At 59.4% G+C, this 900,207-nt stretch carries 890 protein-coding genes, 5 tRNA genes, 3 other RNA genes, 8 pseudogenes and 3 riboswitches (1 of these 909 only partly in view); of the genes and pseudogenes, 392 read left to right on the forward strand and 514 right to left on the reverse strand.

The window, feature by feature from the left end; translation table 11 throughout:
• On the forward strand, window positions 1-115 hold the 3' end of the coding sequence (gene moaA / locus RTCIAT899_RS10130) for a GTP 3',8-cyclase MoaA (RefSeq protein ID WP_015340131.1). 935 nt of this gene lie to the left of the window's left edge; 115 of the gene's 1,050 nt are visible here — the last part of the coding sequence; its start codon lies beyond the left edge, outside the window; it ends in the stop codon at window positions 113-115.
• Window positions 116-136: 21 nt separating this feature from the next.
• Entirely contained in the window at window positions 137-889 is a 753-nt protein-coding gene (locus RTCIAT899_RS10135) for an MBL fold metallo-hydrolase (protein ID WP_015340132.1), read from the forward strand.
• A 104-nt stretch (window positions 890-993) separates the two neighbouring features.
• Here RTCIAT899_RS10135 and RTCIAT899_RS10140 read toward each other — a convergent pair whose 3' ends face one another.
• Complete coding sequence (locus RTCIAT899_RS10140) at window positions 994-3,543, reverse strand: methyl-accepting chemotaxis protein (protein WP_015340133.1); 2,550 nt, start codon at window positions 3,541-3,543, stop codon at window positions 994-996.
• A gap of 355 nt (window positions 3,544-3,898) precedes the next feature.
• On the opposite strand from RTCIAT899_RS10140, the gene RTCIAT899_RS10145 reads away from it, so the two are divergent.
• The 3 genes from RTCIAT899_RS10145 to mobB are packed head-to-tail and all read left to right on the forward strand — an operon-like array spanning window position 3,899 to window position 6,040.
• On the forward strand, window positions 3,899-4,810 hold the full coding sequence (locus RTCIAT899_RS10145; RefSeq protein ID WP_015340134.1) for a DMT family transporter: 912 nt from the start codon (window positions 3,899-3,901) through the stop codon (window positions 4,808-4,810).
• Between the two features lie 10 nt (window positions 4,811-4,820).
• Complete coding sequence (gene mobA, locus RTCIAT899_RS10150; protein ID WP_015340135.1) at window positions 4,821-5,471, forward strand: molybdenum cofactor guanylyltransferase MobA; 651 nt, start codon at window positions 4,821-4,823, stop codon at window positions 5,469-5,471.
• On the forward strand, window positions 5,468-6,040 hold the full coding sequence (mobB, locus tag RTCIAT899_RS10155; protein ID WP_015340136.1) for a molybdopterin-guanine dinucleotide biosynthesis protein B: 573 nt from the start codon (window positions 5,468-5,470) through the stop codon (window positions 6,038-6,040). Before mobA ends, mobB begins: the two co-directional genes overlap by 4 nt.
• An 8-nt stretch (window positions 6,041-6,048) precedes the next feature.
• Here mobB and RTCIAT899_RS10160 read toward each other — a convergent pair whose 3' ends face one another.
• On the reverse strand, window positions 6,049-8,577 hold the full coding sequence (locus tag RTCIAT899_RS10160) for an OmpA family protein (RefSeq protein ID WP_015340137.1): 2,529 nt from the start codon (window positions 8,575-8,577) through the stop codon (window positions 6,049-6,051).
• 368 nt (window positions 8,578-8,945) lie between these two features.
• On the opposite strand from RTCIAT899_RS10160, the gene RTCIAT899_RS10165 reads away from it, so the two are divergent.
• From RTCIAT899_RS10165 to RTCIAT899_RS10200, 8 genes are all read left to right on the forward strand, one after another.
• Window positions 8,946-9,728: a lysine/arginine/ornithine ABC transporter substrate-binding protein gene (locus RTCIAT899_RS10165; RefSeq protein WP_015340138.1), complete on the forward strand. Its 783-nt coding sequence runs from the start codon at window positions 8,946-8,948 to the stop codon at window positions 9,726-9,728.
• Between the two features lie 118 nt (window positions 9,729-9,846).
• Window positions 9,847-10,650 (forward strand): ABC transporter permease, encoded by an 804-nt coding sequence (locus RTCIAT899_RS10170; protein ID WP_015340139.1) that lies wholly within the window; start codon window positions 9,847-9,849, stop codon window positions 10,648-10,650.
• Window positions 10,647-11,477 carry an ABC transporter permease gene (locus tag RTCIAT899_RS10175; protein ID WP_015340140.1) on the forward strand — a complete coding sequence of 277 codons (831 nt, stop codon included), beginning with the start codon at window positions 10,647-10,649 and terminating at the stop codon, window positions 11,475-11,477. The genes RTCIAT899_RS10170 and RTCIAT899_RS10175 overlap by 4 nt, the downstream gene beginning before the upstream one ends.
• 186 nt (window positions 11,478-11,663) lie before the next feature.
• Window positions 11,664-11,930 (forward strand): usg protein, encoded by a 267-nt coding sequence (locus tag RTCIAT899_RS10180; RefSeq protein ID WP_015340141.1) that lies wholly within the window; start codon window positions 11,664-11,666, stop codon window positions 11,928-11,930.
• Between the two features lie 111 nt (window positions 11,931-12,041).
• Entirely contained in the window at window positions 12,042-12,866 is an 825-nt protein-coding gene (locus RTCIAT899_RS10185; protein WP_015340142.1) for a methyltransferase domain-containing protein, read from the forward strand.
• Window positions 12,867-12,995: 129 nt separating this feature from the next.
• On the forward strand, window positions 12,996-13,688 hold the full coding sequence (locus RTCIAT899_RS10190) for a glutathione S-transferase family protein (RefSeq protein WP_015340143.1): 693 nt from the start codon (window positions 12,996-12,998) through the stop codon (window positions 13,686-13,688).
• Complete coding sequence (locus tag RTCIAT899_RS10195; RefSeq protein WP_015340144.1) at window positions 13,681-14,025, forward strand: ArsR/SmtB family transcription factor; 345 nt, start codon at window positions 13,681-13,683, stop codon at window positions 14,023-14,025. The genes RTCIAT899_RS10190 and RTCIAT899_RS10195 overlap by 8 nt, the downstream gene beginning before the upstream one ends.
• Window positions 14,022-14,498, forward strand: coding sequence for an SRPBCC family protein (locus tag RTCIAT899_RS10200; protein WP_015340145.1), 477 nt, complete (start codon window positions 14,022-14,024; stop codon window positions 14,496-14,498). Before RTCIAT899_RS10195 ends, RTCIAT899_RS10200 begins: the two co-directional genes overlap by 4 nt.
• A gap of 96 nt (window positions 14,499-14,594) precedes the next feature.
• Here the strand turns inward: RTCIAT899_RS10200 and RTCIAT899_RS10205 are convergent, their stop codons facing one another.
• The 4 genes from RTCIAT899_RS10205 to RTCIAT899_RS10220 form a co-directional block, all read right to left on the reverse strand.
• Complete coding sequence (locus RTCIAT899_RS10205; protein WP_015340146.1) at window positions 14,595-15,395, reverse strand: ABC transporter ATP-binding protein; 801 nt, start codon at window positions 15,393-15,395, stop codon at window positions 14,595-14,597.
• A 10-nt stretch (window positions 15,396-15,405) separates the two neighbouring features.
• Complete coding sequence (gene ssuC, locus RTCIAT899_RS10210; RefSeq protein WP_015340147.1) at window positions 15,406-16,242, reverse strand: aliphatic sulfonate ABC transporter permease SsuC; 837 nt, start codon at window positions 16,240-16,242, stop codon at window positions 15,406-15,408.
• Window positions 16,243-16,265: 23 nt separating this feature from the next.
• On the reverse strand, window positions 16,266-17,441 hold the full coding sequence (gene ssuD / locus RTCIAT899_RS10215) for an FMNH2-dependent alkanesulfonate monooxygenase (protein ID WP_015340148.1): 1,176 nt from the start codon (window positions 17,439-17,441) through the stop codon (window positions 16,266-16,268).
• Window positions 17,442-17,634: 193 nt separating this feature from the next.
• Complete coding sequence (locus RTCIAT899_RS10220) at window positions 17,635-18,603, reverse strand: aliphatic sulfonate ABC transporter substrate-binding protein (RefSeq protein WP_015340149.1); 969 nt, start codon at window positions 18,601-18,603, stop codon at window positions 17,635-17,637.
• A 267-nt stretch (window positions 18,604-18,870) separates the two neighbouring features.
• Between RTCIAT899_RS10220 and RTCIAT899_RS10225 the strand changes: the two genes are divergently transcribed.
• Window positions 18,871-19,743, forward strand: a complete 873-nt coding sequence (locus RTCIAT899_RS10225) for an NAD(P)-dependent oxidoreductase (RefSeq protein WP_015340150.1) — start codon at window positions 18,871-18,873, stop codon at window positions 19,741-19,743.
• 62 nt (window positions 19,744-19,805) lie between these two features.
• Here the strand turns inward: RTCIAT899_RS10225 and RTCIAT899_RS10230 are convergent, their stop codons facing one another.
• The 3 genes from RTCIAT899_RS10230 to RTCIAT899_RS10240 all read right to left on the reverse strand — a co-directional run bounded on the left by RTCIAT899_RS10230 (window position 19,806) and on the right by RTCIAT899_RS10240 (window position 21,560).
• Window positions 19,806-20,294: an Lrp/AsnC family transcriptional regulator gene (locus tag RTCIAT899_RS10230; protein WP_015340151.1), complete on the reverse strand. Its 489-nt coding sequence runs from the start codon at window positions 20,292-20,294 to the stop codon at window positions 19,806-19,808.
• A gap of 67 nt (window positions 20,295-20,361) precedes the next feature.
• Window positions 20,362-20,994: a uracil-DNA glycosylase family protein gene (locus RTCIAT899_RS10235; protein WP_015340152.1), complete on the reverse strand. Its 633-nt coding sequence runs from the start codon at window positions 20,992-20,994 to the stop codon at window positions 20,362-20,364.
• On the reverse strand, window positions 20,991-21,560 hold the full coding sequence (locus tag RTCIAT899_RS10240) for a thermonuclease family protein (protein ID WP_041677479.1): 570 nt from the start codon (window positions 21,558-21,560) through the stop codon (window positions 20,991-20,993). Before RTCIAT899_RS10240 ends, RTCIAT899_RS10235 begins: the two co-directional genes overlap by 4 nt.
• 123 nt (window positions 21,561-21,683) lie before the next feature.
• Here RTCIAT899_RS10240 and RTCIAT899_RS10245 point away from each other — a divergent pair, with 123 nt between their 5' ends.
• A complete protein-coding gene (locus RTCIAT899_RS10245) occupies window positions 21,684-23,213 on the forward strand; it encodes a sensor histidine kinase (RefSeq protein ID WP_015340154.1) in 1,530 nt (509 codons plus the stop codon).
• Between the two features lie 21 nt (window positions 23,214-23,234).
• On the opposite strand, the gene RTCIAT899_RS10250 is transcribed toward RTCIAT899_RS10245, so the two are convergent.
• Both RTCIAT899_RS10250 and cobT read right to left on the reverse strand, forming a co-directional pair.
• A complete protein-coding gene (locus RTCIAT899_RS10250; protein WP_015340155.1) occupies window positions 23,235-23,627 on the reverse strand; it encodes a diacylglycerol kinase in 393 nt (130 codons plus the stop codon).
• Between the two features lie 184 nt (window positions 23,628-23,811).
• Window positions 23,812-24,828, reverse strand: a complete 1,017-nt coding sequence (gene cobT, locus RTCIAT899_RS10255) for a nicotinate-nucleotide--dimethylbenzimidazole phosphoribosyltransferase (RefSeq protein ID WP_015340156.1) — start codon at window positions 24,826-24,828, stop codon at window positions 23,812-23,814.
• A 127-nt stretch (window positions 24,829-24,955) separates the two neighbouring features.
• Here cobT and RTCIAT899_RS10260 point away from each other — a divergent pair, with 127 nt between their 5' ends.
• From RTCIAT899_RS10260 to RTCIAT899_RS10275, 4 genes are all read left to right on the forward strand, one after another.
• A complete protein-coding gene (locus RTCIAT899_RS10260; RefSeq protein WP_015340157.1) occupies window positions 24,956-25,732 on the forward strand; it encodes an adenosylcobinamide-GDP ribazoletransferase in 777 nt (258 codons plus the stop codon).
• A gap of 19 nt (window positions 25,733-25,751) precedes the next feature.
• Window positions 25,752-25,973: a DUF1289 domain-containing protein gene (locus RTCIAT899_RS10265; RefSeq protein WP_015340158.1), complete on the forward strand. Its 222-nt coding sequence runs from the start codon at window positions 25,752-25,754 to the stop codon at window positions 25,971-25,973.
• Window positions 25,970-26,671 (forward strand): retropepsin-like aspartic protease family protein, encoded by a 702-nt coding sequence (locus tag RTCIAT899_RS10270; RefSeq protein WP_015340159.1) that lies wholly within the window; start codon window positions 25,970-25,972, stop codon window positions 26,669-26,671. Before RTCIAT899_RS10265 ends, RTCIAT899_RS10270 begins: the two co-directional genes overlap by 4 nt.
• Before the next feature lie 98 nt (window positions 26,672-26,769).
• Window positions 26,770-27,672: a DMT family transporter gene (locus RTCIAT899_RS10275; protein ID WP_015340160.1), complete on the forward strand. Its 903-nt coding sequence runs from the start codon at window positions 26,770-26,772 to the stop codon at window positions 27,670-27,672.
• A 34-nt stretch (window positions 27,673-27,706) separates the two neighbouring features.
• Here RTCIAT899_RS10275 and RTCIAT899_RS10280 read toward each other — a convergent pair whose 3' ends face one another.
• The 6 genes from RTCIAT899_RS10280 to RTCIAT899_RS10305 all read right to left on the reverse strand — a co-directional run bounded on the left by RTCIAT899_RS10280 (window position 27,707) and on the right by RTCIAT899_RS10305 (window position 33,263).
• On the reverse strand, window positions 27,707-28,237 hold the full coding sequence (locus RTCIAT899_RS10280) for a GNAT family N-acetyltransferase (RefSeq protein WP_015340161.1): 531 nt from the start codon (window positions 28,235-28,237) through the stop codon (window positions 27,707-27,709).
• Complete coding sequence (locus tag RTCIAT899_RS10285; protein WP_041677482.1) at window positions 28,234-29,565, reverse strand: bifunctional folylpolyglutamate synthase/dihydrofolate synthase; 1,332 nt, start codon at window positions 29,563-29,565, stop codon at window positions 28,234-28,236. The genes RTCIAT899_RS10280 and RTCIAT899_RS10285 overlap by 4 nt, the downstream gene beginning before the upstream one ends.
• A 77-nt stretch (window positions 29,566-29,642) precedes the next feature.
• Window positions 29,643-30,404 (reverse strand): ABC transporter permease, encoded by a 762-nt coding sequence (locus tag RTCIAT899_RS10290; protein ID WP_015340163.1) that lies wholly within the window; start codon window positions 30,402-30,404, stop codon window positions 29,643-29,645.
• Window positions 30,401-31,327 carry an ABC transporter ATP-binding protein gene (locus RTCIAT899_RS10295; RefSeq protein WP_015340164.1) on the reverse strand — a complete coding sequence of 309 codons (927 nt, stop codon included), beginning with the start codon at window positions 31,325-31,327 and terminating at the stop codon, window positions 30,401-30,403. The genes RTCIAT899_RS10290 and RTCIAT899_RS10295 overlap by 4 nt, the downstream gene beginning before the upstream one ends.
• A gap of 381 nt (window positions 31,328-31,708) precedes the next feature.
• Complete coding sequence (locus tag RTCIAT899_RS10300; protein ID WP_015340165.1) at window positions 31,709-31,963, reverse strand: hypothetical protein; 255 nt, start codon at window positions 31,961-31,963, stop codon at window positions 31,709-31,711.
• 106 nt (window positions 31,964-32,069) lie between these two features.
• Window positions 32,070-33,263, reverse strand: coding sequence for an extensin-like domain-containing protein (locus RTCIAT899_RS10305; RefSeq protein ID WP_041677485.1), 1,194 nt, complete (start codon window positions 33,261-33,263; stop codon window positions 32,070-32,072).
• A gap of 238 nt (window positions 33,264-33,501) precedes the next feature.
• On the opposite strand from RTCIAT899_RS10305, the gene RTCIAT899_RS10310 reads away from it, so the two are divergent.
• The 5 genes from RTCIAT899_RS10310 to RTCIAT899_RS10330 all read left to right on the forward strand — a co-directional run bounded on the left by RTCIAT899_RS10310 (window position 33,502) and on the right by RTCIAT899_RS10330 (window position 38,015).
• Window positions 33,502-33,891 (forward strand): acyl-CoA thioesterase, encoded by a 390-nt coding sequence (locus tag RTCIAT899_RS10310; RefSeq protein ID WP_015340168.1) that lies wholly within the window; start codon window positions 33,502-33,504, stop codon window positions 33,889-33,891.
• Window positions 33,892-33,895: 4 nt separating this feature from the next.
• Window positions 33,896-34,486, forward strand: coding sequence for a hypothetical protein (locus RTCIAT899_RS10315; protein ID WP_015340169.1), 591 nt, complete (start codon window positions 33,896-33,898; stop codon window positions 34,484-34,486).
• 122 nt (window positions 34,487-34,608) lie between these two features.
• Window positions 34,609-36,189: an SEL1-like repeat protein gene (locus RTCIAT899_RS10320; protein ID WP_015340170.1), complete on the forward strand. Its 1,581-nt coding sequence runs from the start codon at window positions 34,609-34,611 to the stop codon at window positions 36,187-36,189.
• 54 nt (window positions 36,190-36,243) lie between these two features.
• Window positions 36,244-37,314, forward strand: a complete 1,071-nt coding sequence (locus RTCIAT899_RS10325) for an SEL1-like repeat protein (protein ID WP_015340171.1) — start codon at window positions 36,244-36,246, stop codon at window positions 37,312-37,314.
• Between the two features lie 185 nt (window positions 37,315-37,499).
• Entirely contained in the window at window positions 37,500-38,015 is a 516-nt protein-coding gene (locus RTCIAT899_RS10330) for a hypothetical protein (RefSeq protein WP_015340172.1), read from the forward strand.
• A 52-nt stretch (window positions 38,016-38,067) separates the two neighbouring features.
• On the opposite strand, the gene RTCIAT899_RS10335 is transcribed toward RTCIAT899_RS10330, so the two are convergent.
• Window positions 38,068-39,318, reverse strand: a complete 1,251-nt coding sequence (locus RTCIAT899_RS10335; RefSeq protein ID WP_041677488.1) for an MFS transporter — start codon at window positions 39,316-39,318, stop codon at window positions 38,068-38,070.
• Window positions 39,319-39,601: 283 nt separating this feature from the next.
• On the opposite strand from RTCIAT899_RS10335, the gene uvrB reads away from it, so the two are divergent.
• From uvrB to RTCIAT899_RS10355, 4 genes are all read left to right on the forward strand, one after another.
• Window positions 39,602-42,388 carry an excinuclease ABC subunit UvrB gene (gene uvrB / locus RTCIAT899_RS10340; RefSeq protein ID WP_015340174.1) on the forward strand — a complete coding sequence of 929 codons (2,787 nt, stop codon included), beginning with the start codon at window positions 39,602-39,604 and terminating at the stop codon, window positions 42,386-42,388.
• Between the two features lie 199 nt (window positions 42,389-42,587).
• Entirely contained in the window at window positions 42,588-43,043 is a 456-nt protein-coding gene (locus RTCIAT899_RS10345) for an SRPBCC family protein (RefSeq protein ID WP_015340175.1), read from the forward strand.
• Window positions 43,044-43,196: 153 nt separating this feature from the next.
• On the forward strand, window positions 43,197-44,249 hold the full coding sequence (locus RTCIAT899_RS10350; RefSeq protein WP_041677905.1) for an adenylate/guanylate cyclase domain-containing protein: 1,053 nt from the start codon (window positions 43,197-43,199) through the stop codon (window positions 44,247-44,249).
• Between the two features lie 457 nt (window positions 44,250-44,706).
• The gene (locus RTCIAT899_RS10355) at window positions 44,707-44,919 is read left to right on the forward strand and encodes a cold-shock protein (protein WP_004109325.1); all 213 of its coding nucleotides are present in this window, start codon (window positions 44,707-44,709) and stop codon (window positions 44,917-44,919) included.
• Between the two features lie 427 nt (window positions 44,920-45,346).
• Here RTCIAT899_RS10355 and dusA read toward each other — a convergent pair whose 3' ends face one another.
• Window positions 45,347-46,345, reverse strand: a complete 999-nt coding sequence (gene dusA / locus RTCIAT899_RS10360) for a tRNA dihydrouridine(20/20a) synthase DusA (RefSeq protein WP_376766855.1) — start codon at window positions 46,343-46,345, stop codon at window positions 45,347-45,349.
• A 154-nt stretch (window positions 46,346-46,499) separates the two neighbouring features.
• Here dusA and RTCIAT899_RS10365 point away from each other — a divergent pair, with 154 nt between their 5' ends.
• Both RTCIAT899_RS10365 and RTCIAT899_RS10370 read left to right on the forward strand, forming a co-directional pair.
• Window positions 46,500-47,195 carry a fumarylacetoacetate hydrolase family protein gene (locus tag RTCIAT899_RS10365; RefSeq protein WP_041677906.1) on the forward strand — a complete coding sequence of 232 codons (696 nt, stop codon included), beginning with the start codon at window positions 46,500-46,502 and terminating at the stop codon, window positions 47,193-47,195.
• A gap of 16 nt (window positions 47,196-47,211) precedes the next feature.
• On the forward strand, window positions 47,212-47,742 hold the full coding sequence (locus RTCIAT899_RS10370) for a gamma carbonic anhydrase family protein (RefSeq protein WP_015340179.1): 531 nt from the start codon (window positions 47,212-47,214) through the stop codon (window positions 47,740-47,742).
• 50 nt (window positions 47,743-47,792) lie between these two features.
• Here RTCIAT899_RS10370 and RTCIAT899_RS10375 read toward each other — a convergent pair whose 3' ends face one another.
• Genes RTCIAT899_RS10375 through RTCIAT899_RS10385 form a run of 3 tightly spaced genes read right to left on the reverse strand, consistent with a single transcriptional unit; the run spans window position 47,793 to window position 49,880 of the window.
• Window positions 47,793-48,191 carry a Fur family transcriptional regulator gene (locus tag RTCIAT899_RS10375; RefSeq protein WP_041677490.1) on the reverse strand — a complete coding sequence of 133 codons (399 nt, stop codon included), beginning with the start codon at window positions 48,189-48,191 and terminating at the stop codon, window positions 47,793-47,795.
• Window positions 48,188-49,015: a zinc ABC transporter permease subunit ZnuB gene (gene znuB / locus RTCIAT899_RS10380; protein ID WP_015340181.1), complete on the reverse strand. Its 828-nt coding sequence runs from the start codon at window positions 49,013-49,015 to the stop codon at window positions 48,188-48,190. Before znuB ends, RTCIAT899_RS10375 begins: the two co-directional genes overlap by 4 nt.
• Window positions 49,008-49,880: an ATP-binding cassette domain-containing protein gene (locus tag RTCIAT899_RS10385; protein WP_015340182.1), complete on the reverse strand. Its 873-nt coding sequence runs from the start codon at window positions 49,878-49,880 to the stop codon at window positions 49,008-49,010. Before RTCIAT899_RS10385 ends, znuB begins: the two co-directional genes overlap by 8 nt.
• Window positions 49,881-49,980: 100 nt before the next feature.
• Between RTCIAT899_RS10385 and znuA the strand changes: the two genes are divergently transcribed.
• Both znuA and zigA read left to right on the forward strand, forming a co-directional pair.
• A complete protein-coding gene (znuA, locus tag RTCIAT899_RS10390) occupies window positions 49,981-50,955 on the forward strand; it encodes a zinc ABC transporter substrate-binding protein ZnuA (protein WP_015340183.1) in 975 nt (324 codons plus the stop codon).
• An 82-nt stretch (window positions 50,956-51,037) separates the two neighbouring features.
• The gene (zigA, locus tag RTCIAT899_RS10395; protein WP_015340184.1) at window positions 51,038-52,243 is read left to right on the forward strand and encodes a zinc metallochaperone GTPase ZigA; all 1,206 of its coding nucleotides are present in this window, start codon (window positions 51,038-51,040) and stop codon (window positions 52,241-52,243) included.
• A gap of 188 nt (window positions 52,244-52,431) precedes the next feature.
• Here the strand turns inward: zigA and RTCIAT899_RS10405 are convergent, their stop codons facing one another.
• The 14 genes from RTCIAT899_RS10405 to RTCIAT899_RS10470 all read right to left on the reverse strand — a co-directional run bounded on the left by RTCIAT899_RS10405 (window position 52,432) and on the right by RTCIAT899_RS10470 (window position 65,567).
• Window positions 52,432-53,154 (reverse strand): PAS domain-containing protein, encoded by a 723-nt coding sequence (locus RTCIAT899_RS10405; protein ID WP_015340185.1) that lies wholly within the window; start codon window positions 53,152-53,154, stop codon window positions 52,432-52,434.
• A gap of 271 nt (window positions 53,155-53,425) precedes the next feature.
• A complete protein-coding gene (locus tag RTCIAT899_RS10410; RefSeq protein ID WP_015340186.1) occupies window positions 53,426-54,358 on the reverse strand; it encodes a lipid A biosynthesis lauroyl acyltransferase in 933 nt (310 codons plus the stop codon).
• Between the two features lie 5 nt (window positions 54,359-54,363).
• Window positions 54,364-55,392, reverse strand: a complete 1,029-nt coding sequence (locus tag RTCIAT899_RS10415; protein WP_015340187.1) for a zinc-binding dehydrogenase — start codon at window positions 55,390-55,392, stop codon at window positions 54,364-54,366.
• A gap of 53 nt (window positions 55,393-55,445) precedes the next feature.
• The gene (locus tag RTCIAT899_RS10420) at window positions 55,446-56,726 is read right to left on the reverse strand and encodes a beta-ketoacyl-ACP synthase (protein WP_015340188.1); all 1,281 of its coding nucleotides are present in this window, start codon (window positions 56,724-56,726) and stop codon (window positions 55,446-55,448) included.
• Window positions 56,727-56,736: 10 nt separating this feature from the next.
• The gene (locus RTCIAT899_RS10425; protein WP_015340189.1) at window positions 56,737-57,942 is read right to left on the reverse strand and encodes a beta-ketoacyl-ACP synthase; all 1,206 of its coding nucleotides are present in this window, start codon (window positions 57,940-57,942) and stop codon (window positions 56,737-56,739) included.
• A gap of 43 nt (window positions 57,943-57,985) precedes the next feature.
• Window positions 57,986-58,459 (reverse strand): 3-hydroxyacyl-ACP dehydratase FabZ family protein, encoded by a 474-nt coding sequence (locus RTCIAT899_RS10430; protein WP_015340190.1) that lies wholly within the window; start codon window positions 58,457-58,459, stop codon window positions 57,986-57,988.
• 123 nt (window positions 58,460-58,582) lie between these two features.
• Window positions 58,583-58,861, reverse strand: a complete 279-nt coding sequence (locus RTCIAT899_RS10435) for an acyl carrier protein (protein ID WP_041677496.1) — start codon at window positions 58,859-58,861, stop codon at window positions 58,583-58,585.
• Between the two features lie 222 nt (window positions 58,862-59,083).
• Window positions 59,084-59,512: a L,D-transpeptidase gene (locus RTCIAT899_RS10440; protein WP_041677498.1), complete on the reverse strand. Its 429-nt coding sequence runs from the start codon at window positions 59,510-59,512 to the stop codon at window positions 59,084-59,086.
• A gap of 118 nt (window positions 59,513-59,630) precedes the next feature.
• Window positions 59,631-60,611 carry an adenosylcobinamide-phosphate synthase CbiB gene (gene cbiB, locus RTCIAT899_RS10445; RefSeq protein WP_015340193.1) on the reverse strand — a complete coding sequence of 327 codons (981 nt, stop codon included), beginning with the start codon at window positions 60,609-60,611 and terminating at the stop codon, window positions 59,631-59,633.
• Complete coding sequence (gene cobD / locus RTCIAT899_RS10450) at window positions 60,608-61,606, reverse strand: threonine-phosphate decarboxylase CobD (protein ID WP_015340194.1); 999 nt, start codon at window positions 61,604-61,606, stop codon at window positions 60,608-60,610. Before cobD ends, cbiB begins: the two co-directional genes overlap by 4 nt.
• The gene (locus RTCIAT899_RS10455) at window positions 61,603-62,910 is read right to left on the reverse strand and encodes a cobyrinic acid a,c-diamide synthase CobB (protein ID WP_015340195.1); all 1,308 of its coding nucleotides are present in this window, start codon (window positions 62,908-62,910) and stop codon (window positions 61,603-61,605) included. Before RTCIAT899_RS10455 ends, cobD begins: the two co-directional genes overlap by 4 nt.
• Window positions 62,907-63,755, reverse strand: coding sequence for a uroporphyrinogen-III C-methyltransferase (gene cobA, locus RTCIAT899_RS10460; protein WP_015340196.1), 849 nt, complete (start codon window positions 63,753-63,755; stop codon window positions 62,907-62,909). Before cobA ends, RTCIAT899_RS10455 begins: the two co-directional genes overlap by 4 nt.
• A 285-nt stretch (window positions 63,756-64,040) precedes the next feature.
• Window positions 64,041-65,000, reverse strand: a complete 960-nt coding sequence (locus RTCIAT899_RS10465) for a nucleoside hydrolase (RefSeq protein ID WP_015340197.1) — start codon at window positions 64,998-65,000, stop codon at window positions 64,041-64,043.
• 162 nt (window positions 65,001-65,162) lie between these two features.
• Window positions 65,163-65,567, reverse strand: a complete 405-nt coding sequence (locus RTCIAT899_RS10470; protein WP_015340198.1) for a cobalamin biosynthesis protein — start codon at window positions 65,565-65,567, stop codon at window positions 65,163-65,165.
• 147 nt (window positions 65,568-65,714) lie between these two features.
• Here RTCIAT899_RS10470 and RTCIAT899_RS10475 point away from each other — a divergent pair, with 147 nt between their 5' ends.
• The 3 genes from RTCIAT899_RS10475 (at window position 65,715) to RTCIAT899_RS10485 (ending at window position 67,765) form a co-directional block, all read left to right on the forward strand.
• Window positions 65,715-66,500, forward strand: coding sequence for a TSUP family transporter (locus RTCIAT899_RS10475; RefSeq protein ID WP_041677500.1), 786 nt, complete (start codon window positions 65,715-65,717; stop codon window positions 66,498-66,500).
• Window positions 66,501-66,599: 99 nt separating this feature from the next.
• On the forward strand, window positions 66,600-66,965 hold the full coding sequence (locus RTCIAT899_RS10480; RefSeq protein ID WP_015340200.1) for a nuclear transport factor 2 family protein: 366 nt from the start codon (window positions 66,600-66,602) through the stop codon (window positions 66,963-66,965).
• On the forward strand, window positions 66,962-67,765 hold the full coding sequence (locus RTCIAT899_RS10485) for a helix-turn-helix domain-containing protein (protein WP_015340201.1): 804 nt from the start codon (window positions 66,962-66,964) through the stop codon (window positions 67,763-67,765). The genes RTCIAT899_RS10480 and RTCIAT899_RS10485 overlap by 4 nt, the downstream gene beginning before the upstream one ends.
• A gap of 14 nt (window positions 67,766-67,779) precedes the next feature.
• On the opposite strand, the gene cobO is transcribed toward RTCIAT899_RS10485, so the two are convergent.
• The 5 genes from cobO to cobU form a co-directional block, all read right to left on the reverse strand.
• A complete protein-coding gene (gene cobO, locus RTCIAT899_RS10490) occupies window positions 67,780-68,424 on the reverse strand; it encodes a cob(I)yrinic acid a,c-diamide adenosyltransferase (protein ID WP_015340202.1) in 645 nt (214 codons plus the stop codon).
• On the reverse strand, window positions 68,421-69,020 hold the full coding sequence (locus RTCIAT899_RS10495; protein ID WP_015340203.1) for a dimethylsulfonioproprionate lyase family protein: 600 nt from the start codon (window positions 69,018-69,020) through the stop codon (window positions 68,421-68,423). The genes cobO and RTCIAT899_RS10495 overlap by 4 nt, the downstream gene beginning before the upstream one ends.
• Window positions 69,017-73,165, reverse strand: coding sequence for a cobaltochelatase subunit CobN (gene cobN / locus RTCIAT899_RS10500; protein ID WP_015340204.1), 4,149 nt, complete (start codon window positions 73,163-73,165; stop codon window positions 69,017-69,019). The genes RTCIAT899_RS10495 and cobN overlap by 4 nt, the downstream gene beginning before the upstream one ends.
• A 236-nt stretch (window positions 73,166-73,401) precedes the next feature.
• Complete coding sequence (gene cobW / locus RTCIAT899_RS10505) at window positions 73,402-74,451, reverse strand: cobalamin biosynthesis protein CobW (protein ID WP_041677907.1); 1,050 nt, start codon at window positions 74,449-74,451, stop codon at window positions 73,402-73,404.
• Window positions 74,452-74,456: 5 nt separating this feature from the next.
• Window positions 74,457-74,981, reverse strand: coding sequence for a bifunctional adenosylcobinamide kinase/adenosylcobinamide-phosphate guanylyltransferase (gene cobU / locus RTCIAT899_RS10510; RefSeq protein WP_015340206.1), 525 nt, complete (start codon window positions 74,979-74,981; stop codon window positions 74,457-74,459).
• Between the two features lie 141 nt (window positions 74,982-75,122).
• Window positions 75,123-75,521: riboswitch (cobalamin riboswitch) on the reverse strand.
• 181 nt (window positions 75,522-75,702) lie between these two features.
• Between cobU and RTCIAT899_RS10520 the strand changes: the two genes are divergently transcribed.
• Window positions 75,703-77,499: a chloride channel protein gene (locus RTCIAT899_RS10520; RefSeq protein WP_015340207.1), complete on the forward strand. Its 1,797-nt coding sequence runs from the start codon at window positions 75,703-75,705 to the stop codon at window positions 77,497-77,499.
• Here the strand turns inward: RTCIAT899_RS10520 and RTCIAT899_RS10525 are convergent.
• Window positions 77,496-78,950: a cobyric acid synthase gene (locus RTCIAT899_RS10525; RefSeq protein WP_015340208.1), complete on the reverse strand. Its 1,455-nt coding sequence runs from the start codon at window positions 78,948-78,950 to the stop codon at window positions 77,496-77,498. The two genes, RTCIAT899_RS10520 and RTCIAT899_RS10525, sit on opposite strands and share 4 nt — an antisense overlap.
• 235 nt (window positions 78,951-79,185) lie before the next feature.
• Between RTCIAT899_RS10525 and RTCIAT899_RS33775 the strand changes: the two genes are divergently transcribed.
• The 5 genes from RTCIAT899_RS33775 to bmt all read left to right on the forward strand — a co-directional run bounded on the left by RTCIAT899_RS33775 (window position 79,186) and on the right by bmt (window position 84,532).
• The gene (locus RTCIAT899_RS33775; protein ID WP_015340209.1) at window positions 79,186-79,329 is read left to right on the forward strand and encodes a hypothetical protein; all 144 of its coding nucleotides are present in this window, start codon (window positions 79,186-79,188) and stop codon (window positions 79,327-79,329) included.
• An 811-nt stretch (window positions 79,330-80,140) separates the two neighbouring features.
• A complete protein-coding gene (locus RTCIAT899_RS10530; RefSeq protein WP_015340210.1) occupies window positions 80,141-81,139 on the forward strand; it encodes an ABC transporter substrate-binding protein in 999 nt (332 codons plus the stop codon).
• 247 nt (window positions 81,140-81,386) lie between these two features.
• Window positions 81,387-82,298, forward strand: a complete 912-nt coding sequence (locus RTCIAT899_RS10535; protein ID WP_015340211.1) for an ABC transporter permease — start codon at window positions 81,387-81,389, stop codon at window positions 82,296-82,298.
• The gene (locus RTCIAT899_RS10540) at window positions 82,291-83,343 is read left to right on the forward strand and encodes a quaternary amine ABC transporter ATP-binding protein (RefSeq protein WP_015340212.1); all 1,053 of its coding nucleotides are present in this window, start codon (window positions 82,291-82,293) and stop codon (window positions 83,341-83,343) included. The genes RTCIAT899_RS10535 and RTCIAT899_RS10540 overlap by 8 nt, the downstream gene beginning before the upstream one ends.
• Window positions 83,344-83,509: 166 nt before the next feature.
• The gene (bmt, locus tag RTCIAT899_RS10545) at window positions 83,510-84,532 is read left to right on the forward strand and encodes a betaine--homocysteine S-methyltransferase (protein ID WP_015340213.1); all 1,023 of its coding nucleotides are present in this window, start codon (window positions 83,510-83,512) and stop codon (window positions 84,530-84,532) included.
• Window positions 84,533-84,643: 111 nt separating this feature from the next.
• On the opposite strand, the gene glf is transcribed toward bmt, so the two are convergent.
• The 6 genes from glf to RTCIAT899_RS10575 all read right to left on the reverse strand — a co-directional run bounded on the left by glf (window position 84,644) and on the right by RTCIAT899_RS10575 (window position 91,166).
• Window positions 84,644-85,819: a UDP-galactopyranose mutase gene (glf, locus tag RTCIAT899_RS10550; RefSeq protein ID WP_015340214.1), complete on the reverse strand. Its 1,176-nt coding sequence runs from the start codon at window positions 85,817-85,819 to the stop codon at window positions 84,644-84,646.
• A 36-nt stretch (window positions 85,820-85,855) separates the two neighbouring features.
• Window positions 85,856-86,830, reverse strand: a complete 975-nt coding sequence (locus tag RTCIAT899_RS10555; RefSeq protein WP_135488152.1) for a hypothetical protein — start codon at window positions 86,828-86,830, stop codon at window positions 85,856-85,858.
• A gap of 81 nt (window positions 86,831-86,911) precedes the next feature.
• On the reverse strand, window positions 86,912-87,844 hold the full coding sequence (locus RTCIAT899_RS10560; RefSeq protein ID WP_015340216.1) for a CgeB family protein: 933 nt from the start codon (window positions 87,842-87,844) through the stop codon (window positions 86,912-86,914).
• A gap of 133 nt (window positions 87,845-87,977) precedes the next feature.
• Window positions 87,978-88,724, reverse strand: coding sequence for a phosphodiester glycosidase family protein (locus RTCIAT899_RS10565; RefSeq protein WP_184461895.1), 747 nt, complete (start codon window positions 88,722-88,724; stop codon window positions 87,978-87,980).
• Window positions 88,725-88,791: 67 nt separating this feature from the next.
• Complete coding sequence (locus tag RTCIAT899_RS10570) at window positions 88,792-89,484, reverse strand: 4Fe-4S dicluster domain-containing protein (protein ID WP_015340218.1); 693 nt, start codon at window positions 89,482-89,484, stop codon at window positions 88,792-88,794.
• 101 nt (window positions 89,485-89,585) lie between these two features.
• Complete coding sequence (locus RTCIAT899_RS10575; protein WP_015340219.1) at window positions 89,586-91,166, reverse strand: trimethylamine methyltransferase family protein; 1,581 nt, start codon at window positions 91,164-91,166, stop codon at window positions 89,586-89,588.
• A 259-nt stretch (window positions 91,167-91,425) separates the two neighbouring features.
• Between RTCIAT899_RS10575 and RTCIAT899_RS10580 the strand changes: the two genes are divergently transcribed.
• A complete protein-coding gene (locus RTCIAT899_RS10580) occupies window positions 91,426-92,127 on the forward strand; it encodes a corrinoid protein (RefSeq protein ID WP_041677910.1) in 702 nt (233 codons plus the stop codon).
• 63 nt (window positions 92,128-92,190) lie between these two features.
• Here the strand turns inward: RTCIAT899_RS10580 and RTCIAT899_RS10585 are convergent, their stop codons facing one another.
• Window positions 92,191-92,352, reverse strand: coding sequence for an entericidin domain-containing protein (locus RTCIAT899_RS10585; protein ID WP_015340221.1), 162 nt, complete (start codon window positions 92,350-92,352; stop codon window positions 92,191-92,193).
• A 15-nt stretch (window positions 92,353-92,367) separates the two neighbouring features.
• Between RTCIAT899_RS10585 and RTCIAT899_RS10590 the strand changes: the two genes are divergently transcribed.
• From RTCIAT899_RS10590 to RTCIAT899_RS10620, 7 genes are all read left to right on the forward strand, one after another.
• The gene (locus RTCIAT899_RS10590; RefSeq protein WP_015340222.1) at window positions 92,368-93,006 is read left to right on the forward strand and encodes a DUF1638 domain-containing protein; all 639 of its coding nucleotides are present in this window, start codon (window positions 92,368-92,370) and stop codon (window positions 93,004-93,006) included.
• 235 nt (window positions 93,007-93,241) lie between these two features.
• Window positions 93,242-93,544: a virulence factor gene (locus RTCIAT899_RS10595; RefSeq protein ID WP_015340223.1), complete on the forward strand. Its 303-nt coding sequence runs from the start codon at window positions 93,242-93,244 to the stop codon at window positions 93,542-93,544.
• Window positions 93,537-94,115 (forward strand): methylenetetrahydrofolate reductase C-terminal domain-containing protein, encoded by a 579-nt coding sequence (locus tag RTCIAT899_RS10600; RefSeq protein ID WP_015340224.1) that lies wholly within the window; start codon window positions 93,537-93,539, stop codon window positions 94,113-94,115. The genes RTCIAT899_RS10595 and RTCIAT899_RS10600 overlap by 8 nt, the downstream gene beginning before the upstream one ends.
• Before the next feature lie 3 nt (window positions 94,116-94,118).
• Window positions 94,119-95,225, forward strand: coding sequence for a methylenetetrahydrofolate reductase (locus RTCIAT899_RS10605; RefSeq protein ID WP_015340225.1), 1,107 nt, complete (start codon window positions 94,119-94,121; stop codon window positions 95,223-95,225).
• Between the two features lie 102 nt (window positions 95,226-95,327).
• Window positions 95,328-96,296: a methyltetrahydrofolate cobalamin methyltransferase gene (locus tag RTCIAT899_RS10610; protein ID WP_015340226.1), complete on the forward strand. Its 969-nt coding sequence runs from the start codon at window positions 95,328-95,330 to the stop codon at window positions 96,294-96,296.
• 1 nt (window position 96,297) lies between these two features.
• Window positions 96,298-96,627, forward strand: a complete 330-nt coding sequence (locus tag RTCIAT899_RS10615; protein WP_015340227.1) for a hypothetical protein — start codon at window positions 96,298-96,300, stop codon at window positions 96,625-96,627.
• 54 nt (window positions 96,628-96,681) lie between these two features.
• A complete protein-coding gene (locus tag RTCIAT899_RS10620; protein WP_051043267.1) occupies window positions 96,682-98,682 on the forward strand; it encodes an ASKHA domain-containing protein in 2,001 nt (666 codons plus the stop codon).
• Between the two features lie 17 nt (window positions 98,683-98,699).
• Here RTCIAT899_RS10620 and RTCIAT899_RS10625 read toward each other — a convergent pair whose 3' ends face one another.
• Complete coding sequence (locus tag RTCIAT899_RS10625) at window positions 98,700-99,599, reverse strand: LysR family transcriptional regulator (RefSeq protein WP_015340229.1); 900 nt, start codon at window positions 99,597-99,599, stop codon at window positions 98,700-98,702.
• 118 nt (window positions 99,600-99,717) lie between these two features.
• On the opposite strand from RTCIAT899_RS10625, the gene RTCIAT899_RS10630 reads away from it, so the two are divergent.
• The 3 genes from RTCIAT899_RS10630 to RTCIAT899_RS10645 all read left to right on the forward strand — a co-directional run bounded on the left by RTCIAT899_RS10630 (window position 99,718) and on the right by RTCIAT899_RS10645 (window position 101,556).
• On the forward strand, window positions 99,718-99,963 hold the full coding sequence (locus RTCIAT899_RS10630) for a hypothetical protein (RefSeq protein WP_015340230.1): 246 nt from the start codon (window positions 99,718-99,720) through the stop codon (window positions 99,961-99,963).
• A gap of 129 nt (window positions 99,964-100,092) precedes the next feature.
• Window positions 100,093-100,233 carry a YjiS-like domain-containing protein gene (locus RTCIAT899_RS34025; protein WP_244441474.1) on the forward strand — a complete coding sequence of 47 codons (141 nt, stop codon included), beginning with the start codon at window positions 100,093-100,095 and terminating at the stop codon, window positions 100,231-100,233.
• 303 nt (window positions 100,234-100,536) lie between these two features.
• A complete protein-coding gene (locus RTCIAT899_RS10645) occupies window positions 100,537-101,556 on the forward strand; it encodes a GlxA family transcriptional regulator (protein ID WP_348627044.1) in 1,020 nt (339 codons plus the stop codon).
• A 40-nt stretch (window positions 101,557-101,596) separates the two neighbouring features.
• On the opposite strand, the gene RTCIAT899_RS10650 is transcribed toward RTCIAT899_RS10645, so the two are convergent.
• From RTCIAT899_RS10650 to RTCIAT899_RS10665, 4 genes are all read right to left on the reverse strand, one after another.
• Window positions 101,597-102,928, reverse strand: coding sequence for a diguanylate cyclase (locus RTCIAT899_RS10650; protein WP_015340233.1), 1,332 nt, complete (start codon window positions 102,926-102,928; stop codon window positions 101,597-101,599).
• A 176-nt stretch (window positions 102,929-103,104) separates the two neighbouring features.
• Complete coding sequence (locus RTCIAT899_RS10655; RefSeq protein ID WP_015340234.1) at window positions 103,105-103,944, reverse strand: response regulator; 840 nt, start codon at window positions 103,942-103,944, stop codon at window positions 103,105-103,107.
• A 223-nt stretch (window positions 103,945-104,167) separates the two neighbouring features.
• Window positions 104,168-106,783: a mechanosensitive ion channel family protein gene (locus RTCIAT899_RS10660; protein WP_425281484.1), complete on the reverse strand. Its 2,616-nt coding sequence runs from the start codon at window positions 106,781-106,783 to the stop codon at window positions 104,168-104,170.
• A gap of 394 nt (window positions 106,784-107,177) precedes the next feature.
• Window positions 107,178-108,593 carry an FAD/NAD(P)-binding protein gene (locus tag RTCIAT899_RS10665; RefSeq protein WP_015340236.1) on the reverse strand — a complete coding sequence of 472 codons (1,416 nt, stop codon included), beginning with the start codon at window positions 108,591-108,593 and terminating at the stop codon, window positions 107,178-107,180.
• Window positions 108,594-109,237: 644 nt separating this feature from the next.
• Between RTCIAT899_RS10665 and RTCIAT899_RS10670 the strand changes: the two genes are divergently transcribed.
• Complete coding sequence (locus tag RTCIAT899_RS10670; protein ID WP_015340238.1) at window positions 109,238-110,455, forward strand: SfnB family sulfur acquisition oxidoreductase; 1,218 nt, start codon at window positions 109,238-109,240, stop codon at window positions 110,453-110,455.
• Between the two features lie 20 nt (window positions 110,456-110,475).
• Here RTCIAT899_RS10670 and RTCIAT899_RS10675 read toward each other — a convergent pair whose 3' ends face one another.
• Both RTCIAT899_RS10675 and RTCIAT899_RS10680 read right to left on the reverse strand, forming a co-directional pair.
• A complete protein-coding gene (locus tag RTCIAT899_RS10675) occupies window positions 110,476-110,943 on the reverse strand; it encodes an RrF2 family transcriptional regulator (RefSeq protein WP_015340239.1) in 468 nt (155 codons plus the stop codon).
• Window positions 110,944-111,151: 208 nt separating this feature from the next.
• On the reverse strand, window positions 111,152-112,612 hold the full coding sequence (locus RTCIAT899_RS10680; protein WP_015340240.1) for an FAD/NAD(P)-binding protein: 1,461 nt from the start codon (window positions 112,610-112,612) through the stop codon (window positions 111,152-111,154).
• Window positions 112,613-113,712: 1,100 nt separating this feature from the next.
• On the opposite strand from RTCIAT899_RS10680, the gene RTCIAT899_RS10685 reads away from it, so the two are divergent.
• Window positions 113,713-114,009 (forward strand): hypothetical protein, encoded by a 297-nt coding sequence (locus tag RTCIAT899_RS10685; RefSeq protein WP_015340243.1) that lies wholly within the window; start codon window positions 113,713-113,715, stop codon window positions 114,007-114,009.
• A 206-nt stretch (window positions 114,010-114,215) separates the two neighbouring features.
• Here RTCIAT899_RS10685 and RTCIAT899_RS10690 read toward each other — a convergent pair.
• The 8 genes from RTCIAT899_RS10690 to RTCIAT899_RS10725 all read right to left on the reverse strand — a co-directional run bounded on the left by RTCIAT899_RS10690 (window position 114,216) and on the right by RTCIAT899_RS10725 (window position 122,089).
• A tRNA-Lys gene (locus RTCIAT899_RS10690) sits at window positions 114,216-114,291 on the reverse strand.
• Between the two features lie 124 nt (window positions 114,292-114,415).
• On the reverse strand, window positions 114,416-115,333 hold the full coding sequence (locus tag RTCIAT899_RS10695) for a PhzF family phenazine biosynthesis protein (protein ID WP_041677912.1): 918 nt from the start codon (window positions 115,331-115,333) through the stop codon (window positions 114,416-114,418).
• A 68-nt stretch (window positions 115,334-115,401) separates the two neighbouring features.
• Entirely contained in the window at window positions 115,402-116,145 is a 744-nt protein-coding gene (locus RTCIAT899_RS10700; protein ID WP_041677512.1) for a hypothetical protein, read from the reverse strand.
• On the reverse strand, window positions 116,142-117,257 hold the full coding sequence (locus RTCIAT899_RS10705; RefSeq protein WP_015340247.1) for an endonuclease/exonuclease/phosphatase family protein: 1,116 nt from the start codon (window positions 117,255-117,257) through the stop codon (window positions 116,142-116,144). The genes RTCIAT899_RS10700 and RTCIAT899_RS10705 overlap by 4 nt, the downstream gene beginning before the upstream one ends.
• A 48-nt stretch (window positions 117,258-117,305) precedes the next feature.
• The gene (locus tag RTCIAT899_RS10710) at window positions 117,306-118,301 is read right to left on the reverse strand and encodes an isopenicillin N synthase family dioxygenase (protein WP_015340248.1); all 996 of its coding nucleotides are present in this window, start codon (window positions 118,299-118,301) and stop codon (window positions 117,306-117,308) included.
• 76 nt (window positions 118,302-118,377) lie between these two features.
• Window positions 118,378-119,409 carry an ABC transporter ATP-binding protein gene (locus RTCIAT899_RS10715; RefSeq protein ID WP_015340249.1) on the reverse strand — a complete coding sequence of 344 codons (1,032 nt, stop codon included), beginning with the start codon at window positions 119,407-119,409 and terminating at the stop codon, window positions 118,378-118,380.
• On the reverse strand, window positions 119,397-121,091 hold the full coding sequence (locus RTCIAT899_RS10720) for an ABC transporter permease (protein WP_015340250.1): 1,695 nt from the start codon (window positions 121,089-121,091) through the stop codon (window positions 119,397-119,399). The genes RTCIAT899_RS10715 and RTCIAT899_RS10720 overlap by 13 nt, the downstream gene beginning before the upstream one ends.
• Window positions 121,092-121,108: 17 nt before the next feature.
• Complete coding sequence (locus tag RTCIAT899_RS10725; RefSeq protein ID WP_015340251.1) at window positions 121,109-122,089, reverse strand: ABC transporter substrate-binding protein; 981 nt, start codon at window positions 122,087-122,089, stop codon at window positions 121,109-121,111.
• Between the two features lie 171 nt (window positions 122,090-122,260).
• Here RTCIAT899_RS10725 and RTCIAT899_RS10730 point away from each other — a divergent pair, with 171 nt between their 5' ends.
• On the forward strand, window positions 122,261-123,319 hold the full coding sequence (locus RTCIAT899_RS10730; protein ID WP_015340252.1) for an aldo/keto reductase: 1,059 nt from the start codon (window positions 122,261-122,263) through the stop codon (window positions 123,317-123,319).
• Window positions 123,320-123,337: 18 nt separating this feature from the next.
• Here RTCIAT899_RS10730 and RTCIAT899_RS10735 read toward each other — a convergent pair whose 3' ends face one another.
• Window positions 123,338-124,567, reverse strand: coding sequence for an aminotransferase-like domain-containing protein (locus RTCIAT899_RS10735; RefSeq protein WP_015340253.1), 1,230 nt, complete (start codon window positions 124,565-124,567; stop codon window positions 123,338-123,340).
• A gap of 221 nt (window positions 124,568-124,788) precedes the next feature.
• Here RTCIAT899_RS10735 and RTCIAT899_RS10740 point away from each other — a divergent pair, with 221 nt between their 5' ends.
• From RTCIAT899_RS10740 to RTCIAT899_RS10750, 3 genes are read left to right on the forward strand one after another with little or no spacing between them, the layout of a single operon-like run.
• Window positions 124,789-124,998 carry an AbrB/MazE/SpoVT family DNA-binding domain-containing protein gene (locus tag RTCIAT899_RS10740; protein ID WP_015340254.1) on the forward strand — a complete coding sequence of 70 codons (210 nt, stop codon included), beginning with the start codon at window positions 124,789-124,791 and terminating at the stop codon, window positions 124,996-124,998.
• Window positions 124,998-125,375 (forward strand): type II toxin-antitoxin system VapC family toxin, encoded by a 378-nt coding sequence (locus RTCIAT899_RS10745; protein ID WP_015340255.1) that lies wholly within the window; start codon window positions 124,998-125,000, stop codon window positions 125,373-125,375. Before RTCIAT899_RS10740 ends, RTCIAT899_RS10745 begins: the two co-directional genes overlap by 1 nt.
• A gap of 51 nt (window positions 125,376-125,426) precedes the next feature.
• Window positions 125,427-126,014 carry a class I SAM-dependent methyltransferase gene (locus RTCIAT899_RS10750; protein WP_015340256.1) on the forward strand — a complete coding sequence of 196 codons (588 nt, stop codon included), beginning with the start codon at window positions 125,427-125,429 and terminating at the stop codon, window positions 126,012-126,014.
• Window positions 126,015-126,064: 50 nt separating this feature from the next.
• Here the strand turns inward: RTCIAT899_RS10750 and ilvC are convergent, their stop codons facing one another.
• Both ilvC and RTCIAT899_RS10760 read right to left on the reverse strand, forming a co-directional pair.
• Window positions 126,065-127,084 carry a ketol-acid reductoisomerase gene (gene ilvC / locus RTCIAT899_RS10755; RefSeq protein WP_015340257.1) on the reverse strand — a complete coding sequence of 340 codons (1,020 nt, stop codon included), beginning with the start codon at window positions 127,082-127,084 and terminating at the stop codon, window positions 126,065-126,067.
• A 44-nt stretch (window positions 127,085-127,128) separates the two neighbouring features.
• Window positions 127,129-127,779 (reverse strand): TetR/AcrR family transcriptional regulator, encoded by a 651-nt coding sequence (locus tag RTCIAT899_RS10760; protein WP_041677515.1) that lies wholly within the window; start codon window positions 127,777-127,779, stop codon window positions 127,129-127,131.
• A 186-nt stretch (window positions 127,780-127,965) separates the two neighbouring features.
• On the opposite strand from RTCIAT899_RS10760, the gene RTCIAT899_RS10765 reads away from it, so the two are divergent.
• Window positions 127,966-128,448 (forward strand): hypothetical protein, encoded by a 483-nt coding sequence (locus RTCIAT899_RS10765; protein ID WP_244441409.1) that lies wholly within the window; start codon window positions 127,966-127,968, stop codon window positions 128,446-128,448.
• An 18-nt stretch (window positions 128,449-128,466) separates the two neighbouring features.
• Here RTCIAT899_RS10765 and RTCIAT899_RS10770 read toward each other — a convergent pair whose 3' ends face one another.
• The gene (locus tag RTCIAT899_RS10770; RefSeq protein ID WP_041677519.1) at window positions 128,467-129,375 is read right to left on the reverse strand and encodes an AraC family transcriptional regulator; all 909 of its coding nucleotides are present in this window, start codon (window positions 129,373-129,375) and stop codon (window positions 128,467-128,469) included.
• A 201-nt stretch (window positions 129,376-129,576) separates the two neighbouring features.
• Here RTCIAT899_RS10770 and RTCIAT899_RS10775 point away from each other — a divergent pair, with 201 nt between their 5' ends.
• Window positions 129,577-130,620 (forward strand): NAD(P)-dependent alcohol dehydrogenase, encoded by a 1,044-nt coding sequence (locus tag RTCIAT899_RS10775; RefSeq protein ID WP_015340261.1) that lies wholly within the window; start codon window positions 129,577-129,579, stop codon window positions 130,618-130,620.
• Between the two features lie 54 nt (window positions 130,621-130,674).
• Here RTCIAT899_RS10775 and RTCIAT899_RS10780 read toward each other — a convergent pair whose 3' ends face one another.
• Complete coding sequence (locus RTCIAT899_RS10780; protein ID WP_015340262.1) at window positions 130,675-131,937, reverse strand: NAD(P)/FAD-dependent oxidoreductase; 1,263 nt, start codon at window positions 131,935-131,937, stop codon at window positions 130,675-130,677.
• A gap of 109 nt (window positions 131,938-132,046) precedes the next feature.
• The gene (locus tag RTCIAT899_RS10785; RefSeq protein WP_015340263.1) at window positions 132,047-132,511 is read right to left on the reverse strand and encodes an Lrp/AsnC family transcriptional regulator; all 465 of its coding nucleotides are present in this window, start codon (window positions 132,509-132,511) and stop codon (window positions 132,047-132,049) included.
• 162 nt (window positions 132,512-132,673) lie between these two features.
• On the opposite strand from RTCIAT899_RS10785, the gene RTCIAT899_RS10790 reads away from it, so the two are divergent.
• The 5 genes from RTCIAT899_RS10790 (at window position 132,674) to RTCIAT899_RS10810 (ending at window position 136,959) form a co-directional block, all read left to right on the forward strand.
• Window positions 132,674-133,393 (forward strand): aspartate/glutamate racemase family protein, encoded by a 720-nt coding sequence (locus tag RTCIAT899_RS10790; RefSeq protein WP_015340264.1) that lies wholly within the window; start codon window positions 132,674-132,676, stop codon window positions 133,391-133,393.
• A 70-nt stretch (window positions 133,394-133,463) separates the two neighbouring features.
• Window positions 133,464-134,393: a bifunctional helix-turn-helix transcriptional regulator/GNAT family N-acetyltransferase gene (locus RTCIAT899_RS10795; protein ID WP_015340265.1), complete on the forward strand. Its 930-nt coding sequence runs from the start codon at window positions 133,464-133,466 to the stop codon at window positions 134,391-134,393.
• Window positions 134,394-134,477: 84 nt separating this feature from the next.
• Window positions 134,478-134,984 carry a GNAT family N-acetyltransferase gene (locus RTCIAT899_RS10800; RefSeq protein WP_015340266.1) on the forward strand — a complete coding sequence of 169 codons (507 nt, stop codon included), beginning with the start codon at window positions 134,478-134,480 and terminating at the stop codon, window positions 134,982-134,984.
• Between the two features lie 90 nt (window positions 134,985-135,074).
• Window positions 135,075-135,692, forward strand: coding sequence for a TetR/AcrR family transcriptional regulator (locus RTCIAT899_RS10805; RefSeq protein WP_015340267.1), 618 nt, complete (start codon window positions 135,075-135,077; stop codon window positions 135,690-135,692).
• A gap of 52 nt (window positions 135,693-135,744) precedes the next feature.
• Window positions 135,745-136,959 carry an MFS transporter gene (locus RTCIAT899_RS10810; protein WP_015340268.1) on the forward strand — a complete coding sequence of 405 codons (1,215 nt, stop codon included), beginning with the start codon at window positions 135,745-135,747 and terminating at the stop codon, window positions 136,957-136,959.
• On the opposite strand, the gene RTCIAT899_RS10815 is transcribed toward RTCIAT899_RS10810, so the two are convergent.
• Both RTCIAT899_RS10815 and RTCIAT899_RS10820 read right to left on the reverse strand, forming a co-directional pair.
• Entirely contained in the window at window positions 136,960-138,207 is a 1,248-nt protein-coding gene (locus RTCIAT899_RS10815; RefSeq protein ID WP_015340269.1) for an FAD-dependent oxidoreductase, read from the reverse strand.
• A 9-nt stretch (window positions 138,208-138,216) separates the two neighbouring features.
• A complete protein-coding gene (locus RTCIAT899_RS10820) occupies window positions 138,217-138,633 on the reverse strand; it encodes a winged helix-turn-helix transcriptional regulator (protein ID WP_015340270.1) in 417 nt (138 codons plus the stop codon).
• 137 nt (window positions 138,634-138,770) lie between these two features.
• Between RTCIAT899_RS10820 and RTCIAT899_RS10825 the strand changes: the two genes are divergently transcribed.
• The gene (locus RTCIAT899_RS10825) at window positions 138,771-139,658 is read left to right on the forward strand and encodes an SDR family oxidoreductase (protein ID WP_015340271.1); all 888 of its coding nucleotides are present in this window, start codon (window positions 138,771-138,773) and stop codon (window positions 139,656-139,658) included.
• Window positions 139,659-139,903: 245 nt separating this feature from the next.
• Here the strand turns inward: RTCIAT899_RS10825 and RTCIAT899_RS10830 are convergent, their stop codons facing one another.
• Together RTCIAT899_RS10830 and RTCIAT899_RS10835 are read right to left on the reverse strand one after the other, a co-directional pair.
• Entirely contained in the window at window positions 139,904-140,656 is a 753-nt protein-coding gene (locus tag RTCIAT899_RS10830; protein WP_015340272.1) for a pyridoxine 5'-phosphate synthase, read from the reverse strand.
• A 187-nt stretch (window positions 140,657-140,843) separates the two neighbouring features.
• Complete coding sequence (locus tag RTCIAT899_RS10835; protein WP_041677913.1) at window positions 140,844-141,971, reverse strand: ATP-dependent DNA helicase; 1,128 nt, start codon at window positions 141,969-141,971, stop codon at window positions 140,844-140,846.
• Window positions 141,972-142,123: 152 nt separating this feature from the next.
• On the opposite strand from RTCIAT899_RS10835, the gene RTCIAT899_RS10840 reads away from it, so the two are divergent.
• Genes RTCIAT899_RS10840 through RTCIAT899_RS10850 form a run of 3 tightly spaced genes read left to right on the forward strand, consistent with a single transcriptional unit; the run spans window position 142,124 to window position 143,842 of the window.
• Entirely contained in the window at window positions 142,124-142,504 is a 381-nt protein-coding gene (locus tag RTCIAT899_RS10840) for a COG4315 family predicted lipoprotein (protein WP_015340274.1), read from the forward strand.
• On the forward strand, window positions 142,488-143,042 hold the full coding sequence (locus RTCIAT899_RS10845; RefSeq protein ID WP_041677521.1) for an RNA polymerase sigma factor: 555 nt from the start codon (window positions 142,488-142,490) through the stop codon (window positions 143,040-143,042). The genes RTCIAT899_RS10840 and RTCIAT899_RS10845 overlap by 17 nt, the downstream gene beginning before the upstream one ends.
• On the forward strand, window positions 143,039-143,842 hold the full coding sequence (locus RTCIAT899_RS10850; RefSeq protein WP_015340276.1) for an anti-sigma factor family protein: 804 nt from the start codon (window positions 143,039-143,041) through the stop codon (window positions 143,840-143,842). Before RTCIAT899_RS10845 ends, RTCIAT899_RS10850 begins: the two co-directional genes overlap by 4 nt.
• 224 nt (window positions 143,843-144,066) lie before the next feature.
• Here RTCIAT899_RS10850 and RTCIAT899_RS10855 read toward each other — a convergent pair whose 3' ends face one another.
• From RTCIAT899_RS10855 to RTCIAT899_RS10870, 4 genes are read right to left on the reverse strand one after another with little or no spacing between them, the layout of a single operon-like run.
• On the reverse strand, window positions 144,067-144,438 hold the full coding sequence (locus RTCIAT899_RS10855) for a nitrile hydratase accessory protein (RefSeq protein ID WP_041677523.1): 372 nt from the start codon (window positions 144,436-144,438) through the stop codon (window positions 144,067-144,069).
• Window positions 144,425-145,084 carry a nitrile hydratase subunit beta gene (gene nthB / locus RTCIAT899_RS10860; protein WP_015340278.1) on the reverse strand — a complete coding sequence of 220 codons (660 nt, stop codon included), beginning with the start codon at window positions 145,082-145,084 and terminating at the stop codon, window positions 144,425-144,427. Before nthB ends, RTCIAT899_RS10855 begins: the two co-directional genes overlap by 14 nt.
• Complete coding sequence (nthA, locus tag RTCIAT899_RS10865) at window positions 145,081-145,725, reverse strand: nitrile hydratase subunit alpha (protein WP_015340279.1); 645 nt, start codon at window positions 145,723-145,725, stop codon at window positions 145,081-145,083. The genes nthB and nthA overlap by 4 nt, the downstream gene beginning before the upstream one ends.
• A gap of 23 nt (window positions 145,726-145,748) precedes the next feature.
• Window positions 145,749-146,342 (reverse strand): LysE family translocator, encoded by a 594-nt coding sequence (locus RTCIAT899_RS10870; RefSeq protein ID WP_015340280.1) that lies wholly within the window; start codon window positions 146,340-146,342, stop codon window positions 145,749-145,751.
• Window positions 146,343-146,547: 205 nt separating this feature from the next.
• Here RTCIAT899_RS10870 and RTCIAT899_RS10875 point away from each other — a divergent pair, with 205 nt between their 5' ends.
• Entirely contained in the window at window positions 146,548-147,393 is an 846-nt protein-coding gene (locus RTCIAT899_RS10875) for an aldo/keto reductase (RefSeq protein ID WP_015340281.1), read from the forward strand.
• Window positions 147,394-147,395: 2 nt separating this feature from the next.
• On the opposite strand, the gene RTCIAT899_RS10880 is transcribed toward RTCIAT899_RS10875, so the two are convergent.
• The 3 genes from RTCIAT899_RS10880 to RTCIAT899_RS10890 form a co-directional block, all read right to left on the reverse strand.
• Window positions 147,396-148,427, reverse strand: coding sequence for a capsular polysaccharide export protein, LipB/KpsS family (locus RTCIAT899_RS10880; protein ID WP_015340282.1), 1,032 nt, complete (start codon window positions 148,425-148,427; stop codon window positions 147,396-147,398).
• A 92-nt stretch (window positions 148,428-148,519) separates the two neighbouring features.
• The gene (gene ilvN / locus RTCIAT899_RS10885; RefSeq protein ID WP_015340283.1) at window positions 148,520-149,092 is read right to left on the reverse strand and encodes an acetolactate synthase small subunit; all 573 of its coding nucleotides are present in this window, start codon (window positions 149,090-149,092) and stop codon (window positions 148,520-148,522) included.
• An 83-nt stretch (window positions 149,093-149,175) separates the two neighbouring features.
• Complete coding sequence (locus RTCIAT899_RS10890; protein WP_015340284.1) at window positions 149,176-150,969, reverse strand: acetolactate synthase 3 large subunit; 1,794 nt, start codon at window positions 150,967-150,969, stop codon at window positions 149,176-149,178.
• 327 nt (window positions 150,970-151,296) lie between these two features.
• Here RTCIAT899_RS10890 and RTCIAT899_RS10895 point away from each other — a divergent pair, with 327 nt between their 5' ends.
• The gene (locus RTCIAT899_RS10895) at window positions 151,297-153,321 is read left to right on the forward strand and encodes an ATP-binding protein (protein ID WP_015340285.1); all 2,025 of its coding nucleotides are present in this window, start codon (window positions 151,297-151,299) and stop codon (window positions 153,319-153,321) included.
• Window positions 153,322-153,328: 7 nt separating this feature from the next.
• Here the strand turns inward: RTCIAT899_RS10895 and miaA are convergent, their stop codons facing one another.
• Window positions 153,329-154,210 (reverse strand): tRNA (adenosine(37)-N6)-dimethylallyltransferase MiaA, encoded by an 882-nt coding sequence (gene miaA, locus RTCIAT899_RS10900; protein ID WP_015340286.1) that lies wholly within the window; start codon window positions 154,208-154,210, stop codon window positions 153,329-153,331.
• Window positions 154,211-154,223: 13 nt separating this feature from the next.
• Here miaA and serB point away from each other — a divergent pair, with 13 nt between their 5' ends.
• Window positions 154,224-155,114 (forward strand): phosphoserine phosphatase SerB, encoded by an 891-nt coding sequence (gene serB / locus RTCIAT899_RS10905; protein ID WP_015340287.1) that lies wholly within the window; start codon window positions 154,224-154,226, stop codon window positions 155,112-155,114.
• Between the two features lie 33 nt (window positions 155,115-155,147).
• On the forward strand, window positions 155,148-155,729 hold the full coding sequence (locus RTCIAT899_RS10910; RefSeq protein ID WP_015340288.1) for a GNAT family N-acetyltransferase: 582 nt from the start codon (window positions 155,148-155,150) through the stop codon (window positions 155,727-155,729).
• A gap of 3 nt (window positions 155,730-155,732) precedes the next feature.
• Here RTCIAT899_RS10910 and RTCIAT899_RS10915 read toward each other — a convergent pair whose 3' ends face one another.
• From RTCIAT899_RS10915 to RTCIAT899_RS10940, 6 genes are all read right to left on the reverse strand, one after another.
• On the reverse strand, window positions 155,733-157,445 hold the full coding sequence (locus tag RTCIAT899_RS10915) for a Do family serine endopeptidase (protein ID WP_015340289.1): 1,713 nt from the start codon (window positions 157,443-157,445) through the stop codon (window positions 155,733-155,735).
• Between the two features lie 193 nt (window positions 157,446-157,638).
• Entirely contained in the window at window positions 157,639-158,577 is a 939-nt protein-coding gene (hflC, locus tag RTCIAT899_RS10920) for a protease modulator HflC (RefSeq protein WP_015340290.1), read from the reverse strand.
• Window positions 158,577-159,701, reverse strand: a complete 1,125-nt coding sequence (gene hflK, locus RTCIAT899_RS10925) for an FtsH protease activity modulator HflK (protein WP_015340291.1) — start codon at window positions 159,699-159,701, stop codon at window positions 158,577-158,579. Before hflK ends, hflC begins: the two co-directional genes overlap by 1 nt.
• 163 nt (window positions 159,702-159,864) lie before the next feature.
• Entirely contained in the window at window positions 159,865-160,383 is a 519-nt protein-coding gene (locus tag RTCIAT899_RS10930) for a dihydrofolate reductase (protein WP_015340292.1), read from the reverse strand.
• Between the two features lie 105 nt (window positions 160,384-160,488).
• Window positions 160,489-161,325: an NAD(P)-dependent oxidoreductase gene (locus tag RTCIAT899_RS10935; protein WP_015340293.1), complete on the reverse strand. Its 837-nt coding sequence runs from the start codon at window positions 161,323-161,325 to the stop codon at window positions 160,489-160,491.
• 102 nt (window positions 161,326-161,427) lie between these two features.
• Entirely contained in the window at window positions 161,428-161,994 is a 567-nt protein-coding gene (locus RTCIAT899_RS10940) for a helix-turn-helix domain-containing protein (RefSeq protein WP_015340294.1), read from the reverse strand.
• A 200-nt stretch (window positions 161,995-162,194) separates the two neighbouring features.
• Here RTCIAT899_RS10940 and RTCIAT899_RS10945 point away from each other — a divergent pair, with 200 nt between their 5' ends.
• Complete coding sequence (locus RTCIAT899_RS10945) at window positions 162,195-162,722, forward strand: GNAT family N-acetyltransferase (protein ID WP_015340295.1); 528 nt, start codon at window positions 162,195-162,197, stop codon at window positions 162,720-162,722.
• On the opposite strand, the gene RTCIAT899_RS10950 is transcribed toward RTCIAT899_RS10945, so the two are convergent.
• On the reverse strand, window positions 162,719-163,639 hold the full coding sequence (locus RTCIAT899_RS10950) for a thymidylate synthase (protein ID WP_015340296.1): 921 nt from the start codon (window positions 163,637-163,639) through the stop codon (window positions 162,719-162,721). The two genes, RTCIAT899_RS10945 and RTCIAT899_RS10950, sit on opposite strands and share 4 nt — an antisense overlap.
• Window positions 163,640-163,822: 183 nt before the next feature.
• Here RTCIAT899_RS10950 and ssrA point away from each other — a divergent pair.
• The 4 genes from ssrA to RTCIAT899_RS10965 all read left to right on the forward strand — a co-directional run bounded on the left by ssrA (window position 163,823) and on the right by RTCIAT899_RS10965 (window position 165,392).
• Window positions 163,823-164,193, forward strand: a transfer-messenger RNA (tmRNA) gene (gene ssrA, locus RTCIAT899_RS31915).
• Window positions 164,194-164,311: 118 nt separating this feature from the next.
• A complete protein-coding gene (locus RTCIAT899_RS10955) occupies window positions 164,312-164,824 on the forward strand; it encodes an SspB family protein (RefSeq protein ID WP_041677914.1) in 513 nt (170 codons plus the stop codon).
• 56 nt (window positions 164,825-164,880) lie between these two features.
• Entirely contained in the window at window positions 164,881-165,075 is a 195-nt protein-coding gene (locus RTCIAT899_RS10960; protein WP_015340298.1) for a DUF4169 family protein, read from the forward strand.
• 104 nt (window positions 165,076-165,179) lie between these two features.
• The gene (locus RTCIAT899_RS10965) at window positions 165,180-165,392 is read left to right on the forward strand and encodes a ribbon-helix-helix domain-containing protein (RefSeq protein ID WP_041677915.1); all 213 of its coding nucleotides are present in this window, start codon (window positions 165,180-165,182) and stop codon (window positions 165,390-165,392) included.
• Window positions 165,393-165,469: 77 nt separating this feature from the next.
• Here the strand turns inward: RTCIAT899_RS10965 and RTCIAT899_RS10970 are convergent, their stop codons facing one another.
• Window positions 165,470-169,177, reverse strand: a complete 3,708-nt coding sequence (locus tag RTCIAT899_RS10970) for an AsmA family protein (RefSeq protein ID WP_015340300.1) — start codon at window positions 169,175-169,177, stop codon at window positions 165,470-165,472.
• A gap of 244 nt (window positions 169,178-169,421) precedes the next feature.
• On the reverse strand, window positions 169,422-170,834 hold the full coding sequence (locus RTCIAT899_RS10975; protein ID WP_015340301.1) for an FAD-binding oxidoreductase: 1,413 nt from the start codon (window positions 170,832-170,834) through the stop codon (window positions 169,422-169,424).
• A 345-nt stretch (window positions 170,835-171,179) separates the two neighbouring features.
• Between RTCIAT899_RS10975 and RTCIAT899_RS10980 the strand changes: the two genes are divergently transcribed.
• The 4 genes from RTCIAT899_RS10980 to RTCIAT899_RS10995 all read left to right on the forward strand — a co-directional run bounded on the left by RTCIAT899_RS10980 (window position 171,180) and on the right by RTCIAT899_RS10995 (window position 174,053).
• A complete protein-coding gene (locus tag RTCIAT899_RS10980; RefSeq protein ID WP_184461912.1) occupies window positions 171,180-171,959 on the forward strand; it encodes a transporter substrate-binding domain-containing protein in 780 nt (259 codons plus the stop codon).
• Window positions 171,960-172,022: 63 nt separating this feature from the next.
• Window positions 172,023-172,694, forward strand: coding sequence for an amino acid ABC transporter permease (locus RTCIAT899_RS10985; protein WP_015340303.1), 672 nt, complete (start codon window positions 172,023-172,025; stop codon window positions 172,692-172,694).
• Complete coding sequence (locus RTCIAT899_RS10990; RefSeq protein ID WP_015340304.1) at window positions 172,691-173,350, forward strand: amino acid ABC transporter permease; 660 nt, start codon at window positions 172,691-172,693, stop codon at window positions 173,348-173,350. Before RTCIAT899_RS10985 ends, RTCIAT899_RS10990 begins: the two co-directional genes overlap by 4 nt.
• A complete protein-coding gene (locus tag RTCIAT899_RS10995) occupies window positions 173,328-174,053 on the forward strand; it encodes an amino acid ABC transporter ATP-binding protein (RefSeq protein ID WP_015340305.1) in 726 nt (241 codons plus the stop codon). The genes RTCIAT899_RS10990 and RTCIAT899_RS10995 overlap by 23 nt, the downstream gene beginning before the upstream one ends.
• A 16-nt stretch (window positions 174,054-174,069) precedes the next feature.
• On the opposite strand, the gene RTCIAT899_RS11000 is transcribed toward RTCIAT899_RS10995, so the two are convergent.
• Window positions 174,070-174,957 carry an AraC family transcriptional regulator gene (locus RTCIAT899_RS11000; RefSeq protein WP_376766854.1) on the reverse strand — a complete coding sequence of 296 codons (888 nt, stop codon included), beginning with the start codon at window positions 174,955-174,957 and terminating at the stop codon, window positions 174,070-174,072.
• Window positions 174,958-174,971: 14 nt separating this feature from the next.
• On the opposite strand from RTCIAT899_RS11000, the gene RTCIAT899_RS11005 reads away from it, so the two are divergent.
• Window positions 174,972-175,379: a DUF2000 family protein gene (locus RTCIAT899_RS11005; RefSeq protein WP_015340307.1), complete on the forward strand. Its 408-nt coding sequence runs from the start codon at window positions 174,972-174,974 to the stop codon at window positions 175,377-175,379.
• A 58-nt stretch (window positions 175,380-175,437) separates the two neighbouring features.
• On the opposite strand, the gene RTCIAT899_RS11010 is transcribed toward RTCIAT899_RS11005, so the two are convergent.
• The 3 genes from RTCIAT899_RS11010 to RTCIAT899_RS11015 form a co-directional block, all read right to left on the reverse strand.
• Window positions 175,438-176,106 (reverse strand): YiaD family glycine zipper/OmpA-like lipoprotein, encoded by a 669-nt coding sequence (locus RTCIAT899_RS11010; RefSeq protein WP_015340308.1) that lies wholly within the window; start codon window positions 176,104-176,106, stop codon window positions 175,438-175,440.
• 120 nt (window positions 176,107-176,226) lie between these two features.
• Complete coding sequence (locus RTCIAT899_RS33495) at window positions 176,227-176,391, reverse strand: hypothetical protein (RefSeq protein ID WP_154660795.1); 165 nt, start codon at window positions 176,389-176,391, stop codon at window positions 176,227-176,229.
• A 30-nt stretch (window positions 176,392-176,421) separates the two neighbouring features.
• Entirely contained in the window at window positions 176,422-177,396 is a 975-nt protein-coding gene (locus tag RTCIAT899_RS11015; RefSeq protein WP_041677535.1) for a flagellin N-terminal helical domain-containing protein, read from the reverse strand.
• Window positions 177,397-177,960: 564 nt separating this feature from the next.
• On the opposite strand from RTCIAT899_RS11015, the gene RTCIAT899_RS11020 reads away from it, so the two are divergent.
• Window positions 177,961-180,426 carry an ATP-dependent helicase gene (locus RTCIAT899_RS11020; RefSeq protein ID WP_041677916.1) on the forward strand — a complete coding sequence of 822 codons (2,466 nt, stop codon included), beginning with the start codon at window positions 177,961-177,963 and terminating at the stop codon, window positions 180,424-180,426.
• A 372-nt stretch (window positions 180,427-180,798) separates the two neighbouring features.
• Window positions 180,799-181,081: pseudogene (locus tag RTCIAT899_RS11025) on the forward strand (GIY-YIG nuclease family protein).
• Here RTCIAT899_RS11025 and RTCIAT899_RS11030 read toward each other — a convergent pair.
• Window positions 181,061-181,423, reverse strand: a complete 363-nt coding sequence (locus tag RTCIAT899_RS11030; RefSeq protein WP_015340312.1) for a winged helix-turn-helix transcriptional regulator — start codon at window positions 181,421-181,423, stop codon at window positions 181,061-181,063. The pseudogene RTCIAT899_RS11025 and the gene RTCIAT899_RS11030 sit on opposite strands and share 21 nt — an antisense overlap.
• 148 nt (window positions 181,424-181,571) lie before the next feature.
• Here RTCIAT899_RS11030 and gstA point away from each other — a divergent pair, with 148 nt between their 5' ends.
• Entirely contained in the window at window positions 181,572-182,207 is a 636-nt protein-coding gene (gene gstA, locus RTCIAT899_RS11035; protein ID WP_041677917.1) for a glutathione transferase GstA, read from the forward strand.
• Window positions 182,208-182,337: 130 nt separating this feature from the next.
• On the opposite strand, the gene RTCIAT899_RS11040 is transcribed toward gstA, so the two are convergent.
• Entirely contained in the window at window positions 182,338-183,075 is a 738-nt protein-coding gene (locus RTCIAT899_RS11040; protein WP_015340314.1) for an SDR family oxidoreductase, read from the reverse strand.
• Between the two features lie 147 nt (window positions 183,076-183,222).
• Here RTCIAT899_RS11040 and RTCIAT899_RS11045 point away from each other — a divergent pair, with 147 nt between their 5' ends.
• The 4 genes from RTCIAT899_RS11045 to RTCIAT899_RS11060 all read left to right on the forward strand — a co-directional run bounded on the left by RTCIAT899_RS11045 (window position 183,223) and on the right by RTCIAT899_RS11060 (window position 187,303).
• A complete protein-coding gene (locus tag RTCIAT899_RS11045) occupies window positions 183,223-183,837 on the forward strand; it encodes a TetR/AcrR family transcriptional regulator (protein WP_015340315.1) in 615 nt (204 codons plus the stop codon).
• 281 nt (window positions 183,838-184,118) lie between these two features.
• The gene (locus RTCIAT899_RS11050) at window positions 184,119-185,402 is read left to right on the forward strand and encodes a sugar MFS transporter (protein WP_041677536.1); all 1,284 of its coding nucleotides are present in this window, start codon (window positions 184,119-184,121) and stop codon (window positions 185,400-185,402) included.
• Between the two features lie 111 nt (window positions 185,403-185,513).
• A complete protein-coding gene (gene pncA / locus RTCIAT899_RS11055; RefSeq protein ID WP_015340317.1) occupies window positions 185,514-186,137 on the forward strand; it encodes a bifunctional nicotinamidase/pyrazinamidase in 624 nt (207 codons plus the stop codon).
• Between the two features lie 80 nt (window positions 186,138-186,217).
• A complete protein-coding gene (locus RTCIAT899_RS11060; RefSeq protein WP_041677918.1) occupies window positions 186,218-187,303 on the forward strand; it encodes a glycosyltransferase family 4 protein in 1,086 nt (361 codons plus the stop codon).
• 6 nt (window positions 187,304-187,309) lie between these two features.
• Here RTCIAT899_RS11060 and RTCIAT899_RS11065 read toward each other — a convergent pair whose 3' ends face one another.
• Entirely contained in the window at window positions 187,310-188,695 is a 1,386-nt protein-coding gene (locus tag RTCIAT899_RS11065; RefSeq protein ID WP_244441410.1) for a hypothetical protein, read from the reverse strand.
• Between the two features lie 168 nt (window positions 188,696-188,863).
• The gene (gcvA, locus tag RTCIAT899_RS11070; RefSeq protein ID WP_015340320.1) at window positions 188,864-189,754 is read right to left on the reverse strand and encodes a transcriptional regulator GcvA; all 891 of its coding nucleotides are present in this window, start codon (window positions 189,752-189,754) and stop codon (window positions 188,864-188,866) included.
• A 124-nt stretch (window positions 189,755-189,878) separates the two neighbouring features.
• On the opposite strand from gcvA, the gene RTCIAT899_RS11075 reads away from it, so the two are divergent.
• The 3 genes from RTCIAT899_RS11075 to panB all read left to right on the forward strand — a co-directional run bounded on the left by RTCIAT899_RS11075 (window position 189,879) and on the right by panB (window position 192,540).
• Window positions 189,879-190,583, forward strand: a complete 705-nt coding sequence (locus RTCIAT899_RS11075; RefSeq protein WP_015340321.1) for an SDR family oxidoreductase — start codon at window positions 189,879-189,881, stop codon at window positions 190,581-190,583.
• A gap of 261 nt (window positions 190,584-190,844) precedes the next feature.
• Window positions 190,845-191,717: a pantoate--beta-alanine ligase gene (panC, locus tag RTCIAT899_RS11080; RefSeq protein WP_015340322.1), complete on the forward strand. Its 873-nt coding sequence runs from the start codon at window positions 190,845-190,847 to the stop codon at window positions 191,715-191,717.
• Between the two features lies 1 nt (window position 191,718).
• Complete coding sequence (gene panB, locus RTCIAT899_RS11085; protein ID WP_015340323.1) at window positions 191,719-192,540, forward strand: 3-methyl-2-oxobutanoate hydroxymethyltransferase; 822 nt, start codon at window positions 191,719-191,721, stop codon at window positions 192,538-192,540.
• A gap of 7 nt (window positions 192,541-192,547) precedes the next feature.
• Here the strand turns inward: panB and RTCIAT899_RS11090 are convergent, their stop codons facing one another.
• Entirely contained in the window at window positions 192,548-192,799 is a 252-nt protein-coding gene (locus RTCIAT899_RS11090) for a DUF2164 domain-containing protein (RefSeq protein WP_015340324.1), read from the reverse strand.
• A 233-nt stretch (window positions 192,800-193,032) separates the two neighbouring features.
• On the opposite strand from RTCIAT899_RS11090, the gene RTCIAT899_RS11095 reads away from it, so the two are divergent.
• Window positions 193,033-193,755: an AzlC family ABC transporter permease gene (locus RTCIAT899_RS11095; protein WP_041677919.1), complete on the forward strand. Its 723-nt coding sequence runs from the start codon at window positions 193,033-193,035 to the stop codon at window positions 193,753-193,755.
• Between the two features lie 2 nt (window positions 193,756-193,757).
• Entirely contained in the window at window positions 193,758-194,069 is a 312-nt protein-coding gene (locus RTCIAT899_RS11100) for an AzlD family protein (protein ID WP_015340326.1), read from the forward strand.
• Window positions 194,070-194,114: 45 nt separating this feature from the next.
• On the opposite strand, the gene RTCIAT899_RS11105 is transcribed toward RTCIAT899_RS11100, so the two are convergent.
• Window positions 194,115-195,950, reverse strand: a complete 1,836-nt coding sequence (locus RTCIAT899_RS11105; protein ID WP_015340327.1) for an aminopeptidase P family protein — start codon at window positions 195,948-195,950, stop codon at window positions 194,115-194,117.
• Between the two features lie 343 nt (window positions 195,951-196,293).
• On the opposite strand from RTCIAT899_RS11105, the gene RTCIAT899_RS33785 reads away from it, so the two are divergent.
• Window positions 196,294-196,434 carry a hypothetical protein gene (locus RTCIAT899_RS33785; protein WP_015340328.1) on the forward strand — a complete coding sequence of 47 codons (141 nt, stop codon included), beginning with the start codon at window positions 196,294-196,296 and terminating at the stop codon, window positions 196,432-196,434.
• A 199-nt stretch (window positions 196,435-196,633) separates the two neighbouring features.
• Here the strand turns inward: RTCIAT899_RS33785 and RTCIAT899_RS11110 are convergent, their stop codons facing one another.
• Genes RTCIAT899_RS11110 through RTCIAT899_RS11120 form a run of 3 tightly spaced genes read right to left on the reverse strand, consistent with a single transcriptional unit; the run spans window position 196,634 to window position 199,291 of the window.
• Window positions 196,634-197,512: a 50S ribosomal protein L11 methyltransferase gene (locus RTCIAT899_RS11110; protein WP_015340329.1), complete on the reverse strand. Its 879-nt coding sequence runs from the start codon at window positions 197,510-197,512 to the stop codon at window positions 196,634-196,636.
• Window positions 197,513-197,532: 20 nt separating this feature from the next.
• Entirely contained in the window at window positions 197,533-198,681 is a 1,149-nt protein-coding gene (locus tag RTCIAT899_RS11115; RefSeq protein ID WP_015340330.1) for an FAD-dependent oxidoreductase, read from the reverse strand.
• A gap of 7 nt (window positions 198,682-198,688) precedes the next feature.
• On the reverse strand, window positions 198,689-199,291 hold the full coding sequence (locus tag RTCIAT899_RS11120) for an SCO family protein (protein WP_015340331.1): 603 nt from the start codon (window positions 199,289-199,291) through the stop codon (window positions 198,689-198,691).
• Window positions 199,292-199,741: 450 nt separating this feature from the next.
• Between RTCIAT899_RS11120 and RTCIAT899_RS11125 the strand changes: the two genes are divergently transcribed.
• Window positions 199,742-200,206, forward strand: coding sequence for a chemotaxis protein CheW (locus RTCIAT899_RS11125; RefSeq protein WP_015340333.1), 465 nt, complete (start codon window positions 199,742-199,744; stop codon window positions 200,204-200,206).
• Window positions 200,207-200,471: 265 nt separating this feature from the next.
• Here the strand turns inward: RTCIAT899_RS11125 and RTCIAT899_RS11130 are convergent, their stop codons facing one another.
• From RTCIAT899_RS11130 to RTCIAT899_RS11140, 3 genes are all read right to left on the reverse strand, one after another.
• Complete coding sequence (locus tag RTCIAT899_RS11130; protein ID WP_015340334.1) at window positions 200,472-200,966, reverse strand: CreA family protein; 495 nt, start codon at window positions 200,964-200,966, stop codon at window positions 200,472-200,474.
• Window positions 200,967-201,151: 185 nt separating this feature from the next.
• Window positions 201,152-201,595, reverse strand: coding sequence for an SRPBCC family protein (locus RTCIAT899_RS11135; protein ID WP_015340335.1), 444 nt, complete (start codon window positions 201,593-201,595; stop codon window positions 201,152-201,154).
• A gap of 38 nt (window positions 201,596-201,633) precedes the next feature.
• Window positions 201,634-201,957, reverse strand: a complete 324-nt coding sequence (locus tag RTCIAT899_RS11140) for an ArsR/SmtB family transcription factor (protein ID WP_015340336.1) — start codon at window positions 201,955-201,957, stop codon at window positions 201,634-201,636.
• Window positions 201,958-202,288: 331 nt separating this feature from the next.
• On the opposite strand from RTCIAT899_RS11140, the gene RTCIAT899_RS11145 reads away from it, so the two are divergent.
• Complete coding sequence (locus tag RTCIAT899_RS11145) at window positions 202,289-202,825, forward strand: GNAT family N-acetyltransferase (RefSeq protein ID WP_015340337.1); 537 nt, start codon at window positions 202,289-202,291, stop codon at window positions 202,823-202,825.
• Between the two features lie 42 nt (window positions 202,826-202,867).
• On the opposite strand, the gene ligA is transcribed toward RTCIAT899_RS11145, so the two are convergent.
• Window positions 202,868-205,018 (reverse strand): NAD-dependent DNA ligase LigA, encoded by a 2,151-nt coding sequence (gene ligA, locus RTCIAT899_RS11150; RefSeq protein WP_015340338.1) that lies wholly within the window; start codon window positions 205,016-205,018, stop codon window positions 202,868-202,870.
• Between the two features lie 343 nt (window positions 205,019-205,361).
• Between ligA and RTCIAT899_RS11155 the strand changes: the two genes are divergently transcribed.
• Entirely contained in the window at window positions 205,362-206,102 is a 741-nt protein-coding gene (locus tag RTCIAT899_RS11155; RefSeq protein WP_015340339.1) for a CDP-diacylglycerol diphosphatase, read from the forward strand.
• A 21-nt stretch (window positions 206,103-206,123) separates the two neighbouring features.
• Here RTCIAT899_RS11155 and RTCIAT899_RS11160 read toward each other — a convergent pair whose 3' ends face one another.
• From RTCIAT899_RS11160 to aqpZ, 9 genes are all read right to left on the reverse strand, one after another.
• Window positions 206,124-206,756 carry a DapH/DapD/GlmU-related protein gene (locus RTCIAT899_RS11160; protein WP_015340340.1) on the reverse strand — a complete coding sequence of 211 codons (633 nt, stop codon included), beginning with the start codon at window positions 206,754-206,756 and terminating at the stop codon, window positions 206,124-206,126.
• Window positions 206,757-206,886: 130 nt separating this feature from the next.
• Window positions 206,887-208,560 carry a DNA repair protein RecN gene (gene recN, locus RTCIAT899_RS11165; protein WP_015340341.1) on the reverse strand — a complete coding sequence of 558 codons (1,674 nt, stop codon included), beginning with the start codon at window positions 208,558-208,560 and terminating at the stop codon, window positions 206,887-206,889.
• Window positions 208,561-208,572: 12 nt separating this feature from the next.
• Complete coding sequence (locus tag RTCIAT899_RS11170) at window positions 208,573-209,442, reverse strand: outer membrane protein assembly factor BamD (protein WP_183709668.1); 870 nt, start codon at window positions 209,440-209,442, stop codon at window positions 208,573-208,575.
• 287 nt (window positions 209,443-209,729) lie between these two features.
• Window positions 209,730-210,686 (reverse strand): UDP-3-O-acyl-N-acetylglucosamine deacetylase, encoded by a 957-nt coding sequence (gene lpxC, locus RTCIAT899_RS11175; protein WP_015340343.1) that lies wholly within the window; start codon window positions 210,684-210,686, stop codon window positions 209,730-209,732.
• Between the two features lie 330 nt (window positions 210,687-211,016).
• The gene (gene ftsZ, locus RTCIAT899_RS11180) at window positions 211,017-212,753 is read right to left on the reverse strand and encodes a cell division protein FtsZ (RefSeq protein ID WP_015340344.1); all 1,737 of its coding nucleotides are present in this window, start codon (window positions 212,751-212,753) and stop codon (window positions 211,017-211,019) included.
• Window positions 212,754-212,855: 102 nt separating this feature from the next.
• A complete protein-coding gene (gene ftsA / locus RTCIAT899_RS11185) occupies window positions 212,856-214,187 on the reverse strand; it encodes a cell division protein FtsA (protein ID WP_015340345.1) in 1,332 nt (443 codons plus the stop codon).
• A complete protein-coding gene (locus RTCIAT899_RS11190; protein ID WP_015340346.1) occupies window positions 214,184-215,116 on the reverse strand; it encodes a cell division protein FtsQ/DivIB in 933 nt (310 codons plus the stop codon). Before RTCIAT899_RS11190 ends, ftsA begins: the two co-directional genes overlap by 4 nt.
• Complete coding sequence (locus RTCIAT899_RS11195) at window positions 215,104-216,030, reverse strand: D-alanine--D-alanine ligase (protein WP_015340347.1); 927 nt, start codon at window positions 216,028-216,030, stop codon at window positions 215,104-215,106. The genes RTCIAT899_RS11190 and RTCIAT899_RS11195 overlap by 13 nt, the downstream gene beginning before the upstream one ends.
• A 299-nt stretch (window positions 216,031-216,329) precedes the next feature.
• Window positions 216,330-217,016 carry an aquaporin Z gene (aqpZ, locus tag RTCIAT899_RS11200; RefSeq protein WP_015340348.1) on the reverse strand — a complete coding sequence of 229 codons (687 nt, stop codon included), beginning with the start codon at window positions 217,014-217,016 and terminating at the stop codon, window positions 216,330-216,332.
• Between the two features lie 256 nt (window positions 217,017-217,272).
• Here aqpZ and RTCIAT899_RS11205 point away from each other — a divergent pair, with 256 nt between their 5' ends.
• On the forward strand, window positions 217,273-218,604 hold the full coding sequence (locus tag RTCIAT899_RS11205; RefSeq protein ID WP_015340349.1) for an MFS transporter: 1,332 nt from the start codon (window positions 217,273-217,275) through the stop codon (window positions 218,602-218,604).
• A 91-nt stretch (window positions 218,605-218,695) separates the two neighbouring features.
• Here the strand turns inward: RTCIAT899_RS11205 and murB are convergent, their stop codons facing one another.
• From murB to RTCIAT899_RS11285, 17 genes are all read right to left on the reverse strand, one after another.
• The gene (gene murB, locus RTCIAT899_RS11210) at window positions 218,696-219,670 is read right to left on the reverse strand and encodes a UDP-N-acetylmuramate dehydrogenase (RefSeq protein WP_015340350.1); all 975 of its coding nucleotides are present in this window, start codon (window positions 219,668-219,670) and stop codon (window positions 218,696-218,698) included.
• Window positions 219,667-221,082 (reverse strand): UDP-N-acetylmuramate--L-alanine ligase, encoded by a 1,416-nt coding sequence (murC, locus tag RTCIAT899_RS11215; RefSeq protein ID WP_015340351.1) that lies wholly within the window; start codon window positions 221,080-221,082, stop codon window positions 219,667-219,669. The genes murB and murC overlap by 4 nt, the downstream gene beginning before the upstream one ends.
• Entirely contained in the window at window positions 221,079-222,200 is a 1,122-nt protein-coding gene (gene murG, locus RTCIAT899_RS11220; protein WP_015340352.1) for an undecaprenyldiphospho-muramoylpentapeptide beta-N-acetylglucosaminyltransferase, read from the reverse strand. The genes murC and murG overlap by 4 nt, the downstream gene beginning before the upstream one ends.
• 180 nt (window positions 222,201-222,380) lie before the next feature.
• Window positions 222,381-223,535, reverse strand: a complete 1,155-nt coding sequence (gene ftsW, locus RTCIAT899_RS11225) for a putative lipid II flippase FtsW (protein WP_015340353.1) — start codon at window positions 223,533-223,535, stop codon at window positions 222,381-222,383.
• A 1-nt stretch (window position 223,536) separates the two neighbouring features.
• Window positions 223,537-224,949: a UDP-N-acetylmuramoyl-L-alanine--D-glutamate ligase gene (gene murD, locus RTCIAT899_RS11230; RefSeq protein WP_015340354.1), complete on the reverse strand. Its 1,413-nt coding sequence runs from the start codon at window positions 224,947-224,949 to the stop codon at window positions 223,537-223,539.
• 7 nt (window positions 224,950-224,956) lie between these two features.
• Window positions 224,957-226,078: a phospho-N-acetylmuramoyl-pentapeptide-transferase gene (mraY, locus tag RTCIAT899_RS11235; protein ID WP_015340355.1), complete on the reverse strand. Its 1,122-nt coding sequence runs from the start codon at window positions 226,076-226,078 to the stop codon at window positions 224,957-224,959.
• 11 nt (window positions 226,079-226,089) lie between these two features.
• The gene (locus RTCIAT899_RS11240; protein WP_015340356.1) at window positions 226,090-227,550 is read right to left on the reverse strand and encodes a UDP-N-acetylmuramoylalanyl-D-glutamyl-2,6-diaminopimelate--D-alanyl-D-alanine ligase; all 1,461 of its coding nucleotides are present in this window, start codon (window positions 227,548-227,550) and stop codon (window positions 226,090-226,092) included.
• On the reverse strand, window positions 227,547-229,010 hold the full coding sequence (locus RTCIAT899_RS11245) for a UDP-N-acetylmuramoyl-L-alanyl-D-glutamate--2,6-diaminopimelate ligase (RefSeq protein ID WP_015340357.1): 1,464 nt from the start codon (window positions 229,008-229,010) through the stop codon (window positions 227,547-227,549). Before RTCIAT899_RS11245 ends, RTCIAT899_RS11240 begins: the two co-directional genes overlap by 4 nt.
• A gap of 66 nt (window positions 229,011-229,076) precedes the next feature.
• On the reverse strand, window positions 229,077-230,831 hold the full coding sequence (locus RTCIAT899_RS11250; protein WP_015340358.1) for a peptidoglycan D,D-transpeptidase FtsI family protein: 1,755 nt from the start codon (window positions 230,829-230,831) through the stop codon (window positions 229,077-229,079).
• Entirely contained in the window at window positions 230,831-231,352 is a 522-nt protein-coding gene (ftsL, locus tag RTCIAT899_RS11255; protein ID WP_015340359.1) for a cell division protein FtsL, read from the reverse strand. Before ftsL ends, RTCIAT899_RS11250 begins: the two co-directional genes overlap by 1 nt.
• A gap of 1 nt (window position 231,353) precedes the next feature.
• Window positions 231,354-232,379: a 16S rRNA (cytosine(1402)-N(4))-methyltransferase RsmH gene (rsmH, locus tag RTCIAT899_RS11260; RefSeq protein ID WP_015340360.1), complete on the reverse strand. Its 1,026-nt coding sequence runs from the start codon at window positions 232,377-232,379 to the stop codon at window positions 231,354-231,356.
• A gap of 14 nt (window positions 232,380-232,393) precedes the next feature.
• On the reverse strand, window positions 232,394-232,834 hold the full coding sequence (gene mraZ / locus RTCIAT899_RS11265; protein ID WP_041677920.1) for a division/cell wall cluster transcriptional repressor MraZ: 441 nt from the start codon (window positions 232,832-232,834) through the stop codon (window positions 232,394-232,396).
• A gap of 430 nt (window positions 232,835-233,264) precedes the next feature.
• Window positions 233,265-233,664, reverse strand: an RNA gene (gene rnpB / locus RTCIAT899_RS31685) — RNase P RNA component class A.
• 67 nt (window positions 233,665-233,731) lie between these two features.
• Window positions 233,732-234,925, reverse strand: coding sequence for an NAD(P)/FAD-dependent oxidoreductase (locus RTCIAT899_RS11270; RefSeq protein WP_015340363.1), 1,194 nt, complete (start codon window positions 234,923-234,925; stop codon window positions 233,732-233,734).
• Window positions 234,926-235,008: 83 nt separating this feature from the next.
• Window positions 235,009-235,566, reverse strand: coding sequence for a lytic transglycosylase domain-containing protein (locus tag RTCIAT899_RS11275; RefSeq protein WP_015340364.1), 558 nt, complete (start codon window positions 235,564-235,566; stop codon window positions 235,009-235,011).
• Between the two features lie 267 nt (window positions 235,567-235,833).
• Window positions 235,834-236,595, reverse strand: coding sequence for an N-acetylmuramoyl-L-alanine amidase (locus RTCIAT899_RS11280; protein ID WP_015340365.1), 762 nt, complete (start codon window positions 236,593-236,595; stop codon window positions 235,834-235,836).
• On the reverse strand, window positions 236,592-237,302 hold the full coding sequence (locus RTCIAT899_RS11285; RefSeq protein ID WP_041677538.1) for a J domain-containing protein: 711 nt from the start codon (window positions 237,300-237,302) through the stop codon (window positions 236,592-236,594). The genes RTCIAT899_RS11280 and RTCIAT899_RS11285 overlap by 4 nt, the downstream gene beginning before the upstream one ends.
• A gap of 274 nt (window positions 237,303-237,576) precedes the next feature.
• Here RTCIAT899_RS11285 and RTCIAT899_RS11290 point away from each other — a divergent pair, with 274 nt between their 5' ends.
• From RTCIAT899_RS11290 to RTCIAT899_RS11300, 3 genes are all read left to right on the forward strand, one after another.
• The gene (locus RTCIAT899_RS11290) at window positions 237,577-238,788 is read left to right on the forward strand and encodes a pyrophosphate--fructose-6-phosphate 1-phosphotransferase (RefSeq protein ID WP_015340367.1); all 1,212 of its coding nucleotides are present in this window, start codon (window positions 237,577-237,579) and stop codon (window positions 238,786-238,788) included.
• 119 nt (window positions 238,789-238,907) lie between these two features.
• Complete coding sequence (locus RTCIAT899_RS11295; protein WP_015340368.1) at window positions 238,908-239,543, forward strand: LysE family translocator; 636 nt, start codon at window positions 238,908-238,910, stop codon at window positions 239,541-239,543.
• Between the two features lie 134 nt (window positions 239,544-239,677).
• A complete protein-coding gene (locus RTCIAT899_RS11300) occupies window positions 239,678-240,832 on the forward strand; it encodes a lytic transglycosylase domain-containing protein (RefSeq protein ID WP_015340369.1) in 1,155 nt (384 codons plus the stop codon).
• Window positions 240,833-240,861: 29 nt separating this feature from the next.
• Here RTCIAT899_RS11300 and RTCIAT899_RS11305 read toward each other — a convergent pair whose 3' ends face one another.
• Window positions 240,862-242,250, reverse strand: coding sequence for a serine hydrolase domain-containing protein (locus RTCIAT899_RS11305; protein WP_015340370.1), 1,389 nt, complete (start codon window positions 242,248-242,250; stop codon window positions 240,862-240,864).
• 192 nt (window positions 242,251-242,442) lie between these two features.
• On the opposite strand from RTCIAT899_RS11305, the gene RTCIAT899_RS11310 reads away from it, so the two are divergent.
• The 5 genes from RTCIAT899_RS11310 (at window position 242,443) to RTCIAT899_RS11330 (ending at window position 247,760) form a co-directional block, all read left to right on the forward strand.
• Window positions 242,443-243,690, forward strand: a complete 1,248-nt coding sequence (locus RTCIAT899_RS11310; protein ID WP_015340371.1) for a BtaA family protein — start codon at window positions 242,443-242,445, stop codon at window positions 243,688-243,690.
• A 50-nt stretch (window positions 243,691-243,740) separates the two neighbouring features.
• Window positions 243,741-244,361 carry a class I SAM-dependent methyltransferase gene (locus tag RTCIAT899_RS11315; RefSeq protein ID WP_051043271.1) on the forward strand — a complete coding sequence of 207 codons (621 nt, stop codon included), beginning with the start codon at window positions 243,741-243,743 and terminating at the stop codon, window positions 244,359-244,361.
• Window positions 244,362-244,575: 214 nt separating this feature from the next.
• Entirely contained in the window at window positions 244,576-245,367 is a 792-nt protein-coding gene (locus RTCIAT899_RS11320) for a glycoside hydrolase family 25 protein (protein WP_015340373.1), read from the forward strand.
• A gap of 79 nt (window positions 245,368-245,446) precedes the next feature.
• Window positions 245,447-246,691: a lytic murein transglycosylase gene (locus tag RTCIAT899_RS11325; RefSeq protein ID WP_015340374.1), complete on the forward strand. Its 1,245-nt coding sequence runs from the start codon at window positions 245,447-245,449 to the stop codon at window positions 246,689-246,691.
• Between the two features lie 142 nt (window positions 246,692-246,833).
• Window positions 246,834-247,760 (forward strand): DMT family transporter, encoded by a 927-nt coding sequence (locus tag RTCIAT899_RS11330; RefSeq protein ID WP_015340375.1) that lies wholly within the window; start codon window positions 246,834-246,836, stop codon window positions 247,758-247,760.
• A gap of 415 nt (window positions 247,761-248,175) precedes the next feature.
• Here RTCIAT899_RS11330 and metF read toward each other — a convergent pair whose 3' ends face one another.
• From metF to RTCIAT899_RS11350, 4 genes are all read right to left on the reverse strand, one after another.
• Complete coding sequence (gene metF, locus RTCIAT899_RS11335) at window positions 248,176-249,078, reverse strand: methylenetetrahydrofolate reductase [NAD(P)H] (RefSeq protein ID WP_015340377.1); 903 nt, start codon at window positions 249,076-249,078, stop codon at window positions 248,176-248,178.
• A gap of 1 nt (window position 249,079) precedes the next feature.
• A complete protein-coding gene (locus RTCIAT899_RS11340; RefSeq protein ID WP_041677541.1) occupies window positions 249,080-250,105 on the reverse strand; it encodes an ArsR/SmtB family transcription factor in 1,026 nt (341 codons plus the stop codon).
• Window positions 250,106-250,296: 191 nt separating this feature from the next.
• Window positions 250,297-251,946, reverse strand: coding sequence for an energy-dependent translational throttle protein EttA (gene ettA / locus RTCIAT899_RS11345; protein ID WP_015340379.1), 1,650 nt, complete (start codon window positions 251,944-251,946; stop codon window positions 250,297-250,299).
• Between the two features lie 125 nt (window positions 251,947-252,071).
• Window positions 252,072-252,818 carry a ribonuclease T2 family protein gene (locus tag RTCIAT899_RS11350; protein WP_015340380.1) on the reverse strand — a complete coding sequence of 249 codons (747 nt, stop codon included), beginning with the start codon at window positions 252,816-252,818 and terminating at the stop codon, window positions 252,072-252,074.
• Window positions 252,819-252,982: 164 nt separating this feature from the next.
• Here RTCIAT899_RS11350 and RTCIAT899_RS11355 point away from each other — a divergent pair, with 164 nt between their 5' ends.
• The 4 genes from RTCIAT899_RS11355 to RTCIAT899_RS11370 are packed head-to-tail and all read left to right on the forward strand — an operon-like array spanning window position 252,983 to window position 257,766.
• Window positions 252,983-253,915: an alpha/beta hydrolase gene (locus RTCIAT899_RS11355; RefSeq protein WP_015340381.1), complete on the forward strand. Its 933-nt coding sequence runs from the start codon at window positions 252,983-252,985 to the stop codon at window positions 253,913-253,915.
• A 19-nt stretch (window positions 253,916-253,934) separates the two neighbouring features.
• Window positions 253,935-254,894 (forward strand): DMT family transporter, encoded by a 960-nt coding sequence (locus tag RTCIAT899_RS11360; RefSeq protein ID WP_015340382.1) that lies wholly within the window; start codon window positions 253,935-253,937, stop codon window positions 254,892-254,894.
• A 14-nt stretch (window positions 254,895-254,908) separates the two neighbouring features.
• A complete protein-coding gene (caiB, locus tag RTCIAT899_RS11365) occupies window positions 254,909-256,111 on the forward strand; it encodes a succinate--glutarate CoA-transferase (protein WP_015340383.1) in 1,203 nt (400 codons plus the stop codon).
• On the forward strand, window positions 256,108-257,766 hold the full coding sequence (locus RTCIAT899_RS11370) for a thiamine pyrophosphate-binding protein (RefSeq protein WP_015340384.1): 1,659 nt from the start codon (window positions 256,108-256,110) through the stop codon (window positions 257,764-257,766). The genes caiB and RTCIAT899_RS11370 overlap by 4 nt, the downstream gene beginning before the upstream one ends.
• A gap of 42 nt (window positions 257,767-257,808) precedes the next feature.
• On the opposite strand, the gene RTCIAT899_RS11375 is transcribed toward RTCIAT899_RS11370, so the two are convergent.
• From RTCIAT899_RS11375 to RTCIAT899_RS11385, 3 genes are all read right to left on the reverse strand, one after another.
• On the reverse strand, window positions 257,809-258,150 hold the full coding sequence (locus RTCIAT899_RS11375) for a RidA family protein (RefSeq protein WP_015340385.1): 342 nt from the start codon (window positions 258,148-258,150) through the stop codon (window positions 257,809-257,811).
• Window positions 258,151-258,239: 89 nt separating this feature from the next.
• Window positions 258,240-258,578 (reverse strand): protein tyrosine phosphatase family protein, encoded by a 339-nt coding sequence (locus RTCIAT899_RS11380; RefSeq protein ID WP_015340386.1) that lies wholly within the window; start codon window positions 258,576-258,578, stop codon window positions 258,240-258,242.
• Window positions 258,579-258,650: 72 nt separating this feature from the next.
• Window positions 258,651-259,490 carry a DUF4432 family protein gene (locus RTCIAT899_RS11385; RefSeq protein WP_015340387.1) on the reverse strand — a complete coding sequence of 280 codons (840 nt, stop codon included), beginning with the start codon at window positions 259,488-259,490 and terminating at the stop codon, window positions 258,651-258,653.
• Between the two features lie 254 nt (window positions 259,491-259,744).
• Between RTCIAT899_RS11385 and RTCIAT899_RS11390 the strand changes: the two genes are divergently transcribed.
• Window positions 259,745-261,169, forward strand: a complete 1,425-nt coding sequence (locus tag RTCIAT899_RS11390; protein WP_210304984.1) for a L,D-transpeptidase — start codon at window positions 259,745-259,747, stop codon at window positions 261,167-261,169.
• A gap of 113 nt (window positions 261,170-261,282) precedes the next feature.
• On the opposite strand, the gene RTCIAT899_RS11395 is transcribed toward RTCIAT899_RS11390, so the two are convergent.
• The 5 genes from RTCIAT899_RS11395 to RTCIAT899_RS11415 all read right to left on the reverse strand — a co-directional run bounded on the left by RTCIAT899_RS11395 (window position 261,283) and on the right by RTCIAT899_RS11415 (window position 267,951).
• Entirely contained in the window at window positions 261,283-262,431 is a 1,149-nt protein-coding gene (locus RTCIAT899_RS11395) for an iron-containing alcohol dehydrogenase (protein ID WP_015340389.1), read from the reverse strand.
• On the reverse strand, window positions 262,428-263,813 hold the full coding sequence (locus RTCIAT899_RS11400) for an aldehyde dehydrogenase family protein (RefSeq protein WP_015340390.1): 1,386 nt from the start codon (window positions 263,811-263,813) through the stop codon (window positions 262,428-262,430). The genes RTCIAT899_RS11395 and RTCIAT899_RS11400 overlap by 4 nt, the downstream gene beginning before the upstream one ends.
• A 154-nt stretch (window positions 263,814-263,967) precedes the next feature.
• Window positions 263,968-265,338: a glutamine synthetase family protein gene (locus RTCIAT899_RS11405; protein WP_015340391.1), complete on the reverse strand. Its 1,371-nt coding sequence runs from the start codon at window positions 265,336-265,338 to the stop codon at window positions 263,968-263,970.
• A 147-nt stretch (window positions 265,339-265,485) separates the two neighbouring features.
• On the reverse strand, window positions 265,486-267,057 hold the full coding sequence (locus RTCIAT899_RS11410) for an amino acid permease (RefSeq protein ID WP_015340392.1): 1,572 nt from the start codon (window positions 267,055-267,057) through the stop codon (window positions 265,486-265,488).
• Window positions 267,058-267,183: 126 nt separating this feature from the next.
• A complete protein-coding gene (locus tag RTCIAT899_RS11415) occupies window positions 267,184-267,951 on the reverse strand; it encodes an N-formylglutamate amidohydrolase (protein ID WP_015340393.1) in 768 nt (255 codons plus the stop codon).
• Between the two features lie 179 nt (window positions 267,952-268,130).
• Here RTCIAT899_RS11415 and RTCIAT899_RS11420 point away from each other — a divergent pair, with 179 nt between their 5' ends.
• The 7 genes from RTCIAT899_RS11420 (at window position 268,131) to RTCIAT899_RS11450 (ending at window position 274,340) form a co-directional block, all read left to right on the forward strand.
• Window positions 268,131-269,003, forward strand: a complete 873-nt coding sequence (locus RTCIAT899_RS11420; RefSeq protein WP_015340394.1) for a MurR/RpiR family transcriptional regulator — start codon at window positions 268,131-268,133, stop codon at window positions 269,001-269,003.
• 188 nt (window positions 269,004-269,191) lie between these two features.
• Window positions 269,192-270,295 (forward strand): ABC transporter substrate-binding protein, encoded by a 1,104-nt coding sequence (locus tag RTCIAT899_RS11425; protein WP_015340395.1) that lies wholly within the window; start codon window positions 269,192-269,194, stop codon window positions 270,293-270,295.
• A gap of 72 nt (window positions 270,296-270,367) precedes the next feature.
• Window positions 270,368-271,258 carry an ABC transporter permease gene (locus RTCIAT899_RS11430; RefSeq protein ID WP_015340396.1) on the forward strand — a complete coding sequence of 297 codons (891 nt, stop codon included), beginning with the start codon at window positions 270,368-270,370 and terminating at the stop codon, window positions 271,256-271,258.
• A complete protein-coding gene (locus tag RTCIAT899_RS11435) occupies window positions 271,255-272,043 on the forward strand; it encodes an ABC transporter permease (protein WP_015340397.1) in 789 nt (262 codons plus the stop codon). Before RTCIAT899_RS11430 ends, RTCIAT899_RS11435 begins: the two co-directional genes overlap by 4 nt.
• Window positions 272,044-272,054: 11 nt before the next feature.
• Window positions 272,055-273,116 (forward strand): ABC transporter ATP-binding protein, encoded by a 1,062-nt coding sequence (locus RTCIAT899_RS11440; RefSeq protein ID WP_015340398.1) that lies wholly within the window; start codon window positions 272,055-272,057, stop codon window positions 273,114-273,116.
• Between the two features lie 104 nt (window positions 273,117-273,220).
• A riboswitch (FMN riboswitch) is annotated at window positions 273,221-273,366 on the forward strand.
• Between the two features lie 87 nt (window positions 273,367-273,453).
• On the forward strand, window positions 273,454-273,930 hold the full coding sequence (locus RTCIAT899_RS11445; RefSeq protein WP_015340399.1) for a 6,7-dimethyl-8-ribityllumazine synthase: 477 nt from the start codon (window positions 273,454-273,456) through the stop codon (window positions 273,928-273,930).
• Window positions 273,931-273,989: 59 nt separating this feature from the next.
• Window positions 273,990-274,340, forward strand: coding sequence for a VOC family protein (locus RTCIAT899_RS11450; RefSeq protein WP_015340400.1), 351 nt, complete (start codon window positions 273,990-273,992; stop codon window positions 274,338-274,340).
• Between the two features lie 40 nt (window positions 274,341-274,380).
• On the opposite strand, the gene phnF is transcribed toward RTCIAT899_RS11450, so the two are convergent.
• From phnF to RTCIAT899_RS11470, 4 genes are all read right to left on the reverse strand, one after another.
• Window positions 274,381-275,109, reverse strand: a complete 729-nt coding sequence (gene phnF, locus RTCIAT899_RS11455; protein WP_015340401.1) for a phosphonate metabolism transcriptional regulator PhnF — start codon at window positions 275,107-275,109, stop codon at window positions 274,381-274,383.
• Window position 275,110: 1 nt separating this feature from the next.
• Window positions 275,111-275,797 carry a class I SAM-dependent methyltransferase gene (locus RTCIAT899_RS11460; protein ID WP_015340402.1) on the reverse strand — a complete coding sequence of 229 codons (687 nt, stop codon included), beginning with the start codon at window positions 275,795-275,797 and terminating at the stop codon, window positions 275,111-275,113.
• Between the two features lie 117 nt (window positions 275,798-275,914).
• Window positions 275,915-276,310: a VOC family protein gene (locus tag RTCIAT899_RS11465; RefSeq protein ID WP_041677544.1), complete on the reverse strand. Its 396-nt coding sequence runs from the start codon at window positions 276,308-276,310 to the stop codon at window positions 275,915-275,917.
• A 68-nt stretch (window positions 276,311-276,378) separates the two neighbouring features.
• A complete protein-coding gene (locus tag RTCIAT899_RS11470; protein ID WP_015340404.1) occupies window positions 276,379-276,825 on the reverse strand; it encodes a tautomerase family protein in 447 nt (148 codons plus the stop codon).
• Window positions 276,826-276,946: 121 nt separating this feature from the next.
• Here RTCIAT899_RS11470 and RTCIAT899_RS11475 point away from each other — a divergent pair, with 121 nt between their 5' ends.
• Window positions 276,947-277,552 (forward strand): TetR/AcrR family transcriptional regulator, encoded by a 606-nt coding sequence (locus tag RTCIAT899_RS11475; RefSeq protein WP_041677546.1) that lies wholly within the window; start codon window positions 276,947-276,949, stop codon window positions 277,550-277,552.
• Between the two features lie 67 nt (window positions 277,553-277,619).
• Here the strand turns inward: RTCIAT899_RS11475 and RTCIAT899_RS11480 are convergent, their stop codons facing one another.
• The 5 genes from RTCIAT899_RS11480 to RTCIAT899_RS11500 form a co-directional block, all read right to left on the reverse strand.
• Window positions 277,620-278,624 carry an ABC transporter ATP-binding protein gene (locus RTCIAT899_RS11480; protein WP_015340406.1) on the reverse strand — a complete coding sequence of 335 codons (1,005 nt, stop codon included), beginning with the start codon at window positions 278,622-278,624 and terminating at the stop codon, window positions 277,620-277,622.
• 12 nt (window positions 278,625-278,636) lie between these two features.
• Window positions 278,637-279,650 carry a Gfo/Idh/MocA family protein gene (locus tag RTCIAT899_RS11485; RefSeq protein WP_210304976.1) on the reverse strand — a complete coding sequence of 338 codons (1,014 nt, stop codon included), beginning with the start codon at window positions 279,648-279,650 and terminating at the stop codon, window positions 278,637-278,639.
• Window positions 279,651-279,697: 47 nt separating this feature from the next.
• The gene (locus RTCIAT899_RS11490; protein WP_015340408.1) at window positions 279,698-280,537 is read right to left on the reverse strand and encodes a carbohydrate ABC transporter permease; all 840 of its coding nucleotides are present in this window, start codon (window positions 280,535-280,537) and stop codon (window positions 279,698-279,700) included.
• 12 nt (window positions 280,538-280,549) lie between these two features.
• Window positions 280,550-281,503, reverse strand: a complete 954-nt coding sequence (locus RTCIAT899_RS11495) for a carbohydrate ABC transporter permease (RefSeq protein ID WP_015340409.1) — start codon at window positions 281,501-281,503, stop codon at window positions 280,550-280,552.
• A 199-nt stretch (window positions 281,504-281,702) separates the two neighbouring features.
• Window positions 281,703-282,962 carry an ABC transporter substrate-binding protein gene (locus RTCIAT899_RS11500; RefSeq protein WP_015340410.1) on the reverse strand — a complete coding sequence of 420 codons (1,260 nt, stop codon included), beginning with the start codon at window positions 282,960-282,962 and terminating at the stop codon, window positions 281,703-281,705.
• Window positions 282,963-283,505: 543 nt separating this feature from the next.
• Between RTCIAT899_RS11500 and RTCIAT899_RS11505 the strand changes: the two genes are divergently transcribed.
• Together RTCIAT899_RS11505 and RTCIAT899_RS11510 are read left to right on the forward strand one after the other, a co-directional pair.
• Window positions 283,506-284,390: a glucosamine kinase nucleotide-binding domain-containing protein gene (locus RTCIAT899_RS11505; RefSeq protein WP_015340411.1), complete on the forward strand. Its 885-nt coding sequence runs from the start codon at window positions 283,506-283,508 to the stop codon at window positions 284,388-284,390.
• Window positions 284,387-285,151: a GntR family transcriptional regulator gene (locus RTCIAT899_RS11510; protein WP_015340412.1), complete on the forward strand. Its 765-nt coding sequence runs from the start codon at window positions 284,387-284,389 to the stop codon at window positions 285,149-285,151. Before RTCIAT899_RS11505 ends, RTCIAT899_RS11510 begins: the two co-directional genes overlap by 4 nt.
• Before the next feature lie 130 nt (window positions 285,152-285,281).
• Here RTCIAT899_RS11510 and metH read toward each other — a convergent pair whose 3' ends face one another.
• On the reverse strand, window positions 285,282-289,058 hold the full coding sequence (gene metH, locus RTCIAT899_RS11515; RefSeq protein WP_015340413.1) for a methionine synthase: 3,777 nt from the start codon (window positions 289,056-289,058) through the stop codon (window positions 285,282-285,284).
• A 262-nt stretch (window positions 289,059-289,320) separates the two neighbouring features.
• Here metH and RTCIAT899_RS11520 point away from each other — a divergent pair, with 262 nt between their 5' ends.
• On the forward strand, window positions 289,321-290,577 hold the full coding sequence (locus RTCIAT899_RS11520) for an AGE family epimerase/isomerase (protein WP_015340414.1): 1,257 nt from the start codon (window positions 289,321-289,323) through the stop codon (window positions 290,575-290,577).
• A gap of 45 nt (window positions 290,578-290,622) precedes the next feature.
• Here the strand turns inward: RTCIAT899_RS11520 and RTCIAT899_RS11525 are convergent, their stop codons facing one another.
• Entirely contained in the window at window positions 290,623-291,111 is a 489-nt protein-coding gene (locus tag RTCIAT899_RS11525; RefSeq protein WP_015340415.1) for a heme-degrading domain-containing protein, read from the reverse strand.
• Window positions 291,112-291,301: 190 nt separating this feature from the next.
• Here RTCIAT899_RS11525 and RTCIAT899_RS11530 point away from each other — a divergent pair, with 190 nt between their 5' ends.
• The 3 genes from RTCIAT899_RS11530 (at window position 291,302) to RTCIAT899_RS11540 (ending at window position 293,210) form a co-directional block, all read left to right on the forward strand.
• Window positions 291,302-292,270, forward strand: a complete 969-nt coding sequence (locus tag RTCIAT899_RS11530) for a polysaccharide lyase family 20 protein (RefSeq protein ID WP_015340416.1) — start codon at window positions 291,302-291,304, stop codon at window positions 292,268-292,270.
• Between the two features lie 131 nt (window positions 292,271-292,401).
• A complete protein-coding gene (locus RTCIAT899_RS11535) occupies window positions 292,402-292,698 on the forward strand; it encodes a hypothetical protein (RefSeq protein WP_015340417.1) in 297 nt (98 codons plus the stop codon).
• Between the two features lie 305 nt (window positions 292,699-293,003).
• Window positions 293,004-293,210, forward strand: coding sequence for a hypothetical protein (locus tag RTCIAT899_RS11540; protein ID WP_015340418.1), 207 nt, complete (start codon window positions 293,004-293,006; stop codon window positions 293,208-293,210).
• On the opposite strand, the gene RTCIAT899_RS11545 is transcribed toward RTCIAT899_RS11540, so the two are convergent.
• From RTCIAT899_RS11545 to RTCIAT899_RS31920, 12 genes are all read right to left on the reverse strand, one after another.
• Window positions 293,195-294,145 carry a sugar phosphate isomerase/epimerase family protein gene (locus RTCIAT899_RS11545; RefSeq protein ID WP_015340419.1) on the reverse strand — a complete coding sequence of 317 codons (951 nt, stop codon included), beginning with the start codon at window positions 294,143-294,145 and terminating at the stop codon, window positions 293,195-293,197. The two genes, RTCIAT899_RS11540 and RTCIAT899_RS11545, sit on opposite strands and share 16 nt — an antisense overlap.
• Before the next feature lie 123 nt (window positions 294,146-294,268).
• Entirely contained in the window at window positions 294,269-294,598 is a 330-nt protein-coding gene (locus RTCIAT899_RS11550) for a hypothetical protein (protein WP_015340420.1), read from the reverse strand.
• A 74-nt stretch (window positions 294,599-294,672) separates the two neighbouring features.
• A complete protein-coding gene (locus tag RTCIAT899_RS11555) occupies window positions 294,673-294,924 on the reverse strand; it encodes a hypothetical protein (RefSeq protein ID WP_015340421.1) in 252 nt (83 codons plus the stop codon).
• A gap of 146 nt (window positions 294,925-295,070) precedes the next feature.
• Window positions 295,071-295,703 (reverse strand): hypothetical protein, encoded by a 633-nt coding sequence (locus RTCIAT899_RS11560; protein ID WP_041677548.1) that lies wholly within the window; start codon window positions 295,701-295,703, stop codon window positions 295,071-295,073.
• Window positions 295,704-296,072: 369 nt separating this feature from the next.
• The gene (locus tag RTCIAT899_RS11570) at window positions 296,073-296,741 is read right to left on the reverse strand and encodes a DUF4376 domain-containing protein (RefSeq protein ID WP_015340423.1); all 669 of its coding nucleotides are present in this window, start codon (window positions 296,739-296,741) and stop codon (window positions 296,073-296,075) included.
• A gap of 18 nt (window positions 296,742-296,759) precedes the next feature.
• On the reverse strand, window positions 296,760-297,179 hold the full coding sequence (locus RTCIAT899_RS11575) for a hypothetical protein (RefSeq protein ID WP_041677550.1): 420 nt from the start codon (window positions 297,177-297,179) through the stop codon (window positions 296,760-296,762).
• Window positions 297,169-297,591 (reverse strand): hypothetical protein, encoded by a 423-nt coding sequence (locus RTCIAT899_RS11580; RefSeq protein ID WP_015340425.1) that lies wholly within the window; start codon window positions 297,589-297,591, stop codon window positions 297,169-297,171. Before RTCIAT899_RS11580 ends, RTCIAT899_RS11575 begins: the two co-directional genes overlap by 11 nt.
• A gap of 4 nt (window positions 297,592-297,595) precedes the next feature.
• Entirely contained in the window at window positions 297,596-303,565 is a 5,970-nt protein-coding gene (locus RTCIAT899_RS34030; RefSeq protein WP_015340426.1) for a carbohydrate binding domain-containing protein, read from the reverse strand.
• A gap of 98 nt (window positions 303,566-303,663) precedes the next feature.
• Window positions 303,664-304,092, reverse strand: a complete 429-nt coding sequence (locus RTCIAT899_RS11590; RefSeq protein ID WP_015340427.1) for a DUF6950 family protein — start codon at window positions 304,090-304,092, stop codon at window positions 303,664-303,666.
• Window positions 304,089-304,709, reverse strand: coding sequence for a hypothetical protein (locus tag RTCIAT899_RS11595; RefSeq protein ID WP_015340428.1), 621 nt, complete (start codon window positions 304,707-304,709; stop codon window positions 304,089-304,091). The genes RTCIAT899_RS11590 and RTCIAT899_RS11595 overlap by 4 nt, the downstream gene beginning before the upstream one ends.
• A gap of 3 nt (window positions 304,710-304,712) precedes the next feature.
• Window positions 304,713-305,357 carry a hypothetical protein gene (locus RTCIAT899_RS11600; RefSeq protein WP_015340429.1) on the reverse strand — a complete coding sequence of 215 codons (645 nt, stop codon included), beginning with the start codon at window positions 305,355-305,357 and terminating at the stop codon, window positions 304,713-304,715.
• On the reverse strand, window positions 305,357-307,531 hold the full coding sequence (locus tag RTCIAT899_RS31920) for a phage tail length tape measure family protein (RefSeq protein ID WP_015340430.1): 2,175 nt from the start codon (window positions 307,529-307,531) through the stop codon (window positions 305,357-305,359). The genes RTCIAT899_RS11600 and RTCIAT899_RS31920 overlap by 1 nt, the downstream gene beginning before the upstream one ends.
• A gap of 59 nt (window positions 307,532-307,590) precedes the next feature.
• Between RTCIAT899_RS31920 and RTCIAT899_RS11610 the strand changes: the two genes are divergently transcribed.
• From RTCIAT899_RS11610 to RTCIAT899_RS11630, 6 genes are all read left to right on the forward strand, one after another.
• Entirely contained in the window at window positions 307,591-307,965 is a 375-nt protein-coding gene (locus RTCIAT899_RS11610) for a hypothetical protein (RefSeq protein ID WP_135488151.1), read from the forward strand.
• A 386-nt stretch (window positions 307,966-308,351) separates the two neighbouring features.
• A complete protein-coding gene (locus RTCIAT899_RS33500) occupies window positions 308,352-308,579 on the forward strand; it encodes a hypothetical protein (RefSeq protein WP_154660796.1) in 228 nt (75 codons plus the stop codon).
• A gap of 71 nt (window positions 308,580-308,650) precedes the next feature.
• Window positions 308,651-309,847: an IS256 family transposase gene (locus RTCIAT899_RS11615; RefSeq protein ID WP_004110519.1), complete on the forward strand. Its 1,197-nt coding sequence runs from the start codon at window positions 308,651-308,653 to the stop codon at window positions 309,845-309,847.
• Between the two features lie 59 nt (window positions 309,848-309,906).
• A complete protein-coding gene (locus tag RTCIAT899_RS11620; RefSeq protein WP_148289258.1) occupies window positions 309,907-310,266 on the forward strand; it encodes a hypothetical protein in 360 nt (119 codons plus the stop codon).
• Between the two features lie 9 nt (window positions 310,267-310,275).
• Window positions 310,276-310,773, forward strand: a complete 498-nt coding sequence (locus RTCIAT899_RS11625) for a hypothetical protein (RefSeq protein WP_135488149.1) — start codon at window positions 310,276-310,278, stop codon at window positions 310,771-310,773.
• Window positions 310,774-310,928: 155 nt separating this feature from the next.
• A complete protein-coding gene (locus tag RTCIAT899_RS11630; RefSeq protein ID WP_135488148.1) occupies window positions 310,929-311,348 on the forward strand; it encodes a hypothetical protein in 420 nt (139 codons plus the stop codon).
• On the opposite strand, the gene RTCIAT899_RS11635 is transcribed toward RTCIAT899_RS11630, so the two are convergent.
• Window positions 311,340-312,487 (reverse strand): IS3 family transposase gene (locus tag RTCIAT899_RS11635; protein ID WP_085999177.1). Its coding sequence is split into 2 segments (ribosomal slippage): window positions 311,340-312,241 and window positions 312,241-312,487, totalling 1,149 coding nucleotides; the frame shifts between segments, so codons are not numbered across the junction. The two genes, RTCIAT899_RS11630 and RTCIAT899_RS11635, sit on opposite strands and share 9 nt — an antisense overlap.
• A 154-nt stretch (window positions 312,488-312,641) precedes the next feature.
• Between RTCIAT899_RS11635 and RTCIAT899_RS11645 the strand changes: the two genes are divergently transcribed.
• The 3 genes from RTCIAT899_RS11645 to RTCIAT899_RS11655 all read left to right on the forward strand — a co-directional run bounded on the left by RTCIAT899_RS11645 (window position 312,642) and on the right by RTCIAT899_RS11655 (window position 315,038).
• Window positions 312,642-313,838, forward strand: a complete 1,197-nt coding sequence (locus tag RTCIAT899_RS11645) for an IS256 family transposase (protein ID WP_004110519.1) — start codon at window positions 312,642-312,644, stop codon at window positions 313,836-313,838.
• Between the two features lie 20 nt (window positions 313,839-313,858).
• Window positions 313,859-314,368 carry a hypothetical protein gene (locus tag RTCIAT899_RS11650; RefSeq protein WP_041677561.1) on the forward strand — a complete coding sequence of 170 codons (510 nt, stop codon included), beginning with the start codon at window positions 313,859-313,861 and terminating at the stop codon, window positions 314,366-314,368.
• A gap of 127 nt (window positions 314,369-314,495) precedes the next feature.
• On the forward strand, window positions 314,496-315,038 hold the full coding sequence (locus RTCIAT899_RS11655; RefSeq protein ID WP_015340439.1) for a hypothetical protein: 543 nt from the start codon (window positions 314,496-314,498) through the stop codon (window positions 315,036-315,038).
• A gap of 25 nt (window positions 315,039-315,063) precedes the next feature.
• On the opposite strand, the gene RTCIAT899_RS11660 is transcribed toward RTCIAT899_RS11655, so the two are convergent.
• The 14 genes from RTCIAT899_RS11660 to RTCIAT899_RS11725 form a co-directional block, all read right to left on the reverse strand.
• Window positions 315,064-315,369: a phage tail assembly chaperone gene (locus tag RTCIAT899_RS11660; protein WP_015340440.1), complete on the reverse strand. Its 306-nt coding sequence runs from the start codon at window positions 315,367-315,369 to the stop codon at window positions 315,064-315,066.
• 23 nt (window positions 315,370-315,392) lie between these two features.
• Complete coding sequence (locus RTCIAT899_RS11665) at window positions 315,393-315,794, reverse strand: hypothetical protein (protein WP_015340441.1); 402 nt, start codon at window positions 315,792-315,794, stop codon at window positions 315,393-315,395.
• A gap of 83 nt (window positions 315,795-315,877) precedes the next feature.
• Complete coding sequence (locus RTCIAT899_RS11670; protein WP_015340442.1) at window positions 315,878-316,363, reverse strand: hypothetical protein; 486 nt, start codon at window positions 316,361-316,363, stop codon at window positions 315,878-315,880.
• 3 nt (window positions 316,364-316,366) lie between these two features.
• A complete protein-coding gene (locus tag RTCIAT899_RS11675) occupies window positions 316,367-316,798 on the reverse strand; it encodes a phage tail terminator-like protein (protein WP_015340443.1) in 432 nt (143 codons plus the stop codon).
• Window positions 316,799-316,835: 37 nt separating this feature from the next.
• Window positions 316,836-317,228, reverse strand: a complete 393-nt coding sequence (locus tag RTCIAT899_RS11680; RefSeq protein ID WP_135488283.1) for an HK97 gp10 family phage protein — start codon at window positions 317,226-317,228, stop codon at window positions 316,836-316,838.
• 19 nt (window positions 317,229-317,247) lie between these two features.
• Window positions 317,248-317,475, reverse strand: coding sequence for a hypothetical protein (locus RTCIAT899_RS11685; RefSeq protein WP_015340445.1), 228 nt, complete (start codon window positions 317,473-317,475; stop codon window positions 317,248-317,250).
• Complete coding sequence (locus RTCIAT899_RS11690; RefSeq protein WP_015340446.1) at window positions 317,472-317,828, reverse strand: hypothetical protein; 357 nt, start codon at window positions 317,826-317,828, stop codon at window positions 317,472-317,474. Before RTCIAT899_RS11690 ends, RTCIAT899_RS11685 begins: the two co-directional genes overlap by 4 nt.
• On the reverse strand, window positions 317,828-318,325 hold the full coding sequence (locus RTCIAT899_RS11695) for a DnaT-like ssDNA-binding protein (RefSeq protein WP_015340447.1): 498 nt from the start codon (window positions 318,323-318,325) through the stop codon (window positions 317,828-317,830). The genes RTCIAT899_RS11690 and RTCIAT899_RS11695 overlap by 1 nt, the downstream gene beginning before the upstream one ends.
• Before the next feature lie 70 nt (window positions 318,326-318,395).
• Window positions 318,396-319,367, reverse strand: coding sequence for a DUF2184 domain-containing protein (locus RTCIAT899_RS11700; protein WP_015340448.1), 972 nt, complete (start codon window positions 319,365-319,367; stop codon window positions 318,396-318,398).
• Window positions 319,368-319,370: 3 nt separating this feature from the next.
• Window positions 319,371-319,841 (reverse strand): structural cement protein Gp24, encoded by a 471-nt coding sequence (locus RTCIAT899_RS11705; protein ID WP_015340449.1) that lies wholly within the window; start codon window positions 319,839-319,841, stop codon window positions 319,371-319,373.
• 26 nt (window positions 319,842-319,867) lie between these two features.
• The gene (locus RTCIAT899_RS11710; RefSeq protein WP_015340450.1) at window positions 319,868-320,983 is read right to left on the reverse strand and encodes a DUF2213 domain-containing protein; all 1,116 of its coding nucleotides are present in this window, start codon (window positions 320,981-320,983) and stop codon (window positions 319,868-319,870) included.
• 100 nt (window positions 320,984-321,083) lie between these two features.
• A complete protein-coding gene (locus RTCIAT899_RS11715; RefSeq protein ID WP_015340451.1) occupies window positions 321,084-322,424 on the reverse strand; it encodes a DUF1073 domain-containing protein in 1,341 nt (446 codons plus the stop codon).
• Between the two features lie 47 nt (window positions 322,425-322,471).
• Entirely contained in the window at window positions 322,472-323,956 is a 1,485-nt protein-coding gene (terL, locus tag RTCIAT899_RS11720; protein WP_015340452.1) for a phage terminase large subunit, read from the reverse strand.
• Window positions 323,913-324,260 (reverse strand): hypothetical protein, encoded by a 348-nt coding sequence (locus tag RTCIAT899_RS11725; RefSeq protein ID WP_015340453.1) that lies wholly within the window; start codon window positions 324,258-324,260, stop codon window positions 323,913-323,915. Before RTCIAT899_RS11725 ends, terL begins: the two co-directional genes overlap by 44 nt.
• A 271-nt stretch (window positions 324,261-324,531) precedes the next feature.
• Here RTCIAT899_RS11725 and RTCIAT899_RS11730 point away from each other — a divergent pair, with 271 nt between their 5' ends.
• Window positions 324,532-325,230, forward strand: coding sequence for a class I SAM-dependent methyltransferase (locus tag RTCIAT899_RS11730; protein ID WP_015340454.1), 699 nt, complete (start codon window positions 324,532-324,534; stop codon window positions 325,228-325,230).
• Window positions 325,231-325,300: 70 nt separating this feature from the next.
• Here the strand turns inward: RTCIAT899_RS11730 and RTCIAT899_RS11735 are convergent, their stop codons facing one another.
• From RTCIAT899_RS11735 to RTCIAT899_RS11750, 4 genes are all read right to left on the reverse strand, one after another.
• Complete coding sequence (locus RTCIAT899_RS11735) at window positions 325,301-325,966, reverse strand: DUF6362 family protein (RefSeq protein WP_015340455.1); 666 nt, start codon at window positions 325,964-325,966, stop codon at window positions 325,301-325,303.
• Window positions 325,941-326,357, reverse strand: coding sequence for a hypothetical protein (locus tag RTCIAT899_RS11740; protein ID WP_015340456.1), 417 nt, complete (start codon window positions 326,355-326,357; stop codon window positions 325,941-325,943). Before RTCIAT899_RS11740 ends, RTCIAT899_RS11735 begins: the two co-directional genes overlap by 26 nt.
• Window positions 326,358-326,400: 43 nt before the next feature.
• Window positions 326,401-326,685 (reverse strand): hypothetical protein, encoded by a 285-nt coding sequence (locus RTCIAT899_RS11745; RefSeq protein ID WP_015340457.1) that lies wholly within the window; start codon window positions 326,683-326,685, stop codon window positions 326,401-326,403.
• 75 nt (window positions 326,686-326,760) lie between these two features.
• Window positions 326,761-326,976, reverse strand: coding sequence for a hypothetical protein (locus tag RTCIAT899_RS11750; protein ID WP_210305356.1), 216 nt, complete (start codon window positions 326,974-326,976; stop codon window positions 326,761-326,763).
• Window positions 326,977-327,346: 370 nt separating this feature from the next.
• Between RTCIAT899_RS11750 and RTCIAT899_RS11760 the strand changes: the two genes are divergently transcribed.
• The 3 genes from RTCIAT899_RS11760 to RTCIAT899_RS11770 all read left to right on the forward strand — a co-directional run bounded on the left by RTCIAT899_RS11760 (window position 327,347) and on the right by RTCIAT899_RS11770 (window position 329,271).
• Window positions 327,347-328,135: an XRE family transcriptional regulator gene (locus tag RTCIAT899_RS11760; RefSeq protein WP_015340459.1), complete on the forward strand. Its 789-nt coding sequence runs from the start codon at window positions 327,347-327,349 to the stop codon at window positions 328,133-328,135.
• 300 nt (window positions 328,136-328,435) lie between these two features.
• Window positions 328,436-328,828 (forward strand): hypothetical protein, encoded by a 393-nt coding sequence (locus RTCIAT899_RS11765; protein WP_015340460.1) that lies wholly within the window; start codon window positions 328,436-328,438, stop codon window positions 328,826-328,828.
• 47 nt (window positions 328,829-328,875) lie between these two features.
• The gene (locus RTCIAT899_RS11770; RefSeq protein WP_015340461.1) at window positions 328,876-329,271 is read left to right on the forward strand and encodes a nuclear transport factor 2 family protein; all 396 of its coding nucleotides are present in this window, start codon (window positions 328,876-328,878) and stop codon (window positions 329,269-329,271) included.
• Between the two features lie 70 nt (window positions 329,272-329,341).
• Here the strand turns inward: RTCIAT899_RS11770 and RTCIAT899_RS11775 are convergent, their stop codons facing one another.
• From RTCIAT899_RS11775 to RTCIAT899_RS33045, 6 genes are all read right to left on the reverse strand, one after another.
• Window positions 329,342-329,992, reverse strand: a complete 651-nt coding sequence (locus tag RTCIAT899_RS11775) for a response regulator transcription factor (protein ID WP_015340462.1) — start codon at window positions 329,990-329,992, stop codon at window positions 329,342-329,344.
• Window positions 329,993-329,995: 3 nt separating this feature from the next.
• On the reverse strand, window positions 329,996-331,060 hold the full coding sequence (locus RTCIAT899_RS11780; protein ID WP_015340463.1) for a sensor histidine kinase: 1,065 nt from the start codon (window positions 331,058-331,060) through the stop codon (window positions 329,996-329,998).
• Window positions 331,061-331,288: 228 nt separating this feature from the next.
• Window positions 331,289-332,620, reverse strand: a complete 1,332-nt coding sequence (locus tag RTCIAT899_RS11785) for an ABC transporter ATP-binding protein (RefSeq protein ID WP_015340464.1) — start codon at window positions 332,618-332,620, stop codon at window positions 331,289-331,291.
• 21 nt (window positions 332,621-332,641) lie between these two features.
• A complete protein-coding gene (locus tag RTCIAT899_RS11790) occupies window positions 332,642-334,402 on the reverse strand; it encodes an ABC transporter permease (RefSeq protein ID WP_015340465.1) in 1,761 nt (586 codons plus the stop codon).
• Between the two features lie 91 nt (window positions 334,403-334,493).
• Entirely contained in the window at window positions 334,494-334,724 is a 231-nt protein-coding gene (locus RTCIAT899_RS11795) for a hypothetical protein (RefSeq protein ID WP_041677566.1), read from the reverse strand.
• Window positions 334,725-335,438: 714 nt separating this feature from the next.
• A complete protein-coding gene (locus RTCIAT899_RS33045) occupies window positions 335,439-335,744 on the reverse strand; it encodes a hypothetical protein (protein ID WP_135488281.1) in 306 nt (101 codons plus the stop codon).
• Window positions 335,745-336,176: 432 nt separating this feature from the next.
• On the opposite strand from RTCIAT899_RS33045, the gene RTCIAT899_RS33050 reads away from it, so the two are divergent.
• Both RTCIAT899_RS33050 and RTCIAT899_RS11805 read left to right on the forward strand, forming a co-directional pair.
• Window positions 336,177-337,349 carry a hypothetical protein gene (locus RTCIAT899_RS33050; RefSeq protein ID WP_135488280.1) on the forward strand — a complete coding sequence of 391 codons (1,173 nt, stop codon included), beginning with the start codon at window positions 336,177-336,179 and terminating at the stop codon, window positions 337,347-337,349.
• Window positions 337,350-337,503: 154 nt separating this feature from the next.
• On the forward strand, window positions 337,504-337,998 hold the full coding sequence (locus RTCIAT899_RS11805; protein WP_015340467.1) for an RNA polymerase sigma factor: 495 nt from the start codon (window positions 337,504-337,506) through the stop codon (window positions 337,996-337,998).
• Window positions 337,999-338,008: 10 nt separating this feature from the next.
• Here the strand turns inward: RTCIAT899_RS11805 and RTCIAT899_RS11810 are convergent, their stop codons facing one another.
• The 9 genes from RTCIAT899_RS11810 to RTCIAT899_RS11845 form a co-directional block, all read right to left on the reverse strand.
• Complete coding sequence (locus RTCIAT899_RS11810; RefSeq protein ID WP_015340468.1) at window positions 338,009-338,401, reverse strand: response regulator; 393 nt, start codon at window positions 338,399-338,401, stop codon at window positions 338,009-338,011.
• A gap of 276 nt (window positions 338,402-338,677) precedes the next feature.
• Window positions 338,678-339,394, reverse strand: coding sequence for a Crp/Fnr family transcriptional regulator (locus RTCIAT899_RS11815; protein ID WP_015340469.1), 717 nt, complete (start codon window positions 339,392-339,394; stop codon window positions 338,678-338,680).
• A 28-nt stretch (window positions 339,395-339,422) separates the two neighbouring features.
• Window positions 339,423-339,824, reverse strand: coding sequence for an HD domain-containing protein (locus RTCIAT899_RS11820; RefSeq protein ID WP_210305355.1), 402 nt, complete (start codon window positions 339,822-339,824; stop codon window positions 339,423-339,425).
• A gap of 102 nt (window positions 339,825-339,926) precedes the next feature.
• Complete coding sequence (locus tag RTCIAT899_RS11825) at window positions 339,927-340,124, reverse strand: hypothetical protein (RefSeq protein WP_015340471.1); 198 nt, start codon at window positions 340,122-340,124, stop codon at window positions 339,927-339,929.
• Window positions 340,125-340,134: 10 nt separating this feature from the next.
• Entirely contained in the window at window positions 340,135-340,317 is a 183-nt protein-coding gene (locus RTCIAT899_RS31925; protein ID WP_015340472.1) for a hypothetical protein, read from the reverse strand.
• 12 nt (window positions 340,318-340,329) lie between these two features.
• Window positions 340,330-340,572, reverse strand: a complete 243-nt coding sequence (locus RTCIAT899_RS11830) for a hypothetical protein (RefSeq protein ID WP_015340473.1) — start codon at window positions 340,570-340,572, stop codon at window positions 340,330-340,332.
• A gap of 49 nt (window positions 340,573-340,621) precedes the next feature.
• Window positions 340,622-341,479 (reverse strand): SDR family oxidoreductase, encoded by an 858-nt coding sequence (locus tag RTCIAT899_RS11835; RefSeq protein ID WP_041677568.1) that lies wholly within the window; start codon window positions 341,477-341,479, stop codon window positions 340,622-340,624.
• Between the two features lie 65 nt (window positions 341,480-341,544).
• The gene (locus tag RTCIAT899_RS11840) at window positions 341,545-342,630 is read right to left on the reverse strand and encodes a DNA topoisomerase IB (RefSeq protein ID WP_015340475.1); all 1,086 of its coding nucleotides are present in this window, start codon (window positions 342,628-342,630) and stop codon (window positions 341,545-341,547) included.
• 195 nt (window positions 342,631-342,825) lie between these two features.
• Window positions 342,826-344,610 carry a thiamine pyrophosphate-requiring protein gene (locus RTCIAT899_RS11845; RefSeq protein WP_015340476.1) on the reverse strand — a complete coding sequence of 595 codons (1,785 nt, stop codon included), beginning with the start codon at window positions 344,608-344,610 and terminating at the stop codon, window positions 342,826-342,828.
• Between the two features lie 254 nt (window positions 344,611-344,864).
• On the opposite strand from RTCIAT899_RS11845, the gene RTCIAT899_RS34035 reads away from it, so the two are divergent.
• The gene (locus tag RTCIAT899_RS34035) at window positions 344,865-345,068 is read left to right on the forward strand and encodes a hypothetical protein (RefSeq protein WP_015340477.1); all 204 of its coding nucleotides are present in this window, start codon (window positions 344,865-344,867) and stop codon (window positions 345,066-345,068) included.
• A gap of 24 nt (window positions 345,069-345,092) precedes the next feature.
• Here RTCIAT899_RS34035 and RTCIAT899_RS11855 read toward each other — a convergent pair whose 3' ends face one another.
• From RTCIAT899_RS11855 to RTCIAT899_RS33625, 5 genes and pseudogenes are all read right to left on the reverse strand, one after another.
• Window positions 345,093-345,314, reverse strand: a complete 222-nt coding sequence (locus tag RTCIAT899_RS11855; protein WP_015340478.1) for a hypothetical protein — start codon at window positions 345,312-345,314, stop codon at window positions 345,093-345,095.
• 149 nt (window positions 345,315-345,463) lie between these two features.
• Window positions 345,464-345,787 (reverse strand): DUF2934 domain-containing protein, encoded by a 324-nt coding sequence (locus RTCIAT899_RS31930; protein WP_015340479.1) that lies wholly within the window; start codon window positions 345,785-345,787, stop codon window positions 345,464-345,466.
• A gap of 160 nt (window positions 345,788-345,947) precedes the next feature.
• Window positions 345,948-347,606 (reverse strand): annotated as a pseudogene (gene treS / locus RTCIAT899_RS11860) (maltose alpha-D-glucosyltransferase); the annotation flags it as partial.
• A complete protein-coding gene (locus RTCIAT899_RS34550; RefSeq protein WP_154660797.1) occupies window positions 347,593-348,021 on the reverse strand; it encodes a hypothetical protein in 429 nt (142 codons plus the stop codon). The gene RTCIAT899_RS34550 and the pseudogene treS, both read right to left, overlap by 14 nt.
• 119 nt (window positions 348,022-348,140) lie before the next feature.
• Window positions 348,141-348,395 carry a DUF982 domain-containing protein gene (locus RTCIAT899_RS33625; protein WP_015340482.1) on the reverse strand — a complete coding sequence of 85 codons (255 nt, stop codon included), beginning with the start codon at window positions 348,393-348,395 and terminating at the stop codon, window positions 348,141-348,143.
• A gap of 210 nt (window positions 348,396-348,605) precedes the next feature.
• Here RTCIAT899_RS33625 and RTCIAT899_RS11880 point away from each other — a divergent pair, with 210 nt between their 5' ends.
• Entirely contained in the window at window positions 348,606-348,839 is a 234-nt protein-coding gene (locus RTCIAT899_RS11880) for a DUF6894 family protein (RefSeq protein ID WP_015340483.1), read from the forward strand.
• A 129-nt stretch (window positions 348,840-348,968) separates the two neighbouring features.
• On the opposite strand, the gene RTCIAT899_RS11885 is transcribed toward RTCIAT899_RS11880, so the two are convergent.
• Window positions 348,969-349,469 (reverse strand): YciE/YciF ferroxidase family protein, encoded by a 501-nt coding sequence (locus tag RTCIAT899_RS11885; RefSeq protein ID WP_015340484.1) that lies wholly within the window; start codon window positions 349,467-349,469, stop codon window positions 348,969-348,971.
• A 143-nt stretch (window positions 349,470-349,612) separates the two neighbouring features.
• Complete coding sequence (locus RTCIAT899_RS33790) at window positions 349,613-349,786, reverse strand: hypothetical protein (protein ID WP_085999178.1); 174 nt, start codon at window positions 349,784-349,786, stop codon at window positions 349,613-349,615.
• Between the two features lie 636 nt (window positions 349,787-350,422).
• Between RTCIAT899_RS33790 and RTCIAT899_RS11890 the strand changes: the two genes are divergently transcribed.
• Window positions 350,423-350,839 (forward strand): hypothetical protein, encoded by a 417-nt coding sequence (locus RTCIAT899_RS11890; protein WP_015340487.1) that lies wholly within the window; start codon window positions 350,423-350,425, stop codon window positions 350,837-350,839.
• A 271-nt stretch (window positions 350,840-351,110) separates the two neighbouring features.
• Here RTCIAT899_RS11890 and RTCIAT899_RS11895 read toward each other — a convergent pair whose 3' ends face one another.
• Together RTCIAT899_RS11895 and RTCIAT899_RS31645 are read right to left on the reverse strand one after the other, a co-directional pair.
• The gene (locus tag RTCIAT899_RS11895) at window positions 351,111-351,908 is read right to left on the reverse strand and encodes a DUF4365 domain-containing protein (RefSeq protein WP_015340488.1); all 798 of its coding nucleotides are present in this window, start codon (window positions 351,906-351,908) and stop codon (window positions 351,111-351,113) included.
• A gap of 103 nt (window positions 351,909-352,011) precedes the next feature.
• Window positions 352,012-353,013: a hypothetical protein gene (locus RTCIAT899_RS31645; protein WP_015340489.1), complete on the reverse strand. Its 1,002-nt coding sequence runs from the start codon at window positions 353,011-353,013 to the stop codon at window positions 352,012-352,014.
• Between the two features lie 197 nt (window positions 353,014-353,210).
• Between RTCIAT899_RS31645 and RTCIAT899_RS11905 the strand changes: the two genes are divergently transcribed.
• The 5 genes from RTCIAT899_RS11905 to RTCIAT899_RS11930 all read left to right on the forward strand — a co-directional run bounded on the left by RTCIAT899_RS11905 (window position 353,211) and on the right by RTCIAT899_RS11930 (window position 356,459).
• Window positions 353,211-353,939: a hypothetical protein gene (locus RTCIAT899_RS11905; RefSeq protein WP_015340490.1), complete on the forward strand. Its 729-nt coding sequence runs from the start codon at window positions 353,211-353,213 to the stop codon at window positions 353,937-353,939.
• 11 nt (window positions 353,940-353,950) lie between these two features.
• Complete coding sequence (locus RTCIAT899_RS11910) at window positions 353,951-354,679, forward strand: SOS response-associated peptidase (RefSeq protein WP_015340491.1); 729 nt, start codon at window positions 353,951-353,953, stop codon at window positions 354,677-354,679.
• Window positions 354,676-354,882 carry a hypothetical protein gene (locus RTCIAT899_RS11915; protein WP_015340492.1) on the forward strand — a complete coding sequence of 69 codons (207 nt, stop codon included), beginning with the start codon at window positions 354,676-354,678 and terminating at the stop codon, window positions 354,880-354,882. The genes RTCIAT899_RS11910 and RTCIAT899_RS11915 overlap by 4 nt, the downstream gene beginning before the upstream one ends.
• Entirely contained in the window at window positions 354,872-355,147 is a 276-nt protein-coding gene (locus RTCIAT899_RS11920; protein ID WP_015340493.1) for a hypothetical protein, read from the forward strand. Before RTCIAT899_RS11915 ends, RTCIAT899_RS11920 begins: the two co-directional genes overlap by 11 nt.
• Window positions 355,148-355,311: 164 nt before the next feature.
• A protein-coding gene (locus RTCIAT899_RS11930; RefSeq protein WP_085999177.1) for an IS3 family transposase occupies window positions 355,312-356,459 on the forward strand; the annotation gives its coding sequence in 2 pieces (ribosomal slippage) (window positions 355,312-355,558 and window positions 355,558-356,459; 1,149 coding nt in all).
• Between the two features lie 220 nt (window positions 356,460-356,679).
• On the opposite strand, the gene RTCIAT899_RS11935 is transcribed toward RTCIAT899_RS11930, so the two are convergent.
• The 3 genes from RTCIAT899_RS11935 to RTCIAT899_RS11945 all read right to left on the reverse strand — a co-directional run bounded on the left by RTCIAT899_RS11935 (window position 356,680) and on the right by RTCIAT899_RS11945 (window position 357,961).
• Complete coding sequence (locus RTCIAT899_RS11935; RefSeq protein WP_015340494.1) at window positions 356,680-357,003, reverse strand: phage holin family protein; 324 nt, start codon at window positions 357,001-357,003, stop codon at window positions 356,680-356,682.
• Between the two features lie 12 nt (window positions 357,004-357,015).
• Window positions 357,016-357,267, reverse strand: coding sequence for a hypothetical protein (locus RTCIAT899_RS11940; protein ID WP_015340495.1), 252 nt, complete (start codon window positions 357,265-357,267; stop codon window positions 357,016-357,018).
• Window positions 357,268-357,328: 61 nt separating this feature from the next.
• A complete protein-coding gene (locus RTCIAT899_RS11945) occupies window positions 357,329-357,961 on the reverse strand; it encodes a hypothetical protein (RefSeq protein WP_015340496.1) in 633 nt (210 codons plus the stop codon).
• A 95-nt stretch (window positions 357,962-358,056) separates the two neighbouring features.
• On the opposite strand from RTCIAT899_RS11945, the gene RTCIAT899_RS11950 reads away from it, so the two are divergent.
• From RTCIAT899_RS11950 to RTCIAT899_RS11965, 3 genes are all read left to right on the forward strand, one after another.
• On the forward strand, window positions 358,057-358,299 hold the full coding sequence (locus RTCIAT899_RS11950) for a DUF4160 domain-containing protein (protein WP_015340497.1): 243 nt from the start codon (window positions 358,057-358,059) through the stop codon (window positions 358,297-358,299).
• A 15-nt stretch (window positions 358,300-358,314) separates the two neighbouring features.
• Window positions 358,315-358,794: a helix-turn-helix domain-containing protein gene (locus RTCIAT899_RS11955; protein WP_015340498.1), complete on the forward strand. Its 480-nt coding sequence runs from the start codon at window positions 358,315-358,317 to the stop codon at window positions 358,792-358,794.
• A gap of 519 nt (window positions 358,795-359,313) precedes the next feature.
• Window positions 359,314-359,763: a hypothetical protein gene (locus RTCIAT899_RS11965; RefSeq protein ID WP_015340499.1), complete on the forward strand. Its 450-nt coding sequence runs from the start codon at window positions 359,314-359,316 to the stop codon at window positions 359,761-359,763.
• A gap of 186 nt (window positions 359,764-359,949) precedes the next feature.
• On the opposite strand, the gene RTCIAT899_RS11970 is transcribed toward RTCIAT899_RS11965, so the two are convergent.
• The 15 genes from RTCIAT899_RS11970 to RTCIAT899_RS12040 form a co-directional block, all read right to left on the reverse strand.
• Complete coding sequence (locus RTCIAT899_RS11970) at window positions 359,950-361,104, reverse strand: phage late control D family protein (protein WP_041677577.1); 1,155 nt, start codon at window positions 361,102-361,104, stop codon at window positions 359,950-359,952.
• 2 nt (window positions 361,105-361,106) lie between these two features.
• Complete coding sequence (locus RTCIAT899_RS11975) at window positions 361,107-361,427, reverse strand: tail protein X (RefSeq protein WP_343228553.1); 321 nt, start codon at window positions 361,425-361,427, stop codon at window positions 361,107-361,109.
• Window positions 361,324-361,788 carry a phage tail protein gene (locus RTCIAT899_RS11980; protein ID WP_015340501.1) on the reverse strand — a complete coding sequence of 155 codons (465 nt, stop codon included), beginning with the start codon at window positions 361,786-361,788 and terminating at the stop codon, window positions 361,324-361,326. Before RTCIAT899_RS11980 ends, RTCIAT899_RS11975 begins: the two co-directional genes overlap by 104 nt.
• 319 nt (window positions 361,789-362,107) lie before the next feature.
• Window positions 362,108-362,863, reverse strand: coding sequence for a hypothetical protein (locus tag RTCIAT899_RS11985; RefSeq protein ID WP_148289259.1), 756 nt, complete (start codon window positions 362,861-362,863; stop codon window positions 362,108-362,110).
• A 2-nt stretch (window positions 362,864-362,865) separates the two neighbouring features.
• On the reverse strand, window positions 362,866-365,034 hold the full coding sequence (locus RTCIAT899_RS11990; protein WP_015340503.1) for a phage tail tape measure protein: 2,169 nt from the start codon (window positions 365,032-365,034) through the stop codon (window positions 362,866-362,868).
• A 124-nt stretch (window positions 365,035-365,158) separates the two neighbouring features.
• The gene (locus RTCIAT899_RS11995; RefSeq protein ID WP_015340504.1) at window positions 365,159-365,431 is read right to left on the reverse strand and encodes a phage tail assembly protein; all 273 of its coding nucleotides are present in this window, start codon (window positions 365,429-365,431) and stop codon (window positions 365,159-365,161) included.
• Between the two features lie 79 nt (window positions 365,432-365,510).
• Window positions 365,511-366,023 carry a phage major tail tube protein gene (locus RTCIAT899_RS12000; RefSeq protein WP_015340505.1) on the reverse strand — a complete coding sequence of 171 codons (513 nt, stop codon included), beginning with the start codon at window positions 366,021-366,023 and terminating at the stop codon, window positions 365,511-365,513.
• Window positions 366,024-366,038: 15 nt separating this feature from the next.
• The gene (locus tag RTCIAT899_RS12005) at window positions 366,039-367,505 is read right to left on the reverse strand and encodes a phage tail sheath subtilisin-like domain-containing protein (protein WP_015340506.1); all 1,467 of its coding nucleotides are present in this window, start codon (window positions 367,503-367,505) and stop codon (window positions 366,039-366,041) included.
• Window positions 367,506-367,654: 149 nt separating this feature from the next.
• Window positions 367,655-368,284, reverse strand: a complete 630-nt coding sequence (locus RTCIAT899_RS31650) for a hypothetical protein (RefSeq protein WP_135488201.1) — start codon at window positions 368,282-368,284, stop codon at window positions 367,655-367,657.
• Entirely contained in the window at window positions 368,260-371,037 is a 2,778-nt protein-coding gene (locus RTCIAT899_RS33925; protein WP_015340508.1) for a phage tail fiber repeat family protein, read from the reverse strand. The genes RTCIAT899_RS31650 and RTCIAT899_RS33925 overlap by 25 nt, the downstream gene beginning before the upstream one ends.
• A 6-nt stretch (window positions 371,038-371,043) precedes the next feature.
• Window positions 371,044-371,229 carry a hypothetical protein gene (locus tag RTCIAT899_RS12020; protein ID WP_015340509.1) on the reverse strand — a complete coding sequence of 62 codons (186 nt, stop codon included), beginning with the start codon at window positions 371,227-371,229 and terminating at the stop codon, window positions 371,044-371,046.
• A 17-nt stretch (window positions 371,230-371,246) separates the two neighbouring features.
• Entirely contained in the window at window positions 371,247-373,538 is a 2,292-nt protein-coding gene (locus tag RTCIAT899_RS12025; RefSeq protein ID WP_015340510.1) for a hypothetical protein, read from the reverse strand.
• A gap of 2 nt (window positions 373,539-373,540) precedes the next feature.
• Window positions 373,541-374,755 (reverse strand): phage tail protein I, encoded by a 1,215-nt coding sequence (locus RTCIAT899_RS31655; RefSeq protein WP_015340511.1) that lies wholly within the window; start codon window positions 374,753-374,755, stop codon window positions 373,541-373,543.
• On the reverse strand, window positions 374,752-375,642 hold the full coding sequence (locus tag RTCIAT899_RS12035; protein ID WP_015340512.1) for a baseplate assembly protein: 891 nt from the start codon (window positions 375,640-375,642) through the stop codon (window positions 374,752-374,754). The genes RTCIAT899_RS31655 and RTCIAT899_RS12035 overlap by 4 nt, the downstream gene beginning before the upstream one ends.
• A 2-nt stretch (window positions 375,643-375,644) precedes the next feature.
• The gene (locus RTCIAT899_RS12040) at window positions 375,645-376,022 is read right to left on the reverse strand and encodes a GPW/gp25 family protein (RefSeq protein ID WP_015340513.1); all 378 of its coding nucleotides are present in this window, start codon (window positions 376,020-376,022) and stop codon (window positions 375,645-375,647) included.
• A gap of 164 nt (window positions 376,023-376,186) precedes the next feature.
• Here RTCIAT899_RS12040 and RTCIAT899_RS33060 point away from each other — a divergent pair.
• Window positions 376,187-376,271: transfer RNA gene (locus RTCIAT899_RS33060), tRNA-OTHER, on the forward strand.
• A 197-nt stretch (window positions 376,272-376,468) separates the two neighbouring features.
• Here RTCIAT899_RS33060 and RTCIAT899_RS12045 read toward each other — a convergent pair.
• The 19 genes from RTCIAT899_RS12045 to RTCIAT899_RS12135 all read right to left on the reverse strand — a co-directional run bounded on the left by RTCIAT899_RS12045 (window position 376,469) and on the right by RTCIAT899_RS12135 (window position 391,939).
• Window positions 376,469-376,927 (reverse strand): hypothetical protein, encoded by a 459-nt coding sequence (locus tag RTCIAT899_RS12045; protein ID WP_041677582.1) that lies wholly within the window; start codon window positions 376,925-376,927, stop codon window positions 376,469-376,471.
• Window positions 376,928-377,027: 100 nt separating this feature from the next.
• The gene (locus tag RTCIAT899_RS12050) at window positions 377,028-377,579 is read right to left on the reverse strand and encodes a phage baseplate assembly protein V (protein WP_015340514.1); all 552 of its coding nucleotides are present in this window, start codon (window positions 377,577-377,579) and stop codon (window positions 377,028-377,030) included.
• Window positions 377,576-378,328 (reverse strand): hypothetical protein, encoded by a 753-nt coding sequence (locus tag RTCIAT899_RS12055; RefSeq protein WP_015340515.1) that lies wholly within the window; start codon window positions 378,326-378,328, stop codon window positions 377,576-377,578. The genes RTCIAT899_RS12050 and RTCIAT899_RS12055 overlap by 4 nt, the downstream gene beginning before the upstream one ends.
• Window positions 378,329-378,346: 18 nt before the next feature.
• Window positions 378,347-378,736 carry a hypothetical protein gene (locus RTCIAT899_RS12060; protein WP_135488202.1) on the reverse strand — a complete coding sequence of 130 codons (390 nt, stop codon included), beginning with the start codon at window positions 378,734-378,736 and terminating at the stop codon, window positions 378,347-378,349.
• 52 nt (window positions 378,737-378,788) lie between these two features.
• Window positions 378,789-379,844, reverse strand: coding sequence for a major capsid protein (locus RTCIAT899_RS12065; RefSeq protein ID WP_015340518.1), 1,056 nt, complete (start codon window positions 379,842-379,844; stop codon window positions 378,789-378,791).
• An 86-nt stretch (window positions 379,845-379,930) separates the two neighbouring features.
• Entirely contained in the window at window positions 379,931-380,365 is a 435-nt protein-coding gene (locus RTCIAT899_RS12070; protein WP_015340519.1) for a head decoration protein, read from the reverse strand.
• A 56-nt stretch (window positions 380,366-380,421) separates the two neighbouring features.
• The gene (locus tag RTCIAT899_RS12075) at window positions 380,422-381,465 is read right to left on the reverse strand and encodes a head maturation protease, ClpP-related (protein ID WP_015340520.1); all 1,044 of its coding nucleotides are present in this window, start codon (window positions 381,463-381,465) and stop codon (window positions 380,422-380,424) included.
• Window positions 381,466-381,475: 10 nt separating this feature from the next.
• On the reverse strand, window positions 381,476-381,733 hold the full coding sequence (locus RTCIAT899_RS12080) for a hypothetical protein (RefSeq protein ID WP_015340521.1): 258 nt from the start codon (window positions 381,731-381,733) through the stop codon (window positions 381,476-381,478).
• A complete protein-coding gene (locus RTCIAT899_RS12085) occupies window positions 381,733-383,388 on the reverse strand; it encodes a phage portal protein (RefSeq protein ID WP_244441411.1) in 1,656 nt (551 codons plus the stop codon). Before RTCIAT899_RS12085 ends, RTCIAT899_RS12080 begins: the two co-directional genes overlap by 1 nt.
• Entirely contained in the window at window positions 383,385-385,496 is a 2,112-nt protein-coding gene (locus RTCIAT899_RS12090; protein WP_015340523.1) for a terminase gpA endonuclease subunit, read from the reverse strand. Before RTCIAT899_RS12090 ends, RTCIAT899_RS12085 begins: the two co-directional genes overlap by 4 nt.
• Window positions 385,493-386,119: a hypothetical protein gene (locus RTCIAT899_RS12095; RefSeq protein ID WP_015340524.1), complete on the reverse strand. Its 627-nt coding sequence runs from the start codon at window positions 386,117-386,119 to the stop codon at window positions 385,493-385,495. The genes RTCIAT899_RS12090 and RTCIAT899_RS12095 overlap by 4 nt, the downstream gene beginning before the upstream one ends.
• Before the next feature lie 170 nt (window positions 386,120-386,289).
• The gene (locus RTCIAT899_RS12100; RefSeq protein ID WP_041677586.1) at window positions 386,290-386,859 is read right to left on the reverse strand and encodes a hypothetical protein; all 570 of its coding nucleotides are present in this window, start codon (window positions 386,857-386,859) and stop codon (window positions 386,290-386,292) included.
• Between the two features lie 227 nt (window positions 386,860-387,086).
• Entirely contained in the window at window positions 387,087-387,764 is a 678-nt protein-coding gene (gene nusG / locus RTCIAT899_RS12105; protein WP_135488204.1) for a transcription termination/antitermination protein NusG, read from the reverse strand.
• Window positions 387,754-388,878: a helix-turn-helix domain-containing protein gene (locus tag RTCIAT899_RS12110; RefSeq protein WP_244441412.1), complete on the reverse strand. Its 1,125-nt coding sequence runs from the start codon at window positions 388,876-388,878 to the stop codon at window positions 387,754-387,756. The genes nusG and RTCIAT899_RS12110 overlap by 11 nt, the downstream gene beginning before the upstream one ends.
• Window positions 388,879-388,964: 86 nt before the next feature.
• Entirely contained in the window at window positions 388,965-389,258 is a 294-nt protein-coding gene (locus RTCIAT899_RS12115) for a hypothetical protein (protein ID WP_015340528.1), read from the reverse strand.
• On the reverse strand, window positions 389,255-389,803 hold the full coding sequence (locus RTCIAT899_RS12120) for a hypothetical protein (protein WP_015340529.1): 549 nt from the start codon (window positions 389,801-389,803) through the stop codon (window positions 389,255-389,257). The genes RTCIAT899_RS12115 and RTCIAT899_RS12120 overlap by 4 nt, the downstream gene beginning before the upstream one ends.
• Window positions 389,800-391,197 carry an SAM-dependent methyltransferase gene (locus RTCIAT899_RS12125; protein WP_015340530.1) on the reverse strand — a complete coding sequence of 466 codons (1,398 nt, stop codon included), beginning with the start codon at window positions 391,195-391,197 and terminating at the stop codon, window positions 389,800-389,802. The genes RTCIAT899_RS12120 and RTCIAT899_RS12125 overlap by 4 nt, the downstream gene beginning before the upstream one ends.
• Complete coding sequence (locus RTCIAT899_RS12130; protein ID WP_015340531.1) at window positions 391,197-391,445, reverse strand: hypothetical protein; 249 nt, start codon at window positions 391,443-391,445, stop codon at window positions 391,197-391,199. The genes RTCIAT899_RS12125 and RTCIAT899_RS12130 overlap by 1 nt, the downstream gene beginning before the upstream one ends.
• Complete coding sequence (locus RTCIAT899_RS12135; protein WP_015340532.1) at window positions 391,442-391,939, reverse strand: hypothetical protein; 498 nt, start codon at window positions 391,937-391,939, stop codon at window positions 391,442-391,444. The genes RTCIAT899_RS12130 and RTCIAT899_RS12135 overlap by 4 nt, the downstream gene beginning before the upstream one ends.
• A gap of 561 nt (window positions 391,940-392,500) precedes the next feature.
• Between RTCIAT899_RS12135 and RTCIAT899_RS12145 the strand changes: the two genes are divergently transcribed.
• The 5 genes from RTCIAT899_RS12145 to RTCIAT899_RS12160 all read left to right on the forward strand — a co-directional run bounded on the left by RTCIAT899_RS12145 (window position 392,501) and on the right by RTCIAT899_RS12160 (window position 395,082).
• A complete protein-coding gene (locus tag RTCIAT899_RS12145; protein ID WP_015340534.1) occupies window positions 392,501-392,803 on the forward strand; it encodes a hypothetical protein in 303 nt (100 codons plus the stop codon).
• A gap of 511 nt (window positions 392,804-393,314) precedes the next feature.
• Window positions 393,315-393,509 carry a hypothetical protein gene (locus RTCIAT899_RS12150; protein WP_015340535.1) on the forward strand — a complete coding sequence of 65 codons (195 nt, stop codon included), beginning with the start codon at window positions 393,315-393,317 and terminating at the stop codon, window positions 393,507-393,509.
• Between the two features lie 67 nt (window positions 393,510-393,576).
• Window positions 393,577-393,714 carry a hypothetical protein gene (locus RTCIAT899_RS33510; protein WP_154660798.1) on the forward strand — a complete coding sequence of 46 codons (138 nt, stop codon included), beginning with the start codon at window positions 393,577-393,579 and terminating at the stop codon, window positions 393,712-393,714.
• Window positions 393,715-393,730: 16 nt separating this feature from the next.
• On the forward strand, window positions 393,731-393,985 hold the full coding sequence (locus RTCIAT899_RS12155; protein WP_015340536.1) for a hypothetical protein: 255 nt from the start codon (window positions 393,731-393,733) through the stop codon (window positions 393,983-393,985).
• Window positions 393,986-393,993: 8 nt separating this feature from the next.
• Window positions 393,994-395,082 (forward strand): tyrosine-type recombinase/integrase, encoded by a 1,089-nt coding sequence (locus RTCIAT899_RS12160; RefSeq protein ID WP_015340537.1) that lies wholly within the window; start codon window positions 393,994-393,996, stop codon window positions 395,080-395,082.
• Between the two features lie 20 nt (window positions 395,083-395,102).
• On the opposite strand, the gene RTCIAT899_RS12165 is transcribed toward RTCIAT899_RS12160, so the two are convergent.
• The 3 genes from RTCIAT899_RS12165 to RTCIAT899_RS12175 form a co-directional block, all read right to left on the reverse strand.
• Window positions 395,103-396,320: a hypothetical protein gene (locus RTCIAT899_RS12165; RefSeq protein WP_015340538.1), complete on the reverse strand. Its 1,218-nt coding sequence runs from the start codon at window positions 396,318-396,320 to the stop codon at window positions 395,103-395,105.
• A gap of 13 nt (window positions 396,321-396,333) precedes the next feature.
• On the reverse strand, window positions 396,334-396,891 hold the full coding sequence (locus tag RTCIAT899_RS12170) for a hypothetical protein (protein ID WP_135488205.1): 558 nt from the start codon (window positions 396,889-396,891) through the stop codon (window positions 396,334-396,336).
• Between the two features lie 179 nt (window positions 396,892-397,070).
• Window positions 397,071-397,146 (reverse strand) — tRNA-Ile (locus RTCIAT899_RS12175).
• A gap of 163 nt (window positions 397,147-397,309) precedes the next feature.
• Here RTCIAT899_RS12175 and RTCIAT899_RS12180 point away from each other — a divergent pair.
• Window positions 397,310-398,053, forward strand: a complete 744-nt coding sequence (locus RTCIAT899_RS12180) for an SIMPL domain-containing protein (RefSeq protein WP_015340540.1) — start codon at window positions 397,310-397,312, stop codon at window positions 398,051-398,053.
• Between the two features lie 125 nt (window positions 398,054-398,178).
• Here RTCIAT899_RS12180 and RTCIAT899_RS12185 read toward each other — a convergent pair whose 3' ends face one another.
• The 4 genes from RTCIAT899_RS12185 to RTCIAT899_RS12200 form a co-directional block, all read right to left on the reverse strand.
• Complete coding sequence (locus RTCIAT899_RS12185) at window positions 398,179-398,517, reverse strand: hypothetical protein (protein ID WP_015340541.1); 339 nt, start codon at window positions 398,515-398,517, stop codon at window positions 398,179-398,181.
• Between the two features lie 244 nt (window positions 398,518-398,761).
• A complete protein-coding gene (locus RTCIAT899_RS12190; RefSeq protein ID WP_015340542.1) occupies window positions 398,762-399,067 on the reverse strand; it encodes a hypothetical protein in 306 nt (101 codons plus the stop codon).
• A 179-nt stretch (window positions 399,068-399,246) separates the two neighbouring features.
• On the reverse strand, window positions 399,247-399,672 hold the full coding sequence (locus tag RTCIAT899_RS12195; protein WP_041677931.1) for a secondary thiamine-phosphate synthase enzyme YjbQ: 426 nt from the start codon (window positions 399,670-399,672) through the stop codon (window positions 399,247-399,249).
• Window positions 399,673-399,751: 79 nt separating this feature from the next.
• On the reverse strand, window positions 399,752-400,105 hold the full coding sequence (locus RTCIAT899_RS12200; RefSeq protein ID WP_015340544.1) for a DUF1428 domain-containing protein: 354 nt from the start codon (window positions 400,103-400,105) through the stop codon (window positions 399,752-399,754).
• A gap of 137 nt (window positions 400,106-400,242) precedes the next feature.
• On the opposite strand from RTCIAT899_RS12200, the gene RTCIAT899_RS12205 reads away from it, so the two are divergent.
• On the forward strand, window positions 400,243-400,635 hold the full coding sequence (locus RTCIAT899_RS12205) for a GNAT family N-acetyltransferase (protein WP_015340545.1): 393 nt from the start codon (window positions 400,243-400,245) through the stop codon (window positions 400,633-400,635).
• Window positions 400,636-400,649: 14 nt separating this feature from the next.
• On the opposite strand, the gene RTCIAT899_RS12210 is transcribed toward RTCIAT899_RS12205, so the two are convergent.
• The 10 genes and pseudogenes from RTCIAT899_RS12210 to RTCIAT899_RS12260 all read right to left on the reverse strand — a co-directional run bounded on the left by RTCIAT899_RS12210 (window position 400,650) and on the right by RTCIAT899_RS12260 (window position 413,293).
• Window positions 400,650-401,576 (reverse strand): LysR substrate-binding domain-containing protein, encoded by a 927-nt coding sequence (locus RTCIAT899_RS12210; RefSeq protein ID WP_015340546.1) that lies wholly within the window; start codon window positions 401,574-401,576, stop codon window positions 400,650-400,652.
• A 288-nt stretch (window positions 401,577-401,864) separates the two neighbouring features.
• Window positions 401,865-403,094, reverse strand: coding sequence for an MFS transporter (locus RTCIAT899_RS12220; RefSeq protein WP_015340547.1), 1,230 nt, complete (start codon window positions 403,092-403,094; stop codon window positions 401,865-401,867).
• 94 nt (window positions 403,095-403,188) lie between these two features.
• Window positions 403,189-403,920, reverse strand: coding sequence for a B3/B4 domain-containing protein (locus RTCIAT899_RS12225; protein ID WP_015340548.1), 732 nt, complete (start codon window positions 403,918-403,920; stop codon window positions 403,189-403,191).
• 81 nt (window positions 403,921-404,001) lie between these two features.
• Window positions 404,002-404,808: an AraC family transcriptional regulator gene (locus RTCIAT899_RS12230; protein ID WP_015340549.1), complete on the reverse strand. Its 807-nt coding sequence runs from the start codon at window positions 404,806-404,808 to the stop codon at window positions 404,002-404,004.
• A gap of 91 nt (window positions 404,809-404,899) precedes the next feature.
• On the reverse strand, window positions 404,900-405,877 hold the full coding sequence (locus tag RTCIAT899_RS12235; RefSeq protein WP_015340550.1) for a DMT family transporter: 978 nt from the start codon (window positions 405,875-405,877) through the stop codon (window positions 404,900-404,902).
• A 135-nt stretch (window positions 405,878-406,012) separates the two neighbouring features.
• Window positions 406,013-407,410, reverse strand: a complete 1,398-nt coding sequence (locus RTCIAT899_RS12240; protein ID WP_015340551.1) for a DUF930 domain-containing protein — start codon at window positions 407,408-407,410, stop codon at window positions 406,013-406,015.
• A 236-nt stretch (window positions 407,411-407,646) separates the two neighbouring features.
• Window positions 407,647-408,449: pseudogene (locus RTCIAT899_RS12245) on the reverse strand (APH(3')-II family aminoglycoside O-phosphotransferase).
• 87 nt (window positions 408,450-408,536) lie between these two features.
• Complete coding sequence (rpoD, locus tag RTCIAT899_RS12250; protein WP_015340553.1) at window positions 408,537-410,597, reverse strand: RNA polymerase sigma factor RpoD; 2,061 nt, start codon at window positions 410,595-410,597, stop codon at window positions 408,537-408,539.
• Between the two features lie 449 nt (window positions 410,598-411,046).
• Window positions 411,047-412,084, reverse strand: a complete 1,038-nt coding sequence (gene tdh / locus RTCIAT899_RS12255) for an L-threonine 3-dehydrogenase (RefSeq protein ID WP_015340554.1) — start codon at window positions 412,082-412,084, stop codon at window positions 411,047-411,049.
• A 21-nt stretch (window positions 412,085-412,105) separates the two neighbouring features.
• Window positions 412,106-413,293: a glycine C-acetyltransferase gene (locus RTCIAT899_RS12260; RefSeq protein WP_015340555.1), complete on the reverse strand. Its 1,188-nt coding sequence runs from the start codon at window positions 413,291-413,293 to the stop codon at window positions 412,106-412,108.
• A 262-nt stretch (window positions 413,294-413,555) separates the two neighbouring features.
• Between RTCIAT899_RS12260 and RTCIAT899_RS12265 the strand changes: the two genes are divergently transcribed.
• Complete coding sequence (locus RTCIAT899_RS12265) at window positions 413,556-414,326, forward strand: SDR family oxidoreductase (protein WP_015340556.1); 771 nt, start codon at window positions 413,556-413,558, stop codon at window positions 414,324-414,326.
• A gap of 38 nt (window positions 414,327-414,364) precedes the next feature.
• Here the strand turns inward: RTCIAT899_RS12265 and recQ are convergent, their stop codons facing one another.
• Together recQ and dnaG are read right to left on the reverse strand one after the other, a co-directional pair.
• A complete protein-coding gene (gene recQ / locus RTCIAT899_RS12270; RefSeq protein ID WP_015340557.1) occupies window positions 414,365-416,245 on the reverse strand; it encodes a DNA helicase RecQ in 1,881 nt (626 codons plus the stop codon).
• A 7-nt stretch (window positions 416,246-416,252) separates the two neighbouring features.
• Window positions 416,253-418,238 carry a DNA primase gene (gene dnaG / locus RTCIAT899_RS12275; RefSeq protein WP_015340558.1) on the reverse strand — a complete coding sequence of 662 codons (1,986 nt, stop codon included), beginning with the start codon at window positions 418,236-418,238 and terminating at the stop codon, window positions 416,253-416,255.
• A gap of 327 nt (window positions 418,239-418,565) precedes the next feature.
• Here dnaG and RTCIAT899_RS33065 point away from each other — a divergent pair, with 327 nt between their 5' ends.
• The 3 genes from RTCIAT899_RS33065 to RTCIAT899_RS12285 all read left to right on the forward strand — a co-directional run bounded on the left by RTCIAT899_RS33065 (window position 418,566) and on the right by RTCIAT899_RS12285 (window position 420,298).
• Window positions 418,566-418,760 carry a hypothetical protein gene (locus RTCIAT899_RS33065; protein WP_148289260.1) on the forward strand — a complete coding sequence of 65 codons (195 nt, stop codon included), beginning with the start codon at window positions 418,566-418,568 and terminating at the stop codon, window positions 418,758-418,760.
• Window positions 418,761-418,806: 46 nt separating this feature from the next.
• Complete coding sequence (locus RTCIAT899_RS12280) at window positions 418,807-419,040, forward strand: hypothetical protein (RefSeq protein WP_015340561.1); 234 nt, start codon at window positions 418,807-418,809, stop codon at window positions 419,038-419,040.
• Window positions 419,041-419,389: 349 nt separating this feature from the next.
• Window positions 419,390-420,298, forward strand: coding sequence for a hypothetical protein (locus tag RTCIAT899_RS12285; protein ID WP_015340562.1), 909 nt, complete (start codon window positions 419,390-419,392; stop codon window positions 420,296-420,298).
• Here the strand turns inward: RTCIAT899_RS12285 and RTCIAT899_RS12290 are convergent.
• Window positions 420,273-420,725, reverse strand: coding sequence for a GatB/YqeY domain-containing protein (locus tag RTCIAT899_RS12290; RefSeq protein WP_015340563.1), 453 nt, complete (start codon window positions 420,723-420,725; stop codon window positions 420,273-420,275). The two genes, RTCIAT899_RS12285 and RTCIAT899_RS12290, sit on opposite strands and share 26 nt — an antisense overlap.
• Before the next feature lie 301 nt (window positions 420,726-421,026).
• Here RTCIAT899_RS12290 and carA point away from each other — a divergent pair, with 301 nt between their 5' ends.
• Window positions 421,027-422,235, forward strand: coding sequence for a glutamine-hydrolyzing carbamoyl-phosphate synthase small subunit (gene carA / locus RTCIAT899_RS12295; protein WP_041677932.1), 1,209 nt, complete (start codon window positions 421,027-421,029; stop codon window positions 422,233-422,235).
• Window positions 422,236-422,348: 113 nt separating this feature from the next.
• On the opposite strand, the gene RTCIAT899_RS12300 is transcribed toward carA, so the two are convergent.
• The 4 genes from RTCIAT899_RS12300 to RTCIAT899_RS12315 form a co-directional block, all read right to left on the reverse strand.
• Window positions 422,349-422,921, reverse strand: coding sequence for an EVE domain-containing protein (locus tag RTCIAT899_RS12300; RefSeq protein WP_015340565.1), 573 nt, complete (start codon window positions 422,919-422,921; stop codon window positions 422,349-422,351).
• A gap of 92 nt (window positions 422,922-423,013) precedes the next feature.
• Window positions 423,014-424,414 (reverse strand): MATE family efflux transporter, encoded by a 1,401-nt coding sequence (locus RTCIAT899_RS12305; protein ID WP_015340566.1) that lies wholly within the window; start codon window positions 424,412-424,414, stop codon window positions 423,014-423,016.
• A gap of 148 nt (window positions 424,415-424,562) precedes the next feature.
• On the reverse strand, window positions 424,563-425,819 hold the full coding sequence (locus RTCIAT899_RS12310; protein ID WP_015340567.1) for a TCR/Tet family MFS transporter: 1,257 nt from the start codon (window positions 425,817-425,819) through the stop codon (window positions 424,563-424,565).
• 160 nt (window positions 425,820-425,979) lie between these two features.
• The gene (locus tag RTCIAT899_RS12315) at window positions 425,980-426,891 is read right to left on the reverse strand and encodes a LysR family transcriptional regulator (RefSeq protein WP_015340568.1); all 912 of its coding nucleotides are present in this window, start codon (window positions 426,889-426,891) and stop codon (window positions 425,980-425,982) included.
• Window positions 426,892-427,014: 123 nt separating this feature from the next.
• Here RTCIAT899_RS12315 and RTCIAT899_RS12320 point away from each other — a divergent pair, with 123 nt between their 5' ends.
• Window positions 427,015-428,007, forward strand: coding sequence for an aldo/keto reductase (locus RTCIAT899_RS12320; RefSeq protein WP_015340569.1), 993 nt, complete (start codon window positions 427,015-427,017; stop codon window positions 428,005-428,007).
• 49 nt (window positions 428,008-428,056) lie between these two features.
• Here RTCIAT899_RS12320 and ypfJ read toward each other — a convergent pair whose 3' ends face one another.
• Window positions 428,057-428,977 carry a KPN_02809 family neutral zinc metallopeptidase gene (gene ypfJ / locus RTCIAT899_RS12325; protein WP_015340570.1) on the reverse strand — a complete coding sequence of 307 codons (921 nt, stop codon included), beginning with the start codon at window positions 428,975-428,977 and terminating at the stop codon, window positions 428,057-428,059.
• A gap of 93 nt (window positions 428,978-429,070) precedes the next feature.
• Entirely contained in the window at window positions 429,071-429,562 is a 492-nt protein-coding gene (locus RTCIAT899_RS12330) for a DUF2306 domain-containing protein (protein WP_015340571.1), read from the reverse strand.
• A gap of 86 nt (window positions 429,563-429,648) precedes the next feature.
• Here RTCIAT899_RS12330 and RTCIAT899_RS12335 point away from each other — a divergent pair, with 86 nt between their 5' ends.
• From RTCIAT899_RS12335 to RTCIAT899_RS12350, 4 genes are all read left to right on the forward strand, one after another.
• Window positions 429,649-430,473 carry a LytTR family DNA-binding domain-containing protein gene (locus tag RTCIAT899_RS12335; protein ID WP_015340572.1) on the forward strand — a complete coding sequence of 275 codons (825 nt, stop codon included), beginning with the start codon at window positions 429,649-429,651 and terminating at the stop codon, window positions 430,471-430,473.
• Window positions 430,474-430,645: 172 nt separating this feature from the next.
• Window positions 430,646-434,131, forward strand: a complete 3,486-nt coding sequence (gene carB / locus RTCIAT899_RS12340) for a carbamoyl-phosphate synthase large subunit (RefSeq protein WP_015340573.1) — start codon at window positions 430,646-430,648, stop codon at window positions 434,129-434,131.
• 253 nt (window positions 434,132-434,384) lie between these two features.
• Window positions 434,385-434,861: a transcription elongation factor GreA gene (gene greA, locus RTCIAT899_RS12345; RefSeq protein WP_015340574.1), complete on the forward strand. Its 477-nt coding sequence runs from the start codon at window positions 434,385-434,387 to the stop codon at window positions 434,859-434,861.
• Window positions 434,862-434,867: 6 nt separating this feature from the next.
• Window positions 434,868-435,947 (forward strand): glycosyltransferase family 4 protein, encoded by a 1,080-nt coding sequence (locus tag RTCIAT899_RS12350; RefSeq protein ID WP_015340575.1) that lies wholly within the window; start codon window positions 434,868-434,870, stop codon window positions 435,945-435,947.
• Window positions 435,948-435,956: 9 nt separating this feature from the next.
• Here RTCIAT899_RS12350 and RTCIAT899_RS12355 read toward each other — a convergent pair whose 3' ends face one another.
• From RTCIAT899_RS12355 to RTCIAT899_RS12365, 3 genes are read right to left on the reverse strand one after another with little or no spacing between them, the layout of a single operon-like run.
• On the reverse strand, window positions 435,957-436,871 hold the full coding sequence (locus tag RTCIAT899_RS12355) for a glycosyltransferase family 92 protein (protein ID WP_015340576.1): 915 nt from the start codon (window positions 436,869-436,871) through the stop codon (window positions 435,957-435,959).
• Between the two features lie 55 nt (window positions 436,872-436,926).
• The gene (locus tag RTCIAT899_RS12360) at window positions 436,927-437,835 is read right to left on the reverse strand and encodes a glycosyl transferase (protein ID WP_015340577.1); all 909 of its coding nucleotides are present in this window, start codon (window positions 437,833-437,835) and stop codon (window positions 436,927-436,929) included.
• A gap of 4 nt (window positions 437,836-437,839) precedes the next feature.
• Window positions 437,840-438,307 (reverse strand): Lrp/AsnC family transcriptional regulator, encoded by a 468-nt coding sequence (locus RTCIAT899_RS12365; RefSeq protein ID WP_015340578.1) that lies wholly within the window; start codon window positions 438,305-438,307, stop codon window positions 437,840-437,842.
• A gap of 237 nt (window positions 438,308-438,544) precedes the next feature.
• On the opposite strand from RTCIAT899_RS12365, the gene trxB reads away from it, so the two are divergent.
• The 4 genes from trxB (at window position 438,545) to RTCIAT899_RS12385 (ending at window position 442,561) form a co-directional block, all read left to right on the forward strand.
• A complete protein-coding gene (trxB, locus tag RTCIAT899_RS12370; protein ID WP_015340579.1) occupies window positions 438,545-439,519 on the forward strand; it encodes a thioredoxin-disulfide reductase in 975 nt (324 codons plus the stop codon).
• 23 nt (window positions 439,520-439,542) lie between these two features.
• Window positions 439,543-440,439: a LysR family transcriptional regulator VtlR gene (locus tag RTCIAT899_RS12375; protein ID WP_015340580.1), complete on the forward strand. Its 897-nt coding sequence runs from the start codon at window positions 439,543-439,545 to the stop codon at window positions 440,437-440,439.
• 564 nt (window positions 440,440-441,003) lie between these two features.
• A complete protein-coding gene (locus tag RTCIAT899_RS12380; protein ID WP_041677594.1) occupies window positions 441,004-441,297 on the forward strand; it encodes an ArsR/SmtB family transcription factor in 294 nt (97 codons plus the stop codon).
• Between the two features lie 151 nt (window positions 441,298-441,448).
• Window positions 441,449-442,561 (forward strand): alkene reductase, encoded by a 1,113-nt coding sequence (locus tag RTCIAT899_RS12385; protein WP_015340582.1) that lies wholly within the window; start codon window positions 441,449-441,451, stop codon window positions 442,559-442,561.
• A 132-nt stretch (window positions 442,562-442,693) separates the two neighbouring features.
• On the opposite strand, the gene RTCIAT899_RS12390 is transcribed toward RTCIAT899_RS12385, so the two are convergent.
• Window positions 442,694-443,683, reverse strand: a complete 990-nt coding sequence (locus RTCIAT899_RS12390) for an NAD-dependent epimerase/dehydratase family protein (protein WP_015340583.1) — start codon at window positions 443,681-443,683, stop codon at window positions 442,694-442,696.
• An 80-nt stretch (window positions 443,684-443,763) separates the two neighbouring features.
• On the opposite strand from RTCIAT899_RS12390, the gene RTCIAT899_RS12395 reads away from it, so the two are divergent.
• A complete protein-coding gene (locus RTCIAT899_RS12395) occupies window positions 443,764-444,678 on the forward strand; it encodes a LysR family transcriptional regulator (RefSeq protein ID WP_015340584.1) in 915 nt (304 codons plus the stop codon).
• 2 nt (window positions 444,679-444,680) lie between these two features.
• Complete coding sequence (locus tag RTCIAT899_RS12400; RefSeq protein ID WP_041677598.1) at window positions 444,681-445,196, forward strand: GrpB family protein; 516 nt, start codon at window positions 444,681-444,683, stop codon at window positions 445,194-445,196.
• Here RTCIAT899_RS12400 and RTCIAT899_RS12405 read toward each other — a convergent pair.
• Entirely contained in the window at window positions 445,193-445,474 is a 282-nt protein-coding gene (locus RTCIAT899_RS12405; RefSeq protein ID WP_015340586.1) for a DUF2188 domain-containing protein, read from the reverse strand. The genes RTCIAT899_RS12400 and RTCIAT899_RS12405 overlap by 4 nt on opposite strands.
• 323 nt (window positions 445,475-445,797) lie before the next feature.
• Between RTCIAT899_RS12405 and RTCIAT899_RS12410 the strand changes: the two genes are divergently transcribed.
• Entirely contained in the window at window positions 445,798-446,805 is a 1,008-nt protein-coding gene (locus tag RTCIAT899_RS12410) for a calcium:cation antiporter (protein ID WP_376773925.1), read from the forward strand.
• 142 nt (window positions 446,806-446,947) lie between these two features.
• Here the strand turns inward: RTCIAT899_RS12410 and RTCIAT899_RS12415 are convergent, their stop codons facing one another.
• Window positions 446,948-448,150, reverse strand: a complete 1,203-nt coding sequence (locus tag RTCIAT899_RS12415) for a pyridoxal phosphate-dependent aminotransferase (RefSeq protein ID WP_015340588.1) — start codon at window positions 448,148-448,150, stop codon at window positions 446,948-446,950.
• 516 nt (window positions 448,151-448,666) lie between these two features.
• On the opposite strand from RTCIAT899_RS12415, the gene RTCIAT899_RS12420 reads away from it, so the two are divergent.
• From RTCIAT899_RS12420 to RTCIAT899_RS12440, 5 genes are all read left to right on the forward strand, one after another.
• Complete coding sequence (locus RTCIAT899_RS12420) at window positions 448,667-449,827, forward strand: PQQ-dependent sugar dehydrogenase (RefSeq protein ID WP_015340589.1); 1,161 nt, start codon at window positions 448,667-448,669, stop codon at window positions 449,825-449,827.
• Between the two features lie 100 nt (window positions 449,828-449,927).
• Window positions 449,928-450,818: a DMT family transporter gene (locus RTCIAT899_RS12425; RefSeq protein ID WP_015340590.1), complete on the forward strand. Its 891-nt coding sequence runs from the start codon at window positions 449,928-449,930 to the stop codon at window positions 450,816-450,818.
• Window positions 450,819-451,316: 498 nt separating this feature from the next.
• Window positions 451,317-451,532, forward strand: a complete 216-nt coding sequence (locus RTCIAT899_RS12430) for a cold-shock protein (RefSeq protein ID WP_004116423.1) — start codon at window positions 451,317-451,319, stop codon at window positions 451,530-451,532.
• A 146-nt stretch (window positions 451,533-451,678) separates the two neighbouring features.
• Window positions 451,679-452,116, forward strand: coding sequence for a BA14K family protein (locus RTCIAT899_RS12435; RefSeq protein ID WP_015340591.1), 438 nt, complete (start codon window positions 451,679-451,681; stop codon window positions 452,114-452,116).
• Between the two features lie 51 nt (window positions 452,117-452,167).
• Window positions 452,168-452,686 carry an AAA family ATPase gene (locus RTCIAT899_RS12440; RefSeq protein WP_015340592.1) on the forward strand — a complete coding sequence of 173 codons (519 nt, stop codon included), beginning with the start codon at window positions 452,168-452,170 and terminating at the stop codon, window positions 452,684-452,686.
• A 42-nt stretch (window positions 452,687-452,728) separates the two neighbouring features.
• On the opposite strand, the gene RTCIAT899_RS12445 is transcribed toward RTCIAT899_RS12440, so the two are convergent.
• Entirely contained in the window at window positions 452,729-453,373 is a 645-nt protein-coding gene (locus RTCIAT899_RS12445) for an MBL fold metallo-hydrolase (protein ID WP_015340593.1), read from the reverse strand.
• A gap of 248 nt (window positions 453,374-453,621) precedes the next feature.
• Between RTCIAT899_RS12445 and RTCIAT899_RS12450 the strand changes: the two genes are divergently transcribed.
• The 6 genes from RTCIAT899_RS12450 to RTCIAT899_RS12475 all read left to right on the forward strand — a co-directional run bounded on the left by RTCIAT899_RS12450 (window position 453,622) and on the right by RTCIAT899_RS12475 (window position 458,478).
• Window positions 453,622-454,260, forward strand: a complete 639-nt coding sequence (locus tag RTCIAT899_RS12450; protein ID WP_015340594.1) for a DUF1236 domain-containing protein — start codon at window positions 453,622-453,624, stop codon at window positions 454,258-454,260.
• Between the two features lie 246 nt (window positions 454,261-454,506).
• Window positions 454,507-454,770, forward strand: a complete 264-nt coding sequence (locus tag RTCIAT899_RS12455; protein ID WP_015340595.1) for a hypothetical protein — start codon at window positions 454,507-454,509, stop codon at window positions 454,768-454,770.
• Window positions 454,771-455,231: 461 nt separating this feature from the next.
• Window positions 455,232-455,702: a MarR family winged helix-turn-helix transcriptional regulator gene (locus RTCIAT899_RS12460; protein WP_181476084.1), complete on the forward strand. Its 471-nt coding sequence runs from the start codon at window positions 455,232-455,234 to the stop codon at window positions 455,700-455,702.
• A gap of 75 nt (window positions 455,703-455,777) precedes the next feature.
• On the forward strand, window positions 455,778-456,479 hold the full coding sequence (locus RTCIAT899_RS12465) for a response regulator (RefSeq protein ID WP_015340597.1): 702 nt from the start codon (window positions 455,778-455,780) through the stop codon (window positions 456,477-456,479).
• A 22-nt stretch (window positions 456,480-456,501) separates the two neighbouring features.
• Window positions 456,502-457,884 (forward strand): ATP-binding protein, encoded by a 1,383-nt coding sequence (locus tag RTCIAT899_RS12470; protein ID WP_041677602.1) that lies wholly within the window; start codon window positions 456,502-456,504, stop codon window positions 457,882-457,884.
• 12 nt (window positions 457,885-457,896) lie between these two features.
• Window positions 457,897-458,478, forward strand: a complete 582-nt coding sequence (locus RTCIAT899_RS12475; protein ID WP_015340599.1) for a DUF1349 domain-containing protein — start codon at window positions 457,897-457,899, stop codon at window positions 458,476-458,478.
• A 32-nt stretch (window positions 458,479-458,510) separates the two neighbouring features.
• On the opposite strand, the gene RTCIAT899_RS12480 is transcribed toward RTCIAT899_RS12475, so the two are convergent.
• The 4 genes from RTCIAT899_RS12480 to RTCIAT899_RS12495 form a co-directional block, all read right to left on the reverse strand.
• Window positions 458,511-458,852, reverse strand: a complete 342-nt coding sequence (locus tag RTCIAT899_RS12480; RefSeq protein WP_015340600.1) for a tRNA-binding protein — start codon at window positions 458,850-458,852, stop codon at window positions 458,511-458,513.
• A gap of 20 nt (window positions 458,853-458,872) precedes the next feature.
• Window positions 458,873-459,712 carry a pyrroline-5-carboxylate reductase gene (gene proC, locus RTCIAT899_RS12485; RefSeq protein WP_015340601.1) on the reverse strand — a complete coding sequence of 280 codons (840 nt, stop codon included), beginning with the start codon at window positions 459,710-459,712 and terminating at the stop codon, window positions 458,873-458,875.
• Window position 459,713: 1 nt separating this feature from the next.
• Window positions 459,714-460,214: a type III secretion system chaperone family protein gene (locus RTCIAT899_RS12490; RefSeq protein ID WP_041677603.1), complete on the reverse strand. Its 501-nt coding sequence runs from the start codon at window positions 460,212-460,214 to the stop codon at window positions 459,714-459,716.
• 390 nt (window positions 460,215-460,604) lie between these two features.
• Window positions 460,605-460,865 carry an accessory factor UbiK family protein gene (locus RTCIAT899_RS12495; protein ID WP_015340603.1) on the reverse strand — a complete coding sequence of 87 codons (261 nt, stop codon included), beginning with the start codon at window positions 460,863-460,865 and terminating at the stop codon, window positions 460,605-460,607.
• Window positions 460,866-461,128: 263 nt separating this feature from the next.
• Between RTCIAT899_RS12495 and lgt the strand changes: the two genes are divergently transcribed.
• The 6 genes from lgt to RTCIAT899_RS12525 all read left to right on the forward strand — a co-directional run bounded on the left by lgt (window position 461,129) and on the right by RTCIAT899_RS12525 (window position 467,231).
• Window positions 461,129-462,016: a prolipoprotein diacylglyceryl transferase gene (gene lgt, locus RTCIAT899_RS12500; protein ID WP_041677933.1), complete on the forward strand. Its 888-nt coding sequence runs from the start codon at window positions 461,129-461,131 to the stop codon at window positions 462,014-462,016.
• A gap of 76 nt (window positions 462,017-462,092) precedes the next feature.
• On the forward strand, window positions 462,093-463,190 hold the full coding sequence (locus RTCIAT899_RS12505; RefSeq protein ID WP_015340605.1) for a class I SAM-dependent methyltransferase: 1,098 nt from the start codon (window positions 462,093-462,095) through the stop codon (window positions 463,188-463,190).
• A gap of 134 nt (window positions 463,191-463,324) precedes the next feature.
• Window positions 463,325-464,107 carry a peptidoglycan editing factor PgeF gene (gene pgeF / locus RTCIAT899_RS12510; RefSeq protein ID WP_041677934.1) on the forward strand — a complete coding sequence of 261 codons (783 nt, stop codon included), beginning with the start codon at window positions 463,325-463,327 and terminating at the stop codon, window positions 464,105-464,107.
• Window position 464,108: 1 nt separating this feature from the next.
• Window positions 464,109-465,260, forward strand: a complete 1,152-nt coding sequence (locus RTCIAT899_RS12515; protein ID WP_015340607.1) for a M24 family metallopeptidase — start codon at window positions 464,109-464,111, stop codon at window positions 465,258-465,260.
• A 55-nt stretch (window positions 465,261-465,315) separates the two neighbouring features.
• Window positions 465,316-466,194, forward strand: a complete 879-nt coding sequence (locus tag RTCIAT899_RS12520) for a hypothetical protein (protein WP_041677604.1) — start codon at window positions 465,316-465,318, stop codon at window positions 466,192-466,194.
• A 104-nt stretch (window positions 466,195-466,298) separates the two neighbouring features.
• Window positions 466,299-467,231, forward strand: a complete 933-nt coding sequence (locus RTCIAT899_RS12525; protein ID WP_015340609.1) for a ribose-phosphate pyrophosphokinase — start codon at window positions 466,299-466,301, stop codon at window positions 467,229-467,231.
• Between the two features lie 127 nt (window positions 467,232-467,358).
• Here RTCIAT899_RS12525 and RTCIAT899_RS12530 read toward each other — a convergent pair whose 3' ends face one another.
• The 3 genes from RTCIAT899_RS12530 to RTCIAT899_RS12540 all read right to left on the reverse strand — a co-directional run bounded on the left by RTCIAT899_RS12530 (window position 467,359) and on the right by RTCIAT899_RS12540 (window position 471,633).
• Window positions 467,359-468,594, reverse strand: coding sequence for an MFS transporter (locus tag RTCIAT899_RS12530; RefSeq protein WP_015340610.1), 1,236 nt, complete (start codon window positions 468,592-468,594; stop codon window positions 467,359-467,361).
• Between the two features lie 25 nt (window positions 468,595-468,619).
• Window positions 468,620-470,080, reverse strand: coding sequence for a hypothetical protein (locus RTCIAT899_RS12535; protein ID WP_015340611.1), 1,461 nt, complete (start codon window positions 470,078-470,080; stop codon window positions 468,620-468,622).
• 110 nt (window positions 470,081-470,190) lie between these two features.
• The gene (locus RTCIAT899_RS12540) at window positions 470,191-471,633 is read right to left on the reverse strand and encodes a hypothetical protein (protein ID WP_015340612.1); all 1,443 of its coding nucleotides are present in this window, start codon (window positions 471,631-471,633) and stop codon (window positions 470,191-470,193) included.
• Between the two features lie 299 nt (window positions 471,634-471,932).
• On the opposite strand from RTCIAT899_RS12540, the gene RTCIAT899_RS12545 reads away from it, so the two are divergent.
• From RTCIAT899_RS12545 to RTCIAT899_RS12565, 5 genes are all read left to right on the forward strand, one after another.
• Window positions 471,933-472,550: a 50S ribosomal protein L25/general stress protein Ctc gene (locus tag RTCIAT899_RS12545; RefSeq protein WP_015340613.1), complete on the forward strand. Its 618-nt coding sequence runs from the start codon at window positions 471,933-471,935 to the stop codon at window positions 472,548-472,550.
• A 241-nt stretch (window positions 472,551-472,791) separates the two neighbouring features.
• Window positions 472,792-475,158: an EAL domain-containing protein gene (locus RTCIAT899_RS12550; RefSeq protein ID WP_015340614.1), complete on the forward strand. Its 2,367-nt coding sequence runs from the start codon at window positions 472,792-472,794 to the stop codon at window positions 475,156-475,158.
• Window positions 475,159-475,172: 14 nt separating this feature from the next.
• Window positions 475,173-475,904: a substrate-binding periplasmic protein gene (locus tag RTCIAT899_RS12555; protein WP_015340615.1), complete on the forward strand. Its 732-nt coding sequence runs from the start codon at window positions 475,173-475,175 to the stop codon at window positions 475,902-475,904.
• A 73-nt stretch (window positions 475,905-475,977) separates the two neighbouring features.
• Window positions 475,978-476,694: an aminoacyl-tRNA hydrolase gene (gene pth / locus RTCIAT899_RS12560; RefSeq protein ID WP_041677935.1), complete on the forward strand. Its 717-nt coding sequence runs from the start codon at window positions 475,978-475,980 to the stop codon at window positions 476,692-476,694.
• A 55-nt stretch (window positions 476,695-476,749) separates the two neighbouring features.
• The gene (locus RTCIAT899_RS12565; protein ID WP_051043225.1) at window positions 476,750-477,169 is read left to right on the forward strand and encodes a GNAT family N-acetyltransferase; all 420 of its coding nucleotides are present in this window, start codon (window positions 476,750-476,752) and stop codon (window positions 477,167-477,169) included.
• A gap of 15 nt (window positions 477,170-477,184) precedes the next feature.
• Here the strand turns inward: RTCIAT899_RS12565 and clpS are convergent, their stop codons facing one another.
• On the reverse strand, window positions 477,185-477,496 hold the full coding sequence (gene clpS, locus RTCIAT899_RS12570; RefSeq protein WP_041677937.1) for an ATP-dependent Clp protease adapter ClpS: 312 nt from the start codon (window positions 477,494-477,496) through the stop codon (window positions 477,185-477,187).
• Window positions 477,497-477,731: 235 nt separating this feature from the next.
• Here clpS and ychF point away from each other — a divergent pair, with 235 nt between their 5' ends.
• Window positions 477,732-478,835 (forward strand): redox-regulated ATPase YchF, encoded by a 1,104-nt coding sequence (gene ychF / locus RTCIAT899_RS12575; RefSeq protein WP_015340619.1) that lies wholly within the window; start codon window positions 477,732-477,734, stop codon window positions 478,833-478,835.
• Between the two features lie 123 nt (window positions 478,836-478,958).
• Here the strand turns inward: ychF and RTCIAT899_RS12580 are convergent, their stop codons facing one another.
• A complete protein-coding gene (locus tag RTCIAT899_RS12580) occupies window positions 478,959-480,083 on the reverse strand; it encodes a hypothetical protein (protein WP_015340620.1) in 1,125 nt (374 codons plus the stop codon).
• A gap of 179 nt (window positions 480,084-480,262) precedes the next feature.
• Here RTCIAT899_RS12580 and RTCIAT899_RS12585 point away from each other — a divergent pair, with 179 nt between their 5' ends.
• On the forward strand, window positions 480,263-480,727 hold the full coding sequence (locus RTCIAT899_RS12585; RefSeq protein ID WP_015340621.1) for a MaoC family dehydratase: 465 nt from the start codon (window positions 480,263-480,265) through the stop codon (window positions 480,725-480,727).
• On the forward strand, window positions 480,724-481,191 hold the full coding sequence (locus RTCIAT899_RS12590) for a MaoC family dehydratase (RefSeq protein WP_015340622.1): 468 nt from the start codon (window positions 480,724-480,726) through the stop codon (window positions 481,189-481,191). The genes RTCIAT899_RS12585 and RTCIAT899_RS12590 overlap by 4 nt, the downstream gene beginning before the upstream one ends.
• A gap of 47 nt (window positions 481,192-481,238) precedes the next feature.
• On the opposite strand, the gene RTCIAT899_RS12595 is transcribed toward RTCIAT899_RS12590, so the two are convergent.
• From RTCIAT899_RS12595 to petA, 4 genes are all read right to left on the reverse strand, one after another.
• Entirely contained in the window at window positions 481,239-481,781 is a 543-nt protein-coding gene (locus tag RTCIAT899_RS12595) for an adenine phosphoribosyltransferase (RefSeq protein WP_015340623.1), read from the reverse strand.
• Between the two features lie 116 nt (window positions 481,782-481,897).
• Window positions 481,898-482,764: a cytochrome c1 gene (locus tag RTCIAT899_RS12600; protein WP_015340624.1), complete on the reverse strand. Its 867-nt coding sequence runs from the start codon at window positions 482,762-482,764 to the stop codon at window positions 481,898-481,900.
• Between the two features lie 21 nt (window positions 482,765-482,785).
• Window positions 482,786-484,066 carry a cytochrome b gene (locus tag RTCIAT899_RS12605; protein WP_015340625.1) on the reverse strand — a complete coding sequence of 427 codons (1,281 nt, stop codon included), beginning with the start codon at window positions 484,064-484,066 and terminating at the stop codon, window positions 482,786-482,788.
• Between the two features lie 14 nt (window positions 484,067-484,080).
• Window positions 484,081-484,659 carry a ubiquinol-cytochrome c reductase iron-sulfur subunit gene (petA, locus tag RTCIAT899_RS12610; RefSeq protein ID WP_015340626.1) on the reverse strand — a complete coding sequence of 193 codons (579 nt, stop codon included), beginning with the start codon at window positions 484,657-484,659 and terminating at the stop codon, window positions 484,081-484,083.
• Between the two features lie 835 nt (window positions 484,660-485,494).
• Here petA and RTCIAT899_RS12615 point away from each other — a divergent pair.
• The gene (locus tag RTCIAT899_RS12615; protein ID WP_015340627.1) at window positions 485,495-486,106 is read left to right on the forward strand and encodes a LysE family translocator; all 612 of its coding nucleotides are present in this window, start codon (window positions 485,495-485,497) and stop codon (window positions 486,104-486,106) included.
• Between the two features lie 104 nt (window positions 486,107-486,210).
• Here RTCIAT899_RS12615 and RTCIAT899_RS12620 read toward each other — a convergent pair whose 3' ends face one another.
• Window positions 486,211-488,064, reverse strand: a complete 1,854-nt coding sequence (locus RTCIAT899_RS12620) for an ABC transporter ATP-binding protein (protein WP_015340628.1) — start codon at window positions 488,062-488,064, stop codon at window positions 486,211-486,213.
• Between the two features lie 393 nt (window positions 488,065-488,457).
• Between RTCIAT899_RS12620 and RTCIAT899_RS12625 the strand changes: the two genes are divergently transcribed.
• Window positions 488,458-488,952 carry a tRNA (cytidine(34)-2'-O)-methyltransferase gene (locus RTCIAT899_RS12625; protein ID WP_015340629.1) on the forward strand — a complete coding sequence of 165 codons (495 nt, stop codon included), beginning with the start codon at window positions 488,458-488,460 and terminating at the stop codon, window positions 488,950-488,952.
• A gap of 77 nt (window positions 488,953-489,029) precedes the next feature.
• Window positions 489,030-490,184, forward strand: a complete 1,155-nt coding sequence (locus RTCIAT899_RS12630; RefSeq protein WP_015340630.1) for a hypothetical protein — start codon at window positions 489,030-489,032, stop codon at window positions 490,182-490,184.
• Window positions 490,185-490,273: 89 nt separating this feature from the next.
• Here the strand turns inward: RTCIAT899_RS12630 and RTCIAT899_RS12635 are convergent, their stop codons facing one another.
• Window positions 490,274-490,534, reverse strand: a complete 261-nt coding sequence (locus RTCIAT899_RS12635; RefSeq protein ID WP_041677939.1) for a hypothetical protein — start codon at window positions 490,532-490,534, stop codon at window positions 490,274-490,276.
• 171 nt (window positions 490,535-490,705) lie between these two features.
• Between RTCIAT899_RS12635 and hemF the strand changes: the two genes are divergently transcribed.
• From hemF to RTCIAT899_RS12650, 3 genes are all read left to right on the forward strand, one after another.
• Window positions 490,706-491,617 carry an oxygen-dependent coproporphyrinogen oxidase gene (hemF, locus tag RTCIAT899_RS12640; protein WP_015340632.1) on the forward strand — a complete coding sequence of 304 codons (912 nt, stop codon included), beginning with the start codon at window positions 490,706-490,708 and terminating at the stop codon, window positions 491,615-491,617.
• A gap of 184 nt (window positions 491,618-491,801) precedes the next feature.
• Window positions 491,802-492,080, forward strand: coding sequence for a hypothetical protein (locus RTCIAT899_RS12645; protein WP_015340633.1), 279 nt, complete (start codon window positions 491,802-491,804; stop codon window positions 492,078-492,080).
• 126 nt (window positions 492,081-492,206) lie between these two features.
• Window positions 492,207-492,392, forward strand: a complete 186-nt coding sequence (locus tag RTCIAT899_RS12650) for a DUF1059 domain-containing protein (protein WP_015340634.1) — start codon at window positions 492,207-492,209, stop codon at window positions 492,390-492,392.
• Between the two features lie 43 nt (window positions 492,393-492,435).
• On the opposite strand, the gene RTCIAT899_RS12655 is transcribed toward RTCIAT899_RS12650, so the two are convergent.
• The 3 genes from RTCIAT899_RS12655 to RTCIAT899_RS12665 are packed head-to-tail and all read right to left on the reverse strand — an operon-like array spanning window position 492,436 to window position 494,944.
• Window positions 492,436-493,692: a CCA tRNA nucleotidyltransferase gene (locus RTCIAT899_RS12655; RefSeq protein WP_015340635.1), complete on the reverse strand. Its 1,257-nt coding sequence runs from the start codon at window positions 493,690-493,692 to the stop codon at window positions 492,436-492,438.
• On the reverse strand, window positions 493,689-494,324 hold the full coding sequence (locus RTCIAT899_RS12660) for a CoA pyrophosphatase (protein ID WP_015340636.1): 636 nt from the start codon (window positions 494,322-494,324) through the stop codon (window positions 493,689-493,691). The genes RTCIAT899_RS12655 and RTCIAT899_RS12660 overlap by 4 nt, the downstream gene beginning before the upstream one ends.
• Complete coding sequence (locus RTCIAT899_RS12665) at window positions 494,321-494,944, reverse strand: DUF1285 domain-containing protein (RefSeq protein ID WP_015340637.1); 624 nt, start codon at window positions 494,942-494,944, stop codon at window positions 494,321-494,323. Before RTCIAT899_RS12665 ends, RTCIAT899_RS12660 begins: the two co-directional genes overlap by 4 nt.
• A gap of 167 nt (window positions 494,945-495,111) precedes the next feature.
• Between RTCIAT899_RS12665 and RTCIAT899_RS12670 the strand changes: the two genes are divergently transcribed.
• The 5 genes from RTCIAT899_RS12670 to RTCIAT899_RS12690 are packed head-to-tail and all read left to right on the forward strand — an operon-like array spanning window position 495,112 to window position 502,390.
• Window positions 495,112-496,125 carry an AAA family ATPase gene (locus RTCIAT899_RS12670; RefSeq protein ID WP_015340638.1) on the forward strand — a complete coding sequence of 338 codons (1,014 nt, stop codon included), beginning with the start codon at window positions 495,112-495,114 and terminating at the stop codon, window positions 496,123-496,125.
• Window positions 496,126-496,151: 26 nt separating this feature from the next.
• Complete coding sequence (locus tag RTCIAT899_RS12675; RefSeq protein ID WP_015340639.1) at window positions 496,152-497,072, forward strand: DUF58 domain-containing protein; 921 nt, start codon at window positions 496,152-496,154, stop codon at window positions 497,070-497,072.
• Window positions 497,069-499,891, forward strand: a complete 2,823-nt coding sequence (locus tag RTCIAT899_RS12680; RefSeq protein WP_015340640.1) for a DUF4159 domain-containing protein — start codon at window positions 497,069-497,071, stop codon at window positions 499,889-499,891. Before RTCIAT899_RS12675 ends, RTCIAT899_RS12680 begins: the two co-directional genes overlap by 4 nt.
• A 1-nt stretch (window position 499,892) precedes the next feature.
• Complete coding sequence (locus tag RTCIAT899_RS12685) at window positions 499,893-501,965, forward strand: hypothetical protein (RefSeq protein ID WP_015340641.1); 2,073 nt, start codon at window positions 499,893-499,895, stop codon at window positions 501,963-501,965.
• Window positions 501,966-501,967: 2 nt separating this feature from the next.
• Window positions 501,968-502,390 (forward strand): GNAT family N-acetyltransferase, encoded by a 423-nt coding sequence (locus RTCIAT899_RS12690; RefSeq protein WP_015340642.1) that lies wholly within the window; start codon window positions 501,968-501,970, stop codon window positions 502,388-502,390.
• Between the two features lie 136 nt (window positions 502,391-502,526).
• Here the strand turns inward: RTCIAT899_RS12690 and RTCIAT899_RS12695 are convergent, their stop codons facing one another.
• A complete protein-coding gene (locus tag RTCIAT899_RS12695; RefSeq protein ID WP_015340643.1) occupies window positions 502,527-503,099 on the reverse strand; it encodes a GNAT family N-acetyltransferase in 573 nt (190 codons plus the stop codon).
• 352 nt (window positions 503,100-503,451) lie between these two features.
• Between RTCIAT899_RS12695 and RTCIAT899_RS12700 the strand changes: the two genes are divergently transcribed.
• Window positions 503,452-504,441 (forward strand): glutathione S-transferase family protein, encoded by a 990-nt coding sequence (locus RTCIAT899_RS12700; protein ID WP_015340644.1) that lies wholly within the window; start codon window positions 503,452-503,454, stop codon window positions 504,439-504,441.
• A gap of 15 nt (window positions 504,442-504,456) precedes the next feature.
• On the opposite strand, the gene RTCIAT899_RS12705 is transcribed toward RTCIAT899_RS12700, so the two are convergent.
• The gene (locus RTCIAT899_RS12705; RefSeq protein WP_041677605.1) at window positions 504,457-504,948 is read right to left on the reverse strand and encodes an NUDIX domain-containing protein; all 492 of its coding nucleotides are present in this window, start codon (window positions 504,946-504,948) and stop codon (window positions 504,457-504,459) included.
• Window positions 504,949-504,998: 50 nt separating this feature from the next.
• Between RTCIAT899_RS12705 and RTCIAT899_RS12710 the strand changes: the two genes are divergently transcribed.
• From RTCIAT899_RS12710 to RTCIAT899_RS12730, 5 genes are all read left to right on the forward strand, one after another.
• Entirely contained in the window at window positions 504,999-505,937 is a 939-nt protein-coding gene (locus tag RTCIAT899_RS12710) for a metallophosphoesterase family protein (RefSeq protein WP_041677606.1), read from the forward strand.
• Between the two features lie 387 nt (window positions 505,938-506,324).
• Entirely contained in the window at window positions 506,325-506,837 is a 513-nt protein-coding gene (locus tag RTCIAT899_RS12715) for an RNA polymerase sigma factor (RefSeq protein WP_015340647.1), read from the forward strand.
• Between the two features lie 3 nt (window positions 506,838-506,840).
• The gene (locus RTCIAT899_RS12720) at window positions 506,841-507,680 is read left to right on the forward strand and encodes an anti-sigma factor (RefSeq protein ID WP_041677607.1); all 840 of its coding nucleotides are present in this window, start codon (window positions 506,841-506,843) and stop codon (window positions 507,678-507,680) included.
• Between the two features lie 101 nt (window positions 507,681-507,781).
• Window positions 507,782-507,985 (forward strand): hypothetical protein, encoded by a 204-nt coding sequence (locus RTCIAT899_RS12725; protein ID WP_015340649.1) that lies wholly within the window; start codon window positions 507,782-507,784, stop codon window positions 507,983-507,985.
• 271 nt (window positions 507,986-508,256) lie between these two features.
• Entirely contained in the window at window positions 508,257-510,101 is a 1,845-nt protein-coding gene (locus tag RTCIAT899_RS12730) for an ABC transporter ATP-binding protein (protein WP_015340650.1), read from the forward strand.
• A gap of 70 nt (window positions 510,102-510,171) precedes the next feature.
• Here the strand turns inward: RTCIAT899_RS12730 and leuA are convergent, their stop codons facing one another.
• Window positions 510,172-511,878: a 2-isopropylmalate synthase gene (gene leuA / locus RTCIAT899_RS12735; RefSeq protein WP_015340651.1), complete on the reverse strand. Its 1,707-nt coding sequence runs from the start codon at window positions 511,876-511,878 to the stop codon at window positions 510,172-510,174.
• A gap of 329 nt (window positions 511,879-512,207) precedes the next feature.
• Window positions 512,208-513,392: a benzoate/H(+) symporter BenE family transporter gene (locus tag RTCIAT899_RS12740; protein ID WP_015340652.1), complete on the reverse strand. Its 1,185-nt coding sequence runs from the start codon at window positions 513,390-513,392 to the stop codon at window positions 512,208-512,210.
• A 198-nt stretch (window positions 513,393-513,590) separates the two neighbouring features.
• On the opposite strand from RTCIAT899_RS12740, the gene RTCIAT899_RS12750 reads away from it, so the two are divergent.
• From RTCIAT899_RS12750 to RTCIAT899_RS12760, 3 genes are read left to right on the forward strand one after another with little or no spacing between them, the layout of a single operon-like run.
• Window positions 513,591-514,376: a DeoR/GlpR family DNA-binding transcription regulator gene (locus tag RTCIAT899_RS12750; RefSeq protein WP_041677609.1), complete on the forward strand. Its 786-nt coding sequence runs from the start codon at window positions 513,591-513,593 to the stop codon at window positions 514,374-514,376.
• Window positions 514,377-514,398: 22 nt separating this feature from the next.
• Window positions 514,399-515,589, forward strand: a complete 1,191-nt coding sequence (locus tag RTCIAT899_RS12755; protein WP_041677940.1) for an MFS transporter — start codon at window positions 514,399-514,401, stop codon at window positions 515,587-515,589.
• On the forward strand, window positions 515,555-515,938 hold the full coding sequence (locus tag RTCIAT899_RS12760; RefSeq protein WP_015340655.1) for a VOC family protein: 384 nt from the start codon (window positions 515,555-515,557) through the stop codon (window positions 515,936-515,938). The genes RTCIAT899_RS12755 and RTCIAT899_RS12760 overlap by 35 nt, the downstream gene beginning before the upstream one ends.
• Window positions 515,939-516,137: 199 nt before the next feature.
• On the opposite strand, the gene RTCIAT899_RS12765 is transcribed toward RTCIAT899_RS12760, so the two are convergent.
• Window positions 516,138-516,725: an ATP-dependent Clp protease proteolytic subunit gene (locus RTCIAT899_RS12765; RefSeq protein ID WP_015340656.1), complete on the reverse strand. Its 588-nt coding sequence runs from the start codon at window positions 516,723-516,725 to the stop codon at window positions 516,138-516,140.
• A 231-nt stretch (window positions 516,726-516,956) separates the two neighbouring features.
• On the opposite strand from RTCIAT899_RS12765, the gene RTCIAT899_RS12770 reads away from it, so the two are divergent.
• Complete coding sequence (locus RTCIAT899_RS12770; RefSeq protein WP_015340657.1) at window positions 516,957-517,769, forward strand: DUF2076 domain-containing protein; 813 nt, start codon at window positions 516,957-516,959, stop codon at window positions 517,767-517,769.
• 59 nt (window positions 517,770-517,828) lie between these two features.
• On the opposite strand, the gene queF is transcribed toward RTCIAT899_RS12770, so the two are convergent.
• From queF to RTCIAT899_RS33075, 3 genes are all read right to left on the reverse strand, one after another.
• Window positions 517,829-518,293, reverse strand: coding sequence for a preQ(1) synthase (gene queF / locus RTCIAT899_RS12775; protein ID WP_015340658.1), 465 nt, complete (start codon window positions 518,291-518,293; stop codon window positions 517,829-517,831).
• A gap of 1 nt (window position 518,294) precedes the next feature.
• On the reverse strand, window positions 518,295-519,209 hold the full coding sequence (locus tag RTCIAT899_RS12780; protein ID WP_015340659.1) for a cation diffusion facilitator family transporter: 915 nt from the start codon (window positions 519,207-519,209) through the stop codon (window positions 518,295-518,297).
• A gap of 145 nt (window positions 519,210-519,354) precedes the next feature.
• On the reverse strand, window positions 519,355-519,612 hold the full coding sequence (locus tag RTCIAT899_RS33075; RefSeq protein WP_135488207.1) for a hypothetical protein: 258 nt from the start codon (window positions 519,610-519,612) through the stop codon (window positions 519,355-519,357).
• Between RTCIAT899_RS33075 and bluB the strand changes: the two genes are divergently transcribed.
• Window positions 519,611-520,351 carry a 5,6-dimethylbenzimidazole synthase gene (gene bluB / locus RTCIAT899_RS12785; protein WP_244441413.1) on the forward strand — a complete coding sequence of 247 codons (741 nt, stop codon included), beginning with the start codon at window positions 519,611-519,613 and terminating at the stop codon, window positions 520,349-520,351. The genes RTCIAT899_RS33075 and bluB overlap by 2 nt on opposite strands.
• 39 nt (window positions 520,352-520,390) lie before the next feature.
• Here the strand turns inward: bluB and RTCIAT899_RS12790 are convergent, their stop codons facing one another.
• The 6 genes from RTCIAT899_RS12790 to RTCIAT899_RS12820 all read right to left on the reverse strand — a co-directional run bounded on the left by RTCIAT899_RS12790 (window position 520,391) and on the right by RTCIAT899_RS12820 (window position 529,602).
• Window positions 520,391-521,026 (reverse strand): glyoxalase superfamily protein, encoded by a 636-nt coding sequence (locus RTCIAT899_RS12790; RefSeq protein WP_015340661.1) that lies wholly within the window; start codon window positions 521,024-521,026, stop codon window positions 520,391-520,393.
• Window positions 521,027-521,144: 118 nt separating this feature from the next.
• The gene (locus RTCIAT899_RS12795; RefSeq protein WP_015340662.1) at window positions 521,145-521,948 is read right to left on the reverse strand and encodes a TIGR02117 family protein; all 804 of its coding nucleotides are present in this window, start codon (window positions 521,946-521,948) and stop codon (window positions 521,145-521,147) included.
• A gap of 34 nt (window positions 521,949-521,982) precedes the next feature.
• Complete coding sequence (locus RTCIAT899_RS12800; RefSeq protein ID WP_015340663.1) at window positions 521,983-524,172, reverse strand: anthranilate synthase; 2,190 nt, start codon at window positions 524,170-524,172, stop codon at window positions 521,983-521,985.
• Window positions 524,173-524,390: 218 nt separating this feature from the next.
• Window positions 524,391-525,284, reverse strand: a complete 894-nt coding sequence (locus RTCIAT899_RS12805; RefSeq protein ID WP_161624404.1) for a DUF805 domain-containing protein — start codon at window positions 525,282-525,284, stop codon at window positions 524,391-524,393.
• A 120-nt stretch (window positions 525,285-525,404) separates the two neighbouring features.
• A complete protein-coding gene (locus RTCIAT899_RS12815) occupies window positions 525,405-526,928 on the reverse strand; it encodes an ABC-F family ATP-binding cassette domain-containing protein (RefSeq protein ID WP_015340664.1) in 1,524 nt (507 codons plus the stop codon).
• A 418-nt stretch (window positions 526,929-527,346) separates the two neighbouring features.
• Complete coding sequence (locus tag RTCIAT899_RS12820; protein WP_015340665.1) at window positions 527,347-529,602, reverse strand: TonB-dependent hemoglobin/transferrin/lactoferrin family receptor; 2,256 nt, start codon at window positions 529,600-529,602, stop codon at window positions 527,347-527,349.
• 274 nt (window positions 529,603-529,876) lie between these two features.
• Here RTCIAT899_RS12820 and RTCIAT899_RS12825 point away from each other — a divergent pair, with 274 nt between their 5' ends.
• Window positions 529,877-530,698 carry an extensin-like domain-containing protein gene (locus RTCIAT899_RS12825; RefSeq protein WP_041677612.1) on the forward strand — a complete coding sequence of 274 codons (822 nt, stop codon included), beginning with the start codon at window positions 529,877-529,879 and terminating at the stop codon, window positions 530,696-530,698.
• 49 nt (window positions 530,699-530,747) lie between these two features.
• Here the strand turns inward: RTCIAT899_RS12825 and RTCIAT899_RS12830 are convergent, their stop codons facing one another.
• Both RTCIAT899_RS12830 and RTCIAT899_RS12835 read right to left on the reverse strand, forming a co-directional pair.
• On the reverse strand, window positions 530,748-531,587 hold the full coding sequence (locus RTCIAT899_RS12830; RefSeq protein ID WP_015340667.1) for a protein-L-isoaspartate O-methyltransferase family protein: 840 nt from the start codon (window positions 531,585-531,587) through the stop codon (window positions 530,748-530,750).
• A gap of 160 nt (window positions 531,588-531,747) precedes the next feature.
• Window positions 531,748-533,430, reverse strand: a complete 1,683-nt coding sequence (locus RTCIAT899_RS12835) for a formate--tetrahydrofolate ligase (RefSeq protein WP_015340668.1) — start codon at window positions 533,428-533,430, stop codon at window positions 531,748-531,750.
• Between the two features lie 168 nt (window positions 533,431-533,598).
• On the opposite strand from RTCIAT899_RS12835, the gene RTCIAT899_RS12840 reads away from it, so the two are divergent.
• Window positions 533,599-534,114, forward strand: a complete 516-nt coding sequence (locus RTCIAT899_RS12840; RefSeq protein ID WP_015340669.1) for a TIGR00645 family protein — start codon at window positions 533,599-533,601, stop codon at window positions 534,112-534,114.
• Window positions 534,115-534,128: 14 nt separating this feature from the next.
• Here RTCIAT899_RS12840 and RTCIAT899_RS12845 read toward each other — a convergent pair whose 3' ends face one another.
• Window positions 534,129-535,094, reverse strand: coding sequence for a COG3904 family protein (locus RTCIAT899_RS12845; RefSeq protein WP_015340670.1), 966 nt, complete (start codon window positions 535,092-535,094; stop codon window positions 534,129-534,131).
• A 565-nt stretch (window positions 535,095-535,659) separates the two neighbouring features.
• Here RTCIAT899_RS12845 and RTCIAT899_RS12850 point away from each other — a divergent pair.
• Window positions 535,660-536,391 carry a helix-turn-helix transcriptional regulator gene (locus RTCIAT899_RS12850; RefSeq protein WP_015340671.1) on the forward strand — a complete coding sequence of 244 codons (732 nt, stop codon included), beginning with the start codon at window positions 535,660-535,662 and terminating at the stop codon, window positions 536,389-536,391.
• Window positions 536,392-536,585: 194 nt separating this feature from the next.
• Here RTCIAT899_RS12850 and RTCIAT899_RS12855 read toward each other — a convergent pair whose 3' ends face one another.
• From RTCIAT899_RS12855 to RTCIAT899_RS12870, 4 genes are all read right to left on the reverse strand, one after another.
• Entirely contained in the window at window positions 536,586-537,725 is a 1,140-nt protein-coding gene (locus RTCIAT899_RS12855) for a DUF2333 family protein (RefSeq protein ID WP_015340672.1), read from the reverse strand.
• A gap of 197 nt (window positions 537,726-537,922) precedes the next feature.
• Entirely contained in the window at window positions 537,923-538,945 is a 1,023-nt protein-coding gene (locus tag RTCIAT899_RS12860) for a hypothetical protein (protein WP_015340673.1), read from the reverse strand.
• Between the two features lie 69 nt (window positions 538,946-539,014).
• Window positions 539,015-539,401, reverse strand: a complete 387-nt coding sequence (locus tag RTCIAT899_RS12865) for a c-type cytochrome (protein WP_015340674.1) — start codon at window positions 539,399-539,401, stop codon at window positions 539,015-539,017.
• A gap of 89 nt (window positions 539,402-539,490) precedes the next feature.
• Window positions 539,491-540,072 carry a thymidine kinase gene (locus RTCIAT899_RS12870; RefSeq protein ID WP_015340675.1) on the reverse strand — a complete coding sequence of 194 codons (582 nt, stop codon included), beginning with the start codon at window positions 540,070-540,072 and terminating at the stop codon, window positions 539,491-539,493.
• A 243-nt stretch (window positions 540,073-540,315) separates the two neighbouring features.
• Here RTCIAT899_RS12870 and RTCIAT899_RS12875 point away from each other — a divergent pair, with 243 nt between their 5' ends.
• From RTCIAT899_RS12875 to RTCIAT899_RS34555, 10 genes and pseudogenes are all read left to right on the forward strand, one after another.
• Window positions 540,316-541,263, forward strand: coding sequence for a choline ABC transporter substrate-binding protein (locus tag RTCIAT899_RS12875; RefSeq protein WP_376766887.1), 948 nt, complete (start codon window positions 540,316-540,318; stop codon window positions 541,261-541,263).
• Window positions 541,264-541,446: 183 nt separating this feature from the next.
• Window positions 541,447-542,292 (forward strand): choline ABC transporter permease subunit, encoded by an 846-nt coding sequence (gene choW / locus RTCIAT899_RS12880; RefSeq protein ID WP_041677945.1) that lies wholly within the window; start codon window positions 541,447-541,449, stop codon window positions 542,290-542,292.
• Window positions 542,289-543,338: a choline ABC transporter ATP-binding protein gene (gene choV / locus RTCIAT899_RS12885; protein ID WP_015340678.1), complete on the forward strand. Its 1,050-nt coding sequence runs from the start codon at window positions 542,289-542,291 to the stop codon at window positions 543,336-543,338. The genes choW and choV overlap by 4 nt, the downstream gene beginning before the upstream one ends.
• 36 nt (window positions 543,339-543,374) lie before the next feature.
• Window positions 543,375-543,860, forward strand: a pseudogene (locus tag RTCIAT899_RS12890) (HugZ family pyridoxamine 5'-phosphate oxidase); the annotation flags it as partial.
• Window positions 543,861-544,232: 372 nt separating this feature from the next.
• A complete protein-coding gene (locus tag RTCIAT899_RS12895; RefSeq protein WP_015340680.1) occupies window positions 544,233-544,550 on the forward strand; it encodes an ArsR/SmtB family transcription factor in 318 nt (105 codons plus the stop codon).
• 339 nt (window positions 544,551-544,889) lie between these two features.
• Entirely contained in the window at window positions 544,890-546,218 is a 1,329-nt protein-coding gene (gene aptA / locus RTCIAT899_RS12900) for an omega-aminotransferase AptA (RefSeq protein ID WP_015340681.1), read from the forward strand.
• A 103-nt stretch (window positions 546,219-546,321) separates the two neighbouring features.
• Window positions 546,322-546,726, forward strand: a complete 405-nt coding sequence (locus tag RTCIAT899_RS12905) for an endonuclease domain-containing protein (protein WP_015340682.1) — start codon at window positions 546,322-546,324, stop codon at window positions 546,724-546,726.
• A gap of 174 nt (window positions 546,727-546,900) precedes the next feature.
• Window positions 546,901-548,598: an adenine deaminase gene (ade, locus tag RTCIAT899_RS12910; protein WP_015340683.1), complete on the forward strand. Its 1,698-nt coding sequence runs from the start codon at window positions 546,901-546,903 to the stop codon at window positions 548,596-548,598.
• Window positions 548,599-548,743: 145 nt separating this feature from the next.
• On the forward strand, window positions 548,744-548,944 hold the full coding sequence (locus RTCIAT899_RS12915) for a hypothetical protein (protein WP_015340684.1): 201 nt from the start codon (window positions 548,744-548,746) through the stop codon (window positions 548,942-548,944).
• Window positions 548,945-548,997: 53 nt separating this feature from the next.
• A complete protein-coding gene (locus tag RTCIAT899_RS34555; protein ID WP_446692443.1) occupies window positions 548,998-549,195 on the forward strand; it encodes a ParE family toxin-like protein in 198 nt (65 codons plus the stop codon).
• Window position 549,196: 1 nt separating this feature from the next.
• Here the strand turns inward: RTCIAT899_RS34555 and bglA are convergent, their stop codons facing one another.
• The gene (bglA, locus tag RTCIAT899_RS12925) at window positions 549,197-550,843 is read right to left on the reverse strand and encodes a beta-galactosidase BglA (RefSeq protein WP_041677946.1); all 1,647 of its coding nucleotides are present in this window, start codon (window positions 550,841-550,843) and stop codon (window positions 549,197-549,199) included.
• A 291-nt stretch (window positions 550,844-551,134) separates the two neighbouring features.
• Between bglA and RTCIAT899_RS12930 the strand changes: the two genes are divergently transcribed.
• From RTCIAT899_RS12930 to RTCIAT899_RS12960, 7 genes are all read left to right on the forward strand, one after another.
• A complete protein-coding gene (locus RTCIAT899_RS12930) occupies window positions 551,135-552,715 on the forward strand; it encodes a peptide ABC transporter substrate-binding protein (RefSeq protein WP_015340687.1) in 1,581 nt (526 codons plus the stop codon).
• Window positions 552,716-552,766: 51 nt separating this feature from the next.
• The gene (locus RTCIAT899_RS12935) at window positions 552,767-553,690 is read left to right on the forward strand and encodes an ABC transporter permease subunit (RefSeq protein ID WP_015340688.1); all 924 of its coding nucleotides are present in this window, start codon (window positions 552,767-552,769) and stop codon (window positions 553,688-553,690) included.
• On the forward strand, window positions 553,687-554,604 hold the full coding sequence (locus tag RTCIAT899_RS12940) for an ABC transporter permease (protein ID WP_015340689.1): 918 nt from the start codon (window positions 553,687-553,689) through the stop codon (window positions 554,602-554,604). Before RTCIAT899_RS12935 ends, RTCIAT899_RS12940 begins: the two co-directional genes overlap by 4 nt.
• A 1-nt stretch (window position 554,605) precedes the next feature.
• Window positions 554,606-555,601, forward strand: coding sequence for an ABC transporter ATP-binding protein (locus tag RTCIAT899_RS12945; RefSeq protein WP_015340690.1), 996 nt, complete (start codon window positions 554,606-554,608; stop codon window positions 555,599-555,601).
• A complete protein-coding gene (locus RTCIAT899_RS12950; protein ID WP_015340691.1) occupies window positions 555,594-556,580 on the forward strand; it encodes an ABC transporter ATP-binding protein in 987 nt (328 codons plus the stop codon). Before RTCIAT899_RS12945 ends, RTCIAT899_RS12950 begins: the two co-directional genes overlap by 8 nt.
• A gap of 99 nt (window positions 556,581-556,679) precedes the next feature.
• Window positions 556,680-557,597, forward strand: coding sequence for a sugar kinase (locus tag RTCIAT899_RS12955; RefSeq protein WP_015340692.1), 918 nt, complete (start codon window positions 556,680-556,682; stop codon window positions 557,595-557,597).
• Between the two features lie 121 nt (window positions 557,598-557,718).
• On the forward strand, window positions 557,719-558,825 hold the full coding sequence (locus RTCIAT899_RS12960) for a glycosyltransferase family 4 protein (protein WP_041677614.1): 1,107 nt from the start codon (window positions 557,719-557,721) through the stop codon (window positions 558,823-558,825).
• Window positions 558,826-558,888: 63 nt separating this feature from the next.
• On the opposite strand, the gene RTCIAT899_RS12965 is transcribed toward RTCIAT899_RS12960, so the two are convergent.
• Window positions 558,889-560,034, reverse strand: coding sequence for an FkbM family methyltransferase (locus RTCIAT899_RS12965; RefSeq protein WP_244441415.1), 1,146 nt, complete (start codon window positions 560,032-560,034; stop codon window positions 558,889-558,891).
• A gap of 524 nt (window positions 560,035-560,558) precedes the next feature.
• Between RTCIAT899_RS12965 and RTCIAT899_RS12970 the strand changes: the two genes are divergently transcribed.
• Window positions 560,559-560,999: a MarR family winged helix-turn-helix transcriptional regulator gene (locus tag RTCIAT899_RS12970; protein WP_015340695.1), complete on the forward strand. Its 441-nt coding sequence runs from the start codon at window positions 560,559-560,561 to the stop codon at window positions 560,997-560,999.
• Window positions 561,000-561,040: 41 nt separating this feature from the next.
• On the opposite strand, the gene der is transcribed toward RTCIAT899_RS12970, so the two are convergent.
• The 3 genes from der to RTCIAT899_RS12985 all read right to left on the reverse strand — a co-directional run bounded on the left by der (window position 561,041) and on the right by RTCIAT899_RS12985 (window position 563,849).
• Window positions 561,041-562,471 (reverse strand): ribosome biogenesis GTPase Der, encoded by a 1,431-nt coding sequence (der, locus tag RTCIAT899_RS12975; protein WP_015340696.1) that lies wholly within the window; start codon window positions 562,469-562,471, stop codon window positions 561,041-561,043.
• Between the two features lie 11 nt (window positions 562,472-562,482).
• A complete protein-coding gene (locus tag RTCIAT899_RS12980; RefSeq protein WP_015340697.1) occupies window positions 562,483-563,166 on the reverse strand; it encodes a tetratricopeptide repeat protein in 684 nt (227 codons plus the stop codon).
• Between the two features lie 101 nt (window positions 563,167-563,267).
• Entirely contained in the window at window positions 563,268-563,849 is a 582-nt protein-coding gene (locus RTCIAT899_RS12985; RefSeq protein ID WP_015340698.1) for an NnrU family protein, read from the reverse strand.
• A gap of 179 nt (window positions 563,850-564,028) precedes the next feature.
• Here RTCIAT899_RS12985 and RTCIAT899_RS12990 point away from each other — a divergent pair, with 179 nt between their 5' ends.
• Window positions 564,029-565,009 (forward strand): polysaccharide deacetylase family protein, encoded by a 981-nt coding sequence (locus tag RTCIAT899_RS12990; protein WP_041677948.1) that lies wholly within the window; start codon window positions 564,029-564,031, stop codon window positions 565,007-565,009.
• A gap of 174 nt (window positions 565,010-565,183) precedes the next feature.
• Here RTCIAT899_RS12990 and sbmA read toward each other — a convergent pair whose 3' ends face one another.
• Complete coding sequence (gene sbmA / locus RTCIAT899_RS12995) at window positions 565,184-566,449, reverse strand: peptide antibiotic transporter SbmA (RefSeq protein ID WP_015340700.1); 1,266 nt, start codon at window positions 566,447-566,449, stop codon at window positions 565,184-565,186.
• 425 nt (window positions 566,450-566,874) lie between these two features.
• Here sbmA and RTCIAT899_RS13000 point away from each other — a divergent pair, with 425 nt between their 5' ends.
• Window positions 566,875-567,459 carry a PadR family transcriptional regulator gene (locus RTCIAT899_RS13000; protein WP_015340701.1) on the forward strand — a complete coding sequence of 195 codons (585 nt, stop codon included), beginning with the start codon at window positions 566,875-566,877 and terminating at the stop codon, window positions 567,457-567,459.
• A 114-nt stretch (window positions 567,460-567,573) separates the two neighbouring features.
• Here RTCIAT899_RS13000 and map read toward each other — a convergent pair whose 3' ends face one another.
• From map to glpK, 9 genes are all read right to left on the reverse strand, one after another.
• Entirely contained in the window at window positions 567,574-568,326 is a 753-nt protein-coding gene (map, locus tag RTCIAT899_RS13005; protein ID WP_015340702.1) for a type I methionyl aminopeptidase, read from the reverse strand.
• Window positions 568,327-568,456: 130 nt separating this feature from the next.
• Entirely contained in the window at window positions 568,457-568,969 is a 513-nt protein-coding gene (locus tag RTCIAT899_RS13010) for a GNAT family N-acetyltransferase (protein WP_015340703.1), read from the reverse strand.
• Between the two features lie 50 nt (window positions 568,970-569,019).
• On the reverse strand, window positions 569,020-569,448 hold the full coding sequence (locus tag RTCIAT899_RS13015; protein ID WP_041677615.1) for a DoxX family protein: 429 nt from the start codon (window positions 569,446-569,448) through the stop codon (window positions 569,020-569,022).
• Between the two features lie 30 nt (window positions 569,449-569,478).
• Window positions 569,479-569,949: an SRPBCC family protein gene (locus tag RTCIAT899_RS13020; RefSeq protein WP_015340705.1), complete on the reverse strand. Its 471-nt coding sequence runs from the start codon at window positions 569,947-569,949 to the stop codon at window positions 569,479-569,481.
• Between the two features lie 97 nt (window positions 569,950-570,046).
• Window positions 570,047-571,303 carry an RNA polymerase sigma factor gene (locus tag RTCIAT899_RS13025; RefSeq protein WP_015340706.1) on the reverse strand — a complete coding sequence of 419 codons (1,257 nt, stop codon included), beginning with the start codon at window positions 571,301-571,303 and terminating at the stop codon, window positions 570,047-570,049.
• Entirely contained in the window at window positions 571,300-571,674 is a 375-nt protein-coding gene (locus tag RTCIAT899_RS13030) for a YciI family protein (protein ID WP_015340707.1), read from the reverse strand. The genes RTCIAT899_RS13025 and RTCIAT899_RS13030 overlap by 4 nt, the downstream gene beginning before the upstream one ends.
• 82 nt (window positions 571,675-571,756) lie before the next feature.
• Window positions 571,757-572,653 carry a S66 peptidase family protein gene (locus RTCIAT899_RS13035; protein ID WP_244441416.1) on the reverse strand — a complete coding sequence of 299 codons (897 nt, stop codon included), beginning with the start codon at window positions 572,651-572,653 and terminating at the stop codon, window positions 571,757-571,759.
• 116 nt (window positions 572,654-572,769) lie between these two features.
• Entirely contained in the window at window positions 572,770-573,573 is an 804-nt protein-coding gene (locus RTCIAT899_RS13040; RefSeq protein WP_015340709.1) for a hypothetical protein, read from the reverse strand.
• A gap of 177 nt (window positions 573,574-573,750) precedes the next feature.
• Entirely contained in the window at window positions 573,751-575,253 is a 1,503-nt protein-coding gene (gene glpK, locus RTCIAT899_RS13045) for a glycerol kinase GlpK (protein WP_041677617.1), read from the reverse strand.
• 221 nt (window positions 575,254-575,474) lie between these two features.
• Between glpK and RTCIAT899_RS13050 the strand changes: the two genes are divergently transcribed.
• From RTCIAT899_RS13050 to xdhB, 3 genes are all read left to right on the forward strand, one after another.
• The gene (locus RTCIAT899_RS13050) at window positions 575,475-576,251 is read left to right on the forward strand and encodes a 3-hydroxybutyrate dehydrogenase (protein ID WP_015340711.1); all 777 of its coding nucleotides are present in this window, start codon (window positions 575,475-575,477) and stop codon (window positions 576,249-576,251) included.
• A 66-nt stretch (window positions 576,252-576,317) separates the two neighbouring features.
• Entirely contained in the window at window positions 576,318-577,784 is a 1,467-nt protein-coding gene (gene xdhA / locus RTCIAT899_RS13055) for a xanthine dehydrogenase small subunit (RefSeq protein WP_015340712.1), read from the forward strand.
• A gap of 233 nt (window positions 577,785-578,017) precedes the next feature.
• Entirely contained in the window at window positions 578,018-580,357 is a 2,340-nt protein-coding gene (xdhB, locus tag RTCIAT899_RS13065; RefSeq protein WP_015340713.1) for a xanthine dehydrogenase molybdopterin binding subunit, read from the forward strand.
• A 189-nt stretch (window positions 580,358-580,546) separates the two neighbouring features.
• Here xdhB and RTCIAT899_RS13070 read toward each other — a convergent pair whose 3' ends face one another.
• Window positions 580,547-580,750, reverse strand: a complete 204-nt coding sequence (locus RTCIAT899_RS13070; RefSeq protein ID WP_015340714.1) for a hypothetical protein — start codon at window positions 580,748-580,750, stop codon at window positions 580,547-580,549.
• Window positions 580,751-580,852: 102 nt separating this feature from the next.
• On the opposite strand from RTCIAT899_RS13070, the gene RTCIAT899_RS13075 reads away from it, so the two are divergent.
• A complete protein-coding gene (locus RTCIAT899_RS13075) occupies window positions 580,853-581,749 on the forward strand; it encodes a LysR substrate-binding domain-containing protein (RefSeq protein WP_041677619.1) in 897 nt (298 codons plus the stop codon).
• A 3-nt stretch (window positions 581,750-581,752) separates the two neighbouring features.
• Here the strand turns inward: RTCIAT899_RS13075 and RTCIAT899_RS13080 are convergent, their stop codons facing one another.
• Complete coding sequence (locus RTCIAT899_RS13080; RefSeq protein WP_015340716.1) at window positions 581,753-582,088, reverse strand: hypothetical protein; 336 nt, start codon at window positions 582,086-582,088, stop codon at window positions 581,753-581,755.
• A gap of 216 nt (window positions 582,089-582,304) precedes the next feature.
• Between RTCIAT899_RS13080 and puuD the strand changes: the two genes are divergently transcribed.
• The 3 genes from puuD to RTCIAT899_RS13095 are packed head-to-tail and all read left to right on the forward strand — an operon-like array spanning window position 582,305 to window position 586,034.
• On the forward strand, window positions 582,305-583,543 hold the full coding sequence (puuD, locus tag RTCIAT899_RS13085) for a urate hydroxylase PuuD (RefSeq protein WP_015340717.1): 1,239 nt from the start codon (window positions 582,305-582,307) through the stop codon (window positions 583,541-583,543).
• On the forward strand, window positions 583,540-584,847 hold the full coding sequence (gene guaD, locus RTCIAT899_RS13090; RefSeq protein WP_015340718.1) for a guanine deaminase: 1,308 nt from the start codon (window positions 583,540-583,542) through the stop codon (window positions 584,845-584,847). Before puuD ends, guaD begins: the two co-directional genes overlap by 4 nt.
• Window positions 584,848-584,894: 47 nt before the next feature.
• The gene (locus RTCIAT899_RS13095) at window positions 584,895-586,034 is read left to right on the forward strand and encodes an alpha-hydroxy acid oxidase (RefSeq protein WP_015340719.1); all 1,140 of its coding nucleotides are present in this window, start codon (window positions 584,895-584,897) and stop codon (window positions 586,032-586,034) included.
• Here RTCIAT899_RS13095 and RTCIAT899_RS13100 read toward each other — a convergent pair.
• The 10 genes from RTCIAT899_RS13100 to RTCIAT899_RS13145 form a co-directional block, all read right to left on the reverse strand.
• Window positions 586,031-586,297, reverse strand: a complete 267-nt coding sequence (locus RTCIAT899_RS13100) for a Txe/YoeB family addiction module toxin (protein ID WP_015340720.1) — start codon at window positions 586,295-586,297, stop codon at window positions 586,031-586,033. The genes RTCIAT899_RS13095 and RTCIAT899_RS13100 overlap by 4 nt on opposite strands.
• A gap of 7 nt (window positions 586,298-586,304) precedes the next feature.
• Complete coding sequence (locus tag RTCIAT899_RS13105; protein WP_015340721.1) at window positions 586,305-586,565, reverse strand: type II toxin-antitoxin system Phd/YefM family antitoxin; 261 nt, start codon at window positions 586,563-586,565, stop codon at window positions 586,305-586,307.
• Window positions 586,566-586,632: 67 nt separating this feature from the next.
• Window positions 586,633-587,373: a metallophosphoesterase family protein gene (locus RTCIAT899_RS13110; protein ID WP_015340722.1), complete on the reverse strand. Its 741-nt coding sequence runs from the start codon at window positions 587,371-587,373 to the stop codon at window positions 586,633-586,635.
• A 3-nt stretch (window positions 587,374-587,376) separates the two neighbouring features.
• Window positions 587,377-587,733, reverse strand: a complete 357-nt coding sequence (gene uraH / locus RTCIAT899_RS13115; RefSeq protein ID WP_015340723.1) for a hydroxyisourate hydrolase — start codon at window positions 587,731-587,733, stop codon at window positions 587,377-587,379.
• Entirely contained in the window at window positions 587,730-588,230 is a 501-nt protein-coding gene (locus RTCIAT899_RS13120; RefSeq protein ID WP_015340724.1) for an ureidoglycolate lyase, read from the reverse strand. The genes uraH and RTCIAT899_RS13120 overlap by 4 nt, the downstream gene beginning before the upstream one ends.
• Before the next feature lie 7 nt (window positions 588,231-588,237).
• Complete coding sequence (locus RTCIAT899_RS13125; RefSeq protein WP_015340725.1) at window positions 588,238-588,600, reverse strand: HepT-like ribonuclease domain-containing protein; 363 nt, start codon at window positions 588,598-588,600, stop codon at window positions 588,238-588,240.
• A gap of 229 nt (window positions 588,601-588,829) precedes the next feature.
• Entirely contained in the window at window positions 588,830-589,327 is a 498-nt protein-coding gene (uraD, locus tag RTCIAT899_RS13130) for a 2-oxo-4-hydroxy-4-carboxy-5-ureidoimidazoline decarboxylase (RefSeq protein ID WP_015340726.1), read from the reverse strand.
• 1 nt (window position 589,328) lies between these two features.
• A complete protein-coding gene (gene puuE, locus RTCIAT899_RS13135) occupies window positions 589,329-590,252 on the reverse strand; it encodes an allantoinase PuuE (RefSeq protein WP_015340727.1) in 924 nt (307 codons plus the stop codon).
• Between the two features lie 117 nt (window positions 590,253-590,369).
• Window positions 590,370-591,077 carry a DUF1045 domain-containing protein gene (locus RTCIAT899_RS13140; protein ID WP_015340728.1) on the reverse strand — a complete coding sequence of 236 codons (708 nt, stop codon included), beginning with the start codon at window positions 591,075-591,077 and terminating at the stop codon, window positions 590,370-590,372.
• A gap of 103 nt (window positions 591,078-591,180) precedes the next feature.
• On the reverse strand, window positions 591,181-592,365 hold the full coding sequence (locus tag RTCIAT899_RS13145; RefSeq protein ID WP_015340729.1) for an NAD(P)/FAD-dependent oxidoreductase: 1,185 nt from the start codon (window positions 592,363-592,365) through the stop codon (window positions 591,181-591,183).
• Between RTCIAT899_RS13145 and mnmC2 the strand changes: the two genes are divergently transcribed.
• Entirely contained in the window at window positions 592,364-593,098 is a 735-nt protein-coding gene (gene mnmC2, locus RTCIAT899_RS13150; RefSeq protein WP_015340730.1) for a tRNA (5-methylaminomethyl-2-thiouridine)(34)-methyltransferase MnmC2, read from the forward strand. The two genes, RTCIAT899_RS13145 and mnmC2, sit on opposite strands and share 2 nt — an antisense overlap.
• 45 nt (window positions 593,099-593,143) lie before the next feature.
• On the opposite strand, the gene RTCIAT899_RS13155 is transcribed toward mnmC2, so the two are convergent.
• Window positions 593,144-594,073: an AraC family transcriptional regulator gene (locus tag RTCIAT899_RS13155; RefSeq protein WP_041677950.1), complete on the reverse strand. Its 930-nt coding sequence runs from the start codon at window positions 594,071-594,073 to the stop codon at window positions 593,144-593,146.
• Window positions 594,074-594,155: 82 nt separating this feature from the next.
• On the opposite strand from RTCIAT899_RS13155, the gene RTCIAT899_RS13160 reads away from it, so the two are divergent.
• Window positions 594,156-594,983, forward strand: coding sequence for an oxidoreductase (locus RTCIAT899_RS13160; RefSeq protein ID WP_015340732.1), 828 nt, complete (start codon window positions 594,156-594,158; stop codon window positions 594,981-594,983).
• A 66-nt stretch (window positions 594,984-595,049) separates the two neighbouring features.
• On the opposite strand, the gene RTCIAT899_RS13165 is transcribed toward RTCIAT899_RS13160, so the two are convergent.
• Entirely contained in the window at window positions 595,050-597,863 is a 2,814-nt protein-coding gene (locus tag RTCIAT899_RS13165; RefSeq protein ID WP_041677620.1) for a response regulator, read from the reverse strand.
• A gap of 217 nt (window positions 597,864-598,080) precedes the next feature.
• On the opposite strand from RTCIAT899_RS13165, the gene RTCIAT899_RS13170 reads away from it, so the two are divergent.
• The 4 genes from RTCIAT899_RS13170 (at window position 598,081) to RTCIAT899_RS13185 (ending at window position 603,297) form a co-directional block, all read left to right on the forward strand.
• Window positions 598,081-599,667, forward strand: a complete 1,587-nt coding sequence (locus tag RTCIAT899_RS13170) for a trimethylamine methyltransferase family protein (RefSeq protein WP_015340734.1) — start codon at window positions 598,081-598,083, stop codon at window positions 599,665-599,667.
• 149 nt (window positions 599,668-599,816) lie between these two features.
• Window positions 599,817-600,131: a hypothetical protein gene (locus tag RTCIAT899_RS13175; RefSeq protein ID WP_015340735.1), complete on the forward strand. Its 315-nt coding sequence runs from the start codon at window positions 599,817-599,819 to the stop codon at window positions 600,129-600,131.
• Between the two features lie 376 nt (window positions 600,132-600,507).
• Window positions 600,508-602,154 carry a DEAD/DEAH box helicase gene (locus RTCIAT899_RS13180; RefSeq protein WP_015340736.1) on the forward strand — a complete coding sequence of 549 codons (1,647 nt, stop codon included), beginning with the start codon at window positions 600,508-600,510 and terminating at the stop codon, window positions 602,152-602,154.
• Window positions 602,155-602,388: 234 nt separating this feature from the next.
• Window positions 602,389-603,297 carry a DMT family transporter gene (locus tag RTCIAT899_RS13185; protein ID WP_015340737.1) on the forward strand — a complete coding sequence of 303 codons (909 nt, stop codon included), beginning with the start codon at window positions 602,389-602,391 and terminating at the stop codon, window positions 603,295-603,297.
• A 3-nt stretch (window positions 603,298-603,300) separates the two neighbouring features.
• Here the strand turns inward: RTCIAT899_RS13185 and RTCIAT899_RS13190 are convergent, their stop codons facing one another.
• Window positions 603,301-604,194 carry a DMT family transporter gene (locus RTCIAT899_RS13190; protein WP_015340738.1) on the reverse strand — a complete coding sequence of 298 codons (894 nt, stop codon included), beginning with the start codon at window positions 604,192-604,194 and terminating at the stop codon, window positions 603,301-603,303.
• 398 nt (window positions 604,195-604,592) lie between these two features.
• On the opposite strand from RTCIAT899_RS13190, the gene RTCIAT899_RS13195 reads away from it, so the two are divergent.
• From RTCIAT899_RS13195 to RTCIAT899_RS13205, 3 genes are read left to right on the forward strand one after another with little or no spacing between them, the layout of a single operon-like run.
• Window positions 604,593-606,002 (forward strand): circularly permuted type 2 ATP-grasp protein, encoded by a 1,410-nt coding sequence (locus RTCIAT899_RS13195; RefSeq protein WP_041677621.1) that lies wholly within the window; start codon window positions 604,593-604,595, stop codon window positions 606,000-606,002.
• Between the two features lie 6 nt (window positions 606,003-606,008).
• Window positions 606,009-606,950: an alpha-E domain-containing protein gene (locus RTCIAT899_RS13200; RefSeq protein ID WP_015340740.1), complete on the forward strand. Its 942-nt coding sequence runs from the start codon at window positions 606,009-606,011 to the stop codon at window positions 606,948-606,950.
• A 12-nt stretch (window positions 606,951-606,962) separates the two neighbouring features.
• The gene (locus tag RTCIAT899_RS13205) at window positions 606,963-607,781 is read left to right on the forward strand and encodes a transglutaminase family protein (RefSeq protein WP_015340741.1); all 819 of its coding nucleotides are present in this window, start codon (window positions 606,963-606,965) and stop codon (window positions 607,779-607,781) included.
• Window positions 607,782-607,861: 80 nt separating this feature from the next.
• On the opposite strand, the gene RTCIAT899_RS13210 is transcribed toward RTCIAT899_RS13205, so the two are convergent.
• Window positions 607,862-608,494, reverse strand: a complete 633-nt coding sequence (locus RTCIAT899_RS13210; protein WP_041677622.1) for a TetR/AcrR family transcriptional regulator — start codon at window positions 608,492-608,494, stop codon at window positions 607,862-607,864.
• Between the two features lie 108 nt (window positions 608,495-608,602).
• On the opposite strand from RTCIAT899_RS13210, the gene RTCIAT899_RS13215 reads away from it, so the two are divergent.
• Window positions 608,603-609,352: an SDR family oxidoreductase gene (locus RTCIAT899_RS13215; RefSeq protein ID WP_015340743.1), complete on the forward strand. Its 750-nt coding sequence runs from the start codon at window positions 608,603-608,605 to the stop codon at window positions 609,350-609,352.
• Between the two features lie 68 nt (window positions 609,353-609,420).
• Here the strand turns inward: RTCIAT899_RS13215 and araD are convergent, their stop codons facing one another.
• The 6 genes from araD to chvE all read right to left on the reverse strand — a co-directional run bounded on the left by araD (window position 609,421) and on the right by chvE (window position 617,783).
• On the reverse strand, window positions 609,421-611,166 hold the full coding sequence (gene araD / locus RTCIAT899_RS13220) for an L-arabinonate dehydratase (RefSeq protein WP_015340744.1): 1,746 nt from the start codon (window positions 611,164-611,166) through the stop codon (window positions 609,421-609,423).
• A gap of 62 nt (window positions 611,167-611,228) precedes the next feature.
• Window positions 611,229-612,662, reverse strand: coding sequence for an aldehyde dehydrogenase family protein (locus RTCIAT899_RS13225; protein WP_015340745.1), 1,434 nt, complete (start codon window positions 612,660-612,662; stop codon window positions 611,229-611,231).
• A 66-nt stretch (window positions 612,663-612,728) separates the two neighbouring features.
• On the reverse strand, window positions 612,729-613,727 hold the full coding sequence (araD1, locus tag RTCIAT899_RS13230) for an AraD1 family protein (protein ID WP_015340746.1): 999 nt from the start codon (window positions 613,725-613,727) through the stop codon (window positions 612,729-612,731).
• Window positions 613,728-613,843: 116 nt separating this feature from the next.
• Window positions 613,844-615,079 carry a multiple monosaccharide ABC transporter permease gene (gene mmsB / locus RTCIAT899_RS13235; protein ID WP_015340747.1) on the reverse strand — a complete coding sequence of 412 codons (1,236 nt, stop codon included), beginning with the start codon at window positions 615,077-615,079 and terminating at the stop codon, window positions 613,844-613,846.
• Window positions 615,076-616,614, reverse strand: a complete 1,539-nt coding sequence (gene mmsA / locus RTCIAT899_RS13240; protein WP_015340748.1) for a multiple monosaccharide ABC transporter ATP-binding protein — start codon at window positions 616,612-616,614, stop codon at window positions 615,076-615,078. The genes mmsB and mmsA overlap by 4 nt, the downstream gene beginning before the upstream one ends.
• Window positions 616,615-616,718: 104 nt before the next feature.
• The gene (chvE, locus tag RTCIAT899_RS13245; RefSeq protein WP_015340749.1) at window positions 616,719-617,783 is read right to left on the reverse strand and encodes a multiple monosaccharide ABC transporter substrate-binding protein; all 1,065 of its coding nucleotides are present in this window, start codon (window positions 617,781-617,783) and stop codon (window positions 616,719-616,721) included.
• 274 nt (window positions 617,784-618,057) lie between these two features.
• Between chvE and RTCIAT899_RS13250 the strand changes: the two genes are divergently transcribed.
• Window positions 618,058-619,065: a LysR family transcriptional regulator gene (locus tag RTCIAT899_RS13250; protein WP_015340750.1), complete on the forward strand. Its 1,008-nt coding sequence runs from the start codon at window positions 618,058-618,060 to the stop codon at window positions 619,063-619,065.
• A gap of 71 nt (window positions 619,066-619,136) precedes the next feature.
• On the forward strand, window positions 619,137-619,598 hold the full coding sequence (locus tag RTCIAT899_RS13255) for a hypothetical protein (RefSeq protein ID WP_015340751.1): 462 nt from the start codon (window positions 619,137-619,139) through the stop codon (window positions 619,596-619,598).
• On the opposite strand, the gene RTCIAT899_RS13260 is transcribed toward RTCIAT899_RS13255, so the two are convergent.
• Window positions 619,599-619,862: a hypothetical protein gene (locus RTCIAT899_RS13260; protein WP_015340752.1), complete on the reverse strand. Its 264-nt coding sequence runs from the start codon at window positions 619,860-619,862 to the stop codon at window positions 619,599-619,601.
• Between the two features lie 227 nt (window positions 619,863-620,089).
• Here RTCIAT899_RS13260 and iolG point away from each other — a divergent pair, with 227 nt between their 5' ends.
• The 4 genes from iolG (at window position 620,090) to RTCIAT899_RS13280 (ending at window position 622,574) form a co-directional block, all read left to right on the forward strand.
• A complete protein-coding gene (gene iolG, locus RTCIAT899_RS13265; RefSeq protein WP_041677623.1) occupies window positions 620,090-621,082 on the forward strand; it encodes an inositol 2-dehydrogenase in 993 nt (330 codons plus the stop codon).
• A gap of 153 nt (window positions 621,083-621,235) precedes the next feature.
• Entirely contained in the window at window positions 621,236-621,550 is a 315-nt protein-coding gene (locus RTCIAT899_RS13270; protein ID WP_015340754.1) for an ArsR/SmtB family transcription factor, read from the forward strand.
• Complete coding sequence (locus RTCIAT899_RS13275) at window positions 621,547-621,906, forward strand: SRPBCC family protein (RefSeq protein ID WP_015340755.1); 360 nt, start codon at window positions 621,547-621,549, stop codon at window positions 621,904-621,906. Before RTCIAT899_RS13270 ends, RTCIAT899_RS13275 begins: the two co-directional genes overlap by 4 nt.
• A 44-nt stretch (window positions 621,907-621,950) precedes the next feature.
• Entirely contained in the window at window positions 621,951-622,574 is a 624-nt protein-coding gene (locus RTCIAT899_RS13280) for an ATP-dependent Clp protease proteolytic subunit (protein WP_015340756.1), read from the forward strand.
• 57 nt (window positions 622,575-622,631) lie between these two features.
• On the opposite strand, the gene RTCIAT899_RS13285 is transcribed toward RTCIAT899_RS13280, so the two are convergent.
• Window positions 622,632-623,873: an ROK family transcriptional regulator gene (locus RTCIAT899_RS13285; RefSeq protein WP_041677624.1), complete on the reverse strand. Its 1,242-nt coding sequence runs from the start codon at window positions 623,871-623,873 to the stop codon at window positions 622,632-622,634.
• Between the two features lie 223 nt (window positions 623,874-624,096).
• On the opposite strand from RTCIAT899_RS13285, the gene xylF reads away from it, so the two are divergent.
• From xylF to RTCIAT899_RS13305, 4 genes are all read left to right on the forward strand, one after another.
• Entirely contained in the window at window positions 624,097-625,137 is a 1,041-nt protein-coding gene (gene xylF, locus RTCIAT899_RS13290) for a D-xylose ABC transporter substrate-binding protein (RefSeq protein ID WP_015340758.1), read from the forward strand.
• 287 nt (window positions 625,138-625,424) lie between these two features.
• Window positions 625,425-626,753, forward strand: a complete 1,329-nt coding sequence (locus tag RTCIAT899_RS13295; protein WP_015340759.1) for a sugar ABC transporter permease — start codon at window positions 625,425-625,427, stop codon at window positions 626,751-626,753.
• 15 nt (window positions 626,754-626,768) lie between these two features.
• The gene (locus RTCIAT899_RS13300) at window positions 626,769-627,551 is read left to right on the forward strand and encodes an ATP-binding cassette domain-containing protein (protein WP_015340760.1); all 783 of its coding nucleotides are present in this window, start codon (window positions 626,769-626,771) and stop codon (window positions 627,549-627,551) included.
• Between the two features lie 161 nt (window positions 627,552-627,712).
• Window positions 627,713-627,789: transfer RNA gene (locus RTCIAT899_RS13305), tRNA-Arg, on the forward strand.
• 258 nt (window positions 627,790-628,047) lie between these two features.
• Here RTCIAT899_RS13305 and RTCIAT899_RS13310 read toward each other — a convergent pair.
• Both RTCIAT899_RS13310 and RTCIAT899_RS13315 read right to left on the reverse strand, forming a co-directional pair.
• Window positions 628,048-628,359, reverse strand: a complete 312-nt coding sequence (locus tag RTCIAT899_RS13310) for a hypothetical protein (RefSeq protein ID WP_041677625.1) — start codon at window positions 628,357-628,359, stop codon at window positions 628,048-628,050.
• Between the two features lie 288 nt (window positions 628,360-628,647).
• Window positions 628,648-629,748, reverse strand: coding sequence for a porin (locus tag RTCIAT899_RS13315; RefSeq protein WP_015340762.1), 1,101 nt, complete (start codon window positions 629,746-629,748; stop codon window positions 628,648-628,650).
• Window positions 629,749-630,119: 371 nt separating this feature from the next.
• On the opposite strand from RTCIAT899_RS13315, the gene RTCIAT899_RS13320 reads away from it, so the two are divergent.
• Window positions 630,120-630,581: a cupin domain-containing protein gene (locus RTCIAT899_RS13320; protein ID WP_015340763.1), complete on the forward strand. Its 462-nt coding sequence runs from the start codon at window positions 630,120-630,122 to the stop codon at window positions 630,579-630,581.
• Here the strand turns inward: RTCIAT899_RS13320 and RTCIAT899_RS13325 are convergent.
• A complete protein-coding gene (locus RTCIAT899_RS13325; RefSeq protein ID WP_015340764.1) occupies window positions 630,578-631,096 on the reverse strand; it encodes a GNAT family N-acetyltransferase in 519 nt (172 codons plus the stop codon). The two genes, RTCIAT899_RS13320 and RTCIAT899_RS13325, sit on opposite strands and share 4 nt — an antisense overlap.
• Before the next feature lie 19 nt (window positions 631,097-631,115).
• Window positions 631,116-632,111, reverse strand: a complete 996-nt coding sequence (locus RTCIAT899_RS13330) for a LysR family transcriptional regulator (RefSeq protein WP_015340765.1) — start codon at window positions 632,109-632,111, stop codon at window positions 631,116-631,118.
• Between the two features lie 120 nt (window positions 632,112-632,231).
• Here RTCIAT899_RS13330 and RTCIAT899_RS13335 point away from each other — a divergent pair, with 120 nt between their 5' ends.
• Window positions 632,232-633,632: an MFS transporter gene (locus RTCIAT899_RS13335; RefSeq protein ID WP_015340766.1), complete on the forward strand. Its 1,401-nt coding sequence runs from the start codon at window positions 632,232-632,234 to the stop codon at window positions 633,630-633,632.
• Window positions 633,633-633,664: 32 nt separating this feature from the next.
• Here the strand turns inward: RTCIAT899_RS13335 and RTCIAT899_RS13340 are convergent, their stop codons facing one another.
• Together RTCIAT899_RS13340 and RTCIAT899_RS13345 are read right to left on the reverse strand one after the other, a co-directional pair.
• Window positions 633,665-634,936: an RNA polymerase sigma factor gene (locus tag RTCIAT899_RS13340; protein ID WP_041677951.1), complete on the reverse strand. Its 1,272-nt coding sequence runs from the start codon at window positions 634,934-634,936 to the stop codon at window positions 633,665-633,667.
• Window positions 634,937-634,967: 31 nt separating this feature from the next.
• Window positions 634,968-635,360, reverse strand: coding sequence for a YciI family protein (locus tag RTCIAT899_RS13345; RefSeq protein WP_015340768.1), 393 nt, complete (start codon window positions 635,358-635,360; stop codon window positions 634,968-634,970).
• A gap of 358 nt (window positions 635,361-635,718) precedes the next feature.
• Between RTCIAT899_RS13345 and RTCIAT899_RS13350 the strand changes: the two genes are divergently transcribed.
• Window positions 635,719-636,096, forward strand: a complete 378-nt coding sequence (locus RTCIAT899_RS13350) for a VOC family protein (protein ID WP_015340769.1) — start codon at window positions 635,719-635,721, stop codon at window positions 636,094-636,096.
• Window positions 636,097-636,362: 266 nt separating this feature from the next.
• Window positions 636,363-637,064 carry a phosphatase PAP2 family protein gene (locus tag RTCIAT899_RS13355; RefSeq protein ID WP_015340770.1) on the forward strand — a complete coding sequence of 234 codons (702 nt, stop codon included), beginning with the start codon at window positions 636,363-636,365 and terminating at the stop codon, window positions 637,062-637,064.
• 18 nt (window positions 637,065-637,082) lie between these two features.
• Here the strand turns inward: RTCIAT899_RS13355 and RTCIAT899_RS13360 are convergent, their stop codons facing one another.
• On the reverse strand, window positions 637,083-637,469 hold the full coding sequence (locus RTCIAT899_RS13360) for a response regulator (protein ID WP_015340771.1): 387 nt from the start codon (window positions 637,467-637,469) through the stop codon (window positions 637,083-637,085).
• Between the two features lie 229 nt (window positions 637,470-637,698).
• Between RTCIAT899_RS13360 and RTCIAT899_RS13365 the strand changes: the two genes are divergently transcribed.
• The gene (locus RTCIAT899_RS13365) at window positions 637,699-639,378 is read left to right on the forward strand and encodes a phosphoethanolamine transferase (RefSeq protein WP_041677627.1); all 1,680 of its coding nucleotides are present in this window, start codon (window positions 637,699-637,701) and stop codon (window positions 639,376-639,378) included.
• A 61-nt stretch (window positions 639,379-639,439) separates the two neighbouring features.
• Here the strand turns inward: RTCIAT899_RS13365 and RTCIAT899_RS13370 are convergent, their stop codons facing one another.
• Complete coding sequence (locus RTCIAT899_RS13370) at window positions 639,440-639,817, reverse strand: cupin domain-containing protein (RefSeq protein WP_015340773.1); 378 nt, start codon at window positions 639,815-639,817, stop codon at window positions 639,440-639,442.
• A gap of 214 nt (window positions 639,818-640,031) precedes the next feature.
• On the opposite strand from RTCIAT899_RS13370, the gene RTCIAT899_RS13375 reads away from it, so the two are divergent.
• The 5 genes from RTCIAT899_RS13375 (at window position 640,032) to RTCIAT899_RS13395 (ending at window position 644,014) form a co-directional block, all read left to right on the forward strand.
• Entirely contained in the window at window positions 640,032-641,069 is a 1,038-nt protein-coding gene (locus RTCIAT899_RS13375) for an LLM class flavin-dependent oxidoreductase (protein ID WP_015340774.1), read from the forward strand.
• Between the two features lie 149 nt (window positions 641,070-641,218).
• Complete coding sequence (locus RTCIAT899_RS13380) at window positions 641,219-642,118, forward strand: MurR/RpiR family transcriptional regulator (protein ID WP_015340775.1); 900 nt, start codon at window positions 641,219-641,221, stop codon at window positions 642,116-642,118.
• Window positions 642,119-642,249: 131 nt separating this feature from the next.
• Window positions 642,250-642,996 carry a COG4280 domain-containing protein gene (locus RTCIAT899_RS13385; RefSeq protein ID WP_015340776.1) on the forward strand — a complete coding sequence of 249 codons (747 nt, stop codon included), beginning with the start codon at window positions 642,250-642,252 and terminating at the stop codon, window positions 642,994-642,996.
• Complete coding sequence (locus tag RTCIAT899_RS13390; RefSeq protein ID WP_015340777.1) at window positions 642,993-643,199, forward strand: hypothetical protein; 207 nt, start codon at window positions 642,993-642,995, stop codon at window positions 643,197-643,199. The genes RTCIAT899_RS13385 and RTCIAT899_RS13390 overlap by 4 nt, the downstream gene beginning before the upstream one ends.
• Window positions 643,200-643,432: 233 nt before the next feature.
• On the forward strand, window positions 643,433-644,014 hold the full coding sequence (locus tag RTCIAT899_RS13395) for a histidine phosphatase family protein (RefSeq protein WP_015340778.1): 582 nt from the start codon (window positions 643,433-643,435) through the stop codon (window positions 644,012-644,014).
• Between the two features lie 87 nt (window positions 644,015-644,101).
• Here RTCIAT899_RS13395 and RTCIAT899_RS13400 read toward each other — a convergent pair whose 3' ends face one another.
• Window positions 644,102-645,037 carry a phytanoyl-CoA dioxygenase family protein gene (locus tag RTCIAT899_RS13400; protein ID WP_015340779.1) on the reverse strand — a complete coding sequence of 312 codons (936 nt, stop codon included), beginning with the start codon at window positions 645,035-645,037 and terminating at the stop codon, window positions 644,102-644,104.
• Window positions 645,038-645,171: 134 nt separating this feature from the next.
• Between RTCIAT899_RS13400 and RTCIAT899_RS13405 the strand changes: the two genes are divergently transcribed.
• Together RTCIAT899_RS13405 and RTCIAT899_RS13410 are read left to right on the forward strand one after the other, a co-directional pair.
• Complete coding sequence (locus tag RTCIAT899_RS13405; protein WP_015340780.1) at window positions 645,172-646,035, forward strand: helix-turn-helix domain-containing protein; 864 nt, start codon at window positions 645,172-645,174, stop codon at window positions 646,033-646,035.
• A 130-nt stretch (window positions 646,036-646,165) separates the two neighbouring features.
• Window positions 646,166-646,597, forward strand: a complete 432-nt coding sequence (locus RTCIAT899_RS13410) for a hypothetical protein (RefSeq protein ID WP_135488251.1) — start codon at window positions 646,166-646,168, stop codon at window positions 646,595-646,597.
• On the opposite strand, the gene pdxR is transcribed toward RTCIAT899_RS13410, so the two are convergent.
• Window positions 646,594-648,021 (reverse strand): MocR-like pyridoxine biosynthesis transcription factor PdxR, encoded by a 1,428-nt coding sequence (pdxR, locus tag RTCIAT899_RS13415; RefSeq protein ID WP_015340781.1) that lies wholly within the window; start codon window positions 648,019-648,021, stop codon window positions 646,594-646,596. The genes RTCIAT899_RS13410 and pdxR overlap by 4 nt on opposite strands.
• Window positions 648,022-648,115: 94 nt before the next feature.
• Here pdxR and RTCIAT899_RS13420 point away from each other — a divergent pair, with 94 nt between their 5' ends.
• Window positions 648,116-648,799: a pyridoxamine 5'-phosphate oxidase family protein gene (locus tag RTCIAT899_RS13420; protein WP_015340782.1), complete on the forward strand. Its 684-nt coding sequence runs from the start codon at window positions 648,116-648,118 to the stop codon at window positions 648,797-648,799.
• Between the two features lie 29 nt (window positions 648,800-648,828).
• Window positions 648,829-649,491 carry a GNAT family N-acetyltransferase gene (locus tag RTCIAT899_RS13425; RefSeq protein ID WP_015340783.1) on the forward strand — a complete coding sequence of 221 codons (663 nt, stop codon included), beginning with the start codon at window positions 648,829-648,831 and terminating at the stop codon, window positions 649,489-649,491.
• Between the two features lie 21 nt (window positions 649,492-649,512).
• Here RTCIAT899_RS13425 and aac(6') read toward each other — a convergent pair.
• Window positions 649,513-649,940 (reverse strand): annotated as a pseudogene (gene aac(6'), locus RTCIAT899_RS13430) (aminoglycoside 6'-N-acetyltransferase).
• Between the two features lie 130 nt (window positions 649,941-650,070).
• Between aac(6') and olsE the strand changes: the two are divergent.
• Window positions 650,071-651,066 (forward strand): ornithine lipid hydroxylase OlsE, encoded by a 996-nt coding sequence (gene olsE, locus RTCIAT899_RS13435; RefSeq protein WP_015340785.1) that lies wholly within the window; start codon window positions 650,071-650,073, stop codon window positions 651,064-651,066.
• Window positions 651,067-651,291: 225 nt separating this feature from the next.
• Window positions 651,292-654,615, forward strand: coding sequence for a thiamine pyrophosphate-dependent enzyme (locus RTCIAT899_RS13440; RefSeq protein WP_015340786.1), 3,324 nt, complete (start codon window positions 651,292-651,294; stop codon window positions 654,613-654,615).
• Window positions 654,616-654,725: 110 nt separating this feature from the next.
• Here the strand turns inward: RTCIAT899_RS13440 and olsC are convergent, their stop codons facing one another.
• From olsC to RTCIAT899_RS13505, 13 genes are all read right to left on the reverse strand, one after another.
• On the reverse strand, window positions 654,726-655,571 hold the full coding sequence (gene olsC, locus RTCIAT899_RS13445) for an ornithine lipid ester-linked acyl 2-hydroxylase OlsC (protein ID WP_015340787.1): 846 nt from the start codon (window positions 655,569-655,571) through the stop codon (window positions 654,726-654,728).
• Between the two features lie 458 nt (window positions 655,572-656,029).
• On the reverse strand, window positions 656,030-657,397 hold the full coding sequence (locus tag RTCIAT899_RS13450) for a voltage-gated chloride channel family protein (protein ID WP_015340788.1): 1,368 nt from the start codon (window positions 657,395-657,397) through the stop codon (window positions 656,030-656,032).
• A 112-nt stretch (window positions 657,398-657,509) separates the two neighbouring features.
• Window positions 657,510-657,598, reverse strand: a riboswitch (Fluoride riboswitch).
• Between the two features lie 43 nt (window positions 657,599-657,641).
• Window positions 657,642-658,472: a class I SAM-dependent methyltransferase gene (locus RTCIAT899_RS13455; protein WP_015340789.1), complete on the reverse strand. Its 831-nt coding sequence runs from the start codon at window positions 658,470-658,472 to the stop codon at window positions 657,642-657,644.
• A 58-nt stretch (window positions 658,473-658,530) separates the two neighbouring features.
• On the reverse strand, window positions 658,531-659,574 hold the full coding sequence (locus tag RTCIAT899_RS13460) for a Gfo/Idh/MocA family protein (RefSeq protein WP_015340790.1): 1,044 nt from the start codon (window positions 659,572-659,574) through the stop codon (window positions 658,531-658,533).
• Window positions 659,575-659,582: 8 nt separating this feature from the next.
• On the reverse strand, window positions 659,583-660,368 hold the full coding sequence (locus RTCIAT899_RS13465; protein WP_015340791.1) for a ThuA domain-containing protein: 786 nt from the start codon (window positions 660,366-660,368) through the stop codon (window positions 659,583-659,585).
• A 164-nt stretch (window positions 660,369-660,532) separates the two neighbouring features.
• Window positions 660,533-660,874, reverse strand: a complete 342-nt coding sequence (locus RTCIAT899_RS13470; protein ID WP_015340792.1) for an SMR family transporter — start codon at window positions 660,872-660,874, stop codon at window positions 660,533-660,535.
• Between the two features lie 19 nt (window positions 660,875-660,893).
• Complete coding sequence (locus RTCIAT899_RS13475) at window positions 660,894-661,457, reverse strand: TetR/AcrR family transcriptional regulator (RefSeq protein WP_015340793.1); 564 nt, start codon at window positions 661,455-661,457, stop codon at window positions 660,894-660,896.
• 95 nt (window positions 661,458-661,552) lie between these two features.
• The gene (locus RTCIAT899_RS13480; protein ID WP_015340794.1) at window positions 661,553-662,641 is read right to left on the reverse strand and encodes an ABC transporter ATP-binding protein; all 1,089 of its coding nucleotides are present in this window, start codon (window positions 662,639-662,641) and stop codon (window positions 661,553-661,555) included.
• Between the two features lie 92 nt (window positions 662,642-662,733).
• Window positions 662,734-663,609, reverse strand: coding sequence for a carbohydrate ABC transporter permease (locus RTCIAT899_RS13485; protein WP_015340795.1), 876 nt, complete (start codon window positions 663,607-663,609; stop codon window positions 662,734-662,736).
• A 1-nt stretch (window position 663,610) separates the two neighbouring features.
• Entirely contained in the window at window positions 663,611-664,516 is a 906-nt protein-coding gene (locus RTCIAT899_RS13490) for a carbohydrate ABC transporter permease (RefSeq protein ID WP_015340796.1), read from the reverse strand.
• A gap of 71 nt (window positions 664,517-664,587) precedes the next feature.
• Window positions 664,588-665,856 (reverse strand): ABC transporter substrate-binding protein, encoded by a 1,269-nt coding sequence (locus tag RTCIAT899_RS13495; RefSeq protein WP_015340797.1) that lies wholly within the window; start codon window positions 665,854-665,856, stop codon window positions 664,588-664,590.
• 232 nt (window positions 665,857-666,088) lie between these two features.
• Window positions 666,089-666,982 carry a sugar phosphate isomerase/epimerase family protein gene (locus tag RTCIAT899_RS13500; RefSeq protein ID WP_015340798.1) on the reverse strand — a complete coding sequence of 298 codons (894 nt, stop codon included), beginning with the start codon at window positions 666,980-666,982 and terminating at the stop codon, window positions 666,089-666,091.
• A gap of 4 nt (window positions 666,983-666,986) precedes the next feature.
• Window positions 666,987-668,030: a Gfo/Idh/MocA family protein gene (locus tag RTCIAT899_RS13505; RefSeq protein WP_015340799.1), complete on the reverse strand. Its 1,044-nt coding sequence runs from the start codon at window positions 668,028-668,030 to the stop codon at window positions 666,987-666,989.
• A gap of 136 nt (window positions 668,031-668,166) precedes the next feature.
• Between RTCIAT899_RS13505 and RTCIAT899_RS13510 the strand changes: the two genes are divergently transcribed.
• From RTCIAT899_RS13510 to RTCIAT899_RS13520, 3 genes are all read left to right on the forward strand, one after another.
• A complete protein-coding gene (locus RTCIAT899_RS13510; protein ID WP_041677629.1) occupies window positions 668,167-669,210 on the forward strand; it encodes a substrate-binding domain-containing protein in 1,044 nt (347 codons plus the stop codon).
• An 88-nt stretch (window positions 669,211-669,298) separates the two neighbouring features.
• Entirely contained in the window at window positions 669,299-669,688 is a 390-nt protein-coding gene (locus RTCIAT899_RS13515; protein ID WP_015340801.1) for a group II truncated hemoglobin, read from the forward strand.
• A 7-nt stretch (window positions 669,689-669,695) separates the two neighbouring features.
• Window positions 669,696-670,073 (forward strand): DUF423 domain-containing protein, encoded by a 378-nt coding sequence (locus RTCIAT899_RS13520; RefSeq protein WP_015340802.1) that lies wholly within the window; start codon window positions 669,696-669,698, stop codon window positions 670,071-670,073.
• A gap of 34 nt (window positions 670,074-670,107) precedes the next feature.
• On the opposite strand, the gene hmuQ is transcribed toward RTCIAT899_RS13520, so the two are convergent.
• The 5 genes from hmuQ to RTCIAT899_RS13545 all read right to left on the reverse strand — a co-directional run bounded on the left by hmuQ (window position 670,108) and on the right by RTCIAT899_RS13545 (window position 672,960).
• Entirely contained in the window at window positions 670,108-670,422 is a 315-nt protein-coding gene (gene hmuQ, locus RTCIAT899_RS13525) for a heme-degrading protein HmuQ (protein WP_015340803.1), read from the reverse strand.
• Between the two features lie 18 nt (window positions 670,423-670,440).
• Window positions 670,441-670,719, reverse strand: coding sequence for a hypothetical protein (locus RTCIAT899_RS13530; RefSeq protein WP_015340804.1), 279 nt, complete (start codon window positions 670,717-670,719; stop codon window positions 670,441-670,443).
• Entirely contained in the window at window positions 670,716-671,114 is a 399-nt protein-coding gene (locus RTCIAT899_RS13535; protein ID WP_015340805.1) for a DUF2325 domain-containing protein, read from the reverse strand. Before RTCIAT899_RS13535 ends, RTCIAT899_RS13530 begins: the two co-directional genes overlap by 4 nt.
• 132 nt (window positions 671,115-671,246) lie before the next feature.
• Entirely contained in the window at window positions 671,247-672,503 is a 1,257-nt protein-coding gene (locus RTCIAT899_RS13540; RefSeq protein ID WP_041677630.1) for a cell envelope integrity TolA family protein, read from the reverse strand.
• A gap of 4 nt (window positions 672,504-672,507) precedes the next feature.
• Window positions 672,508-672,960, reverse strand: coding sequence for a hypothetical protein (locus tag RTCIAT899_RS13545; RefSeq protein ID WP_015340807.1), 453 nt, complete (start codon window positions 672,958-672,960; stop codon window positions 672,508-672,510).
• Between the two features lie 191 nt (window positions 672,961-673,151).
• Between RTCIAT899_RS13545 and hemP the strand changes: the two genes are divergently transcribed.
• From hemP to RTCIAT899_RS13580, 7 genes are all read left to right on the forward strand, one after another.
• A complete protein-coding gene (gene hemP, locus RTCIAT899_RS13550; protein ID WP_015340808.1) occupies window positions 673,152-673,325 on the forward strand; it encodes a hemin uptake protein HemP in 174 nt (57 codons plus the stop codon).
• A 9-nt stretch (window positions 673,326-673,334) separates the two neighbouring features.
• Window positions 673,335-674,390: a hemin-degrading factor gene (locus RTCIAT899_RS13555; protein WP_015340809.1), complete on the forward strand. Its 1,056-nt coding sequence runs from the start codon at window positions 673,335-673,337 to the stop codon at window positions 674,388-674,390.
• Between the two features lie 9 nt (window positions 674,391-674,399).
• Window positions 674,400-675,335 (forward strand): heme/hemin ABC transporter substrate-binding protein, encoded by a 936-nt coding sequence (locus RTCIAT899_RS13560; RefSeq protein WP_041677954.1) that lies wholly within the window; start codon window positions 674,400-674,402, stop codon window positions 675,333-675,335.
• A 19-nt stretch (window positions 675,336-675,354) separates the two neighbouring features.
• Window positions 675,355-676,446: a FecCD family ABC transporter permease gene (locus RTCIAT899_RS13565; RefSeq protein WP_376766886.1), complete on the forward strand. Its 1,092-nt coding sequence runs from the start codon at window positions 675,355-675,357 to the stop codon at window positions 676,444-676,446.
• Window positions 676,447-676,453: 7 nt separating this feature from the next.
• Window positions 676,454-677,245, forward strand: coding sequence for a heme ABC transporter ATP-binding protein (locus RTCIAT899_RS13570; RefSeq protein WP_015340812.1), 792 nt, complete (start codon window positions 676,454-676,456; stop codon window positions 677,243-677,245).
• A gap of 164 nt (window positions 677,246-677,409) precedes the next feature.
• Complete coding sequence (locus tag RTCIAT899_RS13575; RefSeq protein WP_015340813.1) at window positions 677,410-677,760, forward strand: glycine zipper domain-containing protein; 351 nt, start codon at window positions 677,410-677,412, stop codon at window positions 677,758-677,760.
• A 9-nt stretch (window positions 677,761-677,769) separates the two neighbouring features.
• Window positions 677,770-678,174: a hypothetical protein gene (locus RTCIAT899_RS13580; protein ID WP_015340814.1), complete on the forward strand. Its 405-nt coding sequence runs from the start codon at window positions 677,770-677,772 to the stop codon at window positions 678,172-678,174.
• A gap of 232 nt (window positions 678,175-678,406) precedes the next feature.
• Here the strand turns inward: RTCIAT899_RS13580 and RTCIAT899_RS13585 are convergent, their stop codons facing one another.
• Together RTCIAT899_RS13585 and RTCIAT899_RS13590 are read right to left on the reverse strand one after the other, a co-directional pair.
• On the reverse strand, window positions 678,407-678,958 hold the full coding sequence (locus tag RTCIAT899_RS13585) for an RNA polymerase sigma factor (protein WP_004107036.1): 552 nt from the start codon (window positions 678,956-678,958) through the stop codon (window positions 678,407-678,409).
• Window positions 678,959-678,970: 12 nt separating this feature from the next.
• Window positions 678,971-679,177, reverse strand: coding sequence for a NepR family anti-sigma factor (locus RTCIAT899_RS13590; RefSeq protein ID WP_015340815.1), 207 nt, complete (start codon window positions 679,175-679,177; stop codon window positions 678,971-678,973).
• Between the two features lie 258 nt (window positions 679,178-679,435).
• On the opposite strand from RTCIAT899_RS13590, the gene RTCIAT899_RS13595 reads away from it, so the two are divergent.
• From RTCIAT899_RS13595 to preA, 4 genes are all read left to right on the forward strand, one after another.
• Window positions 679,436-680,230, forward strand: a complete 795-nt coding sequence (locus tag RTCIAT899_RS13595) for a response regulator (protein ID WP_015340816.1) — start codon at window positions 679,436-679,438, stop codon at window positions 680,228-680,230.
• 147 nt (window positions 680,231-680,377) lie between these two features.
• On the forward strand, window positions 680,378-681,409 hold the full coding sequence (locus RTCIAT899_RS13600; protein WP_015340817.1) for a sensor histidine kinase: 1,032 nt from the start codon (window positions 680,378-680,380) through the stop codon (window positions 681,407-681,409).
• A 481-nt stretch (window positions 681,410-681,890) separates the two neighbouring features.
• On the forward strand, window positions 681,891-683,249 hold the full coding sequence (locus tag RTCIAT899_RS13605; RefSeq protein WP_015340818.1) for an NAD(P)-dependent oxidoreductase: 1,359 nt from the start codon (window positions 681,891-681,893) through the stop codon (window positions 683,247-683,249).
• 13 nt (window positions 683,250-683,262) lie between these two features.
• Window positions 683,263-684,576, forward strand: a complete 1,314-nt coding sequence (gene preA, locus RTCIAT899_RS13610) for an NAD-dependent dihydropyrimidine dehydrogenase subunit PreA (RefSeq protein WP_015340819.1) — start codon at window positions 683,263-683,265, stop codon at window positions 684,574-684,576.
• A 135-nt stretch (window positions 684,577-684,711) separates the two neighbouring features.
• Here preA and RTCIAT899_RS13615 read toward each other — a convergent pair whose 3' ends face one another.
• Window positions 684,712-685,356 (reverse strand): TetR family transcriptional regulator C-terminal domain-containing protein, encoded by a 645-nt coding sequence (locus RTCIAT899_RS13615; protein WP_015340820.1) that lies wholly within the window; start codon window positions 685,354-685,356, stop codon window positions 684,712-684,714.
• Between the two features lie 308 nt (window positions 685,357-685,664).
• On the opposite strand from RTCIAT899_RS13615, the gene RTCIAT899_RS13620 reads away from it, so the two are divergent.
• Window positions 685,665-686,918: a Zn-dependent hydrolase gene (locus RTCIAT899_RS13620; RefSeq protein ID WP_041677631.1), complete on the forward strand. Its 1,254-nt coding sequence runs from the start codon at window positions 685,665-685,667 to the stop codon at window positions 686,916-686,918.
• A gap of 48 nt (window positions 686,919-686,966) precedes the next feature.
• Window positions 686,967-688,421 (forward strand): dihydropyrimidinase, encoded by a 1,455-nt coding sequence (hydA, locus tag RTCIAT899_RS13625; RefSeq protein WP_015340822.1) that lies wholly within the window; start codon window positions 686,967-686,969, stop codon window positions 688,419-688,421.
• Window positions 688,422-688,556: 135 nt separating this feature from the next.
• Here the strand turns inward: hydA and RTCIAT899_RS13630 are convergent, their stop codons facing one another.
• Window positions 688,557-688,970, reverse strand: coding sequence for a cupin domain-containing protein (locus tag RTCIAT899_RS13630; protein ID WP_015340823.1), 414 nt, complete (start codon window positions 688,968-688,970; stop codon window positions 688,557-688,559).
• A 124-nt stretch (window positions 688,971-689,094) separates the two neighbouring features.
• On the opposite strand from RTCIAT899_RS13630, the gene RTCIAT899_RS13635 reads away from it, so the two are divergent.
• The 6 genes from RTCIAT899_RS13635 to RTCIAT899_RS13660 all read left to right on the forward strand — a co-directional run bounded on the left by RTCIAT899_RS13635 (window position 689,095) and on the right by RTCIAT899_RS13660 (window position 698,018).
• Window positions 689,095-689,886 (forward strand): ABC transporter ATP-binding protein, encoded by a 792-nt coding sequence (locus tag RTCIAT899_RS13635; protein ID WP_015340824.1) that lies wholly within the window; start codon window positions 689,095-689,097, stop codon window positions 689,884-689,886.
• Window positions 689,887-689,958: 72 nt separating this feature from the next.
• Complete coding sequence (locus RTCIAT899_RS13640) at window positions 689,959-690,846, forward strand: ABC transporter permease (protein WP_041677632.1); 888 nt, start codon at window positions 689,959-689,961, stop codon at window positions 690,844-690,846.
• Window positions 690,843-691,976 (forward strand): ABC transporter permease, encoded by a 1,134-nt coding sequence (locus tag RTCIAT899_RS13645; RefSeq protein ID WP_041677633.1) that lies wholly within the window; start codon window positions 690,843-690,845, stop codon window positions 691,974-691,976. Before RTCIAT899_RS13640 ends, RTCIAT899_RS13645 begins: the two co-directional genes overlap by 4 nt.
• 55 nt (window positions 691,977-692,031) lie before the next feature.
• The gene (locus RTCIAT899_RS13650) at window positions 692,032-693,000 is read left to right on the forward strand and encodes an ABC transporter substrate-binding protein (protein WP_041677634.1); all 969 of its coding nucleotides are present in this window, start codon (window positions 692,032-692,034) and stop codon (window positions 692,998-693,000) included.
• 492 nt (window positions 693,001-693,492) lie between these two features.
• The gene (locus RTCIAT899_RS13655; RefSeq protein ID WP_015340828.1) at window positions 693,493-694,683 is read left to right on the forward strand and encodes an efflux RND transporter periplasmic adaptor subunit; all 1,191 of its coding nucleotides are present in this window, start codon (window positions 693,493-693,495) and stop codon (window positions 694,681-694,683) included.
• Window positions 694,684-694,697: 14 nt separating this feature from the next.
• Window positions 694,698-698,018, forward strand: coding sequence for an efflux RND transporter permease subunit (locus RTCIAT899_RS13660; RefSeq protein ID WP_015340829.1), 3,321 nt, complete (start codon window positions 694,698-694,700; stop codon window positions 698,016-698,018).
• 38 nt (window positions 698,019-698,056) lie between these two features.
• On the opposite strand, the gene ureG is transcribed toward RTCIAT899_RS13660, so the two are convergent.
• The 25 genes from ureG to RTCIAT899_RS13785 all read right to left on the reverse strand — a co-directional run bounded on the left by ureG (window position 698,057) and on the right by RTCIAT899_RS13785 (window position 722,123).
• Window positions 698,057-698,668: an urease accessory protein UreG gene (ureG, locus tag RTCIAT899_RS13665; protein WP_015340830.1), complete on the reverse strand. Its 612-nt coding sequence runs from the start codon at window positions 698,666-698,668 to the stop codon at window positions 698,057-698,059.
• 106 nt (window positions 698,669-698,774) lie between these two features.
• On the reverse strand, window positions 698,775-699,461 hold the full coding sequence (locus tag RTCIAT899_RS13670) for an urease accessory protein UreF (protein WP_015340831.1): 687 nt from the start codon (window positions 699,459-699,461) through the stop codon (window positions 698,775-698,777).
• Window positions 699,462-699,467: 6 nt separating this feature from the next.
• A complete protein-coding gene (gene ureE, locus RTCIAT899_RS13675; RefSeq protein WP_015340832.1) occupies window positions 699,468-699,968 on the reverse strand; it encodes an urease accessory protein UreE in 501 nt (166 codons plus the stop codon).
• A gap of 77 nt (window positions 699,969-700,045) precedes the next feature.
• The gene (locus RTCIAT899_RS13680) at window positions 700,046-700,906 is read right to left on the reverse strand and encodes a GGDEF domain-containing protein (RefSeq protein WP_015340833.1); all 861 of its coding nucleotides are present in this window, start codon (window positions 700,904-700,906) and stop codon (window positions 700,046-700,048) included.
• Window positions 700,907-701,179: 273 nt separating this feature from the next.
• The gene (ureC, locus tag RTCIAT899_RS13685; protein WP_015340834.1) at window positions 701,180-702,892 is read right to left on the reverse strand and encodes an urease subunit alpha; all 1,713 of its coding nucleotides are present in this window, start codon (window positions 702,890-702,892) and stop codon (window positions 701,180-701,182) included.
• 3 nt (window positions 702,893-702,895) lie between these two features.
• Entirely contained in the window at window positions 702,896-703,519 is a 624-nt protein-coding gene (locus RTCIAT899_RS13690) for an urease accessory protein (RefSeq protein ID WP_015340835.1), read from the reverse strand.
• Between the two features lie 17 nt (window positions 703,520-703,536).
• Window positions 703,537-703,971 (reverse strand): lysozyme inhibitor LprI family protein, encoded by a 435-nt coding sequence (locus tag RTCIAT899_RS13695; protein WP_015340836.1) that lies wholly within the window; start codon window positions 703,969-703,971, stop codon window positions 703,537-703,539.
• 15 nt (window positions 703,972-703,986) lie between these two features.
• Complete coding sequence (locus RTCIAT899_RS13700; protein WP_015340837.1) at window positions 703,987-704,292, reverse strand: urease subunit beta; 306 nt, start codon at window positions 704,290-704,292, stop codon at window positions 703,987-703,989.
• 10 nt (window positions 704,293-704,302) lie between these two features.
• Window positions 704,303-704,557, reverse strand: a complete 255-nt coding sequence (locus RTCIAT899_RS13705) for a DUF1272 domain-containing protein (RefSeq protein WP_015340838.1) — start codon at window positions 704,555-704,557, stop codon at window positions 704,303-704,305.
• A gap of 7 nt (window positions 704,558-704,564) precedes the next feature.
• Entirely contained in the window at window positions 704,565-704,867 is a 303-nt protein-coding gene (locus RTCIAT899_RS13710) for an urease subunit gamma (RefSeq protein WP_015340839.1), read from the reverse strand.
• A 31-nt stretch (window positions 704,868-704,898) separates the two neighbouring features.
• Window positions 704,899-705,720 (reverse strand): urease accessory protein UreD, encoded by an 822-nt coding sequence (locus RTCIAT899_RS13715; protein ID WP_041677635.1) that lies wholly within the window; start codon window positions 705,718-705,720, stop codon window positions 704,899-704,901.
• 304 nt (window positions 705,721-706,024) lie between these two features.
• Window positions 706,025-706,996: a 2-hydroxyacid dehydrogenase gene (locus RTCIAT899_RS13720; RefSeq protein ID WP_015340841.1), complete on the reverse strand. Its 972-nt coding sequence runs from the start codon at window positions 706,994-706,996 to the stop codon at window positions 706,025-706,027.
• A 147-nt stretch (window positions 706,997-707,143) separates the two neighbouring features.
• Window positions 707,144-708,265, reverse strand: coding sequence for a branched-chain amino acid ABC transporter substrate-binding protein (locus RTCIAT899_RS13725; RefSeq protein WP_015340842.1), 1,122 nt, complete (start codon window positions 708,263-708,265; stop codon window positions 707,144-707,146).
• Window positions 708,266-708,450: 185 nt separating this feature from the next.
• Complete coding sequence (locus RTCIAT899_RS13730) at window positions 708,451-708,804, reverse strand: DUF6867 family protein (RefSeq protein ID WP_015340843.1); 354 nt, start codon at window positions 708,802-708,804, stop codon at window positions 708,451-708,453.
• Between the two features lie 24 nt (window positions 708,805-708,828).
• Window positions 708,829-709,557, reverse strand: coding sequence for an ABC transporter ATP-binding protein (locus RTCIAT899_RS13735; RefSeq protein WP_015340844.1), 729 nt, complete (start codon window positions 709,555-709,557; stop codon window positions 708,829-708,831).
• A complete protein-coding gene (locus RTCIAT899_RS13740; RefSeq protein WP_015340845.1) occupies window positions 709,557-710,429 on the reverse strand; it encodes an ABC transporter ATP-binding protein in 873 nt (290 codons plus the stop codon). The genes RTCIAT899_RS13735 and RTCIAT899_RS13740 overlap by 1 nt, the downstream gene beginning before the upstream one ends.
• Entirely contained in the window at window positions 710,429-711,853 is a 1,425-nt protein-coding gene (livM, locus tag RTCIAT899_RS13745) for a high-affinity branched-chain amino acid ABC transporter permease LivM (protein WP_015340846.1), read from the reverse strand. Before livM ends, RTCIAT899_RS13740 begins: the two co-directional genes overlap by 1 nt.
• Before the next feature lie 4 nt (window positions 711,854-711,857).
• A complete protein-coding gene (locus RTCIAT899_RS13750; RefSeq protein WP_015340847.1) occupies window positions 711,858-712,760 on the reverse strand; it encodes a branched-chain amino acid ABC transporter permease in 903 nt (300 codons plus the stop codon).
• Window positions 712,761-712,784: 24 nt separating this feature from the next.
• Window positions 712,785-713,123: a hypothetical protein gene (locus RTCIAT899_RS33515; protein WP_154660799.1), complete on the reverse strand. Its 339-nt coding sequence runs from the start codon at window positions 713,121-713,123 to the stop codon at window positions 712,785-712,787.
• Window positions 713,124-713,274: 151 nt separating this feature from the next.
• Window positions 713,275-714,300 carry an IS110 family RNA-guided transposase gene (locus tag RTCIAT899_RS13760; protein WP_015340848.1) on the reverse strand — a complete coding sequence of 342 codons (1,026 nt, stop codon included), beginning with the start codon at window positions 714,298-714,300 and terminating at the stop codon, window positions 713,275-713,277.
• A gap of 122 nt (window positions 714,301-714,422) precedes the next feature.
• On the reverse strand, window positions 714,423-716,849 hold the full coding sequence (locus RTCIAT899_RS13765) for a GcvT family protein (RefSeq protein WP_015340849.1): 2,427 nt from the start codon (window positions 716,847-716,849) through the stop codon (window positions 714,423-714,425).
• A gap of 218 nt (window positions 716,850-717,067) precedes the next feature.
• Window positions 717,068-717,622, reverse strand: a complete 555-nt coding sequence (locus RTCIAT899_RS13770; RefSeq protein WP_015340850.1) for a sarcosine oxidase subunit gamma — start codon at window positions 717,620-717,622, stop codon at window positions 717,068-717,070.
• A 7-nt stretch (window positions 717,623-717,629) separates the two neighbouring features.
• Entirely contained in the window at window positions 717,630-720,587 is a 2,958-nt protein-coding gene (locus RTCIAT899_RS13775; protein WP_015340851.1) for a sarcosine oxidase subunit alpha family protein, read from the reverse strand.
• Window positions 720,584-720,859 (reverse strand): sarcosine oxidase subunit delta, encoded by a 276-nt coding sequence (locus RTCIAT899_RS13780; RefSeq protein WP_015340852.1) that lies wholly within the window; start codon window positions 720,857-720,859, stop codon window positions 720,584-720,586. The genes RTCIAT899_RS13775 and RTCIAT899_RS13780 overlap by 4 nt, the downstream gene beginning before the upstream one ends.
• A gap of 13 nt (window positions 720,860-720,872) precedes the next feature.
• On the reverse strand, window positions 720,873-722,123 hold the full coding sequence (locus RTCIAT899_RS13785) for a sarcosine oxidase subunit beta family protein (RefSeq protein WP_015340853.1): 1,251 nt from the start codon (window positions 722,121-722,123) through the stop codon (window positions 720,873-720,875).
• 328 nt (window positions 722,124-722,451) lie between these two features.
• Here RTCIAT899_RS13785 and cysQ point away from each other — a divergent pair, with 328 nt between their 5' ends.
• The 3 genes from cysQ (at window position 722,452) to RTCIAT899_RS13800 (ending at window position 724,346) form a co-directional block, all read left to right on the forward strand.
• Window positions 722,452-723,246, forward strand: coding sequence for a 3'(2'),5'-bisphosphate nucleotidase CysQ (gene cysQ / locus RTCIAT899_RS13790; protein ID WP_015340854.1), 795 nt, complete (start codon window positions 722,452-722,454; stop codon window positions 723,244-723,246).
• A 301-nt stretch (window positions 723,247-723,547) separates the two neighbouring features.
• Window positions 723,548-723,823 carry a CtrA inhibitor SciP gene (gene sciP / locus RTCIAT899_RS13795; protein WP_004107124.1) on the forward strand — a complete coding sequence of 92 codons (276 nt, stop codon included), beginning with the start codon at window positions 723,548-723,550 and terminating at the stop codon, window positions 723,821-723,823.
• A gap of 241 nt (window positions 723,824-724,064) precedes the next feature.
• Window positions 724,065-724,346, forward strand: a complete 282-nt coding sequence (locus tag RTCIAT899_RS13800; RefSeq protein WP_015340856.1) for a GNAT family N-acetyltransferase — start codon at window positions 724,065-724,067, stop codon at window positions 724,344-724,346.
• 188 nt (window positions 724,347-724,534) lie between these two features.
• Here the strand turns inward: RTCIAT899_RS13800 and RTCIAT899_RS13805 are convergent, their stop codons facing one another.
• On the reverse strand, window positions 724,535-724,885 hold the full coding sequence (locus RTCIAT899_RS13805) for a hypothetical protein (RefSeq protein WP_015340857.1): 351 nt from the start codon (window positions 724,883-724,885) through the stop codon (window positions 724,535-724,537).
• A gap of 441 nt (window positions 724,886-725,326) precedes the next feature.
• Here RTCIAT899_RS13805 and ctrA point away from each other — a divergent pair, with 441 nt between their 5' ends.
• On the forward strand, window positions 725,327-726,028 hold the full coding sequence (ctrA, locus tag RTCIAT899_RS13810) for a response regulator transcription factor CtrA (protein WP_004116994.1): 702 nt from the start codon (window positions 725,327-725,329) through the stop codon (window positions 726,026-726,028).
• 153 nt (window positions 726,029-726,181) lie between these two features.
• Here the strand turns inward: ctrA and tnpA are convergent, their stop codons facing one another.
• The 3 genes from tnpA to chpT form a co-directional block, all read right to left on the reverse strand.
• Window positions 726,182-726,616, reverse strand: a complete 435-nt coding sequence (gene tnpA, locus RTCIAT899_RS13815; RefSeq protein WP_015339464.1) for an IS200/IS605 family transposase — start codon at window positions 726,614-726,616, stop codon at window positions 726,182-726,184.
• Between the two features lie 170 nt (window positions 726,617-726,786).
• Window positions 726,787-727,149: a response regulator gene (locus tag RTCIAT899_RS13820; RefSeq protein WP_015340858.1), complete on the reverse strand. Its 363-nt coding sequence runs from the start codon at window positions 727,147-727,149 to the stop codon at window positions 726,787-726,789.
• A 109-nt stretch (window positions 727,150-727,258) separates the two neighbouring features.
• Entirely contained in the window at window positions 727,259-727,915 is a 657-nt protein-coding gene (gene chpT / locus RTCIAT899_RS13825) for a histidine phosphotransferase ChpT (protein ID WP_015340859.1), read from the reverse strand.
• Between the two features lie 300 nt (window positions 727,916-728,215).
• Here chpT and RTCIAT899_RS13830 point away from each other — a divergent pair, with 300 nt between their 5' ends.
• Window positions 728,216-728,827, forward strand: a complete 612-nt coding sequence (locus RTCIAT899_RS13830) for a DUF1134 domain-containing protein (protein WP_015340860.1) — start codon at window positions 728,216-728,218, stop codon at window positions 728,825-728,827.
• 186 nt (window positions 728,828-729,013) lie between these two features.
• Window positions 729,014-730,225 carry a coiled-coil domain-containing protein gene (locus RTCIAT899_RS13835; RefSeq protein WP_015340861.1) on the forward strand — a complete coding sequence of 404 codons (1,212 nt, stop codon included), beginning with the start codon at window positions 729,014-729,016 and terminating at the stop codon, window positions 730,223-730,225.
• Window positions 730,226-730,347: 122 nt separating this feature from the next.
• Here the strand turns inward: RTCIAT899_RS13835 and RTCIAT899_RS13840 are convergent, their stop codons facing one another.
• Both RTCIAT899_RS13840 and RTCIAT899_RS13845 read right to left on the reverse strand, forming a co-directional pair.
• Window positions 730,348-731,178: a TrmH family RNA methyltransferase gene (locus RTCIAT899_RS13840; protein WP_015340862.1), complete on the reverse strand. Its 831-nt coding sequence runs from the start codon at window positions 731,176-731,178 to the stop codon at window positions 730,348-730,350.
• A 10-nt stretch (window positions 731,179-731,188) separates the two neighbouring features.
• Window positions 731,189-731,566: a hypothetical protein gene (locus RTCIAT899_RS13845; protein ID WP_015340863.1), complete on the reverse strand. Its 378-nt coding sequence runs from the start codon at window positions 731,564-731,566 to the stop codon at window positions 731,189-731,191.
• Between the two features lie 49 nt (window positions 731,567-731,615).
• Here RTCIAT899_RS13845 and RTCIAT899_RS13850 point away from each other — a divergent pair, with 49 nt between their 5' ends.
• Together RTCIAT899_RS13850 and rpoH are read left to right on the forward strand one after the other, a co-directional pair.
• Complete coding sequence (locus tag RTCIAT899_RS13850; RefSeq protein WP_015340864.1) at window positions 731,616-732,641, forward strand: RluA family pseudouridine synthase; 1,026 nt, start codon at window positions 731,616-731,618, stop codon at window positions 732,639-732,641.
• A gap of 366 nt (window positions 732,642-733,007) precedes the next feature.
• Entirely contained in the window at window positions 733,008-733,916 is a 909-nt protein-coding gene (rpoH, locus tag RTCIAT899_RS13855) for an RNA polymerase sigma factor RpoH (protein ID WP_015340865.1), read from the forward strand.
• Between the two features lie 83 nt (window positions 733,917-733,999).
• Here the strand turns inward: rpoH and RTCIAT899_RS13860 are convergent, their stop codons facing one another.
• The 3 genes from RTCIAT899_RS13860 to RTCIAT899_RS13870 all read right to left on the reverse strand — a co-directional run bounded on the left by RTCIAT899_RS13860 (window position 734,000) and on the right by RTCIAT899_RS13870 (window position 738,879).
• A complete protein-coding gene (locus tag RTCIAT899_RS13860; RefSeq protein ID WP_015340866.1) occupies window positions 734,000-736,393 on the reverse strand; it encodes a hypothetical protein in 2,394 nt (797 codons plus the stop codon).
• 61 nt (window positions 736,394-736,454) lie between these two features.
• The gene (locus RTCIAT899_RS13865; protein ID WP_015340867.1) at window positions 736,455-737,750 is read right to left on the reverse strand and encodes an adenylosuccinate synthase; all 1,296 of its coding nucleotides are present in this window, start codon (window positions 737,748-737,750) and stop codon (window positions 736,455-736,457) included.
• A gap of 271 nt (window positions 737,751-738,021) precedes the next feature.
• Window positions 738,022-738,879: a GNAT family N-acetyltransferase gene (locus RTCIAT899_RS13870; RefSeq protein WP_015340868.1), complete on the reverse strand. Its 858-nt coding sequence runs from the start codon at window positions 738,877-738,879 to the stop codon at window positions 738,022-738,024.
• Window positions 738,880-739,201: 322 nt separating this feature from the next.
• Between RTCIAT899_RS13870 and RTCIAT899_RS13875 the strand changes: the two genes are divergently transcribed.
• The 3 genes from RTCIAT899_RS13875 (at window position 739,202) to RTCIAT899_RS13885 (ending at window position 742,379) form a co-directional block, all read left to right on the forward strand.
• Window positions 739,202-740,524 carry a UDP-glucose dehydrogenase family protein gene (locus RTCIAT899_RS13875; RefSeq protein ID WP_015340869.1) on the forward strand — a complete coding sequence of 441 codons (1,323 nt, stop codon included), beginning with the start codon at window positions 739,202-739,204 and terminating at the stop codon, window positions 740,522-740,524.
• Between the two features lie 71 nt (window positions 740,525-740,595).
• A complete protein-coding gene (locus RTCIAT899_RS13880) occupies window positions 740,596-741,600 on the forward strand; it encodes an NAD-dependent epimerase (RefSeq protein WP_015340870.1) in 1,005 nt (334 codons plus the stop codon).
• Window positions 741,601-741,605: 5 nt separating this feature from the next.
• Window positions 741,606-742,379 carry an alpha/beta fold hydrolase gene (locus RTCIAT899_RS13885; RefSeq protein ID WP_041677637.1) on the forward strand — a complete coding sequence of 258 codons (774 nt, stop codon included), beginning with the start codon at window positions 741,606-741,608 and terminating at the stop codon, window positions 742,377-742,379.
• Between the two features lie 18 nt (window positions 742,380-742,397).
• On the opposite strand, the gene rutF is transcribed toward RTCIAT899_RS13885, so the two are convergent.
• The 5 genes from rutF to RTCIAT899_RS13905 form a co-directional block, all read right to left on the reverse strand.
• Complete coding sequence (gene rutF / locus RTCIAT899_RS13890) at window positions 742,398-742,937, reverse strand: NADH-dependent FMN reductase RutF (protein ID WP_015340872.1); 540 nt, start codon at window positions 742,935-742,937, stop codon at window positions 742,398-742,400.
• Between the two features lie 180 nt (window positions 742,938-743,117).
• Window positions 743,118-743,273 (reverse strand): hypothetical protein, encoded by a 156-nt coding sequence (locus tag RTCIAT899_RS33085; RefSeq protein WP_015340873.1) that lies wholly within the window; start codon window positions 743,271-743,273, stop codon window positions 743,118-743,120.
• Window positions 743,274-743,394: 121 nt separating this feature from the next.
• A complete protein-coding gene (locus RTCIAT899_RS13895; RefSeq protein WP_015340874.1) occupies window positions 743,395-743,901 on the reverse strand; it encodes a VOC family protein in 507 nt (168 codons plus the stop codon).
• The gene (locus tag RTCIAT899_RS13900; RefSeq protein ID WP_015340875.1) at window positions 743,901-744,290 is read right to left on the reverse strand and encodes a RidA family protein; all 390 of its coding nucleotides are present in this window, start codon (window positions 744,288-744,290) and stop codon (window positions 743,901-743,903) included. Before RTCIAT899_RS13900 ends, RTCIAT899_RS13895 begins: the two co-directional genes overlap by 1 nt.
• Before the next feature lie 61 nt (window positions 744,291-744,351).
• A complete protein-coding gene (locus RTCIAT899_RS13905; protein WP_041677957.1) occupies window positions 744,352-745,248 on the reverse strand; it encodes a DMT family transporter in 897 nt (298 codons plus the stop codon).
• 245 nt (window positions 745,249-745,493) lie between these two features.
• Here RTCIAT899_RS13905 and RTCIAT899_RS13910 point away from each other — a divergent pair, with 245 nt between their 5' ends.
• Window positions 745,494-745,919: a hypothetical protein gene (locus tag RTCIAT899_RS13910; RefSeq protein WP_015340877.1), complete on the forward strand. Its 426-nt coding sequence runs from the start codon at window positions 745,494-745,496 to the stop codon at window positions 745,917-745,919.
• Window positions 745,920-745,970: 51 nt separating this feature from the next.
• Here the strand turns inward: RTCIAT899_RS13910 and RTCIAT899_RS13915 are convergent, their stop codons facing one another.
• Both RTCIAT899_RS13915 and RTCIAT899_RS13920 read right to left on the reverse strand, forming a co-directional pair.
• Window positions 745,971-746,582: an alpha/beta hydrolase gene (locus RTCIAT899_RS13915; RefSeq protein WP_015340878.1), complete on the reverse strand. Its 612-nt coding sequence runs from the start codon at window positions 746,580-746,582 to the stop codon at window positions 745,971-745,973.
• A 15-nt stretch (window positions 746,583-746,597) separates the two neighbouring features.
• Window positions 746,598-747,530: a VOC family protein gene (locus tag RTCIAT899_RS13920; RefSeq protein ID WP_015340879.1), complete on the reverse strand. Its 933-nt coding sequence runs from the start codon at window positions 747,528-747,530 to the stop codon at window positions 746,598-746,600.
• 220 nt (window positions 747,531-747,750) lie between these two features.
• Between RTCIAT899_RS13920 and RTCIAT899_RS13925 the strand changes: the two genes are divergently transcribed.
• Window positions 747,751-748,005, forward strand: a complete 255-nt coding sequence (locus RTCIAT899_RS13925; protein ID WP_015340880.1) for a type II toxin-antitoxin system Phd/YefM family antitoxin — start codon at window positions 747,751-747,753, stop codon at window positions 748,003-748,005.
• Window positions 748,005-748,415, forward strand: a complete 411-nt coding sequence (locus tag RTCIAT899_RS13930; RefSeq protein WP_015340881.1) for a type II toxin-antitoxin system VapC family toxin — start codon at window positions 748,005-748,007, stop codon at window positions 748,413-748,415. Before RTCIAT899_RS13925 ends, RTCIAT899_RS13930 begins: the two co-directional genes overlap by 1 nt.
• On the opposite strand, the gene ung is transcribed toward RTCIAT899_RS13930, so the two are convergent.
• Window positions 748,409-749,110, reverse strand: coding sequence for a uracil-DNA glycosylase (gene ung, locus RTCIAT899_RS13935; protein WP_015340882.1), 702 nt, complete (start codon window positions 749,108-749,110; stop codon window positions 748,409-748,411). The genes RTCIAT899_RS13930 and ung overlap by 7 nt on opposite strands.
• A 228-nt stretch (window positions 749,111-749,338) precedes the next feature.
• On the opposite strand from ung, the gene RTCIAT899_RS13940 reads away from it, so the two are divergent.
• Window positions 749,339-749,878: a P-loop NTPase family protein gene (locus RTCIAT899_RS13940; protein WP_015340883.1), complete on the forward strand. Its 540-nt coding sequence runs from the start codon at window positions 749,339-749,341 to the stop codon at window positions 749,876-749,878.
• A 45-nt stretch (window positions 749,879-749,923) separates the two neighbouring features.
• Here the strand turns inward: RTCIAT899_RS13940 and RTCIAT899_RS13945 are convergent, their stop codons facing one another.
• Window positions 749,924-752,371 carry a GcvT family protein gene (locus RTCIAT899_RS13945; protein WP_015340884.1) on the reverse strand — a complete coding sequence of 816 codons (2,448 nt, stop codon included), beginning with the start codon at window positions 752,369-752,371 and terminating at the stop codon, window positions 749,924-749,926.
• Window positions 752,372-752,380: 9 nt separating this feature from the next.
• On the reverse strand, window positions 752,381-753,259 hold the full coding sequence (locus RTCIAT899_RS13950; protein WP_015340885.1) for a choline/ethanolamine kinase family protein: 879 nt from the start codon (window positions 753,257-753,259) through the stop codon (window positions 752,381-752,383).
• 310 nt (window positions 753,260-753,569) lie between these two features.
• Between RTCIAT899_RS13950 and RTCIAT899_RS13955 the strand changes: the two genes are divergently transcribed.
• Window positions 753,570-754,379 carry a DeoR/GlpR family DNA-binding transcription regulator gene (locus RTCIAT899_RS13955; RefSeq protein WP_015340886.1) on the forward strand — a complete coding sequence of 270 codons (810 nt, stop codon included), beginning with the start codon at window positions 753,570-753,572 and terminating at the stop codon, window positions 754,377-754,379.
• 25 nt (window positions 754,380-754,404) lie between these two features.
• Here RTCIAT899_RS13955 and RTCIAT899_RS31665 read toward each other — a convergent pair whose 3' ends face one another.
• Window positions 754,405-755,595, reverse strand: a complete 1,191-nt coding sequence (locus tag RTCIAT899_RS31665) for a Hint domain-containing protein (RefSeq protein ID WP_015340887.1) — start codon at window positions 755,593-755,595, stop codon at window positions 754,405-754,407.
• A gap of 561 nt (window positions 755,596-756,156) precedes the next feature.
• The gene (locus tag RTCIAT899_RS13970; protein WP_015340888.1) at window positions 756,157-757,038 is read right to left on the reverse strand and encodes a LysR family transcriptional regulator; all 882 of its coding nucleotides are present in this window, start codon (window positions 757,036-757,038) and stop codon (window positions 756,157-756,159) included.
• Between the two features lie 115 nt (window positions 757,039-757,153).
• Here RTCIAT899_RS13970 and RTCIAT899_RS13975 point away from each other — a divergent pair, with 115 nt between their 5' ends.
• Window positions 757,154-758,173 (forward strand): YeiH family protein, encoded by a 1,020-nt coding sequence (locus RTCIAT899_RS13975; RefSeq protein ID WP_015340889.1) that lies wholly within the window; start codon window positions 757,154-757,156, stop codon window positions 758,171-758,173.
• Window positions 758,174-758,197: 24 nt separating this feature from the next.
• Here RTCIAT899_RS13975 and RTCIAT899_RS13980 read toward each other — a convergent pair whose 3' ends face one another.
• From RTCIAT899_RS13980 to RTCIAT899_RS14005, 6 genes are all read right to left on the reverse strand, one after another.
• The gene (locus RTCIAT899_RS13980; RefSeq protein ID WP_015340890.1) at window positions 758,198-759,967 is read right to left on the reverse strand and encodes a bifunctional diguanylate cyclase/phosphodiesterase; all 1,770 of its coding nucleotides are present in this window, start codon (window positions 759,965-759,967) and stop codon (window positions 758,198-758,200) included.
• Between the two features lie 145 nt (window positions 759,968-760,112).
• Window positions 760,113-761,897: an IlvD/Edd family dehydratase gene (locus tag RTCIAT899_RS13985; RefSeq protein ID WP_041677958.1), complete on the reverse strand. Its 1,785-nt coding sequence runs from the start codon at window positions 761,895-761,897 to the stop codon at window positions 760,113-760,115.
• 7 nt (window positions 761,898-761,904) lie between these two features.
• Window positions 761,905-762,789, reverse strand: coding sequence for an NAD(P)-dependent oxidoreductase (locus RTCIAT899_RS13990; protein ID WP_015340892.1), 885 nt, complete (start codon window positions 762,787-762,789; stop codon window positions 761,905-761,907).
• Between the two features lie 324 nt (window positions 762,790-763,113).
• On the reverse strand, window positions 763,114-766,311 hold the full coding sequence (locus tag RTCIAT899_RS13995) for an efflux RND transporter permease subunit (RefSeq protein ID WP_015340893.1): 3,198 nt from the start codon (window positions 766,309-766,311) through the stop codon (window positions 763,114-763,116).
• Window positions 766,312-766,439: 128 nt separating this feature from the next.
• Window positions 766,440-767,627, reverse strand: a complete 1,188-nt coding sequence (locus RTCIAT899_RS14000; protein ID WP_015340894.1) for an efflux RND transporter periplasmic adaptor subunit — start codon at window positions 767,625-767,627, stop codon at window positions 766,440-766,442.
• Window positions 767,628-767,797: 170 nt separating this feature from the next.
• Window positions 767,798-768,610: an alpha/beta hydrolase fold domain-containing protein gene (locus RTCIAT899_RS14005; RefSeq protein ID WP_041677639.1), complete on the reverse strand. Its 813-nt coding sequence runs from the start codon at window positions 768,608-768,610 to the stop codon at window positions 767,798-767,800.
• Window positions 768,611-768,843: 233 nt separating this feature from the next.
• Here RTCIAT899_RS14005 and RTCIAT899_RS14010 point away from each other — a divergent pair, with 233 nt between their 5' ends.
• The gene (locus RTCIAT899_RS14010; RefSeq protein ID WP_015340896.1) at window positions 768,844-769,755 is read left to right on the forward strand and encodes a LysR family transcriptional regulator; all 912 of its coding nucleotides are present in this window, start codon (window positions 768,844-768,846) and stop codon (window positions 769,753-769,755) included.
• Between the two features lie 55 nt (window positions 769,756-769,810).
• Here the strand turns inward: RTCIAT899_RS14010 and RTCIAT899_RS14015 are convergent, their stop codons facing one another.
• Complete coding sequence (locus RTCIAT899_RS14015) at window positions 769,811-770,269, reverse strand: carboxymuconolactone decarboxylase family protein (RefSeq protein ID WP_015340897.1); 459 nt, start codon at window positions 770,267-770,269, stop codon at window positions 769,811-769,813.
• 133 nt (window positions 770,270-770,402) lie between these two features.
• On the opposite strand from RTCIAT899_RS14015, the gene RTCIAT899_RS14020 reads away from it, so the two are divergent.
• Window positions 770,403-771,287 (forward strand): sigma-70 family RNA polymerase sigma factor, encoded by an 885-nt coding sequence (locus RTCIAT899_RS14020; protein WP_015340898.1) that lies wholly within the window; start codon window positions 770,403-770,405, stop codon window positions 771,285-771,287.
• A 2-nt stretch (window positions 771,288-771,289) separates the two neighbouring features.
• Here the strand turns inward: RTCIAT899_RS14020 and RTCIAT899_RS14025 are convergent, their stop codons facing one another.
• On the reverse strand, window positions 771,290-772,051 hold the full coding sequence (locus tag RTCIAT899_RS14025) for an AraC family transcriptional regulator (protein WP_015340899.1): 762 nt from the start codon (window positions 772,049-772,051) through the stop codon (window positions 771,290-771,292).
• A 139-nt stretch (window positions 772,052-772,190) separates the two neighbouring features.
• Here RTCIAT899_RS14025 and RTCIAT899_RS14030 point away from each other — a divergent pair, with 139 nt between their 5' ends.
• The 7 genes from RTCIAT899_RS14030 to RTCIAT899_RS14060 all read left to right on the forward strand — a co-directional run bounded on the left by RTCIAT899_RS14030 (window position 772,191) and on the right by RTCIAT899_RS14060 (window position 779,320).
• Window positions 772,191-773,138, forward strand: a complete 948-nt coding sequence (locus tag RTCIAT899_RS14030) for a DMT family transporter (protein ID WP_015340900.1) — start codon at window positions 772,191-772,193, stop codon at window positions 773,136-773,138.
• A gap of 81 nt (window positions 773,139-773,219) precedes the next feature.
• Window positions 773,220-773,942, forward strand: a complete 723-nt coding sequence (locus tag RTCIAT899_RS14035; RefSeq protein WP_015340901.1) for a GntR family transcriptional regulator — start codon at window positions 773,220-773,222, stop codon at window positions 773,940-773,942.
• A gap of 100 nt (window positions 773,943-774,042) precedes the next feature.
• On the forward strand, window positions 774,043-775,323 hold the full coding sequence (locus RTCIAT899_RS14040) for a cysteine desulfurase-like protein (protein WP_015340902.1): 1,281 nt from the start codon (window positions 774,043-774,045) through the stop codon (window positions 775,321-775,323).
• A 170-nt stretch (window positions 775,324-775,493) separates the two neighbouring features.
• Window positions 775,494-776,276, forward strand: coding sequence for an HpcH/HpaI aldolase family protein (locus tag RTCIAT899_RS14045; RefSeq protein WP_041677640.1), 783 nt, complete (start codon window positions 775,494-775,496; stop codon window positions 776,274-776,276).
• A 188-nt stretch (window positions 776,277-776,464) separates the two neighbouring features.
• Window positions 776,465-777,673 (forward strand): pyridoxal phosphate-dependent aminotransferase, encoded by a 1,209-nt coding sequence (locus RTCIAT899_RS14050; protein WP_015340904.1) that lies wholly within the window; start codon window positions 776,465-776,467, stop codon window positions 777,671-777,673.
• Window positions 777,674-777,754: 81 nt separating this feature from the next.
• Window positions 777,755-778,552: an ABC transporter substrate-binding protein gene (locus tag RTCIAT899_RS14055; protein ID WP_015340905.1), complete on the forward strand. Its 798-nt coding sequence runs from the start codon at window positions 777,755-777,757 to the stop codon at window positions 778,550-778,552.
• Between the two features lie 93 nt (window positions 778,553-778,645).
• A complete protein-coding gene (locus tag RTCIAT899_RS14060; RefSeq protein WP_015340906.1) occupies window positions 778,646-779,320 on the forward strand; it encodes an amino acid ABC transporter permease in 675 nt (224 codons plus the stop codon).
• 64 nt (window positions 779,321-779,384) lie between these two features.
• Here the strand turns inward: RTCIAT899_RS14060 and RTCIAT899_RS14065 are convergent, their stop codons facing one another.
• Both RTCIAT899_RS14065 and RTCIAT899_RS14070 read right to left on the reverse strand, forming a co-directional pair.
• Window positions 779,385-779,900 (reverse strand): MarR family winged helix-turn-helix transcriptional regulator, encoded by a 516-nt coding sequence (locus RTCIAT899_RS14065; protein ID WP_015340907.1) that lies wholly within the window; start codon window positions 779,898-779,900, stop codon window positions 779,385-779,387.
• Between the two features lie 97 nt (window positions 779,901-779,997).
• Window positions 779,998-781,569, reverse strand: coding sequence for a phytoene desaturase family protein (locus RTCIAT899_RS14070; protein ID WP_015340908.1), 1,572 nt, complete (start codon window positions 781,567-781,569; stop codon window positions 779,998-780,000).
• 394 nt (window positions 781,570-781,963) lie between these two features.
• Here RTCIAT899_RS14070 and RTCIAT899_RS14075 point away from each other — a divergent pair, with 394 nt between their 5' ends.
• From RTCIAT899_RS14075 to RTCIAT899_RS14085, 3 genes are all read left to right on the forward strand, one after another.
• Window positions 781,964-782,746, forward strand: coding sequence for a cyclase family protein (locus tag RTCIAT899_RS14075; RefSeq protein ID WP_015340909.1), 783 nt, complete (start codon window positions 781,964-781,966; stop codon window positions 782,744-782,746).
• A gap of 72 nt (window positions 782,747-782,818) precedes the next feature.
• Window positions 782,819-784,408, forward strand: a complete 1,590-nt coding sequence (locus tag RTCIAT899_RS14080; protein WP_015340910.1) for a phytoene desaturase family protein — start codon at window positions 782,819-782,821, stop codon at window positions 784,406-784,408.
• Window positions 784,409-784,432: 24 nt separating this feature from the next.
• Window positions 784,433-784,939: a MarR family winged helix-turn-helix transcriptional regulator gene (locus RTCIAT899_RS14085; RefSeq protein WP_015340911.1), complete on the forward strand. Its 507-nt coding sequence runs from the start codon at window positions 784,433-784,435 to the stop codon at window positions 784,937-784,939.
• A gap of 52 nt (window positions 784,940-784,991) precedes the next feature.
• Here RTCIAT899_RS14085 and RTCIAT899_RS14090 read toward each other — a convergent pair whose 3' ends face one another.
• Window positions 784,992-786,551 (reverse strand): indolepyruvate oxidoreductase subunit beta family protein, encoded by a 1,560-nt coding sequence (locus RTCIAT899_RS14090; RefSeq protein ID WP_015340912.1) that lies wholly within the window; start codon window positions 786,549-786,551, stop codon window positions 784,992-784,994.
• Between the two features lie 9 nt (window positions 786,552-786,560).
• Window positions 786,561-788,714, reverse strand: a complete 2,154-nt coding sequence (locus RTCIAT899_RS14095) for a thiamine pyrophosphate-dependent enzyme (RefSeq protein WP_015340913.1) — start codon at window positions 788,712-788,714, stop codon at window positions 786,561-786,563.
• An 86-nt stretch (window positions 788,715-788,800) separates the two neighbouring features.
• On the opposite strand from RTCIAT899_RS14095, the gene RTCIAT899_RS33090 reads away from it, so the two are divergent.
• From RTCIAT899_RS33090 to RTCIAT899_RS14125, 7 genes are all read left to right on the forward strand, one after another.
• Entirely contained in the window at window positions 788,801-788,989 is a 189-nt protein-coding gene (locus RTCIAT899_RS33090; protein WP_135488243.1) for a hypothetical protein, read from the forward strand.
• An 82-nt stretch (window positions 788,990-789,071) separates the two neighbouring features.
• Complete coding sequence (locus tag RTCIAT899_RS14100) at window positions 789,072-790,607, forward strand: ABC transporter substrate-binding protein (RefSeq protein ID WP_015340914.1); 1,536 nt, start codon at window positions 789,072-789,074, stop codon at window positions 790,605-790,607.
• Between the two features lie 227 nt (window positions 790,608-790,834).
• On the forward strand, window positions 790,835-791,842 hold the full coding sequence (locus RTCIAT899_RS14105) for an ABC transporter permease (protein WP_015340915.1): 1,008 nt from the start codon (window positions 790,835-790,837) through the stop codon (window positions 791,840-791,842).
• A complete protein-coding gene (locus RTCIAT899_RS14110; protein WP_015340916.1) occupies window positions 791,835-792,728 on the forward strand; it encodes an ABC transporter permease in 894 nt (297 codons plus the stop codon). Before RTCIAT899_RS14105 ends, RTCIAT899_RS14110 begins: the two co-directional genes overlap by 8 nt.
• Window positions 792,725-793,597 (forward strand): ABC transporter ATP-binding protein, encoded by an 873-nt coding sequence (locus RTCIAT899_RS14115; RefSeq protein ID WP_015340917.1) that lies wholly within the window; start codon window positions 792,725-792,727, stop codon window positions 793,595-793,597. The genes RTCIAT899_RS14110 and RTCIAT899_RS14115 overlap by 4 nt, the downstream gene beginning before the upstream one ends.
• The gene (locus RTCIAT899_RS14120; RefSeq protein WP_015340918.1) at window positions 793,594-794,445 is read left to right on the forward strand and encodes an ATP-binding cassette domain-containing protein; all 852 of its coding nucleotides are present in this window, start codon (window positions 793,594-793,596) and stop codon (window positions 794,443-794,445) included. Before RTCIAT899_RS14115 ends, RTCIAT899_RS14120 begins: the two co-directional genes overlap by 4 nt.
• Window positions 794,446-794,535: 90 nt before the next feature.
• The gene (locus tag RTCIAT899_RS14125; RefSeq protein ID WP_015340919.1) at window positions 794,536-795,099 is read left to right on the forward strand and encodes a VOC family protein; all 564 of its coding nucleotides are present in this window, start codon (window positions 794,536-794,538) and stop codon (window positions 795,097-795,099) included.
• 25 nt (window positions 795,100-795,124) lie between these two features.
• Here RTCIAT899_RS14125 and RTCIAT899_RS14130 read toward each other — a convergent pair whose 3' ends face one another.
• On the reverse strand, window positions 795,125-796,738 hold the full coding sequence (locus RTCIAT899_RS14130; protein WP_015340920.1) for an AMP-binding protein: 1,614 nt from the start codon (window positions 796,736-796,738) through the stop codon (window positions 795,125-795,127).
• Window positions 796,739-797,035: 297 nt separating this feature from the next.
• Here RTCIAT899_RS14130 and RTCIAT899_RS14135 point away from each other — a divergent pair, with 297 nt between their 5' ends.
• Genes RTCIAT899_RS14135 through RTCIAT899_RS14170 form a run of 8 tightly spaced genes read left to right on the forward strand, consistent with a single transcriptional unit; the run spans window position 797,036 to window position 806,180 of the window.
• Window positions 797,036-799,354 carry a bifunctional salicylyl-CoA 5-hydroxylase/oxidoreductase gene (locus RTCIAT899_RS14135; protein ID WP_015340921.1) on the forward strand — a complete coding sequence of 773 codons (2,319 nt, stop codon included), beginning with the start codon at window positions 797,036-797,038 and terminating at the stop codon, window positions 799,352-799,354.
• A gap of 7 nt (window positions 799,355-799,361) precedes the next feature.
• Window positions 799,362-800,141, forward strand: a complete 780-nt coding sequence (locus RTCIAT899_RS14140; protein ID WP_015340922.1) for an SDR family NAD(P)-dependent oxidoreductase — start codon at window positions 799,362-799,364, stop codon at window positions 800,139-800,141.
• 3 nt (window positions 800,142-800,144) lie between these two features.
• A complete protein-coding gene (locus tag RTCIAT899_RS14145; protein ID WP_015340923.1) occupies window positions 800,145-800,996 on the forward strand; it encodes an enoyl-CoA hydratase family protein in 852 nt (283 codons plus the stop codon).
• A 1-nt stretch (window position 800,997) separates the two neighbouring features.
• Window positions 800,998-802,182, forward strand: a complete 1,185-nt coding sequence (locus tag RTCIAT899_RS14150; RefSeq protein WP_015340924.1) for an acyl-CoA dehydrogenase family protein — start codon at window positions 800,998-801,000, stop codon at window positions 802,180-802,182.
• 15 nt (window positions 802,183-802,197) lie between these two features.
• Complete coding sequence (locus RTCIAT899_RS14155) at window positions 802,198-803,379, forward strand: acyl-CoA dehydrogenase (protein ID WP_015340925.1); 1,182 nt, start codon at window positions 802,198-802,200, stop codon at window positions 803,377-803,379.
• A 7-nt stretch (window positions 803,380-803,386) separates the two neighbouring features.
• Window positions 803,387-803,818 carry an acyl-CoA thioesterase gene (locus RTCIAT899_RS14160; protein ID WP_015340926.1) on the forward strand — a complete coding sequence of 144 codons (432 nt, stop codon included), beginning with the start codon at window positions 803,387-803,389 and terminating at the stop codon, window positions 803,816-803,818.
• Window positions 803,796-804,191 (forward strand): RidA family protein, encoded by a 396-nt coding sequence (locus RTCIAT899_RS14165; protein ID WP_015340927.1) that lies wholly within the window; start codon window positions 803,796-803,798, stop codon window positions 804,189-804,191. Before RTCIAT899_RS14160 ends, RTCIAT899_RS14165 begins: the two co-directional genes overlap by 23 nt.
• 21 nt (window positions 804,192-804,212) lie before the next feature.
• The gene (locus RTCIAT899_RS14170; protein WP_015340928.1) at window positions 804,213-806,180 is read left to right on the forward strand and encodes a 3-hydroxyacyl-CoA dehydrogenase NAD-binding domain-containing protein; all 1,968 of its coding nucleotides are present in this window, start codon (window positions 804,213-804,215) and stop codon (window positions 806,178-806,180) included.
• A gap of 20 nt (window positions 806,181-806,200) precedes the next feature.
• On the opposite strand, the gene RTCIAT899_RS14175 is transcribed toward RTCIAT899_RS14170, so the two are convergent.
• From RTCIAT899_RS14175 to RTCIAT899_RS14185, 3 genes are all read right to left on the reverse strand, one after another.
• Entirely contained in the window at window positions 806,201-807,412 is a 1,212-nt protein-coding gene (locus RTCIAT899_RS14175; RefSeq protein WP_015340929.1) for an adenylate/guanylate cyclase domain-containing protein, read from the reverse strand.
• 155 nt (window positions 807,413-807,567) lie between these two features.
• Window positions 807,568-808,470 carry an SDR family NAD(P)-dependent oxidoreductase gene (locus tag RTCIAT899_RS14180; RefSeq protein WP_015340930.1) on the reverse strand — a complete coding sequence of 301 codons (903 nt, stop codon included), beginning with the start codon at window positions 808,468-808,470 and terminating at the stop codon, window positions 807,568-807,570.
• A gap of 82 nt (window positions 808,471-808,552) precedes the next feature.
• Complete coding sequence (locus RTCIAT899_RS14185) at window positions 808,553-809,293, reverse strand: SDR family oxidoreductase (RefSeq protein WP_041677641.1); 741 nt, start codon at window positions 809,291-809,293, stop codon at window positions 808,553-808,555.
• A gap of 122 nt (window positions 809,294-809,415) precedes the next feature.
• Between RTCIAT899_RS14185 and RTCIAT899_RS14190 the strand changes: the two genes are divergently transcribed.
• From RTCIAT899_RS14190 to RTCIAT899_RS14200, 3 genes are all read left to right on the forward strand, one after another.
• Window positions 809,416-810,327 (forward strand): LysR family transcriptional regulator, encoded by a 912-nt coding sequence (locus RTCIAT899_RS14190; protein WP_015340932.1) that lies wholly within the window; start codon window positions 809,416-809,418, stop codon window positions 810,325-810,327.
• A gap of 137 nt (window positions 810,328-810,464) precedes the next feature.
• Window positions 810,465-811,811 carry an LLM class flavin-dependent oxidoreductase gene (locus RTCIAT899_RS14195; RefSeq protein WP_015340933.1) on the forward strand — a complete coding sequence of 449 codons (1,347 nt, stop codon included), beginning with the start codon at window positions 810,465-810,467 and terminating at the stop codon, window positions 811,809-811,811.
• A 10-nt stretch (window positions 811,812-811,821) separates the two neighbouring features.
• Window positions 811,822-812,364, forward strand: a complete 543-nt coding sequence (locus RTCIAT899_RS14200) for a carboxymuconolactone decarboxylase family protein (RefSeq protein ID WP_015340934.1) — start codon at window positions 811,822-811,824, stop codon at window positions 812,362-812,364.
• Between the two features lie 170 nt (window positions 812,365-812,534).
• Here RTCIAT899_RS14200 and RTCIAT899_RS14205 read toward each other — a convergent pair whose 3' ends face one another.
• The gene (locus tag RTCIAT899_RS14205; RefSeq protein WP_015340935.1) at window positions 812,535-812,963 is read right to left on the reverse strand and encodes an OsmC family protein; all 429 of its coding nucleotides are present in this window, start codon (window positions 812,961-812,963) and stop codon (window positions 812,535-812,537) included.
• A 212-nt stretch (window positions 812,964-813,175) separates the two neighbouring features.
• Between RTCIAT899_RS14205 and RTCIAT899_RS14210 the strand changes: the two genes are divergently transcribed.
• The gene (locus RTCIAT899_RS14210; RefSeq protein WP_015340936.1) at window positions 813,176-814,441 is read left to right on the forward strand and encodes a glycerate kinase type-2 family protein; all 1,266 of its coding nucleotides are present in this window, start codon (window positions 813,176-813,178) and stop codon (window positions 814,439-814,441) included.
• Window positions 814,442-814,462: 21 nt separating this feature from the next.
• On the opposite strand, the gene RTCIAT899_RS14215 is transcribed toward RTCIAT899_RS14210, so the two are convergent.
• On the reverse strand, window positions 814,463-814,645 hold the full coding sequence (locus tag RTCIAT899_RS14215) for a hypothetical protein (RefSeq protein WP_015340937.1): 183 nt from the start codon (window positions 814,643-814,645) through the stop codon (window positions 814,463-814,465).
• A gap of 275 nt (window positions 814,646-814,920) precedes the next feature.
• On the opposite strand from RTCIAT899_RS14215, the gene ggt reads away from it, so the two are divergent.
• From ggt to RTCIAT899_RS14230, 3 genes are all read left to right on the forward strand, one after another.
• Window positions 814,921-816,663: a gamma-glutamyltransferase gene (gene ggt, locus RTCIAT899_RS14220; protein WP_015340938.1), complete on the forward strand. Its 1,743-nt coding sequence runs from the start codon at window positions 814,921-814,923 to the stop codon at window positions 816,661-816,663.
• Window positions 816,664-817,019: 356 nt separating this feature from the next.
• Window positions 817,020-818,474: an MFS transporter gene (locus tag RTCIAT899_RS14225; RefSeq protein ID WP_015340939.1), complete on the forward strand. Its 1,455-nt coding sequence runs from the start codon at window positions 817,020-817,022 to the stop codon at window positions 818,472-818,474.
• Between the two features lie 128 nt (window positions 818,475-818,602).
• A complete protein-coding gene (locus RTCIAT899_RS14230) occupies window positions 818,603-820,156 on the forward strand; it encodes a VOC family protein (protein WP_015340940.1) in 1,554 nt (517 codons plus the stop codon).
• Between the two features lie 72 nt (window positions 820,157-820,228).
• Here RTCIAT899_RS14230 and RTCIAT899_RS14235 read toward each other — a convergent pair whose 3' ends face one another.
• The gene (locus RTCIAT899_RS14235; protein ID WP_015340941.1) at window positions 820,229-821,506 is read right to left on the reverse strand and encodes an L-fuconate dehydratase; all 1,278 of its coding nucleotides are present in this window, start codon (window positions 821,504-821,506) and stop codon (window positions 820,229-820,231) included.
• Window positions 821,507-821,844: 338 nt separating this feature from the next.
• Here RTCIAT899_RS14235 and RTCIAT899_RS14240 point away from each other — a divergent pair, with 338 nt between their 5' ends.
• Complete coding sequence (locus tag RTCIAT899_RS14240) at window positions 821,845-822,258, forward strand: carboxymuconolactone decarboxylase family protein (protein ID WP_015340942.1); 414 nt, start codon at window positions 821,845-821,847, stop codon at window positions 822,256-822,258.
• Between the two features lie 57 nt (window positions 822,259-822,315).
• On the opposite strand, the gene RTCIAT899_RS14245 is transcribed toward RTCIAT899_RS14240, so the two are convergent.
• The gene (locus RTCIAT899_RS14245) at window positions 822,316-822,705 is read right to left on the reverse strand and encodes a BRA0787 family protein (RefSeq protein WP_015340943.1); all 390 of its coding nucleotides are present in this window, start codon (window positions 822,703-822,705) and stop codon (window positions 822,316-822,318) included.
• Between the two features lie 331 nt (window positions 822,706-823,036).
• Between RTCIAT899_RS14245 and RTCIAT899_RS14250 the strand changes: the two genes are divergently transcribed.
• The 4 genes from RTCIAT899_RS14250 to RTCIAT899_RS14265 all read left to right on the forward strand — a co-directional run bounded on the left by RTCIAT899_RS14250 (window position 823,037) and on the right by RTCIAT899_RS14265 (window position 826,694).
• Window positions 823,037-823,540, forward strand: coding sequence for a cupin domain-containing protein (locus RTCIAT899_RS14250; RefSeq protein WP_015340944.1), 504 nt, complete (start codon window positions 823,037-823,039; stop codon window positions 823,538-823,540).
• A gap of 210 nt (window positions 823,541-823,750) precedes the next feature.
• Window positions 823,751-824,599: a MetQ/NlpA family lipoprotein gene (locus RTCIAT899_RS14255; RefSeq protein WP_015340945.1), complete on the forward strand. Its 849-nt coding sequence runs from the start codon at window positions 823,751-823,753 to the stop codon at window positions 824,597-824,599.
• A gap of 363 nt (window positions 824,600-824,962) precedes the next feature.
• Entirely contained in the window at window positions 824,963-826,048 is a 1,086-nt protein-coding gene (locus RTCIAT899_RS14260; protein WP_015340946.1) for a methionine ABC transporter ATP-binding protein, read from the forward strand.
• A complete protein-coding gene (locus tag RTCIAT899_RS14265; RefSeq protein ID WP_015340947.1) occupies window positions 826,038-826,694 on the forward strand; it encodes a methionine ABC transporter permease in 657 nt (218 codons plus the stop codon). Before RTCIAT899_RS14260 ends, RTCIAT899_RS14265 begins: the two co-directional genes overlap by 11 nt.
• 131 nt (window positions 826,695-826,825) lie before the next feature.
• On the opposite strand, the gene RTCIAT899_RS14270 is transcribed toward RTCIAT899_RS14265, so the two are convergent.
• From RTCIAT899_RS14270 to RTCIAT899_RS14280, 3 genes are all read right to left on the reverse strand, one after another.
• A complete protein-coding gene (locus tag RTCIAT899_RS14270) occupies window positions 826,826-827,821 on the reverse strand; it encodes a prohibitin family protein (protein WP_015340948.1) in 996 nt (331 codons plus the stop codon).
• A gap of 87 nt (window positions 827,822-827,908) precedes the next feature.
• Window positions 827,909-828,940 carry a hydroxyacid dehydrogenase gene (locus tag RTCIAT899_RS14275; RefSeq protein WP_015340949.1) on the reverse strand — a complete coding sequence of 344 codons (1,032 nt, stop codon included), beginning with the start codon at window positions 828,938-828,940 and terminating at the stop codon, window positions 827,909-827,911.
• Between the two features lie 54 nt (window positions 828,941-828,994).
• Window positions 828,995-829,690: a DNA-3-methyladenine glycosylase I gene (locus RTCIAT899_RS14280; protein WP_015340950.1), complete on the reverse strand. Its 696-nt coding sequence runs from the start codon at window positions 829,688-829,690 to the stop codon at window positions 828,995-828,997.
• A gap of 256 nt (window positions 829,691-829,946) precedes the next feature.
• Between RTCIAT899_RS14280 and RTCIAT899_RS14285 the strand changes: the two genes are divergently transcribed.
• Window positions 829,947-830,207 carry a DUF982 domain-containing protein gene (locus RTCIAT899_RS14285; protein ID WP_015340951.1) on the forward strand — a complete coding sequence of 87 codons (261 nt, stop codon included), beginning with the start codon at window positions 829,947-829,949 and terminating at the stop codon, window positions 830,205-830,207.
• A 23-nt stretch (window positions 830,208-830,230) separates the two neighbouring features.
• On the opposite strand, the gene RTCIAT899_RS34050 is transcribed toward RTCIAT899_RS14285, so the two are convergent.
• On the reverse strand, window positions 830,231-830,980 hold the full coding sequence (locus RTCIAT899_RS34050) for a hypothetical protein (protein ID WP_244441417.1): 750 nt from the start codon (window positions 830,978-830,980) through the stop codon (window positions 830,231-830,233).
• Window positions 830,981-831,045: 65 nt separating this feature from the next.
• On the opposite strand from RTCIAT899_RS34050, the gene RTCIAT899_RS14295 reads away from it, so the two are divergent.
• Window positions 831,046-831,300 (forward strand): DUF982 domain-containing protein, encoded by a 255-nt coding sequence (locus tag RTCIAT899_RS14295; RefSeq protein ID WP_041677642.1) that lies wholly within the window; start codon window positions 831,046-831,048, stop codon window positions 831,298-831,300.
• A gap of 121 nt (window positions 831,301-831,421) precedes the next feature.
• Window positions 831,422-831,673: a DUF6074 family protein gene (locus tag RTCIAT899_RS14300; RefSeq protein ID WP_015340954.1), complete on the forward strand. Its 252-nt coding sequence runs from the start codon at window positions 831,422-831,424 to the stop codon at window positions 831,671-831,673.
• 98 nt (window positions 831,674-831,771) lie between these two features.
• Here the strand turns inward: RTCIAT899_RS14300 and RTCIAT899_RS14305 are convergent, their stop codons facing one another.
• Window positions 831,772-832,098, reverse strand: a complete 327-nt coding sequence (locus tag RTCIAT899_RS14305; protein ID WP_041677643.1) for a hypothetical protein — start codon at window positions 832,096-832,098, stop codon at window positions 831,772-831,774.
• 369 nt (window positions 832,099-832,467) lie between these two features.
• Between RTCIAT899_RS14305 and RTCIAT899_RS14310 the strand changes: the two genes are divergently transcribed.
• Window positions 832,468-832,722, forward strand: coding sequence for a PilZ domain-containing protein (locus RTCIAT899_RS14310; protein ID WP_015340956.1), 255 nt, complete (start codon window positions 832,468-832,470; stop codon window positions 832,720-832,722).
• A 183-nt stretch (window positions 832,723-832,905) separates the two neighbouring features.
• Entirely contained in the window at window positions 832,906-833,115 is a 210-nt protein-coding gene (locus tag RTCIAT899_RS14315) for a hypothetical protein (RefSeq protein ID WP_015340957.1), read from the forward strand.
• Between the two features lie 28 nt (window positions 833,116-833,143).
• Here RTCIAT899_RS14315 and RTCIAT899_RS31945 read toward each other — a convergent pair.
• Window positions 833,144-833,910, reverse strand: a pseudogene (locus RTCIAT899_RS31945) (IS5 family transposase).
• 72 nt (window positions 833,911-833,982) lie between these two features.
• Window positions 833,983-834,750 carry an IS5 family transposase gene (locus RTCIAT899_RS31950; protein ID WP_015340960.1) on the reverse strand — a complete coding sequence of 256 codons (768 nt, stop codon included), beginning with the start codon at window positions 834,748-834,750 and terminating at the stop codon, window positions 833,983-833,985.
• 630 nt (window positions 834,751-835,380) lie between these two features.
• Between RTCIAT899_RS31950 and RTCIAT899_RS14330 the strand changes: the two are divergent.
• Window positions 835,381-835,879 (forward strand): annotated as a pseudogene (locus RTCIAT899_RS14330) (helix-turn-helix domain-containing protein); the annotation flags it as partial.
• On the opposite strand, the pseudogene RTCIAT899_RS14335 reads toward RTCIAT899_RS14330, so the two are convergent.
• Window positions 835,855-836,475: pseudogene (locus RTCIAT899_RS14335) on the reverse strand (integrase core domain-containing protein); the annotation flags it as partial. The pseudogenes RTCIAT899_RS14330 and RTCIAT899_RS14335 sit on opposite strands and share 25 nt — an antisense overlap.
• 80 nt (window positions 836,476-836,555) lie before the next feature.
• Between RTCIAT899_RS14335 and RTCIAT899_RS14345 the strand changes: the two are divergent.
• Window positions 836,556-837,658, forward strand: a protein-coding gene (locus tag RTCIAT899_RS14345) for an IS3 family transposase (RefSeq protein ID WP_085999180.1) whose coding sequence is annotated in 2 segments (ribosomal slippage) — window positions 836,556-836,817 and window positions 836,817-837,658 — 1,104 coding nt in all. Because the reading frame shifts where the segments join, the coding sequence is not laid out codon by codon here.
• A gap of 346 nt (window positions 837,659-838,004) precedes the next feature.
• Here the strand turns inward: RTCIAT899_RS14345 and RTCIAT899_RS14350 are convergent.
• A complete protein-coding gene (locus RTCIAT899_RS14350; RefSeq protein WP_015340848.1) occupies window positions 838,005-839,030 on the reverse strand; it encodes an IS110 family RNA-guided transposase in 1,026 nt (341 codons plus the stop codon).
• A 307-nt stretch (window positions 839,031-839,337) separates the two neighbouring features.
• On the opposite strand from RTCIAT899_RS14350, the gene RTCIAT899_RS14355 reads away from it, so the two are divergent.
• Window positions 839,338-840,729 (forward strand): hypothetical protein, encoded by a 1,392-nt coding sequence (locus tag RTCIAT899_RS14355; protein WP_041677645.1) that lies wholly within the window; start codon window positions 839,338-839,340, stop codon window positions 840,727-840,729.
• Between the two features lie 462 nt (window positions 840,730-841,191).
• Here RTCIAT899_RS14355 and RTCIAT899_RS14365 read toward each other — a convergent pair.
• Window positions 841,192-842,318 (reverse strand): IS3 family transposase gene (locus tag RTCIAT899_RS14365; protein ID WP_085999181.1). Its coding sequence is split into 2 segments (ribosomal slippage): window positions 841,192-842,090 and window positions 842,090-842,318, totalling 1,128 coding nucleotides; the frame shifts between segments, so codons are not numbered across the junction.
• Between the two features lie 256 nt (window positions 842,319-842,574).
• On the opposite strand from RTCIAT899_RS14365, the gene RTCIAT899_RS14375 reads away from it, so the two are divergent.
• Both RTCIAT899_RS14375 and RTCIAT899_RS14380 read left to right on the forward strand, forming a co-directional pair.
• Window positions 842,575-843,522: an IS630 family transposase gene (locus tag RTCIAT899_RS14375; RefSeq protein ID WP_015340964.1), complete on the forward strand. Its 948-nt coding sequence runs from the start codon at window positions 842,575-842,577 to the stop codon at window positions 843,520-843,522.
• Window positions 843,523-843,852: 330 nt separating this feature from the next.
• Window positions 843,853-845,040, forward strand: coding sequence for an IS481 family transposase (locus RTCIAT899_RS14380; protein WP_015339923.1), 1,188 nt, complete (start codon window positions 843,853-843,855; stop codon window positions 845,038-845,040).
• 43 nt (window positions 845,041-845,083) lie between these two features.
• Here the strand turns inward: RTCIAT899_RS14380 and RTCIAT899_RS14385 are convergent.
• The 8 genes from RTCIAT899_RS14385 to RTCIAT899_RS14420 form a co-directional block, all read right to left on the reverse strand.
• Window positions 845,084-845,160, reverse strand: a tRNA-Met gene (locus RTCIAT899_RS14385).
• 162 nt (window positions 845,161-845,322) lie between these two features.
• Window positions 845,323-846,522 (reverse strand): tRNA 2-thiouridine(34) synthase MnmA, encoded by a 1,200-nt coding sequence (gene mnmA, locus RTCIAT899_RS14390; protein ID WP_015340965.1) that lies wholly within the window; start codon window positions 846,520-846,522, stop codon window positions 845,323-845,325.
• Between the two features lie 273 nt (window positions 846,523-846,795).
• Window positions 846,796-847,449, reverse strand: coding sequence for a CDP-alcohol phosphatidyltransferase family protein (locus RTCIAT899_RS14395; protein ID WP_015340966.1), 654 nt, complete (start codon window positions 847,447-847,449; stop codon window positions 846,796-846,798).
• A 6-nt stretch (window positions 847,450-847,455) separates the two neighbouring features.
• Entirely contained in the window at window positions 847,456-847,857 is a 402-nt protein-coding gene (locus RTCIAT899_RS14400) for a hypothetical protein (RefSeq protein ID WP_041677647.1), read from the reverse strand.
• The gene (locus RTCIAT899_RS14405; protein WP_015340968.1) at window positions 847,854-848,804 is read right to left on the reverse strand and encodes a phosphatidate cytidylyltransferase; all 951 of its coding nucleotides are present in this window, start codon (window positions 848,802-848,804) and stop codon (window positions 847,854-847,856) included. Before RTCIAT899_RS14405 ends, RTCIAT899_RS14400 begins: the two co-directional genes overlap by 4 nt.
• Window positions 848,805-848,806: 2 nt before the next feature.
• Complete coding sequence (locus RTCIAT899_RS14410) at window positions 848,807-849,454, reverse strand: lysophospholipid acyltransferase family protein (protein WP_041677963.1); 648 nt, start codon at window positions 849,452-849,454, stop codon at window positions 848,807-848,809.
• Window positions 849,455-849,663: 209 nt separating this feature from the next.
• A complete protein-coding gene (gene serA, locus RTCIAT899_RS14415; RefSeq protein ID WP_015340970.1) occupies window positions 849,664-851,259 on the reverse strand; it encodes a phosphoglycerate dehydrogenase in 1,596 nt (531 codons plus the stop codon).
• 141 nt (window positions 851,260-851,400) lie between these two features.
• Window positions 851,401-852,579 carry a phosphoserine transaminase gene (locus tag RTCIAT899_RS14420; RefSeq protein ID WP_015340971.1) on the reverse strand — a complete coding sequence of 393 codons (1,179 nt, stop codon included), beginning with the start codon at window positions 852,577-852,579 and terminating at the stop codon, window positions 851,401-851,403.
• Between the two features lie 215 nt (window positions 852,580-852,794).
• On the opposite strand from RTCIAT899_RS14420, the gene RTCIAT899_RS14425 reads away from it, so the two are divergent.
• Window positions 852,795-853,631 (forward strand): glycosyltransferase family 25 protein, encoded by an 837-nt coding sequence (locus RTCIAT899_RS14425; protein WP_244441418.1) that lies wholly within the window; start codon window positions 852,795-852,797, stop codon window positions 853,629-853,631.
• A gap of 10 nt (window positions 853,632-853,641) precedes the next feature.
• Here the strand turns inward: RTCIAT899_RS14425 and RTCIAT899_RS14430 are convergent, their stop codons facing one another.
• Window positions 853,642-854,475: an outer membrane protein gene (locus RTCIAT899_RS14430; RefSeq protein ID WP_015340973.1), complete on the reverse strand. Its 834-nt coding sequence runs from the start codon at window positions 854,473-854,475 to the stop codon at window positions 853,642-853,644.
• Between the two features lie 237 nt (window positions 854,476-854,712).
• Complete coding sequence (locus tag RTCIAT899_RS14435; protein ID WP_015340974.1) at window positions 854,713-855,564, reverse strand: outer membrane protein; 852 nt, start codon at window positions 855,562-855,564, stop codon at window positions 854,713-854,715.
• A 323-nt stretch (window positions 855,565-855,887) separates the two neighbouring features.
• On the opposite strand from RTCIAT899_RS14435, the gene RTCIAT899_RS14440 reads away from it, so the two are divergent.
• Entirely contained in the window at window positions 855,888-856,448 is a 561-nt protein-coding gene (locus RTCIAT899_RS14440; RefSeq protein WP_015340975.1) for an SH3 domain-containing protein, read from the forward strand.
• Window positions 856,449-856,534: 86 nt separating this feature from the next.
• Here the strand turns inward: RTCIAT899_RS14440 and glmM are convergent, their stop codons facing one another.
• From glmM to ybgC, 10 genes are all read right to left on the reverse strand, one after another.
• Window positions 856,535-857,887 carry a phosphoglucosamine mutase gene (glmM, locus tag RTCIAT899_RS14445; RefSeq protein ID WP_015340976.1) on the reverse strand — a complete coding sequence of 451 codons (1,353 nt, stop codon included), beginning with the start codon at window positions 857,885-857,887 and terminating at the stop codon, window positions 856,535-856,537.
• 366 nt (window positions 857,888-858,253) lie between these two features.
• The gene (gene ftsH / locus RTCIAT899_RS14450) at window positions 858,254-860,197 is read right to left on the reverse strand and encodes an ATP-dependent zinc metalloprotease FtsH (protein ID WP_041677649.1); all 1,944 of its coding nucleotides are present in this window, start codon (window positions 860,195-860,197) and stop codon (window positions 858,254-858,256) included.
• A gap of 115 nt (window positions 860,198-860,312) precedes the next feature.
• Window positions 860,313-861,638, reverse strand: coding sequence for a tRNA lysidine(34) synthetase TilS (gene tilS / locus RTCIAT899_RS14455; RefSeq protein WP_015340978.1), 1,326 nt, complete (start codon window positions 861,636-861,638; stop codon window positions 860,313-860,315).
• Window positions 861,639-861,643: 5 nt separating this feature from the next.
• The gene (gene ybgF, locus RTCIAT899_RS14460) at window positions 861,644-862,660 is read right to left on the reverse strand and encodes a tol-pal system protein YbgF (protein ID WP_015340979.1); all 1,017 of its coding nucleotides are present in this window, start codon (window positions 862,658-862,660) and stop codon (window positions 861,644-861,646) included.
• A 156-nt stretch (window positions 862,661-862,816) separates the two neighbouring features.
• Window positions 862,817-863,350 (reverse strand): peptidoglycan-associated lipoprotein Pal, encoded by a 534-nt coding sequence (gene pal, locus RTCIAT899_RS14465; RefSeq protein ID WP_015340980.1) that lies wholly within the window; start codon window positions 863,348-863,350, stop codon window positions 862,817-862,819.
• A gap of 153 nt (window positions 863,351-863,503) precedes the next feature.
• A complete protein-coding gene (gene tolB / locus RTCIAT899_RS14470; RefSeq protein WP_376766881.1) occupies window positions 863,504-864,829 on the reverse strand; it encodes a Tol-Pal system beta propeller repeat protein TolB in 1,326 nt (441 codons plus the stop codon).
• Window positions 864,830-865,252: 423 nt separating this feature from the next.
• Complete coding sequence (locus RTCIAT899_RS14480) at window positions 865,253-866,476, reverse strand: hypothetical protein (protein ID WP_015340983.1); 1,224 nt, start codon at window positions 866,474-866,476, stop codon at window positions 865,253-865,255.
• A 9-nt stretch (window positions 866,477-866,485) separates the two neighbouring features.
• The gene (tolR, locus tag RTCIAT899_RS14485) at window positions 866,486-866,947 is read right to left on the reverse strand and encodes a protein TolR (protein ID WP_015340984.1); all 462 of its coding nucleotides are present in this window, start codon (window positions 866,945-866,947) and stop codon (window positions 866,486-866,488) included.
• Window positions 866,948-866,973: 26 nt separating this feature from the next.
• Window positions 866,974-867,696, reverse strand: coding sequence for a protein TolQ (tolQ, locus tag RTCIAT899_RS14490; RefSeq protein ID WP_041677650.1), 723 nt, complete (start codon window positions 867,694-867,696; stop codon window positions 866,974-866,976).
• 419 nt (window positions 867,697-868,115) lie between these two features.
• The gene (gene ybgC / locus RTCIAT899_RS14495) at window positions 868,116-868,571 is read right to left on the reverse strand and encodes a tol-pal system-associated acyl-CoA thioesterase (protein ID WP_015340986.1); all 456 of its coding nucleotides are present in this window, start codon (window positions 868,569-868,571) and stop codon (window positions 868,116-868,118) included.
• Window positions 868,572-868,706: 135 nt separating this feature from the next.
• Between ybgC and RTCIAT899_RS14500 the strand changes: the two genes are divergently transcribed.
• The 3 genes from RTCIAT899_RS14500 to RTCIAT899_RS14510 are packed head-to-tail and all read left to right on the forward strand — an operon-like array spanning window position 868,707 to window position 871,737.
• A complete protein-coding gene (locus tag RTCIAT899_RS14500; protein WP_015340987.1) occupies window positions 868,707-869,927 on the forward strand; it encodes an NAD-dependent epimerase/dehydratase family protein in 1,221 nt (406 codons plus the stop codon).
• The gene (locus RTCIAT899_RS14505) at window positions 869,927-870,790 is read left to right on the forward strand and encodes a glycosyltransferase (RefSeq protein ID WP_051043279.1); all 864 of its coding nucleotides are present in this window, start codon (window positions 869,927-869,929) and stop codon (window positions 870,788-870,790) included. The genes RTCIAT899_RS14500 and RTCIAT899_RS14505 overlap by 1 nt, the downstream gene beginning before the upstream one ends.
• A complete protein-coding gene (locus RTCIAT899_RS14510) occupies window positions 870,787-871,737 on the forward strand; it encodes an NAD-dependent epimerase/dehydratase family protein (RefSeq protein ID WP_015340989.1) in 951 nt (316 codons plus the stop codon). The genes RTCIAT899_RS14505 and RTCIAT899_RS14510 overlap by 4 nt, the downstream gene beginning before the upstream one ends.
• Here RTCIAT899_RS14510 and RTCIAT899_RS14515 read toward each other — a convergent pair.
• The 8 genes from RTCIAT899_RS14515 to ruvC form a co-directional block, all read right to left on the reverse strand.
• Entirely contained in the window at window positions 871,682-872,245 is a 564-nt protein-coding gene (locus RTCIAT899_RS14515; RefSeq protein ID WP_041677651.1) for a DinB family protein, read from the reverse strand. The genes RTCIAT899_RS14510 and RTCIAT899_RS14515 overlap by 56 nt on opposite strands.
• Before the next feature lie 9 nt (window positions 872,246-872,254).
• Window positions 872,255-872,764 (reverse strand): NUDIX hydrolase, encoded by a 510-nt coding sequence (locus tag RTCIAT899_RS14520; protein WP_184462042.1) that lies wholly within the window; start codon window positions 872,762-872,764, stop codon window positions 872,255-872,257.
• 6 nt (window positions 872,765-872,770) lie between these two features.
• A complete protein-coding gene (locus RTCIAT899_RS14525; RefSeq protein ID WP_015340991.1) occupies window positions 872,771-873,673 on the reverse strand; it encodes a metallophosphoesterase in 903 nt (300 codons plus the stop codon).
• Window positions 873,674-874,714, reverse strand: a complete 1,041-nt coding sequence (ruvB, locus tag RTCIAT899_RS14530; protein ID WP_015340992.1) for a Holliday junction branch migration DNA helicase RuvB — start codon at window positions 874,712-874,714, stop codon at window positions 873,674-873,676.
• A 153-nt stretch (window positions 874,715-874,867) separates the two neighbouring features.
• Window positions 874,868-875,482, reverse strand: coding sequence for a Holliday junction branch migration protein RuvA (gene ruvA / locus RTCIAT899_RS14535; RefSeq protein WP_015340993.1), 615 nt, complete (start codon window positions 875,480-875,482; stop codon window positions 874,868-874,870).
• Between the two features lie 12 nt (window positions 875,483-875,494).
• A complete protein-coding gene (locus tag RTCIAT899_RS14540) occupies window positions 875,495-875,914 on the reverse strand; it encodes a type II toxin-antitoxin system VapC family toxin (protein WP_015340994.1) in 420 nt (139 codons plus the stop codon).
• A complete protein-coding gene (locus tag RTCIAT899_RS14545) occupies window positions 875,892-876,155 on the reverse strand; it encodes an AbrB/MazE/SpoVT family DNA-binding domain-containing protein (protein WP_015340995.1) in 264 nt (87 codons plus the stop codon). The genes RTCIAT899_RS14540 and RTCIAT899_RS14545 overlap by 23 nt, the downstream gene beginning before the upstream one ends.
• A 55-nt stretch (window positions 876,156-876,210) precedes the next feature.
• Window positions 876,211-876,723 (reverse strand): crossover junction endodeoxyribonuclease RuvC, encoded by a 513-nt coding sequence (ruvC, locus tag RTCIAT899_RS14550; protein ID WP_015340996.1) that lies wholly within the window; start codon window positions 876,721-876,723, stop codon window positions 876,211-876,213.
• Between the two features lie 190 nt (window positions 876,724-876,913).
• Here ruvC and RTCIAT899_RS14555 point away from each other — a divergent pair, with 190 nt between their 5' ends.
• Window positions 876,914-877,912, forward strand: coding sequence for an LLM class flavin-dependent oxidoreductase (locus tag RTCIAT899_RS14555; RefSeq protein ID WP_015340997.1), 999 nt, complete (start codon window positions 876,914-876,916; stop codon window positions 877,910-877,912).
• A 70-nt stretch (window positions 877,913-877,982) separates the two neighbouring features.
• Here RTCIAT899_RS14555 and RTCIAT899_RS14560 read toward each other — a convergent pair whose 3' ends face one another.
• The 3 genes from RTCIAT899_RS14560 to RTCIAT899_RS14570 form a co-directional block, all read right to left on the reverse strand.
• Window positions 877,983-878,420 carry a DoxX family protein gene (locus tag RTCIAT899_RS14560; protein ID WP_015340998.1) on the reverse strand — a complete coding sequence of 146 codons (438 nt, stop codon included), beginning with the start codon at window positions 878,418-878,420 and terminating at the stop codon, window positions 877,983-877,985.
• Between the two features lie 104 nt (window positions 878,421-878,524).
• Window positions 878,525-878,986, reverse strand: coding sequence for a tetratricopeptide repeat protein (locus RTCIAT899_RS14565; RefSeq protein ID WP_015340999.1), 462 nt, complete (start codon window positions 878,984-878,986; stop codon window positions 878,525-878,527).
• Window positions 878,987-879,011: 25 nt separating this feature from the next.
• Window positions 879,012-879,986: an MBL fold metallo-hydrolase gene (locus tag RTCIAT899_RS14570; RefSeq protein WP_015341000.1), complete on the reverse strand. Its 975-nt coding sequence runs from the start codon at window positions 879,984-879,986 to the stop codon at window positions 879,012-879,014.
• A 344-nt stretch (window positions 879,987-880,330) separates the two neighbouring features.
• Between RTCIAT899_RS14570 and RTCIAT899_RS14575 the strand changes: the two genes are divergently transcribed.
• Both RTCIAT899_RS14575 and RTCIAT899_RS14580 read left to right on the forward strand, forming a co-directional pair.
• Window positions 880,331-881,086, forward strand: a complete 756-nt coding sequence (locus RTCIAT899_RS14575; RefSeq protein ID WP_015341001.1) for a sigma-70 family RNA polymerase sigma factor — start codon at window positions 880,331-880,333, stop codon at window positions 881,084-881,086.
• Window positions 881,083-881,886: an anti-sigma factor family protein gene (locus RTCIAT899_RS14580; protein ID WP_015341002.1), complete on the forward strand. Its 804-nt coding sequence runs from the start codon at window positions 881,083-881,085 to the stop codon at window positions 881,884-881,886. Before RTCIAT899_RS14575 ends, RTCIAT899_RS14580 begins: the two co-directional genes overlap by 4 nt.
• A 54-nt stretch (window positions 881,887-881,940) precedes the next feature.
• Here RTCIAT899_RS14580 and RTCIAT899_RS14585 read toward each other — a convergent pair whose 3' ends face one another.
• From RTCIAT899_RS14585 to RTCIAT899_RS14620, 8 genes are all read right to left on the reverse strand, one after another.
• Complete coding sequence (locus RTCIAT899_RS14585) at window positions 881,941-882,687, reverse strand: YebC/PmpR family DNA-binding transcriptional regulator (protein WP_041677652.1); 747 nt, start codon at window positions 882,685-882,687, stop codon at window positions 881,941-881,943.
• A gap of 113 nt (window positions 882,688-882,800) precedes the next feature.
• Complete coding sequence (locus tag RTCIAT899_RS14590; protein WP_015341004.1) at window positions 882,801-883,655, reverse strand: MBL fold metallo-hydrolase; 855 nt, start codon at window positions 883,653-883,655, stop codon at window positions 882,801-882,803.
• Between the two features lie 124 nt (window positions 883,656-883,779).
• Window positions 883,780-884,604: a TIGR00282 family metallophosphoesterase gene (locus tag RTCIAT899_RS33930; protein ID WP_015341005.1), complete on the reverse strand. Its 825-nt coding sequence runs from the start codon at window positions 884,602-884,604 to the stop codon at window positions 883,780-883,782.
• A gap of 3 nt (window positions 884,605-884,607) precedes the next feature.
• Window positions 884,608-885,192 carry a 5-formyltetrahydrofolate cyclo-ligase gene (locus RTCIAT899_RS33935; RefSeq protein WP_015341006.1) on the reverse strand — a complete coding sequence of 195 codons (585 nt, stop codon included), beginning with the start codon at window positions 885,190-885,192 and terminating at the stop codon, window positions 884,608-884,610.
• 105 nt (window positions 885,193-885,297) lie between these two features.
• Window positions 885,298-886,026 carry an HAD family hydrolase gene (locus tag RTCIAT899_RS14605; RefSeq protein ID WP_015341007.1) on the reverse strand — a complete coding sequence of 243 codons (729 nt, stop codon included), beginning with the start codon at window positions 886,024-886,026 and terminating at the stop codon, window positions 885,298-885,300.
• Window positions 886,027-886,169: 143 nt separating this feature from the next.
• A complete protein-coding gene (locus RTCIAT899_RS14610; RefSeq protein ID WP_015341008.1) occupies window positions 886,170-887,567 on the reverse strand; it encodes a virulence factor in 1,398 nt (465 codons plus the stop codon).
• Entirely contained in the window at window positions 887,564-890,173 is a 2,610-nt protein-coding gene (gene mprF / locus RTCIAT899_RS14615; RefSeq protein ID WP_015341009.1) for a bifunctional lysylphosphatidylglycerol flippase/synthetase MprF, read from the reverse strand. The genes RTCIAT899_RS14610 and mprF overlap by 4 nt, the downstream gene beginning before the upstream one ends.
• A 469-nt stretch (window positions 890,174-890,642) precedes the next feature.
• On the reverse strand, window positions 890,643-891,125 hold the full coding sequence (locus tag RTCIAT899_RS14620; RefSeq protein WP_015341010.1) for an SRPBCC domain-containing protein: 483 nt from the start codon (window positions 891,123-891,125) through the stop codon (window positions 890,643-890,645).
• 74 nt (window positions 891,126-891,199) lie between these two features.
• Here RTCIAT899_RS14620 and RTCIAT899_RS14625 point away from each other — a divergent pair, with 74 nt between their 5' ends.
• Window positions 891,200-891,523 carry an ArsR/SmtB family transcription factor gene (locus RTCIAT899_RS14625; RefSeq protein WP_015341011.1) on the forward strand — a complete coding sequence of 108 codons (324 nt, stop codon included), beginning with the start codon at window positions 891,200-891,202 and terminating at the stop codon, window positions 891,521-891,523.
• Window positions 891,524-891,553: 30 nt separating this feature from the next.
• On the opposite strand, the gene RTCIAT899_RS14630 is transcribed toward RTCIAT899_RS14625, so the two are convergent.
• The gene (locus RTCIAT899_RS14630; protein WP_015341012.1) at window positions 891,554-892,417 is read right to left on the reverse strand and encodes a helix-turn-helix transcriptional regulator; all 864 of its coding nucleotides are present in this window, start codon (window positions 892,415-892,417) and stop codon (window positions 891,554-891,556) included.
• A 101-nt stretch (window positions 892,418-892,518) separates the two neighbouring features.
• Here RTCIAT899_RS14630 and RTCIAT899_RS14635 point away from each other — a divergent pair, with 101 nt between their 5' ends.
• Both RTCIAT899_RS14635 and RTCIAT899_RS14640 read left to right on the forward strand, forming a co-directional pair.
• Window positions 892,519-893,337, forward strand: a complete 819-nt coding sequence (locus RTCIAT899_RS14635; RefSeq protein WP_041677969.1) for an SDR family NAD(P)-dependent oxidoreductase — start codon at window positions 892,519-892,521, stop codon at window positions 893,335-893,337.
• 46 nt (window positions 893,338-893,383) lie between these two features.
• Complete coding sequence (locus tag RTCIAT899_RS14640) at window positions 893,384-894,100, forward strand: SDR family oxidoreductase (RefSeq protein ID WP_015341014.1); 717 nt, start codon at window positions 893,384-893,386, stop codon at window positions 894,098-894,100.
• 39 nt (window positions 894,101-894,139) lie between these two features.
• On the opposite strand, the gene RTCIAT899_RS14645 is transcribed toward RTCIAT899_RS14640, so the two are convergent.
• Entirely contained in the window at window positions 894,140-894,577 is a 438-nt protein-coding gene (locus RTCIAT899_RS14645) for a MarR family winged helix-turn-helix transcriptional regulator (RefSeq protein WP_015341015.1), read from the reverse strand.
• Between the two features lie 325 nt (window positions 894,578-894,902).
• Here RTCIAT899_RS14645 and RTCIAT899_RS14650 point away from each other — a divergent pair, with 325 nt between their 5' ends.
• Window positions 894,903-896,702, forward strand: a complete 1,800-nt coding sequence (locus RTCIAT899_RS14650) for a chloride channel protein (RefSeq protein ID WP_015341016.1) — start codon at window positions 894,903-894,905, stop codon at window positions 896,700-896,702.
• A 74-nt stretch (window positions 896,703-896,776) separates the two neighbouring features.
• Here RTCIAT899_RS14650 and ssrS read toward each other — a convergent pair.
• From ssrS to RTCIAT899_RS14660, 3 genes are all read right to left on the reverse strand, one after another.
• Window positions 896,777-896,935: non-coding RNA, 6S RNA (gene ssrS, locus RTCIAT899_RS31960), on the reverse strand.
• 166 nt (window positions 896,936-897,101) lie between these two features.
• Window positions 897,102-897,479: a cell division protein ZapA gene (locus RTCIAT899_RS14655; RefSeq protein ID WP_015341017.1), complete on the reverse strand. Its 378-nt coding sequence runs from the start codon at window positions 897,477-897,479 to the stop codon at window positions 897,102-897,104.
• A 47-nt stretch (window positions 897,480-897,526) separates the two neighbouring features.
• Window positions 897,527-897,802 carry a DUF4164 domain-containing protein gene (locus tag RTCIAT899_RS14660; RefSeq protein ID WP_015341018.1) on the reverse strand — a complete coding sequence of 92 codons (276 nt, stop codon included), beginning with the start codon at window positions 897,800-897,802 and terminating at the stop codon, window positions 897,527-897,529.
• Window positions 897,803-898,201: 399 nt separating this feature from the next.
• Here RTCIAT899_RS14660 and tkt point away from each other — a divergent pair, with 399 nt between their 5' ends.
• Window positions 898,202-900,184 (forward strand): transketolase, encoded by a 1,983-nt coding sequence (gene tkt / locus RTCIAT899_RS14665; protein ID WP_015341019.1) that lies wholly within the window; start codon window positions 898,202-898,204, stop codon window positions 900,182-900,184.
• The last annotated feature ends 23 nt before the right edge of the window (window positions 900,185-900,207 follow it).

A 900,207-nucleotide genomic window follows, 5' to 3' on the forward strand; every position in this document is an offset into this window, starting at 1 on the left:
CCATGCAGCGATAGACGAAGCCATCACCCGCAAGCCGAAAGGTCATGATTTCATCATCGACCGCACGCACAACCGTCCGGCAGTCGGTCGCCACATGAGCGTCACCGGCGGCTAAATCCCACCGAGAACATCAAATATGCAGCTTGAGCTTATTCGCAATGCGACGCTGAAGGTCACCTATGGCGGCCATATTCTGTTGATCGACCCTTATTTTGCACCGCGCCACAGTCTCCCGTCCTTCACCGGCCGCTCTCCCAATCCGATGACGGAACTGCCGCGTTCGATCGACGACATTCTCCAGGACGTCGAGCTGGTGATCGTATCGCATCTCCATACCGATCATTTCGATGCCGTGGCGAAGGAGCGCGTGCCGAAAACACTGCCGATCCTTTGCCAACCCGGTGACGAAGGACGTATCCGCGACGCGGGGTTCACAAACGTCACGCCGCTCACGCAATCGGTCGTTTGGCAAGGCGTGACAATCACGCCGCGGCAAGGCAGCCACGGCGTTGGGCCAGTGGTGGAAAAAATGGGGCCGGTCATCGGCCTCACGCTGGAAGCTGTCGGCGAACCCACCGTCTATTGGGCTGGCGATACCGTGCTTTACCCTCCGGTCGCCGAAACGATCCGTGAATTCTCCCCCGATATCATCGTCACCCATTCCTGCGGCGCCCGTTGGGATGGCGATCTGATCGTCATGGACGACAAACAGACGCTCGAAGTCAGCCGCCTCGCCCCGCAAGCGACTATCGTCGCAACTCATATGGAAGCGCTCGATCACGCGACCGTCACGCGCCAGGATCTTCGCCAAACCGCAGAGGCAGGCGGTCTCGATTCCTCGCGGCTGCTCATTCCCGCCGATGGCGAGGCGCTCCATCTCGGCCGGTAATTTGCTCGCAATTCATCAGTGGCGATAGCAAGCTTCAATCGAAAAGCGCCGGACCATTGGCCCGGCGCTTTTCGATTCATGATGGTCTTTCTATCGATGCAGCCTTACGCAGCGCAGTAACGTGCATCCGCATTGCCATAGCTCGCATGTTCCGCCTCGCCATCGCCGGTGCGGAAGCGATCGATCTTTTCCGAAAGCATATCCACGCGCTGGCGCAGGCCGTGGATCTCCGCATTGTTCTCCTCGACCATCGCCGCGTTCCGCTGCGTGATCAGCTCGACTTCGGAAACCGCGCGGGTGACTTCCTCGATACCGGTCGATTGCTCTGTCGTCGCAGAGGAAATGTCGGCAACGAGCCTCTGGACGCCGGTGACATGGTTGATGATCTCGGTAAGCGCCGCGCCGGTCTGCTCGACCAGATGAACGCCGTTCCGCACCTGAGTGGAGCTTGCGGAAATCAAGCCCTTGATCTCCTTCGCCGCATTGGCACAGCGTTGCGCAAGTTCACGCACCTCCTGAGCGACAACAGCAAAGCCGCGGCCGGCTTCACCGGCACGGGCTGCCTCGACACCGGCATTCAGAGCAAGGAGGTTGGTCTGGAAGGCGATCTCGTCGATGACCCCGATGATCGTCGCGATCTTCTCCGACGAACGGTTGATCTCGCTCATGGCGCCCACAGCTTTGGCGACGACTTCGCCCGATTGGGTCGCATAGGCCTGCGTCTCGTTGACGGAGGTCGCCGTTTGCCGTGCGCGATCGGCGGTCGAGCGCACGACGTCGCTGAGGCGATGCAGTGCCCGCGAGCTTTCCTCGAGGGCGGCAGCCTGCTGCTCGGTGCGCCGAGCGAGGTCGTCGGCCGACATGGCAAGATTGCCGGTGCCGCCCTTGATCTCCTCGGCCGTGTAGCGGACGTCCGTCAGGGTCTCACGCAGCGCCTCGACCGCGTGATTGTAGGTGAAGGCCATTTCCACGAAGTCAGCCGAAAGGTCCTCGCGCATGCCCTCTTCCAGATTGCCGTCGGCAAGCTTGGCGAGAACGTCGGCCAGCGCATTGAGTGCCTGCTTCTGCTCGGCTTCGATGCGGGCGCGCTCGGCGGCGCGACGGGCAGCCTCTTCCGCAGAGAGCGCACGGGCGCTTTCGGCTTCCCGCTCCAGCCGGACATTTTCAAGCGCGGCATCGCGGAAGACGCTGACGGAGCGTACCATGTCGCCGATCTCATCGCCGCGATTGCGGCCGTCGATCGCGACTTCCAGGTCACCGCTTGCAAGGCGCGTCATCACGTCGGCAACGCGCTTCAGCGGACCGCGCAGAGTTTCCACGAGCATGAGACCGCCGATGATGGCAAGCAGCGTGCCGACGATCATGGCGATGACGGAGACATTGGCCGAGCGCTCGCTATCTTCCTTGCCGAGTTCCTGCGCCTGGGCAACGAAGCCGCGCAGAGAGGTCATCGCATCGGCCAGCAAGGTGTTGGACTGAACACGCGTCGTCTTCCAGTCGGCTGCCGTCTGCAGCAGATCGGCCGATCCGTTGGTCAAGCCCTCGATCAGCGGCTTCATGTGAGCCGCAAAATCACGCATGGTGGCGTTGGTCGGGCCGAGCTCCGAAATCCTTGCAGCTATGCTCTGCAGATCCTTGAGATCCGCAAGAACCGGTTCGCGTGAGGCTGCATCGCGAACGTTTTCCATGCGCGAGGCATGCAACGTCAGGCGATCGACGAGACTAAGCGCCTGATCGACATGATCCAGAAGCTCCTTTTGGCCATCGATGATCTTGTCCAGGCTGACGAAACGATCGGCGGCGGTATCGCTGTTCTTGGCCGACTGCAGGGTCATCTCGCCTTCGATCTTCACAAAGCTCTGCAGGATCGGCCCCATGGCCTCGACCTTCTGGTCTGGCGTGCCTGAGCTCTTCAATACCGCATCGAGCTTGTCGGCCGCATCGGAGGCATTTGCGACGAGGCTGGCGCCGCGCTTGGAAACGAGTGCCTTGGAAACAGTCACCTGCTTCAGGATAGCGTCCGCATAGGTGCGCGTGTCCGAAATCTCCTCGGTGGAATCGGCCGCCATCTGCACCTGGATGCGCAGATTACTCATCTTCTCCGAGAGGCCCTTATAGGCCGCAGCATCGTAGAGCAGTTCCTTGGCGAAGGTTTCCTTGTCGCTGAAATCCTTGCGGATGATGTCGATCTGCTTACCGGCGGCCTTGGCGGTCGCCTCGATATTTTGTACCGCCTTCCGGATGGCTTCGACGTCGCTGTCCTGCTTCTGTCTGATAGACCAGAGCGTCGCTTCCTGCGTGCGCATCCTGGCGGCAAGCTCGGTGACCGGAATGATCTTGGCGCGCTGATCGTCACTGAGCAGCCCACTTAAGCGACGGACGCCCTGTTCCTGCGCGTCGATCTTAGCGGCCAATGTCTGGCGCGTGTCATCGGAAGGGGACCCCGTGAATTCCTGCAGCGCGGCCTGCAGGTTTTCGAAATCGCTGATATTTTCGATCGTGGCGCGCGTCACGGTCATATGGCCGTTCAGAATATTGGCCGTGTGATAGCCCACCAGGCCGACGCCGGCGATCAGAACCACCAGAGGCACCACGAAAATAAGGACTTTGGTGACAATCCTGCGGCCTTGCAAAAGACGATCAATGAAAAACATACGGCGCCTCAACTGGATTATTAAAAATCTCCAGCGAAGGCGGGATCGTCATTCCTGCTGCGCTGCGGTAGGTGCTTCTGCCTCATGCAAAACCGCTGAGAGCCTCGGGAAATAAGATTGAATAAGCATTAATCGCCTGCCTAAAAGCCTCTGCAACGGCAAAAAAACTGCAACCGCTGTATCATTCCGCGACCACAGCGCGAAAAATTACGCCGATAAACGACAAATATCCCGCAACGCACAATCGAATTTGACTGCCCGCTCAAACGAATTCAACTTCGGCCGAAACACAGCCGATTCCAATTTGCTGAAAACGGCGCTAATCCAGATGGGTAATCAGGGACTCATCTTTCTCATGCGACTGACCAAGAATACGCAGGGCGCGCTCTTCATGGCGGCCTCCATGGCCGGCTTCTCCTGTAGCGATGCGTTGTCCAAGACGGTCATCGCAACGATGAATGCAGGCGAGATCATCTTCATCCGCGGCTTGTTCACGAGTTTTTTTGTGTATCTGCTTGCCCGTCGAATGGGCGCCCTGCGCAATTGGCGTGTCATCCTGCAGCCGATGATTGCGCTACGCATCGCCTGCGAAGCTCTGGCGGCGGCAACCTACATCACTGCTCTTGGAATGATGCCCATCGCCAATGCCTCCGCCATCCAGCAGGCTGTTCCGCTTGCCGTGACGCTTGGCGCGATGATTTTCCTGAAGGAGCCAGTGGGATGGAGGCGATGGACGGCCATTGCCGTCGGCTTCGTCGGCGTGCTGATCATCATCAGGCCCGGCCGTGACGGGTTCACGACGTCAGCCCTCCTTGCTATCGCCTGCATGTTTGCGACCGCCGCCCGCGATCTGGCGACACGCTGCATAGACAAGGACGTGCCGTCGCTGATGGTCACGCTCTGCACCGCAATTTCCATATCCATATTCGGAGCATTGTGCATCATCCCCTTCGGCGGCTGGCAGCCGGCGAGCACGACGTCGCTCCTGCAGATCCTGCTGGCCTCCGTTCTGGTGCTGATCGGCTACCAGGGCGTCATATTGGCCATGCGCACGGGCGAAATCTCTTTCGTCGCGCCGTTCCGCTATCTCAGTCTCATCTGGTCAGCTCTGCTCGGATTGATCGCCTTTGGCGAAGTGCCGGACGGATGGTCTGTCTTCGGCGCAGCCGTTGTCATCGCCTCCGGCATCTATACTTTCTATCGCGAAAGCAGACGGCGGGCGGCCGAGCCTGTCGCGCAGGAATCAGAACCCCGCGTTCCCGCCTGAGGTCGCAATCATGTCCGACTTCATCGCCAATCCCAAAGATATTCCCGTCGTTCTTCTCGCGGGAGGCCGTTCCAGCCGGATGGGCGCCAACAAGGCTTTTGCGATGCTCGCCGGCGAAAGCTTGATCGCTCGTATCGCGTCGAAGATCGGGCAACGGCAGCTCAAACCGATCGCACTGAATGCGGATGCCGATTGGCCTGACGCCATGGGGATGCGGCTCATTCCGGATAGAATTCCCGGTAAATTAGGGCCGCTTGCAGGTGTGCTCGCTGCTTTGCAGGACGCGCAATTGCATCACCCCGAGGCCTCGCACATCGCCACCATCCCCATCGACACCCCGTTCTTTCCTTCCGATCTCGTCGCGCGCCTTGCCCACGTCATTCACGGCCCCGATGAGATTGCCATTGCCGCATCACTCGGTCAGGATCATCCTGTTTTCGGTCTCTGGCCCGTCTCCGCCACCGCCGATCTGGAACTATGGATCTCCTCCGACGACAAACGGCGCGTCAGGGATTTCCTCGCTCGACATAAGGTGCGGCGGGTGGAGCTTCCCGCGATCGAAACGGCAATCGGGCCTCTCGATCCCTTCTTTAACATCAATACGCCAGCCGATCTCGCCGAAGCGGAGACATGGCTGGCAGCTTTGGAAGACATGTCATGACGAAATCTCGGCCCAAAATCTTCGGCATTGCCGGCTGGAAGAATTCCGGCAAGACGGGGCTCGCGGTGAGGCTGGTCGCGGAGTTCACCCAGCGCGGTTATCGCATCTCGACCATCAAGCATGCGCATCATGATTTCGATATAGACAAGGTAGGCGCCGACAGCTTTCGACATCGCGAGGCGGGCGCGCATGAGGTCACCATCGTTTCAGGCACGCGCTATGCCATCATGCACGAATTGCGCGGCACCCCCGAACCGAGCTTCGAAGAAATACTGGCGCGTCTCGCTCCCTGCGACCTCGTCTTGATCGAGGGTTACAAGCGTGAACCCATCCCGAAAATCGAGGCGCGCCGGCTGGAGGCGGCTAAGCGCGAACCGCTAGCCCCACAGGACCCTCACATCGTTGCCATCGCCGCCGACCATGCGGTGGAAGACGCCGGTCCGCTCACTGTTTTCGACCTCAACGACACTCTCGCCATCGCCGATTTCATCGCCGCGAAAGTCGGCCTTGGCAAACCGACGAATAGAAAGGCCGCCGGTTTCCCAGCGGCCCCTGCTATCAAGCTGTAAGCCGTTTCTTATCGGTTCGATGCGACCGGGCGCACCAGCGGTGTAATGCGGCGAATGGTGACGCGGCGGTTTTCCTGTGACGGGCCGAGCGTATTCACCTTGAGATACTGCTCGCCGTAGCCCTGGGTGACCAGGTTTTCGGCAGGAATGCCGTAGACATCCGTCAGCACGTTGGCGACCGATTCCGCGCGTTGGTCCGACAGGATCAGATTGCTCTGGGCCGAACCCACCGCATCCGTATGGCCCTCGATCAGGAAGGTTTCTGTCGGATCGCGCTTGATGATCTTCAACATGCCATCGGCGACACCGCGAAGGGTGCTCGCCTGCGACATCGGAATTTCGGCGCTGCCCGTCGCGAAGGTGATCGTGTCGAGGTCGATACGGCGGATCTTGTCGCGGATACGAGCCGAATAACGGACTTCGTTGACCGAATAGATACGCTCGACCGGCTCGACCGGCGGCTCGCGCAGGAAGTCGTAATAGTCGGCATTGCGGTTCGATGCCGTGTCGATGATGTACTGGCTCAACGGAATGAGCAGTCGCATCGGCGGCAGATCTTCACCCGGATCGCGGTAGTAGTCGTCATTGTCTGGACGATCTTCCAGTTCCGGCGAGTAGAACAGCACATATTCGCGACCGCTTGCATCGATACGCGAACGCTGGACGATGTCGCCATAGCGATTGCGGATCGTCACGACGCGATCGCCGTCGGGCTGATCGATCGTCTCGCGATAGCGGTCCCGCTGCAGTTGTTCATAGACCGGCCGCTCGCCGCCACGGACGAAGCGCTCGGTATCGTCATGACGGACGACATAGGTGTTGTCGACATTCACGACCGTGCGATTGTCCTGATTGATGATGGTCTGGTACGTCGTACCCTGCGGCGGGGCAAAATCCGGTCGGCGATCGATCCGGCGGCCCTGCTCGCTGGTTACGGCTTCCATCTTGACCGGAGGTTGCGGCTGGCCGCCGGCTGCCGCGCGCTGGGCCTCAGCATCGGAGGTCGGCGGCTTGGTGTAAGCCGGTGGCGGCTGCTGGGCCGGGGCGGTCTGGGCCTGCCCGCTCTGCGGAGCCTGACCGGCCTGTCCACGACCACCCTTGGTGCCTGGGGCCGCGGGATTTTGCCCGTTGTTCAGATGCTCGCCACGACGAACCGCATCCTTCTGGCTGTCCAGAACCGCACTTCCGTTTTCGACGGGCAGGATGACGGGACCATTGGCGGAGGCTGGATTCTCCGCGATCTTCTTACGGCGCTCCAGTTCCTGCGGCGAGACCTGCTCGGCCGGAGGCAGCTGGATTTCGCCAGCCTGCTGGCCATTGCCGTTGGCGGCGGGAGCCGTTGCACCAGCTTGAGCCGGCGTTGCTGCGCCATTGGCCGGCTGCTGCTTGCCAAGCTGCGGCGTTGCCGGGTTGCCAGCCTGTGTTGGCTGTCCTTGCGGCGTGCCCTGCTGGGCCGGCTGCTGCGGATTGGCCGCGGGCTGCTCGCCCTGCTGCTGGTTCTGCGGCTGTGTGCCGTGGGTCTTGTCCCCACCCTGCTTCTGCCCCTGCGCAGTACCAGGCGTCGCAGGCGCTCCGGGCTGCATTTCGGGCTGTGCCTGCGTCTGAGGCTGCGTTCCCGGCTGTGCCTTATGTCCCTGGGCAGGTTCGCCGGCCGGTGCCGGCTGCTGCTCGGCAGGCTGCTTCGCCGGAGCCTCGGTCTGACCTTGCGGCTTGGGTTGAGCCTTCTGTTCGGGCTGTGCCTGCTTTCCAGGCTGGGCCTCCTGATTCGGCTGTCCGCCCGCGGCGGGAGCCTGCGTCTCGGCCGGCGCCGGCTGCTGCGCCTTCGAACCATGCTTGGCCTTCGGCTCGGGCTTGGCCTCCGGCTGCGCTTCCGTTGCAGGCTGCTGTTCCACCTTCGGCTGCGGCGCTTCGGTCGGCTGCTGCTTTTGCGGCTTCGGTTGCTCTTGCTCTACAGGCTGCTTGGCTTCGGGCTGCTTCGCCTTCGGCTTCGGCTGTGGCGCTTCCGGCTCCGCCTCGGGGGCGACGGCCTTCGGCTGCGGCTTGGCTTCGGGCTGTGCCTGAGGCTCCTCGGCCGGCTGCTGGCGCTGCTTTTTAGGCTCAGGCGGCGCCTCTGCGGCCGGCTGCTGCTTCTGCGGCTTCGGCTGCTCCTGCTCCGCGGGCTGCTGATGCTCGGCCTTCGGCGGCTGTGCTTCGGGCTGTTGCTGCTTCTGCGGCTTTGGCTGCGGCTCGCCCTCGGGCTCAGCCTGCTTCATCTGGTGCTGCTGCTGCTCGCCACCACCCTGATGCTTCTGACCTTCCCCGCCTTCGGCAGGCTTCTTGTGCTTAAGCTGCTCTTCATCGGGCTGAGCTGCCGGCGCCTCCTGCTGCGCCACCTCGAAACTTGTGTCTGCGGCGGGGGCGGGGGCATCGCCGATGCCGTTGTTCAGCGGTGCGATTGGCTGCTCTTGCAGGGCCGCAGCTGCTGCCGGCTCGAAGGCGAGCGACAGCGAAAGCAGCGGAAACGCGGCGCTGGCAAATAATCTGGATCGCTTTCCCATAGGGGTCTCCTCTTATGATCTTTGTCTGCCGAATTGCGAATCTCAGCAAGCAAGGCGATTGCCTCAGGAACCCGGCCAATTTTCGGTTCTCATGAGGCTGAATCGCGGCAAGCGCTATATGTTCCCGCACTATTAGGTTGCCGTAATTAACCCTGCCTGAACGCAATGGATGGCTTACATTCAGATTTGCCTGTGTAGCGCGTGCATTACGGCGGCATTGCGCAAAGGCAGATTGCCTTTGTAATTCCAGTTGCATTTTCCCAAAAAAAAGTACGAATATCGCCGCGAGGCGGGCCACCGGCCCGCTCCACTCGAGCCGTCTGCCAAAAACAATAATGGGCTGCCGGCCACCAACAGAGAGGGTCAATATGCGCATCTCCACTCGTCTTATTGCCGCCGCGTCCTTCGCCGCAATGTCGCTCGTCGCCGGTGCGGCGCTTGCCGACGGCGACACGATCGTCTTCGGCACGGACGCGACCTACCCGCCTTTCGAATCGCTTGACGCCGGCGGCAAGTTCACCGGCTTCGATATCGATATAACCAATGCGCTTTGCGATCACATGAAGGTCAAGTGCACCTTCGTAAACCAGGATTTCGACGGCATCATTCCCGCCCTGCAGGCCAAGAAGTTCGACGCGATCATCTCGTCCATGTCGATCACGCCCGAGCGCGAGAAGATCGTCGACTTCACCAACAAGATTTACAATACGCCGCCGGCAATCGCCATTCCGAAGGACTCCACTCTCAAGGAAGCGACCGACGAAGCCCTGAAGGGCAAGACGATCGGCGCACAGTCATCCACGACGCATGCCAACTATGCGTCCGCCCACCTGAAGGATGCCGAGCTCAAGCTCTATCCGTCGGCTGACGAATACAAGCTCGACCTCAGCAACGGTCGTATCGATGCCGCCATCGACGACGTCGTCGTGCTGTCCGAATGGGTGAAGTCCGATGCGGGCAATTGCTGCAAGATGCTCGGCACGCTGAAAAGCGACCCGGTCATCAATGGCGTCGGTGCAGGCATCGCCATCCGCAAGGGCGATGCGGCCCTCAAGGATAAGCTGAACGCCGCGATCGCTGCGATCCGCGCTGATGGCACCTACAAGAAGATCCAGGACAAGTATTTCGATTTCGACGTCTACGGCGATTGATCGCCCGTCGATTCCCTGGGAAAAGACGACGGCGGAAGCTTGCCCTTCCGCCGTTTTTGTTTGACAACGAGATGAATATAAGCAGAAACGCGGCAAAAGCCGCTAGGGGAAATATGGCATGAGCGGATTGTTTTCCGCCCTTGGTTCCTTGTGGACCTGGTTGAGTACGATTTTTGACCCATTGTGTGGTCCGGCCGGACTGTTCACTCTGTTCGGCCAAAATACGATGCTCGCCTGTGGCGACACGGGATGGGGCGATGAGCTTGCCGGTGGCTTGAAGATCACCATCGCCGTTTCGGTCCTGACGCTGCCGCTTGGCATCGTCATCGGCTTCTTCGTCGCGCTCGCGCAGCAATCGGAAGAGAAATCGCTGAGGCTCGCCGCTGGTGTCTTCACGACGATTTTCCGTGGCCTGCCGGAGCTGCTGACGCTCTTCATCATCTACTATGGCATGCAGATCCTCTTGCAATCCGTGCTCGCCAAGTTCGGTTATGACGGACCCGTTGAGATCAACGCCTTCGCGGCCGGCATGGTGGCGCTGGCAATCGTCTTTTCCGCCTATTGTTCGGAAGTTCTCCTCTCTGCCTTCAAAGCCATTCCCAAAGGTCAATATGAGGCAGGCGATGCACTTGGATTTCATCGGGCACGAACCATGCGGCTTATCATCGTGCCGCAACTCGTGCGTATCTCCCTACCAAATCTCGGGAACCTCTGGATGAACCTGCTGAAGGATACGTCTTACGTGTCCATCATCGGCCTTGCCGATATCATCAGACAGACAGGGATTGCCGTCCGCGCCACCAAGGCGCCCTTCACCTTCTATTCCATCGCCTGCCTGTTTTATCTGACGCTGGCCGTCATCTCTTCCGTCGGCCTCTTCTATCTCGATCGATGGGCTAAACGTGCGGAGGTCCATCGATGAGCCATGCCGAAGTTCTGATCGCCGCCCAGCCGGCACCCCCGAAGACGGTCACGAAGCTGTCCAAGGCGCGCATCGCCGGTTATTTTTTCCTGACCCTCTGGGCCGTTCTCGGCATTTCGCTGCTGGCAATGATTATAAGCGGGTGGGATGTTGATAAGCTCGAAACCTATGGGCCACGGCTGCTTCACGGTCTCTGGATCACGGTCAAGCTGGTCGCCACATCCTTTATCCTCGGCGCGATTCTCTCGATACCGCTGGCCTTTGCCCGTATGTCGAGCAACAAGATCCTGAGCACGCTGACCTATTGCTATGTCTATCTGTTCCGCGGCACGCCGCTGCTGGCGCAGATTTTCATGGTCTATTACGGTTTCCCGAGCTTTCGCTGGTTCTTCGAGGATATCGGCCTCTGGTGGTTCTTCAAGGACCCGTTTTATTGCGGCGTGTTCGCCATGACGCTGAACACGGCGGCCTATCAGACGGAAATCGTCCGGGGCGCCATTCAGAGCGTGCCGAAGGGCCAGCGGGAAGCGGCCAGCGCTCTTGGTATCCATACCTGGATCGCCTTCCGCAAGATCATCATTCCACAAGCGCTCATCGTGGCGCTGCGCCCCTACGGCAACGAGATCATCCTGCTGATCAAGAGTTCGGCAACCGTCTCCATTATTACGGTCTTCGACCTGATGGGCGAAACACGCTACGCCTTCTCGCGGACCTACGACTACCAGATCTATCTTTGGGCTGCGATCTTCTATCTCGTGATTGTCGAGCTCATGCGAAACGGCTGGGCGCGGATGGAAGGCGGGCTGACACGGCACCTCAAGCGCTGATCCCGCCCAAGGCTGCGCCTGGGCGCAGCCTTGGCAGCACTCGCATGCAGTCGCTGCTAATACATTGATTTCTGTGAATAAATTTCCATCATGACATTTTTGTAAAGCTTGAGTTTACCATCTGTTGTTTCCATATTTGAGTGACCATGAGTCACGAACAAGAATGGGAACGGAAAGAGAAAACTCATGCATAACGACATGCAAAAGCAGTTGCAGGGTTATGGGTTGACGACGGCGCAGATCTTCTACCGCCTGCCCGATCATCCGCAATTCCTGCAAACCTATATCTGGCAGGATTATGATCTCGCCCCGAACTTCCCGGAAATGCGCGGCTTCCTGAAATTCTGGCAGGAAACGCTGGACGGCCCGCTGCATTCCGTGCGCTATGTCCATCGCAAGCTGATTTCAGCAACCGAATGGCGGGCGCTAAAGGGCGAATTCATCCTGCATTAGCCGCATCGGGTCTTCGGCATCACCAGTGCGCCCGCTGGGCGACACGGCAAGCATTGCAAAAGCCGATCAAGCGCCTTAATGCCTGCGTGACGAATGGAAGGGCTGTCACTCATGGCAAAGAAGAAGATCGACGAAGACGCGCTGGCGGAAGCCTATAACCAGGCACTGGCACTGGAGAAGGCGGGCGATATCGACGCTGCGGTTCAGGCCTATGAGAAGGTGCTGGCTCTCGATCCGGAAGACCACGGCGGCGCAGCCGTGCGCATCGCCTCGATGGGACGCGGCGAGACGCCGGCCAAGGCGCCTGACGCCTATGTTGAAACCCTGTTCGATCAGCATGCCGAAGTTTTCGAAGACGTGCTGGTGGAGCAACTCGGCTACCACGTCCCGGTTCTCGTGCGCCAGCGCCTGCAGGCGCTCGGCCTCGGTCCCTTCAAGCGCATGCTCGACCTCGGCTGCGGCACTGGCCTCACCGGCGGCACGCTGCGCGATATCGCCGAGGATATCACCGGCATCGACATTTCCGAGAACATGGTCGAAGTCGCCCATGAGAAGGATATCTACGAAACGCTCTTCGTTGCCGAGGTCGAGGATTTTCTCGACGACAATGACGAGGAACCGTTCGACCTGATCACCGCGACTGATGTCCTACCCTATCTCGGTGCACTGGAGCCGCTGTTCTTCGGCGCCGCCGAAAACATGACGCCGAGCGGCCTCTTCATCTTCTCTTCGGAGACCCTAGCTGAGGCGACCATGGCCGGACGTCCCTATATAGTCGGCCCGCATCAGCGCTTCGCCCATTCCGAAGCCTATGTGCGCGAAAGGCTGACTGCGACCGGCTTCGAACTCGTCGAAATCACCGACATCAACGTCCGTATGGAAGATGGCCAGCCAACACCGGGTCATCTGGTCATCGCCCGTCGTCTCGCCGATTGAGGCAAATTACATCACATCGCAAATAGTTATCCATTTGGATAACTATTTCCTTGCGCGGCGACTGGCGAGCTGATACTTAGCCATTCAGATAAGTATCAGCTCGAACCTTGATCTCGGAAAGGTCGCCGCATGTCCCTTATTCTCTATCAGCATCCCCTCGCCTCCTTTTGCCACAAGGTGTTGATGGCGCTCTATGAAAACGGGACGCCATTCGAAAGCCGCATCATCGATCTCGGCAATGCGGAATCGCGCGCCGCGCTGGTGCGCCTCTGGCCGCTCGCAAAATTTCCAGTGCTTCGCGACGAAGCTCTCGACAGCACCGTTCCCGAGACCAGCATCATCATCGAATATCTCGACCGGCATTATCCCGGCGCAACGCAGCTGCTGCCGACAGATCCATCGGACGCCCTATGTGTGCGGCTCTGGGATCGCTTCTTCGATCTCTATGTGCAGGAGCCAATGCAAGCGATCGTCGCGGACGTGCGTCGGGCAGAAGGGGAGCGGCGTCCGCAAAGCGTCGCCGAAGCCGAGACCTTGCTGCGCACCGCTTATGGCATGATCGAAAAGCAGCTGGACGGGAAAACCTGGATCACCGGCGACAATGTGACAATGGCGGATTGCGCCGCCGCGCCGGCTCTCTTCTACGCTGAAACCCTTATCCCCTTCGCCCAAGAGCATGATCGGCTGAAGGCCTATTATCGGCGCCTTATCGAGCGCCCTTCCTTCGCCCGCGTCCTGCAGGAAGCAACGCCCTATTTCCGTATGTACCCTTATAGTGACAAGCTGCCGGCGCAGTTCCGGCCGGAAAAGCCGAATGCTTGAAGAATCGCAAGCGCTCGACCGCATGTTCCAGGCTCTGTCCGATCAAAGCCGTCGCGGCATGATCGACAGGCTCGGGCGTGGACCGGCCTCCGTCACGGAACTGGCTCAGCCCCTCGATATGGCGCTGCCGACCGTGATGAAACATCTGCAAGTACTTGAGACGAGCGGACTGGTGCTGTCGGAAAAGGCCGGGCGGGTGCGTACCTATCATCTGCGCAAGGAAGCGCTGGCAGCCGTCGAGCGCTGGATTGCCGAGCGCAAGGCATCTTGGAACAGGACCTTCGACCGGCTCGACCTATTTCTCGCTGATACATCGACGGAGACGACGGACGAATGAGCATAAGATCCACAGACCATACGACGATCACCATAGAGCGTCATTTCAAAGCACCCCTCCCCAAGGTCTTCGATGCCTGGGCAATACCGGAGCAGAAGCGGCAATGGTTCGGCTGTCATGATAATTGGAAGCAGCTGGAGTTCCAGCTCGATTTCCGCACCGGCGGTAGCGAAAGCAACCGCACTGCCTCCACGGATGGCGTCGTACATGCCTATCAGGCGCGCTATATCGACGTCGTTCAGAACGAGCGCTTCATTTATGCTTTCGACATGACGCTCGACGACGTCAGAATCTCCGTATCGCTGGCAACGGTCAGCTTCGCGCCCGGGCCTGGCGGCACGAAAATGACCTTCGTCGAACAGGTCGTGTTCCTCGATGGCTACAGCGACAACGGCTCGCGCCTCATGGGCACGGAAATCGGCTTCGACAACCTCAAGCTCTATGTCGAGGGAGACGATAGCAGGCCGAACTAGAGCAATTCCAGGAAAAGTGCGTAGCGGTTTTTCGTCTGGAATTGCGTAAAAACAGAAGATAGAGCGTTTTCGCAATTCGAAAAAAGCGGAAAAGCTCTAATTCCGTGCGTCGCCGAGAATTGCCGCCAGCAGCTGCCCTTCGAGCTCTGCAAGCGCCGGATTGCCGTGACGGCGGGGATGCGGATATGGAATATCGAGATCGAGCACGATCCGGCCCTCGTCCAGCACCACGACCCGATCGGCCAGATGCACGGCTTCGCTGACATCGTGGGTCACAAGCACGGCGGTAAAGCCGAGCTCACGCCAGACGCGGTTCAGCAGTTCCTGCATGCTGATGCGGGTCAAAGCATCCAGCGCGCCAAGCGGCTCATCGAGGGCAAGAATACCGGGCTTGCTGACGAGCGCACGGGCGAGCGCCACGCGCTGCTTCTGCCCACCGGAAAGGCTCGAGGGCCATTCACCGGCCTTCTCGGCAAGCTGCACCTCAGAGAGAACCGAAGCCGTTTCCCTCTTCGATACGTTTTGTGGCACGCCCTCGCCCAGGCCCACCGCAACATTGTCGGCGACGGAAAGCCAGGGCAGCAGCCGCGGCTCCTGAAAGACGATGCGTGTATTGGGCTGAGTGTCACCACCATCGACCGCTTCAAAGCGTAGATGACCGGCACTCGGCTCTTCCAGCCCCATCAGGATGCGCAGCAGCGTGCTCTTGCCGCAGCCGCTCTTGCCGATGACGGCGACGAATTGACCAGCGGGAATATCGAGATCGATGCCGCGCAAGACGCGGTTGTTGCCGAAACTCTTCTCCAGACCCTTGATATGGATGGCCGCAGCGCCCGCAGCCTGCGCGGCAACATTTTTGGCTTCCGCCCGTGGGCGATCGAGTGTGTTGACGCTCATGGGAAGCTCCTCAATTCCGATAGGCCGGATTCCAGCGCAAAGCCCTGCGCTCGATCGCCCGTGCGACGACATCGGCGAGCTTGCCGAGAATGGCGTAGATGACCAGCGTCAGCACTACGACATCAGTCATGCCAAACTCGCGGGCATTGTTGGCCATGTAGCCAATGCCCGACGATGCCGCGATCGATTCGGCAACGATGAGCGTCAGCCACATGATGCCGAGAGCAAACCGCAAGCCGACGAGAATGGACGGAAGTGCGCCGGGGAAGATGACCTTCCGGAACAGCGTCCAATTGCTCATGCCGTAGACCCGTCCCATCTCGATCAGCCCGCGATCGACATTGCGCACGCCGTGATAGGTGTTGAGATAGATCGGGAAGAGTACACCGAGCGCGGTCAGGAACAGCTTGGATTCCTCGCCGATCCCGAACCAGAGAATGACGAGCGGTACCATGGCGAGATGCGGAATGGTGCGCAGCATCTGCAGCGTCGTATCGGTCAATTGCTCCGACAGCCGCGATACGCCGTTGGCGATGCCAAGCAGGAAGCCGATCGAGCCGCCGACTAGCAAGCCGGCGAAGGCGCGACCGGCGCTGACGAGGATATTGTTCGGCAGCTGTCCGGAAATCGTGGTCTGCCAGAAGGCGACCACGACGGCCGCCGGCGACGGCATGATGCGGGTGGAGATCCATCCAAGCGACGAGCCCAGCTGCCATGCCGCGATGACGACAACCGGCAGCAGGAACGGCAGAAACCTCTGGAACGAAATACCTTGCCGCGCGACCCTGGCCTGGCGTGCGCGCCGTTCCGAGACCACGCGGACGAAGGACGTGTCGAATGCCGACATGGGGATCTCCCTTTGATCTGGCGTTACGAGCCGGAAACGACCTTGAGATTGCCGCCATGACTGCCGCCCGCGAAAATCTGCTTGGCGCCGAATTCGTTGCGGAAGCCGGCGCGCTGCTCGTCGCGCTTCAATCCCAGCTCGGGGAAGAGCAGTTCGGCCACACGATAAGCTTCCTCCAGATGCGGATAGCCCGAGCCGATCACGGTTTCGATGCCGAGCTCCTGATATTCCCGCAGCCTTGCAGCAACTGTCTTCGGCGATCCCACAAGTGCCGTACCGGCGCCAGCACGGACCAGGCCGACGCCAGCCCAGAGATTCGGCGAAACTTCGAGCTTGTCGCGGCGGCCGCCATGCAGCGCCGCCATGCGCTTCTGGCCAACAGAATCGGACTGGTTGACGAATTGCTCCTGGGCTTCGCGGATCGTCTCGTCGTCGAGCTTGGAGATCAGCTTGTCGGCCGCAGCCCATGCCTCTTCGTCCGTCTCGCGAACGATGAAGTGAAGGCGAATGCCGAAGCTGACCTCGCGCCCACGCTTGGCAGCGGCTGCGCGCACCTTTGCAATTTTTTCGGCCACCAGTGCCGGCGGTTCGCCCCATGTCAGATACTTGTCGACGCGACCAACCGAGAATTCGATGCCGGCATCCGAAGATCCACCGAAATAGAGCGGCGGGCGCGGTGCCTGCACCGGCGGCAATCCAAGCCGCGCATTCGTCGCCTTGATATATTTGCCTTCGAAGGTGGACGATCCCGTCTCCAACAGCTCCTCCCAGACATGGAAGAATTCATCGGCATGGGCGTAGCGCTCATCGTGTTCCAGATGAATGCCGTCACCGGCGAGTTCCGCCGGGCTGCCGCCAACGACGATGTTCAGCAGCACGCGACCGTTCGAGACGCGATCGAGCGTCGAGGCAAGGCGCGCATAGTAGGCTGGCGAGGCCGTGCCCGGACGGATCGCGACCAGGAACTTCAGCTTCTGCGTATGCGCCGAGAGCGCCGCGGCCGTCACGAAAGACTCTTCGCAGGACACACCCGTCGGAAGCAACACGCCGGTATAACCAAGTCGGTCGACCGCCTGCGCGATCTGCTGGAGATAGCCGATCTCCGGGCCACGGTTGAGATCGGCCGTACCCAGATAAGTGCCGTCGCCGGAGGTCGGAATGAACCAGAGAAAATCGATGGGTTTTGCGGTCGCGGTCATGAAGCTTTCCTGCTTTCTGGATGCGCGTGGTCGGGAGCCACTCCCGATGTTCGATCCGGATAATGGCATAGACTATCGATTACATCGACAATATAGATTTTCTAATCGCCTGTATCTGGCGAAATATTTTTCCTGATAACGGCCCCGCCCGTAGTGTTTCGGGCGGGGGCAATATCCGCGGATCTTGTCAGCCTCAGCTTGCCTTCGGCCGCCAGACGATGTCCGTGACGTTCAGCTTCTTCGGAACGATGCCAAGATTGTAGAACTCGTCAGCCAGCCCCTGCTGATAGGCGATCGCCGCATCTGTGATGGTAGAGACGCCGCCAAGATTCGCACCGGGGCGCGTCAGCACCACCCGCGTCACCTCGGCCGGCACGCCGGTGATTTCAGACATGGCCTTAACGGTGCCGTCCAAATCCGATTGCGCCGCCGCCCCCACCTTGGCCAGTTCGTCGATGACGTCGATAATCACCTGCGGATTATCCTTAGTGAAATCGCCGTTGGCCAGGAAATAGCTGAAGGAATCGACGATGCCCCGCGCAGTCGCAAGGATGCGGGTATCCGGATCGGCCTCTGCAATGGCGAGATAGGGATCCCAGATCGACCAGGCGTCGATCGCGCCCGTCTTGAACGCGGCGGACGCATCCGGCGGCGTGAGATCGAGCGGCTGCACATCGTTGATCGTCAGCCCACCTTTGCGAAGCGCCTTGACGGCGACGTTATGGGCGCTGGAACCGCGCTTGAAGGCAACCTTCTTTCCCTTGAGATCGGCAAGCGTCTGGATCGGCGAATCCTTGCGCACGAGAATGGCGGAGCTTTCGGGGCTGCCGGTGTAAATGCCGACATACAGCAGATTGCCATTGGCGGCCTGCGCAAACAGCGGCGGCACGTCGCCCGTCGCACCGAAATCGAGAGCACCGGCGCCAAGAGCTTCCAGCAGCGGCGGGCCGGATGTGAATTCCGACCATTCGACGGATATGCCGCGATCGGAAAGTCGCTTTTCCAACGCCCTTTGACGCTTTGCCAATGCCAATACGCTGTTCTTCTGCCAGCCGATCCGAAGCGTCGTCGCTGCGGCCGCACGTGACTGTCGAACGGAAGGCAAAGCGAAGGCAACCGCGGTCGCACCGAGAAGGCCGAGTGTCTGTCTGCGCGAAATCATCGAAGATCCCTTTTCATGAGGCCTCGGCGCTTCCGCGGCCACCGGCTCGTTGTCGATGGCTTAAAGATCGCAAATCCATAGATTATATCGACAAAGAAAATTATGAAGATTCACGACGATGGCGAAATTCCATTCCGATAAATGCAAAAATTGGAAATCAGATTTCACGTCGTATGCCATGGTGACAAGTTACCGGACAAATCGGTCTTTCGTCCCTCCGACCTTTCGGCTAAGCCTTCGAGACAAATTCGGTCACGGAGTTATGAAATGGCAAAGGTCTCATTCATCGGCATGGGCGTCATGGGTTACCCCATGGCGGGGCATCTGAAGGTCAAGGGCGGACATGATGTCACCGTCTATAACCGCACCGTTACCAAAGCCGAGGCATGGGCCAAACAATATGACGGCAAGTTTGCCCCTACCCCAGCTCAGGCTGCCGCAGGCGCCGATTTCGTCTTCACCTGCGTCGGCAATGACGACGACCTTCGCTCGGTGACGACGGGCGAGAACGGCGTCCTTTCAAGCATGAAGGCCGGTTCCATCCTCATCGACAACACCACCGCAAGTGCCGAAGTCGCCCGCGAACTCTACGCAGCCGCCAAGGAAAAAGGCATTGCCTTCATCGACGCCCCGGTTTCCGGCGGACAGGCCGGCGCAGAGAATGGTGTTTTGACCGTCATGTGTGGCGGTGACGAGGCCGTGTTCGAGAAGGCTCGTCCCGTCATCGACGCCTATGCCCGCATGGTCGGGCTGATGGGGGCTGTCGGCGCGGGACAACTGACCAAGATGATCAACCAGATCTGCATTGCCGGCATCGTCCAGGGACTCGCCGAAGGCATCCATTTCGGCAAGCAGGCGGGGCTCGATATCGAAAAGGTCGTTGAGGTCATTTCCAAGGGCGCCGCCGGTTCCTGGCAAATGGAAAACCGCCACAAGACCATGAATGCCGGTAAATATGATTTCGGCTTTGCGGTCGACTGGATGCGCAAGGATCTCGGCATCGTGCTCGAGGAGGCCCGCCGCAATCAGGCCAAGCTGCCGCTCACGGCCCTCGTCGACCAGTTCTACGGCGACGTCCAGGCGATGGGAGGCAATCGCTGGGATACCTCCTCGCTGCTCGCGCGCCTGGACAAGAAGTAAAAGGCTGCCGGAAAATCAACAGCTTCTGCTGAGCGCCTCATCAGAGCGGCGCTCAGTCCATATCAGTCCTCGTTGGACCTGGCATTTTCCAGCAGCATGTAATCGAGCGGCAGTTCCGTCGAATACTTGATCTGCTCCATCGCGAAAGCCGAGGAGACATCGCGGATTTCGATCTTGGCGATCATGCGCTTGTAGAAGGCATCGTAAGCGGCGATATCCGGGACGACGACACGCAGCAGATAGTCCACGTCACCGCTCATGCGATAGAATTCGACCACTTCCGGGAAATCGGCGATCACTTCTGAGAAGCGCTTCAGCCATTCGATGGAGTGGCTATTGGTGCGGATCGAAACAAAAACCGTGACCTTCGTGTTGACCTTTTCCGGATCGAGCAAGGCCACGCGGCGGCGAATGACGCCATCCTCTTCCATCTTCTGGATGCGGCGCCAGCAGGGCGTCGTCGAGAGACCGACCTTCTTGGCAAGATCGGCTACGGCCAGAGTGGAATCCTCCTGCAACAGGCGCAGGATTTTGCGGTCTAGGCGGTCCATTTTAAGCATCCCTTCGAATTATATTCTCTCTATAGCTTGTTTTTAGCGAAAGAAAAGAAACTTTTTCTCAAGGAAGCAGGCTTTTCACACGTTGTTGTAACACGGGAAGCAACTCGGCCTCGAACCACGGGTTACGTTTCAGCCAGCCGCTGTTGCGCCAACTTGGATGCGGCAATGGCAGGACGGACGGCGACCGGTTGGTTAGAAGATAACGCCGCCACTGCGCGACCGTCTCGGTCATCGAACCCATGCGCTCCGCCCCAAGATGCCAAGCCTGCGCATATTGACCGATTGTCACGATCAATTCGATCTGCGGCATCGCATCCATTGCCCGCTGCCGCCATAAAGGCGCGCACTCCTTGCGCGGCGGCAGATCGCTTCCAGTCTTGTCATAGCCTGGAAAGCAGAAGCCCATGCCCATTATAGCGAAATGATCCGGATTGTAGAAACTCTCGCGATCTACGGCGAGCCAGTGACGCAAACGATCACCCGAGGCATCGTTGAACGGCAGACCGCTCTCGTGAACGCGCAATCCTGGCGCCTGCCCTGCGATAAGTATCCGTGCAGTCGATGATAGTGTCGCAACCGGACGCGGCTCATGCGGCAGGCGATCCGCTTCGCCCTTTGCCGGTGCATCCCGACAGAGACGGCAGGCCGCAATCGCCGAGCGCAGGATTTGCAATTCGCTCTCCTGCTTCATGGAGCGCTCCAACCGACAAGCTGGCGCAAATAGCCGAGCCATCCGGCAATCGGGTCATTGTCATGGGCCATACGCTCCTCGCGCCGATAGTTGCTCGGCCTCTCGAAATCACTGGCCCAAAGCCCAGCCTTCGCCTGCCGTGCGCTCCGCTCTTCGCTTGCATAGCCGCCATAAGAAACCGCCATGCCACTGCGCACCATCGCGGCGTTGATATCGGCATCGCCGGCGACACACGTCACCAACAGGCGACCATAGCGATCTCTCTCCCGTCCCCGACATTCGGGCGCTCCGGTCTTAATCATTGTGGCAAGCGCCTTGCGTGCTTCTTCGCCGCAGGCCCAATCCGCGCCATTGCGTTGGCAGCGCTGCCGATATTCGGGAGCATCGATCCCTTTCAGTCTCAAGCGTTCGCCACCGGCGGAAAGCGTGTCGCCGTCAATGACATAAAAGCTGCCGTTTTGAACGATTTCCGGTCGATTGTTCATCTTCAACGCGAATAATGCAAGAATAGCAAGCAGCGCGAAAGTGACCACGCCGTCACGAAACAGGCGGCCCGACCGCATCACGTTGTTGCCTCCTTTAAGAACAAATCCTTGGCGAAGATGGCAAACAAATCATTTCGGCGCAGCATCTTCTTAAGATTTAAACGCTAGGGTGTAGCTTCAGGCAGGCTAAGTTTCAATGTAACCATGAGCAACGGCGTCAGCACATCGACAGATAAAAACATTGTCGACCGATCGCGCAGTCACCGTAACCGGGCTGTGTCGAAGGCCGTGCGGCAAACGCGCGAGCGCCTGCAAAGCGGCCATAGCCGTAATTTCGACCGCGAACTGATGATGATGCATATCGACACCTTGCGGCAGAGTGCCGCCGTCGTGCCGATCTTCGTCATCGTGGTTGCCGTTCTCGGCGTCTACCTGACGCGTGATGCCGGCATTCTCTTCTGGACCATTCCGATCCTCACGGCGCATGCCATCAACATGCTGATCGGACGACGCGCCAAGAAGCAGGAAATGTCAGCCGAAAGCGCCAGAAAGTGGCGACAGCTGCTTTTGCTGGGGCAATTGCTCGTCGGCTTCTGTTGGGCTCTCTTTGCGATGCAAAATTGCGCGACCTGCGGCGGCGACAGTTTCGCCTTCTACAAGGGCACGACCCTGCTAGCGGCAATCTGCATTACGGCCATGTCCAGCTTCATGCTGCCACGAGCTGTTCCGTTTTCCTTCGCACCGGCGACCGTGGCGCTTACCGTGGCAGCCATTCTGACGCGAAGGCCTTCCGATATCGCCCTCACCGCAGCCATTGCGGTTGCCGTGATATTCTTCAGCTTCATCACCAACCGCATGTATCAGTCGAACCTGAAGATTCTCTCTTTCCAATCGGAGAAGGACGATCTGATCGCCGAACTCGAAGTCGCGAAATCAATGTCCGACGAGGCCCGTCGGCGTGCCGAAGAAGCAAATCTCGCCAAATCGCGCTTTCTTGCTTCCATGTCGCACGAGCTTAGAACGCCGCTGAATGCGATCCTTGGCTTTTCCGAAGTCATGTCGGCGGAGGTCATGGGGCCGCTCAACAATCCGACCTATCGCGAATACACCAGTGACATCCATCGATCCGGCCAGCACCTGCTCAACCTGATCAACGAAATCCTCGACCTCTCTCGTATCGAGGCCGGCAAATACGAGCTGAACGAAGAAGCAATTTCTCTCCTCGATATTGCCGAGGATTGCATCGGCATGGTGCAGTTGCGTGCCCGCGCCAAGAATATTTCGATCTCATCGCAATTCGAAGCGCAGCTGCCTTCCGTCTGGGCCGATGAGAAATCGATGCGCCAGGTGATCCTCAACCTCTTGTCGAATGCAGTGAAATTCACGCCGCAAGGCGGCGAGATCAGTGTCAAGGTTGGCTGGACGGCCGGTGGCGGCGAATATGTCGCGATCAAGGACAACGGTCCGGGCATTCCCGAAGAAGAGATCCCGATTGTGCTGTCGGCCTTCGGCCAGGGCTCTATCGCCATCAAGAGTGCCGAACAAGGTACGGGCCTCGGGCTGCCGATCGTACAGGCCATTCTCGCCAAGCATGACGGCCAGTTCATGCTGAAATCCAAGCTGCGGGAAGGCACGGAAGTCATCGCCATCCTACCGCCCAAGCGCGTGCTGCAAAGCCTGCCGGCGGTCGAGGATGCCCCGCTAGCCGAGCGGCGAAAGAAGAGCTTCGCTTAAACGAAGCATGGACTCTGATTGTTAGCGGAATAGCAGATGGCTGCCGATGACGTAAAGCATGTAGATACCGGACGCGACCAGCATGCAGAGAACGGCAAAGGAGCCGAGATCCTTGGCGTGCTTGCCGACGTTGGAAATCTCCGGCGATATCCGGTCGATCACCTCTTCCACCGCCGTATTCATGGCCTCGACTGCGAAGACGGCGAGGAACAACACCATGGCAATGACGATCTCACCGATGGTCGCACCGACGGCGATCAACAGGATCAGTCCCACTCCGGCAAAAAGGAGCTCCTGGCGAAAAGCCGATTCCTGCAACAGCCGCTGAAAACCGCCCCAGGAATAGCCGGCGGCGGCGAAAAAGTGCCGAATCCCGGTCTCCTTATTGACCGCTGATTTTGAAAACTCAGCCATTCGCGCTCCGCCGTATTGTCCCGGTTGCAATCTGGATGCCTTGCGAATACCGCCTCACCGTGGGCGAAGCAAGGCGACAGCTCTCGCCGCCTCGAAATTCATTGCAGTTTTATGACGGAAAACCGACCATCTACAGGAAACTGAGCGGCGAAACGTTTATTTCAACGTTTCGCCGCTCGGTTTTTCAGTGCTTGTTCGTAACCCCCGCGCTTTCGAACGTCGCCATGCCCGAATGGCAGGCTGCCGCAGCCTTGACGATACCCGCGGCCAATGCCGCCCCCGTACCTTCGCCAAGCCGCATGCCGAGCGCCAGAAGCGGCGTCTTGCCGAGCTTTTCGATCGAACGGAGATGACCCGGCTCGGCCGAGACATGCCCGATCAGGCAATGATCGAGGGCAGAGGGATTGGCAGCCTTGAGAATAGAGGCGGCGGCCGTCGCGACATAGCCGTCGATGATAACAGGGATACGCTCCATGCGCGCCGCGAGGATGGCGCCGGCCATGGCGGCGATCTCGCGGCCACCGAGGCGGCGCAGGATTTCCAGCGGATCGTTGAGATGATCGCGATGGAGCGCGACCGCCTTCTCGACGGCAGCGATCTTGCGCTTCAGCATCTCACCTTCCGAGCCGGTGCCTGGGCCAACCCAGTCTTCGGCCTTGCCGCCATAGAGCGCGTAATGAATGGCCGCGGCGATCGTGGTATTGCCGATGCCCATCTCGCCAATGCAGAGAAGATCCGTACCGCCGGCAATCGCCTCCATGCCGAAGGCCATCGTGGCAGCGCAGTCGCGTTCGCTCAATGCCGGTTCTTCGGTGATGTCCCCGGTCGGGAACTCGAGCGCGAGATCGAAGACCTTGAGGCCGAGATCGTAGGCAACACAGATCTGGTTGATGGCTGCGCCGCCGGCTGCGAAATTTTCCACCATCTGCTGCGTCACCGAAGGCGGAAACGGGGTGATCCCCTGCTTGGTGACACCATGATTTCCGGCAAAGATCGCCACCAGAGGCCGGGTCACTGCAGGCGAACGTCCAGTCCAGGCCGCCAGCCAGAAAGCGATTTCCTCCAGTCTTCCAAGCGCGCCCGGCGGCTTGGTGAGCTGTGCATCACGTTCGCGCGCGGCCACGAGCGCCCGGGCATCCGGGCCTGGAAGGTCGCGCAGCAATGCGCGGAAATCGTCGAATGGGAGGCCGCTGACGCTCATGAATGCGTTCCTTGTCTTTTAGTCTCAAATCGGGTTCTTTGCGTGCGACTCTATTAATCCTGGGAATCGGCGTGAACAACTCCAAAAGCGCCCGATGCTGTCGCGCGTATGGCGGGGAGAGGAAGAAATGCGGGAATATATGCGTGACATCGCGCGCTCCGTCGCTTTCTTGAGCCGCATTCCCGTGCCGTCGTCCTTCTTCGAAGGCGATGACGGCAAGCTCTCGCGTGTTTCACGCGCTTTTCCTGTCGCCGGCCTGCTGATCGCCCTGCCCTCTGCACTGACCTTCAGCGTGCTGCTTGCCCTCAACGCCGATCCGTTGATGGCCGCATTGCTGGCGCTTGCCGTGCACACGCTCCTGACCGGCGCCCTCCATGAAGACGGGCTCAGCGACACGGCAGACGGATTGGGTGGCGGCAAGGACCGCGAGCGCGCACTCGAAATCATGAAGGATAGCCGTATCGGGACGTACGGGGCGGCAGCGTTGATACTGTCCTTCGGATTGCGGGCGGCGGCACTTGCCGCCATCGCGCGGCATCTCCCGCCTGAGGACGGCGCGGTCGCAATCCTCGCCGCGGCCGTCTTGAGCCGCGGCGCCATGGTCTGGCATTGGTACGCCCTGCCACCAGCCAAACCGGATGGGATCGCGGCATCAGCGGGCAAGCCAGATGGCGACGCCATGCAACTGGCGCTGCTTGCGACACTTGGCCTTGCAGTACTGCTCGTCGGCCCTGCCATGGGCATTCGGGCGCTGGTTGGCTGCCTTCTTGCGACAAGCGTCGCGGCATTTCTTGCCACAAGATATGTCCGCCAGAAATTGACCGGCCATACGGGCGATACGATCGGCGCGACCCAGCAGATTTGCGAGATCGCGTCGCTCTGCACCCTTGCCATGTGCGTTTGAAGCATCGATATATGATCCCATGCTGACACCCTGCATCCTCGTCTGCTCCATTGATCAGAACACCGGCTATTGCTTCGGCTGCGGCCGCACATCTGCTGAAATCGGCGCATGGATGAGCTATAGCGACGACGAGCGCCGTCAGATCATGGAAATGCTTCCGGAGCGCCTGACCAAGGTCGAACGCAAGCCGCGCCGGGAGACCCGCCGCCAAAGGATGGCACGGGAGCGCAGTGTCGTATGAACCGCCTGAACATCGTTCTCGTCATTCTCGGCATCGGCCTCGCACTGCTCATCTTCAACAATAATACCGGCTCCACCTTCGGCATGCGCAATGACGACTTCGCGCGTGTCGTCTATCTCGTACCGATCGCCCTGATGATGAGCGCCGCCGTCTGGGCTAGCCGGCATACGGTCAGCCAATCGATCCGCAATCTTCTCATCTGGTTCGTCATCATCATGGCGCTTGCGACCGCCTATATCTATCGCCGCGATGCCGAACAGGTCGGCAACCGCCTCTTTGCCGGCCTGATGCCCGGCCATGCCGTCGTCGTTACGACGAGCGAAGGCGGTCAGGAGGTCATCCTTCACAAACGTTCGAACGGGCATTTCGAAGCGAAGGTCATGATCAACGGCCAACCGATCGACATGCTGATCGACACCGGCGCCAGCACCATCGCCCTGTCGCAGGAAGACGCCGAGCGCGTCGGTATCACTCCGGAAAACCTCACCTATTCGCAGACGGTACTGACCGCCAACGGCCGCGCCAGAGCGGCTCCCGTTGAACTCGGCTCGGTGGCAATCGGCCCGATCAAGCGCAGGGATGTCCAAGCGAGCGTGGCCGAAGCAGGCAGGCTCGATCAGAGCCTGCTCGGCATGAGCTTTCTCGAAACCCTGGGGTCCATGCAGATGCAGACGGACGAGCTTCGACTGCGGGACTGATGAACCACCGCATGCGATAGTTCGGTTGGGAGCGAAGCATTCGCCGGCCTCTTCACTCTAAAAGATGGCATGTCCAAACCTTATAAGAGTGAAAAACGATGACGCCGGCAAGACCCAACCTGACGACCGAACTGCTGCTTCTCCTTGCACTCGCGACCTGCTGGGGCGCCTCTTACACCTTCATCCGCATCGGCGTGGCAACCATTCCGCCGATCACGCTGATTGCCGCGCGAACCCTGATCGCCGGTCTTGTCCTTCTCGCCATCATCCGCTGGCGCGGGCTGAGCCTGCCGAGAGACGCCGCCACATGGAAGCGTTTCCTCATTCAATCCTGCCTCAACAGTGCCATTCCCTTCACGTTGATCGCCTGGGCGGAACAGACCGTCGATGCCGGTTTGGCGACCATATTGAATTCCACGACACCGATTTTCGCCTTCCTGATTTCCGCCTTCCTGTTGCGCAGCGAGCCGTTGACGGGACGCAAGCTATTTGGCGTGATTGCCGGAATGGCGGGCATCTGCCTGATCATCGGCCTCGATGCACTACATGGAATGGGTCGCCAATTGCTGCCGCAGCTTTCCGTTGTCGCCGCCTCTATCTGCTATGCCTGTGCCGCCTTGTTCGGCCGCAATTTCAAGGGACTGGACCCGATGATGCCCGCAGCCGGCTCGTTGCTTTGCGGTGCTGCCCTCCTGATCCCGGCGAGCTTGATTGTCGAACACCCCTGGCAGATTGCGCCATCGACAGCCTCGATCCTGGCACTGCTCGGCCTGTCGGTCGTCTCCACCGCGCTTGCCTTCAGCATCTATTTTCGACTTATCCAGACCCTCGGCTCGGTCGGCACGACGGCGCAGGCCTATCTTCGCGTCCCGATCGGCGTCGGCATCGGCGTTACCTTCCTCGGCGAGCCTCTATCCCCGACGGCAGCCATCGGTCTTGTCTGTGTCGTGGCAGGTGTCATGGCCATGACCATCGCACCACGCAGGAAGGCACTGGCGTGAAAAGGCAATCACGTCCAGCGCTCGCATGGGGCGCTCAGCTTGGAAGAGACAGATCGTCCCATGCGAAAATGAGATTGTCGGATCGCCAGACAGGTCCCGGATCGGTGTAACGGCCGATCAACCGCCCTCCAAGGGCGCGATAGAAGGCGATCGCCGGCTCGTTACCGACGACAACGCCGAGCGCGGCGCCCGAATATCCCATGGCAGCAAACTCTTCCATCATTGTCCGCATGAGCCAGCGGCCAAGTCCCTGACGCTTGATGGAGGGATCGATATAGAGCGATTTTATCTCACCGCGCCCCTCGAATGCCGCCTCGGACGGCGCTGCAATCGCGCCGATGCCGACAAGTCGCGCACCTTGTTCAGCCAGGAACACACGCTGATCCCGACGCGGAGTGGCCAGCATATCGGCCCATCGCGCGCGACGGTAATCTTCATCAAGGACCCGATAGACTTCGATAGGCGCCAGATCGCGATAGGTATCGCACCAGATCGCGCGATGCAGCCTGGCGATGTCAGCAACATCACCGGCGAGCGCGGGCCTGATCTCTATGTTCGTCGTCATTGGGCATTTCTGAGGACGGCGCCACGCAGCGCCCCGACAAGATAGAGCGAACCGGTAACAAGCATCCAGCCGCCGCGCTCGGCGGCTTTCACCATCGCCCGATCCAGCGCCCTGTGCGGGTCGGGCTCGGCTTCGCAATTCACACCCACGGACCTTCCCAACGCTTCCAGCTCGATCGCAGCATGAGCGCGACCCGATCCGGACGCTTCCGTAAAGACCGCATAGGCCACATATCGCGAGAGCACATTCAAGAAACCGGGCGCGTCCTTGTCGGATGCCAGTGCGACGATGGCAACACATTCGCCGCTGACCGAGGAGGAGCGCGTAATATCGCGCAACACAGCCTCGATATTGAACGGCACATGCGCGCCATCCATGATGACGGGCAGGCTTTGCCGCCCCTTTGCCAATGCAGGCGGCAGAGAGACGTCGAAACGCTCCATCCGTCCCGGCAGACGCGCCTTGTCGATAACAGCTTTTTCGAGCAGCCGTGCACCGATCGGCTGACCCTTTGCGCCTCCCTCCCGCACACTCTCACCCTGCCGTCCCAGATGATCGAACACCACTCCGACCAGGGCGATATTCGTCTCCGCAATCGTTGCGTCCTCGGGAAGGTCGGTTCGCAGGACCTTGCAGCCCAGCTCATCGGCGCGCTGCTGCAACACCTGTCCTGCGACGTCGGCGGCGGCAAGCGTCGTCACAAGCGTCGCGCCGGGCTTCAATATGCCGACCTTCTCCCGCGCGATCGCCGCGCGCGTGCTTCCCAGAATCTCCGTGTGCTCAAGGCCGATATTCGTGACGATCGCGACTTCGCCGAAGACCACATTCGTCGAATCCAGCCTGCCGCCAAGCCCGACCTCGACCACAACCCAGCTCAAACCGGCATCCCTGAAAACGACGAAAGCGGCAGCCGTTATCACGTCGAACCAGGTTGCGTCCTCGGCAGCGGTTGCGGCCTGTTTCGCGTCCTCATAGCCATCCAGAACCTGCATGATCGCCGTCGCCAGTGCATCGTCCTCGACCTCCTGGCCGAGAATGCTGACACGCTCATTCACGCGGTCCACATGTGGCGATCCGTAACGTCCGACCCGCCAGCCTGCCCGCAGCAATCCGGCTTCGAGGAGCGCCGATACCGATCCTTTACCCTTGGTGCCCGCGACGTGGATCGCGCGGAAACTCCGATGCGGATTGCCCAGGCGTTGCATGAGATCGAGCATCGGCTCAAGACCGACCCGCATCTCTCCCCGCGGCTTGCGTTCCCAATTGGTCAGTTGATCGAGCCGGGAAAGTGCCTGGGACAGCGGGGGGGTGAGATGAGCCTGCGACATTGAATGCTTTCCTGGACCATTTTGTTGCGGCTGCAAAAGCCGCAGGCCTTCTTAGTCCCGCCAGCCCGGCATCGCCATCAATTTCTCAAGCGATATCCTGTCCGGAAAATCCATCCGAGGATCACCAGACAGACGACAAGGAAGAGCGTGATCATGGCAAGGCTCAGCACCGGATTGACATCGGCAATGCCATAGAAGCTCCAGCGGAAGCCGCTGACCAGATAGAGGACGGGATTGAGGTGGCTGACCGCCTGCCAGAAGGGCGGCAGCATGTTGATCGAATAGAAGCTGCCGCCAAGGAAGGTGAGCGGCGGCACGACCAGCATCGGGATCAGGTTCAGCTGTTCGAAATTCCCGGCCCATATGCCGATCATGAAGCCGAATAGGCTGAAGGTGACGGCCGTCAGCACGAAGAACAGGATCATCATGAAAGGATGCTCGATCCTGATATCGACGAAGAAACTTGCCGTGGCGAGGATAATCAGGCCGATCAGCATCCCCTTGGTGGCAGCCGCACCGACATAGCCGAGCACGATTTCCGTCATGGCGACAGGCGCCGACAGCACCTCGTAGATCGTACCGGTGAATTTCGGGAAATAGATGCCGAAGGAGCCGTTGCTGATGCACTGGCCGAGCAAGGTCAGCATGATCAGGCCGGGCGTGATGAATGCTCCGTAGGAGACGCCCTCGACCAGATTGATGCGCGAACCGATCGCCGCGCCGAAGACGATGAAATAGAGCGATGTGGAAATGACCGGCGAAACGACGCTCTGCAGCAGCGTGCGGCGCGTACGGGCCATTTCGAAGGCGTAGATGGATTTGACCGCTTCGAAGTTCATTTGCCTGCCTCCACCAGCGAGACGAAAATATCCTCGAGCGAGCTTTGGCGCGTCGAGAGATCCTTGAAATGAATTCCCTCGGCACCGAGTTTCGACAGCAGCGCCGCAATGCTCGACTGCTCGTGCTGAGCGTCGAAATCATAGATCAGCGTCAGGCCGTTCGGCCCAAGCGAAAGCCCGTTCCCATCGAGGGACTGGGGTACAGCCTCGATCGGCTCGTTCAAATCGAGGATCAGTTGCTTGCGGCCGAGCTTGGCCATGAGCGCCCTCTTCTCCTCCACCAGCAGCAGCTCGCCACCATTGATGACCCCGACGCGATCGGCCGCTTCTTCGGCCTCTTCGATGTAATGCGTTGTGAGAATGATCGTGACGCCGGATACGCGCAAGCGCTCGACCACATGCCACATGTCCTTGCGCAATGCCACGTCGACACCGGCCGTGGGCTCATCGAGAAACAGGATCTCCGGTTCGTGCGAGAGGGCCTTGGCGATAAGCACGCGCCGCTTCATGCCGCCGGAAAGCTGGCGAAGCGTGTTGTCCTTCTTCTCCCACAGCGAAAGATCGCGCAGTATCTTCTCGATATATTCGGGGTTCGGCCTCTTGCCGTGAAGCCCGCGCGAAAAGCTGACTGTATTCCAGACGGTTTCGAACTGATCGGTCGTCAATTCCTGCGGCACGAGGCCGATCAGGCTGCGCGTGGCGCGGAAATCGCGCACGACGTCATAACCGCCGACGGTCACAGACCCACCGCTCGGGTTGGCAATCCCGCAGACGATGGAAATCAGTGTTGTCTTGCCGGCACCGTTCGGCCCCAGCAGCGCCAGGATTTCCCCTCGCTCGATATCGAGACTGACACCTTTCAGCGCCTGAAACCCGTTGGAGTAGGTTTTGGTCAGATTACTTATGGAAATGATCGGAGCCATAGCGAGGCAAAGTCCGGCTTTTGTGATGAATTTCGCGGCGTTTGCCCGCTATATAACCGGTTCTAACCTTTGACCACCCCACGGTAGCGGAACACAGCGTTCGCCCAGGGTAAATAAGCTGTCATCAAATCGTGACCTTCGTCGGGCATATAGCTCCTTAGGTGAGCAACGTTTGTCGCAACTCCGCCTAACGCCTCTTGGCGACACCGTCAGCGCCTGCTGTATTGGCCGATTTATTGCTTTGCATTCATATTGCGTGCAGCATCATTGCAAAATGAAGTTCTTTTCTGGAACTGGCAAGGATCCCCCGTCGTTGCCATGCTCCGCTCAAGCCGGCTCCGCCGGCTTTTTTCTTTTTTGCCAGCTTGGGATCTGAAAAACTTACCAATTACCGTTCACGCCGCAACCCGCCGGCGGCAACGTCTTGTGTTCGAACCGCGCCTTCAGCATCGCGCAACCCTTGTCGCGAATAGGTCCAGGCATCATGGAGTTGAGACCGATACCGACTTCATCGAAGGGATCATCGGCATAGGCGACATAAGCATACCAGCGGCCGCCGATGACGATAATGATGGCAATCAGGGCGGCAAGGAGCGCTCTTCCCAGGCTTCTCTTTCGTCTCGGTATGTCTTCCATGAACCCCTCCCTGCCATTTAGCTCACGCAGTTGAGCGCGATTCCGCCGAAAGGTAAATCAGCTTTCGCGTTTGGCAAGGGCGGATGCTGTCCCGGCAAAAGGCCAATCAAAGGCTGCAATAGCGCCGGCCGCCTTGACGGTCCCTGAGGTCGAAATGGAAGTGGTTCCAGTGCTCCGGATTGCTGCCGGGGCCGAGCACGGTATCGAAATAGCGGCAGCTATCGCTGCGCACCGCCTTGAGCAACCGTCCTTCCCGGAAGGAGAACAAGCCCTTCTTCCGCACGTCGATCACGTGGCCATTCTTCAGGACGAAGGTGCCGACATCGATCGCATTGCCATGCGCATGCTCCGACATCGGATTATAGCGTTGCCGGCTATTGTTCATCCGCCGGCAGGAATAGCCGCCGAGCGGTACGATCGTGCCGATGCCGGTCCAGTAGCGGGTGCGTGCCGCCGGCGCCAGTTCGTTCTTCACCCATTTTGCAAAGGCGAGCGTCACCTGGCAATTCAACGTGACGGCGGGCCGCACCGCGATATTGCCTGAGAGGCCGCTGAGCGAAACCGGATAGGGAACCTGACATGCAGGACCGTTCAAGATCGCCGGCTTGTCGGTATAGACGACGCCCATGCGCTGCAATTCCCGACGGCAGGCGATTTCAGAAGGCGGCATCATGCCCGGCGTCGATTGCGGCGCTTCGAACTGCTGATCGAGGCGCGGTATCGGATTTTCGACACGCGGCAGCATCGCGACCTGCGTTCCCGGCAGCTGCCTCGGTATCCGCGACTGGTTGAGTTCGGCCTGTGCCGCCGGCCGCTGAATAATCGACCGGTTGGTCTGTACCGGCGCATCGGTGCCGATGCCATCGACCACGGGCTGGTCGGACTGACCTTCCGCAATGTTCTGCTGCTCTTCCTGCGCCAATCCCACCACCGAGGCGGATTGCGCCTCTTCGCTCGGCCCGACCCCAAGCTCGGCATCCATGTTGACGCCCTGAGAGGGAATATCCGACTGCTGTGCTAAGCCGGCTTCGACATCCGTGGTGGTCACAGCCTCGCCAGTGCCGTTGGAACGAAGGGGACCGCCGCTCTTGTAGTTGCTCGATGCGGAAACGACCGGATCTTGTACCCCTTGATAGGCAAATTGGCGCTGCGGCATACTGCGATGCGGCTTGATGGACCCGACACGCGAGGAACTGTCGATGCCGGACGGCGGCACGAGACTGTCGGCCGTACAGGCGACCAGCGCCGACGACAATAGCAATGGCAGCGCGACCCGCCGTAGAATGGGTAAAATGGCCATAATCCTGATCCGCTGCCCCAGCCACGGTCGGCAATGATTACAAACCCTAAATGGGAAGGGTGAACGAAAGCTTACCACAGGGTGATCTCGGTGTTTCACGCAGGCGCCACGTCACCGCATAGTGGCTTGAAGCAAAACACCCACAGGAGTCCTCCATTGAAATGCGGGTATGGCTTTTCCATCGCGGCAGGATTGCATAGGCTGATTGTCGGAATCGACCGTGAACAGGAGCAGATGAATGAATGACAGCGTCAAACCAAGAGGCGAGCTGACATTGCGCACGCTTGCCATGCCCGCCGACGCCAATCCTGCCGGCGATATCTTTGGCGGCTGGGTCATGGCGCAGATGGACTTGGCAAGCGGCATCCGCGCCGCCGAGCGGGCGCGCGGCCGCGTGGTCACGGCCGCGGTCAAGGAGATGGCGTTCGAACTGCCGGTCAAGATCGGCGATACGCTGAGCGTCTTCACCGATGTCGAACGCGTCGGCCGCACCTCGATCACCCTGAGCGTCGAAGCATGGGCGCACCGCGCCCGTTATAACAGCCTGGAGAAAGTGACGGCTGCGACCTTCATCATGGTCGCGCTCGATGAAAACGGCTTGCCGAAGGCCGTACCCGAGGAGAGGTGACGCGATGGATTCCACGCACACACCGGAAGTCTACGTCTATATCAGGACGGTCATGAGCATGGTGATCGGCCTTTCGCTGGCTCAGCTTCTGACCCGGCTTGCCGGTTTCGTGCAGGCACCGGGCAAGAACAAGATCTACCCCGTCCATATCGGCTGGGTATTGTCCATGTTCCTGTTCATCATCCATTTCTGGTGGTGGGAGTACCGGCTGCAATCCGTTGCGCAGATCAATTTCGGCGTCTACCTCTTCCTCATCTGCTTCTGCTGCCTCTTCTATTTCCTCTGCGTATTGCTCAATCCGCCGTCGGTCGAGGATTATGGCGGCTTCGAGGAATATTTCATCTCTCGCCGCCATTGGTTCTTCGGCCTGCTCGCCGTGACCTACGCGGTAGACCTCATCGACACATTGCTGAAGGGGGAAGCCTATTTCCGGTCGCTCGGCTGGGAATATCCGATACGCAATGTCGTCTATGTCATCCTTTGCATCATCGCCTCGATCACCGCTAACCGGCGCTTCCAGGCGGCATTCGTGATCGTCGGCCTGATCTATCAGATCACATGGATCTTCCGCCTCTACGACGTGCTTCCGGTATAGCGATCGCATCCGCCAGCGGGCATTAAATCCACCGCCATTTGGGTTTCTGCGATCCTTGACCAAGACATCGCCATATTGTTCAGATCGATTGCGGTCTGGGACGCAGGTGGGAGACTGAAGCCTTGAGGACAAAGAGCTATGCATTGGGATTGGCGCTCGCTCTTTCGCTGCCCTGGCTTGCTCACGCCGAGGACCCAGCCCCAGGACCCGCCAATACGACAATCGACCTGAAATACTGGGTGGAATTCGCAAAACAGGGAAATCCGGCCGCCCAATATGGTCTCGGCTACCGTTACGCCAACGGTCAGGGCGTGGAACAGGATGACGCTCAGGCCGTCGATTGGTATCGGAAATCGGCTGAGCAAGGCAATGCGCAGGCCCAATATGCACTCGCCTACATGTATGCCAGCGGCCGCGGCGTCGATACCGATCTGAAGCAGGCAAACGACTGGTATCTAAGGGCGGCGCAGGCTGGCAATGCCGATGCCCAATATGCCATCGGCTATTCCTATGCCAATGGCCGCGGCATGGCCGTCAGTGATGAAGACGCCGTCGCCTGGTATCAAAAATCCGCCTCCCAGGGACAGGCGCAGGCGCAATATGCGCTCGGCTACATGTATGCTAATGGCCTCGGGGTGCATCAGGACGAGGCGATCGCACTCGGCTGGTATCGCAAGGCGGCTGACCAAGGTCGGCCCGACGCCGAATACGCAATCGGCTACATGTACGACAACGGTCAAGGCGCCGAAGAAGACCAGGAACAGGCTGTCGCTTGGTACAAAAAGGCCGGCAATCAAGGAGTTGCGCAGGGTCTGTATGCAGTCGGCTATGCCTACGCCAACGGCAAGGGTGTGACACGGAACGATGCCGAAGCCTATTCCTGGTATATGAAAGCGGCGATAAAAGGCCGCGCCGACGCCCAATACGCCGTTGGTTACAGTCTTGCGAACGGGATAGGCGTCGCCCGAGACTACAGGCAGGCGCTGCAATGGTATCGCAAAGCTGCCGATCAGGGCCGCCCCGATGCGCAATATGCGCTCGGCTACATGTACGAAAACGGTCAGGGCGTGAAGGCTGACGATGACAGCGCGGTGAGATGGTATCGCAAGGCCGCCGAACAAGGCGACGCACAGGGCCAATATGCCCTCGCCTACATGTATGCCGGCGGCCGCGGCGTTGGCAGGGACTATGGCAAAGCCTTTGACTGGTACCAGAAGGCGGCAAGCCAGGGTCATGCCGATGCGCAATATGCGCTCGGCTACATGTACGAAAACGGTCAGGGGACAAAGGCTGACAAATCGACCGCCGCTAGCTGGTACCGCAAGGCGGCCGACCAGAACAATCCACAGGGCGAATATGCCCTCGCCTACCTTTATTATCAGGGCGCGGGTGTTCCCAAGGACTATGGCCAAACGGCCGCTCTGTTTCGCAAAGCAGCCGATCAGGGCGATGCTCGGGCGGAATACGGTCTTGGATATCTGTATTATAACGGCTATGGCGTGCCAAAGGACTCCAAGACCGCTGCCGACTGGTTCAACAAGGCAGCGGCCAACGGATTGCCGGAAGCGCAGCACGGACTCAGCTATATGGAAGCCAATGGCGACGGCCCGATCAAGGATCTCGGACCGCTGGGACAAGGGGCTGCCAGCAAAAAAAGCACGGGCTGGCTCCTATTTCATTTGCTGATGGTGCTCGTGCCCTAGCGGTCGCGAAGCGCTCGACATGTTATTCAACCGATTTCGAGTGAGAGGTAGATTGTGAACTGGAAGAAGGCGGCAGCAGTTTTGCTCTTCGCACTGGCGTCAATGGGAGCCGCACAAGCCGATGTCGGACGAAACGGCTACGATCGCGGCGATATCAAATCGGGCCTGGATTACTGGCGGCCCCTGGCGAACAAGGGCAATGCCGCCGCACAGCTGAAACTCGGACAAATGTATGAGGAGGGCAATGGCGTCAAAAAGAACCTGACGCTCGCCCTCGGATGGTACAAGAAGGCCGCCGATCAGGGCAATGCCGTAGCGCAATTCAATGTCGGCACCATGTACGATCAGGGCGAAGGCGTTACCGCCGACAAAGGCCAGGCCATTGCCTGGTACAAGAAGTCTGCGGCACAAGGATACCTCAATGCACAGTATAATCTCGGCGTCGTCTACGACACGGGCCAAGGCGTAGCACAGGACAAGCCGCAGGCGTTTGCCTGGTACAGCAAGGCCGCCGAACAGGGCGATACCGATGCGCAGTTCAATGTCGGCACCATGTATGATCAGGGCGATGGCACGGGCAAGGACAAGACCATGGCCGTCATCTGGTATCGCAAGGCGGCCGAACAGGGAAAAGTCGAGGCGCAATACAATCTCGGCATTATGTATCGCGACGGCGAAGGCGTCGCCAAGGACAGTGCCGCCGCCTTCTCCTGGTTCAAGAAGGCAGCCGACCAAGGCGATGTCAGCGCGCAATTCAATATCGGAGCCATGTATGCCGATGGCGACGGGATCAAGCAGGATCAGGCCGAGGCGATCGCATGGTTCCTGAAGGCTGCTGCGCAGAACGATGTCGAGGCCGAATACAACCTCGGCGTCATGTTCCGCGATGGCGAAGGCGTTGCCAAGAACGGCCATCGAGCCGTCTACTGGTTCGAAAGGGCGGCGGAACATCGCTATGCCGGCGCGGCCTACAATCTCGCTATGATGTACCGCGACGGCGATGGCGTCACCGCGGACGCGGGCAAGGCGGCAGAATGGTTCCGCAAGGCGAAGCACCTCGGCTATGACGGCGGCGAGGACCAACAACAGGAAGACCGCTCCGGCGGACAGCCCATTCCGATATGAGGCGTCAGCCGACCGGTGCCGTCGCGACTCGCCGGCCATCTGCCCCCGCTCTCGGTGAATTGCCGAAAATATGCCGATACCCGTAAAGCAGCATGCCGGGGATTGCCTTGGTGAAGGAAGAGATGGAAGACTGTTGGCGCGCCGCGCCTGATTTGCTGCTTCTTCTTTTGAGAGGATAGATCGTCGTGAACCTGAAGTATCCCATGTTCCTCGTCTCGCTTCTGCCGCCGCTTCGCATGGCTTCGCTGACGGCGGCGATCGTGCTACCGCTCTCTCCGCTTCCGATGGCGGCTATGCCGGCACAAGCTGCGCCCGGTTCTTGCTGGTCGCTGCTGCAGAGCAAATTTGGCCCCGAGATCGAGAAGTCCGTGAATGAGGCCGATCCCTGCAAGAAGCTGCCCGGCGTCGATCACAAGGACAAGTTCGAGGTGAAATCGCTCGATGTCTGCGACGGTCCGAACGGTGGCGTCCAGATCAATGCCCATGCAGAGATGGCCTGCAAATCGCATGGCGTACTGAAGACGACGATCAAGGGGGAACTCGATGCCTCGATGACCGTCGATGTCGGCGCATGCCACATCACTGACCTGCATCTCGGCATCAATGGCCCGATCGGCGAGCTGATCTCCTCGGTCGGAGGCCTACAGGAACTTGCCCGCGGCTTTGCCCAGGCCAAGATCTCGGAAATCTGCGGAAAGTGAAGAAGGGCCGGTAAGGATCGCCGGCCCTCGAGATGGAATGACGACAACCGGTTCAGGTTTGCATGACACTATCGGCTTGCCCTGCGTCCTTGCCGCCGAACCGAACACCCTTCTTCTCGAAGCCAAAGCCGGCAAACAACGCCACAACGACGGCCACGATGCAGGCGACGATCAACAGCGCCAGCGCATAGTCGCCGCCCCATTGCTTGGCCAATCCCGCCTGGATCGAGGCATTGCCCGAAGCCAGCAGATTGCCGAGCTGATAGGCAAATCCGGGGAAGGTGCCGCGCACCTCATCCGGCGACAATTCGTTGAGATGCACGGGGACGATGCCCCAGGCGCCCTGCACGAACAGCTGCATCAGGAAGGCGCCGATCGCGAGCATCACAGGTCCGTGGCCCCAGACCCAGAGCGGGGCGACGGGTATGGCCAGCAGCGCCGCGATGACGATCGTCCGCCGCCTGCCCCAGCGCTGTGACAGAGCACCGAAGGTCAGGCCGCCGACAATCGCGCCGATATTGTAGACGATGGCGATGGCGCCGACCGTATAGGAATCATATTGCCGCTGGGTTTCAAGGAAGGTCGGATAAAGATCCTGGGTGCCGTGACTGAAGAAATTGAACGCGGTCATCAAAAGCACCGCCCAGAGGAAGAGCGGGATATTCTCGCGCAGCACGGTGAGAAACGGCCGTTGCGGCTTGGCCTGCCGCTGAAGGAAGGCCGGAGATTCCTCCACGTTACGCCTGATATAGAGCACCAGCAGCGCCGGCACCGCGCCGACGAAGAACATGCCGCGCCAGCCGATGATCGGAAACAGCAGGAAGAAGACGATCGAGGCGATCAGATAGCCCGAAGGATACCCGGCCTGCAGGATACCCGACACTAGACCACGGGAGTCCTCCGGTATCGTCTCCATGACGAGCGACGCGCCCACGCCCCACTCCCCGCCCATGGCGACGCCGAAAAGCGCACGCAGGACGAGAAACATCGTCAAGCCGGTCGAAAAGCCGGTCAGGAATTCGAAGACGGAATAAAGCAGCACGTCGACCATCAGGATCGTGCGCCGCCCGAACCGATCCGCCGCGAGCCCGAAGATCAGCGCGCCGAGCGGCCGCATGGCGAGGGTAAGAAAGATCGCCACGGCAACCGCCGGGACGTCGGTGTGAAACTCCTCGGCTATATGCTTGAGAACGAAAACCAAAATGAAGAAATCGAAAGCGTCCAGCGTCCAGCCCAGATAGGCTGCGATCACGGTGTTTCGCTGCTGGGGGGACAGGGAACGTAAGCTATCCAATGCGGTCATCATGATCCTCCGACCGGATGGCGGCGGCGAGGCGGGCAATACCGGATGCCGTCGAAGCTGGGGGAGCCCGGCATTGGCCGGACATGTCGACGTTGCGGCTGGTTCCTCCCTTGGCGCCTGCGAGGATCGCGCTATGCGGACTTTGGATCAGCGATAACGCACTGGCCGCCCTTGGGTTGTAACATATTTGACATCGCCGGCGAATGGAAAAATCCGCCACTTTGTTTCCCTTTTGTACCCTTTGCCCCTTCACATCTGCGCGATCTGTCGCCATATTCGCCTCATGGCCAAATCATCGAAAAAATCCCCCGCCCCGACCGGTTTCGAAGAGGCGCCGCAGGCACCGTTTGAAGGTGCGCCGCTCAGCGGCAGCGTTGCCGATTGGGTGAAGCAGCTCGAAGTCGATGCCGAAGCATCCGGCGTCGAAACCCAGCGCGAGATCGCTTCGAAGGCCGGCAAGCACCGCAAGAAGGTAGAGATAGCTGCATCCAAATCAGGGCGCGGCACATCGATGGGTGGATCGACCGATCCGAAGACGCGTGCCGCTGCCGGCCTCAACCCGGTGGCCGGTCTCGACATCGCGCTTGAGGACGCCGACAAAATTTCGCGCGAAGGCGTTACGGCCACCGTCGAGGCGCTATCGAAGCTAATCGAAAGCGGCAATCCTCTCTTCAAGGATGGCAAGCTCTGGACGCCGCACCGCCCTGCCCGGCCGGCGAAATCCGAAGGCGGCATCCGGATCCGCATGGATTCGGAGTATCAGCCCGCAGGCGACCAGCCGACGGCGATCCGCGACCTCGTCGAAGGATTGGAGAATGGCGAGCGCAGTCAGGTTCTGCTCGGCGTCACCGGCTCCGGCAAGACCTTCACCATGGCCAAGGTCATCGAGGCGACGCAACGCCCCGCCGTCATCCTGGCGCCGAACAAGACGCTGGCGGCACAGCTCTATTCCGAGTTCAAGAATTTCTTCCCGGACAACGCGGTCGAGTACTTCGTCTCCTACTACGACTATTATCAGCCGGAAGCCTATGTGCCGCGTTCGGACACCTTCATCGAGAAGGAAAGTTCGATCAACGAGCAGATCGACCGCATGCGCCACTCGGCGACGCGCTCGCTGCTGGAACGCGACGATTGCATCATCGTCGCCTCGGTCTCCTGCATCTACGGTATCGGCTCGGTCGAAACCTATACGGCGATGACGTTCCAGATGAATGTCGGCGACCGGTTGGACCAGCGTCAGCTTCTCGCAGACCTTGTGGCGCAGCAATACAAGCGCCGCGACATGGATTTCATCCGCGGCTCCTTCCGCGTTCGCGGCGATACGATCGAAATCTTCCCGGCCCACTTGGAGGATGCCGCGTGGCGCATCTCCATGTTCGGCGATGAGATCGACGCCATCACCGAATTCGATCCGCTGACCGGCCAGAAGACCGGCGACCTGAAATCGGTGAAGATCTACGCCAATTCGCACTATGTTACGCCGCGCCCGACGCTGAACGGCGCCATCAAGGCTATCAAGGAAGAGCTGAAAATCCGGCTGGCCGAACTGGAAAAGGCCGGACGCCTGCTCGAGGCGCAGCGCCTGGAACAGCGTACGCGCTACGATATCGAGATGCTGGAGGCGACCGGCTCCTGCGCCGGCATCGAGAACTATTCGCGCTACCTGACCGGCCGCAATCCCGGCGAGCCGCCGCCGACTTTGTTCGAATATATCCCTGACAATGCCCTGCTATTTATCGACGAAAGCCACGTCTCGGTCAGCCAGATCGGCGGCATGTACCGAGGCGACTTCCGGCGCAAGGCGACGCTCGCCGAATACGGTTTCCGTCTGCCCTCCTGCATGGACAACCGGCCGCTCCGCTTCGAGGAATGGGACGCCATGCGCCCGGATACGATCGCGGTGTCGGCAACGCCGGGCAGTTGGGAAATGGAGCAATCCGGCGGTGTCTTCGCCGAACAGGTCATTCGCCCGACCGGCCTCATCGACCCGCCTGTCGAAGTGCGCTCTGCCCGCACCCAGGTCGACGACGTGCTCGGCGAAATCCGCGAAACCGCCGCCAAGGGCTATCGCACGCTCTGCACGGTGCTCACCAAGCGCATGGCCGAAGATCTGACGGAGTATCTGCACGAACAGGGCGTGCGCGTGCGCTACATGCACTCCGACATCGACACGCTGGAGCGTATCGAGATCATCCGCGACCTGCGCCTCGGCGCCTTCGACGTGCTCGTCGGCATCAACCTCTTGCGCGAAGGCCTCGACATTCCCGAATGCGGTTTCGTCGCCATTCTCGATGCCGACAAGGAAGGCTTCCTGCGCTCGGAAACGTCGCTGATCCAGACGATCGGCCGTGCCGCGCGTAACGTCGACGGCAAGGTCATCCTCTATGCCGATACCATTACCGGCTCGATGCAGCGGGCGATGGACGAGACCAGCCGCCGCCGCGAAAAGCAGATGGCCTACAACGAGGAACACGGCATCACGCCGGAATCGGTCAAGGCGAAGATTTCCGACATCCTCGACAGCGTCTACGAGAAGGACCATGTCCGCGCCGATATCGGCGGCGCCTCCGGCAAGGGCTTTGCCGATGGCGGCCATCTCGTCGGCAACAATCTGCAGGCCCATCTCAACGCGCTGGAAAAATCCATGCGCGATGCCGCCGCCGACCTGGACTTCGAAAAGGCGGCGCGGCTGCGCGACGAGATCAAGCGCCTCAAGGCCGTCGAACTCGCCGCCATGGACGACCCGCTCGCCCGCGAGGAAGCGAAGAGCCTCGAAAGCCGCGGTTCTGCAACGGGCAAGCGTGCACCGCCAGCGCCGGATTCTCGTTCCTATTTCGCCAAGCCGAGCCTCGACGAAATGGGGCCGGGTAGCGATGCCGGCACGCCGCTCTTCCGCAAGAATACACTGGACGAGATGACCGTCGGCCGCACCGAAAAGCCTGTCACAGGCAAGGTGCCGGACAAGCCGATCACCCGAGCAAAGCCGGGCGTCGGCTCCTATGAGGACCCGATAGACGAGAAGCAGCGCAAGGGGCGGACAAAAGGCAAGACGGGACGGCCCGGGCGATAAGGCGACCGCGATTGTCGGATATCTGCCGCCCGGTGCTGCCGATTTTATGAAGGCTGAGGCCTGCGAGCGTGGAGCAATGCCTTGCTGACGAGGCTGCAACGGCTACATGGCATCATATGAGGAGGCCCACAGGGAGACGGAAGGCGCTTGAGCGCGTACCGGCCGGTGGGAAGCGATAGCAAGCTGGGGAGAAAGACCGATGTCCGAGCCTTTGATCGTCCGTCGCGAGACCCATGTCTCGGCGCCGCCTGCCGCGATATTCGCACTGCTGACCGATCCAGAAAAGATTCTGCGCTGGATGGGCACGGAAGCCCGGACGGAGCCGGAGCCTGGCGGCATCTATCTCGTTAACGTCACCGGGAGCCGTTTTGCGCGAGGCTCCTTCCGCGAAGTCGTGCCGGTTCATCGCCTCGCCTATAGCTTCGGCTGGGAAGGCAGCGAGGAGGTGCCTCCCGGATCGAGCCTGGTGGAGATCGACCTGATCGAGCAACCCGGCGGGACGCTGGTGCGCCTCACCCATACCGGCCTGCCGACGGTCGAACAATGCGAAGCGCATGCAGAGGGTTGGGCGCATTATCTCGACCGCATGGCAGCGGTGGCCGCCGGACGCGATCCCGGCCCGGACCTGAGGCTCGGCCACGACGGCAGGAGCTGACGACGTTTTAAGGGCGGCGTCATCGGGCTCGATGCTCGATGGCCGCGATATCACCGAGCGGCGACAGCAGTTGCCTGCATCATTTTGGTTTCAAATGCCGTCGGCATCACCGGTATGGATGACAGCCGGCAACCGTCATGGCATGATCGCCGCATGGATTTGCCCGCTCCCCTCGCCTGGCTGGTCGACGAAGCCGGTACCTCGCCCAGCCCCGAACGCTTTCTGGCCGATCTGGGCGGACACCTGCTGGCCGCCGGCCTCCCGCTTGCCGGCAGCGCCCTGACGCTTGCCGCGCCGCATCCGATCATCACGCAACACACGTGGCTCTGGCGCGCCGAAACCGGCGCAGTGACCGAAGCTCTCGGCTTCGCCGGCACGGAGCTCGGACAGGCCGGCCGCGATTGGCTGGCCGATCTCGGCCCGATATACGAGGAAACGATCGGGATCGCGCCCGGCAATTCCGTGCTTGCCTGGGCCGGCACTCGGCCATTCAGCATCTCCGAAGCGGAAAACCTGCGCGAGATCGCCCGTTTTGCCGCAGCCCCCTTGGCGGGATTGGCCGCCCGCGCCACCCTATCCACCCTGCTCGAAGCCTATCTCGGCCGCAGAAGTGCCGCCCGCGTGCAGGCAGGCGCGCTCAGCCGCAACAGCGGCGAAACCATCCGCGCAGCCCTGCTCTGCGCCGATCTGCGGGATTTCACCGCCCTTTCCGAAGCGACGGAACCAAGCGTTGTGATCGCGGCACTCGATGCCTGGTTCGACCGCGTCGCCGGCGCCGTGCATGCCTTCGGCGGCGAAGTGCTGAAATTCATGGGCGATGGCGTGCTTGCAATCTTCCCGGTGAATGGGACGGCGACGGAAGCCTGCGAGGCAGCCATTCGCGCCGCCACCGCCATCCGCGCCGGCATGGCGCATCTCGACGGGACGCGGACAAGCCAGGGTCTGCCGCCGCTCCCCTTTGGTGTCGCGCTGCATTTCGGCGACATGCTCTGGGGCAACATCGGCGCCGCCGACCGCCTGGACTTCACCGCCATCGGCCCCGCCGTCAACCTCGTCAGCCGGCTGGAGGGCCTTTGCAAGCCGCTCGGACAGAATATCCTCGTTTCCGGATCGGTCGCAGCCGAGACGACGATGCCGCTGCTGGCTTTGGGGGACTACGAACTGCGTGGGATTGCCGAGCCTTGTGTGGTGTTTACACCGAGCTAAAGCCGGTATCTCAGACGCTGGTGCAGGAGAAGTTCTCAGCCTCGCAATATCGGACGTTGCAAGACCCGCAACGACTGCCCCTACGAAGGCAATTTGAGCTGCGTTTCAGGAATAGGAAGCATCCTCATTATATGGTCTGAAAATAGTAGATTCGTCGGAAAATCGAACCTATGGCCTTTCAACCTATTGATTTCTCTTTCATTAAGGCTGCCGACTAAAACACCCCTTGCCTTTTTCCACAAACCCTGTCACCCATATGCATGCTCGGGCATTTGCATGCCGGTGACTGGACTGATTTGGTGATCCGCTTGCGGCAGGCAGCGGTTGGGTCTTCTGACCCGCGCAGACGTTCTTTCCCCGTACGTGAACTTCTCGACTGGCTTTCGCATGTTGCGGAAGCAAAGCCGTCCGGGTTCATCCGGATAAACTAAGACTGATGGGTAAAGGACTATCCCCCATGGCCACCAAGGGCACCGTAAAATTCTTCAACCAGGACAAGGGTTTTGGTTTCATCACTCCTGACGGCGGCGCGAAGGACGTTTTCGTCCACATCTCCGCTCTTCAGGCTTCCGGCATCCAGTCGCTGCGCGAAGGCCAGCAGGTCACCTTCGACACCGAGCCGGATCGCATGGGCAAGGGCCCGAAGGCTGTCAACATCCAGGCTAACTAAGCCTCTGGTGACTGCCTGATCAAGGTTTCGAACGGCGCGGTGCAAACCGCGCCGTTTTTCGTTTGTGAGGATAGTACCCTCGTCCTGAAGCAAGCTTGGCTATGCCTCTTACCGCAAGCCCGTTGTCTTCCCGCGGAGCATCCTAACATTCCGTCATCCTCGGGCTTGACCCGAGGATCCAGGCACGAGCCTCACTGCCTCCTCTGGCGAAAAGGGATACCCTTCCAAAACGAAACCAGACTCTCGTCGATTTGGACGCACAAGTGTACCTTGGGCGTGGATCCTCGGGTCAAGCCCGAGGATGACGGGTGTGAGATGATCTCTTTAACACCAAGCTGCTTCTTAACTCCCAGCCGATCAACCCTCTCCCTGAGGTGGAAGCGAAAGCTACCCTCGAAGGACGAAGGCCGTGGGAATCAGCATCCCCTCAAGCGCTGACCCGCTCCGAGTCCGCGCCAAAATCCACCGCCGCGAAAGCTGCTGCAATCACCTCCGAGCCCGCCCCCGGCTTGTTGGCGTCGGTGGAGAGGATCTGGCGATAGCGGCGCGAGCCCGGCAAGCCGGTAAAGAGGCCGACCATGTGCCGCGCGACATGCTGGAGGCGGCCGCCATTTTCGATATGGCGCTCCACATAAGCTATCATTTGGTCGCGCAGTCCGTTCCAGTCGGCCTCGACAGCCGGTTCGCCAAAGAAGCGATGGTCGACGTCAGCGAGAATGGCAGCATTCTGATAGGCGGCGCGGCCGAGCATGACGCCGTCAACCTGAGCCAAATGCGCCTCGGCTTGATCCAGCGTCTGAATGCCGCCATTGATGCCGATGAAGACCTCCGGCCAACGCTGCTTCATGCGATAGACGATGTCATAATCCAGCGGCGGAATTTCGCGGTTTTCCTTCGGCGACAGGCCCTTCAGCCAGGCCTTGCGCGCATGGATCCAGATCGCATCGGCGCCGGCATCGAGCACGCGCGTCATCAGCTCCGGCAAGGCCTCTTCCGGCTCCTGCTCATCGACGCCGATCCGACATTTCACGGTGACAGGCGCCTTCGATACCGCCTTCATGGCGGCAACGCACGATGCGACCGTCTCCGGCGTGAGCATAAGGCAGGCCCCGAAGGTGCCTGACTGTACCCGATCCGAGGGACAGCCGACGTTGAGGTTGATTTCGTCGTAGCCATAGGCTTCCGCGATCCGCAGCGCCTCGGCAAGCTTGGCCGGGTCGGAGCCGCCGAGCTGCAGTGCAACGGGATGCTCGCTGACATCATGCCCCAGCAGCCGGTCGCGCGGCCCATGAATGATCGCATCGGCCACCACCATCTCGGTATAGAGCAAGGCATGCCGGCTGATCTGCCGGTGCAAGTACCTGCAATGGCGATCTGTCCAGTCGATCATAGGGGCAACCGCAAAGATCTTGCGGCCAGTTTTCAGCGCGTCGCTATACATGGGAAACCTTTCTGATCCGCGCTCTACACCAAATCCCTCAAAAAGGCCAGTTTTCGCGGCTGTAACAATAATGCTAGCTTGCTTGACGGAGTCGGACGGCAACAGCCCTCTGAAAAAGATGAAAGTTTCGAAAGCGCATATGAACGCCCCACTAACGACAGTCATTCCGCCACCTGCCCCTGTCCTTCTGCCGATCGAGGGTGAGACCGAGTTTTTCCCTGTACGTCGTGTCTATTGCGTCGGCCGCAACTATGCCGACCACGCCATCGAGATGGGTCATGACCCCACCCGCGAACCGCCTTTCTTCTTCCAGAAGAACCCGGACAATCTGCTTGTCTCGAGCGATTTCCCCTATCCTTCGCTGTCATCGGACGTGCATCACGAAGTGGAGCTTGTCGTGGCATTGCGCGGCGGTGGCGCGAACATCCCGGTCGAACAGGCCCTGGATTGCGTCTATGGTTATGGCGTCGGCATTGATTTTACCCGCCGCGACCTGCAGGGCGAAGCCAAGAAGCTCGGCCGCCCCTGGGAAATCGGCAAGGCCTTCGACCACTCGGCTCCCGTTTCCGCATTGGCTCCGGCCACCCGCGTCGGCCATCCCGACAAGGGCGGCATCTGGCTGATGCGCAATGGCGAGGCTGCCCAGAGGGGCGATCTCTCGCAGATGATCTGGAAGGTGCCGGAGATCATCGCCGAGCTTTCCAAGCTCTTCACGCTGGCCCCCGGCGATATCATCATGACCGGCACGCCCGCCGGCGTCGGCCCCGTTGCGCGGGGTGACCGGATCAGCTGCGCCGTCGATGGCGTCGCCAATCTTGTGCTGAACGTCGTCTGATCGAGGAGGATCGACCATGCCGCTCTACGCCCTTGCCGGATCGACGCCGAAAACACCCGAGCCGGGCCGCTATTGGATCGCGCCGGATGCCAGCGTCATCGGCAAGGTCGAAATCGGCGAAGATGTCGGCATCTGGTTCGGCGCCGTGCTACGTGGCGACAACGAGCCGATCGTCGTTGGCAAGGACACGAATATCCAGGAAGGCACGATGGTCCATACCGATCCGGCCTACCCGACCACCATCGGCGAAGGCTGCACGATCGGCCATCACGCCATCATCCATGGCTGCACCATCGGCAACAACTCCTTGATCGGCATGGGCGCCACGATCCTGAACGGCGCGAAGATCGGCAACAATTGCCTCGTGGGCGCCAACGCGCTTGTCACGGAAGGCAAGGGATTTCCGGATGGCTCGCTGATCGTCGGCGCACCGGCAAGAGCAATCCGCACGCTGGATGAAGCCGCGATCGAAGGCCTGCGCCGCTCCGCCCGCAACTATGTTGCCAACTGGCAGCGCTTCGCACGCGATCTTAAAAGATTGGATTAGAAACTTCTAATAACTACATGGCGAGTATGAAATAAACGGCGATTTGCAGATCAAGCCGCGCAATTGGCGCAATGGCCGCGAATTTCGATGGTCGACTTTTCCGCCTTGAACTTCTGTGATTTCAGCCAGTCCATCAGCCGATGATCCACCTCGTGATCGTGAAACTCGATCACCTGGCCGCAGCTTTCGCAGATGGCGAAGGCGACGAGGCCATGGCTATGGCAATCCTCGTTCGGATGGGCGCAGGCGACGAAGGAATTGATGCTTTCGAGCCGATGCACCACGCCATATTCCAGCAGCTTGTCCAGCGCGCGATAGACCTGCAGCGGTGCGCGAAAGCCCTGATCGCGCAGCTTGTCGAGAATCGTATAGGCGCTGAGCGGCGCTTCCGCCTTGGTCAGGATATCGAAAACGAGAGACTGGTTCTTGGTGAGCATCGGAGTGGTCATGACGACTGTCCTCTCTGTTGCGCCGCTGGCGTGCCGGCCCTGCGAACAAGGGGCAGCAGACTGAAGATAAATAGAACGAGCGCCGCGACGACGATGGAAGGCCCGGACGGTGTGTCGTAGCGCAGCGACCCGAATAGCCCGCCGACAACGGCGATGGCGCCGAGCAGCGAAGCGAAGATCGCCATTGTTTCCGGCGTGGCGGCAAAGCGGCGCGCTGTGGCCGCGGGGATGATCAGAAGTGCAGTGATAAGCAGGATACCGACAATTTTCATGGCAATCGCGATCACCACGGCCATCAGCAGCATGAAGAACAGCCTTGCGCGCTCCGGCCGCAATCCTTCCGCCTCGGCAAGCTCGGGATTGACGGTCGAAGCCAAAAGCGGCCGCCAAAGCCAGGCGATTGCCGCCAGCACGAAAATGCCGCCGCCCCATATCACCGCAATGTCCGACTGGGTGACTGCCAGGATGTCGCCGAAGAGGAAGGCAATGAGATCGATCCGCACCCAGCTCATGAAGGCGACGATGACCAGGCCGATCGCCAGCGTCGCATGCGAGAGGATGCCGAGCAGCGCGTCGGCCGACAGCGCCTGCCGCCGCTGCAGGAACAGGAGCAGGATCGACACAAGGGCGGCAACGGCAAAAACTGACAGTGTCAGATTGAGTTGGAACAGCAGCGAGAGCGCCACGCCGAGCAATGCCGAATGCGAGATCGTATCGCCGAAATAGGCCATGCGCCGCCAGATGATGAAGCAGCCGAGCGGCCCGGTCGTCAGCGCCAGCCCGACGCCGGCCACGACGGCGCGCAGGAAGAAATCGTCAAACATGGCGTTCTCCCTTGCTGTGGTCATGATCGTGATCATGGCCATGATCGTCATCTTCATGATGGTGGTGGCCGTCGTCGGCATGGCAATGATCTGTTATCGAGCCGTCGGCATGCTGTACGCGGCCATCAGGCAGATGCGTGTGGTCGTGGTGATGACTGTAGATCGCCAGGGATTGCGCCGCCCGCGTACCGAACAACTTCACATATTCGGGGCTCTGGCTGACCGTCTGTGGCGTGCCGCGGCAGCAGACATGACCGTTCAGGCAAACCACGGTATCCGTGGCCGCCATGACGACATGCAAATCATGTGAAATCAGCAGGATACCGCAGCCCTGTGAATTGCGGATGGACTTGATGAGATCGTAAAGCGCGATCTCACCGTTGAAATCCACGCCCTGCACAGGCTCGTCCAGCACGAGCAGATCGGGCTTGCGAGCAATGGCGCGCGCCAACAGCGCCCGCTGGAATTCGCCGCCGGAAAGATGCTGCACCTCGGCCTTGGCAAGATGCGAGATGCCGACGGCTTCCAGCGCCGCGATCAGCTCACGCTCCGGCAAAGGTCCCGTCAGCGTCATCAACCGCTGCACGCTGAGCGGCAAGGTCCAATCGATCGCAAGCTTCTGCGGGACATAGCCGACCTTCAGATTGGCAATGCGCTCCACGCGCCCCTCGTCCGGCTTCAAGACGCCGATTGCCGTCTTGGCGCTGGTCGATTTGCCGGAACCGTTAGGGCCGATCAGGGTAACGATCTCGCCCCGGCTCACGGAGAAATCGACCCCACGCACCAGCCAGCGGCCACCGCGTCGGACGCCGACATCATGGAGCGACACGAGCGGACGGCTCTTGCTGTCGATGGAAGAAAGCATGAAATTTCCAATTGCACTATTGCGCCATGCTATCGCACACGTTATAGCATAACGCAATTGATGTAATAACATAACAGACCCATTCAAGGGCATTTCTGGCATGAACGCAGCAAAAACTCTTCTTCCCATCGCCGCCTCCCTTCTCCTTTCCGGCCTGCTCGTCGGTACGGCCGCTACTGCAGCCGATGCGCCGAAAGTCGTCGTTTCCATCAAGCCGATCCACTCGCTGGTCGCAGCCGTCATGCAGGGTGTCGGCACGCCGGATCTGATCGTCGATGGCGCTGCATCCCCGCATACCTACGCGCTGAAGCCCTCGAATGCGCGCAGCCTTCAGGAGGCGAAGTTGGTCTTCTGGGTTGGGCCTGGCATGGATGCCTTCCTGCAGAAGCCGCTTGCCGCGCTCGGTTCTAATGCCACCATCGTCGAGCTCGACGATGCGCCCGGCATTACCAAACTCAAGTTCCGCGAGGGCGGTGCCTTCGAACCGCATGACGATGGCGACGAGCATGAGGTCAGCGACGATCACGCCCATGGACACGACCATGATCATGGCGAGTTCGATACTCACCTCTGGCTCGATCCGCATAATGCCAAGGCGATGGTCTCCGAGATCACCACGTCCCTGGTCGCGGCGGACCCCGTCAACGCCCTGACCTATCAAGCGAACCAGAAAGCTCTGAACGACAAGCTCGACGCTCTCGATACGGAAATCGCCTTGACGCTCGCCCCGGTAAAGGACAAGCCCTTCATCGTCTTTCACGATGCCTACCAGTATTTCGAGCACCGTTATGGCGTGCGCGTCTCAGGCTCCATCACGGTCAGCCCGGAAACCATTCCGGGCGCGCAGCGCGTCGCCGAGATCCACAGCAAGGTCGCCGATCTCGGCGCGACCTGCGTCTTCGCCGAGCCACAATTCGAACCGAAGCTGGTCAACGTGGTGCTGGAAGGCACCTCCGCAAAGTCGGGAACCCTCGATCCGGAAGCTGCAACGCTGCCGCAAGGACCGGATCTCTATTTCGACCTGATGCGCGGCATCGCAAGCTCCCTGAAAACCTGCCTTTCAGCGCAAGGCTAAACATCGCCGAAGGAAGCGGGCATGCTGCTCGCTTTTTTCATCACAACATATGTAATGATATTACATTACAAAGGAAGTTGTCATGAACAAGAAGCTCCCAGTCACCGTCCTCTCCGGTTTTCTCGGCGCCGGCAAGACGACGCTGCTCAACCATATCCTCAACAATCGCGAGGGCTTGCGCGTTGCCGTCATCGTCAACGACATGAGCGAGGTCAATATCGATGCGGCGCTGGTGCGCGACGGCAACGCAAATCTTTCCCGGACGGAAGAGCAGCTCGTCGAAATGACCAATGGCTGCATCTGTTGCACGCTACGCGACGATCTTCTGAAGGAGGTCCGTCAGCTCGCCGAACAGGGGCGCTTCGATTATCTGCTGATCGAATCCACAGGCATTGCCGAACCCCTGCCCGTCGCCACCACCTTCGAGTTCCGCGACGAAGACGGTCGCAGTCTTTCCGACGTTGCCCGGCTCGATACCATGGTGACCGTCGTCGACGCTGCCAATCTTCTCTCCGACTATGGATCGACGGATTTCCTTGCCGATCGTGGCGAGACCGCCGGCGACGGCGACAACCGGACCATCGTCGACCTTCTGGTCGAGCAGATCGAATTTGCCGATGTTGTCGTTCTCAACAAAGTCGGCGCGGCGACCGCAGAGCAACGCGACGCCGCCCGCAAGATCATCGTCGGCCTCAACCCCGATGCACGCCTGATCGAAGCCGATTTCGGTGTGGTGGAACCATCGGAGGTTCTCGGCACGGGACGCTTCGACATCGATCGCGCCGAGACCCATCCGCTCTGGTACAAGGAGCTGCACGGCTTCAAGGATCATGTTCCGGAAACGGAGGAATATGGCATCCGTTCCTTCGTCTATCGCGCGAAGAAACCGTTCGATCCTCCTAAATTCCAGGCCTTTCTCAATCGGTCGTGGCCGGGTGTCATTCGCGCCAAGGGCTTCTTCTGGCTTGCGACCAGACCTTATTATGTCGGCGAGATGAGCCAGGCCGGCGCGCTCGTCCGCACGAGCAAGATGGGCCTCTGGTGGGCAGCCGTGCCGCAAGACCAGTGGCCGCATGATCCGAGCTTCAAGCGAGCGCTTGCGCCCTATCTCGATCCGATATGGGGGGATCGGCGCCAAGAACTGGTATTCATCGGCGCCGATCCGATGAACGAAAAGCATATCACGAGTGAACTGAACGCCTGCCTGATTGAGGCGGACGGCTTCACGCCCGAACGCTGGCGGAACCTGCCCGATCCCTTTGCCAGTTGGAACGTGACCGCAGCATGAAGAAGACGAAACCAATCAGGTTCCAATGTCATTGTTTCGAATGCAGCACCGATGACAATCAGACCGATGATAGATCGAGCTCCGGTACGAACGAAACGGATCAGGTCAGCATAAAATCAGGCGAAGAGGAGCATCGCCTGAGCACGGACGTCATTGGAAAATTGCTGTTTGGTGCCTGAACGGCAGGTTCAGGCCACCAACATGCCCGCGGGAACGGCGATGATCTCATGCATGACCAGCAATGCGCCGATCACTTCTTCTTTGGCACGCAACGGGGTGATGGTGCAACGAAACACCTTGCCGGGTTCGATCTGCCGATAGGAGGGGTAAAGACACTCCACCTTTTCCCCGGCAAAGCAGGCATCGAGCTTCGCCTTCAGACTGATTTCGAAATCTTCCGAGCCGATGAATTCCGAGATGTGACGCCCCACAAGCTCCATCGGCTTCGATTTCAGAAATTCCGAATTGGCGGCGTTGCTGTAAAGATAGCGATAATCTCGTGTGACGACCGCGACACGATTGGGCAGGCTGTCCAGAATGACATCATTCAGAACGCTGCCTTCCTCAAAGCCGAGCGTGTCGTCCCGGTCGATTTTCTCGCTCGAAAAGACCCGGAAAACTTCGCCCGCTGCTTCGCTCGCGCCGCCGAAATAACGATCGATCAGTGCCGAAAGCGACGCAGAATTGCGCAGGACCCGTGAGCGATCATCCGCTTCTTCGCGGATGAGATTGTTCATGAACTGGAGCTGCATGTAAATTTCAAGCAGACTCACGGCCTTATAGGCCAGGATAGCTGCGATAAGGGGCTCCAATTCACGATCGAGCGATGCCACAAGCTCGTCGTCGCCAAGTTTTATCGCACGCTGAATCTGACTACATTTCATGGAGAAGGCATGAAAGAGTGCCAGCAAAATTGCCCTCCTGTCCCTGACCACAACAGGACGCAGGGGCCTCGATTCCCGGCGCTGCCATGCCCAAGGATATTCAGCTTGGTGTCCGCATTCTCACCAAACTTTCTATATTGTGAATTAACATGACTTATCCCCACTTTCAATCGGGATGAGCAGAAGTTCTCGTCAAAGGAGAACTTTATGAAAAACAAGGCTTATAAGCACAATGACTGGACGAAGACCGAATGCGGCCATGCAGACAAAACTGCCGCCAGCCCATGCAAAAATGAGCCTAGAAAACGCTCTTCTTGATATTCCAGCGATCATGATACCAGAGCCATTGCTCGGGATTTTCCCTCACCCAGCTTTCGACCTTGTCGTTCAGCATCTGTGCCGTCGCAGTCAGATCGAGACCGCCGGCCTCGTTGCGAGGCATCTCTAGCTTCGGTTCGATCTCCAGCCGGTAGCGATTGCCGGGCAGACGGATGCAACGGGCCGGATAGACTTCGCAATTGAACTGACGCACGAGCTTCGGCAGCAGGGGGTTGGTCTTTACGTCGCGACCGAAGAACAACGTCTTCAAACCCTTACGGAATTTCTGGTCGACCAGCACGCCGACGCCACGACCGGCCTCAAGCTCTCTGGCAAGCGCGAACGACGAGCCAGCGTGTGATGGCACGAGATTGCCCATACGCTTGGCACGAAAGTCGAAAACCTTCTGAGCGACGTAGGGATTGTTCGGCGGGCGAAAGAGCACAGTCACCTTCAGACCAAAGGCGGCGCCGGCGACCGGCAACAGCTCGAAATTGCCGGTATGCCCGGTAAAGACGATGAACGGGCGCGGATTGTCCCGGAGATCGAGAAAGATGGGAATGCCGGAAACTTCGATGCGGCCAGGCTTGTCGCTAAAGGGATCGAAGTCGAAAAGCCGGTCGAGAAAGACATATTCCGCTGCCAGGCGCCCCATATTGCCCCAGCTCGCACGTGCGATCTCTTCAATCTCCGCCTCAGTCTTTTCCGGAAAGGCATTGCGCAGATTGGTCAGCATCAGCTGATGCCGGCGCATACGCGGACCGATCTTGCGGGTCAGCCGATCGGCAAAGTTGATACCCGCATCCGCCGGAAACAGTTTCAGGAAATTCAGGAAGCCGAAGATGACCTGCGCCACCAGCCACTGCTGGAAATTTCTGAGCGCAAGGACGATCCGGGTGACGAAAAGCTTCACGCGGCTCAGTCCATCTTCAGGATGATCTTGCCGAAGATCTGGCGCGATTCCATCCGCTCCAGCGCCCGATCGATGTCATTGAAGCTGACTTCGGTATCGATCACTGGGTGAACGAGGCCGCGCGCCATCTTCTGCATCGCATTGGCCATGTTCTCCATGCGGCAGCCGAAAGATCCGAGAAGCTTCAGCTGCTGCTGGAACAGCATCATCAGGTTCATTTCGGTCGAAACGCCCGATGTCGAACCGCAGGTGACGAGACGGCCGCCACGCTTCATGCAGAGCATGGAGCCAGCCCAGGTATCCTTGCCGACATGCTCGAAAACCACGTCGACGCCCTTCTTCTTCGTCAGCTTGCGCACGACGCCCTCGAAGCGGTCGGTACGGTAGTTTATGACGTGATCGGCGCCGAGCGCCTTCGCCTTCTCGATCTTGTCGTCGGAACCGACCGTGGTGATGACAGTGCAGCCGATCTTCTTGGCAAGCTGGATGGCAGCCGTACCGATACCCGAGCCGCCGGCATGAACGAGGATCGTTTCGCCCGGTTCGAGCTTGGCATTGTCAAACAGCATGTGCTCAACGGTGCCGAAAGTCACCGGAGCAAGCGCTGCACCGACCGCATCGACGCCGGGAGGTGCCGGAACAAGCAGGCGGGCCGGCAAATTGACCTTCTCCTGCGCGAAGCCATCGAGATGGAAGCCGTGCACGCCGCCGACATGTTCGCACAGATTGTCGCGTCCCTCGCGGCAATGGCGGCAAAGGCCGCACGTGCGCGCGCCGTAGATCGACACGAGCTGACCCGGCAGAACATTGGCAACGCCCGGCCCGATCGCTTCGACGACACCGGCAGCTTCCGCGCCGATGACCAGCGGCATCTTGCGCTTGGCAAAGGCCATGCCACGCCAGCCCCAGACGTCGATGTGATTGAGAGCGACAGCCTTGACGCGCAAGGTCACCTCACCCGCACCCGGCGCCTCCGGCTCCGGCAGATCGGTGATCTCAAGTTTGCGGTCGTCGATCAGTTGCAAAGCACGCATGGCAAAGTCCCTCGCCTCTCGGGCGCAGTTGTATCCTGTTTTCAGACGTCCGCTTAAGCCGGTTCAAGCGCCATGACAAGGCTGGCGTTCTGCCCACCGAACCCGAAAGAGTTCGAAAGGACGGCATTCACCTGCTTTTCACGCTTCTTGTTCGGCACCACGTCGAGAATGATGGACGGGTCCGGATTGTTGTAGTTGATGGTCGGCGGCAACGTGCCAGTCAGCATCGTCTGCAGCGAGAATACCGCCTCGACTGCGCCCGCCGCCGTCAGCGTGTGGCCGATCATCGACTTGTTCGACGAGACCGGAATGGTTGGAAGCCGCTCACCGAAGACAGCCGACATCGCGCCATATTCCATCTTGTCGTTTTCCGGCGTCGAAGTGCCGTGAGCGTTGATATAGCCGATATCGCTCTCATCCATGCCGGCATCGGCCAATGCGGCGCGGATCGTCGCGATCGCCGGACCACCGTCAGGCGAAGAGCGTGTGCGATGGAAGGAGTCCGCCTTGTCACCGGCGCCCTTCATGATGCCGAGGATCTTGGCGCCGCGGGCAACGGCCGCTTCCAGCGATTCCAGCACCAGCGTCGCCGCTCCTTCGGCAATGACGAAGCCGTCACGATCCTTGCTGAACGGCTTGGATGCCTTCGTCGGCGGATCGTTCTGCGTCGACAGCGCCGAGAGCAGCGAGAAGCGGATCAACGCCTCCGCGCTCAGGGATCCGTCGGTCGCAACCGTCAGTGCCCGCGCGGTGCGGCCCTGACGGATAGACTCAATGCCCAGCTGAATGGCCGTTACGCCCGACGCACATGCCGTCGACAGGGTTACCGGCAGGCCGCGCGTGCCAAAACGGTCGGCAAGGCGCTCGGAAATGGCGCCGAAAAGAGCGGCTTCGTGGAAGGCGAGATCGGGGCGCTGGCGCATGGCGGCAAGGAAGCGCTCATATGCATCGCCTTCGTGATCTGCCGGAGGTGAGCGGTCAGCCAGCTCGAAGCGGGCGCTCCATTCGGGTTCGATCGGCGGTGCAGCCAGGAAGAGCGGTGCGTCGAAATCGCCGGAAATTCCCGCCTGGGCCAAGGCTTCGATGGTTGTTTCACGGGCAAAAGCATAGGAGCGCTCGACAGCGTTCGGAACGGGGATATCGATGAAATCCACCGTCCCGGCGATCCGCGTCGAAAGTCCGTCCGTCGGGAAGCGCGTGATGCCGTGAATGCCCGACGTGCCCGAAGAAAGAGCATTCCAGTTATCCTGTAGCCCCTGCCCCAGCGACGTGATGATCCCCATGCCGGTGACGGCGACGATCGGACGTCCGAGATGATCCTTGTAAGCGGTCATGTCCTGTTCCTCACGCTTCGGCTGACAGTACGGCGATACCTTCGCCGCGCGCATGGCCGACGGTTGTTACCACGGCATTGCGTGCGCCCGTCGCCATCGGCTTTTCATTCGCGGCATCGAAGGGCGGCACCTTGGCTTTATTGGCGACGGCCAGTGCAGCAAAGGCGAGCCCGAGCGGAAACTGACCTTCCAGCCCATGCCCGGAAACGCCGGAATAGGCACGGATGGCCGCCTCCGGAAGCTGTGCTTCGATCACGGCTTTTTCGCGCTTGGCGAGATCGGGAATTGCTGTCGTACCAGAGAAGACGACCGTCGCATCGCCAGGCGCCTGCTTTGCGGGTGCGAGCATGCGCTCCAGCCGTGCTTCGAGCTTGCCTTCGTCACGCCGGCCGCGATCGCCCTCGACCGCATCGATCGTCGCATAGATATGCGCGCCACGCGCTTCGGCGTGCGCACGCGATTCAAGAACGAGAAAGGCGCTCAGCGAGCCCATGATCATGCCGCCGCCATCTTCCGGCTTGCGCGACCAGACGGGATGCCAATCACCGATAGCATGCGCATTGATGGATTCGATCAGCAGGATCATGTCGAGGCGCTCGGCGGAAAATGCGCCGCCAACCAGAGCATGGCTCGATTCGCCGGACTTGATGCGGTGGAACGCGGTTTCGACGGCCGAAATACCGGAGGCCTCTTCACCCATGAAGGTGCGAGACGACCCCGTGACCTTGTGTACGATCGAGATATTGCCGGCGAGCAGGTTCGAAAGCTGCGCAAGGAACAGCGTCGGCCGCAATTCGGTCGTCAGCTTCTCGTTCAGAAGCAATTCGCGGTCGTTGCGCTTCAGGCCTTCGTTGACGATCAGTGTATCGACATTGGTGTCGCGCTCGCCGCCCCCGGCCGCGACGATCATGTCCATGGTGCCGCAGGCTTCCAGATCGTCCTTGAAACCGGCATCGTCGAGCGCCAGACCGGCGGTGAAGACGCCGATGCGCTGCCAGTTTTCCATCTGCCGCTGATCGCCACGCTTCGGGATCTGATGCGACCAATCGATCTCAGGCAGCGGATGCACGGGATAGGGCTTGAACTTCTCGGTTTCGACGATGGTCGCCGGCGCTTTGTCCGCCTTCAGCAGGGCGACATGCGCGTCCTTGCCAACGCCCTGGCAGGTAACGATGCCGATACCCGTTATGACCACATCATTCTGAGCCTTGCTCATTCATCAATCCTCTTCGAATGCGGCGCCGAACAAGCCGGCAGCATCAACCGTTGGCGGCGATGGCGTCGAGAAGTCCGACCTCGCCTGCCCGCTTGCGCACGATATCGCCGAGCGGCACCTCATTAAACGGCATGGTCCGCAGCTTCAACTGCGCATCGCAGACCTTCTTTCCACCGATGGTGATGCGCGCCTTGGTGACAGCAAAGCCCGAGCCTTCGTGCTCCAGATCGGCTTCGATATCGAGTTCGGCTTCGGGCTCCACGAAGGTTCGCATCTTGGCGCCGTCGACCGACATCAGGAACGGCATATAGGCGAATTTCGTCGCCGCAAGGACGAGCATGCCCGAGGCCTGCGCCATCGTTTCGATAAGGAGGACGCCGGGAACCAGCGGCATGCCCGGGAAATGGCCTTCGAAAACAGGGCTTTTGGCCGGAACGACGGAATGAGCCTTCAACCGGCCCTTGGACAGATCGACAGATTCGACCCTGTCGATCATCTGGAAATATTCCAGCAGCATCAACGCCTCCGATCCAACTCGGCAACAAGGAACGTGCCGGGCGGGATACGCTATTTAAGAATAAAACCGCCCGGCCGCCATATTCGTGGGCGGCTGGGCGTCAAAAAAATACAAGGATGTCGCTCAACCCTTGGCGGCGCGCAGCTCATCGATCTTGGCGCAGAGATTCTTCAGCACGAAGTACTCTTCGGTCGAGACCTTGCCTTCGTTGACTTCCTGCGTCCACTTCTCGAGCGGGATCTTGATGCCGAATTCCTTGTCGATCGCGAAAACGATATCCAGGAAGTCCAGGCTGTCGATGCCGAGGTCGTCGATCGTGTGGCTATCCGGGGTGATGGTGTCACGGTCGATTTCGCTGGTTTCAGCGATAATGTCGGCAACTTTGTCAAATGTAGCAGTCACTGCCCATACCTCTTGAAATAATAATTCAATCCCCCTCATAGGGAAATCCATTCCAAAAGCCAATGGTTTCCACCAGAAACCCCGGCAATTTGGCAAGCCACTGTTGCGCAAACAGCAAAATGACCGTTGCGTCATACCTGTGAAATCGCGCGCGACGTGGACGCGGGATATGGCAGCATTGCGGCCGAACCGCAACGACGAAGCGTGTCTATTCGCCAGAGATCATTCGCTGATCACGATGCGTGTATTGTGAAGCCCCGCGTCGGCCGCCATGGCAAAGAAGGTGGCGGCATTGCGGGTATCGAGCCGAACGCAGCCATGAGACGCTGGCCGGCCGAGGTGCCGCACCTCATAGGTGCCGTGAATGGCATAGCCGCCGTTGAAAAATACGGCGTACGGCATCGGCGCATCGTCATATTTCTTCGAGCGATGATCCCTGGACAGCCATTTCGCCGTGTAGGAGCCGATCGGCGTCACATAACCTTTGCGGGCAGTCGACACTCGCCAGCGATACTTCAGAGCTCCATCCTCGGAAACGGTCATAGTTTGCGATCGAAGATCGACCACTGCAACAACAGTTCCGGCGTGAGCCGAAACGCTGCTGAATTGCATACATAGACATGCCGTTACTGCCAAAGCGATATGCTTCATCTTGCCCCTCCGGCCGTTTGCTTCCTCTCGAAGCAATTCAGACGATGGAAGAGTCTATCGCTATGCCAATTATACCAAATTAATACATATAGTGAGCGATTGCTTAATTTAGGGACGCTCACAAGAGCAGCAGGAAGCCAAGGAAAGCGAGAAGCGTCAGCATCGAGCACGCGGAATAAAAGATGGAAATACCCGCTTCGACGTCACTCACGGTCGCCGTATCCCGGCCGGCGCCGTTGATCATTGGCTCGCGCACGAGTTCGCCGCCATAGATTCGCGGTCCGGCAAGCTGGATGTCGAGGGCACCGGCCATTGCCGCCTCTGGCCTGCCTGAGTTGGGCGAGCGATGCAGCCCGCCGTCGCGGACGGCGATGCGGATCGCATTTCCAAGCGCGGAGATTCCCCGCTTGGCCAAGGCTCCAGCGGCAATCAGCAGAATGGAGAGCCGTGCAGCCGGCCAGTTGGCGATATCGTCCAGCCGCGCAGCGGCGCGGCCGAAATCGACATAGGTCTCGGACTTGTGGCCGATCATCGAATCGGCGGTGTTGAGCATCTTGTAGAAAAACAGGCCCGGCAGGCCGAAAACGCCGTACCAAAGGGCCGGCGCGACGACGCCGTCGGAGAAGTTCTCGGCGAGGCTTTCGATGGCCGCACGGCAAATCCCAGGCTCGTCCAGTGTCTCGGGGTCGCGGCCGACGATGCGCGACACGGCAAGGCGGCCGCCTTCCAGACCATCGGAGCGCAACGCCCGCGACACCTCACCGACATGATCGGCAAGGCTCTTCTGCGCCATGAAAACCGCCACCAACCCCGCCTCTACCAATATGCCGAGCCAGCCGAAAAAGGCGAGAAATCCATGAATAGCCCAGCCTGCGATGGCAGCGCCCATCAGCAGCGCGACGATCGACATCAGCCCATTACGGCGGCGAAGAACGCCCGGCAGATGCTTTGCATTGAACCGTTGATCGAAAGCCGAAATCGCCTTGCCGAACAGTACGACGGGATGCGGAAAGCGCTGCCAAAGCCAGTCGGGATCGCCGACGAAGCGGTCAAGCAGCAAGGCAAGGACCAGAATGAGCAAATGTTCGTCGGCGGTCATGTCGAATAATCCTCAAATACCCCGGCGAGTCTCTCATCTGCCGCCTCATCGGGAGCGAGTCCGAAGCGCAGCCAATTGCGGGCGTAATCGAACTTGCGGACGAGAATATGGTGACGGCAGAGATGCGTATATATGCCTTCGGCGCGGTCGTCTGCAACCAATGCAAACAAGGCCGTGCCTCCCGCTACATGCAGCTTCGAACGTCGCAGAACCGCTTCCAGCGCCGAATGCCGCTGGAGAATGCGGTTTCGGATGGCGTTTGTGTCGCTTTCCATCAGGGAGGCGGCAATCGAAAGGGCCGGCCCGGAAACCGCCCATGGCCCGAGCCAATCTTCGAAACGCGTCAGGATCGAGGCTTCGGCGATCACGAATCCGAGCCGAAGTCCGGCTAGGCCGAAAAATTTTCCGAACGAACGGAAGATGATGAGATTCGGAATAGATGCAGCAAAAGGCGCCATGCTTGCCGCCGGTTCGACGTCGCCGAAAGCCTCGTCGACCAGAAGAAGGCCGCCTTGCTCGCGCTGCCTGTCATGCAGCTCCCGCAATTGCTCGATGGGCAGCACCCGCCCGTCAGGATTGTTGGGATTGACAGCAACGACCAGCCTGTCATCGGTGGTGAGTTCGGCAATCGTCGAAACCTGGCGAACCTGCAGGCCGGCGAGCGTAAAAGCGCGCGCGTATTCGCCATAGGTCGGCGAGAAGATCGCAACGCTGCCGCCCGTCACGAGCTTTGGAAGCAATTGAATGACGGACTGCGTGCCTGGAACCGGCAGCGGCAGAATATCGCCGCTGCGGTAATAGCTCCTCGCCGCTTCCCGCGCCCGCTCCTGCAAATACTGGTCAGGCAATCTGTGCCATGCCGCAACGGGGATTTCCGGCAGTGTCACCGGATTGGGATTGATGCCTGTCGACAGATCCAGCCATTCCTCCGGGCGCCCGCCATATTGACGCGCCGCCGCGGTAATGCCGCCGCCATGGACGATCCTGGTGGTCATGCGGCTTCACCGGCTAGATCGATCAGATGCATGTAGGAGCCGGCGACATTGCCGCGTTGCAGACCGGCTGTACCGAGATCGATATCGAGCGCATCCCTGACAGCAAACAGACGGTCCGCCTCGCCTTCCGATACGATGGTCGAATAATGAAACTCATGCGCCGTCATCGGCTTTTCGAAGAAGGAGCCGGCAAGCGGCACCACGCGCCGATAGCCGAGATGCCGCTGCCGGTTCTTGTAACTGGTAACGACGGGCAAGAGGCCCAGCATTTCGTGGCGCATGCCCGCCGCATCCACAAGCCCCTCGCCGAGCACCATGTACCCGCCGCATTCGCCATAGATGCGCACTCCACGCGAGGCTGCCGCCTTCACGCCATCCCGGAAATGCTGAGCGGCGGCGAGCTTCCCGGCGTGCAATTCCGGATAGCCGCCCGGCAGATAGATCGCATCCCCATCGGCCGAAGGAGCTTCATCCGCGAGCGGAGAAAAGAAGGATATTTCCGCCCCGCGCCGCTTCCAGCCGAGCAGCATATGCTCATAGCAGAAGGCGAATGCGATATCTCTTGCCACCGCGATGCGCTGGCCGAACGGCATGAGCCGCGTGATATTGGCTGCGGAGGTGCGAACGAGATGCTGCTGCGCCGCCCGCAAGAGCAGATCGAAATCGCAGGCCTTCGCGACGACCTCTGCAGCAGCCTCGATAAATTGCTCAAGCGCCGCATGCTCTCCCGCCTGCACAAGACCGAGATGCCGTTCCGGCAATGCCAGGCTTGCATCGCTGCGAATAACGGCAACGACGGGCATGCGCACCGCATTCAGCGCCTGACGCAGCATCTTCTCGTGCCTATCGCTGGCAACGCGATTGAGCACGACGCCGGCAACGCGGATATCGGCGCGAAAATTGGCAAAACCGCTGACGACGGCCGCAACCGATTGCGACATGCGCGAGCAATCGACGACGAGCACGACGGAAAGGCCGAGCAAGGCGGCTAGATCGGCCGGCGTGCCCGTGCCGTCAGCAGCACCATCGAACAGGCCCATCATCCCCTCGATAACGAGCATCCGTCCGCCGACGCGATGAAGCGCTGCATTCGCTGAAATCAGTTCGGCGCGCATCGCCCACGGATCGAAGTTGAGGCAGGGCGATCCGACCGCCGCCGTATGAAATGCGGGATCGATATAATCGGGTCCAGCCTTGCCAGGTGCGATCGCAACACCCCTGTTTCTCAATGCCCGCAGCAAACCAAGCGTGAAGGTGGTCTTGCCGGAGCCTGATGAGGGTGCAGCGATCAGAAGTCCGCTCATGCCGACACCTTGCGTCCGCTCTCGCCCGGCCTTTCGGGCGGCGACACCAGAGTGCGGCCGGAAAGCGCGCCCAGCCAGTCGAGCGACGGCCGCAGTTTCACCACCTCGCCGACGACGACGATGGCCGGCGGCTCGAGACCGGACGTTTCGATATCGGCAGGCGCACGCCCAAGCGTCGTCTCCAGCACTTGCTGAGAGGGCGTCGCCGCATTGCAGACGAAGGCAACAGGTTCGTCCGCCGAACGACCGGCGGCAATGAGATTTGCACTGATCTGCGCGATGTGCTTCATCGCCATATACATGACGATGACGGGCGATCCCTTGCCGATAGCCTCCCAATCGATGGCGTCCGGTACGACGCCGGACGAATCATGGCCAGTCAGGAAGGTGACGGCGTGATTGACGTCGCGATGGGTAACCGGAATGCCGGCATAGGCCAGGCCGCCAATGCCAGCCGTAATGCCGGGCACGATGCGGAAGGGAATGCCGTGCTGAACGAGCATCAGCGCCTCCTCACCACCACGCCCGAAGACGAAAGGGTCACCGCCCTTGAGGCGCAGAACGCGCTTGCCGGTCCGCGCCAGTTCCACCAGCCGCAGAGAAATGTCCCGCTGCTTGGCCGATGGCTTGCCGCCGCGCTTGCCGGCATATTCCAGCATAACGCCCGGGCGGGCGAGCTTCAGGCAATCTTCGTTGACGAGCGCATCGTGCACGATGACATCTGCCTCGGCCAACCCCTTGGCGGCCAGCAGGGTCAAAAGCCCCGGATCGCCCGGCCCGGCGCCGACGAGCCAGACCGACCCCGGTTCCAGAGCCGGCAGAGTGGAAAAAGCGGTATCGTTCATCCCATGTGTCCTATGCCCGGACGGGCGAAATTGCAATGTTGAGAACGGGATAAGGCGATCTCGATTCGACATCGCTCCCACTGCAAACATTACGTCACATACCCGATCGGCATGAGCGGCAGCACGCTATGGGCTTTTCCAACCACGACAGGAAACGAAAAACGGATTTGCCGATCGTATGATGCTCCAGACTCGATATTTCCGGACACTCAAATAGGCTCTTGATGGAGCTGGAAAATGGTCTTCAGCGAATTGTGAAGGGGCACTGTCGCCCCCTCACCGAGCTTAGTGCACTGCCTTGCCCAGAATTACGTCGCGGATCAGATCGAGAACCTGCTGCGAGCGGATGCCGATGCAAGCGATCTGGCTCGGCAGATTGTCCCAGTCGCCCGGCGGAAAGTGGCGGCCGGCCGGCTTGATAACCGTCTGACCATCGGCAATGCCGCCGCAGACGACCCGGATTGATCCTTCGATGGTATCGAACAACTCGGGCGCCACGACATAGACGCAGGCGCAGCTATCGTGGACCATCATACCGTCTTCGACCGCATGCTGGTAGAAATCAATATAGGACTGCGACAGGTCGGCCAGGAGCTGCACCGACGGTCCGCCCGCTTTCGCCATATCAGCGAGATAGCTGCGGCTCATGGTCGTCACCGACGTCACGTCGAGACCGACCACGACCACCTTCCAGGCTGCCGTCATGACGAAGTCGGCGGCTTCCGGATCGCCGTGAATATTGGCTTCCGCGACCGGAGAAACATTGCCTGGTACGTAGAAATTGCCACCCATGATGACGACGCTCTTTACGAGCGAGGCAATTTCCGGATCGTGCTTCAGTGCCAGAGCCAGATTGGTCATGCGGCCGACGGCGACCAGAGTCACCTCCCCTGGATGGGCGCGAACCGTGTCGATGATGAACTGATAGGCGGGCCGCGGATCGGTCGGCAGGTCGATCGTCTCAGGCACGTCGATATCGCCGAGACCGTTATGGCCGTGAACCATCGTCGGCCAGGGGCGCTCGTGCCGCGACGGATCGAAGGTAACGCTGGCGCCGCGCGCGACCGGGCACGGAATATTCCACTCGCGTTTCAGGAACAGCGCGTTACGCGTCGTCGTGTCCACGGAGGCATTGCCGAAAACCGTCGTCACGCCAAGAAGGTCGATACCCGGGTGACGATGCAAAAAGAGAAGCGCCATGGCGTCATCGACGCCAGGATCGGTATCATAAATGACCTTATGCATGCTTTTTCCTTACCAACATACTGAATAAGCTTGATCTTTCGGAAATTTACTTCGCTTGGGATCAGCGGTTGAGCTACCCGCATACACGAGAACAGGCGGCGGTGAAATGCCGTCGGGATCTCCTGCAGATCATTTACGAGACATGCGTTGCGAATTCGCTGCTCAGGCAACCCTGGCGATCGCCGCCGTAGCAAAGCCGGACTTGATCTTGGGAAGCACGAGCTCGGAGTCCGGGCCGGCGGCCGCCAGCGCCGCCGCTTCTGCGACGCCGTGACAACCGACAAGCGCGAAAACAATCTCGGAGGGATTCTTCAGTCTGGGTGTCTCCCGCTCCAGTGCAGCCGCCTTGAAGAAGCGTGCCGGGAGACGAAAATGCGTGGCGGTCTCGAGGATGGCCGGTTCATCCATGCGCGTGTCGATCGATACAACGGCCAGAACCTGATCACTCCCGATCCCGACCTCCTGGAATGCTCTTTCCGCAAGCATCCGCACTTCATTCCAGTCCGTGCCGCGCTCGCAGCCAAGACCCAGAAGGTAGCGGCGGGTGGAATTGGCATATGTCGTCATATTCGCTCCCAGCAGCATCGACCGATATGACAGCTGTACCGGGCACTTTTCGACGCGTCAATTTCGCCTGGTGTGTCCCGATAGCAATTGCCTTGCGGCGGGCAAAGTGCCAGAAGGCCCCTGATTTCCCGCCTCCGAGTTCCCACCTTGCCAGATATTACATTTCAACTCCTGCTTTTGCTCTTTGCCGCTGCGTTCTTCGCCGGTTTCGTCGATTCCATTGCGGGCGGCGGTGGGCTGATTACCGTGCCCGCTATGCTGTTGGCCGGTATTCCGCCGCTGCAGACACTTGGCACGAACAAGGTACAGTCGATCTGCGGCGCGGCTTCGGCAACGATCGCCTATGCCCGACAAGGACATGTCAAGCTTCGCGAGCAGCTTCCGATGGCGGCGATGGCTGTGATCGGAGGCATGCTCGGTGCGATGCTGGCGACCATCATGCCAAGCCAGGTCCTGCGCATCATCCTGCCCTTTCTGCTGATCGCAATCGCGCTCTATTTCGCCCTGAAACCCAATCTCGGCGATGTCGAAAAGCATCGGCGCATGAGCGCCGGGCTTTTCGGTGTGACGCTGGTGCCACTGATCGGCTTCTATGACGGCGCTTTCGGGCCTGGCACCGGCTCGTTCCTGATGCTCGCCTTCGTGACCCTCGCCGGCTTCGGCCTCTTGAAGGCGACGGCGCATACGAAGCTGCTCAATTTCGGATCGAATCTCGGTGGCCTGATCGTCTTCATCTTCTCCGGCGCCATCCTTTGGAAAGTCGGGCTGACGATGGGGCTCGGCCAATTCCTGGGCGCGCAGCTCGGTTCGCGGCTTGCCATGCGCATCGGCGCCAAGCTGATCAAACCGCTGCTCGTCATCGTCTGCATCGCCTTCGCGATCAAGCTGCTGGCAGACCCCACCCATCCCGTCAGGATCTGGCTCGGTCTCTAGAACGGGCCTTTGATTACCTCCGACGTAATTGATAGTACTTCGGTCCGCGCCGATGATCGCCCTGCCTGAACGGTTCAGGCGATCCAAAGGAGTTGACCGATGACTGACGCAAACATCATTGCTGACCGCTATATCGCCATCTGGAACGAGGCAGACATCGAACGTCGCCGTGCGCTCATCGCCGAGGCTTGGACGGAAGACTGCAGCTATGTCGACCCGATGATGCGCGCGGGCAATCGTGAGGAGATCCACGCGCTGGTCACGGCGGCGCACGAGCGCTTCCCCGGCTTCCGTTTCACGCTCATCACCGAGGGCGAACGCCACGGCGACAATCTCCGTTTCTCCTGGGGCTTCGGTCCGGCCGATGCCGAACCGCTCGTCAAGGGCACGGATTTCGCCATCCTCGAAGGTGAACGCCTGAAGTCCGTTCACGGCTTCATCGACCAGCTTCCGGCTGCGGCATGATGAACCCGGCCCGCTCTCTCGGCGACCATCTGCGCGAATGGCGGCAACGCCGCCGCCTGAGCCAGCTCGAATTCGCCCTTGAAGCCGACATATCGCAGCGACATCTGAGCTTCATCGAGAGCGGGCGGGCACTTCCAAGCCGCGAGATGCTGATGCATCTCGCCGAACGGCTCGACGTCCCATTGCGCGAACGCAATCCGATGCTTCTGGCGGCCGGCTTTGCCCCGGTCTTTCCGGAGCGCAAACTGGATGATCCGGCGCTTGCTCCGGCACGGCGCGCGATCGATATGTTGCTGAAAGGACACGAACCCTTCCCGGCTCTGGCCGTCGACCGGCATTGGACGCTCATCGCCGCCAATGCCGCCGTCGCTCCGCTGCTCGCGGGGGCGACCGATGCCTCGCTGACCGAAGGAGCAGTCAACGTCCTGCGGCTCAGCCTGCACCCCCGCGGCCTGGCGCCTCGGATCGCCAATCTCCATGAATGGCGGGCGCATCTGCTGGAACGCCTACGTCAGCAGATATCGGCGACAGGCGATCCAATCCTCATAAAACTGCTTGCGGAACTGTCCGCCTATCCTGCGCCAGCGACACCGAAGTCGGCGGCTCCGGAACGGGATTTCGCCGGCATCGCCGTACCTCTGGAATTTGTCACCGAGGCGGGACATCTGTCGTTTTTGTCCACTACGACGGTCTTCGGAACCCCTGTCGATGTCACACTGTCGGAACTCGCCATCGAATCCTTCTTTCCCGCGAATCCGCAGACGGCGGAAGCGCTGAAGGCGATGTTGCCGGGCGGCTGAGGCCCGGCAAACGGTCAGAACTCGACGCCCGGCTGTCCCTTGATGCCGGAGCGGAAAGGATGCTTGATCAATTCCATCTCGGTGACGAGATCGGCAATCTCGATCAGCTCTTCCTTAGCATTGCGACCCGTCAGGACCACATGGGTCATGTAGGGTTTCTCGTTCTTGAGGAATTCCAGCACCTCGTTGATGTCGAGATAGTCGTAACGAAGCGCAATGTTGATTTCATCGAGCAGCACCATGGAGTTGCGCTCGTCGCGGATCAGCTCCTTGGCCTTTTCCCATGCGGCAGACGCCGCCGCCACGTCGCGGGCGCGGTCCTGAGTCTCCCAGGTGAAGCCTTCGCCCATGGTGTGGAACTGGCAGATGTCGGAGAAATGCTTCTCGATCAGGTCGCGCTCGCCAGTCCACATGGCGCCCTTGATGAACTGCACCACGGCGCTTGGCTTCCCATGAGCGATGTGGCGGAAAATCATGCCAAAAGCGGAGGAAGACTTTCCCTTGCCCTTGCCGGTATGGACGATGATCAGACCCTTCTCATCGTTTTTGGTCGCCATGATCTTGTCGCGCGCAGCCTTCTTCTTGGCCATCTTGTCGGCGTGACGGGCGTCGTCGCTCTTCGGGGCGTCCGCACCGGTTTCGGCCAATTCGTCGCTCATTGCATTCTCCCTGATATGATCGATTTCTGTGCCAGCGGGCCACCGCGCCAAAGATAGAGCGCGACGAGTGGCTGGTCTTCCGTGCGCATGGCGTGGCGGATATTCGAGGGGTGATGGATGATCTCGCCCGACCAGCGCGGCAGGAATGGCTGGGCATCCTTGCTCCACAGCGAGCCGTCGGTCAGCGGGATATAGATCTCCTCAGCCTCGTGATGATGATCCGGATAATGCACGCCGGGACCGAGCAGCAGGAAGCCGCCGGCCATCTCCTCGCTCGCAAAATGGCCGCGCGTGCCGAACAGTTCGACCCAGCCGTATCTCTGCAGGAAATCCGCGCCGAAATCGGTGATGCTGTAGGTCTGGGCCCAATGCAATGCGCTGGCGGCATTGCGAAGCGTGTCGAGCAGGCTTGCTTCCGGCTCATAGCTCGGCGCATGAGGTTCGCGAAGATAGCCAACGACAGGCAGATCGCGCGGTGCAAGCGGCCGCTCTTCCATCGACCATTGAAAGCCTTTCATGAAATGCCCAAGCATCGGATCGCTGCGCGACAGGAGATAGTCGCGGAAGGTCGTCAGAAGGTCGTCGACCGCGCTCAAGCCGCAACCTCCTTGCCCGATTTCAGGCTCTCCAGATCGAAATGCGCCGAGTTGCTTTTCGGCGTCCAGAGATTGCGATCTATCGCCTCCAGCAGCCGTTCCTTCAGGTCCCGCAGTGCCGCCGGGTTCTTCTCCGCCATGAAATCGCGCACGCGCTGATCGACGATGAAGGCCTGATATACGGCCTCGAAATGATGATTGCGGACGACTCCAGTCGTCGCGGCGAAAGCAAAGAGATAATCGACGGTCGCCGCAATCTCGAACGCGCCCTTGTAGCCATGCCGCATGACGCCATCGATCCATTTTGGATTGACGACACGCCCGCGCACCACCCGGCCGATCTCTTCTTCCAGCGAACGGATGACCGGCTTTTCCGGCCGCGAATGGTCATTGTGATAGATCGACGGGCGGGCGCCGGCGAGCTGCTCGGCAGCAGCAGCCATACCGCCCTCGAATTGATAATAGTCATCGCTGTCGAGTAGGTCGTGCTCGCGATTGTCCTGGTTCTGGACAACAGCCTGGATCGAGCGCAACCGCTCCTCAAAGACACCGCGCTCCGCCCTTCCTTCCTCGCCCGCGCCATAGGCATAGCTGCCCCAGACGAGATAGGCTTCGGCCAGATCGGCACGCCGCTCCCATCCCTTCTCATCGATGAGTGCCTGCAGACCGGCGCCATAAGCCCCAGGTTTGGAACCGAAGACCCGATAACCCGCCCTGCGGCTGGCAGAGGCAGCGTCGAGGCCGACAGCTTCGAGCCGCGCGATCTCGCCGCGCATGCGCGCCGCAATGGGATTGTCCGCCGCATCCTCATCGAGCATGCCGACGGCACGGATGGCCTTGTCGAACAAGGCGATCTGTTCGGGAAACGCGTCACGGAAAAAGCCGGAAATGCGCAGCGTCACGTCGACACGTGGCCGCCGGAGCATGGCAGTCGTGATGATCTCGTAGCCGGTGACGCGGCGAGACGTCATGTCCCAGACGGGCTTGACGCCGATCAGCGCCAGCGCCTGCGCGATATCGTCACCGCCCGTGCGCATGTTCGAAGTGCCCCAGGCGGTCAGGCCGAAGGAAACGGGCCATTCGCCATGGTCCTGCACGTAGCGGCGGATCAGCAACTCGGCCGATTTCTTGCCAAGTTCGTAAGCGGCCGGCGTCGGAACCGCACGGCTGTCGACAGAATAGAAATTCCGCCCCGTCGGCAGAACATCCGGCCGGCCCCGCGTTGGCGCACCGGAGGGGCCGGGCGGAACGAAGCGGCCGTCGAGGCCTTTGAGCAGGGCGAAGATTTCTGCATCGCCGCAGGCCAGGATGGACGGCTGGAGCTTTGCGGCAATTTCTTCAAGGACCATACGGGTGTTTGGCCAATTCTCGGGGCAAGCCGTTTCGCCATCCACGAGTTTCGCAGCCAAGAGTTCGATGCGCTCGACGGTATCGCCCTGGGTGCGCCAAGGGACATCGGAGATGTCGTTGAGGATGGCGGGGCGCGGGCCGGTCCATTCGGCGGCCATGTCGCAGTCCAAAGGGTCGAAAGGTTTGCCTGGAGAGATACCCCCCTCTGTCAGCTTCGCTGACATCTCCCCCACAAGGGGGGAGATTGGCGGGAGTATGCCGCCTGGCTTTCCTGCCTCTCCATCGACAGTATCAGCGACCTCGATGGCCATTTGAGGCGATGTCGTGCCGCGAGCCACCAATCTCCCCCCCTGTGGGGGAGATGTCGCGTCAGCGACAGAGGGGGATACCACGCTCTCCACACCCGCCAAACTCTCCACACCCTCAAAAATATCCCGAGCAATCGCCCGCTGCAGGCTCTGATCACCGCCCTCGCCCAGCCCGCGCGGCACTCTTGCCAGCGCCACCGTCAAATCCGTCAGCAACCGCCCGGAAGGCGAAACGCCGAAAATATGCAGGCCATCGCGGATCTGCATTTCCTTGAGATCGCAGAGATAGGCGTCGAGCTTGCGCAAGGCCTCGTCTTCGCCCTCGCCCTTGGCGATGCCGGCATCCTGATCGAGGCCGATATCGGCAACGAGATCGAGGATCTGCTTGCGAAGCAGACGGATGCGGCGAGGATCGCCGCCCGAAGCCTCGTAATATTCGTCGACCAACGCCTCCAGATCCTTCAGCGGGCCATAGCTTTCGGCGCGCGTCAGCGGCGGCGTCAGGTGGTCGATGATGACGGCGCTCGTGCGGCGCTTGGCCTGCGTGCCCTCGCCGGGATCGTTGACGATGAAAGGATAGAGGTTTGGCAACGGTCCGAGGATCGCTTCCGGATAGCAGCTTTCCGACAGTGCCAGCGCCTTGCCCGGCAGCCATTCGAGATTACCGTGCTTGCCCATGTGGATGACCGCATGCGCATCGACGGAACGGCGCAGGAAGGCATAGAAGGCAAGATAGCCGTGGGGCGGAACGAGATCGGGAGAGTGGTAGCTCTCCTTCGGATCGATATTGTAGCCGCGCGCCGGCTGGATGCCGACAAGCACGTCGCCGAAGCGGGCGAACGGCAGGGCAAAGCCGTTATCGAGCGCGTAAGGATCTGCCTCAGGCCTCCCCCAACGCAGCGTGATTTCATCCTGAATCTTTTGGGGAAGCGACGAGAAGAAATCCTTGTAGTCGCTAAAGGAAAGCCTCTCGCGAACGACGCGGCCATCATGCCCGGAATTTGTCGGGCCTTCCGCCAGATGCCGCATCAGTGCATCGTCATCGGCAGGCAGATCGGCAACACTATAGCCCGCCGCCTGCATCGCCTTCAGCACCTCGATCGTGCCGGCCGGCGTATCGAGCCCGACGCCGTTGCCCAAACGTCCATCGCGATTGGGATAGTTCGCCATGACGAGCGCGACACGGCGATCACCGGGCGGCGTATTGCGCAGCCGCGCCCAACTGGCGGCGAGCCGAGCCGTATAGCGCATGCGATCCTCGAGCGGTTCGCTGGCGACGATATTGGCCTCCACCCGCTCGTCATAGCGGGCAGCCGCCTTGAAGGACACCGCGCGGGCAAGAACACGGCCGTCGACTTCCGGCAGCGCCACGTTCATGCCGAGATCGCGCGCTGAAAGCCCCTGCGAGGATGCCTCCCACGCCTCCTTCGATGAAGCAGAGAAGATGGCTTGCAGAACGACAGCGTCGCCCGTCTCCAGAACCGTTGCCTGCCGATCCGCGCCCGGTGCTGAAACGGCAAAGCCTGTCGCGTTGATAACCACGCCCGGCTGCAGCTCAGTAAAGACGCTTTCGAGAATGCCGACGGACACGGCATCCTTGAGACTATAGGCAAAGACCGGCAACGGCCGCATGCCCTCGGCGATGAGGGCCTCTATCATCGCTTCGACTGGTTTAGTTTCGCCGCTCTGAACCAGCGCGCGATAGAAGGAAATCGCGACGGTCGGGGGTTCGATTTCCTGCACCTGCTCCAAATCGATGGCGGCATCCAAGGGAGAGCTTCGCCCCTCATCCGCCCTACGGGCACCTTCTCCCCGCACGCGGGGCGAAGGGGGAACTGCGGACTCGATATGCTCCCTCTCCCCGTCAATACGGGGAGAGGGCTGGGGTGAGGGGCGAACCCTCCATTCGATTTCGAGCCTCTTCCACTCCTCCACGCCGATTACGCCCCTGCCCGGCCACCAGATTCCGGCCTTCATCAAGGGCACGGCTGGCATCGGCTTCTCGGCACCCGAGAGCATCGCCGCGGCATAGGCTAGAAACGCCCGCGAATTCGCCTCGCCGCCCTCGATCAGATAGGACCAGAGCGCGTTGAGATCATCGAGCGCGACGTTGGAAAAGGGCGTCAGCCCCGGATCGGGCTTCGAATCCCCCGGCAGCACCGCGATCAAGGCACCCTGGCGCGCCGCACAGGCATACAGCGCCTCCAGCGCATAATGGAAATAGCTTGCTCCTCCCAAGGCTCGCACGATGATGAGCTTCGCATATCGCGCGGTCCTGTCGATATAGGTATCGACGGACATCGGATGCTTGAGGCTCATCAGGCTCGCGAGCCGAAGGAAACAGTCGCCCTCGCCATGCGCTGCGGCAATCGCCGCAAGCTCGGTATCGGCAGCCGACAGAAAGAGGATATCGCCGGGCGTCTGCCCAAGGTCGATCGCCTCCTCGCCGTCGCTGATCGTTCCCTTTTGTGCTAGGAGGAGATGCATCAGGCGTCAGAGTATGCGGCAGCATACCCCCCTCTGTCACTTTGTGACATCTCCCCCACAAGGGGGGAGATCATTCGGTGCCACGCTTCGCTGGACTTACCTCCCCAAGCCGCAGCTACTCCCGACATCGCTTGTTTTACGATGCAGCAGCCACGAGCTTCCAATCTCCCCCCTTGTGGGGGAGATGTCGCGAAAGCGACAGAGGGGGGTATCTCACGCCAAAGACCCGACATCAATCAAACCAGCGCTTCGATCGCCCTACGCACGATCGTCTCATCCATCTCGTGCAGGCCGATCACCACCAGCCGGGTCGCGCGCGCTTCACCCGGTGTCCAGGCGCGGTCGAAATAGGTGTCGATGCGGCTGCCGACGGCCTGAACTTGCAGGCGCATCGGCTTACCGGGCACGTCCACGAAGCCCTTGAGGCGCAGCACGTCATGCTCGGCAATCACACCCTTCAGCGCATCGACGAAGGCCGCCGGGTCGGCAATCGGGCCAAGCTCGACGACGAAGCTGTCGAACTCGTCGTGATCATGCGGTGTGCCATCCTCATGCTCGAGCTCATGATGGGATTTGCGGTTGACGATATCGTCTTCCGTGCCGATGCCGAGGCCGAGCAGGATGGCGGCCGGAACATCGCCGTTCTTCGCTTCGATAATCGTCGGCTTGCGGGCCGTGCGCGAGGCAACCTCGGCGCGGACGCGGCCGAGACCGTCGGTGTCGATCAGATCGGTCTTGTTGAGCACGATCAGATCGGCGCAGGTCAGCTGATCCTCGAAAAGCTCTTCGATCGGGCTTTCATGATCCAGCGAGTCGTCCTCGACGCGGGCGGCTTCGACAGCGTCATGATCATCGGCAAAGCGGCCAGCGGCAACAGCAGCGCTATCGACGACGGTGATGACGCCATCGACGGTGACATGGGTCCGAATGTCAGGCCAGTTGAAGGCGGCGACCAGCGGCTGCGGCAGCGCAAGGCCTGACGTTTCGATGACGATGTGATCCGGGCGCGCGTCGCGCTCCAGAAGCTTCGTCATGGTGGGGATGAAATCGTCGGCGACGGTGCAGCAGATGCAGCCGTTGGTCAGCTCGATGATATCATCCTCAGTACAGTTCTCCGCGCCGCAGCCCTTCAACACGTCGCCATCGACGCCGAGATCGCCGAATTCGTTGATGATCAGCGCGATCTTCTTGCCGCCTGCGTTCTGCAGGAGGTTGCGGATCATCGTCGTCTTGCCGGCTCCCAGGAAGCCGGTGATGACGGTGGCGGGAATCTTTTCCTGGTTCATATGCATCAACCCTTCATTTTCAGCGGCAGGCCCGCTGCGATAAAATAAACTTCGGCACTCGCCGCCGCGACCATCTGGTGCAGACGGCCGGCATGATCGCGAAATTCGCGCGCCATGCGATTTTCCGGCACGATTCCAAGGCCCACCTCGTTGGAGACGAGAACGAGCCTCGATCGTGCAGTCGGCAGAAATGCAGTGAGAGCGGCAAATTCCGCCGCCATGTCACGCTCGGCCATCATCAGATTGGTGACCCATAGCGTCAGGCAGTCGACAAGCACCGCCCGCCCCTCGGCGTCGACGGCGGCAAGCTGCCCGACAAGATCGATCGGCTCCTCATGCGTTTGCCATAGATCGCCGCGGTCGGCACGATGCTTCGCGATGCGCTCGCGCATCTCGTCGTCCCATGCCTGCCCTGTCGCCACATAGTGACGTTCAAGACCCGTGTCCGAAACCAGGGATTCGGCAAACCTGGATTTGCCGGAACGCGCGCCGCCAAGGACGAAGACTGCTCGGGAAATCGAAGACGACATACGCTATGCCCGCTCCCACACAAAAACAGGGGTCGGCAGCACGTCGCTGAAACCGGAAAACAGGCGCCTATACGCCGAAAACTCGTCTTGCGCCATGACAACCTCCGTGCTGGCAGCGGAACCGACGTCCCAGAACAGGCTCTGTGCCCGGCACGCATGGCAGGTCTCCTGGCTCGCGGATAAGGCGCCGCGACGGGGGCGGACCGAAACCGGTCGCCCCCGATCGTGCGCCAGCGGACCTTTCTCGCCTTCCCGGCAATGCATCATGAAAAGGCGGACGATTCGTAGAATAAGAGGCGTCCAGCCCCGGTTGATCATGATGCCACGCCAGTGGCTTTTTCGACTTGAGCCTGTCCCGCCCCGTTCGCCCCATGCGAACCATCGATGGAATAGGTTTCAAACCGAACGAAAGACCCTGACCGCTCTACAGTCGCGGGGTCGGCTGTGATGAGAACGCCCGGATTGGGTCCGTCCCTCCACATTCCCTTTTCATCCCATGCGGCAGATCGCCGCTCAGGAACCATTCGTTATGCCGGCAATGATTAGGCTTTCACTTACGTCAAGTCAATCAAGGGCATGGATGCGACCTGCGTCATCCTGATTACGAAATCGGCTGAAAATTCCCATAAAGCCAACGGCTTTTTTGCCGTATTTCTTTGATGTTAGGAGGTTATAGAGGGTAGGCTCTCGCATTCGAGTAAAAACGTATCGTCCGTTTCCCATGTTGCAGAAATTCCAACCGCGACGCCTCGGCGTCTTCTCGGCTCTGTTCGATCTCGGTCGCTTCAGGGCATTGCTGCGCCGTGGCGAATTGGGACTTGTCTTCGCCGGAGCGCTGGTGGGAATAGTATCCGGCTGCGCCGTAACGGCGATGAGCTATATCTCGCGCAAGTTTCACAGCGTCATCTACGGCATAACCGACTACGAACGCTTGAGTTCGGCAGCGATGGCAATTCAGGACAAATCCGTATTGTTCATCGCACCGATCGCAGGCGGCATCATTCTCGGCATACTGCTGTATATATTGTCCCGCACGCGCAAAAAGCCGATGGTCGACCCGATCGAAGCCAATGCGCTGCATGGCGGCCGCATGTCGCTAACCGACAGCGTCATCGTCGCGGTGCAGAACCTGATCTCGAATGGATTCGGCGCCTCTGTCGGGCTTGAAGCAGGCTACACGCAGCTCGCTGCGGGCATTGCCTCCAAGTTCGGCTACAAGATGCAAATGCGTCGCGCGGACCTGCGCATGCTCGTCGGCTGCGGCGCGGCCGGCGCCATCGCCGCAGCATTCAACGCGCCGCTCACCGGCGCCTTCTACGCCTTCGAGCTGATCATCGGCAGCTATTCGATCGTCACCCTGACACCCGTCGTGGTCTCGGCGCTGATATCGACCATGATCGCAAGACTGCTCGCCGGCGACGATTTCGCCATCGATATCGATCATTTCGGGGCGATCGTTCCAGCCGATTATCTTCCTGCCATCCTGCTCGGTGCCTTCTGTGCCGGTATCGGCATCCTGATCATGCAGGGCGTCGCATGGGTCGAGGAACTGGCGCGCAAAAGCTCGATCGCGCCGCCTTTCCGCCCTGCGCTTGGCGGCTTGGTAGTCGGAACATTGGCGCTGATCTCGCCACAGGTCCTGTCTGCCGGCCATGGCGCCCTGCATCTTAACCTATCGACCGAAGTGACGCTGAGCGCACTTATCGGCGTCTTCATCCTGAAATCCCTGGCGTCAGCAGTTTCGATCGGCTCCGGCTTCAGAGGCGGCCTCTTCTTTGCCTCCCTGTTCATGGGCGCGCTGCTCGGCAAGATCTTCGCTTATTGCGCACCCTATTTCGATCACGCCACGCTGACGCCGGCCGTCTACGCCGTCGTCGGCATGAGCTCGCTTGCCGTCGCGATTATCGGCGGGCCGCTGACGATGACCTTCCTGGCGCTCGAAATCACCGGGGATTTCCCGATCACTGCCCTGGTTCTGGCGGCGGTCATCACCTCCTCGCTGGTGGTGCGCACGACCTTCGGCTACTCCTTCGCCACATGGCGCTTCCACCTGCGCGGCGAGAGCATCCGCAGCGCTCACGATGTCGGCTGGATCCGCAACCTGACGGTTGCGCGCATGATGCGCCCGGATGTGCATACGGCCAGCATCGACATGAGCATCGAGGAATTCCGCAAGAATTTCCCCATCGGCTCCGCGCAGCGCGTCATTCTGATCGACAAGAACGAGAAATATTCCGGAATGGTGCTCGTGCCCGACGTTTATGCGAGCCCGATCGAAAAGGACGACGAGGAACACGGCCTTTCCGACTTCATCCGGCTGCGCAACGAGTTCCTGCAGCCGCAAATGAATGCCAAGCAGGCAGCCGCCATGTTCGAGCAGACGAAGAGCGAAGCGCTCGTCGTGGTCAACGACCTGATCGAACGCAAGGTCATCGGCCTGCTGACGGAGAGCTATACGCTGCGTCGCTACAGCGAAGAACTCGACCGCCGCCGCCGGGAAGTCTCCGGCGAGCTTTAGGCGACGAGGCTGTCGAGCCAGGCGGGATCGAGTACGCTTTCCAGCTCTGCCGCCACTTCGTCCAGAGCCTCGTCGACGCTGGCGCGATAGTTCATGCGCTCGCCGGAGACGCCGAAGCTTGCCAGCAGCTTTGCCCGATAGCTGTCGCTGCTGAAAAGGCCATGCAGATATGTGCCCATGATGCGACCATCCGGCGATACGGCTCCATCAGGCCGCCCGTCGATCATGGCCGATGGCCGCTCGCAGTCCCGGCCCCGCGTCACGCCGAGGTGGATTTCATAGCCCGATAACGGCACATCATACTCTTTGGAGACGGCAGTGCTGTTGCGCACGGTCTTTTCCGGCGCCATCTCCGTCTCGATATCCAACAGGCCTAATCCGGGCGTCTCGGTCACCGATCCCTCGATGCCAAGTGGATCATGGACCATATGGCCGAGCATCTGGTAGCCACCGCAAATGCCGATGACGCGGCCGCCACGACGCACATGAGCGGCTATATCGCGGTCCCATCCCTGCTCGCGCAGATCAAGGAGATCGCCGATCGTAGACTTCGAACCCGGCAGCACCACGAGCGCTGCATCGGCAGGCAAGCGCTCTCCAACGCGGATAAACACCAAATCGACATCCGGTTCGGCCCGCAGCGGATCGAGGTCGTCGAAATTGGCGATGCGCGACAGCACGGGTACGGCGACCTTGAGCGCACCAGAGGAACCTCGAGCAAGTCGCTCCAATACGACCGAATCCTCCGCCGGCAGGCGCGCCGCCGCCTTCAGCCAGGGAACGACACCATGGCATTGCCACCCCGTGAAGCTACCAATTGCCTCGATACCCTCACCGAAGAGGGAGACATCGCCACGGAACTTGTTGATCAGATAGCCGCGGATCATCCGCCGATCTTCCTCCGGCAAGATATGGTATGTGCCGACCAGCGACGCGATCACGCCGCCGCGGTCTATGTCGCCGACCAGCACGACGGGAACATTGGCGCGTGTCGCAAAGCCCATATTGGCGATATCGCCGCGCCGCAGATTGATCTCGGCGGGCGAGCCTGCCCCCTCGACGATGACGAGATCGGTCCCCGCCCGCATCGTGGCGAAGCTTTCGAGCACCGCACCGAGCAATTGCGGCTTGAGCGCCTGATAGTCCCGACCCTTGGCTTGGCCCCAGACCTTGCCCTGCACGATGATCTGGCTGCCGGTTTCCGATTGCGGCTTCAACAGCACCGGATTCATATGAACCGATGAGGGAACGCGTGAGGCCAGCGACTGCAGCCACTGGGCACGTCCGATTTCGCCGCCATCCTCGGCAACGGCCGCATTGTTCGACATGTTTTGTGGCTTGAACGGGCGCACTCTCACGCCCCTGTTTGCGAACAACCGGCACAAGCCCGCGACCAATACCGTTTTTCCGACATCGGAGCCCGTTCCCTGCAGCATGATCGCTCTCGTCATTCCCCACCACCTCGATATGCTACAGCCACTGAAAACGCGGGATTTGGCCTTGATTTTGCCGCGATCTCCACTCCTCGAAGCCCACCACCACGATACAAAAATGCATCACAGTCCAACATGCTCTATTTGCGACATTGGATGACGATTTCATCCATTGTGAGTTACGCGAAGGAGGATTATCTGCATCGTGAAAACAAACAACGAAACCGGCCGGTCCGGGTCGGAGGATACCCCAATGCTTTTCATCTTCAACAGACAGAATTCCATCCAGATCGCCTGGAACGGCAAGCTTCCGGCTCACCGCCCGGAGAGCCGGCTACAGCAGCTCGATACGCGCTTCGGCACGGTGGGCTTCATCCGCACGTATAATGTCGGCTGATAGCGCGTCAAGCCGCCATTCCAGCACACGAGAAGCCGCCATGCGACAGCATCGGCGGCTATATTTTTGCTCAATGTCGAGATCGGAGCGGATTACCGCTCTCACACAGAAACTGTCTTGTAACGGCACTCTTTAAAGCGCGAAAACCGCGCGATCCGGAGATCGACGCGGTTTGCCAAAAACGCCGGCTTCCCTGCACATACACCGCAAGGTTCGCATTCCCCGGTACGCTATACCTGATCCAGGGAAGCAGCGGTTGTCCCCCGCCACGCATTGATTGATAAACGGACATCGTTACTGGAGGGTTATTAAGTGCTTAAATTAGAGTGAATCTGAAAATTTTTTGAAAATTTTCCGCTTTGCGTTGAGAAATCGCAAACGACGCAAATAAGATATAAAACGTCTTCCAGGGACACGATATTTGAGCACCATTCAAATCCGGCTGGGCGGCAAAGCTTTGAGGAAGCCATGTGATGGACGTTTTACAGCCACGAATGGCAGAAAATAGGCTAATTCAGGCGCTTAATTAAGCTTCTCCAAGAGACACGATAACGTCCATCGGCCGACCGGCTGTTGATTTCTTCATCCAAATCCTTACGCTGCCTAATGTCGATGCAAAGAATGCCCGGCCGCGATAAAGTTCAGCGGTCGCAAAAAGACCAAATGCACGACGGCAGCAAAGGGGACCGTACGGGCGTCGTCAGCGGCGTATGCACGGTTGCAATTGGACCGCGCTGACAGGGGATCGACAGAAATCGAACGCATTAGGGTCGATTTCCGCAACGTAACGAAAAATTGGGAGACGATATCAATGAAGAAGCTTCTCGCTTCAGCCATCTTCGCATTCGGCGCCTATGCTTTGGCTGGCTCGGCGCACGCCGCGGATTGCGGCAGCGTATCCATTGCTGAAATGAACTGGGCATCCGCCGGCGTTGCCGCGCAGGTCGACAAGATCATCCTGCAGAACGGTTACGGCTGCAATGTCACCCTGGTAACCGGCGATACACAGCCGACCTTTGCCTCCATGAACGAAAAAGGTCAGCCTGACGTCGCACCAGAGCTTTGGGTCAACGCCGTGCGCACCGCGCTCGACAAGGCCGTATCCGAGGGCCGCCTGATCGTGGCCGCACCGCTTCTGAGCGACGGCGGCGTCGAAGGCTGGTGGATTCCGAAGTTCCTCGCCGACGCCCATCCGGACATCAAGACCGTTCAGGACGCCCTCAAGCATCCCGAACTTTTCCCTGCCCCCGAAGATCCGTCCAAGGGTGCCGTCTATGACTGCCCGGCAGGCTGGAACTGCCAGATCTCCACGACCAACCTCTACAAGGCTCTTGGCGCTGAGAAACTCGGCTTCACCCTTGTCGATACCGGCTCCGCCGCAGGTCTCGACGGTTCGATCGCCAATGCCTTCGAAAAGAAGACCGGCTGGCTCGGCTACTATTGGGCTCCGACAGCCATCCTCGGCAAGTACGAGATGGTTCGCCTGAGCTTCAACGTACCGCATGACAAGAAGGATTGGGATGCCTGCACGTCGCAGCAGGATTGCGCCAATCCGAAGGTAAACTCCTATCCGGTCTCGGACGTCTATACCGTCGTGACCAAGGACTTTGCCGCAAAGGCCGGCATCGCCATGGACTACATGAAGACCCGCAAGTGGGATAACGGCACCGTCGGCAAGGTTCTCGCCTGGATGACCGATAATCAGGGCACCAACGAGGACGGCGCCAAGTACTTCCTCAAGACCTACCCCGATATGTGGACCAAGTGGGTCGCTCCGGACGTCGCCACCAAGATCAAGGCTTCGCTCTGATCCATGTTGCTGAATCGGCGGCGGCCTCGTGCCTGCCGCCGATTTCATATTCGCGCAAAGCAACCCAAACGACGCTCATACCGACAGTGCGGCAAGGCGCAAGGTCGCAACGAGTGCAGATTGATGGTGGCGAATATAGTAAGAATGCAAGGGCAGCCTGAAGAACCGGTCGCAGCGCTGCAAGCCATCCACACGTGAAGGCCACACGGGCGGAGCGGGACAAAACCGGACCAAGAAGGGGAAATACATGGCTATTCAGTGTACGATCCTGCCGAATGTGCTCTGCAACTTTCCGGCAATAGATGAATCGCTCATACGCCTCGCGCGCAAGAATATCGACGACGGCTTCAGGGCGTCCGTACGCGCCTACGGCACTCTCATCGATGCCATCGTGCAGCCGCTGCAATGGTTTCTGAACTATCTTGAATGGGCTTTCACCAATACGCCCTGGTTCATCGTGCTCATCGTGATGATGATCGTCGTCTATGCAGCAAGCCGCAACCTGAAAATTGTTGCCGGCACCGCGATCTCCATGATCCTCATCGGCGTCTGCGGCCTCTGGACCGACACGATGATCACACTCGCGATGGTAACGGTCTGTACGCTGATCGCCATCGTCATCGGCCTGCCGATCGGCATATTGATGGCGCGCTCAGACCGGCTGCAGTCGATCGTCAATCCGATCCTCGATGTCATGCAGACCATGCCGAGCTTCGTTTATCTGATCCCGGTCGTCGTCATCTTCGGCATCGGCAAGGTGCCGGGTCTTATCGCCGTCGTCATCTATGCCGTCCCACCGATGATCCGCCTGACCAATCTCGGCATCCGCCTCGTGGACAAGGAAGTGCTGGAAGCCGCCGACGCTTTCGGGTCGTCGCATCGCCAGAAGCTGTTCAACGTGCAGATCCCGCTTGCACTGCCCACCATCATGGCCGGCATCAACCAGACCATCATGATGTCGCTCGCCATGGTCGTCGTCGCCTCCATGGTCGGCGTCGGCGGGCTCGGCAGAAATACGCTGCAGGCGATCAACAACCAGTTTTTCACCGTCGGTTTCCTCAACGGCTTCGCGCTGGTCGCCATCGCCATCATTTTCGACCGTACGAGCCAGGCCTATGGCAGACGGCTCCAGAAGCACTCGGAGGTCATCCATGGCTAGTCACGCGATCCAGATAAAGAGCCTCTACAAGATCTTCGGCCCGCGCGGACGCGATTATGTGGATCAGGTGAAGAGCGGCTTGGGCAAAGCCGAGCTCAATGAAACGCATGGTCATGTGCTCGGTCTGCAGGATATCAATATCGACATGCCGGCCGGGGCGATCACCGTCGTCATGGGCCTCTCCGGCTCCGGCAAATCGACGCTGATCCGCCATATTAACCGCCTGATCGAGCCGACTGTCGGCGAAGTGCTCTATGACGGCGTTGACGTCTGCAAGATGAACGAAAACGACCTGCGCGAATTCCGCCGCCACAAGACGGCAATGGTGTTCCAGAAATTCGCGCTTCTGCCGCACCGCACCGTGATCGAGAACACGATCTACGGCTTGGACATTCAGGGCGTACCGCGCTCCGAAAGCGAAAAGAAGGGCCAGTACTGGATCGAGCGCGTCGGGCTGAAGGGCTTTGAGAGGCACTATCCGAACCAGCTTTCCGGCGGCATGCAGCAGCGCGTCGGCCTTGCCCGGGCGCTGACGAACGATGCCGACATCCTGCTGATGGACGAGGCCTATTCGGCGCTCGATCCGCTGATCCGCGTGGATATGCAGACGGTGCTGCTCGATCTGCAGAAGGAATTGAAGAAGACTGTCGTCTTCATCACCCACGATCTCGACGAGGCCCTGCGCCTTGGCGACAAGATCGCGATCCTGCGCGACGGCAAGGTTGTTCAGCAAGGAACCGGTCAGGAGATCGTGCTGCAACCGGCCGACGACTATATCACGGCCTTCGTGAAAGAAGTGAACCGCGGCCGCGTCATCCAGGCCCAGACAATCATGAAGCCGCTTGCCGGCGAGCCGGGCGGCGCGCGCGTGCCTGGCGACATGACGCTGGAAGTCGCCGCCAAGCAGATCACCGAGGCGGGCCAGACAGGAGCCGTCGTCACGGATACGAACGGCAAGCCTATCGGCACGATCGATCTGCAAGGCATCATCGCCGCCATGGTCACGCCCACGACACACGACACGGCAGAAATGGCAGCAGCCTGACGGCGAGATTTTCATCTCACGTGACAAGCGCCCTTACCGGGGCGCTTTTTCTGTCTTGTTGCCGCGTCAACATATTGGGGCAGCCATCTTGTCGTTGTGTTCACATAAAGAAATGTTTATATCTGCATTTGACACTCTTTAGAGCCGCCGCATCCGAGGACACACTATGACCGTCGCCACCAATCCCTTGACCGATCTGCTTGCCGAAAAAGGCGTACTGCTTGCCGACGGCGCAACCGGCACGAACCTCTTTGCCATGGGCCTGGAAGCCGGCGAAGCGCCCGAACTCTGGAACGAACAGCATCCCGACCGGATCACGAAGCTGCATCAGGATTTCGTCGATGCCGGCGCCGACATCATCCTCACCAACACTTTCGGCGGCACGCGCCATCGCCTCAAGCTTCATCATGCTCAGGATCGCGTGCACAGTCTCAACAAGACGGCAGCCGAGATCGCCCGTGCCGTTGCCGACAAAGCCGACCGCAAGGTCATCGTCGGCGGCTCAGTAGGGCCGACGGGCGAGTTGCTGATGCCGCTCGGCGCCTTGACTTATGAAGACGCCGTCGCAGCCTTCGTCGAGCAGATGGAAGGCCTTCAGGCCGGCGGTGCCGATGTTGCCTGGATCGAAACCATGTCTTCGCCGGACGAGATCCGCGCTGCTGCCGAAGCCGCTGCCAAGGTCGGCTTGCCCTATACATATACCGGCTCGTTCGACACGGCCGGCAAGACGATGATGGGCCTACACCCGAAGGATATTCATGCCGTCGCCACCGATATCGGTGCAGGGCCGCTCGCGGTCGGCGCCAATTGCGGCGTTGGCGCCTCGGATATCCTGTCCAGCCTCCTCGACATGACCGAGGCAGACCCGGCCGCCATCGTTATCGTCAAGGGTAATTGCGGCATTCCCGAATATCGTGGCGCAGAGATCCATTATTCCGGCACACCGCCGCTGATGGCCGACTATGCACGCCTTGCCCGCGATGCCGGGGCCAAGATCATAGGCGGATGCTGCGGCACCTCCTGCGGCCATCTGGCCGCCATGCGGGAGGCGCTGGACAGCTACGTGCCTGGCGCTCGCCCGACGCTGGAGACGATCATCGAGCGGATTGGCCCCATGCGCAACAAGACGGCCAACGAAGGCGGCGCCGCTCCGGTGCGTGAGCGTCGCCGGCGCTCCCAAGCAATCTAAGGAAAGCCTAACAACCGGGCTTCCCCCTGCGAGTCGGGCATTTTCGCCTTGAGCCTTGTTCGGCACTGCCGACAGATACGCGCCGAATATCGGCGCGTAACGGGCGATCGCCTATCTTTCACCGCCGATAGCGCGGCCCTCGGTGAAATGCGGAACAATCCGGCTGTCGAAGGCCTTCAAGGCAGCGCCGATGGCTTGGTGCATGTCGAGATATCGGTAAGTGCCGAGCCGCCCGCCGAAATGGACATTCGCCTCCGCCTCGGCCCGCTCGCGATAGCGCAGGAAGATTTCCTTGTCCCGCCGCGTGTCGATTGGATAATAGGGTTCGTCGACGCGCTTCGCCGATCGTGAATATTCCCGCACAACGACCGTCTTTTCGGTCTGGTAGCTTCGCTCGGGATTGAAATGCCGAAACTCGAGGATACGCGTGTAGGGGATTGTTTCATCGGCATAATTCATGACCGCCATCCCCTGGAAGTCGCCGGTATTCAGCGTCTCCTTCTCGAAGTCGATGGTGCGCCAGCCCAACTCGCCTTCGGAATAATCGAAATAGCGGTCGATCGGGCCGGTATAGATGATGGGAAGCCCGGCCGGCAGCGTCGATTTCAGCGAGAAGAAATCGACGCCCAGGGCAATCTGGATTCTCGAGTGCTTCAGCATCCTCTCGAAAATCGCCGTATACCCATCGACCGGCAGGCCCTCATACTTGTCGTTGAAATAGCGATTGTCGAAGGTGTAGCGGACCGGCAGGCGCGTAATGATGTGTTCGGGCAGGTCACGCGGATCCGTCTGCCACTGCTTGGCCGTATAGCCACGAATGAACGCCTCGTACAAGGGCCGGCCGATCAGCGAAATCGCCTTCTCTTCCATATTGGCCGGATGGCGGCCAGCCATTTCCGCCGCCTGGTCCGCAATCAGTGCCCTCGCCTGGTCGGGCGAAAGGCGTCGATTGAAGAATTGCGAGATGGTGCCGAGGTTGATCGGCATCGAATAGACCTGATCGCGATGGGTCGAATAGACACGATGCTTGTAGTCCGTGAATGCGGTGAACTGGTTCAAATAGTTCCAGACCAGTTCGTTCGGCGTATGAAAGAGGTGCGCGCCGTAGCGGTGAACCTCGATACCGGTCTCGCTGTCGAACTCGCTATAGGCATTGCCGCCGATATGGTTGCGACGGTCGATCAGAAGCACGTTCTTCTGCAGCTCGTTGGCCACTCGCTCCGCGATCGTCGCGCCATAAAAACCGGCGCCCACCACAAGCAAGTCAACATCGGCGAAATTGATCATGATCGCGAGACCAACCTTCTTGCCGCCAACTTTCGATCAGACCTGCCCGAATACACTGAAGACCTCCAATTCGAACTTTGTTTCTTCGACGGCAATAGAGCGCCGATAAACACCGAAATCCTCGAATCTCTCCGGGAAATTCTGGATCACGTCATCGATCGCCCTTGAAATCTCGTGCATTCGCTGAGGATGATTGCCGAACTTGTATTTGGCCGGAATGGGCAAATCCTCGAAATTGTTGGCCGAGCCGTTCCGGCCGGTGATCACGCAGCATCCGAGGAGCGCCGCTTCGCGCGGCATGCGATCCTTGCCGGCATGTGGACCGAAGTCGACGTAAAGCTTGGCTTGCGCCATGTTTTGATGAACTTCCGTCGGCGACATGTTGCTCAGGATCTTGAATTCATATTGCGGAGACATGGTTGCCAGCTGGCGCCCGAAAGCCTCGGCCTTGTTGTTGAACAAAACCAGATCGCGCCGTTGCTGAATCGGCTGCGGCGCCACGTTGTTTGCAAGCGTGGTAAAATCCGAGATCCGCAAGACATCGCCGAAGCCCAACATACTGAGCTGCGCCGTGGCATAGGAGGATTGCGACAGCATCTTGCAGTCGTTCTCCAGAAGGAACGGTACGCCGCCCACCGGCATCAGATGCCGCATGCCGTAATCGAAACTGAGCCACCAATAGGCCTTAGTCGCCTTCTTGAAGAGTGGAATCAGATGCGGCCATATCTCCGGAAACACCACGATCGCGTTTTCGTTGTCGATGATATAGTCCGAGCTTTCGGTGGCGTAGGCCCGATATTGCGGATGAACGGCATTCTCGTATTCCCGAAATACCATTGTGGTTTCCCCATCGGGGGACGGCATCAGGGAGTGATCGGAGCCGTTGGTGTAGACCATCCTGGCGCTGCGCCCGATTTTGGTCAGCCTTGCGCAGAGCTGGTGAAGGGCTTCCGGGCCGCCCGTCATATGATTGGGTGGGCAGAGGATATAGATAGTTTCATTTCCAGTCATAGTCGCAGTCCACCTTCACATGTCGTTTGCCGATCCACCCGCCACAGGCGCCCGGTTCGCCGCCAAAATGCTCTAAAAAACCTAGCCGCCCCTCGCCATCAAAGCGGAAAGAATAGTCGCCTGCTGGCGCTCGCACATGAGGCTGAAGCCGCGGCTCGCAATTGCCAACCGTCTCTCATCGTCGCGAACAAGTTCGATGCAGGTTTCGACAAGCCGATCATAATTGCAAAACGCCATTCCCTCAGCAAAAGCAGTCACTTCCGGGTCGTGGATATTGCCCTCGCTGACGACGCAGGCGCCATTGGCAAGCAGGAAGGAAACGCGGCAAATCTCGAAGATCGCGGCGTCGAAGTGATGCACGTTGAGGACGATTTTGGAGCGCCCGATCATAGCGTCGCGCTCGGCGCCATAGACACCGAACAGATGAACGAGGTTTAACCCGCTTGATTGCAACGCTACCAGCACATTCTTGCGGCGTTCGTTGATCGAGCCGTAAAAGAGAACGTCGATATCCTTTACCGGCGCCTGGGGCACACGCGTCAGATGTCTGTTGTATCCCACATCAAGAATTTCGGCGGCAACGCCGAACCTGGCCAGTCCCTGGCGATTACGCTCGCTGTAATCGAGCACGGCGAACTTCTTGAGTAACCCGAGATATCGATGATTGATCCAACTGCTTTCAGCCGAGACCTGCTCCATATTCACGATGATGCTCTCCGGCGGCAGCCATTGCGCCGCGACCGACGGCAGCAAATTTGCGCCGTAAACGATCGGTACGCGTCCGTTCCACTCTCGCGGATCGGTAACCAGAGGCGCACTCCCACCGAGTTCGGCAAAAGCATAATGAAGACCGAGGGCGACATCCTCGAAAGCGCGACTGTGAATGTAGCCCTCCGGGCTGACGATCCAAATACAGTGCTGATCCTTGTGATGCTCCCAACCGAAAGGAAAGGCTGGCAGGGCGTGTTCCGCGCCATGCGATGCGACAGTCTGTTTCTCCGCTTGCGCGTGCATGTTGATCCTTCTCGAAGACTCGCTGGAACCCCTCGCCTAAAAACTGCGCGATGGGCCTTGCTCAAACCTTGCGATGCCAAGAGCCGGTGGAGAGCTTCGGAAAGGAGTTCTTGCCTGCAAATGAAAGCCGCACTCAGCCCGGTAGCATCTCCGTCACCGCGATAATCGGCCCGAGTGGAAACAGGCTGTCGCGCCTTTGCCATTCCGGTATGTCGACGCTGGAAATGCTGCCGTCGAGAAACAGGGCATTCGGACAGTTCAGATCGTCACGAAACAGTGTCGCAAAATCGTGGAAGCGCACCGGTCCGTCTGAAATCGCAAAAACGACGAGCCCGTCGATAGTGACGCCGACACCGTTTCTGGTCTTGAGGCTGGCGCTATCGGCCAGAAACGACGGATGCAGCTTGCCTTCGATGACGAGCATCGGGCCGGACTGGGTCGCATAGAATGGCCTGGCGCCGGAAGCAGCGAAGGCTTTGCTCTCCACGATCCCGGCCCTGCCTCCATCGACATAGAAAACCCCATTTGGCAAGAGATGGAAATTGCCCCAGCCCTTGTTGGTGTTGATCGCCTTCACCTCGCGTCCGTTTTCGATGAAGAGACCGACAGGAGATTGATCATCGAGATACATGCCGCCGTTCATGGCGAAGCGCACGTAAATGCGATCCTGTCGCAGATCCATCTCCAGCGCCCGGAACGAGCCGTAAGGCTTGCCGCTGCGGTCATTCTGGAAAATCTGGATATCGTAACGGGCGGGATCGAAGGTGCAGATTGTGTAGCCATCTCCGAGATGCCGGACCTTGCGGCAGGCTTCGCCGGCGGATGCCGTGGCGGCACAGGCAAGAACGGCAAGGATAACAATCAATCGAATCAAGCGCATGGCTCCGCATGAATAGCACAGGCTTCAGAACGCATCGCAATGCGGCGAAACAAGGAATAGGCGAGGTTTAAAGCTGCAGTGCCGCCATGTGGAATGCAAGCTGCGCGGGGAGATAGCGATAATCGGCGCCGACCGGACAGGCATTGCGCGCAAGGCAGCCGCCAGTCATGCAGCCAGCCTGCCCTTCCCGCGTGCGCAAATGCGAGCGACAGGACTGGACATCGAAACCCACCGCTGTCACGGCTTCGGCGGGACAGGCGGTAAGACAGGGTTTCTCCACGCATAGAGCGCATGGATGCGGAGGAGACGCTGTCGTCTGAGCTTCTTTCAAGTCCTCGGCAAACCCCAAGGCACCGCGATATCCATGCCATAGGCCGTATTCTGCATGGATCAATACGCCGAGCGGCGATGCCTTCAAGCCTTCGGCCTGCATGGCCCATCGCTGGAACGGCTGCCAGGGCGGATCCGAAGGAAAATAGGCCGTAGCCCCCAAGCTGCTTGCGACCGGCTGGATGACCGTCTTCGACCAGTCGTCGAGCGGGTCGGGCCGGCCGGCATTCTCAGGCAATTGCCGCCAGTGCGAGAACGATGCCCAGATCGAGCCGCCGATATTGCCAAGCAGGACCACGCTTTGCGCCGCCGTGCAATCGGCCAATAGCGGCCCCTCGCCGTCGCCGAAGGACACCACACCCCGAACGAAAACTCCGTGGACGCCGAGCGCCGCACGGAGCTGTTCGAGTATGACAGGGCCGCGGCTCACCGTGGCCCCTTATATTCATAGTGCGGCCGCCAGACTTCCTTCTGGATGAGGTCGGCAACGCGCGTCGCACCGCCTTGCTCCCTGGCGGCCTCGGGCTCTCTTCAGGTGAAAGCGTCCGGCATGGAGTCCTTGCGCGTCTGGATATAGGCGAGAAGTGCCTCGTCGATCGCCGGATCGAGCGGCGGCGCTTCATAATGATCGAGCCAAGAACGGCAAAGGGCATTGGCGCGCTGCTCGATGCGCTTCTGGCCCTCGATCTCCCACTGCTCGAAGGAATTGTTGTCTGCGAGCGCCGAGCGATAGAAAGCGGACTGGAAGTTGGCCTGCGTATGGGCACAGCCGAGATAATGACTTCCGGGGCCGACTTCGCGGATGGCGTCGAGCGCCTGACCGTTCTCCGAGAGATCCACCCCTTCGGCCATCTTCTGCATCATGCCGAGCTGATCCTGGTCGATCATGAACTTCTCGTAGGAAGAAACGAGACCGCCTTCGAGCCATCCCGCCGCATGCAACACGAAATTCGTGCCCGCCAGCAGCGTCATGTTCAAGGTATTGGCGGATTCATGCGCCGCCTGTGCATCCGGCACCTTCGATCCGCAGAGCGAACCGCCGGTACGAAACGGCAGACCGAGACGTCGGGCAAGCTGCGCAGCCCCATAGGACACGAGCGACGGTTCCGGCGTGCCGAAGGTCGGCGCACCCGACTGCATCGAGATCGAGGCTGCAAAGGTGCCGTAAAGCACCGGCGAACCCTTGCGGATCAGCTGTGTGAACGAGGCGCCCGCCAGAACTTCGGCGAGAATCTGCGTCAGCGTGCCTGCGACCGTCACCGGGCTCATGGCGCCCGAGAGAATGAAGGGCGAAACGACCGACGCCTGATTGTGCCGCGCATAGACCTTCAAGGCACCGAGCATGGTCTCGTCGAACACCATCGGCGAGTTGGCGTTGATAAGGTTCAGCGTCACGCAATTATCCTCGACGAAGTCGTCGCCAAAGACGATCTTCGCCATGGCGATCGTATCTTCAGCACGCTCCGGTGCGGTCACCGATCCCATGAACGGCTTGTCGGAATATTTGATATGGCTGTAGACCATATCCAGATGGCGCTTGTTGACCGGGATATCGACAGGCTCGCAGACCGTGCCGCCTGACGAATGCATCGACGGCGCCATATAGGCGAGCTTCACGAAATTGCGGAAATCCTCGATCGTGGCATAGCGGCGGTTGCCCTCGAGATCGCGGACGAAGGGCGGGCCATAGACCGGCGCGAAAATCGTCGCCTTGCCACCGACATGGGCGTTGCGGGCGCTGTTGCGCGCATGCCAGGTAAATTCCTTCGGCGCGGTCTTCAAAAGCTCGCGGCAAAGGCCCTTCGGAAAATGCACACGCTGCCCGCGCACGTCGGCACCGGCCTCCTTCCAGAGCGCCAGCGCTTCCGCGTCATCGCGAAATTCGATGCCGATTTCTTCCAGAACCGTGTCGGCGTTACGTTCGATGAGCTGCAGGCCCTCTTCGTCAAGCACTTCGTAGACGCCGATCTTACGGGTGATATAGGGGAGCGAAGGACCCGGCCCGCCGCCGCTGCGCGAAGCGCGCCGTGCTGCCGCACCCCTGCCCTCGCTGCGCGAACGCCGTCCACCGCCGTCATTGCCTGCAGCCGGTTGCTCAATCATATCGTCCATGATGTTTCCTCACTCCTGCGCATGGATGCGTCTATCAGGCCCCATGCTACCCGATTCCGCCAAGCGGACGTTCCTTAATGCGCCAGCAATTAGCATAGGACAGACATGGGCTGCTAATATCAACTGTTCTTCGCCCGTCGCGATTGTTCCTTGCGACGTCGCATTCAAAAAGAGTTTTGGCGGCCTTCCGGTCTATCCGTAATGGCGGCAGTGTTTTATACAAGTTTCTGATGCATTGCACGAAAACGGGATGGAGCGCATGTCTGACGACGAAATCATTCTCTCGGAACTTTCTGACGAAGAGCTCGTGCAGCAGATGCATGACGACCTGTATGACGGCTTGAAGGAAGAAATCGAGGAAGCCACCAATATCCTCCTGGAGCGTGGCTGGGCGCCTTATGATGTTCTGACCCAAGCACTGGTCGAAGGCATGCGCATCGTCGGCATCGACTTCCGCGACGGCATTCTCTTCGTTCCGGAAGTTCTGCTGTCCGCCAATGCGATGAAGGCCGGCATGTTTATCCTGCGTCCGCTTCTGGCGCAGACCGGCGCGCCGAAGCTCGGCAAAATGGTGATCGGCACCGTCAAGGGCGACATTCACGACATCGGCAAGAACCTTGTCGGCATGATGATGGAAGGCGCAGGCTTCGACGTCATCGACCTCGGCATCAACAACCCGGTCGAAAACTATCTCGACGCCATCGAGCGCGAACAGCCCGACATTCTCGGCATGTCGGCCCTGCTGACCACGACAATGCCCTACATGAAGGTTGTCATCGATACTCTGAAGGAAAAGGGCCTGCGCGATGACTACGTCGTGCTGGTCGGCGGTGCGCCGCTGAATGAGGAATTCGGCAAGGCCGTAGGCGCCGACGCCTATTGCCGCGACGCCGCCGTGGCGGTCGAAACCGCCAAGGAATTCATGAAGCGCAAGCACAACAGCCTGGCTGCCGGCGCCTGAGCCTTTATTTCTCCGAGCCGGCGACGAAAAGGTTGTCGCCGGCCCGCGGGCATCCCAAATGAGTTACTGAGCAGCCTTCTTGACGGTATGACCGGCATCTTCCGTCGCATTGACGGCGTTTGCCGTATCTCTGCCCATGCCACGAATGGTGTTGGAGCACGAAGCAAGCACCATGAGCACGGCGAAGGCAGCGGCGATTTTGCTTGTTGTCGATACGGTCATCATCAGGAGCCCCTTTGAATGGATGTTGATCGGCAAGATTCGGAGAAAAACCCTCCGCCCGATAAACGCGCAGCAACTCAAAAAGTTCATGTGATCGCGTGCGGCGCAATCGCGCGCGAAATACTGGCGGTCTCTAGAATAAACGGGCTCGATCACATCGATCTTCACTGTCTTCCCGCAATCTATCATTCCTATCCGCAAAAGATCGCACCAGCCCTGGAAGAGGCAATTGCCGATGCCCGCTCTCGCGGCTTCGAAAAGATCTTTATCGGCTATGCGGATTGCGGCACCGGCGGCGATATCGACAGGATTTGCGATCGCGAGGGAATAGAGCGCCTTTCCGGTCCGCACTGTTATTCTTTCTTCACCGGCAACGAGGCTTTCGCCGCGCGCGACGATGACATCACATCGTTTTTCCTGACCGACTTCCTCGCCCGCCAGTTCGAAGCCTTCGTCATCGTCCCGCTCGGCCTCGATCGTCATCCGGAGTTGCGCGACATGTATTTCGGCAACTACCGCAAGGTGGTCTATCTGTCGCAGGAGGAAGATCCGGCGCTGCAGGCAAAGGCGAAGGAAGCCGCCGCCTATCTCGGCCTGGATTACGAATACCGTTTTACTGGCTACGGCGATTTGGCGCGCGAATTGCTGACTGTCTGAGTGCGACATCCGCGTCGCTTTCCAGCCTCATGCTTCTTTGCTAGGCCGACCTGCTGGACGAGCGATCGGCATTCAATCACAGTACAAAGCTGGCCGGTTCAAAGGATAAAGCGCCTTGGCGATACTTCCAGACGAGGTTTTCATGTCGCGTCGCTTTTCGGCATGTGGCGCGTCGTGGCGAGTGCAGTCCTGAGGTCGGCCGGCGTGCATTCTGGCGTGAAGAGGAGATTTGTGCATGGCGGATCGCATTGTCGTCTACTGGCGGGACATTCCGGCCCAGGTGATCATCAAAAAGGGCAGGCAGACGGCAAAACGCGAGCTTTCGTTGCGCTTTACCGAAGCAATCGACATGTGCGCCATGCGCACGGGTGCAGCCGAAACCGACGACTATCTCGCCGAATGGCGTAAGGCCGATCCTGTGCCTGTATCCGACGAACTCGAAGCCGAGGCGGACAAGGCGGCGAGCGAGCTCGAGGCCGCTTATGATCGCGAGCGGCTGGTGGCGCTCGTAAAGGCCGGAGGCCGCGATAATGGCTGATGCCGTTCAGAAGCCTGGCAATGCCGCGGCGGGCGCAAAGGCTGCTAGCGGCGCCTACACGCCGGCCGGCGTCTCCCCCAATCGCCGCGCCCGGCGCAAATATACCGTCCGCCTATGGGCCGTGCGTCACTCGCGCTTCTTCGAATGGTTCTATCGTCGCTTCGCCGATGCCTTCCTCCTGCTTCATCCGCTGTGGAAAGCATTCGGCTACGACCGCGTGGAGCGTCCGATCACCTTCATCGAACGCAATGTGAAGGGTTTCCTGTTCGATTGCCGCATGTGCGGCCAGTGCGCGCTGTCATCGACGGGCATGTCCTGTCCGATGAACTGTCCCAAGCAACTGCGCAACGGTCCCTGCGGCGGCGTGCGCGCCAACGGCAATTGCGAGGTCGAGCCCGATATGCCCTGCGTATGGGTGCAGGCCTGGAACGGCTCGAGGAACATGACCCACGGGGACGCGATCCTCAGCGTGCAGAAACCCGTGAACCAGTCGCTGCGCGAAACGTCGTCGTGGCTTCGCGTCACGGCGGAGGCCGCTGCAGCCCGCGAAGCGGCGAAAAAGGAAGCCTGAGCGATGTCGCATATCGATGAAAACCCGCTTGGCGTCCATCTGCCGCTCGATCCCCTGCCCGGCCACTCTTCGCTCGGGCGGCTGGAACGCGTGCTTCGGCGCGGCGAGTTCGCCGTGACAGCCGAATTGAACCCGCCCGACAGCGCCAATGCCGAAGACGTTTATGAACGCGCGGCCATTTTCGAGGGCTGGGTCGATGGCATCAATGCCGTCGATGCCTCGGGTGCGAACTGCCATATGTCTTCAGTTGGCATCTGCGCGCTTCTGACACGCATGGGCTATGCGCCCATCATGCAGATCGCCTGCCGCGACAAGAACCGTATCGCCATCCAGGGCGACGTGCTGGGTGCTGCCGCCATGGGCGTTTGCAACATCATGTGCCTGACCGGTGACGGCGTACAAGCCGGCGATCAGCCGGGCGCCAAGCCGGTCTTCGATCTTGATTGCATGTCGCTGTTGGAAACCGTGCGCATCATGCGCGACAACGCGAAATTCCTCTCCGGCCGCAAGCTGACCTCGCCACCGAAGGTCTTTCTGGGCGCCGCCATCAATCCCTTCGCACCGCCTTACGATTTCCGGCCTTACCGGCTGGCGAAGAAGATCGAGGCGGGCGCACAGTTCGTCCAGAGCCAGTATTGCTACGACGTACCGATGTTCCGCGAATACATGAAGAAGGTCCGCGATCTCGGCCTCACCGAAAAGTGCTTCATTCTTGTCGGCGTCGGTCCGCTTGCCTCGGCAAAGACGGCCCGCTGGATGCGCTCCAACGTACCGGGTGTCCACATTCCCGATGAAATCATCAAACGCATTGAAGGTGCGCAGGATCAGAAGAAGGAAGGCAAGCAGCTCTGCATCGATATCATCAACGAGGTGAAGGAGATCGAGGGCGTTTCCGGCATCCACGTCATGGCCTATCGCCAGGAAGAATATGTCGCCGAAATGGTGCATGATTCAGGTGTACTGAAGGGCCGTCAGCCGTGGAAGCGCGAGGCAAGCCGCAGCGACGCCCTGGTTGCCGAGCGCCTGCACCAGATCAGCGAAGGCCGGGAAGAAAACCAGCAGGCGATGGCGGAAATTGCAGCCCACCATACGCCGCCGCAGACGCATTGAGTTCGATAGATAGAGGCGGGCCAGGAGAGGAACCGGCCGGCTTGTAACCCAGATCACCGCACGATAGACCAGCTATCGGGCCAACTGACCAGAGGATCAGACATGACGCGTACCATCGTTGCCTCCGCCACCCGCGAGATCATCATAGGCTTCGACCAGCCTTTCTGCGTGATCGGCGAGCGCATCAACCCGACGGGGCGCAAGAAGCTCGCCGCCGAGATGATCGAAGGCAATTTCGACACCGTCATCAAGGACGCTCTGGAGCAGGTCGCCGCCGGTGCGACCATGCTCGATGTCAATGCGGGCGTCACGTCGGTCAACCCGAACGAGACCGAACCGGGTCTTCTGGTGCAGACGCTGGAGATCGTGCAGGGTCTGGTCGACGTACCGCTCTCGATCGATAGCTCGGTCACGGCGGCGATCGAAGCCGCACTCAAGGTTGCCAAGGGTCGGCCGCTGGTCAACTCGGTCACGGGCGAAGAGGAAAAGCTCGAAGCCATCCTTCCGCTGGTCAAGAAATACGACGTGCCCGTCGTCGCCATCTCGAACGACGAGACCGGCATTTCCATGGATCCCGATGTACGTTTCGCCGTCGCCAAGAAGATCGTCGAGCGCGCCATGGATCATGGCATCAAGCCGCATGATATCGTCGTCGACCCGCTCGTCATGCCGATCGGAGCGCTGGGCGACGCCGGCCGTCAGGTCTTCGCGCTGCTGCACCGCCTGCGCAACGAGCTCAAGGTCAACACCACCTGCGGCCTCTCCAATATCTCCTTCGGCCTGCCGCACCGCCATGGCATCAATGCCGGTTTCATCCCAATGGTCATCGGCGCGGGCATGACCTCGGCGATCATGAACCCTTGCCGTCCGCAAGAGATGGAAGCCGTACGCGCCGCCAACGTGCTGAACGGCACGGACGCCAATTGCACCAACTGGATCATGACCTATCGTGATTACAAGCCTGCCGAAGGCGGCGTCGCAGCCGCCGCAGCAACGGCGGCACCTGCCGCCGGCGGCGGACGCCGCGGCGGTCGTGCAGCGCGTGCCGGTGCAGGAGCAGCGAGGGAATAAGATGTCATCCGGTCGCGGCCTTTCCAATGATCTTGCCACGCTCTGGCTACAGGCACCTGTCGTGATCGCGATCAGGCTGCAGCAGATGTGGATGGACGCGCTGACCGGCAACGTGAATGCCGCCGAAATGAACCGGATGGTCTCGGAGAAAATGATGGCCGCGGCGGAAAGCGCCGTTGCCGTCAACGCAGCAATGATGCAACAGGGTCTCGCGGCTCTGACTGCCGCAGGCGCGACAAGCCAGCACAGCATCGCCGATGCGGTCGCTCACGCCGCGATAAAACCCTATAGCAGGCGTGTTCGCTCGAACGTACGCCGCCTTAGCAAATAGAAAGGCTGATCCGTGGCCGAAGCCAGCGACAGCGCGAAACCTCTCGTCCTTTTCATGCCATCCGGCAAGCGCGGCCACTTTCCGGTGGGAACGCCCGTGCTGGAGGCCGCTCGCCAGCTCGGTGTCTATGTCGAAAGCGTCTGCGGCGGCCGCGCGACCTGCGGGCGTTGCCAGGTGTCGGTGCAGGAAGGCAATTTCGCCAAGCACAAGATCGTCTCGGCCAATGATCATCTTTCGCCGATCGGGCCGAAGGAAAAGCGCTATGCCGAGGTGCGCGACCTGCCTGAAGGCCGCCGCCTCTCCTGCTCCGCCCTCATCCAAGGCGATCTCGTCATCGACGTGCCGCAGGACACGGTCATCAACGCACAGGTCGTGCGCAAGGCGGCCGACGAGCGCGTCATCGCCCGCGATCCGGCCGTACACATGTGTTACGTCGAGGTCGAGGAGCCCGACATGCACAAGCCGCTTGGCGATCTGGATCGCCTGAAGGCGGCAATCGCGGCCGACTGGAAATACGACAATCTCGAGGTGGATTTCCACCTCATCCCGCAGGTGCAGTCGATCCTGCGCAAGGGCGAATGGAAGGTGACGGCCGCCATTCATCGTGATCAGGAGAGCGAGCGCCCTCGCCTCATCGCGCTCTATCCCGGCCTGAAGAACGAAGCCTACGGCATCGCCTGCGATATCGGTTCGACGACGATCGCCATGCATCTGTCGTCGCTGCTGTCAGGCAGAACCGTTGCTTCGGCCGGCGCCTCCAACCCACAGATCCGCTTCGGCGAGGATCTGATGAGCCGGGTCTCCTATGTGATGATGAATCCGGACGGCCGCGAGGCGATGACCAACGCCGTTCGCGAAGCCTTGAACGGTTTGATCGACAAGGTGTGCGCCGATGGCGGCGTGTCGCGCCAGGATATTCTGAACGCCGTCTTCGTCGGCAATCCGATCATGCACCACCTCTTCCTCGGCATCGACCCGACCGAGCTTGGCGGTGCCCCCTTTGCGCTTGCCGTATCAGGGGCGGTGCATCTGAAATCAGCCGAAATCGGCCTGCCGATGAATACAGGCACGCGCATCTATATGCTGCCCTGCATCGCCGGTCATGTCGGCGCCGATGCGGCTGCGGCGACGCTTGCCGAAGGGCCGCATCGCCAGGATGAGATGATGCTGCTGGTCGATATCGGCACCAATGCCGAGATCGTCCTCGGCAACCGCCACCGCGTCGTCGCCGCCTCCTCGCCCACCGGCCCCGCCTTCGAAGGTGCAGAGATTTCGAGTGGCCAGCGCGCCGCCCCCGGCGCGATCGAACGCGTGCGCATCGATCCCGCCACCCTGGAGCCGCGCTATCGCGTCATCGGCATCGAACAGTGGTCGGACGAGCCGGGCTTTGAGGAAGCCGCGGCCAAGGTCGGGGTCACCGGTATCTGCGGCTCGGCCATCATCGAGGTCGTCGCCGAAATGTTCCTGACCGGCATCATCTCGGAAGATGGCGTCGTCGATGGCTCCATGGCTGCACGCTCGCCGCGCATCCTTCAGAATGGCCGCACCTATTCCTACCTGCTGCGTGATGGCGAACCGCGTATCACGGTCACTCAGAACGATATCCGCGCCATCCAGCTTGCCAAGGCGGCGCTCTATGCCGGCGTCAAGCTGCTGATGGACAAGCAGGGCATCGATCATGTCGACCGCATCGGCCTCGCCGGCGCCTTCGGCACTTTCATCGATCCCAAATATGCGATGGTGCTGGGGCTCATTCCAGACTGCGAACTCGACAAGGTCAAGGCCGTCGGCAATGCCGCCGGCACAGGCGCGCGCATGGCGCTGCTCAACCGCGGCCATCGTCGCGAGATCGAGGAAACCGTCAGGAAAATCGAGAAGATAGAGACGGCGCTTGAATCAAAGTTTCAGGAGCATTTCGTCTACGCCATGGCCTTGCCAAACAAGGTGGACGCCTTCCCGGAGCTCTCGAAGGTGGTGACTTTGCCCGAGCGCAAGCAAATCTCTGATGATGGCGGAGAAGGCGGCGGCCGCAGACGTCGCCGCAGCCGCGAATAAAAATCGACTGGCCGCGTTCACGCGGCCATTTTGCGCCCGATCTCGACGAAGGCCTGGCGAATGCTGTCTGCCACTGCCTTCATTGGTCCGGTCATCTGCGATGCCGTCAGCAGACGAATGTCGAAGGACGTCAGTTCCGGCAGCCCCTCATTCGGCCCGAGGATTTCCATATCATCGGTGATGTAGGAGCGCGGAAATGGCGCGACGGCAAGATCGGAGACGATCGCGGCGCGCTGCGCCATCGTATGGGCGCTGAGATAGGAAACGCGATAAGCACGTTTCTGCCGCTCCAGCTGCGCCATGGCCTCCGACCGCCAGATGCAGCCCTCTTCCCAGATCGAGATCGGCAGCGGATCGCGGCGATAGGCGGTACCGCACTTGGCGCCGGCCCAGACGAGACGCTCCGTGTAGATGACCTCACCCTCGGTCGGGAAAGGACGCGTCGCGCAATTGATCAGCGCGAGGTCCAGCCGCTGTTCCTCGATGCGCTTCTTGAGCTGGATGCTCATATCGACGACGACATCGACCATGATGCCTGGATAGGTCTCGGAAAAGCTCTTCAGGATGGTCGGCAGCAGCCGCTCGCCTATATCGTCAGGCGCGCCAAGCCGTACCACCCCGCTGAGTTCTGGCATGATGAAGCGCGACACCGCCTCATTGGAGAGCGCCAGAATATTGCGCGCATAGGAAAGCAGCATCTCCCCATGCTGCGTCAGGCTCACCGAGCGCGCATCGCGCAGGAATAGCGTAACGCCAAGTTGCTCTTCCAGCTTCTTGATCTGCATGGAAACAGCCGACGGCGTGCGAAAGACGGCATCGGCCGCGGTCGAAAAATTCCCGGTTTCCGCAATCGCGACAAAGGTGCGCAGAACTTCATTGTCAAGCAACGGTATGGGCCGGCGGAATGGTACGGTCATATCGATTACCTTTCAATTTTTCTGATCCTAAGCACCATATCATTTCATTTGTCTGAATGTCAACGAAGCACCATATTAGGCGTAATGGAAATTCAGACAGCCTCAAAGGAGTAAAATCATGGCTGGCATGGTATCGGACGAAGCCTCACGGCTTTTCTCTCTTCTACGCCTCCGCAAAATTCAGCGGATGGCGCAGCATACGCTCGACGAGATTGCCACCCGCTTTCCCGCTCATCTGATCGATGACGTCAATGCACGCGGCCTCCCGCCGGATCGCACATTGTCGGCGCTGGAGCGGAAACCCGGCAAGTTGCGTTCGTTCAATAATACTAATGGCAGCTATAAGATCTATTCGTTTGATTGATGGATCTGGCAGGCCCATATTAAACCCGTGACATTTTGAGCGGTTGACACTGAAAGGACCCTGAAAATGACGACCATCAGCTATAGACAAACCGGCACTCGGAACCCGTTTCCGTCAGGCGGAAGTTACATGCCCTTCTTTTCTCGCCTCGCTAATCGCTGGCAGCAGTGGCGCTCCCTTCGCGAGCTCGAATCTATGTCCGATGACATGCGCAAGGACCTGGGCTGGCCGGCCGCAAACGAAATCAAGAAGCCGAAAGCGACCCGATGATAATCAGCAAGCATAACGGCTGAAGGCGGCGTTCAACCCAAGCGAGCGTCGCCTTTTGAACATTTACGCATCAGAATGCGAATCGCATTTTAATCCTGAGAATTACCCACAAATATATTTCGTCGCTTGAGCATATTGCTCGCCTCCCCTTTGTTTCTCTCCTTCATAGCCGTATTTTTCAAAGTAGACGCAAATATCCCTTTGCGGCCGCGATTATCCATGCCAATGTCGCTTATAGACCATCGGGCCGACGTATTTGACGCAAGGAATACGTAACGGCCCTGGAACATGGATTTTCACGACATGAGCAAGACCCCGATCAAGACGCGCTCCCTGGTTTTCTTCCTTGTTCCGCATTTCACCATGCTGCCTTTTTCCGCCGCGATCGAGACGCTGCGGATTGCCAATCGTATGCTGGGCTACCCCGCCTACACATGGCGGCTCGCCTCGACGGACGGTCAGAAAGTCTATTCCTCCAGCGGCATCGGGCTGGAGGTCAATTCCTCCCTTACCGACGAGCGCCGCTATCTCGGCGGTGAGAACCGCCCGAACATGGTGCTGGTCTGTTCCGGCATCTATGTCGAAGAATTCCACAACAAGTCGGTCAATGCCTGGCTGCGCGAGACATACAATCGCGGCGTCGCCGTCGGCAGCCTCTGTACGGGCGCGCATGTGCTTGCCCAAGCAGGATTGCTGAACGGCAAGCGCTGTGCGATCCACTGGGAGAACCTGCCGGGCTTTTCGGAAACCTTCCCGCAGGCGGAAGTCTATGCCGATCTCTATGAGGTCGACAGCAACCTCTATACATGCGCCGGCGGCACCGCCTCGCTCGACATGATGCTCAATCTCATCGGTCAGGACTTTGGTGAGAACCTCGTCAACCGCGTGTGCGAACAGCAGCTGACCGATCGCGTCCGCAGTCCGCATGACCGCCAGCGCCTGCCGCTGCGCGCGCGTCTCGGCGTGCAGAACTCGAAGGTGTTGTCGATCATCGAGCTGATGGAAAGCAACCTCGCCGAGCCGCTGTCGCTGCTGGAAATCGCTGACGATGCCGGCCTGTCTCGTCGGCAGATCGAGCGCCTGTTCCGCCAGGAAATGGGCCGCTCGCCAGCCCGTTACTATCTTGAAATTCGCCTGGATCGCGCCCGGCATCTGCTGGTGCAATCCTCTATGCCGGTCGTTGAAGTGGCGGTCGCATGCGGCTTCGTATCGGCCTCGCACTTCTCCAAGTGTTACCGCGAACTCTATAATCGCTCGCCGCAGCAGGAGCGCGCAGAGCGCAAGCTGACGATGTCGACCAACCGCACCGGCATCGTCGTCTGAGATCGATGGAAATCAAGACAATCGGATTATTGCAGGCGGCTTACTGGGCCGCCTGTTGGGCCATCTTGAAATCGGAATAGACCTGGTTTCGGCCACTGTGCTTCGCCATGTAGAGAAACTGGTCGGCAGCATTGAGATAATTGTCGAAGGACTCGTAGCCGGCAATTTCCGCAACCCCTATGGAAACAGTCACCGAAAGCTCTTCGTCGTCGGCATGAACCTTCAGGCTCGCAAGGCTGAGTCGGACTTCGTCGCACAGCTCGGTTGCCGCACGCGAATTCATTTCCGCAAAAAGAATGGCAAACTCTTCGCCCCCAAGGCGGGAGAGCAGATTATCCGTGCCTTCCAGAAGCGTGTGAAGCCTGTCGGCAACGGCCTTCAGCACTTGGTCTCCGATCTCGTGCCCATAAGTATCGTTCAGATGCTTGAAGTGATCGATGTCGAGAATGGCAACGGAGCTCGGACGCTGACGACGCAGGCATTCATTGACCAGACGCGGGCCATGATCATAGAAATAGCGCCTGTTATAGAGCCCAGTCAGATAGTCGCTAGCCGCTGCCGCTCGCAATTGCTTCAACTGCGACAGCGTCTCCACATTCAATGCGATGCGGCATTGCAGCTCTTCCTGAACGAAGGGCCGATAGATGAAATCGCTGGCGCCCGCCTTCAGGAATGTCGCAGACAGCAAACGATCGTTCGAAGACGAAATGCCGATGATCCGCATCCGATCCGAGCCATAGCGGTGGCGGATGCGGCGGGTCAGTTCATGCCCGTTCATGTCAGGCATATTATAGTCGGTGACGACGATTTCGATGTCGTCGAATGTTTCGAGCATTGCCAGGGCTTCGACACCCGTGCCGGCTTCAGCGACCTTGAATTGCTGGGCGTGCAGCAAGTCCGTCAGCATTTTCCGCGCCGAAGGCACATCATCGACGACCATCACGCGGACAGACCGATTGGCAATGGCGCGCCGGACGGAGGAGACAAGATTGTCGAGGGCGAACTCGCCATCTTTGAGCACATAGTCGACGACATTGCGCTCCATGATGCGATTGCGCGTCGCTAAGTCGAAAGATGCCGTAAAAACGATGGTGGGAATGTCATGGGCGACGGCGACATCCAGGGCTTCTCCATGGGCAGCGTCCGGAAGGTTCAGGTCGATCACCGCCATCGTGAAGCTGCGATCCGCCCCTGCCAGCACCTCGTTCAGCACTTTCAATGAAGAGCAATGGGTTACCGCAAGACCGAGTTCGGTTTCGAACCGATGCGATAGCACCGCCGAAAACATGCGCGAATCCTCAACCAGAAGTATTTTCTGGCTGCCGTCGCGGTGACCGATGCCGCCGCCGAGGTTTCCCGCATGCAGTACCATTTCCCTTCAATTCCTCCCACACCATCAGGTGTATGAATATTCAGTCAATCGCAGGTCTGCTAAACCGTCTTGCCTGTATCCTGAACAGGATTCGTGAAAAAATTGGAACCGCCGATTGCGGAGATTTACATAAAAGTGATTTTTCCTCACTTTTCCTGGATTGCTCAAGCCGATTTTTATCGGGCCTGCACCTCCCTAGCGGGCGGCTGAGCCGACTGAATCTGCAACAGCGTGTCGAGATTCTGATTCACGCGGCAGTAGAATTCCTCGTCGATGAATGGCCGCAAGATGAAATCATTGCCGCCCGCTTTGAGGAAACGGGCAGAAAGCAGCCGGTTGCTGGATGACGAGACACCGATAATGCGCAGCTCATGGGAGCCGGTGGTCGCGCGGATGCGCCGCGTCAGCTCGAATCCGTCCATGTCGGGCATATTGTAGTCCGTGACCATAAGGCCGATATCCGAGCTGGCCTTCAGGATTTCGAGCGCTTTTGCACCATTCTCCGCAACGCTGACGCGGAAATTGTAGCGTTTCAGCCGGCTGGACAGCAAAGCGCGGGCCGTTGCACTGTCGTCGACGATGAGAACGTGGTGACGATGGTTCGTCAGAAAGCGGCAGATCGATTCCGCCAGCATATCCACCGCAAAGATATTGTCCTTGAGAATGTAATCCACCACATCCTTGGCGATCAGCTCGTCGCGCGTGCCTTCGAGAAAAGTGCCCGTGAAGGCGATCGTTGGAATACTGAGATCGAGAAGATAAGCCAAGGCCTCTCCCTTCTCGGCGCCCGGCAGGTTCATGTTCGAGATCGCCAGCTTAATCGGCTCCGACGACTTGTCGTAGGCAAGCTGCAGTTCTTCGAAATTGCGGCAAATCTCGACGTCGATGTCCAGAAGCCCCTTCAGCTTCGCCCTGACCATCGATGTAAAGAGATTGGAATCCTCGACGAGAAGAATGCGCGAGCCGGCAAGAGACGCGCCGGAATATTGCATCCCCGAAACACCCAGAAATGGCATAATGAAAACCTGTTTTTGAAAATGATCCCCTCTGTATTGTTTTAAGACAAAGCTTTTGCGTATTTGTTAAGTCGATTGGTTTCCCGGAAATGAAGAAAACTATGCTCGTCGGCCGACGCCGTTCAAGGCGCGGGCCTTTCTGGCAGCGCGTTGTCCATGTCGAGAAGGTCGGCCTTAAGACCTCCAGATGGAGCACACAGGCGGCGGTTTACCTGCGTGCAACTTACTCCGCTGCGGTTCGGCCACGACGCCGGCTCGCCCCCTTTGCCTCCGGCACTTTATCTTCGCGGGACGAAGCAGAGGCCTCCTGAATGGCATCCCCGGCCTCGGGCCCGTCGGCAGAATCCGTCAGTGCTTCGGCTGTAGCATCCAGCTGCCTGCCCCTCCTACCGTCGCGAACGATATGCAGTTCCTGATGTGGATAGGGAATTGAAATCCCCTCCTCGTTGAAGCGCTTCAGGATTTCGATGCGCAGATTGTTGCGGATCTCCATGCCGTCGGAGAGATCGGACAGATAGAAGCGCATCTCGAAATCGAGCGATGACGGCCCGAAACGCAGGAACTCCACATGCGGCTCCGGATTCCTGAGCACCTTGGGGATCGAGCGTACCAGCTCCAGCAGAATATCCATCACCTTGCGCGGATCGGCATCATAGCTGACGGATACGGGGATTTCGGAGCGGCCGAGCCTGTTGCGATGCGTCCAGTTGCCGAGGGATGCATTGATGAGCTCGGAGTTTGGCACGATGATCGACTGCTTGCGGAAGGTCTCGATCTCGGTCGCACGCACCGAGATGCGCTTGACGATGCCTTCCGATGTACCCGAAACGATCCAGTCACCAACCTTGAACGGTCGCTCGACCAGCAGGATCAGGCCCGACACGAAGTTCGACACGATATTCTGCAGGCCGAAACCGATACCGACCGAGAGGGCACTGGCGACGAGCGCCAAGCTGGACAAATCGATGCCGGCAGCGGAAATGGCAAAGATCGCCGCCAATGCTATACCCAGATAGCCGATGCCGGTTCTCACCGAATTGCGGACACCCAGATCTACCTGCCCGCGCGCCATGACATTGCTGTCGAGCCAGCGCTGGAACCAGCGCGTCACCAGATAGCCGCCCGCAAACAGCAGGATACCGACAAAGATGCCGAGCAGCGAGATCGACATGTTACCGATCTTGATCTCGGTAAAGAGCCTGTAGGCGAAGGCTTCCAGGTCTTGAATGTGGAAGCCCCAGGAGAGCAGAATCAGGGGAATTCCCGTCAGCAGCGCGACTGCGTAGGTCGCAAGTCCGGCTGCGAGACCTGCCTGATCGAGCGCCACTTCACGCAGCTTCAGGCGGTTTTCCAGAAAGCGGCCGATAATGGTTTCGGCAAAAACGCCCTGCTTGGATACGGCCTTGCCGAGCTGAAAACCGAGATACATGGTTGCGATGACAGCGCTCGTCACGATCATCTGCGTTGCCATGAAGCGGGCAAGCCCCACATAGCCGATGAACGAGGTGAAGATCACCAATATGCCGAGAGCGCGAAGAATGATGGCCATGCCATGCGGCCAATGGCGGCCTGGCGCATCCGGATCGCCATTCTTGGCCAGCATCGGCGAGCCGAAGGATGCCGCAATCAGGATGAGGCCGATCAAAAGTGCGGCCAGGAAGCTTTTCGCTACGGTAACGACGACCGGTGATCCCATGGACTCGCTGATGCGGTCGAAGACATAATCCAGCCCGTTGACCACGGCCATCGCCTGCAGACACCAGGTGAGCGAATGCGCTCCCTTGTTTGACAGCTTGACCAGGCGCCAATGCGGCCGGAATGGCGCGAAGACGGCATTGCTGAGGCGACCGACAAAATAGACGAGGCCGATAAAGCCGAAGACCGCAGCCAGTATCGGCGCGATGTCGGGCCGCAGCACATTGAAATTCGAGAGAAAGAAGAAGGATGTGACAAGAAAGGCTGCCAGCGACAACGTGCGGATCAGCGTCGACCAGAAGGCGACGGAGAGTCGGCTGATATAGGGCGGATTCTCGATAGCCTCGTCCTGCAGGTAATAGCGGCGGAACAGCCGATAACCCCCAAAAAGAAATAGCAGCGCAGCGCCGATCGACAGGCAGACGGCAGCCAGAAGCGAGGCAAGCTTTGCCTTGAGCACGAAGGCGATCCAGCTCGTCACCGCGGCAGTAAACTTGATGCCCTCCTCGACCAAAGCCGCGCCTGCATCGTCGAATGTCGTGGTGGAAACCTCCGTCCGCTTGAATAGCGTCTCGGCAAACAACTTTCGGCGCATCTCCATGAATTGCATCGAAAGCCGATTGCTTTCTGCGGTCAGATTGTCTGCATCGAGGATCACGGCACTGATCTGCGAGCGTTCGGCATTGAGCCGGTCGCGCTCCTGCGTCACGATCGGAGCCTCAGGCGGCTGGCCTTCCTTCGGGGCAGCGCCGAGTTGCGTCAGGCGTGCATCGATCTCGGCGGTACGGGGTTTCAGGCGCGCGGAAATAGCAGCAGTGGTGCGATTGAGTTCGTCAACCTGGCCGGAGAGCGCTACGAGCGTCTCATCGTCAGCTGTTGCCTGCTTCGCCGCCTCCTGAAGCGATGCGTAGGTCTTCTTTGCCTTGCCGAGTTCGGTGACGGCCGTATCCAGCAGCCCATTGGCGAGCTGCCCGGGCGGTTGATCCGTTTGCTGCGATGTCTGGGCCGGCTGCTGATCCTGCGCAAAGGCGTTCTCGCCCGCCAGCGGACCGACGATGGCAAACATAGCCAATCCCAGCAGCAAAAGAGGCAATAGAAAAAGACGAGATTTCAGCGGGCGCAAGCAGAGCTCCTCGTTGCACATGAAGTCGCAGCCAATGGATGACCGAAATCGCCGCAAAAACAGAGACCCGACTCGTCCTATAATAAGATTGCGAATTCCATAGTCTTTACGCGCACGCCTTGTAAGACAAAGAAAGGCGACACGAAGGCATTTCACGCCCTTACCCTGTCCAGAACCTCGCTCAAAACCTGGTAACGCCGCCTCATATTGGGCATGACCCATCGCACGGACCAGCGCCCGTCCAGAAATAGACCAGAGAACCACCTTGGCAATGATAGATTATACGCGCTGGGCAATCAGGATGAAGGTGGCGCCATGATCGGCGCCCGCAGCAAGCCGATATTGTGCCGCGATGCGGCACGCTTAACGAACCAAACGATCGCCATCTCGCTTGCATGGAGACGCTGCTGAGTGTTCAGACCGCCTTGCACTGCGGATGAAAACGTTCTGCCACGCTTTCGGCGGCCGCATAGGCCTGCGTCACGATCTCAGGCACGAGATCGATGTCCGGGAGACTTCCAAGCCCTAGAGGACCGATGGCAAAAAGCCCCTCCGTCGAACGGCCATTGACCTCGAGTGCACCCGCTGCGTCGACGGCGAGACCAAGACCGAGCTCGTCCGGCACTGCGAGGCCGGCGTCGATAAGGCTGCGCAGCAACGGCGCATTCAGATCGGGCGCCTGGCATCGACAATCGATCACGTCATCGGCATAGAGCTGCTCGGTCTCCTGCCGTCCCGCGGGCCTCAAAACCAGCCCTGTCGGCGTCCGCCGGATGAAGTGACCGCGCCGCAAAAGCGTGTTGCCCTCAGCCATCTCCTGATTGAGGCGAATATGCAGGGCTTCGGGCAACCGGTTACGATGGCTGTCGTAGAGCGCCCGCAGATGACGATTGAACTGCTGCTTCTGACCAGCCGGCAGGGATCGCCATAGCGATCGGGCATGCTTGCGCAAACCATTCATGACGGACTGCCAGCTCTGCCCGTTCGCCTCCGCCTCCTCGCAAGCGCGGCGAATGAAGCGAACAATTTCGCTGAGTTTATCTGGCATCTCATCTACAGGGAAAACCGGGTCGGCATTGTTGCGCGTATGGCTCTGCGGCAGGAAGCCCCGCCGCGAAACGATGGTGATCTGCCCCGTATAGCCGTTTTCGCGCATCTGCAGCAGCCGATCGACCACGCGCAGGCCGCTTCCCAGCAGGATCGTGTGCGGTCGCGACACAAGGCGGCGCGCACGAACGGTGGTCGGGATCGTCACGAGATCGCTGGCCTGCGCCTCCCGATCAGCAATGCCGTAGCCCGTTGCCAGCACCACCATATCAAATGGCGCATTGCCGGCCCCGTCGCTCTCCACCACGAAACGGCCGCCGCGAACACGCCTGAGACCGAAGACCGTCTCGCTGCGGACCTGCACCGCCACATCGCGCCGTGATGAGAAGGCTTCCGAAAAGCGCTGGTAGACGTAGTCGCTGAAAATGCTCTTCGGCACGAAGATCTGCAGGAAACCCGGTATGGCGGCGGGGACGGCGCTGCGGAAAGGCGCATTGCTGGAGAGCCATTGATTGAAATCGTCGGGATCGCCAGCAGAGACCGAAAGATCGCGCACGCGGCTGTTGAGGATTTCGCTGCTATGTCCCGAGGCGAGCGCCTGACCACCGCTGACGCTGGAATTGGGATCGAAGAGCTGCAGATGGAAGGGAAAGCGCACTGTCTTCAACAGGGCGATTGCCATCATCATGCCGGAAAAACCACGTCCGATCACGGCAATCCGCGGCATCACATAGGCCGACGACGCCGCATTCGTCCTGGCGGAAAAGAATCCCTGAACCGTCATATCAACTCCTGGGGCGAGAGGTGGTCGATCATGCCTTTCTTGGGCTTTGTCACTTAACGGCCCGAAATTCAAACTCTGATCTCACGCTCGACAACCGAAGAACCGTGGCTGACAAAACGCATAGGAGCCGCTTCGGGTCTCAAAATTCCACCCTTCTTCTCCAACGAAAGAAAGGTGCGACAGGCAGGTCCAACTCGGTGCAATATCCGATGCCTGCAATCGTCCGCCGTTGCTTCTTGAAGCGATGAGGCGGCATGATTATTGTCATTGTCTACTTATTTAGTCGTATATGAAAGCGCGAAAATGCGCCTCTAGCAAGCGCTTTCTTCTGCGGGCGGCATCGGATCGGCGATAATGCGGCTTGAAAAACATCCTGCAGCCGGCTGCTTTCTTCGTGCCTCGCCTTCGATTGAACCGGGAAAAGGAAAGCAATTCCGGGCGCTAAGATCAGATTTCGAAACCGCTTTCGCTGTGGAGGGAATGGCATTGGACGGCACCGAGTTCGCTATTCGACCTGCCTGACATCGGGCCGAGCGCTTACAATTTTTCCGTCGGCGCCTATTATACAGAACGGTGCGAAACCAGCATCTCGCTGATTTGCCACGCCCTGAGGAGCCGAGCCGGCGCTTGCCGAGGAGTATCGAATGGGGACTGTTTCCCAATTGCATGAACGCGTCAGGCCGCCCGCCCATCGCGTTCAAAGCGAAGAAGAGGCGCTCGATATTGCGCGCTCGCTTGCGGCGGCCTTTGCACAGCAGGCGAGCGACCGCGATATCAACCGCATCCTGCCCTATGACGAGGCCGAGGCTCTATCCCAATCGGGGCTGCTTGGAATTTCCGTTCCTTCCGAAAATGGCGGCATCGACATTTCGAACAGCGTTCTCGCCGAAGTCATCGCCATCCTGGCGGAGGCCGATCCTTCCATCGCGCAGATATTGCAGACGCATTTTCACGTGCTGGAAGCGGTCAGAATCGGCGGCGGTGAGGACCAAAGGGCACTCCTTTTCGATCGCGCCATTACCGGCGATCGTTTCGGCAGCATCTTTTCCGAGGCGGGTGCGAGCGGCGCCGACCAGCATTCCTGGCATATGACATCAGACGGGGCCGGCTTCCGCCTCAACGGACGTAGCCGGCCGTCTGCCAGCATTCTCTTTTCAGACTGGATCGCGCTGTTCGCGGCAGCCAAACGCCAGGGACCGATGGCGGCCGTCGTGCCCAGAAATGCGGAAGGCATCCAAATCATCGACGATTGGGACGGCTTTGGTCAACGCACCTCCGGAAACGGCACGGTCATATTGCATAATGTCTATCTCGATGCCGACACCCTGCTCCTAGACCGAGAAAAGTTAGCCGAGCCGACGGTGATCGATTGCGTGAACCAACTCACGCGCGCTGCAATCAATCTCGGTATCGCCAGATCCGCACTGGCAGCGACTATGGAGTTCGTGCGGGCGCGCTCTCACCCCGGGGAAAGCGATGGGGATGAGCAAGCCGTCAATGATCCGCTGATCGTAACGAGAATCGGCGAAATTGCCGTCCGCATCGAAGCGGCAACGGCAACGATGGAACGGGCCGGCGGCAAGATCGACGCGGCGCAGATCAATCTCACGGAAGACCACGTCATAGATGCGGCGCTCTCCGTTGCGGCAGCCCAGACGATGACGGCGGATATTGCGATGGAGGCAGCCGATACGCTGTTCGAGCTTGCCGGCACGGCGTCGGCAGGCATCGGCCTGAACCTCGACCGCCATTGGCGCAACGCCCGCATCCATACGCTGCATGAACCGGCCCGCCAGAAATACCACATCGTCGGCAACTACCATCTCAACGGCGTGAAGCCGTTGAAGAGTTGGTTGCCTTGAAAGCCAAGGTACGTCGAAAATCAGGCGGTATGAGAAGCGCGTCGATCTTCCCGTTCCGGGACGTCGAAATCCGCGCCGCCGGCGACGAATTGTTCCAGCGACATGTTGTCGAGAATCTCGGCAATCGCGTCACGCACCTCCGTCATCGAGCGCCGTACCTGACAACGCTCCGGATCGGAACAGTCGTCGCAGGCTTCGTAGGCCGTGCGGCTGGCGCAGCGGATAGGAGCCAGCGGACCGTCCAAGGTACGGATGACGTGGCCGATGCGGATTTCCGATGCGGGACGCGACAGCGAATAACCGCCGCCTGGCCCCTTCTTCGAACGCAACACGCCCGCGTTTCGCAATTCGAGCAGGATGGTATCGAGAAACTTCTTCGGAATATTGTTGCGTAACGCGATATCGTTGATGAACGCGGTTTCACCCGGGCCGAGGCGTGCGAGATCCACCAGCGCCTTCAATCCGTACTTTCCTTTTTTCGTAAGCATCGCCGTCCGCTTTACTGCAAAGTCAATTGTTGAAAACCCGGCATGGCTCGAAAGAGACTCAACGGGCCGATCCTGTCAGCATGGGACTGCGGAAGTAACCCCGCAATCTCGTGGGAACAAGATAGTAACTCACAAATTGTATAGTTTATATGAGTAAATTTAGGCAAATGTATCGTCTGAGCAACGAATTTGCGGCTTTTCTTGGATTTCACGCGGCACTACTGTCCAGATATGCCTTCCCTCCCTCATACATGTAGCCGGCGATCGCGCCAGCCACCTGGTCGGCGACGAGAACGGCGTGCTCCACCACCTCGGGCAATCCCATCAATTCGCCGAAGGTTCCGCGTGCGAGCGGCCCGGAGATAAACAGAGATGGTATCACCGTCCCGTCGGCCGCCAAGGCGCGTGATTGCGTATCGCAGGAAAATCCCAAACGGGCGGGGTCCAACGTGAGATATCCGGCCTTCGACAGCTCATCGATCCAGGGTTGGGATTGCAGAATGCCTCGGTGTCCGGGACCGGTGGTGACGACCACCGCATCGAACTGCCTTCTCACGAACCGTTCGGAACGGCTCAATCGTAACCGGCAATCGATGACATCATCGGCAACGCCAACCTCGGCAACCGAAGCCGCCAGCACCTCAAGCCTGCCATTCGCAAGCGCCCGTTCGCTGACAGCTTCCACCTGCGGCGCAACACGGAAACGATGAACATCCCAAAACGGCCGCAAATGCCGAACCAGCCGGCGCCGCTCCTCGATCGGAAACGCCTCCCAGATTTGCCGCCCTTGCGTCCTTACCTGATCGATGACCGCATGCCAGCTGCGTCCTTCACCTTCCGCCCTGCGAATAGCCGCTCGCACGCTTTTCAGCAGATCAACCGCGGTTTTCGAGGGCTGATCAGCAAAATCGCCGAATGGCTCCTGCTTGACCGCGGCATGGCCACGCGAGCGCAGACCGCGTCGGGATATCGCGGTGACCGGCCCCTTATGTCCCCTGAGTTCGAGCGAGGCGATGACGTCGGCCGAGGTCAGGCCGTTGCCGACCACCAGGACGCGATCTCCGGCGCCGACGACCGAAAGCGCATCAGGACGCGTTGGGTCGGCAACAAAGCGTGGGTGATCGGCAAGCGCATCCCGCAACACCTGCGGCGGCAAAGGCGACGGATGGCTTGTCGCGATGACGAGAATATCGGCGTCAACGCGCTCTCCGCCAGCACCGGTCACCGCCCAGCGGCCGCCCGTCCTCTGGATCCGCTCGACGCTTTGCCTGACGTGGCGCAGCCGCCCGCTTTCGACGAAGGGACGGATCATGCTGTTGATATAGCTCCCGAAAATGGAGCGTCGCGGAAAAAGACTGCCATCGACGGCAATCGCCGCATCATCATCGGCAAGCGCATTATTTTCCAGCAGCCAGCGCTGAAAATGTTCGATATCATCGGGCAGCAGGCTCATCCTCGCCGCAGGCACATTGATGCGATGGGCGACATCCTGCGTGTCGTAGGCGAGCCCTGCCCCCAAACGCTCCCGCGGCTCGAATATGAAAACCTGCCCAGTCCGCAGCAACTGTCGCTGCAGCAGATGAAACGCAACCCCGGTCCCGGAAACGCCACCGCCGACGATAACGACAACAGGCAGGTCACGCGGCTGATGGTCAGAACCAAGGATCAATAGCCAACTCCCTCCAGATCGATCGCACCACGTGATTTCTGCAAGAGTTGGGCAATCGGACTTATCACTGTGCCGATGCTATACTCTATAAAATTTGTTGACAATACGATTGCAGCGCGCGCTCACCCTCGCCGCAACCAGCAGCAGTCAATAGAGTGCTGATATGTCTTTGGAAACAACTGGTTATTGTGCCTCGCACAACATTGTTTTTGCACCGCAGGATGCAAAAAACTTGGCATGCGCCCGCGGGAGGAACATACTAGCGGTTGTTCTGGTTCGTGTTCTCTGCGGGAGGAGAAACATCATGGAACTGCTTCGACTACTCTCCGCCTTCGATTATACGCTGATCGTGATTCTGGCCGCCATCTTTGTATTCAGCGTCATGGAAGGTGGATATAGGAAGCCTTGAACGCACATGGCCGAAAGCGATGGCCATTGCCATCGGCCAGACATGTCTGACGTTATTTGAACGCGGGGTGATCACCGGAAAGCTCCGTCGGCCCGGCCTATCCGAGCACAGGCGTGGGCATCGCTTGCAGCAACAGCATAATCTGGTGATGTAGATTGGTTGCTGCGCGATCAGTGCCCGGGCTGGACGTTCAGTCAAATCAGAGATTGTGGCTCGCGCAAGGTCTACGATATGGTCCAAACTCACTACCTCTAGTTCAATAACGGGACGTCTCGATTATACTTGCAAAAACAAAAGAAAAAATTGCAGCATAGGATTGTATAATCCGATGTATTTGTTCATCGCTTTGATGAAAACAATTCACAAGCTTCGCGCAAACAATTCATGAGATATTTCCATCATCGATAAAGCACGAAGCAAACAGGATATACTTATGGGATATGACTGGGACGGCATCAAGACACGCCGAATGCGAAGACTGAAATATGGGCTTTCCCTATTTCTTTTCACGATGTCGATATCAGCGCCAACCGCGTTTCTCCTGCATCTGCGCTGAAGCCATTGGCACATGGTCGCTTCGTGGCCGTTTCAAAACTTCTCCAACTGCGAAAGACGTCGTTCAACCTGCTGGGAACCAAAGCAAGCCTCAATTCGTTCCTGGAGGGACTTACCCGCAATCAAGGAGGGCACCATGGCCGACATCTCGCTGGACAAGGACATCAATGCGCAGATCGATGAACTGCGCAGCCAGATCGATCGGCTCTCCACCGACTTGGCAAAGCGGATTGATAGCGCCTCGGATCGCGCCGACGAGGCGCTTTCTTCAGCAAAGGGAAAAGTTGCGACTATAGCTGAGCATGCCCGCTCCGAGGGTCGGAACGTGGTGCAGGCCGCGAAGGAAAATCCGACAGCCACAAGCTCCGTCCTGATCGTGACGGCGCTCCTCGGCTTATTTACCGGCCTTCTACTGGGCAGGCTTTCCGACTAGAGCGACAACTCTACCGACAACGTCGCGCTACGGAGTTTAGCGCGGGATGCGATGAAGCTCATGGAAAGCCGCTGGAGCGAGATCGAGCCCGCTGCATTCCGGAATAGCACGGAACTTGAATTGGAAACCGTTTCCAATCTGCAGGAAACCGCGCAGCCGAAAACCCTCGAGACGTTTCGAATTAACTAACGATTTCAAGGAGTTTTTGGTGGGTGATGTAGGGCTCGAACCTACGACCCGCTGATTAAGAGTCAGCTGCTCTACCAACTGAGCTAATCACCCGTACCGCTTGCTGGCGGCGTGACCGGGCATATAAATAGGATCGGTTTGATTGTCCAGCGGCCAGACGAATTTTCTTTGTTTTTTTGTCAAAAAAATTTCAGGGGCGGCAGAAAACTCAATGAAATCAAAGCTCAAGAATTCCTGATGCAACACGCACCGCCTGGCCGCCGATGCGGGCATTGGCGATCACGCCGCCATTGATATCGAGGTGAAGATGAATCAGTGATGGCCGTCCCATCTCGATGCCCTGCTCTATGACGACAGGATGATGCCCATCCGGCAAAGCATCGAACTGATTGATCGCACCGGACAGCGCCGCCACTGCAGAACCCGTCGCCGGGTCCTCGACGATACCCATTCCCACGGGGAACATGCGCGCGTGGAATTTGGCAACGTGATTGACGCCGCCGCGGCAATAAATGAAAGCCGAAGCAAGCGCGCCGTCGACGAAGGGCACCGTCTTTTCCCAAAGCTGCAGATCGAACTCCAACCTTTCGGCCGCGCCCACATCGTGCACCGGCACCAGAAGAAACGGTACGCCTGCACTCCATATGGAGAGTACATGGTTCTCGAAGCCGATCTCGGTGATCTTCAGGCCGAGTGCATTGGCGATATCGGCCCTGTCGAGCGGCAGCGGGATCTCCTGCGACTTCTTCGGTAGATCGAACTCGGCAAAACTCGCCTTGTTCTGGCGTAGCTTGATGGCGCAGCGCACCGGTCCGACACGCTCGTCGAGAACGGAAACGAGATCCAGATCACCGCCGTGATTGGCATGGACCTTCTCCGCCAAGGCGATCGCCGTGCCGACCGTCGGATGCCCGGCGAAAGGCAGCTCGCGGCCGGGCGTAAATATGCGCAGGCTCGCTGTGTGGGCTGGATTTTGCGGCGGCAGCACGAAGACCGTCTCGGAAAGGTTCATCTCCCTGGCGATCGCCTGCATTGCCTCATCGCTCAGGTCCCCCGCATCGAAGATGATTGCGAGCGGATTGCCCGCCAGCCTGTTGTCGGTGAACACATCATAGACACTGTAGCTGCGCGCCAATCTGGCCTCCATCCATACTTCCAGACCTAATTATTCATACCGGCAAGCGACCCCAGCGCAAGCCCAAGCTATCTACCGCCACCGAAGAACCAGGCAAGGATCGGCAGCATCGCCACGCTGTATTGATGCGCGGCGGGATCGGCCGAGCGAATGGCGACCACGCCATCGACCTCGTCCTCTTCGGAAACCAGTATATGCGCCTCGATGCGCCGAAGCATATCCTCGGCCGTCCACGGAAAGCGGAAAACCCGAAAGAGTGTGACGGAACGTTTCATATGGGTTGCGTAGTATCCAGGCTCGGCGATCGCGTCGTTCAAATCCAGGCCGGTTTCCTCCAGCACCTCGCGTCGCATATTGCCGGCGACGTCGGCGTGCTCGTCGACAATATCATTTTCGTCCATCGATCCAGCCGCGCAATAGATTTGGCCAGGATTGGCAGTGTGCGGCGCCATGCGGATCGCGATGATCGCACCATCGGACGATACCGCCACCGGAAATGCGAAAAGATGAAAGCCACCGTGCCGCTCGCTTTGCTTGCGCCACCAAAGGAAGGTCGAGAAAGGCGTCACATAGGCTTCACCCCTGACGTGGCCGTCGGCGAGCGAAAGACGACGCTGGAAGATCATGCGCCCATCAAAAAGGGCCGGATTGTCCGCGATTTCCCTTGCCCAGTTCTCCCGCGCCGCTTCAGACTCCTGAACGTGGAAAGGATGCTCGCCAGGCAGCACGGCAAGATCGATCCCGGAAACGGGAAATACGGTGCTTTCCGGCGGCCACCCGGCCATATCGCTCTGCAATCCTAAAGTGGTCATATCAAATCCAATGTCATGACGACGGGGCAATGATCGGATGCTTTCGGCCTGTCCCAGCCGACGCGCGGATAGCGCTCCACTTCCTGCCCCGGTGGGAATATGGTTCGGAAAGGCTGGCCCGAGCGGATGATATCGGGCACGCGCGTTGCATTGGCGCGAGCCAGCGCCGGAGAGAGCCAGATGTAATCAAGCTGGCAAAGCCGCTGCTCCTGCGGCCCTCGGGCGTGGTAAAGCGTCCAGCGGTCAAGCTCCTCTCGCCGCCGCACGACGTTCTCCGCAAAGCCGTCATGGCTGAAAACATCGAGGGCGCTGCCCTTCTCCTCGCTGCGCGGCTCAAAACGATAGCCGGTGCGACGTGTGCCGATGACGTCGATCCATTCCTGATAGTCGTTCATGTCGCCGCAGATGGCGAAATTCTTCGTCGCCGTGTGGCCAGCCCCGAAGCGTTCTTCGATGATGCGGCGAACCGCCATGGCCTCGGCTCGGCGGATCGGCATGGTTGCATGACGTCCATCCACGCCTTCGCGTGCAGGTCCCATCGATTTCAGATGGATGACATAGAGCGAGAACGGCACGCCGCCGATATGGAGATGCAGCTCCAGGCAATCGCGCTTGAAGATCTTGTCCTCCGAATGAAGGCCGAGCTCCGTAAGCTCGTCGTTGAAAAGGCCGAAACTGCCGTAGGTCACCATGGCGCGACTCTTGATGTCGTTAAGCACGATCGGCTGGCCGTCGCGCGTCTCCTCACGCATCATCACGGCGACATCGATACCGCGGCTGTCATTGCCTTCGATCAGGAATTTCTGCCGATAGCCATTGCCGACCATGCGGTAGAGATAGCCATATTCGAAAGCCTGCAGCGCCGCCATGTTGTCGACCTCCTGCAGGCAGACGATGTCGGCATCGGCATCCGCAATCGCAAGCGCCGTCATCTGCCTGGTGTCGTCGGTTGCCGCAATCACACGCGCCGCTTCCAGCTGCTGATAGATCTCTTCATTACGGACATCGAAGAGCTGCAGAACGCGATCCTGGCGCAACTGATTGCGAAAACCAGTGTAATCAAAACGGGTCAGAAGATTTTCGACATTGAAGGTCGCAAGGCGCAGGGACATGAAGCATTCCAGTTTAAGAAAAATGTGAGCCGGCTTATTATACTCGCATCATCCGGCCTTGGCGGTAACAGTCGATTTGAACTTGCCCATAAGATACGGGCCGGAAAGAACGCGAGCATATTTCGGCTCCTCCCCTTCCTTCAGGCACGACGGCAGGCAGGCGATTTCGGCAAACCAGTTCGGCTGGTGGAAGAAGGCCAGAGACTGGCGGCGCTGCATGCCGCCCTCTTCCGGCGGCGGGTTGACGACGCGATGCACCGTGGACACCCAGCGATCGTTGGTCCAGAGCGCCATCAGGTCCCCGATGTTGATGACGAAAGCACCCTCCACCGGCGGCACCGGCGTCCAGTTGCCATCGGGGGCGATGATCTCTAGCCCTTTCGAGCCGGGTTGCGGCAGGAGGATCGTCAGACTGCCGTAATCGGTATGCGCGCCGGCGCGAAGCTGGCCCGGCTGCGGCGGCACATGCTGTTCGGGATAATTCAGCGCCCGCAGCGCACTGATCGGCGCATCGACGTAGGAATCGAAGAAATGCTCGTCGAGGCCAAGCGCCGCTGCGAAGACGCGCATGATGCGCGCCGCCAAATCTTCCATCGCCCGATAATAAGCCTTCCATGCCTCCGCGAATCCTTCAGGCCCCTCCGGCCAGATGGTCGCGGCATAGCAGAAGCCGAGTGCTTCAGGATCTGTCATGCCTGAGGGCACGGAAAGCGGTCCGCCATTGAAGCTCTCCTTCAGGTCTGGCGGCGTATCGACATTGCGCGATTTCGCGAGCGCCTCTGTCCCCGGCCCGAGATAGCCGTAGGGGTAACCGGGATAGAGCGTTTTCGCCTTCTGCTTCACCTCAGACGACAGATCGAAAAACGTCTGTGTCTTCTTCCAGACCTCGGCGATCACGGCATTCGCGACGCCATGGTTGGCAATCGCCAGGAAGCCGGTCGATCGGCAAATCCGATCCACCTCCGCGCCAAGCCGCTTCTTCTCATCATCACCGGCTGCTTCGAAAGCGCCGAGATCGAAAATCGGAAAGCTATGATGGGACATGCGCGACTCCCCTTCGTGACGTCAAGCAAATCAAGCATAGGAGGCGACATGGGACAACCATCTTGTCCCCGGCCGATCAAAGCCGCCAGGCCGAGCGGATGGCAACGGGATAAACGTTACCCGCGGCAACAGCCTCACGACTGTAGGCACGCAGCACCTGGCCATCCGGCATTGATAGCTTCATCGCATATCGCTCACCCTCGTAGAGAACGGAATCGACCCGGCACGAAATACCCTCGGCATCGGCAATCACATCCTCCGGCCGCACGAGGATATCCGCAACCGCCGAACCATCTGCCCGCTTCTCCCAAAGCCTCCGGAACGACGACCAGTCGATGCGTCGTGGCCCGCCGTCGGGAAAAGCGAGCAACAGGATAGCGCCCTGCCCGACAAGGCCGCCGACCATTTTCCCTTCGGGGCGCGAATAGATTTCCGCAGGCGGCGCCACCTGCAGCAGCCGCCCTTCGGACATGACGGCAACATCGGTCGCAAGCGCCATCGCCTCGCTCTGATCGTGCGTGACATAGACCATGGTGGCGCCGGAGCGCCGGTGAAACTCGCGAAACGTCTCCTCCATCTCCTTCTTCAGATGACGGTCGAGATTGGCGAGCGGCTCGTCGAGCAGCACGACATCGGGCGATGTCACTAGGCAGCGAGCCAGTGCCACACGTTGCCTCTGACCGCCGGAGAGATCGGCGGGCCTGCGTTCCGCATAATCGCCAAGGCGTACGGTCGCCAGCGCCTCGCGCACCTTCTCGCGGTAACGCTCACCGGAGATGCCGCGTACCTTCAGCGGATAACCGACATTGTCTGATACGTTCATATGCGGCCAGAGTGCATAGGACTGGAACACCATTGCCATGTTGCGCCGCTCCGGCGGCAACATGTTTGCGGCATCCGCCAGTAGCCGTTCGCCGAGATGGATGGAGCCATCCGTCGGCTGCTCGAAGCCGGCGATCATTCGAAGCACGGTCGTCTTGCCGCAGCCCGAGGGGCCGAGCAGCGCCAGGAAACCACCCTCGCGAACATCGAGCGACAAGGCGTTGACGGCAGCACGTCCGCCCACGCCGAAATCCTTGCTGACATGATTGAGGATCAGCTTCGCCAAGGCACCACTCCCTTCGGCAGGCGCTTGGCCATGATTTCCAGAAGCACCATCATGATGACGACCATGGCGATGACGATGACCGACATGGCCGAGGCCAGATCGGCACTGCCGCCATCGTCGAGATTGTAGATGACGACGCCGAGCGTCTGCGTGCCGGCCGACCAGAGCAGCGCCGAAACGGTCAGCTCGTTGCAGGCAATCAGGAAAACGAGGATCACGGATGCGCCGGCCGCCGGCGCGATCAACGGCACGATGATATCGGTCAAACGCCGGAAGAATCCGGCTCCGGAAAGCCGTGCCGCCTCCTCCAATGCCGGATCGAGCTGCAGGAAGGCGCTCATGACCGGCTTCAGGCTGACGGCGAAATAGGCGGAGAAATAGGCAAGCAGAATGATCCAGATCGTCCCGTAAAGTGTAACATTCAGGATCGGCAGCGGCGCTGCGAACACCAGAATGAAGCAGACGGCGATGATGATGCCCGGAAGCGAATACGGGATCTCGATCATGCCCCCGACGATGCGGCTCAGCATGTCTCTACGCCGCGTCAGCGCATAGGCCGCGAGCACCGTCACCAGCAGCAGACCGAGCGCCGTTGTGCACGCCAGAAACAGTGAATTGGAAAAGGCGGTGCGCGTTATGCTCTGCCGAAACAGGATTTCCGTAAATGCGTTGAGCGACGCCGTCTTGACGGTGAGCGGCACGCCATATGCCGGCACAAGCGCACCTGCGACCAGAGCCAGGAAGGGAGCAACAAGCATGACGAACAGGATGGCATGGAGCGCCGGCAAGGCAAGATAGCGCCAGCGGCCGAGCGAAAAGGCAGCAGCCGCGCCGGAAATGCCGATGACGCGGTAGTCACGCCCCTTCAAGGCCCTGCCCTGCACGGCAAGACCGGCAACGGCAATGACGGCGATCATCGTCGACAGCACGGCGATATCGCCGAAGGTGCGCGGCCCGAAACTGGAGAACTTCGTGAAGATCAGGGTCGACAAGGTATAGATCGAGGCGGGAATGCCGAGGATCGCCGGAATGCCGAAATTGCCGATGGACGAGACGAAGGCAATCGCAGCGCCTGCAATGACACCGGGCAGGGACAAGGGCAGGATGATATCGCGGAAGACGCGCAGGCCGGACGCGCCCGAAAGCCTTGCGGCCTCGACACCATCGCGCGGCAGCGCCATCAGGCCGGCGCGCAAGGCGAGATAGACGAGCGGCGCATGCTGGACGCCGTAGAGCAGCGCGATGCCGCCGATAGAATAGAGCGGCTGCGGCGAGCCGAGCGGCGGCGCGATATGCAACGCTTTCAGCAAGGGGCTCGACGGCCCGGACATCTGCACCCAGGCGAGTGCCGTTACTTGCGGCGGGATCATCATCGGCAATACGAAGAGGAAGCCGAGCAGCCCCCTGCCCGGCAGATCGGTCAATGTCAGCAGGAATGCAAAGAGACAACCGAGCAAGACGGAAACGATGGTGCCGAGGGCAGCCGTCTCGATCGTGTACCAGGCCGAGCGCCAGAGCGAGGGATCGGTGATGAGTTCATAGGCGCCACCCCTAAGCAAGGCCTCGATGCCGGCAAGCGCCAGCCGCGCCAGCGGCAGGACGCTGAGCAAAAGCACGACGGCAACAACAAAAGGAAACAGCCAGGCCGGCTGGCTGTTTCCTCGACGCACATATCGGTACATTCCAAATCCGGGTTGGATTACTTCGACTTGAAGTAGGTGGAGAAAGTCTTCAGGGCCTGATCCGTGTTCTTGAGAGCATCGGCGGCATTCAACGGCAAAACCTTGATGCTGTCACGTGCCGGGAAGCCTTCCGGCAGCGGCGTGCCGTTGCGAGCCGGAATATAGCCGAGCTTCAGGAAGCCTTCCTGCCCCTTCTCGGAGAGAACGTAATCGACGAATTTCTTCGCGGCGTCGGCATGCTGCGTTCCGGCGAGAATGCCGACCGGCTCGGTGACCGCCGAAACGCCCTCCTTCGGGAAGACGAATTCCAGCGGAGCGCCCTTGGCCTTTTCGCGGATCGGCATGTAGTCGACGATCATGCCATAGGCCTTTTCGCCGGAGGCGACGGCCTTAAGCACGGCACCGTTGCCGCCGGAAGCGATAGCGCCATTGTCGGCGAGATTCTTGTAATAGTCCCAGCCCAGGCTGCTAACGCCGGCAAGCGTCTGCGCATGAATGAGAGCAGCGCCCGAAGCAAGCGGGCTCGGCATGGCGACGAGGCCCTTGGCTTCTGGCTTTACCAGATCCTGCCAGCTCGCCGGCTTCATCGCGGCAGCCGTGTTGTAGACGATGCCGGTCGTGATCACCTTGGTGGAGTAGTAGCAGCCGCCGGCGTCATAGAGCGACGGATCGTAATTTGCGGCTTCCGGCGACTTGTAGGCCAGCAGCTTTCCAGCTTCCTTCAAGCGCTCCAGCGTCACCATATCGGCGATCAGCAGAACGTCGGCGACGGGAGCGCCGGCCTGCATCTCAGCCTGCAGCTTGGCGATGATCTGCGGCGTGCCGTCGCGAACCCAATCGACCTTGATGCCGGGATTGGCGGCCATGAAGCCGTCGACGGTCGCCTGCGCATCGGCATTCGGCTGGCTGGTGTAGAGGACGAGGTCGGCGGCGTTGGCGCTACCGGAGAAAAGAGCAACGGCCAGCAGGCCGGCAAAAGCGGAAACAAAGGTCTTCATGAAGCGTCCTCGGCTAGGTTGTATGAGGTTGTCTAGACGCAGGGCTTAACATGATTGTGACAGTTGAATTTGAATAGATTGCCGTTCGTATGATGATTGAATCTTGACCATTGTTCTCTGGCGCTATTTCTTGACGCACGTATTTCAGACGGGATCGAGGAGGACAGATCGATGGAATATCGCCTGCTTGGCCGCTCCGGCCTCAAAGTTTCCACCATCACTATGGGCACCATGACTTTCGGCGGCGTCGGCTGGGCAAAAACCGTTGGCGATCTCGGCGTCAAGGAAGCAAAGAAGCTCGTCGACATGTGCGTGGATGCCGGCGTTAACCTGCTCGATACGGCCGATGTCTACTCGCAAGGCGCGTCAGAGGAGATTCTCGGCGAGATCATCGGTGGCCAGCGGAAGAACGGCGTGCTCATCGCCACCAAGGCGCGCTTCCCGATGGGGCCTGGTGTCAACGATGCCGGCTCATCCCGCCAGCATCTTATCCAGGCCTGCGAGGCAAGCCTGAAGCGCATGAAGACCGACGTCATCGATCTCTACCAGCTGCATGAATGGGACGGACAGACGCCGCTGGAAGAGACGATGGAAGCGCTCGACACATTGGTTCGCCAGGGCAAAGTCCGCTATATCGGCTGCTCGAACTTTTCCGGCTGGCACATCATGAAGGCGCTCGGCGTCAGCGAGCGCGACAAGCGCGAACGCTTCGTCAGCCAGCAGATCCACTACACGCTGGAAGCCCGCGACGCGGAAAACGAGCTGGTGCCCATCAGTATCGACCAGGGCCTCGGTATCCTCGTCTGGAGCCCGATTGCCGGTGGTCTGCTATCTGGCAAGCACCGCCGCAATCAGGCGACGCCGGAAGGCACGCGGCAGTTCGCCGGCTGGACGGAACCGCCGATCCGCGACGAGAACCGCCTTTGGAATATCGTCGATGCGCTGGTGGAGATTGCCGAGGGTCGCGGCGTTTCGGCGGCCCAAGTGGCGCTTGCCTGGCTCATCGGCCGCAAGGGCGTGACCTCGGTTATCATCGGCGGCCGCACCAAGGCGCAGTTCAAGGACAATCTTGCGAGTGCCGAGCTGAAGCTGACCGACGAAGAACGCAAGCGGCTCGACGACGTCAGCTTGCAGCCGCTGATGTATCCCTATTGGCACCAGCGCAATACCGCCAGCGATCGGCTGAGCGAGGCCGATCTGGCTCTGATCGGCCCGTATCTGACGAAGTAAAAAAACGGCAGTGGCGGCTTAGGCCGCCATTGCTCCGATCTCGCCTGCAATCAGCTTGCCGAGCCGCGAGATACCCTCTTCGATCATCTCGTCATTGGCACAGGAGAAGCTGACGCGGAACGTATTCGCGCCGGTGCCATCAGCAAAGAAGGCCTGACCGGGCACGAAGGCAACCTTGGCTGTCTCGAGGGACCTTGCCAGCAGTTTCGCCCCATCCATGCCCTTCGGCAAGGTGATCCAGACAAACATGCCGCCTTGCGGCTTCGTCCAGCTCGTACCGTCTGGCATGTATTTCGCAAGTGCGGCCAGCATCCAGTCGCGGCGGTGGCTATAGGTCTTGCGGACCTTGGCAACCTGCGCATCAAAACCGCGCTCGGCGACCTGATGGATCGCGATCTGGTTGATGGTCGAGGAATGCAGGTCGGCCGCCTGCTTCATCAGCACCAGCTTGCGGATAACAGGCGCATTCGCGACGATAAAGCCGACGCGAAGGCCAGGCGCCAGGGTCTTGGAGAAGCTGCCGCAATAGATCGTGCGCGTGTCGTTGATGCTGCCCTTGCGCGCGATTTCCAGCGCCAGGATCGGCGCGACCGGCTCACCGTCATAGCGCAGAGACTGATAGGCAGCGTCTTCGATGACGGCGATATCCAGCTCTTCGGCAAGGTCGAGCAGTTTCTTGCGGCTAGCCAGATCGACGGTCTCGCCCGTCGGGTTGGCGAAGTCGGCCGAGAGATAGGCGAACTTCACCCGGCCACCCGCCTGCGAAGCCGCGGCGCGATAGGAATCCGGCGTGCGGTTGCCGTTCGGCGTCAGCTGATCGTAGGTCGGCTCATAGGCGTTGAAGGCCTGCAGCGCGCCGAGATAGGTGGGCGCCGTCACCAGCGCCGTGTCCTTCGGTGACAGGAAGAGCTTGCCGAGATAATCGAGCCCCTGCTGTGAACCGGAAACGATGAAGACATTTTCGAGCTCACAGGGAATGCCGAGCGCGCCCATCTGGCCAACAAGCCATTCGCGCAACGGCTTGTAGCCTTCGCTGACCGAATATTGTAGCGCTGCATTGACAGTTGGACCGGAAAAGATGTCGGCATAGGCCTGCTTGAATTCGGCATCCGGAAACAGAGCGGGATCGGGAATGCCACCGGCGAAGGAAATGATATCCGGCCGCTCCAGCAGCTTCAGCAGCTCACGGATTTCGGAGGCGCGCATACGGCTCGAACGCGTCGCAAAGATATTTTCCCAATTCAACATGGGGCTTCCTCGTAATTTTTGGTCTTTGTGCCACAAGATCACGCAACAAAAGATAAGTCAACAATACTGACCTATTTTATTTGTGACAGTGACAAACAACTCTCGAAACTGATCGATGCCTTACCGGTCATCGATGCTCAGACCGCTTCTGAAATGACCTATACATTTTTCTCTGCGGGTGTTATTCTTACGTTGCATCCATCGATCGGAAGAACGTAAGAATGGCCACGGCAACTCTCTCCTCGAAATTTCAGATATCGATCCCGAAGGAAGTTCGCGACCAGCAGCATTGGAGCGCGGGCCAGGAATTCGTTTTCATTCCGAAGGGCAAGGGTGTGCTGCTTATTCCCATACCCGAACTTGCCGACCTCAAGGGCATGGCGAAGGGCGCCAACCCCAACCATTACCGTGACCGGAAAGACCGGTTCTGATGCGCGTCGTTGATAGCTCAGCCTGGATCGAGTGGCTAACCCAAGGTCCGGCTGCAGATCGGCTCCAGAGCGAAATGCCTGCGCGAACCGAATGTATCGTCCCCACCATCGTCCAGCTCGAACTCGCCAAATGGCTGGAACGCGAGCGCGATGAGGACGCGGTCGATTCCTTCTTCGCTTATAGCGCCACCTGCATCATCGCTCCCCTCGATACCGCCCTCGCCCGCCGCGCCGCCGAAGTCTCGGCGCGACACAAACTGGCGCTCGCCGATGCGATCATCTACGCCACGGCCGAATTGCACGACGCCGATGTTCTGACGCTGGATGCGCATTTCAAGGACCTGGAGCGCGTGATCTATTTTGGCAAGGCACAATAGATGCCCTTTTCCGCTTAAACGCGATACATCTCGAAAAAGGCGCCAACCAGCATGAGCACCGACCCGACAGCGTCCTTCTATACCGACAACGCCGCCAGCTACGCGGCGCGTGAACGCCAGCTACCGCGTCAAAGGCTGGATGCCTTTCTGGCCGCCCTGCCCGCCCCCGCAGCCATCCTCGAACTGGGTTGCGGCGGCGGCCAGGATGCCGCCTATATGCTCTCGCGCGGCTTCGACGTCACGCCGACGGACGGTTCAGCCGAGCTTGCCAGGGAAGCGGAAAAGCGTCTCGGCAGGCCTGTTCGAGTGATGCGTTTCGAAGCCTTGGACGCTACCGAAATCTTCGACGGCATATGGGCGGAGGCCAGCCTCCTGCATGTTCCGCGATCCGCCCTGCCAGATATCTTCGATCGCATTTTGCGCGCCCTGAAAACGGGCGGCATCTTCCACGCCAGCTTCAAAGCGGGTGAAGCAGAGGGGCACGACAAGTTCGGACGCTATTATAACTATCCGTCGGCCTCATGGCTTCGGGATATGCTGAGCACTGGCGGATGGAAGAACATCACCATGACCGAAGCCGATGGTGGCGGCTTCGATGGCGAGCCGACAAGATGGCTCTACGTCGCGGCCCATAAATAGAAAGGCCGGAGCTTTCGCCCCGGCCCTCAAATCCGACTTTCGCCGAAAGCTTAGTTGACCGACTTGTCGACCAGCTTGTTCTTGCCGATCCAGGGCATCATGCCGCGCAGCTTGGCGCCGACTTCTTCGATCTGGTGGCTGTCGTTGTTGCGGCGGATACCCTTAAAGCGGGCAGCGCCCGAACGGTATTCCTGCATCCACTCGGAGGTGAACTTGCCGGTCTGGATGTCCTTGAGGACGCGCTTCATCTCAGCCTTGGTCTCTTCGGTGATGATGCGCGGACCGGTGACGTATTCGCCCCACTCGGCCGTGTTCGAGATCGAGTAGTTCATGTTGGCGATGCCGCCTTCATAGATCAGGTCGACGATCAGCTTCACTTCGTGCAAGCACTCGAAGTAGGCCATTTCCGGAGCATAGCCGGCCTCAACCAGCGTTTCGAAGCCGGCGCGGATGAGCTCGACGAGACCACCGCAGAGAACAACCTGCTCGCCGAAGAGGTCGGTTTCGCACTCTTCGCGAAAGTTGGTTTCGATGATGCCCGAACGACCGCCGCCGACGCCGCAGGCATAGGAGAGAGCGAGTTCAAGGGCGTTGCCGGAAGCGTTCTGATGAACCGCTACGAGGCAGGGAACGCCGCCGCCCTTCTGGTATTCGCCGCGAACCGTGTGGCCCGGGCCTTTCGGAGCGATCATGACGACGTCAACCGAAGCCTTCGGCTCGATGAGGCCGAAGTGAACGTTGAGGCCGTGGGCGAAAGCGATCGCAGCGCCGTCACGGATGTTCGGGGCGATGTCGGCCTTGTAGATGTCGGCCTGCAGTTCGTCTGGGGTCGCCATCATCATCAGGTCGGCCCAGGCAGCTGCCTCGGCAACGGTCATGACCTTGAAGCCGTCGGCTTCGGCCTTCTTGACCGTGGGGGAACCGGCCTTCAGCGCGATCACGAGGTTCTGTGCGCCGCTGTCCTTCAGGTTCAACGCGTGAGCGCGGCCCTGCGAACCGTAGCCGATGACGGCGACTTTCTTCGACTTGATGAGGTTGAGATCGGCATCACGATCGTAATAGACGCGCATTGTTTGTCCTTCCCTTTGCTTGTCTGGGTGCAGATTTTAAATTGTCAGACGGTCGCTGCCGCTTCCGCCAATACCTTTTCCGTGCCGTAAAGCTTGAGGAAGGCGCTGACCGCCTTCCCAGCCTGACGGCTAGTATCGTTCAAACCGGGCTCGCCGAGCAGCATGCGCACATGCAAATCGGAGACGATGAGCCCGTAAAGCGTGTGATATGCCTCGTCGGCATCGATAAAGCGCAGCAGCCCTGCCCGCTTGCCGGCATCGATAAGCCCGATGGCGCGACGGTCGATCTGCCGCCGCCCGCGCTCCAGTAGCAGCTTGCCGAGCTTGGAGCCGTCGCGGTTCGACTGGCCGATCGCCAGGCGGTTCAAAGCAAGAGAAACGTCGCCGGCCAGGACTTCCAGAAGGTCGCGCGCGAAAATGACGAGATGGTCATGCAGGCTTGCCGTATTCAGCCGTTCGCCATTGCGCTCGAAGGTGCGAACCTTGCTGGCCTGATAGGTGATCATCGCCGACAGCAAGCCGTCCCGGTCACCGAACCACTTGTAAAGACTTTCCTTCGAGCAATTGGCAGCGCGCGCAACGCCGGAGGTCGTCAGCGCCTTCTCGCCGCCATCGACGAGCAGACGCAGCGCCTGTTCCAGAACGGCGTTCTGGCGCGGCGAAAACTCGCTCGACTGTCCTGCTTCGCTCAGCACGATGGCTACTCCCAAATGCGTACCGTACGGTACGGTTCGTGGCGCTTTATGCAGGACACCGATGCAGCCGTCAAGCGGAATTCGTTGCTGCATTGCGTTAAAAAGACGGAGGACACTTGTCATGGCAGGCGCACAATAGATAGATCATGTCGGCCTCTATTGCTACGAGATCGTTCGGTGAAACCCGTGGTCAATCAATCTTATAAAGCGGCGCCAGCCTGGCACGTCGGACGCATGGAAAGCGGTAAACGCTGGGCAATCACCTGGATTGCTGGAATCTGCTTTGCGAGCGGACTATTCCATCTCCCCCTACCGGTGTACGCAGCGTCAAAATCTCTGCCGCGCCCCGCTGGGCACTATTGCGGCAAGCTTCTCTCCAGCGATCGGTTGGTCGATGTCGAAACGTCGTTGCAGGTCGATGCGAAGGGCCACATAGCGGGGACATATCGTTTTAAAGACGATGGCAAGACAACGGTCGGCACACTCTCGGAAATCGGAACGACACCCGGCAGAGTACGAACGCTGCGATGGTTCGACAAATATGGAATGGGCTCGCTGACAATCCGTTTCGATGCCGGCTATCATCGTTTCGAAGGTCTGTGGGGGCCGCAGGACATCACGCCGAGCTACACATGGAATGGCGGCAGCTGCAACGCGCCGATCAGCTAACTGCCGTCGGCCCGAGACCTACTCGGCGGCAACCGCGTTGTTGCGCATCGTCTCGACATCCTTCAGCGGCGGCAGGCCGTAAAGGCGGCTGTATTCCCGGCTGAATTGCGAGGGGCTCTGATATCCGACACGATGGCCGGCGGAGCCGACATCGAGCTGCTCGACGAGCATCAGCCGCCGCGCCTCATGCAGCCGAAGCTGTTTCTGATATTGCATCGGCGATAGTGCCGTAACAGTCTTGAAATGGTGATGCAGCGAGGAAACGCTCATGCCGACGCGCTCGGCGAGTTCTTCGATGCGCAGCGGCTGCGTATAGTTGCCGCGGAGCCAGGCGACGGCCCGCGCCACCCGGTTGCTCTGGCTCTCCGCCATTGCGATCTGCAGCAGCCGAGGGCCATTCGGGCCGGTCAGCAGGCGATAGAGGATTTCCTGCTCGATCAAAGGCGCCATGGCTGGAATATCTTCGGGCCGATCAAGCAATCGGAGCAGCCGCAGCGAGGCATCGAGCAGTTCCGGCGAAGCGGCATTAACAGCAATTCCGCGCACAGGCTCGGTCAACGCCTGACGCGGAATGCTGGCGCGCGACAGGAGCTCCTTCAACCGTTCGCTGTCGAGCGCCATGCCAAAACAAAGATAAGGCGTATCGCTGCCGACATTGGTGACCTGCGTCGATACCGGAAGGTCGAGCGCGGTCAAAATATACTCGCCGACACCGTAATTGTAGGTCTCGGCGCCGATTGTCAGGTTCTTGCGGCCCTGAACCACGATTGCAAAACAGGGCCGATAAGCCCCATGCTGCCACACAGTCGCGGCCGACTGCCGATAGAGATTGAGATTGTCTATCGGCGTGCGATGTTCGCCGTCGCTCGTGGCGAAACGTGCAACGATCGATGCGAGTTCCTGATTGGGATTGAAAGGCAGTGTCATGCGCAACCAACTGTTTTCGAGCAGATATCGATGTCTATCTAGGTAACACCGTTCGATCGCGAAAGACCTGCCGCGCATTTAGATTCGCAGGATCGTACATAAAGCTTGCAGGATCGCTCTAACGCTGTGGCCCGGTCCTGATGCATGGTGGGCCCTCCAGATTCTACCCCCAACCCATCCGAAAAGATAAGGAAATCTCCCATGCCTATCGCAAAGGGTTATGCAGCAACCGACGCGTCCAAGCCGCTCGTTCCCTTCACCTTCGAGCGCCGCGAACCGAATGATGACGACGTCGTTATTGCCGTTCAATATTGCGGCGTCTGCCATTCCGACATCCATCAGGCCCGCAACGAATGGGGCGGCTCGAAATATCCGATGGTGCCGGGCCATGAAGTTGCCGGCACGGTGACCGCTGTCGGTTCCAAGGTCACCAAGTTCAAGGTCGGTGACCGCGTCGGCGTCGGCTGCTTCGTCGATTCCTGCACGACCTGCGCCACGCGCGACTTGGACTACGAACACTACATGCCGGGTCTGGTGCAGACCTATAACGACGTCGAAGCCGACGGCAAGACGCCGACCTTCGGCGGCTATTCGGACTCGATCGTCGTCAAGGAAGGCTATGTCCTCTCCTTCCCGGACAATATCCCGCTCGATTCGGGCGCGCCGCTGCTGTGCGCCGGCATCACGCTCTATTCGCCGCTGCGTCACTGGAAGGCCGGCCCCGGCAAGAAGGTTGCCATCGTCGGCATGGGCGGCCTCGGCCATATGGGCGTCAAGCTGGCGCACGCCATGGGCGCCGATGTGACCGTCCTCAGCCAGACGCTGTCGAAGAAGGAAGACGGCTTCAAGCTCGGCGCAAAGGACTACTACGCCACCAGCGATGCCGAAACCTTCACCAAGCTCGCGGGCACCTTCGACCTGATCATCAACACGGTCGGCACGGCGATCGACTGGAACGCCTATCTGAACCTGCTGAAATATGATGGCAGCATGGTGCTGGTCGGCGTTCCCGAGCACGCGGTTCCGGTCCATGCCTTCTCGCTGATCCCCGGCCGCCGCAGCCTTTCCGGCTCCATGATCGGCTCGATCAAGGAAACGCAGGAAATGCTCGACTTCTGCGGCGAGCATAACATCGTCGCCGAGATCGAGAAGATCGACATTCAGGATATCAACGAAGCCTACGAGCGCGTTCTGAAGAGCGACGTGCGCTACCGCTTCGTCATCGACATCGCTTCGCTGGCATAGGCACTGTTGCGCAGCAACTCATACGAAAAGGGCAGCCGCTACGGCTGCCCTTTTTCATTCCTCGCGCATGGTTTCCTTCTGCGTGATCAGCCGGGCGCTATGTTGCCGGCTGATATAGATCCAAAGCCAGCTCCAGGCGACGGCGATGCGCCAGCGCACGCCGATCAGGAAATAGATGTGAGCAAGCCCCCAGACCCACCACGCGAGCCAGCCCTTCAGCTTGATCCAGCCGAAATCGATGATCGCAGCACTTTTGCCGATCGTCGCAAGGCTGCCCTGATGGCGATAGTGGAACGGTCCGGGCGACGGTCTGCCCGCAAGCTTGGCCTTGATGACCTTGGCGACATAAGCGCCCTGCTGCTTGGCAGCCGGAGCGATCCCCGGCACGGGGCTGCCATCGTCACGCATGACGGCTGCGGTATCGCCGATGATGAAGATATCCTCCATGCCTGGCGCCCTCAGATCCTTGTCAACGATGGCGCGACCAGCACGATCGGCTGGAATGCCAAGCCATTTCGCCGCCGGCGAGGCCTCGACACCCGCCGCCCAGACGATGGTACGGCATGGCACGAAGGTGTCGCCAATCGTCACGCCTTCGGCCGTGCATGAGGTGACCGGTCTACCAAAGCGGACGTCGACACCAAGCAGTTCCAGCTCCTTGTGCGCATAGTCGGAGAGCTCTTGCGCGAAAGCGGGCAACACCCTTGGGCCGGCCTCGACGAGGATGATCTTCGCCTTGCGGGTATCGATATTGCGGAACTCCTTCGGCAGTGTTGTCCGAGCCAGCTCGGAGATGATACCGGCGAGCTCGACACCCGTGGGACCCGCGCCAACGATGACGAAGGTCAACAGCGCCTCACGGACGGTCGGGTCGGTTTCCATTTCCGCCTGCTCAAAGGCCAGCAAGAGGCGCCGGCGGATGGTGGTCGCATCCTCCAACGTCTTCAATCCCGGCGCCACCGGCTCCCACTCGTCATGGCCGAAATAGGCATGGGTAGCGCCGGTCGCCAGCACCAGCGTGTCGTAATGGATCTTTTGACCGTTCTTCAGCAGCACCTCATGCGCCGCGCCGTCGACGCCGACGACTTCGGCAAGCAAGGTCGTCACGTCAGGTCGATTGCGGAAGAAATTGCGGATCGGCCATGCAATTTCGGAAGTGGCAAGCAGCGTAGTGGCGACCTGATAGAGAAGCGGCTGAAAAAGGTGATGATTGCGCCGATCGATCATCGTGATGCGGACGGGAGCACCCTTCAGATCGTTGGCGAGCTGTACCCCGCCAAAGCCACCTCCGACCACGACGACATGATGATCCTGCATGGCAACACCTCGCAATTAAGCCTGCTGAAAAACGTAGGGTTGAGAAGGATATGCAGCAACCATCTTTTATGCATGGCACCTCTGCACGGCCACGATATGGCCAAGGCACCTATTGTGCATACCCGACAGGAACGGAGGCGCCGCTTTTAAGTTCCTCCATCGAGATCGACGCCGAGACGTCGAAGAGCTCGATCTTGCGCACGAGCTGCTTGTAGATGACATCGTAATGCTCGACACGCGGCAACACGATCTTGAGGATATAATCATAATTCCCGGTAAGCCGATGCGCCTCGACGATCTCAGGGATATCACCGATGACTTTGCGGAAGGATTCGATCCACTCGTCGGCGTGATGCGCCGTCTTGATCATCGCATAGACCGTGGTCGGCACTCCCATCTTCTCGCGGTCGAGCACGACGATACGCCGGGCGATATGCCCGCTTTCCTCAAGCCGCTGTATGCGACGCGAGCAGGCCGACACCGACAGGGCGACGCGATCGGCAAGTTCGGTGACGGAAATGCCGGCATCCGCCTGCAGAAATTCGAGAATCTTTCGGTCGCGTTCATCAAGCATGTGCGGCAACTCCCCATATATACGCCAGTATTTTGCACATAAATCGAAAAATGCGCAAACATTTGCAGAGAGATCTTGATAAGCTTCAAAAAACGCAAACATACGGCGGGTGAATCGCCGCACTATTCCTCCATTCAAAATCCACGAGCGGAGAACAGCATTATGCGCACCATTGGCCTGATCGGCGGTATGAGTTTCGAGAGTTCGGCAGTCTATTATCGCCTGATCAACGAAATGGTCCGCGAGCGGCTGGGCGGCCTCTCCTCGGCCGAAATGGTGATGTACTCCGTCAATTTCGAAGAGATCGTCGCGCTGCAAAAGGCTGGACGCTGGAACGATGCGGCCGATCGCCTCGCCGATGCGGCGGAACGCCTGCAAAAGGCCGGTGCCGAATGCGTGCTCATCTGCACCAACACCATGCACCTGATCGCACCTCAGGTTGCCGAACGCGTTTCAGCTCCGCTCATCCACATCATCGATGAAACCGCCGCGGCCCTAAAGGCCGCCGGCAGGATCAAGCCGCTGCTGCTCGCCACACGCTACACGATGGAACACGGCTTCTATGCCGAGCGAATGGCTGAAAACGGCGTCTCCATCATGGTGCCCGGTCCCGAGGATCGCACCGTCACGCACGATATCATCTTTAACGAGCTCTGCGCCGGCATCATCAAGGACGAATCGCGCCGAAAGCTGAACGGCATCATCGCGCGCGCCAAGGCGGAAGGCGCCGACAGCGTCATTCTCGGCTGCACCGAGATCTGCCTCATCCTCGATCCGAAGGCGCTGATCCTGCCGGGCTTCGACACGACGACGATCCACGCGGAAGCCGCCGTAAACTTTGCTCTTGCGGATGCAAAGGCTCGCAGCAGCTGCGCCGCCTGACGTCAATCAATTTACTTGACTGAGTCCAACAAATATCGGACATCGTCTCTATACCTGAGGAGACGATGTCATGCCCGCCGCTGCCGATTTCACGACCATCGATGCCGTTCGTAACTTCAATCGCTTCTATACGAATTTCCTCGGCGTCCTGAACAAGGCCTATCTCGACAGCCCCTATACGCTCACGGATGTGCGCGTGCTGTTCGAAGTCGGCTTCCGCGGTGGCGTCGCAGCTTCCGCGCTGACACGCGAGCTGCATCTCGACCCCGCCTATCTCAGCCGCATCGTCAAGCGCTTTCGCGAGGATGGGCTGATCGAAACGACGCTGGACCCGAACGATGCGCGCAGCCAGATCATAAAGGTCACCGACAAGGGACAGGCGCAATTCGAGGAATTCGTCCGCCGCTCACGCGCGCAGATCGCCGGATATTTCGAAAAACTCGCGCCCGGCGAACCCGAGCGTGTCGTTGCAGCGATGCAGACGATACAGGAAACACTCGGCCCCGATCGAACCGAAGCGCCCCCCGCGATCATTCGCAATCACCGCCCTGGTGACATCGGCTGGATCGTGCAAAGCCAGGCGCGCTTCTACACCGAGGAATTCGGCTGGGACGATCGCTTCGAAGGCTTGGTGGCCGAAGTCGCCGGTAAATTCCTGTCTAATTTCAACCCGCAAAAAGATCGGTGCTGGATTGCCGAGCGAGGCGGCCTGAATGTCGGCTCCGCCATGATCACCAATGGCGGCGACGGCATCGCAAAGCTTCGGCTGCTCTATGTCGACAAGACAGCCCGCGGCCTCGGCCTCGGCAAGATGCTGGTCGACGAATGCATCCGTTTCTCGCGTGATGCCGGCTATAAAACACTCTCGCTCTGGACCAATGACATTCTCGATACGGCCCGAGCGATCTACATCAAGACTGGCTTCAGACTTGTAGCGGAGGAACGGCATCGAATGTTCGGCCCGGAACTGAACGGCCAGACATGGGAACTCGATCTGTAAATATCCTTGGGAAGATAGGTGGATAGACAGGCGCTTGGTTGAACCATATCCTCGATACACCCTAATTTGCATCGAGCTTTTCCCATGACCACCGACACCGAAATCCGGATAGAACCCATATCAGCCGAGCATATCGAAGGTTTTCACAAGGCGCTCGATGCGGTCGCGCGTGAGCGGGAATATCTATCGCTGCTCGAAGCCTTTCCGCTGGAAGAAACACGCATTTTCGTGCTTGGCATGATCGAAAAAGGCAATCCGCAATTCGTCGCCTTGGCCGATGGGAAGGTGGTCGGCTGGTGCGATATCAGCCGCCATGGCTTTCCTTCCCATGCCCACGCCGGCAAGCTCGGCATGGGCATCATCCCCGCCTATCGCGGCCGGGGATTGGGACGTCGATTGATAGAGACGACGCTGCATGCCGCGCGGGATGCAGGAATAGAACGCGTCGAACTCAGCGTGCATGCCGACAACAACAAGGCCATCGCGCTCTACGAAAAAGTCGGTTTTGTGCGGGAGGGCCTCGCCCGCAAATCCGTTCGCATCGACGGCCGCTATAAGGACGCGATCCACATGGCGTTTTTCCACGAGTAGCGGGACCGGTCGCAATCACTATTCTTCCAGTTGTTGCCGCGGCGCAAAAATTCGCTTGATTTGGAAACGATCATTTCCTAAAAGAGCAACATGACGACAGACACACTCGACATCGCACCGAAGCTTCGCGGTCGCCCACGGGAATTCGACATGGATTCCGCGCTGGACGAAGCGCTGCGCGTTTTTTCCGAGCGCGGCTATTATGCCGCCTCGATCAGCGAATTGACCGAGGCCATGGACCTGACCGCAGGCAGCGTCTACAAGGCTTTCGGCGACAAGCGCGGCGTATTCCTCGCCGCGTTCAGCCGGTATCGCCAGGTCCGCCAGCAACTCATCGACGAGACGCTTGCGGAAGCTCCGAATGCTCATGACAAACTTCGTGCCTTGGTGACGTTCTTCGCGGAGGCCTCATGCGGGGAGATCGGCCGCCGCGGCTGCCTCGTGGTCGGAAGCGCAACGGAGCTTGCGCTTTTCGACGAAGAAGTCGCCGGTCGCGTCGGCGTCGCCTTCGATTTCGACGAAAGACGCATCCTCAATTTGATCCGTCTCGGACAGGAGGATGGCTCCATATCGAAGCATGTCGATCCGGAAAGTACTGCCTGCACCCTCCTTGCCCTGACGAAGGGTATGCGTGTGATCGGCAAGACTGGCCGCACCACCGAACAGATGCTCGCCGTCGCCGAAACGGCCATGAAACTGCTGAACTGATTTTCACTGAGATTTCGGGGAACGTAACCCCCGCTCCTATTGAGGATGAGACATGCCCGCAACTGCCGCTGCCAGACGGGAGAGCACGCCGCTCCCGGAAAAGACCCTTTCACCGCTGCTGACATTCATGTTCGCCGCCGCCTGCGGGCTGGTTGCCGCCAATCTCTATTACGGCCAGCCGCTTGCCGGCCCCATCAGCCAGTCACTCGGCTTCAGCCCGGCGGCGACCGGCCTCATCGTCACGCTGACGCAGATCGGCTATGGCCTCGGCCTGCTGCTGATCGTCCCGCTCGGCGACCTTCTCGAGAACCGGAAACTGGTCCTGACGCTGGTGGCGCTCGCCGCCGTTGCGCTAGTTGGCGCAGCCTTCGCATGGTCGCCGTCACTGTTCCTGCTCGCCTCGCTCTGCATCGGCCTTGCGTCTGTCGCGGTGCAGGTCCTTGTCCCCTTCGCTGCCCATATGGCGCCGGACGCCAGCCGTGGCGCTGTCGTCGGCAATGTCATGAGCGGCCTGCTCGTCGGCATCATGCTCGCCCGTCCGGCTGCGAGCTTCCTGTCCGAGCTTCTGTCGTGGCACGCGGTCTATATTATCTCGGCCGGCGTCATGATCGGGCTGATTGTTATCCTGCGCCTCGTTCTGCCGACCCGCGTGCCCCATACGAAACTGCATTATGGGCAGCTGCTGTCCTCCATGGGCCACCTCGCGCTTCGCACACCGGTCCTGCAGCGACGTGCGCTCTATCAGGCCTGCATGTTCGGCGCCTTCAGCCTCTTCTGGACGACGACGCCGCTGCTGCTGGCAAGCCCTGCCTTCGGTCTGACACAGAATGGCATCGCCCTCTTCGCACTTGCCGGAGCCGCCGGCGCCGTCGCCTCGCCGATTGCCGGACGCGTCGCTGATCGCGGCTGGACGAAGCTTGCCACGGCCTTCGCCCTGGTGCTCGCTATTGTCGCCTTCCTGATCGGCCATTTTTCCGGCAGCGGTTCGTTGCTGGCGCTGATCACGCTGACGCTGTCAGGCATCATGCTGGACTTCGGCGTCCAGACGAATCTCGTGCTCGGCCAACGCGCCATCTTCGCGCTCAGCGCCGAACATCGCAGCCGCCTCAATGGCCTCTATATGGCGACCTTCTTCGCCGGCGGCGCCCTCGGCTCGGCGCTTGGCGGCTGGGCCTATGCCACCGGCGGCTGGAACATGGCCTCCTGGATCGGCGTCGCCTTCCCGGTCATTGCGCTGCTTGCCTATCTGACCGAGCGGGAAAAATGATCAAGACGGCTGTGGCACAGCCTGCCGCAGCCAGTCACATTCGCGCAAGCCTGCGCCATGAAACGGATCGACCAGCGTGCCGGAGACAATGCCGGCCAGGATCTGCGGTGCGGGTGGCACTTGGGCAATGGTCGCAACCAGCCGATCTCGGATCCAGGCCAGCGCCGCCGAATCCGATTGGTAGAAGGGCGTAAAGGCAGCAGAGAGCAGCTGAAAAAGCCGCACATGCATCCGCCGTGCCTTGGCATAAGCAGCAAGTGCGGCATCGATCGTTTCATGTCCTGCCAGAGCATGCGCGAGCGCGGCAACATCGAGCAACGCCATATTGGCGCCCTGCCCAAGCTGCGGGCTAGTGGAATGGGCCGCATCGCCGACGAAGACAGTCCGCCCGCTATAGGGCGTCATCACGGTACGATGGGCATAACGCGCCAGCGTCAACTGATCCCAGTCTGTAATCTGCTCCAGCAGGGGCTCACATTCCGGCCAATAGCCGCGGATTGTCTGCTTCCAGCGCTCAAGCCCACGCTTGCGCACCTCATCGGCATCCGCCACCTTCAGGCTCCAGAACAAAGCCGCCTGCTTCGGTAAATTCGGCCTTCTGCTGCCGATCGGCAAAACGCCGATCATCACACTCGCCTTGTCATAGCGCTGTGTCAGAGCTGACTGATCCACCAGTCCATCGGGGCAGTCGAGCGTCGCCCAGAAGGCACCGTAGACGAGGTTTCGTGCACGCGGCGCGACGGGCGATGCTGTCACCAGCTCCGAACGCGCACCACTGGCGTCAATGACGAGATCGTAAGGCCCGAGGCGCTCGCCGCCTTCGACAGAGAGATAGCTTCCGCTGCCCTCTTCCACGACGCCGATAACGCACTGCCCCGTATGGATAGGATATCGCCGCGCGGAGACCTCGTCATAAAGCGTGTCGAACAGGGCCGCGCGATGAACGCCGAGCCCATAGCGCCCGCCCGGCAGCGCATTGTAGCGCACATCGAGGACGACGCGACCGCGGGTGGTTTCCGTGCCGAACAATCGATCGATGCGGTTTCCGGCAGCATGAATGGCTGGACCAAGCCCAAGCGATTCCAGCACGGTCAACCCGGTCGGCTGCAGCATCAGCGCTGAACCGACGGGAGCCGGGCTATCGAACCTTTCGATGATATCGGTCGTGTGGCCAGCGCGAGTGAGAAAGAGAGAGGCGGCAAGACCGGCAGGACCGGCGCCGATTATGGCGATCTTCAAAGGCTTCACTGTGACGGCTCAGTCCGGCGATTGATCGAAACGTGCTCTTGCAGCCTTGACGGCCTCATGATTGGCCTCGGCCCAGTTCAGAAGCAGCGCCAGTGGCTCGTAAAGCGAGTAGCCTAGATCCGTCATGCGATATTCGACGCTTGGCGGCTTGGTGGGAAAGACCTCACGATCGACATAGCCGTCGCGCTGGAGGTCGCGCAGCGTTTGTGTCAGCATGCGCTGCGAAATATCGGGCACCAGGCGGCGCAATTCGCCGAAACGATACGGCCGTTTAGCCAGTGTCTCCAGCAACAGCACCGACCATTTTCCGCCGATCTGCGAGATCAGGTCCCGCACCGGACAGTTGCTGAAGTCGAGATTGCTGAGATCGACGTCGCGTAGCGGTGGATCCTTACTGCGCAGATTGACGACGGCGCTGGCTGCCATGCCGGTTCCCTTTTGGTAACTTGGAGCCGAAAAACTGCCTCCTTTACACGGCGAAGTCAATTCCTATTCTAGTGCTAGTCTCTTTTTGAGAGCAAGAAGGCCCTGCGAATGTGCGGCGGCCCAACAAGGGAAAACTTATGAGCAGCACTCTTCTCGTCACCGGCGCCGCCGGCAAGCTTGGCCAGCGCGTCATCCATCACCTGCTGGAGACATACAAGGTCGCGCCCGGCCGCATCATCGCCGCCACGCGCAGCCCGGAGAAGCTTGCCGATCTCGCCGCCAAGGGCGTCGTCACCCGCAAGGCAGATTTCGATGATGCCGCCAGTCTGTCCGCTGCCTTCACCGGCGTCGACCGTCTGCTGATCATCAGCACCGATGCGCTCGCTGTGCCCGGCCTGCGCCTGAAGCAGCACACAGCCGCCGTCGAAGCTGCGAAGAAGGCTGGCGTTAAACACATTCTCTATACGTCCATGCCGGCACCAGAAGGCTCGCTTGTCAGCTTCGCGCCCGACCATCTCGGCACGGAAAACGCTATTAAGGCGAGCGGCATCGGCTACACGATCCTGCGCGACGCCTGGTATTTCGACAATTATCTGCACAGCCTGCCGCACAGCCTCGAAACCGGCAAATGGTACACGGCAACCGGCGGCGGCCGCGTCAGCAACATCAGCCGCGAAGATTGCGCACTCGCCATCGCCGCCGCCCTGGCTTCCGACACGACCGACAACGCCACCTACACGCTGACGGGCTCCACCGCCGTCACCATCGAAGATGTGGCGAGCGTCGTCAGCAGGATCACAGGCCGTCCGCTCGAAGTCGTGCAGGTCAATGACGAACAGTTCGCCGCCGGTCTCGCCGGCGCCGGCCTGCCGCCCTTCGTGGTCGACATGCTCGTCTCCGCGGACGCCAATACCCGCGCCGGCAAATTCGACATCCTCACCAACGACTTCAACAAGCTCACAGGCAAGGAGCCCCAGACGCTGCGCGGTTTCATCGAGGAACACAAGGCCGCGTTGCTCGGCTGAGTTTTGGAAAGTCGGATGAAGCTTCCTTCGCCGCGCCCTTGTGCATAGCCCCTCACCCCAGCCCTCTCCCCGCGTGCGGGGAGAGGGAGTTTTCATGTCATACGCAAACTCTAAGCAAGTGGTGTAGCCAGTGGGCGCTCGATCGTCCCTTCTCCCCGCAATGCGGGGAGAAGGCTAGGATGAGGGGCCAGGCAGAAAGACGCGGCAGAGATGCAGCTGCCTGACCAGCCGCAAAACCTTCCCGCTCAAACCACCTGCCCACAAGCCCGGCGGAAACGCCGTACCGTTTCCGCCATGCCATATTCCAGCGCATCGGCGGTCAGCCCATGGCCGATCGAGGTCTCCGCGAGCTTCGGAATGCGCTTCAGCAGCGCCGGAAGATTGGCGACCGTCAGGTCGTGACCGGCATTGACGTCGAGACCATTGGCGAAGGCGGCGTCGGCGGTCTTGCCAAGCGCTTCGAGAATGATGGCAGCCTTTTGCGGATCATCATAGCATCCGCCATAGGGGCCGGTGTAAAGCTCGATGCGGTCGGCACCGACTTCCCTCGCGATCTTCACCGCTTCGGCATCGCCGTCGCCATCGGCAAACAGCGACACGCGGCAACCGATCGCCTTGTACTTGGCGACGACATCAACCAACAGCTCGCGGTTCTCGCGGAAGTTCCAGCCGTGATCCGATGTCGCCTGAGTGGGATCGTCGGGCACGAGTGTCACCTGCTCCGGCTCGGCAGAAGCACAGAGATCAAAGAATTCGTCGCTCGGATAGCCCTCGATATTGAACTCCGCCTCCGGAAACTCGTCATCGATCAGCGCACGGATTTCGGGCAGATCGGAAAAGCGGACATGCCGCTGATCGGGACGCGGATGAACAGTCAGACCGCTTGCACCTGCCGCCAGCGCGATACGTCCCAAGCCCGTGACGCTCGGCCAGGGAAGGTCACGCCGGTTGCGCAACATCGCAATGGCATTGAGGTTCACGGAAAGCTTGGCGGGCATGATCGAAATCCCTGATTTTCAAAGCGGATGATAGCAGCCGTTTTAGGCCATTATGCGCAGCAAAACCAACGAGATTCCGACATCAACCCATACAAAACTTTGATGGGCACGACAAAGCGACATCACCACGTGGCGACGCATCGGCAGCAACGTCCTTCTGGAGATATTTGTTACCGCAAACGCTGCCCTATCGGACGATCGTCAGCGTCTCGGCAGCGCGGGTAATGGCCGTATAGAGCCAGCGCTCGCGCGTATCGCGGAACGCCCAGCTCTCGTCGAACAGCACGACATTGTTCCACTGCGAGCCCTGGGCCTTATGCACCGTCAGCGCATAGCCGTAGTCGAATTCGTCATAGCGCTTGCGCGTCGACCAGGGGATCTCGCCCTCGACATCCTCGAAGGCCTGCTTGAGCAGCTTGATCTTGGCCGCCCCACGATCCATGTCGTCATCTTCCGGCCTCACCAGCAGATTGATGCCGGGCTTCGTCGTTTCCCGGGAGGACGTCATGACCTGCCAGAGCGAGCCGTTGAGCAGCCCCTTGGCCGGATCGTTGCGCAGGCAAACCAGCTTGTCGCCGGATTGCGGGTAGTCGGCCGTAAATCCTTTCAGCTCGCGCAGACGCTGATTGTAACGCCGCCGCGTCCTGTTGGTGCCGACGAGCACCTGATCGGCCTCCAGCACCAGCGGCTGCGTGACTTCGTTCTTCGAGATCACCTGCGCGGTACCATAGTCGCCGTGCATGATCTCCTTGCCCTCACGCACCTGCATGGCGAGCTGGATGATCGGATTGTCGCGGGCCTGGCGATGGATATCCGTCAGAAGATAATCCGGCTCCTCGTTCGTGAAGAACCCACCGCCGGAAACGGGCGGCAGTTGCCCGGGATCGCCGAGCACGAGAATGGGCGTTCCGAAGCTCATCAGATCCTTGCCAAGCGCTTCGTCCACCATCGAGCATTCGTCGACGATGATCAGCGCAGCCTTGGCGACCGGGCTCTGGCGATTGATGGTGAACATCGGGGCGATCGATGTCTTTCCCGTCTCCTCGTCCTCGACGGCTTCCTCGCCGCGCGGCCGGTAGATCAGCGAATGGATGGTCTTGGCATTGGAGGCGCCGCGCGAGCGCAGCACCTGCGCCGCCTTGCCAGTAAAGGCCGCAAACAGCACCTCGCCATCCACATGCTCCGCGAAATGCCGCGCAAGCGTCGTCTTGCCCGTGCCGGCATAGCCGAACAGACGGAACAACGGTGAACGCCCTTCCTTCAGCCATTTGGCCACGGCCTGGAGCGCTTCATCTTGTTGCGGCGCGAATTGCATGATTCGACTTGGCAGGATTCGGCTGATGGAAGCAAGCGGTAAAAAATACCCGGCGAGCTGGGAATAAAATCCCGAGGAGGCGTGTCTCATGTCCGGCAACGCAAAATGCGAGGCCTGGACGACCATCGTTCACCCACCCGAGGAGAGACATCATGAAGACCCTGAGTTTCCTGGCCGCGCTCGCTGCGGCATCGGCCTTTGCCACCGCCGCCTTCGCCGCCGCGCCCGTCAAGACGGTCGACAGCGCCAAGGGCAAGGTGCTGGCCGGCGAAAACGGCATGACGCTCTACACGTTCAAGAACGACAAGTCGGGCGAATCCAATTGCAACGGCGATTGCGCAAAGGCCTGGCCGCCGCTCATGGCCGATGGCAAAGCCAAGGCAGAGGGTGCATATTCGATCATTACCCGCAAGGACGGGATGAAGCAGTGGGCAAAGGACGGCATGCCGCTCTATTTCTTCGTCAAGGACGCAAAGTCCGGTGATGTCGCCGGTGACGGCTTCAAGGGCGTCTGGGATGTCGCACGGCCCTGATCGGACCGGAAACGGCGCGGCGGGACCCTCCCCAGCGCCAGATAGTTTTGAGGCGGAGGTGCTGGCGCTCCTCCCCTCGCTGCGACGCTATTCGCGCAGCCTCGCCCGGTCGGATGCCGATGGCGAGGACCTGCTTCAGGATTGTGTCGAGAAGGTTCTGGCCCGCCGCGGCCAATGGCGCGGACTGAATCTGCGCGGCTGGATCTTCACCATCATGACCAATCTTTACCGCAACGAGCGGCGCCAGCAGGGCGGCCGCAGCTTCGTCGATATCGATGACAACAGCCACCTGCCGGCTGACGAAACGGATAACGATCCGCTACGGCGATCGCGCCTCGAAACGGCGTTGAACAGTCTCGGCGAAGACTATCGCGCGGTGCTGATGCTCGTCGTCGTCGAGGGCTACAGCTATCAGGATGTCGCCGACATGCTCGATATCCCGATCGGCACAATCATGTCGCGCCTGTCACGCGCCCGCCAGAAGATGACCAGCCTGCTGAATGCAGACAATGTTGTCACGCTTCGGAGACCAAAATGAACGAACACAAACCGACCGTGACCGAAGCGGATCTTCACGCCTTTGCCGATGGTCTTCTGCCGCCGGAAAAACAGGCGGAACTGGAGGCATGGCTGGCCGAAAATCCTGAAGAGGCTGCTTCCGTGGCTGCATGGCAAGCCCAGAACCATGACATCCGGGCCATGTTCTCCCCTTATGCGGTATCGAGAGATGGCGACCCAGACCTCATTTTGAAAAGCAGAACCTCATCGGCCGCACAGGCGTCTGCCCCGCAACGAAGCCCCAAGCTGAGGATGCTTGCCGCCTCATTGGCGCTCTTCATCGTCGGTGCTGCGGCCGGTCACTTCGGCCCTGATCTTTTTGCCAGACCCGAATTGCAGCTGACATCAATCGAAGCCCTGCCGCAGCAAGCACACTCGGCCTTCGTCGTCTATGCCAGCGATGTCCGCCATCCCGTCGAAGTCGGCGCGGATCAGGAGGCACATCTTGCCACTTGGCTCGGGAAGCGCATGAATGTCGCTGGCCTCAAGGTGCCGAGCCTGCAGAAACTGGGTTTCCAGCTCGTCGGCGGCCGGCTGCTGCCGATCAACGGTACGCCCGGAGCCCTGTTCATGTATGAAAATGCCAGCGGCCAGCGCCTGACCGTGCTGGTGGGGCGCAATAGTGGCAACACCACGACCAGCTTCCGCTTCGCCAGCGACAAACCCGTCGAGACCTTCTACTGGATCGACGGCAATCTCGGCTATGCCGTGACAGGCGAAATCTCGCGCGACATGCTGCGGCAGGTGGCGGACGAGTGCTACAAGCAGTTCTCTTCCTGACGCCGGCGGGACACTCGCATAGGACATTTAGATAGGGGCCGGCCACCCGCCCTCGTGGTGCGAGACCGCCCCTTGGCCCTCCTCATCATAAGGGCTAGTCTTTTGCGCAGGCAGATCAGGTGAGCTTTCATGGAATTCGACACTTGCTCCATCCTTATCCTAAGGTGCGGAGGTCGCAGACCGAAGCCTTGAACGGCAAGGATGGTCCCAGGCAAGCCCGCCTTCTAAAGTCGAGGATCATTCTCCAGCGCAATCGGCTTGCCATGCGGCGTTGCCTCCGCCGCACGTTGCCAGCTTTGTTGCAAAGCCAGGATCGCATCGGCATCCGCGATACCCTTCGACACGAGCAAGCCAGACAGAGCAGCCACCCAGCAATCGAAATAATCGCTGCCGTCAATCGCTCGGCCCGGCTTGTGCAGTTCCGCCGACAACTGCTCAGCCCATTCGCTCCAGGCAAACAGACCTTTTTCGTGCAGATGAACTGTCATGGCGAAAGCTTCTGCCGCCCAAGGTTCGAGAAAGACCGGCTCGCCATCGGCTGATTTCGGCAACTGCGGCGATTGCGCCAAAGGCGATGCGATCTCACATGCGCTCAAGATAGCTCTCCCAGGCATCGATCGAAACCGTCAGAGAAGGATCGGCGCCATCGCCCCAGATCTCGACGCCATCGAAGACGACCGTGTAGACCCACTGCGGATTTTCGCCGCGGCCATGGGCATTGTCGTCGGGAAAGACGAAAGAACCCTGCACGGCCTCAACGACACCGATTTTGGCGCGGGCGTAGCGGGGCAATCTGGTATGGCCGGTCGGATTGAAATTCTTGGTGCGCACATGATCACCGACGGCAAAGAGCGGTGCGGTATCGAGCGGCCGGTCGCAGGGGCCGCCCTTGGCCAGTGCGCCATCGACCATGTCGGCCTTAAGAACCCGCTTCGGCACCCTGCCCTGTTCAAGCGCGTGGCCGCTGCGCAGTTCCTCGGCTGTGGCAAAACCATGCCGCTCCAGCAGCATATCGACTGCGCGGGTCCAGATCTCATAGTAGCTGGCACCCAGATAATCGGCCGGCGGAATATTTTCGCGCGCATGCCGGCTCTCGTCGATGTTCCAGGCGCCGAAAGCGCCGCAGGAGAGCGTGATGCCGAGCGCGCGCTTTTCCCATTCCGCATGGAAATAGGGCTCGTTCGGCTCCGGCGCGACCGGGCCGAAGCCCATCTGGCCGCCAAGATCGTGCGGGCCGTTCATAGTGCAGTCTCCGGCGTCTTGGCGAGCGCGGTTCCGATCATGGCATCGCGGCTGACGAGATCCGCGAGCGCCGCCTCGTCCATGCCTTCGGAAGCGGCAGGCCGCTCGGGGATCACCAGATAACGAAGTTCCGCCGTCGAATCCCAGACGCGGATCTTCGTTTCCTGCGGCAGCGTCAGGTCGAATTCGGCGAGCACGCCGCGCGGGTCGATCACCGCGCGCGATCGATAGGCCGGCGCCTTATACCAGACCGGCGGCAGCCCGAGCACCGCCCAGGGATAGCAGGAGCAGAGCGTGCAAACGATCAGATTATGCGTTTCCGGCGTATTGAACACCGCACGCATGTGCTCGCCCTGGCGGCCGGTAAAGCCGAGGCTGGCGATCGCCGCTGTCGCGTCGCGCCGTAACCAATCGGCAAAATTTGGATCGCTCCATGCCTTTGCCACCACCTGCGCGCCGTTGCGTGGCCCGACCTTCGTCTCATAGGTCTCGACGATGCGGTCGATCGCCGCCGGGTCGATCAAACCTTTTTCCGTCAACAGCGTTTCGAGTGCCTTCACCCGCGCCTGCATATCCGAATAGTGGTTGTCGTGATGATGGTGATGATGATCGTCGTCATCATGCGAGTGGTCGTGGGACATGGCCGTCTCCTGTCTCTTTGCGCCTACTTTAGCATCGGCCAGAGACTGAGCACCAGCAGAACGGCCATGGTTATGTTGAACCATTTCAGCCGGACGGGATCGGAGAGCCAATCGCGCAGGACGGAGCCGAAGCCGGCCCAGGTCGATACGCTGGGGACGTTCACAGCGGCAAACGCGAACCCGACGAGAAGGACAGTGAAGAGATAGAGCTGCTCATTTGTGTAAGTGGCCATGGCGGTGACGGCCATCACCCACGCCTTGGGGTTGACCCATTGGAACGCAGCAGCGCTGATGAAACTCATCGGCTTTGCATCGCCTTCCGCCTCGCTCAGGCTGCGCGAGGTACCGATCTTCCAGGCAATCCAGACAAGGTAAGCTCCGCCAGCGAATTTAAGCGCGGTATAGAGCACCGGCACCGTGTGCAGAAGCGCACCCAATCCCAATCCCACGGCAATCAGCAGCACAAAAAAGCCGACGCCGATGCCGAGCATGTGTGGAATGGTGCGGCGGAAACCGAAGTTCACACCTGAGGTAAACAACATCATGTTGTTCGGTCCGGGCGTGATCGATGTGGTGAACGCGAAAAGTAGAAGAGCCAGAAATGTATCCAGCGCCATGATGCCTCCCGGGACACCGTATCGTGACAAGGCGGCATCCGAAATTCGTCTTCATGCGCGTGGAATATGACAGCGCATCTTTATCCGACATTAGTTTGCCAGCCATACGAAAGCCATAGGGTGATTGTCACGGTGACATGACGGATGTCGATTGAAATCCGGTTGAATGCTCCTATCCTTCGGTTTTCTGTAATGAGGAATGACTATGCGCGAGCCCATCCCAACCGTCACCCTTCCCTCGGGCATCCAGGTTCCGGCGCTTGGCCAGGGAACGTGGAATATGGGCGAGAGCGCCGCGACTGCCAGGGACGAAATCGCGAGCCTGAAAACTGGCCTTGATCTCGGCATGACGCTGATCGATACGGCTGAAATGTACGCAAACGGCGGTTCGGAAGAGATCGTCGGCAAGGCGATCGAAGGCCGTCGCGACGAGGTTTTTCTTGTCAGCAAGGTCTATCCCGCCAATGCCAGCCGCAAAGGCGCGGTCGAATCCTGCGAACGCAGCCTGAAGCGCCTGAATACCGATCGCATCGATCTCTATCTGCTGCATTGGCGCGGCAACTACCCGCTTGAAGAGACGGTGGAAGCTTTCGAAGGCCTGAAAGCCGCCGGCAAGATCGAGGCCTGGGGCGTTTCGAATTTCGACGTCGCGGATATGGACGAGCTGCTTTCCGTGCCGAACGGCGGCAATGTCGCCGCCAATCAGGTGCTCTACAATCTCTCCCGACGCGGCATCGAATACGACCTCTTGCCCTGGTGCCAGGAGCGCAGCATTCCGATCATGGCCTATTCGCCGATCGAGCAAGGCCGCCTGCTCCATCATCCCGAGCTGATCCGCGTCGCCAAGACTTACCAGGCGACCCCGGCCCAGATCGCCCTCGCCTTTCTGCTGGAGCGCGACGGCGTCATATCGATCCCGAAATCCTCCAACGCGCAGCGTGTCGAAGAGAACCGTGACTCGATCGATGTGGACATCACCGACGAAGATTGGGCCGTCCTCGACGCTGCCTTCCCGCCGCCGTCGCGGAAGAAGTCGCTAGACATGCTGTAGGTTCAGGCAGCCGCCTTCTGCTGCGCGACGATCAGGTCGATCGCTTGGAAAACGTCGAGCTCACGCCAGTCGGCCGGATCGCGATAGGTCGGGTAAAGTGAAAAAGCGGCAGCAGCGATCTGGTCGACGGTCCGAAGTTTCGTTCGACGGCCGGCGAGCGCGGCCTTGGTGTAGACGCCGAAACGATCCTCGGTCACACCCCAGCCGGCATAAAAGGGCGCGGCATAGCAGCGAACTGGAATGCCACGCAGCAGCGCATCGAAACCGAATTGGCTGGAAACTGTCCAGACCTCGTCGATCACGTCGAGGATCGATGCCACCGACACCTCGTCGCCGACAAGGATTGCATCGCCTTTCGAAGCGTCATCCGTAAGATAACCCTTACGAAGTCCGGCCATTACATCCGGATGGGTGCGGATCAGGCATTGCGCATCGCTCGCCAATCCGTCGGCAAGCATCTTCTCGAATGAGGCTCTCGAACCAAGCGCCCTACCGACGGAAACGTCGCCGACGACCTGATCGACAAGCAGAATGCGCCGCTTCTTCGTTTGCTCGATGCGAGGCGCGCGATGAGGAAGATGATTGTATTTCGAAAGCCTGTTGAGAACGATCTGCTCGCGAATGGCGCGGCCGAGATCTCCAGCCTCCCCGGCACCTTCTATCAGCCGTTCAAGCCGCGACGGGCTGTTTGCATCGACGGGCAGACCAAGATCGTCGATAACGATGGATAGCGGAATAGCGCCGGACTTGCCGAGCCCCATCGACCGCAGAAAGCCGTCCTCCAGATGCCAGTGACGCAATCCGCGAAACCGCGCAATCCTGGCCGCCATCTTGGCCGGCGCGCGGCCACCCCAGGACAGGATGCCGCCGATTCCAGGAGAAAGGATCGAAGCCAGTTTCTGCGAGCCGAAATAATGTCCGAGCCAGGGAAAATCACTGCGGACGAAGAAGGCGGCGCCAAGCCGCATGTCGGCAGGCGGATGCCATGGCTTTTCGCCGATATCGGGAAAAATCTCGCCAGCGACGGCCGCCACCTCTGCTACCCCCGTATAAATCAAGCCGTCGATCGGCCCGAGCGTCGCAAAGGCTAGGCGACGCCCGCAAGCCGGTCAATGATGGAGGGTCGTTACATCCCCTGCGAGCCGCGATTCATCGCGGCGATGCCGGTGCGGCAGACTTCGATGAGGCCGAGCGGCTTGACGATGGCGATGAACTGGTCGATCTTCGAGGATTTGCCGGTGATTTCGAGAATGAAGTGCTCGACGGTCGCGTCCACCACCTTGGCGTGGAATGCGTCGGCGAGCCGCAGCGTTTCGGCGCGCATTTCGCCGCTTCCGGTCACCTTCAGCAGCGCCACTTCGCGCTCGATCGGCCGCTCCTGGCCGAGTTCGCGGGCGCGCACCGTCAAGTCGACGACGCGATGTACGGGAACGATGCGCTCGAGCTGTGCCTTGATCTGCTCCAGCACCTGCGGCGTGCCGCGCGTAACGACGGTGATGCGCGACAGATGCGCCTGATGCTCGGTCTCGGAAACCGTGAGGCTCTCGATGTTGTAGCCCCGGCCGGAGAACAGGCCGATGACGCGGGCGAGAACGCCGGGCTCGTTGTCGACAAGCACCGAAAGCGTGTGGCTCTCAGCCACCGCGGTTTCCGGCGAGATGAAGTAGGCGGAGCCCGTGGGTTGAAGGTGTGCGTTCATGATCCTTGTTCCGTTTCCTCGGTTCTTGTTCGAGATGCCAGCGAGATCGGCCGGGCGCAGCTTGTGCCGCGCTCGGCTATCGATCAAACCAGCTGGCGACCCTTGGCATCGATCGCGTTGGCGACGGCCTCATCTGTCGCCTCGTCCGGCAGCAGCATCTCATTATGTGCCTTGCCCGAGGGGATCATCGGGAAGCAGTTGGCGAGATTGGCGACACGGCAATCGAAGATGACCGGCTTGTTGACGTCGATCATTTCCTGGATGGCGGCATCGAGGTCACCCGGCTTCTCGCAGCGCAGGCCGACGGCGCCATAGGCTTCCGCAAGCTTGACGAAATCAGGCATCGCTTCCGTGTAGGAGTTCGACAGGCGGTTCCCATGCAGCAGCTGCTGCCACTGGCGAACCATGCCCATGTATTGGTTGTTCAGGATGAAGATCTTGATCGGCGCATTGTGCTGGATCGCGGCCGACATTTCCTGAATGCACATCTGGATCGAGGCATCGCCGGCAATGTCGATAACCAGGCTTTCCGGATGGGCGATCTGAACGCCGAGCGCAGCCGGCAGGCCGTAGCCCATGGTTCCGAGACCGCCCGAGGTCATCCAGCGGTTCGGTTGTTCGAAGCCGTAGAACTGCGCCGCCCACATCTGGTGTTGACCGACTTCGGTCGTGATGTAGGTATCGCGATGCTTGGTCAGCTCATAAAGGCGCTGGATCGCATATTGCGGCATGATGACATCGTCGCTCGGCTTGTAGGCGAAGGAGTTGCGCGCACGCCAGCGCGCAACATCGGCCCACCAGTCGCTGAGGCGGTCCGCCGCAGGCTTCTGCGGCAGGGCGCGCCACAGGCGAACCATGTCTTCCAGAACATTGCCGACATCACCGAGAATGCCGATATCGACGTGAACGTTCTTGTTGATCGAGGACGGATCGATATCGATATGGATCTTCTTCGAATTCGGCGAGAAGGCATTGAGACGGCCGGTAATGCGGTCGTCGAAGCGCGCGCCGATGCAAACCATGACGTCGCAATCATGCATCGCCATGTTGGCTTCATAGGAACCGTGCATGCCGAGCATGCCGAGCCAGCTCTTGCCCGATGCCGGGTAGGCGCCGAGGCCCATCAGCGTCGATGTGATCGGGAAATTTGTCAGCTCGACCAGCTCGCGCAGCAGCTTGGAAGCTTCTGGACCGGAGTTGACGACGCCGCCGCCGGAATAGATGACCGGACGACGGGCATTCTTCATCAGCTCGATCGCCTGGTGAATCTTGTTGAGATCGCCCTGGATCTTCGGCTGATAGCTCTTCTGGACATCATGGGCTTCCGGCGGCGTATAGGTGCCGGTCGCAAACTGAATGTCCTTCGGAATGTCGACGACGACAGGACCGGGACGGCCTGACTGCGCGATGCGGAAGGCTTCGTGGATGACGGCGGCCAGTTCGTTGACATCCTTGACCAGCCAGTTGTGCTTGGTGCAGGGACGTGTGATCCCGACCGTATCGCATTCCTGGAACGCATCGGAGCCGATCAGCGTGGTCGGAACCTGACCACTGAGGCAGACGAGCGGAATCGAATCCATCAAGGCGTCCTGCAGCGGGGTGACGGCATTGGTCGCACCCGGACCGGAGGTGACCAGCATGACGCCGACCTTGCCGGTGGAGCGGGCATAGCCTTCGGCCGCATGGCCGGCGCCCTGTTCGTGGCGGACGAGAATGTGCTTGATGTCGTCCTGCTGGAAGATCTCGTCATAGATCGGAAGCACAGCGCCGCCCGGATAACCGAAGATGTGTTCGACGCCGTTGTCCTTGAGCGCCTGCAACACGATCTCCGCGCCTGTCATTCGATTGCCGCTCGCCTGATTATCTGTGCCGGTCATACGTTTGTTCCGCTGTCTGCTGGAGGTTTGGAAAGATGAAATCTCGATTTCGGGCATAAAAAAAGGCCCCTTCGGGAGCCTGTCATCTAGCGCATGGGTGGCTATCGCCGGATGGTTACACCATCCTGCCCATGCGCCTTCCCACCACGATAAGAACGATCGAGTTTTTCATGGGCCGAAGTGATAGACAGAAAATTTCGAAGCGTCAACGCGTGAAGCAATAAAAAATCGCGGCTGCATCATAACGCTATAAAAAGAGCGGATGGCAGACAGGGTTTTGTTAAGCCCACGTCTCTATGCTCCGACATCTAAAATTGGGGTAATTGTTTGCTGAATAACGATCTGCAGACATCGGGCAGCGCGGGAGATCTTGATCGCCGCGACAAGTTGAAACCGGGAAATCGCTTTCTCGGTCGTGTCGTCGCGTGCAACGGTTCCAGAGCGACGATCGCCGCTGTGGCCGAGGCCGGCGGCACGGACCTGACCGAACTCTGGTCCGTGGGCCGGCTGATTTCCATTAGCGTCGGGAAGAACCGCGTCGCAGCGCTCGTCTATTCGATGAATACACAAAGCGTCGGCTGGGGCGAAGGGCAGGACAATCTCTTCCGCATCGAGGTGGAATTGCTTGGCGAAGTCCGCGTCGGACCGGATGGCCGCGAGGAGTTTTCGAGCGGCATTACCGCCTATCCGTATCTCGGGGCCATTGCGCATCGCATTCGTGCCGCCGATCTCATGCGCATCTTCGATGCCGGCAAGGGCAGCAGCTGTGTCATCGGCAAGCTGACGCAGGACGAAAGCATCGACGCTGCCATTCATATTCCCTCAATGCTCTCGAAACATTTTGCAGTCGTCGGCTCGACCGGCGTCGGCAAATCCACTGCCGTATCGCTGCTGTTGCACAAGGCAATCACAGCCGATCCGAAATTGCGCGTGCTGATCCTCGATCCGCACAATGAATTCGCGGCCGCCTTCCCCAGGCAGGCCGTCGTCATCGACACTGATACGCTTGATCTGCCCTTCTGGCTGATGCGTCTCGACGAATTTAGCGAAGTCGTCTTCCGTGGCCGGCCGGCGGTGCCTGAGGAACTCGATGCTCTGCGCGATCTCATTCCCGAAGCGAGACGCGGTTTCCGCGGCAGCGATTCAAGCCTGATGCGCCGCCAGACGGAAAAGTCTTCGGTGACTGCGGACACACCCGTCCCCTATCGCATGGCCGATCTTCTGGCGCTGATCGACGAGCGTATCGGCCGCCTTGAGGGCCGTCAGGAAAAGCCGCACCTGCGCTCACTGAAGATGCGCATCATCTCGGCGATCAACGATCCGCGCTATCATTTCATGTTCTCCAACAATACGATCACCGACACGATCATGGAGACCATCGCCAAGATCTTCCGCATTCCCGGCGACGGCAAGCCGATCTGCACCTTCCAGCTCGCCGGCATCCCTTCGGAAGTCATCAATTCTGTCGCTTCAGTACTTTGCCGCATGGCCTTCGAACTGGCGCTCTGGAGCGACGGCGCGATCCATATGCTCGTCGTCTGCGAGGAAGCTCACCGCTATATTCCTGCCGATCCGAGCCTTGGCTTCTTCCCAACGCGCCAGGCGATCGCCCGCATCGCCAAGGAAGGGCGCAAATACGGCGTATCGCTCGGCATCATCACGCAGCGGCCGGGCGAACTGGACCAGACGATCCTGTCGCAGTGTTCGACGCTGTTTGCCATGCGCCTTGCCAATGATCGCGACCAGGAAATCATCCGCTCGGCCATCCCGAACTCCTCGATCTCGACGACCAGCTTTCTTTCATCGATTGGCAACGGCGAGGCCATCGCCTTCGGCGAGGCCATCGCAGTGCCGATGCGCATGCGCTTTTCCCAGGTCGATCGACATTTGCTGCCAAAAGCGAGCGGCAGCGTCGCGAAAACCAGCGAAGACTCGCCGGATACGGTCGATCTGCGCACGATCATCGGCCGCATGCGTTCGATTTCGGGCCCCGATATCAGTCCTCTGCAACATGGCTACAATGCTATGCCCGTGACGGATATCAAGGATGATTTCGACGAAGTGCCGGTCGAGCAGCCAATCCGGCCCCAAGCGGAATCGAGCCTGCAACCGATCGAACCCTATCGTCCAGACATGCTGCCTCGTACCGCCGCACCACAACCCGCGGCGGCTTCACAAACATCGATCGATAGCAAGCTTGCGGAATTGCGTCGCGAATTCCGCAGCGACGAGGGAGGCACGCGCTCGGTGTCGCCGAGAGAGCCCGCTCCATCCCTGCGGCGCGAACCCGGCTTGTCCTTGCGGGACAGCCTTCTGAAAAAGCCGCTCAGCAGTCTCTACGACAAGGACTGATACCGGACTACGGGCTCAAGCGCTCCCAACTCTCGTCCATCTGATTACGGAACCAGGTCATCTGCCGCTTGGCATATTGCCGTGTCGCCGCGGATCCGGTTTCGATGACCTCGGCACGCGTCATCTCCCCCTTCAGCATCGCGGCGATCTGCATGACCCCGATCGCTTTCATGACCGGCATTTCCGGCGGAAGATCCAGTGCCAGCAAAGCCCGCACCTCATCTTCCGCTCCCATCGCCAGCATTTTCTCGAAACGGCTGTTGATGCGTTCATGCAGGATAGCGCGCTCAGGCAGAACCACGATCTTTCGCGCACGGTCGGGATTAATGATCATTGGTCCGTTCTTACCCTGAAAAGCGGCGATGGACCGACCCGTCGCTTCAATCACTTCCAGGGCGCGAACGATGCGCTGTCCGTCCTGCGGGTTCAGTGTTTTCGCGACGGCGGCGTCGCGCTCCGCAAGCTCACGATGCAGAGTTTCCGTCCCTTCCGCCAGCAGCCGGCCGCGGAGCCGATCGCGGATATCGGACGGAATCTCGGGCATATCGGAAAGCCCGCCCGTCAGCGCCTTGAAATAAAGACCCGTCCCCCCGACAAAGACAGGCATTCTGCCCTCGCCGCGCAAGCGTTCGACCAAGGCGCCTACCTCGCGCAGCCAGACGCCGGTCGAATAGGCTTCGCCGGCTGGAACGTGGCCATAAAGATGGTGCGGAATGCCTTCCATATCTGCTTCATCCGGCCGCGCGGTCAGCACGCGCAGGGTGTCATAGACCTGCATGCTGTCGGCATTGATGACGACGCCATCGTGCGAACGTGCCAATTCCACCGCCAGTGCGGACTTGCCGCTGGCGGTCGGCCCGGTTATCAGGATCGCGTCGATATTGCTCATAGGGTTTCTGCTCATGGCCTTCGTTGCCACGCTTATTGCCAATCCGTCAAACCCCGTTCTCGTTCCGGCCATCGCAGAACAGGCGGCTGATGCTGTCAAAGCGTCCGGGCTCTATTGGCTTGCCGACGGCATTGCCTGCGATATCGCGCTACGCGACGACAACGATATCGAGGCAGCGGAAGCCAATATCCTGGCGGTGATCGGCAGCGCACCGATCGATCTGGCGATCCAGGAGGCCGAAACCCGTCGCAAGAAATTGCTGATCGCCGACATGGATTCCACGATGATCGGCCAGGAATGCATCGACGAGCTTGCCGCCGAAGTCGGCCTCAAGGAGAAGGTTGCCGATATCACCGCCCGCGCCATGAATGGGGAAATTGCCTTCGAGCCGGCCCTGCGCGAGCGCGTCGCTCTCCTCAAAGGATTGCCGCTCTCCGTTGTCGACGATGTCATTGCCAAGCGCATCACGCTGACGCCGGGCGGCCCCGAGCTCATCGCCACCATGAAAGCGAAGGGCTATTACGCCGCCCTCGTTTCCGGTGGCTTCACTGTCTTCACCAGCCGCATCGGCGCCACGCTCGGCTTCGACGAGAACCGGGCCAATATCCTGCTCGAAGAAAACGGCATCCTGACAGGCTTCGTCGAGGAACCCATCCTCGGCAAGCAGGCCAAGGTGGATGCGCTGAACGATATAGTCGAGAGGCTCGGCATTTCCACCGATGACGCGCTGGCAGTCGGCGACGGCGCCAACGACCTTGGCATGCTGCAGCTTGCCGGTTCGGGCGTCGCGCTCCATGCCAAGCCCACCGTTTCGGCACAGGCCAGAATGCGCATCGACCACGGTGACCTGACTGCCCTGCTCTATATCCAGGGCTACCGCAAGACGGACTTCGTCAAACCATAGAGCAGTCCAAATCGCTGAAGTCAGGGGCCGCAGATGATCATCACCGAAACCGAACGCCTCATCATCCGCAATTGGCGCGAGACGGATCATGATCTGGCCTACGAGATCAATTCCGACGAGGCCGTCATGGAGTTCTTTCCGTTTCGCCGCAATCGCGCTGAAGCGGACGCCTTTTTCGATCGCGTCCAGTCAATGATCACGGAAACCGGGCTCGGCCTTTACGTGCTCGAGCTGAAGGAAAGCCGTGAGGCGATCGGCTATTGCGGGCTGATGCGGACGAATCACCTTGAGCCATTCGTCCCAGTCGGAACGATCGAGATCGGCTGGCGGCTCGTAGCACGACAATGGGGCAAGGGACTGGTCACCGAAGCGGCGCGGGCATTGCTAGCCTATGGCTTCGGAAAGCTCGATCTGGATCAAATCGTTTCCTTCGCCGTGCACAACAATGTCAGATCGACCGCCGTAATGGCGCGGATCGGCATGCACCGCGTCGAGGGCGGCGACTTCGATCACCCCAACGTTCCCGACACGCATCCGCACCTAAAGCGCCATGTCCTCTATCGCCTAACGGAAGCTGAATGGCGGGCACAACAGATGGAGCAAGTCGGGAGCTGACTTCTACTCAAGCGCAACGGCGATGAAACGCAAGTCACCCTTCGGAGACGCGATCATCATCTGCGCATTGCGGCGGCCTTCCCGCTTCAGCGAAGCCACCTTCTCCGAGGCAGCACTCGGAGTCTGGACGAATTCCTGCGCAACCTCAACGACGACATCGCCGGGCTTCAGCCCCTTTTCCGCCGCCGCCGAGCCTGGCGCCACTTCGGTGATGACAACGCCATCGACACTGTCGGCAATTCCGAAGCTCTTGCGGTTTTCGGCGGTCAGCGTCGACAGCTTCATTCCGAGAATGCTCGAGGTTGCCTGGACCGGCGGCTGGGCCTGCGGCGATTGCTGCGGATCGCCTCCCTGATCCTGCCCATCCATGCCGTCGTCGTCACCCTCGTCCCCCTGGTCGGGATTGATGACACCATCGCTATTGCCCTTATCGTCGGGCGCGAGCTGTGGCTTCTTGTTCTTGTCGGCGCTTGCGGCTGCCGCCTGGTCGCTGTCCTCCAGCCGGCCGAGCGTCACCTTGACGGTCTGCTGCTTGCCATCGCGATAGATGACGACGTCGACTTCCTTGCCGACGGTGCTTTCGGCAACGACGCGCGGCAAGTCGCGCATCTCTTCCACATCCTTGCCGTCAAATTTAAGGATGACATCGCCCGCCTTGATCGAGCCGTTATCGACAGGGCCGCCCTTGATGACACCAGCGACGAGCGCGCCCTTGGCTTCGGATAGGCCGAGGCTATTAGCAACATCGTCCGTGACCGGCTGAATGCGCACGCCGAGCCAGCCGCGGCGCGTCTCGCCGAAGTCTCGGAGCTGATTGACGACGCCTTCCGCCAGTTCCGACGGCACTGCAAAGCCGATACCGATCGAGCCACCGCTCGGGGAGATGATCGCCGTATTGATGCCAATCACCTCGCCCTTCATGTTGAAGAGCGGACCGCCGGAATTGCCCTTGTTGATCGCCGCATCAGTCTGGATGAAGTTATCGTAGGGGCCGGCGTTGATGTTGCGGCCGCGCGCCGAGACGATGCCGATGGTCACCGAGCCGCCGAGGCCGAACGGATTGCCGATCGCCATCACCCAGTCGCCGATCCGCATCTTTGAGGAATCGCCGAACTTGACTGACGTCAGCGGATGCTTGGGCTCGACCTTGAGAACCGAAAGATCGGTCTTCGTATCCGTTCCGATCAGCTTGGCCTTCAGCTTCGTGCCGTTCGGGAAGATCGCCTCGATATCGTCGGCACCTTCAATGACGTGATTGTTGGTGACGATATAGCCTGCGGGATCGATGACGAATCCAGAACCGAGCGAGCTCACCTTACGGTTGCTGTCGTCGTCTTTCTTGTTGTTGAAGAAATCCTTGAATTCATCCTGGTAGGGCGAATTGTCCGGCACCTTCGGGGTCGCCGGCCCATTCCCCTCATCCTTGACCTTCTGCGACGTGGAAATATTGACGACCGCGTCGAGCAGGCCGGAAGCAAGATCTGCAACCGATGCCGGCCCTGCATTCATCGCCGGATTCGTGGTGATCGTAGGAGATGCTGTCGGCGGCGTCTGATTGTTCGGCGTTGCTGGCGGCTGGGCACCTGCGGTCGCACCGCTGTTCTGCGTCTGCGCATAAGCCTGTTCGGTAACGCCCGCAACGGGGGCGGCAATCACTGCAATGCTTGCGAGCAAGGCAAACGAACGGCTGAAAGGCAGGCGATTGGTCGAAGCCATCAGGCATCCTCATCAAGATAGGGGAAAACTTGTATAAGCATCAACATAAGGCGGAATGATGAAGCGTGAAATCACCTTTTTGCGAAATCCCCGGACCTCCGTCCCGCCAATGCTCACAGGCTAAAAGTGATGCCATCCGTCACAAAGAAAAGGGCCACCCTGAGGCAGCCCTTTCATTTCTAGCACCAACGCCTTAGTTCGCGGGCGCCGTCGGATTGGCGAGCGCCGGCGCCCCGGAATTGGGCGCAGAACCGGCAGGACTGTCGAAATACTTGAAGAAGTCCGACTGGTTCGGCGGCAGGACAAGCGTCTTGCCACCCGAGGCAAGCGCCTTGTTGTAGGCAGCCATCGAGCGATAGAACTCGTAGAAGTTCGGATCGCGCTTGGAAGCATCCGCAAAGATGCCGTTGCGTTCGGCTTCGCCTTCACCACGCAATACTTCCGAATCCTTCTGCGCATCGGCAACGATCTCGACGACTTGACGGTCCGCGACGGCCCGGCGGCGCTGGCCTTCTTCGTTACCGCGCGCGCGGATCAGCTCGGCTTCCGCCAGACGCTCGGCCTTCATGCGGTCGTAAGTGTTCTGCGACACTTCCTGAGACAGGTCCGTGCGGCGGATGCGGACGTCTTCAATGTTTAGGCCGAGTGTTTCCGCATCGCGATGGAGATCGTTGCGCACGTCCGTCATCATCGCGGCGCGCTCGTTGGAAAGCGCCGCCTCGAAGCCGCGCAGGCCATAGACGCGACGCAGAGCAGCGTCGAGGCGCGTCCTGAGACGCGATTCGGCCGCATCGCGATCGCCCGAGACGGTCTCGCGGAACTTGCGCGCATCCATGATCTTGTAGACGACGAAGGCATCGACTTCGTAGAACTTGCCGCCCGAGACCTGGACACGGATATTGTCCAGATCGAAGCGGAGTTCCTGCTGCTGCACATACTGGACGCGATCGGCATCCATGAAGGCAAAAGGTAGCTTGAAGTAGATGCCCGGCTCCGTCTTCACGGCGCGAATCTGGCCGAAGCGCAGGACGATCGCCTGTTCACGGGCATTGACCACGAACACCGACGAATAGATAAGCAGCAGTACTACCGCGAGCGCGATAAGAATGGCTGGCAAACGGCTGGATGTCATTATTTGGCCTCCGGCTGAGTTGCAGCAGCGGGCTTGCCCGCCTGTGTCGTGGACTGCTTGCCGACTTCATTCAGCGGCAGATAAGGCACGACGCCCTGCTTGTCGTCGATGATAATGCTGTTGGAATTGCCGATGACGGACTCCATGGTTTCCAGGAACAGACGCTTGCGCGTGACCTCGGGCGCCTTGACGTATTCGTCGTAGATCGAGATGAAGCGCTGCGCCTCACCCTGAGCTTCCTTCACGATACGATCCTTGTAGGCAGCCGCTTCTTCGCGGATCTGAGCCGCGCGGCCGCGGGCCTGACCGAGCTTCTGGTTGGCATATTGATTGGCCTCTTCCACCTGCTGGTCTTCGTTCTGCTCCGCACGCTGTACTTCTTCGAATGCGTCGGCCACTTCGCGCGGCGGCGAGACATCCTCGATCGGGACGGCATTGATGGAGATACCGGAGCCGTAGCGATCCATCGTATCCTGGATGATACTTCTGACCTCGGTTGCGATTTCCTGACGCTTGTCGCGATAGATGTCCTGAGCCGGGCGGCGACCAACGACCTCACGCATGGCACTTTCCGCAACCTGCTGCAAAGTCTCGTCGGGGGTCTCGAGATTGAACAGATAGGATTGCGGGTTGGTCACGGTATAGAGGATTGAGAACTGCACATTGACGATGTTCTGATCGCCCGTCAGCATCAGGCCAGCATTCGAACCGGCCGAGGAGCGGCCGCCGATATTGCGCTGCTGCTCTGTGACCTTCACGAATTCGATGCGGTCCATCGGCCAAATATGGAAATGCAGGCCGGGCATGGAGATTTCTTCACGCGGCTTGCCGAAGCGCAGTTCAACGCCGCGCTCGTCCGGCTGCACGGTATAGATGCACTGGATCAGCCAGAAAACGGCAATCACTGCGATGATGATGAGAACGACGCCTGCATTGAAGCCACCGGGCACGAAACCTTTCAATCGGTCCTGACCGCGGCGAATGATATCCTCCAGGTCCGGAGGTCCTCCATTGCCGCTGCCCCGCGGCCGGTTCGGTCCCTGTCCCCAAGGTCCCTGATTATTTCCGCCGCCACCGCCGCCCCATGGGCCACCGCCGCCGCCATTCTGATTGCTCCAAGGCATCAAAACCTCTTTGTTTGTTGACTCCCGATATCGCGCCAAGCCCATGAAATCCGTGGGTGGCAGCGATTGTTTCCCGTTATAGGTATCGAAGCACCTGCTTTCAACGCGACTTCAGGAAGTTCGTCGGATTCATTGGAAAATATTTGCTTTTTAGGGGCAGCTCTTATGCCTTTCGCCTGAAATAGCGAACGAAACGCGTCGGATAAGTGTCCTTTTCTCCAGCCGGCACGGCAAGCTCGCTATCTGCCTGCCAGATGCCGGGATCGATCTTTGGAAAGGATGTGTCGCCCTCCACATCCGCCTCGACATGGGTGATCAGTAGCCGGTCGGAGAGATCAATCGCCTGCCGATAGATTTCGCCGCCGCCGAGGATGCAGATTTCGTCGACATTGCTCTCCTTGGCCAGACGGGATGCAACCGAGATCGCTTCATCAAGCGAGTGTGCGACCGTTATCCCCTCGGCTGCAAAATCGGTGTCGCGGGTAATGACGACATTCGGCCGGCCCGGTAGCGGCTTACCGATCGACTGGAACGTCTTGCGTCCCATGATCACCGGCTTGCCGAGCGTCATCGCCTTGAAACGCTTGAGATCGGATGACAATCGCCAGGGCATGTCGCCTTCGCGTCCGATGATGCCGTTACGCGATACGGCAACGACGATGGTCTTGATCGGCTGGGTCATACGTCTCCCTCAATCTGCCTCGCCGACGCCAATACGAGTCGGCGAGGCGACTTTACATCATCAATGCGGCGGCGGCAGATGGAACGCACCTATCCCGGCCCAATATCAGCCACCGCTATTCAAATTATCGAGCTGGCCGGCCAACAGACCTCCCTCTTCGCGATCCCTGGCCATCTTCCGATAGAGCCCGGCCATGCCCTTAAAGATCAGGGCGGCCGGATCATCCTCGCCGAGGAACTCGGAAATCTCTTCCATTTCCGCGACCCATCGGTAGGCTTTCGGATACATGTCCGGAATGCCGTGGACGAATTTCGCATCGAGATCCGGCAGGCTTTCCTGAAGTTCGCGCTTCAGGGCGGCATCGGCACCCGAGCGGATCGCGGCAAGCAACATGGCGGCGCCGAGGCCTGTAACGCCCTTGTTGATGCCGGCATAGCACATCTTCAATGCCGAGGCCGCGCCGATTGCCCCATCGATGTGGCGAACCTGCAGTCCGTATTCGACCAGCACGCCGCTGTCGTTCGCGGTATCGGCGCTCACATAGAGTTTCGGCCCCTTCTGGCCGGGCTTCGGCGGACCGCCTATGATGGAGCCGTCGAGAACCATGCCGCAATCGCCGCCGAAAATCGCCGCGACCTCCACCATGGTCCTCGGCGAAATCGCATTGCAGTCCATGAAGGTCGTTTTCGCGCCCATCCGACGCAGTTCAGCGGCGATCTGCTCAGCGACGGCAACAGCCTCCGCCGGCGGAACGATGGAAAGAATGAGACGCGACGCGGCGATAGCGTCCAATCCAACCGGCTCCATGCCGGCTGCTTTCGCCCGTTCGATGGTCGAAGCCGAGCGTCCGTCGAGATAAGTGAGCACCCTCGCCCCATTTTCGACCAAACGCCGGCCAATAGCGCTTCCCATAGCACCGGCTCCGATGACTGCGATCTCCACGGCGAATCTCCTTCTCCGATCGAGGAAGACGGCAGCATATCGCCTATCGTCCGACCGGACGAGCGCAATGCCTTGCGGTAACACTAAGTTTAGCAGGGGCCGTCAAGCGTTGCGAAGCACGAGGACGGCATAGATACAGGGCTCTCCGCTTTCATTCTTGAAAACGCAATCCGTCGGCGGACCGAGTTCGAGGCAATCGCCCGGCGACATCGAGTGCTTCGTATCTCCCTCGAAAAAAGTCAGGCGTCCCTCCAGCACCCAGATGAGCTGCCGCACGAAGGCATAAGCCGATGCGGGCATCGGAACCTCCGCCCCCGCAGGCAATTCGATGCGGACGAGATCGAGCGGCAGCTCCGACTTCGGGGAAACGTGCCGGCGCTCATAGCCGGTCTGCGGATCGACCCAGACGGGCTGCTCTTGCCTCCGGAGAAACCGACCCTGCTGCATCTCCGCACGCGCCATCAGGGTCGACATGCTCAAGCTGAAGGCACCGGAAAGCTTACCGAGTAGCGTCGCAGTCGGGCTGCTCTCGCCGCGCTCGATCTTGTGGATCATGGCCCGGGAAACGGCCGAGCGTTCGGCCAACTCTGTCAGCGACCAGCCGCGGCTTTCCCGTTCAACGCGAATGCGCGCGCCGATGCGGCTGTCGATATCATCAAGTTGAGACATACATTTTACTATAGTGGACTTTCACCGGGGTAACAATCCACGTACATCGCTAGAAAATCTGAATTATTGCGTAGCTGAGTTTGACCTCTTATGCAGCCATGTAATAACATAGTAGACAGGCGTCGAAATCGGTGTATGACAGCATGAGGAACAAACGATACGATCATCCAATCTGATGGATGGTGTCTACGGAGCGACCGATGCAAATTCGCGATGCGAGAGACGAGGATCTCGCGGGAATAACCGCGATCTATAACGACGCCGTCGCCAATACCGCCGCAATCTGGAATGAGACACAGGTTGATATCGCCAATCGCAGGCAATGGCTCCAGGACCGGCACAAGCTCGGCTATCCGGTGCTCGTGGCAACCGACGATCATAACGACGTCATCGGTTACGCCTCGTTCGGCGACTGGCGCGCCTTTGACGGCTATCGGCACACGGTCGAACACTCCGTCTATGTACGAAACGATCAATATCGCGGCGGCATCGGCAAGGCGCTGATGATCGAACTGATCGAGCGCGCCCGGGCGATCGGCAAGCATGCGATGGTCGCAGGCATCGAGGCAGGCAACGAGGCCTCGATCCGGCTGCATGAAAAGCTCGGCTTCCAGCAGGTCGGTCTTCTTCCGCAGGTCGGCACGAAGTTCGGGCGATGGCTCGATCTCGCCTTCCTGCAACTACTCCTCGATCAGCGCACCGATCCCGACGCCAAGCCGACAGCCTAAACCGCGACTTCGGCCGCGATCGCCGCATGCGGCTCATATTCGAGAACCTCGAAATCCTCGATACGATAATCGTCGATACTGTCGGGTCGGCGTAGCAGACGCAAGGTCGGGAACGGCTTCGGCTCCCGGCCGAGCTGCTCGCGGATGGCATCAAGATGGTTGAGATAGAGGTGGACGTCACCACCCGACCAGACCAGCTCGCCCATATCCATATCGACCTGTTGTGCGACCATGGCGAGCAAAACCGCCTGCTGGCAGATGTTGAAGGGATTGCCGAGGAACAGGTCGCATGAGCGCTGGAAGACCATCAGGCTGAGACGTGGGCGCTTGCCCCCTTCGGCCGAGATATTCGATACGTGAAACTGGTAAACCATATGGCAGGGAGGCAACGCCATATCGGCGAGCTCGCCGACATTCCACGCGTGGAAGATCATGCGGCGGCTGCCGGGATTGGCCTTGAGATCCTTGATAACAGCGGCGAGCTGGTCATGCACGCGGCCTTCGGCATCGCGCCATTGCCGCCACTGCTTGCCATAAACCGGGCCGAGATCGCCCCATTGCAGAGCAAAGGCCTCGTCCTCCAGAATGCGCTTTTCAAAAGCGACCTGATCGATCTCTTCCCCCGTCGCCTTGCGATATTTCGCCAGCGGCCAGTCGGTCCAGATCCGCACATTTTCCTTCAGGAGATTGCGGATGTTGGTGTCGCCCGTCAGGAACCAGAGCATCTCCTTGACGGCGAGTTTCCAATAGACCCGCTTCGTTGTGAAGATCGGGATCTGCCCCCTTGAGAGATCGAAGCGCATCATCGCGCCGAGACCACTCAAGGTGCCGACGCCGGTGCGATCGATACGGCGATCGCCGTGCTCGAGCAGATGCGCCATCAGGTCGAGATATTGGTACTCTGGGTGACGAGCCATCTTCCGCTCCGAAATCGCTTGAATTTTCCGGCCATAAGGCTTGCCTGAGCGACAGCCTGCCGATTCCCTTTTTGTAATTCTAATGACAAGCCGCCGGGAAACCAACCGCGGCCAAGCGTAATTCAGGCAAACCTCACGGCCTTGCGGACAAACCGATGTTTCCGCGAAGCATTTATGACAATTGCCCTTCCCTTCGCTCGCGGAAAACACTATATCACCCTTGCCGGTCTTCGGGCCGGCTATGGCGATAAATGAGCGGTGTAATAAACCTATTGGACCCGGGGGCGGTACCCGGCGCCTCCACCAAAAACCGGCCGGCAGAACTTGCGACAGACCGGCTTTTGATGGGGGCGAAACAGGATCGACAAGGGTGTAAAGATCGACTTTTCGCTCGGCATTGTACCGCCGTTATCGGGCTAAAATTGTAGTTGCAAACGACAACTATGCGGAAGCTCGTCTCGCTGCTTAATCGCGGTGTGACACTTCAAATAAAGTCCTAAGGGGTCGCACTCTTAGGCGGGGTCCGAAGGCACCTGGCAACAGAAGCCTTCACCTTCTTCTCCAGTGCTATATTATGGATCGACACGCGGTGACTCGCGCATAGGGCTTTTCCGGCGGCGCTCAGCGTGGCATAAGCCTATAAAAAGCATGGCCAACGAAAGACAGGAAAGCATGGGGCAGGATCATATCCGCTACGACATTTTGGCACAGGACGCCCTGCGGGGAGTAATCCGCAAGGTGCTGACCGAGGTCGGCGCTACAGGCCGCCTGCCCGGTGACCACCATTTCTTCATCACCTTTTTGACCGGCGCCCCGGGCGTGCGCATTTCGCAGCACCTGAAGGCGAAATATCCCGAACAGATGACCATCGTCATCCAGCACCAGTTCTGGGATCTGAAGATCACGGAAAGCCAATTCGAGATCGGCCTCTCCTTCTCTGACGTTCCGGAAAAGCTGGTCGTCCCCTTCAACGCCATCCGCGGATTCTACGACCCTTCAGTCAATTTCGAGCTGGAATTCGACGTGCCGCTGGCCGACGAAGAAGAAGAGACCTCCTCCGGCGAAATCACGGCCTATCCGGTGCCGGTCGAAGGCGAGGAAGCGCCTGCGGCTGCAGCCAAGGAAGGCGAGGAAAAGAAGCCGGGATCGGTTGTCTCTCTCGACGCATTCCGCAAGAAGCAGTAGCCATTGCAGGGGAAGCATCCGCTTCCCTTTTTCATGTCGGCAACGGAAAGAGATTCATGAGCGCCGAAATCGTCAATCTGCGCCAGTTTCGCAAGAAGCAGGCCCGCTCGGATAAGGAAACGCAGGCTGAGCAGAACCGCATCGCCTTCGGACGGACCAAGGCTGAGAAGAAGCTGACGACGACGCTTAACGAAAAGGCCGCAAAGGCGCATGAGGCCGGCCGAATCGAAACCAAGAAGACCGAAGACTAATTTAGGTTCTGAGATAAAAAACTTCAGAAATCAGTTGCTTACTTCCGCATTTTGAATCACTTTCAGAAATATCCCGCCATTTCCGATTTTTGATCGATCCGCCGATGATCCGTAAACATTCCGCGACGCTGCATGGCCATCGCACGAGCTTTTCCCTTGAGGATGCCTTCTGGACAGAACTGAAGGCGATCGCCAACGCGCGCGGCACGTCGCTCGCAGCACTGATCTCCGAGATCGACGACGGCCGCGAAGCCGGCAGCAATCTCTCCTCTGCGCTCCGCCTCTATGTCCTTAAATGGCTGAAGGATCGCAACTGAATAGTCGCAGAGAGCTCAAGACGATGTCGTGAGCGCGCTTCACCTACCAGATGTGGATCAATCCACAACCTTCCGGTTTACTGGGCAACTCCCGGCAGTTCGTTGAAATTCAAAGGTGTCGTCGGATGTTGGGTTTCGGCCTTGGCTCGCGCGTCGGCAGCCGCCTTGGCCTTGGCTGCCTCCTCCGCTGCCTGCTTGGCGCGCGCCTCTTCATCCGCCTGCTTCTGAGCGGCCGCCTGCTGAGCCAGATTGCGTAACCGTTCCTCTTCTGCACGGCGCTGCAGCTCGACGGCGGCATCGCGCTGGCGCTGAGCCTCGCGCACGCCTGCAACATACTTGTACAGCGCCACCTCACGCCGCAGCCGCTGCTTTTCAAGCACATTGGCCTGCAAGCGCTCCACCCGACGGCGCTCGCGCTCGAATGCCCGGACAGACAGGAAGCTGGTGACGTCCGTGATATCCATCGTCCGGCCAGGTGCGGAGAGCGGTCCGGCGAAATCGAGGCGTAGGGCCGGCTCCGCCCCGCTCTGCGCTTCGGCACCGGCCTTGAAGGCGATACCGAGTGAGCCGCGCATGCGCTCATCCGGCAGGCTGATTTCGGCATTGCCCGAAAGCTTTGCCAGATCGTTGCTGGCGACAATATTGGTCGCTCGCACCACACCGGCGGAAATGTTGAAAGGGATGCTGGTCGCCGGCAGGACCGCTTCGCCATTGTTCAACAGCGTCTGCACGATCGGCAGCACCTTGGCGGCGGTGATATCGCCCTGAATCTGATCCGTCGCCGAGAGGAGCGGCGGCATGACAGAGAGATTGAGGCCACGCACATGCGTCTCGCCGAGCTTCATTTCACCCGAACCGCTGGCATTGGCGGCAAGGTCGGCAATGCTCTTGCCGCTCGCTTCGGCATTCATCGCAAGGCCGAAGCGGCCGGTCGCAAGCGGCGCTCCATCGCGCTGCCAGGCAACGGCCGCAAGATCGCCATTGGCGAGGCTGAGCTTCGTCTGCAGCAGGCCGGTGCCATCCGAATTAGCGAACATCGCGCTCCCTGTCAGCGTACCGCCATTCCAGCCACCCGTCAGATCATTCAGCCGTAACTCCTCGCCCCTGTAAGCTGCATTGGCGGTGAAATTCGAAATGGGACCGAACAGACCAGGCCATACCTGCTTCGCGGAGAGTTTGACGCCGATGTCCATGCCGCTGAAGGCTGGAAGGCCGAGCTTATCCTTGTTGAGCGCACCTGTTTTCGGATCGCTCATCGGCCCGTAGATGGCTTCCGCCAGCCAGTCGAGATCCACCTTGTCGAGCGACAATTCACCCGAGGCCTTTAGATTCGGCGCCTTCCGATCGACGGTCAGCGTGCCGGACATGTTGTTGTCGGCAAAAAGCCCCTTCATATCCGAAAATACGATCTTGTCCGGGTTCAATGCGGCATTGGCCTGGAACTTCACCGGCAAACCGGCGCCCATCTGCGGAATACCGATGCCGTTCATCACGAAATAGGGATCGATGTCAGCGCTTTCGAACGACAGCGCTATGTTGCCGTTGAGGAAGGTAGCTGGACGGACATCCACTTTGCCGTTTGCAGTAAACGATGTCTTGTCGGTCGCAAAGGTGAGCGCGGCATCCGCCGGATCGGTGCCGCTTGCCGACACTTTCAGCGTCAGACGACCATTGGCATCGGCTTCAACAGGCAACGGATCGAGACCCGCCTGGCCGAACAGGATCGACGTCACCGAATTTTCCAGCGTTCCCTCGAGCGTCGTGGTGCCCTTGCCCTTGAACGCTGAAAGATCGGACATGCGATAATCGAAATTGACGCGGCTGCCGTTGGAAACGCCGGCAAGCGTCACCGTCAGCGCGTTGTCCTGATCCCCGCCGAGCGTCACCGCCCCGCGAAGAGCCGTGTTTCCATACCAGGCGGCGTTGCGCACCAACCGGTCCATGACGGGATGGTGCGGCAAATGCTGGCGCAGCATTTCGAAAAACGGCCCGGGATCGGCGGCCTTGAAGGTGATCTCGCCCGATCCCTTGTAGTCGGATGGCGTGCCGTCGGCGCGGCCCGTTGCGGTGATTTCGGCGCCAGCGACATTGTGCACCGAAAGCTTGTCGATCGTCAGAGCGCCGTCGGCAATGGAGAAGGACGTATCGAGATTATCGGCCGGCACACCGAAGGCCATGAATTTTCCGGCCTGCAGATGCGCCGTGATCCGATGATCGAAGAGGGATTCCTCGGTATCCTGGCCTGTAAAGAGCCCGGTTAGTGCCCTCAGCGCGTCAAGGTCGAGAGCATCGCCGGTGAGATCGACTGCAAGCTTTGGCGGTGTCTTGTCCGTCCCGCTCTGGCGATCGATCCGGCCTTTCAGCGTGGCCGGACCAATTGCGATCTCGAGATTTTCGAAGCGCTGCTCGTCATGCTTCAGGCTGACATCGGCAGAGAAGCCGGCCTGACGCAGCTGGCGTATCGCCGGATCGACGGACCCGACAAGCCACGAGGCCAATCCCGACGGCTGGTTGGACGCAACGACCAGATTCCCGATGAAGTTGGGCTCGTCCCGCAGCATGAGATTGCCGCGCGCTTCGACCTGTGTGCGGCCGGGCATCGTGCCGATCGCATGATCGATCTTCCATCCTGTTCCCGCCGGTTCGAGATCGAGCTGCACGTCGCGTATGGTCGTGTCACCCGCCACGATCGCCGGCAGCCGGAAGGTCGCCTTGCCCGGAACCTGTGGCACCGGGATCTCGGCCGCAATCGCAATCAGATTGTTGAGGCGCTGACGCGCCGAGATTGCCGGGTTGCGATTGGTCTTGCCGTTGGTGCCCTTGTTGTTGCCGAGGCGGTTGACGTCGATCTGCTGGCCATCGGCCGTCAGCAGGAATTCCGGCTTCGAACCTGTATCCAGCGTCGCCTCGCCTGTGACGACATAAGGATCGTCATCGGCACCGACTTCAAGGCGATATTCCGGAATGCGAATACGGTCATTCGTCAGCTCGAAACGGCCCTTGATGCGGGGCTGCGCCTTCTGATCGGCAGAATCGCGCGTCTGCTTGTCATTGACCCCGGCCGTGAAGGAGCCCATGTAATCGGGCTTGCTGTTGACGAGTTTAAGTTCGCCATCGAGATCGACATTAAGCGGATGGCGGTCCGGCATCAGCCGGGTGCGGACGCGCAGGACGCCGTTGTCGTCAGGCTGGCTGCTGGAAACCGTGAAATTGCCATGCTCGTTGTCGAGGGCCGCATCACCCTCGATACGCCAAGGGCCGGCAAGCGATCGCGCCGACATCTGGGCATTCAGGCCCGTGACATGCCGGGTCCTGCCCGTTTGCTCGTCGATGAAGAGAATATCGCCGTCTTCTACGTGAACGCTTTCGAGCACGACGGACTTTGCGGGAATTTCCGGCTGGCTACCGCGCATCCAGTCGAGCGTGCCGTCCTTCAGCAGCCGCAGCCGCACCTTGGGCTTGGACACCCGCATATCGAAGATCAGCGCCTCGCCGGAAAGGAAAGGCGCAAGTTCCGCATCCATGGAGAATTCGGCCACCTGCACGAGTGGCGTTCCATCAGCCTCCTGGCCGACGCGGACATCGTGCAGCGTCACCGACGGGAACGGCAGGAGCCGGGCATCCACGGTGCCGTGAACGGTCACCTTCTTGCCGATGATGCGGCTCGCCTGATCCTCGAAGTTCTTGCGAAAATCGGTCCAGTCTATGAAGAGCGGAGCGAGCAGCGCCAGGAACAGCACCACCACAAGCAATCCACCCAGAAAAACCAGGACCCTACCTAACAACGCGTATCGTCTCCAATCTTCATTCCCAACGTATGCAGGCGTCGCTTGTCAGAGCGCATACACGGCATAATTTAGTCTATGTACGGTTCTACCCGATCTCCGCCTGTCACAGCAGCTCTTTTTAAGAGGCATGCCTCCTCTAGCGCGTGTAGTGGCTTTTTATGGCAAAAACCGGAAGAACGCCGATGCAGCCTAGCGCCATTCGCACGCGTAGCAAGCCAAGATCATGAAAATATTCCATCTTTCAGTGCCTGCGGAATATCTTCCCTGGATTGAAAATGGCATCCGGATCAAGCGACTCCTTGATTTGACGCATCAGATCGACGGCATCGCCGAGCTCCTGCTCCAGAAACGCCATCTTCCCCTGCCCTATGCCGTGCTCGCCTGTGCATGTGCCATCCATGGCGAGCGCACGCGCGTTGAGGCGCGCGACGAATTCCTCGACGACAGCGATCCCTTCAGGGGTCCTGTCGTCAAACAGGACGAGCACATGGAAATTACCGTCGCCGGCATGGCCGACGATCGGTGCCAGCAGACCATGCGCCTCGATATCGGCCTGGGTTTCCGCTACGCATTCGGCAAGGCGTGAGATCGGCACGCAGACATCTGTCGATAGCGCAGCCAACTCCGGTGCCAGCGCGCGGCAGGCCCAATAGGCGTCATGGCGAGCCTTCCAGAGCTTGTTGCGCTCTTCGGCATTGCTTGTCCAAAGGAATTCGCCGCCACCGCATTCCGCCGCGATCTCGGCAAATTGCTCCGACTGCAGCGCTACCGTCTCGTCGGTGCCGTGGAATTCAAGGAAAAGCGTCGGCTTCTCGTCATAGGTCAGGCCGGAATAGCGGTTGCAGGCCCGCATCTGCATGGCATCGAGCAACTCGATACGCGCGACGGGAACGCCCATCTGGATGGTCATGATGACGGCATCGCAAGCCGCCTTGATGTCCGGAAAAGCGCAGGCGCCGCCGGCGATCTTCTGCGGAATACCCTGAAGGCGCAGCGTGACCGAGGTCAGCACGCCGAGCGTGCCTTCGGCGCCAACGAAAAGCCGCGTCAGATCGTAACCGGCTGATGATTTCTTGGCGCGGCGGGCGGTGCGGATTTCCTCGCCATTGGCAGTCACCACGGTCACGGACAGAACATTGTCCTTCATCGTGCCATAGCGCACGGCGTTGGTACCCGATGCGCGCGTCGATGCCATGCCGCCGATCGAAGCGTTAGCGCCGGGATCGATGGGGAAGAACAGGCCCGTGTCGCGCAGGTAGGTATTAAGCTGCTCGCGGGTGACGCCTGGCTCGACCGTACAATCCAGATCTTCGGCATTGATTTCGAGAATGCGGTTCATGCGGCTGAAATCGATGGAAATGCCGCCCTGCGGCGCATTCACCTGTCCCTCCAGCGAAGATCCCGTCCCGAAGGGAATGACCGGAACCTTATGTTCGGCACATGCCTTCACGACAGTCCGCACGTCCTCGCTCGTTTCGGCAAAGACAACGCCGTCCGGTAGCTGCGATGGGATATAAGTGGTGGTGTGGGCGTGCTGGGCACGAAAACTTTCGCCCGTCTGGAAACGTTCACCAAAGGCCTGCTTCAGAATGCCGAGAACGGCGGATATGCCGGCCTCGTTGCGTGTTCCCGCCTTTGCATCAGCCAAAACCATAGTCCGAATCTCCCGTCGCGGTCGTCCAGGGCGTTAACCCCTCTCGGTTCTATGGGGCATTTGAGGCGGGGCTGTCCAGTGATGAAAGTGAGCCGCTATCGCGCATAAGTTCAAGTTTTGTGCGATTGATCAAAGGTGCGACGATCGGCTGGCCGGAAAAAGCATCGCGGCAGAATTTTGCCTATATTTTAAGCAATCCATCGCTTCAACGATCACCGACCAATCATTTTCATCCATACCATGACACCGCGAGGCAGTCTTCCGTCGACTGGCATATGTCTTGCGTTTCGCCTTTCAGTTTTCATACAGCCACGATTGGAAGGACATTCGATGAAGCGCAGACAAATGCTCATGGCACTCGGTATCGCGATGCTGGCGATGGGGTCAGTTTCCGCCCCTGGCGCAGCTCGGGCGGATGCTCTGAGCGACATAACCTCGCGCGGCACGCTGCGCGTCGCCGTTCCGCAGGACTTTCCGCCCTTCGGCAGTGTCGGCACGGACATGGCACCCATGGGCTATGACATCGACATCGCCAATCTGATCGGCGAAAAACTCGGCGTGAAAACTGAGCTTGTTCCCGTCACCAGTGCCAACCGCATTCCCTATCTGCAGACCAACAAGGTTGATCTGGTGATCTCAAGCCTCGGCAAGAACCCCGATCGCGAAAAGGTCATCGATTTCTCCGACCCCTACGCGCCCTTCTTCAACGGCGTCTTCGGTCCCGGCGATGTCGCGGCCACGAAGCCGGAAGACCTTTCCGGCAAGACGATCGGCGTCACCCGCGGCGCGATCGAGGATCTCGCCCTGACCAAGGTCGCGCCGCAAGATGCGACGATCAAGCGCTACGAGGACAATAACGGCACCATCTCCGCCTTCCTGTCCGGACAGGTTCAGCTGGTTGCAACCGGCAATGTCGTCGCGGCGGCCATTCTTGCCAGAAATCCGCCGAAGAAGCCCGAGATGAAATTCCTCATCACCAACTCCCCCTGCTTCATCGGCCTGAACAAGAACGAGCAGGCATTGCAGAAGAAGGTCAATGACATCATTGCCGCCGCCAAGGCGGACGGGACACTGAATAAGATGTCGCAGAAGTGGCTGGGCGCCGACCTGCCGGCCGGCTTCTGATCAACGCAGGACTGATTGCGCCGTCATTCGGCGGCGTGATCGGTCTCAGCGAGGCTTTCTCCCATGCGCTATCACTTCGATTTCGGCTGGCTTGCCGAATACTATCCCACGCTGATCAAGGGCGTTCTCGTCACGGTGGAGCTGACCCTTATCGGCGCCGTGCTAGGCATTATCCTCGGAATTGCCTGCGCCTGGGCTCGCGCACTTGGCCCGAGCTGGCTCAAACCCTTTGTGGCTGCCTATGTCGAGCTCATCCGCAATACGCCGTTTCTGATCCAGCTCTTCTTCATTTTCTTTGGCCTGCCCGGCATTGGCGTTCAGATGAACGAGATGACCGCAGCCAATCTCGCCATGATCATCAATCTCGGAGCCTATAGCTGCGAGATCATCCGCGCCGGCATACAGGCAACGCCGCGCGGCCAGTTCGAAGCCGGCGCCAGCCTTGCCATGACCCGGTTCGAGACCTTCCGGCATGTCGTCCTCGTTCCGTCCCTGCAGCGCATCTGGCCGGCACTGTCCTCTCAGGTCGTCATCGTCATGCTCGGCTCCTCCGTCGTCTCACAGATCGCCGCCGAGGACCTGACCTTCGCGGCAAACTTCATCCAGTCGCGCTCGTTCCGTGCGTTCGAGGCCTATTTCGTATCCACGGCGATATACCTGGCGCTGGCGGTCCTGCTTCGGCAGGCACTTGCGGCAGTGGGCAAGCTGATCTTTCCACGCAGGGTCCGCCAATGATCCAATTCACCACATGGGATATTCTGCGCGGCCTGCTTCTGGCCGCACGCTGGACGATATTACTATCGCTCGTCTCTTTCGCCGGCGGCGCCATCGTCGGCGCAATCCTTCTGCTCCTGCGCATCGGCAAGGCCAAGGCCGGCCGCATCGCGGTCAGATATTTCGTCGAACTGTTCCAGGGCACGCCGCTGCTGATGCAGCTCTTCCTCGCCTTCTTCGGCCTCGGGCTCTTCGGCATAGACGTGCCGGCCTGGCTGGCTGCCGGCGTCGCACTCACCCTCTGGTCGGCTGCCTTTTTGACGGAAATCTGGCGCGGCTGCGTCGAGGCCGTCGCCAAGGGACAATGGGAAGCATCGGCAAGTCTCGGCATGGGTTATCTGCAGCAGATGCGCTACGTCATCCTGCCGCAGGCGCTGCGCATCGCCGTGCCGCCGACGGTCGGTTTTTCGGTGCAGGTCGTCAAGGGCACCGCCCTGACCTCCATCATCGGCTTCGTCGAGCTATCGAAGGCCGGCACCGTCATCACCAATGCGACCTTTCAGCCGTTCACCGTCTATGGCTTTGTCGCGCTTATCTATTTCGCCCTGTGCTGGCCGCTGTCGAAGAGCAGCCAGATCCTGGAGAGGAAGCTCAATGTCGCTCATCGAAATCACTGAAGTCCGCAAGAGCTTCGGCACCAATGAAGTCCTGAAGGGCATCAACCTCGATGTCGAGCCCGGCGAAGTCATCGCTATCATCGGCAAGAGCGGCTCCGGAAAATCGACACTGCTGCGCTGCATCAACGGGCTGGAGACGATCAATGACGGCTCGATTTCTGTGGCCGGCGCACAGCTTTTACCTGACGACCTGCATCTGAAGGCGCTCCGGCTGAAGGTTGGCATGATCTTCCAGCAATTCAATCTCTTTCCGCATCTGAGCGCGGGGCGTAACGTCATGCTCTCGCAGATGGTGGTCAAGAAGACCGCCAAGGCCGAAGCCGAGGCGATGGCGCGGCGCATGCTCGATCGCGTCGGCCTCGGGCACAAGTTCGACGCCTATCCGGATGAACTCTCCGGCGGCCAGCAGCAGCGCGTCGCCATCGCAAGAGCACTCGCCATGCAGCCGATCGCGCTTCTCTGCGATGAAATCACCTCCGCGCTGGACCCGGAGCTGGTGGCGGAAGTTCTTGCTGTCGTGCGCGAACTGGCCGGCGAAGGCATGACGCTGCTGATGGTGACGCATGAGATGAAATTCGCCCGGGACGTCTGCTCGCGCGTGGTCTTCATGCACCAGGGGCGCGTGCACGAAATCGGACCGCCGGGCGAAGTCTTTGCCAACCCGCAAACGCCTGAACTCAAGCAGTTCCTCGGCCTGCATTGAAGGTCGGCAAGCTCGGCTAAACGGTTCTTTGGACCATAGTGTTCCAGGCACCTGGAGCAACGCCGAACGCCTTCTTGAAATGCCGGGTGAGATGGCTCTGATCGGCAAACCCGGTTGCGGCGGCCACTTCCGCGATCGGCTCTCCCGCGCCGATCATCGCCTTTGCCTGCTGCAGCCGGCGCATCAGCAGGAACCGATGCGGGCTTGTTGCAAAGGCGGCACGGAAATGCCGCGCTAGCGCAAAGCGATCGAGACCGGTGATGCGCTCAAGTTCCTGCGAGCGCACACCTCGCGTGACATGCGCCTCGAGATAGTCCCGCGCAGTCTTCACCTGCCCCCAGGCAATGCTACCCAAAGGCCGTTGCGGCAAACGGGCGTGCTGGACAAGTCCGTCGGTGAGCCGCGAGACGAAATCGTCAACGAAGAGCTCATCCAGCTCGCGATCGAGCTCACCAAGCGCCGCCAGCAACAAGCCGGCGAGACGATTGTCTTCCACCACGGGGTCATCGACGAAAGGCAGGCCGACACGCGCCGCCTCAAGGCATTGAAACAGTACCGATGGTTCCAGATACAGCATCCGGTATACGAGGCCGTCCTCGGTCGCGGCCCCGCCGTCATGCAGTTCGTCCGGATGAAGAATGATCACCCGCCCGGGCAGGCTGTAGCGCTGTTCGCCGCGATAGCGGAACGTCTGCACGCCGCGCATGGTGACGCCAAGCGCATAAGTATCGTGCCGGTGTAGTTCGAAGGCATCGCCACGAAACTGCGCCTGGATGCGTTCGATGCCCGGATAGGCAGGCGCGGACAGTATGCGATTGCTCTCCGGCGTCACGCACAAACGTTCAAGACCCTCGAATATCTGTCCGGCTACATCGTCGTGCAATGTCCCATTTCCAGACTGCATGAAAGTGACCATCGATGTTCGATACCAAAATCGCGATCGTTCTGCGAAGCGACCTTCAATCCTGGCAAAAGCTGAATGTAACGGCCTTCCTGTCGACAGGCATTGCCGGACAACATCCCGATATTATCGGCGAAGCCTATCGCGATCGCACGGGCAACGTCTACAACGCTTTGTCGATCCAGCCCATCATCGTGCTCTCGGCCGACAAGGAGAGCATTACCGCCATCCACCGCCGCTCGCTGGAGCGTGGCGTCACGTCTTCCATCTTCATCGAGGAAATGTTTTCAACCGGCCATGATACGGCCAACCGCGCCGTCTTTTCCGAATTCGCGCCCGAGGACGCCAAGGTCGTCGGCATCGCCTTGCGCGCGGACAAGAAAATCGTCGACAAGATCACTAAGGGCGCCAGCATGCACGCGTGATCGGACGCGCAAAGCAAACGGCCGGATCGTGAGACCCGGCCGTCTTTGTTGAAAAGGCTTAGCCGTTCTGCGTGATCGGTGCGATCTGGATCTCGACGCGGCGGTTCTGTGCGCGACCGGCCTCCGTTGCGTTCGTTGCAACCGGCTGCGATGGACCGAAGCCGATAGCCGACATACGGCGCTGGTCGATACCCTGGCTGCCGAGGTAGGAGGCAACCGATCCGGCGCGACGTTCGGACAGATCCTGGTTATGCTGCAGGCTGCCAGTCGAATCCGTATGGCCGTTGACGTCGATCAGCGTACGGTTGAACTTGCGCAAAACGATCGCGACGGAATTGAGCGTCGGGAAGAATTCCGGCTTGATCGCATCCTGGTCGATGTCGAAGGTGATTGCCGACGGCATGTTGAGGATGATGCGGTCGCCGACGCGGGTGACCGAAACGCCGGTGCCCTGCAGCTGCGCACGCAGTTCGGATTCCTGCTGGTCCATGTAGTTGCCGATGCCCGCACCTGCGAGCGCACCGACGCCTGCGCCGATCAGCGCGGCATTGCGGCGCGAGGCCGGCGAATGGCCGATCAGAAGGCCGGCGACCGCGCCGACACCGGCACCGATCGCCGCACCGCCGGCCGTGTTGGAAACTTTCTGCTCACCCGTATACGGATCGGTGGTCGTGCATGCGTTCAAAAATGCTGCCGCTAGGGCAAGAATGGCAATTCTCTTTATCATGGAATCATCGCTCTCCGGTTCGATGGCCGCAGCAGATATGAAGCATTGCGGCAATATCGTGAAGAGAAATCTACGACGCCCTTATATCTTGGGGACGGGAGCAACTTCGGCAGCAATCTTTCAATATCTCCCGCGAGCCATCGAATACATAATAGCCATCATGCCCCAGAACATCGCGAAGCCGAGCCATATCACCATCGCGTTGACGCTGCCCCTGAGAGCGCCGCGAATGCTCCAGCCGAGCGAAAAAACGGCTAAAGCCACCGACACGACGAGGATACGCATAACTCTGCCTCTTATGATTTTGGGTGGCTCTCAGAGATTCTGAAAAAGCTGCAAGGCCGTATTGTAGCTGGCATTGGCGATCGAGAGCGATTGCAGCCCGAGTTGCTGCTGAGCCTGCAGCGCCAGAACCTTGCTCGATTGCTGCTCCATATCGGCATCGACAAGCTTCCCGACCCCGCTGGTCAGAGAATCGCTCAAATTCTTGGCGAACTCGGTCTGGAGATTGATGCGCGATTCGAGGGAGCCGAAGGCGGACCCGATCGTCTTGAGCTGGTTCAACATTCCCGTCACTGTGTTGACCATGTCGGCGATAGCCCCTTGGGTCGTATTCGCATCGAGCGAGATCTCCACCTGGCCGCTCGTATTGCCGTTCTGAGTGCTGACGAGCACATAGTTCCTTGCAGCCCCGGCCTCGGTCGCGAAAGACGTCGACGTCAGTACGCCATATCCGCCGGAGCCGCTCGACTGGTCATCGATCAGATAACGCGCATCGGCCGATGTGATCGGGCCACTCGTCGAACTCACGCCTGCATAGCTCAACATGCCGATCGAAACCGTCCCGTTGCTGCCGCGGATCAGCGAACCCGGCACTTCGTGCGGATCGGTGGGATCGGCGCCATCCCGCAGCATCGTCCAGTTGACGCCATTGAAGGTCGCAGACTCTCCGATGCTGCGCAGCTGCTGTTTCAGCTGCGCAATCTCATCATTGAGTTTCGTCTTGTCGACGCTGGTCTCATAGGCGCTGACAAGCTTCGTCCTGATCTCCGTCACGACGTCGATCGCGCTGCCGACACCCGTGGAAGCCGTGCTGACGGTCGAGGCGGCGAGACCGAGCGCGTCCTGAACCGACGAAATCGCACCCACGTCGGTATGCGTCAAAGTCGAGATTTTCCAGTAGGTAGCATTGTCTCTGGCCGTTTGAACCCGCAGGCCCGACGACATCTGTCGTTCGGCATTCCCCAGTTTGGCCTGGGTGTCCCTCAGCACTTCCAGCGCTGTATTCATAGAGGGACTGACCCTGATGAAGGTCGAAAAAATACTCACGGCACATGAACTCCGAACGCAACAATACGCAACACATACAAGGAGACATCGGAACCTTGCCGCGGGCGCTCATGCGCGCGGGCCGATCGCATCGGCAAACAGGAGAGCCAGGCAAAAACAACACCTGCGCTCTGGCGGTTACATATCGCTATGATTAGCAAACATGCTTAAGAATGCGCTAAGAACAACGCATAATTCACCATAATTATGCGCGGGAGTGATAACTGGCTTAGCCCCGACGTGCTCGTCGCTATTCCGCGGCGCGACGGTTGGCAAGCATCGTGTACCGCGTCGAGTCGACATCTTTTCACGTGGCCGTTGCTTCCCATGAATCGACTGCTAAACCACATTTTAGGTACAAACGAAGTTGTAATCTTCGGTGAGACAACGACACGTTTTACTGACTTGTCGGCATGTCCGCTCCGTGATGCAAAACGCGCATCAAGAGCTGCGAATGTGCACTTTTTGTTCTAATTTCGGCCCGTTTCTTTTGCCTTTCGGGGTAGAATCATTACATTGGGCCGCATGACCATTGGACATGACGACATTCCCTTCTTTGACGAGGAGCCGGAGCACACCGCGCCGCGCCGTTCAGCGCCGGCTGCCGGCAGCATTGGCGGCGGCATCGCGGCCCGCGCCATGGCGGCACGCGATAGCGGCCGCCGGCCAGATTACCTCTCGGGCCTTAATGCCGAGCAGACGGAAGCCGTGGAAACGCTCGACGGCCCCGTTCTGGTGCTTGCGGGCGCCGGCACCGGCAAGACGCGCGTGCTGACGACGCGCATCGCTCATATTCTCTCCACCAACCGCGCCTTCCCCAGCCAGATCCTCGCGGTCACTTTCACCAACAAGGCGGCCCGTGAGATGAAGGAACGCATCGCGCTGCTCGTCGGCGGCGCGGTCGAAGGCATGCCTTGGCTCGGCACCTTCCACTCGATCGGTGTCAAGCTGTTGCGCCGTCATGCCGAGCTGGTGAGCCTCACCTCCAGCTTCACGATTCTCGATACCGACGACGTCATCCGCCTGATCAAGCAGCTGATCCAGGCCGAAGGGCTCGACGACAAGCGCTGGCCGGCCAAGCAGTTTGCCGGCATGATCGATACCTGGAAGAACAAGGGCCTGAGCCCCGCCGATATTCCGGAAGGCGACGCGCGCGCCTTTGCCAACGGCAAGGGCCGCGAACTCTATGCCGCCTACCAGAACCGCCTGAAGACGCTGAACGCCTGCGACTTCGGCGATCTCCTGCTGCATCCGATCAATATATTCAGGCAGAATCCCGATATCCTCAAGGATTATCACCAGCGCTTTCGCTATATCCTGGTTGACGAGTATCAGGACACCAACACGGCACAGTACATGTGGCTTCGCCTGCTGGCGCAGCGGCAGAAGGGCGAGCCGCAGAATGTCTGTTGCGTCGGCGACGACGACCAGTCGATCTATGGCTGGCGCGGCGCGGAGGTCGACAATATCCTGCGCTTCGAGAAGGATTTTCCGGGCGCCAAGGTCATCAAGCTGGAACGCAACTACCGCTCCACCGAACACATTCTCGGTGCCGCCGCGCATCTGATCGCCCATAATGAGGGCCGGCTCGGCAAGACGCTGTTCACCGATCGCTCCGACCCCGATGACATCAAGGTGCAGGTGCATGCCTCCTGGGATTCCGAGGAGGAAGCACGCGCGATCGGCGAAGAGATCGAGCAACTGCAGCGCAACAAGCACAATCTCAACGACATCGCCATCCTCGTGCGCGCCTCCTTCCAGATGCGCGAGTTCGAAGACCGCTTCGTCACGCTCGGTTTGAACTATCGCGTCGTCGGCGGCCCTCGCTTCTACGAGCGCCTCGAAATCCGCGATGCCATGGCCTATTTCCGCCTCGTCTGCCAACCGGCCGACGATCTCGCCTTCGAGCGCATCATCAACACGCCGAAGCGCGGCCTCGGCGACACCACGGTTCGCGCCCTGCACGACTACGCCCGTGTGCGCGATATCCCGATGCTGGCGGCGGCAGCCGATATCATCGAGACGGACGAGATGAAGCCGAAGGCGCGCAAGGCGCTGTTCGACGTCGTGCAGTCTTTCCGCCGCTGGCAGGGTCTGCTCGAAAACACGCCGCATACCGAGCTTGCCGAGCAGATCCTCGAAGAGTCCGGCTATACGGACATGTGGAAGAACGACAAATCGGCGGAAGCGCCGGGGCGCCTGGAAAACCTGAAAGAACTGATCCGCTCCATGGACAGCTTCGAGTCCATGCGTGGATTCCTCGAGCACGTCGCCCTCGTCATGGATGCCGAGCAGAACGAAAATCTCGATGCCGTCTCCATCATGACGCTGCACTCCGCCAAGGGTCTGGAATTCGATACCGTGTTCCTGCCCGGCTGGGAAGAAGGCCTGTTTCCGCATCAGCGCTCGCTCGACGAAAGCGGTCGCGCCGGCCTCGAGGAAGAGCGCCGCCTCGCCTATGTCGGCATCACCCGCGCCAAGCGCCGCTGCCACATCTGGTTCGTTTCCAACCGCCGCATCCACGGCCTCTGGCAATCGACTATCCCCTCCCGCTTCCTCGACGAACTGCCGGAAATGCATGTTCAGGTCGCCGAAGTCGAGCAATCCTATGGCGGATATGGCCGCGGCGGCTACGGCCAGTCCCGCTTCGACAAGGCAGATCCTTTCGCCAATTCCTATTCCACGCCCGGCTGGAAACGCGCCCAAGCCAACCGCAATGATGCGACGCGCGACAACTGGGGCAGCCGCTCCGGCCACGCCGTCGAACGCATCGGCTACGGCGAAAGCGGCCCCAAGGTGCGCACCATCGACGGCGAGCTGGTGGCCAAATCCACCTCCTCCGAACCCTCCAAATTCGCCATCGGCGACCGCGTCTTCCACATCAAATTCGGCAACGGCAACGTCTCGGAAATCGAGGGCAACAAGCTGACGATCGAATTCGACCGCGCCGGGCAGAAAAGGGTGTTGGATGGATTTGTGGAGAGGGTGTGATACGACAAGGCCTCTGGTTTGGGACCAGAGGGTAGCTATCAACAGTCGGGGCTGATTGTGGATCTCCTTCCCACCCACACACGCCGTCATCCTCGGGCTTGACCCGAGGATCCACGCACAAGCGCTCCCATCGAATGCATCATACTCTTTGAATCACAAGCAAGCATGCAATGTAGATGCCGCTGCCGCCACGCAAAGCGATCTAATTTGCATAAACATCAAGGCTTGTACTTGGATCCTCGGGTCAAGCCCGAGGATGACGGAGCATGGAGTATGATAGGGTGGCAAACGCAAGCGCTATTCTTTGCGAAGCAGCTCGCCTCCTGCCAATAGTCTCTTGACGCCTGTTATTCCTATGCTCATCCCACACGCATGGGTGGATATACCTACATCATCACCAATCACAAGCGAGGCACGCTGTACATCGGTGTCACCGCCGATCTCGAGCGCCGCATCTACGAACATCGCGAAGGCCTGACGCCTGGCTTCGCTTGGAAATACGGATGCACGCGGCTCGTCTGGTATGAAGACCACGCAGACATCGTTTCAGCCATACAAAGGGAAAAATCCCTGAAACGTTGGTATCGGCATGGAAGATAGAGTGGTTGAAAAGACAAATCCGGATTGGCGGGATTTATATTACGAACTCTGGTAAAGCCTCACGCTCTCCAAGCGCCTTCGCATCGCGATCCTTCAGCCACAGCCCAAATTCCTTGACCACGGCCACCACCTTTTCCAGGCGGCGTCCATCCTCCGTCAGCGAATATTCTACCTTCACGGGAACCGTCGGATAGACCGTCCGCTTGATAAGACCCGCCTCCTCCAGCGCCCGCAGGTCCAGCGTCAACATTCTTTGCGAAATGCCAGGCATCAATCGCCGCAGTTCGTTGAAACGCTGGGGTCCATCAACCAGATAGGACACGATCAGCAGCCGCCAGCGGCCTCCCAGCAAGTGCATCGCCTCTTCCACGGAGCAACCCGTCACGGTGTTTTTCATCGCGCATACCTCGTATGCATGGCGGTATAATTTTTGTACCTAGATGTCAAACTTTTCCGTTCTTACGATTCCATACCAGGTGGACTACATGGTTCAGCGCTAACCCTTCCAATCGAAGGTTGGCACCGGAAACCCCATGGAGACCCTCGTGAAGCTCTATTATCTGCCCGCAAGCTGCTCACTCTCGCCCCATATCGTTATCAACGAACTCGGCCTGGACGTGGACCTGATCAAGGTCGATCACGCCAGCCACAAGACCGAAACCGGACTCGATTTCTACGACATCAACCCGCACGGCTATGTCCCCCTGCTCGATCTCGGCGACGGCAGCCTCCTGCGCGAAGGGCCGGCGATCGTCCAATATCTGGCGGATCTGAAGCCCGAGGCTGAACTGGCGCCGGCCGCCGGCACGATGGAGCGCTACAGGCTGCAGGAAATGCTCGGTTTCCTGTCGACGGAAATCCACAAGGGGTTCATTCCGCTTCTCTATGCGCGGCTCGCGGGAAGCTATGTCGAGACCGCAAGACCGAAGCTTGAAAAGCGATATCAATGGATCGACGCGCATCTCGCCGATCGTCCCTTCCTGATGGGCGACAGATTCACGGTTGCCGATGCCTATCTGTTTGCACTGACAGGATGGGGTCAGGCTCCGTGGCTGAAATCCTATTACAAAGCCGGCATTCATTTCGACGCGCTGCACAATCTTGAGGCTTGGTATGGCCGCATGAGGCAACGGGAGGCCGTTAGGAAGTCCATCGCCGAGGAAGGATTGGCATTCGACTGAGCCCGCAACGAAGCGACGGGAAAGCTATCGCGAGACACTTCCAGTCTCGCGATAGCATCACTCGGTATCGCGATTTCTCGCAGGAGACGATCTTTCCGCCGCAAAGGCTTCTTCGCCTCGCTGCACGATCTCAGTTGCGTCCGCCGTTTGCCCTGATGATCTGGCCGTTGACCCAGCCGCTCTGCGCCCCCGCCAGAAACGATACGATCTGGGCGATATCTTCAGGCAGCCCGAGGCGTCCGAGCGGAATGTCGTTTATCAGCCGCTGGATCAGCGCCTCGGACCGCCCCTTGAACAGCAATTCGGTCGCGATCGGCCCCGGCGCGACTGCATTGACGGTGACGCCGCGCGGACCGAGCTCTTTGGCAAGAATATGCGTCATTGCCTCTACTGCCGCCTTCGTCGCGGCATAGACGCCGTTGCCGGGGGAATAGTGACCGATAATGCTCGTGGAGAGATTGATGATGCGGCCACCATTGCACACCCGCTTTGCACCTTCGCGCATTCCGTTAAAGGTGCCTGTAAGGTTGACGGCGATCTGCTGCTGAAAATCCTCATCAGAAACCTCGGCCAATGGCGAGAATTTGCTGATCCCGGCATTGTTGACGAGCACGTCGACCTTTCCGAACTCCGCTTCGGCGCGATCGAACAATTCGGTCACGGCCGCGGCATCGGCGACATCGGCACGCACCGCAATCGCGCGACCACCCGCCGCAGCGATACCGGCGACAACATCGGCGGCCTCTTCGGAACTCGATGCGTAATTGACGACGATCTGAAAGCCGTCGGCGGCAAGCTGCTTCGCAATGGCGGCACCAATCCCTTTGGATGCGCCGGTTACGATCGCGGTTCTAATTTCTTTGGACATGCGTCAAATCTCCTTGTCGTTCGCACAAGCGCTCTCCACCATGCCTGAGAACTCAATCCTGGCATGTTCGCTGAAATGCTTGTTTCGTTGGGTCGCGGCCTGTAATATGAGCGATAATTCGCTTTTCGCTACTCGCATTCCAGGAACATGTCCGAAAGCCCGCTCCACAGACGTGCCGCGCCGAGAAAAGCGCCAAGACAAGCCCGCTCGCTCGCAACGGTCGAAGCGATCGTGGAGGCTGCGGCTCGCATTTTGGAAGAGCGCGGCCATGAAGCCTTCTCCACCAATGCCATCGCGGAGAAGGCCGGCGTCAGCGTCGGCTCGCTCTATCAGTATTTTCCACGCAAGGATGCGCTGATCGGAGCCTTGATCCTGCGCGAGACTTCCCGCCTCGTCGCAGAGGCGGAAATTGCCGCCGACAAGCCCACCGGCAGCGAGGCCTTGTCGGCGCTCATCCTCCCTTGCGTCGAACAGCAGCTTCGCCGGCCGGCGCTTGCCCGCTTGCTCGATTTCGAGGAAGCGCGGCTGCCGCTCGATGCCGCCACCGAAGCGGTCAAATGGCGATTCTTCGAACTCACGCGCGCAACCCTGCTGCGACCGGATTTGCCGCCGCAGGCCGATATCGAAGTGGCCAGCCGCGACGTGGTCGCCATCATCAAGGGAATGGTCGATGCCGCAGGGGACCATGGCGACAAGGATAAAAACCAGCTGGCTCTGCGCGTGAAACGCGCCGTTCTCGGCTATTTGCACAGCCTCGACTGACGTCGGCAGCGGCCCCAATCGAATAGGCCGCCCCAAAACCGGAAGGCATGGCTAGACATTCCACCCTTGCAAGCGATTGCATTGCAGCATTGCAGAATCCGCATGCCTAGCAAGCTACCAATGATAATCCAATCGATTATATCGATTGAAGCGGCTTCGGGATTCTGCGTTTCCCGCGGGTGTCTCGGCAAGCCGCCGCCAGTTCTTCTTTCGGCCCGTTCGGGCTTTTCGTCCGGCTCGAATCTCGAAGCCTGGTAACAACAAAAACCGAGGATAAAAAAGTGGCTGGCTCAGCAACAAGCTCTGCGCCCACCAGCGCGCGTGCATCCGCACACCAAGGCCAGGGCAATTACCAATTCGCACTTATCGCACTCACCTCACTCTTTTTCATGTGGGGCTTCATCACTTGCCTGAACGATATTCTGGTCCCGCACCTGAAAAGCGTCTTTCAGCTCAATTACACCCAGGCAATGCTCATCCAGCTTTGCTTTTTCGGCGCATACTCCATCATATCGCTGCCTGCCGGCACGCTCGTGAAGCGCATCACCTATAAATGGGGCATCGTTGTCGGCCTCGCGATCGCGGCTGTCGGCTGCGCCCTATTCATTCCAGCCGCCACCTACCGAGTCTACGCCCTTTTCTTGGGCGCGCTCTTCGTGCTCGCCACCGGCATCACGATCCTGCAGGTCGCCGCCAACCCCTATGTCACCGTATTGGGACCACCGGATACGGCCGCTAGCCGTCTGAACCTGACGCAGGCCTTCAACTCCCTCGGTACGACGATTGCACCTTACTTCGGCGCCATGCTTATCCTGTCCGCCGCGACCGTTGCGGCCACCAATGCGACGCCGGAGCAGCTCGACGCCATGCGGCTTGCCGAGGCCGGTGCGGTCAAATTTCCCTACCTGCTTCTTGCCGCTGCGTTCCTGGTGCTTGCTGCCGTCTTTGCCGCATTGAAGCTGCCCGAGGTCGAAGATGAAGAAACCGTCGAGCCGATGCGCGGCGGCGGCTCCGCCTGGCAGTACCGCCATCTCGTGCTCGGCGCTGTCGGCATCTTTGTTTATGTCGGCGCCGAAGTCAGCGTCGGCAGCTTCCTGGTGAACTTCCTGAGCCAGCCCGATATTGCCCATCTCTCCGAGTCCGATGCCGCCCACTACGTCTCCTATTTCTGGGGCGGCGCGATGGTCGGACGCTTCGTCGGCTCGGCAATCATGCGCCATATCGATGATGGCAAGGCGCTCGCCTTCAATTCCGCCATTGCGATCGTCCTCCTGCTGGTGACCGTGCTGACGACAGGCCATGTCGCCATGTGGTCCGTGCTGGCGATCGGTCTGTTCAATTCCATCATGTTCCCGACGATCTTCAGCCTGGCGCTGCATGGCCTCGGCAAATATACGAGCCAAGGCTCGGGCATTCTTTGCCTTGCCATCGTCGGCGGCGCGATCCTGCCTGTTGTCCAGGGCGGCCTTGCCGATACGATCGGCATTCACCTCGCCTTCCTGATGCCGATCATCTGCTATGTCTACATTGCCTTCTATGGCCTCAAGGGCCACAGGCCGGCATAAGCATTTGCAAACCATCGCGCCTCGCCGCCTTCATCGGCGAGGCGCAAAGGGCTTGATCCGAAACGCGCCGCTTGGCATCGTGCAGCGCAACAAAACGGAAGGACAGGCCTCATGAAAGCGCTGCTGCTCATCGATATCCAGACCGGCTTCTGCCCTGGCGGCAATCTTCCAGTGCCTGGAGGCGATGAGATCGTGCCCGCTGCCAATGAGCTCATCGACAGCGGCAAATACGATCTCATCATCGCGTCACAGGATTGGCATCCGCCTGGTCATGGCAGCTTCGCCTCCTCCCATCCCGGCAAGAAACCCTTTGAAATCGGCATGCTCTCGGGCAAGCCGCAGATGATGTGGCCCGATCACTGCGTCCAGAACAGCGAAGATGCCGGGTTCCATCCCGACCTTCATCTGACCTCCGTCGATTTCATCCAGCAGAAGGGCCAGAACCCCGCAGTCGACAGCTATTCCGCCTTCCGCGACAACGATCAGGCAGCCCTGACCGGCCTTGCCGCCTATCTGCGCAGTCAGGATGTCACCGAACTCGATCTTTGCGGCCTGGCGACCGATTACTGCGTGAAATTCTCGGCACTCGATGCCGTTGAAATGCTGCCTGGCGTTACCGTCCGCTTCATCGAAGATGCAAGCCGAGGCATCGATCCCGCCGGCGTCAAATCGGCAATCGACGAGATGCGAGCCCGTGGTGTTGCGGTGATCAGCAGCAAGGATGCGCTTGCGTAAAATCGCGCAAGTCCAGCTAAACCTTCTCTAAACAAAATGATGCAAGCTGTTCCCGATCAATGAAATATCGGGTTTTGCGCGTGCAATCTATTGTTATCAACGGGCGTTTCCTCGGCCAGCCCTTGTCAGGCGTGCAGCGCTTCGCCCGCGAGCTGACGCTGGCGCTCGATCGCAAGATTTCCGCAGGCGCCCTGCCCACCTCGCTGAAAGGTGCACACTGGCGGCTGGCCGTACCACGCGATACGCCCGTGGATCTCAAGCTCTCTACCATCGAAATTGACAAATTCGGCTCCGGTCCCGGCCACATCTGGGAGCAGACGTCGCTGCTTTTACGCTCGCGCGGCAGCCGCCTGATCGGCTTCGGCGGCAGCGGCCCGCTTCTGCATCGCCGCCAGGCCGTCGTCATCCATGACGTGACGATCTTCCGCCATCCGCAGTCCTTCAAGCGCAGCTACCGCCTGCTGCACAGTGCTCTCGGGACCGTGCTGACACGCACCGCCAAGATCGGCACCGTCTCGGAATTCTCACGGCAGGAGCTTGCATCCGTGTTCCGGGTTCCGTCAGCCGGCATCGACGTCGTCTACAATGCCGTCGATCACTATGCCGCCATCGAGCCGGATGAGGCCGTCATGCTGCGACTTGGTCTGAAGGCGAACGGCTTCTTCCTGCTTGTGGGAACAATGAAACCCAACAAGAACCTCGATTTTGCCATCCGCGCTTTCGAGGCGCTCAAGGATACCAATCAGAAGCTCGTCGTCGTGGGCGGCTCCGCACCGACCGTGTTCAAATCGGACAGCCAGCAATCGAACGACAGCCTGCTCTTCCCCGGCCGGCTCGCCGACGCGGAAATCGCCGCGCTGGAGCGTCATGCCACGGCTTTCGTTTTTCCGAGCCTCTACGAAGGTTTCGGTATCCCGCCATTAGAAGCAATGACTCAAGGCTGCCCGGTGCTTGCGGCCGATATTCCTGCGGTGCGCGAGGCGTCGGGCGATGCCGCACTCTACTTCGATCCGTTCCGACAGGACGAACTCGTCGATGCCATGCGCAGGATCGTGACGGATGAGACGCTCCGCGAAGATCTGCGCCGGCGTGGCTACGAGAACATCAAGCGCTTTTCATGGGACGGCAGCGCAGATCGCGTCCTCTCCATGCTGGAAACGCTTTGAGAGGCTTTATAGCGGAGCTTGCCGCCTGAACATGATGACGAAATAGCTGTAGAGGCCGAGCAGACAGAAGAGCGCGCCGCCAACCACGCCCCCGGCCACGAATATCCATAGCGAGTACCCAAAGCCGATCGTCGCTAGCACCGGCAGGGCGAGCCCGATGGCGGACAGGATAACGGGCGGCCAGACGAAATCGAAGGCAAGGGACATCATCACCTTCACACCGATCACCATGGCACACAGCGCGCCGATCATGCCACCGGCCATAAGCGCAGCATCATGGTAAGAGCCGAGATAGCCGCCGATCATCGTGCCCATATTCAGTAATGCACAATCCAGTGCCGCGAGCAGAAAGATCGTCAGCAACCGGTGCTGTAGATGCGCAGGGGTGGGCAGCATATTGGCCGTCAGCGCACGGCATGTCGCAAGGCCGATGACAAAGGGGGCGACGGCAAGAAACTCCTTGCGCAAACCAGCTGCGATGACCAATTGCCCGACCGGCTGCAATAGCGCGAAAATGCCGGCGGCCGTCATCAGCGTCAGACCGGTCAGCAGCGAATAATATTCGCCAAGCTGTTTGGCAAAGGCAGGCGTCCGCCCATCGCGATCATAGGTCGTGACGACATCGGGATATTGAATTGCCTGCAGCGCAGAGACGATCAGGATAAAGGGTCGCTGCAGCAGATCAAGCGCCAGCAGCGCGCCGGCAGCGCCACCCGCTCCCAACATGGCCGTAAGGATGGACTTCAATCCCAGCGGTGTCAGCATGCCGATAACGGAGGCGCTCGCGGCGACGCTGCCATACACGAAATGCTTTCGTACCAGGGCCTTCTCGAACGAAGCCGCCTCGTGCAGACTATTGCGGGTCAAAAGTACGGCAAGGAGCCCATAGGCAAGATAGCCGGCCATCAGACCGGCGACGGTCCATGGGAAGGTCGGGGCAATCGCCGCGCCCGCAAGCGTACCGATCGCCAGAATCGTCGCACGCGAACCCTGCAGCCGCGAAAAGACGCGAAATTCCTGACGAAAGCGCAGCATGGTAAGATGCAGGTCGCTGCCACCCTGGAAGATCGCAACCAGGCCGCCAAGCACGGCAATCTCTGCAGAGATAGAAAAGAAGATCGAGACGGAAGCGGCGATCAGGCAGATTGCCGAGCATGCCGCGAATTCTACCGTCAGCGCCTTGCGCTCCAGCGCCTCGCTCCCAGGTCCATGCCCCGGATAGAAGCGGCTGCAGGCAAAACGAACCCATTCGAAGCAGAGGATCGCCGCAAACTGGCTGATCGAGATGAACAGCGAATAGGCGGCATAATCCGCTGGCGTCAGCAGATGCGCCACAGCGATCAGCAGCCCGAAAGCCACCGCAGCCTGATAGAAATATGCAGCCAATGCCACGATCTTCGCCATGACTGCAGATAACAGGAAAAGATTGAGGAAAGCGCTAACCCCGGAAGGGCAATTGCAGCATTCGGCAGCGCGACCGCGCCTTGATGGGCCGCCTTCGAAAACCGGGGCATTTCATTCCTGAAAAACCTGCTCGCAACATTAGGCGAGCGATACCCCTTATTTCCTGCTCGCTTCTCCTCTCATCCAGGCGATAACCGTCTCAAGGGCTGCGGATTTGCGATAGCGCGGCCAGACGAGATAGAAGTCGGATGGACCGCTTAGCGCCCCCTGGATAACCTGCGTCAAGCGACCTTCCGCCATATCTCGCGCCACGAAATCGCGGTTGGCTAGAACGATTCCCTGCCCGGCGATCGCCGCTTCGATCGCATGCGATGTCTGGTTGAAACTGATCCCTTTATAGGAGGCGTGAGCCGCCCGCCCGAAATGCTTGTCGATGAATTCGGGCCAGGAATTATGGGCATCATGAAGAAGCGCGTATTCGGCAAGTTCTTCCGCAGTCTTCGGCGGCTTTCGGTCCTGCAGCAATGCCGGGCTGCAAACGGCAATGATCTCTTGCTCGAAGAGCAGTTCTGTCGCCAGCCCCGGCCCGAAAGGTGGTCGCCCGTAGCGGACTGCAAGATCCACTCCATCAGCCTGGAAGCCTGACATGCGTTCCGTCGCAAGGATATGAAGATCGAGATCGGGATGACGAGCGGTAAAATCCGGCAGGCGCGGAATCAGCCATTTCGATGCGAATGTCGGCGTAGTGCTGATGGTGAGCCTGACAGGCTGCGGCCTGAGATCGCCGGTTGCTTGTGCGATAATTTCAAAGGCACGCCTGATATCGGCGATATAGGCCCGCCCCTCGCCCGTTAGCGCCAAAGTCCGCGGCATTCGCTCGAACAGCTTTACGCCAAGCTCGGCTTCCAGCCCGCGCACCTGCTGCGCTACGGCGCCCTGCGTAACCCTAAGCTCCTCGGCCGCGAGCCTGAAGCTGCAATGGCGCGCGGCCACTTCGAATGCCTTCAGACCGTTCAGCGAGGGAAGTTTACTGAGTGAACCATTCATACGATAGTTTTTCTACTGGCAAACAGGAGTTTATCTGCTTCGCTCTCGCGCGAAGATGATGATATTTCATCGATAATTTCGAGGCAATCAGTTCTGGCAGAACAAGATGAAGGAGGAACCGAAAATGTCGATAGAAAAAGTGGCTGTCATCACGGCGGGCGGTAGCGGCATGGGCGCTGAATGCGCCAGACGTCTTGCGGCCGATGGCTTCCATGTCGCCATCCTCTCCTCCTCCGGAAAGGGTGAGGCACTGGCTCAGGAACTTGGCGGCATCGGCGTTACCGGCTCCAATCAGTCGAATGACGATCTCAAGCGCCTGGTCGATGCGACGATGGAAAAATGGGGGCGGATCGATGTGCTCGTCAACAGCGCCGGCCATGGTCCGCGCGCCCCGATCCTTGAGATCACCGACGAGCAATGGCACACCGGCCTCGATGTCTATCTCATGAACGTCATCCGTCCGACGCGCCTCATTGCCCCCATCATGCAGAAACAGAAATCCGGCGCGATCATCAACATCTCCACGGCATGGGCATTTGAGCCATCGCCAATGTTCCCGACTTCGGCCGTATTCCGCGCGGGCCTTGCCTCCTATACGAAGATTTTTGCAGACACCTACGCCGCCGACAACGTGCGCATGAACAACGTCCTGCCCGGCTGGATCGACAGCCTGCCGGCGACCGAAGAGCGCCGTGACAGCGTGCCGATGCAGCGTTATGGCACCAGCGCCGAGATCGCCGCCACCGTCGCCTTTCTGGCCTCCGATGGCGCTGGGTATATCACGGGCCAAAACCTCAAAGTCGATGGCGGCCTGACCCGCTCGGTGTAATCTTTGCAAAACAGCATCGTCTCGTTTTCGCTCTCTCAGGCACTCCTTGGGAGAGCGATTCTGTTTGGAGCACAACAGCAGAGATTAAATTACCTTGGGTTGGCCTGCGCCATGAGCTGCGAAGCTCATAGCCTGAAAGCGAAACCGTGGCTGGTGGCGGGCGAATTGCCTTTTCGCACTGCACACGTTAGAAGTCCCGCCAATTTTGAGGGATGGAAACCGGCAATACGGAAACAGAATTGCCTGGGGAGGAATGCCACCATGGAGATCGTTCACACGATAGCCGCTCTGCGCGAACGGCTTGGCGAACACCGCAAAGCCGGCAGGAAAATCGGCCTGGTGCCGACCATGGGTTACCTGCACGCCGGCCATATGGAACTGGTCTCTCGCGCCAAGGCCGAAAACGACGTCGTCGTCACCTCCATTTTCGTCAATCCGCTGCAGTTCGGCGCCAATGAGGATCTGGGGAAATATCCGCGCGATCTCGAGCGGGATAGTGCCATGCTGCGTGACGCCGGCGTCGATTTTCTCTTCGCACCCGCTGTCATCGACATGTATCCGCGACCGATGGAAACGGTGGTCGACGTGCCGAAGCTCGGGGCGGAGCTGGAAGGTGCGGTTCGCCCGGGGCACTTCGCCGGTGTTGCCACCGTCGTCACCAAGCTCTTCAACATCGTCCAGCCCGACAGCGCCTATTTCGGCGAGAAGGACTATCAACAGGTCACGATCATCCGCCGCATGGTCGAGGACCTGGCCCAGCCTGTCCGGGTCGTACCGGTGCCGACCGTTCGCGATGCGGATGGCCTGGCCCTCTCCTCGCGCAATGTCTATCTGTCGAAGGAAGAGCGTGCTGCCGCTGCTATTATCCCGCAAGCATTGGCGGAAGCCGCAAGGCTTTACGATCTCGGCGCGGATGATCCAGCAGCACTCGAAGAGGCGCTCCGTGCCTTCATCGAAAGGGAGCCACTCGCGACCGTGGAAGTCGCCGCCGTTCGTCATCCCGAAACGCTGGAACCGCTGACCAGATTACGGGGGCAGCCGATCCTCATCGCCTTGTTTGTCCGCATCGGCACCACCCGCCTGCTCGACAACCGGGTTATTGGCAGCAAATCCGGCAACGAAGGGGTCGCCTGAAATGAGCACCGTCGGACATACCAAGCGCACGACGCCGGCAGCCATCGAAGCGATGAAGGGCACCCGTTCCATCGTCAGCCTGACGGCCTATACGACGCCGATTGCCCGTCTGCTCGATCCGCATTGCGACCTGCTGCTGGTCGGTGATTCCCTCGGCATGGTGCTCTACGGCATGGAAACGACCGTCGGCGTCACGCTGGAGATGATGATCGCCCACGGCCAGGCCGTCATGCGTGGCGCCAAGCATGCTTGCGTCACCGTCGACATGCCTTTCGGCTCCTATCAAGAATCGAAGGAACAAGCCTTTCGCAATGCCGCCCGCATCCTGAAGGAAACCGGCTGCGATGGCGTGAAACTTGAGGGCGGCGAAGAGATGGCCGAGACCGTGGCCTTCCTGACCTCTCGCGGTATTCCGGTCTTCGGCCATGTCGGCCTCATGCCGCAGCAGGTGAATACGACTGGCGGCTATCGCTCGCTCGGCCGCTCGGACAAGGAAGCGGACAAGATCAGACGTGACGCCAAGGCGATCTCGGAGGCCGGCGCCTTCGCCATGGTCATCGAAGGCACGGTCGAACCGCTCGCCCGCGAGATCACCGCCGCCGTCGCCATTCCCACCATCGGCATCGGCGCATCGGCCGCCTGCGACGGGCAGATCCTCGTTTCGGACGACATGCTCGGCCTGTTCAACGATTTCAAGCCGCGCTTCGTCAAGCACTTCGCGGAGCTGGCACCCATAATCTCGAAAGCGGCGGAAGCCTACGCCGAGGAAGTGAAGGCCCGCACGTTTCCGGCACTGGAGCATACCTTCCAGCCGAAGAAGTGAGGCGCCATCAGCTCTTGGCCGGCTCTTTCTCAAGCAGATAGATCGCCTCGCCGAAATCCTCCATCTTGCTCATCAATGCCGCATGGGCATCCCGCAAACCCTGATTGTAATAGTAAGGGCCGATCTCGGCCGTGAAGAAATCGAGCAGGAATTCGGTGGGCAAAGTGCCGAGCGTCTGGTCGAGCTCTTCGGCGAAATAGCGCTGAAGACGCGCGACCATGGCTGCCTTCTCCTCCTTCGAAAAGGTGATCTTCTTCATGTTTCCATCTCTCATTTGCGAGCGGTCTCTAAGGGCTGGATCAAGGAAATCAATTGATCCATCAAGGAAATTCAATTGCTGGCTCCAAAGGCACGGCTTACACCTCCCGCCATTGAACAGCGCGGCAACAAATGCGCAAGGATACAACCATCGTTGTTTCCATGCGAAATGCGCGCCCTCGACACGACATCCGGACGAAAGCACCGGATTTTCCACAAAGGACAAAGCGGACCATGAGTCGCGCGGAATTTCTTGAAGGCTTGAAGGGTGGCATTCCCGTCGGCCTCGCTGCAGCGCCTTTCGGCGCCCTCTTCGGTGCGTTGGCGCGCGATCAGGGCATGTCCCTTGGCGAACTGACCCTGATGAGCGGCACCGTCTACGCCGGTGCCAGCCAGATGGTCGGGATCGATCTCTTCGGCCACAATGTTCAGGCCTGGCTCATCGTGCTGTCGATCCTCGCCGTGAACTTCCGCCATGTGCTCTATTCGGCAGCGATTGCTCGCTATGTCAGACACTTTTCCGCTGTGGAGAAGTTCTTCACCTTCTTCCTACTGGTCGATCCGCAATTCGCCGAGACGATCAAGCGCCATGAGAGCGGCAAGCCCGTGACCTTCGCCTGGTACATCGGTTTTGCGGCGGTAATCTATATTCCCTGGGTGGTGATCAGTCTGATCGGCGGTCTTCTCGGCAGTTTCATCGGTGATCCCAAAGCCATCGGTCTCGATGTTCTGCTGCCGGTCTATTTCCTCGGCATCGTCATGGGCTTCCGCACGCGCGACAACTTCCTGCCCGTCGTCGCCGTCAGCGCCGTGGCATCGGCCATTGCCCATCGTTATGTCGGCTCACCCTGGCATGTCAGCATCGGCGCATTGGCGGGCGTCGCGCTTGCCGCAATGCTGCCGCCGGTCAAAGCGAATCGCAAGCCTGATATCGCGCACGAAAGCCACGAGGTCTGACCATGTTCGATTTCAATTCGCATATGGTGTTGCTGATTGCGGCCGCGGCGGTGGTGACCTTTCTGACGCGCGTCGGCGGCTATATCCTGATCGTCAAGATGACCCGCATTCCGCCGCGCGTCGAGGCAGCGCTCAATGCCGTGCCCGCCGCTGTTCTTACGACCCTCGTCGCACCGGCCTTCTTCATCGGCGGCTGGGATATCAAGGTGGCGATGCTCGCAGCTCTTCTCGTCGGCCTGCGCTACCCGTCGACTTACATGCTCGTCGCCGGATGGATCGTCGTCATGGCATGGCGCCATTCCATAGGCGCTTGAGACGGACCTCATCCCCTTTTCAATTTGGAATGAGGTCCATATTTCTCAATGGCTAAGCTCGAGCGTGGCATTTTCCAGCCACGCCCGTACGTCATGATCATGGATCAGCGGCATCAGCGCTTCGCGCGTCCGGGCGTGATACTCGTTCAGCCAATGCAACTCCTCATGCGTCAGCAGTTCCACCAGCACCAGGCTGCGATCGATCGGGCAGAAGGTCAGCGTTTCGAAGCCCAGCATCGGCATGTCGCCGCCCTCGATCTCCTCCGGATCGCGGATATAGATCAGGTTTTCGATGCGGATGCCGAATTGACCCGGACGGTAATAGCCGGGTTCGTTGGACAGGATCATGCCGGGAAGCAGTTCCTGCACGGCAAGGCGCGCAATGCGCTGCGGCCCCTCATGCACCGACAAATAGGAGCCGACGCCGTGGCCGGTGCCATGCGCGAAATCGACGCCCGCCTTCCACAGCGCGATGCGCGCCAGCGGATCGAGATCGCAGCCGCGCGTTCCCTTCGGGAAACGAGCCGTGCTGATGGCGATCATTCCCTTCAATACCAGCGTGAAGAGGCGCTTCTGCTCTTCGGAGACGGCACCGATGCCAACTGTACGGGTGATATCGGTGGTACCGTTGATATATTGCGCACCTGAATCGATCAGGAACAGTTCGCCGGCCTGGATCAGCCGGTCGCTCGCCGTGGTTACGCGGTAATGCATGATGGCCGCGTGTTCGCCGGCACCCGAGATCGTATCGAAGGAGATATCCTTCAGCGGGTTCTGCATGCTTTCGCCGACGCGGGCGCGGCAAGCTTCCAACCGTTCTGCCGCAGCGATTTCCTTCACCGTTCCAGGCTTGCTTGTCTCCAGCCAGTAAAGGAACTCGACCATGGCGGCGCCATCCTGCAGGTGCGCCGCGGCCGATCCGTTGATTTCGGCAATATTCTTGCAGGCGCGCGGCAGCTTGGCGGGATCATTGCCCTCCACGACCTCACCACCTTCACGACGGATGATGTCGGTCAGAGCGTAGGAGGCAAGATCGGGGTCGACCAGGATGCGCCCGCCATTCGCGGCCGCAGCGGCCAGGCGCTTGGTAAGTTCCGACGGCGGCAGCTGCTCGCAGATCTGCGTGAGATAGGCTTCGGCCTCGACCTTGGTCTTGCGCTTGTCGAGGAAGAGCGCCGCTTCCTCTTCCGCATAGATGATGGCGCGGGCCAAGGGATGCGGCGTGTGCGGCACGTCGCTGCCGCGGATATTGAAGATCCATGCGACAGAGGACGGATCGGTAATCAGTGCCGCCTTGAGGTTTTTTTCCTTGAGGCCGTTTGCAATCGTCGCAAGCTTGTCCTTGGCGAGGATACCGGCCTGGGCGATATCCTGAATGATAACGCTGCCCAGTGGCTCGGGCGGCCGGTCGGTCCAGAGCCTGTCAAGCGGATTGTGGGGCAGGAAGACGAGCTTGCCGTCGATCTCGGCCAAGGCCTTTTCCAGTCGGCGTACTTCGGCCCCCGTATGCAGCCACGGATCGATGCCGAGCCGGAAACCTTTCTTCGCGTGACGCGGCAGCCAGACATGCGGCGGCTCGTTCACCAGATCGCCTCCGGTGAAGACGCTCCGATCCACCTGCTCTGCAAGCTGCGTCACATAACGGCCATCCACGAAAACCACGGCCTGAGAGTGTGTGATAAGCGCAACACCTGCCGATCCAGTGAAGCCCGTGAGCCATGCGAGACGCTCCGAGCATTTGGGCACATACTCGCCTTGATACTCGTCAGCCCGCGGCACGAGGAAGCCGTCAATGCCGAGATCGTCGAAAGCAGCGCGCAAGCCGGTAACACGCTCGCGGCCGAATTGCGGGGTGGAAGTGACGTCGAAAGACTGAAACATGGGCTGATCCGGTAGTGGTGGAGAGTTCGTGAAACTGAATATTGCCAGTATGTTAGAGCATCACGATCGGAAGTGCGACGTGATTTTCGATCTCTAAGACGCTATGTACGATTACCGCAATATCACACCAGATGAGAGTAGTTTATCTCGCGTCGACCGTTAACGAATGCGCCCATTTCGTGAGCATGCCAAGCCGATTATGACAACTTCACGGCACGAAACATGCATATTACGCATAGCTCCCATGAAGCTGCCCCCCTGCCACACCGACGGGCGAGTCGCTATATCCGCGGCATCAAACGGGGTTCACGAAGAACCAGCTCGAAACCAAGGACTTAAGACAATGCCTATCTCTCGCTCCGCATATGTTAGCCCGGCGCTGGCTGGCGAGCGTCGTACCGTACGCCATTCCGTCGGCTCGCTTCGTCAGCTCGAAGTCGAAACTGCAAAGGCAATCGGCGCCAACCGCGGCGGTCGCCGCTAACAAGTTTACGATCTACGCGTTCCAAGTGATCGCAATCCGGTTCTCCTCCTCCCTCGGATTATGATCAGAACGCTTAGAGCCCGCTTGAGCACTCCTCCTCCACACGCTCGCGGGCAAGATCGGTGAAAACCGATCTGAAGGCGGTGCTTCGGCACCGCCTTTCTTATTTTTGCAATTGTTGATGCGGGAAGTGACCGGCTCAAGGCCGGTCGAGATGGATGGTGACCCAGCCGTTGCGCCAGATCGTGCGCACATGCCGCAGATGCGCGCCGTTATAGGCAGCGAGAACCTTCCAGCGCTGCTCGGCAAGAATACCCGACAGAATGACCGAACCGCCCGGTGCCAGATGCGCCACAAGCTGCGGCGCCATCTTGATGAGCGGACGAGCCAGAATATTGGCGATGATCAGGTCGAACGGTCCATGACGGGAAAAGGCTGTGGAATGGAAGCCCGGTGCCGTCTCCAGCGTGACACCGGAGGCGATGCCATTGCTGCGGACATTTTCCTTCGCAACGCGGACGGCAATCGGATCTATGTCTGTCGCCAGAACCGGAATATTGCGCAGCTTGCGCACGGCAATCGCCAGCACGCCGCTGCCCGTCCCGAGATCGAGCGCGTTGCGCACGCGGCGGCTCGCAACAACCTTCTCGATCGTCTCCAGGCAGCCAGCAGTCGTCCCATGGTGACCAGTGCCAAAAGCTTGTCCTGCTTCGATTTCGATGGCGATGTCGCTGGAGCCGACCTTGTCGCGATCATGCGAGCCGTGCACGAGGAAGCGGCCGGCACGCACAGGCTTCAACCCTTCCAGCGACTTGGCGATCCAGTCGATATCGGGAAGCACTTCCTTTTGAACGACGAGATCGGCGAAAGTCGGCTTCAGGAGCGCTTCGAAGCGACCACGGACCTCATCTTCATCCGCAGCGTAGAGATAGATCGACGCTTCCCAGACATCGTTCTTCTCGTCGATCTCCGTTGTTGCAATCGGCAATTCTTCGTCTTCGAACACCGGCGTCATCAGGTCCAGAACCTGACCGGCCTTCTTCTCGTTCGTCGTCACATAAAGGCGGATTTCGCTCAACTCGTCGCTCTTTCTCGTTCTTATTCGGCCCAGTCGATCCAGGGCGGTTTCGGCGTGTCGTAGCCGGCCGCACCCCGAAGCAATTGCCGGCGGACCGGGCCAAAGCGCAGCAACAGCGGCGCAAGGAAATTTCGCGCCGCAACTGCCAGCGGGTTTTGCATCGTCACCAATCGTGTCAGGCCATAGGTCTGTTTCAAGACCCGCTTGACGGCAGGAATTCTCAAGGCCGAATACTCCTGTTCGCGGCCTTCCGCAATGAGCCACGCAAGCCAGCAGGCATCTTCGATGCCGAGATTCATGCCGCGCGCGCCGGCCGGCGAATGAATATGTGCGGCATCGCCGGCAAGAAAGACATTCCCTTTGGCCATCGGCTCGATATGCCGGAAATGGATGCGAAACTGCGAGGCCCACGTCCTTTCCGAAACCGCAGCCGGATGCGCGATACGGCTTTCGAAATCCTCCAGTGTCGAGATGTAGCGAATGATGCCGTCCGAGACAGGTAGGCGGCCGACCATGCCGGGATCGAAGAGCGATATCTCGCCGAAATGCGTATCGACCGGCTCCGCATAGCGAAAATCGGCAAGATAGAAATAAGCCTCCAGCGCCTCGCCCGGGAAGCCGGCACCGAATGCCTTGCGCACCGCAGAATGGGCGCCATCAGCACCGATCAATATGTCCGGCCGCGCTGTTTCCGACGTACCATCAGCTCGGCGCAGCGTGACCTCCGGCTTTTGAAGGTCTGCCATGGCTTCTGCAACCACGGCCGTCTGCCATTCGGGCGAGATGCCATAGGCTGAAAGCGCCTCCATCAGCAGGCGCTCGGTATTGCCCTGTGGCAGGGCGCAAATAGCGCTGAAGCGGCCTTTTACCTCTCGCGTATCCAGCTCGATCAGAATTTTCTTATTCGAGCGGACACGAAAGCGTTCGATCGGTTGCGCGGCGGCGACAATGCGCTCCGCAACGCCAGAGGGAGACAGCAGCGTCAGCGTGCGGGCGTTAACACCCAACGCGCGGCTCTCTTCCTTGGGCGTCGGCCCAGTGCCGTCATCGACAATACGTGGCGAGAAGCCGCGGCGGGCAAGTTCGAGAGCGGCGGCAAGACCAACAGGCCCGGCCCCAACGATCAGAATGGATCTGGATTTTCCCTGTCCGCCAATCCCCTCGCCCATGCAGGTCCTATCCCTTCTTGACTAGGTTCTCCAGTTTCTTCACCGCCACGTCCGGGTCCTCCTCATAGGCGATGGTTCCGGCAAAGCGGCCCTGCGAATCCAGCAGGAAGACGGAAGCGGTGTGATCCATCGTATAGTCGCCATTCGGCTGCTTGTCGTCGACCGGCACCTTCTTGGCATAGACACGGAAGCCTTTGACCATGTCCATCACCTTGGCTGGATCACCGGAAATGCCGGTAATGCGCTTCGAAACGTTGGAGACATATTGGTCCATGATGGCAGGCGTATCACGTTCGGGGTCAACGGTCACGAAATAGGCGTTAAGCTTGGTGCCGTCCGGATCGACCTTCTGCAGCCAGGCGTTCAGCTCGAACAGCGTCGTCGGACAGACATCCGGGCAATGCGTGTAGCCGAAGAAGACGGCAGAGGGCTTGCTGCGAAATGCCTGCTCGCTGATCGGCTGGCCGCTCTGTGAAACGAGCGTGAAGGGGACACCATAAGGCCCGGATGCCGCAACCTCCGGCGACTTGCCGCCACCAAAGCTGAACCAGCCCAATAGTCCGGCTACGATCAACACGGCCACCCAAACTGCAATCCGCACGCTTCTCATGAATACTATTCCTCACCAATACGGACGATCGTACCGAAAGTGTAGTGCGATCGCGCCCTAGCCGATGTAACGGCTCGAAGTGGAGGACGCAATTCAAGAAGATGTTCAGAGGAGGCCGAAATCGTCGCAGGATAGAAATGAGTATCTTGCACGCACTGATCCACTCGTTTCCTCGCCCTCCTCAAGCTCGGCAGGACGAAATCTGCATTGATGTTAAATCAATCCTAACCAGTCCGCGCCAACATCTGCTTCAACGGTCGAACTCGCTTTCGGCCACCGCCCGAAAGCGCGGCGAACCTCTTTATCCCAGAAGGGCATGACGCCCGCCGGAAGCAAGGCTTCTTTGTCGCCAAAGCACCGGATGCTGATGCTGCCCAAGCCGCTCCAGCCGATCTCTCTTTTCAATCGCGAGCGTCGCTTGCGGCGATGCCAAACGGGAAGTTCTCGAACATGACGAACGCCATCAAGCAATCGGGCGCCTATCTGGAAATCGTCTCCTTTCATCTTGGCGACCAGGAGTTCTGCATCGACATCATGGCCATCCGCGAAATCCGCGGCTGGGCGCCGGTGACGCCGATGCCGCATACACCGCCCTACGTGCTCGGCCTCATCAACCTGCGCGGTGCGGTGATCCCGGTCATCGATATGGCCTGCCGCCTCGGCATGAAGATGACGGAACCTTCGGAGCGCTCCGCAATCATCGTTACTGATATTGCGGGCAAGCTCGTCGGTCTCCTGGTAGAGCAGGTATCCGACATGATGACCATCAAGAGCGAAGATCTGCAGCCGGCTCCGGAAATCATCCCCGAAGGGCAGCGCGCCTTCTGCCGCGGCATTGTGGCGCTGGAAAAGACCATGGTCTGCTTCCTCAACCTCGATACGGTCATTGCGGATCAGTTGGCGCAGGCAGCCTAATTTCAATAGTCGGCTCACAAAAGCAGATCGCCCTGGAGCCGAACTCCAGGGCGATCGTTTTTGTATAACCGGTTTTGGCAGGGGTGTAGCCAAGGACGCGGTGTTGCAGGCCGTGAACAGAGGCGAGAGTCGCCTTCCCGTTCGCTTCTGAAATTGCATCAAAAAGGTGCAAACCGAAAGCAACCAGAAGGAATTCGACAACCCAAGAGTATGACTTTTTTTGGTATTATCTTTCTACGAGCTATTTTCCGGTATCAGGATACCATTATTTCGGCTTGCCGTTTTTCCATGTAACCTGTTGGCCGAACAAGGGGATCGTCGAAATGGCCATCTTGGCTGAGCCATCCGTCAACTGCCGCGAATGGATAAGATAGACGAGCGTGTCATTCTTCTTGTCGTAAATGCGGGTGACGACCAGCTTCTTCCAGATGAGCGACAGACCGGCGCGAAATACCTCCTCGCCGCTCTGGGACAGGTTGATATCGCCGATCTCGATCGGACCGGTCTGACGGCAGGCGATGGAATTGTTGGAAGGATCTTCGAACCAATTGCCCTTGCGCAGCCGGTCGATCACGCTGCGGTCGAAATAGGTCACGTGGCAAGTGATGCCCGAGACTTCAGGGTCCGGCACGGCATCGACCAGAATATCATTGCCCGTCCAGTCCACGCCCACCTTGCCGACAATTTCGGCGGAAGCGGAAACGGGCGCCAGAGCCAGAAAAGACGCGGCAATGGCGGCAGAAAGTTTGGGTGAACGCATCGATCATCCTCCAACAACAGCCGCCAAGAGCAAGAGCGGCACGGCTAAGGTAAGATGGTTCATGATCGTTGCAAGATGAAGGAGGCATCTCCGAATGGGCGCACTTCGCCAGTAATAGGCCCAGGTCGCCAGGAGGGACGCCGTCAAAGCAACGGCGTCCGGAAAACGCAGGATAACGCATCATTTCACTTCTGACTGATGGCCACCGTGCCGGTTTCCAGCAGCGATTTAAGGTTGGACAAGATCTTCGGCCACCCACCGGAAACGGCTTCGATCAGCTTCGAGTCCTCGACCTCGATTGTATGGGTAACCGTGAGCTTGACGACACCGTCCGCCGGCTCCAGTTCCATCACGCAGCGCGACCAACCTTCAGCCTTCAGGTCAGGGCGCCACTCGTTGCGCCATTTGATGGCAAGCCGCCGTGGCGGTTCCAATTCCGCTATCTCTCCCGTGTCGGCAACACGGCCATCCGGAAAGAGCATTTTCCACGGCGATCCAACCTTCCACTCGGTCTCGTGGATCATGTCGAACCAGTACTGCTTGACGAATTCGGGCGTGGTCAGCGCCGACCAGAGCTTTTCCTGGGTGGTGCGGATAAAGGTGACGTAGACAAATTTGCTTCCAGTCATGCCATTTCTCCTCGTTTTTAATTCCGTTGTTCTTGAGCTCACTGCCCGCCCTCGCCTTCCAGCACCTTTTTCAAGGCCGAAAGCGTATTCAGATGCCGCTGTTCGAACTTGTTGATCCAGCGTTCGGCGATGCCGTTGATCGGGACCGCGTTGATGAAATGTAGCTTCTCTCGCCCATGCTTCTCCGAGGAGATCAGATTGGCCTCCTCCAGAATGGCAAGATGCTTGGCGACTGCCTGGCGGCTCATGTCCAAATCCTCGCAGAGGGCGCTCAGGGTCTGCCCGTTCCGCTCATGAAGCCTGTCGAGCAATTGCCGCCGGCTGGCATCCGCCAACGCCTTGAAGACTGCATCATCATCCACGGATACGAAACCATTTGGTTGCCTTTTACGATCTTACAAGCAACCAAATGGTTGCCTGTCAAGTGATATGCAGACGAGGCAATCGCATTGCGCCTCAAAGACACGGCAATCGAAGGATTTATCCAGGAACGATTGACAACCTTCGCGCCACGTCGGATCATCCGCCCATGATCGCAAAGCGGACCACAGTAATGCACCTTCACACCATCTCTCCCTTTGCAGGGCGAGTGGAAGCTGTGTTGCGCTGAGCTGACCGCGATCCATCTCAACCCTGCCGAGGCGAGCAGGGTTGAAGCCTCCTTGCTCTCCTCATCAATATCAAGGAGAGCCCATGTCTTTCGAAGAGCAAGAACGCGCCAAACGACGATCAGACAAGATCGGCGCTATCGAGATTCGTGCCTCGCACCCATCCGACGCGGAAGGAATTGCGGCCATGGCCAATCTACCCGGCTTTCGCGCCGGCACGCTTCGCCTGCCCTTTCAAAGCGTCGAGGAAACACGGCAATGGCTGGAGAAATCATCGCCCAACTCGACCGGCCTTGTCGCCGTGCTTGAGGGGCGGATTGTGGGCAATGCCGGCCTGAACCGCCTTGCGGGTCGCCGGATCCACAGCGGTAGTATTGGTATGGGCGTGCATGACGATTTTACGGGCTGCGGCATCGGCTCCGCACTGTTGGCCGCTATCGTCGATACCGCGGACAACTGGCTGGCGATCAAACGGCTGGAACTAACCGTCTATGTCGACAACGCGCCAGCGATCAAGCTCTACCAAAAATTCGGATTCGAGACCGAAGGCCGGCTGCGTGCCTTCGGTTTCCGCAATGGCGAATATGTGGATGCGTTCGCGATGGCGCGGCTGAGATTGTGAGCAATCACGCGGTGGCGGATGTGATTCCGCCGCCGCTCATCATCAGCCGATCAAATCCAGCCACTCGTCCTCGGTCATGACCTGGACATTGAACTCGCGCGCCTTATCCAGCTTCGAGCCGGCGCCCGGCCCTGCCACGACGATATCGGTCTTCTTCGACACGGAGCCGGAAACCTTTGCGCCCAGGCTCTCGGCCTTCGCCTTGGCTTCGTCGCGGGTGAATTTTTCCAGAGAGCCGGTAAAGACGACGGTCTTGCCGGCCACCGGACTGCCCGAAGTCACCGGTTGCTCGGCCTCCTGCGGCTGCACCTCCTCCAGGAGCTTCGCGATGACCTCAGTATTGCGCGGCTCCTTATAGAATTCGACGATGGCGCGCGCCACTACCTCGCCGATGCCCTCGATATTGTTGAGGTCGTTCCACGCATCCCCGCTAAGGGGTGCTGCTTCTTTCATCCCTGCCTCGAAGGCCGCATAAGTGCCGTAGGACCGCGCCAGAAGCTTTGCCGTCGTCTCGCCGACATGGCGAATACCGAGCGCGAAGATGAAGCGATGCAGGGCGATCTGGCGCCGCTCATTGATCGCGGCATAAAGCTTGCCAACACTGACCTTGCCGAAACCATCGATATTTTCCAGCTTCGTCAGTGACGTCTGCTGGCGCTTTTCCAAGGTGAAGATGTCAGGCGCAGTCTTTATCTGTAGCGCCGGATCCTCGCTCTCAAAGAAGAAATCGATCTGCTTCGAGCCCAGACCCTCGATGTCATAGGCATTGCGCGAAACGAAATGCTTGAGATGCTCCGTCGCCTGCGCCCGGCAGATGAACCCGCCAGTGCAACGTGTGACGGCATCGACCTTACCGGTCTTCTCATTGATATCGCGCACCGCGTGGCTTCCGCAAACCGGGCAGATTTTGGGGAATTCATAGGGCGCGCTCGAGGCTTCCCGCTTTTCCAGCACGACATCGACGATCTGCGGGATGACATCGCCTGCGCGCTGGACGATCACCATGTCGCCGACACGAATATCGCGGCCATCGCGGATCAGCTCGCCCTTGTTGCCGATGCCCTTGATGTAGTCGGCATTGTGAAGCGTCGCATTGGTCACCACGACGCCGCCGACGGTGATCGGCTCGAGGCGCGCGACCGGCGTAAGCGCGCCGGTGCGGCCGACCTGGATATCGATACCGACCAAACGCGTGAATGCCTGTTCCGCCGGAAATTTATGCGCGGTCGCCCAGCGCGGCGAGCGGGAGCGGAAACCAAGGCGAGCCTGCAGTTCCAGGCTATCGACCTTGTAGACGACGCCATCGATATCGTAATCGAGATCGGGCCGTTGCAGCCCTATCTGATCGTAATGCGCGAGAATATCGGCAACCGAATTCAAGCGTTCCATCAACGGGTTGACGGGAAAGCCCCAGGATTTGAAGGTCTGCACCATGCCGTATTGCGTATCCGCCGGCATGTCGGACATCTCGCCCCAGGCATAGGCAAAGAACTTCAGCTTGCGGCTGGCCGTCACCTTCGCGTCGAGCTGGCGCAGCGATCCGGCGGCCGTATTGCGAGGATTGACATAGGTCTGCTTACCCTCGGCCTCCATCTGCACGTTGAGCGCCAGGAAGTCGCTCTTGGCCATATAGACCTCACCGCGCACCTCGACGACCGAGGGAGCGCCCGCTGGCAAGGTCTGAGGGATTTCCTTGATGGTCCTGATATTGGCGGTGACATTCTCACCTGTCGTGCCGTCACCGCGCGTCGCGGCGCTCACCATGCGGCCGTTCTCGTAGCGGATGGACATGGAAAGACCGTCGATCTTCGGCTCCGCCGTGAAGGCAATGGAATTGTCAGGCAGGCGACCGAGAAAGCGATAGACGCTGGCGACGAAATCCTCGACATCTTCCTGCGAGAAGGTGTTGTCCAACGAGAGCATTGGCCTGGCGTGGACGACAGGCGCAAAGGTCTCCGAGGGTGCGGCACCGACCCGGCGTGATGAGCTATCAGCGCGAATCAATGCGGGAAACCGAGCCTCGATCGCATCATTGCGCCGCTTCAGCGCATCATACTCGGCATCCGAAATCTCCGGCGCATCCTTGCCATGATAAAGCGCGTCGTTGCGCGCGATCTCTGCAGCCAGATAGGCAAGCGCTGCGGCCGCTTCCTCTTCGCTCAAATCTTCCACGGGCTTCTGTTCGGTGCTCATGAATCTACACTCCCCGATTTCGGAGATGTTTTAGAGCACTTCCGCGAAAAGTGCGAAGCGGTTTCGGCCCGGAGCACGTAAAAACAAAGGGAAAAATCTGCATTTCAGTTACCGAATGCCAATAACCATCATGGTAGCGTTCACGACAACTTTACGCCATGATCGGCCCTTCTTGGTGTTACAGATGCGGGAAATATCGGCCTCGATACAGCCTGAGCGGAATTCTCTTTCCCAGTCCCGGGCAGCGGCTCTTTCCCGAGTATCGCAGGGGATTTAAGATAGTTATTATGAGAGCGAGACCTCTGGAAATGATCGGATCGTCAGCAGAAATTCGAAATCACGCATGAAGTATCGTCTTGCCGTTCTCTCCATTTCTCTCATCGGTGCAGTCTTGATCATGAGCTCGTTCGTCAGCCGCTCTGCGTTGGGGCTGGTCGTTAGAGCTTGTGAGATCAACTCCACCCTGACCGGATCGCCATATCCGTGCCTCAAAATAGTGGAGTCGCCGGATCCGCTGTCGTCCTACGTTGTCCTTCGCGAACCGGCTGACAAAGAACGAACCATTCTTGCGCCCCTCGCCGACGTCCCCGGTATCGAGGACCCTCGCCTTCTGACCGCAGGAGCGCCGAACTACTTTGAGGAAGCGTGGAAAGAGTTATCGGCAATCGATCCGCGTGCAACGAAGGCTTCGAGGCAGAATTTTGCTCTGGCGATAAACGCCGCCAGCTGGCGCACGCAAGATCGGCTTCACATTCATATGGGATGCGAGACACCTCGCTTCAGGGCGCTATTGAAGGCTCATGTGACGGAGATTGAAAGCGGCCGGTTTACCGACCTGAAGACCCGAGCTGGCTGGTGGGCAAGTTTCCACACGGCCGATGACCTCTCGAATTTGAACCCGCTGCAGCTCGTCGCGGACGGCATCGATGGCGCCCGTTCAAATATGGAAAACGTGGTGGTCGGCGTCTTTGGCGCCGTATTGCCTGACGGGCAGCATGGTTTCTATGTTCTGGCGAGAATAAACAAGGCACACAAATCCCGCGGGTCCGCGGAGGATATGATCGATCCTAAGTGCGGGCTCTGATGCATGTCGCGCAGACGCGGATCAAGACCAGCGCTCGCAAAAGGCTTCTATGTCGCTTGATTGAAAATCAGCAAGCCGCTCGATGATTGTTTCAAACGGCCAATCCCACCAGGCAATGGACGCAAGCCTCTCTGCAATGCTTCGCGTGAAGCGCTCTCGAATGAATTTCGCGGGAATACCGCCGACGATCGTATATGGTTGGACATCTTTGGTGACGACAGCGCCTGCTGCAAGCACTGCACCGTCTCCAACCTTTACGCCCGGCAGAACGATCACGCCGTGACCAATCCAGACATCGTTGCCGATGACAGCGCGGTCTTCCTTCCGCCGATCGAAAAACGCATGATCCCGCACGGCGTCCGCCGAGTAATATTCCGGGCAATAGGTGAAACGATGCATGGAGGGGCGGTCCATCGGGTGATTAGGAGCGCCAATTCTGACCTCTGCCGCAATGGCGCAAAACTTTCCAATCGTTGCGTCGCCCACGATGCAGCGGGGGCCCAGATAGGAGAAATCCCCGAGTTCGGCCACGTGTAGAGATGTGTCTTCCAAAATCTCGCAGCATCTGCCGATGCGCGAATCTCTTATCTTCGCCGTCGGGTGGATAACGGTTTCCGCGATTTTGGGGCGATTTGGCTGTGCGGTCGAGTGCATTGACGGTCTCCGGATTCTAGCCTGCCTAACCGGGGACGATGAAGGATATGTGACGCAGGACTGCCGAAAGACCGAGCGAGATGTCAGCGGCAGGGCGTCGCCGATATCTGCTCCATGGACAGTCGTGAGATCAGCCGTTGCCGGCCAGCAAGCGTTTGGCGGCCGCTCTCGCCTCTTCGGTCACAGAAGCGCCGGCAAGCATGCGGGCGATTTCCTCGGTGCGATCCTTCGGCTCCATGGTAGCGACGCGCGTGGAAATTTTTTCCGAACCGTCCGCGACCGGCCCCTTGGAGATCAGGAGATGCGTTGCGGCGCGAGCGGCGACCTGCGGTGCATGGGTGACCGACAGCACCTGTACGCGATCGGACAGGCGCTTCAGCCTCTGGCCAATCGCATCGGCGACGGCGCCACCGACACCCGTGTCGATTTCGTCGAATACGAGGGTCGGCGCCGAGCCGCGATCGGCGAGCGCAACCTTCAATGCCAGGAGAAAGCGCGACAGCTCGCCTCCGGAAGCGACCTTGGTGATCGGGCCTGGACGCGTACCGGGGTTGGTCTGAACGTGGAATTCGACGACATCGATACCATCGGCCGTTCCGGCTTCGGGATCGCTTGATATCTCCACCATGAAACGCGCACGCTCGAGCTTCAGGGCTGGCAATTCGGCCATGACGGCCGCTGCAAGCGCCTCGCCTGCGTGGCGGCGCTTCTCCGACAGGCTGCGCGCTGCAACGTCATAATCCGCCTTGGCGGCGGAAAGCTCGGCAGCAAGACGCGCTAGCCGCTCTTCGCCGGCATCGAGATCGGCGAGATCCGAAATCATGCGTGCGGCCAGGGCCGGCAATTCCGTTACCGGCACGGAGTATTTACGCGAGGCGCCCCGCAACGCGAAGAGACGCTCTTCGACCCGCTCTAGTTCGCGCGGATCGTATTCCGTCTTGCGCAGCGCGGCTTCAACCTCCATCTGCGCGTTGGAAAGCTGATCGAGAGCAGCGTCCAGCAATGCGACGGTATCTTCCAGAAGGCCAGGTGCCTCATGACTCTTGCGCTCCAGCCGGCGCACCAGCGAGGCGATATGCGGCACGGGCGATGCGTTGCCATTGAGGAATTCGGACGCCTCGGCGATATCGCCGGCAATGCGTTCGGCCTTCATCATCCGCGAGCGCGTTTCGGCAAGCTCGTCCTCCTCGCCATCTTGCGGCGAGAGCTTCCCCAGTTCCTCGACAGAGGCGCGAAGATAGTCGGCCTCGCGGGCAGCCCGCTCCACCTGCTCTCTGTGCTTCCTTAACGTGCGATCGGTATCGCGCCAGATCTTGTAAAGCCTGCCGACTTCCTGTGCCTCATCAGCGAGGCCAGCGAAAGCATCGAGCAAGATGCGATGCGCATCCGTATCGACGAGCGCACGGTCATCGTGCTGACCATGAATTTCGACAAGGAGTTGCCCGATCTGGCGCATGAGCTGAACGCTGAGCGCCTGATCGTTGACAAAGGCTTTGGTGCGGCCATCGGCGGACTGAACGCGGCGGAAAATCAAATCGCCGTCATCATCGATGCCGTTTTCGCGCAGGAGCTTGCGGGCCGGATGCTGCGTGCCGACATCGAACACAGCGGTCACCTGACCGCGCTCCTCGCCATGGCGCACCAGCCCGCCATCGCCGCGCCCGCCCAGGGCCAGCGACAGGCTGTCAAGCAGGATGGATTTGCCCGCACCCGTCTCGCCGGTCAAAACCGAAAGCCCGGACTCGAAGGCAAGATCCAGCCGCTCGATCAAAACGATATCGCGGATCGAAAGCTGGATCAGCATCTGCGCTCAATCTCACGTCCCAAGAAGAAGTTTCTTGCCCGCCCTGGAAATCCACGAGCCCGAATTTTCACTCGGCTCGACGCCGCCCTTCTGCAGCAGCTGATAGGAATCCTTATACCAGCGGCTGTCCGGATAGTTGTGACCGAGAACCGCGGCGGCTGTCTGGGCTTCGGGAACAATACCCATTGCATAATAGGCTTCGACGAGTCGCGCCAGCGCTTCTTCGATCTGGTTCGTCGTCGGATACTGCTCCACCACTACACGGAAGCGGGAAATAGCAGCCAGATAATCCTTGCGCTCCAGATAATAACGGCCGACCTGCATTTCCTTGCCGGCAAGCTGATCCTTGGCAAAGCGGATCTTTTCCTGAGCGTCGCTGACATATTGCGACTTCGGATAGGTATTGACGAGCTTGGTCATCGCCTCGATCGTCTGCTGTGCAGCACGCTGGTCCTGCGTCACGTCCACGATCTGCTTGGCATAGGACGAACCGACCAGATATTGCACGTAGTCGGCATCTTCCGAGCCGGGATATTGCTTGAGATAGGTATTGCCGGTCTGCACCGCATCGTCATACCGGCCTGTGCGGTATTTCACGAAGGTGCTCATCACCAATGCCTTGCGCGCCCATTCGGAGAAAGGCTGCTGCTGATTGATGGCATCGAACTTCTTGCCGGCCTCCGTCATGTTGCCAGCTTTGATGTTGGCAAGGCCCTGATTGTAGAGCATCTCCGGCGGATCGGTCTCGACACCAAGCTTGGTGATGTCGATATCCTTCTTCGTATTACACCCTGTCACCACCGCACCGGTACCGGCCAGAAGGAACGATACGAGCAAAGCCCGTGCTGTGATATTCATGCGTTCAGACCTTGCAAAACCCATCGGATGACTGTCCCATAACCGTCGTTGCGGAGACGGCGTTCTCTCTCGCTGGCGTTTCTAGCCGCAAAAACACCATCAGGGCAACGCATTGATGGTGCATTAACGCATTTTTGTGGCAAAGACCGCATATCCGCAGCCTTTAATCACTGTTTTGACAGCGATTTCTCATATCGTTCCCTTCTGCCTGCCGCCGCTTCGCGACGGAAGGCAGACCCAATGAGTCGCCGCCAAAAAAAGAGCCGCCCTTCATCAGAGCGGCAGCTTTTCTCATTCCAATCCCGAAAGGATCACGCCGACCAGGGAGCGAATTCCGGGGCGTTGACCGCGATGAACTCGCGACCGTGACCGCGCTGGCGGGGTGCCGAGGCTTCGACGACCTCGTAAGCCGAAGCATCGCTGAGCAATGCCTTTAGAGCATTCGCATTCATGCGATGACCACCACGATAAGAGCGGTAACAACCGATGAACTGTGCGCCGGCCAAAGCCAAGTCGCCAACGGCATCGAGCGTCTTGTGGCGAACGAATTCGTCCTTGGCGTAACGCAGGCCCTCGACGTTGATGACGGTGTTGTCGTCCGAAATGACGACAGAATTTTCCAGCGACGAACCCAGGGCATGGCCCGAAGCCCACAGCGACTCGACATCGCGCATGAAGCCGAAGGTACGGGCGCGCGATAGTTCCGTCTTGAAGGTTTCGGCCGTCAGATCGCCCTGCCACTTCTGGCGGCCGATCAGCGGGCATTCGAAATCGATCTCAACTTCGAAGCGCGTGCCGTCGTAGGGACGGAACTCGCACCAGGAACCGCCAGCTTCGATCCGCACCGGCTTGATGACGCGGATGTAGCGACGCTTGACACCGAGCGAAACGATACCCGCCTGCTCGATCGCCTCGATGAAAGGATAGGAGCTGCCGTCCATGATCGGCATTTCCGCGCCGGACACCTCGACAACGACATTATCGAGGCCGATCGCGTAGATCGCAGCCATGACGTGCTCGACCGTCGCGACAGAGCGCGCCGGGGAAAAACCGAGAATCGTGCAGAGATCCGTATTGCCGACTTGGGAAGAAACGGCGCGAAGTTCAGTCACATCGCCATTATCGTGCAGACGCTGGAAAACGACACCGGTACCGGCTTCGGCGGGATAGAAAGTGATCGACACATTGGCACCGGAATGAACGCCAATACCGGAAAGTGTCACGGGGTTTGCAATGGTGGTCTGAAAACCAAGCAATCCAATTGCCATGTAATTCTGCCTTCGTCTGTCTGATCCAGGCTGGGCGGTCATCTTCGGACGCTTACCCTTTATTGCCGGTTCAGTCTGTTAACTACGCCACGCACCTCACATACATTTGTCTCCGAATGTGATTCAGCGGGCTTGCTTGATATCTACATACGCGTCGAGACACCGCATTCCAAATCACTGTTTCTTTCGTTTTGTTACGAAAGCAGCCAATTGAATTCATTGGATAATTTTAAATAAGACAATGGTTATAAAATAAGAAAATCCGGAGCCTTTCGGCCCCGGATTTCCTCAATATGGTTAGCAACCTATTAAAGGGCTGCCTGTTGCGGATCAGTTCGACTGCCGGCGCAGGAAGGCCGGAATCTCGAGCTGATCGTCCTCATGGCTTGCCATGCGCGCCTGCGGGACCGGGCGGCCATGATCGTCGAGATTGCCGCGACGCGGAGCGTAGAGGCTTGCTTCCTGCGACGGCGCACGACGCTGCTGCGGAGCGGCGTTGTTCGTCGAAGCCATCATGTCGTCGAAAGCCGGATCTTCTTCGCGGCGGCCGAGCGAATTGGTGATTCGCTTCAGCAGCCCCATCGGGCCGCGCTCTTCGGTAGCCTGGGCAGCGGTCGGCTGGGCGCGATGTTCCATTTCAGCCTTAACAACCGGCGGGAAATCCTCGACCTTCGGCATGCGGACCTGCTCGGGAGCCTGACGGATGACCGGCTGCTGATGCATGACCGGCGCCTGCGGCTGTGGCTGAACCGGGGCCTGACGGACCGGCTGAGGCTCCGGAGCGGCTGCGAAGATGCGGCTCTGCGGACGGAAATTATCTTCCGGCGCTGCTGCCTGCTGCATGACCGGCTGCTGCGGCACCTGAGCCTGCCGGCTCATCTGGAATTCCAGTTCGCGCTCCAGATCGGCTTCTGCCGCACGAATGGTCTGAGCGACCGGATCCACGGTACGAGGAGCCGGAGCGGCAGCCTGTGCGGTTTGGGCCTGCGAGACGTGGGCAGGCTGAACTGCGGCCGCTGCCGGAGCGGCGGCCGCGGAAGGACGCATAGCAGGCTTTGCGGCCGGGCGGAATTCCATGCCCCTGTCGGAAGCCTCGTTCATCGCGCGATCGATGCCGGTTGCGACGACAGAAACGCGGATGATGCCTTCAAGCGATTCGTCGAAGGTGGCGCCGAGGATGATGTTGGCGTCGGGATCGACTTCTTCGCGGATGCGGGTTGCGGCTTCGTCGACTTCGAACAGGGTGAGATCGCGACCGCCCGTGATCGAGATCAGCAGGCCCTGTGCGCCCTTCATCGAGGTTTCGTCGAGCAGCGGGTTGGCAATGGCAGCTTCAGCAGCCTGCATTGCGCGGCCCTGGCCGGAAGCCTCGCCGGTACCCATCATCGCGCGGCCCATCTCGCGCATGACCGAACGGACGTCGGCGAAGTCGAGGTTGATGAGACCTTCCTTCACCATCAGGTCGGTGATGCAGGCAACGCCCGAATAGAGAACCTGGTCGGCCATCGAGAACGCGTCGGCGAAAGTCGTCTTGTCGTTAGCGATGCGAAACAGATTCTGGTTCGGAATGACGATCAGAGTGTCGACCGACTTCTGCAGTTCCTGGATGCCCTGCTCGGCGAGACGCATGCGGCGGCCGCCTTCGAAGTGGAACGGCTTGGTGACGACGCCGACGGTCAGGATGCCCTTGTTGCGAGCGGCCTGTGCGACAACGGGAGCGGCACCCGTGCCCGTACCGCCGCCCATGCCGGCGGTGACGAAGCACATATGCGTACCGTTCAGGTGATCGATGATTTCATCGATGCACTCTTCGGCAGCTGCACGGCCGACTTCCGGCTGCGAGCCGGCGCCGAGACCTTCCGTGACGTTGACGCCGAGCTGGATGATCCGCTCCGCCTTCGTCATGGTCAGTGCCTGAGCATCCGTGTTGGCGACGACGAAATCGACGCCCTGCAAGCCTGCCGTGATCATGTTGTTGACGGCATTACCGCCACCGCCACCGACACCGAACACGGTGATTCGCGGCTTAAGCTCGGTGATATCTGGCTTATGCAGCTTGATAGTCATTGTACCCGTTCCTTCTCTTTATGGCCGCATCGCCACGCCGGCCAATTCACTCGATTTCACTTGCCTGACGCTTGCCCCGGAATGAACTCCGGGATCAGGCACTCAAAAACTCTCTTTCAGCCATTGGCCGACGCGGCCTATCCGGCTGCTATTGCCTCCAAACGACGAGAGCAGACCGCTGCTCGGCGCATGTGTTTCCATGTCTGCGACCTGCGGATAGATCATCAGACCGACCGCAGTCGAAAAAGCCGGACCCTTGGCTGCCGTCGGCAAACCAGACACGCCCATCGGACGACCGATGCGGACATTGCGGGCAAGAACACGGCGTGCCACATCGGGCAAACCGGTCAGCTGGCTCGCGCCGCCCGTAAGGACGACGCGCTTGCCGACGATCGGGCTGAAGCCCGAACGCTGGATGCGATCGCGAATAAGCTCGAGGGTTTCCTCGATGCGAGCCTTGACGATGCGCGACACCAGCGCCTTCGGCACTTGTGTCGGCTGGTCACGCTCGTCTTCGCCGATCGGCGGGATGGAAATCAGTTCACGCTCTTCCGAAGAATTCGCGAGAGCCGAAGCATGGACGACCTTCAGGCGCTCCGCATCCTCGATGCGGGTGGAAAGGCCGCGGGCAAGATCGGTGGTGACATGATGGCCGCCAAGGCTGACGGCGTCTGTGTGCACCAGCTTGCCCTCGGCGAAGACCGAGATCGTCGTCGTGCCGCCGCCCATGTCGATCGCAGCGCAGCCAAGCTCGACTTCATCGTCGACGAGGGCTGCAAGACCGCTGGCATAAGGCGTCGCCACCATGCCTTCGACCGAGAGATGTGCGCGGTTGATGCAGAGCTCGAGGTTGCGAAGCGCTGCGCGCTCGGCCGTCACCACATGCATGTCGACACCGAGCGCGTCGCCGAACATGGCCAGCGGGTCGCGAATGCCGCGCTCGCCGTCAAGGGAATAGCCCGTCGCCAGCGAATGCAGGACGGCGCGCTCCTGGCGGACCGACTGCTGGCAGGCCGCAGCCAGAACCTTCTTGAGATCGTTGGCTTCGACTTCTTGGCCGCCGAGATCGATGGTCGCGGTGTAGATATCGCTGCCGAGACGGCCAGCCGAAACATTGACGATCAGGCTGTCGACAGTGAGACCGGCCATGCGTTCCGCGGCATCGACGGCAAGCCGAACGACACCTTCCAAGGCGTCGAGATCAGCGATCACACCAGTCTTGATGCCCCGCGAACGCTGATGGCCGATACCGATGACCTCGATATTGTGCGTGCGGTTCGGGAGAACCTGGCTCTCCTCGCGCGGCGTCAGGCGACCGATCATGCAAACGACCTTCGTCGAGCCGATGTCGAGGACCGAGACGATATGCGATCGCTTCGAAGAGAGCGGCTTCAACCGAGGCAGGCCGAAATGGGACGAACCAAATAAGCTCATGTATCCTGACCTGCTTTCTTCAAAGCCTTGTTTCTTGCATCGACTGCGGCCTGGCGACGAACTGCGGCATCCGGAGTTAATTCAATGGCGGTACGGTCATCGATCCGGAGATCGACGGCAGCGATATCGCGCTGCAAAAGATTTTGATCCTTGTCGAGCTTGGTCAGCCGCGCCAGCGCATCATCGATATTGTCTTCCGGCAATTTGATGATCACGCCGTTGTCCAGATAGAGATCCCAGCGACGACCGGCGACACGCACGAAAGCCTTCACATGACTGCGAATTTCGGGCCACTTCGCAAACTGGTCGTCGATGGAGGCGGCTGCAGTTTCGGCATCACGACCGACAAAGAGAGGCAGCTTGGCAAACTTGTTGTCGCGCAGCGGCGCAATAACGCTGCCATCCTTCTCGATCAGCGAAAGCTCGGAACCGTGCTGCCAGATGGCATAGGCCTTGCGCTCCTTGAGCTTCACTTCGACGGCCTTCGGATAGACCTTACGAACTTCGACATCCTGAACCCACGGCAGATTCGCAATCTTCTGACGGGCCGCATCGGCATTGAGAGCGACGAGCGAGGTCGTACCGTCGAGGCCGAGCAGCTGCAGGATTTCGATTTCGGAGGTCTCGTCGTTGCCGGAGACCTTCACATCTTCGATAGCAAAACCGGCAGCGGAGGTCGTCGCTTCGGCGACAGCCTGAGTGTGACCGCCAACGGACATGCCATAAAAGCCAGTCGCCGCGAGGAGAACAAGGGTTGAGACAGTTCCCGTGTGAGCCGGGATGTTAATGCGACCCGAACCGAGGCTAACCAGGAAGCGAACGGCGCGGCGCAGCGGACGCGGGAGGACGAATGCGTCCTCGACCTCGTCGATGGCGAGCGGGACGCGATGACGGGACCGCCTCATATTTTTGACCGTCAGCGCAAACAAGACGCGTCCTCCACCATCCACCGGAGAAATTCACCAAAAGAGTAGCCGGCATGAGCGGCCATTTCAGGCACCAGGGAGGTAGGAGTCATGCCGGGCTGGGTGTTGATCTCCAACCAGACAAGTTCGCCCTCTTCGGAAAAGCGATCGTCAAAACGGAAGTCAGATCGACTAACGCCGCGGCAGCCGATAGCTTCATGCGCCCTTAACGATAATGTTTGTATCTTTTGGTAAAGATTCGGTGAAATTTCCGCCGGCAAGACATGTTTTGAGCCACCCTTGGCGTACTTGGCGTCATAATCATAGAAGCTGTGGCCGAGCGGCACGATTTCAGTCACACCAAGAACCTTGCCGTCCATGACGCCGCAGGTCAGTTCGCGCCCGTAGATATAACGCTCGACCAGAACCTCATCGCCATAACGCCATTCGGCAGAAGTAACGATCTGTGGCGGATGCGCCTGATCTTCCTTGACGATAACGACACCGAAGCTCGAACCTTCACGCACAGGCTTGACGACATAGGGCGGCTTCATCGGGTGCTCGCCAACAATAGCAAAACGATCCATGACGATCGAACTCGCGACCGGGACACCCGCAGCAGCGGCGACAGTCTTCGCGCGCGACTTATCCATCGCAAGCGCTGAGGCAAGCACGCCGGAATGCGTATAGGGAATCTGCAGATATTCCAGAATGCCCTGAATGGTACCGTCTTCACCGAAAGGACCATGCAATGCATTGAAGACCACATCGGACTTCAACTCAGCTAACCGACTGGCAACGTCATGATCGACATCGACACGGGTAACCTGAAAGCCTTCGGCTTCGAGGGCATCGGCGCATGCCTTTCCCGAGGAAAGGCTGACCGGCCTCTCCGAGGAAAATCCGCCCAAAAGGACAGCCACATGCTTGCCACTCATCAATACCCCCGACTCCACGGTCTCTACTTTGCGTTTGCAGGGCCTCGCCTAACCGCGATTCTCGCCCGCTTTCAATAGGCCGATTAGAACGACATTAAGGTTAATGAAGCGTTTACTTTCGTTAACTTTCCGCCGTCCTGGCGATGGCCGAATGCTTCGAATCAAACCGACTTAAAGAATTCTGCCATTGGAATCATGGAGTTGCTACTTTTGAAATCGCTACATTTAGATTTTTTTAAACAATAAGCCCCGCATCGAGGGACCGATGCGGGGCTCAAGGCTTTTAAATGAGGCTGAAATCACTCGCTGTCGTCGACCAGCTTCCAGACGAGCCCGCCCAACGCTCCGCCGACGATGGGCGCGACCCAGAACAGCCAAAGCTGCTGCAGAGCCCAACCGCCAACGAATATGGCCTGCCCCGTCGAGCGGGCCGGATTCACCGACGTATTGGTGATCGGAATCGAGATCAGATGGATCAGCGTCAGCGCCAAGCCGATGGCGATCGGCGCGAAGCCGGCCGGCACCTTGCTGCTCGTCGAACCCAGAATCACGACCAGGAAGAACAGCGTCAGCACGATTTCGGCCACCAATGCCGACACCATGGAATAGCCGCCGGGAGAATGTTCCCCATAGCCATTCGCCGCAAACCCGCCGAGCTGGAAATCGGCCTTGCCACTTGCGATCAGATAGAGCACGGCCGCCGCGACAACGGCGCCGATGACCTGCGCGATGATATAGGGAACGAGCTGCCCGCCGGGAAAGCGGCCAGCCACCGTCAGGCCGACCGAAACGGCCGGATTGAAGTGCCCTCCTGATATGCCGCCGACGGCAAAAGCCATCGTCAGCACAGTCAGACCGAACGCAAAGGCAACGCCAAGAAAACCAATACCGAGGCTCGGAAAGGCTGCTGCGAAGATCGCACTCCCGCAGCCGCCGAAAACGAGCCAAAACGTCCCAAGAAACTCAGCGATGAGTTTTTTCTGCATGAAACCTTATCTCCTCAGCCCGCAATCCAAGCGAGAATCGGCCATTGGTGAAAAAGATTCCGGTAAGGACTCGCCGGAGCACGCCTCTCCAATAACAAACGCCCGACTGATTGCTCACGAATCAACAATTACGTCAAAATAATAGCACGCAACCGCTGATTTCTTGCGCAGTTAACGTTTGCGTTGAACAAAAATTACGCTAAGGACAATTTTTATCTGCTAAGCGCGCCTTAGCATCCTCTGAAATGGTGGGAACATGACTGACGCGATATCTCCTTTATCGCCGACCCCCTCGTCATCGAACAATGCTGTTGCGAATTCCCCGGCACGTGTTCTGATCGCGAGCCTCATCGGCACAACGATCGAATTTTTCGATTTCTATGTTTATGCAACGGCGGCGGTTATCGTCTTCCCGAAGCTGTTTTTCCCGGCAAGCGACCCAACGTCCGCCACCCTGCAGTCCTTCGCGACCTTTTCCATCGCCTTCTTCGCGCGCCCGATCGGCGCGATGATCTTCGGCCATTTCGGCGATCGAATCGGCCGCAAGGCGACACTGGTCGCGGCTCTGATGACCATGGGTCTCTCGACCGTCGTGATCGGCATGCTGCCGACCTATGAGTCGATTGGCGTTCTCGCACCGATTCTGCTGGCGCTTTGCCGCCTCGGCCAGGGCCTTGGCCTCGGCGGCGAATGGGGCGGCGCCGTCTTGCTTGCGACGGAAAACGCACCGGAGGGCAAGCGCAGCTGGTACGCCATGTTCCCGCAACTCGGCGCCCCTATCGGCTTCATTCTGTCGGCCGGCCTTTTCCTCATCCTGCGCGAAACCATGGCCGATGCGGATTTCCTCAACTACGGCTGGCGCGTTCCCTTCCTGATCAGCATCGTGCTGGTGGCAGTCGGTCTTTACGTCCGCCTGAAGATCACCGAAACACCGGAGTTCCAGCGCGCCATTGAGAAGGAAGAGCGCGTTTCCGTTCCGATCGCGGTCATCTTCCGTTCGCACTTCCGCAGCCTGATCCTCGGCACCATCATCGCGGTGGCGACCTTCGTGCTGTTCTATCTGATGACGGCATTCACCCTGAGCTGGGGCACTCGCGCGCCCGGCAACGGTCCGCTTCCGGCCGGCCTCGGCTACTCGCAGGGCCAGTTCCTGGTCGTTCAGCTCGTCGGCGTCGTCTTCTTTGGCCTGATGATCCCAGTCTCCGGTCTCCTGTCCGACCGCTATTCCCGCCGCCTCGTCCTCATCCTGACGACGATCGGTATCCTCATCTTCGGCCTGTCCTACTCGTCGCTGCTGACGGCCGGCCTTGCCGGCGCGTTCGCCTGCTCGATCATCGGTCTTGCCCTGATGGGCTTTACCTATGGCCCCATCGGCGCGGCGCTGGCGGCACCCTTCCCGACCACGGTGCGCTATACAGGCGCTTCGATGACCTTCAATCTCGGCGGGATCGTCGGCGCGTCCCTGGCACCTTACATTGCCACATCGCTCGCGACCAATTACGGCCTTGTCTATGTCGGCTACTATCTCGCCGGCGCAGCAGTGCTCTCGCTGATCGGCATCCTGCTCTCGGGCAATGACGAAGTCTGAGAAAACAGGCATAACCAATTGAAAAGGCCGGGTGAAAACCCGGCCTTTTTCTTGAATCATTTATGAAGACGGCACCGATTACAGTCGGGACCTACTCGGTCGTCACACCCTGGAACGGGCGGACCTCCCGACCCGGCATGAAGTTTCCGAGGCGCTTGATTTCCCACTCCAGCTTGATGCCGGATTTTTCGAAAACCTCGCGACGCACCTGCTCGCCGAGATATTCCAGATCGTAGCCCGTCGCCTGCTCCATGTTGATCATGAAATTGCAATGCAGCGACGACATCTGCGCACCACCGATGACCAGGCCACGGCAACCCGCCTCGTCGATCAGCTTCCAGGCGGAGAAACCGTCCGGATTCTTGAAGGTTGAGCCGCCGGTCTTCTCGCGTACCGGCTGCACCGTTTCGCGATGAGCGCGCACAGCATCCATCTCGGTGCGAATCTTGGCGCGATCCTCCGGATACCCCTCGAAGAGGACATGGGTAAAGATCAGATCCTCAGACGCATCGGAATGGCGGTAGCTATAACCCATCTCGGCATTGGTCAGGACATGCTTGTTGCCCTTGCGGTCGACGGCATGCACTTCGATGACGCGCTCACGGGTTTCGGCACCATTTGCGCCTGCATTCATGCGTGCGGCACCGCCGATGCTCCCGGGAATGCCGTAATAGAAATGGAAACCGCCGATGCTGTTATCCATCGCCATGGCTGCGACATGCTTGTCCGGGCAGATCGCACCGGCCAGGATGCGGTTCTCGCCGGCAAGCTCGACCGAACCGAAGCCCTTGGCCGAAAGCCTGAGGACAACGCCCGGAATGCCGCCATCGCGCACCAATATGTTCGAACCCACGCCGACAACCGTCAGCGGTACCTCTTCCGGCAATATCTTCAGGAACGTGATGAGATCGTCCGTGTCATGCGGCTGGAACATCAGTTCAGCCAAGCCGCCGGCACGGAACCACGTCACACGATCCATCGGAGCGTCCGGCGTCAGCCGTCCCCTGATGTCCTTTACACCGTCGCCGAGCGACGCCAGAAGCTTTTCGCCATCTACTTGTTTCATGCGGACTTACCCGAGAGGCCTTCCAATTCCTTTGGCAATGATGCTGCCCAATACGTGATGCTACCAGCCCCCAACAGAACCACAAAATCCCCTGGTTGTGCAATCTCCGCAACCATGGCGGCAAGATCTTCCTGTGAAGGCAGGTAACGTGCATCGCGATGACCGCTGGCTTTGATGCGCGAAACGAGTGTCTGCGAATCCACCCCCTCGATCGGCTCTTCGCCGGCGGCATAGACGGGCGCCAGGAAGATGCTGTCGGCATCATTGAAGCAGGCGGCAAATTCCTCGAAGAGGCTCGACAGGCGCGTATAGCGGTGCGGCTGATGAACGGCGATGATGCGGCCCTTGCAGGCTTCGCGTGCAGCCTTCAGCACTGCCTTGATTTCGACAGGGTGATGGCCGTAATCGTCGAAAACCTTGACCCCGTTCCATTCGCCGGTCAGCGTGAAGCGGCGCTTGACGCCGCCGAAGGACGCAAGCCCCTTGGCGATCGCCTCATTGGAAATCCCGAGCCGGTTGGCAACAGCAACAGCAGCCGTCGCATTGGAAATATTGTGGCGGCCGGGCATCGGCATGACGAGATCCTTGATCTGGATCACCTTGCCGGTGCGGCGCCTGCGAATTTCGATATCGAATAGCGAACGCGTACCATCAATCCGCACATTCGAGAAACGCACGTCGGCCTGCGGGTTCTCGCCGTAGGTGATCACCTTGCGGTCCTCGATGCGCCCCACAAGCGACTGCACTTCCGGATGGTCGATGCACATGACGCCGAAACCGTAGAACGGTACGTTCTCGACGAACTGCCGGAAGGCGGCACGGACAGCATCGAAATTGCCGTAATGGTCGAGATGTTCGGGATCGATATTGGTGACGACGGCGACATCAGCCGGCAGCTTCAGGAAGGTGCCGTCAGATTCATCGGCTTCGACCACCATCCACTCGCCCTCACCCATGCGCGCATTGGTGCCATAGGCGTTGATGATGCCGCCGTTAATGACTGTAGGATCAAGACCACCGGCCTCCAAAAGCGTCGCCACCAGCGATGTCGTCGTGGTCTTGCCATGCGTGCCACCGATGGCGATGGCGTTGCGGAAGCGCATCAGCTCCGCGAGCATTTCGGCACGGCGCACGACCGGCAGCAGCTTTTCACGCGCGGCCACGAGCTCGGGATTGCTCTTCTTGATGGCCGTGGATACGACGACAACTTCTGCATCGCCGAGGTTCTCAGCCTTGTGACCGATATGGACCGGGATGCCTTTGTCGCGCAGCCGCTGCACGTTGGCACTTTCCGATTGATCGGAACCCTGTACGCGATGGCCGAGGTTATGCAGAACCTCGGCGATGCCGCTCATTCCAATGCCACCAATACCGATAAAATGCACAAGGCCGATTGCCTTCGGCAGCTTCATGCGCCTGCCCCCTTGAATTGCTGAATTGAACGTCCCGCGGCAATAGCCTCAACCATGTCGGCAAGCAAGTTTGCCGCATCAGGTTTGCCCGCCTGCTTGGCTGATGCAGCCATCTTTGCGAGCTTTTCCGGCATGGTCATGGCACCGCGCAGGATGGTGGAAAGTTTCTCCGGCGTCAGTTCCGACTGCACGATGACCTTGACGCCGCCGGTTGCCGCGAGCGCAGCCGCATTGGCGGCCTGATCGTGATCCAAGGCATGCGGATAGGGAACCAGGATCGCCGGGCGCCCGATGACGGCAAGCTCGGAGACCGTGGAGGCACCGGAGCGGCAGAGAACCAGATGCGCAGCACCGATACGCTCCGCCATGTCGTTGAAGAACGGCGCGACATCGGCGCCCATCTCAAGCTTTCTCGTGCAGCTGTTGACCGTCTCCATATCCTCAGGGCGCACCTGCTGCGTGATCCGCAGGCGCTTGCGCAGCGACTCCTCAAGCAGGCTGATAGCTGTCGGCACGGCCTTCGAGAAATATTGCGCGCCCTGGCTGCCGCCGAACACGACGAGGTTAAACGGATCTTCCGGACCAGATGGCACATACGGACGCTTGGCCGCCTCGATGACGGCCGGACGCACGGGATTGCCCGTGGTCACCGTCTTCTCGGCAAACGCGCCGTTTTCCGTAAGGAAGCCGCCGGCAATCGCACGCACGCGCGTCGCCAGCATCTTGTTGGCGCGACCCATGACGGCATTCTGCTCATGCAGCATGGACGGCACGCCCATACGCGTTGCGGCCAGAAGCGGCGGAACCGTTGGATAGCCACCGAAGCCGACGACGCAGACGGGCTTGATACGCTGGATCAGCTTGCGCGCTGCGCGCATGCCGGTCCACAGCGTCCAAAGGGCGCTCGCGACCTTCACAGGGTTCTTCGAACCGATCGTTGCCGAGGGCACGACATGGATCTCATCGGCCGGGAATTTGCCGGCATAGCGTTCGGCACGGCTGTCGGTGACGAGGTGCACGGAATAGCCGCGCTCCTTCAGCTTGTAGGCCAGCGCTTCGGCCGGAAAAACGTGACCGCCGGTACCGCCGGCGGCAAGAAGGACAATGCCTTTACTCATAATTTCGCTCCCGCGAATACCCCACTACTCGGGGCATCTCCCTAATATAGGAAGCCGCACCGACCGCGTCATCGGCGCGGGCCAAGCCCCCCTCATAGACCGGCGCTTCGGGAAAAGCGACCGGAGAATGAGCGGCAGGCAGGAGATATGAGGAGCAGATGGCCGGTAGTCCCAAAACGCTCACTCCGCCGGCAAACCGTGCGTCACGCGGAACATTGTCCGATCCTGCGCACGCTTTTCCGGCCTGTGACGCGTCAGCGCCAGAATGAAGCCCGCCGTCACGCAGATCGCGGTCATCGATGAACCGCCGTAAGAAATCAGCGGCAGCGTCATGCCCTTCGCCGGCAGCAGCTGCAGGTTCACACCAATGTTGATAATCGACTGGATACCGATCTGCAGCACCAGGCCGGCGACGGCAAAACGGTTGAAGTCGTTCTTCTCCTTGTAGGCATGCGACAGGCCGCGCAGCACGAGGAAGGCGAAGATCAGCACAAGCACCATGCAGAAGATGGCGCCGAATTCCTCGGCCGCGACCGAGAAGATGAAGTCGGTATGGGCGTCCGGGATGATGCGCTTGACGGTGCCCTCGCCCGGGCCGACACCGAACCAGGTGCCATGGACAATCGCTTCCTTGGCGGTATCAACCTGAAACGTATCGCCCTCGCCGGTCAGGAACTTGTTCACGCGCTGTGCGACGTGATCGAAAACGTAATAAGCGGTGACGAAACCGCCCGCGCCAAGACCGCCAAGCACGATGATCCACAGCCAGGGCATGCCGGCCATGAAGAACATGCCGCCCCAGACGGCGGTCGTCAGGATGGTCTGGCCAAGGTCAGGCTGGGCGACGAGCAAGGCGACGACAATGCCGAAAAGAATGATGGCGAAGAGATTGCCGGGAATCTCCGGCTGGCGCGCATGTTCGGAAAACAGCCAGGCGCAGACGACGACGAAAGCCGGCTTCATGAATTCCGAAGGCTGAATCGACAGGGCGGCGATATTGACCCAGCGCCGCGAGCCCTTGACTTCGATGCCGAAGAAAAGCGCAAAAAGCATCATCGCCAGTGAGACGATCAGCAGAATGACTGCCGTTCGTCGCACCTGTCTGGGCGTCATAAAGGAAATGCCGATCATCGCCGCAATCGCCGGGACGAGGAACAGGGCGTGGCGCTTGACGAAGTGGAACGGCTCAAGCCCGATGCGCTCCGCCACCGCCGGCGAAGCCGCGAAGGACAGCATGAAGCCGATGCCGATCAAGAGGATGAAAAGGGCGAGAAACACGCGGTCGATGGTCCAGAACCATTCGGCCAAGGCCCCACGTTCAACGCGGCTTACCATATCATTTGCCTCCAGTTGCTGAACCGATCAGCATGGTGACGCCATCGATCGCAGCGACGTGGCTGACGAAGGCGTCGCCCCTGACCTCGAAATTCTTATACTGATCGAAGCTTGCGCAGGCCGGTGACAGCATCACCGCAGCAGACTCACGTTCGTCCCTGCCAGCGTCCGCGGCAGCATGTGCCACGGCGCGTTCCAGCGTGCCGGAAATTTCATAGGGGACTTGGTCGCCGAGCGTCGCCGCAAAGGCGGGTGCCGCTTCACCGATCAGATAGGCCTTGGCGACACGCGGAAAGAGCGGCGCCAGGCTGGTGATGCCACCCTCCTTCGGCAGGCCGCCGGCGATCCAGTAGATATTCTCGTAGCTCGAAAGCGCAGGCGCGGCCGCATCCGCATTGGTCGCCTTGGAATCGTTGACGAAGACGACGCGCCCGCGCTTTCCAACGGGTTGCATGCGATGCTTGAGCCCTGGGAAGGATTTCAGACCAGCGCGAATTTCCTCCGCGGAAACGCCGACAGAGAGGCAGGCAGCGATTGCCGCCGCCGCATTCTGTGCGTTATGGCCGCCGCGCAGCGTTTGAATACCGTCGAGATCGGCGATCTCGCTTGCCGCACCGTTCGATGCCTGCAGGATGCGGCTACCCTCGGCATAGAGGCCATCCGCCAATGCGTGCCGGCGCGAAATTCGTGTGACCTTGCCGCCAGCTCGCTCGATACGGTCGGCGATCAATGAGGAATGGCTGTCATCGATGCCGACCACGGCAACGTCGCTGCCCGCGACAAGCCGCTCTTTGATGTCGGCATAATGCTGCATCGTGCCATGCCGATCGAGATGATCGGGTGTCAGGTTCAAGAGAATGCCCGCCGAAGGATTAAGCGTCGGCGCCAGATCGATCTGATAGGAGGAGCATTCAACAACGTAGAAACGTCCGGCCTTCGGCGGATCGAGCGTCAGCACCGCCGTACCGATATTGCCGCCGAGCTGTGTGTCGCGGCCGCTCGATTGCAGGATATGAGCGATCAGCGCAGTCGTCGTCGATTTGCCGTTCGTCCCGGTGATGGCGATGAACGGACAATCCGGCGCATGCGCGCGCCGCTCCCTGACGAAAAGCTCCACGTCGCCTATGATCTCGACGCCAGCTGCATGAGCGAGATCGACGGTCCAGTGTGGTTTTGGATGCGTCAGCGGCACGCCGGGCGACAAAACGAAGACCGACAGGCCATTCCAGTCGATCGCCCTCAGATCGGTGACCGCTATCCCTTCGGCAGCCGCCTTCGCCACGCTGTCCGGATTATCGTCCCAAGCCGTGACATCGGCGCCGCCGGCAACAAGCGCGCGCGCCGTGGCAAAGCCGGAACCGCCGAGCCCGAAGAGAGCGACCTTCTTTCCGTTCAGCGTGGAGATAGGAATCATCGACGCCTCACCGCAGCTTCAGGGTGGAGAGGCCGATCATCGCCAGAATGACCGCGACGATCCAGAAACGCACGACGACCTGGCTTTCCGTCCAGCCCTTCTTTTCGAAGTGATGGTGGATGGGTGCCATCAGGAAGACGCGGCGCTTCGTCATCTTGAAGAAACCGACCTGGATGATGACGGAAAGCGCCTCGAGCACGAAGAGTCCACCGATGATCGCCATGACGATCTCGTGCTTGGTGGCGACGGCGACCGAGCCGATCATGCCGCCGAGTGCCAGCGAGCCGGTATCGCCCATGAAGATAGCCGCCGGCGGTGCATTGAACCACAGGAAGCCAAGGCCCGCGCCTATGACAGCGCCGAGCACGACGGCGAGTTCGCCCGTACCCGGCACAAAATTGATCGCCAGATAATCGGCAAAGACGAAATTGCCGGCGAGATAGGAGATGACGCCGAAGGATGCGGCTGCGATCATGACGGGCACGATGGCAAGCCCGTCGAGACCATCGGTCAGATTGACGGCATTGCCGGCGGCAACGATGACGAAGGCACCGAAAAACACGAAGAACATGCCAAGGTTGAGCAGCAGGCTCTTGAAGAAGGGGAAGGCGACCGACGAGCCGAAGGTAGAGCCGGCCGGACCGGAGGACAGCGCCGTCGTCATCATGAAATAGACGGCGATCGCGGCAATTACGAATTCGATACCGAGGCGCGCGCGGCCGGAAAAGCCCTTGTCGCTCTGCTTGGTCACCTTGAGATAGTCGTCATAGAAGCCGATCGCGCCGAAACCGAGCGTCACGAGCAGGGTGGCAACGACATAAACGTTGGCAAGATCAGCCCAAAGCAGCGACGAGACGACGATGCCGGCCAGAATCATGAGCCCGCCCATCGTCGGAGTGCCGGCCTTCTTGAAATGCGTCTGCGGACCGTCGGCGCGGATCGGCTGCCCCTTGCCCTGACGCACGCGCAGGGAGGAGATGATTCGCGGCCCGAAGAGAAAAACGATCAACGCTGACGTGAACAGAGCACCGCCGGTACGGAACGTGATGTATCTGAACAGATTGAAGAATCTGAAGTGAGTAGTGAAAAAATGAATATGGTCCGACAGTTCGGCAAGCCAGATCAGCATAAGAGCCCTTTCTAAAGCCCCTGATGGGTGTGGGGGCCCGTGTCGGAAAATGCGGGAAATTTGTCAAGCAAGCCCGCGATGATCTTTCCGAACCCCATTCCCAGCGACGATTTCACCATCAAGACATCGCCGGGGGCGACAGAATTGAGCGCGAATTCCGAGAGCTCCTCAGTCGTCTCGTGATATTCGACATGAACACTTTCCGGCAGCTCATCCCTCAAAGCCGCCATCTCCGGACCTGCCAGCCAGACATGCTCGATGCCGGCCGCAAGCAGCGGCCCCGCAAGGTTGGCATGAACGCGCTGGGCATAATCCCCCATTTCCAACATGTCGCCGAGCATGGCGACCCGCCTACCCGGCCGGCCACCGGCTCCCGCATGCGGAGAGGTCGTCGCTAGCAGCGCGATGGCCGCGCGCATGGAAGCGGGGTTGGCGTTATAACTTTCGTCGATCAGCGTGAAATAGCCGTTGCCGATCGCGCGCTTATGACGTTGGCCCCTGCCCTTTTCAGGCTGCAGGTCGGCCAGCGCATCGACCGCCTGGTCGAGATCAGCTTCGACGAGCATGACGGCGCCAAGCACGGCGAGTGCATTTTCCGCGATATGGCGCCCAGGTGCGCCAAGCGCCACCTCCATGGTCTCGCCGCCGATCGTCAGCCAAAGCGTTGAATTCTCTTCAGAAGCATTGAACTCGGCGAGACGGACATCCGCCTTCGCATGCTGGCCGAAGCTATGGATATGCTCGATACCGGCTGCCATGGCAGCCTTCTCCAGCATCTCGAACTGATCGTTGTCGTGATTGAGAATGGCATGGCCACCAGGCACGACACCGTCGAAAATTTCCGCCTTGGCCGCGGCGATCTCACTGATACTATGGAAGTTGCCGAGATGGGCCGGCGCGATCGTGGTGATGATCGCCACATGCGGCTGCACCATCTTGACCAGCGGCCTGATCTCTTCGGGATGGTTCATGCCGATTTCGAAAACGCCGAAATCGGTATCCTCGGGCATGCGCGCCAGCGTCAGCGGGACGCCCCAATGATTGTTGAAGGAAGCAACGGAGGCATGCACCTTGCCTGACGGGGTCAGCGCGCGCCGCAGCATCTCCTTGGTTGTCGTCTTGCCGACCGAACCCGTGACGGCGATGATCTTCGCCTGCGTGCGCTTGCGGGCGGCAATACCGAGCCGCGCAAGCGCCGCCAAGACGTCATCCACCACAACCTTCGGTACGGTCAGACTGCCCATGGCAGGCAAACGTGCCTCGCTGATGACGATGAAGGCTGCGCCGTTCGCCATAGCGATATTGGCATAGTCATGACCGTCGACGCGATCCCCTTTGATGGCGAAAAAGGCTTCGCCCGGCTTGATGGAACGACTGTCTATGGAAATGCCTGTAATGCCCTCGGGCAGCACTCCGAAAGAGCGGCCGGAGATTGCAGCGATCAGATCCTCAGTTGTCCATAGCCAGCTCAAGACTTCAAATCCTCCAATGCTTTGCGCAACTCGGCATGGTCGGAAAATGGCAGCGTAACGCTGCCGATCGTTTGACCTTCCTCATGCCCCTTACCGGCGACGATCAACGTGTCGCCGGATTTCAGCAGGCCGACAGCCTTGCGGATCGCTTCGGCGCGATCACCGATCTCGGTCGCACAGGCGGCGGCCGCCATGATTTCCCCGCGGATCGTTGCTGGATCTTCCGAGCGCGGATTGTCGTCGGTGACAACGACGACATCGGCAAGACGGCAGGCGATCTCGCCCATGATCGGACGCTTGCCGCGATCGCGGTCGCCGCCGCAGCCGAAGACGACGATGACGCGCCCCGTCGTGAACGGGCGCACCGAATTCAGGACGTTTTCAAGCGCATCCGGCTTATGGGCATAGTCGACATAGACAAGCGCGCCGTCATGCGTATGACCAACGAGTTCCAGACGGCCCGACGCACCGACCAGCTTCTCCAGCGCGGCCATGGCAACCGGCGCGGCAACACCGGTCGAGATCGCGAGACCGGCGGCGACCAGCGCATTGGCGATCTGGAAATCTCCGGCAAGCGGGATATGAACTTCGAAAATGTCGTCGCCGACATGCACCTCGGCGATCTGCTTATGGCGGAAGTGCTCGACGCGCTTCAACGTCAGGAAATCGCCCTTGCGCCCGACAGTTCGGACATCATGCCCGGCCGCCTGTGCGGCGGCAATCGCCTGCGCAGACCAAACATCGTCTGCGAAAATAACCGCCGGCGATCCCTTCGGCAGCAAGTCGCGGAACAGCCGCATCTTTGCCGCCATATAGTCCTCGACCGTCGGATGGTAATCCATGTGATCGCGACCAAGATTGGTGAACGCGGCGGCGGCGAGCTTCACGCCGTCGAGCCGGAACTGATCGAGGCCATGGCTTGATGCTTCCATGGCCGCATGGGTAACGCCCTCGTCCGCCAATTCGGCCAGAAGCTTGTGCAGCGACACCGGATCGGGTGTCGTCAACGCGCCATATTCATTGCGGAACGGAGAAACGACGCCCGTCGTGCCTATCATGGCGGCCGGATGGCCGGCATAGGCCCAGATCTGGCGCGTGAAAGAAGCAACGGAGGTCTTGCCCGCAGTTCCCGTCACCGCCACCATCGTTTCGGGCTGGCGTCCGTAGAAGCGGGAAGCGGCGACAGCAAGGAACCGGCGCGGCTCGCCAACCTGCAGCAATGGCACATTACCGGCATCGGCCGCATGACCAGCAACTATAACCGAGGCACCGCGCGAAACTGCATCGGCAATGAAACTTGCTCCATCCGCCTTCGTGCCGGCGACCGCAACAAAAACCATGCCTGGTGCCACCTTACGGCTATCGGCGGAGATCCCGCTTATCTCAAGATCGCCAAGCGCTCCGCCAATATGTGTGTTGAGTTCCGGAAACTCATTTCCGGCAATATCCCGCAAGTTCATCGAATGTACTTTTCGCCTTCTCGATCAGTCCGCCCCTCGCGAATCGACGTGTGTATTCTTTCACGCTTAATAAGACGCCAGCAAGGCCGAGTCATCTTTTCCAAAATTGGGCTGCACCCCGAGAATCGGCGCCGAGCGGGCGACGATATCACGGGCGATCGGCAAGGCGGTGAAGGCCGAAATCGTCCCGCCGCCGCGCTCGCCGCTCTTCGGCTCGTCGATGAAGGTCATGACGATGTATTGCGGATTGTCGATCGGAAACACGGCCATGAAGGTATTGAAGTTCAGCGTATTGGAATACCGGCCGTTGACCACCTTATCGGCCGTGCCGGTCTTGCTGCCGACATTGTAGCCGGGAACGCGGGCATTGCGACCCGAGCCCCTGGTGCCGTTGAACTCAAGCAGGAAGCGTACATCGTCGCTGGTGCTCTTCTTGACGACCATCTTGGCAATAGCGTCGGCCTGATCGCGCGTGCGCGGCAGGAAGGTCGGCTCGATCAGCTTGCCGCCATTGACGAGTGCCGCTCCCGCGACAGCTGTCTGCAGCGGCGTCGTCGAGACACCGTGACCGAAGGAGATCGTGATGGAGTTGATCTTCTTCCAGACGCGTGGCTGCGACGGCATTTTCACCTCGGGCAATTCGGTCTGCATCTTCGTGAGCAGGCCGATACGGGTGAGGAATTCCTTATGGCCTTCGATACCGACGAGATCGGCAATCTTGGCCGTGCCGATATTCGAAGAGTACTGGAAAATTTCAGGAACGGTCAAAACGCGCCGCTGGCCGTGGAAATCCTTGATGGTAAAGCCACCAATACGGATGGGGTTGGTGGCATCGAAGGCGTTACGCAACGTAACCTTGCCATCATCCAGCGCCATGGCCATGGTGAAGGTCTTGAAGGTCGATCCCATTTCGAACGTGCCGTTCGTCATGCGGTTGAGCCAGCCTTCCGTGGCGCCCTCATTCGGATAATTCGGATCGAAATCCGGAGCCGAGGCCATGCCGAGAACCTCGCCGGTGTGGACATCGAGAACTGCGGCACCCGCGCCCTTGGCCTGGAAATTCTTGACGGCATTGACCACCGCATCACGAACGATGCCCTGCACGCGCAGATCGATCGAAAGCTTCACCGGCTGCAGCGGCTGATCGTTGGTCATGCCCGCAGCAGCGAGGTCGGCGAGCCCCTGGTCGTCGATATATTTCTCCATGCCGGCAACGCCGCGATTGTCGATGTTCACGTAGCCGAGAATGTGAGGGGCGGTCGTCCCGCCCGGATAGAAGCGGCGTTTCTCGGGACGGAAGCCGATGCCGGGAATGCCCAGTGCCAAAATCTGGTTCTGCTGCTTCGGCGTCAGCTGCCGACGCAGCCAGGCAAAGTGCGAGGACTTCGCCGAAAGCTTCTTGTAGGTGGATTTAGTATCAAGATCCGGCAGGACCTTGCGCAATTCCTCGACAGCTTCATCCGCATCGATGATCTTGTTCGGCTCGGCAAACAGCGAGACCGTGCGGATGTCGGTTGCCAGCAAGGCGCCATTACGGTCGACGATATCAGGGCGCGAGGCCATCAGCCGATCCGGCGGCAGAATGCTTGACGTGATATCCGGCTGGGTCATGGCGAATTGCGCAAGACGACCGCCGATCACGCAATAGATCGCGATGAAACTCCCAACCAATAGTACGACACGGCTTTTTGCCTGACTGGACTTGCGCTTGCGCGCACCCTCGAATGTCGAACGGGAAAATCCATCGTTGGGGCGATTGTTGCCGTCAGTGGAGAAATGGGCCTTGCTCTTCAGGACCATGATGCGCGAAAGAAAAGACATTAATCCCTCACCGATCCCGTTGCCATGTTGTCGACATCAGACTTCTTGCGCTTGGCAAGAGCGGGCGGTTTCGGACGCGGCGCCGGAGCGGCAGCAACATCGGCGATGGCCTTCCTGATCTGTGCATCCGTCGTATCGCCATTGCTCGAGGCCACCGACGCGCCGCTCTTGGCACCGCCTGCCTTGCCGCTCTTCGGATCATTGGAGGCCGTTACCGTTGGCGGCGGAAGCTGCGAGCGCAACATCGGCAATTCACTCGGCTGAACGATCGCCGTCGAGAGCGTCGGCTGCAGCTGAAGTTCGCTATTATAATTATTGACCAGGCGCTCCAGCCGGTTCGGCTGAGAAACCAGCGCCCAGTCCGCCTTGAGGAGATCGATCGTATCCCTCTCAAGCTTGATTTCGGATTCGAGGCGGCGAACCTCTTCCAGCTTCAGCTCGGCATGATGCTTGATCGTGTAGGTCACACTGGCCATGGCCGTCATGACGCCGATCAGCACGATGTCAAAAGTCTTCAGCATTTTAGCCCCCAAGCTTTCCAAGACTGGCGAGACTGGGCAGATCGAAGATCGAAAGATCTGCCGCCTCCGCCGGAGCCAAGGTGCGAACCCCCGCACGCAACTTGGCCGAACGAGCGCGCGGATTGGCTTCCGCCTCGGCATCCCCAGCAGAAATCATCGACTTGCCGACCGGTTCGAAGGTGGCAGGCCGCTCGGTCACGATAGGCATATGACGCGACCCGACAGCACGGCCCGAACGATCGGCGAAGAACTTCTTGACGATCCGGTCTTCCAGCGAATGGAAGGTCACGACGACAAGGCGCCCGCCTGGCTTGAGGGCGCGCTCGGCCGCAAACAATGCCTGAGCCAGCTCGCCGAGCTCGTCATTGACGAAGATGCGCAGAGCCTGAAAGACCCGCGTTGCAGGATGGATCTTGTCCTTCGCCTTTCGCGGTGTCACGACCTCGATCAACCCGGCCAGATCGCGGGTGGTCACAAAGGGAGCTTCGGCACGCCGCTTTTCGATCGCATGCGCGATGCGCGGCGCCTGCTTTTCCTCGCCTAGAAACACAAAAATGCGAATGAGATCGGCAAGCTTTGCACGGTTGACGACATCGGCAGCCGATACGCCGCTTGCCGACATACGCATGTCGAGCGGACCGTTTTTGTTGAAGGAAAACCCGCGCTCGGCCTCGTCGATCTGCATGGAGGAGACGCCGATATCGAGCACGACGCCATCAAGGCCATCTTCAGGAGCATGCTCGGCCAGCTGAGAAAACTGCGACTGAATGAGCTTGAGATGTCCGGCATGGGCGGAAACGAGCGCCTGCCCCGCCGCAATTGCCGTCGGATCGCGATCAAGCGCGATTACATCGGCGCCAGCCTTAAGAATTGCGGACGTATAGCCGCCAGCCCCGAACGTTCCATCGAGGATGATCTTGCCGGGCGCCGGAGCCAGCGCCTCCAACACCTCGGAAAGAAGAACCGGAATGTGACGAACCGGTCCGCCACCGGCATCAGAAGAACCTCCGCCTGAATTCGCCGCCATTCCGCTTCTCCGCTCTATTCCGAGCGCCTGCCCGCCAGCCTGCGCTCCTCTCGTGCCTGCGACTGCAAGGCCAGGAAGGCCTCCGGTCGCCACAATTGAAAATGATCCGCCCGACCGACAAAGGTCACTTCGCTTGCGATTCCGGTGAAGTCGCGAATGAAATCCGTGATCATCAACCGCCCTTCCGCATCGAGCTTCATGAAGACCCCGCCCCCGTGAATGAGGAGCGACATCTGGTTCGCCGCCGGTGAAAACGGATCGTCCGCCGCAATCTGCCGCTCGAAGCGATCGAGCAGATCGAGACCGCCGATACTGATTGCCGGAAACACAAAATCCTGGAAGCAATACAACTCCTGGATATTGCGCTCGGCCAGCACGGAACGAAACGCCGCCGGCACGGAAACCCGCCCCTTGGAATCGATCCGGTTGGTCGCATTTGACAGGAAGCGGTTCATGACGCGAAACACCCGTCCCCCATGACCCGGAAGCCGCTACTCGCTCACAGGCACAGCCAAAATCGGACACAGCTTCGCAAGCCGAAAGAGCCGACACCCCTTCGACACTCCCAGAACGGGAGCGATTATGGCTTTGCGATGATTGGGCTCTGATTTGCCCTTGTGCAGTGTTGTTTTGGGATACCATGGGACCATATGGGCGTCAATGGGATGAAGCCACGTCAGACGTGGCCGCAGCCTGAATATTCATAAGACGTTAAGTTTAACGAAAGGTTAGGATCGGCTTCAGGATACGTCCCGAAACGGATTGTTTTCACAGGTTAAAACCCTCGCCCGTCGGGCCCGGAAGCTCTGAAATTCAAGGCATTCGGCAGCTTCGAAAATTATTTGGCGGAAGCGTTGGACGCGCCGCTCGGAAGTGACGCGATGATTTGCCAGTTGGCCTGTAAGCCGGGTTCTGTATGGCTCCGGCCAAGGCCGGAACGTGGCAGCCATTCATCTGGGACGGCGCTTGCGCGACGCCTCATGCAACCCACCCGGATGACCGGCCCGGAAACGGGCTGGAGCGCTTGCGCGCTCCGTGTCATCCCTATTCGGTTTTGCTCCCGGTGGGGTTTTCCGTGCCGTCGCTGTTGCCAGAGACGCGGTGGGCTCTTACCCCACCCTTTCACCCTTACCCGATCCGAAAATCAGGCGGTTTGCTTTCTGTGGCACTTTCCCTGAGGTTGCCCCCGCCGGACGTTATCCGGCACCGTGTTTCCGTGGAGCCCGGACTTTCCTCACCCCATCGCCTTTCGGCATTGATGAAGCGCGGCTGCCCAGCCAACTGGCACAGGCTCATTAACCGAGACCGCCGGCAATTGCCACCGAAATATGCTGGTTTGTGAAGAGCGGATGTCAATTGCGGAAATACGCTGAGAAATCCGTGCCGTAGCCTTCATCCTTGATTCGACCTGTAAGCAGCAGTTCCGCCCCGAGCCGGCCTATTTCATCGGAGCTCTTGGCGGCCATGCCACAGCCGCCCGTCAGAACCGCCACGCGTGGCGAAGAGGTGTAGCCGATCATCGGGTAACCCGATGGCGAATAGGAAACGGCACAGGAATTGGTGAAAGCCGGTGGCCGTCTGACGCCTGGAACGAGCCCGTGGAATATGCGCACCAGATGCTCGCGCGCCTTGTCGCGACCGGCCGTGCGGAACCAGGCACGCAGCTCCGTCTCGGTCGTGAATTGCAGATCATCGGGATCGCCACCGATCTTCATGTAATATTTGCCGTCCGGATAGCGGATCGGCGGCAGCATATAGATGCTCTCCACATCATCGGCTGCCTTGGAGATCAGCGACGGCATGCCGGAAAGGGCTTCGGTTTCCGTCTCGCTCACTTCGAAGAAGGTGACCGTGCGGCCATAAACCTTCATCTCAACGGGTCGCGGCAAGAGATTCTCGGCAATGGAGAAACCGCCGGTGGCCAGCAGTATTTTTTCCGCACTGAATGTCTCGCCCTCGGCGGTCGTCACGACAGCCAGGCCGCTCTCGTCGCGGATCGACACAGCCGTCTGCTTGATAATGCGAGCGCCTGCCTTCTCCGCCAGTAGCGATTGCGCCTTCACGAGCCGGCGCGGGCTGATGTGACCCGCCCCATGCGGTTCGAAGACTCCTTCGCTTCCCGATTCGAAGGAGAAGAAAGGAAACTTCACCTTGAGTTCGGTATCATCGAGGATATCGGTTTGCACGCCGAGCCGCCTGGCCGCTTCCACGACATCACCGACATAGGCTATTTCACCACCCCGCTTCGGCCCGACAACAAGGCAGCCGACCGGAGCGTAGAATTGAATGCCGCTATCTCGTTCGATATCCGCATAACGGCCGATCGAACGGTTTGCGAGACGAGCCCAATCCGTATCCGGATCGATCGTGCGGGTAATACGGCCCTCGTCATAATGACTGCCGAAAACACCCTGGTGATTGGCGCGATCTTCAGGCTCATCCGGCCCGATGACGGCGATGCCGTCCGTTTGGTTTGCCAGGTGACGGGCAGCCGCTGCTCCCATCATGCCCCGGCCGACGACGATGAACCTGAAATCCGCTGCCACGCTATGATCCTCGCAAACAATAGCGGTTCGATAGCATGGAAGACGATTCCGCCCTACCCCGCAATTCCTGACGCCAGTGGACGTCAGTCCAGAAGCGCCAATACCTTGCCGCAATAGCGCTTCGAGATCGGGTTCATGCGCGTGGCGCCATGGCCGGCATTGTATTTGAGGATGGTGTTGCAGGTCGGTCCCCCGCCAAGATCCTGTGCCATGGCGAGATATTTCATGCCGAACTTGATGTTCGTCTCGGGATCATAGAGCCCCTTGGCTCCTCCGGTATATCCCATCAGCCGGGCGGTTGCCGGCTTGATCTGCATCAGGCCGATCTCACCTGCGCTTCCACGGGTTTTCGGATTGAAATTGCTTTCGATCTTGACGACGGCAGTCGCGAGTTCGACTGCGACGCCGTTCTGCTTGGCATATTTGGCAATCAATACGGAGTAGCGATTTTGCCGTGCGAAGGAGGTCTCGGCATCGCGCAATTCGACGGGAACATTGGGAACCGGGAAGCCGGTAGTGCGGCTGACGATCTTGAGAGGAACAGTTTTCTGCTTTGCGTGGCGCTCGCCCGCAGAGGCGCAATCGTATCCCACCAGCAGCACGCCCATGCATGCCACAGCCGCAACAATCAAATTTTTCATGTAGTCTTTTGCCTCCAGGGGCGGGACCGCGGATAACCAAAGCCATCACGTCCGGCTGGAGGCAAAAAGAGCCGCCGGAGTGCACAGTCCCCATTAGTCGTCTACGGCCGCGCGACACACAAACCCAGACGCCGCGACCGCCGTTCAGCGAGCGCCGTTAGACCAATGCAATGCGGAAATAATAGGGAAAAGCTGTGGCGTAGCAGAGTGTTACGCGTTTTTGCATCTATAGCCGGCTATAAACGCCCATGACAGGATGAAACGAATTCACGAATAGCCGGGCAACGCGGCCAGTAGGCGATGAAGCGTATCGATCGTCGAAAAGTCGGCGATGCCGTCCACGCGCTCCTGCCGGAAATGGCGCTGGAAGGCTTCGACGTCGCCCTTCAGTTTTTCCGAGAATTCGCCATTTATTTCAGTGTTGTAGCCATACAGCGACAGCATCGACTGCAAGGCTTCGATCGGCTGTCCCACATCACCCTTCTGGAAGAACCGTCCGCCAGTGATCGAAGCCGGCTCAACCCAGTGCCCCACGCCCGCTGCAGCGAGCCGCGCCCAGGGGAATTTCTCACCCGGATCGACCTTGCGCACAGGGGCAACATCGGAGTGTCCAAGCACCCGTTCAGGCGCGATTGCCCAGCGTTGGCCGCAATCGCGACACAGTTCGATCACCGCTTCGATCTGTTCGTCAGGAAATTCCGGCAGTCCGCCGGGATGGCCTGCATTAGCGATTTCGATGCCGATCGACGACGAATTGATGTCGGTTTCGCCATGCCAGAAGCTCTTGCCCGCATGCCAGGCACGGCGCTCTTCCGGGACAAGCTGCATGACGCGCCCATCCTCGAAGACGAAATAATGACTGGAAACCTGGCTCTCCGCACGACAGAGCCAATCGAGAGCGCCCTCAGCCGTGCCCATCCCGGTATAGTGCAGAAGGAGGATATCAGGCCGATGTCCATCCCGCCTCTCGCCATGGTTCGGCGAAGGCTGCACATGGGCGCGAGCGAAATCGGCCTTGAATGCACTCATGCTGCGCGGCGTTCTTTCTCGATCTCGGCGTAAGCCGCATTCAGAGCCGCCATGCGCTCGTTGGCGATGGCATGGAACTCTTCCGGCACCCCGCGCGACATGAGGCGATCCGGATGGTTCTCATAGACCAGGCCATGGTAGCGGCGGCGAATCGTCGGAAAATCGTCGTGACGAGAGACGCCGAGTACCTTGTAGGGATCGCGGCCGCCAACATTGACATGGCGCGCCATGATCTGCTCGAACCGCCCCTCGCTCATATGGAAGATTTCGGCGACATGCTGAAGGAAGGCCATTTCCTTCTCATGAATCAGGCCATCCGCCTTGGCGATGTGGAAGAGACCGTCGAGCACGTCTTCCAGCACCGGGCAATTCTCCGTGCAGGTTTCGCAAAGGGACGACAGCCGCTCCGCATAAGCTTCGTAACCGGCCACATCCTGGCGCGCCAGATTATAGAGACGAGCGACATTTTTCGCTTGATCGGGCGGAAATTCGAAGATCTCGCGGAATGCGTTGACCTCGTTTTCCGTGACCACGCCGTCTGCCTTCGCCATCTTGGCGGACAGGGCGATTATAGCAACGGAAAACGCCACCTTGCGGCGCGTTTCCGGATCGCCTTCAAAGACAGTGCGAATGGCCTCGACGACCGCCGACAGGGCATTGCCGGCAGTGCTACCGATAGCATTCAGCAATTTTTCCCAGAACGACATGCCGGTCTCGATATCCACTTAAACAGTAGAACACCTTGATCAAATAATAGTTGCCATTGCAAGCAGTCCATTCGTCGCAAGGGCGAAAACACTTTTCACAATTTGGTAATGATGCTGCGGTGCGAGCGATCGTCCGATCACCCCTGCCCTTGCGTTCGAGGCGAAACAAACCGCGGATTTCTTAAATTCTTTACTTTACACCCATGTCCGCCTGTCGCATCCATTCCCACCGCAACCATTGAAATGACGCAGCATGACTGCAAGGAGGATCTCCATGGCCAAACAGAAAGTCGCAATGCTCACTGCAGGCGGACTGGCGCCCTGCCTTTCGTCTGCCGTTGGCGGGCTGATTCAGGGCTATAGCGATGTGGCACCTGACCTCGACATAATCGCTTATCGTTCCGGCTACCAGGGAGTTCTGCTGGGAGACAGCATCGAAGTGACGCCGGCCATGCGCGAAAAGGCCTACCTGCTGCATCGCTATGGCGGCTCGCCGATCGGCAACAGCCGCGTCAAGCTCACCAACATCGCCGATTGCGTCAAGCGCGGCCTGGTCAAGGAAGGCGAAAACCCGCTGCGCGTCGCAGCCGAGCGGCTGGCGTCCGACGGGGTAACCATTCTTCACACGATCGGCGGCGACGACACCAATACGACGGCCGCCGATCTCGCCGCCTATCTTGGCGCCAATGGCTACGATCTGACCGTTGTCGGCCTGCCGAAAACCGTTGACAACGACGTCGTGCCGATCCGCCAGTCTCTCGGCGCCTGGACGGCTGCCGAAGTCGGTGCTGACTTCTTCGACAATGTCAGCAACGAACAGACCGCGGCCCCAAAGACGCTCGTCATCCATGAAGTGATGGGCCGCCACTGTGGCTGGCTGACCGCTGCAACCGCGCGCGCCTATATCCAGAAGACCAGCGCCAACGAATATGTCGAAGGCTTCATGATGAATGCCGATTTGAAGCGCATCGACGGCCTCTATCTGCCGGAAATGGTCTTCGACATCGAGGCTGAAGGCGAACGCCTGCGCACTAACATGGAAAAGACCGGCCAGGTGACGTTGTTCGTTTCGGAAGGCGCGGGCCTCGACGCGATCGTCGCCGAGCGCGAAGCGGCCGGCGAAACCGTCAAGCGCGATGCATTCGGTCACGTGAAGATCGACACCATCAATGTCGGCGGCTGGTTCCAGAAGCAATTCGCGGCCATCATTGGCGCCGAACGCTCGATGGTGCAGAAGTCAGGCTATTTCGCACGCTCCGCGCCGGCAAACGCCGAGGACCTTCGCCTGATCCAGGGCATGGTCGATCTCGCCGTGGAAAGTGCGCTCAACAAAGTATCAGGCGTCACAGGCCATGATGAAGGTCAGGGCGGCAAGCTGCGCGTCATCGAATTCCCGCGCATCAAGGGCGGCAAGGCCTTCGATATCTCCAGTCCCTGGTTCGCCGAGGTCATGGCGCATATCGGGCAGAAATACACACAAGCCTGACGGATCTGTGATCAACGGACTGATGGACAATCAGGCGGCCCGATTGTCCATCAGGCGGGTTGACTGATCGCTAATCCGATGTCTTTGCTGGCGGCGAAATAGGAATTAGGGAGGATTCCATGTCCACAGAAACCTGGCTCGCTTTCGCCGCCGCATCCTGCATCATGCTGGCCATACCAGGCCCGACCATTCTCCTTGTCATATCCTATGCACTGGGCCACGGCCGCAAGACGGCGCTGGCAACGGTGACTGGCGTCACGCTTGGCGATTTCACGGCAATGACCGCTTCGCTCGCCGGTCTCGGCGCCCTCCTTGCCACATCAGCGACACTATTCACAATTCTCAAGCTGATCGGCGCAGCCTATCTCGTTTTCCTCGGAATCAAGCTCTGGAGAGCCCCCATTGTGACGGGACCGTTGGGCGATAACGACAATCTCCCAGAGGAAAAACCGTTAAAAATTCTCTTACACTCATACGTTGTAACAGCTCTCAACCCGAAGAGCATCGTCTTCTTCGTTGCGTTCGTTCCGCAATTTCTCGATATGTCGAAGCCATTTCTTCAGCAAACGCTTATTCTAGAGGCAACCTTCCTCACTTTAGCTGCCTTGAATTCGCTTATTTATGTCTTCGTCGCCGATATGGCACGCGGCTTCATCCGCAAGGCAAGCGTGCAACGCGTCGTTAACAGAACGGGAGGAACCCTGTTGATTGCAGCCGGTGCAGTGACCGCCGGATACCGCCGCATGGCCGCCTGAGGCCGTGCAGGGTTGCGGGGTGATCACGGATAGGTTAATGGGGATTCATAATTTTATCGATCCTGTGACCGAATTTGGCGGTCCTGTGGCCGAATTGCATCGAAATTAGGTTTGGTTTTTTCGAAAGTGACAGAATGGTAACGATCGGATTTCCCAGCCTGAAGCGCAGCGTTGCCTTGTCGGCAATGATGTGCGGCGCTCTCGCCGGGTGTGCAAGCACTCAGCAGCAGACGTCTCAGGCAGAACTCCCGTCGGCACACACCAACGTGCCGCATCCGAATACGACCCTGACCGCAACTGGCACGGCCGCGCCTGCAGCAGGCGGCGTGGCAGTGGCCACGATATCGCCGAATTTCATCGGTCCGCGGCAGCCGCAACAGACGGCAATGGCAAAGTCCGGTCGCGTTGTTCCGGGTTCGACAAACGTTGCTGCTGCAAGCCAGCAACAGATGGACGCGGGACGTTTCGGCACGCCTGTTGCGAGCGCTGCCAACCAGGGAACCGCCGCAATCGCTGCAGCAACGGGCGCCCCTGCTGGCAGCACGTCAGCCGCAGCGGCCTATGCAGCCTCCGACGTGACCTTGGTGCCTTCCGTAGTCGCCATCCCGATGCCCAATCCGGCGCGCCCTGGTGATGCCGCGCTCACGCCGGTTTCCTCCTCCGTGGCCCAGAGCCAGTCGGCAATACCGATGACATCGGATGTTGCGGCCATTCAGGTCGCCGTGCCGACGCCGCGTCCAGGTTCGACACCGCAGGCAGAAGTCGCTTTCGCCACACCCGCGCAGATGGGCGTTCCGCGCTACGCCGACAATCGCATGCATTATGACTTCAATTTCGACAGTAGCGGTCCGACGGTCGTGCCGGCCGTCATGACCACCACCAACACTGCGAATTACGATTCCGATGTTCCGGCTGAGCAAAAGAGCTACGTTTCGAAGCTCATCCAGAAATACGCCAAGCTTTACGAAATTCCGGAATCCCTGATCCATCGCGTCGTTCACCGCGAAAGCCGTTACAATCCGAAAGCCTATAATCGCGCCGGATATTTCGGCCTGATGCAGATCAAGTATAATACGGCGAAGTCCATGGGCTACGAAGGCCCGGCGTCCGGGCTTCTCGACGCGGAAACCAACATCAAATATGCCGCCAAATATTTGCGCGGCGCATGGATGACGGCCGACAGCAAGGCTCAAAACAAGGAAGTGAATGCCGTGCAGCTTTATGCCCGCGGCTATTACTACGATGCCAAGCGCAAGGGCCTGACTGATGTCGCCAACGGCAATTACTGATTTTATCTAGATAGTTCTGAGAAGCCGGCCTAGTTCGTGGCCGGCTTTATCACATCCATGATCCGCCTCAGCAGGATTTGCGGCCGATAGTCCGCCCAGGTCGGCGTCAGCCCCATCCGCACGACGACGAGATTGGCTGACGGAACGATTGCGACGGTTTGGCCGTCATGACCGGTCATCCAAAATGTATCTGTGGGCAGCCCGAATTGGGCGTTCGAGCCGCCAGGACCCGCAAGCCAGGTCTGAACCTGCGAGTAGATACCCTCGGAGGCGTTCGTGGGCGTGCGCATGGCGCCGACGAATCCCTCTGGCAGGAGGCGATGCCCATTCCAGACCCCGTCCTGCAGCAGAAACATGCCGAAGCGCGCCCAGTCGCGGGCATTGGCATAGAGATAGGAGCTGCCGACGAAGGTGCCGCGCTCATCGGCTTCGAAAACGGCGCTATACATTCCGAGTGGTCCGAAGAGCGCTTCGCGGGGATAGGAGATGGCAACGCTCAGATTGGGCAGCCGGTTCATCCAGAGGCGAGAAAGCAGCGCCGCCGTACCACTGGAATAGCTGAAACGCTCGCCCGGCGCTGCCGACTGACGCGCATTGGCTGCCAGGCTGGTGACATCCGCGTCGAGATAGAGCATGCGCGTTACATCCGATACGGTGCCATAGGATTCATTGAACGCAAGCCCGCTTTCCATGGCGAGAAGATCACTGAGCTTGATGTCCTTGCGCGAGTCAGCGCTCCATTGCGGCAGAAGATTCTGATCGTCGAAGGACATGCGCCCGGCCAGCATGAGACGGCCGATAATCGCGGCATTCACCGTCTTCGTCATCGACCAGCCTATCAGCGGCGTTGCCTTGCTGAAGCCATCGCCATAGGTCTCGGCGACAATACGGCCATCCTTGACCACGACGATCGCACGCATGGCCGGCCCGGCGAGATCCGGATTCGATACGACATCGGCAAGCTTCCTCCCGACGTCGCCCTGACCGAGGTTTACCGTATCTCCATCCGGCCAAACCGCATCGTTCTTCGGCGCCTTGACCTTGTTGAGGAAGACGGCACTGCGAGCCGTTTGCAGATCGCCGTCCGGCACCAGCGCACAGCCGAGGGCACCTCGATAAAGCGCACGGTTCGGCGCGAACAATCCCAGGAAACGGGCCGTCACCACGCCCTCGTCCCGATCGACATAGACGCGAATGAACTTCAATGCCGGATTGCCGGGAGCCTGGACATCCTCCTCCATCACCTTGTCCGGGTCCCGTTTAGCCACGAACGTATTGGAGCAGACGATCTTTGCCGCGTAGCCATCGCCAACCTTGAGCAATTCCGGCGGATAAAGGGAGAGCCAGACGGCCCCGCCGGCGACAATGATCAGCAGCAGAACAATAAGAGCCCCAATCACTCTCGATATCAAACGCATGACACATACTCTCCAGAAAGGTAGGCGGAGACAATCAGGAAACGCAGCAAGATGAAAGACCTATGATGATCAGGGCTCCTTAAATACGTGCAAGGATGCTTTGCAGCTGGATCTGCCAACAGCCCGCGTCATCAGACTGTAGCATTGCCGGGTTACACGCCCTGAACTTCACAAATCGGTGACAAGACTCAGATGACGGAATTCGCCCCGGATGCCGGTCTCCAAAAGAACCGGAAACTCAAGGACGCTCTGCTGCAGCACAAGGCACTGTCTAAGGCAGGCCTTTCCGAGCGTTTGTTCGGCATGCTGTTTTCCGGCCTTGTCTATCCGCAGATTTGGGAAGATCCGGATATCGATATGGAGGCGATGGAGCTGGAAGCGCATCATCGCATCGTCACCATCGGTTCGGGCGGCTGCAACATGCTCGCCTATCTCTCGCAAAATCCCGCATCCATCGATGTTGTCGATCTCAATCGCCACCACATCGCACTGAACAAGCTGAAGCTTGCTGCCTTCCGCCTGCTTCCCGGTCATGCGGACCTGGTGCGTTTCTTCGGAACGGCCAATTTTGCGGGCAATAGCCAAGCTTACGACCAGTTCATCGCGCCGCGCCTCGACACGGCAACGGCTGGCTACTGGGATGGCCGTGATCTCTATGGCCGCCGCCGCATCACGGTCTTCAACCGCAATATCTACAAGACCGGCCTTCTCGGCCGGTTTATCGGCGCTGCCCATATACTGGCACGCCTGCACGGCGTTCGCCTCCAAAAGATGACTGAAGCCCGCACCATGCGCGAGCAGCGTCAGTTCTTCGAGGAAGAAATCGCTCCGATCTTCGACAAACCGGCGGTTCGCTGGCTGCTCGGTCGCAAGAGCTCGCTCTTTGGCCTTGGCATTCCGCCGCAGCAGTACGACGAGCTTGCGAGCTTGGCGGGCGACGATTCCATTTCTGCCGTGCTGAAACACCGCCTCGAAAAGCTCGCCTGTCATTTCCCGATGCGCGACAATTACTTTGCCTGGCAGGCATTCTCTCGGCGCTACGCTGCCCAGCACCAGGGCCCCCTGCCCACCTATCTCAAGCCGGAGCACTACGCGGCGATCCGCGCCAATGCCGATCGCGTAAGTGTCCATCATGCCAATTTCACCGAGCTTCTCGCTTCGAAGCCGGCAGCTTCGCGCGATCGCTATATCCTCCTCGATGCGCAGGACTGGATGACCGATGAGCAGCTCAATGGCCTCTGGGCGGAGATCACACGGACGGCGCGCGAAGGTGCCCGCGTCATCTTCCGCACGGCCGCCGAAAAGAGCATCATCGAAGGCCGCCTTTCTCCAGCGATCCGCGACCAGTGGGTCTACTTCGAGGAGCGTTCGCAGGAACTCAATGTTCGTGATCGCTCGGCCATCTATGGCGGCTTCCACATCTACGGGAAAAAAGCGTGAGCCAGGCGGATACAGGCATAGAAACCAGCGAGAACAATCACGCCAAGCTGATGGACGGCATGTACCGTTATCAGCGTCACATCTATGACCTGACTCGCAAATATTACCTATTCGGCCGCGATCGCACGATCGAACAGTTGAATGTCCCCGTCGGCGGCTCGCTTCTGGAAGTGGGCTGCGGCACCGGCCGCAATATGCTGCTCGCCTATCGGCGCTTCCCCTCCGCCCGCCTCTACGGCCTCGACATCTCACAGGAAATGCTGATCTCCGCCCGCAATAATTTCCGCGGCCTGAAACAGATGCCGGATTTTCGCGTCGCCGATGCCACCGCTTTCTCGCCCGACGATTTCGGCACCGACGGCTTCGACCGTGTCATGATCTCCTACGCACTGTCGATGATCCCGGACTGGAAAAATGCCGTCGACGCATCGCTCGATGCAGTCGCACCGGGCGGCGAGCTTCACGTCGTCGATTTCGGCCAGCAGGAAGGGTTGCCAGGCTGGTTCCGTGCCGTGCTCAAAGGCTGGCTGAAGAAATTCCACGTCACTCCCCGCGCCGATCTGTTGACAGTGCTCGAAACGAAGGCTGCAGTGCGGGGCATGTCGGTGAAAACCGAAAAGATCGGCCGTGGTTACGCCTGGCGGGCCGTGGCGACCCGGCACGACGCCTGAGCGGCGACGGATTCCAGCGCAAAATCCGGCCTCGGAAGGCGCCAAGCATAAGATTTTGCTTGAAGATAACGCATTTTTTACGTTGATATGGTGAATAAAGTGGCAAGACCTGCTGGCAACGGTATGGTCTGCCGCTCTTTCGGATTCTCGGGGACCACATTACGGAAGCCAAATCTTGGGGCAGCAAGATCACTCGGGCCATAACAGGATATCAATGCGCCGGCTTCTGGCATGCCTACTGCCGCTCGCTCTTGCCTTGACTGGCTGCACGACGGGCTATGACGCCCTCTCGACAGCGGCTCTTCCCAAGACCAGATTTGCCGACACGAAACCGCAGGACTTCGGCCGCGATCATCCGCAGCGCCATCCCATCCATGGCATCGATATTTCCAAATGGCAGGGCGATATCGATTGGAAAGCCGTCAAGGGCTCGGGCGTCGCCTTCGTCTTCATCAAGGCGACAGAGGGCAAGGACCGGATCGATCCGCGCTTCACCGAGTATTGGAATGAAGCGAGCGCTGCCGGACTTCTGCATGCGCCCTATCATTTCTTCTATTTCTGCTCCACGGCCGACGAACAGGCCGATTGGTTCATCCGCAACGTGCCGAAGGATGCCATGGCGCTTCCGCCCGTTGTCGACGTCGAATGGAATCCGGGCTCCCCAACCTGCAAGACCAGACCGGCTCCCGAAACGGTACGCACTGAGATCAAGCGCTTTATGGATCGCCTGCAAGCCTATTACGGCAAGCGCCCGATCATCTATACTTCGGTTGACTTCCATCGTGAAAATCTAGTCGGCTATTTCCAGGACTATCATTTCTGGGTCCGATCCGTCGCCAAGCATCCGAAAGAGACCTACGCAGACCGCAGCTGGGCCTTCTGGCAATATACCTCGACGGGCGTCATCCCCGGCATCAAGGGTCCGACGGATATCAATGTTTTTGCCGGTTCCGAACAAAATTGGCACAACTGGGTAGCGGCAGTAGAGAAGCAAGGAAATTCTTGAGACTGCAGCCAATTCTCTCTTGCTTATGTCACAATCTTCTGTGAAAGCGACCCTATTCTATCATTGGAAAGGATCGTTCATGGATCGTGACACCATTCGACGCGGCGCTCTTGCGTTGCTCCTCGCCTCAGCCATGACCGGTACGGCTTTGGCTCAAAGCGCAGCGCCGGCTGCAGTGCCACCCGTGAGCAGTGACGCCACTCCAAAAGTAGCCTGCGGTGGCGATCTCACCGCATTTCTGGCCGGCGTGAAGGCTGAGGCGATTGCCGATGGCGCGGATGCCGCCGCTGCCGACAAGACGCTGGCAGGCGCGCAGATTGACCAGAAGGTTCTCGCGATGGACCGCAGTCAGGGTGTCTTCCGACAAACCTTCCTCGAATTCTCCCAGCGCACCGTAAGCCAGGGCCGTCTCGACATCGGCCGCCAGAAGATGAAGCAATATGCCGACGTCTTCGCCAAGGCCGAACAGGATTATGGCGTACCTCCCGGCGTCATCACCGCCTTCTGGGCGATGGAAACCGACTTCGGCGCCGTCCAGGGCAATTTCAACACCCGCAACGCGCTGGTCACTCTCTCGCACGATTGCCGCCGGCCGGACTTCTTCCGTCCGCGCCTGATCGCGCTGATCGAGCTCGTCCAGCGCGGCGATGTAGACCCGGCAACGACGACAGGCGCTTGGGCCGGCGAAATCGGCCAGACGCAGATGCTGCCACCCGATATCATCGCTTATGGCACCGATGGCGATGGCGACGGTCATGTCAACCTGAAGACCAGCGCTCCAGACGTGATCCTGACGACCGCCAGATTCCTCCAGCATCTCGGCTTCCAGCGCGGCCAGCCTTGGCTGCAGGAGGTAACGGTTCCGGACAATCTTCCCTGGGAAAAATCCGGTATCGGCGGCACGCTGACTGCAGGCGATTGGTTCAGGCTCGGCGTCACGCCGCGGGACGGCAACACGAGCTTCGGCTCCCTGCCCGCCGCTCTCATCCTGCCGCAGGGTCGCAAGGGGCCCGCCTTCCTGACCTATCCGAACTACAATACCTATCTCGGCTGGAACCAGTCGTTCATCTACACGACATCGGCCGCCTATTTCGCCACGCGTTTCGCCGGCGCACCGCCCTATAATAAGGGCAATCCCGAGCCGGGCTTGAACGATGTCGATATGAAGGCGCTTCAGACCAAGCTTGTGGCTCGCGGCTATGATGTCGGCAAGATCGACGGCATCCTCGGCTCCGGCACGCGTGTCGCCATCCAGAAGGAACAGTTCCGCCTGGGCATGCCGGCTGACGGCTGGGCGACGACGGCATTGCTCAACGCACTCTGATTTCTCCCATATATCGATCCAAAAGGCGGCTCCAGGCCGCCTTTTTTGTATCTGCTCCACTCGCACCGTGAGCAAGACAGCAAGAAACGGGTGGAGAGCCTGCACTCTTCCGGTTTAGATGCATCGAAAGAGGAGAGATGCCATGAATGGCGAACACCGAATGAGCGCCTCGACATGGGGCCTGCTGCTGTTGCTCGGATTGATCTGGGGCGGGTCGTTCTTCTTCGCTCGTATCGCCGTTCACTACGTACCGCCCTTCACGCTCGTCTTTCTGCGTCTGTCGCTGGCGGCCGTGGCATTGCATCTCTATCTTGCTGGCCGCCTCAATATTTATCAGTCCCTGCGCCATCATTGGCCACAATTTCTGCTGCTGGGCTTAATCAACAATGCGATACCGCATACGCTGATCTTCTGCGGCCAGACGCAAATGGGTGCCGGGCTCGCATCCATCCTGAACGCGACGACGCCGATGTGGACCGTGTTGATCGGCAATCAGCTCACCATCGACGAGCGCTTGACATCGGCCAAGCTGCTCGGCTGCCTCACCGGCCTCCTCGGAACGGTCGTGTTGCTCGGACCGAGCGTTACCAGCAGCGGCTCGGTACCCTTCTGGGCACTCTCATTGCCGATCTTGGCGGCAATCTCCTACGGATTTGCAGCGATTTATGCCAAACGCTTCAAGGGCATCGCGCCGCCAGTTGTGGCAGCGGGCCAGTTGACAGGCTCCTCGCTCATCATGCTGCCGGTCGCGCTGGTGATCGACCAACCTTGGACGCTTGTCGCCCCGCCGGTGACGGCAATTGCCGCCATTCTTGGCCTCGCGCTGCTGTCGACCGCTTTCGCCTACATCCTCTATTTTCGCATCATCGAGCTTGCAGGCGCCACCAACACCTCGCTCGTCACTCTGCTCGTGCCGCCGAGCGCGTTATTGCTCGGCTTCCTCTTTCTCGGAGAGCGAATGGGGCCGACCGAAATCGTCGGCATGATGCTCATTGCCGCAGGTTTGCTCGTCCTCGATGGGCGGCTTTTTGCATGGATGAAACGCGGCGTCAGAACGCGGGAAACATGATCTCCCACTCCATTGGGGTGGCCTACAGTCACAACATATTAATATTTACTCACAGCCCGTCATCGAGCCGGAAATCCATATTTATAAAGCAATATCAAGTCTCTGCCGCAAATTCATGAATCATCTCGCGAATTCGATACTGCGTCGCAGCATCGAATGTTCTTTCCAAGCAACACATTTTCGACATAACATTTAACAGCTGACTGAGGAGGAAGACATGGGATTAACACGATCCATCAACGTCCTAGTGGTCGGTGCGGCCTTCGTTTTCGTCGTGACGATGCTTTTCATCTGACGGCTTCAGGAAAACTCGCACGCGACCAAACTCCGAGAAGTTAACAAAACCCCTGCTTAATTAGAAAAGCGCATGCCCGGCCGGACATGCGCTTTTTATCGTCACGCTTCGCAAAACGGTTTAGGCAGCAGCGCCAGCCCGGGAAGCCACCTTGCGCTGAAGACCGAGCCGCTCAAGCACGGCGGAAACAAGCGGCGAGCGGTTCATCGTATAGATGTGAAACTCATGAATGCCACGGCCCACGAGATCCTGTATCTGTTCGGCGGCCACGTCGGCTGCGACCTTGGCGCGCTCCTCGATATTGTCGTCCAGACCGTCGAAACGCTCATCAAGCCAAGAAGGGATACTGGCGCCGCATGCACCGGCAAAGCGCTTCAGCTGCGTCAGGTTCTGGATCGGCATGATGCCCGGCACGACGGGAATCTCGATGCCCGCCGCGCGAACGCGATCATGGTAGCGCTCGAAGGCATCATTATCGAAGAAGAACTGGGTCAGCGCCCGGTCGGCACCGTTCTTTGCCTTGCGCTTCAGCATGTCGATATCGGCTGCCGTATCGCGGCTTTCCGGATGCTTTTCAGGATAGGCGGAAACGGAAATGTCGAAATCGCCGCGCTCCCGCAAAGCGCCAACCAGTTCCGCGGCATTGGCATAACCGCCCGGATGCGGTTGATAGGCCGAACCGACACCACCCGGCGGATCGCCGCGCAACGCGACGAAACGGCGAACACCCGTAGCCAGGAACTCGTCGATCACACGATGCGTATCTTCGCGTGTAGCGCCGACGCAGGTCAGATGCGATGCGGTGGTAAACGGCGTCTCGTGGATCATCTTTCGCACGGCGGAAAGCGTCGGCGCCTTGGTCGAGCCGCCCGCTCCATAGGTTACTGACACGAATTCAGGGTCCCAATCGCTGAGTTCCTCGACGGTGTTCCACAGCTGCTGTTCGGCCTCTTCCGACTTCGGCGGAAAGAATTCGAAGGAGATGCGGATACCCGCATTATGGCTTTCTGATCTCGAAGACATGTCAAACTCTCCCGGCAAGAATGGGGGATGACTGGTGGCCCTGATCGGACGCAATCAGCAACCGCGGGTCGCGCGCCAGCCAGATGGTGACGGTCAGCGCCTGTCCGCCTTCCCTCCCCGAATGAAGATCCTGCACGCGCTCCACATCCAGCCCCGCCAGTTTCAGCCAATCCGACATGGCCTGATGCGAGAAGCCGAGGCGCAGATGCGCATGCTCGTCACGCAGATATTCAAGCCCGTGCGGCGCGAGGTCGATGATGACAAGCCGGCCGCCGGGCCGCAGCATTCGTGCGGCCTCATTGATCGCAACCTCCGGCTGATCAAGAAAATGCAGCACCTGGTGTATGGTGATGAGATCGAAATCCTGCTGCTCGAGCGGCAGGTTGAAAATATCGCCATGCCGCACCGAGGCGGCGGTGATATTGGCCCGGTCCAGATTGGCGCGGGCAACGGCCAGCATATCACGGCTGGCATCGATGCCGACGGCGCGGCGATAGTGTCCGGCCAGAAGCTGCAGCATCCGGCCTGTACCCGTGCCGAGATCGAGAAAGGTGTCGATCGGCTGCGGGCCGATAAGATCGATCAGCGCCTTGTCGACATCCTCGTCAGCGACATGGAGACGACGCAGTTCATCCCACTCGGCGGCATTTCGGCTGAAATATGCCTGGGCGCGCTCGGCGCGAATGCGCTTTACGGAGGCGAGACGTTCCCCGTCACGCAGCAGCACCGTATCCTTTTCTGCAGTATGGCGCAGGAGGCTGCGGGCCAGCGTCACGGCCTTGCCCTCTTGCTTCAGCCGGAAGTAAGCCCAGGCGCCTTCCTGATAACGATCAATCAGTCCGGCTTCGCCGAGCAGCTTCAAATGCCGGGAAATGCGCGGCTGCGACTGGCCAAGGATTTCGGTAAGATCGGTCACCGTGAGATCGCCGGCAGCGAGAAGCGCGAGAAGACGGAGCCTCGTCGGCTCTCCGACCGCCTTCAACACGTCTACTACGTCATCCAAGCCGAGTTTAACCAGATCTGTCATTCCACACCCAATCAAGATATAAAGATATCTTTATGTGATTTGGATTTTCTTGGCAAGAGCCAATCGGCTAGCTACGGGAGTTCGACGTCGGAAATCCGTTAGCTTCCGGCGAAAACAGAATATCGAGGGCGATTGCTACATAAAAGAAAACCCCGGACAAGCCGGGGTTTTCAAAGAGCCAAACCGAGAGCTCAGCGTGTTAGGCGCTTATGCGCCTGGCTGCCCGGATTGAGAGCATCAGGGCCGAGACGGCGGATTTTGTCCTGCTCGTAATCTTCGAAGTTGCCTTCGAACCATTCGACATGGCCTTCGCCTTCAAAGGCCAGGATGTGCGTGGCCAGGCGGTCGAGGAACATGCGATCGTGGCTAATGATGATGGCGCAGCCCGCGAAGTTTTCAAGCGCGCTTTCCAGCGCCCCAAGCGTTTCCGTATCGAGGTCGTTGGTTGGTTCGTCGAGCAGAAGCACGTTGCCGCCAGCCTTCAACATCTTGGCCAGGTGAACGCGGTTGCGCTGACCGCCAGAGAGATTGCCGACCTTCTGCTGCTGGTCGCCGCCCTTGAAGTTAAAGGCGCCGCAATAGGCGCGTGAGTTCATGTCGAACTTGCCGAGCTTGATGATTTCGGCACCGCCGGAGATTTCCTCCCATACCGTCTTATTGCCGTCAAGCGCGTCGCGGCTCTGGTCGACATAGCTGAGATGCACCGTCTCGCCGATACGGACCGTGCCGGCATCCGGCTTTTCCTGCCCGGTGATCATCTTGAACAGGGTCGTCTTGCCGGCGCCGTTCGGGCCAATGATGCCAACGATGCCGCCGGGCGGCAGCTTGATCGACAGATCGTTGATCAGCGTGCGGCCTTCGAAGCCCTTGGTGATGCCCTCCATCTCGATCACCACCTGGCCGAGACGCTCGCTGACCGGAATGATGATCTGCGCATCGCCGGGACGCTGATTTTCGGCAGCATCGACCAGCTGTTCGTAAGCGTTGATACGCGCCTTGGACTTGGCCTGGCGGGCCTTGGGGCTGGAGGCAATCCATTCCTGTTCGCGGCTGATCGCCTTCTGGCGGCCAGCTTCTTCGCGGGCCTCCTGCTGCATGCGCTTGGCCTTGGCCCGCAGATAGGCGGAATAGTTGCCTTCGTAGGGAATGCCACGACCGCGGTCGAGTTCGAGAATCCAGCCGGTAACATTGTCGAGGAAGTAGCGGTCGTGGGTGATCATCATCACGGCGCCCGGATAGTCGCGCAGGTGCTTTTCCAGCCAGGCAATGGTCTCAGCGTCGAGATGGTTGGTCGGTTCGTCGAGCAGCAGCAGGTCCGGCTGCGAGAGAAGCAGGCGGCACAGTGCGATACGGCGGCGCTCACCGCCTGAAAGGCTGGTGACTTCGGCATCGCGCGGCGGGCAGCACAAGGCTTCCATCGCCATCTCCACCTGGCTTTCCAGATCCCAGAGGTTCTGGCTGTCGATGATATCCTGGAGCTTGGCGCCCTCTTCCGCGGTCTCGTCGGAATAGTTCATCATCAATTCGTTGTAGCGATTGAGGATTTCGGTTTTCTTGGCAACGCCTTCCATGACGTTTTCGAAAACCGTCTTGTTGGGATCGAGCTGAGGCTCCTGCGCCAAGTAGCCGATGGTGGCGCCTTCGGCCAGCCAGGCTTCGCCGGTATATTCCTTGTCGAGGCCGGCCATGATGCGCAGCACGGTCGACTTACCTGCACCGTTCGGGCCGAGAATACCGATCTTGGCGTCGGGGTAGAAGGAGAGATGGATATTCTCGAGAATCTTCTTGGCGCCATAGGACTTATTCAGACCGGCCATATGATAAATGAACTGACGTGCCATAGCTTGGGTTGCTCCACGGACGAATAGCGTTGCGATTTGTGCCGCTATGTAGGCGAAACCCCGCCCTCGGGCAACGGCGAAACCTTGTCCGAGGGCATTATCCGCGTCAGAAAGGCCGTATTTTCTCAGAAACCGGCCGCGTCCACCACACCCCGATCACAGCCGAAGGAGGTGCTGCCGGCCCCCTGGATCAGTTTGGCGAGCCGCGGCTCACTGCCCTGCTGGGGGTCGATCGCATCTTCCGAGAGACCGATGGTCAGCTCCGAAATCATTCGGACATCGCCGACGCGGCGGCAGCTCATCTTGATGCGCGCATTGGCGCCCTCGCCGAAGCTCTGATCAAAGGCTGCCTTGATGCTTTCGGCATCCAGCTCCTTGCCGATATTCTGCGCGAAAAGATCCCGCACGGCAGACGTATTAAGTTCGGCGATCAGGCCAGCGGCGATGGAGAAATATTGGTCGGCGCTGAGCTTCGTGCAGGTGCCGTGCTTGATCCATTCATGCCGCTCCAGGCCGGATTGAGTGCCTGGCATTGCCTTGTCCAGCTTCGCCTTCACGTCTTGGGACAGCTGCACGGCAGGCAAATCCTTCCAGTCGCGGCCACGATCCGCCTGCTTCAGATCCTCGGAAACATCGCAATATTCCTGCCGCATCGGCCAGAGACCATGCAGAGAAAAATTCGTGGCATCATGATTGTTCGACGACTGGTTCCGGCATTCTGCCTTCTTCTGGTTCGTCTGACAAAATGCCGGCTCCCAGCTCGCCGCCAGGATAAAGCGCGTCCGTCCGCGGCTATGCTCCTGCGCCATGGCGCTCGCAGCCGTCCCAACCGAAAGGAGCACAACCGCCAATACTCGAAGCCAATGCTTCATTCGTACCTCCAACTAGAACATTATAGGAACAAATAAGCAGTTTGATCGAGCGGGCGCAATCCTGAATCGCAGCGCTCGGAAAGATTTATTTCTGTGAGCTTCACCACCTATCCATTGCAATCGGGCGGATGATAACCTTTCGTCCAACTGGGAGGACCGAATGCATGTTCGCGGATACGCAGCGCCTGAATAGCCCGACGGGGGCGACCCTTGCCTATCATCATTTGCCGGCGGCGACCGATGCCTGCGGCATCCTCCTGATATCGCACGGCCTTGCCGAGCACTCCCGTCGCTATGAGGCCTTTGCGGGCGCGATGGCCGCCCAAGGCTTGCACGTCTATGCCCATGACCATCGCGGCCATGGCGAGACGACCGCCCCCGATGCCCCTATCGGCCGCTTTGCTCGAAGAAATGGAGGCGCTCAGGTCATCGCCGATGCACTCGCCATGCGCGAGTTTGCCGCAAGTACCCATCCCGGCCTGCCGATCATCCTCTTCGGTCACTCCATGGGCGGTTTGATCAGCCTGAACACAGCCGTCACGCATCCGGACAAGTTCGATGCCGTCACCGTATGGAACTCCAATTTCAATCCCGGCCTTGCCGGCCGCGCGGCCCAACTCATCCTGAAGGCAGAGCGCATGTTCAAGGGATCGGACGTGCCGAGCGGGCCGCTGCCGAAGCTGACCTTCGGCACCTGGGGTCGATCGGTTCCGAACCGCCGAACCGACTTCGACTGGCTCTCGCGTATTCCCGAGCAGGTGGACAAATATATCGCCGATCCGCTTTGCGGCTTCGATGCCTCCGTGTCGCTCTGGCTGGACCTGTTCGAACTCACCTTCCGCGCGCCACAGAAGGCACATCTCGATCGTCTCCGACGTGACATGCCGATCCATCTCGTCGGCGGCGGCAAGGATCCGGCAACGGAGAATGGGAAAGCGATTTCCTGGCTGGCAAACCATTTGAAAAGAGCCGGCTTCTCTCGTATTACCATTGAGATCTATCCCGACATGCGGCACGAGACGCTCAACGAAATCGGTGCCGACGAAGCCATTTCCCGCTTTGCCGATTGGTGCAAGAGGGTAACGGCAAACAACTGATTCTCATGGGAATTCCACAATGAGCACCTCCAGCGGCTCCTCGGCGCGATTGCTGCAGTCGGAGCTGACCTTCGGTTTGGTGACGATGTTTCTCTCCGTCGTCCTCTCGCCAGTCATGGATATCTTCTCCAAGCTCGCGGCGACCACGATTCCGCCGGGCGAAGTGACCGCCGCCCGCTTCATCTTCCAGGCTCTTTTTGCGCTCCCCATGATGGCAATGCGCGGGAAATGGGGCGTGTGGAGTTGGCGACGCAGCGGCGTCCATGCCATCCGTGCCGCCGTGCTCACGCTGTCCATGGTGTCGTTCGTGACCACGCTGCAGGTGATGGAAGTGGCCGATGCCATTGCCATCTTCTTCGTCGAGCCGATGATGCTCACCATCCTCAGCAGCGTCTTCCTGAAGGAAACCATCGGCTGGCGGCGCTATGCCGCCTGTGCCGTCGGCTTTTTCGGCGCGATGCTGATCATCCAGCCAAGCTTTCAGGAAGTCGGCTTTTTCGCCTTGCTCCCTGTCGTCACCGCGTTTTGCGTCGCCGTCTACGTCATGATCACGCGCGTGGTCTCCCATAGCGAGGACGCATGGTCGATGCAGTTCCAGACGGCTTTATGGGGGACCGGCATCAGCATGGTCCTGCTTGCCATCGGTCGAACGACGGGAACTACAATCCTCGATCCGGTCATTCCGGATCTGGTGGCCACGCTCTATCTACTCGGCGTTGGCATTACTGCAGCAGCGGCGGGTATCCTCACGGTATATGCCTATCGCGCCGTGCCGGCCTCGACGCTTGCGCCGCTGCAGTATTTCGAGATCGTTTCCGCCACGATCTTCGGCTGGCTCGTCTTCGACAATTTCCCGGATGCGACCAAATGGCTCGGCATTCTCATCATCACCGGCTCCGGCCTCTACATTCTCTGGCGCGAGCGGCGCTTTGCTTCCAAGCCGGTATCCGATACATCTGAAACTGCATTCACGCCGTAAGCGAGTGGATCGACATGACAGACCAGAAAACCAAGAAACCTCCGCTGTCCGGTATTCGTGTCATAGAGCTTGCCCGCGTTCTCGCCGGCCCCTGGGCCGGGCAGATGCTGGCCGACCTCGGCGCCGATGTCATCAAGGTGGAAAATCCGGATGGCGGCGACGACACGCGCCAATGGGGTCCACCCTTCGTCGAAGGCAAGGATGGCGAAAATCTCTCTGCTGCCTATTATCACTCCGCCAATCGCGGCAAGCGCTCCATCACCGCCGATCTCAAGACCGAGGAAGGGCAGGAACTGGTACGCCGGCTGGTAAAGACAGCCGATGTGGTGATCGAGAATTTCAAGCTCGGCGGCCTCGTCAAATACGGGCTGGATTACGAAAGCCTGAGGAAGATCAATTCCCGCATCGTCTACTGCTCGATCACCGGCTTCGGGCAGACCGGCCCCTACGCCAGTCTCGCCGGCTACGACTATATCGTCCAGGGCATGTCGGGGTTCATGTCGATCACAGGCGAGCCGGATGGCCAGCCGATGAAGGCCGGCGTCGCAATCGCCGATATCTTCACCGGCATCTATGCCGTTTCGGCAATCGAGGCCGCCCTGATCCATGCGCTGAAGACCGGGGAAGGACAACTCATCGACATGGCGCTGCTCGATGTACAATCCGCAGTGCTCGCCAATCAGAACATGAACTATCTGATCTCGGGTAAGCCGCCCGTGCGGCTCGGCAACGCCCATCCCAACATCTCACCCTATGAAGTCGTGCCAACCGCCGACGGCTATCTCATTCTCGCTGTCGGCAACGACGGGCAGTTCCGGCGCCTCTGCGCCATTCTCGGCATGGAAACCAATGCCGATGACGAGCGCTATGCGACCAACAAGGCCCGCGTTGCGAACCGCAACGAGGTTCGGGCTTTCATCTCGGCCGAAACGCTGAAGTGGAACAAGGCAGAGCTGCTGAAAGCCTGTGAGGCCAACGCCGTACCGGCGGGCGCCATCAACACGATCGAGGATATGTTCGCCGATCCGCAGATTGTGGCGCGCGGACTGAGGATCGATCTCGAGGATAGCGCCGGCACTGTCATTCCGAGCGTCCGCACGCCGATCGTGCTGTCGGAAACGCCGTTGACCTATACGCGGCCGAGCCCGCGTCTCGGCGAACATCAGGAGGAAGTTCTGGCCGAATTGGCAGAACTGGAGGGGAAGGCGAGGAGATGAAGCGAACGGGCGGGCAACTTATCGTCGAGGCTTTGAAGGCCAATGGCGTGCAGCGCATTTCCTGCGTGCCGGGCGAGAGCTTTCTCGCCGTGCTCGATGCCCTGCACGACAGCGATATCAAGGTGCTCGTCTGCCGCCAGGAAGGCGGCGCGGCGATGATGGCGGATACCTGGGGCCGATTGACCGGCGAGCCGGGCATTTGCATGGTCACCCGCGGTCCCGGCGCCACAAACGCCTCTGCCGGCCTTCATATCGCACGGCAGGATTCGATCCCGATGATCCTTTTCATCGGCCAGGTCCAGCGCGATGCCCGCGAACGCGAGGCTTTTCAGGAAGTGGAGTTCCGTCGTGCCTTTACCGAATTCGCCAAATGGGTCGGCGAAATCGACGACGCTGCCCGCATTCCGGAATTCGTCACCCGTGCCTTTGCGGTAGCCACATCGGGACGCCCAGGTCCGGTTGTACTGACTCTCCCCGAAGACATGTTGCGCGATGAAGTCGAAGCGCCGCAAGTACTGCCCTACGTCCCAGTTGCCGCCCATCCGGGCCGCGGCCAGCTTGCAGAACTTAGCCAGTGTCTTGCGGCTGCCCAGCGGCCAATGGTCATTCTCGGCGGCACGCGCTGGAACGAGGAAGCGGTTGCCGGCATCAGGCAATTCGCCGAGCGTTTCAAACTGCCGGTCGGCTGCTCCTTCCGCCGGCAGATGCTGTTCGACCATCTGCATCCAAACTATGCCGGCGATGTCGGCATCGGCATCAATCCGGCGCTGGCAAAGGAAATCAAGGAAGCGGATCTGCTGATCCTTCTCGGCGGCCGCCTCTCCGAAATGCCCTCCTCCGGCTACACGCTGGTCGATATCCCCTACCCGCGCCAAAAGCTCGTCCATATCCATCCCGACCCTTCAGAACTCGGACGCGTCTATCGGCCGGACCTGGCCATTTGTGCCAGCCCAGCGGACTTCGTTGCGGCTCTGGCAGAGCTCGATGCGCCAACCGCGACACCTTGGGCCGAGCGCATGGAACGCATGCACGCGGCCTACCTCACCTGGTCGAAGACCCCGGAAAAAAGCCCCGGCGCTGTCCATATGGGCCGCATCATAGATTGGATCGAAGCCAATACGGCCGATGATGCGATCTTCACCAACGGCGCCGGCAATTATGCCACCTGGCTTCACCGCTTCCATCGCTTCCGCCGCTTCAACACGCAGGCGGCTCCGACCTCGGGCTCGATGGGATATGGCCTGCCGGCAGCGGTTGCCGCGAAACAGCTCTTTCCCGATCGCGAAGTGATCTGCTTTGCCGGCGACGGCTGTTTCATGATGCATGGCCAGGAATTTGCGACCGCTGTCCAGTATGGACTGCCGCTCATCGCTTTAGTCATCAACAATGGCATGTACGGCACGATCCGCATGCATCAGGAACGGGAATATCCCGGCCGCGTTAGCGCCACCACGCTCGATAATCCGGATTTCGCGGCCCTTGCCCGCGCCCATGGCGGCCACGGCGAAACAGTGAAGGCGACGGAAGAGTTCGGCCCGGCTTTCGAGCGGGCGCGAGCGAGCGACAAGCCGGCCATCATCGAGATTGCGCTCGACCCGGAAGCGATCACGCCCTCCCGCACCCTGACGGAAATCGCCCAGACAAAAGGCCGGTGAGCGCGAGCCCACCGGCCTTGAAAAAATCACGGATAGCGCGACTTAGAGCGCTGCCGTCACGATGAATTCGACCTTGTACTTCGGCGCTGCGAGCTTGGCTTCGCTGGTCGCACGGGCCGGCGTGTTGGCCGGATCGACCCAGGCTTCCCAGGCGGCGTTCATTTCGGCGAAGTAGGAGATGTCCGAGAGGTAGATGAGCGTCTGCAGGATCTTCGACTTGTTGGAGCCGGCTGCAGCGAGCAGGCGGTCGACTTCAGCCAGTGCCGACTTGCACTGATCGGTGACGCTTTCGCCTTCGCCAACCTGGCCGGCGAGATAGACGGTGTTACCGTGGATGACAGCGCCGCTCATGCGGGCGCCAACGTCGATACGCTTGATGCTCATGGTGTTCTCCTGATGTTGTTCTTCGACAGGTAAACAGGGCATAGCTCACTGCCTGCCCTGCAATCAAAAGGCCGGGGGAAAGAACCCGTTCAGCCGCGAATGTGATGTGTCTTCTGATAGATCGCGGTCGAACGCGCGCCGGAGCGGCAATAGCCGAGCATCGGCCGAGGAAACTCGTCCAGCGCATCAACCATGCCCTGCACGGCCTCTTCAGTCACGCCCATCGGGCCGACAGGCACCTGGGTGATCTCCAGACCGAGTTCCTTGGCGCGGGCTTCGATGACACCGAACGGCGTCTGATCCGGGCTTTCGCCATCGGGGCGATGGCAGACGATGGACTTGAAACCCAGGGCCTTGATCTGGTCGAGATCCTCTACGGTGATCTGGCCGGACACCGAGTAGTCATCGTCGATCGGGCGGATATCCATGGTTCATGTCCTCTCTAAAACCGTGGCCTTGATCTACGCCGCTGTCGAGCAAGCGTCAACCGCGGCACGCTCTCAAACGAAGGCAAAGTTGAGCATGAAATTGCGGGCTTCGCCGGGCTGGAGAATATTGAATTCACCGGTTTCTTCCAGCTCGGCGCGAGGCACCCAGCGATGCGAAACCGGCTCGATGCCGAGTACATGCGCGGGGGCGCGCTGATTGCGCCAGACCTGCAGGAATGGCAGCGTGTCGGTACCGAAACGCACCCCTAGTGTCTTGCCACCGATGGCCGCAATAGGGCCGAGACTGATCTCCGCCCAATCCTCGCCCTTGTCCTGCGCCGGCACACAGAAGATATCGCCCCCCTCCTCGCCGAAAGTCCAGGGAAAGCCGCCATTATCAAGCATCTGCCCGGCAAGGCGCGTGCCGTTATCGAACCATTTGCCGCCGATGTTCATATGGTACATCAGGAAAACCGGCATCGCCTCCGTGCTGGTATTGACCAAACGGTCCGCAAGCGAGACCTCGCCCGTCGCACCATCGATCTGCCAAAGTCGTTCGAGCCTCGCCGTGCGGCGTTCGGCGGTGACAACATCGATATCGGCGCGGCATTCCGCATTGCCATTCTCGAATTTAGTCCAGAGAATTTTGGCTGGATGGGACGCGAAGGAACCGTGTAGCGGATAGCGCTTGCCCTCATAGGCGCCGGACATCGGCTCAGGATGACGGATATGGTCCGGACCGCAGGTGAAGAGGAAGCCTTCCACGGAATGACTGATCCGCGGATCGCCATCGTCAGGAACGGCACTTCCGGGCGCAAGATTATTGCCCTCGACGATGCAGGCGCCGATATCCAGGACGGACCCCTCATCCAGCGTCAATTTCGGCCCTTTGGCCGCAGAAAAATCCATCATCCTCAAAGTCCTCCCCGATCGACGCCGAGCGCAGGTGCTGTCCCAAGGTGGCGCGCGGCTGAAATAAGCGGTTATTTGGCTTACCAAATCTTAACTTGAAGCCTTGATCACATAAATTTTTATATTTTATTCAGCATGATAATCTAAATCTCCATACTGGCGTCAAAATTGCCATGTGTGTGTGTCAGCCGAACGACCATCCCGAGGATCCGACAGACGTGAACCGGTTCGTAAAATTGAGTTTTGCCCTGGCGATGACTGCCACCGTGTCCATGCTCGCGCTCACGGACGCGCAGGCACAATATTATCGCAGCGGCAACGGCAATACGGTTCTCGTCACTCCTGACGGCCGGATCCTCGATCAGTATCCTTATGGTGGTGGATATTCCATGGCCCGCGACGGTCGCGGCCGCCGGGTCCTGATTGATGCTTACGGCAATGTCGTCGCCACGGAGATGAAGGCCAGCACCTACTATCCCCGCGCCCCAGCCCGCGATACCTATGGCACTAGTGGCGGCCGCTATGGCGACACGCAGCTTTCCAACAACGGCGACTACCAGGACTATCGTCAATATCGCTCCGACAGCTACGGAAACTACGACGGCGCACCCAACAATGGTTACGACCAGCAGGATCGTGGTGTGGTCACCGGCGGAATTCCGCGCGACAGCGATATCCAGCGCCAGCCGCTCGACAATCAGCCATTGCCTGGCAAGAACCAAGGCCAGACGAACGCGAACGGCAACGACTACGCATCGATCGATCCACAGCAGAGCGCGCCCGACATCGTCAACAAACCGGCACCGGCCGAACCCGTCATCACGCTTAAGGGCAAATCGAAGATGGAGATCACCGCGCTAGAGGTCTTTCTCGCGCGGCAGGGCATTTCGCCGGGTGCGATCGACGGCAGAATGGGTGCCAACGTCACCAAGGCGATCTATGCCTATCAGCAGATGACCGGCCAGACGCTCGACCCGAACAATACCGACGCGATCCTCGAGCAGCTTCGCCTGTCCGGCGGTATGCCAATCGTCAACTACACGATCACGGCGGCCGACGCAGCCGGCCCCTATGTTGCATCAATCCCCGAAGATTATGCCGCAAAATCCCAGATGCCGTCCCTCGGCTATACCTCGACGACGGAAATGCTGGCCGAACGCTTTCACATGGATGAGGGCTATCTGAAGGCGCTCAATCCCGGCGTCGATTTCACCGTGCCGGGCAGCACCATCAAGGTCGTCAATACCGGCCCCAGTAAGACCGGCGCAGTCGCCAAGATCCTGGCAGACAAGGGCCGCAAGCAGGTTTTCGCCTATGACGCCAACGGCACGCTGATTGCCGCCTACCCGGCCAGCATCGGCTCCGCCGACACGCCCTCGCCGTCAGGCACAGTCACGGTCGAGCGCGTCGCCTTCAATCCGGGCTATACCTACAATCCGAAGATCAACTTCCAGCAAGCCGGAAACGACAAGGTTCTCAATATTCCGCCAGGCCCGAACGGCCCGGTCGGTACGGTCTGGATGGCTCTATCGAAGCCGACCTACGGCATTCACGGCACGCCGGATCCCTCGAGAATCGGTAAAACGCAGAGCCATGGCTGCGTGCGCCTCACGAATTGGGATGCGACCGAACTTGCCAAGATGGTCAAGCCGGGCGTCGTCGTCGAATTCGTAGACTGATTGCCAAACATGCCTACAAAAAGCCGCCAAGTTTCCCCGGCGGCTTTTTCTTTGTCTTGAAATATCAGAGCACCGCTATTTTCATCCGGCGCGTCAGGTAGTTCGGCGGCGTGTCAGAAGCAATCGCGGAACAAAGCCTTCGTATTTTCGAGCGTCAGCGGCACCGGATTGCCGCCGGCACTCGGGTCTTCGATCGCCATGGCGGAGAGCTCGTCGATCCGATCAGGCGCGATGCCCATGGCAGACAGATTTTCCGGCACGCCGAGTTCCGAGCGCAGTTGCAGCACGTAATCATAGAAGCCGTCGAAACCGCCCGAAATTCCGAGATAGGCGGCGGCGCGGGCAATCTTATCCTCGATTGCCTTGCGGTTGAAACGCAGGACGGCCGGCATGACGACGGCATTGGTCATGCCATGATGTGTGTTGTAGACGGCGCCGATCGGGTGCGACAGCGCGTGGATCGCGCCAAGCCCCTTCTGGAAGGCGACGGCGCCCATGGCGGCGGCGCTCATCATGTTGGCGCGGGCTTCGAGATCCGTTCCCTCGCGATAGGCGCGCGGCAGGAATTCCTTGACGAGCCGCATGCCTTCCAGCGCGATACCGGCCGACATCGGGTGGTAGAACGGCGAGGAATAGGCTTCCAGGCAATGGGCAAACGCGTCCATGCCAGTGCCGGCGGTGATGATCTTCGGCATGCCGACGGTCAGTTCGGGATCGGCGATGACGACGCCGGGCAGGAACTTCGGGTGGAAGATGATCTTCTTCACATGCGTTGCGGAATTGGTGATGACGCTGGCGCGGCCGACTTCCGAACCGGTGCCGGCAGTCGTCGGCACCGCGACGATCGGCGCAATGCCTTCGACGCTGGCGCGGGTCCACCAGTCCCCGATGTCTTCGAAATCCCAGACCGGACGCGACTGGCCCACCATGAAAGCGACGCACTTGCCGAGATCGAGACCGGAACCGCCGCCGAATGCGACGACGCCATCATGGCCGCCGTCCTTGAACGCTTTCACGCCGGCTTCGAGGTTCTTCTCGTTCGGGTTCGGGTCGACGTCAGCGAAGATGGCGCGGCCGAGACCTGCTTCTTCCAGAATATCCAACGCCGTCGCCGTGATCGCCATCGAGGCGAGTCCCCGGTCGGTGATCAGGAGCGGCTTCTTCATGCCCAGGCTCTTGCAGGCGTCCGCCAGTTCCTTAATCCGGCCACGGCCGAGCTTGAAGGCGTTCGGATAGCTCCAATTGGCTGAGATAGTGCTCATGCGGTTACTTTCTTCAGGTGATAGGATTTCGGGCGCGTCAGATTTTGGAAGCCGATGATCGACAGCGAGCCGCCGCGGCCGGTTTCCTTGACGCCAGTCCAGCACAGCGCCGGATCGAGATAATCGGCGCGGTTCATGAAGACGGTGCCGGTTTCGATTTCTCGGCCGATGCGCGAGGCGCGCTCAACATCCTTCGTCCAGAGCGAAGCCGTCAGGCCGTAGGGGCTGTCATTCATCAGCTCCAGCGCTTCCGTGTCGCTCTTCACCTTCATGATGCCGACGGCAGGGCCGAAGGTCTCCTCGCGCATAAAGGCCATGGAATGATCGACATTGACGAGAACCTGCGGCGCGAGATAGGCACCGCCATCGTCAGCCGGGAACAGCTTCGGGTCGACCAGCGCCTTGGCGCCCTTAGCAACCGCATCGGCGATCTGTTCACGCACCACCTTGGCAAAGCGCTTGTGCGCCATCGGCCCGAGCGACGTCTCGGGATCAAGGGGATTGCCGAGCTTGTAGTTCGAAACCCAGGCAACGGACTTCTCGACGAAGGCGTCATAGAGCGATTCATGCACATAGATGCGCTCGATGCCGCAGCAGCACTGACCGGAGTTGTAGGTCGCTCCATCCATCAGCGTGTCGACGGCGGCGTCGAGATCGGCATCCTCCATCACATAGCCCGGATCCTTGCCGCCAAGCTCCAGCCCGAGGCTGGTGAAGGTGCCGGCTGCCGCACGCTCGATCGACCGGCCGCCTTCGACGGAGCCGGTGAAATTGACGAAGTTGAAGCTTCCGGCTGCGATCAGAGCCGAAGTCGTTTCATGATCGAGGAAGACATTCTGGAAGACATCGGCGGGAACGCCGGCCTCGATGAAAGCCTGCACCAGCCGCTCGCCGACGAGCAGCGTCTGGCTTGCATGCTTGAGAATGACGGTGTTGCCGGCCATCAGCGCCGGCGCAACCGTGTTGATCGCCGTCATGTAGGGATAGTTCCACGGCGCGATGACGAAAACGACGCCATGCGGTTCGCGCTCGATGCGGCGGGCAAAATTGGCGCTGTCCTCGACGACCAAGGGTGCCAACGCATCGGCGGCGATCGACGCGACATAGTTGGAGCGCTCGTTGAAGCCGCGATATTCGCCGCCATACTTGATTGGGCGGCCCATCTGCCAGGCAAGCTCCGGCACCACTATTTCGGCCATCTCATTGAGCCGGGCCACGCCCTTCAGCACGAGCTGAACGCGGTCCTCCAGCGGACGACGCGCCCAGTCCTTCTGTGCCTTGCGGGCACGTGCGACGACGTCCTTGGCGGCTTCCAGCGAAAGCGCCGGACGCTCGGCATAAACCTCTCCGTTCACCGGGGAGACGCATGTGATCATGGTCATGATCGAATTCCTGTTTTCTTGGTCATCCAATTGATTGCCTGATGTTGCAGAACCTTTGGCCGCCTCTAAGAAGAAATGGCAGGTCAACAAGCATCCCGGCGCCCCCTGCCCGATCCTAGAATGAAAATCGGGCAAGAGGCAGATCGCAAATGCCTTACGCCCTTTCGAATCCGCGCGCCACTTCCCAATCCGTGATGCGACGATCATACTCCTCCTGCTCCCATTCGGCAGCGCGGGTATAATGATCGATGACATCGTCGCCAAAGGCGGCGCGCAGCATCTTCGAATTGGTCAGGGCTTCGGTCGCACCACGCAGGGTGCGCGGTATCTCGCGAACTTCACGCGCACCATAGGCATCGCCGACAAAGGGCGCCTCAAGTTCGAGCTTGTTTTCGATGCCATCAAGGCCGGCGGCAATCAGGGCAGCAAATGCCAGATAGGGATTGAGATCCGAGCCGCCGACGCGGCATTCGATGCGAATGCTCTTGGTTTCGGCACCGCACAGGCGATAACCGGCGGTGCGATTGTCCGTGCTCCAGATTGCCTTGGTGGGTGCGAAGGTGCCGGCAACGAAGCGCTTGTAGGAATTGATATAGGGCGCAAGGAAATAGGTAATTTCGCTGGCGTGCGTCAGGAGGCCCGCGACATAGTGCTTCATCAGCGGCGTCATGCCGTGTTCTTTTTCCTTGTCGAAGAACAGCGGCGTCTTGCCGTCTACACTCCAGAGCGACTGATGAATATGGGAGGAACTGCCCGCAGCGCTGTAGTTCCACTTCGCCAGGAACGTAATGGCCTTGCCCTTCGACCAGGCAATCTCCTTGCAGCCATTCTTGATGATGGCATGGCGGTCGGCCATGGTCAGAGCATCGGCGTAGCGGACGTTGATTTCCTCCTGGCCGGCGGATGCCTCGCCCTTGGAGTTTTCGACAGGGATCTCCGCGCCCTGCAATCCCTTGCGGATCGCCCGCATCACATCTTCTTCCTTCGTGGTCTGGAAGATGTGGTAATCCTCGTTGTAGCCACTGACGAGATTGAGATTGCGATAGCCGGATTCACGGGCACTGTCGTAGCTCTGGTCGAACAGGAAGAATTCAAGTTCCGAAGCCATGTAGGCCTTCATGCCCATCGCTTCGAGACGCTTGACCTGCTTCTTGAGAATAGCGCGTGGCGAATGCGCGACTTCCTCATGAGTATGGTGGTCGAGCACGTCGCAGAGCACGAGCGCCGTGCCCTCAAGCCAGGGAATGCGGCGCAGCGTGGCGAGATCGGGCTTCATCGTATAGTCGCCATAACCCTTCTCCCAGCTCGTCGACTTGTAGCCGGAGACGGTCTCCATCTCGATATCAGTCGCCTGCAGATAGTTGCAGCTATGCGTTTCCTTCCATGCGCTTTCGATGAAGAATTCCGCCTGGAAGCGTTTGCCCATCAACCGGCCCTGCATATCGACCTGGCATGCCAGAACCGTGTCGATGCGCCCTTCGGCCACATCTCGCTTGAGGTCGTCGAACGTATAGCTGCTGCTCATAATTTGGTCCGCCTGAACAATGAATTGAAACGTCGGCCTGCCGGACGATACCGTCTTACGGATAATCCGCGCGCGTGCCGCCGTGTCGCTACCGATGAAAAGGGCCGCAGGGCTGCGACCCCATTGCTTGCAAAGATTGGACTTCGCTTACTGCTCGCCGACGGCGGCTTCCGCTGCCGCGATCTCAGCCTTGCGCTTGGCAATCGCATCGCCGATCGGCGGGCCCTTGAAGCGGCGGCGCTCGAAACCGAACCAGACGATGCCGGTCAGCACGAGGAAGCCAATGGTGATGATGCCAGCCCAATCGTTTGGCGGCTGAATGCCGAGGACGAAGATGATGATCATCGCGATAATCGTCAGCACGGCAAACAGCTTGAACAGCCCTTCCCCGAGGTTCCAAGGACCCATCTTATCCCATTTCGCCGTACCCCAAGCGAAAAGACCGAGCGTGATCGGGATTGCGAAGGAGAAGAACAGGAAGATGACAGTGCAAGAGACGACGATGGTATAAACCGGCGTGTCACCGATCGATACCAGCGACGAACCCCAAACGAAGAGGACGGAGAGGACCGAGCCGGTCCAGATCGCGGAAACCGGTGTACGATATTTCGGGCTGACCCGCGAAAGCGTCTTGGAAGCCGGCAGACCGCCGTCACGCGAGAAAGCGAAGATCATGCGCGAAACCGAGGTGACCGTCGCAAGACCGCACAGCCACTGGCTGACGAAAATCAGCAGATAGAGAATGTCCTTCACGATGGGATTGACCTGTGCGTCCATTGCCCAGAAGAACACATTCCAGCCCTGCTTGGCGGCATCGTCCATATTCGGCAGCATGAGCACGAACGAGCAAAGCATGATGTAGCCGAACAGCGCCGACCATAGAACCGAAGATACCATGCCGCGCGGAACGGAATGGGCTGCTTTCACCGTCTCTTCCGAGGTGTGGGCCGAGGCGTCGTAGCCGGTGATCGTGTAGATCGGCAGCAGAAGGCCGAGCGCGAAGACCCAGAAGGTCGAAACCTGCGGCCAGACCGGCGCGCCCGTTGCCGAACCGTCGGCCGCAATCGTCGCCAGGCCGGAATAGTTGGTGAAGGTGAAAAGCCGCGCGAAATCGTAGGACGGCGCAGCGATCAGGCACACAGCCGCCAGAAGGATCGAGGTTGCGAAGATCAGATAGCCGGAAAAGTCGGTCAGCTTCGCTGTCAAGCCGATACCCATGTGATTAACCAGTGCCTGAAGGCCCGTGATGACCACTAGGAACACGATGCGCACCAGCGTGGTGTCGGTCATGTTGAAATAGCCGCCGAAGGCACCGATGAAGAAGTAATAGGTGCCGACATTGATGGCGCCGAGGACCGTGACGAGGCCGAGCAGGTTGAACCAGGCCGTCAGCCAGCCGGTGAAGCGATTGCCGAGGATCGAGCCCCAGTGATAGAGGCCGCCGGCCGTCGGATAGGCCGAGCTGATCTGCGCCATCGCGACGGCGAAGACGAGAGATATGAAGCAGCCGACCGGCCAGCCGATGCCGATAGCGGCACCGCCCGCACCCGATGTCGCCTGGGCGAGCGAATTGATACCGCCGGATAGAATGCAAATGATCGAGAAGGACACGGCGAAATTCGAGAATGAACTCATCCGCCGTTCCAACTCCTGGGCATAGCCCATGGAGTGCAGGATCTGGACATCCTGCTTTTTGTCTAACTCTGAATAATCAGACATGCCATTCCCCCTAAAGCCCGGTCGTCCGCGGGATTGCGGAGAACCATGTGTCACATTGACCGCTGGCATTTCGCCATGCGGCCTGATCGCAGTTGAACTGCTCCCCGGGGTCTTTTTCTTTTATGCTCAGGCTTCCAGACCACTCTGGAGAAGCCCCGTCAGATAATCGGCCACGACCCCTTGGCCGACGTCATCCAGAATGAGGTCGTTGCGGACCTCGATCATTACGTTATGCAGACCATTGGCAAGCCCATGCAGCTTCAGCGTATGGGTAACGCCGTCTTCAGGTCCGTAAGGCTGGTTGCGTTCAGTCTTGTAGAGCGGCGCTTTGGTCGCTGCGTCCAACATGCGATCGGCCAGCCAACGGTCTTCGTCATGCAGAATGCCAAGCTCCACTGCGCGCGGCTTGCCATTGTAGATCGGCGTGAAGCTGTGAATTGTCACGATCACGGTTTTTTGTCCGCGTGCGGCACGCTCCTTCAAAAGCGACCGGATGCGATCGTGGAACGGGATATAGAGCCCCTCCGTGCGGGCCCGCCTGTCCGCTTCGCCCAGACGCTGATTGCCGGGGATCGTATAGATCTCGCTCGTCTCCGGCATGGCACCGGCGCTTTCGGGGGGCCGGTTGCAATCATAAATCAGCCGGGAGAAGCGCTGAAACACCAGAGTGGCATCAAGGCCCGCGGAGATTCTCCTTGCAACCGCGAGTGCACCCGGATCCCAGGCGATGTGGCTGGAACGCGCCTCGGCTGAAAGCCCGAGATCGCCGAACCGCTCGGGAATCTCACGCGAGGCATGCTCGCAAACGAGCAAAACTGCGCTGCTTCCGTCCGGCCTTTCGACCGCGACGCAATCGCCGTCCGCCTTCGACAAAATGCCTTGCTGCGCAAGCATCAGAGACGCCCCAGTGCCGATTAATAAAATCTTTATAAGAAAAGAATTCTTCAGGTTTTCCCTGCTGTCAACTGGAAACTGAAATTATTTCTTCATTTGTGACATTGACTCGAATTGTGACAGCGTTGTTATATCCTGGAAAGAAAGCGGCATCAGACCGTTCGGGGAGCAAAAATCGAGTGAGCAATGCGTCGAAGACAGTTTCGGACGTGATCAATGCGCGCTTTGACACTTTGACGCGCGCCGAAAAGCAGCTCGCCAAAAGCTTGCTCGACAACTATCCCGTTTCCGGATTGGGTAGCATCACCACCGTCGCCGAGAATGCGCGGGTTTCGACCCCGACAGTCGCGCGCATGGTGCAGAAACTCGGATATAAAGGCTATCCGGACTTCCAGGCCCATCTTCATCAGGAAGTAGAAGCGACGATCTCCAACCCGCTGACAAAGCACGATCGCTGGGCATCGAACGCTCCGGGCACGCATATCCTCAATCGCTTTGCCGATACCATCACAGGCAATCTGCGGCAGACTCTGTCGGACCTCGACGTGGCCACCTTCGACAGCGTCGCGGCACTGCTGTCGGAAAGAAAACGCGCTCTTTATTTCGTAGGCGGTCGCATCACCGGGGCGCTTGCCGAATATTTCTTCACTCATATGCAGGTCATCCGACCGAACACGACCTTGCTTTCTTCGAACTCAAGCGCATGGCCGCAATATGTCCTGAACATGAATCCGGGCGACCTGCTCGTCATCTTCGATATCAGGCGCTACGAGCAGGAAATGGTCAATCTCGCGGCTGCCGCCCGCCGCCATGGCGCTGAAATCATCGTCTTCACCGATCAGTGGGCAACTCCGGCCGCCAAACATGCCAAGCACACGTTCCGCGTGCAAATTGAGGCGCCTTCCGCCTGGGATTCATCGGTTGTTACCCTGTTCATCGTCGAAGCCCTGATCGAAGCCGTCCAAAGCTCGACATGGGACGAAACGAGCGAGCGCATGAAGACACTCGAAGGTCTTTTCGAACAAACCAAGCTGTTTCGCAAGCTAAGCTGAAGGGGAGTGAAAACAGAAAATAACAGCTCCTGGAGGATGTGGAATACAGCGACTGTCATACTTGTCGATTAGAAGCAAAAATCGACTGCGTTTTCAGTAAACCCAACGCTTTGAAGTCGTCACACAACCTTCATGTAACGTCATTAACAGCAACGCCAGACACTGAAAACCCAAAAGGAGGAAATGCAGTGATCTCGAAAATTCATCGTCTTCTGACAATCTCCACAGCGATGCTCGTCGCTTCGACGGCTATGGCCGCCGCGGAACCGAGCGCCGATCTCATCGCTGCCGCCAAGAAGGAAGGCACGCTGACCACCATCGCCCTGCCCCACAACTGGTGCGGTTATGGCGACGTGATCGCTGCCTTTAAGGCGAAATACGGCATTGAAGTCAACGAACTGAACCCGGATGCGGGTTCGGGCGATGAAGTCGAAGCGATCCGTGCCAACAAGGGCAACACCGGCCCGCAGGCTCCTGACGTGATCGACGTTGGTCTCTCCTTCGGCCCGACCGCCAAGAAGGAAGGCCTGCTGCAGCCCTACAAGGTGTCCACCTGGGATTCGATTCCGGACAGCAATAAGGATGCTGAAGGCTACTGGTACGGCGACTACTACGGCGTTCTCTCCTTCGTCGTGAACAAGGACATTGTGAAGAACCCGCCGAAAGACTGGGCTGACCTCCTGAAGCCGGAATACGCAAACTCTGTTTCGCTCGCCGGCGACCCGCGCACATCGAACCAGGCCGTTCAGGCCGTCTACGCCGCCGGTCTCGCCGCCGGCGAGAAGGATGCAGTCAAGGTCGGCGCCGCCGGTCTCGATTACTTTGCCAAGCTCAACAAGGCTGGCAACTTCGTTCCCGTCATCGGCAAGTCCGCTTCGCTGGCTCAAGGTGCAACCCCGATCGTCATCGCTTGGGACTACAACGGACTTGAATGGCGCGACGGCCTGAAGGGCAACCCGCCGGTTGACGTTACCGTTCCGGCTTCAGGCGTTCTCGCGGGCGTTTATGTTCAGGCGATCTCGGCTTTCGCGCCGCATCCGAACGCTGCCAAGCTCTGGATGGAGTTCCTCTATTCCGACGAAGGCCAGATCGGCTGGCTGAAGGGCTATTGCCACCCGATCCGCTTCAACGACCTGGCGAAGAACAAGAAGGTCCCGCAGGAGCTTCTCGACAAGCTGCCGCCGGCTGCTGCCTATGAAAAGGCAGTCTTCCCGACGCTCGACGAGCAGGCTGCCGGCAAGACCGCCATCACCACCAAGTGGGATTCTGTCGTCGGTTCGAACGTGCAGTAATTTGACCTGACATGACCTCCCCGCTTCGGCGGGGAGGTTTCCGTTTTTCTGACGCCGCGGATTGGGCCAATTATGAGCATCGCCACAACATCAACGGTCAGTTCCACTCCGATGATCAATAAGCGTGTAGTCATCGACTGGCTGGGAATAGCACCCTTCCTGATCTTCGCGCTGCTGTTCCTAATTCTTCCGACGATCTATCTGATAGCAGGCGCCTTTCTAACGCCGGACGGCAGCCTGACGCTCAAGAACATCGCCGACCTGTTCACGCCGACGATCATGAGCGCCTATTGGATCAGCATCAAAATCTCGGTCGCTTCGGCGCTCGGTGGCGCGATCATCGGCTTTTACCTGGCTTGGGCGCTGGTCCTTGGCGGGCTTCCCACTTGGATCCGTCACGCCTTCCTAACCTTCTCGGGGGTCGCATCGAATTTCGCCGGCGTGCCACTGGCCTTCTCGTTCATCGCCACACTCGGCCGCCAGGGTCTGGTCACGATATTGCTCGCTCATTTCGGCTTTAACCTCTACGGCAGTGGCTTCAACCTGTTGAGCTTCTTCGGCTTGACCATTACCTACATGTACTTCCAGATTCCGCTGATGGTGCTGATCATTACGCCTGCGCTCGACGGCATGAAGAAGGAATGGCAAGAAGCGGCTTCCATTCTAGGCGCAACCAATGGACAATATTGGCGGATGGTCGCCCTTCCGATCCTCTGGCCGAGCCTGCTTGGCACGACGCTGCTACTGTTTGCAAATTCGTTCGGCGCCATCGCGACTGCAATTGCACTTACCGGCAGCTCGCTGAATATCGTTCCGATCGTACTCTATGCGCAGATCCGCGGCGACGTGCTGCACAATGCCAATCTGGGCTATGCGCTGGCGCTGGGCATGATCGTCATCACCGGTATTTCGAACGTCATTTATATCTTGATGCGCATGCGCGCTGAACGGTGGCAGAAATGAAGCTGCAAAAATTCTTCGCCTGGATCGCCGTTGCCATCGGCCTCATCTACTTCCTGGTGCCGCTCATCGGTACGCTGGAGTTCTCGCTGCGCATGCGGCGCAACGCTTACAGCTTTGACGCCTATGCCTCCGTCTTTTCGGATTTCGGCTTCATAACGGCCTTTGGCTTCTCGATGTTGATGGCGCTTCTGACCATCATCTTCGGCATGCTGCTCGTTGTGCCCACGGCCTATTGGGTGCGGTTGCGGCTGCCGCAGCTTCGCCCTGTCGTAGAATTCATCACCTTGATGCCGTTGGTCATTCCGGCCATCGTCATCGTTTTCGGCTATCTGCGGCTCTATAATTCGTCGTCGATCCTGCCGCTGACCGGCTATAATTCGACGACGAACATTCTGCTCGTCTGCTCCTACATTGTATTGTCGCTGCCCTATATGTATCGTTCGGTCGATACGGCGATGCGTACCATTGATGTCGGCACGCTGACGGAGGCTGCCGAAAGCCTTGGTGCAAAATGGACAACCATCATGTTCAAATGCATCTTTCCAAATGTCATGAGCGGTGTGCTTTCCGGAGCATTCATCACCCTTGCGATCGTCATGGGCGAATTCACCATGGCATCGCTGCTCAACCGTCCGGCATTCGGGCCCTACATGCAGCTTATGGGCGCCAACAGAGCTTACGAGCCCTCTGCCCTGGCCATCATCGCGCTTGCCGTTACCTGGCTCAGCATGGGCCTCTTGCAGCTCGTTTCCCGTTTCTCAAAATCCGCTCCGATTAAGGCGTAAGGCTTCTCACCATGGCTTTTCTCGAACTCACCCACATCAAGAAGTCCTTCGGCGACATTCACGTCGTCCATGATTTCAATATGCAAATCGAGAAGGGAGAATTCGTCTCCTTCCTCGGGCCGTCGGGCTGCGGCAAGACGACCGTGCTGCGCATGATCGCAGGTTTCGAAACGCCGACCGCCGGCACCCTGTCGATCAATGGCAAGGACCAGCGGGCGCTGAAACCGAACCAGCGCAATATCGGCATGGTCTTCCAGGCCTACGCATTGTTTCCGAACATGACGGTGCATGACAACGTCGCCTTCGGCCTCAAGGTGGCCGGCATGGCGAAGCCCGACATCGACAAGCGCGTCAAGGAGATGCTGGCACTCATCAAGCTCGATCATCTCGCCGGCCGCTATCCATACCAGATGTCCGGAGGCCAGCAGCAGCGCGTGGCGCTCGCCCGCGCTATCGCCGTCAAGCCGCAGGTGCTCCTGCTCGACGAGCCGCTCTCGGCTCTCGACGCCAAGATCCGTATCTCGCTGCGCGAGGAAATCCGCGCCATCCAACAGCAGCTCGGCATCACCACAGTTTTCGTGACGCACGATCAGGAAGAGGCGCTGTCCATCTCCGACCGTATCGTGGTCATGAATGCAGGCCGCGCCGATCAGATCGGCACGCCGTTCGAAATCTACAACAAGCCTGCAACCCGTTTCGTCGCCTCCTTCGTCGGCACGCTGAATCTGATCGAAGGCAAGGTCGTCGATCCCGACAGTAACCGCATCATGATCGGCGATCAGGGTGTGACCCTGAAGCAGTCGGTGACCGCCTACAAGCCGGGCGATACCGTATCGCTTGCCCTGCGTCCGGAAGCTGGTTCGCTGGCGGAATCGGCCAAGGGCGATACCGCCCTCACGGGCGAAGTCTCCTCGGCACATTTCCTGGGCTCGGTCATCCGCACTCGCATGAATGTCGCCGGCAACACGATTTCCTTCGACATGTTCAACAGCCCGGGAATGATGCCTCCGAGTGTTGGTGAGAAGGTGACGCTGCGCTTCGCCTCTTCCGACCTGCTCGTCATTCAGGACTGAGAAAGAGCCCTCCATCACCGTCATTTTGGAAAATTATTCGCAGGCGCCGGGTCAAAAGCCCGGCGTTTTTCTTTGATTTCCATAAGACAAAGCATCTATAGTCCACGCGTTCTCAGGGCGGGGTGCAATTCCCCACCGGCGGTATGGGGAGTTTCCTCGAGCCCGCGAGCGCCTTCCGGATTTCGGAAGGGTCAGCAGATCCGGTGAGATGCCGGAGCCGACGGTATAGTCCGGATGGAAGAGAGCAAGCAGGATCGCACCTCCTCCGCGAGGGGTGCTGCGATGTTGCGTGTTCGCCCAAGGGATATTTGACAACAACCCTTGAAAGGCAAAATTCATGACCATTTCGATTTCCACCCAACCGAGCCGCATTGCGATCATTCGGGCCCGCTGGCACGCCGATATCGTCGATCACTCGGTCGATTCCTTCGTTGCCGAATGGCAGACAGTCGAAGGCGCGCCGCCGATCGATATCTTCGACGTACCCGGGGCGCTTGAAATTCCGCTGCACGCTCAGACGCTTGCCCGCAACGGCCGTTATTCCGCGATTATCGCCACCGCTTTCGTTGTCGACGGTGGCATCTATCGCCATGAATTCGTCGCCAATACGGTTCTCGATGCCATGATGCGCGTCCAGCTCGATACCGGCGTGCCGATCCTGTCGGCAGTCCTGACGCCGCATCACTTCCAGGAATCGGAAGCGCACATCCAGTTCTTCAAGGAACATTTCATCATCAAGGGCCGTGAAGTCGCCAGCGCCTGCCGCCACATCCTGGCGGAGCGCGGCAAGCTGCTGCCCGCCGTCACAGTTTAAGCTTAGCATGGTGGAGGCGCGGCATCTGCCCGCCTCCATGTCCACCAGAGAGGAAGTCAGTGACCGTCCTACGCATCATCCCGAACCTGCCCGCCGCCGATCCTGCCACGGCCCGTCTTTTCTACCACGACCTGCTCGGCCTCGACATCGTCATGGATCACGGCTGGATCCTGACCTTCGCCTCCGAAGCGGCAACTGTGCCGCAGATCAGCGTCGCCAGCGAAGGCGGTTCGGGAACGCTCGTCCCTGACCTTTCCATCGAAGTCGACGATGTCGACACGCTCTATCAGCGTGCCACCTCCATGGGCTTCGGCATATTGTACGACCTCACGGACGAGCCGTGGGGTGTCCGCCGCTTCTATGTCCGCGACCCCTTCGGCAAGGTCGTCAATATCCTCTCCCACCGCTAATTCAAGCTCGCGGAGAGCCTCAAGACTCCCCCGGGCATTCTCACCGCAGATCGAGATTGAATGTGGTGCGCTCGGCCGGCCAAACCGATTCCGAATAGGTGATCGGCACTCCGTCGGTATCCGCATCCACCTTGCGCGTCACCAGCAGCGGGACGGATTTCGGCTGGCGCAGGATCCGCGCTTCGTCGGCCGTCGGCATACGCGCCTCGATCTCCGTCGATAACCGCTCGTAGTCCGTGACACCGTAGCTGGCGAGCGCCGCCGAAATTGTCGGATGCTGTAATCTAGCCTTGTCGAAATCGGGAAAACGTTCGGCAGGATAATAGGAATCGCCCAATTCCACCGGAATGCCGTCGGCCGTCATGACGCCGCGACGATGGATGACCGGCGCGCCGATTGCGATCTTCAGATAGGCCGCGACGGGTTCGGTCGCCGGCACGATCTCGTGAACGAGCAGCTCGCCGCCCGGTTCGAAACCTTGCTCGATCAGATTTTTGTGAAAGCGGGTGCGTTTCGACAGCGTATAGTCGAGCACTCCCCTATGAACGAAAGTCCCTCGCCCCTGTTCGGCGCGGACCAATCCACGCTGCTCCAAGTGCCCCAGTGCCTGGCGCACGGTAAAACGGCTGACGCCGAAACGCTGCATCAACTCCGGCTCGGTCGGCAATTTCGTCCCCGAGGCGAAAGTCCCGGCGGCAATATCGGCCGCCAGGATCTCGCCGATCTGATGCCAGAGGGCGCTGCCGCCCTTTCGGTCGATGGTCTCCATGTCAAACGCGCTTCTCGATACGGAACAACAGCTTGAATTCGGCCGGATAGCTCAATGCATCGAGAATGCTCGGATAATATTTCCGGTCCTTCGATGCATGCACGAAGCCGTCATAGCCGAAACGCTTGACGGATACGTCGAAGCCAGCCGCAACGAAGGTATCGATGTAATCCTGTGGGGACCGATCTTGCATCGGCGCATTGCTGTTGTTGCCGATCAGCTCGAGCCACTTCGGCCAAAGCGGCATTTCATTGTGGCAGCCGGTCACAGCGTAGTAGACACCGCCGTTGCGCAAGGCTTGGAACATCTGTTCCGCATGCTGTTTCAGCTCCGGCAACAGATAGATGACCTCATAGCTGAAAGCGACATCGAAACTATCGGCGAAGGGCGACAGGTCGGTCTCTACATGAAACTGCAGCGGCATGTTGCCTGCGGCTTCGACGGCAGCAGCCACAGACTCCGAAGCAATATCGATACCGACGCCGCGTCGGAACGGCCGCATGGCATAAAGCAGCCGCAGAAAGCCACCTCGATTGCAGCCGAAATCCAGGATCGTCTTCGAGGAAAAATCGCGCTCCGGCACGGTCTCGATGAAATGCCGCCAATAAGGACTATGGGATTCCGCCATTTTCGTATCGCCCTGCGGATCCTTGTGCCAGGTGGCGTAAGTCGTTGCTGCGTTTGCCATGATGTGCTCGCTGTAGGAGTGGACTGAACTTGAGATAGCTCAGCTTCATGACAGTCACGTGAATTCATCCGGACGACTGGAGTATTTATCTGGTACTTCATGCCAATCGCGATCCCTCTACTGCTCGCAATCCACCATCCATTGCACGCCGAACCGATCCGTCAGCTTGCCGTAGTAGCTGCCCCAAGGCTGAACGGCGAGCGGTGTCGTCACCCTGCCGCCTTCAGCCAATCGGGCAAAAATCCTGTCGGTACTCTCTCGGTCATCCACCATGAGCATATGAGCGGAACCTCGCATCGGCTCGGCATCATGATTGTCAGAGGCGAAGAACAAGACGCCTGGTCCCTCAAAGCGAGCGTGCATTACTCTGCCCCGCATCGCTTCGTTGGCAAGCGGTATCCCTTCCGTACCGTGACGGATCAACAGCGTCACTCGGCCCAGCCCGCAGGCCGTATAGAATGCGAGGGCTTCGTCGCAATGCGTCGTAAAAAACAGATAATTAGCGAGTTGCATTTCCTGCCTCCCTTGTTGTCGAACGAGCGGCCCACTCGGCCGCCCGTATTGATGCCAACTACCTCGTCTCAAGCGCGATGAGCTTGGATCTCAGGCGCTCCAGCGCTCGCAATGGCATTGACCAGATCGGCATTGTTGTAGCTTTGCCCCGCAATGCCCCAGGCACCTTCAGGCGCATAGACTATATTCGACCAGATATGCTCACGCTTGACCCGCCCTTCGGCCGCCCGCTCGACGATATCGGTCGCCCTTGCAATGAAAGCGCGCTTGGCTTCGGCGGTCGCGAGGGCGATTTCGGGCAGCTTGAGTTCGATGAAAGCCGCGGCAACGGGCTTTCCAGCTGCCAGCACATGTGCGGCCGGAAGCACATTGATAGATCCGATGACATTGGCCGTCATGAATTCATTCCCGGTCAAGCCGGCAACGTCGAGGACGGCATCCGTCAATCCGGCAAAAGCTTGCGCCTGCGCTTCGGATGAAAGCAGTCCTTCGGATACGGTGAGCGTAATGGGCATTGGAACATCTCCTTGTTGGACCTGTGGCGGCAATTGATATATACCGATCACTCTTTAACGATACATACCGATCACTCTCTATGCAAGCCATAAAGAATGATCACTCTCAATGGAGGCGGCAATGCGCTATAGCGCCGAACACAAGGAAGAAACACGGACGCGTGTCGTCGCGGCCGCGGGGCAGGTATTTCGCAAGGAAGGCTATGGCGGCGCTGGCATCGATGCTCTGACCAAGGCGGCCGGTGTTACCAACGGCGCCTTCTACGGACACTTCAAGTCCAAGAGCGAAGCGTTTCGCACAGCCGTCGTGGAAGGCTTGCAAGAGCTGCGTCAAGGAATCCTGACACTCAGGGAAAACCAGCCTAAAGATTGGTTGAAGGCGCTTGCCGGTTTCTATCTCGGCTACAAGCGGACCTGCGATCTCGGTGACAGCTGCACGCTGCCGAGCCTTTCCCCCGACGTGATGCGTGCTGACGGTGAAACGCGCGACGCATATACGGCGGAATTGAGAAAACTGATCGCGGATGTCGCTGCCGGTCTGCCGGAACGCACGAACTCTGCCGAGTTAACGACGGAGGATCGTGCGATTCTTCTCCTCGCAACGCTCAGCGGCGGCGTCACCATTGCTCGCGCAGTCTCGGATCCCGCGCTGTCCAGCCATATCGGCAAGGTCATAGAGCGGGCTGCTTTGGTAATAGGAAGTCCCTCAAAGCCGCACGGCGAATGACCGATCGCAACATGCATGAGGCCGGAGCCAGCTGAGACGAAGCTTTCCGCTTCATCTCAGCGCCAATTTACACCCGGATTGCCTTATCGTTCTCATCGAAACGATGCATCTGGTTCGCATCGGGCGTTGCATAAACCATCTCGTCCGGCTCATATTGATGCTCCCCGAAGAGACGCGCAGTGAGAAGGCCGGTGGCCTCGGATTCGAGGTAGATGATCGTGTCCGCGCCGAGATGCTCGACATGGATGACCTTAGCTGCCCAGGTGCCCTGATCGCGCGACAGCGTGATATGTTCGGGGCGAATGCCGACGGTCTTGGCGCCGCTTTCGCCCAGACGCTCAGCCGCGATGAAATTCATCTGCGGCGAGCCGATGAAGCCGGCCACGAAGGTGTTGGCCGGACGATTGTAGAGCTCCATCGGTGAACCGATCTGCTCGATCGCACCGGCATTGAGCACGACGATCTTGTCGGCAAGCGTCATCGCTTCGACCTGATCGTGGGTAACGTAGATCATCGTCGCCTTGAGACTGCGATGCAACCTGGCGATCTCTAGACGCGTCTGCACGCGCAGCGCGGCATCAAGATTCGACAGCGGCTCGTCGAACAGGAAGAGTTCCGGCTCGCGAACGATGGCGCGGCCAATGGCGACGCGCTGGCGCTGACCGCCGGAAAGCTCTGAAGGACGGCGGCCAAGATAGGGCGCCAACGACAACATGCCCGACGCCTTCTCGACCCGGCTGTCGATCTCGGCCTTCGCAGTGCCGGCCTGCTTGAGACCCAAGCCCATATTGTCCTTGACGGTCAGATGCGGATAGAGCGCATAGGACTGAAACACCATCGAGATGCCGCGCTTGGCCGGAGGCGTGACCGTCACATCCTGGCCGTTGATCAGCACGGCGCCGGAGGTCACGTCCTCGAGGCCGGCGATGCTGCGCAGAAGGGTCGACTTGCCGCAGCCTGAGGGCCCGACGAAGATGACGAACTCGCCATCCTTCACCTCGAGATCGATGCCCTTCAGCACATCGTGCGTACCGTAGGCCTTGCGAATGGATTTCAGTTGAAGCGATCCCACAGTCTCTTGTCCTTATAGATAAACGGGCTTGCCGGTGCGCACGCTCTCATCGGCGGCAAGGCATATACGCAGCGATTGAACGGCATCGGCCATATGGCGATTGAGGTCGAGATCCTCGCGGATGGCTTTCAGCATGAAGGCCTGCTCGAAGTCGCAGAGCTCCTGATGACCTGGCTCACCATCCATATGCAGATCCTGATCCGGCCGGATGAATTGGCCGTTCGGCCCTGTCTCGGCGCTATGCAGCCGGATGACCGACGTCTTCGTGTGCATGTCGATATCGTCGGACTTGGCATTCTGATCCATGGCGATCGAGACCGAACCGTTCGGCGACATCACGTCCTTCACGAAGAACGCCGTCTCCGAAATCATCGGACCCCAAGCGGCTTCGTACCAGCCGACCGAGCCATCCTCGAAGATCACCTGCAGATGCCCATAATTATACATATCGGGCTTCACCTCCTGCGACAGCCGCAGGCCCATGCCGCGCACCTCGACGGGCTTGGCGTCGGTGATCTGGCACATGACGTCGACATAATGCACGCCGCAATCGACGATCGGCGAGGTCGTGCGCATCAGTGCCTTGTGCGTCTCCCAGGTCGGGCCGCTCGATTGCTGATTGAGGTTCATGCGGAACACATAGGGACCGCCGAGCTTGCGGGCTTCGGCGATCAGCCGCATCCACGAGGGATGGTGGCGGAGGATATAGCCGATCGCCAGCTTCTTGCCGGCCCTCTTGGCAGCGGCGACAACGCGCTCGGCATCCTCCACCGTAGTTGCCAGCGGCTTCTCGACAAAGACATGGCAACCCGCCTCGAAAGCCATGACGGCGAAATCAGCATGGCTGTCGGAATAGGTGTTGATGGAGCAGAGATCCGGCTTCAGCTCCCTCAATGCCGCCTCGAAATCCGCATGGATCGTATAGCCGCGCAGTTCCTCAGGCAGCTCCGGTTTGGAACGATTGACGAGGCCGACGATCTCGAAACCCGGATTGTTGTGATAGGCCAGCGCATGACTGCGGCCCATATTGCCAAGGCCGGCGACGAGAACGCGGATCGGCTTTTCGGATGAGCTCACTTGACTGCTCCGGATGTAATGCCGCGAATGAGTTGACGCGAAAAGATGACGTAAAGGATGAGGATCGGCAGGATGGCGAGCGTCAGCGCCGCCAGCACCGCATTCCAGTTGGTCACGAACTGGCCGATGAAAATCTGCGATCCGAGGGTCACCGTCTTGGTCGCCTCGCTCGGCGCGAGGATCAGCGGAAACCACAGATCGTTCCAGATCGGGATCATGGTAAAGACGGCAACCGTCGCCATAGCCGGACGGACTAACGGCAGGACGAGGCGGAAGAAGATCGCATATTCGCTGAGGCCATCGATACGGCCGGCATTCTTCAGGTCGTCGGAAACCGTGCGCATGAACTCGGACAGGATGAAGATCGCAAGCGGCAGGCCCTGCGCGGTATAGACGAGGATCAGCGCCGTCAGCGTGTTGACCAGGCCGGCGGCGACCATGCCCTGCAGGATCGCGACAGTACCGAGACGGATGGGGATCATAATGCCGATGGCCAGATAAAGACCCATCACCGTATTGCCGCGGAAACGATATTCCGACAGCGCAAAGGCCGCCATTGCCCCGAACAGCAGCGTCAGGATGATCGAGACGATGGTGACGACGAAGCTGTTCTGAAAATAGGTAAGGAAATCCCCCTGCTTCAGAACGGTGTCATAGCCGATCATGCTGAAGGAGGACGGCGTCGGGACGCTCAAGGGCGCGCGAAAAATCGAGGCGCGATCCTTGAACGAATTGATGACTGTCAGGAACACCGGAAAGATGGCGACGAGCGTATAGGCGATGAGCGCCAGATGCACGAGGCCGGTGCGAAGGGTGGAAGTGCGTGCCTTGGACATGGGTCGCGCTCCTCAGAACTGGTAGCGGCGGATGCGCCGCTGGACGATGAAAAGATAAAAGGACACACCGGCCAGGATGATCAGGAACATCACCGTCGCAATCGTCGCGCCCATCGAGCGATCGCCCAGCTGCAGCTGAAAGCCGAAGAAGACGCGGTAAAGCAGCGTGCCGAGAATATCCGTCGAGCCGTCCGGCCCCGCCAAGGCGCCCTGCACGGTATAAACCAGGTCGAACGCATTGAAATTGCCGACGAAGGTGAGGATCGAGATGATGCCGATTGCCGGCAGCACCAGCGGCAGCTTGATCTTCCAGAACTGGCTCCAGCCGGTGATGCCATCGCATTCGGCCGCCTCGATGACCTCTTCGGGGATGTTGAGCAGTGCCGCGTAGATCAGCATCATCGGGATGCCGACATATTGCCAGACCGAGATCAGCGCGACGGTAATCAGCGCCGTGCTCGGCCTGCCGAGCCACGGGGCGAAGAACGATTTCAGACCGATGACATTCAGAAGCTCGGGCGCAACACCCCAGAGCGGCGAGAGGATTAGCTTCCAGATGAAGCCCACGACGACGAAGGAAAGTAGCGTCGGCAGGAAGATGGCCGTGCGGTAGAAGGCGACAAAACGCAGCTTCGGCAAGGACAGAAGTGCAGCCAGCGCGACACCGATCGGATTCTGCACGCACATGTGGATGGCGAAGAAGATCAGGTTGTTGCGCAGCGCATTCCAGAAATCGTGAGACCAGCGTTCGTCGCCGAACAAAATCTTGAAATTGTTCAGGCCAACGAAGACGGACTGATTGTCGACGACATTGTAAAGCGACAGCCGCAAGGTCTCGATCAGCGGCAGGATCATGACCGCCGTATAGACGACAAAGGCCGGGAATAAGAAGACGAGGATGTGCCAGCGTTTGGAGCGCCTGATCGGCATGACCTCAAGGGCATCTGATGTCGCGGCGTCGCTCATGGCTTTCTGCCTGTTTTTCTTGGCTGCATGCCGACGCAGCAGCTCTAAGGTTCAAATCCACCCGCAGTTACGGCTTATGGCCGAAGTGAAACGGCATCGGGTGTGTCGAATGCAAGGGCGAGGCGATCGCCGGTTCGATTATCAAACAATGAAAAGGGCGAGGAGCCCGCAAGGTCCCTCGCCCGCATGATGCAGCTGTTTACTTGCCGGGCTTGTACCAGCTGTCGAGGCCCTTCTGGAGCTTCTTGGCAGCATCGTCCGGCGTATCCGTGCCGTTGATCACGTTTGCGGATTCGGTCCAGGTTTCATTTTCCAGATTCGGCTTACCGCGCGACAGGATCTGATAGGTAGAACGAACGGTCGACTTGTGATTGTCACGCCAGGAGACGAATTCCTGCGCAAGTGCATCGCTCATCTTTACCGGATGCGAGTTCAGGCTGAAGAAGCCGGGCAGCGAGTTGGCATAGATGTTGGCAAACTCGTCGGAAGCGACCCAGCTCAAGAACTTATTGGCTTCTTCCTGATGCTTGCTCTTCGTGTTCAAGCCGACACCGATATCCGGATGGTCGGAGATATAGGCGGTGTCGCCAGCCTTGGCGACCGGCGGTGGGAATGCACCCATCTTGAACTGCGCCTGGGTGTTGAAGAGAGCAATTTCCCAGGAGCCGGCCGGATAGATCGCAGCTTTGCCGAGCGTGAAGAGGTTCTGACTGTCAGCGTAGCCTTGAGCTTCGAAGCCGTCGCCGAGGTAAGGCTTCCACTTGGCCAGCTCCTTGTAGGGATCGACCCACGGCGCGTCCGTCAGCTTTTCCTTGCCAGCGATCAGAGCCTTACGGCCGTCTTCGCCCTTCCAATAGTTCGGCCCGATATTCTGGTAGCCCATGGTTGCGGCTTCCCACAGATCCTTCGTGCCCATGGCCATCGGGATGTAGGTGCCATCGGCCTTGATCTTGTCGAGGACGGCGAAGAACTCGTCACGCGTCGCCGGCACTTTCAGCCCGAGCTTGTCGAAGGCGTCTTTATTGTAGATGAAGCCGTGGATGACGGACGCCATCGGCACGCAGAATGTCGACTTGCCATCATCGGTCGACCATGCGGCCTTGGCGACAGCCGAGAAGTTTTCCAAGCCCTTAAGCTTGGTGAGATCGGCAAGGTGCTTCTTGTTGAAGAGGTCGAGCGAAGCATCGAACGGACGGCAGGTGATGATGTCGCCTGCGGAACCGGCATCGAGTTTGGCGTTCAGCGATGCGTTATATTCGGTTGGCGCCGTCGGCGAGAAGACGATCTTGATGCCCGGGTTCTTTGCTTCGAAAGCTGGGATGATCTTTTCCTGCCAGATCTGCAGGTCGTCGTTACGCCAGCTTTCTACCGTCAGCGTCACATCGGCCGCATGCGCCAGGCTGACCGAGGTCAGCAGGCTCGATGCAAGAAGCAAGCCTTTCAGAACATTGGTTTTCATTTCCCTCTCCTGTTTTCCGCGCCATAGCAAGGCGCTGTTCTCGATCTGAAATCCGCTGGCCTGTCCGAGGAAACGGTCAGCGCTCCATAGGGACCGCCAATATTGCCGACCCCTCCATGCAAAAGGCTTCAGAGGCTTTGTGCCCGATCGGCCCTATTAATTGCCGTCGCCGCCACCAGACAGAGACACAGCAAGAACCACGCGGGAAAATTATGACGAACGTCGAAACGAGATCCTCCTGATCCCGAACGGCCCGGCGCAACGACGAGATGCACGCCCTTCCGCTTCACTTACCGGCTGTTGTTTTTCTGCCGGCTTTGCCGATGTCCGTTTGCACTGTTCCCTTGCCCCGAATTAAGTCCAAAAAAATACCAATTGTCCAGCCGAATTTAACTTTCTGATACAAAAAGATCGAAGCTCATTATTTTATCTAGGTAATTCAAAGAGATGAAGACAGGCAAAAATGCCTGCCCTGCCTATTGGTAAATGGTATTTTTTTGGTATTGTATGAAAAACGGGGAACAGGCGGCATCCGGAGGCTTGATGGGGCAATTTGCGATTGGTATCGATGGCGGCGGCACGAGTTGCAGGGCGGCTGTCATAGATCATAGCGGGCAGGTGCTCGGCACCGGCAAGGCCGGCGCGGCGAACATCCTCTCAGATCTGGAAAATTCGCTGATTCATATCGTCGCCTCGGCAAAGCAGGCCTTGATCGATGCTGGGCTCACTCCCGAACTGCTACAGGAATTACCGGCCGTCATCGGAACAGCAGGAGCCAATGTCGGCGACTACGGCAAAAAGGTCGAAGGCGCCCTGCCCTTTGCAAGCACACGTGTTGTCACGGATGCGACGACAGCGCTTCAAGGCGCTCTCGGCGACGCCGATGGCGTCATTGGCGCTTTCGGCACCGGCTCAGTCTACAATGCCCGCCGTGACGGCAGGATTTGGGGTATCGGCGGCTGGGGTTTTGTCATAGGCGACCAGGCAAGTGGCGCGCGTCTTGGACGAGATTTGCTCGAGAGAGCTGTCTTGGCACGTGACAAGGTGGCGGCGGGTTCGGCACTGACGGCATCGATCATGGCGGAATACGGCAATGATCCAGAACGGATCGTCGAATTTGCGCACGCCTCCAAGCCCAAGGATTTTGCCCGCTACGCGCCTGTTATCTTCGAATATGCCGGAATGGAGGATGCGGTCGCCATCGACATCGTGAGAACTGCGGCAAAATCGATAACCGAAAGCCTGGATGCGCTGCTTTGGCCGGAATGCCCTTCGATCTGCCTTCTCGGCGGCCTTGCCCAAGCCTATCGCCCCTGGCTTGATGAACGCCATAAGGCGATTCTCGCTGAGCCAAGAGGGGACGTTCTGCGCGGAGCCGTAGAGCTGGCGGCGAAATTGCTGCTGGGTGAAGAGGTACACAGGGCATGACTGAAGATTTGAGCGCGATCTTCTCGCCGGAGCGCCTTTCCGGAGGTGGCACGGGTCCGCTTTACGTCAAGCTACGACGCACACTTGAAGAGGCTGTGAAGGTCGGTAGACTGAAACATGGGGATGCGCTTCCACCTGAGCGCGACATCGCCGAATTTGCCGCGGTCAGCCGTGTCACGGTGCGCAAGGCGATCGACGACCTGGTGGCGGAAGGCATTCTCGTTCGCCGTCACGGCTCGGGTACATTCGTTGCAAAGCCCGTTTCCAAGGTGGAGCAGCGACTGTCGCAACTCACCTCATTTACCGAGGACATGGCGAGGCGCGGGATGACGGCTCGTTCGGAATGGCTGCACAAGGGCATCCATACGCCCTCCCCCGATGAGATGATGATTCTCGGGCTTGCCGCCGACACTCGGGTATCGCGCCTCAGTCGCCTGCGCATTGCCGACGATCAGCCACTCGCGATCGAGCACGCCAGCGTTTCCGGTGAATTCCTGCCGGATCCGTCGGTCGTAACGACATCGCTCTATGCGGAATTGGAAAAGCGCCAGGTACGTCCAGTTCGCGCCGTTCAGCGCATATCTGCGACCAACATGAAAGAGGCCGATGCGGGATTGCTCGGCGTTCCCGTGGGAGCAGCCGGCCTATCGATCGAGCGCATCTCCTATCTCGGTTCAGGCCGCGCAGTCGAATTTACACGCTCGCTCTATCGCGGTGACGCCTATGACTTCGTCGCGGAACTGACGATCGGCGCGAACTAGCTCACACCTGCGAAACCGCAAAAGCCCCAGAATCAAAAAAGGCGCCACCCCAACCGAATGGCTGAGGTGGCGCGTGTATATGGAATCAAATTCTAAGCCAAACAACGCAAGTCTTTGACATGACTCGCGATCAGGCTGCGTCGTCGACCGCGGTCTCGCGCTTCTCCGGCACATAATTGAGGACAGGGCCTAACCAACGCTCCACCTCTGCCACGGGCATGCCCTTGCGGGCTGCATAATCTTCGACCTGATCGCGCTCGATCTTGGCGACACCGAAATAGTAGGAAGACGGGTGAGCTATATAAATGCCCGAAACGGAGGAACCCGGCCACATTGCATAGCTTTCCGTGAGCTTTACGCCCGTTGTCGCTTCGGCATCCAGCAGGCGGAAAAGCGTATCCTTCTCGGTATGATCAGGCTGCGCCGGATAGCCTGGCGCTGGACGGATACCTGCATAGGCTTCGAGAACGAGCTCCTCGCTCGTGAAATTCTCATCCGCAGCGTAGCCCCAGAACTCTCGACGCACCCGCTCATGCATCCGCTCGGCGAAAGCTTCGGCAAAGCGGTCTGCCAGCGCCTTGACGAGGATCGACGAATAATCATCGTTTGCGCGTTCGAACCGGTCGGCAATGGCCACCTCCTCGATACCGGCCGTGACGACGAAGCCGCCGACGTAATCGCCGACACCACTGGAAACCGGCGCCACAAAGTCCGACAACGCCACATTCGGGCGACCGTCCCGCTTCGACAGTTGCTGCCGCAGCGTGTAGAAAGTGGCAAGCTCCTCGTTGCGGCTTTCGTCGGTGAACAGCCTGATATCATCGCCGACCGTGCCCGCTGGCCAGAAACCGATGACCGCACGCGGGCGAAACCAGTTTTCCGCGATGATCTTTTCGAGCATCGCTTGTGCATCGCCATAAAGCTGCCGTGCCGCCTCGCCCTGCTTCTCATCTTCGAGAATTGCCGGAAAACGACCCTTGAGCTCCCAGGTCTGGAAGAATGGGGTCCAATCGATATATTTCGCCAGCTCAGCCAGATCGTAGCTCTCGAATACCTTGGTACCGAGGAACTGCGGTTTGACCGGCTTATAGCCCGACCAATCCACTTTTTCGGCATTCTCACGCGCTATTGCAATCGGCAGGCGTATCTTCTCGGCCTCGCTCCGCGCATGCGCAGCAGCGACCTTGAAATATTCAGCCCGAACGGTATCGACATAGCCCTGCCGCGCATCGGGCGATAGTAGCGCTGAGACAACACCGACCGCACGACTTGCATCCGTGACATAGACCGTCTGTCCGCGATGATAGCTCGGATGGATCTTTACCGCTGTATGGACACGACTGGTGGTGGCCCCACCGATCAGCAACGGAATATCGAAGCCTTGCCGCTCCATCTCCGAGGCGACATGCACCATCTCGTCCAATGACGGTGTAATCAATCCCGACAAGCCGATGATATCGACCTTTTCGGCGACGGCTGTCTCCAGGATCTTGGTCGCCGGCACCATGACGCCCAAATCGATGATTTCGTAATTATTGCAGGCGAGCACGACACCGACGATGTTCTTGCCGATGTCGTGCACGTCGCCCTTGACGGTCGCCATGAGCACCTTGCCGGCTGACTGCCGTTCGCTATCACCACCATTGGCACGCTTCTCGGCTTCCATGTAGGGCAGCAAGACGGCAACGGCCTGCTTCATCACACGGGCGGACTTCACGACTTGTGGCAGGAACATCTTGCCCGAACCGAAGAGGTCGCCAACGACATTCATGCCGGCCATCAACGGGCCTTCGATGACATGCAACGGCCGCTCTGCCTTCTGACGCGCTTCCTCGGTATCGGCCTCGATATAGTCGGTAATGCCGTTGACCAACGCATGTTCGAGCCGCTTCTCGACCGACCATTCGCGCCAGGAAAGATCCTGGGCCTTCGCCTCCTTGCTGCCGGCGCCGCGAAAGCGCTCGGCAATCTCAAGCAGGCGCTCTGTGCTATCCGGACGGCGGTTGAGCACCACGTCCTCGCAGGCGTCCCGTAATTCCGGATCGATATTGTCATAGACAGCCAGCTGCCCGGCATTGACGATGCCCATGTCCATGCCCGCCTGAATGGCGTGGTAAAGAAATACGGCATGCATGGCCTCGCGGACGGGTTCGTTGCCGCGGAACGAAAAGGACAGGTTTGAGACACCGCCGGAAATATGGACCAGAGGCATGGTCTTCCGGATCGTCCTCGTCGCCTCGATGAAATCGACACCGTAATTGTTGTGCTCTTCGATGCCAGTCGCAACGGCGAAGATATTCGGATCGAAGATGATGTCTTCCGGCGACAGGCCCGCAACTTCAGTCAATAGCTTATAGGCACGTGAGCAGATCTCGACCTTGCGCTCGTAGCTATCTGCTTGACCTGTCTCATCGAACGCCATCACGACGACCGCTGCGCCGTACATCCGCATCAACCGCGCCTGTTTGAGAAAGTTCTCCTCGCCTTCCTTCAGCGAGATGGAGTTGACAATCGGCTTGCCCTGAACGCATTTCAGGCCGGCCTCGATGATCGAAAACTTGGAACTGTCGATCATCACGGGAACGCGAGCAATATCCGGTTCGGCGGCGATGAGGTTCAGGAACTCCACCATCGCCTTTTCGGAATCGATCAGGCCCTCGTCCATGTTGATGTCGATGACCTGCGCGCCGTTTTCGACTTGATCGCGGGCGACGGCAAGCGCTGCCGTATAGTCGGCGTTGGTGATCAGCTTGCGGAATTTCGCCGAGCCAGTGACGTTGGTCCGCTCACCGACATTGACGAACGGAATATCTTTGGTGAGCTCGAATGGCTCCAGACCCGAGAGCGACATGAAGGGACGATGCTCGGCAGGCTGCCGCGGCGGATATTTCGAAACCGCCTGAGCGATTGCGGCGATATGCTCCGGCGTTGAACCGCAGCAGCCGCCAACGATATTGACCAGCCCCTCGCGCGCAAATTCTTCGACCTGCGCCGCCATCATCTCGGGCGTCTCGTCATACTGACCGAATTCGTTCGGCAGACCGGCATTGGGATAAGCGCAGATGAAGGTGTCCGCGGCAGCCGAAAGCTCCTGCAGATGCGGCCGCATAGCGTTTGCACCGAGAGCACAGTTGAGGCCAACTGTGAAAGGATTCGCATGGCGCACGGAATTCCAGAAGGCTGACGGCGTTTGGCCGGATAGCGTGCGCCCGGAAAGATCGGTGATCGTGCCAGAAATCATGATAGGCAGATGAACACCCTTGGCCTCGAAGCGCTCGGCACAGGCAAAGATCGCGGCCTTTGCATTCAGAGTATCGAAAATTGTTTCGATCAGGATGATATCAGCACCGCCGTCGATCAGACCGTCGATCTGCTCCCCATAAGCCAAGCGCAGAACATCAAAAGTGACCGCACGGTAGCCAGGATTGTTAACATCAGGAGAAATGGACGCCGTCCGATTGGTCGGACCGATCGCACCGGCCACGAAGCGTCGCTTACCATCTTCGCGTTCCGCGCGGATCGCGGCGCGGCGGACGATCTCGGCGCCCTCCTTGTTGAGATCGTAGACAGCATCTTCCATCTGGTAGTCCGCCTGCGCGATGCGGGTGGAAGAGAAGGTGTTGGTCTCGAGGATATCCGCACCGGCTTTGGCATAGCGATAATGAATATCTTCAATCGCATCGGGCTGGGTCAGGATGAGGAGGTCGTTATTGCCCTTCTGGTGACACGCGCAACCGATAAACCGATGGCCGCGAAACTGATCCTCGTCGAAGCCGAGACCTTGGATCTGCGTGCCCATGGCGCCATCAAGCACGAGTATCCGTTCACTCGCCGCCTTTCGCAGGGTTTCGAAAATCTCGCCGCCACTACGCTTCGTCGTCTCGGAACCAAAAAGAGTGTCAAACATAAGCGAATTCCTCTGGCCTGATTGCGACTCCGCAATCAGATCACATAAAGATATCTTTATGTCAACATATCTACGCTCATGTTCGGTGCAGCGCAAGCGTGCATCTTCTATAGTTGCGTTCTTTCAGGAAAAGCAGACCGGACGAATTGCCGCCCGACCATGGACAACGCGGGGGTAACGACACAGCTTCATTCCATAACGCCATGACAGCGCTTTCGGACGGCGCTATACGGCTTCTGGAAGAGAATCCTAGGAGGACGGCATGAACATACAGGTTGAACCCACAGCGCTCGGAAACTGGAGCACCCGCGCCTACCACAGGCGCTGGTTGCTCGATCAGGCCGACGCGCTTTTCAATTTCTTCCAGTACCGCGCCGTCAATCCCAAAGGCGGCTTCCACGACATGGATGATGCCGGCAAGCCGTTGGATAAGGTAAATCCCGTACGCGGCATTCATTCGACGGCCCGCATGGTGCACTGCTTCTCGATCGGGTCGTTGCTCGGTCGTCCCGGCGCAAACGAAATTGTCGACCACGGCATGAACTACCTATGGAATCATCATCGCGACACGGAGCATGGCGGCTACTTTTGGTCGCTGAACAATGACGGCCCCGCCGATTCCAGCAAGCAGGGCTATGGCCACGCTTTCGTGCTGCTTGCTGCCTCATCCGCAAAGACGATCGGCCATCCACTGGCCGATGGCATGTTGGCAGACGTCACGGAAATTCTGAATACTAAGTTCTGGGAAGCAAAGCATGGGGCGATTGCCGAGGAGTTCAATCGGGATTGGTCGTTGATCGACGGTGGCACCTATCGCGGCCAGAACTCCAACATGCATCTGACGGAAGCGCTGATGGCTGCTTTCGAAGCGACCGGCGACAAGACATATCTCGAAAAGGCGGAAAGCATCGCCGATCTCGTCATTCGCCGTTCGGCGGGGTCCGTGGGCTGGCGCGTTGCCGAACACTTCAACGCCGATTGGGTGCTCGATAAGAATTACCGCGGCAATGAGATGTTTCGCCCGTCGGGTACGACACCAGGGCATTGGCTGGAATGGGCGCGCCTGATCTTGCAGCTTTGGGCGCTGGGGGAAAAGCGGCACGACTGGATGCCGGAAGCAGCCAAGGGCCTCTTCTCTCAGTCCATGTCACTCGGCTGGGACAATGAGAAGAGCGGATTCTTCTATACACTTGATTGGGAAGATGGGCCTGCAAAGCGCAACAAGCTCTGGTGGCCTGCCTGCGAGGGGGCTGGTGCCGCTCATTACCTGAACGAACACGTCCCGAGCGATTTTCACGAAGAAAGCTACCGCAGGATCTGGAGCGTGATCGGCCAAGCCTTCATCGATCGCGTCAATGGCGGCTGGCATGAAGAGCTGACGGAAGATCTCATTCCGGCTCATACGCTGTTTCCTGGCAAGGGCGATATCTATCATGCCTTGCAGGCCTGCCTCATCCCCCTTTTCCCGGCCACGGGCAGCCTGACCAAGGTTATCGCCGAGGCCGGCGGCAATATCTGAGATCAGCAGCGGCGCCCGCTCGACTTGCGGCGCCGCTTCGCCCCTCTATGCGAGGCTGAGATTGTGAAGCTCGTGGCCGAGAGTAAGAGCCAGGGCTTCGACAACAAGACTGTGGTCTTCCCGCTGCGGCAGACCTGAAACGGTGACGGCGCCAACGCACCCCGTGCCGTTGACAAAAATGGGGAAACTACCGCCAGATGCGGCATATTCCGCGCTTGAAAGCCCGTTGTCCTCGATCGTCTTACCCTGCTGCTGTAGCCGCAACGTGCTGGCGTAGCTACTGCGGAAGTAACGCAGCACCATATTGCGCTTCCGACGAATCCAATTGGAATTATCAGGCGTCGAGCCGGGCAAGGCTATGTAGAAGACCGGCATGGAATGCAGGGTGATATCGATGGCAACGCCCATGTTGCGCTCGCTGGCGAGGTCGCGCAACAGCTTGCCGAGCACCCAAGCGGTCGAAAGGTCAAAAGCATCGAAACGCAGCATTTCCTCTTGCAGCTCAATGCGGGCGAGATCCTGGTCGATCGTCATGGAAACCTTCTCTAAAAATTGTATTCGCCTATGAAACGCGGAGAGAACGATTTGTCTATCTATCTCTTCCGTATTTCGAAACCAAGCTGCCATTACCCGGCCTTGAAGGCTAGCGCTCTTGCTTGCTTGCAGGAAGCGAACAGGTCATTGATAAAGCTCTATGAATGTCCCGCCAGAGGAATACTCCAGCATGAATGCAAAATATGCGCTGCCCGCCATACTGGCCTGCACCTGTGCCACGACATCGGCCCTGGCCGACAGTCCAGCGCAATTAGTGCTGCGCGACGGTTTCGACGGCAAGGATTTCGCTCGATCTGGGCACCTTTACTATCGCGATAATGCCGAACAAAAGGCAGGAACGATCGAATTTCAATCAGACGTAAAACGTACCGGCGCGGGTGCATTGAAGCTGAGTGTCCGGCCATTCTGCGCGCCTGATAAAACAAATTGCAGCGAAAGAGCCGAGATCTGGGAGCGCACTAAATATCGCGTGCCATACAATCAGGGAGTTTGGTACGGTTTCGCTGTAAAGTTCGCCGATCCCATACCCTCTGGCGACCATCGCTACCTCATTGCTCAATGGAAGAGGGAAATCGGGCCGAAAGCCGAAGGGGACTTCAGTCCCTTTCTCGCGTTGCGGCTCAATAATGGGAAGCTCTTCGCGACCGTGGAAACCAACTACGTTGCGCCCATCAAGAACCAGGAGCCTGGAAACAAGGGCAAGGTCTGCAATAATGACGAGGCGCCGGTCTGGTTTCGTCCCGATACCAATCAGATGCGCGCCTTGGTGGCTACGGACGACAATTGGGACGAATCCGACGGACAAGAATTTACAGGCTGCACAGACGCGATCAAAGTAATAAATCGTGGAAACAAGTTGCCGATACCTGCATCAGGCTGGATCGATTTTGCCATTTACAGCAAACCAGGCCCGGATGGCTCGGGTCATATTGAGATATTTGCCAACAATAAATGGATCGTTACTGTCACCGGCCATATAGGACACGCGGATCACGGGTTGGGAAAAAATCAATATTTCAAATTCGGACCATATCGCGCCGCGGATACCACTGTATGGACGCTTTATTACGATGATTTCCGCCGGTCACCCCGCTGTGCCGATGTACTATCGGATCCCAAGCTTTGCCCCATGAAGTGAAAAGGCTGCCGAGAATGTATACCCCCAGAGCAATATGGCTACGCGCATTGCGAGAGCGCAGTTTTTTTGAGAAGTGGCCGAACTTTTTCCTTTCTCGATAGTTATCCTCCTTCGTGAAGGAGGTGACCGAGATGCTTACTACCCATCGCGATTGCAAGCAGCATGTGAAGAGGAACGCGATACCCTCTCTGGGTGAAATCGAAGGCCGGGTTGCGGTCCTGGAAATTGTCGCCCAGTCCGCATTAACGCATGTGTTCGAAGAAGGCGAAGTCGATATTGACGCAGCATTGCTAGCCCAAATTCGCATAGCCATGCATCGTAAGTGTAAGGACTTAAAACTCGACGGAGAAGATACGGCATCGGCACTCCTATATGCCGAGGAGTTGATCGAGGCCGCGGTTAAGGCGTCGCATCCCATCCATCAATGATGCCTTCGCGGCCAAGGCTGGCATTATCGCTCCTAGTGGCGCTGGGGACTACGCTCGGGGTCCTCTTATTTGTTGCGCCGCACGATATTAGTGACAGGCTTACCCATTCTCTGGCACCGCCCGGCGACCATCGAAACCAGCAATAATGTGTCGGATAATGAACCTGTGTTACGTTAGGACACAGAGGTTGCCCCAAATCAGGCGGCCGTTAACGTCGCGCGGTAAACTTGGTTGCAAATTTCCGAAACCAAAGCAGTGTTCGCTTCACCAACCAATATCAAGCTCCAACATGAATGGTGTAGCGAATGTCTGTGATGGTCAATGTACCGCTTTACCCTGATGACGTCGATGTCCTCGCGGGCGCACTTTTTGCGTGGTGTGCCGAGCGCAGCATCAAATTGCAAAGTCAGGAAGGTCTGTCCGCAGCCAATGTGGCCATTGATCTTTATAACGCCGGTTATCAAACACAAGATCAGTTGCTTGGCGCATTACACAATTACGATTTACACTGATGTATTGCACGGGTATCCAGCTTTACATCTAAAATCCGAGCACAATTTCCATGAGTAGCGCCTCTGGAAATGCAGCGGTAGTGATCGTCATTTGCGAACTTCTCTCCGAAAACCCTGGCGATGCAGTCTCGCTCTTCAAGGATCCCGGACCATTCATCCTGATGATACGCGGAGTCGTAGATCAGCGTGAAAGGGCCTTGATAGCCAGCCAAATTGGAAAGCTCAATGCAGCGAACATAATCCTCCTCATCAAGGCCTGCCGCTGAATAGCGCCCCTTTGCATGACAGAGTTCAGCGCGGCCCATGATCTTCGCTAGATCCTCGTATTTGCCAGCTCGCTCCCAGTTGCCGAAATCTCCATTGAGGCCGACTTTTCCGTGCAGAGCATCGAGAATCCGGTTGACCTCCGTCGGTCCCGGCAGAAGATCGAACCAATTCTCGATAACTAGGCGCACTCCCGCAGCGGCCGTCAACTCAGCCAACCGCCGCAGATGAGTCTCCGCAAGCATCAAAGCCGGATCCGTCGGCCGAGCCTTTCCGGCAATAACGCGCATGTTTTCAGCACCAAGAGCTGCGGCAACGTCAATCCATCCTTCCATCCATTCAGCGTCGCGATGGGCGGTTTGAGAATTGCTGAGATCTCCGTCTTCGACGAGCAGCGTCTGAAGCTTTACGCCGGCCTCCTCCGTGGCCTTGCGAAAATCACGGAGATAGCTGGGAAGGAGACTCGGCAAGTGGAAGGAACAAATCTCAAGCCGAAAGATGCTATGATCGGCGCATTGTTGCGGCACATCGATCAATTCGATCGTACCCTTCCCGTAAGTCGATTGGCGAGCCGGGTATGCTCGGTCGCCGGGCTTATAGGGATAGGTGGCACCGAGCGCCCGGTGCAAGGACCAGGTTGAAACCGCAAAACGATCCGACAAATCAACCACAAGACTCCCCCATTCCCTTTGCTGAAAGGTAATCAAGACATAGTCTCGACTGCACGGATATCAATCCAAAAATGCTAAGACTCCCTGCTGTTGCGGCAACTCTATTCCCATAAGAAATCGTCGCTAAGTCCTTTCATGCCCTCCTTTAACCCATCTGGAAATGGCGTCAAAAAGCAGATCGGCAATCCACATGGCGCATACGCCAACGACGAAAGCCGTGGCATTCATGGCCGCGACGTCCTTTTGAGGCAAAGGCCAGTTGATAGCGCGCAGATAGAAAAGCGCCGGCTCCGTTAAATAGGTTGCAGCAAGCGCGCCGCAAATAGGCGATGCAATAATCTCTCGCGTCGTATATCGGCGCCTGGAGAGACCGCGCAGGATACCGCCGGAAAGGCCAGCAATGACGACTCCGACCTTGATGCCCAAAGCATCCAGAAATTCGTGCAAGGTCATCGCTTTTCTCGATCGAATTTTGGGATTTGGAATGCCGCCGCTACTTATTCATGGCGTGCGGCGGCTGGATGAGCTTATTTGGCAACAGGCGGCTGAGGCTTTATCAAACCCGTGATACCGTCCCGCATGATATTGATAATGATTTTTAGCATGCTCAAAGCCGCCACAGCGGCTGCGGCAAAGCCTGGACCGACGAAGGATTGCGAACACTCCAACGTGCCATCGACAAGCTGGGTACAGCCAGTTGCCAGAAGAATAGCGATCATCGAAGCTGATAACGCAATTAACACATTCAGAATATTGTGGAACGTATTCGTATTGAACATATATTCTCCCGTTGTATCGATGGGGGTTGTGCATCAGCGCGCGACCCCGAAGCCTTGAACTCATAGGAGGCAGTCACGAAAGGGGTCTAGGAAGCCAGCACCCGTAGTATCGCCGGTATCCGGCCGCAGCCCATCGTTCTGTAAATCTATCGAGCACCCTCAATCGCCGCAGCGAACTTCCTGGCAAAGCCGGCAATATCGATTGCTCGATCAGTGCCGTTGATAATCCGGCGCGCCCCGAGCCAATCGGAACCGACAGCGTTGAAGTAATCGGCAAGCTTCCAGCCGGTGAAACGCCCGTTGATCATGCCATCAAATAGGATTTCAACCGCTTTATCAGGATCGAGAGCCCTATCCGGATCATCGGCGATGCCATACTTGGCATAATTGTCCCGTCCCGTGATCTGAACGAGACCGCGCCCACGATACCGCCAACCGTCATCACTGGCTTCATCCCTGTTTCCCATCCGGTTCGCATAAGCGCGGTTAGCGATCCGCTGCGGCTGGCGGGAATAGGCCTTAGCCTGTTCTGGATTGAAATATTTCGGAAATGTTGACTGCAATCCAGCGGCCGAGTAGCTCAGATTCTCGGAGATTGCTCGCATCGTTTTACCCGTCTCGTGATAGGCAGTTGCCAGCATGTAAGCCAGCCAACGTGGATCGAATGGCTCGGCTATCCATTGTGCGAGAATCGCCTCAAGACCATTGACCTGATTTGTCGACAGCCGGCCACTGAACAATGACATTCTTATCGCCGAGAAGAATTTCTCGTGGTCCATATGCTCCATTCCAAATTTGAAGATACAAATGCGGATGTGATGCTTGCAAACCATGCCATTGGGCAAAGCCGGCCCATGGCGGCCGGATTGAACTCGTTTGCAGCTTTAAAGGCCTTCCAACCCGGAGCAGTCCCGGATTTTCACGTATCAAGTATGTCGCGCGCTATCGTTCTGGCTGATGAGCGCCGGTCGCTGCTGTTACATCGACACATGACATCTTTTACGTGCATATCGCTCGTTATTCAGCAAAGGCAATAAATTAGCCTATATACCGCGTCGGGGGGGCGATCTCGGCCCTACGCTATCCCTTGGACTAAAATAATTCATTTTCCTCGCGGGGGCTTTAACCCGAATTAAAGCTTAACCTCCTCAGGTATCTGTGCTCTGACCGGCATCGGATGGCCAAGCGAATGCATCGACCCCGGCCTTGGTGGTGATCATGCCGGCAATGATTTGGACGTTCACATCACTTTCGGCCGCAAATGCCGCCTGTACATGCGCACCGACAGCATTTGCAATCGTTGTCATCTGCGCGGCCGTCAGCTCGACAAAGCCGCCTGACGTTTTGAATTTCACCAGTACGTCCGGATTCGCCTGCACATAGTTGTAGGCTCCGGTAATCAGCGACTGGCTGGCCCGATCGGTCATGACGCGCATGCCATTGAGCAAGATGCCGCCTGTTTCGACGGCGTAGCGCTTGGATGCAGCATAAGCGTAGAGATCGACCGGAGGCGGTTCGGGGGACCAACCCGAGACGATCGCCAATAGGCTTCCCGGCGTCTCGGGCCAATCGACGGCCGAGCTGACAAGCGCGGCCTCTTTGCTGCTCAGTTGATCAAGAATGGTATTCTGATCGGCATCAGAAAGACCGGAGGTGATCTTCGCAGCAAGCGCGAGCCAGTAGTCCGGAACATTGTAGATCTGCTGCCGGCCGAGCCAGAAGGCAACGCAGGCCATCCAGCCATCGACCTTGTTCTCCGATCGAGCTGCAAGCAGCGCCTCGACCATCGGTTCATACATGCTGTCTATGCGATACATGGCAATCCTTCCTCTTTTTTAAGCTCGGGCAAAGGCGCGCACGGCTCGCCAATCCATTTCGGCGGCGGCGCGGATTTCGGGAGCGGTTTTGGCGGCGGCAAGAGCTGCTTTCGCCGATCGGCGCAAAGCCTCGATCATCTGCGAGCCGACCTTCCAGTGCTGGTCTCGCGTTAGAATTTCGACGGCCTTTTCGAAGCGGCTAATGCCATCTTCGCCAGCCTCGGCCGTGATATGCGGCGTCTCGCCCTCGGGCACACTATCGCCCCGGCTCCGACCGGCGGCGATGAGCTCGGCCTCGCGAAGCTTCAGCGCATAGACCGCTTCCTGACCGGGAATGACGGTGATGAACAACATTCGCGCCAGCCGCACCTGTCGGTCAATGTCGGTCTGCGCCTGGACACGCTCCAGGACGAGATCGGCGAACACGTTAAACAGCATGGATGGTCACCTCGAAATCGTGAAAGCCAGCTGCGGCGATGAAGGGAAGGCGGTGGTCGCCGCGAACGTCCGTCGTGAACTCGAAAATGCCGTCGTCGATCGCGACGATCTCGTTGGCATGAACGACCGAGGTCCCAGCCGGCACGGCGAAGCAAACCTTCTCAATGCCATCGGCCCGAATCGTGTATTCGGTGATCTCAATGGCCGGCCGTTTGGGAACGATCGCGCCGTCACGAACATAGGACGTGGCGTCGATATCAAGCCGGTATTCGGCTGCCGGCACCTCCATGACCGCGTAGCCTTCATCAAATAAGGTGGCGAGTTCGGGCAGCGTTTCCCGGTCACAGTGACCGCTTTGACGGATGCGGCCATCGGCGGCGAAAAGGATGTAATGGGCGACTGAAGACGCCATGGCGCTACCTCTTGAACGCTGTTGCGATGATGTTGCTTTCGTTCCAGACGATGGTGTTGCCTGGGCAGTAGATCTGCAGCGTGTAGGTGTGAAAGCCCGCGCCGGGAGCGTCATAAAGGGCCGGAACGGCAACCAGACCGGCCGTATAGGTCGTCTGAGAGGTGCCTCCGTTTTGGCCGCCTGTGCCGCTGACGACGGTTTGAACAACGCCGAGATAGTAGGTCTGGCTAAAGATCGCGGTGCCGTCGCGGAAGATGTTGCACCCGATTGGCTGCGAGTTCTGGCTGCCGCCGTTCTGATTGAACTGCCCGAGAGTCATGGCGCTGATCACCACGCGGCCGTCGCCCGCGACTGTAATGCCGCAGGCGGCTAGATTGACCGTTTGGCCTGCCCCGATCGTCTGGCCGGCACCGTTGCGGCCAGCCGAAACCGCAGTGACCGCGCCGCCCTGAATATTGCTGGTTCCGACCTGTAGTGAGCCGATAACGGCCGAGCTGATGTTGACCGCGCCGAGATTGGCGGTGATCGCATCGAGGCTGTTGACCGCGATCTTATTGGCGGTGATCGCCCCATCAACGATCAGCTCGGCCGAGACAGCGCGGCGCATGACGGGCTTCGACCAATAGCACGAGCCACCAGTTCCCGCCGTCCTTTCCACCTGAAGCAGCATAGAGAGTTTGGTGTAGCCGCTCGGCACCGTGTAGCGGCCCTGCAGACGCACCCATCCGTTCTTAACGGTGGTGCCCGTCACGGCAGCGAAACCCCACGTGCCTGAAGGCGTCTGGACTGCGGCTAAGATGTTCGCGGCGTTCGAGTCAGTGTTGTAAACCCAGACATCTAAGGCATAGACCTCGCCCGCCGTCACGGTGATGAAGTTGGACCGTGCGCAGTCACGGCCGAGCGACTGCAGCACCCAGCCGGCCGCATCGCCGGAGGTCGTATCAAGATAGAATGCCTGCTGGTTCTGAACGGCCCAGCCATCCAAAGTCCCGGTCTGCCAGCCATTGTCGGCCATATTACTGAAATCGGTGAGGACAAGCTGTTTGGCGGTAATGGCATTTGCCGCGATCTGACCCGCGCCGATCGTGTTGGCGGCAATCTTGTCCCCGGTAATCGAGCCACCCGCGATCGTGGCGGCGGTGACCGCCCCGGCCGCGATTGTGCCGGCCGTGACCGCATTGGCGGCAATTTTGCCGGCCGTCACCGCGTTCGCGGCGATCTTATCGGCCGTGATTGCGTTGGTGACGATATTGCCGCCCGAGATCAGCGTCACGCTGCCGTCGCTCCACGGTGTCGGTTCGGTCTGATTGGGGTTAGCCTCGCCGAAGTACATGCGCGTCAGCCAAAGGTAGCTGTCGCCCTGGCCGGCCGCGGTCCCCTTCATTCGAAAGAAGACGACCACCTTTGCAGCGTTCGCCGGCATCTGCAGCTTGCCCCAGAAGCGCTGATAATTGGCGAGGTTCTTTTGTGGATCGAAATTCTGAGCGGCCGGAAAGACGCCCCATGATGGGTAGCTGATCAGGCCTCCGTTGGCGTCTAACACCCCAAGGTATGGCTGGACGCCGTTGCAGCGATGGCCGAAATAATAGACGGACAGCTCGTACCAGCCGTTCGCCTTGACCGCGAATTCGCGCCTATTTCCGTTGGCGTCATACGCCATCACCCCATACTCGATGTTCTGATTGCCGTTCGACTGGTAGATTTCGATCGCTCCGGGTTGAGGAGCATAGGTGTCCGTACGCAGGCTCAATCGGAAGCTGGCTGCATCGTTAGAATATTCGGGACCCCAGCCGGTCAGCCCTGCGGAGAGATCGGTGTTTGCGATGAAATTGCCGCCAGTACCAACCGCCAACGCCTGGGTGGAAACAGAGCCAGCGCCGAGCTTGTCGGCCATGATAGCGCCGACCGCGATCTGTGCCGCCGAAACCGCACCCGCCGCGATCGTGCCGGCTGCGACGGCATTGGCGGCGATCGTGCCGGCAGTCACGGCGTTGGTGGCGATCTTGCCAGCGGTGACAGCGTTAGCGGCAATCTTATCGGCCGTAACGGCGTTCGCGATGATCCCGCCGCCCGTGATCAGGACGATACCGCCGTCGCTCCACGGCGTCGCTTCCGTCGCGCCGGCCGGGATGCGGCAGAGCATCGGTTTGTTGACGAACATGTAGCTGTCCGTCTGACCGTTATAGGTGTCGAGCTTTCGCAGATGAAGAGCGGCCGCAACGGCGTCGGCCGGAGCCGCGCCTGCCACGCGCAGCCGAAGCCAAAGGTCCGGATTGGTGCTGCTTCCGGCGATACCGTCATTCGCCGCAGGGGCCGTATAACCGGTGACGGTGCCGTCAGCGCGCACCCATTGGATCCGCATCTCCACCTTGCAGCGATGGGCGGAAATATAGGCTGTTAATTCAAGCCATTCTCCGGCCGCGCAGGGCACGGCAAGCGGCAGCGAGCCTGGGAGGCCATCGCCATCAGGGCGCTTCCATTGAACGTCTGTATAAAAGCCGGTGGGGCCGCTGGCCTGATAGAGCATCAGCGTTGGGTTGTTGGCACCGGACCAAGGTTGGCCCCTCGGTCGAAGAGCAAGCGGCAGGCCCGGTATCGTGCCGCTGGTATAGATAATTCCCCAGCAATCCAGTCCCATGGTGAAACCGGCGTTCTGCAGGAGGTTCTTGCCGGAGCCGACCGCAAGCTTGTCGGTCGAAACCGAACCGGCTGCAATCTTAGTCGCTGTCACCGCACCATCAACGATCAGCTCGGCACTGGCGGCGCGGCGCATGTTGGGCTTGCCCCATACGCAGTTGCTGCCGTTTGCGGCCGCTTTTGCAACGCCGAACATGGGCTGCACCTGATATACGCCGGCCGGAACGGTGAAGTTCGCGGACAGGTAAGTCCAGGCATTCTTTGTCGCGTTGCTAGCGCCGACCGCTATCCAATTTGGCAGGACGGCAGCACCCGACTGATCTTTGACGTACACGCTCATGAAGGCGTCATTGGCCGGGTCTGTGTTATAAAACCAAACCGAAAGATTGTAGCTTTCGCCGGGGTTGACCTTCAGCAGCGGAGACCGCGTTAGCAACTGGTCTCTGGCATCGCACGACACCAGCCATGTTCCTTGCAAGGGGCTGCTGCCTGTCTCCAAATAATAGCTCTGCATGCCGGTGGCGATCCAGCTCGCCATATTGCCCTGAGAGAAGCCATTATCGATTAGGTTGTCGAAGTTGCCAACGAGGAGCTTATCGACGGTGATGGCTTTCGCGGCGATCTGTTGCGCACCGATCGCCCCGGCCGCAATCTGACCGGCCGTGATGCTGTTGGCGGCAATCTTGTCGGCCGTGACCACACCGGCCGCAAGCTTCGGCGTCGAGATCGCGCCATCGGAGATCTGCGTTCCGACGATCTGCCCGGCGATATCGCCCGCCGCCGTCGCCGCTGTCCAGGCGCTCCCGGTGTAGCGATAGAGCTTGTCGTCGGTTGTCAGGTAGACCATGCGCCCTTCGACATTGCTCGTCGCCGGCAGGCTCGCAACGATCTCCACCGGCCGAATGCCGGACGCGAATTTCGTCGCGTCCACGGCATTGGCGGCGAGCTTGTCGATCGTGATGGCGCTATCGGCGATCTGCACGCTGTTCAAGGTGCCATTGATATCGATCGCGGCAACGGCAGTTGTCCATGCGCCATTGTGATAGCGATAGAGCTTGCCGTCCGTCGTCAGAAACACCTGCCGGCCTTCGACATTGCCGGTCGTCGGCAGACTGGAAACGACTTCGACGGCCTTGATGCTACTGGCAAGGCTGGTCGCCTCCACCGCGCCCTGGGCGAGCTTGGCGGCGGTCACCGCACCATCGGCGAGTTTCGTCGAAATCACCGCGCCGCTCGCCAGCACGTCGGCCGTGACGGCCGCGACCTGCAGCTTCGCCGTCGAAACCGCCTGATCGGCGAGCTTTAGGTTGGAAACGGCTTGATCCATGATCTTCGCGGCCGTGACGGCAGCATCGGCGATCTTCGACTGGATGATTGCGCCGTCGAGAACATCGGCCGTCTGAATGAGGACATTCGGCGTCTTCACTGTCAGCCAGGCCGACCAGTCCGTTGCACGGTTCGACTTCGGAAGATAGCGGCCGCGCGCCTCATAATCGGTATTGGAGATCATCCAGTTTCCGGAGATGATCCACGAGTATGGTGAGGCATACAGGTTGCTGTCGCTGTCGAAGACAACGTCGCCGGTTTCTGTGAGTCGCACCTGCACCCAAACGCTAGCGACGTCATCGAGATCCGGTGCGCAGCTGATCTTGATTGCCGGGCGGCGATCGATGCCGCCCGCATCCTTGATCGTCGAGGGTTCGACGGTCCAGCCTATCATCGGCTGCGACGGCGGCGTGATGGGGCCGAGCCACCCGATAGCAGTCGGCAATTGCAGGCCTGGATGCCAGTCGTAGTCAGCCGGGTCAACTTCCTTCAGCGTGACGACGATCAGAAAATTGGGCTGCGGCTCCACTTTGACCACAAGGAATTTCTTCTCCTCATAGCCGTTGCGAACGGAAGACCAGGAAACGACGTCGTTCGGCTCCAGGGGATAGGCATCCGGCGGCAGCGACACCTGGTGCACGCGGAAGCGCCGGTAATCCTGGATCATCGCCAGGCCGACGCGCTGCACCTGATTGGCGAAGGGTACGGCAAGCAACTGGACTTGCGCCGGCAGACGGCGATTGCCGTCCTGAGCTTCGAGATCGGCGTTGTAACGACCCGGTGCGTCCTTCGTGGCCCATTTTTCCGCTGGCTCCGGATAGGTGGCCTCGATGGCATTATAAGTTGCTGAAAGCGAAGGAAATGGCTGGAAGTCCTGTTCTTCGGTGACGATGATATCGTCGTCGGTGAAGGAGTAGACCGCCGCGCCTGGCGTCCCCACAAGCATCTTGAAGATGCCGCCGACTTCCGCGATGCGGCCGTTGCAGCCCTTCAGCAGCTCGGAAATGGCATCGAGGGGTTCCTGATCGCATTGGATATCGTAGCCGGCACGGAAAGCTGGTTCGTTGCCACCGCCGTCGAGCTGGACGGACGCGTCGCAGGCATTCGCTGCTGCCATCCAGTTCGCCGCCGGCAGGCAGAAGGCGCCGATGTTCTGGCCGCCATAGACCCATTCCGACCCGTAGTAGACACCACGGGCAAGGTTGTAGGTCATCACAGCCGGGTTGGTGCTAGGCTCCCACGTCGAAGGATCGGCCCAGCGATGCGCACCGTTGCCGCCGACCGAGGAATCCTTGCGGACGTCGTAGAGCGGCAGTGAGTGCGGCTCGAAAAGGCCGGCGGGGACGCCCTTGAAGAGTTCGGTGTTATAGCGCGAGGTCAGGATGACGACTTGGCAGCCGCGACCGATCATCGTCGGCTTCCAGGGCCGCTCCGCATGGGCGCCGAATTTGGCCGTTAGAAAGGGATCGGGGCTCGTCTGCGTGCCGTCGAGGAACTTGATCCAGAGATAGTCCTTGCCCTTGACGCGATATTGCAGAACCGGGAAACCGCGACCGTCCGGGTGTGGCTCCTCCCAGAGCACGCCGACCTTCTGGTCGTCGATCCAGATGCTGGTCAGGCCGCGTTCGCCGGCGCGGTTGGGAAGGCTGCCAATTTCGATGACATCGGTGAAATAGGCGTTTGGCGTCTTGCCGTCCTCGCCCCAGGTACCGGCGTACTTGCGCTTGCCGGCGGTCGCGTAGCTGCCGATGATGAAGGACATCGCATGATCGTCCCCCATGCTGATCTCGAGCTTCGTCCCGGCCGGTTGCGGCTTATCCTTCTTCGCCAGCGCCTTTTCGACCAGCGAAAGGCCGATATTGATGGCAACCGTCAGTATTAGTTTGCCGATGCTGATCGAGGAGAAGAAACTCGCAATCGAGCTGATCGCCAGGCTGAGCGGGTCGGCATGCGCCGCATCCGCCACCAGCCAGAAACTGAGGACGTTCAGAAGCAGGATGAGATATTTCATGGATTGGACGACCTCGATTGGCGCATGGAAAAAGGCCGTCGCAACCAAAGCTGCGCCGACTTGTCACCGGTCAGAGATGAAAATGATGAGACGGTGGATTAGCCGACCTTGAAGGCTCGCTTGGCATCGAGCAGATCGACCGTGCCGAGGCCGGTCTCGCGCAGCACGAAGATGCGTTCGCCATTGACGACGCCGAGTGCGTAGCCGAAGGGGCCTTCATGCGGGACGGCGGCAATATCGCCGATACCGGCTTCGCTCGGATGGATCTCCGGCAGCATGCTGGCAACGAGATCGGCGAGATTGTCGAAACCCGCCGCCTTCATCGTCTTCAGCGCGCCGGCAGCGGTCGAATATTCGCCGCGAAACTGGGCGGCGCAATCGACGCCGGTGATCGCCAGCACCAGATTGCCGGCAAGGCCTGGGCCGCAATCATGGCTGCCCCAGGCAAAGGGCGTGCGCTTCAGCCGATCGATCTCGGCGACGAAGCGGGCGCGCCAGTTCTTGACCCTGACGAGATCGCTATTCATTTCTGCCCCCAGGGGATCTGCCAATTGGCAACGGTGCTGGAATAGAGGCCGAATTCATCGCCGCTGCGGCGCTTCTGGCCTTCATAGGAGGATTTCGCGGGGTTGGTGCGCTCCAGCATGGCGATGGCGGCGGAGATGGCGGAGATCTCGATATCCCCATCCTGCCCCACGGCCGGCGTCTTTACCGGAGCGCCATCGGCAACGCCGAGAAAGGCGATTTCCGGCGCCGCACTCGGTAGGCGCGTGCCGGTATCGAACGACATGTCATGGATTTCGATCGGCGCCAGCCGCAGATCGTAGCCGCGCACGAGCTGCTGCACGGCGGGCGCGATCTGGCCGATGGTGATGGTCACGGTCTGGATCGTCAGATCCGCCGTGCGCGGGATCGGGCTCACCTGCAGATTGAGACCGCCATAATAGGTGCGCGCCTCCGGCAGACCGGTGACCCCGGAGGTGACGGTGATGTTGATGTCATCATCGCCGGTCCAGAGGCCGATCGAGGCGGGCGCGCCGCTGGCGAGATCCTTGCCGGTGATCCAGACGAAACGACGGGGCACAAGCCCCTTGTCGCGCGCGCCGGTCAGCGCCGCGAAGAAGGCGGAGGTGATGTTCTTCATCGTCTATTTCTTCTGAATGATCTTGAAGGTCGCGCCCGTGGTGATCGGGCCGCTCGCGGTGCCGGGATTGTGGCTGCCCGGCATGACCAGGCATTTGCAGGCCGGCAGCAGAAGCGTCACGCCGAGACCGGCGGCAAAGCCAGCCGGCAGATGCGGGAAGACGCCGAAGACGGGCGTTATCCCCTGCCCGCTGGCATCAACCGTTTCCGAAACTTCGAGAAAGGCGTAGCGGCCGCCATAGCCGACCTGCATCTTATCGCCGACGGTCAATCGATAACCAGCCGGCAGGCCCTTGAGGCTGAGCGAGGCATTGTCGGCCCCGAGAGCCGCGACACTAACCGCAGCGCTCCCGAGCTTCGTCCCGTCGGGATCGGCCTGCGGATATTTCGACAGCGGATCATAAAGAAAAAGCGCCTCCTGGGCGCCGTGTAACTTGCGGATGCGGGCGGCGATCTGTTTCGCCTCCGCATTGTACATGTCGGAGAGCGTCACCGTGCCGGTCCAGAGCGGCGGCGCCAGCTCGGCCTGCCAGACCCGGCCATCGCCGGAGCCGGAAAGCTCGTCATTGCGCTGAATGTCCCAGACGATGCTGGAGATCTTCAGAAGATCGGCAAAAGCCGGCAGGCTGTAGGGATAGGAAACGGCCATCAGCGCCTCCTGGGATTGCGGTTGATCTGCGCGACGCGATCGGGAAGCTGCTGATTGAAATCATTCAGCCCCTGCCGCGTCGAACTCTGCGCTTCCGATTGCGCGACATTCTTCACATAGGCCTTGAGATTGCCGTCCTCATCCACGGAAACGCCGACCGTGACATGCACGCCGGAAGCGGAACCGGAGGCATCGTTCTGATTGTCAGCCCTGAGGCGACGGACGGGAACGGTGGCATCCGGCTGCGCCCGCACCAATTGCGGCCCGCCCTCGCCGACCACGCCGCCATCGGCATAGCCTCGCCGGCCAAGCCGCATCGCCTCGACGATGCCGACGCCGCCCGCCCGGGCAATATCCTTCTGGCTCCAGACGATCTCGCCGGCATGAACGATGCCGACCGGCTCATGCTTGCCGCCGGGACCGGTATAGCCGCCATCCGCAAATGTGGGGCGTGGAATAGGGATCGGAATATCTGACCCAGTTGGCAAGGTTACCTCGCTCCCTCCGCCGAATCCGAAGATGCCAAGAAGGCCGCTGAGGAAACCGCCACCTCCCCCACCACTCGCAGCACTGTTGACCTTGAAAAGGCTATCCAGAACATCATTAAGGAGCTTATCCGCAATCTTGTTCAGCGCATTCACAGCAGCCGTGCTGAAAGACTTCCAGAAGGATTCGCCGTTTTTTAAGCCGCTTTTGAGATCAGAGATGAAGCCCTTCGTCAGATCCTTGGCAAAATCCATCGCCTCTTGAGCTCTCTTAATAGCCGCTTCGGTCGAAGCCATCTTACCGGCGAGATCGCCGAGTTCGGATGTCTGCTGAGGTGTCAGTTGTATATTCTTCTCTTGTGCTTCGTTCAGAAGCTCCGTTTGATGCCGCATCTTAGACGCCGCCTCGTCTGTCATGCTCAGCGCGGCTTGCTCCTGCTGAGAGGCTGCTATGCGCTTACTGGCTTCGGCAATGATTCCACCATATGGATCATTGGTAGTGCCTGTAGTCGCCGGTTGCGAGGCTGGTGACGCAATCCGAGAAGCTCCTCCTACTGTTCCACCGGCGACAGAACCAGTTCTCGGCTGAGAGATACCATTAGGATTAAATGGCGTATCCACAGCCTTCTCCAAGTCATCAATCATATTTTTTGTTATTGTAAGCTGCGCTTTCTTTTTGATGATTTCATCAGCGGTTGTACTTTTGTCGCGATAGGCTGCCATCGTTTCCCAGCCACCATGGTCGGGACCGCGCTGCACAAAATCACCTATCTTTGGATCCGAAAATCCTTGTGCAATAAGATTAGGCGATACGAGAATCGCTTGCGCTGCTTCTCGCTTGAATTGAGCCCCGATATTGGCAAGATCAGCTTCCTGAGTTGTAATAAGCGCACGTTGATATTTTAGCTCTAGTTCCAAGAGACTTTTTTTGGCATCAAATACTTCTTCGGTATTAGCAACAAGGCTATCGCTCACTAGCTTATGTGAATCCTTGGTCTGCTGTAACGTTGCATCATATTGGGTCTGGATACTGTTCAGATCAAAAATCATGCTTTTGACCTCACTTCCGGACGCAGCTTGTGCAGCGAGGCTTTTTGTTAGCTCATCGACTTTAACCACGGTTGTAGCCGAGTTCATGAGGTACTGGGCAAGCGCAGCGCCACCAGCCACCAGGCCCACCGTTACAAGCGTCACCGGATTGGCTAACGCGTGAAATGCTTCACCCAATGTACTGATGGCTCCCGCTGCTCCGCCGGATTCGCTGAGAACCATCCCTAGTTGAACGCCCTGCTGAGCTGCTATTGTCAGCGGCGATTGGCCATTGGCGATCTGGCCGCCAATATCCAGGAGTGATTTCGCCGCGTCTCTGGCCCCTTTGGATAAAGTTTGCACAGACCCAACAGTCGCATCGACCTCTTCAGCAACCTTAACAAGAGAAATACTTGTGTTGTCGACTGCTTTTGCTGCCGCTGCACCGGTGCTGTTTACTGCGGCAGCGCCCACCGCTACTTTGTCAAGTGCTCCTCGTGAAGCTGCGGCGTTCCCAGTTACAATAGCAAATGCTTTTGCTAAAGCTCCCGTTCCCTTCTGTGCATTCCAAGTAGCCACTGTCATACTGGTGAGATTGGTGCTCGCGGCCTTAATACTTGAGCTATCAGCCGTTAAAGTCAGCGTTGCAATGTCCGTCATGGGCTTTCCTTTTCCGGGAAACTTGTCTTATATCCACTAAAATCAATCAGGAGGTGAAAATGCGCTATACTCTTGCGGCTATTTGTATGTGTTTGTGGAGTAGTAGTGCGATGGCAGACGATAGTACGCGGACTGAATTGTCCAATACGGTTGTCAACGCGGCACTGACTGCCATAGCTCATGCTTACGTATGCCGTACCACCTTGGGTTTGGATTATTACGATGCAGTTCGTGGAGGGGCAGAAAGAGCGATCGAAAGTGTGATCGACGACACGAAGGTTTCAGAAAAGCTCAACAGCCTTGAAGAAGAAATGAAAAATAGACCTAAATTTACAAAACTAAAGCCAAGCAAAGATAAATGCATCGAGGTACTATCGAATGACAAGAAAGATATACTTACGAAACTCGATAAATATCAAAAATATAAAGATTGAGCGTCTCCCTGTGTTAATTGAACTAAGAATTGCGTAGAATTACGGTGACAGTGCACTCAATAATCTTTCAGATCTGACCAACGCAACCAATGCTCCGTCTCGCTCGTATCGTCATCCCTGATATTCCACATCACCTTACCCAACGCCGCAACCAACGAGTGCAACCCTCTTTTGCAATAAGGCCAGGGTCATCCTCGGCGAAATGGGTGCACTGTCACCGTAATGTGGCGCGCACCGTCTCCTGGCGCCAGGTAGTAAGATCAGCCGCGGCGGCACGCACTTGGGATGTATCGACAACTATACCGAGTTCTGCAACATCTATCATAGGCTTGCTTTTTCCTTGAGTATTAGGCTATCGTCCTCTGGTTGTCTTAGCCGAGGATTACATGCCTTCAACTTTGTCTGTTGTTGTAACTGACGCCATCGTCTGCAAGCTTCGCAGCCGTCTGCCAGTAGTTTCAATCACAGCAGTTATGTTTTTAACTGCACTACTTTTAAACGGCTGTGATTTCTTTGATTCCAAGCTTGTCGCAGCCTGCGAAACAATTCTCAAAAAACGCCTGATCTCGCCACCGGAATACAAACGTATGATCGTGTCCCATGGAGTGGTGTAGCTTGATTTCATAGCCATCGGTGATTTCCGGTAGGGTCGGGTTGCTTAGAGCCAACCTGAGGGACACCACCGATGACCGACGACATGATGAACCTGCGCTCACTCGTTGAGAAGAGCGCTGATGCCGATTTGCTGCGGGAGATGATCGGCTTTGCTGCCGAGAAGCTGATGGCGCTGGAGGTCGGCACGAAGACCGGCGCGGCCTATGGCGAGAAGAATGGCTTCCGGCTGGCCCAGCGTAACGGCTATCGCGACCGGGATTGGGAGACACGGGCGGGCACCGTCGAGCTGCGCATTCCCAAGCTTCGCACCGGCAGCTACTTCCCGAGCTTCCTGGAGCCGCGCCGCATGGCCGAGAAGGCTCTGACGGCGGTCATCCAGGAGGCTTATATCCAGGGTGTTTCGACCCGCTCTGTTGATGACCTCGTCAAGGCCATGGGCATGTCGGGCATCTCCAAAAGTCAGGTGTCCCGGCTCTGCGAGGAGATCGATGAGAAGGTGAAGGCCTTCCTCGACAGGCCCATCGAAGGAGAATGGCCCTACCTGTGGATCGATGCGACCTACCTCAAGGTTCGGCGCGGTGGTCGTATTGTCTCCGTCGCCGTAATCATCGCCGTCGGCGTCAACACCGATGGCCGACGCGAAGTGCTCGGCATGGAGATCGGCACGTCCGAGGCCGAGGCGATCTGGACCGAGTTTCTTCGAAAGCTGATCAGGCGGGGGCTGCGCGGCGTCAAGCTCGTCGTCTCCGATGCCCATGAGGGCATCAAGGCCGCAGTATCGAAAGTGCTTTCCGCCACCTGGCAGCGCTGCAGGGTGCACTTTATGCGCAATGCCTTGGCCCATGCTGGAAAGAGCGGACGCCGGGTTGTCTCCGCGTTCATTGCAACGGCCTTCGCTCAGGACACGCCGGAGGCCGCAAGCACTCAGTGGCGCAACGTCGCCGACCAGATCAGGCCAAAGGTACCGAAGCTCGCCAGTCTCATGGACAGTGCCGAGCAAGACGTGCTCGCCTACATGACCTTTCCCAAGCAGCATTGGGCCAAACTTCACTCGACCAACCCCATTGAGCGATTGAACGGTGAGATCAAGCGGCGCACAGAGGTCGTCGGCATTTTCCCCAACGACGACGCCATCGTGCGCCTGGTCGGTGCGCTGCTGCTCGAACAGAACGATGAATGGGCCGTCCAGCGATCCCGCTACATGACACTTGAGACAATCGCCACAATGAGCGATGATCCGCTCATCAGCCTGCCAGCAGCAAGCTGATACTCATCCGACCCTCTGGGATGAGCCGTGGTCGTCTAAGCTACACCACGTCCTGGGACATGATCAAACGTATCAAGGTTTCTGAACTCGACAGGTTGGAGCTCAATAGAGCGCAACTGGAAAGTTATCTTCACGCACGGCAGCGTGCGTCAATGTCGCTAGGCTACCCGACCGCCATAGATGACGCTTCGATCGAAGACGATCTGAAGTCATTTGATAATGGTCAATTGAAACCAGTTTTGTACAACACTTCAATAGTTTATGAAGCATTCAATGCATATGAAATGCCAGTGAGATACATCGCCGACTGCACGTATCTAAGTAAGTACGGAGATAGGTCAAAAGTCTGGGAACACCGCGTTACGGTTGATCAGAAAACTGGCACGGAATGGCTTTCCAGCAATGCGGAGCGATACTGAGCACGCGATGTGCGGATCACGAATTTTCAATATAAACGATTACGCAGCGAATACCTCATCGTCGTGTTTTCGGCTGAGTACCAACATCCAAGATTGCCTAAATCAACCTATGGGGGCAGAATGCGGCGAATAATTTTAGCAACTTTTGCATGTGTAATAAGCGGCAACGCTCATGCGGATTATCGCGAAGAAATCCATAATTTAGCGATTCAGGTCAACAACGCCACCTACTCCAGTCTAACCACAGCCTATATTTGCCGGAATGTCGCTGGCATTGATACCTACCTAAAGGTGCGCCAAAAGGTCGAAGCGGTAATGGCTAGACTAAGCTCAGATGCTGATTTGGTGCGCGAAACGATTGGCTCTTGGGAAACGCAATTGCAGAAAAATCGACGCTATAAGAATCTCGGCGTTACAGAAAAAGAATGTACGGACGCACTCAGCGACAGAGATCGCAAGCTCGACGCAGCTTTTAATGCCATGTTGGACATTCGCGGTGATCGCTAATGCTTTGATTGACACCTAAAGGTGCAATAGTCAAAAGCTGTCAAGCCGGCAGAACTTGCAATATCTGCCACTGGCATCGCTTTCAAAACCATGCGAAATACAACCCTGCGCTTTAAATGGGGGATTTCGTGATTAGATTGTGGAGATTGGTCAGCTTGGCTCTTTTGCTACCAACTATTAGCGGCTGTAGTTTTTCTGAATCGAAATTGGTGACCGTGTGCGAAGAAGTTTTGAAATTGAGACTTTTAGCGCCAGCAGGATACAAGCGGATCGAAATCAACGAATCCGAAGAGTCTCTCAGCCGCGACGACTACAAACGCTATCTGGCCAGGGACGAATATGGGCCGCTCATCCAGGGAGCCATGATGAAGGATTTTGACCGAGGCCGTGTAAAACCTCGCATGTTTGAGGTTCTTATAACTTACGATGCTCCTAACGCCTATGGCACACCAATTCGCGGGACCACCATATGTCAGTATCCAACTGACAATGAAGACACCTCCAGAGCGGACCGTCTCTATGTAATCATCGACGGCTGGCCTGCTGCCGGTTTTTCGGACACCGAGTTAGGCTAATCCGACCTTGTTTTCAAATTCCATCGGGCTGAGGTAGCCCAGTGTCGAATGCCGACGCTTCGGATTGTAGAAGCGCTCGATGTAGTCGAACACGTCCGCCTTTGCATCGTCCCTGGTCCTATAGACTTTGCGAGCTGTCCTTTCCGTTTTGAGTGATGAGAAGAAGCTTTCCATCGCGGCATTGTCCCAGACGTTGCCTGACCGGCTCATCGAGCAGGTGATGCCGTGATCGGCCATGAGACGCTGGAACTGCTCGCTGGTGTATTGGCTACCCTGATCCGAATGGTGGAGAAGCGCATCCGGCTTGCCTCTGCGCCAGATCGCCATGATCAGCGCATCTGTGACGAGCTGGGCCGTCATGTTGGCATTCATCGACCAGCCGACGACACGGCGCGAGAACAGGTCGATGACGGCAGCCACATAGAGCCAGCCCTCAGCCGTCCATAGGTAGGTAAAATCGGCCACCCACTTCTGGTTCGGCCTTCCCGCCGAGAACTGACGGTCCAGAACATTCGGCATGATGACCGGGCGCTCACCGTCGTCTTTCGGCAAACCCCGCCTTCTCGGTCTTGCTCTCAATGCGTTGTCGCGCATGAGACGCTCGATGCGATGCAGCCCACAGGAAAAGCCTTCCGCGAGAAGATCATGCCAGACACGCCGCGCGCCGTAGGTGCGGTCGCTGTCCTTAAAGCTGTCCTTGATCTTGTCGAGCAGAGCCTCGTCATACCGGGCATGCTGGCTCGGTGACCGATGTAACCAGGCATGAAAGCCGGAACGCGATACACCCAGCGCTTCACAGAGCCATGCCACCGGCCAGATCGAGCGGTGCTTTGCAATGAACGCGAACTTCATATCACGTCCTTCGCAAAGTAGGCGGCGGCCTTTTTTAAGATGTCGCGCTCCGCCTTCAGCTTGGCGACTTCTTTCCGAAGCCTCTCGATCTCAAGCTGCTCGGGCTTCATCTGTCCCTGACCAGGAAACGCCTGTGCCGGGTCCGAACCGTATTCCCTTACCCACTTGCGCAAGACATTCTCATGAACATCCAGATCGCGGGATGCCTGCGCAACGCTGACCCCACGCTCTCGCACCAACTTCACTGCCTCAAGCTTGTACTCGCGGCTGAACTTCCTTCGTTGCATTCATGCGCTCCAGTTTCATTGGAAACACCTTAACTCGGTATCCACGAAACCGGCAGCAGATCGTGTCCCATGGAGTGGTGTAGCTTGATTTCATAGCCATCGGTGATTTCCGGTAGGGTCGGGTTGCTTAGAGCCAACCTGAGGGACACCACCGATGACCGACGACATGATGAACCTGCGCTCACTCGTTGAGAAGAGCGCTGATGCCGATTTGCTGCGGGAGATGATCGGCTTTGCTGCCGAGAAGCTGATGGCGCTGGAGGTCGGCACGAAGACCGGCGCGGCCTATGGCGAGAAGAATGGCTTCCGGCTGGCCCAGCGTAACGGCTATCGCGACCGGGATTGGGAGACACGGGCGGGCACCGTCGAGCTGCGCATTCCCAAGCTTCGCACCGGCAGCTACTTCCCGAGCTTCCTGGAGCCGCGCCGCATGGCCGAGAAGGCTCTGACGGCGGTCATCCAGGAGGCTTATATCCAGGGTGTTTCGACCCGCTCTGTTGATGACCTCGTCAAGGCCATGGGCATGTCGGGCATCTCCAAAAGTCAGGTGTCCCGGCTCTGCGAGGAGATCGATGAGAAGGTGAAGGCCTTCCTCGACAGGCCCATCGAAGGAGAATGGCCCTACCTGTGGATCGATGCGACCTACCTCAAGGTTCGGCGCGGTGGTCGTATTGTCTCCGTCGCCGTAATCATCGCCGTCGGCGTCAACACCGATGGCCGACGCGAAGTGCTCGGCATGGAGATCGGCACGTCCGAGGCCGAGGCGATCTGGACCGAGTTTCTTCGAAAGCTGATCAGGCGGGGGCTGCGCGGCGTCAAGCTCGTCGTCTCCGATGCCCATGAGGGCATCAAGGCCGCAGTATCGAAAGTGCTTTCCGCCACCTGGCAGCGCTGCAGGGTGCACTTTATGCGCAATGCCTTGGCCCATGCTGGAAAGAGCGGACGCCGGGTTGTCTCCGCGTTCATTGCAACGGCCTTCGCTCAGGACACGCCGGAGGCCGCAAGCACTCAGTGGCGCAACGTCGCCGACCAGATCAGGCCAAAGGTACCGAAGCTCGCCAGTCTCATGGACAGTGCCGAGCAAGACGTGCTCGCCTACATGACCTTTCCCAAGCAGCATTGGGCCAAACTTCACTCGACCAACCCCATTGAGCGATTGAACGGTGAGATCAAGCGGCGCACAGAGGTCGTCGGCATTTTCCCCAACGACGACGCCATCGTGCGCCTGGTCGGTGCGCTGCTGCTCGAACAGAACGATGAATGGGCCGTCCAGCGATCCCGCTACATGACACTTGAGACAATCGCCACAATGAGCGATGATCCGCTCATCAGCCTGCCAGCAGCAAGCTGATACTCATCCGACCCTCTGGGATGAGCCGTGGTCGTCTAAGCTACACCACGTCCTGGGACATGATCCGGCAGCAGGCCAGGCAAAACAAACGCGGAGTGGTTGAAGACGCAGCTTTGAGAAAAGCGGGGGCGACGATGAGGCTAAAGCTACTTCTTACTGCATTCTTCGCGTGCACAATCATCACCCAAGCCTTGGCTGACGACGAGCACAAGCGTCTTCAGTTGGCCGGTAAAGTCATCGATGGTGTGAACGTGAGTTTCATGATTGCTTATCAATGTCGCGATGCGCTTGGCACGACATACTACAACGCAATTAGGACGTATGCCGAGAAGGCGCTCCAGCAGATCGGGGCGTCACCGGAAAAGGCGGCACAACAAGTAGACAGACTTGAAAAGTTTATCGAAAGCGAAAAGAAGCTCGGTCGGAAGGAGGATATCGAGGGATGCGTGTGGAATATCTCAACCGTAAACTACGACCTGCAGACCGCACAAAAGAACTATATCGATTTTACGCACCCTGAAAATCCATAGGCCTTTGGCTGGTCGCGTTGGCTGCCCACTTCAAGGCGAAAGAAAATCGAGAGTTGCGATATCTGTCACTGGACCACCTTTTGATTTCATACGAGAGAATGCCGCGAAGCTACTCGTGGGAGTTTTAATGAAGCTGATTTCCAGCGTGATTGCAGTGCTTGCCGCGTTGTTGTTACTTTACAGCTTTGGCGTCTTTGATCCGCCGATCGTGACCGCTTGTGAGGCCCGTCTTAAAGAATATCTCGCGGCATCTTCCACCTATGAGCGTAACAGGTTCTTCTTTAACGAGAGGCCGGGCACCAGAGGTGACCTAGAAGAAGAGTACAAACAAAGCCCCGACATACGAAGCTTTTTTCTGGAGAGATTTGATGAAGGCTCGATAAAGCCTATGCTCTACACCGCAACCATAAACTTTAACGTGCTGAATACGAAAGCGGAAAAGGTTACCAGAGCAATTACTTGTCAATATCTGTCCATTGATGGCAGCATTTCCAAAATATCAGCGGGTGGGGTTTCCATCTTTAAAACCGATTCCACCAGTGATTCTGAGATACTTAGGGACTTTAGCCATGCCCCTTCCCGAACTGTGGAAGAATTGCAGAGAGAATTGAAACCAATTGCCCCTTATGCGGGATGGGTTCGCGATACATTCAGGTGGCTCTTTGGCTGATGCATTTGAAGTCGCTTCCTAAAACCTACCCCGCCTCCCGCGCCCTAATCGCCTCCGTCTCCTCCACCACCACCTGACAATAGCGCCCGTCCATCGCCTTCAGCACAGCAATGTCTTCCCGGCGCAGGAGGTTGCCGGTCAGCTGCAGCCAGGCCAGCATTTCCTGGTGGGAGAGCGGCACTGGGCCGGAAAAGCCGGGGGCCTGCGCCGAGCGCAGGTCCCAGAACCAGTCCCAGAGCGGATGGCCGGCCTCCGGCACCTCGGCCTCCGGGCTTAAAAGCTCGAAGGCCTCGTTGCGTTCGCGCCGGGTCTCGCCGTTTATATCGCGCACGCAATCATAGCGTGCGACGACCCCTACGGCTTCTGAAAGCCCTTCGGCAAGCTCTTCATAAAATTTGCGCGGTCCTCCGAGGCGCCGGCCACCTGATCGTAGATCCAGCCGGCGTCCTCGACGACTTCGCGGGCCTTCTCGAAGGAGAGCACCGGCTGCTCGCCCTTCCACTGCTGCTCGCCCCAGCTCCAGGAAGCGATGGCGGCGGCGGCCTTGTCGAGATATTCGGCCTCGACCTTGCTGGTCGTCAGCTTCTTCTTGCGGCTGGCGAGGAAGCGGTCGCTATGCTGGCGAACGATCTTCTTCACCTCGTTGCTCTCGGCCGAGCGGATCATGAAGGAGATGCCGAGCGGCTCCTCGGTGGCCGGATGCAGAAGCTGCAGCTCGAAGAGATCTTCGGAATTGACGAGACTGGAGATATCCAAGGAAACACCTTATCGGTTGGGACATGTGAGAGTGACCGCGCGCCGCAGGAGAGCGACGCGCGCAAGTTTCCGTAATATGGTGCTTACGGCGTGGTGACGGGATCGACGCGGATCGGCAGCTGGTTGAGGCCGATCTTGAACTTCTCCAGATCGAAATCGTCGGAGCCGCCGCCGGGATAGAGCGGGCCGGAAACGACGCCGCGCGAATAGAACACCGTGTTGGTCTTGCCCTGCGGCGCGTCGTTACGCTCGACCTTGATTGCCATGTTGTTGATGTTAAGGGGATCGCCGAAGGTGCGCAGGATATCCTGGCCCGGATCGTCGGCGATGGAGGCGACTTCAAGCTCCGGGTCGCCGGCGTTGGAAACGCCCTTCTGCTTCTGCTGCACCGGCTCATCCAGCGTATTGTAATTGTTGATGGTGGATTCCGAGCCGAAATCGCCGACCTTGCCGACCTTACCCACCTGCACCCAGGTCAGCGCGGCATAGGCGGTGGCCGTGAGATCGGTATTCTGGGGCGTCTCGCATACGTAGACTTTCGAGCCCTTCTTCGTGCTTTTGTTCGCCATGGATCATGTCTCCGGTTCAAAGGCGGTGTAGGGAATGGTGACCGGTATCTGCACCCGGTCATCCTCTTGGATCGGGCCTGCGGCCCACGGCTCGCCACTGATCGTGATCTTCACGCCAGAGGCGAACAACGTCTTGTTGTTGAAATGGTCGATGACCTGGCCGGCGGCATCGAGCGGCTTGATCAGCCCGCCGCCGGCCTTCCAATAGACGGAAACCTGCAGAAGCCCGAGCTTCTGCTGCGGATCATCGCCGAGCGTCACCTGCCGGGGGCGGTTGGGCAGGTAGCTGACAGCCAGATAGTTATCCGGCTTTTCTTGCCCTGCCGGCGGGAAGGCAATGCCCGGCTGCGCCACCGGCAATGGCGGCTGGAATTGGAGTGCTGCCAGATGGTCCAGCAGCGCAGCCAGAATGAGAGCGTCCGTCCCCGTCGCCATGCGTCACCCATGTCTATGATGTTGAAATTTAGAGAGATCAGTCCGCCGTGTCGCGCGCGGCACTCTCAACGATGTCAGGCCATTGGCGCGCCGCAAGCCGCACCATGCCCTGCCCCGCCTGCCCATCCTTGCCATACTCGACTGCGGCGGCATGCGGCGCGGTGAAACCCATATGGATCATGCCACCCAATGGCACGCCGAGACCGGCCAGATTAACCGGCTGGCCTTCATTAGATCCCTCCGCATCCTCGCTTTGCCGTGGCGGGGCGGAGACCCGGAAGGAATTGACAAGCTCGCCGGAGGCCACAGGCGTTGCCTCGACGATCGCCTCGGCCAACCGCTGCGCGGAGAGGTTCGCCACCTCTTCCATGCGCTTTTTGGTCCGCTCGGCCCAGGCGGCGATATCGGCGGAGAAATTCGAGGAAGCCATGTCGATTGCCCCTGTGAGCTTATGCGTCATCGGCGGCGTCGCCCGGTGAAGAGCCACGCCGTTCGAAATTCAAAAGGGTGAGATGGCCGTAGCGGGCACGAACCACGGGTTTGGCGGTTGGGGATTCGGCCTTCGTCCCGTCGCTTCTCTCAATCCCCGGCAACGGTGAAACCCGATTGAGCAGCAGGATGACCCGCGAGAGCAGCCAAAGCGTGAGGATCGTCTTGAAACGAACAATCGCCGTCATCGCCGCACCTGCAGCTGCCAAAACACGACAGTCCCACCCGGCGACAGCGGCTGGATATCGACGATCGCATGCTCGATGCCACCGATCAGCATCCTGTCGGCCAGTGTCGGCGTGATCGAGAGCCCCTCGGTCGAGAGATAGACCATGCGGTCCCCACGCTGGATCAGCGTATCGGCGATATGCGCCTGGCTGTGATCGAGGTCGACGAGCGAACAAGCAAAGTCCTCGCGCGTCTGCACCGGATCATAGTCCGGCCCGGCATTCGTGATGCGCCGCAGACTGCCCCTCTGGCCGAATTTGGTAATCAGCCGCTCGGCGGTCGCCCGCGCCTTGTCGTAATCGAAAGCCGCCATCACACCACCAGAATGCCCGGGAGTACCGGACGCAGGAGTGGATAGAGCAGCCCATCGAGCATGGTCAGCACTGGCCTTGCGGACGCGATCATGTCGTCGCTCGTGTCGGCAACGGCATATTCCGTCTCCAGCGGTCCCACCTTCTCGCGCTTCACCGTGCGAGCCGCGACGATGACGGGCGTCAGACTGCCCGGCTCCGCAAGCTCGAGCGCCGCCGCCTCATAGGCCGCGTAAGTCACGGCCGAAGGCGTTGCGTCGCCTGCAACCACCTCGCCGTTGACAGTAACAGCGTCGCAGCGCGGCCAAGACAGCACTTGATCGTAACCGCCGGCGCGCCGCCCGGTAAATTTTGGCTCGTAGAGGCTATCGACAGCCTGCGATCCACGCACCAGCGCCGCCAGGCGGTCACCGTCGCTGGCCACGGCCCAGCCGGCATTGGCACGATCGGCGAAATAGGCATCGGCGGCAGCAAGCGTGCCGTAAAAGGATGCGGGCATGAAAGCTCCGTGTCGATCGTTGAGAAGACAGATGCCCTCTCCCCGCAAAACGGAGAGAGGGTAATCAGCGTCAGGCCGCAGCCGTGATCTCGTCGCCATAGGCCATGGCGGCCGGCAGGCGCACCTCGGTGCCGCCGGTGCGGGCGATGATGCCGGTCTCGAAGCTCATGATCGACTTCTGGCGCGGCTGCAGCACGCGGCGCGGCATCGGCAGATGGAACCGCAGCACCTCCGGATCGCGGCGATAGACGACCATGCGACCGCCACCATCCTGCGACGCCGTCGCGAGCTCGCGCAGCGGCTGGATATCGAGGGGCTGGCCGGTCTCGGCTGTGTAGACATTGCCGCGCCGCAGAAACTCCAGCACCGTGATGTAACCGTCGCCATCGGCAAGCCGTTTGGTGGCGATCAGGCGGAAGGCTTCCGGCGGCAGGCGCAGGCTGTCAACCCATTCGACTTCGCCGGTCCGCTGCCGCACGCCGCCGATAAGATCGTTGACGTCGCGCAAGATCTGATCCGCCGTCTTGGCAGACCAACGGGTCGAGCCGCTCGTGCCATCGGCAGCGACGTCGACGCGCGACACCTTCGGATCGTTGACGAAACCGGTCCAGCCCTTCTCCGTCGAGCCGGTCATGGCGACGGAATTGAGCAGGCGTTCGATCTTATCGGCGGCGAAAATGGCATTGGAAGCGTTGAGATCGAGATTGTAGAGAGCGGCCTGATTGACCTCCTCGAGATTCCACTCCCAGCCGGAGCCGAGCATCGCGAAATCATGGCTGGCGCTGTCGCGGGTCGACTGGTTGAACGGCATGTCGGTGCCAGCAGCCGAGAGGAACTTCGCCTCGCCGGCGCTGTCGACGGTGAAGAAGGTCGTGCCGGAAGCCCATTCATTGCCTTCGGTAACGACCGGGACATGGAGGCCGTAGTTGAGAGTCGGATAGCGGCGCTGGTAGATGCGCGTCTCGATATTGCGCCCTTGCGCGATAACGAAGGAATACGCGGCCTGGGCGTCGGCAAACTGCTGTCGAACGAACTGGTTCATGGATTAGGCGCTCCTGTGCTTGAGCGAGATCTCGACGATATCGCCGTTGCCGCCGCTCGTATCGAAGAAACAATCGGGAACGGGGCCGACGATGCCGGTGCCGGCCGCGTTGACGTAGGCGTCGGTCGTCGGATTATAGTAGACGGCGTCACCATCCGAGACCGCGCCACCGGCCCGTACATACATCTGACCGGAGGTCAGGAATGCGCCGGTGACGAACTGAGCATAGCCGCCGGCCGGAGCCACATCGGGCAGCACATTCGGCGTCAGCACCGCAATGCCGATGAACTTGCCACCGGCGGCAAAGGGTGCCACGCCATGATCGGCAAGGCCGCGCTGAACGGGCTGCCCGAACTTGATACCGGCAACGGTTTCGACCGTGCGGCTGATCTTGTTGGCCTTTTCCTCAGAAGCGATCTGCCCGTGCAGGCCCTTCCGAGGAGCGTTTCCATAGGTGGTCTGATAAGTCGCCATTGAAGCGTCTCCTTTTCGTTGACCTGTTAAGAGGGGTTGGCAGCCAGATGAGCGCTCTCGAGATCGCGCACCATGGCGGCGTAGGCGGCAAAGGCCGGGGATGTGGATGGCTGCATCGGGCTGATGCCGTCCTTGATGGCATCAGCAAAAAGGTCCGGCTTCTTGCGCAACCCTTCGGCCAGCATGTCGAAGCGGGCATCGATATAGGCGTCCGATCGGCCCTGGACGGCTCCCTCGCCTGCCTTGGCGATCACGACGGCCTTGCGGATGGCAGCGTCCGAAAGACCGGATGTCTGGATATTATCGGCAATCGCCTTGGCAAGGCCGATCAGATCGGCGCGCGCCTCAGCGCGGCGCTCGATCTCCGCTTCGTCGAGAAGAGCCGCTTTCAGCGTATCGAGTTCTGCATCGCGGATTGCAATCGCCTTCTGATGGCCGGCCTCGGCGTCAGCAAGGCGCTGACGCAATGTCGTGATAATCTCCGCGGCCTGATCGGAAACTTCGATCTCGACGCCATCGATCACAATTGTCTTTGTGGGCATCATTCCTTCCTTGCTTTGCTTGTCATCGGAAAGGGGGCGTGGGGCTGCGAGAGGAGAGCAGCCCCACGGTGCGGCTGCATCGCCGATGCGGACTTTCGTGCCCGCCCGGCCACGGCGCACAATGGCGATATGGTTGATACGAATGTTTCGCTGGATGGCGTCATAGGCCTCGCCCGCAGGCGTCAAGCCGGCGGTGAAATCGAGATCGCAGACATAGCCGGCGGAAAGCTCCTGCTTGCCGCTTTCGATGGCTTGGATCGTTTCCTCGTCGCTGACCATCAGCGGCACGCGAAGGAAGATGCCTTCGCCGGCGATCTCGTCTCCGGTCTGACCAACGGCATATTTCTTCCAGTTTTCCGAGGTGACCATCTCGGGCGGATGCTCATTTGTCACCGGGCGGTGAGCGGCGCTCTTGAGCGTGTCTTCGGAAAAGACCTCGCCACCGGGCCGGTAGATCCGTACCGTCGGCATTTCGGGCCTGCCGATTTCGGCGCCGGCATAGGTTTGAATGCCGGTGCGGGCGATGCGGGCGTCAGCCACAAGGTAGCCGTCCCCCGTCCGCCGCGTCCCCGCGACGGTGACAGTGTCTGTGAAATTCATGTTGGGATTTCTCCTGGCCGAAGCCAATCTGGTTCGGGTTAAAGCCACTCACCGAGGCAAAGCGGGCCCATCGCGTCGACGGCGCGACGTCGTCGGTTCGTTAGGTCGCGCGGGGATCCGTTTCGAATTGCTCGACCTCATCCGATTGGCTGGATGCCTTTGCTGCCGTCTCCAAACCCGGCAGCGATCCATCCTCCACAAAGGTATTCAGCAATGCCTTTGCGAGCGCTTGGCGAGGAATGATTTCCTCTCCCTGAGTTGAGCCAAACAAGGCTCGCGCCGCCTCAGCCTTCGTCTTGAAGATATCGGCCCGCTCCTTCTCACTCATCTGCTCCAGCGGTGCCCAGGTCGAATAGATGGCGGGATCGCGCGAACCGGTGGCAGAGCGGATGAGACACTCGTCAAGCCGGGACATTGCCGGCGTATAATCAAGCTCCTGAATGGCCTGGATGCGATCGTGATAATTCTTCATGTCGGCCGTGCCCGTCGCATTCATGCCGGCGGGAGACTGACCAAGCAATCGGGTAACTGGGATGTCGGCCGCACCGGCGACGATCTGCAGGAAGGCCATCAGAATATCCGTGAGACCGGAAAGCGGCGCGCTCTTGCTGTCGTACTCTTCCTCGGCATCGAGGATCAGCGTTCCATTGACCCCCTTGATGGTATTGGCGAGCACGTAGCGGCGCAGCACGGCATCTTCATAGGCCTGATTGCCGATATTGGCAGAGAATTGCGGGACCTTGATGATGTCGATCTTGGCTTCAAAGACCAGGCTGGCGATATTGGCCGCCGTGCTGTCTGCATTCTTGATCGCATCGAAGGTCGCGGTCAGCACGCTTTCGCCCCAAGCCTGATTACCCACTCCTCCAAACTCTTCATTCGGCGTCATCGCGCCTTTGAAGATGACGAGCCGCGACGGATGGATGGTCACCTGCAGGCCATTGGCACCGGTCAACGTATAGAACTTGGGCTTGCCATACCATTCCGAGGTCGGATCGCTCTCTATGTCCCCGGCAGCCAGCTGGCGGCGCGTCAGTACCGTCAGATGTTTGAGGCCGCCCTTTCCGACACGCTCCATCTCCAATGGCAGGGCCGGATCTACATCTCCGGACCCTATGAACAAGGCGGCACCACCGAAAAGCCGCGCTTTCGTTGAGACTTCCAGCACTTTGCCGCGCAGATTAAGCCGGCGTTCCTCCGCATCGAGCGAGCCGATCTGATCGCTCGCAGCTTGCCAGTTTCGCCATTTCCGGCAGCTATCGAGAGCCGGAATGTCGATGATCTTGCGCGGCAGCCAGGAGCCGCGATAGGCGGCGATGATCTGTTCGTCCGTCAGGATAGGCTGCGTGTAGAAGACGGATGCCGCCTTGTCGCGATCAGTGCCCATGCGGGATGCAAGGCTCACCAATCCGTCGCGAACCATCGAGAATACCTGCCCCATGGATTGTCCTTTGATGTCGTGTGATGAAGAAGCTCGCCCGAGCGAGCCTAGAAATTGTTGAAACTGAAGGACGAACTCAGCGCGAGTTCGTTCAAAGCGTCGGCGAAGGCATCGACCTGATCGTCGAACTGCCCGTTCGGGAAGGCGCAAATCTCGTCGAGAAAGGCTTCGTTCCAGTCCCCACGCAAAAGCTTGACGTTTCCCGCTTCGGCCTGCGCCGAAGCGGGTTTGGCGCGTGTCGCCTTATCCCCGGTTGGTGATATGGTTTTTACAGGAAAGCCCGCGAGTAGCTTGATCTTGGTTTCCGCATCAGCCTTGCCGGCTGCACCGGGATCCTGCGGCATGCGGATCGTCACCGTCGGTCCGTCCTGCGACGCAGTGTTCTTGAGATTGCGCTCCACCTCGGCGGGCGACCAACGCCCTCGTGCGAGGGTTTCGACATAGAAAACACCATCGATCAAAGCCATGCGCAGACCAACGGTCCAGTCTGGCTTGCGACCGGGACGCGCCTTCGAAGCGGCAAAGTCCCAGGCGCGACAACGCTTCGCACCGGAAGGCAGTGCCTCGACGATTTCGAAATCGCCGCGCTGAAATAAACCGCCCGACCGAGGGGCAGGCCGTTGCTGAAATTGGCCGGCCACCGCATAGGAGCCGAGCGGAACCTTGTCCCGCTCGACGACCACACGAGGAAAGCGCTGCGGAAAAAGCAGTTCGTCCTCTTCCGTCCTCGGATCGACAAATCCAATCGACGTGCGGCAACGCCGCTCCGGCTCGAACTCCATCGGCAGCATCAGGTGTTCGTAGCCGAGCCCAAGCGCCAGGATCGTCCCGGAGACATCCGCCTCATGCAGCCGCTGCATCACGACAACGATCGCCGAGCGCTGGGGATCGTTGAGCCGCGTCGGGACGGATTCGCGAAAGGTGCGGACGGTGGACAGGCGCTCGGCCTCCGATTCCGCCCCATCCACGGAATGCGGATCGTCGATGATGACACGATCGCCGCGGCCGCCAGTCAACCTGGAGAACGGCACACCCTGCCGCGAGCCCAAGCAGCTATTGGCGAAAGCCATTTCGCCCGTTCTTGTCAGCCTGACCCGATCGCCCCATAGTGTCTGATACCATTCGGAGGCAACGAGGTCGCGCATGCGCCTATTGTCGCGCTTGGCGTAATGTTCCGAATACGAGGCGCCGAGATAGCGCAGCTGCGGCTTGCCTTTTGGCCCCCATTCCCATGCCGGCCAAAAGACACCGCACAGGAGCGATTTCATCGTGCCCGGCGGAACGTTGATCAACAGCCGCGTAATCTCGCCCGATGTCACCGCCTCAAGATGCCGGCAGATAGCATCAATATGCCAGCCGTGGACATAGTCGACCGAGGGCTCGACGACATGCCAGGCCTCTCGCACGAAGCCGGTTAGAGACTGGCAGCTGGCACGAATGCGCTCGGCATCCATGGCAAGCCGGGCTGCGACCTCTATCTGCTCGCGTTCAGCTCTCCGCTTCGCCTTCTCCTCTTGGATTGCTGCGATCATCGTCGCCGGATCCGGCAAGCGGACCGAAGAGAGATTCGAGTATTGCAAGCTGCTCATCCGTGGCATTGGTTAGATCGATGGTGACGCCGCGGCCTCCCTTGGCCCCGGCGCCGGAGCGCTCGCTAGGTTTCTGATGAACATAGGAGGCCGCTATTTTCGCCATTTCATCGCGCCGCTTCTGGTCCGCCTCGTCGTCGCGCATCACTTTCAGCATGTAATCAAGCGGCGTATCCTCGGTGGAAACAACCTTGCGACGGCGCGCACGCGGTTTGCGCGGCGCGACTGGCTTGTCGGCATTGGTCATGCTTCATGATTTCCGATGGAATTTTGAAAGAAAACAAGCGGTTTAAAACGTCGCTTGCGGTCAACAGTGCGTCGCTGCAACTGTTCTCATCATGCCAAAATAGATACCCCATTTCGGCGCAATTGGCGACACCCTTAAAGGGCAATCAGCGCGCAAGGAATAAGAATTTTGACCGGGGCTACAAATAACCAATTGAAATCCCCCGTAAATATCGGATTCTCCAGTCCGACGAACTAAACGATCTAGCCCTCAATTCGCGAAAATACTCAAGATGCGCAAAGGCCGGCCGACAGGAATCTCGGCAAGACGAAACAGCAGTTCGGATGGTCCCGTGAGCCAGGATTGGGTTCGGCGGTTCATCGCCGCCAATCTCCCGGTCCTGCCCGTTCCCGGTATCCCCGATATTTACGTGCATAAAGCAAATCCACAAAGCGGGCTGCGGCGCCTCGCAGAACAAGATCCGCGATTCGGTTCACCCTACTGGGCGCATTACTGGGGAGGAGGTCTGGTTCTAAGCCGTTATCTTCTCGACGGGCCCGAAAGCGTGGCTGGTCACCGCGTATTAGATCTGGGCGCCGGCTCGGGAATTGTCGGGATAGCCGCCGCAAAGGCAGGCGCAGCGAAAGTGTATGCCGCCGACGTCGATCCCTATGCAATCGCAGCTATCGAGCTCAATGCCGCGCTCAATGATGTGACGATCGATACGATACTCGCCGACCTGACGAAAAGCGAACCACCTGACGTCGACGTCATATGCGTCGGGGATCTTTTCTATGAGGCAGCGCTTGCGGAGAGCGTCATCGCATTTCTGGACTGCTGTCTGGCTCGGGAAATCACGATTCTGATCGGTGATCCCTGGCGAGCTCATCTGCCTACATCGCGTCTTCGGCTCTTGGCAGAATACACGGTCCCAGATTTCGGCGAGGTCACTGCAAAGACTCGCCCTGCTGGCGTCTTTGCGCTTGGTTGAACAAAGTCACCAATCGGAGATATCTGCACATCACAATGATTGCGGGTTCGGACCGCATCAGTGCGACGGCTCACACTTTCATTTTGGCGCGCCTGCGGTTCCCACGCTCCAGTCGTTTAGCCAATTCGGCAAGTTCGGGGCTTGCCGCATCGAAGACGGGCCGCGCATCTTCCGGCAGCCAATGTGTTTCATGTTTGGGTGCCTTGGGCCTTGCCCGGTCGAGCCCGCCAGGCGCATTCGGCATTATCGGCGATATGCGCGACCAATCTGGTTCCTGGAGCATCGGTGACTGAGTGAGAAATACATCGGCCAAATTCCGGAACTCGCTGTGAATACGCCGTTCGGCTGTGCGCCGTACACGCCCCGTCCGCGCGCAAAAATCCCGAAACGAGCCGGCAATATAAGGCGCGGCAAGGCAAACGGACCATCGCGAAAGCAGAATGCGCCGCTCCTCATCTTGAACATGAACCCGAAGCCATTCCTGCAAAACCTCTTCTGCCCGACTGATGGCCGCAGCACTCGGCCGATAGCGAATGCGGATATCGGCATGATCCATCGGTTCGGGCAAAACCTCCGGCCAAAGTGTCCGCATCCTGTCGGGCCGGATGCCGCGCACGTCGAGATGAACCATCGTATCGGCAGCTTCGACGAAACGTGCACGGATGATCAGGCTCACGTCGGCAATCTCAGCCGCGCGACGGGACAGGTCGTCAAACTGCAAGGCGGGCCGGTGCATCAAGTCGTTTCTCCAATTCCTGATAAATCAGCGTTCGCAATGTCGCCCGAACGGGCCACGGCCGCCGCGCCACCGCATCCGTGCGCAATGTGGCAAGCCCGATATCATCGAAGGCACCCAGAAGATCACCTGGCCGCTGCAGTGCCCAATCCTGGCGTTGCGCCAGAACATCGGATACGGCACCGATCGTGTCAGACCAGAGCTCGTCGCGATTGCTCCCGGTCTGCCGGATACACCGCAGAACGAAGACCAGATGGCCATCGCCGTAGCGGCCCCGGATTTCCTTCATCGTACCGCGCGCGTGGCTCTCCGCAGGTGCGCGGCGCCGATGGACGGGAACCAGCTTGATGCCGAGCCCATCGAGAATAAGATCCAGCCTACCTTTGGTCATGACAGTTCAACCCCTTTCGTCGGCGAATTTGATACCTCTCGGCTCACGAAGCGCTTCCAATGGTGGCGATAGCGGTGGCCGTTTTGGGTTTGAAGAAGGCCTCCGCCTTGGAAATCGCTTCCACCCTCGCCCCATCGCGGAGCATCGGCGTGTTGAGATAAGCAACCATCGCCTCGCCGGCTGCAGCCTTGGCAGCATCCTGCGTCGCAAAGACGATCGGTTCACCTCTCCTATCCCGGAGGACCTCATTTGTCGCTCGATGAACCTTGCGAATCCAGCCGAGATGGCCGCCGGCAACGGCTTCTGTTCCGATTTGAAATTCGTTCATAGCAACCTCCCCCGGCTCGCTTGGCCAGGTCTATCTCTAGAGTTTCCGATTGAGTTTTAACGTTTGGGTGTCCGCCTACCGCCTGCGCAGTTTCGCCGGCGGTGCCGGCTCTTTGGGCGCAAGCATGGGGTCTTCGGCAATGCGGAAATGAATTTGGTCGCCCTCCGGAGCACCGAAGTCCTCATCCCCAAGGGATGGCATTGGCGATTTCCAAATGACTGACTTTATTGCGATCACCATAGCGACAAAAAGCAACGCCGCGCCGATACAGGCGAGAAGGCCCTGAAGCATTTCGATCACGGCAGCGCCTCCTGACCAGCTGCTTCGGAAAAAGACCGGATCTTCGTCATTTCCGTAGGCTCGACGGCTACATCACAACTCTCACAATGTAGCTCGATGACCTCCGCAATCGACAGAGTTCGAAGGCATCCGGGGCACCCCCAAAAGCGATCGAAATATCCAGCCTGCGATGCTGCCCTCCTGTTCCCATTGCCTATGATCATAACTTCACCTCCAAAACATTCTCCGCCGCGTAGTGCGCCGCGCCGCTCACCCGCCAAACAGCGCTTTGCGCCACAGGCATCTTGATAAACACAAATTATGTTGATAATAATGATATTGTCAACATGATTTATGTCGGAAATTTTGCAAGGGTCAAAAGATGCAGAAATCCATGGGCGAACGACTAAGAGCGGCGCGCGAAGCCGCAAATTATCCATCAGCCACGAAGGCGGCAGAAGCGCTGGGCGTAAGCCTGTCCACCTATCGTGCGCATGAAAACGGTCAGAACGAATTCAGCGCCGAAGTCGCCAATCGCTATGCCAAGAAATTCGGCACGACCGCGGCTTATCTTCTGACCGGCGAAGGCCAGCGCAAAACCGCACGTCCGGCGCCAAACATTGTCATGTCCTTCGATCCCGACGAGCAGGATCACGATGGATTTGCCGAGAGCGGCGACGAGCTTAGCTACAGCCGCGAACACTGGAAGCCGCAGATCGAAGGCGCAACACCGGAAGTGGACGTGAAACTTGGCGCCGGTAGCGGCGTCGTCGGCGAAGTCATCAACCTCCCCGTCGGCTCAGGCAATGTCGCCGGGCACAAGATCGTCGCAGAATGGCTTATCCCCACCGGCTATCTGCGAAACGAGGCCAAGGCGTCACCGAGCCACACGATCATCATGGAAGTCGTCGGCGATTCCATGCAGCCGACCTACATGCCCGGCGATCGCGTCATCGTCGATCTCTCACAGAACCAAATGACCACCGATACGGTCTATGCGATTAGCGACGGTTATACGGAGCCGCAGATCAAGCGCTTGCAGCGAGTTCCCTTTAGCCGGCCAAGCGAAGTCAAGATCATCTCCGACAATCCGGCACTGGAAACCTTTACCGTCGAATTGGACCGCTTGACGATCATCGGCCGGATCTGCGGTCATATCGCACGCAAATAAAACCAATTTTCTATCTGAGTTGCGCAATAAACATAAATTATGTTGACATGCATCATGTTGAATGGCAACTTCACCGAGAAGAGCCGTTGGCCTTGAATGGAATGAGCCCGGGCACGAGCAGGACCTCGCCCGAAGTCAGCGAAACCGGACAGGCCAATTGCAACGATTGGAAAAGCCGCAAGGCCATCGAAGGAGAATGTCATTCATGCTGAGACAGCCGAATGCTTTCATAATCATACCGGCAGATGCCGTGAGGGGCGCCGGCGTTGCCGAACTATCATCGATCGCCAGGGTGGGAGAATGATGACGTACGCCTCAGAATTCTCCTGCGAATATTCGTTTGACGAGCTTAGTATCCGCCTATGCGATCGCTGGGAAACCGGGTTGCTATTATATGGGCGTGCTGAGCTGACCTCAGCAGGAGCCGATTACGAGGACGAGTTCTATGTGTCGGCCATCAGACTGGATGGTGGTGCAAGACTGGCACGGCCGAATGCCTCGAACAATGCCGGCAGCTTCGAGTCCGAATTATTCAGGCGGATAGCAACGGTCATTGAAGACGACGGAACACAGGCGGGTCGTCACGCCGCCGAACTTTTCGTCTCTGCGTTGGAGCAATCTAGAGAAGCTGACTATGATCAAGACCACAAGTTCGAGCGGGAGAGAAAACTGGAAGCGCTCGGGACATACTGAGGCCCACGACATACAAACATCGATATTCACGGGAGGTCGCTGGAACAATGAACGTTCCCCAGCACGAGCTTGAAGAGATCCGCCTGCTGGAGCAGAAGCTACATCTCCCGGAAATACGACGGTCGCCGGCAGTCGTGGCGGAATTGCTGGCCAAAGGCTTCGTTGAATTTGGCAGTTCCGGTACGGTCTACGACGATAGAGATGAGCTGATCGCCGGTCTGGCTGCAGAAAAGAGGGAAGAAGCCGCTCCTCCCATTATTTCCCGCGACTATGCCTTTCGATCGATCTCACCAGATGCTGTCCTCGTCACCTACAGAAGCATCCGGTGGGCCGGAGAGAGCGGTCCGGAGCGGCATACTCTACGGAGTTCGATTTGGCAGCGTACCGAGGGGCGATGGCAGATGATCTTTCACCAGGGAACGCCAACGACTCCGCGGGATTGAACTAACCCGCGTGGCGACACCGCATTCGTAAGCCATGAGATCCTCGCGACTGGGGACGAGCGCTGCAAGACTAACGGAGCCCGGGCGCCGTATCGCTGGCTTTATCGTTCGTGAGGCCGAGATTATCCGCCATCCGAATGAGGTCGGCGACGGAGTCGGCCCGCATCTTGCGCATCGCCTGACCGCGATGAACCTTGACAGTGATTTCGCTGAGGCCGATCTCGGCAGCGATCTGCTTGTTGAGGAGACCTCGTGCGACGAGCGCCATCACCTCGCGTTCACGTGGCGTGAGTGTCGAAAATCGCTCATGAAGATCGACTTCCGCCGCCTGCTTGCGCAGCCGGATGCGATCGATTTCTAGCGCTTGCCTGATTGCATCGAGGAGATCCTGCTCACGGAACGGCTTCAAGAGAAACTCCGCCGCCCCCGCTTTCATCGCCCTGACGGACATCGGCACGTCGCCGTGCCCGGTAAGAAAAATGATCGGGATTGCATATCCCATACGCGCAAGCTCATCCTGAAAATCAAGACCGCTCGCATCCGGCATCCTGACATCGAGCACGATGCAGGCTGGCCCCTCAGACCGAGAAGAGGCCAGGAAATTCCGCGGCGATGCAAAGGCACGCGTATCGTAGCCGACGGAGCGTAATAGGCTGTCTAGCCCATCGCGCACGGATGGATCGTCGTCGATCACGTAGACGGTCGGCTGCTGTCCTTGCATGCCCTACCCCTTTGCCCTTTCGTTCAGCGACAAGGTGAAACCGAAGACGGCTCCGCGTGGAAAATTCGGCGCGGCATAGATGGTCCCGCCATGGGCCTCGATAATGGATCGGCTGATGGCAAGCCCCATCCCCATGCCCTTCGGCTTGGTCGTGTAGAAGGCTTCGAATATAGTGTCGAGCCTTTCGGCTGGCACGCCGCTGCCGGTATCGCGCACGCTGACGGTCACCTTCCGTTCGTCCGCGGCAGCGCTGACAAGCAGCTCGCGCGTTTCCTCATCGACCTCCGCCAGAGCTTCGATCGCATTCATAACGAGATTGAGGATCACCTGCTGCAGCTGGACACGATCGCCGGCCATCAATGGCAGATCGCTCGCCAATTCCGAGCGGAACAGGATTTGATTCCGTCGAATCTCGCTGCGAACGAGTTCCAGTACATCATTGATAGCCTCGACCAGATCGATCGCGTCGCTAGAGGGCGACGAGCGCGCCACGAGCCCGCGAACACGGCCGATGACATCGCCTGCTCGCCCGGCATCCGCGACAATTCGCTCGATGGCGCGGCGGGCTTCGTCGTGATCGGCCGGTGTTGCGGACAGCCATCGAAGCGCGGCATTACCGTTAGCGGCAATTGCGGTGACCGGCTGGCTGACTTCGTGGGCTATCGATGTGCCCAACTCACCGACGATCATGAGACGCGACATGCGTGCAAGCTCGGATTGCGCCTGCCTCGCCCTGGCATCAAGCATTTCGATCCTGATCGCCAGATAAGTGGTCGCGCCGATCGCGACTAGGCTAAGCGTACTGTTGATCAGGCCTGCCTGCGAAGCGCCGTGACGCGTCAGGAAATAGCTGATGACGGTCAAAGCAGCACATGCAATCCCGACTATCGCGATAGCCCCGGTCCGCCCCGAATAGACCGCCAGCAAGATGACGGATACATACAAAACGGCGAAGGCGATCTCCAGATCGGTGATCGTATCGCCGATGAAAATGAGAGCGGCAAGAACTGCAATGCCGAGCCAAAGCAAGGGCATTTCGAAGAGGTATTTCAAAAACTCACGCCTCATCCCTGGCATCCCTGCATCACGGCTTCCGCAAGATTGCGTGCGGAAGCTGCAAACTGCCCGAACCGAAGCATCAAAACAACAACCGCGTTCTCCCGTGCCGCCAAAGCTGGCGACCCGCCGGATCTGATGCGCTAAGTCCTGGCCAGGCGGCCTGTCAAATCCTGGAATGCCATGAGATGATCGCCGCCTCAACCGGCAGCGCCCTCTCGCATTCGTTCCAACGGGGTTTCAACTCGGGTTTTCCAGCGTGAACAGATCGGCGTTTTCGTCATAGGCGAAGTATTCTGCGTAGCGGGCCCAGTTCGTGACGGCCTTGATGGTGGTGTCGGCATAATCCTCGGACATGTAATCCTCCAGCTCATCGCGGAAGCGCCGTGCAGGTGCGCGGTGGGTCGGCCGCTCGTCGAGCACACGGCGAATATGTGCAGCCAACGGCACATAGGTCGCCAGGTGCTGTTCGAAGAGTTTCTTGCGTTCATCGACGTCGCCGTCGAAGAAACGCAAGCCCGGCGCCGTCAACTTGATGTCGCCCCCTTCCAGATCAGCGAAACGCAGGAGTTGAAGCGTTTCCGCGACCGGAAAGAGATCATCGATATCGAGATGCAGATGGGCCGCCAGCGGCGGCAGGTCGGCCTGCCCGCGATAGGGCTCAGCAGCGACCGTTTCGATCAGACCGGACATGAGGTTGGTCGACACGCGCGGCAAAGCCATCGCAATACCCGTGCCAGGGAAAAGTCCTTCGCGCGTGGGCGCACCGGTCTTTACCGTCATCCGCGCGTAGATGTCTTCGACGAGCATGCGGAAGGCCGGATCGAGGCGATTGCGCGGCTGCGGCAGATCCACATGGATCTCCGCAATCACACGGCCGGGATTCGATCCGAAGATCAGGATACGGTCGCACATCAGCACCGCTTCTTCGATATTGTGTGTCACCATGAGAACCGACTCGATCGGCATCCGGCCCTCGCACCACAGATCAAGCAGATCCGTGCGAAGCGTTTCCGCCGTCAGCACGTCGAGCGCGGAAAAGGGTTCATCCATCAGCAGAACCTTCGGCCGAACGACGAGCGCCCGCGCAAGACCGACACGCTGGCGCATGCCTCCTGAGAGTTCCTTCGGATAGGCGCTTTCGAAACCGTCGAGGCCAATGAGGTCGATGGCCGCGAGTGCACGCTTGCGCCGCTCGGAGGACGCAACGCCTTGCGCCTCCAGCCCCAGTTCGACGTTTTGCAGCACGGTCAGCCAGGGAAAGAGTGCAAAGCTCTGGAAGACCACGGCAACATCGGAGTTGGGGCCGACGACCGGGCGGCCTTCGAAGGTGATGTCGCCTTTGCTCGGGCGGATCAGGCCGGCAATCGCACGCAGCAGTGTGGACTTGCCGGAGCCGGAACGGCCGAGCAGCCCAACGATTTCATTGGGATAGAGCTGCAGATCGACATTCTCGAGCACGACGAGCGAGCCGGACGCCCCCTTGTCGTAGGCTTGGCACACCTGCTTGGCGAGAACCAGCGGTGCATTTTTTACAATATCGAGCTTCCTGGAGATGACAGCGTTTTCCATATTCGGTTCTCCGATCTTGAATTAATCGAGGCGCATGCGGCGTTCGGCGAAGACGTAGAGCGGCCGCCAGAGCGTTCTGTTGAAGAGCGTCACGAAGATCGACATGACGACGATACCGAGGATGACCCGCGGAAAATCACCAGCCTCAGTCGCTTTCGCGATGTATGATCCTAGTCCGAAGGCTTCGAGTTTAGTGTTGCCCCAACTCGCCAGTTCAGCGACGATGCTGGCGTTCCAGGAGCCGCCGGAAGCGGTCAGCGCTCCCGTGACGTAGTAAGGGAATATCCCCGGCAACATCACTCGCCGCCACCAGGTCCACGAGCGCAGCCGGTAAACCGAGGACACCTCCCGCAGATCGGTAGGGAATGCACTCGCACCCGCAATCACGTTGAACAGGATGTACCATTGGGTGCCGAGCACCATCAGCGGCGACAGCCAGATGTTCGGGCTGGCGCCCGTCGCAACGATCGCAATCACTGCAACAGGAAAGAGCACGTTTGCCGGAAACGCCGCCAGGAACTGCGCCAGAGGCTGGACGCGCTCCGCGACAGCGGGACGCAGGCCGATCCAGACGCCGATCGGAACCCAGATGACACTCGCGACAGCAATCAGAACAACAACGCGAATGAGCGTCACGAACCCGCCGGCAAAAGCGATCCAGACATCGCTCCAGGAGAGCGTCTGGCTGAGATAGGAAACCGCATCCCACACACTCCAGGCACCGACGACGGCGATCAGCGCATACCAGGCCATATCGATAGCCCAGCTGACAAGACGCTGTTGATGCTGGTCTTTTGCGGCGGCACGCGAGGCCGGCAACAGCCGCAGGAGCATCAGCCGACCCCATACAGCGGCCAAAGGTGTGGTCACGTATTTCAGGAAGCGCGTGCGACGGATCAGCGAATAAACCCAGGAGCGCGGCCTCTGCTGCCCGGCGGTCTGTTCGAAGCGGAACTTGTCTGCCCAGGCGACGATGGGGCGGAAAAGCAGTTGATCGTAAAGAAAGATGACGACTGCCATGGCAAGTACGGCCCAGCCTACGGCGGTGAAATCCTTTTTATCGATGGCAACCGCCAGCCAAGAGCCCAGACCCGGAAGCTGCACGGTGGTGTTACCCACCGTGATCGCTTCGGATGCAACGACGAAGAACCAGCCGCCGGACATCGACATCATCGTATTCCAGACGAGGCCGGGAGCGGCAAAGGGAGCCTCCAGCCGCCAGAAACGTTGCCAGCTCGACAAGCGAAATCCACGGCTGACCTCATCGAGGTCACGCGGAACCGTCCGCAGCGACTGATAGAAGGAGAAAGCCATATTCCATGCCTGGCTGGTGAAGATCGCGAAGATCGAAGCACATTCCGCGCCAAGCTGGCTTCCGGGGAAAAGCCCCATGAAGAAGGTGACGGTGAAGGTCAAAAAGCCGAGCACCGGCACCGATTGCAGAATGTCGAGGGCCGGAATGATGATCTTCTCGGCGCGGCGGCTCTTTGCGGCAAGCGTCGCGACGACGAAGGTGAAAATGAGGGAGGCGATGATGGCCGCCATCATCCGCAAAGTCGTGCGCAGGGCATATTCGGGCAGATAGGCCGGGTCGAACGACAGCGGTGCCGTGGACAGGCCCGCCAGCGGCGCGCGCATCTCGGCTATACCACGAAGTGCGAGATAGGCGGCGGCGGCAATGAAAGCGAATGCGGCGAGATCATAGCCATTCGGCAGGATACGCGCACCCGCCAACGTGGCAACGGCACTACGCCCGCGTCGATCGTTAGCAAGGAAAACCATGTGATAACCCTTTGAAGACAGGAATTTTTAGCCAAGGCGCGACGTAGGCGCCGCATAGCGACGCCACAGATACTTCTTTCAGAAGGAACGGTTAGGCCGCGCGACGGCTGCCATCCTCATCAAGGGAAGGCACGCTTTCCGTCGTCCAAAAGCACTCAAGCTTCCCGGTATGGGAATTGATGTGCCAAATGGCGATCAGCCGCGAACGCTGCGGCGATACGGAACGTTCGGCCGGACGGCTGCCGGTCGAAACGGCAAAAGCGTCCGGGGCGGAAAACTTGGTTGCGAACCTGTGTCCGCGGAAGAGAACGATGTTGTTCATGGCTCACCTCATCGGCCCGCCAGACGGCAGATCCGAAGGGCGAGCCGGACAGGCTAGGCCCGACCGACGCTCGCCCGGCGAATGCCGGCAGCGGTCCAAATTGTTGCGATGACCGTCCGGATGCAGCATGACGCCACGACCGGACAGCGACTAGGGTAGCTGTCCATTGGTTTCTTGATCTGTTGGTTTCGTAAGCCTTCGCCTGACGTTGCGAAGACATGCCCGTAGTGTCACAGCCGCGAAGAGCGGTCAATCAGGCGATGGTGCACCGCCATTATACCAAAGTATAAGCCGTAGGCTCTGTTGGCGAATGGACCGATAGGGGCAATAAAATCCTGACCCTAATTGAAGTTACCACTTCTGTGGCGGGCAAGTATCTGGAGGCTGGGAGCTTCTCTAACACTGCGTTGGTCATGAATTTTCCGACCGCCAATAGTTGCGGGGAAGATGGAATTTAGCCGATTAGGACTGTTTTCTTAACGGACCCGCATCGGAAGCGAGCTCGCCGACGTCGAATGAATGTCGGGAAACTGAGCTTTTGTGCAACAATAACTTTCGAAATTAAAGCTCGAGAATAGTTCATTTGCAAATATTTGTGCATTGCATCAGGAATATATAATCGATTCCACTGTCATTTCGCCGTTTATCCAGACGGAGCGCGAAAGACGGCCGCGGTTATATATCTGAAGCAATATAGAAGGCGCGATGAAATTTTTACTCAGAACTTTTGGTGAAATCGCTCTTCTGGATGGCGACGAACATCAAATAAAGTTCCCCAAGAAGGCGCTTCTGATTATTGCCTATCTGCTCACGAGCGATAGAAAATCCGTCAGCAGGACAAATATGGCGAGATTTCTCTGGGGCGATGGCGACCTGGCGAATTCGCTGACAAATCTTCGCAAGCTGGTCTCTCGTATCAAGAGCCGACAATCGGAATTGAACACCGAATTTCTGACCTTTGATGATACAGATATTCACTTGGCGAGCAGTTCGTTCAGCAGCGACATCTTCCCGGCCCATGCAAAGACGTCCAAGGATCCCATAGAGAGCCTTGCTCGCTTGATCGAGGCCTTGCAATCAAAGTTCATGGAGCGGGCCAACTGTCAGACCAGAGCCTTCATCGACTGGCGACAGGGCGAAAGAAAGCGCCACTTTGCGATCTTGAAGGAGACACTGGATGCGGCGGTGAAGCTTCCGACCGCGACCGGCGATGTCGCGCTCATCAAGGAGGCAGCTCTCCTTCTTTTCGAAGCCGAGCCGCAGGGCATTGCAACGCATCGTATATTGTTGAAGGCTTTCGATGCCGAGGGCGGCCTGGAACAACTCAAACGCATATTTGCGCAACGTAAGGATCTCGCCTCATCATGGCCGGCGCTCCTTCGGGCATCCTCTCGCTCATCAATATCGGCCGCCACGCCGCATTCGACCGCCATATCCGAACAGGATATCCCTTTGCGGACGATCTCGCGCATTCCACGTCTCGCATTACTGCCGCCCGCCAGCGGCAGTACCGATGACATGGCAACGATACTCGCATCCTCCCTGATCGAAGATATCACCCTTGGCTTCAGCGCACTGCATAGCCTGAGAGTGATCGCCCCCTACTCCGCCGCTCAGATCGGACGCCAAAGCGGCGATCAAACCACGCTTCTCGAGCGATACGACATCAATTACGTCCTGGAGAGCCGATTAATCGGGCCGAGGGAAGATCCCACGCTCGTTACGCAGCTCATCTCATTGCCAGGCAGCAAGATTCTGTGGGCGGAGCACTTCTCCTTCGCTAAACCGGATCTCGCGCGCTACAAGCGCGAAATCTCGCAGGAGATCGCGCGCATCTTTGTCGCGAAGGTCGAGCATCATGAATTGGCGCGCATATATTTTGAGCCAAGCCCTGTCGCGTATCACCGATACCTTGTCGGGCTGCAATATCTCGATCGCCCTACCCTGCCCAACCTGACGCACGCCCGCAAGGAGCTGAAAGCCGCGCTGCGCCATAGCGCCGATTTTGTACCGGCCCTTGGCTCCCTTGCCCGCACCTATTCCAAGGAATGGCGGTTAACCCCGCGCGGCGGGCACCAACTGCTGAAATCGGCCGAAGATTTTGCCGAACGCGCTATCTCGGCTCGCAACGATTTGTCGGACGGCTATCGCGAGCTGGGCGTCGCCAAGCTTTTTCTGGGTTCTATCGACAGCAGCGTGGAATCGTTGGAAATAGCGGAGACCCTCAGCCCGCATAACGCCGATATTATTGCCGACCATGCTGACACGCTGGTCCACTTTTCCCGGCCCGGCCTGGCTCTGGAAAAAATCCAGCGGGCCATAGATCTCAATCCCATCAATCCGGATGTCTATCTCTGGATCGCCGCCCGAGCGAATTATGCCCTGAACCAGTTCCAGACCGTACTCGATTATATCGGACGAATGACCGATCCAAGGCAAGCGGACGGGCTTGCCGCAGCGAGCTGGGCAATGCTCGGCAATCAGGATGAAGCCCGCGCACTCGTTGGTCGCGTCCGCGAGAACAATCCTGCTTTCGACGTTGATGAATGGCTGTCGCTCGTCCCCGTGAAGGAGCGATGGCACAAGGACCTGTATCGAGAAGGTCTCAAAAAGGCGGGATTTTGAACGCTGAAGTCTTCCAGCCGTAGGTCTTGGCAAACCCTCCCTGAGGTAAATCAAACGTACCTCCGTACGGTAGCGTACGAATGGGCAAGAGCACGCTTTTTCAGCGGAACGACCTGGGTTTTGAGGAATTGTCCCTAAAACCTGGGAGGCTGGAATGAACCGTGAAAATCGGAATACGAAACTTGACGCTGAACTGATCGAACTCGTTCCCGCGCTGCGCAATTTCGCGCGACATTTCTACGCTTCCCCAAACGACATAGACGACCTCGTCCAGGAAACAATCGTCAAGGCGCTGGCTAATCTTGATAAATTCGAAGAAGGAACGCGCCTGAAATCATGGCTGTTCACAATCATGCGCAATGCCTTTTGCACGCGATTTGGGCTTGCTAAACGAGAGCACGTTGGTTTGGGTGAAGCTTCTGAATACAGAACGTCTGTCCCACCCCATCAGGAATGGTCGATACGCGGACATGAGCTTGAGACCGCAATAGCAAAGCTTCCCGAACGGTACCGCGCGGCAATCGAAGCGGTGTTTATTCAGGGTGTGAGCTATGAAGAGGCGGCCAAGCAGTTCGGCTGCCCGATAGGCACGATCAAAAGCCGGGTCAATCGGGCACGAGAAAAGATCGTCAATCAGCTCGGCGACTGATGAACGTCAGTCATTGCAGCCCCTTGCTTCCGTTTCCCCAAAGGGCCTGCGCGATTTTTTCCAACTCTGCCGGCTTCTCGCAAAGCGAAAATCCTCGGAATTCGTCGGGAATGAAGGAAGGATCATAGCCGGTCGCGAAGACAAATGCGACGCCAAGCTTGTCGAGTCGCTCCGCGACAGGAAAAACGAACTCGCCTCCCAGATGAATATCAAGAATAGCGGCATCGATCTCGACGGTATCAATCAGATCCAGCGCGTCATCAACCTTTGCAACCGGCCCTACAACAGTGGCGCCGAGTGAGACGAGCTGGCGGCGAGCTTCATCGGCAAGGAAATACTCGTCCTCGACGACGAGGATGCGCTTACCTGCGTAATACTTCAGATATCCCTGATCGCAAGCCAAAATGCCTCGCCAATATTCTACCGTCAACAAGTCGGGCAAATGCCCCGACAACATTGCCCTCAGCGTAGCGATTGGTTCCTTTCGCTGGACGGCTCGCTGAGATACCTATGTGTCCAAAGCGCTCCGGTATCAAGTCGCCCTGACATCGAGTTACGAAGTGAGCGAAGCCGATCTTTCCCTCAAGAAATCTGCCTCAGGAAACACGATCGTCTCGCGAAGATCGGTGTCCGATATGGCGGCATCCGGACCGGCGTTGACGGGCGTCAGAATTGGTCCTTAGCGAAACTCACCAATCAGGTTTCGGTACTCGTTTTCGGCCCGCCCGTAACAATCACAGGCGAAAGCCTCCAAACCAGCACGATCGCGCACAGTTATCAGACCACGCTCGGACCAGATCAGGCGCCGGCCTTCCAGCACGTGAAAGGCATCGGTAATGGTCGGGCGTCTTACTGCGAGCATCGTTGAAAGAAATTCATGCGTCAACGGGATGCGGTCGCCATCCATGCGGTCATGGCACATCAATATCCAGCGTGCCAGACGCTCCTGAGCGCTATGATTGGCGTTCGCAAGCGACGTATACGCGGATTGAATGAGAAAGGTGTGAACATATTTGCCAATCAGTTCCCGGAGCGTTGGAGTGGTCCGGAGCACTTCCTCCAAACATTCGACCCTTATCCTCTGCCCATCGCCGCTCACCTGCATGAAGATATCAAAAGCGGCAGGCCCGCTATGAAGGATCAGCGAAGCGGGAACCATTCCCTCCCGGCCGATAATGCCCACCTCGCTGGTTTTGTTTCGAGGCGACCGAGCCACGACCGAGGCGATACCGGAACGCAAAAAATAGCAGAACTCAGTCTTTCTCTCGAACGACGAAAGCGTGTATTTCGCGGGTAACTCCACCGGCTCTAGCGCCGAGACGATCATGGATCGGCTTACCATATCCATTCTCGAGAGGAGCAGATTGTGGGTTAGAATATCGATCGTCGTTTCCATCGCGCTCTCTGCTTCAGGTCCCGAACACCTATTGAGATCGGCTTGTTGCCCTAAACAGCATTTGAAGGGCATGGCAGTATTTTTCGGGGTCCACATTTTTCCGTCCGAGCTGCCAGATATTGTCCGCAATATCGATCTGCTTGATTGAAACAGCCAAGGGATTGACGGCCAGCCGGTCTATAAAGGCGATCTCCGGCTCGTCCCGCCGCATCGTCAATGCATCGACGGCCGACAGCACCGAGGATGAAAAACCTTCCTTTCTCAGCCTCTCGATGCTCCAGCCGGCGCCTTTCTCGACGACGTCGTGGAGATAAGCGACGATCTTGCCGTCTTCATCTGAAATGAGCCTCGCGACCCGTTCGCAGTGCTCGAAATAAGGCCTGCCCGTTTTGTCGGTCTGGCCTTCATGTGCGGCAACCGCAATGCGCATGGCCCTATCAAGCGGTTTCACGATTTCTCCCATCGCGTTGAAAACGCGCCGATAATGCCAGAATCGCTTTCATTTTGGCCGTCAATGCACAGCACCTTCCCCCTAATGCCCGCCTTTTCGCTTGGGGTCGTGGCTGTGATGGCGATCGGGTTCGCCGCCACCGCCGGAAACCTTGCTGCGGTCGCGCCGATCGGGGTCGGCGGCTGGCTTGGGAATGTTCAGAGGCGCCTTGGCATTTTCATGGGACGCGCCCGGGCCGCCTTGGCGGATGCTGGCGGGAGTCTTGGTCGACGTGGACATTAGCTCCTCCTTATCGATCCTGTTGATGACCTTGATGGCTGGTGTTGATCCTGCTGTTGCCTTGCTGGCCCATTTTATCGGGATCGCGTGCAACATCAGGTTTGTGCGGATCGGCAACGGCGGCCTTGGAATGGTCTCCAACACCCTTATCGCTTCGATTGTCTGGGGGAACTGGTGGCAATTTGCTGTTCATGGCTTGCTCCTGTCATTGGCCGCTGGTCGACACAACGCCCGTAGCCGGCAAAGCGGGTTCGCCTGGATGAAACTCGAACGCAAAATAGACTGCGATGCAGCAAGCAATAATGAAAATCGCCGCTACGAAAATCATCATGCGGTGACGTGCTTGCGGGTTGCGTTCCATTTTGCCTTCTTGCGAGCATTGCGATCGCGCCAAATGGCGCGACGTCCCGGACTGAAATGCCGGATAAATATTCAAACCGTTTGCCATTCCGAATGTTCCGAAACGAAGGCGACCGCCGTCTATATTCGGTCAGCCGCTATAGGATCGGCTTGCCGCCCGTGACCGCGATAGTGGCGCCGGAAACATAGCTGGAGAGCGGATCGGCGAGCATGACATAGGTGGTTGCAAGCTCGACCGGCTGACCGGGACGCTTCATGGGCACTTGCTTGCCGAAATTCTCGACTGCCTCCGCTGGCATCGTGGATGGGATTAACGGCGTCCAGATCGGTCCGGGAGCAACGGTGTTGGCACGGATGCCCTTGTCGGCGAGGAGCTGCGCCAGGCCTGCCGTGAAGTTCTGAATAGCGCCTTTCGTCGTTGCATAGGCAAGAAGGGTCGGGTTGGGAGTATCGGAATTGATCGAAGCCGTATTGATGATGGCACTCCCCGGCTTCATGTGAGGGACCGCCGCCTTGGTCAGATAGAACATGGCATGGATGTTGACCTTGAATGTCGTCTCCCATTCCTGATCGGTGATATCGCCAATCTCATGAAAACTCGCCTGGTGCGCAGCGTTGTTGACGAGGATGTCGATCCCGCCAAGCTCCGCCACCGCTTTTTCGACGATCATCCGGCAATGCTGCGAATCCTGAATATCGCCTGCGACGAGGACCGCCTTTCGCCCTGCTTCTTCTATCCAGCGTTTGGTTTCCTCGGCATCCACTTCTTCCTTCAAATAAGAAATCAGGACGTCGGCGCCCTCCCGCGCAAACGCGATGGCGACGGCGCGGCCGATACCGCTGTCACCGCCCGTGATGATCGCCTTTTTGCCCGCAAGCTTGCCGGATCCGCGATAGCTCTCCTCGCCATGATCCGGCACCGGCCGCATGGCGGCTGTATAGCCTGGCATCGCCTGTTGCTGCGCTGGAAATGGAGGCTTCGGATGCATAACCATGACGTTCTCCTGTCCTGATGAAGTCTTCATCTCGAACCATCTTTGGAGACCATGGTTCCCTGAATTCAATCAGAAGATTGCCGCTTCTGAGCACGCCTCCTGAGCCAGTGCTGAACGCGGATTTCCTCCAATTCCATCCATTCCAGAAGCCGGCTGCTACTCGTCCGGATCTTGAGAACATCGGCAAGCACTCCTGCCCGGAAATCCTCGAAAACCGCCGGGTGGATGTAAGAGGACTTGCAAACTGAGCGGGTGTTCACGAGCCGTGATGCTATTGGGTCGACCACGCTGTTGATTTGGCGGGCGATAGCCCGCTCGGTTTTCTCGACCTTAAGCGAAGCCAGCGCGGACACTGCCATGCAGGTCGCGCCCCAAGTCCTGAACTGACGCGAGCTGAAATCGCCTCCGGCCGTTTCCTGGATGTAAGCATTTACATCCTCCGATGAGATCTGACGGCATCCGCTATCATCGCAGACATATTTGAACAGTTGCTGTCCCGGCAGTTCCTGCAGGCGGCGCACGATGTTGGCGATGCGGCGGTCATAGTGAACGAGGTTCCATTCCTTGCCGGATTTTCCAGTGAAACGAAACTTGACGCTTCCACCCTCCACTTGCACGTGCCGCCTCCTGAGCGTGGTCAAGCCGTAGGATCGGTTCATTTCCGCATAGGCTACGTTACCCACGCGAATGTAGAGATTGTCCAGCATCCAGACGACTGTCGCCAATGCCCTTTCCATGGTCAGACCTCGCGAGCGCAGATCCCGATCTACCCGTTGGCGAATGTCCGGCAGGCGGGCCGCGAAATCGACGAGGCGATCGAACTTCGCGCGCTCCCGTTCTGACTGCCAATCGGGATGATAGCGGTATTGTTTGCGGCCGCGCGCGTCCGTTCCAATGGCCTGAAGGTGTGAAAGAGGATTGGAGGAGATCACCACGTTCGTATAGGCTGGAGGAATTGCCAATGCATTCAGGCGATTGATCTCCGAAGGTTCCGTGATCCGCTTTCCCGTGGGCGAGTAGTAGAGGAAACCGTTCTTTCCCTGCTTTCGGGTAATTCCAACATTGAGGCTGGGAATGTAGATCAATCCGGAGGTAAGCTTGGCCTCTGCGGTAGCCGCTGCAACGCCGACTTTGGGGAGCATCTGGTTCATGTCCGCATAACTCGGTTTTAGCCCGCCGGTTCCATCGCATTGACGCAGGTGATATTTTGCAGCAACGGAGCCCGCTCGGCGCGGGTGAAGCTTTTGTTCAGGACGCTTGCCCGCCGCGGATCGTTGCGCCGCGGCAGCCACTCCTTCGACTGGAAACGAGTATGCCGATTTCTGACCCGAAGTTATCCCGGTTCTCTAGCGGCGACCAAAGACGGCACTCAGCGCCTGTTTCAAGGTACCCTTGACCACGCCGCTTTCCTCGGGATCTCCTTTCAGCAGGGCGGCGCTCAAGTTGCGCATCTGCTCGAAGGTGATGTGCGGCGGTATCGGCGGCACTTCCGGATCGGTCTTGACTTCGAGGACCACAGGCTGCTGGGCGGCAAGTGCCTCATCCCAGGCAGCACCAAGCATCTCCGGCCGATCGACGAAGATGCCACGCAGGCCGATCATTTCGGCAAAGCGATGATAGGGAACATCGGGAATGCGTTGCGACGCATCGAATTTAGGATCGCCTTCCATGACACGCTGCTCCCAGGTCACCTGGTTGAGGTCCTCATTGTTGAAGACGCAGACGACCATGCGGGGATCGGACCAATTGCGCCAATACTTGGCGACGGTAATCAGTTCGGCCAGGTTGTTCATCTGCATGGCGCCGTCACCAACCAGTGCAACGACCGGCCGATCGGGATGCGCGACTTTCGCGGCGATCGCGTAGGGCACCGCCGCTCCCATGGATGCGAGACCACCCGATAGGGACGCCATCATACCGCGCCGCATGCGCAGATCGCGCGCATACCAGTTGGCGCAGGAGCCGGAATCGCTTGTCACGATGACGCCGTCAGGCAGACGCGGCGAAAGCTCCCAAGTGACACGTTGCGGGTTGACGGGATTGGCTTCGACATGCGCTCTTGTTTCCAGCGTTCGCCACCATTCGCCGACGCTCGTCTCGATCTGCTTGCGCCAGGCAAGGTCCTGCTTTTGCTTGAGAAGCGGCAGGAGTGCCTGCAAAGTCTCCCGGGCATCGCCGACAAGGTTGACCTCCATTGGATAACGCAGAGAGAGCATGTCAGGCCGGATATCGATCTGGACCCCTTTCGCATCGCCCTCCTCGGGCAGGAACTCCGAATAGGGAAAACCGGATCCGACAACCAGCAGCGTATCGCAATCCCGCATCAGGTCCCAGGACGGTTCGGTACCCAGAAGGCCGATGGGGCCGGTTACCCAAGTCAAATCGTCCGGTAAAGCGGCCTTGCCGAGCAGGGCCTTTGCTGCCCCTGCCCCCAGTCGGTCGGCGACCGCGATCACCTCGTCGGTTGCGCCCAGCGCGCCGGCGCCGACCAGAATCGCAACCTTCTTGCCCGCATTCAGGACCGAGGCGGCGCGCTTCAGATCGATCTCGTGCGGCACGGTCCTCGGAGCTACATACCCCAAACCCGACATGACGGAGCCATGCTTACGTGGCGGGGTCTCATATGGCATCTCCTGCAAGTCGTTGGGCAGGATGACCGCAGTCACCGTCTTGTTCGCCAGCGCGATGCGCGCCGCCCGGTCGACCAGATGACGCACCTGGGAGGGCGCCGATGCCTGATGGACGAAATCGCCTGCGACATCCTTGAAAAGCGACGGGAGATCGACTTCCTGCTGATAATGACCGCCGAGCGCCCGACGCGCTTGCTGGCCGACCAGCGCCAGCACCGGTTGGTGGTCCAGCCGCGCATCATAGAGCCCGGTGACCAAATGCGTAGCACCCGGCCCCGATGTCGCAATGCACACGCCAAGCTCGCCCGAGAATTTGGCATAGGCAGAGGCCATGAATGCAGCCATTTCCTCATGGCGAGCCTGGATGAATTCTATTTTTCCGCCGGCCCGGTTCAAGGCTCCGAAGAGGCCGTTGATGCCATCGCCGGGATAGCCGAACATCCGCCGCACGCCCCAGTCGTACAGCCGCTCGACAATAAAATCGCCAACCGTCTTTGCCATGCTCCATCTCCGCTTGCTGCGCATCAGTAGTGCTGAGAAATCTCCCGGCCCAACAAGTAAGATGTGCTTATGTTCCCGATCCGGGCAGGCACCGTCAGACGAGCGCACGTCCAGCGGTCGATGCAACGGAAGCTGGCGATATGAAGGATCAGGCGGCTGCGGCAGGGGGAGATTCGGAACAATAGGCTTGGTCGGCGGTTCCATGGCAGACGCGACATCGCGGCGAAATATCAAACGCTCCACGGAGGCCGAGAATGAAACACCAGCAACCCCAGGATGGTGCCCCAGGAACGACCGATCAGTCGCCGAGATGGGAAGGACCCAGCGGATCGAAGCCCGCCGGCTACCTGCCGGCAAAGGACGGTGGAGAGAAGGCCCGAGACGCACATGGCGAAAACATTGATCATCCCCGCAAGCGTCGAGTTTCCGACGCGATGAAGCAGAAGGGCGATGATTAGGGTCTGTTCAGGATGCGTGTTCGATCACAGAGCCCCATGAGCAGCCTTCGCCAGAAGCACAAGCTGTTGCTCATCGTGAATACCTTGCTGGTATAATTCGATGATCATAGCGGCCGCTTCTTCCGCCATTTCGCTATCTTTGGCGATGTTTCGCTCAGCAAGGAAGCCCTCAAAAGCGCGCTGGCATAAATCCAACTCGCTGGAGTTCAGGAAATGACCGTGGCTGCCCAAGGAATTTCGAATCATTGCGTTCTCTTTCCTTTTTGACGGTGTTGGACGCTGTGAAAGTGTCCGATTCTCAAAATTGCGATGAAAATGACTAGATCGACGGTCTTCCCGCTGCTCGTTTCGCTCCATGGGCTCGATCAGCGAAGAAGGATATTGGCGAGCTAGATCTAGGTGTCGGGACTTTTATTCTCTTGCTCGGCCATATACTCACCGGACCGCGATGCAGGTGGACGGTCGACACGCTTGCGAGGAGCTGCCAAAGCAGGGGGCGCCTCAGGGACATGGGTCGCCTGGGTCACACCCTCCGTCTCGATTACCGGCGAACGTCCTGGTTCGCCCTGCTTTGGTCGGTTACGCCTCCGCGAGACGTCGTGCTCGGCGCGATGCCAATGGGTCAGATGTTCCCCCTCGGGGCGCCCTTCATTTTCCCATATCTGATAGGCGCGTGACCGAATTTCCTCTTCTCTGGTAGGGCGCCCGTTCTTTGCCATCGCATGATGCCTCCCGAAATAGATGCGGAAACCTTCCGGCTTCGCTCAAACGGTCCCGAACAGCCACGTCACCATAATGTTCCATTCAGGCAACGGGTATGTAGAGCGATGCGGCTTTCTTTGCGCGCCTCGCGCCGCAGTCGGCTCAGTCGTCGAAGCACTCGGCTTCGCTCTCAAAGGACAAGAGAAAATATCCGTAGGCCTGGAATGTCAGTGAATAGGAAGCCTGCTCGACGACCGGGAATTTTGTTTCACCAAACAATTCGACAGGGGTTTTACCCAGAAACGGGCCGAGATCCAGCCGTACAGCCTGTCCGTTGTTCGCTAGGTTGGCCGCAAAAAGCACGCAGTCGTTGCGATACTCTCTGGCATAGGCAATGACCGCCGTATTGTCGGTGCTGAGAAAGCGTATGGAGCCCCGCGCGAATGCGGGATGCTGAGCGCGGATCGCCAGGACGCGGCGGATCCAGTTCAAAAGCGAGTGCGGATCGTTTTCCTGCGCCGCGACATTGATGGCGCGATACCCAAATTGCGCATCGTCTATGACGGGAAGTGCGAGCTTGTCGGAAGCGGCATCGGAAAAACCTCCATTCCGGCCATTCGACCATTGCATCGGCGTGCGCACCCCGTCCCTGTCGCCCAAGTCGAGATTGTCGCCCATTCCGATCTCGTCACCATAATAAAGCACCGGGCTGCCCGGCAACGACAGCAGCAGCATGTGGAGAAGCTCAACCCGCCGTCTATCCTGATCCATCAAAGGCGAAAGACGGCGCCTGATCCCCAAATTGAGGCGCGCACGCTCGTCGGAAGCGTAGGTATTCCAGAGGAAATTACGCTCGGCTTCGCTGACCATTTCCAAGGTCAGTTCGTCATGATTTCTAAGGAAAATGGCCCATTGGCAATCGCTCGGAATATCCTGAGTCTGGTTTACCATCGTGATGATCGGCTGGGCGTTCCCCATGGCAATTGCAGTGAAAATCCGTGGCATCAGCGGAAAATGAAAAGCCATGTGGCATTCATCCCCGGTGCCGAAATACTCCCGCGCCTCGTCCGGCCACTGATTGGCCTCGGCCAGGAGAATGACGCCCGGCCGCTCCGCATCGAGCATGTTTCGGATGAGCTTGAGCAGGGCATGGGTTTCGGGAAGATTTTCGTTGTTGGTATTCTCCCGTTCGACCAGATAGGGCACAGCATCCAGCCGGAAGCCATCGACGCCGGCCTTGAGCCAGAAGCGCATGATATCAAGCAAAGCTTCGACGACCTCGGGATTTCGATAATTCAGATCGGGCTGATGCGAGTAGAAACGATGCCAGAAATAGGCTCTGGCGACGGGGTCCCAGGTCCAGTTGGATCTTTCGCTATCGACAAAAATGATGCGCGTCTCCGCGAACTTGTCGTCCGTCTCGGACCAGACATAGAAATCGCGCTCCGGAGATCCGGGCGGCGCATATCTGGCGCGCTGAAACCAGGGATGCTGGTCCGAGGTATGATTAATGACCAGCTCTGTAATCACCCGCATGCCGCGCGCATGCGCCGCCTTCACGAAGGATGTGAAGTCCTTGATAGTGCCGAATTGCGGGTTAATTCCTCTGTAGTCCAGAACGTCGTAACCGTCGTCGCGCCGCGGCGACGGATAAAAGGGCAGCAGCCAGATCGTATTGACGCCGAGCGAGGCCAGATAATCCAGCTTTTGGGTAAGCCCGGCAAAGTCGCCGAATCCGTCGCCATCCGCATCAAAGAACGATTTCACATGCAGTTGATAGATCACCGCATCCTTATGCCACGACGGATAGCGAAGATTGCGGTCAATCGTGCTCAAGCGCCTCTCCCTTGCAACTCCAGCTGATGATCAGCCTCCAGGCTCTGACAATTAAAGCCGGCAGTCCGATCTTCAAGACCGCGAAAGTCGGCCCGGCCCGGAGGCGCTCTGGGTCGTAAACGAAGCCGCCCTGCTCGGTTCGAGAGGCGTCGTTGCCCTCATCCCAGAAACGGAAATTTTCTTTCCACACGTCTTTTCGGCGGGAACTCCGCCCCCATTCCAGAGTTCGGATGTTAGTGACAGCAGTGGGGTGGAGATTATGGAACGCATCGAAACGGAAGCGATTGAAATTCAATCGTCCACGCAGGTCTGGTCGGTTGCCGACTTCGCCAAGCGAAACAAGCTGGATGAGAATGAGGAACGTCGCCTCCGTCAGTTGTTTGGTGCATTCGCCACGGCCTGCGAATTGCAGCATAACATCACGCGCAAGCCGCGATGGAGATAGCCTGCTTCATCACCGCTTGAGATCGAAATGGGGAGGAATGTCAGGGATGAGTTGTCGAAACTTTGAACCGGTTGCCATCGCCTGAAAACTCATGCGTCGAAAACAAAGACATTCCCTTCCTTGACCGCTTCCAGAAACGCCGTGCGAGCAGCTTCAGGGTCTAGACGGCCATCAAATGCCTGGAGCAATGCGTCCTTCGCCACATGGAAAGCTGGCCCATCTTCCAAAGTGGGCCACTCGTGAAGCATATATTCCGAGGCGCGCTCAACGCTCGCGATGTTGACCCGCAGGCCCGTCTTTCTGGCTTCGACGGTGACCGACTTACTCCACCAAATTTGTGTCATGTCCTGCATCCTCCGATGCACTAAACACGGCGGGAAACGGAATGTTCCAACCCTGCCGAAGTCATAACGCCTCATCTGCATGAACTCGGGAAGCGTGCATGAAAATGGAATAGAGCCGGTTGTGCGAACCATCAGTCCTGCTGGACGCGGAACCGGAAGGCTAACCCGGCGTTTGCTGTTGGAAGATGCAAGCATTGCGGGAGCAATCCTATGAAATTCTTCTTCAATCTCCGTTCAGAAGATGCGGTCGATATTGATGGGGATGGAGTGGAGCTACCGTCGCTGCAAGCTGCCAAGGATGAAACCTGCCATTCCGCAAGGGAAATGATCGCCGAACTGATCCTCCAGAACAAGCCGATCGACGGCATGACATTCGAGATCGTAGATGAGAGCGGCGAAGTTCTCGCAACCATTCGCTTTCGCGATCTCATCAGATTGGAATGAGGCGCCTCGACGGAAATGTCGGTTGTCGTTCCGGCTGCGATGGCGGCAACAATCGTTCTTCAACGAGACTCGTGCTCAAGCGGTGCGCTGATGCTGCAGCGCACCGCTGAATCGGATGCAATCGGCGCTTTAAGCTGCCTTTTTGGCCTTCGCGTTGGCGGCAGTTTCCGCCAGCTTCGTCAGCTTTTGGTCCGTAGCCTTCTCTTCCTCCAGTGTCTGCTGAAGAAGCGGCACAGCCTCCTTGAGCCCAAGCTGCTTGGCCCATTCTATTAACGTTCCATAGCGCGCAATTTCGTAGTGCTCGACGGCCTGGGCCGAGGAAATCAGCCCTGCGTCGAGTGCCGGGGTACCTTTGAATTCCTCGATGATCTCGTCGGCTTCGGCGACGATGCCGAGAATTGCTTCGCAGGTCTTGCCGCGCGCCGGCTTTCCGAGGAGCTCGAACACCTGCTCCAGGCGTTCGACATGGCCCTGGGTTTCGTCCCGGTGATGAAGAAAGCCTCGCTTGCCTTCTTCCGCCTGTGCCGCACGTGCCATCTTGGGCAATGCCTTCAGGATTTGCTTTTCGGCGTAATAGATGTCTTTCAGCGTTTCCAGAAAGAGATCGTTCAAAGTCTTCTCGGATGCCATTTGGGGTCCTCCAACATGGGTTTAACGTCATCTTGGTACGGAAGCAGAAGCACTCTGCCTCCCATCAGGTCGGCGGACGGTCTGTCCGCTCGATACACCTGCAGAACGAGAAGTCGGCAGAGCGCGTGCCTCGGCGGATTAGATCAGGATTTCTTGTGGCTTTGCTGACCGGCTTTCACATGCTGCTCGTGAGAGCCGCCCCGCACGCCGCCTGATCGTTGTTCTTTGTGCGATGAAGCCTGCTTCGTGTCGGTATTCTTGTGACCCTGCTGGCCGGCTTTGACATGCTGTTCATGAGATCCACCTTGGGAAGCCATGATGCTTTCTCCTCTCGTTTGATTGCGAGGCCATACGGACCTCCGCCTTCGAACAGCCGATCGCGAATTTGGTTCCTGCATGGTCGCTAAAAAAGTGATTTCGGCGATAGCAACGAGGGCAGCGAAGATGGCAAAAGAACGCAACAGCAAATGCATTCAAGCGATGCTGGATGGATGCTGCTTCATGGCGTTGGGATTGATCGGAAGTCGCACCTTGATTTCGGCGATGGGAGCGCAAATAGGAGAATGGAGAGCCGGCGACCAATCGGCCCCATGAGCAGCTAAACCGTGCGAGATTATAGGATTTGGTGGGCCCGGAGGGCCTCATAAAAGGAAACAAAAACAATCAATTGGTGATATGGTTAGCCAGAAAAGTTTTCGCATTGTTTCAAAGGTTGCCTTTGCTCACCGCCTATTCAAAACAGTCGGATCCACACCACTGCAAAACCTGCTAGGTACTCAGATATGACCGGTACCAGCTAAGCCTAACACATCAAATGCAGAGGGACTGACCAGATGGCAGGCTGCTTTCTATAGGACTGAATTGTCGGAATTCGGCTGCGTGCGGGCGAAGTCTTGACGAAGTGTACGTGAGGACGGCATCTGATGAAATCGTATCCGATCGGGAGAACTTAGGTGCGCTTAGGGATTGCCGTTGCATTTTTGCTGCTGTCCACCAGCACGGCCTTTGCAGAATTTATGAATGGGTATTCAGACTGGCAGGGAGCTGCTGATATCGTTAAGTACGCATATGTCGAGGGGCTTTACGACAGCTTCATCGGCAACATAACTACTGAAGATCAGCCATGGGTTATCGCGCGGCGCGCAGGTGTGGAAGAGTGCGCCCTTGCCCTGAAAATAAGTCCCAAGATGATATCCGACGCTGTGACAATGCACTACCAGACGTACAACGTCGATTGGGCTATACGGCCATCTGCAATCTTTGGGCGTGTCATGCAGGAGGTGTGCATCACGTACATAAACACTGCACGGCGTTCCTTTGGTCTAGCCGATTGGAAGACGCCAAAAGGATCGTTTCTGTCTAACGAATAGAAATTGGCGCTGCCGAATCGTTGCCCCGACCGCGTTTGAATTCCGATTCCAAAAGGTCACCGGCGCGAACCCTGTCAGGTACGCAAATAATTTCAAGCGCTTACGGAAGACTACGGAGCGCTTAATTCCTACAGGAAGCATATAGGAAGCAGCTATTGTGGCGAGGGCGAGCATTGGGCGCAGATCGGCGCCAGCTGTGGCGCGGCGCTGCCTTCTGGATGGACCGGCGCTGGCTTCTGGACGAAAAAATGCACCCGTGTGTTGTTGCGGATTACTGACCATCTACAAAGTATTCCTCCAACCTGACGAACGCTTTGCCCAACTCGTTTAGCTGGACTTCGAAGGTGTGAACAACAACCTCCCCGGCCCACAGCTCCTCGGTTTCTATTTCATCGTAACTCAGCCATGGGAAAAGCCATTCAAACACTTCGTCTGAGACTGCAGCAGCAATACGAAATTCGAACTCGTCAAAAGCTTCGTCCAGAGGTGACTCGACGTGAAACGTAGCTTTCCGAAACCTCAAGTGTTTGTTAGGCCACTCCTCGACCTTCACAAAAACAGGGTCTGAAGCATCTACAACCCGCATCGTGGAGAGATCTGCACCAAAGCGCGCTCGACGCAGTGCTTCGGGTTCCATCGGTCCGAGTTGCTCAAGCACATGGGCGGCGTGGTCTGGGGTCAAACGCTGGTGTGGCGTAAGTTCGATCGAAGCGTTTCCGTTTTCGCCAATAGTGAGAAGGCTCTTTGAAATCCGCGAAAAAAGGATGAGGCCACTCTTTGGATTATGCAACACTATAAAAACGGGAAGACTATGGCCAAGCCAGTAGCTCAAATGGCGAGGTTTAAGAGGAAAGACGATATTTTCGCCCTTCTTGCGGAAATACGAGCTTCCAGACTTAATCTGCAACGCAATTAGCTGTCCAGTTGGCCGCCCATCTCCGACCACTTCAACCTGGGCATCAATGCCAAAATCGCTTTCATGCTGCCTCCGGAAAATCCAACCCATGTCGAGAAAGCACCGCGCTACGGCATTCACACCCTTCTCTCCGGTGTTGTCGGACGTAGTCATAGAGTTTAGATCCAGAAGCTGTGATGCCGAGAGGGAATATGAACCTGCGTTGCGGTAACATTTGAATACTGTAGGGCGGCAAAATTGGTCTTTATCGCCGTGGCTAGCGTCTTGAGATTTCGCGCCCGTTCACCTCTATGCGCACCACGTCGTCGTAGTGCCCGATCCGATCCAGCACATAATTATAAGGGTCTATCGCTACGGGTAGTCGAAGAGTGAATTGATAAGTCCGCTCTCCAATGCCACTTCCAACAAGATGCTCTTGAAGAGCCAATTGAGCCGCTGAATGGCCGATATTAAATTGGTGCTCGGTGATACCTTGCGAGAATGTCAGGGTGCCGGTGGTCGAGAGTACGGGTGTTGCATAACCACCGCCGCCATAAGTGCGATATCCGTAGAACTGCTCTGGCTGAACGACACCAACGGCGCTCGCGATGGGGCCAATATGCCTCTCAAGCGCATTGAGCCGCCTTTCCATTTCAGCAGCTTGTTCGATGAGCAGCACCTCTGCTGATGTAGCGGTCTTCAACACCTGGAGTTGCGCACGCGCCTTTGTGACGGGATTATCAATCAGAAAGTTTTCCACCTGAGTTTCTGCGACTACCGCTTGCAGCTCTGCTCTAGCATCCCGCAGTGACTGCGGTTCCCTGACGGAAAATGGTATCGCCCGGTTCGGCTTAACGTCGAAGGGAAGGTCGGTGTCGTCAAGAAACATGTGAACTGTTGGCTTCGAGACGGTGTGCCTTATCCCCATTTCGTAGAACACGTTCACGTTCAATTTGCTCATATCGATAATGACGAGATCGGCATCGTAGAGATGGTTGATGATCTGACTATCGATCATGCCGGGCGCGCGCATTTTATCAGCCCTGATAACCTCGAAATCGGCGAAGTGATTGTCAAAGACTGGCTTAATGATCTCTTCCAGAAGCCAGTCCGCATGGATACGCGAAGGAGAGCCTTGCGCCCCTATTGGGCAAGCGACAAAGCACTTTTTCTTAGCGCCGGGGGGCGATTTTTCTTTTTGTTCGTTCGAATCTGTCTTCACATCGACCATCGTTGGCCTCGTTTTCAGTTGAATGGTCACTTTTGCAAAATCGTACATAGTGCTTTTGCAATTGCATAGCTGCAATCGGCCTCTTCAATGCGGAACTGCACGAACGCTTCGAATGCCCCTTGAACCGCATATAAGAGAGAATGAAGCGGTCTTTGGCGCGGCCGACAGAGATCAATCTTGACTCCAGCCTGAACCAGAACATAATAAGAACATCAAGGCGGCAGCAACATCGAATGAGGAAATCTATGCCGCGCGATATCCGCTCAATTACACCCGCTTTTGAAACTTTACGCTTTGTCGCTGCCGTGTGCATCGGGAGAACCAGCAAGCAGACAAAACGAGACTTTGCAGGCTATGCCGTGGGAAAACGCCGTAAGCTCTCGGTGGTGCCTTACATCGCCGGCGATATGGCGAAAGAGCTTATCAGGTCGGTGCAAGTCGCGAACGGCAATCAGCGCGTGACGGCGGAAGAGATTGCCGGAAAGATCGAGGCGATTTTGCTCGGCTTGGATGAAAAAACCGCCTTCAATCTGGCGAGCATTGCGACTGAAGAAAGGGAGGCGGTCGTTGACCTGATTGCCGATCAGGTTCGGGCGATGATGCTCACGGACTACACGGTATCTGAGGTCGAGAAGGAGCCTGAACCGCCAAAGCCCGTCGAATGGAATGGATGGCAGAGCTTTGAATCCATTAAAGCCGCCGAAAAGCCTCAGTATAAATGGCGGCATACATGGGCCGACCGATGCGGAAATGATTTTGTTGGCTACAAGGATGGCAAATGCATCGGCCGGGTTTTCCAAATCGATTACACGGCGCAACGAGATAGATGGTTTTGGCTGATTGAACACGTACCTGTTGAGCGTCCCGCGCGGGAAAACCGGTCGGCAGGTTGGGAATGGACGGCCCGTGAAGCGGCGTGCCGTGCTGAAAAATGCTATGACGCTATCATGCGTTTGAACGGCAAGCAGGCTTAGGGAGAGAAAGCATGTGCGGTCGCATTTATATCAAGGCATCGCTGCGCGAGCTGCTGTTGAACTTTTCGTTCGCCGGCCCCGGCGATACCGAACCGCTGTCAAATAGCTTTCCGAACTATAACGGCGCACCAACGCAATCCTACCCCATCATCATCAGGGATATCGTCCAAGAGCCGGATATAACCGGCCCTATATTTGCATCGGCGAAATGGGGATTCGTGCCCGAATGGGCGAAAGACGAGCAGACCGGCAGGCCTGCGCCGATCAATGCCAAGGCGGAAGGTATCCAAACGAACGGCATGTTCCGGAATGCCTATAAGTCCAAGCGCTGTCTCGTCCCGATCAATGGCTTTTTCGAATGGAAGGACATCTACGGCACCGGCAAGAACAAGCAACCCTATGCCATTGCCATGAAGGACGGCAGTCCATTTGTGCTTGCTGGCATCTGGTCTCTTCGCCGAGATCGGGATACGGGGTTGGACAAGCGGACATTTGCCGTTGTGACCTGTCGCCCCAACGAGTTGATGGCGACCATACATGACCGCATGCCTGTTATCCTTCGCCCGGAAGACTATGAGCGCTGGCTATCGCCCGAGCCGGACCCCGCCGATCTTATGACGCCCTTCCCCTCCGAGCTGATGACGATGTGGAAAATCGGAAAGGACGTTGGGAATGTCAGGAACAATCGGCCCGACATCATCGACCCCCTTCCCGAAGATCCGGAGCCGCCATTGCTATGAGCGATGACACCCGCACAGCCACCTATCCATTCCCGCCAACTTACTTTGAGCATTATTGCGAGCATGCCGGGTGCGGCCTCTGGGGCCTGCTCGGCTATGAGCCGGTGAAAGGGCAGAATAGCTATTGGTGCTGGGAGCATTTTCCCGATGAAGAATGGAAGGCCGACAGGCGCAAATACCGGGAGGCGGTAGATGCGCATTGATCAGGTGCGAGATGCCTATCTCTGGACGCTTTTTCGACCGCATGAGGAACCCGCGACAGGCTACGGATTCCTAAGCGAGCTTACGGGATGGCTGGACAATCTAAATCTGCCCGGCGTTACGCCGTCAACGTGGATCATTGATGTATGCTTAGAGAAAGTCGACAACGATCATCTCGAATATTCTCATGACGTTGGAGGCGAGCATGAATGGAAAATCATCCTCGCGCCAACCGCGCGTCATGAGATCGAAAATCTACCGAAGTAGCCGCTGCCTGTTTTCTTCTAGGATGCGCTCAATAGTCCGTACGCGCTCCTGCCGGCGTTTAAGACTTCTGCGCGCTTTGCCGCGAGCCTGCGCACGCGATATGGCCTGCTGCCGGTTTCGTGGATACCGAGTTAAGGTGTTTCCAATGAAACTGGAGCGCATGAATGCAACGAAGGAAGTTCAGCCGCGAGTACAAGCTTGAGGCAGTGAAGTTGGTGCGAGAGCGTGGGGTCAGCGTTGCGCAGGCATCCCGCGATCTGGATGTTCATGAGAATGTCTTGCGCAAGTGGGTAAGGGAATACGGTTCGGACCCGGCACAGGCGTTTCCTGGTCAGGGACAGATGAAGCCCGAGCAGCTTGAGATCGAGAGGCTTCGGAAAGAAGTCGCCAAGCTGAAGGCGGAGCGCGACATCTTAAAAAAGGCCGCCGCCTACTTTGCGAAGGACGTGATATGAAGTTCGCGTTCATTGCAAAGCACCGCTCGATCTGGCCGGTGGCATGGCTCTGTGAAGCGCTGGGTGTATCGCGTTCCGGCTTTCATGCCTGGTTACATCGGTCACCGAGCCAGCATGCCCGGTATGACGAGGCTCTGCTCGACAAGATCAAGGACAGCTTTAAGGACAGCGACCGCACCTACGGCGCGCGGCGTGTCTGGCATGATCTTCTCGCGGAAGGCTTTTCCTGTGGGCTGCATCGCATCGAGCGTCTCATGCGCGACAACGCATTGAGAGCAAGACCGAGAAGGCGGGGTTTGCCGAAAGACGACGGTGAGCGCCCGGTCATCATGCCGAATGTTCTGGACCGTCAGTTCTCGGCGGGAAGGCCGAACCAGAAGTGGGTGGCCGATTTTACCTACCTATGGACGGCTGAGGGCTGGCTCTATGTGGCTGCCGTCATCGACCTGTTCTCGCGCCGTGTCGTCGGCTGGTCGATGAATGCCAACATGACGGCCCAGCTCGTCACAGATGCGCTGATCATGGCGATCTGGCGCAGAGGCAAGCCGGATGCGCTTCTCCACCATTCGGATCAGGGTAGCCAATACACCAGCGAGCAGTTCCAGCGTCTCATGGCCGATCACGGCATCACCTGCTCGATGAGCCGGTCAGGCAACGTCTGGGACAATGCCGCGATGGAAAGCTTCTTCTCATCACTCAAAACGGAAAGGACAGCTCGCAAAGTCTATAGGACCAGGGACGATGCAAAGGCGGACGTGTTCGACTACATCGAGCGCTTCTACAATCCGAAGCGTCGGCATTCGACACTGGGCTACCTCAGCCCGATGGAATTTGAAAACAAGGTCGGATTAGCCTAACTCGGTGTCCGAAAAACCGGCAGCAGGCCAGGGTGACGATATTTAGACAGTACTCCGATCTCTGGATATGTACACCAGAATCATAGGAGGAATTTGCGGAGCATTGCATCAGGAAGCTCCCGATTGCGCGAAGATCATCCGTTCGCGAGCGCAACCGACGACCTTCCAAAGACAAAAAGCCGCCAAACATGCGCTTGGCGGCTTTTCGTATCGGTTAGGCCTAACCCACAATGCGCCTCGAAAACCATTTCTGAAACAGCACTTCAGTCCCGCGCGGCCCGAGATAGGCGAGCCCCGCTATCAGGCCCGTGGTAGCGGGTTGCCCTACATATAAATAGGAGGCTACGCCTTCCCCGATGAAGGCCATGCCGAGAGCAACCGGGACCTCCCAAAGCAGTTCGATGCCGAAGAATTTCCGCCGGCCCTTGCGCGCCTCGTTGGTGTGCCACATGGCCCGGCCGACCATTGCGCCAACAATGGTCGAAAGCGCGCCGCCACCCCAGGCATTCAGCAGCTCATAAAGCGAGTTGTATTTATCGGACATCAGCCCGCCTTTCTATTTCTGGATAGGAGGTTGCCGCTTGATCAGGCCCGATAATCCATCGCGACCAATGTTGACGACCAGCTTCAGCGCACCTAGCCCGGCAATGGCGTAGGCGGTGATCTTGGGGCTAATGGAAGACTGCGAGCATTCCAGCGTACCGGTTGCGAGCTGCGTGCAGCCGCTGGCAAGCAGGATAGCGACGAGCAATCCCGAAAGGCTAATGACGATGTTCAGCATATTATGCAGGGTATTGGTATTCAGCATGCTTGATCCTTTTGAAGTGGCGTGAGCGGGTGTCGGACGAGGGTCAGCGTGCAGCGCGGACTTAGCGCGAGGCTTCAAGTGCTGCCGCGAATTTCTTGGCGTAGCCGGCAATGTCGGCGGCACGATCAGTGCCGTTGATGATCTTGCGCGCCCCGGCCCAATCGCTGACGGTGGCGCTGAAGTAGTCGGCAAGCCGTTTGCCGGTGAACCGCCCGTTGATCATGCCATCGCACAGAATTTCGACGGTCTTTATAGGATCGAGTGCCTTGTCCGGATCTTCGGCGATGCCGTATTTCGCGTAATTGTCGCGGCCGGTGATCTGCACCAAACCGCGACCGCGATAGCGCCAACCGTCGCCGCTGGCCTCGTTGCGGTTGCCCATGCGGTTCGCATAGGCGCGATTGGCGATGCGCTGCGGCTGTCGTGCATAGGCTGCGGCTTGAGAAATGGTGAAATACTTCGGGAAGGTCGCCAGCAAGCCCGAAGCGGAATAGTTCAGATTTTCAGAGACGGCGCACATGGTCCTATCGGTTTCGTGATAGGCCGTCGCCAGCATGTAGGCGAGCCAGCGCATATCGAACGGCGCGGCACACCATGCGGCAAGAATTGCCTCCATGCCGTCCACTTGATTTACCGAAAGCCGTCCACCGAACAACGACGACCGCACCGCCGCGAAGAACTTCGCGTGATCCATAAATTCTCTCCATATTTTGGGGTAAAAATTGCACCATGTAACTTTACATGGTGCATAATATGCCCTATGTTTTACCTCATCGAAGTGAGGGGCACATGGGCAAACTGGTTCAAATCGGAAACATCATCATTCGGGTTTACGCGAACGACCATCTGCCCCCGCACTTCCACATCATCACCCCCGATGGGGATGCATTGGTGGAAATCGCGACACTGGAAATCCTGCGTGGTAAGCTCGCACGCAAGGCGCAAGACACCGCCCTCGAATGGGCAGCAAAGAACAAGGCAGCTATTGCCGCCGAGTGGAACCGGACCAATCCCCGCTTTCCAATCGCTTGAGGAAGGGAAACAGACATGGACATGCCGCGCATTGAAAGCGTAACGCCAGCCTCAAACATGACGCTGGCAATCAAGTGGAAGGGTGGTGCTGAATCCTCCGCAAACCTTATCGGCTGGATTGCGACCGGCGGCGAACTGCTCGCCCCCCTCAAGTCTCCCGATGTCTGGAAAACCGCCGAAGTCACGGACTATGGCGCAACGGTCGAATGGGCCGGCGAAGATTTGGCGATCGATGCCTATCACCTCTTCCAGATCGCCGAAGACCAGCGCGATTTCAATGCCGAGGATTTGCGGAAATGGCAGGAAGCAATAGGGCTTTCCAATAACGAGGCGGCGGACTTTCTTGGGGTAACGCTCCGGACATGGAAGAACTATCGCGCGGGCGCTCCAGTTAGCCACGCCGTCAAGATGCTACTGCGCGCCAGCCAACGCGACCCGCTCTTGATGCATGCGCACTATCGCCCGCGCCAGAATGGCAGGCCGAAAGCTGCCTAGCCGATCGATATGGATCGACGCACTCCCGCCAAGCGCCGGCCGCTTTGCGTCAATTGCGGTCATCAATGAAGCCAGCTAGAGTACGCCCAGGAGTTGAACGATGAAATATTGAGTGACATGCATCAGGCTTTGGACGTTGGTGACTATCTCAACATTGCCATCCTCGCCGGAGGGATGATGTTGGTTTACATACTCGCAGTGGGGCCAAATCGCTACAAGTCGATCGATGAAATTCCCAAGCGTGTGCTCGTCAGGATAGCCCTCATAGGGCTCCCACTTGTTGTCGTGCTTATCCTTATTCAGACTAATCACCGTTCAACCCCATGGTTGATGTACACGCCAGTTTCATGGTTGCGTCCCGTGTGAGGCTTTCGGATTTGATCCACGTCCGCTTCGGGCCTGGAAGCTATCGTCCCCCCTTCGTTGTTAGGAGGGCGGCGGCGATTAGCGGCGCTTGCCTTTCAGCAGAAGTCTGCCCGCTCACTTGCCATCCTTCGACATTTATACAATCCTACCGCCATGGCCGACGAAGATATCCAGAATAATATACGCAGCGCCCTGCAATCCATCATTGCAGGCGAAAAGCAGCGACTCGATACGATGTTTAATAAGTCCGATGATGACAATATTAAGCGGGTGGAAAAGCTTAAGCCGGTGATCGCCGCGCTTGAGGCCATCAAAGCCGAGATCACCGATTACCCGGAAATCGAGTTTAAAAGCTATGGCTATATGGCGAATGTCGTCATCAACGACAAAGGCGGAAATCACCGTCTGTCGATCAGCACGACTTACGGCAGCGATGCCAACGAGCATTTTACCGTCGAAGAAAACCAATATTTCAGCTTCGGCGATTTTATCGAAAAATTCCATCAATGTAGGGGCGAGGACGAAGTTATACGCTTGGTCATGGACGCCATAGGCAAGCATATCGCACTCAAGAAATCACTCGCAGATCGCAAACAGAAATAAACCATCGTCCGTGGTTAGGGCGGAGTTGCGATCCGAAGAGGCGGTCGGGCTCAGTCAGTCGTGATCCCAACCGCGATAGCGATTCAAGATTCACGCTTACTTGGAATACCGAAGGAAGGGTTGGTTTGGGCCGTCAAACCAGAAAGGCCGAAAACAGACGTGCCTCGCTTCGTAGCAAGCTCCCGTCTAGTTCTCGTCAATCCGTCCGAAGCGAGGCGTGAGAAAGACCGAAGGCGTGGCAGGCGTGCCCGGCGCGCTACTCGGCGCAACCTTCCCGGCCGCATCGGCGGCTTCGGGCGGCTCGGCACCTTCGCGCCTGCCGGCTCCCTCGTCTTCAGTCGCCGACTTCCCGTCGTAAAGCCGGCCGGAAACGTCAACCTCGAAGCCGGTCGTCTTCGTGTACTTGGAACGTGCCGTTTTGATGATGTAAGGCACGCCATCAAGCCCAGGGCGAACGTCTGCAAAGAGCAGCGGCAAGCCCGCCTCTATCGCCGCATCGCCCAGTACCGTTACCGAAACACTACCCTCCCCGCGCGCAAGCTCCTTTGCCTTGGCGCGCGCCGCCTTGTCCGCTTCTGCCGGCGACGAAAAGGCATCGGGAATGCGGTAGACGCTATCGCCATCCGCATCCGCGTCCGCCTCTATTTCCACCCGCTGCGCCTTATCGGCATCCTGATAGTAAGAGACGACCTTGCTGTATTTCGTGCGGTCATTGATATCGACTTTCAGCGTGCCGGTTTTGATGACCGCAGGCGTCAGGATGATAGAGCCGAGGGAAGCGCCGGAAACCGAGAGGCCGGAGCCGCGACGCGCAAACAATAGCCGCCGCTGCTTGACGGCAAACAGGGCGTTATGCCGGTCTGCCAGCCGCCGCAAGAAGTGGATGTTCGTTTCGTCCTGCTGGCCTATCCACTCGTAACGATGCTCGGCAAGATCGGGATCAACGGCAGGCGTCAATCCGCTCTCGCTGGCAATCTGCGCGATCAGGTCGCCAAGGGTGGCTTTATCCCATGCCCGTTCCTGCCGTTCTTTCAGCTTGCCGCTGCGCAAGTCCGCTGCCTTGCCGGAAATCGACATCTTATACGGTAGGCAATCGAGGCTGATCTTGTCGGCCGTGAATTGCCCTTTGAGAACGAGGTTGCTGCCGTAACCCATCTTGACCGAGATGAGCGCGCCCTTGCGCGGGAGCGCGAGATAGCTCGGAGGGCCGTCGTTTAGCTCGATATCGACCGTATCGGACTTCAAGCCCTCTTCATCCGTCACGGTGACGGACATCAGCCGTTCATAGAATGCGCCGGCAACCGGCACGCCATCGACGGTAATTTCAACGCGAGGCTTCATATTCAATCCCATAAGCTAATCAGCCGCCGCTCTGCGCTAACGCTTGGCATGTCCGGCATAATGATTTGAGTACCGAGGGGGAGGATCGGGCCAAGACTGGAAAGGCCCGGATTGGCGGAAAGTACCGCCTCGACAACCGCCGTCGTCCGCCCATAGTGAGAGAGGCAAGCGAGATCGACCGTCTCGCCTTGCCGCGTCGTGTAAATCCTTGCCATGCGATCACCTGAATAGCTCAGAAAGTAGGGAGCTTGCGCGGTCCACGATGCCGCCGGCACTTGCCGCAGCGTCCGACTGGATGCGCTTGAGCGAAATGACATAGGCATTCCGTCGCGGCATCCCTTTGGCATCGTGATAGGTCTGATCTTCCTCAACTGATTGGACCGTGAACATGCCCCGAATGACGCCTTCCATGGCGTCACCACTGACCAGCATCATTTCCGTTCCCGCCAACTGTGCCGCTATGATGCCGTCGAGTTGCGATTGCCCGCCAAATTCCTCCGGAAACAAGACGCCTTGAATCGTCACCTCGTCCGACGTTGGCCCTGTCCATTGCTGCGGATTGAGGTCCTGCCCCACGGATATCTCCACCCAAGGCGTATTAACCTTGCGCTTGATATTCTGATAGCCGAAGCCCAACGCCTCGAAGGCGTAGCCTCCGAGCATCATCGATGTTACACCCGTCATTTTCCACCTGAAATTGAACTGTTATAGATCGCCGATATCAAAGGGTGCGTCGATTGAAAAGAAGCTGAAAAGCGCATGCACCTGACGAATGGCGACGGGCCGGCAAAGAATGCACCAATTCCTTAGCTAAAACTAATCGAGATTATCTAACTAAAGCAGGTTCTAAAGGCCGCAGCACTTATCGAATGCACCGATACTATCGTATTCGCATACGGCGTGAAAATGCCGATAAACATCTCGAACCGCTAACAGTGGTGCGGGTTTTCTATGAAGGAAAATCTACACGAATTTCGCTGTTCAACGGTGGGAATGTATTCGGTCAGATGGAAGCGCCATCATCTTGCGCTGATGTATTTTCTACCATTTCGGATTTCTTTCCTTCGGTGAGGCCGTTTGTGGCAGCTTCAACCTGCAAACCCAGCAGACGGTCTTGTTTTCGTTGGTGAAGCAAATACCATGAGCCAAGACCTATCAACAAAATTACTCCGCCACAAATTAGGTTGATGCGCGCTACCAATAGGTCTTGTTCACTACGCTTTAGCACTCGATCAAATGCAAAACCTTGCTGCTTCGCTGCGATCTTTGCCTTATATGCATCCTCGCGCTTAGCAACGGCCTTTTCATACTCAGAATTAAGGGCGGCAAAAGCATCTATTGCGCGCTGAGCCGCCGCTACGTTGCTAGCATTTTCCGGCTTGAGCGCCTCTTGAATAAGCGTGGATGTCTCATTGAGCTTCTTTTCTAAACTGTCACCTTGCTGCTCGACATTCGTGACGGCAACGTCATATTGCCCAGTTGCTTCGTTATATCGGATTAATGCCTGATCCAGCCGGTCGGAATTATCACGTATTAGCCAAAGACAAAATACGATAATCACGATGCCACCTAGGGTCATAAACTTATAGAGATTGTCCGTGGGCAATTGAGGAATCATCGCAACCTCCAGCTGGTACAGCAGTGAGCTCAAATGCTCGGCGCTACGCAATAGTTGATAAACGGCGTCCACTGGAATCGATGCTTTGAAATTCGCGACAATAAGTATTCGCCCACGACCTGTCGTGGCAATTGATCCCAAGCTTAGTCGCTAAATTGGGTGTCGGTCGCGTTTCTGACCGCCGTCCCGAGCTGGCTGATGACTGCATTTGCCGCCGCCTGCGGGTCAGAAGCTCCCGTGATGGAGATCGGCGCATGAACCGTCACGTTCGGGGGTTGCTGATTCACAACGCGGACATCTTGCGTCCCGCTCGGCCTAACCATCTCAGCAATGGATGACGCATCGATACGGGCGGTTATCAAGCCAAGATCATCCGCTGTCTTTCCGGGCGAGGTTTCCGTGGTCGATCCACCGAAGCCGGCGGCGCGCGCTGCACGGGCACTATCCATCGCAGATTGCGCATAGACACCGGCCGAAGTCGGGCTATTGTCCGACGTGACGAAGGACTTCAAATACGACCCGATGGCATGCACCGCGTCCTCCGGACCCGGCAACCAAGCTTTTCCCTGCTTGTAAAGCGTATCGCCAGTATAGCTTTGCTGTCCGAATTCCAAAGCGCCCGCTCCCGCCATCCCATAAATGCCAAGGCGCGCAAATCCCTTGAGCATGGCCGACCAACCCGCAAACAGGCCCGTGGCCGCGCCGCCCGCCGCCGCCCCGGTTGCTGCTGTCGCGGCAACGCCTCCGGCTGTTGCGGTTCCACCACCGACAAGTGCGGCAATAGCACCGATGGTTTTGAGGGCACCGACGAGAGTGCTCGCCCCGGATAACAGAAACATCGCGCTCGCGAGTTTACGAACCGTACCGGCGAGGAAGGCGATGCCAGCGCCCCACATAGCGAGCTTGAGACCATAGCCCGACATCTGGCCGAGGAACTGCGCGATAGGGTTTTCGCGAATTGCGTTCGTCAGCTCGCGAACGGATGCGCCCCATTCCCTCGCCTTCATGAACAAGCGGCCAAGGTTTTCGCCCGCGTTCGGATCGACCTTGCCAAGCATCAGGTCGCTAATGTCGTTGACCATTTCGCGAATGCCGCCATCATAGCCAAAGCCTTGCGCGAACCCCTTCGCGCCGACCTTGATCTGATCGAAGATCGTCGCCCGGCTACCGAGAGTATCTAAGACTTCGCTGATCGCCTGCGCGCCTTCGCGGATGGAAGGCAACATGCTGTTGCCCACTTCCCAAAAGATGTTGGATACTTTGTTGCCCAAAAGCTCGAGCGCGTTGCCCGTAGTGCTGGCACGCTGCTTATACTCGTTCAGGGCGGAGCCGGCATACTTTGTTCGGTCGCTCACGCTTGCAAGCGCATCGTCCAGAAGCTTCACATTGCCGAGCAGCGGAATGAATGCCTTGGCCTCATCACCGAAGAAATCGGAGACGATTGATATCTGTTGATCCTTCGGAGCCTTGGCGATGGCGGCGAGAACCTTTTTCAGAGCTGCCGGCGCATCCTTCTGCATTTCCTTGGCGATCTTCGGCAGGTCGAGACCAAGCCTTGCAGCCACTTCACGCTGACTCTTTTTCGCGGAAGCGCCGCGCGTCAAAGCCTTCGTGACGTTCTGCATGGCGGTCGCGGCAACTTCCGGTTCCGCGCCGGCCGCAATCATGGCGCTGCCGATGCCGGCAACCTGCTCTTTGGTGAAACCGGCAATCTTACCGAGGGCACCGACACGCAGCATGAAGTCCGTAATTTCCGACGCCTTGCTCGCCATGTTGTTGGACAAGTGGTTCATGACATCGGCAAGGTCCCCGGTCTCGGCAACCGTCAAGCCGAACTGCGTCTTCAGTTTAGCTAGGCTGGAACCTGCCTTCTCGGCCGTGATGTCGAAGGCGATACCGACGCGTGACGCCATTTCGGCAAAGCCCTGCAATTCTTCCGTCGCGATGCCGGATTCTCCGGCGGCAGCGAAGAGAGCAGCGATGTTGTTTGCGGACATCGGGATTTCGCCCGACATGCGCCTGATGTTGCGGCGCATGTTCTCGAACTGCTCCTCCGTCGCTTCGACAACCTTTTTAACATCGGCAAAAGCAGACTCGAATTTGATTGCGCTTCCCGCCGTGGCGCTCAAGCCCTCCCTCACTCCAAGATAACCAGCTCCCAAGGCCATAGCCTGCCCGATCATCCCACGCATAGGAGCGAACGCCGTCATCTGTTGGGAGCGCAATCCGTCCAGCGCCCGCGTGATGTGCTTGGCGCGAGCAGTAACATCGTCAAGCAATGAAACGCGCAGGGTGCTTTGCTGTGTGGTCATAGCGGTTCCTTCAGCGCGTCCCTCAGGCTTCGCGCTGTCTCAAAGTAGGCCAATAGCTTTTCAGGGCGCCACCGCTCGATGACGTCGAGCGATGTGTGCGTGTAACGGGCAACGAAGACGGCAACTATTCGCCAGTCGTGTTCTTGCCTTCGTTTCCCAAGAGGTCCTTGGTTTTGGCAAGGATGATACTGAAATCCTTAGCCTTGATCTTTTTGAATGCGGGCAGCGGAGTATCGGAGATCGAAGCCAGCACCGCGACGTTGCCGGAAAACTCGCCTTTGACATGATCTGCCGCCATGAAGTCGCCAACTTCGGCTTCACGGAACGTCAACTCGGTAATGGTCAGCTCGCCATGCTTTACGGGCGAAAGAAGGGTATGGGTGACAACTTCGGTCATGATAGCCTCGATAAAAATGGCCCGCGCGAAGCGGGCCGGATTGAATGGAATGATTTGAATGAGAGAATGTCGCTAGCTGCTAGAGCAGCAGGGCGTTGCGGATGTCGCCATACTGCGAGACACCGCCGACCCTGAAATCAAAGTCGTCCATCTCGTAGATTTCTTCGCCGTCGATTTCGAGCTTGTAGTAGTTCACGTCAACGGCATAGTCGTTCTCGGCAAGGTCGCCGGTTTTCCATGTGCCATGATCGGGCTTGTACATCTTGCCGCGAATGGTCAGCACGGCGCTATGCGTCGTGCCGTCTTCATCGACATGCGCTCCGGTAATCATGAATGGCGTATCGACGCCCGGCTTTAGGCCGAAGAGCTTCAAGATCTGCGGGTCGAGACCCGGCATCTTGAACTTAAACTCCGGAGCCTCGTAGCCGAGATGGACCTTGCGGGCCTTGATCATACCGGCATTGCGCACGTCTTCGCGTTTGGCTTCCGGCACGGGCACGGTGATATCGCCGATCTGCCCGAGCTTGCTCGTACGGTCGGCCCACATCATGCAGTCGCGCAGGATGCGGCTAGGTAGGGTCTTTTCTGCCATGTCGGGCTTTCCTTATCAGGCGGCGAGCGAGAGCGGGCCGGTTTCGATTGCGCCATTCACCTCATCCAGCAGAAGCCGGTAGTAGAGAATGTTGCGATGGGTAGTGACGTGGATTTGTTCCATGAGGCCGACCGGCTCGAATTCCACGTCAAGGAAAAGCTTGCCATCGGCGAGCGTGGTCGGCTCATTGATATCAGACAGCCAGACGCGACCGCCGAGGATATCCTCATTGTTCTTGAAAACGCGAAGTGCGGCGTTGCCGTCTTCGATCATCATCTTGAGATTGGCCTTTGTGAACTTGCGGTCCACGTAGAGGAAATAGAGGTCTTCAAGCGCCTCGTTCACCATGTCAGCCGTCGCGCGTACGCTATCGAACTGCCAAAGCGGATCGTCCGTCGCCAGACGGCTACCCCACGTACGGAAGCCGCCGCGCTCGTTGATGATGGTGGCGACCTGCTTTTCGTTCAGATAGTTGCTGTCTTCGGGGTAAGCGATGGTGCGGGCAACGCCATCGATCGTGCGAACGATCTTGTTCGATACCGAACCGGATACGCCCTCTGAGGATGCGACGACGCGAGCGCGAATGCCGGCGAAAACGGCGGCGACAGGCTTTGTCACCGGTACGCCATTAACGTTCTTAATGGTCTTTGGATCGATGATGAGAATGCGACCGCCGTTGACCGTACGACGAAAGCGAACGGCTTCCGCATTCGTGGTGTTCGGCCCGGAGATGTAAGCCCTCGCCCGGATTTTCGGGGTTATGACGTTTAGCGCGGAGATAAACGGATTGGCAACGTCGCCAACATTAGCCGTCGCCTTCGGCAATACCTTGTCCGCCTCTTTGCCACCGCCGGTAAAGGTAATCGTCGGCGGCTGCGAAAGCGCCTTGCCCGGCTCGACCACTCGCACCGCGACTACCTTTCCTGCATCGACAATGCCGGTGCCCATGATTGCCTCAAGCTTGGGCAGAACTTTGTCGGGATCATTGCCACCGCCGGACGCCTCGACAATGGGCGCTTCTGTCAGCTTGGCCCCTTGCTCCGACATCGAAACGGAAACAACGCCCGCCTCGATCCAAGCGCCGGTATCGCCGGCAGTAATGACGACGCGCGGCTGATAGCCGGTAATCGCCTTGGCACGCAGCGCCGCATATAGGCCGGTACGAGCAACCGGGTCGCCAAGCAGATTAGCTTGCTGGGCCGCCGGGTCGGCGCTATCGGGCACGCGGTTGACGATGCACCAAGAACCGCCTTCGCCAAAAACGGAGGTCACGTCTTCCAATAGCGTGCCCGCAGCGCCGAGCGCCGCAGCCGCCCGTTCCGAGGTAATCAGGGTGGGATAGTTCAAGGGGAAGGCGGCGGCATCCGCGTTGGGTGCCGTGCCGTTGACGAAGGTAATGCCGTTGCGCTGGACGCGCAGAAGCGACGGGGTTTCCGCGCTTTCGGCGAGCGTCACGCCATGCGCATAGGACAGGTCGGCCATAAAGGTCTCCTTTGGAAATGACAGAGGATCGGGTGCGATTGCGCCGCCTCAAGTTTTCAGGGCGGCAAAGAGCAAGCGGCCCGCCGGAGCGCAGCGGGCTGAATTAACGAATGTCGAGGGTGTGAAGCATGATGCTTCGGGAGCCGCGCCTATTGCTGCGCGGCCGCCGTCCACATGGCATCAATCGCCTCCGGCGAGAGATCGAAGGATGATCCGATCTGCTCAAGCAAATGATCGGTGCGCGAGAACATGGTAGGATATTCCCAGGCATTGAGCGCCTTAGCCCGTGCCTTTGCGTCGGCAATGCCGTTGATTGCCGCCGTCACTTGGTCCGGCATGATATCGTTATCGATAAGCGCGTCTCGGAACTCGCGAGGCGTCAGGTCCGGCATTGCCGCACGCTTTTGTTCAATGGTCATGTGGTCGGTCGGGTCCACAATCCGACTGCCGTTCCATTTCATGCCGTAGACGCTACCGCCGGGACCGCGCGTGAAATCGCCGGCTTCCTCACGGCTGATACCGATGATCCGATGACTCGCGATCTGCGAGTGTTCGGGATTGGATTCCATAGAAACCACGCGGTCGCCGTCATCTAGCGCCACGTAGAAATCAAAGGGTGGCAGCGATTTATAGAGATCGTGCCACTCGGTGCCGCCGGCACCGTAAAAGACATAGATTTGGGTTTCCCGACCGCCGGGAAGCTCCACGGTTTCAACCCGTGAAGTGAGTTTTCCGAAATCGTGCATAGGATTCCTCAGAATGGGAAAGCGGCGAACCAACCGCGATTTTGAATGTAAAGCTGCGGCTGACGAGAGCCGAACCTGTACTGGTCACGGTCCACGCGCTGCGCCATCGTCAGCACGTAGCCGCCATTGTTGATGACGGAGCCATTGGCCATCAGCACTTCGACGTAGCCCGCCATTTGAGAGTTGGTGACGGCGTTGTTAACGTGCGCTTGGCCCCAATAATAGGAGCGGTCCTCAATCCGCGTGTTCAAGTCACCGAGCTGCTGGGTCCCGATGGCGCCAGCACTAGAGATGTAAAAATGGATCTGCCCGCCTTGGTCCTGCCAGCACAGGCTACCATTGGCGTCTACGACCCACCTTCCACGCTTCACATTCCTGCGGTGTAGCCACAGGCCGATGTCTGCATTGCTCGCTGGAGATGCAAGCTCAACATCGCCGGTAAACATGTCGCCAGCCTTATTGGCCGGCGCGTAACCTAAAGCCGCCTGCTTTGTATCCAGGGTCGTTTGCAGGTTCGCGATGTCAGCGATGACATGCTTGTGCCCGGTATCCGACTTTTGATTCAGTGCCGCTTGCGTAGCGTTCGAGATCGGCTTTGCCGCATCAGAGGTATTGTTGACGTTCCCGAGACCGAGAGCGGCAACTTGGGCAGTCGCGTTCGCGGCGGTGAATAAGGCTCGCCCCACGGTGCTCGCATCCGTCAAGTCGGCTGAGGTCAACGTTACCGCGCCCTGCCGCCCGGCCACGGACTGCACAACGTCCGTTGGCGTTCGCAGCTCCTGCCAGTTCGCCAGCGTCGAAGCCGGTTCGCTTTGCAGAATGAAGCTCTTGTTGACATCGGTTCGAATGGCAACGTCGCCCTTCTGCACCGCAAGAGCGAGCATCGCCGCTTGCGAGGCGACAACAAACGTGTCGGTGATTGCCGAAGCAGGCAATTGCGAGGTCGGAATTTTGCCTGCCCCGTCGAGCGAGGCATAACCGTTGGCCGCTCCCTTATTCGCGATGTTCTCCGGCACGAAGCCAAGGCTCGCCTGCTTTCCTGCCAAAAGGGCATCCATGGTGGAGGATGAATAAGCGTCTACGATGCCATAGCCGGCAAGCGTCGTCGGCTTACCTGCGACATCGGCAAAATCCACAAAGCTCCATGTCATTGAGCCGGCCGCTCCGCCGGCAGTCAGCACCTTTTTCGAACTGCCGATACCGGTTGACGGCACATGCAAGTTGCCATCGCCAGTCGGGTGGACATAGTTGTTGGCCCCGGCCGCAACACCGTTCAATTTGGTCTTGTCGGCGGCGGACATAAATCCGCTGGTCGCGGCCGTCGCGTCAGGGTGCGCGACAGCACCGCCCGCGCCGACATGGGCAGAGGCGGCAAACGCCGTCGATGGCTGCAAGGCCGCAGAGCCGAGCTGCAGCAAAGTGCGGGCCGCGCCGGCATCGACGGCGGCAAGGAACGAACGGGCATATGCCGAAGTCACGCCCTGATAAGCAGCAGTCCAGGCAGTCGAGAAATCCGACAGATCGGCAGTGACAAGCTGCAATGCTGATTTAGCCGCTGATGCGTCGCCAGCCTTTAGGATTGCTTGCCCCGTCGCTCCGCTATCGGAAACGTCGCTGGCATTAAGGGTGATGACCCCTGTCTTTCCAGCGACTGACGAAACAGCGGTGAATGTCGGAACGCGTTCCCAACGATCCGGACCACGGCGCAACTGATCGCCGGCAGCAACATCGCCGACGTCATCGGCCGTGACCTTGCCGGGCACCGAGACAACCCAAAAGTCGCCCCGGTTCCCGGACCCTGAAGAGATGGCAGGCGTATTCGTGGCGGCATTGTAGACGCCAAGAAAGCTGCCATCGACGGGAAGATATGCGCCGGAAATCTTGCCATCGGGACCGAGCGGCGCATAACCGTCCGGCTTTCCCCTGCTGGCCTTGTCTTCCGCAACATATGAAAGTTTGTCCTGCTTGCCGTCCAAAAGGCGGAAGTTCTCGGCTTTCGTATGAGCGTCCCCGATACCGTAGCCGGCGAGCGTCGTCGGCTTGTCGTCAATTTCCGACCACGGATGACGATGCTGGTCGTATTCCTGCGCACGAACATAGCGGACATCGGTGTAAGCCAAATCGAGCGCCACCGACACATCGCCGCTCATTTCGCCGCCGCCCTTCAACCCCATTCCGGCCGTGACGGAACGGGTCTTCGGTACGGTCAAAGCCAGAAGCTCACGCAAGGCAGCTTCAACCGTCGTGGACGTGAGACCGCCGCCGGCCTCACGGAAAACGCGGTCTGCTTGATAGTCGATATGCGAGGTCGCGGAGATAATCCAATTGGTGCGGATGGGATCACCCGCGCCAAAGGTCCGTTCGATATCGACCGCAAGCGTGCCGGTGTCACGGTTGTAGGAAATCAGCCGGCCAAGCATGACGCCGTAAGGCGCGTCGCGCGTCACCAACGCCAGATAGGCCGCAGGCGAATAACGACGCTTGTTCGCGGAGCTGATACCGATGGTCATAGGACCGGTCTTCACCTCAACGGCCGACTTGCTTTCGGCGATAAAGACCGCGCCAAGCTGCAAATCTTCCTGCAACTGCGCGATGAGCGGTGAAACGGCTTCATCGATCCGCTTTAGGCCGTTTTCTTGCAACTCACGGACGGCCGCTCTCCAATCCTTTTCGATTTCCTCCTGTCCATGCAGACGCAAATCGAGGTCTTCGTAACGGCGGTTCCAGAAATCCGGGTCGCCGAGATCATCGCCGACCTTGATTTGATATTGATCCAGTCGGCGCATACCCGGTCACTCCTGCGCTTCGGTGATTTCCTCGAAGGAGAGGATATCGGCCTTGATCTGCTCGGCGACGGCACCCTTGATGGTGCCGCCCTGGCTTGGCCGAATGGTCAGTCCCACGACCTTGACGACGGTTGCGACTTGGACGCGATAGTCCGCGTCCGGCTTGAAAGCCGGCGTAGATTTGACAGGCATGTTTCGTCTCCGGGAATTTAGAGCGCTACGTCAACGCGCTCTTCAACGTGGAAGGGCACGAGAGCATTGTTGGTCGTGCCCTCGATTTGGATTTTGTAGGCGTTGATCGCCGGCGTTGCGGCAAAGCTGTAGGTGCGGCGGAAGCGGCCGGGTTCGATCGGCTCGTCTACAAAGCCGCTGCTCGCGATCAGGGTGTTGTCATCCTTGCGGAGACTGACTTTCAAGGTATGCCGTTCGGCCTCGAACTTGGCGACAATGAGCTGAACCGTGATCGTGGTTGCCGATGTCGCCAGCGTCCGGCGTGTCGAAATGTGCTTGAACGTGGTCCGCTGACGCCAGATGCGAATGCGGCTGCTCGGTATCTCCAAAGCAGGCGCAACGGCATTCGTACCGGTCATGACGACGCGGTGACGCAACAGCGGCGGCAAGCCGACCAACAGATTGGGCGTCAGCACGTTCAGCGGCTTCCACGCACCGTTGATCATCACTTGATGCTCGATGGCGCATGATTTCGGCCTGATCGTTCCGGCGAGAATATCGATGGAAGCAATGCCGCCCGAAAGCGTCAGCGCCGCCAATTCGATTTCAACGCGGGATGCCTTGAAGACCAGATATTCCATCTGGAAATAAAGGTCGCGCGTGAGGTCGCCCTGATAGTACGCGCCGTCCGTGGAGTAGAACAGCGTGCCTTGCGCATACTTGTTGCTATCGACCACCGCGACCTTGTGATTGCCAAGCGTGGTGATGATGAGCGAATAGCGCTGCCCGGCCTCAAGAAACACGGGCGGAATGGCGACATAGGTATCGTTCGGCGCAACCTTGATGCTGGCATAGGGAATGGTGACATGCGTCACAAGGTGCGCCGGGTCGGGCGAGCCGCTGGCCGTCGTATAGCCGATGGAAATATGCACATCGCCATCCGCGCCCTTTTCCGTGAACCGGAGCTTGAGGCCGGAAAGCCAACCGTCTTGCGAATTGAGGATAGTCTGTGCGATCTGCGCGCCGGACACCGTTCTGTCCGTCGTCTGCGCAACCCAATAGTTATCCTCCCACGTATCCTCCCAAAACTGCTGGACACGAAGGAGGGTATGCGCATTGAGCGGGTCCCACCACGATTGCCCATAGACGTTATCGAGGATCTGCGTTCCGGTGACGAGGAAGGTTTCGCCGTTCTTTTTGAACGTGTTGGTGGCGCTGTCATAAACGCCATCGGCCCACCACTGCGAATTGTTGCAGACGTTATAGGCCGGGCCGTAGCGCATGCGCGAACGGGCCACCGACAACTGTTTCATCTCATGGGTTTGGAAACCGTACTGCGCAATGGCAACGGAGCCATCGACCGCACCCGCCGACGATGCCAGCCGGATTTCCCGGCCGGAGATTGCCGGCAGCAGCAGACCGTTGCCCGGCAGATAAGCGCTCAGATCGAGAGGGTTATAGAGCGAAATCTGTGTCTCGTTCCGTGCCTCATGAGCAAAGCGCACGCCCTCTTCGACAAGGCAAAGCAGGTCGAGGTTTTCGTTGTCGGTCTCGCTGCTGGTCAAATAGCGGTCCGAAGCCCAATCCGACGCATCGTCCGGTATTTCCAGCTTCTCTTTCAGACGTGCAATATCGCGCATGACGTTAATCAATTCGCCCGAGCCGGCCATGCCCGCCATGCCCTTTTTAAGCGCGGTGATATCGCTGGCAATCGTGTTGATGCGCGGTTCGATCTGATCGCGCCACACCTCCAGCGACCGAATGCGCTTATCGTTGCGGGTGACGGATGGCAGGGCGTTGGCAGCTTCCATCGCAATCGCTTCGATACCGGTCGTGTTCAGCGTAACCCAGGCAATGACGATAAGCGACTGATCGACCACCGGGCGCGGCAGCGTGGCACTTTCCTGCCCCGGAACGAGGTCGAGCTTCGCGGCGCGATGGCGCTCGACCACGAGCATGCGGGGTTCCGTGGTATCGCTTTCCAGATCAACGAGGAAGTCGCGGGTCTCGGTTCGGCTGTCTTCCTCCTGCCCGTAGGCGATAACGGCAACGAGCCGCTTCGTTGCCGAAGGCAGGATTGAAACGATGTTGCGGGTGGACGCCTGTTCCATTTCGAAGACCGCGCCATCCGGCCGATAGATGCGACCGGCCGCGATCTGCAATTCCGTCGCGCTGTTCTTCGTGACAACGAAACCGGCATAGCCGGGCGCGTCGGCCGTCACCGCGTCCTTGACCAGCGTGTCGAAGGTTGCCCGTGCGGAGCCTTGGATATTGTTGAGATCGCTGTGGCGCGCTTCCATGCGATCCTGAAACGGTACTGTTTTAAGCATAATCAGCTCCTGAGTAGACGGCCGGCAACAAACGGCGTGCCAGCGACAATGAGCTGACCTGCCTGCGGGCTGCGGAATGTTTTGGTGTTGATGAGGATGGTATCCCGCGCCGATTTCGCGGCGCGAAGGGCGCGCAGGGTTTCACGATATTTCTCGCCATCCGAGGCGGCGAAGAATTTCCCGAAATAGCCGCCAACAGCGAATGCCCTTCGCGGTCGGATCGAAGGTGCATGCACCACGAGTTCGGCCGTGAACGGAGCAACCCCGAAACGGCTTACGCCCAAGTAGGAAGCTCCCCTTCGGCGCGGCACCATTTCCGGGTCCCAAATCACAATGCGCTCGAAAACGCGCGTTTCGGATCGCATGTTTGACCAGTAACGACGGTGCAGCGGTCGGCCGAAGAATGCCGCCCTCCCCGCTTCCGCCCGCCCGTATTGCGCCTCTGGCTGCACTGTCGCCGGGCGCATGCCATAGCGAATGACCGAGGGCGAGCCGTCCGCACGCCGATAGGCGGCGACAGAGCGATTGTGATCGAGTGTCACCCAAAAGCGCAGGGTTCCGCCGAGACAGCTAACGGACCGCCGACGCTTTCGCCGCAGCAAGGCTCGCTCGTACATCGCGTAGCCAAGGCCCGGAATGATGTCCGTCACCTCTTCGACGTTGATCGGCTGCTCTAGCCCGGCCTCGAAGAACGTGATGCGCGGACGCATTCGCTCCGCCGCCTTGCTGTCTGCGACGAAGGATGCACCCAAGGCGGAATAGGACCGGGCAGACAGGAAAAGCCGCTTCCCGGCACTCGACCGCAGAGCGCGGCTGTAGATACGGATTTGCGGCATGCGGTCGGCAAGCGCCGCGCGCTGCTCTTCTGACATGCCGCCCGACAGGAAGAACGTACCGGGTGGCCGGATCGCGCGAATAATTTCGCTTCCGACTATCCCGGCATAAGCTTCGAGGCCGGCAAGCGTGCCCTTGATCCGATGATGATAGATGGCATCCGCGATCACCCGGCGCTGATGATGAACCGGCCACTTCGGATTCCAGATATCGACCGAATGCGCGTGAGCGAGGACAGGCAGGAAGTGCACGGGCGCGCGCATCGGGTCGAGATGGGCTTGCCAGTCAATCCCAATCGCTTCCGTGCGCTCGCCGACCGCCGCAAGCGCCTTTTCCATAGGCTCCGAGCTTTGCGGCAGCAGATGCGTTTCCGCCGGGATCACATCAGCACCCGATACGTCAGATTGATATCCGTCAGATATGGCGCGACGTTGGCACGCGCCGGCAGGTCGGCAACCATGACAGGTTCGATGCGCATCACGTTCGGCACGTAAGCCGCAGCCAGAAGAGCCGAAGCCGGGACTTCGGCCCCGATATGGTATCGGGTCGCGCCGAAGGCTTGGACGCTTTTAACCGCGGCACTCACGACTTGCGCAGGGTCCGGGCCACGCGGCACGACCAGCGTTGCCGAGAGGGTGTAGCGATCGATCTGCGCGGCCGAGACGGTCACATCGTCAGTAAGCGGCCGAACGTGCTTTGCATCGAGCGCCTTGGCGACCGAAAACACAGCATCCACCGGAGCCGGCGACCCGGCAGCACCGAGCAGATAGACGAGAACCTTGCCAGCGCCGCCATTGACCACGCGTATGTCATGCGCCTGCGGCCAAGCTTTCAGGGAGGCGGCAAGATAGCCATCTTCCGAACCGGCCGCAGGAGCGTCGAAGCTCGCCAGATAGCGGCGCAACAACGCATCGTCGTCTTCCCGAAAGATGACGTTGCCGCGCTCGTCCAGGGTGACGATGCGCACAACGTTCGCACGCGAAACCGCGTGTTCCAGATCGCCGCCTTTAGCAAAGGCCGGCAAGACCGAACGGATACCGTCATTCACGCGAGAGCGCATCAGCACTTCGCGATAGGCATGCGCCTCCTGATCGATCTTGATAGGATCGGTCTCAAGGTCGCCGACATCATAATCAAAACCGGCTTGCTGCGCCCGCTTGCCGAAGTCTGCCATGCGGCTTGCAAGGATCGTTTCAAAATCGAGCTTTTCGATTGCATCGGGTTCCGGCAGGCGCGAAACGTCGATGATGTTTGGCGTATGAATTGCCATGATCAGGCCCCGCTATAGATGACGCGGATGCTTGCGCTCTCCGAAATGGAGTAGTCGCCGCGATGGCCGCGTGGGTAATAGGTTCCGAAGATTTCGAGGGTAATCGAGCCGTCCGCTTCCGCCCGCGTGACCCTGCCCGCCGACATGCGAAAGCGAGGTTCCCATTCGAGAATTGCGCGTGCCGCTGCGGAGTAGACAGCCAGAACGTTGCGGCGGGTCATCTTCGCGTCGATCAGGTCCGGCAAGTCACTGCCGAAGTTTCGGCGCATGACGCGCGACCGTTTCGGGGTGGTCAATATCTTGCGCACTGACTGCTCGACATGGCCCCAATTGCTAAGAGACTTGCCGCTTGCGACGCTTAGTCCCGCCGAATCCGGCATGGTCCGCACCTCTTTCTTTTTGGTAGGGGAAACGACATTGCCAAAACGGCGGGGCAAGCTCCCTCGCCTGATCGGCGGGCAGCGATTTGAATTCACCGGACGCGCGCCATTGCCCGGCGATGTCGAAGCTTGAGCCTGATGCAGGCGTGCGCTTATATAAGTCAGCCAACGTGGTGGAATAGGTAGACACGTCGCCGCAGCGATCCCGAGTGGAATGCTTGGGTGCAGGTTCAATCCCTGCCGTTGGCCTTCAGGTGAGCCGTCCAATTTTTGGCAAAGACGAAGCCAGTTAACGCGGCATTCGCGGTTCTAAATCGCATTTGGGGACAAGTGGAATAGTCACGCTTCCATGCCGCTGAAAGCGCATAACACGACAAGGGCGGCGATCGCATGCCACCGCCTCCGTTGTTCGCTATACTCAGTGTCGGAGATTTTGGTGGGAGGATCTAGTCCTCCAAGTTCACGCTTGCTGCCGTAATTCCGCGTTGCATCATTACATCGCCCACTTTGCCGGAGACGCTAATGTCGCAGCCGCTAGTGCAGTTGTTGTAGAGCAAACTAAGCTGATCACGCGGGAGTTTTTCCACATTGACAAAAAAGGCGGTCATACCGCCGTTTTTGTCATATAACAGACCCTGCTCCCCCATGAACAAGAATTTCCCACTGGTGGTGACACTCTGCCCGCGCATCTTTTTATAATCGACTTGAAGATCGCTCCACGAAATAGTCAGAGCCGTATCAACCTTTTTTGCGGCACCCTCCCCAGTCTTCCCAAAAAGGGTGTCATAGCAGTCCAATCGCGCAGCATCATTCGCGATCTTGCGGCAAGTAAAAACATCGCCTGCTTGCGCAACGGTAATACTGGCCGAAAAAGATGCCAGAAAAACGGAAACTAAGATTTTCATTATGCGCCCTCAACACAACCATTGGCAGCTACGAAATCACAGAAAACTTGCAAAAGGGTTGCGCTACCCCATAACGATGTCTCCGGCAATGGCTCGGAATCTAATCTTTCGCGAAGACGCGGGTTGACCCTTCGACAATAGGCCAAAGTCCCTTGGATGAGCCCGCCCCCACATCGACCCTGTCACCGATGCGAGCGACTTTTTTTCCGCCCTCGCCGCCGAGCTGTACATTGGGCGATTCAACAATCACGGTTGCGCCCGTCACCTTCACCAGATTGGCCGAGGCTTCCACGACGGTATCGCCGATTTTGATATGCAATGGCATATCCTTGTTCTCGCGAGCGTTCGCATCGCTGTATGTGGAGAAATCTATCTGCGCGTCCGCCATGTCGCCGCTTTCGGACACAACATCGACCTGCTCGCCCTTCAGATAAAGAACGTCCACCTTGACGCCACCGGCCGCGAGCGTCCGCGCCTTAATCCATGGCGAGAGATAAGGTTTGCCATTCTGATCGGACAGCTTGACCCGATACATGCTTTTGTCGTCGCTGACCTCTGCAATCGTCCCTTTCCGGCGGCGATTGCGGTTGCGGCGCTCAAGCTCGGCAATACGGTGCATCATGTCCGAAAGCTGTTCAACGAGGCCCGTCATCGCGTCACCTCGAATGCAGGCGTCATCAACATGGCGTCGGCCTCGCTGTAGATCATGCCGTAACGGCGCATCGCGGCTTGCAGTTCGTCCGCATCGCCGGAGATCTGTGCACGCATAAGCGCGATCTTTCGGCCCATATCCGGCGAGCGCGAAACAAGCTCCGTTTCACACTTCGCGAAAAACCGCGCCAATGGCGAGTTGGCTTTGAGCGCAATACCGCGCACCGGGTCGGCAATAGCATCCACGGTCAATTTCAATTGGTGTGCCGCTAGCCGGACACCATTGGTATCGCCGCTTGCCCGAGAGCGTTGCGACTGTCCGAAGCCGAGCACCAGACTATTGAAGATTGCCGACCATTCGTTATCCGGGTCGGCGAGCGTGTCGGTAATTTGCCGCATCGTTAAATCCAGATGGAATTCGAAATTCGCGTCCGTCGCCGGCACGCCCTCATATATGACGGACTCATCAGTCGCGGCATCCGTCACGACATGCGAGGTTGCTATTCCCGCCTCGAAAAAGATATCCACCTTGCCGCTCTTTGTGAGTGAGCGAAGTTCTAGCCCATCCGTCACCTTGGCGTCATCGGTATAGACAGAGATAAACGGCTTCTCCTGCGGCGTGTGCAGCGATCCGTTGGCGGCAATGTCAAGCGCGCCAATCTGGCTATCGAGAACATTGCCATCTACCAGTGTCCGCCCTTTCAGGGCTTCCACGGCACAGATGCGCAAGGCGACACGTACGAGGGACATTGACACTCACCAATTCTGTTATTTGTGAACAAGCTCGACAATCAGCCGAGTATGATTGCGGTCATCGACAAGCGAGACCTCGAAAACAGGTTGCCCGTGGCGGGTCAACGCGCGCACCGCGTCCTGCTTCTTCAAAACGATATCGGGATATCGCGTGCGGTCGATGTAGAGCATGGCCTTGCCCGCCGCGATCTTAATTTGCCATGCGGCAGGGTTCGCAGTGTCAACGGCGTTCGATTTCTCGGCGCCTGTACGCAAGATCGCCGAAATTTCGCGCTGCGGCCTTTGTTGGTCCTTCGCGCCGCCGCTCATGGGAGACAAGCGGACTGTTTCGGCAAACTTCGCGTCTACCGCCGAAACCACGGAATCGCGAACGCTGTGAAAGGTAGCCCCGACAGGCATGCTCAATCTCCAAAGGCTGCATCCGGTCGCCATGGTGGCGACCGGATGACGTTTGCTGTTAGTTCGAGGTTTTGACCTGCACCAAGCAATCCGGCTGTTTGCAGATGGCAAGCATGTTCGACTGCGATTTCAGTTCGAGGCCAACGCCGTGGTCCAGTTCCTTCGTGGAGATGAAAATGGAGCCTTCCTCGTCCGCGCCCGGAGCCTGATTGACTCGGTCGATGTGGTAGGCCGGACCATCGAAGGTGCGGAACATGGATTGCGTTCCGGACGGATAGACCGAACCGGAATTGTCCTCGACATTCTTTGCCGTCACGATGCGGCCGTCATTGTCCTTGACCGGCAAGCCGCCCTTGTATTCTCGCCAGACGATATCGCCGAACTCGAACACCCGGCCCCAGTTGCCGCCGAGACGTTGGCGCTCCAACTGGGTATGCAGTGAAGAGTTCTGCGCCTGCACCCAATACTTTTCGACCTTGGAATGCGAAATCAGCTTGGCGAAAAACTTGCTGTCTACGACCGCTTCAACGCCGCCGACCGTCTCGCCTTTGGCATTCGTCAGAATGTGATCGCTGACTTCCTCGCACTTCTGGCGAACATCGGTGCCGGCCGTGCCCAGGGCGAAATCGACTTCCTTCCGCTCCACGTCAAAGAGATCATAGAGATTATACAGCGTCCGCAGCTTTCCATCCTTGATCTCGCCGCGCAGCATGCCGAGCCGCAGAAATTCGCGCGTGATCGAATGGTTTTTGCGGATGGTGATGAGCTTGCGCTCAAGCTCGGCGTCGAGCGATGCTTCTGTAATCTGCCCGTTCACAACTTCCAAGAGGCCATCAATGTCGCCGACAAGGATGTTTTCGAAGTGGGTGAAATGAGGGATGGACAGAATGATACCAGACTGCACGCCATCGTCCGAAATCTCGCCGGGTCCGCCCGGCTCCTGATGGGACAGGACAACAATCTGCCCTTCCCTATAATCGATGCGAACGAGGCGCGAACGCTTCGGCTCGCCCGGCGCGATACCAAGCGCATTGAGTAGACCGAAGGTATTCGGAAGTTTGTTGACCTCCGTCGTGAGATCAACGTTAGAGTAAGGCAAAACGATTTCCGGCATGGCGGATTGGTCCTTGTATCCTGATAGGCATAGGAACCCCTACCCGCGACCGCGAGGCGGAAATTCCAGCGAATGATGAAGGGAGATTAGGCGCGGGCGATCAGGCCCAAGCGCTCTTCGATGTCATCGAGTGCCGCAGCCTTTTGGGCGTCGGTCACGTCAGCCGGCCACACGATAGCGGCTCGATTGAGAACCGAGAGACGGCGCGAGTAGAGAACGCCGCCAACCAGATCGGCCCCGGTCACCGCTTCGCAATCCTTGAGGCAAACACCGTAGACGATCTGGCTGCCGTCCGTTGCATCCGGGTCCCAAGCAACAAGCTTGCCAGCCTTCGCACCGGCCGGAGCCTGATCGGTTCCCACGATCTTGCCGACAAGCTGGCCCATCTTTACGGAGCGGGCTGCAGCCTCCCCTGCAAGCAAGGTGCCGACACCACGGCAAATTTCGGGATCGACTTCCTTTTTCAGCAGTTTGGACATGCCCGGCGACTGCTGGAATTTCAGAACAGGCAAAGTGCCCATGTTGATATCCTCTTCTAAAGATATGTTTCAGGTGAGATGAAAACGAGCAGAACGGGCTATGCTTTGGCGCGCTGCACGCGGGCATCGATCCGGGCGGAGAGTCCCGACTTCGCCTGCGGCTTGCTGTTGGTTGGCTCGCGATTGAGGCCCTGTGCATTCATGGTGCGCGGCGGCTGATATTCCTGTTCGCCGGCATCGCCGGACTTTGGCGCAAACGACAACGTTGCCTTGGCGGCATCGACGGAAACACCGGTTGCAAAAAGATGCTCCGCCAGCGCCTCGCGTCCCTTGGCCTCGTCGAGCGCCATGATCGCGGCGCGGCGCTCGCGGTCTTCTTTCACGGCGGTTTCTGCCGAGGCTGTGAGCTTTTCGATCTGCGCTTTCAGGCCGGCATTTTCGGTCGCAAGGTTATCCGCGCGCTCTTTGTCGTTCATGGTCTTCTCCTTGGTGGACGTGGGGTTCTGACTTTTGGGAGGGGGAGAGGTCGTCATTGACCAATTCTTGGCCTTCGACAGCGCAACGAGGTTTTTCGGAGCGTGGGCGAAAAGCCGGTAATCGAAGGCGGCAACCGCCTTCGCCTTATTCTCAGTCGTCTCATCCGCGAAGCCTTCGGCGACCGCCTCGTCAGGTGTCAGCCAGCGTTCCGCCCTCATGATGTCCCGGCACTCGTCAGCAGTCTTACCGGACTTGGCCGCATAGACGCGGGCATAGGAGGTTGCCAAGGCTTCGAGCGCTTCGATGGTTTTGCTGTGATCGTCGGAATTACCGAAGGTGTAACCGCTCGGATCATGGATCATCATGACTGCACCCGCCGACATGGTGACGGTATGGCCTGCCATCGCAATGAGGGATGCGGCAGACGCCGCAATCCCTTCGACCACGACATTCGTGATACCGGGACGCGCCGTGAGCAGAGCGTGAATTGCCGCACCTTCCGTAGCAACGCCGCCGCCCGAGTTGATGTGAACGGCAAGCTCTGCATCCGCCTCGATTTGCGACAAGGCAAAGACGACATCGGCCGATGTAAAGCCATCTTCAAAGTAATAGTCGCCGACATAGCCGGAAAGCCGGAGCTTCCCGTCTTCAAGAATTGCAGCCATTTCCGTGACCTCAGTAAGGGCGCATGCGACCGCTGATCGCGTATCGGGTTCGCGCAGGTTTCTCGCCTCGCGCAATCTGGCAATTGCGGATGGCTTCATTCAAAGCCCGCTGCACCTCTGCCAATGAAGCGTTGGCGTAGCGGGTCATGTCCTCGCCGAAGCGCGCTTCCGTGACCATCTCGCCGGAAAGCAACGCTTCTTCCACACGGCGCAGCTTTACCGCGCGCGCGCACCAATCGATTTTCAACGGGTCCGAGCCGTCCGCCATCAAGCAGCCTCCTTCGCGGGGTCTCTATTTCCAACGGCTGCGGCCCCGAGGGGACCGCCACCGCCCTGCGACCGGCCAAATGGATGCGGCACGCCCTCATCCTCGAACATCTTCTTTTCGCGCCCAAGCTGCACGATTTGCTCCTCGCCGTTCTTGCCGGCGAGAGCGCATTCGTCGTGATAGGTGGACAGACCGGTTTCGAGCCTGATCTTTGCAGCCAGGGCGGCTTTGTAATCGTCGGCAGACGGTGCGGCGGGACCGCTCCATTCCGTCTGAAAAACGCTCTCTCTGTCCCGACTGAAAGCCTCATATCCGCCCTTGAAAGGGATGATCTTGCGAAAGATCATCTCATCAAGCCAGCGCTCAAAGATGCCTTGCAAGAACGGGGCGACGATACGAGTGCGCCGACGCAAAACAATCGGCCATATGCTGGCAACCGCCATTCGGACCGAGGAATAAGAAGCGTTGGAATGATCCATCGCCAATGCCTCGTAGGTGATGCCGAGGCAACGGGCCACTTCCTTCAACAGATTTTGGAAGAACGGCAGATACTGAGAACCCGGTGTTGCCGCCGTGTGCATCTGGAATTCTTCGCCGGGACCGAGATGATTAATGCGTGCGGAGTCGGACATGGAGATGCCCTTTTCCTTCAACGCGCCAATGCGATGGTCCCAAACGTCGAGCAAGTCTTGCTGCAACCCACCGATGAACTCCGACCAATCCCCGTCAAAGCTGGCGGGAGCGTCTATGTCGTTCAACGTCTGTATGGCCTGAAACGCTGTTTCGCTCGGTTCCGGGCTTTTGATGGTCGCCGCAAAGATGGTCTGCATCAAAGCCGTCGCCAAGGTCGCATCGGCCAACTGGTCTGACTGTGCAATAACCTTCAACGCGGCTGCGATGACCGAAATGCCGCGCGGACTATTGAGGTTTGCGGCGCGATCCATGACATGGATAACGTCGGAAGCGTCAACGGTCCGATCTTGCTCAACGCCACCCGCCCGAACACGAAAGCGATAGGCAACCGCCCTATTATCCTCATCATGGTAGATACCCTGATCGAGACCGACGCTTTCCTCTGTCCTGCGAGGGCAGCGATGCGAGGCGATCAGAGAAACTTTCGTACCAGATTTCAAACCGAGGCGACGTTGCTTTTCGAGCGGCAGATTATCGAGCAACCCGAAAGCCTCGCCCGTCGCAAGGAAGCTGAGCAAGGCCGCTTCCGCCATATCGGCAATAGTCGCCTTGCCGGCTAGGTCGCATTCCTTCGGGTTCCATGCCCAGCGCCGCCAAGCCCGCTCGACGCGGCGGCACCATGCCGTAGCCTGCTTCTTTGTGTAACCGAAGGATTCGAGCTGTGCGAGACAGGCAAGTTTCAGCTCTTCGCCGATGGTATCGGTGACGATCTGCTGGATAGCGCCCGATATCCAACCGCTATTCTGCATGAAATCGAAGGCCAAGGCGGAAGCACGTTCAGCAGCTTCACGCACATCTATCCGTGCATCGCGTGTGACCGCCCGGCGCATGCTAAGTGTGCCGGCCCGATCACCGCGAAGATATCGCGCGGTCATTTTGCGGGACGGCGCAGGCTGCGGCGCGGGCATCTCGACCCGGATCGAATTCGCCTTCACGCGCATCCGAGGTTTGCTTTCAATCATGAGTATGACCCCCAACGCTTACGCTGACGTGGTTTTCCGGATGGTTGCGCTGGCTTCTGCTCTTGCTTGCCGAACGGGCTTAGGTCAGCCAGGTCAAACAGGTCGTTTGCCTGCTCTGGTTCGCCGTGCAGTTCACGAATCAGGTCGGCCCACCGGTCGAGCGTAAGCTTGCGCTTGTTCTGGAGATACCAGCCGAGGGCATAGGAATAGACGGTCGCGTCAAACCAGTCGTTCATGCGACCGTTGATCTTCTTCCATTTCCGTCCGGCTTTCGGGTTTACGAGCCGCTTCGACTTTCGCTTGAGGCTCGTACGGGCTTCCTCTTCCTCGTCCACCAAGCATTCGGCGGTTAGCTCCTTGGCGAAATCCTCGTCGCAGAGATCGCCCGCGAAGTGGATCGTACCGCGCGGCCACTGCCCGACCTCGCTGGCACCTTGGACGAGATTGGCGAGCGCCGCAGTGACCGCGGTCTTCACATCGTAGAGACCGACAGGATAGAGCAAGACCTTGGCAATGACCTTTTTCCGATGGTCCTTGACATCCTTCTTTACGGGTGTCCCGAGCCAAGGCAAGCCGACGGGCTCGCGTCCGTCCAACGGAATGACGTTCGGACGGCCAACGCAGAAGCGATAGACTCTGTCTGTCGACCACCCAGAGTCGATGCCCGAAAGGTCTATTGCCTTTTCACGTCCGCCTGATGTGAGATAGGTTCGGTTCAAGGCGTCGGATAACTGTATCCACGGCTCATCGCTCTGGTCCGGCGAGCCTTCGAAAATCTCACGGTCGATTAGGCAATATTGCTCGCGTGGACCAATGGCATAGACAACCCACTTGATGCCGTATCCCTGAACGTCGGCAGCAGAGACAAGCAGCGCGGCCCATTCCGGTACAATGCCGGTCGGCACCATCTCGTCTCTTGCCGCCTTGACGATCTTTTCCCATTCGACGGTTGTGCTGCCGGGATCGTAGGGCTCTGCCAAATCCTGTTGATAGAAGGTTTTGAGCTTTGTCGTATCGCCCTGGGCGTCAATCCAGCGCTGCCAGATATCCGCCCATTTTTCCCGGATCGCGTAAGCGGCCCACAAATGATAACTCGGTTGCCAGTCGCGGCAGCGCCCCTCGCAGGGCGGGCAAATCCAATCGCCTATTTCTTCCGCCGAAATCTCAAGTGGTACCGGCTCTTCATCGTCTTGGACACGCCGGGCAATCCAGTGTGCCCGTTCTTCCATTTCCCGCTTGTGGCCGTCGAGTATGACGCCATCGCAACGCATGCACCGAACATGAACCGGTAGCCCGCGCTCTTTATCGGGCCCACGCATCATGTCGAAGATGATCGGCTGATAGGTGTCGCAATGCGGGCAAGGCATGTAGCGGAAACGCTGGTCGCCGCTTTCGAAGTCCTCCGAGATCGCGCATTCACCCGCGATGCCCGGCGTGGACCCCTGCCATTCTTTGGCAAGGTCGCCGTACATCTTTTGACGGGCGCGCGCCTGATCGCGAGGACTGCCGCGACCGTCAACGTCTTTCGGGTAGCCGGTCACCTCGTCCATAGCTAGATATTTGATCGAGACCATCTGCAGGCCCTTCGAAGAGCCTGCGTTGACTATCTGGCAAAAGCCGCCGGCAAAGCGCTTGAAAGACGTTGTGCTGCCCTGCTCATCGCGGCTGTTGACCGGCAATACCTTGTGCGCGATGCGCTTCGAGGCTTCGATGGTCGGCTGCAGTTTGATGCGGTTGAATTTGGTCGCCTCTTCGAGTGTCGGCAGTACGATCATCATCGACCCCGGCGATTGGTCCACGATGAAGCAAAACCAGTTTTCGATTGCGGTCGATTTCCCGAGCTGCGCAGCCCATCGGCATGTCACGCGCCGCGCCGGATGATCGGGGTGCAGGCAATCTTGCGGCTCGCGTAGATAAGGCACGCGGTCGGTGCGAAAATCGCCGGGCCAAGGTGAACCCGATTCCGGCGACACCTTGCGATGACGATCCGAAAATTCGCTTATCGTCAGGTCTTCCGCTGGACGGCTTGCAGCGGCCAAGCCTCCGAAGAGGACAGCCGCGCCGTTTGCCAGCTCCGGAAATCGGACACGAACATCATGAAAGCTCACTGCAAAGCCTGCCCTGTCTCGTGATACTGGTTATCGCCGCCCGCCTCCGACTGACGCCGCATGCCGTCCAGCCTTTTCAGAATTTCGCGGTTGAAGACGCTCAGGCCCTCCCTCGCAAAACCCTTGAGCGCGAGGCGGGCCATGCGCTCATCCCATCCGTATTTCAGGGACGCGGCAGCAGCTTCCGTTTCAATCGCACGCTCGAAAGCGCTCTGCATGAGGGCGATTGCATCGCGCCCGCCTTGATCGACTTCGGCGACAATGGTCAATTCGCCACGCCGCTCCGCAAGGTCCATCTCCTTTAGCTCGGCTTCGGCTTGCGCCTTACGCGCAGCACCATCGGACTGTGTGCCCTTGAAGCGAGACGGCATCATCTGCGGAGCCGACGCCGGCCCGGTTCCCATAGCGGGTAATGAAGCAACCGGCGTCTTGAGGCGGACATTCTCACTGCGATGGGCAATGAGCGCGACAAAATCGACAAGGTTCGATTTGCCGTCCGCCTTGAGCGGCAGAGCTTCGGAATGTTGCTTGAGATATCGTGAGAGTGACGATCGGTCGATCTTGTCGCCAGCCTGTGTAAGTCGTGCGGCGGCTTCCGTGATCGATATCCATTCCTCGTTCATGTGTGCCACCCGTGCATTCACACGTGTATTGCACGTGTATCCGTGTACCGCTTTTTGAAAGTGCTACTGGCGAAATCGCGCAGTCCCCCTGGCCCGTCCATCGATAAAGTCGGCAAACCGGTCCCTGAATGGGGGGTGCCCCGGCCCGGAGGGCCGAGGGGGTCGGAGGGTCAGGGGACCAGCTTGTTCAAGGCGGCTCCGACCCGTTCCTTGAGCAATGGCGCTGCGATCCGATGGAATGCCGCCGACGTGGCACCCGTTGTCATCTCTTTCGGGATAAAAACCCCGGAGCGCGCAAAGGTGATCTTCGTTCCCGACCGATTCAAGCGATAGTAGACGTGGCCGTTGAAGCGTGAAACGTCCTTGCGGTCAGGGAAATGGCCACCTCGCATGAACGAACCGGGATAGAGCGTCGGCTTGCCAAAGGGTCTTGCCACCACGCCGGCCGGCGTTTCCTTCGGGCGCAGAAATTTCAACCGAATGTTCCCACCCCGAGTGGTCATGTCATAGTAAAGTTTCCCGGGATGCGCTGTCGATGGATTGCCAATCGCTCTGACGATGGTCGCGCGCGGCAAGCCTGTCTGTTTCGTCAGCTCACGAATGACAACCGTCTTGGCGCGATTACCGACCTGATTGACGATGCGCGGCAAGACCTTCGGGAAGCGATCCTTCAGCTCCCCAATGCGCTTGCCATATTCCGAAAGGTTACGGTCAGCCCATTGCATGGATATCGCGGTCATCAGCGAGCCCTACCTATGGAATGCAGAAAAGGCGATCCGCTGGACCGCCTTCGATACGATGATGTTTTTGGCAATGCAGTAGCACCGGCCTTGAGTCGCTGCTCTCAATCGAGAGGGACAAGGCAGGGTCTACCCGGCTAAACAGCGTGGAAGCTTTTCGCTCCACTCGCCTGCCCCACAGGTGGCGCGCTTGCACATGGACGGTAGATCATCCTGCCCTCTGACTCTCACAACTTTTCCAAGAACGCAAGAGGGGCCTCTATGAGATGTTCCTTGCCGAAAAGCTCCACCTTGACCACCGCTCCGGTCGGCACTCGTTGGCCGTCAATGGTGCGATCCTTGCGCATCTTGCAGATGGTTCCGTTGAACTTTGCGAAGGGTCCGAAGGCAAACCGAACGATCATGCCGCGCTTAAATGCCATGCAGTGTTGCGCGTCGGGCGCTTCATCGAACGCTTTGAATCTTTGCACTTCCTGATCGGATACACGATGCGGCGACACCATGCCGCCGACGAAGCCGGCAACGCCTTCGACGCGGCTAATGCCACATACCGCAGCCGCCGAATACACCATGTTGACGAGCACATACCCAGGCATCAGCGGGCGCATCACATCTTGCATCAGCTTGCCACGAACAACCTGTTGACCGACATTCTCCAGCGGCAAAAAAGTTTTCACGCCAGCTTTGCTTAGGGCGTGTTCAACAGAAATTTCCTGCTTATGCTTCGTCTCGACCACAAACCATTCCCGGTTCCCCGGCTGATCGCTCGCCGCCATGGAGAGCATCGTGGCCTTGATTCGCTTGCGGTCTCGCATCTGATCGAACAGCGATGCAAAGCGCGTCAGGTCGTAAACCTCCGGGTTGACCGGTTTGCTGGCAGCATAGATTTTCACGTTATGCATCATTGGAAAGTCCCTCGTTAACCTGCTGTTCAAATGCTGCCCACGCCTCCCTGACAGCCGCGTCCAAATCGGTGGCATCGGCAGCGATGGGTGGGAAGAAGAACCACTCGACGCCGGCCGGAGCCGGCACCCATGGCAAGCCGCAACGGGCGAAATATCGCTCCCAAGCGGCACAAAGCTCGCCGTTCCGGCGCGTGCTGGTGAAGCCCTCCGAGATACGGAAAATGCTCGGCGGAACTGTCATGCCCTTATGGTCCTGGGCACGCTCGTCCATGGTGTTGACCTTCGGCCAACCATGCTTGACGCGGCGTTCTCGCAAGATTGCTTCAGCCTTTTCGCCGCCTTTGGCCACGAGCGCCCGAAGCAGCGGCGGCAATGCCGGCATAGTGGCGGGAGGAGGTTTCAGCAGCTCGGCACAACGCCCGGCATGCCACGCCCTCGTGTAAGCCCCGTGGACGATAGGCAGTGCAACGTCGGACTTCGGGTCTTCAAGCTTCTCCCAATCGCGGCCGGTGAGAAAAGCTCCGGCCCACGGGACCGAGATTTTCGCCTTCTCTGCGCGCTCGATGTAGGTCGGTGATTTGGCGATACATTCGGCGCGCTGCTCTGGCGAGAGCTTCTGCCAAGCCTTCCGGGCAGCATATTCGCTGTCTTTGTCCCGCGTCGGCCATTTGGCGTACCAGCGACGAAAGGCACGCTCGACCGCTTCCGGCTTGTCTTCCGAACCTTCGTCGCGCGCATCTCTCTCTTGCTGATAATCAGTATTGCTAGATTCTAAGTTATTACTATGTGCCGATTTTGCCGGCGCCGGTTTTACCGGCGACGGTTTTGCCGGCGCCGGCATTTCAGTCTGCGGTAAAAATGCCACACTATCGGACGGCTCCGATTGAACGTCGTCCGGGGAACGCGGCTCATCAAAAATGACCAGATTGGACGCACCGAATTTGCCGTCCGCACGGGACTGCTCGCGCTCGGCATAGCCATACTCGACAAGCTCGGCGATCATCTTGCGCGCCTTGTCGCGTCCGCAGCCGCCCTTTTTGACGATATCGCCGACGACGACAGTCCAGTTGTCCGGCTTGGACAAGAGATAACCGAGGAGCCAACGCGCCTCCATCGAAAGCCGGTCGTCCTCGAAAACATGATTGGGAATGGCGGCATAGCGGGCATTGCGCGCGCCGCGCCGAATGGTTGCCTCGCCGCTCACGTGGCACCCCCTTTCCGCACGATCTCACGAAGGAACGAGCGCGCCGCCTGGACGGCCAGCACGACCGTTTGCGGCAATCCACCGTCCGGCAGGCGCGTGGCATTGATAGCCGCAAACTCCACGTCCAGTGCGTCCAGCCCGCAGCGAAATTGCGCTTCCATGAGGACGCGGCGGATTGTTGCGCAATCGCGATAAATGACACCCGCCGGCACGCGCAAAAGCCAGTCGGCACGTTGCGCATCGGTCTCGCAGTCGCAAAGCTCTTCGATGATGGGTAGTACGTTGCTCAACGACCCCTCCCCTGTTTCCACACGTCGAAGTCGGCGCGCATGTCGAGAAAGGCGACCTGCGCACGCTCTTCGCTGTTCAGTTGCGTTTTGCTGGAAATGCCGAGCAGCTTTTTCAGCACGGTGTCGGCATGGTCCTTGTTATGGATGGCGCGGCTGCTATCCCGACGTTCTAGGAAGCGATGAAAAAGCGGCTCCGCGCAAAGCATGGCCGCGTTTGCCGCGAAGTCGCCGGCACGCAGCCGGCTCGGCGTAGGCTCGTGGGTCCGGCCTTGCCGCAATGCAATGACGGCACGACGGCGCAGCTCAAGGAACAACACCACATTCTCAAGCGCGCCGTTGATCAGCTCGATATCTTCGGGAAGAGCATCGGCGTGCATGGTGCAAAGCACGGCATGTTCACCCGTCGCGCGCCGCACAATGATACGGGTGTTCGTCCCATCGGTATCGATAGACCATCGGTCGCCCCGGCAAAGCTCGGCGATGCCGGTCAATCGAGAAACACGCGCTTTCTCACGTTCGCGAGCGGCCTGCGCGGGCGTCGTCATGCCGCCTCGCTTCCCGCAGTGGTGGCGGTTCCGGCGGGCAGGAAGTCTTTCCAGTCAACGCGCCTCGCAACGGTGCAATCGCCATATGTGCCGTCTTCGCGCAGTTCCCAAACAAACCACGCGGTATTCATACGGCTGCTTGCCTTCTCGCCGTTCCATCCGTCGCGATGCATCATCGGCAACCGACGCTTGAACACGTACACCCGAGCCGGCGGGCAATCGTCCATAACAAAATTGCGGTCGTCGTCCGCGAAGCCGCAAAGGAAATTCAGGTTGAGAAGGAGCGCCATCTTGCGCGGCCGGAAGACCCGTAGCGCATGGGCGACGAAGGCGTTGAGAACGTCGCCATAAGGCGGGTTCGTCACGATGTCGCAAGTGCCGCCATCCCCCGGCTGCGAAGTCAGAAAGTCTTGAACCGTCTGCAATTCGCCGTGTTGGTCCGCCGTGCCGTAATCGACTAGATCGGCGAGGACGACACCATAGCCCGCCGCTTCCAAAATGCGAGAAATTGCGCCGCGTCCGCATGCCGGCTCGAAAACGGTCGCAGAAAATTCTTCGAGCGCGAGCAGCGTATGCATCGCTTCCGGCGGGGTTTCGTAGAGGTTTTGGCCGCGCTCCGCTTTCGTGGCGCTTGCGGTCCCGACAGCCGCGCGAAGATTTGCGCGGGTCGGCCCAAGTCCGGCGGATAGCCGCGCCTGAATTGCGCGCTCGACTATGCCCGGCTCGCGATGTTCCGCCGCCGCCAATTTGCGGGCCTCGTGGATTTCCTTACGCGAAAGGCCGGTCTCCTCAGACGTAAAACCGTTTCCATCGGAAACGGTTTTCGGCCGGCCACCTTTGGAAGCCTGCCCCGACTTCTGTGCCTCATCCCATTTGTCGGCGATGAGGATTTTGGCGCGGGCTTCGATCAGCAAGGCGTCGGCCTGCATCCGCCGTGCCTTGGCGATCAGCTTTTCCGTTGCGCCGATCTGCTCTGCAAATTGTGCCGCCGTCTTGGCCGTGGCATAAGCCACAGACGCGACAATACGAGCATTGACGATATCGCCCTCGTCCAGCAACGCCCGCGCCCGCTCGACCGTCTCGACCAAACCGGACGCGTCGGCCGATTGCGGGATATTCGGAATTGTCGAAGGTATATCCGCCGTCTCCGGCAAGTCGCCCGGCTCCGCAATACCTTGCAAGGTCGCCAGCAGCTCGCGGGCGCGGTCGGTCGGATAGTAGGTTTTCGAGTCTTTCTTGTCGCGGGTCAGGTAACGGTTGCCAACGGCATTGTTTGCCGCAGTTACATGCCTCGGCTCTGCCGCCTTTACGATGCCATCGCGAACCGCTGTCGTGATAAGGGCGAGCGCATTCGAGCCGGGCTTGGGGAGCTTGACGGAACTATAACCGGCCATCAGTTCGCCCTCATCAATCGATCGAGATAGGCTTGGCCGAGACCGGTCAGCTTTACGGTTCGCTCGTCTGCGCAGATATGGAGATAGCCGCAGCGGCGGCATTCCTGTGCGAGGCGCTGGCGAATACTGTCGTGCGCGACATCGGCACGACCGCCGGAATGCTGCACCTCACGCAGAAAACCCCTTGCGCGTTCAGACAAGGGGCGGGACATCAATTCATCAATGGCCGAATCGGTTTGAGGCTTCATTGTCCGCCTCCGACCACCTGCAAGCCGACCTTATGTCCGCCGCGTGCCTTAACCGCCGCAAGAGCTTGCCGAAGAACAGCAATCCCCTGCTCCAGTTCCGCAGCATCGCGGTCCATCTTCGCCGCCTCCGCAGGCGTCACAACCAAATCGGCAATCGCAACCGCTCCGCCGGAAATCAGGTCGCCCGCTTTCCGCACAGTTTCGGAATAGGCCGCGATTAGGCAGTGATCGGCTCCGCGCTCGCTTTCGGGGTCCACGAGGCGCTTTCCGCTCAGCTCGGCCATCGCCGAGGTAACGACCGGCACCCCGCATTCGGATTCCAGGGCGTAGACAGCATGCAGCGGCATCAATTCGGGGTCGGTCGCATTGTTCATCCGCCCGATGTGACTTTTCGAGATCGAGGATATTTCCGCAGAGCGCTCGATACCGCCGACAAGCCGTATAAGATCGCGTTGTGCCGCCTTTATGCGATGAAACCATGCAGTAGAAATCATGTAACAAAGCCTTTCCCACGCCGGGAAAATCCCAGCGTTTTTCCCGTGGTGGGAATTGATCGAAGGTGAGAGATTCAGGGCGTTACCAAGCTACGGAGGCCCGCATGCAAAACGAGATTTCCCCGCGCCGGGCGGCAACTGAGAACGCGCCACGACGCGGGGTGCAGCAGGCCGGGAGGATTGGCCGCGCGAAAGGAAAATTAGACCGCTCATCTCGCGGCCTCCAAAGGCACCGTGCCATTGATCTTGCTATGAGATTGCCGAGCACGCTCGCTAGCGCGCAGCGCCCGCCGCTCTTTTTCCGAGACCATGAACTTGCGAATGCGTTCCTCTGTCTCGGGCCAGATTCGCCCCCCGGAACGCAGACGCTCGACAAGCCGGCCGTTTCTAATTGCGAGCATGCCAAAGCGGAAACCGCCTATGCCGGTCTCCGCCATGAAAGCATCAATTTCTTTAAGAATGGGCGTGCACATATCGGCATACGTACACGCCATTGCGTGCATATACAATACACGCAATAACGTTCACACGTTTTTTCGTGCACAATGCTATGAGAGAACCATGCAAGAGAACTGGAAAACACGCCTATTGCGGGCAGTTGACAATGATGGACGGTCGGACCGCGCGATTAGCTTAGCCGCTGGTCTCGGCGTCAATTTCGTCAACGAACTTCGTAATACGCCGAAAGACCCCAGCATTGAGAAGGTTCTAAAGCTCGCCGTCGAGCTTCATCTTAGCATGACGTACCTTTTTCTAGGCCGTGATCTTTCAAAGGATGATGAAGACCTTTTGTCGGTTCTTCAATCACTTCCCGAAGATGCGAAGGCAGGATTACTTGCTGCTCTTCGGGCAAACAAGCAATAAATTCTCGAAGTATTCTACCTCGAGCCTCGGGGTCCAACGTCACCCACACCAATAATATTTCATCATCAATCCCCAAGTCTGACCACCCTGCTTACCTAATACTTATTTTGAATTGCATTCTGCTGACAAGGATCGCCTGCAATAATTGATATTGCCCTCGTCGGCCGGCAATAGTGGGGGCTTCCATGCCGGCTTACCGCAATCACCATCATGGCGCTTGCCTCAGTCCACCCGCGCTTCATACGTGCAACACGTTTATTTTGGATTGAGAACAAAACAAGAATATTTAGGATTCTATTCACACATTCCGTACCGTTCTCGCGCATATTTTTGCTGACCCTCAATCGCGCCCTTGAACTGTGGCGGCTGTCGCACTAACCGCAAACGCAGCCTTCTGCAAGTAAAAATGCACGCTTTCGCGTGCATGATATTTACACGCACGGAATAGCGTGTATATATCCGCGACAACCGACGGCCCGACCGGCTCAAAAATCGCGAAAGGATACCCAATATGCAGGCATCGTCAGCAAACGACTTTCCCAAAAGACGAAACATCGCACAAGAGATCGCGGAGCTCAGCCGCGAGCGGCCCGGCATCACCGAAGCCGAACTAAAAGCCGAGGGATTTACCAAGGAAGAGATTGAAGAGAACGCGTCACGGGCGGCGAAACTGATGCGCTCAGCCGAAGACGCCCGCACCTTCTGATCTCGATCCGCTCCGGTTTCCGCCTCGCGCGAGGCGGTTTCCCGAACGGATGAACGGAGATCGCCCCATGTTTCGCATTTCCCCGATGACAAAGACGCCCACGAGCCTACCCCGGCTCGTTCAGGAACTGCGCGCGCTCTGCGCTGCAATCGGTCTTATCACCGTCACCACTGCCCTCGCAGTGCTGGCGCTCACATTTGGATAAACTGCGAGGACGTTTGATGAAGATCGAGCGAACTGACGGAATAGCGTACCCTCCCCGTGGTTTGAGCCGCGAGGCGTCAGCCAGATATATCGGCGTTAGCACGACAAAATTTGACCAACTCGTTGCCGACCGCCGTATGCCAAAGGCGAAGAAGGTTGATGGTCGCGTAATTTGGGATCGTATCGCCCTGGACGCCGCGTTCACCGAATTACCGGATGAAGGCGTCAACATGATTGACGAGATATTGTCAGGCCGGCACCCCCAGAAGTAGAGTGCGGCATGGCTACGCATCCCGACTATCCTTTTGCATCATCCTTCGAAGACCGCCACGGAACCACCCGCTGGCGGTTTCGCCGTTCTGGCAAGACGATTTCTCTGCCGGGAACACCCGGCGATCCGCAGTTTGAGCAACACTATAAGGCCGCGGTCGAGGGCCGAAAACCAGCGACAGCTAAGGTTGTCGGCATGCCGGGCGCGGTGGCGCAGGGTTCATTTCGAGATGCATGGCGGAAGGTGCAACGCACACCCGAATGGCTGAAACACGATCAGGCCACGAAAGACAAGAATACACGGTTAGCCGAGGAATTTCTTGAGCTGCTGCTTGTAGAAAACGGAACCGCCAAGTGGGGTGACATGATGGTGCGGGACCTGAAACGCCGACACGTCAAAGAGCTGCTCGCAAGATTTCACGAAACGCCTCACAAGGCCAAGCATTTGCTAGTCGCCGTTCGCAAGATGATTTACGTGGCGCTCGATGAAGAATGGATAGACAGCGATCCAACCTACAAACTCTCGTACCGCCCGGAATACAAGGGGTGGCGCGCCTGGACGGAGCAGGAGCGCGCTGCCTTTGAAGCGAGATGGTCGCTCGGGTCAGCAGCTAGAACCGCATATGGCCTTGCTCTGTGGCTAGGCAATCGCCGCTCCGATCTCGCTAAAATCAAATGGAGCGACATTGATTTCCAGACCCGCACGGCAACCATCACCACCAAGAAGGGCGACAAAACCCTTGTCCTGCCGCTCACTCCGATGATGTTGGAGGTTCTTGAACCGCTCGACAAAAGCAAGGAATTTGTCCTGATCAACGCTTATGGAAATCCATTCTCCGAGAAATCCTTAACAGGCATGATGGCTCATTGGACCAAGCTGGCGGAAATGCCATCCGGCTGCACCCTTCACGGCTTGCGCAAAACGCTAGGCAAATTGTTGGCCGAGTCCGGCTCGACCACACGCCAGTTGATGGAGACTTTGGGCCACGATGATATCCAGCACGCCGAACTTTACAGCCGCGAGGCTGAACAGCGACGGTTGGCTCGCGATGCAATGGGCAAATTAACTCGCAAATTTACCGTAAAGTCGGCAAAGTGAGCCTTCGGGTTTCTGCACGATTAATTTGTAGCCTGCGTGGGCTCCGCCGCATCCGCGCGTTCTGCGGGCTTTTGTGCTGCAAAGCTGCGATAGGTCTCTATCGCGTTGTGGATTATGCTCGTCGGCGAAACGCAGTCCATTCCCGCGCGCGCGATCATCTGGCTCGACAAGCCGCTTAAACCTAGTCCGTCGACTAATTCAAATCCGAGCGGAAAATTGGGGTCTCTCTCTGAATCATAGGTTGCCTTCGCGCCGAACTCCGCAGCGATCTCCTCTAATCTGTCAATTTCCAAAAGCACCATGATGTACAATTTGCCTTGAACGAAATCCCAAAGCGCCTCCTTGTCTTGAATGGTCAAGGTAAACGGAATGAACGGCACCCATGTTTGCTGCGATTTCAGCATGTTCCATGGGTAGATGAGTGGCTCTCTGAGTCCCAAATCTCTGAAAAGCTCAGGAAGGTCCGCTAGCGCATTCCGCGCTGCGAAATAGAATAGACCCTTCTCCGGTTGCTCGACCGCGTATCCTGCCTCGCCCACATTGGCGATGCACACGTTCATCAGAGCTGCATAATCCTCCTCCATAACCTTCTGGGCATGGCGGCGAACCTCAGGCATTCCGCGAAGCCCTTTAGCTCTGTCCGTTTCAAAAAACTCGGTTAACAATTCAAGACTGCGTGCCTGCTTGCGCCCTCTTGGATTAAGACGTTTCGCTGAATTCTTAACCTCAATTAATATCGGATCTGAGCCCACCATTATGCATACATCGCCGTGACGTATTGTATTGGTAATATCAACGAGTAACGCTGGAATCCCCTTAGCAATACAATCGTCCAATAAAGATAGCTCTGCATCGAGACCATCTTTGCCACCAATAAATCCGGAACTTTGCTTAGCGTTATAATTATCTGTGTTGTAGACCGTCTGCTTTAGGGCATATTTATCCATATAAAGAAAGGCGATTGCGTCCCCAAAGCAACGCCAAATGAAGGCACACCTGCGGAGACCCTCGATCCGATTGGAAAGATAGACGAAGCGTTTGAGATTTGCGTCCGGTGCATCCGGATCGATTGTCTTCAACTCCGATTTTAGGGTTCGAATGCGACCTTCTGTTAGGATTATCTCGGCTAACAACAGGCCTTGCAGTTCCCTTAAAGCCGTCAGATTAATCTGATTGTTTCGCAGCACGGCAAGAAGACCGTGCGCGCGGTCAAATGATCGTTTTCGATAGCCAAGCATGTGTACCCATCGACTATTCCTCTTTGTCTACCGCACCAAAATTGTGCACGATCCAATCACCATTTTCGCCGCGTTCGGATTCGCTTCGCAACACCTCATCATTGCCTACGAGGCGCATCACTCGCACCAATTCATTCAAATCGTACTGGTAGAGGAATTTGCCGCGATCATAGTCCGTTGTTACAAAAAAACCCTCTGCGAGAAGGTCCGTATCATCCTTCACCGCCGCAATGAAAATGAAACTATGGATCAATTGATTTGTGAAAAAGCTTAATTTGACCGTACCTGCCTTTCGCTTTTCATAGTCGTAAAATTCGTTGGCACGATGCCAATTCATTAAGTCGGGAATCCTACTTGGATCGAGAAGAGCGAGCTTTCTACACCTCACGTCGCTTTGTGCCACCTTATCCGTCAGCTTTTTCGCCTCAAGTAACTTTCGGATCGTGAAGCCGGCAAGGAAAACCGAACGTTCATAAGCCACTTCCGACGCACCATCGCCTAAAATGAGACCTTGCAATTTATTGGCGTCCGCAAGAAGTGCCTGTTTCCATGGCCAACTGTCCCAAATCAACTTTGATCCTCGCATCAACTATCTTCGCAATGCGCGCAAAAGTAATTCAAGTCGCCCTGGACTTGCAACCGTAATTCGATGTTTCGAACTTCCAAAAGGATGCGAATGGTTGCTAGGGCAAACCGCTTGGCTAACCCTTTGGCTAACTCCGCCGCAACTATCTGAAATTATAGGTAAAATGGTGGGCCCGGAGGGACTCGAACCCCCAACCAAGCGGTTATGAGCCGCCGGCTCTAACCATTGAGCTACAGGCCCGGGCGCAGCAAAAGACGTTGCGCTTGCGGTTCCGGAGCAATGGTTCTCCGAAGCCGACTTGGCTCTAACCCAATTTCTCTTTTCCGACAAGGGACTGCCGTAATACCTTCACAATGAATCCGCAAAAGCTCATCTTGAGGGATCATCAACCAAGGAACGAACCATGCTTCTGACGAAAACCAGAGATTTTGCTCTTGCCGCTCTTGTCAGCGCCACTTTTTTCGTGCCGGCGGCTGCAGCCTTTGCCGAAGATGGCAAGCCGCGCGAGTCCGCGATCACCGTCACCGGCGAGGGACATGCGGCGATCGCGCCGGATATGGCTGTGGTGACGCTGTCGGTCGTTCAACAGGCCAAGGCTGCGCAGGACGCTCTCGATCAGAACAACAAGGCCATGGGTGCAGTGCTGGCAACGCTGAAGGAAAGCGGCATTGCCGAGCGCGATCTGCAGACCTCCGGCTTTTCCATTCAGCCGCAATATACCTACCCGAACGACAAGGACGGCCACAACCAGCCGCCGGTTCTGAACGGCTATCAGGTAACGAACGGCTTGACCGTTCGCGTGCGCGATCTCTCCAAGCTGGGCGGATTGCTTGACCAGGCGGTTAAGCTCGGCATCAACCAGGGCGGCGATATCCAATTCACCAACGACAAGCCGGATGCCGTACTGGAAGAAGCACGCAAGAAGGCCGTCGCCGATGCCGCCGCCAAAGCAAAGACCCTGACGGATGCCGCCGGTGTCAAGCTCGGCCGTATCATCGCCATTCATGACGGCGCCGGCGCTGCACCGCCTCAGCCCTATATGCGCGCTATGGCCGCATCCGCACCGATGGACAAAGCCGTCCCTGTCGCAACCGGCGAGAACGAATACAACGCATCGGTGAGCATCACCTACGCGATCCAGCAGTAGACAAAACAAAACCGCCCTTCGCTCAGATCCCATCGGATCGCGCAAAGGGCGGTTCCGCGGCCCCCGCCAGAGGCGAAAAGGTCAGAGAACGAAAAACGGGCGCTCCATGCGCCCGTTTTTGCTTGTCAGCGGCCCAGAAGCGGGCAGCCGCGAACATTGGCAAACATCATCGTATCCGGACCGCGGCGGCCAAAGCCGTCGACGATGACACGGCGCGGCGTCACATCCACGACTCGAGCGCGGCGCAGGCCATAACTGCGTGCAACATCCACGGCCTGACGGGGATCGCAGCCACGCCGATCAAAACGCGGTGGCGGGCGATCATAATCCGGCGGTGGCGGGCGATGGCGGCCCGGGTTCACATAAATATCCACCCCTTGCGCAGAGGCAAAATCCGCGGTGCCCGACAATGCAGTCACCGCGACACAGGCAGCGACCCCCAATTTTGCCAGCATTTGTCTCATTGTGTTCTCCGTGAAGCAGAAAGCCCCTCTCATGCCAGCGATAAGTGCTGAACGAGCGCCCGAGAGGTAAAGGCTAGATGCTGAATGAGCTCGGAATCAGCCATTCATCCATTACTCAGCTACAATGAACGCCAAGGGGAAACCAGAGGCCCGATAGTAGCATAGAGCTAAAATAAAGCCGCCTCTCTTTTGGAGACGGCTTCAAATTCATCACATAGATGTGGAAAACCTCGGTACGAAGCAATCAGCGGCGGATCAACGGGCAACCCGGCGCATTAGCGAACACAACGCGATCCGGGCCACGGCGGCCGAAGCCTTCGACGACGATGCGGCGCGGCGTGATATTGTCGATGCGGGCGCGGCGCAGGCCCATGTCGCGTGCTTTCTCAACGGCGAGACGGGGCGAGCACATGCGGCCGCGCGGGTGATCATAGCGAGCCTGCTGGATGCCAGGATGGAAGTCGTTGGCCGATGCCGTCGTAGTGGCGGCGGACATGGCGCCGAATGCCATGAGAGCTGCAATACCTGCCTTGGCGAAAAGATTGGTCATGGTGTTTCTCCTTCAAATCCTTGCTGCGGATCGTTGCAATCCCCTTATTGGGCGCTCATTGGTGAACGCCCTTGGGATTGGGGCCACGTTAGGTCAGAAAAGCTGAACCGAACACGAATTGGCCGTTCAGATTGTATTCACGGCGGTTAACAACTGGTTGACGCAGCGGCGGATGAAGCTCAGCCAGAAAAATGCAGCACAATCTCGCGGCGATGCGGCCGGTCGCGATGCTCGAAAAGATAGATCCCCTGCCAGGTGCCGAGCGCCAGCCGACCGTTCATCACCGGAATGCCAATGGAGACCTGCATCAGTGCGGCCTTGATATGCGCCGGCATATCGTCCGGCCCCTCCATCGTGTGCACGATCCAGCGCATCGACGGATCTGAGGATGGCGGCACGAGCCGGCTGAAGAAGGCCTTGAGATCGGTCTTGACGTCGGGATCGGCATTTTCCTGAACCAGAAGGGAACAGGAGGTGTGACGAACGAAGACAGTCAGAAGCCCCTCACCGCCTGCCGCTACTGCGCGGACGAATTTCGCCACCTGATCGGTAAATTCATAGAGCCCCTGGCCATCGGTCAAGAGCGTGACAACGGTTTGTGGCATGGCATCCCTGAACATGACGATAGCGATGCGCATCAGGTCGGGCGCAGTGGCCGGATGTCAAGTCCGGCCACTGCTCGGACTAAAGCTCGATGGCGACCTTGAAGCCGCCATAGATCATGCGCTTGCCGTCAAAGGGCATGTTTTCCATCTCATCCTTCAACCGGGGATCGGCCATGACCTTGGCCAATATCGAATCGCGGCTTTCCCGTGATTCATAGGTGATCCATGAAAACACCACGACCTCGTCTTCCGTTGCCTGAACGGCACGCGGAAAGGAGGTGAGTTCGCCATAGGGAACATCGTCGCCTATGGCCTCGACGTAGCTGAGTGCGCCATATTCACGCCAGACCGCCCCCGCTCTTTGCGCCAGCACCTTGTAAGCCTCGATCTTGTCTTTCGGCACGGCAACGATGAAACCATCGACATAGGACATTTCAGCCTCCTCTGTTCTATGTTCACTTTCAAAGGACGATCGACCACAACCGGATCCGACATCGGCGGCAGATATTTTCCGCACGCTTCCGAGCGGTCGGAATGAACGCGCCGAAGTAACACGCGGGGGAAATGTCAATGGCTATAGAATACAGGGATAATCCGGATCTGGGAAACGAGGCGCTCAATGCCCTGTGGGCGACCGCATGGAACACACCCCACCCACGGGACTTCCAGCCCATCCTTTCCCGAAATCTCGCCCATGTCGGCGCATTCGCTGGCACGAGACTGGTCGGCTTCGTCAATGTCGCCTGGGACGGCGGCATTCATGCCTTTATTCTCGATACCTGCGTCGATCCGGAATTTCGGCGCAGAGGCATCGCAAGCGCTCTCGTCAAGCGGGCGAGAACCCTGGCCAGCGAACGTGGCGCGGAATGGCTGCATGTCGATTTCGAGCCGCATCTCAGCGGCTTTTATCGCGGACTTGGTTTCGCTTCGACGGAGGCCGGCCTCATTCGGCTGCGCGATTAACAGACCATCTCCCACTAGCCCGGCGAACGAACTTGCGCGAGCAACCAATTGCGGAACAGGGCCGCAGCCGGGTTCAGCAAGGCGTTCGGCGGATAGACCAGGCTATAGCTGACGGCAGCCGGCTGTACCTCGACAAAGCATCTGACCAGCTTTTTCTCGGCGAGATCGCGTGCGACCAGCGAGCTTCGCACGAGAGCAAAGCCGCGGCCCTGTCGGCAAGCCTCCAGCATCTCGGCAAAGGAATCAAAGAGAGGCGCCTCCTCCACAGCCCTTGCGATATCGAAACGCACGCCGTCCTCGCCGCCGCTCTCGCCAATCACCTGCTCGTGCCAGCGCTGCCAATCGAGAATCGTATGCCGCATGCCGGAATAGCGCAGAAGCGGAGCGGCCCTAATGGCCCAGCGCGGCGGCAGTCGTTTGGACAGTTCCGGCGAACTGACGACGAACTCTTCGTCCGTCAGCAGTTCTTCATGGGTGAAAGCCGCGTCGGCACGGCCGAGCCAGATGGCGAGATCGGTACCTCCAGGCTGAAAATCCGGGCGCTGATAGCCGACAGCCAGCTTCACCTCGATGTCCGGATGACGCTGGCAGAAATCCGGCAGCCGCGCCGCCAACCACTGGCTGGAAAACTCCGGTGAGACGGATACTGCGACGCCGCGAACTGAAATACTGGCGCGCGCCTGGTACAGTGCCGCCTCCAGCTCGGCGATCACGCCTGAGATGGCGGGGTGCAGGCGGGCGCCCAGCGGTGTCAGTCGCGCCCCATTTCGGCCGCGATCGAACAGACGGCCGCCGATCCATCCTTCCAACTGCGCAAGCTGGTGGCTGACCGCCGTCTGTGTCTGCCCGATCCGCTCGGCGGCGCGGCCAAAACCGCCGGTCTCGGCAATGGCGCAGAATGTCTGAAGCACCGAGAGCGGTGGCAACGGCCTCTTTCCCATGAAAATCCCTCATGCTTTGCAGCCTGAGGATTCATTATACATCGCTTTATTTCAAGCGCACCTATCTACTGACCAAGCACTTCGAGGTCATAGATAGATGAACATTCTTCATGTTGAAAGCTGGAGAACATGGTTCGTCCGGCTTCTGATCCGGCAAGGCGCCTCGGAACGACGCTCGCATAATGAAGGTGGCCGAAAGCGAGACATGCTGCTGGAGGAAAACCAACATCTGCTGCGGGATGTCGGGTTAATCAATCTTGCGGAAAAGCAATCCAAGGATGGACGCTGCTAACCTCTGAGCGTCTTCACCCTGGTCAGATCCGGAAAGAGGCGCATCCAGAGAAGCACCACAACGATGGTTCCGACGCCGCCGACGAGGCCAGTCAGGACAGGTCCAAGTGCAGTGGCAAGCATGCCGGACTCGAATTCACCGAGCTGATTGGAGGTGCCGATGAACAGCGAATTCACGGCATTGACGCGGCCGCGCATGGCATCAGGCGTCAGGAGCTGCACGAGCGAGCTGCGCACGACGACGCTGACGGTATCCGAGGCTCCGACGACGAAGAGCGCCGCGACCGAAAGGATGATGTTGCTCGAGAGCGAAAAGACGATAGTGGCGACCCCAAAGATGAGCACGGCAAACAGCATCTTCGTGCCGACATCGCTCTGCAGCGGCCGACGTGCCAGCCAGATGGACATGGCGAGCGCGCCGATTGCCGGCGCGGCACGCAAGAGGCCGAGCCCCCAGGGTCCCGCATGCAGGATATCGCGCGCGAACATCGGCAGCAGCGCCGTCGCGCCGCCAAGCAGCACGGCGAAGAGATCGAGCGAGATCGTTCCCAGCATGACGGGGCGACTCGCGATAAAGGAAACGCCGGCAAAAACGGAGTTCAGCGTCACCGGCTCGCGCGATGCCGGCTGCTCCCGCTCGACCCGGATCGAAATGACATTGACGCTCGCGATGATGTAAAGCACGGCCGACATGACAAACGGAGCAACGGGGCTGACGCCATAGAGGAGGCCGCCCAGCGAAGGCCCGATGATGAAGGCCGTCTGCATCATCGAAGTGGAGGTGGCGATGGCAACCTGCAGCAACGAAGACGGCACGATATTCGGTAAAAGCGCTGCCATCGTGGGACGTTCAAAGGCGGTTGCTGCGCCCATGACGGCAACGGCAGCCAGAATGCCGACGGGACCTATCCAGCGCTGCCAGACAGCCACCGCGAGAACCAGCGCCGTCAGCGCCTCGATCAGCTGGCAGGCAAGGCCGATGCGGCGTCGGTCAAACCGATCGGCGACATGCCCGACGACAAACGTCAGGATGACCATGGGCAGGAACTGGCAGAAGCCGACGAGGCCGAGAAAAAAGGCGCTATGGGTCTGATCGTAAATCATCCAGCCCATGGCAACCGTGACAGACTGAAAGCCTATCGAAGAAAAAACGCGCGACGCAGCGAATGAACGATAGCCGGGGTGACCGAGCACGCTTGGCCGGTCTAGAGTCTGCAATGTATCCATGGGCCTTTTCGTCTGCCGGCCGGGGCGCTCGCAGACTTGCTTCTCAACAATCGAATTTTCTACACCTCCCTGCTCTGCCTCGATGCGCCCCCTGTCAATCTTGTTTTTGCTGCAGCTGCAAATTCATCGCGGACGATAGATCAAATCGCGGTGAAGACGAGCTGAGAACACCCTGCCTGGCCTCGATCGACCATATCGCCGCCAGCTCCGCTGCGATCGCATCGATCAGCTTGGGAACATCGCTCACCGCAGAACCGTGCAGCGCTTCCGCGACGATAAGCACCGAGTGTGTGTCGTCACGCACTGCGGACAAGCCGCTCTGTCGATTGGTCCAGCGGCGGGCATGTGCCTGCCCAGCCGCATCGGCAAAGATCACCTCCCTCGCCTCCGGATGCTCCACCTCACCGGAAAAGGTCAAATAGGATTCGCTGCCGCTTGCATGCCGCACTTCGAGATCGCCAGCGATTTTCGAAAGATCCAAAACGGCGACGGGAATCGCGAAAGCGATCGAGATCGCATTGCAGAGATCGACGAGCGGATGCAGCCGCGGCAACGACCCCTCCTGGCGAAATCGGCGCAGCAGCGCTTCGGAGGCGCAGCGATATTGCGTCGGCTTCAATCCCATTTTGGAGAAAGCACGCCGCCATGCCTGTATTTCAGCCATCTCGCTTTCAGGATGCTGCGCCAGCCGGTCTGCGGCGGTCGCATGATATCCGGCGATCCGATCGCCGACATCAACAGCCGAGGTTATCCCTTCGGCGAACAGCACGCCGGGAACCAGCTCCGGAAACTCGCTCCACATTTCGTTCGAATGGCGGAAAAACATCGCACCTCCTGATAGGCATCTGCTTGTCGCAGCAGAAAACCCCGTCATTACCCTCCGGTCTTGAATAAAATTGCAGAAGCTTCAGCCGATGGCCGCAGCATAGGCGCCCGGCGAGACACCGAAATTGCGAACGAAGAGCCGCGTCATATGGCTCTGATCGGAAAAACCGCTGGCAAAGGCCGCTTCCGCCAAGGGCGTGCCCACCGCAATCAGCCGGCGCGCTTCATGAATCCGGCGCTGCATGAGGTAGGCATGGGGCGTCAGTCCCGTCGCCTTGGCGAAGGCACGCAGGAAACGGAAGTGGCTCAGCCCGCATAGTTCTGCCAGTTCGGCGAGGGTCAATGAAGCGGCGGGATCGTCATCGATCAATTCCCGTGCCCTTTTGATATCAGCGGGAATGGCATCTTCGCGCACGGCGCCTGCCCTCTCGCGCATCACATCGGCAATAAGCGACAGAAGCAGTTCATCCCGCAGGAGGATATTCTCAGCCGCATCCTCGATCAGAAGCGAAAACAGGGTTTTGAAATGCCCGGCCATCTCCCCGTCGCGGATGACAGGCGACGGGAATTCCACCGCACCGAACCCACCCTCGCCGACGTCGCGCAACAGATCGCCGATCAGCCGGGGATCGAAATAGAGCATGGACCATGCGCGGCTTCTGCCGATCGGCATGCCGTCATGCACCTCGTTCGGGTTGACGCTGATGACGTCGCCGGCCTCTGCCTGTACCATCCCTCGCCCGCTCAGCGACCTTTGCGCGCCGGCCTCGATGATACCGATGCCGAATTGGTCATGCGTGTGCTTGGGGAAGCTATGGCCGGTTTCGGCCCGGACTGCCTCGACGCCGGCAAGGCGAGAACGATATATCCTGAATTGACCGGACTTCATCCTGGTGCCTCTCATTCCGCCTGTTCGCTATATCAGCTATGGCGTCGCACACGAGCGACAATGTTGCGCACCAGCAATCGGGACACAAGGCTTAAGCGCCTCCTGCGGCCTTGTGATCCTCCGCCGTCGCCAATGCCGCCTGCGTATCGCCGGTAACGGCGGCCGGCAGCGGCGTGCCGCGCTTGCGCTCCCGCGCCAATGTCAGCAGGCCGGAAAAGATGATGAGGACAATGCCGACGGCCATCGGCATATCGATGCTATCATTGAACAGCAGGTAGCCAAAGGCGATCGCCCAGAGCATCTGACTATATTGCGGTGGCGCAACCAGATTGGCAGGCGCCATCTGCGCGGCCGTCAAGAGCAAGACGCTGCCGCACGCACCAAGGAGGCCGTAGCTCGCGAGGAATATCCACTGCGTCGGCGTCGGCATGGTGACTTCGGAGAGCATGAGGAGGCCGCTGACGATGAGCGTTCCGAAAAGGCCTGCCCCATAGAGCGAGATGCGCTTCTCCTTCGAGCCGAGCGCGCGGTTGACGACGATGGAGATCGCCGCCGCAAGACCGCCGATCGCCGCGCAGAGATGACCGATCGAAAGCTCGCGAAAACCCGGCCGCAGAACGATCAGCACACCGACGAAACCGAGAATGACGGCCGTCCAGCGCTGCCAGCGCACATCTTCCTTAAGAAAGATCACCGAGAGAATGGTGACAAAGGACGGCAGCAGAAACAGCAGCGCAAAGGCTTCCGCCATCGGCAGCTTGGTGAAGGCGACGACGGAGCAGATGGCGCCCGTCGCGCCGCAGACGAAACGCAACAGCCACAAGGGACGGTTCGACGTCCTTACCATATCGAGCCAGCTATCCTCCCGCTTCTTCAGAAACGGCACGGCGACAAGGCCGAACAGCGCGCCGATGAAGGCGACCTGATAGGAGGGGATCGCCCCATGCAGGATCTTGATCGACGCATCGCTGAAGGCGAAGACGGCATAGGACGCGAATGCCACAAAGACACCACGCAGGGCGGAGCGGTTTGCGGCCGCAGAGCTGGGATCGGCTGTAATCGAGGACATCGGAATCTTCGGAAAAGTGCGATGGAAGACACTGAATCAGTGAGATGCAGGCAATTGTATGATGAAATGGGGCGGATTTCGATTGTGTGGGGGATAAACTATTGTTTCAACCTACAGCCATAACTGTGCGTATCATCAAAATGCAGGCAAACCGAGCCTCTCAAGCTGATTTTTAGGGACACGTCCATCGCTCGTATATGAGAAGGCCGTAACCTTCAAAGCTGCATCGTCAACTTGGCACCTGAAGGCAACTCGATACCAACCTTTTGAGGTCGGAACCGCTACCCCATCGGCCGAGACACCAGTATCACTCAGCATAGTAGGCGAGAATGCCGAATTGACATAATTTGGCGCGTTAAATTCATGCCCAAATTGAGCTAGAGCTTCACTGCGGCAAAGATACGAAACACGTTCCCTACGTGGCATCTTCTTCCAGGCATCATAATTGCTCTTGGACAAGCGAGCCATCTCGACATCTGAATAGAGCTTTCTCGCGCGGACAGCCATCTCCATCGCGTCTGATTTAGGCTGCGCTTCAGTGAATAATGCAGTGCCGGCAGTCGGATCACCTTGACTGATCGAAGCGGACTGTTCTTGAGAACTTTGCTGAGAGGGAGAGGGCTTTACCGCCGGAACGACAATCTGTGGCAGATCTTTTGTTTCATTCTTGACCTGCTCTGCAGGAGCTTGCTGCTTCAGGTCGGATGACGCCGCCTGCGGCGGCTGTACTTGAAAATCCGAAGGCTCTTTGGTCGTAAGAACATCGGGCGCCGATGATAGGGCCTTGGTGTTCGAGTCGCTTGCCGGCGGCTCAGTCGCATTTGTCATCTGGTCTTTGGCATCAGTCCGCTGCAGGGTATCTTGCGCCTGTTGCGCTGCCTGCGCTTGTGCAGCCGCGTCCGTGGCTGCTTGTGCCTCTGCCTGTTGCTCGGCCGCGGCATTATTTGGTTGCATCGGAGGTGTATTGTTTCGCTGCTCCGAGGTGTCGGCCTGCTGTGTTGTGGTCGGATTCTTCTGATCGCCGTTCATATCTGGAACAGGTACGTCTACGACAGGGGGCTGCTGTTCCGCCTTCTCGACAGGCTTCTCAGCGGCAGGATCATCAGGTTTGGGCTCAGACTTCGCCTGCTCCACCGGCTTATCAGCCTTGGCCTCGTCAGGCTTGGCTGCGGGCTTCTCTGCCTGCTTCTTGCCGCTGGGATCGGATGGCTTGGGCGGCTGTTCGTCCGCCTTCTTTCCCTCAGGCTGCTGTGGCTCCTGTTGGGTTTCGGCGGTCTGCTCCGCCGGCTTCTCGTCAGGTTTCGGCGTCGGCTTCGGAGGCTGATCGGGCTTCTCATTCGCCTTTGTCGCGAGTTCCTGCTTTTCTTCCTGCTGCGGTACCAGCTCGACATTGACGCTCTGCTCGGGCTTCGCCTCGGGTGGCGCGGGAAATAGCGGCAGCAAAAAAATCGCGACAAACAGGACGTGTAAAAGGATCGACAGGGCAAAGCCCGGCCTTATTTCCCTATCCCGTTTTTCCGCGACCTTTTCCATCGTTCAGCGGATGGCTCGCGACGAGAAAGCAATCAGGCGAAAACAATGCATCGATTCATTCGATCCTTATCGGCAAACAGATCAGAAGACTTTCCGGTCGCTGACATATGGTATCCGGCCACGGACCGCGAAAGAGGCATCGGTCGAAATCGAACTTGTCAGGCCTCCGCGCGATCCGCAATGGCGCAAAAACAAACCTCCGTGATCGCGCATCGCCCAGACGGTCGCATTCCCAGTCAGAAGAACTCATCCAGTAGCTGATAATATGCCATCTTTTCTGCTTGCCGTTCAAAATCGCCATAGGCTTTCAAAAACTCCGCAACCAATTCCTTTCCGAAATTGTGCTCGATGCTACCGCAGGCAAGTGCGATATCCTGATGGCGATCGGCAATGCCGAGGCGGCCGCAATCGATATAGCCGCTGAACTTCGGGCCGTCGGCCATGAAATTCGGAAGGCAGGCATCTCCATGGGTGACGACTAGATCCTCTGTGAGCGGCCTCGTCTCCACGAGCTCGCGAAAAAGATCCTTTGCCGCCCTTCCCAGCCGGGTCTCGTCAAAGTCGTCCTCATCGACGCGGCCGGCAAGCAAGCGCACCTTTGCCGTGCCGATTCTGTTCTCCAGCCGATGATCGAAGGGACAAGCGGCGATATCGGTGGCATGCAATTGCCGCAACGCATCCGCCAAAAGCAGCACCCGCTCGAGCGGCTGTAACCACTCGGCGCTGACGAGATCGCTGCCGGGAAGAGCACACCCATCAAAAGCCATTCGCGTTCGCCGTCCTTCTCATGGGCAATGATGTCCGGGCAGGCAAAACCCTGCGAGGCGAGCCATCGCAGCCTCGCAACCTCGCCGGCCAGCTCGCCCAGGGGATCGGCCAGCTCGGTCTTGAGGTAGACTGGCGCACGCCCATCGGCCTCGAGCCGGAAAACATGGGCCGAGGAGCGGCCAAGCGCATCCTGCCGCCATTCATATCCAGCCAACGCATCGCGGAGCCGGATTGGGATGGCTGTTTCCATGAATTGCGGTTTGCTCGCCATGATCACCCCTTCGATCCCGATATCGTCAATAAAAAGCCCGGCTCGCTTTCACGAACCGGGCCTGATTTCATAAGCTGCCGATGCAACTCAGCTGTCGAGGAAGCTTCTGAGCTTGCGGCTGCGGCTCGGATGCTTGAGCTTGCGCAGCGCCTTCGCTTCGATCTGACGGATACGTTCGCGCGTCACCGAGAACTGCTGACCGACTTCTTCGAGGGTATGATCGGTGTTCATGCCGATGCCGAAGCGCATGCGCAGCACGCGCTCTTCGCGCGGCGTCAGCGATGCCAGAACGCGGGTCGTCGTTTCGCGCAGGTTCGCCTGGATGGCGGCGTCGATCGGCAGAAGCGCATTCTTGTCCTCGATGAAATCGCCGAGATGCGAATCTTCTTCGTCGCCCACCGGGGTTTCGAGCGAAATCGGCTCCTTGGCGATCTTCAGCACCTTGCGCACCTTTTCGAGCGGCATGGCGAGCTTTTCGGCCAGTTCTTCCGGCGTCGGCTCGCGGCCGATTTCGTGCAACATCTGGCGCGACGTGCGAACGATCTTGTTGATCGTTTCGATCATGTGCACCGGAATACGGATGGTGCGCGCCTGGTCCGCGATCGAACGGGTGATCGCCTGACGAATCCACCAGGTGGCGTAGGTCGAGAACTTGTAGCCGCGGCGATATTCGAACTTATCGACCGCCTTCATCAGGCCGATATTGCCTTCCTGAATGAGGTCGAGGAACTGCAGGCCGCGGTTGGTGTACTTCTTGGCAATGGAAATGACGAGGCGCAGGTTGGCTTCGACCATTTCCTTCTTGGCGATACGCGCTTCGCGCTCGCCCTTCTGAACCATGTGAACGATACGGCGGAATTCCGAGATCGAGATACCGGTTTCGGTCGCAAGGTTCTGAATTTCCTGGCGAATGTCGCGGATCGTCGTATTTTCGCTCTTGGCAAACTCCTTCCAGCCGCGCGCAGCCAGATTGCCGATGGACTTCATCCAGTTCGGATCGAGTTCGGCACCCTGATACTGTTCCAGGAAGCTGTCACGTTTGACGCCATAGGATTCGGCCAGACGCAGCAAGCGGCCTTCGTTCTGAACGAGGCGCTTGTTGATGTCATAGAGCTGCTCGACGAGGGCGTCGATGCGGTTCTGGTTCAGCGACAGAGACTTGACCGACTTGACCAGCTCATCCTTGAGTTCCTTATAGCGGCGCTCCTGCGCCGAAGAGAGCGTACCGGAAGCCGACAGGCGCTGCTCGACCTGCTGGTCCTGCAGCTTGCGCAGCTTCTTGTAGGTTTCGGCGATGATGTCGAGCGTCGTCATCACCTGGGGGCGAAGCTCGGCTTCCATCGCGGCGAGAGAGAGGTTGGATTCGTCCTCGTCCTCCTCCTCTTCCTCGATCGGCAGGCCTTCGCCGCCGACATTGGTGATGTCGTCGTCACCGGAAGGAGAGCGGCCGCGGCGTGCCTTTTCCTTCTCTTCGGCTGCCTTGCGGTCAGCCTCGATCTTCTCAGGGCTCTGGAACTGCGGTGCAGCCTTGGCCTCGGGACCGGAATAGGTGGTTTCAAGATCGATGATCTCGCGCAGCAGCGTCGTGCCTTCGTTGAGTTCGTCGCGCCAGATAATCAGCGCCTGGAACGTCAACGGGCTCTCACAGAGGCCGCCGATCATGGTTTCGCGGCCGGCCTCGATGCGCTTGGCAATCGCGATTTCGCCTTCACGCGATAGAAGCTCAACGGAACCCATCTCGCGCAGATACATGCGCACCGGGTCGTCCGTACGGTCGGTCGGCTCTTTCTTCTTCGCGGTCGCAAGCGCGGAACCGGTGGAAGGGGCCAGTTCGCCGCCTTCACTTTCATCGTCGCCGCCGGCGTCGTCGTCGTCGCTGGCCGCAGCGCCAGCCTCTTCGACATCTTCGTCTTCAATGACGTTGATGCCCATGTCCGAAAGCATGGCCATCGTGTCTTCGATCTGTTCGGACGTCACTTCCTCGGACGGCAGAACGGCATTGAGCTCGTCCATCGTCACGTAGCCGCGCTTCTTCGCGGCCTTGATCATCTTCTTGACCGCGTCGTCGGAAAGATCGAGAAGGGGGCCGTCGGAGGTGCCGTCGCGCTCGACTTCAGCTTCTTCGTTCTCTTTGACCTTTGTTGCCATTTTTATATCGTCGCTTTCCCTGACGCTGCAAACTTTCACGCGGTGAAACAATCACACTGGCTGGCGCGCCCTGCACCAGCTGCGACTCACCGACGAACACCTAACGGAATGACCTTTAATGCCCGATTAACCACGATCACCGCCACCGGATTGCAAAGCTGGATTGCGTTTGGATTTCCGGCCATGGTATTAGGTGATCCGCTTGATCCAGTTTACCGTTCTTTCCGAAGTTAAACGGTGATTCCCAGAATTTTAGTTCTCGTCAAGCTTTTCCAGCAAAAAAGCCCGTTAAATGCGCGAAAAAGCCTTATCCACAGGCTCCGCACGCAGCAATTTATTGTTTCTCGTATTTAGGAAGTCCCCGCGCGATGACAAGAGCATCCTGAGCAAAGCCTCACATTTCCAGCATCGGCAGGTATTACCGAGACTGAGAGTGTGGCCGAATGGCATCAATTCCAGTCCATTACGACCTTGCCGGAATTGCCTGAACGCATTGCTTCGAAGCCATCGCGGAAATCATCGATGCCGATACGATGGGTGATGAGGGGCGATACATCGAGACCGCCTTGCACGAAGGCGATCATCTTGTACCAGGTCTCGAACATCTCACGGCCATAGATACCCTTCAGGTTCAGCATCTTGAAGATGACCTTGTTCCAGTCGATCTCGAAGCCGGCCGGTGCGATGCCGAGAATGGCGATCTTGCCGCCATTGTTCATCTTATCGATCATGTCGCGAAAGGCGGGAGCCGCGCCTGACATTTCCAGCCCGACATCGAAACCCTCGGTCATGCCAATGGACTTCATCACATCGGCAAGGTTCTCCTTGGAAGCATCGACGACATGATCGATGCCGACCTTGCGGGCAAGCGCCAGCCGAGTGGGATTGATATCGGTGATGACGACCTTGCGGGCGCCCGAGCGCTTGGCGACCATCGCACCCATGATGCCGATCGGTCCCGCGCCGGTCACCAGTACGTCTTCACCGACCAGATCGAAGGAAAGCGCCGTATGCACGGCATTGCCGAAGGGGTCGAAGATCGCGGCAATCTCGTCCGGGATATCATCGGGGATCGGCACGACATTGGATTCGGGAATGCAGACGAACTCGCCGAACGAGCCGGGGCGGTTGACGCCGACGCCGAGCGTGTTGCGGCAGAGATGGCCCCTGCCCGCCCGGCAGTTGCGACACTTGCCGCAGACGATGTGGCCTTCGCCTGAGACGCGCTCGCCGACATGATATTTCGTCACGGCCGAACCGATCTCGGCGATCTCGCCGCAGAATTCGTGGCCAACCACCATCGGTACGGGGATGGTTTTTTGCGCCCATTGATCCCAGTTCCAAATATGGACATCCGTACCGCAGATCGCCGACTTCCTGACCCTAATGAGGACATCGTTCGGCCCGACCTCCGGAACCGGCACATGTTCCATCCACAGCCCGACTTCCGGCCTGGATTTGACCAACGCTTTCATCATGTTCGACATGATCGGCTCTCTCCAACCAATTCAAATGATTCCGAGTTCTTTTCCGGCTTCGGCAAAGGCTGCAATCGCCTTTTCGACATCGGCCTTCGAGTGGGCAGCCGACATCTGCGTGCGGATCCGCGCCTGCCCCTTCGGCACCACGGGGAAGGAAAAGCCGATGACGTAGACGCCCTTCTTCAGCATCAGCGCCGCCATGTCCTGCGCGAGTTTTGCATCCCCGAGCATGACGGGAATGATGGGGTGATCGGCGCCGGCAAGCGTGAAGCCGAGCTTGGTCATCTCACGGCGGAAGAGTTCGGCATTGCCTTGAAGGCGTGTACGCAGGTTGGCGCCGTTCTCGATCAGATCGAAGACCTTCAAGGAGGCAGCCGCGATAACCGGCGCCAAGGTGTTCGAGAAGAGATACGGGCGCGAGCGCTGCCGAAGCCATTCGACGATCTCGCCTCTCGCCGAAGTATAGCCACCCGAGGCACCGCCTAGTGCCTTGCCGAGCGTGCCGGTGATGATGTCGATACGGCCTTCGACGCCGCAATATTCGGCCGATCCCCGGCCATGCTCGCCGACGAAGCCGACGGCATGGCTGTCATCGACCATGACCATCGCGCCGTATTTTTCCGCCAGATCGCAGACGCCGCCGAGGTTGGCGATGATGCCGTCCATCGAGAAGACGCCGTCCGTCGCGATCAGCTTGAAGCGGCTGCCTTCGGCCTTCTTCAATTCTTCTTCCAGGGCCGCCATGTCGTTGTTGGCATAGCGGAAGCGCTTTGCCTTGGAGAGCCGCACACCATCGATGATGGAGGCATGATTAAGGGCGTCCGAGATGATGGCATCCTCTTCCGACAGCAGCGTCTCGAACAACCCGCCATTGGCATCGAAGCAGGAGGAATAGAGGATCGTCGCCTCCATGCCGAGGAAAGCCGAAATCCGCGCCTCGAGTTGCTTGTGCTCCTCCTGCGTGCCGCAGATAAAGCGCACCGAAGCCATGCCGTAGCCATAGCGATCGAGCGCTTTCTTCGCGGCCTCGGCAAGCTCCTCGTTGTCGGCGAGGCCGAGATAGTTGTTGGCACAGAAATTGAGGACGCGCGCGCCACCCAGCACGGCGATTTCGCCAGCCTGCTTGGAGGTGATGACGCGCTCGGCCTTATAGAGGCCGGCTTCTTTCAGGCCGGAAAGTTCGTTGCGCAGGTGGGAGATGAACGCAGAAGTCATGGTCGCATTCCGATGCTGGTCAAAGGGCCTAATTAATCAAGGAATAACATAGGATCCGGCCACTTGCTGCATCCAGCAACGGCAAAAATGCGCAACCCGGTGACGTCAGCGCGACAGAGCGCAGTTTCGACAGTATCTGGCAAAACAGGGCGGATGTACGCAACTTCCTGGTCGAGCCCGAGGTGACTTCATCTCAAAAATTACTTGACTCAGTCCAATATTTTGCAGCAGATTGGCGTTGGTCTGACAATAAGGGAGAACCATGAGCATATTCCACAGATTCTCCCTCGCAGGACAGGTTGCCCTCATTACCGGCGGCGGACGTGGCCTGGGATTTGAGATGGCACAGGCGCTCGCCGATGCCGGCGCTCACGTCATCCTCAACGGACGAACTGCAGCCACACTCAATGTAGCCGTGGAAGCGATCCGAGCAAGAGACGGCTCGGCGGAAGCCGCCGCCTTCGACATTTCCGATCGCGACGCTCAGCACGCAGCAATAAACAACATCGAGAAAAATCACGGCCGGCTCGACATACTAATCAACAACGTCGGTGCCCGCGACAGGCGCCCACTGGCCGACTTCGACGACGAGGCGATCCTCGCCCTGCTCAACACGGATCTCGCCGCCTCGATCATGCTCTCCCGCGATGCGGCGCGCCTGATGAAACGAAATAATCACGGGCGGCTGATCTCGGTCACTTCGATCAGCGGACAGGTCGTCATGCCGGGTGACTGCGTCTATCCCGCCGCCAAGCAGGGTCTGACAGGCCTAATGCGCAGCATGGCTGTGGAATTTGGCCCTCACGGCATCACAAGCAACGCCATCGCGCCAGGCTGGTTCTCAACGGAAACCAATGCGGCGATGGTCGCTAACGAAGACCTGATCCCTATCGTGCGTCAGCGCATCCCCGTTCAGCGCTGGGGACGTCCCGACGAGATTGCGGGCGCAGCACTTTTCCTCGCCAGCGACGCCGCTTCTTTCGTTAACGGCCACGTCCTGACCGTCGATGGCGGAATGACGGTGCGCATGTAGCGTTTCGGCCGCCGGGCTTCGATAATGGCATCAACACGTCAGCGATTGGCGAACTCCGAAATCACGGCAAGGAACGCGTCTCCATAGCGGTCCAGCTTCGATTGCCCAACCCCCGATATCCCCAGAAGATCTCGGTGATTCCTGGGCCGCTCTGTCGCAAAGGCGATCAGCGTCGTATCCGGAAAAACGACGTAAGGCGGCACGCCCAACTCCTTGGCGATCCGGGTGCGCTCGGCCCGCAGCGCATCGAACAGTGCCTGTGCCTCGCCGGAAAGCCCGTGTGCCTGCTTCTCCGGTCGTCCCGCCTTCTTGCCGCGACGGCCCGTTTCGGGCCGATCCTTGCGGAAAAACACCTGCCGCTCGCGCTTGAAGACGGCCCTCGCCTGTTCCTGGAGCTTCATGGCACCGAAGGCCGTGTGGTCGATGCTGATAAAGCCGTTCGCCAATAATTGCCGGAAGATCGATTGCCAGGTGCGAGAGGGAATATCCTTACCTGCGCCGAAAACCGGCATATCGATGTGGCCGAAACGCTCGGTCTTCTCATTGACCGTTCCCATCAGCACATCGATGACATGGCCGGTGCCGAAACGCTCGCCGGTCCGATAGACGGCGGCAAGCGCCTTGATGGCCGCTTCCGTCCCGTCCCAGGTCTCCACAGGCTTCAGGCAGGTATCGCAATTGCCGCAACCGCCGCCATGTGCCTCTCCGAAATGCGAAAGGATCGACTGCCGCCGGCAGCCGGCCGTCTCGCAGATCGCAAGCAGCGCATTGAGCTTTGCCCGCTCGACGCGCTTTATCTCCTCGGACGCGCCGCCTTCGTCGATCATCCGCCCGCGCTGGATGACATCGGCCATGCCATAGGCCATCCAGACATTGGAGGGCAGCCCATCACGCCCGGCGCGGCCAGTTTCCTGGTAATAGGCCTCCACTGATCCCGGCAGATCGAGATGGGCGACATAGCGCACATTCGGCTTGTCGATGCCCATACCGAAGGCAACCGTCGCCACGAGGCACAGGTCTTCCTCTTTCAAGAAGGCATCCTGATTGGCATCGCGAAGCGCTCGATCCATGCCGGCATGATAGGGAAGCGCGCGGATGCCCTGCCCGTTCAGCCACTCTGCCGTATCCTCGACCTTGGCACGCGAGAGACAATAGACGATACCGCTGTCACCGCGATGACCTTCGAGAAATCGCAGCAATTGCTGTCGCGGCTGATCGCGCTCGACAATCTCATAGGTAATGTTCGGACGATCGAAGCTCGTAGTGAAGACCTTGGCATCGTCAAGCGCCAATCGTTCGATAATGTCGTCTCGCGTATGCGGATCGGCCGTTGCCGTCAGCGCGATGCGCGGCACGCCGGGAAAAAGCTCCGCAAGCCTGCCGAGATCGCGGTATTCCGGTCGGAAGTCATGGCCCCATTGGGAGACGCAATGCGCCTCGTCGATCGCGAAAAGCGCGATCTTCGCCCGCCCGAGCATCTGGCAGAAGCCTTCCGTCGCGATGCGTTCCGGCGTCACATAGAGCAGATCGAGCTTGCCTGCGGAAATGGCGCGATAGACATCGCTCGCCTCCTCGCGCGACAGGGACGAATTCAAGGCGGCAGCCCGGATGCCGAGCTGTTTCATGGCCTCCACCTGATCCCGCATCAGCGCGATCAGCGGCGAGACGACGATGCCGATACCATCGCGGCAAAGCGCGGGAATCTGGAAACACAGCGACTTGCCGGCACCGGTCGGAAACAGCACGACCGCGTCGCCGCCGGAGACGACATGCTCGATCACCTGCTGCTGCTTGCCGCGAAAGGCGGAATATCCATAGACACGTTTCAGCACATCGAGCGGCGCCGGCACATGTGTGCCCTCACCAAACAATGCGTCGTCTACGGAAAATCGCGGCTCTTGTCGTTCAGGCTGAGGCATCTATTCCCTATTTTCCAGCGGCACCTTTGACGCGACCGGAGAGCACACCGAAGCCATCGATGATCGCTTCCTGATTTTCCAGACGCAGCGCCTCGAGCTGTACTTCCTGCAAGGCGCGAATCAACGGCTCGATCGCTTCACCGTCGCCTTCTTCCGTCGCCTCGGCAATAGCGCCTTCCAGCTCGATCTTGTGCCAGCGCAATGCTTTCGAGCGCTTGTGGAGCGCAAGTGCCTGGCGATAGCCCTCGCGCGCATCCTCCATGGCGGCGGCCTCGGTGGCAGTCCACAGGCGGGCATTGCGAATCTGTTGTTCCAAGCTTTTCAGCAGGGCGCCGAAATCCTGTTCTTCCAGTTGCTCGAGCAATCGCTCGCGCACGAGCTGAGGCCCAACCAGAGTTGCAGCCGCCCCAAGGACCGCGGACCAGAGCCGCTGCAGTTCGCGGCTGTCATAATCGATCGCGGCGATCTCGTCATATTCGTCCTGTAGCAGTGCCGGATGGTTGACGATGGTCAAAGCGAGCACGCTTTCGCGAAGGCTCGGAATATCCTGATGTCCCTTGATCATGGCCGAACGCTGCAAGCGATCGGATGCGGTCGTCGCCACCGCAGCCCCGGTACGTGCCTGTCCGCCACGACCTGCAAAGTTGCGGCTATTACCGTCACGGGAAAAACCACGCCCCTGCTGGCCGCCCCGCTGGAACTGCGGCTGGAACAGCCCGTTCAGCCGCTCGCGCATATTTTGCTGATAATGGCGCCGCACATCTTCGTCGCCGATGACAGACACGATGCGCCGCAACCGCGCTTCCAGCTCCGCCCGCGCCTCCGGCGTCTCGAAGGTGCCGCTGCCGGCCTCCCTCGTCCAGATGAGGTCGGCAAGAGGCTTCGCCTGCGCCAGCACCTTGTCGAACGGCGCGCGCCCATCCTGCCGCACGAGATCGTCAGGGTCCTTGCCATCGGGCAGCAAGGCAAAGCGTACGGTGCGGTTCGGTTTGATATGAGGCAGCGCCAGATCGGCGGCACGATTGGCCGCGCGGATGCCGGCGCCATCGCCATCGAAGCAGAGCACCGGCTCCGGCGTCATCTTCCAGAGGAGATCGAGCTGGCTCTCCGTCAGAGCTGTGCCGAGCGGCGCAACGGCATTCTCGACGCCGGCTTGATGCAGCGCGATGACATCCATATAACCTTCGACCGCGATAATGGTCCCGGCGCCATCGGCGCCCTGCGAAGCGCGGCGGGCGCGGGTGAAATTGTAGAGCACATTGCCCTTGTGGAAGAGCTCGGTCTCGTTGGAATTCAGGTATTTCGCCGGCGCATCCGGCGACATGGCGCGGCCACCAAAGGCAATCACCTTCTCGCGCGAGGACAGGATCGGAAACATGATGCGGTCGCGGAAGCGGTCATAGGAGACCGGCACGTTCTCATGCACGACGAGGCCACAGGCCTCCATCTGCTCCTTCAGCACACCCTTGCTGGCAAGATGCTCTTTCAGGGCGTTGCGGCTATCGGGCGAATACCCCAAACGGAAGGTCTCGATCGTGCGGCCACTGAGGCCGCGATCGCGCAAATAGGCCCTTGCCCGCGCTCCATTGGCTGTCTGCAACTGGTCTTGGAAAAACTGGGTCGCCATTTCCATAACGTCGAGCAGCGACGTGCGCTCCTTCTCGCGCTTCGCCTCCATCGGATCGGCAACGGGCATCGGGACGCCTGCCATGTCGGCGATCTGCTGCACGGCCTCTGGAAAGCTCAAGCCCTCCAATTCGGTAAGAAAGCGGAAATGGTCGCCTGTAACGCCACAGCCGAAGCAGTGATAGCGCCCTTTGCGATCCTCACAGTGGAAGCTCGGCGATTTCTCGCCATGAAAGGGGCAGCAGGCCCAGTAATCGCCGCGCGGCACATTGGTCTTGCGCCGATCCCACGTCACACGACGACCGATCACGTCTGAAATCAAGACGCGGTCGCGAATCTCATCGAGAAACGTATTGGAAAATCGCATGGCTACCTCTGGCTCGCTTCATATAAACAGGAATACGGGGCATTGCCACGACCACCCGGCCGCCTCCCACGCTATTCACAGCCCTTTGCCGGCGATTGCATTTTCGCCCCTCGATCACAACTCCGTGAACACGGCGGCACATTTATTCGCATTCGCCTCGAAATCCACGGCCGCGTTTGACAGGCCCGAAACGCCCAAAAATCGCTTCACCGTGACCGGAACTGGTAGGATTATGTCCATGGGAGTAACTATTTCGTCCGCAAAAATCTGCGGAAAAGCAAAGGCTTGCACAGCCTATAGTCGACAAATGCGAACAAGGGCGACACCATGAACAATCAATGGCTGCAAAGCAATCGCGCCCGGGCGACACTCCTTGAGGGCACATTTGCGGCATGGTTCGTAAGCCAAACATTATTTTTTTGTAATTTGATTGTTGGTGTGCGTCGCAATAGCGTCTTTCTCACAGGGCGAGACAAGCCGGCGAAGGACTTCTTCGCGACGCGACATGCCGAGACGCCCTGACGAACCGAAGGCCACCAGGTACGGGCTTTCAGTTTAGGAGAGAAAAATGCGCGTTCTTATCGTACCCTTGGCAGCAGCAGCCATCTTTGCCACAGCTACTTATAGCTCGGCCACAATGACCGGCAGCGCCAGCGACAAGAACGTGCTCTATGCCGGTGCAGGTTATCAGCTGCCGGCGGATATGAAGGTCCCTGCCCTTTCAGCAGGCGTAAAGATTCAAATGTCCGAACTGCCGCCGCAGGCATTGGCTTTGCCCCAGCAGATCAGGATTCTCCGATAAGTTCAGCAGATACTCAGGTGGGGCACCATCCCTACCCCCGGCGCCGCCCCACCTGAGTGCCTTTGCAAAAGACGTTTGATTTTTGGGCCCCACCCTGCGTCATCAAATGTCAGCAAAGCGCAAGAAGGCAGGAGCTCCCCCAGCTCCTGCCTTCTCTAATTTTGGGCCATCTCCAATTCACGACGGCGCGAGCATCCCGCACATGCTGCGGAACATCTTTGGTTCCTCGCCGCGAGTATCTTGACGCAAGGCTGTCGATCGATATCCTTTATTATCTACGTATATGCGATCTTATTAATTATCTCGTCAGACAATTTGAAACTTAGTTCAGTTGATCGGAGACGATTGCATGTCTTTGTCTACAAAGGAACTTACACAAAACCCGAATTTTTTCCCAGAAATCCTCGATTATACACGAGAGATTTTATCAACTTATGATCGGAATCAGCACGTATGCTCCGTCTTTGCTTCACAGCAGCGCTGGCTGATGGCGCTTGCCGGCTTCGCCCTCTATTGTGGCGGCATTGACGGGGAACCGCCCGGCATCCATGCCAATCGTTTCGCCAACTATATTGTCGAGCATGAAATCGCCAGCCACAACACTGCGCTTAGCTTTATTCAGGAGATGCTTGCTCTCGATTTTCTGCGCTACCTGCCCATAGCCAATGATCGGCGCGCTCGGCCGATGCAGCCGACGGAAGAGGCCGCAAAGCAGCTTGCGCTATGGCTGAGCATCCATCTTTCCGTGCTGGATCGATTGGATGGCGGCAAGCGCAACGCCTCATTTGGCAAAAAACCGGAACTCATTGCCCTTATGCAGCCCACGATCTCGGTTGGCATCATTGAAAGCGACGAGCTGCGCAATCCGGGAGAAACCTTCGACCTGTTTACCTGGGCAAACTCGGGCGGCATCATCATGGATTATCTGATCTCCCGCATCGGGACAATCAACACCACGACTAAAAAAGCGATTATCGGGCCGGTGGCCTTTACCGATATCTGCAACCGCTTTCTGATCTCCAGAACAAACGCAAAGCGACTCATGAACAAGGCCATAAAAATGCAAAGCGTGGGGTGGATGGGATCGCCGGGACGGAGCCAGCTTTGGCTCTCGAGCGCCTTTGTCGAGGAATATTGCAACTATCAGGCGGGGAAGCTCGCCATCATAGACGCTGCCTGGCAAAACACCCTCGGCACGCGGCCAATCCGCATGCCGAGCGCGAAACAGAATTTTACTTCAGCAGCTCCTTCAAGATAGCCGAAGCCTTGGCAAAATCCATCTGACCGGCATAGCGCTCGCGCAGGGCGGCCACGCACTTGCCCATATCCTTCAGGCCCTGCGCGCCAAGTTCCGCGACAATCGCAACGCAGATCTCGCGAACCTTATCTTCGGAAAGCTGCTCCGGCATGAAACCCTGGATGACGGCGATTTCCTCGCGCTCCTTGTCAGCCAACTCCGGACGCCCGCCCTCGATGTAGATCTTCACCGATTCCTCGCGCTGCTTGATCATCTTGGCGAGCAGCTGCAGAATCTCGTCTTCGCTCGCCTGTTCCTTGCCGAGACCGCGATTGGCGATGTCCTTGTCCTTAATGGCTGCGAGGATGAGACGGACGGTCGAAAGCCTCGCCGTGTCCTTGGCCTTCATGGCATCTTTCTGGGCGTTGGAAAGGGTTTCGCGGATCATGTCTTTAACTCCTTGAAGCAGGCCGGCGACGATCGCCCCGGCCACTTATGTCATGTTGCTGTCTCTTAAACCAACAGTGTCGATCAACGCAATTGCACCCGAGAGCCCGAATTCCTTGACGGGAAAGCAAAACCGCGCATTGACCGGCTCGCCTTGTTTAGCTATGTCCATCACCTGCACATAAGATCGATAGGAAGATCTCAAGCCGCGACCGCTGTCGACGGCTGCACCTTGCTACAAACATGGCGGAACCGCCGGTCTCTTCAAGGCCGCGCCCGACGCCGGAAACGGGATGACGACTATGACCGCCACAGCCCCATGGACCACTGAAAAGCCAACTGCCCTCCTCGTTCTCGCGGATGGCACCGTGATCGAAGGCAAGGGTATCGGCGCGACCGGCAAGGTGCAGGCCGAAGTCTGCTTCAACACGGCGCTCACGGGTTATGAAGAGATCCTGACCGACCCCTCCTATCTCGGCCAGATCGTCACCTTCACCTTCCCCCATATCGGCAATGTCGGCACCAACGATGAAGACATCGAAGACCTGACGCCGGCCGCCCGCCACGGCGCCGTCGGCGTCATCTTCAAGGCCGATATCACCGACCCCTCGAACTACCGCGCCGCCAAACACCTCGACCAATGGCTGAAGGCGCGCGGCATCATCGGCCTCTGCGGCATCGACACGCGCGCACTGACCGCCTGGATCCGCGAGAACGGCATGCCGAACGGCGTGATCGCTCACGATCCGAACGGCGTCTTCGATATCGAGCAGCTGAAGGCTGATGCCAAGGCGTGGAGCGGACTTGAAGGTCTTGATCTCGCCAAGGTCGCCTCTTCCGGCCAGTCCTCGCAATGGTCGCAGACACCCTGGGTCTGGAACGAAGGCTATGGCGAACTCGGCGCCGATGACGCCAAGTACCATGTCGTCTGCCTCGATTACGGCGTCAAGCGCAACATTCTGCGCCTCTTCGCCGGCCTCAATTGCAAGGTCACGGTCCTGCCGGCGACGGCTTCGACGGATGACGTCCTCGGTCTCAAGCCGGATGGCATCTTTCTCTCGAACGGACCGGGCGATCCGGCGGCGACCGGCGAATATGCCGTGCCCGTCATCAAGGATCTGCTGAAGACCGAAATCCCGCTCTTCGGTATCTGCCTCGGCCATCAGATGCTTGGCCTCGCCCTCGGCGCCAAGACTGCGAAGATGCATCAGGGCCATCACGGCGCCAACCATCCGGTCAAGGACCATACGACCGGCAAGGTCGAGATCGTCTCGATGAACCACGGCTTCGCAGTCGACTCGAAGTCGCTGCCGGAAGGCGTTGAGGAGACTCATATTTCGCTGTTCGACGGCAGCAATTGCGGTCTTCGCGTTTCCGGCAAGCCGGTCTTCTCCGTGCAGCATCACCCGGAAGCATCGCCCGGCCCACAGGACAGCCACTATCTCTTCCGCCGCTTCATCAACCTGGTGCGCGAGAAGAAGGGCGAAGCGGCCCTCGCCGAACGCGCCTGATAGAACCGACCACCCAATCGCATGAGAAAAGCCCCGGATTGAGATCAATCCGGGGCTTTCTCTTTGTGCGTCATCTTGGGAGGTGTCTTCAATTGGTTCAGGCTTGCTGAAACTCAGGATTGCAGACGGCGCTGCTTCACCACCTCAAGCTCGCTCATCAAGATTTCCTCGAGGAACTCGAAGTCTGATTGCCCGAATTCAACGAGACCGAATCTCAGCTTGTAACCCCAATTCTTGTCCTGGGTGAAATCAAGCCAGCCCAGGAGCGGACGAAGCGGCTGTTCGGGCGCGTCCAGCCAATCCACATCCTTGCGATAGGCGTTTCCGCAGCCCATCTCGCCAAGATAGGGCTCGCCTTCACGGACAAAGCCGATGGCGGTGAAGCTCTGAAAGCCGTCCCTTTCGCCCATTTTGACGGAGGGCGAATAGTAGATGATGCCGTCGCCCGGCTTGATCCGCATTAAAGGGGCGCGCTTGCCATGATTTACCTGCATGAAACCATGCTGGCGCCCGATACGCACATGCTCGGCACTCGCGACTGCCAACCAGTAGGATTTCTGCTCCGGCTCCTGCCGCCGGGATGAGGTGTTGGCGTGTGGCAGGAGGCGTACAGCCGCCCCCTGATTGATCTGGTCTTCCCGCGGGAAAAGCGCGGCACCACTATAATTGCTTGCCTTGGACATCATAGTCGTCTCCCGTCTCTGGTATGAAACAGTTATAGACGATCATGCTGTCAATTTTTGTCAGTAGTCTCGCGGTGCGAAGATGACTGCCGCTATCAAGCGACGGCAGCCTTTTGCGTCCGCACGAGAATATAGAACCGGGCGCAAAGCATCGCCGCTGCTGAAGCAAGGCCGAGCAGGAAGCCGAACCAGATGCCGATACCGCCGAAGCCGAGCGGAAACGCCAGCAGCCAGGCGAGAAAGAAGCCGATCGGCCAATAGGCGATCAGCGCCAGGATCATCGGTACCCGCGCATCCTTCAGTCCACGCAGCAGACCGCTCGCAATCGCCTGCAGCCCATCGACAAGCTGGAAGAAGCCGGCCACGACGATCAGCGGAGCGGCAAAGGCAAGGACATCAGGCGCCTCGGCCGAATGGACGTCAAGGAACCAGCTTGCCAGCCAGGATGGCACGGTTGCAAACAGAATGCTGCCGCAAAGCGCGATACAGCACGAAACGACGAGCACGACGATGGCCGCACGCTTGAGACCGCGGTGATCGCCCTGCCCGTGGGCGACACCGACGCGCACCGTTGCCGCCTGGCTGAGGCCCAGCGGAATCATGAAGGCGATGGACGCCCACTGCAAAGCGATGCCATGCGCAGCAAGCTCGACGGTGCCGATCTGGCCCATCAGCAGCGATGCTGCCGTGAATAGGCTGACCTCAGCCAGAACCGTTACGCCGATCGGGAAACCAAGCCGGATGACATCCCATAAAGCATGCCAGTCGGGCCGCCAGAATCGCACAAATATCTCGTAGCGCCGCGTTTCTTGATGGGCTTGCACGTACCCAACGATGAAGAGCAAACCGGCGGTCTGCACGGCGACCGAGACAATGGCCGCACCATGCAGGCCCATCGCCGGCAGGCCGAAATGGCCGAGCACCAGGATATAGGCAAGCACGGCATTCATCACCAACATGGCGATAGTCACTTTGAGGATGATGCCGGCGCGGCCGATGGCGCTCACCAGCGCCCGGATGACATTGTAGAGCAGCCCCGGCAACACGGCGAAGTGGCCGATGTCGATATAGCCGCTCGCCAATTTCGCGACTTCGGGCTTCTGCCCCGCCGCGAGCAAAATCTCCTCGGAATAGAAGAAAGCCGGCTGCGCCAACAGCCAATAGGCCGTTACGACCCAAAGGCCCATGCGCAGCGCGCGGCGCACCGAGGTAACGTCGCCTCTGCCATAGGCCTGGGCCACCAGCGGCATGACCGCGATGGAAAAACCCGATCCGAAAACCAGGATCGTGAACAGAAACTGCGCGGAAAGCACCATTGCAGCGAGCTGCTCGGCACCGAGCCGGCCCACGATCATCACATCAGTGGTGTTAATGCCGAGCTGCGCCAATTGCGCACCGATCAGCGGAATGCCCAGCGCAAGCGTTGCGCGCACATGTGCAGACCACGAATTATCATTGTCATGCGCGTAAGGGCGCACAGGTGCCGGCATATCCATAGCAAAGACTCGATCTTTATAATCGCGCAAACCGTCCTACCCAAGGGTGCGCGAGCCCGTCGCATTAACGCAACCTAGGTTAAAAAGCCAGCGAACAAGCCCATGATGCTAAAGAATTCATCAGAACATCAAAATATCTGATGATATTTTAGGCCGCTTCGCCTGCCTGCGATTGGGATACCGCTTTCGGCTCGGTCTTGCGGACCTTCGCCACGAGCACGACAAGGCCGGCGACCACCAGGATTGCGCTCATGATGAAGGGCGCACCAGCAAAAACGACGGGTGCGGTTGGCGCGGTATAATACTGGAACAGATACGGAAACAGCACCGGCCCAATGATGGCGGTTATACTCGTCAGGCTGCCGAGCACTCCCTGCAATTCGCCTTGTGCGGAAGGCGGAACCTTGCTGGCTGCAATGGAACGAAGCGGCGCATCCGCGACATTTTCAATGACAGTCAAGACAATAACTGCGTAAACCATCCAACCTTGCCATGAAAAGGCGTAGCCGATCAGGCCGAGACCGGAAAACACCATTCCGAGCACTGCAGTCTTCCACTCGCCGAGCACAGGCACCAGCCGTGGCAATACGAGACCCATGGCGATGGCGGCACCGATCCCATAGACAGCGAGCGAGAAGCCGATCTGCCCCTCGCTCCAGTCATAGCGATAGGAGGTGACGAAAGCCCAGACCGCCGGGTAAACGCCATGCGCCAGCCAGTTCAGGAACATCACGACACAGACCCAGCCGATACCTTGGTAGCGGCGCATGTGCTTCAGCGCGCCGAACGGATTGGCGCGCGTGATCTCGAAGGGCCGGCGGTGTTTCGCGTCGAGCGTTTCCGGCAGCAGGAAATAGGCGCCAACGAAATTCAGGAACGCGAGAGCCGCCGCGCCATAGAAGGGCACGCGGGGGCCGAACTCGCCCAGAAAGCCCCCGATGACGGGGCCAAGCACAAAGCCGACACCGAAAGCCATGCCGATCAGGCCGAAATTCTTCGCGCGGTTCTCGTCATTGCTGATATCGGCGATATAGGCGGAGCAGGTCGAGAAACTTGCGCCGCTGATGCCGGCGAGGATGCGGCCGACAAACAGCATCCAGTAGGAGCCGGCAATCGCACAGATGAAATTGTCGATCGCGAAGGTCAGCACGGAGGCCAATAGCAGCGGCCGACGGCCATAGCGATCGCTCAGATTGCCGATCAAGGGTGAAAACAGAAACTGCATGCCGGCATAGGCCAGCAACAGCCAGCCGCCCTCGGTTGCAGCCGTGCTGACCGAGGCACCCGTCAATTCCTCAAGATATTTCGGCATCACCGGCATGATGATCGCGATACCGATGACGTCGAGGAAGAGGATAAGGAAGACGAGGAACAGGCCTCGACGGGCGAATTTCTGATCGATCATGGAGATGCCTTCTGGCGGCTCCGCCTCGATGAAAGAGACAGAACGTGAACGAAAAACCGGTGCGTTCCCCATACATAAAGATTTTGGCGGAAACAATACGTGAACGCTTCAATCCTATTGATTTATCGAACGCTTTTTTTGATCCTTGGCACAAAAGCGACTATCTGTCGCGACCGCGCCGCTGTTCTCGATTGAGAAAGTCGACGAAGGCTCTAAGCGGTGCCGGCATGTGGCGTCTGCTGGCATAATAGAGAAACGGACCGGAAAAAGCCGTGTCCCATTCTTCCAAAATCGGCACCAATTCTCCGCTGGCAATCTGCGGCGCGAGGAATTCCTTGAATGTTCTGATGATGCCCAATCCAGCCACCGCCGCGCTGCGCTCTATGTCGATCGAATTCGTCGCGACGACCATCGGTGGCGTAATGAAGATCGTCTCGCCCTTCCTTTCGAACTCCCATGGCAAAGCAGATCCGCTCAGGAAGCGATGACGAATACAGCGATGCTCGAGTATATCGCGCGGATGTTGCGGCGTGCCGTTTGCAGCCAGATAGGCCGGCGCGGCAGCCGTGATATAATGCTGTTGCCGCGGCCCGATCGGTACGGCGATCATGTCCTTTTCCAGCCGCTCGTCATAGCGAATCCCGGCATCGTAGCCGGCCGCCACCACATCGATGAAACTGTCCTCGGCGACGATTTCGACTGATATCGCCGGATACTCCTTCAGAAAGCGGCTGATGATGTCGGGCATGACGACCATGGCGGCGACGATCGGCACATTCAGCCGCAAAGTCCCGCCGACGCTGTCACGAAAGCTGTTGATATCGTCGAGCGCCACAGAGATCTCGCTCATGGCGGGCGTCAGCCGCTCCATGAGCCGCTCCCCAGCTTCAGTCGGCGTCACGCTTCGGGTCGTGCGATTGAGCAGACGGACCGTTAGCCGCTCCTCCAGCCGCCGGACCGCTTCGCTTAATGACGAGGCGGAAACGCCGCGCTTGCGTGCCGCTTCACGAAAGCTGCGTTCGCGGGCAACCGCAGTAAAGGCAACCAGGTCTGCCAGTGGCAAGTCATCCATTGTGCGAAATTCCAAACGACCCGTTTCGATTTACCCGGATTATCGCACAGAGCGCAGCGGAGTAAAACATCATCACAGAAGCCTCTGGAAAAGAGAGCGCACCTTCGACCAAGGAGAGTAACGATGGAAAAACATCAACTGGGAAGAACCGGACCGCAGGTATCGACACTTGGCCTCGGCTGCATGGGTATGTCTGGCATGTATGGGCCGTCTGATCGCACCGAAAGCATCGCCACCATCCATGCCGCGCTCGATGCTGGGATCAACCTGCTCGATACCGGTGATTTCTACGGCATGGGCCACAATGAGATGTTGATCGGCGAAGCGATCAAGGGGGTGGAGCGGGACGATTTCCTGCTGAGCGTCAAGTTCGGCGCGCTGCGCGATCCCGCCGGAGCATGGCTCGGCTACGATGCCAGGCCGGCGGCGATCCGCAATTTCGTCGCCTATTCGCTGCAGCGCCTCGGCGTCGATCACATCGATATCTACCGCCCTGCCCGCCTCGACCCGAACGTGCCGATCGAAGATCAGATTGGCGCGATATCGGACCTCATCAAGGCGGGCTACATCAGACATATCGGCCTGTCGGAAGTCGGCGCTGACACCATCCGCCGCGCTGCTGCCATCCATCCGATCGTCGACCTGCAGATCGAATATTCGCTGATCTCGCGCGGCATCGAAGACAAGATCCTGCCGACCTGCCGTGAACTCGGCATCGGCGTTACTGCCTACGGCGTTCTTTCGCGCGGCCTCATCAGCGGCCACTGGCAGAAGGATAATGTCCAAAAGGACGACTTCCGCACGATAAGCCCGCGCTTTCAGGTTGGAAACGTCGAAAAGAACCTGGAACTGGTGGAAGCTTTACGCCGGATCGCCGAGGCGAAGGGCGCGACCGTCGCGCAGATCGCGATTGCCTGGGTCGCAGCCAAGGGCAAGGATATCGCCCCGATCATCGGCGCCCGCCGCCGCGACCGCCTGACGGAGGCCCTGGGAGCGCTCTCGGTTGAATTGTCGCAAGCCGATATGGCCGCGATCGAACGCGCGATCCCGAAAGACGCCGCGGCCGGTGGCCGCTACCCCGAAGCGCAGCTGACGCATCTCGACAGCGAGAAATAACCCGAAAGGCTTGCCCGCTCGCCGGTATCCCGGGAGCGGGCAAGCAGGATCAGACCGGATTGTTCAGCGTATCGCAATCCGAGAGCTTGCCGGATTCGAAGCCCTGTTTGAACCACTTCACGCGTTGCGCCGACGTGCCGTGATTGAAGCTGTCGGGAACGACGTAGCCCTGCGTGCGCTTCTGCAGCGTGTCGTCGCCGATCTGCTGCGCCGCATTCAGCGCCTCTTCGAGGTCGCCGGCCTGCAGGATGCCCTTCTGCTGGGTGAACTTGCCCCAGATGCCGGCGAAGCAATCGGCCTGCAGTTCGATGCGCACCGACATCTTGTTGGCGTCCACTTCGCTCATGCTGCGGCGGGCCTGATTGAATTTTGGCAGGATTCCGAGTAGGTCCTGCACATGATGGCCGACCTCATGCGCAATCACATAGGCTTGCGCGAAATCGCCGGATGCGCCGAACTGATCCTTCATCTGCTGAAAGAAGGCCATGTCGAGATAGACCTTCTGATCGCTCGGGCAATAGAAGGGGCCGGTCGCCGCCGAAGCCTGACCGCAAGCCGAAGGGAAGCTGCCGGAAAACAGCACGAGCTTTGGATCCGTATAGGTCTGGCCCATCGATTTGAAGATGCCGGTCCAGGTGTCTTCCGTGTCGGCAAGCACGGTCGCGACGAACTGCTTCATCTCGTCATTGGCCGGCTGCCCGCCGCTACTACTGTTGGAAGTGCTCTGCTGATATCCGGAGCCGCCGCCCTCCAGCATGCCGCTTTGCTGCAGCAGACCGATGACATCGACGCCCATGGCCCTCAGGATCAGGAAGATCACGATAAGCACGATAATGGTGCGGAAGCTCAAGCCGCCGCCGCCGATCCCTCCGCCCGGGAACCGGAAGCCGCCGCCACCCCCGCCACCCATGGGCGATGAGCCACGTTCGTCCTCGATATTGTCGGATTGCCGACGCCCCTTCCAATCCATAGTGCACCTCCTGGCGATGCCTAAAATCAAAGTCCCTTGAGGTATTTATATATCCAGGAAGTGTAACAAAGCCAGTTGGCTATCGACAGAACATTAGCTTAAACGGCGGCGCTGCCATATTTCTTTAGACATCAGCCATAAAAGCGCAATGACTATACCCGCCGCGACCAGAAACGGCGCCATTTCATCGCCATCGAAGGCCACCTTGTTCATGATCCGCCCCGGAAGAAAGGTAAAAGCTCCGGCACCCACGATGCCACCGAAGTAAAGGCCTCTGACGATGCGCTTATGCGCGTCGATATCATGTTTGCGTGCATTGGCGATCGCTCCCCAGCAACCGAAGAGAACGAAAAGGGAGAGCAGATGGATCGGGCTGAAGCCGTAAAACATGTCGATCTGATGAATGAAGAAGCTCGACAGCGCCGTAATTGCCATCAAGACCAGCCATATCTTGCCGAGCAGACGGTGTCTCGGCGTTCCCTTTGGCCTGGCAAGAAGATAGGCGCCGAGCAGGGCGGCCGGGAAAACCGCCGCGACATGGATCTGGATCGCGATCGGGGCATCGAGAAGCGGCTCGAGGGTCATCATCTGTATCCGGTTGAGTTTGCCGAGCCTTTCCGCGATAGTGTTGTTCTCTCAATCGAAATTGCGCGAAAGAACGGGAAATCTTCGTGGATCACACCTTTCTGCAATCCACGCTTCGCGAATTGCGGATCATTCAGCATTCACCGCGTTTCTGGGCGACCTTTGTCACGATCGTCCTGATCTTTGCCTTGACCGGCCCCTACGGCACCCTTGATCGGCTGATGCCGGGAGCGCGGCTCGGTTACTGGCTTACCCTACACGCCATGGCCTGGTCGATCGCGATCGTCTTCTCCGTCGCCGCCGAAATCCTGCTGCGCAGGCATATAGCCAGCATGTTCGCCCGGTTAATGATCGGATCCGTCGTTGCCGCACTGCCGATTGGCTTCGGAATCGCACTCGTTAATCTCGCGTTCTTTGGAACGGCGCCCAGCCTGAGCGCCAGCCTACATCAATCGCTCGGCTCCATACCGCTTTGCGTCCTCTTCTGCGTTCTCGCCTATCTGACCATGCACCGGCAGATAGTGGTGGCAGCCGAGGGGTCGGATGCCACGGAGGCGAACGCTAGGCCCACCGCCCCTGCAGAGATTCGAACCGTGGCTTCGCAGCCGCCGATTCTCTTGCGCTTGAAGCCAGAAAACCGGGGCGCATTGGTAAGGCTCACCGTTCGCGATCATTATACCGAAGTGGTGACGACACGCGGTCGGGAACTCATCCTGCTGCGTTTCGGCGACGCACTCACGGAAATCGGCAATATAGAAGGTATCCGCCTGCACCGATCGCATTGGATCGCGACGGATCATATCACTCGCCTGAAACGCGACAACGGCAAGCTTTTCGTCGTCGCACGGGACGGCGTCGAGGTGCCCGTCAGCCGCTCCTATGCGGAAGATGTCCGGCGGCGTTTCGGCTAATGGCGACAAAGTCGGCAGAATTCATGTCGATTCCGCCATTTATGGGGTTCCGTTTACAATTACATTTGCCTATAAGCCGCTTCTAGCCTGAAAATATTGCCCATAGCGCCCCCGGCCGGTGATCTCCCACCCTGGCCGGTTTTTGGCGCAACGAAAAAACGGATGTGAGCCCATGCCGAAGCGCCAAGATATCAAATCGATCCTCATTATCGGTGCAGGACCGATTGTTATCGGACAGGCTTGCGAATTCGACTATTCGGGCACGCAGGCCTGTAAAGCACTCCGAGAGGAAGGCTACCGCGTCATCCTCGTCAACTCAAATCCGGCAACGATCATGACCGATCCGGGCCTGGCGGATGCGACCTATGTCGAACCCATTACGCCCGAGGTCGTCGCCAAGATCATCGCCAAGGAGCGCCCTGACGCGCTGCTGCCAACGATGGGCGGCCAGACCGCACTCAATACCGCGCTGTCGCTGAAGCGCATGGGCGTGCTCGACCGCTACAATGTCGAGATGATCGGCGCGAAGCCCGCCGCCATCGACATGGCCGAAGACCGCGCTCTCTTCCGCGAAGCGATGGCCCGCATCGGCCTCGAAACCCCACGCTCGATGCTGGCCAACGCCACAGACATCAAGGACGCCGATCGCAAGACCCACGAGGCCGAGCGCAGCAAGCTGAAGGCGCAGCTTACCGGCACCGAGCTCGACAAGGCACTCGACGAACTGGAAAACCAGTGGAACCTCGGCGAAAGCGACCGCAAGCAGCGCTATATGAGCCATGCAATGGCAATTGCCGCACAGGCGCTCGACCATGTCGGCCTGCCCGCCATCATCCGTCCGTCCTTCACGCTTGGCGGCACCGGCGGCGGCATCGCCTACAACCGCTCGGAATTCTTCGAAATCGTCGGCGGCGGCCTTGATGCCTCGCCGACCACGGAGGTGCTGATCGAAGAATCGGTGCTTGGCTGGAAGGAATTCGAGATGGAAGTCGTCCGCGACACGGCGGACAACTGCATCATCATCTGCTCGATCGAGAACATCGACCCGATGGGCGTTCATACCGGCGACTCGATCACCGTCGCTCCCGCTCTGACGCTGACGGACAAAGAATACCAGATCATGCGTAACGCCTCGATCGCGGTTCTGCGCGAGATCGGCGTCGAAACCGGCGGCTCGAACGTACAGTTTGCCGTCAATCCGAAGGACGGCCGCCTGGTCGTCATCGAGATGAACCCGCGTGTGTCGCGCTCCTCCGCGCTGGCCTCGAAGGCAACCGGCTTCCCGATCGCCAAGATCGCAGCCAAGCTCGCCGTTGGCTACACCCTGGACGAACTCGAAAACGACATCACCGGCGGCGCGACGCCCGCCTCCTTCGAACCGTCGATCGACTACGTCGTCACCAAGATCCCGCGCTTCGCCTTTGAAAAATTCCCCGGCGCATCCCCGGTTCTGACGACCGCGATGAAGTCGGTCGGCGAAGTCATGGCGATCGGCCGTACCTTCGCGGAATCGCTGCAGAAGGCGCTGCGCGGCCTCGAAACTGGCCTCACAGGTCTGGACGAGATCGAAATCCCCGGCACAGAGGAAGGCGAAGGCAGCCGCAACGCCATCCGCGCCGCCATCGGCACGCCGACGCCCGATCGCCTGCGCATGGTCGCCCAGGCGCTGCGCTTGGGGCTCAGCGTCGAAGAGGTGCATGAAGGCTGCAAGATCGACCCCTGGTTCCTTGAGCAGCTGAAGAACATCGTCGACATGGAAAGCCGCATTCGTGAGCACGGCCTGCCGCAGGATGCCGCCAATCTGCGCATGCTGAAGGCCATGGGCTTCTCCGACGCCCGTCTCGCGACGCTGGCCGGCAAGCGCCCGAAGGAAGTGGCGGAATTCCGCAATTCGCTGAACGTGCGCCCGGTCTTCAAGCGCATCGATACCTGCGCCGCCGAATTCGCCTCGCCGACGGCCTACATGTACTCGACCTATGAAACGCCCTTCGTCGGCGCTGCCCGCTCCGAGGCCCAGGTTTCCGACCGCAAGAAGGTCGTCATCCTCGGTGGCGGCCCGAACCGAATCGGCCAGGGCATCGAGTTCGATTATTGCTGCTGCCATGCCGCCTTCGCGCTGAAGGATGCAGGTTATGAAGCCATCATGATCAACTGCAACCCGGAAACGGTTTCGACCGACTACGACACCTCGGATCGTCTCTATTTCGAGCCGCTGACGGCCGAAGATGTCATCGAGATCCTGCGTGCGGAGCAGGAAAAGGGCGAAGTCGTCGGCGTCATCGTTCAGTTCGGCGGCCAGACGCCGCTGAAGCTCGCCGAAGCGCTGGAAAAGAACGGTATCCCGATCCTCGGCACTGCGCCTGATGCGATCGACCTTGCCGAAGATCGTGACCGCTTCCAGAAGCTCCTGATGAAGCTTGATCTCAACCAGCCGAATAACGGCATTGCCTACTCCGTCGAACAGGCACGCCTCGTCGCCTCCGAAATCGGCTTCCCGCTGGTCGTGCGCCCGTCCTACGTTCTTGGCGGCCGCGCCATGCAGATCCTCCATTCGGAAGGCCAGCTGCAGAGCTACCTGCTCGACACGGTTCCCGAGCTGGTGCCGGAAGACATCAAGCAGCGTTATCCGAACGACAAGACCGGCCAGATCAACACGCTGCTCGGCAAGAACCCGCTGCTGTTCGACAGCTATCTGACGAACGCCATCGAAGTCGACGTCGATTGCCTCTCCGACGGCACCGACGTCTACATTGCCGGCATCATGGAGCACATCGAAGAGGCCGGCATCCATTCGGGTGACTCCGCCTGCTCGCTGCCGCCTCGCACGCTCTCTCCTGCGATGATCGACGAGTTGGAGCGCCAGGCGAAAGCCATGGCCAAGGCTCTGAATGTCGGCGGCCTGATGAACGTTCAGTTCGCCATCAAGGACGACACGGTCTACGTGCTCGAAGTCAACCCCCGCGCCTCGCGTACGGTGCCCTTCGTCGCCAAGACCATCGGCGCGCCGATCGCCAAGATCGCCGCCCGCGTCATGGCCGGCGAAAAGCTGGATGCGACCTTTGCCGCCTATGGCGAAAAGCCCGATCCGCGCAAGCTGAAGCATATCGCCGTCAAGGAAGCAGTCTTCCCCTTCGCCCGCTTCCCTGGCGTCGACACCCTGCTCGGGCCGGAAATGCGCTCGACCGGCGAAGTCATCGGCCTCGACACGGATTTCGCGCTGGCCTTCGCCAAGTCGCAGCTCGGCGCCGGCGTGGAGCTGCCGCGTGATGGAACGGTCTTCGTCTCGGTTCGCGACGAAGACAAGCCGCGCGTGCTGCCGGCGATCCGCATGCTGGCCGAACAGGGCTTCAAGGTGCTGGCAACCGGCGGAACCCAGCGCTATCTAGCCGAAAACGGCATCGAAGCGACGAAGATCAATAAGGTGCTTGAGGGACGTCCGCATATCGAGGACGCGATCCGCAACCGTCAGGTCCAGCTCGTCATCAACACCACCGACAGCAACAAGGCGATCTCGGACTCGAAGTCGCTGCGCCGCGCGACGTTGATGCAGAAGGTACCCTATTACACCACCATGGCCGGTGCCGAAGCAGCCGCCATGGCGATCAAGGCGCTGAAGGCCGGAAACCTCGAAGTTCAGCCGCTGCAGAGCTATTTCTGAAGCAGCTGATTCGATAATAAGGAGCGTGAGCAGGATAGCCGGCTCACGTTCATTGCGACCCCGCCAGCCGATCGAATGGTCAGGGAGCTTCAACAGGACCTTTCCCTAAACCTTCGAATTTTCTGGCTTTCGTCTGTCGCAATCTGCTATAGGTGAGAGAATAACGGCTCTGGATGGTTCCGAAGTACCCCTTCGGGACCTGTTTTCTTTTGTGTCTGCAGCAGAGCAACACAGGGAGTGAAGGACAAGAAAAATGGTTGAAAAGGTACCGATGACGCAGAACGGGTTCGTCAAGCTGCAGGAAGAACTGCGCTGGCGTCAGCAGGAGGAGCGCCCGCGAATCATCGAGGCAATTGCAGAAGCGCGCGCCCATGGCGATCTCTCTGAAAATGCCGAGTACCATGCAGCCAAGGAAGCCCAGAGCCACAATGAAGGCCGCATCAGCGAACTCGAAGACCTGACGGCGCGCGCCGAAGTCATCGATCTCACCAAGATGTCCGGCTCGAAGATCAAGTTCGGCGCCAAGGTCAAGCTCGTCGACGAAGACACAGAAGAAGAGAAGATCTACCAGATCGTCGGCGACCAGGAAGCCGACGTGAAAGCAGGCCGCATCTCCATCTCCTCCCCGATCGCCCGCGCTCTGATCGGCAAGGAAGTCGGCGATTCCATCGAGGTCAATGCACCCGGCGGCGCCAAGGGCTACGAAATTCTCTCCATCACTTGGGGCTGATCGCCCGTGCGCGATCGCGAGACAGCGCATGCGAGCGATCTCCGCGAGATCGAAATCATAGCAACGAATTTCAAACGGCGGCTTTCCGGCGTTACGTCCACGATCGTGCAGCTCATCCCCAAGCAGGTCGAGCTCGGCTATCATATCGCCACACTCGGCCCCGGCCTGCCGGAGAACCTGCCAAGGCTCGGCTGGCTCCGCCTGCCCGGTCTGTGGATGAAGCCGCGCCGCTATCGCGTCCGCATTTGGCATGCCCGCCGCAACAACGAAATGCTGGTGGGCTTGCTGTTGCGCTCCGTTCTGCGCATGCCCCTCAAGCTCGTCTTTACCTCGGCCGCCCAGCGCCGCCACACCGGCTATACGCGCTGGCTGATCCGCCGCATGGATGCCGTGATCGCCACCAGCACCCGCTCGGGCAGTTTTCTCGAAGTGCCGCACACCGTCATCCAGCACGGCGTCGACCTCAACAGCTTCCATCCGCCGGAAAAGCCCGATGACCGCATGGCCGCAACCGGCCTGCCCGGCACCTATCTGATCGGCTGCTTCGGCCGCGTCCGCCATCAGAAGGGCACGGATCTCTTCGTCAGGGCGATGATCGAGCTGTTGCCGCGCTATCCGGACTGGACGGCCGTCGTCTGCGGCCGCGTGACATCAGAGCATCGCGGCTTTGGCGAGCAGTTGCAAAAGATGGTGGCGGATGCAGGCCTCACCGATCGCATCCGCTTCATGGGCGAAGTCGACGATATCAAGCCCTGGTATCGCCGCGCCACCCTCTATGTCGCGCCTTCCCGCAACGAGGGTTTCGGTCTGACGCCGCTGGAAGCCATGGCTTCCCGCACCGCCGTCGTCGCCTCGGATGCAGGCGCCTATGCCGAAATGATCGTGCCGAGCGAAACCGGCGCCGTGGTGCCGGCGGGTGATGGCGAAGCTCTCACCAGAGCGATCGCCTTCTATCTGGCCAATCCGGAGGAAACCCTTCGCCAGGGAGAAAATGCCGTGCGCCATGTGCGCAGCGAATTCGCCCTGGAAAAGGAAGCGACCGCCATCGGCGACGTCTACAAGCGGCTGCTCGTCGCCAACAAGTGAGCGGATCAATCAGCGGCCGAGATCGATGCGCTTGCGCTCGATGAAATCGATCATCGAACGATCCTCCACCATGTCTTCCTCGATGCTTTTGACGATGAACAGGACCTTGTCCCGATATTTCGTCGCACTGCTGTCATAGGTCCAACCCCGCGCCAGCTTCTCCATCAGCTCCTGCCGGGATTTCGTATAATAGTGGTTCAGCTGCAGAAAACGGTTCGAATAGAACTCGGGTGACTTCCGTGCACGCCGGGTAAACCGCTTGCCCGCGTCATTGGCCGTCAGATCGCCGTAGGCCCGCGTCCGGAACTGGTGCACACTGACTTCGGTTACTTCACATGGATCGACGATACACTTGAAATTGCTGACGTTTTCCTTCGTCGTCATTGGATCGGCGCCGCGCATCGTATAATTCAACGTTAACAGTCCGTCCGGCGGCGTTTCATGGCCGCTGGTCGCAAACATATGCCAGGGCAGCGAGACATTCGGGAAATCGCCGACGGCTTCCAACGCCTGCTCGACCGTCGCTGCCTCCTTCGGTAGGAGGAATTCGTCCACATCGATAAACGCCATCCAGCGGTAGTCACCGCCGAAATTCAGGATGGCATGCGCGAAGGTAATGACCTGGCCGTTTAATACCGCCGCTGTCGCCGCATCGCGCATGCGCCCTGCCCAGGGGACAATCGTCAACGCATCTTCAGAGAGCAGGCTACGAAGAAGCGAACAGGTCTCATCCGTCGATCCATTATCATAGATATAGAAGTGACGAATGCCGACCGCTTGGTGAAAGCGCACCCATTCCTCGATATAACGAGCCTCGTTTTTCACACAGGCGGCGATGGCGATGCCGTGGCGCCCTGCCCTTGGCTCGGGCGAATCAATGGACAGCTTCTTGGCGTCGGACGCCTTGGGTTTCAGCCAGCGCATAAGCTTCATTCCATCGACCCTAATTTCACAGCAGGCTCGCCGGCTCCGGCAAAGATCACGCCCGCGGCTTCAACGCAAACCTGTCGTCGTAGCCAAAATCATATTTGAGCAACGCCGAAACGCCGGAATAGTTGACGAAAGAGACCCCGCGCTCGACTGCAATTTGCCGTGCAAGTACGAGATGCTCGATGATGCGGGCTTCAGCGCGCGCGATGCCGGAAAAAGCGGTATCTCCGGCGGTCTCATAAAAGCGGGGCTCGCCGGCATTGGAGATATCGATCCCCAGAAAGCCGACTTGATGCTTCGCGCAGTAGAGAGCGAATTGCAGGGCCGAGACGGCAACGGATCCGCCCAGAAAAACTCCGCGATCAGGCGAAAGCGAAAAACCTGCCGAACCCTCAGCATCCAATCGCACATATTGCAGTTTTTTGAGATCGTCGAGGGAACGGCGGCGCGCACCATAGGGCTTGCGGATATCGTCGATCAGGATGATCGTCTTGTCCGCCAGCCAGCTTTTGTCGATCTCGCAGAGCGCACGCAGCACCGCCACGGAAAACAGGCAAAGCGAACCGGGAGCCACCTTCTCGCGCAGTATGTCGAGATGCCGCCAGACAAAACGTTCATCCTCGACTGCAATTGCCAAAGGCTCGGAGATTGTGTCGCCTGACAGGCCGATGGCACCATTCAAAAGAATGGCGCTGCGGAATTCCAGGCCGCTCAGATCGCTATCGCGAATCGACGGGCCTGACCCGACGATGTAGACCGCATCGCCGCAGCGTTCGCGCAGACGGTCCATGCCCGCAAGGCTCGCGACCTTGACGCCGCGGTAAAGCACCTCGCTGACATTCTGGCTGCGGACGATGCTGAGCCCCGGAAACCAGTCCTGCACATGAGCCCGCGAGCCGCCCAGGAAAAGGCGCACGCCGGATTTGATCAGCGACCGATACCAAGGGCGATCTGCCATTCGCCTAAAGCTCCACCAGGCCGAGTTTCTTGACTTGCCGGATGGTCAGCATAGTGCGCACGGTGTCGACATGCTCATTCGCCGTCAGAACTTCGATGACGAAGTCCTGGAAACGGGTAAGATTTTCCGCAACGCAGTGCAGCAGGAAATCGCTGTCACCGGACACCATCCATGCCTGCCGAACAAGCGGCCACGCGGAAGTCGCGCTGGCGAAAGCCTTGAGGTTCGCCTCCGACTGATGCTTCAGGCCGACCATGCAGAATGCCACGAGATCGAAACCCAGTTTCGGGCTGTTCAGCATGGCGTGATAGCCTTCGATGACGCCGGCCTCTTCCAATTTGCGCACGCGGCGCAGGCATGGCGGCGCCGAAATGCCGACCCGGTCCGCGAGCTCGACGTTGGTCATGCGTCCGTCCCGCTGGAGTTCCCGCAGAATCTTGATATCGATAGCATCGAGCTCAGCGCGAAGCACTTTTTTTGCCTTTCTTTAATTCCCCCTCGCCAGCTTCTATATAAGGCAGGAAAATACGCAAGAAAGTTTCTCCCGCGTAGTTGATTCTAACACAAAGCAGATTTGCTCTGTGTGTAATGCAAGGCTGCCCTTGAATAAATGCATAAGGCAATCATAAATGAAGCGCGGATCGCGAAATCGCCTGTTTTGCGCGCTTGAAGCCGCGGTTTCGCAATCGCCGAATTGAAAGGACTGACTATGCCTGCCCGCCACACGAAGGTGCTCATCATCGGTTCCGGCCCAGCCGGTTACACCGCCGCGGTTTATGCCGCGCGCGCGATGCTGCAGCCCGTTCTGATCGCCGGTCTCGAACAGGGCGGCCAGCTGATGATCACGACCGATGTCGAGAATTATCCGGGCTTTGCCGATCCGATCCAGGGTCCGTGGCTGATGGAGCAGATGCTGCAGCAGGCCCAGCATGTGGGCGCCGAGATCGTCAACGACCTCGTGACCGAAGTCGATACCAGCAAGCGTCCTTTCGTTGCCCATACCGACAGCGGCCAGGTCTGGACCGCCGACACTCTCATCATTGCCACAGGCGCCAAGGCGAAATGGCTGGGTATCGAGAGCGAACAGCATTTCCAGGGCTTCGGCGTCTCCGCCTGCGCCACCTGTGACGGCTTCTTCTATCGCAACAAGGAGGTGATCGTGGTCGGCGGCGGCAACAGCGCTGTCGAGGAAGCACTCTATCTCTCCAACATCGCCAAATCGGTGACGGTGGTGCATCGCCGCGATACTTTCCGTTCGGAAAAGATCCTGCAGGAGCGCCTGTTCGCCAAGGAAAACGTTAGAATTCTCTGGAACACTGAGGTCGCGGAGATCACCGGCACGCCGGCCAAGCCGCCGATGCCGCCATCCGTCACGGGCGCGCGCCTGCGCGATACACGCACTGGCGCCATCACGGAGATGCCGATCGACGGCGTCTTCGTTGCCATCGGTCATGCGCCGGCGACCGAGCTCTTCAAGGGCAAATTGAAGCTCAAGGACAATGGTTATCTCTGGACCGCACCGGATTCGACCGCGACAAACGTCGAAGGCATCTATGCGGCCGGTGATGTGACCGACGATACGTTCCGGCAGGCGATCACGGCAGCAGGAATGGGCTGCATGGCCGCACTTGAAGCGGAACGTTATCTGACTGGGCACATGCCCGTCGCCGTGGCTGCGGAGTGATGCAGCCGATGAGGGGAAACGGCATGCCATTGGATTGGGACAAGCTGCGTATCTTTCACGCGGCTGCCGAAGCGGGTTCGTTCACGCATGCGGCGGACAAGTTGCATTTGTCCCAATCCGCCATCAGCCGCCAGGTCAGCGCTCTTGAGCAGGATGTCGGCATAAAACTCTTCCACCGCCATGCGCGCGGCCTCATCCTGACGGAACAGGGCGAGCTGCTTTATCGCACCGCTCACGACGTTTTGCTGAAGCTCGAAACGGTCAAGATGCAATTGACCGAGACGACCGACAAGCCAAGCGGCAAACTGCGGGTGACGACGACCGTTGGCCTCGGCCAGGGCTGGCTCACCGACAAGATCCAGGAATTCCTGCAGCTTTATCCTGACATGTCGATCCAGCTCATCCTCGACAATGAGGAGCTGGACGTGAACATGCGTCACGCCGATTGCGCCATCCGTCTGCGCCAGCCGCAACAATCGGATCTGATCCAGCGCAAGCTCTTTACCGTGCACATGCACGTCTATGCCGCCCCCTCCTATATCAACCGCTACGGCGAGCCGCAGTCGGTCGAGGATCTGGACGAGCATCGCATCATCAGCTTTGGCGAACCGGCACCAAACTACCTGCTGGATGTCAACTGGCTCGAGATTGCCGGCCGCTCATCCGACAACAAGCGCGCTCCGCATCTGCAGATCAACAGCCAGACGTCGATCAAGCGCGCCTGCCTGCTTGGCATCGGCATCGCAGTACTGCCCGATTATATCGTCGGTCGCGACCCAGGCCTCATTCAACTCGCGATCAATGCAGACGTGCCGTCCTTCGACACCTATTTCTGCTATCCGGACGAAATGAAGAATGCGGCCAAGCTCAAGGTTTTCCGTGATTTTATCGTCGCGAAAGCGCGCAACTGGAATTTCTGACGAAGGTAAGTTACTGATAACCAACTCTTTTTAGGACCAGCATACGAGCCGCGCATATGATGCATAGCTGATATGCACAAATGAGAGTTGAAGCCTGCACATTTAACTACCATATCGCACATAGCTGATGCACACGGTGGCTTTTCCTCCCAGTTCCACCGCATTGGCTGTTCCCCTCTGGAGGTTTTTGACCTTCATACCTATAGGGCCCTGGTTCACTCCGGAGGCCCTTTTTTTTGCTCTTTTGTCCCAGACACGCCAAATGCATAACTGCCATGCACAAAAAAGCATTGCGCACTGCACAAATTAACATCATAACGCACACAGCTGATGCACACGGTGGCTTTTCCTCCCAGTTCCACCGCATTGGCTGTTCCCCTCTGGAGGTTTTGACCTTCACACCTATAAGGGCCCTGGTTCATACCGGTGGCCCTCTTTTTTTGCCCAATTTCTAAGCACGCATATCGGCAGCCTTGCCGAAAAATAATATTCGGCGTCGCCCTTGATATATCGAAAATCGTCGATACATAAATCGTAATTATTCGATATTGGGTGGTGAACACCATGGACAAGAACGAGATATTGAAGGCTTTGGCCAATCCGGCCCGGCTGGAAATCCTCAACCACCTGAAAGATCCGGAAACACATTTTCCGACGCAGGAACACCCGCTGGAGCTTGGTGTCTGCGCCAGTCAGTTCGAGCGCTGTGGTCTCTCTCAGTCCACCGTCTCTGCCCACCTCGGCACGCTTCATCGCGCCGGCCTGGTAACAACCAAGCGCCTCGGCCAATGGATTTTCTACAAGCGCAACGAGGAAACAATCGCCGAATTCCTCGCGGCCATGGAGAAGGAACTCTGAAAATGTGGGCTGCTCTCCCCGCACCCATGCTCACGTCCTTCGCAACCGCCGCGATCTTCCCCAAAAAGCTGCTGCCTTAACCCATAGCTCCCCGGCCTTGGCTGCCGCCTCCTCCTGATTTCTCCCTCCCCCAAAAGAAAGGACTAACCCCATGACCAAATTATTCGAACCGACGAAGCTCGGCGATATTTCCATCGCCAACCGCATCGTCATGGCGCCCCTGACGCGCAATCGCTCGCCGAATGCTGTGCCGAACGATCTGAACGTCAAATATTATGCCCAGCGGGCAACCGCGGGCCTGATCATCACCGAGGCAACGGCAATCACCCATCAAGGTCAGGGCTACGCCAACGTTCCCGGCCTTTACAGCAAGGAAGCGCTCGACGGCTGGAAGAAGGTGACGGACGCCGTGCACGCCAATGGCGGCAAGATCGTCGTGCAGATGTGGCATGTCGGCCGTATCTCCCATACCACCCTGCAGCCGAATGGCGGCAAGCCGGTCTCGTCGACCTCCAGGCGCGCTGAAAATTCGAAGACCTATCTGGTCAACGGCGACGGCACCGGTGGCTTTACCGACGTCTCGGAGCCACGTGCACTCGAAACCTCGGAAATCCCGGGTATCATCGAAGATTATCGCAAGGCCGCCCGCGCCGCCATCGATGCCGGTTTCGACGGCGTCGAGATCCATGGTGCCAACGGCTATCTGATCGACCAGTTCCTGCGCGGCGATATCAACGATCGCACCGACCAGTATGGCGGCTCGATCGAGAACCGTACCCGCTTCCTGTTCGAAGTGGTCGATGCGGTCTCCAAGGAAGTGGGCGCTGGCCGCACGGCAATCCGCATTTCTCCCGTCACGCCCTCTGGCGATGCCAGCGACCCAGCTCCCCAGCAGCTCTTCACCCGGGTCGTCGAAGGCCTGGCGAAATACGGCCTTGCCTATATCCATGTCGTGGAAGGCCAGACCGGCGGCAAGCGCGACTTCCTGCCCTTCGACTACGACGCGCTGCACGCGGCCTATAAGGCAGCAGGCGGCAAGGCAGGCTGGATGCTCAACAATGCTTATACCCGCGAGATGGCGATCGAAGCCGTCGACAGCGGCAAGGCCGATGTCGTTGCCTTCGGCAAGCCGTTTATCTCCAATCCGGATCTTGTCCGCCGCCTGAAGGAAAACGCACCGCTCGCCCAATGGGATCAGACAACGCTCTACGGCGGCGGCGCCAAGGGTTACGACGACTATCCGACCTTGGACCAAGCGGCCTGATCTGGGCCTTTCAGCCAGATTCTGATATCAGCAAGGAGCCCTCGCAACCTGGATTGCGAGGGCTTTCCATATCGGTGTTTGAAATCGATGAATAAGTCAGACTGACGAGGCAAGGGCTCGTCCCGAGCAAGCTTACGCGGCCTGCAGGCACCCGATCGACGCCAGGCTGCTGCGAACGGCTTGATCGATCGGCGTATGCGGCTCGTCGCCGAGCGCAGCCACCAGCCTGTCGTTCCGCATCTCCAACGGCACATCCCAGAGATAGCTCATTTCGCGCAGTTCCCGCATGAATGTCACGAAGGGAGAGGCTAGCGGTACTATCCACCAGGGAAACGATTTCACCTTCACATTGCGTCCAACGACGCGCTGCACGGCTTCGATCATCTGTCTGCCGTCTCCATCCCAATGACCGCGCATATGATAGACGGCGAAGGCCGGCAGCCCGTCGCCTTTCTCGATCAACCGGATCATGGTTTCGGCGACATCGGGCAGATAGGCCCATTGATGGCCTACGCCGCGTTTGCCCGGATAGGTCATCGAAGTGATCAGCTTACCCGGCGTCACCATGGCTTGAGAAAACCAGCTGTTGGCGCGCGCCCCGCCGAAGAAATCGCCGGCGCGAACGATGATGACCGGGCTATCGCCCTGCTCTGCCGCTGCCCTCAGACGCCGCTCCATCTGCACGCGGATGGCTCCTTTACGGGTCTTCGGGCGCTGCGCGCTGTCTTCCGTGACAATCGGGAAGACATCGGGACCGAAATTGTAAACCGTACCTGGCAGCACGATCCGTGCACCGACCGCCTTGGCGGCGGCAATGGTATTGTCGAGCATCGGCAGGACGACCTTGCCCCAATTGCGATAGCCGGGCGGGTTGACCGCATGCACGATGACATCCGCACCTTGCGCCGCCTTCAGAACATCATCCGCCTGCATGGCATCGCCCTGGAACCAGTCGAATTCCGGCTGACGGCGGGCCGCCTCGGCCGCATTGCGATTCAGCGCCCGGATGCGCCAGCCGCGAAGGGCAAGCCCTCCCGCGACAGCACCGCCAATGCCGCCGGTCGCGCCGAGTACCAGGGCTGTCTTCGTACTTTCCTTGTTGTCGCTCATCGTCATCTCCATCGGTTTCGATGGGCTGACTATGCCTCGTGGTTTCAATAAACGAAATTGCCGAAAAATCTGCAGATGCTATACATAAATGTATGACCGGAGTCGCTGAGCCAAGCTGGGATTTCTATCGAACCTTTCTTGCCGTGCTGGAACACGGCTCACTGTCGGCTGCGGCGCGCGAGCTCGGTCTGACACAGCCGACGGTCGGCCGTCACATCCTCGCATTGGAGCAATCGGTCGGCGCGGAGCTGTTCACGCGTTCGCAACAGGGGCTGCTGCCCACCGATGCCGCTATGGTTCTGAAACCCTATGCCGAGACTTTGGCCAGCACAGCCGCGGCTCTGCTGCGCGCAGCCTCCGGCTCGAAGGACAAGGTCAGCGGCACGGTGCGCATCAGTGCGAGCGAAGTCATCGGCGCCGAAGTGCTGCCGCCAATCCTTGCCAAGCTGCAGGCAAGATATCCGGATCTGATCGTGGAGCTTTCGGCCTCCGACACGGTGGAGGATCTGCTGCAGCGTGAGGCCGATATCGCCGTGCGCATGGTTGCGCCGGCGCAAGAAGCACTGCTTGCCCGGCATATCGGCGTCATCTCTCTCGGCCTCTTCGCCCATCGCAGCTATATCGAGCGGTACGGCAAGCCCGAAACCGTCGGGGATTTGCGTCGGCACAAGCTCATAGGCTTCGATCGCCAGACTGCCTATATCCGCATGATGACGAAGCGTTATCCTGTGCTCGAAGGCATTTCCTTCAGCTTTCGCTCCGATCACAGCATTGCTCTGCATAATGCCCTGCGCGCCGGCATCGGCATCGGCTTCCTTCAAATTCCCCTGGCAAGCCGCGATCCAGCCCTCGTGCAGTTGTTGCCGGAGATCAAGGTCGAGATCGACACCTGGATCGTCATGCACGAAAATCTGAAGACGTCGCCACGCTGTCGCGTGACATTCGATGCGCTGGTGATGGGGTTGCTTGATTACATCAAGGAAAACAACGTGGAGAATGGATCCTGACCATGGGAACAGCGGTGGAACTGGTGCCATACGACCCACGATGGCTGGAAGATTACAAACGCATCCGCGAAAAGCTCGAAGGATTGCTTGCACCCCATGTCATGACGATCGAACATATCGGCAGCACATCCATACCCGGAATCGCAGCAAAACCGCTAATCGATATCGACATCATCCTGCGCAGCGCGGCCGACGTCCCTGCGGCGACCCGGATTCTTCTGGAGCAAAATTACGAGCCCCGCGGCAATCGCTATGATGATGATGTTTGGGCCTTCATGCGGCGCAACGGCACACCGCCTGAACGGATTTATCTCTGCCCACCCAACAACCAGACACACGAACACCGGGTGATCTTTCGCGATTATCTTCGGAAGCACCCCGCAGAAGCAGCAGCCTATGCAGCGCTGAAACTGAAGCTGGCCCAGCTCCATCGGTATGATGGCGATCGTTACACCGCCGAAAAGCGTCACTTCGTCGACGCAATCATAGAAAAGGCGTCAGACAAGCCGAAAGGCTAGGCGCCAGGGGCAGTATCGATCGGTGGGAAATGCACCTGGCCGTCGATGACTTCCGTTTCCGGTCGGTCACCGCCGTCTGCATATTCCTCATGCCACTTGCCGCTCTCGTCCTGCCAGCTGATTTCGGCTGAGTCTCCCCCGATCTGCTGTTCCGCCGCCACGATCCGGGCGGCCTCCACCGCCTCGGAATGTGTTGGAAACGCTTCCGAATAAACATCACGGAAGCGATAAGCCCACCCACCGTCATGCGGCACGATTTCGTAAACGACCTTGACCATTCAGATCCTCCTTCTCATCTGCCAAGACCTTCAAACCGGACGTTGCCGGCAGGATCGCGTGCATCTGAGACGGATTCGAGGATGCCGCGGCGTTGTGGTTGGGCAGACCTATCTGCGCAGTATTCCATTAAACCGCGTTAACTGCAAATTTCGCCCTCTTCCCGCAAGCTTGATGTGCGAACTCCTTGCTTTAGAGTGCAACCGTGAATCGGCGCAGAGGTGGGAAAGTGCTCATAGCAAAGTGGTTCAAGCAGGAAAGAAACCTGCTGGTGGCATTGATAGTTGCCGTTGGCGCCTATGTCGGCGAGCATTCCATTCTGGAAATGGGCCAGGGCGCATCAATGATCGCAGCCGCGGCATTGATCGCAACCATTGTACTGGCCTCCATGCGCGTCGCCCATCATGCTGAGACGCTCGCCGTCAAGGTCGGCGACCCCTACGGCACGATGATCCTCACCCTTTCCGCCGTTGCCGTCGAGGTCATCATCCTTGCGATCATGATGAGCGGCGAGAGTTCGCCGACGCTGGTGCGCGACACGATCTACGCCGCCGTCATGCTCGATATCAACGGCATCCTCGGCCTTGCCGCCCTTCTTGGCGGGCTAAAGCATGGTGAACAGCCCTATAATGACGATTCCAGCCGGACCTATGGCGTGATGATCCTGACTGCCATGGGCATTTCGATGATCGTGCCGGAATTCATCCCGGATGCGAGATGGCACTATTATTCGGCCTTCACCATCGTCGCGATGATCGCCCTCTATGCGCTGTTCCTGCGCATGCAGGTCGGCAGGCACAGCTACTTCTTCAGCTATAGCTATCCGCGCACGGAAAAGAAGCTCGCAACTACCGAGGCTGAAGAACATCGTGAAGAGGACTCCACGGCGACTTCGATCGTGACAATCCTGATCGGGGTCGTCCTGATCGGTACGCTCGCCGAATTCATGTCGGCCTTCATGGATACCGGCCTCAAGGGCACCGGCGCTCCGCCCGCCATCGCCGCCATAGTCGTCGCCGCCATCTCGGCAGCGCCGGAAATTCTGACCGCTCTGCGGGCAGCGCTTAGAAACCGCATGCAGGCGACCGTCAACATCGCCCTTGGCGCCTCGCTGTCGACCGTCATCCTGACGGTGCCGGTCATGGAGGCGATTGCGCTCTATACCGCCCAGCCCTTCATCATGGCCATGTCTCCGGTGCAGACGGTCATGGTGATGATCACGCTGATCGTCGCAGCCATCAACCTCAATGATGGCGAAACCAACGCCATCGAGGGCATGACCCATTTCATTCTCTTCGCCACCTTCATCATGCTGACGGCGCTCGGTCTTTGATTCCGATTTCAAGGACTTGCGTCGATTGGCGGATTCAAAATGCAAAGCGCTTGAATCATTTGATGAAGCCGAAACCGTCAGCCTGGATACGAAAAAGCCCGCCATCTCTGGCGGGCTTTCCATGTAAGCTATCGCTAGCCGCTTACTTGCAGGCGCCGCAGAAGCGCTGGATGCGGCGGCAAGCTTCCTCAAGCAGCTCTTCCGAGGTCGCGTAGGAGATGCGGAAGTTCGGGCCGAGGCCGAAAGCCGAACCGTGAACGACGGCAACGCCTTCGGATTCCAGCAGCTCGGACACGAAATCCTCGTCCGTCTCGATGACCTTACCGGTCGGAGCCGTCTTGCCGATCAGGCCGGCGCAGGACGGATAGACGTAGAAGGCGCCTTCCGGAACCGGGCAGGAAATGCCCTTCGCCTGGTTCAGCATCGAGACTACGAGATCGCGGCGACCTTCGAAGATCTTCTTGTTGCGCGGAATGAAGTCCTGCGGACCGTTCAGCGCTTCGACGGCAGCCCACTGCGCGATCGAGGTTGCGCCCGAGGTCTGCTGGCCCTGGATCATGTCCATGGCCTTGATGAGCTGCAGCGGGCCGGCGGCATAGCCGATGCGCCAGCCGGTCATGGCATAGGCCTTGGAAACACCGTTCATCGTCAGCGTGCGATCATAGAGGCTCGGCTCGACTTCGACCGGGGTGGCGAACTTGAACTCGCCATAGGTCAGGTGCTCGTACATGTCGTCGGTCAGCACCCAGACATGCGGATGCTTGACCAGCACGTCCGTCAGCGCCTTCAGTTCGGCATGCGTGTAGGCGGCGCCCGACGGGTTGGACGGCGAGTTGAACATGAACCACTTGGTCTTCGGCGTGATCGCCTTTTCAAGATCGGCGGGCTGCAGCTTGAAGCTGTTGGCCTGCGTCGTCGCGACGAAAACCGGCGTACCGCCGCACAGCGCCACCATTTCCGGGTAGGAAACCCAGTAAGGGGTCGGGATGATGACTTCATCGCCCGGGTTCAGCGTCGCCATGAAGGCGTTGAACAGGATCTGCTTGCCGCCGGTGCCGACGATCGTCTGCTCCCACGTATAATCGAGATTGTTCTCGCGCTTGAACTTGGCGGCGATCGCCTTGCGCAGTTCCGGAATACCGGAAACCGGCGTGTACTTCGTCTCGCCGCGGTTGATCGCGTCGATGGCCGCCGTCTTGATATTATCGGGCGTATCGAAATCGGGCTCACCGGCGCCGAGGCCGATCACGTCGCGTCCTTTTGCTTTCAGCTCGCGCGCTTTCTGGGAAACGGCGATGGTGGCAGAAGGCTTTACACGGGAAAGAGCGTCGGCAAGAAAGGCCATGGTGATCGGTCCTATTCGGTTGAAAATGGCAGAAAGCCTGTGGACCAGATTTCTGCGCTAAGCTCTATGTCGAATATGGACCGACGTTTCAAGCACAAAGGCGTCACAGTGGCTTTATTTCATGGCTTTCCGCACCGTGCGCGCTAGCTTTTTTATCCGGTTAGAAGCCTGCCCAAGAGACCACACGCCCCTTTCGCCAAGGTCAGATCGGCCGTAGCTCGGCACCTCCAACCCCTCTCAACTTGAATCATCACGCGAAGCACCTGAATCAAACTCTGAAGACGGTGGGAATTTCCTATATGGATCAGACACTTCTTCAACATCGGCTTCTCGCGCCTTCAGCTGGATGCCTCTTGCGTGGGAAATGCTTCCGCCTGCAGACGAGATCGGCAGATCCAAAAAACGTCCTTTCGCCGAAGGCAAGAACACAAAGACGTTATCGGTTCCGCGATCCGCCTTGAATGGCAGCCGAACGGTCCCACGTTGCAAAAGCGAGCCTATGGGGAGGTCGAAAAGATGCGCGGCACCAGAACGGGATTAGGCAGAACGGAGTTCTCCATCGCCTTGATGGCCGGCGCTCTGCTCACGGCAACATCGGCTCTTGCCGAACCGGTGCAGACTTTCAAGACGCAAAAGGTTGACGTCAAAGTCGAAACGGTCGCGACGGGGCTTGATCACCCCTGGGCCGTCGAGGTGCTGCCGGATGGCGCCTATCTCGTGACCGAGCGGCCCGGCCGCATGCGCCTTATCCGCGACGGCAAGGTCTCAGGCCCTATATCAGGCATGCCCGAAGTTTACGCGCATGGCCAGGGCGGCCTCCTCGATATAGCCCTTGATCCGAACTTCACCGGCAACCGCACCCTCTATTTCACCGCCTCCGTGGCGGGTGACGGCGGAAGCGGCACGGCTGTCTTTCGCGCCAGACTATCGCCGGACGAGAAGCAGCTGAGCGATGTGAAGCGCGTCTTCCTGATGAACAAGCTGTCGCGCGGCAATATCCAATATGGTTCGCGCATCGCAATTGCCCGCGACGGCAGCCTCTTCATCAGCCTCGGCGACCGCGGCCGGCAGGATCGCGCCCAGGACTTTCACGACGACGCCGGCTCCATTATCCACATAGAAGCCGATGGCAGCACCCCCGCCAACAATCCGTTCAAAGACGGCAAGCGGGCTTTGCCTGAAATCTGGTCGAAGGGCCACCGTAACCCGCAGGGCATCACTTTCGACAGCCAGGCGAACAGGCTCTATACGGCAGAACATGGCGCCAGGGGCGGCGATGAGATCAACACGCCCGAAGCCGGCAAGAATTACGGCTGGCCAATCATCTCCTACGGCGTCAATTATTCCGGCACGAAGATCGGCATTGGCACCGCAAAGGCCGGCATGGAGCAGCCCCGCTTCTATTGGGATCCTTCGATCGCGCCCGGCGCCATTGCCGTCTATCGCGGTAAGATGTTTCCCGAGTGGAATGGCGATTTTCTCGTCACGGCGCTGAAGTTCGAGCTGCTCTCACGGCTAAGCCAGGACGGCAAAGGCAAGATCACCGAACAGGAACGCATGTTTGAGGGAAAATTCGGCCGCATGCGCGACGTAACAGTCGCGCCCGATGGTGCGTTGCTGATAACGACGGATGAAAGCGATGGTGCGCTCCTGAGGATTTCGAGGGCTGCAAGCTAGCGGGAAGCATTCCGCTTCTTGCGCCTTTCTGCCTTGCCGCAAGCAAAAGCAGCTGCTAACGGTCGGCCTCGTTCTTTCCTCCCCTTTCCGCAGGATGCAGATGTCTCGCATACAGGCGAATTTGTTGTTGTTGCTTGCCGCCGCGATCTGGGGCGGCGGTTTCGTTGCGCAATCGACAGCGATGAAGGCGATCGGCCCCTTCTGGTTCATCGGTCTCAGATTCGCCGTCGCCACCCTGGTCGTCCTGCCCTTCGTGTGGATGGAAAACAGGAAGGCTGCGAAGCCCTTGACGCCTCGCAACTGGCTCTCCTTTTTGCTGATCGGCCTTGCTCTTTTTGGCGGAGCGGCGACGCAGCAGCTCGGCCTTCTGACGACGACTGTCACGAACTCCAGTTTCATAACCGGCCTTTACGTGGTCTTCGTACCGCTGATCGCCGTTATCTTCCTGCGCCGCTCGCCGCATTGGGTCATCTGGCCTGCAGCCTTGATGGCGCTTTGCGGCATCTACCTGCTCTCGGGCGGCTCCTTCTCGCACCTGACCAATGGCGATTTCCTGACCGTCATCTGCGCGCTTTTCTGGGCAGCCCAAATCACGCTCGCCGGCTCCGCCGTCAACGAAACCGGCCGGCCACTTGGTATTTCCGCAACGCAATTTGCGGTCACCGCCGTTCTCGCCCTGGCCGTCGCGGTCGCCGTCGAACCGATCAGCATCGCCGATATAAGTGCAGCGTTTGGCGAAATCCTCTATGTCGGCATCTTTTCCTCCGGCCTGGCTTTTGCGCTGCAGATCATCGGCCAGCGTTATACGACCGCACCCCAGGCCGCGATCTTCCTGTCTTCGGAAGCACTGTTCGGAGCTTCGCTCGGCGCCTTGTTGCTCGGCGAGACCATCGGCCCGCTTGGCTATGCCGGCTGCGCCTTGATGTTTACGGCGATGCTGGCCGTGGAATTGGTGCCGGAATTGACTCGGCGACGCGGCGCCACAGCATAAAAAACGCCGAAAATGCACGCTTTTAGCGGCTTGGCGGCATGGCTCGCCAAAATTTTTCGAACGAGCGAAAACAGCCGTTCAGACCAGCGGATTTGCGGAAATTTTGCCAAAACTATATCGCGAGCGATGCAAAACCCTTGGAAACTTGTTTCAAAGTGGGAAATTTTGCGAATCGCCTTAACATGTTCGCATTACTGTATTGTGCCGGTTGTGCCGCGTTAAAAAACTTTTGCTTGCCAATTTCCCCTAAACACAGCACTCTCAACAGTGTTCGGGCATTTTTAGAGCATGGGAAGTCCTAATAGAATTGCGAGCCGGAAACGCTAATATTCCGGTCAGCTTGGTCGAGAAGCGGGGTGGCAAACATCGCATCGCGTCCATGCCGAGTTACGGGGACCTTTTCCTTCAAATTTCGAGAACTGCCTGCAAGCGCCCGCAAGGGCAACTGAAGTAATGCTGCCCGTGTGGATGGTGGGCAGAGAGAAAAGGACCTGAGGCATGGCCGAGACTGGCACTGTAAAGTTTTTCAATACCGATAAGGGCTTCGGTTTCATCAAACCGGACAAGGGTGGCGCAGACATCTTTGTACACATTTCTGCAGTTCAGGCTTCTGGTCTGGCAGGATTGTCGGAAAACCAGAAGGTAAGCTTCGACACGGAACCGGATCGCCGCGGCAAGGGACCGAAGGCCGTCAATCTGCAGATTGCTGGCTGAGACACCCTACGGTTATCAAATTCGAGTTGAGGCCCGGCAGCAATGCCGGGTTTTGTCATTCAGTCTGCATTCAGTTTGCCCCATATAATTTGCCTTCCATGAAAGAGCGGGACTGATTTTGTCCCGCCTCGTTAGAGGACAGGCCAATGACCATACTCGGCAAAACGCTCGTCATGTCTGCCGTCGCTGCGGCGTTGACAGTCACTTCCATGAGCGTTGCTTCCGCCGATGAATATTGGCGCCATCACAACCGCGATGGTTGGGCGCTCGGCGCTGCGGGGCTTGCAACCGGCTTGATCGTCGGCTCCGCCATTGCCAGCCAGCCGCGCTACGTCGAGCCGGCCCCGGCCTATGTCGATCCGGACTACGATGCGCCTCCTCCGGCCTATTATTATCGTCCACCGCCGCGCCGTGTTTATGTCGAGCGTGACGTCAGTTATGACGCGCCGCCGCCGGCATATGGCCTGCGTCCCTGGTCGCCGGCGTGGATGCGTTATTGCTACGACCGTTATAGAAGCTTCGACAGCCGCTCCGGCACCTATGTCGGCTATGACGGCATGCGCCATTTCTGCACGGCCGATTGATTTCGGCCATACCCCCGCATGAGAATGCAGGAACCAAGGCACCGCTTTCAAATGGGCATCAAGAACTATTTGATCGAAGGTGTTTCAGGAACCGGCAAGACCGCTGTCGCCGCCGAACTGCAGCGGCGCGGGTATCATGTGATCCATGGTGACCGGGAGTTGGCCTATAAGGGCGATCCGGAAACGGGTGAACCGCTGGATGCTTATGCCCTGCAGAAGCACATTGCGGATGTGGCCTTCGGGCACAGACATCACCTTTGGGATGTCGGCAAGGTCAAATCCCTGGCCGCGGATCGAACCCACCCGATCTCCTTCTTCTGCGGCGGCTCCCGGAATTTCGATCGCTTTATCGATCTGTTCGATAAAATCTTCGTTCTGAATGTCGATTTGGACACGCTGCGGCACCGCCTTGCCAGCAGGCCGGAAGATGAATTTGGCGGTAGCCCTGCCGAGCGAGATGTCATCATGCGGTTGCACGCGACGCAGGAGGATGCTCCGAAGAACGCCGTGAGCATTGACGCCACCGCGCCGCTCGCCAGCGTTGTCGATGATATTCTCTCGAAATGTTAGCAAAGCGGCTGGATGGCCGCTAGCAAGCGAGCGGAGCCTTCCTCATAATCCGCGCAGGAAGGGATTGGTGCGACGCTCGTCGCCGATGCGGCTTCCAGGTCCATGGCCGCAGATGAAACCTACCTCATCGCCCAGCGGAAAGACCTTGTCGCGGATCGATTCCAAAAGCTGCTGGTGATTGCCGCCGGGCAGATCCGTTCTGCCGATCGAGCCATTGAACAGCACGTCGCCGAGATGGGCGAAACCCTGCTTCCGGTTGACATAGATGACGTGACCCGGCGCATGGCCGGGGCAGTGGAAAACCTCGAACTCATGTTCGCCGAAGGAGACCTTGTCCCCCTCCTTCAGAAAGCGGTCCGGCGTGACGTTGCGCACGCCGCTGATGTTGAACATCTTGCCCTTGGCTTCGATATCCTCGAGCAGGAAGCGGTCGTCTTCATGGGGACCGATCACCTCGATGCCGAGCGCTTCGCGCACCTCGTCGGCACCGCCGGCGTGATCGATATGGCCGTGCGTCAGCCAGATGGCCTTCAGAGTAATGCCGTTCTCGCGCACCGTCTGTAGGATGATATCGACATCACCGCCCGGATCGACCACCACGCCCTCCTTCGTCTCCGGATCGAACAGAATGGTGCAGTTCTGTTCGAAAGGGGTCACCGGAATGATGCCGGCCTGGAGCATGCCCATGGAGCGCCTCGTCTGTTTGATCGTCTTGTCGCCGGTATAGCGGCAAACTCCAGGTAAAACAGCCCCTGTAGGCTGCAAAGTGGCGCGGGTAACGAAGACCATCCTCGTGAAATTCGGGAAGGACACGTTATTCCATATGGTTATTCTGATTTTCGACTGATTATCGCATTGCTCTCGCCTGGCCAACCGGAACACCGAAGCATCCGAAGCGTTGAAGAGAAGTCTTTCAAGACAGAAGGAGAAAACCAATGTCCTTGAAAAGAAATCTGTTGCTGACCGGCTTTGTCCTTCTCGGCAGTGCGGGTCTCGCCCAGGCCGAGATGGCAGCAACGACCGCCACCGATATCGAAGTTCGTTCCGGACCGGGCGCGGAATTTCCTACAGTCGGCGTCGCCACACGAGGGTCCGAAGCCACTCTGGACGGCTGCGTCGAGGGCAGCCGCTGGTGCCGGGTCGATGTCAACGGCATGCGGGGCTGGGTCTATGCGCAATATCTGAGCGTCGAACAGAATGGCGCCTCGGTCGTCGTCCAGGACCACCGGGATGACCTGGGCATTCCCACCATTACCTATGAACAGACAGACCCAGTCCAGACCGGCAGCGTCCAGCGCGTTCAGCCAAGCCCGAACGATCAGTTGCTGGGTCCCGTCGATGAGAACGGCGCTGATGTGGTCGCCGTCACCCCGCCTGAGGAAGTCCGGACCTATATTGATGACAACCCGGTCGATACGGTTCGGTTGAATGGTGATCTGGTCGTGGGCGCCACCGTCCCGCAAAGCGTGGAGGTGCACCGCATTCCGGATTATCAATACAGCTATGTCGAGGTGAACCATCAGCCGGTTCTGGTCGATCCCGGCACGCGCAGGATCGTCTACGTCTACCGCTGATTCGCCTCACAGGACCGCATAAAATGGCGAAATTGACATGCGGCGGGACAGCCGCATGTCCAAACCGCGGATTTCCCCTGAAATTATTGCGGAATTCTCCCGTTTGAGTTGCCCTTCTATTTCCAGCGATCCATGCATGATGTAATTCTAATATCAGTAGGGATTATCGCCGCTGCCTGGCAGCGAACCTGTTTGCGGCGACAAGGCATCCGGAAGCGTCTCCGGAATTATGGGAGAAGGGCAGTCATGGAAAGTCTAGGGCCTATCATTACGCAATTGATTGCCGGTGCGATCGGTGGCAACGCCGCGAGCGCCGTTTTGAAGCAGGACGGGATCAATCTCGTTGCGAGAACGATCGCCGGGGCCGTCGGCGGCCTTGGAGGCGGCCTGATCCTGAACCTGATCGGCAGCGAGGCCCTTACCGGCCTTATCGCGCAGGGCATATCCTCGCTGGTTGCCGGCGGCGTACTCTCCGCGATCGTCGGTGCCGTTCTCGGCCGCAAGTCGTAAATAATAGGATCGCGCAGGCCGGGCTTGGCAATGACCCGGCTTGTGCGGATCAATGCGCAATTCTGCTTGGCCACAGCTGCCTCAGCCGTGCTTCTAGCCGGGCGGAGCGGAAAAATATAACATCTCCAGGGTTTTCGCCGTCTTCGACGGTCGGATATGCATCGGCTTTCCAACCCGAGGCGTTTGTTTCTCGTCTCCACTTCCCCCAGACGATCTGCCGATTCACCATGCGGCGAATCGCTGAGTCTCAACACCAGTGGCAGTGGGCGAAAATACAGGATATGTTAGGGTTTTCGTTGGGACCGCGCTTAATTTCCTCATGAAGCAGCGCCATTCGAGCAACATGGCATTGTGCGAAGCCGGGCGGCAACGTAAAAATGCGTCAACAGGCCTGACGTATTTTTGCGGAAGTTTCCCGAATGCTCCATAATAGGAAAGGAAATGCCACGGTGCCACGACAGATGAGCCAGAATGCGGCAAAGACGGAGCTGCTGGCCACGCCGTTGCAGAACGCGGGAAGCATCGATTTCGAGATCATCGAGCTGCTTTTCTTCGCCTACCGCGATTTCGTTTCCGATCCGGATCAGATTCTGCTGAAGAGCGGCTTCGGCCGGGCTCATCATCGCGTCGTCCATTTCGTTAACCGCGAACCCGGCATGACGGTTGCGGACCTTCTGGAAACATTGCAGATCACAAAACAGAGTCTGGCGCGGGTTCTCAAACAATTGATCGATTCGGGTTATATTCGCCAGGTCGCAGGTCCGGAGGACCGGCGGCAGCGCAAGCTGTACCCGACGCAAGCCGGCAGAGACTTGGCGCTGGCTTTGGCCGAGCCCCAATCGCGCCGCATTGAAAGGGCATTCGAAGGCGCGTCCGAAGCGACGCGCGAAAGCGTGAAGCGTTTCCTGAGAGGAATGCAGACCGTAAAATGACAGCACTCCAGTCTGCGGGGCCGGAATGGAATGCGTCACGAAACCGACGGGTAGGACAGGATCGAGATTGATCGAATGACGACAAAAGCAGCAATTTCGGATGACGCAGCACATCTTCTGGTAGTGGATGACGATACCCGTATCCGCGCCCTCCTCAACCGCTACCTTATGGAGAAGGGCTTCCGCGTCACGGCTGCCGCCGATGGCGCCGAAGCGCGCCGCAAGCTGGAAGGGCTCGATTTCGATCTCATCATCATGGACGTGATGATGCCCGGCGAATCCGGCATTGCGCTGACGTCGAGCCTGCGGGCCATCAAGAACATTCCGATCATCATGCTGACGGCGCTGGCCGAGGCCGATTCCCGAATAGCCGGCCTTGAGGCCGGCGCGGATGACTATCTGCCGAAACCCTTCGACCCGCGTGAGCTGGTGCTGCGCATCAACAATATCCTGCGGCGCAATGCGCCCGCCGATTCCCCGAAGATCGAACTGGTCATGTTCGGCCCGTACACCTTTTCGCTCACCCGCAAGGAGCTCAAGAAGGCCGCCGAACTCATCCGGCTTACCGATCGCGAGCAGGAAATCATGCTGCTCTTTGCCAAGCGCGCCGGCGAGACGATCCCGCGCCATGAACTCATCGGCAGCGACGCCGAAGTGGGAGAGCGGACGATCGACGTACAGATCAACCGGCTGCGTCGCAAGATTGAAGATGACCCTGCCAACCCTATCTGGCTGCAGACGGTGCGTGGTATCGGCTATCGCTTGAGCATAGATTGAGATCGGCCCGCGGGACCAGATTATGGTGACATTCGATTCCATCAGACGCGACCAGGATCACACGCCGTCCAACGGATTGCGGTGGCTTTCGCGTTGGATGCGTCGCTATATCCTGCCGACCGGCCTCTACGCCCGCTCATTGCTGATCTTCATCCTGCCGATGATCATTCTGCAGGCGGTTGTTACCGTCGTCTTCATGGAGCGCCACTGGCAGATGGTGACGCAGCGGCTGTCGATGGCGACCACGCGCGACATCGCCGCCATCATCACCATCATCCAGACCTATCCGCAGGACGCCGACTATTCCGCCATTACGCAGATGGCGCGGCAAAAGCTCGACCTCAGCATATCGATCGAACCCGGGGGCGAACTACCGACGCCGCGCGAAAAGCCCTTCTTCTCGATCCTCGATGGCATTTTGAGCGACGAGATAAAGGAGCAGATCAATCTACCCTTCTGGATCGATACCGTCGGCAACTCCAGCCTGGTCGAAATCCGCATCAAACTGCCGGACAAGGTGCTGCGCGTCTTCGCCAAGCGCAGCCAGACCTATGCCTCGAACACCCATATCTTCATCCTATGGATGGTCGGCACCTCACTGGTGCTGATCGGCATCGCCGTCCTGTTCCTGCGCGGCCAGATCCGCCCGATCCTGGCGCTGGCCCAGGCGGCTGAAAGCTTCGGCAAGGGCCAGCGCCTGGAAAACTACTCTCCCCGCGGTGCCGACGAAATACGCCGCGCGGGCCTGGCCTTCATCCTGATGCGCGAGCGCATCGAACGGCAGATCGAACAGCGCACGGCGATGCTTTCGGGTGTCAGCCACGACCTACGCACCGTTCTCACCCGCTTCAAGCTGCAGCTCGCCCTTGTGGGTGAAAATCCGGATCTTGTCGGCCTCAGCGAAGACGTGGAGGACATGCAAAGCATGCTCGAGGGCTACATGGCCTTCGCGCGCGGCGAAGCCGAAGAAGATGTCGGACAATTCAAGCTCAGCGATATCCTCGAAAAGATCCGGCAGGACTTCACGCTGCACGACAAGTCCATGAGCTTCTCCATTGAAGGGGATGACGAAATCTCCGTCCGGCCGAATGCATTCAACCGTCTGGTGACGAACCTCGCCACCAATGCACGGCGCTATGCGAACAGCCTCCGCGTCGAAGCCAGGCACAGCGCCAAATGGCTGACGATCATCTTCGATGATGACGGCCCCGGCATTCCCGTCGCCGCGCGAGACGACGTCTTCAAACCGTTCTTCCGGCTGGATTCAGCCCGCAATCTCGACAAATCGGGCACAGGTCTCGGCCTTGCCATTGCGCGCGACATCGCCCGCAGCCATGGCGGCAACGTCACGCTCGGCGACAGCCCGCTCGGGGGCTTGCGCGCCACGATCCGCATTCCTGCCTGACGGAGAGAGCATATGCCGATCGATATCGAGGGCATGCACTGGTTGAACACGCCGCCCATGTGGGAAGTGAACCAGGGACGCCTGTTCGTTCAATCCGGCAACAAGACCGATTTCTGGCAGGAAACCTATTATGGCTTCCACCGCGACGACGGTCATTTTCTTGGAACGCCCCGCCGCGGCGATTTTACCGCCGAAGTCACCTTCGTCGGGCATTATCGCGAGCTTTACGATCAGGCCGGCCTGATGGTCCGCCATGATGCCAGGCACTGGATGAAATGCGGGATAGAATATACCGACGGCGCCAGGCATTTCAGCGTCGTCGTCACCAATGGCAATTCCGACTGGTCCGCCTTCCGCCTCGATCACGAGTTCGATGCCATGTCGGCACGGGTCACCCGCAACGGCGACGCCCTCTTCATCCAGTATCGCACCGACCGCATGAGCGAATGGCGGATGGCAAGGCTCGCCTGGTTCGATCCGATGCTCGAGGAAGTGTTGGTCGGCCCGGCCTTCTGCTCGCCGCAACGCGAAGGCTTCGAAGCGGAATTCCTCGACTTCAGCCTGACCGACCCGGTATCACGGGATATTCACTGACGCCTTCCCTCTCCTCTTGCAAAGGGAAAGGCTCACATCATCCTTTTGCCATTCGGCACCGGCTGGGTCACCGCGGCCAGAACGATTGCGCCGGCTTCGTCTTCGAAGCCGAGGGTCAGTACTTCGGAGCGCACCGGCCCGATCTGACGCGGCGGGAAATTGACGACCGCCAGCACCTGCCGGCCGACAAGAGTCTCCGGCGTATAATGCACGGTGATCTGCGCGGAGGAGCGCTTGATGCCGATCTCCGGCCCGAAATCGATCCTGAGCTTGTAAGCGGGTTTGCGCGCTTCTGGAAAAGCCTCCGCTTCGATGATCGTGCCGACACGGATATCCACCCGCTCGAAATCGCCGTAAGTGATCTCTTCCGCCATGTCCTGCCTTTATAGAAAACTCAGCCGGCCAATTCCTGTGCCCGTTTGCGCGCCGCCTCGAGGGCCGCATCGAACAGAGGCTGCATGCCATCCTCCGCCATCAGGACGCCCAGCGCCGCAGCTGTGGTGCCGCCGGGAGAGGTCACGTTCTGGCGCAGGCGCGAGGCGTCGTCGGGAGACTGGTGCAACAGTTCACCAGCCCCCGCGACGGTTTCCCGTGCAAGCCGCATGGCGAGGTCCGCCTGCAGGCCAAGCTTTCGGCCCGCCTCCGCCATGCATTCCACGAGATAGAAAACATAGGCCGGGCCACTGCCGGAAACGGCGGTTACCGAGTCGATATCGGTTTCGCCGGGCACCCATTCGACCGGACCGGATACCTTCAACAGGTTTTGAACCAGCTGCCGCTGGCGGTCGCTCACGCGTGCATTGGCAAAAGCGCCCGTCACACCACGTCCGACCATGGCGGGCGTGTTCGGCATGGCGCGCACCATGGCCGCTTTTCCCAGATGCGTTTCAAGCGCAGACAGCGTCTTGCCGGCCGCGATGGAGACGACGACCGTCGTCTCCCCCACAAGCGGCTTGAACGGCGGCAGGACTGCGTCCATCAGTTGCGGCTTGACGGCGATGAAGAGAACTCCCGCCTTCACACCTTTCGGCACTTCGTTGACATGGTTTGCGCCGGCATCCGCAATCATTTTGCGCATCGCTTCGGCAGGGTTTGGATCGACAACGATGACGGATGATCCCGGCACGCCGTTTTTCAGCCACCCCGTCAGCAATGCGCCACCCATATTGCCGGCGCCGATCAGAACGATCGGCCCGGAGGATGCAAATGCATTGGCGGATTGTTCGCCTGTCATGTCACGCTTCGCCTACCGTTTCGAAGAGCACGGCTTCCATGGCGCGGTTCGCGTCAAGGCCGGACCATACAACGAATTGGAAAGCCTGATAATAAGCTTCGCAGGTGTCAAGCGCGTTGGAAAGCAGCACTTCCACCTGACGGTTGGTGGGCTCCGCCCCACCCGACAAGAGAAGCGATTGGCGGAAGATGACGATGTCTTCCTGACGCCACAGATCGAAGTGACCCATCAGCACCTGCCCATTGATGCAGGACAGGAGCTTGATCACCTCGTTGACCCGGGGATCCGGAACCTTGACGTCGAACGCGCAGGCTATGTGCAGCGCCTCGAACTCCTCCATCCAGGAAAACGAGACGTGATAGTCGGTCCATCGTCCCTCGACGGTCATGGCGAGTTCGTCCTCGCCGGACCGTTCGAACGACCAATCATTATTGGCAGCGACGAATTCGATCATGTCGACCGGGTTCGATTGTCGTTCGGCTTCCATTTCCATAAGGCTCATGCAGCACCTTCTTGACCGGATCGGTTGCAGTTTTCCCGTGGCTCGACACTGAAAGAACGCAAACAATTTTACTCCGGAAACATCCTCGGGATGATGTTGAACGGCTGCCAGACTAACGCTTCCACCATGCCCGGGGCTTACCAAGTCCGTTTCGAATCATCATTTAAAATCAGTGTATAGCGGCATGCCCGGCATGCCAGCCCCTGAACGGTGATTTTGGAAACGGCACTGTGGAAAGCTCTTCCGACGTCTATTCAGAAGGGAGTCATAACCGACTCTGGCGATTGGCTTTTTTGCCGATGTCCACAGGTGGAAAAACAAACGCAAATTTTCAGAGGAAAAAGGCACGGCAAACGGGTGCCGTGCCGATCTTCAAACGTAAGACCGGGCTTATTTGCCCTTGGAAGCAAGCTTGGTTTCAAGCGCTTCGATTCTCGCCAGCAGCGCCTCGTTTTCGTCGCGCGCCTTGATCGCCATTTCGCGGACGGCTTCGAATTCCTCGCGCTTGACGATATCCATGCTGTTCAGCCAGCGCTCGGCATGGGCATTGAAGGCGGTCTCGATTTCACGGCGCACGCCTTGGGCAGCACCGGCGGCATCGGTCATCAGCTTGGCGAATTCATCCAAGATTCGGTTCGGTCCAGTGCTCATGGCAATCTCCTTGCAGCCGTCGGCCCTCAACGGTCAGGCATCGATATGGGCCAGATAGTGCTGAGGTAGGATTTCCAAGGGGCCGATGCAAGCAAATTGAGATAGGACTGGACAACCGAAGCCCCATCTCGGCCGGATCAACAATCGACTTGACCGTTTCGACAGCGAACGCCATGTTCCGCGCACATTTAGCTATATAGCATGATCCCCGTTCCGGAATGGCACGGTGCTTTCGGGAACATGCTGAAACGGGCCTGACGATCTTGCTGACATCCGCCAATCTCGCCGCCATCCTGCCGTTCCCGGACATCAACCCCATCGCCGTCTCCCTCGGCCCGATCTCAGTCCATTGGTATGGGCTTGCCTATGTCGCCGGCATCCTGCTCGGCTGGTTCTATGCAAGGCGGCTGGTCGACAATGGCAAGCTCTGGCTGAACGATACCGCACCGATGACGCGCCAGCATCTGGATGACTTCATTCTCTGGGTCGCCTTCGGCATCGTTCTCGGCGGCCGCATCGGCTACATCCTTTTCTACGATCTCGACCCGGTGCTCGCCAATCCGATCCGCGCTATCGAGGTCTGGAATGGCGGCATGTCCTTCCACGGCGGATTAATAGGCACGACTATCGCCATGATCTTGTTCGCAAGGCGCAACCAGATCCCGACCTGGAGCCTGTTCGATATCGTCGCCGCCGTCGCGCCGATCGGCCTATTCTTCGGCCGCATCGCCAATTTCATCAACGGCGAGCTTTGGGGTCGGGCCAGCGACGTTCCGTGGGCGATGGTCTTCTGCAGCCCGCATGTGATCGCCGCCCATAATGGCGTATGCCCTGCAGGCCCAGATCCGCGGCACCCGAGCCAACTTTATGAAGCCGGCATCGAAGGCATCATCCTCTTCCTTATTCTCTTTGTGCTTACGCGCTGGGCGCTGGCATTGAAAAAGCCGGGTACGGCCAGCGGCATTTTTGTCATCGGCTATGCCTTCTCGCGTATTTTTGTCGAATTCTTCCGTCAGCCTGACGAGCAGCTCGGCTATCTGCTCGGCACGAACTGGCTGACGATGGGCATGGTGCTGTCGCTTCCGATGGTCGCCATCGGCCTATGGGCCGTCATCCGCGCTCGGCTGGCGGCGGCAAGGCAGATGGCTTGAGGTGGAGTTCAATACGCGGGATCCTTTCAGGAACGGCTCCCAGCCTTTCAGGATCACGCACTAGCGAAAGCAAAGAATGACGACGGCGCTCGGGGAAAAAATCAAAGCCATCATCCGCACCAACGGACCATTGAGCATTACGGATTATTTTTCGTTGTGTCTCGCCGACCCCGTGCATGGTTACTACAAGACGCGTGAGCCCTTCGGCCAATCCGGCGACTTCGTCACCGCACCCGAGATAAGCCAGTTGTTCGGCGAAATGATCGGCGTCTTCATGGTGCATGCCTGGCAGCGGCATGGAACGCCGGCCGAGGTGCGCCTCGTCGAAATCGGCCCCGGCCGCGGCACGATGATGTCCGACATGCTGCGCGTCATCGGCAAGCTGGCTCCGCCGCTTTACGATGTCATGACGGTGCATCTCGTCGAGACCAGTGAACGCCTGCAGGGCTTCCAGCGGCAAACCCTGGAAGCGTATGGCGCCAAAATTTCCTGGCATACGGATTTCGGCGAGGTGCCTGAGGGTTTCACCCTGCTCGCGGCCAACGAGCTTTTTGACGCCATTCCGATCCGCCAGTTCGTGCGCACTGGCAATGGTTTTCGCGAGCGAATGGTCGGTCTCGACATCAGCGACGAGCTGACCTTCACGACAGGCGTCGCGACTCTCGACCCCTCGCTTCTTCCCGACGGTGGCCTGCCGCCGATCGGCACGATCTTTGAAATTGCGCCCGCCCGTCAAGCTGTCATGACGACAATCTGCGACAGGCTTGCCGCCCATGGCGGCACGGCGCTTGCCATCGACTACGGTCATATGGCGACAAGCTTCGGCGATACGCTGCAGGCCGTCCGCATGCACGAATACGACTCGCCGCTGGAGCACCCCGGCGAAGCTGACCTGACCAGCCATGTCGACTTCCAGCATCTGGCCCAGACGGCGCTCGCCTCCGGCCTGCATATAAACGGCTGCTGCCATCAGGGCGATTTTCTTGTCGGGCTCGGACTGCTGGAGCGCGCAGCCGCCCTCGGCCGCGACCAGGATGCAGCAACACAAGAGAATATCAGCGTCGCCGTAGAGCGGCTTGCCGGCGCCGGCGAAGGCAAGATGGGGGAGCTTTTCAAGGTGCTGGCAGTCTCCAGCCCTGCGATCGATCTCCTGCCCTTTCGTCCCGTCAGCTGAGATCTGACCGCCAATCCTGCGGATTGACAGCGTGCGTCGGGCTGGGCCAACATTCCCCAATGATCGAACTGCTTCGCCGCGGCTGCGTTATCTCAAGCACGACAGGTCAATCAAGATTATCAAGGGACATCTCGTTGCCGACACCACTTGCAAGCACATTGCTGAGCGCCGCCGAGGCTGCGGGCATTCGCCACGGCTATTTCACCCGCGCCGGCGGCGTGTCGGAGGGCCTCTATCGCGGGCTGAACGTTGGGCTCGGTTCGCATGACGATCGCGAGCGCGTGCAGGAAAACCGGCGCCGTGTTGCCGGCTGGTTCGGCTTGCCCGTCGAGCGGCTCGCCACCGTGCATCAGATACATTCGCCCGATGTCGTGACCATCGGTGCGCATTACGACGGCAGCCGGCCGCAGGCCGATGCGATGGTGACGGCAACGCCGGGCATCGCCATCGGCGTGCTTGCCGCCGATTGCGGCCCGATCCTTTTTGCCGATCCCGAAAACCGGGTTATCGGCGCCGCGCATGCCGGCTGGAAGGGCGCGCTGACCGGCGTGCTTGAAAACACCATCGACGCGATGGTGAGGCTCGGCGCAAGGCGTGACGCCATCATTGCCGGCCTCGGCCCATCGATCAGCCAGGCGAGCTATGAGGTCGGCCCCGAATTCGTCGAACGCTTCCTTGCTCACGATCCGGATTATGCCAGATATTTCACCCCTTCGGAGCGCGACGGCCATGCCATGTTCGATCTGCCGTCCCTCACGGTCGATCGCCTGCGCAAGGCGGGCGTCACCACCGAAAGTCTGAACCTCTGCACCTATCCGGACGCGGAGCGTTTCTTCTCCTACCGCCGCACGACGCATGCGAAGGAGCCGGATTACGGACGCCAGATTTCCGCCATCGCTATCGGGGAGGCAAGTTAATATGGCCCTGCATTTCGAACGCAGCGAATTCGATGCTCGTCTGGCACGCCTGCTGGCGAGAATGCAGGAAGAAAAGCTCGATGCCATGCTGCTCTTCGCACAGGAGAGCATGTATTGGCTCACCGGCTACGATACGTTCGGCTTTTGCTTTTTCCAGACACTGGTCGTCAAGGCGGATGGATCTCTGACGCTGATGACGCGCTCGGCCGATCTGCGCCAGGCGCAGCTGACTTCGGTCATCACCGACATCCGCATCTGGGTCGATCGCGTCAACGCCGATCCGACACTCGATCTCAAGGAACTATTGTCGGATCTCGATCTTCTCGGTGCCCGTATCGGCATCGAATATGACACCCATGGCATGACCGGACGCATCGCCCGGCTCCTCGACCAGCAATTGGCGAGCTTCGGCCAGATCGTCGACGCCTCCTATCTCGTCAGCCGACTGCGGCTGACGAAGAGCCCGGCGGAAATCGCCCATGTCGAACGCGCCGCAGCATTGGCCGACGACGCCTTGGACGCTGCCCTGTCTCTGGTTAAGGCCGGCGCGGATGAGTCAGATATTCTCGAAGCCATGCAGGGAGCCGTCTTTGCCGGTGGCGGCGATTATCCCGCCAACGCATTCATCATCGGCTCTGGCGCGGAGGCCCTGCTCTGCCGTTATAAGTCCGGCCGTCGCAAGCTCGATGCGGACGACCAGCTGACGCTCGAGTGGGCCGGCGTCGATGCCCATTATCACGCAGCCATGATGCGCACCGTCGTCATCGGCACTCCCAGCCATCGCCATCGCGAGCTTTACAGCGCCTGCCTTGAAACCCTGCAGGCGATCGAGACAATCCTGATGCCCGGGCACACCTTTGGCGACATCTTCGATATGCACGCGAAAATCATGGATGAGCGCGGCCTTGCCCGCCACCGCCTGAACGCCTGTGGCTACTCTCTCGGCGCCCGTTTCTCGCCTTCTTGGATGGAGCACGAGATGTTCCACATGGGCAATCCGCTTGAGATCCAGGAGAACATGTCGCTCTTCGTGCATATGATCATCATGGATTCCGACAGCGGCACCGCCATGACCCTCGGTCAGACCTATCTGACGACCTCGCAGGCCCCAAAAGCCCTTTCCCGCCACCCTCTCGAATTTCTTAACCGTTAGGGGCGTAAGATAGCGATCCTGGACGGTCAGACCGTCGGGAGAAAGGATCGCGTCAATGGGAGTGGTCAGGATAACGTTGACTGTCGCCGGCTTTTGCCTGGCGCTCTCCGCCTGCAACACCACGGACGCCCTGACGCCGCCCGAAGCCATCGGTGATGTCGGCTCCAGCCCGGTCACCCAACGGGATGTCGAGCGCATGGCTTCGACGCCTGAGCGCCGCCAAACCTATCAAAGCGCGCAGGAGAGCTACGGCTATCAGCAGCAGACCTCGCAGCAGGCCTATCAGCCGCAAAGCTCCGGCGGAAGCGGCACGCTCGACGACCAGGCCTCGGCGCTGAGATCGAACGGCACCAATCCCTATGCGTCTCGCCCGCTCGACGGTTCCCGCACCGCCTCCATCGCTCCATCTAACAATCAGTTTTCGGAAGCCGACGAGCAGCGCGAGGCCGACCGGCGCCTGTCGGACGATCCACAACCGCAGCAACAGCAACAGACTGCCGACGCCCCGCAGCCAGATCAACAGCAGCCGGATCAACAGGCGTCTCTGCCGCCCACAGCCGCAGCCGGCGGCAACAGCGTACGCTTTCTTCCGATCATCGGCGCTCCCGTGGATGCCGTTACGCCGCTGTCGCGCCAGCTTGGTGCCGACGCCCGCTCGCTCGGCCTGACGATCAAGAACTCAAGCGATTCCAGTGCCGCCTATATCCTCAAGGGCTATCTTTCCGCCTTTGAAGATGGCCCGCAGATTTCCGTGACCTACGTCTGGGATGTATTGGACAGCAATGGCAACCGCGTCCATCGCATCCAGGGCTCGGAAAGCGCGCCTCTGAAGCGTGGCGATCCTTGGTCGGCCGTTCCTCCAACGGTTATGCAGAAAATTGCCACCAAAACCATGTCGGATTTCAATTCCTGGCGCGAATCCAACGGTGGATAGCTAAAAGCTTTTCAGAAATATGAAGCTAACGTGCCTCTCCCTCTTGCATTCGAGAGCAAGGCGGTTAAAAGCGCGGCTATCAGGTTGGTAACAGGCGGGCCACAATGAAGGTTTTCGCAGGCAATTCGAACCGGCATCTTGCCGAAGCGATCTGCAATTATCTCAACGTTCCCTTGGGAAGAGCTAGCGTCCGCCGGTTCGCCGACCAGGAGATTTTCGTAGAGATCCAGGAAAACGTACGCGGCGAGGATGTGTTCCTCGTGCAGCCGACGTCGTTTCCGACCAACGATCACCTTATGGAACTGCTGATCATGATCGATGCTATGCGTCGCTCGTCGGCACGGCGCATAACGGCGGTCCTCCCCTACTTCGGTTATGCCCGTCAAGATCGCCGCGCCTCGGGGCGCACGCCGATCTCGGCAAAGCTCGTCGCCAATCTGATCACCGAGGCAGGTGCGGACCGCGTTCTTACGCTCGACCTGCATGCCGGTCAGATTCAGGGCTTCTTCGATATCCCGACAGACAATCTCTACGCACTGCCGATCCTGACGCGCGATATCAAGGCGAACTACGATATCGGCAATGTCATGGTCGTCTCTCCGGACGTTGGCGGCGTCGTACGCGCCCGCGCGCTCGCCAAGCGCCTCGACTGTCTGCTGGCGATCGTGGACAAGCGCCGTGATCGTCCCGGCGAATCCGAGGTCATGAACGTCATTGGTGACGTCTCCGGCAAGGATTGCCTCCTGATCGACGATATCGTCGATTCCGGCGGTACGCTCTGCAACGCTGCCGATGCCCTGCTCGCACGAGGCGCGGCCAGCGTCACCGCTTATATCACCCACGGCGTTCTCTCCGGTGGCGCCGTGACCCGCGTCGCAAACTCGCAGCTGAAGGAACTCGTAATTACCGATTCCATCCAGCCGACGACCGCCGTGCTATCGGCCCCGAATATTCGCGTCATCACGACGGCTGGCCTCATTGGCGAAGCGATCAACCGCACCAGCCAGGAAGAATCGGTTTCGAGCCTCTTCGACTAGAGCCGGATGATTTTAGGTCGAGTCGACCTGAAATCTGAATCCGCTCTAGAATCAAAGAAGTAGAGCGTGATGTCGTCCGAAAACCGCTTACACTTTTCGGCATAACGCTGTAAGGCGCAGCGCCGCCTCAACTGGCCTTCGCACGCAGGGGATGCGCCTGCTTCCATGCGAGCAGGCCAATGCCCAACAGCCCCGAAATGAAGACGGCCGCCCCTGATCCCATGATCGAAGGGCCGATGCCGAACCATGCGAACAGCGTTGGCGACATCAGATAGGCCAGAAGCAGGCCGGTGAAGATCGCGCACATCAATAGGCGATAGACCTGCGCCAGACGATGCGGCTCAGCGCGCGTCTGCATCAGATGCAGCATGGCGAGGTTCTCGAACGGGCCGTTGATCGCCGCAAAGCAGGCAACGATCATCAGCCCGATCCGATCGTGCATCAGCGGCAGCAGGAAAACGCCAGATCCGAAAATGAGCTTCGATGCGATGATCCAGACCACCGGCCGGCGCGGCTTGACGCTGCCGAGAACCAGGTTGGTCGTCAGGTTGCCGACGCCGTAAGCCGTCATCATCAGGCTGTAGTCGGTCAGCGGGTTGGCACTGGTTTCGCGCAAGTGCAGGATCATGCCGAGCAGGATGCCCATCGCCCAGGCGACGTTCCCCATCAGGTTGGTGAAGAGGCCATAGAGAATTGCCGCATGGCCGCGCGCCGCGCGCCACCCGCCAAGAACGCCGTCCACAACAGCCGCCATCCCAGAGAAATCCCGACGCCGCGACGCCGTCGGGAGTTTCGCCACCGCCAGCCACACGGCAAGCGCCGACAATATGAAAGTAGCAGCCGTGACCGTGAAGAACTGAGATTTCGGCAGAAACCCGTTCACGAGCGCGATCAGGCTCGGGCCGAGGATGCGCGCCATGCGACGGGTTGCATCGAACAAGCCGTTGGTCGCGTGCCGGACTTCGGCATCGACCGCAATCGTCGGCAGGGTCGCCTGCAGCGAAGGGTCGAACGTCGACGTCAGCAATGCAATGCTTCCGGCAAGCACGACCAGCAGCGGCAGGCTCATCAGATGCAGCATTCCTGCCAGTGATAATGTCAGCAACAGAGCTGCGCGCATCAAATCGGCCGTGATCATCGTCGTGCTATGCCGCCAGCGATCCGTGACGATACCGCCGAACAGGCTGCCGAATAGCAGCGCACCGGACTGCAATGCGGAAACATATCCCGCATTGCTGCCGATAAAATCAGCCGCAATCCAGACGACGGCGACCATGTAAAATTCGGAGCCTGTAGCAGCCAGCACCTGGCCGGCCCATAGGAGAGAGATCGAGCGCTGACTCAGCGGCTTCAGGACAAACATGATCGCATTCTGATTTCAAATTGGCTTACTTCAGGACCTGACCGTTGACCGACACGTGACCATCGTCTGAAAGATCGATATCCCAGCGCGAGCGCCCATCTGCATCCGTCTTGGCAAAGCCCTTGGCCATCATCAGGCCGAAGGAGAGCTGAGACAGATCCTCCTTGGTCTTTGCTGCCTCCTGAATGGCGGCGATCGTCTTGTCGAGATCGCGAGCAAGAACCGTCATCTTCATGGCGACGCGGTCCTTCTCGTTCAGCCAGCCGCGCAGGCTGCCGGATGCCTCGACATCATAGAGACCCGATACGGCGCTGATCTTCGGGAAGTTGACGGTCATCGTCCCGTCCGGGAACATGGCCTTCTGCAGCTTCTCGTCCATGGCTGTGTCGCTGTCAGGATTCTTCAAATCGGCCTGCTGAAAAACATCCACCAGAGCTGAGAAATTCAGGTTCGGCACTTGCACCTGGATATCGGCCGTATCGGGGATGAAGGCGACATAGTCTTCGGGGATCAGGCCCGTTTCCAGTGCAAGCTTCTCGGCATTCAGCCCGAAGTCCGCATTCATGGCATTGGCTGGCCCGGCTACCTTGAAGAAATAGCCCATCTTCTGCAGGCCGCCATTGCCGAATGGCGTCGTGACCGCGATATCCTTGATGGCGACGGACTCCTCGAAGGAACCGACGATCGGCATGGCATCCATCAGCAAGGCCTTGATCGCCTTGCTGTCGGCATCCGAAAGCGTCTTCTCATCCTTGTGCTCGGAGACGAACTGCAGCAGGGAGTTCAGTGCCTTCAAGGGCAGCTTCGTCGCCCCCATGCTGAAATCGATCGCTGCGATCTTGATTTCTCCAAGCGTTGCGTCGTCAGCCGAGATCTTGTTGTAGAGCGATTGCAGGCCACCGTTCATTTTGAGATCGAGCCTGCCCGGCTCACCGCTGTCTGTCGACGACAGTGTATAGGAGATGCTGTCGGCGGTAGCGTCATTCTTCTGGACGCTCTTATCTTCGGCGGTGGTCTTCGCCGTGAAGGTAATGCCTTGCCCCTTCATATCCATCGAACGCAGATATTGGAGCGCGGGATCGAAGACGCCCTTGACGGTGGATGAGGCCAATGCATAGCGAAACTCGCTGTCGGGACCCTTGCCAGGCTCGGAACGCGCCGTCACGTCCATGGCATTGTTGCCTTCGATATTCCAAAGGCCGCTGTCCAGCGGCGTCGCCAGCATCATCAAAGGCTTTAGGCCGCTGATGCTGAAACCGCTCACATTCAGCTTGTCGAGCAGCTTCTGCAGATCATAAGTGATCTCATAGTTCGCACCGGCCGGCTTGACCGCGATCGCACCGCTCTTGGCGATATCATCGGGCAGGAAATAGGTCAGATTGCCGTAAAGGTCCTTGGCACCTTGCTCGCTGACATCAGCCGCCTGCACAACGCCGGCCACGCCGACAGCGAGAACAGCCGCCGTGGCAACCGCTTTGAAACGCATAACTCACCCCCAAATATGATGGAAAAGAAACGTGGAAACCTGGAAGGCTCCGACCGGCCTCTTACATGGAACTTTATCATCGCCCTGATACATGGGCTTACCCTCAAACTTCAAGGCTTCTTCATCACCTGTCCGTTGACCGTCACCGTCCGGTCTTCATCCATGGTGACGTCCCAGCGCAGGCGGCCATCCGGGTCGGTCTTCGCAAAACCCTTAGCGGCTATCAGGCTGAAGGAAACACTGTTCAAGCGAGGCTGGGTCTTGGCAGCCTCTTGCATGGCAGCCACCGTCTTGTCGAGGTCGCGCGCCAGGATCGTCGCCTGAAGCGAAAAGCCGGAATGCGGCTTGGTCGAGCCCTTCAGCTCACCGGAAACCTCGACGTCGTAGACGTCGGATCTTGCACTGATCTTCGGAAATTCCAGCGTTCCGTAGCCGCTCGGGAACATCGTGCGTTTCAGAGCCTCACCGGAAACCGGCGTCTCCCGCGCGACAATTGAATCGAGGCCAGCATCGATGAGGCCGGAGAAATTGATATTGGGCACGCCGAGCTGAACATCCACCATCGCGGGCAGGAAGGGCATAAAAGCAGCCGGCACAAGACCCGCATCGGGCGTAAACTGCTCGGCCCTAAGCTCCAGATTGACATTGGACGCCTTGGTAAGACCGTCCATCTTGAAACTGTAGTCGATACGCTTGACGCCGACCTTGCCCCTCTCCGTCGCCACCAACGCACTGTTCACAGTCACGGTCTTGCCGAGCGAACCGAAAACCGGCAGAGCCTGATGGACCAGCTGCTCGAACTTTTCGCTGCCACTTTGCGAAAGTTGCTTGGCCTTGACGTGTTGAACGAAGAAACGGATGAGCGCGCGCAGATCCTTCACCGGCAGACTGGTGGCAGTAAGGTTGGTATCGACGCTGTCGGCGCTGAAAGTGATCGGCGCCGCATCCGGCCGCAGCGTAACCTGCTCATGCAAGCGCTGCAGCGTACCTTGCAATTGCAGATCGACCTTACCCGCTTCGCTGCTGTCGGTGACCGTGTGAGCGAATGAGGCGCTGTCGATGCTCGCATCGATCTTGCGCCCGCTTTTCTGGCCACCGCCGGCGCTCGAAAATTTCACGCCGCTGCTCTTGATGCCCATCGACCGCATCATTTCGATGGCAGGATCGAAAACACCGTCAAAAGAGCTGGAAGCGATGGAATAGGCAATGTCCGAGGTCGGCGAATGCAAGGCGACATCGAGACTGTTGTCGCCCGTCACATGCCACCTTCCCTGCTCGACAGGCTGTGCGAAAAGGGAGAGCGGCTTGAAACCCGTCACCGAAAACGCGCTCGAATTGATCTTGTCGAAGAATTTCGCAAGATCATAGGTGATCTCATATTGATCGCCGGCCGTCTTTACGGTCACGAAATCGCTGCGGGCAAGGTCCTGCGAAAGCGAATGCGTCAGAATATTGCGGAGTTCCTTGGCGCCTTGCTCGTTCACGTCGGCCGCGTGTGAGACACCAGCAAGACCCATGGAAAAAACCGCGGCGGCGATGACCCTGGAACGCATGCCCGATCTCTCCTTTTGATCCGGAACGATTGCATTCGACTGTTGATGGGGCTGAGGATATATGTCAAGCCGTTGATAGAGGCCTCGTCGCAGGCTTGTCGTCGGCAGTTGCAATGTCATCACAAGCCCCCGATTTCGGGGGTGCTTGCACCTTTGGCCGCTTTGTATTATACGCCACGCGTCCGCGTAGACACCCTTGGAGGCAACGCGGATGAGGCAGGGCATGCCCTCCTCCAGTTCAATCGATGCGGCGTAGGCCGACCGACTGAACTCTCCAAATAACCTCGAAAGGAATAGCTATGAGCCACGAAAGCTACGAGCTCAAGGCCGAGGCGCGCGAACGGGTTGGTAAGGGGTCCGCCCGTGAACTTCGCCGCAATGGTCTGATCCCCGCTGTCATCTATGGTGACAAGCAGGCCCCCGTTTCCATCGCCCTCAACACCAATGAGGTGACGAAGCGCATCCACGCCGGTGGTTTCCTCACGACGATCGCCACGATCGACGTCGACGGCAAGAAGATCAAGGTTCTGCCGAAGGACTACCAGCTCGATCCGGTCCGCGACTTCACGCTTCACGTCGATTTCCTGCGCGTTTCCGGCAACACGGCGGTTACCGTCGAAATCCCGGTTCACTTCGAAAACCACGAGAAGTCGCCTGGCCTCAAGGCTGGCGGCGTGCTGAACATCGTTCGCCACGAAGTCGAAGTTCATTGCCCGGCCGATGCGATCCCGGAATTCTTCACCGTTGACCTCACGGGCCTGAAGAGCGGCGACAGCATCCACATCTCCGCCATCAAGCTGCCGAAGAACGTGACCCCGGTCATCACCGACCGCGACTTCACGATCGCAACGATCGTTGCCCCGGCTGCCGGCCTTGCTGAAGACGAAGCTGAAGGCGGCGAAGAAGCCAGCGCCTGATTGGCATCTTCAAGCCCGCACATTGAGACCCGCCGCCCTCTGGGACGGCGGGTTTTTTATGCCTAGAAATAAATATTAGAGAAAGTAAAAATAAGAACGACTTGGAATCTATACTATTGGCTGATTTCCATTAACCCCACAGTTTCAGCAACATTTAACGGATTCATGAAAACCTACGCGAAAGAGTTGTAGAATGCGGCCCCAAGATCTGCAGGTCTATGGCTGGGGAGCTAACGGAATTATGAGCCATTCGGTCGAAAACAGGTTTTTCGCGATCGTCTGCGGTGCGCTACTGATTTTCGTGGCGCCACTCTTCGTCCTATTCCTTTTTCTGTCGTCCGAACGCGCGGAAAAGGAAATCAAGGATCACATAACCGTTCTCCTCGTCGCCAATGCCCAAGCCCTTGCAAAACCGCTATGGGATCTGGACGAAGACAGCGTGACCCAGATCAGTGCGACGACCGTTGCGGAAGGCGCGATAGTCCGTGTCAATGTCCGCGATCTTTCCGGCCAGCTCGACGTCACGCAATCGACCATTCCGAAATCATACAAGGGCAATCTGGAGTCCATTGACCGGCCGATCATCTATAACGGCATCGATGGTGCGAAACGGCTCGGGACCATCACGGTCTATTATCCTAAGCTCGGCCTCTTCGACGGCCTGAAGAGCGAGGAGATCGTATTCATCTCCATCTTCATCTTCGCCGTCCTGACTGTGTTCGGCGCGGCGCTGATCGGCAATCGCATCTTCGTCATCCAGCCGCTGATGCGGTTGACGCATGCCATAGAGGCTACGCGAAGGCTCGGCTCGCGCCATCATGTCGACTGGCAGTCGAATGATGAAATGGGCCGGCTCGCAAGCAGTTTCAACGACATGCAGAGCAAGCTGCAGCGAGAGGAAAACGAACTTAAGCTTGCCCACCGCCGGGCAACCGACACCTATAATCTAACGCCCGCCATGCTCTTTTCGCTCGACAAGGACGATTGCATCGCGGCCGTCAGCGACTATTGGCTTGCCACCACGGGCTATGATCGTGCCGAAGTGATCGGACGCGAGTTTGCGAGCCTGGTCTCGCCGGATTCGCGCACGCAATATATCGAGCGCAAACGCGGCAACACCCGCAGCGCCGCCCGCATCGACGTCACCGTGAAATTCCTCTGTCGGGACGGGAGGATCATGGATGTCCTGATCCTTGAGACAACTGCGATCCAGGATGGCCTGTCGCTCTCCGTCATGACCGACGTCACCGAACTCAAGCAATCCGAAGACCGCAATCTGCGGCAGGCGATTACCGACCATCTGACCGGCCTTCTCAACCGCCAGGGCTTCGAGAGCGCGCTGGATGCCAAGATCAACGAAGCCGACCTGCGCAAGCGCGAACTCGCCTGCCTCTTCGTCGATCTCGACCGTTTCAAATGGATCAACGACAATATGGGCCATGCTGCCGGCGACGCTGCACTGCGCGAATTGGTATCGCGCCTGCAGAAATGCATGACGCCGGGCGATATCGCCGCCCGCCTCGGCGGCGATGAATTTGCCATGCTGCTTCTGGCCGAGAATGCCGAAGCAAGAGCAATCGAAATGACCGCCCTCATCGCCGAGGTCTTCGAGGCGCCCTTCGTCGGCGATGCGCGCCTCAGCGCCAGCATCGGGATCGCGATCTACCCGCGTCAAGCCGCCAATGCGGCCGAACTGCTGCTGAAATCCGATATCGCCATGTATGCCAAGAAGCGCGACGGCAAGAATGGCGCACAGATTTTCGACAACGGCATGCTGGATGATTCCCGCCGCCGCGCCGAACTCGAGAGCCATATCGAAACCGGCCTCAATGAAGACTGGTTCGAGGCCTATCTGCAGCCCGTGGTCAATATAGACGACCGCTCGATCGCCGGCTTCGAGGCGCTGATGCGCCTGCATCACCCGCAGAAAGGCATCCTGCCCCCTGGCCGCATCATCGAGGTCGCAGAAGAAACCGGCTCGATCATTCGCATCGGCAACCGCATCATGGAGAAGGCTATCGCCGATTTTGCCCGCCTTTCGCGGATCGAGGGCATGCAGGATACCTATCTCGCCATCAACTTCTCGCCGCTGCAATTCGAATCCGAATTGCCGCTGCGCATTGCGGCTCTCCTGTCACGCTACGAAATCGCACCTCGGCGCATCGTCGTGGAAATCACCGAGGCCGTGCTCATGGACGACAATCCCGAGACGCGCATGGTCATCAACGAGATCTGCCGCTATGGCTGCCGCATCGCGCTCGACGACTTCGGCACGGGTTATTCCTCGCTGAGCTATATCAACCGCTTCCCGGTCGATATCATCAAGATCGACCAATCCTTCATCCGCGCGATCAACGATACCGCCTCCGACGTCAGCGCCAAGAGCCGCATGCTGGTCGAAAGCATTACCACCCTGTCGCACAAGATGAACTGTACAGTGATTGCCGAAGGCGTGGAAACGGAAGAGGAATGCGCAACCCTTCGTACGATGGGTATCGACTACGGCCAAGGCTATCTTTTCTATCGCCCGCTGCATCCCGACAACCTCATGAAGACGTTGGCGAGCCTGCAGGAAGACCGCCCTTCCCCCGTGGCGCAGGCGTCATAGCAATGGAGAACCGGATGCGAGGGCTGCTGTTCATAATCGCCACCAGCCTGCTTTCGTTTTCATGTCTCTTTCCGGCCCACGCCGAAAGCGTTCATTTCACCACCGAGGAATATCCACCCTTCAACTATCGTGAAGGCAAGACGCCCGTCGGCGCAGCCACCGAGCAGATACAAAAGCTTATGGCCGATATCGGAGTCGACTATACGATCGACATCCTGCCCTGGGCGAGAGCCTACAATCAGGCTCTGGCGGAGCCGATGACCTGCGTATTCGTCACTGCGCACAACGAGGAGCGCGACAAGCTCTTTAAATGGATACAGCCGCTGCTGATCGATCGTAACGTTCTAATCAAGCATAGCGGCTCCAACGTCGCCGCAACGACCATTGCCGAAGCCAAGAAATATATCGTCGGCACATGGCGCGAAGACTATACGGAAGCGATCCTGCGCCGGAATGATTTCCCGCGCATCGACATCGGCAGCGATTTCAAAGCTACCCTGAAGAAGCTGATGAGCGATCGTATCGACTTGATGCCGATCTCGGAATTCTATTTCGACAAGCTGCGGAAGGAAGGCAATGCCGTCGAGAAAGTAACGATCCTTTCCCAGCAGCCCATGGGCATTGCATGCCAGAAGGATTTTCCTGCCGAACTCCAAGGCAGAATGCAGACGGCGCTCGACATGCTGATCGCAAACGGCACGCAGCGCCAGATTTTCCTGAAGTACGGCCTGCACCTTGACGACTGACCGCATGCCGCCTTGACTTTGCCGTCAAATCGCTGTGGTGAAGGGCATCGGTATTTTCCAAGGGATGAAGCGCATGCTTCTCATCGCGGGCCTCGGCAATCCGGGCGCCAAGTATCAAGGCAACCGCCACAATATCGGCTTCATGGCCGTAGATGCGATCTATCGTCGCCACAGCTTTTCGCCCTGGTCGAAGAAATTCAAGGCGGAGATAGCCGAAGGCGAGCTCGGCGGCCAGAAGGTGCTGCTCATCAAGCCGCAAACCTTCATGAACCTCTCCGGCGAAGCCGTCGGCGAAGCCATGCGCTTCTACAAGCTGCAGCCGTCCGATCTCGTCGTCATCTACGATGAACTCGACCTGCCTGCCGGCAAGGCGCGGCTGAAGACCGGCGGCGGCCATGGCGGTCACAACGGCATCAAGTCGATCGATGCCCATTGCGGCAAGGACTATCGCCGTCTGCGGCTGGGCATCGGTCATCCCGGTGCCAAGGAATTGGTGCACAATCACGTTCTCGGCGATTTCGCCAAAGTGGACAGGGACTGGCTGGACCCGTTGTTCGATGCGCTCGCCGACAATGCCGACATGCTGGTGCGCGGCGAGGATTCGCAGCTGATGAACAAGATCGCGCTTGCCCTCGGCGGCAAGCCGGAAGAAGACGCACCGAAGCCGGAGAAGAGAGCGCCCGCCAAGTCCCACATTCATCAGGCGCGCAATCAGATCAAGCCAAAGGTTCCGGAAACCGGGCCTATGGCGGAAATGCTGAAGAGGATGTTCGGCAAGAAGGACGATTGAGGTGCCGCAAATAGCAGTCGCAGACGCCGCAAATCTTCCCATCCGTTCGGTCGTAATGGCGGACCTGCCGACGCTCCTTGCACTTTACCGGCACCTGAACACGGAAGATCCGATACTGGAGCCAGGGCTGGCGGAGAGCCGCCTTGCCGAAATCCTTGCCCATCCCGGCATGACGATCTTCGCCGCCTTTAACGGCGAAAAAGCCGTCTCTTCCGTGACGCAGATCGTCGTCCCGAATCTCACGCGGGGCGGCGCGCCCTATGCTTTGATCGAGAATGTGGTGACCCACGCCGACTACCGTCGGCGCGGCCTTGCCGGCACGGTCATCCGCACGGCGTTCGCAAGCGCCTGGGAGAGGAACTGCTACAAGGTCATGCTGCTGACGGGCTCGAAAAATCCGGCAACGCTGCGTTTCTATGCCAATTGCGGCTTCAAGCAGGACAAGACCGGCTTCCATATCCGCCGGCCTGCCTAGCAAATATTACCGTGCCTATTCCTCAGGCTCGGTCGTGAACATCAGCGGGAAACCGGCGCTTTTGGCCAGATCGACCGCCTCCTGCGCCTTCGTCTCGGCAATATCGCGCGCGCAGACCATGACCACGCAGGTCCCGAGCTTATGTGCGGTCATCATCACCCGGTAGCCGGCCTCCTCACTCATGCGGAAGACGGCCTTCAGAACCATGATAACGAATTCCCGCGGCGTATAATCGTCGTTCACGAGAATGATCTTGTAGAGCTTCGGCCTTTCGACCTTCGGCTTCGTTTTAGGCTTTGGCTTCAGGACAACATCATTGTCACTCATCGGCATCACCGTTGACGACAGGGAAAAGGGTTTTGGGCTAACAGCTGAAGATTATAGTGCGGCGCACTACCCCATTCAAGGACGACAGCGTCTCTCGGATGATGCAAAGGGGCATTCGTGCGACTTCCGCCTCTCTTTCGGCAGAAAAAAGCCTCCTTGCCCGCACAAGACTTGACCCGCAACGGCCCTTCCCCCATAGGCACTGCAAAGATTTTCAAGATATGGACAAGGTGCCATGGGTTTCAAATGCGGTATCGTCGGGCTGCCGAATGTCGGCAAGTCCACTCTGTTCAACGCGCTGACCAAGACGGCGGCGGCGCAGGCGGCGAATTATCCGTTCTGCACGATCGAGCCGAACACGGGTGAAGTCGCGGTTCCCGATCCGCGCATGCGCAAGCTTGCCGACATCGCCAAGTCGAAGGAACTGATCCCGACGCGCATCTCCTTCGTCGATATTGCCGGCCTCGTCCGTGGCGCCTCGAAGGGCGAAGGCCTCGGCAACCAGTTCCTTGCTAACATCCGTGAAGTCGATGCCATCGTGCATGTGCTGCGCTGCTTCGAAGACAGCGACATCACCCATGTCGAAGGCCGCATCAATCCGGTTGCCGATGCCGAGACGATCGAGACCGAGCTGATGCTCGCCGACCTTGAGAGCCTCGAACGCCGCACCGAGCAGACGCGCAAGCGCGCCACCAGCAAAGACAAGGAATCCATGGCGATGCTGCCGATAATGGATGCATCGCTCGCATTGCTTCAGGAAGGCAAGCCGGTTCGCACGCTGCTCTCGAAGCTCGATGCCGAAGAGACCCGCATCCTCAAGGGCCTGAACCTTTTGACCTCGCACCCGGTGCTTTACGTTTGCAACGTCGCCGAGGGCGATGCGGCGACCGGCAACGAGCATACGGCGGCGGTCGCTGCCATGGCCAAGGAGCAGAATTCGGAAGTCGTCATCATCTCCGCCGCCATCGAGGCGGAAGTGGCGCAGCTGCCCGACGAAGAGGCGAAGGAATTCCTCTCCGCACTCGGCCTCGATGAAGCCGGCCTCGACCGTCTGATCCGTGCCGGCTACAAGCTCCTGCACCTCATCACCTACTTCACCGTAGGCCCGAAGGAAACGCGCGCCTGGACGATCGAAACGGGCACCAAGGCGCCGCAGGCAGCCGGCGTCATCCATTCGGATTTCGAACGCGGCTTCATCCGCGCCAACACGATCGCCTATGACGACTACATCGCCTACAACGGCGAAACCGGCGCGAAAGAAGCCGGCAAAGCCCGTGACGAAGGCAAGGAATATGTCGTCCAGGACGGCGACGTCATCCACTTCCGCTTCAACACCTGATTGCTTTTCAGCTGCCGGCGCCTAAGCAACTCCAGGAAAAGCGCATAACGGTTTTCCGTTCGGAATTGCGTTAAAACAAAGGGATAGAGCGCTTTTCGCTACTCGAAGAAAAGCGGAAACGCTCTATCGGAGCGCCGGCAATCTCGCCTGCACGCCGGCAGGCAGGCGCCGCACGACGATGCCACGCAGATCGGTCCAGCCGATACCGATTACAAGCACCACCAGCCCGACAATCATCAGCACCAGGAAACCGATTTTGTCGAAGCTGGCATTGTTGTGCCGAAGGATGGCCGCAGTCGCGAGGCCGAGCGAGACGAGGCCGGCCGTCACGAAAGCGCGGCGATCGATCACAAGCCCGATCAGCATCATCGCCAGAACTGCGATCAGCACCGTTACCGCCTGCAGGTAGCCACCGAAGAGCACGTCGGTGAGATTGGTAAAGACGGCGCCGCTGCTGGCAAGCTCCAGGCGCAAGGCCAGAAGGACGGTCGAATAAAGCAGCGCCGGTGCGGTCGCGAGATGCAGCCAGAATGCCACATCCGAGCGGCGCGTAACCCGCTGCGGATCGCTGAGATCGAAGCGCATCGCCAGGACGAAGCTGCCGACTGCCGTCACCAGCAGGATCATGAGCGTCTGGATCGGATAGTCTGCCGGCACATTTGCAGATCCCGTCACCGTGCCGGCGATATAGAAGACCCCTGCGAGAAACAGCCCGAATAACGAAAACAGCAATAGCGCCAGCGACAGTGGCACGCGGTAGCGCCAGTAGAACAAAGCCAGCGACAGCGGAAACGGTGCCCCGATGACGATTGCGCCGATGGTGAAATTTTCACTCAGTGCAGGCGTGGAGCCGACATAGGTGATCACGGTATGGAAGATCCAGGCAACCAGCGCGACGGTCAGCACGACGGCCGGAAGCGCCAGCCGTTGACGGCGGACAAGAATCTCGGCCAGAGCGACGATCGCCAGCAGCGACACATAGCGGTTCGTCAGACCCCATAGCCCACCGAGAAGCACGATGATGCCGATCGTGATCAACACGTCGTGGAAGCCGCGGATGAAGCGCGGAGCTTCCGTATCCTCCAAAGGATTGGCTTCGCCGAACGATGGCACGCCCGGACGACCCTCGGCTGCCGACACCGCGCCGATGTTCTTGCCCGCCAGATAGGGCAACAATCTCTCGGCCTGGATCGAGGAAATAATCCCCTCGCCGGCCGCTTCGTCCAATGCGATCTTGAGTTCGCTCATCTTGCTCTCGTTTCATAGCGCCATGATCCAGCCTCACCATATCATCGTCGCACAATCAAGGGCTGCCGGCATTGATAGACAATCACCCTGAGCAGCGCCTTTAGGGTTATGAAAACGCTTGCGCCGCCACAGCGGGCCATGCGATTGGCGATGAGCGAGAGTGGAGGATGACAGAGGATATGACGAAACTCGTCTACGAAGACTTCCGGCCGGGACAGGAATTTCCGCTCGGTCCCAAACCCATGACAGCGGGGGAGATCATCGAATTCGCCAGGGAATTCGATCCGCAGCCGATGCATCTGGATGAGGAAGCGGGCCGCGCCAGCATTCTCGGCGGCCTTGCCGCTTCCGGCTGGCACACCTCGGCGGTGTTCATGCGCATGATGTGCGATTCCTATCTCCTTACTACCGATGCGCAAGGCGCGCCGGGCATCGATTTCATGGAGTGGAAGAAGCCGGTTCTGGCTGGCGATACCCTGTCGGGCCGATCGATCGTCGTCGAGGCCCGTCCCATGCGCTCCCGTCCGGGTATCGGCATCGTCAAGTTTCGTCATGAGGTCGAAAACCAGCGCGGCGAACTGGTCTGCCTCGGAGAGAACGCGGTCATGATCCGCATGCGCAGCGTCGCGGAGGTTTCGGCATGAAGATGAGCGACCTCTACGCTGTCGGCGAACGCATCGACATCGGCAGCCATACCTTCACGCCTGAGGGCATCGTGCACTTTGCCGCGCGCTTTGATCCGCAGATATTCCATATGGATGCGGAAGCGGCCAAGCACTCCCTGTTCGGCGGTCTCTGTGCTTCCGGCTGGCATAGCTGCTCCATGTGGATGCGCAGCTTCGTCGATTTTTGGAAGTCCAAACAGGCCCGGTTGATTGCCGAAGGCAAGACGCCGCCCGTTCTCGGCCCCTCGCCAGGCTTCACGAAGCTGCAATGGCTGCGGCCGGTCTTTGCCGGCGATACCATCAGCTATGGCGTCACGATCCTTGACAGCCGCCCATTGGCCTCCCGCCCTGGCTGGACGCTCTATACGCTCGCCTGTGACGGGGTGAACCAGGATGGCCTGCCGGCTTTGCGTTTCGAAAGCACTGTGCTGGCTTTTGAATAGAAATCTGCGGGGCCGCTCGTGATGGCCCCGCCCATCTTCCAGGCCGGTCAGTGACCGGCGAATTCCACCAGCGTATGCACGGGCACGTCGAGCTCTTCGAGCTTCCTGCGGCCGCCGAGGTCAGGCAGGTCGATGACAAAGCAGGCGGCAACCACTTCGGCACCAATCTGGCGCAGGAGCTTGGTGGCGCCGACGGCGGTGCCGCCCGTCGCGATCAGATCGTCGACCAGGATGACCCTCTCACCCGGATTGACCGCATCACGGTGCATCTCCATTTCATCGACGCCATATTCCAGGCTATAGGCGATGCGGACGATATCGTGCGGCAGCTTGCCCTTCTTGCGGATCGGCACGAAACCGGACGACAGCTGATGCGCGACCGCACCGCCGAGAATGAAGCCGCGTGCTTCCATACCAGCGACCTTATCGATCTTGGAGCCGGCATAGGGATGCACCAGCGCATCCACGGCGCGACGAAACGCCCGGGCATCGCCGAGCATCGTCGTGATGTCGCGGAAGATGATACCGGGCTTGGGATAGTCCGGAATGGAACGGATGCTGGCGGCGAGCTCCGAAGCGATAGTGTTCATGAAATATGTACTCTCAGGCTATGATAGGGCCGGCCGCACCCTATCAAGACCGGGGCGCTATACCAACAAAAAAGGCGGCCTCGACGGGCCGCCTTTTTACCGAAACATCGCAATACTCAGTGAGCGCCTGCCTTGGCATAGACGGAGCGCTTGGTCAGATAGATCAGCGTGGAGAAGATCAGCAGGAACACCATGACCATGAAGCCGAGGTGCTTGCGATCTTCCAAATGCGGCTCGGATGTCCACATCAGGAAGGCAGACACGTCGCGGGCATATTGGTCCACCGTCTGCGGCGAACCGTCATCGTAGGTCACCTGGCCGTCCGAAAGCGGCTTCGGCATCGCAAAGGTCGCGGCCGCATCGAAATACGGATTGTAGTGCGAGTTTTGCGGCACCTTGAAACCGGCCGGCGGCTCTTCGTAGCCGGTCAGCAGCGAGTAGATATAGTCCGGTCCACCTTCCTGATACTGCGTGAAGATATCGAAGATGAACTGCGGAAAGCCGCGCTCGATTTCGCGTGCCTTGGCAAGCAGCGACATGTCGGGCGGCACGGCCCCGTTGTTGGACGCCGCGGCCGCTTCGTCGTTCGGGAACGGCGAATTGAAATGGTCGGACGGAAGCGCCTTGCGGGTGAACATCTCACCCTGAGGGTTCGGGCCGTCCTGCACTTCGTAGTTGGCGGCAAAGGCCTTCACCTGGGCTTCCGTATAGCCGAGATCTTCCAGCGTGCGGTAAGCCACGAGCTTCATCGAATGGCAGGCGGAACAGACTTCCGTATAGACCTTGAGGCCGCGCTGAAGCTGAGCCTTGTCATAATAGCCGAATGGGCCGGAGAAGGTCCAATGCTGCTCGCGCGGCTCCTTCAGCGGATAATGCGGCGTCTCGGCTTCCGCGGCAGGCTTCGTTTCCGCAGCAATGGCGGAAACGGTGGCCAAACCGCCGATCAGGGCAAGCGAAAGAAGGCCGGCAACAATCTTTTTCATCGTTTTCTTCCTTCCAACCGCTCAGGCGCTCATCGCGACGGTGTCTTTTTTATTGCCGCCCTGCTTCTCAAGAACCGCCTCCGTAATCGAATTCGGAATGCGCTTCGGTGTCTCGACTATGCCAAGGATCGGCATGATGACCAGGAAGAACAGGAAGTAGAACAGCGTCGCGAACTGCGCGGCCGTGGTATAGATGCCCTCTGCCGGCTGCGAGCCAAGCCAGCCGAGAAGGATGGCATCGGCGATGAACAGCCAGAAGAACAGCTTGTACCAGGGACGATAGACGGCCGAACGGATCTTCGACGTATCGAGCCAGGGCAGGAAGAACAACACGATGATCGCGCCGAACATCGTCAGAACGCCACCAAGCTTGGAGTCGATCGGGCCGATGTTGAAGGTGATCGAGCGCAGCATCGCGTAGAACGGCAGGAAGTACCATTCCGGAACGATGTGAGCCGGCGTCTTCAGCGGGTTGGCCGGGATGTAGTTATCGGCATGGCCGAGGAAGTTCGGCAGGTAGAAGACGAAATAGGCGAAGACCAGCAGGAAGACGGAAACGCCAAGCGCATCCTTCAGCGTCGCATAGGGCGTGAAGGCGACCGTGTCGGTCTTCAGCTTGACTTCGACGCCAGTCGGGTTCGTCTGGCCGGTCACATGCAGCGCCCAGATGTGCAGAATGACGACGCCGGCGATCATGAACGGCAGCAGATAGTGCAGCGAGAAGAAGCGGTTGAGCGTCGGATCATCAACGGCAAAGCCGCCGAGCAGGAAGGTCTGGATCCAGTCGCCAACCCATGGGAAGGCCGAGAAGAAGCCGGTGATGACGGTCGCACCCCAGAAGGACATCTGACCCCAAGGCAGAACGTAGCCCATGAAGGCAGTCGCCATCATCAGGAGGTAGATGATCACGCCGAGAATCCAGAGGATTTCGCGCGGCGCCTTGTATGAGCCGTAGTAGAGGCCGCGGGCGATGTGCAGATAGACCGCAACGAAGAAGAAGGACGCGCCGTTGGCATGCATGTAGCGCAGCAGCCAGCCATGATTGACGTCGCGGACGATCTTTTCGACCGAATTGAAGGCGATCGCCGTATTGGCCGCATAGTGCATGGCCAGCACGACACCGGTCAGGATCTGCAGAACCAGCATCACGGCCAGCATGGCGCCGAAGGTGTAAGCGTAGTTCAGGTTGCGCGGGACCGGATAGGCGATGAAACTATCATAGACCATGCGCGGCAGCGGAAGCCGCGCGTCGACCCATTTTTCGAGCCCTGTCGATGGCTCGTAAGACGAATGACCACTCATGTTTCAGCTCCCCCTCAACCGACCTTGATCTTCTTTTCCGACGTGAACGCATATTGCGGTATGAAGAGGTTCTGCGGTGCAGGCCCATGGCGGATGCGACCGGCAGTATCGTAAACCGAACCGTGGCAGGGACAGAACCACCCGCCATATTCCCCCGCCTGACCGAGCGGGATGCAGCCGAGATGGGTGCAGACGCCGATCATGACGAGCCAGTTTTCCTTGCCCTCGCCGGCCGAACGGGCAACGTCGGTTGCCTGTGCATCGGACGGAAGATTGGCGTTGCGAGCGACCGGATCTTTCAGCTCCGAAAGCTGCGTGCCCTTGGCATCGTCGATTTCTTTCTGCGTGCGGTTACGGATGAAGACGGGCTTGCCGCGCCATTTCACCGTCAAGGACATGCCGGGCTCAAGGCTCGACACATCGACTTCGATAGATGCAAGAGCGAGTGTCGATGCGTCGGGCCGCATCTGGTCGATAAACGGCCATGCGACGGCAACTGCACCCACCGCACCGGCCATACCTGTCGTCAAATAAAGGAAATCGCGGCGAGTCGGCTCGCCGGTGGACTCAACTGTCGTACTCTGCTCGCTCAAAGCTGCACATCCTCTTCCCGCAAACCCCGGCAAAAACCGCGGTACCCCTCTCACTAACGGCGAATCAATGCGACCATAATTCCGCCATAGATTCCTCCGTAACCCGCTGCGTTCTAAGCTTGATCGCAAATTATGTCCAGTCTTGGCAAGGGGTCAGGGCACAATGTCGCGGCAAAACTGCGTTAATGCGTCGCAAGGCTGGAGCTCAATCTTCCCCTTCTCCGCGGAGAGAAGTTAAGCACATGAAAAACTAGGGAATTCCGCAGCGTTTTTCTCTGGCGCGACGCAAAATATGCGATCAGCACAATACCGCACGGCAACAAAAGCAATGAAAATTCCTCGAAATTCCGATCTCAATCTCTCCTTTCTCACTTGAACGCAGACCGAATTTCGTGCGCGGTTTATCAGTGAACGCCATATTCCCTGCAACCCTACAAGAACTGTAAAACGGAGCCGCGATCGAGCGGTCGAGTTGGCAACGGTCGTGAGCGGTGCATTGAGCGTCGAGCGCGAAATGCCGGTTGAACTGCAATTTCATTCAAGACCGGAAAACACGATGCCTCGATATTGCCGCAAGCGATTATCGAGTGAGAGCCATGCACGTTACCCAAGCCGACGCCATGTATCGACAGCATCCGTGGTCACTCGACACCTTGACCGTGACAAACCTACCAGTCGGATATTTCACCGCGCGAAATCGTGCGGCGACAGCTCTTGTCGTCGAGAAAGCTTCGCCGAGAGTCCATCAGGACACCTTGCGTGGATCAGCCGTCGAAACAAGCACCTCGGCTCAAGCCTTACCGCCGATCTTCCCCTCTTCCGTGGGGGCTGCCGCATGAACATCGAGTTTCTGATCACCACCCTCATCATCGTCGCCTCTCCCGCCACCGGCGCGATCTACACGCTTGCCGCCGGATTGTCTGGCGGCACGAGGGCGAGTGTGGTCGCCGCATTCGGCTGCACGCTCGGCATCATCCCGCATTTGCTTGCGGCGATAAGCGGCCTCGCCGCACTCCTGCACACCAGCGCCGTAGCGTTTCAAGCGCTCAAATGGCTGGGAGTGGCCTATCTGCTCTACATGGCTTGGTCGATGTTTTTGGAAAAGGGTATTTTGCGCATTGACGGCGTACGGACCGACAAGAGTACGCGACAGGTGATTGGCTCGGCAATCCTGATCAATTTGCTTAATCCCAAATTGTCGATCTTTTTCTTCGCCTTCCTGCCTCAATTCGTGACGCCGGATCAGACAAGCCCGATCATGCTGATGCTGAAGCTCAGCCTGGTCTTCATGGCGCTCACCTTCATCATTTTCGCAGCCTATGGCGTATTCGCAGCACACCTGCGCCGCCATATCGTCTCGAATCCAACGGTACAATCATGGATGCGGCGAAGCTTCGCGACTGCGTTCGGATTGCTCGCGGCGCAGCTTGCTCTTGCGAGCCGCTAGCCCGCAACATCGTCTTCCAGACTTCTCGTTACGCTTTGATCTCTGAAAAATAGCCACTCAGGAAACACAACTGGGGCACCTTGGCGCCCCAGTCGTCCGTCTCATTATTGTGCCGCCGTCTCGACCTCTTCATGGTCGGCGAGGAAACCGCCGGATTGGCGGCTCCAGAGTTCGGCATAGATGCCGCCCTGCTGGACCAGCGCCTGATGCGTGCCCATCTCGATGATCCGGCCCTTGTCGAGAACGACGAGGCGGTCCATCTCGGTCAGCGTCGACAGGCGGTGGGCGATGGCGATCACCGTCTTGCCATGCATCAGCGCGAAGAGGTTTTCCTGGATCGCCGCTTCCACTTCGGAATCGAGCGCCGAGGTTGCCTCGTCGAGCACCAGGATCGGCGCGTCCTTCAGGAAGACGCGGGCGATGGCGATACGCTGCCGCTGGCCGCCTGACAGTTTCACACCCCGCTCGCCGACCTGCGCATCGAGCCCGGTGCGGCCATACATATCCACCAGACCCTCGATGAAGTCCCAGGCATTGGCGCGCTTGGCCGCCTGGATGATGTCTTCATCGGTCGCGTCCGGACGGCCATAGGCGATGTTGTCGCGGATGGAACGGTGCAGCAGCGAGGTGTCCTGCGTCACCACACCGATCATCGAGCGAAGGCTGTCCTGCGTCACACCCGCGATATCGTGGCCGTCGATGGTAATGCGGCCGCCCTCCAGATCGTAGAAGCGCAGCAGCAGGTTCATCAGCGTCGTTTTGCCCGCGCCGGAACGGCCGACAAGGCCGACCTTTTCGCCCGCGCGGATATCGAGGGTCAGATCCTCCATGACCCCCTTCGCCTTGCCGTAATGGAAGCGAATGTGGTCGAAGCGGATCGCTCCCTGCTGGGCAACGATCGGCGGTGCCGCCGGCTTGTCGATGATGTCGTGTGGCTTCGTCATCATCTCCATGCCGTCATAGACGGTGCCGATGTTTTCGAAGAGCGCAGAGACCTCCCACATCACCCACTGCGACATGCCGTTGACGCGCATCGCAAGGCCGATGGCGATGGCGATGGAGCCGACCGAGATCGAGCCGCTGAGCCAGAACCAGATCGACAGAGCCGAGACGATGAACAGCGCCGCGCAGTTGTTGAAATAGACCGAGGCGTGGAACAGCGTCACCTTGCGCATCTGCTTGTGCACGGTATTGAGGAATTCCTCCATACCGGCCCTGGCATATGTCTCTTCGCGGCCCGCATGCGAGAACAGCTTCACCGTGGCGATGTTGGTGTAGCTGTCGACCACGCGGCCCGTCATCATCGAGCGCGCGTCGGCCTGCTGCGCGGCGATCTTGCGCAGCACCGGCACGAAATAGGCGACGATGGCGACATAGACGCCAAGCCAGACCAGGATCGGAATCATCAGCCGCCAGTCGGCCGCCGCGATGACGAGGATCATCGACAGGAAATAGGTGACGACGTAGACGAAGACATCGAGGATCTTCATGACCGTTTCGCGCACGGCAAGCGAGGTCTGCATCACCTTGGTGGCGACGCGGCCTGCGAACTCATTGGCGAAAAAGGTCATGCTGTGGCGCAGCAGGAAGCGGTGCATCTGCCAGCGCGCGATCATCGGATAGTTGCCGAGCAGCACCTGGTGCATGATGAAGCTGTCGAGGATCGCCGCAGCCGGCAAGCCGATCAGCACCATCGCCCCCATCCAGAACAGCTTGTGCCATTCCGTCTGCAGGAAGGTCGCCTTGTCCGCATGTGTCAGCCAGTCGACGATATCGCCGAGGAACTGGAACAACGCCACCTCGCCGATCGCGATCGACATGGTGAGAATGCTCATGGCGATCAGCCAAGGCAGGGCCGGCTTGGAATAATGCCAGCAGAAGGCGAAGAGGCCACGCGGCGGCGTATCCGGCACCTCGCTCGGAAATGGATTTAGTCGGCGTTCGAACCAGCTAAACATGGAAATGCTCCAAAGACTCGACCCTTCGACCACCCACTGCGCTGAAAGATCGCAGATTCATATGGTGGCCGGGCGGTAAAACGACGAGGCCATAGTGGCCGCGCAATGACTTAAAGAAGGGGGATACTTGCGAATATGCGCCTTGTAGCGCTCTTCAGATCCGTGGGTTCACGGCACCGAGGCGCAGCATCATAAACAAGATATCCATCTGAGCCTCCTTCTTTCGCAAGTTGTAGAGCACGCGTCTTTTAGCGCGACTTTTCCTGTTTGAAAAGCGAAATATGCCTGAAAAATGGGCTGAAACCTTCAATTCTCTTTATGGGAGACATCACAGAAATGAAGGGCGCTCGAAAAATCTGAGACAAATCCGGACGATTTCGCTAGTTGCAGCATATGACAAAACTGCGCATCGCCCTTTACCAACCCGATATTCCCGGCAACACCGGCACGATCCTGCGACTTGCCGCCTGCCTCGGCCTTGGCGTCGACATTATCGAGCCGGCCGGCTTCGACATATCCGACCGTAATCTGAAGCGCGCCGGCATGGATTATCTCGCCGCCGTCAGCCTGACCAGGCACGTCAATTGGGAGCGTTTCGAGGCCTGGAGGCAAGAAAGCGGACGACGGCTGGTGCTGGCCTCCACAAAGGCGGCGCAGCGCTACACGGATTTCATTTATCGCGACAACGATATTCTTCTCCTCGGCCGCGAAAGCGCCGGTGTGCCGGACCATGTTCACGAAAAGGCCGATGGCCGCCTCCTGATCCCCATGGTCGAGGGCCAGCGCTCCATCAATGTCGCGATGTCAGCGGCCATGATTTCGGGTGAAGCGCTGCGGCAGATAGAATGGTCGCCACCCGCGCCGAGCCTGAATGTCGCACCCGAATAGGCGTTGGCACGTGGGATAAAGTGTGAGAAGCTTTGCCTTGGAATGCTCTAACTCAGGCGACCTTGGCGAGGTGACCCATGTTCCAGACGGCATTCACGCTTTCCCTGACGCAATTCGCACGCACGCTGAGCCTCCCCGAGCGGCTGCAGCATTCACCGGCGCGCAACCTCGCTCTTGAAGGTCTGCGCCAACGCAATCTCGCCCTCGACGCACTATTCTACGACGTCAAGTCTATCACGCCGGAGGAGGCCTTCTATATCAGTGACTCGCTCGCCGCCGAAGGCGCGATCATGCTGATTCCGCCAAGCGGTCTTGGAGCACTCACACTCTGCGAAACCATTGATGAATTCGTCCTGCGCGGCGGCGGTGATGCACGGGCGCTCGCCGTCGCCGGCATCGGCGGTTCGGCACTCGGAGCCGCCGCCTTCGCCCGCAACGTCGCCGATGCGATCGATGCGCCGGTCGCGGTCGTCGTCTCCGGCTACGGCATAGCCGATGTCATCACCGAAGCCCTCGGCGGATCGTTTTTCTTCGGTCATTTGAGAGATCTGCGGCCACTGCTTGAAAGCCTGGATGATCTTGCCGGCCGGCCCAAGGTTGGAGCGCAAAGCGATGGAACTGCTGCCCGCACCAGCCTGGACACCAGAACGGTACAGGCGCTTCTAGCCGACCCCCGCCTCTCCTTCCGTCTGCTGACCGGCCACTCCAAGGGAAACCTCGTCCTTTCCGCCGCCCTGCATAACCTTTCGAAGCAGGATGAAGGACGGGTTGCGGAGCTGGCGCGGCATACGAAGATCGTGACGATCGGCACGCGGATCGCCATGCCGCCTGTTTTCAGGGATGTCGTCGACGTCATGGGCGAGTGGGACTGGTTCGGCGAGATCAACTCCCGAGCATTCATTCATGCCGATCGGCGCGTTGCGCAAGCGTGGCATCACACGAACACCGACTTGGGCGGGCATCTGCCTGTAACAACCACGCTCCGGGAAATCCTTGCGGCATCGCCCATCGCCGAGAGCCCCAAAACAGCGGAACACCAGGACGAGACGCTCGGCGCGATATCCAAACCAGCAATGCCGAACACGGAGGCTCCCTCGCCTCTCGTTCAGGACGGACGGCAGAAAGCAAGGGTGGAAACGGTCCAGAAAGCCTTCCCTGTCAACATCGCGGCAGGCACCCAGCCGGCTGGATTCGGCGCGTCTGATGATGTGCAATCAACCAAGCCGCATTGAGCAAGCCGCAAGCCAATGCTGTGCCGCAAGCATGTTGAAATATGCTTCGGCCTCTTCACCTGTCGTGGCAGGCGGTTGGTTTGTCCAGTTCAGTCCGCCGATGGCAAGCGCCGCATGGTGAACTCGATGCGATCGCCGTCGACCTGGCGCCAGCTTTCGACTTCGGTCCAATAGGCAGCCTTGGGGAATTCGTTGAACCATTCGCGCGCCTTTTCGCGCGCTTCCGGGCGACTGAGACAAAAGGTCTCGCGAACGAATTCGCTCTTTCCACCGGCGGGATGGTCCTGCCGGTAACGGAATATTCTGTTTCTCAACCCATCCAGGGGCGGCGGTCCGGGTATCTTCATGATAAAACCTCGCCTTTGAGAGAGGGAACATAATACCGCAGTGTGAAATTTGCGAGTCGATTCTCCTGCGGCGTTGCTGCACTGGCTGCGCCGCAATCTTGCTGATATTCCAAATCACGATACATACGGTGCGAATCGCGGGCCGCCGGCTGCTCGCATCGTCGGAGAGCGTGAATGGAACGACCCAATCTTCCCAAGGGATTACCCGAGGATATTGAAGAAAAGAAAGAGGCAGCGCGACACTGGTTCGAGGGCCTGCGCGACACGATCTGCGCGGAGTTCGAGCAGCTGGAAAGCGAGCTGACCGGCCCTCTTTCCGACCAGGAACCGGGCCGCTTCGTCGCCAAGGACTGGCAGCGCGACAAGGGCCAGGGCGGCGGTGGCCGCATGTCGATGATGGAGGGTCGCGTCTTCGAAAAAGTCGGCGTCCACACCTCGACCGTCTATGGCGAATTCTCTCCCGACTTTCGCAGCCAGATTCCTGGCGCCGAGGAAGATCCCCGCTTTTGGGCCTCGGGGCTCTCGCTGATCGCCCACCCCGTCAATCCGAATGTGCCGGCCGTGCATATGAACACCCGCATGGTGGTGACGACGAGCCAATGGTTCGGCGGCGGCGCCGACCTGACGCCAGTGCTCGATCGCCGCCGCACCCAGGAAGATCCGGACAGCGCCCTCTTCCACCGCGCCATGCAGATCGTCTGTGATCGTCATTCCGTCGCCGACTATCACCACTACAAGAGCTGGTGTGACGAATATTTCTTCCTGAAGCACCGCAACGAGCCGCGCGGCATCGGCGGCATCTTCTTCGACTGGCTGCATTCGACAGAGGAAGCCGGCGGCTGGAACGCGGATTTCGCCTTCACGCGCGACGTCGGCCGCGCCTTCGCGATGGTCTATCCGCGCATCGTCCGATCCAATTTCAACGAAACATGGACGGAAGAAGACCGCGATGAGCAATTAATTCGCCGCGGACGTTATGTGGAGTTCAATTTGCTCTACGATAGGGGTACAATATTCGGGTTGAAGACAGGCGGTAACGTCGAGTCGATCCTATCGTCTCTGCCGCCGGTGGTGCGTTGGCCTTGAAGCGTGTCGCATAAGCTGGGCGGCAATTTTGCGATCGCGGCATGCGGGAAACCTCAAGCGCAGCAAACGATTGAAAGATCGCGATGCGCTTGAACGTTCAACATTAAATGATCGGACAACGCCCTGAAATCAGCGGGAGGAGTGCCTAAGTGACCTAATGCTCGTTCAATCGGAGGAGGTTGTAATGGCAGCAGAGAAACAAGTCACGGAAGCTTCGAAAGAACAGAAACTGTCGCGGACAGTCGATAGTCCGGAGTTCATCATCCGACTGGCAGAGGATATGCGGACCCGCAGTGGATCCGATCTACCCCTCTCCTGCTTCCTGGAGCAGGTGAGGATGCAGCTGGCGGGCAAATCTCCAAGCGATATCGCCCGTTTCGCCGCAGATCGTTCGGCCAAGCAGGCGCCTATCACCCGATATCAATCCTCGGATTGCTTCAAATCATGGGCAATGCCGGATTAATGTCCGGAAGGCGGCCGCCGGTGGGCAGGAGACTTGCCGGACAGCGGAAACCTTTTCTCGTTCGTTGCGTTTAGGCCTTCAGATCCTTTGTAGGGCGAGAATCCGTTGAAAGATGAGGAGGAAGATATGCGACTGTTCGAATGTGGTACGCTCGTGCCGGGTTGCGCCTGGCACACCCGCGCCAAGGATGACGCCGAGGTGGTTCGCCGCGCGGTCGAGCACATGCGCGAAGCGCATGGCGAAACCGTCATCCGCGAAAACATGGTCGACAATATCAAGGCCCGGATTCGCGACGAGGCCAACGCGGCCTGATTGGCAGGCCACGCCAGTCAGCCCCGCTAATCGGGCCTCATTATCAGGCATTGGCCAAATCCTTGAGTCGGGCGAGAAGGCTCGCCCGGTTCATCAAAAAATTCCCGTCTAGCCACTCCTGCTCGATCTTGCCGAGAAGTTCGCCCACGCGCGGCCCCGGGTTGACGCCCGTTGCGAGTGCATCCGCGCCATTGAGCGGGAAAGCAGGCTTCTTCCAGTTTGCCGTTCGTTCCAGCAATTTCCCGAGCCGCGCCACGCGCGCCATTTCCTCGAAATCGCCCTCCGCCTTGCTGCGGGCAACGGCCAGCGCCAGCTTCAGGCGAACCGCAACGCCGGTTTGATCATGGCGATAAAGCAGGCGATCGAAGGCCGCTTCCGAGATGTCGTCCTTGACGATCGGCGCATTCGCCCAGGCCTGCAGATAGGCGCCTTCCGCTTTCGAGAGGCGCAGCCGCTCGGCAAGCTTGGCAAGCCTTGCCGCATCGGGCGGCACGATGGCCGCAAGACGCAGCAGAGCCTCTGCCGGCCAACCGAGAGCCTGTTCGGCGGCAATCAATCCAGGAATGGCGTCGATGCCCCATTTTTCGGTTTCCGGCAGCACTTCGGTCAAAATGCCGATCTGGCGCATCCAGAGCAGCGCCCTGCCCGGGTCCGGAGCAGCGAGCAGCTTCTTCATCTCGGACCAGACACGCTCGGCCGAGAGCGTTGATATCTTTGATTTTGCAGCAGCACAGGCGCGCAAGCCCTCCGCATCCGGGCGGCCGGTGCCATAATAGGCGAAAAAGCGGAAGAAACGCAGGATGCGCAAATGATCCTCGGCAATCCGCGTCGCCGCATCGCCGATGAAGCGGATATTGCGGCGCTCCAGATCGGCCAGCCCGCCGACGAGATCCACGACCACGCCATCGGCAGATGCATAAAGCGCATTGATCGTCAGGTCCCGCCGCTCGGCATCAGCCTGCCAATCCCGGCTGAAGGCCACTACGGCACGGCGTCCATCCGTCTCCACATCGCGTCGCAAGGTAGTGATTTCGAACGGCTTTCCATCGATGACCAGGGTGACCGTGCCATGCGCGATGCCGGTCGGCACCGCCTTGATTCCGGCGGCCTCGGCCCTTTCGACGACGGTTTCGGGCAACAGCGTCGTTGCTATATCGATATCGGCGACGGGCAACCCCATCAGGCTGTTGCGGACGGCACCACCGACAACACGCCCCTCGCCGCCATCGGCATCGAGCAGCGCCAGCACCCGCTGCAATGCCTCATCGCGAAACCAGGCCTCATCGGCAACGGACGTCATCTATAGAGCCTTTCATAAAGTGTGCGGACGATACCCGCGGTAATGCCCCAGATCATGCGCTGTCCATAGGGCATGCGGTAGAAATGGCGTTCCGTCCCCTGCCAAAGCATCGTGTCGGTCACGTGGTGGTCGGGGTCCATCAGGAAGGAGAGCGGCACCTCGAAGGCATCCTCCACTTCGGTCGGATTGAGGGCCAGATGAAAACCGGGTTTTACCACGGCAAGAATGGGTGTGATGCGAAAGCCGGTCGCCGCCAGATAATGCGGCAACCGCGCCACCGGCTCGATGAAGATGTCGGCAAGCCCGATTTCCTCCCCCGCTTCGCGCATCGCCGCCATTTCCGGCGATGCATCTTCCGGATCGATGGCCCCGCCCGGAAAGGCGATCTGGCCGGAATGCTTGCGGAGCGTCGAGGTCCTGAGCGTGAAGATCACCTTGGCATCGTCGCCACTGTCGACGACGGGCACAAGCACCGCGGCATCCTTGAGCTTCAGGTCCGCGACCTGCGATATGGTCTCGGGATTGAGGAGATGATCACCGTGATCGCGCCAGGCAACCTCCACCGGCCCACCACTCTGATGAAGGGCGCGACGGCGGAACTCGTCCGCGGAATAAAGGGGAAATTCATTCATCGAGTAAGTGCATCCAGTTCGGCAACCGGCATGACGGGAAAGATGGAGCTGCCGGAACGCACGCAGAAGATCTCTCGCCCGGCGATCACGACGGGCTCACCAAGCTCGATGAGATCGTACATGACCGCACGCGTCACCAGAGCCTCGAGCCGCCCGCGGACATGCAGATAGGGCTTCAGCTCGTCATTTTCGCCACGAATGACGAAACGGATTGGATGATCCCTGCCCGCCTCGACGACATCGCCGACATTCGTGCGGAAGGTCAGCACCCGTCTGCCCTCACGCTCCGTCACGCTCATCTCGACAGCCACGAAAGGCGCATCGACGACGCGAACACCCACCTTTTCCACAGGCGTGACGAGATAGGTCTTCCCATCCTCGTCCTTGCGCAGAACTGTGGAAAACAGCCGCACCAAAGGCGCACGGCCGATCGGCGTGCCAAGATAGAACCAGGTGCCGTCGGCGCGGATCTCCATGTCGATATCGCCGCAAAATGGCGGATTCCAGCGATCGACGGGCGGCAGACCCTTCTTGGAGCCGCCGCTATCGCCTGCCGCGCGCGAAATCAGCGCCGCGAGGCTTGCGGCATCGCCCGTTGTCCTGATTTCCTCGGTTGCCATTCTTCTGTCCCGGTTGGTCGTTAGTCAGGAATATGACAGTTCTCACGAGATAGTCATTTGAAACGTGCTTGTCAGCTATCTTGCTGGCGATAAGTTGTATTGATTATGAGGCAAATGTGTAACGTCTGCGAATCACGCGCACCCTTTTTCTGCCATTGGAGACGCAAATGGGCATGATCAAATCGACCGAAACGAGCCTCGATGAGCAGGCCATCATCGCCTCAGCCGAAAAGGCTCTGGGCGATATCGCCCTGGTCCGCGAAGAGGTGTCGAAGGTCATTTTCGGCCAGGAAAGCGTCGTGGAAAACACGCTTCTGGCCGTGCTTGCCGGCGGTCATGCCCTGCTGGTCGGTGTGCCGGGTCTCGCCAAGACGAAGCTCGTGACGACGCTCGGCGCAGTCCTCGGCCTTGCCTCCAATCGCGTGCAGTTCACGCCGGACTTGATGCCCTCGGATATTCTCGGCTCCGAAGTCATGGACCAGGACGAAACCGGCCGCCGCTCTTTCCGGTTCGTCAAGGGTCCTGTCTTCGCGCAATTGCTGATGGCCGACGAAATCAACCGCGCTTCGCCGCGCACGCAGTCCGCCCTTCTGCAGTCGATGCAGGAATATCACGTCACCATCGCCGGCCAGCGTTATGACCTGCCCGCTCCCTTCCACGTTCTCGCAACGCAGAACCCGCTGGAGCAGGAGGGCACCTATCCGCTGCCGGAAGCCCAGCTCGACCGTTTCCTGCTGCAGGTCGATGTCGATTATCCCGAGCTTGCCGACGAGCGCCGCATCCTGCTCGAAACCACAGGCTTGAGCGAAGTGACGCCGCAGGCTGTCATCGACGCCGAACGCTTGCTGGAAATCCAGCAGCTCATCCGCCAGATGCCCGTCAGCGACGGCGTCGTCGATGCGATCCTGTCGCTCGTGCGTTCGGCCCGCCCGGGCCAGGGCAATGCCTCGACGGACAAGCATGTCGCCTGGGGCCCTGGTCCTCGTGCCGGCCAGGCGATGATGCTCTGCGCCCGCGCCCGCGCCCTTTACGAAGGCCGGCTTGCACCGTCGATCGACGACATTCATGCACTCGCCGAGCCAGTATTGGAACACCGCATGGCGCTGACTTTCGCAGCCCGCGCCGAAGGCATGTCCGTACGCGATGTCATTTCAGGGCTGGTCAAGCAGTCGAAGTCGTGACCCGGACGTCGAGGAGAGTATAGCGCGTGGCATCCATCGGACAGACCGTCAGACCGACCTCAGGCAATGATGCCCTCTCCCGAGCCCGTAGTCGTGCCGCCCTCGTGCCGGATTGCCTCGTCGAAGCCAAGCGCATCGCCAACACGGTCATTGCCGGATGGCACGGCCGGCGCAAGCGCGGCATCGGCGAGAATTTCTGGCAGTTTCGCCCCTATACGGAAGGTGAAAGCCTGTCGCGCATCGACTGGCGCCGCTCGGCCCGCGACGATCATACCTATATCCGCGATCATGAATGGGAAGCCGCCCACACGATCTGGCTCTGGGCCGATCTCTCGCCATCCATGATGTATAAATCGACCTACGGCCATGTGTCCAAGGAGGGTCGCGCGCTCGTCATCATGCTGGCGCTGGCGGAAATCCTCTCCCGTTCCGGCGAACGGATAGGCTGCCCCGGCATCATGGAGCCGGTTTCGACCCGCAATGCAGCCGAGCGCCTGGCCGCAGCGCTGATGCATACGCCGCTCGAAGGCGGCCTGCCGCAGACGGCAATGATCCGCGGCTGGAGCGATATCGTGCTGATCGGCGATTTTCTCGACGATGCCGATAGCGTCATGGGCAGGATCGGGCCGCTGGCCCGTCGTGGCTTGCGCGGCCATGTGATCGAGGTTGCCGACCCCGCCGAAGAACTCTTTCCCTATAGCGGACGCACCGAGTTCAGCGATCCAGAAACGGGCTCGAAGCTGATCGCCGGCCGCGCGGAAAACCTGCGTGACGATTATCAGCGCGCCTATCTCGCGCGGCGCGAAAATCTCGGCCAGTCGCTCCGCCATCTCGGCTGGACCTTCGTCAGCCACCGCACCGACCGGCTGGCTTCCGAAGCTCTGGTCGCCGTGCATATGTATCTCTCAGGCATGCCCGCGAGGGTCGCGTCAGGAGGCCAGCCTTGAGCGGCCTCTCCTTCGCATTCGCTTCGCCGGCCATCTTGGCAGCGCTCATTCTGCTTCCTGCGATCTGGTGGCTGCTGCGCCTGACGCCACCGCAGCCGCGAACCGAAGTGTTCCCGCCTCTGCGCATTCTGGCGAGCATTCTCAAGCGTGAGGAAACGCCGGCGCGCAGCCCGTGGTGGCTGACGCTGCTGCGCATGCTGCTTGCCGCCCTCGTCATTCTCGCCATCGCCAATCCCATGTTCAATCCGCGCACCAACACGCTCTCGAGCGGCGGCCCGCTGGTCCTGATGATCGACAATAGCTGGGCGAGTGCCTCGGATTGGGAGCGCCGTGTGCGAACCGCCGATGCGCTGATCGACGATGCCGACGCCAAGGGCATTCCCGTCTCAATCGCCTTCACCGCCGAACAGAGCAACGATCCGACGCCGGGCGCGGCGACAGCTGCCCGCAACAAGCTGCATGCGATGAACCCGCGACCGTTGGTGCCGGATCGACAGCGCGCAGCCGACGCAGTGAAAGCGGCACTCAATGGCAGCAAGGCCGGCACCATAGCCTTCATCTCCGACGGTATCGAGAGCAAGGACAAGGACGATATCGTCAGCCGCCTTGCCGCGCTGCAGCCAAGCGAACTGCGGCTGATCGAAGGCGACGGCCACGATATCATGGCGCTTACCGGCGCAGCCAATACCGCCAGCAACATGACCGTCACGGCCACACGGCTGGACGGCAGTGGCCCGATGCGCCTCGGGCTGACGGCACAGGACAATCAGGGACGGCCGATTGCCGTCGGTTCGCTTGATTTCGCAGGCGGGCAGACGATTGCGACCGGCTCCATCGCCGCGCCCTTCGAAATGCGCAATGATTTCGCCCGCATCGGCATCGACCATCAGGCAAGCGCCGGTAGCGTCTATCTGCTGGACGACGGTTTTCGCCGCCGCCGCGTGGCGCTCCTCTCCGGACAGGCCGCCGACGAATTCCAGCCGATCCTGTCGCCGCTCTATTATATCCAGCGTGCGCTTCAACCCTATGCCGATCTGACCCAGCCCAACAGCGCCGATCTGGCGAAGTCGATCCCGCAACTGCTCGCGGGCAATCCCTCCGTCATCATCATGGCCGATGTCGGCCGCCTGCCGCAGGAAACCTATGCGCCGCTGCAGAAGTGGATCGAAAATGGCGGCACGCTTGTCCGCTTTGCCGGCCCGCGCCTTGCCGCGGCACCCGCCGACGATCCTTTGGTCCCGGTCACATTGCGGCAGGGCGAGCGCACATTCGGCGGCGCCCTTTCCTGGGCCGAACCGCAGCCGCTCGCCGACTTTCCGTCGTTCGGCCCCTTCGCCGGCATGCCGAAGCCGAACAACGTCCTGATCAAGCGGCAGGTCCTGGCCGAGCCGACGCCGGATCTCGCCGAGCGCACCTGGGCAAGCCTTGCCGACGGCACGCCGTTGGTGACCGAAAAGCAAATGCAGTCAGGTCGCATCGTACTCTTCCACGTCAGCGCCGAGCCGCAATGGTCCGATCTGCCGATATCGGGCGATTTTGTCGAGATGCTGCGCCGCATCGTCCAGCTGTCGCGCGCTGGCGGCGTCGCGTCGGGCCAAGGCGCTGCCAAGGCAAGTGAAGCAATGCCGCCCTACCGGCTCCTGACCGCCAAGGGCGCGTTGACCAGCGAGATCGGCAGTGCCCGCCCGCTGGAACCAGGCAACAAGGGAGCCGCTGTCGCAAGTTTCGACAACCCGCCCGGCCTCTATGGTTCCGAAGAGGGCTTCAGTGCCCTCAATACCCTGCCGAGCGGCACAGCGCTCAAGCCGCTGGATGCCTCGGCAGCCGGTGCGGTCGCACGCGAGGGCCTGATCGGGGGCGAGGCCTGGTCGGCAAAGCCGATCCTCTTCACCCTCGCTTTCCTCATCCTGCTGGCCGACAGCATCATCGTGCTATTCATGAACGGCGCCTTTCCGCGCCTGGGCAGATCGACGAAGACGATCGCGGGCGGCGCGGCAATGCTGCTGCTGGCCGTCTCGCTCGCCATGTTCTTACATCCGGTAAACGCTCTGGCCGACGATTCCAAACCGGGCGACGACGCCATCTTTTCGCGGCTGGACAAGACACATCTTGCCTATGTCGTGACAGGCGAAACGGACGTCGATCACATTTCGGAGCGCGGGCTTGCAGGCCTCTCCGACTATCTCACCTATCGCACGACGCTCGAACCCGGCCCGCCGGTCGGTGTGGATCCTGCCAAGGATGAACTCGCCTTTTATCCGCTGATCTACTGGCCGATTTCTGCAACGGCCCCGATGCCGTCCAATGACGCCATCAATCGCATCGACACCTATATGCGCAATGGCGGAACCGTGCTCTTCGACACCCGCGACGCCATCGACACGATGGGCGACACGTCGTCGCCGAGCCCGAACGGCCAGCGTCTGCAGCAAATCCTTGCCAATCTCGACATCCCTCCCCTGGAGCCGGTACCTGCGGGCCATGTGCTGACCAAGTCCTTCTACCTGCTGTCGAGCTTCCCCGGGCGCTATGCCGACAGCCCGCTCTGGGTGGAAGCGCGTCAGGATGCGCGTCGCGACGCGAATGCAGTCGCCACCTCCGATGGGGTGACGCCGATCATGATCACCGGCAATGATTTTGCCGGCGCCTGGGCCGTGGCCGACAATGGCTCGCCGCTGCTGCCGACCGTGCCGCCGGATGAGACCCAGCGCGAATATGCCTACCGCACGGGCGTCAACATCATGATGTACATGCTGACCGGAAATTATAAGTCCGATCAGGTCCACGTTCCCGATATCCTGCAGCGCTTGGGGCAATAATATGAATATCGGCTTTGCCCCCTTCCTCCCCTGGCCCGTGCTTGCCGCTTTGGCGGTGCTGACGCTCGCCATCGCGGCGCTCGCAATCTACAGGCGCCTGCGCGGCGGCTGGATTCGCGCTCTGGCGGGCATCGCTCTGCTTGCGGCACTCGCCAACCCGGTGCTGATGCAGGAAGATCGCGATCAACTGTCGACGATCGTTCCCGTTGTCGTTGACCGCAGCCTCAGCCAGCAGACGCCGGAACGTGGCAAAATGACGGACGAAGCCCTGGCAATGCTCAAGGATCGGCTGGCCCAATTCCCCCGCATTGAGCCGCGCATTGTGGAATTCCGCGATCCGGCGGAATCGGAATCACCGTCGACAAGGCTTTTTTCCGCCCTCTCCTCGTCGATCGCCGACGTGCCGCCCGCCCGTATCGGCGGTGCCATCTTCCTGACCGATGGCCAGATCCACGACATTCCCGGCGTCAATCAGCAGCTCGGCTTCGACGCGCCCGTCCACGGGCTGATCACAGGCAAGCCGGACGAATTCGATCGCCGCATAGAGATCGTGCGTGCCCCGCGCTTCGGCATCGTCAATGATGAGCAGCAGCTGGTCTTTCGGGTCGTCGACGACGGCAAGAGCCCCGGCGGCACCGCAGCGGTCACGGTCAAGATGAATGGCGACGAGATTGCCACACTGCAAGCCACGCCCGGCCAGGACACACCCTTCAGCTTCAAGGTGCCGCGCGCCGGCAACAATGTCCTCGAGTTTGCGGTCGCCGAAGTGCCTGGCGAAGTCACCGGCATCAACAATCAGACGGTCCAAGTGATCGAAGGCATCCGCCAGAACATGCGCGTTCTCCTCGTTTCGGGTGAACCGCATGCCGGCGAGCGCGCCTGGCGCAACCTGTTGAAATCGGACGCATCGGTCGATCTCGTGCATTTCACCATCCTGCGTCCGCCGGACAAGCAGGATGGCACGCCGATCAACGAGCTGTCGCTGATCGCCTTCCCGACACGTGAACTCTTCGTCGACAAGATCAGTTCTTTCGACCTGATCATCTTTGACCGCTATCAGGACCGCCAGAACGTCCTGCCGACGATCTATTATGATTACATGGCGCAATATGTCGAAAATGGCGGCGCGCTGCTGGTCGCGGCCGGCCCCGAACATGCCGGCGGTAGCTCGATCGCGTTGACGCCGCTTGCCTCGGTGCTGCCGGCCGAGCCGACGGGCCAGATGATCGAGAAAGCTTTCTATCCGCGCCTGTCGGACCAGGGCAAGAAACACCCCGTCACGCGCGGGCTGGATGGCTCCGAAACCGAGCCGCCGCATTGGGGCCGCTGGTTCCGCAGCGTGGATGTGGAGAGGCCGCAAGGCCAGACCGTGATGGTCGGAGCCAACAACAGCCCGCTGCTGGTGCTGAATCGCGTTGGCCAGGGTCGTGTCGCCATGCTGCTCTCCGACGAGGGCTGGCTCTGGGCACGCGGTTTCGAGGGCGGCGGGCCGCATGTGTCGCTCTACCGCCGCATTGCCCATTGGCTGCTCAAGGAGCCGGCGCTGGAAGAGGAGGCGCTGACGGCCAATGCCGCCGGGCGCACGCTGCAGGTTACGCGCCAGACGATCGGAAACGATCCCGGCGCCGCCACGATCAAAACGCCATCGGGCAAGACGGACGCCCTGCCGCTGAAGCAGACGCAGCCCGGCCTTTATCAGGCGGAGAAGCATATGGGCGAGATCGGCCTCTACCAGATCGCCAGCGGCAATCTATCGACGCTGGTTCATATCGGCGCCATCGATGCTCCGGAATTCAAGGCAATGATCTCCACCACGGAGACGCTGAAGCCGCTGGCGCAGAAGACCAAGGGTCTCGTCACCCGCGTCGCCGGTGCCAATGGCAGCGTGACGGTGCCGCAGGTTCTGCCGGTGCGCGGCGCCGTTCGCGTCGCCGACGGTCAGCGCCTGACCATCCGCATGACCGACGAAACAGTGCTGAAGGGGATCAATACCCTGCCGCTCTTTGCAGGCTTTGCCGGTCTCGCCGCCCTCCTCTTTGCTTTCTCCGCCACATGGTGGCGCGAAGGACGGTGACTATGAAGATCGACGTGACCGATACGCCATCGGAAAGCGACCTTGCGGCCATCAGCGAGGGACTGACGGCTTTCAACACCGCTGATGTCGGCCCGTCTGGCCGGCAATCCCTGGCCGTTCTGATCCGCGACGATACAGACAAAGCCATCGGTGGCATCTCCGGCTACACCGCCTGGGGGTGGCTGTTCACGCAATGGCTTTTCGTGCCGGAAAGCCTGCGCGGCCGGGGCATGGCCGGAAAGCTTCTGGAGGCGGCGGAAGCGGAAGCGAGCGCGCGTGGCTGTTTCGGCGCGTGGATCGATACCTTCAATCCACAGGCGCTAAAAGCCTATCAGCGGCAGGGTTATGCCGTCTTCGGCGAACTGCCGGATTTCCCGGCCGGTCGCAGCCGGTTCTTTCTGCAGAAGAAATTGTCGCCTCGCTGACATCAAGCGGGGCGATTTTTCGTTGATAGCGCCTTTAAAGCCTTTCCGCTTTTCTTCGAATCGCAAAAATGCTCTATCCCTTTGTTTTTACGCAATTCCGGACGGAAAACCGCTTCGCACTTTTCCTGGAATTGCTCTAGACAGCCATCGCCGTGAGCTGCACGACTTCATTCAGATCGTCGTCTTCGGCTTCCACAGCGGCAGTCGAATCATCGCGCCATGCGATCGAGCCTTGCAGCCGCGCATGCGTGTCTGCGGCGATCGGCACCACCAGTACCCGGTTGGGATCGACAGGCCCCGGAAAAGTCAGTGCGTTATAGGCAACCTTCTCGAAACCGAGCGGGCAATAATAGGGCGGATCGCCGATCAGGATGACGGCTTCCGATCCCTTGCGCTGAGCAGCGGCCACCGCGATCCGCACAAGCTCGCGGCCTATGCCCTTATTCTTGTGCGAGGGGCGCACGGCGAGCGGGCCGAGGAGATGTCCCTTGACCGATCCGGCCAGCACCGGCGTCATCCGCACGGAGGCGATCGTCTCGCCATCATCGGCGCAGATGAAGGACAGCGAATGATCATGCGGCCCTTGCTCGCGAATGCGAGCAGCGGCACGGGTAAACCGTCCCGGACCGAAAGCTTCTTCGTTGATGAGTTCGATTGCAGCGTCGTGCGACGCATCCTCAGTGAGGTAGACCAGATCGTGCTTGTACATTAGCCCAGAAAACCAGATAGACGGACGATATTGTTCCCGAAAGCGCTCATCGAGCGTTCAAGATCATCGGCGTCGTCGCAGGCTTCTGGTTACTTTCATGACAAGGGGTCCTTAGACTGTGAAAAGCCGGATAGCAGGAAATATTCGGCGCGTCCAATGCAAAATGCATCCTGCCGCTCATTCATGCAAGATCGGGTCGGCATGGCATCACTTCCTTTATCGAGTTCGGCGCCCCACATGAGCCTGGTGATAGCACCCATAACGCAGTGTTCATCATTTGCCGTCTCGAAATCCGACGTGCATACCGTATTTCTGAATATATAGTTCGGCAGTTTCCCGGAAGGATCAAGAAATGGGCATGTTGGTGGACGGCGTCTGGCATGACGTCTGGTACGATACCAAAGAGACGAAGGGCCATTTCAAGCGCGTTGCGTCGCAGTTTCGAAACTGGGTGACGATGGACGGCAGCGCCGGCCCCACAGGCACCGGCGGCTTCAAGGCAGAAGCCGGCCGCTATCATCTTTACGTGTCGCTCGCCTGCCCCTGGGCGCATCGCACCCTGATCTTCCGCAAGCTGAAGAAGTTGGAGGAGCTGATCTCCGTCTCGATCGTCGATCCGCTAATGGTTGAAAACGGCTGGGAATTCAAAGGAACGGAAGGCGGCACCGTCGACCATCTCTTCGGCGCAACGAAGCTCTGGGAGGTCTATGTCAAAGCCGATCCGCATTATTCCGGCCGCGTGACCGTTCCCGTTCTCTGGGACAAGCAGACCGGCACGATCGTCAACAACGAATCTGCCGAAATCATTCGCATGTTCAACACGGCCTTCGACGGCCTAACCGGCTCCACGGCGGATTTCTATCCTGCTGACTTGCGGGCCGACATCGATGCATTGAACGAGCGCGTCTACGATACGGTCAACAACGGCGTCTACAAGGCCGGCTTTGCGACGACGCAGGAAGCCTATCAGGAAAACGCGCTCCGTCTCTTCGAAACCCTCGACATGCTGGACCAACGACTGGCAACGCAGCGCTATCTATTCGGAGATCGCCTGACGGAGGCCGACTGGCGGCTGTTCACGACGCTCGTCCGCTTCGATGCCGTCTATGTCGGGCATTTCAAATGCAACATCCGCCGTATCGCGGATTATGGCAACCTCTCGGCTTATCTGCGGGATCTCTATCAGGTCGCTGGCGTTGCGGAGACCGTCAATCTCGACCACATCAAGAACCACTATTATCGCAGCCACAAGACCATCAATCCGACAGGCATCGTCCCGATCGGGCCGGAACTGGATTTCGATCGCCCGCATGGGCGCGAGCGGCTGGCAAAAGTCGCCTGACCCAGGCGCCGGAGACTACCAGTAGCTGGAGGGAGCTGATGCCCCTTCCAGCTCCTCAAGCCGGCGATAGGTTGCCTTCGTCGTGCCCGGCGGCAGCGCATCGACCGGAAAGAAGCCGCTTTCGACGATCTCGCGATCCGGCTTGCGCGGCGCGGTCTGGGTGACCTCCACGCGATAGAAGACGACGTGGTCGCGTTTACTGGTGTGATTGTTGAAATAGACTTGGAAGAGCTGCGGCTTGCCTGAGATCACCAGATTGCCTTCCTCGCGCAGCTCCTTTTCGAGCGCCTGTTCCACAGTCTCGCGGCGTTCGACGCCGCCGCCGGGCATATGCCACCCGGCGATATAGGAATGCCGAACCAGAAAAATCCGCCCTTCGCCATCGAAGCAGGCGGCGCGCACGCCGATCGTCATGCTGCGGGTCAGCACAAAATAGACATGCAACGCGCGGCCGAACAGACGCACAGCCAAACCCTGCCTTTCATCGCGTCGATTGTCTTCACTCATGCCTGAACCCCGGCATCGTGATCTGCAATCGGATCGGGGATGTATTTGTTTTGACAATAGAGTGGGCTATGTCTCATCCCATGTTCAAGCTCGCGCATATTTCCGATGTTCACCTTGGTCCGCTGCCACGTCTTTCGATCAGAGAACTCGCCTCCAAACGCATTACCGGATTTGTGAACTGGCACCGGAACCGGCGCAAGCATCTTTTTGGCGACACGCTCGATCTCCTTCTTGACGACATCAAGGCGAAACAGGCCGATCATCTGGCCGTAACCGGCGATCTCGTCAACCTTGCGAGCGGCATGGAGATCCAGACAGCGGCCGCATGGCTGAAGACTGTCGGCGATCCCCTCCACACATCCGTCGTTCCCGGCAATCACGATGCCTACGTGCCCGGCGCCTACGAAAAGGCCATGCGCTCCTGGTATCCCTATGTCCGCGGCGACGAGGCTCCCGCCGAATGGCAGGAGGACAAGCGCATTTTCCCCTATCTGCGCATCCGCGGGCAGGTCGCTATTGTGGGATGCTCCACAGCCGTCGCCACCCCGCCCTTTGCCGCAAGCGGCTTCTACTCCTCACGCCAAGCCCGCGAGACGGTGAATATACTGCGCGCAGCAGGCGATGCCGGGCTCTTTCGTGTCGTCATGATCCATCACCCGCCGATTCGCGGCGCGACCAGCTTCTACAAGCGGATGATCGGCATTCGCCGTTTTGCAGCCGTCATCTCCACCGGCGGCGCCGAACTCGTCCTGCACGGCCATACACATCTCAATACCCTGCACTGGCTGCGCGGGCACATGGGTCCCGTTCCCGTCGTCGGGATCGCTTCCGCATCGCAAGGGGTCGGCGGATTGAAGCCGCGCGCTGCCTATAATTTCTTCACCATCGCCGGCCGCCAGGGCGCCTGGGAACTAAAGGCGGAGCGCTACAGCCTCAGCGATGACGGCAGCGGCGTCGACCCCGAAGGCTTCGATATTCTGGCGACATGACGAGCTTTTTGCGTCGTAGCGCGCATCGTTTCGGTAGCGTTTTCTAAGATACGGAGCTACAATCGAAGCACTTAAATTCCGAAATGAGGAATGCATCGTGAGGAGCGACGCATGCCCGCTTTGGGAACCTGTATCCGACCAGGTTGCTGCTTCTTGGAGGGCTTGGGCCAACATTGGTGCAGTACGGGTCGGTACATTGTGGGATAGCGCATTAAGGACGACGGTCAAACGCGCGGGTGCTTTTGAAGACTTGCGAAACGGCAGGAAAATGGTTCATACCAGCACAGGACGATTATTCCGCTCGCATCGCCTTCCTCACGGGGAAGGCCGTCGATCACGGAAGCAAATTGCCGATGTAACAACCTCCAACGCCTTCCTGGAACCATCATGCCAACGCCGGTAGCAGCCATCGATATCAGACGCGATCTGGTCGGTCTTCTTCCGAAGCTTCGCCGCTTTGCTGTGACGCTGACCGGCGATCTTGCCGAGGCGGACGAGCTTGTCCAAAACGTCTGTCAGCGCGGCATAGCCAAGTTCCATCTTTGGAACAGCGGCGGCAAGCTGGAAAGCTGGCTCTACACCATGGCCCGGCACCAATGGATTGACGAAGCGCGACGTCACAAGCTGCGTCCCGCCGGCAAGGGCAATGCCCTGGAACAGGGCGATCCGGCATCACAAACCCATTTAAATCCGGTGGAAGCCGGTGAAGCGCATCGCCTGGTCACATCTTTGCCAGAAGGACTTGCCAGTGTCTTCCTGCTGGTTGATGTCGAAGGACACAGCTACAAGCAGGCGGCCGATGTTCTCGGCATCCCGTTGGCGGCGGTGGCATCAAGGCTCTCCAGCGCACGCCTTTACCTCGCCTCCCAGGGTCATAGCCGCTCGTCCCGAAGGTTTTAAGCATTGCAAGATATGAAGAAAACGCCGCTCGAAGTCCGCTTGTCCGCCTTCATGGATGGGGAGACGAGCCGCGAAGAAAAAGAAGAGCTGGAAAAGCTCATTGCCTCCGACGCGGACGCCCGGCGTATTTTCGATGAGCTGAAACATGGCTCCGATGTCGGTCGTAAGGCTTTCGATGAGGTTCTGAAGGAGCCGGTACCGCTGGCGCTTGTTCGCTCGATCAAGAGCGCTCAGCCTCCGAAGACCCGAGAGCCATCTCCGCGTATTGCCAGGCATTCGCTGAAACTGGCCCCGACGGGCAAGCAATCATTGGCCGCGGCCCTTATCCTGTTCGCCGTCGGCGGCGGCATCGGCTATCTTTTCGGTATGCAGCCCGCTGACGTCCCGGCGAGCCCTCCGCCGACCCCGTCACAGCTTATGACTCGCAACTGGCTGGACGATATTGCCGCCTACCACCGCATCTATGCGCGCCAGCCGCAGCATATGGTTGAGTTGCAGGCAAGCCAGTTGGACGAGATCGCCAAGTGGCTGGCAAGCACCGCCGGCGTCAAATTCAACGTTCCGGATCTCGCTGCTGATGGTCTCGTCTTCCAGGGCGCGCGCATGTCCGTCGCCGCCGGTAAGCCTGTCGGCCAGCTGATCTACAAGAACCTCGATGGCGATGTCGTCGCCATCTGCTTTACCAAGACGGACGGCATCGCCGACGACGATTTCAACGAAACCATCAAGGACGATATCAGCATCGTATCCTGGCATCGCAACGGCACCACCTATGCGGTCGTCGGCCCCTCCTCGAATGCGATGCTCGATCAGATCGCCAATCGGGTATCCTCGGAGATCTGACTGATATCCCATCCGTTTTGCCGCTTGCAGCCACCAGCCGGTCGATGGATAATAGGGTGCGGTAGTCGTGTGGGGTCCGATAGTCTTGCTGGAGTTTCAACATGTCCGACGTTCTGCTGACCATTCCTGAAATCGACAGGCGTATTGCGGCGATCAGGGAAAATCTTCGCGAACTGATTGAGCAGGCAGCAGCCTTTTCCGGCGCCGCCGACGAAGAGCGGGCGTCCGAGCGGATAGCCGAACAGGAAGAAGAGCTCGAGCGTCTGACGAAGCGACGCGATGAACTCGCCAAGGGCCAGGCCTGAGCAAAATTCACCATTGAAGCATATATATCCTCGGACGACCTCGATGCGAGCTGTGTAAAGGACGCTATTCGCTCATCTATGTCGAACGATCCCGATACAATTGCTGCTGACATCGGCACCGATACAAGCTATGTAGGTTGCAGCGACCAATGAGGAGAGCACTCTGATGAAAAATCACGGCACAGGAAACCACCGCTGAAAAGCAGTGCCGTGAAGGGCTGCTTTATCGGCCCAACCATCAGATTGATATCTTCGCCCGTGGAGGGCACTCATGTTTCGTCGCTTCGAAGAGCTTGTCGATCCATTTCAGGATCATGACCAGCCGCAACCATCATCCAAGGCCTGGCGCTATCTTCTAAACAACCTTCGCCCGTTTCGCGCAGTCGTGGCGATGAGCCTCGGCCTGACTGTCATCGGCGCCGTCATCGAGATCTGGCTCATCGGCTATTCCAGCAGGCTGGTGGATAATCTGGCCGTCGCCCGGCGGGAAGACTTTTGGGTATCCGAAGGGTTGGGCTTGCTCGCTGCAGCAGCCCTCATCCTGATCGGAAGGCCGCTTGCCGGCTATCTCCGCGAAAGCCTGGATGACATCGCATTCCGGCCCAATGCCGAGACTCTGTTCCGCTGGCGAGCTCATCGCCACGTTCTTCGGCAATCGGTCGGCTGGTTTCGCCAGGATTTTTCCGGGCGTATCGCAAGCCAGGTGCGCGACATAGGCACGGCAGCGACGGGTGCGGCCTATCAGGTGCTGCACACGCTCTCCTTTGTCACGATCTATGTGGCCGGCTCGCTCTGGCTGATGGCCTCGATCGACCCGCGCCTGATCTGGCCCCTCGCCGTCTGGCTCCTCTGCTATCTCGCACTGATGGCCTATGTCATCCCTCGCCTGCAGAAGGCCTCCGCGCAATACCAGGGAGCCTATGCCGAGCTGACGGGAATGCTGGTGGACAGCTATGCCAATATCGACCTCATCAAGCTTTTTGCCGATGCCAGGGCGGAAGACAAGGAAGCCCGTCGTCGTTTCGCTCAAACCCGCGAGACATTCGTTCGGGTGCAGAGGCTTGAGGTGCTTGTCAATTCAAGCATGCTGTTCCTTGGCAGCTTCCTGATCGTCGCACTTGTCGGCTATGCGGTCGTCCTCTGGCAATCCGGTGGCGCGCCGCTCGGACTGATCGCGGCATCACTCGCCTTAAGCTTCCGCATAACCGGCATGGCCGAATGGATGCTGGATGCCGTTTCCTCGCTCTTTGCTCATCTCGGCGCCATGCGGCAGTCACTGATGACCGTCTCGCAACCCCTTGCGATCATCGATGCGCCGGACGCCGAGCCGCTTGCCGTCACCAAGGGCGAGATCGTCTTCCGGCAAATCACGCATCACTACGGCAAGGGAGATGGCGGGCTCGACGGCGTTTCGCTTCGAATTGCGGCGGGCCAGAAGGTCGGCCTTGTCGGTCGCTCCGGCACCGGCAAATCGACCTTGGTCAACCTGCTGCTGCGCTTCTTCGATCCGGAGGGTGGCATCATCGAAATCGATGGACGGGATATTCGGCAGGTGACGCAGGATAGCCTGCGCCGGCAGATTGCCGTGGTCAGCCAGGAGGCATCGCTCCTTCACCGCTCCATCCGCAATAACATCGCCCATGGCAATCCCCACTTTTCGGAAAATGCGATTCTCGCTGCCGCCGAGAAGGCTGCCGCCAGTGATTTCATCGCAGGCCTGCGAGACCAGGAAGGAAGAACCGGCTTCGATGCGCATGCCGGCGAGCGCGGCGTCCAGCTCTCCGGCGGTCAAAGGCAGCGCGTGGCGATTGCCCGCGCCATCCTGAAGGATGCGCCGATCCTGGTGCTCGACGAAGCAACCTCCGCCCTCGATTCCGAAGTCGAAGCCGAAATTCAGGATACGCTTTACGGCATCATGGAAGATAAGACCGTGATCGCCATCGCCCATCGCCTGTCAACCATCGCGCGCATGGACCGCATCGTCGTGCTCGACCACGGCCGCATCGTCGAGGACGGCACACATGCGGAGCTGATCGCCCAAAACGGCATCTACGCAACGCTATGGTCACACCAATCCGGCGGCTTTATCGAAGAGGACGAGCCGGCAGCCGACTGATGTGCAATAAAAGTGGTCCCCTCGATAACGAGGGGACCTTTCGAATCAGAGCTGCACTCACGCCAAAGCTTTATGCCGCCTTGATGGCGAGTACGCGGTTTGCCGCCGATACGATCGCCTCGAGGGACGCGGCGACGATATTGGTGTTAATGCCGGCGCCGAAGAGCTTGCCGCCCGGATAGGAGACCTCGACATAGGAGATCGCCGCGGCATTGGAGCCATGCTGGAGCGAATGCTCGGAATAATCCTCAACGGACATCGGGATGCCGAGATAGATCGAGAGCGCATTGATGAAGCCGTCGATCGGGCCGTTGCCGCGACCTTCGATGCGCTTCACCTCGCCCTTGTCGGTGATTTCAGCGGCAACGATACGCTGCCCCTTGTGTTCGGGATCGGCGAAGGTGTGGTGATCGACGAAGCGGATCCGCGCGTCCGGCTGCGTCACATAGCGCTCGATAAAATGCTCGTAGATGCGCTTGGAGGGCAGTTCCTTGCCTTCCTCGTCGGTGATGCGCTGGATTTCCTCGCGATATTCCACCTGGAGATTGCGCGGCAGGTTCAAGCCGTAGTCCTGCTGCATGATATAGGCGATGCCGCCCTTGCCGGACTGCGAGTTGATGCGGATGATCGCCTCATAAGTACGGCCGACATCCTGCGGATCGATCGGCAGATAGGGCACTTCCCACACCGGGTCGTTGGCGACCTTGGCAGCCTTCATGCCCTTGTTGATCGCATCCTGATGCGAACCGGAGAAGGCCGTATAGACCAGTTCGCCGACGTAAGGGTGGCGTTCTCCGATCGCCATCTGATTGGAATATTCGAAGACTTCCTTCATGCGCTCGATGTTGGAGCAATCGAGTTCCGGATCGACGCCTTGTGTAAACATATTCAGCGCCATGGTGACGACATCGACATTGCCGGTGCGCTCGCCATTGCCGAACAGCGTGCCTTCGACGCGATCGGCGCCGGCCATCAACGCCAGCTCAGCGGCGGCGATACCGGTGCCGCGGTCATTGTGAGGATGCAGCGAGATGATCAGGTTTTCGCGGTTGTCGAGATTGCGGCACATCCATTCGATCTGGTCGGCATAGATGTTCGGCGTCGCCATTTCGACTGTCGACGGCAGGTTGATAATCAGCTTGTTGTCAGGCGTCGGCTTCATGACGTCGATGACGGCGTTGCAGATCTCCAGCGCCACATCCAGCTCGGTGCCGGTGAAGCTCTCAGGCGAATATTCGAAGCGATAGCCGCCGCCGGCCTTGGTAGCCATGTCGCTAATCATCTTGGCCGCATCGACGGCGATCTGCTTGATGCCCCGCACATCCTTGGCAAACACCACGCGGCGCTGCAATTCGCTGGTGGAATTGTAGAAATGCACGATCGGCTTGTTGGCGCCTTCCAGAGCCTCGAAGGTGCGGGTGATCAATTCCGGGCGGCACTGGACGAGAACCTGCAGCGACACATCGGCAGGCACATTGCCCTGCTCTATGCACCAGCGGGCAAAGTCGAAGTCGGTCTGCGAAGCCGACGGGAAGCCGATCTCGATTTCCTTGAAACCCATATCCAGCAGCAGCTGGAACATGCGCGCCTTGCGGTCATGGCCCATGGGATCGACAAGCGCCTGATTGCCATCGCGCAGATCGACCGAGCACCAGATCGGCGCCTTCGTGATGACCTTGGACGGCCATGTCCGGTCGGGAATGTTGATCTGGGGATAGGCGCGGTATTTCACCGTCGCTTCGGGCATGCCTTTGGGGGAATGGCTGTTCGCGTCCATGGTCTCGTCTCTTCCTTTCCCGTCATTTTATCCCGCGTCTTAGCCGATCGAATGCGGCTTGGCGATGATAAAATGCGGACCCTTTGCGGGTAAGCTGTCGATTTTACGGTAAGTCGCGAGGAGCGATGGCCAGCGGGCTTTTCGGCCGCCGGGCGCTCCTCAAAGGACCCGGCAACCGCGCGTAAGGCCGAGGAGGAGAAGCGAGGTAAGGGCGCGCGTATTGTCACGCAGGGCAACGCGCCCACGTGCAACCTGTTCGGAAATCTTTGCGCCATTCAGCTTCATGGCCGCGCTTATAGCCGCCGGATCAAAAAGAAGCAACCCCTCGCCTACTTCTTCAGCATCTGCACGCCGCGCGACAGCGCCAGCATCAGTCCGCCTGCGATCAGCCCCCAGAAGGCGCCGGAAATCCCGCCGAACGAAACGCCCGATGCCGTCACCAGAAAAGTGATGGCGGCGGCCTCGCGCGATTCCGGCTGCTGGAAGGCGTTCAAGGCGGAATTCGAAAGCGCGCCGACCAGCGCCAGACCTGCAACCGCCTCGATGAGAACAGGCGGCGCCAGCGCCACGAAAGCCGTAACGGCACTCGCCAGCAATCCGAGGATCACATAGCCGATGCCGGCGACAATCGCCGCCCAATAGCGCCGCGCGGGATCGGCATGCGCATCCTGTCCGGCGCACATGGCGGCGGTAATGGCCGCCAGATTGACGGCATGGCCGCCAAAGGGGACAGCGAGCAGCGAGAACACGCCGGTCACGGCAAACAGCGGACCCGGCCTCGGATCGTAATCATGCACCTTCAGCACCGCAATGCCGGGAATGTTCTGCGACGCCATCGTCACGATGAACAGCGGCAGCGCGATGGACACGATGCCTGCAAGCGTGAAGACCGGCTTCACGAATTCGGCCGTCGGCAGCAGCGAATGTTCGAGCGAAGCAAAGGCACCATCGGGTATCTTCACGCCGAAGGCCAGCACCAATGCGAAGGCAGCAAGCGCCGCCGGCACCGCCCATAGCCGCTTAAACGCACCGACGACGATCCAGGCAAGGATGATCGGCAGGCCGAAGACAGGATTGAAGGCGATCGCCTTCACCGGCGCAAAGCAGAGGCCGAGCAGAACACCGGCCAGCATGGCATTGGCGAGCGGCGCCGGGATCGAGGCGACGGCACGGCCGAAAGGCCGGAACAGCCCGGCAATGACGATCAATATGCCGCAGATGAAGAACGCACCGACCGCCGCTGGAAAACCGCCCTCGATCGCTCCAGCGCTCGCGAGCAATGCCGCTCCCGGTGTCGACCATGCAATGCTGATCGGAAGCTTCGTCACCAAACTGAGCACAATGGCGCAGACGCCCATCGCGACAGAGAGCGCCGTCAGGCCGGAGGCAGCCTGTGCATCCGAGGCGCCCACCACCTGCAGGCCATGAAAGACGACGGCGAAGGAGCTGGCAAAACCGACGAAGGCGGTGAGGCATCCCATGAACAGGCTTTGAACGGAAAAATCTTTGAGCATGGCGATGGAGACTCGAAGAGCGCACGACGATCGATTGAAGGCGCATGGAGCATCACAAGCATCGGGCGTGCAAGTGCTGTTTTCGAGCAAAATGGCAGTCTCATTGGACAAATCGCTCGCGGAATATATCGCCGCAGAGTCAAATCGTGCACAAACATGCATATTGACTTTCTTGTTTACGCACGTTAATGCAAATTTATGAATACTTCACTCCCATTGTCCCGCCGGGATGTCATCGAAGCGCGGCTTGCAGAGGGCCGGCAGATCGTTGCCGCATCTCTGGCTGCCGAATTCAACGTGTCCGAAGATGCCGTGCGCCGCGATCTGCGGGCACTTGCCGCAGAGGGCAAATGCCGCCGCGTCTATGGCGGCGCGCTTCCCCTGTTGACACCATCGCAGCCCATGGCCGCCCGCGTCGGACAGGAATCGGGCCGCAAGAGAACCCTGGCCAAAGCCGCCGTTGCGATGATTGAGCCGGGCGAATTCCTGTTTTTCGACAGCGGCAGCACCAATCTCGCGATGGTCGATCTTCTGCCGAAGGATCTGAAAGCGACCATCGCGACGAATTCCATTGATATCGCCAGCGCCATCATGAAGCGCGGCGATATCCCGCTTGTCCTGATCGGCGGCGCAGTCGATCCCGTCGTCGGCGGCAGTGTCGATGCGTCCGCCGTTGCGGCCATCGAAGGCATGAACATCGACCGTTGTTTTTTGGGCGTCTGCGCAGTTTCGGCAAGAAACGGCATCAGCGTGTACGAACATGCAGATGCGATCTTCAAACGGACGCTACTGAGGAGAAGCGCTGCCAGCATCGCCTTGATTACGTCTGAGAAATTTCACGAACGCGCACCGCACCGCATCGGTGGCGCCGACGATATCGACTGGCTCGTTGTCGAGGATGACTTGCCTGCCGCAGACGAAAAGGCGGCCTCAGACGCCGGCTTCTCGCTCGTGAAAGCAAGCGACGTCACCTCATCCTCCTGATTTCGAAAGACAAGAAATGACCATGCAATCCACGGATCGGCCGGAAACCCGGCTGGCGACACGACTTGCTTTTCTGGTCGGGGGCTTCGCCCTCGCCTGCTGGGCTCCCCTCGTCCCCTTCGCCAAGGCTCGCCTCGGCGTCGATGACGGCGTGCTTGGCATGCTGCTGCTTTGCCTGGGCCTGGGCTCGGTGGCGGCAATGCTGGCGACCGGCATGCTGAGCGCGCGATATGGCAGCAAGCCGATCATCATTACGGGCGGCCTCGGCCTCGCACTTCTCTTGCCGACCTTGGCCGTAGCCAGCACGCCATTTACCCTCGGCCTTGCGCTGGCGGCTTTCGGCGCTTGTCTTGGATCGCTCGACGTTGCCATGAACATCCACGCCGTCGAAGTGGAGAAAGGCGCGGATCGGCCACTAATGTCCGGCTTCCATGCGCTGTTCAGCATCGGCGGCTTCATCGGTTCCCTGCTCGTCACGTTGCTCCTGTCCGTCAAAGCCGGCCCTCTCGCCGCCACGCTTCTAAGCTCGGCCGTGATGGTCGTCGCCATGATCGTCGCATGGCCCCGGCTGCTGCGGACCGTCCCCGCGGAGGACGCGCCGCTTTTCGTCATGCCGCGCGGCTTCGTGCTGCTGCTCGCCGCGCTGGCAGCAATCACCTTCCTCGTCGAAGGCGCTATCCTAGACTGGAGTGCCTTGCTCCTCACGACGCAGGACCGGGTCGACGCAAGCCATGGCGGCCTCGGTTATATGCTGTTTGCCATTGCGATGACGATCGGACGCTTGAGCGGTGATGCCATTACAGCAAGGGTCGGAGACAGGGCGGTCATGCTGTGGGGCGGCGTGATTGCCGTCGCGGGCTTTGTCGTCCTCCTTCTCAGTCCGATTTCGATCCTCGCAATGGGCGGTTTCCTGCTGATCGGCCTTGGCGCCTCCAACATCGCCCCGGTGCTCTTCCGCAAGGGCGGCGCGCAAAAGATCACGCCGCCGGGCCTTGCCGTCGCGGCCATCACCATGACGGGATATGCAGGCGTGCTCGTCGGCCCCGCCGGCGTCGGGTTCGCGGCGGATCATCTTGGCTTGCCCGGCGCCTTCTGGATGCTCGCTCTGCTGCTCTGCATCGCACCTCTCTGCGCCGGCATCGTCACCCGCAATCACGAACAGGAACAGCGAGAGACCAATGCGGATCGCTCATACCGCTCTATGGACGCATGATCTCGATGCCGCCGCAAACTTCTGGGAGATATATTTCGGCGCGACCGTCGGTGAACCATACCAAAGCCGGCGCCGGCCTGGCTTCGTCTCGCGCTTTGTTTCCTTGCCTGGAAGCGACGACCAGATCGAACTGATGACCGGCTCCTGGCTTCCCCGCGACTCGCAGAGTGAACGCGTGGGCTGGGACCACATTGCCATATCGCTCGGCAGCAAAGCTGCCGTGGATGCGCTGGCTGAACGATGCAAGGCGGGTGATTGCCTGAAATCCGCGCCCCGCACCACCGGCGACGGCTTCTATGAGGCTGTCATCACCATGCCCGAGGGAACACCGGTGGAGATCACCATCTAGGAGGCGCACGCCGCTTGTAACTTAGGCTTTCGAGTTCGCCGCTCCCCGGAAACGTTGCAACTCCCGAGTGGCGAAGGCTGGCGGCGGAGATTTCTGCCGCCAGCATCGGGCTTTCGATCGAAACTGATTCATCGCAAAACGCCCCCGCCAGCCTTCCGGCAAGCGAGGGCGCTCAAATCAATAAGGCAGATCCGCTAGATCAAATGTCCGCCTGCGAGGTCACGATGCGCGAGACCAGGCCGTAAGCTTTGGCTTCTTCAGCAGAAAGCCAGTAGTCGCGATCCGTGTCCTTGGCGATCTTTTCGATCGGCTGGCCGGTTGCTTCCGAGAATATCTTGTTCAGGCGATCGTTCATCTTGATGATTTCGCGTGCCTGGATCTCGATGTCGGAGGCCATGCCACGCGTGCCGCCGGACGGTTGGTGCAGGAGGAAGCGCGTGTTCGGCAGGCAAATACGGCGCTCCTTCGGAGCGGAGACATAGATCAGCGCTCCGGCGGAGGCGACCCAGCCCGTGCCGATCATCCAGACCTTCGGCTTGATGAACTTGATCATGTCGTGGATGGAATCGCCGGACTCGACGTGACCGCCGGGCGAATTCACATAGATGCGGATGTCATCGTCGCTGGCAGCGGAAAGCGCCACGAGCTGCGAGCAGACCTTCTGCGCCAGTTCCTGCGTGATGCCGCCATAGATGAAGATCGAACGCGACTTGAAAAGATTCGCCTCCGCGTCCTTGCCCAAGGGCTGCTCGGTCTTCTTGTCTTCCTGTTCGTCTTCGTCGTTCATTCAACTCTCCAGCATGATGCGTCGTTCACCGCACATAGTGCGACTCAATGCGTAAAACAATGCCGGAAAAAGACAAGGCGGGAATAGCGACTGACAACATGGTGTTATGGTTGCGGATTACCGAAATGTAACTTGAATGGCTTTGAAAAGCCGAGATTTGATCCTACGTCAGGTCAGCGCGGTTAGAAATCGCGCCCCGAATTTGCAGCACGGATAGCCAAGGAGGCCATCATGTCGCCAGAAGAACGTCAATTGCTCGCTTCTCTCTTCGATCGCGTGCGCGGTGCCGCCAGCACGCCCCGCGACGCCGATGCGGAGGCCTTCATCAACCAGGCGGTCCGCGACCAGCCCTATGCGCCCTACTTCCTGGCGCAGGCCGTCATCATGCAGGAACAGGGCATGAAGGCTGCGGCCGATCGCATCCAGCAGCTCGAAGCCCGCGTGCACGAGCTCGAGCAGCAGGGCGCCGACAACCATTCGCAAGGCCAGAGCGGCGGTTTCCTGGGCGGGATCGGCTCGCTCTTCGGCGGCGGCCAGCAGCAGCGTGCCGCCGCACCACAGGGTGGCAATCCACAGCAGCAGGGTCGCCTCTATGACGATTATGCCCGCAATGCGCCTCAGCCCGGCCCTTGGGCTGGCCAGCCGCAACCACAGCCGTCTGGGCCTTGGAGCCAGCAGGCAGCCGCGCCTTCGGCCGGCGGCAGCTTCCTGCGCGGCGCGCTTGGCACAGCGGCTGGCGTCGCCGGCGGCGTGATGCTGGCGGAATCGCTCTCCAGCCTGTTCAGCCCGCATCTGGGCGGCACCGGCGGCGGTCTCTTCGGCGGCAATGCCGGCAGCGGCCTCTTCGGGGGCACGGCGGCCAATGCTGCCGAACAGCCGGTGCAGGAAACGATCATCAACAACAACTATTTCGGCAATGACGATAATAGCGACCAGAATGATCAGAGCGCGGCCGATTACGCCCAGGATGCTGCCCAAGACGCTCAGGACGACGATTATGATGACTCGTCCTATGACAATGGCGACGACAACTCGTTTGCTTGAGCCGCAGTCTCATCGCATCTAGCAGAAAAGCCGCCATCTCCGGATGGCGGCTTTTTCATTCAGCCTCGGCCGCGATAGGGCTGCACACCCTGATCCGGCAGCCACACACCTTCCGGCGGCTTGCCGGTCTGCCAGAAGACGTCGATCGGAATGCCGCCGCGCGGATACCAGTAGGCACCGATACGCAGCCACTTCGGCTGCAGCAGATCCACCAGGCGCTTGGCGATGTAGATCGAGCAATCCTCGTGGAAAGCACCATGATTGCGGAAGGAATGCAGGAAGAGCTTCAGCGACTTCGATTCGACCAGCCATTCATTCGGAATGTAGTCGATGACGATATGGGCGAAATCCGGCTGTCCCGTCATCGGGCAGAGCGAGGTGAATTCAGGCGCGGTGAAGCGCACGACATAATCGGTGCCGGCATGGCCGGACGGCACCTTCTCCAGAACGGCCTCTTCCGGATTGCTGGCCGTTTCCGTCTGGTTGCCGAGCATCGACAGGCCGGACACATCGGTCTTTGGCATCTCAGGTCTCCTTGATCACTTTGACGCGGATACCATGGGCTTTTTCGCCCTCAGGCTCCACATGAATGGTTATTTCGGCGCCCGCATGGATCGCCCGTATGGCATCTTCAAGGCGGTCGCAGATTCTGTGTGCCTCTCGCACCGGCATGGCGGCGGGTACGACCATGTGAAAATCGACGAAGGTCACTGCTCCTGCCCTGCGCGTCTTGAGATCATGCACGCCGAGCGAACCCTCGGCATTCCCCGCGATCGCATTCTTGATAGTCTCCTCCTCTTCCGGCAGGACAGCCTTGTCCATAAGCCCGTCGATCGAGGTGGAGATGACCTTCCAGCCCTGGTAGAGAATGTTGATGGCAACGAGAATGGCAAGCACGGGATCGAAGATCGGCTGGCCGGTGCCGAGCGCCAGCAACAGGCCGATGACCACGCCGATCGAAGTATAGACATCCGACATGATGTGCTGGCCGTCCGCCGTCAGTGCCGGTGAGCGATGCGTCCGCCCGGCCCGGATCAGCGTCAAGGCCCACACGCCGTTGATGACGCCGGCGACGAAGTTGATGGCGAGACCCAGCACAGGCGCCTGCATCGGCTGCGGATTGCCGAGATGCCCGACCGCTTCCTGCACGATCATCAGCGCCGCAACGACAATCATCACGCCTTCGGTAACGGCAGAGAGATATTCTGCCTTGTGATGACCGAAGGGATGATCGTGATCGGCCGGCTTCTGGGCATAACGGATGACGAAAAAGGCGATGAAAGCGGCAACGACATTGACGAGCGATTCAAGTCCATCAGACAGAAGCGCAACAGAGCCCGTCAGCCACCAGGCCAGCATCTTCAGCCCCATGACGCCGAGCGACAGAGGAATGCCCCAGAGGGCAAGCCGCCTGATCGTATCGTTTCCTTGAGCACTCATGCCCTTCTCCAGTATCCCGCGCCGTGCTTATGCGAATGAATTGCAAAAAGGCGCCGTTGAAATGCAAAACCGCCCGCGCGGATTTTCGCGCAGGCGGCTTATTGACGGTCCATATGGGCCAGGACTTCGCGTTTGTCAAAGGCGGTCACCTTTTCACACGACAATTCGTTGCCGATGTGCGGATTGAAGGAAGTGCCATCCGGGCAGTCCCTTCGCGGAACATGAGGAAGATGTTTCCCAAACCGCCGTTCCACGACAGTTGGAAGCCGATAATGCGCTCGCCTGTGGAAAATCGTCCTGGTAGTTTGGCTTGCCATCCAGCACTAAGCTGTGCTTCAGCCTGATGTGCAAGGGTCGGCGATACCGGCCGATACGCCGCCAAATGAAAATCATGGTTGAACATGCCCGCTCCTGAAAATACTGCCGATGCTACATCGTCCATCGCCGACGCTCCCGCGGATGTGTCGGACCATCTGGTTACAGCCGGGGCATTTTCGGAGGGGGAACGCAGCGCCGTCTATCGCGCCATCGAGACACGGCGCGACGTGCGTGACCAGTTCCGGCCCGATCCCCTGCCCGACGATCTTGTCCGGCGCTTGCTCGAAGCTGCTCATTCGGCGCCGTCGGTCGGTTTCATGCAGCCGTGGAATTTCATTCTGATCCGTCAGAGCGAGACGCGCGAGCGCGTGTGGCAGGCCTTCCATCAGGCCAATGAGGAAGCCTGTGCGATGTTCGAAGGCGATCGCCGCGCGCAGTATCAGCGGCTGAAACTGGAAGGTATTCGCAAGGCGCCCCTCAGCATCTGCATCACCTGTGACACCAAGCGCGGCGGTCCCGTCGTGCTCGGCCGCACCCACAATCCGGATACCGATGTCTATTCGACGGTCTGCGCCGTGCAGAACCTCTGGCTTGCGGCAAGGGCCGAAGGCGTCGGCGTCGGCTGGGTCAGCATCTTCCACGAGGATGCCATCAAGGCAATCCTCGGCATACCCGAACACGTGAAGATCGTCGCCTGGCTCTGCGTCGGCTATGTCGACGAGCTCTACGACATGCCGGAACTTGCGGTGAAGGGATGGCGCGACCGCCTGCCGCTCGACAAGCTGGTCTTCGAGGAAAGCTGGCAGGACTGCGAGGACATGTGAGGGTGGCCACTCTGCGGCAATCCTCGATGGATCAAACTGTTACGACCTGAACGTCACAAACGAGATCACGTTTCCATCCGGATCGCGCACGTGAAAATCGGTGCCTCCCCAAGCTTGCTTGGTGAGCGGCTGCGCAAACTCCACGTCCTTCGCCTTGAACTCCTCGAACAATCCCTGAACGTTCGAAACCTCGATCGACGCCAGGATCAGCGCGCCCTCTTTCGCCGCAGCAGCTGCAAAATAGGGTTCATAGACGAGCCGCAAGTGAACCCAGATGCCATCACGCGACACGGCACCGTAGAATGGCGGCAACCCATGCAGAAATTCCTCCACAAAGCCAAGCTTCTCCCTGAAGAAGGCCGCACTCGTAGCCACATCCCGCACGAAAAGGATGGGAACGATGCTCTTGAAAACCGGCGGTTCCGCTGATGCCGCCGGCATCTTTGGCGCATCCATAGCAACGGCCTTCAACTCGGCCCAGCTCTTATGGCCAGCTTCGACTGCGACGATCTCCTGTGCCAGCGTCAAAGGAAATTTCATCGCCAGAATCTCGCGATCAGTTAAAGCCTTGAAACGGTCGAGCACACGAACTCTTCCGCCGATGGAATAGTCGCGCTCACGGTGCCAGCGCATCAGCAGCTTGGCTTGCTTACGGAGGGTATCGAGGGTTGGCATGGGCAGACTCCTGCTGAGTGATATCAGCGGGCAGGCCTAGCCCTTTCGGCTCGATGCCGATGTGCCCCACAGGAACGACGTAAAGATTAGGATACAACCTGAAGCAAGTCAAACCGCCTCAAGGCAAGGTGTGGCTTGCCGCAAAGCGTTCATCGTCATTATGCAGCCGCAAGGACATTCGCAGCATCCAGGGCAAGGATGTCCAAAGGCCGGAGGTCAAGCCCGCCTGCCTCAGCGCGGCGGCTGTCCAGGTATTGCAACCCATCAAAGCGTTGAAATAGCCCCGCGCTTCGAAGAACGCATCGTTGGGTCCGTAGTTGCTGCCAGGCAGAGATATCGGGCCACTGTCAAAGCGATCGAAACTGCCGAGAATGAACTGTTTGAGCCGCTCCAGCCCGACGGCATCGAGGTTGATCGCGGTGACAGCCGGTGCATCCAGCGGGATATCGCCTGCGAGTTCCGCATGAATGACGGAACGATCGAGCGCAAAGCTCTTCAACACGGGACCCGCCTTCAAATCAGCCCAGGTCCGCGTCTCTGTATAGAAGCTTCGGCCGCCCCAGCCGAAGATGAGATACCGCAGGTTGGGATTGTCGAGATCGAGCCCAGCCGTCCGCAGGAAGGCGAAACGAATGAGGAGATCGCTATCGACGGGAATGGCAATGTCCGTATGGATGGGGTTGCTGAGCATGAGGATTTGCTGGGAGCGTTCGGTGCGGACAGCTGGCCCGTCATGCCAGAGCGGCCGTGGCACGACGATGCCGAGACCGGCGAGGAGCACGACAGCAAGAACGACGTAGAGAACGCCCTTGAATATCTTTGAGATCACCGACTGAACGTCCCCGCCATCATTCAATCTCTTCAGCGGTTTGTTGGCACTTTCAAGGCACAAAATAGCCCCATGCACCTTTTCCGAGTGCATGGGGCTAGAAACATCCGAGCTCTAAACGCTCGTCTCAGGCGGCCTTCGTCTTTGCCCGGCGCGCCAGATGCGCCACGACATTCTCGATCATCCGCATGCCGGCATCGCCGCCGAGCGTCATGATCGATTCCGGGTGGAACTGGACGGCTGCGATCGGCTCCTTCACATGCTCGATGCCCATGATCGTGCCGTCTTCGCTCTCGGCCGTGATCATGAAGTCGCGCGGCAGGCTCGACGGATCGGCAAAGATCGAGTGATAACGACCAACGGTCACTTCGCGGCCAAGACCGGAGAAGACCAGGCCCGGCTCCAGCACGCGGATGCGCGAGGGCTTCCCATGCATCGGGATTGCCAGATGGCGCAGCTCGCCGCCATAAGCTTCGGCCAGCGCCTGCAAGCCGAGGCAGACGCCGAAGATCGGCAGGTTGCGCGCCCTCGCCTTCTTGATCGTCGCCTTGCAATCGAAATCCTTCGGATTGCCGGGACCAGGCGATAGCACGACGAGATCCGGATCGAGCCGGTCGAAGACTTCTTCCGGCACCGGCGTACGCACGGTCGAAACCGTCGCCCCCGTCTGGCGGAAGTAGTTGGCAAGCGTATGGACGAAGCTGTCTTCATGGTCGACAAGCAGGATCTTCACACCCTTGCCGACGGAAGCGACGTCCCGTTGCTGTTTGCCGGAATTGCCGGTCTTGGCGTCACGGATAGCGGAAAGCATGGCGGAGGCCTTCAGTTCGGTTTCGGCTTCTTCTTCCTCGGGGATCGAGTCGTTGAGCAGCGTCGCGCCGGCCCGCACCTCGGCAATACCGTCCTTGATGCGAACAGTGCGCAGCGTCAGGCCGGTGTTCATGTCGCCGTTGAAGCCGACCATGCCGATCGCGCCGCCATACCAGGCGCGCGGGCTCTTTTCATGGCTTTCGATGAAGCGCATGGCCCAAAGCTTCGGCGCACCGGTGACGGTGACGGCCCAGGCGTGGCTCAGGAAGCCGTCGAAGGCGTCCATGTCATCGCGCAGGCGGCCCTCGATATGGTCGACCGTGTGGATGAGGCGCGAATACATCTCGATCTGCCGACGGCCGATGACCTTGACCGAACCCGGCTCGCAGACGCGGCTCTTGTCGTTTCGGTCGACGTCTGAGCACATGGTCAGCTCGGACTCGTCCTTCTTGGAGTTCAAGAGCTTCAGGATCTGCTCGCTGTCGGCGATCGGATCGTCGCCGCGCTTGATCGTGCCCGAGATCGGGCAGGTCTCGATGCGGCGGCCGGAAACGCGCACGAACATCTCAGGCGAAGCGCCGACGAGATATTCCTGATTACCGAGATTGATGAAGAAGGAATAGGGAGACGGATTGATCGCCTTCAGGCGCTTGGAAATATCCGATGGCTTGCTCTCGCAGCGCTCCATAAACTTCTGGCCGGGCACGACTTCGAAGAGATCGCCCTTGCGGAAGCTCTCCTTCGCCTTGACCACCAGCTCGGCATATTCGCCGGGACGATGATCGCTCTTCGGCGGAATGGCATCGGTGTGCCGGAATGGCTCGGGCGCGATCTCGCCCGACTTGCCTTCCGTCGATTGGCCGCCCTTTGCGAAATCGTACCGGTCGATCCAGGCCTTGGCGGAATAGTTGTCCACCACCAGGATTTCGTCCGGCAGGTAGAGCACCATGTCGCGCTGGTCGTCCGGGCGCTTGAGCTTCAGATCGATCGCGTCGAACTGGAAGGCGAGATCATAGCCGAAGGCACCGTAGAAGCCGATGCTGGCATCCGCCTGCGAGTAGAAGAGATCGGTCACGGCGCGTAGCACGGTGAAGACCGTTGGCATTTTCGAGCGCTCTTCCTCGGTAAAGACGCGATCCGGCGTCTTTACGGTCAGATCGAGCCGGCGCGGCGTCGAAGCGCCGAGAACGACCTCTGAAACCGTCTTCAGCTTCTCCGCGATGAAGCCGAGAATGACTTCACCGCGCTCGTTATAGGCTTCGATCCAGACATCGCGCCCATTGCAGGACAGGCCGAGCGGCGGATCGACGATGGCGGTGTCCCAACGCGTGTAGCGGCCAGGATATTCGTAGTTGGAGGAGAAGACAGCGCCACGGCGCTCGTCGAGCTTGTCGATATAGGACAAAACCGCATCCGCATAGGGCGTCGGCCGGCGCTGCCGGGTGACGGTGATGCCGCCCTTCGTCTCGTAGATTTCCGCACCGTCATCCCGAAGGATCGTTACCATTGTTCCTCACTCCGTTATCGGGCCCGGATGACAGGCGGCCAATATAACAAAAAAGCCGCCTCGAAATCTCGGGCGGCTCACTCGTGGTCTTTGAACACGATTGGTCGAGGCCGCCTCAGCGTGCCCACCACCAAACTGCAATGTTGTTCAAGGACGTATTCATGGCGGGAATTGTTAGCGTGAGATGAGGGGATACGCAAGCGAGAATGTCGGGATCATTAAGCCACGTTATTTTTCTTCCAGCGGAAGGGTGGGCCATATTTATTGGGACCGGGATTTCCTGCCGGGATACCAACGATGACGATTACAGCCATGCAAAGAAAAAGGGACCCCAACACTATATGCATCGGCAAAGTGACCATCCGGCTCTCCCCTATCAAAGAAATCGTCGCTATCGGAACCGCTAGACTTAAGCCAACAACACTGCCCCATCCCCAGAGTCCTGACCATCCAAAATCACGCAAACGTGCAGCAGCGAGCAGCGCGGCAACAGCGACGGCGAGCGCGAGCAACGAAGCCACCAAAAGTCTTCCTTTGTTGCTTTCTTCAGCTATGAACTGAGCGAAAAGTATTAGAAGGACAATCACCAAGCCAGCCCAATAGGCTGAGCGGCTCACACGTCGTCTGAAAATGGATAAAGGCGGAAGAATCCAGTGCTGCGCAAACTGTCGCGCGGATTCCGATACGACGATGTTATACTGTGAGGGCCTCCTATATTTGCTATTCGGATCGCTTGGCGGAGACCCGACAGCTACTATCAGAGCAAAAAATGGCAGGGTAGAAAGCAAAGTATTATAGCCTCCAGCAGAACCACTTAACCCACCGCTAGGCAGGAGCACCGGTTTCAGTAAAAATATTATTCCCAAAGGAACAACGACATTGAACACCGCCACCCCCGCCCAACCCCAAAAAGCTGACCATCCAAAATCTCGCAGTCGTGCTCCCAAAACGGACGCGACGAAGAAAAGGATGAAGTCCATAAGACGTACGAAACCGGAAATGTAACCCATCTCGGTCAGAACAACGGCTCCGATCCGAATTCCCAAGAATATGCAGATGAACATCCAATATGCCGGGCGGTTGAGGCGATCGTTCAGAATCAAGCTCGTCAAGTTGCACCTCACTGAAGCGACGGTTGTATTCTGCGCCTTCATATTTCGCGCTGTCAACTCGAAGCCTCAGATCAGTTCAAGGTCGATGCTTGCCACCGATCCGATCGCCTTATCCTATTTTTAATCCTTCTCTCTGGCCGCTTCGAAGAACTCTTCCGGCCCATCCACTTCGACCAATCGCCTCCGGTCGATCAGCCAGAAGCGATTGCCGATAGATCGCACGAAGCTGCGGTCGTGCGAGACGAGAAGGCAACTTGCCTCATTCGCCGTCAGCTCGCCCTCCAGCGCCTCCTGACCATCGATGTCCAGATGGTTTGTCGGCTCGTCGAGCAGGTAAAAGTTGGGATTGGTCAACCGCAGCGCCAGCATGGCAAGCCGCGCCTTCTGCCCGCCGGACAGACGGCCGATCTCTTTGCCCTGCATATCGATATTGATCCCGACCCCGACCAGCAGCGTGCGGGCACGTTGCTCGCCGAGCTCGAACAGGCGTGTGATCATGCCGAGCGGCGTGTCCTTTTGGCCGAGATTGGAGAGCCCCTGATCGCTGTAGCCGAGCACGATGGATGGCGTCGGCTTGATCGTACCGCCGACGGCCTGATCGGTTATGGCCCTGCGTATCATCTCCACGAGCCGCGTCTTGCCCGCGCCATTCTGCCCAAGCAGCACGATGCGGTCGCCCTGGCAAATCCACTGCTGACCGGTCTTGAACAGCAGCGTACCGTCGAGTGTGGTCACCGAAGCATCCTCCAGCGTCAGAAGCACCTTGGCGTGAATGCCGCGATTGGCAAGCTTGATCGAGCCGGAGGAACGCTCGCGGTAGCCCGGTCTCGCGCTGTCCTCCAATTTCTCGGCCCGCGCCTTCAATTGCTTCGTCTTGACGGTTAAGAGATCACTGCCGGAGTTGACGCCGAGATTGTAGAGCTTGGCCGCCTGTTTGCGCAGCTGCTGTGCCGTCTTCATCTCCTTCTGGTAGCGACGTTCATCCGAGGCATCGACCTCGTCCAGCGCCGCACGCGCCCGGCTATATGGCAGCACATAGGTTGGCGACTGGTCCTGGCGCAGAAACAGGGTTCGGCTGCAGACAGCATCGAGGAAGGCACGGTCGTGGCTGGCGATGATGACAGGCACGTCGCGCGGCATCGCGTTCAGCCAATCCTCCAGCAGCGCGATCTTGGCGAGATCGAGATGGTTGGTCGGCTCGTCGAGCAGCAGCACATCGGGCTCGGTTACCCAGACGCGAGCAAGCATGGCAAGCCGCTGCCAGCCGCCGCTGAGCTGAGCCAATGTTCTTTCCCGCATCGCCGTCGGTACATCAAGCGAATCGAGAGTGACATCGACGCGCCAGCTCTCGCTCTCCACCTGCTCCTTAGGCAAGGCTTGAAGGACGGCCTCATAGAAGGAGACGTCCAGCAGCGCGGCCGGCACATTCTGTTCGACGTAGCCGACGCGCAAGCCTCGCGCGCGGGTGATCTCGCCCGTGGTCGGCTCCTGCCTACCCGTGATGCAGTTGAGCAGTGTGGTCTTGCCGCGCCCATTCGCGGCGACCATGCCGACGCGATCACCGGCATCGACGGTGAAATTCAGATTGGAAAACAGCGGCGCACTCATGGTGACGCCCAGATTGCGGAGATTGATCAGAGTCATAGTCTTTTCCGGTCTCGATCGAGCATCTCAAGGCATCGCCGGCAGCTCCTTTTGCCGCGCTGCGCCGATGCCGATGGCCATATCGGCCAATGCTCGAAAACATGTCATGACGCGGCCGCGTGGATGCGCAAGCTCACGTCGCCCCAAGGGCAGACCAGAAGGATTGAGTGAGAAACAGCCTCTGATCAGCCCTGCAAACGCATCTGCAGGGCACGAGTCGGACCGAACTGGCGAATATGCCAGACTATCTTGGTCATACGGTCCTCCTCTCTTTTCTCTCGACGGTTAAAGACTGCGTTGCTCCAATAGCATCGAACGCTGCCATTCACAATTGCACAAATCGCCCGATGCCACGCGAGAGAGCAAAAAAGAGGCGATGCCGAAGCATCGCCCGAGTTTGCTGCATCGATGGAGCGGCTCAGAATCTCTGCGTCAGCGTCAGCTTGAAGGTCCGGCCGGGCTCGGAATAATAGGAAGCTGGCTGGATTAGCGTGCCGCTATAGGACGGCGCGTTGAGAGCGTCGTAATAGGTCTTGTTGAAGATGTTGTAGACACCGCCGCGAATGCTGAGGCCCTTCACCTGCTCCGGCTCCCACCAGGCTGTGAGATCGAAGATGCCATAGGCCGGGGTCTGCAGCGTGTCGCCGGTCTTCTTCGCCTCGCGCGTCGCGGTGACAAAGGTCAGGTCCGTTCCCCAGACGTCGGTCGCATAGCCGACGGTGAAGGCGGCCTTGGCCGGAGCGACGGAATTGATCCATTGACCGGTATCGGAGTCCTTGCCGTTCACGTAGGCGACCGAGCCCTTAATGTGGATGCCGTTGTCGAACGTCTTGTGTGCGTTGACCTCGATACCGAACATGCGGACGTTGGCGCGATTGAAGTATTCGGTGATCCCGAGCGGATAGGTGCCTGTGGGATCGCGATAGTTCAGCGTATCGATGAAGTTCTTGTACTTGTTATAGAACGCACCGACATGGCCGCCGAAATCGTCGTCGCCGAGGTTGGTGCCGATTTCGACGCCGTTGCTGGTTTCGGGCTTCAGGTCGGGGTTGCCGTAGGTGACATAACCGCCGGGCACGCCGTAGTTGACGTAGAGTTCGCTGACACTGGGCGCACGGAAGGCCATCGCCCATTGCGCATAGAGCTCGACATTGTCCTGAGGCTGATAGGAGGCGCGCAGCTTCGGCGAAAAGCGGCTGTCGGATTGCCCGGAGGGCAGGCCATTATAGTTGGCGCTGTCGCGATAGGCAGCCGTGTTCTTCGGCGAGTAATCGTACCAGTCGAAGCGAAGACCCGGCGTCAAATAGATATTGCTGGAGCCCAATTCGATCTTGTCATCGATGAAGACGCCGACGCGCTTGCCGTCCACATCGGGCATATCGGACTGGTTGGTATGCAGGAAGGCGCAAGAAGCACGCCAGCGAGGAAGTTCGCAGCTATCCTCACCGGCCGAGTACTGGTGAACCTTGTCGAAGGCGACATCGAGACCAAAAGTGACCTGGTGATGCAGGCTGCCGGTATCGAAAGACTTCGATGCGTTGCCGGCGAAGCCGATGCTGCGGTCTTCCATTTCATTACGACGCCAATAGTCGCCGATGACGGACGTATAGCGATAGCCTTCCACACCGCCTTCACGCAGAAGATTCTGCCAATAGAAAACGGCGTTGGCGGCATCGAGCAGCGAATCGGCACTCTCGGCTTCATATTTGTAATCGAGCGACACACGATTGCGCTCGACATTGTCTGTCCCGTTATAGTTGCCGGGCCGGAAGTTTCCGGTCGGACTCTGCAGGGTCATCAGATCGGTGGTTTTATCCTTGTTGTAGTGCTCGGCCGTGATGCCGAAGGTGCCGATGTCGGTATATTGACGGATCTTAAACAGGCCGCTTCTCTGATTGTAGTCAGCCGGGTTAGCCTCGGTACGCTTGGTGGAATAGCCGCCGACATCGCCGTTGTTCTCAAGCTCATGACCATGCGTGTAGCCGCCCTGGAAGAGAACGGCGGTATTGTCGATGCGCTTGGCAACCGCCGCTGATCCGCCGATGCTGCGGTCGTCGCCATTATAGCCGAACTTAAAAACACCGCCCCAGGTAGAGCCGGGCGCAATCAGATCTTCCGGCTCCAGCGTACGCAGAACGAAGGCACCGCCGAGAGCGCCCGAACCGGCACGGCTGGAATCGGCACCACGCACGATGTCGACGCTCGAAAGCGCGTTGAAATCGAAGCTGTTGACGCCGCCATTGCCGCCATTGTTGGCGCCATTGGCACTGCCGCGCGAAGCATCGAGAAGGAAAGGAATTTGGATGCCGTCGACCGTCGTCAGCACACGGTCGTCGCCAAGGCCGCGAATATTGACGCCGCCGGTCGCACGGTTGAAGCCGACGCCGACCTCGGTGCTGCGGCCAAGGTCCTCGATACGTGTGATTTGCTTGTCGTCGATGTCCTGGGCCGTCGTCTCACTTGTGGTCGGAGAACCGGCAAGCACATCCTTGTTCGCTTTGCCCTTCCCTGTCACCATGATCGGCTTCAGGTTGGTAACACGATCGCCCTTGGCGGCCTCGCCCGTCGCCTCTTCGCTCTGAGCTGCAGTCTGCGCAAAAGATGTCGTCGCCAGCCCAAGGGCCAGAAACGCGGTGCATGCCAAGAGGACCGAGCGTGAGCGCCGGACAACCATAACCATTCCTTTCGAATTGCTTCACCGGGCTGGCTGGTTGCTGCGTCGAAAGCAGGCAAGGGGCTGGCTAGGTTATCTTGTTAACGGGCGGAAATATCCCGCCTTCTTTCTGCCGCATAAAAAACATGAGTATTATTGTCAATATATTCGGCGTACATAATCATGAATAAAATTATCACCTTTTAAGACAAGAGATGAACGTTGCTGAATTGCAACGAAATCACAGCTTCGCGCGTTCTATCGGTATCATCATTAGAATTGGCTGAATTACTTGATGCTGTTTAGAATTATCTCATTAGTCTCCGCCGCCGTCCTTCTCATGGCCACGTCTCTCCCTCAGACCGGCCCGATACCCGAGCAAAAACCGGATCAGGAACAAGTTCGGCCGGATGGCAAAGCGCCGATCCCTGCAGAAAAACCCGCAGCATCACCAAACGGCCCTGTCATTCCGGCGGAAAAGCCGACGTCACAGCCGGAGGAACAAACAAGCGGCCAACAGATGCAAGGCCCTCCCCGTCCGCCCCTGACCATCGCTTCCGAGCCGGATGACGAACACCAGGCCTGCCTGAAGGCACTGACCGCCATCGGATCAACCTTCAAAGAGATCGCCCGTATCGACGATGGCAACGGCTGCGGCATCGACAAGCCGATTGCGCTTAGCTCCCCGCTGCCGGGCATAGAATTCAAGCCCGAAGGGCAAATGCGCTGCGAAGCCGCTCTCGCCTTGGCCCAATGGATGAAGGAAAGTGTCATTCCGTCAGCCGCGGCATTGGACAATGGCAAGATCGTCACGATCAACCAAGCATCGACCTATGTCTGCCGGCTGCGCAACAATGCTTCCACCGGCAAAATCTCCGAGCATGCCCGCGGCAACGCCATAGATGTCGCGAGCTTTGCCTTCGAAAACGGCAAGACCATCGCAATCGAACCGCGGCGCGAAGATCCGACGCTGACAGGCGCATTCCAGCGCGCAGCCAGCGCCTCGGCCTGCCTTTATTTCACGACCGTTCTGGACCCGGAGAGCGACGCCGCGCACGAAACCCACTTCCATCTCGACGTCATCGAGAGGAATGGCGGCTTTCGCTATTGCCACTAGAAATGCGTCGCGGAATCGACGGGGCGTTGATCTTTAAATTCCGTCATATTCAGAGACCTGCATTCGAAAACCACAGGTCTCTATAGATCGCAACCGCCGTTTCATCCGGCGCTCGATCTCGGGTGAGCCAAACCGACTGGATGGAGCGAGCCTCGCCTCCATTTGGCGTTTTCGTGGTTTGCATGGGATCGGAAGCTCCGATGCAGGGAATGAAATAGGCGGGCATCAAGGCGCGGGCGCTGAACCCCTGCTTTGCGCGTGTGATCAGGACAGCAAGCCCGACCTTTTCGTTCGCCTGCCAGGGCACGATGATCCGGCCGCCGAGGCGCAGCGCCTGCAGCCACGATATCGGCGGCGCCACCACCCCGGCGCTCACGTAGATCAGATCCGCTTGCGGAAGCTCCAGCTCGGTCGCATCGGCGCAGATGACGGAGGCGTTCTCGAACGAGGCAAGATTATCGCGGGTGCGGTTGGCCAATGCCTCATCGACCTCGACGGCGTGGACGTGGCCGCCCGGCGCCACCAGCGTCGACAGAATGGCGGTGTAATATCCAGTTCCCGTGCCGATCTGGATGACCGCCTCACCGGGCTGCGGCGCGACGGCGCCCAAGAAGGCAGCATGGAGAAATGGCTCGCCATTGTTGATGCCCTTGGATTTATCCAGGGAGACCAAAACATTCTGATAGAGAAAGGCGGGATCACTGCTTGGCGTTTCGAGATGGCGTCCCTTGACCACGATCTGCCAAGGCCCCGGCCCCATGAAGGCCTCACGCCGAACGAGGCGAAAGGCCTGCTCCAGCCTTTCGTCCGAAGAATTGCTGGCAGCAGCCATCATCTTCGCATGGAAGTCCCGTATCTCATCCAAACTTGCGCGGCTGTCGGCAGTCACGATCCGTCTCCGTCTTGACGATGCTTGGACCGTGCCGATTTCTTTCGGCCTCCGCCAAGGTCAATACGTTAGATATCGTAACGGGATCGGATGACAACAGTCCTGGGTGCAACCGCCGAACCGGCACTTCCCGACCGACAAGTTGAATCGGATTCTGAACTTAAAACAGTCCTTCGATGTATCCCTGATCATTGAGGAAAATCCTCTCGGCCGCCGGCGATTTCGGCAGACCGGGCATGGTCATGATCTCGCCGGTAATGACGACGACGAAGCCGGCCCCGGCCGAAAGTCGCACCTCGCGAACGGATACGATGTGGCCTTCGGGTGCTCCCCGGACATTCGGATCGGTCGAGAAGGAATATTGCGTCTTCGCCATGCAGACCGGCAGATGACCATAACCCTGATCCTCCCAGGACCTGAGCTGATCTCGTACCGACTTGTCGGCCGTGACCTCGCCGGCATGATAGATTTTGGAGGCGACGATCTCGATCTTCTCCAGAAGCGGCAGATTGTCCGGATAGAGCGGCTGGAATTTCGCCTGCCCGGATTCGGCAAGCTCCACCACCTTATGTGCGAGGTCGGTAATGCCGGCCGAACCTTCGGCCCAGTGCCGGCAAAGAATCGCCTCGGCGCCGAGGCGCACGACATAATTCTTCAGTGCCTCGATTTCGGCTTCGGTATCGGAGACGAAATGATTGATGGCGACGACGACAGGCACGCCGAATTTGCGGACATTGGCGACATGCCGGCCGAGATTGGCACAGCCTTTCACCAGGGCTTCAACGTTCTCCCTGCCAAGATCGTCCTTCTTCACGCCGCCGTTCATCTTCAAGGCCCGCACGGTCGCGACAATGACGGCCGCATCCGGCGAAAGCCCGGACTTACGGCATTTAATGTCGAAAAATTTCTCCGCTCCGAGATCGGCGCCGAAGCCGGCTTCCGTGACCACATAATCTGCAAGCTTCAGTGCCGTGCGCGTCGCGATCACCGAATTGCAGCCATGGGCGATATTGGCGAAGGGGCCGCCATGCACCAGCGCCGGATTGTTCTCCAGCGTCTGCACGAGGTTAGGCTGCATGGCGTCCTTCAGGAGCACGGCCATGGCGCCGTCAGCTTTCAGGTCGCGGGCATAGACCGGGGTGCGGTCGCGACGATAGCCGATGATGATGTTGCCGAGCCGCTTTTCCAGATCCTTGAGGTCGGATGCCAGACAGAGGATCGCCATCACCTCGGAGGCAACGGTGATGTCGAAGCCACCTTCGCGCGGAAAGCCGTTCGCAACGCCGCCAAGCGACGATACGATATCGCGTAGCGCCCGATCGTTCATGTCCATCGCGCGCCGCCAGGTGATGCGCCTGAGGTCGATATTCTGCTCGTTGCCCCAGTAGATGTGATTGTCGATCAGCGCCGCAAGCAGATTGTGCGCTGACGTGATCGCGTGGAAATCGCCGGTGAAATGGAGGTTGATGTCCTCCATCGGGATGACCTGCGCATAGCCACCGCCCGCCGCCCCGCCCTTCACGCCGAAACACGGACCGAGCGAGGCCTCGCGCACGCAGACTACCGCCTTCTTGCCGATGCGGTTCAGCCCGTCACCAAGGCCGACCGTTGTAGTGGTCTTGCCTTCGCCCGCAGGCGTCGGATTAATCGCCGTGACGAGGATCAGCTTGCCGTCCTTCTTGCCAGCCTGCGCCGCAATGAACGCGGCACCGATCTTTGCCTTGTCGTAGCCGTAAGGTGCGAGATCTTCCGCCGGAATCCCGAGCTTTGCGCCGATCTCCATAATTGGCAGCTTCTTTGCTGCGCGCGCAATCTCGATATCGGATGCCACGGTCGTCGCCATAAGTCTCGCCCCCAAACATACGGTCATTTCCCTGTCGGGATAAACCAATATCTATCGGGTGTGAATAGTGGCGAAGCACTCTGTTCGTCGAAACGCACCGCCTTGTCTCAGGACGCAGGCATGCCTATTTTCGGCGTCCAATGAAAACCGAGAAGGAAAGATAAAGACATGAAGTCCCTGGAATTGCTGGTCGAGCGCATCATCCTCTCCAGTCGCTGGCTCCTGGTGATCTTCTATCTCGGCCTTGCCGCTTCGCTCGCCGTCTACGCCGTTTCGTTCGCCTATAAGTTCTACAAGGTGGCGATCAACGTCTTCGCCTATGACGAAGCCGACATGATCCTCGCCATTCTCGGCCTTATCGACGCCGCCCTGGTGGCCAGCCTCATCGTTATGGTAATGATTTCGGGCTACGAGAATTTCGTCAGCCGCTTCGACGAGGCCGAAAATGGAGGCGAGGTTTCCTTCATCGGCAAGCTCGATTCAGGCAGCCTCAAGATCAAGGTCGCCTCTTCGATCGTCGCCATTTCCTCGATCCACCTGCTGCAGATCTTCCTGAACGCTACTCAATACGACAACGCCAAGCTGATGTGGTTCACCATCATCCACCTGGCCTTCGTCGTGTCCGCGCTATTGTTGGGCTTTCTGGAAAAGATCATGGCGAAAGCAAAAGCCAAGGATAGCTGAGGCCGGGTCAACGGCTACTTGCCGGCCATTGCCGATGCGCTGGTCATCGGCGCAACGGTCGTCGACCGTGCCGGCGCGTCACAATCGGAAATCGATTGATTTTCCTTGCAGTTGCGCGCCGAGGCCAGGGCGTCGGCATCGGCAAGCTCCGTCGTCAGCTTCAGCCTCAACGCGTCCATCTGCGAAATCAGATGAATGCCGTTCGGGTCGGTTCCAAGCATCAGATCGACAAGCCCCCGGTCCACACCCATTTTGTCGAGGAAGCTCACCAGCCTCGACCTCTGCGCCTTGTCGAGCTTCGTCGTGTCGTACTTGCCGACGAATTTGCGGCCGATCTCCTTCTTGGAGATGATCTTGCGCCTGCCATCCACCATCTCATATTCGGTGCGATACTGAACGCGTACCTCGCTGTAGGTGGTGGTGATCTGATGAACGCCCAGCAGCGCGAAGGGGCTGGAAACGCGCTGAACACCGCCTGCAAAAAACAAAGGGCAGGCCGAAAAGCAGATTGCGCCGTCGGAAAATGGCTGGCCTGTGATCGAGCCGTCCTTGGCAAAAGCAGCCGAGCAGATCGGCTCGGCATAGGGGCACGCCCGCGAGCGGGTGCGGCCGACTGCGATCGAAAGCTTTTGCTTGCGAATGACGCGAGCCATCTCCATCGCTGCCTTGACATCGCCACCCGGCGAACTGACGACGATGGGCAGTTTACGGTTGCCCACCTGCTTCAGGATCTTCTGCAGCTTCCTCGGTGTATCTGCCATGATCTGACCTTCGGCGGAGATCCAGTCCGGGCAAGTGCTATCGGCTCGGCATTGGCCCATCTCGCCGTGAACGAGCAAAAACTGCATCGGCGCGCCACCGACAGCGCCGGCAGCTTCAGCCAGCGCGGGCGAAACCAGAAAAAGCGAAACGCCGGTAACGAACCACAACAGCGTTTGATAACAACGCGCCGCAAGCTGCGGAAAGAAGCGAAAATTCATAAGCTATACGCCTGCAAGCGATTACTTTGGCAAGACCGATAGCAACCGCTTTGGGCCTCCGCAAGGCGCACCAACACGGCGACGCATCATTTGAATAAAACTCATGGCCGCCTTCACGGAAAGTCCCGCGTGCAAAGAAGTACGTTTCCAAAAATTGGCTGCCGGCGAACTCAAAAGCGTGAGATCTCATGCCAGCTTATGCCGTGGGCGATAAACTGCGAACGGTACAAAACAGGCATTCCTGAAGCGGCGCCCAAAGCGCAGAACCCAGTTCAAAACGTCGGTTTTAGGCTTAATTTTGACATAGTGGGGAAGCGTCACCAGACCCCTTCGATCGTCCTGGCGATGACGTCAAATGTATGATCGCGTCGAGATCCGGCCAACAAAAGGATGGTCGCGGGCACTTATCGCCCATTTTGGGCGAAGCCTGCGACAATTGTATGTTTGAATATTAAAATATATGAAAATGAAAATTATTTCTGGCCGTGTGGTATTTTTGCGTCTAGCATTCACTCATAAATCGAGTATTTGATATCGATACCACGCCGCGGACACCTTAACTCATATGTCCTATATCATTACCGCCGAGAGACAATTGCTGCTTTCTGCCGAGTTGGCTGCCGCTCGGACACAGGCGGCGTTTGCAATGGGCTTGGAACGGACGGGATCGGCTTTTGGCTTCAGCCATGTGGCTCTGATGAACGCCCCGGTTCCCGATGATACGATGATGACGCCGCTACTTATCGAGGGGACGGTGCCAGCACAGTTCGTGCGTGAGTTCGATCGGCATCATCTGGTTCGCCGCTGTCCTATGCTGCTGCGCACGCGTGATTCAGTGATGCCGCGCGCGTGGCATCTGCTGGAAAAAGATGCCGAACCTGACGCCGATGTGCCGGGCGAGCTTCGAGCACTCCTGATTAGCTACAATTGTCCGATGAGCGTCATAATCCCGGTCAATGCTCCGGATGGCCAGCGTCTCGTTTTCTGGTTCATGGGCAATCGCAACAGCCTCGGCCAGAGTGAAATCAACGAACTCACCCTGATCATGCTGCAGGCGCTCGATTCCTATAATTGCCTCAAGCGCAACGGTGGTGCCGCGCCGCATTCGCTTTCCGCGCGCGAGCTGGAAGTGGTCCGCTGGACGGCCCAAGGCAAGACCTCGGTCGAAATTGGCCAGATTCTTTCTCTCTCCGACCATACGGTCAACGCCTATATGATGAACGCGATCAAGAAGCTCGATTGCGTCAACCGTACCCAGCTCGTCGCAAAAGCTATCCGCCTGAAACTGATCAGCTAGAGCTTTTCCGCTTTTCTTCAAATCGCGAAAACGCTCTATCTTCCTGTTCTTACGCAGTTCCGGACGCAAAACCGCTTCGCACTTTGCTGGAACTGCTCTCGCTGAACTCCCCTTCAAGTGCTCTCAAAACTGAGCCCGGCAGCCGGGTTCAGCGTCACTGTCCGCCTACTGGGTCTACGCCCGCTGGGCTTCGTTTAGCGACCGCCCAGGACCGTGCGGATTTCCACAAGGCTCGAACGCACCCGCAGAATATGGAAGCCCATGGTCGCAAGATGGCTCGGCATGAAGGAGCTGTCTTCAGGCCCATTGGAAATGATGAAGGGTTGAATGCGCAAAGCCGTCTGCAGCTGCGTCGTGACGTCGGCCCAAAGCGTGGCGACATTGCGTTCGGCAATCACCTGCTGGAAATCCGAACGGGCCGCCATCAGGATACCGTAGCTCGCATAAAGCTGCCCATAGGCAAACCAGAAGCGATCGTCAGCCCGCATATCCAGCCAACCATAGCTGTGATCCCCCGCCCTCCGGGCCAATATGTCCGCCGTGCTGCCGAGATCGTTGGCAATATGGTCGACGAACTGCAGGAGGTTGTCGGCACGTCCGTCGAAAATCGCCTTGCAATTGCCGAGGTCGCTATTGAAGCTGCGCAGATTGCTCATTGCAGCGCGATAATAGCTTGGGCTCGGCGTCTTCGGTCCGAAGGGATGCAGGCCGAAATACCAGCTCGACTCGTCGAACTGCAGGTTGCCGCGCGCCTTCTGCAGATCGCTGTTGATGCCGGATGTCCCGCGCACACGGCCGAGCGTATCGACCAGCTCCGCCGAGGTGCGGCGAACGACCGAATTGATGCCCCGCTGGAAGGAAGCCTTGTTGTCGAGGAAGGGCGTGTCATCCCATGAAATGCCGAAGAAGCCGAGCTTGTAGAGCAGCATAGAGGAAATCCAGGCATTCTGGTTGACGTTGAAATCGATCAGATCGGTGGCAACGTCGACGACAGCCGAGGTTTGGCAGGTCTTAGGTGCTGTTGCAGCCGCCTGCTGACCATCCGTCGCAGGCAGCTCCTGTCCGGCGGAATTTTTGCGCTCGGAGAATTTGTAGACGTCCGGATAAGCCGGATTGAACCCGGTCCAGACCTGCGTTTGCCAAACGAAATAGACATAAAGCAGCGCCATCAGCGCCACGAAGGCAGCAAGCGGCAGCTTGATCAGCCAGTTGCGCTGCCGATACCAGCCATGAGCGGCAAGAAATGGCCAGCTTAGCCCGACGAAAACCAATCCCAGCCAGCGCGCGAAAGCGGCCCAGATCCGCTTGAAGAACGCCGTGATCGAGTCAAGCATGGACACGCCTCCTAAACCCTACCGCGCATCCTGCCGACACGCGAAGGACGCACCACACCAACCTGCGCAATGGACGCCGCGAAAATCGCCGCGGTCCTCGGATCATTAAGTCCTTATCGCCACTCGCGTTCCAGCAAATATGTGTTCTTGGGACAAACAACAACCGTCCGAACGGAATTTTCGGTGACGGACGGCAATCAACCCTCAGGTTGCGTCTCTTCCGCCACTTCGCCCGAATCTGAGGATGCGGGCAGCGGATGACGCTCCAACCGTCGTTTGAAGACAGCATCGACATGAGCCTTGCGCACGGCAAGATCATGCCCCGCCAGCACATTCGTCTCGAAGGCCTGGATCAGGCTCTCGACCGCTCCCGTTCGCGAAACCCTAATCGATACCGGCTCCACTTCTGACGCCAATGCCTTGAGCAGGGCGATCCGCTGCTCGATATCGACGCTCAGCTTGGCTGCCATCGCGCCGATGGCGGCGATCTGATTGTTCAGGGCAGCCGCCAGCCCTTCGTAAATGTCTATGAGGCGCTGCCGCACGGTGCGGCGGGATTGAAGCTCCTGTTCTTGCCGCCGAATATCATCCTGCTCGGTCACCAGAGCGCGATAGTCCGCTTCGAGTTCGGACTGCAGATTGGCATGGCGTGAAGATGGGCGGTTGCGCCTCTGATACATGAGTTTTTCCGCCAGGACGTCGGCCCGGCGCTGCACCTCCTCTATCTCGAAATCGAGCTTCCTGCGCCTCTCGATCACGCCTTCGAGTTGAAGTTCGCATTCACGAAAGCACCGGGAGAATACGGGTCTCGCCTGCTTGAAAAGAAGATCGAGTTCGGCCGATACAGCAAGGGCTGCGTCGACATTGACGATGATCTCATCTGGCCCCATGGGTCTGCGTGCAAGCACCCGGCTGAGCAAGCCTGCATTTTCAAGGCCGATCTTCTCATTGAACAATCGCCGATGCTGCAGATCAGCCTCGTCGGTCGCATGATCCAGCTCTTTGACGAGCGACAGGGCGACTGATTTCCAACGGTCGAGCAATTCGACCGCTTCGCGAACAAATGCCTCTTCGACCGGAAAATTAACGGCTGCGGCGTGCTCGCTGTCCCTCGCGTGGCGGGCGAGCGTCGCTACTGCCGAATTCGCGTCGTTCATAGCGTCTTCGAGCGTCGTCCGCGCCTTATCGAGCATGCCATCGAAGGAATAAGGCCTGAGCATGAAAACATTCCCTCCCCTACCCTTGGCGCGAGACTAGTCGCTTCCGGAGGAGAAGGAAATGCTCGAAAACTATTGGGTAGCGGCAGGATTCTTCAAATAGGCAATAAGGTTATCGAGGTCCCTGTCGTTTTTCAGACCTGGGAAGGACATCCGGGTGCCTTTGACGAGGAATTGCGGCGCCGGCAGATATTTCCGCAGCAGCGCTTCATCCCAGACCTTGCCATCAGCCCCGAATGCCCTCATCGCCGGCGAATAGGCGTAATCCGGCTTGCTTGCGACGGCTCGCCCGACGATTCCCATCAGCGAGGGGCCGACGCGATTGTCTGGCCCGGTCGCCGTATGACATGCCCCGCATTTCTTGAAAACGACGGCACCCGCGACGGCATCGCCATCCGCGAGCACGGAAGAAGTCGAGGCAAGCACGATGACCGCCGACGCCAGACATTGCAGTTTCATCCTCTCTCCCCGTCAGCCTCGACCTCGATAGGCAATTACGTGCCGAATATAGTCCGAACTGCTATCGAAAGCCTGCACGAGCGGCTGCTTCACTCGCAAGTAATCGCCTCCTCCCAGTGGCGACGGCAAAGCGAAACATATTTGTCGCTGCCGCCGATCTCGATCTGCGCGCCTTCGCGCACGACATTGCCGGCAGCGTCCAAGCGCACCACCATCGTCGCCTTGCGCCCGCAATGGCAGATGGTGCGCACCTCCCGCAATTCGTCGGCGATGGTCAGCAGCTCCTGCGATCCCGGAAACAGATGTCCATGGAAATCCGTGCGCAGCCCATAAGCCATGACCGGAAGGCCGAGGCGGTCGACGATATGGGCAAGCTGCCAGACCTGCTCGCGCGTCAGAAATTGCGCCTCGTCGACGAAGACGCATGCGAGCGGTTCGCTTGCATGCATTTCATCGACCATCGCATAGAGATCGTCGTTGGTTTCGAACGGCAAGGCATCCATCGTCAGTCCGATGCGCGAGGCGATGGTGCCGCGGCCGGCACGATCGTCGAGAGCCGCGATGAAAGCCGCCGTGCGCATGCCGCGCTCCTGATAATTATAGGCAGCCTGCAGCAGCATGGTCGATTTGCCGGCATTCATCGTCGAATAATGGAAGTAGAGCTTGGCCATGACATTCTCCTTGAATGCTTCATGGGAGCTGCGTGACAATAAGGAAAGATAGTCTCGGCGAAAACCACAGGATTCAGGCGTGTTTCGCCGAAGGGCCAAAAGCCTTGGCCAGCGGCGGACAGAAAAAGGCGGGCGTCGCATTCAGCCCCCTCAAACCGCCGCAAATACACTGTGGTCGCTTGAAAATGTCAGTTATTGATGGTTGCTTGGGAACGTTAGACTGGGAGTCACGCAATGATAAAAATGACCCTTACTGCATTCGCTTTCGCTTCAACTCTCTCCGCATTGACATTGGGAGCCAGCACGGCCTCCGCAGCCGAACCGGCAAGCTGTGGCACCGTACATTTTGCTGATGTGGGCTGGACCGATATCACCTCCACCACGGCAACCGCCTCCGTTCTTCTGAAGGCACTCGGCTACGACACGGACGTCAAGGTGCTCGCCGTTCCGGTGACCTACCAGTCGCTTAAGAACAAGGACATCGACGTTTTCCTCGGCAACTGGATGCCCTCCATGGCCGAGAACATCAAGCCGTTCGCCGCGGACAAGTCGGTCGAAACCGTCCGCGCCAACCTGGAAGGCGCCAAGTATACGCTCGCGACCAACGAAAAGGGTGCCGCGCTCGGCATCAAGGACTTCAAGGATATCGCCGCTCATAAGGACGATCTCGACGGAAAAATCTACGGCATCGAGCCGGGCAACGACGGCAACCGTCTGGTGATCGACATGGTCGACAAGAACACTTTCGGGCTCAAGGGCTTCGAAGTGGTCGAGTCCTCCGAGCAGGGCATGCTGGCACAGGTGTCCCGCGCCGACAAGGAAGGCAAGCCGATCATCTTCCTCGGCTGGGCGCCGCATCCAATGAACACCACCTACAAGATGACCTACCTCACCGGCGGCGACGATGTGTTCGGGCCGAACTTCGGTGGTGCGACGGTCTATACCAACGTCCGGGCCGGCTACCTGCAGGAATGCTCGAACGTCGGCGCTTTCGTCAAGAATCTCGTCTTCTCGCTGCCGATGGAAAACGAAATCATGGGCAAGATCCTGAACGACAGCAAGGAGCCGGAAGCGGCTGCCACCGAATGGCTGAAGGCCAATCCGTCGGCGGTCACGCCATGGCTTGCCGGCGTCACCACCAAGGATGGCGGTGACGGCCTGGCAGCGGTCAAGGCCAAGCTCGGCCTGTAATACACGGATGGATGGAGGGGCGGCCAAACCGCCCCTTTCTCTTCCTTGAACGGACTGCTTGCTTTCGCGTCCCGCCATCTCCGGAGAATGTCCGGCCCGGCGTGACACATCGTTATTCCGCGGCGGCACCTCCGGCATCGTATGTAACAATCGGAAACGCCGCCCCCAATCGTGGGCAAAGATGTGAACTGGTTAACCGATTACCGCATCCCTATCGGGCCATGGGCCAAAGCCATCGTCGATTGGCTGACGAGCAATGTCACATGGTTCTTCGACGGCCTTTCCTTCGTGGTCGCGCACGGAATCAAATGGCTGCTGTTCCTCTTGCAGGCACCGCATCCGCTGATCGTCGTCGTCGCCTTCACGGCAATTGCCTATTGGATGCGCCGGAGCGTCACCATCACGGTCCTCACCCTGATCGGCCTGCTGATCACCATCAACCAGGGCTATTGGAAAGAGACGACCGAGACGCTGGCACTGGTATTGGCCTCCACCTTCGTATGCATGCTGGTGGGCGTGCCGCTCGGCATCGCGGCAGCACGCCGTCCCTGGCTTTACTCCATCATGCGGCCGATACTCGATCTGATGCAGACCATCCCGACCTTCGTGTATCTGGTGCCGGCAATGATCCTGCTCGGTCTCGGCATGGTCCCGGGCTTGGTTGCCACCGTCGTCTTTGCTCTTCCCGCACCGATCCGCATGACTCGCCTCGGCATCATTTCCACTCCCCCTTCGCTGGTGGAGGCAGCTGAATCCTTCGGTGCGACGCCTCGCCAGGTTCTGCGCAAGGTCGAGCTGCCCTTCGCCACGCCGCAGATCATGGCTGGCCTGACGCAGACCATCATGCTGTCACTCTCGATGGTCTCGATCGCGGCACTCGTCGGCGCCCCCGGGCTCGGCGTGCCCGTACTGCGCGCACTGAATAGCGTCAATGTCGCCAAGAGCTTCGATTCCGGCGCCTGCATCGTCATCCTGGCGATCATTCTCGACCGTATGTTCCGCGCGCCCGGCGAAGGAGACCACTCATGACTGTCGCCGTCGATTTCAAAAATGTCAGCATCATCTTCGGCGATCGTCCAGATGCCGCCCTGAAACTTGTCGACGCAGGCAAGTCGCGCGACGAGATCGGTAAATCCACCGGCATGGTGCTCGGTGTAGCCAATGCCTCCCTGCAAATCGAAGAGGGCGAAATTCTCGTGCTGATGGGCCTGTCCGGCTCCGGCAAATCGACCCTACTGCGCGCTGTCAACGGCCTTGCGCCCGTCGTGCGTGGCGATGTCGTCGTCAACACCAAGAATGGCCCGATCAATCCTTACACCTGCAGCCCAAAAGCCCTGCGCGACCTGCGCATGCACACCGTCTCCATGGTTTTCCAGCAGTTCGCGCTGCTGCCCTGGCGCACGGTCGCCGACAATGTCGGCTTCGGGCTAGAGCTTGCCGGCGTGCCGGATGCTGAGCGCAAGAAGCGCGTCGACGAGCAGCTACAGCTCGTCAACCTCACGCAATGGGCCAATCGCAAGGTCAATGAACTTTCTGGTGGCATGCAGCAGCGCGTCGGTCTCGCCCGTGCCTTTGCGACCGGAGCGCCGATCCTGCTCATGGACGAGCCGTTCTCCGCGCTCGACCCACTGATCCGCACCCGCCTGCAGGACGAACTCCTGGAATTCCAGCGCCGCCTGAAGCGCACGATCCTGTTCGTCAGCCACGATCTGGACGAGGCATTCCGCATCGGCAACCGCATCGCCATTATGGAAAGCGGTCATATCATCCAGTGCGGAACGCCACAGGAGATCGTCAAGAACCCTGCCGACCAATATGTTGCCGACTTCGTGCAGCACATGAACCCGATCAGCATGCTGACGGCGCGGGATGTCATGCAGCAGGGCGTCGGACATTCGGCCAATGCGGGTTCCGTCACCGCGACGGCAACCGCCGCGACACCGCTCATCGATATCCTTGACGCCTTGACGCGCCAGCCGGGCAATATCGGCGTTGTTGACAATGGCACGATTATTGGAACGATCTCCGCGCAAGACGTGGTGTCAGGCCTCACCAGCCACCGGCGAAAGGAGTAGTCGCTCGCGACTGCTCCTCAATTCATGGAGCAGGCAATGAATGACAAGCCATCGGTGCTGAGGGAAACGGATGAGGATGCGCGCGTTCAGGCGCGTAACCTCATGCACAAAGCCGCACATGCGGCCTTGGCCGTCATCGATCCCGACACCGGCTTTCCCTCCGTCAGCCGCGTCCTGACTGCCATGGATGCCGATGGCGCTCCGGTCATCCTGGTCTCCGGCCTCTCCTCACATACCAAGGCTTTGATGAAGGACAGCCGCGCTTCGGCGCTCTTCGGCGAGCCCGGCAAGGGCGATCCTCTCGCCCATCCTCGCCTGACCTTACGCTGCAGCGCGGAGCGCATCGAGCGGCGAAGCCAGGCTCACGATCGCATCCGAACGCTTTTTCTCGATCGCCACCCGAAATCCAAGCTCTATATCGACTTTCCGGACTTCTGCTTCTTCCGCCTCGTTCCTCTGGATGCCAGCCTGAACGGCGGCTTCGGAAGGGCTTATATCTTGTCCTCGCAGGACCTGATGATGCTTTAAGCCGAAAACAGAGCGCGCGGGCAATAAGTCATACAATAGTGCGAGAATTAGTAGTCGGACAGCTCGAAGTAGAAATGGCTGATATTGGCGGGTTGCAAATCTCCGGTGACCAAATTTGGCATATTTGCTGCTCCGAAACGATAAGAATCGACCTATTTTGGTCTAATCGAGCCCCTGGATGGGACGTTAGGGACGCCTGCATCATCGCCCGAGCATCATACGTACATATCTAAAACAGCATACTCGATACCTTAAATTTAGGTATATACAATCTTCGACCGGTCTTGGTATTGTTAGATATCGGTAAGGACCGGGTTGGAAATAGCACAATTTCTGATTTACGCTCCGCATTGGGAAGTTTAAAAGATGAAGACAAGAGATTTGGCCGAACACTCTAATGTTGCGGCAGCATTATTATCAGCAATGGCGAACCCGAAGCGCCTTTTGATCCTTTGCAGTCTCGTTAAAGGTGAAGTTCCAGTTGGCGTTCTTGCCAATCAGGTCGGACTGAGCCAATCAGCACTTTCCCAGCATCTTTCGAAGCTTCGCGCCCAAAAGCTGGTCAAGACGCGTCGTGATGCTCAAACTATTTACTACTCCAGCACATCGGAATCCGTGATCCGTGTTCTCGAAACGCTGGAAGACATTTATTGCGAGCCGGAAAAAAGTAGATCGGCTGCCTAAGAGCTAAGATAGCTCCCGGCCTGTCGACGCATGATCTTTAGAGACAATTTAAATCTCGAAAGATCGACTTGCTTTCATTACCAGGTGTTTTACTGCTTTAACTGGCAAATCCTTGGATTTGCCAGTTTTTTCGTATCCGGACTACCTCACGGTGCTTCGTGGCGCGCTTCGCGCCCGACATGTCGACACGCATTCTTCGACGCTCGACCTGCCGCCCTCGCCGCTATCTTTGCCTTGACGCAAAAAGGGCGGCTGATAATTTGACCAAGCAGTAAATATAATAGCGCGGCGCAACGCCGTTGCCGGGAAATGGCCCCCGAATGGCCATTGGAGAACAGCATGTCGGACCGTTTGAATGCCACCCCCAACGATTTGCGCGCCTTCTGGATGCCGTTTACGGCCAACCGTCAGTTCAAGAGGGAACCGCGCCTCTTCGTCAGCGCCAAGGATATGTATTACACCACCCATGACGGTCGGCAGGTGCTGGATGGAACTGCGGGTCTGTGGTGCGTAAACGCCGGGCACTGCCGCCCGAAGATCACCGAGGCCATCCGCCAGCAGGCAGGCGAACTCGACTACGCACCTGCCTTCCAGCTCGGCCACCCCAAGGCTTTCGAGCTGGCGAACCGGCTGGTCGATATCGCCCCTGAGGGTATGGACCACGTTCTTTACACCAACTCCGGTTCGGAATCGGTCGAAACCGCGCTCAAGGTCGCGCTTGCCTATCATCGCGTGAAGGGCAATGGCTCGCGCTTCCGCCTCATCGGCCGCGAGCGCGGCTATCACGGTGTCAATTTCGGCGGCATCTCCGTCGGCGGCATCGTCACCAACCGCAAGATGTTCGGTACGCTGCTGACCGGCGTCGACCACATGCCGCACACCCATGTGCCCGGCAAGAACGCCTTCACGCGCGGTGAGCCAGAGCATGGCGGCGATATTGCCAGCGAACTGGAGCGCATCGTCACTTTGCATGACGCTTCGACGATCGCGGCCGTCATCGTCGAGCCGGTCGCCGGCTCCACCGGCGTGCTCATCCCGCCGAAGGGCTATCTGCAGAAACTGCGCGAAATCTGCACCAAGCACGGCATCCTGCTGATCTTCGACGAAGTCATTACCGGCTTCGGCCGTCTCGGTACCCCCTTTGCCGCCCAATATTATGATGTGAAGCCTGATATCATCACCACGGCAAAGGGCCTGACCAACGGCGTCATTCCGATGGGGGCGGTCTTCGTCACCTCGGAGATTCACGACGCCTTCATGCAGGGACCCGAGCACATGATCGAGTTCTTCCATGGCTACACCTATTCCGGCAACCCGATCGCCTCGGCCGCGGCATTAGCGACGCTGGACACGTACAAGGAAGAAGGCCTGCTGACGCGCGCAGCCGAACTTTCCGACTACTGGGCCGACGCTCTGCACTCCCTGAAAGACTGCCCGAACGTCATCGACATTAGAAACACCGGCCTGATCGGCGCCATTGAGCTCGATCCCATCGCCGGCGAACCTACCAAGCGCGCCTTCACCGCCTTCCTGAAGGCCTACGAGAAGGGCCTTCTGATCCGCACCACCGGCGACATCATCGCGCTGTCGCCGCCACTGATCATCGAGAAACATCACATCGACGAGCTTTTCGGCAAGCTCCGCGAGATCTTGCAGAATAATATCTAGCTCGCCTTTCATGGGTCACCAGATGATCCGCGAACTCGAAGAGTCCCTCTCCCCGCCTGCGGGGAGAGGGTTAGGGTGAGGGGCCGTTCACAGGGATAATGGGATGCGCGGTCCGGAACCTAAAACGACACAGCGCGCAAGAATGCTTCGTCAATCGGACAACGATGCCGAGGCAAAACTCTGGTCGGAACTTCGCAACCGTCGGCTGAACGGCTTGAAATTCGTTCGGCAATTTCCAATCGGTCCTTATTTCACTGACTTTGCCTGCCGAGAGCGATCCCTGGTCATCGAGATCGATGGCAGTCAACATGCCGACAGCAAGCACGATACCATTCGCGATGCCTTCATGGTCCGTGAGGGTTGGTCTGTCGCTCGCTTCTGGAATGTTGATGTCCTAACAGCCATGCCATCGGTTCTCGAAACCATCATGGCCATCTGTGATGGCAGGTTGACTAAAGCTGTGGTAGCTCGCGATTTCAGGTTCTTTCCAGCGGCACCTTCGGAATAGCCCCTCAGCCCGACCCTCTCCCCGCACGCGGGGAGAGGGAGGTCGCCGCCTCTCGCAAGGCCATAAGAAACACTGCCCTATCAACAAATTCGGACAGATCCCCTCTCCCCGTAAAACGGGGAGAGGGTTAGGGTGAGGGGCTATACGGAATCACAGCGATTGCAGGAAGAAGCCATGACCACCAAACTCGAACGCTATATCGACCAGGGCGTCGGCCGGGAGCCTGCGGATATCGTGCTGAAGAACGGTCGCTTCTTCGATCTGGTGACGGGAGAGCTGGTCGCTTCGGACATCGCCATTTGCGGCGATCGCATCGTCGGCATCTGCGGCGATTACCAGGGGCGTGAAGAGATCGATATTGCCGGCCGCATAGTCGTGCCGGGCTTCATCGATACCCATCTTCATATTGAATCCTCGCTGGTGACCCCGCTCGAATTCGACCGTTGCGTCCTGCCTTATGGCGTCACGACGGTCATCTGCGATCCGCATGAGATCGCCAATGTGCTCGGCACCGAGGGCATCCGCTACTTCCTCGACTGTTCGCTGGAAACCATCATGGATATCCGCGTCCAGCTTTCCTCCTGCGTACCGGCGACGCATCTGGAAACCTCCGGCGCCGATCTGCCGATCGAGAAGCTCCTGCCCTTCCGCAATCATCCCAAGGTCATCGGCCTTGCGGAATTCATGAACTTCCCCGGCGTGATCCATAAGGATCCGGTCTGCATGGCGAAGCTCGAGGCTTTTCAGGGCGGCCACATCGACGGCCATGCGCCGCTTTTGCGCGGCAATGACCTCAACGGCTATCTCGCTGCGGGTATCCGTACCGAACATGAATCGACGACATCAGAGGAGGCGCTGGAAAAGATCCGCAAAGGCATGCATATCCTCGTGCGCGAGGGCTCCGTCTCCAAGGATCTGCACGCGCTGATGCCTATTATCACCGAGCGCCTGTCACCCTACCTCGCACTCTGCACAGACGACCGAAATCCGCTCGATATCGCCGAACAGGGCCACCTCGATTACATGATCCGCACGGCGATCGCCCATGGCGTCGAGCCATTGGCGATCTACCGCGCCTCCTCGATCTCCGCAGCCCGCGCCTTCGGCCTTCGGGATCGCGGTCTCGTGGCGCCTGGATGGCGCGCAGATCTCGTCGTCATCGACAGTCTGGAAAACTGCAAGGCCGAGATCGTCTTTTCCGCAGGCCGCCGCGTTACCGCCGAACTCTTTGCGACCCGCGGTTCGGTCGAGCCGGTCGGCCTCAACAGCGTCAAGGCCCGCCCGATCAATGCCGCCGATTTCGGTGTGCCGGTAGCAGAAGGCGAGAGCTCCGTCATTGGCGTGACGCCTGGCAAGATCATCACCCAACATCGCCGCTATCGCCTGCCGACCAAGGGCAACCAGACCGATATCGACCTCGGCAACGATATCATCAAGGTCGCCGTCATCGAACGGCATGGCAAGAACGGCAACCACGCCAACGGCTTCGTCCAGGGCTTTGGTCTGAAGAAAGGCGCGATCGCCTCCACAGTCGGCCATGACAGCCACAATATCTGCGTCGTCGGCGTCAATGAGGATGACATGGCGCTCGCCGCCAACCGCCTCAGTGACATCAATGGCGGCTTCGTCGTCGTCGAGGATGGCGTCGTGACAGGCGAGATCGCCCTGCCCGTCGCCGGCCTGATGAGCCTCGAACCTTATGAAAGCGTGCGCGACACGCTGCATCATCTGCGCCAAGCGGCCTATGCCCTCGGCGCAACGCTGGAAGAACCCTTCCTCCAGCTCGCCTTCCTGCCCCTGCCCGTCATCCCGCATCTGAAGATATCGGACAAGGGCCTGGTCGATGTCGACAAGTTTATGCTGATTGGCTGATCAGGCTCACACCTCGCGAGGAACATAGCTTGCGTTGCGAAGGTGTAAGCGGACAAACAATTCGCTCTTGGGACTTCAATTGACGAAAGCCTGTTGTTATCTTTGCTCCACGACATCAAACCGTTTGGTCATGGAAAGAACAATCGTGACAAAGCTTGAGCAGATTGAGAAAAATGTCAGCGAGCTGGAGCCGGAAGACTTCAAGGCATTCGCCGAATGGTTCGAAGCTCTGCAGGCAAGCCGGTGGGACCGGCAAATCGAAGCTGATATAGGCGCCGGTAAACTGGATGGGCTGGCAGACAAAGCTCTCGCCGATTTTCGCGCGCGAAAGACGCGGGCATTTTGAAGCATCATGCCACTCAGTCGTTTTGGCAGGCTTATGAAAAGCTGCCAAAACATGTGCGAGAACTCGCCGACCGAAATTTCGAGCTTCTGAAATCGAACTCGAAGCATCCCTCACTTCATTTTAAGCAAGTAGGTCGCTTCTGGTCCGCGCGTGTCGGGATTTCCTGGCGCGCTCTTGCTGTCGCTGACGGCGACGACCTTGTCTGGTTCTGGATCGGCTCTCACACCGAATATGACAAGCTCTTACGCTAAATCACGCCACATGCCCGCAGAATACATCCAGAGCAGCAAGTGTTAGCACTGCCCCCGCATCGGCGGTGCCAAATCCTGGCATGGCGATCGTCTTGCCAAGTTTGATGTCCTCCGGCAAAGCAACCTTCACCGGCCTGCGGGAGAGATTGAAGACGAACAGCAGCGTCTCGTCACCCTTGGAGCGCGTGAAGGCGAGAACGTCTTCCTCCGTATCAAGGAAGGTCATGTCGCCATCGCGCAAAGCGGCATGTTCCGCACGGAAGGCAAGCGTCTGCCGATAGTGATGCAGTACGGAATCCGCATCCGCTTCCTGCTTGTCCACCGCAAGGGACGCATGCTGGTAGGGAACCGGCAGCCATGATTTGTCGGCCGTCGTGAAGCCCGCATGAGCACGACCCGCTTCCCAGGGCATCGGCGTGCGGCATCCGTCACGCCCCTTGAAGGCCGGCCAGAAGCGAATGCCATAGGGATCGCGCAGATCCTCGAAGGCTAACTCCGCCTCCGGCAAACCGAGTTCTTCGCCCTGATAGAGGCAGATCGAACCGCGCAATGTGGAAAGTAGCGAAATCGCGAGCTTCGCAACACGCGGCTGCTCCTCCTCCGTCTCGGCAAAGCGGCTGACATGCCGCTGGACATCGTGGTTGGAAAAGGCCCAGCAGACCCAGCCATCGACGACATTATCCTGAAAATCGCTGACGCAACTGCGGAAATGCGCCGGCGTGAAATCGGGCCCCAAAAGGTCGAACGTGTAGCACATATGCAGCTTGTCGCCGCCGCTGGTATAGGCGGCGACGGTCTGCAGCGAGCGCGCACCATCCCCCACTTCGCCGACGGTCGCGCGATCCTCATATTGGTCGAGCAATGCCCGGAACCGCCGCAGGAAGCCGATATTCTCCGGCTGCGTCTTGTCGTAAAGATGGTTCTGCATCCCGTAAGGGTTGCTCTCGGGGGCATCGAGCCCGCCGGTTGCGACGAGCGCCGGCGGATTGTCGCGAAGCTTCTTGTCGCAGAAATAGTAGTTGACCGTATCCAGACGAAAACCGTCCACGCCGCGATCAAGCCAGAATTTGACGGCCGAGAGCACGGCATCCTGGACCTCAAGATTGTGGAAGTTCAAATCCGGCTGCGAGGTCAGAAAATTGTGCTGGTAATATTGCCGGCGTACGCCATCCCACTCCCAACCCGGCCCGCCGAAAATCGACAGCCAGTTGTTCGGCGCGGTGCCATCCGGCTTTGGGTCGGCCCAGACATACCAGTCCGCCTTGGGATTGTCGCGGCTTGCGCGGCTTTCGACGAACCAGCGATGCCGATCCGACGTGTGCGAGATAACCTGGTCGATAATGACCTTCAGCCCGAGGTCGTGTGCTGCCGTCATCATCTCGTCGAAATCGGCAAGCGTGCCGAAAATCGGATCGACATCGCAATAATCAGCGACGTCGTAGCCCATGTCGGCCATCGGAGAGGTGAAGAACGGCGCCAGCCAGATCGCATCGACCCCCAATGCGGCAATATGAGGCAGGCGCCGGGTTATCCCCTTGATATCGCCGAGCCCGTTGGCATCCGTATCCTGAAACGACCGCGGATAGACCTGATAGATCACGGCCCCACGCCACCAGTCGGCTCCCGCCGCTTTATTCGTCGATGTCATCAAACCGCCTCGATATCGCACAAGGCCTTCCAGTTTGCACACTCGTGCGCAGGCGGCAAGCCGCAAATCGGCCATCCGAAAAGCTCAACCATCGGCGGATAAATTCGCAGTATCAATTTTAGCGAATTACCAATAAGAAAGTTCACACGCTAAGCATGCCCGACTTTTTTTAACTTGAAAGCGACGTCGCTTTCGATAACTTCGCGCATTGACCTGCACGTACAGGTCACCTGCGGATCAAAAACACCCTTGTAAAACAAGGACAAGAACTCCAGAAAGGTGGGAAAACATATGGCGCATATCACCAGAAAATTTATCGCTGCGGCTTTCGTCAGCACGATATTGAGCGTTTCCGCGCATGCCGCGACCCTCAATATCCACAACGGCGGCGACCCGACTTCGCTCGATCCGCAAAAAATTTCCGGCGATTGGGAAAACCGTATCGACGGCGATATCTTCGAAGGGCTGGTGACCGAGGATCCCAAGGACAACCCAATTCCCGGCCAGGCTGCAAGCTGGACCATTTCACCCGATCAGAAGGTCTATACCTTCAAGCTTCGCGACGGCATCAAGTGGTCCGATGGCCAACCGGTGACGGCTCAGGACTTCGTCTTTGCTTTCCAGCGCCTGATGGACCCGAAGACCGCTGCGCAATATGCTTATCTGCAGTACACGATCCTGAACGCGGAAAAGATCAACAAGGGCGAGATCAAGGATCTGACCCAGCTTGGCGTCAAGGCGATCGACGACAAGACGCTCGAAATCACGCTTGAGAATCCCACTCCATACTTCCTCAACGCCCTGATGCACTACACGGCCTATCCGCTGCCGAAGCATGTCGTCGAAGCCAAGGGCGACCAATGGGTCAAGATCGGCAACATCGTCACCAACGGCCCGTACAAGCCCACCGAATGGGTGCCCGGTTCGCACGTCAGCATGGTCAAGAGTGACCAGTATTACGACGCCAAGGACATCAAGATCGACAACGTCAACTATTACACGCTGGAAGATCAGGCCGCTGCCTTGAAGCGCTATCGCGCCGGCGAATTCGATATCCTGACTTCCTTCCCGGCTGACCAGTTCGACTGGATCCAGAAGAACCTGCCCGGCCAGGCGCATGTGGTGCCCTTCCTTGGCACCTACTACTACGTCCTGAACTCTACCAAGCCGCCCTTCGACGACAAGCGCGTGCGCCAGGCTCTCTCCATGGCCGTCAACCGCGAGGTCATCGGCCCGAAGATTCTCGGCACCGGCGAACTGCCATCCTATTCCTGGGTACCGCCGGGTACCGCCAACTACGGTGAGCCGGCCTATGTCAGCTGGAAGGACGAGCCTTACAAGCAGAAGGTCGAAGAAGCCAAGAAGCTCCTGAAGGAAGCAGGCTTCGGTCCCGATCATCCGCTGAAGGCTCAGCTGCGCTACAACACCAACGACAACCACAAGCGCATCGCCGTTGCGATCGCCGCCATGTGGAAGCCGCTCGGCGTCGATATCGAGCTCTACAACACCGAAACCAAGGTGCATTATGATGAAATGCAGCGCGGCGAGGTGCAGATCGGCCGTGCCGGCTGGCTCGCCGACTACAACGACCCGATCAACTTCCTGAACCTGCTCTCCACCGGCGTCGAGATGAACTACGGCCGCTGGAGCAACAAGGACTACGATGCTCTGATCAAGCAGGGCAACGAGGAAATCGATCTGAAGAAGCGCGCCGAAATCTACAAGAAGGCCGAACAGCTGGCCCTCGACGACAGCGCCGCGATCCCGATCTACTACTACGTTTCCCAGAACATCGTCGCCCCGAAGGTCCAGGGCTTCGTCGACAACATCCAGGACATCCACCGTACGCGCTGGCTGTCGATTAAAGAATAATTGGGAACAGGCTCCCTCCCGGACACAACCGGGAGGGAGCCGTCTAAGATCATGTTTGGCTACGCTCTCCGTCGTTTGCTGTCGACAATCCCCGTTCTGTGGATTGCCGTGACAGTGTGTTTTTTCATTCTGCGCCTCGCTCCCGGCGGCCCCTTCGATGGCGAAAGGCCATTGCCGCCGGAAGTCAAAGCCAACCTCGCGGCTCACTACAACCTCGACAAGCCCCTGGTTGAGCAATACCTGATCTATGTCGGCGACGTCATGAAGGGCGACCTTGGCCCCTCCTTCGCCAACCAGGACTTCACCGTCACCCAGCAGATCATGTCCGGCTTCCCCTATACGTTGACCATCGGTGGCTCCGCCTTCGTGCTCGCGACTGTCGTCGGTGTCTTCATAGGCTGTCTCGGGGCGCTCTATCAGAACCGCGCAGCCGATTACTGGCTGGGCGGCGGCCTCCTCATCGGCCTGGTCATGCCAAGCTTCCTCATCGCCCCCATCCTTCAGCTCATCTTCGGCAATACGCTCGGCTGGCTGCCGGTCGGCGGCTGGGGCGACGGCTCGATCAAGTTCCTGATCCTGCCCATCATCGTCCTGACCCTGCCGCACGCGGCTCGCATCTCTCGCCTGATGCGAGGCTCGATGATCGAAGTGATGGGCCAGAACTTCATTCGCACCGCCAAGGCCAAGGGTATCGGCCCGCGGCTGACGATCATGCGCCACGCGCTGAAGCCGGCCATGATGCCCGTCGTCTCCTATCTCGGACCCGCGGCAAGTTACCTCCTCACCGGCTCGCTGGTGGTCGAAAGCATCTTCGGCCTCCCCGGCGTCGGCCGCTACTTCGTCGGCGCAGCGCTCAACCGTGATTACGGCATGGTTCTCGGCACGGTCGTTTTCTACATGGTCCTGATCGTGGTCCTCAACCTGCTGGTCGACATCGCCTATGCCTGGCTCGACCCGAAAGTGAGAATGCGATGATCCTCAATTCCGCCAAGAGAGAATTGCTGGAAGCGGAATTGCTTTCGGCAGAAGGGCTCGCACCCAAGGGGCGATCCCTCACCGGCGACGCGATGCGTCGCCTCCTGCGCAACAAAGCCGCAGCACTGTCGCTGATCGTGCTAGCGGTGCTGGTTCTGGTCGCCATATTCGGTCCGTACTTCCTGCCCTTCAACTATGAAGATCCGGACTGGAATTCCTTCCGAGGCGCTCCAGACTTCGCCGCCGGCCACTATTTCGGCACCGACGGCAATGGCCGTGACCTTCTCTCCCGCACGCTCTACGGCACCCGGGTGTCGCTGACCGTCGCCCTGGTGGCGACCCTCGTCTCAGTCGTCATCGGCGTGCTCTACGGCGCCGTCGCCGGCTACTTCGGCGGCCGCGTCGATGCGATCATGATGCGCTTCGTCGATATCATGTACGCCCTGCCCTACGTCCTCTTCGTCATCCTGCTGATGGTGATCTTCGGCCGCAATGTCTATCTGCTGTTTGCGGCGATCGGCGCACTCGAATGGCTCACCATGGCCCGTATCGTGCGCGGCCAAACCCTGTCGATCAAGCAGCGGGAATTCATCGAGGCCGCCCGTGCATCGGGGCAGCGATCGTTCAAGATCATCCTGAAACACATCGTGCCGAACCTCGTCGGCCCGGTCGTCATCTACGCAACGCTCACCATCCCGGAAATCATCGCGACGGAGAGCTTCCTCTCCTATCTCGGTTTCGGCGTTCAGGAGCCGCTGACATCGCTCGGCACCCTAATTGCCGAAGGTTCGGCCGGTATGGAGACGACGCCCTGGCTGCTGTTCTTCCCGGCCGGTTTCCTGGTCGCGCTACTGATGAGCCTGCTCTTCATCGGCGACGGTCTGCGCGACGCATTCGATCCGAAGGATCGCTGACATGACAGAAACACTTCTCGAACTCAAAGACTATTCGATCACTTTCCGCACGCCAGAAGGCGAAGTGGCGGCGGTCTCGAAGATGAACCTCAAGATCGGCCGCGGCGAACGTATCGCCGTCGTCGGCGAGTCCGGCTCCGGCAAGAGCCAGACCTTCCTCGGCCTGATGGGCCTGCTCGCCAAGAACGGCCGCACCAGCGGCCAGGCGCTGCTCGACGGCAAGGATCTGCTGACCCTGAAGCCTCGCGAGCTCGACCATGTGCGCGGCAAGGACATGGCAATGGTCTTCCAGGACCCGATGACCGCGCTTAACCCGTCGCTGCGCATCTCGCGGCAGCTGACGGAGCAGCTGGAAGTCCATGGCGGCCTGACAGCGCGCGCAGCTTCGGCAGCGGCGCTCGACATGCTGAAACGGGTCGGCATCCCTGATCCGACACGCCGCTTCAACCTCTATCCGCATGAGCTTTCGGGCGGCATGCGCCAGCGCATCGTCATCGCCATGGCGCTGCTGACCAAGCCGAAGCTCCTCATCGCCGATGAGCCGACGACGGCACTCGACGTGACGATCCAGGCGCAGATCCTCGATCTCTTCAATGAGCTGACGGCGGAAATGCATACGGCGCTCATCATGATCACCCATGACCTAGGTGTCGTCGCCGGCCTCGCCGACCGCGTTGCCGTCATGTATGCCGGCCGCATCGTCGAGGAAGCGCCGGTGGAGGAGCTGTTCGAAAATCCGGCTCATCCCTATACGGCGGCGCTTCACTCCGCGATCCCGCGACCGGATCAGGATGTCGACGATCTCACCGTCATCCCCGGACGGCCACCGAACCTGATGCATCTGCCGCGCGGCTGCTCCTTCTCGCCGCGCTGCGCCCATGTACAGGACGACTGTCTGGACGCGGCCCCACCGCTCGATCCGTTGGCGCCACGCCGTTGCGCGGCCTGCTTCCACCCCCTTTCGGCTGATCAGGAACGGAGCCTCGTCCATGGCTGAGCAAACGCTTCTGAAGGTCGAGCATCTGACGACCGAATTCGAGCTGCCGTCGAAATCCCTCTTCAAGCCGCCGCTGATCCTGACTGCGGTCAACGATGTCAGCTTCGAGCTGAAGACCGGCCGCACGCTCGGCATCGTCGGCGAATCCGGTTGCGGAAAGTCCACGCTCGGCCGCTCCATCCTGCGGCTGATCAAGGCCCAGAAGGGCCGCATTCTCTGGCAGGGCGGCAACCTGCTCGATCTCACCGAAGAGGAGATGCGCGCCGCCCGCCGCGACATGCAGATCATCTTCCAGGATCCGATCGCCTCGCTCGACCCGCGCATGACCGTCGGCGACATCATCGCCGAGCCGCTGACCGTCTTCGAACCGAAACTGACCCGGGCGCAGCGACAGGATCGCGTTCGCGAGATCATGGCGGCCGTCGGTCTCGTACCCGAGATGATCAACCGCTATCCGCACGAGTTCTCGGGCGGGCAGGCGCAGCGCATCGGCATTGCCCGCGCCGTCATCACCCGGCCGAAGCTCATCATCTGCGACGAGCCGGTCTCGGCGCTGGATGTCTCGATCCAGGGACAGGTCATCACGCTTCTGCGCCGCCTGCGCAAGGAGTTCGGCCTCACCCTGATCTTCATCAGCCACGACCTCTCGGTCGTCCGCCTGATTTCGGACGACGTGCTGGTGCTCTATCTTGGCAAGGTGGTGGAAGCGGGCGAGGCTGCGACGGTCTTCGACCATCCGGCGCATCCCTATACGCAGGCGCTGTTCTCCGCCGCGCCGATCCCTGACCCGAAACTGGCGCGTGGCCGCGAGCGCATACGCCTGCAGGGCGATCCGCCCTCGCCGCTCAATCCGCCGCCGGGCTGCGTCTTCTCGCCCCGCTGCTGGAAGGCGACCGATGTCTGCCGCACGAAGATGCCGCCGACGGAACAGGTTCGTCCCGGCCAGACGGCGGCCTGCTATCACATGGATCGGCCGTAAATCAGCTCCAGCAAAAGTGGACGGCGGCTGCCGCCGTCCACCTTGCCCCAGCCGCTGCTTGCGCGTATGCAGCAGCAAGGCAAAATGCAGGAGGCAGTCTTGGGCGGGCGTTTTCTATCGATCGGCGAATGCATGGTGGAACTGTCGCAGGCCGATGACGGACATCTGCGCAAAGGCTTTGCCGGCGACACCTTCAACACCGCCTGGTATGCCCGAGCCTGCCTGCCTGAGGACTGGGCGATCGACTACTTCACCGCGCTCGGCGACGATGCCATGTCCGACGAGATGATTGCCTTCATGAGCAGCGCCGGCATCGGCACGCAGAGCATCCGCCGCCTTCGCGGCAAGACGCCCGGCCTCTACATGATCAATCTGAAGGACGGCGAACGCTCCTTCAGCTATTGGCGCGACAGCTCTGCCGCCCGCCAGCTTGCGACCGATGGCGATGCCCTGCGTGCCGCAATCGAAGCCTCCGACGTCCTTTATTTTTCGGGCATTACACTCGCGATCCTGTCGCGCGAAGACGCCTTTACCTTGCTCGCAGAGCTGCGCCGCGCCAAGGCTGCCGGCAAGCTGGTCGCCTTCGATCCCAATCTGCGCCCTCGCCTCTGGTCCAGCCTCGACGCGATGCATACGATGATCGCAGAGGGAGCGCGTGCAGCGACGCTGGTGATGCCGAGCTACGACGATGAAGCCGCGCATTTCAGTGACGATTCGATTGCCGCCACGATCCGCCGCTATCGGCAATACGGAGCCGCCATGGTCGTCGTCAAGAATGGCCCCGACGGCGCGACCATTGGCGACGGCGCTCAGGAGACGCTCGTCCCGGCGGTCAAGGTCGTGAAGGTTATCGACACCACCAGCGCCGGCGACAGTTTCAATGGCGCATTTCTGGCGCACTATCTGCAGCACAAAGATGCCGTTACCGCCGCCGGCTTCGCGGCCAAGATCGCGGCGAAGGTCATTCAGGAATACGGCGCGCTCATCCCGCACGAGAAGCTCAAAACCGTCAGGTAAGCTGTAATATTTCCATCATGGACACGCCCCACAATAGAGTGGGCGCGGGAATCATGTTTGAAACACCGCAATCGCTGGCACCGCCATCATGAGGATGCGGTGCGGATGGACTGTTTTGGGCATGTTGCAACGCTTGTCAGACATCGATCAAACCACCTGGGCGCAGGCGGCGACACCTGTCGCAGTACCCGAACGGCTGCTTATCGTCAGCGATGCCTGGCATCCGCAGGTCAACGGTGTGGTTCGCTCCATCGAGAACACCAATCGCGAACTGAAGCGCATGGGCATCGAGGTTTCGATGATCACGCCGGACGGCTTTCGCAACATCCCCTGCCCGACCTATCCGGAAATCCGGCTCTCGATCGCCGGCTATCGCAAGATTGCCGCCAGAATAGAAGCGCTCCGGCCGACTTATATCCACATTGCGACCGAGGGTCCCCTGGGACTCACGGCAAGGCGCTGGTCTCTGAGAAACGGCATGCCGTTTTCCACGAGCTATCATACTCGCTTTCCCGAATATGTCGCTGCTCGCCTGCCGATACCGGAAAGCTGGCTCTACGCCTTCGTCAAATGGTTTCACAATGCGGGCCATGGCTGCATGGTGGCGACGCCAAGCCTGGCAAACGAACTCAGGCAGCGTGGCATCCGCAACCTGCTGCCCTGGAGCCGTGGCATCGACTCCTCGCTGTTTCGACCGCAGCCCCAGGACGACGCACCCTTCGACCTGCCTCGCCCGATTTTCATGACTGTAGGTCGCGTGGCGCTGGAAAAGAACCTACCCGCTTTCCTCGACCTCGATCTGCCCGGATCGAAAGTAGTGGTCGGCGATGGCCCCGCGCGGGCGGAGTTGCAGACACTCTATCCGGACGTCCATTTTCTGGGAGCGAAATTCGGTGAGGAATTGGCGCATGCCTATTCGCAGGCGGACGTGTTCGTCTTCCCGTCCAAGACCGACACTTTCGGCAACGCCATTCTGGAAGCATTGGCGAGCGGCGTTCCGGTCGCCGCCTACCCGGTTACCGGCCCCGCGGACATTCTGGGAGGAGACAGGGCGGCTGGCGTCGTGGATGCGGACCTGGCCACCGCCTGCCTCGCCGCGCTCTCATGCTCGCGTGAAGCAGCGCGCTCCCTGGCACTCAATTACTCCTGGGAAGCGGCAACAACGCAATTTATCGGCAATGTCCGCATTGCCAATCATCGGGGCCGATTGCAAGCCTACAAGGAGTGAACTCCGGGCCGATGATCCACCCGGAATTCGCTTACCGCGTCTCAACTCGCGTGTCTTCGCAGATCAGCGCGCTGCTCTTACAGCATAGCATAAGCCAGCATGCGGGTTGGATAGCTGGGTCTTGTCCAGCACGATGAAACCCGCATCCAGTAACGGTGCGATAAGCGTCATCTGGTTCTTGTCCTTGGACCACCATTTGTGCCATTCGATGACCATGGCATTGATCGATCCGAAGAGGTCGTGTCTCGCCAGGGTCTCGAAAATCCCGAACTCGGATCCCTCGCAATCCATTTTGATGACCAGATCCATGCCCGCTCTCCGCGCACGCTCCGCAAGCGGCGCGATGACGCCAGCTGCCTCCTTGATATGGATTATTTCCGGCTTGCCGGAATCTGCTCCCCTTACGGATATGCCGATCGTTGCATCAGAGCGGACCATGACCTCCATCTGCTCGTCTCTCTCGCCAAGCCCAAATTGGTTTGGCCTGATCTTGGCCGCCACCTTCGGATTTAGTGCGAAATTCTTCAGTGCTCGCGCATGGGGTAGAGCGAAAGGCTCGAATGCATGTATTTCCCGCACCGAAGGGTCGCTCGCTAGAAAGAGTGACGCCAGACCCGCATTCATGCCGATATCGATGACGATTTTGTCGCGCCCAGTGATGAAATTATATTCGTTGTGAATGAAAATTTCGCTCAGAACCTGGAAATCTTCGGCATTGTTGACATAGAGCCGAGTTCCTGAAAATTCGGCAATTACCTCTTCCGCACCGACGTGAAAAGTGAAGCCATTTTTCTCGAGCAACTTGAAATCATAGATGTGTGTATTGAAGAATTGATTGGCGATGTCAGGCAATGCGACATCCGACATGCGCCCGCTCTCTTGATCAATTCTTTTCAGAGGCCGATGGGCATAAGCGGCGAAGGCCCCAACTCCCGTTGAATCGATCCGGAACTCGAAAACATCCTCTTCCGGTACGTCGAACTGCAAGGTCACACCCTTACCAGACCGCACTATATCCGCGCCCGTTAGCTCCCTTCGTATCAATTGGCGGGCGCCAAAACCCCCAGTGACATCGATAGAACAACAGACCTCTTCCGATGGCGCGGAGGGGTCAGCATCGATATGAAATTCGACAACATAACGTCCTGGGGACAGGGTGACGTAGGGGCCGTAAAGCACCCATCCCGCCTGTCCCTTCTTGACGGACACGCGTTCATTTCCTTGCACCTTCTCAACCTGCCCGATCGCGGAGTAGAACAAAGTTGGTTTCCTTCTTGGCAACAGAGACAAAAGGCCGTCTCATAGATAACAAGTCCTGCCGGAAGCTCGGTTCCGGCGCGAGATTGATATCTAAGCCTATGTTTGACAAGGATAAATTTTGCCCTGGGGAAAGATGGGCGCGTTCCGTCCAAACGGGGCGCTATACGTCCTCGATCATGTCCCTGACCGTTACGCCAGTCTCATCGTCGGGGCAGCATGGCTGGGTTCTGGAGAAAGACAGCGATCATAATCCTACCGATGTCTCTCGCCGTTCCTGCTTTCCGCATGTCGCACAGCAGAACGCATTCATGAAAAGTAAATTTCCAGGACATCGGCGATCGTCCCGAGAGCAATGGGATATTGTCCGCCGAGCTGACTTCCTAAAGCAGAAGAAATCCATAGCCGAGGCATAAATTTGGGTGTACAATTATTTATCGCACGATCTACATAAGACCTCTCAGGGAGTTCTTGAGATGACTGACGACCTGTTAAAGCTGGATAATTTCATCTGCTTCGCGCTCTATTCGGCGAACCATGCGATGAACCGGCTCTATAAACCCATGCTGGACGCGCTCAATCTCACCTATCCGCAATATCTGGTCATGGTGACGCTATGGGAAGAAGACGGCCAGACCGTCGGCGGTATCGGTGAAAAGCTGTTCCTGGAATCAAGCACGCTGACGCCGCTGTTGAAGCGTCTGGAGGCAGCCGGCTTTATCAAGCGCATCCGCAGCAAGGAAGACGAGCGCCAAGTGTTGATTCACCTGACCGGCGAAGGCAAGGCGCTGAAGAAGAAGGCGGCAACTGTTCCCCCTTGCATTCTCGATGCCACGGAGCAAACACCCGACGAACTGACACGCTTGAAGAGTGAAATCATCACTTTGCGCCAGGCGCTCAGCAGGAACGCGGCCTGACCGGATGCGCCCTCCCCGACCATCCGGTCGGGCAAGGTGCTTCAGGTTCGCTTCTTCTTGTTTTCGTAAGGATTTTCCGACGTACGGAAATGGATGCGGATCGGTACGCCGGGCATGGCGAAATCTGCGCGCAGACCGTTGATCAGATAACGCACATAGGACTCAGGCAGAGCATCCGAGCGAGTGCACGAGATCATGAAGGCTGGAGGCCGCGCCTTCACCTGCGTCATATATTTCAGCTTGATGCGGCGGCCGGAAACGGCCGGTGGCGGATGCTGAACCTGCTGCGTTTCGAGCCAGCGGTTAAGGCGCGCGGTCGACACGCGTTTGTTCCAGACCTTGTCGGTATCGACGATTGCCTGCATGAGGCGGTCAAGCCCCTCACCCGTCTGGCCGGCAATCGGAATGGCGCGAATGCCGCGTGCCTGCGGCAATAGCCGGTCGGTCTTTTCGCGCAGATCGGCAAGCACGGCCTGGCGATCCTCAATCATGTCCCACTTGTTGAAGGCGAGCACAGCGGCGCGCCCCTCGCGGATCACGAGATCGACGATTTGCAGATCCTGCTTCTCGAAGGGAATGGTCGCGTCGAAGACGATGACGACGGTTTCGGCGAAGCGGATTGCGCGGAGCGTGTCGGCGACGGAAAGCTTCTCCAGCTTCTCGATGACCTTCGCCTTGCGGCGCATGCCGGCGGTATCGAACATCTTGACGGTACGACCGCGCCAACTCCAGTCGACGGAGATGGAATCGCGGGTAATCCCGGCTTCCGGCCCGGTCAGCAGCCGGTCTTCGCCGAGAAAGCGGTTGATGAGCGTCGACTTGCCGGCATTCGGGCGGCCGACGATCGCAACGCGCAGCGGGCGCGTGTCGTCGTAGGCCGGTTCTTCGTCGATCTCCTCGCCATCTTCGCCGACTTCCGAGCGCGGAATACTGACATTCGTCTCCGCCTCGTCTTCGTCCTCCGGGAAGGCGCGTTCGGGCCCGATGGCCTCGACGATAGCGTCGCGCAGATCCATCATGCCCTGGCCATGTTCAGCCGAGATCGGGCAAGGCTCCCCAAGGCCTAGCGTATAGGCATCGTAGAAGCCGCTGTCGGAGCCGCGCGCTTCGGATTTATTGGCGACGAGCACGACAGGCCGGCCGCGCTTGCGCAGCATTTCGGCGAGCGTCTTGTCGACATGCGTCAGGCCCATCTTGGCATCGACGACGAAGAGCGTCAGATCGGCTTCATCGATCGCCGCTTCCGTCTGGGCGCGCATGCGACCCTCCAGCGTCTCCTCGCCAGCTTCTTCGAGGCCGGCGGTATCGACGATGCGAAAGCGGAGATCGATCAGCTTGGCTTCACCCGGGCGGCGGTCACGCGTTACGCCCGGCGTATCGTCGACGAGCGCCAGTTTCTTGCCAACCAGACGGTTGAACAGCGTGGACTTGCCGACATTCGGGCGACCGACGATCGCGACCGTAAAACTCATTGAGCGATCCTTCAGCCTTTTGCGACCGGAGCCTTGCCGGATGCAGTGATGAGATCGAGCAGCATCTGGGCACGGTTGGCAACGTTGCGCGGGCTCTGCGGATCGTCGACGATCGCCTGGAACCACTGCCGCGCCTTGGCGAAATCGCCGGCCTTATAGGCGGCGAGGCCAAGAACGTCGCGCGCCGAATGGCGGAAGGCATCAGCCGGCACGGCAAGCTCCTGCGCTTCGGCGGCAACCTGATCGTAGGTGCCGGTATCGACGAGCAGATAGGCAGCCCGCAGGCGCGCCGCATCGCGGATAACGACCGGAAGGTCCGTCTGCTTGCCGATCGCCGAGAAGGTGGCAATGGCGGCAGCCTTATCACCCTTCTGCACTTGCAGTGTCGCCGCGCGCAGGCGCGCCAGCACCGGATAGGAACCAGGGCCATTCTTTTCGATGGCGGCGAATGCGGCCAGCGCCTCATCCGTCTTGTTCTGATCGGCCAGCGTCAGCGCGGCAATGAACTGATCACCGCCGCTCCCGGCCTGATTGCCGGCCCAATAGCGATAGCCGCTATAGGCTGCCGTGGCGAGAACGATGAGCACGGCCAAACCGATGATAAGCTTGCCGAAACGGCGCCAGATGAACCGCAACTGGTCCGAACGCAGTTCCTCGTTCACCTCGCGGATGAAGCTATCGTCATTGAATGCCATTCTCGTCTCCGACCCAGACCAAATTCTACCAAAAAGCTTGGGGGTTAGTGGGGCCTTCTACTCCATTTTGCGGCTTATGTAAGGGGGAATGGTGGAAATCGTCATATAACGAGCGGCGAAACCCCGATAATCCACGCATGAAGCTTCCAAATGATCAAGGCCCAGGCGACCACACCGATGATAACAGCATAGAGATCGTATTTCGCCGAGACGAAGGGGCGCACGGTGATTTCGCCGGCTCGCTCGCGCCGTTTGAACGAAATGCGCAGGATCACGCCCCAAGCCAGGAAAGCGGCAAAGAGCAATATGGCAGCGCCGTCGCCATTGGAGAGAAGATGCGCCAGCGCCCAGATCTTTACCGAAAGCACCATCGGGTGCTTAGTCCTGACCGCGATATGCCCCGCCGGCAGCAGCGAGGCGACAAGACAGATGAGGGCGAACAGCATCAGCAGGATGGTGATGTGGCTCATCCAGAACGGCGGCGACCAGACCGGCGTCATGTCGCGTGCCTGACCGAAGCCGTAAATCAGGACGACCAGAGCTATGACGCTCGCGATCGAATAGGCACCCTTCCAGCCGCCTTCGCCAAGGCTTGCGATCAAAGACGTTCGCAGGCCGGGTGTCACGACGCGGATCAGATGGAGGCCGAGAAAAAGAACAATGCCGAGAATGAGCAATGCCATGGATGAAATCCTCTATGGTCTTGTTGTCACATCCTTATCGGCTGCCGCAAAAAAATGCCAGTATCACCGCAGCTTCGCCGCATTTGCGCGAAAGGAAGGAAGCGACCCTGAGCGCGCCATCCGATATCGCCCGACGATTCCTGGCAAGCCGTGCTCGATCCAATTTGTATCCGGTGCCTATGTTTCGCTTCGCTATCTGTCTCTCCCTCGCCCTTTCCTTGGGGCTGCCTGCAGCCGCCCAGGCCGATGACAAGCCCAAGCAACTCGTCATGATCTCCTTCGATGGTGCTCACGACAATGCGCTCTGGACCAAGAGCCGCGAGATTGCGTCGCGCAATGGCGCGCATTTCACCTACTTTCTGTCCTGCACCTTCCTCATGAACAAGACGCAGGCCAAGGCCTATCAGGGGCCGAAACAGCGGCCGGGTAAATCGAATGTCGGCTTTGCCAAGAGCGAGGACGATGTGCGCACGCGCATCGCCAACATCTGGGGCGCACACCAGGAAGGTCACGACATCTCAAGTCACGCCTGCGGCCATTTTGACGGCAAGGGCTGGAGTGCCTCCGACTGGAAACAGGAATTCATGAATGCGCGCATTGCGCTTCGCGACGCCTGGAAGAATGTCGGCCTCGCCGACAAGGAGCCCCAGGGCTGGGAAGATTTCGCCACGAATGACGTTAGGGGATTTCGCGCACCCTATCTTTCCACCAGCGACGGTCTCGTGCCGGCGGAAAAGGAGATGGGCTTTCAGTATGATGCAAGCCTGGTCACCAAAGGCCCTGCCCTGCCGCAGCTGATCGACGGCATCTACCGCTTCGGCCTGCCGTTGATCCCCGAAGGACCCGAGCATCGCCTGGTCATCGGCATGGACTACAATCTCTATGTTCGCCATTCCAAGGGCGTCGAGGACAAGGCCAACGCCGAGACATATGAGGACCGCACCTTCGATGCCTTCGAGGCTGCCTTCGCCAAGCAATATGACGGCGAGCGCATTCCGCTGCAGCTCGGTTTCCATTTCGTCGAAATGAATGACGGCGCCTATTGGCGCGCCCTCGACCGTTTCGTCAGTGACGTCTGCCACAAGCAGGATGTCGCCTGCGTCAGCTATTCCGAGGCAATTCCGCTGATCGCAGCACGCGGCAAGCCGCAGCAGGGGTGAGGAGCGGTCGGGCAGAGCCCGAGCAATTGATCCAGTGGATCGATTGCAGCGACGAACGCCCTGAGCCAAAGCGAAGGGCCGGCGGTGCGGCAAGGAGAGGCCTCGCCGCTACTCGCAATCCTGACACTCCAGCTTCTCCATTGAAAAAGGCCCCGTTCCCGGGGCCTTTTGCCGTCAACCATCCGCGTGAATGACGCCTGCTTCGCGCTCCAAATAGCGCTGATCGATCGGCGGCAGCGGCTCGTCATAGATAGCAGCCTCGAAGGCCTTCAGACGTTTGTGGATCGACAGAAGCTCGATGATCGTCGTCCAGGAGCTGACGAGATACTGGAAGGAGTTGCTGACCTGACCGAAGGCCGTGGCGATCTGCTGCCAGATGCCGAGCGTGATCTTGTGCGCGACGAAAGTCGGAACCAGCACGAAATAGAGAAAGATCGCGTCGAGCTGGCCGTAGGAATAGCGAGCGACGTTAAAATAGGCGTAGTGGAAGTACATGCGGAAATAATTACGGCGAACGTTTGAGAAGAGTTCCGTCACGGTGGGCGGCTGTGCGCGGTCTTCGCGATCCTCGCCGTAGACAAGCTCTTTTCGATAGGCTGCCTCGACGCGCTGGTTGCGGAAATTCAGCCCCGGAAGCTTGATCCCGAAGAGCGCAAGCAGGAACGTACCGAATACCGACCAAATCAGCGCCAGCCAAACGAGCGAATAGGGAATTGCGCCGATAATCGGCAGATCGGTCACGTATTTCGACAGTTCCAGCAGAATCGGCAGGAAGACGATGAGCGTCATGACGGAGCCGATCAGGCTGACGCCGAGCCCCTCGAGGTTGGTCGCAAAGCGCATCGTATCTTCCTGAACACGCTGCGATGCGCCTTCGATATGTCGGAGCTTTTCCCATTTCGACATGTAGAAATTATTCATCGCCCACCGCCAGCGGAAGAGATAGTGGCTTAGGAAAAACGATGAAATAACGCTGACGGCGACACCCACGAGACCGAGTTGCGTGAACGCCCATAACAATCCGTAGAAATCCCCATCCGTAACGCCGGGCTTTCCGCCGAGCGCATTTTGCAGAAGGTCAAAGAAGGGCCGGCGCCATACGTTTACTGCTACGTCGATCTGAACACCGAAATAGGTGATGAAGACGATGAAAGCAGACCCCCATACCGACCAGGCGATCCAGGGATTGCTCTTCGAAATCACATGCCAGAAGCCGCAAAAGACCGCGGCGCAGAGAATAAAGTAAAGATAAAACAAGAAATTAGTAGGAGTAACAAAGAACGCCGCCCCGACCGGCTGCTGTTCTTCCGCCAGCGGCGGATAACCCATGGACGCCACAATATGCGCGCCGACAAAATACCATAGGAAGACGCAGACAAGCGCCCAGACGACCGATGAGGAAAAAAACAATCTCGGATTCGGGAAGAAAGAATGAAACACGACGGTTAGGCTTCCTGTTGGTTCGAACGACCGCAATGACGTCAATTTGAGGCGAGCCTAGGACAGTTCGCCGGGAGCGGCAACCGCCAGAAGCCTATTCTTACGTAGATGTAATCGCTTATCCCATGATCGTGATGCAGTTGTTCAGCAACGAAATCTCACCCATGGGATGAACTCCTTCCCCATACGGTCACACCTTCTTCTCCAATCCATTTCGTCCGCAAACCGCCCTCTTGAAGAATACTATCTTACGATATATATCTTACGACATGACTAACGATATAAACTCTCACACTTCAAGGAGAAACGATATGAGAGGTTTTAGAGATCGCCACATGTTCGGAGATGGCTTTGACATCGTCGAGGCATATATCCTACGACATGGTCGAAGCCGTGAATCGCGCGGCGAGCACAGGAGAGACTTCATGAGAGGCTTCAAGGGCGGCATGTTCGGCGGCGGGTTTCGCACCGGCCGCAAGTTCGATGCGGCCGACCTGCAGCTCATCATTCTTGCCCTGCTCTCCGAGCAGCCCCGCCACGGCTATGAACTGATCAAGACCTTCGAGGAGCGCTCCGGCGGCTTCTATGTTCCGAGCCCGGGCGTCATCTACCCGGCGCTCACCTATCTCGAGGAAACCGGCCAGGCCGAAGTCGAGGTCAGCGGCACGAAGAAGCTCTACCGCATCACCGAAAGCGGCCAGAAGCGTGTCGACGACAATCGTGATCTGGTCGAAGTGACGCTCGCCAAGCTCACCGCTATCGGCGAGAAGATGGCTCGCGTCCGCGAGGTCTTCGACGGCGGGGATGAGGACGGCCGCGACAATCCGTTCGATCGCCATGGCAGCGGCGACGTTCATCGCGCTCGCCACCTGCTCCGCTCCGCGCTTCGCTCGAAGTTCCCCTGGAGCAAGGCCGAAGGCGCCCGCATCGCTGATATCCTCGAGCGCGCCGCCGCTGACATTGTCCGCGGGGAAACAAAGACTGAGGACAGCCCGAAGGCCGACGAATGAGCTACGACATGTTGCGCAAAAGTGCGCAGCGGTTTTGCGATAACGACATGTGTAAAATTAGACATCTGAAGCGCAGGACACGAAACTGAAATATTCGCGAAGCGCTTCAGGACCTCACTTGTCCGGCAATGTCAGAATGACAGGGCCGTTGCGGGTGGCAATGATCGTGTGCTCGTATTGAACCGTGGGCGCCTGCGGATCGGCATAGAGCGTCCAGGCATCATCGCCGCCCTCCGCCCAGATAGCGCCAAGCGAAAGAAACGGCTCGACGGTAAAGACAAGCCCATCCTCAATGATCCGGCTCTCGGAAGGGTCCGCCCAGGTGGAAACCTCGGCGGGCTCTTCGTGCAGCGAGCGGCCAATGCCATGGCTCGCGAGATTGGCGATCAGCGTGTAGCGGTTCTTCTGGGCAAAAGCGCCGACGGCCTGCCCGATCTTCGCAAGCGGCGCACCGCTTTTCACCTGGTTGAGGCCGACCCAGAGCGCCCGCTTGCCATCCCGGCATAGGCGCTCGATCTTCGGCTTGACCGGCGGCACGGTAAAGGATGCGCCGGTATCGGAAAAGAAACCGTCCTTCTCGGCCGAAACGTCGAGATTGACCAGATCCCCCGCCTTGATGACGCGCGAGCCGGGAATGCCATGCGCCACTTCCTCGTTGACGCTGATGCAGGTTGCCCCTGGAAACTTGTAGACCAGCTCCGGCGCCGATTGGGCGCCGGCATCCTCCAGCACCTTGCGACCGATTGTATCCAGCTCCAGCGTGGTGATGCCCGGCTCCAGAGCAGCCGCCATGGCGTGCAACGCATTGGCGCAGATGCGGCCGATATCTTTCAGCTTGGTCAGTTCTTCTTCAGTCGAAACGATCATCTACGGCTTCCGGCACTCTCAGCAGCGGTTCGGCGAGAGACTCAAGGTGGCTTTCGCCCCTTCCCTTCGCACAGTCAATGTCTTTTTGGGCTTTCTGCCAGATAGCGCGACTTTCGGATTCCGAAAGAGCTCAGGAGCGCGGGTCGTCCGATAGCATTGCCCAGCGCTCGTGATCGCACCAGACGCCGCCGATCTTCAGATATTTGGGCGAGAAGCCTTCTTTGCGGAAGCCGAGCCGCTTGACCAGCGCAATGGAGGGATGATTTCCCGGCTGGATATTGGCCTCCACCCGATGCAGGCCTACCGCATCGAAAGCGTGCGCGACGGCCAGACGAACCGCGTCCGTCATGAACCCCTGTCCGGCAAAGCCCACCATGCCATGATAGCCGAGAAAGGCGCTGCGAAAACCTCCCCAGACCATCTGGCTGATATTGACGACGCCGACAATCCCGCCGGAGCCTGGGTCCCGCGCCACGAGACCTATATTCGGCCCCGTCACCGTCTGACCGAACCAGGCATCGAAACCGTCGCGATCGAGGAAGGGATAGGCCCAGGGCACATGGTGGGCACGGCTGGCGATATTGGCGGCGATCAGCTCGTCCGCATCCGATTGCCTGACCGGTGCGATGATCACTTGCGGCATGGCTCGCTCCGTCCTGTTCAGGAGCGAGCCTTAGCAAATCGAATCCGAAATCAAAAGCTTCGCTGAAAGAACGGAATCATTTTCCGAACCGCTTCATAACGAAGATAAAGTCCGCCCCAGGCGATCACGCCGAGATAAACGCCGAACAACAGATGGGAAAAGATCGGGCTACCGACCCTCAGATGCGTCGCGATCGCCCCGCCGAGAAGACCCGTCAGAAGGATGGCGCCGAGGACCGAAGTCCTCGGAATCGCATAGAGAATGGCGCAGCTAAGCGTAATGACGCCAAGAAGCCGTGCCAGCGCCGGATCGGCGGAATAGCCAAGCCCTGCCATCGTCTCCGTGACGACGGAAAGCGGAACGAGCTTGATGACGCCATCGAACACGAGAAAGGCGATGACCAGCCCGCTGAGGATCATGCCGGCCACGCGCTGGGCGCGCGTGACCGAAGGCACAGATGAATCAACCGCATAAGACATTGTCATATCCCCCGGAATTCCATCGGAAATTCAGATCTTCGCCGCCAATGCGGCGAGCTGATCAGCGCACTGCGCCCATCCCTGATGGAAGCCCATCTTCTCATGCGCCTCGCGATCCTCGGCCGACCAATGCAGAACGGTCGCGGCATAACGGGTCTTGCTAGCGCCGAGATCGTCGAGCTGGATCGTCACCACCATGAAGGGCTTTGCCGAGGGCACCCAGGCGCTGGTGAAGGCATCGGTGAAGACGATCCGCTGATTGGGGACCACCTCCAGATAAACGCCGTTGCCCGGATAGTCCTCCCCCTCGGGGCTACGCATGGTGATCGAGCTTGAGCCGCCGGATCGAGCGTCAACGCTGGCGGCCGATACCGTCCATGGCAGAGGCGCGAACCATCGCTTCAGAAGCTCCACTTCGGTCCAGCAACGAAAAATCTTCTCGCGTGGCGCATCGATGATGCGGGTCAGGGAAAGCTCGTTGCGCTGGGTCTGCTCAGTCATATCTTGCTCCTCATACTGTTTGAAACGGCCTGCTCGGCTCATACTCTAATGACGTTCGAGACTGCCGTTTCCCGACAGCGCAGCCGCAATTTTTTGATTATTTTGCAGCCGCAAGGGCATCCGCGCTCAGACGATCGAGCTGATAACGGATATGGGCCGCTTCGGCGGGCGAGCGGGCGAGCGCAATCGCCCTGTCGAAGGCGACGCGTGCCTCCTGCGAGCGGCCCAGCTGTGCAAGCAGGCCACCCCTGACGCCATGAAAGTAGAAATAGCTGTCGAGCTGCGCTTCCAGCGTTGCAATCAGCGTCAGAGCCGCCTCCGGTCCCTTCAGTTTGGAAAGCGCGACCGACCGATTGAGCGTGACGACGGGAGATGGCGTCAGCCGCTCCAGCATCTGGTAGAGAAGATCGATCTCTTCCCAATCCGTATCGACGGCGCGCTTTGCCCTTGAATGCAGTGCTGCGATTGCCGCCTGCACCTGATAGGGGCCGGGCTTCCGGTGGCGGATCGCCTTGTCGAGCAGCGCCAGCGCCTCGTCGATCAGTGTGCGATCCCAAAGCGAGCGATCCTGATCTTCCAGAAGGATGATCTGCCCGTCGGCATCGAACCGCGCGTCCTTGCGCGATTGCTGCAGGAGCATCAGCGCCAGCAGCGCCATGGTCTCCGGCTCGGAGGGAAAGATCCGCAACAGCAGCCGGCCAAGCCGGATCGCCTCGTCGGCGAAGGCGGCCGCCTCGCGATGCGTCCCACCGGCCGAATAGCCTTCGTTGTAGATGAGGTAGATCATGGCGCTGACGAGCGCCAGCCTTTCGCTCCGCTCCACCGCGCCCGGCGTCTCAAAAGGAACGCCTGCTGCGGCGACGCGTGCCTTAGCCCTTGTAATACGCTGCTCCATCGCGCTCTCGCTGACGAGGAAGGCGCGGGCAATCTGCTGCACCGAAAGGCCGGAAACGATACGCAGCGCCAGCGCAATCTGTTGCGTCGCAGGCAGATCCGGATGGCAGCAGATGAAGAGCAATCGCAAAATATCGTCGCGATATCCGGAGCCATCGAGCCGCTCGGCGAGATCGCTTTCGGCATCGCTCGTATCGGAGATCGCCTCTTCATCCGGCAGGCTCTGCAATTTCGCCTGCTTGCGCACCGTATCGATGCCGCTGTTGCGGCCGACAAAGATCAGCCAGGCGACGGGGTCGCGCGGCGGCCCCTTGTCGGGCCAGGTCTTCAAGGCCCTGAGGCAGGCCTCCTGAAAGGCCTCCTCGGCGGTGTCGAGATTGCGGAAATAGCGCAAGAGCGCACCCATCACCTGTGGTCGGGCGTTGGTAAGTGCGATGTCGATCCAGGCAATGTCGGTCATGTTGCAACAGCTCCCGGCCGGAAGACGTAAAGCGGACGGATTTCATAGGAGCCGACGCCGGGATTGGCTGCGGCAAGCTCCTTCGAAAAACCGATGGCTTCGTCGAGGGTTTCGAAATCGACAACGTAGAAACCGAGCAACTGCTCCTTCGTTTCTGCAAAGGGACCGTCGATCACGATCGGCTCGTTCTTGCCCTTGCGCAGGGTCGTTGCCGCCGTCGTCGGCATCAGCCGTGCCACGGGCCCTAGCTTGCCAGCCTTTGCCAGCGGCTCCTGCACGGCAATCAACCGCGCCATCGTCGCGTCTTCCTGCTCCTTGGACCAGGCAAACACGGTATCTTCGTCGTTGTAGCATAGGATCGCGTAAAGCATGACTATTCCCTTCTCCCTTTAAAGACGAAGGAATATCATCCGGACCGACAGACCGCGTCAAAAAATTTGTTCTGGAAAGACGTCAGATTGGGTCTCGCAGAACCACCAATGTTCCTGCCTTGGCGTCAAGCTCCGCGATGGCACCGACCAAAACGCTCGCCGGGCGATCGCCGTGCCCAAGCGGCAGGCCACCGAGGATCGGCACATTCAGCTCGGCCAGGTGTTCGCGCAGGATATCGATCACTGAGTAGCGCCGATCGAACTCGAAATCGGTAAATTGGCCGATAGCGACAGCTGCCAAACCATTTAGATGCCCCGCCTTGCGCAGCATCGTCATCTGCCGGTCGACTTGGCCGCGATACATATTAACGGCTTCGAGCAAAAGGACCGCACCATGTAGATCGGGCAACGCCCAGCCCGCAGATGTGGCAACTGTATCGAGATTGCCGCCGATCAATCTGCCTCTAACCGTTCCGCATGTGGTCAGCTGCGAAGTCGGTTCTTCCAGCCGCGAATTGATAACGAGGTCCTCGGTTGTCATCAGTGCTCGGCGCATCGAATCGCGCGTATAAAGACTGACGCTCTCGTCATTCGGTCCAGCAAAGAAAGCACCGTGAATACCGATCTGACGGCAATTCTTTAGGAAACTGAGATGCAAGGCGGTGATGTCGCTGAAACCGATAACGAACTTGGGATCACATCTGGCTGCAGCAACATCCATTTGGTCGGCGATCCGATACGAGCCTTTACCGCCGCCTGTTGTGAAGATCGCCCGAACATCGGGATCGCGAAGCGCTGCGTTAAGATCCGCAAGTCGCTCCTCGTCAGTACCCGCAAGGTAGTCTCGCTTATGAAAGGCATGTTCGCCGAAGTCGACTTTCAGCCCCCAGCCTTTCAGGATCTCCGCATGCCTTAGAACTCTGTCCCTGTCGGGCGAGCTTGCAGGCGATACAAAGCGCACCTTGTCGCCCGGCCGCAATGGCGGCGGCATCGATATCGGATCGGTTCCTGGATAGCCGGGTGATTCCATGCCGCGATTTTGGCATGAAACTCCAACATGCGTCAGCCGCAGATTGATCGCCGGTGAACTCTTAGTTAGGGATTGATGACGGCCGCAGCCGTTAGTGGTGCCGGCCGCTTGGCCTTGGCATCGGCCTCCACCGTCCGGCCGGCCTCCGTCTTGCCCTTCCATAAAGGTAGACCGATCGATTGCGATACGGCCGGGTCGCTTGTAAACACCGGATAGCCGCGCTCGAGAAGCCGCTCGAGAACCTCGCGGTCCTTGCGCACATGCAGCCGCGCCAGATTTTCCTGATTATAGACGTGCCCGCCGGAATCGGGATTGATGCCGGTGATGATGACTTCGGTCGCGCCGTTATAGATCGCGAAGAGCACGGCATTGATGCCGTTCGAGCATTTGTCGTCCGCGCCAAGCTCGCTGCATTTCACCCCGCCGACGCGGTCGAGCAGCGCCATGCGCTTGTAGCGATCGACGATCTCCAGCTTGTCGCAGCTGTAATTGAACTTCCGCAACCCCTCTTCCAGCCGCTGAAGCTCTTTCCGCCAGAGCAGGACATAGAGCATCTTGGTCCGCTCGCCATTCAGAACGCGGCGCACCTCGATAGCATTGGTATTCGTGCCTTCAATCTGGTTGAACTGGACGAGCGTCACGTCGGGCGCCTCGATCCCCCAGCCCTTCGTCACCATCTGCGAGCCATTGATGGTGATGACCCGGAAGCTCTCATCGAAATCCGCCGGCTTGTTCGAAACCGGCGCCGAGCCGACGACGAGAACAGGCCCATCGAACCGCTCGGCCAGCACCGGCGGCTTCGGCCGGGTCAGATGATATTTGATCTGCCGATAGTAATGTTTCTTCAGTTCGGAAAATTGAGCAGCCATTATTCGCTTTATCGTCTCTTGAGAAGGCGTCTGCCCACAAAGGGCTCGGTCCGGCGAAATGTGACTCGGAACCTCCCCGAACCACGAATAATGCGAGTATCGCTGCGCGCACTTATATAAGCAAAATAAAGAAATCTTACACGGCATAACCTAGGGTGAGCAGTCAGCAAAGACTGATCACCCCTGCCGTGTACTCAAGGTGCGCGAGACAGCGTTCTTCCAGCCTTTCAGCTTCGCGTTGCGGGTCTTGGCATCCATGCCGGGCTCAAAACGCTTATCGCGCGCCCAGGCCTTGGCGAAGCCGGCACGATCCGGCCAGACGCCGGCGCGGCTGCCGGCAAGCCAGGCGGCGCCCAGCGCTGTGGTTTCGAGGATCGTCGGGCGATCGACCGGCGCGTCCAGCAGATCGGCAAGCCGCTGCATCGTCCAGTCGGAGGCGACCATGCCACCGTCGACGCGCAATACTGTTCCTTGCCCGTTGCCGTTGCGCCAATCCCTATGCATGGCATCCAGGAGATCGCGAGACTGGTAACAGACAGCCTCCAGAGCCGCCCGGACGATTTCCTCAGGTCCGGTATTGCGCGTCAGCCCGAAGATCGCGCCGCGTGCATCCGGGTCCCAATGCGGTGCCCCGAGACCGGTGAAGGCCGGCACGAGATAGACCTCCTGCAGCGGATCGGCCTTGGCCGCCAGCTCGCCGGAATCCGAGGCACGCTGGATGGCCTTCAGCCCATCGCGCAGCCATTGTACGGCGGCGCCCGCAATGAAGATCGAGCCTTCGAGTGCATAGGTCGTCTCGCCATTCAGGCGATAGGCGATGGTGGTCAAAAGGCGGTTCTTCGAGCGCACCATGTCCGCGCCGGTATTGAGCAGCGCGAAGCAGCCGGTGCCATAGGTGGATTTCATCATGCCGCGCTCGAAGCAGGCCTGGCCGATCGTCGCCGCCTGCTGATCGCCGGCAACGCCGAGGATCGGGATTTCGGTGCCGAAATGCGTGGCATCCGTGACGCCGAAATCGGCGGCGCAATCCTTCACTTCAGGCAGCATGGCGGCGGGAACGCGCAGGATATCGAGCAGCTCCTCGTCCCATTCGTTCGCGCCGATATTATACATCAGCGTCCGCGAGGCATTGGTCGCATCGGTAGCGAAGCTCTTGCCGCCAGTCAGACGCCAGATCAGGAAGCTATCGACGGTGCCGAAGCAAAGCTCGCCCTTGGCGGCGCGGGCACGCGCGCCCTTCACGTTGCTCAAGAGCCAGGACAGTTTGGTGCCGGAAAAATAGGGATCGAGCAGCAGGCCGGTGCGGCGGGTAAAGAGCTTTTCCAGGTCCTGACGCTTCAGTTTCTCGCAATAGCTCGCCGTGCGGCGGTCCTGCCAGACGATGGCGTTGTGGATTGGCTTGCCCGTCTCGCGATCCCAGACGATCACAGTCTCGCGCTGGTTGGTGATGCCGAGTGCGGCAATATCCTTGGCGGTGATGCCGGCAGCCTCGATCGCCTTGCGGACGGTGACGAGGACGGAGGACCAGATTTCTTCCGGATCGTGCTCCACCCAGCCGGGCTTCGGATAATGCTGGGTGAATTCCTTCTGCCCGACACCGGCAACCTTCATCTTGCCGTCGAAAACGATAGCCCGCGTCGACGTCGTTCCCTGATCGATCGCCAAGACATAACCGCTCATGCATTCCTCCCGCCTGTTGCGTCCCGAAGCAACAGATACGCGAGCAAAACGAATGTGAAAAGAAAGCAAAACGAAATTTTTCGCTGAAATATGCGCTTTCCTGTTCACGGCATCGTGGCCAAAGGGCTGGCAGCATTGCGATTGCCATATCCGCGGGTTTGGGACTAGGCTGAACCGGTTTTGCACTGCAGCAGGAAGCTGCGCTGTCCAAGGAGAAGATCATGGCAAGAACAGTTGTCGTCACCGGTTCCACGAGCGGTATCGGCCTCGCCATCGCGGCCGCCTTCGCCGCCAAGGGCGATAACGTCGTCATCAACGGCTTCGGAAAGCCGGAGGAGATCGATGCGATCAAGACGAAGCTCGAAGCTTCCGGCGGCGGCAAGGTGATCTATCATCCGGCCGACATGACGAAGCCCGCGGAGATCGCCGATCTGATCGCGACCGCCAACTCGACCTTCGGCAGCGTCGATGTTCTCGTCAACAATGCCGGCATTCAGCATGTCGAGAAGATCGAGGATTTCCCCATCGAGAAATGGGATCAGATCATCGCGATCAATCTCTCCAGCTCCTTCCACACCATCCGCGCCGCCATTCCGCTGATGAAGGCGAAGAAATACGGGCGCATCATCAACATCGCCTCGGCGCATGGCCTGGTCGCCTCGCCCTTCAAATCCGCCTATGTCGCGGCAAAACATGGTATATTAGGCCTGACCAAGACGGCAGCGCTCGAGCTTGCCGAATTCGGCGTGACGGTAAACGCCATTTGCCCCGGCTACGTCCTGACCCCGCTTGTTGAAAAGCAGATCCCGGATACCGCCAAGGCACGCGGGATGACCGAGGAGCAGGTCAAGAACGAAGTCATCCTCAAGGCCCAGCCGACGCACGAGTTCGTCAAGGCCGAAGAGATTGGCGCCCTGTCGCTCTACCTTGCAAGCGACGACGCACGCCAGGTGACCGGCACACACGTCTCGATTGACGGTGGCTGGACCGCGGAATAACCATTTGCGGTTAGGGCCGGATTCGTTCGCGTATCCGGCCCGGCCAACAGATAAAATGGGAACGACATGAGCGACAGCATCCGCTTTATCCTCAACGGCGAGGATATCATTCTATCGAGCCTGCGCCCCACCGAGACGCTGCTCGACTTTCTGCGTCTCCAGCGGCGACTGACGGGAACGAAGGAAGGATGCGCGGAGGGCGATTGCGGCGCCTGCACGGTGCTTGTGGGACGGCTAATCGATGGCGGGCTGTACTATGAATCCGTCAATGCCTGCATCCGTTTCGTCGGCTCGCTGCATGCGACCCACGTCGTTACAGTCGAGCATCTTGCAGCTCAAAATGGCACGCTTCACCCTGTGCAGCAGGCGCTGGTCGATTGCCACGGCTCGCAATGCGGCTTCTGCACCCCTGGCTTCGTCATGTCGCTCTATGGCCTTTGGCTGACGACGGAAAAGCCGAGCCGGGCGCAGATCGAAAAGTCGCTGCAGGGCAATCTCTGTCGATGCACGGGCTATGAGCCGATCGTCAAGGCCGCCGAACAAGTGAGCCAGAAGCGGCCGAGCGCACTCTTCGATCCCCTCGAAAAGACCAGAGCCGATATCATCGCCCGCCTCTGGGCGATGCAGGGTGGCGATACCATCGAGATTTCCGAGGGCGACGATCGTCTCATCGTGCCCGGTTCCGTTGCTGCTCTGGCGCAGGTGCTTGCCAACGAGCCAATGGCGACCGTCGTTGCCGGCTCGACCGATGTCGGCCTCTGGGTCACCAAGCAGATGCGCCGGCTGAACCCGGTCGTCTTCATCAACCATCTGATCGATCTGCAGAAAATTACCCTCGAAGATGCAGGCCTGACGATCGGCGCCGGCGTCACCTACAGCCGCGCCTTCGCTGTTATCGCCGAAAAGATCCCCGCCTTTGCCAACCTCATCAATCGCATCGGCGGCGAGCAGGTGCGCAACATGGGCACGATCGGCGGCAATATCGCCAACGGCTCGCCGATCGGCGACACGCCGCCGGCGTTGATCGCCCTTGGCGCAACGGTCAAGCTGCGCTCGACGGCAGGCACACGCAGCCTGCCGCTCGAAGATTTCTTCATCGATTACGGCAAGCAGGACCGCAATCCTGGCGAATTCGTCGAGAGTATCTTCGTGCCCTACCTGGCCGACGATGCGCATTTCGCCGTCTACAAGATCTCCAAGCGCCGCGACGAGGATATTTCGGCCTCCTGTGGCGCCTTCCATCTGTCACTGGATTCAGCCGGTAATGTCGCAGATATCAGCATCGCCTTCGGCGGCATGGCCGGGACGCCGAAGCGCGCCCGCACTGTCGAGGCGGAATTGATCGGCAAGCCGTGGACGGAAGCAACCGTTATGGCCGCACGCGATGCCTTCGACGCCGATTACACACCGCTCACCGATTGGCGCGCATCGGCAGAATATCGACAACTGACTGCCAAGAACCTCCTCATCCGCTTCTATCTGGAAACATCTGATGCGCCGCAGGAATTGAAGCGCTTCGAGGTGCCGGCATGATGATGGCTACAGAATATGCCGCATTGCCCCTCACCCTAGCCCTCTCCCCGTTAAAACGGGGAGAGGGAACGACCTCTGTACTCTCGCCACTTGATAGGCTGGAAGGAAGGCTGCGAGTTCGCCTATCTCCTTCTGTCCGTCAAAACGGGGAGAAGGTGCCCGACAGGGCGGATGAGGGGCTACTTGCGATTGGTCTTGTCATCAGAGGTATTCTCGAAGAAGGAGGACAATAAATGGACAAATCCACCTTCGAAGAACCCAAGGTCGTCATCAACGGCTCGATGCATGGCTCGCTCAAGCATGATTCCGCGCATAAGCACGTCACCGGAGCCGCCGATTATATCGATGACATTCCCGAACCCGCTGGCCTGCTGCACGGCGCGCTCGGCCTTTCCGATCGCGCCCATGCCGAGATCGCCGGCATCGATCTGTCGGCCGTCAAAGCCTATCCCGGTGTCATCTGGGTCTTCACCGGTGCCGATATCCCCGGCGTCAACGATACCAGTTCCAACGGCATGCATGACGAACCGCTGCTTGCCGAGACCAAAGTCGAATTCCATGGACAGCCGATCTTCGCTGTCATCGCGGAGACCCGCGATGCCGCCCGGCGTGCCGCCCGCCTCGCCAAGATCGATTATCGCGATCTGCCGCATTGGAGCGATATCGATGGTGCGCTCGCCAATGGCGCACCGCTCGTTTACGAACCGATGACGTTGAAGCGCGGCGAGCCGGAAACCGAGATGGCCAATGCCATCAACCGCATCAAGGCGCAGATGCGCATCGGCGGTCAGGAGCACTTCTATCTTGAAAGCCACATCGCCATGGCGATCCCCGGCGAAGACGATGAAGTCGCCGTCTGGTCATCGACGCAGCATCCGAGTGAGATCCAGCACATTGTCGGCCATGCGCTGAACATTCCGTCCAATGCCGTGACGGTCAATGTGCGCCGCATGGGCGGCGGCTTCGGCGGCAAGGAAACGCAGGGCAACCAGTTCGCTGCTCTTGCCGCCGTCGCCGCCAAGAAGCTCGGCCGCGCCGTGAAATTCCGGCCCGACCGCGACGAGGACATGAGCGCGACCGGCAAGCGGCACGACTTCCTCGTGGATTATGAAGTCGGATTCGACGACGAAGGCCGCATTCACGCCGTCGATGCCACCTATGCCGCTCGTTGCGGCTTCTCCTCCGATCTTTCCGGCCCGGTGACAGACCGCGCACTGTTCCATGCGGATTCCAGCTATTTCTATCCGCATGTCCATCTTGTCTCGAAGCCGTTGAAAACCCATACCGTCTCCAACACCGCCTTCCGCGGCTTCGGAGGCCCGCAGGGCATGGTCGGCGGCGAGCGCATGATCGAGGAGATCGCCTATGCGCTCGGCAAGGATCCGCTCGAAATCCGCCGCGCCAATTTCTACGGCCAGCCGGGTTCGGGCCGAACGCTGACCCCCTATCACCAGGAAGTCACCGACAATATCATCAACCGCGTCGTCGACGAGCTGGAACAGAGTTCCGACTATCAGGCGCGGCGCAAGGCCATCCTCGAGTTCAACCGTTCCAGCCGCTTCATCCGCAAGGGTATCGCGCTGACGCCGGTGAAATTCGGCATCTCCTTCACCATGACCGCCTTCAACCAGGCAGGCGCGCTGGTGCATATCTATCAGGATGGTTCCATCCATCTGAACCACGGCGGCACCGAAATGGGCCAGGGTCTCTATACGAAGGTGGCGCAGGTTCTAGCCGATAGTTTCCAGGTCGATATCGACCGCGTGAAGATCACCGCGACGACTACGGGCAAGGTGCCGAATACATCAGCGACGGCGGCCTCCTCCGGCTCCGACTTGAACGGCATGGCGGCCTATGACGCTGCCCGGCAGATCAAGGAAAGGCTCGTCGCCTTCGCGGCCGAAAAATGGGGTGTCGCCGCCGAGGAGGTACGGTTTCTGCCAAACCGCGTGCGTGTCGGTGAAGAGGAAATCCCCTTCCCCGATTTCGTCAAGCAGGCCTATTTCGCCCGCGTCCAGCTCTCGGCTGCCGGCTTCTACAAGACGCCGAAGATCCATTGGGATCGCAAGGCCGGCCGCGGCACGCCCTTCTATTATTTCTCCTATGGCGCCGCCTGCTCGGAAGTGTCGATCGATACGTTGACGGGCGAATACCTGATCGACCGCGCCGATGTCCTTCATGACGTCGGTCGCTCCCTCAATCCGGCAATCGATATCGGCCAGGTCGAAGGCGCTTTCGTGCAGGGCATGGGCTGGCTGACGACCGAGGAGCTCTGGTGGGATGCGAAGGGCCGGCTGCGCACACACGCGCCATCGACTTACAAAATTCCGCTCGCTTCCGACCGTCCGAAGATTTTCAATGTGCGGCTGGCGGAATGGTCTGAAAATACGGAGGCCACCATCGGCCGTTCGAAGGCCGTCGGCGAGCCGCCCTTCATGCTGCCGATCTCGGTGCTGGAGGCGCTGTCGATGGCGGTCGCCAGCGTCGCGGATTACCGCGTCTGCCCGCGCCTCGACGCACCGGCGACGCCGGAACGGGTACTCATGGCGGTCGAGCGGCTGAAGGGGATGTGATTGTCCTTTGAAGACAGGGTGGTTGTCGTGATGGCGTCGAGCAAAAAGCCTGAGGCCGAACTTGAAATTTGAGTATGCCGTGGTGTACCCCCCTCTGTCACGACAGTGACAGAGGGGGGTACACACTCTCCGTTCATCACGATATCCAAAATCAATGACCTTTGCTGACCTCTCGACGGTCCTCACCACCTACAGCAACGATCTATCATCATAACGCGGCTCCCGCCCGTCCAGAAATCCAAGATCACGCTTCAGACGGTCCGGCATCTCATCGAGATCGAGATGCGGCGACGGCTCCGCGTGGCTGACGAAGGCCTGCGTCACCGATTCCAGAAGACGAGCCAGAATCCTTGGCCTTGCGGTTTCCACCTGTTCCACGACATAGCAATCCATGACGATACCTCAGTCAGATCGATGATATGAATTGCAGTCTGGCGCGAAAAATGCTGAAATTCCAATTGAACTATCGTCTGCATGCATAAAGAGAACTTATCCATGAAACTGTCCATGCGCTTTCCGCTGAATGCGCTCCGCGTCTTTGAGGCCGCCGCCCGGCACAGCAGTTTCACGCGGGCCGGCGAAGAGCTTGGCATGACGCAGACGGCGGTCAGCTATCAGATCAAGCTGCTGGAAGAGACTTTGGGCGAGCCGCTATTCCTGCGCCGCCCGCGGCAGATTCTGTTGACCAAGGCCGGAGAACAGCTTGCACCGAAAGTGTCGGAAGCCTTTGCCATGCTGCAGGAGGCCATGACTTCGATCAGAGGCGAAGTCGAAACGACGCTATGCATCCATTCGACCCCCACCTTCGCCTCGCAATGGCTGGCCCGTCATCTCGGTTCGTTTCAGCTGAAGCATCCCAATATCGCCGTCCGGCTGGATACCTCGGGCTCGATCATAGACTTCGCCCGGGAGTCAGCCGACATCGCCATCCGCACCGGGCGCGGTCAATGGCCCGGCTTGCGCTCGCACCTCCTGATGAAGGTCTATTTTACGCCGATGCTGAGCCCGGCGCTTGCAGAGTCGATCGGGGGCATCCACGAACCGGCCGATCTCCTGAAGCTCCGCATCATCGACGCAGGCGACCCATGGTGGGCTCAATGGTTTCAGGAAGCCGGTGTTCCCGACCCTGGCCTTCAGGGCCGGCCGCGCAGCAGGCTCGGCGCCCAGTCCTTCGAGGCGAGCGCGGCATTGGCCGGTCAGGGCGTCGCCATCTTGACCCCGGAATTCTATGCGGATGATCTAGCTTCCGGCCGGCTGATCCAGCCCTTCGATATTCTTTCGTCCGACAATACGGACTACTGGATCGCCTATCCTGAAAACAGGCGTCATACGCCGCGAATCCGCGCCTTCAGGGATTGGCTCCTCTGCGAATTCGGCATGCCGCTCGAATAGCGCTCAATAATCCATGTCGGGCGCATAAAAGCAGCGCGGGGTGTTCTCGTCCGGAAACAGACAGAGATGATAGGCTCCGTCCGGGGAGCGCATCGTCTTACCCTGCGGCAGATTGAAGATATGCGCGTGCGTTACATAGCGATGGTCGCCAGGGTTGAGCGTCACTCGATAACCGCCGGGAACGATGGTGACGGTGCGCGAGGGAATCATCTCGCAATCGCCCGTCTTGCTGTCGCCATTGCAGCAATAAGGGTCGTAGGACCAGCCGGAGGGCGCCTCGTGCGCCAGAGCAAAGGCTGCGGAGAGAAGAAAAAATACGAACGCCAGAATACCTCGCATGGGCAATTCTCCGTCGAAAAAATAGACGGCTGCCGCGGACACGGCCCGCTCCAAGCAGCCAAGGGCATTTTATTAAATAACTGCCATAATCTGATCTAATGCGCCCCGGACGCTAGACAAGACCGCTGCTTTTTACCGGCACATCCAACACCCCTCTTCCATCCGCTCTCAACATTCTGCAAGGTATCGAGTCGGAGGAAGAAAAAGGGGAACTGAATGTATGAATACGCCATAGCGTGGGAATGGCTGGCCTTTGCCGCCCGCTGGTTCCACGTCATAACCGCCATTGCCTGGATCGGTTCGTCCTTCTACTTCATCGCGCTCGATCTCGGACTGGTGAAGCGCCCACATCTTCCGCCCGGCGCCTATGGCGAGGAATGGCAGGTTCACGGCGGCGGTTTCTATCACATCCAGAAATATCTCGTCGCTCCCGCGCAGATGCCGGAACACCTGACCTGGTTCAAGTACGAGAGCTATTTCACCTGGCTATCCGGCTTCCTGATGCTGTGTATCGTCTATTACGGCGGCGCCAACCTCTTCCTCATCGATCGCCACGTGCTCGACGTCAGTGTCCCCGTCGCCATCCTGATCTCGCTGGCGTCGCTCGCCATCGGCTGGATCATCTACGACCTGCTTTGTAAGTCGCCGCTCGGCAACAACACCTGGGGCCTGATGATCGTGCTTTATGCCGTCCTGGTCTTCATGGCCTGGGGCTATACGCATCTCTTCACCGGCCGCGCCGCCTTCCTGCATCTCGGTGCTTTTACCGCGACGATCATGTCTGCCAACGTCTTCATGATCATCATCCCCAACCAGAAGATCGTCGTCGCCGACCTCATCGCCGGCCGCACGCCGGACCCGAAATACGGCCGCATCGCCAAGCAGCGCTCACTCCACAACAACTACCTGACGCTGCCCGTCATCTTCTTCATGTTGTCGAACCACTATCCGCTGGCCTTCGGCACGCAGTTCAACTGGATTATTGCAGCGCTGGTGTTCCTGATGGGCGTCACCATCCGTCACTGGTTCAACACCACGCATGCGCGCAAAGGCCGCCCGACCTGGACCTGGATCGTCACGATAGTCCTTTTCATCGTCATCATGTGGCTCTCCACCGTTCCGAAGGTGCTGACTGGCGAAAAGGAAGCGAACGCAGTCGCTCCCGCCTTCCAGCAATTCGCCTCCGATGCACATTTTCCGGCGGTCAAGCAAATGGTCTCGACGCGCTGCTCCATGTGCCATGCGGCCGAACCCGTCTATGAGGGGATTGTCCGCCCGCCGAAGGGCGTAACGCTGGAAAATGACGCGGAAATCGCTATGCATGCCCGGGAGATCTATATCCAGGCCGGCCGCAGCCACGCCATGCCGCCCGGCAACGTCACCGACGTTACGCCGGAGGAGCGCAAGCTGCTGGTCGCCTGGTTCGAAAGCTCCATCGGAGAAAAGAGCCAATGACCACCCTTCTGCGCGGCCGCCTGCTTTCCTTCAAGCGCCTGCCGCAAAGCCTCGATGATGCCGACAGCTATACTTATGAAAGTGATGGCGGCCTGCTGATCGAAAACGGCTTGATCGTCGCGACAGGCGCCTATGCCGATATCAAGGCGCAGGCGCCGAAAGGTGCAACCGAAATCGACCACCGCCCGCATCTGATCCTGCCCGGTTTCATCGACATGCACCTGCATTTCCCGCAGATGCAGGTGATCGCCTCCTACGCCGCCAACCTTCTGGAATGGCTGAACACCTATACATTCCCCGAGGAATGCCGCTTCGTCGAAAGCGCACACGCGGAGCGCATCGCCAGGCATTTCTATGACGAAATGATCCGCCACGGTACGACGACGGCCGTCGCCTACTGCTCGGTCCATAAAACCTCCGCCGACGCCTATTTTGCCGAAGCCATGCGCCGCAACATGCGCATGGTCGGCGGCAAGGTGATGATGGATCGCCATGCCCCGCAGGGCCTGCTCGATACGCCCGAAATGGGCTATGACGAGACGCGGCAGGTGATATCAGACTGGCACGGCAAGGGCCGCAACCATGTCGCGATCACCCCGCGCTTCGCCATCACCTCCACACCGGCGCAGATGGAGGCAACGGCCGCGCTTGCCCGCGAATTCCCGGATCTGCATATCCAGACGCATCTTTCCGAGAATCACGACGAGATCGCCTTTACCTGCGAGCTCTATCCGGAGGCGATCGACTACACCGATATCTATGCCCGCTACGGACTGCTTGGCCCCAAGAGCCTGTTCGGCCATGCGATCCATCTTTCCGACCGCGAAGCCGATGCCATGAGCGAAGCCGGCGCGGTCGCCGTGCATTGCCCGACCTCGAACCTCTTCCTTGGCTCCGGCCTCTTCCCGCTGAAGGCGCTGGCCCGCCGCGAGAAGCCCGTTCGCATCGGTGTCGCCACAGATATCGGCGGCGGCTCCAGCTACTCCATGCTGCGCACCATGGACGAGGCCTACAAGATCCAGCAGTTGCTCGGCGAACGGCTGAACCCGTTGGAGAGCTTTTATTACGTGACCCGTGGGAATGCCGAGTCCCTCTCCCTCGTCGATAAGATCGGCACGCTCGACGCCGGAACCGAAGCCGATCTCATCGTCCTCAATGCAGCAGCAACGCCGGCCATGGCGCTGAAGATGGAGGTGACGAATAGCCTCACCGAGGAGCTGTTCCTGCTGCAGACCATGGGTGACGACCGCGCCATCCTCGAAACCTATGTCGCCGGAAAGCCGATGAAATCGATCCTGCAATGAGGCAATCCGAACCCACCTCCCTATAACTATCCAGAAGGCAAAGAGCCATGACCGCGCCGCTGACCATCGCCGAACTGAAGACGCTTGCGCAGCGGCGCGTGCCGAAAATGTTCTTCCAATATGCCGATTCCGGTTCGTGGACGGAGTCGACCTATGAGGCGAACGAGGCGGATTTCGCCAAGATCAAGCTGCGCCAGCGCGTCCTCGTCGACATTTCCGACCGGTCGCTGGCGACCACGATGGTCGGCCAAAAGGCCTCGATGCCGGTGGCGCTGGCGCCGACAGGGATGACCGGCATGCAGCATGCCGATGGCGAGATTCTGGCCGCGCGCGCGGCCGAGGAATTCGGCATACCCTTCACACTGTCAACCATGAGCATCTGCTCGATCGAGGACATCGCCTCGGTGACGAAGCAGCCCTTCTGGTTCCAGCTCTACGTGATGAAGGATCGCGATTTCGTCCTCGATCTCATCCATCGCGCCAAGGCGGCAAAATGCTCGGCGCTTGTGCTGACGGCCGACCTGCAGATCCTCGGCCAGCGCCATAACGATATCCGCAACGGATTGTCGGCACCGCCGAAAATGACCGCAAGGAACATCTGGCAGATGGCCACGCGGCCGGGTTGGTGTATGGGTATGCTGAAGACCAAGCGCCACTCCTTCGGCAATATCATCGGTCATGCCAAGGATATTTCCGATATGACGACGCTGTCGCACTGGACGCATTCGCAGTTCGACCCCAAGCTTTCCTGGAGCGATGTCGCCTGGATCAAGGAGCAATGGGGCGGCCCGCTGATCATCAAGGGCATTCTTGACGTCGACGATGCAAAAGCGGCTGTCGATACCGGCGCCGATGCCATTATCGTCTCCAATCACGGCGGCCGGCAGCTCGATGGCGCCCATTCCTCCATCAGCATGCTGCCCCGGATCGTCGATGCCGTCGGCGACAAGATCGAGGTGCATATGGATGGCGGCGTACGCTCAGGTCAGGACGTGCTCAAGGCCGTGGCATTCGGCGCCAAGGGCACCTTCATCGGCCGCCCCTTCCTCTATGGCCTCGGCGCCATGGGCAAGGAAGGGGTGACGCTTGCGCTCGAGATCATCCGCAAGGAGCTGGATATTTCCATGGCACTCTGTGGCAAGCGGGATATCAAGGCCGTGGATCGGTCGATTCTGGCTGATTTCTAATAGTGGAAGCGACATTGCAAAACGATAAGCGTCTGCCGATCGCCTACGCCTTCAACTTTGTAAACCAGCCTATGCTCTTGCGTGATGCGGCGCGACCATTGCCCTTTGAGTTGATTGCGTAGGGGCTCTGGTTTGCCGAGTCCCTCAAAAGGGTGGCGTAGCGCGTCCCGCAAAAGCTCGTTGATTCTAACGGCTATTTTACGGTCTCTTTCCTGCCAGTATAAATAGTCTTCCCAAGCATGCGCGTGCCAAGCAAGCAACATGACAAGCTTACTTCGGATCGAGCAAATCGTGAGAAACGAGGTTCTTTCCCTCGTTTGTATCGGTGATCGCTTCCATCAATCTTGCCGCATTTGTCGGTGTCGACAGAACATGAAGCGTCTCGATGATTCCTTCATATTCTTCCTTGTCGATCAGAATGGCTGATGGCTTATCGCGACGAACAATTTCCACGGCGACACGATCCTGCGCGACTTCATCAAGCAAGCTTGCAAGTTCATTTCTTGCTGCAGAAAACATGACCGTTCGCATGTTCCACTCCTATTACAAAACTTGTACAACAAATGGTACAGGTCCAGCTTAAAGTCAAGGAACATGCCTAACGCAGCCAGCCCGTCGCAAGACCGCTTGCCCACTCCTCGCGGCCATTCTGCGCCGCGAGTTTCGCCATCGCCATGTGATCATAGGCGACGTGCCGGAAGACCGGTAGCCAATGATCACCAGTCTTTTCCAAAATGGCGTAAGAAGCAAAGGGGTGACCGGCTTCCACCTTGTGATAATAGGGTAAGTCATCGTCATAGGCCGGGCAGCCGACGCTGCCGGGATTGACGATCAGGCGTCCGTCGGAGAGCCTGACGACACGCGGAAGGTGGCTGTGACCGCACAAGACCAGAGGGAAATCGACGCCGGCAGCCAGTGCCTCGATCTCTTCCAGCGGCTTCAGATAGACCTGACCGTCCGGCGAGACGGATTCAAGCCAATAGACATTATCATCAGCCGGGGTCGCGTGGCAAAGATAGGCTTCATCCAGATAAATTGTACTGACGGGCAAGGCACGCAGCCATTCGAGGTGACGTTCCGTCAGTTCAGAATGCGCTGCGCGATCTGAAACATGCATCGCCTCCGGCGCCAGCTCGATCAGATAGCGGTCGTGATTGCCCCGCACCGTCGGCGCATTCAATTCCAGCAGCATGTCCGCCGTCTTGCCCGCGGTAAGCGGGCCGCTGAAGCAATCGCCGAGATTGACGATGTCGACGATGCCCTGTCTGCGGATATCCGCAAGCACCGCTTCAAGTGCCAGATGATTGCCATGGATGTCCGCTATGGCTGCAAAGCGCATGTCTCAGCTCCCGCGATAGGTGGAATAGCCGTAGGGCGAGATCAGCAGCGGCACGTGATAATGCGCCGTCGTATCGGCGATGCCGAAGCGGATCGGCACGAGATCGAGGAAAGCCGGCTCCGGCAACTTGGTGCCGCTGGCACGCAGATAGTCCCCGGCCCGAAACAGCAACTCGTAAGTGCCTGCAACGAAGCTTTCGCCGCTGAGGATTGGACCACCATCCACGCGGCCGTCCGAATTGGTTGTAACCGTCTTCACGTGCCTGCGGGCATCGCCCTCGATCCTGAAGAGATCTATCACCAGGCCTTCGGCAGGCTTGCCGAGAGCGGTATCGAGCACATGGGTGGTCAGTCCGGTCATAGCGTCGGTGCTCCGATGATGAAGGGCATGTCGAAGAAGTACTCTTCCAGATTGTTTCCTGGCCCATCGCGATCCATGATAAGGAAATCGCTCTGCTCGTCGAGTGCCATCAGGGGATAATGCCAGACATTGACCCGATAGTTCACACCCTGGTCGCCGCGCGCAAGGAAAACCTTCGGCCTGCCCGGCTTGCCGCCCTCATCCTCCGCGACGACGACAAGGAACGGACGGCCGTTCAGCGGCACGAAACATTGACTGCCGAAGGGATGGCGCTCCATCATCTCGATCGAGAAGGGAAAAGCACGTGGTTGACCGCGAAAAAGGTTCAGGATAACCCGCGCGCCCTCTCCGATGGCCTCGGCGCTGGACAAAGCATGGAAGCGCTCCGTTGTGCCGCCATTGATGTACCGCATAGTCGCAAGATCGGCCTCGATGACATCGCCGAACGGTGCGAATGCGGCCTTTGCCAAAGGATTGATATCGAGATGCTGTGTCATTGAATGATTATTCGCCTTCCGCTCGCCAGTGGCGAATGGAGTCCAGTTGCAGGAGCAACTCCGGAAGAGATTTGTGAGCGATATCCCACAGGGCCGCCAACTCGATGTCGACATACCCTTGCGCAATCCGATTCCGGAAGTCCTGCATCACATGCCAAGGCAGCTCTGGATGGTCAACGACAAACTCCGGATAGTCCTCGGCAATGCGTGTGGCAACCTCGCCGATCAGCAGAAGATTCATGCCGACGGAGCGCTGTTTCTCGACGTTCTCGGAGAATGTCACTTGATCGGTTTCCCGGAGGAATTGACCAGTTTCGGATGCAGCCTGCTGCATGCGTTCGAGGTAGGTAATCAGTCGATCCAGGCTCATGCTGGCTTTCCTCCGCCAGCAATACCCGATTCCGGTGCGATGACGCGCCTCTTGGCGTCACCAATCATCCATCCGCTTCTATCTCTGTCCAATGCTTTCCGTGGCCCCATGGCTCAGTATCCTGCCAAGCGGATACTAAGCCATGAGTAGATCGAAAAATAGCGCGTACCTCAACGGGAAAACCCGCGCTGGGACAGACGCAGGAAGGACGCAGCACTGACGCTATACGTCAGGCTTCAGGCAGCATGGATTGCAGACGCAAGAGAGCGATCTTTTCGACCTGCGCCGCCGCAGTCGCGAGTTCCGCATCCCTGCTATTGTCTATCCGCGTCTCGAAGGCGGCAAGAATATCGTCCTTGCCGAGCCCCTTCACGGCGATGATGAACGGAAAGCCGAATTTCGTCACATAGGCAGCATTGAGTTCGGTAAACCGGGCGTGCTCCTCGGGGCTCAGCCGGTCGAGCCCGGCACCGGCCTGCTCCTTGCGGCTATCCTCAGTCAGCCGGCCGGCAATCGCCAGCCGGCCGGCGAGATCGGGGTGTGCCCGCAGCACGCCAAGTCGCTCCGCCTCGCTGGCGGCACGGAAGACCCGCACCAGCGCGGCGTGCACGCCGCCGGAGGTCAATTGCTCAGCAATGGCACCGTGATCGTAGGCGCGCTCGGCAACGAAAGGCGAATGTTCGAAGACACCGCCGAAGCGGTCGACAAAATCATCCCTCGAGATCATATCAGCGCGCGCCCCCGGGAAGGTGATTTTCATACCAGTGGTTGGCGATCTCGATACGCTTCGGAATCCAGACCTTGTCGTGCTTCTGCACATATTCGATGAATCGGCGCAGGGCCGCGGCGCGACCGGGGCGGCCGACAAGACGGCAATGCAGACCGACCGACATCATCTTCGGGCTGCCATGCTTGCCTTCTTCATAGAGCGTGTCGAAGGCATCCTTGAGATAGGTGAAGAACTGGTCGCCGGAATTGAAGCCCTGTGGCGTCGCAAAGCGCATATCGTTGGTCTCAAGCGTATAGGGAATGATCAGGAACGGCTTGCCGTTCAAACCATCGACCCAAAAGGGTAGATCGTCGGCATAGGAATCGGAGGAATAGAGGAAGCCGCCCTCCTCCATGACGAGCCGCAGCGTATTGTCGGACGGCTTGCCCTGGTACATGCCGTAGGGCCGCTCGCCGGTGAGTTCGGTATGCAGCCGTACGGCTTCGAGAATGTGCTTTCGCTCCAGATCTTCGGAGAAATCCTTGTATTCCAGCCAGCGATAGCCGTGGCTGGCGATTTCCCAGCCGGCTTCCTTCATGGCGGCAACTGCTTCCGGATTGCGCGCCATGGCAAGTGTCACGCCATAGACCGTCGCCTGAACCTTGAGTTCGGTGAACATGCGCCACAGCCGCCAGAAGCCGGCGCGTGAACCATATTCGTAGATCGATTCCATATTGAGATTGCGCTGGTTCGGCCAGGAGGCCGCGCCAACGATCTCGGACAGCAGGTTTTCCGACCCAGGATCACCGTCGAGAATGCAGCTTTCCCCGCCCTCTTCATAGTTGATCACGAACTGCACCGCGATGCGGGCATCGCCGGGCCATTTCGGATCCGGTGTGTTGCGGCCGTAGCCGATGAGATTACGGGGATAGATTTCCGACATTGAAGCACCTTCTCTGATCGCGGAACGGTAGCATCCATGCCGCGAAAGTCGAGACGGAAAGTGGGAAAATCACTTTCGCTTCAAAGCGGGGTATTGGCGTGAACGCCATCCGCTGATCTAGGCGATCTTGCGGGCGCTGACCTTTCCCATCGGATGCAGCGAGTGCACCCGGAAGGGACCGCCGGCGCCTTCTTCCATCATGAGCGCAATGTTGGAAACGGGGATGGGCGCAGCCAAGGCAGGCTCGAAAAATTCGCGCAGCGCACGCTCGATGCGCGTCATATCGGCAGGGCTCACCGTGCCCGTCAGCATCATCTGGAAGCGGAACTCATCCATGACGTGCGGATGCCCCCAGCGATGCAGATTGGCAAATTGCGTCGCCGACAGGCCATCCGGATCGATGCGTTCGATCTCCGCTTCGCTCAAAGGAGCCCGATATTGATCGAAGGTCTGCACCAGCGATGCTGCGAGGAAATGCATCTGCTGGCTTGGTGCGGAGGGAACAAGGCCCAGCGCACCGCCGAGGCGCGCGACCTCAAGCCTTGGGATTTCGAAGGGCGCGACCGTGCCGGAGAACCGCATCAGGTCGCGCAGCAGCCCCGCCTCGGACATATCCTCGGCCAGCCGGAACGGCGCCTTCAGAATCCCCATGAAGCCATAGCGGCGCGGAACCGCGGTGTAGAAGGCGATCTCATGGATACCAAGCCCACGGACCGCCGGCGGATCGACCATCTCGCCGGAATAAACGTTGCGGCCGAGCCAATTCGCCGCCACAAGCGTCAGCGGATCGCTCGCAGACGGCGTGAAGCAAATGGCATACCGCATAAAATTCCTCCAGGGCGTAATGTCAGGCAGACCGAACCGGCATCGATGGCCAAGGAGATAGGTGATTTGCGTGACAGATTGACGACCCGAAAGAGGCCTGAATTCACGTTTTATGTGATATGGCTGAAATATGACTCGCTAAAGTGAAACTCGGCGGCAAGTTGAAGCGACCGGGTGCGCCCACCGCCTCACGCACCGCCGCCTCCGCGAGCCTATGCGCCAGCCCAAAGCTCACCTTGAAGCCACCAGTCAGGGCAATCAGCGAGGGATGATCGGGATGCGCACCCACCATCGGATCGCGATCCACAGCCTTCGGACGCAGGCCGGCCCAACGCTCAACGACGTCCGCGCCAGCCAGCATCGGCGCCATGGCGCGCGCGGCATTGAGCAAATCATCGAGCTGCCCATCGGTCGATAAGGGATCGTCAAATCGGTTCTCGCTCGTACTGCCGACCGCGACCAACCCATTCTCATGCGGGACGATATAGAGACCATCGCGGAAAATAACCGGCATGTCGCCGTCGACATCGGCTTTCAGCATCGCCGCTTGCCCTTTGACCGGTTGGCCGAGCGAGGCTTTGCATCCCTCCGTCAACTCATCAAGGATCGGAAACGAACGGTAGCCGGCAGAAAGGATGCAACGGCCGAAGCGAATGTCGCCATCGCTTGAACGCGCAATGCCCCGCTCCGGATCGATACTCTCGACGGTAACGCCCTCGCAAAGCCGGACATGTCGTGCCGCTGCCAGAAACCTCCGCAAGACCTGCAGAAACGCGCGCGGCGCGACGCGGGCCGCCAACGTATCGTGGACAAATCCATTTTCGGCGAGAGACGGCTCGATCCAGCCTTCGACGGGTGCTTTATCCAGGACATGCCAGTGAAACCGGTGCTCCCCATGGTGCCAATGCACCTCCGCATCCTGGGAATGGCCAAGCGCGATCTGCCTCAGATGCGGCTTCGGCAGCGGAATCAAGCGACCGGCGCGGCGATAACCAGCCGAAAGCCCGGTCTCCGCTTCCATGACAGCAATTTCCTCCTCAAGCGCGACAAGCGCATCGAACTGAAATTGCTTCTTGTCCGACCATTTGTCCGGCATGTGCGGCATCAGCGCGCCAAGCAGACCGCCGCTCGCCCCCTGCCCGAAACGGCCGGCTTCGACAAGCAATGCCGGGATACCAAGACGCTCGGCATGGACGGCTGCCCATAGCCCCATGATCCCGCCGCCGACGATCAGCAGATCGACGGGCGATTGACCGGCAGGTCTTGGAGGATTATCGGCTCTTTCCATGACAGATCCAGTTTCCGATCGGACCGCAGCGTCCGAAACCAATGCGGCAAGCCCGGAGCTTGAATGGCGCGACGGCGATATGCCCTATTCGACCGCATTTGGCGACCATTTTTATTGCCAGACCGACGGCCGGCTGGAATGCGGCCATGTCTTCCTGGCCGGTAATGGCCTTCCCGATCGCTGGCAGGGACGGCAGGATTTTCTTATCGGCGAACTCGGCTTCGGCACCGGCCTGAATTTCTGCGAGACATGGCGCCAGTGGCGGCAGCAGGCTGCCCCCGGTTCGAACCTGCACTTCATGTCTTTCGAACTCTATCCGATGCGGGCCGAGGAAATCGACCGTGCCTTGTCGCACTGGCCCGAAATCGACAGCGAGCGCCAGGCGCTTGCCGCCGCGTGGCCGGACAAGCCGCAGGGTGTCGTGTCCCTGAGGCTAGATGCAAATACGCGCCTCAGCGTCGTCTGCGGTCCGGCTCTCGAAGGTGTCAGCCGCGCCGAACAGGGCTTTGACGCCTGGTATCTCGACGGTTTCGCGCCGTCCCGCAATGCCGACATGTGGTCGCCGGAACTGATGCAGACGCTCCACGATAAGACCGCTCCAGCCGGCACCTTCGCCACCTATGCCGCGGCTGGCTTCGTGCGACGAAACCTGCAGGCGGCAGGATTTGTGGTGGAGCGACGCCAAGGCTTTGCCGGCAAGCGCGAAATGCTCTGCGGCATCAAGCCCGCCTGAGGCCGGAGCCGATGTGCCGGGGCAGGCGGCAACCATCTCGAGGGCTCAGATGAGCTCGCCAAGATGCTGGCGAACCCACTTGGCCTCTTCCGAGGCCGTCCGCCGGAAGTGCCGTTTGAAATCCCGGCTGAACTGGGCAGCACTGGCATAGCCGACTGATGCCGCCACCTCCGCAATCGTTCCGTCGTGGCGCGCGATCATCAACCGCGCCTCATGCAGCCGCATTGCCTTCAGATATTGCATCGGACTGCTGCCCGTCAGGGCTTTGAAATGGACGTGGTAGGAGGGAACGCTCATCCCCGCCTCACGCGCCAGCGCGGCAACCGAAATCTCGGAATTGTAGGCTTCGCGCAATCGGGCCAGACTTCGCACGATCCTCCCGGAAATGCCCTGTTGCTGAAGAGCTGAGATCACCGCTCCGCCTTGCGGGCCGACCAGAACCCGGTAGTGCAGCTCGCGCAGGATGCCTGCTCCCAGAACCGCAAGCTCGACAGGATCGCTGAGCGCCCGCAGCAAACGCAGCAAGACATCCTCGATCATCGGCTCCATTCTGCTCGATGTCAGACTTCTCACTTTGCCGGTCGCTGCTCCGGATTGTCTCGCCCCTAGGTCCGAGGCGATCTCCGCAGCGAGAAGCATGTCGAACTCGAGATAAACGGCAAGCAAAGGGCGTTCTGCGCTGGCTGACGATTCCATCCGGAACGGAACAGGCACCGACACGGCCAGATAGTGCTCCTCATCATAGAGATAGACCTCGCCTTCCAGCACGCCCTGTTTTCGGCCTTGCAGGACGAAGACCGCGCCAGGTTTGTAGAGCACCGGGACATCACGAAGGATCGCTTCGGTCCTGAGAATGCGGACACCGGCAAGTGCTGTTGGGTTGTAACCGTGGCCGGGCGCAAGAAGGCCTGCCAGCTCTACCAACTCCCGGCGCTTTGAACTCTCATCGCTCTGTTTCATAGGATTTGGCAAGATATCCATAGATTTTGCAATCGCAAGCGATGATTTCGAAGATTATCTGTCATAAGCATCAAGCAATCAAGACGAGATTTCGACCATGTCACAGAAGACTTTTTTCATCACCGGAGCGAACTCGGGCTTCGGTTTTGCAATTGCAGCCGCCGCGATCCGGAATGGCCACAAGGTTATTGGCGCCATCCGCTCGGAACAGTCGCGGACGACGCTAGCGGAACGCTTGCCGGCAGTGCGGCCCATCCTATGCGATGTAACGGAGTTCGACCGCATAGCGGACGCCGTTCGACAAGCGGAGGAAACTCATGGACCGGTCGACGTGCTGATCAACAATGCCGGCTACGGCCACGAGGGAATTCTTGAGGAGTCGCCCCTCGAGGAGATGCGGCGCCAGTTCGACGTGAACGTCTTCGGCGCCGTTGCGGTCGCGAAGGCCTTCCTGCCGCGCTTCCGCGAAAGGCGCAGCGGCTTCATCGTCAACGTCACCTCCATGGGCGGCATGATCACCATGCCCGGCATCGCCTATTATTGCGGGAGCAAATTTGCGCTTCAGGGTATCTCGGAGGTCATGCGAGCAGAGATGGCGCCATTCGGCGTTCGGGTGACCGCCCTCTGCCCCGGCTCCTTCCGGACCGACTGGGCCGGGCGCTCGATGGTCCGGACCGAACGATCAATCGCGGATTATGACGCGCTGTTCGATCCGATCCGGCAGGCGCGGCAATCCAAAAGCGGTAAGCAGCTCGGCGATCCCGACAAGCTCGCCGATGCCGTTCTGGGCTTAATCGAATCCGACACGCCTCCACAGCAACTCCTGCTGGGCAGCGATGCTCTTGGACTTGCGTCGGACAGGATCGAGCGCCTCAAGCAGGAGATCGAAGCCTGGAAGGCCGTTACCGTTTCCACCGATGGCTAAGAGGTCGACCGCTGCAGTGGCGAGAAGCCGTCATCCAGCCCTGCGCTCCGTCTATCGATCAGAACCTTAGTTCTTCGAGCGATCGGCCACGAGAGCGGTATCGCCCAGATAGCGCCGGATCTTCGTCTCGAGAAGTTCGGGGCTGATCGGCTTGGATATGCAATCGTCCATGCCCGACTGCATGCACATCACGCGATCGACATCCAGGGCCTGCGCGGTCACCCCGACGATGGGAACATGCCATCCCTGCCCGGCCTGCGTCTCGAACTGCCGGATCGTACGGGTCGCCTGATGACCATTCATGACCGGCATGGACACATCCATTAGGATCAGCGACGGCCGGAGCTGGCGCCATGCGTCCACGGCCGCCTGGCCATTCTCCACGACGAGAAACCGCAGGCCGGTCGCCTGCAGGATCTGCGTGAAGACGATCTGGTTCACCTCGTTGTCTTCGGCCACGAGGACGTCGATGGCGTTGCCTGACTTGGCCGACGTCATCCGATCGGTGGCTTCGATCGCAGCGGCTGCTTCCGCCTCCAGTGGCAGCCGACGTTCAACGGGAGCCGATCGCTCCCCCAGTTTCTTCCGCCGCGATGCGCGCACGACATCGATGATCGTGCCGCGCAGCACATTGGCCCTCACAGGCTTCATAAGGTGTGCCTGGCCGTTGACGGCCGCGAATTCCCTATCGCTGCCGGCGACGCCCATCGACGTCAGGAACACGATCGGCAGCGTGTCGAAACGCGGATCGGCGCGCAATGCACTCGCGATCTGATAGCCATTCATGCCGGGCATGCTGTCGTCGACGATAATCGCATCGACCGACACGCCTATATCGAAGGCAGCTTCCAGAATGGCGAGCGCGGTCCCGCCATCCTCGGCGACATGCCCGTCAAAACCCCATTGCGCCAACTGTTCGTTCAAGATGCGCCGATGGATCGGGTCGTCTTCCACGATCAGGACGCGGGCATCCCTGACATTGGCCGGCAGCTCCGCGACTTTGCCGCGCGCGGCAACCAGCGGCATCGGCAGATGGACGGTGAAAACCGATCCCTTGCCCCATTTGCTCTCCACCGACAGCGAGCCGCCGAACAGATCGACGAGACCGGCCGTGATGGCGAGACCAAGACCCGAGCCCTCAAGCCGCCGCGCAAAGGACGAATCCGCCAGCGAGAATTTGTCGAAGATCGTATCGAGCTTTTCTTCCGGAATGCCAATCCCGGTGTCTTCGACACGCAGCATGAGCAATATATTGTCGTCTGCTGCCGGCCGGCTATCCAGTTCGACCAGCACATGACCGCGCTCGGTGAACTTGATCGCATTGCCGACGAGATTGGTCACGATCTGCCGAAAGCGGCCGGCATCGCCGAGTATTGCCGCCGGGACGCCGGGAGCGATGCGCGCTATCAGCTCGATATTCTTTTCCGATGCGGCGGCCGCCAGCAAGGTCGCGATATCCTCGACGGCCTCGGCGGGATCGAAGGCCATCTTGCGCAGATGCATTTCCCCGGTGTCGATGCGGGAAAAATCGAGAATGTCGTTGATGATGGTCAGCAGCGCATTGCCTGACTTGACGATGATATCGACGAAGGTCTTCTGCCTGATATCGAGATCGGTCTTCCCAAGTAGTTCCGCCATGCCGAGAACGCCATTCATCGGCGTGCGGATTTCATGGCTCATATGGGTCAGGAATTCGGATTTCGCCCGGTCCGCGGCATTGCTGCGCGCCAGGAGCAGCTGCAAATCCGCCTCGCGTTCCTTCATCTCGGTGACATCGGTCAGCGCCACAGTCCAGCGACGGTGCTCGCCGAGGGCGGCGTCCAGTTGCATCCAGCGGTCGCCTTTGATCTGGAATACACAAGAGATCGGCTTGCCGGCAGCAACGCTTTCCCCCCAGGACGCCCGCAGCATCTCGGCATCCTCACCGAAGTCTCCGCGTTGCGCGCAATAATCGAACGCCGCAGACCAGTTTTTACCGACCTCGAGGAAATCGGCTGGCAGCTTCAGCATGTCCTTCAGCCGGTCGTTGGCAAGCATGATCGTACCGTCCTGAACGATCAGCAGGCCTTGGGACATGGCCTGCATGGCATCGGTCATCAGCTCGCCGAGACGCTCCAGCGCCAGCCGGGCTTCGGTGATCTCGCGGAATTGCTGCTTGACGGCGGAGATGTCCGTATAGGACATCAGCGTCCGCCCATTCGCGATGCGGCGCGCATCAATGATGACGGATTTTCCGTCGGCAAAATTCACTTCCGTCTGCAGGTGCTCACCGGCCTTGCGCAGTGCCGCCAGGCGCGCCTGATAAATGTCGTCGATGCTGCGGCCGTCGGCATCGAAGCGCGCCAGTTGATAGTGCTTGGCGATGAGGTCCCGATAGGGTCGTCCTTCGAAGCGATCCTCCTTCGAGAATTCCCAAATGTCGTAGAAGGCGTCATTGACGTATTCCACGATATAATCGCTGTCGTGGATGAGGACGCCGATCGGCATCGAGCGAAGAATATTGTCGAGATCCTGATTCAGTCTCCTGGCAGGCGCTTCCAGAAACACACCGAAGATATAGACGCGGTCTTCCGAAGGGGAAAAACTCTCGATCTGGATGCGCGATCGCTCACGACCCGATCCGTCGAAGCAGAGTGCCACCTCTTCCGAACCGAAGACCAGCGCACGGCGTTCCCTGTCTTCCCTATCGGCGCTCTCCCCGGCATCGAGAAGATCATGACTGCGATTGCCGATGAAATCGGAGATATCGTGCCCGAAGAACCGCGCATAGGCATCGTTGACGGCGACGTAACGAAGCTCGCTGTTCTTGATGTAGGCGGGCCTGTCCAGACTGGCGATCCGGCGGCACGCTATGTCGAGCAGTTCACCGTCCAAAGTCAAACGGAGCCTCTCTTTTCACCGCGCATGATAGTTCATGGAACGACGCTCTAGCACAATTGGCTTTAACAAGGCGTTAACCATGTTTAAACCGCCGCGCCGACGTCGCGTTCAGACCATGCACTGTCCTATAACGGTCATGCCTTGGTCGCAAACGACGGCGGCATACCGGGGGAAACTCTGCCAAGAATCCGTCAACGGATCATTGGGAGCGAGCGCCATGAGCGACGAAGAAAGCCTGACCTTGAACGAAGCGCAGATCGCAACGGCAACGGGCGAACGGCGGCGGCGGGCCGGGGGACGCGGGGCCGAACGCAGTCGCAGGCCGAGCGGCACGAAATATCTCAACCTCGTCAACAATCTCGCTCGCACGGAACTCCTGTCACCCGAAGCGCTCGACGACATTCACGAGGCATCGCTGACCATTCTCGAAGAGATCGGCATGGATATCATCCTGCCGGAAGCGCGCGAGCGCATGAAGGCTGCCGGCGCGGACGTCACGCCGGGCAAGGAACGCGTTCGTTTCGACCGCGACATGATCATGGAGCTGATCGCTTCGATCCCCTCGAACTTCACGCTACACGCCCGCAATCCCCTTAGAAACGTTGAAATCGGCGGCCGCAATCTCGTCTTCGCACAGGTTGCCTCCGCTCCCTTCGTCGCCGACCGCGACGGCGGCAGGAGAGCCGGCAATCAGGAGGACTTCCGCAAGCTCATCAAGCTCGCTCAGTCCTTCGATGTCATCCATATGACCGGCGGCTATCCGGTCGAACCTATCGATATCCATGCCTCGGTGCGCCATCTCGATTGCCTTTCCGACATCGTGAAGTTCACCGACAAGGCTTTTCATTGCTATTCGCTCGGCCAGCAGCGCAATCTCGACGCCATCGAGATCGCTCGTATCGGCCGCGGCATCAACATGGAACAGATGGAGCGCGAGCCCTCGCTCTTCACCATCATCAACTCCTCCTCGCCGCTTCGTCTCGACGGGCCGATGCTGCAGGGGATCATTGAAATGTCCTCGCGCGGCCAGGTGGTGGTGGTCACCCCGTTCACGCTGGCGGGCGCCATGGCGCCGGTGACGATCGCCGGCGCGCTGGTGCAGCAGAATGCCGAGGCGCTCTGCGGCCTCGCCTTCACCCAGATGGTGCGCAAGGGCGCGCCGGTCATGTATGGCGGCTTTACCTCGAACGTCGACATGAAGACAGGCGCACCCGCCTTCGGCACGCCGGAATATATGAAGGCGGTCATCGCGGGTGGCCAGCTCGCCCGCCGCTACGGCATCCCCTACCGCACTTCGAACACCAACGCCTCCAACACGCTCGATGCGCAGGCCGCCTACGAATCGGCGCTGTCATTGTGGGCATTGACCCAGGGCGGCGGCAATTTCGTGCTGCATGCGGCCGGCTGGAGCGAAGGCGGGCTGACCGCCTCCTTCGAAAAATTCATCCTCGATGTCGACATGCTGCAGATGGTCGCGGAATTCCTGAAGCCGCTCGATGTCAGCGCCGACGCCCTGGCGCTGGATGCCGTGCGCGATGTCGGCCCCGGCGGCCACTATTTCGGCACAGCGCATACGCTCGCCCGCTACGAAACCGCCTTCTATTCGCCGATCCTGTCAGACTGGCGAAACAACGAGACATGGACGGAAGCCGGGAGCCCTACGACTTACGATCACGCCAACCGCGTCTATAAGGAAACGCTCGAGCGTTATGAACGGCCCCCACTCGATCCGGCAATCGAGGAGGAACTCGATGCATTTGTCGCGAAGCGCAAGGCAGAGGGCGGCGTCCCTACAGATTTCTGATTGAAAATCAAAGGCTTTACGCCTGAAATCATGAACGAAATTTAATGTCGCGAACCTATTTTTGGCCGCGACTTCGCCCCCTTTCCTGCGCAACGTCAGACTCGGCTTAGGCCAGGAGCCTAGCCTGTGTTTTTGGGAAAGGGATGTCAATGTCTGTGCTTCGCACATTAACGACGGCCGGTTTGATCGCGCTGACGCTTGGCAGCGCCGCCACCGCAACCGCCACTTCCGCCAACGCGTCCGGTCGCGGGGCCTTCTTCGGCGGTCTTGCCGCCGGTGTTGTGGGCGGCGCCTTGATCGCCGGGGCTGCACGGCCCGCCTACCCGGCTTATTACCCCGCATATCCGGCCTACTACGACGGCCCAGTCTACGAGCGCGTTTACGTACGCCCCTACCCCAGCTGCTATTGGGCATGGCGTCACGACGGCTGGGGCCGTCCCTATCGCGTCGAGGTTTGCCGCTAGGATCAGCAATCTCTGCATTGAGCGCATGCGCCCTTATCGGATCTCGGATGCCGCCGGATTTCGGCGGCATTTCTGTACGTCTGATGAAAAGCTTTCGCTTACACCTCTTGACATTCCTCGCATTTAAGACCAAATGCGCCTCAGCTTTCACCTTCCGGCCGCCGCGTGAGCGTGCCCTGCGGGACAATCTGTACGCAAGAGAAGGACAAAAGCGCTTTTATGAATGAGGCCGCGCCAAGCGCTGCGGCCGATGCGCTGGGAAAGCTATTTCCAACTTACAAGTTCCCACTTCACGCGGGGTTCTTGACGCCAGAGACAGACCGGACCGCATGGTGCGATCCGGCCTATTTGCTTTGGCGCCCCGAAAGGTATTGAATTGACCGATTTTCACTCGCTTGGTCTCTCCAAGCAGATCGTCGATACACTGTCGCAGAACAACTTTGCGACGCCAACGCCCATCCAGGCTCAGGCCATCCCGCTCGTTCTCCAGGGCCGTGATCTCATCGGCCTCGCCCAGACCGGCACCGGCAAGACGGCCGCTTTCGGCCTGCCGATCATCGAGATGCTGCTGAAGGAAGCCAAGCGTCCCGACAACCGCACCGTCCGTACGCTGATCCTCGCTCCGACCCGCGAACTGGTAAACCAGATCGCTGATAACCTCCGTCTCTTCATGCGCAAGACGCAGCTGCGGATCAACCTCGTGGTCGGCGGCGCGTCGATCAACAAACAGCAGCTTCAACTCGAGCGCGGCACCGATATTCTGGTCGCAACGCCCGGCCGCCTCCTCGATCTCATCAACCGCCGCGCCCTCTCGCTCGGCCATGTCACCCACCTCGTCCTCGACGAAGCCGACCAGATGCTCGATCTCGGCTTCATCCACGATCTGCGCAAGATCGCCAAGATGGTTCCGGCCAAGCGCCAGACCCTGCTCTTCTCGGCCACCATGCCGAAGGCCATTGGCGATCTCGCATCCGACTACCTGACCAATCCGGTCAAGGTCGAAGTGTCGCCTCCGGGCAAGGCAGCCGACAAGGTGGAGCAATATGTCCACTTCGTTGCCGGTCAGAACCACAAGACCGAAATCCTCAAGGAAACGATCTCGGCCAATCCGGATGGCCGCGCCATCGTCTTCCTGCGCACCAAGCATGGCGCCGAAAAGCTGATGAAGCACCTCGATCACGTTGGCTTCGCCGCTGCCTCCATTCACGGCAACAAGAGCCAGGGCCAGCGCGAGCGCGCGCTCAAGGGCTTCCGTGATGGTGACGTCCGCGTTCTCGTCGCAACCGACGTCGCCGCCCGCGGCATCGACATCCCCGGCGTTTCGCATGTCTACAACTTCGATCTGCCCGAAGTGCCCGACGCCTACGTTCACCGCATCGGCCGTACCGCCCGCGCCGGCCGCGACGGCATCGCCATCGCCTTCTGCGCACCCGATGAAATCCGCCTGCTGCGCGACATCGAGCGCCTGATGGGCATCGAAATCGCCGTTGCCAGTGGCGAAGCGCCCGCCGATCGCGGTCGCCCCGTTCGCGGTAAGGGTCGCGGTGGCCAAGGTCAGGGTCAGGGCCAAGGCCGTGGCGCAGGCCAGGGTCGCGCCGAAGGCCGCCCGGCTCGTCCGGCCCGCCGTCCGTTCTTCGACAAGGAAAACGGCGAGGCTCGTGGTGAGGCTGGCGATCGCCAGGATCGCCGCCCGCGCAATGATCGTACGCAGCGAGAAAACAATCGCAATGCCGATTTCCGTGGCCAGCGTCGCAACGAACCGACGCCGCGTGCGGAACCCGACAACGACCTCGCTTCGACCTCGGACTTCCGTCCCGCTCGCAAGCAGCACAACGGCCAGTCCAACGGCAACGGTGCCGCGCATGAGGGCGGAGCCCATCGCGGCCAGCGCCATTCCCATGGCCGCCCCGCAGGTCGCCACAACGAAGAGCGCGGCGCCCAGGGCGAACAGCGCAATGGCGGCAACGGCCGCATGAAGCGTCGTGGCCCAGGCAATGGCGGCCAACGTCGCGAACGTGCTTGATAAAGTTCTAGGGGGCCGATTGGCCCCCTTTTTTACGCCTCACACGTCTACCCAGATGACTACCGGTTCAGTCATGAGCGTAAATTCGAAACTTCGAAACTACCCGACATTCCGTTTCGCTTGGCGACCAATGTTTGGATGACTGTTTCCTGCCTGCAGACATTTCCCGGCGTAGCTTGGAGCATGTGTGGAGGGTTGGGAGGCGGCGCATTGCAAACGACGGCAACACAACCAATGTCGGCAAGCGACTGGGGGCAGCTCATGCTTCTCGGCGCGCTGTGGGGCGGATCATTCTTCTTTGCCCGTGTTGCGGTGGCAGAAATCCCGCCGCTGGCGCTGGTCCTCTATAGGGTTTCGATTGCCGCGCTTGTCCTGCATGTCTGGTTGCGTGTGCGCAACATTTCCTTTGCGCCCGCCATTGCAAGATCAGCTTCGTTTCTGGGGCTGGCGCTACTCAATAACGTTATCCCGTTTTCGCTGATATTCAGCGGTCAAACGGAGATCGGAGCGGGTCTTGCCTCGGTGCTCTACGCGACGACGCCCCTGTGGACAGTCCTGGTCGCAAATCTGCTGACGAAAGACGAAAAGCTTTCCGCCAGCAAACTTGCCGGCGTGGCTCTCGGAATTGGCGGCGCCGCCATCATGATCGGCCCAGGGCTCCTCGCCAATCTCGGCGGACCGACATGGGCAAAGCTTGCGGTCATCGGAGCGGCAGTTTCCTATGCGTTTGCAGCCGTTTTCGCGAAGCGATTTCGGGATATGAAGCCGGTCATTGTCGCGACCGGCCAACTGAGTGCCTCCACCATCATTATGATGCCGATCGTCCTTCTTCTCTACAATCCGAGCGAAATCGTCAGCACGAATATCTCGATCTGGCTGGCCGTCGGCACTCTCGCAATCGTGACGACCGCCTTCGCCTTCATTCTCTATTTCAATCTCATCGCCTCTGCCGGGGCGACAAATGCGTCGCTGGTGACGCTGCTCGTGCCGGCAAGCGCAATCATCTTGAGTACCGCATTCCTTGGAGAGCGTCTGGAACCTTACGAGTTCCTCGGATTGGCCCTGATCGTCTCTAGCCTGGTGGTTGTCGATGGCAGGCTTCTGCGATGGCGGCTACGGATCGATGCCCACAAGAAGCCATAGAGCCTATTCCGACACGATTTCCGCCTGACGCCTGTTGGTGAGATAAATACCGATCACCACAATTACCGTGCCAACGATAATCGGCAGTGTCAGCGGCTCGCCGAAGGCGATGGTCGCCTCGATGGCGACGGCAGGCGGCATCAGGTAGATCAGCGATGCGGCGCGCGACACCTGCCCGCGGCGGATGAGATAGAGAAGCAGACCGACGGCGCCCATGGACAGGCCGAAGACCGACCAGAGCAGCGACAGGATCGCCGTCTGGGTGCCGTCGAAGCGCAGGCCTTCGAAAATGAAGGCAAGTGGCACGGTGACGATCAGCGCGCCGACATATTGCAAGGTCGCAATGGTTCTGAGGTCGCCGGTCTGCAGGTGCCGCTTCTGGTAGAGCGTACCGTAAGTCACAGAAACCATGGCCATCAGATTGACGACGAGTGGCACCGCCGATTGCCAGAGATTGGCCGTATCCGTCGCTAGAAGTTTCGGCGAGATCGCGATGGCAATGCCGAGGAAGCCGAGCAGCAGGCCGACCTTCTGGATCGGCCGCAACCGCTCACCGACGAGAAGCGGTGCGGCCATGGCGGTCATAAGCGGCTGCAGCGCCGCAATGATCCCGGAAATGCCGGCCGGCACACCCTCGGCAATCGCCCACCAAAGGCCCGCCAGATAAATGCCATGCAGGAAAATCCCGGAATAAATGGCCCGGAGTACGCTCGACCAGTCACGTGGCCACCTAGCCCGAGCGATCGAACAGAGCAGCACGAAGGCAAGCGCCGACAGGCTGTAGCGGATCATCAGGAAGGTGAAGGGGCCTGCATGCTGCGAGGCATATTTGGCGACGATCCAGCCGGTGGACCAGAGAAGGACAAAAATCGCCGGCGCGAGTTTATCGAGGGACATGAAAATCGGACCGATATATTTGGCGCTTCGGAGCCGGAATCCTGGTCGAACTCAGGGTGTCGCGCGGAGGGGCTGAAGGCTGATAGCCGATGGCGGTTCAGCGGTCAAAATCGATCTGCTGAACACAGCAATCAATTTTTCTTCACGTCCTGCAAGCTACCGCCCTGGTTTCAGAAGCCTCAGCCACTGCCCAGGCGCCCAGTCCGCAAAAGAAGCAGATGCTTAAATTTTGATCCGAACATTGCGACAAGAGCCGGCAGGCAACAGCACCATTACTCTTAAATGCCTGTAAATCCGGCATTTTTCGATATTCAGAAATTCGCGATGGCAACTGCGCATAGTTCTTGCATTGTAAAAACCATTGTATTCAAATGGGTAAAAACACGGGGACCGCACCTTTGGCATTTGATGAAATGATTACTGCGGATGAAAGTCCGCGCGCGCCTTACGAGAAATACTTCGAGTGGTACTCAGGCCAGGACAGGGGCCACCTCATTGCCAAATCCCGCGATGCGGAAACCATCTTCCGGAAGACGGGCATTACCTTCGCGGTCTACGGACACGCAGACTCCTCCGAAAAGCTCATTCCCTTCGACATCATCCCCCGCATCATTTCAGGCCGCGAATGGCGCAAGCTCGCCCAGGGCATCGAACAGCGGGTCGTCGCCCTCAATGCCTTCCTCGACGACATCTACCACAAGCAGGAAATCATCCGCGCCGGCCGCATCCCGCGCGAGCTGATCGAAAGGAACGACGCCTTCCTGCCTGAAATGATCGGCTTTCGTCCGCCGGGCGGTGTCTACACCCATATCGTCGGCACCGACATCGTGCGCACCGGCGAAGACCAATTCTATGTGCTTGAGGACAATGCCCGCACGCCTTCCGGCGTCAGCTACATGCTGGAAAACCGCGAAACGATGATGCAGATGTTCCCCGAACTGTTTCACCAGAACAAGGTGCAGCGCGTCGAGGACTATCCGCTGCTGCTGCGCCAGAGCCTGGCATCGCTCGCCCCTCCCGGATGCAAGGGCAAGCCGCGCGTCGCCGTGCTGACGCCGGGCATCTATAACTCCGCCTATTACGAGCATTCCTTCCTCGCCGACATGATGGGCGTGGAGCTGGTGGAAGGCTCCGATCTGCGCGTCATCGACGGCAAGGTGAAGATGCGCACGACACGTGGCTATGAGGCTATCGACGTGCTCTACCGCCGCGTCGACGACGATTTCCTCGATCCCCTCACCTTCCGCCCGGATTCCGCGCTCGGTATTCCCGGCATCATGGACGTCTACCGCGCCGGCAACATCACCATCGCCAATGCGCCCGGCACCGGCATTTCCGACGACAAGGCGATCTACTCCTACATGCCTGAAATCGTCGAATTCTACACCGGCCGCAAGCCGATCCTCGAGAACGTGCCGACGTGGCGCTGTTCTGAGCCCGACAGCCTGCAATATGTGCTCGATAATCTTGCCGATCTCGTCGTCAAGGAAGTTCACGGCTCCGGCGGCTATGGCATGCTCGTCGGACCGACGGCCACGAAGAAGGAGCGGACGGCCTTTGCCGAAAAGCTCAAGAGCAAGCCGAACAACTACATCGCGCAGCCGACCCTTTCGCTCTCCACGGTGCCGATCCTGGTCAACAAGGGCATTGCGCCAAGGCATGTCGATCTGCGGCCCTATGTCCTCGTCTCCGACAAGGTGCGGATCATCCCAGGCGGGTTGACCCGCGTGGCGCTGAAGGAAGGCTCGCTGGTGGTCAACTCCAGCCAGGGCGGCGGCACCAAAGACACCTGGGTTCTGGAGGACTGATCGGACATGCTGGGAAGAACCGCGAATGGCCTCTACTGGATGTTCCGTTACATCGAGCGCGCCGAAAACATAGCCCGCCTGGTCGATGCCGGCCAGCGCATGTCGCTGACCCGCAGCGACGCCGTCGATGATGACTGGGACGGCGTCCTGCAAAGCGCCGGAGTGCGCGAAGCCTACGATGAGGTGCACAACAAGCTGACCGGAACCGACGCGATCGATTATCTGATGCGCGACCGCTCCAATCCGTCGAGCGTCATGTCCTGCATCGAATATGGCCGCAACAATGCCCGCATGGTGCGCACGGCGCTAACCCGCGACACGTGGGAGGCGACCAACGAATGCTGGATCGAGCTGAAGTCGCTGCTCGGCAAGAAGCTGAAGACGGCAGAGCTACCGGAGACGATCGACGTCATCAAGCGGCGCGCCGGCTTGATCCGCGGCGCCTTCCACGGCTCGATGCTGCGCAACGAGCTCTATAACTTTGCCCGCATCGGCACCTTCATCGAGCGCGCCGATAACACGGCCCGCATCCTCGACGTGAAATATTACGTCCTGTTGCCATCCGTCTCGCATGTCGGCTCCTCGCTCGACAATGCGCAATGGGAGTCGATCCTCAGATCGGTCTCCGCGCACCGGGCCTATAAATGGGCTTACGATCCCGAATACAAGCCGGCCAACATTGCCGACTTCCTGATCCTCAACGGCCAGATGCCGCGCTCGCTCGCCTATTGCTATGAGAAGATCGTCAGCAATATCGGCTATCTCAGCGCCGAACATGAGAAAAAGCTGCCGGCGCACGATACCGCGGAGGCCATCCGCCAATCGCTGCAGAAGCTGACGATCAAGCGCATCATGGACCAGGGCCTGCATGAGTTCCTCGAGGATTTCGTCGCCCACAACAACAAACTGGGCGCCGAAATCTCCGACGGCTACCGGTTCTACGAATAGGCGGGCGATATCATGAGACTGACGATCAGCCATATCACGGAATATCGCTACGACGAGCCGGCGCAGTTTTCCCTGCAACGGCTTCACCTGACGCCGCTGACGGGCGTGGGACAGACGGTTATCGACTGGAAGCTTTCGGTCGAAGGCGCCAAGCCTGAGGTTGAGTATGACGACCAGTTCGGCAATCGCGCCACGCTGGTTTCCCTCGACGGGCAGCAGGACGCAACGAAGATCATTGCCTCAGGCGAAGTCGAGACGCAGGACCTCAACGGCGTCGTCGGGCCGCATCAGGGCTTCAGCCCGCTCTGGCTCTTTCTGCGGGACTCGCCGCGCACCAAGGCTGGCAAGCTGACGAAGGAACTGCTGCGCAGCGTTTCAGGCGACAACGAACTCGGCAAGATGCATGCGCTGATGAAAGCGATCCATCAGACCGTGGAATACAAGCCAGGCACCAGCAACACGGAGACAACGGCGGAACAGGCACTGGAGGCAAAGAGCGGCGTCTGCCAGGACCATGCGCACATCTTTCTAGCCGGCGCCCGCGCATTGCAGATCCCTGCCCGTTACGTCTCCGGCTACCTGATGATGGAAGGCAAGAACGAGCAGGCTGCTACCCATGCCTGGGCAGAGGCGCATATTGCCGGCCTCGGCTGGGTCGGCTTCGATCCGGCCAACGACGTCTGCCCCGACGCACGCTACGTCCGCATCGCGACCGGCCTCTGCTATCGCGACGCCGCTCCCGTGTCCGGCATGCGCATCGGCACGCCGGGCGAAACCCTTATGGTCAAGGTGACGGTGGCGAGCCAGGGACAAAGTCAGAGCCAGAGCTGATGCGGACATGTCCGGGAAGGAGAACTGGAGGTCTCTATCATTAGCAGGCGTCCACATGTCGGGACCATGGTCGAATTCCGCTACTCTACTCTGTGCGCGGCAAGGTAAGAACGAAACATAATTGTCAATTGCCTCTCCGCTTCGATGCCATCAGCAACACTCAAAACCTTATGGCAGAAGGCAGGAACGGTTCCATAAAGTGCGGCAGTCAGGGTTTGGGCAATCAAACCCACATCGGCAAATCGGTCATTACTGGCATCGGACAGGGTTGCTTCGACAGCCCTTGTACTTCGCTGGACCGCCGAATCGATTAGCTCTCGAGCATCGAGTTCCAAACCGATACGATAGAGCGCGGGAGAAACCTCGGCCCGCGCTATTTGCACCTGGAGGTAAGCTGTCACCACGGCTTCCGCTATCGTCTCAACGGTACCAAGACGATTTTCGTCACACGCCTTTTCGACCGCCTCGGCAATCATGAGCAGATGCCGCTCCAGTACGGCAAAAAGCAAAGCCTGCTTGTTCGGGAAATACTGGTAGAGCGTCCCGACCGAAACGCCAGCACGACGTGCCACACGCGTGGTGTTGAAACGGATTAGACCATCACTCAGCAAAACCTGAATGGTTGCCTCGAAAATTGCGTCCACGGTTGCGATGGACCGGCCCTGACGCGGGGATTTCCGGGGGTTTAGCGGTGGTCGGAGGCCGTTTTCCATAAGCGAATCCAAAACCTGAATGATGCTTCATATATAACTTCCGGCCCCGCTACTCCAGCAATAGTGCGGTTTACGTCGGGCGCCTTCAGAGACGTATTGGAGACGAATATGGGTAAATTGGACGATAAGATCGCTGTCATCACCGGCGGCAATTCAGGAATAGGGCTGGCGACAGCCAAGCTGTTTGCACGCGAAGGCGCAAAGGTCGTCATTACCGGCCGCGATCAGGCGACGCTCGATGCCGCGGCACAAAGCATCGGGCATGGTGCCGACGCAATCCGCAGCGATATTTCCAGGATGTCGGACATCGAAGCGCTTCGCGACTATGTCAAGAACAAGCATGGCCGGGTCGATATCGCCTTTGCGAATGCCGGCGGCGCGCGACCAAACATGTTTGAATACATGTCGGAGGAGGAATTCGATTTCACGGTCGTTAACACGTTCAAGGGAACTTACTTTACGGTGCAGAAGCTTCTGCCGCTCATGACCTCCGGCGGCTCGATAATCCTGAACACCTCAACCCTGAGCACGCAGGGCCGTCCATATGTCAGCGTCTATTCGGCGGGAAAAGCCGCCATCCGCTCGCTGGCACGATCGCTCACCGTCGAGCTGACTGGAAAGGGTATTCGCGTGAATGCCGTGGCACCTGGCTATATTGATACCGATCAAGCGCGGAAAGCAGGAGTGAGCGAGGAGATGATCGAGCAGACGAAGACCCAGGTGCACGCCCAAATTCCGATGCACCGCAGCGGCACAGTCAACGAGATCGCGAAAGCCGTCCTGTTTCTCGCCTCTGATGACTCGTCCTACGTGACGGGCAGCGAATTGTGCGTCGATGGTGGCTGGGCTCAAGTATAATAGTAATCCCGGCACTCCTTGTGAGTGCCGGGATTGCATATGGCTTAATGAATTTACCAGCTCAAAGCCTAGTGGCTGTCGCGGTTGTTCGGGATTTCCGAGCCGCGGGGGCCGACGAGGAAGTCGAGGTCGGCGCCGGTGTCGGCCTGCATGACCGACTTCACGTAGAGACCGCCATAGCCGCCGGTGAGCGGCTTGACCGGGGAAACCCAGGCGGCGCGGCGCTTTGCCAGTTCCTCGTCCGACACTTCGAGCTGGATGGTGCGGGCCGGAACGTCGACGGCGATGATGTCGCCGTTCTGAACCAGCGCCAGCGGGCCACCATCGGCTGCTTCCGGAGCCGTGTGCAGGATGACGGTGCCGTAAGCGGTGCCGGACATGCGCGCATCGGAAATGCGGATCATGTCGGTGATGCCCTTCTTCAGCACCTTCGGCGGCAGGCCCATGTTGCCGACTTCGGCCATGCCCGGATAACCCTTCGGGCCGCAGTACTTCAGCACCATGACGCAGTTCTCGTCGATGTCGAGATCGTCGCGGTTGATGCGGGCGTGATAGTCTTCGATGCTTTCGAAGACGACGGCGCGGCCCTTGTGCTGCATCAGATGCGGCGAAGCGGCGGACGGCTTCAGGACAGCACCCTTCGGCGCGAGATTGCCGCGCAGGACAGCGATACCGCCCGACTGCGTCAGCGCCTTTTCGCGCGGGACGATAACGTCGTCATTGTAGTTGACGACATCCTTGACGCCTGCCCAGATCGTGTCGCCCGTGACCGTGATGGCGTCCTTGTGGAGCAGGCCCATTTCGCCGACTGCCTTGATGACGACGGGCAGACCGCCGGCATAGTAGAACTCTTCCATCAGGTGCTTGCCCGAAGGCTGCAGGTTGACGATGGTCGGCACTTCGCGGCCCAGACGATCCCAATCGTCAAGCGACAGGTCGACGCCGATGCGGCCCGCGAGCGCGAGGAGGTGCAGAACGGCATTGGTCGAGCCGCCGACGGCGCCGTTGACGCGGATAGCGTTTTCGAAGGCTTCCTTGGTCAGAATATCCGATGGTTTCAGGTCTTCCTTGACCATGTCGACGATACGGCGGCCGGAAAGTTGCGAGATAACACGACGGCGCGCATCGACAGCCGGGATCGCGGCATTGCCGGGCAAGGTCATGCCGAGCGCTTCGGCCATAGACGCCATGGTCGAGGCCGTACCCATGGTCATGCAGCTGCCGGCCGAGCGGGCCATACCCTGCTCCGCATCCATGAATTCATCCAGCGACATCTCGCCGGACTTCACCATTTCCGAGAACTGCCAGATCGCCGTGCCGGAGCCAACATCCTTACCGCGCCACTTGCCGTTCAGCATCGGGCCGCCGGAAACGAGGATGACCGGGATGTCGACGGAAGCGGCACCCATCAGCAGGCTCGGCGTGGTCTTGTCGCAGCCGCCGAGCAGCACGACGCCATCGACTGGGTTGCCGCGGATCGCTTCTTCCACGTCCATGGCAGCGAGGTTGCGGAACATCATCGCCGTCGGGCGCAGCGTGCTTTCGCCGACGGAGAAGACCGGGAATTCGACGGGGAAGCCGCCCGCCTCGTAGACACCGCGCTTCACGCGCTCTGCAAGATCGCGCAGATGCGCGTTGCAGGGCGTCAGTTCCGACCAGGTGTTACAGATGCCGATGATCGGACGGCCGTCGAACGTATCGGCCGGCAGGCCCTGGTTCTTCATCCAGGAGCGATGCATGATCGCATTCTTGCCGGTGCCGCCGAACCAATCGTAGGAGCGCAGCTTGCGCGGCCATTCAGCTTTCTTTTTCATATCTCAGTACCCTTTGCGTCGCCCAGGCCGCCTCGTTCGCGCCTGGACTTTGAAATCGATGATCAGGCGAGCGTGTAAGCCGTCTTGACGGTGGTGAAGAATTCGGCGGCATATTTGCCCTGCTCGCGCGAACCGAAGGAAGAGCCCTTGCGGCCACCGAACGGCACGTGGAAATCGACGCCGGCCGTCGGCAGGTTGACCATCACCATACCCGCTTCCGCATTGCGCTTGAAATGCGTTGCATGCTTCAGGCTCGTCGTGGCAATGCCCGAGGACAGGCCGAACGGCGTGTCATTGGCCGTTGCCAAAGCTTCCTCGTAATCCCTAACGCGGATGACGGAGGCAACCGGCCCGAAGATCTCTTCGCGGCTGATGCGCATCTGGTTCGTCGCTTCCGTGAAGAGCGTCGGCTGCAGGTAGAAACCGGGCGTGTCGCGGCTGACGAGCTCGCCGCCGAAGGCGAGCTTGGCGCCTTCCCGCTTCCCGATCTCGATATAATCGGTATCCGTCTTCAGCTGCTTGGCATCGACGACCGGGCCGATATGCGTGCCGGACTTCATGGCGTTATCGACGTTGAGCGTCTTCAGCTTTTCCGTCAGCGCCGCCACGAACCTGTCGTGAATGCCTTCTGTAACGATGAGGCGCGACGAGGCTGTGCAACGCTGGCCGGTCGAAAAGAAGGCGGAATTGGCGGCCGCCTCAACGGCAACGGTCAGATCGGCATCGTCAAGCACGACCATCGGGTTCTTGCCGCCCATTTCGAGCTGGTACTTACGACCATGCTCGACGGAGGAAAGCGCGACGCGCTTGCCGGTGCCGACCGAGCCGGTGAAGGTGATACCCGAAAGAACCGGGCTGTCGAGCATAGCTTGACCGACGACCGAGCCCTTGCCCATGACGAGGTTCAACACACCCTTCGGCAGGCCGGCGCGGTTGAGGATATCGACGATTGCCCACGAGCAGCCGGGCACGAGATCGGCCGGCTTGAAGACGACGGTGTTGCCGTAGCAGAGCGCCGGCGCGATCTTCCAGGCGGGAATGGCGATCGGGAAGTTCCAGGGGGTGATGACGCCGATGACGCCGAGCGGCTCGCGGGTGATCTCGACGCCGATGTTCGGGCGCACGGAAGGAAGCACCTCGCCTGCCAGGCGCAGCGCCTCGCCGGCGAAGAATTCGAAGATCTGCGCGGCGCGGATGGTCTCGCCGATCGCTTCCGGCAGCGTCTTGCCCTCTTCGCGGGCGAGCAGCGCGCCGAGTTCATCCTTGCGTGCCAGGATCTCGTCGCCGGCCTTCTTCATGATCGTGTGGCGCTCCAGAATACCAGAACGCGACCAGGCTGGAAAAGCGGCCTTGGCGGCAGCGATCGCATCCGTGACATCCTGCGCGCTTGCGCTCGCATAGAGGCCGACGACCTCGTTCGTATCCGACGGGTTGATGTTTTCGGTGCCGTTCGTCCCCGTCCACTCCCCGGCGATCAAGTTCTGATGAATGGTCATGGCGTCATGCCTTCCTGGATCGTATTGGAAATGCCCGGCCGATCCCTTGCGGCCGGGCTCGATGCATTACAGCTGGCGAACGGCCACTTCTTCCTCGGCATCGATCGCCAGCGGATTGCGCAGCGGCAGGCCGAATTCGCCAACTTCGATTTCAAAGACGTCGCCGACTTCAGGCTTGATGCCTTCCGCGAAGGAAAGCGTCGCCGTGCCGAACATGTGCACATGCACATCGCCGGGAACACGGAAGATGCCGTACTTGAAGTGGTGATATTCAAGGTTCGCAAAGGTATGCGACATGTTCGCTTCACCCGACAGAAACGGCTTTTCGAAGATCACCTTGTCGCCGCGCTTGATGCGCGACGTGCCGCGAATATCCTCCGGCGCCGCACCAACGCGGATTTCCGGGCCGAAGCTTGCCGGACGGAGCTTGGAATGGGCGAGATAAAGATAGTTGATCCGCTCGGTGACGTGATCGGAAAATTCGTTGGACAGCGCAAAGCCGATACGGAACGGCGTGCCGTCCTTGGCGATGACATAGATGCCGGCCATTTCGGGCTCTTCGCCGCCGTCGAGCGCGAAGGACGGAGACACCAGCGCAGCACCGGGGGCTGCAGAGCCATAGCCGTTGCCCTTGTAGAACCATTCGGGCTGCACGCCCTTCTCGCCCGCCTTCGGCTTGCCGCCCTCGATGCCCATCTTGAACATCTTCATGGAGTCGGTCAGCGTCTCCTCGGCGGCCTCCGTCGTCTTCTTGTGCATGGAATCGCGCGTGGCAGCGGAACCCAGATGCGTCAAGCCCGTGCCGGTCAAGTGCAGATGGGCAGCATCGGGATGCGTGATCGGCGGCAGGAAGCGGCCTTCGGCATAGGCCTTGTCGAGATCGATTGACTCGCCGAGACCATAGGCCTCGATGACCGAAGCGAGCGACTTGCCGCTGTCGGCGGCTTCCATCGCAAGCTTGTAGACGCTGCCGCCATTGACGACGGCCTTGGCAGCTTCGCCGGGTCCATTGCGGACCGCAACGACGATCTCGCCGTTCGAACCCTTGATCTGCGAGATGAGCATGTCTTTCATCCTTTCCTAACAGACAGAGATCGGATGCGTTCTACCGTTCCGGCTCTCAGCGAGAGCCGGACTCTGTCATGGATTTGGTTTTAAAAGCTGGGTTGATCGCTAAACGATCAACCCTTGTTCTTGTTGTAGACGTCGATGAACACGGCAGCGAGCAACACAGCACCCTTGATCATCTTCTGGGAGTCCGTCTGGTAGCCGAGGATCGACATGCCCTGGTTCAAGACACCCATGATCAAGGCGCCGATGACGGCACCCGTTACCTTGCCGACGCCGCCGGAGGCTGAAGCGCCACCGATGAAGCAGGCTGCGATGACGTCGAGTTCGAGGCCGTCACCGCCCTTTGCGGTTGCCGAATTCAGGCGCGTCGCGATGATGATGCCGGCGATGCTCGCCAGGATGCCCATGTTGATGAAGGTGTAGAAGGTCAGGCGGCGGGTATCGATACCCGAAAGCTTCGTCGCTTTTTCATTGCCGCCCATGGCATAGATGCGGCGGCCGATCGTCGTGCGCTGCGTTGCGAAGCTGTAGAGGGCGATCAGGAACAGCATGAGAACGAGAACGTTCGGCAGACCTCTATATGACGAGATCTGGAAGCCAATAAAAATCGTTGCAGCCGCAACCAGGAGATTCTGGCCAATGAAAAAGCTGAACGGCTCAACATCAATGCCGTGCTTCTCGTTCACCATGCGTCGGCGCCACGACAGGAAGAACATTAAGATTGGAATCGCGACCGTCAGCAAGATCGAAGTGGAATGGATGGCGCCTATGCCGAATAAATTGAGAATGGGGTTTATGTCGATAAAATCGGGAATAAAACCTGTGGCGACAACCTGAAACGCCGGCGGGAACGGACCGATGCTGCTGCCGTTGCCGGTCGTATTGATGATGGTATAGGTCAGGCCGCGGAAAACCAGCATGCCCGACAATGTCACGATGAACGACGGAATGCGGTGATAGGCGATGAAATATCCATGCCAGGCGCCGACCGCGGCACCCATCAGCAGACAAATGACCGTCGCGAGTGCGAGATTCATATGCATCTGCACGACCAGCACGCCGGCGACCGCCCCGACGAAGCCGACGACGGAGCCGACGGAAAGATCGATATGACCGGCTACGATAACAAGCAGCATGCCGAGCGCCATGATGACGATGAACGAGTTCTGCAGCACGATGTTGGTCAGGTTCTGCGACCTGAACAGAACGCCGTTCGTCAAATACTGGAACAGCAACATGATGACGACGAGCGCGATCAACATGCCGTATTCGCGGATGTTGTTGCGGATATGGTCGCCGATGGAAACGACGTGGCTGCTTTCTGTGGCTGGGTTGGCCGAACTCATTGTTGTTTCTCCCCTGAGCGCATGATAGCGCGCATGATGCTCTCCTGGCTTGCCTCTGCCTTCGGCAGTTCGGCGACGATGCGACCTTCGTTCATGACGTAGATGCGGTCGCAGGTGCCGAGAAGCTCGGGCATTTCCGATGAAATCATCAGAACGCCCTTTCCGTCGGCGGCAAGCTGGTTGATGATGGAATAGATTTCGTATTTGGCGCCGACGTCGATACCGCGCGTCGGCTCATCGAGGATCAGCACTTCCGGATCCGAGAACAGCCATTTCGACAGCACCACCTTCTGCTGGTTGCCGCCGGAAAGATTGCCCGCTTCCTGGAAGACGCCAGCCGAACGGATGCGCAGCTTGGAACGATAGTTCGTCGCCACCTGCAGTTCCCGCACGTCATCGATGACGGTTGCCTTGGAAACGCCAAGCAGATTGGCAAGCGTCGTGTTGTGCAGGATGCTGTTGGTCAGAACCAGGCCGAGCTGCTTGCGGTCCTCGGTCACATAGGCAAGACCGGCATCAATCGCCCTGCGCACCGTGCTGGTATCGACCGGCTTGCCGTCAAGGAGGACTTCGCCGCTGATCTTGTGGCCATAGGACTTGCCGAAAACGCTCATGGCGAATTCGGTACGGCCTGCGCCCATCAAGCCGGCAATGCCGACCACTTCGCCCTTGCGCACATTGATGTTGATATCGTGCAGCACCTGACGATCGCGATGCTGCTGGTGGAAGGCGTTCCAGTTCCTGACTTCGAAGATCGTTTCGCCGATCGGCACCGAGCGCGGCGGATAGCGATCCGCCAGCTCACGCCCGACCATGTTGCGAATGATGATGTCTTCGCTGATTTCTTCCTCGTGACAGTCCAGCGCCTTCACCGTCATGCCATCGCGCAACACCGTAATCTGGTCGGCCACCTTGCGCACTTCGTTGAGCTTGTGCGTAATGATGATCGAGGTGATGCCTTGATTGCGGAACTCCATGAGAAGGTTGAGGAGAGCATCGGAATCGTTTTCGTTCAGCGATGCCGTCGGCTCGTCGAGGATGAGCAGCTTGACGCTCTTCGATAGAGCCTTGGCGATCTCGACGAGCTGCTGCTTGCCGACACCGATGTCGGTCACGAGCGTGTTCGGAGATTCCTTGAGGCCCACTTTGGAAAGAAGCTGTTTGGTTCGGCTGAAGGTTTCCTGCCAATTGATCATGCCATTGGCGACGACCTCGTTACCGAGGAAGATATTTTCGGCGATCGACAGAAGCGGAACGAGCGCCAGCTCCTGGTGAATGATGATGATGCCGATATCTTCGGAATCCCTGATGGTCTTGAACTGACGAACCGCGCCCTCATAATAGATATCGCCGTCGTACGTGCCGGCCGGGTAGACGCCCGACAGCACCTTCATGAGGGTGGATTTGCCGGCTCCGTTTTCGCCAACCAAAGCATGAATCTCGCCCTGACGGACTTTCAAATTGACATTTTCCAAAGCGTTCACACCGGGGAACGACTTGGTGATGGTCCGCATTTCGAGGATGGTATTGTCCATTGTCCGTATCCAACGCCGCGGTCAAACATAGCAGACCGCGCGATCGTCTTAAATATCAAAGCCAGGGCTCGCACTGAGCGAGCCCTGACCGCTATGTCGGAAGATTACTTCAGCTGATCGGCCTTGTAATAACCGCCTTCGACGAGAACCTTCTCGTAGTTGGTCTTGTCGACTGCGACCGGGGTCAGCAGGTAGGACGGAACAACCTTGACGCCGTTGTCGTAGGTCTTCGTGTCGTTGACTTCAGGCGTCTTGCCTTCCATCAGCGCGTTGACCATACCGACGGTGACCTTTGCGAGGTCACGGGTGTCCTTGAAGATCGTCGAGTGCTGCTCGCCAGCGATGATCGACTTCACCGAGGGGATTTCGGAGTCCTGACCGGTAACGATCGGAAGCTTCACGCCGCCGGAACCATAGCCGACGCCCTTGAGCGCGGAGAGGATGCCGATCGACAGGCCATCATAAGGAGACAGAACGGCGTCGACGTGGCTATCGGTGTAGTAGGCCGACAGCAGGTTGTCCATGCGGGCCTGGGCCGTTGCCGGATCCCAACGCAGCGTACCGACCTTGTCCATGCCCATCTGGCCGGACTTTACGACCAGCTTGCCGCTGTCGATGTACGGCTTCAGGACCGACATTGCGCCGTCATAGAAGAAGAAGGCGTTGTTGTCGTCTGGAGAACCGCCGAACAGCTCGATGTTGAACGGGCCTTTGCCGTCCTTGAGGCCGAGGGCGTCGACGATCGAACCAGCCTGCAGAACGCCGACCTTGAAGTTGTCGAACGTCGCATAGTAGTCGACGTTGCCGCTGTTGCGGATCAGGCGGTCATAGGCGATGACCTTGATGCCGGCATCGTGAGCCTTCTGCAGGACGTCGGACAGCGTGGTGCCGTCGATCGAAGCGATGACGAGGACCTTATCACCCTTGGTGACCATGTTCTCGATCTGCGAGAGCTGGTTCGGGATATCGTCGTCGCCATACTGAAGGTCGGTGCCGTAACCAGCAGCCTGGAGCTGCTTGACGATGTTGTTGCCGTCATCGATCCAGCGCGCCGAAGCCTTGGTCGGCATGGCGATGCCTACCGTGCCCTTGTCCGCCGCGAAGGCAGGTACCACCAGCGTAGCGACGCCGAACGCAGCGCCGGCCATCAATGAGATAATGGATTTCATTACTCTCTCCCTTGTTGTTAAATGCGGCGGACAAAAAATGCCCGCCCGAAACTGCGGCAGGTTCCGTAGAAGGAATGATTTACTTCTAATTGTGAGAAACGAAGTAGGTCTCCTCCACGCTCTCACGGTTTATGAGCTGTACCCAGCGCACAATCGGCAAACTCGTACGATTTCGTATAACTGTCAAATAGAATAACTGGCTAAACATATACCAACTTTGGTATAATGTTAAAAAATAGTACTTTTTTGCCGATGAAGGGGAAAATTGGCCGTTATGGAGAAAATATATAACGATTATTTGAGCGAAGGCATCGAGATTCATTCCGATAATTTTCGCGACGACGCGTTGTTGAAAGCCGGTTTGAAGCTCAATCACCTGCGGATGATCGTCACGATCGAGGATCACGGGCAAATTTCCGCGGCCGCTGAGTCCATGAACATGTCACAACCTGCGGCTTCACGCATGCTCTCAGAAATGGAGTCGATTGTCAAAAGCCCGCTTTACGAGCGTGTCGCCAGAGGCGTCGTTTTGACCCCCTTCGGCCTCGCTTTGGCCAAGCGGGCGCGAAAGATCCTGTTAGAGCTGCGCGAGGCAGGCCGGGAGCTTGGCGCCTTGCGAACCGGCAGGGGTGGCTCGGTCTTTCTGGGGGCGGTGACCGCGCCGGCAATCAGCCTTGTCGTCCCGGCGATCCAGCGCGTGACGCGCACCTATCCCGGCATAGAGATCAATATCGAAGTCGAGAACAGCAATGTGCTCGCGCGCGAGCTGCTGGCGGCCCGCCATGACTTCATCATCAGCCGCATCCCGGACGATCTCGATCCGCGCCTGTTCACGGCCCATGAGATCGGCGTCGAAAAAGCCTGCCTGGTGGTTCGCAACGGCCATCCGCTGCTTGAAAGAGGTGTAGCCAGCCTGCACGATCTGGCCGGTTACGACTGGGTATTCCAACCGCCGGGCACATTGCTTCGCCGCAAGGTGGAAGACATTTTCCTCGCTGCCGGCGTGCCCCTGCCGGAAAATGTCGTCAACACCTCGTCCTTGCTGCTGACGCTGGCGGTGGTTTGCAAGACGGATGCGATCGCGCCGATTGCGCTCGACATGGCGCAATTCGTCTGCGGGCAGACGTCCCAGGCGGGCGAATCCTCCATCCTGCCGATCGATTTCGATATCGACGTCAGGCCCTATAGTCTCATCACCGCCCGCGAACGCGCCATGCCGCCGAGCGCGCGGCTGCTGCATGACATGATCCTGGAAGAGAGCCGGCATCTCTCGCCGACATGAACGAAGAACCGTTGCCGCCATAAGCTCCACGCCAACTTGCGCTCCTATGAAGCTTGGCGTGGAGACCACGCATGCTGTTCAAGCAATCATTGTTTCAATCCGTGCTCGATCGCCTCGACAGCGAAGAGGAGCCTGCGGAACAGGAAGAGGCCGCGCATCGCATTCGCGGGCTGAACGTCAGCTTTGCCGCAACGGTGCTGGGCGGTGAGACGCCGGACGCCCATCGGCCGGACGAAGCCTACCGCGACAATCTCGGCGACCCTGTCATTCTGCCGGAACCCGAACCCGCTCCGCCAGAACCGGCACTGCCGGTCATGCCCGAGCATCTGGCGCGAACATCGCGGGAAGAAGTCGCCACTGAGCTCGCAATTACCTCCGACCTCACGCGCGACGCCCTGCAGGAAAAACGCCGCAGCTTCGCTAAAGCCAATCACCCCGACGGCGTCGCAGCCCTCTTCCGCGAACAGGCGACAATCCGCATGACGCTCGCCAATCAGCTGATCGACGAGGCCATACGCCGCCTCAGACGATGATTATTTCTTGTCTTCGGAGGGCGGCTCATCATCCTCGGCAGCATCGTCCTGCGCTGGCGCATCGCTAGTCGCCGCGGGCGGTTGCGGCTTGAAATTCAAGAGCAGCATCCACGCCGAATAGGCGCCGAGCGCGCCGGAGAGCATTGCCCAGAACGGCTGCGAGCCCAGCGTTTCGACGGCTGCCCAGCCAAAGCAGACGGCCACGATGAGAATGCGCACCCAAAGCGGCTTGTAGATGGGATGGCTGGGATCGATCAGTTGCATGGGTCACTTTTGCCTGTTTAAGAAAACATGTCTTTAGCGCATCCTCAGGAAAATTGTGAAGTCGTCCGCATAAAATAAGGTTTCGCGTCCGGATTTCGGCTAAGTGGAGAGCCGGAATTTTCAGAATTGTGAAGTCCAGGCTGCTTGACGCCGTCGCCGGAAAATGGAATGAAAATTCCAGAGCAATTGATATTCGGTCCATTTATTCCGAATTCAGGGAGGTAATAATGACTGTCAGATTTGGTCTGCTCGGCGCCGGGCGCATTGGCAAGGTGCATGCGAAAGCCGTCAGCGGCGATGCCAACGCCAAGCTCGTCGCCGTCGCGGATGCCTTTCCGGCGGCGGCGGAAGCAATCGCGTCCGCCTATGGCTGCGAAGTCCGCACGATCGAAGCGATCGAAGCCGCCAAGGATATCGATGCTGTCGTCATCTGCACGCCGACGGATACCCATGCCGATCTGATCGAGCGCTTCTCCCGTGCCGGTAAGGCCATCTTCTGCGAAAAGCCTGTCGATCTCGACGTCGCGCGCGTCCAGGCCTGCATCAAGGTCGTCAATGAGACCAAGGGCAAGCTGATGGTCGGCTTCAACCGCCGCTTCGACCCGCATTTCATGGCTGTCAAGAAAGCCATCGACGAAGGCCGCATCGGCACGGTCGAAATGGTGACGATCACCTCGCGCGATCCGGGCGCCCCGCCGGTCGATTACATCAAGCGCTCCGGCGGCATCTTCCGCGACATGACGATCCATGACTTCGACATGGCGCGCTTCCTGCTCGGCGAAGAACCGGTTGCCGTCACTGCAACTGCCGCCGTACTGGTCGACAAGGCAATCGGCGAAGCCGGCGATTACGACAGCGTTTCGGTCATCCTTCAGACGGCATCGGGCAAGCAGGCAATTATCTCCAACTCGCGCCGCGCCACCTACGGCTACGATCAGCGGATCGAAATCCATGGCTCGAAGGGCCTGGTTTCTGCTGAAAACCAACGCCCCTTCTCCATCGAAGTCGCCAACGGCGATGGCTACACCCGCCCGCCGCTGCATGATTTCTTCATGACGCGCTACACCGAAGCCTATGCCAACGAGATCGCAAGCTTCATCGCCGCGATCGAAAAGGACGCCACCATCACACCATCGGGCGCCGATGGTCTTGCTGCACTGAAGCTGGCCGATGCCGCCTTGCAGTCGGTCAAGGAAGGCCGCCTCGTCAAGATCGACTGAGCCGTCTCCATTCCTCCAGGAATGCGATCCTCCCAAAAGTCCGCCGCGATCTCCATTCGCGGCGGATTTTTTCTTTGGCGCGATCCAGAGCTCCCGAAGAGGCTTCGATAGAAACCTCTTGCGAATCACATAAGTACGTGCTTATCTATTTCCATGATGGAGAATGAGATATTCCGGGCTTTGGCCGATCCGACCCGCCGCGCCATCTTCGAGAAGCTGGCGACAGGCGGCATGAATGCCAGCGCCCTGCGTGAAGGTATCGAGATCAGCCAGCCGGCCATGTCCCAGCATCTCGCGGTTCTACGGAGCGCCGGGCTGGTCAGGGAAGAACGACGGGGGCGTTTCGTGAACTACGAAGTCGATCCGGAAGGGCTTGCCCTCATCGCCCAATGGCTGGCGAAATACCGCGCATATTGGCCTGCTCGCATCGAAGCTCTCAAGGTGTTGTTGAAGGATATGGATCAATGAACAATCCCAAGATCGCCGAGCGAAAGAACGGCATCGAGCTGGAATACCAGCTCGACGAACCGCCGGAAAAAGTCTGGCGTGCAATCAGCACCCCTGAGCTTCGCCAAAACTGGCTGCCGCAGGAAGCCTTAGCCAATCCCGAGGCGATCTCGGTCACGCCGGGCAAGGAAGTCACCTACCGGCTGCGGGACGATGCAGCGCCCTTCCTCGAAAGCACCGTGACTTTCAAAATATCTTCGAATGCAAACGGCGGCACCAGCCTGCGGATCATCCACGAGCTCGATGACGTTCGGCTTCGCGAAACGGAAAGAGCTGCAGCAAACAATAACAGCCTGACCGTCATGCGCGCCGCCTGACGCGCTAGATCTATCAACAATTTCAAGAACATTGGAGTTCGCCGATGCGCGAAGCGATGCAACTCGTCCCCATGGTCGTTGAGCAGTCCAGCAGAGGGGAGCGATCTTTCGACATCTACTCCCGCCTGCTGCGCGAGAGAATCATCTTCCTGAATGGTGAGGTGAACGACGACGTCTCGGCCCTCGTCTGCGCGCAACTGCTGTTTCTCGAGGCCGAGAATCCCAAGAGACCGATCCACCTTTATATCAATTCGCCCGGTGGCGTCGTAACCAGCGGTCTCGCGATGTATGACACCATGCGTTACGTTCGTGCGCCGGTTCATACGCTATGCATGGGAACCGCCCGTTCGATGGGCTCCTTCCTCTTGATGTCTGGTCAGCCGGGTGAGCGCACCGCGCTTCCAAATGCCAGCATCCATATTCACCAGCCATTGGGCGGTTTCCAGGGACAGGCATCGGACATCTTTATTCACGCCGAAGAAATGAGGCGAACGAAGCATCGCATGACGCGGCTTTATGCCGAACATTGCGGACGCTCCTATGAGGAATTCGAACGCGCCATGGACCGCGATCACTTCATGACGGCGGAAGAGGCTCTGGAATGGGGGCTGATCGACCGTATTCTTCAGGTCCGCGAAGACGAACAGCCTTTGGGCTTGGCGGATTGATTGGGATGACAATTCTGCGGCCAAGCGCATGGCCACAGCTTGCGGCGCCCTCGCCTCTCAACCCGCCTGGTCGCGCAACTCGACGACCGAGGCTCCCCTCTTCACGATGTCATTGTCGATGATCGAAAATGCGCGGTTCAGATGTCCTTCGAAAACGAGCGTCGGCTCGTCGGCGATGACGCGCAGCTCCGGCATGCCCTCCATGCGCACGACATGCGATTCCGCCAGGCCCTCGGTTATGCCCTCGATCAGCAGATCGTAGTACCTTACGCCAGGACCGGTGATGACGATCGGCATCCGCTCGTGCAGGCTCAAGACACGCGAAAGGCCATTGCCGAGCGCCAGGCCCGCCTGGCGGAAGGCCAGTACGTTGCGGCGCCCGCCCTGGCGCGCGCTCGCAGCGATCTTGTCGAGCTCGGCAATCGGCACGAACTTCGCCGGGATCGTATCCAGCGGCACGTCGAAGGCCGTCCGCAGCATGGCGTAGAAACCGGCATAGGCCTCGATACATCCCCGCGCGCCGCAGCGACAAAGACCGCCGCCGGGCACATGCATCATATGCCCGAAATTGGGCGCCGATATATGATGGCCGCCTTCATGTTCCCGGCGCACGATGCCAAGCCCGATACTATGGCCGAGCGACAGCGCCGCCAGCGAGCGGAAGTCGCCGCGGGTGTTGATTTCTTCCTGCCTCCCAAGGGCTGCAGCCACAAGCAGGGTTTCGTTGCCGAGAATGATTTGCGCAGGCCATTCATCGCGCAGCACGTCAGCGAAATCGATCTCGTCGCGCCCGAAGATCGGCGACCAGCGCAGTACCGGCGCCGAAGTATCGACGAGCCCCTTGCTGCTGATCGAGATCATCAGCACCTTATCGCGCGGCAATCGCGATCGGGTGACAATGCGGTTCAAGGCATCGCGCAAGGCGGCCACGAAGCGCTCGACGCCCGCAACGTTCTGCTGCCTATCCTCGGTAAAGCGGTCGATCAGGCGGCCGGTATAATCGACGAGAGAATATTGCACGGCATCCGACGAGATGACGACGACGATGAGATAGCCGCAATCGCGCCGCTGCGAAAACAAAACCCGCGGCCGCCCGCGGCCGCTGGCCGGCTGCTGCTCCGCCTTTTCGATGATCTGCGCCCGCTCGAGATCGGCAGTGATGACCGATACCGTCGCAGAAGAGAGCCTGGTGAAATCAGAGAGCTCGGTATGGGCGAGCGGGCCATGCCGGCGCAGCGCCGACAAGACCAAGGCGCTGTTCTTCTGACGGACCAATTCGGTGCTCGATTTGGCCAGCATCGGCAAACTCCCTGCTCATTCAACCCTCCTCCTGCGCAGCCCCTGATAGCTTTTTCGGACGACCGATGAAACCTGGCGGCGCGGGTGTTGACAGCTGAAAAAATCTCTGACACTAAATTTCTCGACTGTCGAGAAAAAAGTCCAAGACTTTTCTTGTCAGCAATTTCGCCGCGGCCGACGGGAGTTCAGGATACGTGCGGTCGCATTCACTCGGGAGGATCACATGAAAGCTTTCATCAAGCTGGCTGCGGGCGCGGCCATCGTTTTGACCATGCAGACGGCCGCCTTCGCCAAGGATCTCGTCGTCGGCGTTTCCTGGTCGAATTTCCAGGAAGAACGTTGGAAGACCGATGAGGCAGCCATCAAGAAGGCTCTGGCAGCCGTCGGGGCCAAATACATTTCCGCCGACGCCCAGTCGTCCGCTTCCAAGCAGCTGACCGACGTCGAGTCGCTGATTTCGCAGGGTGCCAACGCCCTCATCATTCTCGCCCAGGATTCCGATGCCATCGGCCCGGCCGTTGAAAAGGCTGCCGACGAAGGCATTCCGGTGGTCGGCTATGACCGCCTGATCGAAAATCCGGCAGCCTTCTACATCACCTTCGACAACAAGGAAGTGGGCCGCATGCAGGCTCGCGAAGTCCTGAAGGCAAAGCCGGAAGGCAACTATGTCTTCATCAAGGGGTCGTCGTCCGACCCGAACGCCGACTTCCTGTTCTCCGGCCAGATCGAAGTGCTGAAGTCCGCCATCGACGCCGGCAAGATCAAGAACGTCGGCGAAGCCTATACGGACGGCTGGCTGCCGCAGAATGCGCAGCGCAACATGGAGCAGTTCCTGACCGCCAACAACAATAAGGTTGACGCGGTCGTCGCCTCCAACGACGGCACCGCCGGCGGCGCTGTTGCCGCTCTCGACGCCCAGGGCCTTGCCGGTTCCGTTCCGGTTTCCGGCCAGGACGCCGACAAGGCAGCCTTGAACCGCATCGCGCTTGGCACGCAGACCGTTTCCATCTGGAAGGACTCGCGCGAACTCGGCAAGCGCGCCGCTGAAATCGCCATCGATCTTGCCAAGGGCAAGAAGCTGGACGAGATCTCCGGCGTTCAGACCTTCAACGGCGGCCCGAAGCACGTCGCCATGAAGTCGGTCTTCCTGACCCCCGTTGCTATCACCAAGGACAATCTGAACGTCGTCATCGACGCCGGCTGGATTTCCAAGGCTGAAGCCTGCCAGGGTGTCAAGGCAGGCGCTGTCGCCGCCTGCAAATAAACCGACTTTAGAACGAGCTTACTCATCGAAAGAGCGACGCCGCAGCGGCACACCGTTGCGGCGTCGAATGCGGATTGGAAGCCGACAACCCTCCCTTGCAGCTGGAGGCGGAGCTTCCCCGCAGTGTGGTATGCCGCCGCATCCCTTGGTCCGTCGGACGGCGGCCACCGGGACCGGATAAAGGCCGGGTTGCAGGCGATGGCAGACATTTTTGAGATTGGCGCGATTGCCAGCGATTGCCAGAATGCGTCGCCGGCCGCGCCCGACAGAGGGAGAACGGCAAAGCGATGGCCGACATGACACAGTCCACCACATCGAGCGGGCCTAGGAACGCGGATGCCGGCGCGATCACCCGGTTTCTGCGCGCCACGGAAATCGATACCCGCCTGCTCGGCATGATAGGAGCGCTACTGATCATCTGGATCGGCTTCGATCTCTATCTCAGGGTCTTCGACGGCCGGGAATTTCTGACGGCGAGAAACCTTTGGAACCTTTCGGTGCAGACCTGCGAAATCGCGGTTCTCGCCACGGGCATGGTACTGGTCATCGTCACGCGCAACATCGACCTGTCGGTAGGCTCCGTGCTCGGTTTCGTCGCCATGATCATGGGCGTCATGCAGGCAAAATGGCTGCCGCAATATCTCGGCTTCGACAGCTCCTGGACGTGGATCATTACCCTCCTCTGTGGCCTGGCGATTGGCACGGCCATCGGCACCTTCCAGGGCGCGATCATCGCCTTCATGAACGTTCCCTCCTTCATCGTGACGCTTGGCGGCCTTCTCGTCTGGCGCGGCCTTGCGTGGTACGTCACCAGCGGTCAGACCGTGGCGCCGATGGATTCCACCTTCGTCATCATGGGCGGCAGCGGCGCCACCGGCTCGATCGGCGCCACCTGGAGCTGGGTGGTCGGCGTGATTTCCTGCCTGCTGATCATTGTCGGCATCGTCGGCTCACGCCAGCAAAGAAAGCGCTTCCACTTTCCGCGCCGCCCGCTCTGGGCCGAATACTTCCTTGCCGGCCTCGGTTCCCTGCTCGTCCTCGGTACCGTCTATCTCTTCAACAGTTACGACTGGCCGGTCGGCATCGCCAAGCGCTACGCCACCGAGCACAATATCACGTGGCCCGAGAACGGCCTCGATATCCCCTATGGCATTGCAGTGCCGGTCCTCATCGCCGTTCTCATCGGCATCGCGATGACTTTCATCGCAACGCGCCTGCGCTTCGGCCGTTATGTCTTCGCGATCGGCGGCAATCCGGAAGCGGCAGAGCTTGCCGGCATCAAGACCCGCTGGGTCATCGTGAAGATCTTCGCGCTGATGGGCCTGCTCGCCGCCGTCGCCGCCGCGATTTCGACCGCCCGCCTCAATTCGGCTGTGAACTCACAGGGAACCACCTACGAACTCTTCACCATCGCTGCTGCCGTCATCGGCGGCACGTCGCTCGCCGGCGGCAGCGGCACGGTCGCCGGCGCCATGCTTGGCGCGCTGGTCATGCAGTCGCTGCAATCGGGCATGGGGCTCGCCAATGTCGACACACCGATTCAAAACGTCGTCGTCGGGGTGGTCTTGGTGGTCGCCGTCTGGCTCGACATCGTCTACCGCTCGCGCGCCAAGTAAAAGGAATTCTGAACCATGACGGATCAAACCACTCCGCTTGTGGAAATGAAGAACATTTCCATCTCCTTCGGCGGCATCCACGCGGTCGACAACGCCTCGGTGGACCTCTACCCCGGCGAAGTCGTCGCCCTTCTCGGCCATAATGGCGCCGGCAAATCGACGCTGATCAAGATTCTCTCCGGCGCCTACAAGCGCGACAGCGGCGATATCCTGATCAACGGCGAGCCCGCCGATATCCGCACCCCGCGCGACGCCAAGAAATACGGCATCGAGACGATCTACCAGACGCTCGCCGTCGCCGACAATGTCGACGCCGCCGCCAACCTCTATCTTGGCCGCGAACTGCAGACCCGCTGGGGTACGCTCGACGACGTCGCGATGGAAGCCAAGGCCCGCGAAGTGATGGGGCGCCTCAACCCCAACTTCAAGCGCTTCAAGGAACCGGTGAAGGCGCTTTCCGGCGGCCAGCGCCAGTCGGTGGCGATCGCCCGCGCTATCCTCTTCGACGCCCGCATCCTGATCATGGACGAGCCGACAGCGGCGCTTGGCCCGCAGGAGACGGCGCAGGTCGGCGAGCTGATCAAGCAGCTGAAGAAGGAAGGCATCGGCATCTTCCTCATCAGCCACGACATCCACGACGTCTTCGACCTGGCCGACCGCGTCTCTGTCATGAAGAACGGCCAGGTCGTCGGCCACGCCCGCACCGAAGACGTCACCAAGGACGAAGTGCTGGGCATGATCATCCTCGGCAAGGTGCCGCCCAAAGCCATCCCCGGCCCCGGCGCGATGAAGGAATGAGCCGGAACGACCGATGACACCGAGGCCGCGCGCTCGAAGCCCGCGGCCTTATCCCAACAAAACGTCCGATCTCACGCTTTCCTGAATTTTCCGCATTGAAGCCAAGCCTTTCCTGGGCTAAGAACCAGCCATCGGACAGGCGATTCAAATCGCCACGGCATGCACCCGTAGCTCAGCTGGATAGAGTGTTGGATTCCGATTCCAAAGGTCACAGGTTCGAATCCTGTCGGGTGCGCCACTTTCTTTTCTTCTCTTCAAAAGAGCAAGGCGGCTACCGCGATCACGATCCGGCTTGCAAGCGTGCCTAGGAAGCGATCGAAGAACGGTTCACCGAAAAACATCAGGTCGGCCCGGCATCCGAATGCGCGGAAAAGGACAAAGGCCGCAGTCCGGTCAAGTCCGCCAGCCTGAGCAGCCCGCGATTATGCACCGGCAAGAAGAGTATCCTGCCCTGCCGATGTTTTGCCTCAGAGCTGGTCAGCCCTGCGCCACCGCCTCAGTGGTTCTTGTTCGGCCCCTTGCCGGTCGCGAAGCTGCAGGTCTTGATCTTGCAGCTGGGATCGTCACTCGTGGGAACGCTGGCGCTGGCCATCGAACCCTGTCCGAGGCAAGCCATCGAATTGGACACCGTCCGGTTGTACATCATCAGGCCCGGATGGTGTGAGGGGTATCTCAGCACGATCGATCCTTCCTGAGCCATCTTTTCATGCACGGCGGCGCAGGTCATCGACTTGAAATTATAGGCCGACATGGCCATTGCGTTCGTGGAGAACAGTCCAATTGCGGCAAGTATCATGATCGTCTTCATAGGGCTTCCTTTGGTCGCGCTGAAGGGCGCTATCGAAAATGAGATAGTCGTTGATTAGCATTGGATTTATGACAATGAGCCGACTTCCCTTATCGGCTGTTTGACCACTGCCAGGAGTGACCCGGCGCCCGTTTGGGGACGAATGCGCTGGAGGTCACGATGCACCGCATGGTGCCTGTCAGCAGGATGCGGGCCGAACGGAGATTTAAAAGTCGTCCGTCAAGATAGATAAGGCCCGATATGAAGACCGGGCCTCATTTCTGCGAAGATCAGCCTGGGCCGAAAGTCTTAGAAGGTCCGCTCGAAGCGCAGGATACCCGAGAAGGTATCGTCGCTCGGCAGATCGTAGTGAACGTAGGTGAATTCCGGCTCGATCAGCAGGTTCTTGACCGGATTGAATTTGACGTTCGTGGTCGCTTCGAAGATCTTCGAGTCGGTATAGGCGAGCTGCAGGTTCCACTTCAGCTTGTCGTTGATCGGAACGCCGACACCGCCCCAGACTGCCCAGTCACCCCAGCCGCAATCCGCGCCGTGAACGACGCCGTCGGAAGTCGTGCAGGCAGAGACGTTCTGGTTCGAACCGGCATACTGGTTGAGCTTGTCGCCGTCCGTGTTCCAGCCTCCCATCAGGAAGGCGGAGAAGACGCCGAAATCGGCATCGATACGAGCCTTGATGGCACCTTCTTCGACGATAGAGTCATAACCGCCGACCACGCGGAACTGCCAGGCGCCGGCCTTATAGCCGAGACCGGCAACAACGTTCGGAGCGTAATGATCGCTCTTGGAAAGCTGCCAGCTTCCGCCATAGGCGCTTGTGGTCGTGCCGGAATTGCTGTCTTCGAGCGAGATGACACCAGTAAAGCCCGTGCCGCTGTCGTAATTATAGGTCAGCTGGTTCAATTCATACGGGCCGTCATAGATGACATCGTCCTGGATCACATCGCCGGCATAGCCGATGAACTGGTTGTACTGCGAGTCCGTCTTACCCACGCTGAAGCCGCCGAGGGTAATGTAGGCCCACAGCAAGTTCGTGCCGGTGGAGCCACCGTCGTTCCAGTCCCAGCGCACGATGGTCTCGGTCTTCAGCGGGCCATATTCGGTGTCGGTTGCGGTATTCAGGTTGAGCTCGGCGCGGGTATGCCACTTGGTGCCGAAGTTGCTGGCGCGATTGTAGGGATCTTTCCACTGGCCCTCCGTGCGGACCTTGCCGCCGACGCGCAAGCAGGTCTCCGTGCCGGGAATGAAGAAGTAGCCGGCGCCGAACGCGTCGCATATGCGGACGTACTCCAGCGGCTCCGGTTCTGCAGCAACGATAGCATCGGCAGCATGCGCGCCGGATACGACGCATAACGCAGCAGCAGAACCGATAAGCAAGCTCTTGATGTTCATGGTAACTCCATCCTTCGAATGAACCTGCGCGATGGACGAACCTGGGGGTCGCTCGACATCAAGTTCCAGTGCCTAATTCGAAGCACAAGCTTCACTTCGATTAGTAAGCTGCATTTACTATTTTGCTTTTACAAGAGCGTGGAGAGGTCCCAAAACATATGTGACAGCACCTACATATGGCGTGTTGCGCAAACGCCGCACATATGTATGAGCGATGACAACCGGGTGACAATTAGATGACAAAGCAAGGCAACTGACACCTCGACTGCCGTGCTGTCGCGCCACACACCGCTGGACCGATAGCGACGAATCTTGCTAGACTTCAAGCTGCAACTAGCTCATCCCTCATGGCAAATCGCAGGCACACCCTCATGCCGAAGATCGATATTGCAGCCATACCCGAAATCAAGGGCACGCGTTACCCCGCCCCGTTCAATGAGCCCTGCGCCGAGCGTATACGCCAGCGTCTGGGTGATGCCGGCGGCCTTACGGATTTCGGGGTCAATCTCATGCGGCTGCCGCCGGGCAATTGGTCGAGTCAGCGGCATTGGCATTCGGAGGAGGATGAATTCGTCTATGTGCTGGAGGGCGAACTGACGCTGATCGAGGATGGCGGCGAGACAGTGCTGCGCGCCGGCGATTGTGCCGCCTTCCCGAAAGGCTCGGGCAATGGTCATCACATGATCAACAAGTCGAGCACCACGGCGGTCTATCTCGAGGTCGGAACGCGCTCTCCGACCGACCTCATCACCTGTTCCGATGTCGATATGATGAGCTCGAGCACCGACGGCCGCTTCGTGCATAAGGACGGCATGCCCTATCCGGACGGCTAAGTCGGCTCATCGATATGAGCGGCGGTCAGCGGATGGGAAAGCAGATGAGTCGGCGCTCCATGCAGCATGACTTCGCGCTCGAAACGAAATCCGCATTTTTCCAGCACACGCCGGGAGGCCGTATTGACGGGGCGCACGAGCCCGATAACGCGCTTTGCCTGCAGATCGTTGCCGGCGAAGACCAGCGCCTCCGTTACCAGCTCCGTCGCATAGCCCTTTCCCCAATGATCGGGATGCAGATGATAGGAGAGATTGAGCCCCTCGAATTCCGTTGAAACGGTAACGCCTCCGAAACCGATCAGCTGCCCCTCCGCTTCGATCGCCCAGCGCCCGAATCCATGCAGGCGCCAGTGTGTCCGGTCACGGGCCAGACGCCGAGCACTCTCTTCAGGAGGATCCGGTCTGGGATCCGGCCTATGGGCGACCAGTTCCGGCCGCAGGAACAAGGCTGTGAGGAAGTCGATATCCCCCTCTTCCGGCATCCGCAGGGAAAGGCGTGAGGTATGACGGATCATGGCGCCTCCGCTCGAAGGGTCAAACAGCTTCTGCGAGTTCAGGCGGATCGTAGCAGCAGGCATCCGTGGAAACGCCCATGCGGCACCCGCTGGCCTCGAGCGCTTCCTTGACGACCTCAACGAAGAGCCGGCGGAACCATACCGAACGGCCGTCGGCCTGATCGACGCGGCGATAGAGCATCGTTACCGGGTCGGCAGGCAGCTCGAACGGCGGCTCCGAAATCGTCAGGTCGTGCAGTTGCGCCATGCAGCGCGCAATCGCCTCGGGAACCGTCGCAATGGCTGGAATGGCGCGGAGCGTCGTCGGCAGCGCCGAAAATCGGGGGACCGTCGCGACGACCTGCCGGCGATGGCCGAGGCGCGCGAGAGCGACATCGACGCCGGTGGATATGGCGCCTTCGAGCGAAACGGTGACATGCGGCGCATTGGCGAAATGCTTCAGGCTCAGCGGCGCAGCGCATTTGAGATGCCGCCCATCGTAGATGCAGAGCGACGCCTGTTGGAACAGCGGCGCGCGAACATGCCAGGAGGCCGGTTCGTCATGCACCGAGATGCTGAAGTCGAAGACGCCCTCGTCCAGCAGGCGGACGGCGTCGCGGCGGTCGAACGCCACGCTGGTCAGCCGCGCATTCGGCGCAAGCTGGCGCAACCGCGCGACCAGCGGTCCGAAGAAGGAGGATTCGAGATTGTCGCAGAGCCCGATGCGGAACTCGCCGTGCCAGTTTTCAGGATCGAAGGCTGCCGGCGGGCGAATGGCGCGCTCGATGCCGGAGAGCGCATCCTCGATCGCCGGCGCTATGGATAGCGCTCGCGGCGTGGGCTGCAAGCCGCGCCCGACGCGCACGAACAATTCATCATCCAGCGTCTCGCGCAGCCGGCGGAGCGCGGCAGAAAGACCAGGCTGCCCGAGCAGCAGCCGCTCGGCCGCGCGGCTCACATTCCGCTCCTGCATCAGCACGGAGAAGGCGAGCAGCAGATTGAGATCGATTTTTCGAAGCGTGGCATCATTCATCATTATGAGTAATACCTGACATGGTTACTATCAATTTGCAATAGGGTTTGAAGATGTACATTTTCTCGTTCCCTGCCGCTTTCACCCTCCCAAGAGGTGGCAGCCTAGAAAGGAACGATCCCGATGACTTCTTCCCAAACCCGAAGCGGGGCGGGATTGGCGTTGCTGCTGCTATGCGCCGCCAATTTCCTCGACGCCATGGACGTCTCCACCATTGGCGTGGCCCTGCCTGCAATCCAGAAAGAGCTAGGCATGCAGGCGACCTCGCTGCAATGGGCCGTCAGCGCCTATGTGCTCGGCTATGGCGGCTTTCTGCTGCTCGGCGGCCGTGTTGCCGATCTCTTCGGCCACCGCCGCGTCTTCCTCTGGTCGCTCGGCGTCTTCGCCGCCGCCAGCATTGCCGGAGGTTTCGTCGACAGCGCCCCGACCCTGATCGCCGCCCGGCTGATCAAGGGCATTGCAGCCGCCTTCACCGCGCCGGCGGCGCTGGCTCTCCTTCTCTCCGTCTTTGGAGAAGGCAATGCCCGCGCGAAGGCACTAGGCGTCTTCTCCTCCACCGGTGCTGCCGGCTTCGTGCTCGGCATGGTGCTGGGCGGAGCGGCAACGCTCATCAGCTGGCGCGCGACGCTCGTCATGGGGGCTCCCGTCGCCATCCTGGCGCTGATCGTCGCCCCGCTCGTCCTGCCTGCAGATCATAAGCGAAACGGCCCACGCGCCCGCTTCGATTGGGCCGGCGCCCTGACGATCACGCCCGGCCTGCTGCTCTTCGTCTTCGGCGTCACCAATGCCGCCGCCGATGGCTGGCAGGCCTTCGCGACCTGGGGTTCGCTCCTCGCCGCATTGATCCTGATCGTGCTGTTCCTGATCGTGGAATCGCGCCATCACGATCCGATGGTGCCGCTTGCCATGTTCCGCCGCACCAAGCTCAGCCATGCCAATGCCATCGCTGCGCTGTACCAGGGAGCCTATGTCGGCTTCCAGTTCATCGCGACGCTCTATTATCAGACCGTCGTCGGCTGGTCGGCTTTCGCTACGGGCTTTGCCTTCGCCATCGGCGGCACCTGCGTCATGTTCCTGGCACCACGCTTTGCGACGATCGGCCAGAACCGCGGCACGACACTTCTCATGACCTTCGGCGTGGGACTGCAGGCCATCAGCTATCTCTTCTGGGTGCTGTCGGCTGGGCATATAGATACGATAGTGCTCGTCGCCATCTCGCAGCTCCTGCTCGGCGTCGGTTATGCCATGACCTATCCGTCGATCCAGGTCGCGGCCCTTTCTGACGTCGGCGACAACGAATCCGGCCTGGCTTCGGGCATGCTGTTTGCCTCCTTCCAGATCGGCGGCGGCATCATTCTGGCGGCGGCATCCGCCGTCTTCAGCGCAGCTCCGAACTTTGGCTGGAATCCCTATGTCGCTGGCATCGGTTTCGTGACGATCCTTGCTGCCGCCATCACGCTGCTCGCAGCGGTCGGCCCGCGTTCGTCCGTCGCCAAGGCCGCAAATTACCAGGCTGCGGAATAGCTCGAAGCAAGGTGACCCGCCTCTCCGGCGGGTCAATTCTTCTCGGCGCCAGCGGCTTCGGCGGCGCGGCGCAGGAGGAGATCACGCTCCCTCTGATTTTCAGCAAGCGCGGCTGCCGTCTCGAAGGCTTGCCGCGCTTCATCATATCGGCCGAGCTTGTAAAGAAGATCGCCGCGAACGCTCGGCAGAAGATGATAATCCTTCAATGCAGGCTCATCGCGGAGACCATCGATGATCTCCAATGCCATCTCGGGACCGTCGGCCATGCCGATGGCGACAGCGCGATTGAGTTCGACGATCGGGGAAGGAACGAGCAAGGCAAGCTCCGCATAGAGATCGGCGATCCGCCTCCAGTCGGTTTCATCGGCCGTTCCTGCTTTTGCGTGACATGCGATGATCGCGGCTTGCAACGCGTAAACTCCACCGGCACCGCCGAGTTCATGCACCCGTATCAGCGCTTTCAGGCCGCGCCGGATCTGCAGCCGATCCCAGCGGTCACGATTTTGATCGAGCAGCAAAATCGGATTGCCGTCGGCATCCGTCCTGGCCGCTGCGCGGGATGCGTTCAGCTCCATCAAGGCCAGCAAAGCGTGTGCCTCCGGCTCCTGCGGTGCCACGGACGTCAATATTCGCCCAAGCCGCAGCGCCTCGCTGCACAATTGCAGCCGCATCCAATTCTCGCCGCGCGCAGCCGTATATCCCTCGTTGAAGATCAGATAGACGACCTCTAACACCGAGGCGAGGCGCTGCGACAGCTCCTCGCCGTGCGGCGTCTCGTAGGAAAGCCCGGATTCCGACAAGGTCTTCTTGGCGCGGACGATGCGCTGGGCGATCGTTGCCTCAGACACCAGAAACGCCCGGGCGATTTCCTCGGTCGTCAAGCCGCAGATCATTCGCAGGGCAAGCGCCACCCGTGCCTCGCGCGAGATCAGCGGATGGCATGCCGTGAAGATCAAGCGCAGCATTTCATCACCGATATCGTCGTCGAGAGGAGTATCTAGATCGGGCATGATCTGCTCGTCCTCCTCCATCTCCCGAACGATCATTTCGTGTTTCTGGTCCAGCATCCGACGCCGCCGCAAATGGTCGAGCGCCCGGTGCTTGGCCGTGGTCATAAGCCATGCGCCAGGTCGCTCGGGGATGCCCGCCTTCGGCCATCGTTCCAAGGCAACGATCAACGCTTCCTGTGTCAGATCTTCAGCCAGCGGCACGTCGCGCAGCAACCGTGCGAGACTGGTGATCAGCCGCGGCTGTTCGATCCGCCAGACGGCCAGGATCGCCTGATGGGCGCCGGCGGCTTTCAAGGCCGCCCGCCCCGATGACAGATCGAGGGCATCATGCCCTTGCTTCAGCGAGCGGGTCGCACACACCTTCGGCATTTGGCTCGAAGTAGGCGCGTACTTCACATGTGCCTTCCCAGCCGGGCATGAAATCCTTGTGCAGCTGCATGAACTCGACCGCCAGCGCCACGGCCTCTTCCTTGCTTTGCAGCTCGAAGATCGCATAGCCGCCGACGACCTCCTTGGCCTCGACGAATGGGCCGTCGACCACCCTCAATTTGCCATCCTTGATCGTGACGCGGGCGCCCGTCGCAAGCGGCATCAGCCCTGCCGTATCGATCATGCGGCCGGCCTTGATTTCCCGATCGGCGAGTTTGTGCATGGCTTCCAACAGCTCCGGCGTCGGCTGCATGTGGTCGCTAGAGGTGACAATAGACATGAAACGCATAGGAAAATTCCTCCGGAAGCGAGACGCCGGCACCATTGCCGCTCAATAAACCCGCTCATATTGACGACGAAGCAGCTTTCTGGAAATCGACAGTCGTTGCAAAAAAATCAAATCTCAGACGAACAGCAGTAAATTCGACACCCATCCGTTTATCTCAGCGGCGCGGAGGCACCGGACCGCCTTATGGAAGAAGCAGCCGGATCAAGCGACCAGACAAACCCTCCCTTCGTTTTGTTGACTTCCCATGATCGTTGCAAGATGGTGAGACGAAATCGATCCGCGGAGTTTCGAAAGCCGACGCTTCCCAGGAGCGGGCCTTCCGTAAAGCTTCGCAGACAACACGGCAGGAGCTTGTTTCATGTTCGACCATATTTCGATCGGCGTCAAAGACCTGGCGCGGGCGCAGAAATTTTACGACGCGGCCCTTTCTCCTCTCGGCTACGAGCGCGTCACCAACTTCGACGGCACGGTCGGATATGGCGCGGAACGTGCGCAATTCTGGGTGAGCGAGGTCGAACGTCCCGTACCGGCCGATCGCGGCTCCGGGCTGCATTTCTGTTTCGTGGCCCCGAGCCAGGCAGCCGTCGACGCCTTCTATGCCGCAGGCATCGCCAATGGCGGCGAAGACAACGGCAAGCCGGGCATCAGGCCGGATTATAGCCAATTCTACTACGCCGCCTTCGTCATCGATCCCGACGGTTACCGGCTGGAAGCCTATTTCAAGACCGGCGAATAGATCGCCGCCCGGGACAAAGGGGAACGCGAACACTTTGCCGCATGCATCCGGCGCGGTTGTGCGGCCTTGATAGGCCTTCCCGATCATTGCCTTTCAGCCTGGCTTAAGGCTTCTGTCGTAATAGTCGCTCGATTGTGTTTTCCTGCCGCCTTGACAACGCGGGCGGGCATACATCTCAACACGTTCATTCAGCGGCCGACTTTTAGATGTACGACAACTCCATTGCCTACACAAAACGGAACGCGCCAGTAAGCAAATACTTTTTTGTGTTTGTCGCGCTGTTCGCGCTCTGGTGGGCACTGCTGCTTGTCTTCAATCGATTTCCGGGCATCGATCTCGCTGTTGCTAAAAGCGTCTTCACGGCGGAGCCTTGCACATCGGCCACCACCGTCGGTAACGTCTGCGGTACCTTTGCCCTCGCCAAAAATCCTCTCCTTCGCATGGTGCGAAACGTGACGCTCGCCCTGCCATACATCGCCATTCTTGTCCTCTTCGCCGCCCTGATTTCATCTCGGTATAAATACGGCGCAGGCTGGCGGACATTGAAAGCGGATCGGTATATCGCCGCACTGATATCGCTCGGCGTCGGCTGCGGCCTCATCGTCAACGCGCTGCTCAAAACCTATGGCGGCAGGCCAAGGCCGCGCAGCACGGATCTCTTCGGCGGCTCGCTGGATTTCGTTCAGGCAGGTTCGTTCGCCGGTCGATGTCTTGCAAACTGTTCCTTCGTCTCGGGCGAAGCGTCGTCTGGCGGCTGGCTGCTTTGCCTTGTGCTGCTTCTGCCGCCACGGCTGCGCTTCTCCGTGGGTATCCCGCTCGCCATCATCTCGATCATGATGCCGGTCATGCGGGTAATGACAGGAGCCCATTATCTGTCCGACGCGGTGCTCGGCTGGCTCTTGTCTCTGGTGCTCTTTGCCGCGGCCATAGCGACCATCGATTTCCTGCGGTCGGGAACGCGGGCCTGATCCTGAAGCTGGCTCGGCTCAGCCGGCATTGCGCATGCGGATCAGCCGGCCGCGTCTTGCCGCCTTGCGGACACGAACCGCCATTTCGCTCAGCGCAAATGGCTTCACCAGATAATCGACGGCGCCGATATCCATGGCCCTCATCTGATCCGACAGCTGATCATAGGCCGACATGACAATGATCGGGGTCGCATCCCCGCGCGCTTCCATGAGTTTGAGCAGATCGAGGCCGCTGCCATCGGGCAATCGAAGATCGAGAAGCATCACGTCGTGCGCTTCGGCCGCGATGACAAGCTTGGCAGACTCCAAATCCATGGACCAATCGACCGACCAGCCATCGGCATTCAGATGATCCTGCACGGCATTGCCTATCAGTGTGTTGTCTTCGACCAATAGAAGCCGCACGATTGCATCCCCAATTGCAATCGGGAACCTATGGGACGTATTTCTGACGACAACCTGAACTTTCGACACAACATCGACAAAAAGGAAAGACAGCTTGAATTCGAGCCGAACCTGCTCCGCGCGGCAAATCGCCGTTCAGGTAAATGTCAGGATTGATCACCATGGTGGCGTGCTTTGACCGCCAAAGCACACCTGTAGTGATGGGCTTTTCTGCGTCAGCCGCCAGCCCATGCCTCGGAGACAATCATTGACCAACGAAAAAGTAGCACCTGGCCGACAAAAATTCGCGCCAGCAATCGGCAGCATCACGCTATGCCTTGTAGCGACGCTTTATGTACTCCTTGTGACAAACCGGATGTTCTGGATCAAGGCGTACGGCTATTTCATCGCCGAGCCGGCCGCCTTTGCCGCTTTCGTCATTGGTATCTACGCGGCGATCATGGCGCTCTTCACGTTCTTCTCCGCCAAATACGTCACGAAGCCGGTTCTTATTTTCTTCGTGCTGGTGGCTTCGGTATCTTCCTGGTTCAACGACCAGTTCGGCGTCATTATCGACAAGGAGATGATCCGCAACGCGGCTGTTTCGACAGGCGCGGAAAGCAGCCATCTGATCACGACGCGCTTCATCACCTATGTTTTGCTGACGGGTGTCTTGCCGTCTCTGGTCATCGTGTGGATTCGGATCGTCCATCGCCCGATCCTCAAGAAGCTCGCTTACAATACCGCCGTCATCCTCGCCTGTTCGGCGATCTTCGTCGCCGCCGGAACGACATTCTACAAGACCTATGCCGGCATCGGCCGTGCCCACCGAGACATGATGGATACGCTCAATCCTGTGATGCCGATCACAAGCGCGGTGCGATACGTCATCGATGCGCAAAGAAATGCAAATGTCGTGGCTGAGCCACTAGGCACGGATGCCCGCAGGGTCGGCACCGTCGACAACGGCAAGCCGCGTGTGACAATCATCGTTGCCGGAGAGACGGCCCGCGCGCAGAACTTCTCGCTTGGCGGCTATGCCAAGATGACCAATCCGGAGCTGGCAAAGCGCAACGTCGTCTATTTCCCGAATACGAGCAGCTGCGGGACGGCGACGGCGACCTCGATACCCTGCCTGTTCTCGGTCTACACGCGCCAACAATATAGCCATCGCAAGGGTCTGGAGACGGAAAACCTGCTCGATGTACTGACCCACGCCAAGGTCGATGTGACCTGGCTCGACAACGACACAGGCAGCTACGACGTCACCAATCGCGTTTCATACACCTTCCTGCCGCACTCTGCCGATCCGCGCTTCTGCCAGGACGGCGAATGCAAGGACGAGATCCTCGTCGACAAGGTTGACGGCTGGTTGGACAAGGTGAAGGGCGACAGCGTACTGGTGCTGCACCAGCTCGGCAGCCATGGCCCGGCCTACTATCAGCGCTACCCCGACGAATTCCGCCGGTTCCAGCCGGATTGCCGCTCCAACGATTTCAGCTCCTGCTCGCAGGAGGAAATCACCAATGCCTATGACAACACGATCCTCTACACGGATCACATCGTCTCCACGGTCATCGACAAGCTGAAGCAGCGCTCGAACTCGATATCCGGCTCCGTGCTCTATTTCTCCGATCACGGCGAGTCGCTCGGCGAAAACGGCATCTATCTGCACGGCACGCCCTATATCATCGCGCCCTCACAGCAGACGCATGTGCCGATGCTGGTGTGGATGGCCGACGATCTGGCCAAGGCTGCCGGTTTCGATATGGCCTGCCTCGCCAAGCGCGCTGCCGAAGGCACCTACTCTCACGACAACATCTTCCACAGCGTTCTCGGCATGATGGACGTCTCGACGAAGGTCTATGATCCGAGCCTCGACGTGTTCGCCACCTGCCGGACGCCATCGAAAAAGCTGGCGTTGAAATGATGGACTAGACGATGTCCGGCGGCCCCTTTTTTTGACGGGGCCGCGGGGCCATTGAGATCGTTCAAAGACGCTTGGGTTCGCGGATCGTCCGCTCATTTTCGACATTGCCGGTATTGAGCGTCGTATTGCGCTCGAACAGCACGACTTCGCAGGTCGGCTCGGCGACCGGGCAATGTTCCACCCCATGCGGAACAATGATGTATTCGCCCGGCCCGAGGACGACATCCCCGCCGTTTTCCTCGCGCAGCTTCATCCGCAGCGTGCCTTTGACGACCAGGAAGAGCTCGTCCTCTTCCTCATGATGGTGCCAATGGAATGCGCCTTCCAGCTTCACGAGCTTGATCTGGAAATCATTGACGTCGCCGCCGACGCGCGGGCTCCACGTCTCATCGAAAGCTGCAAAAGCTTTGGTAAGATTGACCTTTTTCAGTGCGACCATGTGTTTTGTCCTTGATTCAACTGCGCTCACGTCGGAGCTAATATTGGCGTGAGTACCACCGATCGCAACGCCGGCATTGCAGAATATCGCCGGTTGCCATCGGCATATCGAATTCTTCGAAGATTTCAGCCGAAACTTTCCGGGTAGTGGATGGTCGGGAGCGACACTACATGCTGTCTCAACATTATCATTTCGACACATGACAGGAAAAATCATGACGACAAACAATGTCGAATTCGGCCTGGATACTTTCGGCGACGTCACATTCGATGGCAACGGCGCGCCGCTGCCGCATGCACAGGTGCTGCGCAATGTCGTCGAGGAAGGCGTACTGGCCGACCAGTTCGGAATAGACTTCTTCGGCATCGGCGAGCATCACCGCGAGGATTTCGCGGTCTCCTCGCCCGAAACGATCCTGGCCGCTATTGCCAGCCGCACATCGAAAATCCATCTCGGTTCGGCGGTAACGGTACTGAGCTCGGATGACCCGATCCGCGTGTTCCAGCGCTTCTCCAGCCTGAACGCTGTTTCGAACGGTCGGGCCGAGGTCATTCTCGGCCGCGGCTCGTTTACGGAATCCTTCCCGCTGTTCGGCTTCGAGCTGTCGCAATACGAGCAGCTCTTCGAGGAAAAGCTGGATCTGTTCGCAGCTCTCCTTAAAAACGAGCCTGTAAACTGGGAGGGCAGCATCCGCCCGCCGCTGCGCAACCAGAAGGTCTTCCCGACCATCGAAAGCGGCCAGCTGAAGACCTGGATCGGCGTCGGCGGCAGCCCGGAATCGGTAGTGCGCGCCGCTCACTACGATCTGCCGCTGATGCTGGCGATCATCGGCGGAAGCCCCTATCGCTTCCAGCCCTATGTCGACCTCTATCACCGCGCCTATGAGCAGCTCGGCAAGCCCGTGCAGCCGATCGGTATCCATTCGCCGGGCTATATCGCCGAAACGGACGAACAGGCGCGCGAGGAACTGTGGCCTTGCTACAAGGCGATGCGCGACCGCATCGGCCGCGAGCGCGGCTGGCCGCCCATGACACGCGCTGAGTTCGACAATGAGATCGAAAAGGGTTCCCTCTATGTCGGCTCGCCGGAAACGGTCGCCGCCAAGCTAGCTCCAGTGGTCAAGACACTCGGCATCAGCCGCTTCCAGCTGAAATACAGCGCCGGCGCACTCGGCCATGAAAAGATGCTGCGTTGTATCGAACTCTACGGCCGAAAGGTGATCCCGGCCGTGCGCGCAGCTTTGGCGGAATAGTCGCAGCAAGCTCTCTGCGCTTGCTCTACAACGCGATCAAAAAAGGGCGCTTTGCAATACAGCGAAGCGCCTATTGTTTTGCGCTGTCATTCTTTTGCAGCAGATGCTACAGAAATATAATTGGTAGCATTTACTACAGAAGATATCCGATGGCAGAAACGACGCAGAACCCTCGCACTTTCGAAGACCGCGTTCTCAATGTGATCGAGACACTTGCACCCGCAGAGCAGCGCATCGCCCGCTTTTTCGTCGATCAGAAGCAGGCTGTTCTGTTGAATTCGGCCGCCCAGATCGCACAACTCGCCGGTACCAGCGACGCCACGGTCGTCCGCACGGCGCGCAACCTCGGCTTCGAAAGCCTGTCGACGCTGCGGGCCGCCCTGCTTGAGGAGCTGACCGGTACGCCATCTCCTGGAACGCGGATGCAACGCACACTGGCTGAAACCGGCAGCCAGGCCAGCGACGCGCTTCACCATGTTATCCGGATACACGAGCAGGCTTTGGAGGTTCTGCTGCGCGAGGAATTCGCCGCAAGCTTCGAACGCTGTGTCGATATTCTTGCAAAGGCAGAGCGACGTCATGTCTTCGGCATCGGCCCCTCGGGCGCCATTGCGGACTATGCCAGCCTGCAGTTCAATCGCATCGGCCTGCCGACCAGTGCGCTCTCGGCCTCCGGCATCGCGCTCGCCGATCGCCTGCTCTGGATCGGCAAGGGTGACGTGGTGCTGATGATCGCCTATGCGCCACTCTACCGCGAAGTCGATGTGCTGCTCGAGCAGGCCGGTAAACATGGCATTCCCGTCATTTTGATCAGCGACGATCTCGGCCTATCGCTTGCCGGCAAGGTGGCTGAAGTCCTACCAGTGCCGCGCGGCAATGCCGGCCACCTCGCCATGCATGCGGGCACGATGGTGCTGGTCGAATCCCTGATCGTCGCACTCGCCGCCAAGGGGAAGGACGTCGCCATCGACAGCCTTGACCGGCTCAGCCAGCTGCGCGGCGCCATCGACAAGACATGGAGCAAGCGCGGCACGAGGAAACGCAAGTGACGACGCCGAAGTGTAGCGAGCACGCAATATCGGCATTTGGCCAAGCCTCGGCTCATCCAAGACATGAAGAATAATTATCCGGAAAATACCATTCGCATTCAAAGCCCTAACCGTCATTCGGGAATCAATTCATGAACAGCCTCACGCCCATTCTCTCCACCGTGACGGCATCTTTCCTCGGCTCCTTTGTCGAAGTCGTGGAAGCCTTCACTATCGTCCTTGCCGTCGGCGTCACGCGAAGCTGGCGCCCGGCCCTCACGGGTGCCGCGCTCGCCCTTGCAGTGCTGGCCGTCCTCGTCCTCATCTTCGGACCGCTGCTGGCGCTGATCCCGATTGAGACGCTGCAATTCGTCGTCGGCGTTCTGCTGATCCTCTTCGGCATGCGCTGGCTGCGAAAAGCCATCCTCCGCTCGCTCGGCGTCATCGCCCTGCACGACGAGGAAGCGGCCTTCTCGAAGGAGACGGCCGCCCTGCAGGCGCAGTCAACCGATCGCCGGGCCGATTATCTCGCCGGCCTTGCCGCGTTCAAGGCGGTGCTGCTCGAAGGTGTCGAAGTGGTATTCATCGTGATTGCCGTCGGCGGTGCCCATGGCCTCACGCTCTATGCCGGCCTCGGCGCCCTTGCCGCCTTCGTGCTGGTCATGCTGATCGGGCTGCTGGTCCATCGCCCGCTCTCGACCGTGCCCGAAAATACCCTGAAATTCGCCGTTGGCCTCATGCTGACAAGCTTCGGCATCTTCTGGACGGGTGAAGGCATCGGCGCGCATTGGCCGGGCGAGGATCTCGCGCTGATCGCCATCTTCGCGATCGTCTCGCTTGCCTCCTACGCCATCATCCGCGCCATGCGCGGCAACCCAACAGCAAAGGCAGCCCAATGACCGTGCTTCGCATCGCCCTCTCCGAGCTCGTCGGCATGTTCATCGATGATGGCAGTCTCGCCACCCTCTGCCTCATCCTCATTCTCGTCATTGCCGGAGCGGTGGAGTTTCTCGCCTTGCCACCGCTCGCAGGTGGCCTTCTCCTGCTGATCGGCTGCCTCGCCATTCTGCTCTACAGCGTCCGCCGCGCCGTGAAACGATGAGATTCACAACTCTCTGCAAGAGCTTGGATTTGCAGAGGGTTGTCGCGACACTTACCGAACAGCCTCAACTCTCGACAGAACCCTTCGCAGATGCGAAGAATTTCACACACGAGAACGCCGTGCGTCCGTACGGACGCACAATGGACGCTCTAAATGTTTGAATCTACGCATCAGGCTTTCCGAAAAGCGGTCCCGATTTTCAGGCCGGTGCTGTAGCGAAAAGGAGAAACGGCATGAGCAGCGCCTATCCCGAAGTCTATCTGGTACGCCACGGACAGACGGAGTGGAGCCTCTCCGGCAGGCATACCGGCCGGACCGATATTCCCCTGACCGCTGCTGGCGAAGAGGCCGCCCGCAAGCTCACCGGTCGCCTGCCCGCCATCGATTTCGCCGCCGTCTGGTCGAGCCCCTCGCAGCGCGCTCAGAATACCTGCGCGCTTGCCGGCTTCGGCGACCGCCGCGTCGTCAAGGACGATTTGGCGGAGTGGGATTATGGCGCCTATGAGGGCATCACCACGAAGGCGATCCTTGCCGAACGCCCCGGCTGGCAGGTCTTTCGCGACGGCTGCCCGAACGGCGAATCTGCCGCCGATGTCGGCGCCCGTGCCGACCGGATCATCGGCGAACTTCGCGGTATCAACGGCTCCGTCCTGATCTTCTCCAGCGCCCATTTCCTGCGCGTCTTCGCCGCCCGCTGGGTCGGCCTGCCGTCGGAAGGCGGCGCGCATCTGGTTCTCGATACCACGAGCATCAGCGTGCTTGGTTATGAGCACGACCTGACCGAGCCGGTCATCCGCCGCTGGAACGAAATCTGACGGCCGCGCACTGATCCTCGCATCGGCATAACCGAATCGAGCGGCCACAAGCCGCTCGATATTTTTTGAGAGGTTAGTCGCGGCCGCTCACCAGCGCTTGAGACCCAGCAGCTTCTCACCGAGTGGCGTCAATTTGGCCGTCATGGCATTGTGCTTTTCCCATTCACGGGGATCGCCGGGAAAGGCGTCGCGCTTCGGGGAATCCAGTTCCTTCCACAGACGAATACGTTCCTCGCGCTCGGCGACATTGTCGTATTCCGCCGGGTGCATGGAGATATACTGCGCCATGCGAACGCGGTTGTCCGAATGGTTGGGACGGACGCCGTGGGCGAGCAGCGAGTTGAAGATCATCAGGTCGCCCGGCTCCATGTCGATGTTGACGACCGAGAGACCTATCATGTCGGGATGCATGGGATCGCGATCGGCCGGCTGCGTCTTTTCCCATTCCTCGAAATGCTCGAAGAGTTCCGGCACGCACTGGAATCCGCCGACATCGCCATCCTGCTTCTTCAGGCTCAAAACACCCTGGACGCCGATCGGCAGCGGACGGATCGAGGTGTCGACATCCCAATGAATGAAGCCATTTGGGTTGCCCTTCACCTTCTTCGGCGGATTGAGATTGGCGCGATCGATCGTGACCCAGAGATCCTCCCGATCCCAGATGTCGACGAAGACATCATAGATCCGCTTTTCCATCCGGTTGTCCCAGAGGTATTGGTGATTGTAGATCTCCAGCATGCCGGTATTGTTGAGTTCCTTCATCTTGTGCTCGCGCCGCTGCGGCGCATACCAGGTAGAAGGGTCGTTCGGATCCTTCTCGTCAAAACGCCACAAAAGCTCGACAAGCCGCTCGACATTGACAGCCGGCACAGCCTGCCGCACGATCACATAACCCCTGGTGATCCAATGCTGCCAATCATCCTTCGACAGCACCCTCAGCGGCAATGTCTTCTGGATATCCTTCAGTTGCGTCGTGACCGCTGATGCGGTCGGGTGCGCGTCTCGTTTCAAGGCAGGCTGCATAAGTTTCCTCCATCTTGGCTACCCCTTTTGCTTTCGGGTGACGGGAAACTTGTAGCGTCGAAGCTCGCGCTCATGTTGCCTGGCTCTGGCCAATTCTGATACTATTCTGGCTTCTACTATGATATGGACGCCCCATGAGGCCCTATCTCGAAGTTTTGCCCCGTTCGCCGGAGGCATCCTGGAGCATGCTGAACCGCCGGCTTGACGACTGCATTCCGTTCCAATGGCACCACCATCCGGAATTCGAACTGACGCTGACGCTGAATTCCATCGGCCAGCGCTTCATCGGCGATCATAGTGGCGACTATGACGACGGCGATCTCGTTCTCGTCGGCCCCAACCTGCCGCACAGCTGGGTTTCGCGCGCCAAGATCGAAGAAGAAAAGCCGCATATCGCCTTGGTTCTCTGGTTCAATCGCGATTGGCTTTTGCAGATAACAGGCGGCGCCGTCGAATTCCGATCGATCGAAGCGATGCTGCAGCGTGGAGACAACGGCCTTCGCTTTTCGCAGACGACCTCGGCCGCCGTCCGCCCCGCCTTCGAAACCATTTTCGAAAAGCCGCCCGTCGAACGCCTTCTGGCTTTGTTCGGCATTCTGGTGAGGGTCGCGGAGGATCGGCAGGCGACGCCGCTCGCAAGCGCGCCGGCGCAAGCACCCGATCTGAAGGAAAGCCGCGAGCGCATCGACCGCGTGCTGACGCATATGCATCTTCACTATGCCCGCGCGATCAGCCTCGATGAACTGGCCGATATCGCGGCACTCAGCGTCTCCGGCCTGCACCGCATGTTTCGCCGCCATACCGGCGGAACGATATCGGACTATCTCATGCGCATGCGCATCGGCGACGCCTGCGCCCGCCTCTCCTCTACCGACCAGGCGATCCACCATATCAGCGATGCCGTCGGCTATCTCTCGCTTGCCAATTTCAACAGGCAGTTCAAGGCGCTGAAAGGCATGACACCGCGCGAATATCGGACGATGTTCCTCAGGCGGTAACCCCGCAACAATGTTAAGAGCTGTGGAAATTCTGATGGTTCTGCACAAAGATGGCCATTTTAGATCATTCCACCACTCGACTTTTACGCGAAGAATTGATGTCTTTTACCTGACGGTTTTGGAGAAGATCATGAAATTCAAGGTATTACTAGTCGTAGTGTCATTGCCCGCAATTCTTATCGGTTGTGCGGGGATGGATTACGCGATGAAGAATTATTCTGGCGTTAAAGTAGAGACCTGGATTAGCCCCACCACAAAGAAGACCTTTAGGATATTCGACAAGCCTACCGAAAATCGCATGATGATAACGCTCGGCTTTGGGGACGCGTCAGCCCAAGGCATAGGCCAAGGTCTAACACTCGGAATAGCAGACACACGAACACCCGAAGGTGTCTATCAGGACGCGGCGATAGAATGGTTAGCCTTACGAGGTCGCGCCTGCACAGCAACCAGCACATTCCTCGTCGTCGAACCGCAATATGAAGTTCGGTACGCATGTACATCTACCAAGGCCACTGCTGGCATTGCTGCCGACAATGGAAAGATCAAACCCAAATCCTAATCATCGCCGTTTTTGATCGATGGTATTGCGCTGGCGAGCCTCGCCGCGGCCGCGCCCGCCGCCTCGGGTAGCATGCGCGCGATGCCGAAGAGCAGGCCCGACCGCGACGGACCGAGATACAGGGAGGACATGGCGCGCAAGGCAAAACCCTCGGCGTTGATCCTCTGCACTGCCGCCTGGTCATCGATGCCCGCATCCCGGAACCAGCTCGCCACTTGCAATCCGCCTGCCCCCTCGCCCACATCGAGCCAATCGCCGCAATGGCGCCGAAGCGCCTCGACGGTTGCTGCCATGCGCTCCGCATAAATGCCGTTCATATGTCGCAAATGCGCACGAAACCGCCCCTCACGCATGAAATCGGCCAAGGCCGCCTGCATATGAACGGGCACGACGGCGCCTCTCAGCCGCTGGGCCGCTTCGGTCGCCGCCAGAAGCCGCGAGGGAATGACGGCGTAAGCGACGCGTAGACCGGGCGCGAGAGTCTTCGAAAAGGTGCCGATATAGGCGACCACTTCGCCGTGATCGATGCCCTGCAGGGCGGCGATCGGGCGCGACGCATATTGGAACTCGCTGTCATAGTCGTCTTCCAGCACGATCGCGCCATTGGCGCGAGCGAATTCGAGCAACGCAAGACGACGCTGTAGGCTCATGGTCACGCCGGTCGGATATTGATGCGAGGGCGTGACATAGATCAGACGCGGCGATGGCCCGGTCCCTTGCGCGATATCGATGCCCTCGGCATTGCAAGGCACCGGCACGAGGCTGGCCCCGGCCATCCGAAGGATCGCCTGCGCGCTGGCATAGCCCGGGTCCTCCATCCAAACGATGTCGCCTGGATGATCGGGCTGAAGCAACACGCTCGCTAGCAGCCCGATTGCAGCACCCGTCGACGGCACGATCACGATCTGCTCGGGCCGGGCGACCACGCCACGCGTCGCCGAGACGTGTTCGAGTATCGCCTCGCGCAACTCGCGAATGCCGCCATGATCGCTGTAGCCGAGATCATGCACCCGCAGCGATCGGCCGCGAGCACCGAGACAGCGCGCCCAGGCGGCATGGGGGAAGGTCGAGACATCGGGCAACCCCGGCTCGAACAATCCTCCCCTTTTGAATTCCGTGACGCGCGGCAGATTTGGCGGCGGTGGTGCAGCCTGCCCCGATAATGGCGTCGTCGGGAATGCCGCGACGCGTGTCGCCGCGCCAGATGTCGAGTGAAGATAGCCTTCCGCCTTGAGCCGATCATAGGCGTTGACCACGGTCGAGCGCGCAACGCCGAACGAGACGGCCATTACCCGCGTCGACGGCACGCGCTGCCCTGCCGGCATCTGTCCGCGCAGGATACGATCGCGCATCAGGCGGTAGACTTGCCCCTCCAGATCGCCCGAAGACCGGTCCAGTGCCGGCCACTGCGCCACCGATGTCATGAAACCTCAACTGGTCTGCTAAAAATCAAAAAACTGGCTGTTTATAGCCTACCTCTTTGCTGGCAGAGATCAACGCCCGATCTGTGAGGAAGACATGGCCGATCACTATCCGCCTGATACCGGCACCTACCCGACCACCGAGCGCACCCGCGTGCGGCGCAGCCCGAAGCGCGGCAGCCACGCCCATGCCGATGTGCACGCCATTCTGGATGTCTCCTCGCTCTGTCACGTCGGCTATGTCATCGACGGTGCGCCCTATGTGACGCCGACCCTGCACTGGCGCGAAGGCGATTACGTCTATTGGCACGGCTCGTCCGCCAGCCGCTTCCTGCGCGCTGCCGAAGACATGCAGGTGTGTCTGACCTGCAGCATCATCGACGGCTATGTGCTTGCCCGCTCGGCCTTCAACCATTCCGTCAACTATCGCTCGGCCATGGTTTTCGGCACGGCCCATCTCGTCGACGATATCGAGGAAAAAAACGATGCACTGCGCCGCCTGATCGAAGACCTGTTTCCCGGCCGCTGGGATAGCCTCAGATCGATGACCAAGCAGGAGGTCAAGGCGACTTCGGTCATGCGGATGAAAATCGAAGAGGCCTCTGCCAAGATCCGCAATGGGCCGCCGGGCGATGTGGACGAGGCGGATCATCCCGTCTGGGCTGGCGTCCTGCCCATCGAAAGCCGCCTGGTATCACCACAGCCCGCCCCTGGCCTGCCCGACGGAATGGAACTGCCACAATCCCTAGCAGACCTGATACAATCCGGCCGGCTTCGCTGAACTACATTTGATGACCAAAGGACTTTGATATGGATCTGACGAATTGGAAGGGCGTCGCCCGCCCCGAGCGCATCACCCTTGAAGGTCGCTACACCCGGATTGAGCCGCTTGACGCGGCCCGTCATGGCGACGATCTCCTTGCCTCGGCCCGCGCACCCGGCGCGGAAGATCGCTTTCGCTATCTTTTCGAGGATGCGCCGGCCGATCGCGCCGCCTTTTCGCCCTGGCTCGAGAAAGCCGCATCCAGCGCCGATCCGCTCTTCTTCGCGACGATCGACAAGCGGACCGGACGCGCCGAGGGCCGGCAGGCATTGATGCGCATCGACAACGCGCATGGCGTCATCGAGATCGGCAGCATCCTGTGGGGACCTGCAATCGCCCGCAGCCGCGTGACGACCGAAACGCTCTATCTGTTTGCATCCTACGTCTTCGACACGCTCGGCTATCGCCGCTTCGAATGGAAGTGCAACAGCCTCAATGAACCTTCGAAGCGGGCAGCCGAACGCTTCGGCTTCGTTTACGAAGGCATTTTCCGACAGCACATGGTCGCCAAGGGCCAGAACCGCGACACCGCCTGGTTCGCCATGATCGATGCCGACTGGCCCCGCCTTAAGGCCGGCTACGAGCGCTGGCTGAGCCCGGAGAATTTCGACGAGGCTGGCCAGCAGAAGACGAAATTGACATTCGGCTAGGCACAGTCCTCTAGCTCCGGCCTAAAGCAGCTTTCGGAAGTAGACCACGCGCCTGGTTTCGACGAAACCGAGCGCGGCATGAAAGGCATGGCTCGCAAGATTGTCGATCAGTGCATCCGAGGCAAACTCAGTGCAGCCAGCCTCCAGCCCCCATGCGGCGACAGCCTCGCAAAGCGCCCGCGCCGATCTTCGGGGCGCACATAGATGCCCTCTAGGAACAGGACCGGCGAAGTCTCGCAGCCATTGACGTAATCGTGCCGCAATGTCGCTTCGGCAAAACCGACGACATGACCGGCAGAATCGATCGCGACAAACGCAGAAGCATTTTCATCAACGCGAAATTGCGCCAGTTCTGCCCGATGATGTTCGAGCGAACTATGGGGCCAAAGCTCGAAGCGCAACCGCGCCCATGCCTCCAGATGTTCGTCTGCCGCCTGCTCTATGCGCATGTCTCGATCTCCTATCCAACTGCCTGTTGCCGGCCAATGGAAAAATTTCGCTTTCGACTCCACAATCATCGCGCTACATATCGCGCATATTCACGCGCTATTTCGCCGATCAGAATCTGAGGACGATGGAATGATATTTCAAAGCAGTTCGCGTCTTTACGCTGCTGTTTCCTCCCTGTTGTGGCCAGCCATCCTATGCGCTGGACTAACGGGAGCCTATTTCGCCTTCCGGTCGGATATGCATCTTCTCTGGTTCAATGTCGTCTATCTTTCGACGGTAGCCATCATCGCCCTCTTCGAGCGGCTGATGCCTTACGAGAAGACTTGGCAGAAGCGCGATGGCGAGACCTTCAACGATATCGCCCACACGCTGCTGACCAAGGGTGGTGTGCAGATCGCCGCCGCGATCGGCACCTCCTTTCCGATGGCGGTTGCGACCGTCGCGCAGCCCGCGCTCAGCTACCATTCTCACTTCTGGCCGGATCAATGGCCTATGGCGTTCCAGGTGGTGCTCGGCCTCGTTATCGCCGAGTTCGGCCTCTATATGGCGCATCGCCTGGCGCATGAGCATCTGTCGCTCTGGCGCTTCCATGCCCTTCACCACAGCGTCGGGCGCCTTTGGGTCATCAACACCGGCCGTTTCCACTTCATCGATACGCTCTTCAAGATCGCGCTCGGCCAGATCCCGCTTTATTTGCTCGGTGCGCCGTTGCCGGTCTTCCTCTGGATCGGCGCGGTCACGGCCTTCATTGGCCTCTTGACGCATTGCAATGTCGACATGCGCACCGGCCCGCTCGATCTCATATTCTCGACTCCCCGCCTGCATCGCTGGCATCATTCCAAGGTGCTTGCCGAAGGCAATACGAATTATGGGGAAAACCTCGTGATCTGGGATCAGCTTCTCGGCACCTTCCATAACCCGCCGCGCCCCTCCTCCACGGATATCGGCATCACCGGCAAGGTCGCCAAGGGCTTCCTCGCCCAGCTTGCGCAGCCCTTCTCCAGGAAAGGCCGCAAGGAGATCATCGGCAAGAAGCCGAAGGAATTGATCCTTCAGGAAGAACAGGCCGCAAAGGCCGCTGCGGCAAGGCGGAACGCCAACGCTAAAATCCGCAAATCAGGCTAGGATCGCTTTCGATAAACGTGCCAATCGCGCGGCGCGCCGACGGGTGCGTTTACGGGCGCGTGGCCATGGATAGAAACATCGCGAAAATTTGCAGCCTGACAATTCACCTATTTCCGTTTCAAACCGAGAAAATATTGTCATTTAACGTGTATTGAAAAAGGCAGCCTAGGGGTCTACCTAGGTCCCTTCAGCGGTTTTAGACGAAAGATTAGGAAAATCATTGAGATGGAAGGGAGGTTTACAACAGAATACCTCAAGCAACTTCACAGAATATTTTTCGTTTCCAGAGAAATAGACCGTCTTGAGCGAGAATTCATCAAGCAGGGCATAGCACATTTCCATGTTTCCGGCGCCGGACACGAGTCCACGGCGCTTCTCAACGAATTCCTTCAGGACGACGACTGGCTGCATCTGCATTATCGCGACAAAGCCCTGATGCTGGCGCGCGGCATGCCCATTCGTGAGTTCTTCTCCAGCCTGCTTGCGACAGCCAATTCCCATTCCGCCGGCCGGCAGATGAGCGCGCATCTTTCCTCCCGCGCCCTCAATATCACATCGATCGTCGGACCAGTCGGCAACAATGCTCTGCATGCCGTCGGCGTCGCAGCATCCCTGAAGCACAAGCCGGGAATGCCGATCGCCATCTGTTGCGCCGGCGACGGCACCACGCAGCAGGGCGAATTCCTCGAAGCCGTCGCCGAAGCCGTGCGCAGCCAATATCCTGTCGTCTTCGTCATCGAGGACAACAGCTTCTCCATCTCGACACGCACCGGCAAGCAGACCTTCTTCGACCTGCCTACCGGCCCCGCCTCCTCTTTCTACGGCATAGATATCATCCGCACGGATGGCGACGATCTCGCCGCATCGCGCGACGCCTTCCACAAGGCCGTGCGCCATAGCCGCAACAACCGCACGCCCAGCATCGTGCTTTTGAACGTCGAGCGCCTTTCCGATCATACCAACGCCGACGATCAGAAGACCTACCGCACCCTGCTCGAAATCGAGGCAGGCTCTTCGCGCGATCCGCTGCCGAACCTGCGGGCAATGCTGCACAAAGCCGGTGTCGACGCCGATGCGCTGCAGAAGATCGAACAGGAACTGATTGCGGAAGTGCAAGCGGAAGCCGCCCTTGCCCGCAAGGAAGACGCTCCGAAGGTGGAGCCGGAAGCCAAGACTCCCTACCCCGCATCGTTCAATGGCAAGGCGGAATATCGCGGCAACGAGAACGCATCGACACTGACGATGCGCGAGGCGCTGAATGTCGTTCTCGACAAGCAGCTGGCCGCAAATCCCGAGGTCGTCCTGTTCGGCCAGGATATCGAGGATCCGAAGGGCGACGTTTTCGGCGTCACTCGCGGCCTCAGCACGAAATATCCCGACCGCGTGCGCAACGCCGCCCTCACCGAATCGACAATCGTCGGCACCGCCGTCGGCCGCGCATTGGCCGGCCAGCGCCCTGTCGCCTTCCTGCAGTTCGCAGATTTCCTGCCGCTTGCCTATAACCAGATCGTCTCGGAAATGGGCAGCATGTTCTGGCGCAGCAATGGCGCCTGGGAAGCACCCGTCATCCTGATGGTGAGCTGCGGCGGCTACAAGCCCGGTCTCGGCCCCTTCCACGCCCAGAGCTTCGAGGGAATGCTGGCGCATACGCCCGGTATCGATGTCGTCATGCCCTCCAGCGCCGGGGATGCCGCCGGTCTGCTGAATGCCGCCTTCGAGTCGCGACGTCCGACGGTCTTCCTCTATCCGAAGGCCGTGCTCAACAATTCCGACGGCCGTACCTCCGAGGATCTGCACAAGCATTTCGTCCATCCCGGCCTGTCGCGCCATGTTACCCGCGGTCGCGACATTACCCTCGTCAGCTACGGCAACACCGTTTCGCTCTGCGCCAATGCCGCCAGCGCTTTCGAGGCTCAGGGCTTCTCCGTCGAGGTGATCGATCTGCGCTCGATCTCGCCCTGGGACGAGAAGGAAGTGCTGGCGAGCGCGCGGCGCACCCGCCGCCTGATCGTCGTGCATGAAGACAATCGTACCGTCGGCATGGGCGCGGAAATCATCGCGACCGTCACCGAAAAGACCGATGTCCCGGTCGTCGTGCGCAGGCTCGCCCGCTCGGACGCTCACATTCCCTTCAATTTCCGCAATCAGCTCGAGACCCTGCCGTCTTATCGCAAGCTGGTGGACCTGATGGCAGAGGTTCTCGAATGCGAGGTAACCTGGCACGAAGAGGATGACAGCGGCCCGACGGCAGCGATCAAGGCGATCGGCTCCGGCCCCGCCGACGAGAACGTCCTCGTGACCGATATGCTCGTGAAGCCCGGCGACAAGATCGAAGTCGGCCAGCTGGTGGCCGTCGTCGAGGCGACGAAAGCCTCGGTCGAGATCTGCGCCAATATCGGCGGCGTCGTGCAGGAAGTCTTCGCCAAGGTCGGCGACCAGATCGCGACCGACAGTCCGCTGCTGACCGTCGACGCCAATCGCGATCTGAGCGAGCAGAACTTCGCGCTCGCCTCTGAAATCCAAAACAAATTCGTGCTGCGGCGCTTGAAGTCGCATGTCATCCCGGCGCTGCGCCGCCATACCGGCAGCTTCTCGGAAGTCGTCATCAATGGCATTGGCATCGCGACCGGCGCCCGCCGCGTCACCAACGAAGAAATCATCCACAATTGGCCGAACCGCCGGGCCGACGAAATCCTCGCGCTGACGGGCATCAAGAGCCGCTTCTGGATCGGACCGGACGAAGGCACGTTGAGCCTTGCCACGAAGGCCGCGCGCGATCTCCTCAAGCAGAACAAGATGTCGATCCACGATGTCGATCTGGTGATCGCCGCCACCGGCACGCCCGACATCGCCACGCCGTCGCTCGCAAGCCGCGTGGCGGTTGCCGTCGCCGAAGACGGCGTGCGGCCTTCGCTGGCGGCCTATGACATGGGTGCGGCCTGCTCCGGCTATCTCTACGCGCTGCAGCAAGCCTATGATTTCATTGCCCAGCAGAACGACGCCAAGGTGCTCATTATCACCTCGGAAGTCTTGTCGCCGCTGCTCGACATGAATGATTTCTCCACCGCGATCCTCTTCGGCGACGCCGCGACCGCCAGCCTCGTGACCAGCCGCGATATGGCGCGCAATCCGCTCTTCACCGCAAGCCGTCCGATCGTCAGCGGCCGTCCGGAGCCGGGCGACCTGCTCTATGTTCCGCTGCCGGACGATGGCGTCATTGCCATGAACGGCCGCTCGGTCTTCACCGAAGCCGTACATTCGATGACCCGCTCGATTGAAAACGCCTGTGTCGATGCCGGCATCGAGCTTGCCAACCTCGATCTTCTGGTGCCGCACCAGGCCAACCAGCGCATCATCGATACGATCGCCAAGCGCAGCGGCCGCCCGGCCCTCAGCGTCATTGAAACCTATGGCAACACCAGCTCGTCAAGCATTCCGCTCGCCATGCTGCATGTCGCCAATGAGCGCTCCGAGCCACTCAACCTCGGTCTCGTGGCCTTCGGTGGCGGCATGACGGCAGGCGCTGCAATCGTACGAACGGTGAAGTAGGCAGGGTTCACTCTCTGGACCCCTCCCTGCGGCTGCGCGTGACTGAATAAAACAAAACCCCGGCCTCCCTCAGAGAGACCGGGGTTTATGAAGCTAACCAGTCGATGCGATCAGGGCTTCGGGCGGTTTCTGAACGCCTCGGCTTCGGCGTAGAACTTCTTTTCCCATTCCTTGTGATTATCGAGACCTTCCTTGATGAAGGGCGTGAAGATCGCCAGGTTCATCAAGGCCCAGTTGACGAAACGGGCCGGGGATTTCAGCGGTTTGACGAAATCGACGAAAAGCACCACGCGGGTCTTGTCGGTGTGGTTCCAGGCTTCGTGCTCATAGGCGTCGTCGAAAATCAGCGCCTTGCCTTCCTGCCAGTGGCAAACCTGATTGTCGACGCGGATGGCAAGCTTGTCATTCGGCTCCGGCACGATGAGGCCGAGATGCAGGCGCAGCACGCCATTATAGGGGCCGCGATGCGCGGGAAGATGCTTGCCCGGCTCGAAGATCGAGAACATCGCCGTCGTCAGCCCCGGAATCTTCTGCACGGCCGCCCAGGTATTCGGGCACGCCTTGATGTTCTGCTCGGATTTCACGCCGAAACCGAGGAGGAAGAAGGTCTTCCAGCGGGTGTCGGTGGAAATGGTCTTCACGTCGGTGGAGATGTCCTGGAAAGTCGGCAGCTCGCTCTGGCGCAGCAGAACCTTTTCGAGCTCGGCGCGGATGGCCGGATAATCTTTCTCGATCTCGGCCGCCCAGGGGAAAGTCGCGGTGTCATAGACCGGCGGATTGCCGAGCTTGGCATATTTCAGATTGAGGCTTTCGGCCCAGGCAACGATGCTCATGAAGAAGCGCGTCATGGCGCTCGGGCGATCCATCGGCGCGATACCGGCCGTGCCGAAGGTCTGTTCCGGAGCAGGAGATTGGTTGGAAGTGGGAGCAGGTGCGCTCAAGGGACTCTCCGTCATGTCTGTCTTTTGGGGCGGTGCGGTCCGGGAGGAAGTTGCCCGGGGAATCCGCATGCGAATCCCGGAGCGAGAACAGGCTTGTCATTGGGAATGCTTTGCCGGTGCTTATCCTGATCGACGCCCGACTCCTTGTGTTATGCGGTGATCTTAATAGGCGATTATATGAGTTGATTAGTCGAATTTCGCAAGAGAGTCCGTTCGCAACGAGCGGTGGTTTGCCGTGGAATAAATCTCCGCGATTCTCGAGAGGGATTCACCTCAGAATCGGCAAAAATGCGGCGAAATCTGCCGATCTCCAATCACTATGCCGTTTGAGCCTGAATTATTAGCCGGACAATTGCAAGTCCTGCCATCGGAGCGTCGATCGACAGGAAAACGGACAGGCCGAACTAGGCGGTGGCTGGCATCCATTGGCCGCGCTCCCAGAGGGAGAACGACAACCGCCAGCCGTCCTTGCATCAAACCTCTTCGGCCTTATTGGCATTTCCCCGCCGCTTCTTCACACGGTGTTCGCGAATATGGCGAATCGGCGTGTCGGCTGGGATATTATCGGAAGCACTTTTGGCGATGCCGAGCCGCTGGGACAGATAGATGCTGGTATGGCCGCTGCAGATATAGGCAAGGAAGCACGCGACAGCGAGGTAGACCGTGTGCGTCGCGCCGAAGAGCTCGATGCCCATGATCATGCAGGCAAGCGGCGTATTGGTCGCGCCAGCAAAAACGGCGACAAAGCCCAACGCGGCAAAAAGATCGGCCGGCGCTCCGAAAATGGCGGCAAGCGCATTGCCGAGCGCGGCACCGATGAAGAACAAGGGCGTCACCTCGCCGCCCTTGAAGCCGGCGCTCAGCGTTACAATGGTGAAGACCGCCTTCCAGAGCCAACTCCAGTAATCGACACGGGCGGGATCGAAGAAGCCGAGGATCGTCGCATCGTCTGGGTTGGGCGACCAGACGCCAAGCCCGAGATATTGCCGGGTGCCGAGCAGGTAAACGAGACCGATCAGGACCGCGCTGGCGATGACCGGCCGCAACGGCGCGTAGGCGCAGAACCGTTTGAACGCCGCCGACGCAGCATGCGAGAGCTCGCTGAAGCAACGTGCGGCCAAGCCGAAGATGACGCCGGCAAGTCCGACCTTGGCGAGCAGCAGCGCATCGAGATGGAAGGTGCTGGCCGGAATGCCGGTGAGATAGCCGATGTGGTAATGAATATGCTCGATGCCCCAGGCATGGCAGGTCCAGTCGGCCGCGATTGCCGCAGCGAGGCTCGGGATCAGCGCCTCATATTGCATGCGCCCGATCGTCAGCACTTCGAGAGCAAAGACGGCGCCAGCGATCGGTGTGCCGAAGACCGCACCGAAGCCGGCGGCAATGCCTGCCATGAGGAGAATGCGGATCTCGCCATGGCCGAGCCGGGAAACTCTCGCAAAGGCGCTGGCAACGCTGCCGCCAAGCTGCACCGCCGTCCCTTCGCGTCCCGCCGAGCCACCGACCAGATGCGTCAGAACCGTCGATACCAGGATGAAGGGCGCCATGCGCAGCGGCACGCCGCCACCGGGTTCATGGATCTGGTCGACGATCAGATTGTTGCCGCCCTCCGAACCCCGACCGAAGTGCTGGTAGACCAGCACCATCAGGAAACCGGCAACGGGCATAAGAAAGATCAGCCAGGGATGATCGAAGCGCGCGGCTGTCGCCTTGTCCAGGCTCCAGAGGAATAGCGCGCAGAGCGAGCCGACGACCACAGCCATCGGCACCACGAGAACGATCCATTTGAACAGGCTGCGGAATTGCTGAAAACGATGATGAAAATAGGCGGATACGGACATCAGTTTGCCCCTCCCGCGAAGCCAGCATACGGTCTTCCCGAGACAGTGAATAAGAAACAGTGGGATAACGGTAAGATAACAGGCATGACTCTACTCCTTCGCCTTTCAGGCGTATTGAGTAGGAGTCATCAGCTTCTCTGGAAAAATCAGAGCAGCGGTTCGGCCACCATAGCCCGGCAGAAATCCATTACCGTTGTATTTTCCATACAGAAACAGGCCCGCGGCTGTCAACGGGCAGCAGCCGTCACACCGCCCGGGCAATCATCTCGATCGGCGCAAGCAGGCCGCCCTCGACCGACACGTTGACGTTGCTCATGCGCTCGCCGGCCCGCGGTCCCATCAGCGTACGGACACCCTGGTCTCGCACCTCGCCCGCCGCAGCGGCCCTGGCGCGCGCTTCATGCGCCAGCCGGATTACGAGAGCACTGCGGTCCTGCTCAAGCTCAACCGTGAAGCCGGCTTCGGCGAGCAGATGGCGATAGACATCGGGGCTGCGGACGAAGCTCGTCTCCTGCTCCATAGCCCAGGGCATGGGAAAGGGGAGCGTGCCGTCACGCATCTGCATGATTTCATAGAGACCGAAACGGCCGCCCGGCTTGAGAATGCGCCTGACCTCGGAAAACAGCCTCGCCTTGTCCTCTATATTCATGCCAACGTGAATGAGCGTCGCCCGATCGAAACTGCCGCTCTCGAAGGGCAATGCCAAGGCGCTGCCCTGCCGGAAGGCGACTTGGTCCGCCAGACCACAGCGAACCGTCAGCGAATTAGCGACCTGAACGAATTCTTCGGTGAGATCGACGCCCGACACGATGCATCCGTAAGAGTCTGCAAAATGGCGGGCAGGCCCGCCGAGCCCGGAGCCGATATCGGCGAGGCGCAGGCCGGCGGAAAGATCCAGATCCCTCGCGAAATCCACCGTCGCCGCGTGTCGCCCGAGATGGAATTCATCGATATCAGCCAGATCGCGGATGCGAAGATTGTCGATATCCTTGCCGTCGGCCGCAAGCGTTTGCAGGATCGCCGTTTCCAGCGATCCGTGCGTATAGTGGCTGGCCACTTTTTCCTCGGTAGACATGCATGCACTCCCAAGGCTTGGCCCGAAGATGGTCTATTGCATATAAAGTACTACAGCATCAGACCTTCAGTTCGCGCCGTTCAACTTCCGTCACCATGGCAAGATCCAGCACGCGCTGCAAGTTGGCTGCGTGGCGGAAGCTTGGGTCCTGGCTGCTGCCGGTCATCACAGCCTCGGCGAAGCGCTGGTAGTTGGTCGGCACCGGAGGCACTTCAAGAACACGCCAGGTCGCCGTTTCCGTATCATCGCCCAGGCAACCCCGCAGTTCGGAACCGTTCGGGCTATGGTTCACTTCCAGGCCGCCGCGCTCGCCATAGATGCGGAGCTTCAGCTCGTTCAAATGTCCCGTCGCCCAGCGGCTCGCATGCACGACGCCAAGCGCGCCGTTGGCGAAATCGACCGACATCGAGAAGCTGTCATTCGCATCGAGCGTATATTCGCCGATGCGCTCGCCCGGCGCCTTGGCGAAGGTCTTGAGACGGGCAAAAACGTGATCGATATCGGTCGCGGCGCCATAGGCGGCGAAATCGAGGATATGGATGCCGATATCGCCGAGAACGCCGTTCGAGCCATGACCGGTCGACAGACGCCACAGCCACTTGGATTCGCTGCGCCAGTCACCCCAGGCCTTGGACACGAGCCAACTCTGGAGGTAGGACGCCTCCACATGCTTGACCGTGCCGATCTCGCCTGAGATCACCATCTCGCGCGCCTTCTGCAGCTGCGCGACATTGCGATAGGTCAGGTTGACCATGTTGACGACCCCTGCCCTTTCGGCAGCTTCCGTCATCTCGAGCGCCTTTTCGTAATTCTCCGCAAGCGGCTTCTCGCACAGAACATGCTTGCCGGCGGCAAGCAGCGGCAGGGTCGTCGGATGGTGCGCCTTGTCGGGCGTGACATTCGTCGCCGCATCGAACTCGCCCCAGGTGAGCGCCTCGTCGAGCGACGAGAAGCGCTTCTTGATATCGAACGTGTCGCAGAAGGCGGTGAGCCTCGTCGCATCCGTATCGACGGCGCCGATGATTTCGACGCCAGGAATGCGGGCGAAATGCTCCACATGGTTCTTCGCCATGCCGCCCGTGCCAACTACTATGAGACGCATCTGATACCTCAGCGATAACCGGCTTCGCCGGCCTGGTGCAGTTTCGGGCCACGTTCGACGATCGGCTCCAGTGCCTTTTCGACCGGCACGTTCGGCGCATCATGGATGCTGGCCTGAGTGCCGAGCGGGTTGTGGGCCCACTTCACGGAATTGATCAGGACCTTCTGAACGGTGTCGTTGTGGTAGGTCGGATAGGTCTCGTGGCCTGGACGGAAATAGAAGATGTTGCCGGCGCCGCGGCGCCAGGTCATGCCCGACCGGAAGACCTCGCCACCCTGGAACCAGGAGATGAACACGGTTTCCAGCGGCTCCGGAACGGAAAACTGTTCGCCGTACATTTCCTCGTTTTCAAGCTCGAAATGCTCGCCGAGGCCGGCTGCGATCGGGTGACGCGGATTGATGACCCACAGGCGCTCGCGCTCGCCGGCTTCGCGCCACTTCAGCGCGCAGGGCGTTCCCATCAGCCGCTTGAAGATCTTGGAGAAATGGCCGGAATGCAGGACGATGAGGCCCATGCCTTCCCACACGCGCCTTGCCACGCGCTCGACGATTTCGTCCTTGACGGCGCCATGGTCCTTGTGACCCCACCATAACAGGACGTCAGTATCCTTCAGACGGGCTTCGCTGAGACCGTGCTCCGGCTCCTGCAGCGTTGCCGTGGTCGCCTCGATACCCGCATCGGCATTCAGCGCCTTGGCGATGGTATTGTGCATGCCTTCCGGATAGATCTCGGCGACGACCTTGTTTGTCTGCTCATGAATGTTCTCGCCCCAAACGACGGCACGAATAGTCATTACGGCACTCCTCTTATACCATTGAAATTGAGTGGGTTATGCGATCCAAAGCGCTTTGGGAAAGCGCCGTACTTCAAGCCTTCATCAGTCCGTTCGGGGCAAGAAATAAAGCCTCCCCGCGAATTTGACAAAGACAAAAACGACCATAGACAACACCTGTGTTTTCAGTGCGACACGGATTTTGAAAAGAGATTGACGACGAGCACGCCGGCAATGATCAGACCCAGACCGATGACGGCAGCAAGGTCGAGTTTCTGGCGGAAAAGCACGACCCCCACCATCGAAATCAGCACGATGCCGAGCGCGCTCCAGATAGCATAGGCGATGCCCACCGGGATGACCCGCAATGTCACCGAAAGACAATAGAAGGCGGCCGTATAGCAGATCACCAAAACCACTGTCGGGCCGAGGCGGGTGAACTGCTGAGACATCTGCAACGCCGTCGTGCCGATCACTTCCAGCACGATCGCAACCAACAGCATTGCATAGATCGATGCGTTCGCCATTCCATTGTCTCCGATAAGGTTAGAGCTGCGTCAGCCCGATCAACCGGTCGATCAGCCTTTGGCGGGCGCTCTCGTCCAACTCGTGGCTGCCGAGCAGGTCGGCAAGCCATATCCCGTCGGCCGCCAACCTGACGATTGCCGCATCCACCGAGGAGTCCGTACCGACATATTCCTCGCTGCGCTCGCGCACCCACTCGTGCCACCGCTGCCGCAATTGCGGTTCGGTGAGCAGCACCATCGTCACCTGTGCCCAATCCTTGGCGCCCTGCGGCTGGTCCCGCAGCGCCAGACAGGCATGCAGATAAGCGCGGGTAAAGCGGCCATGCGGCAGCGGATCGGCGCGCATCGCTTCCTCGATCGCAGCATCCAGCCGCTCCAGCAGGCTGTCAAACAGCGCTTCCAGCAGCATGTGCTTGCTTGGGAAGTGATGCAGCAATCCACCCTTGCTGACACCGGAGGCGCCGGAAACGGCATCCAGCGTCACCGCCGTCATCCCCTTTTCGGAAGCAAGACGCGCCGCGACCTCCAGCAACTGCTGGCGGACAAACAATGGCTGCTTCTTTCTATGGTGCGCAGTGGACATGGTGGCATAACATACCAGTTGGACGGTTTCGTCAACGACCTACTTGATCGCCTCTGAAGCTTATCGAAAATGGCTGATCTTTGTGTCCTCCCTCCTTAGTTTACGGAATGATGGGCGGCATCATTCTCATCGAAGATGCTGACCTTCGTTGCATCGACAGTGAAGGCGATCGGCGAGCCGGTCGTGATCGTCGTCATGCCGGGATCCGTGCCGATGATCTTCGAGCCGTCCTTGAGCCGGACGTGAACGAGCGAACGGTCGCCCAAACGTTCGATGGTCTCGACCTGACCGCCGATATCGCCCTTCTCCGCCGATGTAACGACCAGATGCTCCGGACGGATGCCAAGCGTCAGTCCGGAATTCGCAAGGCCATTGAGCGCGACCGCCGTTTTGATGACAGAGCCGTCCGGCAGCGTTGCCGTCGCCAGCCCGCCTGCCTCGCCAACACCAGCTATGTTGATAAAGTTCATACCGGGTGAGCCGACGAACTGGGCGACGTACCGGGTCGCAGGGCGGGTATAGATCTCGACTGGGGTCGCCACTTGCTCGATCTTTTTGTTGTTCAAGAGCACGATACGGTCCGCGAGCGTCATCGCCTCCACCTGGTCGTGGGTGACGAAGACCATCGTCGCACCCAGCCGCTCATGCAACTGCGCCAGCTCGACGCGCGTGCGGGTGCGCAGGCCGGCATCGAGGTTGGAGAGCGGCTCGTCGAAAAGGAAGACGTCGGGCTCTCGCACGATGGCGCGGCCGATCGCGACACGCTGGCGCTGACCGCCGGAGAGAGCCGAAGGTTTGCGATCCAAGAGATGCGGCATTTCGAGGATCTTTGCGGCTTCTTCGATGCGCCTGGCAATCTCGTGCTTGGGCGTTTTGATATTTTTCAGGCCGAAGGACATGTTGTCGCGAACCGTCATGTGCGGATAGAGCGCATAGGATTGGAAGACCATCGACACGCCGCGCTCGCCGGGGGGCAATTGATCGACCCGCTTTCCGCCGATCCAGATCTCGCCGCTGGTGATCGTCTCGAGACCCGCAATCATGCGCAGCAAGGTCGACTTGCCGCAGCCAGAGCCCCCGAGGAAGACGACGAACTCGCCGCGCTCAATCGTCAGATCGATGTCGTTCAGAACCTGCACGGCACCGAAATGCTTGGTGAGGGATTTGATATTGATACCTGCCACTTTACGCCTCCTGCGGAAAAATCGAATTGATCGAACTTGCCATTCGTCGCGCCCCGCCCGGCGGCTTTCGCCGAACGGGGCTTCCGCATTGGTTATTTGACCGCACCGACCGCGACACCGCGCGTCAGGGTCCGTTGGAAAATCAGGAAGAAGATGATCGTCGGCGTTATGCCAAGCAGAGAGGCCGCGGCAATTGCCGTCGGGTCCTGGGTATTGGCACCCGACAGCACGCCCATGGCGACCGAGACCGTCTGATTGTTGTTGGAAACGAGGAATACCAGCGGGATCAGGAATTCGTTCCACGTCCAGATGAAGAAGAAGGTCGCCAGCACCGCGAGTGTCGGGCGCAGGACCGGCACGATCACCATCAAGAGAATCTGCCACCGCGTCGCATTGTCGATCTGCGCCGCCTCGATGATCTCACGTGGGAAGGTCGCCATCACCGAAGATAGAAGATAGGTGCCGAATGCGGTATGCAGCACACCGATGATCAGGATAACCGAGAGCATCGAGTCGAACAGGCCGACCTGCTTCGACATATAATAGAGCGGATAGACCAAAGCTTCCTGCGGCGCCATGATGGATATCAGCAGCAGGACGAGAAGCCCTTGCCCGCCACGCACGCGGCCTATGCCGATGGCATAAGCATTCAGCAGGCTAAGAACGACAGCCAGAATGGCGGTGCATCCGCTGATAAGAACGCTGTTGAAGAGCTTGCGGGGGAAATCGACAGTCGCCCAGAAATTCTTGAGCGCCGTCAGATCGAAACTGTGCGGAAGAGCAAGCGGACCATTGGCGGCATAGTCTGAGGGCGTCTTGATAGCGTTGACTGCCGCGAGAAAGAACGGAAACAGCGTGCCTGCAAGGAAAACCAGCAGGATGCCCAGAACGACCCAGCGGCCGAAACCCCTTCTTGCGCGATGTTCCGTCGAAACGATGTGTGTGGAAATCGAGGATGCCGTTGCCATCTCAATGCCCTCCTTCGGCCTGCTTCGACTGCATACGCAGGAAGAGGATGCCGAGTATGATGGTCATGACCGTCTGCAGCGTCGCGATGGCTGCCGCGTATCCGACGCGGTTTGTCGTGAAGAAATGATAGTATGACAGATAGGATGGAACCGTCGTTGCATTATCCGGTCCGCCCGATGTCAGAACATAGATCGGCGCGAAGACCTTGAGCGCCGCAATCAGCGTCGTCAGCGCGACGACGAAAATTTCAGGCATCAGCATCGGAATGGTGATGGCGCGGAAACGCGCGAACCAGCTCGCATTGTCGAGCTCCGCGGCCTCGTAAAGCGAAGGATCGACGCGCGCCAATCCGGACATGAACACGACCAAGCAATAGCCCACCTGCACCCAGACGATGACGGCCGAAACCGCCCATAGCGCATAGGTGGCATCCCCGAGCCAGTTCTTGGCCATGAAATCGAGGCCGATCGCCTTCAGCACCGCATTGATGATGCCGATGGGGTTGAGAATCCACGCCCATAATACGCCCGCTGCGGTCAGCGGCAGGATCTGCGGCAGGTAGAAGCCTGCGCGAAAGAAGCTCGACCATGTCTGGCTGAATTGCGCGCTGATATAGTCGAACAGCACGGCCGCCAGCACCAGCCCCAATATGATGGGCACGATCGTCATCGAGATGATGAACAGCAGCGTATGCTGAATGGAACCCCAGAAAGCCGCATCGTGAAGCAGCCGCTGATAATTCTCAAAGCCAACATATCGCGGCGGAATGACGCCGCCCTTCCATGTCGTGAAGCTGATGACGAAATTGGCAATCAGCGGAACGAGCACGACGAGAACAAACCCGAGCACGCCGGGGATCATGTAGAAATAGTACCCCGCCCTGCCGGCGCTCTTCGACTTATCCATCGAAATCCTCCAGTCCGATACGGCAAGACGGCATCAAAGCCGTCTTGCCGTTGTGATTGTCGCCGATGGTGTTACTGCGCTGCCTGCACGTCGTCGTAGGCCTTCTTCAGGCGCGCCGCGAACTGATCAGGCGTGGTCGAACCGTTGACAAGACCCGTGGTCGCCTGGATCAGCAGTTCGTAGTAACCAGGCACCGGCCAGTCCGGGTAGAAGCCGAGGCCGCCCTTGCTGGAGATCTGGTTGAAGAGCTCGACGTTGCGCTTGCCGACTTCGTCAGTGACTGAGGCCGGATCGGCGGCGATGGCAACGCCACCAAGATTGGCCTGCTGGTTCTGGTTTTCCTTGCTCAGAACAAGATCGATGAACTCGTAGGAGAGATCCTTGTTCTTCGCGCTCTTCGGCACCATGAACAGGTTGCCGGTCGAACCCACGCTGTACTTCGTGGTCGGGAAGATGAACTGGCTCCACTTGAAGTTCTTGATCGAGCTCGCGAAGTTGCCGTTGTTCCAGGTGCCGCTGACAAACATCGGAGCTGTGCCCGACGAGAAGAGATTGTCGGCGCCGCCCGTACCCTTCAGGCCGGTCGAATCCTTCGAAATATAACCCTTGCTCACCCAGTCGGCGATCTTCTGGGCGGCGAACAGGAAGGGTTTGGTATCAAGCGGTGCCTTCAGCCCCTGATAGTTCTTGACCCAGGTGTCGTCAGCCTGTGTCAGAGCAAGCGTATAGACCAGGTGCTGTGCGTTGGAATCCACCGTACCATAGGCGAGCGGCGTAATGCCCTTCTTCTTGAAAGTGTCGAGCGCAGCTTCGAACTCGTCGAGCGTGGTCGGCACTTTCACGCCATTGGCCTGGAACATGTCGATATTGTAGAAAACCGAAACGAATTCGCCATAGACGGGAATACCGATAATCGGACCGGAACCGTAGATGCCGTTCCCATCGTATTTGCTGAGCTGGCTATTCGTTTCGTTGAGAATCTTGTCCCATCCGCGCGATTTGAATTGATCGTCGAGCGGCGTCAACAGGCCCTGCGAGGCAACGAGGCCAGCCGTGGCGTTGCCCTTGTTGTACTCCAGAACATCCGGGGCCTGATCCGAATTGAGGATGAGGCTGCCTGCCTTCTGCAATTGCTCGAAGGTCTTCTGCTCGAAATTGATGGTAACGTCAGGATGCTTGGCTTTCAGCTCGTCGAGCGCCTTGGTCCATGCCTTGGCCTGCGAAGTGTCCGGCAGTTCGAACCACCAGACGTTAAATGTCTTGCCCTGCGCTTGCGCCACACCGGCGGCAAGTAGAAGCGACATGCCGGCGGAGATCGCCAGCTTCGAAAAAATATTCATACATTCTCCTCCACCATGCGAACCGTGACGGTATCTGTCCGATGACATGGCCCGCGCTGCCATCGGCGTTTTCCTCTTACCTGCGCCAAGCGCCCGCCTGTCCCATGGGAAGGTTCGGACGCTCGGGTTCCTCCGTTCGGGTATCCGTCATGCCCTAAGCGTCGATCACTCAGGGCGTTTCATTAACGCACAACTTGCCTCCTAAATCGATGCAGTTCTGCAAATGCATGTATTACTCGACGAAGTCCCCACCCCGGCTTGCCTTGAGATAGTTCAGGCCATGAACCTGGCCAGTCATTTCGAGTGCATCGCGATAGACCGGGTCATGCCAGCCTTCAATGTCGATGGAGCCAGACCAGCCGGCCAAGCGCAACTCGGAGATGATGTCGGTCCAGTTGCTGTCGCCGAAGCCCGGCGTGCGCATGAAGACGAACTTCTCCTTGCCGAAGATGCCGTGCTCCTTGATGACATCCCAGCGGATTGTCGCATCCTTGCCGTGGACGTGGAAAATCTTTTTCGCCCATTTGCGGATCTGTGGCAGCGGCTCGATCAGATACACCATCTGATGGCACGGCTCCCATTCCAGGCCGAGATTGTCATCCGGGGTCTCATTGAACATCAGCTCCCAGGCATCGGGGTTATGTGCGATGTTCCAATCGCCGGTCGCCCAATTGCCGTCCATGGCGCAATTTTCGAAGGCGATCTTGATGCCCTTGTCGGCGGCACGCTTGGCAAGCTCGCTCCAGATCTGCTTGTAGCGCGGCAGGCTATCGGTGAGCGGCCGGTTGCGGATACGGCCGGTGAAGCCGGCAACGCAGGTCGCGCCAAAATGATGGGCGTTGTCGATGCAATCCTTCCAGCCCTGCAGCGTCTGCAGGTCCATCTCGCGCTCTTCAAGCGGATTGCCGAACATGCCGAGGGTCGAGATCGTGATGTCGCGGTCACCGATGGCCTCGCGGCAGCGCTTGCCGAGTTCTACAAGGTTCTGACCGTTGGTGCTCTGCCAGAAGAAGGGCTCGAAGCTCTCGAAGCCAAGATCGGCGATCTTGGCGATGTTCTGGGCAGCATCCTCGTTCGTCGCCCTGATCATCGTGCCGATGCGGATGGCCTTTGCCGGATTTGTCATGATGTCATTGTCCTTGTGCTGAAATGTCGACGCGCCGGCCGGTCTTGGCGCTCTCGATGGCGCCTAGAACCATGGCAAGGCTGCGAATGTTGTCAGAGCTCGCTGTCTCGGGCGGCTTGCCGGTTTTGATCGCTTCGATGAAGGATGCGATGACGCTGGCGTGGCCGTGCGTCTCCTCTTCATGTTTCGGCTCGGGGACCTCGATCGGCATGAAACCATGCAGCAGGCCCGGCTCGTTGCCGGCGACAGCGGCTTCGAAACTATCTTCGCCGTCCCAGGTCAGCATGCCCTTGCTGCCGGTGAGCCGCCACTCACTTTCCCAGCTCGTGCGACGACCCTCGGCGCACCAGGAACCGCGATAGCTGAAGACGACGTCATCGGAAAAGTCGAAGAGCGCATGCGCTGATGCACCATGCTTGTACCAGGAGCCTACAGGGTTCTTTTCAAGGCAATAAACCGAGAGCGGCACCTTGCCGGACACGAAGCGAGCGGCATCGAAGGTGTGGATTGCCATGTCGAGCAGCAGCACATTGTCCATCTCCTCGCGGAAGCCGCCGAAATGCGGGCCAAGGAAGAAATCGCAATGGACACCCGTAAGGTCGCCGATCGCCCCCTCTTCCACCAAACGTCGCATGCGGCGGATGCCGGAGATGAAGCGGCGGTTCTGGATGATGGCATGGACCTTGCCAGTTTTAGCGGCTAGCTCGATCAGCGCAGCGCCCTCGGCGAGCGACGTCGCCATCGGTTTTTCGCTCAAAACATGGCAGCCGGCCTTCAGCGCCGTCGAAACCACGCCGAAACGCGCGGCGGGAATGACGATATCGAAGACGAGATCCGCTTTGGTCGCCGCAATGACCTCGGCAAGATCGGAGCCGATGACGGCACCGTCGAGAGAGAATTCCTGCGCAAGGCTTTCGGCGGTCGCCCGATTGAGATCGACCAGACCGACAATCTGAATGGATTCGGCAAGCGTCGGCGTCGAGGTGATGGCCCTGAGCCAGCCCTTGGACATAGCTCCGCACCCGCACAAAATGGCATTAAATTTCACGATGTCCTCCAGCGGGCGGTGCGTAAACCCCTCATGACACGCGCTCCGTAAACGTTTACGATACTATGCGAAAAGATTTTCCTGTGTCAATAGAGGAGGACTACGGAAAATGGCGCATGGAGGAAAACTGCGGCCGATGAAGGGAATTCGTCAGCTTGCCGAGCATCTCGATATTTCGATCGGCACGGTATCACGCGCATTGAACGGCAAGCCTGATGTCAACGAGGAGACCCGCAAGCGCGTTCTCGCCGCTGCCGAGCAACTCGGCTATGTCGCCAACCAATCCGGCCGCAGCCTGCGACAGGGCACCACCAACGTCATCGGCCTGATGATCCAATCCAGCCGCGAAACGGTTGAAAACAGCGACAATTTCTTCCTGACGGTGACGGGCGGGCTGCAGAGCGTGTTCTCACGCCACAAGCTCGATCTCGTCATGCTCCCCTGCCCGCATGACGAGGACCCTTATGAATATCTGAAGCGCATGGTGGCGAGACGGATCGTCGATGCGCTGATCATCTCGGAGACGCAGCGCGTCGACAAGCGTTTCGACTTGCTTGCCAAGGCGAAAATCCCCTTTGCAGCGCTTGGCCGCAGCCTGTCAGGCACCCAGCACCCCTGGGCCGATCTTGATTTTGACGGCGTCGCCAATGCTGCCGTCGACCGGCTGGTCGCGCATGGACATCGCCGCATCGCGGTGAGCGCACCCTCAAGCGACATCAATCTCGGCTTCATCTTCGTTGACGGCTATCGCCGGGCGCTGGAGCGGCATGGCATCGCCTATGATCCCGCGCTCGTCATTCGCGCCAAATCGAGCGAACAAGGCGGCTATCAGGTCGCCGACGAGTTGCTGGGCCTCGAAAACGGGCCGACGGCTGTGATCCTGATCTACGAATTGATGGCGATCGGCTTCTATCGGCGCGTGATGGAAGCCGGCATCATCCCTGGGCGCGATATAGCGGTCGTCAGCTTCCGCGAGGCGCCGCGCGCCAAATTCCTGCAGCCGGCGCTGACCTGCTTTCGCACGTCGGTACACGATCTTGGCGTCGAACTTGCGGAAATCCTGCTTTCCAGCATGCCCGCCTACAGCCACGAGTATCCAAGAAAGACGCGTCAGACCGTTTGGCCGCTCGATCTTATCCCCGGTGAAAGCGATGCTTTCCAGCTGACTGCCAAAAAATAGTCGCGCCGAAACGCCGCACCGGCCGCTTGGACAGTTGCGACGACGCCCCTGAGTTGCCATGTAGGACATCGCAAACAGGGGCCTGGGCTTGAGCGAAGAAACCATCACACTCTACGAAGCGATCGGCGGCGACCGAGCTGTGCGGGCGCTGACATCACGCTTTTACGAATTGATGGATACGCTGCCGGAGGCCGCAAATTGCCGCGCCGTGCACCCGCCGAGCCTCGAAGGCTCGCAGGAGAAATTCTACGAATATCTGACCGGCTATCTCGGTGGGCCGCAGCTCTACATCGAAAAGCGCGGCCATCCTCGTCTGCGCAGCCGGCATTTCGTCGCCGCCATCGGCCCGAAGGAGCGTGACGAATGGCTGCTATGCTTCCGCCGCGCCATGGATGAAACCATTGAAAACGAGAAACTGCGGGCCATCATCTGGGAGCCGGTGGAGCGTCTGGCCTTCCATATGCAGAACAGGGAATGAGGAAGATATGACCATCGGTGCAGCAATCCGTCCGACCACCCTGTTTGTCGCCGGCATCCTCGGCGGCGGCGGTGTCGCGCTGGCTGCGGCCGCAACCCATGGCGGCGACACGCATTTCCTCGGCGCAGCCTCTACCATGAGCCTCGCCCACGCCCCTGCCCTCCTGGCGCTCTATGCCGGCTATGACCGGATCCGCACAGCGCCTATTGCTGCAATCTTGCTCGGATTGGGAACGCTGATCTTTGCCGGTGATCTCATCAACAGGCATTTCGGCGGCGGCTCGCTCTTTCCGATGGCCGCTCCGACGGGCGGAATGGGCATGATTGCCGGCTGGGCGGCGATAGCGCTCGGCGCCTTTTTCAGAACCGGTACGGCCAAGGCCTGAGAGAAAGCTATTTACCAAGGTAAGGGACGCTGCTTCAAATCCCCGGAACGACAGCGAAACCCTCGAATTGCGGCGGCCCCCAATGGAGCCGCTTGTTCTCGCCGGCATTGCGATGCGCCAGGCGAAAATGCTCGGATTTCGTCCAGTTGATGAAATCATCTTCGCTGTGCCAGGTCGTGTGCGAGGAAAACAGCGTATAGCCCTCCTCCACGCTCGATTTTCCGCGCAGAAGGCGGAATTCGAGAAAACCGGGCACGTCCGATAGGCGGGAATCGCGCCCGCGCCAAACCTCTTCGAATTCGCCCTCCAAACCGATGACGACCTTGAAGCGGTTCATGGCGATATACATGGCAACCTCGTTCGACGATCAAACCTTTTTACGACGGGCGACAGTCTTATCCGCGTCGGGCGCAAAGGCAACGACATTTGCGCCATTGCGGCTCGCTGCGTCGAATGGTTGCTCCGGCGCCTCTCTCGGCTGCCGCGTCTTCCAGGCGGGAAACGTCGCGACATTTGCCGCCCGTCGTTGATCATCGGCGCGACGCATCAGCAATTCGTAGAGTTCGGGCACAAGCCCATCGCCATTCTGTGCGGCCAGCTTGTGCAGGCCGATCAGCATAAACCCCTCGGGGCCATTATCGATCATCTGGAAGCGTCTCGTTCTTTCATCGTCTGCAGTGCCCGTTCGAGGCTGGACTTGCTGCCATTGCGCAAGGGGATGAAGGCCTTGCCAAACTTCTTGCAGCCCGTCTTCACGCGCAGGCAGGCATCATGGCTGATGCAATCGATCGGGCAGAAGACACAGTCGACCGAGGGCAGTACCGTGTCGATGCGCGAAACCGCTTCACGAAGACCGCCATCATGGTGGATCAGTTCGGCACCGAAATTGCTGGCGATCTGGCGAAGATGCGCCACCTGGCAATCGCGGCCGCCCACATAGAGGAAGCTGCGCACATCGAGAGTGGATTTCCCGGAAACCTGCGCCGTTGTCTGCGCTTCGCGGCTCTCGCGGCCCAAATCCTTCTTCCCCTTACGCGCCATACATCACCCGTTTGCTGGTTGCTCTTGCACGCTCGATTCCACCAAGCGTGAGGCGACCTTAATAAACATGAGTTTTATAGTAAAGTATAAAGTTGAGAGTTTTCATCATATTTTAGACGAGAGAAGCGGCTATTATCGCCCTCCGACCTGAACCGCCTGCGTGAACGGCCAAGTCGGCTTACCCCATTCGGAAGGCAGCGAGGGAAATGGGGCGGCCTTCCGCACTTGCTCGATCACAGCCTGATCCAAGTCGGAATCTCCGGAACTGCGCGCCACGGAAAGAGACCGAAGTTCGCCGTTCGAACCAATCGTCAAACGCACGACGAGTGTCAGGCCCTTTTCATACTTCGACGGTACGCGTTGCACGTAGCGTTTAATGCGGGCCTGCACTTTGCCGGTATAATTCGCAATTGCCGCATCGCCGGAGCCTGTCTTACGCGCATTCAACTGAGAATTTTGATCGGATTGCGCTGCCTCGGTGCCATCGACGGACCCCCGCTTGGAATCCTGCTCGCTCTCACCACGCGATCCAGATTTCACCTTCGCGATTTTAGCGACGGGCTTCTTCACTTCCTTCGGCCGCTCAACCGGTTTCGGCTTTTCGACGGGCGTTACGATCTTTGGCGGCGGCTCGGTCGGCTGAACTTCCGCGACCTGTGTATCCACAGGCTGCACCGGTTCGGCAGGCTGGATGACCGTCGTCTCGGCCGGCGCCTGCGTCGCCAAAATCTGCGGCTGCTCAGGCGCGACTGCGGTGGGCTGGGTCTGCTCCACGGGCTCAACGGGCTCCGCCGTTTGCATCTGTTGCGTCTCTACTGTCTGCGGCTGAACGACATCAGGCTGCGGCGGCTGCGACTGTTCGGCGGGCGTGACTTCGGTCGGCTGAACCGTCTGCGGCGGCACGGCCTCCGCAGTTACCTGCTCCGGTTCGGGTTGCGGATTGTCCTCGCCAGCAGCCATCTGATCGGCATCGGAATTGCCGATCATGATAACGCTGACAGTATCGCCCGCCTCCTCCTGCGCATCTTCCGGCGTGGCGACAAAGGTAAACAGCAGCACGATAACGATAACGGCATGGAACAGGCAGGATCCCACGCCGGAAAGAAGCAGCGACATCTTGCGCCCAGCAACGGCTTCACCCGACCTTTCGGGCAGCGCGTCCATCGGCAGGTGCTCCGCCGTCTCATCGGGGGCAGCCTCGCTTGGATGATCTGGATAGGAACTGATCTGCGCGAAACGACTGTAATGCACTACAGCCTCGCCGGCCGGCGGTCGCGGCACGCCCTCGAGGCCGGCCAGTTCGTGGCCGGGCAGCACGCTCGGATAGTTGTCATTCAAGCCGCCGTTGGCGCGGCGGTCCATGGAAACTTTCGCCGAGCGTATTGCCATGGCTTCAGCCCTCGAAGGGAACTGCGGTCTGCGAGCGGGTCGTCAATGCGGCCTTGCATTCGCCGGCGGCCGGACCATCACAGACCGGCGTGTCATTGATGATGATGCGGGACACCGTTTCGCATTTGACCCCCGGCATGTCGAATTGCCGCACACGTTTCTTGCTGAGCGGCAGGTCGCGGAAGTCGAGCACCGTAACCCGGTCGACGGCATTCTTGTCATTGAAGAAGGCAAGCTCGAACGAGATCTTGGTGATCGGTGTCGCCATATCGTTTTCGGCAACGAAGGTCATCATGCATCCCTTCTGCGAGGGAGCCAATGCATTGAGCTCGACGGTGAGCTTGTGCGCAGCCGATGCGGGTGCCGCGGAATTCGCATCCTGAGCGAAAGCAGAAACAGAAGATGCCGCTGCAAACAGCCCCGAGGCGGCGAGCGCCAAGATCGTTTTCGTCAGCATCGGCATGTCTCCTGTCTGTGTTTGACGCCGCTCGCCCGACCAGCGCGGCCCTGGCGTGTATCGTCGAAAATTTAAACTTGACTCTATAGGTATCCTATTGTGTGTTTATGAAACCATGAGTAAGAGAGTCAAGATAAATTTGGCCGCACAACGGTTCGGCCCCAGATGAACTTCAGGCAAAACTAAACAGGATGATTGCTGAGAAGACCCCTACGCCGCCGGTGCAATGCATGGCCGCACCACAGATACGAATTGTCGAGAGCACGGATATTTTCCGGGGCCAGACCGAAATCATGATCAAGCACGAGGGCGTCATCTACCGCATGAAGATTACGCGCCAAGGCAAACTCATACTCAACAAATAGGCATGACAGATGAATAAGACGAGCCGCCCGACCCCCGCCGAAATTCGCGCTTTCCGTGCTGAGAACCCGAAGATGCGCGAGCGCGACATCGCTGCCCGCCTCGAGATTTCCGAAGCGGCGCTGGTCGCGGCCGAAGTCGGCATTTCGGCCATCCGCATCGATGCCAGCGTCGATCGCTTCCTGGAGCGGATTGCCTCGCTCGGCGAGATCATGGCGCTGTCGCGCAACGAAAGCGCGGTGCATGAGAAAATCGGCGTCTATGAGAACATGAAATTCGGCGCGCAGGCGGCGATTGTGCTTGGCGAGAATATCGATCTGCGCATCTTCCCGAAGCGCTGGGTGCATGGCTTCGCCGTCACCAAGACGGATGGCGACCAGAAGAGGTTGAGCCTGCAATTCTTCGACAAGGCCGGTGATGCCGTCCACAAGGTGCATCTGCGCCCCGATTCGAATGTCGAGGCCTATCACGCCATGGTTGCCGAACTGCTCATCGAAGACCAGTCGCAGGAATTCGTCGAAGATCGTTCAGGTTACGACAATGGCGCGACGGACGGCGATGTCAGCCGCGACGAGCTGCGCGACCACTGGAGCCGCATGACCGATACGCACGAATTCTTCGGCATGCTGAAAAAGCTGAAGATCGGCCGCCAGGACGCGATCCGCACCGTCGGCGATGATTATGCATGGAAACTGGATGCCGGTGCCGTCGCTGAAATGATGCATGCCTGCGTGCGCGAGGGCCTGCCGATCATGTGCTTCGTAGCCAACGAAGGCACCGTGCAGATCCATTCCGGCCCGATCCACAACGTGCAGACCATGGGTCCCTGGATCAACATCATGGACCCGACCTTCCATCTGCATCTGCGTCAGGACCACATCGCCGAGGCATGGGTCGTGCGCAAGCCGACCAAGGACGGCCATGTCACCTCGCTGGAAGCCTACAATGCCAAGGGCGAGATGATCATCCAGTTCTTCGGCAAGCGTAAGGAAGGCTTCGACGAGCGTCGCGACTGGCGCGCTATCCTGGAAAACTTGACGAGATCAGGCGCCAGCATCGCCGCATAAGAGATGTTCATGACGATGTTTAAGAACTTGAAGCACATCAGGCCGTGGGAAATCGCCCTGACCATGGCGGTGATGGCCCTGCCGCTCGCGCCTGTCAATCCGATCGCCGGGCTCGGCAGCTTCGTGCGGCACGCACGCGCTGCCGAAGCGGCCAAGACGCCGGATACCTCCCGCCTTGTCTCCATCGGCGGCGATGTGACCGAAATCGTCTATGCGCTCGGTGAAGAAAAGCGGCTCATCGCCCGTGACTCCACCAGCCTTTATCCGAAGGAAGCGACCAAACTTCCTGATGTCGGCTATATGCGCGCGCTATCGCCAGAAGGCATTCTGGCCGTCAATCCCACAGCCATCATCGCGGTGGAAGGTTCCGGGCCGCCGGAAGCCTTGGCCGTGCTGCGCAATGCCAGCCTGCCTTTCGAGACTGTGCCGCAGACCTACGATCGCGACGGCATTCTGAAAAAGATTGAAGCCGTCGGCGCGCTGCTTGGCGTGCCGGACAAGGCCAAGGTCCTGGAAGACAAGGTCGCCGCCGATCTCGATGCCGCGATCAACGATTCCGCCAAGCGCCCGGAGGCCGAGCGCAAGCGCGTCCTCTTCGTGCTCAGCAACCAGAACGGCAAGATCATGGCCTCGGGCAGCGACACGGCCGCCGACGGCATCATCAAGCTGACCGGCGCCATCAATGCGATCAACGGCTTTTCCGGCTACAAGTCGGTGACGGACGAAGCGATCATCGAAGCCAAGCCTGACGTCATCCTGATCATGGATCGCGAGGGCCCGCTGTCTATGTCGAATGAAGATCTGCTCAAGCAGCCAGCCATTTCGCTGACGCCGGCCGCCAGCCACAAGGCGATCGTGCGCATGGACGGCCTGCATTTGCTCGGTTTCGGACCACGCACGGCCAGCGCCATCCGCGAGCTGAACGCGGCGATCTACGGAGGCTGACGTGGCATTCAACGATGCCATGGCAGGGCTGAAGCAGATGTCGCAAGCCACGGCACACCGCCGCCAAGGGGATCGCACCGCACTTGCGATCCTCGTCATCGCCGGCTTGGTCATGGTTTCGGCCGTTGCCTTTCTCTTTTCGATCACGACAGGCGCGTCGAATGCTTCGGTCATCGACGTGATAACGGGCATGCTGAGCGGCAGCGCGGAAAGCAGCCTCAGCATCCGCGACCGCATCGTCATTTTCGATATCCGCCTGCCCCGCGCCGTCCTCGGCTTCCTGATCGGCGGCGGGCTGGCGGTTTCGGGTGCGGTCATGCAGGGCCTTTTCCGCAATCCGCTCGCCGATCCCGGCCTGATCGGCGTGTCTGCCGGTTCCAGCCTCGGTGCGGTCGCCATGATCGTCCTCGGTGGCGGCGTGCTCGCCCCTCTCGCACATCTCTTCGGGATCTTTTCCCTGCCGATCGCCGCTTTCATCGGCGGTCTGGCAACGACGATATTGCTTTATAAGGTCGCGACCCGGTACGGGCAGACATCGATCGCAACCATGCTGCTGGCCGGCATCGCGCTCGGTTCACTCGCGCTGGCGGCAACCGGAATCCTCATCTACATGGCCGACGACCGGCAGTTGCGCGACTTGACCTTCTGGAGCATGGGATCGCTGGCGGGCTCGACCTGGAGCAAGGTCGCAGGTGCCGGCCCGATCATCGTCCTTTCGCTTCTACCCCTTCCCTTCATGGCACGCGGACTGAATGCGCTGACGCTCGGCGAAGCGGCCGCTTTCCACATGGGTATATCGGTGCAGCGGCTGAAGAATATCGCCATCGTCAGCGTGGCCGCGGCGGTCGGCGCATCGGTCGCCGTCAGTGGCGGCATCGGTTTTGTCGGCATCGTCGTCCCGCATATCCTGCGCATGGTGATTGGTCCCGACCATCGGTTCCTGCTGCCTGCCTCGGCACTCCTCGGCGGCTCCTTGCTGGTCGTAGCAGACGTGGTCGCCCGCATCCTCGTTTCTCCGGCCGAGCTGCCGATCGGCATTCTGACGGCCGGTGTCGGCGGTCCGTTCTTCCTGTGGATGCTGCTCAGGCAGCGCTCGCGCCTCAGCCTGTGAGCCTCCGATGATTGACGTTTCCAATCTGAGCGTCCGGCTTGCCGGCAAACCGGTCGTTGAGGACATATCCTTCACGGCCGAGGCTGGAACGCTGACGGCAATCTGCGGGCCGAACGGTTCCGGCAAGACCACGACCATGAAAGCCATTTCCGGCGAACTCGCCTATCGCGGCAGCGCCCGAATGAACGGCACTGAGATTGCCGGCCTCAAGGCCTGGCAACTTGCCGAAATGCGGGGCGTGCTGCCGCAGGCAAGCTCGATCTCCTTCCCCTTTGCGGTCCGCGAGATTGTCCGCATGGGCCTGACAAGCGGCCGCAACCGTTATCCGGAGCAGGCTGACCGCACCGCGACGGAGGCGCTTGCCGCCGTCGATCTCGACGGCTTCGAAGGGCGGTTCTATCAGGAGCTTTCCGGCGGCGAACAGCAACGGGTGCAGCTCGCCCGGGTGCTATGTCAGATTTCCGAGCCCGTCATAGACGGCAGGCCGTGTTGGCTGCTTCTCGACGAGCCGGTCTCCAGCCTCGACATCAGTCATCAGCTCACCATCATGACGCTTGCCCGGCAATTCTGCCGGCGTGGCGGCGGGGTCGTTGCCGTCATGCATGACCTCAACCTTACTGCACTTTTTGCCGACCGGATGGTTCTGCTGAAGAACGGCCGGCTGCAGGCCAAGGGTGCGGTCAAGGAGGTGCTGACCGATCGGCATCTTCAGGACGTATTCGGCTGCAACTTGCAGGTCAATCGCGTTCCCGCCGATGGTGCTCCATTCGTCCTCGCTCATAGCGCGCTCGATGGTTGAGAACTCCCGATCCGGCGGCTTCTGGAACCTTTTGTTGCATCCGCGCGTTGAGAGCGAGTGATCGGAAACGATGTTCCGAACGCCGTCGGTGTGTCAAAAGACCTCCGATCATAGCGAATAACAGGTGCCTTCGGGCGCCGAAGCAAAGCGAAAGGGAGCTGAACATGGCTACATCCATCCTTCATTCGGCGCGCGGTAAGCGTAATGGCAGCAGCCTGCACGATGTCGAGGCAAGCATCGAAGATCAAATCGAGTCGCTGCGCGAAGAAGTTGCAGCCTTTGCCAAGCTGATCGGTGAAAGCGGCGCGAGGCATGGTAAGAAATTGCGCGCGACCGCCGAATCCAATTTGGACGATCTGACGGTTCGCGGCGAGGAGCTGCTGCGCGATCTGCAGCGCGGCTATACGAGAGGTTCGCGCGAAGTGCGCAGGACCGTGCGTCAGCATCCCGTCGCCACCATCGGCGCGGCGGCTGCATTCGGCCTGGCCGTCGCTCTGCTTCTGTCTCGCCGCTAGGGTGGCGGGATGATCGCTCCGATTCTCGGCCTGCTCCTGTCAGGCACATTCAACCGCACCGTTGCGCGAACCAAGCGCAACGGTATTTTCATCGTGATCGCGGCTCTCCTCCTGCTGACGGCCTATGCTTTCGCGCTTATAGCGGCAGCCATCTGGCTGGCAACGATCTATGGCGGGGCGGTTTCTGCCCTGCTGATTGCCGCAGGTGCCCTTCTGCTCGGGCTGATCGTCCTCATTATTATGGCCATCATCAATCAGCAGGAGAAACGGCGCGCCCGGGAACGTATGCTGGCGATGGAATCGGTAGCGGCCGCAGCGCTCGGCCTCGTGCGCAAGCAACCGTTAATGACGGCGGCCATCGCCGCCGCTCTTCTCTTCGGAAATCTGTTCGGCGCGCGCGACGAAGACGATTGATCCGGCATTTCCAAATCGACACACGTCGCAAAGCGAAATCGTTGCCTTGCCGACAACTTGGCGCGAAGCTCGTGAAGCCATAAATAAGTTGTAACGATAAAAGGCCCGGTCGATAGCGCCGGGCCTTTTCTTCGAGCATTTCCGCCTTTCTTCGAATCGCGAAAACGCTCTATCTTCTTGTTTTTACGCAGTCCCGGATGCAAAATCGCTTGGCACTTTTGCTGGAACTGCTCTAGAAAGCGAATGCCTTTGATGTCAGCGGTGCCGAGGTGGCGTCCGGACCAAAATCTGCCTCGCCGGAAATATCCAGCAATTCCTGCAGGCGCTGGCGCGCACGATTGACGCGACTCTTGATGGTGCCGACCGCGCAGCCGCAGATCTCGGCAGCTTCCTCGTAGGAAAATCCCGACGCCCCCACAAGGATGATGGCTTCGCGCTGATCTGGCGGCAGCTGATCCAGGGCTTTGCGGAAGTCCTGCAGGTCGACGGCGCCATATTGCGAGGGATGCGTCGCCATTGATTCCGTGAACACGCCGTCACTGTCCTGCACCTCGCGGCCGCTCTTGCGCATCTGGCTATAAAGCTCATTGCGCAGGATGGTGAAAAGCCAGGCTTTCATGTTCGTGCCCATCTCGAAATGATCCTGCTTGGCCCACGCCTTCATGATCGTATCCTGGACAAGGTCATCGGCCCGGTCGTGACGGCCGGTCAGCGAAATGGCGAAGGCACGGAGGCTCGGGAGAGCCGCGAGAAGTTCGCGCTTGAAGCTCGTTTGCGTTTCCATCGCATCCACCTCCTATTCGGAGACCTTTGCGGAGGCCAAACGCTCAGCCTGATCGAGCTTTTCCAAAAGATCGAGAAAGCGGTCGGGAATGGCCTCGTCCTGCGCGGCGGCGTAGAACGAACGCAATCGGTTGCCGATCTGATTATTGGGATCGAGGATATCCACCGCACGCAGATCCGATGTCTTGTTGTCTGCGTCCTCGTGATTCTGGATAGTCATTTAACCCGCTCGCTTTTCATTTTTCTCGCGTTCATGGATAAGACGCCCTTGTCTCCGTCCGGAAGACCGATCGACCCCAATCAAAACAATGCCTAACGAATCGTAAAGGTTGAAGTCCACTGATTGTAAGCATTGTAATGCGACTGCCTAAAAAAAGTTCCGACAAAGAGGAACTTTTTTACTCAACTGACGTTTTCTTAGTTGTTGCGGCCTTTGGGCTGTATTTAATTAGAATGTTATAAAAGGCGGGAGCCATTGATGACACTTTCCACACGCATTGCGCCGCATCTTCCTTACTTGCGGCGCTATTCACGTGCCTTGACCGGAACGCAGACGTCGGGGGACGCCTATGTTGCTGCGGTTTTGGAAGCCATCATCGCCGACATATCCATCTTTCCGGACACGGACAGCGACCGTGTCGCACTCTATAAACTGTTCACCAAGCTGTTCGGTTCCGTAACACTTCAGATTACTGAACCGGCCTCTCCCTTTGCCTGGGAACAGCGCGCCACCGTGAATCTTTCCAAGGTTTCGCCGCTCGCGCGACAGGCATTCCTGCTTGCCTCCGTTGAAAGTTTCCGCCTCGGCGAGATCGCCGATATCCTCGACGTTTCGGAAAGCGACGCGATGCACCTGCTTGACACTGCTTCCCAGGAAATCTCCCGCCAGGTGGCGACTGATATCATGATCATCGAGGACGAACCGCTGATTGCGATGGATATCGAGCAGATGGTGGAAAGCCTCGGCCATCGCGTTACCGGCATCGCCCGTACACACGCGGAAGCGGTCGCGCTCTACAATGCGACGAAACCGAGCATGGTGCTTGCCGATATCCAGCTTGCCGACGGCAGCTCAGGCATCGATGCCGTCAACGACATCCTCAAGACTGCCAGCATCCCGGTGATCTTCATCACTGCCTTCCCGGAGCGGCTGCTGACGGGCGAACGGCCGGAGCCGACCTTCCTTGTGACCAAGCCTTTCAATCCAGACATGGTGAAGGCCCTCATCAGCCAGGCACTCTTCTTTAACGAAACCACAAAGGTGGCTGCCTGATTCAAGTGAAAACCTTACGGCGGAACAAAGAGCCTGACCGGGCGTTTGTGTGCGAAACGGCCGGTTTACCGACTGTTATCCGGGACGATTATATAGGTCGGTTCAAGTTGTTACGAATGGGAACACCCTATCGGCGGGGTTCCCAAAATGCGTGTGAAAGGCAAGCCGGTGAATACGTCTGAACCATTACCCGGCGCGCCTTTGAGTTTGGAAGGCAAGGCCGCTCTGATGGAGCGGGCGCTCGCGAGCGCCAGTGTGTCCGTTCTGTTTCAGGATGTAAATCTCTCGATCCGTTATGCCGACAATCTGCCGGATCATCTACAGCCGTCTGTCGTCATAGGCGGGAATGATTCACATCTCTTCGGCGAAAAGGACGGCGAGCATCTTTCCCGATTGAAGCGCGGCGTGCTCGACAGCGGCAAGCCGGCAACCGCCGAGGTCGAGATCGCCAGCGGCGACGGCATACGCATCTATGAACTTAAAATGGAGCGGGTCGGCGGGCGCAAGCCGCAAGGCGTGCTGTCGGTCATCTCGGAAATCACCGAAAGCCGCCACCGCGAAAAAGTGCTGAAGTCGCTGCTGCGCGAACTGTCGCACCGCTCCAAGAACCTGCTCGCCATCATTCAGGGTATCGCCACGCAGACGGCCCGCCACACGCTTTCGGTCGACAATTTCCTCATCAAGTTCCGCGGTCGCCTGCAATCCCTGTCGAATTCGCAGGATCTCATCACCGATTCCAGCTGGCGAGGCGCCTATCTCTTCGAACTGGCGGAAAAGCAGTTCGCGCCCTATTGGCCCGATGCCGGCGTTCCGATGCCGATCTATGGCATCAACGCCCATCTGACGCCCAATGCGGCCGTGCATCTGGGCCTTGCTCTGCATGAGCTCATCGTCAATTCCGCATCTCACGGCGCCATCTCGACCGGTGCAACCAGCATCACGCTGAACTGCAGGGAAGCCGAACTCGACGGCAAGAAGGCGATCGAAGTGGCATGGTCGGAACGATTCTACACACCCTCTGATCACGAGTTCGAAGATAACAGCTTCAGCCGAACGGTGCTCGAGCGTGTCGTACCGACATCCATGAACGGCCGCGCCGACTTCGCCATTGACGACGGAAGCATCGGCTATCGGATCACCATTCCCGAAACTGAATATGAAATCCTGAGACGCCGCTAAGGCTGATAACAGCGACAAAATAAAACAGCCAGTGCGAGGGCGGCGCACTGGCTGCTTTGCACTCATCGGGAGGGGACCGTGAGTAAAAGTCCTGAGACGTATTGGGCGTGCATCGGGAGATGCGATCATCGTCAGGACATCGACATAACGATGCTGCACGGCCTTGGTTCCATGCAGACCCAAAAAAATTCATCAGTCTTTCACATTTCAGCGCGACCGCAGAGATGACGCGTATCGGCCCAAAGGCGGGTGCTCGTCATCCTCATCGCGCCCCGATCTCTTTGGAGCCCTGCTCCAAGAAAGTAAAAGTCTATTTAAATCATATGCTTAAAGCAATGATCGGGCGCCCTCCTGAATTAGTCCTTCCATGGCTGAAGAACGCCCAGCGGCACGCTTTGCCTCCAAAATTTTACCGTTTGATAAATTTTTTAAGCTGAGTTACCGTTCCAGCACTAGCCGTTTACTATAAGAGGGAACTTCAATGGGACGACTGGAAACTGGGATTCATAAAGGCAGGCTCACGCCCGCCGAATATGATGCAAACTTTTCCGATCTTCACCCGCGCCTCACCAAGCATGAGGCGCTGGTCGCATCCGACCGCTGTTATTTCTGCTACGACGCGCCGTGCATGACGGCCTGTCCCACCTCCATCGACATTCCGATGTTCATCCGCCAGATCTCGACGGGGAATCCGATCGGCTCTGCCAAGACGATCTTCGATCAGAACATCCTCGGCGGCATGTGCGCCCGCGTCTGTCCCACCGAACAGCTCTGCGAGCAGGCTTGCGTGCGCAACACTGCCGAAGAGCGCCCGGTCGAGATCGGCCGGCTGCAGCGCTATGCGACCGACACGGCGATGGCGGAGAACAAGCAGTTCTATGCGCGCGCCGCATCCACCGGCAAGAAGATCGCGGTCATCGGCGCCGGCCCGGCCGGCCTTGCCTGCGCGCACCGTCTCGCCGTGAAGGGCCATGACGTTACCATCTTCGATGCCCGCGAAAAGGCCGGCGGCCTGAATGAATACGGCATCGCCACCTACAAGGCGGTCGACGACTTCGCCCAGAAGGAAGTCGATTATGTACTCGCCATCGGCGGCATCGAGGTGAGGAACGGCCAGGCGCTCGGCCGCGATTTCAGCCTTTCCGACCTCTCCCAGCAATATGACGCCGTTTTCCTCGGCCTCGGCCTTGCTGGCGTCAACGCGCTGCGCGCCGAAGGCGAGGATCTCGATGGTGTCGCCGATGCCGTCGCCTATATCGCCGACCTTCGCCAGGCCGGCAACAAGGCCGATATCGCCATCGGCCGCCGCGTCGTCGTTCTCGGCGGCGGCATGACCGCGATCGATGCGGCTGTACAGGCAAAACTGCTTGGCGCCGAAGAAGTGACGATCTGCTATCGCCGCGGCAAGGAGCACATGAACGCCTCGGAATTCGAGCAGGACTTGGCCGCCTCCAAGGGCGTCATCATCCGTCATTGGCTGGCCCCGAAGCGCATCCTCGACAAGGATGGCAAGGTCGCCGGTATCGAGGTCGAATATACCGAACTGCGCGACGGCAAGCTTACCGGCACAGGCGATGTCGGCGTCATCGCCGCCGACCAGATTTTCAAGGCGATCGGCCAGACCTTCGAAGCCTCGGGCCTCGGAGCCCTCCGTATGGAGGCCGGCCGCATCGCCATCGACAGCGAAGGCCGGACCTCGATTGAAGGCGTATGGGCCGGCGGCGACTGCGTGCTTGGCGGCGATGACCTGACGGTCTCGGCCGTGGCACAGGGTCGCGACGCGGCCGAATCCATCAACCGTGCGCTCGCTGCCGCCACGCCGGCCGTTGCTGTCGCCTGAAAGGAGAACCGACATGGCTGATCTCCGCAATAATTTCGTTGGCATCAAATCTCCGAACCCGTTCTGGCTGGCTTCCGCGCCGCCGACCGACAAGGCCTACAACGTCGAGCGCGCCTTCAAGGCAGGCTGGGGCGGCGTGGTCTGGAAAACGCTCGGCGAGGAAGGCCCGCCCGTCGTCAACGTCAACGGCCCGCGCTACGGCGCGATCTGGGGCGCCGACCGCCGCCTGCTCGGTCTCAACAATATCGAGCTGATCACCGACCGCGACCTCTATACCAACCTGCGCGAAATGAAGCAGGTGAAGAAGAACTGGCCGGATCGCGCCTTGATCGCCTCGATCATGGTGCCCTGCGAGGAACAGGCCTGGAAAGCCATCCTGCCGCTGGTCGAGGAAACTGAAGCCGACGGCATCGAGCTCAATTTCGGCTGTCCCCACGGCATGTCCGAACGCGGCATGGGTTCCGCAGTTGGACAGGTGCCGGAATATATCGAAATGGTCGTGCGCTGGTGCAAGCAATACACCCGCATGCCGGTCATCACCAAGCTGACGCCGAATATCACCGATATCCGCAAGCCCGCTCGCGCCGCCAAGGCCGGCGGCACGGATGCCGTGTCGCTGATCAACACGATCAACTCGATTGTCTCGGTCGACCTCGATAATTTCGCTCCGAACCCGACTGTCGGCGGCAAGGGCAGCCATGGCGGCTATTGCGGCCCGGCCGTCAAGCCGATCGCGCTGAACATGGTGGCCGAGATCGCCCGCGATCAGGAAACCTATGGCCTGCCGATATCGGGCATCGGCGGCATCACCACCTGGCGCGATGCGGCGGAATTCCTGGTGCTCGGCGCCGGCAACGTGCAGGTGTGCACGGCGGCCATGACCTACGGCTTCAAGATCGTCGAAGAGATGATCACGGGCCTTTCCGATTGGATGGACGAAAAGGGCCATCGTACTCTGGACGATGTTGTCGCTCGCGCCGTGCCGAATGTCTCCGACTGGCAGTATCTCAACCTCAACTACATCGCCAAGGCGAAGATCGACCAGGATGCCTGCATCAAGTGCGGCCGCTGTCACATCGCCTGCGAGGACACCTCGCACCAGGCGATCACCAACTTCGTCGATGGCGTCAGGCGCTTCGAGGTGATGGAAGAGGAATGCGTCGGCTGCAATCTCTGCGTCAACGTCTGCCCGGTCGAGAACTGCATCACGATGGAAGAGCTTCCGGCAGGCGCCCTCGACAAGCGCACCGGCAAGGTCGTCGACCCGAACTATGCCAACTGGACGACCCATCCGAACAATCCGATGGCGCGGCAGGCGGCGGAATAATAACAGCATTCAAAAGGCGGTCGCAGCTTGGTGCGGCCGCCTTTTTCATAGCCAAGGTCCGCACGATCGAATCAGGGAACTTTAGCTCGTTCACCTGCGATATGCACCGCTATGCTTCCGGCATCGCACCGCCGCTCAGCTATGGCGAATCCGAAGCCCGTCGACGAAAAGCTGTTCCAGATAGCGGGCGGCATCCTCGAAGCGCCCCTCACCCGAATGCTCGTCACCAAGCACGGCGCGCACCTGCACGTCGAAATCCGCGTAATGCTGCGTGGTCGACCAGATCGAAAAGATCAGGTGATAGGGATCGCATTTGGCGATCTTGCCGGCCTTTGCCCAGGCACGGATAACTTCCACCTTCTCGTCGACGAGAGCCTTCAGAGGTCCGCGCAGCTCGTCCTCCACATGCGGTGCTCCCTGCAGCATTTCATTGGCGAAAAGCCGGCTTTCGCGCGGAAAATCCCGGGCCATCTCAAGCTTGCGGCGGATATAGGAGCGGATTTCGCTTTCGGGATTGCCGTTGGCATCGAAAGCGCGCAGAGGCTCCAGCCAGGTAAACAGCACCCGGTCGATCAAGGCCCGATGCATGGCCTCCTTGGTGCGGAAATAATAAAGGAGATTGGGCTTCGACATGCCGGCGACCTCGGCGATCTGGTCGATGGTCGAGCCCCGAAAGCCGCTGACGGAAAATACGTCGAGCGCGGCTTCCAGTATGATTTCCTCTTTCTCTTCCTGGATACGGGTGCGGCGCTGCGTCCTGGCGGCTCTGGGGATGGCCATATCTGCTCTGTTTCTCCTTGAAATCCAAGCCTTTCGGCCGTTCCCTCATTCACCCTGTCGATGCGTCGGATTTCGGCAATCGCCTGAAATTTTATCGGAATTTTTCGTGCTTTTCGTCTTGAGCCGCGCCACGGAAGTTGTAATGTTTACCAATCGGTCAAATTATCCGTCAGATGTCTCCTAAAGGCAACTGGCGATTTCCGGGCAAGAAAAACAAGACGACGCTCCGGAATTTGAAATAAGACCAACGGGAACAATTTCGGGCATGCGCCTTGCGTGCCCCAGGACAAACAGGTGAGGATTGCATCATGGTGGCAGCGCCAGGAGAAAACATGCGTATCAATGGCGATCGCCTTTGGGATACGCTGATGGACATGGCGAAGATCGGCCCCGGCATTGCCGGCGGCAACAATCGCCAAACGCTGACCGATGCCGATGCCGAAGGACGCAGCCTCTTCAAGACATGGTGCGACAAAGCCGGCCTGACCGTCGGCGTCGACAAGATGGGTACGATGTTCGCCACCCGCGCCGGCACCGACCCGGCTGCGCTCCCCGTCTATGTCGGTTCGCATCTCGATACCCAGCCGACAGGCGGCAAGTATGACGGCGTCCTCGGCGTGCTCGCAGCGCTCGAAGTCGTCCGCACGATGAACGACCTCGGCATTAAGACCAAGCACCCGATCGTCGTCACCAACTGGGCCAACGAGGAAGGCGCACGCTTCGCACCCGCGATGCTCGCCTCCGGCGTCTTTGCCGGCGTGCACACACTGGACTATGCCTATGGCCGCAAGGACCCGGACGGCAAGACCTACGGCGCAGAGCTGAAGCGCATCGGCTGGCTTGGCGACGAAGAGGTCGGCGCCCGCAAGATGCATGCCTATTTCGAATATCACATCGAGCAGGGCCCGATCCTGGAAGCCGAGGACAAGACCATCGGCGTCGTCACGCACTGTCAGGGCCTGTGGTGGCTGGAATTCACGCTGACCGGCAAGGAAGCCCATACCGGCTCGACGCCGATGAATCTGCGCGTCAATGCCGGCCTTGCCATGTCGCGGATCATCGAGATGGTGCAGAGCGTTGCGATGGAGAATCAGCCGGGGGCCGTCGGCGGCGTCGGCCAGGTCTTCCTCTCGCCGAATTCGCGCAACGTCCTGCCGGGCAAGGTGGTCTTCACCGTCGATATCCGGACGCCCGACAAGGAAAAGCTCGATCGCATGCGTGCCAAGATCGAAGCCGAAGGCAAAAAGATCGCCGATGCCCTCGGCGTCGGCTGCTCGGTCGAAGCCATCGGCCATTTCGAACCGGTCACCTTCGATCCGAAGCTCGTCACTTCCGTGCGCAACGCGGCCGAGAAACTCGGCTACAGCCATATGAACATCATCTCCGGCGCCGGTCACGATGCCTGCTGGGCTGCCAAGGTCGCCCCCGCCACCATGGTCATGTGCCCCTGCGTCGGCGGCCTCTCCCACAACGAGGCGGAAGAAATCTCCAAGGAATGGGCGACCGCCGGCGCGGACGTGCTGTTCCACGCAGTCGTCGAGACGGCGGAGATCGTGGCCTGACGGCCACGGCTCCCAGCATCGGAACCTAACACATCTGGAGCATGCGCCATGAGCACAGTCATCAAGGGTGGAACCATCGTCACGGCCGACCTGACCTATAAGGCGGACGTGAAGGTCGAAGGCGGCAAGATCGTCGAAATCGGGCAGAATCTCTCGGGCAACGAAGTACTCGATGCCTCTGGCTGTTACGTCATGCCCGGCGGCATCGATCCGCACACGCATCTCGAAATGCCGTTCATGGGAACCTATTCCTCCGACGATTTCGAGAGCGGCACCCGCGCTGCCCTTGCCGGCGGCACGACCATGGTGGTGGATTTTGCACTTCCCTCACCCGGCCAGTCGCTGCTCGAGGCGCTGACCATGTGGGACAACAAGTCCACCCGCGCCACCTGCGACTATTCCTTCCACATGGCGATCACCTGGTGGGGCGAGCAGGTCTTCAACGAGATGGAAGCCATCGTCCGCGACAAGGGCATCAACACCTTCAAGCACTTCATGGCCTATAAGGGCGCGCTGATGGTGGACGACGACGAGATGTTCTCTTCCTTCCAGCGCTGCGCCGAACTTGGCGCATTGCCGCTCGTTCACGCCGAAAACGGCGATGTGGTCGCGCAGATGCAAGCAAAGCTGCTGGCCGAAGGCAATAACGGCCCAGAAGCGCATGCCTATTCCCGCCCGGCCGAGGTCGAAGGCGAGGCAACGAACCGCGCCATCATGATCGCCGACATGGCCGGTTCGCCCGTCTATATCGTCCACACGTCCTGCGAACAGGCGCACGAAGCCATCCGCCGCGCCCGTCAGAAGGGCATGCGCGTCTATGGCGAGCCGCTGATCCAGCACCTGACGCTCGACGAAAGCGAATATGCCAATCCGGATTGGGACCATGCCGCCCGCCGCGTCATGTCGCCGCCCTTCCGCAACAAGCAGCATCAGGACAGCCTCTGGGCCGGCCTTGCCTCCGGCTCGCTGCAAGTGGTCGCGACCGACCACTGCGCTTTTACCACCGAGCAGAAGCGCTTCGGCCTCAACGACTTCACCAAGATCCCGAACGGCACCGGCGGCCTTGAGGATCGCCTGCCGATGCTCTGGACCTACGGCGTCAACACCGGCCGCCTGACGATGAACGAATTCGTCGCCGTCACATCGACCAACATCGCCAAGATCCTCAACGTCTATCCGAAGAAGGGCGCGATCCTCGTCGGCGCCGATGCCGATATCGTCGTCTGGGATCCGAAGCGCTCGAAGACCATCGCCGCCAAGACGCAGCAATCGGCGATCGACTACAATGTCTTCGAGGGCAAGGAAGTCACCGGCCTGCCGCGCTATACGCTGACGCGGGGCGTGGTCGCCATCGAGGAAGGCACGGTGAAGACGAAGGAGGGCCATGGCGAGTTCGTCAGGCGCGATCCCTTCACCGCCGTCAACCGCGCGCTTTCGACCTGGAAAGAAGTCACTGCGCCGCGCAAGGTGCAGCGCAGCGGCATCCCCGCCAGCGGGGTATGACGCTTGGGCACGGCGCTTCGGCTCATCGGCCGCCTAGAGCAATTCCAGGAAAAATGCGCAGCGGTTTGCCGTCCGGAATTGCGTAAAGACAAAAAGATAGAGCATTTTCGCGATTCGAAGAAAAGCGAAACGGCTCTAGCGCGGCACATACCGCTCCAGATCCGGCAGCAGGACGACGCTTTCCTGCTCGTTCGGGTCGGTGCGGGCGATGACCGCTGTCGCCGGCCGGTCGCTGAGATTGGCGGGAAGATGCGGGACGCCGGCCGGAATATAGAACATTTCGCCTTCGCGGACGATGACGTGTTCTTCCAACCGGTCGCCGAACCAGCAATGCGTCTCGCCGGAAATCGCATAGATCGCCGTCTCATGCGAAGCGTGAAGATGCGCCTTGGCGCGGGCGCCGGGCGGGATCGTCAAAAGATGCATGCAGATCCCCGTCGAACCCACTGTCTCGGCGGCAATCCCTTCGAAATAGCTGAGGCCCTGTTTTCCGGCATAGGCGCTGCCGGGCCGCACGACACGGCAGGTGGGCTTCGATGAGACATTCATGGCATTGCTCCCCTCGGTCCAGCAGCCACAAGGCGCTCTCGCCTCTCCGGACTGCGGCAATGCCAGACAGGATAACACGCAATCCGCCCCAACCATGCGGCGAAAACAGGACTGGTAGGTGTTAATGACGTCATCCGCTTCCTCCGTCGTCTCCGCGCGGAATCTCTGTCTCACCTACGATACGAACGATGGGCCGGTTCATGCGCTGAGCAATGTCGATCTCGATGTTCGCAAGGGCGATTTCGTCTCCTTCATCGGTCCCTCGGGCTGCGGCAAGACCACCTTTCTGCGCGTCATTGCCGATCTCGAGCGCAAGACATCAGGCGATATCAGCGTCAACGGCATGTCGCCGGAAGATGCCCGCAAGGCCCGCGCCTACGGTTATGTCTTCCAGGCCGCAGCCCTCTATCCCTGGCGCACGATCGAGAAGAACATCGCTTTGCCGCTCGAAATCATGGGCTACGACAGGCAAGAGCAAGCCAAGCGCATCGCGCGGACCCTCGACCTCGTCAATCTCAACGGCTTCGAGCACAAGTTCCCTTGGCAACTATCTGGCGGCATGCAACAGCGTGCCTCGATCGCCCGCGCGCTGGCCTTCGATGCCGATTTGCTATTGATGGATGAGCCCTTCGGTGCGCTGGACGAAATCGTCCGCGATCACCTGAACGAGCAACTTCTGAAACTCTGGAAGCAGACGAACAAGACCATCTGCTTCGTCACCCACTCCATTCCGGAAGCGGTTTATCTCTCGACGAAGATCGTGGTCATGTCGCCGCGGCCGGGCCGCGTCACCGATGTCATCGAATCGACGCTTCCGGCAGAGCGGCCGCTCGACATTCGCGAAACGCCGGAATTCCTGGAAATCGCTCACCGCGTCCGGGAAGGACTGAGAGCGGGGCACAGTTATGAGGAATAGGATGATGGATAGCTCCGTCGCGCGATGGCCCCTCACCCTAGCCCTCCCCCGATGCATGGGGGCGGAATGAGCATGGAAAAGGAACAGTTCTTCAAGCACAAGTTCCTGCCGGTCACGACGATCGTCCTGGCGATCATCCTGCTCTGGTATGTCTTCGCCGCCGCTCTTAATGCACCGTTCCAGCGCGATCTGGACCGGCGCGGCAATGTCACGCCGACGGCGCTGGAATTCATCGGCAAGACGCTGTCGCAGCCGAAGCCGACCCTGCCGGCACCGCATCAGGTTGCGCAGAATGTCTTCGAAAACACTTTCCTGCGAGTGCCGACAAGCAACCGCAGCCTCGTCTACAATGCGTGGATAACGCTGGCGCCGACTGCGGTCGGCTTCGCATTCGGCACGATCCTCGGCGTTCTCTTCGCCGTCGGCATCGTTCACCTCGTCGCACTCGACCGCAGTCTGATGCCATGGATCATCGCGTCGCAGACGATTCCGATCCTCGCCATCGCGCCGACGATCATCGTCGTCTTCAGTGCCCTTGGCATAGACGGACTGATCCCGAAAGCACTGATTTCCACCTATCTGTCGTTCTTCCCGGTCACCGTCGGCATGACAAAGGGCCTGCGCTCGCCGGAAATCATGCATCTCGACCTGATGCGCACCTATAATGCCAGCAGCTGGCAGACCTTCTGGAAGTTGCGCGTGCCGGCTTCGGTCCCCTTCCTCTTCACCTCCATGAAGGTTGCGATTGCCGCAAGCCTGGTCGGAACGATCGTCGGCGAGCTGCCGACGGGCGCGGTCGCCGGCATCGGCGCAAAACTGCTCGCCGGCTCCTATTACAGCCAGACGATCGATATATGGGCCGCTCTCGTCGCAGGCTCCGTCCTCGCGGCGGTCCTCGTCGGTATCGTCAGCATCGCTGCCCGCATCGTCGACCGTTCGATGGGAGGCAGAACGGCATGAGATCCTTTCATTTCTCCTGGCAAGGCATGCTTGCCATTCTTTTCTGTCTGTTGGCGATCCCCGCCTTGCCGCTGCTTGCGGCGGATGCCGCGGCACCCGTCAGCAGCGGAACGACCTTCGTCATCTTCATTCTGATTGTCGCAGCGGCCGCCCTCTCCTTCATGCGCCTATCCGCAGATCTGAGCGCGGCGACACTCTTCTTCGGCGCGCATGCGGCGGGATGGCTGCTGATTGCCGGAATTTCCGGCAATGAAGGCAAGGCGCAAGCGTCCTTCTTCATTTTGATTGCCGCCGCCTGGTTGCTGGCCTGGCGTTGCGTTTCCGTCCTGTCGTCGATGCGTTCGCATTCGACCGCCGGCAATTATACGCTGCGGCTGCTGATCCCGGCGATCTTCGGCATATGGATACTGATCATCTGGGAAGCCGTCACACGCGGCGCCGGTGTTTCTTTAGTCCTTTTACCGCCGCCGAGCGCCATCGGCGCCAGAATCGCCAATTCGATTCCGACATTGTGGATCGATGTCCGCCAGACGATCCTTACCGCTGTCCTGATCGGCTACATCATCGGCTGCGCGAGCGGCTTCGTCGTCGCCATTCTCGCGGACCGCTTCGCCTTCCTGCGCCGCGGTCTGCTGCCCATCGGCAATTTCGTCTCGGCCCTGCCGATCATCGGTGTCGCGCCGATCATGGTCATGTGGTTCGGCTTCGACTGGCAATCGAAAGCCGCCGTCGTCGTCATCATGACCTTCTTCCCAATGCTGGTGAACACCGTGACGGGCCTCGCCGCCGCCGGCAATATGGAACGCGACCTGATGCGGACCTACGCGTCGAGCTACTGGCAGACGCTCTTCAAGCTGCGGCTTCCGGCCGCCGCTCCCTTTATTTTCAATGCGCTGAAGATCAACTCGACCCTGGCGATGATTGGTGCCATCGTGGCGGAGTTCTTCGGCACGCCCATGTCGGGCATGGGCTTTCGCATTTCAACCGAAAATGGCCGGTTGAATCTCGATATGGTCTGGGCCGAGATCGCGGTTGCCGCGATCGCCGGCTCGGTCTTTTACGGTATCGTCGCCATCATCGAACGAATGGTGACGTTCTGGCATCCGTCTATCCGTGGTGGGCAGGCGTAATCCAGGATCTCTTCAAAGGGATCGAGGCATAACTTCAGAGGGAAAGGGTGAAGACATGAAAAAAATAATGTTTGCATTGATGGCAAGTGCCATGACGCTTGCCGCCACCCAGGGCGCGATGGCGGCGGATAAATTGACGCTGCAGCTGAAATGGGTAGCCCAGGCTCAGTTCGGCGGCTATTTCGTCGCCAAGGACAAAGGCTTCTATAAGGAAGAAGGTCTCGATGTCGATATCAAGGCGGGCGGCCCTGATATCGCTCCGGAACAGGTGATCGCCGGCGGCGGCGCCGATGTCATCGTCGACTGGATGGGCGGTGCGCTGGTTGCCCGCGAAAAGGGCGTGCCGCTCATCAACATCGCCCAGCCCTTCGAAAAATCCGGTCTGGAGCTGATCTGCCCGAAGGATGGCCCGGTCAAGACGGAGAAGGATTTCAAGGGGCACACCCTCGGCGTCTGGTTCTATGGCAACGAATATCCCTTCTTCGCCTGGATGCACAAACTCGGCCTGAAGACCGACGGCGGCAAGGATGGCGTCAACGTTCTGAAGCAGAGTTTCGACGTCCAGCCCCTCGTCCAGAAGCAGGCCGACTGCATCTCCGTCATGACCTATAACGAGTACTGGCAGGCGATCGATGCCGGCTTCAAGGCCGAAGACCTGACCGTCTTCAACTACACCAAGCTCGGCAACGACCTTCTGGAGGACGGCCTCTATGTCAAGGAAGACAAGCTGAAGGATGCGAAATTCAAGGCCGATATGGTGAAATTCGTCCGTGCGTCGATGAAGGGCTGGAAATATGCCGTCGAGCATCCGGACGAAGCCGCCGAAATCGTCATGGACAATGGCGGCCAGGATGAAAACCACCAGAAGCGCATGGCCGGCGAAGTCGCCAAGCTTATCGGCAACGGCAAGCTCGACATGAAGACCTATGACCGCACGGCCGAAGCCTTGCTCGACCAGAAGATCATCAACAAGAAGCCGTCGGGCGCCTATACGCATGAGATCACGGACGCTGCTCTGAAGTAGGCTGAAGCAATCACAGAGTCTAAAACGCGCGAGGATTGCGGCCTCGCGCGTTTTTTTCATTTTGTAACAGCAGCCACAAAAGGCTGGCTTTCTCGCAGGAATTGCCTGAAAAGCCTCGCCTATCAATTATTCGAATGCTGACATCACAATGCCGTGATTGCTTCGCATGGTTGTAGACGATAGAAATGCCCGCGAAATCATTTTCTCGTGATCTTGCGAGAATTGAAAACCGCTCCCATCTACAAGGGCGATTTTAGGATGAGGACCTGCAAGGCATGACAGACGGATATGACAGCGCCGCGCGTCAAATATGACGCACAAAGGTCGCTGTAACACTTTAAATCTGCTGCATAATTTTATCCTTGGATCGATTCGATTTAGGGAATTATGCAGTCATCCGCCGGGGAAGCCGGCTCGCATGCAGTGATCTCCCGTGCTCGCGACGGAAAACAGCGAAATCCCTTTGACCAATGCCGAACTGGAACCGGACGCATGGCCTTCACGCCGTTTAGACTTCTGAGCACGACCGCCATTCTGCTTTCCCTGCTGGCCGCTACCGCTGCCATGGCAGAGCAGGCCGCCGTTACCACGCCGAAGCAAAATCTCCCCGCAATCGTCATCACCACAGCCGCAATGCGCCACCTGACCGACAAGGTCGTCGCGACCGGCACGGTGAAGGCCGTCGAAGAGGTTTATATCCAGCCACAGGTGGATGGCCTCTCCATCCGTTCGCTCAATGCAGATGTCGGCGACAAGGTGACGGCGAACAGCACGCTTGCCACGCTGAACGACGACGCGCTGATCCTGCAGAAGAGCCAGATGCAGGCGACGCGGGCCAAGGGAGAGGCAAGCCTGGCGCAATTGCACGCTCAGCTAACAGAAGCCCGCGCCAATGCCGAAGAAGCCGAATTGCAGCGCGTGCGCGCCGTTGCCATGGGCGCCAAGGGCACCATGTCGACCTCCTCGGTGGAGCAGGCCAATGCTTCGGCTGCCGCCAACAAGGCGCGCGTGGTTTCCGCCGAACAGGCGATCGCCGTTGCGGAGGCCGATCTCAAGGTCACAGATAGCCAGATCGCCGATACGGATCTGAAACTTGCCCGCACCGGCATCAAGACCCCGGTGGCAGGCACCGTCGCATCGCGCAATGCCCGCGTCGGGGCTATTGCAAACGGCAATGGCGATCCGCTCTTCACCATCATCCGCGACAGCCAGCTGGAACTGGTGGTCGATGTCTCCGAGAGTGATATCACCAAGATCACGATCGGTCAGAAGGCGTCCATCGCGCTCTCCGGCAGCCGCGAGAAGCTTACCGGAACTGTCCGTCTCGTCGCCCCGATCGTTGACCCCGTCACCCGCCTCGGCGCGGTGCATATCACGATCGACGATGGCGAGAAGGCGCGCGCCGGCATGTATGGCAGCGCCGAGATCATCATTCGCCAGGAAGATGGCGTCGCCCTGCCGTTGACGGCCGTCAACAGCGAGGAAAACGGCTCGTCCGTCCGCAAGGTCGAGAATGGCGTGGTCAAGTTCGTGACTGTCGAGACAGGCATTCAGGACGCTGGCTATGTCGAGATTCTCAAAGGCCTGAAAGCGGGCGATGACGTCGTCGCCAAGGCCGGTGCCTATGTTCGCGACGGCGACCATATCACGCCTGTGCGCGACGCGTCGCAAGCCTCCAACTGAGCGAGAACGGCAAGATGAACTTCTCCGCCTGGTCCATTCGAAATCCGGTCGCCCCGCTCCTCGGCTTCTTCCTGCTGATGGTGGTGGGCGCGCACGCCTTCTTCAATCTGCCCATCACCCGCTTCCCGAACATCGACGTGCCGATCGTCAATGTCACCGTGACGCAGAGCGGCGCCTCGCCGGCCGAGCTCGAAATGCAGGTAACGAAGGAGATCGAAGACGCCGTCGCCAGCATCAACGGCATCGACGAAATCCAGTCGACCGTCACGGACGGCCAATCGCAGACCGTCGTCGTCTTCCGGCTGGAAGTGCCGACCGAGCAGGCCGTTCAGGATACCAAGGATGCGATCGACCGCATCCGCGGCAATCTGCCGTCGACCATCGACGAGCCGATCGTCTCCAAGGTCGATGTCGTCGGCCAGGCGATCCAGAGCTTTGCCGTGTCCTCGCCGAACATGACGCTCGAAGAGTTGTCCTGGTATGTGGACGATACGGTCAAGCGCGCGCTTCAGGGCAAGGCAGGCATTGGCCGCGTTGACCGCTATGGCGGCGCCGACCGTGAAGTGCGCATCGAGCTCGATCCGAACAAGCTGAACGCCTATGGCATAACGGCGCTTTCGGTGAGCCAGCAGCTTCGCAGCACCAATATCGATCTCGGCTCCGGCCGCGGCCAGGTTGCCGGCAGCGAGCAGGCAATCCGCGTGCTCGGCGACGCCCGCAACGTCGCCCAGCTCGCCGATACGACGATCGCTCTGACCAACGGCCGCTTCGTCAAGCTCTCCGATCTCGGCGCCATCAAGGACACCTATCAGGAACCGAAGTCCTTTTCGCGCTTCAACAGCGCCCCCGTCGTCACCTTCGGCGTATTCCGCGCCAAGGGCGCCAGCGAGGTGACGGTCGCCAAGACGGTTGCCGACACGCTCGACAAGGTGCGCGCAGAGAATCCGAACGTCTCGATCGAGATGATCGACGACTCCGTCTACTACACCTATGGCAACTACGAATCCGCGATGCACACGCTGATCGAAGGCGCCATACTGGCCGTCATCGTGGTGTTCCTGTTCCTGCGGAACTGGCGTGCGACGCTGATATCGGCAGTTGCTCTGCCGCTCTCCGCGATCCCGACATTCTGGATCATGAACCAGATCGGCTTCTCGCTGAACCTTGTCAGCTTCCTGGCATTGACGCTGGCGACCGGTATTCTCGTCGATGATGCCATCGTCGAGATCGAGAACATCGCCCGCCACATCAAGATGGGCAAGACGCCCTATCGCGCCGCCATCGATGCTGCAGACGAAATTGGTCTCGCCGTTATCGCGACGACCTTCACCATCATCGCGGTCTTTGTGCCAGTCTCCTTCATGCCGGGCATTCCGGGCCAGTACTTCATTCAGTTCGGCCTGACGGTCGCCTTCTCGGTGTTCTTCTCGCTGCTTGTAGCGCGTCTGATCACGCCGATGATGGCCGCCTATCTGATGCGCGCCGAAGATGGCGTCGACGATCATCACGACAATGACGGCCGCTTCATGCGCGGCTATAGCTGGCTGGTGCGGCTGACGACGAAGAAGTGGTACACGCGTTATCCGACGCTGCTTGCCGCTTTCGCCTTCTCGATCGCATCGGTCTTCGCTCTCATCATGTTCGTTCCCGGCAGCTTCATCCCGCCGGAAGACGCCTCGCGCATCGTTCTGTCGGCAGAACTGCCGCCGAACGCCCGGCTCGATGATACTGAACAGGCGACCAACGAAATCTATCGGCGCGTGAAAAGCATAGATGGTGTCGAAAGCGTCTTCGTGCTCGGCGGCGCCTCGCCGAAGGGCGATCTGGAACTGCGCCGCGCTACCGTGACGCTGACGCTCGGCAAGCTCGATCAGTCGCTGGCGAAAAAGCTGGTGAACGACGTCCTCGGTTCGCTCCCCGTCATCGGCCCTCACCTGCCGAAGGTCACCGTCCACGGGCGCGTACGCCCGCAATGGGACATCGAGAAGGAAGTCTTTGCAAAGCTGAGCTCCATTCCCGACGTCCGCATCACCAAGCTGAACGACCGCGGCGATCGCGACCTGACCTATAACTTCCTCTCGCGCAGCGAGAAGGATCTCAACCAGGCCGTCGGCATCCTGGAAGCCAAGCTGCGTACCGACCCGGCGCTCGCCAATGTCAGCGCCGACGGCGCCCTGCCGCGGCCGGAACTGCAGATCTATCCGCGCAAAGACGAGGCCGCGCGCCTCGGCATCACGCCGCAGATGATTTCCGACACGATCCGCGTTGCGACCATCGGCGACATCGACGCTTCGCTTGCGAAGATCTCGCTCGACGACCGCCAGATTCCGATCCGCGTTCAGGCCTCGCTCGGCATGCGCCGAGACCTGGCGGCGATCCGCGCCTTGCGTATCAAGACTGCCACCGGCAATACCGTGCCGCTGTCGAGCGTGGCTGACATCGACTATTCCGAAGGCCTGTCGTCCATCAAGCGCAACAATCGCTTCCGCGTGGTCGCCATCGGCGCCGACCTGCCGCAAGGTGTGGCATTGGATACGGCATCCGAGCATTTCCTCGAAATCGTCAACAACGCCAAGATTCCCGCAACCGTGCATCTGGCCGAAAGCGGCGATACCAAGGTCCAGAAGGAAATGCAGCAGAGCTTCGGCAATGCCATGCTGCTCGGCCTCATGCTTGTTCTGACCGTGCTGATCCTGCTGTTCAAGGATGTGATCCAGCCTTTCACCATTCTGCTCTCGCTGCCACTAGCGATCGGCGGCGTGGCATTGGCCTTGATCATGACCGGCAACGCGCTGTCCATGCCCGTCATGATCGGCATTCTGATGCTGATGGGTATCGTGACGAAGAACGCTATTCTGCTGGTCGATTTCGCCATCGAGATGATGCATCAGGGCATGCCGAGGCTGGAAGCGGTGGTCGAAGCCGGCCGCAAGCGTGCCCGTCCGATTATCATGACCTCAATCGCCATGTCGGCCGGCATGCTGCCATCAGCTCTCGGCGTCGGCGAAGGCGGCTCCTTCCGCGCACCAATGGCGATTGCGGTGATCGGCGGCATCATCGTCTCGACGGTACTCAGCCTGGTGGTCGTGCCGTCCTTCTTCCTCATCATGGACGACCTGTCCCGTCTGCTCGGCTATCTCTTCGGCAGGCTTGTCGGAAGGAAGGATGTGGATGACGAGGTCATCACCAAGGAAGGCTTGGCCGTCGCCGTCAACGAAAACCGCCAGTCGCTCACCAGCCTGGAAGAGCGGCTTGAAGCCATCGAGAACAAGGATGGCAGAAGCAGATCCGTGGGTACGAATGTCCTAAAGCTGCCGCCCTTCGCGGCAGAATAAATCAGTCTCAGCGGATATGGAAATAAAGACGGGGCGGCTCAAAGGCCGCCCTGTTCCTTTAGGAAATCGACGATCTTGCTGACGCCCTCGCCGCGCTTCATGTCGGAAAACACGAAGGGACGCGCCTGGCGCATCCGGGTCGCATCACGGTCCATCACCTCAAGATCGACATCGACGAAGGGCGCCAGATCCTTCTTGTTGATGACCAGAAGGTCGGATTTGGTGATGCCGGGGCCGCCCTTGCGCGGGATTTCCTCCCCCTGGCACACCGAGATGACGTAGATAGTGATATCGGCAAGATCGGGCGAAAAGGTTGCAGCCAGATTGTCGCCGCCGGATTCGATGAAGACGACGTCGAGATCAGGAAGCCGCTCGTTCAGGCCGGCGATGGCCTGCAGATTGATCGTCGCATCCTCGCGAATAGCGGTATGAGGACATCCGCCCGTTTCGACGCCGACGATGCGATCCGAAGGCAGCGCCTGCATCCGCACCAGCGCCTCGGCATCCTCCGTCGTATAGATGTCGTTGGTAACGACGGCGACGGAATAGTCCTCGCGCATCGCCTTGCACAACTTCTCTGTCAGCGCCGTCTTGCCGGAACCGACGGGGCCGCCGATCCCGACGCGCAAGGGTCCATGTCTCGATTTCATGCTCGCAACTCCGATAAAGTGATAGCATAGCCAAGCGCCGGGCGGCCGCACAGCGGCGAATGACGTAGGCGATGCCTCAATTTCAATATCTTCCTGGTGACGCCGATCATGACCTGAAGAGCCTCGTGCCCTGGGTTTCGTGCCTCAGGCTCGCAATATCGGCCTGCATGGCCGCAGCTCCGAGATCGTCGAGGCTGGATTGGGTGGCGCGTCGCGCGACATCCGCAAAGAGACCTTCAAGTCGCGCCAGAATAGCAACTCCATCTTTCTGCCCGCTGACGCCAAGCCGAATGCCGGCAGATACCATCTGCGATGCCAGCGCATGCAGGAAGGCGGCAACCGCCTTCTCGGCGGCGATGCCATGCGCACCTGCGACGGCGCCAACCGCAACCGGATAGGCCGTCTTTGCCGGGAGCATGGAAAAGATCGCATGCGGCCAGGCAGCGGCGGCCGAAAGAAAGGCATCTCCCAGCAGCATGGTCTCGTTATGGCGCTCCTTCGAACCGGCCAGTGCCTCGGCAAGTTCCGCAACGGCCACAAGCCGCGGCCCATCCGCGTCAGCCCGATGCGCCTCGACCAGCAGCACCGCATCGTTCCACGATGAGCCGTGCTGAATGAGAACGGCAATCCAATCGTTGAGACCGGAGCTGTCGCGCACCAGGCCATCATGCACCGCACGCTCCAGCCCGCCGGAATAGGCGAACGATCCTACGGGAAACGCCGGCGACAGCCATGCCATCAGCCGCAGCAGCGCCTGCAGGTCGCCATCGTCCGAAACAGCAGCATTGGTCATCACGGTTCAATCGTGCGAATGGTGGTGATGATCCTGGCCAGGATGATGGTGGTCGTGGCCATGCGAATGGCTGCCATGGGAGTGATAGGCGCCGCGTGCCGGCTGGAAAGGCTCGCTGACTTCCGTCACAGTCGCACCCAACCCTTCGAGCATAGCGCGGATCACATGATCGCGCAGGATCAGGATACGCTCTTCCTCGATCTGGGCGGAAAGATGCCGGTTGCCGAGATGCCAGGCAAGTTCGATCAGATGCAGGCGGTCGCGTGGGCGGATTTCGAAAAGCTTTTCGTCCGCGGCGACGATCTCGATCAACTCGCCATCCTCGCGCACCAGCAGATCGCCGCTCGCAAACAGCACCGGCTCCTTGAGGTCGAGCATGACCATCTCGCCATTTTCAAGATGCAGGAGCTTCCGGCGCAGATGCCTGAGATCATGCGGCAGGACGACACGATCGATCGGATTGGAGGAAGAGGTGCCGGCCGGCAGATAGGAAGTGACGCGTAGCATGGCTGTTCCAATTTATACTTTCGCAGACCATGCAAAATTGTCGCCGCCCGCGCAAGCATCAATGACGTGTGGAAGCCTCACATCTGCTGCACATAGCGTTGCAGTTCCCTGACATCCGTCGTTGCCTCCTGCTCCTGCTCGGAGCCGCAACGATTCCAGACCTGCGATAGACGCTCGCGCTCGTGCATGACACGGTTGCGGCCAAGCGTCTTGGCAAGATAAAGCGCCTTGTCGGCGGCGGCGTAGACGGCCTCCGTCTTGCGGTCCCCGCCGATGTCGGCAATCCCGGCGGAAATGGTGATCTTCACCGACCCGCCTTCAATGGCGATCGACTGTTCGGCGATCTGCTCCTTGATCTCCTCAACGCGCGCGACACGCTCGGCCATATCGCCGCCGTGGATAATGACGCCGAACTCCTCACCGCCAAGTCGCGCAATCACGTCTTCTCCGGTGAAGGCACCCGAAAATAGCCGCGACACCGCAACGATCACCGCATCACCGGATGCATGCCCGAAACGATCGTTGATCGCCTTGAACCGATCGAGATCGAAGATCGCCAGCGAGGCGCCATCTCCGGCCATATTCAACGCCTCGGTAAAGGCACGGCGGTTGAGCAGACCGGACAGCATGTCGGTGCGGCTCAACCGCTCGAATTCGGCATGGGAGACGGCGAGCCTATGGATGGAAAAACCTGCCAGGACCGCAAGCGCGCCGGACACGGTGCCGCCGATGATCCATGCCAGCAAAACACCAAAGCGCATCGCCTCGAAAATCGGCACAGGCAGAAGATCAAGCCATTGCATCACGAAAAGCAGCACCAGGATGATGGCAAGCGACATGATGACCGCGACAAAACTCATCTTAAGCGCGAAAATAAAAATCGCACGCCGCTGCTGAAAGTTACCGGGTTCGGCCTGCAGCGAAATCCATTGTTTCATGCGATTCACCTTCCTCAGCCCACTATTTCCATCATGTGAGATAGGGGTGAAGACGCTTCCAGGTCTTTAATGGAATGATTAAAAAGCGGTATATTTCCCAAGTTGTGAACAGCCGGAGACTACATCCGTAAAATCCAGCTTGCCGAGAAAAATGCGCGATGGCAGCACCACCACGTCATGTCATTGATATTGCTGCGCCCATTACGCAGCATATGAAAACCCCGGAAAACCGGGGCTTTCATATCTGCCCGATGATCGGCGTCCGAAATATCCTCAGAAAAGGAAATATCGCTGCGCCATCGGCAGCACGGTTGCCGGTTCGCAGGTCAGAAGCTCGCCATCGGCACGCACTTCATAGGTTTCCGGGTCCACCTCGATATGCGGCGTCAGGCTGTTATGGATCATCGATGCCTTGGAAATGCCGCCGCGCGTGTTCCGAACGGGCAGCAGCGTCTTGGCGACACCAAGCTTGGCGGCAAGTCCCGCATCGAACGCAGCCTGAGAAACGAAGGTCACCGACGAATTCGTGCGATTCTTGCCATAAGCGCCGAACATCGGCCGGTAGTGCATCGGTTGCGGCGTCGGAATAGAGGCATTCGGGTCGCCCATCGGTGCTGCGGCGATCGAGCCGCCGATCAGCACCATCTCCGGCTTCACGCCGAAGAAAGCCGGGTTCCAGAGCACCAGATCGGCGCGCTTGCCGACCTCGATCGAACCGACCTCATGGCTGACGCCATGCGCGATCGCCGGGTTGATCGTATATTTGGCGATGTAGCGCTTCGCGCGGAAATTATCGTTGTCGCCTACCTCCTGTGCCAGGCGGCCGCGCTGGCGTTTCATCTTGTCGGCAGTCTGCCAGGTACGGATCGCCACTTCGCCGACACGGCCCATCGCCTGGCTGTCGGAGGAAATGATCGAAAAGGCGCCGATATCGTGGAGAATATCTTCGGCTGCGATCGTTTCCTTGCGGATACGGCTTTCGGCAAAGGCGATATCCTCCGGGATCGACGGCGACAGGTGATGGCAGACCATCAGCATGTCCAGATGCTCGGCGATCGTATTAACCGTATAGGGCCGCGTCGGGTTAGTCGAGGACGGGATGACGTTCGACTGGCCGCAGATCTTGATGATATCTGGCGCATGGCCGCCGCCCGCGCCTTCCGTGTGGAAGGCGTGAATGGTGCGACCCTTGATGGCACCGATCGTATCCTCCACGAAGCCGCTTTCATTCAATGTATCCGTGTGGATCATCACCTGCACATCATACTCGTCCGCAACGCTGAGGCAGCAATCGATCGCCGCCGGCGTCGTGCCCCAATCCTCATGCAGCTTGAGCGCGCAGGCGCCGCCAAGCACCATTTCCTCCAGTGCGGCCGGCACGGAGGCATTGCCCTTGGCGGAAAGGCCGATATTCATCGGAAAGGCGTCGAAGGATTCGATCATCCGCGCCAGATGCCACGGTCCCGGCGTGCAGGTCGTTGCCAGCGTGCCATGCGCCGGCCCGGTGCCGCCTCCAAGCATGGTGGTGACGCCCGACATCAGGGCTTCCTCGATCTGCTGCGGGCAGATGAAGTGAATATGGCTGTCCATGCCACCGGCGGTGACGATCTTCCCCTCACCCGCAATCGCCTCCGTGCCGGGTCCGACGATGATATTGACATTGGGCTGCATATCCGGATTTCCGGCCTTGCCGATTGCGACAATGCGGCCGTCCCTCAGGCCGATATCCGCCTTGACGATTCCCCAATGATCAAGGATGAGCGCATTCGTAATGACTGTATCGACGGCGCCGCCGGCGCGCGTCACCTGGCTCTGTCCCATGCCGTCACGGATGACCTTGCCGCCGCCGAACTTCACCTCCTCGCCATAGGTGGTGAAATCCTTCTCCACTTCGATGAACAATTCGGTATCTGCCAGACGAACCTTGTCGCCGACAGTCGGTCCGAACATGTTGGCATAGGCGGCACGAGAAATCTTGTAGGGCATGGATCAGTCTCCTTCGGAGGCAGAGATGAGGTTCGTGGCAGCAAGGCGCCTGAGGCGACCGAGGGAAACATAAGCATCCACCAGCTGCTTCTCGACGGCAAACGGATGTTCCTCCCAGCCTGTGTGGCTGAAACCGGTAATGGCAATATCGTCGTCGGGATGGCGTGACATCACATCGGCGATCACGATCATACCGCTGCTCGGCACGATGTAGGAGCCGGGATCGTAATCCGCCAGCGCCGCATCGACGCCTTCGTGAATGGCTCGGTCGATCACCACATGCTGTTTACCTGTGGCCTGGCAAAACGCGGTGAACTGATCTGTATAATCATCGCAGAAATCGTCGAGCTCGGGATGCGAGATCGCCAAAGATGCGCGCAGCTCAGAGAATTTGTCTGGATCACGCACGCTCCAGATTTCCGATGCGGCAGCGACGGCAGGGCTCTTGCGCCACTCCGCCGAGCCGAGCATGGCGCGGGCCGGCCGGCCTGTGTTGCAGACAGCGACGACATCGGTTCGCCTGCCACCGGCTCCCATCGATCGACAATCGTTGAAACGGATCACGAGATCTGCGGCATCGATGACGGCGCCTGCACCGGCCGCAATCTCACCATTGCCGACGATCATCACGTGGCGCCTGGAATTCACTGACTAGCCTCCGGCCCATCAGCAAGATCCTTCAATTCCTTGGTCCGCGTCTTGGTCAGCTCCGCCTTGCAGCCGGAGACGAGCATGGGCTCCATCGAGCCGCCGCGGGCCTGAAAGCCTTGCGCCTCACATTGCCCATCGCGATAATCCACCCAGGCACGTTGCGCCTTGATGAGCGCCTTTTCAGCGCCCTTCATGTCGTTATCGAGATCAGCATCGATCGCGACCATCGCGGCGCGCGTTTTCTTATATTGCGCGTTCAACGCCTTGTCGGCCGTGTCGAACTCGAGAGCGGCGCAAATGTTGAGGTCCGTCTGCGCCTCGGCTTTGGCGCAATCGATCTTCGGCTCGTCCAGATTGTTCTGCGCAAAGGCAGGACCGCAGATCAGGGCTGCAGCAAGAGCGACAGCGGCGGGCGCAAGCAATTTCATCGACACCCCCGGAAGCTAGAGCTTGCCCATGACCTGCTGACGGAAGCCATAGACTTCACGCTTGCCCGACAGCGGGATCAGAGTGACCGAGCGTGTCTGCCCAGGCTCGAAGCGCACGGCGGTACCGGCGGGAATATCGAGCCGCATGCCCCTTGCCTTGTCGCGGTCGAAAGACAGTCCGCCATTGGTCTCGGCGAAATGATAATGGCTGCCGACCTGAACCGGCCGGTCGCCCGTATTGGAAACCTCAAGCGTTGTGGTCGGCGCTCCGACGTTGAGTTCGATGTCGCCGCTTGCGGCAATAATTTCACCTGGAATCATGGTTCTCTCCTCATGCGGCATGGACGGGCGCGCATCCCTCAGCTTTCAGAACACGTTTTGTCGAAGCGGGATATTTGGCGAGCAAGGCCGCCGGGCGGATTGGACGCTGCGCGAAGTCACCGCCGCAGTTCGGGCAGACACCGCCCAATACGGTATCGACGCACTCGACACAGAAGGTGCACTCGAAGGTGCAGATCATAGCCTCCTGGCTTTCCGGCGGCAGATCCCTGTCGCAGCATTCGCAATTTGGCCTCAGCTCCAGCATGGCAACCTCATCGGATGGGTTCGTGGACCGTGACGAGCTTGGTGCCGTCGGGGAAAGTCGCCTCGACCTGAACGTCATGGATCATCTCGGCAACGCCTTCCATCACCTGATCGCGCGTGATGACATGGGCGCCGGTCTCCATCAACTCAGCGACCGGGCGGCCATCGCGTGCGCCTTCGACCACGAAATCGGTAATCAGCGCAATGGCTTCGGGATGATTGAGCTTCACGCCGCGCTCAAGCCGCCGCCGCGCCACCATCGCCGCCATCGAAATCAGCAGCTTGTCTTTTTCTCTCGGAGTGAGGTTCATCGCCTACCTATGTGATTGCTGTTTGCTCAATTTACAGATTCCAGACTTTCGGCACAGGCGCTCCGTCGCGCAAGGCGGAAATGATCGGGATGAGGATTTTTCTGAGCGCGAAACCATCGGCGGCGGCGAGCCGCACGACGAGCTTCTCGCCCCAGTGGCTGGCGCCCCCCTTATGGGTTTCGAGGAGCGGCCTGATACGGCCGAGATAGGTCTCGGCCAGTGGCCCGACATAAAGCAAGGTCGCAAAGGCCACCTGACCGTCAAGCACGGCCATCTTCGCCGTCAACGCGGCGATATCGCCATCCAGCCGCAGCTCCTCGGCATGAACCAGCCGTCCGCCGCGGCGGATGCGCCAGCGATCGCGGAACAGCCCCTGCTCCATCGTCTCGCCCATGGCTTTGCGCCCAAGCAGGATCGCCTCGACGGCAAGGAATTCGGCCGCATCGTCAAGTTCGACATTCAGCACACGCGAAAGCGAGGCGCGGTCGAACAGGATGGTCTCCTGCGGCAACCAATCGACACGGGCGCCATGGCCAACCTTAATGGACGTTTCGACCTCTGCCGTATCGGCCGAAGCCTTGTAGATCTTCTCGCAGGCCTGCGTGGTCACATCGATGCGTGTACCCGGCGCGGCGGAAATGCTCCAATCCATGCGGTCGCCGCCGGTCAGGCCGCCGGCCGTATTGATAACGACGGCCTCCATGGAATGATCGAAAGTTTCCGGCAGCCTGATCTTGGCCGCGCCCTCCTGAAAGAGCTCGGAAAGGCGCGTGCGGCCGCCAAGCGACTTCGCCGCAAGATGGCCGCGACCCCGCGCCCTCTGCGGTCTCGTCCCTGCCACCGTCATTGCCATCAGCCTCTCCACGCATCGCACATGCCAAGCCCGGCCATTGAAGCCCGGCGAGCAATAAACGCAAGCAATTCCTGTGCCTTATTCGACGCCGTGCAATATTGGCCTTATATCAGCCGCATTAGCTGCATTTTTCGCCAAACGCTCAAAAGAAAGGCAACCTCTGCAACGGATATGTTTGATCCTTGGCGCGAAGACGATGCGCGTCAGTCTGGAGCAGTTCCAGCAAAAGTGCGAAGCGGTTTGCGTCCGGAACTGCATAAACAAGATAGAGCGCTTCCGCGATTCGGAGGAAAGCGGAAATACTCTAGATCACACGATCCGGTGGCTCGCGCCCGGCAAAGAAGGCGGTGACATTGTCCACCACCTTCATCCCCATGGCGGTGCGCGTCTCTTCCGTGGCGCTGCCGAGATGCGGCAGAAGCACGACGTTGTTCATCGCCCTCAACCGCTCGGGAACATGCGGTTCAGCTTCATAAACGTCGAGGCCCGCGCCGCGGATCGTCCCCCGCTCCAGTGCCGAAATCAGCGCTGCCTCGTCGACGACATCGCCTCTTGCGGTGTTGATCAGGAAGGCCTCCGGTTTCATGGCCGCGAAACGGGCCGCATTCATCAGGTGCCGGTTCTCGGCACCGCCTGGACAATGCAGGGAGACGAAATCGGAGACTTCCAGAACATCGTCTACGGTCTGCAACTGGACAGCGCCATAGCGAGCCGCCTCCATGGGATCGATGGCGGAACGATTGTAGAAGACGACATCCATACCGAAACCGAAATGGCAGCGCTGCGCGAAGGCACGGCCAATGCGGCCGAAGCCGATAATGCCGACAGTCTTGCCGGTGACCTTGGTGCCGACCAGATGTGTCGGCCGCCAGCCGCTCCAGGCGCCGGCCCTGACTTCACGCTCGCCTTCGCCGCCACGACGCGCAACGGAAAGAAGCAGCAGCATGGCGATATCGGCCGTGCAATCAGTCAGCACACCGGGCGTGTTGGTGACGACCACGCCCTTCTGTTTTGCCGCGGCAATATCGATATGATTGAAGCCGACGCCGAAATTGCCGAGGATCTTCGTCCTGATCGCCTGACCTTCGAAAAGCGCTGCAGGAAGCCTATCGGAAACGGTCGGCAGGACTGCATCATTGGCGAGCAGCGCCTCGCGCAGCTGCCCCGCATCGAGCGCGATGTCATCCTTGTTCAACGTCGTGTCGAAACGCTCGGAAAGCACGGATTCGACCGCGGCCGGCCAGCGTCGGGTCACAAGAATACGGGGTTTGTTCATGCGGTCATCCTCCTGCCGATATCAGGCAGATTTAAAGCAGCCTTGGCTTGAAGAAAATGGCGAACCGATATCGCGAATATGAAAAAGCCCGGCCAGTGGCCGGGCTTCTCAGATCTTGCCTATGCCGGAAAACCGGCATCACAAAGCTTACTTCGAGATTTCGTCGTAGTTGTACTTGCCGTCGGAACCCTTGGACCACTTGTACATGACGTAGTCCGGACGGGTGATGTCGCCCTTGGCGTTGAAGCCCAGATCGCCGATAGCGGTCTTGAACGGACCCTTTGCCTTCAGCGCATCGGCAACAGCCATCGGATCGTTGGAACCGGCAGCCTTGGCGGCGGCGGCGATAACCTGCAGAGCCGAGTAGGAGTAGAGCGTGTAGCCTTCCGGCTCGTAGCCGGCAGCGCGGAACTTGGCCACGAGATCGGCGGAAGCCGGGTTCTTGCGCGGATCCGGTGCGAAGGTCATCAACGTGCCGTCGACGGCGTCGCCGGCGATCGATGCCAGCTCGTTCGAAACGATACCGTCACCCGACATGAAGTGAGCCTTTACACCCTGGTCGGCCATCTGGCGCATGATGAGGCCAGCTTCCGTGTGCAGACCACCGTAGTAGACGAAATCGACGCCAGCCTGCTTCATCTTGGCGATCAGGGCCGAGTAGTCCTTGTCGCCGGGGGTGATGCCTTCATAAACGACTTCCGTCACGCCGGCGGCGTTGAGGTTCTTCTTGGTTTCATCGGCTAGACCCTGACCATAAGGGGTCTTGTCGTGAACGACGGCAACCTTGGCGCCCTTGAAATTGTCGGCGATGTACTTGCCGGCAACTTCGCCCTGCTGGTCGTCACGGCCGCAAGTACGGAACGTGTTCCACAGGCCGCGTTCGGTGAACTTCGGGTTCGTCGAAGCGGGAGTGATCTGCAGGATGCCGTTTTCAGCGTAGACTTCCGAAGCCGGAATGGAAACGCCCGAGTTGAAGTGACCGACGACGAACTTCACGCCGTCAGCAACGAACTTGTTGGCGACTGAAACGCCCTGCTTGGCGTCGGAGACGTCGTCGCCGAGTTCGATCTTGATCTTTTCCCCGTTGATGCCGCCTGCAGCATTGATGTCGGCTGCTGCCTGTTCCGCACCCTTCTGAAGCTGCGCGCCAAACGCAGCATTCGGGCCCGTCAACGGACCGCCAACGCCAACAATGATGTCGGCCTTCGCAGCGCCGCCGAAAGCGATCATCGCCGACAAAGCCACCGCCGACAGAAGATACTTCTTCATATTATTACTCCCAATTTTTAAGCGGGTTCCGTTTAATCTGCCCTGCGCGATACCCACCAATCATCACGCCGGTAACGCTTGCATTTCGAACTCTGGAAGCATGATCCTGCCCGTTCCCGTCTGTTTTTATGGGGCTGGATGACGCTCTTGGTTGTACGCAGACTGTGCCTAGTTTAGGCCCAGTGTCAATTCTTCTTCTTCCAAGAAAAGGCCGAGGTCTTTTCATAGAGCCAATAGTAATTATTCACCATCTGATCGGTACGGCGATACCGGTATCCCGCAGTCGCGAAAACGAGCAGAAGCACGACGTCGATGATGTAGATGGTGAGGTCGAATACCGGCCCGTTGAACAGCGCATGGTGCAGAAACTGCAGCCCGAGGCCGATCAGAAAGCTGTAGACGACGACAATCGGATAGTTTTCCCAGCTGGAAGCGACGGCACGGCCTGCGCGCCACGCGGTCCAGAAACCCAGGATGACGATAACGGCACGGATGACCATGCGGCCGCCGGTATCGCTGTCGAAGAGAAGTCCCTGCATCTCAAATTCCCCGCGAAACGAAACTCAATGATGTCCGCCTTCGAGATAGGCGGCGCGCACTTCCGGATTGGCGAGCAGCTCCTTGCCCGAACCGCTCATCGTCACCCGGCCGTTGACCATCACATAGGCGCGGTCGGAAAGCTTCAGCGCTGCAAAGGCATTTTGCTCGACGAGGAAGACGGTCAGCCCCTGGCTCTGGTTCAGAACCTTGATCGCTTCGAAAATGCCCTTGACGATCAGCGGTGCCAGGCCAAGCGAGGGCTCGTCCAGCAGCAGCAGCTTCGGGCGCGCCATCAGCGCACGGCCAATCGACAGCATCTGCTGCTCGCCGCCGGAAAGCGTGCCGCCGCGCTGCGACTGACGCTCCTTCAGGCGCGGGAAGAGCGTGAAGATCTTCTCGACGTCCTCATTGAAGTATTTGAGCTTGTCGAGGCTCGCACCCATCTGCAGGTTTTCGTAGACGGTCATGCGCGGAAAGATGCGCCGCCCCTCCGGCGATTGCGCGATGCGAAGCCGCGCGATCTCGTGCGTCGGCATGCGCGTAATATCCTGGCCGTCGAAAATGACCGATCCGGTACGAGCCTGAGGGCTGCCGCAGATCGTCATCATCAGCGTCGACTTGCCGGCGCCGTTGGCGCCGATCAGGCTGACGATCTCGCCACGGTTGACTTCGATGTCGACCCCGGCAAGGGCGCGGATATTGCCGTAATAGGTTTCCACGCCCGCAACTTTGAGAAGTGGCTGCCCCGTCATCAATGTTCACCTTCCTGGAGGTGTTCGACTTCGGCAATCACCTCTTCCACTTCCTCATCCTCAACGCCCAGATAGGCAGCGATCACGCGAGGATCGTTCTTCACCTCTTCCGGCGTGCCATCGGCAATCTTCTGCCCATATTCGAGGACGATGACATGGTCGGAAATCTCCATGACCACCGACATATCGTGCTCGATCAACAGGATAGACGTGCCGGTATCCTTGCGGATACTGCGCAGGAATTCGTTGAGAACCAGGGATTCGCGAGGATTGAGACCGGCAGCCGGCTCGTCCAGGCAAAGCAGCTCCGGCCCCGTGCACATTGCGCGAGCGATTTCCAGGCGACGTTGCGCGCCGTAGGGAAGATCGCCGGCCGGATCGTCGGCGCGATCGATGAGATCGGCCTTCTCGAGCCAGAAGCGCGCGAGTTCGATCGCATTCTTGGCTTCGGAACGATACGGCCCGATGCCGAGCAGACCGAGGATCGTATAGCCGGAGGCGCGCATCAGCTTGTTGTGCTGCGCCACCAGCAGGTTTTCCAACACGGTGAGGCCCGAAAACAGGCGGATATTCTGGAAGGTGCGCGCCACCTTGGCTTCACGCGTGATCCGGAAATCCGGAAGCCGTTCCAGGAGATATTCCTTACCGGTCTTCTGATGCAGGCTGATCATACCCATCGTCGGCTTGTAGAAACCGGTGATGCAATTGAACACTGTCGTCTTACCGGCGCCGTTCGGGCCGATGAGGGCGGTGATGTCGCCTCGCTTCGCCTCGAAGGAGAAGTCGTTGATCGCCATCAGGCCGCCGAACTTCATCGACAGATGATCGACCTTCAGCAGAACGTCATTGGGGTTTGCGGTCACAGCGTTCATCAGCCGTGGCCCTCCTTGGTAAAGCTGCCGGAGACCGCTTTTCGCTCTTTGAGGAAGGCGGTCGGCTCACGCGTGCCGACGAAGCCGCGCGGCTTGAAGATCATGACGACCACCATGGCGAGACCGAAGATCAGCATGCGGTAGAGTTCCGGGGTGAAATCCGGGCCGAAGCCGGGAATAATTGTCGTGTCGCCCCAAACCAGGCCAGTCTTCAGGAAGCTCATATTACGCAGCGCTTCCGTGCCGCCGATCATGGCGATCGCCGCGATAGCGATACCCTTCAACGACCCCATGCCGCCCAGGACCACGATCGCCAAAATGATCGCGGATTCCAGGAAGACGAAGGATTCCGGTGAGACGAAGCCCTGACGCGCGGCGAAAAAGGAGCCGGCAAAGCCGCCGAACATGGCGCCGGTGGCAAAAGCCGTGAGCTTCGTCGTTACGGTATTGATTCCGAGTGAACGGCAGGCGATTTCATCCTCGCGCAACGCTTCCCACGCACGTCCGATCGGCATGCGGCGCAGCCTGATGGTGACATAGGCCGTCAGCATGCAGAGCAGCAGGATCACATAGAACAGGAAAATCTTATACCAGGCAGACGAGATCGGCAGACCGAAACTACGCACGAAGTTGTGCGGGTCCTTCATATCGAAAGTATATAGGCCAAAGAGCGATGCCTTGGTGACGTTGGAGATGCCGAAGCTTCCCTGCGTCACATCGGTCCAGTTGGTCAGCACGATACGGATGATTTCCCCAAAGGCGAGCGTCACGATCGCCAGGTAATCGCCCCTCAGGCGCAGCACCGGAAAGCCGAGGATCATGCCCCAAAGTGCGGCAAGAATGCCCGACAGCGGCAGCAGCAGCCAGAAGGATAGGCCAAAATGCATCGATAACAGTGCATAGGAATAGGCGCCGACGGCATAGAAGGCGACATATCCGAGGTCAAGCAGGCCGGCGAGGCCGACGACGATGTTCAGGCCCCAGGCAAGCATCACATAGATGAGGATCTGGATGCCGAAGTTATCGACATAGGTCAGCGATCCCTGCGGACCGAGGATCGCCACCGCCGCCAGCGGATAGATGAGCAGCAGCAGGAGCGCAATCTTGTTGAAATGCCTGGCGGCGAAGCTTTGTTCGCCTTCTACCTGGACGACCTTGGCCTTGGCGGCCTTTCGCGCTGCCAGATAAGGCTGGACGAAGACCGTCATGACGAAGCGGCCAACGGTAGCGATCGCGACGATGGTCGCCAAAAGACCCCAGCGCTGCACGATGATCAGCTTGTTGTCCATATTCTGATCGGTCTTGAGACCGATATAGAGGACGAACATGCCGAAGGATATGACGGCGGTCCAGAGGGCGTCCGTAATCCCCTTCTGGACAAGGCCGGGTGCGGTCTTGCCTGCAACGAAGTTTGAATTTGCCATGGCGTTATACCTTTTCGACTTCCGGCCGGCCGAGAATACCCGTCGGCTTGAAGATCAGCACGTAGGCCAGGATACCGTATGTCGCGACATCCTTATACGCGATGGGGAAATTGCCCGACCAGAACGACTCGATGAAGCCGATCATCAAACCGCCGAGAAAACAGCCCGGCAGCGAGCCGATGCCGCCCAGAACCGCGGCGGTGAAGGCCTTGACACCAGGCACGAAGCCATCCGTGAAGTTCGCGACGCCATAATACATCAGATACATCGTGCCGGCGACGGCAGCGAGCGCCGCACCCATGATGAAGGTAATGGAAATGGTCCGGTCGACATTGATGCCGAGCAGCGCCGCCATCTTGCGGTCCTGCTCGGTGGCGCGCTGCGCGCGCCCAAGCGCCGTCTTGTTGACGATGTACCAGAAGGCGGCCAGCAGCACGACGGTGATGATGAAGATGATGATCTGCTTCAGCGACAGCGAGACGCCGCCGAAATTGTAGACATCTCCCACCAGTGTCGGGATCGGCTTGTTGCGCGGGCCCTGTGCGACCTGGATGAAGTTCGACAGAACGATCGACATGCCGATTGCCGTGATCAGCGGCGCGAGACGGAACGACCCGCGCAAGGGCCGATAGGCGACGCGCTCGATCACCCAGTTCCAGAGGCTCGTCATCAGCATGGCGACAATCAGCATCACCAAAAGCAAGATGGCAACCGGGAGGCCGGCAAACAGCGAAATGAGAACGAGATAGGTGATAAGAGCGGCAAAACCGCCAAGCATGAAGACATCACCGTGGGCAAAATTGATCATGCCGATGATGCCGTAGACCATGGTGTAACCAATGGCGATCAGGCCGTAGATCGACCCGAGAGTCAGCCCGTTTAAGAGCTGCTGGATAAAATAATCCATATATCATTTCCCCTGGATGCGGCGTCATACGATCGCATCTCTTATTACTTTTTTAGGTTCCTTCTGGAGGCCTATGGCCGCGATTCCATACTGGTTTCGAAAGAAATGTGAAGCCAAAAAGGCAAGAAATTGACAAATTCTTTTCAAATCGCGGTGCGTTGATGCGAATTCGACCAAAAATGACACGAAAGCGGCAGCCTCTGGCTCAAAATTAGCCAAAGCCGGCTGCTGCCGCTCCCAAATTGAAAAGCTCTCGTCAGCGGCATGTATGGACGGCCTCCGCGTGGCAAGGGGCAATTTACTGTTTCCGGCAGATTGGTCGGGTGCAGGCATGTATTCGGCCTTTGATTGCGGCTTGTTCATGCCGCTGGCCCTGATGTAGTCCGCTGATCGGATCCCAGACAGGTCAACGCGCTTTCAAGCGGCACCCACTGATCGGGTTTGTCCGATCCCGGCTCGACCGTTCGCCATCACACCATTTGCACCTCACCAATTCCAGCAGCCTCGTGACTTGTCAAAGATTGGCGGCGGCCTCAAATCGCCTGCCTGTCGTCATCAACGCCCAGACGATCCGCGCCATCTTGTTGGCCAGAGCAACAGCGACGACGTTGTACGGCTTCTTCGCCAAAAGCTCGGCCGCCCACTGCGTCGGTGGAACTCTGGCCTTGCGGCTGAAGCGAAGTACCGCATGCGCCCCAACGACAAGAAGCCTACGGAGATAGGGATCGCCTTGTTTGCTTATCCTCCCGAGCCGGTCTTTGCCACCCGATGAATTCTGCCGAGGTACCAAGCCTATCCATGCCGCCAGTTGTCGGCCGGATTTGAAGAGCGACGCGTCTGTCACGGTCGCGGCGATTGCGCTGGCAGTGATCGGGCCAATTCCAGGTATTGTCTCAAGGCGACGGCTCAGCTCGTTGGAGCGATGCCAAGCATGAATTTGGCAATCCATCTCGCCGACCCTCTCGTGCACCTCCCGCAACTGCCCGATCAGCGAAAGAAGCGCGGAACGCGCAAGCGGAGGGATGAGATTCTGGCCATCGTCTTCTACCAATGCGATCAGCATTCCGACGCCGACAATGCCCTGACGCGTTACGATGCCGAACTCCGCCAGGTGGCCGCGCAAGGCGTTCACCAGCATTGTCCGCTGCCGGATCAAAAGTTCACGGACGCGATGCAGCATCAGGACACTCTGTTGCTCCTCGCTCTTCACCGGGACGAAGCGCATCGTCGGTCGCGCCACCGCCTCGCAGATCGCTTCGGCATCCGTCGCGTCATTCTTTTGCCGCTTCACGTATGGCTTGACGTAAGACGCCGGCATTAGCCGAACCTCGTGACCCAGCGCCAGGAGGACCCGAGCCCAGTGGTGCCCGGTCGCACACGCCTCGATTCCGATCAGGCACGGCGGCAATTTCCTGAAGAAAGCGGCGACATCCTCACGTCGCAGCTTTCGCCGGACCACTACCGCGCCCACCGCGTCTACGCCATGCACCTGAAAGACGTGCTTGGCGATATCCAATCCGATTGTGCTAACCTGTTCCATGGACGGCTCTCCCTCATGTGGACTTTCGACAGCCACACTTTGGCACACTGCGATGCCGGGAGCGGAGACCGTCCACCACATCAGGTCATGCGTGATCCACCGCTGCCTTGTGAAGGCGCTCTTCAGGCACGCATGCGGCCGCCATCTGCGTCGAACAGCGGCTCGACCTGAAGCCTTGCCGGTAGAAGCTCGCCGAGCAATTCGATCGCCCAGCCTTGCGTCTCGTCGGCAATTTCCTTCGGCACGTAGCCGACTGCAACGGAAAGACCGGAAGCGTGCGCATATCCGCCCGAGGTCACCCAGCCGCAAACCGCGCCCTTGTGATAAATGGGCTCGTCGCCGATGACGTCGGCATCCTTTGCGCTCAGAATGAACGTGCACAGCCGCAAGGTTCCGCCTTCCGCCTTTTCCTTGGCAGCCGCAGCCTTGCCAATGAAATCAGCTTCCTTGGATAGCGCGACGAACCGGTTGAGCCCGGCCTCGAGCGGACCGTAGAGCGGCCGGTATTCGCGCGCCCAACTGCCGTAGGATTTGTCGAGACGCAGTGCATTCAGCGCTCTCAACCCAAAGAGCCGGATGTCGAACTCTGCGCCCTCCTGCATCAGAAGATCGAAAATATAGCGCTGGTATTCCGGCTTCATCCAGATCTCATAGCCGAGATCACCCGTATAGGAGACGCGGCCGACGATGGCAGGCGCCATGCCGATATCCATGCGGCGGATCGACATGAAGGGGAAAGCGGCCGTGGAAAGATCCTGATGGGTCAGCTTCTGCAGCAGTTTACGAGCATTCGGGCCGGCGATCGAAAGGCCGAGAAGCGAAAGACCGAGTGCGTTCAGTTCGACCGAACCGTCCTTGGGCAGGAGGCTTTCGAACCAGCGCATGTGATAGGCTTCGGCAATGCCGGAGCCGATGAGAAGGAAATCTTCCTCACCGAGCTTGGCAAGCGTGAAATCGCCGATCAGCTTGCCGTCATGTTTCAACATCGGCGCCAGTGTCATTCGGCCCACGGCCGGAATGCGGCAGGTCAGCAGCGTGTCGAGGAAAGCTTCCGCTCCCGGCCCCTTGACTGAATATTTGGCAAAACCCGACGTTTCCATCAGGCCGACGCTTTCGCGCACCGCCTTCGCTTCCGCGGCGACGACGTCAAAATCGTTGGAACGCCGCCACGAGAATTGATCCACTTCGCCCTGCGGAGCAAACCACAGCGCCTGCTCAAGGCCATAGTAAGCGCCGAAGACGCCCCCGGCTTGCTTTAGCTTGTCGTAGATCGGCGTCGTCAGCAGCGGGCGTGCAGCCGGCAGCTCCTCGTTCGGATAGCGGATCGAGAAGCGGCGGGCATAGTTCTCGCGCACCTTGGCATTGGTATAGGCGAGCGTCGCGTAGTCGCCATAGCGGGAGACATCCATGGCGAAGACGTCGAAGCCCGGATCGCCGTAGATCATCCAGTTGGCCAGCGCCAATCCGACGCCGCCGCCCTGGCTGAAGCCGGCCATGACGGCGCAGGCCGACCAGTAGTTCCTTAACCCACGGACAGGGCCGACAAGCGGGTTGCCGTCGGGCGAGAAGGTGAACGGACCGTTGATGATCTTCTTGATGCCCGCATTGTTGAAGGCCGGGAAGTGGCGGAAGCCGACCTCCAGCTCCGGCGTGATGCGCTCGATATCCTCGGCCAGCAGTTCGTGACCGAAGTCCCAAGGGGTCGTTAGCGGCGACCATGGGCGGCAGGCCTTTTCATAGGTGCCCATCAGCATGCCCTGCCGCTCCTGGCGCAGATAGATCTCGCCGTCGAAGTCGACGCAGTGCATCAGCTCCTTGCCCGTCGTCTTGTTGAAGTCGATGACCTCGGGCATGTCCTCGGTGATCAGATACATGTGCTCCATCGCGAGCACCGGCAGCTCCAGCCCCACCATACGGCCGACTTCGCGCGCCCAGAGACCGGCGGCGTTGACCACATGCTCGGCGACAATCTCACCCTGATTGGTGATAACTAGCCAGGAACCATCCTCACGCTGCACCAGCTCTTCCACCTTTGTATGCAGATAGATTTCAGCACCGTTCTTCTTGGCCGAACGGGCATAGGCATGCGTGGTGCCATAGGGGTCGAGGTGGCCTTCGACGGGATCGTAAAGCGCGCCGACGAACTGATCGGGATCGAGGAGCGGCATCATCTCATGCGCTTCCTTCGGCGTCAGCAGCGTCGCTTCCAGGCCGTTGTAGCGCCCCTTCGCGAGAATGGATTTCAGCCAGTCGAAGCGCTGCGGGGTTGCCGCCAGCATCAGGCCGGAGGTGAGGTGCAGGCCGATGTCCTGGCCGGAATATTCCTCGATCTCCTTATAGAGCTCGACCGTATATTTCTGCAGCTTGGCGACGTTCGGATCGCCGTTGATCGTATGCATGCCGCCGGCGGCATGCCAGGTCGATCCGGATGTCAGCTCGGAACGCTCGAGTAGCACCACATCCGTCCAGCCGAATTTCGTCAGGTGATAGAGCACCGAACATCCGACGACACCGCCACCGATGACGACGACCTTGGCATGGCTTTTCATTGGGGATCCCCTGTTTTCGGCACGAAGCCGCCGGGTGTCTTCCCGCGCGACCGACCGTATTTGAGAGGAACCCTAGAGGCTATCCGATAGCCCAAATAGCCCGAACTGCGAAACCGATATGTCTGTTTGCGCCATCGCAATTGTTCGGATCGCGCCATCGGCTATGGGCAGCGCAAGCCGGCTGACACGTCATCCGACATCAGACGATATAAGGATTTTCAATCGGCGAAACCGGCCGTGAGCGCGAACTCCCGTCCCATCTCCATAATCTCTTCGAAGACGCTGCCGGCATAGGAGCGCGGCACGATGACTTCGAAACGATCGGGGCCGGTGCGGGCAACATTGGCGCTGACATGGCAGCACAGCATGTTGGCAGACTGCCCCTCGGCAAAGACCTGCAGATGCAGATCAACGGCCACGCATTTGGCGAGGATGCGGCGGACGCAGGGGCCGGAAATGCGTAGCAGCACGCGGCCATCGCTCTGCTCGAAGAAGGAGGCACGAGCCGGATCGAGCGTGAAGAGCTCCCGCGCCAGGCTATCGGCGCCGAGCGTGTCCGACACAACGAACCATTCCCTCGGCCCGACATCGCGAACCGATACATCCTTCAGCACTTTCAGGCTCTCCAGAACACCATTCTGATCGCCGGCCTTCGCGAGTACGGAGAAGATGGCGGGACGGCGCACGACGGCGAGATGATTCGGATTGGCGGCAGCCTCGAAGCCGGAAATGTGATCTTCCAGCACATGCCTGTTCTGAAACGCGACGCTCATCGATCCCTCACCCCAAAAGCTTCTTGTTGTCGGGATCGACGAAGATGGGGCTGCAGACCTCTGCCGCCACTTCCTCACCCCGCAATCCGTCCCAGACGACCACATGCTCGCCGATGCGCTCCCGGCCGGATTTCAGGAAAGCCAGCGCAATGGAATGGCCAAGGACGGGCGAGAAGCAGGCCGAGGAGACATGCCCCTGATCGTTCACGGTCGAGGGTCGGGCCCCCTCTTTCAAAATATGCGCGCCGGCGTGAATTTCCTTGGCCGTGTCGATCGGCTTCAAGCCCACAAGCTGGCCGCGGTCGGCGGCCGTCAGGCCGAAACGTGTAGAGAGCCTTTTGCCGATGAAGTCCGGCTTCTGAGCCGACATCATGCGGCCAAGGCCGACATCGTCAGGTGTTGTGCGGCCATCGAGCTCGTTATGGGTGACATGCCCCTTCTCGATACGCAGCACGTTGAGCGCTTCGACGCCATAGGGGCAGATGCCATGTGCTTTGCCGGCCTCCATGATGGCATCGGCGACCGCCTCTCCATAGCCGGCCGGTACCGCGAGTTCATAAGCGAGCTCGCCTGAGAAGGAGATGCGGAACAGGCGTGCCCTGAGCCCACCCTTCAGCATCACTTCGGCAGCCGCAAGGAACGGGAAGAACGCGTCGGAAATATCGTCCTCGACGATCTGCTCCAGCACCAGCCGCGCCTTCGGACCGGCGATCGCCATCTGTGCCCATTGATCGGACGAGGAGACGAAGCGAACGTCGAGTTGCGGCCAGAGCGTCTGCGCTGCGAATTCCATATGCGTCATCACCTCGCCGGCCATCGCCGTCGTGGTCGTCATGAAGAAATGATCAGGCGTCAGCCGGCTCGTCGTGCCGTCATCGAAGACCATGCCATCCTCGCGCAGCATCAAGCCGTAGCGCGCCTTGCCGATTGGCAGCTTAAGGAAGGCATTGGAATAGAGGCGGTTGAGAAACTCCGCCGCGTCCTTGCCGAAAATCTCGATCTTGCCGAGCGTCGACACGTCGCACAGCCCGACATTGTTGCGCACGGTCAGAACCTCACGGTCGACGCTATCGCGCCAGCCCTTTTCGCCCGGCCGGGCAAACCAGGACGAACGATACCAAAGACCGGCCTCGACGAAGGTCGCACCATTTTTCTTTGCCCAGCCATGCAGCGGCGATTCCCTCACCGGCTGCGCATGCTTGTCGCGCGCCGTACCCGCCAATGCGCCAAAGGAGACGGGCGTGTAGAACGGCCGGAACGTCGTCGTGCCGACGGCGGCGGGGCTGACGCCGCGCATGCCGGCGATAATGCCGGCGGCATTCACATTGCCGAGCTTGCCCTGGTCCGTGGCCATGCCGCTCGTCGTATAGCGCTTGGCATGTTCCACATGGCCGAAGCCTTCGCGCAAAGCGAGGCCGAGATCCTTGGTGTGGACGTCGTTCTGGAAGTCGACGAATGCCTTGTCTTTTGCGCCCGGCACATGCCAGATGGCCGCGAAGGACGGATCATATTCGCCCTCCACTTCGGGCAGTTCGGCCCCATGAGCCTTGCGGCCGAAACCTTCAACGATTTTCCGCGCTTTTTCGGCCCCGTCGGCAAGACAGCCGGAAACGCTCTCGATGCCCGCAGCCGAGCCGGCAATCTCCAGCTCGCCGGAGACGATCGGCGCCATGAAGGCCTGCTTCTCGTCCGACCAGACCGGCTTGGCGCCCCGCTGGCAGGCAAGGTGGATGATTGGCGACCATCCGCCCGACATCGCCAGCGCATCGCAGGCGATCAACTCATCCAGGCCGCCGCGGTCTGCAATGACGCCGCTGATGCGATATTTGCCTTTGGTCGCGTGGACGCTTGCCGCATGAACCACGCGCACCCCTTGCGGGGCAGCATCGGCCGATGCGCCGCGCGTATCGAGGATTGCCGTAATCTCGACGCCTGCAGCGGCGAGGTCAGCCGCAGTTCGGTAGCCGGAGCCGCCATTGGTAAAGACCGCTATCTTCTGCCCAGCAACCACGCCATAGCGGTTGAGGTAGCTGCGCATGGCGCCCGCCATCATCACGCCGGGACGATCGTTACCGCCGAACACCAGCGGCCGCTCTTCGGCGCCGGAGGCGAGGATGGCGCGCTTGGCGGCGATGCGCCACAGACGCTCGACCGGCAAGTCGGCCGATGGCATCGCCACATGTTTCTGCACCTTCTCGACGGCGCCGAAGACATTGTCGTCATACCAGCCGAACACGGTGGTGCGCGGCATCAAGGTGACGTTCTCGAAGCCCTGCAATTCCTCAAGCGTTGCCTGCACGAAAACGTCGGCAGAAGCGCCGCCGATCGTCAGCTTTTCCGACAAGAGCGAGCCGCCAAGTCGAAAACCTTCGTCGGCCAATACGACACGCAGGCCTGCGCGGGCAGCGGTCAGAGCCGCCATGAGCCCCGCCGGACCGGAGCCGATCACAAGCAGATCGCAATGAGCCCAGGCCTTCTCGTAACGGTCCGGATCCGCCTGCATGACCGCCTTGCCGAGGCCGGCAGCGCGCCGGATCAGCGGCTCATAGACCTTCTCCCAGAAGGCAGCCGGCCACATGAAGGTCTTGTAGTAGAAGCCCGCGCCGAGGAAGGGCGAAAGCAGGCTGTTGACCGAGCCCAAGTCGTATTTCAGCGATGGCCAGCGATTCTGACTCACCGCACTCATGCCCTGATAAAGCTCGGCGACAGTGGCGCGCGTATTCGGCTCTGTACGCCCGTCTTTGCCGATGGTGACGAGCGCGTTCGGCTCGGCCGAGCCCGCCGTCAGAATGCCGCGCGGCCGGTGATATTTGAAACTGCGCCCGACCAGCAGCTGGTCATTGGCAAGCAGAGCCGCGGCAAGCGTATCGCCTTCCAGCCCCTTCATTTCCTTGCCATCGAACTGAAAGGAAAGCGGGCGGCTGCGATTGACGAGGCCGCCGGTCGACAGACGATAGGCCGTCATCGCGCCGCCTCCTTCGCCTTGTTCTCGGCGTCGGTAACGGAAAAGACCTCATGGGTGACATTGCTGCGCTCGACGACCAGCCAACGGCGACACCCGGCACTGTGATGCCAATATTCCTCAATCCGGCCGCGCTCGTTGTCGCGGATGAAGACATAGCGATTCCAGTCCTCATCCGGCGCCGTCGGCGCGGGACGGGCGACGGAGGCGCCGCGAATGGAGAATTCTTCCTTGGGTCGCACGCCGCAATGCGGGCAGTTGATCAAGCTTGCCATTGGTATTGTGCCCTCAATGCAGATTCGGCTGCGGACCCTTGCCGCCTTCGTCGATCGCAAAGCCGCGCTCGAAGCGGTCAAGACGCAGAAGGCGGCTGACATCGTGGCTTTCGCCCTTGGCAATCAGATGCGCAAAGCAGAAGCCCGAGGCCGGCGTCGCTTTGAAGCCGCCATAGTTCCAGCCGCAGTTCAGATAAAGATTTTCGATGGGCGTGCGATCGATGATTGGCGAACCGTCCATGCTCATATCCATGACGCCGCCCCAGGTACGCAGCACGCGGACGCGCGACAGGCCGGGAATGAGCGCCACCCCCTCCTCCATCGTGTGCTCGACGGTGGCGAGGTTTCCACGCTGGGCGTAGGAGCTGTAATAGTCGATATCGGCGCCGAAGACCAAGCCGCCCTTGTCGGATTGCGAGATATAGAAGTGGCCGGCACCGTAGGTGATGACATTGTCGATGACAGGCTTCAGCCCTTCGGAAACGAAGGCCTGCAGCACATGCGTTTCGATCGGCAGTTCCAGATCGGCCATATTGCCGAGGATCGATGTATGGCCGGCGGCCGCAAGCGCCAGCTTGTTGCAGCCGATGAAGCCGCGATTGGTCTCAACGCCGGTGACGATGCCGTTTTCGCGGCGGATGCCGATCACCTCGCATTGCTGGATGAGATCGACGCCGCGGCTGTCGGCGCCGCGCGCATAACCCCAGGCGACCGCATCGTGCCGCGCCGTGCCGCCGCGCCGCTGCAGGAGGCCTCCGAGGATCGGGAAGCGCGCATGATCGAAGTTGAGGTAAGGCATCATCCGGCGGACCTGCTCGCGGTTGAGCAGTTCCGCATCGACGCCGTGCATGCGCATGGCATTGCCGCGCCGGGCATAGGCATCGCGCTGGCCATCGGAATGGAACAGGTTGACGATACCGCGCTGGGATACCATGGCGTTATAATTGAAATCTTGCTCCAGCCCTTCCCAGAGCTTCATCGAAAACTCGTAGAAGGGTTCGTTGCCGGGTAGCAGATAGTTGGAGCGGATGATCGTCGTGTTGCGGCCGACATTGCCGGAGCCGATGTAGCTCTTTTCCAGCACGGCGACATTGGTAATGCCGAATTCCTTGGCGAGGTAATAGGCCGTTGCCAGCCCATGCCCGCCGCCGCCGACGATGATCACGTCATAATGTGGTTTCGGCTCCGGCGTCCGCCACACCGGCTGCCAATGGCGATTGCCTGAAAACGCCTGTTTTAGAAGCTGATAAGCCGAATAACGCATGCATTCATCCCGATACTACCCGGCGGCACATTCGCATATGCAATAAAAACGACAAGACCCGAAAGAACGAAAAAGCTTCGCAAACAGAACATGTTCTTTTCCGAATGCGCAGTGATGGACGGTGTCTGCTCTGAGAGGAACGCACTGCCAACCCGCGAAAAAGCCTGCATGTGAAACCCGCCACATGGAGCGCTGTTGCTAAGCACTCGCGCAAGCGCTAAGGCAAACGAGCCGGCGCATCGGAAATCTAAACTTCGCAATCGCAACTTCCTATATATAATGTCCGGAGAATTGAGGCGCGGATCGCGCGCGGAAGACGAAGAAGCACATGCTTGCAACATTCGAAAAGGCAGCGCTCGAAGCAGGAAAGGCCATTCTGGAGGTCTATCGTGCCGGCTATGCCGTTGCCTTGAAGCAGGACATGAGCCCCGTCACTCTGGCCGACGAACGCGCCGAAAACATCATCCTCAGGCACCTCGAACGCGATTTCCCCCATATCCCCGCCATTGCCGAGGAGCAGGTTTCAGCCGGCAAGATTCCGGACGTACGCGGCCGCGCCTTCTTTCTGGTCGACCCGCTCGACGGCACCAGGGAATTCATCGAACATCGTGATGAGTTCACCGTCAACATCGCCTATGTCGAGGATGGTATCCCCATCATCGGCATCGTCTACGCGCCGGCGCTCGGCGTCGCTTTTACCGGCGAGCCCGGCCGTGCCCGCAAACTGATCGTCGACGAGCAATTTTCCATTGCCGACCGCCTGACCATCGCCGTGCGCGAACCTCCGGCCAACCTGACCGCGCTCGCCAGCCGCTGCAACAGCAACGCCAAGACCGAAGGCTTCCTCACCGACAATGCGGTTTCCGGCTGCACATCGATCGGTTCGTCGCTGAAATTCTGCCTCCTCGCCGAGGGCAAGGCCGATGTCTATCCGCGCTTCGGCCGGACCATGGAATGGGATACGGCAGCCGGCGATGCCGTGTTACGGGCAGCGGGCGGCAGGACGGTCACGATCGAGGGCCGCCTTTTGACCTACGGTAAGACTGACCAGAGCGAGGATGCCGATTTCGCCAATCCGCACTTCATCTGCTGGGGCGGACAGAAGCACAGCGTCTCGGCTTAAGTTTATTTTTGCAAGTAAAAACAGTTCCCGTGCCTGCTTCCGAGCTGGAGAGCAGTAGAGCGCCTGCCGAGATTTCGGCCCAAAAGCGTAAGTTTTCACTGACGAAAAATCATAGAATGAATGCAATTTTCCCTGAAATAACAGGGGCTTTTGCCCGTTTTGCTCGGGCGCAACATACGCAAATCAGCACTTCGCCACATTCATTAAAATTATTAGCAAAGTCTTACCATGTGCTTAGGCAATTTTTAAATGTGGCAAGCTAGAGTGCCACACGTGGTCTTGAGTGTGTGTAGAGAGTCCAATGACCGAAATGATACGTCCCCGAGTGAAGTATGTCATCGGCCCCGATGGCAGCCCGCTGACGATAGCAGACCTGCCGCCGCCGAATACGCGCCGCTGGGTCATTCGTCGTAAGGCAGAGGTTGTCGCCGCCGTGCGTGGTGGTCTGCTCAGCTTGGAAGAAGCCTGCGAACGTTATACGTTGACCGTCGAAGAGTTCCTCTCCTGGCAGTCGTCCATCAATACCCATGGCCTAGCTGGCCTCCGGACGACCCGCATACAGCAGTATCGCCACTGACAGCAGCGACAGCACCACCTTAATTTGACTTTGTGTTCGGGCCTCTTTTCTTGTGAAAGAGGCCCGAATTATTTGCTGGCGGGCGCCCGTAGCGTCCAGCCCGCGTAGCGGTAACGGCCTTGGCCGGTCCGTATTTCTGACATCGAGTTAAACGGAGACGATCCGTTAACAATCTCGAAGGTTGGCAGATGTCGGAGCACATGCAATCCTTATTGCATAAGACGCAACAAGGGAGAAAATCATGGATATCCGCAACGAAAACAATGCATCCGGCGGCCGTTATGTCGCAACCGTCGAAGGCCACGAGGCGGAGATGACCTTTTCCCGCATGTCCCCCAAGCTGATCATTATCGATCACACCGGTGTACCGGATGCGCTGCGTGGCAAGGGGGTTGGCCAGGCGCTGTCGCTTCACGCCGTTGAGGAAGCGCGGCGCGGCGGCTGGAAGATCATTCCGCTCTGCCCCTTCTTCAAGGCTCAGGCACAACGCCATGAAGATTGGCGCGACGTCGTCAATCTCTGACGCACGGGCAATAATCCGTCCAATCGGCCGGATTACTCCCGAAAATGCAAAAGCTGCGCATGGCCGGCCCCGTCACGGCCAGTCATGCGCAGCTTTCAGTACCGCCGCTATACCTTTCACACTCCGAAGATGGACCCTGCACCGCAACACCTTGCTGCTTGATCCGAAGGAGCGACGGAATTGCGATCTCAGGCGCGTGCCCGTGCTGGACCGTCCCGCTCTTCGAGAGCTGCAGCCTTGGCATATTCGGCCTGCATTTCCTCGAGCGAATTTTCCAGCGCTTCTTCCTGAACCTGCAGCTCGCGGATCGACACCTGCAGATTGTCCGCACGCTGGCGAGCAGCCTTGGCAAAGGTCGGGTAGGCGAAGTGGCTCGGATCGGAAATGCCGGACTTCTTCTCCTCGACGACGATCTGGCTTTCCAGCTCCTTCGTCATGCGGTCAAATTCCGCCATCATCATCTGCAGTTGCTGCAGCTGACGGCGTTTTTCGTTCACCTGAAACTCTTTCAGGCGAACAAGGCTCTCACGTGACTTCATACGCATTACTCCCGTGATGCGAGACCCCGGCTCTCGATATTCCCGTTTGCCGAACCGCTTTGGCACGGCTTGGTTAAAAAAATTTCCAGCGATCTTAATAAAAGCCTACCGCTGGTAACCTTTCGTTTACGGGCATCGTTAATGATAGGCGCAATGATTTAAGGCTCGGTAAATGTTGTGGTCGGAATTCGGCATATCGGCATTGGTGAGTCGGATGAATCACTTGGCGTTGGTTGTTAATGCGATACTTTAGGAGTCGATTTTACTGATTGTCGTTGGAAAACAGTGCAATGGAAAAATTATTTAATAAATTCGATACGACTTGCCAGAGTGAATCAGAATTTGTTAACCATTACATGGCAGCTTCCAAATCAAGCAGTGATTTGATCGGTATCGCGTTAAGGGGCTGACGACCTTTCGGCGGCGGTAAAGGGGACAATTATGCGGGTTCTACTCATTGAAGACGATAGCGCGACAGCGCAGAGCATCGAGCTGATGCTCAAATCCGAAAGTTTCAACGTCTATACCACCGATCTCGGTGAGGAAGGCGTGGATCTCGGAAAGCTCTACGACTACGACATCATTCTTCTCGATCTCAATCTTCCCGATATGTCTGGCTACGAAGTGCTGCGCACGCTGCGCCTCTCGAAGGTCAAGACGCCGATCCTCATCCTCTCCGGCATGGCCGGCATCGAGGACAAGGTTCGCGGCCTCGGCTTCGGCGCCGACGACTACATGACCAAGCCATTCCACAAGGATGAACTGGTCGCCCGTATTCACGCCATCGTCCGCCGCTCCAAGGGCCATGCCCAGTCGGTGATCATGACCGGCGAACTCATCGTCAACCTCGACGCCAAGACCGTCGAAGTCGGCGGCCAGCGTGTGCATCTGACCGGCAAGGAATATCAGATGCTGGAGCTGCTCTCGCTCCGCAAGGGCACGACGCTCACCAAGGAAATGTTCCTCAACCACCTTTATGGCGGTATGGACGAGCCGGAACTGAAGATCATCGACGTCTTCATCTGCAAGCTCCGCAAGAAGCTCGCAAACGCCGCCGGCGGCGCCAACTACATCGAAACTGTCTGGGGCCGCGGCTATGTGCTGCGCGAGCCCGACAGCAACGATTTCGCCGAAAGCGCCTGAGCCGCCTCCCCGCCTTCACCGCCGACACACAGAAATCCCGCCTCTTCAGGCGGGATTTTTATTGGCCTCAATGGAGCGCAAAGTCATGACCTCCACCAGAGGTGGAGGTTTGAAACGCTGCGCTTGAACCGCTAGAAGCGGTATTGTTAGCGCTTAGTAGCTACGATTGAAGAGGTCGGCAAAGTCGGAAGCTTTGTCGGCCTTTTCCTGATGACGGATATATTGTCTGACGACCTGCTCATTGTAGCCCGTCGTCGATACGAAATACCCGCGCGCCCAAAAGTGATAACCTTTGTAGCGGCGCTTGCGCGCATATTTGTTCGCTACGTAAAGGGCCGTCTTACCCTTCAAGAAGCCGACAATATGCGAAACCGAGTATTTCGGCGGGATCGATATCAACATATGCACATGGTCGGGCATCAGATGACCCTCCTCGATCTGGCAGCCTTTCTGCTGTGCCAGCCGACGTAAGAGTTCTCCCAACTCACGCCGCACGTCCCCGTAGAGTCTCTTCGTGCGGTATTTGCTGCCAAAAACAACGTGATACTTGCAGTCCCACGTCGCATGCGAGAGCGTTTGCTCATCCATATAACCTCCTTGTTCGAAGTCTGGGCCACGCCAGCGGTTCAAGCAGGAGGTCTCTTAACTACCGTGTAGAACTCGTCCAGTCCTCCACCGTAGGTGGAGGTTTATTTATGGATATAAATAATAGCCGCCTCAAAGGGCGGCTATCCTTGTTTCGATAGGTCCGGTTGAAATCAGGCGGCGGCGGCGCGATTGCCGAAGATGGCCGTCAGGATCTTGCGATCGAACGGCTTCAGCAGAAAATCCGTCGCGCCCGCGCGCTTTCCGGCCATCAGCTTGCGAAGATCGGCCTCGATTACGCAGTAATAGATCTTCACATCCTTGCCGTCAGGCATGGCGCGGATGCTGGCGATGAGCTCGAGCGCCCCTTCCATGCCGGCATCGACGATCAGATAGTCAGGCATTTCGGCCTGGCAGCGCATCAGCGCTTCACGCGAATCTCCGGCTTCGCTCACGAGAAAATCCAGCTCGGATAGGATTCGTTTGCCGACCTTGCGTACGACATCCGACGTGTCCGTTATCATGAACCGCTGCATGTGTGAGCTCCCTGGCACCAGCCGCCATCACCGATGTCGGCTTCAAATTGAAACGATAGGAGCAGCAAGCTAAGGATTCGTTACCGTTACATTATCAATATCGACCCGTTTATTGCGCGGCTTGAGCAGCCATGGTCGCAACGAAGGTCAGTTCCTCCGGCGTCGCGTTGTAGGAAAGTTCCATGCCGCTCTCCTCGGCAAGAAGCACCGTGTAGTAGGGCTGGATCGAATGTGCGTCGACCGCCTCCTCCAGCGTGCCGGAGCAGATCTCGGCGAATTTCGGCGGCACGCGCATCAGGCGCCCCTTGACGGCGATCGTGAACTTGGCGTCGAACTCAGGATTTTCGAGTGTCACCTCGATATTGCCGCCGCGCGGAATGGCGCCATAGGCAACCAGGAAGAGGTTGAGCAGCAGCTTCACGCGGTTCTTGGCGATGATCGCGCGCGGACCGATCCAGGTGACTTCGGTCTTCTTCTCGGCCGCGGCGAAATCCTTGGCGGCCCGCTCCGCTTCGCCGGTGTCGATCGAGGCGCCGACCGAACCGGACGCACCGAAGGCCAGACGGGCGAATTTGAGGCGGACGGACGCGTTGAGCGCACTGGTGCGGATCAGATCCATCGCATCGGCATCGGCACCACCCTCGTCGAGCAGCTCCAGGCCATTGTTGATCGCCCCCACCGGCGAGATCACATCATGGCAGACGCGGCTGCACAGCAGCGCGGCCAGATCCGGTCCGGTCAGAGCGAGATTGGGATTTTTCGACATTCATTGTCTCCTGAATGCTGACAGGGCAAAGCGAATAGGTCCACCTTGCCACGGTAAGGTTGCTCGAGGGTTTCGCAGCCAGTGTACCGCGCGCCATAATGACACCATATTTGGTAAACCGATTGTTAAGACCATCGACGCAAAATGCATTCATCACCATCAGACTTTTTCGCACGCGAATCGTCCGGCGATGGAGGGGTGGAAAGTCTGAGATAAAGGGTGCGCAGTGCTTGGCGCAATTTTTCGAATGCGTCGTGCTTACCTGCCCCGACTACCGACCATGATGAACGGAAGACTTCCATGCGCTATGAAATCCTGAAGAGAATGCCAAGCCCCGGCACCAGAACGCTCGGCCTCGGCCTGATTCTGGCCATTGTCGCATTCGTGAGTTTCGCATTGCCGGTCCGTCAGGCTGCGGCCGCGCCCACCAATCAGTATTCGGCCCAGGAAATCGTCGATGCTGGCCACTCCTTCTTCGGCTCCACCAGCGGCGGTCTTGCCAAGGTGGTCGAGCGGGCCTTCCAGCAATATGGCCTGCCAAACGGCTACATCCTTGGCCAGGAAGGCTCAGGCGCGTTCCTGGCAGGCCTCACCTATGGCGAAGGCCAGCTCAACACCAAGAATGCGGGCGAGCATCCGCTCTACTGGCAGGGACCTTCGCTCGGCCTCGACTATGGCGGCCAGGGCACCCGCGTCATGATGCTGGTCTACGATCTGCCGAGCATCAACAGCGTTTATACGCGCTTTGGCGGCGTCAGCGGCCAGGCCTTCGTGGTTGCCGGCTTCGGAATGACGGTCCTGAAGAATAACAACATCGTGCTCGTTCCGATCCGCACCGGCCTCGGCGCACGCCTCGGCATCAACATGGGTTATCTGAAGGTTACGCCGAACCCGACCTGGAATCCCTTCTGAACCGATCCTCTGATACGATCTCCCAAGCAGCGCACGCCTTGGCCCGCTTCAGTTGCGGGCCTTTCTTTCCGCCAATCCGGCTGCGTGCCGATAAACCATATCCGCGTTAAACGCTTGCCGGCATGGCTAACCCATGATTAATCATTTTACCAAGATCGAACATAACTCCAGGATACTGGCTGCGTCGTGATTCAATTTGCTCTCTTGTTCGGATTGGGCTTTCTGACGGCCGCTCTACTGGTCTTTCTCATAGCGCCGGCAATCCATCGCCGCATCGTCTGGTTCACCGAGAAACGTCTGAAGGCGACCATGCCCTTGAGCCCGCAGGAAGTGCGCGCGCAGAAGGACATGGCACGCGCGCTCTTCGCGGCCGAAAACGCGCGGACAGAACATGCTCTGACGCAGGAACGCGATAAGACCGTTGCGCTGCAGATTCAGAACGGCAAGCTTCAGCAGGAAGCAAGCCGTCTTTCCGCCGCAACCTCGGAATTACAGACACGCATCGACGATCTGGAGGTGGAAGCAGGCGAACTGCGCTCGCGCCTGCGCCATGAAGAGAGCTATATCAGCCAGCTGAAATCGAGCATCCACGCCGCCGAGCAGGCCAGCGCGGAGAAAGAAGCGGATATCGACAGCTTGCGCAAACGGATGACGAAAATGGGTGCCGATGCCGATAATCTCAGGATCGATCTGGCAGCCCGCGAAACCGAAATCGAGAGCCTGAAGCTGCGCATCAACACATTGCGCGACGAGCGCGATACGCTGCGCCAGGATCTGAATGCAGCAAACCTGCGCGCTACGGATGCCGAACAATCGCTGCGTCAGGAAAGCGACAAGAACAAGCGTCTCGAAGAACGGCTCAACCGCGAGATCGCCGGCAATGCCGACAAGGAAACCGCGATCGAACGCCACGCGCAGGACGTCGTCCGCCTCAGAGAGCGGCTGGAAGCAGCCATCAAGGAATCGAAGGAAGCCGGCAAGGCGCTGCGTTCAGCCGGCCTCACGCCGCCGAAGAAGACGGCAAGAACACCCAAACTCGCTGCCGCATCGATAGTCGAGAGTAAGGCAGATGAACAGCGTGCCATAACCGAGCCGCCGCAGGCAATGGAACCGGAACGAACAGTGGAAGATGAAATCGCTCAGATGACAGAAGAGGTTCGCAATCGGGCCGCCGCCTTGTCGGACCGCCTGCTGAAAGCCCGCACGCCGGCCCATGACGATGCCATGCGCGAGGAAATCGCCAAGATCGCCGCCAATATGGTCGCCCTGACCGCCCTCAAGGAAGGCGATGGCTCACCGATCTTCAATCTGCTGCCCAAGGATCGGGAGCCCGCCGAACCCGGCGCCCGCATCAGCCTCGCCGACCGCGTCGCCGCCATACTGCCGAAGCACCCCTAAAGCGCGTCGCGATCTTTCAGATTCACTTCCCACGCTTTAGGTCTTGATTTTGCGCATGTCGTTGTCGCAAAACCGCTGCACACTTTTGCGCGACATGCTCTGGGCTCTAAGGAGCAACCTGCTCAGATGCGCCCGTTCTTCGCGGCCATCTCGAAAAGGGCGATACCACTCGCCGTCGCGACATTGAGGCTGTCCAATCCCGGCGCCTGCGGAATCCGCACGCTGCCGAAGGCGGAGAGAATGCTTTCGGGCAAGCCATCCCCTTCCGTGCCGACCACGAGCGCCATGCGCTCCGAAGCGGGGACATCGCGAATATCCGAGGAGCCGCGCGGCGACAGGCCCCAGATTGCAAATCCGCGCTCGGCAAGCCCCGCAAGCAGTTGAATGCTGCTTGATTGCCTGCGATAGGGCACGGTGAGGATCGAGCCGACCGAAACCCGCAAAGCCTTGCGATAGAGCGGATCGCAACAGCTTTCGTCCAGCAGCACGGCAGCCGCGCCGAAGGCTGCGGCATTGCGGAACATCGAGCCCATATTGTCATGATTGGAAATGCCGCAGCCGACGAGCACGAGCGATCGCTTTGGAAGGCGATCGAATAGACCGCTCATCCCATCTTCCGCTGTTCTACGCCCCAGCGCCAGAACACCGCGATGGAGATGGAAGCCGACAATGCCGTCGAGCACCTCGGCTTCGGCGATATAGATCGGGACGTCCGATGGGAAGGTGTCGATGATATCGCTCAAGCCTGCTACGCGGTTTTTGAGCAACAGCACTTTCTCAGCGAGGAATTCTCCGGCCGCCGCATGCACGCCGGCGAGAAGCCGCAGCACGACGGTCCCTTCCGCTATGAAGCGGTTCTCTCGACCCGTCAGATCGCGTTCGCGGATATTGCGGAATTCGGCGATACGCGGATCGTCGGGATGCGTAATCTCGATCAGCCGCTCACTCGCCATCGTGACGCCGTCAGTTGGATAGCGATATGGTCGCCACGATGCGGCCGATACCGTAATCGAAGACGATGGCCTGGCGCTGGCCGCTGGCAAGCGTGCCGTAGAACAGCACCTGATTGCCCGACAGCGCCGCGGACTGCACCGTAAAGCCCGCCGGCAATAGAGCCGTCACAGCAAGCGGGGCATCGGACGGAATGCCGGACGCCACCTGGCCTGCAGGCTTGGCCGCCGGTTTCATCGTCTTGTAGACAACGGCGCCGAAGACGGCCATAAGGCTCACCACCATGACGGCCGCAGAGACGATCTGCAGGCGGATCATCTTGCGTCGGACTTTCTCCAGGGCCGGATCGAGGGGCTTTTCCTCTTGATCGTCTGGCTCGAGATTCGTCATCGATGCGTCCTTGCTTCCAGTAGAGCGCTTTGTGCGCCGGAGAATATGTTTGAGCGACCCCTTTAAAGAAGCCGCGGACAATAGAAAAGTCCTAACCGCCGATGAAAATGCTGAAGGACGGCTCGATTCCTGGCTGACGGCCGAGATCGGCGAGGAATTTTCCCGCAGCCGCGTGCAAGGACTCATCAAGGAGGGCGCCGTTACGCTTGAGGGCGCTGCGGTGACAGACGCCAAACGCAAGGTGCGCCCCGGCGACGTCTATGAGATCACCCTACCCGAGCCGGAAGATCCGACACCGCAGGGCGAAGATATCCCGCTCGACGTGCTCTACGAGGACGACGATGTCATCGTCATCTCCAAGCCGGCAGGGTTGGTTGTTCATCCCGGCGCCGGCAATTGGAGCGGAACATTGGTCAACGCGCTGATCCATCATTGCGGCAACAGCCTTTCCGGCATCGGCGGCGTCCGCCGCCCTGGCATCGTACACCGGCTGGACAAGGATACGACCGGCGTCATGGTCGTCGCCAAGAACGATGTGGCCCACCGGCATCTCTCCCTGCAATTCGCCGATCACGGCCGCACGACCTCCCTGGAGCGTGCCTATCAGGCGATCGTCTGGGGACGTCCCCGCCAGCTCGTCGGCACTATCGATGCCCCTCTCGGCCGGTCGAGCAGCGACCGCACGCGCCGCGCCGTCAAGCGTCCGGATTCGCAGGATGCCGACGAGGCGATCACGCATTACGAGGTGCTGGAGCGCTTTCACGAGACGCCGGACGCGACCGCGCTTGCCTCACTGATCGAGTGCCATCTGGAAACCGGCCGAACGCACCAGATCCGCGTGCACATGGCGCATATCGGCCACCCGCTGCTCGGCGACGCCGTTTACGGCGGTGGCTTCAAGACCAAGGCCAATCTCCTGCCGGAAGTCGCAAAACAGGCCGTCCATCGTTTCACGCGCCAGGCACTGCATGCCTATATGCTGCAATTCGAGCATCCCCGTACCGGCGAAGTCATGCATTTCGAGGCACCTTTGCCTGAGGATATGGAAGAACTGGCGGCGGCGCTCAGAGGATAGGCGCCGAACATCACAATGACTGGACGCCCGCCCCCTTCCGCCCTATAATATCGCGTATGAAGGACCGATGTCCGAGCGCCTGTGCTGACCGAAAACGCGACTGCGTTTGGGAGGTCGACATGGTTATGCCGCATGGCGCTGGATTGTTCGGGAGGATAATCCCAAGGGCGATGTTCCGGCGAGACCTGCGGTCACGCCGAGATAACACTTGCGTGACCACATCCTTGAATCACCGTTTCGCCGTACTTATCTTTACATTGGTTAAGTGCGGGGTCCCAGGACCCGTACGCCTTGGTCCGCTTCGCAGAAGGCGTTCAAAATACGCCCCCAGAAGGAACCAAATCTCGAATAGGAGGGTGCAAGATCATGGCCCGTAATACCTTACCGTCCATCGCTGCCGGAGAAGCCGGCCTCAATCGTTATCTCGACGAGATCCGCAAGTTCCCGATGCTGGAGCCGCAGGAAGAGTATATGCTCGCCAAGCGCTACGCGGAACATGCCGACCGTCAGGCTGCGCATAAGCTCGTCACCAGCCATCTGCGCCTCGTGGCGAAGATCGCTATGGGCTATCGCGGCTATGGCCTGCCGATCGGCGAAGTCGTGTCTGAAGGCAATGTCGGCCTGATGCAGGCCGTCAAGAAGTTCGACCCGGAACGCGGTTTCCGTTTAGCAACCTATGCCATGTGGTGGATCAAGGCCTCGATCCAGGAGTATATCCTGCGCTCGTGGTCGCTGGTGAAGATGGGCACGACGGCCAACCAGAAGCGCCTGTTCTTCAACCTGCGCCGCCTGAAGGGCCGCATCCAGGCCATCGACGACGGCGATTTGAAGCCGGAGCATGTCACCGAGATCGCCACCAAGCTGAACGTCTCGGAGGAGGAGGTCGTTTCGATGAACCGCCGCCTCTCCGGCGACGCTTCGCTGAACGCACCGATCAAGGCTTCCGAAGGTGATTCCGGCCAGTGGCAGGACTGGCTCGTCGATGATCACGACAGCCAGGAAGACGTGCTGATCGAACAGGACGAGCTCGATACCCGCCGCCGTATGCTGGCCCGCGCCATGGGCGTGCTGAACGACCGTGAACGCCGGATCTTCGAGGCACGCCGCCTCGCCGAGGAGCCGGTAACGCTGGAGGACCTGTCGTCCGAGTTCGACATCAGCCGCGAACGCGTACGCCAGATCGAGGTTCGCGCCTTCGAAAAGGTACAGGAAGCCGTGCAGAAGGATGCGCTGGAACGTGCCAAGGCGCTGCGCGTTGTCGAAGCAACAGCGTAACGTTTCCTTCACAGAAGATTTTGACCGATAAAGAAAGGCGGGCCAAAAGCCCGCCTTTTCCATATCCATAGATGTCCGCCAGCTTACTGGCCGCTCGAGGCGACGCCGCCAAGCGCCTGCCACTCCGAAATCGCCTTGTTAAAGGCATCAGTTCCGGTCGGGCCTTTTTCCATAGTCAACAGCGCCCGGCGACCGTTACGATAGACCACCGGAATATCGATCCAGTTGCGGCTCTTCAACAGATCGAGATTGGTCTTGCGCGCATCCGGGAAATCGTTGAGCGCCACCATATAGACATCGTCGGTAACCTTGGCCGGAACCGCGATCAACGCATCGCCGCGATCCTGCTCGGTCGCCTTCAGTGCGACGCGCTGGACGTTGTCGATCGCCCCACCTTCGAAATTCGGCGGCACCTGGAAGGCAAGCTCGATCAGATGGCTGGCCGGCAGCGAGGAATCCGAGTTCCGCGAAACTGTGATCGTCGCGGTCAGGCCGCGATCCGGAACGGTAATGAGACCCTGCACCGAAGGCTCCGGCCGGCCATCGGCCCCCTTGCCTTCCTGCAGCGACCAGCTGACCGTGCCCTGGAAGGCCGTGGGCGACGTCTGGCCGAGGCGCTCCTCATAGAGGAAAACCTTCTGTCCGTCTGTTGCCGGAGCCGTCTGCTGCGTCACGGGCGGCGGCTGGTTGGCGGTCGCCTGTTGCTGCTGGTTGGCAGCGGGTGCCTGCTGATCCGTCGAGGCAGATGGCGTAACCGGTGCAGCGGTTGCGGGCGCCTGGGTCTGTGGAACAGCCGCGCCCGCATTGCTGGCGGCCGGCGGCGTTGCCGTCGCGGCAGGTGCCGCAGAGGCAACATTCTGTTCGGCTACGGACTTGCCTTCAACGACGCCGGGCTGCCCTGTTGGAGCGGGGCCTTTATCCTCTTCGGTACCATTCGCCAGGAGACGCTGCGTGAACTTCGTATTGACCGTATTCGGATCGCTGGCCAATGCTGCGGTATCCGTTTTGCCGGCACCGGCACCCGGCTGCTGAGCGGCCGTATTGGTCTGCTGGGGCGCGGTCGTCGGCTGGGCAGGGGCTGCAGCATTGCCGTTGTTCGGCGTATTGCTGCTGGCCGTATCCGAGGTCGAGGGTGCCGTCGCATTCATCGGTGCGGAACTGACGAGCTTCGTCACCATATTGTTGAGTGCGTCGCGGTTCAGCCAAGCTGCGTAGCCACCGCCTCCAACGACGGCAAGGCCGACGAGCGTGACGATGATACCGGTAACATTGATCCGGCGACGCTTCGGCTCCATGCGGAAGCTGCGGCCCTGCAGCTTCGCCGCCATCGCCTGATCGAGATCGGGCGGAACGGCGGGGCCATCGCCACGGTCGTCTTCAGCGCGTTTGTCGAAGCCAGCAAGCTCCTTGAGTTCGCGCCAGCCGTCATTGGTTGCATCGGCTTCGGACGCCGCTTTCCTGGACGGATGCACATCCGCAAAGAGATCGACATCATCGAAGGCATTTTCGGGCATTTGCCGAGCTGGCTGCTGCGCGGGCTTGGAAGCCGCCGATGCCGGCTGCATTTCCTCGAAAACATCCGCGTCCCAGGTAAAGCCCGTGTTGACGGCGGGTGCCTTGGAATTGACCGGACCTTCGACCGGTTGGCCAAATGGCGCTTCCGTAAAAGCTGCGGCCGGCATGACCGGGTCGGTATGACGGGCCGTCTCCGGTTCGGGCGCGGTGTGGGAGGCAGGCGCATCCACTTCCGCCCAGATCTGCTCGACCTGGCTTATGACATCGTCAACCGGCTTTGGCGGCACATGCGGCGCGGTTGCTGCAGCGACTGCCGGCGCTTCTTCCACATGGTGCGGCTCCGCATGCTGTTGCGGCTCTTCCCAGTTTCTCTGCGGCTCCTCATGGTAAACCGGCTCAGGGGCCGGTTCCTCGTGAGCCTCGGCATGATGTTCCGCGCCGGCATGCTCGGCAGCCGGAGCAAAAGGCTCGTCTGACGGCTGCGGCTCGCCCCATTCCTTGACGGGCTGGTGTTCCTGCGCATGACCCTCTTCGACGTGCGCGGCCGGTGCCTCATAAGCCGGCTCTTCCTCGACCGGACCAACGGCGTCCGGCTCCTCATGGGCATGAACCTCGGCCGATGCCGGCTCTTCCTCATGCGGCTCGGCATGGGCTTCCTCAGGCTCATGATGGTCGTGAGCGGGCTCGGAAGCGACTTCTTCGTGCAGCGCAGGCGCTTCCGCAACCGGCGGCTCCTCGCTACCCGGCAAAGCCTCGGCATGTTCGGCCTCGACCTCGACGATCGCTGCCTCAAGCTTGTCGAGCTGGCGGCGCAGCATTTCCTCGGGCGGACGCGGCTTCATGCTCTCGAGCTGCCGTTGCACGGCACCGCGAGCTCGATCGTAAACCTTGACCCGCATTTCGGGAGTATTGTCCGTCAGGCCGTCAACGGCCCGTCGAATAACTGCTACAAAATCCGCCATCAGTACTTTCTCATGATGCCCGGTGTGCAGCCGGGCCGGGATTCGTCATAGATACGCAACTCTAGCCCTCAAAGGGGTCGGTCACAAGTATGGTGTCCTCGCGCTCCGGACTGGTCGAAAGCAGCGCCACAGGCGCGCCGATCAGCTCTTCCACCTGACGGACATATTTGATCGCCTGCGCCGGCAGATCGGCCCACTTGCGGGCGCCGACAGTCGATTCCTTCCAGCCCTCGAGCGTGATGTAGACCGGTTCGACGCGGGCCTGCGCTGCCTGGCTTGCCGGCAGATAATCGATTTCCTTGCCGTCCAGCTTGTAACCAACGCAGATCTTCAGCTCGTCCAGGCCGTCGAGCACGTCGAGCTTGGTAAGCGCAATGCCGGTAATACCGGAAGTCTTGACGGTCTGGCGCACCAGTACGGCATCGAACCAACCGCAGCGGCGCGGACGGCCGGTATTGACGCCCACTTCGCGGCCGACGGTCGACAGATGCTTGCCGATCTCGTCATGCAGTTCGCAGGGGAACGGTCCCTCGCCGACGCGGGTCGTATAGGCCTTGGTGATACCAAGCACATAGCCGAGCGCCGTCGGGCCGAGGCCCGAGCCGGCAGCGGCCTGACCGGCGACCGTGTTGGACGAGGTCACGAACGGATAGGTGCCGTGATCATTGTCCAGGAGAGCACCCTGCGCGCCTTCGAAAAGGATGCGGGCACCAGCCTTGCGCTGCTCGTCGAGCAAACGCCAGACCTGATCGATATAGGGAAGAATATGCTCCGTAACAGAGCTCAGTTCCTCGTGCAGGGCGTCAAAGGAGATTTCGTCGACGCCCATGCCGCGGCGCAGCGCGTTGTGATGCGTCAGCAGCCGGTCGATCTTGGCAGGCAGCGTTTCCGGTTCGGCAAGGTCGATGACGCGAATGGCGCGGCGACCGACCTTGTCCTCATAGGCCGGGCCAATGCCGCGGCGCGTCGTGCCGATCTTCGTACCGCTATTGGAAGCAGCGTCTTCGCGCATGGCATCGAGATCGCGGTGCAGCGACAGGATCAGCGGCGCGTTTTCGGCAATACGCAGCACGTCGGGGGTAACGGCAACGCCCTGGGCGCGCAGCTTTTCGACTTCGGCGACGAAGTGATGGGGATCGACGACCACGCCGTTGCCGATGACGCTGAGCTTGCCGCGCACGAGCCCGGAGGGCAGCAGCGCAAGCTTGTAGCTGACACCGTCGACAACAAGCGTATGACCGGCATTATGACCGCCCTGAAAGCGTACAATCACATCGGCGCGTTCCGAAAGCCAGTCGACAATCTTGCCCTTGCCTTCGTCACCCCATTGCGAGCCGATCACTACAACATTCGTCATTTATCCAATCCCGCTTCCTGCGCGCGGCGGCGCGCCTTGCTCAAACCCGCGCATCTATAAAGCTTTGTTTTTGGGAAAGCGACCCTGTTGTCTCAGGAGATTCCGCTTTTTGCATGACGAATCAGCGCCTCCAACAGGATTTTTCCCCTGTCGCAGTCCCGCGGCCTTTCAACAGCCCTCTCTAGGGACGATCCTCGCTCATCAAAAACCCAGGTTACCCAGCAGGGCAACGCCATCGTTAAGGCCTCGCGCGGCGCTGGATCAAGAGCAGCTAACCAAGCTCGAGCGTGGTGACGCCGAAGACGCGATCGAGCGGAATCTCCGGCGCTTTGCCGCGATACATGCGCGCCGTCTCAAATACCGGAGACAGACCGCGATCTTCCGCAAGCCTGATCGCCTGCACATTATCGACCGGCACATCAAGATAGACCGGCTGCCCATTGGTCTTGGCAAGCAGCTTGCTCATCAATGCAAGCGCGACCTCCGGCTTGTTGGCAAACAGCGGACCGATCTTGTAACCCTCGAAACAGCGGCGGATCGTGCCGTAACCGCGAACCCTGCTACCACCACCGACGATGAATGATGCCCGCCTTTGGGGAACGCCGCACCAGGCCCGGATGAAGGAGTGTCGCAAGCCGGGGAAAATTTCCGCGTCAAAGTGCACCAGCGCCTCGAGCTTGCCGTCCGCGACGGGCATCACCTGCCTTGCCTGCGCTTCATCCACCTCAGGCACTTTGGGGATACCGCCATAGCGGAGCGTCCGATAGGCCATCTCGAAACCGTGCCGCCGGTAATTTTCCTGTTGTGCGACGACCCCATCCAGCCCGACGACGCGATTGCCGGCAAGCGTCATGCCCTTGTTCCAGAGCTGCTTGCCATATCCCCGCCCGCGAAACTCGGGATGAAGCATATAAAGACCGAGGAAAGCGAAAGCCTCGCCATAGCGGACGACGGATATGCAACCGACGGGGACCTCGCCGATGGCGCCGATCAGAAAGCCGGCGGGGTCCGCCTCCCAAAAGGCCTGTGCGTCGTCAATGCCGGGATTCCAGCCTTCTTGCCGAGCCCATTCCAGAGCAAGCTCCAGCTCGCCAGCCCGCATTGTCCGCACGGCAAAAGTCGATTTCATGCAAAAGTCCCGAACCGCCCATTATATCGCCGCCGCCCTGCCGCACGACCGCACCCAATTCATCATGTGGCAACATGCTGCCAATCACAAGCAATAGGCTATCATAGATTTAAAGTGCAAAGGCTTCGTTTCACTTGAAAAACAAGATGATCGCGCATGCAGGAGGTCGACGATGCTTCCGTGACACTTCTGTTGCAACCCTCTTAAAGCCGGCATCGCATATAGGCGCCGCCCGCGATCCTGTGTATATACGCAGATGATCGCCCATGCCGCCGTTGCGTTTCAACGCGACGCCAGGCGCCAGCAAAAGGATTGAAGTTTCATGCGCATCACGATGATCGGCTCAGGTTATGTGGGGCTTGTATCGGGTGTCTGCTTTGCCGATTTTGGACACGATGTCATTTGCGTCGACAAGGACGCCAACAAGATCGACGCGCTGCAGCGTGGCGAGATACCGATCTTCGAGCCGGGTCTAGAACAGCTCGTTGCCGACAACGTGCGCGCCGGTCGCCTCTCCTTCACTACTGATGTAGAGACGAGCGTTGCCGCAAGCGATGTCGTCTTCATTGCGGTCGGCACCCCTTCCCGGCGTGGCGACGGCCATGCCGACCTCTCCTATGTCTATGCCGCTGCTCGCGAAATTGCCGAGCACGTCAAGGACTTCACCGTCATCGTCACCAAATCGACCGTGCCGGTCGGCACCGGCGACGAAGTGGAGCGCATCGTCCGCGAAACCAATCCGCAAGCCGATGTCGCCGTCGTCTCCAATCCGGAATTCCTGCGCGAAGGTGCGGCCATCGAGGATTTCAAGCGTCCCGACCGCATCGTCATCGGGCTCAATGACGAGCGTGCCCGTGGCGTCATGACCGAAGTCTACCGCCCCCTCTATCTCAACCAGGCGCCGCTGCTCTTTACCTCCCGCCGCACGTCGGAGCTGATCAAATACGCCGCCAACGCCTTCCTCGCCATGAAGATCACCTTCATCAACGAGATGGCCGATCTCTGCGAGAAGGTCGGCGCCAATGTGCAGGAAGTCTCGCGCGGCATCGGCCTCGACGGCCGCATCGGCTCAAAATTCCTGCATGCCGGCCCAGGCTACGGCGGCTCCTGCTTCCCGAAAGATACGCTGGCGCTCGCCAAGACGGCTCAGGATTACGACAGCCCCGTGCGCCTGATCGAAACGACCGTATCGATCAACGACAACCGCAAGCGCGCCATGGGGCGCAAGGTCGTCACGGCCATGGGCGGCGATATCAGAGGCAAGTCGGTAGCCGTCCTCGGTCTGACCTTCAAGCCGAATACCGACGACATGCGTGACAGCCCGGCCATCTCGATCATCCAGACGCTGCAGGATGCGGGCGCCACGGTGACCGGCTACGATCCCGAAGGCATGGAGAATGCCCGCCAAGTGATCGACAACATCGCCTATGCCGAGGATGCCTATAGCGCCGCGCGTGGTGCCGATGCGCTCGTCATCGTGACGGAATGGAACCAGTTCCGCGCGCTGGATTTTGCCCGGCTCAAATCCATCATGAAGGCTCCGGTCCTCGTCGACCTCAGAAACATCTATCGCCATGACGAGGTCGCAAAGCACGGCTTTGCCTATACAAGTGTCGGCAGACCCTCGAGCGACGACACACTTTAGAGCATCTACGCATTCCGAACGGAAAACCCCTACGCACCTTTCCTCGAAATGCTTTAAGCAAAGGCCGATCAATGCGTTATCTCATCACCGGCACCGCCGGCTTTATCGGATTCCACCTTGCCAGACGCCTGCTTGACGAGGGACATTTCGTCGTCGGTTTCGACGGCATGACGCCCTACTACGACGTCAAGCTCAAGGAAAAGCGTACAGCCATTCTCGCCCGCTCCAACGGCTTCAAGGCCGTCACTGGCATGCTGGAAGACAAGGCGGCGCTGGATCGCGCCGCCGAACTCGCCGAACCTGATGTGATCGTCCATCTCGCCGCACAGGCCGGCGTCCGCTATAGCCTCGAAAATCCGCGTTCCTACGTCGATTCCAACCTCGTCGGCTCGTTCAACATCCTGGAACTGGCGAGAAACCTGCAGCCGAAGCACCTGCTCCTTGCCTCCACCTCGTCGGTCTACGGCGCCAACGAAAAGATCCCCTTTGCCGAAAGCGACAAGGCCGACGAGCAGATGACGATCTATGCGGCGACCAAGAAGAGCATGGAGCTGATGGCGCACAGCTACGCCCATCTCTTCAACGTGCCGACGACCGCTTTCCGTTTCTTCACGGTCTATGGCCCCTGGGGCCGTCCGGACATGGCGCTGTTCAAGTTCGTGGACGCCATCAAGAACGACAGGCCGATCGAGATCTACGGCGAAGGCAAGATGAGCCGCGATTTCACCTATATCGACGATCTCGTCGAAGGCATCGTTCGTCTCATCGGCGTTATACCGTCGGAGGAAAACCGGATCGTGTCGGAGACGGTCATCGACACGCTCTCGAGGAACGCCCCTTTCCGCGTCGTCAATGTCGGCGGCGGCCAGCCCGTCGGCCTGATGACCTTCGTTGAGACGATCGAGACGATGCTCGGCAAGAGGGCGATCCGCAAGATGCTGCCGATGCAGCCGGGAGACGTACACAACACCTATGCCGTGCCGGACCTCTTGGTAGCGCTGACGGGCTTCAAGCCGCAAATCGAAGTCGATGAGGGGGTGAAGCGCTTCGTCGAGTGGTATCAGGAAAACTATTGAGCGAAATGGCAGGCATCGTCGAAACGGAACACTGGATCGAAAGCCCCGGCGGGCGCCTCTATGCCAAATCGTGGACACCGCATACCGAGACCTTCCTGCCACCGATCATCCTGTTTCATGATTCCCTCGGATGCATCACGCTCTGGAGGGATTTCCCGCGACAGCTCGCCCTTTCCCTCCGCCGTCAGGTGATCGCCTATGATCGCTTAGGCTTCGGCCGCTCCGATGCTCGCATCGACATTTTGCAGCAGAATTTCGTGGCCCTGGAGGCGGAGCAGGCCGTTCCGTTGCTATGCGAGCAGTTTTCCATTCAAGAATTCGTTGCCTGCGGGCATAGCGTCGGCGGCGCCATGGCGGTGGAAGCAGGAGCACGCTTCGGCGACCGCTGCCGGGCCATCATCACCATCTCAGCGCAGGCTTTCGTGGAAGAGAGAACCCTGCAAGGCATCAGGATCGCACAGCAGGATTTCAGATCGGCCGAGACCTTCGCCCGGCTTGAAAAATATCACGGCAGTAAGACCGATTGGGTGCTGCATGCATGGATCGATACGTGGCTTACTCCCGAACGTGCCGGCTGGTCGCTCGATCCGGCCCTCGAAAAACTCCGTTGCCCGGTGCTTGCCATTCACGGCGAGCGTGACGAGTATGGCTCCGAGGCTCATCCCCACCGGATCGCAGCCGGACGCGGATCGGCTTATATCCTGCCGGACACCGGACATTCGCCGCATCGCGAACACCCCGCCCAGGTCCTGCAGGCGATCGAAAACTTTCTGGCGTGAAACAACAAGAAAATCGGCTTACTCGGCTCGACCCGCAGAATGATAGGTCCGGTCGAAGTAGATAAGCCCCTGCCCCTCATCACGTTGACGGATAGCATCGACTTCACAGAGCAGGATATCATGCGTTCCGCCGTCGGCCTGGCGGACGATACGGCAATCGAAGGAAACAAGAGCATCCTCAAGCACCGGCGCGCCTGTCGATAGTTCCGACCAGGAGGCACCGGCGAAGCGTTCGACAACCGGGGTCTTGCCGCCGAAAAGCCGCGACAGGTCCTGATGCGCTTCCGACAGCACATTGACGCAGAGCACGCCGTTTTGCGTGACGGCGGGATGAACGGAAGCGCCACGATTGAGGCAAACGAGCAGGGTCGGCGGGTTATCGGTAACGCTACAGACGGCAGTCGCCGCAAAGCCGGCGATCCCCGCAGGGCCATTGGTCGTGACAATGTTCACTGCCGCCGCCATCCGCGCCATGGCATTGCGAAACTCGGTGCGCGCAATGTCGGGATCGGCGACAGGCACCGCCTTCTCGATTGCCACGGAAGTTTTCATGTTCATCGCACTCTTCCTTAACTCGCGCAGACAGCCTCACATTATCGATGGGGAGCATGCGCCTCAAGAAACGACATTTTGCGGAAGTAGCCCTTCGCGAGCAATTAATTTTCTATAAAATCTATCAACAAAAAGAAAAACAGATCGCCTCGGGCTTCGACGCTGCGGCGGCATGCCGGGGATGCCTTAGGTCCGAGTGGAAATCAGGAGAAACATCGGCCGCTCGCGCTCGATTGCCCATTCCGGATGGGCTGCAAGATCCTCATCGCTCGGCGACCATTCTTCGACATGACGGCTATAGCCTTCGAAAAAGCCCGGATTATCGTAGATGTTCTGCGTCATATTTGTCTTCCATGCCTCTCCGCAACCTGTAATTGGATCGGCAATATCGGTGGCATCTCTTCACATAGACAATACGGAGGCAGGCGAAAGGCCAATCACGAGGAAGCCTCACCAGTGCCTATCATGCTAACGGTTTCGGCCGCGACAACCATTCCGAATACGGCTTTACACCGAAATCCGGATCGGCCGCCGCCTCAAGCACATGGATGAATTCGATCGAATGTCCGTCGGGATCCGAAAAATATTGCGAGACGGCCGGCATCCAACCGAGGACGACCGGCTCATCGAGCGGCTCGCCATTGAAACCTTTCGGCTGAACACCATGAGCCTTCAATGCGGCGGCGGAGCCCACTACATCGGCGAGAGAGGTTCTGAAGGCAATATGGAGACGCATCTTGAGAGGGGAGCTGCCCGTTTCCCAGAGGCCGAGCATGCCCATCCGTTTATCGTCGATCCAGAGGAAAGCAACATTCCTGCTCTCGATGACCGTCCCGACTTCGAGCTTCAGGACATCGCGATAGAAGGCGATCGAGCGCTGGAGATTGGCAACCGTCAAATGCGTCTCGTAAAGTCCTAGAATACGCGGCATCGACGGATCGGCCGAACGCTCGGCATAACCGATCGTCATCACATCACCTTCGCCGCCGTAACCTCGACCTCGACCAGAAACTCGGACCGCGTAAACCCGCCGACGATCAGCAGCGTGGAGACCGGTGCGGGATTTTGGACATAGCGATCGCGCACGGCCATATAGGCGGGAAAATCCTCGCGCGTAGTCACAAAGCCGCCGATGCGGATGACGTCGGCAAACCCCATGCCCGCTTCTTCGAGGATAGCGCCGATCGCCTTGAAACACAGTTCGGCCTGGCCTGTAACGTCAGGCGGAATGCGATCGTCGATACCGATGCCGAGCTGGCCGGACGTGACCAGCAGGCTCGCGCCCGGCGGCACCAGCAGACCGTGATTGTAGTTGCCGAAAGGGCGGCGGACAGATGCGGGATTGAAGACCTTTTTCATCGATTCCGACTCCTGATGACCGTGCCGATATCAGCATTTTGTGATGAAAGGGGCAAGGCGGTCAGTGGGCCTGAGCCGATGTCACCGCTCGATTCCGCCGCACTTCCAACAGGATATGTCCGAAAAGCGCTGCAAGCACGATCGGCCCGCCGATAAGCGTCGCCGTCGAAGGGCGCTCGGCAAAGATCATCCAGACCCAGAGCGGCGTCAGCGGCACTTCGAGCGCTGTCAGCAGGGCGGCATCCGACGCCGGAACCAGCCGCGAGCCGAAGGTATAGAGGCTGAGGCCCATGGCGTTCTGGATAATGCCGAAGGCGATGATCAGCCCGAGATCCTGTCCGGAGATCGAAAGCGGCGAGGCGAACCAGAAGGTGATGGAGGAACACAACCAGGCGGAAAGCGCCATGGCAGGCAGCATCGGCACGTTGCGATGCTGTCGCATGACGACGGCAAGGCAGGCGACGGTCAGCGTCATGACGGCGGCAAGCCCCTTGCCGAGCCAGCTGCCGCCATCGCTTGCATGGCCGGAAAGCATGACGAGCACGCCGATGAAGGCAACGCCGCTGGCAATCAGCGTCCTCATGTTGGGACGTTCGCGGATGAAGAGAAAAGCAACGCCCGCGGTGACAAAGGGCACGGTCGCATAGATGACCATGGCATCGGCGACCGACGTATAATAGATCGAGCCGATGCCGCTGATCATCGACGCGGTGGAAAAGATCGTCGCCGCCAGTGAAGGACCACCCATGGAGCGCAGGATGCGAAAGGCGTTGCGGCGCTCGATATAGAAGAACAGCGCGAAAACGCCGAGGCCGGAGACGATGCCGCGGCAGAACAGAATGGTCATGAGATCGGCATGGATCGCCCGCACGAAAAGGCCGGAGGTCGACCAGGCGAGCGCCGAAAGCGCCACATAGACCACGCCCAGCCTGTATTGCTGCTGTTCCGCCAACGTCACGATGAAATCCCCTGCCCCGTCGAGGCAGATCATTAGCGGGTGGCCATGATGCCTACAAGCTAAGCTTGCGTCGCAGCGTGTCGCTGACGCGGGAAGATGACGATGGTTGCAGGAACGCCACGCCACACCCTGCCGTGAGCAAGCAAGAGGCGCCGTCCCAGCGTTATTACTGGCAGGATCGCTTTGATCTTGCACATCTTTGCGATCGCTCTACGGTTCTGGCGGCTTCATCGAAGGAGAATCAATTGCGCCTGCTGTCGGCCACCTTGTTTGCGTGCGGCTGCGTCAGCCTGGTCGACGGTCCGCTATGGCCGCCGGCGCAAACCTATGTCGACAAGACGGTACAATGCAGCCAAAGCGGCAATCCCGCCCGCTGCGAACACACGCGCGACAGCTGGAAAGCCGATTATGAGGAAGCCATCGCAGGTGGGTATCGGGCGCAGAAGCATGTTGCCCTATGCCTCAGCACCGGCTGCGACGAGGCGATCCAACCCGACAAGATGCTCGGCTGTGCCTGGCGCATGGTCATTGCCGAATCACAACATGCTCTGCCTGACAGCATGGATGTCGCAAATCTCAACCGCTTCTGCGGAACAGGCTATCTCGACAAGAACGGAAAACTCGCAGCCGCCTCGCAAGCTAAGGCGATGCTGCGCCTCATCGGCAAATAGCAGGCCACGCGGCAGGAGCTGTCTGCCGCGCGGCTTGGTCATTTTTCGAGCTTACGCGTAGGGCACAAGGAATTTGCCAATAGCCTCGATCTCGTTGGGGCGAATATCGTGGCCGCCCGGATGCCATTCGAGCGTAACCTCGGCATCCTGTCGCGCAAAATAATCGGCGAGCGCCTTGGTGACCGGCGCCGGCGCGATCGGATCGCGCTCACCCGCGGTGATCAGCACGCGGTTGCCAGCCAACCTGGCATTGTCCTTCGGCTGGAAGGGGATCAACGGATGCATCAACACGGCCGCATCGAACAGATCGCCATGCTCGATAAGCACGTTGGCAAGGATGTTGGCGCCATTGGAAAAGCCGAGACCCAGCACCTGCGATGCGCCATATTCGGCCGCTAGTTCCGAGACATACTTCGCCATCTTTTCCGTCGCCCTGGCAAGATCGGCCATGTCATAGACGCCCTCACCCGTCCGACGGAAGAAACGCGCCGCGCCATATTCCGAGACATCGCCGCGCGGCGAGATGATGGTGGCGTCCGGCAACAGGCGGGTGGCGAAATCGAAGAACTGGTTCTCGTCGCCGCCTGTACCATGGAAGGTAAAGAAGATGGGCTTCCCGGGTGCACCGGCCTTCAGCCGGCGCACATAAATCTTATCGGTCATGATACCTCTCCTGGATTAGCCTTCCAGCGGTTCGAGATGCTGCTCGATCAGGCCGCGCAGATGCGCATGCTGCTCGGGCAGTTTCAGCGCCTCGCCGAGATGGGCCGTATCCTCGTCGCGGTTAAAGCCGGGTTCGTTGGTGGCGACTTCGAACAGCACGCCGCCCGGCGTGCGGAAATAGATCGCCCAGAAGTAATCGCGGTCGATGACCGGGGTCACCTGATAGCCCGTATCCATCAGCGCCTTGCGCACTTCGAGCTGCTTTGCGCGGTTATCGACGGCAAAGGCGACATGGTGGACGGAGCCGGCACCTGGGAGAGCGCGATTGATGTTCGGCATCGTCTCAAGGTCGACATAGTCGGCACCGTTGCCGCCGGGAATGGCAAGCCGCTTGATGCCATCATGGGTATCGACAACTTCGTAGCCCATGTACTTCAAAAGCTCGACCGTAGCGCCTTCGTCCCTGAGCCGCATGGCAACGGAATGGAAGCCTCTGATGGCATGCTCGGCATCGACCCCGTTATGCGTCCAGGGCTGACGCTTGTCATCCTTGACCTCGACGAGCGCGAAACCGTCGCCATCCGGACCGGCAAAATGCAGGCGCTTCTGGCCAAAGGATTCATCGGCCTTCAAGCCCTCGACACCATGCTGGCCGAGCCGTTCGGTCCAGTAGCCGATGGCCCCTTCCGGAACTGAGTAGACCGTATTGCCGACCTCCCCGGTGCCCGGGCGACCGCGCGCCATCTTCGGGAACGGGAAGTAGGTCATGATCGTGCCGGGAGTGCCGACCTCGTCACCATAGTAGAGGTGATAGACATCGGGAGCGTCGAAATTGACCGTCTTCTTGACGCGGCGCAGGCCGAGCGTATCCGTGAAGAACTTGTTGTTGGTCCGGGCGTCTTCCGCCATCGAGGTAACGTGGTGAAGACCTTTGATCTGGTTAAGCATCTTAAACCCCTTTGCTCGCCTGCACCGGCAGGCGTTTCTCATGGGCAGAAGATGGTCTTGTGGAGCCTGTTTCGATAGCCCCGAATAGCCAAACGGATTGTCTTCAATGAGTGAACGATAAACTGAAGTCGTTCACCTACAAGCCATATCGCTCTCATCTGTTGATTCCAAATCGAAGCGGCATTAGATTAAGCTAGACAGTCTAGCCGGAGGGGCTTCGATGAATTGGCCGCTGCAGGATGCGAAGAACCAGTTTTCAAAAGTCGTGCAGAAAGCGCGCAGCGAGGGACCGCAAATCGTCACCTTGCGCGGCGAACGTGCGGCTGTCGTCCTATCTGCCGAAGATTATGATGCCCTCTCAGCCGGCAAACCAAGCCTCGTCGACGATCTGCTATCCGGACCGGCATGGGATGACGAAATGACTGATGCCGTATCGAACCGCAGCAAAACGCCGAGCCGAGATATCCTCTTCTGATGTACCTCGTCGATACCAACGTCATCTCGGAAATCCGGCGCGGTAATTCCCAAGCGATTGACTGGCTGCGCTCGGTCGATCCCTCCACCATCTATCTGAGCGTCATCACACTTGGAGAGATCATGCGCGGGATTGCGCTCAAGCGAAAATCGGACCCGCGTACCGCAACACATCTGGAGGGATGGTTGCGTAAGCTGCGGCACGATCATCGCAATCGCATCCTTCCCATTACCGATCAGATTGCCGTCGAATGGGGCCGCATCGCGGCACAGCGCCCGCGCGGCGACGCCGACGGTTTGATCGCGGCAACGGCGATCGTTCATGATCTTATCGTCGTCACCCGCGACGTCGGAGATTTCGACGACACGGGCGCTTCGATCAGCAACCCATGGGACCAGACACCTTACTGAGCCTCGGGATTGCTCGGCAGCGCCCAGTCGATCGGATCCCGGCCCTGCTCGGCGAGATAGGCGTTAGCCTTGGAGAAATGCCGGCAGCCGAGGAAGCCGTTGTGGGCCGATAGCGGCGACGGATGCGCCGCCTTCAGCACCAGATGGCGTTCGGTATCGACGAAGGCAGCCTTCTTCTGCGCATAGGAACCCCAGAGCATGAAGACGACCCCGTCGCATTCGTCGTTGACTTGGCGGATGACGGCGTCGGTGAAACGCTCCCAGCCCTTGCCTTGATGTGAGGCGGCCTGCGACTCCTCGACGGTCAGCACGCTGTTAAGCAGGAGCACGCCCTGCTTCGCCCAGCTTTCCAGAAAGCCGTGGCGTGCCGGCGGGATGCCAAGATCGGTTTCCAGTTCCTTGTAGATATTGACCAGAGATGGCGGAATGCGCACGCCGGGGCGTACGCTGAAGCAGAGCCCATGCGCCTGCCCAAAGCCGTGATAGGGGTCTTGCCCAAGAATGACGACCTGCACCTCGTCGAGCGGGGTCAGATCCAGAGCCCGGAAATATTCGCTGCCACGGGGAAATATCACCTTGCCGCGCTGCTTTTCCTCGACGAGAAAGGCCTTGAGTTGCTGCATGTAGGGGCTTTCGAACTCCGGAGACAGCGCCTCTTTCCAGCTCTCCTCCAGCTTGATGTTCGCCTCAGCCATCGTTTCCGGCCTCCGTCAGTTGTCAGCATGCCGATTGAGGATGAAAGCGACGGCATGTCAAGAACATGGCTGGGGCTGAGGTAGGGAGATCACAGTTTTCGGGAGGTGGCGCGGCTTGGTTCCAATCTTCACGTAAATGGCGCAATGATAAAAATACGACACGCAAGCGTTGACAAGGCGGTTCGCTTCGGCCATTGGAAACCATCCCAATTTTCCGACCGGTGCCCCATGCTTCCCTTGCATTCCCTTGGCGAGCGCATTGTCGTGCTCGGTCCTTCCAATGCCGGTAAGTCAACCCTGGCGGTTGCACTTTCCAAAAAACTTGGCTTTCCAACGATCCATCTCGATCAGCTTCATCATCTGCCCCATACCGATTGGCAACAGCGCCCAGAAGCAGAATTCGCCGCGCTGCACGATGCGGCCATTCTTGGCGAGCAGTGGATCATGGAAGGCAATTATACGCGCTTGATGCCGCAACGTTTGGCTCGTGCTACCGGTGCCATCCTCATCGACTCCAATCATTGGCTGCGCTTTTCCCGCTATCTCAAGCGGACCCTGATCAACCGCTCAGATCGAGCGGGCCATCTCGAAGGCGCCAAGGATAGCATCAAATGGGAGATGATTCACTGGGTACTCGTGAAGACGCGCAATAGCGGCGCCAAATACGCAAAAATCCTGCGAGAAGCCGAATTGCCGATGGTGGAATGCCACACAGCCGAGGCTCTCAATAACCTTTATCGGGCATGGGATCTGCCAAGCAGACGATAAGCTTCATACCGAAATGCTCGCGTTGAGTTAACGCACCCTCCCCAATCACCCCTTGATCCGCTCCATCTGCGGATCATAAAGGGGCTTCAGCGACACCTGGCACGGCACGCGCTGTTGCGCGACATCGAGCTCGTACCGACCCGAAAGCACAAAATCCTCGGTCACCCCACCGGGATTGCGGACATAGCCGTAGCCGATGGCCTTGCCGATCGTATAGCCATAGCCGCCGCTCGACAGCCAGCCGACGCGCTGGCCATCGCGATAGATCGTCTCGCGGCCGAGAAGCACGATTTCGGGATCATCGGGCACGTAGCAGGCGAGCATCTTCTTCACGCCCGAAGCGATCTGCCGCTCGATCGCCGCGCGGCCACGAAACGCGATGTCCTTTTTCGTCTTCACCGCCCAGGCAAGCCCGGCTTCGATGGGCGTATGGTCCGGCCCGATATCCGAGCCCCAGGCGCGATAGCCCTTCTCCAGCCGGCAGCTTTCGATGGCGCGATAGCCTGCATTGACGAGGCCGTGCTCGCGCCCAGCCGCCATCAGCACGTCATAGACAGTCGTGGCATATTCCACCGGGACATGCAGCTCATAACCGAGTTCGCCGACATAGGTGATGCGCAGTGCTCGTACCGGGCAGCCGGCGATACCGACGGTCTTCACCTTGCCGAAGGGGAATGCGGCGTTCAAAACGTCGGCCGAGGTCACGGCCTGCAAGATCGAACGCGACTTCGGCCCCATCAGCGACAAGACCGAATAGGCTGAGGTTACATCCACCAGCTCCGCATGCATCTCCGCCGGAATGTTTCGGGCGATCCAGTCGAAGTCATGAGTGGCAAAGCCCGTGCCCGTCGTGATGTAGAATTCGTTCTCGGCAATGCGGGCGACGGTGACGTCGCACTCGATGCCACCCCGGTCGTTGAGCATCTGGGTATAGGTCAGGGCGCCAACTGGCCTGGCGACGTCGTTGGAAGCGATCCAGGAGATCGCCGCCTCGGCATCCCTGCCCTTCAGCACGAATTTGGCAAAGGAGGTCTGGTCGAAAATAACGGCCGCTTCGCGCACAGCCTTATGCTCCCGGCCGACGGCATCGAACCAGTTCTGCCGTTCATACGTGTACTCGTCCTTCGGCTCCTCGCCGGCAAAGAGATCGGCAAACCAGTTCGGCCGCTCCCATCCGAGCTTTTCGCCGAAGCAGGCACCTTGCGCCTTCAGCCGATCATAGAGTGGCGACTTGCGGCAGGGACGGCCGCTGGAATGCTCTTCAAACGGCCAGGCCATGGTGTAGTGCTTGCCATAGGCTTCCAGCGTGCGGGTGCGCACCCAGTCGGTATCGAAATGCGGGCGGCCGAAGCGCCTGATATCGACCGGCCAGAGATCGTAGGGCGGCTCGCCCTTGGCGACCCATTCGGCAAGCGCCATGCCTGCCCCGCCGGCCGAGGCAATACCAAAGGCGTTGAAGCCGGCGCCGACGAAGAAGTTCTTCAGTTCCGGCGCCTCGCCGAGAATGAAATTGCCATCAGGGGTAAAGCTCTCCGGCCCGCATAGCAGCTGCTTGACGCCAGCCGTCTGCAGCGCCGGCACACGCACCAGCGCCTGCTCCATGATCTGCTCGAAATGATCGAAATTGCTGTCGAGCAGCGTGTAGTGGAAATCCCTGGGGATGCCATCGAGCGCCCAGGGGATGGGATTGGGCTCATAGCCGCCCATGACAAGCCCGCCGACCTCCTCCTTGTAATAGGTCAGCCGATCCGGATCGCGCAGCGTCGGCAGGTTCGAGGGCACGCCGAAGGATTCGGTGATGAGATATTGATGCTCGACCGAGACGAGCGGGACGTTGACGCCGAAACGACCGGCAAAGGTCCGTGTCCATTGCCCGGCGCAGACGACGACACGCTCGCATTCGATGCGGCCTTTCTCGGTGATGACGGCACGAATTCGGCCCTTGTCGATCTCCAGATCGAGAACTTCCATATCCTCAAAGATCGACACACCGCTCATGCGGGCGCCCTTCGCCAGGGCCTGAGTGATGTCGGAGGGATTGGCCTGCCCGTCGGTTGGCAGGAAGGCGGCGCCGACAAGATCGTCGATATCCATCAGCGGCCAGAGATCGAAAGCCTCCTTGGGCGTCAGCAGATGCATCTGCAGGCCAAAGGACTGTGCCGTCGTCGCCTGCCGCTTCACCTCCGTCCAGCGCTCCTCGTTGCAGGCAAGGCGCAGGCCGCCGTTCATCTTCCAGCCGGTGGCAAGCCCCGTCTCCGCCTCGAGCTTCTTGTAGAGATCGACGGAATAGCCGAGCATCTGCGTGATGTTGGCGCTTGTGCGCAGCTGGCCGACAAGACCGGCGGCATGGAAGGTCGTGCCCGACGTCAGCTTCTTGCGCTCCAAAAGCACGGTATCGGTAAAGCCGAGCTTGCCAAGATGGTAGGCCGTCGAGCAACCGATGATGCCGCCGCCGATAACGACGGTCTTTGCTGTAGCCGGCAGTTCCTTCATCGTGTCACCTCAAGAATTGCGAAAACCCTGCCAAGCGCTCTCGAAGCGCCGCAGATTTTCAGCTGTATAGGAAGAATAATCGAAATCGATGTCGGAATGGATTTCCGAAACCATGCTCCACATCGTCTCGCGCAGGAGGGAAGCACATTTCATCGCGTGATAGCGCCGGCGCAGATCGTCACCGACAGGAGCCTCGAAATAGGCCTCCAGCATCGCCTCTTCCTGCGCCTCAGAGAATTCATTATTGGAGGCAAGGCCGCCAAGATCGAAAAACGGCGTGTTGAAGCCGGCATAATCCCAATCGATCAGCCAGAGCCGCTTGCCGTCATCAAGGAAATTCGCCGCCAGCAGATCGTTGTGTCCGAAGGCGATTTCGAAAGGACCGGCTTCGCGTTCGAGCCGCTCGGCAATCTCCAGGAAGGAAATCAGCCGCGACTTGTGCCGGCTACCACCAGCCTCGAGAACGGCCGCATAATCCCTGACCACATGGAAGACCCAGAAGATCGCCGCCGGTCCGCGAAAATGCCGGGCGACGTCCCGGTGACAAGACCGGACGAGCGGCACGACGCGGCTCATCATTGCCGGCTTTCCTATGTCGTCGGCCGCCAGCGGTTTTGCGTCGATATAGTCGAGCACCAATATGCCGGGCTCGTGATGAACGACGGCAGGCGAAAGACCGGCGGCATGCGCAGCTCTGCTCGCCGCCACCTCGTTTGCACGGCTGATGTGATGAACGGGAATGTCCGATCCAAGCCGCACGACGAAGCGGCGACCATCATTGCTGACCAGATAGTTGCGATTGGTAATGCCGCCGACAAGCGGTTCGATGTCGATCGGCCCGCGCCAGATGCTGAGAGAATGTATCCTGTCTTCCGCTGTCGCAGTCATTCCCCCTCCGGTCCTGCCGCTGAGCATCCTTCGGATGTGAAAGGTTCCCCACAAACGTGAGGCTGTCAAGAACCGACCCACAAAATGAAACGAATATTTGGTTTTTTGTTGGAATTGGTCAGCCATCCCCAATAGGATGAACTATGGATATTCTGAAGACTACGCTTCACCGTAGGTGAGATTTGTCTTAAAAACTCAAGCGCGAAGCAGCCGGATGAAGGCTGTGCGCATTATGGACCCGGCGGGGTGCAGGACAGCCAGTTGGAGCCACGAAAATTTGGGATCAATACCCACAACAGGATCAGGAACCATGCCGGGCACATCCCAGCCACCGCAGCACTCCAACCATCGCGAGCGCGAGATTCTCGAGGAATTGCGGTTAGCCGGCGGCGCCAGCCGCATACAATTCCTGGCTGAACGGCTCGGCGTTTCCGAGGAAACCATCCGCCGCAACATCCGCAGCCTTGAGGCCAATGGGCTCGTGACCAAGGTGCATGGCGGGGTTCATATCAAGGACTCGATGATCGAGCCGCCGTTGCATCTGCGCATGAACGAAAATGCCGAGGCCAAGCGGATGATCGCCGCCTCGGTCGCCGCGATGATCGAGCATGGCGATGCCCTCTTCCTCGATGTCGGCTCGACCACTGCCTTTATCGCCGTCGCGCTGCAGAAGCATCAGAACCTCTTCGTCGTCACGAACGCCGTCGCCGTTGCCCATGCGCTTGCCACCCGCAACGGCAATCGGGTCTTCTTTGCGGGCGGCGAACTGCGGGGTCACGATGGCGGCACCTTCGGCATGGAAGCGGCCAATTTCCTGCGTCGTTTCAATGTACGCCACGCGATCCTCTCGGTCGGCGCCATCAACGCCGCCTCGGGCTTCATGCTGCACGATCTCGAAGAAGCGGAATATTCGCGCGAAGCGGCCAGCCGCGCCGAAAACTGCATCGTCGTTGCCGACAGCGCCAAGTTCGGCCGCAGCGCGCCGATCGTTTTGAACGAGCCGGAAAACTTCAACGTTCTGGTTACGGACGACACTCCACCGGCCGACATCCTGGCCATGCTGGAACGCAACGAGATCGAGCTCGTCATTGCCAACCGGCAGCGGGACGAACGGCGTTGAGCTGGAACGCTTCCGGCAAGAGTTGTCAGGCAGCTCGTACCCAATTTTCGCCCGTCATAGGCTCTCCCGAAGACGTTCGCAGAATCCAATGCGGTACCGTCGGACCGGCAAATTCGAAGGTCAGCCGAAGAAGCCCGCGATAGCCTTCCCATAGCGACGAAGGCAACCGCGCGTACCCGTTGGTCCAGCGGCGGCAGCCGTCCTCGACATAATGAAAACCGTCAGTCAGCCGGCTGTCGTCAGCGAGTAGATGCCTGGGTTCCGCAACACCATCCTCAACCACCAATTTCAAAAGGCAGAGACCGAGCCGGCGACCATCGCCGGAAGAGCTGATGAGATTCGGCGCGCCCCATTCGGAAGCAAGCCATAGCTCTACAACAGACGCCGGCACATGAAACTCCGCCAGCCAGCCCTTGATGACTGGATCGATACGCTGCCCGTCAGCAACCAGATGCACATCGGCAAGAGGATCGTCACTCAACGCCCAGCCGATATCCAATGCTCGCGCGCGGAGCTGCATCCGAACGGCGTCGACCAGCGGCCCTTCCGAGACATAGGCAAGACATCTTTCCCCACCACTCCCATGCGAGCGGGTCGAGCTACCCTTCGTCTCAGAAAAGAAATCGCGGTTTCCGTGGTCGATATAGCTTTCAGTCGACAATCCACTGGTCACGAGAATATCGTGCTCATCCAACTCGACATGCCAATATTGCACCTTCGCACACTCGAGGTGATCGATTGTCGCCCCGTTCACAAGTGCCGAGGCTGGGATCAAGATATCGGTTACGACGGCGGTGCAGATGCCATGTGCCGGCGAAACAAGCAGATCTTGCGACGGCTTGTTTGCTCCAAGAGCGCCGGCCGCGATGCGGATTGGCCAGCATGCGCGAGGATCGATTACATTGGTGCAATCAAGCTCTGTACTTCCGATCCATCGGATCGGGCGGTGTTGCGATGACGCCGTGATGGCTACGTCTCCAACACGCAGTTCCTCGACAGGAACGTCGCCTCGTGTCGTGCGGACGAGCGTCCCTGTGACAAGACAAACGATGATCGTTCCGGTGGCGGCATCCAGTACAAACGTCGAAGGATTGAAATCGGCAGCGAAGTTGAGCGTATAGTTGCCCGCGGACGTCACGAATGTCGCCGTCTGCCCGTCGACCGAAATATTCGAGACCGCGCCCGGACCGTTATAGGCTATGGTTGCCGAATTCATTTGGCTGTACTTCTCAATAGTCCCATCGAATTGCGTGGAAAAATTGAAGTGCCCGTCATCGCCCATCACTACCACTTGAGACGAGCCCGATCCGCCCCACTGATAACTGCCTCCGACAAAGACCCAGCCTACAGCAGAGGTCACCCCGCTGCCCGCTTCGAGATGGGACAGGGAGCTAACGGAGATACCTCCGCCGCCGATGATCGGCCCATCTATCTTTATCCAGGTTTGGGCGAAGCCGGCATAAAGGCTGAGGGTGCTTGTGGGGGAAACAAAGAGGCTGCCGATATCAGGCTGATGTCCACGTGGAGGGCTAATAATGGCGCCATTAGTTATGACGATAGAGTCTCCAGCGTCCGGAAGACCGTTCGGGGACCAATTGGCGGGATCTATCCAAATATTGTTGTGGTCGTTGTCTGTCCAAGTGTAGGTTGTCATCGATATCCCCTCGGATCATGACGCCACCTGAACGAGCTGTAGAGACGTCTATCGGCTGGCGAGTATTACGGTAGCACCCGCCTCGCCTATTAGTCGAGTCGAATATATCAATCTCCCAGCTGCTCAACCCTTGCACATGGCTTCCAAAGTCAGCGCGGCCTTGCTCGCATGACGCTCCTTGTGCCGTAACAGCCGGAAGCTGCGGGCGGGCAGGTCGAATGTCGCCTGGACTAGTAATCCCTGCCCTAGATGGGCCCTTGCCGCAGCACTCGATATGGCGGCTGCACTTTGCCCAACGGCGACAGCAGAGAGAACAGCTTCGTTCGAGGGCAAAACGAGCGCCACGTCGAGATCGCTCGGATTGGCACCAAGCTTTGTAATGGCATTCTCGAATTCGGAACGTGTACCCGAACCCTCCTCCCGCATCACCCAGGATGTGCCGCTTGCGAGGTCGGCGGCGGTCAACTGCCGCCCGTCCGCCCAGGGATGGTGCGGCGGGACGACGATGACGAGCGCATCCTGCGCAACGATCTTCATCGACAGCGCCGGCGCATCCACTTCGCCCTCGATGAAACCCAGCTCGGCCGCACCGTCGATGACAGCCTCGGTGACGGTTCTGGTATTGCCGATCGTAAGGTCCAGCTCGATGCCGGGATATTCGCGACGAAACCGCATCAGCAAGGGCGGTAGCCAATAGCTGGCGATGGTCTGGCTGGCGCAGAGGCTGAGCCGGCCCCGCTGCAATCCGCCAAGTTCGGACAGCATGAGTTCCGCCGAGCGTACGCGTGCGAGGGTCGCCCTGGCCTCTCCGAGGAAAGATCGTCCCGTCTCCGTCAGCTCGATCCGCCGGCCGACGCGATGAAACAGCTCCACGCCATAATAGGCCTCAAGATTCTTGATCGCAGAGCTGACGGCGGAAGGCGTCAAGTTGATAGCTTCAGCGGCATTGGTCAGATGCTCTCGCTCGGCGACGGCGACGAAGATTGCGAGCTGTTCGAAAGTCATGGGAAATCATTCTAATTTATCGAACGAAACATAGGATAATATTCGATGGATGTCGACATCGACAGATGAGACTTTCCAGCCGTCAGCAATCATTAAAAACGAATGACGGCACGCAATGTCTCTCGCTCAACGCGCAAACAAAATTCTCCCCGGCCTCGCGCTTAGCTCGGCCGTTGCTCTTCTGGCCTTTGTTGCAGAGCATGTGGAAACCGGTCTTCTCGGTGCGCGGTGGATCGAAAGCCTGGTGCTTGCCATCGCCCTCGGCATTGCGGTTTGCACGATCAAGCCGCTAAAACCGGCCATGAAGCCGGGCATCGATTTCAGCGCCAAGTTCCTTCTGGAAATCGCTATCGTCCTTCTCGGCGCCTCCATCAGCCTTTCGGCTATCCGCGGCGCCGGCGTCTGGCTGATCGCCGGCATTGCCATTGTCGTCGTGCTGTCGATCGCCGCCACCTATCTCATCGGCCGGGCGCTCGGCCTGCCGCCGAAGCTCGCGACCTTGATCGCCTGCGGTAACTCGATCTGTGGCAATTCCGCCATCGTCGCCGTTGCGCCGGTGATCGAGGCTGACTCGCAGGAGATCGCCGCCGCACTGGCCTTCACCGCCGTGCTTGGCATTGCCGCCGTATTTCTCCTGCCGCTTTTCTATTTCCACTTCGGCATGAGCGTACCGCAATATGGGACCCTCGCCGGACTGACGGTCTATGCCGTACCGCAGGTGCTGGCGGCGACAGCCCCCGTCGGGATGCTCGCCGTCCAGACCGGCACGCTCGTCAAACTCGTCCGCGTTCTGATGCTGGGCCCGGTCATCTTTCTGCTCAGCATCCTCACCAAGACCGAGACGACAGCGCCGGATGGACGCAGCGGCCATCATTCGCTGGTTCCCTGGTTCATCTGCGGCTTTCTCGGGCTGATGGCACTTCGCTCCTTCGGGCTCATTCCCGATGCACTGGTGGCCCCGATGCAAACTGCTTCCGGCGTTCTCACTGTCGTCGCGATGGCGGCTCTAGGCCTGTCGGTGAACATTCGCTCGGTCGCCCATGCCGGCGGCAGGGTGATCGCTGCGGCGACGCTATCGCTTTTGACTCTCGGCGCCATCAGCTACGGTCTGATCGCCGCCCTGCAGATCCAGTAGCATGGACGCATTCCGGAAAGAGGATCAGCTCGCGGTTGATGCTTCGGCTGATTTCAGCAAAGCCGCGGTCTCGCTTTCGCAAGAAGGATAGCCGATGGCATAGCCCTGAAGTTCATCGCAGCCGACCTCGGCCAGAACGCGCGCGTGGTCCTCGGTCTCGACCCCCTCTGCAACCACCTCGACATTTAATGCGCGTGCGATTTCAACGATGGAGCCGACAAGACGTCGCTGCTCTTCGGATACCGTTACGGCGGTCACCAGCTGCCGATCTATCTTCAGCCGCTTCGGCTTCAGCTTGACGAGCCCGATCAACGACGCGTGACCCGAGCCGAAGTCGTCGATCTCGATATCGATCCCCATCGCCTTGATGGCAGCGATATTGGCAAGCACCACCTCGTCCGGCTCATCCAGAAAGATGGTCTCCACCAGCTCGAAGGCTATGGCGCCGCGCGGTATTCTGAGCGCACGCAGTCCATCGATCAGATCGGGATCGGCAAGGCGACGGCCGGAGATATTGACGGCAATGCGCGGCGGCGAAAGGCCCCGCGAAACCCAAGCTGCCCGATCTGCCAGCGCCCGTTTCAACACGGCCGCATCGATTTCTGCTGTAACCCCATATTCGTCTGCGACCTTGAGGAAGGCGACGGGACTGAGCAATCCCCTCACCGGGTGGCGCCAGCGTGCCAGCGCCTCCAGTCCGACGATGTGCCGGGTCTGCGCATTCACTTGGATCTGATAGAAAGGTTCGATCTGCCGCAGCATCGGCGCCAATCGCAGCTCGTCGGCCAGACGGCGTTCCGCGTGCAGATCGGACTGGAGCTGCGGCGTGAAAAACTCTACCCGGTTGCGGCCGAGTTTCTTGGCCTGGAAAAGAGCGACATCGGATTCTGCCAAAAGATTGCCGGTGCCGCTCGTCTTGCCTACTGCCACGCCGATGGATGCACGGATTCGCAGCATCTCGTTGCCGAAACGCACTTCCCGGCGTAAGCGCGATAAAATATCGTCAGCGATCACCTGGATCCGTTCGATACTGCCGATATTGACCAGCACGGCGACGAACTCGTCGCCCCCGATGCGGGCAACGACATCGTTGGCGGTGATCGCTCCGGAAATGCGGGCGGCAGCGCTTTGCAGCGTAGCATCACCGGCCGCATGACCCCATTTGTCGTTGATCTCCTTGAATCCATCGAGATCGATATGGAGTATCGCCAACGTTTCGATAGCGGCGTCTTTGCGCAGCTCGGCCAGGCGCCGGTCGAAATAGCGGCGGTTCGGAAGACCCGTAAGATAATCGTGATCGGCGGCGTGCTCTATTCGCGCGCGGCTGTGCTCCAAGGCGACGGCGCGCGCTTCGGCAATAGCCTTTTGGCCGGACAATTCGCGATTGAGCAGGACGTCGGCAGTAACGTCCCATTCCGCGCCGATGAAGGAAGGTGCCCCCTCGGCGTCCTCATAGTAATGCGCGCGCGAACGCAGATGGCGCACCTCGCCTCCTGGCAGAATGATGCGAAATTGGGAATTATAGAAACCCTTCGTGGCCAGCGCGGCATCGAAGTCTTGGATGGCCCTTTCGACATCCTCCGGATGCAGCGCATTCATCCAGACGTCGGAGGAAACCTTGCGCTCTTGGAGCCCGGTTTCGTAGAGCCTGTGCATCTGCTGGTCCCAGAGCAGTTGCTGCTCATTGACGTTATGCTGCCAGACGCCGATTTGAGACGCCTCCAGCGCCAGCTCCAGCCTCCTCAAAAGGTCCTGGAACTCTTCTTCGCTTCGCCCTGATATCGTCTCTGCCAAAGAGCTCCACCCCCTTCGGAAACTGAAGAGACTAGCTAACCGCAGCCAATGATAGTTGCACTACTCCCTTTCGCGAACTTTAATGGCTGCGCAAGCTACCCAAATTAACAGCAACGCCGCAATCCCTGCCGCCGGCCATGCCCCGTCAATGATTATGCCGCGGCGGATTGGCGGCGATGTCGCGGAAATCGGCGGCCCCATCGAGCACCGCTCCATCGGAAAGCTGCGTGACCGAACGACGATAGATGCGCTGCCATGGCGTCGCGTCCGGCGGCACCGGCGGAATTCCATCGCCCTTGCGACGCGCAATCTCCGCCTCTTCCACCAGCATGTCGCAGCGCCCTTGATTGAAATCGATGCGGATGATGTCGCCGGTTCTGAGCCAGGCAAGGCCGCCACCTGCCGCACTTTCCGGCGAGGCGTTGAGGATCGAAGGGCTGTCGGCCGTACCTGATTGACGTCCGTCGCCGATCGTTGGCAGGCTACGGATGCCGCGCTTCAGAAGCGCGTCAGGTGGCTGCATGTTGACGACTTCCGCCGATCCCGGCCAGCCGATCGGCCCGGCGCCACGAATGACGAGAATGGTCTTTTCGTCGATACCGAGATCGGGATCGTTGATGCGCTTGTGATAATCCTCCGAGCCATCGAAGACGACCGCCCTGCCCTCGAATACGCCCTCGTGCCCCGGCTCCTGCAGGTAGCGGCTGCGGAACTCTTCCGAGACGACGCTCATCTTCATGATGGCGAAGTCGAAGAGATTGCCCTTGAGAACCAGGAAACCGGCGCGCTCCTTCAGCGGCTCGGCGAAAGGACGGATGACGTCGCGATCTGTCGCCTCACGGCCCTTCAGGTTCTCCGCCATCGTCCGGCCCGTAACCGTCGGACAGCTGCCATCGAGCTTGCCGGCCTGCAGCAGCTCCCACATGATAGCCGGAACGCCGCCGGCGCGATGGAAGCGCTCGCCGAGATAGGCGCCTGCCGGCTGAACATTGGCGAGCAGCGGAATGTCGAAGCCATGTACCTGCCAGTCGTCGGGATAAAGCTCGACGCCGGCATGCTTGGCCATGGCGGCCAGATGCGGCTGTGCATTGGTCGAGCCGCCGATGGCGGAATTGACCCTGATGGCATTGAGGAAAGCCTCGCGCGTCAGCACGTCCGAGGGTTTTATATCGGCAAGAACCAGCTCGACGGCACGCCGGCCCGTGCGATAGGCCATCTGGCCGCGCTCGCGATAGGCCCCGGGAATGGCGGCGCAGCCGGTGAGCGACATGCCGAGCGCTTCGGCCATGGCGTTCATGGTCGAGGCTGTTCCCATCGTGTTGCAATGGCCGATGGAGGGCGCAGAGGCAAGCGAAGCCTCCATGAACTCTTCCTCATCGATCTCGCCTGCCGCCAGCTTGCGGCGCGAACGCCAGATCACCGTGCCGGAGCCGGCAAGCTGGCCCTCATGCCAGCCATCGAGCATCGGGCCGCCGGACAGAACGATCGCCGGAATATTGACGGTCGAAGCCGCCATCAGCGCCGAGGGGGTAGTCTTGTCGCAGCCGGTCGTCAGCACGACGCCATCGAGCGGATAGCCATAGAGGACTTCGACGAGACCGAGATAGGCGAGGTTGCGGTCGAGCGCCGCCGTCGGTCGCTTGCAGTTCTCGAAGATCGGATGGGTTGGAAATTCAATCGGAATGCCGCCCGCATCGCGGATGCCGTCGCGCACGCGCTCGGCAAGATCGAGGTGATGACGGTTACAGGGCGTAAGATCGCTACCGCTCTGGGCAATGCCGATGATCGGCTTGCCCGACCGCAGCTCCTCCGGCGTGATGCCGTAATTCATGAAACGTTCGAGATAAAGCGCCGTCATATCGATATGATCGGGATTGTCGAACCAGTCCTGCGAACGCAGACGACGCTTGGATGCACCCTTATCGCTCATCTCTTCCTCAAGCCTTTCCTCGGGCATTCTTGTCTTCCAGATGCTGCAGCAAACCGCTGTGATCCTGCTCGCCGCCGCCATTCTCGACGAATTCGGCAAACTCGGCACGCACGGCTTCGGTCAGCGGCAGATGAAGCGACAGGTTCTGTGCCGCCGCCAGGACCGTATCGAGATCCTTCAATTGGTTGCGAGCAGTGCCGCCCGGCTCGAAGTTGCGCTCAATCATGCGCTGACCATGGAGCTCCAGAATCCGGCTTTCCGCAAAGCCGCCGCGAATGGCATCCCGAAACGCCTCACGCGAACCGCCGCCGGCCTCGACCAGCAGCATCGCTTCCGCAACGGCCCCGATGGTTACGGCGACGATCTGCTGATTGCCAAGCTTTGCGAGCTGGCCTGTTCCGCTCGGACCAACGCGGGTTACACGCCCGAGCGGCGCCATGATATCGCGGACGCTGTCGATGACCGTGGCATCGCCGCCCGCCATGATCGCGAGCGTCCCCGCAGCCGCCCCGACCACACCGCCGGAGACCGGCGCATCGATGTGCCGGATGCCGCGCTCGGCGAGTTTGAATGCGTGTTCGCGGGCAGCGGCCGGCGATATCGAGCTGTGGTCGATTACGATCGTCCCAGCCTCCAGCACATCGGCGACACCGCTGCCGAACAGGACTTCACCAACGGCGCCGCCATTGGTCAGCATGGTGAAAAGAACGGACGCTCCTCGAGCAGCCTCTACGGCAGTATCGGCGACCGTCGCACCATCGGCAGCCAGAGGCTCGGCCTTGCTCCGGTCGCGATTCCAGACGGTCACCTCAAAACCAGCAGCAAGCAGCCGCCGTGCCATCGGTGCGCCCATCAATCCCGTTCCGAGAAAAGCGATCTTCCTGCCCTGCATAAACTTCCTCCGAATAGGACCGCATCGGACACCGAAACAGAATAACGGAGCATTTCGCCGTACGAATGCGGCGACAGTCTTCCGGCTGCGGTGGCCTCAACTCCCAAATTCCACGGGCGCCTCCACGCCCGATGTACGTCAATCAACTGTTCCCAAAGCTTGATAAACCTCTGGTGCCATCATGCAAAGGAAATCAGCGACCACCCAGCAAATTCTTCGAAATAAGGGTAAATTAGCTAAAACGAAAATATGAGTATAGAAAAGGCGGGACCTTTCGGCCCCGCCTGGCATGTCGAGTACTGGAGTTAAGTCTCGGCACGGCCCCTATTCGGCGGCGATCGGGAGTACCTCCGCCGAATGTTCGTTGTCGTTGTGGTGATGCTGCTTGAGGGGACGGTTGCCTGTCAGTCTGCGAATCAGCACGTAGAAGACCGGCGTCATGAAGATGCCGAAGAAGGTGACGCCAATCATGCCCGAGAACACCGCGACACCCATGGCGGCACGCATCTCGGCACCGGCACCGGTTGAGGTTACCAGCGGCACGACACCCATGATGAAGGCCATGGAGGTCATCAGGATCGGGCGCAGACGCAGGCGGCTGGCCTCGATCGCAGCCTGAACAGGTTTACGGCCGTCGAACTCCAGCTCGCGGGCGAATTCCACGATCAGGATCGCGTTCTTCGCCGACAAGCCCACCAACACCATCAAGCCGATCTGCGTGAAGATGTTGTTGTCGCCACCCGTCAGCCAGACGCCAGTCAAGGCGGCAAGCACACCCATCGGCACGATCATGACGATCGCAAGCGGCAGGCTGACGCTCTCATACTGGGCGGCCAGCACGAGATAGACGAGCAGCAGAGCCAGCGGGAAGATGATGATGCCCGAGCTGCCGGCCAGGATCTGCTGATAAGTCAGATCCGTCCATTCGAAGCCGATACCCGGAGGCAGCGTCTCGCGGGCGATCCGCTCGACGGCCGCCTGTGCCTGGCCGGACGAAAAGCCCTGCGCCGGTCCGCCGTTGATATCGGCGGCGAGGAAGCCGTTGTAGCGCGTCGTCCTCTCAGGCCCGGTGCTCGCCTCGACCTTCAGCAACGCCGAGAGCGGGATCATCTGGCCCGACGCCGAGCGCACCTTCAACTGACCGATATCGCTTGCATGCGAACGGAACTGGGCATCCGCCTGCACACGCACGCTGTAGGTGCGGCCGAATGCGTTGAAGTCGTTGACGTAGAGCGAACCCAGATAGATCTGCAGCGTATCGAAGACATCCGTCACCGAGACGCCGAGCTGCTCGGCCTTGGCGCGATCGAGATCGGCAAAGAGCTGCGGCACGTTGATCTGGTAACTCGAGAAGATGCCCGAGAGCTCCGGCGTCTGGTAGGCCTTGGCGAGGAACGCCTTGTTGGCCTCGTCGAGCGCCTGGTAGCCGAGACCGGCACGGTCTTCGATCTGCAGCTTGAAGCCGCCGGTCGTACCAAGACCCTGGACGGGCGGCGGCGGGAACATGGCGATGAAGGCATCCTGGATCGCGCCGAACTTGTGGTTCAGCTGCATGGCGATAGCCCCACCCGACAGATTGGGCGTCGTGCGCTCTTCGAATGCCTTCAAGGTCACGAAGACGATGCCGGCGTTGGAGGAGTTGGTGAAGCCGTTGATCGACAGGCCCGGGAAGGCGATCGCATGTTCGACGCCGGGCTGTTCCAGCGCGATCTTGCTCATCCGCTGGATGACGTCATCCGTGCGGTCGAGGGTCGCGCCGTCGGGCAGCTGGGCAAAGCCAATCAGATACTGCTTGTCCTGCTGCGGAACGAAGCCGCCGGGGACGGCCTGGAACAGATAGTAGGTCGCGCCGATCAAGGCGAGGTAGACGACCATGACCAGGCTCTTCACCGACAGGATGCCACCGACGCCCTTGCCGTAAGCCGACGAACCGCGATGGAAGACCTTGTTGAAGCCGCGGAAGAACCAGCCGAAAGCAAAGTCCATCACGCGCGTCAGCATGTCCTTTGGCGCATGATGATCCTTCAAAAGCATCGCCGCCAGGGCCGGAGACAAGGTCAGCGAGTTGAAGGCGGAGATGACGGTCGAGATGGCGATCGTCAGGGCGAACTGACGATAGAACTGACCCGACAGGCCCGAGATGAAAGCCAGCGGCACGAAGACCGCAACCAGCACCAGCGCAATCGCGATGATCGGGCCGGAAACTTCCTTCATGGCGCGATAGGTCGCGTCACGCGGGCTGAGGCCATTCTCGATGTTGCGCTCGACGTTTTCGACGACGACGATCGCATCGTCCACCACGATACCGATCGCCAGCACCAGGCCGAAGAGGCTGAGTGCGTTGATCGAGAAGCCGCAGATATACATCACCGCGAAAGTACCGATGATCGACACCGGAACGGCGATCAGCGGGATGATCGAGGCACGCCATGTCTGCAGGAACAGGATGACGACGATAACGACGAGCACGATGGCTTCGAGCAGCGTATGGACGACCTTGTCGATCGACGCACGCACGAACTGCGTGGTATCGTAGACGATTTCATACTTCACCCCGTCGGGCATCGCGGTCTGCAGCTCGTTCATGGTCTTGACGACGTTGTCCGAGATGGTGATCGCGTTGGAACCTGGCGACTGGAAGACCGGAATAGCGACTGCCGGCTTGCTGTCGAGCAGTGAACGCAGCGAATAATCGGCCGCACCGAGCTCGATGCGGGAGACATCACGCAAGCGCGTGATCTCGCCGTTGGTGCCGCTCTTGACGATGATGTTGCCGAATTCCTCCGGCGTCGTCAGCCGGCCCTGGGCATTGACGTTCAGCTGAACATCGATGCCGGGAACGCTCGGTGACTGGCCGATGATGCCGGCGGCCGCCTGGATGTTCTGTGCGCGAATGGCATTGGCGATGTCGCTTGCGGCGAGACCGCGTTCGGCCGCCTTCTGGGGATCGACCCAGACGCGCATGGAATAGTCGCCCGATCCGAACACGCGAACCTGGCCGACACCGTCGAGGCGGGCGAGCCGGTCCTTGATGTTCAATGTGGCATAGTTGCGCAGGTAGGTAATGTCGTAGCGATTGTCCGGCGAGATGAGGTTGACCACCATCATCAGGTCGGGCGAGCTCTTGACTGTGGTGATACCAAGATCGCGCACATTCTGCGGCAAGCGGGGCTCCGCCTGCGAGACGCGGTTCTGCACGAGTTGCTGCGCCTTGTCCGGGTCGGTGCCGAGCTTGAAGGTGACCGTCAGTGTCAGCAGACCATCAGACGTCGCCTGGCTGCTCATATAGAGCATGCCTTCGACGCCGTTGATCTGCTCTTCGATCGGCGTTGCCACCGTCTCGGCGATGACCTTGGGGTTGGCGCCCGGATATTGCGCGGTGACGACGATCGACGGCGGCACAACTTCCGGATATTCGGAAATCGGCAGCAGCTTCAGACCGATCAGGCCGGCGACCACGATAAGGATCGACAGCACGCCGGCAAACACCGGACGATCGACGAAAAATCTTGAGATGTTCATGGCAGAACCCTCTCCACGGGTGAATCAAGGGACACGAAGCCCGCGCCCGCAGCCCAGAAGGCGCCACGAGCATTACAAAATCGAGACTTGGAACAGCGGCCGGGAGCTAAGCCCTCCGGCCGTATGAATTACTTGGCGGCGACCTTTTCTTCCGGCTTCGGATCGACCACGGCGCCCGGGCGAACCCGCTGCAGACCGTTGACGATGATCCGGTCACCGGCATTGAGGCCCGAGGTGACGACGCGCAGGCCATCCGAGGTATCACCGAGACTGATCGGGCGATATTCGACCTTGTTGTCTGCACCGACCACGAAGACGAACTTCTTGTCCTGGTCGGTGCCGATCGCGCGCTCGCTGATGAGCAACTTGTTCTCGGCCTTCGGCTGGCCCATGCGGACCCGCACGAACTGACCTGGGATGAGACGACCGCCCGGATTGTCGAATACGGCGCGAACGCTGACGGTGCCGCTCGCCGCATCGACCTCGTTGTCGATCAACTGCAATTTGCCCTTGATCGGCGTGCCATTGTCGCTTGCCGTACCGATCTGAACCGGGATCTGCTCGACCGGCGGAAAAGCGCCTCCGGTTGTCGGCAGTTCGGCCAGAGCCTGGGTGACGGTCTGCTCGTTGGCGCTGAAGCTCGCATAGATCGGATCGACCGAAACCAGCGTCGTCAATGCCGGCGACGTCGAGCCGGCCGCCACGAGATTGCCGACGGTAACGGCGATCTTGCCGACCCGGCCGGCGATCGGGGCACGGACCTGCGTATAGTCGAGGTTCAACTGCGCGGTCTGAAGGGCCGCTTGCGCTGCCTTCAGATTGGCTTCTGCCTCGGCAGAGTTGCTGGTGCGGGTATCCATGTCGCTCTGCGAAATCGTCTTGTTGTCGAAGAGCTTCCGGCCGCGATCGATTTCGACTTTGGCGAGATCGAGCTTGGCTTTTGCCGCCCCGACCTGCGCCTGAGCTTGAGCAACCACCGCCTCATAGGGCGCCGGATCGATCGTCACAAGCAGATCGCCTTGCTTGACCAGCGCGCCTTCGCGGAAATGCACTGATTGAATCGCGCCAGCGACACGCGGACGGATCTCGACACGGTCGATAGCCTCCAGGCGGCCGGAAAATTCCTGCCAGGATGTGACGTCACGCGGCTCGACCGCCGCAACCGTGACCGGGATAGCCGGCGGTGCGGCCTGGCTTGCCGCCTCGGTCGCCTGGGCGCCGCGCGGCAGATCCAGATAGAAGGCCGCGCCTGCAACAGCCGCAGCAACACCCATGCCGGCGCCCCACAGGGCCCAGCGCTTATCGTTGGACTTCATGTCAGTCTCTCCTTTGGCCCCGTCTTGGGATACGGGACCGCAAATTCCTATCGTCTCAACAAAATCAGGGGCCGAAGCTCCGCGCATCCGCGTGACCATCGCTCCGGTCTCATGCCTTCGACATCAGTCCAATCCGCGCTCATTCCTCGCAGACGAGATATCCTAGTCGATCAAGCCTGCACGTCTTCGACAAAACTCTTGAAGCAGCAACAGACATCCTGCTGCCATGAAGCCCTGTCCTTCGACTGCCCGCCATAGAGGGTGGGCCAGCCTGTCCCGGCGGGAAGGACTTGCTGGCGAACACGGACGCCAGCCGCTTTCAGCCGACTGCCGTATTCCATGCTCTCGTCGCGGAGCGGGTCGTCCTCGGCCGTGAGCACCAATGCCGGCGCGAGGCCCGAAAGCCGCGAACAGTATCGAGGCGCTGCATAGGGGTGACAGACACCGCCCAGGAAACCCAGGTAACGGTTCCAACCCTCCGTCCAGCGCTCGCGCATGCCGCTTTCCTCCGCCTGGAGGAAAGATTTCGACCCCATGAAGGGATCAAGCAAAGGCGATATCAAAACCTGTCCGTCCAACGAACCGGGTATCTGATCGCGCGCCTTTAAAGCGACGCCCGCTGCGACATTGCCACCCGATTCCTCTCCGGCGACAAACAGCAGCGATTTTTTCGCCCCGCCCAGCGCAAGCATGTTCCGCTTGTTGCTGAGATAGGCGAGAAGTCCGTAGGCGCATTCCAGCACCTGCGGAAAAGCATTCTGATTGCAGCTCGTATAATCCGCTGCAACCACGATGGCGCCGGCCTCAGCGAGGCTTGCCGCCACCGGTCTGTTGGTCGCGTGGTCGGTATCGAGAAAGGCTCCCCCATGCAGGTAAAGCACCAGCGGCGCCGCCTTCTTCAAACCATCACCGTTGTAGATCCGAGCTGCCACCGGCCCCGTAGGCACGTTTTCCAGCACAACATCTTTCCACGGCGCACTCATCGACCCAAATCCCTGTCTGCTCGAGCGAATATGTCCCTATCCAAAAAGCGATTTACCACGCTTCGTGACCATATTCTCGAAATGCGGTCTTTGGCGCCCCCATGCCGCATTGCAACAACTTGCGAAACAACATATTGTTATTCCGCTCTGAGAATAAGTAGCCTACATTCGATCAGACTATTCAGAATAACAAACAATCGGCCTCTTCATTTTCGGCCGAGGGGCATCATGGAATGGACCAGTTGTCAGCAATGCGGGCGTTCGCGCGTGTGGTCGAGACAGGTAACTTTACCCGCGCCGCGGCAGCCCTTTCCATGCCGAAGGCGACGGTGACGACGCTCATCCAGTCGCTTGAGGCGCATTTGCACGCCAAGCTTCTCAATCGTACCACACGGCGCGTCATGGTGACGACCGATGGCGCGCTCTATTACGAGCGCGCCATTCAGATCCTCTCCGAGATAGAAGAGCTGGACGGCAGCATCAGCAATTCGCAGAGCCTGCCAAGCGGCCGCCTGCGCGTGGAAATGGCCGGCGCCTTTGCCGAAAAAATCGTCATGCCAGCGCTTTGCGATTTCCACCAGCGCTATCCCGACATCCATATCGATCTCGGTGTCGGCGACCGGCTTGTCGATTATCTCGCCGAAAATGTCGATTGTGCGCTGCGCGCCGGCATGCCGAGCGACCAGTCGCTGATCGCCCGCCGCGTCGGCGAGATCCACCTCATCACGTGCGCGGCCCCTCTTTACATCGAGAAGCATGGGATGCCGGAACGGCCGGACGATCTTGAGACCAACCACTATGCAGTCAGCTATTTCCGTGCGCAAACCGGCCGGACGATTCCTTTCGTGTTCGAGCGAGGCAACGAGTCGCTGGAAATCAGCCCGCGCTATATCCTTTCCGTCAACGATAGCCGCAGCTACTTACAGGCGGCACTGATGGGGCTCGGCATCGCCCAAGTTCCGAGCTTCATGGCGCGCGATGCTCTTGCCAAGGGTGAGCTTGTGCCAGTCCTTTCCAATTGGACAAGGCCGACGCTACCCATGCACATTGTCTATCCGCCAAACCGGCATCTGAGCAACAAGGTGCGCGTTTTCGTCGATTGGCTGGCAAAGCTGCTGACAAGCTCACGGGTCGGCGAAGCTTGAGAGGCAAGCCACCTTCTTCTCTATTTAGGAAGAAGGTGGTGCCGATTGCGCACAATCAATTCCAGGAGGCCCCTGCCTGCTGGCGGACTGTCGAGTTCAATCGGTTCCAGACGTTGTCGATCGCAATCGCGACGATGAGGGCAGAGAGCGCCTTTTCGTCATAGTGTTTTGCCGCTTCGTTCCATATCTCGTCGCTGACCGCATCCGGCCGGTCGGCAAGCCGAGTGGCTGCTTCCCCGAGTGCCAGAGCGGCGCGTTCGGCATCGGAAAAGTAGGGCATCTCCCGCCATGCGGAGACGCCGACGATACGCTCCATCGTCTCGCCTGCCTTCTGCAGCTTGCGAAAGCCCATATCGGTGCAGACGCTGCAGCCGTTGATCTGGCTGACGCGCAGATGCACGAGGTCCATGATGTTTTCCGACAAGCCGCGATCTTTAATCGAATTGCTGACGGCCAAGAGCGCCTGCAGCGTTTCGGGCAGAACGAGGACTGGGTTCTTCATACGAGCTTGCATATTTCTTTCCTCTATTTGTCAGAGCCTGTTGCGGCTCATTTCCCGACGATGCACTTTCCTGCCGATCCGATGTCACACCGGCCGGATTTCGTTCGTCACGGGTTTGACGGATCAGGATGAGGAGATGTGACCGATGGACGAAAAAAAGTGGCAGGCAGAGAAATTCGAGGCGAACCGGCCGCATCTGCGCGCCGTCGCCTACCGCATGCTCGGCTCGCGCACTGAGGCCGAAGATGCGGTGCAGGAGACATGGCTGCGCCTTGTCCGGAGCGACACATCGGAGATTGAAAATCTCAGCGGCTGGCTGACGACTGTCACCGCGCGCATCTGTCTTGATCTGCTGCGGTCGCGCAAATCCCGTCGCGAGGAGCCGCTGACCATCCATGTTCCCGAGCCGATGGTGGTGCATGAGGCTGGCAACGGCACCGACCCGGAACAGGATGCCGTGCTTGCGGACTCCGTCGGCCTCGCCCTTCTGGTCGTGTTGGAAAAGCTGAACCCGGCCGAACGGCTTGCCTTCGTCCTGCACGATATGTTCGATGTCTCTTTCGATGACATTGCTCCGATTCTGGGACGCACGACGGTCGCGACACGCCAGCTTGCGAGCCGCGCCCGCCGCCGCGTGCAGGACACGCCATCAACGACGGAGGCCGATCTCTCCCGCCAGCGCCACGTCGTCGACGCCTTCTTCACAGCCTCGCGTGGCGGCGACCTGCAGGCGCTGCTCGCCGTCCTCGACCCCGAAGCCGTCTTCCGTCCGGATGCGGTTGCCGCCCGCATGGGGGCGGCCGGCGAAATCCGCGGGCGCATGGATGTCGCCAAGACCTTCCAGGGCCGTGCGCGGGGAGCCCGGTTGGCGGTCATCAACGGCGCGGTCGGTGCCATCGTCGTCATCGGCGGGCAGCTACGCATCGCCCTTCGTTGCGCCCTCAATGCAGATGGCATGATTACCGTCATCGACGCGATGGCCGATCCGGAAGAACTGCGCAAGCTGGAGATCGTTTTGATTGAAACCTGAGATTAGCGCATCTGTGTCGGGCTCGTGCCTGTCAGCCGGCGGAACATGGCAATAAAGGCCGACGCATTGCTGTAACCCAGCTGTGTTGCAATCCGGTGCACGGGCTCTCCCGCCTCGATCATCGACAGTGCAGAAACGAGTTTCAGTCGCTGCCGCCATTCATTGAAGGAAAGGCCGAGATCATCCTGGCATCGGCGCGACAGCGTGCGCTCGGTCGTTCCCATCCGGCGCGCCCATTCCGCAAGGGAATGCCGGTCGCCGGGATCGGCCTGCAAGGCGCTCAGTAGCGGGCCGAGCAGCGGATCGTCGGAAAGCGGCAAGTAGCTCTCGCACCGCGGCGCCAGGCGAATCTGATCGACCAGAACCTGTGCAAGCCGCAAATCTTCAGCTGTTTCAGGTATGGTGACATCACGCGCAGCAAAATCCGCCAGGATTGCCTTGAGCAGCGGACTGATGCTGAGCGTCGACGGCTTGTCAGGCAGGTTCGCGCACAGAGCGCGTTCGACATAGACGGTCGCATAGCGCAGATCGTGCTGGATCGCGGCGCCGTGCATCGTCTGCGGCGGCAGCCAGATGGCATAATGTGGCGGCGAGAGATAACGCATGCCTTCGATATCGAACTCGCAGATGCCGGTAATCGCATAATTGAGCTCGCCCCACGGCTGGCTCTTTTTGGGGAAAACCGTACCCGCTCTGTAATTCTCGGTTCGGAAGGAAACCGGGTTGGGCGGATCACCCTCGATGCGTGGGGGCCTGCTGGACATGTCCTCATTTCGCTACTAACTGTCTTATTCTCGCTATATACCAGAATTCGGACAGGCAGTACAAAGTCTTTGGGATGGTGAACCCAATCCGCCCTCCTTCGTTTCGCCCCAAGCCACAAGACGACGAGAGACCATTCACATGAGTACCGAGCAGAATGCTTCCGCATCCATCGTCAGCGCGGCGGGCCTTGCGCCCTTGCTGACGGTGCTGATCTGGTCCGGCAACACCGTCGTCACCAAAGCATCCGCGGGCTTGATTTCGCCGGGCTCGATTTCCTTCTATCGCTGGCTGCTGGCCTTTCTCGTGCTTCTGCCCTTTGTCGGCCGCACGGCATGGCGCAATCGTTCCCTGCTACGGCAGCACTGGCTGAAACTCGCTATTCTCGGCGCCCTCGGCATGGTGATCTATCAAAGCCTCGCCTACGAGGCGGCCAAGACGACATCGGCCGTCAACATGGGTGTGACGATCGCTCTAATGCCGCTTCTCTCGACCGTGCTGGCCGGCCTGCTGGCGGGCGAAAGGCTCACGGTAGCAAGCCTGGCAGGCGGCGCCATCTCGCTGATCGGGCTCATTTATCTGACATCGCAGGGCGATCCGATGCGCCTTGTGAATGGCGGCTTCCACATTGGCGACGGCCTAATGATCATCGCCGTTCTCTCAAACGCGCTCTATGGGGTCATGCTGAGGCGCTGGGCGATGCCGATTCCCATCTGGCAGCAGCTTTTCTGGCAGATCGGCTTTTCAACCTTGCTGCTGATCCCGATCTTCCTGATGGGCGATATCTCGCCAATCACTACGCCCAACCTGCCGCTGATCCTTTATGCTGCGATCCCGACCTCTCTCCTCGCGCCGCTCTGCTGGATGATCGGTATCCAGAGGCTCGGCGCGAGCCGCACCTCGCTGCTGATCAATCTCCTGCCAATCGTCGTTGCAGCGCTGGCCTGGGCATTGCTTGGAGAACAGCTGCATTCCTACCACGTCATCGGTGGCGCCCTCGCCCTCATCGGCGTTGGGCTCGGCTTACACAAGCCTCGGGCGAAGAATGATCCGGCCGCTGACGAAAGCTGGGAAACAGAAGAAGCCTGACCGCGGCTCGGGGAGCCCTTTCCTTTCGCCCGCCCTTCGTTCTACCATGAACGAGTCCCGAGAAGCGGAGAGGAAACAAGCGTGCGCATAGCCCTGGAACCGGTGTCCTCCAGAACGACGATCCAGGAGAGCGTCTATCAGCAGCTGCGAAACGCGCTCATGGTCGGCAATTTCGATCCCGGTCAGACGCTGACCATCGCCTCGCTTGCTGAAACCTTCGGAACCAGCAATATGCCGGTGCGCGAGGCTCTGCGCCGTCTGGCGGCTGAAAATGCTTTGGAGGTCGCAGCCAACGGCTCTGCCCGCATCCCGATCGTCACTCTTGCCCGGCTGAACGATCTTTGCCGCGCCCGCATCGCCGTCGAAGGTCTGGCCGCCGAGCTCGGCTTTCCCAACCTCACTGTCAGCGACATAGCGACGCTCGATCGCATCGCCGGAGAGCAGTATGTCATCGGCCGCGGCGCCAATGTCTATGATCTCATGGCCAAGAACCAGCAGTTCCACTTCACCATCTACCGCGCCTCGGGCTCCGAGGTGCTGCTGCAGTTGATCGAGACCCTGTGGCTGCGCTTCGGCCCCTATATGCGCATGCTCTCCGCCTCGGCAGAACCTTTGATGCGCAACGGCGAACTCGATCCCGCCGGCGAGCATGTTGCGATCGTCAATGCTTTGAAGGCGGGGGACTTCACCGCTGCCCGCGACGGTATTGTCGCCGATATCAGCCGCACTCACGAAATCCTGCAGGATTATTGTCCGGCCACGCAGGACGAGCCCCGCAAGGGCTCAAGCTCCAGCCGCCGTTAACCGCGAGAAAGAGACCGAGGAATTTGGTTGAACCTTAAAGTATTTTGTGATCAAATGATCAAAACAAGATTTCAATCCTAATATCCAGAGCGAGATCCTCATGAGCTCCGCCGCTTCCGTATCGCAATTCGCCGGCCACAACAGCTTCCCGGTTGACGAGATCCGCGCCATGTTCCCGGCCATCCGGAAGGCTGGCGATTTCGTCTTTCTCGATAATGCGGGCGGCGCACAGGTGCCGCAGGCGGTCGTCGATGCGGTTGCCAATCACCTCATCGATTTCAACGTCCAGCGCATGGCGAAATACCAGCACAGCCAAGGCGTCGACCGCAATCTGGAAGAAGCGCGTGAAAGCGTAGCCATGCTGGTCAACGCCTATCGCCCGGAAGAAATCTCCTTCGGCCAGAACGCCACCTCTTTCATCCGCCTTGTCAGCCTCGGCATCGCCAAGCTGCTCGGCGAGCGCAACGAAATCGTCGTCACCGACATGGATCACGACGCCAACATCGCCACCTGGATGGCGCTGGAAGCCGATGGCGCGAAGATCGTCTGGTGGCGCATGCGCGACGACGGCACTCTGCATGTGGAAGACCTGAAGCCGCTGCTGAACGACAGGACCCGCCTCGTCGCCTGCACCGTCACCGCGCATTCGATCGGCACGATCGTCGATGTCGCTAGCGTCTGCAAACTGGCGCAGGCGGTCGGTGCTGAAACCTTCCTCGATTGCGTCCATTACGGCCCGCATGGCCTGATCGACGTGCAGGCCTGGGGCTGCGACTATCTCGTCTGCTCCGGCTACAAGAATTTCTCGCCGCATATGGGCTTCCTCTGGGGCCGCTACGACGCACTGGTCAAGCTTCCCACATTTAAGGAGGATTTCATTCCGGACGTGCCGCCCTACAAGATCGAAGTCGGCACCTTCACTTATGAGAACGTCGCCGGAATGAACGCGGCGGTGAAATACCTCGAAGGCCTTGGCCGCCGTTTCCTGCCTGATGGCGCCCACAGCCGCCGCGAGGCGCTTGCCGCCGCCATGGGCGCGATCCGCCAGTACGAACTGATGCTCTCGCGCGAGATGATCGCAGTTCTAAAGCACCACGGCGCCACCATATACGGCATCTCCGACGAAAACCGCCTGGAGCAGCGTGTGCCCACAATCTGCTTCAACATGCCAGGCATCACGCCGCAGGAATTTGCCGACGAGATGGGCAAGCGGCGCATCGGCCTGCGTGACGGCCACATGTTCGCGCCACGCCTGATGAAACGCCTCGGTCTGTCCATGGAAACGGGTGCCATTCGTGTGTCGCTGGTGCATTATAACAAGGTCGAGGAGATCGCCCGGTTTGACGCGGTCCTGAGCGAGATCATGGCGCGGCGCAAGTAAGCCGTGCCTGTGAGCGGTGGCGGCGCCCGAACAACTCCGCCACCGCAATGCCTCCGTGCCGATGCTTCGATCGATACGGAAAGCTGTTTTGAACGCAGAGTAGATTGCCGTTTCGCAGTTGTATCTTTCGGTCCATCCCTCGTTGAGAGACCACCAGAATGAGGAAGACGATGAGCGATTTCCGCAGGAGTTGTATTGAGCAGAAGCTGCTCGTCGGTACGTTTGCGGCGATTCCGCATCCTGTCGCCATCGAAGTCACGGCAGCCACAGGCGTCGATTTCCTCTGCATCGACTGGGAGCATTCGCAGATCAGCCGCGAGCGTATCGAGGATCTGATCCGCGCCGCCGATATCCATCGGGTTCCGGCCATGGTCCGCGTCCCCGGCCATGCGGCGGAGGATATTGCAGCCGTTCTGGATGCAGGTGCGGCAGGCGTTCTCGTGCCCCGTGTTTCGACGGCTGAGCAGGCGCGCTCAGTCGTCAAGGCCACCCGCTATCCCCCGCTCGGCGCTCGCGGCGTCGGTCCGGGTCGTGCGGCCGCCTATGGCTACCGTATTCCGGACTACCTCACCAAGGCCAATGCCGAACTCGTACTCGCCATCCAGGTCGAGACAGCCGAAGGGCTTGCCAATATCGCCGAGATCGCGGCCGTCGATGGCGTCGACCTCATTTTCATCGGTCCTGGCGACCTCTCGGTTTCGATCGACGCCATGGGTCCTGTGGGCAAGGACAAGCTCGATGCGGCGATCAGAACCATCACCGAAACCGCTCTGTCCGCCGGTCGCGCGGTCGGTATCTTTCGACCTTGGGCAGACGATGTCGGCGCATGGTCGGAAGCCGGCATCAGCTTCTTCATACTGGCAAGCGACACGATGTTTCTGGGCGCCAGCCTGGCTGCCGGCGTCGATGCCGCAAAACAAGGCAAGCATGCGCCAGAAAACAAGGAAAGCTGATTTCTATCAATACGTTACCATTTCAAAGGGCAAAGCGAAATTGAGCAGGAAAGTAGACTTTTTAAGCTTAAAATTTGTCCTTGAAATGCAGTGGTTTTTGGATAACCATTCGAAATTGAGGGGTTGCAAAAGCGAAAGTTGCCGCAGCCGTTTGAACCCTCCAATGCAGAATTCCCAGGGGAAATTTCTTGTCTCTTCTACCGCAGCATAACCTGCCGAACGTGATGACGGGCCGCGATGCTCTCGAAGGCATTCGCGCCCAGATCCGCGACATGCGTACCGACAACATCGCCGTGCTTGCCAAGCGCGCCCGCGAACTCGGCGGCGTCATCCCGCTCTGGTTCGGCGAAGGGGATATCGTCACTCCGGAGTTCATCCGGGATGCCGCGAAGAAGGCGCTCGACGACGGCGCAACCTTCTACGTTCCGAATATGCGCGGATTGGCGACGCTGAACGAAGCGTTGTCCGACTATCAGACGCACTGGCATAAGCGCCCCATCCCGATCGAACGCACCACGGTCGCCCCCGGCGGCATGCAGGCGCTCTATATGGCGCTTGAACTGCTCGTCGATGTCGGCACCAATGTCGTCTACGTCGCGCCGCAATGGCCGAATATCCATAACGCCATCCATCTGATCGGCGGTGAGCCGCGCGCCGTGTCGCTCGATTTCGACACCGACTGGCGCCTCGACCTCGACAAGCTTTTCGCCCGCTGCGATGCCCGCACCCGCGCCATCTTCCTGTCGACGCCCTCCAACCCGACGGGCTGGACAGCATCGCGGGAGGAAATGCAGGCGCTGCTGGATTTCAGCCGCCGCACCGGCATCTGGATCATCTCCGACGAGGTCTATGCCCGCCTTTATTTCGATGGTGACATTGCCCCTTCGATCCTGCAGGTGGCCGAGGATGGCGATCGCGTGATCGCGATCAACAGCTTTTCCAAGGCGTGGGCGATGACTGGCTGGCGCGTCGGCTGGCTGACGCACCCATCGGCCGTCGCCGACCAGCTGGGGGCGATGACGCAGTATATCAACAGCGGCACCTCGGCCATGGTTCAGGCCGGCGCGGCGGCGGCTCTGCGCGAAGGCGAGCCGCTGGTTGCAGAAATCCGTGGACGTATCAAGGCAGGCCTCGATCTGGCCTATGAGAAGCTGCCGAAGATAGCGGGCATCATCCTGCCGGAAAAGCCGCGCGGCGGCATGTATGCCTTCTTCGCGCTGCAGGGCGAGCCCGATGCGACGGCGCTCTGCGAGCGCATCCTGGAGACAGCCCGCGTCGGCCTGGCGCCAGGATATCACTTCGGCGAGGCATCGCGCGCCTTCCTGCGCATGTGCACCTTCCGCGAAACCGAACAGATGCGCATTGCACTCGATCGCATGGTAAACGCGATGACATGAGACGGCCGCCGGTCGGGCGGACGGAATACCCCCGCGGGTGAGAGGAAAAGCCCGCGGCCATAACCAGAGGGAGACTAAGAAATGTCCATTACTCGTCGCAGTCTGCTGATCCTGGCGACCGCCGCCGGCCTCGCCGGCGGAAGCCATTTTGCCTATGCTGCCGATGTCTTGAACGTCGGTTCCTATCCAAACAACCCGCCCTTCGAATATAAGACCGCGAATGGCGGCTTCGAAGGCTTCGAGGTCGATATCGTCAACGAAGCGGCCAAGCGCGCGGGCATGACGACAAATATCGCAGACTATGGCTTTCAGGCCCTGTTTGCTGCAACCAGTTCCAAGCGCATCGACGTGGCGATCTCGTCCATCACGATTACGCCGGAACGCCTGAAATCGCAGTCTTTCACCCAGCCCTATTACGACTCCGATATGGGCGTCGCCGCCAAGGACGGCAGCTCGATCAAGGCGCTCGCCGATCTCAAGGGTAAAACTATCGGCGTGCTGTCGGGTTCGACGGGTGAAAAATGGGCCAACGACAACAAGGCCGCTCAGGGCTTTGCCGACGTTAAGGGCTACAACTCGCAGCAGGATATGTTCCTCGATCTCGGCGCCGGCCGCATCGATGCCGTCGTTAGCGACATCCCCGGCATGCAGTATCTCTTCGTCAAGACCAAGGGCTTTGCCATCAAGGATCGCATCAAGACCGGCGAACAATACGGCCTGATGATGACCAAGGATTCGCCACTCGTCGCCAAGATCAACGATGCGATCACCGCGATGAAGAAGGACGGCACGCTCGAAAAGATCCACGAGAAATGGTTCGGCGGCAAGGCACCGGCAGGCTCCTCCACCGTCACCGAACTGCCTATCCCCAAAGCGTGATCAAAAGATCATTATCGAAATGAAACCACGCCGGTCGCAACGACCGGCGTGGATGCAAGAAACCTCGTCTTCGTTTCACACGCGGGAGTGCCAATGTCTTTCGTCGACACCTTCCTTAACTCCGACGTCATGATCTCGGCCTTTCCACAGCTGCTGCGCGGGCTTTGGATGACCATCGCGCTTGGCGTCGTCAGCATCCTGATCGGCGTGACCGGCGGCCTCGTCATCAGCCTGATCCGCCTCTATGCCCCCAAGCCTTTGCAGCTCCTGACGATCGCCTATATCGACATCATGCGCGCCATGCCCATGCTGGTCGTGCTGATCCTGATTTATTACGCATTACCCTTCGTCGGCATCAGCTTTTCCGCGTGGTGGTCGGCGATCCTGGGCTTCTCGATCGTGCTTGCCGCCTATTCGGCAGAAGTCTTTCGCTCAGGGATCGAAAGTGTGTCGCGCGGGCAATTCGAGGCGGCCGCAGCCCTCGGCATCCCCTTCCTGATCACGCTCTACAAGGTTGTGCTGCCGCAGGCGGTGCGTATCGTCATCCCGCCGACGACGAGCAACTGCGTGTCGATGTTCAAGGATACGTCGCTCGCGTCGACTGTGGCCCTTCCCGAATTGCTCAAGGAAGGACAGAACGCTCAAGGCTTCTACGCCAACCCCTCGCCGCTGATCATGGCCGCACTGATCTACATCATCCTGCTCTGGCCAATGGTCCGCCTCGTCAGCGTGCTCGAAAAGAAGTTCAAGGACGAGCGGGCGAGATAGTTCCCCGTTGACACATGTCGTTACCGCAAAACCGCTACACACTTTTGCGCGACATGTTTTGCCATCAATCGAAGTCGGCGCCGGAAAGATGGTTGCTCACCGAGGACTTCACCGCGCCGATATCCCGCCACAGCTCGCTGACAACAGCGGGCTCCACATCCACCATCAGGTCGCGCAGCCAGCCTTCATGGGCGGCGGCCATGGCGCTGAACTGGGTCTCGCCCTTTTCCGTCAGCTTCGCAACCGTGACGCGCCGGTCGCCGTCGGGTGTTACGCGCAACACAAGGCCATCCGCCTCCAGCCGCTCGACAAGACCGGTGACGTTGCCATTGGTGACCATGGTGCGCTTCGACAGCTCTCCAAGGCGCAAGCCCTCTCGCTCGCGATAAAGCTGCGCCATCAGGTCGAACTGCGGCAAAGTCGCCCCGAACTCGTTACGCAGCCGGCGACGGATTTCCTGCGAAATCAGCTTGGTCGTCGACAGCATGCGCAGCCAGAGCCGCAGTTCGAGCTTCTTGCCTTCCTGCGCGCCCTGAACGATGATCTCCAGATCAACGCTTGCACTCTCGGACTCTGTCATGACGTCGCCTCGGCCTATCGTTCCGCATCGCTAATCCCAGCGATCTAGGGGACGATATTTGAAATGTCAAAGGTTTGAACGTCAAGTCATGTGGCGTTCACTTGGCCAGCATTTTCCCCAGCATGAAACCGGAACCTGCACCGGTTCCCGCGCCAGGCCATGTCGAGGCCCCGCACATATAGAGCGATGTCACGGGCGTCTTATATCGCGAATAGCCGGCAACCGGGCGGAACAGGAAATTCTGATCGAGATGATGACTGCCGGAGAGATTGTCGCCGCCGATGAGATTCGGGTTCTCGCGCTCCAGATCGACAGGCGAAAAGACCGAGCGCCCCAATATCTTGCCGCGCAAGCCGGGCGCATAACGTTCGACGATATCGAGAACGCGCTCGGCATAGATATCCTTGATCTCATCCCAGCCCGCGCCGCGGATTTGACCGGCGGCATCACTATGGAATTCCGCCGGCAGGACACGCACCTGTATCCAAAGCACATGCTGCCCGTCGGGCGCGCGCGACGGATCGATGGCTGTCGGCTGGCCTACCACCAGGGCAGGTTCAGCCGGCAGCAGTCCACCCATGGCCTCGGCATAGACGCGGGACATCATTTCGAGATCCGGCGCGATATGCACATAGGCAAAATTCTGGAGCGCCTTGCCCGCCGTCCAATCCGGAAGGCCCGACAGAGCCAGATGGATCATCATCGTACCCGGTCCGGCACGGAAGCGCTTGATCTTGCCGTCAAACTCCTGGCGCGCCGGATCCTGATCGAGAAGCTTGCCGAATAGTATCTGCGGATGGACATTGGCGATGACCGCACGCTTCGCTTCGTAACGTCGTCCATCGGCCAGCACAACGCCCGTCGCTTTGCCGCCCGAGGTCGTGATCTTGTCCACGCGCGTGCCGAGCATCAGCTCGCCGCCCTTGTTTTTCAGCACGGCCGCCATCGCCTTGATGATCGTATCGGCACCGCCCTTGCCGATCACCATGCCGAATGCCTGATTGGCCATGGATTCGAGATAGGGAAACAGCGCGCCGCCGGCGACATCGGGCGCGAAGTCGAGATGCAGCCCCCAGGCGGCCATCATCGTTTTGAGCTTCACATTCTGGAAGCGGGCGTCCAGAAAATCGCGCGGCGAGGCAAGGAGCATGCGCGCCGTGTCGTAGATCCAGCCCGTCCCCTTTTCGCGCCATGCCTTCCAGACGACCTTGGCGGCGGCCATGGACGGCATCGGCGAGCCGAGCAGACCGAAAATATGCGGCGCATCCGCACCGAACGTAGAGAGCATAGTGCGCCAGGCGGCAGCATCCTGCGGCGAGATATCGGCGATGGCTCCAGCGGTCTTTTCCAGGTCGGTACCGACGCCGAGATAGGTGTTGTCACGAAAGACGCTGGCGAAACAATCCGCTGCAGGCACGAAGTCCAGCCCTTCGGCCAAAAGCTCGTCTTTATACTGCGCGAAGAAAGCCGAGCCGGCAAACATGGAGAGGTTCATCGCGCAAAGATCGTGCCGGAAACCTGGCAGCGTCACCTCGCGGGTCTTGACCGCACCGCCGGGCTCCGCATTTCCCTCAATGACGGCGACCTTCCAACCCTTGGCGGCCAAATGCACCGCCGCCGCCAGGCCGTTGTGACCGGCCCCCACTATGATCGCATCATAGCTCATCATCTGCCCCTTTTGGTTTGTGATTATTATTATCACATGCATACATTTTGAGTTTTAAGCTTCAAGTATCTGTCGGCGCGAACCGTCGGAAACAAAAGCAACCGTTAAGAGCATTTCATCGAATTAACTCGAAGAATGCTATTTTGCTTCAGTAGCTTACAAACTCATGCGGGCCGCCGATTTTAGGTCAAAATTGGCTCTGTGGACCCGAGCGGAATGCTTGCAATATCATATATTGTGACATAGGCTCCCTTCATTCCGCCGCCGCGCGGACCCGGTGCCAGGAGGAAAGGCACCCCGCGCCAGGCGATACCGACTTCACGCCTGATCCCGAACAAAAGACCTGCAAAAGGGCTCTGCGCATGGGATCACGCGACAACAAGGGGAACTAGAAAAAATGACTGCTACCACACTCGCCAGCCTCGCCTCGGCCCTGCTTTCGGGCGCCGTCAAGGTCGTTGATCTCACAGCGCCGCTCGGACCGGATACCCCGGTGCTCTACCTGCCGCCGCAGTTTGGCAAGAACACCCCCAAGGTCAAGGTCCACACGATCTCCGAATACAACCAGGACGGCCCGTTCTGGGCCTGGAACTGGCTGGAGCTCGGCGAGCACACCGGCACACATTTCGATGCGCCCTGCCACTGGATCACCGGCAAGGATAATCCGAACAACACGACCGACACCATCCCCCCGCAGAACTTCGTGGCGCCGGTCAATGTCATCGACCGTTCCAAGGAAGCCGCCGCCAATCCTGATTATTTGTTGACGGTCGAGAGCATCAAGGAATGGGAGACCCAGCATGGTGCGATCGAGGCCGGCAGCTGGGTACTGCTGCGCACCGATTGGTACAAGCGCAACGGTTCGACGGAAACCTTCCTGAACGCTGATGAAAACGGCCCGCATTCTCCCGGCCCGACGGCGGAAGCGATCGAATACCTGCTCACCAAGGGTATCATCGGCTGGGGTTCCGAAACGATCGGCACAGATGCCGGATCTGCCGGCGGCATGAACCCGCCTTTTCCGGCACATAACCTCATGCACAAGGCCAACCGTTACGGCCTCGCCAGCCTCTCGAACCTCGATCAGCTTCCTGCCAAGGGCGCTGTGCTAATCGCTGCCCCACTGAAGTTCGTCAAGGGCACCGGCTCGCCGGTTCGCGCACTGGCATTGATTGCATGATTGGCTGGAAAGGTGGAGCCTTGAGGGCAGGCTCCTCCTTTCCGCTCATCTTGGCGGTGAAAGGCATTGGCAATGGGCGATCGTGATTACATCATTGTCGGCAGCGGCATAAATGCGCTTGTCGCAGCCGCGATGCTCGGCAAGAAGGGCTATAAGGTACTCATCCTTGAGCGCAATGACCGCATTGGCGGTTGCCTGCGCACCGAGGAGATCACCGAGCCCGGATTCATCCATGATGTCATGGCGACGACCATGGTGCTGTTTCTCACCTCGCCCGCCTATGGCGCCATCGGCAAGGATCTGGAGGCGCGGGGCCTGGAATTCGCCCATGCCGACCTTCCCACCGGCGTGCTCAGGCCCGACGGCTCGCATGTGATTTTTTCCAAGAACAGGCAGCGAAATATCGCCGCTTTCGACAAATTGTCGCCCGGCGACGGGCAGACCTTCTCGCGCGAAATGGATGCGTTGGCCGCCGACGCGCCTTTCCTGTTTTCCCTGCTTGGCGGTGCGCTATGGTCAGGATCGACCCTGAAGACCGTTGCAAAGCAAGGCTGGAGCCGCGGACTGCGGAAGCTTGCGGCCTGGTTTGGTGAGGCTCTGACGCCAGCGCGCGGCTATCTTGAAACCAGTTACAGGTCCGAGGATATTCATGCCCTCTGGGCGCCTTGGGTGCTCCACTGCGGCCTCGGCCCGGAAAGCGCCTATTCCGCCGAGATGCTGAAGGTGATCGGCTTCGCGCTGGAACTCGGCGGGGCACCGATCGTCAAGGGCGGCGCCGACAAACTGCTCACGGCCTTCGAACGGTTGATTACCGATCATGGCGGTGAAATTCGTGTGAACGCGGATGTCGCGGCCATCATTCCGGACCACAATCGCAGCGCCGATGGCGTGCGTCTTGCGAATGGCGAAACATTGAAGGCGAAGGCGGGGGTAATCTGCTCGACAACGCCCAACCAGCTTTACGAACGGCTGATGAAGGATTGGCCGGATCCGCTGCCACCGGAGGTTAAATCGGGCGTTGCCAGCTATCGCTACGGCAAGGGCGACATGCAGATACACTACGCGCTTTCCGAGCCGCCGCGCTGGAAAGCCAATGCCGAGCTCGGCAAGGTGGCGCTGCTGCACCTGACCCCAGGTCTCGACGGCGTCTCGCGCGCCGCCAACGAATGCGAGCGCGGGCTTCTGCCCGCCGAACCCACCGTCTGTGTGGGCCAGCCCGTCGCACTCGATCCCACCCGCGCCCCGCAAGGTAAATCGATCCTCTGGCTGCAACTTCCCGAAGCACCGCGCCGCATCAAGGGCGATGCCGCGGGCGAAATCGAAACGCCTGAAGACGGCCGTTGGACGGAAGAGGTGCGCGAGCGCTACGCCGACCGCATCGAAGCTCTGCTTGCGAGCCATATCGAGGATTTTGCAAGCATCAAGCTCGCGCGCCGCGCCTATTCTCCGGCGGATCTGGAAGCGATGAACATGAACCTCGTCGGTGGGGACCCCTACGGGGGCTATTGCGGCCTCGACCAGTTTTTCATCTGGCGTCCCTTCAAGTCATCTGTTAACCACCGCACCCACATATCCGGCCTTTACCACATCGGCGCTTCCGCGCATCCCGGTCCAGGCCTTGGTGGGGGCTCCGGCTTCCTGCTCGCAGCATCGCTGAAATAACAAGTTTCCGGAGGAACATCGTCGATGGAGGAGCGGTTTTCAGGCACCGTTTTGCGGCGCAATCGAGATGAGAACGCAAAACGTCCGACCATGGGCGAAATCGGCCTCAATCACTTCGCGCCCTATCTGATGAACCGGCTGATGGCGCGCTGGAACGCCAATCTGCTGGAAGAGCTGCGCGAATACGATATGACGACTGCGAAGATGCGGACGCTCGCCGTTCTCAGCGTCTCTTCCAGCCTTACGATCAACGAGCTCTCCGTCTTCGCCGTGACCGAGCAGTCGACGATGAGCCGCACCTTGGACTCGCTCGAACAGCAGGGCTACATCCGCCGCCAACCCCGCGCCGAAGACATGCGCATCCGCGACGTCTCGATCACCGAGGAAGGCCGCGCCGCCTTCGAGAAGGTGTGGCCGACCATGTACGACCTCTTCCTACAAATGTTCGATGGCGTCGACGAGGCCGAATATCGCACCTTCATCTCGACCCTGCACAAGGTGCTGCAGAATATCCGCAAGCACGAGATCTGAGGCAGGATTTATCCCGCCAAGGGCGAGATAAGATTCCGCGCTCGCGGGAACCTTAAAGCGTCGCGACAGTCTTCAGTGCCCCATCAAGCGCCGTACCCTGCTCGTCCAGCAACGCCGCCTGGCGCAGCCGCTTCATCCACGCAGCTCCATCCTCGCGGTCGCGAAGAAGCGGCAGCGCCGACATGACGCGATCGAACTTGGATAGCCCACGCGCATGCGTATCGGAATAGCCTTTGACGAGGCGGCGATTGCCCAGCACCTCGGCGGCGAGATCGTAGTTCACGGCCAGCAGATTGGAGGCCGCCGCAAGCCAGGCCTCGCGATGCTCGACTTCGCGGGCATGCCGCAATGTGCCGCGACGGATGCGGCGTAGCGCCGAGACCATATAGAGGCCGAGGAACCAGAACAGCGTGCCCGTCTGAACGCGACGCCCCTTGTTGACGAAGCGGTCGAGCCGGGCAAACAGGCGCGGCCGGCTTTCGATCCAGAGACCCATCGCCTTCGGCATCGTGCCGCAGACCTCCTCCATGCGCGGATGCATGTATTCGGTCATGTAGACGATCTGGTCATCCTTGGCGCCGACCTCCTTGCGCAACCGCTCGAAGCGCGAGCCACGCACCTTCAGATCGGCAACGCGAATGACGTCGTCATAGGCCATGGCGACTGCGACATACTTCGCCGCCTGCACGGTGAAGGCGAAATCCTTGCTCGCGCCGCCGGCCTTTCGATCAAGTGCATGAAGTGCCGCGACACGGCTCAGATATTCGTCGGCATAGGCCGGGTCCTGATAATCGGTCAGCTTCTTGACGCCCGCAAACAGCAGCGGCCAGGCAACTTCCGGAAATTCGGAGCGGATGCGATTGACCAGCCGATCCAGTGCCGGATGACCGGCGGTTTCCGGCAGCGCATCGAAGTGCTTTGGTGGCGTCGCGGAAACCGCATCGCGCGGCTTTTCCTTGACCCTGTCGAAGGCGGCATTGAAGGCCTTCAGGCTGGGCTCGATGCCCTTGCCGCCGGCACGGATCATCGCCTCGAAAGCCTGTTTGCCAAATGGCAGCGCGCCGGAGCCGGCCAGAGCGCCGAACATGGAGGCCGAAATCACGCTGCCGTTCCTGACGGCCATCGTTTCCATGTCGAAAGCGATGGTGCGCTTGGCGGCGAAGTCCGTAGCATCGACCACCACTTCGGCACTACCGATGCCATCACCAGGCTTTTCCTTTTCCGAGACCGCAAAGGAACGGTGCGTCGAGGCGATCAGCAGTGTCTTGTCCGGCGTGACGAGGCCGCGCAGCACCGAACGGCCAGCCTCCATGAGCTCGGCCGCCATGACGACATCGACATCGCCCGGCGTCGGCATCAGAGAGAAGATCGGCTCGTGACCATCCTTCGCCGGCAGCATTTCGATATAGTAGATCGTCGCGCCCGTGCGCTGAGCAACGCCCGGCACAGACGTCGTCTGCGCCATCCATCCCTGGGCTTCCGCAAGTCCGACGATCCAGTCGGCCAGGACGCCGCCGCCCTGCCCGCCCATGGCGAGGATGGCGAGAGACAGCGGCTTGTCCGTCGAAAGTCTGTTGGCGCCAAGATCGCTCATGCTCACATGCTCGTTCATCTCGCCCTCTCAATCTGAAAAGACGATGCGGCCGGCGCGGCGGCGCGCCTGCAGCCAGCCGATAATGCCGGAGCGCATGCGAGCGACAAAGCGATCCCAGCCCGTCGGGTTATGGATGATATCGGCCCGGTAGAAGGAGGGACAGAGCACCGCCGCCTCCGAAACCTCGCCGCAATTGCCGCAGCCGACGCAGTTATTGTCGATTGTCGCCACCGGATCGTCCTTCAACGGGTCGTCTGTGTGCTTGACCGACAGCGAGGGACAGCCGGAAAGACGGATGCAAGCGTGATCGCCGGTGCAGACATCCTCATCGACGCCGAAGCGCTCCTTGACCATGCGCTTGCCGTCCTTGACCGCCTTGGCGAATTGCGGCTTCACGCGGCGCTGCTTGTTGAGCATGCATTCCGAGGAAGCGACAATGATCTTCGGCCCCGGCTCCTTCGAGGTCAGAGCCTCGCGCAGCGTGTCGCGCATCTTGGCGACGTCATAAGTCCGGTCGATCTGGCGCACCCAGGTTGCCCCGATGCCCTTGACCGCATTGACGATGGAATTGTTGGTCTTGCGGCGTGGATTGAGAGCACGCGAGGACGGTATGTCCTGCCCGCCGGTCGCGGCCGAATAATAGTTGTCGACGACGAGGATGACGCCATCCTGCTTGTTGAAGACGGCATTGCCGACCGACGTTGCAAGGCCATTGTGCCAGAAGCCGCCATCGCCCATGACCGAGATAACCCGCTTGTCGGCCGCGACATTGAAAGCGGACGCGGCGGCCGGCCCGAGCCCGTAGCCCATGGTCGTGCTGCCGATATTGAAGGGCGGCAGGATGGAGAAGAGGTGACAGCCGATATCACCTGATATGTGATGCTGGCCAAGCTCGCTCTCCACCATCTTCATGGCAGCGAAGATCGGCCGCTCGGGACAGCCGATGCAGAAACCGGGCGGCCGCGGCGGCACCACTTCGGCCAAAGCCTTGATCTTCGGATCGTTAAGGATCGACGTCGGATCCGGCAGCGGCGGCTGGTTGCCGAGCAGCACGCGCTGATGGACCTCGAGGAAGTTCTTGATGCCCTTCATCAGCACCGGCGCGGTGTATTCGCCGCTCATCGGCAGCACGTCCTTGCCCGCGACCTTTGTCTGGATATCGCGGCGGCGCAGGATCGTATTCAGGGACTGCTCGATATACTCAGGCGCCCCTTCCTCCACCATCAGCACTGCCTTCTTGCCGGCGCAGAACTCGGCGATCTGGTCATCGACAAGCGGATAGGCGACGTTGAGGACGTAAAGCGGCACGGCGGAATTGCCGTAGACATCGGCAAGGCCAAGCTGCTGCAGCGCGCGCATGACACCATTGTAAGCACCACCAAGCAGGATGATGCCGACTTCGCCTTCGGACGGGCCGAAATACTCGTTGAGCTGACGCTGCTTGATGAAATCGACCGCTGCCGGCCAGCGCTTCTCCAGCTTCTCCTTCTCGTGCATGAAGGAGGCTGGCGGCAGCACGATGCGATTGACGTCGCGGACCGGATTTTCCAGCGCCTGCTTCAGCGTATAGGCAGGCCGCTTGTTGTCCTTGGCAACGAACTGACCGTGCACATGACAGCTGCGGATTCCCACCTGCAGCATGACCGGCGTGTTGGATACTTCCGAAAGCTCGAACCCTTCCTCAACCGCCTGAACGATCGAGGGCAGGTTCGGGCGCGGATTGAGCAGCCACATCTGCGATTTCATCGCATAGGCATGGCTGCGCTCCTGCATGATGGAGGAGCCTTCGCCGTAATCCTCGCCGATGATGATGAGTGCGCCGCCGGTCACCCCGCCCGAAGACAGGTTGGAAAGCGCATCGGAGGCCACATTGGTGCCCGCCGTCGATTTCCAGGTGACGGCGCCGCGCACCGGATACATGACGGAGGCGGACAGCATGGCCGCAGCCGCCGCTTCCGAAGCTGATGTCTCGAAGTGGACGCCCAGATCCTGCATTACATCCTTGGCGTCTGCCAGGACGTCCATGAGATGGGAAATCGGCGATCCCTGATAGCCGCCGACATAGGAAACACCGGATTGCAGAAGTGCCTTGGTGATCGCGAGAATACCCTCGCCGCGGAAGATATCGCCTTCCCCGAGCTTCAGATCCTCGACCTCGCGCGCAAACGATCGCTCGGCCATGACGTTACCCCTTTGCCCTTGTGGGCTTGTTTTAAATCATTTGCAAAATCATATTTTGAACTTCCTTGAGCTGTCAACGAACAAATATGAAATCCACCTCGATGGAGCAAGTTCGAAGCGGCAAGCCATTACCTTCCTTCTTCCACATCGGAATCTTCGCTCCCTGGATTGCAGCGCAGATATATGCGTGCGCATTTAATATAGATGCCAAAAAAGCATCGGATTCTTTACAAGCACCAGAGAAAGCTCTTGCCGCTCCAAAATATGTATTTTAAGATTAAAGCATTCCGACAATAAATCGCCAGCGGCAGTTGGGCGTCATGCTTTTCTGCCGCTTAACAGGGGAACGGAGTGACCATGACAACGCTTACTCGGCGCGAGGCCCTGAGCCTCGGCGCAGCAGCATTCATGACTGGGATTCTAGCGGGCAGAACGCCTGTCGAGGCAGCCGAAGCCGGCACGCTGACCATCGCCTTCAACGTCAATTTGCCCTCTTTCGATCCGACGACCGGCCCATCCGCCGTCAACCCGACGATCCAGGCAATCTATCGCTCCGTCTTCGACCAGTTCATAGGCCAGGGACCGGACCTGAAATTCCAGCCGGGCCTGCTGACGGCCTGGGGCTGGAACGACGACAAGACCAAGGTCTGGATGGACGTGCGCGAAGGCGTGACCTGGCATGATGGCTCCAAGTTCACGCCGGACGATGTCGTCTGGTCGCTGGAGCGGGCCGCCAAGCAGGACACCGGCAACCCGATCCAGTTCATCTGGTCGACCGCCAATAATTACAAGGTGGAAGGCAACCGCATCACCGGCGATGTCGTCCGCTTCGAGCCGACTTTCTTCAAATGGATGGCCTTCCTCACCGGCTACGTCCTGCCGAAGGATTATTACACCAAGGTAGGCACGCAGGGCTTCGAAAAGAAGCCGATCGGCACTGGCCCCTATATGGTCGATGCCTATGAGGGCAATTCCTATCTGCGCCTGAAGGCAAACCCGAACTATTTCGGCGGCAAGCCCGCCTTCGACACTGTCATCTTCAAGTTCGTGCCGGATACGACGAGCCGCGTGGCCGAAATCGAGTCCGGCTCGTCCGACGTGACGCTGGAAATCCCCTATGAGGATTTCGACCGGCTGAAGAAGAAGTCGGGGCTATCAGGCGTCGCCACCCCGATCTCCGACATCGGCATGATCTTCATCAGCAATGTCGATCCGATGCTCGACAAGAATGTCCGTCTCGCCGCCAATATGGCGATCGACAAGGACGCGATCATCAAGCGGCTGTTGCGCGGCTACGGCAACGCCCTGTCGACGCTGGAAGCGCCGGAATATGAGGCCTACGACGCGTCAGTCAAAACCCCTTACGATCCGGAACAGGCCAAGAAGCTTCTGGCCGCCAGCGGCTATTCGCCGGAAAAGCCGGTGAAATTCACCATCAAGACGACCCGCGGTTTCAAGCCGAAGGATTACGAGATGATCCAGGCGATCGTCGGCATGTGGCGCAAGGTCGGCATCGAGGCTGAGATCGAAGTCTACGAAATCGCCAAGCACTACGAGCTGCGCGCCGCCCATCAGCTGGGGCCGGCCGCCTTCTACAACTGGGGCAATGCCATCGGCGACCCGACAACATCGACCGGTTTTGCCATGTTCGGCCCCTCGCCGCACTCTGCCTGGAAGACCAAGGATGTCGACGACATGCTGGGGCCGCTCTGGGGCGAAAAGGACGAGGCAAAGCGCATTGCCGGCTGGAAGGCGGCGATCAAATACATTGCCGAACAGGGCTATGTGATCCCGCTGCTGCAATATGCCCAGCCGATCGTCTATAAATCGAGCCTCAAGATCACGCCGAACGTCTCCGGCGCCCTGCAGCCGACGCTGGTGTCGAAGGCTTGATACGTCGGGCTTTGAGCGTAGCCTTGCCCCTCACCCTAGCCCTCTCCCCGTTTTGACGGGGAGAGGGGACGACCTTTGTATCCTCGTCTGGAAAGGCGGCTGGAAGGAAGGCTGCGGGTGCGTCTATCCCCTTCTCCCCGTCAAAACGGGGAGAAGGTGCCCGACAGGGCGGATGAGGGGCTCAGGGCTCTCAGCGCCACCAGCCGTGCGATCGGAACTCATAACGCATGATAGCAGTCTCCATATTGAACCGCCTCATCATGGCCGCGATCACCCTCTTCGGCGTGGCGGTGATCGTCTTCGTCCTGTTGCGCGTCGTACCCGGAGATCCGATCGCGATGATGATCTCGCCGGGCGCAAGCCCTGCCGACATCGCCGCACTCCGCGCCCATTACGGCCTTGATGCGAGCCTGAGCACGCAATTCTGGCTGTGGTTGAAGGCAGTCCTGACGGGCGATTTCGGGACATCGATCTCCCTGAAACGCGATGTGCTCTCCCTGCTGGGCGAGCGCCTCCCCGCAACACTGGAGCTTGCCTTCGCAGCACTCGTACTGGCGGTTCTTCTCGGCGGCGCGGTCGCGATCGTCGGCACGCTCGCCCGCCGCACGGTTTTCGAGCCTGTGATCGACAGCTTCAATGGCCTTTTTCTTGCCGTTCCGGATTTTGTCTGGGCGCTCGCGCTGGTCCTCGTGCTCGGCGTCCTCTTTCCGCTTTTCCCGCTCTCCGGCCGTATCGATCCGAGCATCGACGCACAATTCGCGACCCCCTTCTATCTCCTCGAAAGCCTGCTGACGCTTCGCTTTGCGATCTTCGCCGATATCTGCGCCCATATGGTCATGCCGGTCCTGGCGCTCGGTCTGCCGCTGGCGGCCATCATCGCCCGCGTGCTGAAAGCCGCACTCTCCGAGGCCATGGTGCAGGACTATATCCTGCTCGCCAAATTGAAAGGAATGTCCGAGCTGCGGCTGGTATTGCAGGAGGCGCTGCGCAATGCGGTCGGCCCGACGATCGCGCTCACCGGCGTGCAATTTACCTTCCTGATCGGCGGCACCGTCATCGTCGAACGCATCTTCGCCTATCCCGGCATTGGCAACATGGCGATCGATGCGGTCATCAACCGCGACCTGCCGCTGATCCAGGGGCTTGTCCTGGTCTTCGGCGCCATCTTCATTCTCGTCAATCTGGCGGTCGATCTCCTGGTCGCAGCCTTCAATCCGAGGCTCGCCCATGGCTGACGTCACCTCGCCTGCCGTGCCGCGACCATCCTCCAGAATGGCGAAGCGCGTCCGGGCACTGCTTTCCGAGCCGAAGGTGATCTTCGGCGGCGGCTTCATTCTCATCCTACTCATCCTCGCGATCTTCGCGCCCTATATCGCGCCGAAAGATCCACTGGAGCAGGATCTGATGTCCGGCACCCTGCCGCCGGCCTGGATCGAGGGTTCCGATCCCGGCTTCCTGCTGGGGACGGACGATCTCGGCCGCGACGTGCTCTCACGCGCCATCTTCGGTACGCGCATCGCGCTTACGGTCGCCTTCGTCGCCGCCGGGCTCGCGGCCTTGATCGGCACATTGCTCGGCCTTCTCGCCGGCTGGTATGGCGGCTGGATCGACAAGGTGATCTCCCGTCTTGTCGATATCTGGATGGCCTTCCCGCCTGTATTGCTGTCGATCCTGCTCGTCGCCGTCTTCGGCTCCGGCGTGCATTCGGTCATCGCGGCCATCGTCATCATCGACTGGACACGTTTCTGTCGCGTCGTGCGCTCGGAAACACAGACGCAGGCCCGGATGGATTATGTGACCGCCGCCCACACGATCGGCTTTTCGCGGGTGCGAATCCTTTTCAGCGAAATCCTGCCCAACGTGACGCCGGTGCTGATCGCCCTTGTCAGCCTTGAAATGGGCATTGCCGTCATCGTCGAAGCCATCCTGTCCTTCGTCGGCCTTTCCGTCTCCTCGGACACACCGACCTGGGGCGGCATGATCGCCGAGGGGCGGCAGATGATATACCAAGGCTGGTGGGTGCTGGTCGTGCCGCTGATCGCCCTCTTCGCCACCGTGCTTGCCTTCAATCAGCTTGGCGACGGCCTGCGCCGCGCCCTCGATCCGGTGATGCGCCGATGACATCTACGCTTCTCTCCATAACAGGCCTGAGTGCCGTGTCCGACCGCGATGGCGGCGCGCCGATCCTGCGCGATGTCTCCGTCACGCTGGAGCGTGGCGAGGTACGCGGCATTGTCGGAGAAAGCGGCGCCGGCAAGTCGACCATCGCCAAGGCCCTGCTCGGCATCCTGCCGCGCGGCGTCCGCCTCACCGGCGGCTCCATAATCTTCGAGAACCGCGACCTGCTCACCCTCTCCATCAGGGAATTGCGAGACATCATGGGCAGCGAAATCTCGCTGATCCCGCAGGACCCGCAAACCGCACTCAATCCCGGCCGCCGCATCGAGGCGCAACTGACCGATGGCTTGCGGTTGAAACGCGGCCTGTCATCGGGCGATGCCCGCCGGCGCGCGCTGAAGCTGCTGGAAGAAGTGCATATCCGCGATCCCGAGCGCGTGCTGCGCGCCTATCCGCATGAATTGTCCGGGGGGATGCGGCAGCGCATATTGATCGCCGCCGCCTTCGCGCTGGAGCCGAAACTGGTCGTCGCCGACGAGCCGACCACCGCGCTCGACGTCACCGTGCAGAAGCAGATCCTGCGGCTGATCCGCGGCCTGCAGGAAGCGCATGGCACCGCCGTCATTTTCGTCACGCACGATCTCGGCGTCGTCGCCCAGATATGCGACAACGTGACCCTGCTGTACGCAGGCAAGGTTATCGAGGAGGGGCGTACAAGCGACGTGCTTACGCATCCACGGCACGTCTACACGAGATCTTTGATAGCAGCCGGGCCGCGCTATGACCGGCCGGATGCGGGGCTGACACCGGTTCCGCAAGCCGTCTTCGAACAATTGCGCCGCGAAATCGGCATTTCGGAGGGCGGCCGATGAGCGTTTCCGATCATCTGCTGTCCGCTAAGGGCATTGAGGTGACCTACGGCGCCAAGCCGCATCTTTTCGGGCCGCCGGGCCACGGCATCAAGGTGCTGCACGGCGTCGATATTGATATCCGCCGCGGCGAAACCATCGGCATCGTCGGCGAAAGCGGCTCGGGCAAGACGACCCTCGGCCGCGCCCTGCTGCGGCTGGTCGATGTGACGGCGGGCAGCATCCATTTCGATGGCAGAGACATCACGCGTCTGCCGGCTACAGACATGCGGCCGCTGCGTCGGCGCATGCAGATGATCTTTCAGGATCCGATGGCCTCGCTCAACCCGCGCCACACGATCCGCCGCATCCTCGTCGAACCGCTGCTTCTGCACAAACTCGCTTCGGACAGGAAAGAGGCCGAGCGGCAGGTTGCCGAAATCCTCGAACGGGTGACGCTCCCTCAGGCATGCCTCGAGCGCAATCCGCATGAACTCTCGGGCGGTCAGCGCCAGCGCATCGGCATCGCGCGTGCGGCCTTGCTGAAGCCGGATTTCGTGCTCGCCGACGAGATCGTCTCCGGCCTCGACGTGTCGACGCAGGCGCAGGTTCTGAATCTCCTGAAGGAGCTTTCGCGCGATCTCGGCCTTTCCATGGCCTTCATCAGCCACGACCTCTCGGTCATCCGCGCCGTCTGCGACCGGGTCTATGTCATGCGCCACGGTCGCATCGAGGAAGAAGGCGATTGCGAGCGTGTCTTCACCGCACCCGCCTCCACCTATACCCGCATGCTGCTTGACGCCATTCCCCTGCCGGAAGTCGACCCGCACTGGCTCGGTCGCGAAAACCTGATGGAAGCGTCCGATGCATGAAGGTCGCCCGATCAGGGCGCAAAGTTTGCGCTTGAGCCGCAGGTGTTAGCGAGACTGCAACAACATCGGTATATGGAAAGGGAAGACCCTATGAAGGATCCTGTTTCAGCAGCAACAAACACAACGGGCTTGCCCGGTCTTCGCGGTCACGACCATACGGGACTGACGGTGCCGGATATGAAGCAGGCGGTCGATTTCTTTCAGAACGTGCTTGGCTGCGAGGCCATGATGTCATTCGGCCCGTTTGCCGATGATGAGGGTACGTTCATGACGGATCTGCTCGGCGTCCACCCCAAGGCGCAGGTAAAGCAGATCACCCAAATACGCTGCGGTTTCGGTTCGAACATCGAGCTCTTCGAATACGTCGCTCCCGATCAGCGAGATCTGAAACAGAAGAACAGCGACATCGGCGCATTTCATATCTCGCTCTATGTCGACGATATCGATGCGGCAAAGGCCTATCTGGACAGCCACAACATCGAGACACGGCTCGGACCGTTCCCGGTCCAGGATGGCCCGGCGGCAGGCCAGTCGATCCTCTATTTCCAGGCACCATGGGGCCTGCAATTCGAGGCGATCAGCTATCCCAAGGGTATGGCCTATGAAAAAGATGCTGAAACCGTGCTGTGGAGCCCGAAAGATCCGGGTAAGTGAAGCAAGATGTCGCCTGACGGTATCCTCAGTTACGCAGGCGGAAGCGCTGTACCTTGCCGGATTCCGTCTTCGGCAAGGCTTCGACGAAGACGATGGAACGCGGATATTTATAGGGTGCAATCACGGCCTTGACGTGATCCTGCAAGGCCCTGACGAGCAGATCCGATCCGGTGACACCCGGCGCCAGCACGACATGAGCCTGCACGATATGGCCCCGTTCCTCGTCCGGCTTGCCGATCACAGCGCATTCCAGCACGTCGGCATGCGAAAGAAGCGCAGCTTCCACTTCCGGCCCGGCAATATTGTAACCGGCGGAAAGAATGATGTCGTCCGAACGCGCGGCAAAGTGGAAATAGCCGTCCTCATCCTGAATAAAGCTGTCGCCGGTCACATTCCAGCCGTCCCGCACATAATCGGCCTGCCTGTGGTCGGCGAGATAGCGGCAGCCGATCGGTCCGCGAACGACGAGTTTGCCGATGGTCCCGCGCGGCACCTCGTTCATCTCGTCATCGACGACGCGGGCTTCATAGCCCGTCAGCGGCTTGCCCGTGCAATTCGGCCGCGCGTCGGAAAGATGGTTGGAGATGAAGATGTGCAGCAACTCGGTCGAGCCGATGCCGTCGAGGATCGGCTTGCCGGTCTTGCGCGTCCATTCCTCGAAGATCGGCGCCGGCAGCGTCTCGCCGGCGGAGACGGCAATGCGAAGCGAGGAAAGATCCGCTCCCTCCTCCATCGCCGCCAGCATGGCGCGATAGGCCGTCGGTGCGGTGAAGCTGATCGTCGCGCCATATTCCTGGATGATCTCGACCATGTTCTTCGGCGAGGCGTTTTCCAGCAAGGCCGTCGATGCGCCGAAGCGAAGCGGGAACACGACCAGACCTCCGAGCCCGAAGGTGAAGGCGATCGGCGGCGAGCCGACGAAGACGTCATCCGGCGTGACCTGCAGGACTTCCCTGGCATAGGCATCGGCGATGATCAGGATATCGCGATGGAAATGCATGGTCGCCTTGGGCACGCCCGTCGATCCGGAGGTGAAACCGAGCAGCGCCACATCATCCCGCCCGGTCTTCACCGGCTCGAAGCGAACGGGCTTGTTGAGCGCAATGCGGTCGAGTTCCGCATCGTGGTTGGCGGTGCCGTCGAAGCCGACAACCTGCTTCAAAAACTGGCTGTCCTTGGCCGCCGCGACAAGCTCTTCCAGCAGTCTTGTATCGCACAGCGCGAATGAGATTTCCGCCTTGTCGATGATCTTCGAAAGCTCGCCTGCCCGCAGCATCGGCATGGTGTTGACGGCAACGGCGCCGACCTTCGTCACCGCCAGCCAGCAGGCGATCATGGCCGGGTTGTTTCCGGAGCGGATAAGAACGCGATTGCCCGGCTTCACGCCGAAGTCCTCGACAAGCGCATGCGCGATGCGGTTGGTCCAGTCCGCCAGCTCCTTGTAGGTGCGGCGCCGGCCATTGCCGATGAGCGCCACGTTGTCGCCGAAGCCTTTTTCGACCATGCGATCGCTCAGCTCGAAGCCGGCATTCAGCCATTCCTGATAGTCGAAACCATCCATCAGCAGCTCGGGCCATTCGTCGAAAGGCGGCAGATTGTCTCGCGTGAATGTATCGGTATGACCGGTCGGTCCCAGCATTACGTTGCTCCCACATTCTTATCGATCAATCGCCACGACAGCCGTTTCCCCGCGGCGCATGTGGCATTGCTAAAAAAGATCGCACCGAAGCCCACAATGTTCAAGCGAGAAATTTTAAGCCTAAACTATTTTTGATTTCTGATTGATTCAAAAGGGCTATTTTCCATTTTCCTGCTATTATGAGTGCCTACAGGCCGCATATTGGAGCAGGAAAAGCCTTGACGAATGGCTCCAACAAGATATTTTAAACTTAAATTATTTTGAGGTCGGTTCCGGCTGGACGAGGAGGGAAAAGCGATGCGCATCGTCTGTATCGGCGGCGGCCCCGCGGGGCTTTACTTCGCGCTTCTGATGAAGAAGCTCCATCCCGAGCATTCGATCCGTGTCGTCGAGCGCAACCGCCCCTATGATACCTTCGGCTGGGGCGTCGTCTTCTCCGACGCAACAATGGTTTCGATGCGGGAATGGGACCCGGAAAGCGCTGCCGAGATCGAGGACGCCTTCAACCATTGGGACGATATCGAGGTCCTGTTTAAGGGGACGCGCCAGCGCACATCGGGCCACGGTTTCGTCGGTATTGGCCGCAAGAAGCTTTTGAACATCCTGCAGCGCCGCTGTGAGGCGCTCGGCGTGGAGCTGATCTTCGAAACGGACGTCAATTCCGATCTCGACTATCCGGATGCCGATCTGGTCATCGGCTCGGACGGCCTCAATTCGCGCATTCGCAATCATTATCCGGAGGTCTTCCAGCCTGACATGATCACCCGGCCGAACCGCTATATCTGGCTCGGCACCAACAAGCTCTTCGACGCCTTCACCTTCGATTTCCGCCGCACCGATCACGGCTGGTTCCAGGCACATATCTACAAGTTCGACGACAAGACCTCGACCTTCATCGTCGAGACGACGGAAGAGGCTTATCTCGCGCATGGCCTCGACAAGATGGATCAGGACGGCTCCATCGCCTTCTGCGAAAACCTGTTCTCCGAAGTGCTCGAAGGCACCTCGCTGATTACCAATGCCCGCCACATCCGCGGCTCGGCATGGCTGAATTTCAACCGCCTGATCTGCGGCAAATGGAGCCATTTCAACGGCAATTCCCATGTCGTGCTGATGGGCGATGCTGCCCACACCGCGCATTTCGCCATCGGCTCCGGCACCAAGCTCGCCATCGATGACGCCATTGAGCTGACCCGGCAGTTCCAGATCCATGGGCACGAGAAGGACAAGATACCGGCCGTCCTTGAGACCTATGAGGAAATCCGCCGCGTCGATGTGGCGCGTATCCAGAATGCTGCCCGCAATGCGATGGAATGGTTCGAGGTCGTCGGCCGCCGCTATGCCGACACGCTCGATCCGCCGCAATTCATGTATTCGATGCTGACCCGCTCGCAGCGCATCAGTCACGAAAATCTGCGGCTGCGCGACAAGACCTGGCTTGAAGGCTATGAGCGCTGGTTCGCGGAAAAATCCGGCCTTGCCGTCGGTAACGACCGCTGCCTGCCGCCGATGTTCACGCCTTATCGCCTCCGGGATGTCCAACTTATCAACCGCATCGTTATGTCTCCGATGGCGATGTACTCGGCTGAAGATGGCGTGATGAACGATTTCCACATCGTCCATCTCGGCTCCCGCGCCCTTGGCGGCGCAGGGCTGATCTTCGCGGAGATGACTTGCGTCACCCCGGATGCCCGCATCACGCCCGGCTGCCTCGGCCTCTGGAACGAAGAGCAGGTGGCGCAGTGGAAGCGGCTCGTCGATTTCGTTCACACGAATAGCGCCGCCAAGGTCGGCATCCAGCTCGGCCATGCCGGCCGCAAGGGCGCGACGAAGCTCGCCTGGGAAGGCATCGACCAACCGCTTCCCGAAGGCGAGTGGCCGCTGATCTCCGCATCATCAGTCCCCTATCTCAAGAATAGCCAGGTGCCGAGGACCATGGATCGCGCCGATATGGACCGCGTCAAGGCCGACTTCATCCGCTCGACGGAACTGGCGGTCGAGACCGGCGCCGACTGGCTGGAACTCCATTGCGCCCACGGCTATCTGTTGTCGAGCTTCCTGTCGCCGCTGACCAATCTGCGCGACGACGACTATGGTGGCAGCCACGAAAACCGCGCCCGCTATCCCCTGGAGATCTTCAGGGCAATGCGCGCGATCTGGCCGGCGGACAAGCCGATCTCGATCCGCCTCTCCTGCCATGACTGGACTGACGGCGGTAACACACCGGAAGATGCGGCGATCTTCGCGCGCATGTTCAAGGAAGCCGGGGCCGACCTGATCGACTGCTCCTCAGGCCAGGTCTCGAAGCAGGAAAAGCCGGTTTACGGCCGCCTGTTCCAGACGCCCTTTTCTGACAAGATCCGCAACGAGATCGGCATCCCGACGATCGCCGTCGGAGCAATTTCGGAGGCTGACCACGCCAATTCGATCATCGCCGCCGGCCGCGCTGATCTCTGTGCCATCGCTCGCCCGCATCTGGCCGATCCGGCTTGGTCACTGCATGAAGCCGCCAAGATCGGGCTGACTTCCATTCCCTGGCCGAAGCAATATCTTTCCGGCAAGACTCAGTACGAAACCAACCTCGCCCGCGCAGCCACGGCAGCACCGGCTAAGTGAGGATGATATGACGACTTCGGGCAAACTCAGCGGCCGTCACGCCCTCGTCACCGGGGCCGGCAGCGGCATAGGTGCGGCGATCGCCAACGCGCTTGCCGTTGAGGGTGCGCGCGTCAGTCTCGCCGGTCGCCGGCGAGAGCCGCTGGAAGCGGTAGCCGCCGAAATCGGCGCCCATGCATTCGTGGTCGATGGCTTCGATGTCACCAGCTCCGACGCCGTAGCCCAAGGCCTTGCCAAGGCGCGTGAGACGTTCGGTCTCGTTGATATCCTCGTCAACAATGCCGGGGAAGCGCCGAGCGCGCCCTTCGAGAAGACGACACTGGAGGCCTGGAACCATGTCCTCTTGGTCGACCTGACGGGTGTTTTCGTGGTGACGCAGGCAGCGCTTCCCGACCTAAAGGCTCGTGGCTCCGGCGCGCGCATCATCAACATCGCCTCGACGGCTGGCTTGAAGGGCTACGCATACGTTTCGGCTTACGTCGCCGCCAAGCACGGCGTCGTCGGCCTCACCCGCTCGCTGGCGCTGGAGCTGGCGAAAACCGGCATCACAGTCAATGCCGTCTGCCCCGGTTTTACCGACACGCCGATCATCCAGCGCTCGATAGACACGATCGTCGCCAAGACCGGTCGGACGGCCGAGCAGGCGCTCGCCGAGTTCACGAAGTCCAATCCGCAGGGACGTCTCGTCAAGCCGGAAGAGGTCGCCGATACCGTGCTATGGCTGGCCTCTCCGGCCGCGGCATCGATCAATGGACAGGCAATTGCGGTTGCCGGTGGGGAGATTTGAGGGATGAGCGATCGGGATATGACGATGAAGGGGTATCTGAAGCCCTTCAAGGATTATAAGCCGGAGCACTTCCTCTGGGATGTCAGTGAAGATGGCCGCGTCGCCACCATCCGCCTGAACCGCCCAGAACGTAAGAATCCGCTGACCTTCGACAGCTATGCCGAGCTGCGTGATCTCTTTCGCGACCTCGCCTATGCCTCCGATATCCGCGCCATCGTGCTGACGGGCGCGGGCGGCAATTTCTCCTCCGGCGGCGACGTCTTCGAGATCATCGAGCCGCTGACGCGCATGGCGATGCCAGGGCTCCTGGCCTTCACGCGCATGACAGGCGATCTGGTCAAGGCCATGCGCAAATGCCCGCAGCCGATCATCTCCGCGGTGGACGGCATCTGCGCCGGCGCCGGCGCCATCCTGGCCATGGCCTCCGATTTGAGGCTCGCGACGCCGGAAGCAAAGACCGCCTTCCTCTTCACTCGCGTCGGCCTTGCCGGTGCCGATATGGGCGCATGCGGCATCCTGCCCCGTATCATCGGCCAGGGTCGCGCCGCCGAGCTTCTCTTTACCGGCCGCTCGATGACGGCAGCGGAAGGACAAGCCTGGGGCTTTTATAACGGCCTGCACGCCGGCACCGATCTGGAGCAGGAAGCGGTCAAGCTTGCGCGTTCGCTGGCTGACGGACCTTGGTTCGCGCACGGCATGACCAAGACTATGCTGAACCAGGAATGGGCGATGGGCATCGACGAAATGATCGAATCCGAAGCGCAAGCACAGGCAATCTGTATGGCGACGCAGGATTTCCGCCGCGCCTTCGAAGCCTTCGCTGCCAAGCGCCGGCCGGAATTCGAGGGGGATTGAGGTGATATCAACGGCAAGCAACCTCGCCGGTCCGACACGCGATCATCTGGAGTGGCCCTTCTTCGAAGAGCGCCATCACCGTTTCGCCGCTGAGGTCGATGCCTTCGCAAGGTCCGGCACCATGGCTTCGATCGATCATGCCGATGTCGATGGCGCATGCCGAAAGCTGGTCAAGGCGCTGGGCGAAGCCGGGCTGTTGATCGCCGCTACTGGGTCTTCCGACAGCGAACCGCTGATCGATTCCCGCACGGTCTGCCTCGCCCGCGAAACGCTCGCCTGGCATGACGGCCTGGCCGATTTCGCCTTTGCCATGCAGGGGCTCGGCACCGGCGCTATCGGCCTCTCCGGTTCGCCCGAATTGCGTGTCGCCGTTCTGCCCAAGGTACGCTCGGGTGACTGGCTCGCCGCCTTCGCGCTATCGGAAAAGGATGCCGGCTCCGATCTGGCCGCCATGAGCTGCGCTGCCCGCCTGAACGGCGATCACTATGTGCTCGATGGCGAGAAGACCTGGATTTCCAATGGCGGCATTGCCGACGTCTACACCGTCTTCGCGCGCACCGGCGAGGCACCGGGAACCCGCGGCATCTCGGCCTTCGTCATCTTTGCCGATGATCCCGGCTTCTCGATTGCCGAACGCATCGAGGTAATCGCGCCGCATCCGCTGGCGACGATCCGCTTCGACAATTGCCGCATTCCCGCTTCGCGCCGTCTCGGCGCGCCGGGCGAAGGCTTCAAGATCGCCATGCGCACGCTCGATATCTTCCGCGCTTCGGTCGCCGCCGCCGGCCTCGGCTTTGCCCGCCGCGCGCTCGATGAATCGGTTGCCCATGCGCGCTCACGCCCCATGTTCGGCGCCGCCCTTGCCGACCTTCAGTTGACGCAGGCCGCCCTCGGCGATATGGCGACCGGCATCGACGCGGCGGCATTGCTCACCTACCGGGCAGCCTGGCGTCGCGACGTGCAGCGCTTGCCGACGACGCGCGAGGCGGCCATGGCCAAGATGACGGCGACGGAGACTGCGCAAAGCGTCATCGACCGCGCCGTCCAGCTCTTTGGTGGGCGCGGCGTGAAATCGGGCGAGATAACGGAAAAACTCTATCGGGAGATCCGCGCGCTTCGCATCTATGAAGGTGCGACCGAAGTTCAGAAACTCATCGTCGCGCGCGAACTTCTGAAGACCAATTAATGGGAGATTGAGAGCATGAGCCGCGAGATTTTCGACTGGGCCGACCCGTTCCGGCTGACGGAACAGCTGAGCGACGACGAACGCATGGTGCTGGATACCGCGCATTCCTATGCACAGGAAAAGCTCGCACCCCGCGTGCTGGAAGCCTTCCGCCACGAAAAGACCGATCCGGCGATCTTCCGCGAAATGGGCGAGCTTGGCCTTCTCGGACCGACGATTTCTCCGGAATATGGCGGCGCTGGCCTGAGCTACGTCGCCTACGGCCTGATCGCCCGCGAAGTCGAGCGTGTCGACAGCGGCTATCGCTCGATGATGAGCGTGCAGTCCTCGCTCGTCATGGTGCCGATCGAAACCTTCGGCGCGGATGCACAGAAGCAAAAGTACCTGCCGAAACTGGCGACTGGCGAATGGATCGGCTGCTTCGGCCTCACCGAACCGAACCATGGCTCCGATCCCGGCTCAATGGTGACACGCGCAAAGAAGGTCGATGGCGGCTACAGCCTGACCGGCGCCAAGACCTGGATCTCCAACGCGCCGATCGCCGATGTCTTCGTCGTCTGGGCAAAGACCGAGGATGGCCTCATCCGCGGCTTCATCCTCGAAAAGGGCTGGAAGGGCCTGTCCGCACCCGCCATCCACGGCAAGGTGGGCCTGCGCGCCTCCGTCACCGGCGAAGTTGTTATGGACAATGTCTTCGTGCCCGAAGAAAACCTGATGCCGAACGTATCCGGCCTCAAGGGTCCCTTCACCTGCCTCAACTCCGCGCGTTTCGGCATTGCCTGGGGTGCGCTCGGTGCTGCCGAGGATTGCTATGCTAAGGCACGCCAATATGTGCTCGACCGCAAGCAGTTCGGCCGCCCCCTTGCCGCCAACCAGCTGATCCAGAAGAAGCTTGCCGACATGGTGACGGAGATCACGCTCGGCCTGCAGGGCTGCCTGCGTCTCGGCCGCATGAAGGAAGAAGGCCATCCGCCGGTCGAGCTCACCTCCATCCTCAAGCGCAATAGCTGCGGCAAGGCGCTGGATATCGCCCGCGCCGCCCGCGACATGCTGGGGGGTAACGGCATCTCGGATGAGTTCGGCATCGCGCGCCATCTCGTCAACCTCGAAGTGGTCAACACCTATGAGGGCACGCACGACATTCACGCCCTCATCCTCGGCCGCGCCATCACCGGCATCGCCGCCTTTTCGAACTGAGGCGGCCGTGGCGTTTAGAACCACCAGACCCCTGCGCTTCGGAGATTGCGATCCTTCGGGGATCGCCTATTTCCCGTCCTATCTGAACATCCTCGTCGGGGTGCTGGAGGACTATTTTTCCTCGATCGGTTTTTCCTGGCGAAAGCTGATCGACGACCGGCGCATCGGTGTCCCCACCGTGCGGCTCGACCTGACCTTCATCAAGCCGGGCCTGCAAGGCGACAATCTCGAATTCCTGCTGGCGGTGCGCGGCGTCGGCCGCTCCTCGCTCGATCTGGAACATCAGGTCTCCGCGAACGGCCAAGTGCTGTGGACGGCCAAGCACCGCGTCGTCGCCACCTCGCTTGATACTCATAAATCCCTTGAATGGCCGGATGATATCCGCGCCGCGCTGACCTCTCATCTGGAGACGACCGATGCACACCATCCTGCAACCTGAGGGCTGGGCCAAGCCGATCGGCTATGCCAATGGCATGGCGGCGACGGGCCGCATGGTGTTCGTCGGCGGCCAGGTCGGTTGGAATGCCGCCTGCGAATTCGAAAGCGACGACTTCGTCGAGCAGGTGCGCCAGACGCTGAAGAATGTCGTCGCCATCCTTGCCGAGGGTGGCGCCGAGCCGAAGCATATCACGTCAATGACATGGTATTTCACCGACAAGCAGGAATATCTCGGCAATCTGAAGGGTCTCGGCCAGGCTTACCGCGAGATCATCGGCCGCCACTTCCCGGCCATGGCTGCGGTGCAGGTCGTCGCCCTCGTCGAGGATCGCGCCAAGATCGAGATCCAGGCGACAGCCGTCATTCCGGAATAATATCGCACGGAGTAGCAGCTCATGTCGGCATTGCGCTTTTCGGACACTATTTCGGCTGCATTGGCCGACGGAATTCTCGTCGTCACCATAGACAACGCCCCCGTCAACGCTATTTCCGCCGATGTGAGGAGCGGTCTGATGGCCGCGCTCGAGCACGCCGAGAAAGAGGGTGCAGTCGCCGGCATCGTACTGACCGGAGCGGGCAACAATTTCATCGGCGGCGCCGACATCAAGGAATTCGGCAAGCCGCTGGTCCCGCCGCATCTACCTGATGTCATCTCCCGCATCGAATCCTCTCCGAAACCCGTTGTCGCAGCAATCAATGGCGCAGCGCTTGGCGGGGGTCTGGAAGTGGCGCTCGCCTGCCATCGTCGCCTTGCCGCGCCGACCGCGAAGCTCGGCCTGCCGGAAGTTAAACTCGGCATCGTACCCGGCGCCGGCGGCACGCAGCGCCTGCCGCGTCTGACAGGCATCGCCGCCGCCATCGATATGATCGCCAATGGCCGCATCGTATCGGCTGCCGAAGCGTTGAAGCTCGGCATCGTCGATGGCGTGACCAAGGGCGAACTGATCGCCGAAGCTATCGCCGACGCCAAGATGACCAACGCCGTATCGTTGCGCCGCACGGGATCGCTGACAGTTCCTCCGGAAGCGACAGATGCGATCGACAAGGCGGCATCGGACGCATCGCGCAAGGCACGCGGCCAACGTGCACCTTCCGAGGCCGTCCGGCTTGTGCGCCTGGCGGCGACCGTCTCTTTGTCAGAAGGACTGGCCGAGGAACGCCGCACATTTATTGCCCTCCGCGACAGCGAAGAGGCCGCAGCCCTTCGCCATGTCTTCTTCGCGGAACGAGCCGCGGGCAAGGTCGAGGGGCTGGAGACCGTAGCTCCGCGCAAGATCGAAACCATCGGCATCGTCGGCACCGGCCTGATGGGATCTGGCATTGCCGTCTCAGCCCTCAATGGCGGCTACCGGGTCATCGGCGTCGAGCAAAGTGCCGAGGTCGCGGAAAAGGGACGCGAGCGCATCACCGCCCTCCTGGACAAGGCCGTGCAGTCCGGCCGCCTCGATGCAGCGGGGCGGGAAGATCGCTTGGGCCGGCTGACCGTCACCGCCGACATGCAGCAGCTGGTGCAGGCCGATCTCATCATCGAAGCTGTCTTCGACGATCTCACCGTCAAGACCGAGCTGTTCCAGTGCCTCGATTCGATCGTTCGCGCCGAGGCGATTCTTGCCACCAATACGAGCTATCTCGACCCCGACGTGGTCGCTGCCGCAACACAACGGCCAGAGCGTGTCGTCGGGCTGCACTTCTTCTCGCCCGCCAATATCATGCGGCTCCTGGAGGTGGTGAATTGCAAGCAGACGGCGCCGGATGTGCTGGCGACAGCCATTGCCCTGGCAAAACGGCTCGGCAAACTGCCCATCGTCTCCGGCGTCACCGAAGGCTTCATCGGCAACCGCATCTTTTCCGCCTATCGCCGCGAAGCGGAATACATGGTCGAGGATGGCGCTTCGCCGCAGGAAATCGACGCAGCACTGGAGGCCTACGGCTTTCCGATGGGGCCTTTTGCCGTGTTCGACATGGCGGGTCTGGAAATCGCCTGGGCGCGCCGCAAGCGGCAGGCGGCGACACGCGATCCGGCGGAACGCTACGTCGTCATCGCCGACCGGCTCTGCGAAGCCGGCCGTTTCGGCCAGAAGACGGGCCGCGGCTGGTATGCCTATCCCGACGGCAAACGGACAGATGATCCCGAGGTAACGGCCATGATCGAAGCCGCGCGCGCCGAAAAAGCCATTGTGCCGAAAAGCTTCACCCCAGAAGAGATCGTCAGCCGCCTGCTGAAAGCCATGGTTGACGAAGGCGAGGCATTGCTTTCGGAAGGCATTGCCGCGCGAGCCAGCGATATCGATCTTGTGATGATCAATGGCTATGGCTTTCCTGCCAGCAAGGGCGGCCCGATGTTTGCGGCCGGCCGTCGCTGAAAGCAGTCACCGCAGACGGGTCAGGCCGCCGAAGAGAGCAGCGTGAACAATTCCTGCGGCCGGTTGACGCCACGCAGCGCATAGCGGCCGACGGAAACGAGATCGTTGCTCTGCTGGCCTGACAGCGCCTCGACGAAATTCGACGACATCAGGACGTTGCGGTCGGCCGACCGGCACATGGAAGCGATGCGGCTGACCTCGTTGACGGCCGGCCCGATGACCGTGAAATCCAGCCGGTCCATGCTGCCGATATTGCCATAGAAGACATCACCGATATGCAGGCCGAGATAGACCTCGGTGACGGGCCGGCCTTCGATCTGCCGCTGCGAGTTGAGGTCGCGCAACCGCTGGCGCAGCAGCGATTCCGCCATCAGGGCGGCAGCGCAGGCATCGGCGGAATTACGAGCCTTGAAGATGGCCAGCGTGCCATCGCCGATCAGCTTCAGCACGTTGCCGCCCGCCTCATGGATCGAGGAGATGACCGCGTCGGCATAAGCATTCAGCATGGGGATGATTTCATCCGGCTCGGCCGTATCCGAGATACGGGTGTAGTTGGCGAGATCGGAAAACCAGAGGGCGGCCGAAATCCGCTCCGTCTTGCCACGGGTGATCTTGCCCTCGAGCACGTGCCGGGCCGCGTCCTCACCGAGATAGACCTCGGCAATGGTGCGGGCGATGCGACTCATGCCGGTACATTTGATCGCCAAAGCCAGCGCGGGCGTCAGCTTGCGCAGCACGCGCAGATCTTCCTCCGGAAAACCGACCTCATGCGCGGTGGCAAAGTTGGAATAGAAGCAGTCCATCTCGCCGATCGTGCCGCCCTCTTCGAAACGGTGGATCATGGCGATGTAGTCGGTGTGACCGTCGGCCAGTAGCGTATCGAGCCCGTAGAAATCGGTTGGTTCGCCGAAGCCGATGCGCCGGCGCACCTCGTCTCCGCCCGTCGTCAGCATGTGATAGAAGGCGGAACGCTGCCAGTTTTCAGAGGCGATCCCCTGCTGCGTCGGGCCATATTCGAACTCGCGCTCGATGATCTGATTGCCGTCCCAGCGGAAGGCGCGCCCTTCATAGACCGGATGCAGCGTATCCATCAGCGCCATGGCCCGATCGATGTTGAGACCATGCTGACGGCACTGCTCGCAGAAGCCGGAGAGGATATCGACTTCCGTCATTCCCTTGAGGCCTGCCTGCATGAGCCAGCTGGCAATTTCGCCAATGTCCTTCGCGTCCATGGATATCTCCCGACCCTCTGAAGGAATCGCTTTAGTACGAAACTCCAAGGCTTGGAATGCTGTACAACGCAAAATAGCCCTGATGCACGCAACAGATCGCCGCTTCTGTGGCACAGAAGCGGCGATTTGACACGTCCGAGAGATGATCGCGGGCCTCAAGCTTTTGCGTGCGGCTTCAGCAGATCTTCCAGACCAATCCGCCGGAAGAGCTCTGCGCGAACCCGATCGGCAACACCGTTGACGATATCGGCGCCATCCTCTGAAGGATCTATATGGGTACGGAACGGCCGCCAACCAAATGGCATATCAACCACATCGACGATCGCGACGGCTACCGATGCAGCATCGGCGTCGGCCGGCTCCAGCGAGGCCAGCCCCTTCAGCGCCCGGTCGGGAACGCCGGCATAGGGGCCATTGTCATACTCGGCGGCACGAGCCTTGTCGGCCGGCGAACCGGAATGAGCGAAGTGATTGGTGCCCTTCGTGAAGGCGCCCGGCACGATGATGGCAGTCTCGATGCCCCAGCGGGTCAGCTCCGAAGCGTAGGAAACGGCGAGCGAGTCCATGGCTGCCTTGGCTGCGAAATATGGCGAGAGATAAGGCGGCGTGCCGCCGCGCGTGCTGGACGAGGAGACCCAGACGACCAGACCCTTTCCTTCCTTGCGCATGTAGGGCAGCACGGCGCGATTGACGCGCTGGGTGCTGAGCACGTTGATGTCGTAGAGTTCGGCGAACTGTTCGGGCGTGAAGGCTTCTGCCGGGCCGAAGGACATGTGCCCGGCATTGTGGATGATGGTATCGATGCAGCCTTGCTCGGCGATGACGGCGGCAATACCGGCTTCGACGGACGCGTCCGCAGCGACATCGAGTTCGACGGTCCTGAGATCGACGCCATTCTCCCTGGCGAAAGCCGCCGCTGCCTCGACCTGCGCCGCATTACGCCCCTTGGTTTCGCGGATGCCGGCATAGACCGTATGGCCTGCCGTGGCGAGCGCGCGTGCCGTCAGAGCCCCGAAACCGCTCGATGCGCCAGTGATTACGATGACTTGCTTGCTCATGATCTTGTTCCTTCAGAGGATTGGCTGTTGTTGCCGATGAATTGGAGGGCGGGCGGCAGGCATGGCCAGCCGCCAAGTTGGCTCAGATCATGCCGCCATTGGCGCGTAGCGTCTGGCCGTTGATCCAGCCGCCGTCCGGGCCTACGAGGAAGGAGACGGCGGCGGCGATATCCTGCGGCGTGCCCAGGCGCTCCAGCGGGTTCATCTTGGCCATGCGGTCGATGAGCTCGTCGCTCTTGCCGTTCAGGAAGAGATCGGTGGCCGTCGGACCGGGTGCGACTGCATTGACCGTTATGGAGCGGCCGCGCAGTTCCTTCGCCATGATGCCGGTCATGAGCTCGACCGCCGCCTTCGTTGCGGCATAGACGCCGTAGGTTTCGAGCTTCAGGCCGACGATGCTGGTCGAGAAGTTGACGATACGCCCGCCGTCACGCAGACGCTTGCCGGCTTCGCGCAGCGTATTGAACGTACCCTTGAGGTTGATGGCGATATGGCGGTCGAAATGCGCGTCGTCGGCATCGGCGATCTTGGCAAGCTGCATGATGCCGGCATTGTTGACGAGGACGTCGACGCCGCCAAAGGCTGCTTCGGCCGCATCGAACATGCGGCGCACTGCTTCGGCATCAGAAACATCGGCCTTCGCGGTCAGGGCCTTGCCGCCCTTTTCCTCGATCTTGCGGGCGAGTTCCTCGGCGGCGGCTTCGCTGCCGGAATAGTTGATGACGACTGTGAAGCCGTCTTCGGCCAGACGCTCGGCAATCGCTGCGCCAATGCCGCGGGATGCACCGGTGACAATCGCTACCTTGTTGGAATTGCTGCTCATTTTCCTCATCCTTCGCTGGATTGCGCCGCAGCGCGTTTCGATGAGGAGAAGATGCCCCTTTCCTTAAGGCGGATAATCAGCCATAAATCGGCATCACTATCCGAAATTGGCGAACAAATAATATGGACCGGTTCGATGCCATGCGCGTGTTCTGTCGAGTCGTGGAGCGGCGCAGTTTCACGCTGGCGGCCGAGGACACCGGCCTACCCCGCTCGACGGTGACGGATGCCATCAAGCAGCTCGAGTCTCGGCTCGCCATACGCCTGCTGCAGCGAACGACGCGGCATGTCAGCCCGACGCTCGACGGCGAGGCCTATTACCAGCGCTGCCTGCGCATCCTTTCGGATATCGAGGACGCCGAAGGCGCCTTTGCCGGCGCAAAGCCGAAGGGTGTGCTGCGCGTCGACGTGCATGGAACGCTCGCCCGCCACTTCGTGCTGCCGAACCTGCCGTCCTTCCTCGAAACCTATCCCGATATCGAGCTGCAGATCACCGAGGGTGACCGGTTCGTCGATCTCATCCGCGAGGGGATCGACTGCGTGCTGCGCGTCGGCACGCTGCAGGACAGCGACATGATCGGCCGCCGCGTCGCGATGCTGGAGGAGGTGACGCTTGCTGCGCCCGCCTATGTCGAACGTTTCGGCATGCCCGCCCATCCGGAGAAGCTCGACGGGCATCGGATGATCGGCTTCCGCTCTTCCGCAACGGGCGGATTGCTGCCGCTGGAATTCCAGATCGATGGCACTGTGCGCGAGATTACCCTGCCGGCCACCATCTCCGTCAATGCGGCTGAGAGCTATTTCACGGCGGCCAAGCTCGGTCTTGGCCTGATCCAGGTCCCGCGCTACCACGCAGAGGAAGCCCTGCGATCGGGCGAGCTGCTGCATGTCCTTGAGGACTGTCCACCGACTCGAACGCCCGTCTCGATGCTCTATCCGCGCAGCCGCCAGCTTTCGCCGCGGGTCCGCGTCTTCATAGATTGGCTTGTGAAGGTTTTTGCCGGACAGAACGTGGCTGAAAGCCCGGTCGGATGAATATTCCGCGAAAGCGATCAAATAAATGAAATCGGCTCTTTGAATGCGCGACCGGCACGCCTACGTCGTAATGCATTATCCCGCGGGCGCTGTCGTTTCGACGTCATGACAGCCTGGCGATTTTCGAGAGAGAGCCGATGACCGAACAGAAGCAATTGAAGCTTGGGGCCTTCATGCGCCCCGTCAGCCTGCATACCGGCGCATGGCGCTACCCCGGCTCCTATCCGGACGCCAACTTCAATTTCCAGCATATCAAGAGCTTTGCGCAGGAGCTGGAAAAGGCGAAATTCGACGCCTTCTTCATGGCCGATCATCTGGCCGTCCTCAACATGCCGATCGAGGCTTTGAAGCGCAGCCACACGGTGACCTCCTTCGAGCCCTTTACCCTGCTTTCGGCGCTCGCCGCAGTCACCGACAGGATCGGCCTGGTCGCTACCGCGTCGACGACCTTCGACCAGCCCTATCACATCGCGCGCCGCTTCGCCTCGCTCGACCACATCAGCGGCGGCCGCGCCGGCTGGAATATCGTCACGACCTCCAATCCCGACGCCGCCCTGAACTTCGGCCTCGAGGAGCATGTGGAACATGGCGAGCGCTATCATCGCGCCCGTGAATTCTACGATGTCGTCACTGGCCTCTGGGACAGCTTCGCCGACGACGCCTTCATCCGCAACGCCGAGACTGGCATCTTCTTCGACCCGGACAAGATGCATGTGCTCGCCCACAAGGGCGAGGAGCTCAGCGTTCGCGGCCCGCTCAACATTGCCCGCTCGCCGCAGGGCTGGCCTGTCATCGTGCAGGCCGGGCAATCCGATGTCGGCCGCCAGCTCGCCGCCGAGACGGCCGAAGCGGTCTTCGCCGCCCCGCGTAATCTCGCCGATGGCAAGTCTATTTTCGCCGACATCAAGGGACGGATGAAACAGATCGGCCGCAATCCGGATCATCTGAAGATCCTGCCCGCCGCCTTCATCGTCGTCGGCGACACGATCGAGGAAGCGAAGGCGAAACGAGCAAAGCTCGACAGCCTCGTGCATTACGATAGCGCGATTGCATCCCTATCGATCGCGCTGGGACACGATGCATCCAAATTCGACCCAGATGGACCGCTGCCGGAGATTCCGGAGACCAATGCCAGCAAGAGCGGCCGCGAACGCGTCATCGCCCTTGCCGAAGCTGAAAAGCTCACCGTGCGGCAGCTTGCCCAGCGCCTCGGCGGCTATGCCGGCCTCGCCTTCGTCGGCACGCCGCAGAGCATCGCCGACGAGATGGAGCAATGGCTGCACGAGGAAGGCTCTGACGGTTTCAACGTCGTCTTCCCCTTCCTGCCGCAGGGCCTGCTTGACGTGACCACCCGCGTCGTTCCAGAGCTGCAGCGTCGCGGCATCTTCCGCCGCGACTACGAAGGCACGACATTGCGCGAACACCTCGGCCTGCCGCGCCCGGAAAACCGCTTCTTCAAGGCTGCCGCTGAAGCCGCGCAGTAAGAGAGATGACATGAGCCATATCACGCCGATCGACTACGAGACCGCTTCCGACGCCGTGCGCGCCGAGCATGATCGCGAAGTGCAGCTGCGCGGCCGAATGACGAACATGAAGCGGACATTGCTGCATTCCCCGGTCGCGCATCGCATCTATGCCGAATGGTTTCCCCTGCGCGAAGAGTTGCGTCCCGCGCTGGACGATCGCGCCGTCTGGCTGCTTTGCCATGCCATCGCGCTCGAATGCCGCTCGATCATCCCGGTCGGCTTCTTCCGGCGCGCGCTCATCAATGCCGGCCTGACGCCGGAAACGATTGTACCGAGCGAAGACGAGGCTCTCTTGATCGAATTCGGCAAGGCGATCGTCAGGGATTCCAATGCCATTCCGGAGGAGATCTGGGATCGATTGAAGGCCCGCTACGACGAGCCGACGCTTGCCAACCTCGTCGCCTTCGCAGGGATCATGATCGCAACGGCAATCTACAACAATGCCGTGAAGGTGGATATCGACCCGGAGCTTGGGCCTTATCTTGAAGGGTTTGAGTTTCCGGCGAAGTAACGAAATGCCCCTCACCCCAACCCTCTCCCCGTTTGACGGGGAGAGGGAGCGACGTCGGTGCCCTCGCCCAACTCAGCGCGAGAGAGGAAACGGCGATGGCGCGGCCATCCCCTTCTCCCCGTCAAAACGGGGAGAAGGTGCCCGACAGGGCGGATGAGGGGCTTTAGTGACTATCCCGAAATGACAGTCGAAAACTGCGGATTGCCGCGGATCGTGTTGCTCACGGTGCAGATTTCATCTTCGGCGGCGCGCGCGATCGCGTTGCGGATCTCGTCACCGAAATCGCCCTTGATGGTGAAGGCAATGTTGAATTTTTCGACGCGGGAAAGACCTTCGGTGGCCTTTTCGCCTGTCACGACGGCGGTGACTTCCGTGAGCTTGTCGAGCACGCCGAGACTGCTCGCCGCCATGCGGGCGCTCAAGACCAGGCAGGCAGACAGCGACGAATAAAGCAGATCGAGCGGATTGAAACCGGGCTGCGACGGCGAAGTGACGATGTCGATCTCACCGCCGGTCACCGACGTCACATGCGGAAAGCCGGTGCGGCCGACTGTAGCGGTCGCGCCCGTCTGCCTCGTCTTCACTTTCAGTTCGGCCATGTCGAAAATCCTTGAAATAAAAGCGGGAAACCCTTTCCTTCTACATAGGGATTCATCGCGCAGGACACAATTGCAGTTCGTGGCCCTTGCGCCTTCCAACCAGTTAAGCCACCAAATGGTTAAAGGCTCTGAGAAGCAATTCCAGGAAAAGTGCATTAGCGGTTTTCCGTCCGGAATTGCGTACAAACGCTCTAGAAGACAGGCAGTTCGATATGACCGTTACCGATCCCCGCGCCTTCCTGACCTTGCTGTTCGATGCCGCCGTTCGCGCTGCCGATCCGTTGACTGGTATTCGCTCGCATCTGCCGAAGAAGCCCAAGGGCCGGACGATCGTCATCGGCGCCGGCAAGGGCTCCGCCCAGATGGCCGCCGCGCTGGAACAACGCTGGGATGGCCCGCTGCAAGGTCTCGTGGTGACGCGATATGGCTTCTCCGCTCCTTGCCGCCAGATCGAAATCATCGAAGCCGCCCATCCGGTGCCGGATGAGGCGGGCCTCATCGCATCTCGCCGATTGTTGAAACTCGTCGAAGGCCTGACGGAGGACGATCTGGTGATCGCGCTGATATCAGGTGGCGGCTCGGCACTGCTGCCATCGCCGGCGGGGTCGCTGAACCTTGCCGACGAGATCGCCGTCAATAAGGCGCTGCTGGCATCCGGTGCGCCGATCTCTGCGATGAATGTCATTCGCAAGCATCTGTCGACCATCAAGGGCGGCCGGCTCGCGGCAGCAGCCCATCCCGCCAAGGTCATCTCGCTCGTCGTCTCGGATATCCCCGGCGATGACCCTGCTTTGGTGGCATCCGGCCCGACGGTCCCGGGTGCCGGCACGCGCGCCGACGCGCTCGACCTTATCCGCCTCTACCGTATCGAACTGCCTGCGGCCGTTCTCGCCCATATCGAGAAAGCCGAAGCCGATGCTCCCCGCCCGGACGATCCGCGCTTTGCCGGCAATGAGGTCCATCTCATCGCATCCGCCGGCGTCTCACTGGAGGCCGCTGCCGAGGTGGCGCGAGCAGCGGGCATCGAAGCCGCCATCCTTTCCGATGCGATCGAGGGCGAGGCTCGCGAAGCCGCCCATGTCCACGCCGCCCTCGCCCGCGAAGTGCTGCATCGCAACCGTCCCTTCGCCAAACCGATTGTGCTGCTCTCCGGCGGAGAAACGACGGTGACGCTGAAAGGCAAGGGCAAGGGCGGACGAAACTCGGAATTCCTTCTGTCTCTAGCGATCGACATCGACGGCCACACCGGGGTCCATGCCATGGCCGCCGACACTGATGGCATCGACGGCAGCGAGGACAATGCCGGCGCCTTCGCCGATGCGGGTACGGTGACGCGGCTGCGCGGGGCAGGATTGGTTCCCGCCGAGATGTTGGCAAACAACGATGCCTGGACGGCTTTCAACGCGATCGGCGATCTCTTCGTGCCCGGCCCAACGGGAACGAACGTCAACGACTTCCGCGCCATCCTGATCGTGTAATCCACCAGAAACGGCCTTGACTTAGACGATGGCGGTGCAATCGTCGCAGCGCCAGTAGGCTGCTGCGGTCGATGCCCATCGGAGGAAATGCCGGCTGCAATGGTCGCACTCGATTTCCACGACATGCGTCCTTTCGCCAACGATGAATGGCCTGGTCTTGATCCTGCGCTCGCGCTTCCATTGCTCGAGCTTCGTCACGGCCATGATTACCCTCCACGCAATACTCGCCTCGACAAGCAACAATCTAAAATAGATTCAACTAATAAAAGAAATATTGCAAGTGCGAAGCGATTTTCCGCGCGGCAGGGGGACAGAAATTATCCGTAGTAGTGCATGGAAGACATAGTGCACAGGCTTCCGGCCGCGGCGGGATCGCTCCGTTAAAAAATTGTGACAGCGGATATCGCCATTTTCGCGCGCGACGCCATGTCATTCGTTGGCGATTTTCCATCAAGATAACAATGGGAGGCATACTCATCATGCGCCACTTCCGCCAGCGGGCGATTTCGTCGGTAACCCTGGTCACATTTGCTCTCTTTTCCGTCACCGCTAGAGCTGCCGCGCCGCCACCGGTCGAGGCGGAGCATGGCATGGTAGTCACCGCTCAACATCTCGCCACCGATGTCGGCGTTGAAGTGCTGAAGAATGGCGGCAATGCCGTCGATGCCGCCGTTGCGGTCGGCTATGCGCTGGCCGTGGTCTACCCGACCGCCGGCAATATCGGCGGCGGCGGCTTCATGACCATTCGCATGCGTGACGGAAAGACGACCTTCCTCGATTTCCGCGAGCGCGCGCCCCTGGCAGCGACCAAAGGCATGTATCTCGACGACAAGGGCAATATCGTCAAAGGCGCCAGCACGGACGGCTATCTCGCCGTCGGCGTCCCGGGCTCAGTCATGGGCTTCGAGACGGCCCGCGAGAAATATGGCACCAAGTCCCGCCAGGATCTGATCGCGCCGGCCATACGTTATGCCAAGGAAGGCTTCACGCTGAAACAGGCCGATGCCGCCGAGCTGAATGAGGGCAAGGCCTGGCTGTCGCGCGATCCGGCCACTGCCGCGATCTTCACCAAATCCGACGGCAAGCCCTTCGCGACAGGCGACAAGCTGGTCCAGCCGGATCTCGCCAATGCCCTATCCGGCATTTCCGATCAGGGGCCGGATGGCTTCTACAAGGGGCCGGTCGCCAACGCCATCGTCAAGGCAAGCCAGGACAAAGGCGGCATTCTGGCAAACCAGGATTTCGAACAATACAAGGTCCGCGAACTCGAGCCCGTGAAGTGCAATTATCGCGGCTATGAGATCATCTCCTCGCCACCGCCCTCATCTGGCGGCGTCATCATCTGCGAAATTCTCAATGTGCTCGAAGGCTATCCGCTCTCCTATACCGGTTATGCCTCGGCCGATACGGTCCATTACATGGTCGAAGCCATGCGCTACGCCTATGTGGATCGCAACTCGGCGCTCGGCGATCCCGACTTCGTCGACAACCCCGTCGGCAAGCTCCTCGACAAGGCCTATGCCCAGAAGATCCGCGACAGCATCTCGCCCTATAAGGCCGGCGTTTCCAAGGAGCTGATGCCGAAGGGCCTCGGCGAGAGCCACGAGACGACACATTATTCGATCATCGACAATGACGGCAATGCGGTCGCCGTCACCTATACGCTCAACGGCTCCTTCGGTGCCGGCGTCGTAGCGCCCGGCACGGGCATCCTTTTGAACAACGAGATGGATGACTTCACCTCCAAGCCCGGCGTGCCCAACCTTTACGGCCTGGTGCAGGGCGAGGCCAATGCCATCCAGCCGAAGAAGACGCCGCTCTCCTCCATGAGCCCGACGATCGTCACCAAGGATGGCAAGCCCTTCATGGTGATCGGCAGCCCCGGCGGCTCGCGCATCATCACCATCACGCTGGAAGCGATCATCAACGTCATCGATTTCGGCATGAACATCCAGGAAGCGATCGACGCTCCCCGCATCCATCACCAATGGCTGCCCGACAAGGTCTACATGGAGCCGCGCGCGCTCTCGCCCGATACGATCAAGCTTCTGACCGGCATGGGCTACACGGTTCAGGTGGACAACAGCTGGCCGATCTGGGGCCAGGCGGCCGGCATACTTGTCGGGGGCAAGAGCCTCAGCGACATCGCCAAGGGCGGGGGCGCCCGCTATAACGGCGCCGTGGACAGCCGTGCCGGCTCAGGGCTTGCCGAAGGCTATTGATCGCCTCGGTGCCCGCTGAAAACGACGACTCGGACCGGTGCCATCACCAATTGGCACCGGTCTTTTTGCCTATCGCATCCGACCAAACGAGCACATTATCTTACGCGAAAAAACCAAGCGTGAGCATTTCGGCGCGATATCGCGCCTATTCATTCACCTCACGTTCATCTGATGCCGTTTGCCCCTGCATGTGCATCATTTTTTTTCATCCCATGAATGGGATTTGCGATTTCTGATATAGCAATCGCGTGCAAGCAGGAGTATACAAACCGCCGTTCAAATAGGCCTTCGCGCCATGACCAGACTTGCGGTTCTGTCTTACGACCCCACCGCACCATCGAGAGCGATCCCCGACAATGTCGGATCAGATATTCCAGGCCGCCACGACCCGGCGGGCCGCACCGAATTTTCGTGTAGTAGCGCTTATCGTGGCAAGCGCGATGTTCATGGAACAGCTTGACGCGACCGTGCTCGCAACAGCCCTTCCGACTATGGCGAGAGACTTCGGCGTCAGCGCGCCGGCCATGAGTATCTCACTGACTTCATACCTTCTCAGCCTGGCGATCTTCATTCCCGCCAGCGGCGCCATCGCCGACCGCTTCGGATCGCGCACAGTCTTCCGCTCCGCCATCGCGGTCTTCGTTCTCGGTTCACTTTTGTGTGCCCAGGCGCCGAACCTGTTCTTCCTTGTCCTTGCACGGCTTTTGCAAGGTCTCGGCGGCGCCATGATGCTGCCGATCGGTCGTCTGGTGCTGATGCGCAGCGTCGCCCGCAAGGACATGGTCAACGCCATGTCCTGGCTGCTGATCCCAGCCCTCGTCGGCCCCATTCTCGGCCCACCGGTCGGCGGCTTGTTCGTCACCTACCTCGACTGGCGCTGGATCTTCTACATCAACGTGCCGATTGGCATCATCGGCTTCATCCTGGTGACGATGTTCATCGAGGAGGTGAAGGGCCCGCGCACCGGCCGCTTCGATCTCTCTGGCTTTATCCTCTCGGGTATTTCGCTGGGATCGCTGCTCTTCGGCTTTGAAATGTCGAGCCGCGAGGGTGAAGGCTATCTCGCTGTCTTCCTCATCTCCGTCGGCTTGCTCTTCGGCATCGCCTATCTGCGCCATGCCCGCAAGCACCCCTCGCCGATCATGGATTTCTCCTTGATGAAGGTGCCGACGTTCCGCACCTCGGTCATCGCCGGTTCGCTGACGCGCATCAGCCAGGGCGCCCATCCCTTCCTGATCCCGCTGATGCTGCAGCTCGGTTTCGGTCTTTCGGCCGCTGCCGCCGGCCAGATCGCCATTGCGACGGCACTCGGCTCGATGGCCATGAAGCCGCTGCAGGTCCGCATTCTCCGGACACTCGGCTTCCGCACCGCCCTTATCATCTTCGGGCTGATCGGCACGCTCGGCTATGGCATGTGCGCCATCTTCAAGCCGGATTGGCCGCTGCCCGTCATCTTCGTGATCCTGTTCTTCTGCGGGTTCTTCATGTCGTTCCAGTTCACGGCCTACAACACGATCGCCTATGACGAGATCGAGCGCGACCGCATGAGCATTGCGACGAGCTTTTACTCGACCTTCCAGCAGCTGATGCTCTCCCTCGGCATCTGCGTCGCCGCGTTGGCCCTGCATGGCTCGATGCAGTTCCGCGGAGAGACGAAGGCCGAGATGATCGATTTCTCCGTCGCCTTCATCGTCGTCACGGCCATTGCACTGCTCGCGGTGATCTGGAACGCCAGCTTCTCGCGCACAGCCGGTTCGGAAATCAGCGGCCACCGCCGCAGATCGCCGGAAGACAGCCTCGGCGAGCACTGATGCTCGCCTCCCGCCCACTCCTGCAATAGCATCTTTTGTGAACAGTGCCTTCACGGGCGGCGCATTGCATTGAACAATGACCTCGACCTAAATAGCGACCAGAACGAAATAATAGTCTGGAGCATCCCATGGTCGCCGGCATCCATCACATCACGCTGATCACCCGCAAGGTCCAGGCGAATGTCGATTTCTACGTCGGCTTCCTCGGCCTGCGCCTCGTCAAGCGCACCGGCGGCTTTGAAGACGCCACCCAGCTTCATCTCCTCTACGGCGACGCCAAGGGCTCGCCCGGTTCGCTGATTACCTTCCTTGTCTGGGAGGATGGTTCGCCCGGCCGCGCCGGCGTCGGCCAGATCGGCGAAATCTCTCTGGCCATCGATCCCGCAAGCATCGGTTTCTGGCTGACGCGTGCATTGAGCGCCGGCCTCAAGCCCGAAGGCCCCTCCGACGAATTCGGTGAGCCTGTGCTTCGGCTGAAGGATCCTGATGGTGTCATCGTCAAGCTTGTCGGGACCAATGCCCTGCAGGCAACTGCTCCATGGGCAAGCAATACCATTCCGCAAGAGCACGCGATCCGCCGTATCCGCGGCGCGACGCTGTTCAGCGAAACACTCAATGAAACGCAGGCCATCTTGGTGAACCACTTCGACTATAAACCGCTCGCCACCAGCGGGGCGATCAGCCGGCTCGTCGCGGAACCAGGCGATATCCTCGACATCCGCGATGCCCGCGGCTTCTGGGCGAGCGCCCCGGGTACGGGTACGGTCGATCATGTCGCCTTTCGCGCAGCCGACGATGCGGAATTGCAGTCCGTTCACACCGCCCTGCAGGCGATCGATTCCGGGCCAACGACGATGCATGACCGCAAATATTTCCGCTCGCTCTATGTCCGCGAACCGGGCCAGATCCTGTTCGAACTCGCCACGGATGCGCCTGGCATGTTGATCGACGAAGATGAAGCGACGCTTGGCACGCGCCTCTTCGCTCCCGGCGACAGTCCGAAACTTTTGGCGGAGCTGAACGTGATCCTGCCGCAGTTCTCCATGCCCGGCGAACCGCGCGTCATCTATCGCGATCTGCCCTTCATCCATCGCTTCTTCACGCCGGAGCAGCCGAACGGCAATGTCTTTGTCCTGCTGCATGGCTCCGGTGCCAACGAAACGACGATGCTGCCGCTCGGTCACAAGATCGACCCCGACGCGACCTTGCTTAGCGTGCGCGGCCGCGCGCTCGAGGAAGGTGCGCCACGTTGGTTCCGCCGCAATGGGCCGATGACGTTCGATCAGGCCGATATCGCCAGCGAGGCCGAAGCCTTTGCCGCCTTCATCGATGGCGCGGTCCATGCCTACGGGCTTGAGCCCGCACGCATCGTCTATATCGGCTACTCGAACGGCGCCAACATGCTGAACGCCATGCTGTCGCTCCACCCGCACCTCATTCGCCGCGCGGTGCTGCTGCGCTCCATGACCGTACTCGAAAATCCGCCGGTGGCTGATATGTCCAATGCTGAGGTGCTGGTGGTCGCGGGCGAAAAGGATTTGTACGGGCCATACGCTCAACCTCTCGCCGAACGCCTGCGTGGTGGCGGCGCAAAGGTCGAACTTGCAACCGTTCCCGGCGGCCACGAGTTTGACGATGCCGATGCACCGGTCATTCAGGCATGGTTGAACGGGTCCGCCTGAAGCCCACCTCTTGAGTTGAACGACAAACGCCCGCCATCTGGCGGGCTTTTGCTTTCATTGATAAGGCGGCGCTCAACCCTTGAACGTATATTCCGCGATCGATTCCGGCTTCATCTCGATCGAGAAGCCCGGCAGGCTCGGTGGCATGTAGGCTGCGTCGCGGATGATACAGGGGTCGATGAAATGCTCGTGCAGGTGATCGACATATTCGATGACGCGGCCGTCCTTGGTGCCTGAGACGGCGATATAGTCGATCATCGACAGATGCTGCACATATTCGCAGAGGCCGACGCCGCCGGCATGCGGCCAGACCGGCAAGCCATATTTGGCGGCGATCAGCAAAACCGCCAGCACTTCGTTGAGACCGCCCATGCGGCAGGAATCGATCTGTACAATGTCGATCGCGCCCTCGGCGATGAACTGCTTGAACATGATGCGGTTCTGGCACATCTCGCCGGTCGCGACCTTCACCGGGCCGATGGCCTGGCGGATCTTGCGGTGTCCGGCAACGTCATCCGGGCTTGTGGGTTCTTCGATGAAGAAAGGCTTGACGAAGGCGAGCTTCTTCACCCAGTCGATCGCCTGATTGACTTCCCAGACTTGGTTGGCATCGATCATGAGGTAACGATCGGGGCCGATCACCTCGCGGGCAATGGTGAGACGGCGAATATCGTCCTCGAGATCGCGGCCGACCTTCATCTTCACATGGTTGAAGCCGGCATCGATCGCCTCCTGGCACAGGCGGCGCAGCTTGGCGTCGTCATAGCCAAGCCAGCCGGCTGATGTCGTGTAGCAGGCATAGCCCTCGCGCTCGAGCGTGGCGATGCGGGCGACCTTGCCGGCCTCCGCCTTCTTCAGGATGGCGACGGCCTCATCGCGGGTCAGCACATCGGTCAGGTAACGATAGTCGACAATATCGGCGATCTGCTCCGCATCCATCTCCGAAACCAACCGCCAGACCGGCTTGCCGGCTTCCTTGGCGAGCAGATCCCAGACGGCATTGACGACAGCGCCGGTTGCCAGATGCATCGCGCCCTTCTCGGGGCCGATCCAGCGCAGCTGGCTGTCACTGGTCAGATGCCGCCAGTATTTGCCGGGGTTTTCCAGAACCGTCGCAAGTTCGGTACCGACGACCAGATGCCGCATCGCCTCGATCGCCATGCAGCAGATGTCATTGCCGCGGCCAATGGTGAAGGTCAGGCCGTGGCCAGCAAGGCCCGGCTTGTCGGTGTCGAGGATGACATAAGCTGCCGAATAATCCGGATCCGGATTCATCGCATCCGAACCATCGAGGCTCTGCGATGTCGGGAAACGCAAATCGAAAACGCGAAGATTGGTGATGCGCGTCATTGGAAAACTCCTTCTAAATCCATCGCGACCTCTCGACCTCTAACCCGAGGTCAAACTCCTCCCAGAGCCACATTATGCTCGCCATTATGCGAGCTGCACATTCGAATTTCAGTAATCACCTGCCGATGCGGATAGGCGGATGCGTCCTCAAGGCGCCCCTCTCCTAACCCTACCGTCGTTTTTGCAGAGCCTTAATTTTCTTATGTGAATAGTTTTTTCACATATGCATGACTTTTGCAATCGAAAAGACAGCTTGAATTCCCGCGCTATGCTGCCGCCAGCGCCACAAAATGCGCTATTGTCCGACCCAAATGGATTTGCTGAAGGAGATGCAGGGAATGGCAACGGTTAAATTGCTCGATGATGCGGAGGCAGAGGCGATCCCGGCCGTGAAGGCGGTGTTCGACGATATTCGCGCAGTGAGAAAATCCGATTTCGTCAATAATTTCTGGCGCGGCCTGGGAAACGACCCGGCACTGCTGAAGCGCACCTGGGAAGGGCTGAAAGCGGTGATGATGACCGAAGGCGCGCTCGATCCGCTGGTGCGCGAGATGATCTACATTGCCGTCTCCACCGCCAATGGCTGCAGCTATTGCATCCATTCCCACACCGCCGCCGCGAAGGCGAAAGGGATGACCGATGCCCAGCACGCGGAGCTGCTGGCGGTCATCGGCCTTGCCGGACAGACGAACCATCTGGTCACGGCGATGCAGATCCCTGTCGATCCGGAATTCGATGTCGGCAGCCGCTGAAAATGCAGAAGGCCCGCGGGCGTGCCGGCGGGCCTTCCTTAAACGGTCTTTCGCTTTTCAGCGGTCAGATTTTTCCGTCGTCTGAGCCTCTGCAGCGAGGGCGGCAACGTTGAGGCCGTTATTCACCGCGAGCAGCCTTTTACGAACCAGGACGCCCATCACGCGGGCAGCCGTCGAAAAGGTCATCGTGTCAAGCGGACCTTCGCCCTCCCAGGGCTTGGTCAGCCGCTCGGTCACGGCCGAAACGATATTGTTGGGCACGATGTCTGTGCATTCGCGCATGGCTTCGAACACGACGCTGATGGGATGGATGCGTCCTTCGAACGTCACGATCGGTTCGGTTACTTCGCTGTCCCATTCCTCGAAGGCATAGAGCGCTTCGCGGAAGAGCTGCTGCAGGGTGATGGGTGCATGACCCTCATGAAGGGGCGGCAAGGCATTCGACATGTCTGTCTCCTTTCAATTGGAAGTCCGGCGCATGTATGAATTTGGATGGTCTCTCCTCCGAGACCCAAGCGCTGCTTCGTCAGCTTGGCGCGCCGGAAAAACGGGGCGTGGCGCGGCAAACCATCTCGTGACCGGCGCAACGCGGGACACACACGAAATGTTCCCACCGGTCATTTAACTTGATCAAGTCTATAGATTAATCTCGACTTGAAAAGCCTCTTTAAGAATTTTCTGTAATTCTCTTTATTTTTGAATGACTTCGCGTAGTATGAAATTGGCGCGTGCCGACGAAAGGCGCGCGAATCTCTCTCCCAGGAGCAAAGGGAACGCCATGTGCGGCGATCATGAACATCAGCATCACGACGGGCACGATCACGACCATCAGCCCATCGATTGGCGCGAACACGGCATCAAGATCATTCCCGGCAATGCGCTCGATCCGAATACCGCACAAACCCCGGGCATGAACCGTGCGACCGCAATCAATCATGCGCGCGCCGGCGCTGAAAAGATCTGGGCGGGAACCGTGACAATCCATGCCAATGCCAAGACCGGCGCCCATCATCACGGCGATCTCGAAAGCATCATCTACGTCGTCAAAGGCAAGGCCCGAATGCGCTGGGGTGATAACCTCGAATTCGTCGCCGAAGCCGGTCCCGGCGATTTCATCTTCGTGCCACCCTATGTGCCGCACCAGGAAATCAATGCCAGTCGGGACGAAACGCTGGAATGCGTTCTCGTTCGCTCCGGGCAGGAACCAGTCGTCGTCAATCTGGATATCGAACCGGTGGAAAAACCGGAAGAAGTCCTCTGGAAGGACCCGATCCATCGTTAATCTGCACATTTTTCAGGCAAAATCTCATTTGCCGCATAAATAATCTACAATATTTATAGAAAATTAGTTTGCTCTTTGCGCCGCACTGAAAAGAGTTTTTCAGAAGTGCGGCGCACAACGCATGATCCTGCTTGGCAGCGCGAACACGCGTCTGAGATGATTAAGCCGTCAACGAGGTATTGATCTCGATCATCAGGAACAGGATTTCCCATGACTGAAAAGCTTTCTAGAGGTTTCGACGCGCTGCACCTTTCCCGCCGCGCCGGCCTTGCTGCCATCCTCGCCTCCGCTGTCGCCGTTTTCGGCTGGACGGCGACTTCTACGCCATCTTTCGCGGCAGATAAGACGATCAAGGTCGGCATCATCAGCGGTGAAGATGAAGACGTCTGGCGTGTCGTGACTGCTGAAGCCGCCAAGAAAGGATTGAAGATCGAGACGGTCGTCTTCAACGACTACACCCAGCCGAACGAAGCCCTCGAGCGCGGCGAAATCGATGCCAACGCTTTCCAGCACAAGCCTTACCTCGACAATCAGATCAAGCAGCACGGTTACCACATCGTCAGCGTCGGCTATACCGGCGTCTGGCCGATCGGCCTCTACACCAAGAAATACAAGACCGTGGCAGAGCTTCCGAAGGGTGCGGTCATCGGCGTACCGAACGATCCGTCCAACGAGGGCCGTGCACTGCGCGTGCTGCAGAACGAAGGCGTGATCAAGCTCAAGGATGGCACCGGAATTCTCGCCACGACCGCCGACATCGTTGAAAACCCCAAGAACGTCGAGATCAAGGAACTGGACGCCGGCATCGTCGGCCGCTCGATCGACGACTTGGACGCAGCCGTCGTCAACACCGACTGGGCATTGAAAAGCGGCCTGACGCCGAAGCAACGCATTGCACAGGAGCCGATCGACGGCAACCCCTACCGCAACTTCATCGCCGTCAAGCAGGGCGGCGAGAACGAGGCCTGGGTTAAGACCCTGGTGGCCGCCTACCAGAACGACGCCGTCAAGGCAGAGTTCGACAAGGTTTACAAGGGAACGGGCATCAGCGCCTATTGATGTCAGGACGGCGCGGGGACCGCGCTGAGCGGCGAGGCGGCTGGGGTATCTTGCCCGGGCCGCCTTTGATGTTTTCGCATCAGGATGCGATGAAGTTTATAGTTGGTTATGGAGTTCGCGGAGGGTACATACCCCCTCTGTCACTTTCGTGACATCTCCCCCACAAGGGGGGAGATCGGAAATTCGTGGCAAGCCATCGCCAGAAACGAACATCGCATCTGCTGACACCTGGCTGATTTGTTTCACAGAGTGCGCGGCATACTCTCAACAATCTCCCCCCTTGTGGGGGAGATGTCCCGACAGTGACAGAGGGGGGTATATAGCCTCGGCAACCTGGAAGACGCCTTTACAAAGAGAAACACTATGAATTCTTTCATCCCGGCCACATCAATCGACGGACAGGCGCCGCCCGAGCGAGCGGTGGGCGACGAAATCGTCCGCCTGGTCGATGTCCGCCGCCGGTTCGGCGGCACGCCGGCACTGGACGGTATTTCGCTGACCGCGCGCCGTGGCGAGATCGTCGGCATCATCGGCCGCAGTGGCGCCGGTAAATCGACGCTGATCCGTTGCCTGAACGGGCTGGAGCGCGCCGATAGCGGCGAGATCCATATCGAAGGCCGCGACATCGCACGCCTCTCGGAGAAGGAACTGCAGCCGCTGCGCCGCCGCATCGGCATGGTCTTCCAGCATTTCAATCTCTTGTCCGCAAAGACCGTCGAGGAAAACATCGCCCTGCCGCTGAAGATCGAGGGGGTGGCCAAGGCCGAACGGCTGCAGCGCGCGCGCGAACTGCTTGATCTTGTCGGCCTTGCCGATAAGGCAAAAGCCTATCCCGCCGCCCTCTCCGGCGGCCAGAAACAGCGTGTCGGTATTGCCCGCGCACTAGCTGCCCGCCCGGCGCTTCTGCTTTCGGACGAAGCAACATCGGCGCTCGATCCGGAAACGACGCGGTCGATTCTCGCACTGCTGAAGGATATCAATCGCAAGCTCGGCCTGACGATCCTGCTCATCACCCACGAGATGGAAGTGGTGCGCTCGATCGCGGACCGCGTCGCGGTCATCGATGCCGGACGGATCGTCGAGGAAGGCTCCGTATGGACGGTCTTCGCCAACCCCGAAACGGAGATCACGGCAAGCCTGCTCGGCGGCATCCGCCCGCAGCTTCCCGAGCACATCGCCGCCCGCCTGTCGCCGACGTCAGGCGTCGAAGTGATCCTCAGCGTCGATCTTGCCGGTCCGGCGGCGCAAGGGGCACTGTTTGCAGAACTCTCGGCTGCCCTGCCGCGCTCTTTTCGCCTGGTTCACGGTGGCATCGACCACATCCAGAACCAACCTGTTGCCCGTTTCTTCGTCGCCGTCCCGACGCGCGATCCGGACCTGCCGGCGCAGGTCAGCGATTTTCTGAAAGCCCGCTCCGCCCGGGTGGAGGTTTTAGGCTATGACAACTGATGTGATCCTCGGCCTGCTTTGGCGCTCCTTCTGGGAGACCATTTGGATGACGGCTGCGTCCGGCCTCCTCTCCCTGGTCATCGGCCTGCCGCTCGGCCTCGCTCTCGTCGTCACCGGTCGCGGCGGCATTGCCGAGCAGCCTGCGATCAACAGCGTCCTTGCCGCGCTCGTCAACGGCTTTCGCGCCGTGCCTTTCGTGATCCTGCTGATTGCCCTCATCCCGCTGACACGGCTGATCGTCGGCACGGCGCTCGGCACGACGGCGGCGATCGTGCCGCTGACCATTGCCGCGATCCCTTATTATGCCCGTATCGCCGAGGTCTCGCTGCGTGAAGTCGATCGCGGCTTGATCGATGCAGTGCGCGCCATGGGCGGCAATCGCTGGACGATCATCCGCGAAGTGCTGGTGCCCGAGGCCATGCCCGGCATCGTCGCCGGCTTCACGGTGACGCTGGTGACGCTGATCGGGGCCTCGGCGATGGCGGGCACTATCGGCGGCGGCGGCCTCGGCGACCTCGCGATCCGCTATGGCTACCAGCGCTTCGAAACCGGCGTCATGATCGCCGTCGTCATCGTGCTGATCATTCTGGTCTGCGGCATGCAATGGCTGGGCGATCGCTTAGCCAACCGGCTCGACCGCCGTTAGAGCATTTCCGCTTTTCTTCGAATCGCGAAAACGCTCTATCTTCTTGTTTTCACGCAGTTCCGGACGCAAAACCGCTTCGCACTTTTGCTGGAACTGCTCTGGCTCGGCTCCCTGATCCCGCGCAATCGATGCTATTCATGCTCCGCCGACGTGGCGGGGCTCTGGCGCTGATCGAGATTAAGCATCGGCACCGAAGCATTCGGCAGCATGGTGGTTGGCAATTGACCATTCCACTTTTCCGCCTGCGTGAGGAAAATCAGGTTCGGATTGTCGCGCAATGCATCGCCCCGGGCCTTGATGGCCTTCGCTTCGGCGTCGCCGCGGAGTTGGATCGCTTCGGCCTCGGCTTCTGCCTGCAGCTTCACGGCGTCGGCCTGGGCCTGCGCATCGGCGCGACGGGCGTCCGCTGCGGCCTGGGCCTGCGTAACGGTGATCTGCGCTTGCACCTTCTCGCGCTCCGCATTCTGCCGCAGCTTCTGTACTTCGACTTCCGCCAGCATGCGCTGCTCGATGCTGTTCTCATAGGCATCCGAAAAATCGATATTCTCGACCTGCACGCTGTCGATCTGCACCGGACCCTGAATGCCCGCCTCGATCGCCGCCTGGACGTCGGTGTTGAACTGCGCCCGGTTCTGGATGACGGAGGCGGCGGTGAATTTGCCGAATACGGTCTTTACATCCTGGGGAGCTCGCCGCGCGATCAGGCGCGATTCCAGATTACCGAGCGAACCGAACTCCGAATAGACATGTTCCACGGCATCCGCCGGCACATGCCAGGAAATGGTGACGCGCATATCCGCCGGCTGCTGATCCTGCGAATAGGCCTGCATCTGCTGGTGCTCGTTGGCCTGACAGTTCGCGCCGTTCTGGCAGGTCCAATACGTGACCTGCTGGGTTACCGGGATTTTGACGACGGTCTCGATCCAGGGCAACTTGAAATGCAAGCCCGGTTCCGCCGTGCCGACCATGGCGCCCGTGCGCAGGATGACGCCGCGTTCGCCCTGATCAATCGTGTACCACGAACTGAAGATGAGCATCAGCACGGCTATCACGGCGATGATGCCGATGAATGCCGTAACGCGACCCTTGTTCGCTACGGATGCTATGTCGATTTCCCGGTTTGTCATCGATATCCCCATCTGCACGCTATGAGGGAGAGATAGATGAGTCGACTCGGAAATGCACCTGCGGTTTCATGCCTCGTGCGACCACCGTCAGTTGCGCGTCACCGGCTTCGAGCGCATGCGCGACACCGTTTCCCGTTCGGCACGCTTGCAGCGCATCGGCGGCAGGCCGCGATCCATCAGATCCATGTCTTCCAGCACCATGTCGCCCATTTTCTTGAAGGCGCTGTCGAGCGCGCCGGCACGATGGGCCGAGCGCAGAAAGCCCTTGAGCTTGCGCACGGGGTGATCGAGGCCGAGCGGCTCCTCAGGATAGACGTCGCTCGCCGCCACGATATGGCCGGAGGCTACCGCCGCCATCAGCGCATCGAAATCGACGACATCGGCCCGGCTGAGCAGGATGAAGGCCGCACCCTTGCGCATCCTGGCAAAAGCTTCAGCGCCGAGAAAGCCCTTGTTCTCGCTGGTGACCGAGGCAACAACGAAGACGAAATCGCTGGCAGACAGCACCTCGTCCAGCCCGGCGGGCTGCACGCCATGCTCTCTCAGGATCGATGGCGGCATCCAGGGATCGAACACCCTGATATTGGCACGGAAGCCGGAGAGAACCCGGTTCAGCGCCTTGCCGAGATCGCCGAAACCGACGATACCGATATCGCTGCCCGAAAGCAGCCGGGCGCTGGCATTGCCATCGCCGCCCCAAAGCTCCCTGCCCTTCCGGAAATCAAGATCGGCATCGGCGATGCCGCGCGCCAGGCTTAACGCAAACCCAAGGCCGATTTCGGCAACCGGTTCGGCAAAGACGAGACCTGTGGTGACGACATGGATGCCGCGTTCAAAGAGCACCTCATAAGGCATATTGTTGATGAGGTTGCTCTCGACATTCAGAATGCAGCGCAGCTGCGGCATGCGGTCGAGCGTCTCCTTCGACAAGGGCGGCTGGCCAATGATATAGCGCGCCTCGCCGAGCACATCATCCCCTAATCCCGCGACATCGTCAGGATCCGTTTCGACGATGCGGTATTTTGAGCGAAGGAGCGCCAGCGCTTCCTTGGTGAAGATAAGCTCGAGCGAGCGCGGCTCCGGCGCGCTGATGGTCAAGGGTCTGCTGTCGATCGTCATTCTGCTCCTCCTGTATCCCGAGGCGATCCAATATCATTCGATGGATGAGATCAATCAGGCCTCGTCCTCCTCCCCTGGCATTCCGACAGAGAAGGCGCAAATACGCGAGAGATAGGTGAGCGGCAGACCCGTGTCCTCGTGCCAGGCATTGAACTGATCCTGGATCAGCCGCAGATCCTTCTTGGTGGGCTTGCTTTCCGAAACGGGCACCCCCGCAAGCCGCAGACAGACGAGAACGTCATGGCTCATGACGAAGCTGTCGCGGCCGATGGCGCGCAGCAGATATTGTCCGGTCATACCGCCGAGCCGGTTGCCCTGCTTGTCCAGAAGAGCCAGCAAGCCGATCTGATCGTCCATCGGCCAATCGGCGAAGAAGCGGCCGGCGCTGCCATGCTCGTCGGCAAGCCGGCGGACGAACTGCGCATTGGCCCTGACCGACATGATTTTGGCGCCATTGCGGATGACCCGGACGTCGGAGGTCAGATCATGCCAGTAATCGTCCGGTGCGAGATTGAGGAATGCGGGATCGAAGCCGGAGAAAGCGGCTTCGAAGCCCGTCCATTTCGAATCGATGACGTTGCGCACAAAACCCGCATAGAAGATGTAGCGCGTCATTTCGGACAATATCCGATCGTCGGGCTGCGTCCGCAGCACGTCATGGTTCGGCATTCTGGGCATCAACGCCCTCAGTCCATCGGCGCCGCCCTTGCGCTTCTCGGCGCGCTCCCTGATCTCCGCAAAGCTTCCCATTATCCTCTCCCGGTCATGCCGTACGACAAGTCTTTTATGACCTCATTGCCCCACGCACGTAATCTCCATGCGATGATTTTCTGTGAAAAACGCCCTATCGAAAGTTACGGTTCGAAAGTTGACCACGCCGGCACTCGAATTGATTTCCCGACGATTGAAACAATTCCGGACTGCTCCAGATATCGTCTTGAAATTAACTTGAGATTTCACGCACCGTAGCGTTAATTGCGGCCGCGTCGGATCGGAGCCCCGTGCCATGAATAATAAAGACTGGAATAATCCCATCATGGTCATCTGCAAGCGCACCGGAAAAGTCTATACGGTCGCGAACACGAAAGAAGCGCTGGACTTGCTGCTGAACGCATGGCCCGTCGCGGAGGGCAAGGCGTTCATGATGGCACTGCAAGTCTGTGCCGACGTCGAAAGAGGTCAGGGACAACCACTGGAGGCCCGCAACAGCTTTGTCGCCGCGGCATCCGAGGCTGGCGTCCCTCTGGAAATGCCGGTAGTTCAGTAAAAGCGATCGCCCTCTTTCATCCATTAGGGGACGGGACATGCCGCATGTCTCGTTATCGAATGGTTCAGTGAACCAGCCGGCGCGACTGGGCGCACCAATCGCGGCACTGTCGCGGATGACCATCCTCCCCGGTGATTACCGTATGAGCGGACCGCTTTTCCGCGCAGAATGGCTAATTTTCCGGATATTGCGAAACTTTTTGCCCCGGCAGGAGTTGGAGGAGGCAATGTCGGAGCATCATCGAAATGACCAGCATTTTTAGTGCCGGCGATGGCCGCTGGCACGAGCCAGTCTATTTGCGCATCGGCTATGGAATGCCGGAGGCCGTCCGAAGCCCCAAGGAAGCCCATAATCACCTTGTTTTCCGCTGGCCGGCCATTAGAGGCGAAAAATATGATTCCGCCCGAAGCCTCTGCCTCCAAGCCGATATCGATCCCCTGCTGAGTGATAAAGCCAGGAAGATGTTCATCGCGGCCTGCGTGGAAGCAAACGTATTGGATTAGAGCTCTCGCGAGGTTCAATCCATTCTCAAACCGCTGGCAGATCCTCGCGGTTTTCGTGGGGCTTTGATGGCGGCCCAGATGCGAAGGCATTGGAGAGCGGGGCGGCTGCATATCCGGGAAGCGGTCCCGGGTCTTGTCGTGCTTTACGAGAATGGCGCCGTCATTCGCTGCATTAAGATGCAACACGGAAGCGATCTCGGCCGCAGTACAGGAGCGCAATGTGCCCGTCTGTCGGCAAGAAACGACATCAGCTACGATGGCATCGGGCAAGACTTACGGTCCGGAACGCTTCTTGCAGTCTTACCGAAGCATGAATGTTTCGGAGGTAATACGTTTTGAAACGAAACACTTTACGCCCATTTCCGGCTGTCACGCTTGTCATGGGAGAGAACGGCGGAACCCGCCGTATCAATTCAGTGCATCAGGCGGCGGAGTTGCTGCTGGAATATTGGCCGGTGGAAAATGGCGAGGAATATGTCGCGGCAGTGCGGATCTGCCTCGAAGCGATGCTTGGTGCCGTCCCCGCCGAAGCCGTAAGGGAGGCCTTGATCAAGGCTGCACGGGAGGCTGGCATATCCGTCATGCAGTGAAATCGTCCGGCCCTTCCCGCGGCATGCGGGATCTCTCTGACATTATTCACTTTTTGTGAACGAGTGCCGGCGATCTTGCCAACAGAGGCAGGCGATTCGCCCTGCCAATGACGGAGAGAATATGTCGCTTCTACCATTCCCGGCCGACAGGCGTACCAGTGATGTCAGGCGGTGTGCCGCAGCCCTTCAGCAGCTAAATGGCGAAGCGGCAAACCGCTTCTGGCGTTCGGAAATGGCAATCTTTGCCAACGCCTTGCGCGAACAGGGAATGGAAGACGGCGAAATCTCGCGGCAAGCAGGCCTCTTCATGCATGCGGTGCAGATGGAACTGCAGCTTACCTATGCCGAAGAGGAACTGAACGCCTCGGCCTGAGGCGCTGGAGCCTTTCCGATTTTTCCGATCGCGAAACGCTCATCCCCGTGCCTCTACGCAATTCCGAACGGAAAACCGCGCACCTTTCCTAAGGTGCTTTATTTCGGCAATCTGCAAGATGCGATGGACTTGTCGCCGCTTGTCGGTGACTTGATTTGCACGGTCCATTCCCCTCCAGGGAAATGGAACCCCTTTGACGAAACCACGCCGGTAATCTGCGCGCAGGCCTTTCTGGCATCGACGCTCGGTAGATCTATTGTCGCCATGACGGCGTACCTGCGGCCAGACACCTGGCACGGCGCCGTAAACAAGCCGGTATTGTCGATCATCTTGCAGACCCGGAACGCATTGTTCACGGCATCATCTGCCGCCATTGCGGAACTGGCGCCCACCAGCATGGTGGCCGCCGCCAAAAACAGTTTCATTGAAAATCCCGATCCCCTACGGCAGCACGGTGCCAGAGCAGGTTTCGTCTTGCAAGATATGTCGCGTGGATTTCCATGGGCCATTTGAAAATACAACGCAAATGACGGCGGGTTGTTCGCCGGCGACGTCGTCCATCCGCCTCTGCCGAGATATTTTCAACGGAAAACGTGCCGGAGGATGGCCTCTCGGGTGTGGGGAAGTGCCAGTGCATTCCGGCTGCGCCAAGCTCCGACCGGCCGGCATTCATCCGATGCTTGGGGTGCCTCTCCGTCAATAAGTGGAAACCGTTCAATTTGCGGATTCTCATTAATATCTTCGATATTAGAACATGCCACATTAGCAAAAACAAAAGTCAAGGAGCCAATCCCATGACGGCATTCTCACCCGAAGGCCGGGTAGCGACCCGAAAGCGAACGCTTCTTGGCGCAAAAATCATTTTCAACGATGGACATTCGGTCTTCGATTGCCTCGTGCGAAACCTGTCCGATACCGGCGCCCTGATCCAAATCGAAAATCCTCTCGCAGCACCCAACACCTTCGACCTGCAACTTTCAGACGAGAGATTGATGGCATGTGCAGTACGCTGGCGCAAAATCAACAGCATGGGCGTCGAGTTTGTGTGAGGGCACTCTCGCCCACAACGCCTATGGGCGTCCGGATGAATATCCGAAATAGCTCCCCGTCAAAGCTGGGCGGCATACTAGCCACAGTTACCGCGCGTCGATAAGGTTTGCCCGGAACAAACAAGCCGCACCATGCATTGGCATATGGCACCTCTGCCGAATTGGCCTGTGAAGGAGACGGCTATGAACCAGGAAACCATTGATCGGCTCGATACAATCGGCCAACAGCTGCATGATCGCGCTCTTGCTCTGTCCCAATCGCAATCCCAAGAGGGCCAGGACCACGCCCTCATGATGTCGGCACTGGCGACCCTGACAACAGCCGTGCGAACCTTGGATGACAACGTAACCCGGCTCGACGGCCCCAAAGGGATTGGAGCAGCCGGCTCCTGAATCAGGTCCTCTCAAGTGTCGAAGTGGTTTAGATCACCGACTCATAACTCCTGAGCCAAATTCGAATTGATGCGAGTTGGATTGACGCGAGGAAGTTGTCGTCGCGCTTGTCATATCTGGTTGCGACGGCGCGGAAGTGTTTGAGTTTGTTGAAGTATCTTTCGACGGCGTTGCGTTGCTTGTAGAGCCATGGGCTGAAGACGGGAATGTGAACCCTGTTTGGCATGGGGCGGATGCAACCCCATACTCCTCGTGCCTTGAGGTTTTTACGCAAACCGTCGCTGTCGTACGCGCGATCTGCCAGCAGTATCTGACCAGGCCTGACAGTTTCAAACATATCGGCCGCCGAACGCCCGTCATGAGCCTGCCCGGCTGTAAGCTTCAGTCGGATTGGGCGGCCATCGGCATCGACGAGGGCATGGATTTTGGTTGTCAGTCCACCACGCGAGCGACCCATGCAACCGGATCTTTCCTCTTTTTTTTTGACCGTTGGCCGCATGCTGGTGAACGCGGATCGAAGAGCTGTCGATCATCTGGATATCGCCATCGTAAGCTTCTGATATTGCGTTGAGAATACGTGCCCAATGCCCCGCATGGCGCCATCGGTTGAAGCGGTACACAGGTCGTATAGGGTCCATACCGAGCAGGAATGTCCGCCCAAGGCGCACCCGTTCTCAGTCGCCAGAAGATACCATTCAGCACCCGGTCATCAACGCGCGCCTTGCCACGAACCTTGGTCGGCAGGAGAGGCTCAATTACCGACCATTCGAAATCCGTCAAATCAAAGCGCGCCATCACTACCTCCAGCCATCAGAGATAGTGAATCACAAACTATTAAAATCTAAAACTATTTTATGGGTATGTGACCTAGGCCGTGGACTCGTTATGGCGGATAGTGAGGCGAACACAGGCCAGCTTTATCATGGCGAGGAAACTCGTGCCTAACTTGTCATACCGGGTCGCGATCCGTCGATAACATTTGAGCTTACTAAAGAACCGCTCAATAAGATTTCGCTTTCTGTAAAGCCAAGGGCTGAAGACGACTGGCCTCTTTCGGTTGGATTTTGGCGGAATGTTCGCCCATGATTGTTTCATTCTGATTTCCGCACGGAGCCAATCGGCATCATAGGCTTTGTCCGCAAGAACCATACCGCCTGGGGATAGATCAGTAAGCAGCTCTTTCGCCGCAGTTAGGTCGTGAGCGTGACCGGGCGTGATGACAACCTTGATTGGTAGCCCCTTGCCATCTGTGACGGCATGAATTTTGGTCGTGAGACCACCCCGACTTCGTCCAAGGCAACGATACGGGTGTTCGGTTGTCAGCGTGGCTGCCAGATGATGTGCGCGAATAGAAGTGCCGTCTATCATGGCTATGCCATCATTCGAAGGGCTCGTGACAGCCTCCATCAGCCTGTCCCAAATTCCAGCCATCGTCCAACGCCTGAAGCGATTGTAGCATGTCGTATATGGTCCATATCGTTCAGGGACATCACGCCAAGGGGCTCCAGATCGAAGAACCCAAAAGATGCCATTCAGCACTCGCCGGTCATCAACGCGAGCGACACCCCGAGATTTGTTGGGCAAGAACGGCTTGATCACGCGCCATTCGAAGTCAGTCAGATCATATCGGCTCATGCGGAGCGTGAATCACAATTCGCCGCGACATGAAACCATCCTTTCGATAGCCGGTCCTATTGCGGGCTCACACGCGGCGCTGTAATCTGTTGAAGCGCTCGCAGGCATTCCGCCTCAATCAATGCGCACTTTCATGACAGCAAAAACTGGTTTCGATGCGCTCATGCATCAGGTCTGTGTCGGATGGGGTCACTGCGGGAGCGTCCAGGCAGGCAAATATATGCACGTGACTGACTTTATGCCGAACTCGGGTACAGTGACCGCAACCCAATTCGCTGAATGGGTCCTCACCGCTGAAGGCGAGCCCCATTCTCCCTTGGCCTGCAGAGAAAGATGGCTTTCCCGCCTGAGGGAAGCCTTCATCGAGCACATGGGAGCAGATCGTGTGGATGCGCAGCGAATGCGATGGAAATCAAAATAGACCGCTCTGACACCCGCGCCGATCAATTCGAATTTACGAGTTCACGGCCTAGTGTTCGTGCCCATAGGAACAAGCGCGCTTATGCAGGTCGTTGGGAACTTGCGACACGCGGCAACTTCGAAAGTTGGGTGCCCGACCCGAGAGATAGGTGACGAATTGTACCCGGAGACATAGGGAACACTTTCCGCTTTTCTTGGCGGAAGGTGTTGATGCCGTTGAGAGAGACTTCGGTGATGGAGAAACGTCTACGATTTGTCGCTCGATTGCTTGAGGGCGAAGGCATGAGTGATGTGTGCCAGGAGTTCGGCATCTCGCTGAAGACCGGTTACAAGATCTTCAACCGCTGCAAGGGCGACGGCCTGCAGGCGCTGACGGATCGATCACGGCGGCCAGTGCGTTATACCAACCAGCTACCCGAACCGCTCGAAGCGATGATCGTGCGGCTGAAGGAGGGCAAGCTCCACCGGGGTGCACGCAAGATCCGCGAACTGCTGGTACATAAGCTTGCCGGCCAAAAAGCACGGCGTATGCCGTTCTCGACCGGCACGGACTGATCGCCCATGCCCACAAACGCCACCGATATCGAGCCGAAGGGACACAGCCCTATCACAGGCGATTACGCCGAACGATCTGTGGTGTGCCGATTTCAAGGGCGAGTTCAAGCTCGGCGACGGTCGATACTGTTACCCGCTGACGGTTACCGACCAGTTGTGCGGTCCCGGAATGAGCTGGTGCGGGTTAATTTTGAAGATTGAGTCGTCTTTTGTCCACGCGTCGCAGATTGCCTGATAGGGTGTTCGTCATCGTAGTGCCTTGAGGTGTTTGGCGAAGTTGTAAGCAGTGATGAAAGCCAGGACATGAGCCTTGAGGCTTTCCATGTCGTCATAGTGGTAGACCTTGACGGTGGCGTCCTTGATAGTGCGGTTCATCCGCTCGGCCTGACCATTCGTCCAAGGATGGTAGGGTTTCGTCAGCCGATGTTCGACGCCGTTGGCGATGCAGACGCGGTCGAAGGTATGGGGGCCGAGGAAGCGGCGGCTGGGGCCGGTGCGGTTTTTGGGCAGATCGGCGAAGGCCATACCGTTGTCCCTAAGCACGGTGTGGATCTTGTAGGGAAAAACCTCCACCACGCTCCGGAGAAAGTCCGCGCCTTCCATCTTTCCAGCGCAGTCGTGGAACTCGACATGTGTGAACTTCGAAACCCGATCGATGGCGAGGAACATGACCAGCTTTCCATCGGCATGCCGCAACTCGCAGCTGTCGATATGGAGGTAACCGATCTCGTAGCTCTTTGATCTGAACCTGATCTGAACCCTTCAAACTGGACCAGTTTTGGTTAGAGTTTTCCGGTGCATTTTCCTGGCTGGGAAAGGAACGGAAGACGATGAAGGCATCGCAGTTTTCGGACGCGCAAAAGGCGTTCATTTTGAAGCAGGGTGATGAAGGTGTGCCGGTTGCGGAGATCTGTCGGAAGGCGGGAATTAGCCAGGCGACCTATTTCAACTGGAAGAAAAAGTACGCCGGCATGTTGCCGCCGGAGATGAAGAAGCTGAAGCAACTCGAGGACGAGAATGCGCGACTGAAGAAGATCGTCGCGGATCTGACGCTGGACCGTGAGATGTTGCAGGATGTTATTCGGCGAAAGCTCTAAGGCCTGCTCGCAAGCGAGAGGTGGTGAAGGGTATGTGCCGGGACTGGGCAATCTCGATCCGGCGCGCCTGCGGGGCGCTGAACTTCGATCGTTCGACCTACCACTACACCTCTCGCCGTGCCGATCAGGCCGGCTTGGAACGTCGTATTCGAGAGATCTGCGAGACCCGTGTCCGTTACGGCTATCGTCGTGTGCATGTGCTGTTGGAACGCGAGGGTTGGGGCACAAGCATCAAGCGAACCTATCGCATTTACAAGGACTTGGGTCTTCAACTGCGCAACAAGACGCCGAAGCGCCGGGTCAAAGCCAAGCTGCGGGAGGATCGTCAAATGGCAGTCGGTCCGAACGATGTTCGGGCCATGGACTTTGTTCACGACCAACTCGCGACTGGGAAGAAGCTGCGCGTCTTGACGGTGGTCGATACCTACTCGCGTTATGTACCGGTGCTTGATCCACGTCACAGCTATCGCGGTGAAGATGTCGTGCAAACCCTGGAACGAGTATGCCGGAAAGTTGGCTATCCGAAGACGATCAGGGTGGATCAGGGCACTGAATTTGTGTCACGCGACCTCGACCTTTGGGCCTATGCCAAAGGCGTGACGTTGGACTTCTCTCGCCCAGGCAAGCCCACGGACAACGCCTTTATTGAAGCTTTCAATGGCCGCTTCCGGGCGGAGTGCCTGAACCAGCATTGGTTCCTGACCCTTGCGGATGCCCGCGAAAAGATGGAGGATTGGCGTCGATACTATAATGAGGAACGGCCTCATGGTGCGATCGGCAACAAGGTCCCGATCTCGCTGATGAATTCGGGAGGCGCAACCAGCCCGCCTCCTTGAATGAAGCCGGAAAACTCCAGCCTCCGCTGGTCCAGAAACCTGGGGCGGTTCAATGAAGCCGAGGCTCTAATCGTAGCCGGATCAAACTTCAGCGGCATGTATGGACGGCCTCCGCGTGGCAAGGGGCAATTTACTGTTTCCGGCAGATTGGTCGGGTGCAGGCATGTATTCGGCCTTTGATTGCGGCTTGTTCATGCCGCTGGCCCTGATGTAGTCCGCTGATCGGATCCCAGACAGGTCAACGCGCTTTCAAGCGGCACCCACTGATCGGGTTTGTCCGATCCCGGCTCGACCGTTCGCCATCACACCATTTGCACCTCACCAATTCCAGCAGCCTCGTGACTTGTCAAAGATTGGCGGCGGCCTCAAATCGCCTGCCTGTCGTCATCAACGCCCAGACGATCCGCGCCATCTTGTTGGCCAGAGCAACAGCGACGACGTTGTACGGCTTCTTCGCCAAAAGCTCGGCCGCCCACTGCGTCGGTGGAACTCTGGCCTTGCGGCTGAAGCGAAGTACCGCATGCGCCCCAACGACAAGAAGCCTACGGAGATAGGGATCGCCTTGTTTGCTTATCCTCCCGAGCCGGTCTTTGCCACCCGATGAATTCTGCCGAGGTACCAAGCCTATCCATGCCGCCAGTTGTCGGCCGGATTTGAAGAGCGACGCGTCTGTCACGGTCGCGGCGATTGCGCTGGCAGTGATCGGGCCAATTCCAGGTATTGTCTCAAGGCGACGGCTCAGCTCGTTGGAGCGATGCCAAGCATGAATTTGGCAATCCATCTCGCCGACCCTCTCGTGCACCTCCCGCAACTGCCCGATCAGCGAAAGAAGCGCGGAACGCGCAAGCGGAGGGATGAGATTCTGGCCATCGTCTTCTACCAATGCGATCAGCATTCCGACGCCGACAATGCCCTGACGCGTTACGATGCCGAACTCCGCCAGGTGGCCGCGCAAGGCGTTCACCAGCATTGTCCGCTGCCGGATCAAAAGTTCACGGACGCGATGCAGCATCAGGACACTCTGTTGCTCCTCGCTCTTCACCGGGACGAAGCGCATCGTCGGTCGCGCCACCGCCTCGCAGATCGCTTCGGCATCCGTCGCGTCATTCTTTTGCCGCTTCACGTATGGCTTGACGTAAGACGCCGGCATTAGCCGAACCTCGTGACCCAGCGCCAGGAGGACCCGAGCCCAGTGGTGCCCGGTCGCACACGCCTCGATTCCGATCAGGCACGGCGGCAATTTCCTGAAGAAAGCGGCGACATCCTCACGTCGCAGCTTTCGCCGGACCACTACCGCGCCCACCGCGTCTACGCCATGCACCTGAAAGACGTGCTTGGCGATATCCAATCCGATTGTGCTAACCTGTTCCATGGACGGCTCTCCCTCATGTGGACTTTCGACAGCCACACTTTGGCACACTGCGATGCCGGGAGCGGAGACCGTCCACCACATCAGGTCATGGTTTCTCACGGATACGACATCGGCAAGGGTCACCCGCAGTATTGCTACGAGCACAGGTGGGAGGGACATCCAACCCCAGGGGTCTCACTGCCTTGAGGCTCAACCTTTTGCTTGACGAAGAATTCCAGCCTGGGTTGTTGACTCCTTGCAAGATCGCCACATTATTGCCATAACAGCCATGAAAAAGCCTTATTATAGACTGTGGACGTAACATATAATGAAAAAATTGACGGTCGTAGATGCATCAGAAAATGCCGACTTACCGCTTATACGCCCCTTCCCGACCAAAAAGCCCATTATCTCCATGGGCGGCTGCAACCTGCTAGAATTACTCAGCCAACTAAATAATGTGGTTCAATCAACTCATTTTTGGCGTGCAACAATACCATCAATGATGTCTGCGCCGGTAATACTAGAGGATGCCAAATTTGAAAGTGAAGAAGTTTCGAGATTCCTGGAGCGCGAGACATCCAAAGCCGTATGTAAACGCCTGGAAGGGGACCAAGAAAGCGTTATTATATTTGAAGCGGCCGCTGATTTTGCCAACGCTTTTTTGAGGATTGGCGACACCATTATTCCTGACATACGCAACGATGTATTTGGTGCGGCATTTAAACACCTCGCTTTTGATGAGACATCGGAGTTGGCCAAAGCTGCGGTAATTCGCCCTGACGAGCAATATTATTGGGTTCTCTGGAAGCATCACTTCAACATTTTCTATCACAAACTTTTGAAAGAGCGTATCCAGCGGGGGGTAGATGTGGTCTTTCTATCTCGGCGTTTTTGCCTCACCGAACTGAGAGACGGCGAGTTCGTTCCCCTTCAAAACTTACGACAGCTCACGGCGCGCAATTCCATTTTGAACGATGTTGAGAACTTTATCTCGGCATATGAAGGGGTGAAAATACTTAAGTCCGCCCCTTCCCTTGAGTTTACATCTGCCGATGCCCCTTGGGGTGGACCATGGGAGTTCCACCCGAACAATACATACTATGCTGACATGCGATGCAAATTTCTGGATATGATCTTTCCAGGGGAGGATAAGGGCTCCAGGTATCTAGCGAATTGGATAGCCGAAAACGAGCAGAATGCTAACAACATGAGAGCTACTTTGGGCCGCACACAGGTCGCACTGATAGAGGCAAATAACATCACTGACGAGATGCGGCACGACCGAGATCTTGTCGAGCGAGATTTAGAGGCAACATGTGCTCAACGGGATGCATTTGCGCGGAAACTAGACGCCGCGGAAACGCTCGCGAATGCCCTCCGGTACGAGAGTTCCGTGAAGGAAAACGCCATCGCCGAACAATCAGAGATCAATGAAATTCTTTCGAAGGAAATCGCCGCTCTGAGAATGAAGCTGGAAGATATCCAAAATGCTATGAGTTTCTCATCTAACAGATATAGCGAAAGAAAGGGAAGCTTGCTGCATCGGCTTGCGAGGTCCATTGCGCTTCATTTCGACACAAGTCAGCTTCGTAAATTCGGCTTTAATGAGGAGGCATATCTCGAGGAGAACGAGGACGTAAGAAAACAGAATGTCAACGCCCTTAGGCATTATGTAATATACGGAATGAAAGAAGGAAGAAGTTTCTCCAAGGCCTAAACTTATTAAATTGCTTGGCGATTATCGGCTGTTATAATTCAAGGTTTCCGAATAAGGAAACGCTTGATGATGCGTCGCCGCTACGAACTTGGCGAGCATAAACGGTCGATCATATCGCCATCGTTGCCCAACAAGCCCCGCACGGCCGCAAAGGTGCTGCGTGGGATGGTGATGAACTGATCGATGATCGGGAGAGCGACTTCGCGGCCGGACAGGATGCCGGCCAGTATGATGAGCCGGATTCTGCACGCACGGCAAAGCACGTGCCCGCACTTCGGACGAGTTTCATTATAACTCCATCAACGTGTTTACTAATTGTGGGAGGTATGCTTGATTCAACCGATAATGGAAAAACCAGGGAAAAGTATGCTTAAGAATGCAAAGTCAGCCCTTGGAAACGAGTTTCTGAAGCACTCTGATAATTGTGGTTGAATAGCCCCGAGTTTCCTAGACGCCCTCGGGTTAGATTTTCTGCTGCTTTTCGAACTCGACGGGCGACAGCATCCCGTTCCTGACGTGTTTGCGTTTCGGGTTGTAGAACATTTCGATGTAGTCGAACACGTCCTGGCGAGCTTCATCGCGTGAACGGTAGACCCTGCGACGTATCCGTTCTCGCTTGAGAAGATTGAAGAAGCTCTCGGCCACCGCGTTATCATGGCAGTTGCCGCGTCGGCTCATGGAATGAACCAGATTGTGATGCCTGAGGAACGCGGCCCAGTCCATGCTGGTGAACTGCGAGCCCTGGTCCGAGTGGATCAGCACCTTTTCCTTCGGCTTGCGTCGCCACACGGCCATAAGCAGAGCCTGTAGAACGACATCGGTGGTTTGGCGGCTCTGCATTGCCCAACCGATCACACGACGCGAATAAAGATCGATGACGACGGCAAGATAGGCGAAGCCCTCGCAGGTTCGGATGTAGGTGATGTCCGTCACCCAGGTAGTGTCTGGAGCCGTCACGTCGAATTGCCGGTCGAGCGTGTTGTCGATGACGACCGAAGGCCTGCCGCCGTGGATGCCGGGACGGCGTTTGTAGCCAATCTGCGCCTTGATCCCGGCAAGGCGGGTCAGACGCGCAACCCGGTTCGGGCAACATGTCTCTCCCTGATCGAGAAGGTCGTCGTGCAGCTTGCGATAACCGTAGACCTTGCCGCTCTCTTCCCATGCCTTCAGGAGCAGGTCGGTCTGTCGCTTGTCCTCGCTGGCTCGCCTGCTCAGCGGGTTCTTCAGCCAGGCATAAAACCCACTGGGATGAACCCGCAGAAGGCGGCACATCGTCCGCACCGAAAACTGCAAGCGATGCAGAGCAATGAACGCGTACTTCACTTTGCATCCCTGGCGAAATACGCGGCCGCTTTTTTTAGGATATCTCGCTCCTCGGTGACGCGAGCCAGTTCCTTCTTCAGCCGCCGGATCTCCTCGGCCTCGTCGTTGCCCTTGGTGTTCGACGCAGCAAACTTCTTTTTCCATTCGTAGAGCGAATGCTGGCTGACGCCGAGGCGCTGCGAGACCTCCGCAACCGGATAGCCTCGCTCCGTGATCTGGCGCACCGCGTCACGCTTAAACTCTTCGCTGAAATTCGATTTGCTCATGATGCTCTTCTTGCCTCAAAATTAGGAAAGAAGGCGTCTACAAATCTCGGGGCTATTCACTGGACGCGTGTCGCAACACCATATGACAAGCTCATGCTCAACTTCGCAGCAACTTGCTACATAGCCGCTATCGTCATGTGGTGGACTTGATTGAGTCTCGAGCCTAGAGCGGCTCCGCGTTTATCGGAATCGGAGTGGGATTCCCAAATCAGCAGATTGTGATTCATGATGGATGCTGGAATGGAGGCGAGCATATATGACGCGACCCTATTCGAATGATCTTCGTGAGCGAGTCGTTGCTGCGGTTGTGAGTGGACAGAGCTGCCGGGTGGTGGGGGAGCGGTTCGACATAGCTGTGTCGTTTGTGGTGAAGTGGTCGCAGCGCCATCGGGCGACCGGCAGTGTGTCGCCCGGCAAGATGGGCGGCCATCGTCGGCGGGTGCTGGAGCCGCACCGCACCTTTATCGTCGAGCAGATCGAACAGACATCCCATCTGACACTGCATCGGCTGAAGGATGAGTTGGCCGCCCGCGGCGTGGCCGTCTCCCATAATCCCATCTGGCAGTTCATGCGTCGCGAAGGCCTGAGCTTTAAAAAAACGCTGTTCGCCCTTGAGCAGGGTCGCGCCGACATTGCCCGGCGCAGAGCGCGCTGGAAAGCCTGGCAGGGTCGCTTCGACCCGACGCGGCTCGTCTTTATTGATGAAACCTGGATCAGAACCAACATGGCACCATTGCGCGGCTGGGGGCCGAAAGGCAAAAGGCTGCGTGGCTTTGCACCCCATGGCCGCTGGCGCACGCTCACTTTCCTCGGCGCCTTGCGCTGCGACAAGCTGACCGCGCCCTGCGTCTTCGATGGTCCCATCAATGGCGAATGTTTCGGCGCCTATATCCGACAACAACTGATCCCGACCCTCAAGCCCGGCGACATCGTCATCCTTGACAATCTCGGCTCACACAAGGCCAAGGCCATTCGCGATGCCATCAGGGCGGCCGGCGCAAGGCTGTGGTTCCTGCCGAAATACTCCCCCGACCTCAATCCGATCGAGCAGGCCTTCGCAAAGATCAAACACTGGATGCGCCAGGCTCAAAAGCGAACCGTCGAGGACACCTGGCGCCATCTCGGATATCTCACCGACACCATCAAGCCGGACGAATGCGCCAACTACTTCTCAAACGCAGGATACGCTTCCGTCAAAACTTGAATTGCTTGTCTTATGACTTTCGCTGCCCAACAGGCGATAAAGAGACCGCCGGGAGAGAGTAGCCGCCCTCTGGCGGCGGCGAGGGTCGGATCGTTGAACTGCGGACCGTTTGACGGGTCGAGCTAGAGTTTGATCGCCCTCGTCTTTCCCTTGAGGCCTGAACGGATACCCGCAGTTTGGCTGCGCATGACAAGCACAGGACAAGCGAAAGATGACGAAGGATACCATTGGCGTCGATATCTCGAAAGACCATTGCCCGGCCTGAGAGATAGGTGACGTTTCGTACCGGAGACATGGGTAACACTTTTCGCTTTTTGGCGGGAGGTGTTGATGCCTTGGAAAGAGACTTCGGTGATGGAGGAACGTCTACGTTTTGTCGCCCGGCTGCTGGAGGGCGAAGGCATGAGCGATGTGTGTCGGGAGTTCGGCATCTCGCGCAAGACCGGTTACAAGATCTTCAATCGCTATAAGGATGACGGACTGGAGGCGCTGACGGACCGGTCTCGAAGGCCCGTGCGTTATGCCAATCAGTTGCCTGAGCCGGTCGAGGCGATGATCGTCTCGTGCAAGAAGAACAAACCCCACTGGGGTGCCAGGAAGATCAGGGAGCTTTTGGTGAAGCGCCTGGCCGGCGACGTGCGCGTACCCGCCAAGAGCACGGTGCATGCCGTTCTTGACCGGCACGGGTTAGTCGCTCATGCCCGCAAGCGGCAACGACACCGAGCCGAAGGAACCGTCTTATCTCAGGCCTTGCTGCCCAACGATCTGTGGTGTGCCGACTTCAAGGGCGAGTTCAAGCTTGGCAATGGTCAATACTGTTACCCGCTGACGGTCACCGACCAGACGTCACGTTATCTTCTTTGCTGTGAAGCCTTCGAGTCGACGCGCGAGCGAGGTGTTTTCGACGCCTTTCGGCGGTTGTTTGCCGAGCGTGGCCTGCCGGCGGCGATCCGCAGCGACAATGGACTACCCTTCGCCAGCCCCAACGGGCTCTACAATCTCTCGAAGCTGTCGGTCTGGTGGCTGAGGCTTGGCATTGCCCTCGAGCGCATCAGGCCGGGCCGTCCTCAACAAAACGGCCGGCATGAGCGCATGCACCTGACGCTGAAGCAGGAGGCCACCCGACCAGCTGGCAGAAATATCCTCCAGCAGCAGGCCCGCTTCGATGCATTCGTCAGCGAATTCAATGAGGAGCGGCCACACGAGGCGCTGGACATGAAGGTGCCGGCAGATCTCTACACCGCCTCGTCGCGCCCCTATCAAGGCCTGCCGCAGATCAACTACCCCTTCCATGACAGGAAGGCGCTGGTCACCAATTGCGGCCGCATCTGCATCTATCGCAAGAAGATCAACATCTCGACCGTCATGGCCGGCCAGAAGCTTGGAATCAAGGAAGTCGACGACGGTATTTGGCTCCTCAGCTTCATGCATTATGATCTGGGATATATCGATCTGGAGCAGAGAACTTTGCAAACCATCGACAAACCGTTCGGCACGAGGTTGTCACCCATGTCTTAGGGACGATCCGTTACCTATCTATCCGGGCTGGACATAGAAATTTTGGTAGCGGAGGAGGGATTTGAACCCCCGACACAAGGATTATGATTCCTCTGCTCTGACCTACTGAGCTACTCCGCCACGCCGCATTGATGTTGAACATCAAATGCAAAGGTCAAACGAACTGTCGCTCGAAAGCGCTAGCTCGTCGGTTGAGCGGCTTATAAGGTGCGGTTCGGCTTGGTGTCAAGCGGATGATTTGGAAAAATCAGTGCTTTCTCTTGATGTCGACGCCGCCTGCTCTCAGGCGGCGACAGGACCCGCCAGCAGCGCCTTCAACGACGCCTCTGCCATTGGCTCGCGTTCCGAACGCTCGATGAAGCCGCCGCCGTAGACGCGAGCGTCATCACCGGGTGCAGAATAGAGCGCGCAGGCCTGGCCCGGAGCCACGCCTGCCTCACCGACGGCGAGGTCGACATAGATGCCGCTGGCATCGGCATGCAGCACAGCCGGCGACGGTGCGCGGGTGGAGCGAACCTTGGCGAAACAGGCAAAGCCCGCGCCGGAAGCGGCCTGCTCCAGCGGTTCGTCGCCAAGCCAGTTGACATCACGCAGATAGACGCGGTGCGTTTCCAGCGCCTCCTTCGGGCCGACGATGACGCGGCGCGAGCGGGCGTCGAGATAGACGACGTAAAGCGGCTCGCCCGTGGCAACACCGATACCGCGGCGCTGGCCGATCGTGTAATGCAGGATACCCTCGTGCTGGCCGAGCACGCGGCCGTCGAGGTGCACGATCTCGCCGGCAAGCGCCGCATTCGGCTTCAGCTTGGCGATGACGTCGGAATATTTGCCTTGCGGCACGAAACAGATGTCCTGGCTGTCGGCCTTCTTGGCGACGACCAGGCCCATTTCCTCGGCAAGCGCGCGGGTTTCGGCCTTCGGCATACCGCCGAGCGGAAAGCGCAGATAATCGATCTGCTCCTGCGTCGTCGCAAAGAGAAAATAACTCTGGTCGCGATCGGCATCGGCCGGGCGATAGAGCGCGCGGCGATTTGGGTGCTCCGTCGATGGATTCGGACGCGAACGGATGTAGTGGCCGGTCGCCAGCGCATCGGCGCCGAGTTCCTTGGCAGTCAGCAGAAGATCGGCGAACTTGACCGTCTGGTTGCAGGCAACGCAGGGGATCGGCGTTTCGCCGGCCACATAACTTTCGGCGAAGGGATTGATGACCGTCTCACGGAAACGCTTTTCATAATCGAGCACGTAATGCGGAATACCGAGCGTTTCACAGACGCGGCGCGCATCGTCGATATCCTGGCCGGCGCAACAGGAGCCGGCGCGATGCACGGCCGCGCCATGGTCATAGAGCTGCAGCGTGATGCCGAGCACATCGTAACCCTGCCGCTTCAAAATGCCGGCGACGACGGAACTGTCGACACCGCCCGACATGGCGACGACGACGCGGGTATCTTCCGGCCTCTTGTCAAAATCCAGTGTATTCACGGTCGTTGCCGCCAGTCTTGAACGATCTTCGATGCTGCCGAGCGGGAGACGTTTCTTCGAAACGTCGCCACGCTCTCACGATTTCATTTCGCATGATCTGATCCAAAAACCGCTGCACACTTTTCGGGATCATGCTTGTTGCCGCCGGATGCCATGCAAAAGCGGCGAATTTTCATTGCACAGGGCCTTTAGCCGCTCTTTGCAGCCAGCCTCAATTGTGGACGGATATAGAAAGGATTGCCAACCCATGCAAGGGGTGGGCGAAATCGCGAATCATCCCTCTGCCTTCAAATGCAGGATCAGATTGAGGCTGCGCCGCAGGACTGTCACCGCCGATCCGGCGGCAACGACCCAAAGAGCGATGGTCAAAACCCAGCTGCCGCCGCTCCATAGCGCCTCGATGAGCGAAAGCAAAGCCGCAGCCGTCGCGACCGCCATGCGATGCTGCTTGGCCATCGGACCGCCGAAATCGCTGGGATTGCCTGTGGCGCGGCCAAGCTCGCGGACATAGGCGGTCAGTACAGCAAAGGCGGCGGCGGCCCAACCGAGGCCCGGCATCGCAATGCCATAGCCGATACCCGCAAAGATGAGGATATCAGCGATGCGATCCGGAAATTCGTTCCAGAACGGTCCATCGGCCTCACCTTTTCCGCCCTCGACCGCCACCATACCGTCAAGCAGATTGCAGAGCAGACGTAGCTGACAGAACAAGGCGGCAAAGATCAGCAAGACCATCCGCATTCTGGCACTACCGGTGGCCCCGGAGAGCCAGAATGATGCCCCCGCCAGTGCTGCCATGACCATGCTTGCCTGCGAGATCTGGTTCGGAGTCACTGAAAGCGCAGTCATGCGCCGCGCCAGTGCCTGTGCCCATCGTGTGTTGCGGCTCGCCAGCGGCCGCCTGTCGCCTGTTCCCTCGCCGGTCATACGCCCTCACCTTTCATGATTTCGCGGCCTTCCGCCCGATATCGAATAATTGTAGATCGTCGCATAGCTGGAAGAGACCAGCAGCGGCACGGCAATGGTCTTCAGGATCTCCGGCGTGCCGCTCAACGCGTGGATGACGACCAGGATCGTTGCCGAGCCTAGGCAGGCGATCAGCGGCGGCGCCCAGAGGCGCGTAGAGCCGTCGAACCGGCGCGACAAAGCTTCGACCACGGATTTCAGGAACAGCGTCAGGCAGCCCGAAAGCACGCCCTGCACGAAGCCCGCGATCAGCGGCCGCGGCATCGGGTGCATGCGATTGGCGAAGAAAGCCCAGCCGCCCATGGCAAGGAAGGCGAAAAGCACATGCACGATGCTGCTGCCGGCAAGTGCTTTCAGCCTTCCGCTCATGACAGCGACCACCAGAAGCGAACGAGATGAAAGAAGATCGGCGCGGAAAAGACGACCGAGTCCAGACGGTCGATCAGGCCGCCATGCCCCTCGATGAGATGGCCCCAATCCTTGACGCCGCGATCCCGCTTGATCGCCGACATGACGAGCCCGCCGAAGAAACCCATGATCGTGATGACGAAGGCGAGAAGCCCGGCCTGCAGCGGCGTGAACGGCGTCACCCACCAGAGGGCCGCCCCGATCAAAGAGGCGCTGATGACCCCGCCGACAAAACCCTCCACCGTCTTCGAGGGCGACAGCCGCGGCGCGATCTTCGTCTTCCCGAAAAGCTTGCCCCAGACATATTGCAGGACGTCGCTGAGCTGCACGACGATCACCAGAAAAGCGATCAGCAGCACATTGCGGCCTTCATAGCCCGGAATGTGCAGTGTCAGTAGCGCCGGCACATGCGAGGCGCAGAAGACGCAGATCATCAGCGCCCATTGCACCTCGGCGATCCGCACCAGAAACCGCTCCGTGTCGCCGCGCAGCACCGCGATGATCGGCATGAAGAGGAAGGCGTAAACGGGGATGAAGATCGAATAGATACCATATTGCTCGGCCCAGAGCAGATAATATTGCACCGGCAAGGCCACAAAGAAGGCCGCGGCAAGTGCCCAATGATCCGCCCGCTTCGTGTTGATCAGCGTCATGAATTCGCGCAGCGCCGCAAAAGAGCAGAAGGCGAAGAGCAGGATGACGCCGGCGCGCCCGGCAATGAAGGCGATGCCGATCAGCACCACCATCACCCACCAGGCCTTGATGCGCGCATTCAGATTTTCGATCGCGGCATTCGATCCGTCAGGCGACAGCCGCCGCTCCAGCACGTAGCCGATGACGGAGGCGACGATCAAGACGCCGAAAATGCCAAGAACGAGGTGGATCAGATCGGCACTTGCCGCACCCATGCTCAGTCTCCCGCCCGCTTGGGCGCCAGTGCCAGCAGCGCCGCTTCGGCTCGCGCCAGAAACTCCGCCTTCTCTTCGGTCTCGCCGATATGCAGCGCCTCGCCGAAGGTGACCGTGCAGATCAGCGGAATGGGCACGAACTCGCCCTTGGGCATGACGCGGTTGAGGTTGTCGATCCAGACGGGCACGAGATCGATATCAGGGCGAGCCTGCGCAAGATGGAAAAGCCCGCTCTTGAAGGGCTGCAACGGCTGCTCGGTGAGATTACGGGTGCCCTCTGGAAACAGGATCAGCGAGGAGCCGGCATCGAGCGCCTGCGTCATCTGCGTGACCGGATCTTCCTTGCGCGCTTCACGATCCCGTTCGATCAGCACGGCGTTGAAGACGTCCCGGCCGATGAAGCTGTTCAGCGGCGATTTCAGCCAATAATCGGCGCCCGCCACCGGGCGTACGCGGCGGCGCAATCGTGGCGGCAGGACAGTCCAAATCAGGATGAAATCGCCATGGCTGGAGTGATTGGCGAAATAGACGCAGCGGCGGGTTTGCATGCCGCTTTCGGGCCAGATCGCCCGAACGGCGGTAATGGCGCGCGCAAAGAGCACGATCGCCACGGAAGCCGGCTTCGCCAGCCATTCGATCGGCGTGCCCATTCCTTCCCCGAGGATGTTCTTCCGCAAAGCCTCCATGACCATAGAGATAGGCGCGTTTCATCGCTCCCGATAGCCTGTGCACCGGGCTTATCCACAACCCTCACGACCATGAAGAAAGCCCGGCGCAACTTATGTCGCGCCGGGCTTTCGGATTGGCTCTTGGGAGGAGCGAATTCTATAGCTGCCGCCCTTCTCCAGGGCGGGCAGGCTCAATCGACGTTGAATACCAGCGGCTTTGCCTGACGGATCGCCTGATGCGCCGTCAGCTTGCCGAGCACCTCATCACTGATCGGACCGTCGACATAGAGAAGCGCGATGGCATCACCACCCTGCTTGTCACGGCCAAGCTGGAAGTTGGCGATATTGACGCCGGCAGAGCCGAGCGTCGTGCCGATGAAGCCGATCATGCCGGGAACGTCGGTATTGGCGAGATAGACCATGTGGTTGCCGACATCGGCATCGAGGTTGATGCCCTTGATCTGGATGAAGCGCGGCTTACCGTCCGAGAAGACGGTACCGGCGACGGAGCGGCTCATGCTGTCTGTCGTGACCGTCAACTTGATGTAGCCGTCATAGACGCCGGTCTTGTCGCGCTTGACTTCGGCAAGGACGATACCCTTTTCCTTGATCATGATCGGTGCCGAAACCATGTTGACGTCGGCAACCTGGTTGCGGATCAGGCCGGCCAGCAGGGCGCTCGTCAGCGCCTTGGTGTTCATGCCGGCGGTGACGCCGTCATAGAGAATCTCGATTTCCTTGATCGGATCGTCGGTCACCTGGCCGACGAAGGCGCCGAGAACGTCGGCAAGCCTGATGAACGGCTTCAGGATCGGCGCTTCCTCAGCCGTGATCGAGGGCATGTTGATGGCGTTGGAGACAGCGCCCTTGACGAGGTAGTCCGCCATCTGCTCGGCCACCTGAAGTGCGACGTTCTCCTGTGCTTCCGTCGTGGACGCGCCGAGATGCGGCGTGCAGACGACATTCGGCAGGCCGAAGAGCGGGCTTTCCTTGGCGGGTTCGACCTCGAAGACGTCGAAGGCGGCACCGGCGACATGGCCGGACTTGATGGCTGCGGCAAGAGCTGCCTCATCGACGAGACCGCCGCGGGCGCAGTTGATGATGCGCACGCCTTGCTTCATCTTGGCGATGGCAGAGGCATCGATGATGTTCCGGGTCTTATCGGTCAAAGGCACATGCAGCGTGATGAAGTCGGCGCCGGCGAAGAGCTCGTCGAGCTCGACCTTGGTGACGCCCATTTCCTCGGCGCGCTCCTTGGACAGGAACGGGTCATAGGCCAGAACATGCATCTTCAGGCCAAGGGCGCGGGCAATGACGATGGAGCCGATGTTGCCGGCGCCGATGATGCCGAGCGTCTTGCCGGTGATTTCGACACCCATGAACTTCGACTTTTCCCACTTGCCGGCCTGCGTCGAGGCATCGGCCGCCGGAAGCTGACGGGCAACGGCAAACATCAGCGCGATGGCGTGTTCGGCCGTGGTGATCGAATTGCCGAACGGCGTGTTCATGACGATGATACCGCGGCGCGAGGCGGCGGGGATATCGACATTGTCGACCCCGATACCTGCGCGGCCGACAACCTTGAGGTTCTTGGCCGCTTCGATGATCTTCTCCGTCACCTTGGTGGCGGAACGGATGGCAAGACCATCGTAGTTACCGATGATTTCGAACAGCTTGTCCTTGTCCTTGCCAAGCTGCGGCTGGAAATCGACTTCGACGCCGCGATCGCGGAAGATCTGGACGGCGGTTTCCGACAGTTCGTCGGATACGAGAACGCGAGGTGCCATTGAGGCCTCCTGAAAAGGGTCAGCTAAGACGAGCAATTCCACGAAATGCGAAACGGCTTTCCGTAGGGAATTGCATGAAAACAACGAGAATTCGGAATGCTGGGCTCCGCCTCACCGGCGGAGCCATAGACGCCTCAAACCTCAGGCAGCAGCCTGGGAGAGCGTCGCCTTCTGCGTTTCGAAAGCCCAGGCGAGCCAGGGCATCAGCTTCTGCATGTCGGAAGCTTCGATCGTCGCACCGGCCCAGATGCGCAGGCCCGACGGCGCGTCGCGGTAATGGCCGACGTCATAGGCGACGCCTTCCTTCTCAAGGAGCGCAACCAGACCCTTGGCGAAATTCGCCTGGCCATCGGCATCGAGAGCGACGACGTCCTTGTCAACGATCTTCAGGCAGACGGAGGTGTTGGACGCCGTCTCCGCCTTGACGGCGAGATTGGCGATCCAGTCGTTGGCGGCGACGAAATCGTGGATGACCTTGGCATTGGCATCGGCACGGCCGATCAGCGCCTTCAGGCCGCCGAGATCCTTCGCCCAGAGGAGAGCGTCGATATAGTCCTCGACGCAAAGCATCGACGGCGTGTTGATCGTCTCGCCGGTAAAGATGCCTTCGATCAGCTTGCCGCCGCTGGTCATGCGGAAGATCTTCGGCAGCGGCCAGGCAGGCTGATAGGTCGTCAGGCGCTCGACAGCGCGCGGCGACAGGATGATGACGCCATGTGCGCCCTCGCCGCCCAGAACCTTCTGCCAGGAGAAGGTGACGACGTCGAGCTTGGCAAAATCGAGGTTCTGAGCGAAGGCCGCCGAAGTGGCGTCGCAGATCGTCAGGCCCTTGCGGTCGGCCGGGATGAAATCGCCGTTCGGAACGCGCACGCCAGAGGTAGTGCCGTTCCAGGTGAAGACTACGTCGCGGTCGAAATCGACAGCGGAAAGATCGGGCAGCTCGCCGTAGCCGGCTTCGAGCTTGCGGACGTCCTTGAGCTTTAGTTGCTTGACGACGTCGGTAACCCAGCCGGCGCCGAAGCTTTCCCAGGCGAGCATGTCGACGCCGCGTTCGCCGAGGAGCGACCAGAGAGCCATTTCGACGGCACCGGTGTCGGAAGCCGGAACGATGCCAATGCGATAATCCGCCGGCACTTCTAGAATTTCGCGAGTAAGATCAATGGCCTGCTTCAGCTTTGCCTTACCAACTTTCGCGCGGTGCGAACGGCCAAGAGCCGCATCGGAAAGAGCGTTAAGCGTCCAACCGGGACGCTTCGAGCATGGACCAGAAGAGAAATGGGTATTATTCGGACGGATGTCCGGCTTGGCGAGCTTAGTCATGATGCTATCCTCTCAGATAGAAAGCTCCTCGTTGGGGAGGAGTGTCCCGCCGCCGGATATATTGGAAGCAGCCCGTTAGCGCAACAATAAAAATTGCTCATGGCGCTCCCTCACGATTTCGTGCGAGATTTTGATGCCAGGCAAGGCACGCGCAATGGAAATAAGCCAAATTTAGTGCCACAAGAGCTAGTTTCTATGCTGATGCACAATCATATATGGCTAGGCGCCCGCCGTTTTGCGCCGATGGAAATTATCAAGTGTGCTCGATGTCCCTAACTGCGCTCGCCGAAACTTCTTTTACACCGTCACAAACCATGCCGGTCTATCTTATCAATATCGACCGGGCAGCCGAACGGCTGGCGGAGATTCAGCGGCAGAGCGATGAGTTCGGTTTTCGATTCGAGCGTATTCATGGCGTCGACGGTGCCCTCGTCCCGCGCGACGAATGGATCGATGTAGATCACGATCGCTTCCAGCGCCGGCATGGCCGCACCATCCTGCCCGGCGAGTATGGCTGCTACCGCAGTCACCTGCTGGCGCTGCAACAGTTTTTGGCGGGCGGCGGCGAAATGGCCGTGGTCATCGAAGATGATGTTGCGCTGGATATCGATTTCCTCGCACGCACCGTGGCCGCGAAGAATGCTGCGCCCAATGCCGACCTGATCAAGCTCGTCAATCACCGCTGGAACGGCTTTCGTGCCATGGGCCGAAGCAGCAAGGGAGATATCGTCGGCCGCTGCCTCTTTGGTCCGCAAGGCTCGACGGCCTGCTATCTTGTCACGCGCAAAGGCGCCGAAAAGATCGTGAAATCGCTGGCCATCATGTCGCTGCCCTGGGATGTGGCCGTGGAGCGTGGCTGGGACATGAATATCTCCATCGTGAGTACGCGCGCGAACATTGCTGGCTTCAGCCGGCTGCAGCGAACGACGATGATCGGCTGGCGTCGCGACTACCGCGCGGCCAAGGCACCGGCCTGGCGGCGCATACCCGCACACATCTTCCGAACCGTGGATTTCTTTCGGCGTATCGCCTACGTGCTGACGACGCCGTAAGCCTCGGATTTTACCAAGTAGTGATCCGCAAGCCCACGCGAATCTCATGGCGCGACAACGCGCCGTCACGGCCTGCCGTGCCGCCGGCGCCTGCAGCCGAATCTGCGGCGGAATAGCCGAACATGTCACCACCCGCGATATGGGAGAAGCGGTAGCCAAGATCGACCTTGATATTCGGCGCAACCTCATAAGCCACACCCGCCATCAAGGCGTAGGTCAGGCGCCAGTCACTGTCACCAGGATAGCGTGCGCTGACTGAGGCAGCGCCACCGCAGCCCGACGTGCCGTCCACACAGGAGCCGATGGCGTTGACGCTGCTCCAGGAAACCCTGCTGGCACCGAGGCCGGCACCGACATAGGGCGTGAAGCCGGCGAGCGTCCCGAGGTCGACATAGCCATTGACCATCAGGCTGCCGGCCCTGAAGGAAGAACGAGCTCTCGTGGAGCATCCCGTGCCGCCGACCCCGCCGGAACAAGGCGAATCGCTCGAAATGCGGCCATTAAAATCACCGCTGAAGAAATCGCCCGTCACATCCGCGCGGAACAGATCGTTGAACTGATAGCCGACACCAAGACCGCCGGAAAAATCCCCGCCGAACCGGGTCGAATCAAAGCTGCTCGAACTGTAATCGTCACCCGCAGGATCATAGGCGCGAAATTTCGTGTCGGTGCGGCTGGCATTGACGGCATAGCCGACATCGCCGCGCACATACCATCCCCTGGCATCCTTGACACTCACCTCCGACATCTTGATTTCCGGCGGTGTCGCATCGGCCGCAAACGCAACACCCGCCGATGCGCCTGCCATCGCTGCGGCTAGCGTCAAAGCGTCAAAACGGATCATTACCCCTCGCCTTCCATCCTCGGGCTCGCGCCCGAATGTCGAACCGGCTAGCTCCCCTTGATATCTCATATGTCTGGGTCTGAGCGGGAAGGCTGCCATTCTCATTTCATTAACCATAAGGAATTCATGGTTAATGAAGCTTTAAGGCAACGGAGAATTGCTTAACGGGATAGAGGAAAAACAAAAGCCGTCCGGCGAGAAACCGGACGGCTTTTCAATAACTTGAATGGATATTGCTTACTTGTAGACCGGCGCCTGGACCGGGATATCTGCCGGCGGCATGTAGCTTGCCGTCTGGCAGCCTCCGAACGTATAGCGGGCACCGATGCGGGCTTCGTGCAGGTTCAGGCCCTTGTCGTAGCCGGGACCGCCATTCTCGTTGTAACCGAACATGTCGCCGCCCTGAACGTGGCGATAACGATAACCGACATCCGCCTTGAGGTTGCAGGTCAGATCGATGGAGGTACCGGCCATCAGCGCATAGGTAAAGCGCCAGCTGCCGCGGCCGTTATGCGAGACCGTTCCGTCGCAGGAATCCGGGTTGGCGTCGGAGCAGGACGTGTTCTTCAGATTGCTCCACTTGACGTAAGTGCCGCCGAGACCGCCGCCGACATAAGGAGTGAAGATGCCGTAGGTGCCGAGATCGACATAAGCGTTGGCAAGCAAGCTATAGGCCGTCAGGGAGGCAAGATCGCGCGAGGTTGCCGCAGTCGGAGTAAAGCCCGGGCCGCAGGCGCCGCAATCACCCTTCGTGGAGCCCTTGAAGTCGGACTTGAAGAGATAGTCGAGCGTCAAGTCCGTGCGAAGGTAGTTGTTGATCTGGTAACCGACACCGCCACCGAGCGTGACATTGCCATCCAGCTTGGCGCGATCGAAATCGACTAGGCTGGCATTGGAGCCCTGGAAGTAGTTCGCGCCGCGCAGGTTCGTGAAGGCATAGCCGACATCGCCGCGCAGATACCAGCCGCTGGATTGAGCGACCGTCACTTCCGGCGCCGGCTGTACCGGTTCGGGCGTATAAAGATCAGCAGAAAAGGCGGACGTGCCGACAAGCAAAGTGGCAAGTGCCCCAATCAGGGTTTTCATCATGGCTTTGGCTCCAAATTTCTTGCCCTTGGCACAGCAAAAGCTTGCCAATTGAAATGACATGACGGGAATAATGATGAAAAGGAGTTAAAACCTGATTAACTACGAATATTTACCGTGTTTATTTAGGAATTATACTTTGTTTCATATATTAGAGAAAATTGATACTTGAATGACGAGAACGAGATAAGAAGCGGCGCCCACCTCCTTTTTTAACTCAGGCACCGGGTCTGCGGATGGACCCAGAGGCGGCAGTTCCTAAACCGTTTGGCAAGAATCGAACCATTACAGTGCTGTCGCCGGAGAGATAACTCAGGAGGGAGTCATTGACTTACCGTCGCATAATACCGGCCGGCCTGGGCCTTGCTCTCATCTTTCTGAGCTCCGCCGTCCTGGCAGGCGCAATGCCGGTAAAGCCGATCGCCGCCACAGCCTCCGCATGGAACAAGGGGCGTGAAACCGGTTTGCCGATCCCACGTTATGTTTCCCTCCGCGCCCAAAAGGCGCGCATGCGCGTCGGCCCGTCGACGATCTATGCCACGAAATGGATCTATATGAAGCCGGGTCTTCCCTTGGAGATCATCGACGAATACGGCCATTGGCGGCAAGTCCGCGACGATACGGGCGTCACCGGCTGGATGCACAGCGCCCTGCTTTCCGGAGCGCGGACGGCCCTGATCGCCCCCTGGCTGGCGAAGAATGCCGCGCTGCGTGCCGATCCGAACCCCTCCGCCACGACGATCGCTGAGCTGCAGCCTCGCGTGCTGGTTTCACTGCAATCCTGCACCGGAACGTGGTGCCGCGTCTCCGTCCGCGAGCACTCCGCCAGAGGTTATGTCAGGCAGGACAAGCTCTGGGGCGCTTATCCCGGAGAAATGTTCCAGTAGCACTGCCGTCATTCCGAAACTGAAAACACAATGGCCGCCCGATAGGACGGCCATGCTATTTATTCGCAATTACGTCTTTTGCCTGCTCAGGCAGCCGAACGCACGCTCGAGATCACGTCGATCAATCCGCCGACGATGCGCTCGATCTGGCCGCGATCGTCCCCTTCCGCCATGACGCGGATCAAGGGTTCTGTGCCGGAGGGGCGGATCACCAGCCGGCCGTTGCGGGACAGCTCGCTTTCTGCATCGGCGATCGCCTGGCGCACATGAATATCCTCCAGCGGCTTGCCGCCGGAAATACGGACATTGCGCAGCAGCTGTGGCACCGGCTCGAAACGGCGACAGACTTCGCTGACCGGCTTGCCTGTGCGCTTCACCGCGGCAAGGATCTGCAGCGCAGCCACCAGACCGTCGCCCGTCGTGCCGTAATCAGAGAGCACGATATGACCCGACTGCTCGCCGCCGACATTGTAATCGTGCTGGCGCATATGCTCGACGACATAGCGGTCGCCGACAGCCGTACGTGCGAGCGACATGCCGCGATCGTCGAGGAACCGCTCCAGTCCGAGATTGGACATGACGGTTGCGACAATGCCATTGCCGCGCAACGTCTGACTCTCAGCCCAGCTTTCGGCAATGACGGCCATCAGCTGGTCGCCATCGATGATGGTGCCGGTTTCATCGACAATGATGACGCGATCGGCATCGCCATCCAGCGCAATGCCGATATCGGCACGCACTTCGTCCACCTTCTTCTGCAGGGCGATGGGGCTGGTGGAGCCGCAATTCAGATTGATATTCGTGCCATTCGGCTCATTGCCGATGGTCACGACATCGGCGCCAAGCTCCCAAAGGGCGGCCGGGGCAACCTTGTATGCGGCACCATTGGCGCAATCGATGGCGATCCGCAGTCCCTGCAGCGTCACATCGCGCGGCAGCGTACGCTTGGCATGCTCGATGTAACGGTCATGGACACCGTCGATACGCTTGGCGCGACCGATATTCTCCGACTTGGCCAGATGCTCCAACATGTCCTTGTCGAGCATGTCCTCGATCTTCATTTCGAGATCGTCGGAGAGCTTATAGCCATCAGGGCCGAAAAGCTTGATGCCATTATCCTGATAGGGATTGTGCGAAGCCGAGATCATGACGCCGATATCGGCGCGCAGCGAGCGCGTCAGCATCGCGACTGCTGGCGTCGGGATAGGTCCGAGAACGAAGGCATCGACGCCGGCTGCGGTAAAGCCTGCCACTATGGCATTTTCCAGCATATAGCCCGAAAGGCGCGTATCCTTGCCGATGACGACCCGATGGCGATGGCTACCTCGATGGAAGATCGTGCCGGCAGCGATACCCACGCGCATGGCAAGATCTGGCGTCATCGGATAGATGTTGGATTGACCGCGAATTCCGTCAGTTCCGAAATAACGGCGTTTCATATGCACTCCTGTCGTTGCCGCATCCTCGCGAGGAGTACGGCGGCATCGATATCGCCGCTTGGAAACCCGCGGCACTGCAAACATCGATGCTTCTGGCTCATGCCATAGATTGTAAAATTCGGCACTTAAATTACCGAGAACGCCTATTACACCGCGTTACCATTAATAAGCACTAAAAAACTGCATCGGATCGTGACGGACATAGTCCGATCCACAGCCTGCCGCGTCTCCGTTACTTCAGACTGATATGGTAATATGCAAAGGGTCAGCAGCTCGGCATCGCCTCTCCCTCAACCTTTCAGCAAAAAGGCCAGCCGCATTTTCATGGGCTGGCCTTTCAATTTCGAGGTTTGAACCTCTCACGCCTTAACGCGGCTGCGGTTCGAACCCGCCTTCGGGCTCGTCACCCTTGGCACCGAGCGAGCCGTCCTTTTTCGCGCCGGTCTTCGGCACGGCCGAGCCACGGCTCGGCGGCGTATCGTCACCGAGATCGCGCGCCGGCTTTTCGCCACGAAGCAGAGCTTTGATTTCGTCGCCACTCAGCGTCTCATATTCGAGCAAGCCCTCGGCGATTGCCACGAAGCCGTCGTGATGCTCCGTAAGGATATCCTTGGCCTGCTGATAAGCCTGATCGATCAGGCGGCGGACTTCATTATCGATCGTCTGCGCGGTCGCCTCGGACACGTTCTTCGACTGCGAAACCGAGTGGCCGAGGAATACTTCCTGCTGGTTTTCGCCATAGGCAACCTGACCAAGCTGATCGGAGAAACCCCATTGCGTGACCATAGCACGGGCAAGCTTGGTCGCCTGCTCGATATCCGAGGATGCACCGGAGGTGATGTTTTCCTTGCCGAAAGTCAGTTCTTCAGCAACGCGGCCACCCATCATGATGCAGAGCCGCGACACCATCCACGTATAGCTCATGGAGTAGCGGTCGCCTTCCGGCAACTGCATGACCATGCCGAGCGCACGGCCGCGTGGGATGATCGTCGCCTTGTGCAGCGGGTCGGCGACGGCAACCTTGAGTGCCGTGATGGCGTGACCGGCTTCATGATAGGCGGTGAGCTTCTTTTCCGCTTCGGTCATGGCCGAAGAGCGGCGCTCGGCGCCCATCATGATCTTGTCCTTGGCGTCTTCGAATTCCTGCATGGTGACCAGGCGCTTGTTGCGGCGGGCGGCCATGAGGGCAGCTTCGTTGACGAGGTTCATGAGATCGGCACCGGAGAAGCCGGGCGTACCGCGAGCGAGCGTCTTCAGATCGACGTTCGGCGCCAGCGGCACGTTGCGGGCATGAACCTTGAGGATACGCTCGCGGCCGACGATATCCGGGTTGGGCACCACGACCTGGCGGTCGAAGCGGCCCGGACGCAGCAGCGCAGGGTCGAGAACGTCGGGACGGTTGGTCGCGGCGATCAGGATGATGCCTTCATTGGCCTCGAAGCCGTCCATCTCGACCAGCAGCTGGTTGAGCGTCTGCTCGCGCTCGTCGTTACCGCCGCCAAGACCGGCGCCACGATGGCGGCCGACGGCGTCGATTTCGTCGATGAAGATAATGCAAGGTGCATTCTTCTTGGCCTGCTCGAACATGTCGCGGACACGGCTTGCGCCGACGCCGACGAACATTTCGACGAAGTCGGAACCGGAGATGGTGAAGAACGGCACATTGGCTTCGCCGGCAATGGCGCGCGCCAGAAGCGTCTTACCAGTACCGGGAGGGCCGACAAGAAGAACGCCGCGCGGGATACGGCCGCCGAGACGCTGGAATTTCTGCGGATCGCGCAGGAATTCAACGATTTCTTCCAGATCCTGCTTGGCTTCGTCGACACCAGCGACGTCATCGAAAGTGACGCGACCATGCGCCTCCGTCAGAAGCTTTGCCTTCGACTTGCCGAAGCCCATGGCGCCGCGCGAGCCGCCCTGCATCTGACGCATGAAGAACAGCCAGACGCCGAGGATCAGGAGCATCGGCAGCAGCGTGCCGAGATAGCTCAGGAAGCTCGAGGAGCCATCCGATTCCGGACGGCCGACAATGTTGACGTTCTTGCTTTGCAGGCGCTCAAGCAGGCTGTCATCCACGACCGGAGCATAGGTCTGGAAGGGCGTGCCGTTTTCGACATAGCTGCCGACGACGCGGTTGCCGGTGACGGTAACGTCACGAACGCGGCCGGAATCAACTTCCCGGAGGAACTGCGAATACGGTATTTCCCTGGAGCCTGTTTGTGCCGGCGCGTTCTGGAACATGCTGAACAGGGCAATCAACAGCAAGGCTATGATTGCCCACAGAGCGAAATTACGAAAATTAGGGTTCATCGAACTCCCCAGCACTGAAACTCCCGCCGTCAAGCGGCGGTATTACTTGATCCCTAACATAGGGTTGCGCCAAGCCCTTGCCAAGGCAAACCGCATCGCCGCATGTTTTTTCCGTCTATAGGGCCGAAATCGGCAGCCTCCTATAGGCTTCACGCCCGAAAGCGACCGAGAGGCTATTGGCAAATGTGAGATCAAATCGTGTCAAAAAGCGGTCGAAGGGCGCGAGACGGGGTAGAAGCGCGACGCTCGCCGCCTTGTCCCCTCCTTCCGGCACGATCGACGGCATCGCCGCCTGAGCGCGTTTCACCACGCCTCCCGGCAGATTTGCCGGAAAAATCGTCGTATTTCCCACTCCCGGAGCGCTGACGCGGACTGCGGTCGGGCCGAAATTCTCTATTTCAAAGCGGCCATCCCAATTGACTTTTTCACCAGGCAGGACCGAAACCGGAGCGATATTGCGGCTCTCCCGCATAAGATAGAGCGCATCGCGACGAAGGTCGAAGATCACCCCTCCCGCCGTGCGCCGACCGAGGTTCGCCCCGTTCACAAATTCGAGAACACGCTCCATTTGCGCACGCCCCGGCGGATAGGAACTGCCACCGAAGATGGCGGCAAGATAAGACAGGGCATAGGCAACGACCGCTGCATCAGCGGAAAGACCGGGCCGCGCAACGGCGCAGAGCGCACCCGCGTGGATTGCGACATGCTCGTCCAGCCACACTGCAGCCCGCTCGGAAAGCGCGGCGCGATCGGCGCCACCATCAGCCGGCATTTCGGCCACCGGCTCTCTTGCAAGCTCCATACGGGTGCGTACGCGCTCGTATCGCGCATCCTCGTTGCTGGGGTCGTCGAGCCAGGACACATCGCGCGTCTCGAGATAGGTCCTGATTTCAGCCCGCCGGCAGGCGAGAAACGGCCTGACAACCCAGATACGCCGATCGAACAGAACCGCATCGGCGATGCCTGTGCCATAACCGCCCTGCCCCCGCCGCGCGCCGCGCATGGCAATCGTCTCGCGCTGATCGTCCCACGTATGAGCGGTTACGATCGCATCGGCCGAAATCTCGGAGGCGAGCTCCGCAAGCAGCGCATAACGCGCTTCACGTGCTGCGGCCATGATGCCGGTTCCGGGCTTTTCCCCCTCCCAGCGACGGATAAAATGCGAAATACCGCGCGAGGCGCAGAATGCAGCGACTTCTCGCGCTTCGCCCGCTGATGCGGCACGCAAGCCATGGTCGATCGTTGCTGCGGTAAGGGTAATATCGTCGTGAGGATGGGATTTCAGCCGCTCGGCAAGGGCAATCAGAAGCCCGGTGGAATCGCTGCCGCCCGAAACGGCGACGAGAATATGAGCAGGCTTCGAGAGAGAATGCAGAAATTCGCTGGTTGCGGCTTCAGGCGTAATGGCTGTGGCATCGCCGGTCACAGCGTCAATGGACATGGCGGTCAGCAGGCAAGCCGCTTCTGTTCGCTGGCAACCTTGCCGGTCACAGCCTTGGAGGCCTTCGGATAACGCTTGGTGACCTCGCGAAGCGTGGCGCAGGCGGTATCCTTGTTGTCGAGAGCGGCCAGGGACATGCCGAGCTTCAGGAGCATTTCCGGCGCCTTTTCCGAAGTGCTATATTTCTGATGAGCATTCAGGAAAGTCTTGGCAGCATCATTGTACTTGCCCTGCGAATAAAGCGCTTCGCCGAGCCAGAAATTCGCATCGGCCGCCCGCGAGCTGCTGGGATAGCTGTCGAGATATTGGCGGAATTCCTGTTCGGCGACGCTATAGTCGCCGGACAGGACGTGGCCGTAGGCAGCCTTGTATTGATCGTTCTCGCTGCCGAGCGATGCCGTCTGCGAGCCGGAACCTGCACTTGGCGGCGCACCCGAACCGTTGTTGGCCCCTGTAATCGAGGAGCCGATCTGGTCGCCGCCCTGGTCGAACTGGATAGAGCCAAGCTCGCCCGGCGGCTTGCCAGCGCCGGCGCCGCGTGCACCGGTGGTGTTTCCATTCTGCGAGTTGCTGATAACGCCGGCAATATCGTCCTGCTTGACGCCGCCTTGCGCAGGCGCGTCGGCCTCGCTCTTCTTCATCGTGCCGCCCGATGCGGGCGCGCTGCTACCGCCGCCGCGCTTTTCCAGCTGCTGGAAGCGGAATTCGTTGTCCTCCTGCGCCTTGCGGATCTGCTCCTGCATCTGGAGAAGCTGGTAGCTCATCTCCTCGACGCGGCCGTTCAGCTGGCGCATCTGGTCTTCGAGCTGCTGAAGGCGCATTTCCGCATCGCTGTTTTGAACGTTGATGACAGGTGCCTGGCCGTATTGCGCTTGTCTTTGATCTGCGTTGCCGGGAGCCGCCTGCGCGGAGGCATCGCGGCCTCCGAGATGCATTCCAAACAACGACAAGGCAGAAGCATCGCGCTCGCTACCCACGATGGCAGCGAGACAAAGCATGCTCGCCACGACAAGTTTTCTCATATGGATCGTCCTGTCCTATTGATTCTTCGGGCCGGAGGGCTCGAACAGGAGATTTTTACAATTGCTCTCAAAAAGCAACGGAGTTCGGCCAAAGTGTGGTCAAAAAAGTAAAGGCGGCACGAGGCCGCCTTTTGCATTCCGATTGGTCTTTGACGATCAGGAGCCGGCGCCGTTGAGCACGGTGACGGCGCGGCGGTTCTGCGACCAGCAGGACTCGTTGTCGCAGGTAGCGACCGGGCGCTCCTTGCCATACGAAATCGTCTTCATACGGTTCGCCGGGACACCACGCGAAGCGAGATAGCTTTTCGCGGCGGCAGCGCGGCGCGCGCCGAGAGCAAGGTTGTACTCGCGGGTGCCGGTCTCGTCGGCATGACCTTCGACCGTGATGGAATAGTTCGGATAACGGGCGAGCCACTGAGCCTGACGATCGAGCGTCTGTGCTGCTTCGGAGCTGATGGAGGAGCTGTCGACAACGAAGAAGATACGGTCGCCGACATTGACCGTGAAGTCCTGCGGCGAGCCCGGAGTGGCATTGCCGGCACCGTTCAGGCCAAGACCGTTGGCATCGTTCGGCAGACCCTTCTTGGAAGCGCAGCCGGCCAGAGAAAGGCCAACGAAAAGCGCGATCATGATCGGGTTGCGGGCGAGGTTCTGCATATGGCCAACGGCCTGGGTTGCGGTGCGGCTCATGGCCGGTCTCTCCTTAAGTCTCTATCAGGGTTGCCAGACTGTAACCGGGTTCGGTTAATCGGATTCCAACAAGTATGGTTAATGATGTCCTAAAATTGTCGCCAAATGGTCCACTCACAGGACTTTGCGGCGATAACGTGGCGGCCCTTCCCGCTACTCGAGCAGCGGCGACCATGCCGGGTCGGAAGCGAAGCCAGGGGTCGGGATCTTCTGCTCGTTATAACCGGTCAGATCGATCGAATAAATTTGCGGTCCGCTCGCACCCGACGGCGCGCGGAAGAACATGATGACGCGGCCGTTCGGCGCCCAGGTCGGTCCTTCGCTGTAGGAGCCGGAGGTGAGGATTCGCTCGCCGGAACCGTCCGGCTTCATGACGCCGATGGAAAAGTTGCCGCCGGCCCGTTTGGTGAAGGCGATCAGATCGCCGCGCGGCGACCAGACCGGCGTGGAGTAGGAGCCATTACCGAAGGAGATGCGGCGCTGGTTGGAGCCGTCGGCATTCATGACATAGATTTGCGGCTGCCCACCGCGGTCGCTTTCGAATGCAACCTGCGTGCCATCGGGCGAATAGGATGGCGAGGTATCGATCGCGGCCGTAGACGTCAGACGGGTCGTGGTACGCGAACGCAGATCCATCGTGTAGATATTGGCGTTGCCTTCCTGCTGAAGACTCATGATGACGCGCTGCCCGTCCGGCGAGAAGCGCGGCGAGAAGGTCATGCCCGGAAAATTGCCCACCAGTTCGCGCTGGCCCGTCTGCAGCTGCAGCAGATAGACGCGCGGCTGCTGGTTGGCGAAGGACATGTAGGTCACTTCCTGGCGATTAGGCGAGAAGCGCGGCGTCAATACCAGGTCGCTGCCGTCGGTCAGCATGCGCGCGTTAGCGCCGTCCTGGTCCATGATACCGAGCTGTGTCTTGCGGGCCGTCTTCGGGCCGCTTTCGGCGACGAAAACGACGCGGGTATCGAAATAGCCCTTTTCGCCGGTAATCTTCTGATAGATCGCATCAGCGATGATGTGCGCGACACGGCGCCAGTTATCCGGCTGGGCAAAGAACTGCTGACCGATCATCTGGCTGTTGCCGAACGTATCCCAGAGGCGGAATTCGGCACGAAGGCGGCCGCCTTCCTGCGTCACGCGGCCAGTCACCAGAGCCTGCGCATTGATCGAGGTCCAGTCCTGGAAGCGCGGGGTCGAATCCGGATTGGTAATCTTCTCGATGAAAGCCTGCTTGTTGATCGGAGCGAACAATCCCGAGCGCTGCAGATCGGCGGCGATGACGCTCGAGATCTGCGGGCCGAGCGTATCATTCGACAGAAGGTCGGTGATAGCGATCGGCATGGGCTGGACGTTGCCCTTGTTGATATTGAGCTCGACCACGGCATAGGCCGGAGTGGATGCCACAGCCATCAGGCCTGCTAGCACCACCAGGAGGCGGACGAAGGATTTTCTGATCATATGTGCCAAGCCTTTCAGCATTAATTCGTCACAGAGCCGGTGCGAAGTTAAGGCTAACTTCTTTCCAGGTGTCATATTGATCTATTGGCAGGTTCTTAAACGGGGCAGCCCGAAGCACAGCTCGCATTGCGGCTGCCGCCATGGCTTGCTGCGTCGCCTTGGGGCCACCGGTCACGGTGACCTTCGGCTCGCCCACAATCTCTCCGCTTCGGCTGAGCTTGAGATGCACCCGGACGCGGACATCTCTCGCTCCCTCGAGCCCCGGAGGAAAGTTCCAATACTTCGCGACGTCCTCGCGGATGTGATCCCCAGTCGAGTTTCCAGGCTGCTGCGTAGCGCTTGCAGCCTGCACCGACACGGAACCAGCCAACATCACGCCCAAGGCCACAAGCAAGCTCATGCCGAGACGGAGACAGTGGTTCGTCAAAAGCCGCGCTCCCCGCATCACATCCCCAGATCCGCTGCACTGAAATTGACGACGACTTCCTGCCAGTCCTCATATTTGTCCGCCGGAAGAATCGACATGAACTCCGATTGCGCGCGAAGGACCGCGCGTACAGCGGCGGACTGCATGGCACCTTGTGTCGAAGCCGGTCCCCCGTTGGTCGTCGCTTCCGGCTGACCGACGATCTGCCCGGATTTGTCGAGCTTGAAGTGCACCTTGATTCGCACGTCGCCGGCGCCTTCAAGACCAGGCGGGAGGTTCCAGTATTTCTGGATCAGATCGCGCAGGCCATCCTGCTGGCTCTGGCTGAGCTTGCCGGCACCCAGCGACTTCTTGCCGCCAAGCGAAGCGACCTGGGTATCGGCGCCGGCGGAAGCCTGCTGCGACGAGCGCTTCGCACCGCCCTTCGACGAGGTGTTGTTGAGAAGATCGTTGATCTGATCGGCAAGACCATCGTCAAGGCCCTTGCTGGAGGCCTTCGGGGTCTGACGTTTCTTGTCAGCGTCCTTCTTTCCGTCGTCAGCCGAGGTATTCTTGCTCGTGCTTTGCGTCGTCGTCTTGTCCGTCGGCTTTGCGTCGGCGACCTTCACATCCGGCTTTGGCGTCGGCTTGACCTCCGGCTTCTGCTCGGCAGCCTTCGGCGGCGTCGGCTGCGGCTTCACATCCGGCACGGGGACGTTGTTTGGCAGCTGAATTTCGGCTTGTTCCGTCGGCTGCGGCGTTGGCGGCGTCGGCGTTGCATCGGCCTTCGGGGTCGGCGGCGTGGGATCCGGCTTCGGGGTCGGCGTCACGTCAGGTTTTTGCTGCGGAATGGCGGCCACTTCCTTGGGGGCGGCTTCCGTTTCCTTCTGCTCGATGGTCTTGACGTCGTTCGGCCTCGGATCGTCCTGCGGTACAGGCGTATCCACCTTCTTCGGCGCTTGAGCCGCGGTTTCGCTCTCCGGCCGTTGCGTCGGCACGACCGGGTTCTTGATATCCACCTTGTTCTCGCCGGTATTCTGGGCGTTGGCGACCTGGTCCTGTTTGGTCGTCGGTTTGCGCGCGGCGTGATCCGTCACCGGCGCCTTCTTCTCACCCTGCTGCAGCTGATCCGCCGTCACGATATCGACATCCATCGCCGTGCTTTCCGGCGTCTCCAGCGGCGCCGGCGCACTCAGCGACACCATGGCGCCGATCAGCACCAGGATGTGAATGACAGCAGATGTGGCAATACTGCGCTTCATGTCGGTTCGTCAGTGATCCGTTGTCTGCTGCTGCGTAACCAGGCCGATGTTCTTGTAACCGGCCTCCTGAATGCGAGACATGACGTCGGCGATAACGCCGTAAGGCGCCTTGGAATCGCCCTTGACGAAGATGCGTTCGCTATAGCCGGTCGTCGCGATCGCTTTCAGCTTGTCCGCGATTTCGGTGACCTGAATTTCGGATTCGCCGATATAGACCTGGCCATCGGCCTTGATCGAGATCGTGATCGGCTGCGTTTGGGCGTTCAGTGCGCCGGCCTGCGTCTGCGGCAGGTCGATCGGCACGCCCGACGTCATCATCGGCGCCGCCACCATGAAGATGATCAAGAGCACGAGCATGACGTCGACCAGCGGCGTCACGTTAATCTCGGAAATCGGGCCACCACGGCCTCCGCCACGACGACTGCCACGGCGGCCACCGCCGCCACCACTACCTCCAACAGACATTCCCATGTGAATACTCCGGTTCTGTCCGCGACTTACTGCGCAGCCTGGCGCGGCTGCAGCTTTTCATCGATCTGGCGCGAAAGGATGGCGGAGAATTCATCCGCGAAGCCTTCCATGCGGCCCGAAAGCTTGCCGGCATCGGCCGAGAACTTGTTGTAGGCGATAACGGCCGGAATAGCGGCAACCAGACCGATCGCAGTTGCCAGAAGCGCTTCGGCGATACCCGGCGCGACGACCGCAAGGTTGGTGGACTTCGAGCCGGCGATCGCCTGAAACGAGGTCATGATACCGACGACCGTACCGAAGAGACCGATGAACGGGCCGGCGGAACCGATGGTCGCAAGCGATCCGAGACGGGCCGTCAGATGTTCCGATTCACGCGCGAGGGTCACGTCCATGGCGCGGTCGATACGCATCTGCAGACCGATCGGCGAGCGAGCGCCGCGCTCGAACGATTTCTTCCATTCGCGCATCGCTGCGACGAAAATGGCGCCAAGGCCCGTATTGTTACGCTCCGAAAGCGTGCGGTAGAGCTCTTCGAGCGACTGGCCGGACCAGAAAACCTGCTCGAAATGATCGAACTGCCGCCGCGCTCGCGCGTAGCTCAGATATTTGTCGATGACGATCGCCCAGGTCCATACGGACGCTGCCAGCAGGCCGATCATGACGAGCTTGACGACCAAGCCCGCCTGCATGAAGAGCGACCAGAGGGTGATGTCCGGTGTGGTGGCCGCTGCCAATGCTACTTGTTCCATTGATCCAAAATCCCCGAATCCAAACGCCCGGTGCTAGACCGGGCGGCTAAAAGTGATCTCACAAGAATTGTTTGGCAGCCGCCGCTGAACGCCCTGGTCAAGCCTTCCAAGCTTATAACTGCCTTCTTGCCGTCAAATTTGGTCAAAGGAAGGCGTGCACCGCACAAACTCCGACATAATCAGTAAGACACTATTATGGTTAAAAGAATGTTAGCGTCGAAACATGAAGGATTTAACGGCGACGAAGGTTATTCTCGCTCCAGAGAAGAACTGACCGGACGAAACCGGCGACAAACGCAGACAAAGCTTGCGCGGCGAATTCCTTCACATAAAACTCAAGTTATTGCAAGCCGCCTCTTGTCGATCACGCTATCCTTATGCAAGGCAGCCATGATGCGATGAGCATGCCAGGTTATTGATTACCCGCCACTTTCCGACGCCGTGAGCATTTGCGCGGCAAGCTTCTCCGGCAGGCGGCGCGGACGCCCCTTTGCATTGATCACGGCAATGATGACCTTCGCGGCAATCAGCAGTGTCTCGCCGCGCCGGATTTCCTGAGACAGCACCATCTTGGCACCACCGGCCTTTTCGGTGGCTGTGCGGATCGTCAGCAGGTCATCCATGCGAGCCGGTCCCCTGAAATCGATCTCCATGCGATGGACGACGAAAACCAACCCCTCTTCATCCGCATTCAGAAGTTCGCGCTGTTCCACTCCGAGACAACGCAGATAGTCCGTGCGTCCCCGCTCAAGGAAATGCAGGTAGCGCGCGTGATAGACGAGCCCGGAAAAATCCGTATCCTCATAGTAGACTCGCTGCACCAGCCGGTGGCTTCCGGCTTCCAGTTCCCCAGCTATCAGAAAGGGGCTGTTCATCGTTGCCGCATCTCCTTGAATGTCCGGCATCTCTTTGGCCGAAGTTCTGCCATCAAGCAAGCTTTGAACAATTGTCATAAACTCCGACTATCCGGAATCGTGCCGGCTAGCGGATCGGCATAGAAGGAAGATCCTATGAAAATTGCGGTTATGGGCGGTGACGGATTCATTGGTTGGCCAACCTCGCTTCACCTCTCCGACGCCGGTCATGAGATCCATATCCTCGACAATCTCTCCCGCCGCTGGATCGATACCGAGCTAGGCGTGCAGTCGCTGACGCCGATGGATTCCATCCAGGAACGCACCCGGATATGGCACGCCGAAACCGGCCGTCGCATCCATTTCCACCTGATCGATCTCGCCAGGGACTATGAGCTTCTGAAAAAATGGCTGTCCGAGCATCGCCCCGATGCCATCGTCCATTTCGCCGAGCAGCGCGCCGCCCCCTATTCGATGAAGAGCGACCGCCACAAGAACTACACGGTCAACAACAACGTCAACGCCACGCACAACCTCCTGAACGCGCTGGTAGACCTCAATCTCGACGCGCATCTCGTGCATCTCGGCACGATGGGCGTCTATGGCTATTCGACGATCGGCGCTGCCATCCCCGAGGGCTATCTGCCCGTCGGCATCGAGACGACCGATGGCCGTACGGCGAGCCAGGAGATTCTTTACCCCGCCAATCCCGGCTCGATCTATCACATGACGAAGTGCCTCGATCAGCTGCTCTTTCAATTCTATGCCAAGAATGACGGGCTGAGGATCACCGACCTGCATCAGGGCATCGTCTGGGGCACGCATACTGAGCAGACGCGCCGGCACGAGCAGCTGATCAACCGGTTCGATTATGACGGCGACTATGGCACGGTGCTCAACCGCTTCCTCATCCAGGCGGCGATCGGCTATCCCTTGACCGTGCACGGCACCGGTGGCCAGACCCGCGCCTTCATCCATATCCAGGATTCGGTGCGCTGCATCGAGTTGGCGCTGAAGAACCCGCCCGCTCGCGGCGCCCGCGTCGAAATCTTCAACCAGATGACGGAAACGCATCGCGTGCGCGATCTTGCCGATATGATCGCCAAGATGAGCGGTGCGGAAGTCGTGCGCCTGCCCAATCCGCGCAAGGAAGCGCCCGAAAACGACCTGATCGTCAAGAACGAGAAATTCCTCGATCTCGGCCTGGCGCCGATCACGCTCGAAGCCGGCCTGCTTAGCGAAATCGTCGATGTCGCCAGGAAATATGCCTATCGCGTCGATCGGTCGCGCATCCCCGCCGTCTCAGCCTGGACCAAGGACCTCGCCGCGACGGTCAACCATGATCCCGAGGGTAAGAGGCTGAAGTCCGTGTCATGATGCCGGGAAGCGAACTGCTGCAGGGTCTGCGTGCACAGAGCCGGCCGCGTGCCGGGCAGGCATTCGTGACGCTCGTCACGAATGCCGATTACGCCATGGGCGCACTGGCGCTGGCGCGTTCGATCGTCCACAGCGGCACCAAAGCCGATATCGTCGTGCTGCATACGGAAGGGGTTGGTGAAAACGACCTTGCCCCATTGGCAGCGCTCGACTGCCGGCTGGTGGAAGTTGAGCATCTTCCGCTTTCGGATGCCTTCAATGAGCGGCATGCCCGCGGCAATCTTCACACAGCGGCTCCCTTCACCAAGGGCCGCAAGCCCTCCTTCCACACGCCGCTCGACAATTTCTGCAAGCTCAGGCTCTGGCAGCTGATCGAATACGACACCTGCGTCTTCATCGATGCGGATGCGCTGGTGCTGCGCAACGTCGATAGGCTCTTCGATTACCCTGAATTTTCGGCAGCACCGAACGTCTACGAGAGCCTTGCCGATTTCCACCGGCTGAATTCCGGCGTCTTCGTCGCCAAGCCGTCGCTTGCGACTTTTCGGCACATGCTGGAACGGCTCGATTGCCCCGACGTCTTCTGGCGGCGCACCGACCAGACCTTTCTCGAGGCCTTTTTCCCGGATTGGCACGGGCTGCCCGTCTTTATGAACATGCTGCAATATGTATGGTTCAGCATGCCCGAGCTCTGGAACTGGAACAGCGTCTCGATCCTGCATTACCAGTATGAGAAGCCCTGGGAGCAAAATCACCCAAAGGCCGAACAGCTGAAGCCATTGATCGAGCTATGGCATAGCTTCCATTCCGGTCAGAACATGCCCGATATTGCCACGCTCGCAAATCCGAAAGCGGCGGCATGAAAGTACTGATTTCAGGCGGAGCGGGTCTCGTCGGCCGATATATCGCCGAGGAGTTGCTATCGGCCGGATACAAGGTTGTGATCGGCGGTCGCAGCCCGCCTCCATTAGGCTTTTTTTCGCATCCGGTCTCCTTCGTTCCTTTGAGCCTCGATCCGGCAGAAAATCAAAGCCGCGCTTTCGACGACGCCTATCTCTTCGTGCACGCGGCCTTCAACCATGTCGCCGCCAAGTATCGCGGTGGCGAGGGCGAAGATCCGGAAAGCTTTCGCCGTCTCAATCTCAACGGGACGGTCAAGCTGTTCGAGACGGCGAAAAAGGCCGGCATCCGTCGCTGCATCTTTCTGTCCTCGCGCGCCGTCTACGGCGATGGCATCGTCGGACAGGAACTGACCGAGGCGAGTACGAAGCCGAACACACTCTATGGTGAAATCAAACGTGATGCCGAGCACGCGCTGTTCTCTCTGTCCACGCCTGGCTTTGCCACCGCGAGCCTCAGGGCAACCGGCGTTTATGGCGACCTTCGCCCCAATAAATGGGATGACCTGTTCGACGACTATCTAAGCGGCAAGCCAGTTCCGTCGCGCGCCGGAACCGAAGTTCACGGCCGGGACGTCGGCCGTGCGGTTCGTCTTCTGCTGGAAACGGAAGCCGGCCGTATAGACGGTGAAGCCTTCAACCTGTCGGATATTCTCACCGACACGCACGAGATTCTTAGCCATCTACAGAGCGCGACAGGCTGTCCGCACGCGCTGCCGCAGCCTGCGGAGCTCGGCGCGGTCTCTGTCATGGATACGGCGAAAATCCGTGCGCTTGGATGGCAAGCTGGCGGAACCTCCCTGCTCAAGCAAACGATAGAGACACTGGCTAAATCGGCGCCTCGACAAGCCGGTTTCAGCGCATCAGCTTCGTCTCGTCCCAATCGAGCACTGCCAATTCCTCGCCTCTGAAACGCGCATCGTCGGAAACGATGAACTCGTCGAGCTGCGGCGGCGCGACGCTGGTTCCGGCCAGTATGGCATGCACCTGCCCGCGATGATGCGTCTGATGCTGGAACAGATGGTTTAGCACATCGTCCGCCCTCTCCCGCTGGATGCGGCCGTAGCGTTGGATATCGATGATCCGCATCGCGGTTTCCGGCGTCAGCCCCTCACAAAAAGCGACCAGCCTGCGATCGACGTCGGCCTGCTCCCGGCTCAACCCGTCCAGCCGGTCATAAGGCTCGTCGATGTCAAAGGCTTTGAGGCCCAGAGTGCCGCCTTCCAGCGCATCGACGTAGAACCAATCGACCGTCAGGATATGATTGAGCGTTGCCTTGATCGACGGAAAGAAGCTGACACGCTTGGCCTCGAATTCGCCCGGCAGCAGAGCCGCACAAGCCCGATGAAGCCGGACATTCGCCAAGGCATTGTTATAGGCGAGCTTGCGAAAGCTGCGAACCGGATCGAAAGCGGACATAAGCCTCCCCTAAGCCTTGTCGAGATCCCCATCCCGCCAGACGAGATGACGAAACGTCAGCGGCAGGTTTTCGATTTCCTCGGCGATGAAATAGGGCGGGATGTCGAGCGCAACCAGCGCCTCGCGCGTCGCTCGCACCCATTTGAATTCCAGATCGTTGTCGCCATCCTGGATTCGATGCACGATCTTCGCGGGGTCGAAGGGAAAGTCGGCAGGGATATTCATCAGATAGTAGAGGCCGAGCTCGTGCCAGTCGAGCTGCTCGTAATGGAAAAAATTCTCGACCGACCACAGCAGGCGCCCGACCGTAACGTTAACGCCGAGCTCCTCCATCATCTCCCGCTGCAATGTCTCGTCCGAGGTCTCGCCGATCTCCGCGCGACCGCCGGGAAAAGTCCAGAAAGGCTCATGTACGGCTCGATGCACCAGGACATGGCCGTCGCGAAAGCCGAGGCCTGCGACGCGCATCTGGAAGCGTGTTCGGTAGGCATTCAATCTGATGAGTTTGCGCTTCGGCATGATCCTCTATCCCAGGTCGATTACCAGAATCTCCGGCGGAACGCCGAAGCGTACTGGCGCGATAGAGCAGCCGAGGCCGCCCGACACAATGATATGGCGTTCCTCCTCGACGATATGACCGTAGACATACCGGTCGCCGTAGCGCGAAGGTGAATAGGGCGACCAGCCGAAAATCCTCACCTGCCCGCCATGCGTATGCCCCGACAAAGTGAGCGACACGCGCTGGGGAACGGCAGGAAAGATATCGGGCTCATGGGCCATGAGGATGACTGGTGCGTCGTCACCGATCTGCGCCAGCGTGCCGCCGAGATCGTCAAGCCCCTTGGTAAGCGGCCTCTTCCAGCGCATGCTGCGACGCAGGGCCAGCTGATCCTCGACGCCGGCAAGCCAGAAGCCTTGTCCATTCTTCTCCAGACGCGCCACTCGGTTGGAATAGACTTCGATGCCGACAGCTTCCAATGCCCGATGGCTGAACGTCGGGCCACGGCCAGTCCTTTGGGCGGTCGCGTCGTGCCACCAGTCGTGATTGCCGATGATGGCGTGGACGCCGAGCGGCGCCTTCAGCTTCGCCAATTCAGCCGCCCAGATGCGATGATCGACACGGTTGGTAATGAGATCGGTTCCCGATGTGTAATCGCCGAGCAGCACGATGATGTCGCCACCAAGCTCATTGGCATGGGCACAGATCGATGCGATGCGCTCGGCATTCATCCACGGCTCACAGGCATGGAAATCGGCAAGCGCGACGATCCTGAGCTTCAGCCCAGGCGCCCATCCTGGCGGTGTCAGCGCGTAGCGGGTAACATTCAGCCGAACGACCGGCTCGTATCCGAGGGCATATCCCCCGAGTGCCATCAAACCGAATATGCTGCCGCCGAAAAGCTTCAGGAAGGCACGACGGCCAAGCATTCAATCGCCCTCCCGGAACAACCCGAACTGCGCGGCCTCCAGGTCTTTGGGCGGCTGCAGGCCGAGATGTTTCCAGGCGATCGCGGTCAAAACACGGCCGCGCGGCGTACGCTGAATGAAGCCCTGCTGGATCATATAGGGCTCGATAATATCCTCGATCGCGTCGCGCGGCTCGGAAAGGCCAGCGGCGATGGTCTCGATACCGACAGGGCCGCCGCCGAAATTGACTGCGATCATGTTGAGATAGCGCTTGTCGAGCTGATCGAAGCCGACATTGTCGACGAGAAGCCGTGTCAGTGCCTCGTCGGCAATCTCGCGCGTCACCGCTTCGACCTTGGCGACCTCAGCGAAATCGCGCACGCGCCGCAGCAGTCGGCCAGCGATGCGTGGCGTGCCGCGGGCGCGTCTTGCAATCTCGCGCGCGCCTTCATCGGTCATACCAAGACCCATCAGCCTCGCACCACGCCGGACGATCAGCTCCAGCTCTTCGACTGTATAAAAACTTAGACGTACCGGAATACCGAAACGGTCGCGCAGCGGTGTCGTCAGCAGGCCGAGACGGGTCGTGGCCGCGACCAGAGTGAACTTGGCGAGATCGATCTTCACCGAACGCGCCGCCGGGCCTTCGCCGATGATCAGATCGAGCTGGAAATCCTCCATGGCCGGATAGAGGATTTCCTCGACAGCCGGATTCAAACGGTGGATTTCGTCGATGAAGAGCACGTCGCGCTCTTCGAGATTGGTGAGCAGCGCCGCAAGATCGCCCGCCTTGGCGATGACCGGGCCGGACGTCGAGCGAAAATTGACGCCGAGTTCCTTCGCCATGATCTGCGCCAATGTCGTCTTGCCGAGGCCGGGCGGACCGACGAACAGCACATGATCCAGCGCCTCGCCGCGCCCCTTGGCCGCCTCGATGAAGACCTTCAGATTGGCGCGCGCTTCCGCCTGGCCGGTAAATTCGTCCAGCGATTGCGGCCTGAGCGTCGCATCGATGTCTTCGCCCCGCTTTTCCGGCGATATCAGACGTGCGGCTTCACTCATGTCAGAGGTTCCATTCCCGGTATGCGTTTTGCGGCTCCTGCGCCGACGGCGTTATCACATCCACCGCCTCAAGAATACTTTGTGACGAAGGAGTGCCGAGGCCCGATTTCTCAGCTTTGCGACAATAGTCAGGATTGCGAAAGGTGCAAAGCCTCACCGCGCGAGTTCCTTGAGGCCGAGCCGGATCAGCTTGGCGCTATCGGCGCCCTCGCCGGCCGCCTTCATCGCCGCGGCGATGGCATTGGCCGCCTGATCGCGGGAATAGCCGAGATTGGTCAGCGCCGAAACGGCATCGGCCACGGGTGCTGCAGCAACGCCTTCGCCCAGTTCCTGCTTGAGCGCGATATTGGCCGCGTCGCCGGCAAAAGCCGGCGCCTTGTTCTTCAGTTCCGTCACGATGCGCATGGCGACCTTGGGGCCGACACCCGGCGCCCGCGAGACGGCGGCGCGATCCTGCAGGGCGATCGCATTGGCAAGCTCGGCGGGCGTCAGCGTCGACAGCAGCGCCAGCGCCACCTTCGCACCGACACCCTGAACCGTCTGCACGATGTTGAACCATTCGCGCTCCAGCGCCGTCATGAAGCCGAAGAGCCGGATCTGGTCTTCACGAACATAGGTCTCGATGAAAAGAATACAGGCCTCGCCAACCGAACCGAGCTTCGACAGCGTCCGAGCCGAACAATAGGCGACGTAGCAGACGCCGTGCACATCCACGAGCACATAGTCCTCGCCGATCTCTTCGATTGTGCCTTTCAGCTTGCCGATCATGGATGATGTCCGTCAGGGATGGGTTTCTGGGGTGATGAGGTCGAGCGAGGGAAAGTAGGAGCGATAGCGCGAGGCATCGCGCGTCAGCAGCCTATGCCTTCGCCATTCGGCATGGGCACCGATTAGGAAATCCGGAAGTGTTCTTTCCCGTTGTCCTCCGGCAAGCCGATAGAGGCGATGCGCTTTTCCGGCTCGAAACGCCGCCTCGAAAGGTATGGCCTCGCGCTTCATATCGAGCCAGGACAAAGCGATCGTCAATTCCTCTTCACTCAAAGAAGAGGCAGCGAGTTCTGACCACACCACCGGACTGATGACGAGATCGCCTTCACTGACACATTGTTTCAAGAGTTTGGCCGACCATTGCCTTTGAACTGAAGCCGGGCCGAGGATATCGATGAAAATGTTGGTATCAATGAGGGTCGATGTCGTCACGCGGCCCTCTCAGAAACTCCATAAATTCGTCCGTTGTCATGCCACCAAGGTCAATGGTGCCCCTGACGCGCTCGAGCCAATCGTCGAAATCGCGAATGGCTGGATCCGACGCTTCCCCGATTTTGACGAGCATAGCGCCGCCGCCGGAAGCGATGAAATCAACCTCCGAACCTGGGACAATGCCCAGCCTGTCTCGAATTTCCTTCGGGATGGTCACCTGACCTTTTTCCGTCACGCGCATAGTAATACCTCTTCAGTAATACTTAGCGATCCACCGGGAACAAGTCAAGAACAAACTATCCTGCCAATGCTGCCTGCCGCAGCCGGCTGGCACCGCGGTTATGGGCATGACAGACGGCAATGGCGAGCGCATCGGCTGCATCATTGCCCTTGAATTCCACCTTCGGCATCAGGATTTTCAGCATCATATGGATCTGCTGTTTCTCGCCATGACCGACGCCGATCACGGCCTTCTTGACCGCATTCGGTGCATATTCCGACACTGGCAGGCCGGCGCGTGCCGGCACCAGCATGACGACGCCGCGCGCCTGGCCGAGCTTCAAAGTCGCAACAGCATCCTTGTTGACGAAGGTCTGTTCGACGGCGGCCTCATCCGGCTTGTAGCTGTGGACGACGTCAGCGAGCCCGTCATGCAGTTGGCAAAGGCGGGATGCGAGATCCATATCGCCATCCGAAGTCACCGTTCCCGACGCCACGAAGCGCAGGGAATTGCCAAGCGTATCGATGATACCCCAGCCGGTGCGGCGCAGGCCTGGATCGATGCCGATGATGCGAATCGTATTCTGCATAAGCCAACCTATCTTTCAGGCCCGACATGTGCCAGAAAAATGTGAACAAAACAAAAACAAGGCACGGATTGCGGTTGCCAAAGCCGCGCTGAAAACATCGTGACGAAATTACGGCGATGGGTTTGGAATAGGCGGACAGCGCTCCTACATGTGCAAGCAACCCTCCCTTCCACCACGCAGGTTTCTTGCCATGGTCCCCTTTTCCATCCTCGATCTTTCGCCCGTTGCCGAAGGCAGCACCATCAGCCAATCCTTCGAGAGTTCGAAGTGCATGGCGCAGAAGGCGGAAGAACTGGGCTACAACCGATTCTGGCTTGCCGAGCATCACGGCATGCCGGGTGTCGCCAGCGCCGCGACATCGGTCGTCATCGGCCATGTCGGCGCGGCAACCTCACGCATCCGCATCGGTTCGGGCGGCGTCATGCTGCCGAACCACTCGCCGCTGGTCATTGCCGAGCAATTCGGCACGCTGGAGGCGCTGTTTCCCGGCCGCGTCGATCTCGGCCTCGGCCGCGCCCCGGGCACCGACATGCGTACGGCGCAGGCCCTGCGGCGCAATATAGATGCCGGCGCGCAGAGCTTTCCGCAGGATATCGTCGAACTGCAGCACCTCTTCAGCCCCGCGGACGACAATCAGATCATCCTCGCCGTTCCCGGCCATGGCGCCAATATCCCTATCTGGCTGCTCGGCTCCAGCCTCTACAGCGCCCACCTCGCCGCTATGCTGGGCTTGCCCTATGCTTTCGCTTCGCATTTCGCCCCGGAAGCCTTGATGGATGCCATCGCCATCTATCGCGAGCGTTTCACGCCTTCGGCCACGCTCGACAAGCCCTATGTCATGGTCGGCGTGATGGGAGCGGTGGCGGAGACGGATGAAGAAGCGCAGTATCACTTCACCTCCGCACAGCAGCAATTCGTCAATCTCCGCCGTAACGTGCGCGGCCCCTTCCCGCGCCCGCGCCGCGACATGGACGATTTCTGGACGCCGATGGAAAAGCTGAATGTGGAAAATACGCTGCGCTATGCCGTAGTCGGTTCGCCGGCAACAGCGGAGGCGAAGCTTTCGCAATTCATCAAGGATACGGAAGCCGATGAAGTCATCATATCGATGCCGATTCATGACATCGAGGCACGCCTGAAGTCGGTGGAACTCTTCGCGACGCTTCCAAGCTTCAAGAAAGTCTCCTGACTTTCGAAAGCGAACGGTCTAATCCGGTGAGCCGATCCAGCCCGTACGGCTCACCGGGCGACCGGCGGGCTCAAGCCACGAGCCTCGTATTCCAGTGACGCCGGATGAGCATGTCGAGCGACAGCTTGCCGGCGCCTGCGACGATCAGCGCGAACATGCCGCCTGCGATCGCCAGGTCCTTTTCGAAATGCAGCAATTCGTTGTGGCTGGCGAAGTTGGTGTGAAAGAGCAGCGCCGTCAGCACGCAGAACAGGCCAAGGCCAAATGCCGCCAGCCGAGTCATCAGCCCGAACGCGATGGCGAAGCCGGCGCCAAGCTGTAGCACGATGGTGGCAATGGCGATGGGAGCCGAAACGCCAAGCCTCGCCATGGCCGCCAATGTGGTGTCGAGATTGCCGGCAAGTTCGATGCCTTCTTCCAGAAAGAGCAGCGATAGCAGCAGGCGGCCGAACAGCAATGCCATATCGGCCATATTCACAAGAACGGCATTCTCCTCTTCGAATTCCATGACCTTTCTCCTTCCCATCGATATTCGTGCGGCTTCCGATCCTGTCCGGCGGCATCCCTCGACATGAACGAGCGAAATGCCGCCGGATCGATTGCGGCCGGACTTTAGTCGGTTCCCCTAGCGGCGATTGCCTTGGTCAGGTCCTCAAGCTCCTCGCATCCCGCCGGGCAGAGCTTGGTGAGTACTGCCAGCTGTTCGCGGGCCTTGGGCATATCGTCGGTCTCGACATAGAGTTCGCCGAGATATTCGTGCGCGCCCTTGTGATCCGGCTGCAGTTCCAGCGCCTTGGTGTAGTAGGTGAGCGACGTCTTGAAGTCGCCGGTCTTGCGCAGGGTGAACCCCATCAGATTGTAGACATCGGCCTGCTGGTGCTCCTCGGCAATATCGCGAAGCTCGGCGAGTGCGCCGGCATAGTCCTTCGCATCGATCTTGGTACGCACGGAGGTCAGGTCCGGCGCATCGGTCGATTCCATATTGTCGACGGCGAAGGCGAGGCCTGCTGTGGCAATGGGCAGGATGGCGGCAGCGCAGAGGCCGGCGATCCCGAAAATGGCATGTCTGAACATGGTATTTGCTCCTGTTTTTGGCCGCTCAGGCCTGGGTGGTGGGGGTGAAACCGTAGGCGTTGCCGTCCTTGACGAAGGTGCCGGAGCCCGGGAATGGGAAATGCGAGCCGCAGATCCTGATCTTGTCGGCAATGATGCGATCGATCAGCCTGCGGCGGGTGGCGACAGCCATCGGGCCATCCTGGTCATAGGCGCCTTGCCATTCCGGATGGGGTGCGAGCAGCGCCGGCACATACATGATGTCGGCCGAGACCATCAGCTGCTCGCTGCCGCCATCGATGAGGAAGACCGAATGACCCGGCGTATGGCCATAGGCAGCCAGCATGTGCACGCCGGGGACCACTTCCGCGTTATCCTCGACCAGCTTCCAGTTCTTCCATGTCGGGAAGACCGAGGCGATGCGCCGGCCGGCTTCCTTGCGACCCTCCGCCAGCTTGTCGACACGGCCGGGGTCGGTCCACCACTTGTATTCCGCCGCATTGACGACCAACTCGGCATTCGGAAAGACGGCCGCATTGGTTCCCTTTTCCATCAGGCCCCAGACATGGTCCGGGTGGAAATGCGAGATCATGACCGTGTCGATCTTCTTGTAGTCGATACCGGCCGCCGCCATGTTGGCCGGCAGATGCGTGGCGTTGGTCTGCCATTGCCCGACACCCGAGCCGGCATCCATCATGATCTTGCGCCCGCCGATATCGAGAACGACGACCGTCAGCGGAATGGGCATGAAATCCGTCGTCAGACCAGCCTTGGAAAGCGCTTCCTTGGTGTCTTCGACGGAAGCATTCTTGATGAAGGCCGGATCGTGCGGTTTGCGCCAGATGCCGTCATAGATCGCCGTGACCTCGACCGACCCGACCTTGTATTTGTAAAAGCCGACCGTCGGCTCCAGCGGGGTGGCGGCAAAGGCTTGCGGGATGAATTCGAGCTTCGACGACAGCCCGAAGGCTGCCGCAGCTGCGGCCGTGCCGAGCACGGCGCGGCGGGTCATATCAAACATCGCAATATCTCCTCAGGGGTTATGGCTTTTCGGGCCAGGTGGAGGTCGCAAGCGATTCCGGCCATCCACTGAGGAAGAAGATCGACGGTGATGAGCGCTTATTCCCCAACGCGCGAAGATTTCTCACAAGTCATTGAGATATATGGCATTATTTTAACCGACATGGATTGAAGCGGTGGAGCCGCCGACGGCCGCATCCGGGATCTGCAATTTTTTGCATCCGATCGGGAATAAAATCCGCGCAGGCGCGATCTAGTATCGCAGGCAACATTGCAAGCACCGTATCCGAGGCTTACAGTCGGCATCGGCGTTTTGCGGGGATCATGATGACAGACGCCCGATTTATGACTTCGATGACGCTTGGCGACGAGTTCCGGACATGGAGCTGGCGCCCGCCGCAAGACACCGCGATTGGCAAGCTGGGGTGGCTTCTAAGCCGCCTACGCGCCTTCCTTGCTGGACCGAAAACGATCAAACACGCCGTCCTCGCAGCGACGGCAGAGCCATCGTCGCATGCCGCGTCTTCAAAGCGCGCGATCGCCTTGCCCGACGAGACTATGCGCCGCTTCCAGCAAACGATCATCCCGCATCTGGACGCCGCCTATAATTTCGCGCGCTTCCTGAGCCGCGATGCCGATGCCGCTGAAGATATCGTGCAGGAGGCATATCTGCGTGCCTATCGCGGTTTTGGCGGCTTTCGCGATGGCGATGCCCGCGCCTGGACCTTCACCATCGTCCGCAACTGCTATCATGCCTGGCTGCAGGAGGGCCGGCGCAAGACGCGCTACGAGCAGCCTATGACCAACGAAAGGGATTCGGATGAAGGCTCGCCCTCCCCCGATCCCGCCTCCGAGGAGGATACGCCGGAGGCGGCCTTCATGCGCAAGTCGGAAACGCAGCGCGTGCGCGAGGTCATCAACAGGCTGCCCGATGCCATGCGCGAGGTCCTGGTCCTGCGCGAACTCGAGGATCTCTCCTACAAGGAAATCGCCGAGATCATCGATGCGCCGATCGGCACCGTCATGTCGCGCCTCGCCCGCGCCCGCCGTGATTTTGGCGAAGTCTGGCGCAGCCTCGAAGGAAAAGGGGCGGTACGATGAGCGGCGCTGAAGAGAATGATCACGGTGAATGGAACGATCTGCTGCACGGCTTCATTGACGGCGAGCTGGACGCAGCCAACGCGGCTCGTTTCGAGGCGCATCTGGCGACCTGCCGGGACTGCGCCGGCGAGATGGAGAATGCCCTGATGGTCAAGCGTCTTTCCGCACGCGAAGGCGTCAAATGGCAGGCGCCTGATACCGTCCATGCCCGCGTGCAGGCGGCACTGACGCTGGAGCAATCCATGATGAGGCGCGCAACCACGGCTGCGAGCCAAACGGAGAGCCCGTGGCAGCACGTGTGGCGATTGGTTCGCGAATGGAGTTTCGTGCCCTCGCTTGCCGTCCTTGCGGCAAGCCTCATGCTGGTACTGAACGTGCCGCAGCAGAGCCAGACGATCGAGGATCAGCTTCTCGCAAGCCATGTGCGCTCGATGCTCGCCGATCACCTCACCGACGTGCTGACCGCAGACCAGCACACGGTCAAACCATGGTTCAACGGCAAGATCGATTTCTCCCCGCCCGTAGTCGATCTGGCAGCCCAGGGCTTCCCTCTCGTCGGCGGCAGGGTGGATTATCTCGATGGCCGGGTGGTGGTGGCGCTGATCTATCGCCGGCACGGCCATGTCATCAATCTCTTCGTCTGGCCGGGCGCTGCGGGAGCCAAAACCAATGCCGAGAAGGAGGGCTATAATTTCGTCGAATGGCATGCCGACGGGCTGGTCTTTTGGGCTGTCTCCGATGTCGCCGCACCGGATCTCGCCACCTTCCGCGACGATTTTATCCGTGCGACAGCCCCATAACGCAAAAAGCCGGCCGCATCGCTGCAGCCGGCTTTTCTGAATGATCGAAAGGGATCAGGCCGAGAGCTTGGCCATGACTTCGTCCGAAACTTCGAAGTTCGAATAGACGTTCTGAACGTCGTCATCGTCTTCAAGGTTTTCGATGAGCTTCATCAGCGACTGGGCCTTTTCTTCGTCGACCGGCACGTTGTTCTGCGCGCGCCAGATCGCCTTCACGGTTTCGGCTTCGCCGAGCGTCGCTTCGAGCGCCTTGGCGACTTCGCCGAGAGATTCGAAGGCGCAGATGATCACATGGCCTTCTTCATCGCTTTCGACGTCATCGGCACCGGCTTCGATCGCCGCTTCCATGACCTTGTCGGCATCGCCGGCGGAAGGCTTGTAGGTGATTTCGCCGACGTGATCGAAGGAGAAGGACACCGAACCGGTTTCGCCAAGCGCACCGCCGGCCTTCGTGAAGATCGAGCGAACGTTGGATGCCGTGCGGTTGCGGTTATCGGTCAGCGCTTCGACGATGATCGCCGTGCCGCCCGGACCGTAGCCCTCGTAACGGATCGCATCGTAATTCTCGGTATCGGCACCGGAAGCCTTCTTGATGGCACGGTCGATATTGTCCTTCGGCATCGACTGCGCCTTGGCGTTCTGGATCGCCAGACGCAGGCTCGCGTTCATGGTCGGGTCGGGCAGGCCCGATTTGGCAGCGACCGTGATTTCGCGCGCCAGCTTCGAGAACATTTTCGAACGCACCGAGTCCTGACGACCCTTGCGGTGCATGATGTTTTTAAACTGTGAATGGCCAGCCATGGCACCCCTGTTCACGTCTTTTGTTGGGAATGGCCGCCTTATAAGAGCGAAGCGGCCCTCATTCAAGTAAAAAGCCGGATAATGGGGATGGAGAACGGTCGCGATCGAGATGGTCACAGTCCCTTGAGCACATAGATCAGCGGCTTGCGCGGCAAGGTCTTCACCGACACCGTGACGCTCGGTGTCGGCGCATAGGCGACGTCGAAGTCGGGACCGAACAAGGCGAGAAACTGATCGACTGGCGGCCCCCAGCGGTGCATGGGCAGGATGAGTGACGAGCGCAGCCTTTTCACCACACGGCTCATGCTGTCCGCCCCCATGGTCAGGCCGCCGTCGACCGGCACCATCACGACATCGAGGCGACCGATCTCGGCATATTGCTGGTCGGTGAGCTCGAAATGCAAATGACCCAGATGTCCGATGCAAAGACCCGCTACCTCGAAGATGAAGATCGAATTGCCGTTGGCTTCGATGCCGCCACCCCAGGAGCGAATATCGGTGACGACATTGCGGATCAGCGTATCTCCCACAGTCATGCGGATCTTTGCCGGCTCCCCGGGCACGTCGCTCCATCCATGCAGCACATATTTGATCGCCGGGTCCGGCGTCAGCGTGTAGTGGCTCGGATGCGCCTTGTTCATCGTGACGACCTCGGGCGTATAGGGCGGCGAGTAGGCGCCGCTGTAATCCGTGGCGATGGAAACGCCGCCGGGCGTTTCAATGAAGAGCGTTGCGTGACCGAGGAACGTGATCTTCACGTCGCCGTTGATGGGGCCATCGACGGGATCATTGGCAAGCGTCGGACCAGGAGGAGAAAAGCTGGCGAATGTTGCCTTGGGCAGGGATTGCGCGATCGCCTGGCATTGGCTTGGTTGCGGACGAGAAGGCTTTTGCTGGGCGTCAGCCGCGCCCAAGCCAAGGAACATTATCAGGAAGAACACGGCAAGGACAGGAAATCGCGGCATCATGCCACCCCTCAAGCCTGATAGTGACGAGAGGATGCGGCACGATCCGAAACAGGTCCAGCGACATTCAGGCACGATTGCTCACAATCGCGTCATCATATGCCGATGATGAATTATCGTGCAGCGCTCAGCGCCAGAAGTCCGGAATGGTCTCTGCAAGCCGCGGTCCAAGCCGGAGCGGCGCGATCTTCTCAGCCAATCCCGTCGCGTCGGAAATCTCGACGCCGACACCGCAGATGGTGGCTGGCCCCGACGCCGCCTCGAAACGTCCCTTCGGCATCTTCGAGATGAAACGGTTGAGCGGTTCTTCCTTTTCCATGCCGAGCGAGGAATCGTAATCGCCGCACATGCCAGCGTCCGACATATAGGCGGTGCCACCATTCAGGATCTGTGCGTCCGCAGTCGGCACATGCGTATGCGTGCCAATGACGAAGCTCGCGCGGCCATCGACGAAGTGACCGAAACACTGCTTTTCGCTCGTCGCCTCCGCATGGAAGTCGAAGACGATGGCATCCGCCTGCTCTTTCAGCGGGCAGGCATCGAGGATGGCTTCTGCCGACTTGAAGGGATCGTCGAGCTCCGGATGCATGAAGACGCGGCCCATGATGTTGGCAACGAGCACGCGCGCGCCGTTACGCGCGTAATAGAGGCCGGAACCGCGGCCGGGCGTGCCGGCCGGATAGTTGGCGGGGCGCAGAAACTGGTCGTGGCGCTCGCAAAAGACGACGGCTTCCTTCTGGTCCCAGACATGGTTGCCCGTCGTCACGACGTCTGCGCCGGCATTGATTGTCTCGAGGAAGATGTCCTCGGTGATGCCGAAGCCGCCGGCAGCATTCTCGCCATTGACGATGACGAAATCGAGCTTCAGGTCGGATACGAGGCCCGGCAGGCGGTCCCACACAGCAACCCGTCCCGTCTTGCCGACCATATCTCCCAGAAAAAGCAGCCGCATTCGCTATCCAATCACTTCCGAAACGAAATTGAGTCCGCTCTCGGTCAAAATCGCGTCAAGACTGATATCATGCGGCTCAGCGGGTACTGATGGCACTTCTTGGCAATCGAATGCAATGCCGATCAGCCGCGGATTCAACCCTTTTTGATGCAGGCGTTCGATCGCACGGTCGTAATGACCGGCACCATAGCCGATGCGATGGCCGCTCTTGTCGAAGGCCGAAAGCGGCACGAGCATGATATCCGGGTCCAGCACTGCCGCTTCAGGTCCCGGACCGGAAGTCCCGAATCCGACCGGAACCAATGGCACCCCGGCGACAAGCTCCCGAAAGACGATCGTGCTGCGATCAAGAATAACAGGCACACAGAGCCGCGCCCCTCGCTCCCGCAGACGCGCCATCAATGGCCTTATATCCACTTCCGAACGGATCGGCAGGAAGCCGGAGACGATATCTCCCGGCCTGATATCGATGGCGTCGCCGCCATGCACGACCATGGCCAGGCCCTTTTCAATACGATCTTCTGCCGGAATGGCGTCTCGCTCGGCAAGGCGCTCGTTGCGGTATTGGGCTTTCAGCTCTTTGCTCATCTGATCTTCGCAAATATCTATGATATCAGGAAAACATAATGAGCCGGCGGCCCGTTGCAAAGCACGAAAGCGACATGCCGTGGTCGCGGAAAGGAGCGGGCTGCATCAGCCTTTACGGATGATCGACAATTTTCCGTCGCCATCCACATGTGCGCGAACATTTTCATAATTCGGCAGTGTGGTGTGATCGGTCTCGATCGGATGCGAATGCGTCACTGTGATGACCACCACATCCGCACCAGCCGCCTCGCCTGCCTTGACGCCGGCCAGGACGTCTTCAAACACCAGGCATTCCGATGGACTGAGGCCGAGGCGCTGCGCGCCGAGGATATAGCACTGCGGATCAGGCTTGCCGACCTTCACGTCCTCGGCGGTCACCATGAAGCGCGGAACGGGGATCCCGGCAGCGTCAAGCCGCGCCAGCGCCAACCGATAGGGCGACGAGGTGACGATCGCCCAGCGCTCCGGCGGCAAAGACGCAAGGAAATCGACGGCGCCCGGCAGCGCGATCACACCCTCGACATCGGCAATCTCGGCTTCGGTGATCTTCAGCGCCTCCGCGACCGGATCGACGCCAGGCAGATTCAACTGACCGATCGTATCGACGCCGCGCTTGCCATGCATGGTTGGCATGAACTTCTCGACATCAAGACTCTGGGCGCGTGCCCAATTACCCCAGACGCGTTCGGCAGCGGCAATCGAATTGATGATCGTGCCGTCCATATCGAACAGGAAGCCGGAATAGGTCTTGGCGAAGGCGGAATTCGATGCAGCGGACAAGGGCGAACCTTTCTGGATAAGACAATAAGCGGCTGCGGCAAACGCGGCGCTCATGATGTGCCCTTTCCGACTAACGGCAGCCGTCGAAAGAAGCAAATAAATGCTGCGCCGAACGCGCAGGAAAAGTCGGCAGAAGACCGTGGGGGAAGGTGAGAAAGGGCGCGCGGCAGCAAGACACGCCGCGCGCCATGAGCACATTATTCGCCGAGGCGGCTCTTCAGTCCATTGATGATGTGGTTCGCCAGGGCTTCGTAATCGTCATCGAAATGGTGGCCGCCATCCATGGCGATGACTTCCGCACCCGTGCCCTTCAGCAGCGGGCAGGCGACATCCTCGTCGTCATCCTTGCCGTAGACGCATTGCACCATCTTCGGATTGATCGACTTGAGGTCGTTGACGGGATCGCCGCCCTTGCCCTGGCTCGAGGCCCCGAGCCAGCCCATGACCGAAATCACATAGTCGACCTTCTGCGACAAAGACAGCAGCGACATCTGGACGATCTTGTCCTTTTCGGCCTGAGGCAGGCGATTGTAGCTCGCCGGCAGCACATCGGCGCCAAAGGAATAACCAACCAGCACCACATGCTTGACCTTGAAGCGCTTGGTATAGAAGTCGATGATCCGGCCGAGGTCGTTGGCCGTCTGCTGCGGATCCTTCTCCGTCCAGAAATAATGCAGGGTATCGACGCCCACGACCGGGATGCCTTGGTCCTGCAGGTAGCTGCCGACTTCCTTGTCGATGTCGCGCCAGCCGCCATCACCCGAATAGACGATTGCGAGCGTGTCTTCGGTCGGCGTCGTCTCCATGATGTCAAGGGGCAATCCAAGCGGCGATTTCGAGCTGTCGATCGTCTTCATCAGATCGGCGAGCGAAGCCTCCAGCGTCGCATAGGTGTCGGCATTGTCGGAATCGGTGGTCTGGACTTCGGGATGGTCCTTCTGGATGTCTGCAACGTGGTCGCGGCCATCCTTCGGCGCATTCGCTGTGAAGGTCACGAGAATAGGATTGGGCAGCGCGCCTTCCTGCAGACCGAAGGACACCATATCGCCGTCGGTCTTCTTCTCGGCCGGCGTGCAGAGTTCCTGCTTCAGGCCGACGCCCGCAGTCGGGTCGACGGCCAGCGTACCGGCAACGGTCGCATCTGGCGTCTGGGCCGCGATCGTCAGCGCCATGGCGCCACCGGCGCCAACACCGGCGATAACAGGCAATTGATAGGTGCTGTCGGCAAAGGAGCGCTGCACCTGCTGGCTGAGCGATTCCAGATCCGAGACGATATAGATGCAGCCGTCGTTCTTGCTGACGTCGTAATTATTGAGCGCGGCCAGAAAGGACGGATAGTCGATGCCGATGACGAGCGAGCCATTGGCGACGAGCTTGTCGGCAACAGCCTTCTCCTTGTCGCCCCAGCCGGCGAGATCGGAAATCAGGACAACTTCGTTCGAAACCTTGCCGTGCGGTCGCATGATGTGCGGCGCCGGGATCATGCCCAGATCATATTTTGTATCGTCGGCTTCAGCCCGTGCTTGGCCCGACATCAGCAGGCCCGTCGACAGCACGCATGCGAAAGCCAATGACATTGCGTATTTCAAGATCATTTCCTCACGACCCCCTTAAGTCCGCCCCCGATGAGGAATGTGGCATCCATCAACGCGATCATTGGACTAACCCCTCCCGAAACAGCCAGGTAGCGCGGCTGCCATTCGGGATGGAATTTTGATTTGAAGGCACGAAGCCCTTTGAAATTATAGAAGCGCTCGCCGTGCTCGAAGACAGTTCCCCCGACCCTGTCCCAAACCGGCGCCGATTCCCGTCTCGACATGCCCGACAGCGGCGCCATGCCAAGGTTGAAACGCTGAAATCCCTCACCCTTGAGGTATTCGAGGATCTGCACGAACAGAAAATCCATCGAACCCTTCGGGGCATCAGGGGAAAAACGCATCAGGTCGACGGATCCCTCCTCCTTGGTCTCCGTCATCAGAATATTCGCAAAAGCGACGATCTTACCATCCTTTTTCAACACGCCGACCGGCTGCGAGCACACATAATCCGGATCGAACGCACCGAGCGAGAAACTCTTTTCCTTGGCATTGTGATCGGCAAGCCATGTATCGGAGACATGGGCGAGCTGATCCAGCACATCGGGTATATCTTGAGGTTCGATAACGGCAAATTCTAGTCCATCGCGCACCGCGCGGCTCGCCGTCTGCCTGAGATTGGCCCATTTGCCGCCCTTGAGCTCGAAATTGGCAAGATTGACCACGGCAAGTTCGCCGAGCTTGAACGCCCGCAGGCCTGCATCGGCGCAATAGGAGAGAAGTGCCGGTGAGATCTGGTAGAAGACAGAGCGACAGCCGGCAGCACGCGCCGTCTCGACGAAGCGCCAAATCAGATCAGGCAGCGCCTGGCGCGGGCCGACCGGATCGAACAGGGCGATCCATGAGCGACCCTGCTTGCCGTACATGATGAAGGCATCGCCTTTTTCCGAGAACATGATGCTCTTGTCGCCCATGCGCACCAGATTGGCGTCGGCAACGCCCTGCTTGCGCACGATTTCCACGGCGCGCGCCACCGCATCGTCGCTGACAGGCTCCGGCCGCTTCGTTGCCGGACGCAACAGGCTGAAGATCGCGATCGCCGAGGACACGATGGAAATGCCGAGCGCCGCACGAAGCCCGCGCGGCGCCTCATCGGCAAATTCGAACTGCCACCAAAGCTCGTTGCTGTATCCGACATCGCGATAGACGAAGAACAGCACGACGATGGCGCCGATGCAGACGACCGCGATGGCCGTGAGCCAACCGGCCGTCAACGTCTGGTTAAGCAGCGAAGCCGGCCGCTTGAACAGGCGACGGCTGACCACGAGGCTGAAGACGAAGAAGGCAAGCAAACCGGCTTCGACGATGGCGATGGCCTTCAGCAGCGAGAAGAACAGGGCGAACAACGCCGAGAAGGTCGAAACCCACCACGCCCCGTCGAGACGCTGGCTGAGGCCACGGGCGGCCACGATGATTGCCAGCCCCAGAAGGCTCGACAGAAAGTGAGCGCTTTCGACCAAGGACAGCGGCAGATAGTCCGATAGCACGATCAGATTATGGTCCGGCGTCGGCGTCACGCTCGAAAAGACCAGCATCATGCCGAGCAACAGCGCAAAGGCCGACAATAGCTGCGGCATCAGGCGTGCGCCGATGCGGCGCATGCTCGAAGCCACCGGGTGATCGACGAAACGGCGCAGCTCCGCGACCGAGATCGCGGCAATGGCGATGACGAGCGGAATGACGTTGTAGATGACGCGATAGAGGACCAGAGAACTCAGAACGGCATCTTCATTCACGGAACTGCCGAGCCAGGCGATGATGATCGTCTCGAACACGCCGAAGCCGGCCGGAACGTGGCTGAGCACGCCAAGCCCGACGGCGATCGCGTAAATCGCGAAGAAGCCCGGCCATCCGATGGAGGTTTCCGGCAGCAGCACATAGAGCACGGAGGCCGAGGCCGCGATATCGAATGCGGTGACCAGAAACTGCCGCGACCAGGTGCGCGAATCCGGCAGACGCACGGCAACCGGACCGATACGCACTTCGCGGCCATTGCGGCCGGCATAGACCACGAAAGCAAGCGCCGCGAGAATGGCGATAGCGATCAGCCGCAGCCACAAGCCATCGACGCTGATCAGTGGGCCGATCTCGTCGGCAATGACCAGAAGCGCCATGGCGCCGACAGACGCCAGACCCAGACCGAAGGCGAGCGTAACGAAAGCGATGACGCGGGTGATGTCGTCAGGCGACAGCCCGAGCCGGGTATATGCGCGGTAGCGGATCGCGCCGGCGCTGAGTGCGCCGAAGCCGGCGGTATTGCCGACCGCATAGGCGCTGAAGGAGGTCAGCGCGACATGCGGAAACGGCAGCCGCTTGCCGATATATTCGAGCGCATTCTGGTCATAGAAGATCAGGGAGGCGAAACTCAGGCCAGTAAACAGCAGCGCCAGCAGCACCGAGGAGATCTTCGTCGTCGTCAGGGCATGGACGACGTCATCATAGCGCACCTCGGTCGTCAGGTCGTAGATCGCATAGGCGGCGATGCAGAAGACGGCGACTGTAAGAACGGCGACAATCAGTGCGCGATAGCGGTTCAACAGACCGACGATACCGCCACGCTCTTCCAATTCCTCATCGGCACTTTCCAGATCGATTGGGCTCGACATGCTCTACCTGTTTATAGTGATCTTCGCCGGTTCCGACTGTCCGGATATTCAGTAACATCGACGACGCGTCTTCGAGTTGCCCTATACACTTCTTTCGACAAGCCCGTTGTGACGCGCGCTCCATCGTTCTGAATTTAGGCAATTTTGGCGCAGGCCCCGTCCCGCCAGCAATGAATCTCTTATTATTTAAAGGATTTTGTCATTCACCCGGCTTTTGGGCTTATCCACACACAAAAGTGATATTCCCATCCCATCCTGAGCGCCCCCACCGCCAATACCGCCCTTCTTCCGATTGTCCGAAGCCTACTACAACGTGAGATGGATATCCATCGCACGGTATCAACCGCCCTCCCCAGTAGCAGAATCCGGAAACAGATAGGCCCGGCACCGAAATCGGCACCGGGCCACTGACCGATAGCCAGGAAAGGGATCGAGACGATAGTGACCGGCGATACGGGTTTGCCGGAACTCAGCGATCCGGCGCCTCCGCCGGCTCGCCGCGCATCTCGCTGAGGAAGAACCCTTCGCGCAGATTGATCCCGTATTCGACGAAGGCTTTCATGCAGCAGAGCATCTGCGTCCAGCCCTCGCAGTTCAGATAGGTGCCGCGACGGCCGGCCTCGTCCTCGCGCCAGCCGCTTTCTTCGATGATGACAAGCGTGCCGCCATCCTCCAGCGCATCGAAGGTCATCTCCACTTTGGTTCTATAACGGACGCCGTCCTCGCCGGTGCCGCCGTCCCAGTGAAAGACGATGCGCTTGTTGGCCTCCACCTCATTGACCTCGACGGGGGCGTTCTTCCACCAGATGACGGTCGTTCCCGCCACCAGGGGCGCGCTCGCCCCGCCGACGGTGGTGAAGTAGCTCGAAAGCTTCTTCGGGTTGACGACAGCATCGAAGACTTCATCCACCTTGCGGCCGATCCGTCCTGAAATCCGAACATTCAATGTCATGGCATCTCCTCCATTATTTTGTCTGTCGTTATCGCTCCATTGCGAATGGCCCCATTATGTTATAAAAATATAACGTGTCAAACGAATCGGATAGCGACCTCATTTTCAAGGCCCTTGCGCATCGGCGGCGGCGCGAAATCCTGGACATGCTCAAGGATGCACCGCGCACGACGGGCTCGCTCTGCGAAGCTTTCGCGGATATGGACCGCTGCACCGTGATGCAGCATCTGAGAGTGCTGGAAGAAGCTGATCTCGTGATTGCCAAGAAGGATGGTCGCGAGCGCTGGAACCATCTGAATAGCCTGCCGATCAAGCAGATCCATGATCGCTGGATCAGCGCCTATGCCGGCCATGCCCTCTCCATCCTCGATCAGCTGAAGAACGATCTGGAGAGCTAAAAAAGACGGTTGGGTTCGCAGAAAGCCGGATTACGCTGCGCTGGCACCGCCCAACAGACGTTTCAGCCCGTCGCTCGTCCCGTCTTCTTCGAGCGGCGTATAAACGACCAGCTTCATGTCGGCACGGTCCATGACGGCAAGCGCGGTATATTCGAATGTCATCAAGCCGCCCTCGGGATGGCGCAGACGCTTGTGACCCGTCAGCGGCCGCAGCACATCCTGCCTCGGCCACCAGGCGCGAAATTCGGGGCTCGCCTGCATCAAGGTAGCGATCAGCCGCTGGAAATCAGGATCACCGGCGTAACGGGCACTGTCGACGCGAAACATCGCCAGCGAATTCGCCGCCACGATCTCCCAATCGACAAGAAGCTGCCGGTGGGCAGGGTCGGTAAATACCCGATGGACGCTGTTGCGGGCATCCCCTTGCAGCAGGGCATAATCACCGAAAACTGCAACAGCTGCGGCATTCCAGGCCAGCACATCCCAGCGGCGGCCGAGAACATAGGCCGGCTGGCCAGCAAGGCTTGCAAGCATGCGCACTAGCGCATCCGGCACTTCCTCAGGCCCGCGCGACGGGGTGTCAACAGATGGCCGATCACTTAGCGTAAAGAGATGCCGCCGCTCGACCGGATCGAGCCGCAGTGCGTCGGCCAGCGCCGATAGAACCTCTGCGGAGGGACGAACGTCCCGCCCCTGCTCCAGCCAAGTGTACCAGGTGGTACCGACACCGGCCAGCAGCGCCACTTCCTCGCGCCTGAGCCCTGGCGTGCGTCGCCGGAACCCTTCCGGAAGCCCGACCTTGGCGGGCGTCAGCTTTTCCCGGCGGGAGCGCAGAAAGGCGCCGAACTCGCGACGCCTGGCTTCGAGAATGATCTGGCTCTGATTGATGGGCATGCTCTATCATAGCAGGATCAATACTAGGATAAAGTCAGAACTGTTTGCCGCGTCCGCAAGCTGCCAAATATCATCATGCAGACGACGAGAAGGCGGTTGCTATGGATATGAGCAGCAAAACGATCATGATTACAGGCTCGACGGATGGTGTCGGGCGCAGGGTTGCGGAACGACTGGCAGCGGCAGGCGCTGGGCTGATCGTTCACGGCCGTGACAAGATCCGCGCGGAAGAACTGGTCTCCCGCATTCAAGATGAGGGCGGCAAAGCGACCTATTACCTCGCCGACCTTTCCTCACTGGAAGAGGTCCGCACTCTGGCCGACGCCATCGAGCGCGATTACGATCGCCTCGATGTTTTGATCAACAATGCCGGCATCGGCACCAGTGGCGACGGCACCGGACGCCAGTTAAGCCTAGACGGATACGAGCTGCGTTTCGCGGCGAATTATCTCGCCGGCTTCCTGCTGACGCGCCGGCTCCTGCCTCTGTTGAAGGCAAGCACTCCCGCCCGCATCGTCAATGTATCTTCCGTCGGCCAGCAACCCATCGACTTCGCCGACGTCATGCTGACGCGTGGTTATAGCGGCGTACGTGCCTATTGCCAGAGCAAGCTGGCGCAGATCATGTTCACCTTCGATCTCGCCGAAGAGCTTGCCAGCTCCGGGGTCACCGCCAACTGCCTGCACCCGGCGACCTATATGGACACGACCATGGTGCGCCAGGCAGGCGTTGCACCGCTAAGCACGGTCGAGCAAGGGGCCGATGCCATCCTCAATCTGGCCGCCGGCACCGCTGTGGAAGGACACACCGGCCTCTACTACGACGGACTGCGCCCATCGCGCGCCTCTGCCCAAGCCTATGACGCAACTGCACGCAGCAACCTGCGAACACTCAGCCAAAGCCTTACCGGCCTGGTCTGATGCCTTATTCCTTGCCCCCTCCCCAGCCTCTAGAAAGGAGACAACCATGTCGTCTCAACACGTCGTTATTGTCGGCGGCTCCTCCGGTATCGGTCTTGCGACTGCCGCCCATCTTTTCGAAAAAGGCTATCGCGTCACGATCACTGGCCGCGATAACTCGAAACTCCAGGCCGCCGCACAAAGCCTGAACGGCGATTTCACTGCCGTCGCCATGGACGCCGCCGACCTTGCGGGCCTTGCGCAAGCCTTTGAGGCAATCGGCCCTCTCGATCATCTCGTCCTCGCATTGGGCGGCGGCAATGGCGCCGGACCTTTCGCTACGGTCGATCTTGCCGACGTCAGGAAAGGTTTCGAGCAGAAGGCGATGGCGCATTTCGCCTGTGCCCAGGCCTGCTTGCCCTATCTGTCGAAGCAAGGCAGCCTCACCTTCGTCTCCGCCGTATCGGCACAGGCCGCGATGCCCGGCACGGCGGGGCTTGGAGCCATCAATGCCGCCATTGCCGCCTTGGCACCGATTCTCGCCGTCGAGCTCAAGCCGATCCGGGTGAACTGCGTTTCACCGGGAGTTGTCGACACGCCCTGGTGGGACTTCCTGAGCGCAGATCAGAAAGAGCCGACATTTGCCGGCTTCGCAGCGCGCACACCCGTCGGTCGTGTCGGCCAGCCCAAGGAAATAGCCGAAGCCATCGCCTTCCTGATCGGCAACGGCTTTACCAGCGGCCACACGCTGATTTGTGACGGCGGCATCCGCCTCGGTCAATAATCTCCGCGCGATTGCCGGTATCATCCGGCAATCGCGCTCTCATTCATGGCGGACGCCCGCCTGCAAATGCGTGAGAATATCGATCAGCTTAGGCGCCATATCGCGAATTTCGACCAGATGGATCGAGCTGAGCCGCTGAAGAACCTCTTCGGACTTTTCGGTCAATTGCAGTGTCTGCCGGCGCTTGTCCGAGGGATCGGGATGGCGGGTCACATAGTCACCATCGATCAGCCGTCCCACCAGCTCCGTTGCCGTATGCGGCGCAATCAGCAGCTTTTCCGCCAGCATGCCGATCGTCATGGCTTCGCTCCGATCGTTCCCCTTAATGGCCAGCAGCGCCTGATGCTGTTGCGGCGGCAGGCCTGCCTCATGCGCGGCCGAGGTGCTGAAATCCATGAACTTGCGCAGAGTGTAGCGCAATGTCGCCAGTGCTTCGTAGTCCGCCTGAGAAAGGGTTTTGTCCAAGCGTCGCACCATCAGAAAATCCTCATTGCCGCTGTTCGCGGTCCTAAAACATGTCGCGGAAACTATTCAGCGGTTTTGCGGCAATGATAGGCCCTAGATCAAGGACCTAAGCTGCCGGAAACGAATCTTGGAGATCACGATGCGCTTCAGTTGATTTATATCGCATTACGATATATCTGCCATCTGGAAGCGGGGAGCGGCTGAAAGACGGTCGCGCGCTTGGAGCATTCCAGGAAAAGTGCGCAGCAGTTTTCCGTCCGGAATGCGTAAAACAGGAAGATAGAGCGCTTTCGCTATTCGAAGAACGGCGGAAGCGCTCTGGCAAAGAAGGCCCCCAATGCAGGACACTCCGATCCAGTCAAGTCACAGCCACGATTTCTCCGGCGGGGCTTCCCGCAAGGACAATGGCGATTTTACCACGGACAAGCGCGTTTTGGTGCTGATTGCCATGGCCCTGGTCGTCGGCACCGGCGGCGCTTTCGCCGCCTGGGTGCTCATCAATCTCATCGCGCTCGTCAGCAATGCCGTCTGGCTGTTCAAGATCAGCACTGAGCCACTGTCCTTCGCCATGGTGACGCGCTCGCCCTGGATGGTCGCCGCTCCCATTCTCGGCGGCCTCGTCATCGGCCTGATGGCACGTTACGGCTCGGAGAAAATTCGCGGCCACGGCATTCCGGAAGCCATCGAGGCGATCCTGATCGGCGGCAGCCGCATGTCGCCGAAAGTGGCGGTGCTGAAGCCGCTGTCATCGGCGATCTCGATCGGTTCCGGCGGTCCATTCGGCGCGGAAGGTCCGATCATCATGACGGGCGGCGCAATCGGTTCGCTCTTTGCGCAGTTCTTTCATATGAGTGCCGCCGAGAGAAAGACCCTGCTGGTTGCCGGCGCTGCGGCTGGCATGACGGCGGTCTTCGGCACGCCGATCGCGGCCGTCATGCTTGCCGTCGAATTGCTGTTGTTCGAATGGAAGCCGCGCAGCTTCATTCCGGTCGCGGTCGCAGCCTGCGTTTCCGTCGTCTGGCGTCCGGTGCTGCTCGGCAGCGGCGCGCTCTTTCCCGCCCATTTCGACATGTCACTCTCCTGGTGGAGTATCGTGCTCGCCGCCGGCCTCGGCATCGTCTCCGGCCTGCAATCCGGCCTGCTGACGACGCTGCTCTACAAGATCGAGGATGCCTTCGAGAAACTGCCGATCCACTGGATGTGGTGGCCGGCACTCGGCGGCCTCGTCGTCGGGCTTGGCGGCCTGATCGAGCCGCGTGCCCTTGGCGTCGGCTACGATATAGTCGCCGATCTGCTGCATAGCCACATCACCATCGCCGCGGTGCTGGCTATCCTGCTGGTCAAGGCCGGCATCTGGCTTGTGGCGCTGTCCTCGGGCACGTCGGGCGGCGTCCTCGCGCCGCTGCTCATCCTCGGCGGTACGCTTGGCTGGCTCGTCGGTCTCATTTTGCCCGGCGATCCCGGTTTCTGGGCGATGCTCGGCATGGCGGCCATGATGGGCGGCACGATGCGTGCGCCCCTGACGGGCACCTTCTTCGCCGTCGAACTGACGGGGGATATGAGCGCGCTTGTGCCGCTGCTTGCGGCAACGGTCGCGGCTTATGCCGTTACTGTGCTGTTGCTGAAGCGATCAATTCTGACCGAAAAGATCGCGCGGCGCGGCCAGCATATCACTCGCGAATACGGCATCGATCCGTTCGAGCTGACCCGTGCCCGCGATATCATGATCTCCAAGGTAGACACCCTGCCCGCATCCATGCGCCTGTCGGAAGCGCTGACGCAAATGACGGAGCAGCCGGATGCGCACCGCTTCTATCCCGTCGTCGGCGACAACGATCGCCTTGTGGGCATGATCTCGCGCGCCGACGCGCTGCGCTGGCAGGGCAAGCCGGAGCTCATGGATCAGTCGCTGTATGACGCGATTTCGGATACATCCCTTCCGGTCGCGCATGCGGAGGATACCGTCGGCCGCGTTGCCGACATCATGATCCAGGCCGATACCGGGCGCGTTCCCGTCGTTGAGCCGCAAACCGGCCGTCTTGTGGGCTTGATTGCCCGAAAAGATCTGCTGCGTCTGCGCAGCGCGACCAATCGCGCCGAACTCGAACGCGGCGCCTATCTGCGGTCGAAAGGTTAAGGGGAGGAGGAGTGGCGTCAGCGCGGCGATAGAACTGCGCGGCGCTTTCCTTGACAATCGTCCGGAAAATTGAAGAGCGATCCACGACGACCGATGGATGTTTACGATCCTGGGTGCCTACAAACGTAGGTGGGCACCGTGTGTCCAGGCCCACGGGCCTGGTCAGGGACAGCTCCCTTTGGATCGAGTATGGCCCCAGGGATTGTGGTTCCTGTCGGGAAGCGCAGACCGCCCGAACTATATAGAGCGGATTGTGCCGCTGCACCAGAGGGCCGCATCGGGCATCCGCAGAAATAACTCAAAGCATGTCGCGCAAAAGGGAGCAGCGGTTTTGCGATAACGACATGCGTAATATCGAATCTAAAGCGAGAGAAGCGAGGCTGAAAGCTCGCGATGCGCTTAGACCTGCTCGATGCCCGGCCGCTCCAGGAGCTTCTCAGTGATGCCATGGATGCGTGTCGTCACCTCGTCGATCACACTGGCGAGCGTTTCCTCGGCGCGGGCATTGGCAGCGAGCGTCGTATCACGATTGCTGGTGAGGGACTCCAGTTCGGCTTCAAGCGCGGAGACCCGTCGCGTCAATTCCGATACCTCGTCCATGATCATGATCCCGGCCATGACGGTCAGCCTGAGATCGCCGATTTCACCGAACTGGCTCTTCAAATGCAGGACATAGCGGTCGAAACGATTGGCAAGATCCGTCAGATGGTCTTCCTGCCCCTCTTCGCAGGCCATCCGGTAGGCTTTACCATCGATCGTTACCGTTACTTGCGCCATTCGACTTTCCGATCACTGCCGCTCCGGCACGGCTGCCTCCCGAGGGATCAGCGGTCCAGCACGGCTCTTATGGTTTCCATCGCCGTAACCAGCCGGCGCGACACTTCCCGATTGACTTCTTCGAGCCGGTTCGCCCGGAACTCGGCCTGATCCAATTCCTGGGCAAGGCGCGACCGGTCGGCGTGAACCCTGCGGACCTCGCCTTCTATATCGCTCTGCGCCCGTTCCCGCTCGAACCGTCCGTCGACGGCACTCTCCAAAGTCGAAAGCGCCTGGCGCAACTGGGCGAGCGCCGCGTCCACCGTTTTGCCTGAAGGTGTCATACCCTTCGCTTCTCCGCGCAAGGCCCGAATCGAAACATCCGGCCACTTGTCTGATTTCGCAACAATATTCAACTCGGCAACAGCACGTCAATAAAGGCTGTCATGTGGCAGGGCCCCTATTCTGTGGATGAATGCCGCCTTTGCCGTCTGCACAGGGCTTGTCGCATGATTGTCGTCTTTTGTAAAAGTGAACGGGCAAATGTTAAAAAATTGCCGCGAGGGAGCCGGATTGAGCCCTCGATTTGTTGACTTGCTCGCCCTAACTGCTATGTCTCGACCGCCTGAGGCGACGTTGGAAATGGCGTTCGGAAGAGCGCCTCACTTCACCCGCCTTTAACCGATGGCCTCCCTCCCAAGCGTGCGGCCATCCCCCGAACCCGGAACACTGCGGAAAAACCCATGAACTCTCGCGAACAACACGACCGGATGGCAAATGCGATCCGTTTCCTTGCCATGGATGCTGTCGAGAAGGCCAATTCCGGTCACCCCGGTTTGCCGATGGGGATGGCTGATGTCGCCACCGTTCTCTTTAGCAAATATCTGCGCTTCGACCCGAAGAACCCGCTTTGGCCGGATCGTGACCGTTTCGTTCTGTCGGCTGGCCACGGCTCGATGCTGCTTTATTCGGTCCTCTACCTCACCGGCTATCCGGACATGACGGTCGATGAGCTCACACGCTTCCGCCAGCTCGGCTCCAAGACCGCCGGCCATCCGGAATATGGTCACGCCACCGGCATCGAAACCACCACCGGCCCGCTCGGCCAGGGCATTGCCAATGCCGTCGGCATGGCGATCGCCGAGCGCAAGCTGCGCGAAGAGTTCGGCGCCGAGCTTCAGGATCACTACACCTACGCCATGTGCGGCGACGGCTGCCTGATGGAAGGCATCAGCCATGAAGCAATCGCACTGGCCGGCCACCTCAAGCTCAACAAGCTGATCCTGTTCTGGGACAACAACTCCATCACCATCGACGGCGCCGTCTCGCTTTCGGACTCGACCGACCAGATCATGCGCTTCAAGGCCGTTCACTGGAATACGATCGAAGTCGACGGCCATGATCAGGCCGCCATCAGCGCCGCCATCGAAGCCGCCCATAAGTCCGACCGCCCGACGCTGATCGCCTGCAAGACGATCATCGGCTTCGGCGCTCCGAACAAGCAGGGCACCCACAAGGTCCACGGCTCGCCGCTCGGCGCCGAGGAAATCGCCGCGACCCGCGTTGCGCTGAACTGGCCTTACGAGCCCTTCGTCATTCCGAACGACATCCTCGGCGAATGGCGCGCTGCCGGCGAACGCTCCGTCGGCACCCGCGAAGCCTGGGAAGGCCGCCTCGCTGCCGCCGACCCCGCCAAGAAGGCAGAGTTCACCCGCCGCTTCGATCATAAGCTGCCTGCCGGCTTCGACGCCGCCATCAGCGACTACAAGAAGAAGCTCGCGGAAACCAAGCCGACACTCGCAACCCGCAAAGCATCGGAAGATGCGCTGGAAATCATCAACGGCTTCATTCCGGAAACGCTCGGCGGCTCGGCCGACCTGACGCCGTCGAACAACACCAAGACCAGCCAGATGAAGTCGATCACTCCGACCGATTTCTCCGGCCGTTACATGCACTGGGGCATCCGCGAACACGGCATGGCCGCTGCCATGAACGGCATCGCGCTCCACGGCGGCCTCATCCCCTATAGCGGCGGCTTCCTGATCTTCTCGGATTATTGCCGTCCGCCGCTGCGCCTCGCCGCTCTGATGGGCATCCGCGCCATCCACGTCCTGACGCATGATTCGATCGGCGTCGGCGAAGACGGCCCGACCCACCAGCCGGTCGAGCAGGTCGCCAGCCTGCGCGCTATCCCGAACTTCCAGCTCTTCCGCCCGGCGGACGCAACGGAAACGGCCGAATGCTGGCAAATCGCCATCAAGACGACCAACCGTCCGTCCGGCCTCGCGCTGACCCGTCAGAACCTGCTGGCCGCCCGGACCGAGTACAGCGAAAAGAACCTCTGCGAACTCGGCGCCTACACGCTGGCCGGCAATGCCGATGCCAAGGTGACGATCTTCGCTTCGGGCTCCGAAGTCGAACTCGCCGTTGCCGCCCGCACCGTTCTTGAAGGCAAGGGCGTTTCTACGCGCGTCGTTTCGGTTCCCTGCACCGAGCTCTTCTTCGAGCAGCCGGACGCCTACCGCAAGGAAGTCATCGGCAACTCGCCGGTCAAGGTTGCCGTCGAAGCCGGCGTTCGCGAAGGCTGGGATGCCTTTATCGGACCGGAAGGCGCCTTTATCGGCATGAAGGGCTTCGGCGCTTCGGCTCCTTACAAGGACGTCTACAAGCACTTCGGCATCACCACCGAGGCCGTTGTCGCCGCCGCTGAGGCAAAGCTTTCCTGAGGGCGCTGACAAGCGCTCTCAAA

The sequence above is a fragment of the Rhizobium tropici CIAT 899 genome (genome assembly GCF_000330885.1).
GTDB classification, from domain to species: domain Bacteria; phylum Pseudomonadota; class Alphaproteobacteria; order Rhizobiales; family Rhizobiaceae; genus Rhizobium; species Rhizobium tropici.

Coding starts and splice junctions, on each gene's coding strand:
- RTCIAT899_RS14605 (WP_015341007.1), bottom strand. CDS start 886,026: ATGAGCGCCGCGTTTGCCGCAGCCGCTTATTGTCTTATCCAGAAAGGT.
- RTCIAT899_RS31950 (WP_015340960.1), bottom strand. CDS start 834,750: ATGAGCCGATATGATCTGACTGACTTCGAATGGCGCGTGATCAAGCCG.
- RTCIAT899_RS11465 (WP_041677544.1), bottom strand. CDS start 276,310: ATGCAACTCGCTAATTATCTGTTTTTTACGACGCATTGCGACGAAGCC.
- RTCIAT899_RS14180 (WP_015340930.1), bottom strand. CDS start 808,470: ATGAGCAAGCAAGTCATCGTAATCACTGGCGCATCGAGCGGTTTCGGG.
- RTCIAT899_RS13345 (WP_015340768.1), bottom strand. CDS start 635,360: ATGCGTTTCATGTCTATTGTCACCTCTAGCGACCACATGCAGCCGACG.
- RTCIAT899_RS10365 (WP_041677906.1), top strand. CDS start 46,500: ATGAACGCCCCACTAACGACAGTCATTCCGCCACCTGCCCCTGTCCTT.
- RTCIAT899_RS33790 (WP_085999178.1), bottom strand. CDS start 349,786: ATGGCTTCCCAAGGTGGATCTCATGAACAGCATGTCAAAGCCGGCCAG.
- RTCIAT899_RS11760 (WP_015340459.1), top strand. CDS start 327,347: ATGCAGAAATCCATGGGCGAACGACTAAGAGCGGCGCGCGAAGCCGCA.
- RTCIAT899_RS13800 (WP_015340856.1), top strand. CDS start 724,065: ATGGATATCCGCAACGAAAACAATGCATCCGGCGGCCGTTATGTCGCA.
- RTCIAT899_RS12650 (WP_015340634.1), top strand. CDS start 492,207: ATGCGACTGTTCGAATGTGGTACGCTCGTGCCGGGTTGCGCCTGGCAC.
- RTCIAT899_RS12125 (WP_015340530.1), bottom strand. CDS start 391,197: ATGGCCGGTTATAGTTCCGTCAAGCTCCCCAAGCCCGGCTCGAATGCG.
- pal (WP_015340980.1), bottom strand. CDS start 863,350: ATGAGCCGCACCGCAACCCAGGCCGTTGGCCATATGCAGAACCTCGCC.
- RTCIAT899_RS14505 (WP_051043279.1), top strand. CDS start 869,927: ATGCCGGGAAGCGAACTGCTGCAGGGTCTGCGTGCACAGAGCCGGCCG.
- RTCIAT899_RS11780 (WP_015340463.1), bottom strand. CDS start 331,060: ATGAGGCGTGAGTTTTTGAAATACCTCTTCGAAATGCCCTTGCTTTGG.
- RTCIAT899_RS13500 (WP_015340798.1), bottom strand. CDS start 666,982: ATGACAAATCCGGCAAAGGCCATCCGCATCGGCACGATGATCAGGGCG.
- RTCIAT899_RS13680 (WP_015340833.1), bottom strand. CDS start 700,906: ATGAAACAATGGATTTCGCTGCAGGCCGAACCCGGTAACTTTCAGCAG.
- RTCIAT899_RS11560 (WP_041677548.1), bottom strand. CDS start 295,703: ATGGACCACGAGAAATTCTTCTCGGCGATAAGAATGTCATTGTTCAGT.
- RTCIAT899_RS13540 (WP_041677630.1), bottom strand. CDS start 672,503: ATGGCAATACGCTCGGCGAAAGTTTCCATGGACCGCCGCGCCAACGGC.
- terL (WP_015340452.1), bottom strand. CDS start 323,956: ATGATCGCAGCAATCCAAGAGGAGAAGGCGAAGCGGAGAGCTGAACGC.
- RTCIAT899_RS13395 (WP_015340778.1), top strand. CDS start 643,433: ATGAGCAGCGCCTATCCCGAAGTCTATCTGGTACGCCACGGACAGACG.
- mobA (WP_015340135.1), top strand. CDS start 4,821: ATGTCCGACTTCATCGCCAATCCCAAAGATATTCCCGTCGTTCTTCTC.
- RTCIAT899_RS12075 (WP_015340520.1), bottom strand. CDS start 381,465: ATGGCTGCAATTCTTGAAGACGGGAAGCTCCGGCTTTCCGGCTATGTC.
- RTCIAT899_RS12815 (WP_015340664.1), bottom strand. CDS start 526,928: ATGACTCTGATCAATCTCCGCAATCTGGGCGTCACCATGAGTGCGCCG.
- RTCIAT899_RS12050 (WP_015340514.1), bottom strand. CDS start 377,579: ATGACGGGCCTCGTTGAACAGCTTTCGGACATGATGCACCGTATTGCC.
- RTCIAT899_RS13760 (WP_015340848.1), bottom strand. CDS start 714,300: ATGGAACAGGTTAGCACAATCGGATTGGATATCGCCAAGCACGTCTTT.
- RTCIAT899_RS14015 (WP_015340897.1), bottom strand. CDS start 770,269: ATGCAAGCTCGTATGAAGAACCCAGTCCTCGTTCTGCCCGAAACGCTG.
- bglA (WP_041677946.1), bottom strand. CDS start 550,843: ATGACATCGACGAATAAAGCGGCGGGAGCCGACTGGTGGCGTGGGGCC.
- RTCIAT899_RS12380 (WP_041677594.1), top strand. CDS start 441,004: ATGGACAAGAACGAGATATTGAAGGCTTTGGCCAATCCGGCCCGGCTG.
- RTCIAT899_RS14585 (WP_041677652.1), bottom strand. CDS start 882,687: ATGGCTGGCCATTCACAGTTTAAAAACATCATGCACCGCAAGGGTCGT.
- RTCIAT899_RS14560 (WP_015340998.1), bottom strand. CDS start 878,420: ATGGAATTCGAAGAGGAGAATGCCGTTCTTGTGAATATGGCCGATATG.
- hflK (WP_015340291.1), bottom strand. CDS start 159,701: ATGCCTTGGAGCAATCAGAATGGCGGCGGCGGTGGCCCATGGGGCGGC.
- RTCIAT899_RS12715 (WP_015340647.1), top strand. CDS start 506,325: ATGCCAACGCCGGTAGCAGCCATCGATATCAGACGCGATCTGGTCGGT.
- RTCIAT899_RS11555 (WP_015340421.1), bottom strand. CDS start 294,924: ATGTTCAATACGAATACGTTCCACAATATTCTGAATGTGTTAATTGCG.
- RTCIAT899_RS11380 (WP_015340386.1), bottom strand. CDS start 258,578: ATGGATATCCGCCCGATCGACGATGACTACTCGGTGTCCGGCCAGATC.
- RTCIAT899_RS13975 (WP_015340889.1), top strand. CDS start 757,154: ATGTCTCTCGCTCAACGCGCAAACAAAATTCTCCCCGGCCTCGCGCTT.
- RTCIAT899_RS13780 (WP_015340852.1), bottom strand. CDS start 720,859: ATGGCAAGCTTGATCAACTGCCCGCATTGCGGCGTGCGACCCAAGGAA.
- RTCIAT899_RS14405 (WP_015340968.1), bottom strand. CDS start 848,804: ATGGGTGCGGCAAGTGCCGATCTGATCCACCTCGTTCTTGGCATTTTC.
- RTCIAT899_RS11435 (WP_015340397.1), top strand. CDS start 271,255: ATGAAGCTGCAAAAATTCTTCGCCTGGATCGCCGTTGCCATCGGCCTC.
- RTCIAT899_RS12980 (WP_015340697.1), bottom strand. CDS start 563,166: ATGGCATTCAATGACGATAGCTTCATCCGCGAGGTGAACGAGGAACTG.
- RTCIAT899_RS10370 (WP_015340179.1), top strand. CDS start 47,212: ATGCCGCTCTACGCCCTTGCCGGATCGACGCCGAAAACACCCGAGCCG.
- RTCIAT899_RS13820 (WP_015340858.1), bottom strand. CDS start 727,149: ATGCAGCGGTTCATGATAACGGACACGTCGGATGTCGTACGCAAGGTC.
- RTCIAT899_RS10415 (WP_015340187.1), bottom strand. CDS start 55,392: ATGCGTGCTTTGCAACTGATCGACGACCGCAAACTTGAGATCACCGAT.
- RTCIAT899_RS13200 (WP_015340740.1), top strand. CDS start 606,009: ATGCTGGGAAGAACCGCGAATGGCCTCTACTGGATGTTCCGTTACATC.
- RTCIAT899_RS13990 (WP_015340892.1), bottom strand. CDS start 762,789: ATGCAGGGCAGGAAGATCGCTTTTCTCGGAACGGGATTGATGGGCGCA.
- RTCIAT899_RS13260 (WP_015340752.1), bottom strand. CDS start 619,862: ATGCAACTGATCGATCCCAGCCATCCCATCTACAAGCCGCTTTGGGTG.
- RTCIAT899_RS12040 (WP_015340513.1), bottom strand. CDS start 376,022: ATGCCGGATTCGGCGGGACTAAGCGTCGCAAGCGGCAAGTCTCTTAGC.
- RTCIAT899_RS14185 (WP_041677641.1), bottom strand. CDS start 809,293: ATGAGCAGCAATTCCAACAAGGTAGCGATTGTCACCGGTGCATCCCGC.
- RTCIAT899_RS13860 (WP_015340866.1), bottom strand. CDS start 736,393: ATGGCGGATTTTGTAGCAGTTATTCGACGGGCCGTTGACGGCCTGACG.
- RTCIAT899_RS11315 (WP_051043271.1), top strand. CDS start 243,741: ATGGACGGCATGTACCGTTATCAGCGTCACATCTATGACCTGACTCGC.
- RTCIAT899_RS11895 (WP_015340488.1), bottom strand. CDS start 351,908: ATGACTACGTCCGACAACACCGGAGAGAAGGGTGTGAATGCCGTAGCG.
- RTCIAT899_RS14200 (WP_015340934.1), top strand. CDS start 811,822: ATGAGCCATATCACGCCGATCGACTACGAGACCGCTTCCGACGCCGTG.
- RTCIAT899_RS11695 (WP_015340447.1), bottom strand. CDS start 318,325: ATGCCCGCATCCTTTTACGGCACGCTTGCTGCCGCCGATGCCTATTTC.
- RTCIAT899_RS10600 (WP_015340224.1), top strand. CDS start 93,537: ATGGCTGATGCCGTTCAGAAGCCTGGCAATGCCGCGGCGGGCGCAAAG.
- RTCIAT899_RS13620 (WP_041677631.1), top strand. CDS start 685,665: ATGGTGGCAGCGCCAGGAGAAAACATGCGTATCAATGGCGATCGCCTT.
- RTCIAT899_RS11105 (WP_015340327.1), bottom strand. CDS start 195,950: ATGTTTCAGTCTTTCGACGTCACTTCCACCCCGCAATTCGGCCGCGAG.
- mnmC2 (WP_015340730.1), top strand. CDS start 592,364: ATGACAGATCCAGTTTCCGATCGGACCGCAGCGTCCGAAACCAATGCG.
- RTCIAT899_RS13280 (WP_015340756.1), top strand. CDS start 621,951: ATGCGCGAAGCGATGCAACTCGTCCCCATGGTCGTTGAGCAGTCCAGC.
- RTCIAT899_RS12180 (WP_015340540.1), top strand. CDS start 397,310: ATGCTTCTGACGAAAACCAGAGATTTTGCTCTTGCCGCTCTTGTCAGC.
- ssuC (WP_015340147.1), bottom strand. CDS start 16,242: ATGTCGGCATTCGACACGTCCTTCGTCCGCGTGGTCTCGGAACGGCGC.
- RTCIAT899_RS11155 (WP_015340339.1), top strand. CDS start 205,362: ATGAAGTATCGTCTTGCCGTTCTCTCCATTTCTCTCATCGGTGCAGTC.
- metH (WP_015340413.1), bottom strand. CDS start 289,058: ATGTTTGACACTCTTTTTGGTTCCGAGACGACGAAGCGTAGTGGCGGC.
- uvrB (WP_015340174.1), top strand. CDS start 39,602: ATGGCCAAATCATCGAAAAAATCCCCCGCCCCGACCGGTTTCGAAGAG.
- panC (WP_015340322.1), top strand. CDS start 190,845: ATGGAGATCGTTCACACGATAGCCGCTCTGCGCGAACGGCTTGGCGAA.
- xylF (WP_015340758.1), top strand. CDS start 624,097: ATGAAAGCTTTCATCAAGCTGGCTGCGGGCGCGGCCATCGTTTTGACC.
- RTCIAT899_RS14350 (WP_015340848.1), bottom strand. CDS start 839,030: ATGGAACAGGTTAGCACAATCGGATTGGATATCGCCAAGCACGTCTTT.
- RTCIAT899_RS13530 (WP_015340804.1), bottom strand. CDS start 670,719: ATGATCGATAATGGCCCCGAGGGGTTTATGCTGATCGGCCTGCACAAG.
- RTCIAT899_RS10960 (WP_015340298.1), top strand. CDS start 164,881: ATGAGCGCCGAAATCGTCAATCTGCGCCAGTTTCGCAAGAAGCAGGCC.
- RTCIAT899_RS10245 (WP_015340154.1), top strand. CDS start 21,684: ATGAGCAACGGCGTCAGCACATCGACAGATAAAAACATTGTCGACCGA.
- RTCIAT899_RS12200 (WP_015340544.1), bottom strand. CDS start 400,105: ATGTCCTATGTCGATGGTTTCATCGTTGCCGTGCCGAAAGACAAGATC.
- RTCIAT899_RS11020 (WP_041677916.1), top strand. CDS start 177,961: ATGACCATTGGACATGACGACATTCCCTTCTTTGACGAGGAGCCGGAG.
- cobD (WP_015340194.1), bottom strand. CDS start 61,606: ATGACCACCAGGATCGTCCATGGCGGCGGCATTACCGCGGCGGCGCGT.
- RTCIAT899_RS14265 (WP_015340947.1), top strand. CDS start 826,038: ATGACAACTGATGTGATCCTCGGCCTGCTTTGGCGCTCCTTCTGGGAG.
- RTCIAT899_RS10595 (WP_015340223.1), top strand. CDS start 93,242: ATGGCGGATCGCATTGTCGTCTACTGGCGGGACATTCCGGCCCAGGTG.
- hmuQ (WP_015340803.1), bottom strand. CDS start 670,422: ATGTATATCGCCATGAACCGCTTCAAGGTCGTCATCGGTTTGGAGGGC.
- RTCIAT899_RS14205 (WP_015340935.1), bottom strand. CDS start 812,963: ATGGCCGAACTGAAAGTGAAGACGAGGCAGACGGGCGCGACCGCTACA.
- RTCIAT899_RS11680 (WP_135488283.1), bottom strand. CDS start 317,228: ATGGCTTCCTCGAATTTCTCCGCCGATATCGCCGCCTGGGCCGAGCGG.
- RTCIAT899_RS33075 (WP_135488207.1), bottom strand. CDS start 519,612: ATGTTCAACCATGATTTTCATTTGGCGGCGTATCGGCCGGTATCGCCG.
- RTCIAT899_RS14065 (WP_015340907.1), bottom strand. CDS start 779,900: ATGACAGAGTCCGAGAGTGCAAGCGTTGATCTGGAGATCATCGTTCAG.
- RTCIAT899_RS10830 (WP_015340272.1), bottom strand. CDS start 140,656: ATGCCCGCCAAGCTTTCCGTGAACCTCAATGCCATTGCGATGTTGCGC.
- RTCIAT899_RS12875 (WP_376766887.1), top strand. CDS start 540,316: ATGACCCTTACTGCATTCGCTTTCGCTTCAACTCTCTCCGCATTGACA.
- RTCIAT899_RS12590 (WP_015340622.1), top strand. CDS start 480,724: ATGAAGATGAGCGACCTCTACGCTGTCGGCGAACGCATCGACATCGGC.
- ybgF (WP_015340979.1), bottom strand. CDS start 862,660: ATGAGAAAACTTGTCGTGGCGAGCATGCTTTGTCTCGCTGCCATCGTG.
- RTCIAT899_RS13955 (WP_015340886.1), top strand. CDS start 753,570: ATGCCGGGCACATCCCAGCCACCGCAGCACTCCAACCATCGCGAGCGC.
- RTCIAT899_RS11775 (WP_015340462.1), bottom strand. CDS start 329,992: ATGCAAGGACAGCAGCCGACCGTCTACGTGATCGACGACGATCCATCC.
- RTCIAT899_RS13390 (WP_015340777.1), top strand. CDS start 642,993: ATGACCGTGCTTCGCATCGCCCTCTCCGAGCTCGTCGGCATGTTCATC.
- RTCIAT899_RS13210 (WP_041677622.1), bottom strand. CDS start 608,494: ATGGAAAACGGCCTCCGACCACCGCTAAACCCCCGGAAATCCCCGCGT.
- RTCIAT899_RS14545 (WP_015340995.1), bottom strand. CDS start 876,155: ATGCGCGTGACGGAAAAAGGTCAGGTGACCATCCCGAAGGAAATTCGA.
- pncA (WP_015340317.1), top strand. CDS start 185,514: ATGAAAGCGCTGCTGCTCATCGATATCCAGACCGGCTTCTGCCCTGGC.
- RTCIAT899_RS13730 (WP_015340843.1), bottom strand. CDS start 708,804: ATGCAGGGACTTCTCTTCGACAGCGATACCGGCGGCCGCATGGTCATC.
- RTCIAT899_RS13215 (WP_015340743.1), top strand. CDS start 608,603: ATGGGTAAATTGGACGATAAGATCGCTGTCATCACCGGCGGCAATTCA.
- RTCIAT899_RS10270 (WP_015340159.1), top strand. CDS start 25,970: ATGAACCGCCTGAACATCGTTCTCGTCATTCTCGGCATCGGCCTCGCA.
- ggt (WP_015340938.1), top strand. CDS start 814,921: ATGCGCCACTTCCGCCAGCGGGCGATTTCGTCGGTAACCCTGGTCACA.
- RTCIAT899_RS12535 (WP_015340611.1), bottom strand. CDS start 470,080: ATGCGTTTCAAAGCGGTTGCCACGGCGGCTGTTCTCGCTGTCGGCGTG.
- RTCIAT899_RS10225 (WP_015340150.1), top strand. CDS start 18,871: ATGGCAAAGGTCTCATTCATCGGCATGGGCGTCATGGGTTACCCCATG.
- RTCIAT899_RS12100 (WP_041677586.1), bottom strand. CDS start 386,859: ATGACCGCGATATCCATGCAATGGGCTGACCGTAACCTTTCGGAATAT.
- RTCIAT899_RS13950 (WP_015340885.1), bottom strand. CDS start 753,259: ATGACTGCGACAGCGGAAGACAGGATACATTCTCTCAGCATCTGGCGC.
- RTCIAT899_RS11095 (WP_041677919.1), top strand. CDS start 193,033: ATGAGTCGCGCGGAATTTCTTGAAGGCTTGAAGGGTGGCATTCCCGTC.
- RTCIAT899_RS10745 (WP_015340255.1), top strand. CDS start 124,998: ATGCGCGTCGTTGATAGCTCAGCCTGGATCGAGTGGCTAACCCAAGGT.
- RTCIAT899_RS11840 (WP_015340475.1), bottom strand. CDS start 342,630: ATGAACCAGATGCTCCCCAAAGTCGGCGTTGCAGCGGCTACCGCAGAG.
- RTCIAT899_RS10310 (WP_015340168.1), top strand. CDS start 33,502: ATGAATGACAGCGTCAAACCAAGAGGCGAGCTGACATTGCGCACGCTT.
- RTCIAT899_RS10945 (WP_015340295.1), top strand. CDS start 162,195: ATGCAAATTCGCGATGCGAGAGACGAGGATCTCGCGGGAATAACCGCG.
- RTCIAT899_RS13465 (WP_015340791.1), bottom strand. CDS start 660,368: ATGACTATTCGTGCCGTCGTTTGGGGCGAGAACATTCATGAGCAGACA.
- RTCIAT899_RS13740 (WP_015340845.1), bottom strand. CDS start 710,429: ATGAACGCTGTGACCGCAAACCCCAATGACGTTCTGCTGAAGGTCGAT.
- RTCIAT899_RS12695 (WP_015340643.1), bottom strand. CDS start 503,099: ATGTACAAGCACGATCTGGTCTACCTCACTGAGGATGCGTCGCACGAC.
- RTCIAT899_RS14110 (WP_015340916.1), top strand. CDS start 791,835: ATGGCTGACGTCACCTCGCCTGCCGTGCCGCGACCATCCTCCAGAATG.
- ruvC (WP_015340996.1), bottom strand. CDS start 876,723: ATGCAGAATACGATTCGCATCATCGGCATCGATCCAGGCCTGCGCCGC.
- hflC (WP_015340290.1), bottom strand. CDS start 158,577: ATGACATCCAGCCGTTTGCCAGCCATTCTTATCGCGCTCGCGGTAGTA.
- RTCIAT899_RS12600 (WP_015340624.1), bottom strand. CDS start 482,764: ATGAAAAAGATTGTTGCCGGCCTTCTTTCGCTTGCCCTGATCGGCGGT.
- RTCIAT899_RS12655 (WP_015340635.1), bottom strand. CDS start 493,692: ATGACGTCCGTTGCCGATGAGGCCTGGTTTCGCGATGAGGCATTGCAG.
- RTCIAT899_RS13655 (WP_015340828.1), top strand. CDS start 693,493: ATGGCCTTCACGCCGTTTAGACTTCTGAGCACGACCGCCATTCTGCTT.
- RTCIAT899_RS11655 (WP_015340439.1), top strand. CDS start 314,496: ATGAAGCTGATTTCCAGCGTGATTGCAGTGCTTGCCGCGTTGTTGTTA.
- RTCIAT899_RS10335 (WP_041677488.1), bottom strand. CDS start 39,318: ATGACCGCATTGGATAGCTTACGTTCCCTGTCCCCCCAGCAGCGAAAC.
- RTCIAT899_RS13695 (WP_015340836.1), bottom strand. CDS start 703,971: ATGAAATTGCTTGCGCCCGCCGCTGTCGCTCTTGCTGCAGCCCTGATC.
- pth (WP_041677935.1), top strand. CDS start 475,978: ATGCTTCTCATCGCGGGCCTCGGCAATCCGGGCGCCAAGTATCAAGGC.
- RTCIAT899_RS11945 (WP_015340496.1), bottom strand. CDS start 357,961: ATGGATCACGCGAAGTTCTTCGCGGCGGTGCGGTCGTCGTTGTTCGGT.
- carB (WP_015340573.1), top strand. CDS start 430,646: ATGCCGAAGCGCCAAGATATCAAATCGATCCTCATTATCGGTGCAGGA.
- RTCIAT899_RS10345 (WP_015340175.1), top strand. CDS start 42,588: ATGTCCGAGCCTTTGATCGTCCGTCGCGAGACCCATGTCTCGGCGCCG.
- RTCIAT899_RS11770 (WP_015340461.1), top strand. CDS start 328,876: ATGAACGTTCCCCAGCACGAGCTTGAAGAGATCCGCCTGCTGGAGCAG.
- tkt (WP_015341019.1), top strand. CDS start 898,202: ATGAACTCTCGCGAACAACACGACCGGATGGCAAATGCGATCCGTTTC.
- RTCIAT899_RS14010 (WP_015340896.1), top strand. CDS start 768,844: ATGGACCAGTTGTCAGCAATGCGGGCGTTCGCGCGTGTGGTCGAGACA.
- RTCIAT899_RS13565 (WP_376766886.1), top strand. CDS start 675,355: ATGGCAGGGCTGAAGCAGATGTCGCAAGCCACGGCACACCGCCGCCAA.
- RTCIAT899_RS12865 (WP_015340674.1), bottom strand. CDS start 539,401: ATGAAACTGCAATGTCTGGCGTCGGCGGTCATCGTGCTTGCCTCGACT.
- RTCIAT899_RS13715 (WP_041677635.1), bottom strand. CDS start 705,720: ATGGCAATGACGGTGGCAGGGACGAGACCGCAGAGGGCGCGGGGTCGC.
- RTCIAT899_RS12495 (WP_015340603.1), bottom strand. CDS start 460,865: ATGAGCACTGGACCGAACCGAATCTTGGATGAATTCGCCAAGCTGATG.
- cobU (WP_015340206.1), bottom strand. CDS start 74,981: ATGTCGTCTTCGATTTCCCGAGCAGTCTTCGTCCTTGGCGGCGCGCGT.
- sciP (WP_004107124.1), top strand. CDS start 723,548: ATGACCGAAATGATACGTCCCCGAGTGAAGTATGTCATCGGCCCCGAT.
- RTCIAT899_RS14285 (WP_015340951.1), top strand. CDS start 829,947: ATGAATAATAAAGACTGGAATAATCCCATCATGGTCATCTGCAAGCGC.
- recN (WP_015340341.1), bottom strand. CDS start 208,560: ATGCTGATCCAGCTTTCGATCCGCGATATCGTTTTGATCGAGCGGCTG.
- RTCIAT899_RS12155 (WP_015340536.1), top strand. CDS start 393,731: ATGAAGATCGAGCGAACTGACGGAATAGCGTACCCTCCCCGTGGTTTG.
- cobO (WP_015340202.1), bottom strand. CDS start 68,424: ATGAGCGACGAATTGGCCGAAACCGGTGCGGACGCCCCGAAGAGCGAC.
- RTCIAT899_RS11595 (WP_015340428.1), bottom strand. CDS start 304,709: ATGAAGAACATCACCTCCGCCTTCTTCGCGGCGCTGACCGGCGCGCGC.
- RTCIAT899_RS11030 (WP_015340312.1), bottom strand. CDS start 181,423: ATGAAAAACACCGTGACGGGTTGCTCCGTGGAAGAGGCGATGCACTTG.
- RTCIAT899_RS13775 (WP_015340851.1), bottom strand. CDS start 720,587: ATGACGGCCTATCGTCTGTCGACCGGCGGCCTCGTCAATCGCAGCCGC.
- RTCIAT899_RS13520 (WP_015340802.1), top strand. CDS start 669,696: ATGACCATCGGTGCAGCAATCCGTCCGACCACCCTGTTTGTCGCCGGC.
- RTCIAT899_RS12285 (WP_015340562.1), top strand. CDS start 419,390: ATGTCTTTGTCTACAAAGGAACTTACACAAAACCCGAATTTTTTCCCA.
- RTCIAT899_RS10790 (WP_015340264.1), top strand. CDS start 132,674: ATGCGCACCATTGGCCTGATCGGCGGTATGAGTTTCGAGAGTTCGGCA.
- RTCIAT899_RS12790 (WP_015340661.1), bottom strand. CDS start 521,026: ATGCCAACCCTCGATACCCTCCGTAAGCAAGCCAAGCTGCTGATGCGC.
- chpT (WP_015340859.1), bottom strand. CDS start 727,915: ATGTCGAAAAATCCCAATCTCGCTCTGACCGGACCGGATCTGGCCGCG.
- RTCIAT899_RS14315 (WP_015340957.1), top strand. CDS start 832,906: ATGAACCAGGAAACCATTGATCGGCTCGATACAATCGGCCAACAGCTG.
- RTCIAT899_RS13295 (WP_015340759.1), top strand. CDS start 625,425: ATGGCCGACATGACACAGTCCACCACATCGAGCGGGCCTAGGAACGCG.
- RTCIAT899_RS10980 (WP_184461912.1), top strand. CDS start 171,180: ATGCTCATGGCACTCGGTATCGCGATGCTGGCGATGGGGTCAGTTTCC.
- RTCIAT899_RS12545 (WP_015340613.1), top strand. CDS start 471,933: ATGAGCCACGAAAGCTACGAGCTCAAGGCCGAGGCGCGCGAACGGGTT.
- RTCIAT899_RS14210 (WP_015340936.1), top strand. CDS start 813,176: ATGACCGTTACCGATCCCCGCGCCTTCCTGACCTTGCTGTTCGATGCC.
- RTCIAT899_RS13100 (WP_015340720.1), bottom strand. CDS start 586,297: ATGTTGCTTGCTTGGCACGCGCATGCTTGGGAAGACTATTTATACTGG.
- RTCIAT899_RS12240 (WP_015340551.1), bottom strand. CDS start 407,410: ATGGAAAAGGTCGCGGAAAAACGGGATAGGGAAATAAGGCCGGGCTTT.
- RTCIAT899_RS10725 (WP_015340251.1), bottom strand. CDS start 122,089: ATGAAGACCTTTGTTTCCGCTTTTGCCGGCCTGCTGGCCGTTGCTCTT.
- RTCIAT899_RS10625 (WP_015340229.1), bottom strand. CDS start 99,599: ATGACCGTACCATTCCGCCGGCCCATACCGTTGCTTGACAATGAAGTT.
- RTCIAT899_RS33935 (WP_015341006.1), bottom strand. CDS start 885,192: ATGAGCAAAGAGCTGAAAGCCCAATACCGCAACGAGCGCCTTGCCGAG.
- ilvN (WP_015340283.1), bottom strand. CDS start 149,092: ATGAACGCACACCTTCAACCCACGGGCTCCGCCTACTTCATCTCGCCG.
- RTCIAT899_RS11300 (WP_015340369.1), top strand. CDS start 239,678: ATGGTAACGATCGGATTTCCCAGCCTGAAGCGCAGCGTTGCCTTGTCG.
- RTCIAT899_RS10910 (WP_015340288.1), top strand. CDS start 155,148: ATGATCATCACCGAAACCGAACGCCTCATCATCCGCAATTGGCGCGAG.
- RTCIAT899_RS12895 (WP_015340680.1), top strand. CDS start 544,233: ATGAAGACAAGAGATTTGGCCGAACACTCTAATGTTGCGGCAGCATTA.
- RTCIAT899_RS12595 (WP_015340623.1), bottom strand. CDS start 481,781: ATGAACACTATCGCTTCGGAGCTCGCCGCCAGCATCCGTTCCATTCCG.
- RTCIAT899_RS13585 (WP_004107036.1), bottom strand. CDS start 678,958: ATGGAAACGCAAACGAGCTTCAAGCGCGAACTTCTCGCGGCTCTCCCG.
- RTCIAT899_RS11400 (WP_015340390.1), bottom strand. CDS start 263,813: ATGACCATGATCACATGCGTCTCCCCGGTGAACGGAGAGGTTTATGCC.
- RTCIAT899_RS11795 (WP_041677566.1), bottom strand. CDS start 334,724: ATGAACAACATCGTTCTCTTCCGCGGACACAGGTTCGCAACCAAGTTT.
- RTCIAT899_RS33625 (WP_015340482.1), bottom strand. CDS start 348,395: ATGACACAAATTTGGTGGAGTAAGTCGGTCACCGTCGAAGCCAGAAAG.
- RTCIAT899_RS13375 (WP_015340774.1), top strand. CDS start 640,032: ATGACGACAAACAATGTCGAATTCGGCCTGGATACTTTCGGCGACGTC.
- RTCIAT899_RS12145 (WP_015340534.1), top strand. CDS start 392,501: ATGCAAGAGAACTGGAAAACACGCCTATTGCGGGCAGTTGACAATGAT.
- RTCIAT899_RS10420 (WP_015340188.1), bottom strand. CDS start 56,726: ATGACCGCTTACAAGGATCATCTCGGACGTCCGATCGTCGCCGTCACC.
- RTCIAT899_RS14240 (WP_015340942.1), top strand. CDS start 821,845: ATGGCAACGGTTAAATTGCTCGATGATGCGGAGGCAGAGGCGATCCCG.
- RTCIAT899_RS12840 (WP_015340669.1), top strand. CDS start 533,599: ATGAAGTCCCTGGAATTGCTGGTCGAGCGCATCATCCTCTCCAGTCGC.
- RTCIAT899_RS11675 (WP_015340443.1), bottom strand. CDS start 316,798: ATGGCGACGGGGACGGACGCTCTCATTCTGGCTGCGCTGCTGGACCAT.
- RTCIAT899_RS14020 (WP_015340898.1), top strand. CDS start 770,403: ATGGACGAAAAAAAGTGGCAGGCAGAGAAATTCGAGGCGAACCGGCCG.
- RTCIAT899_RS11785 (WP_015340464.1), bottom strand. CDS start 332,620: ATGGAAAACGCTGTCATCTCCAGGAAGCTCGATATTGTAAAAAATGCA.
- ruvA (WP_015340993.1), bottom strand. CDS start 875,482: ATGATCGGCAAGCTGAAAGGCACAATCGAAGAGATCGGCGAGGACTAT.
- RTCIAT899_RS13605 (WP_015340818.1), top strand. CDS start 681,891: ATGGGACGACTGGAAACTGGGATTCATAAAGGCAGGCTCACGCCCGCC.
- RTCIAT899_RS11745 (WP_015340457.1), bottom strand. CDS start 326,685: ATGAACGAATTTCAAATCGGAACAGAAGCCGTTGCCGGCGGCCATCTC.
- znuB (WP_015340181.1), bottom strand. CDS start 49,015: ATGTTTGACGATTTCTTCCTGCGCGCCGTCGTGGCCGGCGTCGGGCTG.
- greA (WP_015340574.1), top strand. CDS start 434,385: ATGGTTGAAAAGGTACCGATGACGCAGAACGGGTTCGTCAAGCTGCAG.
- RTCIAT899_RS12515 (WP_015340607.1), top strand. CDS start 464,109: ATGGCCCTGCATTTCGAACGCAGCGAATTCGATGCTCGTCTGGCACGC.
- RTCIAT899_RS12195 (WP_041677931.1), bottom strand. CDS start 399,672: ATGCCACAAACCGTTGTCACGCTCTTGACCGATGGCCAGGGGCTCTAT.
- RTCIAT899_RS10930 (WP_015340292.1), bottom strand. CDS start 160,383: ATGACCCAGCCGATCAAGACCATCGTCGTTGCCGTATCGCGTAACGGC.
- RTCIAT899_RS12315 (WP_015340568.1), bottom strand. CDS start 426,891: ATGGATGACTTGCCACTGGCAGACCTGGTTGCCTTTACTGCGGTTGCC.
- RTCIAT899_RS14135 (WP_015340921.1), top strand. CDS start 797,036: ATGCGCATCGTCTGTATCGGCGGCGGCCCCGCGGGGCTTTACTTCGCG.
- RTCIAT899_RS12780 (WP_015340659.1), bottom strand. CDS start 519,209: ATGAGTGCTCAAGGAAACGATACGATCAGGCGGCTTGCCCTCTGGGGC.
- RTCIAT899_RS11650 (WP_041677561.1), top strand. CDS start 313,859: ATGAGCCGTGGTCGTCTAAGCTACACCACGTCCTGGGACATGATCCGG.
- nusG (WP_135488204.1), bottom strand. CDS start 387,764: ATGATGCATAACGTGAAAATCTATGCTGCCAGCAAACCGGTCAACCCG.
- ung (WP_015340882.1), bottom strand. CDS start 749,110: ATGGCTGAGGCGAACATCAAGCTGGAGGAGAGCTGGAAAGAGGCGCTG.
- araD (WP_015340744.1), bottom strand. CDS start 611,166: ATGAAAAAGAAAGCTGAATGGCCGCGCAAGCTGCGCTCCTACGATTGG.
- RTCIAT899_RS11440 (WP_015340398.1), top strand. CDS start 272,055: ATGGCTTTTCTCGAACTCACCCACATCAAGAAGTCCTTCGGCGACATT.
- RTCIAT899_RS11510 (WP_015340412.1), top strand. CDS start 284,387: ATGACTGAAGATTTGAGCGCGATCTTCTCGCCGGAGCGCCTTTCCGGA.
- RTCIAT899_RS13635 (WP_015340824.1), top strand. CDS start 689,095: ATGACGTCATCCGCTTCCTCCGTCGTCTCCGCGCGGAATCTCTGTCTC.
- RTCIAT899_RS33500 (WP_154660796.1), top strand. CDS start 308,352: ATGCCTTCAACTTTGTCTGTTGTTGTAACTGACGCCATCGTCTGCAAG.
- map (WP_015340702.1), bottom strand. CDS start 568,326: ATGATCGTTTCGACTGAAGAAGAACTGACCAAGCTGAAAGATATCGGC.
- RTCIAT899_RS10620 (WP_051043267.1), top strand. CDS start 96,682: ATGCCATCCGGCAAGCGCGGCCACTTTCCGGTGGGAACGCCCGTGCTG.
- RTCIAT899_RS10535 (WP_015340211.1), top strand. CDS start 81,387: ATGGCTATTCAGTGTACGATCCTGCCGAATGTGCTCTGCAACTTTCCG.
- RTCIAT899_RS11990 (WP_015340503.1), bottom strand. CDS start 365,034: ATGACCACACAGCAAAGCACCCTGCGCGTTTCATTGCTTGACGATGTT.
- RTCIAT899_RS12540 (WP_015340612.1), bottom strand. CDS start 471,633: ATGCGTTCCAGGGTCATCGCCGCCGCGGTTTTTTCCATGGGTCTTGCT.
- RTCIAT899_RS12825 (WP_041677612.1), top strand. CDS start 529,877: ATGCTGTTTAGAATTATCTCATTAGTCTCCGCCGCCGTCCTTCTCATG.
- RTCIAT899_RS14140 (WP_015340922.1), top strand. CDS start 799,362: ATGACGACTTCGGGCAAACTCAGCGGCCGTCACGCCCTCGTCACCGGG.
- RTCIAT899_RS14260 (WP_015340946.1), top strand. CDS start 824,963: ATGAATTCTTTCATCCCGGCCACATCAATCGACGGACAGGCGCCGCCC.
- RTCIAT899_RS10770 (WP_041677519.1), bottom strand. CDS start 129,375: ATGACACTGCCTTTCAATCCCAATCAGGAACTCGCATCGATCGTTGCA.
- RTCIAT899_RS14165 (WP_015340927.1), top strand. CDS start 803,796: ATGCACACCATCCTGCAACCTGAGGGCTGGGCCAAGCCGATCGGCTAT.
- RTCIAT899_RS11145 (WP_015340337.1), top strand. CDS start 202,289: ATGTCTTTCGAAGAGCAAGAACGCGCCAAACGACGATCAGACAAGATC.
- RTCIAT899_RS31920 (WP_015340430.1), bottom strand. CDS start 307,531: ATGACGGACATTGCAACGCTGACTTTAACGGCTGATAGCTCAAGTATT.
- RTCIAT899_RS11520 (WP_015340414.1), top strand. CDS start 289,321: ATGAACATACAGGTTGAACCCACAGCGCTCGGAAACTGGAGCACCCGC.
- RTCIAT899_RS12870 (WP_015340675.1), bottom strand. CDS start 540,072: ATGGCCAAGCTCTACTTCCATTATTCGACGATGAATGCCGGCAAATCG.
- glmM (WP_015340976.1), bottom strand. CDS start 857,887: ATGAAACGCCGTTATTTCGGAACTGACGGAATTCGCGGTCAATCCAAC.
- RTCIAT899_RS11700 (WP_015340448.1), bottom strand. CDS start 319,367: ATGAACCAGTTCGTTCGACAGCAGTTTGCCGACGCCCAGGCCGCGTAT.
- RTCIAT899_RS10580 (WP_041677910.1), top strand. CDS start 91,426: ATGTCTGACGACGAAATCATTCTCTCGGAACTTTCTGACGAAGAGCTC.
- RTCIAT899_RS12445 (WP_015340593.1), bottom strand. CDS start 453,373: ATGGGCATGCTCCAGGCCGGCATCATTCCGGTGACCCCTTTCGAACAG.
- RTCIAT899_RS13140 (WP_015340728.1), bottom strand. CDS start 591,077: ATGCGGTATGCCATTTGCTTCACGCCGTCTGCGAGCGATCCGCTGACG.
- RTCIAT899_RS11735 (WP_015340455.1), bottom strand. CDS start 325,966: ATGCACCGGCCCGCCTTGCAGTTTGACGACCTGTCCCGTCGCGCGGCT.
- tolB (WP_376766881.1), bottom strand. CDS start 864,829: ATGCTGAAAGGCTTGGCACATATGATCAGAAAATCCTTCGTCCGCCTC.
- RTCIAT899_RS11915 (WP_015340492.1), top strand. CDS start 354,676: ATGAGCGATGACACCCGCACAGCCACCTATCCATTCCCGCCAACTTAC.
- RTCIAT899_RS13075 (WP_041677619.1), top strand. CDS start 580,853: ATGAAACTGTCCATGCGCTTTCCGCTGAATGCGCTCCGCGTCTTTGAG.
- clpS (WP_041677937.1), bottom strand. CDS start 477,496: ATGAGTGACAATGATGTTGTCCTGAAGCCAAAGCCTAAAACGAAGCCG.
- RTCIAT899_RS12950 (WP_015340691.1), top strand. CDS start 555,594: ATGGCTGAGCAAACGCTTCTGAAGGTCGAGCATCTGACGACCGAATTC.
- RTCIAT899_RS10175 (WP_015340140.1), top strand. CDS start 10,647: ATGAGCCATGCCGAAGTTCTGATCGCCGCCCAGCCGGCACCCCCGAAG.
- caiB (WP_015340383.1), top strand. CDS start 254,909: ATGACAGACCAGAAAACCAAGAAACCTCCGCTGTCCGGTATTCGTGTC.
- RTCIAT899_RS10835 (WP_041677913.1), bottom strand. CDS start 141,971: ATGCAATTCGCGCCGCAACAAGATGAAGCGCTCCAGGCCGTGGCCAAA.
- RTCIAT899_RS10520 (WP_015340207.1), top strand. CDS start 75,703: ATGTTGCAGAAATTCCAACCGCGACGCCTCGGCGTCTTCTCGGCTCTG.
- RTCIAT899_RS13875 (WP_015340869.1), top strand. CDS start 739,202: ATGCGCATCACGATGATCGGCTCAGGTTATGTGGGGCTTGTATCGGGT.
- RTCIAT899_RS14155 (WP_015340925.1), top strand. CDS start 802,198: ATGAGCCGCGAGATTTTCGACTGGGCCGACCCGTTCCGGCTGACGGAA.
- RTCIAT899_RS12360 (WP_015340577.1), bottom strand. CDS start 437,835: ATGGCAGATCGCCCTTGGTATCGGTCGCTGATCAAATCCGGCGTGCGC.
- RTCIAT899_RS10940 (WP_015340294.1), bottom strand. CDS start 161,994: ATGTCTCAACTTGATGATATCGACAGCCGCATCGGCGCGCGCATTCGC.
- RTCIAT899_RS14075 (WP_015340909.1), top strand. CDS start 781,964: ATGACTGCTACCACACTCGCCAGCCTCGCCTCGGCCCTGCTTTCGGGC.
- RTCIAT899_RS10485 (WP_015340201.1), top strand. CDS start 66,962: ATGATGAACCCGGCCCGCTCTCTCGGCGACCATCTGCGCGAATGGCGG.
- RTCIAT899_RS10610 (WP_015340226.1), top strand. CDS start 95,328: ATGACGCGTACCATCGTTGCCTCCGCCACCCGCGAGATCATCATAGGC.
- RTCIAT899_RS11350 (WP_015340380.1), bottom strand. CDS start 252,818: ATGAAGCATTGGCTTCGAGTATTGGCGGTTGTGCTCCTTTCGGTTGGG.
- RTCIAT899_RS11530 (WP_015340416.1), top strand. CDS start 291,302: ATGAATGCAAAATATGCGCTGCCCGCCATACTGGCCTGCACCTGTGCC.
- RTCIAT899_RS14520 (WP_184462042.1), bottom strand. CDS start 872,764: ATGCCGAAGCGCAAACTCATCAGATTGAATGCCTACCGAACACGCTTC.
- RTCIAT899_RS11100 (WP_015340326.1), top strand. CDS start 193,758: ATGTTCGATTTCAATTCGCATATGGTGTTGCTGATTGCGGCCGCGGCG.
- RTCIAT899_RS14435 (WP_015340974.1), bottom strand. CDS start 855,564: ATGATGAAAACCCTGATTGGGGCACTTGCCACTTTGCTTGTCGGCACG.
- RTCIAT899_RS10825 (WP_015340271.1), top strand. CDS start 138,771: ATGAGCAGCACTCTTCTCGTCACCGGCGCCGCCGGCAAGCTTGGCCAG.
- RTCIAT899_RS13285 (WP_041677624.1), bottom strand. CDS start 623,873: ATGCTGGCCAAATCGAGCACCGAATTGGTCCGTCAGAAGAACAGCGCC.
- RTCIAT899_RS14225 (WP_015340939.1), top strand. CDS start 817,020: ATGTCGGATCAGATATTCCAGGCCGCCACGACCCGGCGGGCCGCACCG.
- RTCIAT899_RS13070 (WP_015340714.1), bottom strand. CDS start 580,750: ATGGATTGCTATGTCGTGGAACAGGTGGAAACCGCAAGGCCAAGGATT.
- RTCIAT899_RS14000 (WP_015340894.1), bottom strand. CDS start 767,627: ATGAAGTCCAACGATAAGCGCTGGGCCCTGTGGGGCGCCGGCATGGGT.
- RTCIAT899_RS11010 (WP_015340308.1), bottom strand. CDS start 176,106: ATGATAAAGAGAATTGCCATTCTTGCCCTAGCGGCAGCATTTTTGAAC.
- RTCIAT899_RS10235 (WP_015340152.1), bottom strand. CDS start 20,994: ATGAAGCAGGAGAGCGAATTGCAAATCCTGCGCTCGGCGATTGCGGCC.
- RTCIAT899_RS12450 (WP_015340594.1), top strand. CDS start 453,622: ATGTCCTTGAAAAGAAATCTGTTGCTGACCGGCTTTGTCCTTCTCGGC.
- RTCIAT899_RS12820 (WP_015340665.1), bottom strand. CDS start 529,602: ATGGTTGTCCGGCGCTCACGCTCGGTCCTCTTGGCATGCACCGCGTTT.
- RTCIAT899_RS12055 (WP_015340515.1), bottom strand. CDS start 378,328: ATGTCCCTCGTACGTGTCGCCTTGCGCATCTGTGCCGTGGAAGCCCTG.
- RTCIAT899_RS14430 (WP_015340973.1), bottom strand. CDS start 854,475: ATGATCCGTTTTGACGCTTTGACGCTAGCCGCAGCGATGGCAGGCGCA.
- RTCIAT899_RS13930 (WP_015340881.1), top strand. CDS start 748,005: ATGTACCTCGTCGATACCAACGTCATCTCGGAAATCCGGCGCGGTAAT.
- araD1 (WP_015340746.1), bottom strand. CDS start 613,727: ATGCTCATCTCGCAGATCAAGGGTTCGAACGGCGAGATCGTCGTTGCG.
- RTCIAT899_RS14215 (WP_015340937.1), bottom strand. CDS start 814,645: ATGGCCGTGACGAAGCTCGAGCAATGGAAGCGCGAGCGCAGGATCAAG.
- RTCIAT899_RS10200 (WP_015340145.1), top strand. CDS start 14,022: ATGAGCATAAGATCCACAGACCATACGACGATCACCATAGAGCGTCAT.
- RTCIAT899_RS11535 (WP_015340417.1), top strand. CDS start 292,402: ATGCTTACTACCCATCGCGATTGCAAGCAGCATGTGAAGAGGAACGCG.
- RTCIAT899_RS13940 (WP_015340883.1), top strand. CDS start 749,339: ATGCTTCCCTTGCATTCCCTTGGCGAGCGCATTGTCGTGCTCGGTCCT.
- RTCIAT899_RS13570 (WP_015340812.1), top strand. CDS start 676,454: ATGATTGACGTTTCCAATCTGAGCGTCCGGCTTGCCGGCAAACCGGTC.
- RTCIAT899_RS14570 (WP_015341000.1), bottom strand. CDS start 879,986: ATGTTTGATATGACCCGCCGCGCCGTGCTCGGCACGGCCGCAGCTGCG.
- RTCIAT899_RS11005 (WP_015340307.1), top strand. CDS start 174,972: ATGTTCGATACCAAAATCGCGATCGTTCTGCGAAGCGACCTTCAATCC.
- RTCIAT899_RS10230 (WP_015340151.1), bottom strand. CDS start 20,294: ATGGACCGCCTAGACCGCAAAATCCTGCGCCTGTTGCAGGAGGATTCC.
- RTCIAT899_RS14055 (WP_015340905.1), top strand. CDS start 777,755: ATGTCCATTACTCGTCGCAGTCTGCTGATCCTGGCGACCGCCGCCGGC.
- RTCIAT899_RS14025 (WP_015340899.1), bottom strand. CDS start 772,051: ATGTCCAGCAGGCCCCCACGCATCGAGGGTGATCCGCCCAACCCGGTT.
- murB (WP_015340350.1), bottom strand. CDS start 219,670: ATGAAACAAGTAGATGGCGAAAAGCTTCTGGCGTCGCTCGGCGACGGT.
- nthA (WP_015340279.1), bottom strand. CDS start 145,725: ATGTCCCACGACCACTCGCATGATGACGACGATCATCATCACCATCAT.
- RTCIAT899_RS11830 (WP_015340473.1), bottom strand. CDS start 340,572: ATGGCAAACGGTTTGAATATTTATCCGGCATTTCAGTCCGGGACGTCG.
- RTCIAT899_RS11285 (WP_041677538.1), bottom strand. CDS start 237,302: ATGTCGTTCTGGGAAAAATTGCTGAATGCTATCGGTAGCACTGCCGGC.
- RTCIAT899_RS13450 (WP_015340788.1), bottom strand. CDS start 657,397: ATGTCCGTATCCGCCTATTTTCATCATCGTTTTCAGCAATTCCGCAGC.
- RTCIAT899_RS14510 (WP_015340989.1), top strand. CDS start 870,787: ATGAAAGTACTGATTTCAGGCGGAGCGGGTCTCGTCGGCCGATATATC.
- RTCIAT899_RS14030 (WP_015340900.1), top strand. CDS start 772,191: ATGAGTACCGAGCAGAATGCTTCCGCATCCATCGTCAGCGCGGCGGGC.
- RTCIAT899_RS13495 (WP_015340797.1), bottom strand. CDS start 665,856: ATGAATATTTTTTCGAAGCTGGCGATCTCCGCCGGCATGTCGCTTCTA.
- RTCIAT899_RS13650 (WP_041677634.1), top strand. CDS start 692,032: ATGAAAAAAATAATGTTTGCATTGATGGCAAGTGCCATGACGCTTGCC.
- RTCIAT899_RS13630 (WP_015340823.1), bottom strand. CDS start 688,970: ATGAATGTCTCATCGAAGCCCACCTGCCGTGTCGTGCGGCCCGGCAGC.
- RTCIAT899_RS12080 (WP_015340521.1), bottom strand. CDS start 381,733: ATGGCGGACGGCTCGGACCCGTTGAAAATCGATTGGTGCGCGCGCGCG.
- RTCIAT899_RS14045 (WP_041677640.1), top strand. CDS start 775,494: ATGAGCGATTTCCGCAGGAGTTGTATTGAGCAGAAGCTGCTCGTCGGT.
- RTCIAT899_RS10670 (WP_015340238.1), top strand. CDS start 109,238: ATGGGGACTGTTTCCCAATTGCATGAACGCGTCAGGCCGCCCGCCCAT.
- RTCIAT899_RS11600 (WP_015340429.1), bottom strand. CDS start 305,357: ATGGCCGTTTCCTATCCCTACAGCCTGCCGGCTTTTGCCGATCTTCTG.
- carA (WP_041677932.1), top strand. CDS start 421,027: ATGACCGCCACAGCCCCATGGACCACTGAAAAGCCAACTGCCCTCCTC.
- RTCIAT899_RS12475 (WP_015340599.1), top strand. CDS start 457,897: ATGCCGATCGATATCGAGGGCATGCACTGGTTGAACACGCCGCCCATG.
- RTCIAT899_RS33510 (WP_154660798.1), top strand. CDS start 393,577: ATGTTTCGCATTTCCCCGATGACAAAGACGCCCACGAGCCTACCCCGG.
- RTCIAT899_RS12970 (WP_015340695.1), top strand. CDS start 560,559: ATGACTGACGACCTGTTAAAGCTGGATAATTTCATCTGCTTCGCGCTC.
- hydA (WP_015340822.1), top strand. CDS start 686,967: ATGAGCACAGTCATCAAGGGTGGAACCATCGTCACGGCCGACCTGACC.
- RTCIAT899_RS11620 (WP_148289258.1), top strand. CDS start 309,907: ATGATCAAACGTATCAAGGTTTCTGAACTCGACAGGTTGGAGCTCAAT.
- RTCIAT899_RS10775 (WP_015340261.1), top strand. CDS start 129,577: ATGCCTATCGCAAAGGGTTATGCAGCAACCGACGCGTCCAAGCCGCTC.
- RTCIAT899_RS11975 (WP_343228553.1), bottom strand. CDS start 361,427: ATGCCTATGTCATTTCGCTCAAGCGCATCCAGTCGGACGCTGCGGCAA.
- RTCIAT899_RS13560 (WP_041677954.1), top strand. CDS start 674,400: ATGACGATGTTTAAGAACTTGAAGCACATCAGGCCGTGGGAAATCGCC.
- RTCIAT899_RS14635 (WP_041677969.1), top strand. CDS start 892,519: ATGGATATGAGCAGCAAAACGATCATGATTACAGGCTCGACGGATGGT.
- RTCIAT899_RS11845 (WP_015340476.1), bottom strand. CDS start 344,610: ATGGCAAAGACGGTTGGCGATTTTATTGTCGAGCGGCTGTACGACTGG.
- RTCIAT899_RS12690 (WP_015340642.1), top strand. CDS start 501,968: ATGAAGATCGACGTGACCGATACGCCATCGGAAAGCGACCTTGCGGCC.
- RTCIAT899_RS13885 (WP_041677637.1), top strand. CDS start 741,606: ATGGCAGGCATCGTCGAAACGGAACACTGGATCGAAAGCCCCGGCGGG.
- hemP (WP_015340808.1), top strand. CDS start 673,152: ATGATTGCTGAGAAGACCCCTACGCCGCCGGTGCAATGCATGGCCGCA.
- RTCIAT899_RS12410 (WP_376773925.1), top strand. CDS start 445,798: ATGGGCCAGGGCGCATCAATGATCGCAGCCGCGGCATTGATCGCAACC.
- RTCIAT899_RS12045 (WP_041677582.1), bottom strand. CDS start 376,927: ATGAAAATCTTAGTTTCCGTTTTTCTGGCATCTTTTTCGGCCAGTATT.
- RTCIAT899_RS13590 (WP_015340815.1), bottom strand. CDS start 679,177: ATGACTATCCAGAATCACGAGGACGCAGACAACAAGACATCGGATCTG.
- RTCIAT899_RS14040 (WP_015340902.1), top strand. CDS start 774,043: ATGAGCTCCGCCGCTTCCGTATCGCAATTCGCCGGCCACAACAGCTTC.
- RTCIAT899_RS12935 (WP_015340688.1), top strand. CDS start 552,767: ATGTTTGGCTACGCTCTCCGTCGTTTGCTGTCGACAATCCCCGTTCTG.
- RTCIAT899_RS11725 (WP_015340453.1), bottom strand. CDS start 324,260: ATGACCAATGCCGACAAGCCAGTCGCGCCGCGCAAACCGCGTGCGCGC.
- RTCIAT899_RS12470 (WP_041677602.1), top strand. CDS start 456,502: ATGGTGACATTCGATTCCATCAGACGCGACCAGGATCACACGCCGTCC.
- RTCIAT899_RS10730 (WP_015340252.1), top strand. CDS start 122,261: ATGGAATATCGCCTGCTTGGCCGCTCCGGCCTCAAAGTTTCCACCATC.
- mraY (WP_015340355.1), bottom strand. CDS start 226,078: ATGCTGATCTGGCTTGCCGAACTGTCGGACCATATTCATTTTTTCACT.
- RTCIAT899_RS13615 (WP_015340820.1), bottom strand. CDS start 685,356: ATGGCCATCCCCAGAGCCGCCAGGACGCAGCGCCGCACCCGTATCCAG.
- RTCIAT899_RS13580 (WP_015340814.1), top strand. CDS start 677,770: ATGATCGCTCCGATTCTCGGCCTGCTCCTGTCAGGCACATTCAACCGC.
- RTCIAT899_RS14085 (WP_015340911.1), top strand. CDS start 784,433: ATGGAGGAGCGGTTTTCAGGCACCGTTTTGCGGCGCAATCGAGATGAG.
- RTCIAT899_RS12430 (WP_004116423.1), top strand. CDS start 451,317: ATGGCCGAGACTGGCACTGTAAAGTTTTTCAATACCGATAAGGGCTTC.
- RTCIAT899_RS11390 (WP_210304984.1), top strand. CDS start 259,745: ATGACTGCCACCGTGTCCATGCTCGCGCTCACGGACGCGCAGGCACAA.
- RTCIAT899_RS11395 (WP_015340389.1), bottom strand. CDS start 262,431: ATGAGCACTATCTCAGCCAATTGGAGCTATCCGAACGCCTTCAAGCTC.
- panB (WP_015340323.1), top strand. CDS start 191,719: ATGAGCACCGTCGGACATACCAAGCGCACGACGCCGGCAGCCATCGAA.
- RTCIAT899_RS10480 (WP_015340200.1), top strand. CDS start 66,600: ATGACTGACGCAAACATCATTGCTGACCGCTATATCGCCATCTGGAAC.
- RTCIAT899_RS10465 (WP_015340197.1), bottom strand. CDS start 65,000: ATGCATAAGGTCATTTATGATACCGATCCTGGCGTCGATGACGCCATG.
- RTCIAT899_RS10205 (WP_015340146.1), bottom strand. CDS start 15,395: ATGAGCGTCAACACACTCGATCGCCCACGGGCGGAAGCCAAAAATGTT.
- RTCIAT899_RS12645 (WP_015340633.1), top strand. CDS start 491,802: ATGGCAGCAGAGAAACAAGTCACGGAAGCTTCGAAAGAACAGAAACTG.
- puuD (WP_015340717.1), top strand. CDS start 582,305: ATGTATGAATACGCCATAGCGTGGGAATGGCTGGCCTTTGCCGCCCGC.
- RTCIAT899_RS10630 (WP_015340230.1), top strand. CDS start 99,718: ATGGCTGGCATGGTATCGGACGAAGCCTCACGGCTTTTCTCTCTTCTA.
- RTCIAT899_RS14410 (WP_041677963.1), bottom strand. CDS start 849,454: ATGGGCACGCCGATCGAATGGCTGGCGAAGCCGGCTTCCGTGGCGATC.
- RTCIAT899_RS12605 (WP_015340625.1), bottom strand. CDS start 484,066: ATGAGTGGTCATTCGTCTTACGAGCCATCGACAGGGCTCGAAAAATGG.
- RTCIAT899_RS11570 (WP_015340423.1), bottom strand. CDS start 296,741: ATGTATCGCATAGACAGCATGTATGAACCGATGGTCGAGGCGCTGCTT.
- RTCIAT899_RS11115 (WP_015340330.1), bottom strand. CDS start 198,681: ATGGGCGAGGGGATTGGCGGACAGGGAAAATCCAGATCCATTCTGATC.
- RTCIAT899_RS10590 (WP_015340222.1), top strand. CDS start 92,368: ATGGATGTTGATCGGCAAGATTCGGAGAAAAACCCTCCGCCCGATAAA.
- RTCIAT899_RS13870 (WP_015340868.1), bottom strand. CDS start 738,879: ATGAAATCGACTTTTGCCGTGCGGACAATGCGGGCTGGCGAGCTGGAG.
- RTCIAT899_RS12405 (WP_015340586.1), bottom strand. CDS start 445,474: ATGGTCAAGGTCGTTTACGAAATCGTGCCGCATGACGGTGGGTGGGCT.
- RTCIAT899_RS11340 (WP_041677541.1), bottom strand. CDS start 250,105: ATGACAGATCTGGTTAAACTCGGCTTGGATGACGTAGTAGACGTGTTG.
- RTCIAT899_RS13020 (WP_015340705.1), bottom strand. CDS start 569,949: ATGACTGAGCAGACCCAGCGCAACGAGCTTTCCCTGACCCGCATCATC.
- RTCIAT899_RS13270 (WP_015340754.1), top strand. CDS start 621,236: ATGATGGAGAATGAGATATTCCGGGCTTTGGCCGATCCGACCCGCCGC.
- RTCIAT899_RS13385 (WP_015340776.1), top strand. CDS start 642,250: ATGAACAGCCTCACGCCCATTCTCTCCACCGTGACGGCATCTTTCCTC.
- RTCIAT899_RS14610 (WP_015341008.1), bottom strand. CDS start 887,567: ATGATCTTGAAATACGCAATGTCATTGGCTTTCGCATGCGTGCTGTCG.
- RTCIAT899_RS10425 (WP_015340189.1), bottom strand. CDS start 57,942: ATGAGCAAGGCTCAGAATGATGTGGTCATAACGGGTATCGGCATCGTT.
- RTCIAT899_RS12110 (WP_244441412.1), bottom strand. CDS start 388,878: ATGGAGGCGCGTTGGCTCCTCGGTTATCTCTTGTCCAAGCCGGACAAC.
- RTCIAT899_RS11245 (WP_015340357.1), bottom strand. CDS start 229,010: ATGAACTTGCGGGATATTGCCGGAAATGAGTTTCCGGAACTCAACACA.
- RTCIAT899_RS13470 (WP_015340792.1), bottom strand. CDS start 660,874: ATGGCGAACGCATCGATCTATGCAATGCTGTTGGTTGCGATCGTGCTG.
- RTCIAT899_RS10285 (WP_041677482.1), bottom strand. CDS start 29,565: ATGTCGCAGGCTCATCTCACCCCCCCGCTGTCCCAGGCACTTTCCCGG.
- RTCIAT899_RS12945 (WP_015340690.1), top strand. CDS start 554,606: ATGACAGAAACACTTCTCGAACTCAAAGACTATTCGATCACTTTCCGC.
- RTCIAT899_RS31665 (WP_015340887.1), bottom strand. CDS start 755,595: ATGAATTCGGCAACCATAGCCTATAACGGTCCGGGCGCGGTCTCGAAT.
- RTCIAT899_RS10180 (WP_015340141.1), top strand. CDS start 11,664: ATGCATAACGACATGCAAAAGCAGTTGCAGGGTTATGGGTTGACGACG.
- RTCIAT899_RS14230 (WP_015340940.1), top strand. CDS start 818,603: ATGGTCGCCGGCATCCATCACATCACGCTGATCACCCGCAAGGTCCAG.
- RTCIAT899_RS13320 (WP_015340763.1), top strand. CDS start 630,120: ATGCCGAAGATCGATATTGCAGCCATACCCGAAATCAAGGGCACGCGT.
- murC (WP_015340351.1), bottom strand. CDS start 221,082: ATGAAGCTGCCGAAGGCAATCGGCCTTGTGCATTTTATCGGTATTGGT.
- RTCIAT899_RS13915 (WP_015340878.1), bottom strand. CDS start 746,582: ATGACCGATAAGATTTATGTGCGCCGGCTGAAGGCCGGTGCACCCGGG.
- RTCIAT899_RS12850 (WP_015340671.1), top strand. CDS start 535,660: ATGTCCTATATCATTACCGCCGAGAGACAATTGCTGCTTTCTGCCGAG.
- ftsA (WP_015340345.1), bottom strand. CDS start 214,187: ATGAGCTTATTTGGTTCGTCCCATTTCGGCCTGCCTCGGTTGAAGCCG.
- miaA (WP_015340286.1), bottom strand. CDS start 154,210: ATGAGCAATATCGACGCGATCCTGATAACCGGGCCGACCGCCAGCGGC.
- RTCIAT899_RS13490 (WP_015340796.1), bottom strand. CDS start 664,516: ATGGATAAGTCGAAGAGCGCCGGCAGGGCGGGGTACTATTTCTACATG.
- RTCIAT899_RS13750 (WP_015340847.1), bottom strand. CDS start 712,760: ATGGATTATTTTATCCAGCAGCTCTTAAACGGGCTGACTCTCGGGTCG.
- RTCIAT899_RS11525 (WP_015340415.1), bottom strand. CDS start 291,111: ATGACGATCGACCAGGATCTCGCCCGCATTGAGCTGCAAGAGGAAATG.
- RTCIAT899_RS12700 (WP_015340644.1), top strand. CDS start 503,452: ATGGGCATGTTGGTGGACGGCGTCTGGCATGACGTCTGGTACGATACC.
- rpoH (WP_015340865.1), top strand. CDS start 733,008: ATGGCCCGTAATACCTTACCGTCCATCGCTGCCGGAGAAGCCGGCCTC.
- RTCIAT899_RS12280 (WP_015340561.1), top strand. CDS start 418,807: ATGCGCGTTCTTATCGTACCCTTGGCAGCAGCAGCCATCTTTGCCACA.
- RTCIAT899_RS12525 (WP_015340609.1), top strand. CDS start 466,299: ATGAAGGTTTTCGCAGGCAATTCGAACCGGCATCTTGCCGAAGCGATC.
- RTCIAT899_RS13380 (WP_015340775.1), top strand. CDS start 641,219: ATGGCAGAAACGACGCAGAACCCTCGCACTTTCGAAGACCGCGTTCTC.
- RTCIAT899_RS12705 (WP_041677605.1), bottom strand. CDS start 504,948: ATGAGTGAAGACAATCGACGCGATGAAAGGCAGGGTTTGGCTGTGCGT.
- RTCIAT899_RS13080 (WP_015340716.1), bottom strand. CDS start 582,088: ATGCGAGGTATTCTGGCGTTCGTATTTTTTCTTCTCTCCGCAGCCTTT.
- RTCIAT899_RS14300 (WP_015340954.1), top strand. CDS start 831,422: ATGTCGCTTCTACCATTCCCGGCCGACAGGCGTACCAGTGATGTCAGG.
- RTCIAT899_RS14640 (WP_015341014.1), top strand. CDS start 893,384: ATGTCGTCTCAACACGTCGTTATTGTCGGCGGCTCCTCCGGTATCGGT.
- RTCIAT899_RS10195 (WP_015340144.1), top strand. CDS start 13,681: ATGCTTGAAGAATCGCAAGCGCTCGACCGCATGTTCCAGGCTCTGTCC.
- RTCIAT899_RS11820 (WP_210305355.1), bottom strand. CDS start 339,824: ATGCGCATTGCGGTTGCCGCACATGAAGGCCAGACCGACAAAACGGGC.
- RTCIAT899_RS31930 (WP_015340479.1), bottom strand. CDS start 345,787: ATGGCAAAGAACGGGCGCCCTACCAGAGAAGAGGAAATTCGGTCACGC.
- RTCIAT899_RS13255 (WP_015340751.1), top strand. CDS start 619,137: ATGCTGTTCAAGCAATCATTGTTTCAATCCGTGCTCGATCGCCTCGAC.
- livM (WP_015340846.1), bottom strand. CDS start 711,853: ATGGCAAATTCAAACTTCGTTGCAGGCAAGACCGCACCCGGCCTTGTC.
- RTCIAT899_RS33495 (WP_154660795.1), bottom strand. CDS start 176,391: ATGCGTATCCTCGTCGTGTCGGTGGCTTTAGCCGTTTTTTCGCTCGGC.
- RTCIAT899_RS13330 (WP_015340765.1), bottom strand. CDS start 632,111: ATGATGAATGATGCCACGCTTCGAAAAATCGATCTCAATCTGCTGCTC.
- RTCIAT899_RS12835 (WP_015340668.1), bottom strand. CDS start 533,430: ATGGCGACGACCGTGGCATCCGATATCGAGATTGCGCGCGCAGCAAAG.
- RTCIAT899_RS34025 (WP_244441474.1), top strand. CDS start 100,093: ATGCCCTTCTTTTCTCGCCTCGCTAATCGCTGGCAGCAGTGGCGCTCC.
- RTCIAT899_RS13010 (WP_015340703.1), bottom strand. CDS start 568,969: ATGCCGCAAGTGATCATCGCACCGGTCAGGCAATCGGATGCGGACGAG.
- RTCIAT899_RS10170 (WP_015340139.1), top strand. CDS start 9,847: ATGAGCGGATTGTTTTCCGCCCTTGGTTCCTTGTGGACCTGGTTGAGT.
- RTCIAT899_RS10975 (WP_015340301.1), bottom strand. CDS start 170,834: ATGGTTTTGGCTGATGCAAAGGCGGGAACACGCAACGAGGCCGGCATA.
- RTCIAT899_RS12420 (WP_015340589.1), top strand. CDS start 448,667: ATGCGCGGCACCAGAACGGGATTAGGCAGAACGGAGTTCTCCATCGCC.
- ilvC (WP_015340257.1), bottom strand. CDS start 127,084: ATGCGCGTCTATTACGATCGTGATGCCGATCTCAACCTCATCAAGTCG.
- RTCIAT899_RS12845 (WP_015340670.1), bottom strand. CDS start 535,094: ATGAATTTTCGCTTCTTTCCGCAGCTTGCGGCGCGTTGTTATCAAACG.
- RTCIAT899_RS12160 (WP_015340537.1), top strand. CDS start 393,994: ATGGCTACGCATCCCGACTATCCTTTTGCATCATCCTTCGAAGACCGC.
- aptA (WP_015340681.1), top strand. CDS start 544,890: ATGTCGGACCGTTTGAATGCCACCCCCAACGATTTGCGCGCCTTCTGG.
- gcvA (WP_015340320.1), bottom strand. CDS start 189,754: ATGAATGGTTCACTCAGTAAACTTCCCTCGCTGAACGGTCTGAAGGCA.
- RTCIAT899_RS14515 (WP_041677651.1), bottom strand. CDS start 872,245: ATGTCCGCTTTCGATCCGGTTCGCAGCTTTCGCAAGCTCGCCTATAAC.
- RTCIAT899_RS12620 (WP_015340628.1), bottom strand. CDS start 488,064: ATGTTTAGCTGGTTCGAACGCCGACTAAATCCATTTCCGAGCGAGGTG.
- RTCIAT899_RS12480 (WP_015340600.1), bottom strand. CDS start 458,852: ATGGCGGAAGAGATCACTTACGGCGATTTCGAGCGGGTGGATATCCGT.
- mraZ (WP_041677920.1), bottom strand. CDS start 232,834: ATGAACCGCTTCCTGTCAAATGCGACCAACCGGATCGATTCCAAGGGG.
- znuA (WP_015340183.1), top strand. CDS start 49,981: ATGAACGCAGCAAAAACTCTTCTTCCCATCGCCGCCTCCCTTCTCCTT.
- RTCIAT899_RS12205 (WP_015340545.1), top strand. CDS start 400,243: ATGGCTATAGAATACAGGGATAATCCGGATCTGGGAAACGAGGCGCTC.
- RTCIAT899_RS12795 (WP_015340662.1), bottom strand. CDS start 521,948: ATGCACTCGGAAAAGGTGCATGGGGCTATTTTGTGCCTTGAAAGTGCC.
- mobB (WP_015340136.1), top strand. CDS start 5,468: ATGACGAAATCTCGGCCCAAAATCTTCGGCATTGCCGGCTGGAAGAAT.
- trxB (WP_015340579.1), top strand. CDS start 438,545: ATGCCTGCCCGCCACACGAAGGTGCTCATCATCGGTTCCGGCCCAGCC.
- RTCIAT899_RS14100 (WP_015340914.1), top strand. CDS start 789,072: ATGACAACGCTTACTCGGCGCGAGGCCCTGAGCCTCGGCGCAGCAGCA.
- RTCIAT899_RS10290 (WP_015340163.1), bottom strand. CDS start 30,404: ATGAACTTCGAAGCGGTCAAATCCATCTACGCCTTCGAAATGGCCCGT.
- cobT (WP_015340156.1), bottom strand. CDS start 24,828: ATGAGCGTCAGCGGCCTCCCATTCGACGATTTCCGCGCATTGCTGCGC.
- RTCIAT899_RS11940 (WP_015340495.1), bottom strand. CDS start 357,267: ATGCTGAATACCAATACCCTGCATAATATGCTGAACATCGTCATTAGC.
- RTCIAT899_RS11885 (WP_015340484.1), bottom strand. CDS start 349,469: ATGGCATCCGAGAAGACTTTGAACGATCTCTTTCTGGAAACGCTGAAA.
- RTCIAT899_RS11950 (WP_015340497.1), top strand. CDS start 358,057: ATGGGCAAACTGGTTCAAATCGGAAACATCATCATTCGGGTTTACGCG.
- RTCIAT899_RS11705 (WP_015340449.1), bottom strand. CDS start 319,841: ATGGCGACTTATCAGACCACCTATGGAAACGCTCCTCGGAAGGGCCTG.
- RTCIAT899_RS14630 (WP_015341012.1), bottom strand. CDS start 892,417: ATGCCCATCAATCAGAGCCAGATCATTCTCGAAGCCAGGCGTCGCGAG.
- RTCIAT899_RS13050 (WP_015340711.1), top strand. CDS start 575,475: ATGGCAAGAACAGTTGTCGTCACCGGTTCCACGAGCGGTATCGGCCTC.
- RTCIAT899_RS14130 (WP_015340920.1), bottom strand. CDS start 796,738: ATGCTGGGACCGACCGGTCATACCGATACATTCACGCGAGACAATCTG.
- olsE (WP_015340785.1), top strand. CDS start 650,071: ATGATATTTCAAAGCAGTTCGCGTCTTTACGCTGCTGTTTCCTCCCTG.
- RTCIAT899_RS13785 (WP_015340853.1), bottom strand. CDS start 722,123: ATGCGTTATTCGGCTTATCAGCTTCTAAAACAGGCGTTTTCAGGCAAT.
- rutF (WP_015340872.1), bottom strand. CDS start 742,937: ATGAACATGAAAACTTCCGTGGCAATCGAGAAGGCGGTGCCTGTCGCC.
- RTCIAT899_RS10585 (WP_015340221.1), bottom strand. CDS start 92,352: ATGATGACCGTATCGACAACAAGCAAAATCGCCGCTGCCTTCGCCGTG.
- cobA (WP_015340196.1), bottom strand. CDS start 63,755: ATGAACGATACCGCTTTTTCCACTCTGCCGGCTCTGGAACCGGGGTCG.
- RTCIAT899_RS14400 (WP_041677647.1), bottom strand. CDS start 847,857: ATGAGCGGAAGGCTGAAAGCACTTGCCGGCAGCAGCATCGTGCATGTG.
- hemF (WP_015340632.1), top strand. CDS start 490,706: ATGGAACGACCCAATCTTCCCAAGGGATTACCCGAGGATATTGAAGAA.
- phnF (WP_015340401.1), bottom strand. CDS start 275,109: ATGGAGACCATCGACCGAAAGGGCGGCAGCGCCCTCTGGCATCAGATC.
- RTCIAT899_RS14235 (WP_015340941.1), bottom strand. CDS start 821,506: ATGACGCGCATCACCAATCTTCGCGTTTTCGATTTGCGTTTCCCGACA.
- RTCIAT899_RS12440 (WP_015340592.1), top strand. CDS start 452,168: ATGGGCATCAAGAACTATTTGATCGAAGGTGTTTCAGGAACCGGCAAG.
- RTCIAT899_RS13510 (WP_041677629.1), top strand. CDS start 668,167: ATGAAGGGAATTCGTCAGCTTGCCGAGCATCTCGATATTTCGATCGGC.
- RTCIAT899_RS12490 (WP_041677603.1), bottom strand. CDS start 460,214: ATGAGCCTTATGGAAATGGAAGCCGAACGACAATCGAACCCGGTCGAC.
- serA (WP_015340970.1), bottom strand. CDS start 851,259: ATGGCACCTCGCGTTCTCGTATCCGACGAACTGTCGGAAACCGCCGTC.
- RTCIAT899_RS11330 (WP_015340375.1), top strand. CDS start 246,834: ATGAATGGCGAACACCGAATGAGCGCCTCGACATGGGGCCTGCTGCTG.
- RTCIAT899_RS10385 (WP_015340182.1), bottom strand. CDS start 49,880: ATGCTTTCTTCCATCGACAGCAAGAGCCGTCCGCTCGTGTCGCTCCAT.
- cbiB (WP_015340193.1), bottom strand. CDS start 60,611: ATGACCGCCGACGAACATTTGCTCATTCTGGTCCTTGCCTTGCTGCTT.
- RTCIAT899_RS13310 (WP_041677625.1), bottom strand. CDS start 628,359: ATGAAGACGATCATGATACTTGCCGCAATTGGACTGTTCTCCACGAAC.
- RTCIAT899_RS13405 (WP_015340780.1), top strand. CDS start 645,172: ATGAGGCCCTATCTCGAAGTTTTGCCCCGTTCGCCGGAGGCATCCTGG.
- RTCIAT899_RS12435 (WP_015340591.1), top strand. CDS start 451,679: ATGACCATACTCGGCAAAACGCTCGTCATGTCTGCCGTCGCTGCGGCG.
- RTCIAT899_RS10260 (WP_015340157.1), top strand. CDS start 24,956: ATGCGGGAATATATGCGTGACATCGCGCGCTCCGTCGCTTTCTTGAGC.
- RTCIAT899_RS11475 (WP_041677546.1), top strand. CDS start 276,947: ATGCGCTATAGCGCCGAACACAAGGAAGAAACACGGACGCGTGTCGTC.
- RTCIAT899_RS10950 (WP_015340296.1), bottom strand. CDS start 163,639: ATGGCTCGTCACCCAGAGTACCAATATCTCGACCTGATGGCGCATCTG.
- RTCIAT899_RS13645 (WP_041677633.1), top strand. CDS start 690,843: ATGAGATCCTTTCATTTCTCCTGGCAAGGCATGCTTGCCATTCTTTTC.
- RTCIAT899_RS13120 (WP_015340724.1), bottom strand. CDS start 588,230: ATGACACAGCATCTCGATATCAATCCTTTGGCAAAGGCCGCATTCGCA.
- RTCIAT899_RS14645 (WP_015341015.1), bottom strand. CDS start 894,577: ATGGTGCGACGCTTGGACAAAACCCTTTCTCAGGCGGACTACGAAGCA.
- RTCIAT899_RS10870 (WP_015340280.1), bottom strand. CDS start 146,342: ATGGCGCTGGATACATTTCTGGCTCTTCTACTTTTCGCGTTCACCACA.
- RTCIAT899_RS12985 (WP_015340698.1), bottom strand. CDS start 563,849: ATGGCATTGCTCATTCTCGGCATTGTTCTTTTTCTCGGCCTCCATCTG.
- RTCIAT899_RS11305 (WP_015340370.1), bottom strand. CDS start 242,250: ATGCGTTTGATATCGAGAGTGATTGGGGCTCTTATTGTTCTGCTGCTG.
- murG (WP_015340352.1), bottom strand. CDS start 222,200: ATGAGTAAAGGCATTGTCCTTCTTGCCGCCGGCGGTACCGGCGGTCAC.
- RTCIAT899_RS12220 (WP_015340547.1), bottom strand. CDS start 403,094: ATGGATACATTGCAGACTCTAGACCGGCCAAGCGTGCTCGGTCACCCC.
- RTCIAT899_RS10220 (WP_015340149.1), bottom strand. CDS start 18,603: ATGATTTCGCGCAGACAGACACTCGGCCTTCTCGGTGCGACCGCGGTT.
- RTCIAT899_RS12025 (WP_015340510.1), bottom strand. CDS start 373,538: ATGCTTAAAACAGTACCGTTTCAGGATCGCATGGAAGCGCGCCACAGC.
- tdh (WP_015340554.1), bottom strand. CDS start 412,084: ATGTCGAACATGATGAAAGCGTTGGTCAAATCCAGGCCGGAAGTCGGG.
- der (WP_015340696.1), bottom strand. CDS start 562,471: ATGAGTTTTACGGTCGCGATCGTCGGTCGCCCGAATGTCGGCAAGTCC.
- RTCIAT899_RS14245 (WP_015340943.1), bottom strand. CDS start 822,705: ATGTCGAATGCCTTGCCGCCCCTTCATGAGGGTCATGCACCCATCACC.
- RTCIAT899_RS11825 (WP_015340471.1), bottom strand. CDS start 340,124: ATGTCCACGTCGACCAAGACTCCCGCCAGCATCCGCCAAGGCGGCCCG.
- RTCIAT899_RS12530 (WP_015340610.1), bottom strand. CDS start 468,594: ATGTTTGTCCTGAAGCCGCTGAGTCAGCGCTCGATCTCTCTCCTATGG.
- RTCIAT899_RS11135 (WP_015340335.1), bottom strand. CDS start 201,595: ATGACTGGAAGCAAATTTGTCTACGTCACCTTTATCCGCACCACCCAG.
- RTCIAT899_RS10995 (WP_015340305.1), top strand. CDS start 173,328: ATGTCGCTCATCGAAATCACTGAAGTCCGCAAGAGCTTCGGCACCAAT.
- RTCIAT899_RS12400 (WP_041677598.1), top strand. CDS start 444,681: ATGGGAACAGCGGTGGAACTGGTGCCATACGACCCACGATGGCTGGAA.
- RTCIAT899_RS11905 (WP_015340490.1), top strand. CDS start 353,211: ATGCCGCGCGATATCCGCTCAATTACACCCGCTTTTGAAACTTTACGC.
- RTCIAT899_RS12555 (WP_015340615.1), top strand. CDS start 475,173: ATGCGAGGGCTGCTGTTCATAATCGCCACCAGCCTGCTTTCGTTTTCA.
- RTCIAT899_RS14080 (WP_015340910.1), top strand. CDS start 782,819: ATGGGCGATCGTGATTACATCATTGTCGGCAGCGGCATAAATGCGCTT.
- RTCIAT899_RS12770 (WP_015340657.1), top strand. CDS start 516,957: ATGTCGCCAGAAGAACGTCAATTGCTCGCTTCTCTCTTCGATCGCGTG.
- RTCIAT899_RS11295 (WP_015340368.1), top strand. CDS start 238,908: ATGTCCACAGAAACCTGGCTCGCTTTCGCCGCCGCATCCTGCATCATG.
- RTCIAT899_RS13895 (WP_015340874.1), bottom strand. CDS start 743,901: ATGACGATCGGTTATGCCGAGCGTTCGGCCGATCCGTCGATGCCGCGT.
- RTCIAT899_RS10845 (WP_041677521.1), top strand. CDS start 142,488: ATGTCGCACGGCCCTGATCGGACCGGAAACGGCGCGGCGGGACCCTCC.
- RTCIAT899_RS12800 (WP_015340663.1), bottom strand. CDS start 524,172: ATGGTAACGATCCTTCGGGATGACGGTGCGGAAATCTACGAGACGAAG.
- queF (WP_015340658.1), bottom strand. CDS start 518,293: ATGCCAAAGACCGATGTGTCCGGCCTGTCGATGCTCGGCAACCAGACG.
- RTCIAT899_RS12670 (WP_015340638.1), top strand. CDS start 495,112: ATGGGCATGATCAAATCGACCGAAACGAGCCTCGATGAGCAGGCCATC.
- RTCIAT899_RS10810 (WP_015340268.1), top strand. CDS start 135,745: ATGCCCGCAACTGCCGCTGCCAGACGGGAGAGCACGCCGCTCCCGGAA.
- RTCIAT899_RS11460 (WP_015340402.1), bottom strand. CDS start 275,797: ATGGCAAACGCAGCAACGACTTACGCCACCTGGCACAAGGATCCGCAG.
- mmsA (WP_015340748.1), bottom strand. CDS start 616,614: ATGGACAATACCATCCTCGAAATGCGGACCATCACCAAGTCGTTCCCC.
- RTCIAT899_RS11375 (WP_015340385.1), bottom strand. CDS start 258,150: ATGAGCATCAAGCGTATCGACGTTGGCGCCCGCATGAGCGGCGCTGTC.
- RTCIAT899_RS10660 (WP_425281484.1), bottom strand. CDS start 106,783: ATGTGCAACGAGGAGCTCTGCTTGCGCCCGCTGAAATCTCGTCTTTTT.
- RTCIAT899_RS10315 (WP_015340169.1), top strand. CDS start 33,896: ATGGATTCCACGCACACACCGGAAGTCTACGTCTATATCAGGACGGTC.
- RTCIAT899_RS11805 (WP_015340467.1), top strand. CDS start 337,504: ATGAACCGTGAAAATCGGAATACGAAACTTGACGCTGAACTGATCGAA.
- RTCIAT899_RS10555 (WP_135488152.1), bottom strand. CDS start 86,830: ATGACTGGAAATGAAACTATCTATATCCTCTGCCCACCCAATCATATG.
- RTCIAT899_RS13275 (WP_015340755.1), top strand. CDS start 621,547: ATGAACAATCCCAAGATCGCCGAGCGAAAGAACGGCATCGAGCTGGAA.
- RTCIAT899_RS13400 (WP_015340779.1), bottom strand. CDS start 645,037: ATGCAGCCTGCCTTGAAACGAGACGCGCACCCGACCGCATCAGCGGTC.
- xdhA (WP_015340712.1), top strand. CDS start 576,318: ATGAGCGACAGCATCCGCTTTATCCTCAACGGCGAGGATATCATTCTA.
- RTCIAT899_RS33925 (WP_015340508.1), bottom strand. CDS start 371,037: ATGCGCCGACTGGATCAATATCAAATCAAGGTCGGCGATGATCTCGGC.
- RTCIAT899_RS12135 (WP_015340532.1), bottom strand. CDS start 391,939: ATGATTTCTACTGCATGGTTTCATCGCATAAAGGCGGCACAACGCGAT.
- choV (WP_015340678.1), top strand. CDS start 542,289: ATGACTGTCGCCGTCGATTTCAAAAATGTCAGCATCATCTTCGGCGAT.
- cysQ (WP_015340854.1), top strand. CDS start 722,452: ATGCTTGCAACATTCGAAAAGGCAGCGCTCGAAGCAGGAAAGGCCATT.
- RTCIAT899_RS13880 (WP_015340870.1), top strand. CDS start 740,596: ATGCGTTATCTCATCACCGGCACCGCCGGCTTTATCGGATTCCACCTT.
- RTCIAT899_RS13460 (WP_015340790.1), bottom strand. CDS start 659,574: ATGCGTCTCATAGTAGTTGGCACGGGCGGCATGGCGAAGAACCATGTG.
- RTCIAT899_RS10575 (WP_015340219.1), bottom strand. CDS start 91,166: ATGGACGATATGATTGAGCAACCGGCTGCAGGCAATGACGGCGGTGGA.
- RTCIAT899_RS11075 (WP_015340321.1), top strand. CDS start 189,879: ATGTCGATAGAAAAAGTGGCTGTCATCACGGCGGGCGGTAGCGGCATG.
- RTCIAT899_RS10275 (WP_015340160.1), top strand. CDS start 26,770: ATGACGCCGGCAAGACCCAACCTGACGACCGAACTGCTGCTTCTCCTT.
- RTCIAT899_RS11710 (WP_015340450.1), bottom strand. CDS start 320,983: ATGAATTTCACAGACACTGTCACCGTCGCGGGGACGCGGCGGACGGGG.
- RTCIAT899_RS11290 (WP_015340367.1), top strand. CDS start 237,577: ATGGCCAAACAGAAAGTCGCAATGCTCACTGCAGGCGGACTGGCGCCC.
- chvE (WP_015340749.1), bottom strand. CDS start 617,783: ATGAAATCCATTATCTCATTGATGGCCGGCGCTGCGTTCGGCGTCGCT.
- preA (WP_015340819.1), top strand. CDS start 683,263: ATGGCTGATCTCCGCAATAATTTCGTTGGCATCAAATCTCCGAACCCG.
- RTCIAT899_RS12625 (WP_015340629.1), top strand. CDS start 488,458: ATGACAAAACTGCGCATCGCCCTTTACCAACCCGATATTCCCGGCAAC.
- RTCIAT899_RS10605 (WP_015340225.1), top strand. CDS start 94,119: ATGTCGCATATCGATGAAAACCCGCTTGGCGTCCATCTGCCGCTCGAT.
- RTCIAT899_RS11540 (WP_015340418.1), top strand. CDS start 293,004: ATGTCTGTGATGGTCAATGTACCGCTTTACCCTGATGACGTCGATGTC.
- RTCIAT899_RS14190 (WP_015340932.1), top strand. CDS start 809,416: ATGGACCGGTTCGATGCCATGCGCGTGTTCTGTCGAGTCGTGGAGCGG.
- RTCIAT899_RS10965 (WP_041677915.1), top strand. CDS start 165,180: ATGATCCGTAAACATTCCGCGACGCTGCATGGCCATCGCACGAGCTTT.
- RTCIAT899_RS13710 (WP_015340839.1), bottom strand. CDS start 704,867: ATGAACCTCACTCCGAGAGAAAAAGACAAGCTGCTGATTTCGATGGCG.
- RTCIAT899_RS14270 (WP_015340948.1), bottom strand. CDS start 827,821: ATGACAAACCGGGAAATCGACATAGCATCCGTAGCGAACAAGGGTCGC.
- RTCIAT899_RS10780 (WP_015340262.1), bottom strand. CDS start 131,937: ATGCAGGATCATCATGTCGTCGTGGTCGGAGGTGGCTTTGGCGGGGTA.
- RTCIAT899_RS33515 (WP_154660799.1), bottom strand. CDS start 713,123: ATGAACAAGCCGCAATCAAAGGCCGAATACATGCCTGCACCCGACCAA.
- RTCIAT899_RS10805 (WP_015340267.1), top strand. CDS start 135,075: ATGACGACAGACACACTCGACATCGCACCGAAGCTTCGCGGTCGCCCA.
- RTCIAT899_RS11910 (WP_015340491.1), top strand. CDS start 353,951: ATGTGCGGTCGCATTTATATCAAGGCATCGCTGCGCGAGCTGCTGTTG.
- RTCIAT899_RS14395 (WP_015340966.1), bottom strand. CDS start 847,449: ATGACCGGCGAGGGAACAGGCGACAGGCGGCCGCTGGCGAGCCGCAAC.
- RTCIAT899_RS11320 (WP_015340373.1), top strand. CDS start 244,576: ATGCGCCGGCTTCTGGCATGCCTACTGCCGCTCGCTCTTGCCTTGACT.
- RTCIAT899_RS10185 (WP_015340142.1), top strand. CDS start 12,042: ATGGCAAAGAAGAAGATCGACGAAGACGCGCTGGCGGAAGCCTATAAC.
- RTCIAT899_RS13015 (WP_041677615.1), bottom strand. CDS start 569,448: ATGTCTTATGCGGTTGATTCATCTGTGCCTTCGGTCACGCGCGCCCAG.
- iolG (WP_041677623.1), top strand. CDS start 620,090: ATGACTGTCAGATTTGGTCTGCTCGGCGCCGGGCGCATTGGCAAGGTG.
- RTCIAT899_RS13535 (WP_015340805.1), bottom strand. CDS start 671,114: ATGGCGCGTAAGGGGAAGAAGGATTTGGGCCGCGAGAGCCGCGAAGCG.
- RTCIAT899_RS11880 (WP_015340483.1), top strand. CDS start 348,606: ATGAAATTCTTCTTCAATCTCCGTTCAGAAGATGCGGTCGATATTGAT.
- RTCIAT899_RS11355 (WP_015340381.1), top strand. CDS start 252,983: ATGTTCGCGGATACGCAGCGCCTGAATAGCCCGACGGGGGCGACCCTT.
- RTCIAT899_RS14420 (WP_015340971.1), bottom strand. CDS start 852,579: ATGACTAAGCTCGCCAAGCCGGACATCCGTCCGAATAATACCCATTTC.
- RTCIAT899_RS10705 (WP_015340247.1), bottom strand. CDS start 117,257: ATGTCCCTGCGCCTTGCGACCTTCAATGTCGAAAATCTTCTGACCCGT.
- RTCIAT899_RS14590 (WP_015341004.1), bottom strand. CDS start 883,655: ATGATGCCGCGATTTCCTGTCCTTGCCGTGTTCTTCCTGATAATGTTC.
- RTCIAT899_RS13365 (WP_041677627.1), top strand. CDS start 637,699: ATGCCTCGGAGACAATCATTGACCAACGAAAAAGTAGCACCTGGCCGA.
- RTCIAT899_RS14425 (WP_244441418.1), top strand. CDS start 852,795: ATGGCTAGGCGCCCGCCGTTTTGCGCCGATGGAAATTATCAAGTGTGC.
- bluB (WP_244441413.1), top strand. CDS start 519,611: ATGCCCGCTCCTGAAAATACTGCCGATGCTACATCGTCCATCGCCGAC.
- RTCIAT899_RS13225 (WP_015340745.1), bottom strand. CDS start 612,662: ATGACCATTCATCAGAACTTGATCGCCGGGGAGTGGACGGGGACGAAC.
- RTCIAT899_RS13725 (WP_015340842.1), bottom strand. CDS start 708,265: ATGAAGAAGTATCTTCTGTCGGCGGTGGCTTTGTCGGCGATGATCGCT.
- RTCIAT899_RS12630 (WP_015340630.1), top strand. CDS start 489,030: ATGTTCCAGACGGCATTCACGCTTTCCCTGACGCAATTCGCACGCACG.
- RTCIAT899_RS11855 (WP_015340478.1), bottom strand. CDS start 345,314: ATGATTCGAAATTCCTTGGGCAGCCACGGTCATTTCCTGAACTCCAGC.
- ureG (WP_015340830.1), bottom strand. CDS start 698,668: ATGAAATCGAGACATGGACCCTTGCGCGTCGGGATCGGCGGCCCCGTC.
- RTCIAT899_RS14355 (WP_041677645.1), top strand. CDS start 839,338: ATGAAAAAATTGACGGTCGTAGATGCATCAGAAAATGCCGACTTACCG.
- RTCIAT899_RS13475 (WP_015340793.1), bottom strand. CDS start 661,457: ATGTCCACTGCGCACCATAGAAAGAAGCAGCCATTGTTTGTCCGCCAG.
- RTCIAT899_RS11000 (WP_376766854.1), bottom strand. CDS start 174,957: ATGCAGTCTGGAAATGGGACATTGCACGACGATGTAGCCGGACAGATA.
- RTCIAT899_RS14375 (WP_015340964.1), top strand. CDS start 842,575: ATGACGCGACCCTATTCGAATGATCTTCGTGAGCGAGTCGTTGCTGCG.
- RTCIAT899_RS10300 (WP_015340165.1), bottom strand. CDS start 31,963: ATGGAAGACATACCGAGACGAAAGAGAAGCCTGGGAAGAGCGCTCCTT.
- RTCIAT899_RS10890 (WP_015340284.1), bottom strand. CDS start 150,969: ATGACCGGCACAGATAATCAGGCGAGCGGCAATCGAATGACAGGCGCG.
- RTCIAT899_RS14305 (WP_041677643.1), bottom strand. CDS start 832,098: ATGAAACTGTTTTTGGCGGCGGCCACCATGCTGGTGGGCGCCAGTTCC.
- RTCIAT899_RS11730 (WP_015340454.1), top strand. CDS start 324,532: ATGCGCAAAGGCCGGCCGACAGGAATCTCGGCAAGACGAAACAGCAGT.
- RTCIAT899_RS13805 (WP_015340857.1), bottom strand. CDS start 724,885: ATGAAGTCACGTGAGAGCCTTGTTCGCCTGAAAGAGTTTCAGGTGAAC.
- RTCIAT899_RS13170 (WP_015340734.1), top strand. CDS start 598,081: ATGAGCGACGAAGAAAGCCTGACCTTGAACGAAGCGCAGATCGCAACG.
- RTCIAT899_RS10800 (WP_015340266.1), top strand. CDS start 134,478: ATGACCACCGACACCGAAATCCGGATAGAACCCATATCAGCCGAGCAT.
- RTCIAT899_RS14310 (WP_015340956.1), top strand. CDS start 832,468: ATGACGGCATTCTCACCCGAAGGCCGGGTAGCGACCCGAAAGCGAACG.
- uraD (WP_015340726.1), bottom strand. CDS start 589,327: ATGATCTCGAGGGATGATTTTGTCGACCGCTTCGGCGGTGTCTTCGAA.
- rsmH (WP_015340360.1), bottom strand. CDS start 232,379: ATGGCGGCGAATTCAGGCGGAGGTTCTTCTGATGCCGGTGGCGGACCG.
- RTCIAT899_RS14115 (WP_015340917.1), top strand. CDS start 792,725: ATGACATCTACGCTTCTCTCCATAACAGGCCTGAGTGCCGTGTCCGAC.
- pdxR (WP_015340781.1), bottom strand. CDS start 648,021: ATGACATCGGTGGCGCAGTGGCCGGCACTGGACCGGTCTTCGGGCGAT.
- RTCIAT899_RS11645 (WP_004110519.1), top strand. CDS start 312,642: ATGACCGACGACATGATGAACCTGCGCTCACTCGTTGAGAAGAGCGCT.
- RTCIAT899_RS12210 (WP_015340546.1), bottom strand. CDS start 401,576: ATGGGAAAGAGGCCGTTGCCACCGCTCTCGGTGCTTCAGACATTCTGC.
- RTCIAT899_RS13370 (WP_015340773.1), bottom strand. CDS start 639,817: ATGGTCGCACTGAAAAAGGTCAATCTTACCAAAGCTTTTGCAGCTTTC.
- RTCIAT899_RS13970 (WP_015340888.1), bottom strand. CDS start 757,038: ATGACTTTCGAACAGCTCGCAATCTTCGTCGCCGTCGCCGAGCGAGAG.
- RTCIAT899_RS11160 (WP_015340340.1), bottom strand. CDS start 206,756: ATGCACTCGACCGCACAGCCAAATCGCCCCAAAATCGCGGAAACCGTT.
- ftsL (WP_015340359.1), bottom strand. CDS start 231,352: ATGCTGAAGACTTTTGACATCGTGCTGATCGGCGTCATGACGGCCATG.
- ureC (WP_015340834.1), bottom strand. CDS start 702,892: ATGCCCTACAAGATTTCTCGTGCCGCCTATGCCAACATGTTCGGACCG.
- RTCIAT899_RS10295 (WP_015340164.1), bottom strand. CDS start 31,327: ATGGCTCCGATCATTTCCATAAGTAATCTGACCAAAACCTACTCCAAC.
- RTCIAT899_RS11980 (WP_015340501.1), bottom strand. CDS start 361,788: ATGACGGGTGTAACATCGATGATGCTCGGAGGCTACGCCTTCGAGGCG.
- RTCIAT899_RS11405 (WP_015340391.1), bottom strand. CDS start 265,338: ATGAGCAGCAGCTATACGTTCGACGACCTCAAGCGAGATGTGGCCGAA.
- RTCIAT899_RS12310 (WP_015340567.1), bottom strand. CDS start 425,819: ATGATCGATCAGAAATTCGCCCGTCGAGGCCTGTTCCTCGTCTTCCTT.
- RTCIAT899_RS12665 (WP_015340637.1), bottom strand. CDS start 494,944: ATGGCAACCGAGGAAATCAGGACAACGGGCGATGCCGCAAGCCTCGCG.
- RTCIAT899_RS11130 (WP_015340334.1), bottom strand. CDS start 200,966: ATGCGTTCACCCAAACTTTCTGCCGCCATTGCCGCGTCTTTTCTGGCT.
- RTCIAT899_RS12230 (WP_015340549.1), bottom strand. CDS start 404,808: ATGAAGTCCGGTCAATTCAGGATATATCGTTCTCGCCTTGCCGGCGTC.
- RTCIAT899_RS10430 (WP_015340190.1), bottom strand. CDS start 58,459: ATGCTGCTGGAATATTTCCAGATGATCGACAGGGTCGAATCTGTCGAT.
- ftsW (WP_015340353.1), bottom strand. CDS start 223,535: ATGGTAAGCCGCGTTGAACGTGGGGCCTTGGCCGAATGGTTCTGGACC.
- RTCIAT899_RS12035 (WP_015340512.1), bottom strand. CDS start 375,642: ATGGCAATTCATACGCCAAACATCATCGACGTTTCGCGCCTGCCGGAA.
- RTCIAT899_RS11250 (WP_015340358.1), bottom strand. CDS start 230,831: ATGTCTTTTCTTTCGCGCATCATGGTCCTGAAGAGCAAGGCCCATTTC.
- RTCIAT899_RS13205 (WP_015340741.1), top strand. CDS start 606,963: ATGAGACTGACGATCAGCCATATCACGGAATATCGCTACGACGAGCCG.
- glf (WP_015340214.1), bottom strand. CDS start 85,819: ATGATCAATTTCGCCGATGTTGACTTGCTTGTGGTGGGCGCCGGTTTT.
- RTCIAT899_RS12755 (WP_041677940.1), top strand. CDS start 514,399: ATGCAATCCACGGATCGGCCGGAAACCCGGCTGGCGACACGACTTGCT.
- RTCIAT899_RS11835 (WP_041677568.1), bottom strand. CDS start 341,479: ATGGTTATGCATCCGAAGCCTCCATTTCCAGCGCAGCAACAGGCGATG.
- ureE (WP_015340832.1), bottom strand. CDS start 699,968: ATGCTACGCGTCACTTCCTATCTGCCGGCCGGCACCTCTTCCTCCAAT.
- RTCIAT899_RS12990 (WP_041677948.1), top strand. CDS start 564,029: ATGTTTCGCTTCGCTATCTGTCTCTCCCTCGCCCTTTCCTTGGGGCTG.
- lpxC (WP_015340343.1), bottom strand. CDS start 210,686: ATGGCAATTGGATTGCTTGGTTTTCAGACCACCATTGCAAACCCCGTG.
- RTCIAT899_RS12000 (WP_015340505.1), bottom strand. CDS start 366,023: ATGGCAGAAAAGACCCTACCTAGCCGCATCCTGCGCGACTGCATGATG.
- RTCIAT899_RS12120 (WP_015340529.1), bottom strand. CDS start 389,803: ATGACGACGCCCGCGCAGGCCGCTCGCGAACGTGAGAAAGCGCGTGTT.
- RTCIAT899_RS11485 (WP_210304976.1), bottom strand. CDS start 279,650: ATGGGCCGCAGTCATGCGCTGGCCTATCACAACAATCCGGGTTTCGAG.
- RTCIAT899_RS12095 (WP_015340524.1), bottom strand. CDS start 386,119: ATGAACGAGGAATGGATATCGATCACGGAAGCCGCCGCACGACTTACA.
- RTCIAT899_RS14565 (WP_015340999.1), bottom strand. CDS start 878,986: ATGTTCAGACATGCCATTTTCGGGATCGCCGGCCTCTGCGCTGCCGCC.
- RTCIAT899_RS10750 (WP_015340256.1), top strand. CDS start 125,427: ATGAGCACCGACCCGACAGCGTCCTTCTATACCGACAACGCCGCCAGC.
- RTCIAT899_RS13440 (WP_015340786.1), top strand. CDS start 651,292: ATGGAAGGGAGGTTTACAACAGAATACCTCAAGCAACTTCACAGAATA.
- ligA (WP_015340338.1), bottom strand. CDS start 205,018: ATGAGCACCGAACAGAAGCCCGTGGAAGATTTGAGCGAAGAGGAAGCG.
- RTCIAT899_RS12185 (WP_015340541.1), bottom strand. CDS start 398,517: ATGAGACAAATGCTGGCAAAATTGGGGGTCGCTGCCTGTGTCGCGGTG.
- puuE (WP_015340727.1), bottom strand. CDS start 590,252: ATGTCGGAAATCTATCCCCGTAATCTCATCGGCTACGGCCGCAACACA.
- RTCIAT899_RS13040 (WP_015340709.1), bottom strand. CDS start 573,573: ATGGCTGCTCAATTTTCCGAACTGAAGAAACATTACTATCGGCAGATC.
- RTCIAT899_RS10655 (WP_015340234.1), bottom strand. CDS start 103,944: ATGCCATTTCTGGGTGTTTCGGGGATGCAATATTCCGGCGCGTCTCTT.
- RTCIAT899_RS12585 (WP_015340621.1), top strand. CDS start 480,263: ATGACGAAACTCGTCTACGAAGACTTCCGGCCGGGACAGGAATTTCCG.
- RTCIAT899_RS10735 (WP_015340253.1), bottom strand. CDS start 124,567: ATGTTGAATTGGGAAAATATCTTTGCGACGCGTTCGAGCCGTATGCGC.
- RTCIAT899_RS14620 (WP_015341010.1), bottom strand. CDS start 891,125: ATGACATTGAATGTTCGGATTTCAGGACGGATCGGCCGCAAGGTGGAT.
- RTCIAT899_RS11715 (WP_015340451.1), bottom strand. CDS start 322,424: ATGGGGCAGGTATTCTCGATGGTTCGCGACGGATTGGTGAGCCTTGCA.
- RTCIAT899_RS13735 (WP_015340844.1), bottom strand. CDS start 709,557: ATGACGGGGCAGCCACTTCTCAAAGTTGCGGGCGTGGAAACCTATTAC.
- RTCIAT899_RS13770 (WP_015340850.1), bottom strand. CDS start 717,622: ATGAGCGTCGCGTTTCAGAACAGGCATGTGCTGGAAGATCACATTTCC.
- RTCIAT899_RS13105 (WP_015340721.1), bottom strand. CDS start 586,565: ATGCGAACGGTCATGTTTTCTGCAGCAAGAAATGAACTTGCAAGCTTG.
- ychF (WP_015340619.1), top strand. CDS start 477,732: ATGGGTTTCAAATGCGGTATCGTCGGGCTGCCGAATGTCGGCAAGTCC.
- olsC (WP_015340787.1), bottom strand. CDS start 655,571: ATGACGGAGAGTCCCTTGAGCGCACCTGCTCCCACTTCCAACCAATCT.
- tilS (WP_015340978.1), bottom strand. CDS start 861,638: ATGTCCATTGACGCTGTGACCGGCGATGCCACAGCCATTACGCCTGAA.
- mmsB (WP_015340747.1), bottom strand. CDS start 615,079: ATGAGTTCGGCCAACCCAGCCACAGAAAGCAGCCACGTCGTTTCCATC.
- RTCIAT899_RS14105 (WP_015340915.1), top strand. CDS start 790,835: ATGATAGCAGTCTCCATATTGAACCGCCTCATCATGGCCGCGATCACC.
- RTCIAT899_RS12725 (WP_015340649.1), top strand. CDS start 507,782: ATGTCCGACGTTCTGCTGACCATTCCTGAAATCGACAGGCGTATTGCG.
- RTCIAT899_RS10540 (WP_015340212.1), top strand. CDS start 82,291: ATGGCTAGTCACGCGATCCAGATAAAGAGCCTCTACAAGATCTTCGGC.
- RTCIAT899_RS12940 (WP_015340689.1), top strand. CDS start 553,687: ATGATCCTCAATTCCGCCAAGAGAGAATTGCTGGAAGCGGAATTGCTT.
- RTCIAT899_RS13640 (WP_041677632.1), top strand. CDS start 689,959: ATGGAAAAGGAACAGTTCTTCAAGCACAAGTTCCTGCCGGTCACGACG.
- RTCIAT899_RS12235 (WP_015340550.1), bottom strand. CDS start 405,877: ATGTCCTCGATTACAGCCGATCCCAGCTCTGCGGCCGCAAACCGCTCC.
- RTCIAT899_RS12930 (WP_015340687.1), top strand. CDS start 551,135: ATGGCGCATATCACCAGAAAATTTATCGCTGCGGCTTTCGTCAGCACG.
- RTCIAT899_RS11410 (WP_015340392.1), bottom strand. CDS start 267,057: ATGTCTGATTATTCAGAGTTAGACAAAAAGCAGGATGTCCAGATCCTG.
- RTCIAT899_RS10280 (WP_015340161.1), bottom strand. CDS start 28,237: ATGACGACGAACATAGAGATCAGGCCCGCGCTCGCCGGTGATGTTGCT.
- uraH (WP_015340723.1), bottom strand. CDS start 587,733: ATGACCGGACTGACCACCCATGTGCTCGATACCGCTCTCGGCAAGCCT.
- RTCIAT899_RS12020 (WP_015340509.1), bottom strand. CDS start 371,229: ATGCCTGTCAAATCTACGCCGGCTTTCAAGCCGGACGCGGACTATCGC.
- RTCIAT899_RS10190 (WP_015340143.1), top strand. CDS start 12,996: ATGTCCCTTATTCTCTATCAGCATCCCCTCGCCTCCTTTTGCCACAAG.
- cobN (WP_015340204.1), bottom strand. CDS start 73,165: ATGCATCTCCTCCTAGCACAAAAGGGAACGATCAGCGACGGCGAGGAG.
- RTCIAT899_RS13830 (WP_015340860.1), top strand. CDS start 728,216: ATGCGCTATGAAATCCTGAAGAGAATGCCAAGCCCCGGCACCAGAACG.
- RTCIAT899_RS10740 (WP_015340254.1), top strand. CDS start 124,789: ATGGCCACGGCAACTCTCTCCTCGAAATTTCAGATATCGATCCCGAAG.
- RTCIAT899_RS10650 (WP_015340233.1), bottom strand. CDS start 102,928: ATGGTACTGCATGCGGGAAACCTCGGCGGCGGCATCGGTCACCGCGAC.
- RTCIAT899_RS10145 (WP_015340134.1), top strand. CDS start 3,899: ATGCGACTGACCAAGAATACGCAGGGCGCGCTCTTCATGGCGGCCTCC.
- RTCIAT899_RS10305 (WP_041677485.1), bottom strand. CDS start 33,263: ATGGCCATTTTACCCATTCTACGGCGGGTCGCGCTGCCATTGCTATTG.
- RTCIAT899_RS10250 (WP_015340155.1), bottom strand. CDS start 23,627: ATGGCTGAGTTTTCAAAATCAGCGGTCAATAAGGAGACCGGGATTCGG.
- RTCIAT899_RS33090 (WP_135488243.1), top strand. CDS start 788,801: ATGAAATCCACCTCGATGGAGCAAGTTCGAAGCGGCAAGCCATTACCT.
- RTCIAT899_RS10820 (WP_015340270.1), bottom strand. CDS start 138,633: ATGGCAGCCAGCGCCGTCGTCAATCTGCGCAGTAAGGATCCACCGCTA.
- RTCIAT899_RS10135 (WP_015340132.1), top strand. CDS start 137: ATGCAGCTTGAGCTTATTCGCAATGCGACGCTGAAGGTCACCTATGGC.
- RTCIAT899_RS11415 (WP_015340393.1), bottom strand. CDS start 267,951: ATGCTTGCGCAGCAAGGCATTTTGTCGAAGGCGGACGGCGATTGCGTC.
- RTCIAT899_RS13670 (WP_015340831.1), bottom strand. CDS start 699,461: ATGACCAATGCTGCTGTTTCGGACGATGGCGACCTGCAGGCGCTGCTG.
- cobW (WP_041677907.1), bottom strand. CDS start 74,451: ATGAACCAGGAAAAGATTCCCGCCACCGTCATCACCGGCTTCCTGGGA.
- RTCIAT899_RS11750 (WP_210305356.1), bottom strand. CDS start 326,976: ATGCTTCAGGGCCTTCTCGCCTGTATCGGCGCGGCGTTGCTTTTTGTC.
- RTCIAT899_RS10955 (WP_041677914.1), top strand. CDS start 164,312: ATGGGGCAGGATCATATCCGCTACGACATTTTGGCACAGGACGCCCTG.
- RTCIAT899_RS11610 (WP_135488151.1), top strand. CDS start 307,591: ATGCGCTATACTCTTGCGGCTATTTGTATGTGTTTGTGGAGTAGTAGT.
- RTCIAT899_RS10350 (WP_041677905.1), top strand. CDS start 43,197: ATGGATTTGCCCGCTCCCCTCGCCTGGCTGGTCGACGAAGCCGGTACC.
- RTCIAT899_RS10455 (WP_015340195.1), bottom strand. CDS start 62,910: ATGAGCGGACTTCTGATCGCTGCACCCTCATCAGGCTCCGGCAAGACC.
- RTCIAT899_RS12455 (WP_015340595.1), top strand. CDS start 454,507: ATGGAAAGTCTAGGGCCTATCATTACGCAATTGATTGCCGGTGCGATC.
- RTCIAT899_RS12730 (WP_015340650.1), top strand. CDS start 508,257: ATGTTTCGTCGCTTCGAAGAGCTTGTCGATCCATTTCAGGATCATGAC.
- RTCIAT899_RS12550 (WP_015340614.1), top strand. CDS start 472,792: ATGAGCCATTCGGTCGAAAACAGGTTTTTCGCGATCGTCTGCGGTGCG.
- RTCIAT899_RS13030 (WP_015340707.1), bottom strand. CDS start 571,674: ATGCTTTACGCGATCCTATGCTACAACGACGAAGATACCGTGTTTGCC.
- RTCIAT899_RS11015 (WP_041677535.1), bottom strand. CDS start 177,396: ATGAATACAGCGCTGGAAGTGCTGAGGGACACCCAGGCCAAACTGGGG.
- RTCIAT899_RS12385 (WP_015340582.1), top strand. CDS start 441,449: ATGACCAAATTATTCGAACCGACGAAGCTCGGCGATATTTCCATCGCC.
- RTCIAT899_RS13420 (WP_015340782.1), top strand. CDS start 648,116: ATGGCCGATCACTATCCGCCTGATACCGGCACCTACCCGACCACCGAG.
- RTCIAT899_RS13190 (WP_015340738.1), bottom strand. CDS start 604,194: ATGTCCCTCGATAAACTCGCGCCGGCGATTTTTGTCCTTCTCTGGTCC.
- RTCIAT899_RS12425 (WP_015340590.1), top strand. CDS start 449,928: ATGTCTCGCATACAGGCGAATTTGTTGTTGTTGCTTGCCGCCGCGATC.
- RTCIAT899_RS33775 (WP_015340209.1), top strand. CDS start 79,186: ATGCTTTTCATCTTCAACAGACAGAATTCCATCCAGATCGCCTGGAAC.
- RTCIAT899_RS12130 (WP_015340531.1), bottom strand. CDS start 391,445: ATGAAGCCTCAAACCGATTCGGCCATTGATGAATTGATGTCCCGCCCC.
- RTCIAT899_RS11385 (WP_015340387.1), bottom strand. CDS start 259,490: ATGATGGATTTTTCTGCGGCCAAAGGGCCGAAATTGACGCTGGATGAG.
- RTCIAT899_RS13425 (WP_015340783.1), top strand. CDS start 648,829: ATGGATCTGACGAATTGGAAGGGCGTCGCCCGCCCCGAGCGCATCACC.
- RTCIAT899_RS11965 (WP_015340499.1), top strand. CDS start 359,314: ATGGCCGACGAAGATATCCAGAATAATATACGCAGCGCCCTGCAATCC.
- glpK (WP_041677617.1), bottom strand. CDS start 575,253: ATGAGCGGTTATGTCTTGGCGATCGATCAGGGAACGACGTCGACGCGG.
- RTCIAT899_RS14090 (WP_015340912.1), bottom strand. CDS start 786,551: ATGAACGAGCATGTGAGCATGAGCGATCTTGGCGCCAACAGACTTTCG.
- RTCIAT899_RS10665 (WP_015340236.1), bottom strand. CDS start 108,593: ATGACGGTTCAGGGATTCTTTTCCGCCAGGACGAATGCGGCGTCGTCG.
- RTCIAT899_RS12520 (WP_041677604.1), top strand. CDS start 465,316: ATGGGAGTGGTCAGGATAACGTTGACTGTCGCCGGCTTTTGCCTGGCG.
- leuA (WP_015340651.1), bottom strand. CDS start 511,878: ATGGACGCGAACAGCCATTCCCCCAAAGGCATGCCCGAAGCGACGGTG.
- RTCIAT899_RS12300 (WP_015340565.1), bottom strand. CDS start 422,921: ATGATGTCCAAGGCAAGCAATTATAGTGGTGCCGCGCTTTTCCCGCGG.
- RTCIAT899_RS34550 (WP_154660797.1), bottom strand. CDS start 348,021: ATGCTGCAATTCGCAGGCCGTGGCGAATGCACCAAACAACTGACGGAG.
- RTCIAT899_RS10355 (WP_004109325.1), top strand. CDS start 44,707: ATGGCCACCAAGGGCACCGTAAAATTCTTCAACCAGGACAAGGGTTTT.
- RTCIAT899_RS13690 (WP_015340835.1), bottom strand. CDS start 703,519: ATGATCGTCGGCAATGGTGAGATTGCGGCCGGTGCAGGCGCCGTCATC.
- RTCIAT899_RS31645 (WP_015340489.1), bottom strand. CDS start 353,013: ATGTACGATTTTGCAAAAGTGACCATTCAACTGAAAACGAGGCCAACG.
- RTCIAT899_RS13705 (WP_015340838.1), bottom strand. CDS start 704,557: ATGCTGGAGCTGAGGCCAAATTGCGAATGCTGCGACAGGGATCTGCCG.
- RTCIAT899_RS12740 (WP_015340652.1), bottom strand. CDS start 513,392: ATGCTCAAAGATTTTTCCGTTCAAAGCCTGTTCATGGGATGCCTCACC.
- proC (WP_015340601.1), bottom strand. CDS start 459,712: ATGACAGGCGAACAATCCGCCAATGCATTTGCATCCTCCGGGCCGATC.
- RTCIAT899_RS33785 (WP_015340328.1), top strand. CDS start 196,294: ATGCCTATCTCTCGCTCCGCATATGTTAGCCCGGCGCTGGCTGGCGAG.
- RTCIAT899_RS33930 (WP_015341005.1), bottom strand. CDS start 884,604: ATGCGGCTGCTTTTTCTGGGAGATATGGTCGGCAAGACGGGACGGGTT.
- RTCIAT899_RS11090 (WP_015340324.1), bottom strand. CDS start 192,799: ATGAAGAAGATCACCTTTTCGAAGGAGGAGAAGGCAGCCATGGTCGCG.
- RTCIAT899_RS11740 (WP_015340456.1), bottom strand. CDS start 326,357: ATGACCAAAGGTAGGCTGGATCTTATTCTCGATGGGCTCGGCATCAAG.
- RTCIAT899_RS11500 (WP_015340410.1), bottom strand. CDS start 282,962: ATGAAAACCAATGTTCTGAAAGGCTTGCTTCTTGCATCGAGCCTGCTG.
- tolR (WP_015340984.1), bottom strand. CDS start 866,947: ATGGGAATGTCTGTTGGAGGTAGTGGTGGCGGCGGTGGCCGCCGTGGC.
- RTCIAT899_RS10675 (WP_015340239.1), bottom strand. CDS start 110,943: ATGCTTACGAAAAAAGGAAAGTACGGATTGAAGGCGCTGGTGGATCTC.
- RTCIAT899_RS12330 (WP_015340571.1), bottom strand. CDS start 429,562: ATGACCCTCGAGCCGCTTCTCGATGCCCCGATCGCGATCCAGATCCAT.
- RTCIAT899_RS10985 (WP_015340303.1), top strand. CDS start 172,023: ATGCGCTATCACTTCGATTTCGGCTGGCTTGCCGAATACTATCCCACG.
- RTCIAT899_RS12505 (WP_015340605.1), top strand. CDS start 462,093: ATGACGACGGCGCTCGGGGAAAAAATCAAAGCCATCATCCGCACCAAC.
- RTCIAT899_RS13720 (WP_015340841.1), bottom strand. CDS start 706,996: ATGAACAAACCCCGTATTCTTGTGACCCGACGCTGGCCGGCCGCGGTC.
- RTCIAT899_RS14480 (WP_015340983.1), bottom strand. CDS start 866,476: ATGAAGCGCAGTATTGCCACATCTGCTGTCATTCACATCCTGGTGCTG.
- RTCIAT899_RS13300 (WP_015340760.1), top strand. CDS start 626,769: ATGACGGATCAAACCACTCCGCTTGTGGAAATGAAGAACATTTCCATC.
- RTCIAT899_RS12290 (WP_015340563.1), bottom strand. CDS start 420,725: ATGATCCGCGAAACCCTTTCCAACGCCCAGAAAGATGCCATGAAGGCC.
- RTCIAT899_RS10915 (WP_015340289.1), bottom strand. CDS start 157,445: ATGGCTTCGACCAATCGCCTGCCTTTCAGCCGTTCGTTTGCCTTGCTC.
- RTCIAT899_RS13840 (WP_015340862.1), bottom strand. CDS start 731,178: ATGGCGAGTGAGCGGCTGATCGAGATTACGCATCCCGACGATCCGCGT.
- RTCIAT899_RS10700 (WP_041677512.1), bottom strand. CDS start 116,145: ATGACCACTTTAGGATTGCAGAGCGATATGGCCGGGTGGCCGCCGGAA.
- RTCIAT899_RS11325 (WP_015340374.1), top strand. CDS start 245,447: ATGGATCGTGACACCATTCGACGCGGCGCTCTTGCGTTGCTCCTCGCC.
- RTCIAT899_RS13900 (WP_015340875.1), bottom strand. CDS start 744,290: ATGAAAAAGGTCTTCAATCCCGCATCTGTCCGCCGCCCTTTCGGCAAC.
- RTCIAT899_RS14120 (WP_015340918.1), top strand. CDS start 793,594: ATGAGCGTTTCCGATCATCTGCTGTCCGCTAAGGGCATTGAGGTGACC.
- ruvB (WP_015340992.1), bottom strand. CDS start 874,714: ATGAGTGAAGCCGCACGTCTGATATCGCCGGAAAAGCGGGGCGAAGAC.
- RTCIAT899_RS14070 (WP_015340908.1), bottom strand. CDS start 781,569: ATGATGAGCTATGATGCGATCATAGTGGGGGCCGGTCACAACGGCCTG.
- RTCIAT899_RS11040 (WP_015340314.1), bottom strand. CDS start 183,075: ATGTCCAAAGAAATTAGAACCGCGATCGTAACCGGCGCATCCAAAGGG.
- RTCIAT899_RS11430 (WP_015340396.1), top strand. CDS start 270,368: ATGAGCATCGCCACAACATCAACGGTCAGTTCCACTCCGATGATCAAT.
- RTCIAT899_RS11470 (WP_015340404.1), bottom strand. CDS start 276,825: ATGCCCATTACGCTCACCGTATCCGAAGGACTGCTTTCATCCGAAGCG.
- RTCIAT899_RS11205 (WP_015340349.1), top strand. CDS start 217,273: ATGACTGACGCGATATCTCCTTTATCGCCGACCCCCTCGTCATCGAAC.
- RTCIAT899_RS10850 (WP_015340276.1), top strand. CDS start 143,039: ATGAACGAACACAAACCGACCGTGACCGAAGCGGATCTTCACGCCTTT.
- RTCIAT899_RS14525 (WP_015340991.1), bottom strand. CDS start 873,673: ATGCTTGGCCGTCGTGCCTTCCTGAAGCTTTTCGGCGGCAGCATATTC.
- RTCIAT899_RS13945 (WP_015340884.1), bottom strand. CDS start 752,371: ATGAAGGAACTGCCGGCTACAGCAAAGACCGTCGTTATCGGCGGCGGC.
- RTCIAT899_RS13160 (WP_015340732.1), top strand. CDS start 594,156: ATGTCACAGAAGACTTTTTTCATCACCGGAGCGAACTCGGGCTTCGGT.
- RTCIAT899_RS11360 (WP_015340382.1), top strand. CDS start 253,935: ATGAGCACCTCCAGCGGCTCCTCGGCGCGATTGCTGCAGTCGGAGCTG.
- RTCIAT899_RS13845 (WP_015340863.1), bottom strand. CDS start 731,566: ATGACGAATCTCGAGCCAGACGATCAAGAGGAAAAGCCCCTCGATCCG.
- ftsZ (WP_015340344.1), bottom strand. CDS start 212,753: ATGACTATCAAGCTGCATAAGCCAGATATCACCGAGCTTAAGCCGCGA.
- RTCIAT899_RS11310 (WP_015340371.1), top strand. CDS start 242,443: ATGACGGAATTCGCCCCGGATGCCGGTCTCCAAAAGAACCGGAAACTC.
- RTCIAT899_RS10375 (WP_041677490.1), bottom strand. CDS start 48,191: ATGACCACTCCGATGCTCACCAAGAACCAGTCTCTCGTTTTCGATATC.
- RTCIAT899_RS11120 (WP_015340331.1), bottom strand. CDS start 199,291: ATGAGAAGCGTGCGGATTGCAGTTTGGGTGGCCGTGTTGATCGTAGCC.
- RTCIAT899_RS11935 (WP_015340494.1), bottom strand. CDS start 357,003: ATGTCCGATAAATACAACTCGCTTTATGAGCTGCTGAATGCCTGGGGT.
- RTCIAT899_RS13985 (WP_041677958.1), bottom strand. CDS start 761,897: ATGAGCGATAAGGGTGCATCCAAGCGTCGTCTGCGTTCGCAGGACTGG.
- RTCIAT899_RS11580 (WP_015340425.1), bottom strand. CDS start 297,591: ATGGCGTCTTCAGTCGCCCATTACATCCTTTTCGCCGCCGATGGCCGC.
- RTCIAT899_RS12860 (WP_015340673.1), bottom strand. CDS start 538,945: ATGCTCAGGCCTTATTCCTTCGATGGCATGCTCGATAAGGCGCGGACG.
- RTCIAT899_RS14095 (WP_015340913.1), bottom strand. CDS start 788,714: ATGGCCGAGCGATCGTTTGCGCGCGAGGTCGAGGATCTGAAGCTCGGG.
- RTCIAT899_RS14580 (WP_015341002.1), top strand. CDS start 881,083: ATGAGCGGCGCTGAAGAGAATGATCACGGTGAATGGAACGATCTGCTG.
- RTCIAT899_RS11685 (WP_015340445.1), bottom strand. CDS start 317,475: ATGACGGCGATTGTTCGTTTCAAGACGATCCTCACGCTTTGGCTGCTC.
- RTCIAT899_RS12760 (WP_015340655.1), top strand. CDS start 515,555: ATGCGGATCGCTCATACCGCTCTATGGACGCATGATCTCGATGCCGCC.
- RTCIAT899_RS12750 (WP_041677609.1), top strand. CDS start 513,591: ATGAATACTTCACTCCCATTGTCCCGCCGGGATGTCATCGAAGCGCGG.
- RTCIAT899_RS13545 (WP_015340807.1), bottom strand. CDS start 672,960: ATGCTGACGAAAACGATCTTGGCGCTCGCCGCCTCGGGGCTGTTTGCA.
- RTCIAT899_RS12615 (WP_015340627.1), top strand. CDS start 485,495: ATGAACATCGAGTTTCTGATCACCACCCTCATCATCGTCGCCTCTCCC.
- RTCIAT899_RS14575 (WP_015341001.1), top strand. CDS start 880,331: ATGACTTCGATGACGCTTGGCGACGAGTTCCGGACATGGAGCTGGCGC.
- RTCIAT899_RS12305 (WP_015340566.1), bottom strand. CDS start 424,414: ATGGATATGCCGGCACCTGTGCGCCCTTACGCGCATGACAATGATAAT.
- RTCIAT899_RS10265 (WP_015340158.1), top strand. CDS start 25,752: ATGCTGACACCCTGCATCCTCGTCTGCTCCATTGATCAGAACACCGGC.
- RTCIAT899_RS14500 (WP_015340987.1), top strand. CDS start 868,707: ATGAAAATTGCGGTTATGGGCGGTGACGGATTCATTGGTTGGCCAACC.
- RTCIAT899_RS10685 (WP_015340243.1), top strand. CDS start 113,713: ATGGCCGACATCTCGCTGGACAAGGACATCAATGCGCAGATCGATGAA.
- RTCIAT899_RS14280 (WP_015340950.1), bottom strand. CDS start 829,690: ATGGGAAGCTTTGCGGAGATCAGGGAGCGCGCCGAGAAGCGCAAGGGC.
- RTCIAT899_RS11590 (WP_015340427.1), bottom strand. CDS start 304,092: ATGAATAGCGATCTCGTCAGGGTCAAGAACTGGCGCGCCCGCTTCGTC.
- RTCIAT899_RS12320 (WP_015340569.1), top strand. CDS start 427,015: ATGGAAAAACATCAACTGGGAAGAACCGGACCGCAGGTATCGACACTT.
- RTCIAT899_RS14555 (WP_015340997.1), top strand. CDS start 876,914: ATGGTCCCCTTTTCCATCCTCGATCTTTCGCCCGTTGCCGAAGGCAGC.
- RTCIAT899_RS13765 (WP_015340849.1), bottom strand. CDS start 716,849: ATGAAAAGCCATGCCAAGGTCGTCGTCATCGGTGGCGGTGTCGTCGGA.
- RTCIAT899_RS12465 (WP_015340597.1), top strand. CDS start 455,778: ATGACGACAAAAGCAGCAATTTCGGATGACGCAGCACATCTTCTGGTA.
- RTCIAT899_RS12685 (WP_015340641.1), top strand. CDS start 499,893: ATGAATATCGGCTTTGCCCCCTTCCTCCCCTGGCCCGTGCTTGCCGCT.
- RTCIAT899_RS10165 (WP_015340138.1), top strand. CDS start 8,946: ATGCGCATCTCCACTCGTCTTATTGCCGCCGCGTCCTTCGCCGCAATG.
- bmt (WP_015340213.1), top strand. CDS start 83,510: ATGACCGTCGCCACCAATCCCTTGACCGATCTGCTTGCCGAAAAAGGC.
- RTCIAT899_RS11615 (WP_004110519.1), top strand. CDS start 308,651: ATGACCGACGACATGATGAACCTGCGCTCACTCGTTGAGAAGAGCGCT.
- RTCIAT899_RS13920 (WP_015340879.1), bottom strand. CDS start 747,530: ATGCTTAACCAGATCAAAGGTCTTCACCACGTTACCTCGATGGCGGAA.
- ettA (WP_015340379.1), bottom strand. CDS start 251,946: ATGGCACGTCAGTTCATTTATCATATGGCCGGTCTGAATAAGTCCTAT.
- ctrA (WP_004116994.1), top strand. CDS start 725,327: ATGCGGGTTCTACTCATTGAAGACGATAGCGCGACAGCGCAGAGCATC.
- RTCIAT899_RS12565 (WP_051043225.1), top strand. CDS start 476,750: ATGGCGGACCTGCCGACGCTCCTTGCACTTTACCGGCACCTGAACACG.
- RTCIAT899_RS11045 (WP_015340315.1), top strand. CDS start 183,223: ATGTCCGAAAGCCCGCTCCACAGACGTGCCGCGCCGAGAAAAGCGCCA.
- RTCIAT899_RS13410 (WP_135488251.1), top strand. CDS start 646,166: ATGAAATTCAAGGTATTACTAGTCGTAGTGTCATTGCCCGCAATTCTT.
- RTCIAT899_RS10840 (WP_015340274.1), top strand. CDS start 142,124: ATGAAGACCCTGAGTTTCCTGGCCGCGCTCGCTGCGGCATCGGCCTTT.
- RTCIAT899_RS14650 (WP_015341016.1), top strand. CDS start 894,903: ATGCAGGACACTCCGATCCAGTCAAGTCACAGCCACGATTTCTCCGGC.
- RTCIAT899_RS13700 (WP_015340837.1), bottom strand. CDS start 704,292: ATGATTCCAGGTGAAATTATTGCCGCAAGCGGCGACATCGAACTCAAC.
- RTCIAT899_RS10470 (WP_015340198.1), bottom strand. CDS start 65,567: ATGACGACATATGCCAATTCCACCCGCCGCTACCTTCTGGGTCTTGGC.
- RTCIAT899_RS11995 (WP_015340504.1), bottom strand. CDS start 365,431: ATGACCGAAGTTGTCACCCATACCCTTCTTTCGCCCGTAAAGCATGGC.
- RTCIAT899_RS13455 (WP_015340789.1), bottom strand. CDS start 658,472: ATGTCTACCGAGGAAAAAGTGGCCAGCCACTATACGCACGGATCGCTG.
- ypfJ (WP_015340570.1), bottom strand. CDS start 428,977: ATGGATTGGAAGGGGCGTCGGCAATCCGACAATATCGAGGACGAACGT.
- RTCIAT899_RS11370 (WP_015340384.1), top strand. CDS start 256,108: ATGAAGCGAACGGGCGGGCAACTTATCGTCGAGGCTTTGAAGGCCAAT.
- RTCIAT899_RS12005 (WP_015340506.1), bottom strand. CDS start 367,505: ATGGCCGACCTGTCCTATGCGCATGGCGTGACGCTCGCCGAAAGCGCG.
- RTCIAT899_RS13575 (WP_015340813.1), top strand. CDS start 677,410: ATGGCTACATCCATCCTTCATTCGGCGCGCGGTAAGCGTAATGGCAGC.
- RTCIAT899_RS10140 (WP_015340133.1), bottom strand. CDS start 3,543: ATGTTTTTCATTGATCGTCTTTTGCAAGGCCGCAGGATTGTCACCAAA.
- RTCIAT899_RS14255 (WP_015340945.1), top strand. CDS start 823,751: ATGACTGAAAAGCTTTCTAGAGGTTTCGACGCGCTGCACCTTTCCCGC.
- RTCIAT899_RS10530 (WP_015340210.1), top strand. CDS start 80,141: ATGAAGAAGCTTCTCGCTTCAGCCATCTTCGCATTCGGCGCCTATGCT.
- RTCIAT899_RS13145 (WP_015340729.1), bottom strand. CDS start 592,365: ATGGAAAGAGCCGATAATCCTCCAAGACCTGCCGGTCAATCGCCCGTC.
- RTCIAT899_RS11195 (WP_015340347.1), bottom strand. CDS start 216,030: ATGAGTGGCAAGCATGTGGCTGTCCTTTTGGGCGGATTTTCCTCGGAG.
- RTCIAT899_RS12150 (WP_015340535.1), top strand. CDS start 393,315: ATGCAGGCATCGTCAGCAAACGACTTTCCCAAAAGACGAAACATCGCA.
- RTCIAT899_RS14380 (WP_015339923.1), top strand. CDS start 843,853: ATGCCTTGGAAAGAGACTTCGGTGATGGAGGAACGTCTACGTTTTGTC.
- RTCIAT899_RS13995 (WP_015340893.1), bottom strand. CDS start 766,311: ATGAACATCTCAAGATTTTTCGTCGATCGTCCGGTGTTTGCCGGCGTG.
- RTCIAT899_RS12085 (WP_244441411.1), bottom strand. CDS start 383,388: ATGATTGAAAGCAAACCTCGGATGCGCGTGAAGGCGAATTCGATCCGG.
- RTCIAT899_RS11765 (WP_015340460.1), top strand. CDS start 328,436: ATGATGACGTACGCCTCAGAATTCTCCTGCGAATATTCGTTTGACGAG.
- serB (WP_015340287.1), top strand. CDS start 154,224: ATGGCCTTCGTTGCCACGCTTATTGCCAATCCGTCAAACCCCGTTCTC.
- RTCIAT899_RS13110 (WP_015340722.1), bottom strand. CDS start 587,373: ATGCGCTTTGCAGCCATAGCGGACATCCATGGCAATCATCTGGCACTT.
- RTCIAT899_RS12390 (WP_015340583.1), bottom strand. CDS start 443,683: ATGGAGATGACGATGAGCGACAACAAGGAAAGTACGAAGACAGCCCTG.
- RTCIAT899_RS10720 (WP_015340250.1), bottom strand. CDS start 121,091: ATGTACCGATATGTGCGTCGAGGAAACAGCCAGCCGGCCTGGCTGTTT.
- RTCIAT899_RS11955 (WP_015340498.1), top strand. CDS start 358,315: ATGGACATGCCGCGCATTGAAAGCGTAACGCCAGCCTCAAACATGACG.
- RTCIAT899_RS33065 (WP_148289260.1), top strand. CDS start 418,566: ATGAACAATCAATGGCTGCAAAGCAATCGCGCCCGGGCGACACTCCTT.
- RTCIAT899_RS11495 (WP_015340409.1), bottom strand. CDS start 281,503: ATGAGCGACGCCGCGACATCAGATGCCCTTGAGGTCATGCCGATCAGG.
- RTCIAT899_RS11170 (WP_183709668.1), bottom strand. CDS start 209,442: ATGGGTTTTGCAAGGTCTGAACGCATGAATATCACAGCACGGGCTTTG.
- RTCIAT899_RS11125 (WP_015340333.1), top strand. CDS start 199,742: ATGACGAACGCCATCAAGCAATCGGGCGCCTATCTGGAAATCGTCTCC.
- guaD (WP_015340718.1), top strand. CDS start 583,540: ATGACCACCCTTCTGCGCGGCCGCCTGCTTTCCTTCAAGCGCCTGCCG.
- RTCIAT899_RS12905 (WP_015340682.1), top strand. CDS start 546,322: ATGCGCGGTCCGGAACCTAAAACGACACAGCGCGCAAGAATGCTTCGT.
- RTCIAT899_RS11445 (WP_015340399.1), top strand. CDS start 273,454: ATGACCATTTCGATTTCCACCCAACCGAGCCGCATTGCGATCATTCGG.
- RTCIAT899_RS13555 (WP_015340809.1), top strand. CDS start 673,335: ATGAATAAGACGAGCCGCCCGACCCCCGCCGAAATTCGCGCTTTCCGT.
- aqpZ (WP_015340348.1), bottom strand. CDS start 217,016: ATGCAGAAAAAACTCATCGCTGAGTTTCTTGGGACGTTTTGGCTCGTT.
- RTCIAT899_RS13000 (WP_015340701.1), top strand. CDS start 566,875: ATGAGAGGCTTCAAGGGCGGCATGTTCGGCGGCGGGTTTCGCACCGGC.
- RTCIAT899_RS14170 (WP_015340928.1), top strand. CDS start 804,213: ATGTCGGCATTGCGCTTTTCGGACACTATTTCGGCTGCATTGGCCGAC.
- RTCIAT899_RS12225 (WP_015340548.1), bottom strand. CDS start 403,920: ATGTTTTTCCGCCATTCGAACGAAATGTGGAGCGAGTTTCCGGAGCTG.
- RTCIAT899_RS11280 (WP_015340365.1), bottom strand. CDS start 236,595: ATGAGTGCATTCAAGGCCGATTTCGCTCGCGCCCATGTGCAGCCTTCG.
- metF (WP_015340377.1), bottom strand. CDS start 249,078: ATGTCTTCGAGATCAGAAAGCCATAATGCGGGTATCCGCATCTCCTTC.
- RTCIAT899_RS31925 (WP_015340472.1), bottom strand. CDS start 340,317: ATGAACAGCAAATTGCCACCAGTTCCCCCAGACAATCGAAGCGATAAG.
- RTCIAT899_RS11790 (WP_015340465.1), bottom strand. CDS start 334,402: ATGGTTTTCCTTGCTAACGATCGACGCGGGCGTAGTGCCGTTGCCACG.
- RTCIAT899_RS12355 (WP_015340576.1), bottom strand. CDS start 436,871: ATGCGCTGGCTGAAACCCAAGGCGTCCGACGCCAAGAAGCTGTCCATT.
- RTCIAT899_RS11670 (WP_015340442.1), bottom strand. CDS start 316,363: ATGGCGAACAAAAGCACGAAGAAGGGCTCGAAAGTCTACGTATGCGAG.
- ade (WP_015340683.1), top strand. CDS start 546,901: ATGACCACCAAACTCGAACGCTATATCGACCAGGGCGTCGGCCGGGAG.
- RTCIAT899_RS11275 (WP_015340364.1), bottom strand. CDS start 235,566: ATGAAAAATTTGATTGTTGCGGCTGTGGCATGCATGGGCGTGCTGCTG.
- RTCIAT899_RS12065 (WP_015340518.1), bottom strand. CDS start 379,844: ATGCCGGAAATCGTTTTGCCTTACTCTAACGTTGATCTCACGACGGAG.
- murD (WP_015340354.1), bottom strand. CDS start 224,949: ATGATTCCTATCTCCACGCTGAACGGAAAGAAGGTCGCTCTCTTCGGG.
- tolQ (WP_041677650.1), bottom strand. CDS start 867,696: ATGGAACAAGTAGCATTGGCAGCGGCCACCACACCGGACATCACCCTC.
- ybgC (WP_015340986.1), bottom strand. CDS start 868,571: ATGAACAGCCCCTTTCTGATAGCTGGGGAACTGGAAGCCGGAAGCCAC.
- RTCIAT899_RS14145 (WP_015340923.1), top strand. CDS start 800,145: ATGAGCGATCGGGATATGACGATGAAGGGGTATCTGAAGCCCTTCAAG.
- RTCIAT899_RS14195 (WP_015340933.1), top strand. CDS start 810,465: ATGACCGAACAGAAGCAATTGAAGCTTGGGGCCTTCATGCGCCCCGTC.
- RTCIAT899_RS11550 (WP_015340420.1), bottom strand. CDS start 294,598: ATGACCTTGCACGAATTTCTGGATGCTTTGGGCATCAAGGTCGGAGTC.
- RTCIAT899_RS10710 (WP_015340248.1), bottom strand. CDS start 118,301: ATGTCCCATCATAGCTTTCCGATTTTCGATCTCGGCGCTTTCGAAGCA.
- RTCIAT899_RS10990 (WP_015340304.1), top strand. CDS start 172,691: ATGATCCAATTCACCACATGGGATATTCTGCGCGGCCTGCTTCTGGCC.
- RTCIAT899_RS12855 (WP_015340672.1), bottom strand. CDS start 537,725: ATGCTTGACTCGATCACGGCGTTCTTCAAGCGGATCTGGGCCGCTTTC.
- ssuD (WP_015340148.1), bottom strand. CDS start 17,441: ATGACCGCGACCGCAAAACCCATCGATTTTCTCTGGTTCATTCCGACC.
- RTCIAT899_RS11815 (WP_015340469.1), bottom strand. CDS start 339,394: ATGGAAACGACGATCGATATTCTAACCCACAATCTGCTCCTCTCGAGA.
- RTCIAT899_RS13660 (WP_015340829.1), top strand. CDS start 694,698: ATGAACTTCTCCGCCTGGTCCATTCGAAATCCGGTCGCCCCGCTCCTC.
- RTCIAT899_RS13325 (WP_015340764.1), bottom strand. CDS start 631,096: ATGATCCGTCATACCTCACGCCTTTCCCTGCGGATGCCGGAAGAGGGG.
- RTCIAT899_RS12580 (WP_015340620.1), bottom strand. CDS start 480,083: ATGAGCGAACTCAAGATCGCATTGGACGAAGCGGCCGGCGAGGGGATT.
- RTCIAT899_RS14005 (WP_041677639.1), bottom strand. CDS start 768,610: ATGAGTGCGCCGTGGAAAGATGTTGTGCTGGAAAACGTGCCTACGGGG.
- RTCIAT899_RS13185 (WP_015340737.1), top strand. CDS start 602,389: ATGTCGGCAAGCGACTGGGGGCAGCTCATGCTTCTCGGCGCGCTGTGG.
- RTCIAT899_RS10440 (WP_041677498.1), bottom strand. CDS start 59,512: ATGAAGCATATCGCTTTGGCAGTAACGGCATGTCTATGTATGCAATTC.
- RTCIAT899_RS13125 (WP_015340725.1), bottom strand. CDS start 588,600: ATGAGCCTGGATCGACTGATTACCTACCTCGAACGCATGCAGCAGGCT.
- RTCIAT899_RS13595 (WP_015340816.1), top strand. CDS start 679,436: ATGACACTTTCCACACGCATTGCGCCGCATCTTCCTTACTTGCGGCGC.
- RTCIAT899_RS14175 (WP_015340929.1), bottom strand. CDS start 807,412: ATGGACGCGAAGGACATTGGCGAAATTGCCAGCTGGCTCATGCAGGCA.
- RTCIAT899_RS11690 (WP_015340446.1), bottom strand. CDS start 317,828: ATGGCGGCTTTCGATTACGACAAGGCGCGGGCGACCGCCGAGCGGCTG.
- RTCIAT899_RS12070 (WP_015340519.1), bottom strand. CDS start 380,365: ATGGGCACTTTGCCTGTTCTGAAATTCCAGCAGTCGCCGGGCATGTCC.
- RTCIAT899_RS13925 (WP_015340880.1), top strand. CDS start 747,751: ATGAATTGGCCGCTGCAGGATGCGAAGAACCAGTTTTCAAAAGTCGTG.
- RTCIAT899_RS14275 (WP_015340949.1), bottom strand. CDS start 828,940: ATGACGATCGACAGCAGACCCTTGACCATCAGCGCGCCGGAGCCGCGC.
- RTCIAT899_RS13865 (WP_015340867.1), bottom strand. CDS start 737,750: ATGACGAATGTTGTAGTGATCGGCTCGCAATGGGGTGACGAAGGCAAG.
- RTCIAT899_RS10525 (WP_015340208.1), bottom strand. CDS start 78,950: ATGACGAGAGCGATCATGCTGCAGGGAACGGGCTCCGATGTCGGAAAA.
- RTCIAT899_RS34035 (WP_015340477.1), top strand. CDS start 344,865: ATGAAACACCAGCAACCCCAGGATGGTGCCCCAGGAACGACCGATCAG.
- nthB (WP_015340278.1), bottom strand. CDS start 145,084: ATGAACGGCCCGCACGATCTTGGCGGCCAGATGGGCTTCGGCCCGGTC.
- RTCIAT899_RS12395 (WP_015340584.1), top strand. CDS start 443,764: ATGACCGGAGTCGCTGAGCCAAGCTGGGATTTCTATCGAACCTTTCTT.
- RTCIAT899_RS12265 (WP_015340556.1), top strand. CDS start 413,556: ATGAGCATATTCCACAGATTCTCCCTCGCAGGACAGGTTGCCCTCATT.
- RTCIAT899_RS10875 (WP_015340281.1), top strand. CDS start 146,548: ATGCGCGAGCCCATCCCAACCGTCACCCTTCCCTCGGGCATCCAGGTT.
- RTCIAT899_RS14125 (WP_015340919.1), top strand. CDS start 794,536: ATGAAGGATCCTGTTTCAGCAGCAACAAACACAACGGGCTTGCCCGGT.
- RTCIAT899_RS11970 (WP_041677577.1), bottom strand. CDS start 361,104: ATGAAGCCTCGCGTTGAAATTACCGTCGATGGCGTGCCGGTTGCCGGC.
- RTCIAT899_RS10645 (WP_348627044.1), top strand. CDS start 100,537: ATGAGCAAGACCCCGATCAAGACGCGCTCCCTGGTTTTCTTCCTTGTT.
- RTCIAT899_RS14660 (WP_015341018.1), bottom strand. CDS start 897,802: ATGACACCTTCAGGCAAAACGGTGGACGCGGCGCTCGCCCAGTTGCGC.
- RTCIAT899_RS10160 (WP_015340137.1), bottom strand. CDS start 8,577: ATGGGAAAGCGATCCAGATTATTTGCCAGCGCCGCGTTTCCGCTGCTT.
- RTCIAT899_RS12165 (WP_015340538.1), bottom strand. CDS start 396,320: ATGCTTGGCTATCGAAAACGATCATTTGACCGCGCGCACGGTCTTCTT.
- recQ (WP_015340557.1), bottom strand. CDS start 416,245: ATGCCTCAGCCTGAACGACAAGAGCCGCGATTTTCCGTAGACGACGCA.
- RTCIAT899_RS14060 (WP_015340906.1), top strand. CDS start 778,646: ATGTCTTTCGTCGACACCTTCCTTAACTCCGACGTCATGATCTCGGCC.
- RTCIAT899_RS10615 (WP_015340227.1), top strand. CDS start 96,298: ATGTCATCCGGTCGCGGCCTTTCCAATGATCTTGCCACGCTCTGGCTA.
- RTCIAT899_RS10560 (WP_015340216.1), bottom strand. CDS start 87,844: ATGCACGCGCAAGCGGAGAAACAGACTGTCGCATCGCATGGCGCGGAA.
- mprF (WP_015341009.1), bottom strand. CDS start 890,173: ATGTCGAGCCCAATCGATCTGGAAAGTGCCGATGAGGAATTGGAAGAG.
- RTCIAT899_RS14250 (WP_015340944.1), top strand. CDS start 823,037: ATGTGCGGCGATCATGAACATCAGCATCACGACGGGCACGATCACGAC.
- RTCIAT899_RS13095 (WP_015340719.1), top strand. CDS start 584,895: ATGACCGCGCCGCTGACCATCGCCGAACTGAAGACGCTTGCGCAGCGG.
- RTCIAT899_RS13025 (WP_015340706.1), bottom strand. CDS start 571,303: ATGACCGACATTGCCTGGATCGACATCGCACTTACCAACGCCCGACCA.
- RTCIAT899_RS11490 (WP_015340408.1), bottom strand. CDS start 280,537: ATGTCCAAGGCACGCACTTCCACCCTTCGCACCGGCCTCGTGCATCTG.
- RTCIAT899_RS34030 (WP_015340426.1), bottom strand. CDS start 303,565: ATGAAATATCTCATCCTGCTTCTGAACGTCCTCAGTTTCTGGCTGGTG.
- RTCIAT899_RS12660 (WP_015340636.1), bottom strand. CDS start 494,324: ATGAATGAATTTCCCCTTTATTCCGCGGACGAGTTCCGCCGTCGCGCC.
- RTCIAT899_RS13350 (WP_015340769.1), top strand. CDS start 635,719: ATGTTCGACCATATTTCGATCGGCGTCAAAGACCTGGCGCGGGCGCAG.
- RTCIAT899_RS10785 (WP_015340263.1), bottom strand. CDS start 132,511: ATGCTTGATGAACGCGACCGAAAGATTCTCGAATTTCTGCAGGCGGAT.
- RTCIAT899_RS33045 (WP_135488281.1), bottom strand. CDS start 335,744: ATGGGCCGGGAAGATGTCGCTGCTGAACGAACTGCTCGCCAAGTGAAT.
- RTCIAT899_RS33085 (WP_015340873.1), bottom strand. CDS start 743,273: ATGACGCAGAACATCTACGATAATCCGGGCTTTTTCGAAGGCTATAGC.
- RTCIAT899_RS13250 (WP_015340750.1), top strand. CDS start 618,058: ATGGAGAAAATATATAACGATTATTTGAGCGAAGGCATCGAGATTCAT.
- RTCIAT899_RS11505 (WP_015340411.1), top strand. CDS start 283,506: ATGGGGCAATTTGCGATTGGTATCGATGGCGGCGGCACGAGTTGCAGG.
- RTCIAT899_RS12260 (WP_015340555.1), bottom strand. CDS start 413,293: ATGACTTCTGCGTTCATCTCCCACCTGCGCAACGAACTTTCCGGCCTG.
- RTCIAT899_RS12190 (WP_015340542.1), bottom strand. CDS start 399,067: ATGACCAATCTTTTCGCCAAGGCAGGTATTGCAGCTCTCATGGCATTC.
- xdhB (WP_015340713.1), top strand. CDS start 578,018: ATGGACAAATCCACCTTCGAAGAACCCAAGGTCGTCATCAACGGCTCG.
- RTCIAT899_RS13600 (WP_015340817.1), top strand. CDS start 680,378: ATGCGTGTGAAAGGCAAGCCGGTGAATACGTCTGAACCATTACCCGGC.
- RTCIAT899_RS11575 (WP_041677550.1), bottom strand. CDS start 297,179: ATGCTGTTTAACGTGTTCGCCGATCTCGTCCTGGAGCGTGTCCAGGCG.
- RTCIAT899_RS14655 (WP_015341017.1), bottom strand. CDS start 897,479: ATGGCGCAAGTAACGGTAACGATCGATGGTAAAGCCTACCGGATGGCC.
- RTCIAT899_RS12460 (WP_181476084.1), top strand. CDS start 455,232: ATGAGCCAGAATGCGGCAAAGACGGAGCTGCTGGCCACGCCGTTGCAG.
- RTCIAT899_RS12765 (WP_015340656.1), bottom strand. CDS start 516,725: ATGAACGACGAAGACGAACAGGAAGACAAGAAGACCGAGCAGCCCTTG.
- RTCIAT899_RS13315 (WP_015340762.1), bottom strand. CDS start 629,748: ATGAACATCAAGAGCTTGCTTATCGGTTCTGCTGCTGCGTTATGCGTC.
- RTCIAT899_RS12375 (WP_015340580.1), top strand. CDS start 439,543: ATGCCATTGGATTGGGACAAGCTGCGTATCTTTCACGCGGCTGCCGAA.
- RTCIAT899_RS11920 (WP_015340493.1), top strand. CDS start 354,872: ATGCGCATTGATCAGGTGCGAGATGCCTATCTCTGGACGCTTTTTCGA.
- dnaG (WP_015340558.1), bottom strand. CDS start 418,238: ATGCGATTTTCCAATACGTTTCTCGATGAGATTCGCGACCGCGTCTTG.
- rpoD (WP_015340553.1), bottom strand. CDS start 410,597: ATGGCAACAAAGGTCAAAGAGAACGAAGAAGCTGAAGTCGAGCGCGAC.
- RTCIAT899_RS10565 (WP_184461895.1), bottom strand. CDS start 88,724: ATGCGCTTGATTCGATTGATTGTTATCCTTGCCGTTCTTGCCTGTGCC.
- RTCIAT899_RS10795 (WP_015340265.1), top strand. CDS start 133,464: ATGCCCGCCGCTGCCGATTTCACGACCATCGATGCCGTTCGTAACTTC.
- tnpA (WP_015339464.1), bottom strand. CDS start 726,616: ATGGATGAGCAAACGCTCTCGCATGCGACGTGGGACTGCAAGTATCAC.
- RTCIAT899_RS13485 (WP_015340795.1), bottom strand. CDS start 663,609: ATGGCAACGGCATCCTCGATTTCCACACACATCGTTTCGACGGAACAT.
- ftsH (WP_041677649.1), bottom strand. CDS start 860,197: ATGAACCCTAATTTTCGTAATTTCGCTCTGTGGGCAATCATAGCCTTG.
- RTCIAT899_RS12415 (WP_015340588.1), bottom strand. CDS start 448,150: ATGGCCTTTCTTGCCGACGCTCTTTCCCGTGTAAAGCCTTCTGCCACC.
- RTCIAT899_RS13335 (WP_015340766.1), top strand. CDS start 632,232: ATGACTTCTTCCCAAACCCGAAGCGGGGCGGGATTGGCGTTGCTGCTG.
- zigA (WP_015340184.1), top strand. CDS start 51,038: ATGAACAAGAAGCTCCCAGTCACCGTCCTCTCCGGTTTTCTCGGCGCC.
- RTCIAT899_RS12960 (WP_041677614.1), top strand. CDS start 557,719: ATGTTGCAACGCTTGTCAGACATCGATCAAACCACCTGGGCGCAGGCG.
- RTCIAT899_RS13175 (WP_015340735.1), top strand. CDS start 599,817: ATGTCTGTGCTTCGCACATTAACGACGGCCGGTTTGATCGCGCTGACG.